Annotated in this window: 807 protein-coding genes, 33 tRNA genes, 5 rRNA genes, 1 other RNA gene, 9 pseudogenes, 1 riboswitch and 2 other annotated features (2 of these 858 cut by a window edge); of the genes and pseudogenes, 352 read left to right on the top strand and 503 right to left on the bottom strand. The window is 52.9% G+C overall.

Features of this window, described 5'->3' with window-relative positions; all coding sequences use genetic code 11:
- Positions 1 to 1269, top strand: partial view of a methionine--tRNA ligase gene (gene metG, locus ACSHSR_RS09385; RefSeq protein ID WP_208135838.1) — the 3' portion only. Its footprint begins 762 nt before the window's first position; only the last 1269 of its 2031 coding nucleotides appear in the window; its start codon lies beyond the left edge, outside the window; it ends in the stop codon at positions 1267 to 1269.
- Positions 1270 to 1337: 68 nt separating this feature from the next.
- Here the strand turns inward: metG and ACSHSR_RS09380 are convergent, their stop codons facing one another.
- Complete coding sequence (locus ACSHSR_RS09380; protein ID WP_208135839.1) at positions 1338 to 2090, bottom strand: Nif3-like dinuclear metal center hexameric protein; 753 nt, start codon at positions 2088 to 2090, stop codon at positions 1338 to 1340.
- A gap of 237 nt (positions 2091 to 2327) precedes the next feature.
- Here ACSHSR_RS09380 and ACSHSR_RS09375 point away from each other — a divergent pair, with 237 nt between their 5' ends.
- The gene (locus tag ACSHSR_RS09375) at positions 2328 to 2681 is read left to right on the top strand and encodes a hypothetical protein (protein WP_045283860.1); all 354 of its coding nucleotides are present in this window, start codon (positions 2328 to 2330) and stop codon (positions 2679 to 2681) included.
- A 76-nt stretch (positions 2682 to 2757) separates the two neighbouring features.
- Here the strand turns inward: ACSHSR_RS09375 and ACSHSR_RS09370 are convergent, their stop codons facing one another.
- The gene (locus ACSHSR_RS09370; RefSeq protein ID WP_208135841.1) at positions 2758 to 3237 is read right to left on the bottom strand and encodes an outer membrane lipoprotein; all 480 of its coding nucleotides are present in this window, start codon (positions 3235 to 3237) and stop codon (positions 2758 to 2760) included.
- Between the two features lie 53 nt (positions 3238 to 3290).
- On the opposite strand from ACSHSR_RS09370, the gene aat reads away from it, so the two are divergent.
- The 3 genes from aat (at position 3291) to infA (ending at position 5000) form a co-directional block, all read left to right on the top strand.
- Positions 3291 to 4001, top strand: coding sequence for a leucyl/phenylalanyl-tRNA--protein transferase (aat, locus tag ACSHSR_RS09365; protein WP_208135842.1), 711 nt, complete (start codon positions 3291 to 3293; stop codon positions 3999 to 4001).
- A complete protein-coding gene (locus ACSHSR_RS09360) occupies positions 3991 to 4701 on the top strand; it encodes an arginyltransferase (RefSeq protein WP_025011175.1) in 711 nt (236 codons plus the stop codon). Before aat ends, ACSHSR_RS09360 begins: the two co-directional genes overlap by 11 nt.
- A gap of 80 nt (positions 4702 to 4781) precedes the next feature.
- The gene (infA, locus tag ACSHSR_RS09355; RefSeq protein ID WP_005500725.1) at positions 4782 to 5000 is read left to right on the top strand and encodes a translation initiation factor IF-1; all 219 of its coding nucleotides are present in this window, start codon (positions 4782 to 4784) and stop codon (positions 4998 to 5000) included.
- A 191-nt stretch (positions 5001 to 5191) separates the two neighbouring features.
- On the opposite strand, the gene clpA is transcribed toward infA, so the two are convergent.
- Together clpA and clpS are read right to left on the bottom strand one after the other, a co-directional pair.
- Positions 5192 to 7450 (bottom strand): ATP-dependent Clp protease ATP-binding subunit ClpA, encoded by a 2259-nt coding sequence (gene clpA / locus ACSHSR_RS09350; protein WP_028781435.1) that lies wholly within the window; start codon positions 7448 to 7450, stop codon positions 5192 to 5194.
- 34 nt (positions 7451 to 7484) lie between these two features.
- Positions 7485 to 7793: an ATP-dependent Clp protease adapter ClpS gene (gene clpS, locus ACSHSR_RS09345; RefSeq protein ID WP_025011177.1), complete on the bottom strand. Its 309-nt coding sequence runs from the start codon at positions 7791 to 7793 to the stop codon at positions 7485 to 7487.
- Between the two features lie 396 nt (positions 7794 to 8189).
- On the opposite strand from clpS, the gene cspD reads away from it, so the two are divergent.
- Positions 8190 to 8396: a cold shock domain-containing protein CspD gene (gene cspD / locus ACSHSR_RS09340; protein WP_025011178.1), complete on the top strand. Its 207-nt coding sequence runs from the start codon at positions 8190 to 8192 to the stop codon at positions 8394 to 8396.
- Between the two features lie 99 nt (positions 8397 to 8495).
- Here the strand turns inward: cspD and ACSHSR_RS09335 are convergent, their stop codons facing one another.
- Positions 8496 to 10721 carry an NADP-dependent isocitrate dehydrogenase gene (locus ACSHSR_RS09335; RefSeq protein ID WP_071237474.1) on the bottom strand — a complete coding sequence of 742 codons (2226 nt, stop codon included), beginning with the start codon at positions 10719 to 10721 and terminating at the stop codon, positions 8496 to 8498.
- Between the two features lie 324 nt (positions 10722 to 11045).
- Here ACSHSR_RS09335 and ACSHSR_RS09330 point away from each other — a divergent pair, with 324 nt between their 5' ends.
- From ACSHSR_RS09330 to ACSHSR_RS09305, 6 genes are all read left to right on the top strand, one after another.
- Positions 11046 to 11873 carry a pseudouridine synthase gene (locus tag ACSHSR_RS09330; RefSeq protein ID WP_146507600.1) on the top strand — a complete coding sequence of 276 codons (828 nt, stop codon included), beginning with the start codon at positions 11046 to 11048 and terminating at the stop codon, positions 11871 to 11873.
- Complete coding sequence (locus tag ACSHSR_RS09325) at positions 11866 to 12318, top strand: NUDIX hydrolase (protein ID WP_144166656.1); 453 nt, start codon at positions 11866 to 11868, stop codon at positions 12316 to 12318. Before ACSHSR_RS09330 ends, ACSHSR_RS09325 begins: the two co-directional genes overlap by 8 nt.
- A 167-nt stretch (positions 12319 to 12485) precedes the next feature.
- Complete coding sequence (gene mnmA / locus ACSHSR_RS09320) at positions 12486 to 13601, top strand: tRNA 2-thiouridine(34) synthase MnmA (protein ID WP_028781431.1); 1116 nt, start codon at positions 12486 to 12488, stop codon at positions 13599 to 13601.
- Between the two features lie 3 nt (positions 13602 to 13604).
- On the top strand, positions 13605 to 14222 hold the full coding sequence (hflD, locus tag ACSHSR_RS09315) for a high frequency lysogenization protein HflD (protein ID WP_028781430.1): 618 nt from the start codon (positions 13605 to 13607) through the stop codon (positions 14220 to 14222).
- Between the two features lie 28 nt (positions 14223 to 14250).
- The gene (gene purB, locus ACSHSR_RS09310) at positions 14251 to 15621 is read left to right on the top strand and encodes an adenylosuccinate lyase (protein ID WP_025887690.1); all 1371 of its coding nucleotides are present in this window, start codon (positions 14251 to 14253) and stop codon (positions 15619 to 15621) included.
- 123 nt (positions 15622 to 15744) lie between these two features.
- Positions 15745 to 16887 carry a ribosomal protein uL16 3-hydroxylase gene (locus ACSHSR_RS09305; RefSeq protein WP_071237476.1) on the top strand — a complete coding sequence of 381 codons (1143 nt, stop codon included), beginning with the start codon at positions 15745 to 15747 and terminating at the stop codon, positions 16885 to 16887.
- Between the two features lie 128 nt (positions 16888 to 17015).
- Here ACSHSR_RS09305 and ACSHSR_RS09300 read toward each other — a convergent pair whose 3' ends face one another.
- Positions 17016 to 17450: a DUF4826 family protein gene (locus ACSHSR_RS09300; protein ID WP_044734627.1), complete on the bottom strand. Its 435-nt coding sequence runs from the start codon at positions 17448 to 17450 to the stop codon at positions 17016 to 17018.
- A gap of 300 nt (positions 17451 to 17750) precedes the next feature.
- Between ACSHSR_RS09300 and ACSHSR_RS09295 the strand changes: the two genes are divergently transcribed.
- Together ACSHSR_RS09295 and ACSHSR_RS09290 are read left to right on the top strand one after the other, a co-directional pair.
- Complete coding sequence (locus ACSHSR_RS09295; protein ID WP_208135844.1) at positions 17751 to 18785, top strand: Glu/Leu/Phe/Val dehydrogenase dimerization domain-containing protein; 1035 nt, start codon at positions 17751 to 17753, stop codon at positions 18783 to 18785.
- Between the two features lie 173 nt (positions 18786 to 18958).
- Entirely contained in the window at positions 18959 to 19297 is a 339-nt protein-coding gene (locus tag ACSHSR_RS09290; protein WP_223828833.1) for a hypothetical protein, read from the top strand.
- Between the two features lie 28 nt (positions 19298 to 19325).
- On the opposite strand, the gene ACSHSR_RS09285 is transcribed toward ACSHSR_RS09290, so the two are convergent.
- From ACSHSR_RS09285 to ppsA, 4 genes are all read right to left on the bottom strand, one after another.
- A complete protein-coding gene (locus tag ACSHSR_RS09285; protein ID WP_025011184.1) occupies positions 19326 to 19748 on the bottom strand; it encodes a MarR family winged helix-turn-helix transcriptional regulator in 423 nt (140 codons plus the stop codon).
- Between the two features lie 447 nt (positions 19749 to 20195).
- The gene (locus tag ACSHSR_RS09280) at positions 20196 to 20645 is read right to left on the bottom strand and encodes a DUF1285 domain-containing protein (protein WP_025011185.1); all 450 of its coding nucleotides are present in this window, start codon (positions 20643 to 20645) and stop codon (positions 20196 to 20198) included.
- Between the two features lie 68 nt (positions 20646 to 20713).
- Positions 20714 to 23758, bottom strand: a complete 3045-nt coding sequence (gene ydiJ, locus ACSHSR_RS09275; protein WP_479631443.1) for a D-2-hydroxyglutarate dehydrogenase YdiJ — start codon at positions 23756 to 23758, stop codon at positions 20714 to 20716.
- 97 nt (positions 23759 to 23855) lie between these two features.
- A complete protein-coding gene (ppsA, locus tag ACSHSR_RS09270; RefSeq protein WP_044734630.1) occupies positions 23856 to 26225 on the bottom strand; it encodes a phosphoenolpyruvate synthase in 2370 nt (789 codons plus the stop codon).
- 124 nt (positions 26226 to 26349) lie between these two features.
- Between ppsA and ppsR the strand changes: the two genes are divergently transcribed.
- The 4 genes from ppsR to ACSHSR_RS09250 all read left to right on the top strand — a co-directional run bounded on the left by ppsR (position 26350) and on the right by ACSHSR_RS09250 (position 29988).
- Positions 26350 to 27162 carry a posphoenolpyruvate synthetase regulatory kinase/phosphorylase PpsR gene (gene ppsR, locus ACSHSR_RS09265; RefSeq protein WP_123116431.1) on the top strand — a complete coding sequence of 271 codons (813 nt, stop codon included), beginning with the start codon at positions 26350 to 26352 and terminating at the stop codon, positions 27160 to 27162.
- A 242-nt stretch (positions 27163 to 27404) separates the two neighbouring features.
- The gene (locus tag ACSHSR_RS09260; protein ID WP_101055824.1) at positions 27405 to 28469 is read left to right on the top strand and encodes a 3-deoxy-7-phosphoheptulonate synthase; all 1065 of its coding nucleotides are present in this window, start codon (positions 27405 to 27407) and stop codon (positions 28467 to 28469) included.
- A 196-nt stretch (positions 28470 to 28665) separates the two neighbouring features.
- Positions 28666 to 29097, top strand: coding sequence for an acyl-CoA thioesterase (locus ACSHSR_RS09255; protein WP_025011189.1), 432 nt, complete (start codon positions 28666 to 28668; stop codon positions 29095 to 29097).
- A 225-nt stretch (positions 29098 to 29322) separates the two neighbouring features.
- Positions 29323 to 29988 carry a response regulator transcription factor gene (locus tag ACSHSR_RS09250; RefSeq protein ID WP_044734632.1) on the top strand — a complete coding sequence of 222 codons (666 nt, stop codon included), beginning with the start codon at positions 29323 to 29325 and terminating at the stop codon, positions 29986 to 29988.
- Between the two features lie 23 nt (positions 29989 to 30011).
- Here ACSHSR_RS09250 and ACSHSR_RS09245 read toward each other — a convergent pair whose 3' ends face one another.
- From ACSHSR_RS09245 to ACSHSR_RS09235, 3 genes are all read right to left on the bottom strand, one after another.
- Positions 30012 to 30473: a hypothetical protein gene (locus ACSHSR_RS09245; protein ID WP_025011191.1), complete on the bottom strand. Its 462-nt coding sequence runs from the start codon at positions 30471 to 30473 to the stop codon at positions 30012 to 30014.
- Between the two features lie 163 nt (positions 30474 to 30636).
- A complete protein-coding gene (fghA, locus tag ACSHSR_RS09240; protein ID WP_221052140.1) occupies positions 30637 to 31473 on the bottom strand; it encodes an S-formylglutathione hydrolase in 837 nt (278 codons plus the stop codon).
- A 10-nt stretch (positions 31474 to 31483) separates the two neighbouring features.
- Positions 31484 to 32608 carry an S-(hydroxymethyl)glutathione dehydrogenase/class III alcohol dehydrogenase gene (locus tag ACSHSR_RS09235; protein ID WP_093983116.1) on the bottom strand — a complete coding sequence of 375 codons (1125 nt, stop codon included), beginning with the start codon at positions 32606 to 32608 and terminating at the stop codon, positions 31484 to 31486.
- A 132-nt stretch (positions 32609 to 32740) separates the two neighbouring features.
- Here ACSHSR_RS09235 and ACSHSR_RS09230 point away from each other — a divergent pair, with 132 nt between their 5' ends.
- On the top strand, positions 32741 to 33634 hold the full coding sequence (locus tag ACSHSR_RS09230; RefSeq protein WP_062793910.1) for a LysR substrate-binding domain-containing protein: 894 nt from the start codon (positions 32741 to 32743) through the stop codon (positions 33632 to 33634).
- 174 nt (positions 33635 to 33808) lie between these two features.
- Here ACSHSR_RS09230 and ACSHSR_RS09225 read toward each other — a convergent pair whose 3' ends face one another.
- The 4 genes from ACSHSR_RS09225 to ACSHSR_RS09210 all read right to left on the bottom strand — a co-directional run bounded on the left by ACSHSR_RS09225 (position 33809) and on the right by ACSHSR_RS09210 (position 36387).
- Positions 33809 to 34312 (bottom strand): YaiI/YqxD family protein, encoded by a 504-nt coding sequence (locus tag ACSHSR_RS09225; protein WP_255265333.1) that lies wholly within the window; start codon positions 34310 to 34312, stop codon positions 33809 to 33811.
- A gap of 148 nt (positions 34313 to 34460) precedes the next feature.
- The gene (locus ACSHSR_RS09220) at positions 34461 to 35246 is read right to left on the bottom strand and encodes a hypothetical protein (protein ID WP_062793909.1); all 786 of its coding nucleotides are present in this window, start codon (positions 35244 to 35246) and stop codon (positions 34461 to 34463) included.
- A 14-nt stretch (positions 35247 to 35260) separates the two neighbouring features.
- Entirely contained in the window at positions 35261 to 35740 is a 480-nt protein-coding gene (locus tag ACSHSR_RS09215; protein WP_208135848.1) for a hypothetical protein, read from the bottom strand.
- Positions 35741 to 35811: 71 nt separating this feature from the next.
- On the bottom strand, positions 35812 to 36387 hold the full coding sequence (locus ACSHSR_RS09210; protein ID WP_025887666.1) for a helix-turn-helix domain-containing protein: 576 nt from the start codon (positions 36385 to 36387) through the stop codon (positions 35812 to 35814).
- A gap of 129 nt (positions 36388 to 36516) precedes the next feature.
- On the opposite strand from ACSHSR_RS09210, the gene ACSHSR_RS09205 reads away from it, so the two are divergent.
- From ACSHSR_RS09205 to ACSHSR_RS09175, 7 genes and pseudogenes are all read left to right on the top strand, one after another.
- Positions 36517 to 37689 carry a benzoate/H(+) symporter BenE family transporter gene (locus tag ACSHSR_RS09205; RefSeq protein ID WP_028781414.1) on the top strand — a complete coding sequence of 391 codons (1173 nt, stop codon included), beginning with the start codon at positions 36517 to 36519 and terminating at the stop codon, positions 37687 to 37689.
- Between the two features lie 212 nt (positions 37690 to 37901).
- A pseudogene (locus tag ACSHSR_RS09200) lies at positions 37902 to 38027 on the top strand (transposase); the annotation flags it as partial.
- Positions 38028 to 38114: 87 nt separating this feature from the next.
- Positions 38115 to 39089: a transposase gene (locus ACSHSR_RS09195; protein WP_101059979.1), complete on the top strand. Its 975-nt coding sequence runs from the start codon at positions 38115 to 38117 to the stop codon at positions 39087 to 39089.
- 975 nt (positions 39090 to 40064) lie between these two features.
- Entirely contained in the window at positions 40065 to 40823 is a 759-nt protein-coding gene (locus tag ACSHSR_RS09190; RefSeq protein WP_479631442.1) for a hypothetical protein, read from the top strand.
- A gap of 68 nt (positions 40824 to 40891) precedes the next feature.
- On the top strand, positions 40892 to 41344 hold the full coding sequence (locus tag ACSHSR_RS09185) for a hypothetical protein (protein ID WP_479631441.1): 453 nt from the start codon (positions 40892 to 40894) through the stop codon (positions 41342 to 41344).
- A 2-nt stretch (positions 41345 to 41346) separates the two neighbouring features.
- Complete coding sequence (locus ACSHSR_RS09180; RefSeq protein WP_479631440.1) at positions 41347 to 43467, top strand: LodA/GoxA family CTQ-dependent oxidase; 2121 nt, start codon at positions 41347 to 41349, stop codon at positions 43465 to 43467.
- 67 nt (positions 43468 to 43534) lie between these two features.
- Complete coding sequence (locus tag ACSHSR_RS09175) at positions 43535 to 44716, top strand: NAD(P)/FAD-dependent oxidoreductase (protein WP_479631439.1); 1182 nt, start codon at positions 43535 to 43537, stop codon at positions 44714 to 44716.
- A gap of 538 nt (positions 44717 to 45254) precedes the next feature.
- Here ACSHSR_RS09175 and ACSHSR_RS09170 read toward each other — a convergent pair.
- Positions 45255 to 45743, bottom strand: coding sequence for a hypothetical protein (locus ACSHSR_RS09170; protein ID WP_479631438.1), 489 nt, complete (start codon positions 45741 to 45743; stop codon positions 45255 to 45257).
- A gap of 134 nt (positions 45744 to 45877) precedes the next feature.
- On the opposite strand from ACSHSR_RS09170, the pseudogene ACSHSR_RS09165 reads away from it, so the two are divergent.
- Positions 45878 to 46046 (top strand): annotated as a pseudogene (locus tag ACSHSR_RS09165) (IS4 family transposase); the annotation flags it as partial.
- A 36-nt stretch (positions 46047 to 46082) separates the two neighbouring features.
- A complete protein-coding gene (locus ACSHSR_RS09160) occupies positions 46083 to 46331 on the top strand; it encodes a hypothetical protein (protein WP_479631540.1) in 249 nt (82 codons plus the stop codon).
- Between the two features lie 462 nt (positions 46332 to 46793).
- Here the strand turns inward: ACSHSR_RS09160 and ACSHSR_RS09155 are convergent, their stop codons facing one another.
- The 5 genes from ACSHSR_RS09155 to ACSHSR_RS09135 form a co-directional block, all read right to left on the bottom strand.
- A complete protein-coding gene (locus ACSHSR_RS09155; RefSeq protein WP_479631437.1) occupies positions 46794 to 47441 on the bottom strand; it encodes a potassium channel family protein in 648 nt (215 codons plus the stop codon).
- Positions 47442 to 47515: 74 nt separating this feature from the next.
- On the bottom strand, positions 47516 to 47971 hold the full coding sequence (locus tag ACSHSR_RS09150) for a hypothetical protein (protein ID WP_479631436.1): 456 nt from the start codon (positions 47969 to 47971) through the stop codon (positions 47516 to 47518).
- A complete protein-coding gene (locus ACSHSR_RS09145; protein WP_479631435.1) occupies positions 47968 to 48363 on the bottom strand; it encodes a hypothetical protein in 396 nt (131 codons plus the stop codon). The genes ACSHSR_RS09150 and ACSHSR_RS09145 overlap by 4 nt, the downstream gene beginning before the upstream one ends.
- Positions 48356 to 49003, bottom strand: coding sequence for a ParA family protein (locus tag ACSHSR_RS09140; protein WP_479631434.1), 648 nt, complete (start codon positions 49001 to 49003; stop codon positions 48356 to 48358). The genes ACSHSR_RS09145 and ACSHSR_RS09140 overlap by 8 nt, the downstream gene beginning before the upstream one ends.
- Before the next feature lie 666 nt (positions 49004 to 49669).
- Positions 49670 to 52894 carry a S41 family peptidase gene (locus ACSHSR_RS09135; RefSeq protein ID WP_479631433.1) on the bottom strand — a complete coding sequence of 1075 codons (3225 nt, stop codon included), beginning with the start codon at positions 52892 to 52894 and terminating at the stop codon, positions 49670 to 49672.
- A 330-nt stretch (positions 52895 to 53224) separates the two neighbouring features.
- On the opposite strand from ACSHSR_RS09135, the gene ACSHSR_RS09130 reads away from it, so the two are divergent.
- Positions 53225 to 54001 carry a phosphatase PAP2 family protein gene (locus ACSHSR_RS09130; RefSeq protein WP_159353103.1) on the top strand — a complete coding sequence of 259 codons (777 nt, stop codon included), beginning with the start codon at positions 53225 to 53227 and terminating at the stop codon, positions 53999 to 54001.
- A gap of 70 nt (positions 54002 to 54071) precedes the next feature.
- On the opposite strand, the gene ACSHSR_RS09125 is transcribed toward ACSHSR_RS09130, so the two are convergent.
- On the bottom strand, positions 54072 to 57500 hold the full coding sequence (locus tag ACSHSR_RS09125; protein WP_044734646.1) for a hybrid sensor histidine kinase/response regulator: 3429 nt from the start codon (positions 57498 to 57500) through the stop codon (positions 54072 to 54074).
- A 320-nt stretch (positions 57501 to 57820) separates the two neighbouring features.
- Between ACSHSR_RS09125 and acs the strand changes: the two genes are divergently transcribed.
- The gene (gene acs / locus ACSHSR_RS09120) at positions 57821 to 59773 is read left to right on the top strand and encodes an acetate--CoA ligase (protein WP_044734647.1); all 1953 of its coding nucleotides are present in this window, start codon (positions 57821 to 57823) and stop codon (positions 59771 to 59773) included.
- A gap of 449 nt (positions 59774 to 60222) precedes the next feature.
- Here the strand turns inward: acs and ACSHSR_RS09115 are convergent, their stop codons facing one another.
- The 17 genes from ACSHSR_RS09115 to ACSHSR_RS09035 form a co-directional block, all read right to left on the bottom strand.
- On the bottom strand, positions 60223 to 61392 hold the full coding sequence (locus ACSHSR_RS09115; RefSeq protein WP_101096795.1) for a DcaP family trimeric outer membrane transporter: 1170 nt from the start codon (positions 61390 to 61392) through the stop codon (positions 60223 to 60225).
- 225 nt (positions 61393 to 61617) lie between these two features.
- Positions 61618 to 61693: transfer RNA gene (locus tag ACSHSR_RS09110), tRNA-Lys, on the bottom strand.
- A 19-nt stretch (positions 61694 to 61712) separates the two neighbouring features.
- Positions 61713 to 61788: transfer RNA gene (locus ACSHSR_RS09105), tRNA-Lys, on the bottom strand.
- Between the two features lie 28 nt (positions 61789 to 61816).
- Positions 61817 to 61892, bottom strand: a tRNA-Lys gene (locus ACSHSR_RS09100).
- A gap of 35 nt (positions 61893 to 61927) precedes the next feature.
- Positions 61928 to 62003, bottom strand: a tRNA-Lys gene (locus ACSHSR_RS09095).
- A 28-nt stretch (positions 62004 to 62031) separates the two neighbouring features.
- Positions 62032 to 62107: transfer RNA gene (locus tag ACSHSR_RS09090), tRNA-Lys, on the bottom strand.
- 37 nt (positions 62108 to 62144) lie between these two features.
- Positions 62145 to 62220 (bottom strand) — tRNA-Lys (locus tag ACSHSR_RS09085).
- A 35-nt stretch (positions 62221 to 62255) separates the two neighbouring features.
- Positions 62256 to 62331: transfer RNA gene (locus ACSHSR_RS09080), tRNA-Lys, on the bottom strand.
- A gap of 26 nt (positions 62332 to 62357) precedes the next feature.
- Positions 62358 to 62433: transfer RNA gene (locus ACSHSR_RS09075), tRNA-Lys, on the bottom strand.
- A gap of 137 nt (positions 62434 to 62570) precedes the next feature.
- Positions 62571 to 63299, bottom strand: a complete 729-nt coding sequence (ybgF, locus tag ACSHSR_RS09070; RefSeq protein ID WP_025011957.1) for a tol-pal system protein YbgF — start codon at positions 63297 to 63299, stop codon at positions 62571 to 62573.
- 26 nt (positions 63300 to 63325) lie between these two features.
- Complete coding sequence (gene pal, locus ACSHSR_RS09065) at positions 63326 to 63865, bottom strand: peptidoglycan-associated lipoprotein Pal (protein WP_025889363.1); 540 nt, start codon at positions 63863 to 63865, stop codon at positions 63326 to 63328.
- Between the two features lie 24 nt (positions 63866 to 63889).
- Complete coding sequence (gene tolB / locus ACSHSR_RS09060; protein ID WP_025011956.1) at positions 63890 to 65215, bottom strand: Tol-Pal system beta propeller repeat protein TolB; 1326 nt, start codon at positions 65213 to 65215, stop codon at positions 63890 to 63892.
- A 9-nt stretch (positions 65216 to 65224) separates the two neighbouring features.
- Complete coding sequence (tolA, locus tag ACSHSR_RS09055) at positions 65225 to 66184, bottom strand: cell envelope integrity protein TolA (protein ID WP_144128441.1); 960 nt, start codon at positions 66182 to 66184, stop codon at positions 65225 to 65227.
- On the bottom strand, positions 66185 to 66622 hold the full coding sequence (gene tolR, locus ACSHSR_RS09050) for a protein TolR (protein WP_025011954.1): 438 nt from the start codon (positions 66620 to 66622) through the stop codon (positions 66185 to 66187).
- The gene (tolQ, locus tag ACSHSR_RS09045; RefSeq protein ID WP_025011953.1) at positions 66619 to 67308 is read right to left on the bottom strand and encodes a protein TolQ; all 690 of its coding nucleotides are present in this window, start codon (positions 67306 to 67308) and stop codon (positions 66619 to 66621) included. Before tolQ ends, tolR begins: the two co-directional genes overlap by 4 nt.
- Positions 67298 to 67699 carry a tol-pal system-associated acyl-CoA thioesterase gene (gene ybgC / locus ACSHSR_RS09040; protein ID WP_025011952.1) on the bottom strand — a complete coding sequence of 134 codons (402 nt, stop codon included), beginning with the start codon at positions 67697 to 67699 and terminating at the stop codon, positions 67298 to 67300. The genes tolQ and ybgC overlap by 11 nt, the downstream gene beginning before the upstream one ends.
- A gap of 128 nt (positions 67700 to 67827) precedes the next feature.
- Positions 67828 to 70005: a prolyl oligopeptidase family serine peptidase gene (locus ACSHSR_RS09035; protein ID WP_144128442.1), complete on the bottom strand. Its 2178-nt coding sequence runs from the start codon at positions 70003 to 70005 to the stop codon at positions 67828 to 67830.
- Between the two features lie 553 nt (positions 70006 to 70558).
- On the opposite strand from ACSHSR_RS09035, the gene ACSHSR_RS09030 reads away from it, so the two are divergent.
- The 4 genes from ACSHSR_RS09030 (at position 70559) to ACSHSR_RS09015 (ending at position 73059) form a co-directional block, all read left to right on the top strand.
- A complete protein-coding gene (locus ACSHSR_RS09030) occupies positions 70559 to 70987 on the top strand; it encodes a hypothetical protein (RefSeq protein ID WP_144128443.1) in 429 nt (142 codons plus the stop codon).
- A gap of 210 nt (positions 70988 to 71197) precedes the next feature.
- Complete coding sequence (locus tag ACSHSR_RS09025) at positions 71198 to 72151, top strand: LysR family transcriptional regulator (protein ID WP_208157812.1); 954 nt, start codon at positions 71198 to 71200, stop codon at positions 72149 to 72151.
- Positions 72152 to 72328: 177 nt separating this feature from the next.
- Positions 72329 to 72718 (top strand): SMR family transporter, encoded by a 390-nt coding sequence (locus ACSHSR_RS09020; RefSeq protein ID WP_479631432.1) that lies wholly within the window; start codon positions 72329 to 72331, stop codon positions 72716 to 72718.
- An 11-nt stretch (positions 72719 to 72729) separates the two neighbouring features.
- A complete protein-coding gene (locus ACSHSR_RS09015) occupies positions 72730 to 73059 on the top strand; it encodes an SMR family transporter (RefSeq protein WP_028781645.1) in 330 nt (109 codons plus the stop codon).
- Between the two features lie 110 nt (positions 73060 to 73169).
- Here the strand turns inward: ACSHSR_RS09015 and upp are convergent, their stop codons facing one another.
- Complete coding sequence (gene upp / locus ACSHSR_RS09010) at positions 73170 to 73796, bottom strand: uracil phosphoribosyltransferase (protein ID WP_028781646.1); 627 nt, start codon at positions 73794 to 73796, stop codon at positions 73170 to 73172.
- A 260-nt stretch (positions 73797 to 74056) separates the two neighbouring features.
- Here upp and purM point away from each other — a divergent pair, with 260 nt between their 5' ends.
- The 5 genes from purM (at position 74057) to asnB (ending at position 80733) form a co-directional block, all read left to right on the top strand.
- Positions 74057 to 75094, top strand: a complete 1038-nt coding sequence (purM, locus tag ACSHSR_RS09005) for a phosphoribosylformylglycinamidine cyclo-ligase (RefSeq protein WP_044734661.1) — start codon at positions 74057 to 74059, stop codon at positions 75092 to 75094.
- On the top strand, positions 75094 to 75738 hold the full coding sequence (gene purN / locus ACSHSR_RS09000) for a phosphoribosylglycinamide formyltransferase (protein ID WP_208171191.1): 645 nt from the start codon (positions 75094 to 75096) through the stop codon (positions 75736 to 75738). Before purM ends, purN begins: the two co-directional genes overlap by 1 nt.
- A gap of 484 nt (positions 75739 to 76222) precedes the next feature.
- The gene (locus ACSHSR_RS08995; protein ID WP_025889385.1) at positions 76223 to 76969 is read left to right on the top strand and encodes an HAD-IIA family hydrolase; all 747 of its coding nucleotides are present in this window, start codon (positions 76223 to 76225) and stop codon (positions 76967 to 76969) included.
- A 131-nt stretch (positions 76970 to 77100) separates the two neighbouring features.
- Positions 77101 to 78747: a M28 family metallopeptidase gene (locus tag ACSHSR_RS08990; protein WP_144166620.1), complete on the top strand. Its 1647-nt coding sequence runs from the start codon at positions 77101 to 77103 to the stop codon at positions 78745 to 78747.
- A 321-nt stretch (positions 78748 to 79068) separates the two neighbouring features.
- Positions 79069 to 80733 carry an asparagine synthase B gene (gene asnB / locus ACSHSR_RS08985; protein ID WP_025889387.1) on the top strand — a complete coding sequence of 555 codons (1665 nt, stop codon included), beginning with the start codon at positions 79069 to 79071 and terminating at the stop codon, positions 80731 to 80733.
- 97 nt (positions 80734 to 80830) lie between these two features.
- On the opposite strand, the gene ACSHSR_RS08980 is transcribed toward asnB, so the two are convergent.
- The 6 genes from ACSHSR_RS08980 to ACSHSR_RS08955 form a co-directional block, all read right to left on the bottom strand.
- Positions 80831 to 81064, bottom strand: a complete 234-nt coding sequence (locus tag ACSHSR_RS08980; RefSeq protein ID WP_081737235.1) for a DUF1289 domain-containing protein — start codon at positions 81062 to 81064, stop codon at positions 80831 to 80833.
- 9 nt (positions 81065 to 81073) lie between these two features.
- Entirely contained in the window at positions 81074 to 81418 is a 345-nt protein-coding gene (locus ACSHSR_RS08975; RefSeq protein WP_129978455.1) for a 5-carboxymethyl-2-hydroxymuconate Delta-isomerase, read from the bottom strand.
- 34 nt (positions 81419 to 81452) lie between these two features.
- On the bottom strand, positions 81453 to 81803 hold the full coding sequence (locus ACSHSR_RS08970; RefSeq protein ID WP_025011943.1) for a VOC family protein: 351 nt from the start codon (positions 81801 to 81803) through the stop codon (positions 81453 to 81455).
- A 110-nt stretch (positions 81804 to 81913) separates the two neighbouring features.
- Positions 81914 to 82582, bottom strand: a complete 669-nt coding sequence (locus tag ACSHSR_RS08965) for a DUF445 domain-containing protein (protein WP_044735846.1) — start codon at positions 82580 to 82582, stop codon at positions 81914 to 81916.
- A gap of 127 nt (positions 82583 to 82709) precedes the next feature.
- On the bottom strand, positions 82710 to 83126 hold the full coding sequence (locus ACSHSR_RS08960; RefSeq protein ID WP_025011941.1) for a GNAT family N-acetyltransferase: 417 nt from the start codon (positions 83124 to 83126) through the stop codon (positions 82710 to 82712).
- A 3-nt stretch (positions 83127 to 83129) separates the two neighbouring features.
- Positions 83130 to 83378 (bottom strand): hypothetical protein, encoded by a 249-nt coding sequence (locus ACSHSR_RS08955; protein ID WP_208124824.1) that lies wholly within the window; start codon positions 83376 to 83378, stop codon positions 83130 to 83132.
- Between the two features lie 754 nt (positions 83379 to 84132).
- On the opposite strand from ACSHSR_RS08955, the gene ACSHSR_RS08950 reads away from it, so the two are divergent.
- A complete protein-coding gene (locus ACSHSR_RS08950; RefSeq protein ID WP_479631431.1) occupies positions 84133 to 85326 on the top strand; it encodes a DUF4062 domain-containing protein in 1194 nt (397 codons plus the stop codon).
- A 246-nt stretch (positions 85327 to 85572) separates the two neighbouring features.
- On the opposite strand, the gene ACSHSR_RS08945 is transcribed toward ACSHSR_RS08950, so the two are convergent.
- Entirely contained in the window at positions 85573 to 85752 is a 180-nt protein-coding gene (locus ACSHSR_RS08945) for a hypothetical protein (protein WP_054745922.1), read from the bottom strand.
- 120 nt (positions 85753 to 85872) lie between these two features.
- On the opposite strand from ACSHSR_RS08945, the gene ACSHSR_RS08940 reads away from it, so the two are divergent.
- The 6 genes from ACSHSR_RS08940 to ACSHSR_RS08915 all read left to right on the top strand — a co-directional run bounded on the left by ACSHSR_RS08940 (position 85873) and on the right by ACSHSR_RS08915 (position 89655).
- The gene (locus ACSHSR_RS08940; protein ID WP_025889398.1) at positions 85873 to 86262 is read left to right on the top strand and encodes a hypothetical protein; all 390 of its coding nucleotides are present in this window, start codon (positions 85873 to 85875) and stop codon (positions 86260 to 86262) included.
- 86 nt (positions 86263 to 86348) lie between these two features.
- Positions 86349 to 86846 carry a hypothetical protein gene (locus ACSHSR_RS08935; RefSeq protein WP_479631430.1) on the top strand — a complete coding sequence of 166 codons (498 nt, stop codon included), beginning with the start codon at positions 86349 to 86351 and terminating at the stop codon, positions 86844 to 86846.
- Between the two features lie 48 nt (positions 86847 to 86894).
- Entirely contained in the window at positions 86895 to 87587 is a 693-nt protein-coding gene (locus ACSHSR_RS08930) for an imm11 family protein (RefSeq protein ID WP_479631429.1), read from the top strand.
- 126 nt (positions 87588 to 87713) lie between these two features.
- Positions 87714 to 88106 carry a hypothetical protein gene (locus ACSHSR_RS08925; protein ID WP_025011431.1) on the top strand — a complete coding sequence of 131 codons (393 nt, stop codon included), beginning with the start codon at positions 87714 to 87716 and terminating at the stop codon, positions 88104 to 88106.
- 218 nt (positions 88107 to 88324) lie between these two features.
- Entirely contained in the window at positions 88325 to 88681 is a 357-nt protein-coding gene (locus tag ACSHSR_RS08920) for a hypothetical protein (protein WP_101059360.1), read from the top strand.
- Positions 88682 to 89037: 356 nt separating this feature from the next.
- Entirely contained in the window at positions 89038 to 89655 is a 618-nt protein-coding gene (locus ACSHSR_RS08915; RefSeq protein ID WP_145839950.1) for a hypothetical protein, read from the top strand.
- A 57-nt stretch (positions 89656 to 89712) separates the two neighbouring features.
- Here the strand turns inward: ACSHSR_RS08915 and ACSHSR_RS08910 are convergent.
- A pseudogene (locus ACSHSR_RS08910) lies at positions 89713 to 89928 on the bottom strand (IS481 family transposase); the annotation flags it as partial.
- A gap of 88 nt (positions 89929 to 90016) precedes the next feature.
- Here ACSHSR_RS08910 and ACSHSR_RS08905 point away from each other — a divergent pair.
- The 8 genes from ACSHSR_RS08905 to ACSHSR_RS08870 all read left to right on the top strand — a co-directional run bounded on the left by ACSHSR_RS08905 (position 90017) and on the right by ACSHSR_RS08870 (position 97854).
- Positions 90017 to 90298, top strand: a complete 282-nt coding sequence (locus ACSHSR_RS08905) for a DUF1993 family protein (RefSeq protein ID WP_479631428.1) — start codon at positions 90017 to 90019, stop codon at positions 90296 to 90298.
- A gap of 57 nt (positions 90299 to 90355) precedes the next feature.
- Entirely contained in the window at positions 90356 to 90778 is a 423-nt protein-coding gene (locus tag ACSHSR_RS08900) for a hypothetical protein (RefSeq protein WP_479631427.1), read from the top strand.
- Between the two features lie 233 nt (positions 90779 to 91011).
- A complete protein-coding gene (locus ACSHSR_RS08895; RefSeq protein WP_054745716.1) occupies positions 91012 to 91515 on the top strand; it encodes an ankyrin repeat domain-containing protein in 504 nt (167 codons plus the stop codon).
- A 223-nt stretch (positions 91516 to 91738) separates the two neighbouring features.
- Positions 91739 to 92128: a VOC family protein gene (locus tag ACSHSR_RS08890; RefSeq protein WP_025889404.1), complete on the top strand. Its 390-nt coding sequence runs from the start codon at positions 91739 to 91741 to the stop codon at positions 92126 to 92128.
- Positions 92129 to 92686: 558 nt separating this feature from the next.
- Positions 92687 to 95914: a DUF748 domain-containing protein gene (locus ACSHSR_RS08885; RefSeq protein ID WP_479631426.1), complete on the top strand. Its 3228-nt coding sequence runs from the start codon at positions 92687 to 92689 to the stop codon at positions 95912 to 95914.
- A gap of 216 nt (positions 95915 to 96130) precedes the next feature.
- Positions 96131 to 96781 carry a GNAT family N-acetyltransferase gene (locus ACSHSR_RS08880; RefSeq protein WP_479631425.1) on the top strand — a complete coding sequence of 217 codons (651 nt, stop codon included), beginning with the start codon at positions 96131 to 96133 and terminating at the stop codon, positions 96779 to 96781.
- 57 nt (positions 96782 to 96838) lie between these two features.
- Complete coding sequence (locus tag ACSHSR_RS08875; RefSeq protein ID WP_025889405.1) at positions 96839 to 97195, top strand: glutaredoxin family protein; 357 nt, start codon at positions 96839 to 96841, stop codon at positions 97193 to 97195.
- A 101-nt stretch (positions 97196 to 97296) separates the two neighbouring features.
- The gene (locus ACSHSR_RS08870) at positions 97297 to 97854 is read left to right on the top strand and encodes an RDD family protein (protein ID WP_240517100.1); all 558 of its coding nucleotides are present in this window, start codon (positions 97297 to 97299) and stop codon (positions 97852 to 97854) included.
- A gap of 11 nt (positions 97855 to 97865) precedes the next feature.
- Here ACSHSR_RS08870 and ACSHSR_RS08865 read toward each other — a convergent pair whose 3' ends face one another.
- Positions 97866 to 98555: an energy-coupling factor ABC transporter permease gene (locus tag ACSHSR_RS08865; RefSeq protein WP_107004949.1), complete on the bottom strand. Its 690-nt coding sequence runs from the start codon at positions 98553 to 98555 to the stop codon at positions 97866 to 97868.
- A 146-nt stretch (positions 98556 to 98701) separates the two neighbouring features.
- Between ACSHSR_RS08865 and ACSHSR_RS08860 the strand changes: the two genes are divergently transcribed.
- The 3 genes from ACSHSR_RS08860 (at position 98702) to ACSHSR_RS08850 (ending at position 99913) form a co-directional block, all read left to right on the top strand.
- Positions 98702 to 99136 carry a hypothetical protein gene (locus ACSHSR_RS08860; protein WP_101059366.1) on the top strand — a complete coding sequence of 145 codons (435 nt, stop codon included), beginning with the start codon at positions 98702 to 98704 and terminating at the stop codon, positions 99134 to 99136.
- 66 nt (positions 99137 to 99202) lie between these two features.
- Complete coding sequence (locus ACSHSR_RS08855) at positions 99203 to 99559, top strand: hypothetical protein (RefSeq protein WP_144221411.1); 357 nt, start codon at positions 99203 to 99205, stop codon at positions 99557 to 99559.
- 126 nt (positions 99560 to 99685) lie between these two features.
- Positions 99686 to 99913, top strand: coding sequence for a DUF2986 domain-containing protein (locus tag ACSHSR_RS08850; RefSeq protein ID WP_025011444.1), 228 nt, complete (start codon positions 99686 to 99688; stop codon positions 99911 to 99913).
- A 45-nt stretch (positions 99914 to 99958) separates the two neighbouring features.
- On the opposite strand, the gene ACSHSR_RS08845 is transcribed toward ACSHSR_RS08850, so the two are convergent.
- Together ACSHSR_RS08845 and ACSHSR_RS08840 are read right to left on the bottom strand one after the other, a co-directional pair.
- Positions 99959 to 101395 carry an MATE family efflux transporter gene (locus tag ACSHSR_RS08845; protein ID WP_243880994.1) on the bottom strand — a complete coding sequence of 479 codons (1437 nt, stop codon included), beginning with the start codon at positions 101393 to 101395 and terminating at the stop codon, positions 99959 to 99961.
- Positions 101396 to 101489: 94 nt separating this feature from the next.
- Positions 101490 to 102350, bottom strand: a complete 861-nt coding sequence (locus tag ACSHSR_RS08840) for an ion transporter (RefSeq protein WP_025011446.1) — start codon at positions 102348 to 102350, stop codon at positions 101490 to 101492.
- 251 nt (positions 102351 to 102601) lie between these two features.
- Here ACSHSR_RS08840 and ACSHSR_RS08835 point away from each other — a divergent pair, with 251 nt between their 5' ends.
- Entirely contained in the window at positions 102602 to 103105 is a 504-nt protein-coding gene (locus ACSHSR_RS08835; protein WP_025011447.1) for a L,D-transpeptidase family protein, read from the top strand.
- A 14-nt stretch (positions 103106 to 103119) separates the two neighbouring features.
- Complete coding sequence (locus tag ACSHSR_RS08830) at positions 103120 to 103686, top strand: VOC family protein (protein ID WP_479631424.1); 567 nt, start codon at positions 103120 to 103122, stop codon at positions 103684 to 103686.
- 17 nt (positions 103687 to 103703) lie between these two features.
- Here the strand turns inward: ACSHSR_RS08830 and ACSHSR_RS08825 are convergent, their stop codons facing one another.
- The 3 genes from ACSHSR_RS08825 to ACSHSR_RS08815 all read right to left on the bottom strand — a co-directional run bounded on the left by ACSHSR_RS08825 (position 103704) and on the right by ACSHSR_RS08815 (position 107172).
- Positions 103704 to 105104 carry a GGDEF domain-containing protein gene (locus ACSHSR_RS08825; RefSeq protein WP_479631423.1) on the bottom strand — a complete coding sequence of 467 codons (1401 nt, stop codon included), beginning with the start codon at positions 105102 to 105104 and terminating at the stop codon, positions 103704 to 103706.
- A 138-nt stretch (positions 105105 to 105242) separates the two neighbouring features.
- A complete protein-coding gene (locus tag ACSHSR_RS08820; protein WP_139190849.1) occupies positions 105243 to 106085 on the bottom strand; it encodes a M23 family metallopeptidase in 843 nt (280 codons plus the stop codon).
- 202 nt (positions 106086 to 106287) lie between these two features.
- Positions 106288 to 107172 carry a 6-carboxytetrahydropterin synthase gene (locus ACSHSR_RS08815; RefSeq protein ID WP_071238803.1) on the bottom strand — a complete coding sequence of 295 codons (885 nt, stop codon included), beginning with the start codon at positions 107170 to 107172 and terminating at the stop codon, positions 106288 to 106290.
- 212 nt (positions 107173 to 107384) lie between these two features.
- On the opposite strand from ACSHSR_RS08815, the gene ACSHSR_RS08810 reads away from it, so the two are divergent.
- The gene (locus ACSHSR_RS08810) at positions 107385 to 108734 is read left to right on the top strand and encodes a dihydroorotase (protein ID WP_028781667.1); all 1350 of its coding nucleotides are present in this window, start codon (positions 107385 to 107387) and stop codon (positions 108732 to 108734) included.
- Between the two features lie 189 nt (positions 108735 to 108923).
- On the opposite strand, the gene ACSHSR_RS08805 is transcribed toward ACSHSR_RS08810, so the two are convergent.
- Positions 108924 to 109166: a hypothetical protein gene (locus tag ACSHSR_RS08805; RefSeq protein WP_223828836.1), complete on the bottom strand. Its 243-nt coding sequence runs from the start codon at positions 109164 to 109166 to the stop codon at positions 108924 to 108926.
- A gap of 852 nt (positions 109167 to 110018) precedes the next feature.
- On the opposite strand from ACSHSR_RS08805, the gene ACSHSR_RS08800 reads away from it, so the two are divergent.
- Positions 110019 to 111104, top strand: coding sequence for an AI-2E family transporter (locus ACSHSR_RS08800; protein ID WP_028781669.1), 1086 nt, complete (start codon positions 110019 to 110021; stop codon positions 111102 to 111104).
- Between the two features lie 89 nt (positions 111105 to 111193).
- On the opposite strand, the gene ACSHSR_RS08795 is transcribed toward ACSHSR_RS08800, so the two are convergent.
- Complete coding sequence (locus ACSHSR_RS08795) at positions 111194 to 112501, bottom strand: SLC5/6 family protein (RefSeq protein ID WP_025889728.1); 1308 nt, start codon at positions 112499 to 112501, stop codon at positions 111194 to 111196.
- Positions 112502 to 112765: 264 nt separating this feature from the next.
- Between ACSHSR_RS08795 and ACSHSR_RS08790 the strand changes: the two genes are divergently transcribed.
- The 4 genes from ACSHSR_RS08790 (at position 112766) to ACSHSR_RS08775 (ending at position 115956) form a co-directional block, all read left to right on the top strand.
- The gene (locus ACSHSR_RS08790; RefSeq protein ID WP_208142848.1) at positions 112766 to 113149 is read left to right on the top strand and encodes a RidA family protein; all 384 of its coding nucleotides are present in this window, start codon (positions 112766 to 112768) and stop codon (positions 113147 to 113149) included.
- A gap of 23 nt (positions 113150 to 113172) precedes the next feature.
- Positions 113173 to 114447, top strand: coding sequence for an L-cysteine desulfidase family protein (locus ACSHSR_RS08785; RefSeq protein WP_208142849.1), 1275 nt, complete (start codon positions 113173 to 113175; stop codon positions 114445 to 114447).
- Positions 114448 to 114491: 44 nt separating this feature from the next.
- On the top strand, positions 114492 to 115151 hold the full coding sequence (locus ACSHSR_RS08780) for a helix-turn-helix transcriptional regulator (protein ID WP_208129336.1): 660 nt from the start codon (positions 114492 to 114494) through the stop codon (positions 115149 to 115151).
- 70 nt (positions 115152 to 115221) lie between these two features.
- Positions 115222 to 115956 (top strand): DUF4336 domain-containing protein, encoded by a 735-nt coding sequence (locus ACSHSR_RS08775; RefSeq protein WP_208142850.1) that lies wholly within the window; start codon positions 115222 to 115224, stop codon positions 115954 to 115956.
- Positions 115957 to 116084: 128 nt separating this feature from the next.
- Here ACSHSR_RS08775 and ACSHSR_RS08770 read toward each other — a convergent pair.
- From ACSHSR_RS08770 to ACSHSR_RS08760, 3 genes are all read right to left on the bottom strand, one after another.
- Positions 116085 to 116161 (bottom strand) — tRNA-Pro (locus ACSHSR_RS08770).
- Between the two features lie 158 nt (positions 116162 to 116319).
- Entirely contained in the window at positions 116320 to 118101 is a 1782-nt protein-coding gene (locus ACSHSR_RS08765) for a DUF3413 domain-containing protein (protein ID WP_025889703.1), read from the bottom strand.
- A gap of 103 nt (positions 118102 to 118204) precedes the next feature.
- Positions 118205 to 118417 (bottom strand): YejL family protein, encoded by a 213-nt coding sequence (locus tag ACSHSR_RS08760; protein ID WP_025011457.1) that lies wholly within the window; start codon positions 118415 to 118417, stop codon positions 118205 to 118207.
- Between the two features lie 79 nt (positions 118418 to 118496).
- Between ACSHSR_RS08760 and yejK the strand changes: the two genes are divergently transcribed.
- Both yejK and ACSHSR_RS08750 read left to right on the top strand, forming a co-directional pair.
- Complete coding sequence (gene yejK, locus ACSHSR_RS08755; RefSeq protein ID WP_025011458.1) at positions 118497 to 119525, top strand: nucleoid-associated protein YejK; 1029 nt, start codon at positions 118497 to 118499, stop codon at positions 119523 to 119525.
- 284 nt (positions 119526 to 119809) lie between these two features.
- Positions 119810 to 121978: a sensor domain-containing diguanylate cyclase gene (locus tag ACSHSR_RS08750; protein WP_479631422.1), complete on the top strand. Its 2169-nt coding sequence runs from the start codon at positions 119810 to 119812 to the stop codon at positions 121976 to 121978.
- On the opposite strand, the gene ACSHSR_RS08745 is transcribed toward ACSHSR_RS08750, so the two are convergent.
- Positions 121944 to 123404 carry an alpha/beta hydrolase gene (locus ACSHSR_RS08745; protein ID WP_479631421.1) on the bottom strand — a complete coding sequence of 487 codons (1461 nt, stop codon included), beginning with the start codon at positions 123402 to 123404 and terminating at the stop codon, positions 121944 to 121946. The genes ACSHSR_RS08750 and ACSHSR_RS08745 overlap by 35 nt on opposite strands.
- 90 nt (positions 123405 to 123494) lie before the next feature.
- Between ACSHSR_RS08745 and ACSHSR_RS08740 the strand changes: the two genes are divergently transcribed.
- Positions 123495 to 123974, top strand: a complete 480-nt coding sequence (locus tag ACSHSR_RS08740) for a DUF6942 family protein (RefSeq protein WP_141250898.1) — start codon at positions 123495 to 123497, stop codon at positions 123972 to 123974.
- 47 nt (positions 123975 to 124021) lie between these two features.
- Here the strand turns inward: ACSHSR_RS08740 and nadE are convergent, their stop codons facing one another.
- Positions 124022 to 124852 (bottom strand): ammonia-dependent NAD(+) synthetase, encoded by an 831-nt coding sequence (gene nadE, locus ACSHSR_RS08735; protein WP_479631420.1) that lies wholly within the window; start codon positions 124850 to 124852, stop codon positions 124022 to 124024.
- A 124-nt stretch (positions 124853 to 124976) separates the two neighbouring features.
- Here nadE and ACSHSR_RS08730 point away from each other — a divergent pair, with 124 nt between their 5' ends.
- From ACSHSR_RS08730 to ACSHSR_RS08710, 5 genes are all read left to right on the top strand, one after another.
- On the top strand, positions 124977 to 125801 hold the full coding sequence (locus tag ACSHSR_RS08730; RefSeq protein WP_071238813.1) for an AraC family transcriptional regulator: 825 nt from the start codon (positions 124977 to 124979) through the stop codon (positions 125799 to 125801).
- Between the two features lie 95 nt (positions 125802 to 125896).
- Positions 125897 to 126649, top strand: coding sequence for a LysE family translocator (locus tag ACSHSR_RS08725; protein WP_479631419.1), 753 nt, complete (start codon positions 125897 to 125899; stop codon positions 126647 to 126649).
- A 143-nt stretch (positions 126650 to 126792) separates the two neighbouring features.
- Positions 126793 to 127128, top strand: coding sequence for a hypothetical protein (locus ACSHSR_RS08720; protein WP_144377835.1), 336 nt, complete (start codon positions 126793 to 126795; stop codon positions 127126 to 127128).
- Between the two features lie 221 nt (positions 127129 to 127349).
- Positions 127350 to 128024, top strand: coding sequence for a response regulator (locus ACSHSR_RS08715; RefSeq protein WP_025011466.1), 675 nt, complete (start codon positions 127350 to 127352; stop codon positions 128022 to 128024).
- The gene (locus ACSHSR_RS08710) at positions 128015 to 129364 is read left to right on the top strand and encodes an ATP-binding protein (protein WP_418069384.1); all 1350 of its coding nucleotides are present in this window, start codon (positions 128015 to 128017) and stop codon (positions 129362 to 129364) included. Before ACSHSR_RS08715 ends, ACSHSR_RS08710 begins: the two co-directional genes overlap by 10 nt.
- Before the next feature lie 3 nt (positions 129365 to 129367).
- Here ACSHSR_RS08710 and ACSHSR_RS08705 read toward each other — a convergent pair whose 3' ends face one another.
- Positions 129368 to 130066 carry a 2OG-Fe(II) oxygenase gene (locus ACSHSR_RS08705; protein ID WP_025011467.1) on the bottom strand — a complete coding sequence of 233 codons (699 nt, stop codon included), beginning with the start codon at positions 130064 to 130066 and terminating at the stop codon, positions 129368 to 129370.
- A 114-nt stretch (positions 130067 to 130180) separates the two neighbouring features.
- Here ACSHSR_RS08705 and ACSHSR_RS08700 point away from each other — a divergent pair, with 114 nt between their 5' ends.
- Both ACSHSR_RS08700 and ACSHSR_RS08695 read left to right on the top strand, forming a co-directional pair.
- The gene (locus ACSHSR_RS08700; RefSeq protein WP_025011468.1) at positions 130181 to 131440 is read left to right on the top strand and encodes a cyclic di-GMP phosphodiesterase; all 1260 of its coding nucleotides are present in this window, start codon (positions 130181 to 130183) and stop codon (positions 131438 to 131440) included.
- 124 nt (positions 131441 to 131564) lie between these two features.
- Positions 131565 to 131876, top strand: coding sequence for a DUF3135 domain-containing protein (locus ACSHSR_RS08695; RefSeq protein ID WP_025011469.1), 312 nt, complete (start codon positions 131565 to 131567; stop codon positions 131874 to 131876).
- Between the two features lie 25 nt (positions 131877 to 131901).
- Here ACSHSR_RS08695 and corA read toward each other — a convergent pair whose 3' ends face one another.
- From corA to ACSHSR_RS08635, 12 genes are all read right to left on the bottom strand, one after another.
- Positions 131902 to 132849 (bottom strand): magnesium/cobalt transporter CorA, encoded by a 948-nt coding sequence (gene corA, locus ACSHSR_RS08690; protein WP_479631418.1) that lies wholly within the window; start codon positions 132847 to 132849, stop codon positions 131902 to 131904.
- Positions 132850 to 132948: 99 nt separating this feature from the next.
- On the bottom strand, positions 132949 to 133314 hold the full coding sequence (locus tag ACSHSR_RS08685) for a hypothetical protein (protein ID WP_025889694.1): 366 nt from the start codon (positions 133312 to 133314) through the stop codon (positions 132949 to 132951).
- An 862-nt stretch (positions 133315 to 134176) separates the two neighbouring features.
- Positions 134177 to 134292 (bottom strand): 5S ribosomal RNA (rrf, locus tag ACSHSR_RS08680).
- 166 nt (positions 134293 to 134458) lie between these two features.
- A tRNA-Val gene (locus ACSHSR_RS08675) sits at positions 134459 to 134534 on the bottom strand.
- Positions 134535 to 134624: 90 nt separating this feature from the next.
- Positions 134625 to 137621, bottom strand: a 23S ribosomal RNA gene (locus ACSHSR_RS08670).
- Between the two features lie 492 nt (positions 137622 to 138113).
- Positions 138114 to 138189 (bottom strand) — tRNA-Ala (locus ACSHSR_RS08665).
- 197 nt (positions 138190 to 138386) lie between these two features.
- Positions 138387 to 138463 (bottom strand) — tRNA-Ile (locus tag ACSHSR_RS08660).
- A gap of 65 nt (positions 138464 to 138528) precedes the next feature.
- Positions 138529 to 140073 (bottom strand): 16S ribosomal RNA (locus tag ACSHSR_RS08655).
- The 16S, 23S and 5S rRNA genes sit together here with 3 tRNA genes alongside, the layout of an rRNA operon.
- A gap of 327 nt (positions 140074 to 140400) precedes the next feature.
- Positions 140401 to 140955, bottom strand: coding sequence for a D-glycero-beta-D-manno-heptose 1,7-bisphosphate 7-phosphatase (gmhB, locus tag ACSHSR_RS08650; RefSeq protein ID WP_479631417.1), 555 nt, complete (start codon positions 140953 to 140955; stop codon positions 140401 to 140403).
- A gap of 201 nt (positions 140956 to 141156) precedes the next feature.
- Positions 141157 to 141681, bottom strand: a complete 525-nt coding sequence (locus ACSHSR_RS08645) for a hypothetical protein (protein WP_123116475.1) — start codon at positions 141679 to 141681, stop codon at positions 141157 to 141159.
- Between the two features lie 3 nt (positions 141682 to 141684).
- Positions 141685 to 143808 carry an aldehyde ferredoxin oxidoreductase gene (locus ACSHSR_RS08640; protein WP_479631416.1) on the bottom strand — a complete coding sequence of 708 codons (2124 nt, stop codon included), beginning with the start codon at positions 143806 to 143808 and terminating at the stop codon, positions 141685 to 141687.
- A gap of 14 nt (positions 143809 to 143822) precedes the next feature.
- A complete protein-coding gene (locus ACSHSR_RS08635; protein ID WP_025011103.1) occupies positions 143823 to 144467 on the bottom strand; it encodes a 4Fe-4S dicluster domain-containing protein in 645 nt (214 codons plus the stop codon).
- Positions 144468 to 144807: 340 nt separating this feature from the next.
- Between ACSHSR_RS08635 and ACSHSR_RS08630 the strand changes: the two genes are divergently transcribed.
- A complete protein-coding gene (locus tag ACSHSR_RS08630) occupies positions 144808 to 147135 on the top strand; it encodes an OmcA/MtrC family decaheme c-type cytochrome (protein ID WP_479631415.1) in 2328 nt (775 codons plus the stop codon).
- Between the two features lie 80 nt (positions 147136 to 147215).
- On the opposite strand, the gene ACSHSR_RS08625 is transcribed toward ACSHSR_RS08630, so the two are convergent.
- Positions 147216 to 148487 (bottom strand): NAD(P)/FAD-dependent oxidoreductase, encoded by a 1272-nt coding sequence (locus tag ACSHSR_RS08625; protein WP_144158416.1) that lies wholly within the window; start codon positions 148485 to 148487, stop codon positions 147216 to 147218.
- A gap of 187 nt (positions 148488 to 148674) precedes the next feature.
- On the opposite strand from ACSHSR_RS08625, the gene ACSHSR_RS08620 reads away from it, so the two are divergent.
- From ACSHSR_RS08620 to ACSHSR_RS08600, 5 genes are all read left to right on the top strand, one after another.
- On the top strand, positions 148675 to 149589 hold the full coding sequence (locus tag ACSHSR_RS08620; protein WP_208161120.1) for a dihydrodipicolinate synthase family protein: 915 nt from the start codon (positions 148675 to 148677) through the stop codon (positions 149587 to 149589).
- A gap of 26 nt (positions 149590 to 149615) precedes the next feature.
- The gene (locus ACSHSR_RS08615; protein WP_479631414.1) at positions 149616 to 150617 is read left to right on the top strand and encodes a 4-hydroxyproline epimerase; all 1002 of its coding nucleotides are present in this window, start codon (positions 149616 to 149618) and stop codon (positions 150615 to 150617) included.
- Between the two features lie 63 nt (positions 150618 to 150680).
- Positions 150681 to 152312, top strand: coding sequence for an aldehyde dehydrogenase (NADP(+)) (locus tag ACSHSR_RS08610; protein ID WP_208223961.1), 1632 nt, complete (start codon positions 150681 to 150683; stop codon positions 152310 to 152312).
- 117 nt (positions 152313 to 152429) lie between these two features.
- Positions 152430 to 153101, top strand: coding sequence for a GntR family transcriptional regulator (locus tag ACSHSR_RS08605; protein WP_025011106.1), 672 nt, complete (start codon positions 152430 to 152432; stop codon positions 153099 to 153101).
- An 87-nt stretch (positions 153102 to 153188) separates the two neighbouring features.
- Positions 153189 to 154265: a ketoacyl-ACP synthase III gene (locus ACSHSR_RS08600; RefSeq protein WP_028780812.1), complete on the top strand. Its 1077-nt coding sequence runs from the start codon at positions 153189 to 153191 to the stop codon at positions 154263 to 154265.
- 108 nt (positions 154266 to 154373) lie between these two features.
- On the opposite strand, the gene ACSHSR_RS08595 is transcribed toward ACSHSR_RS08600, so the two are convergent.
- Entirely contained in the window at positions 154374 to 155945 is a 1572-nt protein-coding gene (locus ACSHSR_RS08595) for a mechanosensitive ion channel family protein (protein ID WP_479631413.1), read from the bottom strand.
- Positions 155946 to 156457: 512 nt separating this feature from the next.
- Here ACSHSR_RS08595 and ACSHSR_RS08590 point away from each other — a divergent pair.
- Both ACSHSR_RS08590 and ACSHSR_RS08585 read left to right on the top strand, forming a co-directional pair.
- On the top strand, positions 156458 to 156631 hold the full coding sequence (locus tag ACSHSR_RS08590; RefSeq protein WP_093983382.1) for a hypothetical protein: 174 nt from the start codon (positions 156458 to 156460) through the stop codon (positions 156629 to 156631).
- A 314-nt stretch (positions 156632 to 156945) separates the two neighbouring features.
- A complete protein-coding gene (locus ACSHSR_RS08585; protein ID WP_037437240.1) occupies positions 156946 to 157182 on the top strand; it encodes a hypothetical protein in 237 nt (78 codons plus the stop codon).
- A gap of 1 nt (position 157183) precedes the next feature.
- Here the strand turns inward: ACSHSR_RS08585 and ACSHSR_RS08580 are convergent, their stop codons facing one another.
- Positions 157184 to 158158, bottom strand: coding sequence for a 1-aminocyclopropane-1-carboxylate deaminase/D-cysteine desulfhydrase (locus ACSHSR_RS08580; protein WP_418068818.1), 975 nt, complete (start codon positions 158156 to 158158; stop codon positions 157184 to 157186).
- Between the two features lie 311 nt (positions 158159 to 158469).
- On the opposite strand from ACSHSR_RS08580, the gene ACSHSR_RS08575 reads away from it, so the two are divergent.
- Positions 158470 to 158877 (top strand): YccF domain-containing protein, encoded by a 408-nt coding sequence (locus tag ACSHSR_RS08575; RefSeq protein WP_025011114.1) that lies wholly within the window; start codon positions 158470 to 158472, stop codon positions 158875 to 158877.
- 65 nt (positions 158878 to 158942) lie between these two features.
- Here ACSHSR_RS08575 and ACSHSR_RS08570 read toward each other — a convergent pair whose 3' ends face one another.
- From ACSHSR_RS08570 to ACSHSR_RS08560, 3 genes are read right to left on the bottom strand one after another with little or no spacing between them, the layout of a single operon-like run.
- The gene (locus ACSHSR_RS08570) at positions 158943 to 159719 is read right to left on the bottom strand and encodes an alpha/beta fold hydrolase (RefSeq protein WP_028780809.1); all 777 of its coding nucleotides are present in this window, start codon (positions 159717 to 159719) and stop codon (positions 158943 to 158945) included.
- Complete coding sequence (locus ACSHSR_RS08565; RefSeq protein ID WP_479631412.1) at positions 159712 to 160740, bottom strand: DUF2817 domain-containing protein; 1029 nt, start codon at positions 160738 to 160740, stop codon at positions 159712 to 159714. Before ACSHSR_RS08565 ends, ACSHSR_RS08570 begins: the two co-directional genes overlap by 8 nt.
- 52 nt (positions 160741 to 160792) lie before the next feature.
- Positions 160793 to 161557: a substrate-binding periplasmic protein gene (locus ACSHSR_RS08560; protein WP_025011118.1), complete on the bottom strand. Its 765-nt coding sequence runs from the start codon at positions 161555 to 161557 to the stop codon at positions 160793 to 160795.
- Between the two features lie 346 nt (positions 161558 to 161903).
- On the opposite strand from ACSHSR_RS08560, the gene ACSHSR_RS08555 reads away from it, so the two are divergent.
- Positions 161904 to 162893 (top strand): cytochrome-c peroxidase, encoded by a 990-nt coding sequence (locus tag ACSHSR_RS08555; protein WP_025887187.1) that lies wholly within the window; start codon positions 161904 to 161906, stop codon positions 162891 to 162893.
- A 63-nt stretch (positions 162894 to 162956) separates the two neighbouring features.
- Here ACSHSR_RS08555 and ACSHSR_RS08550 read toward each other — a convergent pair whose 3' ends face one another.
- Positions 162957 to 164678 (bottom strand): AMP-binding protein, encoded by a 1722-nt coding sequence (locus tag ACSHSR_RS08550; protein ID WP_479631411.1) that lies wholly within the window; start codon positions 164676 to 164678, stop codon positions 162957 to 162959.
- A 326-nt stretch (positions 164679 to 165004) separates the two neighbouring features.
- The gene (locus ACSHSR_RS08545; RefSeq protein WP_025011120.1) at positions 165005 to 165355 is read right to left on the bottom strand and encodes a DUF6508 domain-containing protein; all 351 of its coding nucleotides are present in this window, start codon (positions 165353 to 165355) and stop codon (positions 165005 to 165007) included.
- Between the two features lie 143 nt (positions 165356 to 165498).
- Here ACSHSR_RS08545 and ACSHSR_RS08540 point away from each other — a divergent pair, with 143 nt between their 5' ends.
- Together ACSHSR_RS08540 and ACSHSR_RS08535 are read left to right on the top strand one after the other, a co-directional pair.
- Positions 165499 to 165963: an EVE domain-containing protein gene (locus ACSHSR_RS08540; RefSeq protein WP_101059923.1), complete on the top strand. Its 465-nt coding sequence runs from the start codon at positions 165499 to 165501 to the stop codon at positions 165961 to 165963.
- Complete coding sequence (locus tag ACSHSR_RS08535; RefSeq protein ID WP_028780804.1) at positions 165960 to 166280, top strand: hypothetical protein; 321 nt, start codon at positions 165960 to 165962, stop codon at positions 166278 to 166280. The genes ACSHSR_RS08540 and ACSHSR_RS08535 overlap by 4 nt, the downstream gene beginning before the upstream one ends.
- A 168-nt stretch (positions 166281 to 166448) precedes the next feature.
- On the opposite strand, the gene ACSHSR_RS08530 is transcribed toward ACSHSR_RS08535, so the two are convergent.
- Together ACSHSR_RS08530 and ACSHSR_RS08525 are read right to left on the bottom strand one after the other, a co-directional pair.
- Complete coding sequence (locus ACSHSR_RS08530) at positions 166449 to 167243, bottom strand: TIGR00266 family protein (RefSeq protein ID WP_093983390.1); 795 nt, start codon at positions 167241 to 167243, stop codon at positions 166449 to 166451.
- Between the two features lie 118 nt (positions 167244 to 167361).
- Positions 167362 to 168276, bottom strand: coding sequence for a LysR family transcriptional regulator (locus ACSHSR_RS08525; protein WP_025011124.1), 915 nt, complete (start codon positions 168274 to 168276; stop codon positions 167362 to 167364).
- A 244-nt stretch (positions 168277 to 168520) separates the two neighbouring features.
- Here ACSHSR_RS08525 and ACSHSR_RS08520 point away from each other — a divergent pair, with 244 nt between their 5' ends.
- The 3 genes from ACSHSR_RS08520 (at position 168521) to ACSHSR_RS08510 (ending at position 171557) form a co-directional block, all read left to right on the top strand.
- A complete protein-coding gene (locus ACSHSR_RS08520) occupies positions 168521 to 169681 on the top strand; it encodes a homogentisate 1,2-dioxygenase (RefSeq protein WP_096142677.1) in 1161 nt (386 codons plus the stop codon).
- Between the two features lie 71 nt (positions 169682 to 169752).
- The gene (hppD, locus tag ACSHSR_RS08515; RefSeq protein ID WP_028780802.1) at positions 169753 to 170793 is read left to right on the top strand and encodes a 4-hydroxyphenylpyruvate dioxygenase; all 1041 of its coding nucleotides are present in this window, start codon (positions 169753 to 169755) and stop codon (positions 170791 to 170793) included.
- A 149-nt stretch (positions 170794 to 170942) separates the two neighbouring features.
- Entirely contained in the window at positions 170943 to 171557 is a 615-nt protein-coding gene (locus tag ACSHSR_RS08510) for a LysE family translocator (protein ID WP_044734709.1), read from the top strand.
- On the opposite strand, the gene ACSHSR_RS08505 is transcribed toward ACSHSR_RS08510, so the two are convergent.
- Positions 171554 to 172735 carry a GNAT family N-acetyltransferase gene (locus ACSHSR_RS08505; protein ID WP_411394399.1) on the bottom strand — a complete coding sequence of 394 codons (1182 nt, stop codon included), beginning with the start codon at positions 172733 to 172735 and terminating at the stop codon, positions 171554 to 171556. The two genes, ACSHSR_RS08510 and ACSHSR_RS08505, sit on opposite strands and share 4 nt — an antisense overlap.
- A 92-nt stretch (positions 172736 to 172827) precedes the next feature.
- Between ACSHSR_RS08505 and ggt the strand changes: the two genes are divergently transcribed.
- The 3 genes from ggt to ACSHSR_RS08490 all read left to right on the top strand — a co-directional run bounded on the left by ggt (position 172828) and on the right by ACSHSR_RS08490 (position 179224).
- Positions 172828 to 174570, top strand: coding sequence for a gamma-glutamyltransferase (ggt, locus tag ACSHSR_RS08500; protein ID WP_208169796.1), 1743 nt, complete (start codon positions 172828 to 172830; stop codon positions 174568 to 174570).
- 586 nt (positions 174571 to 175156) lie between these two features.
- Positions 175157 to 177250, top strand: a complete 2094-nt coding sequence (locus ACSHSR_RS08495) for a putative Ig domain-containing protein (RefSeq protein ID WP_479631410.1) — start codon at positions 175157 to 175159, stop codon at positions 177248 to 177250.
- Positions 177251 to 177595: 345 nt separating this feature from the next.
- Positions 177596 to 179224 carry a methyl-accepting chemotaxis protein gene (locus ACSHSR_RS08490; RefSeq protein ID WP_208123506.1) on the top strand — a complete coding sequence of 543 codons (1629 nt, stop codon included), beginning with the start codon at positions 177596 to 177598 and terminating at the stop codon, positions 179222 to 179224.
- 473 nt (positions 179225 to 179697) lie between these two features.
- Here ACSHSR_RS08490 and fadJ read toward each other — a convergent pair whose 3' ends face one another.
- Both fadJ and fadI read right to left on the bottom strand, forming a co-directional pair.
- On the bottom strand, positions 179698 to 181836 hold the full coding sequence (gene fadJ, locus ACSHSR_RS08485) for a fatty acid oxidation complex subunit alpha FadJ (protein ID WP_208141844.1): 2139 nt from the start codon (positions 181834 to 181836) through the stop codon (positions 179698 to 179700).
- A 6-nt stretch (positions 181837 to 181842) separates the two neighbouring features.
- On the bottom strand, positions 181843 to 183153 hold the full coding sequence (gene fadI, locus ACSHSR_RS08480; RefSeq protein ID WP_045282694.1) for an acetyl-CoA C-acyltransferase FadI: 1311 nt from the start codon (positions 183151 to 183153) through the stop codon (positions 181843 to 181845).
- A 243-nt stretch (positions 183154 to 183396) separates the two neighbouring features.
- On the opposite strand from fadI, the gene ACSHSR_RS08475 reads away from it, so the two are divergent.
- The 18 genes from ACSHSR_RS08475 to ACSHSR_RS08390 all read left to right on the top strand — a co-directional run bounded on the left by ACSHSR_RS08475 (position 183397) and on the right by ACSHSR_RS08390 (position 205416).
- Positions 183397 to 184353: an AAA family ATPase gene (locus ACSHSR_RS08475; RefSeq protein ID WP_028780795.1), complete on the top strand. Its 957-nt coding sequence runs from the start codon at positions 183397 to 183399 to the stop codon at positions 184351 to 184353.
- Positions 184353 to 185297, top strand: a complete 945-nt coding sequence (locus ACSHSR_RS08470; RefSeq protein WP_096142674.1) for a DUF58 domain-containing protein — start codon at positions 184353 to 184355, stop codon at positions 185295 to 185297. The genes ACSHSR_RS08475 and ACSHSR_RS08470 overlap by 1 nt, the downstream gene beginning before the upstream one ends.
- A complete protein-coding gene (locus tag ACSHSR_RS08465; RefSeq protein WP_025011132.1) occupies positions 185294 to 185797 on the top strand; it encodes a DUF4381 domain-containing protein in 504 nt (167 codons plus the stop codon). Before ACSHSR_RS08470 ends, ACSHSR_RS08465 begins: the two co-directional genes overlap by 4 nt.
- Positions 185791 to 186780, top strand: a complete 990-nt coding sequence (locus ACSHSR_RS08460) for a vWA domain-containing protein (protein ID WP_025887175.1) — start codon at positions 185791 to 185793, stop codon at positions 186778 to 186780. Before ACSHSR_RS08465 ends, ACSHSR_RS08460 begins: the two co-directional genes overlap by 7 nt.
- The gene (locus ACSHSR_RS08455; RefSeq protein ID WP_479631409.1) at positions 186777 to 188849 is read left to right on the top strand and encodes a vWA domain-containing protein; all 2073 of its coding nucleotides are present in this window, start codon (positions 186777 to 186779) and stop codon (positions 188847 to 188849) included. Before ACSHSR_RS08460 ends, ACSHSR_RS08455 begins: the two co-directional genes overlap by 4 nt.
- Positions 188843 to 190462: a BatD family protein gene (locus ACSHSR_RS08450; protein ID WP_208159940.1), complete on the top strand. Its 1620-nt coding sequence runs from the start codon at positions 188843 to 188845 to the stop codon at positions 190460 to 190462. Before ACSHSR_RS08455 ends, ACSHSR_RS08450 begins: the two co-directional genes overlap by 7 nt.
- Positions 190463 to 190760: 298 nt before the next feature.
- On the top strand, positions 190761 to 191324 hold the full coding sequence (locus ACSHSR_RS08445; protein ID WP_025011133.1) for a sigma-70 family RNA polymerase sigma factor: 564 nt from the start codon (positions 190761 to 190763) through the stop codon (positions 191322 to 191324).
- The gene (locus tag ACSHSR_RS08440) at positions 191317 to 192021 is read left to right on the top strand and encodes a DUF3379 domain-containing protein (protein ID WP_093983403.1); all 705 of its coding nucleotides are present in this window, start codon (positions 191317 to 191319) and stop codon (positions 192019 to 192021) included. Before ACSHSR_RS08445 ends, ACSHSR_RS08440 begins: the two co-directional genes overlap by 8 nt.
- A gap of 148 nt (positions 192022 to 192169) precedes the next feature.
- Positions 192170 to 193621 carry a sodium/proline symporter PutP gene (gene putP, locus ACSHSR_RS08435; protein WP_219014672.1) on the top strand — a complete coding sequence of 484 codons (1452 nt, stop codon included), beginning with the start codon at positions 192170 to 192172 and terminating at the stop codon, positions 193619 to 193621.
- 362 nt (positions 193622 to 193983) lie between these two features.
- A complete protein-coding gene (locus tag ACSHSR_RS08430) occupies positions 193984 to 195327 on the top strand; it encodes an OmpP1/FadL family transporter (protein WP_107005401.1) in 1344 nt (447 codons plus the stop codon).
- A 220-nt stretch (positions 195328 to 195547) separates the two neighbouring features.
- Complete coding sequence (locus tag ACSHSR_RS08425) at positions 195548 to 196264, top strand: SIMPL domain-containing protein (RefSeq protein WP_028780787.1); 717 nt, start codon at positions 195548 to 195550, stop codon at positions 196262 to 196264.
- A gap of 225 nt (positions 196265 to 196489) precedes the next feature.
- Positions 196490 to 197515 (top strand): efflux RND transporter periplasmic adaptor subunit, encoded by a 1026-nt coding sequence (locus ACSHSR_RS08420; protein WP_335922322.1) that lies wholly within the window; start codon positions 196490 to 196492, stop codon positions 197513 to 197515.
- A 9-nt stretch (positions 197516 to 197524) separates the two neighbouring features.
- Positions 197525 to 200770, top strand: coding sequence for an efflux RND transporter permease subunit (locus ACSHSR_RS08415; protein ID WP_479631408.1), 3246 nt, complete (start codon positions 197525 to 197527; stop codon positions 200768 to 200770).
- A 1-nt stretch (position 200771) separates the two neighbouring features.
- The gene (locus ACSHSR_RS08410; RefSeq protein WP_025011137.1) at positions 200772 to 200984 is read left to right on the top strand and encodes a YgaP family membrane protein; all 213 of its coding nucleotides are present in this window, start codon (positions 200772 to 200774) and stop codon (positions 200982 to 200984) included.
- A gap of 76 nt (positions 200985 to 201060) precedes the next feature.
- On the top strand, positions 201061 to 201381 hold the full coding sequence (locus tag ACSHSR_RS08405; RefSeq protein WP_231473597.1) for a rhodanese-like domain-containing protein: 321 nt from the start codon (positions 201061 to 201063) through the stop codon (positions 201379 to 201381).
- A gap of 545 nt (positions 201382 to 201926) precedes the next feature.
- Positions 201927 to 204299 (top strand): S8 family serine peptidase, encoded by a 2373-nt coding sequence (locus ACSHSR_RS08400; RefSeq protein WP_159353061.1) that lies wholly within the window; start codon positions 201927 to 201929, stop codon positions 204297 to 204299.
- A gap of 172 nt (positions 204300 to 204471) precedes the next feature.
- On the top strand, positions 204472 to 204822 hold the full coding sequence (locus ACSHSR_RS08395; protein WP_025887170.1) for a VF530 family protein: 351 nt from the start codon (positions 204472 to 204474) through the stop codon (positions 204820 to 204822).
- 132 nt (positions 204823 to 204954) lie between these two features.
- Positions 204955 to 205416 carry a hypothetical protein gene (locus ACSHSR_RS08390; RefSeq protein WP_025887169.1) on the top strand — a complete coding sequence of 154 codons (462 nt, stop codon included), beginning with the start codon at positions 204955 to 204957 and terminating at the stop codon, positions 205414 to 205416.
- A 6-nt stretch (positions 205417 to 205422) separates the two neighbouring features.
- On the opposite strand, the gene ACSHSR_RS08385 is transcribed toward ACSHSR_RS08390, so the two are convergent.
- The 7 genes from ACSHSR_RS08385 to rssA form a co-directional block, all read right to left on the bottom strand.
- Positions 205423 to 206271, bottom strand: a complete 849-nt coding sequence (locus ACSHSR_RS08385; protein ID WP_037466902.1) for a hypothetical protein — start codon at positions 206269 to 206271, stop codon at positions 205423 to 205425.
- Positions 206272 to 206281: 10 nt separating this feature from the next.
- On the bottom strand, positions 206282 to 206899 hold the full coding sequence (gene ribA, locus ACSHSR_RS08380) for a GTP cyclohydrolase II (protein WP_025011143.1): 618 nt from the start codon (positions 206897 to 206899) through the stop codon (positions 206282 to 206284).
- A 168-nt stretch (positions 206900 to 207067) separates the two neighbouring features.
- Positions 207068 to 207424 (bottom strand): YibL family ribosome-associated protein, encoded by a 357-nt coding sequence (locus ACSHSR_RS08375; RefSeq protein ID WP_025011144.1) that lies wholly within the window; start codon positions 207422 to 207424, stop codon positions 207068 to 207070.
- Between the two features lie 151 nt (positions 207425 to 207575).
- Complete coding sequence (nrdG, locus tag ACSHSR_RS08370; protein ID WP_025011145.1) at positions 207576 to 208049, bottom strand: anaerobic ribonucleoside-triphosphate reductase-activating protein; 474 nt, start codon at positions 208047 to 208049, stop codon at positions 207576 to 207578.
- Between the two features lie 49 nt (positions 208050 to 208098).
- A complete protein-coding gene (gene nrdD, locus ACSHSR_RS08365; RefSeq protein WP_044734729.1) occupies positions 208099 to 210216 on the bottom strand; it encodes an anaerobic ribonucleoside-triphosphate reductase in 2118 nt (705 codons plus the stop codon).
- Between the two features lie 210 nt (positions 210217 to 210426).
- Positions 210427 to 211170, bottom strand: a complete 744-nt coding sequence (locus tag ACSHSR_RS08360) for a hypothetical protein (RefSeq protein ID WP_208145170.1) — start codon at positions 211168 to 211170, stop codon at positions 210427 to 210429.
- Between the two features lie 158 nt (positions 211171 to 211328).
- Complete coding sequence (gene rssA / locus ACSHSR_RS08355) at positions 211329 to 212276, bottom strand: patatin-like phospholipase RssA (RefSeq protein ID WP_062793377.1); 948 nt, start codon at positions 212274 to 212276, stop codon at positions 211329 to 211331.
- A 219-nt stretch (positions 212277 to 212495) separates the two neighbouring features.
- On the opposite strand from rssA, the gene ACSHSR_RS08350 reads away from it, so the two are divergent.
- From ACSHSR_RS08350 to ACSHSR_RS08335, 4 genes are all read left to right on the top strand, one after another.
- Entirely contained in the window at positions 212496 to 213851 is a 1356-nt protein-coding gene (locus ACSHSR_RS08350; protein WP_045282684.1) for a DEAD/DEAH box helicase, read from the top strand.
- Between the two features lie 47 nt (positions 213852 to 213898).
- Positions 213899 to 214336 (top strand): DUF3010 family protein, encoded by a 438-nt coding sequence (locus ACSHSR_RS08345; protein ID WP_025011148.1) that lies wholly within the window; start codon positions 213899 to 213901, stop codon positions 214334 to 214336.
- Between the two features lie 4 nt (positions 214337 to 214340).
- Positions 214341 to 214850 (top strand): M48 metallopeptidase family protein, encoded by a 510-nt coding sequence (locus ACSHSR_RS08340; protein ID WP_028780777.1) that lies wholly within the window; start codon positions 214341 to 214343, stop codon positions 214848 to 214850.
- A 307-nt stretch (positions 214851 to 215157) separates the two neighbouring features.
- The gene (locus ACSHSR_RS08335) at positions 215158 to 215562 is read left to right on the top strand and encodes a hypothetical protein (RefSeq protein ID WP_044734734.1); all 405 of its coding nucleotides are present in this window, start codon (positions 215158 to 215160) and stop codon (positions 215560 to 215562) included.
- Positions 215563 to 215608: 46 nt separating this feature from the next.
- Here the strand turns inward: ACSHSR_RS08335 and ACSHSR_RS08330 are convergent, their stop codons facing one another.
- The 5 genes from ACSHSR_RS08330 to ACSHSR_RS08310 form a co-directional block, all read right to left on the bottom strand.
- Positions 215609 to 216460 (bottom strand): TPR end-of-group domain-containing protein, encoded by an 852-nt coding sequence (locus ACSHSR_RS08330; protein WP_025011150.1) that lies wholly within the window; start codon positions 216458 to 216460, stop codon positions 215609 to 215611.
- A 123-nt stretch (positions 216461 to 216583) separates the two neighbouring features.
- Complete coding sequence (locus tag ACSHSR_RS08325; RefSeq protein ID WP_479631407.1) at positions 216584 to 217867, bottom strand: peptidoglycan DD-metalloendopeptidase family protein; 1284 nt, start codon at positions 217865 to 217867, stop codon at positions 216584 to 216586.
- A gap of 170 nt (positions 217868 to 218037) precedes the next feature.
- The gene (locus ACSHSR_RS08320; RefSeq protein ID WP_479631406.1) at positions 218038 to 221223 is read right to left on the bottom strand and encodes an AAA family ATPase; all 3186 of its coding nucleotides are present in this window, start codon (positions 221221 to 221223) and stop codon (positions 218038 to 218040) included.
- Positions 221220 to 222362 (bottom strand): exonuclease SbcCD subunit D, encoded by a 1143-nt coding sequence (locus tag ACSHSR_RS08315; protein ID WP_221059955.1) that lies wholly within the window; start codon positions 222360 to 222362, stop codon positions 221220 to 221222. Before ACSHSR_RS08315 ends, ACSHSR_RS08320 begins: the two co-directional genes overlap by 4 nt.
- Positions 222363 to 222486: 124 nt before the next feature.
- Positions 222487 to 223260, bottom strand: a complete 774-nt coding sequence (locus tag ACSHSR_RS08310) for a TSUP family transporter (protein WP_129978908.1) — start codon at positions 223258 to 223260, stop codon at positions 222487 to 222489.
- Positions 223261 to 223382: 122 nt separating this feature from the next.
- Here ACSHSR_RS08310 and gcvA point away from each other — a divergent pair, with 122 nt between their 5' ends.
- A complete protein-coding gene (gcvA, locus tag ACSHSR_RS08305) occupies positions 223383 to 224288 on the top strand; it encodes a transcriptional regulator GcvA (RefSeq protein WP_479631405.1) in 906 nt (301 codons plus the stop codon).
- On the opposite strand, the gene ACSHSR_RS08300 is transcribed toward gcvA, so the two are convergent.
- The 6 genes from ACSHSR_RS08300 to ACSHSR_RS08275 form a co-directional block, all read right to left on the bottom strand.
- Positions 224258 to 226228 carry a nuclease-related domain-containing protein gene (locus ACSHSR_RS08300; protein ID WP_479631404.1) on the bottom strand — a complete coding sequence of 657 codons (1971 nt, stop codon included), beginning with the start codon at positions 226226 to 226228 and terminating at the stop codon, positions 224258 to 224260. The genes gcvA and ACSHSR_RS08300 overlap by 31 nt on opposite strands.
- A gap of 85 nt (positions 226229 to 226313) precedes the next feature.
- Positions 226314 to 226700 carry a ribonuclease E inhibitor RraB gene (locus ACSHSR_RS08295; RefSeq protein WP_025011246.1) on the bottom strand — a complete coding sequence of 129 codons (387 nt, stop codon included), beginning with the start codon at positions 226698 to 226700 and terminating at the stop codon, positions 226314 to 226316.
- A gap of 22 nt (positions 226701 to 226722) precedes the next feature.
- Positions 226723 to 226944, bottom strand: coding sequence for an RNA-binding S4 domain-containing protein (locus tag ACSHSR_RS08290; protein ID WP_037475159.1), 222 nt, complete (start codon positions 226942 to 226944; stop codon positions 226723 to 226725).
- A gap of 87 nt (positions 226945 to 227031) precedes the next feature.
- Entirely contained in the window at positions 227032 to 227565 is a 534-nt protein-coding gene (locus ACSHSR_RS08285; protein ID WP_025887157.1) for a GNAT family N-acetyltransferase, read from the bottom strand.
- Positions 227566 to 227580: 15 nt separating this feature from the next.
- Positions 227581 to 227877, bottom strand: coding sequence for a peptidylprolyl isomerase (locus ACSHSR_RS08280; protein WP_470424760.1), 297 nt, complete (start codon positions 227875 to 227877; stop codon positions 227581 to 227583).
- Between the two features lie 177 nt (positions 227878 to 228054).
- Positions 228055 to 229890: a DUF885 domain-containing protein gene (locus ACSHSR_RS08275; RefSeq protein ID WP_107110616.1), complete on the bottom strand. Its 1836-nt coding sequence runs from the start codon at positions 229888 to 229890 to the stop codon at positions 228055 to 228057.
- Between the two features lie 79 nt (positions 229891 to 229969).
- On the opposite strand from ACSHSR_RS08275, the gene ACSHSR_RS08270 reads away from it, so the two are divergent.
- Positions 229970 to 230479: a diguanylate cyclase domain-containing protein gene (locus ACSHSR_RS08270; RefSeq protein ID WP_479631403.1), complete on the top strand. Its 510-nt coding sequence runs from the start codon at positions 229970 to 229972 to the stop codon at positions 230477 to 230479.
- Between the two features lie 49 nt (positions 230480 to 230528).
- Here the strand turns inward: ACSHSR_RS08270 and ACSHSR_RS08265 are convergent, their stop codons facing one another.
- From ACSHSR_RS08265 to ACSHSR_RS08225, 9 genes are all read right to left on the bottom strand, one after another.
- Positions 230529 to 231779 carry a tetratricopeptide repeat protein gene (locus tag ACSHSR_RS08265; RefSeq protein ID WP_025011240.1) on the bottom strand — a complete coding sequence of 417 codons (1251 nt, stop codon included), beginning with the start codon at positions 231777 to 231779 and terminating at the stop codon, positions 230529 to 230531.
- Between the two features lies 1 nt (position 231780).
- Entirely contained in the window at positions 231781 to 232401 is a 621-nt protein-coding gene (locus ACSHSR_RS08260) for an energy transducer TonB (protein ID WP_025887156.1), read from the bottom strand.
- Between the two features lies 1 nt (position 232402).
- Complete coding sequence (locus tag ACSHSR_RS08255) at positions 232403 to 232807, bottom strand: ExbD/TolR family protein (protein WP_025011238.1); 405 nt, start codon at positions 232805 to 232807, stop codon at positions 232403 to 232405.
- A 13-nt stretch (positions 232808 to 232820) separates the two neighbouring features.
- The gene (locus ACSHSR_RS08250; RefSeq protein ID WP_082014355.1) at positions 232821 to 233348 is read right to left on the bottom strand and encodes a MotA/TolQ/ExbB proton channel family protein; all 528 of its coding nucleotides are present in this window, start codon (positions 233346 to 233348) and stop codon (positions 232821 to 232823) included.
- The gene (locus tag ACSHSR_RS08245) at positions 233348 to 234703 is read right to left on the bottom strand and encodes a MotA/TolQ/ExbB proton channel family protein (RefSeq protein WP_071237515.1); all 1356 of its coding nucleotides are present in this window, start codon (positions 234701 to 234703) and stop codon (positions 233348 to 233350) included. Before ACSHSR_RS08245 ends, ACSHSR_RS08250 begins: the two co-directional genes overlap by 1 nt.
- Positions 234703 to 235485: a DUF3450 domain-containing protein gene (locus tag ACSHSR_RS08240; protein ID WP_025011235.1), complete on the bottom strand. Its 783-nt coding sequence runs from the start codon at positions 235483 to 235485 to the stop codon at positions 234703 to 234705. The genes ACSHSR_RS08245 and ACSHSR_RS08240 overlap by 1 nt, the downstream gene beginning before the upstream one ends.
- Positions 235486 to 236161: 676 nt before the next feature.
- Positions 236162 to 238915 carry a TonB-dependent receptor gene (locus ACSHSR_RS08235; RefSeq protein ID WP_107352925.1) on the bottom strand — a complete coding sequence of 918 codons (2754 nt, stop codon included), beginning with the start codon at positions 238913 to 238915 and terminating at the stop codon, positions 236162 to 236164.
- Positions 238916 to 239334: 419 nt separating this feature from the next.
- Positions 239335 to 240534 carry a porin gene (locus ACSHSR_RS08230; protein ID WP_335918205.1) on the bottom strand — a complete coding sequence of 400 codons (1200 nt, stop codon included), beginning with the start codon at positions 240532 to 240534 and terminating at the stop codon, positions 239335 to 239337.
- Between the two features lie 215 nt (positions 240535 to 240749).
- A complete protein-coding gene (locus tag ACSHSR_RS08225) occupies positions 240750 to 243119 on the bottom strand; it encodes a DNA polymerase II (protein ID WP_479631402.1) in 2370 nt (789 codons plus the stop codon).
- An 86-nt stretch (positions 243120 to 243205) separates the two neighbouring features.
- Here ACSHSR_RS08225 and dinG point away from each other — a divergent pair, with 86 nt between their 5' ends.
- The 6 genes from dinG (at position 243206) to ACSHSR_RS08195 (ending at position 248702) form a co-directional block, all read left to right on the top strand.
- Positions 243206 to 245278, top strand: a complete 2073-nt coding sequence (gene dinG / locus ACSHSR_RS08220) for an ATP-dependent DNA helicase DinG (protein WP_044734744.1) — start codon at positions 243206 to 243208, stop codon at positions 245276 to 245278.
- A 21-nt stretch (positions 245279 to 245299) separates the two neighbouring features.
- A complete protein-coding gene (locus tag ACSHSR_RS08215) occupies positions 245300 to 246073 on the top strand; it encodes a TSUP family transporter (RefSeq protein ID WP_144133734.1) in 774 nt (257 codons plus the stop codon).
- On the top strand, positions 246070 to 246732 hold the full coding sequence (locus tag ACSHSR_RS08210) for a primosomal replication protein (RefSeq protein ID WP_025011232.1): 663 nt from the start codon (positions 246070 to 246072) through the stop codon (positions 246730 to 246732). Before ACSHSR_RS08215 ends, ACSHSR_RS08210 begins: the two co-directional genes overlap by 4 nt.
- A gap of 9 nt (positions 246733 to 246741) precedes the next feature.
- On the top strand, positions 246742 to 247440 hold the full coding sequence (locus ACSHSR_RS08205) for a DUF2057 domain-containing protein (protein ID WP_025011231.1): 699 nt from the start codon (positions 246742 to 246744) through the stop codon (positions 247438 to 247440).
- A gap of 3 nt (positions 247441 to 247443) precedes the next feature.
- A complete protein-coding gene (locus ACSHSR_RS08200; RefSeq protein ID WP_025011230.1) occupies positions 247444 to 248349 on the top strand; it encodes a histone deacetylase family protein in 906 nt (301 codons plus the stop codon).
- A 62-nt stretch (positions 248350 to 248411) separates the two neighbouring features.
- On the top strand, positions 248412 to 248702 hold the full coding sequence (locus ACSHSR_RS08195; protein ID WP_028780439.1) for a late competence development ComFB family protein: 291 nt from the start codon (positions 248412 to 248414) through the stop codon (positions 248700 to 248702).
- 362 nt (positions 248703 to 249064) lie between these two features.
- Here ACSHSR_RS08195 and ffs read toward each other — a convergent pair.
- Positions 249065 to 249161, bottom strand: an RNA gene (gene ffs, locus ACSHSR_RS08190) — signal recognition particle sRNA small type.
- Between the two features lie 145 nt (positions 249162 to 249306).
- Complete coding sequence (locus ACSHSR_RS08185; protein WP_025011228.1) at positions 249307 to 249615, bottom strand: ComEA family DNA-binding protein; 309 nt, start codon at positions 249613 to 249615, stop codon at positions 249307 to 249309.
- A gap of 376 nt (positions 249616 to 249991) precedes the next feature.
- Here ACSHSR_RS08185 and ACSHSR_RS08180 point away from each other — a divergent pair, with 376 nt between their 5' ends.
- Complete coding sequence (locus ACSHSR_RS08180; RefSeq protein ID WP_025887150.1) at positions 249992 to 251386, top strand: DASS family sodium-coupled anion symporter; 1395 nt, start codon at positions 249992 to 249994, stop codon at positions 251384 to 251386.
- 48 nt (positions 251387 to 251434) lie between these two features.
- Here ACSHSR_RS08180 and ACSHSR_RS08175 read toward each other — a convergent pair whose 3' ends face one another.
- The 6 genes from ACSHSR_RS08175 to pspA all read right to left on the bottom strand — a co-directional run bounded on the left by ACSHSR_RS08175 (position 251435) and on the right by pspA (position 256705).
- Complete coding sequence (locus ACSHSR_RS08175) at positions 251435 to 252628, bottom strand: trans-sulfuration enzyme family protein (protein ID WP_479631401.1); 1194 nt, start codon at positions 252626 to 252628, stop codon at positions 251435 to 251437.
- A 129-nt stretch (positions 252629 to 252757) separates the two neighbouring features.
- Complete coding sequence (locus ACSHSR_RS08170; protein ID WP_479631400.1) at positions 252758 to 253891, bottom strand: TIGR01620 family protein; 1134 nt, start codon at positions 253889 to 253891, stop codon at positions 252758 to 252760.
- A gap of 3 nt (positions 253892 to 253894) precedes the next feature.
- The gene (locus tag ACSHSR_RS08165; protein ID WP_025011225.1) at positions 253895 to 255331 is read right to left on the bottom strand and encodes a YcjX family GTP-binding protein; all 1437 of its coding nucleotides are present in this window, start codon (positions 255329 to 255331) and stop codon (positions 253895 to 253897) included.
- 54 nt (positions 255332 to 255385) lie between these two features.
- Positions 255386 to 255775 (bottom strand): envelope stress response membrane protein PspC, encoded by a 390-nt coding sequence (gene pspC / locus ACSHSR_RS08160; protein WP_025887147.1) that lies wholly within the window; start codon positions 255773 to 255775, stop codon positions 255386 to 255388.
- Positions 255768 to 256001, bottom strand: coding sequence for an envelope stress response membrane protein PspB (gene pspB / locus ACSHSR_RS08155; protein ID WP_025011223.1), 234 nt, complete (start codon positions 255999 to 256001; stop codon positions 255768 to 255770). Before pspB ends, pspC begins: the two co-directional genes overlap by 8 nt.
- Before the next feature lie 20 nt (positions 256002 to 256021).
- Entirely contained in the window at positions 256022 to 256705 is a 684-nt protein-coding gene (gene pspA / locus ACSHSR_RS08150) for a phage shock protein PspA (RefSeq protein WP_025887146.1), read from the bottom strand.
- Positions 256706 to 256884: 179 nt separating this feature from the next.
- Here pspA and pspF point away from each other — a divergent pair, with 179 nt between their 5' ends.
- The 7 genes from pspF to fabV all read left to right on the top strand — a co-directional run bounded on the left by pspF (position 256885) and on the right by fabV (position 264798).
- Complete coding sequence (pspF, locus tag ACSHSR_RS08145) at positions 256885 to 257964, top strand: phage shock protein operon transcriptional activator (RefSeq protein WP_479631399.1); 1080 nt, start codon at positions 256885 to 256887, stop codon at positions 257962 to 257964.
- A gap of 226 nt (positions 257965 to 258190) precedes the next feature.
- The gene (locus ACSHSR_RS08140; RefSeq protein WP_412496997.1) at positions 258191 to 259795 is read left to right on the top strand and encodes an ABC transporter substrate-binding protein; all 1605 of its coding nucleotides are present in this window, start codon (positions 258191 to 258193) and stop codon (positions 259793 to 259795) included.
- On the top strand, positions 259795 to 260826 hold the full coding sequence (locus ACSHSR_RS08135; protein ID WP_025011221.1) for an ABC transporter permease: 1032 nt from the start codon (positions 259795 to 259797) through the stop codon (positions 260824 to 260826). Before ACSHSR_RS08140 ends, ACSHSR_RS08135 begins: the two co-directional genes overlap by 1 nt.
- Positions 260813 to 261703 carry an ABC transporter permease subunit gene (locus tag ACSHSR_RS08130; protein ID WP_028780445.1) on the top strand — a complete coding sequence of 297 codons (891 nt, stop codon included), beginning with the start codon at positions 260813 to 260815 and terminating at the stop codon, positions 261701 to 261703. The genes ACSHSR_RS08135 and ACSHSR_RS08130 overlap by 14 nt, the downstream gene beginning before the upstream one ends.
- 2 nt (positions 261704 to 261705) lie before the next feature.
- Entirely contained in the window at positions 261706 to 262713 is a 1008-nt protein-coding gene (locus tag ACSHSR_RS08125) for a peptide ABC transporter ATP-binding protein (protein ID WP_129979313.1), read from the top strand.
- Positions 262694 to 263479: a peptide ABC transporter ATP-binding protein gene (locus ACSHSR_RS08120; protein ID WP_025011219.1), complete on the top strand. Its 786-nt coding sequence runs from the start codon at positions 262694 to 262696 to the stop codon at positions 263477 to 263479. Before ACSHSR_RS08125 ends, ACSHSR_RS08120 begins: the two co-directional genes overlap by 20 nt.
- 116 nt (positions 263480 to 263595) lie before the next feature.
- Positions 263596 to 264798, top strand: a complete 1203-nt coding sequence (gene fabV, locus ACSHSR_RS08115; RefSeq protein ID WP_025887141.1) for an enoyl-ACP reductase FabV — start codon at positions 263596 to 263598, stop codon at positions 264796 to 264798.
- Positions 264799 to 264916: 118 nt separating this feature from the next.
- On the opposite strand, the gene ACSHSR_RS08110 is transcribed toward fabV, so the two are convergent.
- The 12 genes from ACSHSR_RS08110 to ACSHSR_RS08055 all read right to left on the bottom strand — a co-directional run bounded on the left by ACSHSR_RS08110 (position 264917) and on the right by ACSHSR_RS08055 (position 278633).
- Positions 264917 to 267754 carry an ExeM/NucH family extracellular endonuclease gene (locus tag ACSHSR_RS08110; protein ID WP_109247365.1) on the bottom strand — a complete coding sequence of 946 codons (2838 nt, stop codon included), beginning with the start codon at positions 267752 to 267754 and terminating at the stop codon, positions 264917 to 264919.
- Between the two features lie 253 nt (positions 267755 to 268007).
- Positions 268008 to 268526, bottom strand: a complete 519-nt coding sequence (locus ACSHSR_RS08105) for a GDYXXLXY domain-containing protein (protein WP_201314568.1) — start codon at positions 268524 to 268526, stop codon at positions 268008 to 268010.
- Positions 268523 to 270739: a DUF2157 domain-containing protein gene (locus ACSHSR_RS08100; protein ID WP_109247366.1), complete on the bottom strand. Its 2217-nt coding sequence runs from the start codon at positions 270737 to 270739 to the stop codon at positions 268523 to 268525. Before ACSHSR_RS08100 ends, ACSHSR_RS08105 begins: the two co-directional genes overlap by 4 nt.
- Positions 270740 to 270971: 232 nt before the next feature.
- Complete coding sequence (locus ACSHSR_RS08095) at positions 270972 to 272219, bottom strand: ABC transporter permease (protein WP_025011214.1); 1248 nt, start codon at positions 272217 to 272219, stop codon at positions 270972 to 270974.
- Complete coding sequence (locus ACSHSR_RS08090; RefSeq protein ID WP_025011213.1) at positions 272216 to 273436, bottom strand: efflux RND transporter periplasmic adaptor subunit; 1221 nt, start codon at positions 273434 to 273436, stop codon at positions 272216 to 272218. The genes ACSHSR_RS08095 and ACSHSR_RS08090 overlap by 4 nt, the downstream gene beginning before the upstream one ends.
- A complete protein-coding gene (locus ACSHSR_RS08085) occupies positions 273433 to 274596 on the bottom strand; it encodes an efflux RND transporter periplasmic adaptor subunit (RefSeq protein WP_107005378.1) in 1164 nt (387 codons plus the stop codon). Before ACSHSR_RS08085 ends, ACSHSR_RS08090 begins: the two co-directional genes overlap by 4 nt.
- A complete protein-coding gene (locus ACSHSR_RS08080; RefSeq protein ID WP_044734751.1) occupies positions 274583 to 275659 on the bottom strand; it encodes an HlyD family secretion protein in 1077 nt (358 codons plus the stop codon). The genes ACSHSR_RS08085 and ACSHSR_RS08080 overlap by 14 nt, the downstream gene beginning before the upstream one ends.
- The gene (locus ACSHSR_RS08075; RefSeq protein WP_025887136.1) at positions 275649 to 276329 is read right to left on the bottom strand and encodes an ABC transporter ATP-binding protein; all 681 of its coding nucleotides are present in this window, start codon (positions 276327 to 276329) and stop codon (positions 275649 to 275651) included. Before ACSHSR_RS08075 ends, ACSHSR_RS08080 begins: the two co-directional genes overlap by 11 nt.
- Before the next feature lie 271 nt (positions 276330 to 276600).
- Positions 276601 to 277008 (bottom strand): hypothetical protein, encoded by a 408-nt coding sequence (locus ACSHSR_RS08070; protein WP_109247371.1) that lies wholly within the window; start codon positions 277006 to 277008, stop codon positions 276601 to 276603.
- A 52-nt stretch (positions 277009 to 277060) separates the two neighbouring features.
- Positions 277061 to 277465: a hypothetical protein gene (locus tag ACSHSR_RS08065; protein WP_025887134.1), complete on the bottom strand. Its 405-nt coding sequence runs from the start codon at positions 277463 to 277465 to the stop codon at positions 277061 to 277063.
- Between the two features lie 55 nt (positions 277466 to 277520).
- A complete protein-coding gene (locus tag ACSHSR_RS08060) occupies positions 277521 to 277976 on the bottom strand; it encodes a GNAT family N-acetyltransferase (protein ID WP_025887133.1) in 456 nt (151 codons plus the stop codon).
- A gap of 42 nt (positions 277977 to 278018) precedes the next feature.
- Positions 278019 to 278633: a GNAT family N-acetyltransferase gene (locus ACSHSR_RS08055; protein WP_025887132.1), complete on the bottom strand. Its 615-nt coding sequence runs from the start codon at positions 278631 to 278633 to the stop codon at positions 278019 to 278021.
- 477 nt (positions 278634 to 279110) lie between these two features.
- Between ACSHSR_RS08055 and ACSHSR_RS08050 the strand changes: the two genes are divergently transcribed.
- The gene (locus ACSHSR_RS08050; protein WP_144190728.1) at positions 279111 to 279650 is read left to right on the top strand and encodes a hypothetical protein; all 540 of its coding nucleotides are present in this window, start codon (positions 279111 to 279113) and stop codon (positions 279648 to 279650) included.
- Positions 279651 to 279705: 55 nt separating this feature from the next.
- Here ACSHSR_RS08050 and ACSHSR_RS08045 read toward each other — a convergent pair whose 3' ends face one another.
- Entirely contained in the window at positions 279706 to 280329 is a 624-nt protein-coding gene (locus tag ACSHSR_RS08045; protein WP_025011205.1) for a 2OG-Fe(II) oxygenase, read from the bottom strand.
- Positions 280330 to 280668: 339 nt separating this feature from the next.
- Here ACSHSR_RS08045 and ACSHSR_RS08040 point away from each other — a divergent pair, with 339 nt between their 5' ends.
- Positions 280669 to 281277 (top strand): chemotaxis protein, encoded by a 609-nt coding sequence (locus ACSHSR_RS08040; protein WP_144216576.1) that lies wholly within the window; start codon positions 280669 to 280671, stop codon positions 281275 to 281277.
- 12 nt (positions 281278 to 281289) lie between these two features.
- Positions 281290 to 282027 carry an oxygen-binding di-iron domain-containing protein gene (locus ACSHSR_RS08035; RefSeq protein WP_479631398.1) on the top strand — a complete coding sequence of 246 codons (738 nt, stop codon included), beginning with the start codon at positions 281290 to 281292 and terminating at the stop codon, positions 282025 to 282027.
- Positions 282028 to 282094: 67 nt separating this feature from the next.
- Here the strand turns inward: ACSHSR_RS08035 and ACSHSR_RS08030 are convergent, their stop codons facing one another.
- The 11 genes from ACSHSR_RS08030 to hinT all read right to left on the bottom strand — a co-directional run bounded on the left by ACSHSR_RS08030 (position 282095) and on the right by hinT (position 290724).
- Positions 282095 to 282643, bottom strand: coding sequence for an NAD(P)H nitroreductase (locus ACSHSR_RS08030; protein ID WP_479631397.1), 549 nt, complete (start codon positions 282641 to 282643; stop codon positions 282095 to 282097).
- Positions 282644 to 282743: 100 nt separating this feature from the next.
- Entirely contained in the window at positions 282744 to 283355 is a 612-nt protein-coding gene (locus ACSHSR_RS08025) for an HvfX family Cu-binding RiPP maturation protein (protein WP_096142259.1), read from the bottom strand.
- 241 nt (positions 283356 to 283596) lie between these two features.
- Positions 283597 to 284436, bottom strand: a complete 840-nt coding sequence (locus tag ACSHSR_RS08020) for a DUF6279 family lipoprotein (protein WP_479631396.1) — start codon at positions 284434 to 284436, stop codon at positions 283597 to 283599.
- A gap of 52 nt (positions 284437 to 284488) precedes the next feature.
- A complete protein-coding gene (locus tag ACSHSR_RS08015; protein ID WP_479631395.1) occupies positions 284489 to 285571 on the bottom strand; it encodes a phosphotransferase in 1083 nt (360 codons plus the stop codon).
- Positions 285568 to 286218, bottom strand: a complete 651-nt coding sequence (gene pnuC, locus ACSHSR_RS08010; RefSeq protein WP_071237545.1) for a nicotinamide riboside transporter PnuC — start codon at positions 286216 to 286218, stop codon at positions 285568 to 285570. The genes ACSHSR_RS08015 and pnuC overlap by 4 nt, the downstream gene beginning before the upstream one ends.
- A 3-nt stretch (positions 286219 to 286221) precedes the next feature.
- Complete coding sequence (locus ACSHSR_RS08005) at positions 286222 to 286482, bottom strand: hypothetical protein (protein WP_025011199.1); 261 nt, start codon at positions 286480 to 286482, stop codon at positions 286222 to 286224.
- 63 nt (positions 286483 to 286545) lie between these two features.
- Positions 286546 to 288702 carry a TonB-dependent receptor gene (locus ACSHSR_RS08000; protein ID WP_208251357.1) on the bottom strand — a complete coding sequence of 719 codons (2157 nt, stop codon included), beginning with the start codon at positions 288700 to 288702 and terminating at the stop codon, positions 286546 to 286548.
- 55 nt (positions 288703 to 288757) lie between these two features.
- A riboswitch (TPP riboswitch) is annotated at positions 288758 to 288867 on the bottom strand.
- Positions 288868 to 289014: 147 nt separating this feature from the next.
- On the bottom strand, positions 289015 to 289404 hold the full coding sequence (locus ACSHSR_RS07995; RefSeq protein WP_062793618.1) for a YcfL family putative periplasmic lipoprotein: 390 nt from the start codon (positions 289402 to 289404) through the stop codon (positions 289015 to 289017).
- 17 nt (positions 289405 to 289421) lie between these two features.
- Positions 289422 to 289874 (bottom strand): PaaI family thioesterase, encoded by a 453-nt coding sequence (locus tag ACSHSR_RS07990; protein WP_025010997.1) that lies wholly within the window; start codon positions 289872 to 289874, stop codon positions 289422 to 289424.
- Positions 289871 to 290371 carry a PaaI family thioesterase gene (locus tag ACSHSR_RS07985; protein ID WP_028780462.1) on the bottom strand — a complete coding sequence of 167 codons (501 nt, stop codon included), beginning with the start codon at positions 290369 to 290371 and terminating at the stop codon, positions 289871 to 289873. Before ACSHSR_RS07985 ends, ACSHSR_RS07990 begins: the two co-directional genes overlap by 4 nt.
- Positions 290368 to 290724, bottom strand: coding sequence for a purine nucleoside phosphoramidase (gene hinT / locus ACSHSR_RS07980; protein WP_025010998.1), 357 nt, complete (start codon positions 290722 to 290724; stop codon positions 290368 to 290370). Before hinT ends, ACSHSR_RS07985 begins: the two co-directional genes overlap by 4 nt.
- 240 nt (positions 290725 to 290964) lie before the next feature.
- Here hinT and ACSHSR_RS07975 point away from each other — a divergent pair, with 240 nt between their 5' ends.
- The gene (locus ACSHSR_RS07975; protein WP_144165802.1) at positions 290965 to 292719 is read left to right on the top strand and encodes a M61 family metallopeptidase; all 1755 of its coding nucleotides are present in this window, start codon (positions 290965 to 290967) and stop codon (positions 292717 to 292719) included.
- A 278-nt stretch (positions 292720 to 292997) separates the two neighbouring features.
- Here ACSHSR_RS07975 and ACSHSR_RS07970 read toward each other — a convergent pair whose 3' ends face one another.
- Positions 292998 to 293642 (bottom strand): helix-turn-helix transcriptional regulator, encoded by a 645-nt coding sequence (locus tag ACSHSR_RS07970; protein ID WP_044734762.1) that lies wholly within the window; start codon positions 293640 to 293642, stop codon positions 292998 to 293000.
- Between the two features lie 186 nt (positions 293643 to 293828).
- Between ACSHSR_RS07970 and ACSHSR_RS07965 the strand changes: the two genes are divergently transcribed.
- Positions 293829 to 294569 (top strand): cytochrome b/b6 domain-containing protein, encoded by a 741-nt coding sequence (locus tag ACSHSR_RS07965; RefSeq protein WP_025011001.1) that lies wholly within the window; start codon positions 293829 to 293831, stop codon positions 294567 to 294569.
- Between the two features lie 100 nt (positions 294570 to 294669).
- Here the strand turns inward: ACSHSR_RS07965 and cctA are convergent, their stop codons facing one another.
- Both cctA and htpX read right to left on the bottom strand, forming a co-directional pair.
- Positions 294670 to 295017: a tetraheme c-type cytochrome CctA gene (cctA, locus tag ACSHSR_RS07960; RefSeq protein WP_025011002.1), complete on the bottom strand. Its 348-nt coding sequence runs from the start codon at positions 295015 to 295017 to the stop codon at positions 294670 to 294672.
- A 305-nt stretch (positions 295018 to 295322) separates the two neighbouring features.
- Complete coding sequence (gene htpX, locus ACSHSR_RS07955) at positions 295323 to 296189, bottom strand: protease HtpX (RefSeq protein WP_025011003.1); 867 nt, start codon at positions 296187 to 296189, stop codon at positions 295323 to 295325.
- Positions 296190 to 296477: 288 nt separating this feature from the next.
- On the opposite strand from htpX, the gene pepE reads away from it, so the two are divergent.
- Positions 296478 to 297188, top strand: a complete 711-nt coding sequence (gene pepE / locus ACSHSR_RS07950; RefSeq protein WP_025011004.1) for a dipeptidase PepE — start codon at positions 296478 to 296480, stop codon at positions 297186 to 297188.
- Positions 297189 to 297234: 46 nt separating this feature from the next.
- Here the strand turns inward: pepE and bioD are convergent, their stop codons facing one another.
- Genes bioD through bioB form a run of 4 tightly spaced genes read right to left on the bottom strand, consistent with a single transcriptional unit; the run spans position 297235 to position 300961 of the window.
- Positions 297235 to 297924, bottom strand: a complete 690-nt coding sequence (gene bioD, locus ACSHSR_RS07945) for a dethiobiotin synthase (RefSeq protein ID WP_117201041.1) — start codon at positions 297922 to 297924, stop codon at positions 297235 to 297237.
- Positions 297925 to 297961: 37 nt separating this feature from the next.
- On the bottom strand, positions 297962 to 298753 hold the full coding sequence (locus ACSHSR_RS07940; protein WP_243888329.1) for a methyltransferase domain-containing protein: 792 nt from the start codon (positions 298751 to 298753) through the stop codon (positions 297962 to 297964).
- Positions 298750 to 299895: an aminotransferase class I/II-fold pyridoxal phosphate-dependent enzyme gene (locus ACSHSR_RS07935; RefSeq protein ID WP_479631394.1), complete on the bottom strand. Its 1146-nt coding sequence runs from the start codon at positions 299893 to 299895 to the stop codon at positions 298750 to 298752. The genes ACSHSR_RS07940 and ACSHSR_RS07935 overlap by 4 nt, the downstream gene beginning before the upstream one ends.
- 1 nt (position 299896) lies before the next feature.
- Positions 299897 to 300961, bottom strand: coding sequence for a biotin synthase BioB (bioB, locus tag ACSHSR_RS07930; protein WP_107110643.1), 1065 nt, complete (start codon positions 300959 to 300961; stop codon positions 299897 to 299899).
- Between the two features lie 174 nt (positions 300962 to 301135).
- Between bioB and bioA the strand changes: the two genes are divergently transcribed.
- Complete coding sequence (gene bioA, locus ACSHSR_RS07925; protein ID WP_418068843.1) at positions 301136 to 302452, top strand: adenosylmethionine--8-amino-7-oxononanoate transaminase; 1317 nt, start codon at positions 301136 to 301138, stop codon at positions 302450 to 302452.
- Positions 302453 to 302563: 111 nt separating this feature from the next.
- Here bioA and ACSHSR_RS07920 read toward each other — a convergent pair whose 3' ends face one another.
- The 3 genes from ACSHSR_RS07920 to cobB all read right to left on the bottom strand — a co-directional run bounded on the left by ACSHSR_RS07920 (position 302564) and on the right by cobB (position 306246).
- Complete coding sequence (locus ACSHSR_RS07920) at positions 302564 to 304597, bottom strand: multiheme c-type cytochrome (protein ID WP_071237549.1); 2034 nt, start codon at positions 304595 to 304597, stop codon at positions 302564 to 302566.
- Positions 304598 to 304954: 357 nt separating this feature from the next.
- Positions 304955 to 305380, bottom strand: a complete 426-nt coding sequence (locus ACSHSR_RS07915; protein WP_223828990.1) for an AAA family ATPase — start codon at positions 305378 to 305380, stop codon at positions 304955 to 304957.
- Between the two features lie 131 nt (positions 305381 to 305511).
- On the bottom strand, positions 305512 to 306246 hold the full coding sequence (gene cobB / locus ACSHSR_RS07910; RefSeq protein ID WP_025890087.1) for a Sir2 family NAD+-dependent deacetylase: 735 nt from the start codon (positions 306244 to 306246) through the stop codon (positions 305512 to 305514).
- Positions 306247 to 306507: 261 nt separating this feature from the next.
- Here cobB and fur point away from each other — a divergent pair, with 261 nt between their 5' ends.
- Positions 306508 to 306939: a ferric iron uptake transcriptional regulator gene (gene fur, locus ACSHSR_RS07905; protein ID WP_025011008.1), complete on the top strand. Its 432-nt coding sequence runs from the start codon at positions 306508 to 306510 to the stop codon at positions 306937 to 306939.
- A gap of 54 nt (positions 306940 to 306993) precedes the next feature.
- On the opposite strand, the gene ACSHSR_RS07900 is transcribed toward fur, so the two are convergent.
- The 10 genes from ACSHSR_RS07900 to sdhC all read right to left on the bottom strand — a co-directional run bounded on the left by ACSHSR_RS07900 (position 306994) and on the right by sdhC (position 317878).
- Complete coding sequence (locus ACSHSR_RS07900) at positions 306994 to 307275, bottom strand: hypothetical protein (protein ID WP_025890086.1); 282 nt, start codon at positions 307273 to 307275, stop codon at positions 306994 to 306996.
- 92 nt (positions 307276 to 307367) lie between these two features.
- The gene (gene rnk, locus ACSHSR_RS07895; RefSeq protein ID WP_025011010.1) at positions 307368 to 307781 is read right to left on the bottom strand and encodes a nucleoside diphosphate kinase regulator; all 414 of its coding nucleotides are present in this window, start codon (positions 307779 to 307781) and stop codon (positions 307368 to 307370) included.
- Positions 307782 to 308294: 513 nt separating this feature from the next.
- A complete protein-coding gene (gene sucD / locus ACSHSR_RS07890; RefSeq protein ID WP_025011011.1) occupies positions 308295 to 309167 on the bottom strand; it encodes a succinate--CoA ligase subunit alpha in 873 nt (290 codons plus the stop codon).
- Complete coding sequence (sucC, locus tag ACSHSR_RS07885; protein ID WP_025888715.1) at positions 309167 to 310333, bottom strand: ADP-forming succinate--CoA ligase subunit beta; 1167 nt, start codon at positions 310331 to 310333, stop codon at positions 309167 to 309169. The genes sucD and sucC overlap by 1 nt, the downstream gene beginning before the upstream one ends.
- Before the next feature lie 77 nt (positions 310334 to 310410).
- Positions 310411 to 311607: a 2-oxoglutarate dehydrogenase complex dihydrolipoyllysine-residue succinyltransferase gene (odhB, locus tag ACSHSR_RS07880; protein WP_028780473.1), complete on the bottom strand. Its 1197-nt coding sequence runs from the start codon at positions 311605 to 311607 to the stop codon at positions 310411 to 310413.
- Positions 311608 to 311637: 30 nt separating this feature from the next.
- Positions 311638 to 314460, bottom strand: a complete 2823-nt coding sequence (gene sucA, locus ACSHSR_RS07875; RefSeq protein WP_025011013.1) for a 2-oxoglutarate dehydrogenase E1 component — start codon at positions 314458 to 314460, stop codon at positions 311638 to 311640.
- A gap of 194 nt (positions 314461 to 314654) precedes the next feature.
- Positions 314655 to 315362, bottom strand: coding sequence for a succinate dehydrogenase iron-sulfur subunit (locus tag ACSHSR_RS07870; protein ID WP_025011014.1), 708 nt, complete (start codon positions 315360 to 315362; stop codon positions 314655 to 314657).
- A gap of 12 nt (positions 315363 to 315374) precedes the next feature.
- Positions 315375 to 317141: a succinate dehydrogenase flavoprotein subunit gene (gene sdhA, locus ACSHSR_RS07865; protein WP_208142874.1), complete on the bottom strand. Its 1767-nt coding sequence runs from the start codon at positions 317139 to 317141 to the stop codon at positions 315375 to 315377.
- Positions 317142 to 317489 carry a succinate dehydrogenase, hydrophobic membrane anchor protein gene (gene sdhD, locus ACSHSR_RS07860; RefSeq protein ID WP_025011016.1) on the bottom strand — a complete coding sequence of 116 codons (348 nt, stop codon included), beginning with the start codon at positions 317487 to 317489 and terminating at the stop codon, positions 317142 to 317144.
- Positions 317483 to 317878, bottom strand: a complete 396-nt coding sequence (gene sdhC, locus ACSHSR_RS07855) for a succinate dehydrogenase cytochrome b556 subunit (RefSeq protein ID WP_025011017.1) — start codon at positions 317876 to 317878, stop codon at positions 317483 to 317485. The genes sdhD and sdhC overlap by 7 nt, the downstream gene beginning before the upstream one ends.
- 412 nt (positions 317879 to 318290) lie before the next feature.
- Between sdhC and ACSHSR_RS07850 the strand changes: the two genes are divergently transcribed.
- The 5 genes from ACSHSR_RS07850 (at position 318291) to ACSHSR_RS07830 (ending at position 328554) form a co-directional block, all read left to right on the top strand.
- Positions 318291 to 319577, top strand: a complete 1287-nt coding sequence (locus ACSHSR_RS07850; RefSeq protein ID WP_025011018.1) for a citrate synthase — start codon at positions 318291 to 318293, stop codon at positions 319575 to 319577.
- 601 nt (positions 319578 to 320178) lie between these two features.
- On the top strand, positions 320179 to 321234 hold the full coding sequence (locus tag ACSHSR_RS07845; RefSeq protein WP_479631393.1) for an efflux RND transporter periplasmic adaptor subunit: 1056 nt from the start codon (positions 320179 to 320181) through the stop codon (positions 321232 to 321234).
- 21 nt (positions 321235 to 321255) lie between these two features.
- Positions 321256 to 324504, top strand: a complete 3249-nt coding sequence (locus ACSHSR_RS07840) for an efflux RND transporter permease subunit (RefSeq protein ID WP_479631392.1) — start codon at positions 321256 to 321258, stop codon at positions 324502 to 324504.
- Positions 324501 to 327572, top strand: coding sequence for an efflux RND transporter permease subunit (locus ACSHSR_RS07835; protein ID WP_479631391.1), 3072 nt, complete (start codon positions 324501 to 324503; stop codon positions 327570 to 327572). Before ACSHSR_RS07840 ends, ACSHSR_RS07835 begins: the two co-directional genes overlap by 4 nt.
- A 112-nt stretch (positions 327573 to 327684) precedes the next feature.
- Positions 327685 to 328554, top strand: a complete 870-nt coding sequence (locus ACSHSR_RS07830; RefSeq protein ID WP_479631390.1) for an MBL fold metallo-hydrolase — start codon at positions 327685 to 327687, stop codon at positions 328552 to 328554.
- 40 nt (positions 328555 to 328594) lie between these two features.
- On the opposite strand, the gene ACSHSR_RS07825 is transcribed toward ACSHSR_RS07830, so the two are convergent.
- The 6 genes from ACSHSR_RS07825 to ACSHSR_RS07800 form a co-directional block, all read right to left on the bottom strand.
- Positions 328595 to 329320, bottom strand: a complete 726-nt coding sequence (locus ACSHSR_RS07825; RefSeq protein WP_208134674.1) for a BUD32 family EKC/KEOPS complex subunit — start codon at positions 329318 to 329320, stop codon at positions 328595 to 328597.
- A 284-nt stretch (positions 329321 to 329604) separates the two neighbouring features.
- Positions 329605 to 329784, bottom strand: a complete 180-nt coding sequence (locus ACSHSR_RS07820) for a Trm112 family protein (protein ID WP_025011023.1) — start codon at positions 329782 to 329784, stop codon at positions 329605 to 329607.
- Positions 329774 to 330802, bottom strand: a complete 1029-nt coding sequence (gene lpxK, locus ACSHSR_RS07815; protein ID WP_045282658.1) for a tetraacyldisaccharide 4'-kinase — start codon at positions 330800 to 330802, stop codon at positions 329774 to 329776. The genes ACSHSR_RS07820 and lpxK overlap by 11 nt, the downstream gene beginning before the upstream one ends.
- On the bottom strand, positions 330803 to 332602 hold the full coding sequence (gene msbA, locus ACSHSR_RS07810; RefSeq protein ID WP_109247388.1) for a lipid A export permease/ATP-binding protein MsbA: 1800 nt from the start codon (positions 332600 to 332602) through the stop codon (positions 330803 to 330805). It lies immediately after the preceding gene.
- 33 nt (positions 332603 to 332635) lie between these two features.
- Positions 332636 to 332803, bottom strand: a complete 168-nt coding sequence (locus tag ACSHSR_RS07805) for a hypothetical protein (RefSeq protein ID WP_479631389.1) — start codon at positions 332801 to 332803, stop codon at positions 332636 to 332638.
- Positions 332800 to 334986 (bottom strand): DNA internalization-related competence protein ComEC/Rec2, encoded by a 2187-nt coding sequence (locus tag ACSHSR_RS07800; RefSeq protein ID WP_479631513.1) that lies wholly within the window; start codon positions 334984 to 334986, stop codon positions 332800 to 332802. Before ACSHSR_RS07800 ends, ACSHSR_RS07805 begins: the two co-directional genes overlap by 4 nt.
- A 77-nt stretch (positions 334987 to 335063) precedes the next feature.
- Here ACSHSR_RS07800 and ACSHSR_RS07795 point away from each other — a divergent pair, with 77 nt between their 5' ends.
- Positions 335064 to 335570 carry a DUF2062 domain-containing protein gene (locus ACSHSR_RS07795; protein ID WP_025011025.1) on the top strand — a complete coding sequence of 169 codons (507 nt, stop codon included), beginning with the start codon at positions 335064 to 335066 and terminating at the stop codon, positions 335568 to 335570.
- 155 nt (positions 335571 to 335725) lie between these two features.
- Here ACSHSR_RS07795 and lolE read toward each other — a convergent pair whose 3' ends face one another.
- Genes lolE through ACSHSR_RS07780 form a run of 3 tightly spaced genes read right to left on the bottom strand, consistent with a single transcriptional unit; the run spans position 335726 to position 338923 of the window.
- Positions 335726 to 336985, bottom strand: a complete 1260-nt coding sequence (lolE, locus tag ACSHSR_RS07790) for a lipoprotein-releasing ABC transporter permease subunit LolE (protein WP_208134676.1) — start codon at positions 336983 to 336985, stop codon at positions 335726 to 335728.
- The gene (lolD, locus tag ACSHSR_RS07785) at positions 336982 to 337698 is read right to left on the bottom strand and encodes a lipoprotein-releasing ABC transporter ATP-binding protein LolD (RefSeq protein ID WP_044734777.1); all 717 of its coding nucleotides are present in this window, start codon (positions 337696 to 337698) and stop codon (positions 336982 to 336984) included. Before lolD ends, lolE begins: the two co-directional genes overlap by 4 nt.
- Entirely contained in the window at positions 337691 to 338923 is a 1233-nt protein-coding gene (locus tag ACSHSR_RS07780; RefSeq protein ID WP_025888725.1) for a lipoprotein-releasing ABC transporter permease subunit, read from the bottom strand. Before ACSHSR_RS07780 ends, lolD begins: the two co-directional genes overlap by 8 nt.
- Before the next feature lie 96 nt (positions 338924 to 339019).
- Between ACSHSR_RS07780 and ACSHSR_RS07775 the strand changes: the two genes are divergently transcribed.
- Genes ACSHSR_RS07775 through ACSHSR_RS07765 form a run of 3 tightly spaced genes read left to right on the top strand, consistent with a single transcriptional unit; the run spans position 339020 to position 344252 of the window.
- Entirely contained in the window at positions 339020 to 339616 is a 597-nt protein-coding gene (locus tag ACSHSR_RS07775; protein WP_236574391.1) for a hypothetical protein, read from the top strand.
- A 53-nt stretch (positions 339617 to 339669) separates the two neighbouring features.
- Positions 339670 to 343134: a transcription-repair coupling factor gene (gene mfd / locus ACSHSR_RS07770; protein WP_208134677.1), complete on the top strand. Its 3465-nt coding sequence runs from the start codon at positions 339670 to 339672 to the stop codon at positions 343132 to 343134.
- Positions 343134 to 344252, top strand: a complete 1119-nt coding sequence (locus ACSHSR_RS07765) for a CsiV family protein (RefSeq protein WP_208134678.1) — start codon at positions 343134 to 343136, stop codon at positions 344250 to 344252. The genes mfd and ACSHSR_RS07765 overlap by 1 nt, the downstream gene beginning before the upstream one ends.
- Here ACSHSR_RS07765 and ACSHSR_RS07760 read toward each other — a convergent pair whose 3' ends face one another.
- From ACSHSR_RS07760 to nagZ, 3 genes are all read right to left on the bottom strand, one after another.
- Positions 344253 to 344525, bottom strand: a complete 273-nt coding sequence (locus ACSHSR_RS07760) for an acylphosphatase (protein ID WP_025011030.1) — start codon at positions 344523 to 344525, stop codon at positions 344253 to 344255.
- A 306-nt stretch (positions 344526 to 344831) separates the two neighbouring features.
- Entirely contained in the window at positions 344832 to 345392 is a 561-nt protein-coding gene (gene ycfP, locus ACSHSR_RS07755; RefSeq protein WP_028780489.1) for an alpha/beta hydrolase YcfP, read from the bottom strand.
- Between the two features lie 83 nt (positions 345393 to 345475).
- Complete coding sequence (gene nagZ / locus ACSHSR_RS07750) at positions 345476 to 346492, bottom strand: beta-N-acetylhexosaminidase (RefSeq protein WP_028780490.1); 1017 nt, start codon at positions 346490 to 346492, stop codon at positions 345476 to 345478.
- Positions 346493 to 346790: 298 nt separating this feature from the next.
- On the opposite strand from nagZ, the gene ACSHSR_RS07745 reads away from it, so the two are divergent.
- Positions 346791 to 348167, top strand: coding sequence for an L-serine ammonia-lyase (locus ACSHSR_RS07745; protein WP_144220203.1), 1377 nt, complete (start codon positions 346791 to 346793; stop codon positions 348165 to 348167).
- A 155-nt stretch (positions 348168 to 348322) separates the two neighbouring features.
- On the opposite strand, the gene hutW is transcribed toward ACSHSR_RS07745, so the two are convergent.
- Together hutW and cysB are read right to left on the bottom strand one after the other, a co-directional pair.
- Positions 348323 to 349669 (bottom strand): heme anaerobic degradation radical SAM methyltransferase ChuW/HutW, encoded by a 1347-nt coding sequence (gene hutW, locus ACSHSR_RS07740; protein ID WP_025888738.1) that lies wholly within the window; start codon positions 349667 to 349669, stop codon positions 348323 to 348325.
- A 218-nt stretch (positions 349670 to 349887) separates the two neighbouring features.
- On the bottom strand, positions 349888 to 350862 hold the full coding sequence (cysB, locus tag ACSHSR_RS07735; RefSeq protein WP_025011034.1) for an HTH-type transcriptional regulator CysB: 975 nt from the start codon (positions 350860 to 350862) through the stop codon (positions 349888 to 349890).
- Between the two features lie 228 nt (positions 350863 to 351090).
- Here cysB and ACSHSR_RS07730 point away from each other — a divergent pair, with 228 nt between their 5' ends.
- The gene (locus tag ACSHSR_RS07730; protein ID WP_025011035.1) at positions 351091 to 351870 is read left to right on the top strand and encodes a hypothetical protein; all 780 of its coding nucleotides are present in this window, start codon (positions 351091 to 351093) and stop codon (positions 351868 to 351870) included.
- Between the two features lie 272 nt (positions 351871 to 352142).
- On the opposite strand, the gene topA is transcribed toward ACSHSR_RS07730, so the two are convergent.
- The gene (gene topA, locus ACSHSR_RS07725) at positions 352143 to 354782 is read right to left on the bottom strand and encodes a type I DNA topoisomerase (RefSeq protein ID WP_025011036.1); all 2640 of its coding nucleotides are present in this window, start codon (positions 354780 to 354782) and stop codon (positions 352143 to 352145) included.
- 336 nt (positions 354783 to 355118) lie between these two features.
- On the opposite strand from topA, the gene astB reads away from it, so the two are divergent.
- On the top strand, positions 355119 to 356453 hold the full coding sequence (gene astB, locus ACSHSR_RS07720) for an N-succinylarginine dihydrolase (protein ID WP_117200833.1): 1335 nt from the start codon (positions 355119 to 355121) through the stop codon (positions 356451 to 356453).
- A 143-nt stretch (positions 356454 to 356596) separates the two neighbouring features.
- On the opposite strand, the gene ACSHSR_RS07715 is transcribed toward astB, so the two are convergent.
- Positions 356597 to 359029 (bottom strand): Ig-like domain-containing protein, encoded by a 2433-nt coding sequence (locus ACSHSR_RS07715; protein WP_028781265.1) that lies wholly within the window; start codon positions 359027 to 359029, stop codon positions 356597 to 356599.
- Positions 359030 to 359249: 220 nt separating this feature from the next.
- Here ACSHSR_RS07715 and ACSHSR_RS07710 point away from each other — a divergent pair, with 220 nt between their 5' ends.
- The gene (locus tag ACSHSR_RS07710) at positions 359250 to 360602 is read left to right on the top strand and encodes a dicarboxylate/amino acid:cation symporter (RefSeq protein ID WP_028781266.1); all 1353 of its coding nucleotides are present in this window, start codon (positions 359250 to 359252) and stop codon (positions 360600 to 360602) included.
- A 139-nt stretch (positions 360603 to 360741) separates the two neighbouring features.
- Here ACSHSR_RS07710 and ACSHSR_RS07705 read toward each other — a convergent pair whose 3' ends face one another.
- The 5 genes from ACSHSR_RS07705 to htpG form a co-directional block, all read right to left on the bottom strand.
- Positions 360742 to 362046 carry an inosine/guanosine kinase gene (locus ACSHSR_RS07705; RefSeq protein WP_025011037.1) on the bottom strand — a complete coding sequence of 435 codons (1305 nt, stop codon included), beginning with the start codon at positions 362044 to 362046 and terminating at the stop codon, positions 360742 to 360744.
- Positions 362047 to 362207: 161 nt separating this feature from the next.
- Positions 362208 to 363245 (bottom strand): ferrochelatase, encoded by a 1038-nt coding sequence (hemH, locus tag ACSHSR_RS07700; RefSeq protein ID WP_044734783.1) that lies wholly within the window; start codon positions 363243 to 363245, stop codon positions 362208 to 362210.
- 70 nt (positions 363246 to 363315) lie between these two features.
- Positions 363316 to 363960: an adenylate kinase gene (gene adk, locus ACSHSR_RS07695; RefSeq protein ID WP_025888745.1), complete on the bottom strand. Its 645-nt coding sequence runs from the start codon at positions 363958 to 363960 to the stop codon at positions 363316 to 363318.
- 187 nt (positions 363961 to 364147) lie between these two features.
- The gene (locus tag ACSHSR_RS07690) at positions 364148 to 364993 is read right to left on the bottom strand and encodes a tetratricopeptide repeat protein (RefSeq protein WP_028781268.1); all 846 of its coding nucleotides are present in this window, start codon (positions 364991 to 364993) and stop codon (positions 364148 to 364150) included.
- 70 nt (positions 364994 to 365063) lie between these two features.
- A complete protein-coding gene (gene htpG / locus ACSHSR_RS07685; protein WP_044734784.1) occupies positions 365064 to 366977 on the bottom strand; it encodes a molecular chaperone HtpG in 1914 nt (637 codons plus the stop codon).
- A 243-nt stretch (positions 366978 to 367220) separates the two neighbouring features.
- Here htpG and ACSHSR_RS07680 point away from each other — a divergent pair, with 243 nt between their 5' ends.
- Complete coding sequence (locus ACSHSR_RS07680; RefSeq protein WP_028781269.1) at positions 367221 to 367682, top strand: carboxymuconolactone decarboxylase family protein; 462 nt, start codon at positions 367221 to 367223, stop codon at positions 367680 to 367682.
- 118 nt (positions 367683 to 367800) lie between these two features.
- Here the strand turns inward: ACSHSR_RS07680 and recR are convergent, their stop codons facing one another.
- The 9 genes from recR to ACSHSR_RS07635 form a co-directional block, all read right to left on the bottom strand.
- Positions 367801 to 368400 (bottom strand): recombination mediator RecR, encoded by a 600-nt coding sequence (gene recR, locus ACSHSR_RS07675; protein ID WP_025011506.1) that lies wholly within the window; start codon positions 368398 to 368400, stop codon positions 367801 to 367803.
- 13 nt (positions 368401 to 368413) lie between these two features.
- Positions 368414 to 368743, bottom strand: a complete 330-nt coding sequence (locus ACSHSR_RS07670; protein ID WP_025011505.1) for a YbaB/EbfC family nucleoid-associated protein — start codon at positions 368741 to 368743, stop codon at positions 368414 to 368416.
- 131 nt (positions 368744 to 368874) lie between these two features.
- A complete protein-coding gene (gene dnaX, locus ACSHSR_RS07665; protein ID WP_208142880.1) occupies positions 368875 to 371772 on the bottom strand; it encodes a DNA polymerase III subunit gamma/tau in 2898 nt (965 codons plus the stop codon).
- 121 nt (positions 371773 to 371893) lie between these two features.
- Complete coding sequence (gene apt, locus ACSHSR_RS07660; protein ID WP_025011504.1) at positions 371894 to 372445, bottom strand: adenine phosphoribosyltransferase; 552 nt, start codon at positions 372443 to 372445, stop codon at positions 371894 to 371896.
- A 95-nt stretch (positions 372446 to 372540) separates the two neighbouring features.
- Positions 372541 to 372936: a response regulator gene (locus tag ACSHSR_RS07655; protein ID WP_025011503.1), complete on the bottom strand. Its 396-nt coding sequence runs from the start codon at positions 372934 to 372936 to the stop codon at positions 372541 to 372543.
- 87 nt (positions 372937 to 373023) lie between these two features.
- A complete protein-coding gene (locus tag ACSHSR_RS07650; RefSeq protein WP_025888748.1) occupies positions 373024 to 373398 on the bottom strand; it encodes a YbaN family protein in 375 nt (124 codons plus the stop codon).
- A gap of 396 nt (positions 373399 to 373794) precedes the next feature.
- On the bottom strand, positions 373795 to 374583 hold the full coding sequence (locus ACSHSR_RS07645) for an HvfC family RiPP maturation protein (protein WP_071239182.1): 789 nt from the start codon (positions 374581 to 374583) through the stop codon (positions 373795 to 373797).
- Positions 374583 to 375419, bottom strand: a complete 837-nt coding sequence (locus tag ACSHSR_RS07640; RefSeq protein ID WP_479631388.1) for an HvfB family MNIO-type RiPP peptide maturase — start codon at positions 375417 to 375419, stop codon at positions 374583 to 374585. The genes ACSHSR_RS07645 and ACSHSR_RS07640 overlap by 1 nt, the downstream gene beginning before the upstream one ends.
- A 59-nt stretch (positions 375420 to 375478) precedes the next feature.
- Entirely contained in the window at positions 375479 to 375931 is a 453-nt protein-coding gene (locus ACSHSR_RS07635) for an HvfA family oxazolone/thioamide-modified RiPP metallophore (protein ID WP_025011501.1), read from the bottom strand.
- A 293-nt stretch (positions 375932 to 376224) separates the two neighbouring features.
- Here ACSHSR_RS07635 and ACSHSR_RS07630 point away from each other — a divergent pair, with 293 nt between their 5' ends.
- Together ACSHSR_RS07630 and ACSHSR_RS07625 are read left to right on the top strand one after the other, a co-directional pair.
- Positions 376225 to 377178 (top strand): tRNA-dihydrouridine synthase, encoded by a 954-nt coding sequence (locus ACSHSR_RS07630; protein ID WP_208184898.1) that lies wholly within the window; start codon positions 376225 to 376227, stop codon positions 377176 to 377178.
- A 126-nt stretch (positions 377179 to 377304) separates the two neighbouring features.
- Complete coding sequence (locus ACSHSR_RS07625) at positions 377305 to 377646, top strand: TraR/DksA family transcriptional regulator (RefSeq protein WP_025890162.1); 342 nt, start codon at positions 377305 to 377307, stop codon at positions 377644 to 377646.
- A gap of 212 nt (positions 377647 to 377858) precedes the next feature.
- Here ACSHSR_RS07625 and ACSHSR_RS07620 read toward each other — a convergent pair whose 3' ends face one another.
- The 14 genes from ACSHSR_RS07620 to trmJ all read right to left on the bottom strand — a co-directional run bounded on the left by ACSHSR_RS07620 (position 377859) and on the right by trmJ (position 393352).
- A complete protein-coding gene (locus tag ACSHSR_RS07620; RefSeq protein ID WP_025011498.1) occupies positions 377859 to 380510 on the bottom strand; it encodes a TonB-dependent receptor in 2652 nt (883 codons plus the stop codon).
- Positions 380511 to 380958: 448 nt separating this feature from the next.
- Positions 380959 to 383631, bottom strand: coding sequence for a TonB-dependent receptor (locus tag ACSHSR_RS07615; protein WP_479631387.1), 2673 nt, complete (start codon positions 383629 to 383631; stop codon positions 380959 to 380961).
- Between the two features lie 388 nt (positions 383632 to 384019).
- Complete coding sequence (gene ndk, locus ACSHSR_RS07610) at positions 384020 to 384451, bottom strand: nucleoside-diphosphate kinase (protein WP_025011497.1); 432 nt, start codon at positions 384449 to 384451, stop codon at positions 384020 to 384022.
- A gap of 393 nt (positions 384452 to 384844) precedes the next feature.
- The gene (gene iscX / locus ACSHSR_RS07605) at positions 384845 to 385042 is read right to left on the bottom strand and encodes a Fe-S cluster assembly protein IscX (protein WP_025011496.1); all 198 of its coding nucleotides are present in this window, start codon (positions 385040 to 385042) and stop codon (positions 384845 to 384847) included.
- Between the two features lie 81 nt (positions 385043 to 385123).
- Positions 385124 to 386023 (bottom strand): 30S ribosomal protein S6--L-glutamate ligase, encoded by a 900-nt coding sequence (gene rimK / locus ACSHSR_RS07600; RefSeq protein WP_025011495.1) that lies wholly within the window; start codon positions 386021 to 386023, stop codon positions 385124 to 385126.
- A gap of 216 nt (positions 386024 to 386239) precedes the next feature.
- Positions 386240 to 386575, bottom strand: coding sequence for an ISC system 2Fe-2S type ferredoxin (gene fdx / locus ACSHSR_RS07595; protein WP_025011494.1), 336 nt, complete (start codon positions 386573 to 386575; stop codon positions 386240 to 386242).
- 8 nt (positions 386576 to 386583) lie between these two features.
- A complete protein-coding gene (gene hscA, locus ACSHSR_RS07590) occupies positions 386584 to 388446 on the bottom strand; it encodes a Fe-S protein assembly chaperone HscA (protein WP_335919662.1) in 1863 nt (620 codons plus the stop codon).
- Positions 388447 to 388529: 83 nt separating this feature from the next.
- Positions 388530 to 389054, bottom strand: a complete 525-nt coding sequence (hscB, locus tag ACSHSR_RS07585; protein ID WP_479631386.1) for a co-chaperone HscB — start codon at positions 389052 to 389054, stop codon at positions 388530 to 388532.
- A gap of 23 nt (positions 389055 to 389077) precedes the next feature.
- On the bottom strand, positions 389078 to 389401 hold the full coding sequence (gene iscA / locus ACSHSR_RS07580) for an iron-sulfur cluster assembly protein IscA (protein WP_025011492.1): 324 nt from the start codon (positions 389399 to 389401) through the stop codon (positions 389078 to 389080).
- A gap of 14 nt (positions 389402 to 389415) precedes the next feature.
- The gene (gene iscU, locus ACSHSR_RS07575) at positions 389416 to 389799 is read right to left on the bottom strand and encodes a Fe-S cluster assembly scaffold IscU (protein WP_025011491.1); all 384 of its coding nucleotides are present in this window, start codon (positions 389797 to 389799) and stop codon (positions 389416 to 389418) included.
- A 32-nt stretch (positions 389800 to 389831) separates the two neighbouring features.
- Complete coding sequence (locus ACSHSR_RS07570) at positions 389832 to 391046, bottom strand: IscS subfamily cysteine desulfurase (RefSeq protein ID WP_479631385.1); 1215 nt, start codon at positions 391044 to 391046, stop codon at positions 389832 to 389834.
- Positions 391047 to 391127: 81 nt separating this feature from the next.
- A complete protein-coding gene (gene iscR / locus ACSHSR_RS07565) occupies positions 391128 to 391589 on the bottom strand; it encodes a Fe-S cluster assembly transcriptional regulator IscR (protein WP_025011489.1) in 462 nt (153 codons plus the stop codon).
- A gap of 198 nt (positions 391590 to 391787) precedes the next feature.
- Entirely contained in the window at positions 391788 to 392609 is an 822-nt protein-coding gene (gene cysE / locus ACSHSR_RS07560) for a serine O-acetyltransferase (protein ID WP_025011488.1), read from the bottom strand.
- Positions 392610 to 392623: 14 nt separating this feature from the next.
- Positions 392624 to 393352, bottom strand: a complete 729-nt coding sequence (gene trmJ, locus ACSHSR_RS07555) for a tRNA (cytosine(32)/uridine(32)-2'-O)-methyltransferase TrmJ (protein WP_025889458.1) — start codon at positions 393350 to 393352, stop codon at positions 392624 to 392626.
- 151 nt (positions 393353 to 393503) lie between these two features.
- Here trmJ and suhB point away from each other — a divergent pair, with 151 nt between their 5' ends.
- The 6 genes from suhB (at position 393504) to ACSHSR_RS07525 (ending at position 397970) form a co-directional block, all read left to right on the top strand.
- Positions 393504 to 394304 carry an inositol-1-monophosphatase gene (gene suhB, locus ACSHSR_RS07550; protein ID WP_025011487.1) on the top strand — a complete coding sequence of 267 codons (801 nt, stop codon included), beginning with the start codon at positions 393504 to 393506 and terminating at the stop codon, positions 394302 to 394304.
- 351 nt (positions 394305 to 394655) lie between these two features.
- Positions 394656 to 395822, top strand: coding sequence for an NnrS family protein (locus tag ACSHSR_RS07545; protein WP_186297281.1), 1167 nt, complete (start codon positions 394656 to 394658; stop codon positions 395820 to 395822).
- Between the two features lie 85 nt (positions 395823 to 395907).
- Positions 395908 to 396312 carry a phosphate-starvation-inducible protein PsiE gene (locus tag ACSHSR_RS07540; protein WP_028781034.1) on the top strand — a complete coding sequence of 135 codons (405 nt, stop codon included), beginning with the start codon at positions 395908 to 395910 and terminating at the stop codon, positions 396310 to 396312.
- 277 nt (positions 396313 to 396589) lie between these two features.
- Entirely contained in the window at positions 396590 to 396892 is a 303-nt protein-coding gene (locus tag ACSHSR_RS07535; protein ID WP_054745529.1) for a PilZ domain-containing protein, read from the top strand.
- Between the two features lie 72 nt (positions 396893 to 396964).
- A complete protein-coding gene (locus tag ACSHSR_RS07530; RefSeq protein WP_025011484.1) occupies positions 396965 to 397633 on the top strand; it encodes an AAA family ATPase in 669 nt (222 codons plus the stop codon).
- Positions 397620 to 397970: a hypothetical protein gene (locus tag ACSHSR_RS07525; protein ID WP_025011483.1), complete on the top strand. Its 351-nt coding sequence runs from the start codon at positions 397620 to 397622 to the stop codon at positions 397968 to 397970. Before ACSHSR_RS07530 ends, ACSHSR_RS07525 begins: the two co-directional genes overlap by 14 nt.
- On the opposite strand, the gene ACSHSR_RS07520 is transcribed toward ACSHSR_RS07525, so the two are convergent.
- On the bottom strand, positions 397964 to 398206 hold the full coding sequence (locus ACSHSR_RS07520) for a YecH family metal-binding protein (RefSeq protein ID WP_025011482.1): 243 nt from the start codon (positions 398204 to 398206) through the stop codon (positions 397964 to 397966). The two genes, ACSHSR_RS07525 and ACSHSR_RS07520, sit on opposite strands and share 7 nt — an antisense overlap.
- 121 nt (positions 398207 to 398327) lie before the next feature.
- On the opposite strand from ACSHSR_RS07520, the gene ACSHSR_RS07515 reads away from it, so the two are divergent.
- The 3 genes from ACSHSR_RS07515 to ACSHSR_RS07505 all read left to right on the top strand — a co-directional run bounded on the left by ACSHSR_RS07515 (position 398328) and on the right by ACSHSR_RS07505 (position 402288).
- Complete coding sequence (locus tag ACSHSR_RS07515) at positions 398328 to 400004, top strand: sensor histidine kinase (protein ID WP_044734795.1); 1677 nt, start codon at positions 398328 to 398330, stop codon at positions 400002 to 400004.
- Positions 400001 to 400711 (top strand): two-component system response regulator BtsR, encoded by a 711-nt coding sequence (btsR, locus tag ACSHSR_RS07510; protein WP_413733949.1) that lies wholly within the window; start codon positions 400001 to 400003, stop codon positions 400709 to 400711. The genes ACSHSR_RS07515 and btsR overlap by 4 nt, the downstream gene beginning before the upstream one ends.
- Positions 400712 to 400845: 134 nt before the next feature.
- Positions 400846 to 402288 carry a carbon starvation CstA family protein gene (locus ACSHSR_RS07505; protein ID WP_044734796.1) on the top strand — a complete coding sequence of 481 codons (1443 nt, stop codon included), beginning with the start codon at positions 400846 to 400848 and terminating at the stop codon, positions 402286 to 402288.
- 82 nt (positions 402289 to 402370) lie between these two features.
- Here the strand turns inward: ACSHSR_RS07505 and ACSHSR_RS07500 are convergent, their stop codons facing one another.
- From ACSHSR_RS07500 to ACSHSR_RS07455, 10 genes are all read right to left on the bottom strand, one after another.
- On the bottom strand, positions 402371 to 402919 hold the full coding sequence (locus tag ACSHSR_RS07500) for a YaeQ family protein (RefSeq protein WP_025889452.1): 549 nt from the start codon (positions 402917 to 402919) through the stop codon (positions 402371 to 402373).
- Between the two features lie 55 nt (positions 402920 to 402974).
- Positions 402975 to 403886: a precorrin-2 dehydrogenase/sirohydrochlorin ferrochelatase family protein gene (locus ACSHSR_RS07495; RefSeq protein ID WP_208138889.1), complete on the bottom strand. Its 912-nt coding sequence runs from the start codon at positions 403884 to 403886 to the stop codon at positions 402975 to 402977.
- Positions 403886 to 404245: a rhodanese-like domain-containing protein gene (locus ACSHSR_RS07490; protein ID WP_418070238.1), complete on the bottom strand. Its 360-nt coding sequence runs from the start codon at positions 404243 to 404245 to the stop codon at positions 403886 to 403888. The genes ACSHSR_RS07495 and ACSHSR_RS07490 overlap by 1 nt, the downstream gene beginning before the upstream one ends.
- Before the next feature lie 30 nt (positions 404246 to 404275).
- Positions 404276 to 404593, bottom strand: a complete 318-nt coding sequence (locus tag ACSHSR_RS07485; protein WP_025889448.1) for a putative signal transducing protein — start codon at positions 404591 to 404593, stop codon at positions 404276 to 404278.
- 249 nt (positions 404594 to 404842) lie between these two features.
- Entirely contained in the window at positions 404843 to 405790 is a 948-nt protein-coding gene (gene secF / locus ACSHSR_RS07480) for a protein translocase subunit SecF (RefSeq protein WP_028781039.1), read from the bottom strand.
- 11 nt (positions 405791 to 405801) lie between these two features.
- Positions 405802 to 407652: a protein translocase subunit SecD gene (secD, locus tag ACSHSR_RS07475; RefSeq protein WP_044734800.1), complete on the bottom strand. Its 1851-nt coding sequence runs from the start codon at positions 407650 to 407652 to the stop codon at positions 405802 to 405804.
- Between the two features lie 17 nt (positions 407653 to 407669).
- Complete coding sequence (gene yajC / locus ACSHSR_RS07470) at positions 407670 to 408002, bottom strand: preprotein translocase subunit YajC (protein ID WP_025011473.1); 333 nt, start codon at positions 408000 to 408002, stop codon at positions 407670 to 407672.
- 28 nt (positions 408003 to 408030) lie between these two features.
- Positions 408031 to 409155: a tRNA guanosine(34) transglycosylase Tgt gene (gene tgt / locus ACSHSR_RS07465; protein WP_028781041.1), complete on the bottom strand. Its 1125-nt coding sequence runs from the start codon at positions 409153 to 409155 to the stop codon at positions 408031 to 408033.
- Between the two features lie 149 nt (positions 409156 to 409304).
- The gene (gene queA, locus ACSHSR_RS07460; protein ID WP_208141902.1) at positions 409305 to 410342 is read right to left on the bottom strand and encodes a tRNA preQ1(34) S-adenosylmethionine ribosyltransferase-isomerase QueA; all 1038 of its coding nucleotides are present in this window, start codon (positions 410340 to 410342) and stop codon (positions 409305 to 409307) included.
- Positions 410343 to 410400: 58 nt separating this feature from the next.
- Entirely contained in the window at positions 410401 to 410562 is a 162-nt protein-coding gene (locus tag ACSHSR_RS07455) for a hypothetical protein (RefSeq protein ID WP_156019312.1), read from the bottom strand.
- Between the two features lie 146 nt (positions 410563 to 410708).
- Between ACSHSR_RS07455 and ACSHSR_RS07450 the strand changes: the two genes are divergently transcribed.
- Together ACSHSR_RS07450 and ACSHSR_RS07445 are read left to right on the top strand one after the other, a co-directional pair.
- Positions 410709 to 411302, top strand: a complete 594-nt coding sequence (locus ACSHSR_RS07450) for an acyl carrier protein phosphodiesterase (RefSeq protein ID WP_286995619.1) — start codon at positions 410709 to 410711, stop codon at positions 411300 to 411302.
- Between the two features lie 99 nt (positions 411303 to 411401).
- A complete protein-coding gene (locus ACSHSR_RS07445) occupies positions 411402 to 412055 on the top strand; it encodes an RluA family pseudouridine synthase (RefSeq protein WP_219160933.1) in 654 nt (217 codons plus the stop codon).
- Positions 412056 to 412152: 97 nt separating this feature from the next.
- Here ACSHSR_RS07445 and ACSHSR_RS07440 read toward each other — a convergent pair whose 3' ends face one another.
- The 7 genes from ACSHSR_RS07440 to ACSHSR_RS07410 form a co-directional block, all read right to left on the bottom strand.
- Positions 412153 to 412488: a hypothetical protein gene (locus tag ACSHSR_RS07440; protein WP_243756786.1), complete on the bottom strand. Its 336-nt coding sequence runs from the start codon at positions 412486 to 412488 to the stop codon at positions 412153 to 412155.
- Positions 412489 to 413127: 639 nt separating this feature from the next.
- Entirely contained in the window at positions 413128 to 414348 is a 1221-nt protein-coding gene (gene sstT, locus ACSHSR_RS07435) for a serine/threonine transporter SstT (protein ID WP_025012087.1), read from the bottom strand.
- Between the two features lie 141 nt (positions 414349 to 414489).
- The gene (locus ACSHSR_RS07430; protein ID WP_028781045.1) at positions 414490 to 415386 is read right to left on the bottom strand and encodes a chemotaxis protein; all 897 of its coding nucleotides are present in this window, start codon (positions 415384 to 415386) and stop codon (positions 414490 to 414492) included.
- 75 nt (positions 415387 to 415461) lie between these two features.
- Positions 415462 to 416979: a phospholipase D family protein gene (locus ACSHSR_RS07425; RefSeq protein ID WP_145838956.1), complete on the bottom strand. Its 1518-nt coding sequence runs from the start codon at positions 416977 to 416979 to the stop codon at positions 415462 to 415464.
- Positions 416980 to 417063: 84 nt separating this feature from the next.
- Positions 417064 to 417525, bottom strand: coding sequence for a dual specificity protein phosphatase family protein (locus ACSHSR_RS07420; RefSeq protein WP_025889437.1), 462 nt, complete (start codon positions 417523 to 417525; stop codon positions 417064 to 417066).
- Between the two features lie 87 nt (positions 417526 to 417612).
- The gene (locus tag ACSHSR_RS07415) at positions 417613 to 418182 is read right to left on the bottom strand and encodes a methylated-DNA--[protein]-cysteine S-methyltransferase (RefSeq protein ID WP_082050215.1); all 570 of its coding nucleotides are present in this window, start codon (positions 418180 to 418182) and stop codon (positions 417613 to 417615) included.
- Positions 418183 to 418288: 106 nt separating this feature from the next.
- A complete protein-coding gene (locus ACSHSR_RS07410) occupies positions 418289 to 419902 on the bottom strand; it encodes a DNA-3-methyladenine glycosylase 2 family protein (RefSeq protein WP_479631384.1) in 1614 nt (537 codons plus the stop codon).
- A 278-nt stretch (positions 419903 to 420180) separates the two neighbouring features.
- Here ACSHSR_RS07410 and ACSHSR_RS07405 point away from each other — a divergent pair, with 278 nt between their 5' ends.
- Positions 420181 to 422010, top strand: coding sequence for an ABC transporter ATP-binding protein (locus ACSHSR_RS07405; RefSeq protein WP_039033819.1), 1830 nt, complete (start codon positions 420181 to 420183; stop codon positions 422008 to 422010).
- Positions 422011 to 422400: 390 nt separating this feature from the next.
- Here the strand turns inward: ACSHSR_RS07405 and ACSHSR_RS07400 are convergent.
- The 11 genes from ACSHSR_RS07400 to gltX all read right to left on the bottom strand — a co-directional run bounded on the left by ACSHSR_RS07400 (position 422401) and on the right by gltX (position 425240).
- Positions 422401 to 422476 (bottom strand) — tRNA-Ala (locus tag ACSHSR_RS07400).
- A gap of 35 nt (positions 422477 to 422511) precedes the next feature.
- Positions 422512 to 422587, bottom strand: a tRNA-Glu gene (locus ACSHSR_RS07395).
- A 37-nt stretch (positions 422588 to 422624) separates the two neighbouring features.
- Positions 422625 to 422700, bottom strand: a tRNA-Ala gene (locus tag ACSHSR_RS07390).
- 35 nt (positions 422701 to 422735) lie between these two features.
- Positions 422736 to 422811: transfer RNA gene (locus ACSHSR_RS07385), tRNA-Glu, on the bottom strand.
- A 61-nt stretch (positions 422812 to 422872) separates the two neighbouring features.
- Positions 422873 to 422948, bottom strand: a tRNA-Glu gene (locus ACSHSR_RS07380).
- 37 nt (positions 422949 to 422985) lie between these two features.
- A tRNA-Ala gene (locus ACSHSR_RS07375) sits at positions 422986 to 423061 on the bottom strand.
- A gap of 34 nt (positions 423062 to 423095) precedes the next feature.
- A tRNA-Glu gene (locus ACSHSR_RS07370) sits at positions 423096 to 423171 on the bottom strand.
- A gap of 213 nt (positions 423172 to 423384) precedes the next feature.
- Positions 423385 to 423460 (bottom strand) — tRNA-Glu (locus ACSHSR_RS07365).
- Between the two features lie 61 nt (positions 423461 to 423521).
- A tRNA-Glu gene (locus tag ACSHSR_RS07360) sits at positions 423522 to 423597 on the bottom strand.
- Positions 423598 to 423648: 51 nt separating this feature from the next.
- Positions 423649 to 423724, bottom strand: a tRNA-Ala gene (locus ACSHSR_RS07355).
- 106 nt (positions 423725 to 423830) lie between these two features.
- Positions 423831 to 425240 (bottom strand): glutamate--tRNA ligase, encoded by a 1410-nt coding sequence (gene gltX, locus ACSHSR_RS07350; protein WP_062793993.1) that lies wholly within the window; start codon positions 425238 to 425240, stop codon positions 423831 to 423833.
- Positions 425241 to 425505: 265 nt separating this feature from the next.
- Between gltX and ACSHSR_RS07345 the strand changes: the two genes are divergently transcribed.
- The 6 genes from ACSHSR_RS07345 to ACSHSR_RS07320 all read left to right on the top strand — a co-directional run bounded on the left by ACSHSR_RS07345 (position 425506) and on the right by ACSHSR_RS07320 (position 432352).
- Positions 425506 to 425733: a hypothetical protein gene (locus tag ACSHSR_RS07345; RefSeq protein ID WP_101057640.1), complete on the top strand. Its 228-nt coding sequence runs from the start codon at positions 425506 to 425508 to the stop codon at positions 425731 to 425733.
- A gap of 261 nt (positions 425734 to 425994) precedes the next feature.
- Entirely contained in the window at positions 425995 to 427014 is a 1020-nt protein-coding gene (locus ACSHSR_RS07340) for a TRAP transporter substrate-binding protein (protein ID WP_028781275.1), read from the top strand.
- A 45-nt stretch (positions 427015 to 427059) separates the two neighbouring features.
- Positions 427060 to 427698, top strand: a complete 639-nt coding sequence (locus ACSHSR_RS07335; RefSeq protein ID WP_025012078.1) for a TRAP transporter small permease — start codon at positions 427060 to 427062, stop codon at positions 427696 to 427698.
- An 8-nt stretch (positions 427699 to 427706) separates the two neighbouring features.
- Complete coding sequence (locus ACSHSR_RS07330) at positions 427707 to 429104, top strand: TRAP transporter large permease (protein ID WP_025890112.1); 1398 nt, start codon at positions 427707 to 427709, stop codon at positions 429102 to 429104.
- Between the two features lie 87 nt (positions 429105 to 429191).
- On the top strand, positions 429192 to 430988 hold the full coding sequence (locus ACSHSR_RS07325; protein WP_219004287.1) for a sensor histidine kinase: 1797 nt from the start codon (positions 429192 to 429194) through the stop codon (positions 430986 to 430988).
- Complete coding sequence (locus ACSHSR_RS07320; RefSeq protein WP_107353375.1) at positions 430985 to 432352, top strand: sigma-54-dependent transcriptional regulator; 1368 nt, start codon at positions 430985 to 430987, stop codon at positions 432350 to 432352. The genes ACSHSR_RS07325 and ACSHSR_RS07320 overlap by 4 nt, the downstream gene beginning before the upstream one ends.
- On the opposite strand, the gene ACSHSR_RS07315 is transcribed toward ACSHSR_RS07320, so the two are convergent.
- On the bottom strand, positions 432331 to 433593 hold the full coding sequence (locus ACSHSR_RS07315) for an MFS transporter (protein WP_045282643.1): 1263 nt from the start codon (positions 433591 to 433593) through the stop codon (positions 432331 to 432333). The genes ACSHSR_RS07320 and ACSHSR_RS07315 overlap by 22 nt on opposite strands.
- 148 nt (positions 433594 to 433741) lie before the next feature.
- Between ACSHSR_RS07315 and ACSHSR_RS07310 the strand changes: the two genes are divergently transcribed.
- A complete protein-coding gene (locus ACSHSR_RS07310) occupies positions 433742 to 434623 on the top strand; it encodes a LysR family transcriptional regulator (RefSeq protein ID WP_096142301.1) in 882 nt (293 codons plus the stop codon).
- A 174-nt stretch (positions 434624 to 434797) separates the two neighbouring features.
- On the opposite strand, the gene ACSHSR_RS07305 is transcribed toward ACSHSR_RS07310, so the two are convergent.
- From ACSHSR_RS07305 to phhA, 7 genes are all read right to left on the bottom strand, one after another.
- Positions 434798 to 435244, bottom strand: coding sequence for a hypothetical protein (locus ACSHSR_RS07305; RefSeq protein WP_052658087.1), 447 nt, complete (start codon positions 435242 to 435244; stop codon positions 434798 to 434800).
- 11 nt (positions 435245 to 435255) lie between these two features.
- Positions 435256 to 437379 (bottom strand): S8 family serine peptidase, encoded by a 2124-nt coding sequence (locus ACSHSR_RS07300; protein ID WP_479631383.1) that lies wholly within the window; start codon positions 437377 to 437379, stop codon positions 435256 to 435258.
- A 460-nt stretch (positions 437380 to 437839) separates the two neighbouring features.
- On the bottom strand, positions 437840 to 438499 hold the full coding sequence (gene maiA, locus ACSHSR_RS07295) for a maleylacetoacetate isomerase (protein WP_208190774.1): 660 nt from the start codon (positions 438497 to 438499) through the stop codon (positions 437840 to 437842).
- Between the two features lie 157 nt (positions 438500 to 438656).
- On the bottom strand, positions 438657 to 439646 hold the full coding sequence (locus ACSHSR_RS07290) for a fumarylacetoacetate hydrolase family protein (RefSeq protein WP_025010901.1): 990 nt from the start codon (positions 439644 to 439646) through the stop codon (positions 438657 to 438659).
- A 261-nt stretch (positions 439647 to 439907) separates the two neighbouring features.
- Positions 439908 to 441446: a transcriptional regulator TyrR gene (gene tyrR / locus ACSHSR_RS07285; protein ID WP_208149762.1), complete on the bottom strand. Its 1539-nt coding sequence runs from the start codon at positions 441444 to 441446 to the stop codon at positions 439908 to 439910.
- A 198-nt stretch (positions 441447 to 441644) separates the two neighbouring features.
- Entirely contained in the window at positions 441645 to 441983 is a 339-nt protein-coding gene (locus tag ACSHSR_RS07280) for a 4a-hydroxytetrahydrobiopterin dehydratase (RefSeq protein WP_025010903.1), read from the bottom strand.
- A gap of 54 nt (positions 441984 to 442037) precedes the next feature.
- A complete protein-coding gene (gene phhA / locus ACSHSR_RS07275) occupies positions 442038 to 442829 on the bottom strand; it encodes a phenylalanine 4-monooxygenase (RefSeq protein ID WP_479631382.1) in 792 nt (263 codons plus the stop codon).
- A 286-nt stretch (positions 442830 to 443115) separates the two neighbouring features.
- Between phhA and galU the strand changes: the two genes are divergently transcribed.
- From galU to ACSHSR_RS07245, 6 genes are all read left to right on the top strand, one after another.
- Positions 443116 to 444027: a UTP--glucose-1-phosphate uridylyltransferase GalU gene (gene galU, locus ACSHSR_RS07270; RefSeq protein ID WP_025010905.1), complete on the top strand. Its 912-nt coding sequence runs from the start codon at positions 443116 to 443118 to the stop codon at positions 444025 to 444027.
- Positions 444024 to 445037, top strand: a complete 1014-nt coding sequence (gene galE, locus ACSHSR_RS07265; protein WP_208145221.1) for a UDP-glucose 4-epimerase GalE — start codon at positions 444024 to 444026, stop codon at positions 445035 to 445037. The genes galU and galE overlap by 4 nt, the downstream gene beginning before the upstream one ends.
- Before the next feature lie 2 nt (positions 445038 to 445039).
- Positions 445040 to 445519, top strand: a complete 480-nt coding sequence (napF, locus tag ACSHSR_RS07260) for a ferredoxin-type protein NapF (RefSeq protein ID WP_208145222.1) — start codon at positions 445040 to 445042, stop codon at positions 445517 to 445519.
- A gap of 117 nt (positions 445520 to 445636) precedes the next feature.
- On the top strand, positions 445637 to 446041 hold the full coding sequence (locus ACSHSR_RS07255) for a bactofilin family protein (protein WP_025010908.1): 405 nt from the start codon (positions 445637 to 445639) through the stop codon (positions 446039 to 446041).
- A 154-nt stretch (positions 446042 to 446195) separates the two neighbouring features.
- Positions 446196 to 447170: a LysR family transcriptional regulator gene (locus tag ACSHSR_RS07250; protein WP_045282639.1), complete on the top strand. Its 975-nt coding sequence runs from the start codon at positions 446196 to 446198 to the stop codon at positions 447168 to 447170.
- A gap of 286 nt (positions 447171 to 447456) precedes the next feature.
- Positions 447457 to 449724: an OmcA/MtrC family decaheme c-type cytochrome gene (locus ACSHSR_RS07245; protein WP_208184906.1), complete on the top strand. Its 2268-nt coding sequence runs from the start codon at positions 447457 to 447459 to the stop codon at positions 449722 to 449724.
- 106 nt (positions 449725 to 449830) lie between these two features.
- On the opposite strand, the gene ACSHSR_RS07240 is transcribed toward ACSHSR_RS07245, so the two are convergent.
- From ACSHSR_RS07240 to ACSHSR_RS07205, 8 genes are all read right to left on the bottom strand, one after another.
- A complete protein-coding gene (locus ACSHSR_RS07240) occupies positions 449831 to 450505 on the bottom strand; it encodes a DUF2982 domain-containing protein (RefSeq protein ID WP_101059771.1) in 675 nt (224 codons plus the stop codon).
- A gap of 68 nt (positions 450506 to 450573) precedes the next feature.
- A complete protein-coding gene (locus ACSHSR_RS07235; RefSeq protein ID WP_335901364.1) occupies positions 450574 to 451353 on the bottom strand; it encodes a YdcF family protein in 780 nt (259 codons plus the stop codon).
- A 187-nt stretch (positions 451354 to 451540) separates the two neighbouring features.
- A complete protein-coding gene (gene mak / locus ACSHSR_RS07230) occupies positions 451541 to 452443 on the bottom strand; it encodes a fructokinase (RefSeq protein WP_028781561.1) in 903 nt (300 codons plus the stop codon).
- Positions 452444 to 452471: 28 nt separating this feature from the next.
- On the bottom strand, positions 452472 to 453233 hold the full coding sequence (gene cysQ / locus ACSHSR_RS07225; protein WP_081782955.1) for a 3'(2'),5'-bisphosphate nucleotidase CysQ: 762 nt from the start codon (positions 453231 to 453233) through the stop codon (positions 452472 to 452474).
- 188 nt (positions 453234 to 453421) lie between these two features.
- Positions 453422 to 454693 carry an SDR family oxidoreductase gene (locus ACSHSR_RS07220; protein ID WP_479631381.1) on the bottom strand — a complete coding sequence of 424 codons (1272 nt, stop codon included), beginning with the start codon at positions 454691 to 454693 and terminating at the stop codon, positions 453422 to 453424.
- Between the two features lie 68 nt (positions 454694 to 454761).
- The gene (locus ACSHSR_RS07215; protein ID WP_208169860.1) at positions 454762 to 455523 is read right to left on the bottom strand and encodes a phosphatase; all 762 of its coding nucleotides are present in this window, start codon (positions 455521 to 455523) and stop codon (positions 454762 to 454764) included.
- A gap of 103 nt (positions 455524 to 455626) precedes the next feature.
- Positions 455627 to 456706 (bottom strand): nuclease-related domain-containing protein, encoded by a 1080-nt coding sequence (locus ACSHSR_RS07210; protein ID WP_479631380.1) that lies wholly within the window; start codon positions 456704 to 456706, stop codon positions 455627 to 455629.
- Positions 456707 to 456822: 116 nt separating this feature from the next.
- Positions 456823 to 458046: a DEAD/DEAH box helicase gene (locus ACSHSR_RS07205; RefSeq protein WP_479631379.1), complete on the bottom strand. Its 1224-nt coding sequence runs from the start codon at positions 458044 to 458046 to the stop codon at positions 456823 to 456825.
- A 227-nt stretch (positions 458047 to 458273) separates the two neighbouring features.
- On the opposite strand from ACSHSR_RS07205, the gene ACSHSR_RS07200 reads away from it, so the two are divergent.
- A complete protein-coding gene (locus tag ACSHSR_RS07200; RefSeq protein WP_219161403.1) occupies positions 458274 to 460652 on the top strand; it encodes a Lon protease family protein in 2379 nt (792 codons plus the stop codon).
- 43 nt (positions 460653 to 460695) lie between these two features.
- Here ACSHSR_RS07200 and ACSHSR_RS07195 read toward each other — a convergent pair whose 3' ends face one another.
- On the bottom strand, positions 460696 to 461649 hold the full coding sequence (locus ACSHSR_RS07195; RefSeq protein ID WP_044734823.1) for a LysR substrate-binding domain-containing protein: 954 nt from the start codon (positions 461647 to 461649) through the stop codon (positions 460696 to 460698).
- 117 nt (positions 461650 to 461766) lie between these two features.
- Between ACSHSR_RS07195 and ACSHSR_RS07190 the strand changes: the two genes are divergently transcribed.
- The 3 genes from ACSHSR_RS07190 to ACSHSR_RS07180 all read left to right on the top strand — a co-directional run bounded on the left by ACSHSR_RS07190 (position 461767) and on the right by ACSHSR_RS07180 (position 467191).
- Entirely contained in the window at positions 461767 to 463554 is a 1788-nt protein-coding gene (locus ACSHSR_RS07190) for a flavocytochrome c (protein ID WP_144220902.1), read from the top strand.
- 510 nt (positions 463555 to 464064) lie between these two features.
- Positions 464065 to 465933 (top strand): methyl-accepting chemotaxis protein, encoded by a 1869-nt coding sequence (locus tag ACSHSR_RS07185; RefSeq protein WP_107005332.1) that lies wholly within the window; start codon positions 464065 to 464067, stop codon positions 465931 to 465933.
- Between the two features lie 64 nt (positions 465934 to 465997).
- A complete protein-coding gene (locus tag ACSHSR_RS07180; RefSeq protein WP_045282632.1) occupies positions 465998 to 467191 on the top strand; it encodes a porin in 1194 nt (397 codons plus the stop codon).
- A 302-nt stretch (positions 467192 to 467493) separates the two neighbouring features.
- Here the strand turns inward: ACSHSR_RS07180 and ACSHSR_RS07175 are convergent, their stop codons facing one another.
- On the bottom strand, positions 467494 to 472443 hold the full coding sequence (locus ACSHSR_RS07175; RefSeq protein WP_044734826.1) for a S8 family serine peptidase: 4950 nt from the start codon (positions 472441 to 472443) through the stop codon (positions 467494 to 467496).
- 189 nt (positions 472444 to 472632) lie between these two features.
- Between ACSHSR_RS07175 and ACSHSR_RS07170 the strand changes: the two genes are divergently transcribed.
- Complete coding sequence (locus ACSHSR_RS07170; RefSeq protein ID WP_304716415.1) at positions 472633 to 473571, top strand: substrate-binding periplasmic protein; 939 nt, start codon at positions 472633 to 472635, stop codon at positions 473569 to 473571.
- Here ACSHSR_RS07170 and ACSHSR_RS07165 read toward each other — a convergent pair.
- Complete coding sequence (locus ACSHSR_RS07165) at positions 473489 to 474532, bottom strand: alkene reductase (protein WP_418070175.1); 1044 nt, start codon at positions 474530 to 474532, stop codon at positions 473489 to 473491. The genes ACSHSR_RS07170 and ACSHSR_RS07165 overlap by 83 nt on opposite strands.
- A gap of 183 nt (positions 474533 to 474715) precedes the next feature.
- Between ACSHSR_RS07165 and ACSHSR_RS07160 the strand changes: the two genes are divergently transcribed.
- Positions 474716 to 475297, top strand: coding sequence for a TetR/AcrR family transcriptional regulator (locus ACSHSR_RS07160; RefSeq protein WP_028781551.1), 582 nt, complete (start codon positions 474716 to 474718; stop codon positions 475295 to 475297).
- A 46-nt stretch (positions 475298 to 475343) separates the two neighbouring features.
- Here the strand turns inward: ACSHSR_RS07160 and ACSHSR_RS07155 are convergent, their stop codons facing one another.
- A complete protein-coding gene (locus ACSHSR_RS07155) occupies positions 475344 to 476918 on the bottom strand; it encodes a methyl-accepting chemotaxis protein (protein ID WP_447078864.1) in 1575 nt (524 codons plus the stop codon).
- Between the two features lie 263 nt (positions 476919 to 477181).
- Between ACSHSR_RS07155 and ACSHSR_RS07150 the strand changes: the two genes are divergently transcribed.
- On the top strand, positions 477182 to 477904 hold the full coding sequence (locus ACSHSR_RS07150; protein WP_025010927.1) for a YebC/PmpR family DNA-binding transcriptional regulator: 723 nt from the start codon (positions 477182 to 477184) through the stop codon (positions 477902 to 477904).
- Between the two features lie 74 nt (positions 477905 to 477978).
- On the opposite strand, the gene hpf (ACSHSR_RS07145) is transcribed toward ACSHSR_RS07150, so the two are convergent.
- Entirely contained in the window at positions 477979 to 478335 is a 357-nt protein-coding gene (gene hpf, locus ACSHSR_RS07145; RefSeq protein WP_025010928.1) for a ribosome hibernation-promoting factor, HPF/YfiA family, read from the bottom strand.
- A 350-nt stretch (positions 478336 to 478685) separates the two neighbouring features.
- Between hpf (ACSHSR_RS07145) and ACSHSR_RS07140 the strand changes: the two genes are divergently transcribed.
- From ACSHSR_RS07140 to ACSHSR_RS07130, 3 genes are read left to right on the top strand one after another with little or no spacing between them, the layout of a single operon-like run.
- On the top strand, positions 478686 to 478988 hold the full coding sequence (locus ACSHSR_RS07140; RefSeq protein ID WP_028781547.1) for a DUF3649 domain-containing protein: 303 nt from the start codon (positions 478686 to 478688) through the stop codon (positions 478986 to 478988).
- A 1-nt stretch (position 478989) separates the two neighbouring features.
- Positions 478990 to 480597: a PepSY-associated TM helix domain-containing protein gene (locus tag ACSHSR_RS07135; protein WP_159353012.1), complete on the top strand. Its 1608-nt coding sequence runs from the start codon at positions 478990 to 478992 to the stop codon at positions 480595 to 480597.
- Positions 480594 to 480917: a DUF3325 domain-containing protein gene (locus ACSHSR_RS07130; RefSeq protein ID WP_044734831.1), complete on the top strand. Its 324-nt coding sequence runs from the start codon at positions 480594 to 480596 to the stop codon at positions 480915 to 480917. Before ACSHSR_RS07135 ends, ACSHSR_RS07130 begins: the two co-directional genes overlap by 4 nt.
- An 82-nt stretch (positions 480918 to 480999) precedes the next feature.
- On the opposite strand, the gene ACSHSR_RS07125 is transcribed toward ACSHSR_RS07130, so the two are convergent.
- Positions 481000 to 482562, bottom strand: a complete 1563-nt coding sequence (locus ACSHSR_RS07125) for a S8 family serine peptidase (RefSeq protein WP_208190743.1) — start codon at positions 482560 to 482562, stop codon at positions 481000 to 481002.
- Between the two features lie 341 nt (positions 482563 to 482903).
- Between ACSHSR_RS07125 and ACSHSR_RS07120 the strand changes: the two genes are divergently transcribed.
- Positions 482904 to 483347 (top strand): OsmC family protein, encoded by a 444-nt coding sequence (locus ACSHSR_RS07120; RefSeq protein ID WP_028781544.1) that lies wholly within the window; start codon positions 482904 to 482906, stop codon positions 483345 to 483347.
- A gap of 101 nt (positions 483348 to 483448) precedes the next feature.
- On the opposite strand, the gene ACSHSR_RS07115 is transcribed toward ACSHSR_RS07120, so the two are convergent.
- Together ACSHSR_RS07115 and ACSHSR_RS07110 are read right to left on the bottom strand one after the other, a co-directional pair.
- Entirely contained in the window at positions 483449 to 486715 is a 3267-nt protein-coding gene (locus tag ACSHSR_RS07115) for a S41 family peptidase (RefSeq protein WP_479631378.1), read from the bottom strand.
- 134 nt (positions 486716 to 486849) lie between these two features.
- Positions 486850 to 487164 carry a monooxygenase gene (locus tag ACSHSR_RS07110; protein WP_025010933.1) on the bottom strand — a complete coding sequence of 105 codons (315 nt, stop codon included), beginning with the start codon at positions 487162 to 487164 and terminating at the stop codon, positions 486850 to 486852.
- Between the two features lie 206 nt (positions 487165 to 487370).
- Between ACSHSR_RS07110 and ACSHSR_RS07105 the strand changes: the two genes are divergently transcribed.
- Together ACSHSR_RS07105 and ACSHSR_RS07100 are read left to right on the top strand one after the other, a co-directional pair.
- On the top strand, positions 487371 to 487709 hold the full coding sequence (locus ACSHSR_RS07105; RefSeq protein WP_071239225.1) for a winged helix-turn-helix transcriptional regulator: 339 nt from the start codon (positions 487371 to 487373) through the stop codon (positions 487707 to 487709).
- The gene (locus tag ACSHSR_RS07100) at positions 487706 to 488170 is read left to right on the top strand and encodes a ribosomal maturation YjgA family protein (RefSeq protein ID WP_107005325.1); all 465 of its coding nucleotides are present in this window, start codon (positions 487706 to 487708) and stop codon (positions 488168 to 488170) included. Before ACSHSR_RS07105 ends, ACSHSR_RS07100 begins: the two co-directional genes overlap by 4 nt.
- On the opposite strand, the gene ACSHSR_RS07095 is transcribed toward ACSHSR_RS07100, so the two are convergent.
- The 6 genes from ACSHSR_RS07095 to ACSHSR_RS07070 form a co-directional block, all read right to left on the bottom strand.
- Positions 488109 to 488942 (bottom strand): substrate-binding periplasmic protein, encoded by an 834-nt coding sequence (locus ACSHSR_RS07095; RefSeq protein ID WP_479631377.1) that lies wholly within the window; start codon positions 488940 to 488942, stop codon positions 488109 to 488111. The two genes, ACSHSR_RS07100 and ACSHSR_RS07095, sit on opposite strands and share 62 nt — an antisense overlap.
- A 271-nt stretch (positions 488943 to 489213) precedes the next feature.
- Entirely contained in the window at positions 489214 to 489684 is a 471-nt protein-coding gene (locus ACSHSR_RS07090; protein WP_479631376.1) for a cupin domain-containing protein, read from the bottom strand.
- A gap of 45 nt (positions 489685 to 489729) precedes the next feature.
- Positions 489730 to 490932, bottom strand: coding sequence for an IS4 family transposase (locus ACSHSR_RS07085; RefSeq protein WP_479631375.1), 1203 nt, complete (start codon positions 490930 to 490932; stop codon positions 489730 to 489732).
- 177 nt (positions 490933 to 491109) lie between these two features.
- Entirely contained in the window at positions 491110 to 491937 is an 828-nt protein-coding gene (locus tag ACSHSR_RS07080; RefSeq protein ID WP_208135943.1) for a hypothetical protein, read from the bottom strand.
- Positions 491934 to 492485, bottom strand: a complete 552-nt coding sequence (locus tag ACSHSR_RS07075; RefSeq protein WP_096142720.1) for a sigma-70 family RNA polymerase sigma factor — start codon at positions 492483 to 492485, stop codon at positions 491934 to 491936. The genes ACSHSR_RS07080 and ACSHSR_RS07075 overlap by 4 nt, the downstream gene beginning before the upstream one ends.
- Positions 492486 to 492652: 167 nt before the next feature.
- Positions 492653 to 494605 carry a vWA domain-containing protein gene (locus ACSHSR_RS07070; protein WP_243891922.1) on the bottom strand — a complete coding sequence of 651 codons (1953 nt, stop codon included), beginning with the start codon at positions 494603 to 494605 and terminating at the stop codon, positions 492653 to 492655.
- 320 nt (positions 494606 to 494925) lie between these two features.
- On the opposite strand from ACSHSR_RS07070, the gene dauA reads away from it, so the two are divergent.
- The 8 genes from dauA (at position 494926) to ACSHSR_RS07030 (ending at position 506170) form a co-directional block, all read left to right on the top strand.
- Positions 494926 to 496722, top strand: coding sequence for a C4-dicarboxylic acid transporter DauA (gene dauA / locus ACSHSR_RS07065; protein WP_479631374.1), 1797 nt, complete (start codon positions 494926 to 494928; stop codon positions 496720 to 496722).
- Between the two features lie 230 nt (positions 496723 to 496952).
- Positions 496953 to 498038: an alpha/beta hydrolase gene (locus tag ACSHSR_RS07060; protein ID WP_144224687.1), complete on the top strand. Its 1086-nt coding sequence runs from the start codon at positions 496953 to 496955 to the stop codon at positions 498036 to 498038.
- A 10-nt stretch (positions 498039 to 498048) separates the two neighbouring features.
- Entirely contained in the window at positions 498049 to 499440 is a 1392-nt protein-coding gene (locus ACSHSR_RS07055) for an SPFH domain-containing protein (protein WP_025010940.1), read from the top strand.
- 98 nt (positions 499441 to 499538) lie between these two features.
- Entirely contained in the window at positions 499539 to 500705 is a 1167-nt protein-coding gene (locus ACSHSR_RS07050) for a PQQ-dependent sugar dehydrogenase (RefSeq protein ID WP_479631373.1), read from the top strand.
- 241 nt (positions 500706 to 500946) lie between these two features.
- On the top strand, positions 500947 to 501438 hold the full coding sequence (purE, locus tag ACSHSR_RS07045; RefSeq protein WP_025010942.1) for a 5-(carboxyamino)imidazole ribonucleotide mutase: 492 nt from the start codon (positions 500947 to 500949) through the stop codon (positions 501436 to 501438).
- 1 nt (position 501439) lies between these two features.
- Positions 501440 to 502519 carry a 5-(carboxyamino)imidazole ribonucleotide synthase gene (purK, locus tag ACSHSR_RS07040; protein WP_208156459.1) on the top strand — a complete coding sequence of 360 codons (1080 nt, stop codon included), beginning with the start codon at positions 501440 to 501442 and terminating at the stop codon, positions 502517 to 502519.
- A 67-nt stretch (positions 502520 to 502586) separates the two neighbouring features.
- Positions 502587 to 503807: a sensor domain-containing diguanylate cyclase gene (locus ACSHSR_RS07035; RefSeq protein WP_045282616.1), complete on the top strand. Its 1221-nt coding sequence runs from the start codon at positions 502587 to 502589 to the stop codon at positions 503805 to 503807.
- Positions 503808 to 503860: 53 nt separating this feature from the next.
- Positions 503861 to 506170, top strand: a complete 2310-nt coding sequence (locus ACSHSR_RS07030) for a toxin-antitoxin system YwqK family antitoxin (RefSeq protein WP_208156460.1) — start codon at positions 503861 to 503863, stop codon at positions 506168 to 506170.
- 86 nt (positions 506171 to 506256) lie between these two features.
- Here the strand turns inward: ACSHSR_RS07030 and ACSHSR_RS07025 are convergent, their stop codons facing one another.
- The 5 genes from ACSHSR_RS07025 to ACSHSR_RS07005 form a co-directional block, all read right to left on the bottom strand.
- Entirely contained in the window at positions 506257 to 506889 is a 633-nt protein-coding gene (locus ACSHSR_RS07025) for a transglycosylase SLT domain-containing protein (protein ID WP_028781530.1), read from the bottom strand.
- A gap of 103 nt (positions 506890 to 506992) precedes the next feature.
- Entirely contained in the window at positions 506993 to 507418 is a 426-nt protein-coding gene (locus ACSHSR_RS07020) for a hypothetical protein (RefSeq protein WP_044734843.1), read from the bottom strand.
- Complete coding sequence (gene gshA, locus ACSHSR_RS07015) at positions 507415 to 508980, bottom strand: glutamate--cysteine ligase (protein ID WP_083390399.1); 1566 nt, start codon at positions 508978 to 508980, stop codon at positions 507415 to 507417. Before gshA ends, ACSHSR_RS07020 begins: the two co-directional genes overlap by 4 nt.
- 299 nt (positions 508981 to 509279) lie before the next feature.
- Positions 509280 to 512135: a M16 family metallopeptidase gene (locus tag ACSHSR_RS07010; protein WP_479631372.1), complete on the bottom strand. Its 2856-nt coding sequence runs from the start codon at positions 512133 to 512135 to the stop codon at positions 509280 to 509282.
- Between the two features lie 38 nt (positions 512136 to 512173).
- Entirely contained in the window at positions 512174 to 512599 is a 426-nt protein-coding gene (locus tag ACSHSR_RS07005; RefSeq protein WP_025888301.1) for a YqaA family protein, read from the bottom strand.
- Positions 512600 to 512801: 202 nt separating this feature from the next.
- On the opposite strand from ACSHSR_RS07005, the gene ACSHSR_RS07000 reads away from it, so the two are divergent.
- Together ACSHSR_RS07000 and ACSHSR_RS06995 are read left to right on the top strand one after the other, a co-directional pair.
- Positions 512802 to 513767, top strand: a complete 966-nt coding sequence (locus ACSHSR_RS07000; protein WP_174840027.1) for a PD-(D/E)XK nuclease superfamily protein — start codon at positions 512802 to 512804, stop codon at positions 513765 to 513767.
- 49 nt (positions 513768 to 513816) lie between these two features.
- Positions 513817 to 513984: a hypothetical protein gene (locus ACSHSR_RS06995; RefSeq protein ID WP_025010950.1), complete on the top strand. Its 168-nt coding sequence runs from the start codon at positions 513817 to 513819 to the stop codon at positions 513982 to 513984.
- 173 nt (positions 513985 to 514157) lie between these two features.
- Here ACSHSR_RS06995 and ACSHSR_RS06990 read toward each other — a convergent pair whose 3' ends face one another.
- The 16 genes from ACSHSR_RS06990 to recA all read right to left on the bottom strand — a co-directional run bounded on the left by ACSHSR_RS06990 (position 514158) and on the right by recA (position 525281).
- Positions 514158 to 515291, bottom strand: coding sequence for a sodium ion-translocating decarboxylase subunit beta (locus ACSHSR_RS06990; RefSeq protein ID WP_208129509.1), 1134 nt, complete (start codon positions 515289 to 515291; stop codon positions 514158 to 514160).
- 9 nt (positions 515292 to 515300) lie between these two features.
- Positions 515301 to 517100: a sodium-extruding oxaloacetate decarboxylase subunit alpha gene (gene oadA / locus ACSHSR_RS06985; protein WP_479631371.1), complete on the bottom strand. Its 1800-nt coding sequence runs from the start codon at positions 517098 to 517100 to the stop codon at positions 515301 to 515303.
- Between the two features lie 26 nt (positions 517101 to 517126).
- Positions 517127 to 517393, bottom strand: a complete 267-nt coding sequence (locus tag ACSHSR_RS06980) for an OadG family transporter subunit (protein WP_208138923.1) — start codon at positions 517391 to 517393, stop codon at positions 517127 to 517129.
- Between the two features lie 664 nt (positions 517394 to 518057).
- Positions 518058 to 518134, bottom strand: a tRNA-Arg gene (locus tag ACSHSR_RS06975).
- A 46-nt stretch (positions 518135 to 518180) separates the two neighbouring features.
- Positions 518181 to 518272, bottom strand: a tRNA-Ser gene (locus ACSHSR_RS06970).
- An 8-nt stretch (positions 518273 to 518280) separates the two neighbouring features.
- A tRNA-Arg gene (locus ACSHSR_RS06965) sits at positions 518281 to 518357 on the bottom strand.
- Between the two features lie 30 nt (positions 518358 to 518387).
- Positions 518388 to 518464 (bottom strand) — tRNA-Arg (locus ACSHSR_RS06960).
- A 43-nt stretch (positions 518465 to 518507) separates the two neighbouring features.
- Positions 518508 to 518584: transfer RNA gene (locus ACSHSR_RS06955), tRNA-Arg, on the bottom strand.
- A gap of 29 nt (positions 518585 to 518613) precedes the next feature.
- Positions 518614 to 518690, bottom strand: a tRNA-Arg gene (locus tag ACSHSR_RS06950).
- 31 nt (positions 518691 to 518721) lie between these two features.
- A tRNA-Arg gene (locus tag ACSHSR_RS06945) sits at positions 518722 to 518798 on the bottom strand.
- Between the two features lie 18 nt (positions 518799 to 518816).
- Positions 518817 to 518908, bottom strand: a tRNA-Ser gene (locus ACSHSR_RS06940).
- 204 nt (positions 518909 to 519112) lie between these two features.
- Positions 519113 to 519310 (bottom strand): carbon storage regulator CsrA, encoded by a 198-nt coding sequence (csrA, locus tag ACSHSR_RS06935; RefSeq protein WP_025011666.1) that lies wholly within the window; start codon positions 519308 to 519310, stop codon positions 519113 to 519115.
- Positions 519311 to 519426: 116 nt separating this feature from the next.
- Positions 519427 to 520665, bottom strand: coding sequence for an aspartate kinase (locus tag ACSHSR_RS06930; protein ID WP_044734850.1), 1239 nt, complete (start codon positions 520663 to 520665; stop codon positions 519427 to 519429).
- A 22-nt stretch (positions 520666 to 520687) separates the two neighbouring features.
- Positions 520688 to 523312 (bottom strand): alanine--tRNA ligase, encoded by a 2625-nt coding sequence (alaS, locus tag ACSHSR_RS06925; protein WP_044734851.1) that lies wholly within the window; start codon positions 523310 to 523312, stop codon positions 520688 to 520690.
- A 461-nt stretch (positions 523313 to 523773) separates the two neighbouring features.
- Positions 523774 to 524205 carry a regulatory protein RecX gene (locus ACSHSR_RS06920; RefSeq protein WP_307877519.1) on the bottom strand — a complete coding sequence of 144 codons (432 nt, stop codon included), beginning with the start codon at positions 524203 to 524205 and terminating at the stop codon, positions 523774 to 523776.
- An 11-nt stretch (positions 524206 to 524216) separates the two neighbouring features.
- Positions 524217 to 525281, bottom strand: coding sequence for a recombinase RecA (recA, locus tag ACSHSR_RS06915; RefSeq protein WP_025011663.1), 1065 nt, complete (start codon positions 525279 to 525281; stop codon positions 524217 to 524219).
- A 316-nt stretch (positions 525282 to 525597) separates the two neighbouring features.
- On the opposite strand from recA, the gene mutS reads away from it, so the two are divergent.
- Positions 525598 to 528156, top strand: coding sequence for a DNA mismatch repair protein MutS (gene mutS / locus ACSHSR_RS06910; RefSeq protein ID WP_427916314.1), 2559 nt, complete (start codon positions 525598 to 525600; stop codon positions 528154 to 528156).
- Positions 528157 to 528242: 86 nt separating this feature from the next.
- Here the strand turns inward: mutS and rpoS are convergent, their stop codons facing one another.
- From rpoS to rlmD, 13 genes are all read right to left on the bottom strand, one after another.
- Positions 528243 to 529199, bottom strand: coding sequence for an RNA polymerase sigma factor RpoS (rpoS, locus tag ACSHSR_RS06905; RefSeq protein ID WP_025889143.1), 957 nt, complete (start codon positions 529197 to 529199; stop codon positions 528243 to 528245).
- Between the two features lie 78 nt (positions 529200 to 529277).
- Positions 529278 to 530189 carry a peptidoglycan DD-metalloendopeptidase family protein gene (locus tag ACSHSR_RS06900; protein ID WP_406818643.1) on the bottom strand — a complete coding sequence of 304 codons (912 nt, stop codon included), beginning with the start codon at positions 530187 to 530189 and terminating at the stop codon, positions 529278 to 529280.
- A 54-nt stretch (positions 530190 to 530243) separates the two neighbouring features.
- Positions 530244 to 530879, bottom strand: coding sequence for a protein-L-isoaspartate(D-aspartate) O-methyltransferase (locus tag ACSHSR_RS06895; RefSeq protein WP_044734852.1), 636 nt, complete (start codon positions 530877 to 530879; stop codon positions 530244 to 530246).
- Positions 530876 to 531622, bottom strand: coding sequence for a 5'/3'-nucleotidase SurE (gene surE, locus ACSHSR_RS06890; RefSeq protein WP_044734853.1), 747 nt, complete (start codon positions 531620 to 531622; stop codon positions 530876 to 530878). The genes ACSHSR_RS06895 and surE overlap by 4 nt, the downstream gene beginning before the upstream one ends.
- A complete protein-coding gene (truD, locus tag ACSHSR_RS06885; RefSeq protein ID WP_208129241.1) occupies positions 531619 to 532683 on the bottom strand; it encodes a tRNA pseudouridine(13) synthase TruD in 1065 nt (354 codons plus the stop codon). The genes surE and truD overlap by 4 nt, the downstream gene beginning before the upstream one ends.
- Before the next feature lie 34 nt (positions 532684 to 532717).
- Positions 532718 to 533197, bottom strand: coding sequence for a 2-C-methyl-D-erythritol 2,4-cyclodiphosphate synthase (ispF, locus tag ACSHSR_RS06880; protein ID WP_025889135.1), 480 nt, complete (start codon positions 533195 to 533197; stop codon positions 532718 to 532720).
- Between the two features lie 15 nt (positions 533198 to 533212).
- Positions 533213 to 533965 carry a 2-C-methyl-D-erythritol 4-phosphate cytidylyltransferase gene (ispD, locus tag ACSHSR_RS06875; protein WP_190532651.1) on the bottom strand — a complete coding sequence of 251 codons (753 nt, stop codon included), beginning with the start codon at positions 533963 to 533965 and terminating at the stop codon, positions 533213 to 533215.
- Between the two features lie 28 nt (positions 533966 to 533993).
- Positions 533994 to 534296, bottom strand: coding sequence for a cell division protein FtsB (gene ftsB, locus ACSHSR_RS06870; protein ID WP_025011658.1), 303 nt, complete (start codon positions 534294 to 534296; stop codon positions 533994 to 533996).
- 99 nt (positions 534297 to 534395) lie between these two features.
- Complete coding sequence (gene eno, locus ACSHSR_RS06865; protein ID WP_025011657.1) at positions 534396 to 535691, bottom strand: phosphopyruvate hydratase; 1296 nt, start codon at positions 535689 to 535691, stop codon at positions 534396 to 534398.
- 148 nt (positions 535692 to 535839) lie between these two features.
- Positions 535840 to 537477: a CTP synthase gene (locus ACSHSR_RS06860; protein ID WP_028781516.1), complete on the bottom strand. Its 1638-nt coding sequence runs from the start codon at positions 537475 to 537477 to the stop codon at positions 535840 to 535842.
- Positions 537478 to 537634: 157 nt separating this feature from the next.
- Positions 537635 to 538444, bottom strand: coding sequence for a nucleoside triphosphate pyrophosphohydrolase (gene mazG / locus ACSHSR_RS06855; RefSeq protein ID WP_338402644.1), 810 nt, complete (start codon positions 538442 to 538444; stop codon positions 537635 to 537637).
- Between the two features lie 122 nt (positions 538445 to 538566).
- Positions 538567 to 540777: a GTP diphosphokinase gene (gene relA, locus ACSHSR_RS06850; protein WP_044734857.1), complete on the bottom strand. Its 2211-nt coding sequence runs from the start codon at positions 540775 to 540777 to the stop codon at positions 538567 to 538569.
- Positions 540778 to 540903: 126 nt separating this feature from the next.
- A complete protein-coding gene (gene rlmD / locus ACSHSR_RS06845) occupies positions 540904 to 542241 on the bottom strand; it encodes a 23S rRNA (uracil(1939)-C(5))-methyltransferase RlmD (RefSeq protein ID WP_479631370.1) in 1338 nt (445 codons plus the stop codon).
- A 99-nt stretch (positions 542242 to 542340) separates the two neighbouring features.
- Here rlmD and barA point away from each other — a divergent pair, with 99 nt between their 5' ends.
- The 5 genes from barA to ACSHSR_RS06820 all read left to right on the top strand — a co-directional run bounded on the left by barA (position 542341) and on the right by ACSHSR_RS06820 (position 546920).
- Positions 542341 to 545124 (top strand): two-component sensor histidine kinase BarA, encoded by a 2784-nt coding sequence (barA, locus tag ACSHSR_RS06840; RefSeq protein WP_208242756.1) that lies wholly within the window; start codon positions 542341 to 542343, stop codon positions 545122 to 545124.
- Positions 545114 to 545713: a YjaG family protein gene (locus ACSHSR_RS06835; RefSeq protein ID WP_045283864.1), complete on the top strand. Its 600-nt coding sequence runs from the start codon at positions 545114 to 545116 to the stop codon at positions 545711 to 545713. Before barA ends, ACSHSR_RS06835 begins: the two co-directional genes overlap by 11 nt.
- Before the next feature lies 1 nt (position 545714).
- Complete coding sequence (locus tag ACSHSR_RS06830; protein ID WP_159352999.1) at positions 545715 to 546089, top strand: DUF3319 domain-containing protein; 375 nt, start codon at positions 545715 to 545717, stop codon at positions 546087 to 546089.
- A 239-nt stretch (positions 546090 to 546328) separates the two neighbouring features.
- Complete coding sequence (locus tag ACSHSR_RS06825; protein ID WP_479631369.1) at positions 546329 to 546571, top strand: hypothetical protein; 243 nt, start codon at positions 546329 to 546331, stop codon at positions 546569 to 546571.
- Positions 546540 to 546920: a DNA methyltransferase gene (locus ACSHSR_RS06820; RefSeq protein ID WP_167667738.1), complete on the top strand. Its 381-nt coding sequence runs from the start codon at positions 546540 to 546542 to the stop codon at positions 546918 to 546920. The genes ACSHSR_RS06825 and ACSHSR_RS06820 overlap by 32 nt, the downstream gene beginning before the upstream one ends.
- Positions 546921 to 547051: 131 nt before the next feature.
- Here the strand turns inward: ACSHSR_RS06820 and ACSHSR_RS06815 are convergent, their stop codons facing one another.
- Both ACSHSR_RS06815 and ACSHSR_RS06810 read right to left on the bottom strand, forming a co-directional pair.
- On the bottom strand, positions 547052 to 547768 hold the full coding sequence (locus ACSHSR_RS06815) for a GAD-like domain-containing protein (RefSeq protein WP_208157121.1): 717 nt from the start codon (positions 547766 to 547768) through the stop codon (positions 547052 to 547054).
- Positions 547769 to 547780: 12 nt separating this feature from the next.
- The gene (locus tag ACSHSR_RS06810) at positions 547781 to 549943 is read right to left on the bottom strand and encodes a polymorphic toxin type 15 domain-containing protein (RefSeq protein WP_479631368.1); all 2163 of its coding nucleotides are present in this window, start codon (positions 549941 to 549943) and stop codon (positions 547781 to 547783) included.
- 488 nt (positions 549944 to 550431) lie between these two features.
- On the opposite strand from ACSHSR_RS06810, the gene ACSHSR_RS06805 reads away from it, so the two are divergent.
- From ACSHSR_RS06805 to ACSHSR_RS06775, 7 genes are all read left to right on the top strand, one after another.
- On the top strand, positions 550432 to 550764 hold the full coding sequence (locus ACSHSR_RS06805; protein ID WP_345854670.1) for a hypothetical protein: 333 nt from the start codon (positions 550432 to 550434) through the stop codon (positions 550762 to 550764).
- Between the two features lie 53 nt (positions 550765 to 550817).
- Positions 550818 to 551414 carry a hypothetical protein gene (locus ACSHSR_RS06800; protein ID WP_345854671.1) on the top strand — a complete coding sequence of 199 codons (597 nt, stop codon included), beginning with the start codon at positions 550818 to 550820 and terminating at the stop codon, positions 551412 to 551414.
- Positions 551415 to 551611: 197 nt separating this feature from the next.
- A complete protein-coding gene (locus ACSHSR_RS06795; protein WP_479631367.1) occupies positions 551612 to 552115 on the top strand; it encodes a hypothetical protein in 504 nt (167 codons plus the stop codon).
- The gene (locus tag ACSHSR_RS06790; RefSeq protein ID WP_345854672.1) at positions 552108 to 552644 is read left to right on the top strand and encodes a ClbS/DfsB family four-helix bundle protein; all 537 of its coding nucleotides are present in this window, start codon (positions 552108 to 552110) and stop codon (positions 552642 to 552644) included. The genes ACSHSR_RS06795 and ACSHSR_RS06790 overlap by 8 nt, the downstream gene beginning before the upstream one ends.
- Before the next feature lie 91 nt (positions 552645 to 552735).
- A complete protein-coding gene (locus tag ACSHSR_RS06785; RefSeq protein ID WP_144165844.1) occupies positions 552736 to 553032 on the top strand; it encodes a hypothetical protein in 297 nt (98 codons plus the stop codon).
- A gap of 95 nt (positions 553033 to 553127) precedes the next feature.
- The gene (locus tag ACSHSR_RS06780) at positions 553128 to 553562 is read left to right on the top strand and encodes a hypothetical protein (RefSeq protein WP_144165941.1); all 435 of its coding nucleotides are present in this window, start codon (positions 553128 to 553130) and stop codon (positions 553560 to 553562) included.
- Positions 553563 to 553636: 74 nt separating this feature from the next.
- Positions 553637 to 553852: a hypothetical protein gene (locus ACSHSR_RS06775; RefSeq protein ID WP_479631366.1), complete on the top strand. Its 216-nt coding sequence runs from the start codon at positions 553637 to 553639 to the stop codon at positions 553850 to 553852.
- Positions 553853 to 553875: 23 nt separating this feature from the next.
- Here the strand turns inward: ACSHSR_RS06775 and ACSHSR_RS06770 are convergent, their stop codons facing one another.
- The 3 genes from ACSHSR_RS06770 to ACSHSR_RS06760 all read right to left on the bottom strand — a co-directional run bounded on the left by ACSHSR_RS06770 (position 553876) and on the right by ACSHSR_RS06760 (position 557043).
- Positions 553876 to 554289, bottom strand: coding sequence for a phage portal family protein (locus ACSHSR_RS06770; protein ID WP_479631365.1), 414 nt, complete (start codon positions 554287 to 554289; stop codon positions 553876 to 553878).
- A gap of 46 nt (positions 554290 to 554335) precedes the next feature.
- Entirely contained in the window at positions 554336 to 555997 is a 1662-nt protein-coding gene (gene recN, locus ACSHSR_RS06765; protein ID WP_093983584.1) for a DNA repair protein RecN, read from the bottom strand.
- Positions 555998 to 556089: 92 nt separating this feature from the next.
- Entirely contained in the window at positions 556090 to 557043 is a 954-nt protein-coding gene (locus ACSHSR_RS06760) for an AEC family transporter (protein WP_028781001.1), read from the bottom strand.
- 222 nt (positions 557044 to 557265) lie between these two features.
- Between ACSHSR_RS06760 and ACSHSR_RS06755 the strand changes: the two genes are divergently transcribed.
- Positions 557266 to 558168, top strand: coding sequence for a LysR family transcriptional regulator (locus ACSHSR_RS06755; protein ID WP_129980425.1), 903 nt, complete (start codon positions 557266 to 557268; stop codon positions 558166 to 558168).
- Positions 558169 to 558216: 48 nt separating this feature from the next.
- Here the strand turns inward: ACSHSR_RS06755 and ACSHSR_RS06750 are convergent, their stop codons facing one another.
- The 4 genes from ACSHSR_RS06750 to ACSHSR_RS06735 all read right to left on the bottom strand — a co-directional run bounded on the left by ACSHSR_RS06750 (position 558217) and on the right by ACSHSR_RS06735 (position 563054).
- The gene (locus tag ACSHSR_RS06750; protein ID WP_025889126.1) at positions 558217 to 559188 is read right to left on the bottom strand and encodes a PstS family phosphate ABC transporter substrate-binding protein; all 972 of its coding nucleotides are present in this window, start codon (positions 559186 to 559188) and stop codon (positions 558217 to 558219) included.
- Between the two features lie 361 nt (positions 559189 to 559549).
- Positions 559550 to 560851, bottom strand: coding sequence for a phosphate regulon sensor histidine kinase PhoR (gene phoR, locus ACSHSR_RS06745; RefSeq protein WP_479631364.1), 1302 nt, complete (start codon positions 560849 to 560851; stop codon positions 559550 to 559552).
- A 74-nt stretch (positions 560852 to 560925) separates the two neighbouring features.
- On the bottom strand, positions 560926 to 561615 hold the full coding sequence (gene phoB, locus ACSHSR_RS06740) for a phosphate regulon transcriptional regulator PhoB (protein ID WP_025011640.1): 690 nt from the start codon (positions 561613 to 561615) through the stop codon (positions 560926 to 560928).
- Positions 561616 to 562121: 506 nt separating this feature from the next.
- Positions 562122 to 563054: a porin gene (locus tag ACSHSR_RS06735; RefSeq protein ID WP_054745024.1), complete on the bottom strand. Its 933-nt coding sequence runs from the start codon at positions 563052 to 563054 to the stop codon at positions 562122 to 562124.
- Positions 563055 to 563346: 292 nt separating this feature from the next.
- Here ACSHSR_RS06735 and rdgC point away from each other — a divergent pair, with 292 nt between their 5' ends.
- On the top strand, positions 563347 to 564258 hold the full coding sequence (rdgC, locus tag ACSHSR_RS06730) for a recombination-associated protein RdgC (protein ID WP_025889123.1): 912 nt from the start codon (positions 563347 to 563349) through the stop codon (positions 564256 to 564258).
- 50 nt (positions 564259 to 564308) lie between these two features.
- On the opposite strand, the gene ACSHSR_RS06725 is transcribed toward rdgC, so the two are convergent.
- Positions 564309 to 565196 (bottom strand): LysR family transcriptional regulator, encoded by an 888-nt coding sequence (locus ACSHSR_RS06725; RefSeq protein ID WP_071239249.1) that lies wholly within the window; start codon positions 565194 to 565196, stop codon positions 564309 to 564311.
- A gap of 93 nt (positions 565197 to 565289) precedes the next feature.
- On the opposite strand from ACSHSR_RS06725, the gene ACSHSR_RS06720 reads away from it, so the two are divergent.
- Positions 565290 to 566477, top strand: coding sequence for an MFS transporter (locus ACSHSR_RS06720; RefSeq protein ID WP_083390402.1), 1188 nt, complete (start codon positions 565290 to 565292; stop codon positions 566475 to 566477).
- 59 nt (positions 566478 to 566536) lie between these two features.
- Here ACSHSR_RS06720 and ACSHSR_RS06715 read toward each other — a convergent pair whose 3' ends face one another.
- Positions 566537 to 568351: a M61 family metallopeptidase gene (locus ACSHSR_RS06715; protein ID WP_479631363.1), complete on the bottom strand. Its 1815-nt coding sequence runs from the start codon at positions 568349 to 568351 to the stop codon at positions 566537 to 566539.
- Positions 568352 to 568479: 128 nt separating this feature from the next.
- On the opposite strand from ACSHSR_RS06715, the gene ACSHSR_RS06710 reads away from it, so the two are divergent.
- From ACSHSR_RS06710 to ACSHSR_RS06665, 10 genes are all read left to right on the top strand, one after another.
- Positions 568480 to 570627, top strand: coding sequence for a tetratricopeptide repeat protein (locus ACSHSR_RS06710; protein ID WP_221055281.1), 2148 nt, complete (start codon positions 568480 to 568482; stop codon positions 570625 to 570627).
- Positions 570628 to 570787: 160 nt separating this feature from the next.
- Positions 570788 to 572344 carry a GGDEF domain-containing protein gene (locus tag ACSHSR_RS06705; RefSeq protein ID WP_025889111.1) on the top strand — a complete coding sequence of 519 codons (1557 nt, stop codon included), beginning with the start codon at positions 570788 to 570790 and terminating at the stop codon, positions 572342 to 572344.
- Positions 572345 to 572379: 35 nt separating this feature from the next.
- Positions 572380 to 573735 carry a nucleotide 5'-monophosphate nucleosidase PpnN gene (gene ppnN, locus ACSHSR_RS06700; RefSeq protein WP_025011997.1) on the top strand — a complete coding sequence of 452 codons (1356 nt, stop codon included), beginning with the start codon at positions 572380 to 572382 and terminating at the stop codon, positions 573733 to 573735.
- Complete coding sequence (gene xni / locus ACSHSR_RS06695) at positions 573732 to 574514, top strand: flap endonuclease Xni (RefSeq protein ID WP_335922608.1); 783 nt, start codon at positions 573732 to 573734, stop codon at positions 574512 to 574514. The genes ppnN and xni overlap by 4 nt, the downstream gene beginning before the upstream one ends.
- Positions 574515 to 574534: 20 nt before the next feature.
- Complete coding sequence (locus ACSHSR_RS06690) at positions 574535 to 574951, top strand: DUF3192 domain-containing protein (protein WP_101059837.1); 417 nt, start codon at positions 574535 to 574537, stop codon at positions 574949 to 574951.
- A 231-nt stretch (positions 574952 to 575182) separates the two neighbouring features.
- Positions 575183 to 575722, top strand: a complete 540-nt coding sequence (locus ACSHSR_RS06685; protein WP_025011994.1) for a hypothetical protein — start codon at positions 575183 to 575185, stop codon at positions 575720 to 575722.
- Between the two features lie 48 nt (positions 575723 to 575770).
- Positions 575771 to 576055: a hypothetical protein gene (locus ACSHSR_RS06680; RefSeq protein WP_107005293.1), complete on the top strand. Its 285-nt coding sequence runs from the start codon at positions 575771 to 575773 to the stop codon at positions 576053 to 576055.
- 6 nt (positions 576056 to 576061) lie between these two features.
- Positions 576062 to 576337 carry a hypothetical protein gene (locus tag ACSHSR_RS06675; protein WP_107005292.1) on the top strand — a complete coding sequence of 92 codons (276 nt, stop codon included), beginning with the start codon at positions 576062 to 576064 and terminating at the stop codon, positions 576335 to 576337.
- Between the two features lie 180 nt (positions 576338 to 576517).
- Positions 576518 to 576937, top strand: a complete 420-nt coding sequence (locus ACSHSR_RS06670; RefSeq protein WP_208190764.1) for a DUF3192 domain-containing protein — start codon at positions 576518 to 576520, stop codon at positions 576935 to 576937.
- Between the two features lie 689 nt (positions 576938 to 577626).
- A complete protein-coding gene (locus ACSHSR_RS06665) occupies positions 577627 to 578199 on the top strand; it encodes an imm11 family protein (RefSeq protein ID WP_208185345.1) in 573 nt (190 codons plus the stop codon).
- A 489-nt stretch (positions 578200 to 578688) separates the two neighbouring features.
- Here the strand turns inward: ACSHSR_RS06665 and ACSHSR_RS06660 are convergent, their stop codons facing one another.
- Positions 578689 to 581541 carry a prolyl oligopeptidase family serine peptidase gene (locus ACSHSR_RS06660; protein ID WP_335922607.1) on the bottom strand — a complete coding sequence of 951 codons (2853 nt, stop codon included), beginning with the start codon at positions 581539 to 581541 and terminating at the stop codon, positions 578689 to 578691.
- A 255-nt stretch (positions 581542 to 581796) separates the two neighbouring features.
- Here ACSHSR_RS06660 and ACSHSR_RS06655 point away from each other — a divergent pair, with 255 nt between their 5' ends.
- The 3 genes from ACSHSR_RS06655 to ACSHSR_RS06645 all read left to right on the top strand — a co-directional run bounded on the left by ACSHSR_RS06655 (position 581797) and on the right by ACSHSR_RS06645 (position 586401).
- Positions 581797 to 582804, top strand: coding sequence for an isocitrate dehydrogenase (locus ACSHSR_RS06655; RefSeq protein ID WP_025011991.1), 1008 nt, complete (start codon positions 581797 to 581799; stop codon positions 582802 to 582804).
- A gap of 798 nt (positions 582805 to 583602) precedes the next feature.
- The gene (locus ACSHSR_RS06650) at positions 583603 to 584697 is read left to right on the top strand and encodes an ISAs1 family transposase (RefSeq protein WP_109248997.1); all 1095 of its coding nucleotides are present in this window, start codon (positions 583603 to 583605) and stop codon (positions 584695 to 584697) included.
- Between the two features lie 270 nt (positions 584698 to 584967).
- Complete coding sequence (locus ACSHSR_RS06645; protein WP_479631362.1) at positions 584968 to 586401, top strand: hypothetical protein; 1434 nt, start codon at positions 584968 to 584970, stop codon at positions 586399 to 586401.
- A gap of 332 nt (positions 586402 to 586733) precedes the next feature.
- On the opposite strand, the gene ACSHSR_RS06640 is transcribed toward ACSHSR_RS06645, so the two are convergent.
- Positions 586734 to 587861 carry an IS110 family RNA-guided transposase gene (locus ACSHSR_RS06640; protein ID WP_479631361.1) on the bottom strand — a complete coding sequence of 376 codons (1128 nt, stop codon included), beginning with the start codon at positions 587859 to 587861 and terminating at the stop codon, positions 586734 to 586736.
- 126 nt (positions 587862 to 587987) lie between these two features.
- Between ACSHSR_RS06640 and ACSHSR_RS06635 the strand changes: the two genes are divergently transcribed.
- The 4 genes and pseudogenes from ACSHSR_RS06635 to ACSHSR_RS06620 all read left to right on the top strand — a co-directional run bounded on the left by ACSHSR_RS06635 (position 587988) and on the right by ACSHSR_RS06620 (position 589848).
- Positions 587988 to 588452: an N-acetyltransferase gene (locus tag ACSHSR_RS06635; RefSeq protein WP_123116682.1), complete on the top strand. Its 465-nt coding sequence runs from the start codon at positions 587988 to 587990 to the stop codon at positions 588450 to 588452.
- 190 nt (positions 588453 to 588642) lie between these two features.
- Positions 588643 to 588831 (top strand): annotated as a pseudogene (locus tag ACSHSR_RS06630) (transposase); the annotation flags it as partial.
- Between the two features lie 223 nt (positions 588832 to 589054).
- Complete coding sequence (locus ACSHSR_RS06625) at positions 589055 to 589477, top strand: hypothetical protein (protein ID WP_432513932.1); 423 nt, start codon at positions 589055 to 589057, stop codon at positions 589475 to 589477.
- A 101-nt stretch (positions 589478 to 589578) separates the two neighbouring features.
- The gene (locus tag ACSHSR_RS06620; protein ID WP_208169902.1) at positions 589579 to 589848 is read left to right on the top strand and encodes a hypothetical protein; all 270 of its coding nucleotides are present in this window, start codon (positions 589579 to 589581) and stop codon (positions 589846 to 589848) included.
- A gap of 680 nt (positions 589849 to 590528) precedes the next feature.
- Here ACSHSR_RS06620 and ACSHSR_RS06615 read toward each other — a convergent pair.
- Positions 590529 to 591782, bottom strand: a complete 1254-nt coding sequence (locus ACSHSR_RS06615) for a valine--pyruvate transaminase (RefSeq protein ID WP_479631360.1) — start codon at positions 591780 to 591782, stop codon at positions 590529 to 590531.
- A 266-nt stretch (positions 591783 to 592048) separates the two neighbouring features.
- Here ACSHSR_RS06615 and ACSHSR_RS06610 point away from each other — a divergent pair, with 266 nt between their 5' ends.
- The gene (locus tag ACSHSR_RS06610) at positions 592049 to 592357 is read left to right on the top strand and encodes a hypothetical protein (protein ID WP_096142761.1); all 309 of its coding nucleotides are present in this window, start codon (positions 592049 to 592051) and stop codon (positions 592355 to 592357) included.
- A 22-nt stretch (positions 592358 to 592379) separates the two neighbouring features.
- Here ACSHSR_RS06610 and rlmM read toward each other — a convergent pair whose 3' ends face one another.
- The 6 genes from rlmM to ACSHSR_RS06580 all read right to left on the bottom strand — a co-directional run bounded on the left by rlmM (position 592380) and on the right by ACSHSR_RS06580 (position 597130).
- A complete protein-coding gene (gene rlmM / locus ACSHSR_RS06605) occupies positions 592380 to 593462 on the bottom strand; it encodes a 23S rRNA (cytidine(2498)-2'-O)-methyltransferase RlmM (RefSeq protein WP_479631359.1) in 1083 nt (360 codons plus the stop codon).
- A gap of 385 nt (positions 593463 to 593847) precedes the next feature.
- Positions 593848 to 594237, bottom strand: a complete 390-nt coding sequence (locus tag ACSHSR_RS06600; RefSeq protein ID WP_025887273.1) for a DUF423 domain-containing protein — start codon at positions 594235 to 594237, stop codon at positions 593848 to 593850.
- Positions 594238 to 594239: 2 nt separating this feature from the next.
- Positions 594240 to 594884 (bottom strand): alpha/beta family hydrolase, encoded by a 645-nt coding sequence (locus tag ACSHSR_RS06595; RefSeq protein ID WP_479631358.1) that lies wholly within the window; start codon positions 594882 to 594884, stop codon positions 594240 to 594242.
- 124 nt (positions 594885 to 595008) lie between these two features.
- Positions 595009 to 595500, bottom strand: a complete 492-nt coding sequence (locus ACSHSR_RS06590) for a hypothetical protein (RefSeq protein ID WP_479631357.1) — start codon at positions 595498 to 595500, stop codon at positions 595009 to 595011.
- A gap of 6 nt (positions 595501 to 595506) precedes the next feature.
- The gene (locus ACSHSR_RS06585) at positions 595507 to 596142 is read right to left on the bottom strand and encodes an imm11 family protein (RefSeq protein ID WP_028781016.1); all 636 of its coding nucleotides are present in this window, start codon (positions 596140 to 596142) and stop codon (positions 595507 to 595509) included.
- Positions 596143 to 596218: 76 nt separating this feature from the next.
- A complete protein-coding gene (locus ACSHSR_RS06580; protein ID WP_025887269.1) occupies positions 596219 to 597130 on the bottom strand; it encodes a transcriptional regulator GcvA in 912 nt (303 codons plus the stop codon).
- Between the two features lie 185 nt (positions 597131 to 597315).
- Here ACSHSR_RS06580 and ACSHSR_RS06575 point away from each other — a divergent pair, with 185 nt between their 5' ends.
- A complete protein-coding gene (locus ACSHSR_RS06575) occupies positions 597316 to 597594 on the top strand; it encodes a hypothetical protein (protein ID WP_144218282.1) in 279 nt (92 codons plus the stop codon).
- 67 nt (positions 597595 to 597661) lie between these two features.
- On the opposite strand, the gene thiI is transcribed toward ACSHSR_RS06575, so the two are convergent.
- The 3 genes from thiI to pomA form a co-directional block, all read right to left on the bottom strand.
- Positions 597662 to 599116, bottom strand: a complete 1455-nt coding sequence (gene thiI / locus ACSHSR_RS06570; RefSeq protein ID WP_144136009.1) for a tRNA uracil 4-sulfurtransferase ThiI — start codon at positions 599114 to 599116, stop codon at positions 597662 to 597664.
- 161 nt (positions 599117 to 599277) lie between these two features.
- Positions 599278 to 600213, bottom strand: coding sequence for a flagellar motor protein MotB (locus tag ACSHSR_RS06565; RefSeq protein WP_044734884.1), 936 nt, complete (start codon positions 600211 to 600213; stop codon positions 599278 to 599280).
- A gap of 4 nt (positions 600214 to 600217) precedes the next feature.
- A complete protein-coding gene (pomA, locus tag ACSHSR_RS06560; protein ID WP_025012015.1) occupies positions 600218 to 600985 on the bottom strand; it encodes a flagellar motor protein PomA in 768 nt (255 codons plus the stop codon).
- 394 nt (positions 600986 to 601379) lie between these two features.
- On the opposite strand from pomA, the gene xseB reads away from it, so the two are divergent.
- From xseB to ACSHSR_RS06535, 5 genes are all read left to right on the top strand, one after another.
- The gene (gene xseB / locus ACSHSR_RS06555; protein ID WP_025012016.1) at positions 601380 to 601619 is read left to right on the top strand and encodes an exodeoxyribonuclease VII small subunit; all 240 of its coding nucleotides are present in this window, start codon (positions 601380 to 601382) and stop codon (positions 601617 to 601619) included.
- The gene (gene ispA / locus ACSHSR_RS06550; RefSeq protein WP_025012017.1) at positions 601620 to 602501 is read left to right on the top strand and encodes a (2E,6E)-farnesyl diphosphate synthase; all 882 of its coding nucleotides are present in this window, start codon (positions 601620 to 601622) and stop codon (positions 602499 to 602501) included.
- Between the two features lie 21 nt (positions 602502 to 602522).
- Positions 602523 to 604388: a 1-deoxy-D-xylulose-5-phosphate synthase gene (gene dxs, locus ACSHSR_RS06545; protein ID WP_144191629.1), complete on the top strand. Its 1866-nt coding sequence runs from the start codon at positions 602523 to 602525 to the stop codon at positions 604386 to 604388.
- 123 nt (positions 604389 to 604511) lie between these two features.
- Positions 604512 to 605837 carry an IS4 family transposase gene (locus ACSHSR_RS06540; protein WP_208191067.1) on the top strand — a complete coding sequence of 442 codons (1326 nt, stop codon included), beginning with the start codon at positions 604512 to 604514 and terminating at the stop codon, positions 605835 to 605837.
- Between the two features lie 142 nt (positions 605838 to 605979).
- On the top strand, positions 605980 to 607104 hold the full coding sequence (locus tag ACSHSR_RS06535) for a patatin-like phospholipase family protein (protein WP_025012018.1): 1125 nt from the start codon (positions 605980 to 605982) through the stop codon (positions 607102 to 607104).
- Positions 607105 to 607111: 7 nt separating this feature from the next.
- On the opposite strand, the gene ACSHSR_RS06530 is transcribed toward ACSHSR_RS06535, so the two are convergent.
- A complete protein-coding gene (locus ACSHSR_RS06530; protein WP_413734019.1) occupies positions 607112 to 608050 on the bottom strand; it encodes a hypothetical protein in 939 nt (312 codons plus the stop codon).
- Between the two features lie 158 nt (positions 608051 to 608208).
- Positions 608209 to 610155: a monovalent cation:proton antiporter family protein gene (locus ACSHSR_RS06525; protein ID WP_208149835.1), complete on the bottom strand. Its 1947-nt coding sequence runs from the start codon at positions 610153 to 610155 to the stop codon at positions 608209 to 608211.
- A 188-nt stretch (positions 610156 to 610343) separates the two neighbouring features.
- On the opposite strand from ACSHSR_RS06525, the gene dgcS reads away from it, so the two are divergent.
- The 10 genes and pseudogenes from dgcS to ACSHSR_RS06475 form a co-directional block, all read left to right on the top strand.
- Entirely contained in the window at positions 610344 to 611231 is an 888-nt protein-coding gene (dgcS, locus tag ACSHSR_RS06520) for a diguanylate cyclase DgcS (protein ID WP_306440256.1), read from the top strand.
- 2638 nt (positions 611232 to 613869) lie between these two features.
- Positions 613870 to 614871 carry a hypothetical protein gene (locus ACSHSR_RS06515; protein WP_115390096.1) on the top strand — a complete coding sequence of 334 codons (1002 nt, stop codon included), beginning with the start codon at positions 613870 to 613872 and terminating at the stop codon, positions 614869 to 614871.
- A gap of 103 nt (positions 614872 to 614974) precedes the next feature.
- The gene (locus ACSHSR_RS06510; protein WP_479631356.1) at positions 614975 to 615487 is read left to right on the top strand and encodes a hypothetical protein; all 513 of its coding nucleotides are present in this window, start codon (positions 614975 to 614977) and stop codon (positions 615485 to 615487) included.
- Positions 615468 to 615854 carry a hypothetical protein gene (locus ACSHSR_RS06505; RefSeq protein WP_479631355.1) on the top strand — a complete coding sequence of 129 codons (387 nt, stop codon included), beginning with the start codon at positions 615468 to 615470 and terminating at the stop codon, positions 615852 to 615854. The genes ACSHSR_RS06510 and ACSHSR_RS06505 overlap by 20 nt, the downstream gene beginning before the upstream one ends.
- 106 nt (positions 615855 to 615960) lie before the next feature.
- Positions 615961 to 616326 carry a hypothetical protein gene (locus tag ACSHSR_RS06500; protein ID WP_479631354.1) on the top strand — a complete coding sequence of 122 codons (366 nt, stop codon included), beginning with the start codon at positions 615961 to 615963 and terminating at the stop codon, positions 616324 to 616326.
- 38 nt (positions 616327 to 616364) lie between these two features.
- Positions 616365 to 616605: pseudogene (locus ACSHSR_RS06495) on the top strand (transposase); the annotation flags it as partial.
- Between the two features lie 196 nt (positions 616606 to 616801).
- On the top strand, positions 616802 to 617791 hold the full coding sequence (locus tag ACSHSR_RS06490; protein WP_479631353.1) for a transposase: 990 nt from the start codon (positions 616802 to 616804) through the stop codon (positions 617789 to 617791).
- 421 nt (positions 617792 to 618212) lie between these two features.
- Complete coding sequence (locus ACSHSR_RS06485) at positions 618213 to 618479, top strand: hypothetical protein (protein WP_335900184.1); 267 nt, start codon at positions 618213 to 618215, stop codon at positions 618477 to 618479.
- A 126-nt stretch (positions 618480 to 618605) separates the two neighbouring features.
- Positions 618606 to 619124, top strand: coding sequence for a DUF4303 domain-containing protein (locus tag ACSHSR_RS06480; protein WP_264920150.1), 519 nt, complete (start codon positions 618606 to 618608; stop codon positions 619122 to 619124).
- Between the two features lie 115 nt (positions 619125 to 619239).
- A pseudogene (locus ACSHSR_RS06475) lies at positions 619240 to 619480 on the top strand (transposase); the annotation flags it as partial.
- Positions 619481 to 619639: 159 nt separating this feature from the next.
- Here the strand turns inward: ACSHSR_RS06475 and tilS are convergent.
- From tilS to rpsB, 24 genes are all read right to left on the bottom strand, one after another.
- Positions 619640 to 621250: a tRNA lysidine(34) synthetase TilS gene (gene tilS / locus ACSHSR_RS06470; protein WP_208169909.1), complete on the bottom strand. Its 1611-nt coding sequence runs from the start codon at positions 621248 to 621250 to the stop codon at positions 619640 to 619642.
- On the bottom strand, positions 621250 to 624723 hold the full coding sequence (gene dnaE, locus ACSHSR_RS06465; RefSeq protein WP_479631352.1) for a DNA polymerase III subunit alpha: 3474 nt from the start codon (positions 624721 to 624723) through the stop codon (positions 621250 to 621252). The genes tilS and dnaE overlap by 1 nt, the downstream gene beginning before the upstream one ends.
- A gap of 175 nt (positions 624724 to 624898) precedes the next feature.
- Entirely contained in the window at positions 624899 to 625618 is a 720-nt protein-coding gene (locus ACSHSR_RS06460) for a response regulator (protein WP_025887259.1), read from the bottom strand.
- On the bottom strand, positions 625602 to 628259 hold the full coding sequence (locus ACSHSR_RS06455) for an ATP-binding protein (protein WP_208169912.1): 2658 nt from the start codon (positions 628257 to 628259) through the stop codon (positions 625602 to 625604). Before ACSHSR_RS06455 ends, ACSHSR_RS06460 begins: the two co-directional genes overlap by 17 nt.
- A gap of 4 nt (positions 628260 to 628263) precedes the next feature.
- The gene (kdpC, locus tag ACSHSR_RS06450) at positions 628264 to 628821 is read right to left on the bottom strand and encodes a potassium-transporting ATPase subunit KdpC (RefSeq protein ID WP_208124950.1); all 558 of its coding nucleotides are present in this window, start codon (positions 628819 to 628821) and stop codon (positions 628264 to 628266) included.
- Between the two features lie 12 nt (positions 628822 to 628833).
- The gene (gene kdpB, locus ACSHSR_RS06445) at positions 628834 to 630939 is read right to left on the bottom strand and encodes a potassium-transporting ATPase subunit KdpB (protein WP_144132634.1); all 2106 of its coding nucleotides are present in this window, start codon (positions 630937 to 630939) and stop codon (positions 628834 to 628836) included.
- Positions 630940 to 630958: 19 nt separating this feature from the next.
- A complete protein-coding gene (gene kdpA, locus ACSHSR_RS06440; RefSeq protein WP_418068708.1) occupies positions 630959 to 632644 on the bottom strand; it encodes a potassium-transporting ATPase subunit KdpA in 1686 nt (561 codons plus the stop codon).
- Positions 632645 to 632646: 2 nt separating this feature from the next.
- Positions 632647 to 632736 carry a K(+)-transporting ATPase subunit F gene (gene kdpF / locus ACSHSR_RS06435; protein WP_071238225.1) on the bottom strand — a complete coding sequence of 30 codons (90 nt, stop codon included), beginning with the start codon at positions 632734 to 632736 and terminating at the stop codon, positions 632647 to 632649.
- 281 nt (positions 632737 to 633017) lie between these two features.
- The gene (locus ACSHSR_RS06430; protein WP_479631351.1) at positions 633018 to 634730 is read right to left on the bottom strand and encodes a GSCFA domain-containing protein; all 1713 of its coding nucleotides are present in this window, start codon (positions 634728 to 634730) and stop codon (positions 633018 to 633020) included.
- A gap of 338 nt (positions 634731 to 635068) precedes the next feature.
- Positions 635069 to 635689: a ribonuclease HII gene (gene rnhB / locus ACSHSR_RS06425; RefSeq protein WP_025010990.1), complete on the bottom strand. Its 621-nt coding sequence runs from the start codon at positions 635687 to 635689 to the stop codon at positions 635069 to 635071.
- Positions 635686 to 636846 carry a lipid-A-disaccharide synthase gene (lpxB, locus tag ACSHSR_RS06420; protein WP_071238228.1) on the bottom strand — a complete coding sequence of 387 codons (1161 nt, stop codon included), beginning with the start codon at positions 636844 to 636846 and terminating at the stop codon, positions 635686 to 635688. Before lpxB ends, rnhB begins: the two co-directional genes overlap by 4 nt.
- A gap of 14 nt (positions 636847 to 636860) precedes the next feature.
- Positions 636861 to 637631: an acyl-ACP--UDP-N-acetylglucosamine O-acyltransferase gene (gene lpxA, locus ACSHSR_RS06415; protein ID WP_025010988.1), complete on the bottom strand. Its 771-nt coding sequence runs from the start codon at positions 637629 to 637631 to the stop codon at positions 636861 to 636863.
- A complete protein-coding gene (gene fabZ, locus ACSHSR_RS06410; RefSeq protein WP_025010987.1) occupies positions 637628 to 638089 on the bottom strand; it encodes a 3-hydroxyacyl-ACP dehydratase FabZ in 462 nt (153 codons plus the stop codon). Before fabZ ends, lpxA begins: the two co-directional genes overlap by 4 nt.
- A gap of 37 nt (positions 638090 to 638126) precedes the next feature.
- A complete protein-coding gene (lpxD, locus tag ACSHSR_RS06405; protein ID WP_107006181.1) occupies positions 638127 to 639152 on the bottom strand; it encodes a UDP-3-O-(3-hydroxymyristoyl)glucosamine N-acyltransferase in 1026 nt (341 codons plus the stop codon).
- Between the two features lie 4 nt (positions 639153 to 639156).
- Positions 639157 to 639654: an OmpH/Skp family outer membrane protein gene (locus ACSHSR_RS06400; RefSeq protein ID WP_044735892.1), complete on the bottom strand. Its 498-nt coding sequence runs from the start codon at positions 639652 to 639654 to the stop codon at positions 639157 to 639159.
- A 58-nt stretch (positions 639655 to 639712) separates the two neighbouring features.
- The gene (bamA, locus tag ACSHSR_RS06395; RefSeq protein ID WP_025887252.1) at positions 639713 to 642196 is read right to left on the bottom strand and encodes an outer membrane protein assembly factor BamA; all 2484 of its coding nucleotides are present in this window, start codon (positions 642194 to 642196) and stop codon (positions 639713 to 639715) included.
- A 31-nt stretch (positions 642197 to 642227) separates the two neighbouring features.
- Positions 642228 to 643610, bottom strand: a complete 1383-nt coding sequence (rseP, locus tag ACSHSR_RS06390) for a sigma E protease regulator RseP (RefSeq protein ID WP_208190825.1) — start codon at positions 643608 to 643610, stop codon at positions 642228 to 642230.
- 15 nt (positions 643611 to 643625) lie between these two features.
- Positions 643626 to 644816 (bottom strand): 1-deoxy-D-xylulose-5-phosphate reductoisomerase, encoded by a 1191-nt coding sequence (ispC, locus tag ACSHSR_RS06385; protein ID WP_107006184.1) that lies wholly within the window; start codon positions 644814 to 644816, stop codon positions 643626 to 643628.
- A 4-nt stretch (positions 644817 to 644820) separates the two neighbouring features.
- Complete coding sequence (locus ACSHSR_RS06380; RefSeq protein WP_044734898.1) at positions 644821 to 645678, bottom strand: phosphatidate cytidylyltransferase; 858 nt, start codon at positions 645676 to 645678, stop codon at positions 644821 to 644823.
- A 20-nt stretch (positions 645679 to 645698) separates the two neighbouring features.
- On the bottom strand, positions 645699 to 646526 hold the full coding sequence (uppS, locus tag ACSHSR_RS06375) for a polyprenyl diphosphate synthase (RefSeq protein ID WP_028779852.1): 828 nt from the start codon (positions 646524 to 646526) through the stop codon (positions 645699 to 645701).
- 84 nt (positions 646527 to 646610) lie between these two features.
- Entirely contained in the window at positions 646611 to 647168 is a 558-nt protein-coding gene (frr, locus tag ACSHSR_RS06370) for a ribosome recycling factor (RefSeq protein WP_025010981.1), read from the bottom strand.
- Between the two features lie 28 nt (positions 647169 to 647196).
- The gene (gene pyrH, locus ACSHSR_RS06365; RefSeq protein WP_025010980.1) at positions 647197 to 647928 is read right to left on the bottom strand and encodes a UMP kinase; all 732 of its coding nucleotides are present in this window, start codon (positions 647926 to 647928) and stop codon (positions 647197 to 647199) included.
- Between the two features lie 69 nt (positions 647929 to 647997).
- Positions 647998 to 648849 (bottom strand): translation elongation factor Ts, encoded by an 852-nt coding sequence (tsf, locus tag ACSHSR_RS06360; protein ID WP_044734899.1) that lies wholly within the window; start codon positions 648847 to 648849, stop codon positions 647998 to 648000.
- Positions 648850 to 648981: 132 nt separating this feature from the next.
- The gene (gene rpsB / locus ACSHSR_RS06355) at positions 648982 to 649710 is read right to left on the bottom strand and encodes a 30S ribosomal protein S2 (RefSeq protein WP_025010979.1); all 729 of its coding nucleotides are present in this window, start codon (positions 649708 to 649710) and stop codon (positions 648982 to 648984) included.
- Between the two features lie 417 nt (positions 649711 to 650127).
- Between rpsB and map the strand changes: the two genes are divergently transcribed.
- From map to ACSHSR_RS06335, 4 genes are all read left to right on the top strand, one after another.
- The gene (gene map / locus ACSHSR_RS06350) at positions 650128 to 650931 is read left to right on the top strand and encodes a type I methionyl aminopeptidase (protein WP_028779850.1); all 804 of its coding nucleotides are present in this window, start codon (positions 650128 to 650130) and stop codon (positions 650929 to 650931) included.
- A 20-nt stretch (positions 650932 to 650951) separates the two neighbouring features.
- The gene (gene glnD, locus ACSHSR_RS06345; RefSeq protein ID WP_045283558.1) at positions 650952 to 653531 is read left to right on the top strand and encodes a bifunctional uridylyltransferase/uridylyl-removing protein GlnD; all 2580 of its coding nucleotides are present in this window, start codon (positions 650952 to 650954) and stop codon (positions 653529 to 653531) included.
- Between the two features lie 17 nt (positions 653532 to 653548).
- Positions 653549 to 654373 carry a 2,3,4,5-tetrahydropyridine-2,6-dicarboxylate N-succinyltransferase gene (gene dapD, locus ACSHSR_RS06340; protein WP_028779848.1) on the top strand — a complete coding sequence of 275 codons (825 nt, stop codon included), beginning with the start codon at positions 653549 to 653551 and terminating at the stop codon, positions 654371 to 654373.
- 257 nt (positions 654374 to 654630) lie between these two features.
- Positions 654631 to 654996 (top strand): DUF3718 domain-containing protein, encoded by a 366-nt coding sequence (locus tag ACSHSR_RS06335; RefSeq protein ID WP_115390080.1) that lies wholly within the window; start codon positions 654631 to 654633, stop codon positions 654994 to 654996.
- Between the two features lie 25 nt (positions 654997 to 655021).
- Here ACSHSR_RS06335 and purU read toward each other — a convergent pair whose 3' ends face one another.
- The 3 genes from purU to ACSHSR_RS06320 form a co-directional block, all read right to left on the bottom strand.
- Positions 655022 to 655855, bottom strand: coding sequence for a formyltetrahydrofolate deformylase (gene purU, locus ACSHSR_RS06330; protein ID WP_096142634.1), 834 nt, complete (start codon positions 655853 to 655855; stop codon positions 655022 to 655024).
- Between the two features lie 86 nt (positions 655856 to 655941).
- Entirely contained in the window at positions 655942 to 657423 is a 1482-nt protein-coding gene (locus tag ACSHSR_RS06325) for a PTS transporter subunit EIIC (protein ID WP_107352776.1), read from the bottom strand.
- Entirely contained in the window at positions 657375 to 657839 is a 465-nt protein-coding gene (locus tag ACSHSR_RS06320; protein ID WP_028779863.1) for a flavodoxin, read from the bottom strand. The genes ACSHSR_RS06325 and ACSHSR_RS06320 overlap by 49 nt, the downstream gene beginning before the upstream one ends.
- A 127-nt stretch (positions 657840 to 657966) precedes the next feature.
- Here ACSHSR_RS06320 and ACSHSR_RS06315 point away from each other — a divergent pair, with 127 nt between their 5' ends.
- Entirely contained in the window at positions 657967 to 658143 is a 177-nt protein-coding gene (locus tag ACSHSR_RS06315; RefSeq protein WP_099049524.1) for a hypothetical protein, read from the top strand.
- Between the two features lie 264 nt (positions 658144 to 658407).
- On the opposite strand, the gene truC is transcribed toward ACSHSR_RS06315, so the two are convergent.
- Both truC and ACSHSR_RS06305 read right to left on the bottom strand, forming a co-directional pair.
- Positions 658408 to 659250 (bottom strand): tRNA pseudouridine(65) synthase TruC, encoded by an 843-nt coding sequence (gene truC / locus ACSHSR_RS06310; RefSeq protein ID WP_144132626.1) that lies wholly within the window; start codon positions 659248 to 659250, stop codon positions 658408 to 658410.
- Complete coding sequence (locus tag ACSHSR_RS06305; RefSeq protein WP_028779843.1) at positions 659222 to 659545, bottom strand: YqcC family protein; 324 nt, start codon at positions 659543 to 659545, stop codon at positions 659222 to 659224. Before ACSHSR_RS06305 ends, truC begins: the two co-directional genes overlap by 29 nt.
- 104 nt (positions 659546 to 659649) lie before the next feature.
- On the opposite strand from ACSHSR_RS06305, the gene ACSHSR_RS06300 reads away from it, so the two are divergent.
- The gene (locus ACSHSR_RS06300; RefSeq protein WP_071238233.1) at positions 659650 to 660663 is read left to right on the top strand and encodes a DUF3549 family protein; all 1014 of its coding nucleotides are present in this window, start codon (positions 659650 to 659652) and stop codon (positions 660661 to 660663) included.
- Positions 660660 to 661049: a DUF3301 domain-containing protein gene (locus ACSHSR_RS06295; protein WP_025010973.1), complete on the top strand. Its 390-nt coding sequence runs from the start codon at positions 660660 to 660662 to the stop codon at positions 661047 to 661049. The genes ACSHSR_RS06300 and ACSHSR_RS06295 overlap by 4 nt, the downstream gene beginning before the upstream one ends.
- 1003 nt (positions 661050 to 662052) lie before the next feature.
- Here ACSHSR_RS06295 and ACSHSR_RS06290 read toward each other — a convergent pair.
- The 3 genes from ACSHSR_RS06290 to ACSHSR_RS06280 all read right to left on the bottom strand — a co-directional run bounded on the left by ACSHSR_RS06290 (position 662053) and on the right by ACSHSR_RS06280 (position 663776).
- Positions 662053 to 662610 carry a hypothetical protein gene (locus ACSHSR_RS06290; protein ID WP_208184948.1) on the bottom strand — a complete coding sequence of 186 codons (558 nt, stop codon included), beginning with the start codon at positions 662608 to 662610 and terminating at the stop codon, positions 662053 to 662055.
- Between the two features lie 197 nt (positions 662611 to 662807).
- On the bottom strand, positions 662808 to 663113 hold the full coding sequence (locus tag ACSHSR_RS06285) for an Mpo1-like protein (RefSeq protein ID WP_025887243.1): 306 nt from the start codon (positions 663111 to 663113) through the stop codon (positions 662808 to 662810).
- Between the two features lie 12 nt (positions 663114 to 663125).
- Positions 663126 to 663776, bottom strand: coding sequence for a GNAT family N-acetyltransferase (locus ACSHSR_RS06280; RefSeq protein ID WP_115390077.1), 651 nt, complete (start codon positions 663774 to 663776; stop codon positions 663126 to 663128).
- Positions 663777 to 664263: 487 nt separating this feature from the next.
- Here ACSHSR_RS06280 and ACSHSR_RS06275 point away from each other — a divergent pair, with 487 nt between their 5' ends.
- The gene (locus ACSHSR_RS06275; protein ID WP_025887242.1) at positions 664264 to 664494 is read left to right on the top strand and encodes a DUF2789 domain-containing protein; all 231 of its coding nucleotides are present in this window, start codon (positions 664264 to 664266) and stop codon (positions 664492 to 664494) included.
- Between the two features lie 22 nt (positions 664495 to 664516).
- Here ACSHSR_RS06275 and ACSHSR_RS06270 read toward each other — a convergent pair whose 3' ends face one another.
- A complete protein-coding gene (locus ACSHSR_RS06270; RefSeq protein WP_037466957.1) occupies positions 664517 to 664882 on the bottom strand; it encodes a DUF3192 domain-containing protein in 366 nt (121 codons plus the stop codon).
- Between the two features lie 166 nt (positions 664883 to 665048).
- On the opposite strand from ACSHSR_RS06270, the gene ACSHSR_RS06265 reads away from it, so the two are divergent.
- Together ACSHSR_RS06265 and ACSHSR_RS06260 are read left to right on the top strand one after the other, a co-directional pair.
- Positions 665049 to 665387 (top strand): hypothetical protein, encoded by a 339-nt coding sequence (locus ACSHSR_RS06265; protein WP_025010968.1) that lies wholly within the window; start codon positions 665049 to 665051, stop codon positions 665385 to 665387.
- The gene (locus tag ACSHSR_RS06260; RefSeq protein WP_144191155.1) at positions 665387 to 666160 is read left to right on the top strand and encodes a Zn-ribbon-containing protein; all 774 of its coding nucleotides are present in this window, start codon (positions 665387 to 665389) and stop codon (positions 666158 to 666160) included. The genes ACSHSR_RS06265 and ACSHSR_RS06260 overlap by 1 nt, the downstream gene beginning before the upstream one ends.
- Positions 666161 to 666235: 75 nt before the next feature.
- Here ACSHSR_RS06260 and syd read toward each other — a convergent pair whose 3' ends face one another.
- On the bottom strand, positions 666236 to 666877 hold the full coding sequence (gene syd, locus ACSHSR_RS06255; RefSeq protein WP_129978398.1) for a SecY-interacting protein: 642 nt from the start codon (positions 666875 to 666877) through the stop codon (positions 666236 to 666238).
- 59 nt (positions 666878 to 666936) lie between these two features.
- Here syd and queF point away from each other — a divergent pair, with 59 nt between their 5' ends.
- Positions 666937 to 667794: an NADPH-dependent 7-cyano-7-deazaguanine reductase QueF gene (gene queF / locus ACSHSR_RS06250; RefSeq protein ID WP_115390617.1), complete on the top strand. Its 858-nt coding sequence runs from the start codon at positions 666937 to 666939 to the stop codon at positions 667792 to 667794.
- A gap of 61 nt (positions 667795 to 667855) precedes the next feature.
- Here the strand turns inward: queF and ACSHSR_RS06245 are convergent, their stop codons facing one another.
- Positions 667856 to 668596: a 4'-phosphopantetheinyl transferase family protein gene (locus ACSHSR_RS06245; protein WP_479631350.1), complete on the bottom strand. Its 741-nt coding sequence runs from the start codon at positions 668594 to 668596 to the stop codon at positions 667856 to 667858.
- Between the two features lie 75 nt (positions 668597 to 668671).
- Complete coding sequence (locus ACSHSR_RS06240; RefSeq protein ID WP_144221234.1) at positions 668672 to 668956, bottom strand: hypothetical protein; 285 nt, start codon at positions 668954 to 668956, stop codon at positions 668672 to 668674.
- 392 nt (positions 668957 to 669348) lie between these two features.
- Here ACSHSR_RS06240 and ACSHSR_RS06235 point away from each other — a divergent pair, with 392 nt between their 5' ends.
- From ACSHSR_RS06235 to ACSHSR_RS06210, 6 genes and pseudogenes are all read left to right on the top strand, one after another.
- On the top strand, positions 669349 to 670134 hold the full coding sequence (locus ACSHSR_RS06235) for a helix-turn-helix domain-containing protein (protein WP_039034214.1): 786 nt from the start codon (positions 669349 to 669351) through the stop codon (positions 670132 to 670134).
- Positions 670131 to 677711 carry an SDR family NAD(P)-dependent oxidoreductase gene (locus tag ACSHSR_RS06230; protein WP_479631349.1) on the top strand — a complete coding sequence of 2527 codons (7581 nt, stop codon included), beginning with the start codon at positions 670131 to 670133 and terminating at the stop codon, positions 677709 to 677711. The genes ACSHSR_RS06235 and ACSHSR_RS06230 overlap by 4 nt, the downstream gene beginning before the upstream one ends.
- On the top strand, positions 677708 to 679900 hold the full coding sequence (locus ACSHSR_RS06225) for a PfaB family protein (protein ID WP_479631348.1): 2193 nt from the start codon (positions 677708 to 677710) through the stop codon (positions 679898 to 679900). Before ACSHSR_RS06230 ends, ACSHSR_RS06225 begins: the two co-directional genes overlap by 4 nt.
- Positions 679901 to 679915: 15 nt before the next feature.
- Positions 679916 to 685987 (top strand): beta-ketoacyl synthase N-terminal-like domain-containing protein, encoded by a 6072-nt coding sequence (locus tag ACSHSR_RS06220; protein ID WP_479631347.1) that lies wholly within the window; start codon positions 679916 to 679918, stop codon positions 685985 to 685987.
- Positions 685988 to 686213: 226 nt separating this feature from the next.
- A pseudogene (locus ACSHSR_RS06215) lies at positions 686214 to 687644 on the top strand (PfaD family polyunsaturated fatty acid/polyketide biosynthesis protein); the annotation flags it as partial.
- Positions 687645 to 687955: 311 nt separating this feature from the next.
- A complete protein-coding gene (locus ACSHSR_RS06210; protein ID WP_025010961.1) occupies positions 687956 to 688420 on the top strand; it encodes a GNAT family N-acetyltransferase in 465 nt (154 codons plus the stop codon).
- 418 nt (positions 688421 to 688838) lie between these two features.
- Here ACSHSR_RS06210 and ACSHSR_RS06205 read toward each other — a convergent pair whose 3' ends face one another.
- Positions 688839 to 689285: a GNAT family N-acetyltransferase gene (locus ACSHSR_RS06205; RefSeq protein ID WP_107110879.1), complete on the bottom strand. Its 447-nt coding sequence runs from the start codon at positions 689283 to 689285 to the stop codon at positions 688839 to 688841.
- A 317-nt stretch (positions 689286 to 689602) separates the two neighbouring features.
- Here ACSHSR_RS06205 and ACSHSR_RS06200 point away from each other — a divergent pair, with 317 nt between their 5' ends.
- Complete coding sequence (locus ACSHSR_RS06200) at positions 689603 to 690010, top strand: hypothetical protein (RefSeq protein WP_479631346.1); 408 nt, start codon at positions 689603 to 689605, stop codon at positions 690008 to 690010.
- Here ACSHSR_RS06200 and ACSHSR_RS06195 read toward each other — a convergent pair.
- Together ACSHSR_RS06195 and ACSHSR_RS06190 are read right to left on the bottom strand one after the other, a co-directional pair.
- Complete coding sequence (locus ACSHSR_RS06195) at positions 690004 to 690450, bottom strand: helix-turn-helix domain-containing protein (protein WP_223828993.1); 447 nt, start codon at positions 690448 to 690450, stop codon at positions 690004 to 690006. The genes ACSHSR_RS06200 and ACSHSR_RS06195 overlap by 7 nt on opposite strands.
- Positions 690451 to 690468: 18 nt before the next feature.
- Positions 690469 to 690726, bottom strand: a pseudogene (locus tag ACSHSR_RS06190) (AraC family ligand binding domain-containing protein); the annotation flags it as partial.
- 228 nt (positions 690727 to 690954) lie between these two features.
- Between ACSHSR_RS06190 and ACSHSR_RS06185 the strand changes: the two are divergent.
- Complete coding sequence (locus tag ACSHSR_RS06185; RefSeq protein ID WP_479631345.1) at positions 690955 to 694074, top strand: NAD(P)-binding protein; 3120 nt, start codon at positions 690955 to 690957, stop codon at positions 694072 to 694074.
- A gap of 105 nt (positions 694075 to 694179) precedes the next feature.
- Here the strand turns inward: ACSHSR_RS06185 and ACSHSR_RS06180 are convergent, their stop codons facing one another.
- On the bottom strand, positions 694180 to 695847 hold the full coding sequence (locus tag ACSHSR_RS06180; protein WP_479631512.1) for a GGDEF domain-containing protein: 1668 nt from the start codon (positions 695845 to 695847) through the stop codon (positions 694180 to 694182).
- 228 nt (positions 695848 to 696075) lie between these two features.
- A complete protein-coding gene (locus tag ACSHSR_RS06175) occupies positions 696076 to 696591 on the bottom strand; it encodes a GNAT family N-acetyltransferase (protein WP_123116714.1) in 516 nt (171 codons plus the stop codon).
- Between the two features lie 552 nt (positions 696592 to 697143).
- Between ACSHSR_RS06175 and ACSHSR_RS06170 the strand changes: the two genes are divergently transcribed.
- Positions 697144 to 698076 (top strand): DUF4382 domain-containing protein, encoded by a 933-nt coding sequence (locus tag ACSHSR_RS06170; RefSeq protein ID WP_479631511.1) that lies wholly within the window; start codon positions 697144 to 697146, stop codon positions 698074 to 698076.
- A gap of 110 nt (positions 698077 to 698186) precedes the next feature.
- On the opposite strand, the gene ACSHSR_RS06165 is transcribed toward ACSHSR_RS06170, so the two are convergent.
- Complete coding sequence (locus ACSHSR_RS06165; protein WP_028779822.1) at positions 698187 to 699557, bottom strand: magnesium transporter; 1371 nt, start codon at positions 699555 to 699557, stop codon at positions 698187 to 698189.
- A 120-nt stretch (positions 699558 to 699677) separates the two neighbouring features.
- On the opposite strand from ACSHSR_RS06165, the gene ACSHSR_RS06160 reads away from it, so the two are divergent.
- Positions 699678 to 700169, top strand: a complete 492-nt coding sequence (locus ACSHSR_RS06160) for a glutathione peroxidase (protein WP_045283548.1) — start codon at positions 699678 to 699680, stop codon at positions 700167 to 700169.
- 1428 nt (positions 700170 to 701597) lie between these two features.
- Here ACSHSR_RS06160 and ubiT read toward each other — a convergent pair.
- Complete coding sequence (ubiT, locus tag ACSHSR_RS06155; protein ID WP_025011922.1) at positions 701598 to 702116, bottom strand: ubiquinone anaerobic biosynthesis accessory factor UbiT; 519 nt, start codon at positions 702114 to 702116, stop codon at positions 701598 to 701600.
- Between the two features lie 140 nt (positions 702117 to 702256).
- On the opposite strand from ubiT, the gene ubiU reads away from it, so the two are divergent.
- Together ubiU and ACSHSR_RS06145 are read left to right on the top strand one after the other, a co-directional pair.
- Complete coding sequence (gene ubiU / locus ACSHSR_RS06150) at positions 702257 to 703258, top strand: ubiquinone anaerobic biosynthesis protein UbiU (protein WP_479631344.1); 1002 nt, start codon at positions 702257 to 702259, stop codon at positions 703256 to 703258.
- 10 nt (positions 703259 to 703268) lie between these two features.
- A complete protein-coding gene (locus ACSHSR_RS06145) occupies positions 703269 to 704132 on the top strand; it encodes a U32 family peptidase (RefSeq protein WP_145839017.1) in 864 nt (287 codons plus the stop codon).
- Between the two features lie 75 nt (positions 704133 to 704207).
- Here the strand turns inward: ACSHSR_RS06145 and ACSHSR_RS06140 are convergent, their stop codons facing one another.
- Positions 704208 to 704915, bottom strand: a complete 708-nt coding sequence (locus tag ACSHSR_RS06140; RefSeq protein ID WP_145839018.1) for a DUF998 domain-containing protein — start codon at positions 704913 to 704915, stop codon at positions 704208 to 704210.
- 516 nt (positions 704916 to 705431) lie between these two features.
- On the opposite strand from ACSHSR_RS06140, the gene ACSHSR_RS06135 reads away from it, so the two are divergent.
- The 6 genes from ACSHSR_RS06135 (at position 705432) to ACSHSR_RS06110 (ending at position 715595) form a co-directional block, all read left to right on the top strand.
- Positions 705432 to 706976 (top strand): methyl-accepting chemotaxis protein, encoded by a 1545-nt coding sequence (locus tag ACSHSR_RS06135; protein WP_025887220.1) that lies wholly within the window; start codon positions 705432 to 705434, stop codon positions 706974 to 706976.
- Positions 706977 to 707349: 373 nt separating this feature from the next.
- Positions 707350 to 708627, top strand: a complete 1278-nt coding sequence (locus ACSHSR_RS06130) for a YjiH family protein (RefSeq protein ID WP_479631510.1) — start codon at positions 707350 to 707352, stop codon at positions 708625 to 708627.
- A gap of 139 nt (positions 708628 to 708766) precedes the next feature.
- Positions 708767 to 712417, top strand: coding sequence for a two-component regulator propeller domain-containing protein (locus ACSHSR_RS06125; protein WP_208184958.1), 3651 nt, complete (start codon positions 708767 to 708769; stop codon positions 712415 to 712417).
- An 89-nt stretch (positions 712418 to 712506) separates the two neighbouring features.
- Complete coding sequence (locus tag ACSHSR_RS06120) at positions 712507 to 713373, top strand: UDP-2,3-diacylglucosamine diphosphatase (RefSeq protein WP_025011918.1); 867 nt, start codon at positions 712507 to 712509, stop codon at positions 713371 to 713373.
- Between the two features lie 14 nt (positions 713374 to 713387).
- A complete protein-coding gene (gene olsF, locus ACSHSR_RS06115; protein WP_275957365.1) occupies positions 713388 to 715136 on the top strand; it encodes a bifunctional ornithine lipid synthase OlsF in 1749 nt (582 codons plus the stop codon).
- Between the two features lie 51 nt (positions 715137 to 715187).
- A complete protein-coding gene (locus ACSHSR_RS06110) occupies positions 715188 to 715595 on the top strand; it encodes a CBS domain-containing protein (protein WP_335902817.1) in 408 nt (135 codons plus the stop codon).
- 37 nt (positions 715596 to 715632) lie between these two features.
- Here ACSHSR_RS06110 and ACSHSR_RS06105 read toward each other — a convergent pair whose 3' ends face one another.
- The 12 genes from ACSHSR_RS06105 to murJ all read right to left on the bottom strand — a co-directional run bounded on the left by ACSHSR_RS06105 (position 715633) and on the right by murJ (position 729491).
- Entirely contained in the window at positions 715633 to 715932 is a 300-nt protein-coding gene (locus tag ACSHSR_RS06105; RefSeq protein WP_115390059.1) for a TapY2 family type IVa secretion system protein, read from the bottom strand.
- Positions 715929 to 716324 carry a type IV pilin protein gene (locus ACSHSR_RS06100; protein WP_028779812.1) on the bottom strand — a complete coding sequence of 132 codons (396 nt, stop codon included), beginning with the start codon at positions 716322 to 716324 and terminating at the stop codon, positions 715929 to 715931. Before ACSHSR_RS06100 ends, ACSHSR_RS06105 begins: the two co-directional genes overlap by 4 nt.
- 8 nt (positions 716325 to 716332) lie before the next feature.
- Positions 716333 to 719926, bottom strand: coding sequence for a pilus assembly protein (locus tag ACSHSR_RS06095; protein ID WP_062793895.1), 3594 nt, complete (start codon positions 719924 to 719926; stop codon positions 716333 to 716335).
- Positions 719923 to 720381 (bottom strand): PilX N-terminal domain-containing pilus assembly protein, encoded by a 459-nt coding sequence (locus ACSHSR_RS06090; protein WP_044735902.1) that lies wholly within the window; start codon positions 720379 to 720381, stop codon positions 719923 to 719925. Before ACSHSR_RS06090 ends, ACSHSR_RS06095 begins: the two co-directional genes overlap by 4 nt.
- A 10-nt stretch (positions 720382 to 720391) precedes the next feature.
- Positions 720392 to 721351, bottom strand: a complete 960-nt coding sequence (locus tag ACSHSR_RS06085; RefSeq protein ID WP_025011915.1) for a PilW family protein — start codon at positions 721349 to 721351, stop codon at positions 720392 to 720394.
- A gap of 4 nt (positions 721352 to 721355) precedes the next feature.
- On the bottom strand, positions 721356 to 721907 hold the full coding sequence (pilV, locus tag ACSHSR_RS06080) for a type IV pilus modification protein PilV (RefSeq protein WP_115390057.1): 552 nt from the start codon (positions 721905 to 721907) through the stop codon (positions 721356 to 721358).
- A gap of 255 nt (positions 721908 to 722162) precedes the next feature.
- Positions 722163 to 723116 carry a 4-hydroxy-3-methylbut-2-enyl diphosphate reductase gene (gene ispH, locus ACSHSR_RS06075; RefSeq protein ID WP_025011913.1) on the bottom strand — a complete coding sequence of 318 codons (954 nt, stop codon included), beginning with the start codon at positions 723114 to 723116 and terminating at the stop codon, positions 722163 to 722165.
- Position 723117: 1 nt separating this feature from the next.
- A complete protein-coding gene (gene fkpB / locus ACSHSR_RS06070; RefSeq protein WP_025887209.1) occupies positions 723118 to 723540 on the bottom strand; it encodes an FKBP-type peptidyl-prolyl cis-trans isomerase in 423 nt (140 codons plus the stop codon).
- Between the two features lie 5 nt (positions 723541 to 723545).
- Positions 723546 to 724061, bottom strand: a complete 516-nt coding sequence (gene lspA / locus ACSHSR_RS06065; RefSeq protein WP_025011911.1) for a signal peptidase II — start codon at positions 724059 to 724061, stop codon at positions 723546 to 723548.
- Positions 724062 to 724072: 11 nt separating this feature from the next.
- A complete protein-coding gene (ileS, locus tag ACSHSR_RS06060; RefSeq protein ID WP_208184959.1) occupies positions 724073 to 726898 on the bottom strand; it encodes an isoleucine--tRNA ligase in 2826 nt (941 codons plus the stop codon).
- A 32-nt stretch (positions 726899 to 726930) separates the two neighbouring features.
- A complete protein-coding gene (gene ribF / locus ACSHSR_RS06055; RefSeq protein WP_115390055.1) occupies positions 726931 to 727866 on the bottom strand; it encodes a bifunctional riboflavin kinase/FAD synthetase in 936 nt (311 codons plus the stop codon).
- A gap of 65 nt (positions 727867 to 727931) precedes the next feature.
- Positions 727932 to 729491, bottom strand: coding sequence for a murein biosynthesis integral membrane protein MurJ (gene murJ, locus ACSHSR_RS06050; RefSeq protein WP_101059508.1), 1560 nt, complete (start codon positions 729489 to 729491; stop codon positions 727932 to 727934).
- A 255-nt stretch (positions 729492 to 729746) separates the two neighbouring features.
- Here murJ and rpsT point away from each other — a divergent pair, with 255 nt between their 5' ends.
- Positions 729747 to 730013, top strand: coding sequence for a 30S ribosomal protein S20 (rpsT, locus tag ACSHSR_RS06045; protein WP_025011908.1), 267 nt, complete (start codon positions 729747 to 729749; stop codon positions 730011 to 730013).
- A 63-nt stretch (positions 730014 to 730076) separates the two neighbouring features.
- Here the strand turns inward: rpsT and ACSHSR_RS06040 are convergent, their stop codons facing one another.
- Positions 730077 to 730373, bottom strand: coding sequence for an ArsR/SmtB family transcription factor (locus ACSHSR_RS06040; protein ID WP_025011907.1), 297 nt, complete (start codon positions 730371 to 730373; stop codon positions 730077 to 730079).
- Between the two features lie 135 nt (positions 730374 to 730508).
- Here ACSHSR_RS06040 and ACSHSR_RS06035 point away from each other — a divergent pair, with 135 nt between their 5' ends.
- Positions 730509 to 731912: a M28 family metallopeptidase gene (locus ACSHSR_RS06035; RefSeq protein WP_115390054.1), complete on the top strand. Its 1404-nt coding sequence runs from the start codon at positions 730509 to 730511 to the stop codon at positions 731910 to 731912.
- A gap of 75 nt (positions 731913 to 731987) precedes the next feature.
- On the opposite strand, the gene yaaA is transcribed toward ACSHSR_RS06035, so the two are convergent.
- The 3 genes from yaaA to ACSHSR_RS06020 all read right to left on the bottom strand — a co-directional run bounded on the left by yaaA (position 731988) and on the right by ACSHSR_RS06020 (position 735805).
- Complete coding sequence (gene yaaA, locus ACSHSR_RS06030) at positions 731988 to 732764, bottom strand: peroxide stress protein YaaA (protein WP_117199812.1); 777 nt, start codon at positions 732762 to 732764, stop codon at positions 731988 to 731990.
- 82 nt (positions 732765 to 732846) lie between these two features.
- Positions 732847 to 734172: an IS4 family transposase gene (locus ACSHSR_RS06025; RefSeq protein ID WP_479631343.1), complete on the bottom strand. Its 1326-nt coding sequence runs from the start codon at positions 734170 to 734172 to the stop codon at positions 732847 to 732849.
- Positions 734173 to 734305: 133 nt separating this feature from the next.
- Entirely contained in the window at positions 734306 to 735805 is a 1500-nt protein-coding gene (locus ACSHSR_RS06020) for an alanine/glycine:cation symporter family protein (protein WP_115390053.1), read from the bottom strand.
- 425 nt (positions 735806 to 736230) lie between these two features.
- Between ACSHSR_RS06020 and ACSHSR_RS06015 the strand changes: the two genes are divergently transcribed.
- The 5 genes from ACSHSR_RS06015 (at position 736231) to ACSHSR_RS05995 (ending at position 743231) form a co-directional block, all read left to right on the top strand.
- Complete coding sequence (locus ACSHSR_RS06015) at positions 736231 to 738597, top strand: phosphoketolase family protein (RefSeq protein WP_045283541.1); 2367 nt, start codon at positions 736231 to 736233, stop codon at positions 738595 to 738597.
- A gap of 288 nt (positions 738598 to 738885) precedes the next feature.
- Entirely contained in the window at positions 738886 to 739986 is a 1101-nt protein-coding gene (locus ACSHSR_RS06010) for an OmpA family protein (RefSeq protein ID WP_025887204.1), read from the top strand.
- A 242-nt stretch (positions 739987 to 740228) separates the two neighbouring features.
- Positions 740229 to 741182, top strand: coding sequence for a transaldolase (gene tal, locus ACSHSR_RS06005; protein WP_025010587.1), 954 nt, complete (start codon positions 740229 to 740231; stop codon positions 741180 to 741182).
- Between the two features lie 38 nt (positions 741183 to 741220).
- Positions 741221 to 742858, top strand: coding sequence for a glucose-6-phosphate isomerase (pgi, locus tag ACSHSR_RS06000; RefSeq protein ID WP_045283540.1), 1638 nt, complete (start codon positions 741221 to 741223; stop codon positions 742856 to 742858).
- 190 nt (positions 742859 to 743048) lie between these two features.
- Positions 743049 to 743231 (top strand): DUF3545 family protein, encoded by a 183-nt coding sequence (locus ACSHSR_RS05995; protein WP_025010585.1) that lies wholly within the window; start codon positions 743049 to 743051, stop codon positions 743229 to 743231.
- A 61-nt stretch (positions 743232 to 743292) separates the two neighbouring features.
- Here the strand turns inward: ACSHSR_RS05995 and ACSHSR_RS05990 are convergent, their stop codons facing one another.
- From ACSHSR_RS05990 to ACSHSR_RS05980, 3 genes are all read right to left on the bottom strand, one after another.
- Positions 743293 to 743835: a hemerythrin domain-containing protein gene (locus ACSHSR_RS05990; RefSeq protein ID WP_025010584.1), complete on the bottom strand. Its 543-nt coding sequence runs from the start codon at positions 743833 to 743835 to the stop codon at positions 743293 to 743295.
- Between the two features lie 201 nt (positions 743836 to 744036).
- Positions 744037 to 745134 (bottom strand): response regulator transcription factor, encoded by a 1098-nt coding sequence (locus tag ACSHSR_RS05985; RefSeq protein ID WP_208139038.1) that lies wholly within the window; start codon positions 745132 to 745134, stop codon positions 744037 to 744039.
- A complete protein-coding gene (locus ACSHSR_RS05980) occupies positions 745122 to 746720 on the bottom strand; it encodes an ATP-binding protein (RefSeq protein ID WP_479631342.1) in 1599 nt (532 codons plus the stop codon). The genes ACSHSR_RS05985 and ACSHSR_RS05980 overlap by 13 nt, the downstream gene beginning before the upstream one ends.
- Between ACSHSR_RS05980 and ACSHSR_RS05975 the strand changes: the two genes are divergently transcribed.
- The gene (locus ACSHSR_RS05975) at positions 746673 to 747689 is read left to right on the top strand and encodes an IS110 family RNA-guided transposase (protein WP_039034405.1); all 1017 of its coding nucleotides are present in this window, start codon (positions 746673 to 746675) and stop codon (positions 747687 to 747689) included. The two genes, ACSHSR_RS05980 and ACSHSR_RS05975, sit on opposite strands and share 48 nt — an antisense overlap.
- Before the next feature lie 225 nt (positions 747690 to 747914).
- On the opposite strand, the gene ACSHSR_RS05970 is transcribed toward ACSHSR_RS05975, so the two are convergent.
- Positions 747915 to 748508 carry a hypothetical protein gene (locus tag ACSHSR_RS05970; protein ID WP_479631341.1) on the bottom strand — a complete coding sequence of 198 codons (594 nt, stop codon included), beginning with the start codon at positions 748506 to 748508 and terminating at the stop codon, positions 747915 to 747917.
- Between the two features lie 99 nt (positions 748509 to 748607).
- Between ACSHSR_RS05970 and nfo the strand changes: the two genes are divergently transcribed.
- Positions 748608 to 749462 (top strand): deoxyribonuclease IV, encoded by an 855-nt coding sequence (gene nfo, locus ACSHSR_RS05965; protein WP_144134841.1) that lies wholly within the window; start codon positions 748608 to 748610, stop codon positions 749460 to 749462.
- Between the two features lie 139 nt (positions 749463 to 749601).
- Here nfo and thrC read toward each other — a convergent pair whose 3' ends face one another.
- Genes thrC through thrA form a run of 3 tightly spaced genes read right to left on the bottom strand, consistent with a single transcriptional unit; the run spans position 749602 to position 754345 of the window.
- Entirely contained in the window at positions 749602 to 750885 is a 1284-nt protein-coding gene (gene thrC / locus ACSHSR_RS05960) for a threonine synthase (RefSeq protein ID WP_479631340.1), read from the bottom strand.
- Positions 750886 to 750923: 38 nt separating this feature from the next.
- Entirely contained in the window at positions 750924 to 751883 is a 960-nt protein-coding gene (gene thrB, locus ACSHSR_RS05955) for a homoserine kinase (protein ID WP_479631339.1), read from the bottom strand.
- Positions 751880 to 754345: a bifunctional aspartate kinase/homoserine dehydrogenase I gene (gene thrA / locus ACSHSR_RS05950; RefSeq protein WP_117199819.1), complete on the bottom strand. Its 2466-nt coding sequence runs from the start codon at positions 754343 to 754345 to the stop codon at positions 751880 to 751882. The genes thrB and thrA overlap by 4 nt, the downstream gene beginning before the upstream one ends.
- A 34-nt stretch (positions 754346 to 754379) precedes the next feature.
- Positions 754380 to 754500 (bottom strand) — a sequence feature (Thr leader region).
- A 505-nt stretch (positions 754501 to 755005) separates the two neighbouring features.
- Here thrA and slyD point away from each other — a divergent pair.
- Together slyD and ACSHSR_RS05940 are read left to right on the top strand one after the other, a co-directional pair.
- On the top strand, positions 755006 to 755617 hold the full coding sequence (slyD, locus tag ACSHSR_RS05945) for a peptidylprolyl isomerase (RefSeq protein WP_208142972.1): 612 nt from the start codon (positions 755006 to 755008) through the stop codon (positions 755615 to 755617).
- A 147-nt stretch (positions 755618 to 755764) separates the two neighbouring features.
- Positions 755765 to 756145, top strand: a complete 381-nt coding sequence (locus tag ACSHSR_RS05940; RefSeq protein WP_345845777.1) for a hypothetical protein — start codon at positions 755765 to 755767, stop codon at positions 756143 to 756145.
- A gap of 1 nt (position 756146) precedes the next feature.
- Here the strand turns inward: ACSHSR_RS05940 and trpR are convergent, their stop codons facing one another.
- Positions 756147 to 756422: a trp operon repressor gene (trpR, locus tag ACSHSR_RS05935; RefSeq protein ID WP_208142974.1), complete on the bottom strand. Its 276-nt coding sequence runs from the start codon at positions 756420 to 756422 to the stop codon at positions 756147 to 756149.
- Positions 756423 to 756619: 197 nt separating this feature from the next.
- On the opposite strand from trpR, the gene ACSHSR_RS05930 reads away from it, so the two are divergent.
- On the top strand, positions 756620 to 757072 hold the full coding sequence (locus ACSHSR_RS05930; protein ID WP_025010575.1) for a c-type cytochrome: 453 nt from the start codon (positions 756620 to 756622) through the stop codon (positions 757070 to 757072).
- A gap of 62 nt (positions 757073 to 757134) precedes the next feature.
- Here ACSHSR_RS05930 and ACSHSR_RS05925 read toward each other — a convergent pair whose 3' ends face one another.
- Positions 757135 to 757812 (bottom strand): cytochrome b/b6 domain-containing protein, encoded by a 678-nt coding sequence (locus ACSHSR_RS05925; protein WP_208142975.1) that lies wholly within the window; start codon positions 757810 to 757812, stop codon positions 757135 to 757137.
- Between the two features lie 312 nt (positions 757813 to 758124).
- Here ACSHSR_RS05925 and hpf (ACSHSR_RS05920) point away from each other — a divergent pair, with 312 nt between their 5' ends.
- Both hpf (ACSHSR_RS05920) and ACSHSR_RS05915 read left to right on the top strand, forming a co-directional pair.
- Positions 758125 to 758478 carry a ribosome hibernation-promoting factor, HPF/YfiA family gene (gene hpf / locus ACSHSR_RS05920; protein WP_025010573.1) on the top strand — a complete coding sequence of 118 codons (354 nt, stop codon included), beginning with the start codon at positions 758125 to 758127 and terminating at the stop codon, positions 758476 to 758478.
- 108 nt (positions 758479 to 758586) lie between these two features.
- Positions 758587 to 758706 (top strand) — a sequence feature (Phe leader region).
- 38 nt (positions 758707 to 758744) lie between these two features.
- Positions 758745 to 760700 carry a chorismate mutase gene (locus tag ACSHSR_RS05915; RefSeq protein WP_107110675.1) on the top strand — a complete coding sequence of 652 codons (1956 nt, stop codon included), beginning with the start codon at positions 758745 to 758747 and terminating at the stop codon, positions 760698 to 760700.
- Here ACSHSR_RS05915 and ACSHSR_RS05910 read toward each other — a convergent pair.
- The 11 genes from ACSHSR_RS05910 to ffh form a co-directional block, all read right to left on the bottom strand.
- Positions 760688 to 761989 carry a cation:proton antiporter gene (locus tag ACSHSR_RS05910; protein ID WP_096140804.1) on the bottom strand — a complete coding sequence of 434 codons (1302 nt, stop codon included), beginning with the start codon at positions 761987 to 761989 and terminating at the stop codon, positions 760688 to 760690. The two genes, ACSHSR_RS05915 and ACSHSR_RS05910, sit on opposite strands and share 13 nt — an antisense overlap.
- A 46-nt stretch (positions 761990 to 762035) precedes the next feature.
- Positions 762036 to 762371: a hypothetical protein gene (locus ACSHSR_RS05905; RefSeq protein ID WP_028779791.1), complete on the bottom strand. Its 336-nt coding sequence runs from the start codon at positions 762369 to 762371 to the stop codon at positions 762036 to 762038.
- 99 nt (positions 762372 to 762470) lie between these two features.
- Entirely contained in the window at positions 762471 to 763568 is a 1098-nt protein-coding gene (locus tag ACSHSR_RS05900) for an FAD-binding oxidoreductase (RefSeq protein WP_208142976.1), read from the bottom strand.
- 68 nt (positions 763569 to 763636) lie between these two features.
- A complete protein-coding gene (gene hcp / locus ACSHSR_RS05895; RefSeq protein WP_096140806.1) occupies positions 763637 to 765298 on the bottom strand; it encodes a hydroxylamine reductase in 1662 nt (553 codons plus the stop codon).
- Positions 765299 to 765527: 229 nt separating this feature from the next.
- A complete protein-coding gene (gene tyrA / locus ACSHSR_RS05890; RefSeq protein ID WP_208123633.1) occupies positions 765528 to 766667 on the bottom strand; it encodes a bifunctional chorismate mutase/prephenate dehydrogenase in 1140 nt (379 codons plus the stop codon).
- 13 nt (positions 766668 to 766680) lie between these two features.
- Positions 766681 to 767772: a 3-deoxy-7-phosphoheptulonate synthase gene (locus ACSHSR_RS05885; protein ID WP_025887857.1), complete on the bottom strand. Its 1092-nt coding sequence runs from the start codon at positions 767770 to 767772 to the stop codon at positions 766681 to 766683.
- A 311-nt stretch (positions 767773 to 768083) separates the two neighbouring features.
- Positions 768084 to 768437: a 50S ribosomal protein L19 gene (gene rplS, locus ACSHSR_RS05880; protein ID WP_025010567.1), complete on the bottom strand. Its 354-nt coding sequence runs from the start codon at positions 768435 to 768437 to the stop codon at positions 768084 to 768086.
- 34 nt (positions 768438 to 768471) lie between these two features.
- Complete coding sequence (gene trmD, locus ACSHSR_RS05875; protein WP_096140808.1) at positions 768472 to 769215, bottom strand: tRNA (guanosine(37)-N1)-methyltransferase TrmD; 744 nt, start codon at positions 769213 to 769215, stop codon at positions 768472 to 768474.
- 16 nt (positions 769216 to 769231) lie between these two features.
- Complete coding sequence (gene rimM / locus ACSHSR_RS05870) at positions 769232 to 769762, bottom strand: ribosome maturation factor RimM (RefSeq protein WP_025010565.1); 531 nt, start codon at positions 769760 to 769762, stop codon at positions 769232 to 769234.
- Positions 769763 to 769783: 21 nt separating this feature from the next.
- The gene (gene rpsP, locus ACSHSR_RS05865) at positions 769784 to 770035 is read right to left on the bottom strand and encodes a 30S ribosomal protein S16 (protein ID WP_025010564.1); all 252 of its coding nucleotides are present in this window, start codon (positions 770033 to 770035) and stop codon (positions 769784 to 769786) included.
- A 215-nt stretch (positions 770036 to 770250) separates the two neighbouring features.
- Positions 770251 to 771624, bottom strand: a complete 1374-nt coding sequence (gene ffh / locus ACSHSR_RS05860; protein ID WP_025887855.1) for a signal recognition particle protein — start codon at positions 771622 to 771624, stop codon at positions 770251 to 770253.
- Positions 771625 to 771929: 305 nt separating this feature from the next.
- Here ffh and ACSHSR_RS05855 point away from each other — a divergent pair, with 305 nt between their 5' ends.
- Together ACSHSR_RS05855 and ACSHSR_RS05850 are read left to right on the top strand one after the other, a co-directional pair.
- Positions 771930 to 772718 carry a cytochrome C assembly family protein gene (locus tag ACSHSR_RS05855; protein WP_025010563.1) on the top strand — a complete coding sequence of 263 codons (789 nt, stop codon included), beginning with the start codon at positions 771930 to 771932 and terminating at the stop codon, positions 772716 to 772718.
- Between the two features lie 100 nt (positions 772719 to 772818).
- The gene (locus ACSHSR_RS05850) at positions 772819 to 774087 is read left to right on the top strand and encodes an HlyC/CorC family transporter (protein WP_025010562.1); all 1269 of its coding nucleotides are present in this window, start codon (positions 772819 to 772821) and stop codon (positions 774085 to 774087) included.
- A gap of 23 nt (positions 774088 to 774110) precedes the next feature.
- On the opposite strand, the gene ACSHSR_RS05845 is transcribed toward ACSHSR_RS05850, so the two are convergent.
- The 12 genes from ACSHSR_RS05845 to rpoE form a co-directional block, all read right to left on the bottom strand.
- Complete coding sequence (locus tag ACSHSR_RS05845) at positions 774111 to 774650, bottom strand: Mpo1 family 2-hydroxy fatty acid dioxygenase (protein ID WP_096140810.1); 540 nt, start codon at positions 774648 to 774650, stop codon at positions 774111 to 774113.
- Between the two features lie 294 nt (positions 774651 to 774944).
- On the bottom strand, positions 774945 to 775325 hold the full coding sequence (gene acpS / locus ACSHSR_RS05840; protein ID WP_071238274.1) for a holo-ACP synthase: 381 nt from the start codon (positions 775323 to 775325) through the stop codon (positions 774945 to 774947).
- Entirely contained in the window at positions 775325 to 776062 is a 738-nt protein-coding gene (gene pdxJ / locus ACSHSR_RS05835) for a pyridoxine 5'-phosphate synthase (RefSeq protein ID WP_071477137.1), read from the bottom strand. Before pdxJ ends, acpS begins: the two co-directional genes overlap by 1 nt.
- 111 nt (positions 776063 to 776173) lie before the next feature.
- Positions 776174 to 776899: a DNA repair protein RecO gene (gene recO, locus ACSHSR_RS05830; RefSeq protein WP_479631338.1), complete on the bottom strand. Its 726-nt coding sequence runs from the start codon at positions 776897 to 776899 to the stop codon at positions 776174 to 776176.
- 8 nt (positions 776900 to 776907) lie between these two features.
- The gene (gene era / locus ACSHSR_RS05825) at positions 776908 to 777897 is read right to left on the bottom strand and encodes a GTPase Era (RefSeq protein ID WP_144134857.1); all 990 of its coding nucleotides are present in this window, start codon (positions 777895 to 777897) and stop codon (positions 776908 to 776910) included.
- Positions 777894 to 778577, bottom strand: coding sequence for a ribonuclease III (gene rnc / locus ACSHSR_RS05820; RefSeq protein WP_028779786.1), 684 nt, complete (start codon positions 778575 to 778577; stop codon positions 777894 to 777896). The genes era and rnc overlap by 4 nt, the downstream gene beginning before the upstream one ends.
- Positions 778574 to 779488, bottom strand: a complete 915-nt coding sequence (lepB, locus tag ACSHSR_RS05815) for a signal peptidase I (RefSeq protein WP_025887849.1) — start codon at positions 779486 to 779488, stop codon at positions 778574 to 778576. The genes rnc and lepB overlap by 4 nt, the downstream gene beginning before the upstream one ends.
- Positions 779489 to 779925: 437 nt before the next feature.
- Positions 779926 to 781716, bottom strand: coding sequence for a translation elongation factor 4 (gene lepA, locus ACSHSR_RS05810; protein WP_025010555.1), 1791 nt, complete (start codon positions 781714 to 781716; stop codon positions 779926 to 779928).
- Between the two features lie 117 nt (positions 781717 to 781833).
- Positions 781834 to 782313 (bottom strand): SoxR reducing system RseC family protein, encoded by a 480-nt coding sequence (locus ACSHSR_RS05805; RefSeq protein WP_025010554.1) that lies wholly within the window; start codon positions 782311 to 782313, stop codon positions 781834 to 781836.
- A gap of 10 nt (positions 782314 to 782323) precedes the next feature.
- Positions 782324 to 783256: a MucB/RseB C-terminal domain-containing protein gene (locus ACSHSR_RS05800; protein WP_479631337.1), complete on the bottom strand. Its 933-nt coding sequence runs from the start codon at positions 783254 to 783256 to the stop codon at positions 782324 to 782326.
- A gap of 9 nt (positions 783257 to 783265) precedes the next feature.
- The gene (locus ACSHSR_RS05795; RefSeq protein ID WP_479631336.1) at positions 783266 to 783886 is read right to left on the bottom strand and encodes a sigma-E factor negative regulatory protein; all 621 of its coding nucleotides are present in this window, start codon (positions 783884 to 783886) and stop codon (positions 783266 to 783268) included.
- Positions 783887 to 783910: 24 nt separating this feature from the next.
- Entirely contained in the window at positions 783911 to 784489 is a 579-nt protein-coding gene (rpoE, locus tag ACSHSR_RS05790) for an RNA polymerase sigma factor RpoE (protein ID WP_025010551.1), read from the bottom strand.
- A gap of 199 nt (positions 784490 to 784688) precedes the next feature.
- On the opposite strand from rpoE, the gene nadB reads away from it, so the two are divergent.
- Positions 784689 to 786299 carry an L-aspartate oxidase gene (nadB, locus tag ACSHSR_RS05785; RefSeq protein WP_025010550.1) on the top strand — a complete coding sequence of 537 codons (1611 nt, stop codon included), beginning with the start codon at positions 784689 to 784691 and terminating at the stop codon, positions 786297 to 786299.
- Between the two features lie 17 nt (positions 786300 to 786316).
- Here nadB and ACSHSR_RS05780 read toward each other — a convergent pair whose 3' ends face one another.
- The 10 genes from ACSHSR_RS05780 to rppH form a co-directional block, all read right to left on the bottom strand.
- Positions 786317 to 786739, bottom strand: a complete 423-nt coding sequence (locus tag ACSHSR_RS05780) for a protein YgfX (protein WP_025010549.1) — start codon at positions 786737 to 786739, stop codon at positions 786317 to 786319.
- Positions 786720 to 786959, bottom strand: coding sequence for an FAD assembly factor SdhE (locus tag ACSHSR_RS05775; protein WP_028779782.1), 240 nt, complete (start codon positions 786957 to 786959; stop codon positions 786720 to 786722). The genes ACSHSR_RS05780 and ACSHSR_RS05775 overlap by 20 nt, the downstream gene beginning before the upstream one ends.
- Before the next feature lie 98 nt (positions 786960 to 787057).
- Entirely contained in the window at positions 787058 to 787966 is a 909-nt protein-coding gene (nhaR, locus tag ACSHSR_RS05770) for a transcriptional activator NhaR (protein WP_025010548.1), read from the bottom strand.
- A gap of 16 nt (positions 787967 to 787982) precedes the next feature.
- Positions 787983 to 788366 (bottom strand): hypothetical protein, encoded by a 384-nt coding sequence (locus ACSHSR_RS05765; RefSeq protein ID WP_037474378.1) that lies wholly within the window; start codon positions 788364 to 788366, stop codon positions 787983 to 787985.
- A complete protein-coding gene (gene nhaA, locus ACSHSR_RS05760; RefSeq protein WP_025010547.1) occupies positions 788363 to 789538 on the bottom strand; it encodes a Na+/H+ antiporter NhaA in 1176 nt (391 codons plus the stop codon). Before nhaA ends, ACSHSR_RS05765 begins: the two co-directional genes overlap by 4 nt.
- A gap of 116 nt (positions 789539 to 789654) precedes the next feature.
- Positions 789655 to 790449, bottom strand: coding sequence for a thymidylate synthase (thyA, locus tag ACSHSR_RS05755; protein WP_071238278.1), 795 nt, complete (start codon positions 790447 to 790449; stop codon positions 789655 to 789657).
- On the bottom strand, positions 790449 to 791276 hold the full coding sequence (lgt, locus tag ACSHSR_RS05750) for a prolipoprotein diacylglyceryl transferase (protein ID WP_071238279.1): 828 nt from the start codon (positions 791274 to 791276) through the stop codon (positions 790449 to 790451). The genes thyA and lgt overlap by 1 nt, the downstream gene beginning before the upstream one ends.
- A 37-nt stretch (positions 791277 to 791313) precedes the next feature.
- Positions 791314 to 792114: a sulfite exporter TauE/SafE family protein gene (locus tag ACSHSR_RS05745; protein ID WP_062793821.1), complete on the bottom strand. Its 801-nt coding sequence runs from the start codon at positions 792112 to 792114 to the stop codon at positions 791314 to 791316.
- A gap of 49 nt (positions 792115 to 792163) precedes the next feature.
- Entirely contained in the window at positions 792164 to 794398 is a 2235-nt protein-coding gene (ptsP, locus tag ACSHSR_RS05740) for a phosphoenolpyruvate--protein phosphotransferase (RefSeq protein ID WP_221058973.1), read from the bottom strand.
- A gap of 25 nt (positions 794399 to 794423) precedes the next feature.
- Positions 794424 to 794948: an RNA pyrophosphohydrolase gene (rppH, locus tag ACSHSR_RS05735; protein ID WP_025010542.1), complete on the bottom strand. Its 525-nt coding sequence runs from the start codon at positions 794946 to 794948 to the stop codon at positions 794424 to 794426.
- A gap of 697 nt (positions 794949 to 795645) precedes the next feature.
- On the opposite strand from rppH, the gene mutH reads away from it, so the two are divergent.
- A complete protein-coding gene (mutH, locus tag ACSHSR_RS05730; RefSeq protein WP_208184962.1) occupies positions 795646 to 796320 on the top strand; it encodes a DNA mismatch repair endonuclease MutH in 675 nt (224 codons plus the stop codon).
- A 123-nt stretch (positions 796321 to 796443) separates the two neighbouring features.
- Positions 796444 to 797526 (top strand): adenylate/guanylate cyclase domain-containing protein, encoded by a 1083-nt coding sequence (locus tag ACSHSR_RS05725; protein ID WP_025010540.1) that lies wholly within the window; start codon positions 796444 to 796446, stop codon positions 797524 to 797526.
- 51 nt (positions 797527 to 797577) lie between these two features.
- Here ACSHSR_RS05725 and oxyR read toward each other — a convergent pair whose 3' ends face one another.
- From oxyR to mnmL, 3 genes are all read right to left on the bottom strand, one after another.
- Complete coding sequence (oxyR, locus tag ACSHSR_RS05720) at positions 797578 to 798486, bottom strand: hydrogen peroxide-inducible genes transcriptional activator OxyR (RefSeq protein WP_479631335.1); 909 nt, start codon at positions 798484 to 798486, stop codon at positions 797578 to 797580.
- A 258-nt stretch (positions 798487 to 798744) separates the two neighbouring features.
- Complete coding sequence (locus ACSHSR_RS05715) at positions 798745 to 799110, bottom strand: Hpt domain-containing protein (RefSeq protein ID WP_025010539.1); 366 nt, start codon at positions 799108 to 799110, stop codon at positions 798745 to 798747.
- 148 nt (positions 799111 to 799258) lie between these two features.
- Complete coding sequence (mnmL, locus tag ACSHSR_RS05710) at positions 799259 to 800179, bottom strand: tRNA modification radical SAM protein MnmL/YtqA (protein ID WP_025887834.1); 921 nt, start codon at positions 800177 to 800179, stop codon at positions 799259 to 799261.
- Between the two features lie 500 nt (positions 800180 to 800679).
- On the opposite strand from mnmL, the gene gltB reads away from it, so the two are divergent.
- The 8 genes from gltB to ACSHSR_RS05670 all read left to right on the top strand — a co-directional run bounded on the left by gltB (position 800680) and on the right by ACSHSR_RS05670 (position 810527).
- A complete protein-coding gene (gene gltB, locus ACSHSR_RS05705; protein ID WP_304715930.1) occupies positions 800680 to 805128 on the top strand; it encodes a glutamate synthase large subunit in 4449 nt (1482 codons plus the stop codon).
- 6 nt (positions 805129 to 805134) lie between these two features.
- Positions 805135 to 806541, top strand: a complete 1407-nt coding sequence (locus ACSHSR_RS05700) for an FAD-dependent oxidoreductase (protein ID WP_123116745.1) — start codon at positions 805135 to 805137, stop codon at positions 806539 to 806541.
- Positions 806542 to 806759: 218 nt separating this feature from the next.
- Entirely contained in the window at positions 806760 to 807452 is a 693-nt protein-coding gene (locus ACSHSR_RS05695) for a 5'-methylthioadenosine/adenosylhomocysteine nucleosidase (protein WP_045283528.1), read from the top strand.
- 19 nt (positions 807453 to 807471) lie between these two features.
- The gene (locus ACSHSR_RS05690; RefSeq protein WP_044734956.1) at positions 807472 to 808461 is read left to right on the top strand and encodes a cobalamin biosynthesis protein CobD/CbiB; all 990 of its coding nucleotides are present in this window, start codon (positions 807472 to 807474) and stop codon (positions 808459 to 808461) included.
- 70 nt (positions 808462 to 808531) lie between these two features.
- Positions 808532 to 808906 (top strand): DUF2721 domain-containing protein, encoded by a 375-nt coding sequence (locus tag ACSHSR_RS05685; protein WP_025010535.1) that lies wholly within the window; start codon positions 808532 to 808534, stop codon positions 808904 to 808906.
- The gene (locus tag ACSHSR_RS05680; protein WP_479631334.1) at positions 808906 to 809529 is read left to right on the top strand and encodes a trimeric intracellular cation channel family protein; all 624 of its coding nucleotides are present in this window, start codon (positions 808906 to 808908) and stop codon (positions 809527 to 809529) included. Before ACSHSR_RS05685 ends, ACSHSR_RS05680 begins: the two co-directional genes overlap by 1 nt.
- Positions 809530 to 809531: 2 nt before the next feature.
- A complete protein-coding gene (locus ACSHSR_RS05675; protein ID WP_025010533.1) occupies positions 809532 to 810005 on the top strand; it encodes a nuclear transport factor 2 family protein in 474 nt (157 codons plus the stop codon).
- A 90-nt stretch (positions 810006 to 810095) separates the two neighbouring features.
- Complete coding sequence (locus tag ACSHSR_RS05670) at positions 810096 to 810527, top strand: hypothetical protein (RefSeq protein WP_025010532.1); 432 nt, start codon at positions 810096 to 810098, stop codon at positions 810525 to 810527.
- A gap of 100 nt (positions 810528 to 810627) precedes the next feature.
- On the opposite strand, the gene tyrS is transcribed toward ACSHSR_RS05670, so the two are convergent.
- Complete coding sequence (gene tyrS / locus ACSHSR_RS05665) at positions 810628 to 811824, bottom strand: tyrosine--tRNA ligase (protein ID WP_025010531.1); 1197 nt, start codon at positions 811822 to 811824, stop codon at positions 810628 to 810630.
- 124 nt (positions 811825 to 811948) lie between these two features.
- On the opposite strand from tyrS, the gene ACSHSR_RS05660 reads away from it, so the two are divergent.
- The 5 genes from ACSHSR_RS05660 (at position 811949) to ACSHSR_RS05640 (ending at position 816389) form a co-directional block, all read left to right on the top strand.
- Complete coding sequence (locus ACSHSR_RS05660; protein WP_025010530.1) at positions 811949 to 813349, top strand: peptidoglycan DD-metalloendopeptidase family protein; 1401 nt, start codon at positions 811949 to 811951, stop codon at positions 813347 to 813349.
- Between the two features lie 14 nt (positions 813350 to 813363).
- Positions 813364 to 814473: an anhydro-N-acetylmuramic acid kinase gene (locus ACSHSR_RS05655; protein ID WP_479631333.1), complete on the top strand. Its 1110-nt coding sequence runs from the start codon at positions 813364 to 813366 to the stop codon at positions 814471 to 814473.
- A gap of 265 nt (positions 814474 to 814738) precedes the next feature.
- Positions 814739 to 815437 carry an aquaporin Z gene (gene aqpZ / locus ACSHSR_RS05650; protein ID WP_028779766.1) on the top strand — a complete coding sequence of 233 codons (699 nt, stop codon included), beginning with the start codon at positions 814739 to 814741 and terminating at the stop codon, positions 815435 to 815437.
- 126 nt (positions 815438 to 815563) lie between these two features.
- The gene (locus ACSHSR_RS05645; RefSeq protein ID WP_025010527.1) at positions 815564 to 815941 is read left to right on the top strand and encodes a DUF2750 domain-containing protein; all 378 of its coding nucleotides are present in this window, start codon (positions 815564 to 815566) and stop codon (positions 815939 to 815941) included.
- 28 nt (positions 815942 to 815969) lie between these two features.
- Positions 815970 to 816389: a hypothetical protein gene (locus ACSHSR_RS05640; protein WP_028779765.1), complete on the top strand. Its 420-nt coding sequence runs from the start codon at positions 815970 to 815972 to the stop codon at positions 816387 to 816389.
- 63 nt (positions 816390 to 816452) lie between these two features.
- On the opposite strand, the gene erpA is transcribed toward ACSHSR_RS05640, so the two are convergent.
- Both erpA and ACSHSR_RS05630 read right to left on the bottom strand, forming a co-directional pair.
- Complete coding sequence (erpA, locus tag ACSHSR_RS05635; protein WP_025010525.1) at positions 816453 to 816803, bottom strand: iron-sulfur cluster insertion protein ErpA; 351 nt, start codon at positions 816801 to 816803, stop codon at positions 816453 to 816455.
- Positions 816796 to 817599: a DUF6776 family protein gene (locus ACSHSR_RS05630; RefSeq protein WP_025010524.1), complete on the bottom strand. Its 804-nt coding sequence runs from the start codon at positions 817597 to 817599 to the stop codon at positions 816796 to 816798. Before ACSHSR_RS05630 ends, erpA begins: the two co-directional genes overlap by 8 nt.
- Before the next feature lie 130 nt (positions 817600 to 817729).
- Here ACSHSR_RS05630 and ACSHSR_RS05625 point away from each other — a divergent pair, with 130 nt between their 5' ends.
- From ACSHSR_RS05625 to nhaD, 4 genes are all read left to right on the top strand, one after another.
- Positions 817730 to 819382: a chloride channel protein gene (locus ACSHSR_RS05625; protein WP_479631509.1), complete on the top strand. Its 1653-nt coding sequence runs from the start codon at positions 817730 to 817732 to the stop codon at positions 819380 to 819382.
- Between the two features lie 124 nt (positions 819383 to 819506).
- A complete protein-coding gene (locus ACSHSR_RS05620; RefSeq protein WP_479631332.1) occupies positions 819507 to 820526 on the top strand; it encodes an aspartate carbamoyltransferase in 1020 nt (339 codons plus the stop codon).
- Between the two features lie 29 nt (positions 820527 to 820555).
- Positions 820556 to 821839, top strand: a complete 1284-nt coding sequence (hemL, locus tag ACSHSR_RS05615) for a glutamate-1-semialdehyde 2,1-aminomutase (RefSeq protein ID WP_028779763.1) — start codon at positions 820556 to 820558, stop codon at positions 821837 to 821839.
- Positions 821840 to 822315: 476 nt separating this feature from the next.
- The gene (nhaD, locus tag ACSHSR_RS05610) at positions 822316 to 823566 is read left to right on the top strand and encodes a sodium:proton antiporter NhaD (protein WP_044734962.1); all 1251 of its coding nucleotides are present in this window, start codon (positions 822316 to 822318) and stop codon (positions 823564 to 823566) included.
- Positions 823567 to 823632: 66 nt separating this feature from the next.
- On the opposite strand, the gene ACSHSR_RS05605 is transcribed toward nhaD, so the two are convergent.
- Together ACSHSR_RS05605 and ACSHSR_RS05600 are read right to left on the bottom strand one after the other, a co-directional pair.
- Entirely contained in the window at positions 823633 to 824772 is a 1140-nt protein-coding gene (locus ACSHSR_RS05605; protein ID WP_479631331.1) for a general secretion pathway protein GspB, read from the bottom strand.
- Positions 824772 to 826427 carry an ExeA family protein gene (locus tag ACSHSR_RS05600; RefSeq protein ID WP_144220985.1) on the bottom strand — a complete coding sequence of 552 codons (1656 nt, stop codon included), beginning with the start codon at positions 826425 to 826427 and terminating at the stop codon, positions 824772 to 824774. The genes ACSHSR_RS05605 and ACSHSR_RS05600 overlap by 1 nt, the downstream gene beginning before the upstream one ends.
- 167 nt (positions 826428 to 826594) lie before the next feature.
- Between ACSHSR_RS05600 and ACSHSR_RS05595 the strand changes: the two genes are divergently transcribed.
- Together ACSHSR_RS05595 and ACSHSR_RS05590 are read left to right on the top strand one after the other, a co-directional pair.
- On the top strand, positions 826595 to 827836 hold the full coding sequence (locus ACSHSR_RS05595; protein WP_345844093.1) for a multifunctional CCA addition/repair protein: 1242 nt from the start codon (positions 826595 to 826597) through the stop codon (positions 827834 to 827836).
- Positions 827837 to 828063: 227 nt separating this feature from the next.
- Positions 828064 to 828330 carry an Lpp/OprI family alanine-zipper lipoprotein gene (locus tag ACSHSR_RS05590; RefSeq protein WP_025010519.1) on the top strand — a complete coding sequence of 89 codons (267 nt, stop codon included), beginning with the start codon at positions 828064 to 828066 and terminating at the stop codon, positions 828328 to 828330.
- A 132-nt stretch (positions 828331 to 828462) separates the two neighbouring features.
- Here ACSHSR_RS05590 and ACSHSR_RS05585 read toward each other — a convergent pair whose 3' ends face one another.
- Genes ACSHSR_RS05585 through folB form a run of 4 tightly spaced genes read right to left on the bottom strand, consistent with a single transcriptional unit; the run spans position 828463 to position 830952 of the window.
- Positions 828463 to 829272, bottom strand: coding sequence for a putative RNA methyltransferase (locus ACSHSR_RS05585; protein ID WP_107005919.1), 810 nt, complete (start codon positions 829270 to 829272; stop codon positions 828463 to 828465).
- A gap of 1 nt (position 829273) precedes the next feature.
- Positions 829274 to 830080, bottom strand: coding sequence for an undecaprenyl-diphosphate phosphatase (locus ACSHSR_RS05580; protein WP_025010517.1), 807 nt, complete (start codon positions 830078 to 830080; stop codon positions 829274 to 829276).
- A 16-nt stretch (positions 830081 to 830096) separates the two neighbouring features.
- Positions 830097 to 830594 carry a 2-amino-4-hydroxy-6-hydroxymethyldihydropteridine diphosphokinase gene (gene folK, locus ACSHSR_RS05575; RefSeq protein WP_109248903.1) on the bottom strand — a complete coding sequence of 166 codons (498 nt, stop codon included), beginning with the start codon at positions 830592 to 830594 and terminating at the stop codon, positions 830097 to 830099.
- Positions 830595 to 830601: 7 nt separating this feature from the next.
- On the bottom strand, positions 830602 to 830952 hold the full coding sequence (gene folB / locus ACSHSR_RS05570) for a dihydroneopterin aldolase (RefSeq protein WP_025010515.1): 351 nt from the start codon (positions 830950 to 830952) through the stop codon (positions 830602 to 830604).
- A gap of 274 nt (positions 830953 to 831226) precedes the next feature.
- Between folB and plsY the strand changes: the two genes are divergently transcribed.
- Positions 831227 to 831823, top strand: coding sequence for a glycerol-3-phosphate 1-O-acyltransferase PlsY (gene plsY, locus ACSHSR_RS05565; protein ID WP_479631508.1), 597 nt, complete (start codon positions 831227 to 831229; stop codon positions 831821 to 831823).
- Between the two features lie 100 nt (positions 831824 to 831923).
- Here the strand turns inward: plsY and tsaD are convergent, their stop codons facing one another.
- Positions 831924 to 832940 carry a tRNA (adenosine(37)-N6)-threonylcarbamoyltransferase complex transferase subunit TsaD gene (gene tsaD / locus ACSHSR_RS05560; protein WP_044734969.1) on the bottom strand — a complete coding sequence of 339 codons (1017 nt, stop codon included), beginning with the start codon at positions 832938 to 832940 and terminating at the stop codon, positions 831924 to 831926.
- A 196-nt stretch (positions 832941 to 833136) separates the two neighbouring features.
- Here tsaD and rpsU point away from each other — a divergent pair, with 196 nt between their 5' ends.
- The 4 genes from rpsU (at position 833137) to rpoD (ending at position 837591) form a co-directional block, all read left to right on the top strand.
- Positions 833137 to 833352, top strand: coding sequence for a 30S ribosomal protein S21 (rpsU, locus tag ACSHSR_RS05555; RefSeq protein WP_006080725.1), 216 nt, complete (start codon positions 833137 to 833139; stop codon positions 833350 to 833352).
- Between the two features lie 6 nt (positions 833353 to 833358).
- Entirely contained in the window at positions 833359 to 833802 is a 444-nt protein-coding gene (locus tag ACSHSR_RS05550) for a GatB/YqeY domain-containing protein (protein WP_025010513.1), read from the top strand.
- 80 nt (positions 833803 to 833882) lie between these two features.
- Positions 833883 to 835610, top strand: a complete 1728-nt coding sequence (gene dnaG / locus ACSHSR_RS05545) for a DNA primase (RefSeq protein WP_071238292.1) — start codon at positions 833883 to 833885, stop codon at positions 835608 to 835610.
- Positions 835611 to 835743: 133 nt separating this feature from the next.
- Positions 835744 to 837591, top strand: coding sequence for an RNA polymerase sigma factor RpoD (gene rpoD, locus ACSHSR_RS05540; protein ID WP_096140828.1), 1848 nt, complete (start codon positions 835744 to 835746; stop codon positions 837589 to 837591).
- A 40-nt stretch (positions 837592 to 837631) separates the two neighbouring features.
- Here the strand turns inward: rpoD and ACSHSR_RS05535 are convergent, their stop codons facing one another.
- On the bottom strand, positions 837632 to 838957 hold the full coding sequence (locus tag ACSHSR_RS05535; protein ID WP_479631330.1) for an IS4 family transposase: 1326 nt from the start codon (positions 838955 to 838957) through the stop codon (positions 837632 to 837634).
- Between the two features lie 243 nt (positions 838958 to 839200).
- Here ACSHSR_RS05535 and ACSHSR_RS05530 point away from each other — a divergent pair.
- Positions 839201 to 839277 (top strand) — tRNA-Ile (locus ACSHSR_RS05530).
- 141 nt (positions 839278 to 839418) lie between these two features.
- Positions 839419 to 839733, top strand: coding sequence for a hypothetical protein (locus ACSHSR_RS05525; protein WP_413735235.1), 315 nt, complete (start codon positions 839419 to 839421; stop codon positions 839731 to 839733).
- A gap of 141 nt (positions 839734 to 839874) precedes the next feature.
- On the opposite strand, the pseudogene ACSHSR_RS05520 reads toward ACSHSR_RS05525, so the two are convergent.
- Positions 839875 to 839991, bottom strand: a pseudogene (locus ACSHSR_RS05520) (transposase); the annotation flags it as partial.
- A 21-nt stretch (positions 839992 to 840012) separates the two neighbouring features.
- On the opposite strand from ACSHSR_RS05520, the gene ACSHSR_RS05515 reads away from it, so the two are divergent.
- The gene (locus ACSHSR_RS05515; RefSeq protein WP_413735233.1) at positions 840013 to 840420 is read left to right on the top strand and encodes a helix-turn-helix domain-containing protein; all 408 of its coding nucleotides are present in this window, start codon (positions 840013 to 840015) and stop codon (positions 840418 to 840420) included.
- Positions 840421 to 840503: 83 nt separating this feature from the next.
- Here the strand turns inward: ACSHSR_RS05515 and ACSHSR_RS05510 are convergent, their stop codons facing one another.
- The 10 genes from ACSHSR_RS05510 to ACSHSR_RS05465 form a co-directional block, all read right to left on the bottom strand.
- Positions 840504 to 841016, bottom strand: a complete 513-nt coding sequence (locus ACSHSR_RS05510) for a lipocalin family protein (RefSeq protein WP_028780670.1) — start codon at positions 841014 to 841016, stop codon at positions 840504 to 840506.
- A 33-nt stretch (positions 841017 to 841049) separates the two neighbouring features.
- Complete coding sequence (locus ACSHSR_RS05505; protein ID WP_479631329.1) at positions 841050 to 841859, bottom strand: hypothetical protein; 810 nt, start codon at positions 841857 to 841859, stop codon at positions 841050 to 841052.
- The gene (locus ACSHSR_RS05500; RefSeq protein WP_109248997.1) at positions 841820 to 842914 is read right to left on the bottom strand and encodes an ISAs1 family transposase; all 1095 of its coding nucleotides are present in this window, start codon (positions 842912 to 842914) and stop codon (positions 841820 to 841822) included. Before ACSHSR_RS05500 ends, ACSHSR_RS05505 begins: the two co-directional genes overlap by 40 nt.
- A 59-nt stretch (positions 842915 to 842973) precedes the next feature.
- Positions 842974 to 843171, bottom strand: a complete 198-nt coding sequence (locus ACSHSR_RS05495; protein ID WP_479631328.1) for a hypothetical protein — start codon at positions 843169 to 843171, stop codon at positions 842974 to 842976.
- A gap of 166 nt (positions 843172 to 843337) precedes the next feature.
- On the bottom strand, positions 843338 to 844369 hold the full coding sequence (locus ACSHSR_RS05490; RefSeq protein WP_208136683.1) for a DUF4272 domain-containing protein: 1032 nt from the start codon (positions 844367 to 844369) through the stop codon (positions 843338 to 843340).
- A 1219-nt stretch (positions 844370 to 845588) separates the two neighbouring features.
- On the bottom strand, positions 845589 to 845963 hold the full coding sequence (locus ACSHSR_RS05485; protein WP_028780673.1) for a hypothetical protein: 375 nt from the start codon (positions 845961 to 845963) through the stop codon (positions 845589 to 845591).
- Positions 845964 to 846102: 139 nt separating this feature from the next.
- The gene (locus ACSHSR_RS05480) at positions 846103 to 846501 is read right to left on the bottom strand and encodes an SMI1/KNR4 family protein (RefSeq protein WP_413735228.1); all 399 of its coding nucleotides are present in this window, start codon (positions 846499 to 846501) and stop codon (positions 846103 to 846105) included.
- A gap of 102 nt (positions 846502 to 846603) precedes the next feature.
- A complete protein-coding gene (locus tag ACSHSR_RS05475; protein WP_071238070.1) occupies positions 846604 to 846822 on the bottom strand; it encodes a hypothetical protein in 219 nt (72 codons plus the stop codon).
- Positions 846823 to 847874: 1052 nt separating this feature from the next.
- Positions 847875 to 848093 (bottom strand): hypothetical protein, encoded by a 219-nt coding sequence (locus ACSHSR_RS05470; protein WP_479631327.1) that lies wholly within the window; start codon positions 848091 to 848093, stop codon positions 847875 to 847877.
- A 3-nt stretch (positions 848094 to 848096) separates the two neighbouring features.
- Positions 848097 to 848669, bottom strand: a complete 573-nt coding sequence (locus tag ACSHSR_RS05465; protein ID WP_479631326.1) for a hypothetical protein — start codon at positions 848667 to 848669, stop codon at positions 848097 to 848099.
- 869 nt (positions 848670 to 849538) lie between these two features.
- Between ACSHSR_RS05465 and ACSHSR_RS05460 the strand changes: the two genes are divergently transcribed.
- Positions 849539 to 849832 (top strand): DUF3144 domain-containing protein, encoded by a 294-nt coding sequence (locus ACSHSR_RS05460; RefSeq protein ID WP_025009906.1) that lies wholly within the window; start codon positions 849539 to 849541, stop codon positions 849830 to 849832.
- Positions 849833 to 850217: 385 nt separating this feature from the next.
- Complete coding sequence (gene ybaK / locus ACSHSR_RS05455) at positions 850218 to 850691, top strand: Cys-tRNA(Pro) deacylase (protein WP_028780679.1); 474 nt, start codon at positions 850218 to 850220, stop codon at positions 850689 to 850691.
- An 84-nt stretch (positions 850692 to 850775) separates the two neighbouring features.
- Here ybaK and ACSHSR_RS05450 read toward each other — a convergent pair whose 3' ends face one another.
- From ACSHSR_RS05450 to ACSHSR_RS05435, 4 genes are all read right to left on the bottom strand, one after another.
- The gene (locus ACSHSR_RS05450; protein ID WP_479631325.1) at positions 850776 to 852035 is read right to left on the bottom strand and encodes a glutamate-5-semialdehyde dehydrogenase; all 1260 of its coding nucleotides are present in this window, start codon (positions 852033 to 852035) and stop codon (positions 850776 to 850778) included.
- A complete protein-coding gene (gene proB, locus ACSHSR_RS05445) occupies positions 852032 to 853150 on the bottom strand; it encodes a glutamate 5-kinase (RefSeq protein ID WP_045283673.1) in 1119 nt (372 codons plus the stop codon). Before proB ends, ACSHSR_RS05450 begins: the two co-directional genes overlap by 4 nt.
- A gap of 185 nt (positions 853151 to 853335) precedes the next feature.
- A complete protein-coding gene (locus ACSHSR_RS05440) occupies positions 853336 to 854628 on the bottom strand; it encodes an NCS2 family permease (protein WP_025009904.1) in 1293 nt (430 codons plus the stop codon).
- 1264 nt (positions 854629 to 855892) lie between these two features.
- Complete coding sequence (locus tag ACSHSR_RS05435) at positions 855893 to 857419, bottom strand: M17 family metallopeptidase (protein ID WP_479631324.1); 1527 nt, start codon at positions 857417 to 857419, stop codon at positions 855893 to 855895.
- Positions 857420 to 857630: 211 nt separating this feature from the next.
- Here ACSHSR_RS05435 and ACSHSR_RS05430 point away from each other — a divergent pair, with 211 nt between their 5' ends.
- Positions 857631 to 859091, top strand: coding sequence for an aminoacyl-histidine dipeptidase (locus ACSHSR_RS05430; protein ID WP_479631323.1), 1461 nt, complete (start codon positions 857631 to 857633; stop codon positions 859089 to 859091).
- A 228-nt stretch (positions 859092 to 859319) separates the two neighbouring features.
- Here ACSHSR_RS05430 and ACSHSR_RS05425 read toward each other — a convergent pair whose 3' ends face one another.
- Positions 859320 to 859814 carry a Dps family protein gene (locus ACSHSR_RS05425; protein WP_025009901.1) on the bottom strand — a complete coding sequence of 165 codons (495 nt, stop codon included), beginning with the start codon at positions 859812 to 859814 and terminating at the stop codon, positions 859320 to 859322.
- Between the two features lie 594 nt (positions 859815 to 860408).
- On the opposite strand from ACSHSR_RS05425, the gene ACSHSR_RS05420 reads away from it, so the two are divergent.
- Positions 860409 to 861719, top strand: coding sequence for a methyl-accepting chemotaxis protein (locus tag ACSHSR_RS05420; protein ID WP_187575483.1), 1311 nt, complete (start codon positions 860409 to 860411; stop codon positions 861717 to 861719).
- A gap of 63 nt (positions 861720 to 861782) precedes the next feature.
- On the opposite strand, the gene ACSHSR_RS05415 is transcribed toward ACSHSR_RS05420, so the two are convergent.
- From ACSHSR_RS05415 to ACSHSR_RS05360, 12 genes are all read right to left on the bottom strand, one after another.
- Positions 861783 to 863903 (bottom strand): methyl-accepting chemotaxis protein, encoded by a 2121-nt coding sequence (locus ACSHSR_RS05415; protein WP_187575484.1) that lies wholly within the window; start codon positions 863901 to 863903, stop codon positions 861783 to 861785.
- 369 nt (positions 863904 to 864272) lie between these two features.
- Entirely contained in the window at positions 864273 to 865544 is a 1272-nt protein-coding gene (gabT, locus tag ACSHSR_RS05410; protein ID WP_025887874.1) for a 4-aminobutyrate--2-oxoglutarate transaminase, read from the bottom strand.
- Between the two features lie 47 nt (positions 865545 to 865591).
- Positions 865592 to 867034: an NADP-dependent succinate-semialdehyde dehydrogenase gene (gene gabD, locus ACSHSR_RS05405; protein ID WP_117200392.1), complete on the bottom strand. Its 1443-nt coding sequence runs from the start codon at positions 867032 to 867034 to the stop codon at positions 865592 to 865594.
- A gap of 46 nt (positions 867035 to 867080) precedes the next feature.
- Entirely contained in the window at positions 867081 to 868367 is a 1287-nt protein-coding gene (locus tag ACSHSR_RS05400) for an NAD(P)/FAD-dependent oxidoreductase (RefSeq protein ID WP_025009897.1), read from the bottom strand.
- 165 nt (positions 868368 to 868532) lie between these two features.
- Positions 868533 to 869348 (bottom strand): ABC transporter permease subunit, encoded by an 816-nt coding sequence (locus ACSHSR_RS05395; RefSeq protein ID WP_025009896.1) that lies wholly within the window; start codon positions 869346 to 869348, stop codon positions 868533 to 868535.
- A complete protein-coding gene (locus ACSHSR_RS05390; protein WP_037436682.1) occupies positions 869345 to 870244 on the bottom strand; it encodes an ABC transporter permease subunit in 900 nt (299 codons plus the stop codon). The genes ACSHSR_RS05395 and ACSHSR_RS05390 overlap by 4 nt, the downstream gene beginning before the upstream one ends.
- Complete coding sequence (potA, locus tag ACSHSR_RS05385) at positions 870241 to 871377, bottom strand: polyamine ABC transporter ATP-binding protein (protein ID WP_208184473.1); 1137 nt, start codon at positions 871375 to 871377, stop codon at positions 870241 to 870243. The genes ACSHSR_RS05390 and potA overlap by 4 nt, the downstream gene beginning before the upstream one ends.
- Before the next feature lie 118 nt (positions 871378 to 871495).
- On the bottom strand, positions 871496 to 872593 hold the full coding sequence (locus ACSHSR_RS05380) for a polyamine ABC transporter substrate-binding protein (protein WP_208184472.1): 1098 nt from the start codon (positions 872591 to 872593) through the stop codon (positions 871496 to 871498).
- 155 nt (positions 872594 to 872748) lie between these two features.
- Entirely contained in the window at positions 872749 to 874122 is a 1374-nt protein-coding gene (locus ACSHSR_RS05375) for an aspartate aminotransferase family protein (RefSeq protein WP_479631322.1), read from the bottom strand.
- 10 nt (positions 874123 to 874132) lie between these two features.
- On the bottom strand, positions 874133 to 875482 hold the full coding sequence (locus ACSHSR_RS05370) for a glutamine synthetase family protein (protein ID WP_044733903.1): 1350 nt from the start codon (positions 875480 to 875482) through the stop codon (positions 874133 to 874135).
- 1 nt (position 875483) lies between these two features.
- The gene (locus ACSHSR_RS05365; RefSeq protein WP_096141578.1) at positions 875484 to 876248 is read right to left on the bottom strand and encodes a gamma-glutamyl-gamma-aminobutyrate hydrolase family protein; all 765 of its coding nucleotides are present in this window, start codon (positions 876246 to 876248) and stop codon (positions 875484 to 875486) included.
- A gap of 369 nt (positions 876249 to 876617) precedes the next feature.
- On the bottom strand, positions 876618 to 877166 hold the full coding sequence (locus tag ACSHSR_RS05360; protein ID WP_028780691.1) for a cupin domain-containing protein: 549 nt from the start codon (positions 877164 to 877166) through the stop codon (positions 876618 to 876620).
- Between the two features lie 209 nt (positions 877167 to 877375).
- Here ACSHSR_RS05360 and ACSHSR_RS05355 point away from each other — a divergent pair, with 209 nt between their 5' ends.
- Together ACSHSR_RS05355 and ACSHSR_RS05350 are read left to right on the top strand one after the other, a co-directional pair.
- A complete protein-coding gene (locus tag ACSHSR_RS05355) occupies positions 877376 to 878683 on the top strand; it encodes an NAD(P)/FAD-dependent oxidoreductase (protein ID WP_144133063.1) in 1308 nt (435 codons plus the stop codon).
- Between the two features lie 72 nt (positions 878684 to 878755).
- Positions 878756 to 878977: a hypothetical protein gene (locus ACSHSR_RS05350; protein WP_145839283.1), complete on the top strand. Its 222-nt coding sequence runs from the start codon at positions 878756 to 878758 to the stop codon at positions 878975 to 878977.
- A gap of 321 nt (positions 878978 to 879298) precedes the next feature.
- Here ACSHSR_RS05350 and ACSHSR_RS05345 read toward each other — a convergent pair whose 3' ends face one another.
- On the bottom strand, positions 879299 to 880795 hold the full coding sequence (locus tag ACSHSR_RS05345) for an aldehyde dehydrogenase (RefSeq protein WP_044733901.1): 1497 nt from the start codon (positions 880793 to 880795) through the stop codon (positions 879299 to 879301).
- Positions 880796 to 881050: 255 nt separating this feature from the next.
- Between ACSHSR_RS05345 and aptA the strand changes: the two genes are divergently transcribed.
- The 4 genes from aptA (at position 881051) to ACSHSR_RS05325 (ending at position 885112) form a co-directional block, all read left to right on the top strand.
- Entirely contained in the window at positions 881051 to 882388 is a 1338-nt protein-coding gene (aptA, locus tag ACSHSR_RS05340; protein ID WP_479631321.1) for an omega-aminotransferase AptA, read from the top strand.
- Between the two features lie 16 nt (positions 882389 to 882404).
- Entirely contained in the window at positions 882405 to 883889 is a 1485-nt protein-coding gene (locus tag ACSHSR_RS05335; protein ID WP_144218713.1) for a CoA-acylating methylmalonate-semialdehyde dehydrogenase, read from the top strand.
- A gap of 18 nt (positions 883890 to 883907) precedes the next feature.
- Positions 883908 to 884270, top strand: a complete 363-nt coding sequence (locus tag ACSHSR_RS05330; RefSeq protein ID WP_101058970.1) for a cupin domain-containing protein — start codon at positions 883908 to 883910, stop codon at positions 884268 to 884270.
- A 119-nt stretch (positions 884271 to 884389) separates the two neighbouring features.
- Positions 884390 to 885112 carry a TorF family putative porin gene (locus ACSHSR_RS05325; protein ID WP_391564235.1) on the top strand — a complete coding sequence of 241 codons (723 nt, stop codon included), beginning with the start codon at positions 884390 to 884392 and terminating at the stop codon, positions 885110 to 885112.
- 103 nt (positions 885113 to 885215) lie between these two features.
- Here the strand turns inward: ACSHSR_RS05325 and ACSHSR_RS05320 are convergent, their stop codons facing one another.
- Complete coding sequence (locus ACSHSR_RS05320) at positions 885216 to 885398, bottom strand: hypothetical protein (protein ID WP_025890124.1); 183 nt, start codon at positions 885396 to 885398, stop codon at positions 885216 to 885218.
- Between the two features lie 208 nt (positions 885399 to 885606).
- Between ACSHSR_RS05320 and ACSHSR_RS05315 the strand changes: the two genes are divergently transcribed.
- A complete protein-coding gene (locus ACSHSR_RS05315) occupies positions 885607 to 885948 on the top strand; it encodes a DUF3634 family protein (RefSeq protein ID WP_025009884.1) in 342 nt (113 codons plus the stop codon).
- Here ACSHSR_RS05315 and ACSHSR_RS05310 read toward each other — a convergent pair whose 3' ends face one another.
- The 13 genes from ACSHSR_RS05310 to ACSHSR_RS05250 all read right to left on the bottom strand — a co-directional run bounded on the left by ACSHSR_RS05310 (position 885949) and on the right by ACSHSR_RS05250 (position 897538).
- On the bottom strand, positions 885949 to 886179 hold the full coding sequence (locus tag ACSHSR_RS05310) for a hypothetical protein (RefSeq protein WP_025009883.1): 231 nt from the start codon (positions 886177 to 886179) through the stop codon (positions 885949 to 885951). It abuts the gene before it with no gap.
- Positions 886180 to 886285: 106 nt separating this feature from the next.
- Positions 886286 to 886846, bottom strand: a complete 561-nt coding sequence (locus tag ACSHSR_RS05305) for a DUF3833 domain-containing protein (RefSeq protein WP_144218711.1) — start codon at positions 886844 to 886846, stop codon at positions 886286 to 886288.
- Positions 886834 to 887517: a chalcone isomerase family protein gene (locus ACSHSR_RS05300; protein WP_144218709.1), complete on the bottom strand. Its 684-nt coding sequence runs from the start codon at positions 887515 to 887517 to the stop codon at positions 886834 to 886836. The genes ACSHSR_RS05305 and ACSHSR_RS05300 overlap by 13 nt, the downstream gene beginning before the upstream one ends.
- Positions 887518 to 887529: 12 nt before the next feature.
- A complete protein-coding gene (locus ACSHSR_RS05295; protein WP_144218707.1) occupies positions 887530 to 888153 on the bottom strand; it encodes a DUF2878 domain-containing protein in 624 nt (207 codons plus the stop codon).
- 3 nt (positions 888154 to 888156) lie between these two features.
- On the bottom strand, positions 888157 to 889416 hold the full coding sequence (locus tag ACSHSR_RS05290) for an SAM-dependent methyltransferase (protein ID WP_045283661.1): 1260 nt from the start codon (positions 889414 to 889416) through the stop codon (positions 888157 to 888159).
- A 158-nt stretch (positions 889417 to 889574) separates the two neighbouring features.
- Positions 889575 to 890366 carry a DUF1365 domain-containing protein gene (locus ACSHSR_RS05285; protein WP_144191399.1) on the bottom strand — a complete coding sequence of 264 codons (792 nt, stop codon included), beginning with the start codon at positions 890364 to 890366 and terminating at the stop codon, positions 889575 to 889577.
- Positions 890363 to 891634 (bottom strand): NAD(P)/FAD-dependent oxidoreductase, encoded by a 1272-nt coding sequence (locus ACSHSR_RS05280; RefSeq protein ID WP_479631320.1) that lies wholly within the window; start codon positions 891632 to 891634, stop codon positions 890363 to 890365. Before ACSHSR_RS05280 ends, ACSHSR_RS05285 begins: the two co-directional genes overlap by 4 nt.
- Positions 891631 to 892380 (bottom strand): SDR family NAD(P)-dependent oxidoreductase, encoded by a 750-nt coding sequence (locus tag ACSHSR_RS05275; RefSeq protein ID WP_479631319.1) that lies wholly within the window; start codon positions 892378 to 892380, stop codon positions 891631 to 891633. The genes ACSHSR_RS05280 and ACSHSR_RS05275 overlap by 4 nt, the downstream gene beginning before the upstream one ends.
- Complete coding sequence (locus ACSHSR_RS05270) at positions 892377 to 892871, bottom strand: nuclear transport factor 2 family protein (protein ID WP_479631318.1); 495 nt, start codon at positions 892869 to 892871, stop codon at positions 892377 to 892379. The genes ACSHSR_RS05275 and ACSHSR_RS05270 overlap by 4 nt, the downstream gene beginning before the upstream one ends.
- Before the next feature lie 27 nt (positions 892872 to 892898).
- Positions 892899 to 894398 carry a deoxyribodipyrimidine photo-lyase gene (phrB, locus tag ACSHSR_RS05265; protein ID WP_144218703.1) on the bottom strand — a complete coding sequence of 500 codons (1500 nt, stop codon included), beginning with the start codon at positions 894396 to 894398 and terminating at the stop codon, positions 892899 to 892901.
- 1 nt (position 894399) lies between these two features.
- A complete protein-coding gene (locus ACSHSR_RS05260) occupies positions 894400 to 895371 on the bottom strand; it encodes a MerR family transcriptional regulator (RefSeq protein WP_144134531.1) in 972 nt (323 codons plus the stop codon).
- Complete coding sequence (locus ACSHSR_RS05255; protein ID WP_025889881.1) at positions 895361 to 896317, bottom strand: YbgA family protein; 957 nt, start codon at positions 896315 to 896317, stop codon at positions 895361 to 895363. The genes ACSHSR_RS05260 and ACSHSR_RS05255 overlap by 11 nt, the downstream gene beginning before the upstream one ends.
- Positions 896318 to 896617: 300 nt before the next feature.
- On the bottom strand, positions 896618 to 897538 hold the full coding sequence (locus tag ACSHSR_RS05250) for a polyprenyl-phosphate transporter (RefSeq protein ID WP_028781175.1): 921 nt from the start codon (positions 897536 to 897538) through the stop codon (positions 896618 to 896620).
- Between the two features lie 371 nt (positions 897539 to 897909).
- On the opposite strand from ACSHSR_RS05250, the gene ACSHSR_RS05245 reads away from it, so the two are divergent.
- The 3 genes from ACSHSR_RS05245 to ACSHSR_RS05235 all read left to right on the top strand — a co-directional run bounded on the left by ACSHSR_RS05245 (position 897910) and on the right by ACSHSR_RS05235 (position 900295).
- Positions 897910 to 898404 carry a hotdog fold domain-containing protein gene (locus tag ACSHSR_RS05245; RefSeq protein ID WP_129980116.1) on the top strand — a complete coding sequence of 165 codons (495 nt, stop codon included), beginning with the start codon at positions 897910 to 897912 and terminating at the stop codon, positions 898402 to 898404.
- Positions 898405 to 898502: 98 nt separating this feature from the next.
- Positions 898503 to 899669 carry a DUF418 domain-containing protein gene (locus ACSHSR_RS05240; RefSeq protein WP_243891844.1) on the top strand — a complete coding sequence of 389 codons (1167 nt, stop codon included), beginning with the start codon at positions 898503 to 898505 and terminating at the stop codon, positions 899667 to 899669.
- Positions 899666 to 900295, top strand: coding sequence for a DUF1294 domain-containing protein (locus ACSHSR_RS05235; protein ID WP_144218690.1), 630 nt, complete (start codon positions 899666 to 899668; stop codon positions 900293 to 900295). Before ACSHSR_RS05240 ends, ACSHSR_RS05235 begins: the two co-directional genes overlap by 4 nt.
- Positions 900296 to 900339: 44 nt before the next feature.
- On the opposite strand, the gene ACSHSR_RS05230 is transcribed toward ACSHSR_RS05235, so the two are convergent.
- Complete coding sequence (locus ACSHSR_RS05230) at positions 900340 to 900900, bottom strand: TetR/AcrR family transcriptional regulator (RefSeq protein WP_479631317.1); 561 nt, start codon at positions 900898 to 900900, stop codon at positions 900340 to 900342.
- A gap of 117 nt (positions 900901 to 901017) precedes the next feature.
- On the opposite strand from ACSHSR_RS05230, the gene ACSHSR_RS05225 reads away from it, so the two are divergent.
- A complete protein-coding gene (locus ACSHSR_RS05225) occupies positions 901018 to 901566 on the top strand; it encodes an HPP family protein (protein WP_208157447.1) in 549 nt (182 codons plus the stop codon).
- Here ACSHSR_RS05225 and ACSHSR_RS05220 read toward each other — a convergent pair.
- Complete coding sequence (locus tag ACSHSR_RS05220; RefSeq protein WP_096141595.1) at positions 901553 to 902863, bottom strand: short-chain fatty acid transporter; 1311 nt, start codon at positions 902861 to 902863, stop codon at positions 901553 to 901555. The two genes, ACSHSR_RS05225 and ACSHSR_RS05220, sit on opposite strands and share 14 nt — an antisense overlap.
- 187 nt (positions 902864 to 903050) lie before the next feature.
- On the opposite strand from ACSHSR_RS05220, the gene ACSHSR_RS05215 reads away from it, so the two are divergent.
- Entirely contained in the window at positions 903051 to 903521 is a 471-nt protein-coding gene (locus ACSHSR_RS05215; protein WP_044733888.1) for a BamJ family beta-barrel-assembly machinery protein, read from the top strand.
- Positions 903522 to 903576: 55 nt separating this feature from the next.
- Here the strand turns inward: ACSHSR_RS05215 and ACSHSR_RS05210 are convergent, their stop codons facing one another.
- Entirely contained in the window at positions 903577 to 904794 is a 1218-nt protein-coding gene (locus tag ACSHSR_RS05210) for a M24 family metallopeptidase (protein WP_144218687.1), read from the bottom strand.
- Between the two features lie 158 nt (positions 904795 to 904952).
- On the opposite strand from ACSHSR_RS05210, the gene ACSHSR_RS05205 reads away from it, so the two are divergent.
- Complete coding sequence (locus ACSHSR_RS05205; protein ID WP_107353230.1) at positions 904953 to 905273, top strand: hypothetical protein; 321 nt, start codon at positions 904953 to 904955, stop codon at positions 905271 to 905273.
- A 30-nt stretch (positions 905274 to 905303) separates the two neighbouring features.
- On the opposite strand, the gene ACSHSR_RS05200 is transcribed toward ACSHSR_RS05205, so the two are convergent.
- Positions 905304 to 906080, bottom strand: coding sequence for an ROK family protein (locus ACSHSR_RS05200; protein ID WP_144218685.1), 777 nt, complete (start codon positions 906078 to 906080; stop codon positions 905304 to 905306).
- Between the two features lie 84 nt (positions 906081 to 906164).
- Positions 906165 to 907355, bottom strand: a complete 1191-nt coding sequence (locus tag ACSHSR_RS05195) for an MFS transporter (RefSeq protein ID WP_479631316.1) — start codon at positions 907353 to 907355, stop codon at positions 906165 to 906167.
- Between the two features lie 115 nt (positions 907356 to 907470).
- Between ACSHSR_RS05195 and ACSHSR_RS05190 the strand changes: the two genes are divergently transcribed.
- The 5 genes from ACSHSR_RS05190 to lipA all read left to right on the top strand — a co-directional run bounded on the left by ACSHSR_RS05190 (position 907471) and on the right by lipA (position 911841).
- A complete protein-coding gene (locus ACSHSR_RS05190; RefSeq protein WP_479631315.1) occupies positions 907471 to 907734 on the top strand; it encodes a hypothetical protein in 264 nt (87 codons plus the stop codon).
- A gap of 141 nt (positions 907735 to 907875) precedes the next feature.
- Positions 907876 to 909684: an aminopeptidase P family protein gene (locus tag ACSHSR_RS05185; protein ID WP_479631314.1), complete on the top strand. Its 1809-nt coding sequence runs from the start codon at positions 907876 to 907878 to the stop codon at positions 909682 to 909684.
- A gap of 135 nt (positions 909685 to 909819) precedes the next feature.
- Complete coding sequence (ybeD, locus tag ACSHSR_RS05180; RefSeq protein WP_028781166.1) at positions 909820 to 910086, top strand: DUF493 family protein YbeD; 267 nt, start codon at positions 909820 to 909822, stop codon at positions 910084 to 910086.
- Positions 910087 to 910223: 137 nt separating this feature from the next.
- Positions 910224 to 910883 carry a lipoyl(octanoyl) transferase LipB gene (gene lipB, locus ACSHSR_RS05175; RefSeq protein ID WP_025009862.1) on the top strand — a complete coding sequence of 220 codons (660 nt, stop codon included), beginning with the start codon at positions 910224 to 910226 and terminating at the stop codon, positions 910881 to 910883.
- A complete protein-coding gene (lipA, locus tag ACSHSR_RS05170) occupies positions 910876 to 911841 on the top strand; it encodes a lipoyl synthase (RefSeq protein WP_025009861.1) in 966 nt (321 codons plus the stop codon). Before lipB ends, lipA begins: the two co-directional genes overlap by 8 nt.
- A 151-nt stretch (positions 911842 to 911992) precedes the next feature.
- Here the strand turns inward: lipA and rimI are convergent, their stop codons facing one another.
- Together rimI and ACSHSR_RS05160 are read right to left on the bottom strand one after the other, a co-directional pair.
- Positions 911993 to 912451: a ribosomal protein S18-alanine N-acetyltransferase gene (gene rimI / locus ACSHSR_RS05165; protein WP_223828913.1), complete on the bottom strand. Its 459-nt coding sequence runs from the start codon at positions 912449 to 912451 to the stop codon at positions 911993 to 911995.
- Positions 912448 to 912783, bottom strand: a complete 336-nt coding sequence (locus ACSHSR_RS05160; RefSeq protein ID WP_025889892.1) for a DNA polymerase III subunit psi — start codon at positions 912781 to 912783, stop codon at positions 912448 to 912450. Before ACSHSR_RS05160 ends, rimI begins: the two co-directional genes overlap by 4 nt.
- Before the next feature lie 280 nt (positions 912784 to 913063).
- On the opposite strand from ACSHSR_RS05160, the gene dpsA reads away from it, so the two are divergent.
- The gene (gene dpsA / locus ACSHSR_RS05155; RefSeq protein WP_025009858.1) at positions 913064 to 913534 is read left to right on the top strand and encodes a DNA starvation/stationary phase protection protein DpsA; all 471 of its coding nucleotides are present in this window, start codon (positions 913064 to 913066) and stop codon (positions 913532 to 913534) included.
- On the opposite strand, the gene ACSHSR_RS05150 is transcribed toward dpsA, so the two are convergent.
- Together ACSHSR_RS05150 and ACSHSR_RS05145 are read right to left on the bottom strand one after the other, a co-directional pair.
- The gene (locus tag ACSHSR_RS05150) at positions 913535 to 914005 is read right to left on the bottom strand and encodes a hypothetical protein (RefSeq protein ID WP_037436671.1); all 471 of its coding nucleotides are present in this window, start codon (positions 914003 to 914005) and stop codon (positions 913535 to 913537) included.
- Positions 914005 to 915159, bottom strand: coding sequence for a PepSY-associated TM helix domain-containing protein (locus tag ACSHSR_RS05145; RefSeq protein WP_190534931.1), 1155 nt, complete (start codon positions 915157 to 915159; stop codon positions 914005 to 914007). Before ACSHSR_RS05145 ends, ACSHSR_RS05150 begins: the two co-directional genes overlap by 1 nt.
- Positions 915160 to 915284: 125 nt before the next feature.
- On the opposite strand from ACSHSR_RS05145, the gene ACSHSR_RS05140 reads away from it, so the two are divergent.
- A complete protein-coding gene (locus tag ACSHSR_RS05140; protein ID WP_479631313.1) occupies positions 915285 to 917387 on the top strand; it encodes a TonB-dependent siderophore receptor in 2103 nt (700 codons plus the stop codon).
- A 147-nt stretch (positions 917388 to 917534) separates the two neighbouring features.
- Here the strand turns inward: ACSHSR_RS05140 and ACSHSR_RS05135 are convergent.
- The 5 genes from ACSHSR_RS05135 to ACSHSR_RS05115 form a co-directional block, all read right to left on the bottom strand.
- Positions 917535 to 917611: transfer RNA gene (locus ACSHSR_RS05135), tRNA-Trp, on the bottom strand.
- 177 nt (positions 917612 to 917788) lie between these two features.
- Positions 917789 to 919393: a DKNYY domain-containing protein gene (locus ACSHSR_RS05130; protein WP_345872499.1), complete on the bottom strand. Its 1605-nt coding sequence runs from the start codon at positions 919391 to 919393 to the stop codon at positions 917789 to 917791.
- An 833-nt stretch (positions 919394 to 920226) separates the two neighbouring features.
- Positions 920227 to 920342: ribosomal RNA gene (gene rrf, locus ACSHSR_RS05125) — 5S ribosomal RNA — on the bottom strand.
- A gap of 116 nt (positions 920343 to 920458) precedes the next feature.
- Positions 920459 to 920534 (bottom strand) — tRNA-Val (locus tag ACSHSR_RS05120).
- A gap of 90 nt (positions 920535 to 920624) precedes the next feature.
- Positions 920625 to 922746: ribosomal RNA gene (locus ACSHSR_RS05115) — 23S ribosomal RNA — on the bottom strand; it runs 875 nt beyond the window's last position.

Genomic DNA, 922746 nt, shown 5'->3' with positions numbered 1-922746 from the left:
CTCGATGCGCCTGTGGGCTACATGGGTTCATTCAAAAACCTCTGCGACAAGCGCCCGGAGCTGAACTTTGACGAGTTCTGGAATGCAGACTCAAAGGCCGAGGTGTATCACTTCATCGGCAAAGACATTGTCTATTTCCACAGCCTGTTCTGGCCGGCCATGCTCAAAGGTGCCGGCTACCGTCAGCCAAGCAGTGTCTATGCCCACGGCTATGTCACTGTCAACGGCGCCAAGATGTCCAAGTCCAAGGGCACCTTTATCAAGGCCCGTACTTACCTGGATCATCTGGATCCTGAATATCTGCGCTACTACTACGCCGCCAAGCTCTCCAGCCGTATTGACGATCTGGACCTGAACCTGGAAGACTTTGCCGCCAGAGTCAACTCGGACCTGGTCGGTAAGCTGGTTAACCTGGCGAGCCGCACCGCCGGCTTTATCGTCAAACGTTTTGACGCCAAACTGGCCAAAGTGGAAGACAACAGCCTGGCCGAGTCCTTCCTGGCCAAACAGGAGCTGATCGCCGAGCTTTATGAAGGCCGCGAATACGGCAAGGCGATGCGTGAAATCATGGCGCTGGCCGATGTCGCCAACGCTTACGTTGCCGATGAAGCTCCTTGGCAGTTGGTGAAAAACGAAGAAACCCTGGCCCGCGCCCATCAGGTATGCTCAGTGGCGCTGAATTTGTTCCGTATTCTGGTGACTTATCTCAAGCCGGTACTGCCACGCTTGGCCGCCGATGTTGAAGCCTTCCTCAAGCTGGAGCTCAGCTGGAGCGGCTTGGCACTGGATATGGCCGGTCACCAAATCAACCCGTTCAAGCCCATGATGCAACGCATTGAGCTCGATAAGGTGAATGCCATGGTGGAAGCCTCCAAGGAAAGCCTCAAGGCAACCGAGGACACCCCCAAGGCCAGCGGCCCATTGGCGGATGACCCTATCAGCCCAACCATAGAGTTTGACGACTTTGCCAAGCTGGATCTGCGGATTGCATTGATCAAGAAGGCCGAGCATGTCCCTGAAGCCAACAAGCTGCTGAAGTTACAGCTGGATCTCGGCGGCGAAACCCGTCAGGTATTTGCCGGTATCAAGTCGGCTTATGCCCCGGAAGATCTCGAAGGCAAACTGACAGTAATGGTGGCCAACCTGGCTCCTCGCAAGATGCGCTTTGGCTTGTCTGAAGGTATGGTGCTGGCCGCAGGCCCGGGTGGCAAGGATCTTTGGGTTCTCGAGCCCCATGAAGGCGCTCAACCTGGAATGCGAGTCAAATAAGACTCTTGTAGCATCTATCCCATATCAAAAAGGCCGCAATCGCGGCCTTTTTCCTATTCCCTTGATAGTTATACCGGATTGGGAATATCAATGAACTCGTGCTCCAGCTCAAACTCCCGTGCCAGATGCTCCCCCAGCGCCTTGATGCCAAACCGCTCGGTGGCATGGTGACCGGCGCCGAAATAATGGATCCCCTGCTCGACCGCGCTGTGAAAGGTACGCTCTGAGGCTTCACCGCTGATAAAGGCATCAACCCCCAAGGCCGCTGCGGCATCGATATAATCCTGGGCGCCGCCTGTACACCAGGCCAGTTTTTGTATGTTTCTTTCACCGCCATCCAGATGCAGAGGCGCCTGCCCCAAACGCTGCTCAAGCAAGGCACTCAATTCTTTGGCTGTCATGGGTGAGTCAAGCACTCCTTGCCAAAGCAAACCCTGGGCGACGGTTTCTACCGCCTCCGGCTCAATGACCCCAAGCACCCGACCCAATTCGGCGTTATTGCCAAGCATCGGATGGGCATCAAGCGGCAAGTGATAGCCGAACAGGTTAATGTCGTTAAGCAGCAAGCTCTTGATCCTGCGCTGTTTCATTCCGGTCAACACTTCGGGCTCATTCTTCCAGAAGAAACCATGGTGCACCAATAGGGCATCGGCTCCGGCTTCCACAGCCCGGTCAATCAATGCCTGACACGCGGTTACACCTGTAACTATTTTGCGAATTTCGGCCTTGCCCTCGACCTGCAGACCGTTGGGGGCATAATCACGAAACTTGTCCAGTTGTAAAAACTCGCCCAGATATTGTCTGAGTTCCTCTCTTTTCATAAGGTTCCCTGTCGATTCAGTTGCAGATATATGGCGCCATTCTAGCACAGCAAGCCCAAGGATTGAGGTCACAAATCTTAAGCCTAATTGCCGGTTTCAGCGCCCAAAGCGGCCAAAAGCTGCGCCCTTGGGCACAAGTTTGTTGCTTTTTGGCCGGCAAATTGGACATTTCCGGCCTTTGACTTATAAAATTATCGCAAACCTTCAAGTAACTCTAAAAATAAACAGGTTATGATTATGGCAAAACTGACCAAAGAAGAAGTTATCAGCACACTGCAGCAAGCTCTCAGTGAACAACAGGGCAAAGCAGTGACCATTGAACAAAATGGCAGCTGGTACAAAATCGATGGCGGTAAATCACTTCGTTTCGCTGAACTGGAACAGATGTTGGCAGATAGCGCCAAACCGGCCAAGACTGAAGCCAAGCAGGAAAAACCCAAGGCGGCCAAGCCTGCAGCAAAGCCAGCCGCAAAGGCAAAACCCAAACAGGTTGCGCCTGCCAAAGCCGGTAGCCAAGGGGGCAAGACTCCCAAAGAGCTGTGGCGTGAAAAACTGGCAGCCGGTAATCACAAACTGCCTCGCGGTTTTTAATTGCTCCATCCAAAACAAAGGCGCCGAGAGGCGCCTTTGTTTTATCTATTATTGGCTCAAAGCTTACATAGTCAAATCACATAGCCAGGTCGACCCGGACGCTACCCTGCAGATAAACCACCCGCACTTCATCGCCTACCTTGAAAGTCATGCCGGGATCTTCATCCTGTATGATCATCACCTGGGTTTCATCTTCCTGACGTATCATCAACTCCACCAACTTGAGTTCACGATAGTAACTGCCGTCACCATATTGATGACCAATGCCGGCGCCGAGCAGAGCACCCAGTACAGTCGCCACATCCTGACCACTACCGCCACCGAACTGATGACCAATCACGCCACCGAGCAAGGCACCACCGAAGGTTTTCCAGCCGCGATTTCTGTCTTCCATCAGCTGTTTCTCGGTGATTTTCCGTACCGACTCCACCTGGCCGTAGAGCACTTTTTCAACCGGCTGAGCCTGGTTTCTGTCATAACCGGCATAGAGGGTATGGGTTCCCGCTGCGAGGGACAATGAGAGCAGCAGCATTGCATTCAGTATCAGTTTCCACATAGCTGTTTTTCCGCTAACTTATAAGAAGGCCCTGAGCAGAATCATACGCAATTGTGAACCTACTGTCTTTCTTAAATCATGAGTTGGATCCTTTCCCGTCGCCTGAGCTGGCGTTGACGGATCCCAACGGCCTATTGGCCATTGGCGGCGACCTGCATCCCAGGCGGTTACTCAACGCTTATTACGAGGGCATTTTCCCCTGGTTCAATACCCATGACCCCATTCTCTGGTGGTCTCCGGATCCCCGCGCCGTCTTTGTTCCTGGCTGCATCAATATCTCCCGTAGTCTACGCAAGTATTTGAAAAAACAGGATTGGACTTTCAGCATCGACCGAGCCTTTGCCGATGTGATGGCCGGTTGCGCCATGCCGCGAAAAGATCAGCCCGGCACCTGGATAACCGGAGAGATCCGTCTGGCCTACCAGGAGCTGCACCACCTGGGTCATGCCCACTCCTTCGAGGTCTGGGACAATGGTCGCCTGATAGGTGGCCTGTATGGCCTGGCCGTGGGTCAGGTGTTCTGTGGCGAGTCCATGTTCCACCGTAAAACCAACGCCTCCAAGGCGGCCTTTATCGCCCTGCACCAATATGCACTCAAGCAGGGTTTCAGGCTTATCGATGCCCAGGTGATGAATCCGCACCTTGAGAGCCTCGGAGCCAAAAGTTTAAAGCGTAAAGATTTTCTCGCACTCTTGAAACAATTCAGGGACGGTAGTCTTGCCAGGGATTGCTGGCAAACCGACGAGGTCAAACTTGAACTCTGATAACCATGCCATTGCCATAGGCCTCAGCCAACCCTTTGCCTGCAGCTACCTGAGCGGACAACAGGAGCAGTTATTGGTGATCCAGGAAGATGAGCTGGACTTGTCACTGTTTGAGCGCCTGTTGGCACTGGGGTTTCGCCGCAGTGGCAGCGCCATCTACAAGCCCCGTTGCCCCCACTGCAACGCTTGTCAGCCCATCCGAGTTCCCCTGGATGAATTTCGCCTGTCCAAAAGACAAAAACGCACCCTGGCCAAAAACCGTGACCTGCACTTTCGAATAGTTACCGAGGAAACCCCGGCTCACTATCCCCTCTATGAGCGTTATATCTGTGCCCGCCACAGTGACGGCCCCATGTATCCTCCTAGCGAAGAGCAGTACCGTCATTTTCTCGCCTGTGAGTGGCTCAGCCCGGTGTTTATCGAACTTTGGCATGGTCAGCGACTGGTTGCCGTGGCGGTGACAGATCTCCTGCCCCAGAGCCTGTCAGCCATCTACAGCTACTTCGACCCGGACTACAGCGACCGCTCCCTCGGGATCTTGCTGGTACTGCTGCAATGCCGCCTGGGCAAATTGATGTCGAAATCGTTTCTCTATTTGGGATATCAAATAGATAACCACGACAAAATGGGTTACAAGCGACTCTACCGCCCCTATGAGATCCTCGGCGTTCAGGGCTGGCAGAAAAGCGACAATCACTGAGGCCTCCCCTTTACAGCCGCTGTAATTTGCGGCATGATACGGCGGTTTTTTACATTCGAGGCTAACGGGATAACTGATTAATGGCGAAAGAAGACAACATTGAGATGCAAGGGACTATCCTTGAAACCTTGCCAAATACAATGTTTCGGGTTGAACTGGAAAATGGTCACGTTGTGACTGCTCACATTTCCGGTAAAATGCGTAAAAACTACATCCGAATCCTGACCGGTGACAAGGTCACTGTGCAGCTGACTCCATACGACTTGAGCAAAGGCCGCATCGTCTTCCGCTCACGCTAAGATCCCAGTTATTTCTCAAAAGCCGGCTGTGCCGGTTTTTTTGCTGGTGAGCCCATGGGGGCGACCCACTGCGCAGCAGGCGCACCTGGCCTGCCGTTGTCTATCCAGGCATCAATGTGTCGGATAAGGGTCAGGATTCAGAATAAAAATGGCTGCCAGTGGCAGCCATTTTTTTGTTTCGACTTAGCTTCTCAGGAGATCTTCTCCGGCGCTTCCGTGTTGATTTCCAGTTCGCCATCTTTGACATCCACATGGGCGATGCCACCGGACTCAAGTTTACCAAACAGGATTTCATCGGCCAGCGGCCGTTTCAGCAGATCCTTGACCACTCTGGCCATAGGTCTGGCCCCCATGGTCTTGTCGTAACCCTTCTCGGCCAGCAAGGTTCTGGCTTCATCACTGACTTCCAGCGTCACCCCTTTCTGATCCAACTGTGCCTGCAGCTCGACCAGGAACTTGTCCACCACCTTGGCGATAATGGTCATATCCAGATGGTTGAACCAGATAATGGAGTCGAGTCGGTTGCGAAACTCGGGCGAGAACACCTTATTGATCTCCGACATCGCATCCTGGCTGTGATCCTGCTGTTTGAAGCCAATGGACTTACGCACAGTTTCCTGCACCCCGGCGTTGGTGGTCATCACCAGGGTCACGTTGCGGAAATCCGCCTTGCGCCCATTGTTATCGGTCAAAGTACCGTGATCCATTACCTGCAGCAGCAGGTTATAGATATCCGGATGCGCCTTTTCGATTTCATCGAGCAGCACCACACAGTGAGGCGTCTTGATCACGGCATCGGTCAGCAGACCACCCTGATCGTAGCCGACATAACCCGGAGGTGCGCCAATCAAACGCGACACAGTATGGCTTTCCATATATTCGGACATATCGAAGCGGATAAGCTTGAGCCCGAGGCAAGCCGCCAACTGGTTGGTCACCTCTGTCTTACCCACCCCGGTTGGGCCGGCAAACAGGAAGCTCCCCACAGGTTTATTTTCATTGCCAAGACCACTGCGTGCCAGCCGAATCGCCGCGCTGAGACTCTCTATCGCCTTGTCCTGACCGAACACCACCATCTTCAGGTTGCGTTCCAGGTTTTTCAGCAAGTCCTTCTCGGAAGAAGTCACTGTTTTTTCCGGGATCCTGGCCATCTTGGCGATGATGGTTTCAATCTCGCTCTGACCCACGGTTTTCTTGCGTTTGCTCTGAGGCATCATCGCCATCCGCGCCCCCGCTTCGTCGATCACATCGATGGCCTTGTCCGGCAGATGTCTGTCGTTGATATGCTTATCCGACAGGCTGGCAGCGCTGGCCAAGGCCGCCAGGGTATAACGCACCCCATGATGTTCTTCGTAACGGCTCTTGAGCCCCTGAAGTATCTTGGTGGTTTCGGCCACCGAAGGCTCGTGAATGTCCACCTTCTGGAAGCGCCGCGCCAGTGCCCTATCCTTCTCAAAAATACTTTGATATTCCTGAAAAGTAGTGGAGCCCATACAGCGCAGATTACCGCTGGAGAGCAAGGGCTTGAGCAGGTTGGATGCATCCATCACCCCACCGGATGCCGCGCCGGCACCGATAATGGTGTGGATTTCATCGATGAACAGAATCGCATTCTGATCCGCTGTTAACTCTTTGAGCAGGCTCTTGAAGCGTTTCTCGAAGTCGCCGCGATACTTGGTGCCGGCCAACAGCGCACCGAGATCCAGAGAGTAGACGGTCGCTTCGCTTATCACCTCAGGCACAGACTCATTGACTATCCGATAGGCCAAACCTTCGGCGATGGCGGTCTTTCCGACGCCGGCCTCGCCCACCAGCAGCGGGTTATTCTTGCGGCGACGGCAAAGAATTTGAATCGAGCGTTCAATTTCGTTATCGCGGCCGATAAGCGGATCTATCTTGCCCTGCTTGGCCATCTCATTGAGATTACTGGCAAACTGAGCCAGCATGCTGCGCTCTTCTGTGGCTTCGGATTGATCTTCCAGGCTTTCCTGCGACCCCGGAGCATCGGCCTCATCGTTCTTGGCAAAGCCGTGAGAAATATAATTCACCACATCCAGGCGGGTAATATCGTAACGACGCAGCAGATAAACCGCCTGGGACTCCTGCTCACTGAAAATGGCTACCAGCACGTTGGCGCCGGTCACCTCATTGCGGCCTGACGACTGCACATGAAACACTGCCCGTTGCAGCACCCGCTGGAAACCCAGTGTCGGCTGAGTCTCACGTTCATCATCGGGATCGCTGATAATGGGTGTGGTCTGGGTAATAAAGTTGGCGACCTCCTCCTTGAGTCGGTCGATATTGGCGCCACAGGCGAGCAAGGCATCCCTTGCGGCGGGGTTATCGGTCAGCGCCAGCAGTAGGTGCTCAACCGTCATATATTCGTGACGGGCATCTCTGGCTTGTTGGAATGCCAGGTTCAAGGTCACTTCAAGATCTTTGTTCAGCATACGCACCCCCTAAAAAACTACAGAGACAGGCTGGTTAAGCTTCCTCTAACGAACACAGTAACGGATGTTGGTTTTGTCTTGCAAACTGATTCACCTGAACCACTTTGGTTTCGGCTATCCCGAACGGGTAAACGCCGCAAACCGCTTTTCCCTGATGATGTATGGTCAACATAATGTCTGTGGCTTCCTGTTCATTCTTGCGAAAGAACAGCTGCAGTACCTCCACAACAAAGTCCATTGGGGTATAGTCATCGTTGTTCAGAATCACTTTATACATTGGAGGTGGTTGCAGTTCCTGCTCAACCCCTTCCTCCACACGTTCTATCTGTCCAGTCTTACCCATGATTCAATATTAGCCTCTCAACTTGGCTTCTACCAACACTATGCCCGGCCATGTCTCAAAGTACCGTTTGGCGGGCCCTGGGCGGTATTGCCCTTTGTCACACTATACTCTGGCGCGGCGGCGCTTGTCTAAGGCGTTTCTAACTCATGCTTATTTTTCAATCGGTTAAAACGTATACGCCGAGAATAAGCCTAAGGTGTTCCAGGTAGGCATTACCGATAAAGTGCCACCATGGCAAAACCGTATACGCACAGCAACAAATACAATGTTGTTTTTTTGTTAATTTAAGCTTGACATCCAGCAACACTGCTTACATTCTGTTATCTGAGCGCCTGCTAAAGCGCTCAAAAGTTTTACTATCTTACTGGGAAGCAGACAATAGAAGGAAGTGGAAGTATGGCAAGCGGAACTGTTAAATGGTTCAACAACGCCAAAGGATTCGGGTTTATCTGCCCTGATGAAGGTGGTGAGGATGTTTTTGCGCACTATTCAACCATTGAAATGGAAGGCTACAGAACTCTAAAAGCAGGCCAACCTGTTGAATTTCAAGTTGAGAAGGGCCCAAAAGGTATGCATGCCTCGGCTATCTCTCCAGTTAAATAACCGGGTGAACAGAGATGAAAAAAGGCGGGGTTATCCCCGCCTTTTTAATGCCTGTTTGGCAATTGAATGAGGGAGAGCTTCCTCATTCAGCTTTCAGTATCAAGCGCTCAGAAGACGATTCAGGCTGGCACTTGGGCGCATAGCCTGCTCGGCTTTAACAGGATCCAGCTTATAGTAACCACCCAGTTCAACGGCACCCCCCTGGGCACCATTGAGTTCCGCCACTATCTGCTCTTCGGCAGCCACCAGGCCTTCGGCCAGAGGTGCAAAATAAGCTTTCAGCTCGGCATCCTTGTCCTGCTTGGCCAGCGCGCTGGCCCAGTACTGTGCCAGGAAGTAGTGACTGCCGCGGTTATCCAGCTGCCCCACCTTACGGGATGGTGACTTGTTGTTATCCAGGAACTGCCCTATCGCCTGATCCAGGCAATCAGCCATCACCTGTGCCTTGGCATTGGCTGTCGTCTGGCTTAGGTGCTCGAGTGAGGCTCCCAACGCCAGGAACTCGCCCAGAGAATCCCAACGCAGGTGGTTTTCCTCTTCAAACTGCTGTACATGCTTGGGCGCACTGCCACCGGCACCCGTTTCGAACAGACCGCCACCGTTCATCAGCGGGACGATTGACAGCATCTTGGCACTGGTACCCAACTCAAGGATAGGGAACAAGTCGGTAAGGTAGTCACGCAGCACGTTGCCTGTTACCGAAATCGTGTCCTTACCGGCTTTAATACGCTCAAGGGAGAAACGGGCCGCCTTTTCAGGTGACATGATGTGCAGCTCAAGCCCATCGGTATCGTGCTCAGGCAGGTAGGCCTTCACTTTGGCAATCACTTGGGCATCGTGGGCACGGTTTTCATCCAGCCAGAATACCGCCGGGGTGTTGGTCAGTCTTGCACGGCGTACGGCCAGCTTGACCCAGTCACGGATAGGTGCGTCTTTTACCTGGCACATGCGCCAGATATCACCGGCTTCAACGGCATGGGACATAAGCAGATTGCCATCCTTGTCCAGTACTTTAACCGTACCGGCCGCAGGGATTTCAAAGGTCTTGTCATGGCTGCCGTACTCTTCGGCCTTCTGTGCCATCAGACCCACGTTTGGCACGCTGCCCATGGTTGCAGGGTCGAAGGCGCCATGTTCCTTACAGAAACTGATGGTTTCCTGGTAAACACCGGCATAGCAACGATCCGGGATCAGCGCCTTGGTATCTTTCAGCTGGCCATCCGGGCCCCACATCTGGCCGCTGGAGCGGATAGCCGCCGGCATGGAAGCATCGATAATCACATCGCTTGGCACGTGAAGGTTGGTGATGCCCTTGTCTGAGTTCACCATCGCCAGCTCAGGGCGGCTCTGGTAGACGGCGGCGATATCGGCTTCAATGGCCGCTTTCTGCTCGGCCGGCAACTTGGCTATCTTGGCATAAACATCACCCAGACCATTGTTGACGTCCACACCCAGCTCACGCAAAGTTTCACCGTGTTTGGCAAATACATCTTTGTAGAACACCTTCACCGCATGGCCGAACATAATCGGATCGGACACTTTCATCATGGTGGCTTTCAGGTGCAGTGACAGCAGTACATCTTCCTTGCGGGCCGCTTCAATTTCGCGCTCGAAGAAGGCGGTCAGTTCACGCTTGCTCATAACGGCCGCATCTATGATTTCACCGGCCAGCAACTTAAGCCCTTGCTTGAGCACCAGTTGGCCGCCATCATTTTGTTCCAGCACTATGCTGACAGTATCGGCCTCTTTGAGGGTAACGGACTGCTCGCTGCCGTAGAAATCCCCTTGTTGCATGTGGGCCACATGAGATTTGGAGTCCTTGCTCCAGGCACCCATTGAATGCGGGTGCTTACGGGCATAGTTCTTGACCGAAGTCGGGGCGCGGCGATCTGAGTTCCCTTCACGCAGCACAGGGTTTACCGCACTGCCCTTGATCTTGTCATAACGGGCCTTGATTTCCCGTTCTTCATCGGTTTTGGCTTCGGCCGGATAATCAGGCAGATCATAGCCCTTGGCCTGCAGCTCTTTGATACAAGCCTGCAGCTGAGGAATGGACGCACTGATATTGGGCAGTTTGATAATATTGGCTTCGGGCTGGGTTGCCAGCTCACCAAGCTCAGCCAGGTGATCGCCGATACGCTGCGCTTCGGTCAGACGCTCGGGGAAGGCTGCAATCACACGGCCGGAGAGAGAAATATCACGGGTTTCGACATTGATGCCGGCTGCCTGAGTAAAGGTTTTGATGATAGGCAGTAGAGATAAGGTCGCCAGAGCCGGCGCTTCATCTGTCTGCGTATAGATGATAGTGGGGGTTTTATCAGTCATTTTCAGTCCTACGCTTTTTATAAAAATGAGTTGTTATAAGTGTTGTTATTCTTTAATTTCCTTGCCTCTTTCGCCCTGGATACCTCTACCGTCGGTAATCTATGTCTATCTTGTTATGGGCGTAAAAATTGGTTGTAGATCACAATTTGGCGAACATCATAGAGCATTCCGGCCAAGATTCAAATTCCACTATAGGCGAGTGGCAGGTACACTCTGCCAAAAGTCACAAACCCGTGTCGCCGCCAAACCGGACATAGGTGTTACACTCAGGCATATCACTCCCAAATGGTCAGAGCACGCGGCTCAAGCAGCCAGGATATCTCAATGAATTCGCCAGCCTCCCAACCAAGACGTAAACCCAAACGCCAGCCCAGTAACCCCAAGAGCCCTGACGGTAAAGAATTTGGCCGAGAGAAGAGTCAGCGCTCCACCAAACCAAGCCCCAACAGCAAGAGTCCCAGTAGCAAGAGTCCTAATAACAAGAGCCCCAATAACAAGAGACTGGGCCTGAAAAAGCGCCCTGGTCATCAAAAACCCCGGTCAAAGGTACCACCACTCTCGGTTGCAGAAACCCAGGTGGTGCTGCTCAACAAACCCTTCGATGTGTTATGCCAGTTTACCGATGAAGGCGGACGACGCACGCTCAAAGATCTACTGCCCATCGCCGGTATCTATGCCGCCGGCCGCCTGGACAGAGACAGCGAGGGTCTGTTACTGCTCACCAATAACGGTCAGTTGCAGGCCAAGCTGACCCAACCCAACAAGCACACCTTCAAGACCTACTGGGTACAGGTGGAAGGCGATGTCGATGACACCGCGATTCAAGCCTTACGTGAGGGAATTGAGTTGAAAGATGGCCCCACCCTGCCTGCAAAAGTCCGGCTACTGCAACAACCCGAATCTTTGTGGCCACGTAATCCGCCCATTCGTGAGCGGCGCAATATCCCCACCACTTGGCTGGAGATCTGTATCCGCGAAGGGCGCAATCGTCAGGTACGAAGGATGACAGCCCATGTCGGGTTTCCCACTTTAAGATTGATACGTTATGCCATAGGCGATCTCAGCCTGGATACCGAGCAAGGGCAATGCCTGCAGCCCGGTGAATATCGTACTCTTTCTGAGGCGACGATTAAGGAGCTTCTCCATGACTGAACGTTATCGCCCCAATGTAACAGTGGCCTGCATTATTGAGGCAGAGAAGCGTTTTTTGCTGGTCGAGGAGTTGATTGACGGCCAACAGAAATTTAACCAACCAGCCGGTCACCTGGAAGCAAATGAAAGCCTTATCGACGCCTGTCGCCGCGAGGTGCTCGAAGAAACCGGCCTGACAGTCACCCCTGAAGCCCTAGTGCGTATAGATCAGTTCAGCGCTTCCAAGGAGCTGGCCTTTTTACGTTTTACCTTCTGTGCTCGCCTGGTCAAGTGTCAGAATGCCAAGCCGTTGGACGTCGCCATCAAGGCCGCCCATTGGTTGAGCATGGATGAAATCACGGCCTTGGGACCTAAGCTTCGCAGCCCCTTGGTCAGCGCCACACTGGAGAGCTATTTGCAGGGACAACGGCTGCCGTTATCTTTGCTCAATAGCGCGCTGTTGTGATTAGCTCTGGGCACCAAGGCGTGATAGAATACGCCCCCGCAGAAACTGAGCGCCTTATGGCTGTTTGTCCACCCCAGCGTCGCGCCAATAACGGCCTGCCACAACCGGGCACAAGCAGCAGTTCTCTTTTCGGGCGTTCATGAATGAATTCAACGGTTTTAGGATCTATGACAGCTAACACTCCCAATGCATCAGGAAAAAAAGTCATTGTCGGCATGTCCGGCGGTGTCGACTCATCTGTTTCAGCCTATCTGCTGCTCCAGCAGGGCTATCAGGTAGAAGGCCTGTTCATGAAGAACTGGGAAGAAGATGACACCGACGAATATTGCTCTGCCGCCGAAGATTTAAAAGATGCCCAGGCTGTCTGTGACAAGCTGGGCATCAAGTTGCACACGGTCAACTTTGCCGCCGAATACTGGGACAATGTGTTCGAGTATTTTCTGGCCGAGTACAAGGCGGGACGCACGCCTAACCCGGACATCATGTGCAACAAGGAGATCAAGTTCAAAGCCTTCCTTGAGTTTGCCGATGACATTCTCGATGCCGACTATATCGCCATGGGCCACTATGTGCGCCGCCGTGATACCGACGGTAAAACCCAGCTGCTTCGCGGCATAGATGGCAACAAGGATCAGAGCTACTTCCTCTACACCTTGAGTCACCAACAGGTGGCTCGCAGCCTGTTCCCTGTAGGTGAACTGGAAAAACCCGAAGTTCGCCGCATCGCCGAAGAGCAAGGGCTGGTCACCTTCAACAAGAAAGACAGCACAGGTATCTGTTTTATCGGTGAGCGCAAGTTTACTGAATTCCTTGGCACTTATCTGCCCGCGCAACCGGGCAAAATCGAGAGTGTCGACGGTGAAGTGATAGGCGAGCATCAAGGGCTGATGTACCACACTCTGGGCCAGCGCAAGGGCCTTGGAATTGGCGGCATGAAAAACAGTAACGACAATCCCTGGTATGTGGTCGACAAAGATCTGAAACGTAATGTATTGGTTGTCGCCCAAGGCGGCCAGCATCCGAGACTCATGTCGGTTGGCCTCACGGCCAGGCAGCTGCACTGGGTAGACAGACAAGGCCCGGCCGATGGCGCCAAGATCACGGTCAAGACCCGTTATCGCCAGCAGGATATCCCCTGCACTGTTTATGTCCAGGGTGACGATGAACTGAGAGTGATCTTCGACGAACCTGTGGCGGCAGTCACGCCAGGGCAGTCGGCAGTATTCTACGACGGTGAAGTCTGCCTGGGTGGCGGCATCATAGAAACCCTGATTAGGGAGTAATCATTGAGCGAGCAATTGCATGACCGCACTATGGCATTTGCCGGCATATTGCAGGCTATCGCCCAGGTGCAATACATAGCCCGCCACGGGGAAAGCGATCCGCAGCAGTTGGCTGCGGCACTCGATGGCATCATGGTGACAGATCCCGAGAATATCGATGAGATCTATCCCGACAAAGTTGTGCTGGCCAACGGCTACAAGTGGATTATCAACCAACTGGGTGACAGCGCCCAGAAAGATGTGGAAATCACCCGCTATCTGGTCGGAATTCTGGCGCTGGAGCGTAAACTGAGCCGCAACCAGGCGGCTCTGGGGATGCTGTCTGAGCGCATCAATCAGGTGCATCGCCAATTGAGCCACTTTGCGATAACCGACGAGCAGGTTATCGCCAACCTGGCCAGCATCTACAGCGATATCATCAGTAATTTGGGGCCCAAGATCCAGATTTCGGGCAACCCCAACATACTGCAGCGGCCACTGGTCCAACATAAAATACGCGCCTTGTTGCTGGCAGCAATGCGCAGTGCCGTACTCTGGCGTCAACTCGGCGGCAAACGCAGACATCTGGTGTTTGCCCGCAAGGCGATCGTCGATACAGCTAAAAAAAGCCTCACCCTATAATAAAGCCAAGTTCATCAAGGAGCTTATAATGGATCTTTCCGCACTGACTGCTATCTCACCGGTAGACGGGCGTTATGGTAGTAAAACCGCCGAACTTCGGGGGATATTCAGCGAGTACGGTCTTACCAAGTATCGTGTTCAGGTCGAAATCAACTGGCTGAAACTGCTTTCCAGCTGCCCTGAAATCGAAGAAGTCCCCCCCTTCAGTGAAGAAGCTCTGGCATTGCTGGACAATATTCGCGATAACTTCAGCGAAGCCGATGCCCTGAGAGTCAAAACCATCGAAGCCACCACCAACCATGACGTTAAGGCGGTGGAATACTTCATCAAGGAAAAAATCGCCGACAATGCCGAGCTGGCCGCCATAGGCGAGTTCGTGCACTTTGCCTGCACCAGTGAGGACATCAACAACCTGTCCCACGGCCTGATGCTGACCGAAGCCCGTGAACAGGTACTGCTGCCATACTGCCAGAAGCTGGTCGATGCCGTTAAAGAGCTGGCCAGACGTTACAAGACTGTGCCTCTGATGTCCCGTACTCATGGCCAACCCGCCTCGCCTTCGACTCTGGGTAAAGAGATGGCCAACGTTGCCGTACGTCTCGAACGCCAACTCAAACAAATTGAAGCGGTTGAGATCATGGGTAAGATCAACGGCGCCGTGGGTAACTACAACGCCCACCTGTCGGCCTACCCAGAAGTTAACTGGCATGAGCTGTCACAGCGCTTTGTCACCAGCCTGGGGCTGAACTGGAACCCCTACACCACTCAGATTGAACCGCACGACTATATTGCCGAGCTGTTCGATGCCGTGGCCCGTTTCAATACCGTGCTGATTGATTTTGACCGTGATATCTGGGGTTATATCGCCCTGGGTCACTTCAAGCAGAAGACTGTGGCCGGTGAAATCGGCTCATCCACCATGCCGCACAAGGTTAACCCTATCGACTTTGAAAACTCGGAAGGTAACCTGGGCATAGCCAACGCCCTGATGCAGCATCTGGCCAGTAAACTGCCGGTTTCCCGCTGGCAGCGCGATCTGACCGACTCCACAGTACTGCGTAACCTGGGTGTGGGTATCGCCCACTCGCTGATCGCCTACCAGGCCACACTCAAGGGTGTCAGTAAGCTGGAAGTCAACGAGGCGCACCTACGCGATGAACTGGATCACAACTGGGAAGTGCTGGCCGAGCCGGTACAGACAGTCATGCGCCGCTATGGCATCGAAAAGCCTTACGAGAAGCTCAAGGAGCTGACCCGTGGCAAGCGTATCGATGGTCAGCAGCTGGCAGCCTTTATCGACGGTCTGGAGCTGCCTGAGAACGTGAAACACGAACTCAAGCAACTGACGCCGGCCAACTACATAGGCCGCGCCGAAGCCTTTGTCGATGATTTGAACTGATAGCCTCTTGGCTGTCACGGGCGGTACTGGTTTCCAGTACCGCCTTTTTTCTCCCCGAGGTTTATGCCGTTGCAAGCGGGATAACTGACTGGCCATTGAAACAGTTTATGGATTGGATAACAGATGACGAACACTTACCAGCTGACTCTGGACAGCAATGCCTTTGTTAAAGAGGTGTGGCAGCAACAACCCAAGGTGATCAGACAAGCCTTCAAGGACTTTGTCGATCCTATCGCCGCCGATGAGCTGGCGGGCCTCGCCTGTGAAGAGGAGATTTCCTCACGGGTGGTAATCACCAGGGGGCAGGACTGGGAAGTGATCTCAGGCCCATTTGAAGACTATGACAAGTTCGGTGAAGAAAACTGGCAACTGCTGGTACAGGCCGTCAACCACTGGTATCCGGACTCACAGGGTCTGGTGGAAGCCTTCCGTTTCCTGCCGGACTGGCGCTTTGATGACCTAATGGTGTCCTTTGCCACGCCGGGTGGCGGTGTCGGCCCCCATATCGACAACTATGATGTCTTTATCATTCAAGGCGAGGGGCGCAGGCGCTGGACAGTGGGTGCCAAGGGTCAATACGCCAAGCGTGGCAACAATCCCAATACCCCTTTGATTGAAGACTTTGAGCCCATCATAGATACAGTGCTGGAGCCCGGCGACATGCTGTATATTCCGCCCGGTTTCCCCCACAGGGGCGAAACCCTGACCCTGGCACTGTCCTACTCAATAGGCTTCCGGGCACCGAGTCAGCAAGAACTTATCAGCGAAATGGCCGACTTTATGCTTGATCAGGATCTCGGCCACAAACGCTTCACTTCGAGTGAAGAAGCCGGGCAACCTGCGCTGATCGCCAAGAGCCAGCAACAGGGGATGATGGCGCTGCTGAAAGAGCTGACTGAAAACCCTGACTATTATCAGGGCGTGCTTGGCAAGTTGCTGAGTCAGAACCGCTTTGAACTGGATATTTGCCAGGGTGAGCCTATGAGTACCGAGGAACTCATTGAAGCCGCGGCCGAAGGCGCTGTATTCAAGCGCATAGGTGGGCTTAAAATTCTCATGCTGGAAGACGATCCCAACTGCCGACTGTTCATCAATGGTGAAGCTTTTGAATTGCCGCAAGGCAGTGAAAAGCAGGCGCAGCTTATTGCCAATCACACCAGCATCAGCGGCGAAGATCTTGAGTCACTGCTTCAGGATGATGCCGTGGCATTGCTGCTGTGCGAACTTTTGGAAAAGGGTTATTGCTATCTCAGTGACGAGGAATGAGCCGACTACCCTACTGCTAAAGCCGAGGTTTGAGAACCCTTATTCAGACTCTCACTTGGCTTGGCCAGACACTGCACAGACACTAAAAAAGCAGCCTACGGCTGCTTTTTTTGTTTGCTCTAGGGTTATCAGCCCCAGAGTTTATCGTCTTCCTGGATCTTGTATAGGCTCTCGGCTCTGGAAACCAGCAACTGGGCGAACTTGGCCTGGGTAGGGTCTTTGGTCGCCCCAGATTGCACCAAGTTCTCGGCCTTGAGCTGCCAGGTCAGCGAAAAGTGACGCAAGGCTTCGCGAGCAGTGGCTGCTACGCTGACATCAACATAGTCAGAAGGCAAGTCACCGGACATCACCCAATAGGTCTTGTGGCTGGGCTGTTTGGATTCGATTTTCCACATGGCTACATAAGGCGCCAGATAACGGCTTTCCGCCGGTACCACTTTGCTGGGGATCACCCCTTTCTCTGCAAGAAATTTATTGGCTTTCTGGAACTGTTCACGCACCCAAGCCTGGCGCAAGGCTTCCTGCTGTTCGGCGTTGGGCGGTGTACTTGTCTGTTCAGTCATAAACTTTCCTTTCTTCTTGTTTGTTTTTATTGTGTTTTTATATTCTGTATCTGTTCAACTAAGCCTCTGGCCGGCTTTTTCAGTACCACCCCATAATGAGACGACTATGGGTGGCTGACTTCAGTTTTCAACCAGCTTTACGTTAACGTAAGGTGGAAAGCAAAATTGCCAGATAGATCACAAATATTCTGCTCATCAGCTTTGTTGAGAGTATCGCTAAATGCTATGGTTCTGCAATAAATATAACAAGCGGTCGGCGGCCGCTAAGCGCCGCCCCAATAAGCACAGCGGAGAACAGACGTGGCTGTATTTAATCATGTATCATTCGACGAACATGAACAGGTAGTATTCTGTCATGACAAGGAAAGTGGCCTGCGCGCCATCATCGCCATCCACAACACCAACTTGGGCCCTGCCGTAGGCGGTTGCCGTATGTGGAACTATCAATCAGATGATGAAGCTCTCACTGACGTGTTGCGCCTCTCCCGCGGTATGACTTACAAGAACGCGCTGGCCGGTCTGGCCATGGGTGGCGGTAAGTCGGTGATCATAGCCGATCCCAAGACAGAGAATCGTGAGCAGCTGTTCCGCGCCTTTGGCCGTTTTGTTCACAGCCTGGGCGGCCGCTACTACTCGGCCGAAGATGTGGGTACCACCCCTGCCGACATCATGATTGCCCATGATGAAACCCCTTATGTGCTTGGCCTGGAAGGAATGAGCGGCGATCCCTCTCCTTTTACCGCCATGGGAACTTACCTGGGTATCAAGGCTGCCGTTAAACACAAGCTGGACAAAGATAGCCTAAAAGGCCTCAAGGTAGCCGTTCAGGGTGTAGGCCATGTGGGCTATTATCTGTGCAAGCACCTGCATGAAGAAGGCGCCGAGCTGTTTGTAACCGATATTCATCAAGCATCACTGGACAAGGTCGCCACCGACTTTGGCGCCGTGGTGGTTGCCCCTCAGGACATCTATGCTCTGGACGTCGATGTCTATGCCCCTTGCGCCCTGGGCGCCACACTTAACGACACCACACTGCCACAGCTGAAAGCGAGCATAGTCGCAGGCTGCGCCAACAACCAGTTGGCCGAGCCACGCCATGGTGAGCAGCTCAAGCAGATGGGCATCCTCTATGCCCCAGACTATGTGATCAACGCCGGTGGTATCATCAACGTGTCTTTCGAAAAAGACTATGATGCCACCAAGTCTACCGCCAAGGTTGAAGAGATCTACAACACCCTGTTGTCCATCTTCAAGCAGGCCGATGAGCAAAACCGCACCACGGCTGAAGTAGCAGATGAGATGGCCCGCGCCATCATCAATGGTACCCAAGCCTAAGCTCGCTCATATTCCATAAAGGGGCCTTCGGGCCCTTTTTTATTACTGAAAAAATTTTCCTCCTGTCGGCAAATAGATAAGCACCAGAAACAGAAAATTCATTTTTACGGACTGGCAAGCGTCATCTGCCTCTGCTTGACTTAGCATTCGTCATCTCGAAGGTCAGGGAGTCAATGATGCTCAGATTCGGCTATGAAGTGGAACAGCAAAAGGTTGAATTACAGGCCAGCAACTGGAATGGATTTGAGCGTTTGTTTGTCGACGGTAAAGTGGTATCCAGCAAATTCAACCTGGGGCTGCACAGCGAGCACAGCTTCAAGTTGCGTAACGGTGTACGTTGCCGAATGCAACTCCTGGTTGACCCCACCACAGAGCTGACTATCTGTCGCATCTACAAGTGTAACCGCCTGCTGGCGAGCCTCAAACAGGGGAAACAGCAGTCAAGCAGCTCACATCTGCAACACTGGTTGCTACTGGGGGGATTGGTGTGCGTGCTATTGGTTTATCTTTGATTTACCGAGCACACATTCAACCATAGGGTTAACGCTTGTCAGTATGATTTATCTTGTTGAGCAGCATGAGCAGCTGCCCTCTTTCCGGCTCATCCAAGGCTGCCATAAACTTCTCGTTGACCCGCTCGGCCTCGCGAATTAAGTCCTGCTCCATCGCCTTGGCCTGATCGGTCAGAAAAATTTGAAACGCACGCCGGTTGTCTTCTTCCTGATGGCGATAGATTAAGCCTTGTACCTGCAGTTGATCCAGCAGGCGTGTCATGGTGTAGTTGGCCACATCACAGCGACGTGACAACTCGGTTTGGCTGATCCCTTCCTCTTGCCAGAGCGCAAACAACACAGGCCAGAGTTTAATATCCAGCTGATAACGCTTCAGGCGGCTATCCAGTTCATGTTGCAGTTCCACGTTCAGATGGGATACCAGATAACCGAGACTCTCTTTGCGGTTCAAGCAACACCTCCTGTACTTCAGGGCTTGTCTGTTCGCTATCGGCAGGGCTTCGCCCCATTCAGCAAAATCGCTTATTCTGCTTCATTGACGCCGGGCCATGCCGCTGCCGAGTTTAACTATACCACTGTGCCAAATGATTGACCTACTCAGGGGCATGAAAGCAGCGCAAGGTAGGGCATCTCCAGCGGAATAAATCTGCATTGACCGCCCTATACGCAGCTTTTTAACTCGCCTTTTGGGGCATATCTACCAGTCCAGTATCCGCTTTAAACTTGAGTGGCGGCCTTGATTCTGAGTCAATCAAACTTCTATACGAATGGTATTAATACTACCACCTGCTGAATATTTCACTAACACAAGAAAGGAGAATAATGGGGCATTTACAGTCAGGCTACTGTAAATAAAGGTTTTATATCTGCCTGAATGGCAAAGCGATTCCTTTGACTTTTAACTCAGTAAATAGGTTTCGGCAAAGCGATAGAAACAGGCACGCCCAAGCCTGGCCTTTAGACCTCGAGGCAAGCTTACCAATAGCCCGGATTCGGCGCTCTCAAAGGCATTGAGCCCCAGCACCTCGAACTCATTACCCTGGGAGCAAACCAGGGCAAAACGGCTGCTCTCGGCCTCGATATCCAGCTGCTTGTAATCAACTATGATGAGCGGTGTGTCGGCCACCGCTACCTTCAAACGCTCTGCCGGGGTAATCAACAGATGTTCACCCTCGATGCAGTGCAAAATACTACTGAAGAGCCTGGCGAACTTGGCCGGCAACGGTGAGTTGAGATAATACCAGTCGCCTTTAACGTCTATCTCAAACAGGGCTTGCTGCTGACACAAGTCCGGCCTTGCCCCAAGCCCTTTCAGAGCGTCACTCACCTTGTCTGCCGACTGTTTCATCCTGACTTCCTATTCTTGGGTTCCCTATTCATGGGCTCCACACTTTTGGAGCCCTATTCTTGGCGCTCTCAGGCTTGCGTTTGAGTCAGCTCCAGCAAGGCTTCGATGGGGTGCCTGGGCCTAAAGCCACCAAAGCGTTTGACCTGGCTGCGACAGGAGTAGCCGGACACCAGTATCTGCTCCTGCGGCAGCGACTTTATCGCCTCGTCCCAGGACATCTCATACAGAGCCTTGGAGCGTGGCAGGTTTTCCAGCTCATGGCCATAGGTACCGGCCATGCCGCAACAACCCAGATTCACGGTTCCCAACTTGGCACCAAAACGGGCAAAGATGGTTTGCCATTCTTTGGCAGTGCCGGGGCGAGCACTGGATTCAGTGCAGTGGCTGAACCAAGTGAACTCGCGCCCGCTTGCAGGCAGTTGCGGTAACTGCTCGAGCATGGCACTGAGCCACTCGCTGGCAAGCTGGACATTGAATTGGCCGCGCTTGGCGCCGAGCGCCTCACGGTATTCGTCGCGATAAACCAGCACCAACGCCGGATCTACCCCCACCATGGGCATGCCAAGAGCATGCACCTGATTGAGAAAATCGGCGGCGGTCTGTGCCGTCTTGGCAAACTGCTCCAGAAACCCCTTGATATGAGCCGGTTTACCGTTGGGCTTGAACGGCAGCAATACCGGCTTGAGTCCAAGCGCTTCGATCAGGCGAATAAAGCGATAAACCAGTTCGGCATCGTAGAAGCTGTTGAAAGGATCCTGCACTACCAACACATAGTTTTGTCGCTCAGCGGCGGGGATAGCGCTCAAGGCGTTGAGATCATAACCACGGCTGGGGTGAGCATCCAGGCGCTGTTTCAGCGTAGGAACAGACAGCGCAGGCGCATCCACATACCCCAGAGCCTTCTTAATCACCCACTTGGATAGAGGATTCTGCGCCGCAAAGTTACTCAGCCGGGGCGCCTTGGCCATCAGCTGCACCGAATCCTCGACACCGGCCACCAGATAATCCTTGGCGGGACGCTGGTAACGGCGGTAATAGATACTGAAAAACTGTGCCCGGAACTTGGGGACATCCACCTTCACCGGACACTGGCCGGAGCACGCCTTACAGGCGAGACAGCCCTTGAGCGACTCCATCACCTCGTGGGAATAGTCGTATTCTTTCTTGGCGTTGAGGCTGTTCTGCAGCCGCTGCAATAAGCCCATGGGTTTGGACTTGGCCAGCAGATTGACGTCAACGCCTTCAGATTCCAGCAGTCGCAGCCACTCACGCATTAATCCAGCGCGGCCCTTGGGCGAATGGATCCTGTCTCCAGTCACCTTGAAAGAGGGGCACATGGGCGAAAAGCGGCTGTAGTTGAAACACAGGCCGTTGCCGTTACAATTCATCACATCCGGGAAGGCATCGCGGACACTGACAGGTATTTGCCTATCGAAACTGCCGCGCTTGGTACTGTCGACATTGTAGATAAGCTGTTGGCCTTTGGGCGCCACCAGCTTACCCGGGTTGAGTTTATTCTGGGGGTCGAACAGCATCTTAACTTCTTCAAGCTCGCTCCAAAGTTGCTCGCCAAATACCTGGGGGCCATACTCACCACGCACGCCTTTACCGTGCTCGCCCCACATCAGGCCGCCGTATTTCTGCGTCAGTGCTGCCACTTGATCCGAGACGGTGCGCAGCAAGGCTTCATCCTTGGGATCGCACATATCCAGCGCCGGACGCACGTGCAGCACCCCGGCATCCACATGGCCGAACATGCCGTATTGCAGTTGATGGCTATCCAACAGGGCACGGAACTCCATGATATAGTCGGCGAGCTTTTCCGGTGGTACGGCGGTATCTTCGGCGAAGGCTATCGGTTTGCGGCGGCCTTTGGTGGCCCCGAGCAGCCCGACCGCCTTCTTGCGCATGGCATAAATCTTATTGATGGAACCGGCATCCCGGGTAAGCTGATACCCAAGCACCCCTTTTTCACCGGCAGCAATCTGTGCATCCAGCGCCACGGCCAGACGCTCTGCCCGCTCATCGACCTGGTCTTGTTCTCCGGCAAACTCCACCATGTTAAGGCCATCGATTACCTTGCCAGGCACTTCCTGAATAAGCTCGGATACCGAGTGCCAGATAATGTCTTCCCGCGCCAGATTCAGCACCTTGGAATCGACGGTTTCCACCACAGTGGCATTGGCGAGCACCAAGTCGGGCGCATGGCGCAGTGCCGATTCAAAAGAGTCATACTTGATGTTGACCATAAGGCGGCTGGCCGGCAAGGGGGTGATATCCAGTTTGGCCTCAGTGACCACCGCCAGCGTTCCCTCAGAGCCCGTGAGTATCCGCGACAGATTGAATTCGCAGAGCTGTTGATCCCAGACATTTTTCAAATCGTAACCGGTCAAAAAACGGTTCAGCTTGGGAAAGCGCTGTTCAATCAGCTCTCGCTGCTCACGGCAGCGACGGGCCACCTCGGTAATCAGCTTGTTGCCGAGCGGGTTGTCAGTGACTTTCTCGCCCGATTCCAGTGCCTCACGGCTCACCGGAGCCGTGTGCAGCACACTGCCATCCACCAACACACTGGTAAGCTCCAGCACATGATCCGAGGTCTTGCCATACACCAGCGAGCCGGCGCCGGAGGCATCGGTATTGATCATGCCGCCCAGGGTGGCACGGTTGGAGGTGGAAAGATCCGGGCTGAAGAAAAAGCCGTGCGGCCGCAACGCATCATTGAGCGCATCCTTGACCACACCGGCCTCGACTCTGACCCAACCTTCCTCTGGATTAACTTCCAACACCCGGTTCATATGGCGCGAGAGATCCAGTACTATCCCATGGGTCAGCGCCTGGCCATTGGTTCCGGTACCGCCGCCGCGGGCACTGAAGACCACCTTGGCAAAAGCCTCCTCACAGGCGAGCCGCAACGCCATGGCAATATCGGCGCTGTCTCTGGGATAGAGCACCGCCTGCGGCAGGAACTGATAGACAGAGTTATCCGTCGCTTGAGCCAAGCGGGCACTGTAGCGCCTGTCGATATCGCCGCGAAAGCCTCGCTGCTCAAGCGCATCCAGATAATCCAGATACAGGGGTTCCAGAGTTTGTTGGTGTGATAATAGGGGTAACATCTTATTGCTCGGCTCAATTATTGTTATCGGGCCATTATAAACAAAAAGAAGCCGCTAAAAAGCGGCTTCTTTCATAACTTACTGAGTTGTTTCAAGCTTAGCCGTGGGCTTCAGCCAGGTACAACCAGGTGTCGATCACAGTGTCGGGGTTCAGAGACACTGTGTCTATGCCCTGCTCCACCAACCAGGCAGCGAAGTCGGCGTGATCCGAAGGACCCTGACCACAGATACCCACGTAAGCACCCTTGGCCTTGGCAGACTTGATAGCCATCGCCAGCAATGCCTTAACGGCTTCGTTACGCTCGTCGAACAGGTGACTGATGATGCCCGAGTCACGGTCCAGACCCAGAGTCAGCTGAGTCAGGTCGTTGGAGCCGATGGAGAAACCATCAAACATCTCCAGGAACTGATCCGCCAGCAGGGCGTTGGATGGCAGTTCACACATCATGATGACGCGCAGACCATCTTTACCACGCTCCAGACCTTGCTCTTTCAGCAGTTCGATAACCTGACGGCCTTCTTCAAGAGTACGAACGAACGGGATCATGATCTCTACGTTCTTCAGCCCCATGTCGTTACGAACCCGCTTGATGGCTTCACACTCGAGGGCGAAACAATCACGGAACGACTCGGAGATATAGCGGCTGGCGCCACGGAAGCCCAGCATTGGGTTCTCTTCCTCTGGCTCGTACTTGTCACCGCCGATCAGGTTGGCATATTCGTTTGACTTGAAGTCAGACATACGCACGATGGCCTTCTTGGGGTGGAATGCTGCAGCGATAGAAGAGATACCTTCCACCAGACGGGCAACATAGTATTCAACCGGAGAATCATAACCGGCAATCATCTCGGTGATCTCGGCTTTCAGCTCATCGGTTTGCTGATCAAATTCCAGCAGAGCCTTGGGGTGAATACCTATCATACGGTTGATGATGAACTCGAGACGGGCCAGACCCACACCTTCGTTAGGCAGACGGGCAAAGTCGAAGGCGCGGTCAGGGTTACCCACGTTCATCATTATCTTCATCGGCAGATCAGGCATGGAATCAACGCGGCTGGAAATCACATCAAACTCCAGCTTGCCTTGATAGATATAACCTGTGTCGCCTTCGGCGCAGGATACCGTTACTTCCTGACCGTTTTGAATTTTGTCGGTCACGTCACCACAACCCACTACCGCAGGCACGCCCAGTTCACGGGCAATGATAGCAGCGTGACAAGTACGACCACCACGGTTGGTGACAATGGCGCTGGCGCGCTTCATGATAGGTTCCCAATCCGGGTCGGTCATATCGGTAACCAGTACATCGCCTGGCTGGATCTTGTCCATTTCGTCGATAGATTTGAGCACCTTGGCAACACCTGATCCCACCTTGTGGCCAATGGCGCGACCCTCACAGATCACTTCGCCACGGCTCTTGAGGTGATAACGCTCAATCAGCTGCACATCTTCACGGGAGCGTACGGTTTCAGGGCGAGCCTGAACTATGTAGAGACGACCGTCGTTACCGTCTTTGGCCCATTCGATATCCATCGGACGGCCATAATGCTTTTCAATGATCATCGCCTGCTTGGCCAGCTCCATCACTTCTTCATCATTGATGGAGAAAGTCATGCGCTGTTCTTTGGCGACATCTTCAATTTTCACCTGCTTGCCGTGAGATGCATCATCCGAGTACACCATCTGGATCAGCTTGCTGCCGATGTTACGACGAACAACGGCCTTGTGACCGGCAGTCAGGGTTGGCTTGTGTACATAGAACTCGTCCGGGTTAACCGCACCTTGTACTACCATTTCGCCCAAACCGAAGGAAGAAGTGATAAATACCACATCCTTGTTACCGGACTCGGTATCCATGGTGAACATCACGCCTGAAGCCGCCTTGTCTGAACGTACCATGCGCTGAACACCGGCTGACAGCGCCACACCGCGATGGTCGTAACCCTGATGCACACGATAGGAGATAGCGCGATCATTGAACAGGGAGGCAAACACATGCTTGATGGCAACCAATACAGCTTCGAAGCCCTTCACGTTGAGGAAGGTTTCTTGCTGACCGGCAAATGAAGCGTCGGGCATATCTTCTGCAGTGGCAGAGGAACGCACGGCGAATGAGGCGTCTTGGGTTTCAGAGGCTAATTTTTCGTAGGCTTCCCGAATCGCTTGTTCGAGTTCTGGCTGAAATGGGGTTTCGATAACCCACTGTCTGATCTGTGCACCAACTTTAGCCAGTGCGTTGACATCATCTACATCCAATGTGTCAAGAATGTCGTATATCTTCTGGTTTACTCCACTTTGCTCAAGAAACTCATTGAACGCGTGGGATGTGGTCGCAAAGCCGCCAGGTACTTGAACACCGGCATTGGCCAGATTACTGATCATTTCACCAAGGGAAGCGTTTTTACCGCCGACCTTGTTGACGTCACCCATGCCTAATTCCTGATACCAGAGTACGTATTGCTGCACAGTTCTATCTCCGCAAGTTTATTTCAGTGGCCCCTTCACACGAGGGCAGCGGCATTTTACACTCCGTGGCAACAAGCGTAAATCTATAATTTTATTTGTAATTTTATTACTACACGAGGTCGGCATGGCACGTAAAGTATTCTACATTTCTGATGGAACAGCGATCACGGCCGAAGTGTTTGGTCACGCAGTACTTTCTCAATTTCCATTGGAATTTGACTCACTTACCATTCCTTTTGTGGAAAATATTGCTAAGGCAGAAGCTGTTAAAAAGCAGATTAATGATAGTTTTATTACAACAGGGCAACGGCCTCTGGTGTTTCATTCCATCGTCAAACCGGAAATTCGCGACATCATTTATTCCAGTGAAGGCCTGGACTACGACTTTCTCAACACTTTTGTCGCGCCACTGGAGCAACAATTGGGGGTACCGGCCAGCCCGGCACTGCATCGCACCCATGGTATGGCCAACGCAGGTTACGATGCCCGTATCGACGCCATCAACTTTGCTATGGAAAACGACGACGGCCAAACCATGAAGCATATGGACAAGGCCGACATTATCCTGCTTGGGGTTTCCCGCTGCGGCAAGACGCCATCAAGCCTCTATCTGTCGATGCAGTTTGGTATCAAGGCCGCCAACTATCCTTTTATTCAGGATGATATGGACAACCTCAAGCTGCCCGAGGTGCTGAAACGCAACAAACCCAAACTGTTTGGGCTGACCATTGAACCCGTACGCCTGCATGAGATACGTCAGAGCCGAATGGAGAACAGCCGCTATTCCTCCTTGCGCCAATGCCGCCTCGAAGTCAAAGAGGTGGAGATGATGTTCAAGAAAGAGCGCATCCCTTATATAGACACCACCAACCAATCGGTCGAGGAAATTGCCACCAAGATCCTCGACGCCACGGGTCTTGAGCGCCATATGTTCTGAAAATACCCCCAGGCGGCAGACAAAACCTGCCCGAGTTGAAACTGAGTTACAGAATGGCATTTTCTGGCTAACTACTTGTTACCACAGTGCGAACCCTGAATGGCTCAAGTGGGACTTGACACTTTTTCAAGGCCCACTTGGGCAATTATCGGACAATTGCCACTTTGCAGCTCGGCTCGATTGGTTATAATCCGACACAAGATAAGCGCAAAGCGCTCAAGAAATTTCCCCCGGTATCATGAATGACCATTAAAACAGACGAATTACGCACCTCTCTCTTATGTAAAGTGATCTCACCTGCCCAACTCGCATCTGAGTATCCATTGACTCAGGAAGCCGCAGACTACCTGGTTGAACAACGCCGCGAAGTCGAAGCCATTATTCAGGGTGACGATCCGCGTTTGTTGGTCATCATAGGCCCCTGCTCCATCCATGACACAGAAGCGGCCCTGGAGTATGCCGGTCGCTTGGCCAAGCTGCATCATGAACTCAAAGACGATCTCTGCATTCTGATGCGGGTCTATTTTGAGAAGCCCCGCACCATAGTCGGCTGGAAAGGCCTGATTTCCGATCCTGACTTGGACGGCAGCTTCAGCCCCAATAAAGGTTTGCGCCTGGCCCGCAAGTTACTTCAGCAGATCACCGAGCTGAAACTGCCTATCGCCACCGAGTTTTTGGATATGGTGAATGGTCAGTATATTGCCGATCTCATCACCTGGGGCGCCATCGGGGCCCGCACCACAGAAAGCCAAATTCACCGCGAAATGGCCTCGGCACTCTCCTGCCCGGTAGGCTTCAAGAACGGTACCGACGGCAACATCAATATTGCCGTTGATGCAGTGCGCGCCGCCAGAGAGCCACATATCTTCTACTCTCCGGACAAAGACGGCTCACTGGCGGTCTATCGCACCCATGGTAACCCCTATGGGCATATCATTCTGCGCGGCGGTAAAGCCCCCAACTACAGTGAGCAACATGTGGCCAAAGCCAGAGAGCAGATGGACTCGGTTGGGATCCACTCCGGCATAGTGGTCGACTTCAGCCATGGCAATAGCCAGAAGCAGCACAAGAAACAGCTGGAAGTCGCCGAAGATATCATGACGCAGCTGCGCAGCGGCTCCACCGCCATTGCCGGTATCATGGCCGAGAGTTTTATTGTGGAAGGCAATCAGAAAGTGGTTGCCGGTGAGCCACTCACTTACGGAAAAAGCATCACGGATGCCTGCCTGCACTGGGAAGACTCGGAAAAGCTGCTCAGAGATCTGGCCGCCGCCGCCAAGGAAAGACGCCGCCTGCTAGGCAAATAAGTCGCCCAGATACGGACCACTGAAATGGAATCGCCCCGGTATCTCCACGCTGGAGATGCCGGGGCTTTTTTATGCCCGGATACTTTTGAACATCCAATATTTTTCATGCAGGGCTTTCTGGCTTAGGCTGTCAATCCGCCTTTGGTCGAACTATAATACCGCCCCTGATTTTCCAGCATAACCTTGAGGTTGCCGTATGCCAGAAACGACACAGAGCCAATATGAAGTGGCCGTAGCACGCCGAATTGAACAAGCCGAGGCTCGGGTGATCAAGGCGGTTTTCCCGTCCATTACCAATCATCACAACACACTGTTTGGCGGTGAAGCCCTCGCCTGGATGGATGAAACCGCCTTTATCGCCGCCACCCGCTTTTGTCGCAAGACACTGGTCACCGTCAGCTCTGACAGAATCGATTTCAAAAAACCGATCCCCGCCGGTAGCCTGGCAGAATTGATCGCCCGGGTGATCCATGTGGGCAACACCTCGATGAAAGTCGAAGTGAACATTTTTGTAGAAGATATGTATCAGGATAAGCGCGAGCACGCTATCCGCGGTGTCTTCACCTTCGTGGCCGTCGATGAAGACAGAAAGCCGACCCAGATCTGGAGTGATGATCTGGCCAACTAGGCCCTCACATAATCCTGGCCTGTATCTGGCTACAGGCTTTTTAGGTTTCATTCTGCAACAGTCTTTGCCGCTGAAAAGGCTTTTATTGACCGTCGTTCTCGACTAAAGTCTAAAAGCGACAGTAACAAAAAGTCACTTAAACCCTGATAAAGCAATAGGATTATTTGTCACTTTTCTGTTACATTGACCCTTCTTCAGCGTGCAGAGCCATAATCATAACAAGCCATGAAGCCAGAAAACTTAAATATTATCATCGCCGATGATCACCCTTTATTTCGCAATGCCCTGCGCCAGGCGCTTAACAGCGGTTTATCCAATACCCGCTGGTTTGAGGCCGACAGTGCCGATGCGCTGCAAAAACTGCTTGAGCAAACTCATCAGGGATATGATCTGGTACTACTGGATCTGCAGATGCCGGGCTCCCATGGCTACTCCACCCTTATCCATCTGCGCGCCCACTTCCCCGAACTGCCGGTGATAGTGATTTCAGCCCACGAAGATGCCGCCACCATCAGTCGTGCCCTGCACTATGGCGGCGCCGGTTTTATTCCCAAATCGGCTTCGATGGAAACCTTTGTCGAAGCAATCACCGCAGTAATGTTCGGCGATATCTGGCTGCCTCAAGGCATAGAGTTGGTTGAAATCAATGATGAGGACGAAACCGACAAGGTCGCCGGCAAGCTCTCTGAGCTGACGCCGCAGCAATACAAGGTGTTGCAGATGTTTGCCGAAGGCCTGCTCAACAAGCAGATAGCCTACGACCTGGGCGTATCCGAGGCGACCATCAAGGCCCACGCCACCGCTATCTTCCGTAAGTTGGGGGTTCGCAACCGCACCCAGGCCGTGATAGCGCTGCAGCAACTGGGGATGGAAAAGGTCGAGATCAACTGATCTCACCGCTTCCCAAAGATTTTTCAGTCCTCCATGGCGGCACACTTGCCAAGATAGATGATTTCCGGCGCACCCGGGCACAACACTTCGACACACTCATCGCCGGTGCAGATAAGATGTGACCAGCCTTCGCTGTGTCCATGGAAGAAACTGATTGGGCTTTCCTGCGACCAGGCGTGATCTTTAATCAGGCGGCTGTTGTAACCCTGTTCGTCCCCAAGCTCGCTCAGCGCCTGCCAAAGTTCCAGCAACCCATGTTCATCCAACATACGAAACGCAGTGACCGAGTGGTAATGCAGCCGATAGCGCCCTTCACTCGGTAAATGAAACAGCTCCAGGCTGAGATCGACCCCGGGATGGGGCGTATTTTTGATTTGATAGCGTTTGCCGCCGGGAAGCTGCAACATGAAATCACCGCCCCAGAAGAGCCCGGTGATAAAAAGATCACCCTGCTCGAAGGGTGTCTGCCATCTGCCTATTTTCATGCTCCCTCCCGTTAATCCCTGCGCTCGTTAATTCCCCCTAGACAAAAGTGGGGTAAACAAGAAAGTACTCAACAAGCGGATACCGGGCAATGGCCGCTATAACGCATAAAAAAGCGCCGCCGGGGCAAGCCCTCGGCGGCGCTGCATTTGAGAGGCTCAGCGTTTACAAGCCCAGATGGCTGGCATGAAACTTAAGCTGCTCGTCGATAAACGAAGCAATAAAATAGTAGCTGTGATCATAGCCGGGGTGGCTGTGAAAACTCAGCGCAATTCCGGCGTCAGTGGCGGCGGCCTGCAAGGCCTGTGGCAGTAACTGCTCGGCCAGGAACAGATCACTCTCGCCCTGATCAACCCGCATCGGTAGCCCTTTGGCACCACTTTTTATCAGCTCTACCGTGTCATAAGCCTTCCAAGCCTCCCTGTCGCTGCCAAGATAGGCTGCAAACGCCTTCTGGCCCCAAGGGCACTGGCTAGGATGACTGATGGGGGCAAAGGCACTGGCGCTGAGATAACGGCCCGGATTTTTAAGGGCTATCATCAGCGCGCCGTGGCCGCCCATTGAGTGGCCGGCAATGGCGCGCTTATCCGATACCGGGAAGTGCTGCTCTATCAAGGCCGGCAACTCATCTACCACATAGTCATACATACGATAGTGGCTGCTCCAGGGAGCCTGGGTAGCATTGACATAAAAACCGGCCCCCAACCCCAGATCGTAGGCAGCATCTTCGGCATCGGCCACACCTTCTCCGCGCGGGCTGGTATCCGGACAGACTATGGCCAGCCCCAGCTGAGACGCGAGGCGCTGGGCCCCGGCCTTTTGCATAAAGTTCTCATCCGTACAGGTCAACCCTGAGAGCCAATACAGCACAGGTACTTTTTGGCTATTGGCCTGCTCCGGCAGATAGATGGCGAAACGCATCTCGCAGTTCAAACTGCTGGAGTGATGACGATACTGCTTGTGCCAGCCTCCAAACGACCTGTTGTTACTGATATTTTCCATCAGAAGGTCCTCAGAAGTGGATCACGCTGCGAATGCTCTTGCCTTCATGCATCAGCTCGAAGGCTTCATTGATATCTTCAAGCCCCATGGTGTGGGTGATAAAGTCATCCAGCTTGAATTTACCGGCCAGATAATCTTCCACTATGCCTGGCAACTGTGAGCGTCCTTTGACACCACCGAAAGCCGAGCCTTTCCACACCCGGCCGGTCACCAGTTGGAAAGGTCTGGTGGAGATCTCCTGTCCGGCACCGGCAACCCCGATGATCACTGACTCTCCCCAGCCCTTGTGGCAACACTCGAGCGCCGAACGCATCACATCCACATTGCCGATACACTCGAACGAGTAATCGACACCACCGTCGGTCAAATCCACAATCACCTGCTGAATAGGCTTGTCATAGTCCCTGGGGTTGATGCACTCGGTTGCCCCCAGCTTCTTCGCCAGTTCAAACTTGGATTCATTGACATCTATGCCTATGATGCGACCGGCCTTGGCCATCACAGCGCCAATCACCGCCGACAACCCTATGCCGCCGAGCCCGAAGATGGCCACTGTGGCGCCCTCTTCCACCTTGGCAGTGTTCATTACAGCGCCCATGCCGGTAGTGACACCGCAGCCCAGAAGGCAGATCTCTTCCAGCGGTGCCGACTTGTTGACTTTGGCCAGGGAGATCTCAGGCAATACCGTATATTCAGAGAAAGTCGAGCAGCCCATGTAGTGGAAAATCGGCTTGCCGTCTTTGAAGAAGCGGGTGGTACCATCCGGCATCAGGCCCTTGCCTTGGGTCTCACGGATCTTCTGACACAGGTTGGTCTTGCCGGAGCGGCAGAACTTACACTCACCGCATTCAGGCGTGTAAAGAGGAATAACATGATCGCCCACCGCCACACTGGTGACGCCTTCGCCGACCATCTCCACTATACCGCCGCCCTCATGGCCGAGAATGGCCGGAAACACGCCTTCTGGGTCGTCGCCGCTCAAAGTAAAGGCATCGGTATGACACACACCACTGGCAACAATGCGCACCAATACCTCACCGGCCTTGGGCAACATCACATCCACCTCTTCCATCTTCAACGGCTCACCGGCGGCCCAGGCTACGGCGGCGCGGGACTTGATAAATTTGTCTGTCATTGTCGCTTCCTTCTGTTGTGATTGATTCGGTAACGAACCTCTTGGCTCATAAACCGGATGCCAACATTGTATTTATTCCCAAATAAAAGATAATCAGCCAAATATACAAATCACTTTTACTGAGAAGTAATAATGAACCACTGGGAAGGGATCAGCGAATTTATCGCCGTGGCCGAGAGCCAGAGCTTTACCCGCGCCGCCGAGCGGCTCAACTTGTCTGTGGCGCAGATAAGCCGCCAAATCGCCGCACTGGAGAAACGCCTGGCAAGCAAACTCTTCTATCGCACAACCCGCAAGGTGTCGCTCAGTGAAGAGGGCCAGCTTTATTATCGCCACTGCCGCTTGCTGCAAGATGGTATAGAAGAAGCCGAACGCGCCCTTGGCAGTTTGAAACAAACCCCGCAGGGCTTGCTGCGGGTGACGGCGCCGGTCACTTACGGCGAGCAGTTTATTCTGCCGTTGCTGAATGACTTTCTCTGTCTGCACCCCAAGCTGGATCTGCAACTGGATCTCAACAACAAGACGCTGGATCTGATTGATGGCGGTTATGATTTGGCGATTAGGCTGGGTAAGCTGGCGGACTCCAGCTTGATGGCGCGGCGTCTTGGCAGTCGCCGCAATTATGTCTGTGCCAGCCCGGAGTATCTGGCCAACCACGGCATGCCCCACACTCTGGGCGAGCTGCATCGGCATCAATGTTTACTGGGTAACCACCCTTACTGGCGTTTTATCGAGCAGGGCCAGGAACGTCAATGGCGTTTGAGTGGCCGCTTGGTGTGTAATTCTGGCCCTGGGCTATTGGATGCTGCTCGCAAAGGACTCGGGCTGGTGCAACTGCCAGATTATTATGTCGGCGAGGATCTCGCCAGCGGTGCCCTGGTATCAGTGCTTGAGGCTTACCAGGCGGCGCCGGAGGGTATTTGGGCCTTATACCCACAGAACCGCCATCTGTCGCCCAAGGTCAGCCTGCTCTTGGACTTTTTGCAGCAAGCGCTGCCGGAGGCGCCGGATCTGGGCAAGTCTTGAATGGATGCCCTGCCTTGAATGGATGACAGGTCTTGAGCTGCAGCCAGATCTTAAATAGGAACTGAATTCTGCGTAGGCTCTGAATCCTGCATAGCCGCTAAAATTTCAACTCTCTGAGCTTTCGAGTCCCTGTGATTTCGAATCTCTGTGATTTCAAATCTAGGCTTGGCAGGCTTACCCCTGACGCGTCTTAGCGCGCTGCCAGTGCAGCAGATATTTATCCAGCTCATTGGCAAAGGCCTGTCTATCTGCCTGACTCAACTTGGGACTGCCACCGGTATCTATGCCGCTGGCACGCAGGGTATCGAGAAAATCCCGCATATTGAGGCGGGCACGCACATTGTCGCGATTCAGCAGCTCACCGCGGCTATTGAGCGCCTTGGCGCCCTTGTCTATCACTTCGGCCGCCAGCGGAATATCATTGCTGATCACCAAATCGCCGGCCTGACACAGGCGCACGATTTCGTTATCGGCCACATCAAACCCCTTGGGAACTTGTAAGGTTTTGACACTGGCAGCACCTATTATCCTGAGCGCCTGATTGGCGACAAAAGTGACATTGATGCCGGTACGCGCCGCCGCCCGCACCAACATTTCGCGGATCACTACCGGACAGGCATCGGCATCGACCCAGATTTGTGCCAGGTCTGATGCCTGCTCATTTTGATTCTGCTGCACTCGCGCTCCTTTAGTTTGCAATAAAATTTGCATGCCATTCTATCCCAAGCCACGTATCGGTGCGCGCTAAATCCCCATGCCTACAATCAAGCATTTTGCCCGGGAGCGTATCAACACTTCGCCCTCCTGAGCATCAACTCAAACGCTTTCAATCGTGCTCTTCTGCCAGTTTGGCACACCAGTCATCATACTCAAGCGGCTCGTGCCCACGCGCACCTTGCTCTTCCGTGTAATCGCAATAGTTGCACCACAGCGTCAATGCCCGGCGATAAGCCTCACCACTCAAATTAAAGCGGGATAACGGCACAACCGGTAAAATAGTGGCCAACTCATCAAGCTCATCCAGCATCTGCCAACAGATATCGGCCCGAATACACAAACAATACGGCACTTCATGCAACGCAAAATCCAGGCTTTCCAACAGACTGCGGGCCAAATGCAATGCTGCTTGCTGGCGCAGGAAGTCTGTAACCCCGCTATCGGCCAGTATTTGCTGCAGCAAAATCTCGGGAGACGGATTGTCAATGCCTTCTGCGGCACCCAGTAGCGGCCGCATTTTGATATAAGTATCCTGCAGCCCATAAGCACAGTAGAGCCAAAGTTTTACTCTGGGCTCATCAAAACGTGCCAGCCAAAACGCCTGCAACTTTGGCAGTAATCCGGGGTGGGCCAAGGGCAGTGCCAGTGAAGGACTGTCCAGCTCAAGTTGGCTAACCTCCTCGCTCGCGGCCTGCGGGGCGTTCATATCCGGCTGTGAACGGCAGAGAGCCAACTCGCATAGCGACTCAAGGTAAGATGCCAGCGCCTCACCCTCGAGCGCGTCTATGCGCTCAAGCACGGCTGCCAACTCTTTTTTCCATAAAGACTTAATTCCGCTCGCCCTGGCCTCGAGGTAAGCTCGCCAATCGCCGGCAATATCCAAGTTAGGGATCATTTTCCAACCATAAATTATCTATCACTCTTTGTATAAAAGGCCTGTAGCTCGCTTGAAATCGCATCCTGATAGCTGGAGCTCAAAAACTGGCCCCAGGTTCTGCCCTCTTTGAAAACCTTATTGACTGTATCGACCAAGAAAACGCTTTGCACTATGGCCCATTGATTATCCAATTTGGCTACATAATCTGCCGGGGAGAGTGCTTCTTCACTGATTTTGGGGCAAAAGATAATAACCTGAAGATACAAGCCCCAAACTAGCGGCAAGAATCCCACCTTAAACGCGACTCTGTTCCTTAACTGGCTGATGTAAGTATCCATATCTGAAGGCAACTCAGCCAGACAAACCATAGCTACGGCTCTATTGCTGGCCCAGGTTTGCCTTTTCAAAAGTGCGACGCACCCGGGGATCTTTGCTTCACATCCCTGAACCGGCTTGAAGCCCTGTGCCTTCAAAGCCAGCGCCATGGATTTGCCTACAGCTTTTATCGTCATACTTAACTCTCCGGACAACCACTAGCAGCTAATACTGGGTGTCTCGATTATTGTTGTTTGGCTTGTCGGCGTTACTCAGTGGCAGGCGCTTCCCTGTGGTAGTGGATAAGATCATGAAACACTACGGGTTGATCTCTTAAGTTGCGGTAACCATGTGGTTTATCTGCGGCAAAGCGCACGGCTTCACCCTGCTGTAGTGGCTGCCACTGACCATCGACTAACACTTCCATAGTGCCGCTCAACACGATCACATGCTCGGTCACACCCGCCTCATGGGGCTCGGAGAGACGCTCATAGTGCGGCAATAGGGTAAGTTCAAACATTTCAAAACCAAAGCGAGGCTCAAAGGGAAATAGCGACGCCACTAACATTCCATCGGTTGCAGGCTTTTGGCGTAATGCATCGGCGTTACGAAAGACGGCGCCTTGGCTCTCGGGCATTGGCTCCAGAAAGGTCGAGAGGGAGGTATTAAAACCGCTGGCGATTTTCCACAGGGTAGCAATAGTGGGACTAGATTCGCCGCGCTCAATCTGGCCTATCATGGCCTTGCTTACGCCTGTCTCGAGTGCCGCTTTATCTAAACTCCAACCCTTTTGGCTGCGGAGTTGCTTTAGGGTCGCGGCAAGATAGCTATTGATGGTCTGCATTAGGTTCTGGCGCTTAAAAAATTATTTGTACGTTATAACGCACAGGTGCTATCTTGTCTATCTCGTGCGTTATAGCGCACAAGAAATGGTTCGACGATCAAGGCTAAGGTAGGTAGAGGAGTAAGGATGATGTGGCGCGAGGCTTTAGGACTATCAAAAATATCGGCGGGCTTTATTGCCGTGCTGGTGGGCTACAGCAGTTCGGCGGTGATTATCCTGCAGGCGGCGGATGCCGTGGGCGCGACATCGGCACAAATGAGTTCATGGCTGTGGGCCTTGGGTGTCGGCATGGGGCTCACCAGTATTGGCCTGTCTCTCTACTATAAAAATCCGGTGCTTACGGCATGGTCGACCCCAGGGGCGGCGCTGATGGTCACCAGCCTTACGGGATTAAGTATCCACGAAGCCGTTGGTGCCTTCCTGATTAGCTCTTTGTTGATCACGCTTTGCGGCTTGGCAGGCTGGATGGATAAGCTTATTCGTATCATGCCGCAGTCAGTCGCTTCGGCCATGTTGGCGGGGATTTTACTGCAGTTTGGCTTAGGGCTGTTTCAAGCCATGCAGACTCAACTGAGTTTAATCCTATTGATGTTATTGGTGTTTATTGTGCTTAAGCCCTGGGCGCCGCGCTACATTATGTTGCTTACCCTTGTCGCGGGGATAGGGATGAGTTATCAATTGGATCTACTGAAACTCGATAAGCTTGAGCTGCAATTCGCCGCCCCCGTATGGATAGCGCCAGCGTTTTCTATAGCCAACGTGGTAGGTGTGGCGCTGCCCTTATTTGTGGTGACTATGGCCTCACAAAATATGCCAGGGGTAGCAGCGCTTCACGGCCATGGTTATCGCCCGCCTATCTCGCCACTAATTACCGTGACGGGTCTGATGGGCGTACTGTTTGCACCCTTTGGCGGCTTTGCCTTTAATCTCTCGGCCATTACGGCAGCGATTTGCATGGGTAAAGAGGCAGACCCTAACCCCGCAAGCCGTTACTGGGCGGCGGTGTGGGGCGGAGTATTTTATTTGATAACTGGTCTACTCGGCGCAACAGTCGTTGGGCTATTCGCCGCATTTCCGAAGGAATTGGTGCTCGCGATTGCAGGATTGGCGCTGCTTGGCACCATAGGTAACAGTCTAACCGCAGCGCTTGCGGATAACGACGAACATGAAGTGGTGGTAATTACGTTTCTCGTCACCGCATCTGGCGTGAGTGTATTGGGGATCGGCAGCGCCTTCTGGGGATTATTGCTCGGGTTTTTAATGCATTACTGGCACAAGCATCGCGCGTTAACCACAACTTAAACAGGCAAAAGCTTAGCTGTGGTTAGGTCTAGATTGCAGTTCGCCACCTTAGTTGGAAATAAGAACACGAAAATTGGAAATAAGAGGCAAAATGGAGGCAAAATGGAGGCAAAATGGGGACACCCATAATTCTTGGCGACACCCATAATTCTTGGCAGATTGTTGGCACCTTGTCTAGGCTTGAATGGAGCCTTTGAAAAGGAAAGGATGCCATGCCGAGGCCAAGATATGCTCAAGTCAGTCTTGAGGACACCCCCTTCTATCACTGCATCTCCCGCTGTGTACGTCGCGCCTTTCTATGTGGCGTTGATGACTATTCGGGCAAGAGCTATGAACATGGTCAAAATGGCGACACCCATAATTCTTGGCAGGTTTCTCTCACCTTGTCTAGGCTTGAATGGAGCCTTTGAAAAGGAAAGGATGCCATGCCGAGGCCAAGATATGCTCAAGTCAGTCTTGAGGACACCCCCTTCTATCACTGCATCTCCCGCTGTGTACGTCGCGCCTTTCTATGTGGCGTTGATGACTATTCGGGCAAGAGCTACGAACATCGCCGCGATTGGGTTGAGTCGCGTCTATTGGAACTGGCGGCAGTGTTCGCCATTGACTTGTGTGCCTATGCAGTCATGTCCAATCATCTGCACTTGGTGCTCAGAGTTGACTTGAAAACCGCCACTGAATGGACATTGGAACAGGTTTTACAGCGTTGGCATCTGCTTTACAGTGGAACCCTGTTATCCCAGCGTTTTCTGCGCGGTGAAACACTTTCTGATATTGAATATCTCACCCTGCAACAAACCACTGAAGTCTATCGCCAACGTTTGATGGATATCAGTTGGTTTATGCGTGCGCTCAATGAACCTATTGCCAGACAAGCCAATCGGGAAGACGGATGCAGCGGTCGCTTCTGGGAAGGCCGCTTCAAATCCCAGGCGCTATTGGATGACGCAGCCGTATTGGCCTGCATGGCTTATGTTGACTTGAACCCTATCCGCGCGGGAATAGCCAAAACCCCGGAAGACTCAGACTATACCAGTATTCAACGGCGGATACAGGCCGCGATGCAGGGTGAAAACACACCTGAGCTATTACCCTTTGTCGGCAATGAACGGCTGAACATACCACAAGGATTGCACTTTGAAGCCAAGGATTATCTGCAACTGGTCGATGATACCGGGCGTATTATCCGCCATGACAAGCGCGGCCAGATTACTGCCGGCACAACAACCATTTTGAATCGTTTAAACATCCCCATCGGCAACTGGCTCAAGTTAACGACGGATTTTAGCCGTCTATTCAAGGGGCCGGTTGGGACACTGGAATCTCTTACAGACTACTGTATTCACCTACAACGACGACGAAGGCAAGGGGCTGCTAATTGTCAGAAGTTGTTTAGCTAAATCCCCTTAGTCTTCTCCACCAACTGAGTCGAACTTTGTTCGATTTCAATAATGCCTGAAATTCGAATTTTGCACTCACTTCAATAGTCGAATGGCCTTCAAATGGCCTGAAACACTATTTCCTTTCAATAGAAACACAGTATTTTACAAGCTAGATCACTAGATATTTTTCTCACCCAACATTTACAATCGGTTATTTATAATGGGTGTCTTAATTATTAAGTGGCCGCTAATTGTCAGAAGTTGTTTAGCTAAATCCCCTTAGTCTTCTCCACCAACTGAGTCGAACTTTGTTCGATTTCAATAATGCCTGAAATTCGAATTTTGCACTCACTTCAATAGTCGAATGGCCTTCAAATGGCCTGAAACACTATTTCCTTTCAATAGAAACACAGTATTTTACAAGCTAGATCACTAGAGATTTTTCTCACCCAACACTTACAATCGGTTATTTACAATGGGTGTCTTAATTATTGCATTTACAATGGGCGTCTTAATTATTGCATTAATTATTGCATTAATTATTGCATCTTAATTATTTGGCATTGGGCGCCTTAATTATTGTCGGCGCCTTAATTACTGTCATTATTTGTTATCCGATGGGTGTCTTGATTATCATCTTTCTATCGATTTCTTTATCACTTCCCTATCGACTCGCTTAATTGTTTTAAATCAATCGCTTGCAGCAAGATATTTGAAATCAGCATCTAAATTTACTTGCTTTTCAAGGAGAAAAAATAGCAGACTTAAGTTCTACAAATTTCACCGGTATAAATTGCGCCCCTATCAATTTGAACTATACTCTTTATCTTAAATTAAAAGATAAAGATGTCCCTCGTGCTCATGATATAAACACGGGATAATAAACCATACTAAGCTAAGGATGAGCTTAGCTTTATCTGTTAATAGACAATTTTGAGAGGATTTATGAACAAAACAAGGATGTTGAGTAAGCTCATGTTGACGGTGTTGAGCATGAGCACATTAAGCCTTTTCAGCTTCTCAGGCTGGGCCGAGGAATACTCGCCAACGGCAAACTGTACCGCAGATGCGTCATGGTTTGAAGGTAAATTCAACCCCAAGATCGCTGCCGATAATTTTGATGATTCCACCATATGTGACTTCCATCAATTCTCCTGGCAAAGCTTCATCTGGTTAACCGAACAAGCAGACGAAGGAAAACTCCGCTTTGAAACCTTCTATTCTGATACCGGGATCTATCCTGACAGTCAGCCTGGTAACCATTTGCTTGGAGGTGTCAACCAGGCGGGCTCAAATGGAATTTTAATCGACCAACATGGACGGGCGTTATATACCAGCATGATGATCAACGATATCTACCGCGACTTTGTCATCAAACACAAACTCTATACCCAAAGTGGGATGCAACAAGCTGATAATAAACTCAATTTCCCCAATGGAGCTATGTCACTCAAGGCCGCTTGGAAGATTGTCCAGCCCGGTGAAGACACCTCTGGTTTATATACCACCAAAGCCCCGATACAACTGCTGACCGTCGATAACGGTCAGGTGGTGATCCCTGAGAATGCACAACAGGAGATGACTCAAGTTGCCTTGGTGGGTTTCCATATTGCGGTATACGTCAATAAGCACCCCGAAGCCATCTGGGCCACATTCGAATTTAAAGACAATGCCCCACCTTTGCCAAAGGGCAGTCACCCAACAAAATTGTTTCCGATAAGGACTATCTCTTTTATAAAGCCAACACCTTAGCCAAAGACTGTAATACCAACAACGCCGGCATGAATGCCATATTAAAGCTCGATACCAAGACCCAAACCATGGCTGCAGTGACTCAGACATGTCTGCAATACGCACAAGGAACGGTTGATAATCTGCCAAATCCAAAGAAGGCCAAAGAAAATGTTCAAGCCATTATCAGTCTCAATGATAACGTGCATCAATTAATGCCTAAAGATTCTATCTGGCGTAACTACCTTGAGATAGGTGCCGTCTGGTTCAGTAAAGAAGACCATCTTACCCCAGACTGGAGTCCGAACATGGATCCCGATGCCGAAACAAATTTACTGATTGGGTCTACGCGGCTATCAAATTCCACTATCGAGACCTTCACTCAAAATCAACGCTCAGCCAATGAATGTTTCTCCTGTCACAACACCACGGCGGTAACAGATACTCCGGAAAAAACAGCGCCTCTGGCGGGAAAAAATATCAATACCAGCCACATACTGTTAAAGAACTACCTCAACGGCCACTCAGTTAAAAGGAATTAATTATGACCGTCAGTTTACGCATTCACCCAACTATAGGCTTTGCCCGCGTCGGCAACAGTATGGACTACTACATCGAACCACAAACCATAGCTGCAATGCCGCAACCCGGACAAACACTCACAGGGGGACTCCCCATTAAAGCGGGCACAGACAACACCCCCATTAGCAGCTCAGACATTCGTGACAGCCAGGGACGTCTCAAACGACAAGGTGCAAGGTTTAAAATTTATCAATATCCACAGCAAAACAGCCCAAGTTATCCTGCGCCGCAAGCACAGGAGGTAACCATTGGCAGTAAGGTCGATGGTAAACGCGTCACCGATATCATCTGGACAGTGCATCTTGCCAATAAGAAAGCAAACTGCTGGGAAATGGATGAGAGCGCTAATTTAGGGATCATTCTCTATCAAGATGGCAAGACACCGCCCCTGCGCAATCCCAGTTTTAATCAAACGGACAACCCGGCCGATACTGTACGTCTGCAAAAATTAGTCATTGATGCCGGTCCTCGCACCATAAGTACGAATAAAGGACAGACGGCCCAATTCAACCCAAGCACCCAGGCCAGTTGCTGGGACCAACACACAAATGCAGTTATCCCTCTACCGGACTATCCCCAATCTTACCCAGCAACGGCTGGCAATGATGATCCCAACACTCGTATCGACTATTTAGGAGAGATCCAAACCGAAACCAACGGACGTCTGGTGGTGCTTGGCGGCTTTGGTAAAGCCTGTGGCTTTGATCAACAGGGCAATGCCGATCCCAATGCAAAATTGGATATGGATGTCGATAATAACAACTGGCTCGATGATACCGCAGACGGCCCTGTCACCGCCGTATTGCTCTTTGATGATGGCAGTTATCAGGCACTGGAAAACAGCGCCTGGGTTGTTAGCACAGATCCGGCATATGCGCCGCAAACACTCAATGTTGTTAGCCTGTGGGATGATATCTACACCACCTGGGTAGAAGCATTCAATCTCAACCCAGGCTTATATCAAAATAATGCCTACAACCCTGAGTATGTTCCCGACTTTGCCCAGGACATTCAGCCCATACTGAGGGCGGCCTCCATGCAAATGTGGAACACTAACCTGCCTGACAGTGCCATCAAAAGTCATCGGCAAATCGATAAACTCACTAAAGACAAGCCTCAGTTTGACATCATGTCCTTTATGCGCAAACCCAGCGCAGATGAGAACAATCATCTTGAAGACGGCTCCCCGATGATGCCCCTCTCTCTGGGGGATGCCAATAAGAGCTTTCTCACCTTAAGTAACAGCCAATACTTCCTTATGCAACAATGGGCTAAGGGATTATGTTCCACCTCTGCTCCAAGCATGACAACCCCATTAAATGAGGGTGAAGCCCTGGATAGAGCCGTACTAATGAACTGTTTGGGTGGCCGTTTTAGCCCGGGTATCGATCTCACCTTTATCGTACGGGACACTAAGCTGTATAACGCTGACTGGCAAAACCCGAATATTGGCCCCTTTAGAATCAATCGCCAGCCATTAAATTATGCCGTCGCCACTAAAGGCAGCCCTTTTCTGGGTGTCGGCTATGTTCCGCTGCGCAGCCACCCCATACAACCGGGGGATTTATGTAAATTTATGGCCATTCCCTGGCATACGGATTATAACTCCTGCGCCACCCATACCCCCGCGCCTAATCCGGGTGGAGTTATCACAGAAAGTAATATCTACGGTGGTAATATCAATACCAGCCTGTTTTGGTCCTGGCCTGCCCAAAGACCCGTTGCCGTTTACACCTATGAGGATGTAGCCAAACGCAATGATAACACCCTGCCATTACAGCGTTACTCGGTCAGGGGACAAGGCACCAGTGCCAGTGGACAACAACTCACCTTCAATGCTCAGGGTAAATTAAACAACTCACCCGCTTCTAATGTCGGTCGATATCAGGATCGTCACGGGATCCTCAACAACTGGCAAAATATCGGTGTCGTGATCCAAGGGGCCGCCATCGATGGATACCCGGCGCATTTAGACCCTAACTATTACCTGGAAGTCCAAAGTGGTTTTAGCCAAGACGACAGCAACCTGGTTATGCCTTGGGACAATACGGTTACCGACCCTGTCTATCCACCAGAGAAGTAATCCCAAAATGCTCTGGCCTGCATCAACTGCAGTGCCAGAGCAGCAAAATAGATAGATAAAACAGCCTATGAATAATTATTCAGCTTCAGCCACTGCCACTCAAGTTGCCATCATAGGTGGTGGTCCAGCCGGTTGCTGCTGCGCCATTCGCTTAATCCAACAGGGGATAGATGACATTGTCATCATTGAGTCTTCTGATTATCAGCAGTTTCGCATCGGTGAGAGTATTCCCCCGCAAACCAAACAGCTGTTTCATCAACTCGAGATCTGGTCAGCATTTGTCAAGCAGCAACACCAACCCTGCTATGGCAGTCGCTCATGGTGGGGAGATAATCGCAATGGCTTTAACGACAGCTTGCTCAGCCCCTATGGGCATGGCTGGCACCTTAATCGCCAAAAATTTAATCGCTTTTTAGCCGAGCAGGCACAAAGTGCAGGTGTAACCTTGTTAACCCAATGCCAATTTAAAACTGGCAAGCTTATCAATGACAAACACTATCATTTAACGCTTGATAGACAGGGCGCTGAACATCAACTCAATGCCAAGTTCGTTGTTGATGCCAGCGGAGCACGCGCCAGCTTCGCCCAAACCCAGGGAAGTAAAAAACAATCAAACCATGCCCTGGTGAGCCTGGGACGCCGCTTTATCATCACAGATAAACACTATCCTTTGTCACAGCAAACACACCTTGAAGCTGTTGAAAATGGCTGGTGGTATGCGGCCCGTCTGCCAAATGACAGAGTACTGATAAGCTTAACGACGGATCCCCAAACAGCTAAAACACTCAAGCTTCATGCGACAAACAACTGGCTCGATATCCTGGTTAACTCTCCCAATACCAAGGCGCTGCTGCAGGGAGTCACTCCCGAAGATCCCCAGCCTAAACGCTATCCAGCCTCCTCATTTTGTTTAAACCCTGCCACAGGCAAAAACTGGCTTGCCATTGGTGACGCTGCCTGCACATTCGATCCCATCACCTCAGGCGGGATCATCAAAGCCATGGCCGACGGTGTCACCTGCGCAGATATCATCGCGGGTATATTCAAAACATCAGGTCATGACACTCACCATGGTCTGATGCAATATCAGCAAATGCTCATCCAGCGATACCAGCATTATCTGGCCATGCGTGCTCATTACTATCAGCAGGAAAAACGTTTTTTAAACAGACCCTTCTGGCAAAAAATGCAGGCTATGAGCCCCCACAAGATTCACAGCGAAATGGAACTACTGGCCAATTTAACGTAAATAGCGACGGCGAATAGTAGATCACTTGTCGTTGTACTCGTGATTTCCAAAGAAACCCGATGCCGCAAGGCCATTCCTTGATATCCCTATCGTTAGACATTCGAAAATTTATTCATATTAGACATTGTGTCAGTGCGTCCTGAAAGGAGATACCCCTTGTCTGGTGTGGAATCACTGGATGTGTTGCTGTATTAAGATCGGCTATTTAGCAAATGTCCACTGGCCTTTACGTTAAATAGAACTAAATAAAACCGCCCCATAATTCTTGTACTCGCTCCTATAACCGAACATCCATCAAAGGCTTGAAAAACAAAGTTCTTTCAATGGAAACATCTGCCTTTCTGTAACACAGACATGACTAAAGCTTTTACTCAGCTAATTGTGGGTGTCCTTGTTGCCCAGCTAATTGTGGGTGTCCTTGTTGCCGTCCTTGTTGCCGTTTCAAAGCCTAGTCAAAGCTGTGTGAAACATCAAAAAGGTATGGCTGTCCTGTATTTTCTGTGGGTGTCCGTGTTGCCTGACTAGAGCCTTTACTCAGCTAATTGTGGTTATCCTTATTGCCATTGTTTGTTATGCCAACCAGATTATCATAAAATTCATTTATTAATTTTTTTATCTGATTAAAGTCAGATTCTGCCTCAAAACCATCACGGTCAGAGAAATACACCTTCATCATATCATTAGAAAATGAAACCTTAAAATGAGCTATTGAGTTCCTTATTTTCCTACTAATTTCAACTTTATTTCCACATGAAGGAACCTTGACCTTAATATATTTAAAAATTAGATCATCAAGCAACTCAACATCTAATTTACCCTCATAATTTATTAAAATAATAGAATATAAATTTGATATTAAAAACATATTATTAAATATATAATGCGGATACATGTTCAAATCAACATTACCATCAAATAATGATAAAAAATCAGAAATCTTCATATCTTTAATTCTTGGATCACTAGAAAGAATTTTTGATAAAAAACGCCATGTTATTTCAGTACCATAATTATGTATCTTTTCCATTTTTCACCTCAAATCACGCATAACGCCCGCCTCTAGGGAATCCCCAGATAATTCCCTTTTTATTCAATTCAGTAGACACGCATGGTGTTGATTGATCTAATTGATTTCGCCAAAAAACTACCAGATCCAACACCATGCGTGATGTCCATATCTTACACGATTTACTCAAAAAGCAATGCCCGCAAATGCATCAAAAACGGTTTAATTCTCTGATGGTTGCTACAGAAGCGTTACTTGATGGCAATCAGTTGTCACTGACTCAGCTTGGTCGCAATATCTCTGGTGCGGTAGCGCCAAAGCACATTCGATCCCATCACCTCAGGCGGGATCATCAAGGCCATGGCCGACGGTGTCACCTGTGCAGATATCATCGCGGGTATATTCAAAACATCAGGTCATGACACTCACCATGGTTTGATGCAATATCAGCAAATGCTCATCCAGCGCTACCAGCATTATCTGGCCATGCGTGCTCATTACTATCAGCAGGAAAAACGTTTTTTAAACAGCCCCTTCTGGCAAAAAATGCAGGCTATGAGCCCTCACAAGATTCACAGCGAAATGGAACTGCAGGCCAATTTAACGTAAATTGCGACGGCGAATAGTAGATCACTTGTCGTTGTACTCGTGATTTCCAAAGAAACCCGATGTCGCAAGGTCGTTCCTTGAAATCCCTATCGTTAGGCATTCGAAAATCCATTCATATCAAACACCGTGTCAGTGCGTCCTGGAAGGAGATACCCCGTGTCCGGTGTGGAATCACTGGCTGTGTTGCAGCATAAGCATCTGTTAGTTCGCAAATATGCACAGGCCTTTACGTTAAATAGAACTAAATAAAACCGCCCCATAACTCTTGCACTCGCTCCTATAACCGCCCCCCCCCTCACAAGGCTTGAAAAACAACGTTCTTTCAATGGAAACATCTGCCTTTCTGTAACACAGACATGACTAAAGCTTTTACTTAGCTAATTGTGGGTGTCCTTGTTGCTGCCTCTTGAGCGAAGCGAAAACGCCAAGCGTTGCGAATCACTCTTAAATGCTTTGCTAGTTTTATTTTTTACTCAGATATACAGCAAAGCAAACCACAATTAATGAAAAACCACATAGAACTTCATAGACTGTCAAAAACTGAGGAAACCAATGAATCGGTGTTATATCACCGTAACCTAACGTAGTAATAGTAACACCACTGAAGTATAAAGCATTTACTATGTCATCTGGATGAGCGGTTGGTTTCCAATAATTCAATGGTTGAATTATATACAACATTGCAAAGTTTATAATTAGCTCAATATAACTTCTAAACGCCAAAACTAATCGGTGATGCATTTCTATTGGTTGATTACCAAGTGGTTGTTTTATCGCCCCATTTATTTTTTCCGGTTTGTTATCCGTTGGTGGTTTAATTTTGTCATAGGCGTCAAAGAGAAATGCATAAAACACCTCTGAACAGCGCGACAACAGAAAAACCGACCAAAACCAAATTAGAGATTTATTACTTGTACTTAAAGTCTTTTCTGCATCTAAATGCAAATAAATCACAAAAATAAGAGAAGAAACTGACACAATAAAATAAAGCCAGTTTAAGGCTCGAATTACTGCTTGCTTGTAACTATAATAACGGTTTTTCAATAACTTAGCTAAAAGGTAAGTTGGAGAGAACAAACCAACTAACAAGATAGACAATTCAAAGTGCACATTACCCTCCTGATAAAACTAACGCCTAAATCAAGGGCGCCGAAGGCGTCCCTTGAATTACTTGTTAGGCACTTTTAATCGATATCCATTCTTATATCATCGTTAAGATAACGAAGTTCAGGTACCGAGTTACAAGCATCTATATATGCTTGGCTATTTTCAAATATGTCACTCAATTGTAAAAGATGAACTTCTACATCCCCAATGGATTGCTGACCATAAAGTCTCTCAATAAATGTATCTTTGAAACCGATGCCAGAGAGCATAATACTCACATCAGCATTGTGATAATCAATATCAGAATAATATTCCCTTGCATCAGAACGGTCCAATTGAGTGCTGCGTAACTTTGATTGAAAATGGATAAAGCGGCCATTTCCATCTTCAAAAGACCCATCAATGCCATCATCAGCGCCTCTAGGCCCTGGGTTAAGGCCTAAATGGTAAGATATTCTTTGTCCAATTTTTTGCTTGTTATTATTGCTATTTTGCAAGATTGCCGATACTAAAAAATATGTTTCTCTAGTCATTCATCCGCCTTAAGCAATATAGAGTGAAGCTCGTCAATGGATTTGGATATGATGGCTGTGGCAAATTCTAAATCCAGTTCAGCACTCCTTACCTTCCCTTCGAGGCGCTGAGAGTTCTTAAATGTAGGGGAAAACTTAATGTCCTTATCACCATCTTTTATCAAGATATCCTTTGAAAAACCATCAAAACCTAAAGTTTTATATAGATAAGTCAAAGCACTATTCAAGGTGGTATTAGTATCCCACTCCATATAGCTCTTTATTTCCTTTATTTTGTCTAATGTTTTAGTTTTTACTTTAAGTTTTAGGATGCCATCCTTACTATTTTTTTGATTTTTATCATGGCCAGCCAATAAAGAATTAGTATATTTTTCTTGATTATTTTCAGTCATGGCTAACAATCTCCTCTAAAATTCCTTTGATACTGTAGAGCTCTTCATAAATATTCCATATGAGATTGCAGTCCCTCATGGCATTATCAAACTCTTCCCTTAGATAAGGTAAAGAGTAGTTTATATATAGATCGTTGGGGATGCGATGAAACCGCTCTACAGCACTATTAACATCGTGAGTTGAGCCCATTTGCACAACTTTTACCAGTGCCGGGTAGCTGAACCTACCTTCAATCTGTGAAATTAGACTAAGCACTTCTTCTAGATGGCTTAGTGATAAGAATTGTGAATCTATAGGTATGATTATCACATCTGGAGATATCTCCATAATAATCTGCAACGCATTTTGAATACGTGTATCTATGTCAACTATTACATGGTCATACTCAGAATATGAAGCTGTCGTAGATAGACTGTTTCTGGACGGATTCCACAGAACATCAACATCCAAATCACCAGTAACAATTTCCATTTCATGATTTGGTCTTCTGCCAGTATAAAACCTGAAGGAATCACCTTGACTATCACAGTCAACCAGAAGGCATTTGTCTAAATCATCCTCTGAGAGAATACCTGTGATATGTGTTGCCAGTGTTGTTTTACCAACACCTCCTTTATGCTGAGCGATTACTATTCTCATGGTACCTCAATGTATGTAAGTGATTGCTATGGTGTTGTGCTTAACAGCTGTACAGTGCGCATGCGCGTTTTAGTCATCGGAGGAGTGTAAACGCGCATCGCTATCTCTTTGTATTAGTTAAATATAATAGAGTTTAGCCCGAATATCCCTTGCAGCAAAACGCGCATGCGCGGTTTCCAAACCTATTATCTACCAAAATGGTTTTATATCTTTATGAATTTTAAGTTATTTTTTGTGATATTGCAGAAATAACGCGCAAAATCATTTCCAAATTTCTGGGTACTATCTTAATTCGATGAGCAAGCGTCCTACAAAAGCTGAGTAATCCTCATAGCTACCGCACGGGCGCGAATGTTTTTCGTCCCTGAATTCCGCTGAAAACGGAAAAAATGCTACAGCTTCCGGCCTTGAGCTTAAGTAAAGACTAAAGATAAGCACCTGAATTAGTTACACAATACCCAGTCCCGTTTGTTAAGACAATTAGCCAAAGGTCAAGTTTTTGACAAAAGCCATAAAAGTCTGTCTTGGTTATTTTTTGCAAAATAATTGGCTGAGTTTTGATGGTTTTCCAACAAAAAGCGCCGCTTGCCTGTAAGACTAAGGCAAGCGGCGCAAGTTATTAGGTTAGTTTCCCCTGAGCTATTTCATCCTAGCCATGTCACAGGGCTATTTCACCTGAGGCACCCGTACAGGATCTGCGGGCTGTGGCAGCTTCACCGGCGCGGCAGATTTCAGCTCATCCAAGGCAATGGTGATGGCCTTTTCCAGCTGAGGATCTACGCCTTTGGCTGTGTCTTTGGTCCACTGCTCAACTTCCACATCCGGGGCCACACCTTCGTTCTCGACCCGCCACTGGCCGTCGATACTGAAGAAACCGCTGCGCGGCGCCGTGATATGGCCGCCATCCATCAGGGAAGGAACGCCCCAGATGCCAACCAGGCCACCCCAGGTGCGTTTACCCACCAGCTTGCCCACTTGGTAATAGCGGAACATATAAGGGAGCATGTCGCCGCCCGAGCCGGAGACTTCGTTGATCAACATTACCTTGGGCCCCCAGATACCGCTGCCCGGGCTGGTCATGGGGTGATCGCCGGCCATCTGGTTATTGAAGTAGCCATTACGCTCGCGGCGCAGCACATCTATGATGTACTCGGCAATGTAACCGCCGTGGTTGAAGCGTTCATCTATGATCACTCCCTGGCGCTGATTCTGGGCGAAGAAGTAGCGGTTGAAATAGCTGAAGCCGTTCTCACCCGTGTCCGGAACCCAGACATAGGCCAATTTGCCGCCGGAAGCTTCATCCACCCGCTTGCGGTTATCCTCGACCCAGGCGTTACGTCTCAATGCCTGTTCGCTGGCCGTTGGCACCACAGTCACCTCAAAGGCTTTTTTGTCGCTGCCATCCGGGCTAATGCTAAGACGGGTCTGTTTACCGAGAGTCCCCTGGAAGGCCTGATAGAAGTTGGCCTTGTTATCCAGCGGCTTGCCGTTGACTGCCAGCAGATACTGGCCCGCCTTGACCTGGGGGTAGAGGGCCAGCGGCGCACTGCCTTGGTCCGCCGGATACCAGTTTTCGCCGCGATAGATGCGGCTGAAGCGGTAGCCCTTGTCGGTCGCCTCAACATCGGCGCCGAGCAGACCGGTGCGGTTGTCGGCAATTTCCGGCAGATCGCCATCATTGGTAAAGGAGTGGCCCACAGAGGTTTCGGCGCCCATGTTATCGAGCAGATAGGTCATGTCGGCGCCGTGGCGCACATGGGCGACCAGTGGCTGGAACTCCTTGTATACCGCGTCCCAATCGGCGCCGTGCAGATTACTGACATAGAAGTAATCGCGCTGGAAACGCCAGGCTTCGCGGAAGATTTGCTGCCATTCGGCCTTGGGATCGATACGAGCCGTCAGCTTGACGTTAAGCGTCTTGGCATCGTCCCCCATGGGCGCGGCGCCGGCAAATTGCTGCCAGTTGTCGCCGATTTTCACCAGCAGGCTCTCGCCGTCGTGGCTCAGATGATACTCATCGACATCACCGGCCAGGGTATCGGCCTTACGCTCCTCAGTGCTGTACTTGCGAAGCTCTGTGGTTTCATCCAAATCCTGCATATAGAACAGCTCACCTGGCTTACCGGCACTCAGGCTGTGGATTTTACCGCTCTCACCCAGAGGCAGCACCCGCTGCGCTATACCGTTGAGATCGATTCGCACCGCAGGTGGTGCATCTGAGCCTTTGGACTCCTCTTCAGTACCGCTGCCCTCTTCCTCGTCGCTTCTTGGCAGCATGGGCGCCTCGGTGCGAGTATTGAGCAGCATGGTATAAAGGCCGTAAGTCGGGGTGAAGGCAACAGAGGTCATATCCAACCAGGCGGCGTGAGGGCCGTAGTCGGTACTGGCGGCAAAATAAAGTTTGTCGCCGGCGCTGTCCCACACTGGGTAACGCACATCGGCCATGCCCTGGGTAATTCTGTTACTCTGATTATTGCGGGTATCGAACAGGTAGAGACTGCGGAAGAAGCTGTCATCCTGCTTGCTGTAAGCCAGATAACGGCTGTCAGGCGACCAGCTGGGGGCCATTTCCCAGTCGGGGTTCACTACCGGCTGGCTGTCGATAACCTGCGCCTTGCCCTTGGACAAGTCTGCCAGCCAGAGTTGCTGGCGCTGATCGCTGAACACCAGCTGTTTATCATCGGGCGACCAGATAAGCCCGCTATAGAAGCCCTTTTCGGCCAGTTTGATCTCTTGCTGCGGCTTGCCGAGTTGATCGGCTATCACCAGTCGATATTCGCCGCTCTTGTCGGAGAACCAGGCCAACTGTTTGCCGCCGTTGGACCAGGCGGCGCCTACTTCGCGGCTGTCTGAGCTTTCAGTAAGATTACGGGCATCGCCGTGCTCCACGGGCACAGTAAATACATCGCCGCGGGCCACAAACAAGGCGCGCTTACCGGTAGGCGAAATGGCCGCCGACTCTATCTGCTTTTCGACCTCTTCAAAGCGTGGCCGCACCCAGGGGAAATCGGCATGCAGGCTGATGGCCAGTGCTTCGCTCTTGTCGTTGGAATTGGTATTAGCCAGCGACTTTTTCACCAGCTCACCGCGGTATTCGTATACCAGAGTGTCGTTATCCAGGGTAAAGCCTTTGACATCGGCATCCTGGTAATGGGTCACCTGCTCCGGCTCGCCGCCCTTGACCGCGACCCGAAAGATATTGGTGACCTGGGAGCGGTTGGAGAGGAAATAGATATAGTCGCCGTGCCACTGGGGCTCGAGATCCTGAGTGTTGTCCCAGGGCAGATCTTTTTCCTCCAGGCTATCGAGCGAAATTAACCTGAGCGGCTGATTCTGGCCGCCGCGGTAGTTACGCCAGCCAGGGTCCCAAAGACCGGCGCGGCGGTAAACCAGCTGCTTGCCATCGGCAGAGAAACTGCCGTCAAAGGCGCGGTTCATGGGTAAAGGCTTGGGATTGCCGCCCTCGATGGACAGGGTAAACAGCTGCTGCCAGCCTCTCGGGGCATTGGCCCTGCCGGAGCGCAGCAATACCGACTTGCTGTCCGGGCTCCAGCCCACCAGCTGATCCACATCCGGGTGGAAGGTCAGGCGTTTGGGCTCGCCACCGGCAATCGGCAGCAGGTAGATATCCTGATTGCCCTCATAGTCGCCGGTAAAGGCCACCCACTTGCCGTCGGGCGACAGCTTGGGTTGCATCTCCTGCCCCTGGAAACTGGTGAGGCGCACCGCCTCGCCGCCCTTGAGCGACACTTTCCAGATATCCTTGGCGTAGGAAAACACCAGAGTATCACCGCGAAGATCCGGCTCCCGCAGGAGTTTGGCCTCGGCAGCCAGCAAATTGGGGCTGCCTAGCGCAAGGGCCGTCAGCCAAAAGAGTTTATTGAGCTTCATTCCTGTTCCTTGTATTTGAATACCAGCAAACCTGTGGGGATCCCCCGCCAAAACCGCAACTTAACCAGCGCCATAGCAGAGCTACCCCTGTAACATAACCAGTGGTAAAAAAATACGCAAAAAAGGTTTTGTTTCAACTCATTGCAATACGCCATTCCGGGCAATTGAGACAAAAACCCCCGACCTTAAGCAGACCTTAATCTGAGCCGGCCAGAATAATGCCTATCCACCAGCCGGGCCATGAATTCAACGCCCACTTTTTCAGGCTTTTTATTTCGCAGATCTCAGCTGCGACTCTGTCTCAACTCGCACTATGTCACAGGAATCACAATGCCCATTGCAAGCCACCCGCTGAGTTTTCAACACTGGTTCAAACATCATCTGCTGTTGCCGTTATCGGTAGGGCTTGGCGTGCTTATCTTGCTGCACATCACTAATGCCGACCTGCTGCTGGCACAGTGGATGTTGGCATTTGAGGGCACCGACACAGCCTGGCCCTGGCGCCATGCCTTTGTTGCAGACAAACTGCTGCACACAGGAGGACGGGATCTGGTGGTGCTGGCGGCAGTTGTGTTGCTGTCGACCCTGGTTTTAAGCAGTTTCAAAGCCTCAATGAAGCGCTGGCGCCGGCCCTTGCTGATGCTGTTTATAAGCGCCCTGGCAACCGTGCTTTTGGTGCGTATCGGCAAGAGCATGACCAATGTTGCCTGCCCCTGGGATCTCAGTTTATTTGGTGGCCAGCAGCCTTATCTGCCCTTCCCCATGAGCCTGAGCGTTGACACTGAATTGGGCCAGTGTTTCCCCGGCGGCCACTCCAGCGGCGCCTTTGCCTGGGTGGGACTTTATTATCTGGCGTTGGTCTTGAAGCCGAAATGGCGCTTTAAGTTACTCGGCGCGGTATTGCTGATAGGCGCCGTGTTCAGTCTGTGTCAGGAGTTTCGCGGCGCCCACTTTTTATCCCACGATATCGCCAGCGCCCTTATCGGTTGGACCATGGCGACCTTGAGCTACGGCCTGGCTTATCGCCCTTGGCGAGCGGCCGGATACGCCGGGGTTCTGGCGCAAGCACAGACACTGACGCAGACACAGACAGAAGTCACCCGCTAAAATACAGGGCCTGATCTATCGCCGATAAATCAGGCCCTGTTTCCAAAGGCTATTTCACTGAGCTTTTAAATTACGCCTTCTTCACCAGGCTGGAGATCAAGGCCCTGAGCGCCGCCGGTTTAATCATCTTGGCCATATAGTGGTAACCGCGGCGCTCGACATCCTCCACCAGATCCTTACGGGTATTGGCGGTGATCAAAATGCCGGGCAGATGTTGCCCATACAGCGCCCTGAGCTCATCCATGGCATCGACGCCGTTTTGGCCCTTATCCAGATGATAATCCGCCAGCATGATATCCGGCGCCACCCCTTTGAGTCCCAGCTTGATCCTGGCATCACTCAGATCCCGGGCGCAGATCACCTCGCACTGCCAGCGGCTCAACAGGCTTTCGAGCCCGGCGAGGATAGCCTCTTCGTTGTCGATACACAGCACCTTGACCCCGGCGAGCGGCTGCAACACAGAAGAGATGGCCTTGGGTTGCGGCACGCTGACAGTGGCCCCAAGCGGCACCCGAATGGCAAATACAGAGCCCTTGCCCTGTACCGAAGATACACGGATATCATGCTCCAGCACCTTGCTTATTCTGTCGGCTATCGCCAGCCCAAGCCCCAGGCCGTTGACGCTGTTGGAATGGGGGTTATCCAGGCGCTTGAACTCGTGAAATATCTCCCTAAGCTGCCCGGCTTCAATGCCGCAGCCGGTATCCAGCACCTGCACCTCAAGCTCACTGCCGCGGCGACGACAGCCCATCAGCACCCGCCCGCCCTTGGCATAGCGATAGGCGTTGGTGAGAAAGTTCTGCAGCACCCGCCGCAGCAGTGAAGGGTCTGAATTGACCGTCAGGCTGCAGGGCATCATGGCAAAGCGGATCTGGCAGTCTTTGGCCATGGCCTCAAACTCCACCGCCAGGGCGTTGAGCACTTCGGAGATGGCAAAGTCGCGCCGTTTTACCTCCACCATGCCGGAATCCAGCTTGGAGATATCCAAAAGATCGGTCAGCAGTTCACCGGCGGTTTTCAGTGAGCTGTTGACATGGGAGAGGGTCAGTCGCCCTTCCCTGTCCAGCCCGGGATACTGACTCAAAGAGGCGGTAAACAGCCTGGCCGCATTGAGCGGCTGCATTAAGTCATGCCCCACCGCCGCCAGAAAACGGCTCTTGGAAGCGTTGGCCATCTCCTCCTGGGCCTTGGCTTCGAGCAGCTTGCTGTTGAGCAGCGCCAGCTCATAGGTGCGCTCCTTGACTCTGGCCTCCAGGGTTTCGTTGACCTGCTCCAGCGCCTGTTGCTGCTCACGATATTGGGTAATGTCGGTAAAGGTCATCACAAAACCGCCGTCCGGCATGGGATTGCCTTGAATCTTGATCACCTTGCCATCGCGCCTGCGCCGCTCTGAGCTGTGGGCGGTGCCGTTACGCATATGCTGTACCCGGCGCTCGACATGCTCATTCACATCCCCCGGGCCGCAGTAGCCGCGGGAGGCATTGAAACGTATCACCTCGCTGATGGGCATTCCCGGTTGCAGGAAATCCTCCGGATAGTCGTAAAGCTCTACATAGCGGTAGTTCCAGGCCACCAGGTTGAGATCTTTGTCCACCACGCTCATACCCTCGTAGGCGTGTTCTATGGCGGCGCGCAGCATGTCCTGACTGAGAATAATCTTCGATGAGGCCTCATCCACCAGGCTGAAGACTTCATCGAGGGCCAGATCCCGCCCCTGCAACACTGAGTCCATCACCAAAGAGGCGCTGGAAGCCCCCAGCACCCCGGCCAGCATGTGCTCGGTATGGGCAATAAGCTCGGGTGATGCGGTCTTGTGCCAGCTGTCGCTGCGCACCGCATCGGCAGAAAAGCGCGAGAAACTCTCATAGGCCCGGGTCGGGCTGACAAAGCGGCTAGCCAGGATAAGCAAGTCCTGCTGACTGATGGGGCCTGTCTTGCGATTGCCTGTGTTTTTGAGTTCACCCGGGGTGACAAAGGCGCTGGCCTGAATACGCTCCACCAAGCCGGCGCGCAGCCAGATAGAGCCGCCGATATAGCCAATCAGGTTGGCGCCGAGTGCCAACAGGGTATCGTTGACATTGGGCTTAAGCGCCTTTAACAGTTCAAATTGACCTGCCAGCACGCCTTCCCAGGCGCCCGAGCCCTTGAGCAGCAAAAAGCCCCATAGACCAAAGCCCGCCGCCATGCCGAGAAACACCCCGGCGCGATTGCCATGTTTCCAGTAGAGCCCGCCCACCAAGGCCGGTGCCAACTGGGCAAAGGCGCCGAAAGACAGCATGCCCAGGTTGGACAGGGAATCACTGCTCTCAAAGCTCAGGTAACTGAAATACCCGAAAGCCAGGATCAGCGCGATGGAGAGACGTCTGGCATAGAGCAGTTGCTGGGAAAACTGGCTGAAGTTCTTGCGACGGATCTGCCCGGTACGCAAGAGTACCGGCACCAGCCACTCGTTGCTTATCATCACACTGATGGTCACCACAGCCACTATCACCATACCGGTGGCGGCCGAGAGGGTTCCCAGCAGCGCCACTATCGCCAGCCAAGGTGCGTCCAGCGCCAGCGGCAGATTGATCACATAGGTATCGGCAGAGACACTGTCGCCGAGCAGCACCTTGCCCGCCAGTGCCAGCGGCCCGACAAACAAGCCGAACAGGCCGATATAGAGAGGGAACAACCAGCGCGCCTTGGACAGTGTCTGCTCGCCTTCTGCCTCGACCACCATTACGTGGAACTGGCGCGGCATACAGAGAAAAGCCGCCATGCCGACTATCAGCTCGGGCATCAGCGCTTCGAGCCTTAGATTGGGATTGACTATTACGCCCTTGGCGCTGGCCTGGCTCCAGAGGTCGCCAAAGCCGCCGAATACCCCGAAGACCACTATGCCGCCCACCAACACAAAGGCGGCCAGTTTCACCAAGGATTCAAAGGCGATAGCCAGCATCATCCCCGGGTTATGCTCGGTGGCATCCAGTTTGCGGGTGCCGAAGAGGATGGCAAAGATGGCCAGCAGCACGGCGATGATAAGCGCGACTTTGGCGCCATCGAGCGGATCATCCGGGCTTTGGAACAGGCTTAGGCTGAATACCATGGCTTTCAGCTGCAGCGCGATATAGGGCATGATGCCGAACAGGGCAATGAGAGTGATGATCACCGCCAGCGGCTGCGACTTGCCGTAGCGGGCGGCGATAAAGTCGGCCACCGAGGTGATATTTTGCGCCTTGGACACCACCACCATTTTGCGCAGCATGCCAAAGCCCAGGGTAAAAATGATGATGGGGCCGATAAAGATATGCAGATAGGACCAAAAGTCATTGGCCGACTGGCCAACCGTGCCGAGAAAACTCCAGGAAGAGCAATACACCGCCAGGCTGAGGGCGTAGATCCATTTCTGCAACCTGCGGGTGACACCACTGAACCAACGCTCCGCGCCCCAGGCAAGCAGAAACAGCAAACAAACATAACAGACGGCGATCACCGCCACAAAAAGGGTCAGATTCATAGGGTTCTCTTTATTGTCGCCGTATCCGTCGGCGACTGTTGTTATCCCGGCTAGATTACACCAGCCAATGGCTTTGATGAACCGCTGCCTTGGCCTGCGTTCATGTTCCCTTACTTTGCAGAGGCAGAAACCCGGCGTTTTCAGGCGGCTTTCAATGCTAAAAAACGGCGCCGGCTCAAGCACTTCAAGCTGTTCGTTTTAAACGCAATAACCGGTTAATAAATAACATTTTTTCAGAACTAGACCAATGTCTAATAGAGACGGCACCGGCAAGCATCCCATACTTTGGCTCACGCATGACAAAAACAAAGGGAAGCCAAATGAGCACTCAGTCTCTTTATAAAGTGCCCGCAGCAATTGCGGCCAATGCACTGGTAAATGATGAAAAATATAAGAAAATGTACCAGGAGTCCGTGGTTAACCCCGAAGGTTTCTGGCGTGAACATGGAAAACGTATCGACTGGATCAAGCCCTATACCAAGGTCAAGAAAACCTCATTTGACGATCACAACCTGTCCATCAACTGGTTCTACGACGGCACACTGAACGCCTCGGCCAACTGCCTCGACCGCCATCTGGAAAAACTCGGCGACCAAACCGCCATCATCTGGGAAGGCGATGATGCCAAAGATCAACGCACCCTGAGCTACAGCCAGCTGCACACAGAAGTGTGCAAATTTGCCAACGCCCTCAAGAGCCAGGGCGTGCGCCGCGGTGACGTGGTCACCATGTATATGCCCATGGTGCCGGAAGCCGCCATCGCCATGCTGGCCTGCGCCCGCATCGGCGCCGTGCATTCCGTGGTATTCGGTGGTTTTTCCCCGGATTCCATCGCTTCACGTATCATAGATGGCCGCTCCAAGGTAATTTTGACCGCAGACGAAGGTCTGCGTGGTGGCCGGGCCATCCCACTCAAGCGCAATATCGACGAGGCGCTGGCCCATCCGGATGTCACCACGGTTGAGAAGGTGATAGTGCTCAAACGCACCGGCAATGATATCAACTGGGTCGATGGTCGTGATGTCTGGTGGGAATCGCTGACCGAAACCGCTTCCGAGCATTGCGAAGTGGAAGAGATGGGCGCCGAGGATCCCTTGTTCCTGCTCTACACCTCAGGCTCTACCGGTAACCCCAAGGGTGTACTGCACACCACGGGCGGCTACATGGTGTACGCCTCCATGACCCACGAATATGTGTTCGACTACAAGCAGGGCGAAGTCTACTGGTGCACCGCAGATGTGGGCTGGATCACCGGCCACAGCTATATGATTTACGGCCCGCTGGCCAATGGCGCCACAGTGCTTATTCACGAAGGTGTGCCCAACTACCCAAGCCCTGCCCGCCTGGGCGAGATGATTGACCGCCATCAGGTCAACATACTCTACACGGCCCCCACGCTTATCCGCGCCCTGATGGCCGAAGGCAAGGAGCAGTTTGACCAGTTTGACGGCAGCTCGCTGCGGATCATGGGCTCTGTGGGCGAACCCATCAACCCTGAGGCCTGGCGCTGGTATCACGAGGTCATAGGTCATGAGCATTGCCCGATTGTCGATACCTGGTGGCAAACCGAAACCGGCGGCATTCTTATCAGTCCGCTGCCCGGTGCCACGGATACCAAGCCAGGCTCGGCCACCCGTCCCTTCTTCGGGGTGCAACCTGCGCTGGTAGACAACATGGGCAATATTCTGGAAGGCGCTACCGAGGGCAACCTGGTGATGCTGGATTCCTGGCCGGGACAGATGCGCACGGTTTACGGTGATCATGAACGCTTTGCCCTGACCTACTTCAAAACCTTCCGCGGCATGTATTTCACCGGTGACGGTGCCCGCCGTGACGAAGACGGCTACTACTGGATCACAGGTCGGGTCGATGACGTGATTAACGTCTCCGGTCATCGTCTGGGTACCGCCGAGATTGAAAGCGCACTGGTGGCGCACGATCTGGTGGCCGAGGCTGCGGTTGTGGGTTACCCCCATGACATCAAGGGCCAGGGGATCTACGCCTATGTCACGCTGACCAAGGGCATAGAAGCCACCGAAGAGCTGAGACAACAGCTGAGACAATGGGTGCGCAAAGAGATTGGCGCCCTGGCGACCCCTGATCTTATCCAGTTTGCCGGTGGTCTGCCCAAGACCCGCTCCGGCAAGATCATGCGCCGCTTCCTGCGCAAGATTGCCGCCAACGAGATAACCAACCTTGGAGATGCATCAACTCTGGCCGACCCAGCCGTGATTGATACTCTGATTGAGTCGCGACTCAACCGTACAGAGTAAAAGCTTACTTCCTCCTATTGCCCCTCCTGGAGGGGCATTTTTTTACTTTCAGCTTGCCCCAGAATCGGCTTAAACGGGTTACCGACGTAAGCCGCTCATACATTTCAGGTACCTCTCCAGTTGACCCCGAAGCATTAACATGTGAAGAATGACTTCTCAAATGTTATCAATGGCATGAATAGCGAATTAGTGTTTGGCAAGCTCAGCGCAACGATAACCAACATAATGGGCCATTGCCTGCTTCTGGCGTTGATGAACCTCTATGACCGGAATTTGCAATGAAGGGGAACCATGTCATTCATTACAGCCCCTAAACCTTTGAGGCAGATTTCACAATTGCCTGATATTTAGGGCCAGAGTAAAAAAGCAAGCCACCCTGAGGTGGCTTGGCTAAGAGTATAAATAGGGAGTCACAAGTAGGGAGTCACAGCTCCCGGTCGCAACAAGGGTTAGAGCACGTATTTGGCCGAGAAGGTGACCCGGTTAAGCTCACCATCTGTGCCATTTTCCCGTTCGTTCTTGGCATACATATACTCTACCCCAAAGGTCAGTGCCTTCACCGGCGAGTAAAGCAGATTGATATAACCTGAATAGGATTCCTTATTGGCGCTGCCTCCGGTCAGAGACACATCGTTATCGGCGCTGAAAGCAGACAAGGTAAAGCTTGAGCGCCACTGCTCGTTCCACCAATGACGATAAGACACAAAGCCTGAGTAGGATTCTATCGCCTGCAGGTCGTTGTTGTTGTCCAGTACCGCGCCATTGGCAAAGTTCAGCGCCACATAGCGGCCCAGGCCTTCGCCATAGGTGGCGGTGAAACGGATATCATCACGGCCCACAGGAATGATCCCGGCCACGCTGGCGCCATAGCCGAGCTCAGTGCTGTCTATATCCTGATTGGCGATACGGGTCTCAAGCTCGAGCTGCCTCAGCATCCCCATCACAGAGAAACTGGCGCCGCCAGAGGTCTTGAAGTTATAACGGGCGATAAGATCCGGCATCACCCCATTGCCACTGGTGATCCGGCTGCCACCGCCATAGGGAGTAATGGTAGTTTCCGGGTTTTCAATGGCGATTTGAAAGCCACCATTGCTGTATCTCAGCTGCGCCTGACGGGCAAAGGGAGTCCCTTCGGTGGCACCCACAAAATCAAGGTTTTCTGGCAGTGCCCCCGGGTTCATAAAGGTGGTCCAGGTCTGGCCTATGGTCCAGTTGTCATAGCTGATAAAGGCGTGACGAATGCGCGGTGAATAGCTGTTGGATACCCGCTCATCACCATCGGTATGAGTCATGAAGTCCAGCTCAATAAAGCCGGTGAGAGTGTGGCCGTCGAGATCTGTTACCGTCTTGAAGTTAAAACGGGTTTCCCGCGCCTGGAAGTCGGTCACCTGATTGCCGTTGCCATCTACCCCATAGATGGCGCCGGGCACATAGAACTGGCGTGAGACGTTGTTGGAGTCGGGCGCGCCATTACTGTAATCGCTGAACATGATATCGGCCTTGAGATAGCCGCCAAACTGCACGTCAGTCTTTTCCAATACCGATGCCTGAGCCGTCCCCAAACCACCCAGAGCCAGAAGGGTTGCAGCGCATACCCCGGTGAGTCTTGCTTGTTTCATCTTGGATTGTCTCCTTGTTGTTATGCCAACCCATCCGGCAAAAAACACAACTGCCAAGACAGATTGAGAAAGCAAGAAGCACTATCCGATGTTTAACAGAATTGAAACATTGGCAATAGGTCTATGAGACAAAAGTAGAAAAGTATTGGCTAAATTAGCTTGGATATTGCGAATCGACTGAAGCTGGATATTGGCGAGCTTGGCGTTTTCAAGCGGAGTTCTGGATGGTGGGTCGTGAAGGATTCGAACCTTCGACCAATTGGTTAAAAGCCAACTGCTCTACCGACTGAGCTAACGACCCATACAGATTGAGCATTCAGTGGTGGGTCGTGAAGGATTCGAACCTTCGACCAATTGGTTAAAAGCCAACTGCTCTACCGACTGAGCTAACGACCCACTGAATGTTTTGGTCTATCTTTCCTGATGGTGGGTCGTGAAGGATTCGAACCTTCGACCAATTGGTTAAAAGCCAACTGCTCTACCGACTGAGCTAACGACCCGCAGGAAGATCTACCTTTTGCAGCACGCTGAGAAATGGTGGGTCGTGAAGGATTCGAACCTTCGACCAATTGGTTAAAAGCCAACTGCTCTACCGACTGAGCTAACGACCCATCTGGGTGTCACCTATTCTCAGGCAAATGGTGGGTCGTGAAGGATTCGAACCTTCGACCAATTGGTTAAAAGCCAACTGCTCTACCGACTGAGCTAACGACCCACGGATATACTGCCAGATTGTTTGATTTGGATTGCGATGGTGGGTCGTGAAGGATTCGAACCTTCGACCAATTGGTTAAAAGCCAACTGCTCTACCGACTGAGCTAACGACCCGACATTGACTGCCGAGGCAGACCGCAATAAATCAGTGGTGGGTCGTGAAGGATTCGAACCTTCGACCAATTGGTTAAAAGCCAACTGCTCTACCGACTGAGCTAACGACCCACTAAAAGGTTTACGAAACATGAAGTTGGTGGGTCGTGAAGGATTCGAACCTTCGACCAATTGGTTAAAAGCCAACTGCTCTACCGACTGAGCTAACGACCCATTCAAGTTTCGCCTCAGCAGGCCATGCCGTGCTGAGGGCGCCTATAATACCGCTTTGTGATTCTCATGCAAGTGTAAATTCCCGATTTTTTGTTGTTTGCATGAAAAACAAACTGGGCGGATGTTTTTTAGTTAAATCATGGTTTAATTGCCGCCAATTGCTGCTGTGCAATCCTTGCTGCAGCGCTGTTTGCGTACTGTTTCACCACTTGCTGATAGTAGTTCTTTGCTGCCGTTTTATCGCCTGTTTTTTCGGCAATCAGCCCAAGTTTAACCAGACTGTCGGCCCGCTTACCCGATTCTTTGAAGTTATCGACCACATTGGCAAAAGCGGTTTTGGCTTCGGCAAATTCATTCTTATTATAGAGCAGTTGCCCGAGCCAATAGTTGGCGTTATCGGCGAAGCCCGAATTGGGGTACTGCTTGATAAAGTCACGAAATGCCGGAATTGCTGCGTCGTACTGGCGCTCTTTCAGTACCAGATCGACCGCCCTTTGATAGCTGTCGGTCTCGGACAAAGACGAACTGGCCACCACATTGGATGGGGTTTGGCTGACGGCGGGCGCCGCAGGCTTGCTTTGCAGGTTGGCGATTTCGTCATAGAGCTGGCGCTGACGCTGCAACATCTGGTTTATCTGATAGTTCTGTTGTTCGGTCAGGCCTCTGAGTTCCAGCACCTCCTGCTGCAGAGTATCCATTCTGCGCATGGTCTCAAACTCGGCTTGCTGACGAGCCTTGATGATCCGCTCAAGGCGGGCGATGCGATCCTCACTGGAACCGCCGCCAATGTCTTCAACGGGCGCTGGGGCCGCATAAGCGACCCCAGTTCCCAGAAGCATGGCCGTGATGATAACGGCTTTCTTCATTCTTCAATGTCCCTCTAATGCCGGGATCAGTACACCAGCACAGCGCGACGGTTCTTGGCAAAACCTTCGTCTGTGTGGCTCATATCCAGAGGCTTCTCTTCACCATAGCTGACAATGCTCATCTGGCTTGGCAGTACCCCCATACCCTGCAGGTACTTGGCTACAGCCTTGGCGCGGCGCTCACCCAGAGCTATGTTGTACTCCGGAGTACCACGCTCGTCGGCGTGGCCTTCGATCAACACGCGTACGTTAGGATGTTCAACCAGATAAGTACCGTGGGCTTCCAGAATTTCAGCAAATTCTGTCTGCACTTCACTGCGGTCAAAATCAAAGTAGATGATGTGTTCTTTACGCAGTTCCTGGAACTTGAGGCGCTGCTGCTCTTCCGGGCTCAAAACCGGATTGGCGCCACCGATTTCCACGCCGCCGGCACCGTTGCCGTACTCGCTACCGGAAGTTGTCGAACCGCTGGCGTCCGTTTCTGATTCTGAAGTTGAGCTACAGGCACCCAGAGCCAGTAATGGCGCAGCGATTACGATTGCCTTAAACAACTTGTTGAGATCCATCATGTTATCCTTCTGAAATATAAGTTATAGAAACGGTGACCAAGCGGGTGATTTCACCTCGCCCTGCCCCACTGGCAACCGCGCCTTGAAACGGCCATCAACAGATACCGCTGCCAGCACCTGCTTGCCGTTATAGGTGGTGCCATAAATCACCATGGTGCCGTTAGGGGCAACGCTGGGTGATTCATCGAGCCGGGTTGAGGTCAACACCTGCATAAAACGCGTCTGCAGATCCATACGGGCAATATTGTATTTGCCGTTGGTTCTGTTGACGAAAATCATACTGCGGCCATCAGGGGTCACAGTCCCCCCCAGGTTCCACTCGCCTTCGAATGTCAGGCGGGTCACCTTGCCTGAGGCCAACTCTACCTGATATAGCTGGGGCCTGCCACCCCGCTCGGAGGTGAACAGCAGCGACTTGCCATCGGGGAACCAAGTAGCTTCGGTATCAATGGCATAGTGATTGGTGATCCGCTTGAGCGCGCCCGTGGCTATCTCTACTACGTAGACCTCAGGTTGACCGTCACGGGACAGAGTCACCGCCAGCTTGCTGCCATCGGGCGAGAAGCTTGGCGAGCCGTTGATACCGGGGAAGCTGGTAACCTTGGTACGGCTTTGGCTATAGATATCCTGGACAAATACTTCGGCCTTTTTGTTTTCGAAACTGACGTAGGCCAGCTTGCGCCCGTCCGGAGACCAGGCAGGAGACATCAAAGGCTCAGGCGAGCGCAGCAGCATTTGTTCATTGTAGCCGTCGTAGTCGGCAATCATCAGGCGGTAGGGATTCTTCTCCTGGTGATTAACCACCACATAGGCGATACGAGTCAAAAAGGCGCCGCGGATCCCGGTCAGCTTCTCGTAGACTATGTCGCTGATCCTGTGACCATACTGGCGGAACTGTGCTTCGCTGATAACGGTTTCACGGCTATCCAGCAGCAGCTCGCTGCGGGACTGAGGGCCACCGGACTGCATCTGCGCCTTCACCAAGTCCACCAAATCAAAGCTCACCAGATACTTACCGGCGCCATAGGGTTTCACATAACCCATCACCACGGCTTCGGCAGAGACATTTTTCCAGGCGGCGGCATTGAACTCGTCCATCTTGCTGATGGCGCGCTGACCCAATGACAATTCATCCAGTGGCTTGAAGGTACCGCTGCGGGTCAAATCGGACATCACCACATCCGAAATCGACTCTGGGGCCGGCCCGGCGCCCTGCCAGACAAATGGCACCACGGCGATGGGACGCGCGGCGTCCACCCCTTCGGTGATCACTATATCCAGTGCCGCCTTTGCCGGTAGCACCAGCACAGCCAGCAAACAGATAAGACTCTTGGCAATTCGTTTCATGGGGCTCCCTTAGTTGAATTCCGGTCTGACTTGTAAATTAATCTCTTTCATCAGCTGATACACATCAGGCTCCTGGGAAACCGGCAAACGCCCGGCCTTGTTGATGGCGGCCTTGGCGGCGCGACATACCACAGGATCCCCTTCGATGATCTGGCTGTTGGTGACAAAGCCGTCTTTGGCCAGACGCACCTTGACCTTACAGACTTTACCCCGCATAGACTCATCCACCACCAGATTGCGCTGAATAGTGGCGGTGATCATCGCCCGGTAACGGTCGACTTCACTCATGACCTGACGATTACGGGTAGCAGACAAGGCGGCTTGCTCGGCGGCCAGCGCATCGGCCAACTCCTGCTCCTGGCGGCGACGGGCCTCTTCCTCGGCCTTGCGTTTACGCTCGGCTTCCTCTTTGGCCTTACGCTCAGCTTCTTTGCGTTTTCGCTCCTCTTCCGCTTTTTTAGCGGCGGCTTCCTCGGCCTTGCGTTTCTGCTCTGCCTTGAGAGCCGCCTCTTCGGCTTCCTTACGCTGTTGCTCCTTGGCCTTACGCTCGGCCTCGGCTTTCTGGGCCTTTTCTTTCTCCTGCTGCTCTTTCAGCTTGGCAGCCTTGGCAGCATCGGCAGCCTTCTGGGTCTCCAGCTCTTTTTGCTTGCGCTCGACCTCCAGCTTGCGGATCCGTTCCTGCTCCTGCTCACGGGCCTTTTTGGCTTCATTGGCCTTGCGATCCAGTTCCTGCTGCCGCTCGCGCTCACGGCGCTCGGCGGCGGCCTTGTCCTGTTTCAGCTTCTGGACATAGTCATCCACTTTCTGCTGATCGACCACCACTGCCTGCACAGGCGCAGACGGAGCCTGTGGTGTCGGCAATTTGGGTTTGTCCTGAAAGTCCACGCCCATGGCCAGAATTGCAATAACCCCGATATGCAGCACAGCTGAGATGATAAAGGGGACAGTAAAATCAGATTTCCCAGCCACTTACTTCTCCTCTGGCGAATCTGTCATCAAACCGACAGAAGGCACGCCGGCATTTTGCAGCGACACCATCAGTTGGATTACCCGCTCGTAGGGAATGGCGCGATCGCCCTTGACCACCACGGGGCGATCCGGCTCCATCTTGATGATGGCGCTAACCCGGGTGCTGATCTCTTCCAGATCCAGCACCTCATTATTGGGTGAGCCACCCAAGTCGAGAAAATACTCACCCTCGGCATTGATGGAGGCCACCACAGGCGGCTTGCTGTCGGCGGGCAGCGGCTCGGCCTTACCCTGAGGCAAGTCCACTTTCACCCCTTGAGTCACAATCGGCGCCGTCACCATAAAGATGATCAGCAGCACCAACATCACGTCGATATAGGGCACCACATTGATTTCAGCGACGGGGCGACGACGCTTGCGCTGATATCCCTGCATCATACGGCTTCCTTATCGCTGTATGCCTGACGATGCAATATGCCCGAGAACTCTTCCATAAAGTTGGCGTAGGAAGACTCGACCTTTTCCACCTGAGTGGAGAATCTGTTATAGGCGATAACCGCAGGAATCGCGGCGAACAGGCCCATGGCGGTAGCGATAAGCGCTTCGGCAATACCCGGTGCCACCATGGCCAGAGTGGCATTTTCAACCGCGCCCAAGGCGATAAAGGAGTTCATGATCCCCCAAACTGTACCAAACAGGCCGATATAGGGACTGGTGGAGCCTATGGTTGCCAAGAGTGGCAGATGGGTTTCCAGCTTATCCAACTCTTTGGAGAGGGAGATCCGCATGGCGCGATAGCTGCCATCCATAATGGCTTCTGGCACCCGGCCGTTCAGTTTCGACAGGCGGGCGTATTCCTTAAAGCCGGATACGAACATGGACTCAAGCCCTGAGTTACTTTCCTGGCGCGCCGACAGCTCCTGGTACAAACGATTGAGATCCACACCGGACCAAAACTTCTCTTCGAAGCGTTCGGCATTTTGCCTGGCCGCTTTCAGGAGTTTGCGCCTCTGGATTATCACAGCCCAGGACGCGATAGACAGAGACAATAAGGTGAGCATCACCAGTTTTACCAACAGACTGGCCTGCATGAACAATCCAATAAACGAAATCTCAGCTTCCACCTTTTTTAAACTCCTGCAATATGTGTTGGGGAATGGCCAATGGCCGCATGCGCTCGAGCGAAATACAGGCAACCAGAATACTGGCTGCGCAATAACACTCACCCTCGGCATCTACCAGGCGCTGTTCAAACACCAAAGATGCCCGCTTCACTTCTGAGACACGGGTTTCCACCCAAAGGTTCTGCTCAAATCGCGCCGCCTTGCAGAAATCCAGCTCGGCGTGGCGTACCACAAAGGCGATATCCTGCTGCAACAGGGCGGTTTGGCTCACCGACATAGACCTGAGCCACTCACTTCGGGCTCTTTCAAAAAATTTCAAATAGTTGGAATGGTAAACCACCCCACCCGCGTCTGTGTCTTCATAATAGACAGTGATAGGCCAACGAAACATGCTTCCACTTGCTTTTAATGCGCCAAAAGTGAGGCCTACTATACCTTATCCACAATCCGCTTGTGAATGGCGGAAAAAGCAAAGGGGCCCGCAGGCCCCAGTTTATTTTTTCAAGGCTTAACTTAAGCTTAACCGTCGATTTTGCTCGGCAGGGTCAAGCCAAAGTTGTGCCACAGGAAGGTGAAGATATCCGCCGCTTCATCTATCTTCATCGCCGTGGGTTTACCGGCGCCGTGACCGGCATTGGACTCGATACGCATGATAACCGGCTGATCCCCCTGCTGCTTGGCCTGCATCATGGCGGCAAACTTGAAGCTGTGCAGCGGCACCACCCTGTCGTCATGATCGGCTGTCATCACCATGGTCGCAGGATAAGCCTGAGACTTGACGTTGTGATATGGCGAGTAAGCCAGCAACGCCGGGAACTGCTCGGCATTGTCGGCACTGCCGTATTCACTGGTCCAGGCCCAGCCTATGGTGAACTTGTGGAATCTGAGCATATCCAGTACCCCTACGGCGGGCAACACTGCGGCAAACAGATCCGGTCTTTGGGTTACGGCGGCCCCCATCAACAAACCACCGTTACTGCGGCCATAGGCGCCAAGCTTGCTCTTGTTGGTATAGCCTTGGTCCAGCAGGTATTCGGCAGCGGCAAAATAGTCGTCAAACACATTTTGCTTCTTGTCGAACATACCGGCCTGGTGCCAGCTCTCACCATATTCGGCGCCGCCACGCAGGCTGGGCACAGCATAGATGCCGCCCATATCCAACCAGGCGATATTGGCCGGGCTGAATCTTGGGGTCATGGAGATGGCAAAACCACCATAGGCGTACAGGAGTGTCGGGTTGGTGCCGTCTTTCTTCAGCCCTTTCTTGTAAGACAGCATCATGGGCACCTTGGTACCGTCCTTGCTGGTGTAGAACACCTGCTCGGATACATAATCATCCGGATTGAAGGCGATTTTAGGGCTCTGGTACAGCTCGGACTCACCTGTCTTGAAGTCAAACTTATAGGTGGTCTGCGGCTGCACATAACTGTTGAAGGTGTAATAGAAGTAGTCTTTGCTGCGCTTGCCGTATGGACCGGCAATCTTGCCTTTGCCCGGCAGAGTCACGTCCTGGCGTTTGACGCCGCCCATGGAGTAGATGGACAGCTGTCCCAGCACATCATGCAGTGAGCTCACCACCAGATGATCATTGATGATACCGACACTGGCGATAGGATCCTTTGTCTCAGGGATCACTGTCTTCCAGTCTTTTTTGGCCGGGCGGCGCAAATCTATGGCAATCACTTTGCCGTTGGGGGCATCGAGATCTGTCTTGAAATAGAACACTGACTTGTCGTTGCCGATAAAGCTGTACTCGGCTTCCAACTCGGAAATCAGCTCGACCACTTCCGCTTTTGGATCTTTGAGTGACTTATAGAAGAAGCGGTTGCGGCTGTCGGTCCCTTGAGAGATGGACAGCAGCAGATAGTCACCGTCTTCAGAAACACCGATACCAAAGCCCCAGTCCTTGTTTTGTGGCCTTTCATAAACCAGCTTGTCCTGGCTCTGATCTGTGCCCAGCTTATGGTAGTAAACCTTTTGGTTGAAGTTGACATCGGCCATCTTGTCTCCGCCGGCCGGGGCATCATAGCGGGCATAGAATACGCCTTCGTTGGCATGATCCCACACGGCAGAGGAGAACTTGATCCACTCCAGTTTGTCGCTGAGCAGTTTGCCGCTGGCAATATCCATAAACTGCCACTGTTGCCAGTCGGAGCCGGACTCGGAGACACCATAGGCCAGCACCTTGCCATCGTCACTCACTGACACGCCGGACAGGGCAACTGTGCCATTGTCAGAGAAAGCGTTGGGATCCAGCAACACCTTCTCATTCCCCTGCTTGTCTCTGACATAAAGCACTGACTGGGCCTGCAGGCCGTCGTTGCGGTAATAGAAGGTATTGTCACCCTTTTCAAAGGGGGCGGAGATTTTTTCGTAGTTCCACAGGGTGGTGATCCTGTCGACTACCGCCTGCTTGTTGGGGATAGCCGACAGATATTCCTGTCCAAAAGCTTGCTGAGCCTTGACCCAGGCTTCGGTTTCCGGAGTGCTTTCTTCCAGGTGGCGATAAGGATCGGCAACCTGAACACCGTGAATGTTTTCAACCAGCACTTCGGCGCGGGTCGCCGGATACTGGGACTTAACGGCAGCCAGCGAGCTCTGGCCATTTGGGGTATCTGTGCTCTGGCAGGCGCCGAGCGCCAGGCTCAAGCCTACAGCCAACAGCATAGGGCGAGCCAATTTTGTAGTTATTGTCATGGAAACTTCCTGTCCGACTAAATAAAGAGGCGTACAGCGGCGTTTTAGCAAAAAATGCAAACGCAGCGACTTGCAAAGTACTATACAAGCAAAAAAAACCGACACAATCGTCAAATGACAATCTGTGCAAGGATTGAACAATGACAAATGTTAATAAAACGGCAACAAGGATTAATTATATAAATTGCAGATTTATGCACCCACATTGAGTAAAGAAGCGAAACACGGGCTATAAGTGCATTTACGTGACCTGCATCACCTTTGTGACATTAGTTTTACTTATCTCATGACGTAGTTTTTCTCGCTTGTTGCTGACACATTCTGTCACTAAAATATGCCTCGTTTTCAGGAAGTATTTACCCCGGTAAATATGAAAACCAAGAACTTCAAAACTGTTGTGTAGTTTTCATGGCAGTTTTCCCTGGTTCTTATGCTTGACTTCCTTCCTTCAATTTGTTGATTGCAATGATTTAATTTTTGCGGCCCGCTTGTTTCAAGTGGGCTTTTTTTTATGTTTTAATCGCCACCTTTCCCAAAGACAACAAGGACCCGTATGTCACTGCTGCGTATATTGCTTGCTTACCTGTTACTGCTGGTCGGCGCTTTTTCAACTTATGTCTGTATTTTTGGTGCCTTCCAGAGCCTGCTGGAGCAACAACCGGCAAAATACTTTATGGTTATCTTCGGCGCCTTGCTGGCGGCTGTCAGCCTCACCCTCGCCGGTTTTCTCAACCGCCGCCGTAACTGGTGCCGCTCCAGCGGTATCGCCTTGTTGGCGGCAGCAGGTTTGGCGCTTTTGATCATAGTGTCCGATGCATCATACAGAGACACGGCCCAGTTGCCGCCAATGATCGCCTTAAACGATTATACGGTCGGTGGACCCGTGGTTATTTTGGTGCTGATACTCGGCGGCTTGCTGCTGTGGCAAGGTCTCAAGCAGGCCCGAAAGCCAGTAGAAGAACTCAGTAAAGAAACTGAGTAATCAAAGCGTTGCTCTGAACGGGACATTAGCCAAGCGCCAAAGTCAGCCGATGTAACCCCACAGGCGCTTAGAGCGTTAAGCTGTGTTACTCTCGAGTCACCTGCAATCATTGCCGTGAGCAACACAGAAGCCATGGCAAACTTTGATGTTTTATCTTGTGCCGCGCGCTCTTATACAGTGGCGCCAGCCGCAAACAGGGGTGATAGATAAATGGCTCATGAACTGGATACTCTGGATCTCAATCTGATGCGCCTACTTAAGGCGGTTGTCGACAATCGCAGTATCAAGTTGGCCGCCATGCAACTTGGGATCTCTCAGCCCAGCGCCAGCCGGGGTGTAATGCGCCTGAAGCAAACCTTCCAGGATCCCCTGTTTGTCCGAAAACCCCATGGTGTAGAGCCCTCTCCCATGGCGCTGCGCCTGGCAGAAGAGTTTGACAATATTCTGGCCCCTATCGAGAAAGTCCTGCTGGAGTTCGAAGACTTCAGCGCCGACACCTACATAGGGCAAATAGCCATAGTGACAGATCCCTACCTGATGGATGAACAGGGACAAAGATTGCTGCAAAGCTGTCACCGGGCCTTTCCCAAAGCCAGCTTCACCTTTTCCAGCTGGAACGGTTACAGCCATGATGAGATGCTCGAAAGCATACATGACTATTGTATTTTGGATCAGGAAACCGAGCTGTCCAAGGATATCTATATGCGGCCGCTGTTCACCGAGAAACGGGTGATCCTGGCACGCAAAAATCATCCGCTGCTCGGCGATGAAAATGATTGGCAGACAGTGTCCACGCTGCCGATAGTCTCCCTGCCTGCACCGGCCTCCTACAATCCGCAATGCACTGTGGAGTCAGAGTATCAGCGTATGGGTTATCAGCCCCATGTGCTGCTCAAGTCCTACAATCTTAGGGTCGCCTGCCAGATGTTGCTGGAAACCGACGCCATCATGTACGCCAGTCAAGGCACTGCCAGGTTGATGCCGGAGCTGGCCTCCTTCCCCATGCCCCAGGTCAATCGGGAGTTCAGCCACTTCGTGGTGTCCGGCGGCTTTTTGCAGACCTACCGTAATCACCCGCTGCACCGGCATCTTCACAAGGTAATGCAAGACACCTTTCGGCCATCGCAAGCGTCTGTCCAGACTGAAACAGATATTCAAAATTGAATATCTCAATTACCTACCAACCCAAAAATTGACCGGTTAACCTAGTGGCGTAAGTTTGGAATTGCTACTTAATTTTGTTGTTACTCCGTTTTTCATCACTTATCTGGCCAGATAGTTCCGGGTGTAATGCGCAATTCTCCGTTATGCATATTTTTAATTTCATGTAGAAGGTGAATTATGATCCTTGCACGCGTATTTCTATTGTTTGCGATTTCCGCCGAAGTGGCGGGTACCAGTACCATGAACCTGCTGGGACCCGAAGGCTCAATCTGGGGCTACCTGTTGATGTACCTCTTGATTGGTGTGTCCTACTTCTTTTTATCACTGGCGGCGAAGAAGATTGCCATAGGCGTGGCTTATGCAGTTTGGGAAGGTTTGGGCATAGCCCTGATCACCCTGGTATCCATGCTGCTGTTTGATTCCAGGCTCAACCCGCAGGAGCTTGCCGGACTGGCCTTGGCCATCCTGGGTATAGTGCTGGTGACTCTGGGCGAAAGCCATGAAGGTGATAAAACCAAAGTTCAGGATACCGGCTTGGGAGCAAACAGCACCGCCAGTAGCCTGTAACGGAGGCGAACATGAACCAGTTTCTGACGCTCTCCTTTGGCTATGTGGTGCTGGCCGCCTTGATTGATATTGCCGCCAATATGGCGCTCACCCGCTCCAATGGGTTCAAGCGTAAATTATGGGGCGCACTGGCAATCCTGCTGGTGCTGAGCGCTTTTACTCTGCTGGCACAGGCAGTGAAAGAGATAGACTTGGCGATCGCCTACGCCTCCTGGGGCGCCATAGGCATTTTGGGAACGGCTATCGGCGGCGCCTTGCTGTTCAAACAAAGACTCAAGCCCATAGGCTGGGTCGGCATAGCCGTGGTTATCGCCGCGGTTATCACCATGAAAACCGCCTAAGAGCAGAAGGAATAAGTAAGGTCGAAATAAGCAAAAAGGCGCCCGAGGGCGCCTTTATTATGCTCACTCTTTTATTAAAAACAATAAAGAGTTGTGCTCACTAAAGGGACTTATTTGGTACCGAAGATCTTGTCACCGGCATCACCCAGACCAGGCAGGATATAGCCCTTATCGTTCAGGCACTTATCGACAGACGCCGTGTAGAGTTCAATATCAGGATGCGCCTCTTCCAGTGCCTTGACGCCTTCAGGAGCCGCGACCAATACCAGCGCCTTGATATGCTTACAACCACGCTTTTTCAGCAAGTCTATGGTGCAAATCATGGAGCCGCCGGTAGCCAGCATAGGGTCAACTACCAGTGCCAAGCGCTCTTCCATATCACTGGCGAGCTTCTCAAAATAAGGCACAGGCTCCAGGGTTTCTTCGTCACGGTAAACACCAACGACAGAAATGCGGGCACTGGGAATATTCTCCAGCACGCCATCCATCATGCCAAGACCGGCACGCAGAATAGGCACTACAGTCACCTTCTTGCCTTTAATCTGCTCCACTTCAACGGGACCGTTCCAGCCCTCAATGGTCACAGTTTCGGTTTCCAAACCTGCGGTTGCCTCGTAGGTTAACAGGCTGCCAACCTCGGCGGCGAGCTCACGAAAACGCTTGGTGCTGATCTCAGCTTCGCGCATCAAACCGATTTTGTGGCGTACCAGCGGGTGTTTAACCTCGACAACTTTCATTCTTTTTCTCCTGATCTTGCGGGCGGGACGAGCAATCAGACTGGCGGCTCCCAGCGTGCAGAGCACAAACCAGCCGGATTTGGGCAAATTCCTGAGATTTTAGTTGATTTGTTCCGGCGGTAAAACAGAAAGTTTTATAAATCTGGTAAATCGTGACTTATATCCCTATGAATAAAGTGCAATCTTGGCTTTCGACCCCCCCGGCAAACTGCTAGAATAGCGCCGCATAAAATCCATAACGATGTACCCGAGAGGATCAAGTGAGTACCCCTACCCCACTGAGCTATAAAGACGCCGGTGTCGATATCGATGCAGGCAACGCACTCGTCAATAACATCAAGTCCGTAGTCAAACGCACTCACCGTCCTGAAGTCATGGGCAACCTGGGTGGTTTTGGCGCCCTGTGTGAACTGCCAACCAAATACAAGCACCCTGTGCTGGTTTCCGGTACCGATGGCGTGGGCACCAAGCTGCGCCTGGCCATTGACTTCAAAAAGCATGACACTGTCGGTATCGACCTGGTGGCCATGTGTGTCAACGACCTGCTGGTACAAGGGGCCGAGCCGCTGTTTTTCCTCGACTACTATGCTACCGGCAAGCTGGACGTCAATGTGGCGACCGATGTGGTCACAGGTATCGGCGAAGGCTGCTTCCAATCCGGTTGTGCCCTGATCGGTGGTGAAACCGCCGAAATGCCCGGCATGTACGAAGGCGCTGACTATGATCTGGCCGGTTTCTGTGTCGGTGTGGTGGAGAAAGAAGCCATCATCGACGGCAGCAAGGTACAGGCCGGTGATGCACTGATAGCCCTGGGCTCCAGTGGTCCTCATTCCAACGGTTACTCACTGATCCGTAAAGTCCTGGAAGTCAGCCAGGCCGACCCACAGCAAGATCTGGACGGCAAGCCGCTTATCGATCACCTGCTGGAACCGACCCGCATCTATGTCAAACCTTTGCTGGAACTGCTGGACAAACACCCGGTTCACGCCATGGTACACATCACAGGCGGCGGTTTCTGGGAAAACATTCCAAGGGTACTGCCAGAAGGTGCCAAGGCCGTTATCCAGGGCGAATCCTGGCAGTGGCCCAGCGTATTCAACTGGCTCAAGCAAGCCGGTAATATCACAGAACATGAAATGTACCGCACCTTTAACTGTGGTGTCGGTATGATAGTTGCCCTGCCTCAGGCCGAAGCCGCCGCCGCCATTGAGCTACTCAAAGCCAAAGGTGAAAACGCCTGGCAGATAGGCACTATCGCCAATCGTAATCAACAAGAAGAGCAAGTGGAGATCCTTTAATGCAGGAGAGTTGTCGCATATTGGTAATGATTTCGGGCAATGGCAGTAATTTGCAGGCTGTTATCGACAGCTGTGATAGCAAGATGCCAGGGCGCGTGGTCGGGGTGATCAGCAACAAGGCCGATGCCTATGGTCTGATCCGGGCCCATCATGCCGAAATAGACACCAGTTGCGTCATCGCCCGCAAAGAGGAGTCCCGCGCCCAATACGATGCCAGACTGCAGGCGGCTATCGACAGATATCAGCCCGACCTCATCGTATTGGCCGGCTTTATGCGTATTCTCAGTGATGATCTGGTCAGCCGTTACCAGGGCAAGATGCTCAATATCCACCCGTCACTGCTGCCCAAGTATCCTGGATTGGATACCCATAAGCGCGCCATCGAAGCCGGTGACAGCGAACATGGCGCCAGTGTTCATTTCGTTATCCCGGCACTGGACAGTGGCCCGGTGATTTTGCAGGCCAAGGTACCTGTGTTTGCCGATGACACAGTGGAAACTCTGGCGGCCAGGGTGCACGAGCAGGAACACGCCATCTACCCGATAGTGGTGCGCTGGTTCTGCCAGGGCCGGCTGAAGATGGTTGACGGTAAGGCCTGGCTCGACGATGAAGCCATCGGCCCCAACGGCTACGCCCCGGACTGATCTCTGAGTAAACTTAGGGAAGGTGCGAATAAGTCCTCGCGGCACTCTGGCTTACACAGCAATTGGCGTTCAAGGCATCTGACTGAAGGCATGCCGGGGCCTGTCAAAGTCGGATAACGCAGAGAGCCGGTTGCTGTGTAAGCCCCGAAGGGCGTGGCTTACAGGCCTGCCTGCTGTGTTGTGCTTCTTACAAAGGACTAAGGCCATTTGCTGCGAACCACGCCTTGCATCCATGCCCGTAAGCCGACGCAGAGCACGCATGGGACTTGCTCGCACCTTCCTTAGGTTGATTAATTCAGCAAAAAGGAGCCATACGGCTCCTTTTTTCATTCCAACAATAGCTATTAGCTATGGCGCAAACTTGCTTCTTCCCTTAATTTACCCGGATATGACGCTCCGTTACCGGCTTTTTACCGCGGCCAATTGTAATTTTATGACCAATGGCGTTAGATAGGGGCAGTTATCAGGACAGAACGAGACGCGCATGAAGAATATTATCTGCGATATAGACGGCGTGCTGATGCACGACAACAAGTTAATCCCCGGCAGTGACAAGTTTATCGCCCGGGTACTGGAACAGGGAAACCCCTTGGTTATCTTGACCAACTACCCGGTACAGACGGGCAAAGATCTGCAAAACCGCCTCGGCGCCGCCGGGCTGCATATTCCCGAAGAGTGCTTCTATACCTCGGCCATGGCGACCGCCGACTTTCTCAAGCACCAGGAAGGCAGCAAGGCGTTTGTCATAGGTGAAGGCGCCCTCACCCACGAGCTTTACAAGGCCGGCTTTACCATTACCGATATCAACCCCGACTTTGTTATCGTCGGTGAAACCCGCTCCTACAACTGGGACATGATCCACAAGGCCGCCCGCTTTGTTGCCGCCGGCGCCCGTTTTATTGCCACCAACCCGGATACCCATGGCCCGGCATATAGTCCCGCCTGTGGCGCTCTCTGTGCACCTATTGAGAGAATAAGCGGTCGCAAGCCCTTCTACGTGGGTAAACCCAGCAGTTGGATCATCCGCTCGGCCCTGAACCATATAGATGGTCATTCCGAAAATACCGTGATTATCGGCGATAACATGCGTACCGATATTCTGGCCGGTTTTCAGGCCGGACTGGAAACCATACTGGTCACCAGTGGGGTCAGCAAGCTGGAAGATATAGAGAAAGAGCCCTTCCGACCCAACCATGTCTTTGCCTGCGCCGCCGACATAGATGTGATCTGAAACCATTGGTAACATTCCTTTTACCGCCTCCGCTTGTATCGGGGGCGTTTTTTCGTCCATGATAGCGCACGGGCAAGGGCAAAGCCTTTGCCACTCCATACCTGACAATAAAAGCAACAACAGGATCCGTTATGCGCTTGATGATCCCCCTGTGTACCCTGGCACTCTTGAGTGCCTGCAGCCAAAACAATACTGCCGACGACCCCATCCGCGTTGTCAGCTTCAATGAACAAGAGTTTCGCCAGGACATCCAAACCCTGGCCTCGGATGAATTTGAAGGCCGGGCGCCAACAACCCGCGGCGAGCAGCTGACTCTGGACTATCTCAGCAAGGCCTTTGCCGATATGGGGCTTGAGCCCGGCGCCAGCGGCAGCTACCTGCAAAAAGTGCCCATGGTGAGCTATACCGCCAGTGAAACCCAGGCAATACAGCTGGCCGGTATCGATTTTCAATATCCCCAAGATCTGGTGCTCGGCAGTCGCCATGATGTCAAACGCGTCGATATCACCAACGCGCCGCTGGTGTTTGTCGGTTACGGTATCAACGCCCCCGAGTACGACTGGAACGACTACCAGGGCCTGGATATGAAGGGCAAAATCGCCCTTATTCTGGTGAATGACCCGGGCTTTGCCCGCCCGGATCTCGGTAAATTCAACGGCAAGGCAATGACCTATTACGGCCGCTGGACCTACAAGTATGAAGAAGCCAGCCGTCAGGGCGCATTGGGCGCCATTATCATTCACGACACGGCTCCTGCCGCTTATCCCTGGTCTGTGGTGGAAAACAGCTGGACCGGCCCACAACAGGATCTGGCCTCGGATTCCGGCAACGAGCGAGTGGCGGTGGAAGGCTGGATAACCCTGGATGCCGCCAAAAAGGTGTTTGCCAAGGCCGGGCTTGAACTGGACAGCGCCATCAGCCGCGCTGCCCACGGCCCACTGCAACTGACGCTGGGGCAAACCGCCAGCATAGGTTTCGATAACAAGGCCGAGTATGGCGACAGCTACAATGTGGTTGCCACTCTGCCGGGCAGCAGCCGTGCCAATGAGCATATTCTGTTTACCGGCCACTGGGATCATTTGGGCATGAGCAGTTCGGCCGAAGGCGACAGGGTATTCAATGGCGCCATGGACAACGCCTCCGGCATCGCCGGCATGCTGGCCATCGCCCGTGAGTTTGCCGCCGACGCCAAGGCTGGCAAGCGCCTCAAGCGTTCGCTGACTTTTATCGCCACCACAGGCGAAGAGCAAGGTCTGCTGGGATCACGTTTCTATGCCGCCCAACCGGCGTACCCTTTGGAAAACACCATAGGGGTGATTAATCTCGACAGCACCAATATCTATGGCCGCACCAAAGACTTCACCATAGTGGGCAAAGGCAAGTCTGAGCTTGAGCGTTATCTGGAAGCCGCGCTCAAGACCCAGGGCCGCTATGCCACAGCAGAGAAACACCCCGAGTCCGGCGGTTTCTTCCGCTCGGATCACTTCAGTTTTGCCCAGTATGGCGTACCTGCGGTATTTGCCGGTGGCGGCAGCGAACCTGTGGATCAGGCCACCGCTGACTACAAAGCAGCAATGAAGCAGCAGATGAAAGGCTGCTATCACAACCTCTGTGATGAGTATCATGCCAACTGGGATCTCTCCGGCGCGCTGGAAGATCTGGCCGTGTACTACAAGGCCGCCAAAGGCTTGGCGGATTCTGCCGACCGCCCGGGTTATTTCAAGGGCACAGAGTTTTATAGCCTGCGGCCGGAAACCGGCGTTGCTCCGGCGATTTAACCAGACACATTTCCCCATCCCCAAAGGCGCCTCCGGCGCCTTTTTGCGTTGTTTTCCGGGCAGATAAATCAATCGCCGATAAAAGCAGCGGCTTTGGGAAAGTGCCAATTTGCACGCTGTTACAGCGAGCTAAAATGCAGATCTTTCACCAATTAAGCGATTAAATTGTTTAACCCTCAAAAAAACAGGTCGCAAAGTGCATCATAATTTACAAATTCAGCCATTTTCATGATTTATATTCAAAAATAAAGCTTGGCTTTTGAGAATTCTACAGGCAAAGTGAAGCCATTGCTGAAGAAACACCAAGTTTGGAGTCTTACCATGTGTTCAATTTTTGCCATTCTCGATATCCAGTCTGATGCCGCCGCTCTGAGAAGCACTGCGCTGGAGATGTCCAAACTGATGCGCCACCGCGGCCCGGACTGGTCGGGTATTCATACCACTGCAAGAGCGATTCTCGCCCATGAGCGGCTGGCCATTGTCGATATCGAACACGGTGCCCAGCCGCTGTTATCTGAAGATGGCCAATTGGTATTGGCAGTCAACGGTGAAATCTACAACCACAAAGAACTCAAGGCCGAGCTCGGCGACAAGTACAGCTACCAGACCAACTCGGATTGCGAAGTGATCCTGGCGCTGTATCAGGAATATGGCTGCGACTTTCTCGATAAGCTCAACGGTATTTTTGCCTTCGTACTCTACGACAAGGCCAAGGACTGCTACCTCATAGGCCGGGATCACATGGGGATCATCCCGCTTTACACCGGCCGCGATACCAGCGGCAACCTTTATGTCGCCTCTGAGATGAAAGCGCTGGTACCCGTATGTAAAACTGTGGAAGTATTCAGCCCCGGGCATTACCTCTTCAGTGAAGATGACGCGCCGGTGCAATACTATCGGCGTGACTGGCGCGACTATGAAGCGGTAGCCCAAAACAGCGCCTCCAGCGAAGAGCTGCGCGAAGCGTTGGAAGCCGCGGTAAAGCGCCAGTTGATGTCAGATGTGCCCTATGGCGTTTTGCTATCTGGCGGGCTGGACTCCTCGGTGATTTCCGCCATAACCCAAACTTTTGCCAAACGCCGTATTGAAGACAACGATGCCTCCGATGCCTGGTGGCCACAGCTGCACTCCTTTGCCGTGGGCCTGAAAGGGGCGCCGGATCTGGCGGCGGCACAAAAGGTCGCCGATGCCATAGGCACCATACACCATGAGCTGCACTTCACCTTCCAGGAAGGCCTGGATGCCATCAAGGAGGTGATTTATCACCTGGAAACCTATGATGTCACCACCATACGCGCTGCAACCCCCATGTACTTGATGGCGCGCAAGATCAAGGCTATGGGGATCAAGATGGTGCTCTCGGGCGAAGGAGCCGATGAACTGTTCGGCGGTTACCTCTATTTCCACAAGGCACCAAACGCCCGCGCCTTCCACGAGGAACTGGTGCGTAAACTCGACAAGCTGCACCTGTACGACTGCCTGCGGGCCAACAAGGCCATGGCAGCCTGGGGCCTGGAAGCCCGAGTACCCTTCCTCGACAAGGAGTTTATGGACGTGGCCATGCGCCTGAACCCAGAAGCCAAGATGTCGCGCGATGGCCGGATTGAAAAGCATATTCTGCGTGAAGCCTTCGAGCATAAGCTCCCGGCCGAAGTCGCCTGGCGCCAGAAAGAGCAGTTCAGTGACGGTGTGGGTTACTCCTGGATTGACGGTCTGAAAGAACATGCCGCCGCTCAGGTGGAGGATAAAGAGCTGGCCAACGCCCGTTTCCGCTTCCCGCACAACACGCCGGAAACCAAGGAGGCCTACTTCTATCGCTGTTTCTTTGAAGAGCACTTCCCGCTGGAGTCGGCAGCACTGACTGTACCGGGTGGTAAATCGGTTGCCTGCTCTACCCCGGAAGCGCTGGCCTGGGATGAGAGCCTGTCAGGCATCATAGATCCTTCCGGCCGAGCGGTGCGCTCTGTGCATACCGCATCTTATTGAACTTAAGTAAAAACCATAAAGGCGCCGAATGGCGCCTTTATTCATTAGCGGAAATAGGAGCTTCGCTTCTGTGCCGCTTTATTTGCTTTGAGCTTGTTCACTTGCGCCTTGTTCTCATCACTCTAAGCCCGGCCGTTGCTTGGTCACGCTCAACTTGCCGCTGCCGGCAGCGCTCGAGAATAGCCTGCCGCTCGCTGTCCGTTGCCTGATGCCAGGCCAGAATTTCTTCCAGCGTCCTGAAACACCCCAGGCAAACATCCTGCAAGTCCAGGCAGCAGTGGCGAATACAGGGAGAGTCCACCCTGTTACTGCGCTTTGGTTGCCTGGACATATTGGTTTCCTAGCTGCCGCGTTTAAGGTAGCTTGGCTGGTGCAGCTCAGTAACCTCCAGCGATACACTGTCGACTTTGGCCGCAGTTGGCTCCAGTGCGGCAAATACGCTTTGGGTCAGGGCTTGCTTTTGCTCATCGGTGCGTCCCGGCATAATGGCCAAACGCACATGGATAAAGCTTTGAGCGCTGTCCTCCCCTACCAGGAAATGTTCACTGGCATGCGCCCTACTCTTGATGGCAGAAGGTGTGAACAAGCCTGAGTCGATGGCACCTTGGTGCACCGCCTGAACCAGTTTGGCAACCGACAATTGCTGCGCCAGGGGCGCCGAATATTCAATAATACAGTGAGGCATAATCCTTCCTTGTTAAAGGCAGAAGCATCTGGGTCTATTCAGACCAGACGGCATACTCGTTTTGGCTCGGGCAGCGGAAATGAAAGCGCCGGCCACCGGGAAAACTGAAAATATCTTTGCAGATCTCCCCGCCATGAGTCTTGACGGCCTCCAGACTGGCGTTCAGATCATTTGAGTAAATCACCAACAAGGGGCTGCCGTTGAGGGTATCAAAGCTCAGTGATGAGCGAAAAAAACCGCCATCGATCCCGGCCTGGGTAAAGCAGCTGTAATCCGGACCGTAATCAACAAAGCCCCAGCCAAACACCGCCTGAAAAAACGCCTTGGTGGCTTCCAGCTCCCGGGCGGGAAGTTCAAGATAATTAATCCTATGATGTAACGCCATGGCTTTCCTCCCGCCGCTTGGACGACTTGATTGCTGTGATACTTAAGTACTTAATACTTTGGGCGGCTGAAACTTGGACCGGGGCTATCGCTCAAGCAGGCTTGTCATAGTTATAGCAAGCGCTGCAGCGTTACACTGGCCAGCCCTATCAGACCGCCAAAGACACCGCCCCAGACAACCAACCAGCCAAGGTGGGTCTTGATCATCTGCTGCACCATCTCCTTGACCAACTGCGGCGTAAGCTCGGCCAGCCGCTGCTCGACAATATCCTGAATTTGGCTACGCATATCCGCCATCACCCCGGGCTGTTCCAGTTCGCCCTTGAGCAGCTCGTAAAAATCATCGCTCTTGGCAATATCTGCCAGAGATTGCTGCATCTTTTCGATAAAGGGTTGCTTGAGTGGGGTGAGCGCTTCTTCACCGCCAAACATGGATAACATACCACCCAATGAAGATTGGGCAACCGTGGCCACCAAAGCATCGAAGGCTGGAGCCAAGTCTACCTTGCCGATAACGCCGGACAGATCCAGGCTCTGTTTGTCGGAGCGGGTCGACAGGAAACGGTCTATGTTGGCCTCAGAGAAGAACTGCTCCATCATCAACTCGCTGATAGCTTGTTTGAACTGTTCGAAACGGGCCGGGATCACCCCTGAGCCATAGAGACCCGGCACTTTTTCAAACAACATATGCACCGCCAGCCAGTTGGTAATGGCGCCGGATACGGCAAACAGGCCGATGTTGAATAACACATCGGAGTGCATGCCATAGCCGGTCAGCATAATGGCCAGCGCCAAGAGGTTGGTAACGGCGCTCTTGTCGAGCACAGGTGTCTGTTGTACTGCTGTTTTCAATCTGAAATCCCCTGAAATTAAAACCCGCTAATGGTAGCAAACAGGGGGCAGCAGATTAAAGTAGTGCGTGATACAGACCTTGCTCTGTGCCATCTGTCTCGACTTGTTGAGACAGCTCGCCAAATTCACGCTTGACCGCCAGCACCTTGGCATCCTGCGCCAAAGTTCGGGCTCGGCAAGTCAGCTCTTTGGCAATGCCCTGACCACGGTAATCGGGCAATACGAAAAGATCATCCAGATACCATAAAGGCTTTAGCAACAAGGAGGAGAATGAGGGAAAAACCTGAGTGAAGGCCACCGGATAATCACCCTCGGTGGCGATGAAGATCATCGAATCGTTTTCCAGTAAGCGGGCCCGTAAAAATTCACGGCAACGACTCAGATCCGAGCCCTGCCCCAGTTCCTGCCGATACTCGTCAAACAGCAGGACCAGTTGTTCCAAATCCATTTCCGTAGCCAAACGTATTTGCATTTTTCATCCCTGAATACAAGTTGAAATTTTACTATTTGCCAGAGGCAAAACGACAATAAACTCCTTAAACAACGCAAGGTTAACATAGAAAAGCTTCTCTGGCAGCAGCTTTAATCGCCCTCCCCATGCCAGTTCCCGTTCATGCCTATCCCGGTAGCCGTTTTCAACGAGCACACAAACCCAAGCGGATTTCGCCATATTGACCGGCGATAACAACTGCCCCCCACCATTAAGCAAGTCACCCGGCCACACCAAGGCTCCTAAATAGTTCCCCTGGCCATCAAGCACTGAAACCGGCCAATTTAAGCAAGGCAATCAATTGGAATATTGCTCATATGATTTGCCGGGCACAGTTGTTTTCATGGCGAATTATGTTGTCAACCCCCACAAAATCAGGGTTTTATAACATTTGCTAAAAACTTGACCTTTGGCTAATTGTTTTCAAATTAAGTACTGGGTATTGTATAACCAATTCAAATACTTAGATTTAGCACTTCCTTAAGCTTAAGGACGCAAGTAACAACACTTTTCCGTTTTCAGCGGAATGCAGGGACGAACAGCATGATGTCACGCCCGTGCGGTAGCTATGGCTTTACTTAACGCTTTTTGTAGAGCTTGGGTTTTAGGGTCCTTGGTTTTAAGGCACTTAGTTTTAAAGCGCTTGGTTGCAGGGCTTGAAGCGCTCATGACAAGCGCCTCAGAACTGATTTTTTATACAGTATTATTGACGTTCTGGACAAAATGCCGGGAATTTGCAGCTAAGCTTGCGCGTTATTTCCGTAACATTTTAGAAAATTTCATTAAATTCATAAAGTTAAAAAATACAGTGGGTAGATAATAGGTTTGGAAAACGCGCATGCGCGTTTAGCTGCAAGGGATATTAGGACTAAACTCTATTATATCCAGCTAATACAGATAGATAGCGATGCGCGTTTACACTCCTCCGAGGACTTAAACGCACATGCGCACTATACAGCGGTTATGAGTCTAAAGGAGTACATTTTAAATGGCAGGATTAAGGGTTTTTGTCTCTTCAACATGTTATGACCTTTCTGTAATAAGATCTCAACTTAGGATTTTTATACAAAACCTCGGCCATGAACCATTGATGAGTGACTATAGTGACTTGCTGTATGATCCAAGACTTCATACTCATACTAGTTGTGTTGATGAAGTCGCAAATGCTGATGTCGTACTACTTATTGTTGGTGCTCGTTTTGGTGGTAAAACTGTACCCGAAGCATTATCAAAACTAGATTTTGATTTGTTAAAAAAAGAAAGCAAAAGTACAGAATCATTTACGAAGAAAGAAAACCTTTCAGTAACTCAGTTAGAAATATTGAAAGCTGTTGAGTCAGGTATTCCTGTGTTTACTTTTGTAGATTCGTCTGTGTGGCACGATCATGCGTTATACGAAAAAAACAAAGACAAAGATATAATTAAAGAAATTTCTTTCCCATCTATTGAGAAAGCAGAAACAGCTTCATTTATATTCGAATTTATAAATTTCCTCAGGCATAGGGCTAGAGGGAATAGCGTTTTTACGTTTTCAAAATTACAGGATATTGAAGATACTCTAAGAAGGCAGTGGTCTTCATTATTTCAAAAGCTTATTCAAGAGCAGCGAAATAAAGCCTTTGAAGCTAAAAGGTTAGACAACTTAACTGAGCAGTTTGAAGACTTAAAAACAGCCATCCTTACTTCAATTGGCACATCCAATGAGCGAGATGTTGCTCGTGGCGTTGTTAGGTTTAGAAGGTTAATGGATTTTGTAAGGGCGTTAGGAATTAAGGATCATAATTTCTTAATTAAAGGACATCACCCTTGGGAAGAATTACTGCATTATGCTGAAATTGCAAAAGTTATAGATGCATCTGAGTTGCCGGAAGAGTTTTTATATCATCGAAGAAACTTTACTGGAGGGAGAGCAAGAATGTTTCTTGTAAAATTCGATGGAACATTTTTTGAATTGAGAACTTCGCCTGACTTTTTCCACAGTCTATCTTTGGAGTGGGAGGCATTTATGGAGCTTCCTGATGAAACCAGAGAAATCATTGTCGATGCATTAAGTGAGATGAGACAATCAATGGGACCACTAAGATATATTAGAGAGCCTTTTGATTACTATCTAGATAAATACTCTCATGAAGCTAGGGTCACTAAAGACCTAGAGTCTATCGACGAAGAAGACGACTCATAACAAGAAAATCAACAAGGACTAATAAAGCTTGGCTTGGTTCGCTTTGCTCACAATTTTAGCCAAACTTTATCCGCCCATTATGCGGACGTTGATATGATTCCCATTGTCAAATAGGTAAAAGTGTCCTTACCGGAGACCAAAAAAATCTCCGGTAAGGACACTCTGACAGTCGGAATTTTGCGAGTAAGTGTCGGCGGTTGACCTTGCACTCTTTTGAATAGAACCGCGCGAGTTTGGTTATTCGCATTACTTGTGTTCGCCGCAGGAGCCTTGCTGATTTTTAATGAGTTTATCAAATAAACGCAGGTTGGTTGGGATTGTGCCATGGTAATGCACAGTCTCAGCAGACTTATCAGAAACCCAGGCCACGTCAGTGGTCTCCTTGTGTACGTCCAACCCGATAAAAAGTGTGTTAGCTTTAGACATATCGGTCTCCTGTGATTGTTTGCCTATTGGATCAACAAACAGTGTGGCTCTGATTTAACTAATCCACGGGAAACACGGAGGCCTAAACTTGCACAAGGAATCATTATGTCTAGGTGAACTATGACATTCCCGCGCCTCAAGGGGATAGAAGCGAGACAAGAAGGCAATATGCCGGAACTTCTCACGGTCAATTATGACCTGTGGACGCTACGCCTCACTCTTGCGTTCCAGCCCAATGAGATTGTATATGTTGATTTTGAAGCGGTGGAAGGCTTTCGCGTACTCGATGAAGGTCAATTGCTGGAGTTCTGGGGCGATGATTCCAAGGATCACTGGGTATTCGAAGTCTTGAACAATGGTTGGCTAGCTGCAGAAGCCGCTCGCGAAACAGCGCCGTCCATCGCGGAAAACAGTCAACTAAAGGAGTATCTTGTAGCCGGAATCAATGATTGTGTCAGTATTCTGGATTACGCGTCCCCCCGGGTCACCTTCAAGTCTGGGTGCACCTAACAATTCACTGTTGTCGGACAATTTTTCCGCCGCTTCGCGGCTCCAAAATTACCGCAAAGTTTCGCGTTATGTCTAGGGAGTAGCAAGTGGAAATCGACGAGATCTCTAAATTTATAGCACCATTGACTGTGGGATTTATCGCCGCATATTTGGGATCTTTATTGGCACTAAGAAAATTTAAAAGAGAAAAAATCTGGGATGAACGGCGATCAATCTACAAAGAAGTGATTGAGTCATTTGAAGAAATAATATTTTGGTGTGAATATGTAAGAGCATCCCATTGCGGTGAACCAGTCATTGAAGGGGACGTAGATTTTGATTCATCCCTACGTAAGATTGCAAGACATAGTGTTTCTGGCGGGTTGTTCTCATCATCCGAGTTTCAAGAAGTATTGAAGCAAGCTCATGCCGAACTTTACCAAGTAAGGTTCCAAATCAATGAAGAAAGTCTGCCAGATTTAGATACAGATCGTGGCCGAAAGGAATGGTTATTTATTCTATCCAAAGAAATCAGAAGCGTTTCAAAAAAGTATTTAGAGCAGCTAATTAATTTGGCAAAAGATGAATTACCAAATTTGACATAACAAGCTATTTTATAATGGGCGGCTTGATATTTTATTAAGGATAGACCAGTGAAAAATTATAATGATGAGTATTACATTGCTTCTCGTCCTAGTGGAGATAACCAGACTTATATTAAGCCAGACTTAAACACTGCAAAAAGACAATATCATTTCAAGCAACTGGTTTATGGAGAAAAGCCTTTGTTCTTTTTGAACGGCTTTAAGGGTGAAGACAAAAATAGATGGCCGCTAACGGACTTGTTTGTTGATTCTGCTGGTTTGTTAATTAATAAGGAAGTTAAGCTAAAAATGGATAATTATGATATTGATGGGATGCAAATTTATCCTTCAATATATATTGATGATAATAACGTGTGGCATGAGAACTATTGGTATTTGGGTTTTTATAAAGAGCTTGACTGTCTTGATCGTGATAATTCTTCCATTGAAACTTTCGATTTTGATGACGATGATGAACTCTTAGAAGTTAAGAAGTTTTCTCTAGACGGCCGTGTTTTGGAAAAAATAGCAGAAAACGAACGATTGACATTCAAAATCGCTAATTGTTCTAAAAGTTATCTATTTTTCCATCAGAAGGTAGTTGATTTTATCGTTCAGAGAAAATTATCCGGTGTTCGTTTTATTAAAGTTGTAGATTTTTTGAAGGAAAACAGTACTAAGCTATATGCATTTGAAGCAATATGGACACTATTAGCACCCAAGCCACATCTGTGGTCCCCTTGTGTACATCCAACTCGATAAAAAAGTGTGCTAGTTTTAGGCATGTCGGCCTCCAGTGATTGTTTACCTATCGGATCAACAAACAGTGTGTCTCTGGTTTAACTAATCCACTACAGAGGCCAACACTTGCACAGGGAATCATTAAGCATGGAAGTAAAACTAGGGATTGGATTGGGTGATATTCGATTTGGCTTAGACCAAATCTACCTGACAAAGCAGCTAGGGGAACCTAGTAAAATTGATACTGATAATGATGGGTTTCCTCTTCTTCAATACAATAAGCTAATGTGTACTTTTTGGATTGACGAGGCGGATGGACTTCACTGGATTCAATGTTCAAACCCTGCGTTATCTATTCAAGGGATTAACATCATAGGTCTAGACGTAGACGAAGCAATTTCTAAACTCAAAATAATATTTGGAACCAAGTACGAATTTGAAGATTATGGCTCAATGGAAAGCTATTACTTTCAAGAGCATGAGTTTGAAGTTCAAACTGAATATGGTGTTGTTACTACTGTTTGTTTTGGTAATTTCTAGAAAATTTCGGACTGGTCCCCAAATATGCCCCCACTATTAGCAGAGCAAAGACTCTAGCGTCGGCCCCCTAAAAGATTGATTTTTCCACTGAGAGAACATCAGTCTTTCGCCTCTTTATTAGGCCATTCGGCTATAGACGTGAGTGCAAGAATTATGGCTCTCTTTGATTTAATAGCAACGCATTAAGATCAGATGGACGTTATGTGGAATTAAGAATCATGGATCAGGATTTCGATATAGAGATAGTGGCAGTAATGGGGCTGGAATGCTTGGAAAAGCATCTCAGTAAGTGTCCTATAGAATTAGAGCTTGTAGAGGCTCTCTCAAACACATTTGTACTAAAGCAAAACAAAGTATCTGAAATTGCAGGTTTTACGTTTGAATCTCAAGAAAATGATGTATACACATTTTCAATGTTTATATCTCACAAATCCCCGATCCCGGCCAGAAAAGTCGTTTCACAATTTTCAGAGTTTTTAAGAGCTGCTAAATTGCCCCATAAAATAACCAATCTACAGTATGAATTTGATTTTTATGAAGAATGGGTAAACTATAATTGGCCGCCAAAAGCATAACATGCAAAGGCAGCATCGGACTTTGGCGAGCCAGGTCGACGGCTGATCTTGCAACTCTTTCGAAGAGAGCGGCGTGAGGTTTAACCACATGACTATGTTTTCCGGGACCTGCCTCATAAGCGGGCTTGTCAGAAAGCCAAGCCACATCAGTGGTCTCCTTGTGTACGTCCAACCCGATATAAAAAGTGTGTTTACTTTAGACATGTCGGCCCTCGATAATTGTTTGCCAGGCTTTTTCAATAAAGGGCAACAAACAATGGCTCTTGTTTAACTATATTTAACTAATCCACGCAAAAACGTGGAGGCCTACAACGGCATAAAGAATCATTGTGTCTAAATACCTAAAGTAGTCAGTTATGGAATTCAAAGAAGAATTAAAGTCAAAGTCACCACCTAGAATTAAGAAAGCTGCCCAAAAGATAGCCAAGAGTAAATTTGGTGGTTATGAACAACTATTGCTGGATGCTTTAAAGTGTTTGGTAGAGAGGCCAAACTCCTGGCAAGCACAATCTGAAGTAATAAGAGCTCTTGGCTTCGTTGGTTCTAGTTTATCTCTTGAATATCTAAGAGAACTTGAAAGCAAGAGTCATGATGCAACAGTTCTTTACAAGGATATAGGTTTTGCAATTTGCATGATTAATGATGTGAGCAATGATTCATTCTCATACATTTTGAACATTCTCGATACAGAGAATGACCTTTTGCTTTCAGGGGCATGTGCTGCAATTTTAACGTCGGGCATGGTACCAGATGAAAAGACGATCAATATGCTATTAAGCTCCGTCATTAAAAGAGATTCGGATGAAGGTAAAGTAATAACACCTAGATGTTACATTGCTGCAGCTTGCTACAATTGGCCTCAAGCTTTAACTAAAGGTTTTCTTTTAGCATGTACTGAATCGAAATGGGGCGGACTCATAGAAATCGCAGAAAGCTCGCTAGCAGGTAAAAAGACAAAGTATGTACTCGTGTAAGTTGTACTAGCTCAGACCTGAGCTGACAGTTACCCGATTTTGGGTGCCGTTGTCAGATTAGATTTGGGCTAAATTCTTTTCCGCCCAAATCCGTTTTCCATCAATTAATGTTGCCATCGGTGTGCGGCCGCAGCACATTTTGCCTTGATGGGTGCGTTCATTGTTATACAGCACCAGCCATTCGTCCAAGTCTTTTTGCAGTTCCTCCAGTGTGCCGTACAGCTTTTTGCGGAACGCGACCTGATAGGCCTCATTCAGGATGGTCCTGTGAAATTAGGGACACAAATAGCCTTTACAAGCAATCAACCACACAACTTCGCGCTTTGGTGTGCCAATCAGCCTATGGACAATCTGGATTCGTGTGTGGAGGTCGTTAGATAAGGCGCTGGAACATATCAACAACACCAAACAACTGTTGCTTGCTGCACAGAGTGATGACTCAAAGATGTTGGAAGTAACGCGCATTGAGCTGGATCAAGGCTCGTACATAGACCTTCCAGGTACCTTATATATCAATGACTTCCTCATCCCCAATTTTTACTTCCACATGGTTACGGCCTACGATATTCTTCGCCATAAAGGTCTGGACATAAGCAAACCGGACTACATGCTGCATCTTGCATCCTTGGTGAAGCAGGCATGAAGCTCGACTGTTCATGTAAGCCAATACAACTTAATTAAGACATCAAAAGAAATGGATATGGAATACAGCAGAGAAAATATTGAGCAACTGCTAGAAGGAAAACTGCAGGAAGCGGTAGATAATTTTGGTAAAAAAGAGCTAAGAATCATTGATATAGGCGTGTTTCCCTGGCACTCGGAGATTAGCGTATCCTTTCTCTTCAGCGAAGATTCGGCAGAGGAAGATGATATCGCAGCATGGCCCTATTTTGATTACTCCAAGATATTTGCAGGAGATTGGGAGCAAGCCAGAGAATTAGCCAAGAAAATGAATGAGATGTGGGCTATCAATAATGATCCAATCCCATTCTTCTCGGATTTCGGTTCTGCATTAACATCTGACCGAATATCGAGCGTTATAAAACGGTTTAATCTGGCACCGGACTTCAGGATACAAGTACTGAACCCTGATGATCCTAATAGTAAGAACTTCTGCACTTAGTGAGTCGCCGCAACCTTCTGCCAAAGCGGCAACTGCAAATTAGGCCTCTCTCTACAAACAGAGTGCCACGAGGACTTGTTCGCACCTTCCTTAGGTATACTGACCACTTGCGAATGTTTGCCAGTATTTTACGGTAAAACTCGGCAAGCATGAGGCGGTCGATTAATCGAATACACTCGAAAACACTAGGCTTGATACCCACAGGGGATTATTAAGTCAGGACGGATAAATAAGTGAACGAAGCAGTAATACTGAAATTAAGGACACTCATGGCATGCATCAGGGAGAAGAGAACCGCTGATGCAATCGACTTTCTATCAATGAACACTGAACTGGTTCAGTTACAAACGCCATTGGGCAGCTTTCTTCATATTGCCGCTGATAATGACAACTTGGAATTGTGCCAGGCTTTAGTCAAGCTGGGAGCCGATATAGATAGTAGAGACAATATCAGTGGTAGCAGCCCAATCCATAGGGCTGCTTCGAATGGCAACGAAGATATTTTGAACTACTTCATCGGCCTTGGCGCAAGGCTCGATACTTCTGAGCCAGACCGTAATCCCCTTTTTACCGCAATTCATTATGGCCACGTCCATATTGTGAAGCGGTTGGTTGAGGCGGGCATAGATACCAGCATCCGTTATACCGGCCAGACGATGAAGGACATGGGAGCCCTCGAGTTTGCCCATGAATGGGGCCGCACTGAGATTGCAGATTACATCAAGCTCATCAGCTAACCTCCCCCTTCAACTTTGCTGTTAGCACATTCTTCAGCGCCGAAAAGGTTTCCATAATTCGGGCTCCGGCATCTTGTGCCCCCTCTTCTTCGTAGTCCAAGAAAGCCACAAAGCACAGCCGACTCGACTACACTCAAAGCTGAACTCAAAGCGGCTCAAGATCTGCTGGCCGGCGATCTTCACAGCCGAATTGTCAGCCCCTCAGTCTCAGGAGAACCTATCTATGAACTCCCCTTTTACTACCCATGGAGCCTTAAGTTGGCACGAACTGACCGCCAATGACTCTGAGTTGGCGATGCGGTTTTATGGTGAGATTTTTGGATGGAGCTTCAAGACGATGCAGTTGCCACAAGGCCCCTATCACATCATAGAAAATGACGGTATCAGCATAGGTGGCATCACAGACAGCCCGGCGCCGGCCATGCCAAGTAACTGGACTGGTTACATTACCGTTAAAGATGTCGACGCCGTCGCCATTAAGGCCAAAGCACTGGGGGGCGATGTACTCTACGGCCCTGAGGACATTCCCCAGGTCGGCCGCTTTTGTTGGATAAAAGACCCCTGCGGCGCCATTATCGCCGCCATCACCTACAGCAGCCCAACCAAAGGATAAAGACGGGCAAAGGCAATAGCCTTGCCAGGATTCAGGTTTGCTGAGCTGATACTGAGCATTCAAGGTCTTTACAACCTTGGTTATTGCCCTCTTGTGAATGCAATGTTCAGCGAAAAGCGCTCTTGATCATTGCAACATGAGTTAGGGAAGGTGCGAACAAGTCCCATGCGTGCTCTGCGTCGGCTTACAGGCCTGGATGCAAGGCGTGGTTCGCAGCAAATGGCCTTAGTCCTTTGCAAGAAGTACAACACAGCAGGCAGGTCTGTAAGCCACGCCCTTCGGGGCTCTCACAGCAACTGGCTCTCTGCGTTATCCGACTTCGACAGGCCCCGGCATGCCTTCAGTCAGATGCCTTGAATGCCAATTGCTGTGTAAGCCAGAGTGCCGCGAGGACTTATTCACACCTTCCTTAGCTAAGTTTTCTTTTTGTATCATGTATGTATCGAGCAAGATAACAAAAATCATAGGTTCAGAAGTGACTTACAAAGCATACCGAATACGCGTTAGAATAACGCCAAATTTTTGCCGCAAACCTGCTTCAAGGGATCTCACACCGCTATGCCCAATGTGCTGACTCAGCTCTTTTCACGCTTTCGCCGGGCGCCGCTCGCCATCAAAACAGGCATCTATCTGCTCATCGGGTATGGCCTCTACGCCCTGTTGCTTGGTGGGCTCGCCCCCTGGGTGATAAAGTCGCAAGCCCCAAAGCAACTGCAACAACTGCTCGGCCGTCAGGCGAGCCTGAACGATATCAGCATCAATCCTTTCCTTCTCAGAGTCCGTCTGGATAACTTCGCCCTGCAGGAGAGCGACCCACAGCAAGTCTTTGCATCTTTCAGCCAGCTTGAGTTGGAGCTGGCATTTTGGCGCTCGCTGACCCAAGGGGCCATCGCCATAGATCATATCTACCTCGTTGATCCGCAAGTGAATGTGCAAAGGCTGGCGTCAGAGAATGGCCAAGCTCAATTCAACTTCAGCGATATGCTTGCCCACCTTGAAGCCAATCAAACACCGCAAGCCGAGGCTACAGAAGACGCCTCTGAACCGCCCAGAGTCATTGCCCGGGATATCCGGGTAACAGAGGGTAAGTTCGCTTATATGGATAAGGTCGCCAATACAGAGCTCAGTTACGACGAGCTTAATTTCAGCCTGCAAGCTTTGGATACCAAGGCTTATAGCCTCAGCTTGCCGGAAGACGAGAACGAACCGGTACTGGCGAAAGATGCCAACCGCTATGCCCTGTCGTTGACCGGCAGCGATAACGGACAATTGCAGACTCAGGGACAGTTTCAGCTGCAGCCTCTCGAAGTCACCGGTGAGCTGCAACTGGCCAAAGTTTCCCTGCTACCCTTCTGGCCGTTTGCCGATGGGTTTATTGCCGCTAAGCTCAGTGACGGAGAACTCAGCTTCCAAAGCCAGTACCAGTTGAAACAACAACAAGATCAACTGCATTACAGTACCCACAAGGGCCGGTTTATTCTGGAAAATCTGCTCTTCTCCGACCAACAGCAAGCCAGAGTCAAGTTGCCGCTGTTGGCACTGGATAACATTCGGATGGACGGCGACAACCAGAGTGTTGATATCGACGAACTGGCGCTGCAAGGCCTGTGGGCCGATGCCCGCTTGGATAAGCAAGGCCTGGATCTACAGCAGCTCTTTATGCCCGCCACAAATGCCAAGCCCGATGACACCGCGGCCGAGGCACAAGTGGAACCAGCACTAGCCCAACCAGAGGCGGCAGATGAAACCGAGGCGTTAAATAAGGCCACAGCGAAAGAAAAAGCCACAGCGCATACAGCCGCAGAGCCAAACAAAGCCCAGGAGCAAGACAAACAGTGGCTGCTGACTATTGGCAAAATCAGTCTCAAACAGGCCGATCTCAACCTGTTTGAGCAGCAGCAAAGCGATGGTGTCCACTGGCGTGTCTACCCATTGGATATCACCACAGGTCCAGTGCGTTCCGATCTCGAAGGAAGCATAGACTACCAGTTGCAACTGGCACTGAGTTCTGATGCCCAAACCCAGCCGGAAACCAGCCAAGGCCAGTTCAGCTCCACCGGCGCGATAGATGCCAAGGCATTCACTGTCAATGGCGAGCTGACGCTGACTGAGCTGGAGTTGCAGCAGTTCCAGCCCTATCTGACGCCCTATCTCAATATGCAGCTTGAAAGCGGCAAGTTGAGCACTAAGGGCAAGTTCACGGCCAACGCCGAGGGGAAGGCCCATTTTCAGGGACAGGCCGGAATTGGCAAACTGCTTATCAAGGATGGATTGGCATTTGAGCCTCTGCTGAAATGGCAGAATATGGCGATAGATGCGATGAGCTTTGATTCCGAAGCAAACAGCCTAAAAATCAGCAATATATTGCTGGAACAGCCATACGCCAAAGTAATGATCACCGAAGATCAGCGCACTAATATCGGCGAGCTGATCCGCGCCGAACCACCTGGTGATAACTCGGCGGCTCAGTCGCAGACAAAACAAAGCCAGGAAAACGAAGCGCCACAGCAAACGGCCGCCAAGGAAAAAATCAACACCAAGGCCTCGACAGATAAGGCATTTAAACTGGATATCGGCAGCATTGCCATCAAAAACGGCTCGGCCTATTTTGCCGATAACTCCCTCACCCCTAACTTTGCTTCAGGTATCGAGGCGCTGGAAGGCAAGATAAGCCACCTGTCTTCTACCCCGGGAACCAAGGCCAGTGTCGATATCAAGGGCAAGATAGACAAGTATGCTCCAGTCACCCTAAGGGGAGAGGTGAATCCGCTGCTGGAGAAACCCTATCTGGATCTGGATTTGGTATTCAAGAGTGTCGAGTTGACCTCGGTGAATCCCTATTCGGGCACCTATGCCGGTTACTACATAGACAAAGGCCAGCTGTCTTTAGCGCTCAACTATCAACTGGAAGACAACCAGCTGAAGGGAGACAATCATCTGGTGATAGATCAGCTTAAGCTGGGTAAACCCAGTGATTCCGATCTGGCCACCAGTTTGCCGATTACCTTGGCTATCGCCCTTTTGCAGGACAGACATGGGGTGATAGATCTTGGCTTACAGGTTTCAGGAGATCTCGACAGCCCAAGTTTCAGCTTCGGCAGCATAGTGATGACCGCCATCACCAATGTCATCACCAAGGCGGTCACCGCCCCCTTCTCTTTGCTGGCCGGTCTGGTTGGCAGTGATGAAGAGCTGAACCTGGTCGCTTTCCAACCCGGTATAGCCACGCTGGGCGCTGACGCCGAAGATAAGCTGAGCAAGCTGGCCAAGGCGCTGGATGACAGGCCCAAGCTGCAATTGAGCATAGAAGGCAGCGTAGCGCTGCGGGAAGACAGTGAGGCACTGGCAGAGCAAAAACTGCAGCTGCAACTGCTCAAGGCCAGCAAGCTTGCAGCCCTACCGGACGAGCTGAGCGCCAGTCGATTCCCTACCCAGGGTAAGCTGGCAGATGCCCTGGTGGAATTGTTCGAGCAACAGCTCAAACTGGATGCCGATGCGGAAAAAGACAAAGTGAAGCAAAAACTTGCCGAAAAGGCCGACGGTGAAAAAGTCGATGAAGATACCCTGCTCACCGTCTGGCATATGGGCCTTTACAACCAACTGCTCAGCGCTCAGGAGATCAGCAATAACGAGCTGGCTAATCTGGCTCAGGCCAGGGCCCAGGCCATCAAGGCCTTCCTGGTGGACAGAGCAGCCGTCGCCGCGGAAAGAGTCTTCCTGCTCGACAGCAAGACAGAGATGAAACAGGATGCATCTCAGGCGATTCTGTCACTGAATGCCGATTAAAACCTATTGAAATCACCTAAGAAAGGCTCCTATGGGAGCCTTTTTCGTATTCATGACGGATTATTGAACTGGTAAAGTGTTACAGAGCTGTTATTATCGCCGGCAATCAATTCAACCAAAACCAATAACCACAAATGCCAATAAGTCTGCAACAGATAACCCGAGACAACTTTGAAATCGTAGGCGAGCTTACAGGAAGGTGCGAATAAGTCCCATGTGTGCTCTGCGTCGACTTACAGGCCTGGATGCAAGGCGTGGTTCGCAGCAAATGGCCTTAGTCCTTTGCAAGAAGCACAACACAGCAGACGGGCCTGTAAGCCACGCCCTTCGGGGCTTTCACAGCAACAGGCTCTCTGCGTTATCCGACTTCGACAGGCCCCGGCATGTCTTCAGTCAGATGCCTTGAACGCCAATTGCTGTGCAAGCCAGAGTGCCACGAGGCCTTATTCGCACCTTCCTCAACCCAAGCCGGAGCAACGCGAGCTGCTGGCCGATAATATGCTTTCCATCGCCGAAGCCCAGTTTTTTCCTTTCTATGTGCCCAAGGCGATTTACCTGGACGACACTCCGGTAGGCTTTTTGATGTATGAATCGCTTGCTGAAGAAGGCAAACCCAACGATTACAACATATTCCGCTTCATGGTGGCCGAAGGGTATCAGCAAAAAGGCATAGGCAGCCGCGCGATGGCTCTGGTACTCGAGGAGATCCGCACCCAGGAAAATGCGCAGCGGGTGCATATCTGCTATGCAGATGAAAACCAAACAGCAAGAGAGTTTTACGCCGGTTTCGGCTTTGTTGAGCAAGGGCCGGATCCGGAGGATGAAGATGAAATCATCGCTACCCTTGAACTCCAAGTCCGGGCTTGAGTTTCACCACCACTGAGTTAAACTGCCTGCCGTTTCAAGCTTATATAGAGGATGCTTATGTTTGTTATTCGTTGGATCCTGGGGCGGATTATTTTGCTGCTCAACTTTGTTTTTTCACCCAAGGGCCTTAAGCGGCAACCCGAGCAGCAGGCGGATATCGATGAACAATGTCGTAGCCTCAGCCTGTATCAGTATCCGGCCTGCCCTTTCTGCGTCAAGGTAAGACGAGCCATGAAACGCCAGAGCCTGAATATCACCACCCTGGATGCCAAGCAGGAGCCACACAAGAGTGCCCTGCAAAACGGGGGCGGCACCATGAAAGTTCCCTGTTTGAAAATAGAACAAGCCGGTGAAGTGACCTGGATGTATGAATCCAACGACATCATCAGCTATCTCAATCAGCGTTTCGGTTGATCAATCCCTTGCCTGCCGTGCCAATACGGCAGGCACAGCTTGTTCCAAGCTTTATTCCTGTGTATCGTCCCAACAGTAATTATTAATCAGGGACAGAGTAAATGGCAGCAGAGCAAAACCCACGCAACATAGAGTCAGTCTTGGCTCATCAAGAACAGACAATCCCTACGGAACTGGCCTCAGGAATGACGCCTCCACCGCCCGTAGCAGAAGCAGCAAGCAATGAATCCAGCTATCCCATCTATGTCGGTTTTTGGGAGCGACTGGCGGCAACCCTGCTGGACTCACTCATGTTGATGTGCATCACAGTGCCACTGACTCTGCTAGTCTTTGGCATTGATGCCATATTGGAGAACGATGCCTTAATCTTGGGCCCGCTCGATGTTGTGATCAACTACCTGTTGCCTTTCATCTTGATCATCTTGTTCTGGCATTATAAGTCGGCGACTCCGGGCAAGATGGTGCTAAGAGCCGTCATTGTTGATGCCGACACTTTGCAAAAGCCATCAACCGCCAGCCTGATAGTGCGCTATTTAGGCTATATCCCCTCTACTCTGGTATTCGGCCTTGGCTATCTCTGGGTGGCCTTCGATCCCCGGAAGCAAAGCTGGCATGACAAACTCGCCGGCACCCTGGTGATCCGCGCGCCCAAAGACTAAAGTCACACCTGTCAGTGGCGCCAGAGATAGACCCGGTCCGAGTAATCGTAGAGCCACTCGGGCCGGTAAACTACCAATAGAGTCACTGCCATGCCGTTGAGTAAAGCCTCCGGGAACCCAAGCAGCGGAATAAGCAGCAGATAGTTATCCACCAGGTAAGTGGCACTGTAATCCGTGCTGGCCCAGAGATAAGTTGACCAAGCGAGAATATGGCTGACGACAGATAGCCCGGCATTGAGAAAACCTGCCACAAAAATGAACACAAACAAATGTTTGGGTAATTTATGATAACTCAAGCTGTGTACTGTCAATGCCAATAAAAGCGGCAGGCAGACAGCAAACAACATCATGGGGCCCAGCATCCAGGGCTGGTGATAGACAAACAGGCAAAAGAAGCTTACAGGTAACAGCATCAACACGGACGCCAAGCGCCAGCCGAACATCAACATCAGGGTTACCAAGGCCAGAAAATGAGCGTGGATCCCCTCGGTAACACTGGCATTGAGCAGCCAAAGGCCATTAATGGCCAAGGTACTGAGCAGCGCCCGCCACTGCAAGCTCTTGTCCGCCAGCAGTTGTTGCCAGTCCCGTTTGGGCCAGATCCAGGCAAACCAGCCAACGAGCAGAACCAAATAGAGGATATCCGTCAGCCCAGGTTGCCATTGCACCTTATCGAAAAGATGTTGAAGATACTCGAACATAACCTACCATCCGGTTATCAAACAAAGGCGGTAGAGGTCGATGCTGCGCTGACTTATCACGCCGTTAATGCAATTGTGCTTATTCTGCAGTAAGTTAACGATAATTTGTATCTCCAAAAAAATAATAAGGATAATCACCCCAGCTTATGCGTGCGCTTTTTCTGTTATTACTGCCACTGCTGCTTTGTAGTTGCAGCTCAAAACCCAGCATAGATCCGGCCGATTTTGCCGGTGCCATCAAAGACAGTTTCCAGACGGATATCAAGGCCGATGGCTTGAAGCTCTTTACCTATACGGCGCGGCTGATAACGCCCGATTCTGGCGGCAGTTACAGGATAAGTGTCCAGGCACCACGTACGGCAAAGGAGATGCGCCAACAACTGGCTATCAGAGAAGCCAGGCAAGCCGTGTTTGAACAGCAACTGCAGCTTGGACTCGATAATACCCTCAAAATGAATCAATATTGCCGTGAAGGTTTTTATGAACTCAGTCGTCTGCTGCAATCCGACAGAGGGGAGATCCGCGGGGAATGTCGGGATGGCGCCAGTGAGATGGACAGGAGTCGCTTCGGCAACAAGTAATTTTTTTGAAAATAAGCCTCAAATTTGCTAGTTTTGCCGCAATTTCCCGCTTCAGGTGTATTTGAGATGGAACCCACAGGAATTATTCAGGAGATAGAAGAGTCGGTTAACCGCAGCAAGGTTAATCGTCAGTTGTTGTTGGCCACCAGTCTGTCGGCCGTGGTCGCCATGGCTTTATTGCTGTTTGGCGATCAATATGCGCACCTGTGGCAGGATGAAAGCGCACTGCAACTCAGCCTGTTCCGCCCCGGTTTTTTGTTGCTGATAGTCTCGGGGCTGATAGTGATCCCCACCAGCGTGGTAGAACTTATCAAGGCTGCCAAAACGCCGGATAGGCCACTGATGTTGGATATGGCCCTGCTCAGTATTGGGGTCGCGGTTTCCATGAGCTATATCGGTGTCTTCATGACCCTGTTCCTCTAAGTAGGCTCCAGTCATCGCGGTATTCAAACACCGACACTGAGACAGTTTGAGCTTGTTGCCCGGCCGCCGGCAGGCTAAAATGCCTGCCCTTTGCCCATCCAAGTGGGAAGTACCAGGAAATTTAGCATGAACAAGCGACAAAAACTGACCAAAAAACTGGCCAAGCGTGCCAAAGCCCGGGAAAACAAGAAAGAGATCCCCAACTCAGGCCCAGCCAAACAGGGTTACATCTCCAAGGCCGAGCGCGCCAAAATCGCTGCCGCCGAGCAAGCAGAAAACAATGCTGTTGAGCAGCCAGATAACGGCGCTACTGAAAGCGCTGCGGCCGCGACTTCCCAATCTGACACCCAATAAAACGTTTCCAGGCCCCCTCTTTAAACGCATGAGCCGTTCCCGGCATTAAGACCTCTCCCGCTGGGGCGAGGTAGCCTGGGCACTGGCTATCGGCTCCAGCTCTTCGGTCATCTGCCCCATCTGGGTACAGGAAGACGACAATGGACTGCTGGAGGCCATGGAGAGTTCCTCCTCATCAAGCCTGTCGGCCTCAAGACCTTGCTGGCGGCCATTGGCGGCCACTCTGGCAACCAAGCGATAGGCGGTGATCACCGCCAATACACCAAAGAGCACTGAACCCAGTGCCTGACCAATCAAGACTCCATATACCCCACCGAGCTCGGCTCCCAGATAAACAAATGGCAGCGTCCCGATAGTGGCCTTGCCCACATTGAAGGCGGTCGAATACTTGGCTTTACCCAGATTGTTGAAAGAGGCGTTGGCCACAAACAGTGCGCCGTTGAACAGGAAAAACAGCGCCATATACTGGCAGAAGAAACGTACCAGCTCGGCAGAATCCCCGCGCATGTCGAATGCCAATACCAAAGGCTCGCGCAGCAACCACAGCAGCAGCGACATACCAAGCACATAGGCGATACAGAATTGCAGCGCCCTTGTCAGGCATTCGCTGAGCCTGTCATAGGCCCTGGCGCCATAATTCTGCCCTATGATGGGCCCTATGGCGCCGGAAAGCGCAAAGATCATTCCAAAGGCCACAGGGGTCAAACGCCCAACGACGGCCCAGCCGGCGACGAAGCTGTCACCAAAGTCGGCAATCGCCCGGGTCACTACCGCATTGCCTATGGGGGTGGCCACATTGGTCAGCATGGCCGGCCCTGCGATGGCAAAAATGGCGCGCAGATCGCCGCGAAAGCTCGCAAGTTCGAAACGGCTCCAAAGACCGTGTTTGATAAACACACCTCTTGCCGCGATCAGCAGCACACTGAGGCGCGCCAATACCGAGGCGGTAGCCGCGCCTTCTATGCCCATGGCAAACAGGAAAATAAAAATGGGGTCAAATACCGCATTGACCGCGCCGCCCGCCAGGGTCGATAGCATGGAGAGCCTGGCATCACCCACGGCGCGCAGGGCGCTGCCAAGCGCCATCGCCAAACAGATGACCGGCAAGGAAGGCACCAGAATATACAGATAATCGGCGGCAAGCTCAGCGGTATGTCCCCTGGCGCCCACCAGCGCCAGCAGTTCAGGGATCAGAGCCGTCACCACTATCGCCATCATACTGGATACCAGCAGAGTTACCATGGCGGCATTCAGCAGCAAGCGCTTGGCCCCTTCTGTGTCTCTGGCACCTACGGCGCGGGACACCAGTGCCCCCAGCGCAATCGACAGGCCGATACCTATTGAAGTGGTAAAGAAAGAGATGGTACCGGCATAGCCCACGGCCGCCGCCAACTCCAGCTCTCCCAGCATGCTGAGGAAGAAAATATCCAGCAGGTCCACCACAAACAGTGCCGAGATCCCAACGGCCGCAGTAGAGCTCATCACCAAAATGTGGCGCAGTATATTGCCTTCAACAAACTTAGCCTGAGTGACGGCTTGAGTGGCTGCCTTAGCAGATGATTGGTTGTTTGACACCCTAGTCCTTGTTTTCTTCCGGAGGTGGCTCCAGTTCACTGCCACAACGGTTACAGTAGAGAGCATGGTGATCATGCCCGGTTTTCAAGCAGTTGGCGCAGCGGCGCAGATCGCGGCTACGGCCCATCTCCTGGGAGATTTCAGCGGTGAGGATCCCCGTGGGAATGGCGATTATCGAATAACCCAAGAGCATGGTAAACGCCGCTATGGCCTGGCCGAGTTCTGTCTTGGGAGTGATATCACCGTACCCTACTGTGGTAATGGTCACTATGGTCCAATAGACAGACTTGGGGATCGAGCTGAAGCCATTGTCCGGGCCTTCGACCACATACATGATGGCGCTGAGCACCATAATGATAAGACTCACAGAGAAAAAGAAGATAAACACCTTGCGACTCGACTGCAGCATCGCCTTGAGCAGCAGGTTCCCTTCACTCAAGTATCTGAGCAGCTTGAGTACCCGAAAAATTCTGAACAGCCGCAGAATACGGATCACCAGGGTAAAATTGGCCCCGGGGAAGAACAGCGCCAGATAACTGGGCAGGATACTGAGCAGATCCACTACGCCGTAAAAACTGCGGGCATAACTCAAGCGATTGCTGGAACAATAGAGCCGCAGCAGATATTCCAGAGTGAACACCAAGGTAAAGGCCCATTCCAGTGCCAGGATGATATGCCCGAAACGGGCATGGATATCGGCCACTGTATCGAGAAAAACCAGGGCAACACTGAGAATAATGCAGATGATCAAACTGATATCAAACCAGCGGCCGGCGGGCGTTTCTGTACCAAAGATGATGATCCTGAGCTTACGCTTGAGTTCCGGCTCCGGCGGCGTATCTGTCATCTTATGTTGATTCATGCGCTAAGCTTTCCTTACTTTCCAACCAAACGGCACCTCAATCTTTACCCTTTCGAGTCTCACGCATTCGAGTTCGTGGCGCCGCGCCCAAAAGGCAGGGGCGTAAGTCTGCCACGCATTGGCGTGAGTGCCAAATATTCTCTGGCTGACGCTCTGCGACTCTCGGCAACAATCTTGTTCAAGGGCTTCAAGAGGGCCCCCTTTTTCAGTTATTATCCCGTCAAAATAACCATAATCAGAGCCAAGTGGTCATGGGCCCATCGTTTCGTCATATAGTTTATGCAATATTTCTGCTGGCGTTTGCCCAGTTGTACAGCCCCTTTGCCTCGGCACAGGTGGATTTGGTGCTGGTCAACAAGTCAGATTCACGTCTGAGCCTGATTAAGGCCGGTAAGGTCATCAAGGAATATCGCATCGCCATGGGGGATATGCCCAAGGGCCACAAATATCAGGAAGGCGATCAACGTACCCCAGAGGGCCGCTATCTGCTGGACTACAAAAAGGCCGACAGCGCCTTTTACCGCGCGATTCACATCTCCTACCCCAATGACGAGGACAGACTCAGGGCCAAGGCGCTTGGGGTCAGCCCGGGCGGCCAAATCATGATCCACGGCCAAAATCCCCGCTCTGGGTTAACTCCGGAAGAAGCGCAGCAGTTTAACTGGACCAACGGCTGTATCGCCCTCACCAATAAAGAAATGGATGAACTCTGGCAGTTGATTGAGCCGGGCACACCAATAGAAATTTGGCCCTGAAACAGGAATCAGATATGCAAAACCTTCAATCTCTGTCGCAATTGCTGGCAGACTGGCAAGCCTTTGCCGACAAAATCATGCCCCTGATTGAGCGCCTGGGACTCGAGCGTTTAAGCGAGTGCGATCACGTCGCGCTGCGGGTCAACTCTGTCGCCGCGGCAGAAAAGCTCAAGGCCGAGTTTGCCCAAGGTGGAGAAATTATCTCGGAAAACATCATCAACGGCCGCCCTATCCTGATCATACGTCTGCAGCAGCCACTGCAACTGGGTCAATGGCAAATTCCCTGTGTCGAGCTGCCCTTCCCCGGCGATAAACACTATCCCGAAGAGGGATGGGAACATCTGGAGCTGGTTTTGCCTGGTGGCGCCCAAAGCTGCGATGAACTGGCTGAGCAACTGCGTACTCTTTGCCCCCGGACCCAAGCCACACTCGATGGCGACACGGATATTAAACTCAAGGCCAGCAGCCCCAAAGGCGAAACCGAACACCTGGCCAACCCGACGTTGGCGTTCAAGGCCGGCGGTGTCTGCGTAAAGGTTCACCCTCACAGCATTCAGGCCATCATCGCCAGCGAGCATTAAGCGGCTCTGATGCCGCTTTACCCTTGAACGACCCGGTTGCGCCCTTCAGCCTTGGCAACATAAAGAAAATGATCGGCTTTATCCTGCAGATCTTTACCCGAGCGGCAACCAGCGGGGCCGGACACCAGGCCGACGCTGATACTGAGGCGGATAGGTTGGCCGCTCTCATCATGGAAATCTTCATCGGCTACTCTGGCCCGCAGCCGCTCCATCAGATTAACAGCCTGAGCCGGCGCGCAGTTTGGCAGCAAGATAGCAAACTCCTCACCACCAATTCTGGCAATGGCATCCGATTGGCGACACTGGGCCTGCATCAAGCCGGCCAGTTGCTTCAATACTTTGTCGCCGGTGGCATGACCAAAGCTGTCGTTGATTAACTTGAAATGATCCAGATCCAAAAGCGCCAGGCTGTAGTCTTCACGATTGAGCCTGGCCTGCTTATCCACCAGCTCCAATTGCGGCTCGAATCCACGGCGATTGAGTAACCCTGTCAGCGGATCGCGAAAGGCCACCTGTTGCCAGGCTTCCCTGTGCTGCTCTGATAGGCGCAACTGGCGATTTTGCAGGGCAATCCCCAGTAAGACCAGCGCATTGGCAAAACAAAACGCGGCCAGTTCCGCCGTTTCTGCCGAATACAATCCGGCATCGAAGGGCCCCAGCCCCTTGGCGCTGCCACAGATAACGACAATGAAGGCACCACTGCTGAGGCTGCAAGTCAGCAGGAAACTGCCCTCAAATGCCTGCATCACCAACACAGGCAACAGCAGATACAAGACCCAGGGTTGATTGCCAAATACCAGAGTGAAAATGAGTACTAAAGCCAGGATCGACAGCAAAGATGCCCGGATTTGCCGTTGGCTGATAAAAAACCGCTCAGACCACCCCAGATACACCTGATAAACCAAGACTATCCCCAGGGCATCAGCCAAAAACAGCATCACCACCATGGTTGGCCAGTAACTCTTGTCGATATAACCGCCCCAAACAAGATTTGCCGCCAGCAGGATACTGGACAACGCCACAGGAATAACGCAAGCGTAGATCCCAAAACCCAGTAACTCCCTGGCTCTTTGCAACCCCATGGGCAGAGCCCAACGCAGCATTCTGGCGGCCAAAAGTGGCATCAGGGCATCAATTGCGGCGGAGACCCAGGTGTGCAGCAAGGTTTGGCTCAGATGACCGTTATTGAGCCCGGGAAGATTGGCCAGAAAGGAGGCGATAAACAAAGGGACTATGGCGACGGCGCCAAAACGCAAGCACAGAATAAGCCCTATCCCCGAAGGTAACCATAGAAGGGTTATATTGCTCGGCTGCAATACCAGAGTGGCCATGCCCAGTCGGCCGCTGAGATAACAGACCAAACCTCCGAGCAAAAGCAGCAGCCATTCGTCGCGCCCCCAACGTCTCAAATCAGTCACTTATTCTTCCGGCTATATTCATAGAATGATTATAGCCAACCCCTTCTAAGCCTGTGGCTGACAAAGAAAAAAACAACGCCGCCTGGGGTTAAGTCCGGCGGCGTATGACATCGAGTGTGAGTCAGTCAAAGTAAATCGCTACTTTTTCGCGTCACTCTTGGCTTGCTGTAATACCTGACTCATTGGCGGCACTAAAGTGGTAGGATCCAGACGCACCTGATACCAGTTCACCCGCCAATCCAGATGTGGCCCTGTGGCTCGTCCTGTCGCCCCCACTTCGGCCACCGCCTGGCCCTGTTTCACCTCATCGCCCTCTTTGACATAGAGCTTGCTTAAGTGCAAAAAGCTGGAGCTGACGCCATAGCCGTGATCGATAATCATAGTGCCGCCGGAATAGAACATGTCCGGTACCGACAGGCTGATAACGCCATCGGCCGGTGCCACCACCACAGTGCCGGTTTTCGCAGCCACATCCACACCATAATGCGGTGTGCCTGGCTTGCCGTTGTAGACCCTTTGGCTGCCATAAACCCCTGAAATTCGCCCTGTCAGCGGCCAGATAAAGTCGTCGGCAAACGACTGCTGGGTACTGAAATGACTGCGGGCCGCCTTGACCTGAGCGCTGTCTTTGGCGGCGCGCTCCTGGGCCTTGGGATCCGGCTTCATGATTTTCTTGCTGATCCCTTCAACATACTGAATGCGATAATCCCGCTTGTCGAGTTTGAGGCTACGGCTCTCACTGCTGCCATCCGGGTAACTGAGTGTCAGCGTTTGCTCGAGCGCGGCCTCACGCTCAAAACCAAAGGCAAACCGGCCATCCGGCGTCAGTGTGATGCTCTCGCCATTGAGCTGTACCTCAGTACCCGGCTCTGTTCTGGCTCTGATCAGGGCCCCCTGCTCAAACTTGCCCTGAAACTGCACCCGTGATGACTCGGGTTTGATGTTGGGCTGAGGCTCAGACTTGGATTCGGCCTGCAGCATAGGACTCACAACCAAAGTGCCCAGCAGCATCAGCGGCAGCGCCTTAAAAGATGGGATTGGCATCTTGCTGTTATTGAACTTCACTCTTGCTCCTCTTTATCTTTACGCCCCATAGACCCCAAGGTGCGGTCTATTTGCGGATGCCTCTAGATGCTTTTAGGTTGGCTTTATTCCTGGCCCTGCTCAGGCCAGGCAGTATCTATCAGTCACCCTGATGCTGCGCCGATGCGATGGCGCCCTTACCTATACCCTCGAAGGCTACCACTTTAAAATGTTTGCCCGGCTCAAAGCCCGCCATGCTGTCGGCCATAAAATGAGCCAGCAATTCGACCGTAGTGTCGTGGGGGATCAAATCACAGCAGTCTCTTGGCATCGCCAACTGGAAATCCCCCTGCGGCGCCTGGTATCTGAAGCCAATATGGCTCTTGTCATCTATCTTGGTTTGGGGTGACAGCTCAAGCTCGCTGACACCAACCACATCTTCTTCACTGCCAAGGTAGATATCTTTCCAACGTTTGGCCCAGTATTCATCCCATTTGGGCGCGGCGATACCATCGGCAAACACATTGACAGGACTGCGGTGGCCGTGAGCGATACGCTGGCAGTTACCGTCGTGCTTACGCAAGCCGTGACTGTAATGGTAATAGGGCGTTTCCAGCACCTCGTTGCGAAGTGTCAGGCTGATACCCTGAACATTGTCCGGCAAGGCATCTGTCAGCGCCTTGTGCAAAAACTGGTTAACGCTGTCAAAATCGATAATCTCGCTGGGGATAAGGGCGAAAGCCTGCGCCGGGCAAGCCAGGTGAATGCTGCCGCGCAGACTATGGAAGTCCATCCACACCTTGTCGCCCTGCTGTTGCCAGCGTACCTGGCTACAGGCGGTGGGCACCAATAAACGGTGATCGGCCACATCATCTATGGTTTGCTTTATGGTGCGTTTGACCTTGGAAAAGTCGAGCAACATGTTTTGCTCATCCAGGCCACCGTCGAGCAGCACATCGACTATCCAACTTTCGCCTACCATGCCGCGAAACGGGCACAGGTAAGAAAAATCAACCACAGTTAAATCTTTGACAAATAATTGCATTCTCGCTCCCAGGCAGATAAACAGTCCACCCATGTGTTATCGGCCGGCCGATATTGGCACCGATTGAACCGATACCGGCCAGGGTATCGGCACTTGACGTATCTTTCGCAAAAAGTCTGTGATCTTGTCCAAAAGCTCCACAGCTTTTTGCTTGAGTTTCCGGTATTATACGCAAGTCACTGCCAATATTAATAACGCTAATCAGGTATCCTATGAAAACCCTCATCTGCAACGCCCAATTGGTTAATGAAGGAACAATCCGTACTCAGGATCTGCTGATCGACAACGGCCGCATCAGCCAGATTGCCCCCCAGATCACGGCTCCGGCAGGGGCTCAGGTCATAGATGCTCAGGGTAAACACCTGCTGCCGGGGATGATCGACGATCAGGTGCATTTCCGTGAGCCGGGTTTCCCCAATAAGGGCACCATCGCCAGTGAATCCCGCGCCGCCGTGGCCGGGGGTATCACAAGCTTTATGGAAATGCCCAATGTTAACCCGCAAACCACCAATCTGCAGGCGCTGGAAGACAAGTATACCCGCGCGTCTCAAAGTTCATTGGCCAACTTTGCTTTCTATCTCGGCGCCACCAACGATAACCTGGAAGAGATTAAACGTCTCGATCCCAACCAGGCCTGTGGTGTAAAAATCTTTATGGGCGCCTCTACCGGCAATATGTTGGTGGATAACAGTGCCACTCTTGACGGCATCTTCGCCAACTCTCCTGTGGTCATTGCCACTCACTGTGAAGACAGCCCCACCATAGCCGCCAATGAAGCCGCCATGCGTGAAAAATACGGCGATGCCATACCTATGGAGCTGCACGGCGAAATCCGCTCCCGTGAAGCCTGCCTCAAGTCATCTCAACTGGCGACCGAACTGGCCATCCGTCACAAGGCACGCCTGCATGTACTGCATTTAACCACCGCCGACGAACTCTATCTGTTTGAGCCGGCCAAGCAACTGGCACAACTCAAGGGTGCCAACATTACCGCCGAAGTCTGTGTACACCATCTTTCGTTCAACGACAGTGACTACGCCCGCCTCGGCAGCCAGATAAAGTGTAATCCGGCCATCAAGACCCTTGCCGATCAACAGGCACTGATAGACGCCGTCAATCGCGACATCATTGACATTATCGCCACAGATCACGCACCGCACACCTGGGAAGAAAAGCAAGCCGACAGTTACTTCAAGGCGCCGTCCGGTTTGCCGCTGGTGCAACATGCACTGCTCGGCCTGCTGGATCTGCATGCCAAGGGGCACTTCAGCCTGGAAAAAATCGTCCAAAAGACCAGCCATGCGGTGGCCGAGCGCTTTGAACTCAAAGACAGGGGCTATCTGCGCGAAGGTTATCTGGCGGATCTGGTACTGGTGGATCTCAACAAGCCTTTCGAGGCCACGCTGGAAAACACCCGCTATCACTGCGGTTGGTCGCCCTTTACCGGCCACAAGTTTGCCGCATCTATCAGTGGTACCTGGGTCAATGGTAACCAACTGTTTGACGGCAGTCGCTTTATCGACAATACCCTGGGCCAACGCCTCACATTTAGTCGCACTTAATCGCTGATAAACCAAGGGCTCCGCGAAAGGAGTCCTTTTTACATAGACACAAGTATGCGTGATGCTGGTCAATATCTTGTTTATTTCAAGTCAATGCATAATGAATTCGGTAAACTGAAGCTATGCCAGTTGCTATCTTTTCCGGAATTTAAGGCCTTAACATAGCAAGTTCATGATTTTTATTATTTTCTAAGATAATCGAACATGCTGGGCAACCTTATTTTTAAGTAAGGTCACAAGAGCAGGATCCATCCGCTGGTAATTGTCAGGAATATCCAGACACACAAGCTTCTTGCCTTTCAGAAGCTCCTTAAACTTCTTTGCGACCTTAATCTTGTGAGACTTTTCCATGACAAAGATAAAGTCAGCCCATTGAATAAGATCGCCACTTACCACAGTTTCGGCATTAGGGAAGGTGCGAACAAGTCCCATGCGTGCTCTGCGTCGGCTTACGGGCCTGGATGCAAGGCGTGATTCGCAGCAAATGGCCCTAGTCCTTTGCAAGAAGCACAACACAGCAGGCAGGTCTGTAAGCCACGCCCTTAGGGGCTTTCACAGCAACCGGCTCTCTGCGTTATCCGACTTCGACAGGCCCCGGCATGCCTTCAGTCAGATGCCTTGAACGCCAATTGCTGTGTAAGCCAGAGTGCCGCGAGGACTTATTCACACCTTCCTTTGTACCGGCTCCAATCGCGTAACCCCCCTCAAATGCCGAGAAAACCTCTTCTCCGGTAGGGCTTCGCAAGCGATTCTCACTGCATACAAAAAGTAGATTCATGGTTAATTTATTTTCTCAGTCTGCATACCAGTTAACAGCGGCTTATGATCTAAACATAGCCTTACATCTGCTCATATCTGCTATAGGTTTATTGCTAACGGGATTAACGCTCGTTTCCTAATTTCAATGAGTTAGCCTATAAAAAACGGTTCTAAAAGTCTATTCCGCCAGTTATGCGGCAATGCGACTAAAAAACCTAAGTTTGACAAGCATTTTTCCCCAGTATCCGCCCCCTAAGGCACCGGCGGCAACGCATAGCACACAAAACCAGCGCCAATCCCCCTTATCAACCAAGCTGTGCTTCTCTTGCCCCGTCGCTCCGTGGTTTAATAACTTCCGCTGTAACCGAGTCTGGGTCGCCCGGACGGGCAGGGGAAGGTACAAGCAAGTCCCGGATATGCTTGGCTTAAAAGCTGGAGTCCTTGGCAACAGACCGATGAGTCTATAAACCATGCCCTTCCCTGCAGATGGCAAATTCAACACACTCTTGATTAAAAGGAATTCCCGTGTCCGTACGTTTTCGGGTTGAACCCCGCCATTGGTTGATCCTCGCCGCGTTGGCCATTGCTGCCTACGCCTGTTATCTATTGGTCGCTCCCTATCTGGGAGCGATACTGCTGGGATTTATCGTCTCCTTGCTGTTTTTGCCCGTGCACAAGCGCATAGAAGCGAAACTCCCCAAACATCCCAACCTGAGTGCATTGCTTTCCTGCATCTTGCTGACGGTGATCATCTTGATCCCCTTGCTGTTCATGCTGATTTCCGTGATTGAACAGGGCGTCAGCTCTGCCACCCATGCCTATCAATGGCTGACCCATGGTGGTGCCAAGGAGCTGTTGGAACATCCTTGGGTACAGTCGGCACTGGCGCTGGCCAATAAATGGCTGCCGTTTGACAGCATAGAGCCGCAGGAGATATTGCAAAAAGCCACCGCAGCGCTTACGGAGCTCAGCACCCGTCTGGTTGGCTTGAGCACGGCATTGCTCGGCAATATCACAGGTTTCTTTGTCAATTTCTCCCTGATGTTGTTCGTACTGTTTTTCTTCCTCAGGGACAACGAACAGATTATTGCCAGTCTCAGACACGTAATCCCCCTGTCCCGCAGTCAGGAAGACAAAATTCTCGATGAGGTGGAAAAAGTCGCCAAGTCGGCGGTACTCGGCTCATTCCTGACGGCCTTGGCACAGGGTTTTGCCGGTGGTATTGCCATGGCCATAGTCGGCCTGCCGGGATTGTTCCTCGGCTCCATGATGGCATTCGCTTCTTTTATTCCTGTGGTGGGTACCGCACTTATCTGGGTGCCGGCGGCGCTCTATCTGGCATTGACCGGAGACTGGGGCTGGGGGCTGTTCCTTTGCGCCTGGGGCATATTGGTGGTTGGCTCCATTGACAACTTCCTGAGGCCGATTCTGATGCAGGGATCTGCCGGAATGAGCACCCTGTTAATTTTCTTCTCTTTGCTGGGTGGCTTGCAGCTATTTGGTCTCATTGGTCTGATTTACGGCCCGATCATCTTTGCCGTTACCTTGGTGCTGTTCCGTCTCTATGAAGAGGAATTTCATGAGTTTTTGCAGCAGCAGGACCAAGCCTGAGTCTGCCGCTGGAAGCTTAAAGAGCCCCGCATTTGCGGGGCTCTTTGGCACTGATTTTAAGACTGCGTTCTTAAAGCCAATTGCATCTATCAACTGAACGCCAGGAAGGGCGAGATACACAGCAAGATACCAGTGGCGATAATCACATACAGGCCAACGCCCTTATATTTGTGCAGCGAAGGTACCCGGTAAACCAAATAGGCAGGGATCAGACAGCCCACCAAACCGAATACCGGGCTGCAGATGGAGGTGAAACTCAGCACAGGGGCATTCAGCACAATCGCACCCCAGGACAGCAGTATGGTGAATACCATGATGCCATACCCCACCAGCTTGGCGTTGATCTTCTCCTTGGGCATAACCCGCTGCAGTAGGTTCATGGTGATCCCCTGGCACGCCTCCCGAAAACCCAGATACACCCCGAAGTAAGCCGTCATCACGGCAAAGATGTTCAGCGTCAGGCTCAGGAGTTTCAGCGTCTGGCCAGGCATACCTTGAGCCACCATGGCCAAGGCAGAGATATTTTCCTGCTCGGCCCTCACAGCTTGCTCATGGCCCATCGCCAGAGTGAAAGAAACGGCGTAGAAGAACACGGTAACAAACAGCACACCAAAGGCAATATTCATGGCTCGCATCGCCTTGAAGCGCGCCACTTCAATCGACTTCTCCCGCGAACGATAAGAGATCACCATGGGGCTTAGACTCTGGATAAACAGAATGGAAGTCAAGGTAAAGGGCAGCATCACCACGGCATCACGGATCCAATGAGTCGTAGTGGGCACTGCACCGACATTATTGATATCCCACTTGTCGACCATCATTAAGCCGAGCAGCGCCACCACACCCAACTTGGTGAGCACCATAAGGGTAGAAATTTTAAATAACAGGTTTTCGCCGCGGGAGGCCAATGCGACCAGAAGACAAATAAGCCCCAGACCATAGAAGGGGTTTTCCGACAGCAGGCTCTTGGTGGCTCCAAAGCTTTGCAGGAAAGAGGCACTGTCATTGGTGATCGCCGTCGAGTAGACAAACACCCAGATGACCAACATGACAAAGTAGAGTGCGCCGAGAAATATGCCCCAGTTTTTCCCCAGATAGCCACTGATCACACTGGGATAATCCTGACATTCGCGGGACTCGGCCAGGGTATTGATAAACAACTTCTGAAACATGTACATGGCCGGATAACCCACCACGGCAGACAAAAGAAACACCCATAATCCCATTAACCCCACCTGCACAGGCAAAAATACTATGCCCGCGCCTATGGCCATGCCGATGGACATGATGATCCAGCCCCAGTCAGTACTGTCGAATCGGGTTGCTTCCTTCCAGGCCTGCGTGTCTTCCCGAGTAATTGTTGCGCCCCACTCTGATGTCAAAGTGTCAGTTTTCATATAACAACCTTAGTTATTGTTGGATACCCAACATGTTATTTTTTGCAAATATATTTGAACCAACTGACAGCAGCAACCAGATTTTTGCAACTTTTGCTGATGCCGAGAATTTAACCACAAAACCGCCAACTTATAAGATCACCGTCACACTAAAAGCAATTACAACCTACCTTTTTATAAAATAAATTTGCAAGAAGAAGCCTGTTTGCAAATAATTGTGCAGACAAAATCGCTTGTTACTCAAAAATATTTGCAAGGAATATCATGAAAAAGACTATCAATGCAGACAAAGCCCCCGCAGCCATAGGCCCCTATTCTCATGCAGCCGCTTATGGTGAGCTGCTTTTCACCTCAGGCCAGCTGCCAGTCTGCCGTGAACAAGGTGCTTTGGTCGAAGGTGGGATCAGTGAACAGTCCCGCCAATCGCTTTTGAATCTGCAATATGTGCTTGAAGCCGCCAACAGTGGTCTGCAAAACGTGCTCAAAACCACCTGTTATCTATCCGACATCAATGACTTTGCCGCCTTCAACGAAGTCTACAAGACCTTCTTCAAGCAAGACTGCCCTGCCCGCAGCTGTTTTGCAGTGAAAGATCTGCCCATGGGCGCCTTGGTGGAAATCGAAGCCATTGCCCATATCAATCCTTAAACCAGACTCGGTGGAACCTAGTGATGAAACCACAGTGGCAACAATATATAGATATCCTTAATCAAGTTGTACGTCCCGCGCTGGGCTGCACCGAGCCTATCGCGGCGGCTTATGCCGCGGCCGTTGCAGCCGAAACCTTGGGCGCCAAACCTTTGAGCCTGGAAGTTCAGGTTTCGGATAACCTCTACAAAAACTCCATGGGAGTATTTGTTCCCGGCACAGGCAAGATAGGCCTGGCCATTGCCGCAGCTGCAGGAGCCCTTGGGGGCGATGCCAATGCCGGCCTTGAAGTGCTGGCAAATATCAACCCGGCACAAGTGGCCGAGGCCCAGGCACTTATTGACGCCGGTAAGGTCAAGGTATGCCGCATTCAGGCCGACGAGTTTATTTACTGCGCTGTGACAGCTGCCAACGACAAGCACCAGACCAAAATCGTTATCAGTGGCAGCCATACCCGAATTGCCGAGAAATGGCTCGACGGCCAACAATTGTATCGGGCCGAAGCCTCTACCAAGGGCAGTACCGCTTCGGTATGCGACGGGGTCGATATCAGCATCGCCTCAATATATGAGTTTGCCACCGGGATAGATGTTAACCGGATCAGATTTATTCTGGCGGCATCGGATCTGAATTCCCGTTTGTCCGACGAAGGCATGAATTCGGCCTATGGCCTGGAGGTGGGCAGAACGCTGAAGAAAAACATAGATACCGGCTTGCTGAGTGATGACCTACTTAACTCCATAGTCATGTATACGGCCGCGGCTTCTGATGCCCGCATGGGTGGCGCCACCCTGCCGGCCATGAGCAATTTTGGCAGTGGCAACCAGGGGATAGCCGCCACCGTGCCTGTGGTTGTAACGGCCAAGAAGTTCAACTGCAGTGAAGAGCAGCTGGCCCGGGCACTCATCATGAGTCACTTGGGCGCGATTTATATCAAGTCCCACTATCCGCCACTGTCAGCCTTTTGCGGCAATACAGTGACCAGTGCCGCCGCTGCCATGGCCATGGTTTATCTCGCCGGAGGCAGTTTTGAGCAAGGTTGCTACGCCATTCAGAACGTTATCAGTGACAGTGCCGGCATGGTTTGTGACGGCGCCAAAGCCTCCTGCGCCATGAAGGTCAGTACCTCATCAAGCACGGCAGTCAGGGCGTTTTTGATGGCACTCAATCAGCATGCCGTATCGACTCAGGGCATAGTCGCCGCCGATGTCGAACAAACAATCAAGAATCTGGGACAGATGATCTGTGATGGAATGGTGTCGACCGACAGTACCATTATCAGTATTATGTCTGCCTAATCTCCGACGCCCGGCAATTGCCGGGCCATCGCAAGAGGATAGCTGTGAAACTTCATAAGTTGACCCCCAAAGATATGGACATACTCAACGCCATGGGAAATGTGGTCGATGGTATAGCCACCATGTATGGGCAACACACAGAAGTGGTTTTGCACAGTCTGGACCGAGACCACCCTTCTATCATCAAAATAGCCAATGGCCATCTCACCGGCCGCAGTGTCGGCGCTCCCATTACCAATCTGGCATTGGAAAAGCTCAAGAGCGGCCACGATATTTCCGAGGCCTATCTCAGCCAGAGCAGCAACGGCAAGACCTTGAAATCCATCACCACCGTTATTCGCAACGAAAAGCAGATGGCCATAGGCCTTTTGTGTATCAATACGGATATGGATGCGCCCTTGATGTCTGTACTGCGCTCCATGCTGCCGCAACAATGTCCGCTCACAGAGAGCAGTGGCACATCGGAAGTCTTTGCCCGTAATATTGAAGAAGCGCTGCACAGCACCATAGACAAGGTCAACCAGGAAGTACGCCACAGTGAACTGATCCCGCCATCGAAAAAGAGCCGTGAAATAGTGACTCGCCTCTTCGATGCCGGTATTTTTGAGCTCAAGGACAGTGCCCAAGTGGCCGCCAAGCGCCTGGATATTTCTGTGCACACCATTTACCGCTACCTGAGGGAATTAAAAGCCCCACAGGAGTAACATTGACAATGGGCGGGATCATCGGCGTTAGATGACAATGCCATGGAAGAAGTGAGACCAAGGAGCCGGAATGCCAAATCACAGACTCATACCCTTCGGTGATAACATCTGGATAGTTGCAGGCAAGACAGTGCCTTTCTTTGGCCTGCCTTACAGTACCCGGATGACAGTGGTCAGGCTTGATGATGGCACGCTTTGGCTCCACTCCCCCATAGAGCTAAGCCGCGAACTGCTCGAGGAGGTCAAGGCCCTCGGTGAAGTCGGCTATCTGCTGGCGCCCAACTCATTGCACCATCTGTTCGTCAAAGACTGGCAGCAAGCCTTTCCCAACGCCCTAAGCTACGCGACCGAAGAACTGGCAAAAAAACGCAGCGATCTACATTTCGACCAACTGCTGCTCAGCGAATTGGCAGACTCGCAACACAATGCCAAAGCCCCTTGGCTTGACGAGCTGGACTTCTGCCTGTTTCAGGGCAGCCCTGTGATGCAGGAGGCTGTATTCTTTCATCGCCACAGCCGCACACTAATCCTGACCGATTTGATTGAGAACTTTCAGCCCGAGTGCTTCAAAGCCTGGCAAAGACCGCTGGCACGCATCAGCGGCATACTGGCCCCTAACGGCAAGACACCGCTGGATTGGCGCCTGAGCTTCAGCTTTGGCAAGCCTCAGGCCCGAAAGGCCCTGGCGACTCTACTTGGCTGGCAAGCGGAGAAACTCATCATAGCCCACGGCGAATGTCAGTCCCGGGATGCCGACCGCTTTATCCGCCGTTCATTCTCCTGGCTTGGGAATCTTGACCACTGACAGGCACTGCAGCATAAACCAGCAAGACTGCTGACTTCGCTGCTTACCCAAAGACGATAAAAAAGACAGATAAAAAAGACAGGCACAAAAAAGCCCAATCATAAGATTGGGCTTTTTTGTTTTGAATGTGGTCGGTATGAGAGGATTCGAACCTCCGACCCCTGACACCCCATGACAGTGCGCTACCAGGCTGCGCTACATACCGATATTTGTCTTGAGCGGCTGGCGCAGTATGCCGTCTCAACGAGGCAGAACTTTATCAACAGTCGCGAGGCTGTGCAAGCTCCATCTGAGGATTTTTAGTTTAACTGCCTAGTTTGTGGTCTGTTTTTTCTCTATCGTACAGTCTTTAATCCGCAGCGCTTAATGGTTGTACAAACGCCGCCCTTCGCGCATCACTTCGATAAGTTCCGGGGCACTCATCTTCTTGTCCAGGCGGTTCTGATAAGCCTTGTCATAGATACGATATTGACCGTGACGGTCAATCACAGTGATCTCCGACTGCTGATAGATGGCAAAAATTCTGGCATCACCGACATAGACCCAAGTGAGACTGTCCGGTTGCAGCAGATGGCGACCGGCACTGTAATCTGTGGCCGGATTGCTGCACCCCAGCACTTGGCTCATCAAGGTTGGCACCAAACCATAGTGACTGGTGCGGTATTTAGCCTGGGCGTGGCCGCCGACGGGCCAATGGATCACCAGAGGCACATTGACATTGGCCGGTGACAGGTCGCGCCTGGCTTCATCGGCATTACTGGTGAACACCTTGCCATTGACACCTGTGATAATCACCAGAGTATTTTCCGGCATAGCTGACAAGAGTTGCTCCAGCTGTTTGTCGATAAAGTTCAGCGATTGCCGATATTGATTGAACAACACCTTCTGCGCCGGCTTGAGGGCACTGTCGGGTTTTACCGTCTGCACACCGAGGAAACCTACCGGGGTATCATAGTCTTCCGGTGATTTGAGGTTCAGCAGTGCAAACCAAGGAGCTTGTTGCTGGGCCCGCCACTGCTTGAAACTGTCGATATTTTGAATATCGGCCATGGCACTGCCACCTTCATCTTCGGCAATATGAGCGTCGAAGTCGCGGAAAATTGCCTGGGGCCGCGCCTCTGCATAATTGCTTCTGCTGGTAAACAGCCCCAGATTATAACCCTGCTGCTTGAGGCTCTGCCCCAGCAAGGGGCTGGTGTAATTGAGTTCCACCGCGTCCATATAACTGCCCTGCAGCCCATAAAGCAGGGAAAACATGCCGCTGCGGTAGGTATTGCCACCGCTGAGGTGATTCATAAACTCATGGTTTTGTTTGCTGTAGCGGCTGAAAAACGGCATGGTCTGCTCGTCGGCCATATCGGCCCTGAGGCTGTCGATGGCAATAAGCAGCACATTGGGATGTTCTTCGGCGCTGCAGGTCAGCGGCGCTCTTGGGTATTTAAAGCTGGTTTCGGTATCCACCTTCAAGCTGCTGGAGCCATCGATACCGTGATTTTCCATGAAGGTGCGCGCCGTCGCAGGATAGGATAACGGGTAGGCATCATCGAAACGGGTAATTTCGGTGACATCGGCGGCATCGGCCCAGATATGAATAAGATGGCTGCTGACAAAGCAAACCCCGATAAAGGCCACCACCTTGTTGCCATAGTTGCGCTTTTGAATTTTCTCAATCCGCTTCCAGATAAAGTTGGCGGCGGTCAACTCCAGAGCGAGGATCCCGAGGGGGGTGACGATATAGGAAGTGCCATGCAGCAGACTGTTGAGGTCGGCCCAGGCCAAATCGACCGCGAAGGGACTCAAATGCATACCATAGTCGTCATAGACTATGGTGTCATAAAGCATGATACACAGGCCAAGGGTGGCCACCACTGCCGCGTATCCCCGAAGGATACGCGAGTAAGGCAACAGCAGAGTAACGGGAAACAGCAACACCAGATAGACAATAAACGCCAGGAAGCTGAAATGGCCAATGGTACTGACGCCAAGGTAACCCCAACCAATCCAGGTTTCCGGGTAGCCGACACTTTCCAGATATCGACTGCCGACTATCATGGCCAAAAAGCCATTGAAGAAGGCAAACCAGTGCCCCCAATTGATTAGGCGTGAAACCCTATCCTTGCCCAACTGCTTTGTTCGCTCGACCATATGGATCCGCTTTTTGTAAGTTGCCTGTGTATCTTACATTGATTGCTATTATGTGCTTTTTGACTTACAACGCCACTATTTAGCGCATTTCAGTTGTTACAAGTCAACGCAGGGATTGTGTCAATGCCTTGGCAAATTGTTCCGCCACCTGCTGACGGGCTTCCTTGGGCACCTTGGTCGATAACAGATGCGAAGCCGCATTCCCCAGCGCCATCAGGCCAAGATCGGTCGGAGCCTGGTGTTTTTCCAGCACAGCCAGCAATTCGGCGATCAGGGATTCAACTTGAGCATTGGTATATTTTGATTGGATAGCCATAAATAAAAAATGATTCACTCAGATTAGGATTAGCGGCATATAATAGCGGATTTACAACAGAGTATCACTATCGGGGCTTATGAGTATTCACGTCGAACAAGCGATTATTCACGCAATCACCCAAAACGGCGAAGGCCAGCTCAGCTGCCGTCTGCGCCCTCAACCACTGCTGAACAGCCAGGCCGTTGAGACCATGCTTGATGAGCTGCACCAAAGCTATTCCAGCAAAGCGGGAAAAGGCTTTGGTTATTTTGGCGTCCCCGGTGATGATGGCGAAGCCAACCCCGCCTTCAAGGAAGCACTCAAGTCTTATCGCGATGGGCAGCAAGGCTTTGTAGAATTCTCAGCCACTGCCGGCAAACTGCTGCAGGAAGAACTCTCCAAGTATGACTTCAGCCAGGGCGGATTTTTGCTGCTGGCCTGCTATACCTTTATGGCCAGCGACTACCTGTTTGTGGCACTGCTGAATGCCAAGTCGTCAATGACAGTGCTGGATGATATGGAGCTGTCGCAAAACGACCATCTGGATCTGAATAATATCCAGTTGGCGGCCCGAATCGATCTCACCGAGTGGCAAGCCGACAGTGAGTCACGCAAATATATCTCCTTTATCCGCGGCAGAGCCGGTCGCAAGGTGGCCGACTTCTTCCTCGACTTTATGGGCTGCGTCGAAGGGGTTAACCCCAAGCAGCAGAGCAAGACCCTGATGCAGGCGGTGGAAGACTTTGTCGGTGGCGGTGAACTGACCAAAGAAGAGCGTCAAACCTGCCGCGACCGGGTGTTTGAATACTGCACCTCCCAGGTCGACAACGGCAGTGAAGTCATGCTCAAGGATCTGGCCGATGAACTGGCCGAATCCGGCATGGATTCCTTCTATGACTTTGCCGTGGGCGGTGATTACGGTTTGGAAGAGGAGTTTCCGGCCGATAAATCCACCCTGAGGCAGTTGAAGAAATTCTCCGGCACCGGCGGCGGCCTGACCCTGAGCTTTGACAGCTCACATCTGGGCGAACGGGTCATCTACGACCCTATCTCGGATACCATTTTGATAAAAGGCGTGCCCGCCAACTTAAAAGATCAACTGGACCGGCGCCTCAAGGGCGAATGAGGCTGTCAAACACATCAAGGCGCTTTCATTGTTCAAGGGCGCCTTGATGCTTTTTCCGGCTGCTATCTTCAGCTATTCATCTTTATCGGCTTGCCCTGTTTGACCACCCAACCATCCCTTTTTATGCAAAACCGCCACCACAGCTAACCTTGGCGAGTACCGATTCGAAACAGGTACTGGGTAGCGCTCAAGACAAATATTCAAAAATTATTGTTAAATAAACCATTTAGCTCTAGCATTTGTCATTAACTATTCGTTAACTCCAGACGGGAGTTGGAACCGACTTGACCCACTTGCCCTGGTATCGACAACCACTGTTGCTGAGTCTGATGGCCGGCCTGATAGGCTTTGCCTGTAACAGCTTCCCTATCCCCTTGTTTGCCAATGTGCAGTTGGTGTTGGGTAATACCCTCTATGTGATTGTCGCCATCTTACTTGGGCCTTGGTATGCCCTGCTCGCCGCCACCATCAGCGTCACCTCGCTGATGCTGCAATGGGACAGCCCGCACGTTTATCTGCTTTTCTGCCTTGAGGCCATGGCACTGGGGGTTGCCAGGCTCAGGCGCTGGCCGGTATTTTACGCGGGTGTCGGCTTCTGGTTGTTGCTGGGCATGCCACTTATTTATGGTTATCTCCACTTTTTCAGCGACTTACCTTCTGAATACATTCCATTTGTGGTGATCAAGCAATCGGTCAATGCCATGGTCTATATCACCCTGGCCTGCTTGATTGTATTGTTAATCCCTGCATTGACACACATGATTGCTCGTCAGTTACCCGCCAAGCGCAGCGGCTTTGGCGAGCAACTCTTTTACAGCTTTTTACTGCTGCTTAACCTGAGCCTGATGATCTCTACCCTGGTATTCAATTATTACTGGGTCAATAAACAGCAACAGATCCTGGGTAAACACTTACATGAAACCGCCAAAAATATCGGCCTGGCGGTAGAGCATTATCTCGAGCGGCACAAGTCGGTTATAGCCACCGCCGCCGAGCTTATCAAACACAGTTCACCCACTCCCGATGAATTGCAGCGGATGCTGTCGCGGCTGCACAAACTCAATCCGGGATTTTTAACCATGCTGATTGCCGATCCCGAAGGCAGCATAGTGCAGGCAAGCCCTGTCAGCAGGCTTCAGGGCCTTGAAGGAAATCATATTCGTATAGATGACAGGGATTATTTCCAGCAGGCGTTTTTCAACGAGCGCCTCTATGTCTCACCGGTATTTCTCGGCCGGGGCTTCGGCTCAGATGCCATAGTCGCCATCAGCAGCCCGCTGTATCTCGCCACAGGCCCACAAGTTATCGGCATATTGGAAGGCTCACTCAACCTCAATCGTTTCAGCGAACTGGATAATGACTTTCTGGAACAAACCAACCAGTTGATGTTTATTGTCGATGAGAACATGCGCCTTATCTATGCCTCCAGGGAGTTGGCCTTGCCAAAACTCGAGCGGCTCAACTATCGCCAAAGTGGCAAGCACTACAGCTCTTTATTGCCCATGCTCAATCTAAAAGCACTGGATAATGACAGCCCGGAATATGTTTACAGCCACTATCGCCTGCCAAACAACTGGCAAATTTTTGTGCTCGACCCTTACGCCCCATTGCTGCACGAAGTAGAGCGCCAGTTTATGTTCACTTTTGCTCTACTGTTGCTGTTTTTACTCTTGTCGCTGCTGGTCGCCAGGGTGGTGGGGCAGCGCCTGACCATGCCGCTGGAGTTGATTTCAGAGCAGCTCAACAAGGGTAAACGCCTTACCGAGGATAAGTTACTCGATGGCCACAATGTGCCCGTGGAAGTAAGCCATCTCTACAGTGAGCTCAAGGAAAGCCAACGCCAACTGATGGCGCATCAGTTGGATCTGGAGGAAAAAGTCATCATACGAACTCTGGAGCTTGAGCAGGCCAACCGTAAACTCAAACAGTTGGCCCAGACAGATCCACTCACAGGACTTGCCAACAGACGCCATGCCGAAGCGAGTTTCGCCACATTGCAGGGTCTGTGTCAGCGCAATCACGAAGCCATAGCCGTGGTGCTGATGGATCTGGACTTTTTCAAGCGGGTCAATGATGAATATGGTCATCTGGGCGGCGATGAGACCTTGAAACGGGTTGCCGATTTACTTAAGACAAAATTCAAGCGCGACTCGGATCTTATCAGCCGTTATGGCGGTGAAGAGTTATTGTTGCTGCTGCCCATGTGCAACCCACTCAAGATAGAGCAGTTTCTGAATGAAATTCGTCAGGCCATTGCCGAGCTTGAGATCATCAACCCCGAAGATCAACGCCTAATAAGTGTCACTGTCAGTATCGGCGCCCTGATTGCCAACGCCTCCTACAGCTCATCTCTCGAGGTGTGGTTGAAAGAAGCCGATGCCAACCTGTACCAGGCCAAGAGCGAGGGGCGCAACCGGGTCATCTGTACTCTGTCGGCTCAGGATCTTGGCTGAAAAAGGCTTCAATCCGCTGCATCTGATAATCGAAGAAAGGGTTCCAACGTTGGCGCAGCATATCCGCAGCCGGAATGCTGATGACACCGCGCTCCCCTCGGGACGCTGCGGCGCCAATTTGAATGCGCTCCATGCTGTTAGGCATCTGATTGCCATACAGGCTGTCGTTGGCAGAAAACGGCAAGGCCACATGAGACAGGGAATAGACAGACACGGGCCATTTGAAGTCGAGTTTTTCCACTCCGGTATGAGTACCAAACTCTCTGGCCTGCACCAAATGGCTAAAGCCCACCTGGTTCTCAATCAAAGTTCCCCGGAAAGTCAGGTTGGTTCGCGCCAGTATGCCGCTGATTTCCGCCAGTGGATCCACAGGTGTCATGCTGAGGTTCACTTGACTGCGGTTCATATCATAGATCACCAGTTCATTGGCTCCCTTGGGCAGTTGCAGAAACAGGTTCTCCAGCACAGCTTTCGTCGATACCGAATCATCCACCAACGACTGAAACGCCAAAATCGGCGGCAACTGGCGTTTTTTGTTCTCAGGCAAAGCCAACAAACGCTGACTGTTGTGCTGCGCCAGGCGATAAACCACATCACCGGCATTAACGGCAAAAGAGCTGTATTTAAAGGGATCATACTCGGGTGAGATAGTATTCCAGCTGAGTTTCTCCAGCCCCAGAATATAGCCCAGCTGCGACTGCCACTGCGCGCCCACGGCCATGGGGGCCAAACCTATGGCCGGTGACAGCATCACCACCTTTTCATAGTCCGTGGGCCGGCCGCTGTGAAGGTTTTCCAACTCATGGTTGAGTGCCAAACTGGCACCGGTGGAATAACCTATCACGTAGAGAGGTTTGCCGTTTAGCACCTGGCTCATATGGCGACTGGCCAGCCTGACGGCAGCGGCGAGATCCTGCCATTCCAGGCGCACCAGGCCTGATGGCAGAGTGCCATGCCCCGGTAGCCTCAACGCCAACACATGAGCGCGCCCCTTGAACTGCTCGGCAAACTGATGCATGGCGTAGGGTGAATCTGACATGCCATGAAGCAACAAGAGCCCGAACTGCGCGTCCGCATTGGCCCACTCAAAACTTTGATTCCAAGGCAAAGCCCAGCGCTTGGGATCCGCTATGCTGCCAGTGTGATAACGATTGATGGGAGAACTTATGCCACCGGAAAGCTTGCCAAGTTCCTGATCAAGCTCGGTAAACAGCTGCTGCTCCAACTTGAGATAATCACCGAAGTCCTCGACTCCCTTGTGGCGATCAAACTCATGGCTCAGAAAATGGGTATGCCAAGGACTTAAATCGGCGCGGCCATTGAGTAGCCAGATCCCGGTTACAGTCAACGCCAGCCCTATACCGAAGCAAGCATAAAAAAGCGCGATAGAGAGCTGTTTCCCCGAACTGATAAGCAGAGTTTTCATTGACCTTTACCTTGAACTGCCCCAAAGTGGCGACGCTGGAATGGCATTACACTGAGATTCATTGGCATAAAAGTCTAACAGAGAGCAAACGTGCACGCACACTCAACGCCTTCATTTCCTTTGCGTATTGGTAACGACCTGGCCAAAGCGCGGGTTTATCTGCCCAACCCGCCAACACTGCCGCTTGACTGGCATTGGCAGCAGAGCGATGCCGCCGCGGCCTTGATAGCCGCCAACTCCAACCACTGGCGCAAAATCCTGGTGATCTGCGCCAAGATATTTGCCCCGGATGACGACTGGCGTAGTTTTCTGCAACAGGGGCTCTTTTCCCAGGTAGCGCTTGAGATAGGCGCGACCGAGCTAGTAACTGATAGCGGCATAGCTCTTATCGCCGGCAATGAAGCCGCCGACAAACTCAATATCGCCGACGATGCCGGACAGGAGCTCACCGGTGCCTCCGGGGTACAGCGGCTGGATCAGTGGCGCTGGAAAGTCCCCTACCTGGATTACCGCCAGTTTCCCAACGCCAGTATTTTGCTGCTGCGCCAAGCGCTGCACTGCAACCCATAAAGAAAACGCCGCGATTAACGCGGCGTTTTACGATTCAATTTGAGCCGTTAATCGTAAATGGTCGGGATAGGCCTGCGCTTATGCTGCGTGGCTTTGTAGATGGCTATGATCCTGCTTTCCACCTCGGCGGAAACCGGCTTACCTTCAAGGAAGTCGTCTATCTGATCGTAACTCAGCCCAAGGGCGACTTCGTCCTCAAGCCCAGGGTTGTCACACTCAAGATCCGCCGTTGGCGCCTTGCGTACCAAGGTTTCCGAGGCGCCGAGGAAGGCGGCCAACTGCCTGACCTGACGCTTATTCAGGCCAAAAAGCGGCGCCAAGTCGCAAGCACCATCGCCCCACTTGGTATAGAAACCTGTGACATTTTCGGCGCTGTGATCTGTACCGACCACCAGGCCACCGAGTAAGCCCGCCACTTCGTATTGGGCTGCCATCCGCATTCTGGCCTTGACATTACCCTTCACAAAATCAACCTTGTTGGCATCCGGTAGCGCCAGTTCAGCGCGGTCAACGCCACTGAGTACATGCTGATGAATGCCACTAACCCCGTCATGAATATTCACAGTCACCAGTTTGCTGGGGCGGATAAATGCCAGCGCCTGCTGCGCCTCATGTTCATCGCGCTGCTCAAGGTAAGGTAAACGCATGGCCACAAAACGGTACTCAGCCTCGGTTTTGCCTTCATTTAGCGAATCTACCGCCAACTGACATAAGCGCCCGGCCAGGGAAGAATCGACCCCGCCACTGATCCCCAGAACCAGAGTCTTGCAGTGAGCCTCCTGCAGTTTGGCCTTGAGAAATGCTACCCGCCTTTCCACCTCATATTCAGGTTCAATAGCACTCAGTACTTTCATTTCTCTTAAGATCTGTCCTTTCACAGTGGGCTCCAATCTGTTATCGGTGTTTATAGGTCTGACTTTGATACCGGCCGTGCAATAATTTACTAGGCGGCCTGGATCACCGACCGCTAAGATAACATAAATTCTTACCCAGGATAGCAAGATGCACGAGGAGAAAATCCATTACTGGCGCGCCCCATCCCATCCCGAACTGGAGATCAGTCGGGCCAGTTTTCAACATTTTCACTTCGAGCCCCATGTTCATCTGGACTTTCATATCGGTGTGGTCAGTCACGGCGGCCAGGACTTTCATTACCGTGGCCAAACCTGGCACCTGAGACCCCATTGGCTGTCGACCCTGGATCCCGACAGCAGCCATGATGGTCAGAGCAGCGAACAACAGGGCTATTGTGCCCTGGTAATGTCCCTGCCCCATGACTGGCTGCAACAACTGGCGCGGGATCTCGGCCTGGGATATTTCAGTTTTGCCGCGCCTATGTTGCATCATCCGGCGCTGTATCGGGAATTTTGCCAGCTGCACCATTTGCTGACCCAACCCATAGCAGCCAATGACCTCCTGGTTCCCGAAGCCGCGGTTATCGCCTTTTTGGAAAAGCTGATGCGCCTGCATGGCCGCAAGCTCAATACAGAGAGACTGCCCCACGCCTTGAGCCAGAGTCAGCTCGATAGGTTAAGAGAAGCCTTTCATGCCGATCCCGGTGCGCCATTTAGGTTGCCGCAGCTTGCCAAGGAGCTGGATCTCAGCCAATACCAACTGCTTAGGCAGTTTCGCCAGAGAACCGGCATGACGCCACATGCCTATTTAAAGCGGATCCGCCTGGAATATGCCAAGAAAGCCCTGCTCAGGGGAGACAGTGTGATTTCGGTGGCGCAGCAAGTCGGCTTCTTCGATCAGAGCCATCTGAACAAGGCCTTCAAGCGTGCCTTCCTGCTTTCTCCACAGGCGTTTCAGCGGCGCATGCTGTGAATGCCACACGCCCCTCTGGCGGCTGAGCATTTTTACCCCTATACCCAAACACTTTCAGCCTCGGCTGAATGAGGCACTACAGGATAAAGTTGACTATGACAGATCTGCATCTTTTGCTGACCCTGGGCACCATTCACCTGCTGGCATTAGCGAGCCCGGGGCCGGATTTTGCATTGATCCTGAAAATTGCCAGCCGAGAGCAGCGCAGCACCGCAATGGCGGCCGCCGTTGGCATCTCTCTGGCGATATTGGTGCACACTGTCCTGAGCCTCACAGGTGTCAGCCTGGCCATTCAAAGCTCGCATACCCTGTTTGTGCTGGTGCAGCTCTTTGGCGCCCTTTATCTGGGCTGGATGGGACTGGGAGCCTTTGGTGTTCAGGCCTGGCTTAAACGCGCCTTGGCGGCAAGGCCACTCGCTGAAGCTCAAACCAATGAATTGCCAACCAGCCGGGCAGCAATCAATGATACACAAGTCATGCAGTCCGAGGAGTTAAACAACAGGGTAGACAATGAGCCAGGTAAAAGTGCGAGCGATAACACCATGTCTGCCGCCGCCGGGTTGCTGCTTGGGTTATCGACCAACCTGTTCAACCCCAAGGCGTTGGTGTTCTTTTTAACGCTGTTTTCCACCCTTATCACCCCAGAGGTCAACAGCCAGACCAAGCTATTGGCCGCCATATTACTGCCGCTGCTCTCGGTTATCTGGTTTGCCATGCTGGCCATGCTGCTGTCTCACGCCCGGGTGCAGCGACGCCTGCTGCGCTTTGGCCATTACATAGATTACCTTTGCGGCGCTATCTTCCTGGTCGTCTCGGTTGCCATACTGCTGAGGTTGCTGACGGCTTGACGCAGAACAATTGAGCCACAAACTTGGTATAAAGCCTGAAGGACTTAACCCTTGGAGCTCCGGGAGTAAACTGTGAAGCAGTAAATAGAATGCATTTTAAATCCAGACTAGAATAGCCCCAACTCAATCGATTCGAGGTTTCTATGTGGTGGCGTGTTGTTTTACTCTGTCTTGCTTATTGGCTGCTGGGTGCCCATTTTCTCAGATACTCACACACAATCGCCGCCGCTATCTGCCTGTTGGCGCCGGCCGTGCTGTTTGTGAAAAGCGCCGTTGTCGTTCGCATCCTGCAAGTCGGCCTATTGGCCGGCGCCTTGCTGGTATGGGCCAAGAGTGGCTTTGAATATGTTGCCATGCGCCAGGCCATGGATGCCCCCTGGGTCAGGCTGGCATTCATTATGGGCGGGGTCACCCTGTTTACTCTGCTGTGCGCCTGGAGTGGTAATGGGCTGGCGAGAAACCGTAGCCGCCTGCCATAACGGCAACTCACCACAACCTTTCCAATTCTTAGACCAATTACTCAACAATCCGCGTCAGAGGTCAGCACAGGTTAAGTAAAAGGACTATACACTCGAGCCAGTGTATAGCCCTGTTTAAGCCAGCCGGGTCTTTGGCCTAAGCCCTTGATTTAGCCCCTCGGCTTGAGCTGTTCCAGGGAACTGCGTACACTGTTTGGATTTCAGTTAAAGGCGTAAAGAATATGAGAATTTTGGTTGTTGAAGACGATCCCTTACTCTCCCATCACCTCAAGGTACAACTGGGAGAATTGGGAAATCAGGTCCAGGTGGCGGGAACAGCCAAAGAGGGATTTTTTCAGGCGACCAACTACCCCATTGATGTCGCCATTGTGGATTTGGGATTGCCGGATCAGGACGGCATTGCGCTTATCCAACGCCTGCGGGATGAAGATGTCAAAGCCCCTATCCTGATCCTTACTGCCCGGGTCAACTGGCAAGACAAAGTTGAGGGACTCAACGCCGGCGCCGATGACTACCTGGTCAAACCTTTTCAAAAAGAGGAACTGGTGGCCCGTCTCGATGCCTTGGTCCGTCGCAGTGCCGGTTTCGTCAAGCCGGTGATCAACAGCGGCGACCTGTCGTTGGACCTCGCCGCCAAGCAAGTCACCATGAACGGTGAACCAATGGAAATTACCGCCTTCGAATATCAAATTCTTGAGTACCTGATGCGTCACAACCATGAAGTGGTCGCCAAACAGCGCCTGCTGGACGTTATTTACGGCGACAAGGAAGGCGATCCCAACACCATTGAGGTGATGGTGAGCCGACTGCGCAAGAAGTTGACCCGTGACGGTATCGAAAATCCAATAGTGACCATCAGAGGCCAGGGGTACAAATTCAACCTGCCATGCAATTGAGAATAAAACCCAAGAAACGCCTGCTGACGCGGATGTTTCTCACTTCGTTATCGATCATTGCCGTGGTCGGTTTTGGCTTGGCCTGGATGGTCAACATATTGCATGCGCAAAACAGCTACAACGAAGAGACAGCGCAGCTGATAGCCGAAATCCCTCAGGTGGCTGCCGAGCTCAGGGAGCACGACCTGATACCGGACACCAGCTCCTGGCTTGAGGAGAACAACAAACAGGAGCGCTATGTCATCGCCTCCTGTGATGAGAAGTTCAAGCAGGTATGGACCTCGTCGCTGGCGGTGGACAGAGGCCTGTTCGATACCTGTGAACGTTTCAATGAAATCCGCAACGAAGCGCCCCCCTACTACCTCAACATGGCCGATAATCGCGCCTATTTTGCCTATCTGCTGTCGGTCGATATCGCCGGTATTCACTACAACCTGTTGGTGCTCAAGGATGCGGCCAAACTGGAGCAGGAATACAGCCAATTTGCCAAACGCACCTATATTCGCCTGGCGCTGGTGTTGGCACTGGCACTGGTACTGCTTATCAGCGCCGCTTACTGGGGCATGCGACCACTGGTACAAATGCGAAATGAGCTGAGATCCATCATCAACGGCAAGTCCAAGTCACTCTCGGGCGGTTATCCGGTGGAGCTTGAAGGCGTCACCCAAGCGCTCAACCAACTGCTGCAGCAATCCAGCGCCCAGCAACAGCGCTATCAAAATGCCATGAATGATCTGGCCCACAGCCTCAAGACTCGTCTCGCCGCTGTGCATGCCATCACAGATGATGCCAGCCTGGACAAACAGGCCAGCAGCGAAAAAATCATGGAACAGGTGAGCCAGATGGATCAGCTGGTGAGATATCAGCTCAAGCGCGCCATGCTGGGACGCAAAGGCCTCAAGCAGGAACAGACTCCGATTGCCCCTCTGGTGGAGCAACTGGCACAGATGCTGTTTAAGGTATACCGTGACAAACAGGTGAAGTTCAGCGCCGAAATAGAAGAAGAGCTGCAGTTTCCCGGCAATCAGGGCGACTTGATGGAGCTGTTCGGCAACCTGATGGAAAATGCGTTCCGCCTGTGTATCTCAACCGTTCGCGTCAGTGCCGGTTATCAAGGCAACATACTGCAGATACTGGTAGAAGATGACGGCCCAGGTGTTGATGAGAGCCTTAAACAGAAGATCATCCAGCGCGGCGTGCGCGCCGATACCCAATCACCGGGACAGGGAATTGGTCTGGCGGTATGTAATGAAATCGTCAGCAGTTACGGCGGCACCCTCAGCATTGAGGATTCAGCTCTGGAAGGCGCCTGCTTCCGCATTCAAATTCCCATGCAGTGAGCCTCAGCGCCGGGTTGGCCCATAAAGTTGCTCGGCGCGGTTAAACATGATCCAGGAGGTGGCAATATACTTGTCATCACTCTTGGGACGATTCCCCCTATGACTATGGGTAAATCCCGCCGGGGCTATCACCATGGTGCCCTTCTTTGGCGCAATTTTGCGCTGCTGATAAAAGAATTCAGTCTCCCCGCCTTCGGCCACATCATTGAGATAGAACATGTAGAGCACCACTCTGTGAAGGGCGTCGTTGTGACCGGCCTGGGGAAACTGCTCAGAATGCCAATGAGGATAACCACCGACATCGCGCTGATATCTTTGCAGATTGATGGTACCACTACGATAAAGGTATTGTACCAGCGCCTCGGCTCGGGGGGCTCCCAGACGAGCATAGTTATCCGGTGTCAGGGTTACTGCATTGCCGGACTCATCAGCCACCTGCACGGCAACGGCTCCCATCAGCGCCATGGCATACTTATCAAAGTATCGCCCGGCATGCTTTAGTGTGTGGCCCAGCAGCTCATTGCGCAGAGGCTGCAACTCGGGATACTGATCCAATGTCAGATCGCGGCTGATTTTCTTTTCCTTGTCGACACCATGGCCTGTGCGGCCCTCAGTAACACCCGGATGAGCATCAAAGGCGGCAATAAGACGATCGCATAACTCATCAGGAATGGCATTGGGATATACTTCGATAAAGTCCATAAAAATCTCAATTTGATTAATTTTTTATCCAAACATGCTTACATGTGAGCTAACTAATTGTAAAGCGTACTCTTTGCGCTAAAATGATTCGATTGCTTAAAAAAGATGATTTGAATGAACAAGAGCTGTAGAGTCAGTGTCCAACAACTGCAGGTAGGCAACTTCGTCCGCCTTCCACTGGCGTGGAAAGATCACCCTTTTCTTTTCAGTAGCTTCCGTATCAAACAGCAGGCTCAAATCGAGCTTATCCGCAAGCTGGGCATAGACAGTGTATTCGTGGTGCCGGATCGCAGTGATACCCCGCCGCTACCGGCCGATCAGCAGCCTGCCCCGGTGGAAAATCCACAGGAAGTCGACTCTCTGCAACAACAGATGGAAAGCGACAAGCAAAGGCGAATCGAGATCCTCAAGAAAATGCGCCGTGAGCTGCATAAGACAGAGGAACATTTTGACCGTTCACTGGCAAGAATGCGCAATCTGGTCAACAAACTACGCAGCCGGCCTCTGAATGCTGTTACCGAGGCGCAGGACTTGGTGCGTGACATAGCCGAGCAACTGTTATCCTCCGACAACCTTATCCTCCATTTGATGGCCGATTCGGATAAAGACGAAGGCATCTATTTTCACTCTCTCAACGTAGCCATTCTCGCCATGTTGGTAGCCAAAGAGTTGCAATGGCCCAGAGAAGATATCGAGGCCGTGGGCCTGGGTTCACTGTTCCATGACGTAGGCAAGCTCAAACTGCCAAGCCAGATACTGCGTAAGCAGGAGCCACTGAACAAACCCGAACAAAACCTGCTGAATCAGCACCCGTTGATGGGCGCAGAGTTCATCAAGCTGGCAGCCGATTTTCCGGAAAATGCCAGGGACGTTATCACCAATCACCATGAGCTGCTCGATGGCAGCGGTTTCCCAAGAGGCCTGAAAGCCGATGAACTGAGCCAGACCGCCCAGTTGGTGGCTGTGGTAAACCAATATGACTCTCTTTGTCACCCTGGAGTGCAATCCAAGGCCAAAACGCCTTATGCTGCTCTGGGCTATCTGTATAAATACTCCAAGGGGAAGCTGAATCAGGAATATGTCGGCAAGATGATCAAGATGCTCGGGGTCTATCCTCCCGGCAGCGTGGTCGAACTCTCTTCCGGTCAATATGGGCTGGTAATGTCGGTCAACCTAGATAAGCTACTGCTGCCACGAATTCTGGTATATGACGCTCTGGTGCCCAAAGATCAGGCACCGATTATCGACTTGGAAGCAGAAGGCCTTTCTATTGTGCGCTGCCTGCCACCGGCGGCCCTGCCGGAGAAAATCTTCAAGTATCTCAATCCCAGAGAACGGGTCAGCTATTACTTCGGCAGCGAAAGCAAAGGCTGAGCCCTTCGGCCTATATAACCAAAGTCATTATCGCCATCATAGTTAGACTGAACTAATCTTGTTGTTGCAACCTGGATTTGGGTAGCCTGAAACCAGGCTCACCCCTCACAGGCGGAGGCCGGCAATGACAGAACTACCGGATTTTGACACCTTGATGTGGCTGGCTCAAAACCAGCCTGAAGAATTGGACAAGCTACAGGAGCGTTTGAGTGATGAGTTGATCAATGGTTCCGACTCCAACCAGGACCAGCTCAGAACCATTAAACACCACCTGCAGCAGAGTCTGGCACGCTGCAATAACCCCTATCACAGATGCCTGGTCAGCATCCGCATTATGCGCCACAAGTTCGCCGCGTTGGCGAGCGTGTTGGAAGCCCCGGACCAGTACAGAGATCACAAGGCTCAGGTGATACCATTAAGGCGCAAGCCCCTGTAACCAAGGTGCTAAAGCCCTTACAACGTTACAGCCAACCTTTGCGGCGGAAAAACAGGTAAGTGCCTGCCGCACTGGCCAACATCATCACCAGCGCCATAGGGTAACCGAAGTACCACTCAAGCTCAGGCATCTCTCTGAAGTTCATCCCGTAGCTACTGGCAATCAGGGTTGGCGGCAGAAAGACCACGGCCGCAACCGAGAAGATTTTAATGATTTTGTTTTGCTGCAAGCCACTGAAACCCATGGCAGCATCCAATAAGAAGTTGAGTTTGTCGAAGATAAACTGACTGTGAGGCATAAGAGATTCGATGTCCGACAACATCTCGCGGATCTCCTTGAGCTCATCTTCGGCCAATTCTTTACGGTAATACTTCTGTATGTAACGCAGAGACCTTTGGGTATCGAGTAGACTCAAACGTATCTTGCCGTTGGAGTCTTCCTGCAAGGTGATCAGCTTGAACACATCATCGAGTTCATTACTCTCAAACACCTGCTCACCAACGTTTTCCAGCACAGTGTAAACATCTTCAATCAAGTCAGAGAGGTACTCTACCTTAAGATTAAAGAGCTCGATAAACAGCGCTTGAGGCGTGGCCACCATGATGCGTCCGAGGCGCAAATAGTTACGCAGCAAACGAATAAGACCGACATCCTCTTCACGTATGGTGACCAAAAAACGGCTACGCAGGTTGAATGAGACGTTGACACCACGAACATCCTGGCCAACCCGCTGCGGAAACAGAGAGTTGATATGCAAGCCGTCTTTGTTTTGATAGAAACGTGCCGAGGCCTCAATCTCATTGATATCTTCCTCGTCGGGTACCTCTTCCACCGAGTAACGACTCAACCAATCCCGTTCATCGTTATCCGGTTTGTAGAGATCCAACCACAGAGTTTGCTCCGGAAGACCGTCTTCTATTGTCAGCTCAATAATTTTAAGCTGCTGATCCTGATAGGTGTATGCAGTAATCATGGGTCCTCCTGAAGATAGCCGTGCCGTAGAAAGAAATGCCCGGCAAAAAAATGTGCCTAGTTTACCTGATAAGCCATTAATGGAAAGTGCTCAATGGCGTCAGGGAACACTTTTCTCGGCTATCATCAAACGCTCCTCACTGGAAAGGCGGATCCTAAGTCCATCCACGGTAACCAATTCATTAGTTGAGATATCTTTCTTGCGCACCTGATAAACTTCCCGCCGCTCCTCCTTGGGTGAAACCAAGGTCACGGAAACCACCTGATAACCATCAAACCACTGCCAGGCAAAAAAGCCGCAGGCCAGTATCAAGGTCACGCCCACGGCTCCCGGGACCAGAAAGCGTTTGAACAGGGGCAAAGGCTCGGCAATCTCCTTCTGCCTCACTTCAGGGCTTGCCCTTCGCTTGAGCATGGTCCACGCCAGTACCAATACCAAGGCCGTCAGCAGAATTTTGGTCAGCAAGCTCGACTCCTCATTCTTAACCAAGAATATATGAAAGCATCAAATTGTTAATTATAAAGGAAAAGCCTGTCCATGACAGTTAGCTGTATCATAAAGCCACCAGTAACATCTTAAAGCCTTTGGATTGATAGCATATGACAACAGGTTTTGATGAATGCTTGTGACATGAAACTGCACCACGGCGAGCTGAAATATATGACTGCCATGAAAGTCATGCTCGCTGGAAGCGAGATAAACCCTTCTCGACTTAAGCCTCGAGTACCTTTATTGAGGATACCGGTTGGGTGAAATCTTTGTGCTCCAGAGATTGGATAAACCTGACCAGACAAACCAGTCGAGCCATTCTCAATATCTCCACAGCACCATCTCACATGGGGGCGAAAGACATCTGCTCATCAAGCACAGCTTGATGGATGGCTGTAGCGCGAAGCAGCTTGGCTGCGAGCTGAGGGGCACACACTGCGCCAGCAGCTTTGGGCTGCATGTTAAGTCGTGCTCGCTGGAAGCGAGACAAACCAAAAAGCCCTAGCTAAATGCTAGGGCTTTTTTGTTACTGTTTTGTCTCCACTTTTTTAAAAAGTGAAAATAAAATTGGGCGTCTGGCGATGGCCAGCTTCGAGCAAGCTCTCCGCGTTCGTCTGTCGCATCAAACTGAGTTTGATAAACACGACAACCTCACCCTACTCCACATGGGATTGTGCCTCACTGCGTTCGGACTCTGTATCTTCCCCATGTGAGAGTGGACATATCAAAATGCTATTAAAACGAAAAATCCCCAACACAGAGTGCTGGGGATTTATCGTTACTGTTTTGTCTTCACTCATTTCTTTGATAAAGAGTAAAAAGTGAAAACCAAAGGGGCGTCTGGCGATGACCTACTCTCACATGGGGAGACCCCACACTACCATCGGCGCGATTGCGTTTCACTTCTGAGTTCGGGATGGGATCAGGTGGGACCACAATGCTATTGTCACCAGACATATTCTTACTGGTTAATTCTCCGTCTGACGGTATTGTTTCCTCGCTACGCTGCTCATGTACTTCAGTACACTGCGCGGCTCGCTCGTCACGGCTTTGTCAGCCAAACAATTACCTGCGTCATTAACCTTTGTTCTTCAATTCAGAAAGCTGTTGCTTTGAAATATGGTGGTCGCTACTGGGATCGAACCAGTGACCCCCTCCTTGTAAGGGAGGTGCTCTCCCGGCTGAGCTAAGCGACCGGTATTCTTGGCTGTGCTCTTTTCAGAGCCTGAGTTCAAACTTCAATCAAGTATCGACTTCTTCAAGTCCGTAAAACCCATCTGGGTTGTATGGTTAAGCCTCTCGAGTCATTAGTACAGGTTAGCTCAACGCCTCGCAACGCTTACACACCCTGCCTATCAACGTCCTGGTCTCGAACGGCTCTTCAGAGGGCTCCAGGCCCTAGGGATGACTCATCTTGGGGCTCGCTTCCCGCTTAGATGCTTTCAGCGGTTATCGATTCCGAACGTAGCTACCGGGCAATGCCATTGGCATGACAACCCGAACACCAGCGGTTCGTCCACTCCGGTCCTCTCGTACTAGGAGCAGCTCCCCTCAATCATCCAACGCCCACGGCAGATAGGGACCGAACTGTCTCACGACGTTCTGAACCCAGCTCGCGTACCACTTTAAATGGCGAACAGCCATACCCTTGGGACCGACTTCAGCCCCAGGATGTGATGAGCCGACATCGAGGTGCCAAACACCGCCGTCGATATGAACTCTTGGGCGGTATCAGCCTGTTATCCCCGGAGTACCTTTTATCCGTTGAGCGATGGCCCTTCCATTCAGAACCACCGGATCACTATGACCTGCTTTCGCACCTGCTCGACGTGTCTGTCTCGCAGTTAAGCTGGCTTATGCCATTACACTAACCGTACGATGTCCGACCGTACTTAGCCAACCTTCGTGCTCCTCCGTTACTCTTTGGGAGGAGACCGCCCCAGTCAAACTACCCACCAGGCACTGTCCCTAACCCCGATTAGGGGCCCAGGTTAGAACATCAACACTACAAGGGTGGTATTTCAAGGTTGACTCCAACAAGACTGGCGTCTCATCTTCATAGTCTCCCACCTATCCTACACATGTAGGGTCAATGTTCAGTGCCAAGCTATAGTAAAGGTTCACGGGGTCTTTCCGTCTAGCCGCGGGTATACGGCATCTTCACCGCAATTTCAACTTCACTGAGTCTCGGCTGGAGACAGCGTGGCCATCATTACGCCATTCGTGCAGGTCGGAACTTACCCGACAAGGAATTTCGCTACCTTAGGACCGTTATAGTTACGGCCGCCGTTTACCGGGGCTTCGATCATGAGCTTCTCCGAAGATAACCCAATCAATTAACCTTCCGGCACCGGGCAGGCGTCACACCGTATACGTCATCTTGCGATTTTGCACAGTGCTGTGTTTTTGATAAACAGTTGCAGCCACCTGGTATCTGCGACTCCCGTCAGCTCAGAGAGCAAGTCTCATCACCAACAGGAGCGTACCTTCTCCCGAAGTTACGGTACCATTTTGCCTAGTTCCTTCAGCCGAGTTCTCTCAAGCGCCTTGGTATTCTCTACCCGACCACCTGTGTCGGTTTGGGGTACGATTCCTGCTAACCTGAAGCTTAGAAGATTTTCCTGGAAGCATGGCATCAACCACTTCATCCCCTTAGGGACTCGTCGTCAGCTCTCAGTGTATGTGTGCCCGGATTTGCCTAAGCACACCACCTACTACCTTAAACGCGGACTACCAACGCCGCGCCGGCCTAGCCTTCTCCGTCTCTCCATCGCAGTTAGCAGAAGTACGGGAATATTAACCCGTTTCCCATCGACTACGCCTTTCAGCCTCGCCTTAGGGGTCGACTCACCCTGCCCCGATTAACGTTGGACAGGAACCCTTGGTCTTTCGGCGAGGGGGTTTTTCACCCCCTTTATCGTTACTCATGTCAGCATTCGCACTTCTGATACCTCCAGCGTGGGTTACCCCTTCGCCTTCAACGGCTTACAGAACGCTCCTCTACCGCATCAGCGCATCCCTCATACGACTTAAACACCCCGTTGCATCTTTCGACTCAACGTGTTGGGTGCTTGGGCGTCATTCACAAAGTGAATCACGCCAGCAAATCGCATCAGGTGATGCGCTGATACCCGTAGCTTCGGTGAATTGCTTAGCCCCGTTACATCTTCCGCGCAGGCCGACTCGACTAGTGAGCTATTACGCTTTCTTTAAATGATGGCTGCTTCTAAGCCAACATCCTAGCTGTCTAAGCCTTCCCACATCGTTTCCCACTTAGCAATTACTTTGGGACCTTAGCTGACGGTCTGGGTTGTTTCCCTTTTGACGACGGACGTTAGCACCCGCCGTCTGTCTCCCGGATAGCACTCTTTGGTATTCGGAGTTTGCAAAGGGTTGGTAAGTCGGGATGACCCCCTAGCCTTAACAGTGCTCTACCCCCAAAGGTGTTCGTCCGAGGCGCTACCTAAATAGCTTTCGAGGAGAACCAGATATCTCCCGGTTTGATTGGCCTTTCACCCCCAGCCACAAGTCATCCGCTAATTTTTCAACATTAGTCGGTTCGGTCCTCCAGTTGATGTTACTCAACCTTCAACCTGCCCATGGCTAGATCACCGGGTTTCGGGTCTACACCTAGCAACTCAACGCGCAGTTAACACTCGGTTTCCCTACGGCTCCGCTATTCGCTTAACCTCGCTACTAAATGTAAGTCGCTGACCCATTATACAAAAGGTACGCAGTCACGGTCTCAAGAACCGCTTCCACTGCTTGTACGTATACGGTTTCAGGTTCTATTTCACTCCCCTCACAGGGGTTCTTTTCGCCTTTCCCTCACGGTACTGGTTCACTATCGGTCAGTCAGGAGTATTTAGCCTTGGAGGATGGTCCCCCCATATTCAGACAACATATCACGTGTGCCGCCTTACTCGATTTCATCTCTGGTTAGTTTACGTGTACGGGGCTATCACCCTGTGCCGCTGTGCTTTCCAACACATTCCACTAACACCCCAAAGACTTAAGGGCTAATCCCCGTTCGCTCGCCGCTACTTGGGGAATCTCGGTTGATTTCTTTTCCTAAGGGTACTTAGATGTTTCAGTTCCCCTCGTTCGCCTCACTAAGCTATGTATTCACTTAGTGATGACAGCTTATGCTGCCGGGTTTCCCCATTCGGACATCGCTGGCTCAAATGCTTGTTACTAGCTCACCAACGCTTTTCGCAAGTTACTACGTCCTTCATCGCCTCTGACTGCCAAGGCATCCACCGTATACGCTTGGTCGCTTAACCATACAACCCGGATGAGTTTTCATCTCGCTTGTCAGTACTCATGTTGTCGTTATTGTGCTTTTCATTCGTCAGTTATGTAGCGCTGCTACACTCCTTCCTCACTCAAATCACCGCTTAGACACCATGTCGCCTGACTTCGCTGCCTTATCGGCAACATAGCGGAAAACACGGATTGTATTGCAACCAGCTTAGGTTTACTTGTCTCACCTCCGGGTTAAGGAAGTGGACTCGCCTTGAAGAATTTCCAAAACACTTGATTGAAGTGTTTGAGAACTCAATTTTGTATTCATCAATTCCAACTCCTAAGAGTCGTCTTGATGTCTACTATCAGCTTTCCAAATTGTTAAAGAGCAACCTCCATGGAAGGAGGGAGTGTCGAAAATTGTATGGAACAATTTCGACCGGGCTTAAAAAAGCCAAAGATAAATACTGACTTATCTTTGGCGTCTCTCGTCCTTTGTAGAGTGACGGTTCCAGCACTTCCAAGGGAAGTGGTGGAGCTATGCGGGATCGAACCGCAGACCTCCTGCGTGCAAGGCAGGCGCTCTCCCAGCTGAGCTATAGCCCCGTTTCTTTGCGGTTCTTTTTACCGATTTCGTTGTTAGCCTTCGCCTCTTCGCTCGGCTGCCTCGAACTCAATAAAAATCTCTCGCAAACAGTCTTGAACATTGACCTGTTCATTTTTTTCGACACTAGTCAAGGCAAACAGGGAGGAAGTTTACTGGAGTAAACGACGACCTGTTTAACGCAGAATAGCGGAAGAATTGGTGGGTCTGAGTAGACTCGAACTACCGACCTCTCGCTTATCAGGCGAACGCTCTAACCACCTGAGCTACAGACCCCCATGCTCTACTTCTTTTATCAAGCAATCTGTGTGAACACTCAAAAGCACCAATTATCGCTTAGGTAAGGAGGTGATCCAGCCCCAGGTTCCCCTAGGGCTACCTTGTTACGACTTCACCCCAGTCATGAACCACACCGTGGTAAACGCCCTCCCGAAGGTTAAGCTATCTACTTCTGGTGCAGCCCACTCCCATGGTGTGACGGGCGGTGTGTACAAGGCCCGGGAACGTATTCACCGTGGCATTCTGATCCACGATTACTAGCGATTCCGACTTCATGGAGTCGAGTTGCAGACTCCAATCCGGACTACGACCAGCTTTATGGGATTAGCTCCACCTCGCGGCTTCGCAACCCTCTGTACTGACCATTGTAGCACGTGTGTAGCCCTACTCGTAAGGGCCATGATGACTTGACGTCGTCCCCACCTTCCTCCGGTTTATCACCGGCAGTCTCCCTAAAGTTCCCGGCATTACCCGCTGGCAAGTAAGGATAGGGGTTGCGCTCGTTGCGGGACTTAACCCAACATTTCACAACACGAGCTGACGACAGCCATGCAGCACCTGTCTCACAGTTCCCGAAGGCACTGAGGTATCTCTACCAGATTCTGTGGATGTCAAGAGTAGGTAAGGTTCTTCGCGTTGCATCGAATTAAACCACATGCTCCACCGCTTGTGCGGGCCCCCGTCAATTCATTTGAGTTTTAACCTTGCGGCCGTACTCCCCAGGCGGTCTACTTAATGCGTTAGCTTGAGAGCCCAGTGTTCAAGACACCAAACTCCGAGTAGACATCGTTTACGGCGTGGACTACCAGGGTATCTAATCCTGTTTGCTCCCCACGCTTTCGTGCCTGAGCGTCAGTCTTTGTCCAGGGGGCCGCCTTCGCCACCGGTATTCCTCCAGATCTCTACGCATTTCACCGCTACACCTGGAATTCTACCCCCCTCTACAAGACTCTAGTTTGCCAGTTCGAAATGCGGTTCCCAGGTTGAGCCCGGGGCTTTCACATCTCGCTTAACAAACCGCCTGCGCACGCTTTACGCCCAGTAATTCCGATTAACGCTCGCACCCTCCGTATTACCGCGGCTGCTGGCACGGAGTTAGCCGGTGCTTCTTCTGCGAGTAACGTCACAGATGTAAGGTATTAACTTACACCCTTTCCTCCTCGCTGAAAGTGCTTTACAACCCGAAGGCCTTCTTCACACACGCGGCATGGCTGCATCAGGGTTTCCCCCATTGTGCAATATTCCCCACTGCTGCCTCCCGTAGGAGTCTGGGCCGTGTCTCAGTCCCAGTGTGGCTGATCATCCTCTCAGACCAGCTAGGGATCGTCGCCTAGGTGAGCCTTTACCTCACCTACTAGCTAATCCCACCTGGGCTTATCCATCAGCGCAAGGCCCGAAGGTCCCCTGCTTTCCCCCGTAGGGCGTATGCGGTATTAGCAGTCGTTTCCAACTGTTATCCCCCACAAATGGGCAAATTCCCAGGCATTACTCACCCGTCCGCCGCTCGTCATCTTCAAAAGCAAGCTTTTGAAATGTTACCGCTCGACTTGCATGTGTTAGGCCTGCCGCCAGCGTTCAATCTGAGCCATGATCAAACTCTTCAATTAAAGTTTTGGTTGATTCCGAAGAATCGACTCAATGAATTCTGTTCGTATGAACACTCTTCATCGAGTTAAATCGTTTTGTCGATTTCTCAATGCCTGTGAGTGTCCACACAGATTGCTTGATAGATTGTTAAAGAGCAAAAGAAGCCAGCCAAGCATTTCAACTTAAAGCATTCGATGCTTGAATCTTTGACTTCCAGACCCTGTCGCGGGTCAGTGGTTGCGCATTATAGGGAGCCTGAATTTTTGCGCAACCCCCAAAAGGCGATTTTTCTTACCAAAGCCTTCAAGTGTTCACTATTGCGCCAAGACGCTTGGTAATCGACCAACTCAGGCCTGTGATGCCAAATATTGGGGGACATCGGCAATGCTATCCAGTACTACGCTCGCCTCATCCATGGCTTCCTGAGTCACCTCTTTGCCACTTCTGACCAGGATCCGCACCCGGATCCCCGCCGCTTTGGCGGCGCGCATATCATCGGCCTTGTCACCGACCATTACACTGGCAGCAAGATCCAGCTTAAGAAAACTGGCAGCACTATTGATCATTCCGGCCTTGGGTTTACGGCAGTCACAATCCTGCTTGTATTCACCTATGCCCTTCTCCGGATGGTGCGGGCAGTAATAGATACCATCGAGATCCACGCCCTTGTCGGCAAAGTTCCAATCCATCCATTCGGTCAGGCTGGCAAACTGCTCTTCAGTGTAGAGCCCACGGGCAATCCCCGACTGATTGGTCACCACCACCAGCTTATAGCCTTGTCGTTTCAACGCCAGACAAGCATCGAAGACGCCTTCGATATATTCAAAATCATCTATTTGGTGCACATAGCCGTGATCGACATTGATTACACCATCTCTATCCAAAAAAACCGCTCGGTTCACTGTTTGCCTCCCAGAAAGCGAATAGCGATATTATTCCACTCATTGGGGCAAAATGCACTGTGGTAACAAACTTATGTCGTGGGCTTCAGGACATAGGATAAGAAAAACCCGGGCATTCAGGCCCGGGGTGGGAGATGGGCGCTGACCCCGGGTGCCTGATGTTCGGGAGCACGCCCGCAGGGAGACATCAGACTTCCGGGCTCAGCATGACCATTCAAACGGGTCGTAGTCTGCAAGCACTCTGGCATATTCAGGACTCAGGCCATCGGTAGAAAAGTAATACCCCTTGCCATCGCGGCCGGTGTCATAACGTATGTCGTCATATTCCGGCATCGCCAGCAACTGTTGTCGCAGCGCCTGCTGCGCTTCGGCATCCAGGTTGTAGGGGGGAAACCCCAAAACTGAAGCCTCAAGCACCGCGGTATGGCGACAACTGGCTTCGCGTATCTGCTGCGCCAGAGTCGCGGCAACCTCCCCGCGTTGCAGTGCCAACCAACGGTTGGCATAGCTGTCTACCATGTAACGGTCTGAATAGAAGAAGTGCTCATCCTCAGATATGCGCATCTTCAGATCCCTGTGTTCAGGCGCCAGGATCAAACGGATATATTCTTGCACCGCATCCACAGTATTCTCTGAGTCATCCCCCGCCACAGCCAACAGCTGCGGCAGGGAAACCAGGCGTCCGTGTTGGCTGAACAACCGGATAAAGTCCACCAGTTCCAGCATGGCTTATCCCGGCAACAAGCCACGGGCCTCCAGCGCATCGGCGGCGTAACCCAGGCCGAATTTTTCCAGAGTTGACCTCAGCGGTGCCCCGGTTTGCCTGTCCCAACCAAAATCGTCATAGAACATATCCAACGCCTTTTGAATATCGTCCCTGTCCATCTTGATGGTGCCTTCATCGCCAAAGGCTTTGTCGGGATCCAGGTCGTAAACCCAGTCGCAAAGCACATCGTGCTCATTGCGCATATTCATCTCATTCATTTGAATGATGGTCAGCGCTCGGTGCAGATGCAGTACCCGCTCGGCCATAAAGTCGAGCTCAGTCTCAGTCACTTCCTTGCCTGTGACCAGAGAGAACATCTGCGATTCTATGGTGCTGTCTCCGCGGTAGTTGCGATTCTTGTCCGGCGAAGCCAGCAAGGGGAACATCCAGTTACAGAGAGTCAATGAATCGTGCAGCACGTTTTTTACCAAAGACCACTTGGCGAACTTAACCTTAGCCGGGTTGATTGGGGTATACCATTTCACCTTATCGAAGGCCCCTTCGCCCCAGAATTCGGCGGCTATGGTTTCTATCATGTCCTGAGGCAAGCCGCAGTTAACAATATTGATATGGGAGTGACACTGGGCATCGCGGTTGAACACCATGTTGATCAGGGTACCCACCTGCCCTGCGGTCTCGCTGGCATGGTGCACGGCGGCGTTGGTCTTCTTATTGAAAATTTTCACCGAGGATTCTTTGTGAATATCCCAATAACCGAGATCCGGGTTACGCCCATCCAGTTTCCAGCGATCAATCAGATCCGACATGCCATCGGCCATATGGGCAATTTCCCCTTCGCGATAGGCGATACGGCGGTAAAAATCGATAAGGAACGCCGGATCTTTGTTGTCCCACAGATCCCAAGGGATGCTGTCAAACTCCTCTTTAGGCAACAGATATTGGAACATATCGTGTTTTTTGAGGTACTTGAACAGGTGCGAAATCAGGCCGTAGTTACACCAGATGCCGTAATCGTCGATCAGGTTGCCACCCAGAGCACCTGTCATAGCGTGCTCTTCCGAGCCCTTCTTGGTATCCATCAGATACTGAGGCGCCAGGAATCCCATACAGACGTTGGAGATATGCTCGCTCTTGCGACCATATTTCTGTTTCAGCTCAGGCACCTTGAGCTCACAGAAGCAGCGAATGGGGCAGGCATGACAACCACCGGTGCGCTTCATCCACTTGTTGGCGTACTCTTCACCGAAGTACATCTCGGCCATTGAGGTACGGAAGCCTACCTTGTTACGTTCATTCCAGGGTACCTCGCCCAGCTCAATCTGCTGATCCGACTGCCCCCATTTGAGCCCGGGACGCGCCTTCCAGCGGCTGATACCATTGGAATATTCGGCCCAGGACTGCGGAGTAGAAGGCACAACCCCTTGGTTATTGGCGCCTATAATCCCCAGAATATGGTCATCGAGCCGACGCATGTTGGCATTATCGGCGGCAATGGCCACGGCCCCTGTACCTATGATGCCTATCCCTTTGAAGTTTTTTGACCCGAGCACGGCGCCATGGCCTCCGGCTGAGTGTCCACCTTGAGTCATAATCACTGACAGCGGCACCTGATTCTCCCCCGCCTGGCCTATGGCAGCCACCTGGGCATTGGGGGCCATCATTTCAGCTATCATGGCGTGGGTATCAAAAATCCCCTTGCCCCAGAGCGCGGCAGCCGATTCCAGCGTGACTTTACCGTCTTCAACCCTGAGCCATACCGGTGCGGCGGCGCGGCCTTCAATGGCGATGGCATCAAATCCGGCATATTTCATTGCCGGAGAAAAGTGACCACCGAAATGCCCATCGGAGATCAGATGATCTTTAATCACCGGGCTGCGGGAAGTTATAGTGGTACGACCCGTACAGATCACCCCAGAACCGGTTAGCGGGCCGGCGGAGAATACAATAATATTTTCAGGATCTGTGGCCTTGATATTATCTTTATGGCCATCCCAAAGGATCTTGTAGCCTATCCCCATACCACCTATATAGTCATGATATTTATTTGTTGATTCTGTCGTAATATTGCCGGTTGTTAAATTAACCCTTAATACTTTACCAGCCCATCCGCCAAGTTTATCTGTCATTTTTAATTACCTCATTAACCGATCAGGCCAGTATATTTTTCATATTGTTCGAGCGCGGCTTCCGCCTGTTCCCAGGTATAAAATTTAATCGCACCTGTCGGACAAACCTGGGCACAGGCCGGCTCGCCCTGACACAGGTCGCATTTCACGGCTTTCATTTTGCTGCGTACGACTTTAATCACTTGTTGTGGACATTTATCGGCGCAATAACCACAGCCAACGCAGCGCTTTTCATCTATCACTTTAGCGCCGGTTTCCGGATGAGTTGAAATGGCCTGCTGCGGACATACCTGTGTACAAACTTCACAATGACGACAGGTGGCAGGAACCACAGTGCGATCGCCGCATTCCCCCCGCTGCTCTGTGTAATTAAACTGCACACCATGAGGCCCATAGTTCATGTTGTGTTCGACTTTGACCCTTGCCAGGGTTGGGCTGCAATCGCCTTCATGGTTCCAGCCACAGGCGATTTCACAGCGACGGCAACTGACGCAGATAACCGGATTAACCACCATCAAGCCACCGGGTAACACCTCAACCTTTTCATCGCTGTCATTGTCACTGCCACAACCGGTAAGAAAGCTGATGAGCGTTCCACCATAGACAGTGCCTACGGCTGCTCCCATACTCCCTTTCAGCATTCCTCGTCTGGTAATCATATTGCGTTCCTTAATTAGTTTAAGAAATATTATTTAAATATGCATACACCAAATACCCGACAATTCATGCTAATTAAATCCAGACATTTTTTCCCAATCTGAGTCACATTTACTCACAGGCTAACAGACCAAACTCATTAACTAAAACTCAAATCAAATATTAATTTTTCACTCTTTCAAAAATCAGAAAAAACAACTTAGACCAAACCTACGCTTATCAGTTATAGCTGGAACAAATTGACGATGGTCACAGATAAATTATTAAAATTAAATAGATTAAGGCCTGCATACATTCCTAATTAGACATCCCGACAGAATCTAAAACATAAAGGAATGGGAAATGATGAAATTCAAGCCTAAAAACGCCTGGTGGAAACTATCCCCACTGGTGGTTTGCTTATTGGCTGCATGTTCCGATGGCGATGACGGCCAGGTGGGTCCTCCGGGAGAAGTGGGGATCAATATTGCCAAAGCCAAATCACTGCAGGCCAATATCGAAGCCGTAACCATAGATGAGCAAACCCGGGTTTCGGTCGACTTTTTCTTAAGCGACGCCAACGGCGTTGCAGTGACCGGACTGGAACAACTGGAGCAGGTATCAGCCTTGGCCATGGGCATAGCCAAGCTGGGCAGTGCTCAACCCATGTACGGCGATACAAGACCAGTAGAGGGGCGCTATGAGATAAGCCGCGCTCCCCAATGGATAAGCTATATCAATAAACTGGTTGAGCCGGGTACAGGTGCCACAGCCCAGGCCGCAGCGCAGTGGCAAGCCGGGATTGAGAGTGACTGCAAACTCGACTGCCTACAGAGCCTGGGCCAGGGGCGTTACCGCTATCAATTCAGCAAGACGCTCAATCAATACCCAAGCTTTGAAGGGCTCGATACCCATTACGAGAGTGACAAGACTCACAGGGTCTATCTGGAACTCAAGCCCGCTGCAGACAGCTCACTGAGCAGCATGCTGATCAACAGTGTCTATGACTTTATTCCGGCAACCGGCCAAGCCGCCGCTACCGAAGACAGCCGGGTATTGATAGATCAGCAGCAGGCCTGCTATCGCTGCCACGGCAGTGACAGGGATAACAGTGAGGCGCGTTTGTTGATGCACGGCAGCAAGCGTTTTGCCTTTGAAGGCTGCGTCATGTGTCACACCAGTTACTCGGGCGACCCAGAAACCGGCTCGGCGCTTGATATGGCGACCCTGACTCACAAAATTCACCAAGGCGAGTACAAGGTCGTTGGCTATCAGGGCCATGAATATGACTACAGCCAATTGCACTATCCTGGTGATATCAAGGATTGTAACAGCTGTCATATTCCCGATGCGGCGCCGCAGGCCAACCAATACTTTATTCCCGGCAATAACAGCTGCCTGAGCTGCCACAGTAAGGATGCCCCCGAGGGCTGGAATGGCAGCGCCAGTGCTTTATTCCACGATAGAGAACTCTTCCCCAGAGGCTGGCAACAAAGCTGCTCAGGCTGCCATCCGGATGCCAGCAACCCAGAGGGCGCGGGTAAAATCCACCTGAGCCTTGAAAGGACAAGCAAACTCATCAAACAGGAGTATGCCTTTGCGCTTTCCTCCGCCGCTATTGATGGCGACAAGCTGAGTATCAGCCTGGATTTTCGCAGCCAAGGCCGCCTGCCTGCAGACGATCCGGCCATAGAGTCATTGTGGTTAACGGTCAGTGGCGATCCCGAACCTGCCAATCGCCCGCTCAACAACGGTCAGCGCAAAATTTGGAATTTGGCCAACCCTGGGGCCGATGTCAGCCTGGCCATGCAGGGACACAGCCTCAGTGCTGCCATAGGCCCGCTTCAGGCAGCGGACTTTGGTGAGCCGGACAAGACTCGGGTGCAAGCCAAACTGCTTGTCTGCGCCGATCCCGCGACAGGCTTTGCTGTGGCTTGTGATACAAGCGCTACCCGCATCGAGGTGATTGCCGATAACCCCTTGTCACTCACAGGCTCTGCGGCGAGTAATAAAGCCCTTGCCGATGAGGCTGCCTGTCGGCGCTGTCATGACAGCGACATGCAGCAGCGGGTTGTCAGCGCTCATACTCTGGCGAGCCGCTTCCAGCCGGGCAATGACAGCTGCGGCAGTTGTCATGCGCCTCAAGGAGCTACGGCCCTGACCGACAAGAGCTGCAACGACTGCCACAACAATGGCACTAACATGTACCTGAATGCCGGACTGAAACACACTCCTGGCATGGATCAAATAAAAGCGATCCGTACCCTGAACAACAGTCTGAACTACAGGGAAATGGTGCATTCGCTGCACAGTGGTACCCGCACTGTGGCCGGAATGGGCGCCGACAGAGAGGCGGCCACCTATCCGAAACCAGCCAGTGATTGCCGCGCCTGCCATATCAAGGGCCAGCTTACGCTGGATGGCCTGAGTCAGAGTGCCTCCGTGTTGGTTGCCACTCCCGGCGCAACCGAGAAAGGCCAAATCGCCGAGTATTCTCCCACGGTTGCAGCCTGTGGCGGCTGTCATATCCAAGTGGAAAAATGGGCCAGCCATGCCGAAGCCTTCGGCGGTGTTTTCCGCAAAGATGCCAGCGGCGGCCCTGTCTATCAGAGTGGCAGCGAGAGCTGCGCCGTTTGTCACGCCGAGGGACGTAATACCGGCGTCGACATGATGCACGGCCTCAAAGACTGACCCACTCGCTCCCATTGGCAAAAACGGCGCCTCGGCGCCGTTTTTCTATTTTGCATTTGAATGTGAACAGGCTCCCGGGCTCAAAACCTGTCAATCCGGTAAGGATGCAGTGATAACGCCGGCTCGTCACCATCAAACTCGCTGGCCAGCAACTCTGCCGTTATCGCCGCCCAGGTCAGCCCAAGATGTTGATGACCAAAGGCAAACCAAACGCCCTTCTGCTTCAAGCTCGCTCCCAGTATCGGCAAACTATCCGGCAAAGAGGGTCTGAACCCCATCCAGCGCTCACCTTGTTCGGCACTGGCAGAGGAAAATACCTTTGGCAGCAGCGCCTGGGCATGGGGCAGCAAACAATCGGCCCTGGAGGGATCCATGGGCGCCTTGAGCCCGCCGAACTCCACAGTGCCGGCCAAACGGGTACCGCCGCGCATTGGGGTAATGATAAACTTACGCTCGAACGACGCCACAGGGCGAGACAAACCGCTGACTTGCGGCATCATCAGGTGGTAGCCGCGTTCGGTATCCAGCGGCACCTCATGGCCCAATTGCTGCGCCAGGGGTTTGGACCAGGCGCCGCAGCAGAGCAATAGTCTGTCGCAGTGCCAGGATTGCCCCTGACTGTCACCGAGGCGGACACCTTGCTTGTCCGGCTGCAATTTATCGATCTCGGCGCGCAGCACCTGCCCACCGAGTGCCTTGAAGTGCAACTCCAAACGCTTGCAGAGTTCAAAAGGTGATGGCGTATGCGCCACCTCAGTGAAAAACAGTGCAGCCTTGATATTGCCGGACAGCGAAGGCTCAAGCCGCCTGACTTCATCACCACTCAATAGCTTCACCGCCACACCGGCCTTGGTATAGGCCTCAAACTCCTGCCGGGCAGCTTTTTCATCCCGCTCGAACAACAGCAGGCTGCCGTTTTCACACATCAACTCGCTGGCCTCGGCTTGTGCCAGCAACCGACGCATGGCGCCTATGGCTTCACGGTTCAAAGCCGCGATCGCCGCACCATTTTTACGTCGCTTGGCGGGCAACATATTGGCCATAAAGCGGCAAAACCAAGGCAAGGCTTTGAAAAAATACCCGGGACGGATCCGAAACGGGCCTTGCGGGTCCAGCAACATTCCAGGGAGCCGAGGCACAAGAGAGAAAGACGCCAGCGGAAACATCTGCTCGGTGGCAAAATGTCCGGCATTACCGAAAGAGGCCCCTCGCCCCGGCTCATCTTTATCCAACAGGCTCACCTTGAATCCCTGCTTTTGCGCGGCTATGGCGCAGCAAAGCCCGACTATGCCGCCCCCTAAAACCGTCAGTTCTCCCTTTGAGGACACTGTGCCATCTTGTTTGCTGTTCATCTGTTTTCTCCCTGCGCCGGGCAGCCAAAAGCCTTAAATAACGAAACGCTTTTCCCAAGCACCACGATCACTGATTGTGTTTAGTTAAATATTTTTGTATACAATATACTTTATCTCTGACAATATCCACAGCTGTTAGCCCGCAAGGGATAAAGAACAACAACTAAATCAACAAGAGGTCTGTACCATGAAACCAAACTGGCAAGGGGTGTATCCTGCAATTTCAACCCAATTCAATGCCGATGGCTCAATCAACTTTGACTCCAATCGCCGTATGCTGGAAGCCCTGATCCACGACGGTATTGACGGCATCATAGCGCTGGGCACTGTGGGCGAGAACGCCTCTCTGAGCGCGGCCGAGAAGCGCGCCTTTATCAAACATACAGTCGAAACCGTCGCCGGGCGAATTCCGGTGATCTCCGGCTGCACCGAGCACAGTGCCGAGCAAGCTGCCGAATACGCCAAAGATGTAGCCGCTCTTGGTGTCGATGGCCTGATGTTATTGCCCGCCGTGGTTTATCGCGGCACAGACAGAGAAGTGCTGGCGCATTACCGCCACGTTGCCCGCGCAACCCCCCTGCCCATCATGATCTACAACAACCCGGTGAGCTATGGAGTGGACATCAATTTGGAAATGACCGCCGAACTCTCCAAAGAGCCCAACATAGTCGCCATTAAGGAATCGACTACAGACACCCGCCGTCTGACCGAACTGCAGAGCCGCTTCGGCGACCGTTTCATCGTCTTTTGCGGTGTCGATGATATTGCCCTCGAGTCACTGCTTCTGGGAGCCGATGGCTGGATATCCGGCCTGACAAATGTCTTCCCGAGAGAGTCTGTTACCTTATACCGCCTGGCCCGCGCCGGCCGACTGCAGGAAGCCAGAGAGCTGTATCGCTGGTTTATGCCGCTGCTGAGACTGGACACCATCCCGACTCTGGTACAGTGCATCAAGCTGGCTGAAGAACTGGTGGGACGCGGCAGTGAACATGTACGCATGCCAAGATTGCCTCTGGAAGGCGAAGATCGCGCCTATGTACAGCAACTGCTTGAGCAGGCACTGACAACGCGCATAGACCTCGACAAGTACAATCTGGACTGAGCCAAGAGCGGCACCAAGGAGAACTTATGCTCAAAGGGACTTTTTTCTGTATCGATGCCCACACCTGTGGCAACCCGGTACGCCTGGTAACCAGTGGCCATCCTGAACTTAAGGGCCAGACCATGAGCGAAAAACGCCAGCATTTTCTCTCGCAGTTTGACTGGATCCGTCAGGCGTTGATGTTCGAACCCAGAGGCCATGACATGATGTCCGGTGCTTTTCTCTACCCGCCCTGCTCGGCCGATGCCGACGGCTCTATTCTCTTTATCGAAACCAGTGGCTGCCTGCCCATGTGCGGCCATGGCACCATAGGCACAGTCACCGCCGCACTGGAAGCCGGCTTGTTGACACCGCGCCGGGAAGGTGAACTGCTGCTCGATGTGCCCGCAGGCCAAATACGCATCGAGTATCAACGCAGTGGCGCCAAAGTCGACTGGGTGAAGCTCTACAACGTTGCCGCTTATCTCGCCCATGCGGATAAAGTCATCGACGTACCCGGCCTTGGCTGCCTCAAGGTAGATGTGGCCTACGGCGGCAACTTTTACGTAATAGTGGATCCGCAAGAAAACTTTCCCGGACTCAGGCAATGGAGCGCCGCCGATATTCTGCGCTGGAGCCCACTGGTACGGGAAGCGGCCAGGGCGCAGCTCGAATGTGTTCACCCGAATGACGCCACAGTTCAGGGCATCAGTCATGTACTGTGGACAGGCGATTGTCTGAGCCCGGAATCCAATGGCGCCAATGCGGTGTTTTACGGTGACAAGGCGATAGACAGATCGCCCTGTGGCACAGGTACCAGTGCCAGGATGGCGCAGCTGCACGCCAAAGGCCTGCTCAACGCGAGAGACAGTTACACCCATGAATCCATCATTGGCAGCCAGTTTATCGGCCGTATCGAAGGCACCACTCGCGTCGGCCAGTTCGAGGCTATTTTGCCCAGTATTCAAGGCTGGGCCAGAGTCACCGGGCACAACAGTATCCTGGTTGATGATGAGGATCCTTACGCCTATGGATTCCAGGTGCTGTGAGCTGTCATCACAGTCAACACTGGATAGCCCAGACTCAAGTGCCCACACATTAAAGGAGACCCCATGACAACAGAGATCCCCAACCGCCGTGAGGCGCTCGTCAAAGAGTTAGCGTCACAACTGACCGGCCAACATCTAATCGCCGGGCAATGGCAGAGTGAGACAGATGTCGAACGGTTTCAAAGCCTGGATCCGGTCGCCAATCAAACGCTGGCGCTCAGTTTCGCTGAAGCCGGCGAGCGCCAGATAGATGCGGCAGTCACAGCGGCCGGTGCCGCCTTTGTTCAGTACCGGCAAACACGGCCGCAAGCCAGGGCCGCCTTCCTGGAGGCCATCGCCACCGAGCTTGAAAACGACAGCGTGCTTATCACGGCGGCGGCCATGCTGGAATCCGGCCTACCACAAGCGCGGATAAACGGCGAACTTGGCCGCACCGCCAATCAGCTCAGGCTGTTCGCATCAGAGCTCAGAGAGACGCCAAGTCCTCTGTTGATAGACAAAGCCAACCCCGAGCGCACGCCGCTGCCCAAACCCGAACTCAGATTGACCCAGCTGCCTCTCGGGCCGGTTGCCGTATTCGGTGCCTCCAACTTCCCGCTGGCATTTTCCACCGCCGGCGGTGACAGTGCCTCGGCACTGGCAGCCGGTTGCCCCGTGATTGTCAAGGGCCATCCTGCACACCCGGCCACCAGTGAACTGGTGGCCCGCGCCATTGCCCGCGCTACCTCTCGCTGCGATATGCCAAGCGCCGTATTTTCCCTATTGCAGGGACGCAGGCCAGAGCTATCGACTGGCTTGGTATCTCACAGCGGTATTCAGGCAGTAGGCTTTACCGGCTCATTCAAGGTAGGGAGGCTCCTGGCCGATTGCTGCGCCGCCAGAGCCAAACCCATTCCCTTTTATGGCGAACTGGGCTCAATCAACCCACAGCTGCTGCTGCCGGGTAAATTGCAAGCCGAGGCAGAAACCCTCGCCGGCCATCAACATCAGTCGATGTTGATGGCTCAGGGGCAATTCTGTACCAGCCCCGGGCTTATTCTGGCATTGGCCGACAGCGAATCCAGCCAAAAAGCCCTTGCACGTTACCGTAGCGTCCTGAGTCAGGCTATCACTGAAACCGAGGCGGCTCCCATGTTAACCCCGGGAATTGCCGAGTCATTTCAAACCCGGAGCAAGCAGCTGCTCGCCAATCCGGCCCTTGAATTGCTGGCTCAGGGTAAAGCCGCCGCGGCGCTGCATCATACCCGGCCACTATTGCTGGAAACCGGTGCCGAGAGCTTGCTTGCCAGCCCTGATCTAATGGAAGAAGTGTTCGGCCCCTTCGCCCTGTTGGTGACGGTCAAAAGTGAAGCCGAACTGCAGGCTGTGATCCAGGCGCTCGATGGCCAGTTAACCGCCAGTGTCCATGCCACCAGCAGCGACTTACAAGGTTATCCGGACGTTTTGGAGGCGCTGCAATACAAGGTAGGCAGACTGATTTTTAATCAGATGCCAACTGGCGTCGAGGTTTGCCATGCCATGAACCATGGTGGCCCCTTCCCCGCCAGCACAGATCTGCGCAGTACCTCGGTAGGCACTCAGGCTATTGCGCGCTTTCTCAGGCCTTTGAGTCTGCAAAACCTGCCTTCTGAGCTGACAAACAGCTTCAACCAAGGGCAAGTTTCGGATCAACACCCAGGCGCACGCTACTTCTAAAGCACATCTTGCGCGGCATTGCAGAGGGAAACCCAAGTGGTTTCCCTTTATTTATCTGAGCATTCGCTGTAGTCTTATTCGGATCAAAACCGAATAACGTATACAAAGACGGGATCTATGAGCCGAACTACGCCCATCGTTCATAAAACGCGCACCCAGGTTGTGGTCGAAGTGCTGCGGGAGAAAATTCTTTCAGGTGAAATCGCAGCAGGCGAACCGCTGCGTCAGAGCGCTCTGGCAGAAGAGATGAATGTCAGCCGGATTCCGGTCAGGGAAGCCCTTTTGCAACTGGAAGCCGAAGGCTTGGTCAAGTTTGAAGCCCATAAGGGCGCCACGGCTACCGAATTGTCGGTGGAGCAAGTCAGCGAGTTATTTGAACTCAGAGCACTGATTGAAACTGATCTCCTTGCCAAAGCCATTCCAAACCTGCAGGATGAAGATCTGCGTCAGGCCGAAGCCGTACTGGACAAACTGGAATCCGCCTTTAAACAGGATAATGCCGTGGGCAGCTGGAGCGAGCTCAACACAGAGTTCCACACAAGTTTGTACCGCGCCGCCAACCGTCCCCACACCATGGAAGTTGTACATGGTCTGAACACCAACTGTGATCGCTATATTCGCTTACAGTTGTTGCTGACAGGTGGGATCCCCAGAGCCGAGCAGGATCACAGGGATCTGCTGCAATTATGTCGGCAAAAGAAAATAGATGAGGCCGTGGTCCTGCTGAGGGCCCACATACTGCACGCTGCCAACGCCATTCGTGAATTGGTAGCCCAACAGGTGAGCTGAAAAATCACGACCCTTTCCAAGCAATAGCGCTTTAGTTGTCCAAAAGACAGATCTGGCTTCTGTCTTTTTATTTTGAGAGTAAATTCAATGCAGTACGCCACTATTACCGGCTGGGGAAAGTGCGTTCCCCCCGCCGTACTGACCAACCATGATCTGGCCACCTTTATCGACACTTCCGATGAATGGATTAAACCCAGAACAGGGATCAGCCAGCGCCATATCAGCCACGTCAACACCTCGGAATTGGCCACTGTAGCCGCTCAGCATGCGCTGGCCGCCGCCGGCATCGAAGGCAGCGAACTGGACATGATTATCCTGGCGACCGCCAGCCCGGACACACTGATCCCCAACATAGCCTCAACAGTACAGGCCAATGTCGGCGCCAACTGCGCCGCCTTTGACATCAACGCCGCCTGCAGTGGCTTTCTCTACGGGGTTGGCTTGGCAACCGCTCAAATCAAGAGTGGTCAATGCAAGAAAGTCCTGGTGGTCGGCGCCGAACGTCTGAGTTTCTACCTCGACTGGTCAAGAAGAGAAACCGCGGTACTGTTCGGTGATGGTGCAGGTGCCGTGGTACTGGAAGCGACAGACAGCCCATGTGGCGTACTGGGCTATGAACTCAACAATGATCCAGGTGGCCGCGACATTCTCAAAGCCAGCTTTGGTACAGGCATGGACAGATTTGTTGCCGAGTCACTGGACTTCTACATCCAATTCGATGGCCAGGAGATCTTCAAACGCGCCATCAACGGCATGGGCAAACTCAGCGCCCAGGTGTTGGAGAAGTGTGGTCTGGACAAAGAGGAAGTCGATTGGGTTATCCCCCATCAGGCCAACGAGAGGATCATCGACACTCTGGTACACAGAATGAAGATCCCCAAAGAGAAGGCCTTCGTCAACATAGCCAACTATGGCAACACTTCGGCAGCCACCATTCCTATTGCCATCTGTGATGCGTTGGAAAAAGGCATGATCAAGCCAGGACAACATATTCTTTCCTGTGCCTTTGGTGCCGGCCTCACCAGCGCCGCCTTGCTGCTGAAATGGGGTGATAGAGTCACGCCGCTGAAGCAGAGCGATGCCAGCCTGCCGCCATGTGAACAGACAGGAATTGAGCTGGTAAAACGCGCGGTAGACTATTTCTGCCATCGCGATAAGGCCTGAGATAAAGCCTGAGCCGAATGACCTGTTTAAAAAAACGGTGCCGTGGGCACCGTTTTTTATTGCCATTGTCTATACGGCTTTAGCCTCTGCCGTTTTCAATCTTGGGTATCAGGCCGAAACCGGCCATACGGGCACCATCTTGCTGCCGTGCTCGGCGACAATCGCCATTATCCCCAGCTGCAACTCCTCGGCGACTTCCTGATAAACCGGTAAACTGGTGGTGCCGACATAGGCCAGTACATTCAACTCGAGCCCGGCGTTGCCAAAACCCTTGAAAGTGACCCGCATCGGTGATTCGTCCACCTTCTCATGCTGCTTTAGCAAGGCTTTGATATCATTGATTATCGCCTGCAGCTGTTTGGCATCTGTGCTGTAATCGAGACGTATCTCTGTCTTGAAACGGATTTTCTCCCGCTCTGAAATATTCTCTATCTCCATTTCGGTCAACTTGGCGTTGGGCATATGAATGACAGAACGATCCAGCGTTCTGATGCGGGTACAGCGTAGCCCTATCTCCTCCACTGTGCCGCGAACGCCGCCGAAATTACCGATATTGCCAACCTTGATAGGCGCGGCTGAATAGAGGGTGATGGTGCCAATCAGGTTTTCTATCGACTGTTTCGAGGCCAAAGCGATTGCCAGCCCCCCGATACCCATCCCGGCCAGTATAGTGCCGGCATTAAAACCCAGATGCTCAAGCCATAATAAGGTCGCCAAGCTCAGCAGGGCCACCCGCAGAAAATTTCCAAGAGGTCGCAACAAGGAGGCCGCCTGTTTGTTGCCCTTGGCTATCCAGCGCTCCCTAAGGCTGCTCTGTGCCAGCCCCACCAGCGCCCATATCAACCAAACTGTGGCCAGAATAAAGAAAAAGCCTGTGTTGACTATCTCCTGCATCGCAGCGCTCAAGGTACTGTTGGCAAGCATGGCTCTATCGAGTGCCACAGCGGCAAAGAATCGCAGAGGGCCACGAATAAAGGCGCCCAATTCAGCCTTGAGCGGGTGTGATGAACGTGAAAGCGGCCATTGCAGCAACCAGGTCACAGGTACCACGAATAAGAACGCCAGCGCCAGATAGGCCAGCATCATGGCCCATTCCCACAGATTCAGGGTAAACAGGCGTCCTTCAGGAATGTGCTCAATAAACCACTCCACCACAGGGCCATAGCCCAAGGCCTGGTAAAGTTTTGGGAGCTTGGCAACCGTGGCATTGGAAACCTTCCACAGACTGCCGTATTCAGAGCTAGGCACCCGCTGCAACAGGAGCTGATAGGCCTTTTTTTCGGCTTCCAAACGGGCAAATCCCTCCCGATAGGCGGGCAGCTTGTCGTCGGTTTTGCCCTCCGGGGTATCATCCAGCTCTTGCGGGTTGAGCCAGAGATTACGCTCGATAATCGCCAGCAACTGCCTGGCATAGAGCGGCCCCTGCTCCGCTGTCATGCCGGTGGGAAGAAAACGCAGATCCAGATACTCGGCCGCGGTTTGGTAATCCCCCTCTCTGGCGTATTGCATAAAGCCCTGCAGGGCGCCTCTGGGGGTATCCCTGAACAAGGGGTCGCGATACTCATAAGCCGCTGCAGCACTTTGCTCGCTTGGCGTTTCCGGTGCAGGTTCGGCCGCCGGACACAACCCAGGCCAGAGCAACAGAATAAATAATCCTATGCCAATCAACACTCTATTCATTAACGCGCTCCTTGCCACTATAAGATAAGGTACCAATCCATCCGGTGTAAGCACTTCAAGCTGTGTTCAAGCCAGAGTGCACCAGGGAGCTATTGGCACCTTTAGCAAAAAAGAGTAGCAGAAACATGTAGTTCCGGATATATCGGCTCAGTATTTATACTGCTTGACTTATAGCCAACTGTCGATATAATTGCCGACGATATTAAGGTACCCTCAGCTCGTCCCATCTCGCTCCAGGCCGCTTAAGTAAATTCGTTCAGTTAACAATTCCTGAGTTTAATTGAAATGTCACACAGCTGTGGTGAACTCTGTGCTGCGGCGATGGTCTGATGTTCTACTGACACCCTGAGTGTCTGTATGCACTTCAGTCTGTCGGGGGCTTGATAAAGGCTGACAAACTGGGTACATTCAATAGTCAACCAACGCATCTTTCGCAATAAATGCTAAGGATTTTCTATAGTTAAGATTGTATACGCCAATATCGGCGCTAACAGAAATAAGGAGTGTGGCCTATGTCATACAAAGTAAACGGACATGAAATCACAGTAAATTTCCCTGTAGATTCAATTTCCATCAACAAAAACTCAATCGCCTTTACCGACAGCAAAGGCAAGAAGAAGCAAACCTTCTCAAAGCGTACAGAAACCCTCAAGTTTATGAAGTGGTTGCTGAGCGCCAATAAGTAAGACTGTCGAAATACCCACTCGATACCCCTATCCTCTCACTGTATCGAATGCTCAGGCAGATTGGACTGTTATCCAGCAGCAATCGGGTAGAACATCACATTTGGTCAAGGCCTTTTCCCGTGATCCCGGGAAGCAGCCTGACCAAATGGCGATAAACAGTAAATCAAGCGCCAGATCATTCTCCAACCCTTCCACTTGAATTAAGCTGATGTTTAACAAACTTACCTGTCGGTGTTGCCTTGAATCAATCCATCACAGCCACTAAAAGCAGAGCGACTAAACCCGGCTCCATTAAACCGAATACCACGGAAGCGATGCGCTCATTGCTGAGCGAGATCCGGCGCTGTATTCCACTGGACTTGCCGGAAGCCAGCCTATGCGGCGGGAAATGCCTGGGTTGCTCCAAGAAAATGCTGGAGATGTTGGACACTGAGGTATGCTTTTGGGAGTCCCGTCTCGATGACGAGGTGCCTGGGCTTGCCGATCTCAAATCCTTGCAGCGCTTGGCTGAGCGCACTCATAAGATCCTCAAGCGCAACCAGCTGGTCTGAATCAGCCGTATTTACGCCTGTATCTGGGAAGCATGGACTCATTGCCAAGGAGCCCCCCCTGATGCAGATACAATACCTGGCTGTGGCCCTCACGTCGCAAGAAGTCGAGCAACACTTGCCAGCCGAGTGGATCATACAAGAGCTCAAAGCGGATACCGCTTTGCTCCAGCTCTTGCCAAAGTTGGTAAAACTCGGGGTAACACTTGCCAAAATGATACTTGCGTTCGGGTGTAACAATAGTTGGATGCAATGCCTCATCGGGCGATAACTCAAGCAACTGGGTCTTGAGGTAACTGTCTCCGCCGACCACGGCGCAAGTCAGCACTTCAATATCAGCCTGTTGCTCACAAAAATACTTCTGTAGAAACAGTGCTGTTGTACCTGTCCCCGATGGCAAAAACAGCTTGAGGTTATGGGTAGCCTGTTGCTGCTGCCACTGTAAAATCTCGACGCCCAACTGAGCCACGCCGTATTCGGCATAACTACAGCGGCCCCCTTCGGGAACAAACAGGCTGTGCTCACACTCAGGCACAATATGCTGCCTGACAAAGTCCTCCAGGGTCATGCCGGTCATCAACTCGGCCTTGGGTGTATTCTTTACAGCAATCACCCGTGCGCCCAATTCCAACGCGGCGCGATAGTTACCCAGGGGTTGCTGCTGCAACCATTCCGGCAGGTGATCCACATAAAAGTCCAGCTGCCAACCTTTGAGTTCGGCCAGCGCCGCCATAGAGTAGAGTGAGTTGGCCTGGGCCGAGCCATAACCTATCAGGCGCTTGATACCGGGAAAGTCGTGGTCGAGGAAATAACGGAACTTGCGCGCCTTATTACCACTGAAACTGGGATGAAGCAGATCATCGCGCTTGATAAACAGCTGATGACCTCGAAACTCAAAGGCTTGAACTGGGGTTTTATCCAGTTTGAAATCGGCTAAAGACATGGCACTGGCGATATATTTCAAGGCTAAGGTGTGCAAGGGATGGCTATTGTATGTGTTTGCCGCCAAGGAGGACAGGATTCAGGCCACAAATCCTCACAGGCACCAGTTGGCTTTATGCCGACTAAGTGATGGCTTGGAGGCTAATCCATTGCGGCTCCCCTCTGTGATGATTATCGCTACTTATTGGTATAAATCACCACCCGCCGCCATCCGCCTAGGCTCAGAAATAGAAATATCCAATATTATTCAACAGGTTATAATTATGGCATGCTTCTGGCTAATAATCGAAATATCCCAAGCTTTACAGCAAAACTGTGTGGCTGAACCGCCATTTAAAGGAGCACTCAATGGCTATTTTACGTCTTATTTTTAATATTGCCTGGTTTATTCTTGGCGGCTTTGTCATGGGACTGGCCTGGTGGTTTGTCGGCTTACTCTGTTTTATCAGTATCATAGGTATCCCATTCGGCCGCGCCTGCTTTGTCATAGGTGAACTGGCATTCTGGCCCTTCGGTCAGGAACATATCAGCCGCGACAGGCTCTCTGGCCGCGAAGACTTGGGCACCGGCGCCCTGGGTATGGTCGGCAACATTATCTGGTTCCTGCTGTTCGGGATTTGGCTGGCGATAGGCCACCTGACCCACGCCCTGGCCTGCTTTGTCACCATCATAGGCATACCTTTTGGCATTCAGCACCTAAAACTGGCCTTGCTCTCTTTAACGCCCATAGGCAAGACAGTGGTCGCCTCTCATTAATCACAAAGCCCAGGTCGGATATCTGCTTCGATTTCGACCTGGGCTCAGGCTTTACCCAAACAAGTCTAAGGCGTTTGTCGACTCAAACGCTGCACCAACTCCAGCAATAACTCAGGCCTATCCAGCGCCACATCATGCCCGCAGCGGCAAAAAGGAATCGGCTTTTGCCGATATTTGGCCGCCAGGCGAATGCTGCACTTGGGCGAAACCAGGCGATCATCACAGCCATAAACAATGGTTGCCGGCACCCACAGCTTAGCCGGGGAGCGAAAGCGGGCCGAGGCAACAATTTGTCGCAAGCCATTGGCGAGTGTGGTTTTGGCCTCAAGCGCCAGTTGGCTCCAGAAACGGCACAGAGACTTGTCTTTGGCATGAGCAAGGCTGGTAAGCGCAAGAATCGTCGCCTCGCGCCATTGAATGCCCTCGCCTTTGACTCTAGCGCACAAGGCTCGTAGCAGGGCTTGCAGCCGAAATCTCTGATACCAAGGCGAAAGATCGGCGGCGCTGCTGTTGAGCAATAACAGCCCCTCAAGCTGAAATCCCTTTTGGCGGCCGGCTTCAGTGTCATTTTTCCCGGCAAGTGTCATGGCCACCATGGCGCCCATGGAGATAGCCAATATTCGGCATTTACCCACCTTGCGTCGCAGCAGTTCATCTGCAACAAAGTCGGCATAATCCTGAATATCCCAGGGACTGGTATCCGCCACCCTATCGCCATTTCCAGGCAGATCGATGAGCTCCACCCTAAACCCCGCCGCCAGCAAATTATCGGCAAAGGCCTGCCAATGACGTTTATCGCGCATCAAGCCGCGGATCAACACCCAGGTTTGCTGCTCAGTCATGACTTGGTTTCTCCGCCGCTTGTGGATACCAAAAGTTTCGTGCCTGATAATCCAGGTGATGCCGATGAAGTTCAGGCAGTTGCTCCAGTACCTGAGCATACCCCACATCGAGCAAGAACTGCATCAGGGTAAAGTGGCGCCGTAAAATACGCTGCAGCCTGTGCTGCTTTTGAGGGTTGAAATAACCGGAGAAACGCAGCAATTGCCTGGGGTTCTTTTTGACCCAGGCCCAGGAGCCCATTTCCAGCGTTAAGGGCAGGAAAGGCACTTGGGGGTTACAACTGACCAAATAATCCCAAATATCACCGTGGGTGCGATAGAAGCGACTTTGGGGCGCAATATGATAGTGACAATGATGGGGGTAGCTCATTTCGAACAACTGCTTTAGATGATACACCTCCCCCAGGCGGGCAAAAGGCGTGTCCTTACAGGCAAAGGGAAACCAGATATGATCCACCAGGCCAAAACCTGAGTGAGCATCGAGCACAATCAAGCTACTGCCGCGGGCCATAAGTTCATTACTGTAGTCAATAATCGCCTTGGTCTCGACTTCCAGCTGATTGCTGCGGCCCCGATACCAGGGAAGATATCGGGAAAGCCGTTGACCGCCGACCATAAAGGTCACTGAGCCGCGGGCATCTATGGGAGCATTGCGCATCAAATCGACCCCATTGCCATTGGCGCGGGTTCCCCTGATAAGGCCGATGGGATTCAACACAGGTACAAACGCCAACCGTATCTGGGTTAACATCAACTGCAGATGCTTATCCCAACTGCAGCGGGTCAACAGGCTGCCAAGAAGCGCCAGTATCACCTGGCTGCCGATACGTTCAACCCCGTGAACACCGCCGACGAACAGCACTGTGGGCACCCTGGCGTTTGGGTTCCCCAGTTCCAGCGCCCGCACATCGAGCGACTTACCGGCAAAGCCGACTTGAGCCAAAGACCTGGCATTCAAATGTTGCTGGTATTTATGCTCCAGTTCGGCAAGCAGTTCAAGCTCATAGGCACTTTCTGTCACAGACCCGTCCATCTGGGGTAAAGTGCTCAATTTAACCGCTTTGGATGACAACTCAATGATACTTTAAGTGTTGCTCCAATATGCTCTTGGCATCAATTCGGGCCAATCCCTGGTCGAAAATATCCCGCCAACGTTGCCCCTCTTCGGAATTTCGAAAAGCCACCAGCAAGCCCTTGCTGGCCAGCAATTGCCGATTCAGTTTAAGCTTGCCTTCCAACTCCTCCATCCCCTTTTGCCGCAGCAGGTAACGATAAACATTGGCGTCGATCACCACGGCATCAATTCTGGCGGCCGCTAATTTGCGAAGGTTTTGTTCATCGGAATTGGCCAGCTCAAAGGGTTGCCGGCCTGAGTCCATGGCCCGGTCCAAGCTCTCGGTATTAACATAGCCCTTTACCACTCCGAGATTGTAACGCTGCAAGTCCTGCAACTGTTGCCAGCTCACTGGCCGCTGGGATTGTTCCACCAGTGCCAATTGACTGAAGCCAAAGGGCTTTGAAAAAATAAACTTATCGCTTTGGTGATAATACTCTGGAAAGTAACCAAGATAGGGTGAACCAGGCATGTCTGCCAATTTAACCGCCCGGCTCCAGGGGTAGAAATTGACTTTGAGGTCATGGCCCATGGCGGCGAGTGCTGCTTTGACCACGGCAACACAAGCCCCCTGTTGTTCCAGCATCTGACCAGTGTAGGGTGGCCAATTAAGCGAGCTCAGTTGCAGAGTGTCGGCGCGAGCCACAGGGCTGCCACTATAAAGTAACAACAGGAGGACGAACAGCGCAGGCCGGCCGAAAAAGGTGATTGAGGTTCTTGCCATAGTATCACTCCGTTTGCCAAGGCCAATCCCATAAGCATTCAGGAAGTTAACAGAGTATAGCTTGTCGATGTCAGTCAGCCACAGGCCCTAATAAGCGCTGCCAGGAAGATAAAAGTATCGTCCTCAGCACACTTTTACCCAAAGCGTGATGCAGGATGAAAATGTGAGAAAAGTCGATTCAGACAAGATAGCTAAAGCAAGAGGTAAAAACCGCGGCAATCATCACAAAAAATCCATCTAAATCAACGATGGAGCCAATCGATATTAACAGCTGTCAAAGCCTCTATCCCATCACTATGATAGACAAATAGCCACACACAAAGTAAGCCTATTAGAGGTGATAGCAATGAGATATCAAGCACTGGTCATGGCTGTAACGGCAGCCCTCGGGATGACTGCGGCTCAGGCGGCTGAGCCTATCGAAATTATCAAGCCGGTGAAAATCACCGAGCCGGAAAAGGTCGAACTCGGGAAAATGCTTTACTTCGAACCCAGATTATCAAAATCCGGGTTTATCTCCTGTAACTCATGTCACAACCTTTCCATGGGAGGGGTCGACGCCCTGCCAACCTCGATCGGTCATGCCTGGCAAGAAGGTCCTATCAACTCGCCTACCGTATTGAACGCCGATTATATGTTGGCACAGTTCTGGGATGGCCGCGCCAAAGATCTCAAGGAACAGGCCGCAGGTCCTATAGCCAACCCTAAAGAGATGGGCTTTACTCATGAGCTGGCGTCCGAAACCGTTGCCTCCATGCCGGCTTACCGTGCCCGCTTCAAGCAGGTTTACGGCTCTGAAGAGGTCAATATCGACAGGATCACAGATGCAATTGCCGCCTTTGAAAAGACGCTGGTGACCCCCAACAGCGCCTTTGACAAATATTTGGAAGGCGACAAAAAGGCCATCAGCGCCGAAGCCAAAGCGGGTTATCAGCTGTTCAAGGACAAAGGCTGTGTCGCTTGCCACAATGGCCCGGCGGTCGGTGGCACCATGTATATGAAGATGGGACTCATCAAACCTTTCCACACGGATAACCCTGCCGAAGGCCGCAAGGGAGTCACAGGCAAGGAAGCTGACAAGATGGTGTTCAAGGTGCCGACTCTGCGTAACATTGAACTCACCTACCCCTACTTCCATGACGGCAGCGTCTGGAACCTGGAAGAGGCGGTCAACACCATGTCGGATATCCAGCTGGGCCAGAAGTTGACCGAAAAAGAAACTCAGGAGATGGTAGCCTTCCTCAAGTCGCTGACCGGGGAACAGCCCAAGGTTGAACTGCCGATTCTGCCGCCATCCAATAAAGATACCCCAAGGCCGGTTCCTTTCGGCAAGTAATTCATAACCATAAAGAAGCGCCGCATTGCGGCGCTTCTCTTTTACTGTTGCGGTTTAAATGACTCAGCCATTGATATCCCGGTGCAGCTCTTCATACATCAGCTCACGCATGCGGAACTTTTGAATTTTACCGGTAACTGTCATCGGATACTGCTCAACAAACTTGATGTAACGTGGCACTTTGAAATAAGCCACCTTTTCGGTCAGGAAGTGACGGATTTCATCTTCAGTGACAGTACTGCCGGGGCGCATCTTGATCCAGGCACACACCTCTTCACCGTATTTTTCACTCTGTACCCCGAATACCGCGGCATCCTGAATATCCTGATGAGTGTAGAGTTTCTCTTCAATCTCCCGCGGATAGATGTTCTCACCGCCCCGGATAATCATGTCTTTGATGCGGCCAACTATCTGCACATAACCTTCGCTGTCCATCACCCCGAGATCGCCAGAGTGCAGCCAACCATCCTTGTCTATGGTGGCTTGGGTTTTGGCCGGATCGTTCCAGTACCCCAGCATCACACAGTAACCTCGGCTGCACACCTCACCCGGCTGACCTACAGGCACTATTTCACCGAACTCATCGATAATCTTCACCTCGGTATGGGGTAGAGCCCGGCCCACGGTAGTAACCTGCTTCTCCAACGAGGACTCGACCTCTGTCATGTTATTGATCGGGCTGCATTCGGTTTGGCCATAACCGATTACGACTTCCGTCATATGCATCAGCTTATGCACCCGTTTCATCACTTCCTCGGGACAGGTGGCTCCGGCCATCACTCCGGTTCGCAAGCTGCTGAGGTCATAATCCTGGAAGTTGGCCAACTCCAATTCGGCAATAAACATGGTCGGCACCCCGTGAAGTCCGGTGCAGCGCTCCTGCTCAACCACCTTGAGGGTAATAGCAGGATCAAAGGCATCGGATGGGAATACGGCCGTGGCGCCTTTGGCCAGACACACCAGATTTCCCAGCACCATGCCGAAGCAGTGGTACAGAGGCACGGGAATACAAAGCTTGTCGTCCGGGCCAAAGCCCATGGCGTCGGCCACCAGCATGCCGTTGTTGAGAATATTGTGGTGGGTCAGCGTGGCGCCTTTGGGGTTCCCCGTGGTGCCTGAGGTGAATTGAATATTGATGGCATCATGGGGCGATAAACGCTCACCTATGCCTTTGAGATCGGCATATTCCGCCTCAGAGCCCATGGCACATACATCAGGGAAATTCAGCATGCCCGCCGTCTTGTCACTGCCGGTGCGAATAACGCAGCGCAGTTCCGGCAGACGGCTGGACATCAGTTTGCCGGGCTCGGCATCACTGAGTTCCGGCGCCAGCTCATTCAGCATCGCCAGGTAATCGCTGGACTTGAACTTGTCGTGGGTGATAAGTGCCTTGCAGCCCACATTACTGAGTGCATATTCCAGCTCTTCCGGGCGATAAGCCGGGTTGATGCACACCATGATGGCGCCAATTCTGGCGGTGGCAAACTGAGTCAGACACCACTCGATATTATTGGGCGACCAGATCCCGACCCGATCCCCGGGGCCGATACCCAGTGCCAGCAGGCCTGTGGCCAGCTTATCTATCTCTTCAAGATAGCGCGCATAACTCCAGCGCAGTTGCTGATGATGCATCACCACGGCAGTGTTGTCCGGATAACGGTTGCAGATATCCTGCAGATACTGGCCTATGGTCTTGTCTATCAAGGGAGTATTACTGTGCCCCAGATAACGGCTCTGGGACAGAGGTAAATCATTGGGTTGCTTGCTTGTCTTGTTGGCAGACATCTAAGCCTCCGTGCGTTGTTTTATCGTTATAGGAAGAGTCTGTCACCCTGAGCCGGCGGCCCTCCCCTCACAGTGTGAAGCCATATTGGCGGCATCTGAAAAGTATCAAAAACAGCGGCAATGATTGGCTTTCACTGCGGCCTGGGCGCAGGGTTCATAACGACTCTAACGAATGGCGCATTGGAATAACAAGCAAGGAAACCGGCTTTTAGACTAAAGAATAATGGCTCAAAAACCATCAGGGCTCTCAAAGGAGCCCTGAATAAAAAGCCTGTCGATGACGGGATCATGGCAGCAAAATGGACAATATCCGCCGCCGGATATTCTCAGGCCGCCTTTTGCAATTGTTGCATTCTTTCCAGTAAGGCCAACATGACCCCCTGGCGGCGCATGTTCTGCAGGACACCCGGGCTGAAACGCTCAAGTCGCACCATGGCACTGAGCAGCAAGCGGCATTCATACAAGGAAGCATCGGCGATATATTCAGGCCTGTCGACCATATGGCTGTTTTGGTACCAATCATCCCAACTGAACTCGTTGAGCAGCATGCCTTGGCGCTTCATTTCAGCAACAAATTTGTGGACTGTCGCGGGATTGTAATCCTGTTCCCCGCGGGCAAAATCATGGCGATAGGTTTGATAATCAGCAGTTGAAGCTGTCAGGCTAAGTGTGGCCATAGGCGACTCCTAATCTTTTACATCGATTATCACAATAATGCATAATCTACCAATCTAATGAGGTCAGTCTGCCCTTGCCTTGCTGAATAAGTGCTTAACAGGCTGGTAAGCTTTTCTGGTAAAAACACTCAAGGAGTGCCAGCATGAAGTACTGGTTGATGAAATCCGAACCCGATGAATTCAGTATCGGCGATCTACAGCGGGTCAAGGTGGAACCCTGGTGCGGGATCCGCAATTATCAGGCTCGAAACTTTATTCGCGATGAACTGCAAATCGGCGACGCCATTTTGTTCTATCATTCCAGTTGCAAAACGCCGGGCGTGGTGGGCACTGCCAGAGTCGTCGGAGAGGCCAAAGCCGATACCACGGCCTGGGATCCAGAGTCACCCTACTTTGATCCCAAGTCGAGCCCAGAGTCACCGCGTTGGTTTCAGTTGGATATCGGCTTTGAACGTCAGTTTGCCAGAACAGTCAGCCTGAAAGAGATCAAGGCAGACTCGCAGCTCGAACATATGTATCTGGTACAAAAAGGGGCCAGGCTGAGCGTGCAACCGGTCACAGAGCAGGAATGGCAACGTATTCTTCTACTCGCAGGAGAGAAACTATGACAAACAAACTATCCAAAGCCTTGGTAGCAATCAGCCTGGGTGCCCTGTTGGCCAGTCCGGCCGTTTTGGCCAAGCAGGATAAAGACCACAAAGATTTGCCCCCTGGACTGCAAAAGAAAGCCGCCCGGGGTGAACCTTTGCCTCCGGGTTGGCAGAAGCGCTATCACAGGGGCGATATTCTTGATAATGATATCTATGCCCGCGGCCGAGTGGTTGTGCCGCTGGGCAATGATGGCCTGATAACGGTCGACATTGAAGGCACACTGTTCAAGCTGCACGACAAGACCCGCAGGATCATTGAGATCCTGGAACATTGAGATCCTGGAACATTGATACCGTTATCAAAAGCCCTAAGTTCAAAAGCAAAAAGCCATGGTAGAAACCATGGCTTTTTTGTTTGTCGGCAAAATAGGTTAAGCGCTTGACGGCCTTTCTTCGCTGCTATCTTTACTGCTATCTCTGCTGATAGTTTCGCAAATAGCGCTTTAGCGCCCATCCAGCATACGGCCAATTCCACCAAGCACTGAGCCCTCTCCCCTGTCACTGCCACCGGCGGAAGGCGCATGGGCAATGATCCTGTCGGCCATACGGGAAAACGGCAGGCTCTGCAGCCACACTGTGCCATGGCCTGAAAGTGTCGCCAAAAATAAACCTTCACCACCAAACACCATGGACTTGAGAGAGCCAGCCCTCTCTATGTCGTAATCGATGCCGTTGGTAAAGCCCACCAGACAGCCGGTATCCACTCTCAGGGTTTCGCCCTTGAGCTCTTTACGGATCAAGGTGCCACCTGCGTGAATAAAGGCCATGCCATCACCCTTGAGGCTCTGCAAAATAAAGCCTTCACCGCCGAAGAAACCGGTTCCCAGGCGCTTATTGAACCTCATGGTCACCTGGGTACCCAGGGCCGCGGCCAGAAAACTGTCTTTCTGCAAAATGAGTTCACCGCCGACCTCATCGAGATCGATTGCCAGGATGGTGCCAGGATAAGGTGCGGCGAACGACACCCGACGCTTGCCCTGGCCCTGATTGCTGAAATGGGTCATAAACAGGCTTTCACCTGTCAGCATACGTTTACCGGCCCCCATCAACTTGCCGAAAAAGCCCGAATCCGGCTCTGAGCCATCCCCCATCCGGGCTTCAAAACTGATCCCTTCCTCCATGTAAGTCATGGCGCCGGCCTCGGCGATCACGGTTTCACCGGGATCCAGCTCCACCTCAACCAGCTGCATGCTCTCGCCCTTGATCTCATAATCCACTTCATGGCTGTTCTTGCTCATTGAAACTCCCCCTCAATGGTTTAGGGTCTGAATGACCTGGCACTCAGTCTATGACATAAAATGTCAAAACGGCAAGTGAGGAGACGGATGTGATTTGAGTAAAAAGTAACAGAATGCTTCAACCCAGACCGCTGGCATTATCCCCCTGAAAGCGCTCAAACTCCTCCAGAATAAGCTCGGTAAACAGCCTTCCTGCGCGGCCAAGAGGCCGCTCCAGCGTCGACACCAACTGAGGAATAAAACGAAAACGGCTGCCGCCGACAAAGTCCAGCTCACTTAAATCACCACAAGCCAGCTCTTCGGTTATCAGGAAGTCCGGCATCCAGCCAAAACCCAGGCCCTTGAGCAAGGCGTTCTTTTTCATGATGAAACCGGAGAGATAAAAGACCTTGTCGCCGCCGAACTGCAGCTCATCGCGCTGGCTCTTGACCGGTGATGAGTCTTCGATGGTGAGCTCCACATGTTGCTGCAATTCTGACAGGGTAATGCCGCGGCGCGAAGTCAAGGGGTGGTCTTTACCTGCCACCAACACACTGGTGATAGCAGGCAGGGGCTTGGGGTGGTAACTGGGGCCACTGCGATAGTCTTTCACCAACATAAGATCAGCGCTGTCGCGCTCAAACCTGTGTTGTACCCCACCGAGAAACTCCATATTGAGCTGGATTTTGGTCGGGATCTTATGCTCTGTCATGCGCTTGAGGGCGGTCATGATAGGCTCCATCGGCAAGGCGCCGTCTATCACCAGCTCCAATCTGGGCTCCCAGCCCTCACTGAAACGGCTGGCCAGATGCTCTATATTGCCAAGATGCGCCAGCAAGCGTTGTCCCTCGGCCAAAATAACCCGCCCTTCGTGAGTCAGCTCGGCCCGGTATTGATTACGGTCAAGCAGATTAACGCCAAGATATTGTTCCAGTTTCTTTATCTGATAACTCACCGCCGACTGCGCCTTGTGCAGACGCTCTGCCGCCTTGGCAAAACTGCCCTCTTCCACCACCACCTTAAGCACATTGAAGGCGTCGATATCGATACGCAAGGTTTACACTCCCGTAAATCCAACAAGACAATCAAATTTTTAGATTGAGTATGCCGAATAATTATTCTTTTTTTTGTACAAGCGCGCAACTAAATTGAAAGATAGATCACAAAAACGGCTCATTTGCGCTGCTAGCGACCGGCAATTCCGACAGACAAGAGCGCAAAGAGAACAAGAATAACAACAGTGGCCGCCGAAGGTTCCCAAAGAAGGTTAACAGCAAGCGCCACCAAGGAAGAGTCAGATGCCATTTTATGTAAAACAGGGGCAGGTTCCCAACAAGCGCCATATCGCATTTGAGAAGCCATCCGGTGAACTCTACCGTGAAGAGCTGTTTTCAACCCATGGCTTTTCCAATATCTATTCCAACAAGTATCACCACAATATGCCTACCAAGGCGTTAACCGTTGAGCCTTTTGAGCTCAGCCATGGTGAAGTGTGGCAGGACTCCCTGGTACAGAACTATAAACTGGACAGTAAACAGGCCGACAGACAGGGGCACTTCTTCTGTGCCCGCAACAAGATTTTCTTCAATCAGGATCTGGCGATTTATACTGCCAGAGTCACCGAGGATACCGAGCTGTTCTACCGCAATGCCTACGCCGACGAGGTGGTATTTGTCCACGAGGGTGAAGGCGAGCTCTTAAGCGAATACGGCAAGCTCAAGGTGCAAAAGTGGGACTACCTGGTGATCCCCCGCGGCACCACCTATCAGTTGAAATTCAAGGACTACAGTAATGTGCGCCTGTTGGTGATCGAATCCTTCTCCATGGTGGAGATCCCCAAACACTTTCGCAATGACTATGGCCAGTTGCTGGAGTCAGCGCCCTATTGCGAGCGGGATATCCGGGTACCCGAACTGACAGAGGCCAGGGTCGAGCAAGGGGAGTTCCCACTGGTCAGCAAGTTTGGCGACAAATATCAACTGACTCAGCTGGAATGGCATCCTTTTGATCTGGTGGGTTGGGACGGTTTTGTCTACCCCTGGGCCTTCAACATCACAGAGTACGCGCCCAAGGTAGGCAAGATTCACCTGCCCCCCTCAGATCATCTGGTGTTTACCGCCCACAACTTTGTTATCTGCAACTTTGTTCCCAGACCTTACGACTTCCATCCCAAGGCGATCCCGGCACCTTACTACCACAACAATATCGACAGTGACGAGGTGCTCTACTATGTGGACGGCGACTTTATGAGCCGCACCGGCATAGAAGCCGGTTACCTGACACTGCATCAAAAAGGTGTGCCTCATGGGCCGCAGCCCGGACGCACCGAAGCCTCCATCGGCAAGAAAGACACCTATGAATACGCCGTTATGGTGGATACCTTTGCCCCGCTGCAGTTAACCACCCATGTGCAGAGCTGCATGAGTACTGATTACAACCGCTCCTGGCTCGAACGCTGAGCCCGGACCCGAATATCCAGCAAGGCCATCAGAGAATGGCCGCAAGCAACATCATTGAAGAGGACATAGAAATGGCAAGCGAAAAGAATCCACTGGGACTGCTCGGTATCGAATTTACCGAGTTTGCAACCCCGGACAGTGATTTCATGCACCAGGTCTTTATCGACTTTGGTTTCTCCATGCTGAAAAAAGCCAAGGACAGGGAGATTTTCTATTACAAGCAGAACGACATTAACTTTCTGCTCAACAAGGAGCGTCAAGGCTTCAGCGCCGAATTTGCCAAGCGCCATGGCCCGGCCATCTGCTCCATGGGGTGGCGGGTAGAAGATGCCAATTATGCCCTGCAACTGGCGGTATCCCGCGGCGCCCGTCCGGCAGACCAGGCCCACACTGATCTGCCCTACCCGGCAATCTATGGTATAGGCGACAGCCTGATTTACTTCATCGACCGTTTCGGCGAGCAGGACAATATCTACAAGACAGACTTTGTCGACCTGCCTGCCCCTGTGATAGTCCCTGAAAAAGGCTTTATGGAAGTGGATCACCTGACCAACAATGTCCACAAGGGTACTATGGAACAATGGTCTGATTTCTATAAGGATATCTTCGGATTCACCGAAGTGCGTTACTTCGATATCAGCGGCGTACAAACCGCCTTGGTCTCCTATGCCCTGCGCTCTCCCGATGGCAGCTTCTGTATCCCCATCAATGAGGGCAAGGGTGACGACAAAAACCAGATTGATGAGTACCTGCGCGAATATAACGGCCCGGGCGTGCAGCATCTGGCGTTCCGCACCCGGGATATCGTCGCCTCGCTCGATGCCATGGAAGGAACCTCAATCGAGACCCTGGACATCATCCCTGAATACTACGACACCATCTTCGACAAGGTGCCGCAAGTGACGGAAAACCGCGACAAGATAAAGCATCATCAAATTCTGGTGGACGGGGATGACAGTGGCTATCTGCTGCAGATCTTCACCAAAAACCTGTTCGGCCCCATCTTTATCGAGATTATTCAGCGCAAGAACAACCTCGGCTTTGGCGAGGGTAACTTCAAGGCGTTGTTCGAATCCATCGAGCGCGATCAAATGAAGCGTGGCGTGCTGTAACCGATAGCGAAATCACCTGTTTGAGACCGATCTGATGATCGGTCTCTTGTTTTCCGCCTTAGTATATTGAGCGCTGCAATTTTTTACTTTGTCACCCGGTAGGATTTCATTAGACTGATCTCCCTTTTTGAGAGACAGCTGTACCCAAAATGCAAGACTACGCCCTGCTCGCCGCTTTTATTCCAACCTTTTTCTTTGTTTCCGTTACCCCGGGAATGTGCATGACCCTGGCCATGACACTGGGGATGAGCATTGGGGTGCGCCGCACTCTGTGGATGATGCTGGGTGAACTCGTGGGGGTCGCCCTGGTGGCTTTGGCGGCCGTGCTGGGCGTGGCCACGGTTATGTTGAAACATCCGATGATCTTCCAGGGGCTCAAATATCTTGGCGGTGCCTATCTTATCTGGCTAGGCGTCAATATGTGGCGGGCCAAGGGCAAGATGGCCAATCTGGACCAACCCAGAAGTATCAAGCGCACAGCGTTGATCTCCCAAGGCTTTGTCACCGCTATTGCCAATCCCAAGGGCTGGGCCTTTATGATTTCCTTGCTGCCTCCCTTTATTAATCTGCAGCAACCTATGGCACCGCAACTGACGGCACTCATCGGCATTATCATGTGTACCGAACTCATCTGCATGCTGGCCTATGCCAATGGCGGCAAGAGCCTGAGGCTGTTTTTGAGCCGTGGCAACAATGTCCGCCTGCTCAACCGGATAGCCGGCAGTCTGATGCTGGGGGTCGGTGTCTGGCTGGCGCTGGGTTAATCGCCCTTTTTGTAGGGTAAGGCCTGCTGCAACTGCGCTTGATACAAGCGGTTGTTGCCGGCCTCTGTTTGACAGAAATCGGCTATCGCCTCCCGAAAGCCCGGATGCGCTATGCCATGCAGCGAATAGGTGGTGACACACTCAAAGCCGCGGATAAGCTTGTGCTCCCCCTGGGCACCGGCGTTGAAGCAACTGAGGCCGTTCTCGATACAGTAGTCTATCCCCTGCCAGTAACAGGCTTCGAAATGCAGCGCCGGGATCTCCTCAAGTGCGCCCCAATAGCGGCCATAAAGAGTATCTTTCCCCTGCAGATAAAGCGCGCATGCCAGCGCCTGCTGCGGCGCTTCGCCCAAGCGGTGCACCAGGAGCAAACGCACCTCGGCCGCCATCAACTTACCGAGTTGCTTGAAAAAGTCGGGCTGAAGATATCCCCGGTGGCCGGAGCGTTTCAGATAGGTTTGCCGATAGCAGCGATAGAAAAGCTGCCAGTGCCAATCTTCCAGTTCATCGCCCCTGAGCCAGACAAACTGCAAGTCAGCCAAGGCGCGGCGCTCTTTGAGAATATTCTTGCGCCGTTTCGAGTTGAGCCGCGCCAAAAAATCATCAAAGTTGCTGTAACCCCGGTTAAACCAATGAAACTGCGTTCCTTCCCGCACCAAGGTCTGGGGCAAATGCCGCAATGACTCGAGTTGCACCTCATTGACAAACAGCCAATGCCAGGAGGAGTAGCTTTCAAGCAGTTGCCAAAACAGTTTCCCCAGCGCCTGCTGGATATCAGTGGCTGCCGCCCTGGCCTCGGGCACTATCCCGAGTCTTGGGCCGGTGACAGGCGTAAAGGGAATGGCGCAGACCAGCTTGGGATAATAGGCTTCACCGTGGCGCTGATAGGCATCGGCCCAGGCCCAGTCGAACACATATTCGCCCCAGGAGTGATCCTTGAGATAGAGAGGCATCACAGCCAAACGCCTGTCGTTGCAAAACAGCTGTAAATGCATGGGTTGCCAGCCGGCTGCGGGGCAGACACTGCCACTTTGCTCCAGCGCCTTCAAAAAAGCATGTCGGCAAAAAGGGTTGTCCGGCTCTATTTTTCCATCTTCAGCCAGACACAGATCCCACTCGGCGGCGGGGATCTCATCAATGCCGGCGGCAAAACGCCACTGCCAGTGCTTATTGTCCAAATTTATTCCATATGCCGAGGCAAACTTGCAATCAAGGATAATTGGCGGCACATTGCATAGCAACTTAAGCAAAAGCAGTATAAGGAAATATAGTGCGTCTGATAAAACCGCTGATCTTCGCCGTCGCTCTGGCTCTGCCTGCAGCCTCCACCCTGAGTTACAGCCCACAAGCTACCGCCAACGAATCTTCGATTTACAGTGAAATGGCCACAGCCCAGCCCGTTTGGGCCAAGCATGGCATGGTTTCCAGCCAGGAGGCACTGGCTTCCCGTATCGGGGTGGATATTCTCAAGCAAGGCGGCAACGCAGTAGATGCAGCAGTGGCCGTGGGTTATGCCCTGGCAGTGACTTTGCCCAGGGCCGGTAATATAGGTGGCGGCGGTTTCATGCTGGTACACCTGGCGAAGGAAAACAAGACCATAGCCATAGACTATCGGGAGATGGCGCCTTCCAAGGCCCACAGGGATATCTTCCTCGATGACAAGGGCAATGCGGTCAATAGACTCAGCCGCGAGCACGGCCTGGCGGTAGGCGTTCCCGGCACTGTGATGGGCATGGAGCTGGCCCTGTCCAAGTATGGCACCATGAAACGGGAACAAGTGATAGCCCCAGCGATCAAACTGGCGCGGGAAGGGATCAGCGTTACTTCAGATCTGGCCAACTCCCTCGATGGGGTTAAGCGCCGCATCTCCCAATGGCCAAGCTCTGCCGCCATATTCTACAAGGCAGATGGCAGCAGCTTTGTACCTGGCGACATCATCAAGCAGCCTGAGTTGGCTCACTCACTGGAGCTGATTGCCAAACAGGGCAGCAAAGGATTTTACCAAGGGGAAACCGCCGAGAAACTGGTGAGTGCCATTCAGGCCGCCGGCGGCATCATGACCCTTGAGGATCTCAACAACTATCAAGCCATAGAGCGCCAGCCGGTGCGCGGACATTATCGAGGCTATGAGGTGGTTTCCATGCCGCCGCCATCATCGGGTGGCATCCATATCATAGAGATCCTCAACATTCTCGAGCAGTACCCCATCCATGATCTGGGCCACAACACCGCCGCCACTTTGCATCTTATGGCCGAGGCCATGAGACGGGCCTATGCCGATCGCAGCGAGTATCTCGGCGATCCGGATTTCTATCCTGTGCCGGTTAAAGCCCTGTTGAGCCCGGATTATGCCAAGACATTGGCCAAGAGTATCGACAGCAAGCACGCCACCCCTTCAAGCCAGGTCAAACCCGGCAAGCTGGCCCCCTATGAAAGTGACCAGACAACTCACTACTCGGTCGTGGATAAATGGGGCAATGCGGTATCCAACACCTATACCCTCAACTTCAGTTATGGCTCTGGGCTGGTGGCCGATGGTACAGGGATTTTGCTGAACAATGAGATGGATGATTTCTCAGCCAAACCCGGCACCCCCAACGGTTATGGCCTAGTGGGCGGTGAAGCCAACTCGGTACAGGGCAACAAGCGGCCACTGAGCTCCATGAGCCCGACCATGATAATGAAAGACGGTCAGCCGTTTCTGGTTACCGGCAGCCCGGGGGGCGCCAGGATCATTACCACAGTGCTGCAGATCATCATGAATGTGATTGACCACGACCTGAATATCGCCGAAGCCAGCTTTGCGCCGCGGATGCATCACCAGTGGCTGCCGGATGAAATTCGGGTTGAGCGCAGCCTCAATGGTGACACCATAGCGCTGCTGGAAGCCATGGGCCACCAGGTCAAGGTCAAAAGTTCCATGGGCAGCACCCAGAGCATTATGGTGACCGAAGAAGGTAAATTTGGTGCATCTGACCCGCGCCGCGCCGGCAGTGAGGCGGCAGGCTACTGAGCCCAGTTACCAAAACCTAAGCTACTGAAAAAACTCCTTAGATAGGTTTCTGAAACAACGTAGTGAGCGACGGGCATTAAATTCGGCTTAACTCTCATTTAAAACAGCTCCATTGAAAACAGCTCCGCAGATGCCACTCTTGCGGAGCTGTTTTTTTACACTGAACCAAGGTTCACTTTTAACAAACCGGCGGCTTAACCTCCGCGCCTTGGCGTGGGCTAAATATGCGCTAATTCAATCCAGAGCTTTCATTTCTGCTACCCGAGACGCAATTAACAAGCCGTCAATAACCCTCTTATTTATAAGCATTTATCAATCCATTCAGGCGGCACATATCCTTGCTTCTGACAAGTAAAAACTCAGATAGCGGCACTTTTGGCGATTATGACGCCAATATGTGTTCAAAATTAAACCACAGCTCAAAATTCAACCTATCACACTGTTTTTAATCAGGAATTTTATGTGATACCAATCAATTTATCTTTTATTTATCAAAGTTATCATCTGCATCCCTTTAAATGGAACTTTTGTATCTAAAAAGGTGGATGGGCGTTATCAAGGAGCTCAAATTATTTTGGGATAAAGAATGAAGAAGACGACTTTGCTTGCAGCGTCAATTGCACTGGCACTGGCCGGTTGCGGCGGCAGCGACAACAATGACAACCCCACAGCCAAATCATTTTCGGTCACAGCCATTGATGGTTATCTGGTGAATGCAGACGTTTATGCCGGCGAAAACTGCCAAACCAAAGTGGCGACAACCGGCAAAGGCGGTATTGCCCGGATCGATGACCAATATCAGGGACAAACACTGTGTGTTAAGGCCATTGCCGACAAAACCATGGATGAAAGCCGCGGCTTGGTGAAAAAAACCTTTGAGCTCAAGGCCCCGGCAAGCAAAGATGCCAACAGCCAGGTGATCAGCCCGCTGACAGACTTGGTTGTCAAGCATATGGACGCCAACCAAGGTGTATCCAAGGCGGATGCCGAAAAAGCCGTGTCGGCTCAATTTGCTGAACTTAAAGCCGAACCAGAGCTACTGTTTGGTGACTATCTGGCCAAGAGTAGTGCCAACAAGGTCGCTCAAGCGCTGAACATTGTCGGCGAGACGCTGGTTAGCCATCAGGGCCTGGCTGAAGCGCATCTGCAAGGCTTGGTTAAAGATGTGGCTGCCAAGGTGGAAGCCGGTGACAAACTCGACGACTACGAGCCGGTGATCACCCCAGAAGGCGGTGTAGAATCCAACCACAGGCCTCATATTGCCTTGAGCCAGGCCGAGCTGAACAAGCTGACCCAAATTGAAGTGGAACTGGGTCAGCCGATGACTGCCGTAGATTTGTCAGCCGCTTTTGCCGACAAGGACAACGACAGCTTCACTCTGAGCCTGATGGAGGAAGATGGCAACATAGCACTGGAAACCCTGGGCCTGGCATTCGATGCCAAAACAGGCGTACTCAGCGGTACACCTAAGGTAGCCGGTGAAATTAACCTGCACGCTTACGCCACCGACAGCAAGGGCGCCCGCTCTTACCCACTGAAAGTTGAGATTGAAGTCAGCAGTATCAACCATGCTCCTGTCATCAACCCGGCTGAAAAAGCCGAACTGGAAGCTGAACTGGCACGCATGGCGCTGACAGTAGGCAATCAAATCGATCAGGTGATTGACCTGGATGAGCTGTTTGGCGATCAGGATAAAGATCAACTGACCTTCAGCGCCATGACGGATATGCAAGGTACCGCCCTGAAAATTGAGCAAGGTGACTCATTGCGTTTGTCCGGCAAGCCTCTGGTTGCCGGCGACTTTGTGATCACTGTGACAGTCAATGACGGCAAACATGCAGCTGTGAAGACCGACCTCAAAGTCAAGGTTGCCGATAACGGTGTCGAACCAGAGCCCAAACATCCGCTGGAAGGCAAAACCTGGTTCACCACAGAATGGGGTTCTGCCGACGAGAACGACGACGGTGTGATGCAAGTATGGTGCGACACTCTGGAGTTCAAAAACGGCTCTGTGCTGCGTAATGTCCGTACTCAAGACAACCTCAGCGAATGTTCCGCCACTGCAACCGTGGAAGTCTCCACTTATATCATTAATGAACTAGGCCAAATGGTGCTGGAGTACGGCGATGATGAAGGTGTTGAACATCAGGAAACCATCAAGCTGAACGACGCCATTGCCGGTGTCGGTGACAATGCCAAAGTGCTGCAACTATGGGACGGTCGCTATACCCTGTTCAGCAAAGCCGATGATGTAGAAAAACGTCTGGATATTGAGTCTGATGACGATGCCCAAGGTCGTATGTTTACAGCGGAGCTGCCGGCGGCCACAGAAGCAAGCTATCAGCTCGGTCACCTGACCATGCAGATGACAGCGGCGGATAATCGCGGCGCCAAGGTGGGGCTCTACTTCGATGTACCCAACACCGACTTCAGCTGTGATGAGGTAAGGGAGTTTTACGACCTCAACCTTAGCTACGAAGGTATGGAATATCGCATTCCTGCCTATCTGTTCCCCGGTGAAGAAAATAGTATCGAATACTGCCAGGCGCAATTCGATATCGAGCAACCTGTTGTCGGCAAAATTTACAGTGTTATAGGTCATGTTACCGAAGAGGATGCCGGTCTGGTGGAAGAGATTAAAGCCAATATCCAATGGACAGGGACAGGCAATAACGAGTGATACCGCTAAATAGAATCGGCGCCTTGACTGAATAGGGCTCTGATGCCGTGAACTCTACCAAGCCGGTGGGCAAGATGCTGACCGGCTTTTTTTGTCTCAAGTAAACACGCTCTACCTTTCTTAAGTGGCTCGTAGCATGTAACGCCGCATATTTATTCCCCTTGGCAAAAACACAACTCCCGCCTGACTTTGGCTTTAGCACTCACTTGGCATCACCCACAAACATTGGGAAAGTCACAATCTTCAAACGGAATAGCAAACTGTTTATAACAGGTGGGAGTCCCCCGGAATCAGGCTATAGTTATTGTACATTTGTCTAATAGCCAATCCTTGATGGGGAAGTAAATGAATATTAGGGACTTAAGTGTCGTTAAAAAAATATGGGCGAGTTACCTGGTCGTCTTTGTGGTATTTGCTGCTGTAGCCATATTATTGGTACTGAGCCTGTCGGCATTGAACCAAAATATCAAGGTGCTGACCGACAAGAGCCTGCCTTCGGTGGCCATATTGAAAGGTATCCAAGTCGATATCACCAAGGTTCGAAAAGATGAGTTTTCACTGCTTCCCAATATAGATAACCCGCAAATAGGTGAATGGCTGCAAGGGCTGGATAAACTGAGAGCCGACGTTCAGGCGGGCATAGTCGCCTACGAAGCTTTGGAACTGAGCAGGCAAGAGCAGAACGCTTTTAAAGCCTTTAAAGACACCTGGAATCAATACATTCAGGAAACCCGTTCCTATAATGAACTATTGAAAAAAGGTGATGCGACAACCGCCAATCAGGTGATCCTCTCCAGCTTTGATACCTATTCCCGCGCCTTGACGAGTCTCGACAATACCTTGGGGCTCAATGATGAACTAATCAATAAAATCAGTGATGACGTTCAGCATGAAGCCTCATTGACCCAGTACGGTGCTGCCATAGGTGCGCTCATCATCATAATGGTGATAGCCCTCTCCTCCACTCTGCTCTCGCGGGCAATTTGCCGCCCCATAGACAGGGCCCTGAAATTCGCCGCCAAGATAGCCAAGGGACAACTGAATAACGCCATAGATGAGCAGGCCCTGACCAAGGATGAGCTGGGAACACTACTGAAAGAGTTGGTCACCATGCAGGCCAACCTCCACTCTCTGGTGTCTGAGATCAGCGACTCCACCATCCAACTGACCGCAGCGGTGGAGGAAGTGAGTGCCATTTCGGCTCAAAATGCCTCGAGTATGCAAAACCAGCAATCAGAGCTCAGCTCTGTCGCATCGGCCATGACCCAAATGCAGGCAGCAGTCGCCGAAGTGGCTCAAAACACCGAGGCTGGGGCAACGTCGGCCTATTCGGCAACCGAAGTCGCTAAACAAGGCACTGCTACCCTGCAACGTACAGTGGCGGTTATCGAGCAAGTGTCCAAGAGCATTCAGCAATCCGATCTATTGGCAAGGGAGCTGGAATCAAGCTCAAACAACATCAATATGGTAGTCGACGTTATTCGCGGCATCGCGGAACAAACCAACCTCCTGGCACTGAATGCCGCCATAGAAGCGGCCAGAGCCGGTGAGCAAGGACGTGGATTTGCCGTGGTCGCGGACGAAGTGCGCTCTTTGGCGCAGCGCACTCAGGATTCAACCTCGCAAATTGTCGACATCGTTAATCAACTGCAGGAAAACAGCAGCAAAATCGGTCTTTCCAGCCAAGAATGTCAGACGGGTATCACCCAATGCGTAGAGCAGGTTAACGAAGCCGGAAACCAAATAACCGAAATAGAGCACTCGGTGGAAAACATCGCCCAAATGAGTACTCAAATTGCTACCGCCTGCAGTGAGCAAAATGCGGTATCGGAAGAGTTGAACCGCAGTGTCGACCATATCAATAACGTGTCGACCGAAATGGCCGAAGGGGCATCGCAAACGGCCATAGCGTGCCAGGAGATCAGCAACTTAACCCATAGCCTCAAAGCCAGGATGGAGATATTCAAGCTCTGAGTCAACATTAACCCAGCTTCTGTGGCTTACGGCGAATCCCGCCAAGCCACAGAAGCCGGCTCACCATGGAAACAGCCGATAAGCTGACTGGATAAAGAGTGTGGTCAGTTTGCCTTAATCAAGGCCAGAAAACCTCTGCCAAGGCTGACTTGTCCAGTGGACAGGCTTTCAGCTCATTAAACGCGGCATCGCCCTGTATCTGATGCCAGATTGACATCAGCATTCTGCTCATTGGTAAGCATAGCGACCCACTCATTTTGGATTGGCTCCTCGCTCTTCCCTGAGCTTTGCCACCTTGGTTGCCAAGAGCGGGACGTCCCAAGCTTCTATAAAAAAACGCCCCGGTGATTTACTGCCTTACCGGGGCGTGGTTGGAGGGTTGCGGCCTGAGACCGCTTTTACAGTAAAGCAGCGCTGTTATTCAAAGTGCTGTTACTCAAAGGCGATTCGAAGAACAGCCATTCCAATCAGCGTCAGTCGAAGAAGCGTCGTCCTTCTGCGGCCATGGTCTTGAGCAATTCACTCGGGGCGAATCTGTCGCCGAAGCGGCTCTGGAAGCGCTCCAGCTTGGCCAGCAACTGATCGGCGCCCATGGTGTCTATATAGTGGAAAGGCCCACCGAGGAAAGGCGGGAAGCCAATGCCGAAGATGGCGCCAATATCACCATCGCGGGCAGAGGCTATGATGCCCTCTTCCAGACACCGCACCGCTTCATTGAGCATCTGCACCACACAGCGCTCTGCCAGGTTGGCATTTTCGGCGCCAACACCCGGCGCTATCCCCAGCACCTGATAAACGCTCTTGTCCACTTCCTTCTTCTTGCCGGCTTTGGGACCGTAGAGATAGAAGCCCTTGCCGTTCTTGCGCCCCTTGCGGTCATCGGCGAGCAGCTTATCGAAGGCAGAGGGGGCAGCGAAACGCTCACCCAACTCTTTTTCGAGTATCGGCGAAATCTTGGCGCCCACATCAATACCCACTTCATCGAGCAGAGTGATAGGGCCGACCGGGAAGCCAAACTTCACCAGCGCCTTATCCAGGCTCTCGACACTGTTGCCCTCGAGCAGCAGCTGCGCCGCTTCATTCATATAGAGCGCCAAAATACGATTCACATAGAAACCGGCGCCATCTTTCACCACTATCGGCGTCTTGCCCTGTTTGCGGGCAAAGGCCACTGTGGTGGCTATCGTCTGGGGGGAGGTCTTGTCGTGAGCAATCACTTCCACCAGCGGCATCTTCTCTACCGGCGAGAAGTAATGCAAGCCGATGACGTTTTCCGGCCTGGCGGCGGCTTCGGCAATCTGACCTATGGGCAGAGACGAGGTGTTGGACGCAAAAATAGTGTGTTCACCGCATTCGCGTTCGATATCCCGCACCATTTGATGCTTGAGGCTGAGATCCTCAAATACCGCCTCGACCACTATGTCGGCATCCTTTACCCCAACATAGTCTGTAGTCGTCGTCATCAAGGCCATCTGCTTATCGCGCACCGCCGGGGTCATATGCCGACGCTTGACGCCCTTATCCAGTAACTTATAGGCATAGCCCAGCGCATTGCTGAGTCCCTGCTCACTGATATCCTTGACCCGCACCGGAATTTTGGCCTTGGTGGTGGTCACTGAGGCGATACCGCCGCCCATCAGGCCACCGCCGAGCACTACGGCCTTATGAACCGGACTGGGCTCAGCACCTTCGGCGCCGGTTTCCTTTTTCATTTCTGTGGTGGCAAAGAAGATGGAGCGCAGCGCCGCCGACTCGGGCGTCATCACCAGCTCGCCGAAATGGCGCGCCTCTGTGGCCAAACCTGCCTCTAGCCCCTGGCTCATCCCCACCCGCACACAGTCGATGATCTTGTCCGGCGCCGGATAGTTACCCTGGGTTTTTCTGGCAACCTGTTTACGGGCCTGATCAAAGATGATTTTCTGCCCAAAGCCGTTGCTTTCGAGCAGCTTGTTCATCATAGGCTTATTATTTTTGCCTTTACCGCGCTTGGCTTTGCCGGCCAATGCCAGTTCAACCGCCGCCTCCAGCAGAATCGACTTGGGCACCACATCGTCCACCAGCCCCATCTTCAGCGCCTGCTTGGGGCGAACCTGTTTACCGGTAAGCATCATATCAAGCGCTGTGGTGATCCCCACCAGGCGTGGCAGACGCTGGGTACCACCACCGCCCGGCAGCAGACCGAGCTGAACTTCCGGCACCCCCAACATGGTTTTCTTGTCGTCACTGCACACCCGCAGATGGCAAGCCAGTGCCAGCTCAAGGCCGCCACCGAGACAGGCGCCGTGAATGGCTGCAACCACGGGGATCTTCAGCCCTTCAAGTTCGGCAAACACCTTATGCCCTGAGCTCGACAGCTCGCGGGCATCGGCGGCGCTTTGACAGGCATCGAGCATGGAGATATCGGCGCCGGCCACGAAGGAGTCAGGCTTGCCTGAAATGATCACCAAGCCCTTGATACTGCTGTCCGCTTTGATTTCGCTCAGCAAGGCGCTAATCTCAGGGCCGAATTCGGCCTTGAGGGTATTCATGCTTTCGCCGGGTACATCCATGGAAAGAATGGCAATGCCATCGTCGCGGCGGCTGAGGCTAAAACTCTTGTTGCTGTTTTCCATCTGCAATTACTCCACTTCCACTATCATTGCCACACCCAGACCACCGGCCGCACAGGCGGTTGTCAGCCCCGTACCGCCACCGCGGCGTTTCAGTTCATTACACACTTGGGTGATCAAGCGAGTGCCCGTGGCCGCAAACGGATGGCCATAGGCCAGCGAGCCGCCGAGCACGTTGAACTTGCTCATATCGATTTCACCAATGGCGCGGCTCTGACCGAGTTTTTCCTCGGCAAACTTCTTCGAGGCAAACATCTTCATATTGGCCAAAGTCTGGGCGGCAAAGGCTTCATGCATCTCTATCAGGGTCAGATCTTCGAGCTGCATACCGGCGCGTTTCAGCGCCAGTGGCGTGGCGTAGGATGGCCCCATCAGCATGTCTTCCCAGACATCTATGGCGCTGAAGGCGTAGCTCTTGATATAGCCAATGGGGGTGTAACCCAGTGCCTTGGCTCGGCCTTCACTCATCAGGATCACCGCCGAGGCGCCATCGGTCAACGGGGTACTGTTGGCGGCGGTGACACTGCCGTGCTTGCGGTCGAATACGGGTCTGAGTTTGGCGTAAGACTCAAGGGACGAGTTGTCGCGGATATTGTTGTCACGCTCGATAAAACTCTTGTAGGGCGGCACATGGGCCACCATGACTTCATCCTTGAGCTTGCCTTCATTCCAGCTCTGGCTCGCCAGAGTATGAGAGCGGTGGGCCAGCGCGTCCTGATCGGCACGGCTGATGCCGTGGCTCTTGGCCATCTGCTCGGCGGTTTGCCCCATGGACAGGCCGGTGGAATATTCGGCCACAGCAGGCGGCACAGGCAAGAGATCTTTAAACCCCAGACGGCGAACTATGTTCCACTTCTGTCCCAGGGTACGGGCCTTATTGAGATCGACCAAGGCATGGGCCAACTTGCGGGACACCCCGATAGGCAGCACAGAGGAGGAGTCCGAGCCCCCGGCTATGCCTATTTCGATATTGCCCGTCATGATCGACTCGGCAATATTGACAGTGGACTGAAAACTGGTGGCACAGGCACGGGTAACACTGTAGGCATCTGTGTGCAAATTCATGCCGGTACCCAGGACAATTTCACGGGCAATATTGGGCGCTGCCGGCATCTGTACGACCTGGCCGTAGACAAGCTGCTCAATCAGCTTGGGGTCCAATTCACTGCGACTGAGCAGCTCATTGACCACCATCTTGCCCATATCCAGCGCCGACACGCCGTGAAACGCCGTCGCCTGTTTGGCGAACGGGGTACGCAGACCAGCCACTATGGCAATCCGCTCGCCCCTGGCATTGGTTACCTGTTGTCTGTCACTCATTTGTCACCCTCTTTACAGTGGCGCACGCCGAAAACTGGCCTTGACGCTGCGCTTTATTGTTTTTCCATAAGAGACCCGTACTGCCCTAAACAGGTCTGACCATTAAAAATGTGATCTGATTCTAACTTCTTGTTGGCCGGTTTTAAACACCTGTTTGTTTTTTTAACACTAGCCAAGGGCGCAGGGAATTCTTTACCATAACCGCTGTCTATAGTTGGGCCTTAAAATAAAACGAGTAGCATCATGCCTTTGAGTCGATTTCATGCACTGCGGACCTATCTGGATCAAGTGATCATAGGTCAGCCAATTTTGACCGAAAACCTGCTTATCGCTCTGATAGCCGATGGCCACCTGTTAGTGGAAGGACCACCGGGGCTAGCCAAGACACGGGCCGTTAAAGCGCTGTGTGATGGCATTGAGGGCGACTTTCACCGCATTCAGTTTACCCCGGACCTGCTGCCGGCCGATTTGACCGGCACCGACATCTATCGCGCCCAAACCGCGACCTTTGAATTTGAAGCCGGACCGATATTTCACAACCTTATTCTGGCGGATGAAATCAACCGCGCCCCGGCCAAGGTGCAGTCAGCCCTTTTGGAAGCCATGGCCGAAGGCCAGGTGACGGTGGGCAAGCACTCCTACAAGTTACCGCCGCTGTTTTTAGTGATGGCGACCCAAAACCCGCTGGAAAACGAGGGCACCTACCCGTTGCCGGAAGCCCAGCTTGACCGCTTCCTGATGCACCTGAACCTGGATTACCCGGAGGCAGACACTGAGCTTGAGATCCTGCGTTTGTCCCGCAGCGAAGCCAAGACCCACGGCATGGAGAAAGTCACTCCCATAGGCCAGCAGGAAGTGTTCCTCGCCCGGGAGCAAGCGCTGGAGCTGTATCTGGCCGAACCGCTGGAGCGTTATATTGTCGACTTGGTGATGGCGACCCGTCAGCCTCAGCGCTACAGCGACCAGCTTGCCAAGTGGCTGGAATACGGCGTCAGCCCGCGGGCGACCCAATCCATCGAGCGCTGCGCCCGCGCCCGCGCCTGGTTATATGAACGTGACTTTGTCTCCCCTGAAGATATTCAAGCCGTGGTGCCCAATGTACTGCGCCACCGTTTGCTGCTGAGTTATCAGGCGCAGGCCGAAGGGGTCAGCCGCGATCAGGTGATTGACCATGTGCTCAATCAGGTGGCCGTTCCCTGATGAAAGCCGCAACAACAGACTCTTCACTGCCACTGTTTGCCGACGGCCTCCACCTGTGTGAGGCCGAGCTGCTTGCCTGCCAGAATATCGCCCGCGCTCTGGGTGACAGGCAGGGAAAAGCCCGCGCGGCCATGGCCGGTCACAGAGCCAGCCTAGTCAAAGGCCGCGGCATGGAATTTGCCGAAGTGCGTCACTATCAACAGGGTGATGATGTCCGCACCATAGATTGGCGGGTCACCGCCCGCACCGGCAAGGCGCATACCAAGCTGTTTGTCGAGGAGCGCGAGCGCCCTATTCTGCTGTTGGTGGATATGAAGCACAGCCTCTATTTCGGCTCCCAGCTGCTATTGCAGTCGGTACAGGTGGCGCATCTGGCGGCGACCTTGGGCTGGAATGCCATCATGCAGGGCGACCGTCTCGGCGCGCTGGTGGTGGGCGATAGCGCCCACAGAGAGCTTAAGCCAAGAGCACGCAACCAGGGGATCCTGGCACTGATATCGGCGCTGGTGGCGGTACACAAGTCGCAGCTCGAAGCGCTGGACAGCCCCCATGAAGATGGTCAGGCGTTAATGCTCCAGGCCTGTCAGCGTCTGGCAAGACTGGCCAAACCCGGCTCCCTTATCTGGATAATCACAGACGGCAACGGTTTTGGCAGCGAATGTCAGCAGGCGCTGTCGGAACTCAAACGCCACTGCGAGCTGGCGGCCTTTGTGGTAACAGATCCCATGCGCCAAGGCACACTCGAGCTGCCGCGGCAGTTTGCCCTGCCGGTACGGGAGTCGGGCCGCAGCCTGATCCTGGATCGCAGCGGTTATGATGCCTGGCTCGGTCGTCAGCGCGCCAACCTGGCGCAGTTTGATACCCTGATGCAACAACTCAAGGTCCCGGTTCGCACTCTGGATGCCGGCCGGCGCCTCAATCAACAATTGACACTGTTAAGATGAATCCCAATCAAGCCAATCCGGCGCTGAGTGCGCTCAAGGATATTCAACTGCCGGCCGAGGTGCCCTTTTGGCCTCCGGCTCCCGGTATTTGGCTGCTGATGCTGCTGGCCTTGTTACTGCTTGGCGCCGCGGCATTCTTTGGCTATCGGCGCCTGCAGGCAACCAAGGCTCACAAGGCGGTGGCTCAAGCCGCCATGACTGAACTGACACAGCTGCAGGACCAGGACCCGGAGCTGCTATCCAAGATGAGCGCATTGTTGAAACGCACCGCCATCAGCTATGGTGAGCGCACCCAGGTGGCCGGACTCAGCGGTAAATCCTGGGCCGAGTATCTGGATAACGCACTGCCAGCCGAGCAGCGCGGTCGCTTCGCCTCTTTGCTCGAAAATCAATACCGCAGCCAACCGAGCGCTGCCCCCACCGAGTTGCGGGCGCTTTGTGTTTGCTGGCTCAAGCGCGCGCCCAAACACTTTGCCAAGGGAGGCAAGCCAAGATGCTGACCCTCTATTGGCCCTGGTTACTGCTGCTTATTCCCTTGCCGCTGCTGCTAGCCTATCGCCCCGCCGTCAACAGCGGCGGCCAACTGCAACTGCCCGGCGTCGATGCCCATGCCCGCGAGCAGCAACAAAGCAAACGCAGAGCGCCCTTGAGTCTCTGGCTGCTGTGGTGCCTGTTGCTGCTGGCCATCGCCCGGCCACAGTGGCTTGGCGATCCCATAGAGCTGCCCACCGAAGGGCGGGATCTGATGCTGGCGGTGGATCTCTCCGGCAGTATGCAGATTGAAGACATGGTGCTCGATGGCAAAGCGGTAGACAGATTCACCCTGATCCAGAAAGTGGTCAGCGACTTTATCGAGCGCCGCGCCGGCGATCGTATCGGCCTGATATTGTTTGCCGATGCCGCCTATCTGCAGGCTCCACTGACTCAGGACAGACGCTCTGTGGCTCAGTATCTCAAGGAAGCCCAAATCGGCCTGGTGGGCAAACAGACCGCCATTGGCGATGCCATTGCCCTGGCGGTAAAACGCTTCGATAAGGTGAAAGACAGCAACCGGGTGTTGGTGCTTTTGACCGACGGCTCCAACAATGCCGGCAGCATAGTGCCGGATCAGGCCGCCGCTATTGCCGCCAAGCGCGGCATCACCATCTACACCATAGGTGTGGGCGCCGATGTGATGGAGCGTCGCACCCTGTTTGGCCGTGAACGGGTCAACCCCTCGATGGATCTGGATGAAGCCCAGCTGCAACGGATAAGCGATGCCACCAAGGGGCGCTATTTCCGTGCCCGGAATACCGAAGAACTGGAACAGATCTATCAGGAAATCGACAAGCTGGAGCCCGTCAGCCGTGACGCCCTCAGTTACCGGCCGCAATCCGAGCTGTTTTACTGGCCGCTGGGACTGGCGCTGGCGCTAAGCGCACTATTGCAGCTGCAAAGCCTGTTGCTCAGCGTCTGGCCAGGGCGTTGGGGGAGGAAATCATGAGTTTGCACTTTATCCGTCCCGAATGGCTGTGGGCCTTAGTGCCTCTGGCATTGCTGTTAGTGCTGCAAAGTCGCCGTCAAGCGGGCCAATCTGACTGGGATCGTTATATTGCGCCGCATCTGGCGTCACTGCTGTTGACCCAAGGCAGCAAAAGCCGCCGAAACCGCCTGCCCTGGCTTGGTCTGGCCTGGTTAGTGGCAGTACTGGCCTTAAGCGGCCCGGCGCTTTACAAGAAACCCCTGCCGGTATTTGCCAGCAGCACAGGACGGGTGCTGGTGATGGATATGTCTTTATCCATGTATGCCACAGACGCCGCCGCCAACCGTTTGACCCAGGCCAGGTTCCGCGCCACGGATCTGCTGGAGCAACTCAATGAAGGGGAAACCGCCCTGCTGGCCTACGCGGGTGACGCCTTTGTCATCAGCCCCTTGACCCGGGATCGCAACACCCTGCTCAATCTGTTGCCAACCCTGAGCCCGGCCATCATGCCAGTGCGCGGCTCCAATTTGGCCGCAGCGCTGGAGAAAGCCAAGGAGCTGCTCAGCCAGGGCGGCCACCTGCAGGGCGATATCATCTTGATGACAGATGGCGTCGGTAGCCGTCAGCTCAATGCAGCCAAACAGGCGATTGAGGGCAGTCACTACCGCTTGGGCATTCTGGCGATAGGTTCATCCCAGGGTGCACCGATAAGGCTGCCGGATGGGCAACTGCTCAAGGACAGCCGAAATGAAGTGGTAGCACCGGCCACCGATTTTGGTCTGCTCAGCGAGCTGGCAAGTGCCGGGAACGGCATTTTGGTGCCCTACAGCAACGATGGCAAGGATCTGCAAACGCTGCAGCAGTGGCTCGCCACCAGCTCGGATGCCACAGAAACAGATCTTGCCGGCGATACCTGGGTCGACCTTGGCCCCTATCTGGCGCTCTTGCTGTTGTTGCCACTGCTCTTGAGCTTTCGCAGCGGCCTACCGGTGCTGTTGCTGCCCTTGAGTCTTGGCCTGCTTGTCAGCCCACCTAGCCAGGCAAGCGGCTGGGATGACCTTTGGCAAACCCGAGATCAGCAGGGAATGCAGGCATTCAAGCAAGAGGATTTTGCCACTGCCGCCGACAAGTTTGTTGACCCGGCCTGGCAAGGCAGCGCCCGCTACCGCGGCGGCGATTATCAAGGCGCGCTGCAAGCCTTCGAGCAAGATGACAGTGCCACAGGCTTATACAACCAAGGCAATGCCCTGATGCAGCTTGGCCAATATGAAGAAGCCATCAAGCGCTACAGTGACGCCCTGACACTAGTGCCCGATATGCAGGATGCCATTGACAATAAGGCGTTGGCGGAGTCCTTGCTAAAGCAGCGAGAGCAGCAACAAGATCAACAGAGCCAGGATAAGCAAGAGGATCAAAGCCAGCAGGATCAACAACAGAATTCTCAGTCCGGCAAGGATCAGAGTCAGGGCAGTCAGGACAGCGCCCAGGGTGACAACAGCCAGGGCCAAAACCAGGACAAAGAGCAAGGTCAAGACAGCCAAGCCGACCAGGGCTCAAGCAAGGACTCGCACCAGGGCTCAGATAAAGACGCTAACAAAGAGAATAGCGAGCCTTCCACTACCGACTCGCAGCAAAATGATGCTGACAATGCCACTGAGAAGGACGCCGAGAAGGACGCCAAAGGCGATCAGAACCCGCAAAATGCCGAGGATAACACTGGCGCAGGCTCTGAGCCTGAGATGCAGGCTTCATTGCCACAAGAGCAAGAGCCGCAAAATGAGTCAAGCGCAGCTGCAAGTCAAAACGGTGCAGCTAAGCAGGATGGTTCAGAGATTGATGCCGACAAGGCCAACTCGGCGAGCCTTGCCGAGCAACAAGAAGGGCCAAACGATGAGCAAAGCGATGAGCAGCCTAATGCACAAGTTGCCGCCTCGTCACTCGAGGACACCGAGCCCCTGCCCCCTGAAATGGAGCGGGCGCTGAAGGCATTGGTGGATGACCCGGCCACTTTGCTGCGCAACAAGATGCAACTCGAGTATCAAAAACGCCGCCAGCGCGGCGAGACACCCAAGGACAATGAACAGTGGTAACTAGACTTATTCCTCTATTGCTTCTGTGCCTACTGCCGCTCAAGGCACTGGCACTGACACAGCTTCAAGCCTCGGTCGATCGCAATCCCGTGACCGAGAGCGAGTACTTTATGCTGTCCGTGGTGGCAGATGATGAACTCGAAGCCCAGGCACTGGACACCTCGGCCCTATTGAAAGACTTTATCGTCGGCCGCACCAGCGTCAGTCGCAGTACCCAGATCATCAATTTTGATGCCCGCAAGGAAACCCGCTGGCAAGTGATGCTGGCCCCAAAAACCACCGGCCAGGTCACTATTCCGGCCCTGAGTATCGATGGCATCAGCAGCGATGCCATCGAATTGAAGGTGATGCCGGCAGGTAGTCGCCCCGAGGCGCAAAAAAACCTGTTCCTGCGTACCAGTATCTCGGCCAAGGAGGCCTATGTCGGCCAACTACTCACCTACAAGGTAAAACTCTTTCTGGCCGTTGAGCTGCAGCGTGGGGTGTTGTCGGCCCCCTCTATCAGCGGAGCCCAGATAAAACAGCTCGGCGAGGATAAAGAAAGCAGTGAAATCGTCAACGGCCGCCGTTTTCGGGTGATAGAGCGCAGCTACGGCATCATAGCCGATGAACCCGGCGAGCTGGCGATTTCCGGTGCCAACTTCTCTGGCGATGTGCTGGTCGATACCCCAAGACGGGGCATGTTCGCCTTTCAGGAAAGTCGCCCCATGCAGGCCCAGAGTGACAGCATGCTGGTCAGCATCAAGCCCATCCCGGCCGAATATCACGGCGACTGGCTGATATCGGATCTGGTGATGCTCAAAGAGGAATGGGACGACAAGCAGACTTTTGAAGTGGGTCGCCCTATTACCCGAAACCTGACACTGCTGGCATCCAATGCCGATGAAACCAGCCTACCGGAGCTTAAACTGAGCTTGCCGGACAATCTCAAGAGCTATCCGGAAAAGGCGCAGCGCAAGACCTTCGTTCGCGACAACCAACTGGTATCGCAACTGACCCAGACCATTGCCATAGTGCCCTCGAAGCCGGGGAGCTATACCCTGCCGGAGATCAAGGTGCCTTGGTGGAATCCGCATTTGAAACAGCAGGAGTTCGCCCTGCTACCGGCGCGTACTATCCAGGTGGCCCCCGCCGCCGATATGCCACAACCAACCATCAACCAACCTGCTCAGGAGCCCGGCAGCAGCGCAGGTTTCTGGCCTTGGTTGACGGCCCTGTTTGCGTCGCTGTGGCTGGCCACCTGTGTGTTGTGGCTAAAGGCGCGCAGGCAGCAAGCTCCGACCGCTCCGGCAACAGTGTTGCAAGCTCAAACAAGCCAAACCCAGCCGGGATTGAGCCAGGCTTGTCAGCAAGGGGACTTGAGCCAGGTGTTCAAGGCGTTGCAGCAGGAACTCAGTGATATCAAAGGCCATAGCGTCACACTCGATGAACTGCCTAAACTGGCCCCTGAGTTGGCCGCCGTGGTCGCCAAGATTCAGGCCAGCCGCTATGGCAGACAAAGCGGCGATCCCGGTCAGCATCTCCCGGCGCTGCTGCAGGCCTTTGAGCGCTTCAAGAGTCAGTACTCCAACGCCGCCGATGCGGCCTCAGTGCTGGCGCCGCTAAACCCTTAATCGACTGCTTCAGCCATAGCGTCTATTCGCTATGGCTGAGTGCCCGTCTGGGTATAGCCCGCCGTTACCATTTCCCCTCTCAGGCCTTTAACAGCAGACTTTTTCAACCAACTGTTTCCCTTCCTTTTCAACAGTGTGTTTACCCTTATCCCGATATTTCGGCCATCATTTTTACCGCCAAGCGTGCTGAAATCCAGGCTAAATCAGGCTTGCAACCAATTTTACACTCATGGTATTTGCCAGAATGCCCCCAAGGCCATTAAGCTTAGCGGCAACAAAAATAAAACAAGCATGGAAAATGTTCGATAGCTGGCGAAAGAAAAAGTCTGATGACGCGGTCATTTCTGACATGCTGAATAAACAAAGACGTTACGATAGCCTGGTCCGGGCGCTGCATACCGATATTTACCGCTACGCCTTCTGGCTTTGCGGCGACCGTCATGTGGCCGAAGATATCACCCAGGAAACTTTTCTCCGGGCTTGGCGCTCGCTGGATTCCTTGAAAGATGACAAGGCGGCCAAGGCTTGGTTAATCACGATTTTACGGCGGGAAAATGCCCGCCGCTTTGAGCGTAAACAGTTTGATTATGCCGATATCGGCGAAGAGCATTGGCAGGATCCCGGTTCCCAGAGCCAGGAAGATCATGCCGAACACTATCTGCTCAGGCGTCAAATCGCCCAATTGGAACCCGAGTATCGGGAGCCTTTGTTATTACAGCTGATAGCCGGATTCAGTGGCGATGAAATTGCCCAATTGCTGGATCTAAACCGAAATACTGTCATGACCCGCTTGTTTCGGGCCAGGAATCAGTTAAAAGAAGCACTGGAACACTCCAAGGTCAGAGGTCAATCCAATGGATGAGCTGAAGTTTCGCCGCCAGGCCTATGGCGACCCCAATAATCAGGATCCCGAGTTTCTCGAGGCCCTCAGCCAGAGCGAGGACAATCAGGCGTTTGTCGCCGAACTCAAGGCACTCGATGGCAAAATAAGTCAGGCGCTCAGAATTCCTGTGGCCGAAGATCTGAGCGAAAAACTGCTGCTGAAACAGCAGTTGGCCGTGCATCACGCCCAACGCAGACGCACCGGCTGGATGCTGGCGATGGCGGCCTCCGTCGCTTTTGTTGCCGGAGTCAGTTTCAGTCTCTGGCGCCAAGGGCCAGTGGATTTAGGACAACACGCCCTCGCCCATGTCCGCCATGAAACCATTGCCATGACCAGTGATGCCGATATCTCTTATCAGGCGGTCAATGCCAAGCTCGCATCGCTCAAGGGGTTGGGCAGTGCCAGATTCAACAGCCAACCGGGACGGGTGTTTTACAGCACCTTCTGCGATTTTCAGGGAATTGAGAGTATTCACCTGGTATTGGCCGGTGAACAAGGCAAGGTAACAGTGTTTATTGTGCCCCCTGAGCACAGGGTGATGCTGGCCGAGGCCTTTGCCGACAGCGAATACCGGGGAGAGGCGATAAAAACCGACTCAGCTTACCTGGTGTTGGTAGCCGAATATCCTCAGGACCTAGACGCTGTTAAAGAAGAAATAAAACAGAGCTTTATCTAAGGTATCGCAGTTCTTTGCTTGCCAAATCTCCCGGCGAACACTCGCCGGGACTGGTCAGATCTGCCTCACATAACCTGTCAACATTGGGCGCTTTGGCAAACTTTTGCTAGTATCCGCGCCAAACAACAACACAAAAGTGTAAACCAGCATGCATATTGAAACCCCGGTAATGATAACTTTTCTGGGCTATTTGGCTCTGATGATGGGGATAGGTCTTTGGGCCTACAAGGCGACCGATTCGGTCGATGACTATATTCTCGGCGGTCGCAAGATGGGCCCGGCCGTAACCGCTCTCAGTGTTGGCGCCTCCGACATGTCCGGTTGGCTGCTGCTGGGTTTGCCCGGCGCCGTCTATCTCGGCGGTCTGGGCGAAGCCTGGATGGGAATAGGCCTGTTACTGGGCGCCTGGCTTAACTGGCTTTTGGTGGCCAAACGCCTGCGGATCTATACCCAGATGGCTGACAATGCTCTCACGCTGCCGGACTTTTTTGAGAAGCGTTTCAACGATAAGGGCGGCCTCCTGAAACTGGTTTCCGCCGTCACCATATTACTGTTTTTCACCTTCTACGCCTCCTCCGGCATGGTGGGCGGCGCGGTGCTGTTCAGCAATGTCTTTGGCCTCGAGTACCTGACGGCGCTGCTGATAGGTTCCGCGGTGATAGTGGCCTATACCTTTGTCGGCGGCTTTTTTGCCGTCAGCTGGACAGACTTCTTCCAGGGTTGCTTGATGTTGATAGCCCTGTTGATAGTCCCGGTCAGCATGTTTACCCATCCAGAGAGTCACAAGAGCCTGGATGCCCTGGACCCGGCTATGCTGTCGTTATGGAGCGATAAGCTGACCCTGATAGGCCTGCTGTCGGCTCTGGCCTGGGGGCTGGGGTACTTTGGACAGCCCCATATTCTGTCGCGCTTTATGGCGATTAACAGTGTCAAGGATCTGCCGGTTTCGCGCCGCATCGCCATGAGCTGGATGTTTGTCTCCCTGATCGGCGCCCTGGCGACTGGCATTGCCGGCGCGCTCTATTTTGCCGACGAGCCGCTCAAGAATCCGGAAACTGTGTTTATCCATCTGACTCAAGTCGCCTTTAACCCCTGGATTGGTGGTCTGCTTATCGCCGCTATCTTGTCGGCCATCATGAGCACCATAGACTCGCAACTGCTGGTGTGTTCCAGCGTGATCACCGAAGATTTCTACCGTAAGTGGCTCAGGCCCGAGGCTTCAAGCAAGGAGCTGATGTTGGTCGGTCGTATCGGCGTGTTGGCCATTGCCATTATCTCAGTGGTTGTTGCCCTGGATCGGGAAGCAAGCATACTGGGTCTGGTGAGCTATGCCTGGGCCGGTTTCGGTGCCGCCTTCGGCCCTGTAGTGATCCTGTCGCTGTTTTGGCGTGGCTACAGCCGCAACGGCGCCATTGCCACCATCCTAGTTGGCGGCTTGACAGTAATCATCTGGAAGCAATTGGAAAGCGGTATCTTCGCCCTCTATGAAATATTGCCTGGATTCATTCTGGCCACCCTGGCCGGGGTTGTAGTGAGCCGTTTGTCGCCGCCATCCGAGGCTACACAGACACAATTCAGTCGCTTCGAACAGAGCCTCTAAGCTCGTAAATTCAGCTTTCAATTGCCTGCCCTGGCGTTTGGCGTACACTTGTACGCCAAACTCACCGCCAGTTTGTAATTTATTGTTTCACCCGATTTTACAGCTTAGCAACACACGGGCTTGTCATCTTCAACCAGCCACTATTCAGCTATTGCTGCTTTTCCGGCTCGGCCTGCATTTTGAAGTTCATCGCACGTTCGCAGCACATTCGCAGAAATTAACCAAAATATTACAAAATTTCACATCTGGTCGGAGTTGTTGGCGCTATGGGGCGTCCATAAGATGCACTGGACTAATAAGCGGGTGTCTGTGGGGTATTAGAGACTGACAGCCAACCTGCAAACATAAAAGAGAAGATAATAATGAAGTATTTCAACAAGACTCTTATCGCGGTTTCAGTAGCGCTGGTCAGTGGCCAGACCCTGGCAGCCGGTTTCCAGCTCAACAGCCAATCAGCCACAGGTATCGGCCGCGCCTTTGCCGGTGATGCCGTGATTGCAGACAACGCATCCGTGTTATCCCGTAACCCGGCCGCCATGGCACTGTTTGACAGCAAGGCGCTGTCCATGGGCCTGACCTACGCCGATATCGATGTTGATGTTAAAGACATCAAGCTGGCCAACGGTATGGGCAGCAGCTATGGCAGCGAGCACGATGCCGCCGATGCCAAGGTGATCCCCAACTTCTACTATATCCAACCATTGAGTGACAAATGGGCCTTCGGGGTTGCTGCTTTCAGTAACTTCGGTACAGGTACAGATACCAGTGCACTGGCCAACAACATGATAGATCTGCCTTCTGCGCCGGGGTTGCCACCCAAGATGGTTGCGCCTGTGGACCTCCTGGGTAACACAGAAGTCACCACCATCAACCTCAACGGTAGCCTTTCCTACCGAGTCAACGAGTACCTGAGTCTGGGTGCCGGCCTGGACATAATTTACGGCCAGGGCAAACTGACCCGTAACGGCAACCTGCCGCTGGGTCCCAATGGCGAGTTGGTACATACGGATCTGGTGAATGTTGACGCCGATGGCTGGGCTATCGGTGGTATTGTTGGTGCGGTATTTGAGCTGGACAAGAACAACCGCTGGGGCGTGAGCTACCGAATCAGTCCTGAGTTTGATGCCGAAGGTGATATCAGCACATTCAGCACTCAGGCTGGTGCCATGGTTGAATTTGACAAGATAACCATTCCACTGCCAGACATCTTCCAGATTGCCGGTTTCCATCAAATCACCGAAAAGTTTGCCCTGCACTACACAGCGCAGCTGTCTACCTGGGGTGACTTTGACCAGATCACAGTGAAAGACGGCAGCATTGGCGGCGCCGTAGCAGTGCCAGATTCAGCGCTGAAGCACTACAAGTGGGATGACTCCTGGCTGTTCAGCGTAGGAGCCACCTATCAAGTGTCCGACAAGTGGACGGTTCGCGCCGGTTTCATGCACGACAAAGGCGTAGTGGATAGCCTGAGCTCCATCTCCATCCCGGATTCGGATCGTAACTGGTATACCGCAGGTGCCAGCTACCAGCTGAGCCCCAACTCTGCCATCGACATGGGCGTTGCCTTTGTTCGTGGCCAGGATGTCACTGTACTGGAAGAGAGTGCCGTATTGGCGCCACTCGAGCCAATCGGCGGTAACTATATCACTGCCGGTACCCGCTCCAACGCTGTGTACTACTCAGTACAGTACAGCTACCAATTCTGAGCCAAGGCTCCAACGAGTTTAAGCTGACAAGGCCGCCCTTCTGGGCGGCCTTTTTGTTGATTAACAGCAAGTTATTCAGGCAGTATTCAAGCTTACAGATGCATTCTCGCCAAGGCTTGGTTATCTTATGGAAGATGTAAATTGCGCTGCTTCGGCTGGCTTACTGGGCCGGATATAAGGCGTACTTCATATCTTCCCTATGTCACAAAAGGATTTCGAAATGAGTAAAAATTATTCTCTGGCGGCCCTGTTGCTTGGGGGTTTTATTTGCGCCGGTTTACTGCTGCTTGGCACCAGTATTGGAAACAGCCTGCTGGCAATGAAAGGTATGGAGCGAACCGTGGCGGTCAAAGGTCTGGCTGAGCGCGAGGTCAAGGCCAACGTCGCCATCTGGCCGATTCGCTTCAATGAGGTGGATAATGATCTCAACACCTTGTATCAGACGGTGCAACAAAAGACAGATAAAGTGACGGCCTTTCTTGAACAGCAAGGTTTCAACAAGGATGAAATCTCTGTCTCTCTGCCTTCCATCGAAGACAGGCAAGCCCAGGGTTATGTCGATCCCAATGTTAAGTATCGCTATGCCGCCCGGGTAACAGTGTCGCTTTATACTCACCAGGTGGATCTGCTGCTTGAGAGCCGTAACAAGCTGCTGGCCCTGGCCAAAGAAGGTATAGCCATCGCCAGTCAGGACTATGACAGTCGCACCGAATTCCTGTTTACCGAACTCAACAGTATCAAGCCGGCCATGGTGCAGGAGGCTACCCAAAATGCCCGTGAAGTGGCCGAGAAGTTTGCCAAAGATTCAGACTCGGTACTTGGGAAGATCAAACAAGCCAGCCAGGGCACCTTCACCATTTCCGATCGCGACAGTAATACGCCTTACATCAAGAAGGTGCGAATCGTCTCTACCCTCACCTACTATCTCAACGACTGAACTTTTGAAGCGCAAACCTGAAACGGATTTTTCAATATAAACAGGTGGCCAAGGCCGCCTGTTTTCGTATCTGTATTTTGGCTGTGTATATTCTGGCCTGGGTATTCAAGGTTTAGTCAGTTACTCAAGCCACCTCTTATTTAATCATATTTTTCTAATAATAGTTGCAGGCGACCACCTTATTCATTAGAATTTTCTCATAGATGTTTTTTTGAGAACAGTTCCATGCCCAGAATAACGCCAGTATTGACCCTGTTACTGCCCGCGCTGCTGCTCATTCAACCCGTTAAGGCAGCCGAGCCGGCCACAGTGACTGTCCGCCAGACAGAGCACTCCCAATTGCTGACCCTGGATGGCAGGCTCGAGGCGGTCAAGGCCGCAACCGTGTCGGCCCAAACCTCGGGACGGATCCTCAAGCTTTACTTTGATGTCAACGACCGAGTCCCCGCCGGGGCGGCGCTGCTTGAGATCACCAGTGAAGAGCAAGGCGCGTCCCTGGCGGCGGCCGAGGCGGAATACGCCAGAGCCAGAGCCTTGGATACCGAAGCGCAACTGACGCTCAAGCGCTATCAGGAACTGTTTCCCAAGGGCGCGATTTCCCGCGGCCAAATGGATCAGGCCATAGCCAATGCCAAGTCAGCCTCCCAAGCGGCCAGCGCCGCCAAAGCGAGGATCATTCAGGCAAAGGAATCACTGAAATACACAGTCGTCAGCGCACCATATGCTGGCATAGTCACGGCCAGGCATGTGGAAGAGGGAGAAACAGTCGCTCCCGGTCAACCGCTCCTGTCCGGTTTTGCCGACGATGAGATGCGGGTGGTGATGCAGCTGCCGCAGCGTTTTCTTCAGGCCGCCAAAGCCACAGAAAAGATGACGGTTATCCTAGCCGATGGCCGCAGTTTTGACGTCACTACCCCCAAGGTCTTTGGTTTCAGTGATGAGCAGAGCCGCGCCTTTCAGGTGAGACTGCCACTGCCGGCCAACACAGGCGATCTGCTGCCCGGCAGTTTCGTTAAGGTGCGCTTTACCATAGACAAGCGCCAGGAGATAGTACTGCCCAAAGAAGCACTTTACAGCGTCAATGAGCTGTCGGCCGTCTACCTCAAGCGCGGCGACAACTTTGTCCTGCAACAGGTACGTCTGGGTGATGTGCGTGACGATGGCGTGACCATACTGGCAGGACTCGAAGCCGGAGACATAGTCGCCGCCAACGCCTATCAGTTGCTGCTCAAGCAGCGCCAGGCCAAGTAAGGGGAACTCATGGCTAATCACAGCGAAAATAACACCGGCATCTCCGGCCGCATTGCCGCCAGTTTCCAGCTCAGTGCCATTACGCCGCTTCTGGCCTTGCTGGGCTTGTTGCTGGGGATGTTTGCCATTATGGTCACTCCCAAGGAGGAAGAACCTCAGATAGATGTGACCTTTGCCGATGTATTTATCCCCTTCCCCGGTGCCACACCGACCGAAGTCGAGCAGTTGGTTACCCTGCCGGCAGAAGAGGTGATCTCGCAGATAAAAGGCATAGATACCCTCTACTCCTTCTCGCAGCCCGATGGCGCGATGATCATCGTCATCTTTGAGGTGGGCGTGCCCCGTAACGAGGCGATAGTCAAACTCTACAACCAGATCTATTCCAACCTGGACAAGCTGCCCAGAGCCGCGGGAGTGGGCGATCCCTTGATAAAACCCATGGGCATAGACGATGTGCCCATTGTCAGCCTGACTCTCTGGTCAGAGGAGCCCGGTGTCTCTGCTCAGCAACTGACTCATGTGGCCCATGGGCTCGAAACCGAACTCAAGCGCATTCCCGGCACCCGAGATGTCGAGTCCATGGGATCCCATGAGTTGGTGCTCAATGTGCGCATCAATCCGGCCCAAATGAGTTTTTATGGTGTCAGCTTCGATGCCATCAACCGGGAGCTCGGCGCCAACAATACGGTCTCCATGCCCGTGTCTCTGGTGCAGGATAACCAGGAGATCAAGGTGCAGACCGGCCAGTTCCTGCGTTCGCTGGAGGATGTGCAGCAACTGGTGGTCGCGGTGCACAATGACAGCCAAGGCAAGGCCGCTCCTGTATTCCTCAGTGATATTGCCGATATCAGCCTCAAGGCCGACGTTCCCCTCTATGGCGCCTGGCATCAAAACGGTCACAGCGCCGAAGCAGAAGCTAAAGGCGTCTTTCCGGCAGTGACCATAGCCATAGGCAAACAACCGGGTGAAAACGCCGTGGATGTGGCCGATGCTATCCTTACCAAGGTGGAAAAGAGCCGTAACCTGCTTATTCCGGACAATGTCAATGTCACTGTGTCACGCAACTATGGCGTAACGGCGGCAGATAAGTCCAACACTCTGATCTTCAAGTTGATCTTTGCAACCGCCGCTGTGGTTATCCTGGTGGTGTTCACCATGGGAATGCGCGAGGCACTGGTGGTAGGTGTGGCGATTGTCATTACCCTGGCGATTACCCTTTTCGCCTCCTGGGCCTGGGGCTTTACCCTCAACCGGGTATCCCTGTTTGCGCTGATCTTCTCCATAGGTATTTTGGTGGACGATGCCATCGTCGTGGTGGAAAACATCCACCGTCATATGGCCATGGGCAAACGCAGCCTGAGTGAACTCATTCCCGCCGCCGTGGATGAAGTGGGTGGCCCCACGATTCTGGCGACCTTTACCGTTATTGCGGCATTGCTGCCGATGGCCTTTGTCTCGGGGCTGATGGGCCCCTATATGAGCCCTATTCCCATCAACGCCAGCATGGGCATGTTGATCTCCCTGGCTGTGGCCTTTGTGGTCACCCCCTGGCTCAGCCACAAACTGCTCAGGCACAATGGTGGCGAGGGGCACAGCGACAATGCCAACCCTGTGATGCTCAGGCTGTTTACCCGGCTTATCAAGCCATTCCTCGAGAGCCGCAAGGCCCGTGTAGGCATGGCCGCCGGCGTGTTTGTGCTGATAGGCATGGCCGTGGCCCTGCCAGTCGGCCAATTGGTGGTGCTCAAGATGCTGCCCTTCGACAACAAGAGCGAATTCCAGGTGATGGTGGATATGCCGGAAGGCACGCCGGTGGAGCAGACGGAAAAAGTCCTCAAGGCCTTGTCAGATTATCTGGTGACTGTACCCGAAGTGCAGCATCTGCAGCTCTACGCCGGCACCCATGCCCCGATCAACTTCAACGGCCTGGTCAGGCATTACTTTGTTCGCAACAGTCAGGAGCTTGGCGATATTCAGGTCAATCTCAGTGACAAGAAACACAGGGACAGAGACAGCCACAGCATAGCCCTGGCAGTACGTGGCCCGCTGCAGCAAATCGCCCAAGGCTTCAACGCCAATGTCAAAGTGGTGGAAGTGCCCCCCGGCCCACCTGTGTGGTCGCCGATTGTGGCCGAGGTCTATGGCCCCAGCCAGGATATTCGCCAGCAGGCGGCCAGAGAGCTGCAGTCCCTGTTCCAGGCGACCGAGGATGTGGTGGATATCGATATCTTCCTGCCAGCGGCACAACAGAAATGGCAGGTGCTTATCGATCGCAGCAAGGCCAGTCTGCTGGGCGTGCCCTACGCCAACATAGTGGATCTGGTGGCCACCGCTGTCGGCGGCAAGGATATCAATGTACTGCACAAACCGATGCAGAAACGCCCTGTGCCGATCCGACTGGAACTGCCGGAGGCCGACAAACTGGATCTGACCTCAGTGCTCAACCTGCGCCTCGACAGCCTCCATGGCGGCACTGTGCCCGTGGCCGAATTGGTGACAATCCGCAAGGGGCAGATAGACGCGCCCATCATTCACAAGAACATGATCCCGATGATCATGGTGATTGCCGACATGGCCGGGCCGCTCGACAGCCCACTGTACGGTATGTTTGAAATGGCGGCGGATATTGACTCAGAAGGTGGCCTTGGCTTCAACCAGCATTATTTCAGCCAACCCGATGGTCTGGATGCCATCAGCGTACTCTGGGATGGCGAGTGGAAGATCACCTATGAAACCTTCCGTGATATGGGCCTGGCCTATGGGGTCGGCATGATTGCCATCTATCTCCTGGTGGTGGCCCACTTCCGTTCCTATCTGGTACCGCTGATCATTATGGCGCCTATCCCCTTGACCATTATCGGGGTCATGCCGGGACACGCCTTACTCGGCGCCCAGTTCACCGCCACCTCCATGATAGGCATGATAGCGCTGGCGGGGATCATAGTACGTAACTCCATACTCCTGGTGGACTTTATCAACCAGGAAACCGCTGCCGGAGTGCCATTTGAACAGGCGGTCATTCACTCAGGCGCCGTGCGGGCCAAACCTATTATGCTCACCGCCCTGGCGGCCATGATAGGCGCCATGTTTATTCTGGATGACCCGATCTTCAACGGTCTGGCCATCAGTCTTATCTTCGGGATCCTGCTCTCCACCCTGCTGACGCTGGTGGTGATCCCGGTACTTTACTATGCCCTGATGCGCAAGCGCATCGACTCAGTGATCAACCAGGCCCAGGCGGCCAAAGGAGCTTAAAATGTCTGTAGAACGTGCCACTATGGCCTTTGCCGGATTTATGGTGATGTTGTCATTACTGTTAACCGCCACTGTCCATCACAATTTTGTATGGCTAACTCTGTTTGTTGGCGCTAACCTGTTTCAGAGTGCTTTTACCGGCTTTTGTCCTGCCAGCATGCTGATGCGTAAATTCGGTATGAAAACGGAGGCTGAACAGGCCAAGGCCCACTGAATAAGGAATGCAAGTGAAGATAATAACCCGTACCCAGCGCCAATTCCTGTGGCTGACCACTCTGCTGTTTGCTGTACTGCTGAGCCTCAGCGCTCGCGCCGAGCAGATGGTTCCCGAGGTGGCACTGACCAAGGTCGCCCAGGGCGCCATGCTGGTGGATGTCAGAACCCCGGAGGAATATGCAGAGGGACATCTGCCAGAGGCGGTTAATATCCCCTTTGAACAGATAGCCGAAGCCTTTGCCAAACAGGGCATTGCCAAGGACACCCCGGTAGTTGTTTACTGCCGTAGCGGTCGCCGCTCAGGTATTGCCAAAGAGTCGCTGGAAAAAGCCGGTTATCAGGAAGTCTACAATGGTGGCGGCTATGATAGCCTCAAGGCCAGCGCCGGCAACTAGCTGACCAGATAACCATTAAGTACTGCGCCACTCATGCAACCGGGCCCACTCAAGTGGGCCTTTTTACGAAACAAGCAGCACAAAGAATTAACAAGAAACCAAAAAACCAAGATGACGTGCAAGTGTCAAATCTGCACACTCAGTCAAAAAGTTGCCTTTACCCCATACTAAAGTCTCCTTTTCGCAACGATTATTCTTCAGAATAATTACTTATGCAAAATTAGAATAAGAGACGCCATTAAATTTATAAATCAATCAATTATATCTTTCACGTATCTCAGGGCTCAATCAAACCTCACATAGAGTCTTATTCAAACCCGGCAAAATTTCATGCACCCGCCACTGATACATTTAGTAACAGCAAACATCTAAAATGAATTTTTATTCACAAAAAGTGAAATACAATCAATCCGAAATAGAACGCCATTCCGTTAACATTTGTTTTACATGACTTTTTCATAGCGGTAGATTGCAAATGGGTCATTTCAGTGAATGCTGAAGTGCCCGAGGACAATAAACCAAGATCTGTTACACGGAAGACAAGTATGAAAAAAATAACAAATAAACAGCTGGCCCTGAGTCTGTCCATGCTGGCCCTGGCAGTCTCTGCCGGTGTTCATGGCGCACCTTTCAAGCCTCAAACCAATGATCTGTCACAGCAGTCGCCCCTGCCCAAGCGCTATATCGTTAAGTTCAAGGACAACAACGGCCTGCAAACCATGAGTGGCCAAAGCGAACTGAATCAGGTATTCGGCCAGCACAGAGCGCTTAACGGCGTTAAGGCTCGCGAAATGAAGCGCATTGGTCGCAGCCACAGCTACAGCGTCAAGTTGGATAACCCCGGACTCAAGGCGCTGCGTGCCCGCACCGATGTGGAGTATGTTGAAGAAGATATGCCCCGCCGCTTATTGAGTGAAACCACGCCCTGGGGTCAAACCTATGTCGGCGCGACTCAATTGGCCGATAACCTCAGCGGTAATCGCACCATATGTATCATAGACTCCGGCTATGATCGTGCTCACCAGGATCTCAGTGGCAACAATGTCACAGGTACCAACAACTCGGGCACCGGAAACTGGTTCGAGCCGGGCAATAACAATGCCCACGGAACCCACGTTGCCGGCACCATAGCCGCCATCGCCAACAATGAAGGCGTGGTTGGGGTGATGCCGAATCAGAACGCCAATATCCATGTGATCAAGGTATTCAACGAGTCAGGTTGGGGTTACTCCTCTTCACTAGTATCCGCCGTGGATACCTGTGTCGACAATGGCGCCAATGTGGTCACCATGAGCCTGGGTGGCTCAGGATCCAGCACCACTGAGCGCAATGCCATGACCAACCACTTTAACAATGGCGTGCTCTTGATTGCTGCGGCCGGTAACGATGGCAACAACACCCACAGCTACCCGGCTTCCTATGATGCGGTAATGTCGGTGGCCTCGGTCGACAGCAACAAAGACCATTCGGCCTTCTCCCAGTACACCAATCAGGTCGAAATCTCCGGCCCGGGTGAAGCAATCCTCTCAACCGTGACTCGCGGCGAAGGACGTCTGGCTGATATTGTCATTGCCGGTCAGTCGCTGTTTGCCGAAGGCGTGGTGCCTCACAACCGCTTTGTACCATCGGGAAGCAACTATGTGCCCTCGCCCATCAGCGCCAGTGCCAGCGGCGAACTGGCCGAGTGTGACACCAGCGGCGGCAACTACAACTGCGGCAACATGACAGGCAAAGTCTGTTTGGTGCAGCGTCTAGAAAACCAAGGTGCCGGTTATCCCGAGATCAATGCGGTTCGCGCCTGTAACAACGCCGGTGCGGCAGCGACTATTGTCTACTCCAACAGCGATCTGCCCGGACTGCAAAACCCCTTCCTGGTGGACTCAAACACTGAATTGACCAAGGCATCTGTGTCTGTAGACCGTGAAACCGGTCTGGCGCTGCGTAACCAAATCGGTCAGCAGGCCAGTGTATCCAACACCACCGGCGAAGATTATGAGTACTACAACGGTACTTCCATGGCGACGCCACACGTATCCGGCGTCGCAACTCTGGTATGGAGCTATCACACTGAGTGTAGTGCCGCCCAGGTGCGTCAGGCACTGAAAGCCACCGCCGAAGATCTGGATGTCCCCGGTCGTGACGATCGCACCGGCTATGGTCTGGTCAATGCCGTGGCCGCCAAGGAATATCTGGATGCCTCCTGTAATGGCCCGAGTGATCCCGGCACACCAAGCGATGGTCAGTTGGAAAACGGTGTGGCAGTCAACAACCTTAGTGGTGCCAAAGACGATGAACTGCACTTCTTCCTCGATGTGCCTGCCGGCGCTTCCAACCTCAGCTTCAACCTGAGTGGCGGCACAGGTGACGCCGACCTTTACATGCAGTACGGCGCGGCTCCAACCACCAGCAGCTTTGATTGTCGCCCCTGGAAAGGCGGCAACACTGAAAGCTGTTCGGTCAACAGCCCTCAAGCCGGTACTTACTATGTGATGGTTCGCGGTTACAGCAGCTTCAGCGGTGCCAGCCTGGTGGCTAGCTACACAGGCTCAAGCAGCACCAATCCAGGTGGCGGCGCAGCGAGCTACACCAATGGTGATAATGCCAATATTCCCGACAACAACAGCACAGGCATTACCAGCCCCATCAGTGTCAGCCGCAGCGGTGATTCGGGTGTGGTCACTGTAGATGTCAGCATAGTGCACCCTTACATTGGCGATCTGCAGGTTGAACTGCACAGCCCCAATGGCCAGATTGCCGTGCTGCACGACAACACAGGCAAAGGCACCGACAATATCAACCAGAGCTATTCGGTCGATATGACAGGTGTCGAGTCCAGTGGTACCTGGTTGCTCAAGGCCGTCGACTCGGGTCGCCGTGACGTAGGCTACATCGACAGCTGGTCACTGCACTTTAAATAATCTCTCTTTCAAGGGGCCGCTACGGCCCCTTTTTCCTCTCTCTATGGTTTCCCTTGGCTGAAGAGCTGCCGGACTGTTTGACGCAACTTTTTCAACCTTTTTGCAAGGCATTTGAAAAGCTTCTCGATTATACTGGCGCCGCTTTTATAACACCAGCTACCAAGGCCCATTCATGACAGCTTCCAATTCCCCTCAAGCCAACAAAGATCCCCTGCACGGCTTGACCCTCAAGGCGATACTCACAGAGATGGTGGAGCAGTACGGCTTTGATGGCCTGGCACAAAGGATAAAAGTGCGTTGCTTCAGCCATGATCCCAGCATTAAATCGAGCCTGACCTTTTTGCGAAAGACCCAATGGGCCAGGGAAAAACTGGAACGCCTCTATCTGACCAGTAAGGGCTTGCCCATTCCGCCTCACCTGCTGGGCAGTTCAACCCCGGCCACAAGGCAAAAGCCAGCCAAACAAACCTGTGCCGACAAGCCTCAAACCAATGCCCATATCTGGGGTAAAAAGAGCGACTAGGCAGATACTGATACAACACGCAACCCGCTATATTTTTAACCAATTTTGCCTTAAAGCTGCTAAAGTTCTTCCCCTTGCAGCCGATAAGTCGTTATCGACTATCAGCACGAACAGATGCCGCCAAGGAGTTTAATGATGAACATTGCAGGCTTAGGTCAAATCGCCACTCAGGGAACCGGTCCCCGCAACCTGAGTGAAGTCACAGTGGCCGACAAAGACGCAGCCAAGGAAAGCGCTGCCACAAGTTCGGACAGCCAGGATAAAGTGAATATCTCTTCTGCCGGTCGCAAGGCGCTGGCGGATGATATAGGTGGTCAGCTGTATAGGAACAATTCGGAGCAAACCTCAGAAGCGCAGAAAGCCGCCGAGGAAGATACCTCGGATATGTCTGAAATTGACAAGAAGATTAAAGAGCTGCAGGACAAGCTCAAGGAGTTGCAGCAGCAGCTACAGCAACTGAATGGTGATGATTCTGAAGCGGCCGAGATAGAGCGTAAGTTGCTGCAGGATCAGATTGCCGCCGTCAGTGGTCAGTTGGTCGCCCTGCTCAACGAGAAAGCCCGCCAGGACAAGAACGCCGCCACTGAGGGCTGATGCCGCTCAGATGGGCATGCTGAACACCAGGCGCCAGATCTCCAGCCCATCACCACTACGGTAACTGATCCCCAATCTGTCTATGCCAAGCACTGGCTTGGCAAGGGCCAGGGTGGCCCCCAGCTCAACACTGCCGGACACCAAGGTATCCTGGTTGAGATCGCCGGCAAACTGTAACTGGTCAAAATACCAATAACCCAAAGCAAACACCCTGGGCTGCATCTGTAACCCCTGCCAGGACCAGTGATAAGGCAAGCCGATATCCACTCCGGTTTGCAATACGGAAAAGCTCTGGCTGATGCTGAACGCCCGTTCACTGTAGGCGGCAAATTTCAGTCGGGTCACCCACAGAGAATCTGCCTGCCACAGCTCAAAATGACGTAAGCCACTGATGCCGGCTGCCATGATGGCGACATTACCGCCTTGGTCGAAATTACTGCCAAAACCGAGATCGCCATAGGCCTCCATGCGCCAGTTTTCATCCAGACGCCAACGCTTTTCAAAGCCTGGGGTCACGGTCAGGGTACCAACACTGGAAGGCAATTCGAACTCACCGGCATCTTCAAGGCTATAGTTGAAAAAGCCTACAGAGATGGGCAGGCGCAGCAAGAACTCCGAGTCCTCACTCTGCTCCAGCGTAAAGTCCAGCGGTAAGCTGATGACGGTAGCATCCTGTTCGGACGCGCGATAGACCCCGCTGCCCAGATAGCTGCCAAAAGCATAGTGGGAGTTGTCCGGCGGCCGGGCGTGGCCGGGGGACTCTTGGGCAAGGATTGGGGCTGCAAGCAGCAAAAGCCCCAGGGAAGACACACTCAATAAACCAACTTGGGTTGATGCTTTCCCCGGTGACTTCATCTTTGCCGACTCAGTCCTGATGACCTTCGGTGAAATGATACTCAGACATCATATGGCCAAGCTCAGTAGACTTGGTCTTGAGGTAGGCTTCGTTGTAACGGTTTTTGCCCACCTGCAGCGGCACCCGCTCGACAACTTCCATGCCGACATCTTTCATCGCCTGCACCTTGCGCGGATTATTGGTCATCAACCTAACCTTGTGAACGCCAATTTTTTCCAGCATGGGCGCAATCATATCGTACTTGCGCATATCGGCCGGAAAGCCCAGACGCTCGTTGGCTTCCACTGTATTGGCGCCATCGTCCTGCAACTCGTAGGCTCGAATTTTGTTCAACAGCCCTATGCCACGACCTTCCTGACGCAGGTAGAGAATAAAGCCCTGACCGGCTTCGGCGACATTTTGCATCGCGGTCTGCAGTTGAAAGCCGCAGTCGCAGCGCAGGCTGAACAGGGCATCTCCGGTGAGACATTCCGAATGGATCCGTCCCAGCATGGGTTTATCGGCTTGGAGCTCACCAAAAGTCAGCGCCACGTGCTCTTTACCGGTTTCGGTATCCTCGAAACCATGCATGGCAAACACCCCCCAAGGGGTTGGCAATTTGGCGGTGGCGATAAATTTAATAGACATGAATTAACCTTAACGACTGCTCTCATTCCCTGAGACGGTTAACATCCCTCAAAATCAAGATAATAGTGAAGCGTGCTCAGTACTCAGGCCGGTCATTTTATGCGTTTTTACCACCGACCGGAATACCCAAGTAAATTCATTGGTTATTATCTGCTGTCACGGCGGCAGTTAAAATGCCTTGGGTGCAAACCCGGTAACGGCAGTAATACCCATTTCTCTGCCCAGCGCTGTCATGGGATGCACAACGACCAAACCCCGGACAGACTTCTTGAGTTTGCCCATGTCGGCCTGTTCGGCTTTGGTGAGTTCGCGGCTAAAAGGCAGATCGCGAATAGACTGTCCCTGCTTGCCAAGCTGCCGACTCTGCTGGCCCTTGATGGCTGCAATCCTCTTGTTGACGGCGGCGATTTCCCGCTGAAACTGGGCAATGATAGGACCATCGCCACGTTGCTCTGCGGCGGCCAATTTACGGCGATACTGATCCAGCTTATCGTTGAGCTGTTGCAGCTCCTGCTTCAAATTCATTCTGTTACCTTACAAAATCCCGGCACCCTGAGAATGGACGGCCTGGTTGCCGTAAATGTGCCGGACAGAAGTATAACAGCAACTCAAGCCCAGGTGACGGGGTTTTTTAGCAGGGAAAAGCAATTGTGTTAACCAGTTTTCACTTTTGTACTTACTGAGGGTCGTTGAGCAGATGTATCACCTGGTTGGCCGAACCACGAAACTTCAGCGACGGATCCGCTTGCTCCTGCACGAATTTGCCATCCACCAACACATGAATAAGCCCGAGCAATTCCCGCTGCGCCGGACTGAGTTCATCGAGACGATAACCAGTCCAGAGCCAGACATCCTTTCCAGGGCATTCGTCCCGCACCCGCAGCAGTAAGGCCTTGATGGCGTCAAGATTGCCCGGAAACAGTGGGTCACCACCTGAAAGTGACAAGCCCCTTCTCGGGATCCGGCTGTCATTGAGATCGGCAATGATCCTGTCAGACATCGCCTGGTCGAAAGGATGCCCGGAGCGGGGATCCCAGGTTGACTGGTTATAACAACCCCGGCACTGATGTTCACAACCGGAGACAAACAGGGTTACCCGGGTGCCCGGTCCATTGACCACATCCACGGGGTAATACTGATGATAGTTCATAGCTATATCCACAAGGCGCCCCGAGGGGCGCCTATAAAACAGTTTGTCGTTAAAGGTGCTTAACCCGACGTTTGACCTCTTCCTGCTTGCCATGGTTGAAGGGTCTGGCATCCGGGCTGCCGAGATAACCGCAAACCCTGCGGGTCACAGACACCCGACTGGGCTCATGGTTGCCACACTTGGGGCAGGTAAAGCCCTTGCTGGTACAGATAAACTCACCGGTAAAGCCACAGTCGTAACACTCATCTATTGGTGTGTTGGTTCCATAGTAAGGCACCCGGCTGTAGCTGTAGTCCCAGACATTCTCAAGCGCTTCCAGGTTGTGCTGCATATTCGGGTATTCGCCGTAGCAGATGAAACCACCATTGGCGAGCTCGGGATACGGCTGTTCGAAGTCGAGTTTGTCGTAAGGATTCACCTTCTTCTCCACATCCAGGTGGAAGCTGTTGGTGTAATAGCCCTTGTCGGTAACACCATCAACCAGGCCAAAGCTCTTGGCATCCAGCTTGGCAAAACGGCTGCACAGGCTCTCGCTCGGTGTACTGTAGAGGCTGAAACCATAACCGGTTTCCTCTTTCCAGCGCACTGTAGCCGCCTTGAGGTGAGCCACTATGGCAACTGCTTTCTGCCTCAATGTTTCATCGTCAAACACATGGGTGTCTGTACCATAGAGAGCATTGATTGTCTCATGCAGGCCTATATAGCCCAGAGAGATGGAAGCTCGGCCGTTTTTGAAGATTTCGGCAATGTTATCATCACCGCGCAGGCGCACTCCGCAAGCCCCTTCCATATAGAGAATGGGCGCCACTCTGGCCTTGACGTTGGCCAGACGTTCGATGCGGGTATCCAGCGCCTTGCGGGCCATCTCCAGCCTTTGATCCAAAATGCGATAAAACTCGGCTTCATCACCCTTGGCTTCCAGCGCCACCCTCGGCAAGTTCAGGCTGACTACGCCTAAGTTGTTGCGACCTTCATGCAGCAGCTCGCCGTTTTCCTCATAGGTGCCAAGGAAACTGCGACAACCCATAGGAGTCTTGAATGAGCCAGTAACCTTGACCACCTGCTCATAGTTGAGAATATCCGGATACATGCGGATGCTGGCACACTCGAGCGCCAACTGCTTGATGTCGTAGTTGCAGTCGCCGGCCTTATGGTTGATACCATCACGAATGGCAAACACCAACTTGGGGAAAACCGCTGTCTTGCGGTTCTTGCCAAGGCCTTCCATGCGGATCCGCAAAATAGACTCTTGGATCAGCCTCGACTCCCAGCTGGTACCCAAACCGAAACCGAAGGTAACAAAAGGCGTCTGACCATTGGCGGTATGCAGGGTATTGACCTCATATTCCAGCGACTGGAAGGCGTCGTGACACTCTTTCTTGGTCTGCTCTGTGGCAAACGCCTTGGCATCGGTAATCCCCCACTTGAGCGCCGTTTGATAATGCTTGTCGTAGCTCTTGGCCACAAAAGGGGCCAACACTTCATCTATGCGGTTGATTGTGGTGCCGCCATAAATATGGCTGGCGACCTGGGCGATGATCTGCGCGGTAACTGCGGTCGCAGTCGAGATGGATTTTGGTGTCTCAATCTCGGCATTGCCCATCTTAAACCCTTGGGTCAACATGCCACCGAGATCGATCAGCATACAGTTGAACATAGGGAAGAAAGGCGAATAGTCGAGATCGTGATAGTGGATCTCACCGGCCTCATGGGCGGCAACCACATCCTTGGGCAGGATATGATGTTTGGCATAATGTTTGGCGACAATACCGGCCAGGAGATCCCTCTGGGTGGGGATCACCTTGGAGTCTTTATTGGCATTTTCGTTGAGCAGGGTCGCGTTGCTCTGCTCGACCAGGCCGCGGATCTCCAGATTCAGCCGGCTGCTGGATTCACGGCAGATATCTCTGTCGTGACGATATTCAATGTAGCTACGGGCCACTTGTTTGTACGGCCCTTCCATCAACAGGTTTTCGACCCTGTCCTGCAACTCCTGGATATTGACCTCAGCCTTGTCGGTTACCGCCTGGGTGACCAGCGCTGCGACTGTGGCCGCATAGTCCACATCTTCTATACCGCAGTGGCTAGAGGCTGCCAGCACCGCATCCCTTATCCTTGTTTCGTCGAACTGAGTACGGCACCCGTCCCGCTTAATCACTACCGGCATTTCTCTAATCTCCATGTTGTTTATTTAACACCATATATAGTGGTGTTTTATTAACCAAGCACAATATGTAGAGAATTAAGCGACAAATCGCTCTTCAATACCATGATCTGGATCATGGTATTGAAGAGGATGAACAACACTATGGGATTAGTGCCGACGAGCACAACTTGTGGAGATTTTTCCCTTGACCGAGACCCAAACGGCCGCTAGTCAGTACCTCTTTGCCAAGGCCAGATAACTATTGATTTGCCCACTGCCCTGCTGCTGGCTGCCTATGGCTGCTGCGGTGCGCATCAGAGCGCTGACACCACTGAGCCGGGATAACAGTTGAGGATCTTGCAGTGCGGAATCGGCCTTGCCCGCTAGCTTGTTGCTGTTGTTCTCTGCGCTCTCGGCAGTTTGGTTTTCTCCCTTGAGCACGGCGTCCAACTGAGCTGCTACCTTGTTGGCCGCCAAAGAGCTCGATGGGGTATACATCATCCCCATATTGCCCATCAGGCTGTCCGCCCCCTTGAGTGCGTTGAGCAAAGGGCTTTGACTGGCCTGTTGTCTGAGCATACCAATCTGGCCTTGAATAAACTCCTTGAGGCTGGCGTTATCTTTGGTATCAACTCCCATCAGGCCGCTGCCCTGCAATCTGGCCATCTGGCTTTCAGACAACAGCCCTTCGTCGCCTAGGCGCGCCAGAAGCTTGGGTAAATCGGCACTGCTGAACTGACCTGAGCCGAAAAACTCCTTGGCCAACTCCTGCACCCGCGCGGCTCTTTTACCATCGTTGGAAAGGGATATGCTGTCCTGCCCTATGTTTGCCGAGGCAGAGCCCTGGCTCTTGCTGTCATTGACCGTTTCAGTGTCGACAACCGAGAGGCCGCTGCCGCTGGTAAGACGATTGTTGACGCCATAGGCATCGACCCCGGACAATCTGGGATCCACAGAGGAATGGATAGGCTGCATGTCAGTTTTCCGTCATATCGACGCCCAAGCGGTTGTTTTTAAGACAAGATTGTCATAAAAATTGTCAAAAAATCGCCCTTGAAGCGCCTTGATGCTGATGATGTGCTGACTATGCAGGAAGTGTGCCCATACCAAGCACTAACAAAAAAGCGCCTGTTTCAGAGACGCCCCAACGCCGCATCAATCAGATGCGAGGCCTGCTGCACCGCCTTCTCACCGGCGGCAATGGCTTCACTGGCACGGTGAAACTCCATAGTGCCTATGTCAGACACCTTTGGCACGATACAGATATCCGGTGGATCCCCCATCAAGCGCGCGCGCTTGTGGCGCTGCTCCAGAATATCCATCGACTGTGACATCACAGCCAACATGCCGGGTTCAGCCTTATTGCCGAGGGAGAACTTGTCGGTCAGGCCGGAAATATAATCCTTGCCCTTGGCCAACAGATCCATAAAACCGTTCTCGGAGGAATGCTCCACCACTTTGTTCTGTAATGAGTGCTCTTCACTATTGAGTGCCACCGGCAGTACCTGCAACTGTTCGCGCCTGTGACCATGCAGATCGACACCTATCACCAAACTGGCCCCCATGGCTCTGGCCACAGACACGGGAATGGGATTCACCACTGCGCCATCCACCAACCAACGATGGCCCTGACGCACCGGCGACATGATCCCCGGCATGGAGCAGGAAGCCCTGACGGCCTGGCGCAAGTCGCCCTGACGGAACCAGATCTCCTGCCCTGAGTAGAGGTCGGTCGACACCGCTGTAAAGGGATATTTGAGCTCCTCAATCAAGAGATCGCCGATGCGGTCCTGAATGGCATTGAACACCTTGTCACCACTGATGAGCCCGCCCCGGCCCCAACTGATATCCATCAATCCCAACACGTCCCAACTGGAAAAACTACGCACCCAGTCTTCCAGTTCTTCGAGGCGTTCATTGGCATAGGCAGCACCGACCAGGGCACCTATGGATGAACCTGCCACCTTGGCCGGATGCACCCCCATGGCTGCCAGACCTTTGAGCACTCCTATGTGGGCCCATCCTTTGGCGGCGCCACTTCCGAGGGCGATACCGATACAAGGGTTATGACTCTGCGCCATCCTTTCTCCTTAAAAAACTCCAAGCTATGCCATTCAGCCAAAGCAGCATACACCCGAAGCCTGAGCGGCTCCAGATTTTATCCGGCAGGCTTTCAGCCATGAGCTTGCGACCTTTTTAAGCAAAAGTCGCCGCTGTTTCGACACTCCTTTGACTAAATACATGCCCAGCGCCACAAAAGCCGTTATAATATGCGGTCGTTTTTATTGAGGAGTTTACCTTTGCATTTTTCCGATTTTTCGCTGGATCAGCGTCTGCTGCAAACCCTTAAGCATATGGGTATCGACGAGCCTACCGAAATTCAGCGTGAAGCGATTCCCGTAGCACTGGCCGGGAAAGACCTGATGGCCTCATCCAAGACGGGCTCGGGAAAGACCTTGGCCTTTTTGCTGCCGGCAATGCAAAGGGTGATCTCCACCAAGGCGCTCAGCAAGCGCGATCCCAGGGTACTGATACTCCTGCCGACCCGTGAGCTGGCCAACCAGGTCTACGCCCAGCTGCGTCTGTTGGTTGCCAATACCCAATATAGGGCCATTAGTGTGCTTGGCGGGGAAAACTTCAACGATCAGGCCAAGGCGCTGGCGCGGGATCCACACTTTATCGTCGCCACCCCGGGACGGATTGCTGACCACCTGTCACAACGCCATCTGTATCTGGAAGGGCTGGAACTGCTTATTCTTGACGAAGCCGACCGCATGCTGGATCTCGGCTTTGCCCCGCAACTCAAGGCAATCAACGACGCTGCCAACCATAGACGGCGTCAAACACTGATGTTCTCGGCCACTCTGGAACATGAAGAGGTCAATGATATCGCCGCCACCTTGCTCAATGATCCACTGCACGTAGCCATTGGCGCTGCCAATGCCGAGCATCAGGACATACACCAGCGTATTTTCCTCTGTGACCATCTGGATCATAAAGAGGCGCTGCTGACTGAGCTGCTAAAGCGCGAGCAACAGCGCCAGGTGATCATCTTCACCGCCACCCGCCAGGATACCGACAGATTAGCCGAGAAGCTCAAGCAAGAAGGCTACAGCGCCGTGGCGCTCAGTGGTGAACTGCGCCAAAGCGCCCGCAACCAGATAATGGATCAGTTCAGCCGTGGCCAGCAGCAAATTCTGGTGACAACCGACGTAGCTTCCCGCGGTCTGGATCTGGTGAATGTGTCCTTGGTAGTCAATTTCGACATGCCCAAATTCGCCGAAGAATATGTCCACCGTATCGGCCGTACCGGCCGCGCCGGTGCCAAGGGCGACGCCCTGTCTCTGGTAGGTCCCAAGGACTGGTTCAACTTCAAGAAGCTGCAGAGCTTTCTCGGTCGCCGCTTCGAGCTTAGTACCCTTGAGGGGCTAGAACCCAAATTCAGTGGCCTGGCCGATCCCAAGCGCCAGAGCAGCAAACCCAAGAACGCCAAGGCCAGCAAGCCCAAGGGACGCAGCAAGACAGCAGCTAAACCGGGCAAGGCCAAGTCCGGCAGAGACAAGCGCTTTATTACCGGGGTGGATGTGGGCGATGCCCCTATGAGGCGTAAACCCGCTCCAGTAGATAACGGCGATGAAAGCGGCTCCGAGTCATAAGATTAACATTAGCCGCCGGTGCGGCATGATGAACCAAAAGGAATACCATGAAAGTTTGTGCTGTTGAATTAAAAGGCGGCGAAGCCGTCATCTGTTTGCTGAGCGCCCAGGGTGACGTATTCAACGTCCCCGATTGCCGCCGTCACTCATTTACCTTGAGCAATCCTGCCAGCCAGGAAGCGATTAGGGAGTTCCAATTCGCCTTCAATAAGCTGATGGAAGACTATCAGGTCGAACATGTAGTGATTATCGAGCGCGAATACAAGGGTAAGCTGGCCGGCAGCTCCGCCAGTTTCAAGTTCGAGGCAGCCATTCAACTGGGTAAGTTGCCGGTAACAATGCTGACACCTCAAAGCATTAAAGAGCAGCTGAAACGCAATCCACCGCAAGTGGACTTCAGCGGCCTGGAGCTGAAAAAGTTCCAGCAAAACGCCTTTGACGCCGCGTACGCCTTCCAGCAGATGCGGATCTACAAAAAGGTCTGAGCCCTTGAGCGGTTTTGATTATCTGGCCCACTACAGCGACGAGATAAAGCAGCAGGTTCAGCAGCTCAGCCAAGCGGGCAAGCTGGGAGAATACCTGCGAAAACGCCATCCTGAGTTGCACCAGATCCGCAGTGATAAAGCGCTTTGGGACTATACCCAGGCGCTGAAGCAAACTTATCTGCGTCAATCAAACCCGCTTGCCAAAGTGTGTTTCGACGACAAGATCAGCCTCAGCCATCAGGCGCTGGGGCTGCATACCTACGCCGCCCGTAAGCAAGGGCACAAACTCAAGACCAAGAACGAAATCCGTATCTCCTCCCGCCTGAAACGGGCACCCGAAGCCTTTTTGCGAATGTTGGTGGTGCATGAGTTGGCGCACTTGAGGGAGAAAGAGCACAACAAGGCCTTCTACAAACTGTGCACCTATATGGAGCCTGACTACCATCAGTTGGAGTTTGAGCTCAGGATCTACCTCAGCTTGCTGGACGCCAACCAAGACCCCTACCCAATGTAAGTGTTAGAGCTGCATTCAAAAAGCCACTTGGTTATAAAAGTGCGGCTCCAGGGCTTCCTGTAATATATCCAGTTACTATCCAGCCGTTATTCGAAGCGGTTCCCGCCAAGGCCTACCCTCAAAAGACCCAAGCGTTATAAACTCAACCGCATATTGACTGATAATGGTTTTCATTTAAAATCAGTTTTAGTTTTTGGTATCTGCTTTTCAAACAGCCTTTCCAAAAGTTATCGTCAGTGCCCTTCTGGCTGCTTCTTTTGACCGGCCTTGGCACAGATGAAGATACCGGCAAGATGTGGAGTGGTTTATGCCCAAGATAAGCAAGCATGTTTCCAAGATATGCCATAAACAGGCCAATAAAGCGCTGAAAAAGACGCTGCCCGCACTTGGCAAATCCAGCCGCAAACGCCTTGGCAAAGACTTGATTAGCGCATTAGAGCAGCAACTGCCCACAGAACTCTCCCGGCAAAAGAAACTCAAGAAGCCACAAAAGAAACTGCTCAAGGCGGAACTAAAAAACCGTGCCGGCAGTTGGATTGCCGCCAATCAACCTTCTCTTGGGCAGCTTCACAGCCTAAAACCCCAGACCGGCAGCATGAGCTTTGCGCTGCGGCCCTTTAAGAAATCCCCCTGTGGCGGCTGCCCGGCACTCAAGGGCAAACTGTGCCGCTGCGCCCTTAAGTATCAGCAGCGGCTACAGCAGGCAGGCTAACGCCCGCCTTCAGCCTCAAGAACAGTCCGGCCTGCAGGGTTCACTGTCAGTCGTCGCTGATCAGATCGTCAAAACGTTTGTAGCCATGCAGGGAATCAAAGTCTTTCTCCTCCTTGGCCGCCTCACTGAGTGAGGCACTGAAACCCACAGCCAATTCCAGATCGGAAATCGCCTGCTCTTCCGAGCCCATGCGGGTAAAGGCGCAGGCCCGCTGATAAAGTGCATTGGCGTTCTTGGGATCCACTTCCAACACCCGGTTACAGATGCTCAAGGCCCAGTGATACTCGCCCATTTCCATGGCAGCATCTGCCTTGTAGGTTAAAGCCTCGAGATCGCCCGGACGTATTTTGAGGATATCGTTGTAGATCTCGATTCGCTGCTCCGGCGTCTGCGAATGTTGAGCGCGGATCCACAGGTTGTGTATCTCGTTGATCCGTTCAATTTCCTTGTTGTTTTCAGTAATGATCCGGCTCTTGCGTTTCAGCTCACGTTCCATTTCCTGAAACTTTTTCTCATATTGGGCGGCAATCGCCTCCAGCTTCTCGTTGGCCATCTCCTGGGTTTTGTCGCGAATATCCTTGAGTGACTGCCAACCTACCAGAGCAATCAGTGACACCGCGGCAGCGATAAGATAGAAGAAGTAGGTCACAGTCACATTGGCATAGTTCATCGACTTGTCGGCCACCGCCAACTCTCGGTCGGTAATATCGACCGTGACCCGTTTTTCCAGCGACTGCATGTCTTGCCGTATCGACTTGAGCTCATCGAGCACATAGCGCTCCATCAAGGGCTTGTCGTAAATACTCTGCTCAGAATAGGGTTTTGGGGGCTCTTCGGCCGCCGTAACCGGCAACGCCAGGCTCATTAACACTAATACCAGTGCATGCCATAACTTCATTTTTCCTCCTGTTGCACTCAGGTTTTCTCCACACCCTAACAAATGGGCCTGGATGGGTAAAATTTGCTTATAAAAAAAGCCAGCGCCGTTGAGCGCTGGCTACTGCAAAACCAATAAGCGGATTTAACCGAGATCCATCATCATCTTGCGGGTACTGACCAATTGGCTGAACTCACGCATCTGCTCTTTGGAGAGTTGGCTGGCCATGGGGATATCCGCCTTCATTGGGTTGACCGGCCGACCATTAACATGAAATTCATAATGCAGATGCGGCCCGGTCGAGCGCCCGGTATTACCGGAAAGCGCAATAACCTGGCCACGGCTGACTCTCTGCCCCTTGTGCACCAAAGGTTTGGACAAGTGCAGATACCGGGTACGGTATTTATTGCCGTGCTCTATCACTATATATTTACCGGCGAATCTGTGATTGGTTACCAGTGTCACCACACCGTCGCCCGGCGCCACGACCTTGGTGCCTATCGGCACGGCAAAGTCGGTGCCGTTATGGGGTGAAACCCGCCCTGTGACCGGGTGACGGCGATTGGGGTTGAATGATGAGCTGATACGGTAACGTTTCTCCAGCGGGATCCGCTGAAATGCCCGCGCCAGGCTCTGACCTTTCTCATCATAGAAGTTGCCATCTGTGCTCTGAAACGCGGTGATTTCATTGCGGCCGTTTTGGATCCGTAATCCCAGCACCTGACTGACACCGGTCGATTCCCCTTCTATGTACTGATCATTCATCAGCACTGAAAAATGGTCACCGGCACGCAGATCCCGGGCAAAATTGAGCTTTTCCTTCAGCAGGCTCTCAATTTTTTGAATTTCGGCGGCGCTCAGGCCGATCCGCTGCGCCGAACGATAGAAAGACCCCTGGATCTCACCGCTGACAATCCGGTTTTGCCAGAAACCTTCGATGTTGATCTCTTCCACCCCATAGCCGCCATCGTCGAAGCGCTTGAACAGCACCTGATGTGCGGCGTTGAAGTAGAGTTCCAGCTGGGTAAGATTGCCCTGCTCATCGAGCCAGAAACGGATCCTGTTACCCGGTTGCAGGGTATCGAGTGCCAAGATATCCAAATCGGCTTCCAACACCTTGTACATGGTTTGCTGGCCGACACCTGCCTTTTGGAACAATACGCTGAGGGTGTCACCACTTTGGATAACACGTTCAAAATCCGGGCCGGCGACTTCAACAACCGAAGGCTCAGTGCCGACTTGAGGCAGCAGAGCTTCAATATCCAGATGCAAGGGAATACGTTGTGGGGTGACTTCGTGAGCTCCGGGCCAAAGCAGTGCCGCACCCACCAACAAACCTGAGCTGAGCAGCAGCTTCTTGTGAAAAGCGGGTAAGGCCTGCAAACGCATAGGGATCATACTCAACCAGGATATTCTATCTGTCTGCAACTGTTGCCTCACCGAGTTCAAACTGAAAAACCAATAGCTAGATCCCCTGTTTTCAAGGGGCCAGCTGCAAACTTATATCAAAAAAAGTCCCTGAGACAAGTATTATTCGCCAAAACCCCATGATTACTGGGTGAATTTCGGAATTGACCGACAAAATTGCCCCATTTGCATCAAACTGTAACCAGGCGAATGCTGCTGCCCAGTGCATGCTTGTTGATATCAATACGACAGCTTATCTGCTCTTTCATCTCGGATACATGGGAGATAACCCCGATCATGCGGCCACTGGATTGCAGATCCATCAGGGTGCGAACCGCCAGCTCCAGTGAGTCCTGATCCAGGCTGCCAAAGCCTTCATCGATAAACAGGGTATCGAGCTTGATACCGCCGGCGTAGGCCTGCACCACATCAGAGAGCCCCAGCGCCAGCGACAAGGCCGCCATAAAGCTCTCACCACCGCTGAGTGTGGCCACCGGACGCACCTTGGAGCTGTAAGCATCCTCCACCTCAAGCTCCAGACCGGAGGCCTTATTGCCCTTGGCCCTGTCCTCTTTACGCAGCAAGCGGTAGCGGCCTTTACTCATCAGCGCCAAACGGCGACTAGCCTCGAGCAGCACATCATCGAGCAAGACACTGAGCACAAAGCGCTGCAGACTCACCTTGCTATGACTGTTGCCATTGGCCACATCACTCAGAGTGCCGATAAGGGCGTATTCCTGCTCCAGCGCCTGAGCGGCTAACGCTTCTTTATTGAGCTGGGCTTCTGTACCTTTAAGGCTCTGCATTCGGTTGTTGAGCGTTTGCCAGGCATCCTCCGCCTCGGCGAGTTGCTGCTGCTGTTGCTGCCAGAGGCTTTCAAGCTGCCCAAGCTCAGGCAGGCTTTGTCCGGCGAGCCGCTCATCCATGGCTTTGAGCAGCGCCTGCTGCTCAGAGCGCTGAGTGCGCCAGGCCTCTATCTTCTCAGCCAATGCCTGCATCTGCGTTTCATCCAGCTGCGCCTGTTCCAACGCCTGACGGCCGGCAAATCCAGATTGTTTCAGGGCATCATCAAGCGTTTGTTGTGCTTTGATGGCAAACTGCTCGGCCCGGGCGTTGTCTTCACGGCTCGATGCCAATGCCTGCATCAGTGCCTTATGCTGGCTGACGGCCTCGGTATACTGTTGATTGATATCTTGTTGCTGCTGTTTGAGCTGTTGCCACTCACTCTGCTTTTGCTCAAGTTGCCGCGCCATCAGTTCAAGCGCCGCCTCGGCTGCCAAAGAATGATATTCATTGGGCAAAGCAGCAAGCGCCGTGTCTTTACGGGCACCTGCTAGACTCAACTGCTCTCTTAGCTGCTGCAACTGCTGTAATTGAGTCTCTCTGTGTTTGAGTCGCTGCTCCACTTGCTGCTCGGCCTGCTGCAATTGTTGCCTGCAGTTATTGAGGCGGGTTTGAGCCGCTTCGGCCTGTTGCAATTCATTGAGCAGCTGCCTGCGACGGGACACAAGCCTGTCTGTTTCCATAGTGAGATCGGCTTTGGCATAAGAGTCGGCATCCATTGCCGCATCAGGCGTAGCCTCTGTCGTAGCATCAGTCTTAACACCAACCACAACATCCGCTGCAGCACAGGCGTGTAGCTCAGCGCTCAAGCGCTGCAGTTCGAGCTGCAACTCCTCGGTTTGCCGCTTGATATTGCGATAATCGCTGCGGGCCGCCTCATGCCTTGCCGTGGCTTGCTGCTCGGCGTCTCTCGCTCGGTTGAGCTCGGTTTCACCCGGAATATCCTGCGCCATCTCGGCCGGTGCCGGATGTTCCAAGCCGCCGCATACGGGGCAAGGTTGCCCAGGCTGCAGCTTAGCCGCCAGAATAGCCGCCTGCCCTGTATGCCAGGCCAGTTGCAACCTTTGATGTTCCGTTTCGGCGCTCTGTCTTTCGGCCTTGCATTGATGACCATGGGCCTCGGCCTGCTGCAGACTGACTTGGGCTTGCTGCCATTTTTGCTTAATGTGCCCGAGCTGCTCCGTCTTCTCCAGGCGAGTGTTCAACGCCGCCAGTGCCTGATGCAACGGCCCTTGGCGCTCGGCGCTTGAGAACAGTTCGTTTGCCTCTGATTTAAGCTTTTGTTGTTGCTGCTGCCATTGTTCCAGCTCAGTGCGGCTCTGCTGCTCTGCCCGCTCAAGACGCCCAAACTCCACTAGGCCAAGCTCATGCTCCTCGGTCAGTTGCTTGAGCTCGTTAATAGCCGGCTGCAGCTTGTCGAGTTGTTCAAGCTCCCGTCGCAGCTTATTGCCGTGCTCATCCAACTCGGCGAGTGTAGCTTTATCATCTGTAGCCTGTTTCAGACGCTGCTCAGCGCTCTGCAACTGCTTGGCATAGTCAGCTTCCTTGGCTTTAGCCTGCTGCCACTCCTGCTGGCGAAACTGCAACTCTTTGAGGCTTGGCAGCAACTTTTCAGCCTTGCGGGCTTTCTCCAATGTCTGCTGGTGCAGCTCGATTTCAGTGCGCCGCTGCTCAAGCGCATCAAGCTGGGTTTGCAGCAGCTTGCGGCGCTCAAACTCGGCGGTTAACGCCTTGGCGTTATCGAGCGTCTTGGCTCTCTGGGCCAAGGCTTCGCTGGCTTTTTGTTTGTTACCTGTCGCTTCGGTCAAAGAGGGGGTTAAAGCAGCAATTTCTGCGGTCAACTGCTCGAGACTCTCGACACCGGCAGTTTCCAAAATCCCGGCGCGGCGTGATTGCAAGTCTCTGGCCTTTGCCTTGATTTCCAGCGCCTGCTGTTTGAGGCGCTCTTCAATGCGGCGGTAGATATGGGTTTGAAACAGCTGGCTGAAGATCTTTTCCCGCTCTTTGGAGTCCGCCAGCAAAAGCTCGCGGAACTTGCCCTGAGGCAGCACCATCACTTGGCGAAACTGATCCACATCCAGGCCGGTCAACTCTTCGATACAGGCGTTGGCATCCGTGACCTTACTGGCCACCAGCAACTCTTCGGTGCCATCGGGCAACAGCCGCTTGAGTTCCGCCTCGCTCTTTTGCAGGGTAAAACCATCGCCGCGGCTTTTAGCTCTTTGCTGCTCGGGACAGCGGCGAATGCTGTAGCGTTTTTGCCCCAATTGTTTTTGCCCCAATTCAAAACTGAAATACACTTCGGTGAGCAGGCCGTCATCGGCATTATCGCAGCGCATCTGGCTGCCTTCCCGCTCGTTACCTGTGGTTTTGCCGTACAGGGCAAAACAGATGGCATCCAGAATCGTGGTCTTGCCCGCCCCTGTGGGGCCATTGATCAGAAACAGCGGCTTGTCGCCCAGCTCGGTAAAGTCGATGCGCTGACAATCGGCGAAGGGGCCGAAGGCGCGCATTTCCAAAATCAGCGGTCTCATTGTTCCTGCTCCCTGTGCAACTCTTCAATCAAACGGCTCATGGTCTGCTGCTGCGCCTCTGTCATGGCCTCACCCTGTACCTGACTGAAAAAATCGCTGAACATGTCGAGCTCGCCTTTTTTAATTCTGTCGCGGCCAATCTCCTGCCCCTGCTGCCGGGACATCAGGCCCGTGCGCTCCAGATGCAGCACATTGGGATAGACGCCGCGCAGCTTGCCCATGGGATCCAGCAGCGCCTGGGTATCGAGCAGACGCACCATCAGGTAGTCCTCTCGCCCCGGATCTTTTTCGCCCTGTTGCAGCAGTTCATCGAGCAGGCCTTCAATCACCCTCACATCCCGCCTGGGTTTTAGCGCTAGCTGGGTGATTTTTGGGGGATTACCTGCACTCAGCTCCACCAGGGTCACGGATTTTTTCTGTTTGTGTTCACTGAAGGAATATTTCAGCGGCGAGCCCGAATAGCGCACGTGCTCGGCGCCCTTGTATTGCGGGCCATGAAGATGCCCGAGCGCCGCATAGTCAAAGCCGCAAAAGAGTGCAGGGTCGATTTTATCGGCGCCGCCGATACTCAAGGGCCGCTCGGATTCAGACTCACTGCCGCCATCGAGGAAACAGTGGGCCACCACGACCTTGGGCAGGCCTTGGCTGTCGTGCGCCTGAACCTGATCCAGCAAGCAGGCCATCGCCTGCTGGTGACTGCTGGCATCCACCTCCAGCACATGCCTTACCTGCGCCGGCTCGGCATAGGGAATGGGATAGAAACAGGCATCGCCGTCACGGCCTTTGAGGATAAGCGGCTTAACTTGCGCTTGCAGCGGGCCGTTAATATAAAGGCCACTGGCGGCCATCTGCCGCGCCGCAAATCCAAGCCGCTCCTGACCGTCGTGATTGCCGGCTATCATGAGCACAGGAATTTGATGCTCATTGAGCAGAGTATTGAGGAATTTATCCAGCAGGGCAACCGCGCTGGCAGGCGGGATCGAGCGGTCGTATATGTCACCGGCGACCACCAAGGCATCAACCTGATGCTCAGCGGCAAGCGCCACTATCTGCTCAAGCATATGAGCTTGCTCATCCAGCAGCGACTCGTTGTGCAGTTGCCGACCGATATGCCAGTCCGAGGTATGGATAAATTTCATTGGGCGCTAAGATTGCAGGCGGATACGTGAGCCTTATGGTATGCAAAATCAATGCAATAGTATATGCGCCCGCCGAGGTTCTACGGCCGAGTGCTTACCACTCAGCCGTCTGTCTTATTTGGGCTTAAAAACTCCACTGATATTGATCGGCCAGCAGCTTGAGGCTCATGACCAGCGACATGACCACCACCAGCGGCTTGATGATCTTGCTGCCCTTGGTGATCACCAGACGAGAGCCCAGAGTCGCCCCGGCGGCCTGCCCTGCCAGCATCACCAATCCCAGCAGCCACACCACCTTGCCGCCAAGGGCAAAAAAGATGAGCGAAGCAATATTGGTGGAAAAATTCAGTACCTTGGCATGAGCCGTCGCCTTGGCCAGGCCAAACCCCGCCAAAGACACAAACGCCAGGGCAAAGAAGCTGCCGGTGCCCGGGCCGAAAAAGCCGTCATACAAACCCACCCCGAGTGCGGCGGTAAAGGCAAATACCCCTGGGGTCAGAACCCTGGCACGGTCATCTTCAGTAATTTTCTTGGAAAACAGGAAGTAACAACCAATAGCCAAAATAAGAAACGGCAACACCAACTCCAGCACACTGGCATCTATCAGCTGAACCAGAACCGTACCGACTGAGGCGCCGACAAAGGCGCAGCCAATTGCCAGTTTCATCTCACCCAAATTCACCATTCCCTTACGTACAAAGTAGAGGCTGGCGAAGAAACTGCCACCACAGGCCTGTAGCTTGTTGGTGCCGAGTGCAGCCGCCGGAGGCAGTCCGGCCCACATAAGCGCCGGAATAGTCAACAGACCACCGCCACCGGCGATAGAGTCAATAAAGCCCGCCACCAGGGCGACAAAAAACAGAACCGTAGCCAATTGCAGAGTGAGTTCAAATGCCATTTTTATGTTATCGAATACAGAGTTGAAGGATCGCTATTAGACGCAGTTTGCCCGCAAAAGGCAAAGGAGTTATTCTCGCCTATGTGTGAGATTTTCTCACACAAAAAAACAGCGGAGAAAATATGTTTCAGGAATTACCGCCTCTCAATGCCCTGCGTTCATTCGAGGCGGCAGCAAGGCTACAAAGCATCACCCTCGCGGCGCAGGAGTTGTATGTGACCCACGGTGCCATCAGCAAACAGGTGCGCCTACTCGAGAACTTCCTGGGATTCAGTCTGTTTGTGCGTCAACACAGGCAACTGGCGCTCACAGATGAGGGGCGACAATACCTGCCGCAGGTGCAGGCGGCACTGCAGACCCTGGCCAATGCCACCGCCGAGCTGAAACGTCAAAGTCTCAAGGCGCAGACCCTGGCCATCAATGTATTACCCAGCCTGACCATCAACTGGTTGATCCCGAGAATGGAGGAATTTAAGTCACGCTTTCCGCAATTGTATGTGGATCTCACCATAGGCGACTTCGCCGTCGACTTTGCCAGTGGCCGCTACGACATCGCCATTCGCTCCGCCACCAGTGAGCCTCAGGGGATGAATGTGATCAAACTGATGGATGAAGAGCTGTGCCTGGTGTGCTCGCCGCTGCTGGCCCCTAAATTGAAACGGCCCGAGGACATCAACCAGGTGACGCTGCTGAAGCACACCACCCGTCCTGAACTTTGGCCTTACTGGGCCAGGCAACTGGGGATAGCACTGACCACAGAGCAGAAGTTTGGCGTCGAGCATTTCTATATGCTGAGTCAGGCCGCCGCCAGCGGCATGGGGGCGGCGCTGATCCCGCGTTTCTTTATCGAAGATCAACTCAAGGCCGGCACTCTGGTGATCCCCTTTGAAGCGCCCTTTGTCAGCCCCTACAGCTATTATCTGTTAACCCCCAAGTCCAGCAGCCTGCCGCGTAAATCGGCGCTGTTTATCGATTGGCTGCTGTCTGAGTTTGCGCCCTACCGCTTGAAGCCAAACAGCGGCAAGTAGTCGGCATTGTCCGCCAGACTGACCTCAAAGCGCAGCACTTTGTGGCACATGGCAAACAAAGACTCTCCCAACCAACGGGGATCGAAGGGATCGAAGGCATCGAGAGCCCTGAGCATACCCGCAGGGCCAGCATCGCCCTTGAGCTCAATAGGGGTCAACACATCAATAAAACTGGCCACCAAACCATAGAGATCCCGTTCGGCATCCCCTTCAAGGGCCCAGAGATCCGGGTCGGCATATTGAGCAGCATAGTGTCTGGCCGCTATGTCCTGACCCAGGCCAAAGTTCAAAAGCACGGCGCTGTCGCCATTGCAAACAATATTCTTCGGGCAGATGGCACGATGGAAGATATCCAATCTGTGGAGATACTGCAGCGCCGTCAGCAACTGCCGAAACCAGTCTATCACCTGTTGCGGCGATTGGATCTCGGCGCAATCCAAAGCAACTCCCCGCTCCCAGGCCCTGGCAATGAAGACCCTGTCGCTGCCGCCAAGCTCGCCAAAGGCCAATACCCGCTCCACATTGGGGTGATAAATGCGGCTCAGGCTGCGGTATTGATGATTCAGACCTGGCCAGTCCTGCTGCAAAAAGCGATAGACAGACAGCCCGACATCGAACTGTCCCTGAAGGTGAGTGGCGCGCCAGAGTTCACTGTGAGCTGCCTGATAGATAACTTCTTCGAGGCGGAAGTGATGGTCGATAACGCTGCCCTCGGCTATCTCTGTATCGCTATCCAGGCTGTCACAGACTCCGGTTTCGATAAGTGCGCTGAGGTCGGCTCTAAGCTCATCAAGATCCGCGCCCCGCCCTGCCGCAACTCGCTGGAACCAGAGATAGATACGTGGCTGATGAGTGGCCAGCGCCAGGGGCAAGAATCGCTCGGCATAGCGCCTGAGATCCTCGTCGATACTGATGTCATCACGGATATCGATAAACTCGACTTCGCCATCATCACCGATAAACAGGCAGTGCTCATCCCAGCCGCCGACACAGATATTACGCCGATGAATTTGCGACAGACTGGTGGCCCCACGGCGCAGTATCTCCAGCAGTTGATAGATGCTGAGCCGATCGATTTCCAGCAGATGAATAGGCACACCTCTTGGCATGCGAATAGGCAACACCAACTGCTCGCCATCCTGAATAAGGGGCGCAGAGTAAGGCACGCCGCTGCAACCGGACAGTTTCTGTAACCGTTGAAACTCCCCCCGCAGCCGCTCTTCATGCTGTCTTGCTTCAGAAAGCTGCTCGAAATGAGTAGGGATCAGAATTTTCAGCAGCCAGGGCGCGGTCCAGCCGCCGGGATTGTACTCGGCCTGCCAGACTTCGAGGCCACTTTGCAGGAACAGGCATTTGAGCTTGATAAAATCCTGTATTTTATTGTTGCGCTGTTCCACCAGAGCCACCTGCCCCAGAGTGTCCAACACCGCCTCTTTCTGACGCTGATTGATCTGGTGCTTATGGGGAGCCGTCAGGCCCCACTCTTTGGTAAGCGCAGCGATGATCTGCCTTGGGGTATAGATGCTCAGGGCACCGTCCTGCTTCTCCAGCTCTATGGCTTCGCCCTTGTGACCTGTTACAAATACCATGCCTTGGCACCAGGGAGCATAGACACCGACCGGGATCTTATTCTTCAGCTTACCGGCCAAAACTCTGGCAACATAATTGGCCTTGGACAGGCTGTTGTCCACCTCGCGACCATCCAGCGACCAAGCGTGCAGACCGGCATTGAGTCGGCCGATATAGCCTTTGACATCGATGACATACACGCCCCACTCGCCGACCACCAGAGCATCCACCTCCATCGCTTGCCCGGACTGAGTCGGGATCTCAATATTGGTCAGCAGCAGATAATCTTTGGGTAACTCATCACCCAGCAGTTCAAAGGCCCAGCGCTCGGCGTCGTTGACCGGGGTTCCAAAACTGATGTGTTTGGCCATATCACTCTCCCTGAGATTGGCAATCCGTGAGTGCAGAATAAAAAGCCACCCAAATTTGGGTGGCTCAGGAAAAATTCACTTATCTTCAGTGGTGGCAGTGCTCATCACACTCGTGGTCATCATCGGCAAACTCGTCATCGCCGTCCTGATGCTGCATCACGCCCCAACCATCTGTCATGCCGTCAAACTCGGCAGCAAAGCTGTTCAGCTCAGTTTCGCGCGCCACCAAAGCCTGATACTCGGGCACCATATTGATGCAGACAATCAGCTCCCACTTTTCAATCTCTTCGTTGAACTGCAGCTCAACTTCGCCTGCCTGCTCGGATTGACTCAGGTCTTCCAATGCCGATTCAGCGTCGCGCTGATCATCAAACACCAGGAAAAAGTCCACATCCAAAGGCTTGCTCAAGTCGATACCCGACTCTTGCATTGCCTGCAGCATCTTGCCGTTGTCATCATCTGGAAATTGCATTCTGTTCCCCTTCCCCTTGCGCCTATTGCGCCGCCACTATTTTAACCGTTTCGCCGTTGAAGCTGACCAGATCGCCCGGCAGCAGTTTCTTGCGCTTGCGGGTTTCAACCTCGTTATTGACCAGCACCAGCCCTTCGGCAATCACATGCTTGGCCTCGGCGCCGGCACTGGTCATGCCTTCTGCCTTCAGCACCTTATAAAGCTCAATATACTCATCGCCGCTATTGAGGGTGAATTCGCTCATTTTCTGTGTCACTGTGACCTTGCCTTGCTGGAATTGACTCGATTTGGGGCGGATTATAGCAGCAAGCATCCGCTTGGGGGAGAGAAGTCAACGACGCTCATCGCTGAGCAGGCCATAGGCCCTGTCATCCACCCAAAGATCGCCGATACGGAAGTTGTGCCGCAATATTCCCTCAAGCTCGAAGCCACATTTCTCCATGACCTTGGCCGAAGCCAGATTGTCATTGGCGCAGTGACCGATGAACTTGTGAATATTGAAGCTCAAACAGCCCCAATCTATTACCCCGCGCAGCGACTCTGTGGCATAGCCCTTCCCCTGCATATCCGGATGCAACAGGTAACCTACCTCGGCCTGCGCCAGCTCAGGATCGACACAGTAAAAGCCGGTCAAGCCGACAAAGCAGTCGCTGCCCAGTTCTTCAATTACCAGCGTCAGCCAATCCCCGGACTCGTAACGCCAAGGCTGGCTTCGCTGCTCAAACTTGGCTTTAATCTGCTCCTGCGGCTCCGGCTCACGTACAAAGCGGCCCACCTCAGGATCGCAATGCAGTGCCAGAAACGCCGGCCAATCTTGCGCCGTCAGAGTCCTGAGCCTGAGTCTATCGGTATAGATTTCTATCACTTGCTTAACCCGGGCTTAATCGCGACTGGTGACTTCAAGCAGGTGAAAACCAAAAGCGGTTTTGACCGGCCCCTGAACTTCATTAAGCGGCGCGCTGAACACCACTTCATCAAACTCACGCACCATCATACCCGGGCCGAAAGAGCCCAGCTCACCGCCTTGGGCTCCTGAAGGGCAGGCGGAATGTTTACGGGCCAACTCGGCAAAATCGGCGCCATCGATAATCTGTTGCTTCAAGCTGGCACATTCCTCTTCGGTCTTTACCAGTAGATGTCTTGCTGTTGCCTGCACCATAATTTGCTCCTCAGTAATCTTGGCCAAGTGGCCTTTTTCGGTGGTTCACCGAACAAGGCCAGCCAGTATAATATCATTCTGTGTCAGAAGTTAACTGACACAACAATAATGGCAAGCCTTGAATTGAAAATGAAAAACGCCGTCTGATGGCGGCGTTTTGAGTTTGCTTATCAAAGACTCGACTTAAGTCTGGTCTCAGGCTGATGCTTTCTGCTTCAGCTGTTTTTCTATCCAGAGATCTATCTTGGCTTCCATCACCGCCATGGGTAAGGAACCCGTGGTGAGAATTTGATCGTGGAAGGCCTTGAGATCGAAGTCGTTCCCCAGGGCTTTCTCGGCCCGGGCTCTAAGCTCCAGGATCTTCAGCTGACCGACTTTATAAGACAGTGCCTGACCAGGAATTGCCATATAGCGCTCCACCTCGGCGATAATGTCGCTTTCTGCCAGCGGAGAGTTGTCTTTCATATACTGAATCGCCTGTTCGCGGCTCCAGCCCTTGGCATGCAGGCCGGTATCCACCACCAGACGCATCGCCCGCAGCATTTCATCCGAGAGCTTGCCGAAATACTGGTATGGGTCTTCAAACAGCCCCATCTCTATTCCAAGATATTCGGCATAGAGGGCCCAGCCCTCTTCAAAGGCAGTGTAACCGCTGAAACGCTGGAACTCAGGCACGCCCTGCAGCTCTTGCTTGATGGCTATTTGGAAGTGGTGACCCGGCGCCGCTTCATGCAATGACAAAGTGGTCATGCCCCACTTGGGCTGAGCTTTCAGGTTATAGGTGTTGATGTAAAACACCCCTGGACGACTGCCATCGACGGCCGGTGCTTCATAAGAGGCTCCGGCGGCCGATTTTTCACGGAAGCTTTCAACCGGCTTAACTACATAGTCGGCCTTGGGCATCACATTGAAGTAGCCGGGCAGTACGGCATTGATCTTGTCCTTGAGCACCATATAGCCGTCAATTAAGCCCTGCTTGTCACTGAAGAAGTACTCTGGCTCGGATGACAGTGAAGCAAAGAAGGCCTTGAGATCACCTTCAAAACCCACTTGCTGGCGCACCTTGTCCATTTCATCGAGGATCCGCGCCACTTCCTTGAGGCCGATTTGATGAATATCATCCACCGCCATAGTGGTTGTGGTATGGGCATTGGCCAGATGTTGATACCAGACTTTACCGTTAGGCAGCGCCCACCAACCGTCAGTGGCCCGCGAGGCCGGCAGATAGGTTTGCTCAAAATATTGCTTGAGTGAGGCGATAGCCGGCAGCAACTCTTGGCTGATCATCTGTTGATATTCCTGCTCAATCAAGGCACGCTCGGCGGCATTGAAGCTCTCGGGCATCTTGGTCACCGGGGCGTAGAAGATACTGTCTTGAGGCTTATCCACCAACTGCGCCTGCAACTGAGGGATAAGCCGCTCGACCAATACCCGTGGCAGCACAACCTTGCTGGCAATGCCCTCATCCATACGCTGTTTCGCCAGCTCAGTCCATTTGACAAAACCTTTCACCCTCTGCTGCCAGTTGGCGTAATCCTGCGGGGTATTGAAAGGCTGGGCACTCTCACCGCTGCCAAGCTGCACCATGGTAATCACTGTGCTGTAGAACTGGCTTATTGGCATAAAACGGCTGGGGAAGGTTTCATCCACCAGCGCCATGTCCCTGTCATAGACAAACATGTCGTAACTGAGTTGCAACTGTTCGGGCAAGGCTTGTCTATCTATGGTCTTGGCCTGGGCGGCGTAGCGGCTATTGAGTTCATGGCGCTGTTTGAGGTAAGCCTCGGAGAGGTCACCACCGAAGGTATCGTTATAATCATTGACCCCAACAAAGGTAGCATAGATGGGCTCAAGCTTGAGGTAGTCCTTGAAGAACTGATCCACCATGGCGAGATAAGCCTGCTCTGCCGTTTGTGCCATTGCCGCAGCGGGCTGTTGCTCCGCCTGTGGCTGAGTCACTAAAGTGCTCTCCTCTTTGGAGCAAGCGCTCAACGCCAAAATAATAGAGCACAGCAAAAACCCTTTTTTCATTGTCGTTATTCTCCTGTCACAACTCAGTAGATGGATTGGTTAACTATACTTGTAGCAGTCACTAGCTCGGAGCCAACCCATGATTTATTCCTTCAGTAACTCGGGTTTCAGGGATCCGGAAACCGGGGTCTATAACCGGACCTATTTTATGGAAGTCTTTCACCGTGAATGGTATCGCCATCTGCGAGATCACCAGAGTCTGGCGCTATTGTATCTTTGCCCTCACATACATGAAACAGTTAACCAACCTCACCTGCTGGAATTCTTTGCCAAACAGGTGCAGGAAGCCTTGCTGCGCAATACCGATCTACTGGGGCGCATGAACCACCATCTGTTCGCCCTTGGTCTGTTCAACGTCGATAAAATGGGGACAGAGAAAGTGATTGAGCGGATTAATGAGAAGCTCGAGGCCTTCAGCGAAGAATACAGCAAGTTTCATCATCTTCGGCTGGATTATCGCCTGGCAGCCTGTATCTGCTTACCCAACAAAGAATTGAAACCCGAAACCCTGTTTATTGACGTCGAAACTTTGAGCCATCAGTTGGAAGAGCAGGACAGCGCCCGTTCAAGGGTCAAGGAAGTTCATTGACACTCAGACAATAAAAAAGCCCCTTGCGGGGCTTTTCACTGACATCACATTAGAGCGAAACGTTGTGGATCCGCGCTTTCTCTTTTATGTATGACAGGTAGCTGGTGGCGCTACGTGCAGTCTTGGAATCCTTGGAGGCCAATTCGGCACGGCGGTAAGCCGACTTATAGTCTTTCAGGTTCAAGTAGGCCAGTGCCAGCTCAAACTGAGCTTCGCCTGGGTTTTGCAGTCCGGCATCCAGTGCTTGCTTGAATACCGGAATCGCTTCCTTGAACTGCTGATCCAAGGCCAGCAGACGGCCTTGTTTCAGGTACAGCTTGCCATCGTTACCGGCAGCAGCTGCTTGACCATAATAGGCCGCGGCCTTCTTCAGCTCCTTGGCGTTGTGGAAGAAACCGGCCAACATAGACAGGTTTTTCTCATTCTTTTCGATAAGCCCTTGTTTCATATGCTTCTCGAAAATCACAGCGCCGCGATAAGCCGAACCTTTGGACGCCAACAGTTGCGACAAACGAGTGATGTTATCAGCGGTTTCCAGGAAACCGTTCTGATAGGCCAGATCGTAAGTCACTGTTGCCTTGTCGAAGTCCTCGGTCAGCAGATAGAGCTGAGCCAACTGAACCCAAAGACGCTTATCGTCCTGAAACAGGGGTACCATAGTTTCCAGAACACCAACCGCTTTCTTGTACTGCTTGAGGTTGAAGTAAGCCTGGAACTTAAGCTGGTAAAGGTTCTTGTCAGGCTTTTCCGCCAGTGACAAACCTTTGTCCGCTGTTTTCAGCACGTTTGGATAGTCTTTCAATTCTGTATAGGCAATACCGATACGACGGTAGACCACAGGATCTTGCTTACAGGAGAAGTCCATCCACTTGTTATAGTAAGTGATAGCTTCTTTAAACTTCTTCTCCTGCAGCAGCAGATCCGCATACAACTTCAGCGTTGCACTGTGGTCGGTTCCGCCGAGGATATCGGCTTCTACTGCCTGCTTCAGGTACTTAATGGAGGTGCCCATCTGACCTTTTTCAGCGTAGAAGTTACCCAACATACGGGCGATATAGGCCTTGTCGAAGTCGTTACGGGCATTGGCTTCCAGCAATACGGCGATTGCTTCGTCCAGATTACCGTCCTGATAGGCTTCAAAGGATCTCTGCACCTTTTTGGCAGCAGTTTGACCCACAGCCTTGGCCTGACGCTGGTCGATAGGACACTTCTCAGCGGCCTGGGCGATTGGAGCCATCAGCACTGCACTGCCTGTCAAAGTCAACAGCATGGCTGCAGCAAGCTTATTCACTTTTTGCATCTTATCTGTCTCCTTGGTTCAGGGTGAAGTCCAGCTGAACTGTCATACCGGGTTGCTTCATCGGCTTACCGTCAACAATCTTCGGCTTGTACTTCCACTTCTTCAGTGCACGAACCGCTTCACGATCAAAGATCCTTCTCGGTTCAGCCTGGATAACTTCAACATCATCAACACCACCGAGTTCGTTGATGGTAAAGCGAAGTTGTACCCAACCTTCTTTACCGTCACGCGCCGCAGCAATGGGATACTGAGGTTCAATCCGCACGATAGGTGTTGCATCACCGTCACGGGTCATCATGTTGCCCAGCTTAAAGCCTGTGCTTGGACCGCCTGCTTCTACTCCACCCATATTGAATGACATATTGGTATCAATATCAGAAGAGCTATCCGGTGGCGTTTCCGCTGGCTTCGGTGGCTGCTCTGGTGGTGGGGGGGGCTTAGGTGTCACCCTTGGTTTCTTCTGTGCCTTCGAATCCTGCTTGTCCATTGTGATCTCGATAACTGGCGTTTCGGCTGAGGTGTCGCCGCGTTGTGCGCCACCTCCGACCAGGAATGCCATAAACCAGAACAGACCAAAAGTCACAGCAGCACCAATAATGATAGATACTAGTGCTCTTAACATATCAGTCGTTCCCCGCAGATACCGAGACCTTATCAATACCAGCTGCCTTCACCTGATCCAGTACCTTAACAACCAAGCCGTGTTGGGCTTCTTTGTCTGCCTGGATCAGAACGGCGGCTTCTGGCGCCTCTGCCAACATACGTTCTACGTTAGCAGTTACTCGTTCAATATCAACCTGACGGTTTTCCATCATAATCACGCCGGTTTTACTGACGCCGATAAAGATGTTCGCCGAAGGTTTTGAAGTCGCTGTGGATGCCTTGGGTTTGTTGTAGTCCAAACCGGATGGCTTCACAAACGAGGTGGTCACAATGAAGAAGATCAGCATAATGAACACGATGTCGAGCATCGGGGTCATATCGATCTGTGCTTCCTCTTCTACACTGGAATGCTTCTTACGTGCCATGTTCAATCTCTCTCTAGTGGTGTGGCAGGCTGTCTTTCAGCTTTTCCAAGCTGATTTTCATCTTGGCGTCCAAACGAGTGCTAAAGAACACCCCGGACAATGCCGCGACCATACCAGCCATAGTTGGCATAGTGGCCATAGAAATACCAGCTGCCATCAGACGAGCATTACTCGTCCCCTGAACTGCCATAACATCGAACACTGAAATCATACCTGTCACTGTACCCAGCAGACCTATCATAGGGCAGATGGCTACCAGTGTTTTGATGATCAGCATACGTGCATTCATATCTTGCTTCGCTTGGGATACCCAAGCTTCACGGATACGGTGTGCATACCAGGAAGTGGTTTCCTCCCTGGCATTCCATGCGGTAATGATCTCTTTATGATTCTTTGGTGATACCCAGTTCAGATACCAGAATCTTTCAAGCATCAATACCCACATGAGAAACAGCACCGCCGCAACAAGCCAGAGGACGTCGCCTCCGGAGGCCATGAAGCCCCTGACGGAATCCCAAATGTCCATCAGGTATAGCATCATTAGTCAGCCCTCTTCTCTGCGTGTTCAGCAATAATACCGGCACTTTGCTCTTCAAGGATTTGAACAATAGACTTACTGCGAGCCACAACGATGGCATGACACAACATCAGTGGCAGAGCCGCAATCAGACCCTGTACTGTAGTTACCAGTGCCATAGAGATACCACCGGCCATCAGTTTTGGATCGCCAGTACCGAACAGCTGGATGCTCTGGAAGGTTGCAATCATACCGGTTACGGTACCCAGCAGACCCATCATAGGAGCAATAGCCGCCAATACTTTGATGATGGAGATACGTGTTTCAAGCGCTGGTGTTTCTTTCAGGATGGCTTCATCCAGTTTCAACTCCAGAGTCTCAACGTCAACATCTTTGTTCTCTTGGTACACTTTCAGTACACGGCCCAAGGCGTTGTTACCTGGGTTGGCAACATTCTTGGCCTGAGACTTAACACGGGCACCGATAACAGTCAGAGTAACCAGACGCTCCAGAGAGATCAGCAGACCCAGAGCCAGTAAGGCGATGATGATGTAACCAATGGTACCACCGGCCTCGATACGGTCTTGGAAGCTGGCCTTCTGAGTGAAGATGTTCAGCAGAGTACCGCGGGCAGGGTCAACATACAGCTTGGCTGTACCTGAAGTGGTTTTTTCGAAGTCGGCGATAGGCTTAACCTGATAACCTTCAGGCTGCTGTGACAGCTCCTGGATCAGACCCAGCTCATGGTTCAGAACCACGTACTTGTTGTCAGCCAACAGGTTAAAGGCACCGATACGGTAGATGGTGGTGTTTTTCACGTTACCATCAATGTCGGTTACAGAACCTTCGAACTTAACCACTTTGCCGGACTCGGCCATTTCGAACAGTTGCTCTTCCCAGAAGCGCTCCAGTTCTTCAATCTTAGGCAGTTGCTTACGGGCACCCAGGTCCTGAACGAACTTGTCACGTCCTGGATACTGAGCACTGACGTTGGAGTTGATCAGCTTGCCGGCGAAATCGCCTGCTTCACCTTTAACCACACCAAACATTTCACCCAGGTCACCCTGAGCGGTTTTCAGATCTTCTTCGAGCTGAGCTATCTTACGCTCGTTATCGAGGAAGGCCTGGTTCAGGTCTTTACCACGCTGAGTTTCAGCAGCCAGCGCATCTTTTTCACGCTTCAGCAGCGCAGCCTTGTCGCCACGCTCGGCTTGGAACTCTTTCTCACGCTTGGCGTTGATTTTACCTTGAGCGGCACGCTCAACTTTAACTTGCTGCAGCAGTTGGTCAATCGTCTTAGGCGCCTCGGCGGCACTGGCCATACCGGCAGACAGTGAAAAACTGGCAGCAACGACGGCGGTAGTGATTAGCTTTTTCATTATTGTGCAGCCTCCGCAGCTGGAATTGGTAGTGCGAACAGATCCAGAGCCCCTTGTTTACGGGCGATACGAATACCCTTGGTGATGTCACGCAGGTAGCTGTCATCCAGCTTATCCCAGCCCTTGGTTTCAGGGTTGTACATCCAGGCAGTCTTCTGGTCCAGGCTCTGAGCGTACAGAGCTACGCGGCCCAAGCGGAAGAAATCAACCAGCACTTCTTTACCATCAAGATTCAGCTTACCGGTTTCAACGTCAACAAAGCTGCCGTATTCACGCTCGATGCTGTAAGCATCCAGGATCAGACGGAACTTTTCAGCCAGAGTCACTTCGGCAGTGTTAAGCAGGTCTTTGAGGTTTTTAACGCGCTGTGCACGGTCTTCAGATTTGAATGGCAGATCCAGAGCCACGAATTGCTCCAGTGCATCAACCATTTTAAACATCAAAGGAACAACACCCTGACGCAGTTTGTCTACACCATTGATATCGTCCTGAATGGATTTCATTGTGGCTTCCTGATCAGCGACCAGTCCAGCCAGATAATCATTGTAGGCTTTGAGAGATTCACGCTCGTCAGCAACGGCGGAATATTCGAAAAGCATATCTTGAGCCTGGTCAAAATACTTATCGATCTTCTTCTGTGACGCAACGGCGTCTGACTGCAGACGACCCGCGGCTTGTTGCGCGTCGGTAAGAGGATCTGCAACGACTAAGTTGCTGCTGGCGAGTGCCAGCGCGCCAACAAGCGCAGAAGCGATTTTTGTTCTATTGCTTACCTTGGACATAGTTCCCAACCAATTTGAAGTGATTAAAAAGGTTTAACTTTTCAGCAACAGTGCCCCGAATATCCCTATTTCAACGGCAGGTGGTGCTATCAAGTATGTCTTTCTCTTGTGATTGTTAGTTTTTTATCTTCCCTTTCCTATGCCCCTGAAGGCATAGACCCGCTGGCATCATTTCACAAAATGTTGACCTGTGTCAACATTTGAAATGAGACGAAAACGCTGGAAACTAAGGCTAACTGTGTGATTAATCATCAATGGCTTTTTTTTACATTTAGTGATCAATTGTCAGCCATCTTCTTGAACGGTGAATAACGGTAAAAACAGCACTAGCTAATATTTAACCTTATGATTTATATATAATTAAAAAGCATAAGTCGGTGCGTTATGTTTTATCAATCTTGAAAGAATTCAATTCCGTCGAGCGATGGCAATACACTTTTTCCAAGTGATTACTGTCCTTGGGAAAGCGGTTTAACCACAAAGCCGTCTCCCCTGCTCTCTTGCCATGAAATCAATTGGCAGCCCGGGTCGACTTCAGTTGTTACGCAATAGTGTTTTGTCAATTTGCGACTATGTCTTACTTATATAGAGAGTTTAAAAAGTAAAAACCCCGGAAGGTATCCCGGGGTTTCATTCAATGAAGCTGACTTAATTCATCCAAAGATGAAATCTGCCATTAGAACTTCATGCTGGCACGAACGAAGAAGTAGCGGCCCAACATATCATAGGTATAAGGGTCGGTATTCGAGTCGTTGTTACCTGTGTAGTATGGAGGCTCTTTGTCGAACAGGTTGTTGACACCACCGGATACGCGGATGCGGTCGGTGATATCGTAAGAACCCGACAGGTCATGGTAAACCACGCTGTCAACTGAAGGCGCGTAGCAGCTGCCATCGTCGTTCTTACAAGCAAATGAATCCATACCGTCTATATAGCGGGCTTCATAAGTGACAGTCCAGTCATCACCGGCTGCAGTGATATTCAGGTTGCTCTTAAATTTGGCATAAGCACCCACACCACCTGTGATGTAACCACGATAGTCAACCGCATTACCATCCGGGTCAAACTCTTCATACTCGCTCAGGATAGAGCTGTCCCAGCCGGCTTTCCAGTCCAGACCGAAGGCATTGAATACGTAGGCAACGTTGATATCGTAACCAGAGGTATTGGTAGCACCTATGTTCTGCAGACCGTTGTCGAACTTGATACGACCACTATTGTCGATTTCGATGTTGGAAGACTGACACAGCGCAGTGCCTGTGTTGATCTTGTTGCCACCGGCATCCAGACACTGGTTGGCAACATAGTTGTTGTCAACTGAAGTAATAGTGTTGGAGATCTCGATGTCATAGTAATCGACGGTCAGAGACAGACCTTCTACAAAGCTTGGTGAATACACCAGACCCAGAGTAGTGATATCAGCTTCTTCAGGGGTCAGCATTTCGTTACCACCAACAGTCACTTCAGCCTGGTCCTGATCGGTGGCAGGGTGAACTATCTGTTCGAACGATGGTGACTTACCACCGTACAGTTCATATACAGTTGGTGCACGGAAGGCTGTAGACATACCACCGCGGATCATCAGGTCATCATATACACGCCAAGTCAGACCCAGTTTCCAGGTAGTATCATCACCGAAAGTGCTGTAGTCGAAGTAACGCATAGCGGCACTCAGATCCACTTGTTGTGCCAAAGGCAGCTCGCTCAGCAGTGGGATTGCCAATTCGGCGTAGAATTCGTTAACGCTGAAATCACCGGCAGTTGGCTCAACACGAGGATCGTTTGCCAGCCCCTGAGAAGTCAGGGAATCCGGAGTATAATGAGCCGCTTCTTTACGGTGCTCATAACCCGCTGCAAAGCCCATCATACCGGCAGGCATTTCAAACAGATCGCCGGACAGAGTTGCTGCAATCACATCCAACTCACTGCCACCGCTGTTCACTTCAGTATAGATGTATGGCTTGATGCTCTCACCTTCCCATGAAGATTGCAGGAAAGGATCGAAAGTGCCTTCGAGTACCGCAGCGTTGATAGAACCTAAGTTGTGCAGGTTAGCCAGAGTATCGGTTGAGTCGTTCTTACCTTTGTTATAAGAAGCATCCCAGGTCCAGCCGTTTTCAAACTCACCTTCCAGGCCAACAACGATACGTATGGTGTCTACTACCTGGTCAAAGTCACGGGTACCGGACTCAACCATACGACGACCATAAGCCAGTTCTTCACCTGGCTGAACCCAAGGCAGCAGGTCATCAGTCATCCAGCCGCCGGCTGATTTTGGATTGTAAACCCAGGCATCACCGTTCCAGATTGGCTGAGGCGCCATCTGCTGATTGGACCAACGCTTGGAGTACATGGCTTCGGTGAAGAAGCGAATAGATTCGGTCAGTTCATAAGTACCGGCCATGGACAGGTTCAAACGCTCCATTGGCGTCGACAGATAGCTGTCCTTGGCGTAGTTGTATCTGTCAGCATCACCGAACTCGTGGTAGGTACCACCCAGGCCACTCAGATCGGCCTCAGACATGCCATCAAAGTACTGGAACTTTGGCTTGCCTTCACCGTTATCAACATATTCACCATAGTAGCCCTTGTCACCTATGGCATAAGCACCATCTGGACCTGAGCCAACAATACCAAAGTTGTTGTCACCCCAGACATGGCCGCCTTGAGAGTAGCTACTACCGCCACAGTACAGGCTACGGTCCCCTTTTGGACCTGTCTCAGCAATTGGACAGTTGGAGAAATCGCGATCTGCCTGGCTGGCATCACCGCGCTTGGTGTACTGAGCATTTACTACGATATTACCTTTCTCGAAGGTGTTACCCAGAGTCATGTCGATGCTGGACTCGTCGGCATCGCCTTCTCCGGAAATACCGGTCTGAACGTTGATTTCAAAACCGTCGAAATCTCTTTTCAGAATGATGTTAACCACACCGGCAATCGCATCAGTACCATAAATGGCAGAAGCACCATCTTTAAGTACTTCGACACGCTGGATCATGGAAACTGGGATAGTGTTAAGGTCAACAGAAGAAGCTGCACCGGTACCGGATGCAATCATACGACGACCATTCACCAGAACCAGAGTACGGTTGTCACCCAAACCACGCAGGTTGATACGAGAGTTACCGCCTGAACCGTTGTTGATACCGGCGTTGGTCATGGCGCCACCGGCAGAGGTCATTTTCTGCAGAACGTCATCAATGTTAACGGCACCTGACGCTATGATAGATGAAGCATCGATCACGCTAACAGGGCTTGCTGTTTCCATATCGGTGCGCTTGATGCGAGAGCCTGTAACCTGAATACGCTCTACATTGTCAGCACCTTCTTCGGCCGCCAAAACGGTTGGAGCGCTAAAAGCAGTCGCTGCAACACCACCAACCAATGCCAGACGCACTGCGTTGGTTAACGAATTATTCTTATACATACTTATCTCCCTTTCGACATCTTGTGTCTTGGTAACGGATCCGAATGCTTTGCCCGGATCCTTTAGTTGTTTGCAGGTAGACATAAGTTAACCAGCAACAATTTCACGCAAATAAAATCACATAACAAACATTTTATCAACATTTGAAACGTTAATATTGCATATAAAATTAACAACAAAAGAGAGAAGGTATTATTTCACTGAGCTTGAATATAACGGCTATCACAGCGGTATTAGGTATTTGGGGTAGTGTTATAACTTGTAACAGCCTGAAGTAAGGGGAGTTTATCGCGATGCCTTTTCCCACCAGAAAAGTAACACATGTGTTACATACCTCTTTCAGGAAAGGAGTGTGAACACTTGTGTTTTTCCAATAAAAAAGCGCCTTTTGGCGCTTTTTTGAACAGCTCAATCTGTAATCAGAGGGTATAGCGAATACCTATTGCAATGCCATCATCTTCAGACAATTCCATAGCAGCCTCTTCGGCGCCCTTGAAATCAGAGAAGTCTTTACGGCCTTCAACATACAATACGGTATTGGCATCCCATATATAGTGAACACCCATAACCACAAACTGACGCTTGAACACATCACCACCGTAAGCCTGCTCGTAAGCATCGCCGGCGTTCAGTAAGTTGTATGAGACAAAGGTACGAATATCATTGTCAAAGCGGTACGAAACCAGAGTTTCAACACCATAAGATTCAGGGATCAAACGCCCCAGATTATCTGTATCGTGGAACTCGTTCTTGTTGACGTTGGCAGCGGCATACAAACCTTGATTATCCCAACCACCCCAAGTAATACCTGCACCATAGATATAGTCAGACTCGGAGAAAGTACTGCCATCTGCGCGGATCGCTTCAAACTCACCATAGTTATAGCCAGCCATCAGGCTGAGATCTTTGCTGACCGCATAGGTCAAGGCAATGCCATAGGTGTTGTTGAATTCCACCTTGGTGGCGGTTCCGGCGGTCGCAGCTGTGCCGGTAACAGGCGCATGATCCCTTGGCGGGAACGGGTTGGTACCTGAACTTTCATCCATCAGGAAGTCATCGTGCTTCAACTGAGTCTGGATGGCAAAACTGAAATCGCCAAAGCTGTTGCGATACTGAACCGTCTTATCACCACGACCGGTACCATTGATGGCGCCATCATCCTTGTTATAGGTATAGACACCGGCAGCGTTACCATCCCACACAAAGCCATAGTTGGTGTTGTACACCACGTCATACCAGGCGCCCCACTGTTTACCTATGGTCAGGGTGCCGTACTTGTCGTGAGAAAGTCCCGCATAACCAAGACGATTGTAGAAGAAATCATCCTGGACTGATTCAAACTTGCTGCTATAGACAATATCGCTGTTACCGAATGGGTTGACACCCCATTCAAGCATCACAAACGCATTCCAGCCGTGGGTCAGCTCACGTTCAAAGCCAAAATTGATCCTGGAAGCACCATTGACGACTTCCGTTTCACCCTGAGTATTGATTACTCGGGCATCAACGAAACCGCCGATAGAGACTGCATTTTTTTGATCTTTGTAGATTTCAATAGCTTGAACCGATGGAACGGCCAAGAGTCCTGCCAGGACGGATGCGATGAGAGTCTTGTTCATTTGCTGTTAACCTTAAGTGTTTTCAGTCTGCCTACCCCATTCCGTTGTTTTATTTCCTTCCAAGGGTGGCGAAGATTAGCAAAAGGTCAGTAAAGCGGCAAAGACAAAAATCACATTTTTTATTAGTTTTACCTTAAAAAAAACCACAAGAACCGATAAAACCCAGCAATAAAACCATTTATTAACTTTATTAACCTTTTAAAACAAATTAAGCGTCAGATTAAACTCATTTGTCCCGTGCTGATTGATGTGAAATTTTCTTTCATTATGGAAAGTATTGGATCGGCTATCGGCTTGATCTGTCTTTCGATGTAGTAGTCATAATCAATGGCAGAACGCCTGAGGGAAACAGCTTCGGGGCCATTGATTGTTACCAGGTAATCAATCCGGGTGCCCAAACGGCCATAACGAGGGTCGCCGGTCTGCCCCAACAGTTGTCTGGCGGCCTTGACATGGGGTGATGCTTTGGCCTGATAGGCATCCAACTTACGCCTTAGCCGCTTGGAGAAAACAAGCTCGCTATCATAGTCGCCGCGTTTGAGCGCTTCTATTTCTGTGGCCAAAAAGCCCACTACATCCAAGCCATTGAACATACGCCGGTACAGCTCGTACTGCACTCGTCTGGCCAGAGGGCTCCAATCGCTGCGAACCTGCTCCATGCCTTTGAAGATGATATCCAACTGACCTTGGCTATTGCGGCTGGCACCGACATAGCGCTTTTTGGAGCCTTCTTCCGAATCTCTGAGGGTGGGCATCAGAAACTGTTCATAATGGCGCTCAAACTCGAGTTCCAGATGACTCTGCAACTGAAAATGCTCCGTCAAATGCTGTTGCCACTTGGCGGTTATCCTGGCAGCCAACTCCCTGCCGAAGGCTTGCGGATCTGTGATGTCATGCTGCTGTCCCAGCCAAACAAATGTCGAATCAGTGTCGCCATAGATGACACTCATGCCTTCATCCTCAATCCAACGTTTGGTCTGCTGCATGATTTCATGGCCGCGCATGGTAATTGAGCTTGCCAATCGGGCATCGTGGAACACACAGCCCCGAGAGCCCAGTACCCCATAAAGCGAATTCATGATGATCTTGATTGCCTGAGACAGGGGGGCATTGGCTTGGGCCTTGGCGCTTTCCCGCTCTTGGGCCAACTTGGCGATAAGCGTTGGCAAGATAGGTTGTTTGCGACTGAATCTGGCACCGAGAAAGCCGGGAACCGTCTCAACTTCGGGTTCACCCATGCCCTGCACCAGTCCCATGGGGTCGATTAAAAAAGTACGGATAATCGAAGGGTATAGACTCTTGAAGTCCAGCACCAGAATGTCCCGGTAAAGGCCCGGAATGGAGTCCATCACATAGCCGCCGGGACTCTCCAGACCATCACTGGCCGGTGCTGCCGGCGCCACAAATCCGGCCCGGTGCAAGTGTGGCAGGTAGAGATGATTGAACGCCGCCACCGAAGCCCCTACCCGGCCAAACTCCAACCCGGTCAGCTGCGCCCGGGCCAAAGCAAAATTCAATAGATCGGTTTTATCGAAAATATCCAGCACCAGACGACAATCGGTCAGATTGTAGTGGGCCAATGCCAATTTATCCTCTTGAAAGAGGTGGCTTATCTCCTGACCGCGATCTTCAACTTTATCTATCGCCTTGCCCTCACTCAAGAGTGCGCGGGAGACGAACTCGAGCGAATAGCGCTCAAACTGATAGAAGGCGGCCTTGAGCCAGTCTATACCGTCCAGCACCACTCTCCCGGGTAAGGAGAGGGTTTCCGGTCGATACTTGCCTTCCACCAACCAGGACATGGGCACGCCTCCGCGCCCAAGCCGTGCTTCAATACCATGATGGGCATATCGTCGGCTCAGCAGTGCCAGGTCAAAATTGACAACCGACCAACCTATGATGATGTCCGGATCCCAGAGACTGAACCAGTCAACCAAAGCCTGCAACAGGGCTGCTTCATCCCTGACCCAGTGGATATAGACAGGCCCGTCCTGGGCTTGGCCTATCATGTACACGCGCTGAAACAGCTCTCCATCGCGGTCACGACCGTAGAGTCCGGCGGAATAGAGTTCACCCTGCATGCTGCATTCAAGATCGAGGGAAATAACAGCCAGACCTATATTGTTCAGCGAGGCTTTCCTGGCGCGACTGGCAACAAACCGCTTCAGCGCACCGCTTTCTTCGCTGAAATAACCGTAAAACTCGGCATCGAGCGCAATAAAGCGCTCAATCAAGAAACGCTGCTGGGGTTTAAGATCGGCTTCATACAAAAGCATCCCCTGATCCTGGGCCTGCTTTTGCAGCAACCGCATCTGTTGCCGACTGCGACTGTAAAGCGCTGCAACCTTCTCTTTGGCGAAGTTTCTCAGCGCCAGCGGCTGGGCCCTCACCTGGCTTAAACCCTGGCATAAAACCGCCGCATCCTGCTCTTTGGCAAAGCAAACCTGTTCCTGCCCCGGCACCTCAACCAACACAGGCCCCTGCTCAGTGGCCAGATAGTACTGCAGGCATAACCCCTCGTCTCTCTGAGCCAGATGACGGGTAAGAATAAGGCCCTTAAGGGTTTGCGGCGTGTTTTGGGGCATGAGTCGGGACAATCGCGTTTTAGAGGTTTATTAGCATAAGAAATTACTGGTAATATATACAGGATAATTTTCCAGAACCGAGTCTCATGCTAGCAGCCCATGTAAAGACCCAGATCCGTGAGATCTACAAGGACATTGCCTCTGCACTGCCCAACTTCCGTTCCCGCCGGGAACAGAATTATATGGTGGCGGAGATCTCCAAGACACTTGCCGGTGAATACGACAAGCAGCGGCGCATCATGGTGATTGAAGCGGGAACAGGTATAGGTAAATCCCTGGCCTATATTCTGGGAACCATTCCCCTGGCGCTGGCCAACAAGAAAAAAGTCTGTATTGCCACCGCGACAGTGGCGCTGCAGGAACAGTTGCTGCATAAAGATCTGCCGTTTTTTCTGCAACACTCCAAACTCAACTTCCGTTTCGGTCTGGTCAAAGGGCGTCAGCGTTACGTGTGTCTGGCCAAGCTTGAGATGTTGGTCGGTGATGGCAACGGCAGCCAGATGGCCATGTGGCAGACCAAGCCGGATACCTCACAGGTTGAGCAGTTGCAGGCGCTGCTCAAAGACTATCAGGATGGCCGCTGGAATGGTGAGCTCGATACCCTCAAGACGCCGCTGCCGGACCACCTGTGGCAACAGATAGCCTGTGACAAACACAGCTGTCATCGCCAACTTGCCAGTCACAGCCACTGCCCCTTCCACAAGGCCCGCGAAGATATTGACACCTGGGATGTGCTTATTGCCAACCATAGTTTGTTACTGGCCGACCTTGAACTGGGTGGCGGTGTGATTCTGCCGGATCCGGAAGAAGTCTATTACGTTATCGACGAAGCCCATCACCTGCCGAATGTGGCCAGGGATTTCTCCAGCGCCCAGGCCACGCTCAGGGGCGCCTGTGATTGGCTTGAGAAAGTCAGCAAGACCACGGCCAAACTGCAAAACCAAATAAAGAGCAACAATATCATCGCCCCGGCGCAGGCGATGCTGGATCGCATCGAAGAATTAACCGGTCTGCTGAATCAGGTTGCCCACTACTGTGATACCCAACCCAAACTCTTTGCCAACCCGGAAAACCGCCTGCGGTTCGAACATGGCAAGCTGCCGGACGCCCTGTTGATTCAGGCGGAAAACCTGGCCACGGCCTCCAACGATGCCCTCAAGCAATTCAACAAGATGCAGGCTATCCTCAGCGAAAGCGTCAAGGATGGTGAATTGCCAAGGCATCAGGCGGAAGCCCTCTTGAGTGAAACCGGCTTTATGATGCAGCGCCTGGAAAACCTGCAAAAGCTCTGGAAAATGATGGCCAAGGAGGACAGTCCCAAAGGTGCCCCCACCGCCCGCTGGATTGAAGCCCTCAGCGGCAAGCAGCAGGACTACCTTTTCAGTGCATCGCCAATCGAAGTCGGCTATATGCTGGAACATATGTTGTGGGAAAAAGCCGCTGGCGTCGTGCTATGTAGCGCCACCCTCAGAGCGCTGAACCGCTTTGAGCATTTTGCCTATCAGGTTGGCCTGTCACTCAATGATGGCAGTCGCTACCTGGCGCTGCAATCTCCTTTCGATTTTGAAAACAACGCCACTCTCTACCTGCCGAAAATGCGCACCGAGCCAACCGAAGACGCCTACACAGAAGAACTCGCCAGCCAGATAAAGCAGTTGGTGGAGGGGGAAATGGCCACTCTGGTGCTGTTTGCCTCCTACTGGCAGATGGAAAAGGTGGCCGATCTACTGCGCAACAAGCTGGTATCCGAACCGCTGATCCAGGGCAGTGCCCCACGCCAGCACTTGCTCGAGCAGCATAAACAGAAATGTGACAAAGGCGAGCCCAGCATTATCTTTGGTACCGGCAGTTTTTCCGAGGGTCTCGACCTTCCCGGCGACTACCTGACCAACTTAATAGTGACCAAGCTGCCGTTTGCCGTGCCCACCTCGCCGGTAGAGCAGGCCCATGCAGAATATGTCAAAATGAAAGGCGGTAACCCGTTTTTACAATTGACTATTCCGGATGCGTCACGGAAACTCATCCAGAGTTGCGGCCGCCTGTTGCGAAAAGAGCAGGACTATGGCCGAATAACCATATTGGACAGGCGTTTGGTAACCAAAAGATACGGGTCGTCGCTGCTCGATGCCCTGCCGCCTTACCGCCGCGTTATCGAATGATGCGCTCAATCAGGATGTAAAGTGGATATTCTGCTCGAACCCAGCAGCTGGGCCATATTGGCCGCAGTCGGCCTGCTGGCCGGATTTATTGATGCCGTAGTCGGTGGCGGCGGCCTGCTGTCCATTCCCGCCTTGCTGACCGTGGGCATGCCGCCTCATCTGGCACTGGGGACCAATAAACTGGCGGCCTGCTTCGGCTCTTCCATGGCGGCATTTACCTACTACCGCAAGCAGTTGCTGACGCCAAAGTTCTGGCTGTTCGCCTTTATTGCCACCGCCGTAGGCGCCGTTATCGGCAGTATTGCCGTTTATCTCATCGATACCCGTTGGCTGGAAAAAATTCTGCCATTGCTTATTATCGCCATCGCGCTCTATTCGCTGTTTTCACCCGGAGCCATGGGCTGCAGCCAGTGTAAACCCGTCACCGAAACGCCGGCGAAATGTAAACAGATACTTCAGGGGCTGGGGCTTGGCGCCTATGACGGCTTTGCCGGCCCAGGCATTGGCGCCTTTTGGGCAGTCAGCTCGACCGCCCTTTACCGCCTGCCCTTCCTGCACAGCAGCGCCTTGGCCAGAGCGATGACTTTTGTCAGCAACATCACGGCATTGATGATTTTCCTGCTGCTAGGTAAGGTGCACCTTTTGGTAGGTGTGGTGATGGGCTTGTGTATGATGCTGGGTTCTTATATCGGCGCCCACTCGGCTATCCGCTTTGGAATGCCGTTTATCAGGCCACTCTTTATTGCTATTGTGGTGCTTATCGCCGCCAATCTAGCCTGGAGTGCCTGGTTTTGAACACCAACCAACTGGTACAACGCCTGCGGGAACAACTCAGGCAGTTGGAGCAGGAAGTGCTGCAACATGATGCCTCTTTGCCACCGGCGCAGCGCAAACTGCTGCAGGATACAGAACGCTTCAACAGCGAACTGTTTATTCAGCATGGTGCCCAACTCTATCCCTGCGTGGAACAGCTGCACAAGAGCATAGACCAGCTGGAAAAACAGTTACGCCATCAGTTGGCCCAACACACTATCGCCTTAAGCTGCGAACGTATTCAGGACAGGTTTGTCGCCCTGAAACGGGCCTTGGGAACCACAGGTCTCAACGCCAGGATCCAGAAGCTGCAGCAGGCCAGTAAACGGCAAAGCTACCAACAACGTCAGGGCCGCCGGCATCAGGAAAGTGGTTTTGGCTGGATAGCCGCAGGTGTTATGCAAAACAGCCATCAATTGTACGAAGAGCTGAACAAACATCTGAACTGGGCCAAAAAAATAGAACAAAAGATTGAACAATTGCAATCAAAGCTTGAAAACTGTCATAGTACTGACAAAATCCCCGTCCAGAATGACATCCTTTTGATGCATCGCCGCCTCGGTAAGTGCAGGCAGGCGATCAGCTATATTGAAGATCGCATTCAGGCATTTGAACGTCCGCATCAGAGTTACAATCGTTAAGGAGCAACAATGAAACTACGCTTGACCGCCTCGGCCCTACTGGCCCTGCTCAGCACTTCCTCGGTATTTGCGGCCAATCTGACCATCCCTATGTCTTTTGAGTATCTGGCACTGGATGGCAAGGAAATTGAAACCAGCAACTTCAACCACAAATCTGAGCTGGCACTGTCCGAAGGTGTCCACAAGATTGCCATTCGTTATCATGACATGATCGATGACGAGTTTTCCGACAGTCAGAGCTTCGTTAAGTCTTCTCCTTTCATTCTGACCCTGAAAGCCGAAGGCGACAACGAGTACATCCTCAAGCCTGCCGATGGTGACTACGTCAAGAAGCCCAAAGAGTTTGCCAAAACCCCTCAGGTCGTCATTACCCGCGCCGATAAGGGCCAGGTCAACTACCAGGTGGAACTGACTCAGCTGAAAGAAACCTCGTTCCTGTCACAACTGTTCAGCGGCAACAATGGCCCTGATGTTGAAACCGCTGCCGCAGCCGTAACCGCAGGCAACATGGCAGCCAGTCAACCGGTAGCACCTGTATCCAAACCATCACCCGTCAGCGCCATGACAATGCCAAGCAATGCTCCTCAAGCTGCCGGCCAAAATGGTGACAGTGCCGCCCACGCTCAGCAAATGCTGCAGTACTGGTGGTTACAGGCCGATGAAGCGACTCGCAAAGAGTTCATGAGCTGGGCCATCAAACAGCTCTGATAGATGATCCCTTTGGTATATCACGCCAGCTATTCCAGGCTGGCGTTACCATCCCGGCACAGATTTCCCATCAGCAAATATCAACGCCTGTTTGAGTACCTGTGCCAAACTCCATTTTCCGGGCAATTCAGCCTCTGTTCTCCAAAGCCTGCAAACCAAACTGCCCTAGCTTCTGTGCATTGCCCTCAATATGTTGCCGGGTTTATTCACAATCGACTGGATCCCAAGGCGATGCGCCGCATAGGTTTTCCCTGGAGCGAACATCTACTGACGCGGACACTGCACTCAGTCGCCGGTACCGAGCTTGCGGCGCGAAAAGCGTTCGAGCACGGCATAGCGCTGCATATCAGCGGCGGTTACCATCACGCTCACCAGGACTTTGGCAGCGGTTACTGTATTTTCAACGATCTGGTCTATAGTGCCAGACGCATGATAAACCAAGGACTGGCGGACAAGGTTCTGATTGTCGACTGCGATGTCCATCAAGGCGATGGTACAGCCACCATGACAGTCGGCGATGCGAATATCATCAGTTGCTCAATACACTGCCGGCAAAACTTCCCCGCCCGTAAAGCAGACTCTCACTATGATATCGAGCTTGAAAAAGGCGCTGGTGATGACGAGTACCTCTCAACGCTGGAGCAGATACTGCCTTTGCTGATCTTGACTCATAGACCGGATCTCATTCTTTATGACGCCGGAGTCGATGTGCATGCTGAAGATGAACTCGGCTTGCTGCAGCTCAGCCTTGAGGGCATATTCCGGCGGGATATGAGCGTATTGCGTCATGCCAGAGACGCTGCAATACCAATAGCCTGTGTCACGGGAGGCGGATACTGCAAAGACCCTCTACAATTAACACTCAGACACAGTCAGTTATTTCATGCCGCTGCTATGCTATATCGCTAAAGGCTACAAACCAAATGCTATAAACCAAGCGTAATGCAGCAAAACTTTGGGGAGCGTCACCTATGCAGTTAGAGATCCGCAACTACTACGAAGTGATGTTAATGGAAATCCTCGCCGAAGAGGGATTAATGGACGAGCTGCCGGTCGACTATGTGGCCGATCTGGCTTGTATCACGCTCAATCAACTACCAGTGCGCTACATTCACCATTTGGTAGACACCTATTTCTACGGTGACTATCAAGAGCAAGCTAGAATGCGCAACGAAATCTACCAGGCATTAGAGAAATCACGGGCGTTTTTGAAATCCAAACTGCCCCCGAAACTGGAAACCGATCAGCAAGCGCAGGGGTAGCACAGGCCCAGTTATCAAGAAACACGGACAACTCTGGGTTTGAGCCTTACCAGCTGAAATAAAGTCGCCGCTCTGCGACTATTCTTTTATTTCTTGGCTGCCTTGTTTTGGCCGTTAACGAGTTGATAGCCAAGCCATCTCAGTCCATGTAGCCAGCTGTTTATACCAAACAAAGTGTTAATGGTAGCCATTGGCGCTTCTTCGCTATAGAGGGGCCGCGCTTCTGGCGCATCAAATATCTTGTCAGGAGTAACAGAGATAGGGGTGAAAATCGGCTTTAGCTAGACTCAAAGTGGACCACCTTGTGGACCCCTTAGGTACTTTCAGCACTAACCATTTGAAAAGGTTTGGAATTGGAGGTTCCCCCAGAGCCACACCCCGGCACATGAGTCACTTGCTACGGTTGCTCCCTTCCGGGCCTGGCCGGGTTCACAAGTTATCATTGCGGGGGGACCCTGGGGTCACCACAGATTTGCAGCCTTGCTGCAACGCCGGGGATTATCCATCATGGCCCCGCCGGGATCAAGGGAAATTACTAAGGTTTGCCCTCTGTGGCATTCAAGTGAACATAAGATAAACAAAAACTTGTGTTTATCTCTGCCCTTCAAAGTACCAATAGATGTTTATTCTGCTCGACCAGTTTGGCGCCGATACCCGTGACTTGGGTCAACTCATCAATGGATTTGAATTTGCCTTGGCTGCTGCGATATTCAACAATCGCTTTGGCCTTGGCCTCACCTATCCCTTTCAGTAACTGCAGCTCAGATTCCGAAGCGGTATTAATGTTGATTTTATGAACCTGCGCTCGGCCGGCTTGCGGCGTTTGTGGGGTTTTGTCTTTAGTGGGCTCTCCGGCGTATAGGGGAGAACTCAGGGTGGCTGCAAGTAGCAAAGCATAGAATGGTGTTTTCATATAAGACTCCTGTCATTTGTTAAGGCCGGTATCCCTTTCCTTGGCCTTAAAGAAATGTAGACCAGCGCACGAATATTGCCAAATTATTGCAACTAGACATTAGTACAATAAGTTAATGTGACCAATGTCACCGTTTTAAACTTTCATTCTCTTTCAACAAAGTAAAGGCTGTGCTCCTTAGTTAACCGTTTGAAACAAAAAAACGCTCAAAGGCGATCAATTTATGGTGATGCAACTCTCATATTTGCCGCTTTCGTGATAGATTCCTCATGCAAATGTAGTGGGCATGGTAGTTAACTTACCCAAGAAAGCCCTTTGCCAAATGTGAGCTATGCCCTAAATTGCTTGCCATAAAAACAAGACGAGGAAGTTGAGAATGTCTTTAGAACAAACGGAAAGCTTACCCCCTTCGCAGACAGAGAAGAGCACCCAACAACGTAACATGTTGATCTTGGCTGCAGATATCCTGCTGCTTTTTCTATTGCACAGCTTTTTACCTTTTGAACCCGGGGTAAATACCGGTCTGTCTATCTTGGTATTTGCCGCTGTGCTCTGGCTTACTGAAGCCATTCATCTGAGTATCACGGCGATACTCATTCCGGTTCTGGCGGTATTTTTCGGTGTGTTTGAAACCAAAGCTGCCATGAGCAACTTTGCCAATCCAATTATCTATTTGTTTTTTGGTGGCTTTGTATTGGCTGCTGCCCTGCACCATCAAAAAATCGATACCCTTATCGCCCAAAAGGTGCTGCTGGCTTCCAAAGGTAAACTCAGCATCGCCTGTATGATGTTGTTTGGGGTAACCGCATTGCTGTCTATGTGGATCAGCAACACGGCCACAGCGGCCATGATGTTGCCTCTGGCACTGGGGATCTTGCAGCAACTGGATAAAGAGAGCCAGCACAACACCTATGTCTTTATGCTGCTGGGTATCGCTTACTCGGCCAACATTGGTGGCATAGGCACTCTGGTAGGTAGTCCGCCAAACGCCATCGCCGCTGCCCAGGCCGGCTTGAGCTTCAGCGACTGGCTGGAGTTTGGCCTCTTGACCGTGGCTTTGATGTTGCCAACCATGCTTATCGCCCTTTATCTGTATTTCAAACCGGACTTGTCGGTGGAATGTAAACTGGATATCGAAGATCAAAAACTGAGTTTCCAGGGAAAACTGACTCTGCTTATTTTCCTGGCCACAGTTTGCTGCTGGATCTTCAGTCAGCCTCTATCGGCTGCCCTTGGCGGTATCAGCCAGTTTGACACCATAGTCGCTCTTTCTGCAGTGGTTTTGCTGGCAGGGCTTGGCTTGGTTGGTTGGAAGAAAATAGAAAAAACCACCGACTGGGGTGTGCTGATACTGTTCGGCGGCGGTCTGACCCTGAGTGCCGTACTGAAAGCCACTGGTACCAGCGTCTTTCTGGCCCACTGGATGACAGACATCTTCGGCAGTACCCATATGTCGCTGTTCGTGTTTGCGGTCATTTTCTTTGTGGTAATGCTGACCGAGTTTGCCAGTAACACCGCCAGTGCCGCCTTGCTGGTACCTGTGTTTGCCGCTATCGCCGAAGCATTGGGGCTATCGCCCGTAATGTTGTCGGTGCTCATAGGTATTTCGGCATCCTGCGCCTTTATGTTGCCGGTGGCCACGCCACCCAACGCCATAGTCTACGGCTCAGGCTACATAAAGCAGTCTGAAATGATGCGTGCCGGTATTATCATCAACTTCATCAGTATGTTGGTGCTCTATATCATAGCCCACACCTTCTGGGGCATTTGATTCTCGCAAGCCCGAAAAACAAGGCGAGCCATGCTCGCCTTGTCTCTTTTAACTGATCACTGTCAGTGCCTGCTCCAGATCGGCTATCAGGTCATCCACATCTTCAAGCCCGGCCGATATTCGCAGCAGGCTGTCGCCTATGCCGGCTTTAAGACGCGCCTCTTGGGTATAGGGTGAATGGGTCATGGACGCCGGGTGCTGAATAAGCGACTCACAATCCCCCAGACTCACGGCAATTTTGAACAATCCCAGTCGATTGACAAAGGCCATGGACTGCTCCAAATCGGCCTTCAGCTCAAACGCCAACACCCCACCGGCCCTGCGCATCTGCGAGCCGATAAACTGATGGCCCGCATGGGAAACCAACCCGGGATAATGTACCTTGGCCACGGCTTGATGGGATTTGAGATACTGCGCCAGGCGCTCGGCGTTATCGCAATGACGTTCGAGTCGTACCGAGAGGGTTTTCAGGCCTCGCAAAATCAACCAGGCATCGAAAGGTGATAGCACGGCACCAATATCTTTTAGCTGTTGTTGCTTGATGGCCGTTATCGCCGCTTGTGAGCCACAGATGATACCGGCAATAACATCGCCATGACCATTGAGATACTTGGTGGCGCTGTGAACCACAAGATCGATTCCCAACTGCAGTGGCTGCTGCAGCAGCGGTGTCATAAAGGTGTTGTCCACTATGCTGGTCAGTTGATGGCGCTTGGCGATAGCGGCTATGGCGCGGAGATCATACACGGTCAGATGCGGGTTCACCGGCGTTTCGCAGAAAATCACCCGGGTGTTGGGGCGAACAGCCGCCTCGACGGCCGCGAGATCGGCAAAATCCACCAGAGAAACCTCAATACCGAAGCGGGCAAACTGCTCTGTCATCAATGAAAAAGTACAGCCATAGACGGCCGAGGAAGCCAGCAGATGATCGCCACAGCTCAAGTATGCCAGCAAGGCCGCCGATACCGCGCCCATGCCGGACGCGGCAGCAGCAGCGGCTTCAGCGCCTTCAAGCAGCGCCAGACGCCGCTCAAGCTCGGCAACCGTCGGGTTACCCAAGCGGGTATAGATATAGCCCTCTTCTTCACCGGCAAAGCGGCGACCACCGCTTTGGGCTGTATCAAAACAGAAGGTGGCACTCTGATATAAAGGCGACACCAATGCCCCGGAAGGCTCGCCCGTGTGGCCACCATGAATAGCCAGTGTGGCTGAATGCAGTGCTTTTGGCTGCTTGTGTTGCATGCTTAACTCCCCATGTCAGTCCGACCATCCCTTGTATTGTTATTCGGCTTCTCGCCCGGGATGATTCAGTTGTCCTGGCACCAACATACTGAGTCAGCAAGACTTGCCCAAATCGGCAAGCAAAAATCATTACTCCTTGGTTGTAAAATCTTTGTTACGTTCGGTTTTTCTGGCCAGCACTGAGGCGGAAAAATCCTTCAGCTCCAACAGGAGTTCTTTGTGGATCCGCGACAGTTTGGGCTTGCTGGCACTGGAAAATGCCAGCGGCCGACAAAGCGCCATCGCCTGATAGCCAAGTCTCGCCGTCAACAAACCGCCACCCAGCCCCTGACCAAGCCGCGCCGAAAGCTTGCCGGACATCTCTACCGACAGCAATTGGGTACCCAAGTCGGTGGCAAGCTCTGTGGTGCCGGCATAGAGAATATTGACCAGGATCCCGCGGATCAGCCGAATACGGCTCCAATAACCCAGCTCTACCCCATAACAGCGAGCGATATCCTGGATCATCTTCTGATTACGCCAGAGGATCAGCGCCATATCCAGGACCGCCAGCGGGCTGGCCGCCAGCAATAGGGCCGATTCGGCCGCATAACGGCGCACCAGCTTCATACCAACCTTGTCGCGCTCGGTCAGCACTACCTGATCAAACAGCTGCAACTGCTCGGCATCATTCTGCTCCGGATTCAGCAGCGTCTGCAGCCTGTCCTGCTCTGGCCCCTTGGGCATCTGCTTGCAAATACCATAGATAAAATCGCGCGCTTCGCCCATCTGCATACTGCCGAGCAGGCGTTGCCCGGTTTGCTGGGTATCTTCCACCTGGCGCAGGCGTTTGAGTTTGCGCCATTCCCCGAAACAAAGCTTGCCTACCCAGGCCAGCACCAAAGCGAGCACCAGGCTGTAAAAACCAAACAGCCAAGGGCTGTCGCGCCAGGCATCGACAAGACCGAGCAGTGTCTGCACTACGACCGCCGCCATCACGCCCAACAGAGCCAAGCGCGCCAACCAGGACCAGCGTTTGGGCTTGAGGGAGATGAGTTCATCTGCCTTGGGCTCTGCACTCAGCACTTGCTCCAGTTCGGCTTCTGTGGGGTATTCAACAAATCCATCACCTTGGAAATCCTTGGCCGCGGCCAATTCGGTGGCGGATTCCGGCTGATGACTGAAAATTCTCTGCGGCGCCAACTCTGTGGTTTGCGCTTCATCAGCGTGACTGCCGTTGCCGGCAGCATTATCAACATGCTTTTCTGAACTGTGTTTTGCCACGACTTACCTCAACTTGTCGCCCAAAAGAAACTCCAGCAGGTGATCGAGCCGGATATGTTCATAGCCTAGTTCCGGTTGGCTGTCTGGCGGCGCAAACTCACAGAAATGAAATCCCTGCCTTTGCCAGAACGCTTGCTCAGGCAAGGCTCTGGGCACCTCGCCCGGATACAGGGTCACCTTCTGGCCATCGCTCATGCGTCGGCCACAGACCACTTCCACCTCCACGCCATCGGCATCTTTGACCATACCGTGACGGGTCGCCTTGATGGCGCTGATGGCCATGGTTTCCACCCGACTGCCGGCAAATCCGGCCTGTTGCCGACTGGGCGCCAACATGGCGCTGAGCAGTGACAACACATTGCCCTGCTGATCCCGGGTCACCTGATCGACTTTACTGGCAGCAAACAGCAGAGTATCTATTCGAGGAGCAAACAAACGTCGCAGCAAATTGGACTGGCCATACTGGAAGCTGGCGCTGATGGCATTGAGCGCTTCGGCCATATCTTCAAACTGCGCCTTGCCACGATTAAGGGCGCTGAAGCAGTCCACCAGAATTAACTGACGGTCGAAACCGGCAAAATACTCCTGATAGAAGGGCTTGACCACTTTGGCCAGATATTGCTGATATCTGTGCCTGAGCACCTGATAATTGCTGCGACGTCCGGCAGATGCCAGTTGCTGCTTATCTTGGAGTTGCTCGGGTAACAGGGGAAAAAAAGCCAAAATTGGCGTACCGGCCAGCTCTCCGGGGAGCAACATTCGCCCCGGCTGGGCTTGATAAAATCCCTGTTGTTGCACCAGATCCAGCAGCAGTAACCGATAACTTTCGGCCATGGCGGCCAGCGCCTGCTCGTCGGCATCGGCGTACAAATCCAGCGTCGCCAGCGCCGCAGCAAACTTAGGGTAGAGAGTCGAGGCTTCCAGGGTTGATTGCCGGGCAAAGCGGGTTTCGGACCAGCGGTTAAAGTCCTGGCTCAACATGGGTAAGTCCAGCAGCCACTCCCCGGGGTAATCGACTATGTCGAGATGCAGTTTGGCGCTGTCGGCCAGTTTTGCCAGCATCCCTTTGGTAGGCACATATTTGAGCGTCAGCCGCAGCTCACTGATACTGCGGGTCGATGCCGGCCAACTGGGCTTGGCTGCGGTCAAGCTGGCAATCGCAGCATCAAAGTCAAAACTGGCTATGGTCAAATCAGGCTGCAGCTCCCGCCTGACACCGAGTAAACGTCCGTCACGGCACACCTGAAATAGGGGTAAGCCACTGCCATCAGCCTCAGTGCCGGCGCGCAGCAGTCGATCCACCAGCGCGGTAATGAAGGCCGTCTTGCCTGCACCGGAAAGGCCGGTAACCGCCAACCTAAGATGCCTGTCTGTGGTGCGTTGTGCCAACTCGCGGGTTTTGTGTTTGAGTTTGCCGAACTTTTGCCTGACGCTTGCCATAATTCTCCTGATACAAACAAACGGGGCGGTAAGCACCGCCCCTTGAACAAGGATTTATAGGTTATTGATCTGTCTTTTCAACTCGAACTGCTCAGAGGTGACATGTTGTTCGAGTGCCCTGAGCCTATGCTCCAGCGATTGAAAGCGATTGCTTACATCTCTGAGCGCCTGTTTGGCGGGCTCCCCGGCTTGCCAGACCTTTTTCTTGACCCCAATGTCCTTATGGGTGTCTTTGGCGGTCCAAGGTTTGACATCCAGTATCATCCACAGCAGCAGATAGATGATAACCACTATGCCTGAGCCACCGAGCAAGAAGATGGAAGCAGCCACCACCCGAACCAACCAAGGTTCCAGATTAAAGTACTCGGCTACCCCGGCACAGACCCCGGCTATCTTCCTTTGCTGGGGAATGCGGTAAAGAGTACGCTTGCCTGATTCAGTCATGACGTTGCCTCCATTCCGGGGACTCGGCATCCAGGATGGCTTCCAGCGTTTCAATCCTTTGGCCCATCTTGTCAGCTGTGTCTATCAAGTCGTTAAGCTGTTTGAACTCTGCCTCGGTAAGCCCCTGGCTCACCTGACGTTTACTGCGGTAATGCAGAATCAACCAGATTGGCGCCACAAAGATCATGAAGATAATCAGGGGTGCCAGCAGTAAGTCCATATCCATAAATCACCTCTGAGTCTGTATTATTTTTTGGTTTTGGCGCTATCGCCTTTCACCTTGGCCTTCAAGGCTTCCAGCTCGGCGCTGACAGAGTCTTCGGCCTTGAGTGCCGCAAATTCCTCTTCCAGACTGGACTTTTTGCCACCCAGATCATAGGACTCAACTTCAGCTTCCAGCCCTTCGATGCGACGCTCATACTGTTCAAACTTGAGCATGGCGTTGTCAATTTTGCTGGAATCCAGCTGCTTTTTCACTTCCAGGCGTGAAGAAGCGGTTTGCTTGCGCATTATGATAGTCTTCTGGCGTGCCTTGGCATCGGCCAGCTTTTCCTGCAGTTGACCCACTTCCTCTTTCAGGCGGGCAATATGCTCTTCAACTACCTCGAGCTCTTGCTCCAGAGTCTGCGCCAGGGTAGCGGCTTTTTGCTTTTCAACCAGCGCGGCCTTGGCCAGATCTTCCCTGTCTTTGGTCAGTGCCAGTTCGGCCTTTTCCTGCCAATCCTGCACCTGAAGCTGCACTTTGCCAATACGGCGGAGCAACTCTTTCTTCTCTGCCAATACTTTAGCCGAAGTAGAACGCACTTCAACCAGGGTATCTTCCATTTCCTGAATGATCAGGCGCACCATTTTTTCCGGATCTTCCGCCTTGTCCAGCAAGGCACTGATGTTGGCATTAATGATGTCGGCAAAACGTGTGAAAATTCCCATAATCCTGTCCTCTACATTTATTGTGGGTCTCGGTTCTTGTAATACAGATCCCGTGCCAACTTTAAAATACCACTTAAAATCAATATGTTAATATAAATTTTAACTTTCTCTTTATTTATTTAACCTACCCGCATATTATGATTTTCACCAATTATTAGCGTTAAAGACTAACTGTTATCGTGGCCAATCCCTATCAGCAAGACAATCTTATCGGTCAATCCAATGCCCTGTTGGAGGTGTTGGAGCACGTTTCCCAAATCGCACCACTGTCCAAACCTGTGCTTATCATAGGTGAACGGGGGACGGGTAAAGAGCTGATCGCCGAACGTCTGCACTATCTTTCCCAACGCTGGGATCAGAGTTTTATCAAGCTCAATTGTTCCTCTCTGAGTGAAAATCTACTGGAAAGTGAGCTGTTTGGCCATGAGTCCGGCGCATTTACCGGCGCCAAGGGGCGTCATGAAGGCCGCTTCGAGCGCGCCGACGGCGGCACCCTGTTTCTTGATGAGCTGGCCAATACGTCCGGCCTCATTCAGGAGAAGCTGCTGCGGGTCATTGAATATGGTGAATATGAAAGGGTGGGCGGCAGCAAGACCCTCAATGCCGATGTACGCCTAATCTGCGCCGCCAATGAAGACTTACCCAGTCTGGCAGAAGCCGGCGAGTTTCGAGCCGATCTGCTCGACCGTTTGGCGTTCGATGTGATCACCCTGCCGCCGCTGCGCTGCCGCCGGGAAGATATTTTGCCATTGGCCGAATACTTTGCCGTGGGGATGGCGCGTCAGCTCAAGCTGGAGCTGTTTACCGGTTTTGCCGCCGAAGCCGTGGCGACCATGATGGATCACAGCTGGCCGGGTAATATTCGGGAGCTAAAAAACGCCATAGAGCGCAGCGTCTATCGCCATGGCCATAACCCCGAACCGATTGAAAACATAGTGCTCGACCCCTTTGCCTCGCCCTACCGGCCCACCAAGCGGGTCAAGACCCATAGTCGCCAGCTGGCGACCGCTGAAGTTGGCAATGAAGTTCTTGTCGGCAGTGCCGCCGCACCGACAAACGATAGCCCGGAACCTTCGGCAAACCAGATACAGTTCCCGGTGGACTTCAAACAGTGCTGTGAGGACTTCGAGACCGACCTTATTCAACGTGCGCTCAGTGCCAGCCAGTTCAATCAAAAGAAAACCGCAGAGCTACTGGGACTTAGCTACCATCAGCTCAGAGGCATACTGAAAAAATACAATTTGCTCGATAAGGCATAAGCCGATTGCCCAGGTAACGGCTGCACTGCTAAAATGTTCGGTCAACATCTGAATAACTAACGATTTTGCAATGAATCTGCTGACGTTACGCCCCGGGCGAGACTCTGATGCAATGGCGCGAGTTTCCAGGAGCAAGCTCTACGGAGATCTTGTGGCAGGGCGTTTATTCCGCTCATGCCGGCGCCTGAAGCTGACCGGGAGCATACTGACCGGCCTGGCTCTGACAATGCTGCTTGGCGGCTGTGGTCAACAGAAAGTGCCCTCCGGCCTGGTATACTGCTCCGAGGGCAATCCCGAGTCGTTCAACCCGCAGCTGGTGACCTCGGGAACCACAATCGATGCCACCTCGCACCAAATTTACAGCCGCTTGGTGGATTATGATCCCGAGAGCGGTGATATCATTCCGGCACTGGCAACCGAGTGGCAGATAAGCGAAGACGGCCTCAGTTATGAGTTTGAGCTGCGCCAGGGTACCCAGTTTCACGATCTGCCCTACTTTCACCCCAGTCGGCATTTCAATGCAGATGATGTGCTGTTCAGTTTCAATCGCATCATAGACAAGCAGCACCCTTTCCATGAGGTAGCTCAGGGCGGTTACCCCTTCTTCCAAAGCATAGGTTTTGCCGGGCTGATAAAATCCATCAGCAAACAGGGCGAATATCGAGTAAGATTTGAACTCACCCAGCCCGATGCCTCATTCCTTTCCAACCTGGCCACCGACTTTGCGGTGATCCTCTCCAAAGAGTATGCCGATCAGGTTCTTGCCCAAGGCAGCCCGCAGCAGTTGGATAACCAGCCGATAGGAACAGGCCCCTTTATGCTGGTGCAATACGTTAAGAATGAATATATCCGCTACCGGCGCCACCCAGGTTACTGGGGCAATATGCCGCAGTCTGAAATGCTGGTGTTCGATATCACGCCGCGAAGCACTACCCGCCTGGCCAAGCTGATCACCGGCGATTGCAGCGTCTCGGCCTTGCCCAAGGCCGGTGAGTTGCCGGTTGTTGAGCAGCACGACAACCTGGTTTTGGAAAGCCGCCCCGGGATGAACGTGGCCTATTGGGCCTTCAATACCCAAAAGCCGCCATTCAATGATGTCAGGGTCAGACGGGCGCTGGCCTACGCCATCGACAAGCAAAACCTGCTAAGGGCCGTTTATCAGGACACAGCCGTCGAGGCAACCGGTATTCTGCCACCCTCCTCCTGGGCCTATTCCGATTCGGCCAAGAGTTATGAATATGCCCCTGACAAAGCCAGAGCGCTGCTGGATGAAGCCGGCATAGATAAACTGGAGCTGGATATCTGGGCTATGCCTGTGGCACGAATATACAACCCCAATGCGCTGAAGACCGCCGAGCTGATCCAGGCCGATTTGGCGACCATAGGTGTCAAGGTCAATATCGTCAACTACGATTGGAGTGTGTTCACCCAAAAACTGGCACGCAGTGATTATGACTCGGTACTCATCGGCTGGAACGCCGACAACAGCGATCCGGATAACTTCTTTACCCCCTTACTCAGTTGTGGCTCCATCGCCTCCAACAACAATCGTTCTCGCTGGTGTAACCCCAGGTTTGACGCCCTGCTCAACCAGGCCAGAAGCGTGACCGACAGAGAAAGCCGAAGTTTGCTGTACCACCAGGCCGAGGCGATTCTGGCACAGGATATGCCGTTGGTGAGCCTGGCTCATGCCAAACGTATGGCACTGAAGAATGCCAGCGTGACCGAAACCAGCCTCACGCCTTTTGGCGGCATCGCCTTTGCCAATATAGGCCACGGCAACAAACCGGCTGTTGAGAAAAAAACACCGCCCGCCAAGGAGCAAAACTGATGGCCGCTTATCTGCTGCGCAGGCTTAACCTCTTTGTCGCCACCTCACTCATCCTTATCTGTGTACTCTTCTACGCCACCAGTTTGTTTCCGGTGGACCGCATCTATGCCCTGACCGGGATCCAGGCACCGAGTGATGCCCAGGAGGCACAAATCATCGCCGACTATCATCTCGATGGCGGCTCCTTTTCTCAGTTTATTGGCTACTTGGGGCAGAGGCTCAGTGGCGATCTCGGCATTTCTGTGACCTCTCAAAGACCGGTGGCAGAAGAGCTGTTGGCGGTACTGCCGGCGTCTTTCGAACTGGCGACTGTATCCGGTTTGTTTGCCATCATCTTCGGGGTGCCGCTGGGGGTGTTGGCCTCGCTGAGTAAACAGAAACTGACCCAAAACGCCATCATGGCGGTAACACTGACAGGTTACTCGATTCCGGTATTCTGGCTCGGGCTGTCCCTGTCACTCTGGTTCGGGGTCAGACTGGGTTGGCTGCCAATTTCCGGGCAGATAAACCTGCTCTATGAGATCAAACCTGTGACCGGTTTTATGCTGATAGATACCCTGCTGTCCGACTCGCAATACCGCTTATCCGCCTTTAAGGATGCCGCCTTGCACATTATCCTGCCGGCGCTGACCTTATCTGTGTTGCCCTTTACCGTGGTGGTACGTATTACCCGCTCGGCGATGATGAATGTGATGAACCAGACCTATATCCGTGCCGCCGAGGCCAGAGGCCTGCCCACGGGTAAAATCGTGTTGCGCCACGCCCTGCCCAATGCCTTGATCCCCCTGCTCAAGCACCTGGGACTTATGCTGGGGCCATTTGCCAGCTATGCCATAGTGGTGGAAGTGATCTTCAGCTGGCCCGGGGTCGGCTCCTGGCTGGTATCAGGTATCTACCAACGGGATTACACTGTGATCCAGGGCGGCACACTGGCGGTAGCGCTGCTGATTATCTTTCTGAGTATTCTGATTGAAGTGCTGCACACAGCCACCAATCCGCTCAGCAGGAAGGAACTCTATGCCTCAAATTAAGATTTATCAGGAAGACGATATTCCATCCCCCAGCCTCAAGCTCTGGCGTACCTTTGCCGCCAATCCTTTTGCGCTTGCCGGGCTCTGGGGCGTGCTCTGCCTGCTGATCCTGACAATGTTCGGGCCCATGATTGCCCCTTACCCGGCCGATTTTCAAGATCCCAACGCCCTGTTACTGCCACCATCCTGGGACGATCTCGGCACGGTTGAGCACTTTCTCGGTACAGACGATCTCGGCCGGGATATCTTTTCCCGCTTGCTGCACGGCACCAGTTACACCTTCGGCATGGCGCTGGCGATTGTCGCCACCGCGCTCCTGGTCGGATTTATCATAGGTTCATTCTCGGGGATGATGCGCGGCCTCAAGTCCAGTATCCTAGGGCACCTGCTCGATGCCTTGCTGTCGATTCCATCACTCTTGATGGCTATTCTGGTGGTGGCGGTAATGGGCCCCGGGCTGATGAACGTATTCTGGGCCGTGGGTATCGCGCTCACGCCTCAGTTTGTTCGCGCCATACATCAAGCCGTGCATGAAGAGTTGCAAAAAGAATATGTCACCGCCGCCAAGTTGGATGGCGCCAATGGTCTGCAGATATTCTGGTTTGTGATTATGCCCAATGTCTGGGAGACTGTAATTATTCAAACAACGCTGGCAATATCGGCGGCCATTTTGGATATCGCCGCGCTGGGTTTCCTCAATCTCGGTGCCCAGGCGCCCAAATCCGAATGGGGTGCCATGGTATTCCAGGGCCTGGATAACCTGCTGACCGCTCCCTGGACAGTGACCATTCCGGGAGCCGCTATCCTGCTGAGTGTGTTGGCCGTCAACCTGGTCGGCGATGGACTGAGATCGGCGCTTGCGCCCATCAGAAACTGATTATGCCGTTACTCGATATTCGTAATCTCACCATAGAACTGGACACGCCCCATGGGCGGGTCAAGGCGCTGGAAAAAGTCAGCCTGACAGTCAATGCCGGTGAAATCCATGGTCTGGTCGGTGAATCCGGCTCGGGCCGCTCTCTCATGGCGCGGGCCATTCTCGGGATCCCCGGCCCCAACTGGACTGTCACCGCCGATCGCATGATGTGGGATGGCCGCAACCTGATGGAAATGAATCAGGCAGAGCGGCGCAGCCTTATGGGCTCTGATATGTCGATGATATTTCAGGATCCCTCCGGCAGCTTTGACCCGGCGCTTACTGTGGGCAGCCAATTGATTGAAGCCATGCCGCTGAATAAGCAGGCACCTTTCTGGCGCCGCGGTAAAGAGCGGCGTCTTACAGCACAAAAATGGTTGCACAAGGTGGGGGTCAAAGAGCCGCGGCGGGTGCTGGCAAGCTATGCCTGGGAACTCTCCGAAGGCGAATGCCAGAAAGTGATGATCGCCATGGCGCTCGCCAATCGTCCCAAGTTGCTGATCGCCGATGAACCCACGGCTTCGATGGAACCCAGTACCCAGGCGCAGATATTTCGTCTGTTGACTCAGCTCAATCAGTTGCAGAACGTCGCCATCTTGCTGATCAGCCACGAGCTGGACACACTGTCGAATTGGTGTAACCGTCTGACTGTGCTCTACAGCGGTCAGGTGATGGAATCCGGCCCTACCGCAGAGCTACTTGAGCAGCCTTATCATCCCTATACCAAGGCGATGCTGGATAATATGCCGGACTACTCAGGCCCTGCAGCCCACAAAACGCTGATGCCGACCCTGCCTGGCTCAGTGCCGGCGCTGCAACATCTGCCGATAGGTTGTCGCCTGGGGCCTCGCTGCCCGGAAGCCCGCAAACAATGCGTGGTACAACCGCAACTGAGCCATCATAAAGACAGATATTACGCCTGCCATTTCCCTTATCAGAGTGAGCCTATTGATGACGACTCCCTTGCTTAAAGTCACGGACCTGAGCAAACGCTACTTCAGCGGCTACAAGGGCTTTCGCCGCCAATATACTGAGGCTTTGGCGCCCATTTCGTTCGAACTCAACAGTGGCGAAACCTTGGCCATTGCCGGTGAAGCCGGCTCCGGCAAGAGTACTCTGGCCCGTATTTTGGTCGGTGCCGAGTATCGCAGCGGCGGGCAAATTCTGTTCAATGGTGAGCCGCTCGACAGCCATGATCTGAAACAGCGCTGCAGACTTATCCGGATGATATTCCAGGATCCCAATACCTCACTCAACCCCAGGCTGACCATAGGGGAACTGCTCAATGAGCCGCTGAGGTTCAATACCCGGCTCTCGGCCCATGCCCGCAGTGAGCAAGTGGTTGAGACTTTGCGCAAAGTCGGCTTGCTGCCGGAACACGTGGAGTTTTATCCCCACATGATTTCCGAAGGACAGAAACAGCGGGTGGCGGTGGCCCGGGCCTTGATGCTCAACCCGAGGATCATTATCGCCGATGAAGCTCTGACGGCGCTGGATCTCTCGGTGCGGGCCCAGATCCTCAACCTGCTGCTCAAGCTGCAAAAAGAGATGGGGCTTTCCTATATTTTTGTGTCCCACAATCTCAATGTTATCCGCCATGTAAGCGACAAGATCATGGTGTTGCACAAGGGGGTGATGGTGGAAAAAGCCGCCACCGAGACCCTGTTCAATGATCCGCAACACGAATACACCCAAAGATTATTACAGGAGCAGGCACAACTGGCCCGCAAGCGTTGATAAGGGTTCAAACTGCTCCAACCACTGCCCCGTCGGCAGGCTTTTTGAAAAAATCAGTACCAATTAGAGTTGAAATACTTATCCTAATGACAGTTTTCGGAAGAAGAAGCTAAGACATGATTATTAAACCTAAAATTCGTGGTTTCATTTGTACCACTACTCATCCTCTGGGCTGTGAAGCCAACGTGCTGGAGCAGATCAACACCACCAAGGCCAAAGGCAAGATAGCCAATGGCCCCAAGAAAGTACTGGTGGTAGGTTCTTCCAGTGGTTATGGTCTCTCCTCCCGTATTGCCGCCGCCTTTGGTTCCGATGCTGCCACTATCGGGGTCTTTTTTGAAAAGCCCGGCACTGAGACCAAACCCGGCACAGCCGGTTGGTACAACTCGGCGGCGTTTGACAAGTTTGCCAAGGCTGAAGGCCTGTATTCCAAGAGCATCAACTGTGATGCCTTCAGCCATGAAGCCAAAGCCAAGGTGATTGAGCTGATCAAGGCCGATCTGGGCCAGATAGACATGGTGGTTTATTCACTGGCCTCGCCTGTACGCAAACTGCCAGACAGCGGCGAAGTGATCCGCTCGGCCCTCAAGCCTATCGGCGAGTCATATCGCTCTACCGCGGTGGACACCAACAAAGACACCATCATTGAAGCCTCGGTTGAGCCGGCGACAGAGCAGGAAATCAAAGATACTGTTACTGTGATGGGTGGTCAGGATTGGGAACTGTGGCTAGATGCCCTCGACAAGGCTGGCGTGCTGGCCGATGGTTGCAAGACAGTAGCTTACAGCTATATAGGTACAGAGCTGACCTGGCCTATCTACTGGCATGGCGCTCTGGGTAAAGCCAAGATGGATCTCGACCGCGCCGCCGGCGAACTGAACCAAAGACTGGCCGCCAAGGGTGGCAGTGCAAATGTCGCTGTGCTCAAGAGTGTGATCACTCAGGCCAGTTCGGCTATTCCGGTAATGCCACTGTATATCGCCATGGTCTTCAAGAAGATGCGCGAAGAAGGCCTGCATGAAGGCTGCATGGAACAGATTTACCGTATGTTCAGCGAGCGCCTATACAAGGCCGATGGCAGCAAGCCAGAAGTAGACGATGCCAACCGCCTGCGCCTGGATGATTGGGAACTGAGAGAAGATATCCAGCAGCATTGCCGCGATCTCTGGCCACAAATCACCACAGAAAACCTCAGTGAGCTGACCGACTACCGTGAGTACAAGGCCGAATTCCTCAAGTTGTTTGGCTTTGGTATCGAAGGCATAGACTATGATGCCGACGTTAATCCGGCGGTTGAGTTTGATGTTATAGAGCTCTAAACAAGGTGCAGGCAAGTATCAAGTCGCTGTTAAACGCTGCTCTTGATTAAATGCACAAAAGAAACGCCCCCAATTGCCTTAGCTATTGGGGGCGTTTTACCTTTTCGGGTATTTTTGATTAGAAGCTCAGGCTGGTGCTGGCCTTTTGCTTATCATTGTCGGTCACTGTCAGTGTCACTTCATTGGCACGACCGCCAATACGCATGGCAACCGGGCCGTTGAATCTACGCCCATCGTTGAAGCGCCACTGCTGCTTTTTGATATAACCGTCAGGATCATAGCTCTCGGAGATAAACACCTGCAGCAGCCAAAGATCCAGATGACGGATAACCGCCACAGGCTCGGTCGGCTCAGGGGCTATCTCAACGGTTACCTCACGGCTGACACTGTGCTGGGCACCTTTGTCATCGGTCACGGTCAGAGTGATGAGGTAGACACCGCTTTGCTGGTATTCATGGCTCACTTGCTCGCCAAAGGCTTGAGTACCGTCACCCAGATCCCACTCCTGGCTCACCAACTCACCGTCGCTATCACTCGAAGTGCTAGAGAGCGCCACCGCGGCACCATTTTGCTGCACTGAGAACTCGGCAACCGGTGCCTGATTGGCCGCGGCAAAGTCCAGGGCGATGATCACAGGGTCGTGATCCGATGAACGGAAGGCATCGTTGCTGTAGAAACTTTGCAGTTGCTCCGGCGTCTTGAACTCAGTGTTATAGTCCAGCACCCTGGGTTCATCGGTATTGATATGCCACTCGGTCACATCACGAACATTGGCCAGCATGGCTTCATTGGCCAGTGCATGATCTAGCTGTCCCGACTCACCGGAGAACACATAGGAGTATGCTGAAGGTTTACCAAGCTCGCCAAACAGCTCGGCGTAACCGGCATTGGCCAGGGTTGTCAGTGGATCTTCCTTGGCGTAGGCGTTGAGATCCCCTATCACCAGCACCTTGTCATCCTGATATTCTACCTGCAGGAACTGGCCTATCGCCATGGCTGCGCGGGTTCGGGTCAGATTACAGTTACCCTGGCCGTCGTTCATGTCGGGATCGCCCAGCGCATTACAATCACTGCCCTTGGACTTGAGGTGGTTGACCGCCACCACAAAGCTATCCTCACTGTCGTTGACGCTAAACTTCTGGGTCAGCATGGGACGGTTCTTGCCATCGTTGAACAGCACCTGACCATTGTCATCCAGCGCCGAATTGCTGCTGTCCAGAATCGCCGCTACCCCTTCTGGGGTGACTCTGTCCTGACGATACAGAATACCGACACTGATCTCATCGTTGCCAATACGATTAACCTGTGGCGCCAGATAGCGATAGCTGTCAGTGCCAATGGCGTCGTTGAGACCGCGGGCCAGATCGGCAATTGCCGAGTTACTGCCGAAACCATCGTTCTCGATTTCCATCAACCCGAAGACATCGGCGTTAATGGTTTTCATCGCCGCGATTATCTTGGCTCGTTGGCGCTCAAACTCCTCTTGAGTATCGGCGCCACGGGACGTGGGGAAACCGCCGCCCTGGCCATCGCCGTTGAAATAGTTGAGCACGTTGAAACTGGCAACTGTCAAGGCATCGAGACGATTCAACTCAGGCTCGGACGCTCTGGGATTGGCGGCAACAAAGTTGACGGTATCGACCGGCATCAAACGGTAAATGCCAAAACCGTAATGCATCACCGCGGTGAGGTTTGTGACAGTATCACCGACTCTGAGCGGGTTAGCGGCGCTCAGACCCGGGGCCGGATAGATAACAGGATCCGGGTTTTGTGCTGTCAGGCCATCGTCAAGCACTATGGAATCCAGGGCATTGGCTGCCGTGACCGCCAAGGCATCGGCGCCGGGATTGGCCACCTGAGTACCGATAAAGTGACGGCTAGAACCCAGCAACACCTCACCATAACGGCCAAGGTTGTAGACTTCGTTTACCGTAAGATGCTGCTCAAAGCTGACCAACATGCCTTCGAAGGCTTCAAGTGCACTGCTGTCATTGACCGGCAGGCTCACTCTGGCTGCACTCGGCAGAGGTTGTGATGTGGCACACAAGGCCTTGGCACTGACATTGGTCAGTTCGGTCAGGCCTTGATATTCAGTGACCTGAGCCCGCACCCGAATTCGGTCGCCTGCCTGATAGCCACTGGCGCTATTGCCTGTGTACAGGAACACCCCTTCCGAGGTCAAAGGATCGGCATCCGCCTCGGCATCGGCCATCTGCAGGAACAATCCCTTGAGACCCGCTTCCTGGTTGCTGGTGACTATTGCTTCCACTTCCAGGGTTTCACCAGCCAATGGACTGGCCTCGCCGCTACCCTGCAATGCATGAATGGGTGTAGCCGCATCGCCGCAAACCAAGGCGCCATTACCGGGATCTGTCGGTTCACCCGGCTCGCCGGCATTACCGCCAAAGGCCCCCAGGTCGTCGATATTATCGATGGCAAAGCCGTCCCAACCACTGAGGTCAACCGCATCGAAGGGGTCGAGATCCGCACTCAAGTTGTCCAGCTTACGCCTTATAGTATTGTTTTGAGTGGAAACATCACCGCTGCCCCACTCGGAGCCGGGATCCACCCCAACCTGGCCCAGGCTGTCGACCACCTCACCATTACGGCTCAGCACCAGGGCATCATCACCGTTGAAGAAACTGGCGCTGCTGGTTTGCTGCGCCAATGCCAGGATTGCAGCGTCGGCATCATTGTCGGCCAATACATGAGTGCCACCGGCGGCCAGCATGCCGCTCAGGGCAATGCTGCTGCCTGCACTGCTACTGCCATTGAAGAAGATATCCAGCTGATACTGGCTGAGATCGACAGCTTGGCTGCCGGCGTTAAAGAGTTCGATGGCCTTGTTATTGCCTGAGCCTTCAACATATTCGGAAATGATCACTTGCTCGCTCGCCTGAGCCTGGGCAGCAACACTGCCCACGGCCAGGGCAAGCAGACTTGCCTTGGTTAACATATTGACCCCTGAAATATATCCTGATTATAGTGATTTTCTTATTTATCAATAAGTAATGTTATTTCCACATCCCCGCATCCGGAGATGCAGCCACTATAAAGGCCACAGGTTACAATCAAGTTGCAACATGTAAAATATTTACCAAACTTTAGTGTTAGTTAATTAGTCCTATCAAGGGGTTAGCTTGGAGACAAAATTGAAAGCGCCTGAGTAACTCTAGTGCTCTAAGAACATGGCGTTACCACTCTTAGGTTCAAAGCGGCTTAAGTTGGCCGTCACGCAAGCCCACTAACATCAGTTCCCCGTCAGCGCCCAATCTCAGCTCGCCATAACGTCCCTGGCTGAAATGCTCGGCCTGGCCCTCTTCAAAGAAAAAAGCCTGGCTCGCCAATTGCACTTCTCCCTGACGGACTTTAAACGGCAAGCGTCTTTGCTGCTGCAACAAATGAGCCTCAAGGTCACTCTCCAGCGCCACAAAAGCGGCACGCTGCTGCTCATCGATACTCACTCTGAGCCAGCCCTGCATATTGTCCTGAAACTGCCCTTTTGCACGCAGCTCATTGGCCAGGTTCCGGGCCAATTTATAGTCGAGTTGCATATAATCCCCCTGCATCAGCGAGCGGGGATCCACCGGGGCCAGCTCAAGCAAAATGGGCTCACCGTGCTGCCAGAGCTGCTCTTTCTGCCACACGGAAATGTTGATGGCCAGCAAACAAAGCAGCCCCCATATGAGGCACAACCCCATGATTTTTGGCGTCAATTTCGGTTTCATGACTGCTCTCCTCCATTCTGCGCCGCCAGCCACTCAGGCCTGTCGCTCAAAGGCTTGAGCGCAAACCAGAGCAGTAGCAGACTCACGCCAAGCAACATCAGCAGCAAGGATTTTTCCAACAAGGTTTGCTGTAACGAGTAATAGTAATAACCGCAGTAGACCGGCATAGCCAGGACCCCGAGCCAGAGCAGCAAGCGCTCGGCCAGCACAAAGCCGAAAACCGCGACCAACGCGCCGGCGATAAGCCCGGGGATCCACCAAAACCAAACCAAGGCCGACAGCAGTCCCAGTAACAACAGCACCTGCGAACGCCCATCCAATTGATGCCGGATTGCGTTCATTCGACTGCCGAAAAGACACCAAAGTTGCCACAGCAGCAAAGCTTCAAGTAACCATTGCGCGCCCTGCAACATAGCAAGGCTCACACCGGTATCCTTTAACTCCCAGACACCTTCCAGCCAAACCAATTGCGGCGTCTGACAAAAGAGCAGCGCCAAGGTCATGGCCATGGCAAGGGAGCGCCAGCGAAGCGGCGTCTTGCCCCAGTCGGCCTCATGGCGCCAAAGCAGCACAAAGCCCAGTAGCAGTGCCGGCGTCACCAAGGGTAATAATGAAAGAGTCTGCAGCAGCGCAATCAAGGCCAATAATGCCAGCAGCGCGCAACTGGACCGGGTCAAATAAGGTGGCAGCAGATACCAGTGAAGCGAGGCCACCAGGGCCAGCATCAACCACCAGCGCCAGGAAGCCACTTCAAACAGCAGCTCGTCAAAGGTTATGCCATAGAGCACCAAGGCGGCCACGGCAAAGCTCAAGGCAAACTGAGAGATAAACAGTCCACTTTGACCTCGGCTCAAACCAAAGGCCACTGCAGATGCCGCCAGCGCCAGGCTCAGCAACAACCCAGGCTGAATATCGTCCAACAATAACGCCAGGCTGGTGCCGATGAAACCCAGCAAACAGATCCCGGCTAACCAGCCAAACAGGATAAGCATCGCCTTGAGATACCAGGGACTTTGCAACTCTGGTGTCTCTTGTGCCACATCCCCCGAGACAATGCCTGCCTGCTGCAGCCGTTGCCAGAAAAGGCTGTCCGCATTAAGGACGATTTGCTCATCCTCCCTGGGCTCTGTGTCGGCTGTCGCATCCTTGTATTTTTGGGTCTGTTGCTCTGGTGCAGCGGCCAGATAGTCAGCCTGCAAGCGCTTTAGCAGCAAGGCGACGACTGAGGCACTGAGCAGCACGCAAAGCGTCATCAGGGCAAACAACAGTACCACGGCATCACCGTCAAGCACTTCAGACAGCAAGCGCAGCAACCAGAGATCAAACAGCGCTGCCGTGCCGAAAAGCCCGAGCGCCATGCCGTAGAGTTTACGCCTTGTGTGATAGCCTCGTATCAGCGCTGCGGCAACAACCCCGTAGAGAACCACAGCAATAAACTGCTGTGCGCTCAAGGAGTCGAACAGTGTCCAACAACTCGCCAACAACAAAAAGCCCCAACTCAGCAGCCCGCTTGTTACCTCGCTGAGGGGGATGCCGTGCTTGTCTGTCAGCGCAAAACGAAGCAGGCATTGATGCAGCAGCCAATTAAGCGCAAACAGTGACCAAGGGATGGCGAGCCTGTCATCCCCCAGCAAGCTAAACAGGTCTGCAAACGGCAATGAGGTTATCTGCAGTAACAAGCACAGGGCCAGGTTCAACAGCAAGATAAGCAGCAGATAACCGGCTTCCAGTTTCAAAAACACCACCCAGGGCAAAATAAGCAGTGCCCACACGGCAAACAACTGCCAGTTGTCAGCCCCTTGCTGATAGCTCTGGCCGATAAAGGCCAGCAAGACGCCGACAAACACACAGGCCGCAAACAGGAGCCAGGGCAAAGCGCCTTGTGCCTTGTCGGCAAGGGGTAGCTTTAACCGTCGGCTCAACGCAAAGGCCAACAACAAACAGCCCAGCAAGCCGGTTTCCAATAACGCCAACTTGCCCATGCGCGGCAAAGCGGCCCAGTTGTAGGCAAAAAAGCAGATAAGCGCCGAAACAAAACAGAGCGCAGCGCTACCCAGCAGCAGAGGGTTGAAAAAGCTCAGGCTCTGCTTGACCCCAGGTGATGGCAGTAACCCCAAGGCTTTGCGCCACGCAGCCCCCGAGACAAGATGTTGCGAATGCCATAGATAGAGTTGCTGCTTGACCTGGGCTCTGTGTTGTTGCAATGCATCCATGAAATGACCTGCCCGCTTTCCTTAAATGAATTAAGTTCCTATATTTAATCACAAGATCAAACAGATCAGCAGAGTTGTAGGCAGGGTTTGTGTGCCGACAGTTTCTCTTCAGAGAAACATCGACACAATGACAATAAAGCGCCTGTCTAACCCTTGCCGCTTTTGCAGAACACGCCCTTGCGAGCGCCGTCCATGGCGCCAAAGCCGCTGACAGAGGAGAAAGAAACCTCTGTCAGTCCCGTTGCAAGGCAATAATGGGATCCAGTTTGGCCGCCTTCTGCGCCGGATAGAGGCCAAAGCCGACCCCAATACTCATACAAACCCCGAGCGCCAGCAGTATCGCAAAGGGAGACCAAGCCACAGGCCAACCGGCCGCAGTTGATATAAGCAGCGCCAGTCCCAGCCCTACGACTATGCCAAACAGACCGCCGGTAGCCGAAATGGCGATACTTTCAATCAAAAACTGCCGGGCGATATCCTTGCGCCTGGCTCCCAGCGCCCGCAGCAAACCTATCTCGGCGGTGCGCTCCAAAATGGTGGCCAGCATAATGTTCATAATGCCAATTCCGCCCACCAGAAGCGAGATCCCGGCGACACAGGCCATGACGATATTGAAGATCTGTTGGGTCTTCTGATGTTGGGCCAGAAGGTCGGCCGGCACCACTATGTCATAGTCCTTCTCACCGCCATGACGGCGCTGCAACAGATGATTCAGGCTCTTGGCCGCCAGCGAAGGCTCAACCTCTTCCCTGAGCGACAGCTTGATCATGTCCAGCTCATCTTCAAGCGCCTTGAACTGCATCTTTTTCAGGGCGCTCGACAGTGGAATAAACACCTGATTGCGCTCGCCCCCAAGCTTGACGCCCTGGATTTTGGACTTACCGCGATTGGCATCGGCCAAGATACCCACCACGGTAAACCATTGATGGTTAATCTTGATGTTCTTGCCAAGGGCATCGCCCTTGGGAAACAGGCTGCGGGCCGCCTCTGGCCCCAACACGGCGACCTGGCGAAAGTAAACTTGATCCTGCTCGGTAAAAATCTGCCCTTCACTGAGCTTGAGCGATGTCAGCCCAAAATAGCTGGGAGTCACTCCCATCACACTGGCATCGCTGCGCCCTTCGGCGGAAAACAGGCTGAAGGCCTTTACTTCCTTGGCGGCGCCCCAATCCTGGATAAAAGGCAAGGTGTCTCTGGCACTGTCGATATCACGCAGGCTCAGGCCGACACTGTGTTCACGAATCGATTTCAGCGCCTCGCCGTCATTGCTGCGGCTGTTGACCACCAGATTGCGAACCCCCATGGATTCAATCATCTTCAAAGCTTCACGCTCGGCACCCTCACCGACGCTGAGCATGGCTATAACGGCGCCGACACCGAATATCATCCCCAGCAACGTCAAGGCGGTACGCAGCTTATGGTGGCGCATCTCATCGAACGCCTGGGCAAATCCTTGCCATAGCCCTATCACCGGACTCATAGCTGACTCCTCTTGGGTGGGGTTGTCAGGGCTATTACATCACCGGGATTTAGCCCGGCGGTAATTTCGGTGCGGTTAAGGGACCTGTGCCCCGGAGTCACATCCCGGCGCACAAAGCCGCCGCCCTGCTTAAGAAACACCCAGTAGCGCCCATCTTTTTGAAACAGGGCTTGATTGGGTACAGTCAATACATCATTGAGATCCAGCACCTGTACCTTGGCGTTCACTTGTCTTCCCGGCTGCATAATGGCCGGCAAAGTTTGATCCAGGCTGATGGTGAACTGGAAATAGTTTACCGGGCTATCTCTGTCTTTGGGCTTGGCCAGCGCATCGACCTGGGTCACTGTGCCGCTAAAAGGCCTCTCAGGATAGGCATCCAGAGTCACGGTGGCCTGCTTGCCGATGGCGAGCCCCACAGCTTCCGATTCAAGCACATAGACCCTTGCTTGCATCACGGAAGTATCCGGCAATATACCTATGGGGAATCCGGACCAGATCATGTCACCCACCACAGGAAAGGCGCCATCCCAGCCAGCCTGATAGACAAACAGCCCATCGTGCGGCGCGATGATCTCCATCTGTGATAGATTGCCCTGATACCTGTCCATCTTGGCCTGATGGCCTTTCTGTTTCAGCTTGATAAGCGCCTGCTCGGCATCGGCCTGCGCCTGGTGCTGAGTGCCGCCCCACTGAAAATAATCCAGCTTGGCATCCAGATATTCCTTGTTGCGCATCTGATCTATGATGTCGATTTTGGTGTAGACCCGCTCATCTTCACTGAAAAAGCGCTCGGCCAACTCCCGCTCATTACCTGTAACCTTGCTTCCCAGAGTCAAACTCTGGCTCAAGGTGAGATCTTTCTCTGTCTGGATCTGTGCATCCTGCGCCAAGCGCTCAAAGTCGAAGGCTTCCATCTGCAAGCGAAACGACTCCCTTGTATCATCGAGCCTCGCCACCACATCCCCGGCCTTAACCTGGGTAAAGTTGTTCTGGATCCAGGCCAGGGACTGAGGCCCACGTAACCCCGTGGGCACCACAACGGGAGTGGACTGCGCCGCTTCCAGCTCACCGCTGGCGGGGATATTGACCTGAAACTCGCCGCGGCTGACTGTCATGGTGAGCACACCATCGTTGCCGCTTGGTTGGCAGCCACTCAAGGCCAAAGCTATTAAGGCCTGCGTTATCAAGGCACAAGCGATTAGCGAATGATTCTTCATGGCAGCAATACCTCATCGCCCACCTGCAAACCGGAGAGTATTTCAACCTGATCACCACCCATGGCACCAACCCGCACCGACTGTTTGCGAGCCCCCAAGAGCCCGTCCAGCAGCACATAAGGATGACCGGCCTCGTAATGCACCGCATCCTGAGCCACCAGAGTACGCTGGCTGTCATCGGCAATTTCTATGCTGATCTTGGCGGTCATTCCCGGACGCATCAGCTCGGTATCCGGCTCGTCTATGCTGGCAACCGCATCGAACACCACCAGAGGAACCTCCTGGCTTTTGTTACGAAAAACCGCGCCCAACTCTTTGATTTTTCCTGTAAATACTTTATCAGGATTGGCATCCAGACGGATCTTGAGTTGCTGGCCCAGTTTAACTCTGCGGGCTTCTACTTCAGGGATCGCCATATTGACCTGCATGCTGTCGAGATCCGGGATAGACAACACCACATCACCGGCAAACACAGATTGGCCCTCTTTGAGCTTGTTGCCCTGAGGATCGTTGCCATAAACCACCATACCGGCACGGGGCGCCACCAAGGTCATCGAGGCAATACCCTTTTTCAGCGCCGCCACTTCGGCAGCGAACTTCTGCCGGTCTCCGTCGAGCATGGCTTCCCGTTGCCGGGCGCTCTCTGCCTCAAGCACCAGTTGTTGCTGCACCAGAGTCACTTTGTCACGGGCGATCACCGCGTCACGTTGGTACTTTTCTTTATCCAGCGCCGCAACGGTGTCATCAGAGAGGGCAAACTTACGCTCGGCCTTGTCCAACTCCATTTTGGCCTCCGCCAGTTGCAACTTGAGCTCTTCCATCTTCTTGGCATTACGCAGCTTGGAAGTCTGCAAGTCCTGCACCGTTGCCTCAAGCTCGGCCGATTTGACCGACAACCTTTGGGTCAGTTCCGAGGTATCCAACTGAGCCACCATCTCGCCGCTTTCCACCTCGCTGCCTTCGGGCGCCAGTTGCTTGACCTGGTATTGCCAGATGCGCCGCATCACAGGCGGCATTAAAGACACGGTATCGGCCGCCACCAGCTCGCCGGTGACTTCTATTTTTTGACTCAAGGGCCCCTGCACCACCTGAGTGCTCACCCCATCACTGCAGGCGCTCAGCGCAAGCAGTGCCAACCAGGCCAAACTAAAACGCTTCATGTTTGCCTCCGGTTTCCACCAGCACACTCATGCCGGGGATCATGGCGATATCCTCAGGCGCCTTGAAACGGATCCCGACTTCGAACCAATTACTGCGGCCCCAGGCAGGTAAATTGATGGCCTGGCGACCGATACTGGCTATTTGTCCGGGAAAGGCGCGCTCAATTTCCGCATCCAAACTCATGGTGACGGCTTGCCCGGGTTTCAGGCGATCCACGTCCACCTCATTGACCCAGGCGATCACCTCCAGATCTTCCATGGCTGGCACAGTGGCAATTTGTCGCCCCACTTGCACCGTATCCCCCACCTCGAATTTTTTGTTGCTCCAAGGGTCCCGTCCAAGCAGCAAGGGGCCGGCGATTTCGGCTTTCAGCTCCAGGCTGTCCAAGTCCTTGAAGGCCTGGGCCAGCTCGAGCGCCGCCTTTTCCTTGTCAATCTTCAGCTGTGCCAGAGTCGCCTTCTCGGTATCCAGAGCTTCGGCCAGTGCTTGCTTGGCCTTGGTCACCTCCGCGTTTATCTGCAACAGCTTGAACTGATTGTCGGCGTACTCCTTGGCAGCAATAAAATCCGCCGGCACGGCCGCTACCAGTTGCGCCTTTTCCTGCTCCAGTAACTGCTTTTTCAGCTCAAATCTGGCTTGCAATACCTTGGACTTGAGCTCTATGGACTGGCTCTGCTCCTGCGCCGATACCCTGAGCATGCTGGCTTCCAACTGTTCTATCTGATTGGCTACCTGACTCTTGTCAAACACCACCACCACTTGCCCAGGGGACACCAAAGAGCCCTCGGGTAACATCCACTGAATTTGATAGCGCCAGGCATCACCGGCCTTGGGGACGCTGAAAGTCTGCGACTTGGCGGAACTGACTTTACCTGTCAGTAGCAGCTGCGCGGCGGGCTGCGACTTGGCGTCCGTCACCTTGTCCGTTAGAGGCTCCAATGGAGAAGCTATCGAAGAAGGTGAGCCGGCTGCCACCGCTATGGCGCTTCCTGAAACAGCCAAGCTTGAAAAAGTCAGGCCCGAGACCGCCAGGCTCAAAAGTAAAAGAGAATCAGGCCGCATTAGCCCTCCTGTCACTCTGCAGGCAACCATCTCGCATGCGGATAACCCGCTGGGCGTAAGCGGCCACTTCCTCTTCGTGGGTCACCAGAATAATGGTTTGCCCTGCGGCATGCAGCTCGGTAAACAGCGCCATGATCTCAAGCGAAGTCTTGCTGTCCAGCGCCCCTGTGGGCTCATCGGCCAGCAAAATGGCCGGGCGATTGACCAGGGAGCGGGCTATCGCCACCCGCTGACGCTGACCGCCCGAGAGTTGGTTGGGCCTGTGATCCAGTCGCTCTCCCAGCCCGACACGCCTCAGTAATTCTATGGCGTGGGTTTCATCGCCCTGCCCTTCTGGACTGTATCTCAGCGGCAGCATCACATTTTGCAGCGCCGTGAGTCTCGGCAAGAGGTGAAAACTCTGGAACACGAAACCTATCTGGCGGTTACGCACCGCGGACAAGGCATCATCATCCAGTTGTCCCACCTCTTCGCCATTGAGCAGGTAACTGCCGCTGCTGGGTTTATCCAGGCAGCCGATGATATTCATCAGCGTCGACTTGCCTGAACCCGATGGCCCCATGATGGCCACAAATTCATTGGCTTGAATGTCGAAACTGACTTCATCAAGCGCACGCACACAAGCGTCGCCCATCTGATAGGTTTTGCAAAGTTGTTGAAGCTTTATCATTGCTCTTGGTGGGTATTGCGACCGGCGCTCAACCACTCCTTGTTATTGTCTGCAGCTTTGAACCTTGGATAAAGGCGCAAGTTCCCTATTTAATGCCAAATTCCAGCGCCGGACCGCAAGCTAATTGTAAGCTGACATTTCAGCGCCCGAGAACCAATGCTGTGATGCCTCAAACAGCTTGAGGCCGATGCAACGCCTCTTGGTGTAATTCGGGCCGGGCTCATGAATTCTTGCCTTGGAATCGGGCTTAGGGCCTGACTTATGGGCTGACTTATGGCATAGCCCCTATCCAGGCAAACAGGGCCGCGAGGCCGTAAAGCAGCGGCGGCAACAGGCTCTGGCCACTTTTTTGCCCGCCAAGCAGTCTGGCATAGAGATGCCAGACCATCAAGAGAAGTAGGTTGAGAACAATAAAGAGTATTAAACCAAACACATAAGTTGCCGGCATCAGCTCAAACGCGCAGGCTATCAAGGCCAGAGCAGCAGTAAGCAAGAAGGGCGCAAAACTGAGATCCGCAAAGCAGTCTTGCTGTTCACGCCTGTTGGCGCGGCCATGGTTTTCCTGCGTCCAAGCTGCCCCTTGCCGGCGTTCGCGGGCTTTGGAACGGATCCTGGGCCAGAACTCAATCACCAGCGCGAACAAGATGATACAAGCAGCCAATAACAGACTCAAAAGCATAGTGTCTCCCTCCCATGGACAAAGAGACAAGCTGCGGCCGCATTTTATTGCATCACATGTTGGCCATTATCCAGTAGTCGAGGCGCTTTTGCGGCTCGGCCAAGATGGTTTTGCAGCTGTCTTTGTATTGACTCATCAAACCACCCAAACTCTTGCTGTTACCCATTGTTTCCAGCATTTCGGCACGGGCCGCAGCCACGCCCTTCTCGGCATCCTGTGCCGAACTGTACTGGGCGGCCAAAGCCTCGGCATCCTTGGCAGATTGTTTCAGTCTATCTCCAACGGCGGCCATCTGCGGTGCATTCATTGCTGCTATGGCTTCAGAACTTATCTGATAATAGGCGGCGCATTGCTGCAACTCGGCGCTAAAGGCCTCCTCGGCAGAACCGGCGAGTGCTGTGGCACTGGAAAATAAGCCGATGGCGGCAACGACAGACAAAACAGTTTTATGGGACATCTTGGTGATCCTCTTGATATCAATGAAGGCAAGCTACTTTAGTGCCTGATGAATTTCAAGGTTTTAGGGTCAGACTGTAGTGGAAAAATTCATTGTCCCGGACAAAACCAATGGACTCATAGAGCGCTTGAGCCCTGACATTATTACGCTGGGTTTCGAGGATCAATTCATCAATGCCCTGTGCTTTGGCGTAACTCAGCGTGGCATCGAGCAGCGCACGACCTATGCCGACACACCTGGCATGCTGAGTGACATAAATATCATTGAGGATAAGCAGCGGCGCCGCCTGCAGCGAAGAAAAGCCGGGATAGAGCTGCACAAACCCCAAGGCTTGGTTTTGCTCATCCGGCAGATAAAAGATCACGGATTCATCCCGCTTAAGCCTTTGGCTGATAAAGCTTAACGCCAGTTCGGGCTCGCTGGGATATCCATAAAACCGGCGATACTCATCAAACAGCGGTGAGATAATCTCGGCATCCTGTGACTGTGCCCGAATAACTTGCTTTAGCATGAATGATTTCCCTTCAATTCTATTGTCCTAAGTGGCGCTCACTCACTGTGCGAGTTCGGCATGGTACTGATCACTGTAAAATGCCAGCCTGTCCTTGAGGCCTTGTTTCACCTCAGGCCATTCGCTGTCAATGATGGAGTAAACCACTGTATCCCTGACACTGCCGTCCTTGAGCAGTCTGTGATTGCGTAAGATGCCATCTTGCTTGGCTCCCAGTCGGGTGATGGCTTCCCGTGAAGCCTGGTTGTGAAAATGGGTTCTGAACTCCACCGCCATCACATCCAGGGTCTCGAAGGCGTATTCCAGCAACAACAGCTTGGTTTCGGTATTGATGGCGCTGCGCTGCACGCTCTTGGCATACCAGGTATACCCTATCTCCAGCCGGCGGTTGGCCTGATCCCAGTTGCAAATGCGGGTACAACCGACAATTGCACCGCTGCTTCGGCTACGTACCGCAAAGGCCAAGGCTTCACCGCGCTGCTCACTATCCAAAGCCTGCTGGATATACTCCTTCATCTCATCCGGATGCGGCACGCTGGTGTACCACAAGCGCCACAACTCACCATCGGCGACCGCCAGCGACAACGCCGGCAGATGATCCTGACTCAAAGGTTCGAGGATCACATGTTCTCCGGTCAAGCATGCTTCCAGTCCCATGATTTGCCTCCCTAATAATGCAAGATTATGATTTAACACTTGTTTGATTACCAGACTAACATGAATAAATCATTAAACCAGAGAAAATGTTAACAAACGGTTTCTGCAGCAAGCCAGCTGAACTCTGTCAATCTGACGGGAAAACCCGGCCTTTTGACCCGCTGAATATCAGCCAGGGCTGCAGTCAATAAGTGCAACACGCATGGTTGAACGGACTGAGGCATCAACCGTTGAGCAGCACGCTTCTGCTCACTATATAGATTGAATTGAAGCAACCTGAGATGGTGCTCCTGAAGAACCTCCTGATCACATAGACGGAGTCGCACTTCCAAGTTGAATTCGTGCTTCCCTTGAATCACTATAGAGAGACGGTAATAGAGTCATGACAGTTGAATAATTGCAGTCGAAGGCAGAATGATGAGTAAGAAATGTTTTAATTTAGGGACCCTATCCGAGGACTTCGACGAGTCTGATTGTATGTTTAAAGAGGTTGATGAGAGAAGTTACTTTTATGCCACCAATGAATATATACCTTGCTCTTCTATTTCACCCATAACTTGGGAGGATCCAGAGATATCAGATAGTACTGAGATTCCTGATATCGTTGAAAAAGGTGATAAGCTCGTATCCAAAGAAGTTGCTAAACTAATAATGTCATTTGACCCTTATGGTGTGGAGATATATCCAGCAAGTTTGCTCATTGAAAATGAACTTCTTACAGAAAGGTACATAGTATCAATAAAGAATGTCATTGACGTTATAGATACTGAGCGTAGTAGAATTATTCAAAATCCAAAGCCCCACAGACCACCTATTGTTTCTCGTCTAGCTATATGCCCGGAAAAACTCGAGCTTATTCCATTACATAAACGTTTGGTTTTTAGGGTGAAAGAGTCAAATACGGTATTTTTTGATGTTAGTATTGTGGAAAAGTTTATCGCTGGCCTTATGAACGGCCATCATAATTTATGTCAAGCAATTCCGTTTGATACATCAGAATTAACCCCAACAATATAACCGCTCAGAATAGTAAAACGTTGGCCGGGTTAACCCCGGCCGAATATCGTGGCAGTTACAACAATTCATAACTACCGGCAACCCGGAACCAACCGGCTATGCTGGCGCGATCTTTATGGGTTGGCAGTACTTCATGGGGGAAACGCTCGCTCAGGAAGATCACCAGAGTGCCCATTCTCGGCGGGATCTGCTCAAGCAGAGCGTCGTCCTCTTCATAGAGCATCAGCTCGCCACCATCACCCTGTTGCCAGTCGGGGTTAAGGAAAAATACCGTGGTCAAGATCCGGTTGCGACTGCCCCGCAACGCATCCAGGTGTTTACGGTAAAAAGTACCAGGGCGATAAAAGGCGTAATGGCTTTCATAATCGAATAGCCCCATAAACAGGCGTCGGTTAAGCCCATGACGCAAGCAGGCCATGTATTCCAAATAGTCGGCATCCGGTTGTTGTGCTTCATTCAACCAGCGGATCCTGTCTGAACGTATCTCCTGTTCGCGAACACGCTCATTGCCACGGCCGATTTCAGCCCAGCGAAAACTCTCTACCGGCGAGTGGTTAACCTTATCCAGCAATGCGCTACTCAACGTCTCCGGCAGCACATCCTCAAGCACTATGTATCCCTTGTCCGTAAGTGCATCGGCAATCCTGTCCAATAGTTCATCGTTTAACAGCGAAACCAAATGGGTATCCTCTCTGAAATGCTGCGGCTGTTATTGCCTGCTTATTGACAAAGCCACAACCTAAAAAGCCCCCACTTGAATAAAGCGGGGGCCGATTCTGATAGCAGCGGATACTAGAGCATTCGATTTGGGCTGACAATCAAAATAAAACTTTCAATTCATATAGTTACAACACTAATCATCTATTCTCAAAGAGGCTCTTCAAGCTAAACAGGGTGCAAATTCAAGCGCTTGAGTTGTAGCTTGAATCCATTGATGGGAAAAATCGGCTCGCGCCTGTGGGGAAGTTAATTATCTTCTATACTCTCAAACAGGATTATGACTGTAAAACAGTGAATTATGGGATCAGAACGTCAACCAACGCGTCAGTTCTATGTTCGTGCCGCCATCATAGCCGCCGAACTGGAAAAGACTCAGGGCCATTGCAAAGAGATTAATATCATCGCCAGCAATGCCCAGGCGGCATCGATTCGTGCCGGCAGCATGGCGCTGGGCTTTAAGGCGCTGACCCACTCCATCGACGAACTGGCGCATTTCACCACCCACTCAGCCGCAAGAATCAATCATCTGGCACAGACCATCAGCCGCCTAACCAGCGAGCAGACCCGAGTCCGCAAGGCGATGCTGCAATTTGCCCGCGCCAGGGAGAAAGCCCGTAAAGCCCGTTATGGCGACAGCATCATGCCGGCGCTGGAGAAGAACAGCCAATACTTTACGGCCCTTGAGCAGCAGTGCAAACGCCTGAGCCTGGATATTGAATTGCAACTGGAAGAGCTCTGCCAGCAGCTGAAAACCGCTAAAGTGCTGGCCTCGCTGTGCCGCATCGAAGCCTGCCGGATAAAGCCCGCCGACCAGGCCACTTTCAACCATGTTGCCAACCGGGTCGATGCTGCTGCCGGGGCGATCCGCACTCAGGTAGATAAGGCGATTCAATTACTTGAACAATAAGGGAGTACAGGGATGAAGAGCCAACTCTTGTTGGAAACCCATAGCCACAAATGGATCTATTTTGGCCGGGATCCGGACAAACCCGACGGCATCATAGACACCAATCAATATATGTTGGTCACTGCCGAGCAGGCTCTGCTGATGGACCCGGGTGGCATAGAGCTATTTGCCCCCATGCTGGCCAATGTGGTTTGCCACATTCCCATAGAGCAGCTCACCCATCTATTCGCATCCCATCAGGATCCCGATATCATCTCCTCCCTGGGGCTGTGGGATCAGACTCTGGAGCGGGCCCAGCTGCACGCGCCCTGGATTTGGGAAGGTTTCATCCGCCATTTCGGGATGGAGCATATCCAATACCAGGCCATTAAAGATCAAGGCGGCAAGCTGACGCTCGATGGCGTAGAGGTGCAGTTTATCCCGGCCCATTATCTGCACGCTTCCGGCAATTTTCATGTCTACGACCCTGTCGGCAAAGTGCTGATGTCGGGCGATATAGGTGCGGCACTGGAAGACACGAATGCCGGGCTATTTGTCGATGACTTTGGCCGTCACGCCGAGAAGATGCGCTTTTTCCATCAAAGATGGATGCCCTCCAACCGCGCCAAGCAGGACTGGATAGCCAGAGTGAGAGAGCTGGAGCTGGACTATTTATGTCCGCAGCACGGGCGGATATTCAGGGGCGAGCAGATACCTGAGTTTCTCGACTGGTTCGAGCGCCTGGAGGTGGGGGTTGCGGTAGGCAACTGAGTACAATAGCTTGATGCCATGAGCTTAGCCCATGGCAAGTTTTCCGCCATTGAGTGTCCGGCAGCTATCAGAGATAGCGGGCAAAGGCGCTGCCCTCTTTGGTGGCTTTGAGCGGCGCTTCAACCACAGGAGTGCCCAGATAGAGAAAGCCCACTATCTGATCGCTGCCATCAAGCCCCAACGCCGTATTGACCGTAGAGTCAAAGGCAAAGGTACCAGTGCGCCATATTCCGCCCAGCCCCTGGGCAAATGCGGCCTGCTGCATCGCCATCACGGCGCAGCCGGCTGCCAATTGCTGCTCCAACTCAGGGACCTTGGGATGATCTTTGGTCTTGGCAACCACAATGATCACCATAGGCGCCCTGAGCGGCATACCGGCAGCCTTGTTGATAAAGCCCTCGTCGGCACCATCTGCTGTTGCGGCCGCCACAAAAATATCCGCCAGGCGATTGAGCCCTTCGCCGGTAGCAATAATAAACTCCCAGGGCGCCAGGCCACCGTGATCCGGTACTCTGGCCGCAGCATCCAGGATAATTTTCAGTTGCGCCTCATTCGGCGCCGGAGCCTGCAGTCGTGGACATGATTGACGGGTAAGAAGAAGAGTAAGTGCGTCCAATGCGCGATCCTCAGCTGAGATATCAATGACTTCACAGGATACCAAATCCGCCCCGGATCGCCAGAGGCAAAAAAGCCGGACGACTTGTTTTAAGCAACAATCAGCCGAGGTTAGCGGTTTTGGGCAGCCATTTACGGCCAATAAAATAGTCCACACTGGTGTAACGGCCGCCGCCCATAAACAGCAATACCAACAGCATAATGAAATAGGTGGCCGCAAACTCAATGCCGTTGTTGAGGATCACCAGGTTACCCGAACTGGTAAGCCAGTCGTAATTGCCGTGCTCCTGCAGTATCCCCTTGGCCCGCTCAAGCTTCTCCACCGAAGCCATCACCCTGTCGTTTGCGAGCCAGGATGAGGGGTCGGCAATCGCCAGCCAGCCGTTGGACCAGTGCACACTGAAGGCCGCCACCAACATGGTAATACTCATGGGGATAGCCACCAGCCGAGTGGCCAACCCGAGCAGAAGCAACAAGCCACCAAAAAATTCGGTCCCGGCCGCCAGCGCCACCATCACTTCAGGCATGGGCAAGCCCAGCCCCCAGTCCGGATTACCGAACCAGGCCGCTGTATCGCTGAAGTGGCTGAGTTTATTGTAACCGGCCTGCACCAGCACCGGCGCCAGATAGAGCCGCAATGCCAACGGTGCCAGGCCATCGAAGTGGCGCAGTGATTTCAAAAATGCCGCATAGGTTTGAATGATGACTTGCATGAAAACCTCCTTATTCGGGGAGTATTCCTGTCATGCTGCAGTTGACCCGGCAATAAGCGATTTTATTTCAGTCTTTAGTTTAGAAAGGTGCGAACAAGCCCCATGCCTGCTCTGCATCGGCTTACGGGCCTGGATGCAAGGCGTGGTTCGCGGGCAAATGGCCCAATGCCCGTTCTACAGACCAAAGACCCGCTTTACGACCCCATAAGCTCAGGGCTATGTCTGCCTCATAAGCTCAGGGCTATGCCTGACTCAGTTCATCCAGATCGTCAATCAAGTTACCCAGCTTACGCTTGAAGTGTTTTTGCTGGCGCTCACTCAGGCTCTGGTGCAGTTGCAACAACAGCATGCCGAAGTTTTCCGTGTTCTGCGCCAATTTCTGCTTGTGGACGTCTGACTTGAGCTCATCGGGCGATGTCATCAGCAGCCGCAAGCGCTGCGCCAACAAGTCAGAATCACTGCGTTGCAGCAAGGCTTGTTTGAACTGCCGGAGCCACTCGTGACGATACTCGAGCCACATATCCAGGGTCGCCAGTCGGCGGTGGTTGTGCTCATGGATCAGGGCCTTTTGCTGCTCACTCAAACGCCCCAGCCAATCGGCAAACAGCTCCTCCAGCCGTTCATCCGCATCTTTAATCAGTTGTTCCTGGTTCTTGTCCTTGTATTCATCCACCAGCTCCTGCTCATCGGCCTCCAGTTTGGCTATCACCTGGGCGACCTGCTTGTCACTCAAAGAAGCGATAAGGGGCAAAAGATCGTCAAACACCTGGGCAAACAGCCGAAACCAGTGATCTCTTGCCATATCCACATGACGGCGCCAACTCTGTGGCGTTAAAGTGCCATCGGCAAGCTCGGTTTGCAGCGTTTTTAACTGGGCACTGTATCTGGGTAACTCCTGGCTGCGATGCCAGGCGAGAAAAGGGTCGAGAATGGCGTCAAACGCCTGCTCCTGTTGCCGGTCGAGAGTGACATAATCTTCCAGCTGCCACTCTATGGCCCAATCGAGGAAATAATAGCTGACCTTGGTGGAGCAGGCACCGAGCGCAATAAGCAGCGCCATGGCAATAACAATGTGTTTCATCCATTAAATACTTTAAGTTGGCTAAGGCCAGGCGACAGCTTCCCTGCCTGACTCATTGATGCTTTACAAGATGCCAGAAGTCATCAAACCAGTCGAGATAAGACTGCTGCTGATTGTCCCAGGCCATCTGCAAGGCCCAGCAGCAGGCAAACAGCCAGTAGACATCGACGGCTGCAGCCACTGCCAGGTGGGCATCGCCGGTTAAATGCGGATGCTGCTCAAGATAGTGATAGATGAGCCACTGTTGCCCCTCGGCGCTCAGTTGATGGGATGACAGCACCCCGGCCAACTCAAACAGCGGGTGGGAAGCGCAGGCATATTCGAAATCGACGCACTTGAGTCCATCCTCGGCCAGCAACAGGTTGTGAGGATTGAGATCCCTGTGACAATACTGAGGCCTCTGCAGACAGGCCTCCAGCCGAGTGTTGCACTGCTCGAATAACCCTTGGGCCGAATGAAGTTGCATGAGCCGCTGTTGCCAGCTTGAAGGCTGCCCCCGGCTCAGAGCCATGTCATCGAGCCGCTCCAGATAGATGCGCCACTGCTCGGCAACACTGATGTCGAGCTTGGGGGCCGGCAAGCCCCTCAGCCCCAGCAGCAACTCCAGCAGTAAGGCCTGAGGTGATTTGCCTTGCTTGGCTCCCAATACAGCGTCTGAGCCCAATTCATGTTTAGGCTCATGTTTAGAATCATGTTTACGCTCAGGCAGGCCAGAGAGGCTCTTTGAGTTTGCATAGGCTTTCTGAGCCGCGCTTGCGATCTCGGCCGCGCCTTTGGATGCGAGTAACTGCTGCCAGTTGGCTTGCGGCGCTTGTTCGATAAAGCGGCTCAGATATAAACCCTTGTCAGCGCTGACCCAAATCAGCCCTGGTGCCAGGTTCGCCTTCTCGGCAACCCGCCAACATGCCAGTTCGTTGTTTCTGTCGCAGATACGGTCTGAGCCCGGGGAATTGACTCTCAGCACCATTGACTCGCTACCTGCCTGCAAGAGCCAGTTTTGGTTGCTTAGCCCAAGGGTGAGCGGCTTGGCCCCCTCAAGCGGCCACAACTGTAGCCGCTTGAGGGCGGCGTTGAGCTCGCAGCTCAAACCTTCACCCAGACTGGCTTCAAGTTTTGTCAGTGGTTTGCCTTTCATGCCGCGCCGCTTTCAAGCTGTGAGGAGTCGCGACCGTGGGACTCCTGGGCTCTGGCGCGCCAGATAAAGTAACCGGCTACTGCCATCCCCACGTAGAGCACAAACAAGAGTGAGGTCAACATCAAGCCCTTGCTTAAATAGAGATAGATGGACACCAGATCGATAACCACCCAATAGAGCCAGTTTTCCAGCACCTTGCGCGCCACCAGAAAAGTCGTCATCACAGCAAAACAGCTGGTTGCCGCATCCAGGTAGGGAAAGGCTGCCTGAGTGAAAGTCGCCATCATATGACCGACAAACAGAGACACCAACCCAGTCAACAAAATCAGTACCAGGTGCCGCTGCCAGGGCCAGGAGGTCACGGCCACTCCTTGATGGTTTTCCCCACCCCGGCGCCAGAGCCAGTATCCGTACAGCGCCATCGCCATGTAATAGACGTTGAGCACTGACTCCATAAGCAGCGCGACTTTCCAGAACAGCACAGTGTAGATGGCGGTGCTGGCAAAGGCTGCCGCCCAACACCAGATATTGGCTTTCATGGCCAGCAGCAGATAGGCCAAGGCCAATACCACGGCTACCGCTTCCCAGGCGCCCATGCCCTGGGCCTGAGAGCCGGCCTCGGCGAGCCAGTGCCAGAATTCACTCATGGGTTATTCCCTGTGGCCCAAGTTCAGCTCACCGCCGATAAATTTACAGACAAACACCGCCTTGCCAAATTTCTCGTGCGCCGCCTGCATCTCAGTGGCCAGCATGGCCATCACCTCGGCATAATCACCGCACACCTGAGTCGCCATGGCATTGGTGGTTCTCTCTATGTTGGCATAACTGTCCAGGCGCTTGATAAACCATTGAATAGGCTCCAGATACTCATCGTGGAGCGGATACATGCTGATTTCGGCAGTTAACTTCATTTTACATCTCCTGTAATGAACCGGGGCGCTGCAACACGCCCCGGCCGACAACGGCTTATGCCATCAGATAAATTTGACCTTGAAGGTCACACCAACCTGGCGTGGGTCCCCGTAGCGGATATATTGTTTCTCGGCCCAGTCCTGATCCGGCTCATTGCCGAAGTAGAAACCGCGCACGCCGTATTTTTCATCGAACAGGTTGCGGCCCCAGAGGTAAATCGACCACTTGTCGGCCTCATAGCCCAGCTTGGCGTTGACCACTTGATAGTCTTCAGATCGGGAGTCATTGCTGTCTGAGTAGTAGAACGCACTCTTGCCACTGCTGTTGAGGTTGGCAAACCAGCCCATGTCATTGCGCCAGGTCATGCCGAGACTATAGGTCCATCTCGGCGAGTGGGCCAGTTCCCGGCCGCTGAGATCCACAGGGTTGCCATATTTATCCTGATACAGGTAATCACCGTATTCTGTCTGCAGATACCCAAGGCTGGTGTAGAACTGCAGTGAATCTGTGGGATACCAGTTGGCTTCCAGCTCGGCGCCATAGTTATTGGAGCTGCCGGCGTTTTCGGTGAACAGAATAAAGCGCTGGGGATCGACAGGATCCTGCAGTGAGGCCGCTACCTGCTGATCTTCCCTGTCCATAAAGAACAGTGCCAGACGTGTATCCAGCAAGCCATCGGCCCAGCTGGATTTCAACCCCAGTTCATAGTTGTAGAGGATTTCGGTATCGAACTCTTTCTTGTCGGCCAGCTCCTTGGGCAACGTCATATTGAAACCACCGGCCTTGTAGCCCCTGGCTATCCGAACATAGGCTTCATGGTGTTCAGCCAGTGCCTTGGACAGGGCGATATGGCCGCCCCACATGTTTTCCGATGGGCTAAAGGCATCACCATTGCTGTCGCTGTAGTCACTCTCACGTCGCTCGATACGAGCACCGATAGACAGGCTGTAGCCCGCCCCCAGATCTGAGTCCAACTGGGCAAACACTGCATAGTTACTGGCGCTGTAGCGGGAAGTCAGCACTTCATCCGGCCAGCTGTTGTATTCAGAGTAGAGATCATTGTCCTCATCGAGATCCATAAAATAGAACCCGGCCAGCCAGTCTGTGCTGCCGCCGAAAATCCGCCCGGCCTCGTTGGAGCTGAATCTGAACTCCTGTGACAGAGTGCGCCGCTCACCGCGTTTATCCCAGGTGTAATCGTACTCACAGGGTGCGCCGCCGCACTCTTTCCCGGCCCAGTAATCCGGGTTGGCCCAGTCACCGTCGTAACCGTGGTGATGATCTGTTGCGGCATAGCTTGACAGGGACACCAGCTCAAAAGCCTCAAAGCCGGTATAGCTCAGCTTGAGACTGGAGCCCGTGGTGCGCTGCTTGTCGACGCCCGGCGCATCGGTAATGGTATCGAAGCCGTTATTGTCCAGGGTCCAGGCATCATAACCATTGTCAAAATCGGCGTGCAGTAGAGTGAAGTCCGCCTGCAACTTGTCGGTGGCGTACCAGCGCAGCTTGATACGGCCGCTGAATTCATCACGCTCATTGGTATCGTCACGGCCCAGATACAGGTTGTCACGATAACCGTTCTGCTTGTGTTGCTGCAGCGCCACACGATAGAGCAACTTGCCGGAATCTGTCACTGGGCCGGAACTGAAGCCGCTGAAGGTTTGCAGATTATCATTACCGAGCGAGACTTCGGCGCCGTGCTCGAACACGTCTGTGGGATCATTGCTCTTGAGATAGATAAGACCGGCCAGGGCATTGGCGCCATAGCGGGTACCCTGGGGGCCGCGCAGCACTTCAAACTGCTGCAGGTCGTACAGGCTGGAAACGCTGCCCAGCCCGGAGAGATCGATATCATCGATAATAAAGCCCACAGAGGAGTTGGGCGCTCCCTGGTATTGCTCCTGCTCACCTACGCCGCGGATCTGGAAGTATCTTGGCCGGGAGCTGGCACCTGACCAGTTGAAGTTGGCGACGTTACCCAGCATGTCTTCGAAATGCTCGGCGCCTTGATCTTCAATGCGCTGCTCGTCGATAACAGTCACGCTGGAGGGCATCTTCTCCAGCGTCAGACCACGAAAGTCGCCGCTGACGACTATCACTTCCATGGCTTGTTGCTCATCTTGATTTTCAACACCGGGATTATCGGCGGCATGAACGGGTGCCCACAGCAGCATCTGAATGGTGCTGGCAAGCAGAGTAGGTACGGTAAACTTGGACATAGGACCTCAAATATTCACAGTTTGAGATCCGGCAATAAGAAAGCGAGTTGAAAGTGCACGAATTGTGGCCCATTCCTACGCCGGTACTAGCCGGATCAGGTTCTAAGGGTTCGTCATACGACATCTCAGTCAACCGCAATGCGGTAAACACCCCTTGGCGCGGGCCAGTATACACGAGTTACCAACAAAAGTGAGCCAGGTTGCCAAATTGTACCCGAGGGCATAAAAAAACCGCCCACCCCAATACTCCCGAGTGTTGAGCATTCAACGGGAATAATGGCTCGGGCGGCAGTGGTGCCGAGGTTTCAACTTTTAGTTTGAAAAGGCCTCGCGCACATAGATCTCAAAACGGCTGGCGGTCGGATTCGGCGCCACGGCGCTCACCTGCAACTGCTGTTTACCATGCAGCTTAACCGACTTCCAGGACACACCTTCATCATCCAGGGTATAGCCGCTGGCATCATACCAGGTGAACTTGTACTGAATGCGCATATCGGTAGCGACCTTGCTGCTGATGGTGGCTGTGCCTCTGAGCAAGCCGCCCTCGCCTCTGGCCATAAGATCACCCACACTCACAGAGCGGGCAAAGCTGCTGTTGTCTGCGCGGCTTTCACCGGTCGAGCTGGCATACACCCCGGCCGTATGGTTGGCGCAGCCTGCCAGAGCCAGCACGGTTGCTGCTATTACCAAGACTTTTTTCATCTGCCAATCCCTTATTCTCAATCAATCAAAAAGTGCGCCCTGGCCGTTGCAATCAACTGTTTGCGGTTGGTTTGCCAGCAGTCGATATTGACATTGGCCACTCGCCGCCCCTGACGGGTTATTCGGCACTCGGCGAAGCTGTCCTTATGATAACCGGCGCGTAAGTAGTCGATGGAAAAATCAACCACCTTGGGCACCTTACTGGTTTGCATAAACACCATAAGCTGGATGATGGCCGACATCTCCATAAACCCGGCTATCACGCCACCGTGAATGGCCGGCAGTACCGGGTTACCTATGTTGTCATCTTTGGCCGGCAGACGAAACACCAGTTCATCGCCAAACCTGTCCACCTGCATGCCGATAAAGCGAGCATAGGGAACATGCTCAAGCAAGTGACTGAAATCATTGGTTTCTGTCACTTTAGCAACTATGCTTTTTACATCCATGGATGCCTTGGGATCTGTCATTTCGTCTCCTCACCCATCAGTGCCTTGCGGAAAGTATCCCCTATCATTTCAGGGCTTATCCGCATAAAGGAGCCAACCGCATGGGCGATGGGGTCGTCTATGCTGTCCTGATAGGCGATGGCCCGGGTGAACGCGACGCTGGATGACAACTTATAACACTCGGCAAAACCATACACCGGCTTGTGGGGCTCGGCAGGCTTCATATAGTCGACCCGCAGATCCAGAGTTGGCGAGATCTCCAGCGAACCATATTTGTCCTTGATGGCACAAACCACGGCGCAACCACTGGCAGTATCCATCAATGTGGTGATAACCCCACCATGAATAACCCCGGTTTCAGGGTAACCCACCAGCTCGGTGCTGTAAGGCAATTCTATCAGTACATGGTGCTCACTGGCCTCATGCACCTTGAGCCCGAGACGGCGGCACTGGGCCAACTGGTTGACGAAACGGGTAGCCAGAGTCGTCAGCGGGAAAAACTCCGGATTCACTTTCATGACGCTGAACTCACCATAGGCCCCAAGGCTTTACCGCCAAGCAGATGCATGTGGATGTGGAACACTTCCTGGCCGCCATGTTCATTACAGTTAATGATTAAACGATAACCGTCCTCGGCGATCCCGGCCTCGGCGGCCAGCTTGGCAGCCACAGTCACCATACGGCCTATGGCCTGCTCATCCGAGGCCTTGGCGTCATTGACTGTGGGGATCAGATGATTGGGCACTATCAGTACATGGGTGGGCGCCTTGGGATTGATATCCCGAAAGGCGGTTACCAGTTCGTCCTGATACAGTATGTCCGTGGGTATTTCACGGCGAATAATTTTGCTGAATATGGTTTCTTCGGCCATTTTGCCACTCTCCGGTGTGTCGGTTCAGGCTCGGCCCAAGGGCCAAACCTCTGTGTTCTTGGCAGTATAATACCATTCGGCCCGGAGATGTAATCGGCCACGGCGATTTGAACCCCAAGCCATTTAAAACTCGGCAGCAATTGCCGCAGCCTGGCTTTTTTGGCAGCATTGTCGCCATGCTCAGCCGGATAGCACCCAATTTGGCTCCCGGCACTCGCCAACGATTCATACGGATATCAGATGATCAGTTATCAGATTTGCCCCATAGATCCCCACGCTCACCTGTTCGAGGTCAAAATCACCATTCAGGCACCGGCCCAGAGACAGGAACTTTGGTTGCCATCCTGGATACCGGGCAGCTACATGGTTCGCGATTTTTGTCGCAATATCATAGATCTTAAAGCCTTTGATGAGCTGGAGCGTCCGCTAAGCATTACTCAGCTTGACAAGCAGCGCTGGCTGATAGATTCCAATGCCGAATCGCTGCAATTGCGCTACTCGGTTTATGCCTGGGATATGTCGGTGCGCAGCGCCCACCTGGATCAGACCCACGGCTTTTTCAACGGCAGCAGCGTCTTTTTGGCGGTGGCAGGCAAAGAGCTTGAGCCGCTGGAGCTGGAAATTCTGCCCCCGGAGGAGGAGGCCAACTGGCAGCTGGCAACAACCCTGAGTCGAATCGAGGGTGAAGAGTGGCAGTTCGGCCGTTTCAGCGCCGCCAACTATGATGAGCTTATCGACCATCCGGTGGAGATGGGCACCTTTACCCACGGCAGCTTTGAGGCCTGTGGCGTGCGCCATGATGTGATACTGACCGGGCGTCACCGCTGCCACATGCCCAGACTGCTTGACGATCTCAAGGCTATTTGCGAGAGCCAGATCCGCCTCTTCGGTGAAGCGCCGTTTGAGCGCTACCTGTTTATGACCCAGGTATTGGGCAATGGCTTTGGAGGACTGGAACACAGAGCCTCCACCGCCCTGCACTGCTCCCGTAAGGATCTGCCGCTGAGTATTGAGATGCCGGTCAACAAGGATTACCGCACTTATCTGTCGCTCTGCAGTCACGAATACTTCCACAGCTGGAACGTCAAACGCATTAAGCCTGCCAGCTTCATGCCCTATGCGCTGGAGGCCGAGAGCTACACCCGTCAGCTGTGGGCTTATGAAGGTATCACCTCCTACTATGATGACCTGATGACACTCAGAGCCAACAGGGTTTCCAATGAGCAATATCTGGAGATGCTATCCCAGACCATGACCCGGGTGTATCGCATGCCGGGCAGGCAGTTGCAGAGCCTGACAGATTCGAGCTTCAATGCCTGGACCAAGTTCTACAAACAGGATGAAAACGCCGCCAACGCCATCGTCAGCTATTACACCAAGGGAGCTTTGTTTGCCCTGTATCTGGACTTGACTCTGAGACTGGAAACCCAGGGAAAATACACACTGGATAACCTGATGCAAAAGCTGTGGCAGGCCTTTGGCAGCCAGGGTATAGGCACTGAAGATGACTCCCATCGCCGCCTCTACGAGGAGCTGCTTGGCCGGGATGCCAGCGCAGAATTTGCCTTTGTGGATAATACCCAAGAGTTGCCACTGGCGCCCCTGCTGGCGCAATTCGGAATCGAGATGCAACTTCGCAGTGCCCAAGGCGCTCAGGATCAGGGCGGCGGGGATGTTGAGGGGCAAAAAATCGGCTTCGGAGCCCGCTACAAGGCTGAAGCCCTGGGGTTAAGGATTGTGAGTGTGACCAACGGCAGCGCGGCTCACAGCGCCGGGCTCGCGGCTCAGGATCTGCTGATTGCCGCCAATGGTCTGCAGGTCGGCGCTCAATTTGAAAATGAACTGCAACAATATGAGCCCGGCGATAGTCTGGAGCTGCACTTCTTCCGCCGTGATGAACTGATGACAGGCCAACTGCCTATCAACCCGGCGGCAATAGATACTGTGTCACTCAAGCTCACCGATCCAGCCAAAGCCAAGGCCTGGCTGGGTTAAGGAAGGTGCGAACAAGTCCCATGCGTGCTCTGCGTAGGCTTACAGGCCTGGATGCAAGGCGTGGTTCGCAGCAAATGGCCCTAGTCCTTTGCAAGAAGCATAACACAGCAGGCAAGCCTGTAAGCCACGCCCTTTGGGGCTTTCACAGCAACCGGCTCTCTACGTTATCCGACTTCGACAGGCCCCGGCATGCCTTCAGTCAGATGCCTTGAACGCCAATTGCTGTGTAAGCCACTCTTTACAAAAGAGAAGGCCGCGAGGACTTATTCGCACCTTCCCTAACTGCCTGAGCCTTGACTCTCGGCCACATCGGCCATCAAGTGACGCTGGGCCCAGGCCATCACCTGGGCTCGGTTGCTTAAATTCAGTTTGCGAAACACCCGATAGAGATGGGTCTTGACCGTACTTTCACTGACATAGAGGGAAGTGGCAATCTGTTGATTACTGAGCCCGGCCAGTAGCGCCTGCAGCACCTCCCGCTCCCTGAAAGTCAGCACATCGCCACTAAGTTCTCCCTTGGCCAGCCGGGATTGCAACTCAAAAGGAATATCGCAGCCGCCCTTCTGCACAATATCCAGGCCACGGCTCAACTGTGCCAAGGTCGCCTCGGGATAGAAAACCGCCTTGACCACAGACGGCAACAACAGGCATTCATACTCCACCCTCCTGGGATAATGCAGTAACACCACTTTGCAACCGCGATTCCTGGTGGCCTGTTTAAGAATCTTATAGCCCAAGGCCGGTTCCACAGTGGCCAAATCCAGCAACAACATGTCGACATCAGCTCTCAAGGCATCTGTGTGCCATCTATCGGGAGATAAGCAGGACAAGCGTACCAGAAACTCCTGCGGCCAACGGCTATCCATCAGCTCGGTCAACAGCGCGGATCTGGAAACCACCAGCCAGTGCATCACATTGAACATAGGCTGCCCTCAGCTAAAAAAACCAAAAAAAATTTACATTAACGCAACATGAGTATCAAAGCAGACAACTGCTTGAAATGGAAGTACAGATTCCTTACCAAAAACTCAAAATGAATAAGAGTTAACTGAACAAGCGCCGCTACAGGCGTTAACATAAAGGGGTAAAACAGATCTGGGGGATCAAACATGGAAACAAATACTGCGGGCGAAGTGCGCCTGTCTCGCTATAAGGCATGGGATCTTCCCACTCGCCTTTTTCATTGGATAAACCTGCTTTTGGTGCTGCTGCTGGTGATCATCGGCGGGGTAATGATGTTCAAATCTGACTTCGGGATCAGTGGTCTCGACGCCAAAATCGGCCTGAAGACACTGCACGTCTGGATAGGTTATGCCTTTGCCATCAACCTGGCATTCAGATTACTGTGGGGATTATTCGGCCCTATCAAGGCGCGTCTAGGTAAACTACTCCCCAAAAAAGGGGAATTGGCAGGCTATCGTGCAGCACTCAAGAAAGGCGAAAACCCACAATATCTCGGCCATAATCCGGCGGGCAAACTGGCGGTCATCGCCTTATTGGGTTTGCTGACGCTGATCATGGTGACAGGTTTGGTGCGAGCCGGTACTGACATCTTCTATCCACCGCTGGGCGGCATGGTTCAGGAATATATCGCCGCCGATGGTGTTGAGCCTGCCAGCCTCAAACCCTATGATGACACAGGCGTTAATCCAGACAAGGCTGCAGCGATTAAGGGCGCCAAGGGCTTGGCAGGGAAAGTACATGTCTACAGCGTATATCTGTTGCTTCTCTTGGTATTGCTGCACATAGCCGCGGTGATCCACGCCGAGCGTAAGCGTCAGCCCGGTATTATTTCTGCTATGTTTTCCGGCAATAAATATCTGCCAACAACGCCGGTGGATAAAGACTGACTGAGATATTGGCTCACCACATAGAGCCAGAGATAGGCACCAGCCAGAAACAATAACGCCGGCATCAAGCCGGCGTTGTCATTCGTGCGATATGCGCTTCTTACTTCAGTACGCTATCTGAAGTACGGCCATCATCGTGGCAGCTATCGCAGGTAGGCTTTTGACCTACGTTCATGTCGTGGGGAGCATGGCAATCAGCACACATCAAGGCACCATCGTGTGGCTTGTGTACCGCATCCATTTCTGCCAGCGAACCGTGACAGCTCTGACACTGTTCAAATTCATAGGCGCCGTCAGCTGAAGGTGAACCATCGGCATGACAGCTTTCACAGCCACCCATATCCGCGTGGAAATCTGACAGCTTCTGATCTTCTGCAAAAGCAGATGGTGACATGGCCAGTGCGGCCAAACCGGCACCGAACAACACACTCAAGAGTTTCTTGCTCACAATAATATCCTCCGATGATGACAGTCGAGCAAAGGTTCTTATGTCAGGTATGACCTTTGTCTCACTATCAGTAAATAGCACGACTTGGATTAACTTAGCCAAGCTTTTGCCAATTGGCAAACTAATTCTGAGTCGCCGCCACTTTAACAACTTGCGCAAAAGCAAAATGTGCGCTGAATCATGTAACCATCGGTTAATTACGGAATTTTACATTTAATTTACACATAAGCATCTGTATCAATAAGCGTTTCAACAGCATAAAAAAAGGAGGCCAACCGGCCTCCTTAAGAGAAAGTATTGCTAAATTATCCGCGGTTTCTCAGCGCTTCGATACGCTTTTCAAGCGGTGGGTGACTCATAAAGAGTTCGGTCATTGAGCGCTTGCCATTGATACCGAAGGCCGACATATTGGCCGGCATGGCACCGGTTTCCGGCCCGGTGCGCAGACGTTCAAGCGCCGCAATCATCTTGTTCTTGCCGGCAAGACGAGCGGCACCTTCGTCGGCGCGGAACTCACGGATGCGGGAGAAGTAAGCCACCACCATGGACGCCAGAATACCAAACAGCATATCCAGCACAAATACCACAGCCATATAAGCTATGGTGCCCAGGCCTTCACCCTCTTCATCGTTGCTGGCAACAAAGTTGTTGATGATACCGGCAACCACACGGGCAGCAAAGATAACAAAGGTGTTCACCACGCCCTGGATCAGGGTCAGAGTCACCATGTCACCGTTGGCCACATGGCTGACTTCGTGCGCCAGTACGGCTTCCACTTCATCGGCACTCATGCCGTAAAGCAGACCTGTACTCACTGCCACCAGAGAGTTGTTTTTGCTTGGGCCTGTAGCAAAGGCGTTCAGTTCAGGCGATTGGTAGATGGCCACTTCCGGCATCTTGATCCCGGCCTGCTGTGCCTGACGGGCTACGGTCTCGAGCAACCAACGCTCTGTGTTATCTCGGGGCTGAGTGATCACCTCACAGCCCATAGTCTTCTTGGCCATCCACTTGGAAATCGCCAAGCTGATAAAGGCGCCACCAAAACCGAAGATCGCCGCAAACACCAGCAAGCCACCCATGGTTTGAGTATTGACACCCAAAATAGACATGACGATCGATGCCACCAACAGGATGGCAAGGTTAGTCAAAATCAATAGAAATACACGCTTCATATCAGCTCCTGTAAGGTACCCTTGTACCGGAATTGCGTCATTGCAGACATAATATGTCCACTTGGCGGGAATTCAAGTGGGAAAAGGTAAATTATTGTTTAGCTTTCCCACCCAAACGCCCCGGTTACGCAGAGGAAGCAGTCTAGGCAGGCTTGATTAAATCAAACTTAATCAATTGCCCGAGTGCGGCTTTTTAAGGCGACCAAAAACACCGGCGGCGATTGTTGAGTGTAAAGGCTTTTTGTTACCATCAAGCAACGCAAATCAATCTGAAGGACAGCGACGATTATGACGATAAATACCCTGCTGCTCAGCAGCTCCCGCGCTGGCGACACCCCTTACCTGGAACATGCCCTGCCCTATATTGAGCCTATGACAGAAAAGGCCCGCAAGTGGATATTTATCCCTTATGCCGGTGTCAGCATGAGCTATGACAACTATCTGGAAGCCGTGGTTAATGGCCTGGCACCATTGAGGTTGGATATCTCCTCTATCCATCAACATGGCGATCCCAAGCAGGCTATTCGCGATGCTGACGGCATTCTGGTTGGTGGTGGCAATACCTTCCACCTATTGCATGAGTTGTACCGCTACGATCTGCTGCATCTGATCAAAGAGGAAGTCGCCGCCGGCAAACCCTATATTGGCTGGAGTGCAGGTTCAAATATTGCCGGCCTCAGCATACGTACCACCAATGATATGCCTATTATAGAGCCGCCATCATTCAGCGCCCTTGGCCTGCTGCCTCTGCAGATCAATCCGCATTACAGCAACTACAAGGCGCCGGGTCATAATGGTGAAACCCGGGCCCAGCGCTTGCTTGAGTTTACCTGTGTCGATCCCAAGACGCCGGTACTGGCCATCCAGGAAGGCAGCGCCCTGTTGCTGCAGGACAATAAACTGAGTCTTTTGGGAGATAAGGAAGCTTATCTGTTCAGCGGTGTAGAGCAGGAGATCCCCGTGCCTGTAGGCAGTGATCTTTCCAATCTATTGAGCTAAAAAACACTTGGCCCTACGTGGCCTTGCTTCTTTTTAACTCCAGGGCTCAACCGGGCACTTTGGCCAGCAAAGGGCTCAAATCCAAGTGCTGAGACATGGACTCGGCACTGGGATGAACCAGATGCGGCACCACTCCCAACAGCGGCGCCTGCATCAAGTCTTTAAGGCTGGCCAGGTTTTCATCGAAGCGACTCATATCAGCTTCGGCGCGATTGGCCACCCAACCGGCGATTTCAAGCCCATCGGCGCGGATCACTTCCTGGGTCAACACGGCATGATTAAGGCAGCCAAGCTTCATTCCCACCACCAGAATCACGGGCAGAGCCAGTCCCTGCACCGCTTCCGATAAGAAACGCCCCTCCCCCAAAGGCAAACGCCAACCACCGGCCCCTTCTATCAGGCAGAAATCGGCCATGGCATATTGGGTAAAATCCAGCGCTGCCAGTACCGCCTCGGGGCTGATATCCAGGCCGAGATCGGCGGCAGCAATATGAGGGGCAATCGCCGGCTCAAAACTGAAAGGATTCACCTTGTCGTACTGCAGTTTCAGAGTGGATTCATCCATCAAGGCCAGGGCGTCCGGGTTTCTCAGCCCGTAAGGGGTGTTGTGGCAACCCGAGGCCAGGGGTTTTACCCCCAAGGTTTTCAAGCCATGCTCGACTCGTGCCTTATGCAGCAGCGCGGCCCCGACCTGAGTCTTGCCACTGTCGGTATCTGTACCTGTTACAAAAAAAATCATCGCTGAACTACCCCTACAGCCAAAACATCAATGGTTATTTTCGGGCCTGAACCATTACTATCCTGTATGTCAGCGGCATTCCCTTGTCCGTTCTAAGGACTTCGGCCTGCCCGTTAAGTGTATGCCAAAAACCCTTTCCCTTGAGCCCGGCACCTGAGTTCTTGTCGGCGCCGACTGAAGCGCCGACCCCCTTGATGGAGTAAAGCAATTCCCTGAGATTGGCAAAATGGCACTGAAAGGTGCGGCTTTGCGTGTGCAAGCTCTGCCAGGGATGCTGCGCCAGCGCTTGCTCCAACTTATGTTCGGCTGCAAACACCTTGACTCGCAGCCCCAGCGTCTGTAATTCGGGCAAACTGCCCCGGGCCACTATAGCAAGGCGCGCCGAACCGCCCGGGCGCATGACCCGAAAAATCTCTGCCAAGGCGGCCGGAATATCGCCGCACCACTGCAGCGCCAGATTGGAATAAACCGCATCAAAACTGTCGTCGCCAAAGGGAAGCTGCTCGGCATTGCCACAAACAACCTGATAATCGGGGAAATTTCCCTTCAGCTGCTTGAGCATTCCGCTGGCGATATCCAGGGCGGTCACGCTTTGGGGCCAGAGCGTGGCAAAAGCCGTGCCCGGACCTGCACCTATATCCAGCAGTTTTCCTGAGTGTGGGCAATCGTCCCAGTCAAGCAAGGCTTCGGCCGTCAGACGCTGCACCCTATTGTGGCGCTCATAAGCGGTTGCCGCCTTGGAAAAGCGCCCGGCAACATCCCCGAGCGGCACGGATTGCACCAGGCCTGAGTGACTGGCCAGAGGCTCATGACTCATGTTGCTCATGCCATCAGCTCCGCCAATGCCGAGGCCAAGGCCAGTATATCCAGCTCCCTGTGCTCGGCGCTCAGGGTAATACGCAATCTGGCACTGCCTTTGGGGACTGTGGGGGGCCGAATCGCCCCCACCAGGAAGCCGCGTTCCAGAAGCCTTGCTGCCAGTGCCATACATCTGTCACTCTCACCCACCAACAGAGGTTGAATTGGCGACTCAGATGGCATCAAGGAGATCCCCGCCTCTTGGCAGCTGCGGCGAAACAAAGCGATATTGGCGTTGAGGCGCTCAAGCAAGGGCTCTTGCTGGATCAGCTCCAGGGCCTTGAGCACGCCCATACAGCAGGCGGGTGACAGCGCGGTGGAATAGATGTATTCACGGGCATTGGCCACCAGATAGTCTATCAATTCCTGCGAGCCCACAATCGCCGCGCCCTGACCACCGAGCGCCTTGCCAAAGGTCACCAAACGGGCAAATACAGGCAGGGATGATGACTCAAATAGGCCAAAGCCGTGGGCATCATCGAGAATAAGCGGGCTGCCGTGCGCTTGGCATAAGTGGCTCAATTTACCGAGCGGCGCCCTGTCGCCATCCATGCTGAACACGGTTTCAGTGAGCACTGCGCTGCCGGGATGCCGGGACAAAAGCGTTGTGGCGGCCGCTATATCGTTATGGGCAAAACGCCGTATTTTGGCCTTTGAGTCGCGCAGGCCATCTATCATGGAGGCGTGCACCAATTTGTCGGCAATCACTGTATCTTCGGTGCTAAACAGGGTTTTCATCAGTGCAGTGTTGGCGGCAAAACCACAGCTGAACAGTAACGCCGCTTCTGCGCCGAGTGCCCGGCACAGACCTTGTTCCAGCTTGAGATGCGCCTCGCTGTAACCCGAAACCAGAGGTGAAGCACCGCTGCCGCAGCCATAGATCTCTGCCCCCTTGGCAAGCGCAGAGATGACCTTGGGATGACGGGCCAGGCCCAGATAATCATTGGCGGCAAAATCCAGTAATGGTTTGCCACTATCTGTTGCATGGGCAACAGGATGCAATAGTCGCTCACGGCCGGACGCTGCTGCAAAGCAGCGTCTTTGCCTGAGCAAGCCGCCGCGCGCAAGCTCTTCACGGCGGCGGGCCATTTTGTCCAGCAATGAGGTCAAGTTACAGGGCTCCGGCGTCGTAAAACTGTCCCTGAGCCTTGTTATTGATAGCCTCTGCCTTGGCCGCGGCGCGGGCTATTTCGGCGCCCTCTTCCTCGACTGTGGCGGCCTTACCCTGCTCCGGGGTCAATCCCAGACGGCGGAACAGGCTCATATCGTCATTTTCTTCCGGGTTGGCGGTGGTCAACAGCTTGCACCCATAGAAAATCGAGTTGGCGCCGGCAAAGAAACACATGGCTTGCAGCTCATCTGTCATATTTTCACGCCCGGCCGACAAGCGTACCCGCGACAAAGGCATCATGATTCTGGCCACGGCTATGGTGCGCACAAACTCCAGTGGATCCAGGTCGTCCAGGCTGTCCAGCGGCGTACCGGCCACCTTGACCAACATATTGATAGGCACAGAGTCGGGATGTTGCTCCATATTGGCCAACTGCTGCAGCAAACCCGCCCTGTCGGTGGCCTGCTCGCCCATACCGACAATCCCGCCGGAGCACACCTTCATACCGGCGGCGCGCACATTGGCCAGGGTGTCCAACCGCTGCTGATAGGTGCGGGTGGTGATGATGTCACCATAGTATTCCGGCGAGGTATCCAGGTTATGGTTGTAGTAATCCAGCCCGGCTTCGGCCAGCTCGTTGGCCTGGTTTTCGCTGAGCATACCCAGAGTCATACAGGTTTCCATCCCCAGGGATTTAACCTCCTGCACCATCTGCTTGAGATAAGGCATATCGCGTTCATGCGGGTTACGCCAGGCGGCTCCCATGCAGAAACGGGTCGCACCGGCGGCCTTGGCACTTCTGGCCTCTGTCAGTACCTTTTCCATCTCCAGCAGACGCTCTTTTTCCAATCCTGTGTCGTAGCGGGCGCTCTGGGGGCAATATTTGCAGTCTTCCGGACAGGCACCCGTCTTGATTGACAACAGACGGCTGACCTGAACTTCATTGGGATTGAAATGGGTTCTGTGCACGCTGTGGGCACGAAACAACAAATCATTCATAGGCAGGGCAAAGAGGGCTTCAACCTCTTCACGGCGCCAGTCATGGCGCAGCTCTGTATTGGACATATTCTGTGTTACCTGAGTCTGATCTATTTGTTGCTGAAGCCGATTTTGCCGATTAATCCATCGGGATCCGGGTTCAGCTGGCTGCTTGAAGGCCTGAATTATTTTCGTTAGCATACCCGCGACGCCCTCACTGTCAACGCCAATCAGTTGCACAGGTTTACCTTTGGTTAATATATGAGCATAGATTATTGTTTTGACCGTCAGCATATCTGGCATCCCTACACTTCCATGAGCCACACCCTACCCGTTTATGGGGTTAAAGCCGCCGAGGGCGTACGCCTGACGCTGGAGGATGGTCGCGAGCTTATCGACGGCACCAGCTCCTGGTGGGCCTGCGTCCATGGTTACAGCCACCCGGCAATTCTCAGCGCCATGGAAGAGCAACTCAAACGCCTGAGCCATGTGATGTTCGGAGGGATCACCCATGAGAGCGCCATAGAACTGTGTCGCCAGCTCATCACTATCACCCCGGAGCCACTGACCAAGGTGTTTCTGGCTGACTCAGGTTCCATTGCGGTGGAGGTGGCGCTGAAAATGGCGCTGCAGTACTGGCAAGGGCAAAACAAGACAGAGAAAAACCGCATCATGACGGTCAAGCAAGGCTACCATGGCGACACGTTCGCCGCCATGAGCGTCTGCGACCCGGAGGGCGGCATGCACACCATGTTTGGTGACAATGTGGCCCGGCAACTGTTTGCCCCGGCGCCAAGTACACCCTTTGGTGAAACCGCTAAAGCAGATGACATCGCCGGACTCGAGGCCATGCTGGCCGAGCACGGCAAGCAAACCGCCGCGCTGATCCTCGAGCCCATAATGCAAGGTGCCGGTGGCATGTGGTTTTACAGCGCCGACTATCTCAAGGCGGCAAGAGCCCTGTGCGACAAGTACGATGTACTGCTGATCCTGGATGAAATCGCCACAGGTTTTGGCCGCACCGGTAAGCTGTTTGCCTGCGAACATGCAGACATAGCGCCGGACATCATGTGTGTCGGCAAGGCGCTCACCGGCGGCTATATCAGTCTGGCGGCGACGCTGTGCAGCGATAAAGTGGCGGCCGGCATAGACAGCTCCCCTGCCGGCGTATTTATGCATGGGCCGACCTTTATGGCCAATCCTCTGGCCTGTAGCGCCGCCCGCGCCAGCCTGGCACTGCTGGCAAGCGGTGAGTGGCAAGCTCAGGTCAAGGCCATTGAAACTCAGCTTAAACAGGAACTGGCACCGGCAGAGGTACTGCCGGGAGTCAAAGCGGTACGGGTACTTGGCGCCGTTGGGGTACTGGAGATGCACAGACAGGTCAATACCGCAGCGCTGCAGGCCGAATTTGTTGCCCGCGGCGTGTGGATCCGCCCCTTTGGCAAACTCATCTATATCATGCCGCCCTATGGTATCAGCGCAGAAGAGCTGAGCAGCCTGAGCCGGGCTATGCTGGAAGTAGCAGCGCTGACGAGCAAGCAAAATCAAGATGACAGCGCCTTCGTCAGTCACGGCTGAGCCCGCTACACCTCAACTCTACTCAGGACAGCAAAAAAAGCGGCTCAAATGAGCCGCTTTGTCTTGAGGTAAACCAAGCCTTGCAGGGAATGTTTACTCAATAGAACCCTTTTAGAACTTATGGTACTTATCGATACCAAAGGTTCTGCCGGTGTCATGGCAAGTCGCACAGGATTCGGCACTTGGCTGCTTGAACCACTCAACAGCCGGGATATCCACGCTGATATCACCGCCGTTTTGGCTCATATGCGCCTTGGCCGAATCACTGGTGTGGCAGGCATAACAGTTTGCGGTGACCGGGCTGGTCATCTTGCTGCCGGGCTCCAGAATATACTGGTTGGGCACAGCGGCCAGCGACAGGCCATCCTGGTGACAGGCTACACAACTGCTGGCCGGTGCAATCGCTGCGGCACCGTTGGCTTTTCCTGTCTGACTCCAGTTACCATCGGCATCCTGAGCCACTTCACCGACAGTTGCCCCCTTACCCCAGTGCCAGCTGTGGATCATGGGACCGAAGCCGGCACCATAATCGGCGCTGGTGCGGGCCATTCCGTTGCCGTGACAAGCGATACAACCCTTACCACCGTTATCGAACTCACCGTTCTTGTGGAAGGCAGTCACATCGTTATGGCAGGTGATACAGCTGCTGTCAGCCACCACCTGACGCCGATCAAAGCCGGAGATCTTGCTGCCATCGGCCGGACTGATCACATCTGAGTAAGCTGTGAAGGAGACCCCCATGGAGCCGTCATAACCATTGGCACGAATGCGATCACCTGTCTGACCACGTACCTTGCCATCATAGTACTGCCAACCTTCGCTGGAGAAAGTCACCCGCGCCGAGAACATATAACCGGCATTCTCATAACCTGCGGCTATGTTGGCCGCCGCATAACACACAGTGCGGGTACCATCGGCATTGTCCGTCTTGGTTTCTGAGTTACGGGCGCCCGGGCGGCCCACCAAGCCATGGTTGTCATAGGCATGCAAGTATGCGCCGGCATAGACTATCGGCTTGGCGGCAACATAACCTGCGGTGGCATAATCGGCATTATAGTTGTTGCCGATATTGACCAGATTACCCTCTTTATCCTTGACACTGATGGTAGAACACCAACCACCGGCACCATCGGATTCAGGGGTAGAAAGCGCCACTGTGTAACCAAGGCGCAGCGCTTGCAACTTGGTGATCCCGGCTTTCTGTTCATGCAGTTCACGGAAGTCCAGACCATTTGAAGGCACTATGTCTCCGGCCGGTGTCCCTTCTTTACCATGACAATCGATACAACCAGGGCCGGTAAAGTTACTGTTGATGGGCGCATCAGTATGGCAACTGCTGCAGTTGAGCACGCTGAAGTCCTTGCTGAACTCCCTGTGATTGATGTGACCTATCTTGGATAAGGTATTGGTGGCATAGCCACCGATGGAGAATCCTTCATCATTGGTCGCTGCGCGACTGACTGAGCCGTGACAGACCAAGCAACCTGCCACAAAATCCACTTCACCGTCCATGCCTTCAGCCACGTAGCTGGCGTGACGACGAGGACTGAGTGAATAATCCACGTGACAGGCATAACAGGCTTCTGTTGTGGTACTGAATTGACCTTCCGGCTTATTGACGACCAACGCCTTTGAACGGGCAATGGCATCATTACCGCCGACACGCAGCCAAACAATGCCTTCAGTGGAGGCATTAACACCTGCCATTGGGGCTTCAAAAATATAATGACCATCATCTACTTGAGTCAGCGTTGCACCTTCTGTTGCCTGAGTTACTGCACCACCGATATGAACATTGTCCTCAACCCCATTAATGGGATTTTCATCCCGGTTAAGAATAAAACCTTTAGCAGTCAAAGCAGCCACTTTTGCCTGAACATCTGTCAGTTCATTAATTAAGTCGCCATTTTCATCTGTTACTTCAAATTCGTAGCTAACCTTACCCTCGCCCAAAGTGTAATTAATCACTTTAACTTGGGTTTCGACCGATTGGGTCACTGGAGGATTCGTCCCCGGCTTCCCAGGTTCTCCGGGGGTTCCCGGTTCGCCTGGCGCTCCATCACGGCCATCTTCACCATCACTGCAACCGGCCAACAGTATCGCCATCACCATCAGCGCAACTCTTTTCTTTTTAAGTATGGTCATCTTTCTCTCCTGTCTGAGCAAAGGAATACCGCTTGCTCACTCTTTATTTTTAAGAGGAACAATCCGACTCCCGAAACTCAAACGAAAGTTATAATAATGATTAACGGATCTATTCTGACCCGAGCAGATAATATGACTAAAAATAAAACAAAAGAGTGAGCAAAGACACAAGATATGACTATGAAACATTTTAATACGATTAAAATTATTAAAATAAACTTAAAAATATTAATAGGTGAATTACTGGCTTTATTAAAGAAATATATCAACTCGGAATTTCTTTAATCATACTCATCTTATACCGATATATTGCAATTTATGAAATCAGATATTTTAATTTACTTGCAAAAGTTATTTTTAATTTCTTTGAAATTGACTGGCCATTCGTTGAATGGAGTTAAGACTTACGCCATGTTTGTTTCGCTTGGCACATTCACGCTGGTGAGTTTTGCTGCCCACATCACCAATCTGTTGAATATGCACCCGATAATTCAAGGCCTTTGCAGCCGCCTGATAGGCCGCAAACTCCCACAGTGCCATGTTGGTATTGTCGCAGATAACCACAGGCACGCCAGATGCCAACGCCTCGATGAAGCGGCTCAGGTTGAGCTGATGAAATTCCGGCAAACGGGCAATGTCGAAGCAGTAGCGGTTATTTTGGTAAAAGAAGCTGTCGGTTGAACACAGGCCTCTCTCAGTGACATTCTGGGCAATCCTCGCTGGTAGTTCCTGGATAAACTGCCGAACCCAGTAAGATTTGCCGCTGCCCGGCAGACCGCGCATGATGATCGCCAAGCGCCTGTTGCCATCAATAGCCCCGGGGTCAATAACCCCCTTAATCTCTTGGATATTACCCGCGCTTGAAATACCGACAGGCGGCTCAAGCAGGCTGGCACCTGTTTTGGGCTCAGGCATCAGTTCTGGCCGGTTTGATTGCAGATAGACTGACCGGCAAGGATACGCTCCACCAGTGCCGGTACCATCTCACTGGCCTTGCCTTGCAGGTGAATTTGAAACTGGCTGTGTCTGTCTGCCGGCATCAGATTGACCTCGACGGTAAGCGCACCATGATGATTGGCGCTGTCGACAAAACCGGCAGCGGGATAGACAGTGCCTGAAGTGCCAATGGCAATAAAGAGATCGCAGTGATCCAAAGCATCGTGAATTCTATCCATTCCCAGGGGCATTTCACCGAACCAAACCACATGAGGCCGCAAACGCTGCGCCGGAATACAGCAGGTGCAGGTATTCTCCGGCCCGAAGGGTTCGTGCAGGGTAAAGGTTTGCCGCGAGCGCGGACAACGCCCCTTGGAAAGTTCACCGTGCATATGCAGCAAGCGCCTGGAACCGGCTCTCTCGTGCAGATCGTCTATGTTTTGGGTGACAATAAGCAGTTCCCCCTCAAACTCCTGCTCAAGGCGAGAGAGCGCCGTATGGGCGGCGTTGGGTTCTATATTGCCCGCATGCAATTGTTGCCAGCGGCCATTGTAGAAGCGCTCGACCAATTCAGGGTCACGCTCATAGCCTTCAGGAGTCGCCACATCTTCAATATGATGCTCTTCCCACAGGCCATCTTGATCCCTGAAGGTACGTAATCCGGACTCGGCAGAGATCCCGGCGCCGGTTAAAACCACGATTCGACGATGCATCTAGTGTCCTTTTTGTTTTTCTGTCATCCTGCCAACGATAACCAAACACTGCAATTATGCCTTGGTATAACCATACAAAAAGTATGCTTAAATTGCTTGTTTTTATTCAAATTTATGCCGATTATAGTCAAGTTACCCCACAGAAGTACCAAAAGCCGGATCAGAGGTTTAAGTTTTAGAACAGTACACATATAATGGGGTCTATTATCCACGGACGAACCTATGTGTAATACCAAGGGTTCTGCAATCAAGAGATTAGCCATGACAGATGGAAATCAAGCGCTGAAGAAAGCGGGTTTGAAAATCACCCTGCCACGAGTCAAAATCCTGGAGCTGATGCAAGAACCGGAGAACCAGCATATCAGTGCCGAAGATTTATATAAGAAATTGCTGGATATCGGCGAAGAGATAGGTCTGGCTACCGTTTATCGGGTACTGAACCAGTTTGATGATGCCGGCATTGTCAGCCGTCACCACTTCGAAAGCGGCAAAGCCGTGTTTGAACTCTCCACCCAACATCATCATGATCACCTGGTATGCCTGAGCTGTGGCAAAGTGATCGAGTTTTCCGATGATCTTATCGAGCGTCGTCAGCATGAAATCGCCATGCGTCACAATATCAAGCTCACCAATCACAGCCTCTACCTCTATGGCGTCTGCACCAACGACAAGTGCGATCACGGCCAAGAGTGATAATTAAAAAAACCAGCGCCAAGCGCTGGTTTTTTATTGCCGGTAACCTTGGAGTTACCAGTTTAAAGCCAGAGGCTCGCCCTTCTTCCTTGGGCAGGCATGGCTGAAAAGTGTTGGATCCGCATAGCAAAGAAAACGGTTATTGGCGAAAAGCCTGAACAACCAATCCCCCTCTTCGGCAAACTGCGCCGGTGGGGTCAAATTCCCTACGTGCTTGGGCTCCAAACCGGCAAACTGCATCAGTTTGTCGGCGTCCTGTTCACTGATCAACTGTGGATCCGCCGGTAATTTACCGCTGCCGGCAGAAAAACCATTGTGGACAAAGTACTGCTTCATCTTTATCTCCATTCCCTGTCGTTGGTGCATTCTGAGTGACTTAGTTGTATATCACTCCCGTATCCGTTCAAGAGCCTTACCGGCTCCGGTGCTTAGCGGTGAAAATCACCTGAGCGCTCCGGTTGATAGATAATCTCTTCAATCCGCACTTTCACTGTGCCGCCACCCGGGCCCGGCCATTCAATTTCATCACCCTGGGCCAAGCCCAACAAGGCGCCGCCAACCGGGGCCAGAATTGAAATTTTACCGGCACTGCCATCGGCATCTTTTGGGTAAACCAGACGCAAGGTGAACTCTTCATTGGAGGAAGACATACGAAAACGAACTTCAGAGTTCATGGTCACCACATTGTCCGGCATCTCCTTGGATGGCCTGATTTCCGCCCGCTCCAGCTCAGCCTCAAGCGCTTGATGGCCGGGAAAGGCATTGGCCGGCAATGAATCCAGTAAACGCTCCAGGCGCTCCAGATCCACTTCAGAAATTACGATATTAGGTTGTGTACTCACAGCAATCCTCTACTTTTCAGAAAAGCCGCCTGAGCGGCCCCACATCGGGTCATCCCTTCCCCCATTGAGGGTTGACACCAATACCCAATCGCTGAAAATCGCCTGACAGGCGTTTCAGACTCATTCAGCTTGAATCAACTATCTCGAGGTCTTTCGCCCCCGAATTGCACTTCAGCGCCGCATCGGGCGAACCAATACGGCGCTGAAGTCTGTGTTAACACTGCATCAAACCCTCTGGGTTTATCCGGATACCCGCGTCAGTGGCTGCTCTGGCGCAACCCATTACCCGGCTCCTGATAACAACAAACCCACAACCCAGAGAAAGATGATTGATAACAATTTGAATTTTTTAATTTTTTAGCGCATTAATGCACCAAGACTCCCCGAAGGGATAGCCTAGCCCCAATCTAACCTTTTCCCAATCAAATATCCAGCCGGGGGCATCTGAGCTTCATCACAGCAGCCAATAAAAAAGGCGCCTTGCGGCGCCTTTTGTGAGCTTAACGACTGTGCTTACCAGCCGGTCTTCTCACGCAGCGCGCTGCCGATTTCGGCCAGCGAGCGTACGGTAGTCACGCCCGCGGCTTCCAGAGCGGCGAACTTGTCAGCGGCTGTCCCCTTACCACCGGCAATGATGGCGCCGGCATGGCCCATACGCTTACCTGCTGGTGCAGTCACACCGGCAATGTAAGAGACCACAGGCTTGGTGACGTTGGCCTTGATGTAAGCCGCCGCTTCTTCTTCGGCGGTACCGCCGATTTCACCTATCATCACTATGGCCTCTGTCTGAGGATCGTTCTGGAACATTTCCAGTACGTCGATGAAGTTGGTACCAGGGATTGGGTCACCACCAATGCCGACACAGGTAGACTGGCCGAAACCTTCGTCAGTAGTCTGCTTAACGGCTTCGTAAGTCAGAGTGCCGCTGCGGGAAACAATACCCACTTTACCTGGCTTGTGGATGTGACCTGGCATGATGCCTATTTTACATTCGCCGGGGGTGATAACACCCGGGCAGTTAGGGCCAATCATGCGCACGCCGGTTTCTTCCAGCTTCACTTTTACCTGCAGCATATCCAGAGTCGGGATACCTTCGGTGATACATACGATCAGCTCGATACCGCCATCTATGGCTTCCAGGATAGCGTCTTTACAGAAAGGCGCAGGTACGTAGATAACAGATGCAGTGGCGCCGGTGGCGGCAACAGCGTCTTTCACAGTGTTGAATACTGGCAAGCCCAAGTGAGTGGTGCCGCCTTTACCTGGAGACACACCGCCGACCATCTGAGTACCATAGGCAATCGCCTGCTCAGAATGGAAAGTACCCTGACCGCCGGTAAAACCCTGGCAGATAACCTTGGTATCTTTGTTGATTAAAACAGACATTATTTGCCCTCCGCAGCTTTAACTACTTGCTGAGCAGCGTCGGTCAGACTTGTCGCAGCAATGATATCCAAACCTGATTCGGCCAGTACTTTAGAGCCCAGCTCGGCATTGGTACCTTCCAGACGCACAACCACAGGCACTTTCACACCGACTTCTTTCACTGCACCGATAATACCTTCGGCGATCATGTCACAACGCACAATACCACCGAAGATGTTCACCAGAACGGCCTTCACATTGCTGTCAGACAGAATGATCTTGAAGGCTTCGGCAACACGTTCTTTGGTCGCGCCGCCACCAACGTCGAGGAAGTTGGCTGGCTTGCCACCGTGTAGGTTAACGATATCCATGGTACCCATGGCCAGACCGGCACCGTTTACCATGCAACCTACGTTACCGTCCAGAGCCACATAGTTCAGTTCAAACTTGGCGGCGTGGGCTTCACGTGGGTCATCTTGAGAAGGATCATGCATGTCTTTGATCTTTGGCTGACGGAACAGAGCGTTACCATCTACACCAATCTTGCCGTCCAAACAGTGCAGGTTGCCTTCGGTGGTGATCACCAGAGGGTTGATCTCCAGCAGGGCAAAGTCATGCTCCAGGAACATGGTCGCCAGACCCATAAAGATCTTGGTGAACTGCTTGATTTGAGTTGGGTTCAGACCCAGCTTGAAGCCAAGGTCACGCGCCTGGTAAGGCTGAGGACCTGTGATAGGGTCGATAATGGCTTTGTGGATCAGCTCAGGGGTCTCTTCGGCCACCTTTTCGATTTCCACACCACCTTCGGTAGAAGCCATAAACACGACGCGGCGAGTGCCACGGTCGACAACGGCACCCAGATAGAGTTCGTTGGCGATATCAGTGCAGCTTTCAACCAGGATCTTGGCAACCGGCTGACCTTTTTCATCAGTCTGATAAGTGACCAGATTCTTGCCCAGCCAATGTTCGGCAAAGGCTCTGATCTCTTCTTTGTCGCCAGTAACTTTAACGCCACCTGCCTTACCGCGGCCGCCAGCGTGCACCTGGCACTTGACTACCCACATGTTTCCGCCAATGCGACCGGCTGCTTCAACAGCTTCCTGAGCTGTGTCACAAGCATAGCCTTCTGACACTGGTAAACCATATTCGGCAAATAGGGCTTTTGCCTGATACTCATGCAAATTCATGATGATCTATCCGTATACTACGTTTTAAATCCAACCGGCCCCGAGGGGCCAGTCACGAGGTTATTGTCTGGCGGCGCTTATAAGTCCAGCAGCAGACGAGTTGGGTCTTCCAGCAGATCCTTAATGGTCACCAGGAAGCCAACTGACTCACGACCATCAATGATGCGATGGTCATATGAGAGAGCAAGGTACATCATGGGCAGGATTTCCACCTGACCATTGACTGCCATTGGGCGGTCCTTGATGGCATGCATGCCAAGGATTGCGCTCTGTGGCAGGTTAAGAATAGGCGTCGACATCAAGGAGCCAAACACTCCGCCGTTAGTCACAGTGAAGTTACCACCTGTCATATCTTCCACTGTCAGCTTGCCGTCACGCCCCTTGATAGCCAGTTCGCGAACCGCTTTCTCGATATCGGCCAGGCTCATGGTATCTGTGTCGCGCAGCACAGGCGTTACCAGGCCGCGAGGCGTGGAAACGGCGATGCTGACATCAAAGTAGTTGTGGTACAGGATGTCGCTGCCATCGATAGAAGCATTGACTTCTGGATAACGCTTCAGCGCTTCGGTTACGGCTTTCACATAGAAAGACATAAAGCCAAGACGGATGCCGTGTTTCTTCTCAAAGACTTCTTGATACTTCTTACGGATGTCCATGATAGGCTTCATGTTGACCTCGTTGAAGGTGGTCAACATGGCGGTGGAGTTCTTGGCTTCCAGCAGACGAGTGGCGATAGTCTTGCGAAGACGCGTCATAGGTACGCGCTTCTCGCTGCGATCGCCCGCCAGGGTCACAGGTGCTGTGGCAGCAGCTGCAGCTGGCTTGGCAGAGCTGGACTTAACGAAGGCTTCCACATCTTCTTTGGTGATACGGCCACCCACACCTGTGCCCTTGATTTTAGCGGCATCCAGATTGTGTTCGGCTATCAGGCGGCGTACTGATGGGCTCAGGGCATCGTTGCCTTCTGCCGCGGCTTCTTCAGCCTTTGGCGCAGCGGCTTCAGCCTGCTCTTTGCTCACTTCCTGGCCGGCAACCGCGCCGGCGACAAAGTTGGCGATAACCTGCTCTGCCAGGACGGTATCCCCTTCCTGGAACAGCAGTTCGCTGATCTGGCCATCTTCGGGTGCTACAACTTCCAACACCACTTTATCTGTTTCAATATCAACCAGGTTCTGATCACGGGAAACCGGCTCACCAGGCTTAACGTGCCAAGTGGCGATAGTCGCGTCGGCAACAGATTCGGGCAGTACAGGTACCTTGATTTCGATACTCATGGAAAGCTTTCCTTTTTGTATAAATTTCTATTACTTCAGTTTTAATGCGCTAGTGATCAGTGATTCCTGCTGATGCGTATGCAACTCAGGGTAGCCACAGGCCGGCGCTGCAGAGGCGTCACGGCCAGCGTAGCTGAGCTGGGCACCTTTGGGAATGGCTGCCCAGAAGTGATGCTGGCTGCAATACCAGGCACCTTGGTTCTGAGGCTCTTCCTGACACCAAACAAAGTCGGTCACATGCTGATAGTCTTTCAGTGCTGTTGCCATCTCTTCGTGTGGGAAGGGATACAACTGCTCGACCCGCACCAAAGCGACGTTATCGATATTCTCTTTGCGGCGACGTTCCAGCAGCTCGTAGTAAACCTTACCGCTACAGAACACCACGCGATCGACCTTGGCGGCATCCAATGTATCGATTTCACCGATAACGTTCTGGAATTGACCATTGGCCAGCTCATCCATGGAAGACACTGCCAGCGGGTGACGCAGCAGTGACTTGGGAGACATTACCACCAGCGGACGACGCATTGGACGCACCACCTGACGACGCAGCATGTGGTAGACCTGAGCCGGAGTCGAAGGCACACACACCTGCATATTGTGGTTGGCACACAGCTGCAGGAAGCGCTCCAGACGAGCACTGGAGTGCTCCGGACCCTGACCTTCATAGCCGTGAGGCAGTAACATGGTCAAACCGCACAGACGGCCCCACTTCTGCTCACCGGATGACAGGAACTGGTCAATAACCACCTGGGCACAGTTGGCAAAGTCACCGAACTGGGCTTCCCAGATAGTCAGGCCGCCTGGCTCAGCAGTGGCATAACCGTACTCGAACGCCAGCACTGAGGCTTCAGACAACACTGAGTCAGTGATGTCGATAGGGCCCTGCTCTTCGGCCACATGGCGCAGCGGCAGGTAAGTAGTGGCATCGTTCTGGTTGTGCAGCACGGCGTGGCGATGGAAGAAGGTACCACGACCCGAGTCCTGACCGGTGATCCTGACTCTTTGCTTGTCTTCGAGGATGCTGGCATAGGCCAGAGTCTCGGCAAAGCCCCAGTCCATCAGCTTCTCGCCTTTGGCCATAGCGACGCGGTCGTTATATATCTTGGCCACGCGGGAGTGCAGCTTATGGCTCTCCGGCACATAGCTTATCTTGTCGGCCAGATTCTGCAGACGTTCGCGGGTCATACCGGATTCAAAAGACTCATCCCACTCGCGGTTGAGATAAGGAGTCCAGTCCACAGTGTGCAGCGTCATTGGACGCCACTCTTTGACCACACAATCCCCTTGATCCAGCGCGTCACGATAGCTGTTGATCATGGCGGTGACATCGTCGGCCGCAATGCTGTTTTCGGCAATCAACTTGTCGGCGTAGATCTTACGTGGCGTTGGGTGCTTCTTGATCTTGGCGTACATCAGTGGCTGAGTCGCGCTTGGCTCATCGGCCTCGTTGTGACCATGGCGGCGGTAGCACACCAGGTCGATAACGACGTCACGCTTAAAGGTGTTGCGATAATCCACCGCCAGCTGAGATACGAAAGCCACAGCTTCTGGATCGTCAGAGTTGACGTGGAAAATCGGCGCCTGCACCATCTTGGCGATATCGGTACAGTATTCGGTTGAGCGCACATCCTGGTGGTTGGAGGTGGTAAAGCCCACCTGGTTGTTCACCACAATGCGGATAGAGCCGCCGACTTTAAAGCCACGGGTCTGAGACATATTGAATGTCTCCTGCACTATGCCCTGTCCGGCAATGGCCGAGTCACCATGGATGGTGATAGGCATGACCTGCAGGCCATCTTCGCTGCCGCGGCGATCCAGTCTGGCGCGTACCGAACCCATTACTACCGGGTTAACGATTTCCAGGTGTGAAGGGTTAAACGCCAAAGCCAGGTGGACATTGCCACCGGGCGTTTCAAAATCGGAAGAGAAGCCCTGATGGTACTTAACGTCCCCTGAACCCAGCGTCTCATGATGCTTGCCGGCAAACTCGTCAAAGAGTTCGGCAGGACGCTTGCCCAGAATGTTAACCAGAACGTTAAGACGGCCACGGTGAGCCATACCCACGACTATCTCTTTGGTACCCGCTTCACCGGCGCGATAGATAATTTCGCGCATCATAGGCACCAGCGAGTCGCCCCCTTCTAGGGAGAAGCGCTTGGCACCGGGGAATTTGGCACCCAAATATTTTTCCATGCCTTCGGCGGCATTCAATCCTTCAAGGATCCGGGTCTTGACGGCCTTATCATAGCTGCCCTTACCCAGTGAAGGTTCGAGACGTTGCTGGATCCAACGTTTCTCCTCGGTGTCGGTGATATGCATATATTCGGCGCCGATAGAGCCGCAGTAAGTCGCCTTGAGCGCCTTCACCAGCTCACCCAGTTTCAGGGTATCACCGCCATAAGCAAAAGAACCTGTGTTGAACTCCCGCTCCATATCCTCGCCGCTCAGGCCGTGGAAAGCCGGATCCAATTCAGCAACTGTGTCGCGCTTCCACAGCTCCAGTGGGTCCAGATTGGCATTCTGGTGGCCACGGAAACGGTAGGCGTTGATCAATTGCAGAACTTTTACCTGCTTGGCGTCCACATCAGGATCGGACACACGGCTGGTACCTTTGCTGCGGCCTTCCTGTGCAAGAGAACGAAAATAGTCACGGATCTTGGAGTGAGAAGCTTCGGGTACATCAGCAGAGGCACCGTTCACGGGAGGGAGTTGCTCAAACACCGCACGCCAGTCATCAGATACCGAGGTGGGGTCTTCTTGGTAGGCTTCATACATCTCTTCAACGTAGGTCGAGTTCGCCCCACTCAAGTGAGATGATTCGAGCCAGGCTTTCATGCTGCCTTGGTGCATTTCTTATCCTTTCAAACTTGATACACGTGCTTAGCCATATTTTCCCTGCCTTGGCAGGGTCTCAGCCGCCCCTGGGACATCCGGATGTTACGGCCTTTTGTAGTCCTTTACACACAAAAGAGCCACTTCCTGCCCAGAGAAAGTGACTCCCTACGAGCCTATGTAGTTATTGGATTAAGCTCGTCGTCTTGCATTTATACAGCCCGCTTCAGCAACATGGACTTGATGTGTCCGATGGCCTTGGTTGGGTTCAAGCCTTTCGGACAAACATCCACACAGTTCATGATGCCGTGGCAACGGAAGACGCTGTATGCATCATCCAGCTCGCTCAGACGCTCTTCGGTCGCAGTATCACGGCTGTCTATCAGGAAGCGATAGGCATGCAGCAGACCACTGGGGCCAACAAATTTGTCCGGGTTCCACCAGAATGATGGGCAAGCCGTAGAACAACAGGCACACATGATACATTCATACAGGCCATCCAGGTGAGCACGCTCCTCCGGTGACTGCAGATGTTCACGGGCCGGCTTCTTCTCATCATTGATGAGGTACGGCTTGATCTTCTCGTATTGCTTGTAAAACTGACTCAGGTCAACCACCAGGTCACGCACCACAGGCATACCGGGCAGAGGACGGATTTCAATCTTCTTGCCTTTGAAGGTAGACACAGGCGTGATACAGGCCAGACCGTTTTTGCCATTCATGTTCATGCCGTCGGAGCCACAAACCCCTTCACGACAAGAGCGGCGGAAAGATAGGCTTGGATCCTGCTCTTTAAGCTTGAGCAAGGCATCCAGCACCATCATATCTGAACCTTCAGCCACTTCCAGGCTGTAATCCTGCATGTAGGGCTTGGTATCTACATCAGGATTGTAGCGATAAACTGCAATATCCAATTTCATCTTCGCAACTCCTTAGTAGGTACGCTTCTTAGGCGGGAAGGCTTCACGTGTCTTGGGCGCCATGTTCACTTCACGGGTGGACATGGTTTCGTTGACAGGGTCAAACAGGCTGTGGCACAGCCAGTTGGTGTCATCACGCTCAGGGAAGTCTTCACGGCTGTGAGCACCACGGCTCTCGGTACGGAAGTTGGCTGCGTAAGCAGAAGCGATTGCTGTCGCCATCAGGTTATCCAGTTCCAGACACTCGATACGCTGAGTGTTGAACTCTTTGGAATTGTCAGACAGCTTGGCATTGGCCAGACGCTCACGAATTTTCTGCAATTCTTTCAGGCCTTCGGCCATGGCATCACCGCTACGGAATACCGAGAAGTTCAGCTGCATGCACATCTGCAGATCTTTACGGATAACCGCTGGGTCTTCACCGTCTTTATTGCTTTCCCAACGATTCAGGCGCTCGAGAGACTTCTGTATGTCGGCTTCAGTCGCAGCCTTGGGATCTGCGGTTTCATCCAGCGCTTTACCCAGATGCTGACCGGCCGCACGACCGAACACCACCAAGTCGAGCAGTGAGTTACCACCCAGACGGTTGGCACCGTGAACCGATACGCAGGCGATTTCGCCCACGGCGAACAGGCCCTTGATATCTTCTTCAGTACCATCGGCGTTCTTGTGGATCACCTGACCGGATACCTTGGTTGGCAGACCACCCATCATATAGTGACAGGTCGGGATAACCGGAATTGGGCCATCGGCGGGATCTATGTGAGCAAAGGTACGGGACAGTTCGCATACGCCAGGCAGACGCGCTTCCAGGGTTTCTTTGCCCAGATGGTCCAGTTTCAGCTTCAGGTGTGGGCCCATAGGACCTTCACAACCGCGGCCTTCACGAATTTCTGTCATCATGGAGCGGGCAACCACGTCGCGGGATGCCAGGTCTTTGGCGTTGGGCGCATAGCGCTCCATGAAGCGTTCGCCGTCCTTATTGAGCAGGTAACCGCCCTCACCACGACAACCTTCAGTCACCAGAACACCGGCACCGGCAATCCCGGTTGGGTGGAACTGCCACATTTCCATGTCCTGCAGCTGAACCCCGGCACGGGCAGCCATACCAACGCCATCACCTGTGTTGATGTGAGCATTGGTGGTAGAGGCAAAGATACGACCGGCACCGCCGGTAGCCAATACAGTGGCCTTGGCTTTGAAGTAAACGATTTCACCGGTTTCAATTTCGATTGCAGTACAACCTACGATGGCACCGTCTTCGTTTTTAACCAGATCCAGGGCATACCACTCGGAAAATACCTGAGTCTTGTTCTTAACGTTCTGCTGGTACAAGCAGTGCAACAGAGCGTGGCCGGTACGGTCAGCTGCAGCCGCGGTACGGGCCGCCTGCTCACCACCGAAATTCTTGGATTGACCGCCGAAAGGACGCTGATAAATAGTGCCGTTTTCAAAGCGTGAGAATGGTAGACCCATCTGCTCCAGCTCGATAACCGCTTCGGGGCCGGTCTGACACATGTACTCGATGGCATCCTGGTCGCCGATGAAGTCGGACCCTTTTACCGTGTCGTACATATGGTGTTCCCAGTTGTCCTCGTGGGCATTACCCAGAGCAACAGTGATCCCGCCCTGAGCCGAAACCGTGTGAGAACGTGTAGGAAAAACCTTGGACAGGAGCGCACAGCTCTTGCCTTCTTGGGAAATCTGCAGTGCTGCGCGCATGCCGGCACCACCGGCACCAATCACGACAGCGTCAAACTCGCGTACTGGAATAGCCACTTAAACACCCCACACTATTACTATGCCTGACGCCAGATAAGCAAAGGCGGTCACGACAAAGACAAACTGTAAAACCCCACGCAGTGCTACGTTTTTGACGTAGTCTGTCAGTACCTGCCAGATACCGATCCAGGCGTGGATCAGCAGCGCAATCAGCGCCAACAGAGTAAAGACCTTCATCGGCAGTGAAGCAAACAGCCCATGCCAGACGTCGTAGGTGAGAGGTGAACTGCAAGCTGCGAATCCGACCAGGAATATAGTGTAAACGGCCAGAATGACGGCGCTTGCGCGTAATAGGATGAAGTCATGAACACCACTGCGTCCAAAACTCGCTGCATTGGTTACCATACCCAGATCCCCGCTAATACAGAAAACACTGCGGTCAGGACAAATACTGCCTTGGCCGATGCTTTACCCGAAGGTAACTCTTCCCAACGACCGGTATCCATTACCAGGTGACGCAAGCCGCCCAGCAAGTGGTAAGCCAGTGCGGTCAGAATGCCCCACAGGATAAACTTCACCACGAAGTTGTCTAACAGAGATTGTACGCCTTGGAAACTCTCGGCCGACGCCAGCGAGGCATTCAGCAACCACAGGAGTATACCAACAGCGAACAGCATGATGACACCGGAAACCCGGTGCAGAATGGACACAATTGCAGTCGCCGGGAAGCGAATGGTCTGCAGATCTAAATGGACAGGTCTTTGCTTTTTCACGTTCTGCTCACTCAGCTCCATTGAGCATTTTTTTTGTTATGTGAACCGATTTTGCTCTTACACAGTTCCGTGACTGAAGTCACAGAGAAGGGTTTCACAAAAGAAAGTTGAAACAAAAAGCTAACTTGTTGACAACACACAAAATTAGTTAATTAGTGATATGCTAACCAAGCCCGCCGTTTGCAGCTCTTGCGAGCCGGAGCAAGTATACTCGCCGTAAATGTCAAATACAAACATCACATTATCCAAATTTTGTTTTTTTGAGCTTTTTTCAGGATAAGTGCTGGTGTTATCAGGGAAATTGGTCTTACCTATACCATGGTCTAACGAATTTAAACGCTTATTTAAATTGAAATGTGATCTAGATTGGCTGTAAAGTAATGGCCGTTTGACATGCCGCACTCACATAAGAATGAAGTAAGGAGAACGGGGTATGGCTGATTTAAAAGCCAAATTGGAATTACCAGGGAACGACTCGATTGAACTGCCAGTGAAACAAGGAACTGCTGGTTTCGACGTAATCGACATCAGTAAACTCGGCAGTAAAGGCTACTTTACCTTTGATCCAGGATTTCTCGCGACGGCCTCCTGTGAATCTGCAATTACCTATATCGATGGCGCACAGGGCGTATTGTTGCACCGTGGCTATCCGATAGATCAACTGGCGACAGAATCCGACTATCTGGATCTCTGTTACCTGCTGTTGTACGGCGAGCTGCCAACCAAGGCAGAATATGAGAAGTTTGCCTACACAGTTAAAACTCACACTATGGTGCATGAGCAGTTGGCCTTCTTCTTCAGAGGCTTCCGTCGTGACGCTCACCCAATGGCCATGCTTTGTGGCGTAACAGGCGCCCTGTCTTCTTTCTATCAGGACTCTCTGGATGTCAACGATGCCCGTCATCGTGAAATTGCAGCCTTCCGCCTGGTTTCCAAGATGCCAACCATTGCCGCCATGTGCTACAAGTACTCCATAGGTCAGCCGTTCGTGTACCCACGCAACGATCTGAGCTATGCCGGTAACTTCCTGTCGATGATGTTCGCGGTACCTTGTGAAGAGTACAAGGTGAACCCGATTGTTGAACGTGCCATGGATCGCATCTTTATCCTGCACGCCGACCATGAACAGAACGCTTCAACCTCTACCGTGCGTCTGGCGGGCTCTTCGGGTGCCAACCCGTTTGCCTGTATCGCTGCCGGTATCGCTTCTCTGTGGGGACCTGCCCACGGTGGTGCCAACGAAGCTTGTCTGCGTATGCTGGAAGAAATCGGCACTGTGGATCGCATCCCTGAGTTTATCGAACGCGCCAAAGACAAGGATGATCCTTTCCGTCTGATGGGCTTCGGTCACAGGGTTTACAAGAACTTTGACCCACGCGCCAAAGTGATGCGTGAAACCTGTCACGAAGTGCTGGCTGAACTCAAGGTTAACGACCCTCTGCTGGATGTCGCCATGGAACTTGAGCGTATCGCGCTGGAAGATGAATACTTCATCTCCAAGAAGCTCTATCCAAACGTCGACTTCTACTCAGGTATCATCATGAAGGCGATTGGTATTCCAACCTCCATGTTTACCGTTATCTTTGCCCTGGCCCGCACCGTTGGCTGGATTGCTCACTGGAAAGAGATGCTGGATCAACCTGGTCACAAGATCAGCCGTCCACGCCAGCTCTACACAGGTGCCACATCCCGCGACTTCGTGGAACTGGACAAACGCTGAGCCTGACAACGCTAAGTCTAACTCATTGAAAAAAGGCGCCTTGGGCGCCTTTTTTGTGTTCAAGCATGTCGCGTGATCAAGGGGAAACCAGCCAGGCTTCACTTTCGACAGCCAGCTGCTAACTTTGTTCTGCAAATTGGCCCTCGCCTAACCCACTATCTCTTAAGCTCACTTGCTGTTGTCTCACCTCTCAAAAGCCGGTTCACCCGCTAAAGCCGCATCCTGTACAACTCTTACCGCCACTAACTCTTAATGCCGCCAACCCTAATGTCACCAACCCTTAGTGCCCACTTCATGTTACCAAGCCTCAATAGCGCCGCCTTTAGCGAATGAGTGATTCCCTCGCTTGCCGTGAACTGTATTACACCATCAGCTCTGCGCAGTGCGGTCACTTCCCTGGTCTCAGCTCAGCCGCTTGCGCAGACGCTATACTGAGCAGCATTGGTAAAAATCATCACAAAATAAACTTTTTTGCTACATCGGCATCAAACACCTCAATGAGGTAGACACCAAAATATCATTAACCTTTGTTTTAAAAGGAAATTTAAAATTGGCATTGGTTTTGCTTTATCGCAACAAAGATCAAGATAAGGACTTTCACATGAAGCGTAACCTCACCTACACCCTGAGCACTGTTTTGCTGCTTGGGTCTTTGGCCAGCGGCTGCAGCGAACAGCAGCAGGAAGAAGAACAACAAGCCTTTGCCATTCCGGTCGAGACCAGCATAGTCACTCAAGGCCAGGTTTCCTCCTTCTACGCCACCACAGCCACACTGGAAGCGCCACAAGAAGCCCATGTGGTCAGCCGTATTGCCGGGCTGATAGAAGCTCTGCAAGTCGAGGAAGGTGACAGAGTCAACAAGGGGCAGTTGTTGGCGGTGATAGACTCCCGTCGCCAACGTTATGAGCTGGATAAGGCCGAAGCCGAAGTGCAAATCATCGAGCAGGAGCTCAATCGGCTGAAGAAAATGAATAACCGTGAGTTTGTCAGTGCCGATGCCATGGCCAAACTGGAATTCAACCTGCAAGCCGCCAAGGCGCGTCGGGACTTGGCCAAACTGCAGGTGGAAGAAAGCCAAATCCGCTCTCCCATAGATGGTGTCGTCGCCAAACGTTTTGTCAAACAGGGCAATATGGCCAAGGAGTTTGAAGAGCTGTTCTACCTGGTCAATCAGGATGAGCTCTACGGCATAGTCAATCTGCCGGAGCAGCAACTGAGCAGTTTGCGCATAGGTCAGGAAGCCGAAGTTATCAGTTCCCGCCAGCAGCAAGTGGCGGCCAAGGTGCTCAGAATAAGCCCTGTGGTGGAAGCCACCAGCGGTACTTTCAAGGTAACCCTTTCGATCCCCAATCAGGATGCCAGTCTCAAGGCCGGGATGTTTACCCGGGTGGAACTCAGATACGACACCCACGACAATGTGATAGTGGTGCCCTATAACGCCGTCATCAATCAAGATGATCGCAAGGCGATCTATGTGATCGAAGAGGGCAAGGCGCAGCGCCGCGAGGTCAAACTGGGTTACCGCCAGGATGATAAAGTGGAAATCATTGAGGGCATAAGTCCTGGTGAACAGGTGGTGGTTCGCGGTCAACACAATCTCAAGGATCAATCATTGGTGGAAGTGATAGCTCCGCTGGATCTGGCCAAGGCCAACTAACTGTCACAAGGACCACCTCTTATGTCTATTATTACCACTTCGGTCAAGCGTCCGGTGACCGTCTGGATGTTTATGCTGGCCGTTATCCTGTTCGGCATGGTGGGTTTCTCCCGTCTGGCGGTAAAGCTGTTGCCTGACTTGAGCTACCCCACACTCACCATACGCACCCTATACGAGGGAGCTGCACCCGTGGAGGTAGAGCAGCTTATCTCCAAACCTATCGAGGAAGCAGTCGGTATTGTTAAAGGTTTGAGGCAGATAAGTTCGATTTCCCGCTCCGGTATGTCCGATGTGGTGCTCGAATTTGAATGGGGCACAGAGATGGATATGGCCAGTCTCGATGTGCGGGAAAAGCTCGACACCATAGAGCTGCCACTGGATGTGAAAAAGCCTTTGTTGCTGCGCTTTAATCCCAATCTCGATCCCATCATGCGCCTGGCACTGCCGGCCCCCAAGGCCACAGAAGCCGAGCTCAAGCGCCTGCGGACTTATGCCGAAGAGGAGCTTAAGCGGGATCTCGAGTCGCTTTCCGGAGTCGCTGCCGTGCGCCTTTCCGGCGGACTGGAGCAGGAAGTGCATATTCTGCTCAATCAAGAGAAACTGGCACAGCTGGATCTCAGCAGCGAAGCCATTCGCAACCGTATCAGTGAAGAAAACGTCAACCTTTCTGCCGGTAAGGTGATCCAGGGCGACCGCGAATATCTGGTGCGCACCGTTAACCAGTTTCACTCCCTCGATGAGCTGGCCAATGTGATTGTCTATCAAAAGGGCAATACCCTGGTACGTCTTGGCGAAATAGCAGAGGTCACAGATGCCTTTAAAGAGCGCAGCGATATTACTCGCATCGGCGGCAAGGAGTCCATTGAGCTCGCCATCTATAAGGAGGGCGATGCCAATACGGTAGCCGTAGCCAGTAAGCTTAAGAGCCAGTTGCAACAGATGCGCTCCGAGGCCAAAGACAGCGCCACGCCAGTGCCCGAGATAATTTACGATCAGTCGGAGTTTATCGAAAGCGCCGTCAGCGAAGTGACTTCATCAGCCCTTATCGGCAGTCTGCTCGCGATGCTGGTGATCTACCTGTTCCTTCGAGACATCATCCCTACCCTGATCATCTCCATCTCTATCCCCTTCTCTGTGATAGCCACCTTTAACATGATGTATTTTGCCGATATCAGTCTTAACATCATGTCGCTCGGCGGTATCGCGCTGGCGGTGGGGCTGTTGGTGGATAACGCCATCGTGGTGCTGGAAAACATCGACAGGTGCAAGGCCCAGGGGATGGATCGCCGTCAGGCCGCCATCACAGGAACCAAAGAGGTGGCCGGGGCGATTTTTGCCTCCACCCTGACCACGCTGGCGGTATTTGTACCCTTGGTATTTGTCGACGGCATTGCCGGAGCCCTGTTTGCCGATCAGGCCCTGACCGTTACTTTCGCCCTGCTGGCCTCTTTGCTGGTTGCCCTCACCTCGATTCCTATGTTGGCTTCCCGCGAAGGCTTCACAATGTTGCCGGAACTGGTCAAGCGTGACAAACCGCAGCCTCCGGCGGGTAAGCTTGGCAAGCTCAAGCATTACAGCGCCACTGTGTTTACCTTCCCTTTCCTGTTGCTGCTCAGCTATCTGCCAAGATTGCTGCTGACGCTGGTATTAATCGTCACCCGGCTGCTGGTGTGGCTGGTATCCCTGGTGATGAAGCCGCTGTCCAGACTGTTTAACCTTTGCTACGGCTGGCTGGCCGATGGCTATCGGCCGCTGCTGAAGCTGGCGCTCAAGTTCCGTGGCATCACTCTGGCGCTGGCCATTGCGGTCACCGCCATCTCTGGCGTCTTGATGAGCCGCCTGGGAATGGAGCTGATCCCACCGATGAATCAAGGCGAATTCTATGTGGAAATCCTGCTGCCTCCCGGCAGTGAGGTGAGCCAAACCGATGCCGTATTGCAGCGTCTGGCGCTGGCTATCAAAGGCAGAGAGGAAGTGAAACACGCATACAGCCAGGCCGGCAGCGGTGGTCTCATGACCTCGGATACCCGGCGCGGCGGTGAAAACTGGGGGCGTCTGCAGGTGGTGCTGGCCGATCACCGCGCGTTTGACCAAGTTGCCGCCAAACTGCGCAGCACTTTGCGCACTATTCCCGAGCTGGAAGCGCAGATCCAATATCCCGAGCTGTTCAGCTTCAAGACTCCGCTGGAGATAGAGTTGTCCGGCTATGAATTGGAACAGTTGAAAACCTCGGCCGCTTCACTGGTTAAGGCGCTGGAGGGCGATCCCCGCTTTGTCGATGTCAGCAGCAGCCTGCGTGACGGTCAGCCGGAGCTGAGTATCCGTTTTGATCACGCCAGAATGGCCGCCCTTGGCCTGGATGCACCAACCGTGGCTACCAGCATAGCCCAGCGGGTTGGCGGTACCGTAGCCAGCAAATACACTCTCAGGGAGCGCAAGATAGATATTTTAGTGCGCAGCGAGTTGGATGAACGCAATCAGATAAGCGATATCGATGCCATGCTGATCAACCCATCCAGCCCGCAGCCCATCCCCTTGAGCGCCGTGGCCGATGTCTCGTTGACTCTGGGACCTTCGGCAATCAATCGCATCAGCCAGCAGCGGGTAGCCATAGTGTCGGCCAATCTGGCCTATGGCGATCTTAATCAGGCGGTGGCCAGTGCCAAACGCATTCTCAGCCAACTGACACTACCCGCCTCAGTGCAAAGCCGATTCGGCGGTCAGAATGAAGAGATGGAGCATTCGTTCCAATCGCTGAAGATAGCGCTGATCTTGGCGGTATTCCTGGTTTATCTGGTGATGGCCAGTCAGTTTGAGTCATTGCTGCACCCCTTGCTTATCCTGATGGCTGTACCCATGGCACTGAGCGGCAGTATCTACGGCCTGGCGATAACAGGCACCCAGTTGTCTGTCATCGTCTTTATCGGCCTTATCATGCTCGCCGGGATAGTGGTCAATAACGCCATAGTATTGGTAGACAGGATCAATCAGCTCAGGCAAAGCGGCAAACAACGTCTCGACGCCATCAAGCAAGCGGCAGCATCGCGTTTAAGACCCATACTGATGACCACACTGACCACTAATCTGGGGCTGCTGCCCATGGCAATAGGCTTGGGGGACGGCAGTGAAGTGCGTGCCCCCATGGCGATCACTGTCATTTTCGGCCTCAGCCTGTCGACTCTGCTGACTCTGGTGGTTATTCCTGTGCTCTATGCCCTGTTCGACCGCAAACAGTACGCCGAGCCGACCACCATGGGAGAAGGCGCATGAATCTGACCAAACTGGCGCTCAAGCGCCCGGTGACCACCAGCATGTTCTTTGTGGCCATTCTGCTCTTTGGTCTGGCCGCCAGCCGCTTGCTGCCGCTGGAGATGTTCCCCGGGATAGAGATACCGCGGATCTTCATCCAGGTGCCTTACAAAGGCTCCTCTCCGGCGGAAGTGGAACGCGACATCACCAATGTCCTGGAAGAGTCACTCGCCACCATGGGTGGACTCGATGAGCTGCGCTCACGTTCCAGCCAGGATGGCAGCGAGATAGAAGTGAGAATGAAGTGGGGTGAAAATGTCGCCGCCCGCAGCCTGGAAGCGCGGGAAAAGGTGGATGCGGTGCGCCATCTGTTGCCAACCGATGTGGAGCGGGTGTTTATCATGCAGTTCTCCACCGCCGACATGCCTATGCTGAATATCAGGATCTCCAGTGAGCGGGAACTCTCCGGCGCCTTCGACCTGCTGGAAAAACAGCTCAAACGGCCACTGGAGCGGGTGGAAGGCGTCTCCAAGGTCACCCTCTATGGCGTGGAGCAAAAACAGATAGAGATACGTCTCGATGCCCAGCGCCTGGCTGCCAGTGGCATGAGTGTTCCCGCCATTCACAAGCGTCTGGCGGCAGAAAACTTTGTGATAAGCGGCGGCAACCTGAGGGACAATGGCCGGGTCTATCAGGTATCTCCCAAGGGCGAGTTCCGTAATCTCGAAGAGATCAAGGCGCTGGTATTGCTGCCAGGTTTGACCCTGGGCGATATCAGCAAAGTCAATTTCGCCCTGCCTGAAGCCACCGAGGGCCGCCATCTTGATAAGAAATATGCCGTCGGTCTGGATGTGTTCAAGGAATCCGGCGCCAATCTGGTGGAGGTTTCGGCCAGGGTGCTAAAGGTGATTGAGGCCGCCAGAGAGGACAAGCAATTTCAGGGGATCAAGCTGTTTATCATGGAAGATCAGGCCCATGGAGTGAAATCGTCGCTCAAGGACTTGTTGATGTCCGGCCTGCTGGGCGCCCTGCTCTCCTTTGCCGTGCTGTACCTGTTCCTGCGCAACCTGCGCATGACCCTGGTGGTGGTTTCCTCCGTGCCCATCTCCATCTGTATGACATTGGCCGGCATGTACTTTCTCGGCTACAGCCTCAATATCCTCTCTATGATGGGGCTGCTGCTGGCAATAGGTATGCTGATTGATAATGCCGTGGTGGTCACAGAGAGTGTGTTGCAGGAGCAGCAACATGGCGCTGTCGATAACAATACAGATAACAGCCCCAACAACACTGGCGATCGGGCAATCCTCAACGGGGTCGACAAGGTGGCGCTGGCGGTGCTGGCCGGCACCCTGACCACGGCGATAGTGTTCCTGCCGAATATTTTCGGGGTCAAAGTGGAGCTGACCATCTTCCTCGAACATGTTGCCATCGCCATCTGTATTTCGCTGGCAGCCTCGCTGTTGGTGGCCAAGACACTGATCCCCTTGATGCTGTCAAAACTGCAACTCAGGTTTGAGCGGGTCGAGAAAGAGTCGCGGCTGCAGAAGTCTTACCACACCAGTCTCAACTGGATATTGCGGCACCCGAAAATCGCTACTTGCCTGGCACTGCTGATGTTACTGTCAACCGCCCTGCCGCTGTCGTTGGTGAAGCAGGACAGTCAGGACAGCCAAAGCAAGGAGCGCTTCTACATCAACTACCAGTTGGAAGGACGTCACAGCCTGGCGGTCACCGAGGCCATGGTCAGCCAGATGGAAGACTACCTCTATGCCCATAAGGAAGCGTTCCACATAGATGCCGTCTACAGCTATTACTCTCCAGAGGATGCCTCTTCCACCATACTGCTGAAGCCGGATCTGGAGGAAGATGTCGCCGAGCTGAAAAAGCGGATCCGCGCAGGATTTCCCAAGTTCTCCATTGCCAAGCCTCAGTTTGGCTGGGGCAGCGATGAGTCCGGTGTCAGAGTCACACTGACCGGGCGCTCCACCTCAGAGCTTATTCGCCTCAGTGAACAGGTGCTCCCTTTGCTGTCCAACATCGAGGGCCTGCATGATGTGCGCTCTGAGCTCAACGGTGCCCAGCAGGAGGTGATAGTACAGATAGACAGAGAGCTGGCCGCCCGCCTGGGGCTGAGCATCAAGGATATTGCCGGCAGTATCTCCCTGGCACTGCGGGGCGCGGCACTGCGTTCATTTCGCCACGATCCCAGTGGTGAGCTCAGAATCGAACTGGCCTTTGAACGTGACTGGCGTCAGTCGCTGGAGCGGCTAAAACAATTGCCCATAGTGCGGCAGGACAACAAGGTCTATTCGCTCGAGAGTCTGGCCAAGGTGGAAATTGTCCCCAGATTCGATGTCATTCGTCACTATGATCGCCAGACGGCACTTTCCATAGGCGCTAACCTTGAAGATCTCAGTATGGAAGAGGCGCAGAAACAGATCATGGCGGCGCTCAAGCATGTCAACTTCCCCCATGGTTATGACTACTCACTCAGAGGCGGCTTTCAACGTCAGGACGAGGAAGAGTCAGTCATGCTGATCAACATGGTGTTGGCGATTGCCATGATCTATATAGTGATGGCGGCTTTGTTTGAGTCGCTGCTGCTGCCGAGCGCCATCATTACCAGCATACTCTTCTCCATCACAGGGGTATTCTGGGCCCTGTGGCTGAGTGGCACGCCTATGTCCGTGATGGCCATGATAGGCATACTGATCCTGATGGGGATAGTGGTCAACAACGGCATAGTGCTGGTGGATCAAATCAATCAGATGACGCCACCACTGGAGCAGTTATCCGAGGTCATAGCCTCTGTCTGTGTCACCCGCTTGCGGCCGGTATTGATGACGGTTGGGACCACAGTTCTGGGCCTGCTTCCTCTGGCGCTGGGAGACACTCAGATAGGCGGCGGTGGCCCGCCATACTCACCTATGGCGATTGCCATCATAGGCGGCTTGAGTTTCTCCACCCTGACCAGTCTCTATTTGGTGCCCCTGTGTTACCAGGCCTTCTTCCGCCTGCGTCATAATGCGGCCATCAGGCTCGGGCAATCGCTCAAACTCAGTCAGCGCCTGCTGCCCTGGACCTGAGCCGAAAACACCGCTGAACAGATAAAAAAGCTGCCATTGCAGCTTTTTTATTGCCCGGACATCAATAGCGAACTAGCTTTATCCCAGCACTCGACTATTTGTTGGAGTTCCCATGCCAGGTTTGCTTAAACGCTTTACATCACTCGTGCTGTTTACACTTGTCAGCTTGGCCGCTGCAGCGGAAAACAATTCCTATGCCGAGGTCAAGATAACCACTCATGAACTGCTGCCAGGTCGCTATATGTTGACCGGCACAGGCGGCAACATAGGTGTCAGCGCCGGGGAGGATGGACTGCTCATCATAGATGACCAGTTTGCGCCGCTGGCAGAGAAGATTTCTGCGGCATTACAGGGTCTCAAGCCGGGCCATCCGGCTTTTGTCATCAATACCCATTTTCACGGCGATCATACCGGGGGCAATCTGTACTTTGGCCAAAACGCCAACATTCTTGCCCACGAGAATGTGCTCAAACGGTTAAATGAGAAGGCAACCCAAAAGAAGGCTCTGCCGGTTATCACCTATGACAAGGGACTGAAAATTCACTTCAACAACCAGGTGTTGGAACTTATTCATCTGGGCCCGGGGCATACGGATGGTGACACCCTGGTGCTGTGGCAGGATCGCAAACTGGTGCATATGGGCGATCTCTTCTTTAAAGACAGGTTTCCTTTTATCGATCTCGACCACGGCGGCTCAGTCATCGGCTACAGAGACAATGTCGCGGCCGTGCTTGAACTCATAGATCAGGATACCTTGGTTATTCCAGGTCATGGTGAACTGGCCAACAAGGCCGATCTCCTGAGGTTCAAACATATGCTGGATGACTGCATCAATTGGATGAAAGAGGGCAAGCAGCGCGGTATGACTCTCGAGCAGATGCAGGCCACGGAACTACCCCAAGCATGGCGGGAATGGGGCTGGCAGTTCATCCCCAAGGAGCGCTGGGTTAAAACCCTGTATCACGGATTAACCGAGGAATGACGGCCCTCTCACTTGTAGGCGTTTATTGACTCGGCAAGGTTCAGGCGGGGATATTGCGAAAATGCCACAACACCCAATAAATGGGCTTGAGATCACGGCCGCCTATATCGCGAAACGGCCTCAGCAACAGATATAACCACTGCCAACTGACCAGGAAACTTCTGGTCTCATGCCAGATAGCTTCACCACCGGCTTGGCGATAACTGGTTATCGCTTGGGCAATCGCCTCGTTGGCCGGCCCCATGTAGCGGTATAAGCTGTGAATGTACACCAGCAGATCCCTTATCTGCTGCATCAGCATGTCTTTACCCTTTTGATTGGCTTCAAAGTCGATAAAGGTCACCTGTCCCTGTTGCCAACTGATATCCCTGAGTGCCGGACGGCCGTGGGCCAAGCCCATACTGTGCAAACCCGCCAAAGCAGCGGCGCTGTCATTGAGGATCTGCTGCATGCCTTGCTGATCCTGCGATTTGAGTGCCAACCAGTCTTTGACTGTCACACCGGCATCTTCCACGACAAAGTAGCCCTTATCGGACTGAACAATGCGCGGCACAGGTGCAGAGCGGCTGGCCAGATGTTCCAGGGTCTGTTTCTCTTTTTCCAGCGCCAGTTGAGGATTGGGTTTCAACACCCGCATGGCCCCCTGAAGAGTCTCCGCCTGTTTGAGCCAGTATTTTTTACCCTCATATTCAAACGAGCAAATACGCTCCCCGGGATGAGCTTCCAGCACCCGCAGAACATATTGATTGAATTTAGGTTGCTCCATGGACAGGACTCCCTTCCGAGAATTGGTGGTGGTTCACAGAAAATTCTTATTAGTATCTTAGGGAATGGCGATTAAAGCAAATTCACTTAGGCTAAAACCCTGCTATTTAACGCATTTTCAGAGACTAATACCACAGAGGCTTAATGATAAAAACAATTGATGAATGAAATTAACAATTTCCAAACACAACAACTAATACAAAAGAGGGAGACGATGCCAGGGAGGGAAGTAGAAATGTAGACCCCAATCCGCTATTGCGGATTGGGGGTATCGGACAGGGGCTGTTATTGCTTTTCCTGCCAAGGCTCGGCCTTGTCAGCCAGCAGCACAGGGATCCCATCATTGATAGGATAAGCCAGCCTATCTGCCTTACAGATAAGTTGCTGTGCCTGCTTGTCATACTCCAGTCTGCCTTTACATATGGGGCAGGCTACGATTTCCAATAGTTTCTTATCAAACGCCATCAGACTGTCCTTTTTGGTTTGCCTTTTGTTTGCTTGCCATTGCCTCTCGCACCCGAGTCAGCAATTGGGCATCGAATTGGGGTGATAGCTTGGCATTGACGGCCAAATACCACCAGTGTTGTTTTGCAAATTCGCGACACTTGATCGCATCTTTTTCTGTCATCAGCAGCGGCAGTTCATCACCAAGCGGCGTCAAGGCCTCCAGACTGTAGGCCTGATGATCGGCAAAGACCTCTTGAGCTTCGAGCTTGAACCCCATCTGAGAGAGAGTTTCAAAAAAACGTTCCGGATTACCGATACCAGCCATGGCTTTTACCGCCATAGGCGCTGTGGGGGCCTGAGTCTGGTTTTCCCCTGCGACACTCAGTACTGCACCGGGAATGAGCTGCATACCAAACTCTCTGACAGTATCGCTGGCTTCACCGTTGTGAATAACGAAATCGGCACTCTCCAAGCGCCATTCACCCTCTCTCAAGGGACCTGCTGGCAATAACATGCCATTACCCAAGCGGCGGCTGGCATCGAGCACCACCACTTCAATATCCCGCGCCAGTCGATAATGCTGCAAACCATCATCGCTGATAATAATATCCACCTCAGCGGACGCCAGCAGCAACTCGGCGGTGGCTATACGATCTACTCCCACAGCCATAGGCACTTGAGTGCGGGCCACTATCATCGCCGGCTCATCACCAAAATCCGTTGGATTGGCGCCTTGGGGCACAAGTCTCGGCTCGGTTTGACCACTGCCATAACCACGGCTTATTACCCCGGGGTGGTAACCATAGTGCCTGAGCAACTCAATCAGATAGATAACGGTAGGCGTCTTGCCACTGCCGCCGACGGTAATGTTGCCGACAATGATCACGGGTACGGGCAAAGCTTGCGAGGCCTTGAGTCCAAGTTTAAACCCCAGGCGTCTCAGGCCACTGAGCAAGGCAAACAACCAGGAAAGCGGCCAAAGCAACCACCTTGCCCAATGCTTCTGATACCAGATACGGTTAAGCAGAGCTTCCACTTAACCTCCGAATTGCATCTGGTACAACTTGGCGTACGTCCCATCCTTTTCCAGCAAGCTCTGATGCGTGCCGCGCTCGAGGATCTTGCCCTGATCGACCACCAAAATCTGATCGGCACTTTCAATGGTCGACAGCCTGTGGGCAATAACTATCGAGGTACGATTGCGGCGCAGGTTATCCAGCCCCTTTTGAATCGCCTTCTCTGATTCGGTATCCAGTGCCGAGGTCGCTTCATCGAGGATCAACACAGGGGCATCCCTGAGGATGGCTCTGGCAATGGCGATCCGCTGGCGTTGACCACCGGACAACATCACGCCGTTTTCACCTATCTCGGTATCCAGTCCTTGGGGCAAGGTTTCGATAAACTCCATCGCATAGGCCAATTTGGCGGCGTTTTCTATCTGTTCGCGGGTCGCCTCGCCTGGATAGGCATAGGCGATATTATTGGCTATGGTGTCGTTGAAAAGAGTGACCTGCTGCGACACCAACGCGACCTGGCTACGCAGACACTTGAGTGAATAGTCGTAAATACTGACATCGTCCAGGGTAATCTCCCCCTGTTTCAGTCCAGCGTAAAAACGGGTCACCAGACTGGCGATGGTCGACTTACCCGAGCCTGAGCGACCCACCAGCGCCAGAGTCTGCCCCTGACGCACTTCAAAGTTGATATTCTCAAGCGCCAGACGCTCCTGCCCCGGATAACCAAAGCTGACGTTATCGAAACGCAGATTACCCTCAACCCGCTCGACTGTGTGAGTGCCGCTATCGGACTCCCCCGGAGTATCCAGCAACTCAAACACTGTGGTACAGGCAGCAATACCGCGTTGAAACTCGGCGTTAACCCGGGTGAGGTTCTTGATGGGCTGCAGCATGGCGAGCATGGCACCGAGGATAGTGGCAAAGGTACCCGCGGTCAGTTCATCCTTCAGGCTGTCAAAGCTCGCAGCATAGAGTACAAAGGCCAATGCAAAGGAACCTATGATCATAATAAGCGGTTGGCTGATGGCCTGGGCCGCTGCCAACTTCATGTTCTGATAGCGGTTTTGATCGTTAACTTTGGCAAAACGCTCGGCCTCAGTCTTCTGACCGCCGAAAGACAACACGTTCTTGTGGCCCTTGATCATCTGCTCGGTCACTGCAGTCACTGATCCCATGGCGCCCTGGATCTGCCGCGATACCTTACGGAAGCGGCGACTGACAACGGCAATCACCACCCCGATGAAAGGACCAATGATCAGAATGCAAAGCGACAGCTTCCAGGAGTAATAGAACATCAACCCCAGCATGCCGATGACAGTGACGCTGTCTCTCACCAAGGTGATCAGCGCGCTGCCGGAGGCTCTGGCAATTTGCTCTGTGTCGAAGGTTACTTTGGAGATCAAGGAACCCGTGTTTTCCTTGTCCATATAGCTGACAGGCAGCGACAGTATGTGTTCAAACACCTGCTGACGCATGTCCTGAATAAGCTTGGCACTGATATAAGAGATGCCATAGGTAGAGACAAAGTTGGCCAATCCCCTAAGACTGAACAGCCCCACTACTACGAAGGGGGCCATGGTCAACACATCCGAGCTGGCATTAAACCCTTTGGAGGTGCCCAGCTCCACGCCGGCAACGACCGAATTATTGGCAAACCCTTCATCAATAAAAGGTTTCACAAAAGCGATAAAAGTAGCGTCCACAACCCCATAGGTGATCAACGCCAGAATCGAGATGATAAATACCCCTTTGAGAGGCTTGAGGTAGGACAGCAAACGTCTGAAAACCGTCCAGACTTCACGTTGTTGAGATGTGCTCATCAGCGAAACTATATTTATGACAAAGTCGCCATTCTACTCTGGATTCCCTGCCATACCAAACCCAAACAAGCGGTTATACCAAAATGGCGCCATATCCTCGCGGTAACTGTGCACTGTATAACCTTGGCTATCAAAGTGGATACTCACCTGCCCCAGCTCGCCGGAAATCAAGGCTTGGGCTCCAAAGGCGTGATATCTCAAACGTATCTCCTCTTTGGGAAATCCCCAACGATTGCCATATCCGGCAGCAAACAACACCCATTTCGGCGCCACAGCACCGATAAACTCCGGGTGAGATGAAGTGCGGCTGCCATGATGTGGCGCCAGTAAAATATCGCTCTCAAGTGAGCCTTTTTGTGCAATAAGGCAACCTCGGCGGCCAGCTCTATGTCCCCCGGCAACAGTACCCTATGATGTCCATCGAAGAGTTGCAGCACGCAGGAACCGTTGTTGCCTGGCTTTGGCTGCTCGGGGCCGAGAAAGTTCAGCTCTATCCCTTGCCACTCGAACATCCCCGGACGGCAGCCCCTGTGCCAACGCTTTGGATGACTGCTCTTGAGCTCAGAAACATCGGTTATCAAACCTGCCTTGTCAAAGGCCTGCATCAGCACTTGGGCGCCGCCTGCATGGTCATTATCGCCATGGCTGACAATAAGGAAATCGAGCTTGGTCACGCCTTTGGCGCCAAGGAAAGGCACTATCACCCGCTCTGCGTAACTGAAACGCTCGCCAAAAGCCGCACCTGTATCATAGAGCAATGCATTAGGCCCCTTTTGTACCACCACAGCCAGCCCCTGGCCTACATCCAACATATGCATTTGCCAGCCCTTGGGTTTGAGCAGGCCAAGCCATAGCCCGAGCTGCAGTACAAAGGGCAATATCAGCAGCATGGCCACTCCCCGCCCCTTGGGCAGTAAACGCCAACAAAACCATGCCGGGAATAGCAACAGCGCCGCGGCGCTGAGAGCCTGCGGCAACATGAGCCAGCCGCCGGGAAGCTGACTATTGAACTGCCATAATTTTTGCACCGGCCAGAGACTGAGAGATGCCAATTGCCAAGGCATGAGTGCCACTGCATCCATGCCGAGAGCGGAAAAAATCAACCACAGCAGCAGTGCCAACAGCGTCAGAGGGATCACCAGTAAACTGAACCAAGGTACCAGCAGCAAGTTGAGCCACAGGCTGTGAACTGTCACGGCGCCAAAGAGTACCGCCTGCAGTAACGACAGCCCCAGACATAGACGCCACTGTATCGCCCAAAATGCCAAGGCCCAGCGCTTGAGCTTGGCGGGCCAGAGGGTCAGTACTTGCTGCTGCTCCAGAGCGTTAGGATTATGAACTTGATGATTAAGGCTCAGCAAAATTAACGCCAGTGCCGAGAATGACAACCAAAAGCCGCCGCTGAGGCTGGCCAAGGGGTCAATCAAGAGCACACAGGCCAGCGCCCACAGCAGCCGATCCCAGGCCGAGGCATAGCGCATCATTAATGAAGAGAGCACCAGCAAAAACAGCATCAGCAAGGCTCTTTGGGTGGCAATGGCAAAACCTGCCAGGTAGGCATAAAAGAGTGCCATCAGCAACGCCGCCAAAGAAGCCAACACCAAATTGCGCCGTCCATAGACGGATGCCCAACGCTTGAGCGCTCCAAAACTCAGCAGATAACACCAGAAGGCGACCACCGAAAGATGCAGACCGGAAATCGCCACCAGGTGGGCATTGCCGGATTGACGCAGCTCTTGCCAGCGCGCCTTGGAAAAGAGTGACCGCTCACCCAAGGTCAGCGCCAGCAGCAGATCGCCGCCGTCGATTTCGGCCAATACGGGAGTTAATTCCGTGACCAAACGTGCCCTGAGCCCAGTTGATGGCAACAGCCGCTCACCTGATATCACCTGGCCTCTGGCGGCTATCCGCTCGCCGAGCAGATAGCGCTGACGATTGAAGCCGCCCTGATTGAGCACGGCGGCGAAGGTTCTGGGTTTGACTTCAAACTGCCACACCTCACCCAATTGCGGTGACGGCAATGCATCCCCCTGCCAGCTCAAACGCCACATGGAGGCCAGGGGTGCCAACAGGGTTGAAGAATTATCATCAATTGGCCGAATATCCATACGGATCCAGTCGCCGTTTGCAGAAACTAGTGATATGATTTCGCCCCGCAGTGTCTGAGTAACAGACGTTTCAGAGCTGGATGATGAGTCAGTAAGGCTTTTAATATCAATAACTAACTGACAGTAAACACTGACCCACAGCACGCCGCCCAAAGCACCATAGAGCAAAGCACTTCCCTTGGGAACCCAGCTCCCGCTCAAGACTCTGAGGCACAAGACCAGCAGCACTGCAATAATTGGCAATGAGAATAAGGGCGGTATCCAAGGCCAAAGCATGGCCGAGAGTACAGCGATGCAAAAGCCCGATAAGCATTGATTCATCATTGAGTAATTTAAGACAGCAATCCAAGCCTATGCCAAAAAAGATCATTCAGAGATTCATGCCCGATCCGGAGAAACTGAGGAATCATAAACACCTCAAGATCTTCGGCAGCCTGCTGAACAAACCCAACCTCTGGGCACTGAATCGCCGCTCTGCCCCCGGCGCCTTCGCCATAGGCCTGTTTGTTGCCTGGATGCCGATGCCGTTCCAAATGGTGCTGGCCGCCGCGCTGGCAATCTACTTCCACGTCAATCTGCCGGTGTCGGTCGCCTTGGTTTGGATTACCAACCCTGTGACCATGCCGCCCATGTTTTATCTGGCCTATTTGATAGGCGCCAAGCTGCTCAATCACCCGCCGCAGCAGTTTACCTTCGAAGCCAGTTGGGCCTGGATAGAATCTTCCATCAGTACCATAGGCCCACCTTTCCTGCTCGGTTGTTTGGTATTGGGTGTGGTCAGTGCCCTGACGGGATATTTTGTGATCAAGAGTGCCTGGCAGTACTCCATCTATCTGCAGTGGCAAAAACGACGTAAGTAATTGCTGCTGGCAGTAACGTAACTGGAGCGGCACAATTCAGGATTGAATGGTTTTAGCGCTGACCAAACTTGACAACCCAAAGCATATTCAGCCAACAAATAGCAAGAACCCGGCCATGGCCGGGTTCTTGCTATTTAAGATCTGCTTGTCGCTTATCAGCGCCCGGCCAGGGCGGTTGCCGGGGCGATTCGACTGGCCCTGTACGCCGGATACAAGGTAGCCAGCAGACTCATCAGCAGCGCCATAGCCACCACGACCAGTACGTCCGCCAACTCGAGCCTGGATGGCAAGAAATCGATAAAATAGATATCCCCCGAGAGCAACTTATGCCCGGTCAACTGCTCAATCCCTTTGGCGATGGCCGAGAGATTCTTGGCCAGCAGTCCCCCTAGTAGAGCTCCTATGGCGCAGCCGAGCACACCATTGAGCGCGCCCTGGACAATAAATACCAGCATCACGGCGCCGCGCTTAAGTCCCATGGTCATCAAGATGGCGATTTCCGAAGCCTTGTCACGCACCGCCATTACCAGGGTGGAGACTATGTTGAAACAGGCCACACCTATTACCAATGCCAGCACCAGATACATGACAGTGCGCACCAGCTGAATGTCCTGGTAGAGGTGGCCCTGGGTGCGGGTCCAGTCGTTGAGATACAAAGTCTGGCTCTGGGCATAACCCAGCTCGCGAATCAGCCGCGGCGCTTCAAATACCCGCTCAACCTTGATTCTCACCCCGGTCACCTCGTCTCCAAGCCCAAGCAGGCGCTGGGCATAGGCCATGGGCACATAAGCCGTGGTGTATTCAAGCTCGCCGCCGAGACGAAAACTGCCGCTTATCAACAGTGAATGACTGCGGGCCTGCGCCAGTTGACCACTGCCCTTGCCATGGGGTGATGGCAGATAGAGGGTCAGGCGGTCACCCACCTTAAGTCCCAGTTTGTCCAGCATCCCCTGGCCCAGCACGATATGATTGCTGTCGCCCGCAAGGCTCTGCCAGCTTTCCTGTGTCAGATACTGATTCAGGGTCGAAACCCGCGCTTCGGCCTCGGGGTTAACCCCCACCACAGACAAGCCGACAAAACCGCCCGGCTTTTGCACCAACCCCTGCATGCGTACCAGCGGAGCGGCGGCGCTGATGCCGTCGATTTGCTCGGCGTCCGACACTATCTGACGCCAGTCATGAATAGGTTCACGAACCTGGCTCAACTCCCCCTGGGGCACAACCCCGAGCAGGCGCTGCTCCAGCTCGCGCTCAAAGCCGTTCATCGCCGACAGCACCAGAATAAGCACGGCAACCCCGAGGGCGATACCTGCGGTGGAGGCAAAAGAGATAAAACTGATAAAGCTGCTGCTCTGGCGGGCACGGTAAAAGCGCCAGCCGATGACCAGGGGCAGCAAGGCGGGATGCGCCGTCATTGGCCCGCCTCCGGCGCCGACAAACGACCATCGACCATCTGCAGCTGCCTATCCATCCTGGCCGCCAGTTGATGATCATGGGTTACCACCACAAAAGCCGTGCCCAGTTGCGAGGCCAGCTCGCGGATAAGCTCATAGACAGCCTCGCCGCTGTGGGCATCCAGGTTACCCGTAGGTTCATCGGCAAGTACCACTTTGGGGCTGTTGATCAAGGCCCTGGCAATGGCCACCCGCTGGCGCTCACCACCGGAAAGCTCCGCCGGGGTATGATCCAATCTATGTCCCAGCCCCACTCTTTCGAGCAAGGCCCTGGCCTGCGCTCGCACTTCCGCCTTGGGTCGACCGGCAATCAGCCCCGGCATGGCCACGTTTTCCAGGGCATTGAATTCGGGTAACAGATGATGGAACTGGTAGATAAAGCCCATCGCCTGATTGCGCAGCTGTGCCTGGCGGGAAGCCGAGGCCTTGTATAAATCCTCGCCTTCGAGCAACACCTGACCGGCAGAGGGCTTATCCAAGGTGCCAAGAATATGCAATAAGGTACTCTTGCCCGAGCCCGAACTGCCGACAATCGCCAACTGCTCCCCCGGATACACCTTGAGGTCGACCTGCTCCAGCACCTTGGTGCTGAGCTTACCTTCCTGATAACTCTTGCTGACGGCTTTGGCTTCAAGGAGCGCGGCTTGTTGCATGGTATTGATTCTCTTATTCATATCTAAGTGCAGTCGCAGGTTCTACCCGGGCGGCCCGAATAGCCGGGTACAAGGTGGCGGCCAGGGTCATCAGCAGAGTGCCGATGGCGATAAGCACCAGTTGCTGCGGTTCCAGCTGCACGGGTAACCTCTGCCCGGCGCCCAATACGGCGATCCCCAGAGTCGACAGCAGCGGATTGATGTTGAGGGTGGCCACTATGCCAACCCCTAGGCCCAGCGCCAGGCCTATCAGGGCATTGAGAGAGCCCTGGGAGATAAAAATGGTCATGATATCCAACCTGCCCAGCCCTTGGGTCTTGAGCACGGCGACATCGGCAGTTTTATCCACCACCATCATCACCAGCGCCGAGACGATATTGAAGGCTGCCACTGCGACAATCAGGCTTAACATCAAAGACATCATGTTCTTTTCCATCTTCACCGCGGCGAAGAGATGGCCATAACTGTCACGCCAGTCGCTGACGCTCACCTCGACTCCCTTATCTTCGAACAAATGTTCAACCTTGGGCGCCAGCGCCGGGGCGCTGAAGGGGTCACTCAGAAACAGCCTGAGATCCTGAATTTGCTTTGGCGACTGACGCATCAAGCGGCGGGCATCTTCATAGTGCAGAAAAGCCACCCCGGCATCGACCTGAGAACCCATCTCAAAAATACCTGCCACTTCAAAAATTCGCTGGCTGGGAACAGGCCCGAGCGGCGAGTACACCACACCATCACCGCTGAGCAGGCGCAGCTTGTCTCCGGTGGCAACATTGAGCCGCCGTGCCAGTTCTGAGCCCAACAACACCCGGTAGCTGCCGCTGCTGAGCGAATCGAAGGCATCCAGATAGGCGTGTTTGGCTACAACCGAGAGATTTTTTTCGGCCTCGGGGTAGATGCCATAGAGCTGCACCGCACTGATATTATCGGCCGACTGGGCCATCGCCTGGGTGGTCGCCGAAGGCGCCAGCCCAAGCACGCCGGGCAATTGTTGCAAATCGCCTTTAAAGCTTTGCCAGTCATCAAAAGAGTGGTCTGTATGTACTGTCAGTTGTGGAATGGCCCCCAGGATACGGGTCTTGAGTTGGCCTTCCAGGCCGTTCATCACAGAGCTGACAATAATCAATGCTGCCACCCCGAGAAAAATCCCGCTGACGGCGAAGAAGGTAATAAAGGAAGCAAAAGCGTTGGCCTTGCGGGCACGCCAGTAACGATAACCTATGTAAAATGAGAGTCCCGGATTCATGAGAGGGATAGCATGTCCTGTGCGCTGCGCTTGCTAAATCAATGAAGTGGGCACGATAATAGGTGGATTGACCGGGTAAATACAAGAGGCGGGACCTTGTTTCCTGAATCCAATCCATACTTCAGCGTGCCCCACGCCTTCGATGTCTATCTCAGCCTCTGGCCCAAGGACGCTCCCTTGCCGACCGAGAGCCAACTGCTGGCGATGCAATCCACCGGCTTGAAACTGATGAGCGAGGTCAAGGCGCTGGAAGCCGGCTGTTTATTGCAGCTGAGGCAACTCGGCGATGAGGGCCGGGCGATTGTCGACTACCTCAAACTCCAGTCCCGTAAGATAGATCTGGTGTTACAGCACGTATTGGAGCAGGAGAGCCGCGAAGGCCAACACTGCCCCGGGGTGCAATTTGGCGGCAGCGGCGTGCGGGTGCAGTTACCCCAGGCACTGGACGCCGGTACATTTTGCAAGCTGACCCTGTTTATTCGCGATGAAATCCTGTCCTTGCAGTGCATCGCCTCGGTGCGGGAATGCCGCGCCGACCCAGGCCATGAAGGCCAGTTTCTGGCCGATCTCGACTATCGGGTGATCCAGGATGCCGATATCGAACTCTTGGTCAAGGCCAGTCTCAGCGTGCAACAAAAGCAGCTCAAGCGGCGTAAGGCCAGTCAGGATCCCAACTGGCACGAGCCATCCTAAATCTCTACAATGGTGCGCAATCCATTCAGAATGAATCTGTTATCACATCTTCAATGAATAAGTTTTCTGTACTGGCGCCTGAGGGTGCCCCAAAGGCCGGCGAGATACGCCATCTCGGCCTCGGCGAAGGCGTGGAGCGCGCGCTGACCTTGGCCAACCTCGCCCGCCAACATCAAGGTGTCAGCCTGTTGGTAACAGCGGATACGCCAACCGCCCTGACACTGGAAGCCGAACTCAAATACCTTTTGGGTGATGCCCTGCCCGTGTGGTTGTTTCCCGACCGGGAGACCCTGCCCTACGACAGCTTTTCGCCGCATCAGGATCTAATCTCCCAGCGGCTGGAAACCCTGTCAAGGTTGCCGAGTGCCAAGCGCGCCCTGGTAATAGTGCCCATCAACACCCTGATGGTGCGACTGCCGCCCAAGTCTTTCCTGTCGGCCAATGTGATGTTACTGAATAAGGGCGACAACTACAGCCTGCAACAGATGCGCGAGCACTTGGTCAGCGCCGGTTATCATCTGGTCGGTCAGGTTTATGAACATGGCGAATTTGCCATTCGCGGCTCGATTCTGGATATCTTTCCCATGGGCTCAGCCGAGCCGTTGCGAATTGAACTGTTCGATGATGAAGTGGAATCGATTCGCCATTTCGATCCTGAAACCCAGCTATCCAAGGACCCCCTGTCGCAGGTACGAATGCTGCCGGCCAAGGAGTTCCCCACTGATGAACGGGCCATAGAAGGCTTCCGCCAGCGTTATCGGCGCTATTTTGAAGTATTGGTTAAAGAGCCCGAGTCCATCTATCAGCAGGTGAGCCGCCATTTGATGCCCGCCGGTATCGAAAACTACCTGCCCTTGTTCTTTGATGAAACCGCGACCCTATTCGACTATTTTGCCGGCGATGTGCAACTGCTGACGCTGGGCGACCTGCAGCAGGCCGCCGACACCCACCTGACTCAGGTGCGCAATCGCTATGAAGACAGGCGGGTCGATCCGCTGCGGCCCTTGCTGGCCCCGGCAGACCTATATCTGTTGACCGAGCAGCTGTTTGCCGCCTTCAAGCGCTGGCCAAGACTGCAACTAAGCCAGGTGGATGCCCAAAAACCGCAGCAATTGGCTGCAGTAAGCACGCTGCCGGATATCTCGGTCAACCATAAGCTGAAGCAGCCCTTGCAGGCATTGGCCGACTATATCGCCTCGGCAGGCAGAGTCCTGCTCAGCGCCGAATCCGAAGGCCGCCGCGAGGCGCTGATGGAGCTTCTGGCCAAGATAGAGTTGCGCCCGGTACTGTTCCCGCATCTCAAGGCGTTTATCGACTCGGATGCACAGCTGGGGTTAATCGTCTCACCCCTTGCCAAGGGCTGCGTACTCCATGAGCCCAAGCTGAGCATTATTTGCGAGACCGAACTCTTCGGTCAGCGGATCTCCCAGCAGAGACGGCGGGAAAAACAGCGCCAGATCAGCAGCGATGCCCTGATTAAAAACCTCGCCGAGCTCAAGGTCGGCCAACCCATAGTGCACCTGGAGCACGGGGTCGCCCTCTATCAGGGGCTGGAAACCCTGGATACCGGCGGCGTGGTGGCCGAATACCTCAAGCTGGAATACGCCGGTAGCGACAAACTCTATGTGCCTGTGTCATCGCTGCACCTCATCAGCCGCTACGCCGTGGCGCCGGATGAATCCCCCAACCTCAACAAGTTGGGCAACGAGAGCTGGGCCAAGGCCAAGAAGAAGGCGATAGAGCGCATTCGCGATGTGGCCGCCGAGCTGCTGGATGTTTACGCTCGCCGTCAGGCCCGCCCCGGCGAGGCCTGTGAACTGGATGAGGCCGAATACGCCCTGTTCGCCCAGGGTTTCCCGTTCGAAGAGACAGTGGATCAGGAAACCTCCATCGCCGCCGTTCTCGCCGATATGCAGTCACCGGTGGCTATGGACCGTCTGATCTGTGGTGACGTGGGCTTTGGCAAGACAGAAGTGGCCATGCGCGCCGCCTTTGTTGCCGTCAACGCCGGCAAGCAGGTGGTGGTGTTGGTGCCCACGACGCTGCTGGCTCAGCAGCACTATGAAAACTTCAAGGACAGGTTCGCCGACTGGCCGGTGCAGATTGAAGTCATGTCCCGTTTTCGCACCGCCAAAGAGCAGCAACAGGTGATTGCCGACCTGGCAAACGGCAAGGTGGATATTGTTATCGGCACCCATAAGCTGCTCAACAGCGAGGTGAAATTTGACGCCCTCGGTCTGCTTATCATAGATGAGGAACACAGGTTCGGGGTACGGCAGAAAGAGAAGATCAAGGCGCTCAGGGCCAATGTGGATATTCTCACCCTGACGGCGACCCCTATTCCCCGCACCCTGAATATGGCCATGTCCGGCATGCGGGATCTGTCGATTATCGCCACCCCGCCGGCCAAACGCCTGGCGGTGAAAACTTTCGTGCGCGAATACGACAAGGCCAGTGTCCGTGAGGCCATAGAGCGGGAGATCCTCCGTGGCGGCCAGGTCTATTACCTGCACAACAATGTGGAGAGCATAGAGAAACGCGCCGAGGAGTTGCGCGAGCTGTTGCCCGATGCCAGAGTGGTCGTAGCCCACGGCCAGATGCGTGAGCGCGAGCTGGAGCGGGTAATGTCCGATTTCTACCACAGACGCTACAACGTGTTGGTGTGTACCACCATTATTGAAACCGGTATCGATGTGCCGAGCGCCAACACCATCATCATAGAGCGGGCCGACACCTTCGGGTTGGCGCAGCTGCATCAGCTCAGGGGCCGGGTTGGCCGCTCCCATCACCAGGCTTATGCCTATCTGATGACCCCGCATCCGAAACGCATGACCTCAGATGCCCGCAAGCGTTTGGAAGCGATTGATGCCCTGGAAGATCTTGGCGCCGGCTTTATGCTGGCGACTCAGGATCTGGAGATCCGCGGCGCCGGTGAATTGCTGGGGGATGAGCAGAGCGGCCATATCTCCAAGATAGGCTTCAGCCTCTATATGGAGATGCTGGAGTCGGCGGTCAAGGCGCTGAAACAGGGCAAGGAGCCATCCCTGGCGCAGATGCTCAACCAGCAGTGCGAAATCGAGCTGAGGATCCCGGCGCTGTTGCCGGAAGACTATGTGGGCGATGTCAATATTCGCCTATCGCTCTACAAACGGATAGCCAACTGCACTACGGAAGCGGCGCTGGATGAGCTCAAGGTAGAACTGATTGACCGTTTCGGTTTGTTGCCTGAAGCCACCCGTAACCTGATGCAACTGACACTGTACAAGCATCAGGCCACCGCGCTCGGGCTGAAGAAACTGGATTTTCACGCCCGCGGCGGCAGTGTCGAGTTCGGTGACGATCATATTATCGATCCCGGCTTTATCATTGGCCTGTTGCAATCCCAGCCACAAATCTATCGAATGGATGGACCGAATAAGTTAAAGTTCACCCTGGCGGCCGAAAGCAGTAAAGAACGCCTGGAGATGGTGGGTCTACTGCTGCAACAACTGGCACAACACACTGTGGGAGAAAAATAGTGTATCGAAATATGCTGGCAACCCTGGCTCTGGGGCTGACACTTTCGCCTGTATTGCAGGCGGCACAATACCCTTGGTACGAAGTCGAGGTATACCTGTTTGAGCGCCCCGGGCCAAGCACGGAAAAGTGGCCGGATACGCCGCTGGAGCTCAAGCTGAACAAGACCATAGACTTGATCACTCCCCAGGTCGCCACCGAAATCAGCTCAAGCAGCATGGCTGTGGGAGACTGTGATCCGCAATGGCAATCTCAATCCGCAGACAGCGCAGCAGATAAGGCTCTCAATAAAGATACCTTTGACTCACAGCGCAGCCGTCCCCTTCAGGCAGGCCAAGTGATATCTCTGGCCCAGACCGATAACACGACTCAAGCGGATGCCGCCGGTTTGCCTTGCCAACAGCAGCAAGCGGAAATCCGTATGCCCAAGCAGTTGCCTGTGAATATCAGTCCCAGAGACAGCAGCACAGCCAGCCAACCCGGCGCCTTGCTGCTCAGTGAGAACCAGGCCCAATTTGGCGGTGTTATCAATGCCCTCAAGCGGCAGAGCGGTTTGAAAGGGCTTTTGCACCTCACCTGGCAGCAACAGATGAAACCTCGCCATAGAGCAGAGGCGATGCATCTCTTTGGTGGCCGTAACTTTGGCTCGCAGTTCAGGCAGTCAGGTTTATCCCAGAGCCAGTTGGACACGACTTCAAGCTCCTCTTTGAATGGCTTGTCGGAAGACAAACTGCCTGGGCAGGCAATAGGCAATGGCCTAAGTGAACCAAATCAAATGGGCAGTGAGGAATACGCAGCGCTTGGGAGCTTGATGGTCCCCAAAACACCCAAGGCGGTGTGGGAGTTCGATGGGCTTTTGAATATCTATCTCAGCCATTATCTCTATGTGGAAACCCGCTTTAACTTGAGGGAGGCCGGCTATAAATCTCTGGCCACCCAGGAAGGCGAACCTGAGCTGCAAACCCCCTTTCTTTACAGCATTCCCATGGAACAGAATCGCCGTATTCGCAGCGGGGAAATACACTACTTCGATCATCCCAGAATGGGGATGATCCTACAGGTAAGGCGTATGGCCCAGCCGGGCAGCCAAACTCAAGCCGATGGTGGCGAAGAGCCCTGATCAATCACTGATAGAGAAGTCGAGGTAAATCTCATCTGCCTCGTCTTCCTCTACATACACCCCATCGACCCGTGCCTGAGGTGGCCCTTGCTCGCACCAGGCAATCAAGTGGTCGACCGCCGGGAAGGCGCCCTGCGCCAACACCTCGACCGAACCATCTTCTTTGTTGCGCACATAGCCTGTCACCCCAAGTGACTGAGCCTTTTGCTGGGTAAAGCGTCTGAAACAGACTCCCTGCACCTTGCCTTTCACAGTCAGCAGCACCCGCTTCATGGGCGTCTCCTTGTAGACTTGTCTTGGTGGCCTTGTGTTGCCATGCTTATAAATCAAGCAGTTGATTAACAAAAAAGCAAAAAAAACAGCTAACAAAAGAGTGTTAGCTGCATCGGGCGACATACGCAAAAGGTCTGGCACTGTATGAATAACCGAATGTAACATTCTGTATCAAACTCGCCATGGTTGGTAACTTTACACAGTCAATGGCCCGATGCAACCAGCGAAACAAACTGAAAAACAACCCGGAGGCACTCTCGTGACTTGGATCACAAAAAGCACTCAATTTACCGTATGAGTGGATATTTATCCTACCCGTTCAACCCCCTCTGTTTGCTTGAAGGCTTTTATCTGAGTCAAATGGCTCGCCAGCGAAGCAAACTTATGACTCTGTTGTTTGTCCCAAATCACTTCATAATAGCGGCTGAGCAAGGCATGACTGCGGGTGCTATCCAAGACCTCATCCTCGGTCGACAGCAGGCACAGGGCACGGTTACGGTTCTTACTGCGAAAATCGGTCACGCATTTGCTGGCAATATCGGCATACTCTTCCGGCCTGTCTATCTTGCCGGGCATATTTTCCTCCGGCCACAGATTGGGGTTGACCAATACCGCCTTGAGCCCGGACAGAAAAGCGATTCGCTCGGCCCAATAGGCACCCAGCCCCACACCTATGATCAATGGATGGGGGTCATCGGTGAGTTTAAGCTGTTTACTGACCTCATTCAGCAGATGCTGCATGTCGTGTCTGGGATGCTGGGTGCTGTAGCTGATGAGACGCACATCATCATCAATGAACTGTAACTGCCTGACTTTTTCATGATTACCCGGGCTGGTGGCATCAAATCCGTGAAAATACAAAATCATTTTGTTTCCTCAAGTCTCATTTCCAGTCATGGTTATACAGGTTTCAAACTAACCAAGTTAGTTTGCACCTATATTGTGCCAAATCAATTTTTTGTGGATGAAATTCTGGCCGCCAGCTCGCGGGCCCGGTCCCAGCGTACTTCATCCTGTAATGCACGCATTACCTTTACGGGGTCGGCCCTTAATGTTGCAGCCGGGAAAGGATTGCTCTCTGGCCAAGGGAAGTCCCCCAGAAGACTTCTGGCACCCTCAGGGTCATTGCATACCAATACCATGTTACAGCCGGCATCCAGTGCCGCTCTGGCCCTGGCCTGATAGTCTCCGGCTACCGCCGCCCCTTTCATGCCGAGATCGTCCGAAAAAATCACCCCGTTAAAGGCCAATTTGCCGCGCAGCTCCTGTTTGAGCCAAAAAGATGAAAAACCGGCTGGGTTAGGGTCTACTTCGGGATAAATGACATGAGCCGGCATAATGCCTTGGAGCATCTCTCTGGCGATCAGCTGTGAAAAAGGCTGCATGTCACACTCGGCAATCTCTTGGTAACTGCGCGGGTCGACCGGCTGGGCAATATGGGAATCGGCCTCGACGCTGCCGTGGCCGGGAAAATGTTTGCCCACCGCGGCCATACCGGCCTCAGTCATGCCTTCAATAAAGGCCGCTGCCAGAGCCGTGACCTGCTCGGGCTTTGAGGCGAAACTGCGAGTGCCTATCACCTGACTGATACCATTGAGATCGAGCACAGGGGCAAAGCTTAAATCTATGTCACAAGCCAAGAGCTCAACGGCCATCAGGAAGCCCAGCTCTTTGGCCCAGGTTGTCGCCAGCTCCAGCGAGCCTGCGGCTGCCGGCAATATATCGCCCATGGCTGGGATTTCGGTAAACCCCTTTCGAAAACGCTGTACCCTGCCCCCTTCATGGTCGACGGCGATCAGCAGTTCGGGACGCACACTGCGAACCGCACGGATCAGGGCTATCAGTTGCTCTCTGTCTTGGTAATTACGGCTGAAAAGGATTAGGCCGCCAACGGCCGGGTGCTGCAGGACAGAGGCCTCCTCTGGCGTCAACTCGACAGAGGCAAGATCCAGCATTAAGTGACTCATAAACATCTCCAACAGGGTACCGCGCATGAAAGCGACTGAAAAAGGTACGAAATGGTGTTAGCCCCGATACAGGTATGGCTGCCAGGATAGCGCGACTAGGGTCAATCCCATTGTTAGCAAGGCTAATCCGACCATAGTTTGATAAAAATAACTAATGATATTCCAGGCCAAAAGTATGGGATACTTGCCCTATGGGCAGAGTAACTCTGGGTCAAGGTTACTCCGAAACCTGCGTATGCGCGAGCAATGCGCCTCCCAATGACTAAAATAACAACGAAACAGCAACAGGGTTAACCAAATGATTAGCGTATTCGATATGTTCAAGATAGGTATAGGGCCCTCCAGTTCCCATACCGTGGGTCCGATGAAAGCGGGCAAAATCTTTATCGAACAACTGGCTGCAGATGACTTACTTGGACAGGTCGACGAACTGCAGGCCGAGCTTTTTGGCTCTCTTGGACAAACGGGCAAGGGCCACGGTACGGGCAAGGCGGTGATCCTGGGATTGATGGGGGAAGATCCGGAAACCGTCGATACCGACAGCATAGAGACGATTCTGGCAGAGGTGGCCGACAGCCAGACACTGACACTCAGCGATGGCCGTAAGGTTAAGTTTACCCGCGAAGATGGCATCACCTACCACAGACGCAAGACACTGCCTGCACACGCCAACGCCATGACACTCTGCGCCCTCAAGGGCGGAGAGTGTTTGTATCAACGCACTTACTATTCGGTCGGCGGCGGTTTTATTCTCGATGAGGATGAAATTCAGCAGCGTAACGCCTCTCCTGCGACCCCCATTGCCCAGGCTCCTTACGATTTCAATACCGCCAGCGAACTCTTGGAGCTGTGCTGCGACAATGGCCTGAGCATCTCTTCATTAATGATGGCCAATGAGCTCAGCATAGCCCCAGAGAGTGAAGTCAAAGCCAAACTGTGGCATATCTGGCAAACCATGAAGGCCTGCGTGGAGAAAGGCTATCAGAAAGAAGGTATTTTGCCCGGCGGTCTCAAGCTGCGCCGCCGCGCCCCGGCGCTGTATCGCCGCCTCAAGGCTGAGGGCCGCAACAACATAGATCCCCTCAATGCCATGGATTGGGTGGACTTGTTTGCCCTGTCGGTGAATGAGCAAAATGCTGCCGGCGATCGGGTGGTAACGGCCCCGACCAACGGCGCCGCCGGTATCATCCCCGCCGTGCTCTGCTACTACGACACCTTTGTTCAGGAAGTGGATGAAGATGTCTGTAGCCGCTTTCTATTGACGGCCGCGGCCATAGGTATTCTGTACAAGAAAAACGCCTCCATTTCCGGAGCCGAGGTTGGTTGTCAGGGCGAAGTCGGCGTGGCTTGTTCCATGGCAGCAGCCGCACTGACCGAGATCATGGGTGGTACGGTCGAGCATGTCGAAAACGCGGCGGAAATCGGTATGGAACACAATCTGGGGTTGACCTGCGATCCTGTCGGCGGCCTGGTACAGGTTCCCTGTATCGAGCGTAATGCCATGGGCGCCGTCAAGGCGATCAACGCTTCACGTATGGCGCTGCGCGGCGACGGTAATCATAAGGTTTCCCTGGATAAGGTGATCAAGACCATGATGGATACCGGCAAAGATATGCGCAGCAAGTACAAGGAAACCGCCAAAGGCGGCCTGGCGGTTAATATCGTCGAATGTTGATTGGTGCCGCCCTGCGCTGACTCAGGGGATAGCAAGAGTAGATTCGTTCACCAAAGCTCATATGAGGCGTTGCTCAGGCAACGCCTCATTACTGCCTCCCCTGTTTACAGGATTTCCTATGCCCGTAACCCTCTTTTTCTGATAGCTTGCAGACCTTAAGCACAATTTTCCCGTTCCTGTGTAACAGATGGATATTCCGCCGGCGGGTTGCGCTCAAGGTATTCAAACAAGCCCGACTGCATACTGACATTCCAAAAACGCCCCGCCAGAGACAACTTCAAAGCCGTTTGACTGAGCTCGGCCAAACCATGGCTTTGCCAACGTAAAAACAGCGGCATCAAGTGACCGACCAGACTGTCAGGCAGGAGAGAAAATGCCAGGGAGCCTGAGTCCAGAGCGCCCTTAATCGTGCCGGCAAATCCTTTGGGCACAGGCGCTGTAATATGGGCCGGTGGCCGGATCCCTAGCTTCAGCGCCTGCTGCCAGGCCGAAAGCTCACGGCCATACATGATGCCATACCCGAGAATGTTACCGCCGGCACCGGCACCAAAGGGAATGATCTCGGCGCCGGCTTTGGCCATATGGTTATAGCGGCTGCGTTCTCTGACATCTCTGCGCCAATGGTTACAGGACAAAGCTTGCCAGGCGCCAGCCTCAAGAGTCTTGGCACCATAAGCGTACATCCGCGCGCGAGTAGCACTGTCAGCACGCGGCGCTTCAGCCTCACTCTGCTGCTGGCGCTGAATACGGCTGCCACTCAAGGTTATCAGCTGATACAGATCCACTCCGTGAATGCCGCTTTCAATCACATCGGCAATATCCTGCTGCCACACCCGCTCATCTTGCCAGGGCAAGCCAAAGATAAGATCGGCAATAACAGGTGCATCATTTCGGCGGCTGAGTTGCTGTAGACGCTCTATGACCTTTTCCCTTGAGTCCAGACGCCCCGCGGCAAGGCGCACCTGGGTATCAAAGCTCTGCACCCCGAATGAAAAGCGATTAACCCCACCATTGAGTGCCGCCTGCCATTTATCGTCGCCAAAACCGTTGAGACGCCCCTCCAGGGTGATTTCCGCATCATCACTCAAGGGGAAATCAGTCAGTGAACGCAGCAGAAGTGCGATTTGGCTGGCCGTCATGTCGCTCGGCGTGCCGCCACCTATGTAGACGGCCTGGAAAGGCCTGCTTTGCACCAGTGGATTTTGGCCGGCGCGGCGCAGCTCAGCGCTCAAGGCTTCAACATAATCGGCTATTCTTTGCGGCTTGGCGCCATTTTCAAAAAAGTTACAGAAACTACAGCGTTTTCGGCAAAAAGGGATGTGCAGATAAAGAGCACGCTGGCTGCTGGTCGAGGTTTGCTGCCAAAGCTCGTGCCATTGGCCGGCATCAAGCTGAGCTTCAACTCTGACTCCGCCATGGGAATGGGGCGCACGTTTTGGGCTAAAAGCAAACTGCAAGGGGGATGGGCTGGCGATCCCCGTCATGGAAGGAGTGAAAATCATCGGAAAGTCCGTTGAACGACAGACTTAAATGATAATAAATATCATTACCATCATTTTGATTCAGATCAACAGACTGTGAAGCGGCTCCTGAAATTTACCCAAGAGCTTAGTGAGAACGTCAAATAATCCCCAAGGTGCAATGATCGCAGTTACTTCTCCAACCTTGTAACTGCATAAAAAACCGCCCAACTTGTGGACGGTTCTGTTAAGCAGTGGTCTCAGCGCAGCGGCAGTTCGACATCGGCGAACATCTGCTCTATCAACTGCGCATCACGCAATGCAACCGCCTTTTCCACCACATCCCTTGTCAGGTGCGGCGCAAATCGTTCAATAAAGTCATACATATAACTACGCAGGAAGCTGCCCTTTCTAAAGCCTATCTTAGTGGTACTGTGGGCAAACAGATGACTGGCGTCTATAGCCACCAGATCCTTGTCGATAACAGGATCAATCGCCATGGAAGCTATCACACCAACCCCGAGACCCAATCTGACATAAGTCTTGAGCACATCGGCACTGGTGGCGCTGAAGACGACTCTGGGCTCAAGTCCGGCACCATGGAAACCACGCTCAATTTCTGAGGCTTTATCAAAACCGAACACATAAGTGACCAAGGGGAAGCGCGCCAGCTCTTCAATGCTGATCTGACTGCGGCTGGCCAGAGGGTGATCTCTGGATACCACCACAGAACGATTCCAGTGGTAACAAGGCAACATAATCAGGTCGGAATAGAGATGCATCGCCTCGGTGGCGATGGCAAAATCGGCGTCCCCGCGAGCAGCCGCTTCGCTTATCTGCGATGGCGTGCCCTGATGCATATGCAGATTTACCTTGGGATAACGTTCAATAAACTGGCGGATAATCTGCGGCAAAGCATAGCGGGCCTGAGTATCTGTGGTGGCAATATTCAGCTCCCCCTGATCCGGCTTGGTGTACTCTTCGGCCACTTTCTTGATACTTTCGACTTTACCGAGAATATCATTGGCGATTTTGATGACCTGCTCGCCGGCCGGTGTCACATGGGTCAAGTGTTTACCGCTGCGACCGAAGATCTGGATCCCCAGTTCATCTTCCAGCATGCGTACCTGCTTACTGATCCCTGGCTGAGAGGTATAAAGGTTTTCGGCGGTAGCGGAAACATTGAGGTTGTGATTGACCACTTCTGCAATATATCTGAGCTGTTGCAGTTTCATCTTTAGATCCTTGAATTCCTGCCCCATTCAGGAGCAGAATTTGAATGTTGTAATGCCGGACATCTATAATCAATGGTTATAGTATAAAGCAATAACTAAATCAAACAGGAATATAGCCACGAATGCGAACTATCTTCAGGACAGATACCTCATGCTGGACTAAGATAACTAGGCTAGTTTATTGATTTATTGTAGCATTAACAGAATTATAAAATTTACGGAAAGGCTATGGCATTTACTCTTGTACTGGTGCTGATTGGCGCGCTTCTTCTGCTGGTGATCGGCATCAATGTTATTCAGCAACAAAAAGAGCGAGCCGAGGCCGAACGTCGTACCGAGCTGGCTCGCCAACGGGCTATTTTGGACGAAACCGAAGAAGTCCTCTCCAATACCGGCATGTTCCCTTGCTCTTCACAAATGGTTTTGGTGCTCTACAAGCGTATTCAGGATGCGGCAAGAATCGCCGTTACCCTGAGCAAAGCCAATCAGAAAGGGGATTATGAGCGGCGGCTGACTGATCTTGAGGCACTGATCAACAATCTGCAAAGCAGCGGCCCTCAAACACCGGCCATTGAAAACTTTCGCCTGCCTGACAACGATCGTCAGGTATTGGTGCTGGTACAGACCTTGAAAAAGCTCAAGGCGATTTTGCGCGCCGAGCATAACAAGGGCAAAGTCGATCCCACAGTATTTGCCGCTGAAGAAGGACGCATTGACAGCCTGCAACTCAGGATCAATGTGGAGAGCATGCTGTCACGCGCCCGCGCCGCCAGTTACATGAAACAATACGGCTCATCGAGGCAGATGGTCACCAAGGCACTCAGTACCCTGCATACCATCAAGGCACAAACTCCGAATGATCCCTTTATTGCCCGAAAAGTGGATGAAGCCAAGCAACTGCTCGATGAAATCATGGGCGCGCAAAAGATGGCTCAGCCCAGCGCCCCCAAACAGAAAAATGATGAAGATGATATCGATGTGTTGTTCCAGCCTAAGAAGAAGTGGTAAGCCGTCAACTTGAGCTTAAGCTACTACCGGTAAACTCCAACAAAAAGCACCTCTTGGGTGCTTTTTGTTGCTGCTGTCGGTTTTGCCTAGCCAAGTGAACTCTGCCAGCCAAGTAACTCATCCCCAAAGTTCTCTCAGCCAATTCTATCTCGATTAATTTATTCCGAATAATCCAGGCTGCCGATACAGCCCGTTTAGGGTCAACTTACACTTTCACAAACAATAACGCCCTGCAATTGCAGGGCGTTATTGGCTCAAGTATTCAGTTGAGCTTAGCTCTTGGCTTTCTTTTTCTTGCTGTTTTCAGCAAACCACTTGCCATCGCGATAGTGGGCGACCCAGCCGGTTGCCTTACCATCAACTTCGCTGGCCACGTACTGCTCTTTAGTCTTGCGGCTGAACTTCACCAGAGTCGGATTACCTTCATCATCTTTCACCGGCGCATCGGCCAGGAACTGATATTTGGGCCACAGCAACTCGCGGTACTCCACCAGCTCGGAGACCAGTGGTGCCCGAGTTTCACGGGATCTCGGGAACGTGCTGGCGGCCAGGAAGATACCCGAGGCACCATCACGCAAGACGAAATGAGCGTCTGACTTGCTGCACTTGAGCTCGGGCAATGGAATAGGATCTTCCTTGGGTGGCGCCACTTCGCCATTCTTGAGCAGTTTACGGGTATTCTTGCACTCGCTGTTGGTGCAGCCAAAATACTTACCGAAACGGCCGTTCTTCAGCTCCATATCGCTGCCGCAACGGTCACATTCAATGACCGGGCCTTCGTAACCCTTGAGTTTGAACTGTCCCTTCTCGACTTCATATCCAGGACAGGCAGGATTGTTACCGCAAACATGCAACTTGCGGGTTTCATCCAACAGGTAGCTGTCCATGGCGGTGCCACAGATGCCACAGCGATGCTTGGCCCTGAGCGCCTCGGTTTCGGCATCTTCGCTCTCGCTGATCGCTTCTTCACCCGGAGTCAGGTTCAGCGTGGTCTTGCAGCGCTCTTTCGGGGGCAATTCGTAGCCGGAACATCCCAGGAACACGCCTGTAGTGCCTGTACGGATCCCCATGGGGCGCCCACAAGTAGGACAGGCTATGTCTGTCAGCACCATCTGGTTGGGGCGCATACCACCCTCTTCCGGTGGCAGCTCGGCATGTTGCAACTGCTTGGTGAAGTCTTTGTAGAAGCCATCAAGCACCTGTTTCCAGTCGAGTTGCCCCTGAGCAACGTTATCCAGGGTCTGCTCCATTCCGGCGGTAAAGTCATAGTTCATCAGGTTGGCAAAGTTTTCCACCAGACGTTCACTGACAATTTCCCCCATCTTTTCGGCGTAGAAACGGCGGTTTTCCACCTTCACATAGCCCCGATCCTGGATGGTGGAAATAATAGTGGCATAAGTGGAAGGGCGACCTATGCCGCGCTTTTCCAATTCTTTAACCAGAGAGGCTTCGCTGTAGCGCGCCGGTGGCTTGGTAAAGTGCTGTTTGGGATCCAGTTGTTTCAGATCCAGTTTATCGCCCTCCGCCAGATATGGCAGGGTGACTTCATCTTCATTCTTGCGTTTGACCGCAGATTGTACCCGGGTCCAACCATCGAATTTCAGGGTGCGACCACTGGCCTTCAGCTCAAATTCACCGGCCTTGACCGTGAGTCGGGTGGCATCATATTGAGCCGGAGTCATCTGACAGGCAACAAACTGGCGCCAGATAAGCTCATAGAGCCGCTGAGCGTCACGCTCCATGTCGGTCAGTGACGCAGCGTGTACAGAGACATCTGAAGGTCGAATCGCTTCGTGAGCCTCTTGCGCGCCCTCTTTGCTGCCATAACGAATAGGCGCATCCGGCAGGTACTTGTCGCCGAACTCTTTGGCAATCATGGCTCTGACGTTATCCAGCGCTTCCTGGCTCAGATTGGTAGAGTCGGTACGCATATAAGTGATATGACCCGCCTCATAGAGACGCTGGGCCATCATCATGGTCTTCTTCACCCCAAAACCGAGACGGGTACTGGCGGCCTGCTGCAGTGTCGAGGTAATAAAGGGAGCGCTGGGCTTGCTTTGAGTGGCCTTGTCTTCGCGGCCGATCACCTCATAACTGGCCGATTGCAGCGCTGCCACAGCGGCCAGCGCCTGGGCTTGATTGACCGGCTCAAATGCCTTGCCGTTTTGCTTGACCACTTGCATGGTCAGAGCATCATCGGTAGCGGTCGCCAACTGAGCGTGCAGATCCCAGAACTCTTCAGGCACGAAGGCTTTAATTTCGGCTTCCCGCTCAACCACCAAACGCACGGCTACCGACTGAACCCGTCCGGCAGAGAGGCCTCTGGCAACCTTTTTCCACAGCAGCGGCGAAACCATAAAGCCCACTACCCGATCGAGGAAACGTCGAGCCTGCTGAGCGTTGACCATATTGTTGTCGAGATCGCTGGGTTTGCTGAAGGCATCCTGGATGGCACTCTTGGTGATCTCGTTGAACACCACCCGCTTATAACGGGAATTGTCGCCGCCTATCACCTGCTGCAGATGCCAGGCAATCGCTTCCCCTTCTCTATCCAAATCCGTCGCGAGATAGATTTCATCGGCGGAATCGGCCAGCGCTTGCAGCTCTTTTACCACCTTCTCCTTACCAGGCAGAATTTGGTAGTTGGCTTTCCAGCCGTGCTCAGGATCAACCCCCATACGGGCAACCAGAGCCTTTTTCTCTTTCACCTTCTTGTACTTGGCCTTTTCTTCAGGCGACATTTTACGCACTTCGGCTGCGCTTTTTGCCTTGCCGTTGGCGTCGGCGGAGGAGGAAGTCGGCAAGTCACGTATGTGACCCACACTCGACTTAACGATGAATTCTTTACCAAGATATTTGTTGATAGTCTTGGCTTTGGCCGGCGATTCGACAATAACTAGCGATTTACCCATAGTGTGATTTGCGCCAAACGATCTCAGAACGGTGAAAATTGGCACCATATATAGAGGGTTGTCCTCGGACTTTCAAGTTAATCCCTCTTTTATGTGTACCGGCGACTCAATTTTTAAGCAGGGTTAAAAATTTGTACAAAATAATATTGCGTAATTAAAAACTAATATTTCATTATTTCACTGCAAGCAAGTAATAGTTATGCATTTGTGATGAAAAAGCACTTTTGCCACCCTGTGGGGCGACTTGTTAAGCCTAGGAGCTCAAGTATACTGGGGCCAGTCCAGGGCCTGGATTGGGCCCCTATAACAACCTCAAATACCCCAAAAGGACAAGCAATGAAGCATTTTGAAGCGAATTTTGACGGATTGGTGGGACCCACCCACAACTATGCTGGCCTGTCGTTCGGCAATGTCGCCTCCCTGAACAATGCCGCCCAGGCAGCCAACCCCAAGGCTGCGGCCAAGCAGGGATTACAAAAAGCCAAGGCGCTGGCCGACATGGGGATGATCCAGGGCATGCTGGCACCGCAAGAACGCCCCGATCTGCATACGCTGCGAAGGATAGGTTTTAGCGGTACCGATAAAGAAGTACTGCAGAAGGCCGCCGAGCAGGCACCGGCGGTTCTGAGAGCCTGTTGCAGCGCCTCCAGCATGTGGACCGCCAATGCAGCAACCGTATCCCCGAGCGCCGATACCCATGATGGCCGCGTGCACTTTACCCCGGCCAACCTGGTGGATAAATTGCATCGCTCAATCGAGCCGCAAACCACAGGTAACATTCTCAAAGCCATTTTCAGTGACAGTCGCTATTTTGTACACCACCAGCACCTGCCGGAACACAGCAGTTTTGGTGATGAAGGCGCTGCCAACCACACCCGCCTGTGTCAGGAATATGGTCATGCCGGAGTCGAAGTCTTTGTTTACGGTCAGGAAGCTACCAATCCTCAGGCCATAAAACCGAAGAAGTTTCCCGCCAGACAAACGCTGGAAGCCTCACAGGCTATCGCCCGCTTACATCGTCTTGATGAAGACAATACTGTCTTTATTCAACAAAATCCTGAGGTGATAGATCAAGGCGTATTCCACAATGATGTGATTGCTGTCGGTAACCGCAATGTGCTTTTTCATCACGAGCAAGCCTTTGTCGATACCAAGGCCAAGCTGGCCGAGATCCGGGCCAAGCTGGAAGGTGATATCCATTTCATTGAAGTACCGACCGCCAAAGTCAGTATTCAGGATGCGGTAAAATCCTACCTGTTCAACACTCAACTTTTGAGTATGAGTGATGGCAAGATGGTCATCATAGCGCCAACCGATTGTGCAGAGAACCCTGCGGTAAAAGCCTACCTCGATGAACTGCTGACTCTGGATACTCCGATTCAGAAAGTTGAATACTTTGATGTTAAACAAAGCATGCAAAACGGTGGTGGCCCGGCTTGCCTTCGCCTGAGGGTCGCCATGAATGATGCCGAGTTGGCAGCCATCAATCAGCATGTACTGCTCGACGATAGCCTGTTTACTCGCCTCAACGCCTGGGTGGACAAACACTACCGCGACCGCTTGTTACCCGCAGACTTGGCCGACCCACAATTGATAGTCGAGTCTCGCACCGCACTGGATGAACTGACCCAGATAATGAAGCTCGGTAGTGTCTATCAGTTTCAGAGATAGGCAACTTCTTAATGAAAAGACCACTCAAATGAGTGGTCTTTTTGTAGATAGCGCGTATTTCAAGTAGTTATAGACCAATCGATATGTACAAACACTCTTGATAAAAAAGGCGCCGATGGCGCCTTTTGGGTCACTTGATTTTATCAATAAATATTGACCTTCAAGTTAACGACTTCGGTTTCTGCACCACCGGGAGTTTTGACCTTAACAATGAAGGAACCTGAATCTGGTTCATCTGCCCCCTTCAAGGTTACGCTGAATTGACGGCCACCGTTGTGATTGGAGCTGGGCCAAGTATAGCTTCCTGAGCTGGCTACCGAACCGGCAGATGTCGTAAAGGTCACCACACTTCCGGATGGCATTTGCTGATTATGCAGGTCAGAAATAGTGAACTGGACTGTCGCACTCGATTTACCGTTGATATCAATGTCACCTCCCAGATTATCGCCGTCACGATCAATAATGCGGATGTCGGCTGGGTCGGTGGCATAAGCCGTGCTGCCAGACATTACCATCACCAAGCTGGAACGTACGTTGATGGATTGAGAATGACTAATGCCATCGGCACAAGCGTCATGGGCGGGGATAGAGCACAATACACCATTGTATTTGCCATCGGCCGAGTCAAATACGCCATCGCTGTCGAAGTCGATCAGTTCCTCATTCTCACCGCCAATTTCACCACCGGCTTGCTGAGGATTGAACAATCCATCTTCATTGTGATCAACAAAGGCCTCTGCCAGATCATAAGGTTGGCCACTGACATCAGTACCTTGGAATGCAGCGACTTCAGATGCGTCAAAACGGCCGTTACCATTGGTATCCGGGAAAGACTCCTCACCGTTGGCTGTAGCTGTGATGGTTGCGCGGCCACCATACTTTTGGCCATAGAAGTTGCCACCGGTTGCAGAAAGCTCCGCAATGGGGTTACGGGAGCCGCTATTATCGACCAGTAATTGGCCTTCAGGGCGAGCGTTCTGGCTGGTCCAAGTCACTGAGCAAACACCACCTGTGGTGGTACACGAAGGAGTAATTGCGCCCCCCTCTGTTGTAAAGTAAACCGCCGTGCCGTCCGGAACCGGGTTATTGAAAGCATCGGCCAGACGAGCAGTTACTTTCACTGCCGTGCCATCTACATCCCATCCCTCGGCATTGAGGGTTTCAGCCGAAAGCGAGAAGGAGTCCTGATCCGGTTTACCGGTAGAGATAACCAAGACACTGGACTGACTGGAGATCAGCGGAGAGGTCCCATCTATGTCAGCCGTCACCCGAACGGTAGTTGCTACCGTGCCCGAATTTACGACTGTCTGTACTATCCCTTCGTTATTGGTTGTCGCCGTTGCCGGGTTGAGACTCAAACCACCTACATCGGTATTAAGGCTGAAACTGACGGCCTTGTTGGCAACAGCATTACCATTGGTATCCAACACCTTAAAGCGAATAATAGAGGACTCATCCGAACCTGTACCCTTGATACCGATATTCTCAGGGGAAGCATCAACAAACACTATGCTTCCGGCGTCGGCTGCCAATATTTTCACAACCCCGGTAGCAGACAGATTTTTGCCACCAACATCGGCAGAAACCGTGATGTTATCGTCACCGACACATCCTTTGGCCAGATAAGTACTGGTCGCCAGGCCATTAATGGCCGTTACAGGGCTACTAATTACGGCTTCAGGAGAGGTCTTTTTGGAACAGGTTGATGAAAAACTCACATCGACAGGTTCAGTAAACGGCTTACCTTGGCTATCTTGCAACATTACCGAAATCGTAGCGGTACCCCCCGCCGATAGAGTCGCTGCACTCACTGCTGCTTTTCCGGAAACAAAAGGATCACCACTCCCCATCTGTACATCTGAAGCACCGATCACAAAGACATGCTCAGCCTTTTCACCGGTTGCCAACGAGGCGGTGGCAGAACTGGCGCCTGGAGTACTTCCTGCATAAATACTGACGCTGGCCTTACCGTTGGCATCCGTAATCGCAGTTTTTATCGGGAGATCGCCCAAAGAGGCATCGAATGTCACTATGGCCGGTTTTGACAGGCCGGTTACTGTGGCAACAAGAATACCGGGAGATGTGCTGGTAATGCTGTCTGTCGTATTACCATCAACGTCAGTAAGAGTTAAGGTGACTTGCGCGCCACCTCCGGCTTGACCGCCATCACCTTTCATAGTGAAACCGACCGAGGCAGACTCTCCTGAGCTGATTGCAGCGCTAACAGTACCGGCACCGGCAATGTTGGACGTTGCCAGCGAAATCACGGCTTTGCCATCTGCATCAGTCAGGGCTGTGCCTATGGCTGGGTTGAAGGTGCCCAGGTTTTCGTTACTTAGGGTAAAAGTCACCAGTTGCCCCGCCAACGCTCCCGTTAAGCTATTGCTGACAGTCGCAGTCAAGGTCGCAGGGTTTTCTGCGGAAATATTGGGATCTGAAATATTCAGAGTGACGGTTGTTGTTCCCGTTGGCGGCGTCGAGCCATCCCCGGTATCTGAAATACTGCCCCCACCGCCACAGGCAAATAAAAGAAAACTACATAATAAAGTGAAGCAAAACTTAAACGCTGACCTCATTGTCAGACTCCCTGTTACTCAATAAATACGAACAATCTGCTTGTGTATTACTTATAGAGCAACATTACACAATTTTCCTTAAACATTTCCAGCACAAATGCGCTATACGACTCATTATTTGCCAAAAACTTTAACTCACGTATCATTTCCTCGAGAGAGCTTTCTTGCTAGGCTTTAGTGCGCCAAATAACAAAAGTACAAGAATTAAACAGGAAGATTTATGGCATTCACTCCAACCAAGAAAATAGGCCTGACCGGCAAGATCCTTATCGGGATGGCGGCCGGTATTTTATTCGGCCTTCTTCTGAGACATTTTTTCCCCGATGGTGACCTGAACTCAGAACAAGTTCGGCAAGACCCCTACTTCATCTTTGTTGAGGATTACATCACCGAAGGTTTTCTCAACGTTGTCGGTACCATCTTTATCTCCAGCTTGAAAATGCTGGTGGTGCCACTGGTATTTATCTCTCTCGTCTGCGGTACCAGCTCACTCAGTGAGCCTTCAAAACTGGGACGCCTTGGGGGTAAAACCTTGGCTTTCTATCTGTTTACCACAGCCGTTGCCCTGACACTGTCGATTATGGCGGCGGTATTGCTGCATCCTGGACATAGCAGTATGCCTACTGCAGGTAACAGCTTTGAGGCCAAAGATGCCCCCAGCCTGGCAGAAGTGTTAATCAACATAGTGCCCACTAATCCGATGCAGGCAATGAGTGAAGGCAATATGCTGCAGATCATCATCTTTGCCGTGATCTTTGGTTTCGCCATCTCTCATGTGGGTGACAAGGGCAAGCGGGTTGCCGCCCTGTTTGAGGACCTCAATGAGGTAATCATGAAGGTGGTAACCCTGATCATGCATCTGGCCCCCTATGGCGTATTTGCCCTTATGGGTAAACTGGCATTGACGCTCGGTATGGAGACCTTCAGCAGCGTAGTCGCTTACTTCTTTGTGGTACTGGGCGTACTGCTGGTGCATGCCTTTGTCACCTACCCAGTGCTGCTCAATCTGCTTTCAGGGCTGAATCCCCTCACCTTTATCCGTAAAATGCGCGACGTGCAGCTATTTGCCTTCAGTACCGCCAGTTCCAACGCTACCCTGCCGGTCACTATCGAAACGGCCGAGCATCGCCTGGGCGTTGATAACAAGATAGCCTCGTTCACCTTACCCTTGGGCGCGACCATCAACATGGATGGCACCGCCATCATGCAGGGTGTGGCGACTGTGTTTATTGCTCAGGTTTACGGTATCGACCTGACGATTACCGACTATATCACTGTGGTTGTCACGGCCACCCTGGCCTCTATCGGCACAGCCGGGGTACCGGGAGTGGGTCTGGTGATGCTGGCCATGGTGCTCAATCAAGTGGGCCTGCCGGTAGATGGTATAGCACTGATTATCGGCGTAGATAGATTGCTGGATATGGTGCGCACCGCGGTTAACGTCACAGGTGATACAGTCGCAACCGTGGTGATTGCCAAGTCGGAAAATGAGTTCAATGAAGAGACCTTCAATGACCCTAAAGCCGGCAAAAACAATGTCAGCTTTCACAAGGAACACCACACTCCCATGTAAGGGATAATCCGGATTTGGGTATCAAAGCCAAGTTAGCCCTTGCGGCTTGGCTTTCAGATATCAAAAACAAAAGAGTGGAAATACAAAGAGGGCGCTCATTTGAGCGCCCTCTTCTTTTAATCTACTTGTGGAAACGAGCTTAACGCTCCCAGTAGGCTTCTTCCAGGCTGTCTTCCCGCTCAGGCAACCCTCTGGAGAGGCGAGGGCTGTGCTGCGCCAGCACTTCATAAGCCACCCGGTTGGCGTACTTACAGATTTGCGAGAATGAGGAGTAACACAAACCATCGCGTTTATGCTTGCTGGAGCCCGGCACGTTGGTCTTATGGAAAGTATTGGCCGCCAAGTCATGCAAGAGGGCAGACAGGGCACCATCACCGGCGCCATTGGTATTGTGAATTTTCTCCGGCCCGCCCATGTAAGGCGAAATATGGGCATACACCTTGATGGGCTTGTCACAGTCTTTTTTCAGTTTCGGGCGGGAGAACTCATAACGGTTGAACTCAGGAATAGCACCGGGAAGCAGAGTATGAGCCGTCTCGCGTTTCTCGGCATCGTTGGTATAACCGGCGGTGTAAAGTCCCGAAGCACCCGCTGTGGTCAGTACCATGTCACACCACTCAAGTGCTGCTTCACTGGCCAGCAAAGGATCGGCAAATCCGGTCAGCGCCTCACCTTCATCTTCATTCATCGCCAGCACAGTAACGTGCTGGCGAATAAACTCCTGCCACCACTTGGGATCTTCGGCAATCAGGAAACGGGTTCCCAAGGTCAGTACTACCGGCACTTCGGCTTCCTGGGCATAGCGAATGGCGGTCAACGCCGCTTCACCAATCTGATCGCCATCGCTGGCGCGCATCAGATAAGCGGTCAACACCAAAGCAGAACTGCCCTGAATCACTTCTTTATCGATAAACTCAGGGCTTAACTTGTCCATTGAGCCTTTGCTGATGGCAAAAGTGCGCTCACCGCCATCGGAGATCAGGGTAAAACAGCGACCTATAGGGCCTTCAACCGGTTGCAGGTAGTTAAGATCTACCTTGGACGAGGTGTTGCAGAGATAGCGGTAGGCATAACTGCCTACTTCAATATTCTTGCTCATCACGCCAAAGAGCACAGATCTGTCATCGGCGAGAATTGAGTAGTTGTGAATGGTATTGCCGATAGTACCGCCGGCAAACTCATCGCTGACCAACTCACGGCTTTTGAGCTCATGATACAACTGGTGGGCACTGGCATCATCAATCAGAGTCGAGTTGCCTTTGGGTAAGCCGTAACGCTGCAGCAGTTCATCTTCGACCTTGGCTTCGATATCCACCAGAGTTTGATCTATACCTGAAATCCAGGTACTGAAGGGTTGCGGCTGTTGAGTCAACTGCGCCAGCAGAGGATCACGGGTTTTGACCGGGAAATAGTGTTTGGATTTACGCTGACCGGGAAATTTCATATTGGGCTCTCGTTGTCTTCGTCCCTGAGTAGCTGCACGGCTTGAGTACAGACTTTCCTGATAATGATCTTAGGCCAGGCTGACTGGGCTGCCAGCGACCACACCGAATGGCGGCAGATTCTATCACAAATCCACCGCCGCACCAGTGCGCGCTCGCCGGCTTAATGCCAGTTTTCAGTGTGAAACTTCACCAAATCGGCAAGAAAACGCATATGAGCCGATTGTGCATTGAGACAAGGGATAAATTGATATTGTTTCCCACCGGCTTCAAGGAAGCTTTCACGGCCCCCTTGGGCTATCTCCTCCAGTGTTTCCAGGCAGTCGGCGGCGAAGGCGGGACTCATGATATCGACCGCTGTGATTCCCTGCCCCGGCAAAGATTCGAGCAGCTCATCGGTATAAGGGGTTAACCAGGGCTCTTTGCCGAAACGGGATTGAAAGCATAGCTGCCATTCGCCTTCTCCCAGGCCAAGTTCGGCGGCCAGCAACTTGGCCGTGGTTTCGCAATGACTGCGATAAGGATCGCCCTCCTTGATGTAGCGCTCAGGCACCCCATGAAACGACATAAGCAGCCTTTGTCCCCGCCCTTCTCGCTGCCAATGGCTACGGACGCTGCCTGCCAGGGCCTGAATATAACCTGGCTTGTCGTGGTAATCCCGCACAAACCTCAGCTCAGGTAGATTACGCTCCAGTTTCAGTGCAGCGGCAACACCATCAAACACACTGGCCACAGTGGAGCAGGAATATTGAGGATAGAGAGGCAACACCAGCACCCTGTCCACACCGGCATTTTTCAGCGCCGTCAGGCCATCATTCAAGGACGGGCTGCCATAGCTCATACCCAGCTCCACAGGAATATGGCAGCCAGTTTGCTCCCGAAGCAATTCCGCCAGCGCTTGTCTCTGCTGTTTACTGACCACCATTAATGGCGAGCCTTCTGCTTGCCAGATAGACTGATACAACTTGGCGACTTTGCCCGGGCGGGTATTGAGAATAATCCCTTGCAACAGGGGTTGCCACAGCCAGGGAGACAGATCCACCACACGTTGATCACTGAGGAACTGCTTCAAAAAAGCACGCACCGCCGCTTTGGTTGGCGCAGAGGGAGTTCCCAGGTTAACTAAAAGCACACCGAATGGAGGACGGGTATCCTGCACTGTATTATTCCTGTTCCGAGAAAGATGGCGCCAAGTTAACATCGCTAAAAACATAAAAAAAGCCCGCAGCTGCGGGCTTTTTTCGATTATGAGAACCGGTTCTGATAATTAATCAGCCCAGTGCCTTCACAATGGCTTCGCTGACGGAAGCAACGCTCTGGGTACCATCGAACTTGCTATACTTGGTATCACCCTTGGCAGCCATGGCACCATAGTAATCCACCAGAGGTTTGGTTTGTTCGTGGTAGATGCCAAGGCGCTTACGTACTGTGCTCTCTTCATCATCGGGACGGATAACCAGCTCTTCACCAGTGACGTCATCCTTGCCTTCTTCTTTAGGCGGATTGAAGACCACATGGTAAACCCGGCCAGAACCAGGGTGCACCCGACGACCGCTCATACGCTTGACGATTTCTTCGTCCGGCACATCGATCTCAATCACATGATCGACATGGATACCGTTGGCCACCATGGCATCAGCCTGTGGAATGGTGCGCGGGAAACCGTCCAGCAGGAAACCCTTGGCGCAATCGTCCTGAGTAATGCGCTCTTTGACCAGACCTATGATCAGCTCATCTGAAACCAATTGTCCGGCGTCCATCACCTTCTTGGCTTCCAGTCCCAAAGGCGTACCGGCCTTGACGGCAGCACGCAGCATATCGCCGGTTGAGATCTGTGGAATGCCATACTTTTCCATGATGAACTGAGCCTGGGTACCTTTACCGGCACCAGGGGCGCCCAATAGGATAATGCGCATATCAAGAGTCCTCTTTTCGCATTGATATTCTTGTTAGGGCGGCGATCTTCGCACATCTGACCGCCCATGAGAAGGCTTTTGGCTTCGACTTTAGCCACAGAAACGCCAAAAAAACCTGACAGCTCTGACCTGTTGAAAATGGTCAAAACCGCTCAGGCAGAGGCTTGGGCTGTCAAGCTTGACTCTATCAGTAGAGTAAACTGTAGAGCTTGCGACGATAGCCGCTCGCCAGTGCATTCCCCTGGCCAAGGGCTGAAAGTATCGTCAGAAACTGTTGTTTCAACTCACCATTGCCGGCGTTGAGATCTTGCTGCAGTTGCGCAAAAAGCAGCTCAAGAGCCTCTTCATCCCGGTGCGCCTGATGCAGTGCTGTTGCCAGCTTGCCAAGTAAACTCAGGTCACCCGGAGCCGCTTCAAGCGCTTGTTGCAAAGAGCGGATTTCCGGCGTATCGGCAGCCTCTTCCGCCAATTTGAGTTTGGCTTGTAAACTGGCGTAGTATGCATCCTGATCTTCAAGCTTGATGCCGGCAAGCAAGCTCTTGGCACCGGCAATATCACCGCTTAACAGGCATGCATCGGCATAGGGCAAGGCCACCTCGGCGCCGTTGTGCTCGCCATAGGCCTCCTTCAGCAGCACCAGGGCTGCCGCGGCATCGCCTCCTGCGAGTAATTCTCTGGCGTCAGCAAGTTGCAACTCCCAGGCGGCGGGCAGATGTTTATCCAGCATGGCCTGAATTTGCGACTCGTCCTGCACCCCGGCAAATCCGTCAACCGGCTGGCCCTGACTGAGGAACAAAGTGGTCGGCAGGCTCTGGATTTGGAAATAGGAGGCAATTTCCATCTCGGTTTCACAGTTAACGGCCGCCAGCAGCAGTTGCCCCTGATAACGGCTTGCCAATGCTTCCATGGTGCCGAGCAGCCCCAGACTCTCCGGGCTCTGCTGGGCCCAGAAGACCAACGCGACCAACTGTTGTTTCGAGGCTTCCACCACCTGCTGAATATTGTCGCGGGTCAGTTCGATACGTGTTTCCATAGCAATCCTTGTTGGATGGTCGGGCTATTCCCGAGTAAAAAAGGGCCATAAAGGCCCTTTTTTGATTGGCTTACTTAAGATTGGCAAGCAGCATCTGGTTCATCAAGCGGATAAACTCAGATGGGTCGGCCAGGCTGCCCTTTTCTGACAACATTGCCTGTTGCAACAACAGGTTACTCCAGTCATTAAAGCGGCTTTCGTCTGCCTCTTCATTGAGCCTGGCCACCAGCGGGTGCGTCGGGTTCAGCTCAAATGTCGGTTTGACTTCCGGCACCTGTTGGCCGGCGGCCTGCATCAGCTTGATCATCTGGCTCGACATCTCACCTTCACCGGCCACCACACAGGCTGGGGTATCGGTCAAACGCGTGGTCACCCGCACATCCTTCACCTTATCACCCAGCGCTTCTTTGATACGCTTGAGCAAAGACTCGGATTCGGCCGCCAGTTTTTCCTGTTCGGCCTTTTCATTCTCATCTTCCAGCTCACCGAGATCCAACTCGCCGCGGGTCACAGAGTGCAGCGCCTTTTCCTTGTACTCGGTCAGATGGTTGATGAGCCATTCGTCGATGCGATCAGACATCAACAGCACTTCGATGCCCTTCTTGCGCAGCAGTTCCAGGTGCGGACTGTGGGCCGCCGCCTCATAGCTGTCGGCAACAATATAGTAAATCTTGCTCTGACCTTCTTTCATCCGGCCTATGTAGTCGTCCAGCGATACCGTCTGCGCCGCAGTGTCATTGTGGGTCGAGGCAAAACGCAGCAAGCCGGCCACACGCTCGCGGTTGCTCCAATCCTCTGCAGGGCCCTCTTTCAGTACCTGGCCGAACTCGGCCCAGAACTGCTGGTACTTGTCACTGTCGTCTTTTGCCAGTTTCTCCAGCATGCCCAGCACCCGCTTGGTGATGGCCGTGCGCATGGCTTGGGTCACCTTGTTGTCCTGCAGTATCTCACGGGAAACGTTCAGCGGCAGGTCGTTTGAGTCGATAAGGCCTTTGACGAAACGCAGGTAAGAGGGCATAAACTGCTCGGCGTCATCCATGATAAATACACGCTGAACAAAGAGTTGCAGACCCTGCTTGCGATCCCGGTTCCATAGGTCCCAAGGCGCCTTGGAAGGAATGTACAGCAAGCTGGTGTATTCCTGCTTACCTTCGACCCGGTTGTGACTCCACAGCAGAGGATCGCTGAAGTCATGGGAGATATGCTTGTAAAACTCCTGATATTCCTCATCGGAAATCTCAGACTTGTTGCGGGTCCAAAGCGCGGTGGCCTTGTTCATCACTTGCCATTGACCTTCGGTCGCAGGTACTTTTTCACCATCCGGGCCTTCAGACTCGGGCGAACCTTCCTGCCACATCTCTACCGGAATGGAGATATGATCTGAGTACTTGGTGATGATAGAGCGCAAACGCCAGTCGTCGGCAAACTCTTTTTCCTCTTCCCGCAGATGCAGAGTAATCTCGGTACCACGGCTTTCTTTGACTATGTTCTCAACGGTAAAGTCGCCTTCACCTGCAGACTGCCATTGCACGCCTTCATCGGCCTTGTGACCGGCAGCGCGGGTTCTCACCGTTACCTTGTCGGCCACAATAAAGGCCGAGTAGAAACCCACACCGAACTGACCGATCAGCTGCGAGTCTTTGGCGGCATCACCGGAGAGGTTTTTGAAGAATTCTGAAGTGCCTGACTTGGCAATGGTACCCAGATGCTCGATAACGCCGTCACGGGTCATACCAATACCATTGTCTTCAATGGTAATAGTGCCCTTTTCCTTATCGGTACTGATACGTACCCTGAGCTCGCCATCACCTTCATAAAGCGCATCGTTGGTAAGCGCCAGATAACGCAGTTTGTCGGCGGCATCGGCAGCATTGGATACCAATTCACGCAAGAAAATCTCTTTGTTGGAGTACAAAGAGTGGATCATCAAATGCAAAAGTTGTTTGACTTCAGTTTGAAAACCATGAGTTTCTTGATGTGACATGAATAGCTTCCCTTGTTTATCGCAATAGGTTAAACCAACTTGAGTTGCTTAACTAAATGGGGATGCGATTTTTAAATTCAAGGGCGGAAGGACACAGACCGATAACAGCCGTCGAAAAAATAGCCCTCACATGGCCCCAAATATCGCCTGGACGCCGATTGACGATTTCCATCCATGTCGGAAATATCCAATCTTTGCGCTCTTTGCCTGGTTATCGTCTGAGACCCTATCTCAGGAGATATCATGATGAAACGACTCGATTACGCGAACGCCGCACCACAGGCAATGAAGATTCTTTACCAACAGGAAAGCTACTTCCATCAACAATTCAATGCATCGGAAACCATGTCAGTGACTATCTGGGAGCTGGTCAAACTCAGAGTTTCACAGATCAATCAGTGCGCCTTTTGTATTGATATGCACAGTAAAGACGCACTGAAGTACGGCGAAAAGGCCGAACGAATTTTTGGCCTCAATGCCTGGCGGGACATGCCCATCTATAGCTACGAAGAAGGTGTCGCCCTCGGTTTGGCCGAGAAACTGACCGCCGGTTTAAGCATCAGCGATGAAGAGTACCAACAGGTGCTGGATTGTTTCGGTCCTCAGGCGATGACAGATTTGACCATAGCTATCAATGCCATCAATAGTTGGAACCGTATAGTGAAAGTGTTTAAACCCGAGGTAGGCAGCTACCAGCCCCAATGATTCGGGTTACCCATGGACGGCAAACTATTCTCCCAAAGGCAGGCACACCTGACACAGTAAAAAAAATAGCCCCGCATAGGCGGGGCCGGTATTCACAGAAGGCACATTAAATCAAACGTCAGAGCGGCATTCGCCCATTGAACGACAATGCCAGAGTGGTACTGTCGACATATTCCAGCTCACCGCCTACCGGAACCCCATGAGCGATTCGGCTCACCTTGACTTGGTAGCGATGGGCGATATCGGCAATAAAATGCGCCGTAGCATCGCCTTCCACCGTCGGGTTAGTGGCCAGGATAAGCTCAGCAATCTCGCCTTTGGCCAGATGCTCTTCCAGCAGCGCCAGCCCCAACTCCTCGGGTCCGACACCATCGAGCGGCGATAGATGCCCCAGCAACACAAAATAACGGCCACTGAAATGCCCCCCGGCTTCGATAGCCAACACATCGGCCGGCGTTTCAACCACGCAGATGGTATCGGCGTTGCCGCGCCGAGGACTGGCGCAGATGGGACACAGCGTTTCCTCAGTGAAGGTGCGGCAAGACTGACAATGCCCCACCTCTTTCATGGCTCGCTCCAACGCTTCAGCCAACTTGAGCCCGGCTTTACGCTCGCGCTCAAGCAGTTGAAACGCCATCCGCTGTGCCGATTTAGGGCCGACACCGGGCAAACAGCGCAGCGACTGGATCAATTCATCCACCAGTGGGCTGAATTTCATCTGTTATTCCGACTCAGAATGGCATCTTCATGCCAGGAGGCAGTTGCATGCCACCTGTCACTTCGGCCATCTTGGACTTTTGGTTCTCTTCAACACGGCGAGCCGCATCGTTGCATGCCGCGGCGATCAGATCTTCCAGCATCTCTTTGTCGTCTTCCAGCAAGCTGGGATCTATCTCGACTTTGCGAACATTGTGGCTGCCGGTCATGGTGACTTTCACCAATCCTGCGCCTGACTCACCAGTGACTTCCATGCGGGCAATCTCTTCCTGCATTTTGGCCATTTTTTCTTGCATCATCTGGGCTTGCTTCATCAGGTTGCCCATACCGCCTTTTCCAAACATAGCTTTATCTCTTCAATTCAAGTTGTGAGTAACAGGTCAAAGTTGGCTAATCTTACTGAAATAAACCCGCTTGGCAATCCAAGAGTCGCTTTGAGCGGCAATCTTATGAAGCGGGTAACATCCACCGTGCCCTAGGGCGCCTTGTCTGCAATCAAATTAGCCCGTTGACTGAGCAGCTCAGGGGGATACCCTAGAGTATCCTGATCCAGTTCGGCCCCCATATGACTGACAAGCCATTGAATGTTTTCATCATTCATCAATGAAGCATGAGCCCCGCTCAGGAGCTCCTGATGAAAACGATGACGAATTTCCAACGGCGTTTCCCTTTGGTCATCTACTCCTACGACAATCTCTGTGCGGCAAGGTTTCCCAAACAGTTTGGAAAGCGCCTCTTCGAGCTGTTTGATGGCCGAATCTGCCGCCAAGTGCTTTTGATCCGGCTTGAGCAGTAAGGGCAGCGGTTCAGCTATCCGCTCACAGACTGAGTTCACCGCCAGTTGCCGAACCCGGCCGCCTATTTCGAGCGAGGACATCAATTTATACCAATAGAGATCCTGTGGATGACCGCAGGGCGGAGCATGGGCGAAGGCCTCGGCGGACTCCGGGCCTGGTGCTTGGCGCGGCTCGGATGCAGGCCGAGCTCCTGTGTTTACAGTATTTACTGTAGCGCTTTGGCCAGATCCCAGCTCAAGTTCATTTTTCAGCTCATGTCCCGGCTCGTCTACCGCCTGTGGTGCAGCTTCCTGTGCTGTCTGCTGCGCGGTATGTTGTGGTTGTGGTTGTGGCTCAGGCACAGACTCTGGTTCGGCTTGTAGGAAAGCCACGTTTTGAACCGTTTCACTGTCTTGCATTGCCTCGCGACCCGCTTCAACCGCACCCTCTGGGGCATCTTCCCATGGTGGCCTGTCCTCCTTGAGCGCCGCAACATGATTTGGGCCAGATTTGGAGGGCACTTCCCCGGCAACAGGAGTTTGTGTTTCTGCTTGGGAGGGCTCAGGGCTATTGCTTGGTTCAGGGCTGTCTACCCGCTCAGGGCTTTTGCTCAGCTCAGGGCTGTTTCCTGGCGCAAGGCTGTTTCCTGGCTCTGCTGCAGCTTCTGACTGCGTGGCCGCTACAGCATTGGACTCAGGTGCTGCGGCCGCGCTGCGTCGCTCCAGCAAGGGCTTTTTTTCTTCACCGTCCTTGGGGCTGGCGGCCTCTATATCACTGAGCAGCAAATCCCGGGTGGCAAGCACCTGATCGAGCAGATCATCACCCAAGATGTCATCGCTGCCCGAGTCTATGTTGGCATCGGCAGGCACTGGCTCGCTTGATGGCTTATTTGATAGCGATGCCTCGGAGGTACTCTTGTCAGCAGCGGATGGCATTTGGCCGTCCATCGACATCTGCTGCTGATAAAAATCCAGGCTGCTATCCTGCCCTTCACCTTGCAGTGAATAGCCCATGGCAGTATAGAAGTCATCCTGAGATTGCTGCTCATCACTAATAGCCGAGGTTTCAGCTTGTGACACAGGCTTGTGAGGTTGAGCTGCAGCCGGTTGCCGTGCCGGCAGAGACTCGGCCACTTTAGCAGGCTCAGAGGCCTCATTCCGGAACCCCATGCTACCGGCCTGGGATAACAGCAGCGCTTGTTCGGCCAATAAGGCCTGTTCGTCTGCATCTTCGCCCTCATCGGCAGCCATCTGTGAGTCAACATTGCTCGCCTGCGTCTCAGCCGCCGGGCTTACCTGTGTTGGCATCTTGGCAGCTTGCGTCTTTTCGGCTTGCGCTTCGACAGCCTGGCTTGTAACAGATTGAGCAGAGGCGGCTTGAGGTTTTATCTCATCGGCGTTATTGCTTGCCAGGGGTTGATTCAGCGCCCCGACCGCCGCAGGCGCAGCGGCACTGCTGCTGTCATCCAAGGCAGACAGATCGGCGACTTCACCCCTTTGCCAGCGTTTGGGCGGCGTTTCCGGTACAAAGGCAACGGCTCTGAGTAACGCCATCTCCAGCCCTGACTTGGGATCCGGTGCATAAGGCAGCTCCTTGCGACCGCTGAGCAGCAACTGGTAATAGAGCTGCACCTGCTCGGGGGTGAGGTTTTCACCATAGTGGTTAATTCTGGGACCAAACAGCGACAGATTGGCCGCCGCCGGCGCAAACTGACTCAGGGTTATCTGATGCAAGAGCTCCAGCAAGCTACGCAGCACTTCGGCAGCATCGGCGCCAAATGCCAGCACCTTGGCCACTTCCTGCATCATTTTGGCGATGTCGCCTGTGAGGAGCGCATCAAACAGCGCCAGCACCTGGCGCTCATCTATGGCGCCGAGCATGGTTTGTACCTGCTCCAGCATCACTTGCCCGGCTCCAAAGGCGATAGCCTGATCTGTCAGGCTCAGGGCATCTCGCATACTGCCGTTGGCGGCTCGTGCCAGGAGCGTCAGCGCAGAAGTTTCAAACTTAAGACCTTCGCTTTGCAAAATATGCTGCAACTGGCCGGCCATCTCCGTCTGATCCAGACTCTTTAGGTTAAATTGCAGGCAGCGGGACAGTACAGTCACCGGCAGCTTTTGCGGATCTGTGGTGGCCAGCAGGAATTTGACGTGCTCAGGGGGTTCTTCCAGTGTCTTGAGCAGCGCATTGAAACTACTGCGGGACAGCATATGAACTTCGTCTATCAGGTAAACCTTGAAACGCCCACGGGTTGGGCGATACTGAACATTATCCAGCAGTTCGCGGGTATCATCTACCTTGGTACGGGAAGCCGCATCGACTTCGATAAGGTCGACAAAACGCCCCTGGGCAATTTCCTGACAGGCACTGCATTGGCCACATGGCTTAGCGGTGATCCCGGTTTCGCAGTTGAGCCCTTTGGCAAACAGGCGCGCCAAACTGGTCTTGCCGACGCCGCGGGTACCGGTAAACAGATAGGCATGGTGCAGTCGTTGCTGACTCAGGGCATTGGTCAATGCATGCAAGACATGAGATTGGCCGACTACCTGATCAAAACTGGCAGGTCGCCATTTTCTGGCTAGTACCTGATAGGACATGAAACTCCCCAAAATCCATAAAAGTATCTTTGCGGGAGCAAGCTCCGCGGAGCGTAAAACAATAACATGAGGTATGACTTCACGCTACCGAGACGACCCGCAAAGCAGCAGGGCTGAGCTTTTATTCGCCGTCAAACTCGCACAGCTTAACCAGTTCGAGCCCTTGCTCGGTCAGGCGCTGTTCACCGCCCAGGTCCGGCAGAGAGATCACAAATGCCGCGTCCTTCACCTCACCGCCTAAGCGACGGATAAGCTTAACTGTGGCTTCAATGGTGCCACCGGTTGCCAGCAAGTCATCGATAACCAGTACCTTGTCACCCGGCACTATGGCATCAACATGCATTTCCAGGGTGTCGTGGCCATATTCCAGCTCATAGCTTTCGGCTATGGTTTCTCTTGGCAACTTGCCGGGCTTACGCACGGGAATAAAGCCCACACCCAACTCCAACGCCAGAGGGGCACCAAAGAGGAAACCACGGGCTTCGGTACCGACAACCTTGGTAAAACCATGATCTTTATAATGATCCACCAGCAAACGAATGCTCAATTGGTAGGCAACCGGGTCTTCAAGCAGACTGGTTACGTCGCGGAACAGGATCCCGGCTTTAGGATAATCCGGAATGGTTTTAATGCTTTGCTTAATCAGGCTTAAGCTGTCGGAGTTCATTGCCATAGTCTCAATACTTCATTTCCAGACACTGGGCCCGGCTCTTTACAACAAAAAAGTCCACACTGAGGTGGACTGCATTTCAAAAATCCGGCTAAAGCTTAAGCCGCTTTAATCCGCCATGCAACAATCTCTGTCGATAAGTGATCCAGGAGTTGTTGCTTTGTGTCACAGTTCAATGGTTTTCTCCAAAAGCCATTAACCTGGGACATATCCATACTGGCGGCCACTTCCTCTTGGCTGTGAGTACTTAGCACCACGACAGGCAGGTTGGCATAACCGTCGAGTTGCCTGAGTAGCGGGATGAAGTGCGGCCCGTCGAGCAAAGGCATGAAAAAGCCACTAATCACGGCATCGAAGTTTTGCCGCTCGGCGCACGCCAGCCCCTGCATGCCATTGGTGGCCAACGTACAGTGCCAACCTTGGCTCTGGAACAGTTCGGCCAAAGCCTGTTGGCTGATGTTATTATCATCAACAAGCAAAATGTTGAAACTCATTAAATTTCCCTGGTGGTTTCAAGGCGCGCCAAGGCTACCCCAACTGAATGACAAAATCACGACAAGTCGGCGTTTTTGTCTACAGGATCACTCACTATCTTCCAGCTCGGGGATCTGCCACAGGAACAACAACAGACAGACACAGCAAACGGCAAGTAAGAGTTTCACCCACCAAAGTGGCACCAAGGCAATGCTGAGGGCAAAACTGGCACCACTGACCAAAAAAGCCCTTCGCTTTAATCCTTTACGCATCGCTTTACGGGAATGCCAATCGGCAAGAGGCTGGGCAAACCAAGGATGACTGTGCAGCCAATCATGTAGCCTTTCGCTGGAGCGGGCAAAACAAAAAGCGGCCAACAAAATAAAGGGAACCGTGGGCAGTACAGGCAAGACGATGCCGAGTAATCCCATAGCCAGGCTCAAGATACCCGAGATTAAAAAGAAGCCTCTTTTGATAACCATCCAATTTCCTCTAGAAAACCGGTCGCCCCTAAACAAAAGCCACCGCTGAGGGTGGCCATTGTAGCAAAAGCTGGATCTTGCTGCTTCAGATCAATCCCGCGTGTTTCAGCCAAGACAGACTGGCAGGCAGTGTAGGTAACAGCATTACCAGAATAAAACCAAGAAAATACAAAATATTGAATGGGTCTTTAAACGGCTGACTCATGACAGCTCCTCTACTTCTAGGGCCAGTGTGGGAGTGATCTCAATCACAAAACCGCGCTATTCTAGCCCTTTCTCACGCCGATAAAAACCATGTTTTTTCAATGGGATTAGCCACTCCCTTGTATTAAGGCCGTACTCAGGCATCAATGTCAGCCAAAGGGTCAGCCCAAGGCAAGTACAACTAAAATAAACTCATGCCTGACAAGGTGTTGTGGCTTGGATGGCGGTTGTGGGTTGCTTACGAATAATGCCCAAGACCGCCAGCTCCGCCAAAGTAGTGAGCGCACCCTGACAAAGCTGCGGCTCTGGAAACTGGGGAAATGTCTCTGCCAGCCAAGCAAGTAACCGGGTAAAACTCAGCGGCGTTTGCTGCAGTTTGGCCAACAGCTGCGCCGTCATGGGATTGAGCCTTAAAAAGCGCACCTCCTCTTCCCGGTCACGATAGACACAGAAAAATACCGGGGTGGCCGCCACCGAATCCGGGCGGAAATCTGGGCTAATTCGGTCAACTTCGAACTGATATTGCGCCACTCTGGCGGTGACGGCCAATTGCAGTTTTGCTGCCAGTTGCTCCAGTGCCTGGAGCTCGGTCGGCTCCAGCCAAGGCGCCGAACTGTCCACTGCCACAGATACCTGCAGTTCCAAGAGTTCATAATGTGCCAGCTCCAGCATAAAAGGCATGGCATCCAAAGCGCTTGCCTGTTCCCGACACAGATAGTCGAGAAACTCGGCGGCAATATCGATAAACAACGGGCTTTGACAATCATGGCGGGCAAAGAAATCCTTTACCAACGCCAACCACTGCGCCTCTGTATGCAACGACTTAAGAACCGGATAGGCATTGGAAACAAAGCCATTGACATTATTGAAAAAAAGCTCGCGATATACCCGCATGTGCCGTTCATCGGTGCCGGCCGGCAAAGGCATATCATCCCGCCGCAAATAGGCAACAAAAGCCTGTTGTAATTGGGCCAAGGCCATCAAGCTCTCCTCTCTTGTGCAAATGCACCCAAGGCCTGACGTTGTAGCGAGTCTATCTGCCTCAACTCCTGACACAAGACTTGGGTTTCGGGAATATTAAAGTCCCGCTCCAGCAAGGTGGGATGCACCCCGTGCAACCTATAGCACTCTGCCAGCAGTTGCCAGACAGGGTCGATAATATCGGCGCCATGGGTATCGATAATCAGATCTTCATCCTGCTGATAGTGACCGGCAATATGCAGGTAAGCGATGCGCTCACTGGGCATGGCCGCCAGAAAAGCTGCAGGATCATAGCCATGATTAACCGAGTTGACATAGATGTTGTTGACATCCAGCAGCAGACGACAGTCAGCCTCTTCCAGCACGGCGCAGACAAACTCTTGCTCTGTCATCTCGGCACCCGGAGCAGCATAAAAGGACACATTTTCCAGAATAAGTGGCCGCTCCAGAATCGCCTCCACCTGTTTGACCCTGGCACTGACATGCCGTACAGCCTCATAAGTAAAAGGGATAGGCATAAGATCGTACATATGCCCATCGGCAGAGCAATAGCTTAAGTGTTCTGAATAGACATCTATCTGGTGCAAATCGAGAAAGCGCTTAATCTCCTTGATAAACGCCAGATCCAGCGGAGCTGGGCTACCGATAGAAAGACTGAGCCCATGGCAGTAAAATGAATGCTTCTCGGTCAGTTGTCGAAACTGCTTTCCAAACTTACCCCCCAGGCGCATCCAATTTTCCGGCGCGACCTCGAAAAAATCGGCCTCCTTGGGTGCTGCCTGACAAAACTCGGCCAGCATCTCCCGCCTAAGCCCCAAACCGACGCAGTTATTCATAAATAATTACCGCCTTTGTGGTTTCAGACAGGGCGCAATGCGCCCTGCACTATTCAGCTTCAGTGGTTACTACCGCACTTGGCTTCACCACACTTGCCTTCCTTGACCTTATTGGCTTCGGCTTTGGCTTTACCCTCGGCGGAATGCTTCATTCCTTCGCCACACTTGCCTTCACCGCACTTTCCTTCTGCGGCTTTTTTCATGCCTTCACCACACTTACCCTCGGCGGCCTTATTCATGCCCTCACCACATTTGCCTTCGGCAGCTTTCTTCATCCCTTCGCCACACTTGCCTTCGCCGCATTTACCCTCACGGCCCTTGTGCTCGGCTTCTTTGGCTTTCTTATCACCACATTTACCTTCGCCGCACTTGCCTTCATTACCAACCAATTGATAACCGGCTTCCATTGCCTGAAAACCGAAAGCACTGGCCTGGGCCTCTGCCGCGACGGTGGAACCTGCGATAACCATACCCAAAGCGGCTGCTACTGTAGTTGTCTTGACTGTCTTCATTGTCTTTCCTGCCTGTTGCTCATAGAGTTGTTACGAGTGACCGGCCTCGATTGCCGGCTTGCAATATCAGACCCGGGGACAGCAGAATCTATTTCACATTTTCAACCACGGATCACAGTTTTTACCTAAAACCCCATATAGGGATACATGAGTAAAATAGCAAATGCCGATAAGATCAAGCTGTTAACAGTTAGATCTCTCGAATAAGCCTGTGCCTTTTAAGCTGTCGATTGGTGCCGGATGGGATTTAAGGTAGAATGCGCCACTTTCTATTTCAGCCAGGCCTTAAACACGTGCGTATTATTCTCGCCCCTATGGAGGGGGTTGTTGACAATCTGATGCGGGAACTGCTTTCTGCAATTAATCCTTATGATCTGATGGTCACAGAGTTTGTACGTGTGGTGGATCAACTTTTGCCTGAAAAAGTCTTCCATCGCCTCTGCCCCGAACTGCTGCAGGGCGGCATGACTCTCAGTGGTACGCCGGTCAGGGTACAACTTTTAGGACAGGAACCTGGTTGGATGGCTGAAAACGCCTTGAGGGCAATAGAACTCGGCTCCCAAGGGGTAGATGCCAACTTTGGTTGTCCGGCCAAGATGGTCAACCGCAGCAAGGGCGGTGCCGTGTTACTCCAGTATCCGGAGCAGATCCATAAGATAGTCAAAGCCATGCGGCAGGCGGTTCCTGTACCTCATGCGGTGACCGCCAAAATTCGCCTGGGGTTCGAAGACAAGAGCCTGTTTATGGAAAACGCGCTGGCAATTTATGAAGCCGGCGCCACTGAGTTGGCTGTCCATGCCCGCAGTAAAAAAGACGGTTACCGTCCACCCGCCTATTGGGAATATATCACTGAGATCCGTGAAAAACTGGCCATTCCCGTGATCGCCAACGGCGAGATTTGGAACCGGGAAGATGCCCTGCGCTGCATGGAAGTAACGGGTTGCGACAGTATCATGGTGGGCCGCGGCGCCATCTCTCTGCCCAATTTGGCGGATCACATTAAAAACGGCGCCATGCAATACAGCTGGCAACAGACCCTGGCACTGCTGATGAGTTACAGCCAGAAAGAGCTCAGCGGCCGCAAGAGTTGCTACTACCCGGCACGGATCAAACAGTGGTTCAGCTACCTCAATCGCCAGTATCCACAGGCCGATACCCTGTTCAGGGAGCTCAGGGTACACAAGCAAACCGACGACATAGTGGCCACTCTCAGCCGAGCTCATCGCGAAATAGATGACAAGATGTGAGCAATTCTGACAAATTAGCGCCTTAACGACAGAAAATGTCACCCAGATTTGATCTTTATCATAGTGACATTGACCCGGCTGTTTAGACTAAATGACCGTAGACTCAATCTTTACAGGCAATTATCAGTGAGCAGCTCCCATATCAGACAAGCATTGTCGGCGTTAGAAATCGATCTCAGGAAAGAGATAATGGTGCTCGGACCCCACTGGGATCCCCAGATGTCACTCAGTGATCTGATTGAAACCATGACTCAGGCCGATCTTTGCAAACATCCTCTCTACCACAGACTATTGAGACTGGATGCCGCCCTCTGCCAACTGGATTTAGGGCTTTATGGTCTTTGTGCAGACTGTGAGGCTGAAATCGAAGCATATCGGCTCGACAGAGATCCGACCGAGCAGCGTTGTGAACGTTGCCATGAGCAATATAAACACGAACACAGACAAGAATTGCGATTGAATCACTGATTGATCAATCAAGAGCGATGAAGGCAACCTCAAGGGTTGCTTTTTTTATGACTATCGTAAAACTCCGCTCTTTCTTTGCGCGTATGTCCTCGGCTCCTGACAGACAAGCTTTTATTCGGATAAACGGAACCCCCAGCCTAGTTGAGGGGCTCTATACAAAAAAGCCCCGCCAAAATGGCGGGACTGAGCCGTAAGGGAGAATCGGCGTTTTATCAGAACTTCTGATTAATGGTTACAAACCAGGTGCGACCCAGTACGTCGTACAGACCTGTGTTGACATCACGATAGTCAGCATAGTTGTACCAGGTTGGTGCTTCCTCATCGAAGGCGTTATTCACACCCAAGGTGATGGAACCATTCCAGTCGTGGGCGTAGCTTACCTGGACGTTGTGCTTGAAGTAGCTTGGTACGTTGATTAGGTACTCGTTGTTGTATTCAACAGCTCCTGAATCCTGGCCACCTATATAGTAGGTAGTCCAAGCTGCACTCCAGTTATCACGACTCCAGTTGATTGACGCACTGCCACGCCATTCAGGCTTGTCCTGCAGACCGGCTTCATCGAAGAAGTCAGACTCGGCATCGGCCTTGGTCTTATATTCCAGTACATGAGTCATTTCCAACTTCAGACGGAAATCACCGAAATCAGTTTCCTGGTTGTAGCTGGTGACAAAGTCAATCCCGGAAGTTTCCAGCGCGCTCAAGTTACGATACTGGCTGTGAATGGTCTCAATCTTGCCATCGCTGCCACGAATGATATAAGGCGAACCACCATTGGCTTCTTCTTCACGGATCAGATCCGCAACATCGACCACTTCAATCTTGCTGTCGTAGCTGATGTCATAGTAAGAGGTTTCAATACTCCAATCGTCAGTCACGTTCCAGACGAAGCCCAGGGTCAAGGACTCACCCTCTTCCGCTTTCAGATCCGGGTTACCGCCATAGAAGGTCTTATATTGGTTACTTGGGCTACAGTAGTTTTCATCGGCCCCGGGGTTGGCACTACACCAGACAGTATCCAGGGTACGTTCAAAACTCAGCGCTTCACCGGAGAACATCTCACCCATATTAGGGGCACGGAAAGACTCACCCCAGCTGGCACGCAGCAACAGAGAGTCAACCGGACGCCAGCTCGCAGAGAACTTGGGCACAACTGAATCGAAGGTTGAAGAGGCAAAGCCGGAAGCTATGTTACCTTCCTGCTCATAGCGCTCATAACGAACTGCAGCGGACAGATCCACATTGTATGGCAGCGAAGATTGCAGTTCCAAATAGCCAGAACTGCGATCCCGGGTTGCATCAACATCGTCGCCACCCGAACCACCGGAGATAATACCGGCAGCAGATTGCGGGTCACTCAGCTGCACAAACTCAATCATCTCATACTCGGCACCGACAACAGCGGCCAAAGTAATACCGTTGCCTTCATACAGCATGCCGGACAACAGACCATCAAATTGGGTGCTGTTAAATTGCGCCTGATACACACCGGTATGGGCCGCTTGACCATAGAGATCAGCCATCTGCGCATCCCAATCTTCATAGCTCATGCCTGTGGTGTTGAAGACATCATAGTTGCCTGTGTTGATCAGGTCCTGAACGATATTGTCGTTGATCAGGTTGTAGTTGAATGAGTCAGTGGTTGAACGTGTATGCTGGGCATTGATTTCCCAATCGATACCGTTACCCACATCCCAATAACCTACCAACCCGGCCAGGAAGTCGATTGAGTTGGTTTCAGTGGTAGTGTCACGCTCACCAATCTGTACCGAACGCATACGGATCTCAGTGATATCTGTGCCCAATGGGTTCATTGGGTTGTCCGCAGCCATGGTTGGGGCGTTGGTTGATACCGGGGTGCCCGCGTAACGGGTATTGGTTTCACTCAGACTGGCAGAAGCGCGGCCACGGAACTGTATGTCGTCAGTCAGCTGGTAATTGAAGTTAGACAGAATACTGTTGCGGTTCACATTACCAAACAGCTTGGTCACCTTACCAAAGTCATAGTAACAGGTTCCGGCATTGGCGCCGTCGGTACCATCAATAACATTCGGTGCCTGGGAGCAAAGCTCGCTATTGGTATAATTGGCCGATTTACCATCGGCGCCAATATAGGTAGCTCTTGGGATCACACTATAGGAGCTGATGCCGTTCCAGCTAGGATCATCAAAGCGCCAAACATCTTTATCGTACACAGAGGTAGTATCGTAATGCTCGAACGTCAGGGTGATATTGCCCTTATCTGTGCTAAAACCGGCCGCTACAGAGAAACGTGAAGAATCGCCGCCTTCCACATCAGGTGATTCACCGGTGTAGTTCAGCTCAACACCTTCAAAGTCTTTCTTGGTAATGATGTTAATTACCCCGGCAACCGCATCCGAGCCGTAAACTGCAGAGGCGCCGTCACGCAGAATTTCGATTCGCTCAACAATCGCCATTGGGATGCTGGAAGTATCGGCAACGGTTCCTGAGCTTGAGCTGGTACCCGGCATACGGCGACCATCGAGCAGGATCAAGGTTGCCTGAGAACCCAGACCACGTAAATCCACATCACTGGTGGCACTGGCCCCGGCACCATAGCCGGACATGCCACGCCAGGAACCAAAGCTGTTGATACTGGAGTTATTCAATACATCGGCAACCGAGGTTTCCCCGGTAACCTTAAGATCGGCTGCTGTGATAACAGTAACAGGTGAAGCGGTTTCCATATCCACTTGTTTGATACGTGAACCAGTTACTTCAATACGCTCGACTTTGCCTTCTTTTGCTTCTTCAGCGGTTGCATATCCGCTGAAAGCTATTCCCGTAACTGCCGCAGCAAGTAAACCGCGACGAACTGCCTTTGCAGTTAAACTGATGGAACTCATACTTGTCTCCCTGATGTTTCTTTCTGCAAGAAATATCTGATTATTTTTGTTTTAAACATTGCAAACAAATTGCAACACTCACAAAGATACTCCACAAATAAAACAATGCGGTCAACAAACAAAACACAAAAACAACCAACTGGTAACCAATTGATACAAACAAATAGAGCGAAACTGCCAATGAAACTTAAAAACACCTATAAATCAAAATTTTAAAACAAAAACACACAAGCGATACATATTGAAAAACATGTTTTTATTAAGTTAAAAGGTTCCATAAATTTAATATTTAAGAAACAACTATCTCGTGGCAAAAAAAATCACACCGAACTAGAATAAACATTTAGCAAACACCTGAATCAATATGTATCCAGCATCATTTTCCCTTTGTTTATTTTAGGCATAAAAAAACCGGCTTATTAAGCCGGTTTTCAAGGTTTGAATACTATTAGAAAGTAAACTCTACCCCTGCATAATATTCACGTCCAATAACGTTATAGTAGGCTCGTGGGTAATGAGGCCAGCTGGACTGGGTGTAATCGATCTCCGGTCCTGAATCAAACAGGTTGTTGATACCGGCAGAAACCTTCAGATTGTCGTAGATGAAGTAACTGGCAGCCAGGTTAACCTCGACATGGCTATCGATTTTCACCGGATAAGTGCTGTCCAGACCTTCGCTGACAAAGTAATCCATCCGCTCACCATTCATGCTGTCGATATACTTGAACAGAATGTTGGTGGAGAAGTCGTTGTAAGACCATCCCAGGTTCAAGTTGGCACGCAACTGAGGCGCAGATCCCTCACCATCGATAAGGTCCAGCTCCTCTGAATCCGGAGTCAGCTTTTCCTTCCAACGGGTCAGGTAAGTCCCTTCCAGGCGGCTGCTGAATTCACCATAGCTCTCGGTTTCATAGCGATAGCCCAGAGAGAAATCGATACCGGCAGTCTCACGAGAAGACATATTCATCGCCTGAGTGTTCACTTTCAGCAACTTGCCATTGCTGTCACGTTCAATCTTGTCGGCAAAGGCATCGGCGTGATCCAGAATATACTGCGCACTCGGGTCATTCACCAGATTGTCGATTTCAACCATCCAGTAGTCCACCGTCAGGTTGATACCTTCATAGTCCCAGACCAGACCCAGGTTGTAGTTTTTACCCTCTTCGGCTTCCAACTCTGGGTTGGCACCGATGGCAATCGGCAAAGACTCAATCTTGTCACATTCACCATAGGCTTCACAGCGCGGAGTGTCGATAACTGTGCTGTAGCCAGTGGTCGGATCGCCAAACAAACGCTGCATATCCGGTGCGCGGAAAGTCTCGGCATACAAAGCACGCAGCATCAGGCTGTCGATTGGACGATATTCCAGTGACACTTGCGGAGTAAACTGGCCACCAACATCAGACTCATCATCATAGTAGTCATAACGTCCGGCCAGGGTCATGGTCAACTGATCCAGCAATGGCAAGGCCAGCTCGGCATAGGCGGCATACTGCTCACGTTCACCTTCGGCGCTGCTGCCCCCCTTGCCTATGACGCCACCGTTGGAGGTGAAGCTGTCAGACTTATCGTAGAACCACTCCTTGCTGTATTCGATACCCACAGCGTAGGCAGCAGTGCCTCCGGCAAGTTCGAACGCATCACCATTGATACCGGCACTAAAGCTGGACAGAGTAGATTGTCCCTTCTTGTTACCTTCGTAGTTCAGCAGTGCCGCATCTTCAGGAGAGATCACATCCAGCAGAGACTTGCCGCTGTCGCCAGAGGTCAGGTAGTCGAAGGTGCTCTGGTAAGTTGGAGAACCGTTGCTGCGGGATTCCACTGTCTGACGCGCAATAGACCAGGAAGTATCATACTCGATACTGTCGGTCAGGAACCCCTTGGAACCTATGATGAAAGAGAAGTTATTGGTTTCAAAGTCAGAGGTACGTGGCCCCAGCTCACTCATTCTGCGGGTGTAGTAGTAGTCGCCGTCTGCAGCATTGGCAAAGTCACCACCGAATGCAACATCTTTGTTGTCGAAAGTCTGGGAAAAACCTTTGTCTTCATTAAAAATAGTGACCGCATTACCCGCCACTTTGAACTTGAAATCAGTGCCCACTGTCGCAGACTCAATCTCGGTAAAGGTCGAGGAATGAGTGTAATCGATACGGGAATACAACTGATGATCCGCATTCAGCTCCTTGGTGAGGTTGATCATGGTCGAGTAGCGCTTCTGCTCCGGCAGGAAATCACGCTGCTTGGAGCGGTCAAAACCACAGCGACCATTTTCCATCACCACATAACCACGGGCCTCACATTCTGCCGGTGACAAGGTCTTGGTCAGCGAAGTTTTGTTATTGCCGAGGTCCTGTACCAGGTTGGCACCGTAGGAGCTGTAACCTGAGTAATACGCTCCATCGACAATATCTGTGCCCCATTCTGAGCGATCTGTCCCTTTCAGTGCCGTTCTGTCTTCATATTCGGCAAAGAAAGTCAGGTTAGCCGTATCACTGCTGACACCTGTCATGAAAGAGAACTGATTGTTGCGCAGACCACCTTCATCCGTGTCGGAGAAACGGTACTTGAAAGTTGTCTGTTCGACATCTTTCTTGAGAATGATGTTGATAACACCGCCCATGGCGTCAGAGCCGTAAATAGCCGAGGCACCTGTAGTCAGGATCTCGATACGCTCGATCGCACCCAAAGGAATATTGGCAGTATCCACGAAGCTGTCGGTACCACCGGCACCAAAGGGATACTTGGGCACCCGCTTACCATTGATCAGGGTCAGTACCCGACCGGCGCCCACGCCACGAAGGTTGACAGAGGAAGCGGCAGGGGTAAAACCGTGCACCTCTTGTTGAGACATGGAGCCACCTGAGTTCTGCGACAGGTTACCCAGTACATCCTGAACCGAGTTAAAGCCACCTTTCTCAATATCGGCAGCACTCATCACAACAACAGGAGAAGCATTCTCCATATCTGTGCGTTTGATACGGGAGCCAGTAACTTCAATACGTTCTACTTGTTCTGTAGCCTGAGCATCATCGGCGGCATAAACCATTGTAGGGATTGATGTGGAAACAAAAGCAAACAGACTAAAGCGGATGGCCTTAGCGACTGCAGTCTGCGTTGACATATTCTCATTCCTTTTTCAAGCACGGTGGCAGGGAGGGAACACCGTGTTCTTATTCTATGTAATACTCAGCCCCCCAAACGAGAAACATACCAATAACAGCAACATTATCAATCACTTAAATGATAACGAATTGTTGACACACGGTTTAATTTGTAAAACTCAAGCACCTTATCAATCAAAAACTAATGATATTTTTACAGAACAAATGCCGGCTACAGCCAAGATGTATCATTAGGTATCAAAACATTTTATTTACAACGCTTACTTTTCAACCCACTGTTAATGCAACGCTTTTGATGAAAAATGTGATGTAGGTAGAATTTCTACTGCACACAAAAATCAAACAAAAAAGGAGCCATTCGGCTCCTTTTTGTCTATTTTCTGTTAATTAACGAGTGCGAGGGCACAGCTCATCAGCAGCAAAGAAGTATGCGATTTCGCGCTCGGCTGATGCCAGAGCATCAGAGCCGTGAACAGCGTTCTCATCGATGCTGTCAGCAAAGTCAGCACGCAGAGTTCCACGGGCAGCTTCAGCAGGATTGGTCGCACCCATGATTTCACGGTTGGCCAGAACGGCGTTTTCACCTTCCAGAACCTGAACCATGATAGGACCAGAAGTCATGAAAGAAACCAGAGCACCAAAGAAAGGACGCTCGCTGTGCTCAGCGTAGAAACCTTCGGCTTGTTCTTTGGTCAGGTGAACCATTTTGGCGGCAACAATTTTCAGGCCGGCAGTTTCAAAACGGTTGTAGATAGCACCAATGTGGTTCTTGGCTACCGCATCAGGCTTAATGATAGAAAAAGTACGTTCGATCGCCATGACTAGCTTCCTTAATCAGCGAGTTTTTAAATTTCGCGCGGATTATACGAAATAAATGCGCCAGATCCTAATCCTATCTCGCAAAGCGCCTGGCAAAATCTACCGGGAGGAGGTACTCAAAGACTCAATGCCGACGCTTGAGCCAAAGGTAACCGCCGCAGAGACAAACCAAAAGTAATAACAAAGGCATAAACTGAGGAAAATGATGAAACAAGCCAACACCACCATGCCCCGAATGTGCCAGCACGGCCGGAGCAAATAATCCAAAACTACAGGTGAAGAAACGTGACATGACAAACCTCCGAAACCGGCACAACAATTTATTAACCAAGTTAATATAGTTGACTCGTGATGGTGATAACTTGACCGGGATCAGTTTTCTGCCAGAGGGGGTTACTTTTCCTCGATCCAGCATTGCTGCACGGCTTCGAGAATTTTCTCGCTGCAGCGTTTAGGGTCATCATCGAAGGCTTCCAACGCCAATATCCACTCGTAAAGCTCAGGGAAATGCAGTTGCTCTGGATCCACATCAGGATGTGCCTCCAGCAACTCCAAAGCCAAGTCCAATGAATCTATCCACTTGAGTCCCATGGTTACTCCTGCTTCAGATAAGTACTGACTTTGAGTATAGCGCCGCAGTTGAAGCCTTAATAGCCTTGATTGAGACCAAGATCAGGCTTCGCTTGGTGTCTTGCCCTTACGCCTCTGCTTGGCAATAAACTCTATGATGGCGCCGGCAACATCTTTGCCGGTAGCGGCTTCAATCCCTTCGAGTCCGGGTGATGAATTGACCTCCATCACCACGGGTCCATGGTTGGAGCGTAAAATATCCACGCCGGCAACATTCAACCCCATGGTTTTGGCGGCGCGCACCGCGATTGAACGCTCCTCAGGGGACAACTTCACCAAGGTTGCCGTGCCGCCCCGATGCAGATTGGAGCGAAACTCTCCCGGCAGAGCCTGGCGTTTCATGGCGGCAATGACCTTGTCGCCAAGCACAAAACAGCGGATATCGGCCCCTTGGGCCTCCTTGATATATTCCTGTACCATGATGTTGGCCTTGAGGCCCATAAAGGCCTCAATCACACTCTCGGCCGCCTTACGGGTTTCAGCCAGCACCACACCTATCCCCTGAGTGCCCTCCAAGAGTTTAATCACCAAGGGAGCGCCACCGACCATGTCGATAAGATCCGGAATATCGCTGGGCTTATTGGCAAAACCTGTCACTGGCAATCCTATGCCTTTGCGGGACAGTAACTGCATGGAGCGCAGCTTATCCCTTGAGCGGGAGATCCCCATGGAGCTATTGAGTGTATAGGTAGCCATCATCTCAAACTGACGCACCACAGCCGTGCCGTAGAAAGTAATGCCGGCACCTATTCTCGGGATCACCGCATCGAAGGACGGCAACTCGACGCCCCCGATATGAATACTGGACTGCTGCATACTGATATTCATATAGCATTCCAGCGGATTGATCACCTGCACCTGATAACCCCGTTCCTGGGCGGCCTCCACCAAACGGCGTGTGGAATATAAGGTTTTGTTCTGTGACAAAATTGCAATCTGCATCCAGGTCAGTGTCCCTAAGAGTGAAAAAGACAGCGCATCATACGCCTGCCGTGTTGGAAATCAATCTCTGCACGCCAAGCATAGCAATAAAAAACCGGCCACTTGGGGCCGGTTTTCAAAAGATGTCAGCACTTAGGGAAGATGCTTTGAACGCCAATTGCTGTGCAGGCCACTCTCTACAAAAGATAAGGCCACGAGGACTTGTTCGGACCTTCCTTAGCCTTCACTGACCATGTTGACTGTGTATTTGGGGATTTCAACAACCATATCACCTTCAACCACCTTGGCCTGACAGGACAGACGGCTTTCTGGCTCCAGGCCCCAAGCTTTGTCCAGCATGTCGTCTTCCAGATCATCGCTGGGTTCAAGTTCATCGAAACCTTCACGCACTATCACATGGCAGGTGGTACAAGCACAGGATTTCTCGCAGGCATGCTCTATGTTGATGCCGTTTTTCAGCGCGACATCCAAAATGGATTCACCCACCTCTGCCTCCACCACGGCGCCTTCAGGACACAGTTCTTCATGGGGCAAAAATACTATCTGTGGCATAGTCTCACCTATATGTTATCGACCGACTGACCCTTCAGTGCGGCCCGAATCGAATTGTCCATGCGTCTGGCGGCAAACTCCTGGGTCTGCGCATCCACCGCTTCTATCGCCGCCTTGATGGCATCAACATCGCCATTGGCAGCGGTTTCACTCAAATCAGCCATGGCGCGGTCAACCAGAGCGCGCTCCTCCTGGCTGAGAAGTTCGCCATCTTTCGCCAGTGCCGAGTGCAGCGATTCCAGTACCCTGGCTGCCTCCACTCGCTGCTCGGTGAGCATTCTCAGCTCAATATCCTCTTTGGCATTCTGCATCGAATCTTTGAGCATTCCGGCAATTTCAGTATCACTCAGGCCGAAGGAAGGTTTAACCTGGATGCTGGATTGCACCCCGGTCGACTTCTCCATGGCAGTGACACTGAGCAAGCCATCGGCATCTACCTGGAAGGTCACCCGAATATGCGCGGCACCAGCGGCCAATGGTGGAATGCCCTTAAGGGTAAAGCGCGCCAGAGAGCGGCAATCGGCCACCAGTTCACGTTCACCTTGCACCACATGAAATGCCATGGCGCTCTGACCGTCTTTGAAGGTGGTAAATTCCTGGGCTCTGGCAACCGGAATGGTGGTGTTACGCGGAATCACCTTCTCCACCAAACCGCCCATGGTTTCAATGCCGAGCGACAGTGGGATCACATCCAGCAGCAACAGATCCGAGTCAGGCTTGTTACCCACCAAAATATCGGCCTGTACCGCAGCACCTATGGCAACCACGCGATCCGGGTCAATCGATGTCAGCGGCGCCTTGCCAAAGAAGTCACCGACCATTTCCCGCACCAGAGGCACCCGGGTGGAGCCGCCAACCATCACGGTTTCCAGCACCTCGTCAGTATCCACTCCGGCATCACGTAGGGCCTTGCGGCAACCCTGAATGGTTTTCTTCACCAGCGTGTTGATCAACTGGTCAAACTCGCTGCGACTCACCTCGGCTTCACACTCACTGCCATCTTGCTGTGTCAGCTTAGCAATAGTGCTGTCGCTATCGGTCAACGCTTCTTTTACCCGCCGGGCTTCCATCAGCAACTGCCGCGCTTCCTGGCTTGAAAGCGACTTCAGCGCCATGCGTTCACGCAGCAGGCCTTGCAGCAGCTCATCAAAGTCATCACCACCCAGGCGGGAATCGCCACCGGTTGCAAGTACCTCAAACACGCCGCGGTTGAGGCGCAAAATAGAGATATCAAAGGTGCCGCCGCCCAAGTCATAGACGGCAATGACGCCTTCCTGACCCGAGTCCAGGCCATAGGCAATGGCGGCCGCAGTCGGCTCGTTGAGCAGGCGTAAGACCTTGATACCAAGCAAAGCTGCCGCATCTTTGGTTCCCTGACGCTGGGCATCATCAAAATAAGCAGGCACCGTGATAACCACGCCTTCCAAAGGCCCGCCCAGGGTAGACTCGGCGCGGGCAATCAGGGGGCGCAAGACCTCTGCAGACACCTGAACCGGATTCATTTTACCGGCGCGGGTCACAAACAGAGGCAGACCGTTTTCACTGGCTTCAAACTGATAGGGGAAAGCTTGCTCACCGCTTTGCACATCGGCCAAAGAGCGGCCCATGAAACGCTTCACCGACACTATGGTGTTTTCAGGATCCTTGGCCGAATCGGCCAGGGCATCGTGACCCACACGAACACCCTGCTCGCCATAGTGCACCACAGATGGTAATGAATGCCGGCCTTGCTCGTCGGCCAGCGTGCTTGCCTCGCCGCTGCGAACCGCAGCAACCAGGGAGTTGGTAGTACCCAAATCTATCCCTGCGGCCAATCTGTGTTGGTGAGGAGCGGCCATTTGGCCGGGTTCAGCAATCTGCAAAAGTGCCATAGTCTTCCATCTTGTGTTTAAAAAGTTGGCCCAATCAAAAATTGAGCCAACCGTAGGAATATGCTTGAAGGCCGAAGGCGACGTCAGTCGAACAGCGCATCCTGGGCCCGCTGCAGTTCATCCTGCAATTTTGCCATAAACTTCAACTTGCGAACTTGATCTGCCGCGGCTATTGCGTCGGCCTCTTTGGAACTGTGAAGTTGGTGACGCAGCAGCTCTGTCACCTGCTTACGGTAAGCCGCAAATGAAACATCGAGCTCATCGATATCGCTCTGGGCGTCGCCGCTCTGGCCTATCTCCTCCAGCGCTTCACGCCATTCCATCTGCTGCATCAAAAAGGCGGTGTCTTTAACCGTGGTGGTCTCGTGACTGATATCCACACCTTTGAGCGCCAACATATGTTCGGCCCGACGGATAGGATCTTTCAGGGTCTGAAAGGCGTCGTTTATCTGGGCAGTGCGGGAAATGGCCAGCAGTTTTTGCTGTTCACTGGCGTTGGCAAACTTGTCGGGATGCACCGCCCGCTGCAGATCGCGATAGCGACTGGCCAGCTTGGCGGTGTCCACATCAAAGGAGGGAGTTAAATCAAACAGCTCGAAATAATTCATATACTCTCAGGCAGCGGTGAAACTCAAACCGTGAAGCTCTCACCGCAACCACACTCACCTTTGGCGTTAGGGTTATTGAATTTAAAGCCTTCGTTGAGTCCTTCCTTGACAAAGTCCAGCTCGATCCCCTGAAGATAGATGAAGCTCTTGGCATCTATGATGATGTTGACACCATCTATGTTGTAAACCTCATCATCTTCATTGAGTTCGTCGACAAATTCCAGAACGTAAGCCATCCCGCTGCAGCCTGAAGTCTTAAGCCCCAAGCGCAAACCTATGCCTTTTCCTCTGTTGCTCAGAAAGGCACGGACACGCTCGGCGGCGGCAGGCGTCATAGTAATAGCCATCTTAACTCCTGGCGTTATTTAGCTTGCTTGGACTTGTACTCTTCCAGAGCCGCCTTGATGGCGTCTTCGGCCAGAATAGAACAGTGGATCTTCACAGGTGGCAGAGCCAGCTCTTCTGCAATATCCGTGTTCTTGATGGCAGCCGCTTCCTCGATGGACTTACCTTTAACCCATTCGGTCACCAAAGAGCTTGATGCGATGGCGCTGCCACAGCCGTAAGTCTTGAAGCGAGCATCTTCAATGATGCCCTGGTCGTCAATCTTGAGCTGCAGTTTCATCACGTCACCACAGGCAGGCGCACCCACCATGCCGGTCACTACGGAGGGGTCGTTCTTGTCGAAAGAACCTACGTTACGCGGGTTCTCGTAATGATCTATCACTTTTTCACTGTAAGCCATGATACTGCTCCAAATTCATCTATCCGCGGGGATCAGTGGTGTGCCCACTGCACCTGGTTGAGGTCCACACCATCTTTGAACATTTCCCAAAGTGGTGACATTTCTCTCAGTTTGCCAATAGAGTTTTTAATGGTTTCGATTGCGTAGTCGATCTCTTCCTCGGAAGTGAAACGACCGATGGAGAAACGGATTGAGCTGTGCGCCATCTCGTCGTTCAGCCCCAGAGCACGCAGCACATAGCTGGGCTCCAGACTGGCAGAAGTACAGGCCGAGCCGGAAGATACGGCCAAGTCCTTGAGCGCCATCATCAGTGACTCGCCTTCCACATAGTTAAAGCTGACGTTCAAGCTGCCGCAGGCACGTTGCTTCATATCGCCATTGAGATAGGTTTCTTCGATATCTTTGATACCGTTCCACAGCTTGTCGCGCAGATAGCGAATACGTTCGTTATCTTTTTCCATATCGGCTTTGGCAATGGCTGCCGCTTCGCCCATACCCACAATTTGGTGAGTCGCCAGGGTGCCGCTGCGCATACCACGCTCATGACCACCACCGTGCATCTGGGCTTCCAGACGAATACGAGGCTTACGGCGCACATACAGGGCACCTATGCCTTTGGGGCCATACATCTTGTGCCCCGAGATAGACATGAGGTCTACTTTGGTCTTTTGAATATCGATAGGCAGCTTACCGGCACTCTGGGCAGCATCCACATGGAAGATGATGCCTTTGCTGCGACACAGTTCGCCGATGGCATCAATATCGTGGATCACGCCAATCTCGTTGTTGACATGCATGATGCTGACAAGAATGGTGTCGTCGCGCATGGCCGCTTCCAGGCGCTCCATGGGAATAATACCGTTGGCTGCAGGTTCCAGGTAAGTGACCTCGAAACCTTCACGTTCCAGCTGACGGCAGGTATCCAGTACTGCCTTATGCTCTGTCTTGCTGGTGATGATGTGCTTACCCTTCTTCTGGTAGAAGTGGGCAACACCTTTGATAGCCAGGTTGTCAGATTCAGTGGCGCCGGAAGTGAACACGATTTCACGGGGATCGGCATTGATCAGCTCCGCGACCTGGTTGCGGGCAATATCCACTGCTTCTTCGGCCTGCCAGCCGTAGCGGTGTGAACGGGATGCGGGGTTACCGAATACACCGTCCATTGTCATGTACTGTACCATTTTGTCTGCAACCCGGGGGTCTACAGGCGTTGTTGCGGCATAATCCAAATAGATAGGAAGCTTCATTACACACTCCGTACTTCGCAGTCTCGGCCGAGGCTACATACAACGTACATTATTCGTTTTTATATCCACCAGAGGATCAGCTCAAGCGCTGACTCTCTGCTCCTGCTGCATCTTATCTTGCTTTACCGAGATGAACTGTACATCCCGTTTCTGCATCAGTGCAGCAAGGCTGATGCCATTTAAAAAGTCAGAAATCTGTTTGCTCAGGTCACCCCAGAGCGAATGCGTCAGACAGCGGGTGCCACTCTGGCAATTCCCCTGTCCCTGACAACGGGTGGCATCGACAGATTCATCTACCGCATGTACCACCATGCCCACCGAGATATCATTGGCTTCCAGTCCGAGGCGGTAACCACCACCGGGACCGCGCACACTGGCGACCAAGCCTTGTTTTCTCAGTTTGGCAAAGAGTTGTTCTAGGTAAGAAAGGGAAATCCCCTGGCGCTCGGAAATATCTGCCAGCGGTACCGGCCCCTGCGCCGAATGTATGGCCACGTCCAGCATGGCTGTCACTGCGTAGCGACCCTTAGATGTAAGTTTCATAAAACGACCACGGCTCCCAAACAGGTATGTGGGAATTTCAACATACCCGAGCAATTTAGTCAAGTATAAATCCTACTTGTTTACTCGGGTATTAGTGGTTCATAAATCAGGTTGAATACCCTGTCTGCTTGGTGGGGTATTTAACCTTTTTCGCCGCGATTATTCAATGGCAAAAGCCCACAAAATAGCCATTAAGTATCAGATTATGGGATCAAACTCATCCATTGCCTGCTGGCGCTTTTCCGCCGCAGCGGTTTCGGCCTCGCTGAACTCGCCCACATCCAACTCAGGCAGGCGCTCGGTGCAAACACTGCCACCCATTTTCTGAACCGCCTGACAGACTTCCTGTACTTTGGAGTCCATCAGATGCATATGGTCCAGCATCTGGCCTATGGCATTGGCAACAGGGTCGGGGTTGTCGGGTGACACGGCGTAGGCGTCAAAACCATATTTCTTGGCCATGGCGCTGCGACGCTCGCTGGTTTCTTTGGACTGAGCCGACGCCACTGTGACAGCCCGGCCAGGAATACCCACAACAGTAGTGTCCTTGGGCACGTCTTTGACCACCACAGAGTTGGAACCAACCCGGGCACCATCATGCATGGTAATGGGGCCCAGCACCTTGGCCCCCGCTCCTATGACCACGTTATTGCCAAGGGTTGGATGACGTTTACCGGCTTGCCAGGTGGTGCCTCCCAAGGTCACTCCGTGATAAAGGGTACAATCATCGCCAATCTCGGCGGTTTCCCCTATAACAACTCCCATGCCGTGGTCGATGAAGAAGCGCCGACCTATGGTTGCGCCCGGGTGTATTTCCACCCCGGTAAGCCAACGGGAAAAGGTGGACAAACAACGCGCCAGAAAACACCAATTTGCCTTCCACAGCTTATGACTGATGCGGTGCAGCCAAATGGCCTGCATACCCGGGTAATTGAGCAATATTTCCAGCGCACCGCGCGCCGCAGGATCCCTATGGTAAATGGACCCTATGTCCTCTTTCAGTCTGGCTATCACACCCATCTTGATTCCTCGGATTACTCTTCTTTGCTGTCGACCTTTTTCTCTACCGATGTCAGGATCCCGCGTAGTATGTTCATCTCCTGCGTTTCGATTCTGGCACGGGTGAACAGGCGCCGCAGCTTGATCATCACCTGTCCCGGATGATTCTTGATAATAAAGCCGGTTTTTTGCAGTGTCCGTTCCAGATGTTCAAAGAAACGCTCATGATCTTCACTGCTGGGATACTCAACCAGCTCCTGCTCGGCTTGTTGATGCTTCTCCAGCCAGGCCACCCGGGTTTCATAACAGATAAGCTGCACCGCCTGAGCCAGGTTGAGTGAGCTGTATTCCGGGTTGGCGGGGATACACACATGATAGTGGCATTTCTGCAACTCTTCGTTGCTCAGGCCATGGCTTTCACGGCCAAAGACAATGGCGACCGGGCCCTGACTGCTCTCAAGCGCCAATTTACTGCCCGCTTCACGGGGTTCGAGCACGGGCCAGTCGAGAGTGCGGCTGCGGGCACTGGTGGCAATCACCAAGCTGCAGTCTTTAATCGCCTCTTCCAGGCTATCGACCTTGACCAGATGTTTGAGAATATCGGAGGCACCGGCGGCAAGCGCAATGGACTGGCCATCTGGCTCAACTTTGGGCTCCGCCAGATAAAGGTTGGATAATCCCATTGTTTTCATGGCCCTGGCCACAGAACCTATATTTCCGGGATGCGTGGTACCTACCAGGACGACACGAATATTGGAGAGCATGGAACAACTTCAAAAATAAAAAAATCAGGAGGCGGATGGTACCACAGGCACATTTTTTTGCTTATAGAAAAATCGCCATTTGATATAACTGACAACTAGGGTATAATCTGCGCCGAATTTTTGTCCGTTCTTTAACATCCAGGGGATTGCAATGCATCCGATGCTGACTATTGCCGTGCGCGCTGCTCGCGCTGCGGGCCAAACTATTATGCGTGCCTACACCGAACTCGACCGTATTGAAGTCGATGCCAAAGGTGTCAACGATTTTGTGACCAGTGTAGACAAGGAAGCAGAAGCAGCAATTATCTATCAGATCCGCAAGTCCTATCCTGACCACAGCATAGTGGGTGAGGAAAATGGCGAAAACCGCGGCACCAACCAAGATTATCTGTGGATTGTTGATCCTCTGGACGGCACCAATAACTTTGTTAATGGTGTACCTCACTTCGCCGTTTCCATCGCCATGCAGTACAAAGGCAAGACTGAAGTTGCCGTTGTTTATGATCCTGTTCGCGATGAACTGTTCAGCGCCGTCCGTGGTAAAGGGGCCAAACTGAATGATTTCCGTATCCGTGTAAACAATGTCAGCGATCTGGGCGGTAGTCTGGTTGCCACTGGCTTCCCTTTCAAGGCCCGTCAGCATACTGAAACTTATATGAAGCTGTTTGGCGAGACTTTCTCTCTGTGTGCCGACTTGCGCCGCGCCGGCTCAGCTGCGCTGGATCTGGCCTATGTGGCCGCCGGTCGTGTAGACGCCTTCTTCGAACTGGGCCTCAAGCCTTGGGATATCGCTGCCGGCGATCTGATTGTTCGTGAAGCCGGTGGTACAGTTACCGACTTCAGTGGTGGTCACAACTATTTGCTCTCTGGCAATATCGTTGCCGGTGCGCCTAAAGCCACCAGCCTGCTGGTCAAACGCTTCCGTCCCCTGTTGAGCGATGCTCTGAAGTAAGTTATCAGACAAGTGCTTAAGCAAACATTGCAATAGGCTGCTAAGTGCTGAAGTCTGTTGGTAAAAACCGCCTCATGGCGGTTTTTTTACGCCTGAACGCCAAGAAGATAGAGCGGACTTCAATCCGTTCGAGTAAATCAGATTGAATCAAACAGGATTAAATCAATAAGGCTCTGGCCGAGCCAAGCCGGAATAACCAAGGATGGGGATCGTCCCTCAGTCTCTCATACAGATAACTCTTTGGATATATTTACATGTATTTATATTGCACCTTAAAATGCCCGAGTACTTTGTTTGGGTATTTAAGGCAAGACTATGAGCAAATCCGGCACTCGCAACACCCGGGGCGGCATCCTCAACATCGATGAACCGGCCAACAAGCAGTTTCCGCTGGCGCTCTTCCGTTTGGGCTTCAGACCTTTTTTTCTCGGCGCCAGCCTGTTCGGCTTGTTATCACTCTTACTTTGGGGAGCGTTACTCAGTGGTCAAGTACCACTGACGCCCCACGCCAACCCTCTGTGGTGGCATGGTCACGAAATGCTGTTCGGCTTCACAGGCGCTGTTATCGCGGGCTTTTTGTTAACAGCAGTTCAAAACTGGACAGGGGTTCCAGGTATAAGAGGCTGGCCATTGCTGCTGCTCTGGTGTCTATGGCTGGCTCCCAGACTACTCTTGCTCGATGCCGGCATAGCCCCTTTTACTTTGGTCATGCTGCTGGATCTGGCCTTCTTCCCAGTCACGGCGCTGTTGCTCGGTTTAGCCGTTATTCGGGTCAAACAGTGGCGCAACCTGGTGTTTGTGCCTCTGCTGCTATTGCTCTTCGGTGCCAACCTCCTCTCTTATCTCGGCCTTGAACAGCCCGGATTGGCACAAAAAGCACTGCAAGCCGCGGCGCTGCTGGTCGTTCTCCTGGTGGCCCTGCTGGGTGGCAGGGTGATCCCCTTCTTTACCGAGCGCGCCACCGACTTTAACCGCAAGGCGCCAAACCCTTTACTCGAAGCGCTCAGCTTCGCCTCCTTACCCCTGATGCTTATCAGTCTATTTTTACCCTACCCTTGGCTAACACAAGCATTGGCCTTGCTGGCAGGTGTCTCATTGCTACTGCGCTGGGCGCGTTGGGGCTGGCGCGCCAGTCTCAAGGTACCACTGCTGTGGTCACTGCATTTAAGTTATTTGTTTATTCCGCTCGGACTGTTGATTATCGGTGTCAGTGGCCAGATGATGTTGGGGTTTCATGCCCTGACCGTTGGCGGTATGGGCGGAATGATCCTGGCTATGATGGCGAGGGTATCTTTGGGGCATTCCGGCAGACCGCTGCAGATTGCCTGGCCCATGATACCCGCCTTTAGCTTGATATTACTGGCTGCAATATTGCGGGTTACGGCAGCTATTGTGCCCCAGGTAAGCCAAATCTTGCTGATGGGCGCGATTATCTGCTGGCTGATGGCATTTGCCACTTTTGTTTTGCTTTACGCACCAATCCTTTGCCGAGCGAGGCTGGATGGCCGCCCCGGTTAAAGGTTCTGTGAAAGCTATCACACAGATTTCGCGGCAGGCAGAAAATTTGCTGATACTATTTAGGAAATGATTTCAGGGAGTTTTCATGGAACTGTATCGCAAATACGGCTCTAAGAGCCTTAAAGCCGTCGAACATCTGGTGTTGATTGTTATTGCCATTGCCACAGTCGTCGCCATTGGCCAGGAGATAGTGCATATCTTCAAAATGGGGGCTGTGGCCCTTGCCGATCTGCTGTTGCTGTTTATCTATCTGGAAGTGTTGGCAATGGTGGCCAATTATGCCGAGTCCGGCAAGTTGCCTGTACGTATGCCACTCTATATCGCGATTGTAGCTTTGGCCCGTTACTTAATTTTGGATATGAAGTCGATGGAGGATTGGCGCATAGTCGCCATTTCAATCTCGACCCTGGTACTGGCGGCAACCGTGATAGTGATCCGCTGGGGGCAGTTGAAGATGCCCTACCCCAAGAATCAAGAGTATGACAACTGAATTCGATGAGCCCGGCAAACGCCGGGTTCTTTTTTATCGGCTAGAGATAACCGGCCGCAGTTACCGACAAATCTATGCTATTTTTAAAACACTTATACCATTGCACATGAGAGTTGACTCACTCAGCAAGAATAAAAGCTGTGGTGGCAAATAGGGCAAGAAAGGTTTATCAGGGTAGTTCGACCTTGGCCTTGGATGCATACACGGCAACGAGTGACTCTAACTTCGATAATGCATGGGAAACTGCCGACTATCCATTGAATTAAAGGGGACCGACATGGATGAAAATCTGGATGACTTTATCGAAAGACGCAGGTCACTGCGGGTCGATCTGGAGGCGGAGCGGATCAGGCTTCATTGGTTGGATAAAGCGGGCAATGAGCACAATGACGATGGTGTCTGTATCGATCTGTCCAGACGGGGAATTTTGTTTGAATACAGTCAGCCTTTTGCCTTGGGAGAACTGGTATCCGTGACCTTCCATGCCGGAACCGATGCCCAAAACACTGTAAAAGGACAGGTGTGCCGTTGCAGCGAGAGTCATCCTAAGAGTTTTCACATCGCTATGCAACTTATCTAGACTCCGACGCAGTATCCGGGGTGTTCTATACTTTAATTCAACATAAGTACCGAGGACACGGGGAGAAAATTCATGATACTGCTCGTAGGTGGGGAGAAAGGTGGTAGTGGCAAGAGCTGCCTGGCCCAGAATTTGGCTGTACACATTACCCAGAAATATCAGGCCAATGTACTGATGGTCGACTGTGACCCACAGCGCACCACATCCGACTGGATCCAGGCCCGTAACAATGACCCTTCCCTGCCGGCCATCAACTGTATTCAGCTCTACGGCAAGATCCGCAACGATCTCCTGAGTCTCGATGAACGTTTCGACTATGTGATAGTCGACTGTGGCGGTCAGGACAACCTGGCAATGCGCGCCGCCATGTCGGTTGCCAGCTATGTGGTGATCCCCTTGAGGCCCAAGCGGCGCGATTTGAAAACCTTGCCCCATATGGAAGATATGCTCAGCACCTGTAAGATGGTCAATCCCAAGATGGTGGCGACAATTGTACTGACCCAATGCCCGGCCCTGCCCTCACAGTTCAAACGCATTCTTGAAGCCAAGGATGTGGTCAACTCATTCGGTCTCAGGGTGCTGGATTCAGTGACCTTCAGCCGTAACATTTATGATGACAGCGAAGAAAAAGGCTCCTCGGTCATCGAAATTGAGCCCGATGGAAAAGCCGCCGAGGAAATTCGCAATATCGCCGACGAGCTGTTAGCCATTCCGCCGGAAAACTCTTATGAGCTTAACTGATCTCAAACGCCAAAAGATCAAACCCAAGGCAAAGAAGGTCTCTGTCGAGGATTTTATCGAAGATGCCAACAACTATGCCCATGGGAAACCCAGCCGCTTAACCGGGATAGCGGCCGCCAAATCCCAAACGGGTCTGGATAAAAAATCCACCCGTCTCTATCGCCATGCCACTTTTACCTTGACCGAAGCCAGCATCAGCCAGCTGGACAGCATCGCCCGTAAGACAGGTATTGCCAAATCCAGGCTACTGCGGATCTTCATTCGCGACTTTCATAACCTGAGCGATAAAGCCCAGGCCGAAATGATCGCCCGAGATGAGGCAGGCGAAACTCAGTGACGGCAAATTTTGCTCTCAAGGGTGCGCAGCCCCTGAGGTGATTCGATAAATTTGCCCTTGGCGGCCAGGAAGTTGAGCAAGGCGTCGGCATCCATTCCCTCTGCGCTGCAGGTATGATAACGGGCGTCTTTACCGAAACGCTCCTGCATCAGTGCCTTGAGATTGTTCCTCTGAATGGGAGCGGTTTGTTCCAGCAACAACTGCAGCACCTGATGGCCATGTACCGAAGAATTCATGTATCCTCCACAAAATAATGAGTCGCTGCCGATTTTTAACGGATTTTGCTGCAGCATTCCCTGATTTTGCGCAACTTGTTTGTCATTATGGCGGCGGTTTGCTTGCGCAAGAGGAGTTTTCATGTCCCTTATTCTATTGCTGACACAACAGATGAGCCTGTATTTGGTGATTGTTTATCTGGTCAGCAAGACCCCTTTGTTCAAGCTGTTTACCGAGGCATCGACCCGGCTGCCCCATAAGATCTTTCTCTATCTGGTATTTTCCGGCTTTTGCATCATGGCCACTTACTTTGGTGAGCAGACCCATGGTGCCATCGCAAATACCCGCGCCATGGGCGCCGTACTCGGTGGCCTGCTCGGCGGCCCGACAACAGGTTTGCTGGTCGGCCTGACAGGAGGTTTACACAGGTATAGCTTGGGTGGTTTTACCGATCTGGCCTGCGCGGTTTCCACCACCCTGGAAGGTTTATCCGCCGGGATGATCAGCTATTATCTGCGCCGTCAGGGCAAGGCCGAGTTGGTATTCAATCCCATTCTGGTGTGTCTTATCACCTTTTATGCCGAGATGATGCAGATGAGCATTATCCTGCTACTGGCAGAGCCTTTTGATGAAGCCTGGGATTTGGTGCGTCAAATAGCCCCGCCCATGTTGCTGGTCAACTCCATAGGCGCAGCCCTGTTTATGAGCATGGTGCGGGACCAAAAAACCATGTTCGATAAACTCTCGTCCAGTTTCTCTACCAAGGCGCTGAAAATCGCCGAGCGCAGTGTGGGCCTCTTGAGCTCCGGCTTCAACGAGGAAACCAGCACCCAGGTTGCCAAGATAGTCATAGAGGAAACCAGTGTCGGCGCCGTGGCCATCACAGACAGGGAAAAACTCTTGGCCTTTATCGGCATAGGAGCCGATCACCACTTGCCCGGCACTCTGATATCGTCCCAAATAACCCTGGATGCCATACAGCAGAATAAGGTGATGTTTGCCGACGGAGTAGAGGTTCCCTATGCCTGCTCCATCTCCCCCGGTTGTAAATTAGGCTCCAGTTTGGTGATCCCGCTTCGCAGCGACAACGAGGTCATAGGGACCATTAAACTGTATGAACCCAAGAACAAGCTGTTTCTCAATATCAACCGTACTCTGGGGGAAGGTATCGCCCGCCTGCTGTCGAATCAGATTCTCTACGGCCGTTTCGAGCAGCAGCAAAACCTGCTGACCCAGGCCGAGCTCAAACTGTTGCAAGCTCAGGTCAACCCGCATTTCCTGTTCAACGCGCTCAATACCATAGGGGCTATCATTCGTCGCGATCCGCCCATGGCCAGAACCTTGCTGCAACAGCTGAGTCAGTTTTTACGGATTAACCTCAAGCGTACTGCCGGCCTGGTGACCCTGGGAGATGAGCTTGAGCATATCGAAGCCTATCTCACCATAGAAAAAGCCCGTTTCATTGACAAGCTTGAGGTAGATATTGCCATTCCCGAATCTCTACTGGCGATCAGAGTGCCGGCCTTTACCCTGCAACCCATCATAGAAAACGCGGTCAAACACGGCACTTCGCATCTGATAGACACTGGCCGTATTCAGGTAGAAGGCCGCCGCACCGATGACAGACTCATACTGGAAGTCACGGATAATGCAGGGCTCTATCAACCCGCCGAAGAATCTGACGGCCTGGGGATGAACCTGGTGCACAAAAGAATACAGAATCTCTTCGGCACAGATTACGGTGTCAGTGTCGAATGCCGGCGCGACAGTTACACTAGAGTCAGCATACATTTACCCATAACGGAAACAGCCCTGTGATCACTTGTCTTATTGTCGATGACGAACCTTTTGCCCGAGAAGAGTTGGCAGAGCTGCTGCTTCAGGCCGGCGACATTGAAATTCTCGGCCAATGTGGCAACGCCATAGAGGCCATGCAAGCGATAGCCAAGCTCAAGCCTCAATTGCTGTTCCTGGATATTCAAATGCCAAGGATCAGCGGCATGGAGCTTATCGCCATGCTGGATCCCGACATTATGCCCAGAGTAGTGTTTGTTACCGCCTACGATGAATTTGCCGTCAAGGCCTTCGATAACCATGCCTTCGACTATCTGCTCAAACCCCTGGATGAGAAGCGCCTCAGCCAGACCCTGGATAAGCTTCGCCGGGATCTCAGGCCTCAGTCGCTGTCGGCCATAGCGCCACAACAACTGCAACACCTGCCCTGCTTCAGCGGCAACCGTCTCAAGGTGGTCCCTGTCACCGAGGTGGAGTTTGTCTTCAGCGATCTCGGTGGGGTGCATGTGGCGACCGCCAGGGAGAAGGTTCATACCCAGTTGACACTGAAGCTACTGGAAGAAAAAACCCCGCTGCTCAGATGCCATCGCCAGTATCTGGTGGCGCCCACTGCCATTGCCGAGATAGAACTGCTGGAAACAGGCGCCGAGGTCACCACCCGCAGCGGCGCCAAGATCCCGGTATCGAGACGCTTTCTCAAGCCGCTGAAACAGCTGTTTGGTTACCAGTAAAGCACAAGCTAACAACCGCTCGGCGCCCTAGATAACCGCTCACCCCCGACTTTTGACCGCTGACCCAGTTCCCGCTGGGCCTTGTAACCAAAGTGTTTACAATTGCGTCAACTCAAATCGGGGAGATAACAACTATGATGTGGTTTTTGCTGTGTGTCGGTCTGTTGATCGGCGGCTACTTCATCTACGGTACTTTTGTAGAAAAAATATTCGGGATTAACAATAAAAGACAAACACCCGCCTACGCCCAAACAGATGGTGTCGACTATGTGCCCATGTCCAAGGGCAAAGTCTACCTTATCCAACTGCTGAACATAGCCGGTGTGGGCCCTATTTTCGGCCCTATTCTGGGGGCCCTTTACGGCCCGGCGGCCATGTTGTGGATTGTTATCGGCTGTATCTTTGCCGGTGCCGTGCATGACTACTTCTCCGGCATGCTGTCGGTACGTAACGGCGGTCAGTCAGTGCCTAACCTGGCGGGTAAATACCTTGGCAAAGGTGCCAAGAATTTTATGAACATCTTCGCCATCATACTGCTGTTGTTGGTGGGTGTGGTGTTTATCTCAGCTCCGGCCGGCTTGCTCGGTAAACTCACCGGCGGCAGCGTCGGCCTGTTTGTCGGCATCATCTTTGTTTACTACCTGATTGCCACCATAGTGCCGGTAGACAAAATTATCGGTCGCCTTTATCCCTTCTTCGGCGCCTTGCTGCTGTTCATGTCTGTCGGTTTGACCATAGCCATAGTGCTGTCCAGTGAGCATACTCTGCTGCCGGGCTTTGAAGCCGGTGACTTCCTGCAGAACCTGAATCCGGACAATGCCCCGCTGTGGCCAGCGCTCTTCATCACCATCGCCTGTGGTGCCGTTTCAGGTTTCCATGCAACCCAGTCTCCCTTGATGGCCCGCTGCGTTGAAAATGAATCCAATGGCCGCTTCGTGTTCTACGGTGCCATGATAGGCGAAGGTATCATTGCCCTTATCTGGTGTGCCGTGGCCCTGTCTTTCTTCGACGGCGTCGAAGGGCTTAAAGCCGGTATGGACGGCAACCCTGCCAACGTGGTTTACGGTGCTTCAACCGGTCTTCTCGGTGCTGTCGGTGGTTTTATGGCGGTGCTTGGAGTCATCATTCTGCCTATCACTTCCGGCGATACTGCCTTCCGCTCCGCCAGGCTGATCTTGTCTGAGTACTTCAATATGCCTCAGACAGAGATGCCCAAGCGATTGATGCTGGCAATTCCGCTGTTCGTCATAGGGGCCATACTGACCCAGGTGGACTTCGGTGTAATTTGGCGCTACTTCGGGGTCGCCAACCAGGCAACAGCGGTAATGATGCTGTGGACAGCCTCGGCCTACCTGTTGCGCCACAACAAGCTGCACTGGATCTGTACCATTCCGGCAATGTTTATGACCACGGTAGTGATAAGCTTCCTACTCAACTCCAGTACCCTGGGTGCCGGTCTGCCAATGACAGTATCCACCATCAGCGGCATAGTGGTGACCCTGCTGGTAACCGCCCTGGTGATAATAAAGACCAAAGGCCGTAACGAGGTCGATGAGGTGATCCCTGAAGAGGGTTAAGCTCAGGAAACCTGCATAACCCAAGAGCCGCCCTTTTGAGGCGGCTCTTGTTATTTAAAACAACTCGCAGCAACCGAAACAATCACAGCGCCAAGGGCTTCAACACCTTAGGCTCCACCATCACACTGGCACTGTCGCTGCTCAGGTAAATAATCCCGTCGCTGATATTGCAGCCCAGTTTCATTGAGCGGCTGACCAATTGCGCCATCTCCTTCACCTGCTCTTCGGGTATCTCCCAAACCTTGAGGTTGGCATAACGGTTAAAGGCATGCTGATTCTGTTGCCACCATACAGGCACGCTGCGGCCACCATAGGTAAACAGCTGCACTTCATCGGCGCGGCCGCTGGCCTTGCGCAGCCATTTTTCATCGCTCTGGCCAAACTCGACCCACAAACGAATATCACCGTTTAGCTCGCGATCCCAAAGTTCAGGCTCATCATCGACACACAAGCCCTTGCTGAAGGCCAAACTGTCAGTGGCGTTGAGCGCAAAAGCCAGCAAGCGCACCATCATACGCTCGTCGGTTTCCGACGGATGCTGAGCAATGGTCAGCTGATGATCCTGATAATAATGCCTGTCCATGTCAGCAATACTGAGCTGAACTTTAAAAATACTCGCCTTCAAGGCCATGATAACTTCTCTGTGATAAAGAGGCTGATGCTGCCTCAATAAGGAAATAAAGGGGTTAAATAGCGCCGGGGCGCAAATGTTTGGCGAACGGAAACGCCGCCTTGAGCCTGGCGACTTCGTTTGCGTCGGCCAGACGCAACATCCGCATACCGGCTTGATAGGATGCCAACAGGCCACTGTCTGCCATAGGCGCAGTGCGTGACGCGTCCCGGCGGATAAGCTCCAGCAACTCAGCCGTAGGGGCAGCATCTGTTATCAGGCTGTCTATCCGCTGCAGCATAGGCATCGCGGCCAGCGGCAACAACTGCAGATGACAGTCATCTGCCAACAGCAGTAACTCCCCTTGGGCTTCACCTGAGGCAAAGCTCAACTCGAAATTCTCCCGGGTGCTGGCGTCAAACCTGTCACCATTGAGCTTAAAGAAATGCTCCCAGAAGCGCCGCCTGGCATCCACCGAAGGCAGGCGCTGCTGCACTTCCTCTCTGTGCTCGGCAATAAAATCCAGCAAAGGGCTAAGGCTTGGTGGCAGCAGAGTTTCAAGTTTGGCTCGCAAGTCTCTTGCAAAAACAGGCGCGGCGCCTGCTGTGCTGATAGCCATTACCAGTCGCCCTCTATCGACGATTGAGGGGGTGATAAAATCACACTCGGATGGGGTATCGACCACATTGACCCATACACCAAGCTCGCGCGCCTTGGACGCCAGTGTTTGGTTCAGATGACTGTCGGCTGTAGCCAGATAAACCAGCTCCCGCTCGGCAAGATCCCGCTCCTCCACGCCCCGGCGCGACAGCCAAATTCGGCCACTGGCCGCATAGGCTTCCACCTCGGCGCTCACCTTGGGCGCCACAACGTGAATTTCGGCTTCGGTTCTGGCCAAGAGATCCAGTTTGCGGCTGGCCACTTCACCGGCACCGACCAGCAGCACTCTTATCCGCGATGTATCAACAAAAAGGGGAAAATATTGCATTAATCCTGTACCAAAGGCAGTTCGTGGGCGCACCAGGCTCGATAACCACCGGCAAGCGAGGCCACATTTCGGTATCCCAGCTGTTGCAGGCTCAGTGCTGCCAATAAGGCGCGTTGCCCACCGGCACTATAGAGTAACAGTACGGCCGACTTGTCGGGAAATCGCTTGGCAATATCACGCTCCAGTATGCCTCGGGACAAGTGTTTGGCCAGCGGCAGACGATCTTTGAGCCACTCACGATCTTCACGTACATCGATGAGTTGCCAACCGTCGTCCTGCTGATACTCTTCAATGCTCAGCTCACGAACCTGGCCTCTTGCCTGTTCGACCAAGGCCATAAAATCAAGGCTGTTTGTCATTTGCCACTCTCCGGCTGTGCCAGCGATAACTTAATTATGGCACTCGCTGCGTTCGGCGCTGCACTGCCAACAGAGCTCAAAACTGGCGTCGTTGAATTCATGACATTGCAGACACTGCCACTGGGGTCTATCGGCATTGAGACTGGCCAACTGCGATTGAGCCTGCTCCCGCTGAGATTCCGGGACCCAAAGTTCAACGGTTTGCATATCAACCGGCAACTCTCCCACACCGCCCAGCAGAGCTTCACCACGCAGTTCGACCCTCAATCCTGAGGTCTCAAGCATTCCCTTCCAGGTATGAGCCTGCAGCAGATTACCACCGGCTACCATGACTTTTCGTTCTTCCATGTTTCTTCCTACAACTTTAGGCTCTGCCGCAGCAGAGAAATTAAGGAATGGATCCTGTGGAAGGAGCCGCTGCCCATGCTACTGATAAACGCCTGGACTGTCGAGTGACAGAATTAAGTGAATTTACTTTTTGATAACAAAACCGCAAATCTACACCAAAAACTGATTGGGGAGCCTGACTTCAAAATCGTTTCCAGCTATCCAGACACAAAAAAGCCACCCGCAGGTGGCTTTTTCAACTTGGGTTTATCAGGGCATCAGCGAGGGCTGATCGGCGCCTTCTTTCTCTACTTCCACCGGCATCATATGCTCACGATTGATCCCAAGCTTAATTGCCAGGAAGCTCGCCACATAGATGGAGGAGTAAGTACCCACCAAAATCCCCATCAGCAATGCCGTGGCAAAGCCGTGGATCAGAGTGCCGCCCTTGAGGAACAGCGCAACCACAGTAATAAGCGTGGTTCCGGTGGTGATAATGGTACGGCTCATGGTCTGGGTGATTGAGGTATTCACCACTTCCACAGGTGTTGCCTTACGCATCTTGAGGAAGTTCTCACGGATACGGTCAAACACTACGATAGTATCGTTGAGCGAGTAACCCACCACGGTCAGCAAGCCTGCCAGTACCGTCAGGTCAAACTCCAACTGCAGGAAGGAGAACAAGCCCAGTGTCACTATCACGTCGTGCGCCAGCGCGGCAACCGAGCCCATGGCCAGACGCCACTCGAACCGGAAAGAGACGTAGATAAGAATACAGATAAGCGCAACCAGTACCGCCAGGCCGCCCTGCTCTGCCAATTCCTTACCGACCTGAGGGCCAACAAACTCTACGCTCTTTTGCTGCACAGCCGGGTCTTGTTTGGCTGCAGCGGCGAAGACTTCCTTGACCTGAAGGTCGCTCTTGATGCCTTCTCGCACCTGCAGGCGCACTACCACATCGCGGCTGGAACCGAAGTTCTGTACCACGGCGCCCGAGGTCAGCTCAGTGTCCAAGGCAAGACGCAGCTCGTCCAGGTTAGCGGGTTTACTGAATTCCATGATGACAGAGGTGCCACCGGTGAAATCCAGTCCCCAGTTGATCCCCTTGGTTGCCAGGGAAGCCAGGGAAGCCACTACCAGCACTGCCGACATAATACTGATGGGCAGAGCGTGACGCAGGAAGTTGATAGAGCCTTTAAATGATAAAATCTGCAACATAATCAGCTTCCTCAGATCGACAGTTTCTTCACGCGCTTGCCGCCCCACATGGCGTTTACAATCGCCCGGGTGCCGACAATAGCGGTAAACATGGATGTCGCGATACCTATCATCAGGGTCACGGCGAAGCCTTTGATGGCGCCGCTGCCCACTGCAAACAGGATAAGTGCGGTGATGAAGGTGGTAATGTTGGCATCGGCAATGGTGGAGAACGCGTTGCCATAACCTTCATGAATAGCCTGCTGAACACTGCGACCTGCGCGAAGCTCCTCACGGATACGCTCATAGATAAGCACGTTGCCATCCACCGCCATACCCACGGTCAGCACCATACCGGCGATACCCGGCAGAGTCAGCACTGCGCCCGGGATCATCGACATCACACCAACAACCATGATCAGGTTGGCACACAGCGCCAGGTTGGCAATAACACCAAAGGCGCGGTAGTAGATCAGCATGAAGATCAATACCACTGCCATACCCCAGAGCATCGCCTGCATCCCATTTTCAATGTTTTCGGCACCCAGGCTTGGGCCTATGGTGCGTTCTTCCACTATGGATACAGGTGCAATCAGCGCGCCGGCACGCAGCAGCAGCGCCAGGTTCTGGGCTTCACCATGAGATAGACCCGTGATAACAAAGTTACGGCCGAGGCGAGCCTGAATGGTTGCGACAGAGATCACTTCCTCTATCTTATCCATCTTCACGCTGCCGTCAGGGTTACGCTTGCCGCTGTCCTTATACTCGATGAACAGAGTCGCCATCGGTTTGCCGATGTTGTCCTTGGTCACGTTGGAGAAGATACTGCCGCCCTTGGCGTCCAGGCTGATACTCACCTGAGGCCGGCTGTATTGGTCGAAGCTTGGCTGAGCGCCGGTAATATGATCACCGGTCAGCATCACCTCTTTCTTCAATACGGCAATACCGCCTTCACGACGAGGATACACCTCGGAACCGGGTGGTACCCGTCCCGATTGCGCCGCGTTCATGTCGGCTTTCTCATCGACCATATGGAATTCAATGGAAGCGGTCGCCCCGAGGATCTCTTTGGCGCGAGCCGTATCCTGTACCCCAGGCAGTTCTACGATAATGCGCTCGGCGCCTTGACGTTGTACTACGGGTTCAGCAACCCCAAGTTCGTTCACCCGGTTACGAATAGTGGTGATGTTCTGCGACAGAGCGTCTTCTTTCACCTGCTTGAGGTAGACTTCGCTCATGGTGGCCATCAGGGCAAAGTTGCTGCCCTCGCTGGCATCGCTGAATACCATATCGTTGGAGCGACTCTTCAGGAAACTCTCGGCCTTGGCCAGGTTCTCGGCATCGCGGAACTTGATCTCAATACCTTTGGCCGTAGCCTTGACACCCGAGTAGCGGATCCCCTCTTCCCGCAGCTGACTGCGGAAATCGGCGATCTTGGCTTCTTCCATCTTGCGAATGGCTTCGCCCATGTCCACTTCCATCAGGAAGTGCACACCACCACGAAGGTCAAGACCCAGTTTCATCGGTGAACCACCGAGAGACTCGAGCCAAGCCGGTGTCGCCGGTGCCAGGTTCAACGCCACGCTGAACTTGTCACCCAAGGCTTCGGCTATCGCTTCTTTGGCCAACAACTGCTGTTCGGCATTGTTGACTCTGACGAGTAACTGACCGTTTTCCAACTCGGAACGCTTGACACCTATCCCCTTGCTTTGCAGCAAGTCGTTAACCTGTGTCTGGGTAGTGACAGTCACATCCGCACCGCGGGTGCCCACCACTTGTACCGCGTGATCCTCACCAAAGAGGTTAGGTACGGCATAGAAAGCCCCGATGGCGATGATAATCACCACCATCAGGTTCTTCCATAAAGGATACTTATTTAACACGCCTCAGCCCCCTTGGCTTATAGCGACTGGATAGAGCCTTTTGGCAATACCGCCGCGATATAATCTTTTTTGATGGTGATCTGGGTGCTGTCGTTCAGGCTCAGCAGAACATAATCATTCTCGTCGCTGATCTTGGCAATTTTGCCTATGATACCACCGCTGGTCAGGACTTCGTCGCCCTTACCCAGGGACGCCATCAGATTTTTGTGCTCTTTAACACGCTTGGACTGAGGACGGAAGATCATGAAATAGAAGATCAGACCGAAGATCACCAGCATGAACACCAATTCCATGGTACCGCCAGACTGAGGAGCACCGGCCGCACTAGCGTAAGCATTTGAAATAAACATATTTTTCTCTTCTTATCAGCAAATAAAATCAATCCACCAATTCAGGTACTTCACGGCCTTGACGACCATAGAAGTCCTTCACAAAGGCGTCTAATGTACCTGTCTCAATGGCGCCGCGCAAACCTTCCATTAACCTTTGGTAGTAACGCAGGTTATGTATGGTATTGAGACGGGCCCCGAGAATTTCATTACAGCGGTCCAGATGGTACAGATACGCCCGTGAGTAGTTCTTACAGGTGTAGCAGTCACATTCCGGATCCAGCGGTGATGTGTCGTCACGATGCCGCGCGTTGCGGATCTTGATAACACCTTCTGTGACAAACAGGTGGCCGTTGCGGGCATTACGGGTTGGCATCACACAGTCAAACATGTCGATACCGCGACGTACGCCTTCAACCAGATCCTCCGGTTTGCCTACCCCCATCAAATAACGGGGCTTGTCTGTTGGGATCTGCGGGCAAACATGCTCCAGTACTCTGTGCATGTCCGCCTTGGGTTCCCCTACAGCCAAGCCGCCGACGGCATAGCCGTCAAAACCTATTTCCAACAAGCCTTTGAGGCTTTCATCACGCAGATCTTCATAGACACTGCCCTGAATAATCCCGAACAGTGAGTTGGGGTTTTCCAGGCGGTCGAACTCATCCCGTGAACGTTTTGCCCAGCGCAGTGACATCTGCATCGACTTGCGGGCTTCGTCATGAGTGGCCGGATACGGCGTGCACTCATCGAAAATCATCACCACATCCGAGCCGAGCGAATATTGGATCTGCATCGACTTCTCGGCATCCATGAAAATCTTTTCGCCGTTAATGGGCGAGCGGAAATGCACCCCTTCTTCGGTGATCTTGCGGATATCACCGAGACTGAAAACCTGGAAACCACCCGAGTCGGTAAGAATCGGCCGTTGCCAGTTCATGAAATCGTGCAGGTCACCATGCTTACGCATGATCTCTTCACCTGGGCGCAGCCAGAGGTGGAAAGTGTTCCCAAGCAGAATATCGGCTCCGGTGGCGCGCACTTCTTCCGGAGTCATCCCCTTCACAGTGCCGTAAGTTCCAACCGGCATAAAAGCCGGGGTTTCGACAGTGCCACGGTCAAAAATCAATCGGCCCCGGCGTGCGCGGCCATCAGTTGTATCCAATTCAAATTTCATGATTTACCTCGTCAGAGAAACAGTCTGACCTTAATTACGCGGACTTAGGCCGCAGCGTATAGACAACAGAGGGTCAAAAAGGCAAAAGGTTCACCCTTAAGACAAAATACCCGCTCATTGAGGCGGGTATTTTAAAACAAAAGTCATAATCAGTGAGCTTTTTTAGTCACAAACATGGCATCACCGTAACTGAAAAAGCGGTATTTTTCGGCAATCGCGTGCCGATAGGCGTTCATCACCTCATCAAAGCCGGCAAAAGCACTGACCAACATGATGAGAGTCGACTCCGGCAGGTGGAAATTGGTAACCATGGCATCCACTACCTGAAACTCATATCCGGGATAGATGAAAATATCTGTATCCCCTTTGAAGGCCTGCAGTTCGCCTTCACTGGCGCGGGCTGCGCTCTCGAGCGAGCGCACCGAAGTGGTGCCAACCGCGATCACCCGTTTCCCTGCCGCCTTGGTGTTGTGGATTTTTGTCACCACCTCGGCCGGCACTTCGGCCCACTCAGAATGCATCTTGTGTTCCAGTACGTTATCGACCCTCACCGGCTGAAAAGTACCGGCGCCAACATGCAGGGTCACAAAGGCAATATCCACGCCTTTGGCTTTCAGCTCGGCCAACATACTGTCATCAAAGTGCAAACCGGCTGTCGGCGCCGCAACCGCACCCGGGGTTTGGTTATAAACTGTCTGATAGCGCTCTTTGTCGGCATCTTCATCGGGACGGTCTATATAGGGTGGCAACGGCATATGGCCTACCTGCTCAAGCACTTCGAGCACACTCGGACCGGATACCAGTTCAAGTTCAAACAGCGCATCGTGACGCGCTATCATCAACATCTTGAAGCCGCCATCGAGTAAAATTTCACTGCCTTCTTTCGGCGACTTGGAGCTGCGCACATGGGCAAGCACCCGCTTATCATCCAGCATCCGCTCCACCAGGATTTCCAGCTTACCGCCGGTTGCCTTCTGCCCGAACAGGCGCGCCGGAATAACCCGGGTATTGTTGAATACCATGAGATCGCCTGGCTGAACCAGGTTCAACAATTCGGTGAAGCGGCAGTCGCTAAGGGCCCCGCTGTTACCATCCAGAGTCAATAATCTGGACGCACTGCGTTTCTCCATAGGGAACTTGGCAATCAGTTCCTCTGGAAGATCGAAAGAAAAGTCTGCTACACGCATGAATGGGCCTCGGCTTAGCTGGAAACGGCGGCTAGTCTAGGGATTTGAGGCGTTAAGATCAAGGCTCCAGCGGTTCGTTTGCCGTTTCGGCAATGGGCTTGTTGTCATCGAAGGGCTCGCGCCGATATTCGAGTTGCTCGAATGGAATGTCCACCTCGACCCTGCGTCTCTGGGGCCGGGGCGTTTTGTTGATAAGTTTATTGAACCAGTCCCACATCATCCTTGATCCTCTGCGTCACCGAACGCTAAGCGTAGCATCTTATTTCACTGAGCAAAAAGAGAACATTCATCGAGGCGCCAGAGACTGTTTTCATTTGCCGGCTTGTCATGGTAACTTGAGGGCGAATTCGACACCCAGTAGCCAATATGAACTTCCTTGCACACCTGCATCTGGCCGATATCAGCCAAACCTCTCTCGGCGCCAATCTCGCCGGCGACTTTGCCAAAGGCAATATCCAACAGTTTCCCAAACATTTGCAACAAGGGCTCTGGCTCCACAGACAGATAGACAAGTTGACCGATAGCCACGAGTTAACCCGCGAGTTAGTGCGTACTTTCCCCAAGCCACTTGCCAGAGTGGCGCCTGTACTGATGGATTTGGCCTTTGACCATATGCTGGCCAAATACTGGGAGGAATATCATCATCAACCTTTGGCCACCTTTTGCAACAAGGCCTACGAGAGCCTAAGGCAAACCCCCTCCCTACCCAAAGGCTTAACCCAATTGGCACCTGTGATGGAGCAGCAGAATTGGCTATTGAGTTATCAAAGCCGTCAGGGGCTCAACAGTGCAGTGACAGGCGTGAGTCGCCGCCTTTCAAAGCCGGAACTGTTCAACGGTGCCCAACAGGCGCTGCAAAAACTCGATACCGAAATCGAAATCGCCTTTCGAACCTTTTACCCGCAATTGATGGCTTACAGCCGGATATGGGCCAGAAAGACTCCGGCTGAATTTCTCTGATATAAACCAAACCCCAAGGGCCGCTTTGGTTGACGCCACAAAGCCACTTTTGCCGGCCTCGTGGCTTTGTTAGAATTACGCCTTCACGAAGGAGAGTTCATGCAAGTTTTTGAGTACCGCCCACCGGCCCTGCCCTGGCTCGATATCCGCTATCTGGATCGCGATATTATCATCATCAACAAACCAGCCGGGCTGTTGTCCAACCCTGGTCGCGCCGCCGTAACCCATGACTGCGCCCTCACCCGCTTACAGCGCCTGTATCCGGAAACCATATTGGTACACAGGCTGGACTGCGCCACCTCAGGGATCATGGTTTTCGCCCGCAACAAAGCCGCCGAGTCCAGTCTCAAGACTCAGTTTCAGGAGCGGCAAAACGATAAGCTGTATGTCGCCGAGGTAGCGGGACATCTCGAACAGCCAGCCGGTGTCATTGACTTACCTCTGGCTGCGGATAAGGCCAACCCACCTCTGCAGCTAGTCTCGGAGCAAGGTAAGAGAGCGGTCACTCACTATAAGGTGCTTGAGCAGCGCGAAGATTCCAGCCTGGTGGCATTGCAACCGGAAACAGGCCGGACTCATCAGCTCAGAGTCCACATGCTCGCATTGGGGCATCCCATTTTAGGGGATGATTTTTACGGTGGCAGTGAAATTGAAAACGCCCGGCCGCGGCTCTGCTTGCATGCTGCCAGCCTGGCATTTTGCCACCCTTACTCGGGCGCCGAGATGCACTTTGTCAGCCTGTCACCTTTCTGACCCTTACAAGGCTTGATAAAGAAAGCCTTAGAAAAAACAGCTAAAGAAAACGCCCGCTAAGCGGGCGTTTTCTTTTCAAGACTTAGTCAAACTGCTATCAGGCACTCATCACAGATTTGGGTTCCAGACTGAAGCTATCACCTCCTTCGGTGCAAAACTGCAGCTTGCCCTCTGCGGTTAAAATAAAGTACTCACCAAACAGGTTACCACCCATATCTTCCAGACATAAACCGGCATTGATCTGTTTGGACTTCATCTCATCCACGCTGTGGCAACCATCGCTGAACCAGGTTTCCAAAAACAGCTTGCCACCTTCACGATACAAGGTCAGTTCTTCACCACTGCCGGGGCGACTATCCTGCCAACAACCAAGAAATTCTCGCTGTTGTTCGTTCTGTCGGTGCAGACGCTTGCGCTTTTCTACTCCAGACATATCCATACCCTTAAACCATGTCAGCCCAGCCTCTTTGGCTGACCCCAAATGCATGACATTAAGCATAGAACTCATAGTGCCCCTTTACCCGGTCAAAAGTAACAGAAAAGTGAAAAATTTGATTCCAAATCATTAAAAACCAATAAGTTAGAATGAAATCTCTCGAATGTGCGCAGTGTAGCCCAGTGAGAAAATAAAAGTGTGATCAAGATCACTTATTGCGGCTAATTTAAGCAATTTATGAAATGACTCACACAATGCCCTTCCCGTCGGCCGTTTAAACGGTCACACCATGGCAAATGGGGGCCAAAAACAAAGGGCGGCCCCGAGGCCGCCCTTTATCTTCAACAATGTTTCTTAGGGAAGGTGCGAATAAGTCCTCGTGGCCTTCTCTTTTGTAGAGAGTGGCTTGCACAGCAATTGGCGTCCAAGGCATCTGACTGAAGGCATGCCGGGGCCTGTCGAAGTCGGATAACGCAGAGAGCCTGTTGCTGTGAAAGCCCCGAGGGGCGTGGCTTACAAGCCTGCCTGCTGTGTTGTGCTTCTTGCAAAGGACTAGGGCCATTTGCTGCGAACCACGCCTTGCATCCAGGCCCGTAAGTCGACGCAGAGCACACATGGGGCTTGTTCGCACCTTCCTTAGCTTAGCTTGCGCTCTTCGGCCTGGCAGACTGCCGCGGTAAACAACACATCAGTGGAAGAGTTCAGCGCAGTTTCGGCCGCATCCTGAATGACCCCAATAACAAAGCCAACAGCCACCACCTGAATGGCGATGCTGTCGCTGATGCCAAACAAGCTACAAGCCAGAGGGATCAGCAGCAGTGAACCACCTGCCACCCCGGAGGCACCACAAGCCGACACAGCGGCCACCAAGCTCAACAGCAAAGCGGTAGGCAAGTCGACACTGGTGCCTGTGGTATGCACAGCTGCCAGGGTCAGTACGGTAATGGTAATTGCCGCGCCGCCCATGTTGATAGTGGCCCCCAGAGGAATAGAAACCGAATAGGTGTCTTTATGCAGTTTGAGACGCTCACACAAGGCCATGTTCACCGGAATATTGGCGGCGCTCGAACGGGTAAAGAAGGCGGTTACGCCGCTCTCTCTCAGACAAGCGAACACCAGCGGGTAAGGATTGCGTCTTGTCTTGTAGAACACCAAGAGCGGATTCACGACCAGGGCTATGATAGCCATGCTTCCCAGCAAGACGCCTAGCAGACGGCCATAATTGTACACTTCCTCAAAACCGCTCTCGGCAAAGGTCACGGCCACCAGACCGAAAATGCCTATCGGCGCCAAGCGGATAATAAAGCGCACCATCTGTGAGATCCCATGACTGACATCGGCAAATACCTGTTTGGTCGAATCACTGGAATGATGCAGTGCCAATCCAAGACCAATACCCCAAGCCAGAATACCGATATAGTTGGCATTCATCAGAGCATTGACTGGGTTGTCGACCAATTTGAACAACAGAGTATTGAGAACTTCCAGAATACCTTGCGGCGGCGACAGTAACTGTTCAGGCGCCCTGAGCTTGAGTGTGGTGGGAAACATAAAGCTCATTACCACAGCTGTAAGTGCCGAGGCAAAAGTACCGAACAGGTACAAGGCGATAATTGGCCGCATATTGCTCTTGGTATTTTTCTTTTGATTGGCAATCGATGCCGCCACCAGCAGAAATACCAGGATCGGCGCTATCGCCTTAAGCGCGCCGACAAAAAGATCTCCAAGGAAAGAAACGCTCTTTGCCCATTCCGGAGCAAAGTGTGCGAGCCCCATGCCCGCGATGATCCCCAAAAGGATTTGCAGTACAAGACTGCTCTTGGCCAATCGGGCCAAAAGTAAAGAAGATTGGTTCATTGCCTGACCTGTCGTTATTATCTTTCTGGCACCAGTGCCACAGGAGTTACGTTTTTAGCGGATGAAACCGCTAATGTCTAGCTTTGAAGCCTATTTGTGTCGTCTGGATAACCCTGAGCACGCATTTTGGCAACAGCGATGTCATTTTTGACTATCTTGTGCAATTTGGGCGCCTCTGAGCATAGCTTCGATGAGTTCATGGGCATCGAACTTGGTGAGGGCTTCGTTGGCACCTACCTGGTGCGCCTGGCTGACACTGATCTCACTGGAAAGCGAGGTATGCAGAATAATATAAGCTCCGGCGAGTGCCGGTTTGTCTCTCACCTCAAAGGCGAGTTCATAACCATCAAGACCCGGCATTTCGATGTCGCTCACCAGGAGATCCACAGGGCGTTTTTCGGCCGCGGCCTTTTCCATGATGGCCAAAGCCTGAGCACCGTTTGAGGTGACTTCATAGGGGATATTTATGGAATCCAGCGCATCGGACAGTTGCTTTCTGGCCACCTTGGAGTCGTCCACCAGCAAGATCCGCAGCGGTTTCAATCTTTCCCTTTGCACATCGGTCAGCATGGCCACACTCTGGGCCGCAATCGGGAAAATCTTCGACAGCAGCAACTCAACATCCAGCAGTTGTACCAGCTTATTGTCGTAACGGGTCACTCCGGTCAGATAGGCATTGCGTCCCAGGTTATCCGGCGGTGATTCAATATCTCGCCAGTTACATTCGAGGATCTTGTCTATGCCGCGAACCAGAAAGCCTATCTCCATCCGCTGACAATCTGTGATGATGATAAAACAGCTCTTGCGCTCCTCTGCGGTGACCGGGCGATAACCAACGGCCGCCGCCATATCCACTACGGGAATAGTGTGTCCTCTGAAGTTTACCGCACCCATCACAGCTGAATGAGATTGGGGGATCTGGTTTAGAGGCATATAAGGTACCAACTCACGGATCTTCAAGGTGCCGATGGCAAACAGCTGGCTTGCCGACAGATGAAACAGCAGCAGTCCCTGAGATTGATTGGCCTTACTCTTCATAACAACACCATAACAGACAATAAGTTAAACGCTTCAGGATAACACAGGCTTGAACCTATGGTGGCCTACTGCAGTTCACAATTGCGACTCAATAGGCAAAAGGCTGAGGATATCGGCACTGAGACGGCGCCAGAAACCGGCGGCAGGCTCATTATAGAACACCTCTTGTTTGGCATCGTCGTGCCACACCAGCTCATCCTCCTCCAGCGCCAATCGGTAAGCATTGCGCAGCAAGGCGCCGCCCAGTTGCCGCTGCATGTGTTCGGCAAGCTTGGGCTGATGTAGCAGAATTCCCATTTCAGTATTGATCCAGGCAGAGCGGGGATCAAAATTGAACGAGCCGACGAACACATCTTTATCGTCCAGCACAAAAGTTTTGGCATGTAGACTGGTGCGTGAGCTGCCGCGCCATGAAGAAGGCTTATGGTCAGGGTCGGCCTTGACTTCATAGAGGCTGACACCGGCTTCCAGCAATTGCCTACGATACTTCTTGTAGCCGGCATGCACGGCCACTACATCTGTGGCTGCCAGGCTATTGGTCACCACAGTAACCTCAATGCCATTTGCTACCGCCTGTGCCAGGGCATCGGCCCCTTTGGCGGTGGGCACAAAATAGGGCGAGATGATTAGTATGTTGTTTTCAACCTGGGACAGAAAACGACCGATATCGGCCAGCATCCAACTCTCGGGCTCGGCGCTGCGCAGCTTATCGGGCGGGTCAAACAACACCTTGGCTTCGCCCCAATACCAGTCGAGTTGCTGCTGCTCCATGTTGGTTATCAACTGGCTCTGCAACAGGCGCTGATAATAGGGGTGATCCTGCATCGCCTGCTGCTCCAGCCGCATCTTGGCATCGGCCTGCAGCAGTTTTTCCCGGGTCAGACGCTTGGGCAGCAGCTGCTCAAGTGGAATGGTCAGCGGCGCATTCCAGTAAAGATCAAACTGATCAGAGATAGCCGGTACGGCTTTCCCTATGGCGAGCAAGTCAAAGTCACCGAACTCCAGTTCATCGTTGGCAGAAAAGTACTCATTGCCTATGTTGCGCCCTCCCACCACAGAAACCATGTTGTCCACCGTCAGCGACTTATTGTGCATTCTGTGGTTCAAGCGGGCGAAACTGAACAGCCAAGACAAGCCTCTGAAGGTGCGGGAATATACCGGGTTATAGAGGCGAACCTGAATATTGGGATGATGATTCAAGGCCGCCAGTCCGGATTCGAGCGGCGCACTCGTGGTGTCATCCAGTAGCAGCCTTACCCGCACGCCGCGCTCGGCGGCTTCCAACAGTTGCCACACCAAGGTTTTGCCGGTTTCATCGGCCCGATAAATGTAGTACTGCAGATCGATACTGCTCTGGGCACTGCGGATAAGCGCCAACCTGGCAATAAAGGCATCGACACCTTCGGCCAACGGCAGCACACCCGTCTGCGATGGGTGGACAGACAATTGAGGTTCCAGATAATCCAGCAAGACAGAACTCTCCGGCGTTGCCAGATAGCTGGAGTCGCTGTAAGCGGGATCCCGTGTCGGTGCCGAGCTACAGGCGCTCAGCAAGGACAAGAGGATCAACAGTATTCCAAACTGTGGCAACATTTTGAATATTCTTCGAAATAGTGAAGAGTATTCAAGCATTAATTCGTTCCGGGATCCAGCATTCCCGCCTCCAGCTCTGGCTTGCTATTCCTGTAAAGCATAGAGCACATCGAACACAAACTGGTCCCAGCCATGGGATTCAAAGGCAGCATCGGCCACCGCTCGAATACGGGCAACCGCATGCAGCGGTGCCACACCATGTTCCATCAGATAGTAGGCCAGCAACAAACAGGTACGGTTTTGCCCCGACTCGCAATGAACCAGTACCCCTAGCCCGGCTGCGCGCTGACGCTTGATAAAGTCGAGCGCCTTGGGTAACTGCTCGACACAGAGCCGTAAATCGGCATCCAGCGGGGTTTCTCCACTCGGCAAAGGGATACAGGCAAACTCAAATGGCGACTGAGGCCAATCAGCCGCCACATTTTCAGCCAGGGAAAGAATGGCACCTATCCCGGAGCGCTGCAGCTCATCGAGATCCCAGTTCTGGCCTGCTGGGCCCCGGCTTCCTGCCAACTCTCCCTCTTCCAGCCAAAAGAGTGGTTGCATCTGTGTTTTCCTCAGTAATACGCGACTTCAATCAGGCTTCAGAATACCTCAAATCGCCGGAGGATTTCGTTGATTTATGCCAAAAGATTAACTTGGACGACCTGCTTCCAAGTCAAGCAGTTGTTGCTTCATGGCCAGGCCCCAGGCATAGCCGGTCAACCTGCCATCCTTACCTATGACTCTGTGACAAGGCACGATGATCGCTATCGGGTTGGCACCATTGGCAGTGCCGACAGCGCGGACCGCTTTCGGGTTATCAATCTTTACGGCCAGCTCGCCGTAACTGGTAAAACTGCCGTATGGCAACCTCAGCAACGCCTGCCAAACGGCGCGTTGAAAGCGTGTCCCCTTGGGAGCCAACGGCAGCTCGAAGACCTGTCTGGCGCCGGCAAAATACTCCAAGAGCTGGCTCTTGGTCTGCGCCAATATCGCCTCAGCCCGCGCCTTTTGCGCCGCACTCGCGCTCGCCAGCGGGATCCGGCGCTCTCTGTCATCCCCCGTCAAAACCGACAGATGTGACAACCCATGGGGCCCCGCAGCAAGCCACAGCCTGCCCACAGCCGAATCCATGATAAGCTCCGCCACCGGCACCAATTCTGCTGCCGGCCACTCTTTACTCAGCGATACGGCCAAGCTCGGTTTATCTTGTGTATTCATAGGATTAATCCCTTGATTTTATGGCTTTTGAATAGGAGTTTGACCCTGATGCCTGTCACCTCTGCAACCCATCTCAGAGCTCTTCATTCATTGCTATTAATGGGTTCTATGCCGACTGCCAAAGTTGCAAAGTAAGATAACTGCCCCAGGGCGACGCCGCTTCAGTGACACCTTGCAGTAACGCTTGGTAATGGGCCGCACTTTTCTTGGCGTCACTCTTGTTGTCCATACTTTTCTTGTCAGCACTTTTCTTGCCTTTATGCTGACCAACTGCACCTTGTTTAGACGAATCCGGGTTAAGTTGAGCCAAGTTCCCGTTAACCTCGGTCGAGATTGTCGTTTCACCAAGCAGCGTGAGCAGACGTTTACGGATTATCAAATCGCCGCCGAGCAACACATCAGGATCCGACAACCCGCGCATTCTGGCGTAGGCTATGGTCCAGGGGCCAATCCCTTTCAAACTGAGCCAAGCCTCGGGCTCGGTATCACCATGCTCAAGCTGAAAACGCGCCAACTCAGCCAATGCCGTCTTTCTGCTTCCGGGCATTTTCAACTCGTCAAAGTCCGCCGCCAACATGCTTTCTGGCTCGGGAAAGAAGCTGATTTCGCGCCCGGCGATAACTCGCCTCTCACCTCTGGCTGCCACCAACTGCCCCAACAGTTTTGTGGCTTGGGTAACGCTGACCTGCTGGCCCAGAACAGCCCGCACCCCGGCTTCAAACAGAGAGCCTGCTGCCGGCAGCCTCAGCCCCGGCTCCCAACCAAAGGTGGAGTCTGCCAGTGTGATAGGTTGCAACACTTGCTCAACCTGCTGCATATCAGCGTCGAGATCCAATATCCTTCTTATCCGATTGACCAATACCGGCAACAAGCTAAGCTCGGAGCCCTCTTCCAATGCCAGGGTAACTGCGACTCTATTTTGCGAGGCCTGCAACTCGGCAAAAAACCAAGCTTTGAACCCGCCTTTGTCGCTGTTGAGTAACAGGCTGCGACCATAGCCCTGGCGGCCATTAAGTTCAAACCACTCCATTCCTGTTACCGCCCGCAGGCGATAAAAATCAAGTAGCGCTTGCCAGGCATAAGGCGGCCGGTAACTCAAAAAAAGTTGCAGCCTGTTACTGTCGTCCATTTGCGTATCAGCGCTACGTCTGAGTGCCGACGGGGTTAGCTGCAGCTGACTCTGAAACACTTCGTTGAAACGGCGAATACTCGTGTATCCCGCAGCCAAGGCCACTTGCGTGATAGGGAGCCGGGTTTGGTGCAGCAACTGCTTGGCAAACATCAATTGCTGAAACGCAGCGTATTGCTTGGGAGACAGGCCCAGCGCTTCGACAAACAGCTTGCGCAGATAACGACTGCTGATCCCGAGGCGCTGTGCCAAGTGCTCGACACCTTTCGCCGACTCGCCGCTCAAGGCGCCCTGCTCTATCAGGGTTACCGCCCGCTCCAGCGTGGTTCTCGTGCCTTTCCAGGCACAGGAGCCGGGCGCGCTTTCCGGCCGGCAACGCAAACAGGGGCGCAAACCTTGATTTGCCGCGGCGGCGGCCGAGAAAAAGTAATCGACATTTTCCTCTTTCGGCGCCACCGCCGGGCAGATAGGCCGGCAATAGATCCCCGTCGTCTTCACCCCGATAAAGAAGCGGCCATCAAACCTGGGATCGCGACTAAGTCTCGCCCGGCGACAGGTGTCGGTGCTGAGCTCGGTAAAAATCGTCATCATCTGTTTCGCTATCGTCTATAACCTGGATGCAGATTACCCCGCGAACACGGGGGAAACCAGCGGAAAACGGAACTGAACCCCGAGACCAAACCCAAACTATTGATCCGGAATAATAGCTGCCCTACAGATAAAAATTGGGTATGCTGGAACGGCTTGAATAAAAATCACTCCAGATCCGCAAGGCCCGATGTCTGCCCGCATAACCGGGCAAGAATCATTCTTTGCCAAGAGATAAATCGCCCATAACAGTTTGCCAAGAGAAGGCCATGATAAAGACGTTGTTTTCCCGCTTTGAACACTGGACGGATCCACTGCCGGATATAGAACCATCTCCGCCGCCCAAAGGGCTCTATGCTTTTTGCCGCCACTACACCAAAGGTTTCGAGCGACCGCTGATATTGATGTCAATATTGACCGCAATTCTGGCCATGCTGGAAGTGTCGCTGTTTGGCTTTATGGGGCAGTTGGTTGATTGGCTGGTAGACAAGGATCCACAAACCCTGCTGCAGGATGAAGGACTCAAGTTACTCGGCATGACCTTGCTGGTACTCGTGCTCTTGCCTGTACTCATCTTGCTGCACGCCTTGATTGTCTACCAAAGTCTGCTGGGCAACTATCCGATGGCTATCCGCTGGCTGGCGCACAAATACCTGTTGAAACAGAGTGTTTCCTTCTATCAGGACGACTTTGCCGGCCGCATTGCCACCAAGGTGATGCAAACCTCTCTGGCGGTGCGGGAAACCGTGATGAAACTCTTGGACGTGCTGGTCTACATAATGGTGTATTTCACCTCCATGTTGGTGATGATAGCCAGTGCCGATATGCGCTTGATGCTGCCCATGTTGGCATGGCTTGCCATCTATATCGGCCTGCAGTGGTATTTCGTGCCCAAGCTGAAAGCCGTGTCTACCGAGCAGGCCGATGCCCGCTCAACCATGACGGGTCGAATCGTCGACAGCTACACCAATATTGCCACGGTCAAACTCTTCTCCCACACCCAACAGGAAGCCGAATACGCTCAGTCGAGCATGAAAACCTTCCTGGATACCGTGCACCGGCAGATGCGTCTGGTCACCGGAATTAACGTCAGTGTGCAGCTGCTGAACTATTTCCTGGCCTTTAGCGTGGCAGCCGTATCCATCTGGCTCTGGAGCGACAGTGCCATCAGTGTCGGCGCCATAGCGATTGCCGTCAGCCTGGCTCTGCGCCTCAACGGCATGTCGCAATGGATAATGTGGGAAATCAGCTCACTGTTTGAAAATATAGGGACAGTGGCCGATGGTATGAGCACCCTGTCCAAACCCACCCGCATTCTGGATGCTGAAGACGCCAAAGCCATTTTGGTTGAGCAAGGGCAAATCGATTTCGATAAGGTCAGCTTTCACTATGGAGAACAGAGCGGCGTGCTGGAAGGCCTGGATTTACAGATCAAGCCAGGTGAAAAAGTCGGACTGGTGGGTCGCTCGGGTGCCGGTAAGTCCACCTTGGTCAATCTGCTGATGCGTTTTCATGATGTGGAAAAGGGAAAAATTCTGATAGATGGTCAGGATATCCGTAAAGTCACCCAGGATTCGCTGCGCTCACAGATAGGCATGGTGACTCAGGATACCTCCTTGCTGCACAGATCCATCAGAGAAAATATTCTTTATGGTCGTCCCGATGCCACGGAAGAGGAACTGGAGCAGGCTATCATTAAGGCCCAGGCCAGTGAGTTTATCGCCTCTTTGACAGATCCGTCGGGAAATACCGGGCTGGATGCCCAGGTGGGTGAACGGGGTGTCAAATTATCCGGCGGTCAAAGGCAGCGTATTGCCATCGCCAGAGTGCTATTGAAAGATGCGCCAATCCTGATCCTGGATGAAGCCACCTCGGCACTCGACTCGGAAGTGGAAGCGGCAATTCAGGAAAGCCTCTATCAACTGATGGAAGGAAAAACCGTTATCGCTATCGCTCACAGGCTATCAACCATAGCCGCTATGGATAGATTGATAGTGCTGGATCAGGGCAAAGTCGTCGAACAAGGCAGCCATCAGGAACTGATCCGCAGCAAAGGGATTTACGCCCAGCTGTGGGCCCACCAAACAGGCGGTTTTATTGGTGTAGACTAAAATATCTATATACCGCCCTGCTTTTCAGCATAGAACAACATTCCAGGAAGCCATCGCGGCTTCCTGTTTTTTAAGCCTTCCATGTAAAGAGACACTTACCTTGACTAACAGTGACTTGCTTACTCGAGTAGCGACTTTTTACTCAAGTAGTAACTCGGCGGGTATCCGGGCAAAACAATCTGGCGTATCGGTAGTGAAGCCTGAGCCTGATAAGAGCAGTTAATAAGATCTGCATTTTGGGGCCATGTCTCGATACATGGTTGGACCAATACTCTAACAATCAATCCATTCGGGGTTAGAGCGTGCTGTTTTGATAGGAAGCAAACGTTGAAGGACAGATAACAAAAAACCACCCTGAGGTGGTTAGTGTTTCTCTTGAAGGAGAATCTTTGGTGGAGCTAGACGGGATCGAACCGTCGACCTCTTGCATGCCATGCAAGCGCTCTCCCAGCTGAGCTATAGCCCCGAAATTCTGTCAAAAACAAAATCTCTTGGAAAATGTGGCATCCCCTAGGGGATTCGAACCCCTGTTACCGCCGTGAAAGGGCGGTGTCCTAGGCCTCTAGACGAAGGGGACCCCGGACTCACTGTTTAACCTCTGTGATAAGAGTATTTGGTGGAGCTAGACGGGATCGAACCGTCGACCTCTTGCATGCCATGCAAGCGCTCTCCCAGCTGAGCTATAGCCCCGAAATTCTGCCAAAAACAAAATCTCTTGGAAAATGTGGCATCCCCTAGGGGATTCGAACCCCTGTTACCGCCGTGAAAGGGCGGTGTCCTAGGCCTCTAGACGAAGGGGACCCCGGACTCACGTTTTAGACTCTGTGATAGGAGTACAGGTTTTGCTAAACGCTGCGAAAATTGGCATCCCCTAGGGGATTCGAACCCCTGTTACCGCCGTGAAAGGGCGGTGTCCTAGGCCTCTAGACGAAGGGGACCCCGGACTCACTGTTTAACCTCTGTGATAAGAGTATTTGGTGGAGCTAGACGGGATCGAACCGTCGACCTCTTGCATGCCATGCAAGCGCTCTCCCAGCTGAGCTATAGCCCCGAAATTCTGTCAAAACAAAATCTCTTGGAAAATGTGGCATCCCCTAGGGGATTCGAACCCCTGTTACCGCCGTGAAAGGGCGGTGTCCTAGGCCTCTAGACGAAGGGGACCCCGGACTCACGTTTTAGACTCTGTGAAAGGAGTACAGGTTTTACTAAACGCTGCAAAATGTGGCATCCCTTAGCGGATTCGAACCACGGTTACCGCCGACTCTCTACTCAAGGAAAGTGGGCGGTGTCCTAGGCCTCTAGGCTAAGCCAACCTCGGACTCACTGTTTAACCTCTGTGATAAGAGTACAGGTTTTGTTAAACACTGCGAAAATTGGCATCCCCTAGGGGATTCGAACCCCTGTTACCGCCGTGAAAGGGCGGTGTCCTAGGCCTCTAGACGAAGGGGACCCCGGACTCACGTTTTAGACTCTGTGATAAGAGTACAGGTTTTGCTAAACGCTGCGAAAATTGGCATCCCCTAGGGGATTCGAACCCCTGTTACCGCCGTGAAAGGGCGGTGTCCTAGGCCTCTAGACGAAGGGGACCCCGGACTTAAGCATTTAAACTCGGCTTAAAAAGAGCTTATTGAGAGAAGTTGGTGGAGCTAGACGGGATCGAACCGTCGACCTCTTGCATGCCATGCAAGCGCTCTCCCAGCTGAGCTATAGCCCCAAGCTATCTATCATTACATTTGAGTGTACTGCCAGCAACTTGCTGCCCTGTGTCTCAACTGCGAGGCGCATTCTATGCAGCACACCCAAATGTGTCAACGCCTTTTTTAGGAATTTATTCTGGCTGCTACAAATTCAACCGCTTTGGAGATTCTTTGCTCGCAACGAGCTTTCCCAATGAGAAATAAGGTTAAATCCAGAGCAGGAGATTGGCCCGCACCTGTCACGGCAACCCGCAAAGGCATGCCGACTTTACCCATTCCCACCTCCAGTTCGGCCGCAGTTGACTCAATGGCATTGTGAATCGCTTCCACGGTCCACTCAGGCAAAGCTGCCAACTTCTGCTGCACCAGTTGCAAGGGTTCCAATGCTACCCCACGCAAGTGCTTCTTGGCCTGTGCTTCATCAAAGGCCTCGAAGTCTTCATAGAAGTAACGGCTGGAGGTAGCCATCTCTTTGAGTGTCTTGCTACGCTCTGCCAATGCAGTAACGATTTCAGTCAGTGCCGGGCCATTACTGGTATCTATCTGTTGATCACGCATGTGCCATTCGAGGAAACCGGCCACATATTCTGGATCCAGCGACTTCATATAGTGCTGGTTCAACCAAATCAGCTTTTCGGTATTGAATGCCGAAGCCGCCTTGTTGATATCGTCCAATTTGAAGAACTGCTTCATCTCCTCCAGAGAGAAGATCTCCTGATCGCCATGAGACCAGCCCAAACGCACCAGATAGTTCAGCAATGCTTCCGGCAGATAACCGTCATCACGATACTGCATTACGCTCACTGCGCCGTGACGCTTGGAAAGCTTGGCACCATCGTCACCCAGGATCATGGATACGTGGGCATACTCAGGAACGGGTGCACCGAGGGCCTTGAGAATGTTGATCTGTCTTGGGGTGTTGTTGATATGGTCTTCACCGCGAACCACGCAAGTGATACCCATATCCCAGTCATCAACCACCACACAGAAGTTATAAGTAGGAGTACCGTCGCTGCGGGCAATGATTAGGTCATCCAGTTCTTCGTTGGCAATTTCAATCCGGCCGCGAACATGATCATCAAAAACCACGCTGCCTTCCTGTGGGTTTTTGAAACGCACTACATAAGGTTCATCTGTATCACGGGGAGCTGCATCACGGCAGCAGCCATCATACTTCTGGCGTTCACCCTTGGCGGCCTGCTCTTCACGCAGAGCTTCAATGCGCTCACGAGAGCAATAACACTTGTAAGCCGTGCCCTCTTTTAACATCTGAGCGATGATCTCGTTGTAACGATCGAAGCGTTTGGTCTGATAGTAAGGACCTTCGTCCCAATTCAGGCCCAACCATTCCATCCCTTCCAGAATGGCATCAACCGCCTCCTGAGTAGAACGCTCAAGATCCGTATCTTCGATACGCAGCACAAACTCGCCATTATTGGCACGAGCGTGCAACCAGGAGTATAGAGCCGTACGGGCACCGCCCACATGAAGAAAGCCGGTAGGGCTGGGAGCAAAACGCGTCTTGGTGGTCATAATTGAACACTAACCTTAAGAATAAACGCCTGCCAGGCAGGCAAATGAAAAGTGCGCATATTCTAGCAGCCTAACCCTACAGGGGAAAAGAGCTCTGACCGACAGTCACAAGATAGATATTGCGGCCCTGGATTGCCCTGCCGAGCCATATCCTGAGTAAGACACACCCGGATAGCGCCCCAGGCTGTAATACCAGCGCTTCTTTCATGCTAGCTAAATTTTCAACTACGCTTCAGGAAAGCATCTTTTTTGTGGAACAGAGGCTATGACAGGAATCAGTCAATCGGCTTCCCTCGCCAGCATTGCGGCCTATTTGAAGCACACCAACGACTATGACGAGCAAACGGCGCAAAAAGAAGCCAGAGAAGTGATGCATAACCTGGTGACTATGCGTCAGAAAGGCTTTATTACCGGCTGGTACTTTGACGAGCAGGGGCACCTGGAGCTACTGCCCAGTGACGCCATCCTCAAGCGCATAGATCCCCCCAAGTAAATCAAAGTCGCAATAGGCGGTTTTCCACCCAAAGTCGACAGCACTGTGAGCAAGATCTCACCCAAACAGCAAAAAGGCGTGATATTCATCAAATAAACTACACTTTAGCAACCAATGAGTTACAAAAAAGTAATCAAGTTGGCGCACTACTTGCCTTATCCAATACAGACCTTAGGGAAAGTCGGCTGTATTCCCGCTGGAGATACGCACTTTGGGGTACGTATTTTTCAATAACTCAAGAGCATATAAAAAGGACACATCATGAGTGCATTCAATCCATCCAAACTCTTTACCCAGCCACTGAAAACCCTTGCCAAAGTGACGGCTTTGGCCGGCGCATTGGCGAGCTTCTCGGTTCTGGCAGAACCGGTAGAGATTAAGTTTTCCCACGTTGTGGCAGAAAACACCCCCAAGGGCCAAATGGCACTAAAGTTCAAGGCCTTGGTCGAAGAACGCCTGCCGGGTGAATATCAGGTCAGTGTGTTCCCCAACTCACAACTCTTCGGAGACAACAATGAACTGGCCGCGCTGCTGCTCAACGATGTGCAGTTGGTTGCGCCATCACTTTCCAAGTTCGAGCGTTACACCAAAAAACTGCAGCTGTTCGATCTGCCGTTTTTGTTCAAAGACATGGCCGCTGTCGACAAGTTCCAGCAGAGTGAAGCCGGGCAAAAGCTGCTGAACTCCATGAAGCGAAAAGGCGTTGTTGGCCTCGGTTATCTGCACAATGGTATGAAGCAGTTCTCTGCCAATGAGCCGCTGCTTTTGCCCAAGGACGCCAGCGGCAAAAAATTCCGGGTTATGGCCTCTGACGTGCTGGCGGCCCAGTTTGCCGCCGTTGATGCAACTGCAGTGAAAAAGCCCTTCTCCGAGGTGTTCACCTTGTTGCAAACCCGCGCCATAGATGGTCAGGAAAACACCTGGTCCAATATCTACTCCAAAAAATTCTTCGAGGTGCAGAGCCATATCACCGAAAGTAACCATGGTGTGCTCGACTACATGGTGGTGACCTCCAACACTTTCTGGAAGAGTCTGCCCGGCGATAAGCGGAAAATCATCAAAGAAGCGCTCGATGAAGCCATTGCCTATGGCAACAAGATTGCCGGTGACAAGAATGACCAGGACCGCCAGTTGATCATCGACTCCAAACGCTCTTTGGTAGTTGAGCTCACCCCAGAGCAACGCCAGGCCTGGGTTGATGCAATGAAGCCGGTATGGGCCAAATTTGAAGACCAAATCGGCAAAGACGTGATAGATGCCGCCGTGGCCGCCAACCAGTAAGTCAGTATGGGGGCTCCGGCCCCCGCAATTTCTGCGGAGAGCAATATGATTTCACGCGCCTTGGGCTACTTTGAGGAAGGCTTTCTCAACTTATTGATCACCCTGATGACGGTACTTGTCTTTGTCGAAGTCGTTGCCCGCTTCTTTTTCAATACAGGGTTTCTCTGGATGCAGGAGCTGACATTGACCCTCTGTGGTTGGTTTGTCCTCTTTGGCATGTCATACGGCGTTAAAGTCGGTGCCCATATAGGTGTCGATGCCTTCGTCAAAAAGCTTCCCAGGACAGGCCGCAAATACGCCGCCATGCTGGCTGCTGTCATCTGTTTGATCTATTGCGGCCTGTTTCTTAAAGGCAGCTGGGATTATCTCAGCCAGATGTATCAGATTGGGATACCCATGGAAGATATCGACTTCCCCCATGCCCTGGTTGCCAAACTGGACCCCGACTTTGCCTGGGAAACCCTGCGCATAGATGTGGAAGATCCGGCAGTACCACTGTGGATCTCCCAAAGCATTCTGATTATCGGTTTTGCCATGTTGACCTGGCGTTTCATTGAACTGTTTTTTGCCATTCTGACCAACCGCTCACAAGGATTCAGCTTCCACGATGAAGCCAAGGAAAGCATGCACCTGGCAGACGAAAACGAAGCCGGCGAAGACAAAAACAACTCCAAGCATGAGTAGGTAACGCCATGACAATAGCTACCCTCTTTATCGTCTTATTTGTTTGTATGCTGCTCGGCATGCCCATTGCCATTGCGCTGGGTTTCTCCAGCATGCTGACAATTTTACTGTTTTCCAACGATTCGCTGGCCTCTGTGGCCCTGAAACTCTATGAGTCCACTTCAGAGCACTACACTTTGCTGGCGATCCCTTTCTTTATTCTGTCCTCGGCCTTTCTCTCCACCGGCGGCGTCGCCAGGCGGATCATCGACTTCGCCATGGACAGTGTCGGCCATATCCGCGGCGGTTTGGCCATGGCCTCGGTCATGGCCTGTATGCTGTTTGCCGCCGTCTCCGGCTCTTCTCCGGCCACAGTAGCGGCTATCGGCTCCATAGTTATCGTCGGCATGATCCGCGCCGGATATCCGGAAAAATTTGCCGCCGGGGTTATTACCACCTCAGGTACCCTGGGAATACTGATCCCACCATCGATTGTGATGCTGGTTTATTCGGCAGCCACCGAAGTGTCCGCGGCGCGGATGTTTATGGCCGGGCTGATCCCTGGGTTACTGGCGGGGATGCTAATCATGCTGGCCATCTATATAGTGGCCCGTATCAAGGGATTACCTTCCCTGCCCTTCCCCGGCATTCGCAAGCTCTCTATCTCAACGGCCAAGGCGCTGGGTGGCCTGATGCTGATTGTCATAGTGCTGGGTTCCATTTACGGCGGGGTCGCCAGCCCCACGGAAGCCTCGGCGGTCGCCTGTATCTATGCCTATTTCATTGCCGTCTTCGGCTATCGCGATATCGGGCCACTGAAAAATGTCGCCTGGCGCAATCCTGGTGAGCCTATAGTCAAAGCCATAGGCCGCAATCTGGGATACAGCTTACTGGGGTTACTCAAGACACCTGCCGACAGAGAGATACGCGCCGTCGTCAGGGATGGCGCCAAAGTCAGCATCATGCTGCTGTTTATCATAGGCAACGCCATGCTGTTCGCCCATGTATTGACCACAGAGCGGATCCCTCACATGATTGCCGAAAACATAGTCGGCATGGGCCTGCCTGCCTGGGGCTTTCTCATCATAGTCAACCTGTTGTTGCTGGCCGCAGGTAACTTTATGGAGCCATCAGCCATTTTGCTTATTATGGCGCCAATCCTATTCCCCATCGCCACCCAGTTGGGAATCGACCCCATTCACCTTGGGATCATCATGGTAGTCAATATGGAGATAGGAATGCTGACGCCGCCGGTGGGGCTTAATCTGTTTGTGACCTCGGGGATCACAGGCAAGAGCATAGGTTGGGTAATCCACGCTTGCCTGCCTTGGCTGCTGCTGCTATTGGGGTTCCTTATTCTGATCACCTATGTTCCTGAAGTGTCCCTGTTCCTGCCCGAGTATCTGGATTCGTTGCGGGGCTTTTAATCCTTGAAATCATCAGGGCTATCGGCGAGTCTAAGACTCGCCGATTTCTTACGCCGGAACTACACCGAATAACGCCGGGACAATAAGATGCCGCTCAACAACAAGACCCGAAAGCGCCTGCTTATCACCACCATGCTGGTGACGGGTCTGTTTATTACCCTCAAACTGACCTACTGGTACCATCTGGATAAGGGATTCACCCAATACCAGGCCCTGGCAGACAAACAGCTCAGCGAAGTCATAGGCTTTATTGAAGGCGCTCTCATTCGCTATGAGAGTATTCCCCATGTGCTGTCCACCAACCCCATGTTGGCCCGGGTAATCAAGAGTAGCGCAGACAAGAGCGAAATCAGCAAAATCAACAAGTACTTTGAAGAAATACAGCATGTCACCGAAGCCTCTGATATCTATCTGCTCAATAGCCAAGGGGATGCTATTGCCGCCAGTAACTGGCAGCAAGCCTATTCGTTCATCGGTCAGAATTATGCCTTTCGCCCCTACTACACAGAAGCCATAGCCGGCAGGCTGGGCAGCTATTACGCCGTCGGCACCTCGTCCAACACCAGGGGGTTTTATTTCTCCTACCCGATTTACGATCAGGGTAAAGTACTCGGTGTCATAGTGGTCAAGGTCGATATTGCCGATATTGAAGAGCAGATGACGGGGCTGGCCAAGGCGGGCCAGTATGAACTGGCCATCAGCGGTGAGGATGAAGTCATCTTTCTGGCCAGTATTGCCAATTGGCGCCTGAGGTCACTGCAACCCCTGGCAGCGGAAAGGTTGCAACAGATAACCCTTAGCCGCCGTTATGCCAACCGTAAGCTGCAGGAACTCAGGATAGATCCGCCCTACCGGCAGGAAACACCCGCACACAGGGCACTATATCGGATAGAAAACGATCAAGGCCGGGCCCAATATCTGGATACCCGCAATGAAATGACCAAGGTAGGCTGGTATGTGCATGTGCTGACGCCTGTGGCACCTTTGTATCGTTCACTGCCCCCTGTTATGTTGCTGTCCGCAAGTATCTTTCTGTTGCTGGCATTGGGGCTGCTGTTCAGTATCGAGCGGCGCCGTAACCTAAGACGCATGCGCCAGGCCCAGAGCCAGCTGGAACATAGGGTCAAAGAACGTACCCGGGAGTTGGAAGATGCCAACACCCAACTGAAACAAACCCAGGATGAACTGATCCAGGCCGCCAAGCTGACTGTCATCGGCAGTCTGTCTGCCAGCATCAACCATGAAATCAATCAACCATTGGCGGCGCTGCGCAGTTATGCCCAAAACACTCAAACCTTTCTTGGTCGGGGCATGCATGACAAGGCACAGGAAAACCTGGTCACCATCATCAGCCTGACCGACCGCTTGGCGGAAATAGTTGCCCAGTTCAAGAGCTTCACCCGCAAGAGCCAGGGCCAGGACAAGCCCACCAGTATCAATGAAACCGTGCAGGAGGCGCTGACCATAGTGCATCCGGAAATCGACAAGCAGGGGGTCCGGCTCGAACTGCAGCTCCCGGGTAAGCCCTGGTGCTTCTACGGCGATAAAATACGCCTGCAACAGGTACTGGTGAACCTTATAAGCAACGCCATAGTCGCCATGCAACGAGTCGATGAGCGTTTGTTGACCATCAGCATCAGCGTAGAAGAGATGCTTTGTATCCGTATTCAGGATTCCGGCCCAGGCGTCAACGAAAGCCAGATGGAGAAAATTTTCGAACCCTATTTTACCACCAGCCAACGACAGGGATTGGGTCTGGGACTCTCCATCTCCCGCCGAATTGTCGAATCCATGCAGGGCTCCATCAGCGTCGCCAACGCCGCCGAAGGTGGCGCTGTATTTCAGATCCTGTTGCCTCTGTACCGCGGCGAGGAAACCCAATGAGCGAACAAGAATACACAGTCCTGATCCTGGACGACGAACCCCATATAGGCACAGTGCTGAGCCAATTATTTGAACTCGAAGGCATCAGTGCCAAGGCATCGACCCAACCGAAAGAGATCTTGCGCCACCTCAGCCGCGACTGGATGGGAGTGGTCATTACCGATGTCAACATGCCCGGCATGGATGGCATCAGTGTCATGCAGCAAATCAAACAGCTGGATGCCGATCTGCCGGTGATACTGATCACCGGCTTTGGCGATATCGCCATGGCGGTCAGCGCCGTTAAACAGGGCGCCTATGACTTTCTGGAAAAACCCTTCAACAACGAGCATATTCTGGATGTCGTCAAGCGGGCACTGGACAAGCGCAGCCTGACGCTGGAGAACCGTAAGCTCAAGCAGGAGCTGGAATCCCAGAGCCTGCCAGGCCCCAGGATCCTCGGCAACAGTCCGGGTATCCGTCAGATGCGCCATCTCATCCACCAGGTGCTGGATACCCCGGCCGATATCCTGATCGAGGGTGAAACCGGCACTGGCAAAGAGTTGGTTGCCCGTTACCTGCACGATCACAGCCCCAGACACGGCGCCAACTTTGTCGCCATCAACTGTGGTGCTATCCCGGAAAACATTATAGAGAGTGAGCTGTTCGGTGCCGAAGCCGGAGCCTTTACCGGCGCCGACAAGACCCGGATTGGCAAGTTTGAGTACGCCAACGGCGGCACCCTGTTCCTCGATGAAATTGAGAGCACACCTATGGCATTGCAGGTCAAGTTGCTGCGTGTGCTGGAAGACAGGAGAGTCGAGCGTCTGGGCTCCAATAAATCCATAGCACTGGATATCAGGGTGATTGCCGCAACCAAGGTCGACCTCAAAGAACTGTGCCGCCAGGGCAGCTTTCGCGAAGATCTCTTCTATCGTCTCAATCTGGTGACTGTGGCCATTCCGCCGCTGAGGGAGCGACGGGAAGATATTCCCTTGCTGTTTCTGCACTTTGCCCGTATTGCTTCGGCCCGCTACCACAAGGCGCTGATTGCCCTTGGCGGTGAACAGCAGGCCCGTCTCAGTACCCATGAATGGCCCGGCAATGTGCGCGAATTGAGAAATCTGGCGGAACGTTATGTTCTGCTTGGCGCCGAGGCTGCCTTTGCCGGCGCCATAGGCAGCAGTGACAGCCTGCAAAGCGGCATGTCACTGACTCAAAGGGTGGAGTTTTTCGAAAGACTGCTGATTGAAGAAGCCCTGGCGCACAACAAGGGCTCCATCAAGCTGACCATGGAACAGTTGGAGCTACCGCGCAAGACCCTCTACGACAAGATGCGCAAATATGGTCTTGAGCGTAAAGATTACCTCAACGATGCCCCTTGAGGCGTATCCATCTCCTGGCTGAGCGGCTGTTTTTGCCGCCAGCCAAGGCGCCAAACCGCCAGCGAAGTCAAAAACAGCAAAACCATGGATCCCATCACCACGCCCTGCCACTCGCCTCGCTGCCAGAACAGCATCAAAAAAGGGCCTCCCATTGCGGCGCCAAGGTAATAGCAGCACAGATATAATGAAGTGGCCTTGGCCCTGTGGCTGCTGGCGCGCATGGCCACAAAGGAGTTACAGCAACTGTGGGTAATAAAGAAACCGCAGGAGGTGAGCAAAAAGCCTACGCAGATCCACACCTGGGTATCCAGCAGAGTCAGCAGACTGCCGCACAACATCAGCAGCAAGGAAATTCTGAACAGAGGCAACTGCCCATGGCGGGCGATCCACCTGGCGGTGTAATAAGACGCCAGTGTGCCGCTTGAGTAGCAGAGGAAAATCAGCGTCGCCTCAAACCGGCTCCAATCATAAGGCGGTGCCATCAAGTGCAACTGAATAAAGCTGTACTGGTTGACCATCATCATAAATGCCAGCCCACCGATAAGGTAAGCCAGTCGCATCTGACTATCCTTGAGGTGATGCACAAAGCCCCGTAAGTCTTCACTGCCACCGCGCCAGAAACGCCACTGTTTCGGCAGCCGTTCTCGCTTGGCGGCGCTGACGGCATTGGGCAGTAAATAGCTGACCAGTGCCACCCCAAACAGACTCACCGCCAGCAGCAGCCACATGGCATCCTGCCATAATAGATGTTGCGACATCAGCCCGCCAAACAGCCGACCGATAATGCCACCGAAACTGTTGGCGGTAATGTAAACCGCCGCGGCCTTGAGCATGGTCTCAGGTCTGAGCTGCTCCTTGAAATAAGCCATGGCGATGGCCGGTACAGCCGCCAGCAATATCCCCTGAAGCAACCTCACCGCCACCAGTGCATTGAAATCTTTAACAAATACCAACAAGATATTGGACAGCGCCAGGGCCCAGAGGCTGATAACTATCGGCTTGTGACGGCCAATCCTGTCCGAGACTATGGCATAACCAAGCAAGGAAAACGCCAGCGTAAAGCTGGTGACAGAAAGCACCAGAGTCGACTTGGCTGCCGTTACCTGAAAATGCTCGGCAATCAAGGGCAGCATCCCCTGCATCAAATACAGATTGATATAAACCACCACTGATGCCACGCACAGTGCCCAAATCAAACGGGTATCACGCGCATGCCGGCCAACGGCTTCGACCTTAGTCACTCCGACCTCTTAAATTAGCAAAGGATTCACCATAACAAGGTTAGCACCGGGCAATGCATAACAATAATAGATAAATAATATCGATTTCATCAATTTTTGTTATGCTTGAAAAACTTCCTCAAGATTATCCGCAAGAGTAAGGCGAGACGTGGACATCCGACAACTAAAACACCTGGATAACCTGGTTAAGTACGGCAGTTTTACCCGAGCAGCAGAGAAGCTGAATTTGGCCCAACCCGCCCTCAGTCAGAGTATCAAGCGACTGGAGCAATCTCTCGGCGTCACTCTGGTCGACCGTAGTGGCAGCCGCCAGGAAAGCGGCATTCGCCTCACTGCCGAAGGGCTGGCGCTGCATCAACATGCGGTATTGATCCTCAAACAGCTGAGTCAGGCAGAGGCCCATATCCGGGCCATGGCCGAGCTGGCCAAGGGCGAAGTGCGAATTGCCGTGCCCGGTATGTTGGGCTCTTTCTACCTGCCGTCACGGGTGATGGCTTTTCGCCATCAGTATCCGGATTTGAAGCTGTCTCTGTTTGAGGGAGGCACCCGCGATGCCCTGAGGATGCTGGAGCAGGAAGAGGTGGATATAGCGATTATCACGGCCCAGGATCTCAAGCCTGAGTTCGAGTCCTGTCTGTTAATTAGAGAGCAGATGGTGGTAGCTTCAAGCCCTGAACACCCCTTGGCCACAAATGAGGCCGTAACGCTGGAGCAGTTTTTCGCCCATGAGTTAGTGATGTTCAAACCCGGTTATTTTCATCGTGAATGGATGCTGAGCCGAGCCAGAGAGCTGCAACTCGAGCCTAGGATCGCCTTTGAAACCAACCTGATAAACCTGATAAAACAGATTGTAAGTCAAGGATTTGCCGTCACCAGTGTGTTGGAAATGGTGATCAATGAAAGAGATGACATCATAGCCCTGCCCTTCGCACCTCCTGTACATCTCGACCTGCATATTGCCTGGAAGAAACAGCGCCCGGTAAGCCAGGCCGACCGGGCCTTTGTGGAGTTTTTGCTGGCCAATAAGTAAGAGCTTCACCTCTGTTCAAATCCCTTGTTTGAGAAAATGAATGAAATTTGTAGGGTATAGTAGCCATTACAAAATTCAAAAGGCAGAAGCCAAAGCTTCTGCCCTTCTTCTACTCAAACCACTATAAGTATTCATAGCGGTTTATCAAACAAGGAAAACTCTTATCGAACTTGATTACCAAGGTTGATAAAAATCCTGCGCTAAGTCCAATTCAGCTCTGAGAACCTGAGGATGTTGCTTCAACGACTCCAGTAACTTCAACAGGTCCACACCTTCAGGGACAGCCAACAAGGTAAGATTATTATCGCTTTGCCAATCCAAACGTAGATTATAACTTTGCGAAAAATCAGCAGCTGATACGCCATCAGCCAATTTTACAATCAGCTTTCCCGTAGGTATGGCGATAACCTTGCCATCACTATTAACTAGAGGCTGATCTTTTATCAGCGTATCTGCGATAACAATCTTATCGCCGGATTTTACCAACAAGGTGTCCTTATTTGGCTTAGCAGGAAGCATCTTTTGCAACGCAGACCCCTCCTTAGGTAAAGGAGCTGCATGCAATATAAGAGGCATGGTTGTAATGAGTAATGCCGCAACCGTCATTGTGATACTTTTCATGTCCATTCTCCTTATGATGCTTTGACAGCCTGATGACCGTGAATACGCAAAGACCAAGATTTGAGTATGCCATTGGCCTCATTATCCATTAGCTCTTCTTCAACGTTAGTTCTTCCAACCCGGTAAATGTACCCCAGCTCGCCGCTATTAACGTCGATAACTCTCAGAGTCCAATCTCCTTTGGCGCTCTCACCATAGAAAGCATTGGACAACATGGGAGTATTTTCATATCCGGGAGCATTATCAAGTACACCGTTAATAAAGCCATTGTACGGTGTCATCAAGACGCTGCGGGTACCTGACGGTGAAATCAATTCTACAGCTAGATCTGCTAAACGTTTATGATCTGCCGAAAGTGTAATTTGAACTCCTTCAACCACCCAGTCCGAGCCAAAATTCTGGACATCACTGACGCCTTTCAAAGATCCATCGGGAATAGCCTCATTCAGATCTTTATGAGTTTGCCAATCACTCACCTGATACTCGCCAAGTTCCACCTTGTAGTCCTTAGCCATGGCAACAGCCTTACTGAGATCGATACGGCCGAAACCATAAAAATCATGAAACTTGAACCCTGCAGCATTAGTAAACCAAGCAGGCACAGCTTCATACACTGGGGAATTAGCAGCATCGTTCAGTGGAACTCTGATAGCGGCAATATCAGCATCTACTTGAGTAGATGTTGATGCCAGAATATGCCTAATATCACGCCATGAAAGTGATGGGTTGGCACTCATAATCATGGCGACTGCACCACTGGCATTTGGCGCCGCTGCCGAAGTTCCGTTCATGGTAGAGCGATAGTCACACTCTAAGTTGAGTGGGTGTAGGCCGCCGTCAAAAGGCGTTCCTGGGCGTTCTTCGGCCACCGAACTCCCCTTGTCACAGCCGGCTCTGTCCGTGGTCACTATCGCAGGGTCTTCATCACCAGATTCACCACCAGGAGCATTAACAAAAACATTTGCCCCCACCGATGAGTAACTGCTGAGTTTACCATCTGCACTTCCTGCACTGATCACCATATTATAAAGATTGGTGTTATTTGGAGACATATTGGCGTTGTGGTAAGGCAACCCTTTATTTGCAGGCTTGTTTTCCGCTTCAGCGCTAAAAAAATCTCCAGGTAATAGGAATTGAGGTATCCCCAAAGAATTGAGCCCTAAGTAGTTATAGCGAAAACCATTACCCGCCGATTTAACAAAAACACTACCTCTACTATCAAAGCTTTTAGTGGTAACTTGTTGATAAACCTCATACTCATTCTCTTTCATTGAGTCGGCTTTCAGCGGTTGACGTCCATAACTCTGGTTAAACACCCTGGCATTGTCACTGTAAGCACTGGCACCGTGGGACTTGGCGAAATTCTCAAAGGTTTGCACGCTCTTGACCTTACCGCTGGGATCCCTATCCAGGAAGTTAAAACCGATAAGGTTGGCATCGGGGGCAACTCCGCGGCCGCCAAGACCATTCCAACCGGCAGCGGCTATGATCCCACCAACAGAAGTACCGTGCGAAGCACTGTCGGCAAATGGCGTAGGATCGATAGTGCCGGTGATCAGGTTATAGGAGCCGCCTTCAATAACATTGGCCTTGAGATCCGGGTGACTAATCTCCAGACCATCATCTACCACAGCAACAATAACGCCTTTACCGGTAACACCTGAGGCAATAGCATCACTGACATTCATGTCTTCACCGGCCACACCGCGATTCTTGGCAAAGGCATTTTGGCCTGTGTTTTTCAAGTGCCACTGATGCTGATACAAAGGGTCGCCACCGTCGATACGCAATGTCAGCGTTGAGACAGACTCGCTCTTGCCGTCACTGACTTTGAAGCGCACGACTTCTGTGCCTTCCAGCGTATCGGTCTGGTAGCTGAAACTGCCCTTGGCTGCATCATTGATGGTCAAAGTCCCTAGCTTGACTTCGCCGGGATCCACTAACGAAAAGGTTATCCCTCCTTCGGCATCTCTTCCTTCCAGTTGACCATCCAGGCGTACCGACTGACGAACGTCATAGGTCACATCCTGACTCTCAGGGGCTGTATTAACCGGCTCAGGTGCCTTCTTGTTGTCACTGCCACACCCCGCCAATAAGACTGCGGCTATGCTCAGCGCAATAATCGACTTATGCATACTTCTTTTCCTTTTGATAATAAAACGCCATACCGCCGAAAACAGGTTTCGGAAGCAAATGTTTAATAGGTATGGCGTATTTTTATTGTTATAGCTTGGCAAAAACCAAGCATTAACATGTGTATCACATGTAACAACTAATTCAATAAGAGAAAAACAACAAGCAGGAAAAATCCTACATACGATACGAAATACGTTATTTTAGACATTTTATAAAAGACTAAATAAAGAAATGGTAAACCTATAAATCTAAAAACAATTTCCTATATAATCCACACCAAAAATGTAATAAAAACAGCATATTGTTTAAATAATTAGTTACAAATTGCCGAGCGGATTTTATTTTCCAAAAGCCTGTTATTAACAGAAAGGTATCATTTTATAAGAGAGGTTTTTCAAGCGCGGGGTATTTTTAAGGTTATTTTATAGTCACCGCATAGATGACTATAAAATAATAAAACTACTGGGCATCTGGTTGATTTTCAGGTGCTGCATCAATAAAGGCCGACAGAGTCAGGCACTCATCATTAATACGACATATATTGGGATAAGGAGACAAATCGATATTAAAACGTTTGGCATTATAAACCTGGGGAACCAGACAGATATCCACCAGGCTGACCTGGTCGCCGAAACAATACCGGCCCGAGTACTGCTGCAGCTGTTGCTCCAATGCACCAAAGCCCTGTTCGACCCAGTGGCGATACCAATCATTCTTGGCCGCTTCATCCAACTTGAGCGTCCCGGTCAGATACTGCAACACCCGCAAGTTGTTCAAAGGATGGATCTCACAGGCAATCCCCATCGCCATGGCCCTGACCAGCGCCCGCTGCTCAATATCACCCGGCAACAGCGCCTCACCGCCAAAGGCTTCATCCAAATATTCAATGATCGCCAGCGATTGGGACAACACCAACTCGGCGCGCTCGTCGGTGTCATCCGTCACCACCAAAGCCGGAACCAACTCCTGCGGGTTTAGCGCCTTGAAAGCAGCCTGATGCTGCTCGCCGCCATTGCGCACCAGATGAACCGAGAGCTGCTCGGCGCAAAGCCCCTTGAGGTTGAGCGCAATCCGCACCCGATAAGCGGCGCTGGAGCGCCAGTAACCATATAATTTCAACATAAGTTGTTCTCCCAAAGCTCGCTAGCCTTAGATTGCGACTCCGCTCTGGTGATGTTTTATCCAAAGCCTTAACGCTGACACATTCGAAGGCAATACCAAGCCGGTATAAAAACCAACGGGGCTTCAGAGAGCCCCGTTTTGTTATCGAGTTATTTTACTCGGCTATATACTCAACTACCTGCTGATCTATCGTGCCGAAGATGCTGTGCCCGGCATCATCCAGCATTTCGATTCTGACCCTGTCTCCAAAGCCCATAAATGGCGTCACCGCCTTGCCCTCGGCAATCACTTCCAGCATGCGCTTTTCGGCCAAACAGCTGGAACCTGCGCTTCTGTCATAGTTGGAAATGGTGCCCGAACCTATGATGGCACCGGCGCCCAGGGGGCGGGTCTTGGTGACATGGGCGATCAGCTCGGCAAAGTTGAAGGTCATATCCACCCCGGCATTGGGCTTGCCGAACAGCTCGTTGTTCAGATGGGTGATCAGCGGCAGATGAACCCGGGTATCCTGCCATTTATCCCCCAGCTCATCCGGTGTGATTGCCACCGGCGAAAAACTGCTGGAAGGTTTAGACTGGAAGAAGCCAAAGCCCTTGGCCAACTCGGCCGGGATCAGGTTACGCAGCGACACATCGTTAACCAGCATCAACAGCTTGATGTGAGAGGCGGCGTTTTCAGCACTCACGCCCATGGGTACATCATCTGTAACCACGGCAATTTCCGATTCGAAGTCTATGCCCCAATCTTCGCTTGCCAGCGGGATATCGGCTCTGGGAGCGATAAAACTGTCTGAACCGCCCTGATAGACCAGGGGATCTGTCCAGAAAGACTCCGGCATTTCGGCGCCGCGGGCCTTACGTACCAGCTCAACATGATTGACATAAGCGCTGCCGTCGGCCCACTGGTAAGCGCGGGGAAAAGGTGACAAACAACGGCTCTCGTCAAAGTCCTGGGTGTTATCCAACATGCCGGCATTCAGGGCATCGGAAAGCTCTCTGAGCTGAGGTTCCAGCAGTGACCAACTGTCAAGCAATTGCTGCATGGTCTGGGCTATGGCGGGGACAGCCACTGTCTTCTTCAAATCCCGGCTGACCAACATGAGTTGACCATCGCGGCGTCCATTGTCATATGTCGCTAATTTCATACCTGCTCCTTCCTGTCTCTGCCCGGATTAATGGTTTTCATCAGGCTATGTGCCCGGCTCAATCCGTTTCTGTTATCCCGCCAGTAATACCTCATGCCGCGGGCAATGAAAACTCTGTGACTCACTTCACATTTAGCCCGCACGGGAACGAGTTTGTAAACTTTCACTGACGCTTGCCATCAGCAAGCGCCGGCAAAGGCTTTGCGCTCAAAGATAGCCTAAATTTCAGCCGTTCCGGCGGCAAATCCGCTTTACAGGGCTTCAGCGCTTCTTGCTGATCTCATACTCCCTGAGTTTATTGGCAATGGCGGTGTGGGATACCCCCAACTTTTTCGCCAACTGGCGGGTACTGGGGTACGCCGGATAGAGACGCCGCAGCAAACCGGCTTCAAACTGTTTCATGGCCTGATCCAAGGTGCCTTCAAACTCCTTGTCGAAATAGCCAAAACCTTCGGCATAGGAAGGCAGCTTCAACTGTTCTATGGTCAATTCGGCCGAACCGTCCCACATGGATACCGCTCTGAACACGGCGTTTTTCAGTTGCCGCACGTTACCGGGCCAGGCATAGGTCAACAGGTGATCGCGGCAGGACGCCGAGATCCGCCGCACCGGGCTGGAAAGCTGCTGGCTGTAGTGTTCAAGGAACATTTCCGTCAGCGGGATAATATCGACCCTGCGTTCACGCAGCGCCGGCATGTGGAAACTCAGTACATGAATGCGGTAGTAGAGATCTTCACGGAACTCACCGGTCTGACAAAGCTCCGCCAAATTCTTCTGGGTCGAGCAGATGATACGGACATCGGCGCGCACCTCTACATCGCCGCCGATACGGCGGAAACTGCCATCCTGCAGCAAGCGCAACAATTTGACCTGAGCGGCCTTGGACATCTCGGCAATTTCATCGAGGAAGACGGTGCCGCCCTTGGCTTCTTCGAAGAAACCCCGCTTAACCACTTCACCCTTACTGACATAACCAAACAGCTCCTCTTCTGCGGCACTGTCGGGCATGGCGGCGCAGTTGATGGCTATAAAGGGTTTCTCCCGCCGCATGCTGGCATCGTGACAAGCCCTGGCCATCAGCTCTTTGCCTGTGCCGGTTTCTCCGGTGATCAGCAAAGGCGCATCCAGTTGTGCCATACGCTTGGCCTGCTTGAGTACCTCTTTCATCTTGTCGCTGACGGCCAGCACGGAATCAAAGCCACTGCTCTGGCTCTGCAGCGCGTTGAACTGTTTGCCCACCCGCGCAGGTGACTTGAGTGCCACCACGGCGCCGGCGAGAATACTCTTGTCGTTTTCATCCGGCAGATAAATGGGCAGCATCTCGGCCAGATACTCGTTGTTGCCAATAGCAACCCGGGTAGCCTGCGCCAACACCTTGGGCTCACTGAGCCAGCGACCAAAATTGAAGCCTTGCACCCAGTGATTGAGGGATTCATCTATTACTTCATGTTCGGCCATTTCCAGAATAAGCAAGGCCGACTCGTTGACGATACGAATACGTCCCTTACCGTCGAGGGAAAACACGGCATCCGGCAGGGTTTTCAATAGGGTTTTGAGGGCGTAATGCTCCTGCTCCGAGGGCATAAAGGAAACGGTTCTGACGTCGTGCACCCCTTCCACCTTACGGATTTGGGGCATCAACTCACTCAAGGTCTCAAAGCCGACCTCGGCAAACTGCAAATATAAGAATCCCTTGTTGCTGGCGTCGATAGCGATAAGGTTAATCCCGTATCGCTCCAGCACCATTAAAATATCCTTGGCTAAACCAACGCGATCCTGACAACTGACTTCCAAGCGCATAACTGTCATTCCCTTTTATAATTCAGATTCTTTGGGATTATCGCCTGCATGAAGAGGTCGGCAGGCGATGTAAAAATGCGCCCTATACGTTAGAAGGTTCTGACACAAGTGGCAAGCTCGCTTTACAGCGGATTTGTAACAAAGGGAAAGGATTCAGTGTGAAGAGACAATCAACACACTGAATATATTAGGAAAAGATTAATCTAGTAACTGGTCTGTCTTGGCAGCCATGATAAAGTCGTTACGGTGCAACCCCTTAATGGAATGCGACCACCAGGTCACAGTCACCTTGCCCCATTCGGTCAGGATCCCCGGGTGGTGAAACTCTTCTTCAGCCAAGTCCGCCAGCTTATTGCTAAAGGCCATTGCCTGCCGGAAATTTTTAAACTTGTAAACCCGCTCCAGCTGCATGATGCCATCGCGCACCTGTACGCCCCAATCCGGGATCATCCTAATAAGCTCGGCAAGCTCGGCATCTGTCACCTTGGGAGCATCGGCGCGGCATGCTTCGCACTTCATATTGGCCAGTTCAGTCATAACATCTCCTTGAAAGTGGCCAGCATGCTTGCACGCAGGCCATTACCGCCAGTATCAGCTGGCTTTGGGTTGAAATTTGGGGGTAAAGAGTCCCAGTCGTTTGGCTTGGGTAATCGCCTTCATAATGTCCATGCGGGCGATTTCATCCATAAAATCGATATGTTCTATCTCGTAATAGATGGGCTGCATAATGTCTATCCGATAGGGAGTGCGCAACACATCCAGCAGTTCAAAGGGTCTGCGCTCCGGTGTGTCGCTGAAGGCGTACAGCGTCTCGCCCGGCGAGCTCAAAATGCCGCCACCGTAAATTCTCAGGCCGTCGGTCTGGGTACGCAGCAAACCAAACTCCACGGTAAACCAGTAGAGACGCGCCAAAAAGACCCTGTCTTCCTTGCTGGCATCAAGCCCCAGCTGACCATAAATATGGGAGAAATGAGCAAAGGCCGGGTTGGTCAACAAGGGACAATGACCAAAAATCTCATGGAAGATGTCCGGCTCCTGCAGGTAATCAAACTCCTCCCTGCTGCGGATAAAAGTTGCCACCGGAAACTCCTTGTTGGCCAGGAGTTCAAAGAAGCGCCCGAATGAGATAAGCGCCGGCACCGCCGCCGTCTTCCAGCCCGTGGTGTCCTGCAACACGGCATCCAGCTCACCCAGTTGCGGGATCCTGTCTTTGGGCAAGTCCAACGCCTTGAGTCCCTGCATGTATTCGTCACAGGCACGTCCCGGCAAGTTGTGTTCCTGACGGGCATACAGCTCCTGCCAGATGGCGTGCTCGTCCTGCGGGTAATCTATTCGGCCATCACTGCCCGGGTGACGGGCCACATATTGAGTTGCTTTACTCATAGTCCATACTCACTGCCTGAATCGTTTCTGATTTCATGTTCACTCAAGGCCGCACTTTTGTTAACCAGGTCACACTTTATTTCCGGCGACAAGCGAAGAAAATTTGTAAAGATTGAGTTACAAATTGGTATTTAATTCTGTGAACTCAGAAGCTTATTTTTGTGCTCCAAACAGGCTTTTTTGCATATTTCCAGGGAAATTAGCCCTTTTTGCAAATGGCTTTTCGGTGCCACTGCATTACAATAGGGGCTGATTTATCCCGAGCACCCAAGGTATCTGAATGCCGATAAAATCGACCACCATCCGCAAGGCGGTAATCCCCGTTGCGGGTCTTGGCACCCGAATGCTGCCGGCCACCAAGGCCATTCCCAAAGAGATGCTGCCGGTAGTAGATAAACCCTTGATCCAATATGTTGTCAGCGAAGCCATTGCCGCCGGCATCAAGGAAATCGTGCTGGTTACCCACGCCAGTAAAAACTCCATTGAAAACCATTTCGATACCAGTTTTGAACTGGAAGCCCAGCTTGAGCGCCGGGTAAAGCGGCAACTGCTCAATGAAGTGCAGTCCATCTGCCCGCAAAATGTCACTGTTATCAGCGTCCGCCAGGCTCAGGCCAAAGGGCTGGGACACGCCATTCTCTGTGCCCGTCCGGTAGTAGGTGATGAGCCCTTCGCCGTGCTGCTGCCGGATGTGTTGATAGACGATGCCGCCAGCGATCTTTCCCGCGATAATCTGGCCGAAATGGTCAGCCTGTTCGACCGCACAGGAACCGGACAGATCATGGTGGAAGGTGTGCCTCACGAGAAGGTAGACCAATACGGAATAGCCGATGTCAACGGCCACGATCTCAAGCCGGGCGAATCCCAGCCGCTTATCAAACTGGTTGAAAAACCGGATGTCGACGAAGCCCCCTCTAACTTGGCTGTAGTGGGCCGCTATGTGCTACCTGCCGCCATTTGGCCCTTGCTTGGCAAGACGCCGGCCGGTGCCGGTGATGAAATCCAGCTCACGGATGCCATTGCCATGTTGATGCAAAGCCAGCAGGTCAACGCTTACTACATGCGTGGCAAGAGCCATGACTGTGGCAACAAGTTGGGTTATATGCAGGCAACGGTGGAACATGCATTGCGCCACCCCGAGCTTGGACGTGAATTTGCCGCCTATCTGGGCGATTTGGTTAAAGGAAGTAAAGCATGACAATTTTGGTCACCGGCGGAGCCGGTTATATTGGCACCCACACTCTGGTTGAACTTCTGGCCGCGGGCAAAGAGGTTGTGGTGATAGACAACCTGAGCAATTCAAGTGTCGAAGCCTTGGCCAGAGTCGAAGAGATCAGCGGCAAGAGCGTGCTCTTTTATCAAGGCGATATTCTCAACAAGGCATTCCTGCAGAAAGTCTTCAGTGACCACAGCTTCGAAGCCGTTATTCACTTCGCCGGCCTTAAGGCGGTGGGTGAATCCGTCGCCCAGCCGCTCAGATACTATGAAAATAATGTCACCGGCACCCTTATTCTGTGCCAGGTGATGAAAGAATATGGCGTTCGCAACCTGGTATTCAGCTCATCGGCCACAGTTTACGGCGATCCCGCCAGTCTGCCGATCACTGAGGCCTTCCCCACCGGCGCCACCAACCCTTATGGTCAGTCCAAACTGATGGTGGAACATATTCTGGCGGATCTGGCCGCGGCCGATGCCAGCTGGAACATCGCCCGCTTGCGTTATTTCAACCCGGTCGGCGCCCACAAGAGCGGCCGCATCGGTGAAGATCCCAACGATATCCCCAACAATCTGATGCCCTTTATCGCCCAGGTTGCCGTCGGCAAGCGCGATAAACTCAGCGTATTCGGCAATGACTACCCCACGGTAGACGGCACAGGTGTGCGCGACTATATCCATGTAGTTGACCTGGCCATAGGTCACCTCAAGGCACTGGACAAACTCGCCACCAATCCTGGCCTGGTCACCTATAATCTGGGAACAGGCCAGGGCTACAGTGTACTTGAGATGGTCAAAGCCTTTGAGAAAGCCTGCAACAAGGCGATCCCCTTCGAGTTTGCCCCGCGTCGTCCCGGCGATATCGCCGCCTGTTATGCCGACCCTACCCATGCCACCAAAGAGCTGGGCTGGCAGGCTGAGCACAGCCTGCAGGATATGGCCAACTCCAGTTGGAACTGGCAATCCAACAATCCTAACGGTTACAAGGGTTAGTCATGGATCTATCCCGCAGACATCTGTTCAGTCGCCGCAAGAGTAATGTGGTCAGGCCGCCCTGGAGTAAACCGGAAGCGGAATTTACCGACGCCTGTACTCGCTGTGGCGCCTGTGTGGATGCCTGCGAGACCCAAGTGCTTATCAAGGGGGATGGCGGCTTTCCGGAGCTTAACTTCCAGCGCGCCGAATGCAGCTTTTGCCAAGCCTGTGTCACCCGCTGTGCAGAGCCGGCGTTCAGGCCTCTTAGCGAAGCACCTTGGCGGCTTATAGCCCAATTTGCCGACAACTGCCTCGCCCGCCAGGGTATTGTCTGCCAAAGCTGCAAGGATGCCTGCGACGAGCGGGCGATCCGCTTTCCGCCCCTTTTAGGGGCTACCGCTCAACCTGTACTGGATGCCGAGCGCTGCAGCGGCTGCGGCGCCTGCGTTGCCCCCTGCCCCGCCTCTGCCATCAAGCTGGTAGAGCCAGACCCCGCTTGACTTCCCATCCGGGAGCCAAAAATCTGACTCCCACAGCGCCAAATTTTAGTGGTTTTGTTCTTTTTCAATAACGGGTAACATCAGGCCTTCCCTGAGAAAAAACTCTTAAAAAGCATTATGTTTGGTAAAAGCAAAAAAACGACGGGGCTCACATATATTGCCCAGGGCAGCAAAATCACCGGTGAGAGTCACTTCGATGGCGAGACTCTGGTTGGCGGTGCCATTTATGGAAAAATCAACGCCGAAAGCAAGCTGACCATAGAAGCCAACGGCTTGGTTGATGGCGAACTCACCTGCCAGGAGCTCAAGGTCTCCGGACTGTTTCGCGGTAAGCTCTGCTGTGAAAAACTGACCATCTGCGGCACAGGGACTGTCGAAGGTGAAGTGGCCAGTAAGTCGATGGAGATCTTCGAAGGTGGCCAATTTATCGGCATGAGAGTCAAAGAAGAGGTCAATCTGCTGAAACAGCTGGGTAATGACAGCGAAACGGCTACCGAGTTGAGGCTGCAAACCCAGGAATGAGTTTAAAGTATGGGATCCTGCAACAGGATCTCCATCACACTTTGTTCACAAAATATACAAAAGCAGCACAGAATGGTGCTCAGTCACAGTAATGCGCTGCTCGGAGAGCTAACATCTACCCCCTAAGTGGTATGAAGCCGCGGGATGGATGTAAGTGACGAGTCGATTACTCAAGCAGTTGTGCGAATTGGATATCTTTACTCTCATGGTGTTCAAGAACATCTATGAGACGGGGCATGCCAACTGTACGGCAAGAGATTTGGCGGTTTCCGCCCCCAAGGTCAGTCGCTGTTTGGCCGCGCTCAGGCTGGCCTTTGATGACGAGCTTTTCTATCGCCGCCAGCAAAAACTCAAGCCCACCCCACTGGCCGAAAGCCTGTATCAGCCCGTCTGTGATTTCATTCACTCAGTGCATCGGCTGGAGCAACAGGTTCATCAGAGCCGTCAGCCCTCGAACGACATCTGTATCCATATTGCCGTGGCGCATGGACTGCTTTCCGCACTGGCGATGAAATTGGGGCTGAAAAACATTCAACAGCAGTTGGGTCAGGTCAGGCTCTACCCCTGGCAGGACGACTCGGCAGAGAAGATTCACCGTGGGCAACTGGATTTGGGGATCTGTCTCGAACACCCTGAGCAGTTGGATCTCATTCTGAGTTCACTTGGGCAGACCATGGGCGTATGTGTGGTCAGCCGAGAAGATCATCCCCTGTGGCAGAGATCCCCGGCCATCACCCTCGAAGATATCAGCCAATACACCTTCGTTTACTTGACCATCAAGGGCTTCAACGAACGCATGGATCCCATGGAGCTCTTCTGTCAGCAAGAAGGCATACCCCTATCCCAGGTACATGCCGTACACGACAGGGAAGAATGGCACGCTCACCTGCTTACCATGGGCAGTGTAGCCTTCAGCACTCCCAACGAAATGGCGCTTATCAAGGGCATGCCGGGTTTGCGGGTGCAACATCTGCCCGAAACCGAGGTGGCCAAACTCCACCGGGCATTTTCGCTGCCAAGCTACTCCTTGGTGGAAAAAGCCCCCAGCTACCGCCGCTACTCCGAGCAACAAAGAAAGCAGTTACTGGCTCTGGTCACTCAAGAACTCTACCCCAAAGCCGAGTATTGAAAACTGAGTCAGGTCCTGTGCCTGACCCCTTTACTCGCACCAGCACCGACACCCTTCGCCCACCTATCAAAAGCTGCTGACCGCTTTGTCCCTGGTATGGGTTTTCTGCCCTGTAGATTCGGCAATTTCAAAAACTGAAATTATCCATTTCACCATCAGTTATTTCTTTATCAATTTTTTAACCCTTAATTCACAAATAAAACAATAAGTCAAAACTACTACTTTAGATGTATGTATATTCAAGTTACTGCACAAGCAGTACCCATAATTTGAATAAAGGGACGCTATGATGAAAAACCATAATAAGTCATTACTGGCGCTGGCTCTGACCAGTCTATTGTGCCTTACCGCATGCGGGGACGGTGAGGACGGAAAAGACGGAGCCCCCGGTGAACCTGGCATACCAGGCGAACCCGGACAGCCAGGTGCCCCCGCAGGTTCAGGTACTTCCACCATTATCAGTGCCGGCGATGTCAGTTTCGAGATAGTGCCGGCCGACAACACACTGGCAGGCGGCGAAGCCTTCGCCCTCAAGTTCAAGGCCTCGGCCACCAACAGCTCAGGGGAGCGAGTCCCTCTGACTGGCCTGGATCAAGTCGCCCTCTACTCCATTACCGCCATGAGCAATGACTCGGGCAGCGGTGCGCCGCTGCAATGGGTCAATAATGCCACGGCTCAGGAACTGGGCAGCTCCATGTATTGCACCCTGGATGGCACCTATAGCTCCAGAGGTCAGACTGGCGATGCCTGTCTCCTGGTTGAAGATCCGGCCGAGCCAGGTACCTATACCGGCACTTGGGAACATGACGGGGTCGCCCCCATTATGAATGCCAACGACAACCTCAGCGCACCTCATCGCTTGTTCCTGCGCGCCTATAACCTCAAGGATGCCAGCGGCACAGCGGTTGCAGACAAGGTGCTCTCTACGCCGCTGGATTATATTCCGGCATCCGGCGAGCTGGTTGAAGCCACAGGTAAAGACACGGTAACAGATGCCGCCTGTATCGCCTGCCACGGCGAAGTCGAAGGCCGCATCGCCAAGATAAACGCGCACCACAACTACCAAAGCACTGAGAAGTGCGTTGCCTGCCACAACCCGGCTCTGGTACCGGACGAAGCCCAAAAAGCCGAAGGTTGGGTATTTGATTTCGGCCCCATGGTTCACAGGCTGCATGCCGGCCATCACATCGCGGGTTTCCTCTCCGGTGAAGCCAAAGAGTACTTCGGTGAAATCGGCTTCCCGGCGGAACTCAACAACTGCGCCAGTTGCCACAACAACGGTGACTCCTGGAACGCCAATATCTACCGCGAAGCCTGTGTCGGCTGCCATATCAATGTCAACTTTGAAACCGGCATAGGCCACTCAGACTTCAATCTGGCCCAGACCGACGACAGTCAATGTCAGTCCTGTCATGGCAGCGGAGCACTCAGTCCAACCCAGGCTCACAAGGTGGGTAAACGAGCTGAATATGCCGAGCTGTTGACCGTTGAGTTCACCTCGGCCACAGCTGCGGCTTCTACCACGGCGGGCAATAAACTGGTTACCATCACAGCCAATGTCAGCTTCAATGGTCAACCACTGACTGACGCAGCTCAACTGGCGGTGCTCAACAAAGACGCCACTCTGATGGGTAATGTGGATGCCAAGGGTGAAGTCACCCGCTGGGGCAGCAGGCCCGGTCTTGCCAGCGGCAGCGCCGCCAATGGCGTGCTGACCCTGACTGCTGATGTACCGGAAACTCAGGCGATGGGCACCATTTACGTCGGTACCGAGGCCAACTTCTGTGTCGATAACTCAGGTAAAATAGCCGCCTGTGCCGAAGGCATGCCCTTCGATGCCGGTAATCCGATTGGCGCCACTTCAAGCGTTAAATTCTATAACCTTGACGGTGGTGATGCAGTAACAGCCCGCTTTGCCATTGCTGAGCGGATGAGCGCCAGTGAAGCCAAGTGTAATGCCTGTCACGGCACCCTGGACTATATCAAGGGCAACCGTCACGGCACCTACACCTTCGATCAGTGTATGGACTGCCATAACAACAGCTATTACGGATCCTATCACGGCACCTCCGAGTACAACACAGGTAATCTGGATGCCGATGGCAATCCTATATTTGCTGAAGTACCCGAGCTCTTGTATGCCAACCGGGATCTGATGACAGTTGCCCACCGCTTCCACAGTGGTAACTGGGGTGAAGCTGCCATCTTCCGTGACGCTTCAGGCGAGCTGCACGGCTACCCAGGTGTGGAAACCGAATGTGCCGCCTGCCACAAAGACGAGACACCGCTGTTCGCCGCCGATGGTGGCCTGACATCCGCCAAGCGTGCAATCAAGATTTCGGCTACCGAGTATATCTCTCCGGTTGCAGAATCCTGCCGTACCTGTCACGCTCACTCTGACGCGGCCGCTCTGGCCCACTTCAAGAGCAATGGTGCCTTCGTTGCCGGTGATGCTGCCACAGACGCCAACCTGCCGGTTGAGTCCTGTGCCACCTGTCACGCCGAAGGCAAGACCTATGGCGTAGATAAGGTACACGCAGGGGGTGCTCACTAGTACCGTACCTTGAGGGCTGTCCCTGCAAGGCCCTCCCTCAACTCTGCAACAACAAGGGGACCCAACCGGGTCCCCTTGCCTTTTCTCAACTTACTCAAGCCAGAAATTACAACTCAGTAGCCGACACCCTCTGCTGCCACAGTTGCCGCAGTTTACGGACAAAGCTCTCCGGCGGTTGATCCAATGCATCCACGGGAATATAGAGGTGATAACCCAAGTATTTGTCCAGCGTCAGGCAGCGACGGCCAAACATGGCCAAAACGCCTCTGTAGCGCTCATCATTGACCGTCAGGGGTTCAAACTCGGCGCTGAGTGCCGCTTCCAGTGTTTGCAGCTCTTCATCCTGGGCGGCAGCTGTCATCAGCAAGGGCCGCTGCTCCGACAAGAGCCCGGTCGCCAACCTGGGTGAAATGGCATCCAGCAGTGGATTGATACGTTTGAGCTTGAGCCCGACATAGGGCAGCGTCAGTTGCTCCATACCTTGGGTGACTCTGGGCTGATCCAGCCGCTGAATATTATCCCAGGCCACAAACAAGCTGCCGCGGCGATGAAAGAATCTCAGCCCTTCGGCGCTGAATTCAAGACTGACATGGGGCTCGAGCTGCTTGGCAATTCCCAGCACCAAAGACACGGCCCCGAGGGCGAAACAAACCAGTCCGGGCGCAAACATCCAGGGCCAACCGATAAACAGCACCAAACCCAGGACAACGCCCAGCCCTCCGGCCAGGGTCAGTGTAATGCCATTGCGCTTGCTGCCCGGCCTTATTGTGATAGTTTCCATAACGCTTTTGCTCTATTGTCAGCGGCTTGTCAGCCGTTTATTCATTTCATGACCAGGGTTCAGGACCATTAGCGGCCGGTGACAGTCAACCAGGCCAATCCCAGATACTCGTGCAGCGCCTTTTGTGATTTATCCAGATTGGATGTAGTCAGACGCCACCAGTGATCGCGCCGAAGCAGAAAGTCGGTCGGTGCCGCCTGAGGCTCAAGCCCGGTCGAGCGGAATATTCGCATCGCCCTTGGCATATGGCTGGCGGAAGTGACCAGGATCAGTTGTCTGCCACCCAAGGCATCTATTCCTTTATCGTCTGTGCCGGCACCGAAGGCCTGCCGCAACGCCAGGGCTTCCTCTATGGTATCGCGGGCCGACTCCAGCATTAGAATTCGCGATGGCTCGGCCCCCAACTCGATGGCAGCCTCGGCCATGCGCCGGGCATGACTCTGCTGCTCAAGGCCGCCACTCCAACCACTGACCGCCAACAGACAATCTTTGCTGTTGGCCGCCTTGAGTTGCGCCACCCCTTCACTGAGACGCTCAAGCGCCGTTGCCGACAACATATGTCGCGCGAGTCCGCCAACCTGATCATCATGGCCAGAACCCAGCACCATCACCACACAGGAGCGCGCCGGCGCAGCGGTATAAAGTGGATACTGACGCTCAAGCCCCGCAAGCAGGGTATTGCTGCCGATAGAGCTGGAAAGCAGCAGCATCCAAGTGATGGCAAAAACCACCAGGGCGCGCGCTACTCCCGGCCTGCGACGGATATAAAAACAGGCCAGCAGCAGAGTGACCAAGGTTAGAGGGATGGGCATAAAGAATTGAGAGAGGATTTTTTTCAGCCAGAACACGCTTGATATCCGAAGGTTGGCAAAAGTAGCCATAGCTTACAGAAGCGTTACTCGGCTGACCAGTGATTGGCGAAGGGCTATAGGCTCACTCGCCCCAATACATGTTCGAGTGCTTTTCCCTTTTGTCTAAAGTGCCTAGAGTGCCTAAGTCGAATATCAGTAATACGGCCAGAGCGCCTTGCCAAACTCAGTCCCGGCCCCACAGCCAAGCGGCGCCGCGTACCCCGGAGGAGCAGCCGTAGTGATTGGCCAACACTGGGGTTCGGCACTCGCCGCCGACCACATAGTGCTTGAGCCTGTCCGGCAATGCCGGATAGATAGCCTGCACATTGGACATGCCGCCGCCAAGTACTATGGCGTCAGGATCCAGCAGATTGATCACATGGGCCAGAGAACGGGCCAGACGGTCAAGATAGCGCTCAAAGGCCGCGCTAGCCTCGGCATCCCCCTGCTCCAGCAATGCCATCACCTCGGCGCCCGAGCTGAGCTGCGCCCCAGCGGCCTGGTTATAGTCGCGGACAAACCCTGTTCCCGAAATAAAGGTTTCGATGCAGTCATGCTTGCCGCAAAAACACTCAGTGCTGTTGAACTCCTCGGCGCGTATCCAGGGCAAGGGATTATGGCCCCACTCACCACCTATGCCATTGCCCCCCTGATGCACCCTGCCATTGATGGCAATGCCGGCACCGCAGCCTGTGCCTATGATCACCCCGAACACCACCTCTTTGCCTGCGGCGGCGCCATCCAGCGCCTCGGAGACCGCAAAACAGTTGGCGTCATTGGCAACCCGCACTTTGCGCCCCAGGTGCTGCTCGAGCTCTCTATCGAGCGGATGACCATTTAACCAAGTGGAGTTGGCGTTTTTCACCAAACCGGAAAAGGGCGAGATCACCCCGGGAATACCAATGCCGATGGTTCCTGTCATTTCCAGCTGCGTTTCGGCTTCATCGACCAAGGCACAGATGGCCTCAATGGTCGCCTGATAGTTTCTGGGGGTGGCAATTCGCTTGCGAAACAGCTCACTCCCTTCGCCACTCAGAGCCACCAATTCAATCTTTGTGCCGCCCAAATCAACGCCGATACGCATCATGCTTGCAACTCCGGTGTTTATATCTGCTTCAATCGCAAGGCCAATCGGCACTGTATGCGATAAACCAAGGATTGAGGATAGTTTCTTTTTGGTTATATTTTAAGTTGTTGCCGGCTGGATATTCCAAAACTCGGCCACCGGCACTCTCAAGCACGGCCTGAGCCGCCGCCGTGTCCCATTCACTGGTAGGGCCCAATCTGGGGTAGATATCCGCTTTGCCCTCAGCGAGCAGGCAGAATTTGAGTGATGAGCCGACACTCTTCATTTCGTGCTCGCCAAACTGCTGCAGATACTCGCCAAGCCCCGGGCTCGAGTGCGAGCGACTGCCGACAATCACAGGGATCTGGCGCTTAACCCCGGCCCTGGCATTCAATTCCACACGCTGGTACCCAGTCGCATTTGGTGTCTCACGCCAGGCACCGAGTCCCAGCGCGCCCAAATAGCACACGGCTGTGGCGGGCACATAGACAACACCGGCGACCGCCTGGCCTCGGTGAATAAGCGCAATGTTGACGGTAAATTCGCCGTTGCCCTTAATAAACTCCTTGGTGCCATCGAGAGGGTCGATAAGCCAATAGGTTTCCCAGCCCCGCCGCTGCGCCCAGGGGATATCCGCCGCTTCTTCCGACATCTGTGGCCAGGTTGGAAACTCACGCGCCAGCGCCTGTTGCAACACGGCGTGACTGGCAAGATCGGCAGCCGTGACCGGACTGTCATCGGCCTTGCGCTCAATCGCCAGTTCGCCGCCCTGATAATACTGCATTATCGCCTCACCGGCGGCGCGGGCCATCTCGGCCAAAAGTGTCAGCTGCTTGGCATCAAGCAAGGTCTTGGGGGGATTATTCGACAAGGTTTCATCCTTTGGATCAACAAGATAGTTTATTATGCCAGCCACCCGGCTTTGGCGGGTATAACCTTTAGCTACTGGTTATAATCTACAGCCGGTTTTGCCTTACTTTTCATCCTGTTTAAGCCCATTCAATCCAAGGAAGGTGCACCAAGCCCCGAAAACATCAGCGCCAGCTGCGCCTGCCAGGTAAGCCAGATGGGTGACGGATAATCTTTTGGCAAATAGCAGCGAAATGCCGAAGGCATGGCCGCCATGGCATCTTTGAGAGCGCTTGAGTCGAGCGTCGAATACGCCGGGCGCGGCGCCTGTGCTCGATTCAATAAGGCGCCGTATTCTGCTGTGCTGACAGGCGTTATCCGGCACCTTGGCGTGATTGGCGCCGGGTTTGCTGGTGAATGTAATGCAGCTTGAGAATGTAATGCAGCTTGAGAATGCAATGCAGCTTGAGATTGCAACGCGGTTTGCAATGGCACCGCCGCCTGAGAGCTTGGCGCAGAATTGCACTGCTGCTTGGCGATTTGCTCGGCTATCTCTTTGGTGAAAAGATACCAGCTGCACTGCCCCGTTGCCGCGTAATGAAAGCAGCCGCTCAGCACCGCGGACTTCTCTGGCTTAAGATGAAACCAGATGAGCAACTGCCAGATAAGCCGCGCCAACGCCTCGGCCCAGGTTGGCGTGCCGACCTGATCCGCCACCACCTTGAGCTCGGGGCGCTCGGTCAGCAATCGCCGCATGGTCAACACAAAGTTGCTGCCAAAACGGCTGTAAAGCCAAGAGGTTCGCAGCACCAGGGCGCCGGGATTGGCCGTAAGCAAGCGCTGCTCGCCGGCGAGCTTGCTCTGACCGTACAGGCTCAAAGGCTCGCAAACATCGCTCTCGGTCAAGGCTCTGGGCGCATTCCCGAGTATATTGGCCGCTGCATTTCCAGAAACGTTTCCGAAAACACTTCCCAAATCATTCCCGAAGACATTCCCGAAGACATAGTCACTCGAAATATGGATAAGCCAAGCACCCTGTTGCCGGCACCAGATGGCCAAACGCTCCGGCGCCTCGGCATTAAGCGCCATGGCGACAGCCATATCCTGCTCGGCCGCATCCACGGCATTGTAGGCGGCGCAGTTGATTATCACATCGGCATTGATTTCACTGAGCCGCTCGGGCAAATCTGCTGAGGTTAAATCCAGCTGCTGATGCCCGAGCGCCACTATTTCAATTGCGCTGCCAGGTGCTATAGCACTGCGGGGTTTTACAGCACTGCCGGACACCAGGCTTGCCTCAGGTATCTCCATTCGCAGCCTGGAAGGCGAAAACTCGGGCAACCAAGGCAAATTCGCCAGCAGTGCCTGTCCGAGCTGGCCATGAGCGCCGGTGATCAATATTCGGGTAGTCTTGGCTTTCACGATTCGGGATTCATGGCTAATCAGTTGATGGATTTTGTGGCTCGTATCCTCAAGACAGGCGAACCAGGTTAGCCCACGGCCGCCTCACTCTTAAAGTAGTCGATTAACTCACCAAGCGTCTTGTGGCCTCGCTGCTGCAGGAAATTAAGCAGCGCCAATGGCTCGCGATTGAGCAGCCTGTCTCTTGGATAACCGGCGGCATCCACTATCTCAAGCGCCAGCGGGAACTCCCCCAGACTGAAGGCAACATGGGAATCTGATCCCATCACCAACTGGGCATCGAATCGTTTCGCCAGTTTGGCAATATTGAGGCAGCTGTCTTCACTGCCCTTGCGGGAGCAGGCAAAAGAGGAGTTATTGATCTCCAGCGCCACATTATGCTCGGCGGCAGCGCGGACAATCAGCTCCTGATCCAATGGATACTTGGGATTGCCTGGGTGGGTAATGATATCGACCTTGCCGCTGCGAATGCAGTTCAGCAGCGCCTGAGTGTGGCTGTCACTGTCGGCGGGAGGGAATACCGGCTCATGAAACCCGGCCTGCACCAAGTCCAGCTCCTCCAGGAACTCACCAAAGAAGTCGATTTCCCCCTCCAGATTGGTAATATTGGCTTCAATTCCGCGCAATATCCCTACGCCATCGACTATCCGCGGCAACACTCTGAGATTCACGAAATGCCAGAAATGCGGCGCATCGGCCATCGCCGGGCCATGATCTGTGGTGGCAAACAAACGGATCCCTTTCTGCTTGGCGACTGCCAGGTAATCATGGATCGTGCTGTAGGCGTGAGTAGAGGCAACTGTGTGGGTATGGGTATCGACTGCGAACATGGCTCCCCCAGGAGACTGTTTCTTGAAAACCGGGCCACTAGCTTAGCGCAACTGGCCCACTTTGGCGAATGAACCCAATAGCGAGCCGCATCTCAGTAATGATTTACAAACTGGGCTCAATACGGCGACTCTTGAGCCTGGCGATATGCCTTTCCCTTGCCTCTACTGTGGATGCCTCACTGGCTTGCTGCAAGCAGAGTTCGAATTGCATCAACTCATCTTGGGTAAACAGTGTTTGCCGAAATCCCTGCAGATAATCATCCAATTGCGCCAACTGGATAACATTTTGCGGAACGGCGGTCTTGAAACTGGCTCTGGGGCCGAAAACAACCAAAGACCTTATTCCCCGGTTCGTCCCCAGAATATGGGCAACGGCCAGGCAGTGTTTGTAGTTTTGGTGCAGCGGATTCTGGAACCGGCACTTGCTGCGATAAAGATGTTGCACCCAGTGCTTTGAATAGGGGTCGGCAAAAATCCAGCCGCTGTAATTCTTACTCTCGATAACCAAGATCCCGTTGACGGTTAATAGCAACAGATCTATTTCTGTCTCATCCCCGTCGGCGGTCTGCAATAGTATATTTCGATATAACTTGAAATAACCGCCAACCAAGGTTTCCCGAATACACTGCGCTATCGCCTCTTCCCCGTTTTCACCCAGAGAATTTTCCCGCTTTCGCCGCCAAAAGGGAAATCCCAATATCCCAGCGGCCAGCAACAAGGCTACCAAAAACCACTTGAGTTCCAAGCTGAGTAATATCTGAAGCTTTCCCGCAACAGGCACTTCAACCCTCTGGGGATGAGCGCTGGAATAATTAACCCTAGGCGCGGCATTGGTTATCGAACCACTGATATTAAGCGGAGCCTTATCCGAAATGATGGGTGATTGACAATGACGTTGCAGGTTACGGGACAATTCAAGGTATCTGGCCGAGTCAGGGTTTCGCTCCCCCATCTCGTGGCGAATAAGCAGGCAGGTTGCCTGGGTGTATTGCTCATAAGCTTCAGCAGATCCAGAAAGCACACCGGCTGGAGAACTGCTCTCTGTTATTAACAGACTGCCGCTGCCGCCATCTTGGGCCTCGATGGTAGAGGCTGCAACTTCCTGTGCAATAGCCACTTTCGGTGCAATAGTGGCAAAGCTCAGACAGATCCCGAGTACGACTGTTATCCAATACGCTTTCACCCATAAATCCTTTTCATGGCCAATGCCGACTCAGGCAACGCTGTTGATGTTCTACCGATTCAGAGTTTGCCAGAAAGGCGCAGTGATACAAGTAATCCCCTGTTATTTATCGCTTGTTATCTTTTACCAAGCGCTCTCTTGCGGGCACGTTGCTTTTGGGCGGCTTTACGCTGGTTTCTCGGTGCGTCAAAACTACGGTTGAGATCCGGCTCAAACCCGGGCAGCCATTCTCTGGGGAGGCGTCTGTCGAGCATGGCTTCCAGCTCTTCGAGGAGGCGCTCGTCGTCACGACTGAATAGGGTGATGGCGAGCCCTTCCATGCCGGCGCGGCCGGTGCGGCCAATGCGGTGCACATAATCTTCGCGCTTGAACGGCAGCTCCAGATTGATAACGCAAGGCAAGGCCGCTACATCCAGGCCTCTGGCGGCAACATCTGTGGCCACCAGCAAACGGCATTCACCCGCCTTGAACGCCTGATAGGTCTGCTCCCGCTGGGCCTGACTCAGATCTGAGTGCAGCGCACTGGCGGCCAAGCCCTCGGCACTGAGCTCACAGACCAGTTTGTCGGCCCCCTCCTTGGTGCGGCTGAACAGCAACACCTGACGCCAGTCGTGCCGGCGACAAAGGGCGGCAACGGCGGCGGCCTTACGCTCGCTATCGAGCTCAATCAATCGCTCCTTGATACTGCTACCCTGCTCTGATGCTTGCAGCTCCAACACTTTGGGAGACTGCAGCAAAATCTTGGCCAGACGCCAGATGTTGTCGTTGAAGGTGGCGGAAAACAGCAGAGTCTGGCGCTGTTTGGCCATCTTTTTCATCAGCGCCGAGATCTCATCTTCAAACCCCATATCCAACATGCGGTCGGCCTCATCAAACACCAGGATCTCAACCTTATCCAGCCTGAGACTGCGCTTTTTAAGGTGATCCAGCAGGCGCCCGGGCGTGGCGACCAAGATATCGGCGCCATCCTTGAAGTTCTTTAGCTGCCCATCGAGTGGCACACCGCCATAGGCAATGGCAATCTTCAGCTCGCAGCCCTTGGCATAGCTTTTAATGTTATCGAAAACCTGCTGCGCCAACTCCCGGGTAGGCACCAGCACCAGAGCCTTGGGCGCTGCGGGTTTTACTGCTCTCTCAGTCGTGGCGGGCATTAAACGCGCCAGCAACGGCAAGGCAAAGGCGGCGGTTTTCCCTGTGCCCGTCTGTGCCTGCACCAGGAGATCGCTGCCGGCGAGCACCAAAGGAATGGCCTCTGCCTGCACTTGGGTTGCCTTGCTAAAACCCAGTCCGGCCAGATTGGTCAGTAGCGGTTCGGGCAGAGAAAAAGCGGCAAATTCCATGGCGAGTCCTTCAAAGATAAAGCTTAGGGCAAACCGCCATTATACCCTGCTACCCGGTGCCGGATAGGTGTTATCCCTGCGTTCGGGCAGCAAACGTTACTTACGGGTGAAAAATTAACCGCCCGAGAGACTTATTCGGCTTGACGTTTGCTTTAGGCTGCAGCGCATCTTATTGTCATAAAAAGCAGTTTTACTTTTCTCTGCCCTATTTGAACAAGGAAGCGCCCATGGCCGTCACCAGCTTAGATGCCAGTCAGGTATATCGTCCCGCCAATCTCGACAATCTGGGAGATGAGGTCAAGTCTACCCGCGAACTGGAGCCGCTGGATGACATCATAGGTCAGGAGCGGGCTCAGAGTGCGGTGGAATTTGCCATGTCCATCAAGGAGAAGGGGTACAACATCTATGCCATAGGCCAAAATGGTCTGGGCAAACGCACCATGATGTTGCGTTATCTCAAGCGCCATGAATTTACCGACAAGACACTTAACGACTGGTGTTATGTGGCCAACTTCGACCAGACCCGTACCCCCAAGGTGCTCAAATTGCCCGCCGGCAAGGGCGTCACTTTCAAGAAAGAGATGGAAAAACTGGTTCTCCGGCTGGTCAAGGCGCTGCCGTTGGCGTTTGACAACGAGATGTATTACCGCCGCGCCGACAAGCTCAAGAGTCAGTTGGCGCAAAAACAGGAAGCGGCGCTGCTGGCTCTGAGCGAAGAAGCCAAGGGGATGAAAATAAGCCTCTCCATCAACACTCAGGGCGAGTATCAGTTGATGGCGCTGAACGGCGAAGAGCCGCATACCGAGGAAACCTATCACGCCCTGCCAGAAGCCGAGCAGCAGGCGTTTGAACAGAATATCAAACACTTGGAATCGCGCCTGCGGGGCATTATTCGCCAATTGACCGAATGGGAAGAGGAGTTCAGCACCAAGCAGCAGGAGCACGATGAACAGGTGGCCCGCGAAGTACTGAGCCATTTCTTCAAGCCGCTCAAGGATGAATACCGCAGCCTGCCGGAGATCCGCTCTTTTCTGACGGCGATGCAGAAAGATATGCTCGGCAATCTGGATATCTTCCTCGAGGAGAGTGAAGACCAACTGGCACTGGCCTATGCCTCGCTGGAAAAGAAAATGCCCAGGCGTTATCAGGTCAACCTGCTGGTGGGTCAGGAGGAGCAGAAATTCCCTGTGGTGGTAGAGGAAAACCCCACCTATCACGGCCTATTCGGTTATGTGGAAAACGCCACTTATCGCGGCACAGTCTTTACCGACTTTTCACTGATCCGCCCCGGCAGCCTGCACAAGGCCAATGGCGGGGTGCTGCTGATGGATGCGGTCAAGGTGCTGGAACGGCCCTACGTATGGGACGGACTCAAACGGGCCCTGCGTTCCCGCAGTCTGGATCTCAGCTCGCTGGAGCGTGAAGTTTCCCTGTCCGGCACAGTTTCACTGGCGCCGGAGCCTATCCCTCTGGATGTCAAAATCGTGCTCTTCGGTGACAACCAGACCTACCAGTTACTGCAGCATTATGATCCCGACTTCAGCGAGCTGTTTCGGGTAACCGCCGACTTTGAAGATGTGATGCCAAGAAGCCCGAAGGCCGAATGTTTCTATGCCAGATTTATCTCCTCGATAGTGCATGACAACCAGATGTTGCACTGCGATCGCAGCGCCATTGCGCGGATAATCGAATTCAGCTCGCGCCAGGCCGATGACCAAACCCAGCTGTCACTGCACTCGGCCAATATCGCCAATCTGCTGCGGGAGACCCACTACTGCGCCAAGGCGGCCAACGCCCGCAGTATTCGTCTCGCCCATGTAGAGCAGGCTCTGGCGCAGCAGGAGCAAAGGGTATCGCGTCTCAGGGATCAACTGATGCAGAGCTTTCACAAGGGCACCACCCTCATTGATGTGCACGGCAAAGTCTGCGGCCAGGTCAACGCCCTGTCGGTTATCGCCACCACAGATCATCAGTTTGGCCTGCCCAACCGTATCAGCGCGACCACAGCCTTTGGCAAGGGCGAAGTGTTGGACATTGAACACAAGGTGCGCCTCGGCGGCCGTATTCACTCCAAGGGAGTGTGGATCCTCTCGGCCTATATCAAAACCCTGTTGGGACGCGAGGCCGATATTCCGCTGACCACCTCCCTGACCTTCGAGCAATCTTATTCCGGGGTCGATGGCGACAGTGCCTCCATGGCCGAATGCTGCGCCATTATCTCTGCAATCGCCCAGGTTCCCCTGCGCCAGGATATCGCCATCACAGGTTCAATGAACCAGTTCGGTGAAGCCCAGCCCATAGGCGGGGTCAATGAAAAGATTGAAGGCTTTTTCGATGTCTGTGCCATCAAGGGGCGCAGACATACCCAAGGGGTAATCATTCCCGCGACCAACGCCCACAACCTAATGCTGAAAAAGCCTGTGGTGGACGCCATCAGCAAGGGCAAATTCCATATCTGGACAGTCGAGCATGTGACCGAGGCGATGGCATTGCTGAGTGATATGGAAACCGGCAAGGCCGACAAGCGCGGTCATTACCCGAATGGCAGTTTACTGGGACTGGCCTCGGCCAGGCTGTCAGCTTTAAAAGCCAAAGATAAAGCGTAATCCAACGCTAAAGTAAGCAGCGCCGCTCAAGGGCGGCGTTTGATTATCCCAAAGGGGTTGAACACCCCAACCGCTGCCGACCTGTGCTGACGGAAGAACGCTCCGGGATACGTTTTACCTCTTCCAGAATAGACTGATAAATCAGCGCAGTAGATTCATGCTGCATTCGCTCGAAGGTGCTGACCAGATGATATGAAGGCGATTTGTGCTCCGGCATGCGGATCTCAAACGGGATCACCAAACGCTGTTTCTCCAGCTCCTTCTCCACCAGCAAGCGGTTGACATAGGCAATTCCCGCGCCCAAGACCGCGGCTTCTATGGCCTGAACTGAATTTTGAAATACCAGCCTCGACTGTTGTGCCCGCCGTTCAATGCCAAAGTACTGTAATACTATATCCCACTGTACCAATCTATTATTGGTATATATCAAGGTCATATTATCGACGGCATTTTGTGTTAAAGAATCATAATTAACCGCACAGTATTCAGGGTGACAAACGGCAACCATTTCCTCATCAAAGAGATGAACGGAATAATAATTATCCCAGGAGTCATAACCATATCTAATAGCCAGATCCAGACCAGTACTTCCAAAATCAAGATATTCTAGGGTATCGATAAACTCGATACTGATCCCCTTATGATAAATATGACTCTGGCTCATTCTTGGCAATAGCCAGTTTTTCAGCAGTGACGGCGGCACAGCCACTTTCAATGAGGGGCTATGTCCCTGCACCCCAAGATCTATGGTGGCTTCTTCCATATTTTGTAGAATAATCGCGACTCTGGCGAAATATTTTCGGCCGCTGTGAGTGAGCTCCAATTGCCTGTGACTACGGTCAAACAATTCTTTACCGACAAAGTTTTCCAATGCGGCGATTTGATGACTGATTGCGCCCGGCGTCACATTCAGTTCAACCGCTGCCAATTTAAAACTCTTGAGTCTTGCGGCCGCTTCAAAACAAATCACCGCCTTCATTGGTGGAATTATTCTCATATTTTCTCTTAACACTTTAGTTTTTTTAACGTCACAGACGAAAACGATTGGTTTGATAACTCACCCATGCATTAACAATATTATCAAGGCATAACAAAACCATGTGTGAGGATATTCATGAAAAGAATAATGTTATTGGCCGGTACTGCATTTCTGTATACCGGCATGGTATCTGCTGCGGGTTTGGCCGAGCACCATATCAAACAGGCCGGGGCCGATTGTCAGTCCTGCCACAGTCAGCCCATAGAGGTAAAAGACAATGAGGCTCGGGAAAACCAGGCTTGTATCAGTTGCCACGGCTCGCTGCAGGAGTTGGCTCAGCAGGCAAAACAACCGCTTTCGCCCCACCACAGTCATCTTATTGACCTGTCCTGCACCAGTTGCCACTCGGGCCACAAGGAGCCTGTGATGGTGTGTCAGACCTGCCATGACAGCTTCAAGAGCAGTTTTCATATTCCCTTCTCCGCGAGTGATAAGGTAGCGGATACCTATGTCTTCCCCGAAGTATCTCAGCAAGCCATAGACAAGGCGCTGGCCGCAGGTCCGGTGGAACGGCATGAGCTTCTGGTCATTGGCGCCGGCGCCGCCGGACACGCCGCCGCCGTATCGGCCCGCCAGCACGGTATCAAAGATGTGGTATTACTTGAGAAACAACCCTACATAGGTGGCAATGGCATGCTGGCCGCCGGTGGCATGGCTTCGGCAGAGACCCTGACCCAGGCGTTTCGTGGTTATCAGGACAGCAAGGCGCTCTGGTATCAGGACACAATGAAGGGTGGCCACCAGCTCAATAACCCGGATCTGGTGCATACCCTGGTCAACAACGGCAGTACCGGTATCGATTGGTTGATGGCCTTGGGCGCAGATATGACTTCTGCGGCCAGTGCCGGTGGCCACAGTGCCGAACGTCTGCACCGGCCCAGCGGCGGTGCCAAGTCCGGCCCGGAAATCATCAAGACCTTGAAAAATGCGGCCGAAAAACTCGGAGTTGAAACTCGCACCAACAGCAAGGTGATACGCTTAGTGCAAGATAAACAAGGCAAAATCACCGGAGTACTGGTGCAAGGGAAACACAGTGGGGTGAACCTGTTGGCAGCCAAGGCCGTGGTGATCGCCTCCGGCGGCTTTGCCCGCAACAATGCCTTGGTCGCCAAATACAGACCAGATCTCAAGGGCGTGGACTCTACCAATAACCCGGGCAATGTCGGCGATGCACTCACCTTTGCCACCGCCATTGGCGTGGATACTGTGGATGTCGACCAAATCCAGGCCTTCCCCACAGCAGCGGCCGGTAAAATGGTTATTTCAGGCACAGCACGCGGCGCCGGGGCCATATTGCTGAACCGCGATGGTGCCAGATTCTGTGACGAGATGGGCCCCAGGGACAAAGTCTCCGAGTGCATCTGGGCTCAACCCGGAAAAGACGCCTGGCTGGTATTTGATGAAACCGTGTTTGAACGTCTGGGGCAACTGCGGGGCATGCTGGAGCTGGGTATCATATACAAAGCCGCCGATGCCAAAGAACTGGCTGCCAAGACCCAAATGAATGCCGAAACGGCGGCAGCCGCCGTCAAACGCTATAACGGTTTTCAGGCCAGTGGCAAGGACAGCGATTTTGACCGCAAGAATATGGCCGACGATCTGCATTTCCCGCTCTATGCCGTGCAGGTTAAGCCTGCGGTTCACCACACTATGGGCGGCCTTAAAATCGCCACTGACACCCGGGCATTGAATAAAGACGGCAAGCCTATTGCCGGCCTTTATGCCGCCGGTGAAGTCACTGGTGGCGTCCACGGTGCCAATCGCCTGGCGGGTAATGCGATAGCCGATACCATAGTATTTGGTCGCATAGCCGGTGAAAATGTCGCCGAATTTATCAAACAAACAGCAACCGATAACCAGTAATCTGTATCGCCCATAGGGAAGATGCGAATAAGTCCTCGTGGCGCTCTGGCTTGCACAGCAATTGGCGTTCAAGGCATCTGACTGAAGGCATGCCGGGGCCTGTCGAAGTCGGATAACGCAGAAAGCTGGTTGCTGTGAAAGCCCCGAAGGGCGTGGCTTACAGGCCTGCCTGCTGTGTTGTGCTTCTTGCAAAGGACTAAGGCCATTTGCTGCGAACCACGCCTTGCATCCAGGCCTGTAAGCCGACGCAGAGTACGCATGGGACTTGTTCTCACCTTCCCTTATATTCGCAAGGGGCGTTGTTTAAGCCATATTTCCAGCAGCCCCAGTCAGAATATGGCGCAGGAAAGCCTTATTGGTTCACATTTATTAAACATCCTCAGTTAAAACTCCTCGGCTTGCACTATTCTTGTTAAACAAATGTACTAGATTGTCCCGGTCGCAATGGCCGCTGGGTAGATTTATGTCTATATATTTATGGGATACGTCAACATTATCAGAGGATAAACAATGAAGTTCAGCCATAAGATTGTCGCCGCCTCCTCTGCATTGCTTTTGGTAACAGTTGCACTGCTTTCCACCAAGCAATACTTTGCGGTACAGGAACAGATGCAGGCTCAGGTAGGAGCCAGCGTGACCGAAATCATGGATGGACTCAAAAACACGGTTTCTTCTGAGCTGGACTCGCGCAAGAAACTGGCCGCTTATTCAACCAGTATGTTGGAAACCGATCTTTCGCCCGCACACATCCGCGATGTGATCACCCGTCCAGTAATAAAAAACAGCTTCCTTCTGGTCGGCTTCGGTTATGAAAGCGATGGCTCGAACATCAACAACAATCCCGCCTGGGATCCCGGAGCCGGTTGGGACCCCAGGGTGCGCCCCTGGTACAAGGACGCCAAACAAGCCGACGCTTTGATTATCACAGCGCCCTATGCCGACTCGGCGTCAGGGGAAATCCTGGTTTCCATCGCCACTCCGGTCAAAGACAGCGGCCGTTTTATCGGCGCCATTTTTTATGATGTCAGCCTGGTCGGCTTGGCCGAGTTGGTCAATCAAGTCAAACTCTTCAATGCCGGCTATGTGTTTATCGTCTCGGGCGATGGCACCACCATAGCCCACCCCAAGTCAGAGCTGAACGGCAAACCCATGAGCAACTTCCTGCCCAAGGTGTCGTTAAGTGAAGATCCACAGCAGGTAATACTGGACGGTAAACCTTATACCCTGGATTTTGCCAAGGTCAGTGGTGAGAACTGGTACGTCGGCGCCCTGCTGGATGAAGATATCGCCTATGCCGCCGTCAGCGAACTGCGCAACAGCTCCGTCCTGTACGCCATTATCGCCGTCATAGTCAGCATCACACTGCTGCTGATGCTGATCAAGACCCTGATGCGGCCTCTGGAAACCCTTAACAAGGCGATTCAAGATGTCGCCTCGGGCGAAGGGGATCTGACCCAGAGACTGGATACGGACACTGACGCCGAATTCTCGGCACTGGCATCTGGCTTCAACAGCTTTACCGCCAGTCTGCAACAGCTCATCACCCAGTCAAAGGCCATAGGGCAGCAGATATTGCAGAGTTCTGAAATGACCTCGGCCGAGCTGCAGCAATCCACTGATGCCATGAAATCCCAGTTGCATGAGCTGGAACAGTTGGCCACCGCCATGCACGAAATGGCCACCACCTCGTCGGATGTTGCCCGTAATGCCCAGGGCGCCGCCACCGCAGCCAAAGACGCGGATAGCGCCACCAGTGTCGGCACACAGGTGGTCAGCGCCACCACAGATGCAATCAATGCCCTGTCAGAGCGGATTGATATGGCAGTGCAAGAGGTCAAAGAGCTGGAAACCGCCACCAGCAATATCGCGACGATTCTGAGTGTTATCAATGATATTGCCGATCAAACCAATCTGCTTGCACTCAACGCCGCCATTGAGGCGGCAAGAGCCGGCGATTCTGGCCGAGGTTTTGCCGTGGTGGCTGATGAAGTGCGCACTCTGGCACAGCGCACCCAGGAATCCACCACAGAAATTCGCGCCATGATAGAGCAGTTGCAAGCAGGCTCCCGCGCCGTGGCCGACGTGATGAATCAGAGTAAGGACACCACCCAGGAAGCCGTTACCAAGGCAGAAGGTGCCAATGAGGCGCTGAACCGTATCCGCGATGCCATTCAGCAAATCACCGATATGAATCTGCAAATCGCCTCGGCCGCCGAAGAGCAGAGCCTGGTGGCAGAAGAGATCAATAACAACACGGTCAGAATCAAGGATCTGTCGGTGCAGGTATCGGATTCGGCGACACAGGCCAACTCAGCCATGCATACCCAAACCGAACAGGTACGGCAGCAGGACGCCATACTCAACAAGTTTATTGTCTGAAACCGCCAGTGCGCCCAGGTACCAAGCCCGGGCGCACCGTATCCACAGCTACCGGAGAGTCGATATGAAAGGCAAACTCCTGATATTAAGCGCCTGTCTGCTGCCGCTGCTGGCGAATGCCGAAGACAGCAGCCAAGAGCAACGCATCAAGGCATTGGAACAAAGAGTCATGGAACTGGAGCAGCTACTGCAAGCCCAGCTGCAACAATCCGGCACTCACTCGCCAATGATGGCCCATGACACAAGCCAAACCTCAGCATCGTCGCAACAAGCCAGCAAGCCTGAGCCTGCCGCCAGTCAAACAATGCAGGATAAGTCTCCTTCGATGACCTCCTCCCTTGGCGCCAGTCAATTCACTCTCTACGGCTCGCTGCGCCCAACACTGGAATACAGGGATCGCGGCAAAGATCAGTGGGACATAGGCGATGCACTGTCGCGAATTGGAGTCAAGGCAGAAACCGAGTTTCTTCCCGGCTGGCGCGCTCTGGCGCAAGGGGAATGGAAAATCCGTATCGATGATAATGGCCGCTTCGGTGAGGCGAGACTGGCGTTTGCCGGAGTCGACTCGCCATACGGCAAGCTGACTCTGGGGCGGCAACGCCCGGTGCAATATACCCTGGTGGCGGAATACACTGACATTTTCAACAATGCCAACAGCCCCTTTGGCTACAATCAGGAAAGCCCCTTCTTTGTCGACAACGCTTTAATTTATCAAGTTAACATTGAGCTTTTCACCCTGATGGCTTCGGCAGTATTTGATGACAGTGAATACAATAGCGGCGCCGATATCATCAACCTGGGGGCGGGATTCGATTGGCAGCAGTTGCATCTGGGGCTGACCTGGCTGGCCCAGGATAAATATGCCGGCGATATCAAGCAGGGTGACGAGCAGGTGTGGGGCGCGGTAGCAGCCTATACCTGGCACAACGGCATCTATGCCGCCGCCAGTTACCAACGCAAGGAGTATGACTTTGTCAGTGCTAACAATCGAGATGGCGATACCTTTGATGGCGCGCTGGCACTGCCGCTTGGCAAGGACTACAAACTCAAGCTGGGTTACTTCTGGTTCAAAGATGGCATAGAAGATTTCAGCAGCCTGGACTATGACGGTTACAACCTGACACTGGAATGGCAGCCGCTGAATAATGTACGTTTGCACCTTGAATATCTGGCGCAAAACTATGACAACCGAGAGGATGAGTCGATAGTGGCTGCCGGTATCCGCTACGACTTCGATCTCAATTGGCGTCTTCCTTAGGGAAGGTGCCAATAAGTCCTCGTGGCCTTCTCTTTTGTAGAGAGTGGCTTGCACAACAATTGGTGTTCAAGGCTTCTGACTGAAGGCATGCCGGGGCCTGTCGAAGTCAATCTGTATCAATCGTGATGATTAGCCCTGTAAGTAACCGCTTTGAATGAGCCCTGGCAATAAAAATCCCCGCTGATGCAACCTGCGGGGATTTTTTTATCTGCCTTGTCAGCAGTTTTTGGCAGCTGACCCAAGTGAGAACCCGGACTCAGGTTTGGCTTTGGATCTAGCTTTGGCTTTTGTTTAGCTCAGCCTCAGCGCTTGCGCCGCAACAAGCCAAGAGACAATAGCGCCAGCAGACTCCAGCCGAGCGAACCACCCGAGTCTGACTCCTCCAGCGGCGGCTCTGGAGGGCTCACAGGGTCAACCCCGTCGGACTCCACCTTCAGCATAAAGCTGGTGCTGGCGGCATCGCCACTGTTGAGGCTATCACGCACAGTTACCGTGACCTGGGTTTCACCGTGAAAATCTGCCTCGGGGATCAGGTTGAAGCTGTCACCGTCAATCTCGGCGCTGATGTGTTCACCACTGACCTCCAACAGATTCGGCACCTTATCGGCATCGATATAGGTCACGGCAATACCGTCTATACGGCCATTTTCGGCAACACTCATGTCACTGAGTGGCGCCAGCTGGATATTGCCTTTAACCGCAATCTGATGGCTCAAAGTGCCCGGCTCGCCGCCTTCGAGATCGTAATTAAGCGTCATGGCAAGCGCCTTCCCGGTAGCCCCGGGTTGAATCGCCGCCTTGAAGCTCAGCTCGACCCGGCTCTGCTCAGGCCCGGTGTAATCAAAGCAGATCACCAGATCGTCCTTAAGCAAGGTATCCAGGTTATCGAAGCCCAGCATCTCATAAAGATAGCCATTCTTCGGCCCCGCGCCGCTGGACCAGGTACTGTCAAAGCCTTCGACAAACACAGCCCCGTCGGCCACATCGGCCCCCAGGTTCTGGTAGGCATAGATGATCTCGTACATGCCGGGATGATCGTCGATACCACTGCGCAGTATGGTCTGGAAGTCAAACTCCTGGCCTGTCTGGCGGTCGGTAACATTATCAAACTCGAGGAACAACAAGTCCCCCAAATCCGGACGCTCTTCCTTGTACTGAGTGGCTATGGTCAGGCCCCAAGGCTCTTCCCAATGGCGGCGGTACTTCATCTCGAAACTGCCACGCCAGAAGGGGGCCAGCGCCTCGTAGAGGAAACCCGGGCCGCGGTGCGCGCCCATATACCAGTAGGCAGTGTTAAACTGCAACGCGCCCACAGTATGCATCCGCATATAACCGGCATTGGCTTGGTTGTACACCTTGAACTCGGCGCCCTCTTTATAGAACAGCCAATCGATAGGCACATCGACACTGGCTTGAGAGTCGCCGGCCAACCAGTCGGCGTTGGGCTGCATGCCAAACTCGCCGAAGAGATCTATGTAGCCACCTGTGGAGTACTCATCAATCATAGGCGTGCGACACATGGCATCGTTGAGGTTGGTACTGACCTTGTATTGCCGCTCCACCAAGCGGGTGCTGGGCTGCTGGCCTGTCAGCGTCAGGCCGCTTTCATCGGCAACAATCGCTTCGGCAACCGCAGGATTATTGCTCTTGATGGTCGCCGGTGCCAAACGCATGCCTTCGGGTAACTTGAGCTGCAACTCATAGTTACGATCGCGGGATTCCAGGTTGGCCGCCAGTTTAACGGTAACATCCACCACATCTTCGCTCAGCGCCTTGTCCTGACTGACTGACCAGCTTACGGCATCCTCGCCGCGGCGGATATTGAGGGCACTGAAACCGAAAGAACCTTCAGCGCCGGGGCCGGCACCGAGATCCATACCGCCATAGAAGACATCCCCTTGCTTGGCATCGGGAATATTCCAGTTGAGGGTCAACTGATAGTCACCATTGCCATCATGCGACGCCGGACCATCCAGGCTCAACATACCGAAATCGTCATCGGCCATGATCACCGCATGGCCGGTCACAGCTTCCACTTCCCCCTTGCCATAGGCCATGGCGGTGGCAAACCAATAGGTACCGGGGGCCGGGTTTTCCAGACTACAGAGGTTGTGCTCGGCTTGGCTGGAAGAGAAACACACCAGCTCGGCATCGTATTCTGCCTTGAGCGCCCTGTCATCCTGCTCCATCTCCTCTTGCGAAGGGATAAAGCCGTTATTGCCGTTGGCATCCCGCCCCAGGATCACAAAGGGGAACACCCCTGAATAACGGGGGTTCATCTCCTCAAGCGTGCTGGTGCGCTTGGCGCTCTGCACTTCCACCACCAAACGCTTGGCGCCTTCGGGAACCGTGACGGTTTGAATATCCCAGCCCTTCTCTATGTATTCCAGATCAAGGAATGGCGCCACGGCTTCCAGGGTGGCAGTTTTTAGCTCAGGCTGCACCGGGCCGTAGAAACGAGGCGTCAGTTGAGCATAGGCCGAGGTATTCATCTTCAGGGTTTCACTGCCCTGAGCCCGGCTGATCTCCAGGTCCATGGATACCGGCATCTGATCAGCCTTACTGGCCACGACTACCGGCATATGCAACTCAGGGGAAGTGCCTGACGCTTCAGTGAGTCTGAGCTCACCGTTGAAGAAGGCGTCCTTGTTTTGTACCTGCTGCCAAGGCGCTCCCGGCTCACCCGGATTGACGTTGGACTCAATCAACGGTGGCACTTTGGCCTTGATCACCAGAGTCTGACTTTCGCCCTTGGCCAGGGTAAAGTTCTCGGGAGAAACACTGAGCTCAAAGCCCTGCTCCTTACCCAAAGCCTCGGCACTCCAACTGCCGTCGCGGGTGGCGGTAACTGTGCGCATCCAGCTGCAACTTTGCTCACAGGCCATTTCCACCATGGAAGGCAAGTTGAGCCAGTTGACTATCCCACCGTTCTCCGGATTGGCATTGCGGTAATTTTCTATGGTCTCATCCATCACCAGGCCGGTATCGGCCGCACGGGCAACATTAATGGCACCGGCGCCGGCCATAAAGTGATAGAAAGGCTCCAGCAACTCATAACCTGTGTTGAGATACACAGGCCCGGCAGTCATCATCAGCGCCGACTGCACTTCGGCCGGGGTCCACTCGGGATGCAGCTGCATCAGCAGTGTCATGGCACCTGTCACATGAGGCGCCGCCATTGAGGTGCCGCTCATAAAGGTCCAGTCGGAGGCATCCGGCGCGCCGGTAAAGGGTTGATCATCGGCGTTGGCAGCGTAAATCTGTACCCCGGGAGCGCTGAGATCCGGCACCAGGGTGTTGTTGGTGCGGCTCGGGCCCATTGAGCTGAAAGGCGCCAGGTTATTGGCCAGGGCATCATCAAACAGATACTCGTTGCTGAAGTCCGAGATAGTCGCTATGGCCGTGCCGGGATCACTGTATCTAACCCAGTTTTTCAGCTTGTATCGGTCGCTCTGCTTGACCTGGATCCCAGGGATCACAAAGCTGTCGGCCACCAGATTGTCGACCTGATAGTCCACGTTTTGCAGAATAAAACCACCGGCGCCGCCGGCCGCCACATTCTTGGCCTTATCCACTCTGGGAATGTCACCGCGCTCACAGATGACTATCTGGTCATCGCGGAAGGTTCCGGCGGGGAAAGGTACGTTACAGGAGGCGGCGTTGAAATCATCGCTGGGGTCAGGGTCGGCATAGTTTTCAGCCAGCACCACTTCGCCGGTAATGCCGCCGGAGAAGCTCTTGCCCACAATAGGCTCGGACGGGCGATAGCGTTCGTTACCGCCGAAATTGTCGATATGCTTGTTACCGGCTTCCAGCACCCTGTCGTGGGTGGTGGCGCCAACTGTCGTCACCCAGGGAGAGCTGTGATCCGCACTCCAATAAGCACCGGCATTACCGGCGGCGACAGCCACAGAAATTCCCGCCTCACGGGCGGCCAGAAACGCCAACTCCATAGGGTCGGCCCAGGGCAAAGATTCGGCGCCACCGATGGAGAAGTTTATCGCATCGACCCCGTCGGCAATGGCATCTTCAAAGGCGGCCAGAATCGCCGACTCGGGACAACCGGCATAGGGATCACCACCGTTGCCGGGCCAACACACCTGGTAAGAGATGATATGCGCCCGCGGCGCTACACCGCTGGTAGCCGGGAAGTTAAAGGGCACATTGACCCCATCACTGGTGGCATCACCGGTTGCAGCCTGCAAAGGCGTATTGTCCAGATGGTTACCAGCTACTGTGCTGGCAGTGTGGGAGCCATGGCCGTTATAGTCCTCACCATTGGCCGGGCGCAACATGACAGGTGTGCCCCAGGGGTTGGCCTGAAATTCCGGCGCCCCGTAAACATCTGTGATCTCGGGGTAGGAATGTACCCCCACCAGTTTGTTGTTACACAACTCAGGGCTGTCGATACAATCACCGGTAAACTTGTTGCTGCCGAGCGGGTTCAAACGCACATAGTCTTGATCCTCGGCAAAGGCCGGGTGATCTGTGTTAACCCCGGTATCTATGATCCCGACCAGCATACCTTCACCCTTGGCGGCCAGGCCTGTACTCGGGTCCTGGCCGAGCCAGATCCGATCGGCGCCGATAAACTCAGGCCCTCTGTCGGTACGCAGTTGGAAAATGCGGTTGGGGGTTATCCGCTTGACGCCGCTCTGGCGGGCAAGAATTTTGGCATCTTCCTGAGTCATCTCCACCACCATGGCATTACTGGCAATGGTGAAGCGCTGTTTCAACTGCAGATTGGCACCGGCCTGACGGGCGCGATTTACGAAACTGTCCTGACGCTTTTCCAGGAAACGGCTGTAAGCCCTGGCATCAGTCGTATTGACACTGACCCGACCTTTGGCGATCAGCGAGCGATTTTTCGGTGCCTTGGTGGCCGCCAGCCCGGAAATACTGCCGTCGTAGGTTGCCAGAGGTTCTTCGTTAAGCTGCACTATATAGCTCTGAACGCCGCTGACAGATGGATCCGGCTGAAATATCTGTTCCGGCGTCCGCTGGCGCAATACCTGGTTGAGCACACCCGGCTGACCGGCATAGATGTCGCCTTCAAGGCTCGCCTTACGAGCCTTGTCTGCCGCCAACACCTGTTCTTTGGTAAAACTCGGCTGATAGAAATTGCCTTTGCCCACGGGTTGCATCTGAACCTGGGCGGTGGCGCTCATCATGCCCCCGAAATAGAGCGCGGTCAGACTGGCCAACGCCGTCTGCCGGAACCGCGTTCCAAGTTGATTATTTGTTATAGTCATAGGTCCTCTTTAAGACTCTTGCGTTCAATTACGCAGAAAATCTGCCCTCCAGATATAACAAACAAAAACAAACAATTTTGTAGCATTTGGTAACCTTGCAATTACATACGGATTTATGGGATGCTGACGACACCTGCAGTTTTCTTTCAGCACTTTTGGGTTCCAAGCCTCTGATATGAAGGGTCAAATATGAAACTGACTTGGGTATTTGCTCTGCTGTTTCTGCTACAGCCATGGCTGGCTTGCGCCAACTGTAATCCAGCATCCCCTTCGACTTCTGAACCGGCAGTACCGCTGCATCTGACACTGACCAATGATCCCTGGCCCCCTTTTATTGAGGCCGATGGCAAAGCCGGTTTGGCACTGGAAATAGTTCAGAGCGCCCTGGCGGTTCACTGTTATCGCTTGCAGGTGGAGTTAAAGCCCTGGGCCCGGGCACTGAGGTCGGTTAAAGAGGCCAAAACCGATCTGCTGCTGGCCACCTGGCATACACCGGAGCGAGAGCAAGTGCTGCTGTTTTCCGAGCCCTATCTGCAAAATCGCCAGCGTTTCATCAAGCGCAGTGGTGATCCCTTTGAATACACAGATCTCGACAGCCTCAAGGGGAAAAGAATCGGCGTGGTACGCGGATACAGCTATCAAACCGGTTTTCGCGCCGCGAGCGATTTTATTCGCGTGCCCAACAACAGTCTGGAGTCCAATCTGAAGATGTTGGCAGTGGGTCGTCTGGATTTGACTTTGGAGGATGAGATTGTCGCCACAGATACATTCTGGCGTCTGCAACAGGAAGATAGCTTCGACTTTACCGGTCCGCCACTGGATATCCGCAACCTGCACCTGAGCACCAGTCGCCTTCATCCCCATGGCGCAGAGTTGATTGCCGAGTTCAATCAAGGGCTGGAGACAATCAAAAAAAACGGCGAGTATGCCAAAATACTCGCCAAATATGGGGCAATTCTACAAGGACGCCAGGCGCCGCCAATACTGCATCTCGATGGCGCCATGGCTAAGCGGGTTAAGGGTACTCTGGCCGGGATGCCTTGTTTCAGTCGAGAGTGGCCAGCATCTCATCCGAGTAATCCTGCAGGCTCTCACCGCTGCGAACCTTGGCGATATAATCAGGGTTAGCAATAAAGGGACGGCCTATGGCGACCAGATCAAAACGCCCGGCAGCAATCGCCTCGGCGGCCGTTTCCGGGCTGTAACCACCCACCCCCACCAGATTTCCCTGGTAGTGGCGGCGCATGTAGTCCGATACCCGGCCATCGAGGAAGTCGAAGCGCATGTTGTCGTCAAACATACCCTCGTGCAGATAGGCCAATCGGCGGGAGCCAAGCTCGGCGAGCAGATAATCAAACACCTGGCGGTCACGGGGATCGGCACTCATATTGAAGTATGCCCCGGGTGACAAACGCAGCGCCGTGCGATCTGCACCTATGGCGGCTATGGTGGCATCCACTACTTCCAGGGCAAAGCGGCTCATGTTTTCAGGCGTTTGGCCATACTCATCTTCACGTCGGTTGCTGTCGTAATGCAGGAACTGATCGATGAGATAACCGTTGGCACCGTGGATCTCCACACCATCGAAACCGGCCTCAATGGCATTTTCTGCCGCCTTGGCGTAATCACGCACCAGTTCGGCAATCTCGGCCTTGCTGGCCGCCTTTGGAGTTTGGTAGCTCAGCTCGCGCATTCTCGGCACTGTACCTTCAACGCCCACGGCAGATGGTGCCAACACATGCTCACCATTAAAGAAGTGCGGATGCGCGACCCTGCCTGTGTGCCACAGCTGGGCAAAAATCTTACCGCCCTTTTCATGCACGGCATCTGTCACCCGGCGCCAACCGGCAATCTGAGTCTGGGTAAAGATCCCAGGAGTGTTGGGGTAGCCCTGCCCATCCGGGCGAATGATGGTGGCTTCACTGATGATCAGCCCAGCCTCGGTGCGGCGGGCGTAGTAAGCCAACATGGCATCGGTCGGCACCAAATCGGCATCGGCCATACAACGGGTGAGCGGCGCCATCATAAAGCGGTTATTGAGTGTGATGCTGTCATTGAGACGATACTGTTCAAACAAGTTCTGGTACATGGTTCCTGCCCTTGGCGAGTTAACGGCTCAGTCACTGGCATTCGCCTTATTCAGAGCCTGAGGAGCTGAGCCCCTATTTGAATGTTCGTTCAAGATAAAGATTGTTGAATGATCATTCAAGCCTTTTTTGAACAAATATTCAAATTGCAGTAAACTCGGCGCATCACAGTGGGAAATCATCTTATGAGAAACGCCGAATTCGATCGCGAGAAAGTGCTGCGCAGCGCCATGAATGCCTTTATGGCCAAGGGTTACAGCAAGACAAGTATGCAGGATCTGACCCGGGCAACCGGCTTGCATCCGGGGTCTATCTATTGTGCCTTCGACAATAAGCACGGGCTGTTTCTGGCGGCGATTGATCAGTACCACGCCGATCGCGAGCAGCAGCTACAGGGCTTTTTCCCGGCCGAGGGTTCACGGCTCGAATGCCTGCGGCGTTATCTGGACAACATAGTCAGCGAGTGCCTCAGCTGTGATGCCAGCCAGGCCTGCCTTTTGGTCAAAGCCTTGAGCGAAGTGGGTGAGCAAGATCTGGCTGTACAACAGAGAGTGAGCCAACATCTACAGCAATGGCAAACGGCGTTGCAGCAGATACTGCAGCAGGCCCAGGTGCAAGGTGAACTGGCCGCCGATAAAGATCCGGCGCAGCTGACCCGGTTTCTGATGATGGGTATTTATGGCCTGCGCACTTATGCCCATACTCATCCGAGCGCCGATGAACTCAGTGCCCTGGCCACAGAGCTGTTTGAGCATCTGAGTCTCTGAGCCGGCCGCAAGCCTTGAGCGCCCAAGGCGCAGTAGCACTACAGCATCACTGGGCCTTGAAGCCTATCCGAAAGCCACCCCAGTGTTTGCCCTTAACATAGATGGGCACAGAGAGATCGTGCATCACCTCACCCGTGTCACGCTTGTAGGTCTGCAGCAGCACCGGCTCTGTGTGCTGGCCGCAGCGGATCCCAGTTGGGTCGTTGAACAATCTCTTGGTGCGGTTTTGCAGCATATCCCGCTCCCTATCACCGGTCAACGGCTGGCAAAAACGCTGATTGTGAGTCGGAAAGTAGCCCTTCTTATCGACCGCACCGGCGTAAATCACCTCCCGGTGACGCTCCAGTATCGGCTCCTGCAAGGCCGGAAAGTGCTTGTCGGTAAAACCGTCAAAGGCGGTGTTGTATTTGGGTGGCTCAGTCGCCGCTATCGGCCGATATTGCGGCGAAAACAGCTGCTGCTCAGTAAACTTGCCTTCCGCCAACCCTTGCTCCAACGCTTGGCCGCAAGCCTTGGCGGCCTGCTGCGCTTCTTTGAGAATAAGCTGATCGAAACTACCGGTATCCCAATGCGAAAGCGCCCGGAACATTCCCTCTGTGGTCTGCGACAGCCCAAAGGCCTGGCGGGAGATCTGCTCGCTGCGACGACCTGTATCTGTCAGCGACTCGCTGATATGGGTAATGGCATTGGAAATATCCGCCGTAGTGCCGCGATATTCACGCAACGCGGCCTCAATCTGCTCCAACGCCTGCGCCGAATCCTCGACACCCGAAGCGATACTGTCAAACCTCTGCTCCAGTGAATTCATGGCATCCACGGCGCCGGCGGTTTGGCTAACCACCTGATTCATTAGCTGTGAGGTGCCGTCGGTCAGCTCTCTAATCTGGGTCAACATGGCGGCAATGTTCTGGGTAGCCTCTGCGGTCTTGGCCGCCAGACTGCGCACCTCATCGGCCACCACGGCAAAGCCTCTACCCGCCTCTCCGGCCCTGGCGGCTTCAATGGCGGCATTGAGCGCCAACAGATTGGTCTGGGCGGCAACACTGTCAATCACTTCGGTGATTTTGCCTATGGCATCGGCCTGCGCCTTGAGTTGTCCCACGCCGGAGGCGGCCTTGTCGACATCCAGGCTCAAGGCTTCAACCGCACGAAAACCACTGGCGGCATACTGGCGCCCTTCGATGCTGACACTGCGGGATGCCTGTGCCTGATTGAGCACCACTTCGGCATGTTCACTCAAAGCCACGGTGGTATGGCTCAGTTGACTGGCCGCCACGGCAATTTGCCCGGCTTGCTGACCGCTGGAGTCCAGAGTGAACTTGAGTTGGTCAACAAAGTGAGACACTTCGGCAGCGCCGATAGCGATACGACTGGCATCCTGGCCCAGTTGCTGCGCCGCCTTTTCATCACCTGCGCCCTCACCGGATGTCTGCTTGGCGCCTTGGACCGCAGGGCGGGAAGCCCAGCGCAGCGCCAATACAGGGCCTATAAGCGCAAGACTCCATCCAAGCAGTGAAAGCAATAGATTGTCGGCACTTAAAGCCAACTGAGCGCAACCCAGCGCCAGCGCGCCGAGCAGCAACCCCGCCAGCATAGGCAAAATACGGTTTTCCTCAGACATGCAGCCTCCCTTCCTATCCTTATTGTTGGTTTGTGCCAAACAAGGGATCCTTGAGTTTTTCAGCATAACCCAAAGCACGGCGCTCTGCCGAATTGGACATAAGTCTATAGTGAGGTAATGAGATTCTGCGGCGGGAGACGGTAAGCATGATCAGGCGTGGCTTCACACTGCCGGCAGCCCAGCGGGCGGACAGGTGCATTTAGTGCGGGAAAGCTGCTAGAATCTGCCACTCTTTTTCAACGCATTGATGAGACATTGCAAAGATGGGCAGAGCATATCAAAACCGCAAGGAATCCATGGCCAAGACGGCCGCACAGAAGACCAAGGTCTACTCCCGTTACGGTAAAGAGATCTACGTGTGTGCCAAGGGTGGCGGTGTCGATCCCGACGGTAACCTGGCACTGCGGCGCCTGATTGAACGCGCCAAGAAAGATCAGGTGCCGGCACACGTTATTGACCGGGCTATCGACAAGGCCAAAGGTGGTGGCGGTGAAGACTATGATACTGCCCGCTATGAAGGTTTCGGCCCGGGTAACTGCATGGTGATTGTCGACTGTCTGACCGACAACGGCAAGCGCACCTTCACCGAGGTTCGTCAGGCATTTGTGAAGAATGATGCCAAGCTGGGTGGTCCAGGCACTGTGGCCCACATGTTCGATCACCAGGCGGTATTTGTCTTCCCCGGTGAAGATGATGAAGTGGTGCTCGAGGCCCTGATGATGGCCGATGTCGATGTTGCCGATGTCGAGTTGGAAGACGGCATGATCAGTGTCTACGCCCCCAACACCGAATTCTACAAGGCCAAGACGGCATTGCTGGAAGCCTTCCCCGAAGTCAACTTTGAGATGGAAGAGATCACTTTCGTACCACAGAACATGGTGGAAGTGTCCGGTGAAGATGTCGCCCAGTTCGACAAGTTTATTGCCGCACTGGAAGACTGTGATGACGTGCAAAATGTCTATCACAACGCCGAGATCATCGAATAAGACCAAGGCTTTGAAACATAAAAAGGGACCAGATGGTCCCTTTTTATTTCTACGTAAATGTTAATGCACTTGAATTAACGCAGTTCCATTTCCTGGATAATCTCGTGGGCAATTTCCGGGGTGGTCACCTCGGGTTTTTCATGAAGATCGGCCTTGAGTTGCCCCTTTCTGTGCTTGAGCGCCGCTTCCAGTTTTTTGCCTGCTTCGGCGATGGCCGGATACATGACTTCGTTCTTGCCGGAGGCCGCGACTGCCACCCCCTCGTAATTGGTTCGAATATCAACCTGATGTACGCCATGCTCTTTGGCAATGATGATGTCCAAGCCTAACAGGCTGGGGAAATGCTTGGCGATTTTGGAAAACTTCTCTTCGATATGGCTACGTACTGCTGCTGTGACTTCAACATGATGACCTGAAAGCTGAATTTTCATAGGTTTTCCTTTTTTCTGCTGATTCACTTATAGAGCTTGGGGCTTTCAGCGTAAAACACAAGGGCCAATGTTCAAATAAAGCTCGATCAGTGCCTCATTCTGCTCTTGTATGGTCAAAATTAATCCAGAGTCCATCTTGTTCCCTGTTTAGTGCTGTTTTTATCGCCGGTCATTGGCCTGTTTTAATTCAGTTCAGTATTGCCAGCCCCTTCTGTATCAAGTCAACTGCCGGTTCGATACAGGCGTTATTTACAGGTAAAACACGAATGGTAATGTTTATCATTAATTATTATTAAGCTAGAATCAGCGCATCTGTTTCCCTTGGTGGTCAATGACTATCCGCAGCAATCATGAAATCTCTATCTCTGTTACAGTTTCCCAGGCGCTATCCCCAAGCCCTGACCATTATCAGCCGGGCGCTGGCATCTATTGTTGGCGGTTATCTTATCGCGTCTTTGGCCTGTGCCCTGTTGGCTGTGAGCCTGCCTATGAGCCGTATCGACAGTACAGTGAGTGCCATGATGCTGTCTTTTCTGATCTACGCCCTGGTGGTTATCAGGGTATTTTGCGTCAAACGCAGTTTGCGGGCCTGGCAAGAACTCCTGCTGCTGGCAGCCGCCTTGTTTGGCATGCTGAAACTGCTGGGGGTTTGAGATGAAAGACAGTTTTTTCCGAACCATGACCTGGCTCCACACCTGGGTGGGCCTGCTGGTATGTTGGGTGCTGCTACTGGTGTTTTTTGCCGGAACCCTGAGCTACTATCGCCATGAAATCAGCCTGTGGAATCAGCCCGAGCTGCACAAGGAGGTGTTCCAATCCTACGATAACACCCGCCTTGCTGAGCAATTGAGTCAGGGCGAGGATTATCTCAGGCAGAATGCGGTCAACGCCCAGCGCTGGCTGATTGAATTCCCCACAGAGCGCCACCCCATGTTGAGTTATGGCTGGCAACAGCCGCCGGAGCCGGGGCAGCGCCGTGGCGCCTTCAGTGAACATTTAGTCAAGGCCGATAACAGCGGCTATGTGACTGAAGTGCGGGAGAGCCGCGGCGGTAACTTCTTTTACCGCCTGCATTTCGATCTGCACTATATCTCTGCCATCACGGCACGCTGGATTGTCGGTTTCTGCACCATGTTTATGTTGCTGGCGATCATCTCAGGAATAGTGATCCATAAGCGCATCTTCAAGGACTTCTTCAGCTTCCGTCCCGGCAAGGGTAGCCGTTCCTGGCTCGATGCCCATAATGTCAGTTCGGTACTGGCGCTGCCGTTTCATCTGATGATCACTTATACCGGGCTTATCACCCTGATGATCATCTATATGCCCTGGGGCATATTGGTCAACTATGACAGTGACCGCCGGGAATTTATCAATGAAGCCCGTCCCGGCAGCAGCTTTACCCGCATAGCTGCCGCCAATGAAGCCGTGCCTCAATTGCCACTGGCAAGCTTCCTGCCCAAGGTGCAGCAAACCTTTGCCGAACTGCCGCTCAAGTCGGTGTCAGTGATCAACCCGGATGATGCCAACAGCCGGGTAGTGGTCACTTTCAACACAGGCGAGCAAGTCACAGAACGGGAGCTGTTTATGGTGTTCAGCGGTACTGATGGCGAGCTCCTCTACAGCACAGACAATGACATCAGCGCCGCCAAGGCGACTCACGACGCCATGATGTCCTTGCACACAGCCCGTTTCTCCGGCCCCGCACTGCGGGGGCTCTTCTTCCTTCTGGGGCTGAGCGGCTGCGTGATGATAGCCAGCGGCACCTTGATGTGGGCGGTAAAGATTCGCCAGAAACAACAAAAAGCCATCAGTCAGGGCGCCAAGCCCAGCCTGGATCTGCGCCTGGTGGAAACGCTGAACCTGATGTTTATCCTCGGTCTGCCCTTGGGTACAGTGGCCTTTTTCTATGCCAATCGCCTGCTGCCTGCCTCTTTGCCTGGCCGCAGTCAATGGGAGGTTCACAGCTTCTTTATTCTGCTGCTGATCAGCGGCTTGCTGGCTATCTGGCGCAGAGACAGAGCCATGTGGCGCGCTCAACTGGCGGCGCTGACAGCTGCACTGGCGTTCTTGCCGCTGCTGAACGCCCTGACCTCACCAGCCAACCTGCTGAGCAACCTCGCGGCCGGTCAGTTGCAATTGGCGGGATTTGATCTGCTGGCGCTGGCCTTCGCAGCCCTTGGCTTATTTGCCTTCAAGCGTTTGGGGAGGCAGCCAATGAAACAAACGGCCAAGGCCCAAAAACTTCAGGCGGTGCGCGGATGATGATTGCACTTATTGCGTTGACTTATCTCGCCTTTGGTCTGCTGGCCATGTCCATGTTTGGTCATTTCCGTGAGGCCATGGGGCGCGCTCCCAAAACTCTGGAAAGCCGCCTGCTGTATGCGGGCGGTTGGTTGGCCCTGCTGGCAAGCTTTGTGCTTTGTGGCATGGGGTATGGCTGGGGTTATGGCAGCATACTGTTTTTCGGCCTGATGACGCTGGCTGCCCTGCCTGTGGTTTTGCAGCTCAGCTATCTCGGTCGCAGTCTGCCTAAAGCGCTTATGTTGGCGCCGGTTGTTTTTGTTGTGGGTTGGTTTATCTAACCAATTTTGGCTCAAACTCTGCCATGAAAAAGCGCTGCAACTGCAGCGCTTTTTCGTGCGTATCTCAAAATAGATCCAGCAATCAGCGAGGATTTTTAGGGCTCTTACAGCCTTTGCCCTTACAACCACCAGTGTCACCGCCACCGCCGGTACCACCGCCTGAGCAACCGTTGGCGGTCAGGTAATCCACTGCATCCTTGGCCTGCACCAGACCATAACCTGTCTCATCATCACGGCCGGCAGCACCGAGATCTTCGGCGGTGGCACGCAATGCCGCACGAATGTCACTGTTGCTGCACTGAGGGAAATGACTCCACACCAAGGCAGCAACCCCTGCCACATGAGGTGTCGCCATCGAAGTACCGTCGAAGTAAGCATAGTTACCCGCGCCGATATCAACGCTGGCATTGCTGCCAACTGCCGCCAACATGGCCGCACCATCAGTATCACTCACCCCCACAGACGGAATGGCGGTAACCACCTCACCCAGAGTCCCGTTTAAGGCCCCCGGCTCATTGTTGTAGATAATGGCCGCAACACCACCGCCATTTTCACAGGCGAGCACCTTGTCGGAGAAGGCGATATTACCGCGTTGAATTAAACACACCTTACCGGCGGCATCACACTGGCTCTCACCTGTGCCGCAGTCCGCCAGAGTACCGGCGGCGCTACCTGTAGGTGAGCCTTCCATTCCTATGGCTTCGTAACCATTACCGGCCACTGTGGCCGCAGCCACCAGCGCAGTGCCCATAGGCACGGAGGAAAGCACGCCGACACCCGGGCCTGAGAGTTCAACCTGACTGGTACGTTGTGAGAAATCCGCATGCTGCTTGTTGGCATCCACTGCGGCAACCGACACCACAGAGTTATAAGATGCCGGATAAGAGTGACGGGTATTACCGTCGTTACCGGCGGCGGCAATACTCAGAATGCCGCGGCTGTCGGCGGCAGCAAAGGCGCTGTCCTCGGTGCGGCTCTTCAAGCTGCCACCCAGGCTCATGTTGATTACCTTGGCGCCGGCCTGCTCACACTTGTCCAGTGCGGCAACCAGGTTGGATGAGTAGCCCCAGCCATCGGCATTAAACACCTTGATAATGTGCAAGTTAAGATTGCCGTTGGGGTTTACGCCAACCACACCAACCCCATTGTTGAGTGCGGCAATCGTCCCGGCCACATGGGTACCATGATGGTTTTCATCTGTGTACCAGTTGCCGGTACCGGGGTCATTGGTGCCATCGACATTGTTGCCCGACAGATCTTCATGGGCCAACTGGTAACCTGAGTCTATGATACAAACCTTCATATTACCGGTCTGGGCGTCACTGAGTTGGTCGGCCTGTACCATGGGAATACCGTAAGGCACTACCTGTGAAAGCGGGAAACGTTTCACATCCGCTTCGACATATTCCACGTTGGGATTGTTGGCCAGGCCCTTGAGAGCCTGAGCCGGGATGGAAAAGGCGGCGGCGTTGTGGGCCGACAGATCCAGTTCCATTTTGGCGCCCATGGCCTTCATCTGCGCCATAGTGCCGGGGCCTTTCCCCTCCTTGAACTTAACGATGTAACGTTCGTTGTCTGCAGCCTGTGCACCAACGCACAGCGCCAGGGTAACCGCTGCCGCGAGGGGCTTGTAAAATGCCTGCATAATGTTCTCCTGCAATTTGTCTTTGATCAGTATTTCGATCCATCTCGAAATATCATTTTTATTAGCATTTGAAACATTGTGTTTACACACGCTGTTGTTATAGCGCCGCCAGACGACAGATGCAAGACTAAAGTAGGTGGAATGACCAAAGAGATAAGACCAAAGCATTAAAGTTAAAAAATACAAATATTCAATTTAAAACAATTAGTTAATAAAAACAGCTCTTGGGTTTACTGAGAAAAATCGAGCCGGGTGGAATCGTGATGACCTGTGGCAGACAAGGGTTTGGCAAATAGGCTATAGTGGCCGCTACTTTGCAAACCGTCTCAAGGAGCATCCAATTGAGTTTTCATCTGACCGTATCCTGGCAAACCAGCCCGGCGCCCGAGGGAGAGTTCAATCGCGATCATCAAATAGACTTTGGTACAGGCCAACAACTGCTGGCATCAGCAGCCCCCGAATACAAAGGCAATGAGGCCAAGGTCAATCCGGAAGAGAGCCTGCTGGCGGCATTGTCGTCCTGCCATATGCTGACCTTCCTGACCATAGCTCACTTGAAGCGCTTACCGGTAGAGAGTTACCGGGATAACGCCACCGCAGAAATCGGCAAAAAGGAGTCTGGCAAAATTGCCGTGACCCGTATGAGCCTCAACCCTGAAGTCACTTTTGCCGAAGGCACTGAGATAGATAGGGAAACACTGGAAAAGATCCACGAAAAGGCACATGCCAACTGCTTTATCGCCAACTCACTGGCGGCCGATACCGAAGTGGAAATTAATTTCTGAGCAATAAAAACGGGTGCTACCGGCCTGGGAACCACTTGGCCGATAACACCCTAACACCTGCACAGGGGATGCAAAATGCATCCCCTGTTTTTTATCACTGCTTACTTAATATCGTCCGCTTCACCCTTGGGAGGCATGGGGCGAGCATTCAATGCCGGTATGGGTTCGCGTACCAGTTCATCCTTGAGATAACTGATAGCCCGCTCGAGCTGGGCGTCTTTGCCTTTGAAGGTTGCCAGCGGCAGGTTGTCTACCTCGATATCCGGGCTGACACCTCGGCCTTCAAGCACCCAGCGACCATCGATGGCATACTGAGGATACTCGGCAACCCGAGCCATGCCCCAATCGGTGAGGCTGTTGCGCCCCGAGAGCCAAACCCCGGCACCCGCCGTCTGTTTACCCACCAAGGGCGCCAGTCCCAGCGCCTTTATGCCGGCGGAGAAGGTTTCACCATCGGAATAGGTCAACTGATCCGTCAGTACCACCAGGTGGCCGCGGAACGTCTGTTGCATGTTGACATAAGGCGCGCCTGTTGTAGGTTGCCAGAAGGCCCATGCCTTACGCAGCAGCTTTTCAATGATCCAGCTGTCGATATTACCGCCACGATTGCGGCGCACATCGATAACCAGGCCATCCTTGTTGTAGTTGGCGTAAAACTCGCGGGCAAAGCTCTCAATATCACCACTGCCCATGGCATACAGATGCAGATAACCTATCTTGCCATCGCTGGCCTTGGCCACCTTATCGGCATTGGCATTGACCCAATCGAGATACCTGAGTTTGGCATTGTCACGGTTGCTGATAGCCTGCACTATTACCTTGTGCTGCTTGCTGCCGCGCTTGAGTCCCAAAAGCACCTGTTTGTCGGCCTGATTACGCAGCATGGAGGTGAGCTGCGCCAGGGTAGCCAACTTACGGCCATTGATATGGATGATGATGTCGCCATCACGGACATCGACCCCGGGGCGCGCCAGCGGTGAGGCCTGCATCGGCAGTTCAGGGTCGGTGCGATAGATATGACTGACCTTGACACCATCTTTCACCTGACTCAGACGTGCACCCAGCTCGGCGGCCTTGGGCATGTCGGGATCCTTGGCAAAGTCACCGCCGCGCACTTGAGAGTGCAGCGCATCCAGTTCACCCATCATCTGAGTGAAGATGTCATTCAGCTCATGTCTGTCGGTGAGCCGGTCCAGCAATGGCTGATATTTGGCCTTGGCGGCTTGCCAATCGACACCGCGCATCTTCTTGTCGAAAAAGGAGTCTCTGTGCATCAGCCAGGCATCTTCAAAGATCTGCTGCCACTCCTGACGCGGTTGAATGGCAAGTTGCCACTGGGATGTTTGCACCACGGCATTGCTGAGATCGCCCGGCAGTTTGTCACCCACTGGCACTATCACCATCTCTTTGGGATTGCTCTGCTTACGCAGCAATACCTTGCTCTGATCGGCCGAGAGTTGATAATCGCGCACATCATCAGCGAAGGTTTCCAACTTGGGGCTCAAAGGGTCAAACTTCACCAGCTTGAGCGCCGACTGTTTGCCTGTGATATCCCTATCGAGCAGATAGAGACCCGGGCCCAATACCTGCAGTTTCTGGTAGTTGCCCGCCTCGATGGGGACTTGCCACAGCCGCGACTTCAGGCCTTTCCAATCCACTTTCAGCTTATCGTCAGCGGCCTTTTCATCACCGGCAGCAACGCCTTGCAGCTCGTTGGGACGTTGGAATGGGAAACGGGCATCCTGACTCAATGCCAGGGCAAATATTTGGCTACGCTTGTCAAATACGGGGCCCATGTTGCGATCGCCCCAAGGCGAAGAAGGGGTGGCCTGGAACTCGCGGTTTGACAGGAAATAGAGCCACTGACCATCCGGGCTGAAACTGGGCGAGAAAGACTCGTATTTGTCGCTGGTCAGCATATCGCCCTTGGCGGATTCCAGCGAGTAAAGCATCACTTGGCTTCGTTGGGCACCGACTTCCGAGCGAGTCAAGGCCAGGAAGCGGCTATCCGGCGACCAACGGATATCGGCATAGGGGCCAAGACCTTCGTTGTTGGTCACTATCTTCTTGTTACTGCCGTCTTTGAGATCCAGCAGCCATAAATTACCGGCATAATCATCATGTGCCAAATAACGCCCATTGGGCGACAGCTCCAGGCTCATTCTCAATGTGTTGCCATCTTGGGTCAGCTGCTTGGCGCCAGCGCTGCCATCGGCGGGATAACGCCAGATCTCTTGCTCACCGGAAGCATCCGAGATGGCATAGACCCAACGGCCGTCATGACTCATCAGTGCATTGCGCATTCTATGCTTGCCGTCCGAGTCCAGCTCTACCAGGCGGGAACCATCTGTAGTCGCCAGCGCCACATGGCTGCGGGCAGTGATGACCACCTTGTCACCTGCCGGGGCCAGCCTGGCACTGGTGGCAAAATCGAGCGGATCTTTAACCCAATGTTCACGCCGCTCGGGGAAGTCGGAGGCCAGACGCAGATCCAGCTTCTGCTCCTGCCCGGAAGCCAGGTCCCACAGGTGAATATCGGCGCCCAGCTGGAACACTATGCGGCCGCCGTCCAGATAGGGGGTGCGCACTTCGAAATCACGATATTGAGTCAACTGTTTAAGATCTGAGCCATCGCTGGCCATAGACCAGATGTTGGCATTGCCATCGGCATCCGAGACAAAATAGACCCGCCCCTGCCACAGCATGGGATGACGCAGCGAGCCCTGATGATCTTTGCCCAGCCGCACGGCCTCTTTGTCCTGCCCCAGTTGATAACGCCACAGTTCGCCCATGGCACCGCCGCGGTACACCTTGGCATTATCCCCTGTGGTTTGCAGCCCAAAGCGGGTGAAGTAGACATACTCGCCTTGTGGGTCAACCACGCCTTCTATGGCATCGGCCAGCGGCAGATCACGGGTTGTCAGGGTATCCGGGTTTACCGAACGCAGCACCCAGTAATTCGCCGGCCCTTGGGCATTGTCTGTGGCATAGAGAATTTCGCCATTTGCGGTCCAGCCCTGCAGCCGTACCTGGCTGTTTTCGAAGCTGACGCGCTTGGCTATTCCGCCGCTCATGGGGATCACATAGACTTCCTGGGCACCGTCATAGTTGGCGGTAAACGCCAGCGATTTTCCATCGGCAGAGATCTTGGCATTCAACTCTTCGGCAGGCAGGCTGGTCAAACGGGCGGCCTTGTCCTGCCCGAGCTTCTGAGTCCAGATATCCCCTTCGGCAGTAAACACCAGGGTGTTGTCATGAATCGCTGGCGAACGGTAATAGCCTTGGCCCGCTTCTGCGGCGTAGGCGGCTGCACTGCCCAAAGTTCCCAATGCCAGCATACAGCAGGCCACGGAGTGACGAAGTTTCATGAATGCCTCTATCTCTGTTATTAGTCTGTTAGCGCGGTTTTGCGAGTCCAACAAGTTAGCAGAGAAAGCAGCGGGATTCAGCTGTTGCCGACGACAGAAGTTTTAGCAAATGTGTCGGCAGGCATACTGAAAAATCAAACTGATAGCGGCCAGCCGTGGGTAATTTTGCTCAAGGATTCATTCACATCGAACAGCCTTATGCGTATGTTGTGGGCGCCCATGGCCGCCACTCGTTGTGAGTGCATGCAGGCGTAAGCTTCGGCGCTGGCTTCATCTTCAAACAGATAAATGCCACCGGCCTCGCCGCTGCGTGGGTTTTCGGTCCAGATTTTGGCAATGAAACCCGGCTCCCGGGTAATGGACTCGGCCAGAGGTTTGGCCTGCTCAGTCAGGGCATCGCCCATCATTTCGGCGGGAAATTCAAAATCAATTTGCAATAGAGTGGTCATTCAACCCTCCCCTTGGTTTGCGGATTAATGTCAGGGAAGATGCAAACAAGTCATAGGCCTTGAATGCCTGTCACTGTCTTAGCCGCTCTCTTTCAAGAGAGCGCCGTGAGGACCTTCCTGATAAAATCATAAAACTGCTGCGCGTTCGCTACAAGGAGGCACAAATTGGTGGCATAGTTACCCCAAAGTAACTTGCGCCCAGCCTTATGACACTCAATCAGCAAGCCCCTCTCTGCCCGGCCTATCAGGTTCTGCGGCTGATCTGCGGCAAATGGAAGCCCGCCATCCTGTTCTTGCTGCAACAGCAGCCACAGCGCTTCAGCTACCTAAAACGGCATCTACCCGGTGTCAGTCAAAAAGTGCTGACCGCTCAGCTAAAGGAGCTGGAGCAAGACGGCGTACTTACCCGTACTCTCTACCCTGAAGTGCCACCCAGAGTCGACTATCGTCTCAGCGCGCTTGGAATGGCACTGTTGCCGCTGCTGGAGCAGATGCACCTTTTTGCCGAGCAAAACGCCGACTTGCTGACGGGAGAGCCCCAATGAAACCTGTGCCCTGGTTCGATGGTTTGAAGCGCTGGCATTTTGCCTTGGCCACAGTTTTATTGTTCGGTATTGAAGTATTGATAGCCCGCTACGCCCCGCCCGGCTTCATCCGCGGGTTTATCGGCGATCTGCTGGTAGTGATATTGATGTTTTTCGCCCTTAAAACCGTGAGCCCCTGGGCAAGTCGGCTGCTGCTTCCCTTGGTACTGGCATTTGCCTTCGCCATAGAGTTTGGCCAGGCCTTTGGCTTAGTGGATAAGCTGGGACTGGGCCATATTCGCCTGGCACGAATCGTTATCGGCAGCCACTTCGACTGGCTGGATCTGCTTGCATACAGCCTGGGTTGTTTGCTGTTACTCCCGGGTTCCATGGCGCTGTCTTTTCCGGGAAGAGCCAACATCAAGGGGCCCGGGGATAATCCCCAAAATGAAGATCGCTCTCGACGCTCGGCGTCAGGCTGAGTCTGGCGTAGGAGATCTGCTGCCACTTACGCCGCAGCGCCGGCAGAGAGCCATCGGCCTCCAGTGCCTCAATGGCCAGATTGAAACGCTCGAGCAAGGTTTCATCAACCGAGACCTTGCTCAACATTAGATGGATCCCGTCCTGCGCCAACACAAGTTGCAGCGCCTCCAACCGCAGTTTTTCCTGCTCACCGGCAATAAAAGGCACTGAGAGGGAGTCACCCACTACTGCATCGCCCCTGTCGTAGGCCAACATCTGTACCGCCTGGGAAGCGTTGGGGCTGATGATTAACAGCGAAGCCTGACTCAAACGTTGCTTGGATGCCTGATAGTCGGCGCCATACCAGCCGTTACCGGGCAGAATAAGCCTGAGCCTTTGTGAGAATACGTCCTGCCATTGCCGCACCTGGGTGACGGCTTGGTGCCCCTGTTTGACGAAGATACGCACCTCTTCACTGCGATAAGCCAGGCTGAAGTGAGCATAAAGCTGCCGCTGTGGCAATTTGGTGGCCCCGGCAAGCAGATCAATACGGCCGGATTTCAACATCTGATGTGCCCGCTTGGCCGGTATCGCCTCTATACTCAGCGGACACCCCACCTTGCCGCTGATCAAACGGCTGGCCTCAATGTCCAGTCCCTGCGGCTGGCCAAAAGCGTCTGTCCAGGCGTAAGGAGGCCAATCATTGTAGGCCAGTGTCAGGCCTTGCTGGCACTCTTTAGCCCATGTCGGGAGGGCAAACAGCAACAACAGCAGACAACACAGACAGCGCACGCAGACCCCCTTCGGACAATCCAAGCACTTGAGTCGGTCCAAGCCTTTGAGCCGAACAGTGACGACCGTAGATACAAGTGATGACCATAGATACATAGGTTTGAGTCAGCACCTATGCAATGGGCATGTAGCACTTATGCTGCAACTCATGTTTCAAGTATAGGCGCAAGATGACAGGGAGCAGGTTGACACCTGCCCCAGGGGATTTGGCGGTTTAAAAATAGCGGTTTAAAAGTGACGGCTCAAAATAAGCTTAACCTTGTAACGCCCGCTAGCGGGTCAGGCGGTTTATCAACGCCTGATGCTCAGGGAAACGCTCAAGCAGTTCATCACGGCCGAACAGCTTGAAGTCATCGAAGGTAAAGCCAGGTGCCACCATAAAACCTACCAGCGAATAGCCCGGGTTATTCATTGCCGAACCAAAAATAGTGCCTTTGGGCACCAAGACCTGTGGCCGCTCACCTTTGGCCAAGTCCATCCCGAGTTGCGCCTCGGTCAGTTCACCCTGCTCGGAGATCATATAGATGGTCAGCGACTCACCGCTGTGGAAATACCACATCTCATCGGCTGTCAGTTGATGCAGGTGGGACACTTCACCCGTCTTGAGCATAAAGTAGATGCTGGTCCACAGGTTACGGCTGTCATCAAACCGGCTGTCCGAGACGAATGAACGACCGAAATACCCGCCCTCAACATGGGGCTCAAGCTCGAGTGCCTGGATAACATCATCGGCGGTCAACATAAAAACTCCTGTTATTAAAATGAGGGCAGGCTCTGGAGGATCCCCTCATAACTCGGGCCTCCCAGAGGTGTTAACCAGTTTAAGAAATTCACCCCAAGCCCAGCGAAAATGCGATTCTTTGATTGAGTATTCCGGACGTCGTCTCACTTCTTTGCCGAGCCGGAGCACAGATAGCACGTTTCTGTCACGTATCGTATTGGCTTGAAACCTCCGCTGCCATCCCAGATGCCTGGCAGCCAGACCGATGCACCAAAGCAGGATTTCTGCCAACAAAGCTATCAGCAACAACACATCATAACGGCGTGGACAACGACTGCGGCTTTGCCTGAGTCCCATGCCGTATTGGGGACTTTTGAGGTCACGAAAGGTTTCTTCTATCTGCATCCGTCTGGCATAAAGTTTGACCACCTGTGTTGACGAGAAGACCTCCGTAGGCAAGTTGGTTGCCAGTAACCAGGGCTCCTTACTGCCAAGACGGTAACTTTGTTGTGCCGTATGATTGCGTCCTGCTTTGGATGACCGCTTGTCGGCTCGATATTTCGGCGCAGCCTTGTACAGATGTAAATGACAGCACATAGGAGATTTTCGTCCCAGCTTTACGTAACCAATATGCCGGGCTTTCGCCGTGGCGGAGGGATAAAGCGACTTATTCGACTGCCATTGGGCATAATTGGTCTGGAGAAAGCCGACATCCCCTCGGACACGGCCAAGCCAAAACCAACCATATCGTTCCACCTCCCGAAACCAGGTATTGCGGTAACCCGCATCGGTGACAATCAGTGGACACACATGGGACGGCAGCACCTGTGCCAACTCCGCCAAGAAGGCGTTATGACTGCGTGGAGCATTGTAGTCGGCAAACTTGAAAGTACACTCATACAGGGTAACCGAGCGCCCTTGCACACTGACAGAGGCTCGCAATGTCATCATCCGCAATTGTTCACGGACATCAGACCAATCAATGAGGATTACCGGCATGGGATTAGCAGCACAGAGTAACTTGGCATGCCATTGATAAATAGCGAATTTATCAGAGTGTAGATGCGGGTTGCCGAGTAGCCTGTCTATCCGTTTGATGTTGTGCTTTGGCGCGACCGCACCAGAGATATTGCGACCAAGCTGAGTCAGTGACAACTGATTGCCATCAAGTAACGCTTCTGTAGCAACCATCAGAGAATTAAGCCGTTTTTGATGTATTTGCGGGCATTGCTTTTTGAGTAAATCGTGTAAGATATGGACATCACGCATGGTGTTGGATCTGGTAGTTTTTTGGCGAAATCAATTAGATCAATCAACACCATGCGTGTCTACTGAATTGAATAAAAAGGGAATTATCTGGGGATTCCCGAGGGGCAGGCTCCCTGCCCCGTGATGGATTGAAACTGATGGGCTTCCCGATAACTCTTTTAAGCTCAGTCCTTAGTCTCAGTGATTCTCTTTGGCTTCGAGACTCTGCTCGAGACGCTCAAGCAAGGCTTGCCAGCGCTCGCTCTGCTCCTTATTAAGCACTTGCGCATTCTCGGGCGCCGTATCCTGATGGATAAAGGACTGTTGCTTCAGTTGCAGCTGGGCCGATTCGTTTGGGCTCAAGCTCTTGGCCAAGGTATCCGGCAGCGTCAGTTGATAATCTGCGGCTATGCCTCGCACCAGCACTGCCGCCTGCTCAAGTTCACCGACTTCGATGGCACTTGTCAGCAGATCCAAACGGCCGTCGATATCCCTTGGCAACGCAGTCAGAGCTTGTTGCTGCCTGGGGGCCATTCTCGCTCTTTGCTGCACAGTGTCCTCTGCCACGGCGCGATTCTTTGCAGCACTTTCTTGAGGAGGCATATCCTGTTGCTGAACAGCTTGTTCCTGAGGTGCCGCTCGCTTGGCAGCCATGGGCTGCGGCGCCGCCATAGGTTGCAGCCTGGCGGGCTGCGCCGCATCTTCAGCGCTATCGACCTGCGGGCTGATTTCCAAACTGGCTGGAGCACTAAGCTGCGGCGTCGATGAGTTTCGCAGTTCGGGATTCAGAATAAACAGCCCTGCCACCAGCATCACAGAAGCCGCGGCGGATAGGCCATATCTGTGCTTTTGCCAGAATCCGGGCGCCGGACGGATCACCTCTGGTGCTTGGCGGCAGTTGTCCCTCGCCTGCTGCAGAATTTGCTGATCCAAGGTCTGTGGCGGCTGCTCGACAGCACCTTCACGATAGAGCGCATCTATCTGCGACTCTGGCGTGGCAGCATCATCGCGTTTGTTCTCTGTCATTCAATGCTCTCCTGGGTCTTGCGCCCCAAACAGTCACGCAGGCTCTGATAGGCATAACGTATCCGGCTCTTGGTGGCCTCCAGCGTCGCCCCGGCCACTTCGCTGATCAGTTGCGCCGTCAGCCCGGACTCCTGATTCAGCAAGAAGGCTTCCTTCTGCACCTGGGGCAAGAGGCCGATGCACTCCTTGAGCCAGGCGACCTGACGACTTCGCAGCAGCTCGCTATCCGGCTCGGCGGTTTGTGGGCCCAGCAGATTGGCCTGCGCATCAGGCTCATCCCCATCTATGCTGAGACTGTCGACCGGTTTGACCGCCCGCACATGGTCAATCAGCAGGTTGTGGGCTATCCGGTACAACCAGGTGGTAAACTTGGCGCTGGGTTGATAACTCTGCGCCGCCTTGATCACCCGGCTCCAGGTTTCCTGATACAAGTCTTCAGCCAAGGTCATATCGCTTAACTGGCGGACAAAATACCGATAGAGTCCGCCCTTGTGTTTAAGATAGAGGCGCTCAAAGGCCTGGGCATCTCCGGCGGCATAAGCCAGCATCCAGGTCTCATCCTCTCCACTTGGCAATCCCGTTTGCCTTTGCTGTTCCAAATTCTCTCTCCCCTGGCCGGGCCTATATATTGGCTATTGGGATGAGAGTTTGCCCCCACGCCATTGGACTGTAAACCCCAATGGCGTGACTCTGGGTCTCAGTTTTGCCTATGCCCCTATTCCAGCGGCTTAAATCCGGCGGCTGGCATAAGTTCAAGCATGGGTTCGGACATAGGTTCGGCGCTGAGTTTATCTGCCACGGTTTTGCGTCCGGGTTTAAGCGCGCCTTGCTCGGCCAAGAGTGCAGCGCTGCGAGCCAGGCTGACAAACTCATGTCGATAACCGTATGGGTCCTCGCCCTTGGCCGAATCGGCAAGCTCGGCGACCCGGCGCCAGTCAAAGCCATGCAGATACACTGAGCCGTTAAGCAGTTGCCCAAGCCCGGCTACCGCCGCGGCAAAGCGCAGATCATCACTGGCGAGCGCAAGCGACTTTTGGGCCGAGTCCAGGCGAATGGCATGAGTATAAAGCTGACTCTTGCTGTCTTTGCTGCTGTCACTCAAGGGTGGTTTAGCTCGCAGTTTCAGATAGCCAAGCTCTTCACGGCTATATTTTTCCTTGCCGCTGACAGGGTCGCGACCATAGCGCAATGCATCGTTGGCCAGATTATTTGAATTCGTAAGGCTGAGCTCATACAGGGCCGTCACCACATGCCCTGCGCCCATTTCGGCGGCGTCGACCTTATCGTTGTTGAAATCCTCCCGCTTGAGGGCGCGGTTTTCATAGCCGATGAGGCGATACTCGGCCACCAGCGCCGGGTTGAACTCGAGCTGCACTTTGACATCCGACGCTATGGTCAGCAGGGTGCCGCTACGCTGCTCCACCAGGATTTTACGAGCCTCGTTCAGGGTATCGATATAAGCGTATTGGCCATTACCCTTATCCGCCAACTGCTCCAACATACTGTCGCGGTAGTTGCCTAGGCCAAACCCCAGAGTCGTCAGGCCAATCCCCTGCTGCTTTTGTTGTTCAACCAGCGCCAGCAGCTCCTGCTTGCTGGTAAGGCCCACATTGAAGTCGCCGTCGGTGGCCAGCAGAACCCGATTTACCCCGCCACTGATAAAGTGCTTGCGGGCCAAACGGTAAGCTGTTTGGATGCCTTCACCGCCGTTGGTGCCACCGGCGGCCTTAAGCTCAGCCAAAGCGGCGTCTAAGCTCTCGCTATCGGCGCCATTGATACCGTCCAGTACTACGCCGGCCTCACCGGCGTAGACGACTATCGACACCTTGTCCTGTGAGGTGAGCGTATCGCAGAGCATTTTGATGGCCGATTTCAGCAGCGGCAACTTGTCCTGCGATGACATGGAGCCGGAAACATCCAGCAAGAACACCAGGTTGGCGGCGCCTATCTGACTGGCCGGCACTTCATAGCCCTTAAGCCCGATACGCAGCAGCATCTTGCCTTCATTGTAAGGTGACGGTGCCAGCTCAGTACTGACGGAGAAAGGCTCGCCTTTGTCCGGCTGTGGGTAGTTGTAGTCGAAATAGTTAATCAACTCCTCGACTCTCACCGTGCCTTTGGGGGGCAATGTTCCCAGGTTGATACTGCGCCGCATCAGGCTGTAACTGCCGCTGTCCACGTCGACGGAAAAGGTCGATAACGGCGTTTCGCCCGCCACCATGATGCCGTTGGCGATATACACCTCCGAGCCATTGGCAAGCACTGTGGCGCTGGGATAATTCACATCCGCCAGAGTCAATTCAGAGGGCACGCTCAAGCTTCTTGGCTGGACACTCGGCTTGTACAAAGCCCGCGGCGATGCAGCGGCGCTGATGGCTAACTTCTGGGCTTGCGCATGGGTGACAGCGTTCGCCATATCCTGCCCGGGGTCTTTGCTTGGCAGTACCTCTGTTTCAACCTCAGGGAATTGAGCCTCGCTCGCTTGATTGGCGACCTTGGGTGGCTCATGGGACTGCTGTGGCTGGCAAGCGGCCACCCCCAAACTGCCAACTAAGATGGCCAACAGGCTAAGATGATACCGGCGCCCGGCAATGGCGGCGCTTTGATTTATCCTTATCTTCCCTTTCTGATTTACCTTGCACTTGCCAGGCAACATTATCGCCTTCATAACATTTCTCCATATTCGGCTGTTGTTATTGCAAACGGGCAGCAGAAGCAAAAGGGTTATTGAGCCCCCAATAAATCTTGCCAATAAGCCAAAGCGCTGTTGGATGATGGCGGAGAAACACCAAGCGACCAAGGCAGAGAAAAAGAGACGGGGAAACGTGAGAAGCACAACCTCTTCGACCAAACACACTTTTAACTCAAAAAAAAGCTTAAAATTTAGCTTTTGAGCTACACATCACACAAGGCGGATTTGTAGAAGCCTAAAATAGCGGCTCTTTTTCCCGGTCACAATCCGGTTCGATTTTCTGGAGCCCTGTCGACGTGCCTCACATAAGCAATTTCAGAACCCAACTCTTTTCTTTGCGCCTGGGCCATGCCCTGCGTGAAGTCATCGCCAAGGAAGGCTATAGTGGAAAGCACTTTGGCCAGGATCTGATGGCCGGGGTCACTGTGGGGATTATCGCCATTCCGTTGGCCATGGCATTGGCTATCGCCAGTGGCGTAGCCCCTCAATATGGTCTCTACACCGCTATCATAGCCGGCTTTATCATCGCCATCACCGGCGGCTCACGCTACTCAATCTCTGGCCCGACCGCCGCCTTTGTGGTGCTGCTCTATCCCATAGCCCAGGAGTTTGGCCTCGCCGGCCTGTTGATGGCGGGGATGATGTCAGGCGTTATCCTGATAGCCATGGCGCTGCTGCGCCTTGGTCGCCTGATCCAATATATTCCCCAGTCGGTGACGCTGGGCTTTACCGCCGGGATAGGTGTGGTCATCGCAGTTTTGCAGCTGAAAGACTTCTTCGGTCTGCCCATAGACAGCATGCCGGAGCAGTTCGGTGAAAAACTGCAGGTGCTGGCACTGGCGCTGCCACAAACCGATTTTCCCAGCTTAGTGGTGGCATTGGTCACTCTGGCTGTCATGCTGCTGTGGCCAAAACTGAAATTGCCGGTGCCGGCGCATCTGCCGGCTATCATTGTCGGCAGTCTACTGGCTTTGCTGCTCGGCAGTTTGGGGCTTGAAGTAGAAACCATAGGCAGCCGCTTCCATTATCTGTTGCCAGATGGTAGCCAGGGCAATGGTATTCCCCCCTTCCTGCCGAGCTTTGAGTGGCCTTGGTTGCAGCCTGGGCCGGATAGCGAACCTCTGGGGCTTTCCTGGCAGATGATTAAAGCCTTGGCTCCGGCTGCCTTTGCCATCGCCATGTTGGGCGCCATCGAATCCCTGCTTTGCGCCGTAGTGCTCGATGGCATGACAGGCAAGCGTCACAGCGCCAACAGCGAACTGCTTGGCCAGGGGATAGGTAATATAGTGGCCCCATTCTTTGGCGGTATCACGGCTACAGCTGCCATTGCCCGCAGCGCGGCCAACGTCAAGGCCGGTGCCTTTAGCCCGGTATCGGCGATTATCCACTCCCTGGTGGTACTCCTGGGGCTGGTGGCACTGGCCGGCTTACTGTCCTTCCTGCCGATGGCTGCCATGGCGGCCTTGCTGCTGGTTGTAGCCTGGAACATGAGCGAAGCCCCCAAGGCCTGGCAACTGCTGAAAACCGCGCCGCGCAGCGATATCTGGGTATTCTTAAGCTGCTTTTTCCTGACAGTGGTGTTCGATATGGTGATCGCCATCTCCTTCGGGATCATGCTGGCGGCCCTACTGTTTATGAAAGAGATCGCCGAGATGACCCGTCTCTACGATATCAGCAACAATAAGCGCTACATCGACCGGCCACTACCGGACGACTGGGTAGTACTGAAGATCAACGGGCCACTGTTTTTTGCCGCCGCTGAGCGCATTTTCGCCGAAATCGCGCAGATGACCCAGGATAAGCAAGTCATAGTGCTCTATATGGATGGGGTGTCCATTCTCGATGCCGGTGGTATGGCTGCGTTGAACAAATTGATACGCAAATGCCAGAGCAACAATACCCGTCTGCTGGTTGCCGATCTGCAGTTCCAGCCCATTAGAACACTGGCCAAGGCCAAGGTTCAGCCTATCGAAGGTGTGCTCAAGTTCTATCCCACCTTGAGAGAGCTGATTGAAGAGCAGGTACCGCAGATAACCGTCGATTCCACGGCACCGGACTCAAGCGCTACCGCCAAGGAGAAACCCGCCCAATAATTTGGCAACGCCGAGCTCTTTTTCTGCCTGCGCCCGGAGTTATCCGGGCGCTTGTTTATCCCGTCAGCAGTTTCAATCACAACTGACTGACACAACTGTAAGAAATTGGCTATCCCCCCACTAAAGTTAATCTGCTAGTATGCGCGCTGATGAAAAGGGCGCTGATTAAAAAGCACAGGATAAAAAAGGCGCAATATTGAATTGCCGCCATATATTGCAAAGGACTGGGGATGCAAGCCAAACAAACAAAGCTCTGTAACCTGTTGAAGCTGGGTGCCGGGCTGGGACTGCTCTGTATGAGCCAATTAGCGCAGGCAGATGAGGGCAAAACGGAAGCGGAGATCCGCTGGCAGGCGTTGAGCCCGATAGCCAACCTGTATCTGAGTCACGCCAATGCGGAAGACTTTATCGCCAAGGGGGATGAAGAAAAAAACCGCTACGACAACTACGCTGGCGCCCTCGCCTATTACCTGATGGCCACAGAGCGCGATAGCAGCAATATCTGGGCGCCCTATCAAGCCGCCGGTACTCTGGCAATGCTGGAACTTAAAGACCAGGCAATCGAAATGCTGCAGTTGGCCGACAGCCGCGGCCTGTGGCAACAGATAATGCTTGAGGAAGACGACGAACTTGCCGGCATCAAGGACTCGGATGAATACCGCGCCGTACTGGATAAGGTTAAACGCCGTTATCCTCAGCATGCAAAAGATGCCGGTACAGCTTATATCTACCGCCCTCAGGGGGCTGCCCCTGACGGTGGCTGGCCTGTGCTGGTCTGGTTATCCGGCTATGGCACAGAAGGCAGTGACAGCGCCCATATGGCCAAACTGCTGACAAGTGAACGGGCAATATTTATCGGGATCAACGGCACGGAAAAGCTCAATGAGCACAGCTTCCGCTGGGCCAGAACCGAAACCGAGTCCAGTCACCAGGCAGTGCAGCAAGCTTTAGCCCTGGCGGCAAAGAACAGCCCTGTCAACAAGCAGAAAGTGGCACTGATGGGCTTTTCCCAGGGTGCCCTTCACAGCGCTCACCTGCTGGCCAAACACCCGAATGATTATGTCGGCGCCCTGCTGCTGTCTGCAGGCGGTATGCAAACCGAGCTCAAGGCTTCGGCGCCCGCCGGTAAGCGACTGGTTATCTCATACGGCGAACAGGAGCACAGCAGTAATCTGGCGCTGGATAAACAGCTGGAACAATTTTTTAGCCCGGGTAATCAACTGCAGCTCAAACCGCATCAGGGCGGGCATTTCTTTGATGATGCCTGGCAGCAGAAATACCCGGATTATGTCAATTTCGTATTGGAACTCAATTAAGGAAGATTAGATGGAACTGAAAAGTGCCTCAGGTTTTAAATCCTATTTTACCCCCAAGCGCATTCTGATTGGGGTGGGCGTTTTGGCCGCCCTGGGTATTGCCCAAAGCTCAGTATTGATGACAGATGCCGGTTACACCTATGTGCATCAAAACAATGTTACCGGCTCTTTGGATGTGTTCACCGAGCCCGGCATCCACTTTCGCATGCCGTTTCTGTCGAAAATAACCCGCTATGATCAGGTCGTTACCGTCTCCTTTGGCAACAACCAGGGCGAGGTATTCTACCAACGTCTGCCGGCGCTGCAGGTACGTTTTGCCGATACCTACACAGGCCAGGTACCGGCCACTTTCCGCTTCAAGCTGTCTTATGATCCCGAGCAGCTCAAGACGATGCATCGGGAGTTTCGCTCCAACGACAACCTGATTGACACCATGTTGATCAAGAACGCCCGCAACGTCACTGTGATCACCTCGACCCAATATACCGGCGAAGAGTTTTTCCAGGGCGGCCTCAATCAGTTCAAGGCACAATTGTCAGATCAGCTCAGCAACGGTATCTATACCACTGAGCGGCGCCAGGTTGAAGTCGAGCAGGTGGATCTGGTGCCGGTTGGCTTCGATCAGGAAGATTCCAACAAGCTGCAAGCCACCAAACAATTGGTGTGGAAGACAGTACCTATTACCGACAAGAGCGGTAATCCGGTACGTCAGGACAACCCGCTCAAACATTATGGCATCACGGTCACCCAGGTCACCATTGGCGATCCCAAGCCGGAAGATCAGCTTGACAAGCTATTGACTGATAAGAAAAAACTGGTTGCCGAGCGGATCCGCACCATTCAGGAGCAGGAAACGTCCAAGGCCCAGGCCAAGACAGAGCAGCTGCGCAAAGAGATCCAGCGTACCCGCGAAGTACAGGATGCCCAACGTGCCAAGGAGCTGGCGGTTATTGCCCAGCAAAAAGAGGTTGAAGTGGCGCGGCAAATCGCCGAGCGTGAACTGGTGGAAGAACGCAAGAAGAAAGATATCGCCACCCTGAGCAAGGCCAAGGAGCTGGAAATCGCCCAGGCCAACCTGGAGATCCAGAAAGCCAACTCGGCCTCGGCCATGTTTGAGGCCAAGGCGATCCGTGAAAAAGGGATAGCCGAAGCCGATGTACTGGCGGCGAAATACAAGGCCCTGGGTGCCCATGAGAAGGTGTATCTGGCCGAGCTGAACCGGGATGTGGCCAACTCCCTGTATCAGAACCTGCCCAACTTCAAGGTGGATATGCCGAAGAACTATATCAACGGCAGTGGCGGCAACGGCATGACCTCCAATTTGGACGTGATCACCGGCTTGTCGGCGTTGGGGCTGATGGAAAAAAGCACCGCCCTTGGCAGCAAAGCATCCGCCAAATAACGGGCTGGTTAGAAAGTAAATTGAAGGGAGGCTTAGCCTCCCTTTTTATTCGCCTTCATTTCAGGTCATACTGATATACCCAACTGCAAGGAGGCCTTATGTCTAAGCATTCATCCGTTTCACTGCGCCCGCTGCACCGCGCTATTTCGCTTGCAGCGGCTCTCTCTATGGCGGCTTTGCTGGCAGCTATTGTGAGTGGCTCTGCACTTGCTGAAAATTCAGCGCCATCGGAACTGAAGGATATCCGCCTGCCCCAGGGCTTTGAGATAGAAGTCTATCTGGATAATGTCGCCAATGCCCGCCAGATGGCGCTTGGCAGCCAGGGCACACTCTTTATCGGCAGTCGCGGCGAAGGTAAAGTCTATGCGGCAATCGATACAGATGCCGATGGCCGCCACGACAAGGTCAAAGTGATCGCCTCCGGGCTCAATATGCCTTCCGGGCTAGCCTTTCGGGACCAGACTCTCTATGTGGGCGCCGTGAGCCAAATTCTCGCCTTTGACAATATCGAGCAGCAGCTGAGCCAGAGTGCTTCCCCGAGTTATCGAATCTTTTATGATGACTTACCCACAGATAAGCATCACGGCTGGAAATACCTCAAGTTTGCCGCCGACGGTCGCCTGTATATACCCATAGGCGCGCCTTGCAATATCTGTGATGCCGGCAGCGACTACAGCAAAATAATCAGCCTGGATCTCCAAAGCAAACAACCAAGGCTCGAAGCCGCCGGTGTGCGCAACAGTGTCGGTTTCGACTTCGACCCTGTCAGTGGCCAGCTGTGGTTTACCGACAATGACCGCGACATGATGGGAGACGATATGCCAGCCGATGAACTCAATCATTTGAGTCAGCGCGGCCAACATTTTGGTTATCCCTACGTTCATCAAGGGGATACCCTGGATCCTGAATTCGGCAAAGGTAAGCAGCCTGCCGATTTCAGCCCTCCTGAAGTCAAGCTGGGCGCCCATGTAGCGGCGCTGGGGATGACCTTCTATCGCGGCGACAGCTTCCCCAAGGCCTATCACGGCGGCATTTTTATTGCCGAGCACGGCTCCTGGAACCGGTCCAGCAAGGTGGGATATCGAGTGCGTTTCGTGCCGTTAAAACAGGGCAAGGCCGGTGAACCTCAGGTGTTTGCCGAAGGCTGGCTCAAGGGCGAAACCGTATCCGGACGCCCCGCCGATGTGCTGCAGTTACCGGATGGTTCCTTGCTGATAGCCGATGATGCCCAAGGCCGCCTCTATCGCATCTTTTACTCGGGCTGATTTTTGTCCGAAACACAGTGTTCAAGGGCAGCGCGCGCCGTCCTGTCATGATATTATCTGCAGCCATTATCGCCCGGCCTTGGGAACAACGCCGGGTTAAGGAAGCTGCGAACCACGCCTTGCATCCAGGCCTGTAAGCCAACGCAGAGCACGCATGGGACTGGTTTGCACCTTCCGTTACTGTACCCGACCTGGAAACAGGCAAAATATTATAAATAAAATCAGTAGTTAAGGAGTTATCATGCAAGCCCTCGTTGCTGTTGTAATGGGTTCCAAGAGTGATTGGCCCACCATGGAAGCGGCCGCAGAGATCATGGATTCTCTCAAGGTGCCCTACCATGTCGAAGTGGTTTCGGCCCATAGAACCCCAGACAAGTTGATGGAATTTGCCGCATCAGCAGCAGACAAAGGATACAAGGTCATCATAGGCGGTGCCGGCGGCGCCGCTCACCTGCCGGGTATGATAGCTTCCAAGACCCGCTTGCCTGTACTGGGCGTGCCGGTACAAAGCAAGGCTCTCAGCGGCATGGACAGCCTGTTGTCGATAGTGCAGATGCCCAAGGGTATTGCCGTGGGAACGCTGGCCATAGGTACAGCCGGGGCATTCAACGCCGGGCTGCTGGCCTGCCAGATGCTGGCAACTCAGGACTCTCAACTGGCCGAGCGCCTTGAAGCCTTCCGCGAAGCTCAAACCCGCGCGGTACTCGATAATCCGGATCCGAGGGAAGACTGAGATGGCTGACAAGAGAGTTTGGGTACTGGGCGATGGCCAACTGGGTGCCATGTTGCGTCATGCCGGCCAACCGCTGGCCATAGATGTCCGCCCCGTGGATATCATGGCACCAAGCGATGAAAAGTTGCCGCTGACAGACACAGATATTATTACCGCCGAGCGTGAGCAGTGGCCGGAATCGCCCCTGAGCCTGCAGTTGTCGCAGCACTGTCATTTCATCAATGGCCCGGTATTTGGCCGCCTCGCCGACAGATACACCCAAAAATCCCTGCTGGATCAGCTCAAGGTGGCCACTGCGCCTTGGGAACTGCTGGACGATAACACCCAAGCTAATGATCTTTATCACAAATATGGTGAAAGAGTTCTACTGAAACGCCGCACCGGCGGCTATGATGGCAAGGGGCAGCACTGGCTGAAACAAGCCGAGTCGACCAGCATCCCGGCCGATTGGCGCAATCAAGCGATTGCCGAACAGGCGATCCCCTTCGATGAAGAGGTGTCTCTGGTTGGGGTTCGCAGCCGCAGCGGCGAGTGCTTCTTTTATCCTCTGACGCTCAATTTGCATCAGGATGGTATTCTGATGGCATCGGTAGCCCCCCTGGCGCGTCTGCAACCGCTGCAGGCCGAGGCCGAAACAATGCTCTGCAGCATAATGCATGAGCTGGAGTATGTGGGGGTGATGGCGATGGAGTGTTTCCGGGTGGGCGATCACCTGCTGGTCAATGAGCTGGCGCCCAGAGTGCACAACTCAGGGCACTGGACTCAAGCTGGCACCCATATGGATCAGTTCCAGTTGCACCTGCGGGCCCTGTGCGATTTGCCACTGATGACGCCTCAGGTTAACTTCCAATGTGTGATGGTCAACCTGATAGGCATAGATAAGGACGACCGTTGGCTGAGCCTGGCCAATGCCGAGCTGTTCTGGTACGACAAAGAGGTGCGCCCCGGCCGCAAGGTAGGCCACCTGAACCTGTCGGTACTGGATAAAAACGCGTTGGCCGACAGCATTGCCAGGCTTCAGCAGTGGATGCCGGCGCAATATCAGGCGCCACTTATGTGGATACTGGCGGAGTTTGGCTGACAAACGGGCGGGCACCCTCGCCCGCCTCTGACTTTGATTCAAGGTATAACTTTAGGATTCTCAGGATTTGTTGGATCAGAACGGACTCAGAAAGCAGAAGATAGACACATTGGATCTGCGCTATCATCTGCTGCTTCTGTTACTGCCTCTGCTGCTGATAGCCTTACTGTTCTGGGTCACCAGCCCGGCCGGTGAGCTTCCCTGGCTGCAGTGGGGTGGGGTTTCTATCATCTATTTCCTGGCCTACAGCCTGGGTTATTTTGTCCATCAAGGGCGCTTGGGCCGACTGTGGCAACACCTGGAGCAGGTGCTGGGGATCAACGAAGCCACCTTCGAATTAGTGCATCTTTCCAGTCAATACGAAACCGAACACGCCTTTCTCAACGCCCTGCTCGGTAAGGCAGTCGCCATGGTTGATGGCGCCGAAATGGGCTCCATCATACTGGTGGAACCCGGCAGCAATAAGCTGCATTTTGAATCTGCACTCGGGCTGGATCTGGCCAAGCTGCAACAGCTGAATATGACCCTGGAGCAGTCTTTCGAATACAGGTTGACCGATGGCCGCTGCAACCGGGTAGTCGTGGTCAACGATATGCGCAAAATCAACGCCCAGAGTAGCCTGAGCGCCGAAGATCAGGCCCTGCTGCTGAGTGCCGCCAGCATTCCCATTCGGGCCACCCTGTCCAGCCCAATCCATATCGATGGTCAGCTCTATGCCATGCTCAACCTAGACAGCTCACTGCTGGCCTGTTTCAGCACCTATGACAGGGATCTGGTGGCTATTTTGACCCGTGAAGCTGCCAATGCCATTGCCCTGTATCAAAAGTCCCGCCAGATCCACCAGTTGGCTAATTTTGACTGCCTGACCGGACTGGCCAATCGCAAGTATTTTGAAGAACAGGCGCAAAAATGGCAGCCCAAGACCAAGCTGGAAAGCATGCTGGTGCTGCTGGATATGGATAACCTGAAAAAGATCAACGACAACCTGGGGCACGGTGCCGGTGACTTTGCCCTCAAGCGTCTGGCAACCGAGCTGAAACGCAGCTGCCCGCCACCGGCCCTGGTGAGCCGATTTGGCGGCGACGAATTTGTGCTGCTCTGCTACGGCAGTGAAAGCTGGCTCAGAGAACGTTTACAGCAGGCCGAGGCCAGGCTTGCAGCCGATGAGGTTGCCGTTTATTTCAGTGCCGGCATCGCGCCTTTCAACGGCGATATGGAGTACAGCCTGAAACTGGCAGACAGCCAGATGTACCGGCAGAAAAGAGCCCGCAAGGGTGGGCACGAATAAAGAAACCTGGCTCCCAATGACGGGATTGCTGCAGTAGGTGACAAGGAGAACCGATGCACAAACAGCTCATAATTATGGCGGCGCTGGCCGCAAGCACTCTACCCGTGCTGCAACAGGCGCAGGCGGCACAAAACCTCTCTTCCTTAATGGTGGAAGTTCGCCAGCAGGATGGTATCCCCCATTATTACAATCTGGCCAGTGGTATGCCCCTCAATGGTGAAATATCCATCGTCCGGGACAATCAAGGCTATACCCTGGCGGAGTTCTCCCAGGGCGTGCCCAATGGGCGCTGGCAGGTATTTCACTCCAACAATGCCAAATTGATTGAGGGCCAATATTTCCAGGGCTATCAAAATGGCAGTTGGCGCATGTATGACATCAGCGGCCAGATGACCGAATTGCAGGTGTTCAACAAGGGCGTGCCGGAAGGGGAATGGCAAACCTTCGACACTAAAGGCCGTCTCAGTGAAAGCGTCTTCTACCGCGACGGTAACAAAGAGCAGGTCAAGCGTTTCTACGCCAGTGGTAAACTCAAGGCCAGCGAAACCTATACCGACAACCTGCGCCATGGTCAGTGGCAGAGCTTCTATGAAAACGGCACCCTGGCCCAAAGCCAGCAATACGCCAACAACCAACTGTCAGGCGACTATCTGGAGCAAAACGCCCAGGGGGTAATCAAGGTCAAGGGCAAATTCGATGCCAATGGCCAACGTCAGGGCGTCTGGCAGAGCTTTTTTGATGATGGCAGCAAAGAGAGTGAGATAAGCTTCAGTGCCGGCGAGCGGGACGGCGAAAGCCTGAAATATCACCCAAGCGGCGAACTGGCAGTCAAATGTGCTTACCGCGCGGGTAAGCGCCAGGGCCAATGTCAGACGTTTGACGACAAAGGGATACTGCTGGGCAATGAGCATTTCAGTGACGGCGAAAGAGATGGCACCCAGGAGTACTTCAACAGTGAAGGCAAGCTGGTCATAGAACAGCACTACAAAAACGGCCTGCAAACCGGTGTACAGAAGCGTTTTCACCCCAATGGCCAGTTGGCTGAGCTGGAAACCTTCCACGACAGCCAATTGAGTGACAACGGTCAATATCCCCGCCATGGCAAGTATGAGCGTTTCGATATCGACGGCAAGCCACTGGAGAAGTCCCAGTTTGCCATGGGCCTGCTGGATGGTTTGCATCAGCGTTTCAGCGCCGGTGTTTTACAAGAGTCCAGCCAATGGCAGCAGGGTGAGCGTCACGGCGACTTTATCCGTTACTTCCCGAACGGTAAAAAACGCAGCCTGAACCAATACCAGCACGACAAGCAAACCGGAAAATCCATCCGCTACTTTGAAGATGGCACTGTGCAGGAGCAGGGCGATGTCATTGAAGGCAAGTGGGTCGGCAAATATGAGAGCTTCTACGACAATGGCAAGCCCAGGGAGTTGGCCCACTATGCCAAAGACAAGGCCGCCAAGGATTATCGTTATCCGCTCGATGGTGCCTTCAAGCGCTGGTACGCCAACGGCGATCCCAATGAGGAAGGCGCATATCTCAACGGCGACAAGGACGGGCTCTGGATTCAGTATCGCGAAGGGGTCAAGAGCCGGGAGCAGACCTTTGTCAAAGGCAAACTCAATGGCAAATATGCCGAGTATTACCATGGCCGCCGCCGGGTTACTGGGGAATACCTGGACAATAAGAAGACAGGTACCTGGATAGACTACCGCTACGAAGAGGACGATCCTACCTTCGGCACCATCCCAGAAGGCAATATCAGGATCAAGAGCCTGTGGCAACAGGGTAAGTTACATGGTGCACGCGAGCACTACAGCTTCAAGGGCATCCTTTATCGCAAGGAAACCTATGACAATGGCGATAAGACCGGCAGCTATAGCGAATACTATGTCGACAATGGGCAGCAGAAACTGGCCGGTGAGTTGTTAAAAGGGGCCAAAACCGGCCAGTGGCAAAGCTGGTTTGAAGATGGCATGCTCGCCGCCAGTCAGGAATTCAAGGACGATGTACTGCACGGCAAATCTGAGCAGTACTACAGTAACGGCCAGTTAAAACAGCAGGCCAACTACTGGCAGGGAAAACTCGATGGCAAACTGAGCCAGTACTTCCAAAATGGCAAACCACAGAGCCATGAGCAGTGGGTCAAGGGCCAGAAAGAGGGTGAAGCCAGTTACTTCCACAACAACGGCAAGCTGGCCGAGAAAGGCACCTTCCTCAGGGACAGAAAAGAGGGGCTGTGGCAGACTTTCTGGACCAATGGCGAGAAGCGTACCGAAGGCAGCTATATCAGCAATCGTGAATCCGGCGACTGGAACTTCTACGACCAGTTCGGCAAGCTGATAAAGACAGAACACCACGGCTGATAAAACGGCTGGCTCATCTGTAGAGAACCCAAAAAGCGCACCTTAAGGGTGCGCTTTTACCGAGGAACAGCTTAGTTTCCCCTTCCCTAGCCAAAGAACAAACGCCAGAGCCAAGAGGCGTCCAGGTCTTCCTTGCACTGATTATATTGCGCCGCATAACGGCGGGAACGATTGTCCACCTTGTCGGCCACCCTTACCAACCAGGCCTTGCTGCGGTAACTGCCGCGTTTGTAGCCGCCCCAGCCTTCGTGATAATTGAGATACTGGTTGCGGGCATCCCACTTGGACACACCATTGATCTTATGGCTCTTGTAGATAAACCAGCCCATAAAATCCATTGCATCATCAAAATCGCTGCGACTGGCCCAGCTGTTGCCGGTCTCACGCACATAATCATCCCAGGTCATGGTCTTGGCCTGGGCATAACCATAAGCATCACTGGCGCGTCCTATGGGAATGATCCACAAGAAATACTCCATAGGTGGCGCCGCATTATGCTTGAAGGAGCTCTCCTGATACATCATGGCCAAGGGCACATGCACGGGAACGCCCCACTTTTCACGGGCATCCTTGGCAGCGTTGTACCAAGATCTGTGCTCTTTGAAGATGGAACAGATATTGTCGGGCTCTTTGGGAGGTGAAGTGGCGCAGCCACCCAAAAACAGGGAGGCGGAAACAGCAAGCGCCGGGGCAAATTTGGATAGAAACTGTCGCTTCACGAAAATCTCACGGCTTTCAAAGGCCAGGCCTTTGGTTGAACTTGGACTCAGTGTCGCCCGAGTCAAACATCAAATGCAACCTGAGCCTCTGAAAAAGTGAGCTTTATTGCGGCTCCGGCAGCTCGCATTCATGAACTTCCTGCTGCCAGACCACAGGTTCCCAGTAACCGGTATCCTTGCCGGTATAGCGCCTGTCGGTATTGAACTTGGCCGCCAGGTGATAACGTTGCCCGGCTTCCACCAGCAACTTCAGCTCCTTGGGCGTGCGGGCCGACAATCGCACTTTGAGCTCAGGTGAATCTATCAGCTCAGAGACGGTAAAGCTGTGTTCACCCGGTGGCAACTGATAGTTGGGTTTGGAAATCACGGGTTGGCCATCGAGATGGGTGACCACCAAGCGATAAAACTGCTGCTCCCGATCCGGCTCCAGATAACCTGAAACCGTACCACATTCGCGCCCGGGCTCGGGAGCACTGGCGCAGGCCGATAGCAACAGGGCTGCGGCCGAGATTAACAACAAAGACTTCACTGACTGACTGCTTCCTTGGCTGGTTCATCGGCAAAGTACTGAACCAGAAAATCATCAAAATTCAAACGATCAGCGGCTTCCATCTGCAACTGACTCTCGATTGAGGCCTGGGCTTCGGCTTCAAAGGAAGCCAGCGCTGCGGCACTCAGCGGATAATTCAGCAGCTGCTGCTGATACTCTTTCGCCAATGCCATCACCCAGGCGCCGTGATCCAGCCCCTTGTCTGCCAGAGTCTTCATCACCTGCCCTGACAGCGTCTCATTCGGGTCGATAACGGCTTGATGCCACTTGGCCAGTGCCAGCTGATACTGGTCATCATCCTTTCCATCGAGCAGCGTGGCCAACTGCTGCAGCTCGGCAAACAGTGCCAGCATCCACTGCTCACGCGCCACAGGCTCGCCATTTTGGCTCAGCATTAAGCCGGGCTTACGCCCTTCCAACACCACGGCCTTGAGGTTGGCAGCTATCTCCTGCTCACCTGTGCTATCGGTCGTCGCCGATGGACTCAACAAACAATGAAGCAGGAACAGATCCAGGAAGCGCACCTGAGAGGCCTCTATGCCTATGGCACTGAAGGGGTTTACATCCAACGCCCGCACTTCGATATATTCCACCCCGGCGCGTGCCAGTGCCTCGGAAGGCTTTTCACCGCTGCGGGTCACCCGCTTGGCGCGAATGGGGGCATAAAACTCATTTTCTATCTGCAACACATTGGCGTTGAGCTGGCGATATTCGCCATCAACCTTCACCCCTATGTTGGCAAAGTTGTCCGAAGGCATCTTGATGGCGGCGCGGATCCCCTTGAGATAATCCGCCAGCGAGTTATAGCTGATACTGAGCCGCTCCTGCTCCTTGTTGGTGTAACCCAGGTCACTCATTCTCAGTGAGGTGGCCCAAGGCAGATACAGGGTGCCGCGGCCCATCTTTTCAAAATCCAGTTCTGTCTGCTGCTCTTTGATGAAAGAGCCGCACAGCGCCGGTGAAGCGCCAAACAGATAAGGCAACACCCACACCAAGCGGCGGTAGTTGCGGATAAGGCCAAAGTAGCGCTCGGAGATAAAGTCACAGCGGGAAACCGACTTGTCGCTCTGGGCATAGAGCAGATCCCAAAGCTCGTCAGAAACCGAGAAGTTAAAGTGCACTCCTGAGATGATCTGCATCAAAGCGCCGTATCTGTAGGTCAGGCCCTTGCGATAGAGGGTCTTCATCCGCCCTGAGTTGGAGCTGCCGTATTGGGCGATGGGAATATCCTTCTCGTCGCCAACATAACAAGGCATGCTCACGGGCCAAAGCTTTTGTCCTTTAAGCTGATTGAGGGTAAAGGCATGAGTCTCGGTGAGACCGGTCAGCAGCTCATCTATGCTGTGGGTAACAGGCGTTATGAACTCGAGCAACGCCTCACTGTAATCGGTAGTGATCCTCGAGTGGGTCAGGGCCGAGCCCAAGGTTTTGGGATGACCATCCATAGCCAGGTGCCCGCTGGCATCAATTCTCAAGGCTTCTCGCTCAATCCCACGGCGCATATCCTTGAGTGCGGCGCGTCCTTCGGCTCCTTTGAGCATTGCGACAGATTCGGTAAATGACTTCAAATTCTTTTTCTCTGCTTGGCGGCCTAGGCCTTTATCTGGCCAATAGACCCGGGCATACCTGCTCCGCTTTCATCTCTTGGTGATTCATCACCAAAAGGCACAGGACTGCTCTGTGTGACTGCTGCCCAAAATAAAGCCTAAGCGGCCTTTCAGGCAAGTGTAATTTAAAAGAGACAGGCGGTGATGCTCCTTGAAGCATCACCGCCTTGCATAGTGGCAAGCGAGTCGTAACCCGCCGCGGTTAAGATCAATATGGGGTCAAAGTGGCCGTTTTACAAGGGCAGATTGATCACTGAATAACCCATTGCCTTAATCCCGGGCTCGATAAGATTTTTATCCCCGACCACCAATATTTGCATGCTGGCAGGATCCAACCATTCTTTAGCCAGCTCATTGAGCTTATCAAGACTGGTTTGGTTAATAATCTCATCCTGACGGGCAGTAAAATCATCGCTCAGACCGTACTTCTGAATCATTCGGATAAAGCCGGCCTTTTGGTAAGGCGTTTCATAATCCAGTGCTTTACCCTGCGAAATTGAGGCCCGCATAAAGCTAAGCTCTTGTGTCGTCATCCCCTTATCATGATAAGCCTTGAGCTCCTTGATAAACTCGGCCAGCGCCTTGTCGGTGACATCACTGCGAACGCTGGCGCCCGCTTTGAAGTAGCCCTGCTCAATACCACCACTGAAGAAGCTGCGGGCACCATAGGTGTAGCCCTTGTCTTCCCTGAGATTAAGATTGATGCGGCTGTTGAAGGCGCCGCCCAAGGGATAGTTCATCAGGTAAGCCTTAAAGAAGTCGCCCGTGGCATCGTAAGGCAGGGCGCGCTTTCCTATGCTGATAACCGACTGGGCTGCTCCCGGCTTATCGATAAGGAACACCACACCGGGTTTACCCTCGGGCATCTCACCCAAGGTCGGCAGAGACACAGCCTGGCCGCCCCAAGGCTCCAATCCTTTTAGCTTGCCGATTAGCTGCTCGCGGGGCAGATCGGTTACCGCCACCAGTTGAGCGTTGCCGGCACGATACTGCTCCTTATAGAAAGCCTTGATATCATCAAGCGTCAGTTGGCTGACACTCTCAAGCGTACCGTTATCATTGACACCGAGACTGGTTTGGCTGCCAAACAGCAACTTGCTGAAACCCTCTTCGGCCAGATAGTTGGGATCCGAGGCCAGATGTTGCAGGCTCTGCAACTGTTGCTGTTTTACCCGCTCGAAATCGGTTTCCTTGAAGCCTGGCTCAAACAGTCTTTCTTCGACTATTGCCAGGGTCTTATCCAGATTTTCAGTCAAGGCCGAGATCCGGATGCTGCTTTGATAGCCGCTACTGTCAAACACCACAGAAGATCCCAGCAGCTCCAGCGCCTGGGCCAGTTCTTCACTGCTGCGTTTGGCGCTGGACTCATTGAGCATGGCCGCCGTCAAACCGGCGAGCCCGGCCTTTTCCACTGGCACCAGTCTGTGACCGCCGTTGAGGTAGATGACCAGCTCGGTAGTAGGCGTTTCATGGCTTTCAGTGCCCATGACACTGATACCGTTGTTCAACTGGGCAGACCAAAGCTTGGGCACCTGCATGGAGGGCGCCTTGCCGGCAGCGGGGATCTTACTGCGATCGAAACTACTGTTGGCACTTACGGCCTCCTGCAACCCGGCAACGGCGTTGGCGGCAACCCTTGGCTCAGGCGGGGTAAAGTTATCGGCCTTGGCCACCAGCGCCTTGGCGCCCATGGGCACCACACTCATCACCACGCTGGGCTTATCCTTGATGTAACGCTTGAATACCCGCATCACATCTTCTTTGGTCACTGCATCATAGCGGGCCAAATCTTTGGCTATCTGATTGGGATCACCGGCGAATGTCTGGTTATAGGCCAGGTTGGACACCTTGCCCGAGACACTCTGCAGCGAGAAGATGCTGTCGGCGCGGAACTGCACCTTGACCTTCTGCAGATCTTCATCTGTGACGCCCCGCTGTTCAAATTCGGCAATCGATTCGCGGATCTTGGCCTCTATCGGCGCCAGTGCTCCGCCCTTGGCCGGATTGGCCAAGGCGTAGATGGACATTTGACAGGCCAGCTCCTGGCAAGGATGACTGACCCCGGCCTGCACCGCATAACCATCTTTCACCAGATTCTTGTAAACCAGCGAGGTCTTGCCGCCGCCGAGAATATTGGCCAGCAGATCCAGCGCGGCCTCATCCTGATGACGGGCATAAACGGTTGGGAAAGCAATACGGATGAGTGGCAGATGGACATTGTCTTCCATCGAGATATAGCGGCTCTTGTCCAGCGTTACCAAAGGTTTGGCATCGGTCGCCACCTTAGGCCCCTTGGGAATATCGCCAAAGTACTTGCTGACCCAGGCCAGCGTCTGCGCGGTATCTATATCACCGCCTATGGTCAGGGTGGCATTGTTGGGGCCGTACCAGCGTTGGAAGAAATGTCTTACATCATCAGACGTGGCGCGATCGAGATCCTCCGGCCAACCTATAACAGGCCAGGAATAAGGATGACCGGCGGGATAAAACGCCTGATTGAAGCGTTCATTCATCCGCCCATAAGGACGGTTATCGATACGCTGGGCCCGTTCGTTTTTCACGGTTTCCCGCTGCACTTCAAATTTCTTATCGGTCAGGGCCGGAAGCAGATAGCCCATACGGTCCGACTCCAACCAAAGCATTTTTTCCAACTGATTACTGGGAACAGTTTCGAAATAGTTGGTGCGGTCAGTGTTGGTGGTGCCATTCAAGGTGCCGCCTGCTTCGGTGACTATCTTGAAATGCTGTTCATCGGCCACATGCTCGGAGCCCTGGAACATCATGTGTTCAAACAGATGGGCAAAACCACTGCGCCCCGCCTGCTCTCTGGCCGAGCCCACATGATAAGTTACATCCACATGTACCAGAGGATCAGAATTGTCCTGATGCAGTATCACTGTCAGGCCGTTGGCCAAGCGATACTTGCTGTAAGGGATACCGACTTCACCGGCCTTGGGGGTGACCGACTCGATGAGAGTCACTCCTGCCGGCAGTTGTACCGAGGAAACCTCAGCCAATCCTGTGTCGGTCTGCACTGAGCAACCCGCCAATGCGGCCGAAATCGCCGCTGCCAATAACCATTTCTTCAAAACGTTACTCCTTCAACCAGAGACTGAAACCCAATAACTCATTGCAGCCACTCTAAAGCCAACAACACAATTATCAAATAGCGCAGGCCCTTGCCTGTCAAAATCATCAGAGTGGATTTTGTAAGAGGAAGTTTCATCCAACCTGCTAAAAGGCACAGAATATCACCGATCAGCGGCACCCAGGAAAGTAACAAGGCCCAATAACCGTAGCGGTTGAGCAGCGCCAGCGCATGCTTGTGGCGACCGCTGTCGAGTTGCTCGGGCGTGACCGCCTTGCGCCCCAAAAGCCCAAGTAGATAGCTGCTCAAGGCCCCCAAGGTGTTACCTATAGTGGCGCTAAGCAGCAATGACAATGCCATCTCCGGCTGTTTGTCCAGCAAAGCCAGCAACAAGACTTCCGAGCCTCCAGGCAGCAATGTCGCCGCCAAAAAAGCGCCGCTGAACATCAGCCAGAGTTCCCACATAAGATACCTTCCTGCATACTGCCTGAATCAAAGGCCCGTCCAGGCAAGTTCAAAGATAAATAGTTTTTAGCGCTGAAAGATATAAGAAAACAATGTCATTGCCCAGCTAAGTCTCAAGAGTTTAAATCATACAATCGCGATAGAAAGCCACAAAACCAGGGGTTAAAACCAGCCCTTAAATGGACAAGGAAAGGAGTCATAAATGCAGGAGCTGAACTTTATTCAATCTGTTCAGGAGCGGGATATTGATTTGATGTTGCTGGAGGAGTGCCACACTTCAATGGCCTTCTGCAATTGGTTGGTTTCCCGGGTATATGAATTCCCCCACTCCGTAGAGTTTATCGGCGCCTGGCATTCTGTCATTCACAATCAATACGGTGAGTCGGATCTCGTGGTGATTTTCAAGGCCAATGACGGCTCCCATCAAGCCATTCTTATCGAAAACAAGATAGATGCAACGCCACAACAGCAACAAGGGTTAAGGTATCGCTACCGCGGCGAACATGGGATAGAACAGGGCTATTGGGTCGATTTTCGCACCTGTCTGTTGGCTCCGCAAAAATACCTGGCATCCAACAATGAGCCCTATGATAAAACCATCGCCTATGAGGAACTCATGGCGTACTTTGTCGCCCAAGGGGCATGGTACCGGGCACGGCTTATGGCCGAGAGCATCAACAAGCAAAGACGTGGATACCTTCCCAGCATTAGCCCCGAAGTCACAGAGTTTGCCAGGTGTTATCTTGAGTTTGCGAAAAGACATCACCCGGAGTTGAACCCGGAAACACCCAAAAACCGCGCCGCCGGACATTCCTGGCTGCATTTCTACCCGCTACTGCCCAATAAGCAAATCCGCATCGTTCATCAATTGGCAGGAAGCCTGGTCAAAATCATGTTTCTGGGAGCAGCCGAGCAGCTTGATATACTCACGCAAGCCTTCGGTGCTTATGCAAGCACAGGACTCATGATCAAACGCTCCGGCAAGTCTGTCGTGATGGAACTGCCTACGCCGCCCATTGACCCTTTTAAAGACAAATTCGAAGATGTCCAACCGCAAGTGCAACAATCCATTGCCCAAGCCAAGAAACTGAGACAGATGTTAATTCAGGTGCTGGCGGATAAAGGAATTGCAGCGAGCAATATTCAAGCATCTGACTGGTACTCTTGAAGAACCCCGGTCTATGATTAAGCCATATCTCTTTGAATAGTGAGCAATCATGGCCCGTCTTTTGTTTCTACCTATTATCCTTTCCCTGTTCTGGATAGCGTTTTTACACTTCAACAATGTCCCTTTGGCGCAGGGGAAACGCGGTTTTATTTGGATAATAGGCGTCAGTGGTGCCTTGATTGCCCTGCTGTCACTGGCCATCTGGCTGACGGCCTAAGCTTTTGATATGAGCCTTTGAAATGAATGCTTGAATCGACTCAGAGTGTACCAAAACCCGCGCGTTGCAGATTGCCCTCCAGCAAACCTTAAAACCGATAACCGGCGCGGCACACTGGCTACGCCGGTTATTTTTGAACGTCATGGCTCTCAGCGATTCAGCGCGCAAAGCGCTCAGTTCCCCAATACCGCCAGCAGAATACCGGCAGCGACCGCACTGCCCAGCACCCCGGCCACATTGGGGCCCATGGCGTGCATCAACAGGAAGTTTTGCTGATTGGCCTCTAGCCCCACCTTATTCACCACCCTGGCGGCCATGGGAACGGCCGAGACCCCGGCGGCACCAATCAAGGGGTTGACCTTGCCACCACTGAGTTTACACATGAGCTTGGCCATCAAGACCCCGGCAGCGGTGCCAATGCTGAAAGCCACCGCCCCGAGCAGCAAGATCCCCAATGTCTCGACCCGAAGAAACTGCTCGGCCGAGAGCTTGGAACCAACCGCCAATCCGAGGAAGATAGTGACGATATTGATAAGTTCGTTCTGCGCCGTGTTGGAAAGTCTATCCACCACCCCGGATTCGCGCATCAGGTTTCCGAGACAGAACATGCCCACCAAGGGGGTCGCCGTCGGCAAAAACAATATGGTCATTCCCAGCACCATAAGGGGGAAGATGATCTTCTCCTTCTTGCTGACTTCCCGCAGCTGTTCCATCTTGATCTGCCGCTCGGCTTCCGTGGTCAAGGCCCGCATGATGGGAGGCTGAATGAGCGGCACCAAGGCCATGTAGGAGTACGCGGCCACCGCAATGGCTCCCAGCAAATCAGGCGCCAGTTTGGAGGCGAGGAAAATGGCCGTCGGACCATCGGCGCCGCCTATGATGGCGATGGCACCGGCATCTTGCATACTGAACTCAAACCCGGGTACAAGGTTCAAGGCTATCGCACCAATCAGGGTGGCAAAAATCCCGAACTGAGCAGCCGCGCCCAGCAATAGCGTCTTGGGGTTGGCTATCAGGGCACCGAAATCTGTCATGGCGCCGACCCCCATAAAGATCAGCAGCGGAAAAACCCCGGTATCTATCCCCACGTGATAAACATAGTAGAGCAGCCCATTTTCCTCGGTAAAACCTGCATTGGGGATATTGGCCAGAATGGCGCCGAAGCCGATGGGAAGCAGCAGCAAAGGCTCAAACTTGCGTATTATTGCCAGATACAACAGCAAGGCACCGACCAACATCATCAAGGCCTGTGGCCAGGTAAAATGCGCTATTCCCGTCTCAGACCAAAAAGCGAGTAAACCGTCCATCATCGCTCCTTAGGCCAGTGCCAGCAACTTGGTACCGACGCTGACGGCATCACCTTCCTTGACCAGGATGCGGCTGACTACACCATCGGCCTGAGCCCGGATCTCAGTTTCCATCTTCATCGCCTCGAGTATGATAACGACATCACCGGCGCGAACGCTGTCTCCGGCAGCCACCTGTACCTTGAAGATATTGCCGGAAAGCGGCGCACTCATCTCCAGTTCCGGCCCAGAGGCAACAGCAGGAGCCTGCACAGGAGCAGCCTGCGGCTCTGCCACCGGCAAAGGCGCTACCTGACTGATATCACCGCCCTCACTGACCTGCACCACAAAGCGCTGGCCCTGCACATCCACGGTATAAACCTCCGGCTGACGCCCACCGGTGGCAGCCTTGGTTTGAGTTGTTTGTGACAGAGGAGCTTCCAATTCTGGCTTGGGTTCAAATGCCGCTGGATTGCCACGGTTCTTAATAAACTGCAGGCCGATTTGCGGGAACAGCGCATGAGTCAGCACATCATCGTCGCGCTCTTCGCTGAGGCTCAAACCTTGCGCCAACGCTTTTTCGGCCAGTTCGGCCCGCAGATGTTCAAGCTCAGGCGCGAGCAGATCGGCCGGGCGGCAACTGACAGGCTCGGCCCCCTGCAACACCCGCTGTTGCAATTCACTGTTCACCTTGGCCGGGGTGGCGCCATATTCGCCCTTGAGTACACCTTCCGTCTCCTTGGTCAGCGACTTATAGCGCTCGCCCATGAGCACATTGATTACCGCCTGAGTACCGACAATCTGGGAGGTGGGAGTCACCAGTGGAATAAAACCCAGATCTTCCCGCACTCTTGGGATCTCCTCGAGCACCAGATCCAGCTTGTCCTCGGCGCCCTGCTCTCTGAGCTGGTTTTCCATATTGGTCAGCATGCCACCCGGCACTTGAGCTCGCAGGATACGTGAATCTATGCCTTTTAGTGCCCCTTCAAAACGGGCATATTTTTTTCTGACTTCACGGAAATAGGCGGCAATCTCCTCCAGCAGCGTCAAGTCATAGCCTGTTGCCCTATCGGTATCTTCAACCATGGCAACCAAGGTTTCGGTGGCACTGTGACCATAGGTTTGGCTCATGGAAGAAATGGCAGTATCCAGAACATCAATACCTGCCTCAATCGCCTTTTGATAGGTTGCGGTTGATAACCCTGTAGTGGCATGGCACTGCATGGTGATCAAGAGATCGGTTTCCGACTTCAAGCGGCTTATTAGCTCAAATGCCTCCATCGGCTTGAGCAAACCGGCCATGTCCTTGATACAGAGTGAATGGCAGCCCATATCTTCCAATTGCTTGGCCATGGTCAACCAGGTTTGCAGTGTATGTACGGGGCTTGTGGTGTAAGAAATTGTGCCCTGGGCATGAGCGCCAACATCAATCACGGCTTTCAGCGCGGCTTGCAAGTTGCGCACATCATTCATGGCATCGAACACCCGGAATACATCGACCCCGCTGTCATGGGCGCGCTCCACAAACCGGGTCACCAAGTCGTCACTGTAATGGCGATAACCCAGCAGATTTTGCCCTCTCAATAACATCTGCTGCGGGGTGTTGGGCATGGCTTGTTTCAGCGCCCGGATCCGCTCCCAGGGATCTTCACCCAGATAACGGATACAGGCATCAAAGGTTGCACCGCCCCAGGACTCCAGGGACCAAAAGCCGACACTGTCCAACTTGGATGCAATCGGCAACATATCTTCGATACGCATTCTGGTTGCCAACAATGACTGGTGGGCATCCCGCAGGACAACGTCGGTTAATGCTAAAGCTTTACTCATCTTTTTTATCCATCAGATTGCGGCAATTAAGCCTGTTTTCGGTATTGGTGAATGGCACAACTAATGGCTGCCAGCTGTTGCGGCGTTGGTGCACCTGTCTGGGCGACGACTGCGGATTGTGCCTTGGCCCTTTCCTGAGTTTGGTTCTTATCCTCCAAGCTGGGTTTAGGTGCCAAATAATGGGCCGATATCCGGATCCCCAAGATCAGCAGCCCCAAGAACAGATAAACCAGCCCCATACCAAGCAGCATAATCCCCACAGCTTCCACGAGTTGCTCAGAAAGCGACATCATATCTTCCTCATTTTGTTAATGGCACGGCAGGCCTTTCCATGTCTAAGTCTGGTCTGAGATGACAGAACATGGCACCCCAGCCGGACAATAATGGTAAATATGCGAAAAAAGGCGATTTTCAATCACTGCTTGTTTTAGCCTAACAGGCCAAGTTGCACCTAACCATGTGACTTAGGTCAAAAGCGATAACCAATCTATAACAAAAAACCTTCCTCAATGTAAATTGGTCATACCAAAACAAATCAATAAAACCTCATAGAGAATGATGATTCATAAATATTTATTTAATATTTTTGATGAAAAACCAAAACTCAAACCAAAATGAAGGGAAGATGATATCGCGAATGCCGGCAAGGGTGGCAAGTTTCAACATAGGGGACTTGTGAATACAAATGGTTTTAAAGCCTTTCCCGGATGTGTTCGCCATAAGCGATAAAATTGTCTTAAATTCGGGGGAAAGGTCATATGAAGAGCAAAGCATGGTACTTGATGATGAAAATAGGTTCTCTATCCAGAACTTGTTACATCCCGGACTTTCAGTGGACCTGTGTCTCTGTATCAAGCTTACGGATAAGGCACGGTGGATAGCTAGGAAATTGCAGGCGAGTAAGAAACAGATAGCAAAACGCCCCGCTATTGCGGGGCGTCTTACTTCTTTGCTATTTGGCGCGCATGGAAGGAGTCGAACCTCCGACCGCCTGGTTCGTAGCCAGGTACTCTATCCAGCTGAGCTACATGCGCTTAATCCGGAACTCAGAAAGCTTGGCTCTCAGAGTATAGTAAAGAATGGCGGAGAAGGAGGGATTCGAACCCTCGATGGGAGATAAAGCCCATACTCCCTTAGCAGGGGAGCGCCTTCGGCCACTCGGCCACCTCTCCGCATAAATTGGTGCGCATGGAAGGAGTCGAACCTCCGACCGCCTGGTTCGTAGCCAGGTACTCTATCCAGCTGAGCTACATGCGCTTAAATCTATTGCGTACATTACTTGATATCTGGTGCGCATGGAAGGAGTCGAACCTCCGACCGCCTGGTTCGTAGCCAGGTACTCTATCCAGCTGAGCTACATGCGCTTTCAGATAATCAATTTTTCTTAGCAGCCTTTAAGGTTCCAGATGGTGCGCATGGAAGGAGTCGAACCTCCGACCGCCTGGTTCGTAGCCAGGTACTCTATCCAGCTGAGCTACATGCGCTTGATCATCTTGAAAAACTAAAGCAGAAGTGGCGCGCATGGAAGGAGTCGAACCTCCGACCGCCTGGTTCGTAGCCAGGTACTCTATCCAGCTGAGCTACATGCGCGAATTGTATTCTTTACTGCTAAAACGGAAAATGGTGCGCATGGAAGGAGTCGAACCTCCGACCGCCTGGTTCGTAGCCAGGTACTCTATCCAGCTGAGCTACATGCGCATATTTTACGTTAAGAAATGGCGGAGAAGGAGGGATTCGAACCCTCGATGGGAGATAAAGCCCATACTCCCTTAGCAGGGGAGCGCCTTCGGCCACTCGGCCACCTCTCCGTTTTCTTGGCGCACATATTACTGTTTGAAGAAAATAAGTCAAACCCTTTTTCCGAAACCTTTTCCGTTTGTCCTGTTTTTAATCACCTGACCTAAATAACGCGCAAATCCTGTGCTATCAAGGGTTTTCCGGCTCCAGAAAATAAAAAAGCCAGTTTAAAAACTGACTCTTCTATTCCTGACGGAGGTTCACTTTATGTCGCCTCAGAAGTTACCACCTTCAGAAGGTGTTCCTGTTTTCTCAGACTGAATACGCTGATAAATCTCTTCACGGTGCACAGAAACTTCTTTGGGTGCATTCACACCTATACGTACCTGATTCCCCTTCACACCCAGCACTGTCACTGTGACCTCGTCACCAATCATCAGTGTTTCGCCAACACGACGAGTCAAAATCAGCATTCGATTGCTCCTCTAGTTTCCATATCTTCTACACACGGCGCTCATCCGTCGTAACCATTATTATAAGGTGAGCTTAGTACAAATTAATAGTATTCAATACTAAATCCGTTGTTTAATTACACCTTATTTAGTTCAAAAGCGTGATGTAACACCCGAACTGCCCTGTGTAAATCCGATTCATCTATTACCACTGACAGCTTTATCTCTGATGTTGCCATCAACTTAACATGAATTCCTTCATTCCCCAAGATATCAAACACCTTGGCGGTTGCCTCGGCCCTGCGATGCACGCCGGCACCTATTACAGACACTTTTGCCAGGGCTTTTTCAAACACCAATGGGCCAAACGATGTTCCAAGTTCCGGTTCATCGAGCGCCTTTAACGCCCAAGGGAGCCTGCTGGCATCCAAGGTAAAGCTGACGCTGTCATCTGTACCCGCCTTGGTCACCAGATCCACTTCCACACCATTTTCGGCCAGCAGTGAAAATACTGCCGCAAAGGGGTCCGGTGAATCGTCGGTGCGACTCAGACTCAGCATCGCCTGCCCTTTACTGCAAGCGATACCCGCTACTTGATTACTCTTGTCTTCACAGGCATCGAAACGGATCAGGGTGCCACTGCCAGGTTCAAAGCTGGAAAGCACCCGCAAGGGAACCCGAAAGCGCTCGGCATAAGAGACTGAATCCGGGTGCAACACCTTGGCTCCCAACCGAGCCATCTCCAGCATCTCTTCGAAACTGATGGCATCAAGCTTTTGTGCGCTCGGTTCAATATTGGGATCTGTGGTATAGACACCAGCCACATCGGTAAAAATTTGACATTCCTGCGCCTTGAGCGCGGCAGCCAATGCCACAGCAGTGGTATCCGAGCCTCCGCGCCCAAGAGTGGTCACTTCCCCGAATTGATCCCGACCCTGGAAGCCGGCCACTATCGGGATAATTCCCTGGGCCAGCAATTCCAGCAGATACTGAACGTCAACTCGTTCGATACTGGCACGGCCAAACTGGCTATTGGTGTGGATTTGCACCTGGGCGGCATTGAGCGACTTGGCCTTGACGCCACGTTTTGCCAACGCCATCGCCATCAGCGCAATACTCACCTGCTCGCCGGTGGAGACCAGCATGTCCATCTCCCGCGCCGATGCATCGGGGTCAATCTGCCCCGCCAGTGCAAACAAACGGTTGGTTTCACCAGCCATGGCAGAGAGCACCAACACCTGATGCTCGCCGCTCAATTGAGCTTTGGCAATCTGCTCGGCAATCACCTCGATACGCTCAATGGAGCCTACCGAGGTGCCGCCGAACTTTTTGACATACAGTCGCTCGTTACTGCCTGAACGTACTTCTTGTGTCACATAGACCTCGTTGGTGGCGAAATTATGCCAGACGTTCAGTCAGCCAAGGCGTTACCGATGCCAATGCCTGAGGCAAGTTGGCAACTTCACTACCACCAGCCTGAGCCATATCGGGACGGCCACCGCCCTTGCCACCAACCTGCGCAGCCACCATGGCCACCAATTCACCGGCCTTCACCTTAGCGGTCAAGTCTTTAGTTACCCCGGCGATAAGGTTTACTTTGTCGCCATGAGCCAGACCCAGCACCACTATGCCAGATTGCAGCTTCTGCTTGAGCTCGTCCTGCAGACCACGCAGAGAGCCAGGGTCAATGCCTTCGACCTGTTTCACCAACACCTTGACTCCGGCAATCTCTTGCGCATCGGAAATCATATCGGCACTGGCCGCGGCGGCCAGTTTGTCTTTGAGTTGAGCAATCTCTTTTTCCAGTTGGCGGCTACGCTCCAACTGCGCCTTAAGCTTGGCTACCACTGAGTAACTGTCTGCTTTCAGCAAGTTAGCAGCATCACTCAACTCTTGCTGTTGCTCGGCGACGAAGGCCATGGCAGCAGCACCTGTGACTGCTTCAATACGGCGAATACCGGCGGCGATACCGCCTTCGGAAGTGATCTTGAACAGACCTATGTCACCGGTGCGGCCCACATGGGTACCACCACAAAGCTCAATAGAAAAGTCTCCCATGGTCACAACCCGAACCTGGGCGTCGTATTTCTCACCGAACAAGGCCATGGCGCCCTTGGCTTTGGCCTGCTCTATGTCCATCTCAGCCGTTTTCAGCTCGTGGTTACGACGGATCTGGGTATTGACCATCTCCTCAACCGCCTTGAGCTCTTCAGGCTTAACCGCTTCAAAGTGAGAGAAGTCGAAACGCAGACGCTCGGGCTCCACCAATGAACCTTTCTGGGTCACATGCTCACCCAATACTTGACGCAGCGCGGCGTGCAGCAGGTGAGTCACTGAGTGATTCAGTTGGGTGCGATGGCGCAGTTTCTTATCGACTTGCGCAAGCAACTCCTGACCCAGAGTCAGTTTGCCTTGGCTCAGTTGGCCGATATGACCTGTGGCCTGGGCATACTTTTGGGTGTCGCTCACCTCAAACAGCAAACCTTCGGCTGTCAGTTGGCCCTTATCGCCTACCTGGCCGCCTGACTCGCCATAAAATGGAGTCTTGTCCAGCACAATAACCGCTTGCTGACCGGCATCCAGAGTGTCGACCGCCTGACCATCGACATAGATGCCGATAACCTTGCCATTGCCGCTGAGTTCACTGTAACCGCAGAACTCACTGTCGGCATCAATCTTCAGCCCGGCGTTGTAATCGGCACCAAACTGACCGGCGGCCTGAGCCCGGCTACGCTGCTCGGCCATCGCCGCATCAAAACCATCTTCATCGACCTTGATATTACGCTCGCGGCAAACATCGGCGGTCAAATCCATAGGGAAACCATAGGTATCGTAGAGCTTGAATACGGTTTCACCATCCAAGGTATCGCCTTTAAGCTCAGACAAAGCAGCATCCAAAATACCCAGACCACGCTCAAGTGTACGGGCAAACTGTTCTTCTTCGGCTTTCAGCGCCTTTTCCACTATGCTCTGAGTCGCCTTAAGACCCTTGGCAGCATCGCCCATCACGTCAATAAGTGTAGGTACCAGCTTGTAGAAGAAGGTGTCTGTGGCGCCCAGTTTGTTACCGTGACGCACGGCGCGGCGGATGATACGCCGCAGTACATAACCCCGGCCTTCATTGGACGGCATCACACCATCGGCAATAAGGAAGGCGCAAGAGCGAATGTGGTCGGCGATAACCCGCAGGGATTTGTTTTCCAGATCTGTCACGCCGATGATCTCGGCCGTTTTGGCAATCAGAGTGCGGAACACGTCAATTTCATAGTTGGAATGCACGCCTTGCATAATGGCGGCAATACGCTCTATACCCATACCTGTATCGACTGAAGGCTTGGGCAGAGGCTCCATCACACCATCGGCCTGACGGTTGTACTGCATGAAGACTATGTTCCAGATCTCAATGAATCTGTCACCATCCTCTTCCGGTGTACCTGGGCGGCCACCAGGAATGTGAGCACCGTGGTCATAGAAGATTTCAGTACAAGGACCACAAGGGCCTGTATCGCCCATCTGCCAGAAGTTATCTGAAGCATAAGGTGCGCCCTTGTTGTCGCCGATACGGATAATGTCCTCGGCGGGAACCCCTATCTGCTTGTTCCAGATATCAAAGGCTTCATCGTCAGATTGATAAACGGTAACGCACAGACGTTCCTTGGGCAGCTTGAGCTCTTCAGTCAAAAAGGTCCAGGCAAAACGAATGGCATCTTCTTTGAAGTAATCACCGAAGCTAAAGTTACCCAGCATCTCAAAGAAGGTGTGGTGACGGGCCGTATAACCCACGTTATCCAGGTCGTTATGTTTACCACCGGCGCGAACACAACGCTGCGAAGTGGTAGCGCGGCTGTAGCTGCGCTTGTCCATACCGAGGAATACATCTTTAAACTGGTTCATCCCGGCGTTGGTGAACAACAAAGTGGGGTCATTGCCTGGCACCAGTGAACTGCTGTCGACTACCTGATGGCCATTCTTGCGGAAAAACTCCAGGAAAGCACTTCTGAGTGCTGCTGTGGTTTGGTACATAAATCGTCCTGAGTTGCTTAAGCCTGAATAATGTATAAAAAGTGGTCTAAAGGCGTGCGTCGCCCGGCCACTCAAGCGCTCTTTTGCCAAGCATTATAAGCATGCAGCGCCAGAATACCAATTAGATTGCGCAGGGTATGACGCCTGATACAGCCAAGGTACAGAGAGCGTTAGCGGCATAAGCCGAAACCCAATAACCTGAGTCAGCACATACCATTTGCCATAGGCGCGGAATCACTCAGGGGATGGAGCCTTGAAGGCTACGGCAAGTTTTCACGGGACAGATAACGTCAGCTAAAAGCGCCAGAACGGAGTGTTAACAGCTGAGTGTTACTTTGGCGTGCAAACAACGACTGCAACTCAAGGGAAGTGAATGCTGGGGTTTATAAAACAAGGTCAGGTTTGGACGCTTTGGGAATGGCGCTTAGTTGTGGAAGGGGCAATTGTGATAGAGGGAAAAGTCAGTCGTAAGGGTCATATTCAAGGGCGTATGCCACTTGATCATAACTAAAGCCCTGCCCCATCAAGTGACGAATTCGACGAGCTTTTTCTTTCATATCATCTGCGGGACTATCGCCGAATTTTTTCAGCGCGCGCGTGCGGGCTAAGGCAAACCAGTCACAATCACTGGCATCCAAAACCTGCTCAATACATTGTTTATTTAAGCCCTTTTGCATCAGTGCCTGACGCACTTTCCCCGGGCCGTGGGCCTTGGCAATATGGCTGCGCAGCAAGGCTGCCGCGAAACGCTGATCATCGATAAAACCTTTGGCTTCCAGACCATCCAAAGTCTGTTCAACTTCCGGCGACTCAAAGCCCTTGTCCAGCAAGCGGCTCTTGAGTTGCTCGCGGCCATAGTCGCGGCGCGCCAATAGCGCGACCGCAACATCCATTACCGACTGGCTCAGAAGACTTCTCCGGTTTCCAGATCGACATTGCCTTCACCTGTCTCGGCGCTGGCAGGAGCAGCTTCAGCTTTGCTGAGCAGTTTAGCACGCAGTGCCGCTTCGATTTCGGCTGCCACTTCGGGATTTTCCTTGAGGAACTTACCGGCATTGGCGCGGCCTTGACCTATCTTGTCACCTTTGTAGCTGTACCAGGCGCCGGATTTTTCCACCAGCTTGTGGGCTACGCCCAGGTCAACCAACTCACCGGTACGGTTGATCCCCTGACCATAAAGAATTTGGAAATCGGCTTGTTTGAAGGGGGCGGCAATCTTGTTCTTAACCACTTTAACCCGAGTTTCGTTACCAACAACCTCGTCACCCTCTTTGATAGCGCCGGTACGGCGGATATCGAGACGAACGGAAGCGTAGAACTTAAGGGCGTTACCACCAGTGGTGGTTTCAGGGTTACCGAACATGACCCCAATCTTCATCCGGATCTGGTTGATGAAGATAAGCAGAGTGTTGGACTGCTTGAGGTTACCGGCCAGCTTACGCATTGCCTGGCTCATCATACGGGCCGCCAGCCCCATGTGGGAATCACCGATTTCACCTTCGATTTCAGCCTTGGGCGTCAGCGCCGCCACTGAGTCAACAATGATGACATCGACGGCGCCACTGCGAGTCAGCGCATCACAGATTTCCAGCGCCTGTTCACCTGTATCTGGCTGAGAACACAGGAGGTTATCGATATCCACGCCCAGCTTCTTGGCGTAGATAGGATCCAGTGCGTGTTCAGCATCGATAAAGGCACACACTTTGCCTTCACGCTGCGCTGCGGCAATCACTTCCAGTGTCAGGGTTGTTTTACCAGAAGATTCAGGACCATAGATCTCAACGATACGGCCCATTGGCAGACCGCCGGCCCCCAGAGCCACGTCCAGAGAAAGCGAACCGGTAGAGATGGTTTCGACATCCATGGTTCTGTCTTCACCCAGCTTCATGATAGAACCTTTACCGAACTGCTTCTCTATCTGTCCCAGAACCGCGTTCAGCGCCTTCTCTTTGTTTGGATCTATTTTCATTCCTGTTCCCTCTTGATTGCGGCGCAATGCGCCGCCTGAAATCTATGTTGCCGCTCCTTTTAAGAGCTTTGGCGTCAATACCAATCTGCCACCTAGTATACTGTACAATCATACAGCATCAAGTGCTGGTGATAATTTATTTAAAGGCCGCTTGCGGATCAATCACTTGTGACCGAGAGCATAAAATTTACCCGCCCACGACTGGTTCAGTGATGAATAACTGATACTATTGGCGCCATTGTCGAAAGGGCAACCGCTCTTGGAAAAACAGTCAAGGAAACATCTGAAAGCTCCCATGAATGCAGTGATCACGCCTATGGATAACCCGGATTTGGAAAAACACACCCCGATGATGCGCCAGTATCTGTCGATGAAGGCGCAGCATGCCGAAATGCTGCTGTTTTATCGCATGGGGGACTTTTACGAGCTGTTTTACGATGATGCCAAAAAAGCCTCCGAGCTCTTGGGTATTTCACTGACGGCCAGGGGCAAGAGTGGCGGCGATCCTATTCCTATGGCGGGTATTCCCTATCATGCGGTGGAAGGTTATCTCGCCAAGCTGGTGCAGCTCGGTGAGTCGGTTGCCATCTGTGAGCAGATTGGTGACCCGGCCACGTCCAAAGGGCCGGTCGAGCGCAAAGTGGTGCGCATAGTGACTCCCGGAACCCTCACCGATGAAGCGCTGCTGCAAGAACGTCAGGATAACTTGCTGGCCGCCGTCTACGAAGGCAAGAACGGTTTTGGCTACGCCACCTTGGATGTGGCCTCCGGCCGTTTTGTGATTGCCGAGCTGGCCACCCTTGAATCATTGGAGGCAGAGCTGCAACGCACCAAACCGGCCGAGCTGCTCTACAGCGAAGACTTTTCCCAACAAAGCCTGATCGCCGGCATCAAGGGCAAACGCCGTCGTCCCGAGTGGGAGTTTGACTTGGATACCAGCATGCGATTGTTGCTGGATCAGTTTGGCACCAAAGATCTGCGTGGTTTTGGCATAACAGACGCCAGGCTGTCACTGCAGGCCGCCGGCTGCCTGATGCAGTATGTCAAAGATACCCAGCGCACCGCCCTGCCCCATATCAATGCCATTACCCGCTTTAACCAGAGCGACAGCATAGTGTTGGATGCCGCCACCCGTCGGAATCTGGAACTGACGGTGAACCTTGCCGGTGGCCGGGACAATACTTTGGCTTCGGTGCTGGATGCAACCGCTACCCCCATGGGCAGTAGGATGTTACAGCGCTGGATCCATCAGCCACTCAGAGATCATCAACAGATAGGCCTGCGACAAACCGCGGTGGCAGAGTTGATTGCCAGCGGCCTGTTCGAACCGTTGCATGATGACCTCAAGGCGCTCGGTGATGTGGAGCGGATCATGGCGCGCCTGGCTCTGAGAAGCGCCCGCCCGAGAGACTTTGCCCGTCTGCGGCAAGCGCTGGCACTGTTGCCGCAACTGCAGCAACTATTGGCAAACACCCAAAGCCCCGAGCTTGGCCGTTTGAAACGCCAGCTCAGTGAATTCCCTGAAGAACTCGCGCTGCTGGAGCGGTCCATTGTCGACAACCCACCGGTACTCATTCGTGATGGCGGCGTGATCCGCGATGGTTATCATGCCGAACTGGATGAATGGCGCCGCCTCAGTGAAGGCGCCAGTGACTATCTGCAACAGTTGGAAGTCAGGGAAAAAGAGCAAACGGGAATAGCCACCCTGAAAGTCGGTTTCAACCGGGTACACGGCTACTATATCGAAGTTTCCCGCGGCCAGTCGGCGCTGGTGCCTCTGAGCTACCAAAGACGCCAGACATTGAAAAACACCGAGCGCTATATCATCCCCGAGCTGAAAGAGTATGAAGAGAAAGTACTCTCCAGTCAGGGCAAGGCGCTGGCACTGGAAAAACAGCTTTGGGACGAGCTGTTCGATCTCCTGCTGCCCAAGCTCAGCGAGTTGCAGGCCTTTGCCATGGCGGCGGCCGAGTTGGATGTACTGAGCAACTTTGCCGAGCGGGCCGACAGCCTCAACTACAACCAACCGGAGTTGAGCGATAAGCCGGGCATACATATTGAAGCCGGGCGTCACCCAGTAGTTGAGCGGGTCAGCCAGGCTCCCTTTATCGCCAACCCGGTAACCCTTAGCCCTGAGCGTAAAATGTTGGTGGTCACAGGCCCCAATATGGGCGGTAAGTCCACTTACATGCGTCAGGTGGCGCTGATCACCCTGATGGCGCATATCGGCAGTTTTGTGCCGGCAGATAAGGCGATTCTGGGGCCTGTTGACAGGATCTTTACCCGTATCGGTGCCTCGGACGATCTGGCCTCGGGCCGCTCCACCTTTATGGTGGAAATGACAGAAACGGCCAATATTCTCCACAATGCGACCGCTGAGAGTCTGGTGCTGATGGATGAGATTGGCCGCGGCACCTCCACCTATGACGGCTTGTCACTTGCCTGGTCGGCGGCAGAGTATCTGGCTCAGCGACTCGGCGCCATGACACTGTTTGCCACCCATTACTTCGAGCTGACTCAGTTGGCAGAATTGATGCCCCAGGTTGCCAATGTACATCTGGATGCCATGGAGCATGGCGACAGCATAGTCTTTATGCACGCAGTGCAGGAAGGGGCCGCCAGCAAGAGCTATGGTTTGCAGGTTGCTTCACTGGCCGGTGTTCCGGCCTCAGTGATCAAGGCCGCCAAATTGAAACTGCAGCAACTTGAAAGTCGCGATCACGGTCAAGAACCCCATGTCCCGGCGCAGGCCACACTGCAACTGGAAACGCCGCCATCTGAGCTTGAACTTCTGCTTGGCAGGCTGAAACCGGATGAACTCAGCCCAAGAGAGGCGCTGGACCTAATCTATAAACTCAAGGCGTTGGCAAACTAACTACAGCTTTTGCTGTGGCTTATAAATACAAGAAAGAAGGGACGAAACGCGTCCCTTCTTTTTATTACAAAGGATGGTAAGTTGCTTTAGGCCTTGAACAGGGCCTCTACCGACAACCCCTGAGAGGAGAGTATGTCGCGCAGGCGTTTCAATGCCTCCACCTGAATTTGCCGCACTCTTTCACGGGTCAGGCCAATTTCCGAGCCCACATCTTCCAGAGTAGAAGGTTCATATCCCAGTAGGCCAAAGCGTCTGGCAAGCACTTCTCTTTGCTTGGTATTGAGCTCATTGAGCCACTTAACCACTGAATTTGAAATGTCTTCTTCCTGCACCTGGGCATCCGGCGTCATCTCATCATCATCCGCCAACACATCGAGCAGAGCCTTGTCGTTGTCACCGCCTATCGGGGTGTCGACCGAGGTGATCCTCTCATTCAGCTTCAGCATCTTGCTGACATCACTGCTCGGCAGTTCCAGCTTTTCGGCTATCTCTTCGGCTGTGGGTTCGTGATCCAGCTTATGAGCCAACTCCCGGGCTGTACGCAGATACACATTGAGCTCTTTCACCACATGAATAGGCAGACGTATGGTGCGGGTCTGATTCATTATGGCTCGCTCTATGGTCTGGCGGATCCACCAGGTGGCATAAGTTGAGAAACGGAATCCGCGCTCGGGGTCGAACTTCTCTACGGCACGGATCAGACCAAGATTGCCTTCTTCAATCAGATCCAAGAGTGCCAAGCCACGGTTGTTGTAACGACGGGCTATTTTGACCACGAGGCGTAAATTACTTTCGATCATGCGGTTGCGTGATTTTTCACAACCTTTGAGGGCCTTGCGCGAGAAAAAGACTTCTTCTTCTGCACTCAGCAAGGGGGAAAATCCGATTTCACTCAGATAAAGTTGGGTCGCGTCTAAGTTCTTTTGCAGGTCATCCTGAACCATTTCGGCCAGAGCTTCTTCCTTCTTCGACGCCACTTCCGTGTCGTTTACGGATAAATCTACAAGCTCTTCCACGGGTGCGCTAGCATTTTTGCGGCTCATAATATTCTCTCCCAAACCTTAACAAACTAATTTACATCGCTTTTTATCCTCCATATGCCAACTTTGGCTCCCAAACAATCAGCGTTTGGGTAAATAATTAAGTGGATTAACAGACTGACCATGGTAGCGGATCTCAAAGTGCAGCATGACCTGGTTGGTGCCTGTACTTCCCATCTTCGCAACAGTTTGCCCGGCGGACACATGCTGCTTTTCCTTGACCAAGATCTTATCGGCGTGGGCGTAAGCACTGAGATAGTCATCACTATGCTTGATAATGACGAGGTTTCCATAACCCCGCAAAGCATTACCCGCATAGACTACCCGACCATCGGCAGTGGCTTTAATAATATCGCCTCGGTTGCCGGCTATCTTGATTCCTTTGTTTCCCTGCTCTTTGGCAGAGAAGGCGCCAATCACTCGACCATTGACTGGCCATATCCAGCGACTGACTTTGTCCGGCAGAGTCGAACTCGGCTTGTGGACAACATGATTAACATTCTGTTTACCATTAGATACAGGGTAAGCAGACTTTGGTTTGGGATCAAGTGTTTTTTTCGGCTTATTTTGCTTGGCTTGAGCGACGGCCTGCTTCTGCTTAACCGTCTGTTTTTTATAGATCTTATCTTTTGGTTTTTGAGGTTTGGATTTGGAGTTTTTACTCGAATTCGGCTTCGAATTCGATTTAACATTTTTTTTACCATCGAGAATAAGCACTTGGCCAGGGTAGATGGTATAAGACTTATCTAGCTGATTTAACTTGGCTATTTGTGAATAGTCTTTACCGGCCCCCCAAGCGATGGAGTAGAGGGTATCGCCCTTTTTCACCTTATAGGTGTCAGAGCGAATAGAGCCTCTTTCAATCGCCGGCCGTTTTACGCCATAAATGGATTCGACCGGAGCCGGCCTGTGAGCCTGAAAACTGCATCCAGAAACCAGAGTGACCAATAGCACTGAGCCAAGGCGACAAAGAAATGACGCCTTTTTATGCAGAAACTGGCTAGAATGCAATGGGCTCAAGAATACTCCTGCATGCTTTAATGACTATCAGGCCAAACCGCCACTGATTAAGGGAACAAATTTTACCGCTTCGACCACTTGGGAAATAAACTGTCCCCTCTCCCGGCGGATCTTCAGCAACTGTTGGCTCTCATCACCAACGGGAATCACCAGTACGCCCCCCTCTGCCAACTGTTCCAGCAAGGCTGTGGGAATGTCAGAGGCCGCCGCTGTCACCATGATGGCATCGAAGGGCGCCCTGTTGGGCCAACCTTGCCAGCCATCACCGTATTTGAAGGCCACATTATGCAGATCCAAGCGTTTGAGGCGTTGGCGAGCCTGAATTTGCAGGCTTTTGATCCGCTCAACCGTGCAAAGCTCTGGCACCAACTGCGCCAGCACCGCCGCCTGATATCCTGATCCGGTACCTATTTCAAGCACCTTGGCAGGATTATGCTCCAACAATAACTCCGTCATTCTCGCCACAATGTAAGGCTGGGATATGGTTTGGCCCGAGCCTATGGGTAGAGCGGTGTTTTCATAAGCCTTGTGCGCCAAGGCACCATCAAGAAACAACTCTCTGGGGGTTTTGGCCACCACCTGCAACAGACCCGGGTGACGGATCCCTGCTTCCTGCAGTTTTCTGGTTAAGTTCAGTGCCGATGTGGAGGCTACCCGGGTCATAGTTTTTCTATCCAGTGTTGCAATTGTGAAAGCTGCCGATAGGCGGTTAAATCTACAGTTAATGGGGTGATGGATACATATCCCTGAGACACGGCATAAAAGTCTGTGTCTTCACCCACATCCAGTTCAATCCCGGGTGGCCCCAACCAAAACACCTCGCGGCCGTGAGGATCTCTGGCTCTGACCATACCCTCAGCCTTATGGCGGGCGCCGAGCCGAGTAACCCGTATCCCCTTGATTTCATCGAGAGGCAGATCCGGCACATTGATATTGAGGATCTGATCCGAGGCAATAGGATGCTTCTTAAGCCCCATGATGATCTTCACCGCATAGGCCGCCGCACTGTCATAATGCGTAAGCTCACGGCCCACCAAGGATACGGCCACTGCCGGCAACCCCAGAAAACGCCCTTCCATCGCCGCCGCCACTGTGCCTGAGTAGAGGGTATCGTCTCCCATATTGGCACCGGCATTGATCCCCGAGACCACCATGTCGGGTTCGCCTTCATAGAGTTCACGAATCGCCAGATGAACGCAATCGGTTGGCGTGCCGTTTACCGAGATGTAGCCATTGTCTAACTTATTAATCCTTAAGGGATTCGTCAAGGTTAAAGAGTTACTGGCACCGGAGCAGTTGCGATCCGGCGCCACAGTGAGCACTTCGGCAACGGCTGACAAGGCTTCCGATAGGGCGCGGATCCCAGGAGCCGTTACCCCATCATCGTTGCTGACCAAGATTTTCATGCAGGGTTTCCTTCCTGAGCCGCCTGGCGCTCACGCCACAGACGTTCGGTCACATCATCATAGTCGAGCAGTTCCCGCAGCACTGAGGTTGCAAAGCTGCCGGCGGGAAGGCTGAACTCCAGCTCCAGTGTGTCCGGCTCGATAAACTGGTACTTCATCCCTTCGGGACGCAACAACAGTGGTCGCCTTTCCTGCTCGAGCCCGGCTTTTTCCAGGCCTTCACAATCAGCGCTGTATTCGGCCAGAACCTGAGCCTCAAAGGCCAAGGCATCGGCACTGCTGAGTGGCTGCCCCCTACCCCACATGGGCGCCGACAGCAAAATATCTTTCTCTGCCAGCCTTTGTTGCAACACCCCATCCCAGCGCTCGGCAACAAAGAAGCTGCGGCTGCCGGCCAGCATGACACAATCACCGTCCAGACACTCAAGCCCATGGGTCGCCAGGCGCTGAGATACCAGTTGATTAAACAATAATGAGCGCAGCGCCGACAGGTAGATGGAGCGCTTGTTTCTGTCTTTCACCTTGCGCCCCTGCAGCATCTGCCGCGCCATTTCTATGTTGCGGCCGTTGTGGCCAAAGCGCTGTTCACCGAAATAGTTGGGTACGCCCCCCTCGGCAATCGACTCCAGCCGCTGCAATACATCTTCCGGCTGAGTTATCTGGCGCAGAACCAGCTTGAAACGGTTACCGGAAAGCGCACCAATGCGCAGCTTCTTGTTATGACGCGCCGCACTCAATACCGTGATGGACTCACTGTTGAGACTCAGCCAATCCGGTGTTTCTTTCCCCGGAATTCGTACGCCGAACCACTGCTCTGTGATGGCATTCTTATCCTTCTGGCCGGCAAAGGTCACCTCTTTGGGATGCACCTTGGCCAATTTGGCCAGCATCTCGGCCACCTGAACCGTATTCAGGCCATCTTTACGAATATGCAGCAGATGGTGCTCACCCTCGCCCGAGGGCAGAAAAGGCAGTATTTCCTGCACCTGAAAATCGCTGTTGCTGGTGCGCATATCGCCTTTGGAGAGCGGCTTGCCATAGAGAAAGTGTAATGAATTCATCTTATTTGAATCTTTTCCTGTAAATGAGTCGGTATTACATACCGAACATCAGCACCACGGCTTCTACCGCAATGCCTTCACCTCGGCCGGTAAAGCCGAGTTTTTCTGTAGTGGTTGCCTTGACGTTGATGGAATCGAGATCTGTGTGCAGATCTTCGGCCAACATCTGTCGAATGGCTTCAATATGCGGCGCCATCTTGGGCGCCTGGGCAATAATGGTCACATCCAGGTTGCCGAGACGAAAGCCTTTGTCCAGTGCCAGGCGGTAACAATGACGCAGCAGCACCCGGCTGTCGGCTCCCTTGAATTCGGCATCTGTATCGGGAAAGTGTTTACCTATGTCACCAAGTGCCATGGCGCCGAGTATCGCATCTGAAATCGCGTGCAATACCACATCACCATCCGAGTGCGCCAACAGGCCTGTGTGGTGCGGCACTTCCACCCCACCCAGGACCAAGGGCGGCTCACCACCGAATTTATGTACATCAAAACCGTGTCCAATACGTATATTCATTGCTTGTTCCTGTATTCAGTTGCCCCGCTGATGCGCCAGATAAAGCGCTGCCAGCGGCAAGTCGTCCGGATGGGTTACCTTGATATTGTCACTGCGGCCGCTGATAAGTGCCGGGTGTACTCCGCGCCACTCCATCGCCGAGGCTTCGTCTGTCACCAGCACACCGGCGGCCAGCGCCGCTTTCAGCGCCTCGGTCAAAGTAAGCAGTGGAAACAGCTGCGGTGTTAGCGCATGCCAGAGTGCTTCTCTGGCAACCGTTTCACTGATGCAGCCATCAACGCCGCTGCGTTTCATGGTGTCGCGCACCGGCGCAGCCAGTATCGCCCCCTGAGGATGTTGTTTTCGTGAAGCAAGCAGCTTATCAATATCGCCATGGGTCAGGCAGGGTCTGGCGGCATCGTGTACCAGGGCCCAGGTATTGGCGGGCAATGGCTTGTCGGCTACCAGGCTCTCAAGCGCCGCCAACACAGAATCGGCCCGCTCTTTGCCGCCGGTGACTGTCTCCAACTTGGGATGACTGGCCACCGCCAGTTTGCCAAAGAAGCTATCTTCCGGGTTCAGCGCCACTATCACCCTTGAGATGCCGTTGTGACTCAGCAACCCCTTGAGGGTTTGCTCCAAAATGCAGGAGCCGGCAAGTGGCAGATACTGCTTGGGACAGTCGGCGCCCATGCGACTGCCTATTCCCGCTGCCGGTACTATGGCAATCACTGGTTCATCACTGGGGACCCCGGCCGCTATGGTTCGGGAGGAAATAGATTCGCTCATGGATATCCGTTATGTTGAAATTGGGCCGCTACTGACTGGCCAAAGACATGGAACGCTGCTCACCACCAACAACCCGATAAAAGGTTTCACCCTTCTTGATTAACCCCAGCTCATTGCGGGCACGCTCTTCCAGGGCTTCGGTACCGCTGCGCAGATCGCGGATCTCCTCTTTCAATACCTGGTTACGCTCTTCGAGCCTGGCATTGCTGTCATTTTGAGCCGCTATCTGCTGCTCAAGATGGAAGTACTCCGGCAGACTGTTTTCTCCCAGCCAAAGACGATATTGCAGTAGCCCCAGCAACAAGGCGATGACAAAAAGCAGTCGTTTCATGGTGATAAATTCAGCTCATGCCCTAAAAAATACGATTAGTGTTGATAGTACAACAAAAAAGGCCACCAAGTGGCGGCCTTTTGTAGCTGGGGGCGAAAATTACGCCTGACCTTTGATCTCACTCAGGCCGCGGTAGGCTGCCTTGGCGCCCAGTTGCTCTTCAATACGCAGCAGCTGGTTGTACTTGGCAACACGGTCAGAGCGGCACAGAGAGCCGGTCTTGATCTGGCCGGCTGCGGTACCTACTGCCAAGTCGGCAATGGTCGCATCTTCAGTTTCACCTGAGCGGTGAGAGATAACGGCGGTGTAACCGGCTTCCTTGGCCATGCGGATAGCGGCCAGAGTCTCGGTCAGAGAACCTATCTGGTTGAACTTGATCAGAATCGAGTTGGCAACACCCTGCTCGATACCGCGAGACAGGATCTTGGTGTTGGTCACGAACAGGTCATCACCCACCAGCTGGATCTTGTCACCAAGGATCTTGGTCTGGTAAGCCCAGCCATCCCAATCAGACTCATCCAAGCCATCTTCGATAGAAACGATAGGATACTGCTCGGTCAGCGACTTGAGGAAGTCAGAGAAACCGTTGGAATCGAATACCTTGCCTTCACCGGCCAGGTCATACTTACCGTCTTTGTAGAACTCGGAAGCCGCACAATCCAGCGCCAGAGTCACATCTGTACCCAGTTTGTAGCCAGCAGCTTCAACGGCTTCTTTGATAACAGCCAGGGCATCGGCGTTGGATGACAGGTTAGGCGCAAAACCGCCTTCGTCACCCACGGCAGTGTTCAGGCCCTTGGACTTGAGCACCTTCTTCAGGTTGTGGAAGATTTCAGCGCCCATACGCAGGGCTTCACGGAAACTCTTGGCACCAACTGGCTGTACCATGAATTCCTGAATGTCGACGTTGTTGTCGGCATGCTCACCACCGTTCAAGATGTTCATCATAGGAACCGGCATGCTGTACTGGCCAGGAGTCCCGTTCAGTTCGGCGATGTGAGCGTAAAGCGGCATACCTTTGAAGGCAGCAGCGGCCTTGGCAGCAGCCAAAGACACAGCCAGAATGGCGTTGGCGCCCAGCTTGTCTTTGTTTTCGGTGCCGTCCAGCGCGATCATGATGCCATCCAGCTCGGCTTGAGCCGTGGCATCTTTACCCAGCAGGGCTTCACGGATAGGACCGTTGACATTGTCAACAGCCTTGAGCACGCCTTTACCCAGATAGCGGGCCTTGTCGCCATCGCGCAGTTCCAGCGCTTCACGGCTACCGGTAGAAGCGCCTGATGGAGCTGCTGCCATGCCGATGAAACCACCTTCCAGATGCACTTCAGCTTCTACAGTGGGGTTACCGCGAGAATCCATGATTTCGCGTCCAATGACGTTAATGATCTTAGCCATAATGTCCTCGATTAAAGTTAAAGAAAAAACCCATACCCATCTGAGCGTTCAGCGTCTCTCATATGGGTATTGGACTTTCACTTCACACTTCCCGGCGCGGCCGGGGATGAAAAAGCCGGAGCTGCCATAGCAGTCCGGCTCTTCTAGTTTAACCCAGATTACGCTTTTGGTAAGTACTGGCGGCGGCGACAAAACCTTCAAACAGCGGGTGCCCGTCGCGAGGTGTGGAGGTGAATTCCGGATGGAACTGACCGGCAACAAACCAAGGGTGACCAGGTATCTCGATCATCTCTACCAGCTTGCGATCCGAAGACAAGCCACTGAATACCAGGCCGGCTTTTTCCAGACGCTCACGGAAGGCGTTGTTCACTTCGTAACGATGGCGGTGACGCTCGATACAGGTGTTGCTCTTATAAGCCGCAGCGGCCTTGGTGCCTTCAATTAGATGGCACAGCTGAGCGCCAAGACGCATGGTACCGCCAAGATCTGAGGCCTCGTCACGCTGCTCCAGATTGCCTTCTTCATCGATCCATTCGGTGATCAGGCCCACAACAGGGAACGGGGTTTCCTTGTTGAATTCGGTAGAGTGGGCACCTTCCATGCCGGCGACATGACGGGCGAATTCAATCAGGGCAACCTGCATACCCAAACAGATACCAAAGTATGGCAGTTCGTTTTCACGGGCGTATTGAGCGGCAAGGATCTTACCTTCAACACCACGCTCACCAAAACCGCCGGGAACCAGAATGCCATCCAGACCTTCCAGCACTTCAACGCCTTTGACTTCAACAGTCTGGGAGTCGATATACTTGATGTTCACCGAAACCCGGTTTTTGAGGCCGGCATGCTTCAACGCTTCGTTGACTGACTTGTAGGCATCCGGCAGTTCGATGTACTTGCCGACCATACCTATGGTCACTTCATTGTTTGGATTGGCTTCCTGATAAACCACGTTTTCCCATTCGGACAGATCGGCTTCAGGGCAGCTCAGGCCAAAGCGCTTGACTACCAGCTCATCCAGCCCTTGTGAGCGCAGCAGCGCCGGGATCTTGTAGATGGAATCCACGTCTTTGAGGGAGATAACCGCCCGCTCTTCAACATTACAGAACAGGGAGATTTTGGCTCTCTCTGTGGCTGGAATAGCGCGGTCGCCACGGCAAACCAGAATATCCGGCGCAATACCGATAGAACGCAGCTCTTTAACTGAATGCTGAGTCGGCTTGGTTTTCACTTCCTGAGCCGGGCCGATAAAAGGCACCAGAGTCAGATGCATAAACAGGCTGCGATCGCGGCCCAGTTCAACACCCAACTGACGGATAGACTCGAGGAAAGGCAGAGATTCGATATCACCCACAGTACCACCGATTTCAACGATGGCGACATCATGGCCTTCACCGCCTTCGAGGACTTTTTCCTTGATGGCATTGGTGATGTGCGGAATAACCTGAATAGTGGCACCCAGGTAGTCACCACGACGCTCCTTGCGCAGCACTTCCTCGTAGATACGACCTGTAGTGAAGTTGTTGCGGCGGTTCATCTTGGTACGGATGAAACGCTCATAGTGGCCCAAGTCCAGATCTGTCTCTGCGCCGTCCTCAGTGACAAATACTTCCCCGTGTTGGGTTGGGCTCATAGTTCCCGGATCAACGTTGATGTAAGGATCCAGCTTCATGATGGTTACATTCAGGCCTCTGGCCTCTAAAATTGCCGCGAGCGATGCTGCTGCAATGCCTTTACCTAGTGATGAAACAACGCCACCAGTAACGAAGATATACCTTGTAGTCATGCTGAACCTGAGAAAAAAGAATGATAAATAGGTGCTCGAATGAAAGCACCAGGACGGGGCGACAGTATATCAAAGCCCCTGCCATTTACCAAACAGGAATGACGATAATTTTTACGCTCTGATCTCATTCGCGCATTTTTAATCCAGGCTTCGCCTTCTACTGGATTTCACCGCGCTCTTCACGCTTGACCTGATCCCAATAAGCATCCAGTGCCTGCAGATCATGTTCTTCAAACGGCTTGCCGCTGGCATTGGCTTTTTGCTCGACAGCACGAAAACGCCGCTCAAACTTGTTGTTGGCCCCTCTGAGAGCCTGCTCGGGATCCACCCCCAAGTGGCGCGCCAGATTCACCGCAGCAAACAGCAAGTCGCCCACTTCATCCTCAATCCTGGCCTTATCCGGCGTGGCTTGACGTGCTTCGTGCAACACTTCTTCAATCTCTTCCTGTACCTTGCCGACCACAGGCTCGAGCTCGGGCCAATCAAAGCCTACCCGGGCGACCCGCTTTTGGATCTTACCCGCCCGCGCCAACGCCGGCAGCGCCTTGGGAATATCGTCCAGCACTGAGTGCAGCTCGCGCCCGGCACGCTCTGCCGCCTTGATACGCTCCCAGTTGTTCTTGGCATCCGGCGCCGAGTCAAAACTCAAGTCGGTATCGACGGCAAACACATGGGGATGACGATTGATAAGCTTATTACATATCCGCTCAAGCACAGTGGCGAAATCAAACCAGCCCTTTTCCTTGCCAAGCTGACAATAGAACACCACCTGAAACAGCAGATCGCCAAGCTCAGAAGGTAACTCCTGCCAGTCGCGGCTCTCTATGGCGTCGGCCACTTCATAGGCTTCTTCTAGGGTGTAGGGCACTATGGAGTCAAAATCCTGCGCCCTGTCCCAGGGGCAACCCAGCTCAGGGTCCCTGAGCTTTGCCATAATCTCAAGCAATGCATTGATATCTGCCGCCACCGCCGCTACTCCTTTGTTGCTAATACGCTTACCAATCCAACGACTCTTTGATAAGTCTTAAAAAACAGCAGGACGCAACCTATGCGTCCTGTTTTAAATACCGGTCGAATACCGAACTGGCCTCAGAGCCTGCGGGCTTCTATTACCCCGTCTATCTGGGTCAGCTTGGAGATAACCCGGGATAAACCGTCGAGGTTATAAAGCTCCATCTCAAGTTCAATGGCCGCAGTCTGGTTCTTGAGATCCGATGAGGAACTCATCGCCAGCACATTGGACTTTTCCGCCGCCAGCACAGAGGTGAGATCCCGCAGCAGACCGGTTCTGTCATTGGCCACCACTCGAATACGGATTTTGTAGCCGCCGGAGTAGTTTTCACCCCAGACCACATCCACTACCCGCTCGGGATGGGCACGCATCAGTTCCTTGACCTGCTCACAATCGGCTCTGTGCACCGAAATACCGCGCCCCTTGGTAATAAAACCGAAAATTTCATCACCGGGCACCGGCTGACAACAGCGCGCCAGATGGCTCATCAGATTACCGACACCATTGACCTCTATCTGGCCGCGATTGGCGCCTATGGGTTTCTGCTGACCTTTCTTGACCAGCTCTTCCACCGCCTCTTCGTCAGAAGGCTCCTGAGTCCTGAGCCGGCTCTGTACATGATTGACCACTTGGTTGAGGCGCACATCGCCGCCACCTATGGCCGCCAACAGGTCATCCATGTTGGTCATGTTGAAGCGCTCAATTGCGCTGCCGACATCCTTGAGTGTCAGCCCCACCCGCGCCAGTTCGGCTTCCAGCATCTCGCGTCCGGCCACCAAGTTCTTGTCCCTGTCCTGCTGCTTGAACCAGTGTTGGATCTTGCTGCGGGCTCTGGAGGTCTTGATATAACCCAGGTTGGGGTTAAGCCAATCCCGCTTCGGATTGGGATGCTTGGAGGTGATGATCTCGATGCGTTCACCGGTTTCCACCTGGTAGGTGAACGGCACTATGCGGCCATCGACCTTGGCGCCAATACACTTGTGGCCCACCTGGGAGTGGATATAGTAGGCAAAGTCCAGCACGGTTGAGCCGGCTGGCAAGTCCACCACTTCACCGGACGGGGTAAACACATAGACCCTGTCTTCGAAGACCTGGGCACGGATCTCCTCCACCAGGTTGCCGCTCTCGACCACATCTTCCTGCCACTGCAAAATCTTGCGCAGCCAGTTGATCTTCTCTTCATAGCCACTCTGTTTGCCGGAGTGATTGCCCTCTTTATATTTCCAGTGAGCCGCCACCCCGAGCTCGGCATCTTCATGCATCTGCTGGGTACGAATTTGGATTTCGACTGTTTTGCCCTCCGGTCCCACCACCACAGTGTGAATCGACTGGTAGCCGTTGGGTTTGGGATTGGCAATATAGTCGTCAAACTCTCTGGGAATATGGTGCCAAAGGGTATGCACTACACCGAGCGCGCCGTAGCAGTCCTGCAGCCGGTCGGTGACGATTCGCACCGCACGCACGTCAAACAGCTCGTCAAATTTAAGCTGCTTGCCGCGCATCTTGCGCCAGATGGAGTAGATATGTTTGGGGCGGCCATAGACCTTGGCACGAATGCCTTCTTCATCCAGCCGCGTTTGCAACTGATTGACAAAGTTGTCGATAAAGACTTCACGGTCCAGGCGCTTGCCGTCCAGCTGCTTGGCAATCTCTTTATAGGTCTCGGGATGCAGATAACGAAATGAAATATCCTCCAGCTCCCACTTGAGCTGACCTATGCCCAAACGGTTGGCCAGCGGCGCGTAGATGTCGGCAATTTCCCGGGCCAGCAATACCCGGGTTTCTTCATCGTCGTTTTTCACGGCCCGCAGCAGGCATACCCGCTCGGCCAGTTTGATCACCACTGCGCGTACATCTTCCACCATGGCCAGCAACATCTTGCGGATATTGTCGATTTGCGGTTCGCTGCTGCGGCTGTCATTGCCCACCTTGAGTGCACCTATGGCATCCATGGTCTTGACGCTGTTGACCAAGGTAGCCAACTCGGGACCAAAGTCTTCGGTGAGCTTGGCTTCATCGACTATGCCCACCTCGAAAAACACAAATAAGATGGCGGCCTGCAGGGTTTCGATATCCATGTTGAGCGGCGCGAGGATCTCTATCATCTCCCGCGCCTTGGCCTGCAGCTCGGCTTTGGGACGCTTGCACTTACCCATAGGCAGTGCTTCCACCTTGGCTATCAGCTCCAACAAACGCCCGGCATCGGCGGAGTCGGCCACATAACGATTAACCCACTCATCCAGATTGAAATCAGGATCCTTAAAGTGTGCTTCGCGAACAGATACCATCTCACCTTCCTTTAGTGTCCGATTAACAGACTCAACAAGACTCCCTATCTTGAGCATACCCGATGGGATGTCAAACCCCCGTGAGTACCTTTATTGATAAAATTGACTCGATAGACAATAAAAGCATCAATTCCGCACAAACAAGGCCATGGCTTCGGTGTGATGGGTCTGGGGGAACATGTCCAACACACTGAGGCGCTCCAGGCGATAGCCTTGCTCAAGCAACAAGACGCTGTCCCGCGCCAGGCTCGCCGGGTTGCAGGAGACATACACCACTCGCTCGGGCGCGATGTTTTTCAGATAAGAAAGCGTCTCATAAGCACCGGCCCGGGCGGGATCCAGCAACAGTTTATCCACCTTGCCAAGCCAGGGCTCGGCCGAGAGGTCGGCGCTGAGATCGGCGCAAAAGAACTGCAACTCTTCAAGCCCTGCCTGTTTGGCATTTTGTCTGGCCTGCTCAACCATGGCAGGCACGCCCTCGACACCTGTGACCCTAACGCCGGTGGCCGCCAGCGGTAGGCTGAAGTTACCCATGCCGCAGAAGAGGTCCAGTATGTGCTCGCCGGCCTTGGGTTGCAGCCAATCTATGGCCTTGGCCACCATGGCGCGGTTTACTTCACCATTGACCTGAATAAAATTCCCCGGATTAAACTTAAGCATCAGCTCATCGCCATCGGCGCCGGGCAAGCGATAGCTTGGCTGATTGCCCGTAAGGTACTCACACTCACCCTGATTGTCCTGCAGCACCAACTGTAATCGTTGCTGCCCGGCAAAAGCCTTGAGCTTTTCCTTGTCTTTATTCACCAGTGGCCGGGTAATTCTCAGCACCACAAAACGACCGGCTTCGGTTTCAATCAGTTCCACATGACCAAGCTGAGCCACGCCCTGCAAGTGAGCAAGTTGCGCTGCCAACGGCTTTATCAGTTCCGACAACGAAGCCGCCAATACAGGACATTCGCCAATGGCAACTACTTTGCTGCTGGACTTGGCCCTGAACCCCAGGGTGAATTCGCGACTTTGTTTGTCATACCAAGTCGCCAGTCTGGCCTTGCGTCTATAATGCCAAGGGGCGGAAGCCAGCTCGCCTATCTCCGGCAGCTCGGATAGGCCAGAGAGTTTGGCAAACAACTCGGCCAGGGCCCGGCGCTTGTGCTGCCGCTGGCTCAAATCTGACAAGTGTTGCAGATCGCAGCCGCCGCAAAGCGCATAATGGGGGCATTGGGGTTCAACCCGCTCCGGCGATGTTTGGGTGATGCGGATGAGTTTGCCCCTGGCATAGTTCTTTTTTTGTTCGGTGAGCTGCACCTCGGCGCTCTCACCGGGTAACAAGCCGGGAATAAACACCACTTTGCCCTGATATTGACCGATCCCGGCACCCTGATGATCCAATCCGGAAGCCGTGAGTGACAGTTTTGCGGAGACTTTCTTGGATCTGTTTGGTTTTTCTCTAAAAAATTGTGCCATCTAGGCCCCTGAAACAATAAAAAACTGGCAAAGACGCCGGGATATCTGGCAGTCTATCTATAGCCGTAAAACAAACTATCTGGAATACCTATACTGCCCATGAACAGTGCGAATAACATGACCAAGTACAGCCTCAGATCCTGGGTGCTGGTATTGGCCCTGGCTCCTACCATTTTGGTCGGTATTCTTCTGGGCAGTTACTTTACCATAAATCGCTTTTATGAGCTTGAAGATACGCTCATAGAACAGGGCAGCAATATCATAGAGCCGCTGGCTATCGCCAGTGAGGTAGGCCTGGCCGCCAATAACCGCGAGGCCACCAAACGCCTACTCGCCGCGGCTCAGCTCAACAAGTCGACCCTGGTGAAATCCATCGCCATCTTCGATGCCGACAATCAACTGTTTGTCACCTCCCACTATCACAAAGACTTTGAGATTATGCGCTACAAGGGCGCCATCTCGGATCTGGCCCGTACCGAGTACGATCAGGTAGGCGACAGTCTGGTGCTGAGAGCGCCTATTTTCGCCGCCGGCAGTCTGCTGGCGGTAGACGATGCTCCCGGCTTCAATGAGAAACCTCTGGGTTATATCTCTTTGCTGCTCAACAAGGAAAAGGCGCTGCTGGAACAGCACAGAGCCGCGGTGGCGGCTTTTATCATAGTGCTTATCGGGGTGCAGCTGAATCTGCTGTTCACCTTCCGTTTGGTAAAGAATGTGACTCAGCCAATCACAGACATGGTGCGGGTGGTGGCCAAAATCCGCGAGGGCAAGCTGGATACCCGGCTGGAGGGCAATCTCATTGGTGAGCTGGATCTGCTCAAACGGGGGATTAACGCCATGGCGGGCTCCTTGTCGGAATACCATGACGAGATGCAGCAGAATATCGATCAGGCGACCTCGGATCTCAGGGAAACCCTGGAGCAGATTGAAATTCAGAACGTTGAACTGGACTTGGCCAAGAAACGGGCACTGGAAGCCAGCAGAATAAAATCTGAATTTTTGGCCAACATGTCCCACGAACTGAGAACGCCGCTCAATGGCGTGATAGGTTTTGCCCGTCAACTATTGAAAACGCCGCTGCACGCCAGCCAGATGGAATATATTCGCACCATTGAACGCAGTGCCACCAACCTGCTGAGCATCATTAACGACATCCTCGACTTCTCCAAGTTGGAAGCCGGCAAAATGGTGCTGGAAACCATGCCGTTTGCCCTCAGGGAAACCCTGGATGACACCATGATGCTGCTGGCCGGTTCTGCCCACGAGAAGGGGCTGGAACTTGTGGTGGATGTAGCCCCGGAAGTGCCGGATGCCGTCAGCGGCGATGCCATGCGGGTGGGTCAGATCATCACAAATCTGGTGGGCAATGCCATCAAGTTTACCGATCAGGGCAGCGTGCTGTTGAAGGTGGATATCAGCAACATCAAGGAAGACAAGTTGCTGCTGCACTGTGAGGTGTCAGATACAGGTATTGGCATTGAAGAAAGCCAGCAGGAGTTGCTGTTTCAGGCGTTCGGCCAGGCCGATTCATCTATCTCACGCCGCTTCGGCGGTACCGGCCTTGGGCTGGTGATCACCAAACGCCTCATTAACCAGATGGGCGGCCAGATAGGCTTTAGCTCCCGGGTGGGTAAAGGCTCCACCTTCTGGTTTACCCTGCCACTGATGACCAGCCAGTTCCCAATAGGTGAGCCGCTGCCACTGGAGCAGCTCAGAGGTAAGACGGTATTACTGTTTGAACCCAGGCCCTTGACCCGCTCTGTGCTCAACCGCCGCCTGCAACAATGGCAGATGCAGGTCAACAGTGTTCACACTGTGCCGCAATTGGAAGCCGAGCTTGCTCAAGACAAGGCGCATTTCCACTATGTGCTGCTCGGCTGTCACGGTTTCGATGGCCCGACTCAGCTGCAGGCAGTGCTCAAGAGTGCCAGACAGGTGACCGAGGCCCTTATTGCGCTGTTCGACTGCCATGATCAAGAGGCACTGGAGCGCTATATTCGCCCTGTGGTAGACCTTGTTCTGAGCATTCCTGCCAGCGAATATCTGATGGCACGCAACATGATTTATCTGCCACAGGAATCTGAACTCAAGCCTGCCCTGCCCAAACTGGTTGAGCCGCAGCAACGCCACAAACTCAATGTGCTGGCGGTGGATGACAACCCGGCCAATCTCAAGCTGATTGACACCCTGCTCGATGAATTGGTTACAGGGGTGACCACCGCCAGTAATGGCGAGCAGGCGGTGAATCTGGCCAAACAGCGTAGCTTTGATTTGATTTTTATGGATATCCAGATGCCGGGAACCGATGGCATTACCGCCACCCGGCTTATTCGTCAGGACTCGTTGAACCGCAATACCCCCATCATTGCGGTGACGGCTCACGCCATCAATGAGGAGCGCGAGCGGATCCTAAATAGCGGCATGGATGGCTACCTGCCCAAGCCCATAGATGAAGCCGCACTGAAAGGAGTGATCAGCCGCTGGATTACCCGCCCCAAGTTTACCCATTTTGACCAGCACACCCTCAACTGGGAGCTGTGTCTGACCCAGGCCAATCAGAAACAGGATCTGGCGCTGGATATGCTCAGAATGCTAATTGATTCCATGCCGGACACCACCAGCAACATCCAGGAATCGCTGGAGCAGGATGACGCCGCCAAAATGAAGGCCTGTGTCCACAAACTGCACGGTGCCTGTTGCTACTGCGGCGTACCGACGTTGCAAAAACTCTGTCAGACTGTGGAAGGCGGTCTCAAGCAAGGCAGCAGCATTGCCGAGCTGGAGCCGGAAATACTGGAGTTACTTGATGAGTTAACTAAGGTAGAATCTGCGGCAAAACAAGTGATATCCCAACTTTCGATGGATTTAACCGATGACAACTAAACCGGGCTTCTTTAAACGCCTAAAGGCGCTGGAACTGCCACAAAAGAAACTCTTTGCCGTGGCGCTGTGCCAGCGTATGTACCCCAACTACCAACTGTTTTCCGAGGTGTGTGAATTCGGCGATCCCCAGGTATTGGATACGGTACTCAACCTGTTGTGGCAGTCTTTATATGACCGCAAACTCAAGCTGAACCTTGAACTGCAGATGGCAAAACTGGAAGAAAACACCCCGGAGCCGACCCAATTCGACGCCTATGGAGCCTACCCGGCGATGGATGCCGCTGTGGCACTCAGTTCACTGCTGGGCGCACTGGAAAGCAAGGTGGAAGACGACATCACCAATATCTCCAAGCTGTCATCCGGTACCGTGGCCCACTATATCGAAGCCATAGCCGATCCCGAATTGGATGGTGAAGCATTGGACGAGTTTGTATTCAACCACGAAGTGATGCAGGAAGAGCGCGAATTGCAGGGATCCTTGCTGGAAATAATCGAGGAAAACCCGCAGATAACGGCGGAGTTTGTCAAAGCACTGCGCAAGGAAATCGTCATGAGCGGCGTATCCAACATAGGGATCAGCGCTCAATAAGATGCGTAAGCTTGTTTATCGTGGCTATATCCTCAGCAATACCGACGGCCTCACAGACAGCTGGACCCTGACCATAGGCCAGACCAGCCGTACCGGCTCTTTATTTGAGCTGAGAAGGCAAATTAATTTCTTTGAAGAATTGGGGATATTGCCACAGCCGAAAATTGCTGACGCAACAGACACCGAAACAGTCGCCAATAAACCACTGCAGACCGGGAGCCATAAGGCTCAAACGGCTTCCCGCAAAGCTACTGAGGGGAAAGCCACTGATGGAAAAACCAAAGAGAGAAAGGCGGGAAAAGGCGGCGTAGGGGGAAAAAGCGCCAGTAAAGGCTCACAGCGAAAAAACACTTCACCCAAAGGCCGTAAGTCATAGCAAAGACGGGGAAAATCGTCCGTCAAGCTACTATCCAAAACACCGAGGATGCGATCCCAGCTTATGCCAAGATGTACTGCACCTGCACGGTTCCCTACTGTGGTCATACGTTCGTGGCAACCTGGTCACATCAACACACACTCAACCCCGGGCTACAATCAACCTCCGAGCAACTGAGCGGATCATTATGTGCGAGCACTAGGGTGCTGAAGGTTTTGCCAAAGGCAGCTGTGGCTACTATGAAAAGTGCGTCAGCACGTGTTTGCCCCTTGATTAACTACTTTAAAGAAGAAAAAGCCCGCACCGCCGTCAGCAACAAAGAGATTAATCAAGCCACAGGAACCCAGATGGCCAGCCATTGGTTTACCGCTTCGCAGTGGCAATTACCCAATGCAGAGCAGTATCAAAAGCTGCAGGCCTTGTTTACCCAAAAGGCTTTGGAACGGGACTATGACACGCTGGAGACTGAGGCTGGAGACTGAATTTGTGGCGCTGCAGCGACAATACCAAGGTTTGGCACAAGAGTTTGATGACTTGAAAGCACAGTACCAGCACTTACGCCGGCCATTCACGGTATCCAAGGACGTGCCGTTTACCGATGTTTGGCACTACCCGGCTGTGCCCTACTACCCAGGCAAGCACCCCTGTGAAAAACCCGCAGCCATGCTCGAGCACATCATTAACGCCAGCAGTCGCCCAGGAGACGTTGTCTTGGATTGTTTCATGGGTTCAGGCTCTACCGGAAAAGCCTGTAAGGCGCTGGGTCGGCACTTCATCGGCATCGAGTTGGATGAAGAGATATTCAACCAAGTCAGGGTGGCTATGGAATAGGTATTCAGGGGAAAATGTCAGCGCCATAGCACTACACTGCATGCTTTCTGATTAACCTGAGTAAGCAGCCATGCCTGAGCCCCTGATACTCAGACACTCGGAGGCATGGCTGTACGGGAGAATGGTCGCTATCAGGCGCCGAACTTATCAATAGCAGCCCGGGTCATACCAGCAAAGTCAATCACCTCAAATTCACCCATATCGGCAATCAGGTTCAGGTGGGTGTGAATATTCACCTTTTGTAGGTTCTCCAGTCGTTTTTTACCGCCCATAAATAAAAACGGGGCAAAACCGTACATTTCGTCCTCGTCCAATTTGCCCAGCTTGGCGATGGCCCTCTCAAGCATGGGCTTATCCTTTTCGTCTTTGGCTTCCAAAAAGCTCTTTTGTGTCATACAAAGGCACCAGCGCATGGCTTCATTGGCTTTGCTTGCAGCGATCTGTTCAGGAGCATTGGTGGCACTGGTATTAATCCACTGTACGGATGACCTCACCTTAAGGTTGTTACCACCTTTTTCACCCCAGAGTATCAAGTCCCCCCAGGCATTGCGGGCAATCACATGGTAGATATCCTGTTCAATAAACACGGTCGGCTCCAGTATTCGCTCCAGGACATCTTCATAGTCTGCCGGATTCACCAGCCAGAGGCCGCCGTCAGCATAGGCTGAAAAGCCGACCGTTTCCCATATCGCCAGTAACAAGTCCGGCAGTACTCCACGATAGCGGGCCAGTTCCTCAGGAGTTGGAAAACGTTGATAACAGGGCTCACCAAACTTTCGACCGACAAAATACGACATGAATGATTTGAGTTTACGGCTGACTTCTTCACTGTATTCCGGTATGTCCATCTCTTCCTCACTCTAATTGACCGGGCAGCGCTTGAGCTGCACCTGAAGTTTAATCTTTTTCGCCGCTTCCGGGCCATAACGTTGCAGGGCTTTTTCCATCGCCTCGTCCAGTTGCGCCACACGGCTTTTAGCACCTGTTTGCCCCTTAGGCCGTTGGGCCCATTGGCTGCCAATAGAGGAGTTGACCCGGCTGTTCCCCATACGACTGATGTTATCGCCATAGCCGGCCGCCACCATATCAGGGTCGTGCAGCGCCGCCAAATCCTGCATGATTTCTGTTGCCCGTTTTTCAGCTCGCCGCTCCAATGATTCCAGGAACTCATCGTCTTCAAGCTCCCGCTCAGTCAGGTTTTTCTGGTATGACTCAAACAATGATCCAGTTGTTTCTTCCTTAAATGTCTCTCTGAATTCCTTCTGACTAAGGTGGGCATCGCCGCGCTGCATGTCGCGATAGCGTTGACGATTCTCCAGATATTCGGCCAGGGTCAGGTCATTGAGACCGGCCTCCTGATGTTTGAGTTGATTGGCGTAGTGCCTTTCCAAGTCCTCCCGGGAGCCGGGGAATTTGTTAATCATATTATCGGATGGGCGAAAACAGGGCACCGCCACCGGCGGGCGCATGCGCACCAAGGATGGATGCACGCCATAGTCTTCCTGGTGCTCATCTTCCTTGACTTTGTTCTTTTTCTTGTTCTTGTCTTTGTCTTTATTTTTGATCCTAAGACCGTAATTGGGGGTGGTCCCTTCGTCAAGCGGGGTCAGATTATCCTGAACGTAACTCTGTTCTTTATGGTGGTTACGGCGTTGTTTGTTGGCTTTGGCAATATCCATCAATAGGTTGGATGTTTCTTCAACCAGTTTGCCACCTTTACGGGTGGTGGTCGCACCAAGGAGCACCGCGCCGGCCGCCGGACCACCGACACCACCAAACAGGGAGCCGACAAAAGTACCTGCGCTGACAATACCGTAGTCGGCAACCCATTGTGTGCCAGAGTAAAACACTATTTCGGTGGATTTATCCTGTGGCAGGGCCAGCAGGTAGCGTTCCGGCAGCGACGCCAGTAATGACCGTGTTTCGGCATCACTGAGCAGTAATATCAACATCTCCATGGCTTCACTGGCCAACTCAAGACCGGCTTCGCCTCTTTGTTGCCACTGTTGCAGTTTCTGCTCCAGCTCATCAATATCACCGGTCGCGATGGCTTCAACCAATGCCGACAAAGTAATGCCTGCCGCATCCATCAATTCACCGAACTCGCCCAAGTCAGGGACATATTCGACAACGCCCCGAGCTGTACCGGTTTTGGCTGACTGATAAACGCGCCAGTACTGCCTCAAACCTGGCAGAGATTCAAACGCTTGCTGTTGCTGACGCAGCTCCGCCAGGTGCGCATCAATCGCATCCCGGAGAGAGGCTTTCATCTCTGGCAGCTTCCCCTCTTCTTTAGCTTGCGCCAAGGCCTGCTCACTTTGGGTTGCCAGTTCAGCAGCCATGCTGTCCAAGGCAGAGTCAAGTTGCTCGTAAAGTGCGGGCAAGGCTTGTTCAGCTTGCGCCTGGTCAGCTTCGCTGCCAAACACGACCCAGGCACGCCCCTTGGGGCAGTTATCCAGCCGGGTTTTACCCTGTTTGTCCAGATTACCTTCGATAATGGTGCCATCTTCAAATTCAACCCGATAAGGCACCTGGATTGCAGGCGTACATTCAGCATCATCATAGGTCAGCCCCAGCAGCAACTCCCGTCTGGCCTGGCCGAACTTGGGGCTGATAAGCATCGGCAAAGGTTTATCCGGTGCGATTTGAGTCACACGGGTATCCGGGGCGTAATTAGGTTCAATTGCCGGGTGCAAACTGCCATTGGGCGTTTGAAAGTGAGCACTGCTGCCGGCTGTGGCAAAACGTTGCTGAATATGTTTAACCGCTGTGGCAGGAATATCACCACCGCTTACCGGCAAGCTGAAATCATTCTGTTGCTTGGTAAACAAAGGCAATTTGGGGCTGTCGGAAAGTAGTAAGGCATCGCCATTTTCCAACTGCTGTTTAACGTGGGATAAACTGCGACCGGGCGGTACCAAGGCTTTCAGGTCATCATCTGACCATTGCCGCCAGGCTGACTCTATTTGCGGTGCATCGCTGAGGTACAACTCGTGAATACTGGCAAGGCGGGCACTTCCCATACTACTCTCCTTAGTAAACCCTTTTACCCTGTCCCTGGTGGAGGGAAAATCGCCCCTATCATAAATCGTGATAATGTATTTGGCGATAGCCTATTACGACCCAAAGCCTCGCGCTCCATTTCGCAATAGGAAAAAAGCCGCCGAAGGCAGCTGCACTTTTCCGTTTTCAACGGAATGCAGGACGAACAAAGTTTGGCCGTGTGGTAGCCATTGCTTTACTCGACTTTGCAGAGTTTGAAGTGCTCACGGCAAGCACCTCAGAACTGATTTTTTACACAGTACTATTGACGTTCTGGGCAAAATGCCGGAAATTTGCAGATAAGCTTGCGCGTTATTTCTGCAGCATTTTCAAAACACCTTTAAATTCATAATGTTAAAAAATAATGCGGGTAGATAATAAGTTTGGAAACTGTACATGCGCGTTTACACTCCTCCGAGGACTAAAACGCGCATGCGCACTATACAGCTATTAGTGACTAGGAGGGAAAATGGCACAGTCTAAAGACAAGAAAATATTAAATATGCTCAAGCATCATGACGAAGACATGGATTCAAAATTAGGGGTTTCGATTATTAATGATTTTCTTCAGCTATCTCATATTCTTGAGTCTCTGAAAGAATCTGACCGCAAAGCCTTTATTGCAATGTATGCACTAATTGAGCGTAATTTAGAGCTTGAAACTATTGTTGCGGAAAGAGGAAAGCGAATTTCAAAACTTCAAAGGGGCCAGCTTCAACCAAAAGATACTGGACCTAAAACCATTTCTACTCATGCAAAGCGAAATCCAAAAGAACGAAAATCAATCGCTAACAAGGTGTAGCAACCCACGCACTTCGTGCGCAGGACAGTTTGTACGCGGCGTTAGGCATATAAATGGGAGTGAATGTGGTTACGGACGAGCAAGAAGAAGTAAATATAGAAACATTTATGGCATTGGGGCGCTTTGTCGTTTCATTTTCCAATTTGCTTAATTCGCTTGAAGAGTCGACTGTGTATCTTTTCGGCTTGGCAGGTAATTTCCAAGAATCTCTAATGTTAAAGGCCGCATTGTCAGATAGAACGGCATATCCAATTTCTTCATCATTCTTCTCGGTTTTCTTTCAGCGCTGGGGAGATTCAGTTACAGAAGAAGATGCAAAAATTATGGGTGCCTTAAGAAATGAAATTAATAATCTCATAAAGAAACGTAACCGTGTAATGCATGATGCTTGGATGAATACGTCTGGCGGGGTGAAAGAATCGCATCCTATGTCCACCATGCGGGTTAGAGCGCATAGCAAAGGTGCTGAGTATGATCTTGAGGAACAAACTCCGGAAAAGGTGCTGGATCTGGTAGAAACTGCAAAGCGACTTTCTGATGTTGTTACCGGGGTCGTTTGGTACTGCAAGCCAGGAATGAAGGGGCCAGAGGTGGCCGAACGGTTTCATTTGATCGATAAGAAAGTATTTAGGAAAACTCAAAATGCCTAACAATCAGCAGCTGGCGGATCAATTTACGCTCCTTCGCCGCTCCAATTTGCCCGCTGCGCTGGGCGTTATTTTTTTCGCGAATATGAGATGAGAAAGTGGATATTGAGGTAATATTTAAGGTAGCAAGCCCGATTCTTGCTGTATGTTCGTTGATAATTTCATTCTTAAGTTTTCGAAACTCCAGAAAGAAAAATCAGTTGGATTATCAGATACAAGAAGACAAAGAACTTAGTGAATATGCCATCTCTTTGCTAGAAAGTGCATATAAAACACTGACAGACAATGGTAATAATGTCTCTCCTCCAAAGGCTAATCGGCTCAATTGGTTAACTGCTGCTCGTTATATAATCAGATTCCATAACCTCCGTAGCAATTTGAAGACAGAAAGGTACAAGTTAATCTGTGATGAGAATGCAGAGCAATGGAGGCATGAGTTTTACAAGTTACTAAAAAACAGGGAGTTTAATTATCATAGTTATTTTTCAGGCGAACAGATGTTTAATTCGTCAGAGAATATTGAACCAAATTCAGCCGTTGTTATTGTTGATTTTGCACGTTGGTCAGAAACGTACGAAGACCCTATAGATACCTATAATTATAAAAAAATTATTTCAACTAGACCCCAAATTCTCAAGGGGCAAATTGGCTTGAAAAAGTATCTTGAAACGTTAGAGACTGAAAGAACTGCGCAAAATGGCTAGACCGAAGACCAAGGAAGAGTTAATTCTTCAAGCTAATGATAGCTTTATAAAGCTATTCCGATATATTGATTCAATGTCTGAAAGTGTATTAAATACTGAATTTGATTTTTCCAGTGACAAAGGCAAAAAGGAACTACATTGGGCTCGGGACCGAAACCTTCGAGATGTATTGATACATTTGTATGAATGGCATCAGTTGTTACTGAAATGGGTTAATTCGAACATGGCGGGACAGAAAGCAAGTTTTCTCCCTGAGCCATACAACTGGAAAACATACGGCCAAATGAACTTTGAATTTTGGGAGAGGCACCAAGAAACAGAATTGTTGGCAGCAAAGCATTTGCTTCAGGAAAGTCATGAAGCAGCGCTCGAGTTGGTTAAAAGCTTCACTAATGAAGAACTTTTCACTAAACTGTATTTCAATTGGACCGGCACAACAACCTTAGGAAGTTACTGTGTATCTGCGATGCCAAGTCACTATGATTGGGCGTTCAGAAAGCTCCGAGCTCACGCAAAAATGCATTCATAAAAAGTACGCGCTAACAAGCTTCGCACTTCGGGCTGGACCTTCACTCGGCCCACACTACGGACGTTATGAGTTTTTGGTTAGGAGTTACCCCATGAACGATGAACAACTTTCAAGAACTCTTCAATCGGTTGGTCAGGCTTGTTTCGTGAGATTTTTTGGTGAGTTTTCGTCGAACACATTTTCGCGCGAGGATATAGTCGAAAAGCTACGAGCAGAGACAAATTATACTGAGGGCTCTTGTATCTCTCGTACTGCTCACGCTCGAAGTATTATAAATGCAGGTCGTGCGGAAGCCGCCCTGAAAATTATCGTTTCGTCTGATTCACCTCGTGTTTCTGAGCAAACTCGCAAGGATGCTCTGCAATGGATTCAGAAAATAAACTCATAACAAGGCGTATCACTCGCGGCCCGCGGCCGCTTGGATGCCAGCCGCTTCGCAGTCGTCACCCGTATGCTTTGCGTTAAGTGCTCAAGGAGAAAATAGTGCAATCAAGAGTTCCAATTCCGACTGATAATATTTACAAATTTTACGCTCTTTTTGGCTTGTTGATCCTACTAACCACCGGAATTATGTTTTTCATACGCCATGAGCAATACAATATAATGGCTTTTGAAAGATATATTCCTACTGAAACCTTACGAGCTAAAAAGTCACTGTCAGAGGATGAGTCACGAGAACTATTCATTCTTGAGGAAAAGTCAAAGATTGCCAAGTTAAACAAAGAGTTAGAGTTGTGGCTATATATGTTTGGATTTTTCTTTTTTGGTGGTGGCTTTACGACATACGGATTCTATCATTGGCATACTAAGATCCAACCAAAGCAAGACCGACTAATGGATCTTCAAATTGAAAAAGCGGAGGCTGAGGTAAAAGCACTTAACAAGCAATTGCACCGGACTCGTTACACTCGCCATTGAATTGGGCGTTAGAGGTTTAGTGGAAATCGCAGAATTAGTTCTCAAGCAGCTAGAGGCACCATTAAACCAACAGTTTGATTTATTTGCACTTTTTATCAAAGCGAGAATTTCAAGAACTGTTTAAGAAAATGCTCAAGTCGCACGAACTTGAATTTGATGTTTTAGGCGCCCGTTACGGCGAAGAAAACGGCACAACTCGCGGCCATTATGCCGAGTTTGCTGTGGCGCTAACCAACTTGCTGATCCACGCTGGAATGGAGCAGCCGGTTGTTGACCCATTCATCCCCTAGGGGTTGGTGTGGGTGAAACCCAATTAAGCTTCACGCACACTCAGTGATCCCAGCTTGGCCAGCTCGGGGTCACTGTTGATAAATTCCACAATATCACGCGCCAGTGGCAGCACTTCATTGCTCTGGTAGACATCATTGGTTTTGAGCGGGTCACCAAGCCCTGCTGCGCCCTGGGGAATAATCCCCGCCATCCCCGCCGGAAAGCGGTTGGCCGTCAACACATCCTGGGCGCTGATGTTCTTGGCGCTGGCAAACTGATCTTTGGAAGAAAAGTCACCGATGGGGATCACCTGGATCCCCTTCTCTTTGCCGTCCGGAATATTGATAAACATATTGCGAAAGTTGCCCGCCCCCTTGCTGCGAGCCAGGGCGCTTTCTATCGCCTTCTTGTCCGGATCACTGAGTTTCGGATCTGACGCGTACAACAGGTAGCCCATGTGGGCGCCGTTCTTGAATTAACTGACTTGTTAACTGCCTTGAAGCTTAACTACTCAGCAGCTCACGGGCGTTGGCCAGGGTATTGCTGGTGATGGTATCGCCGCCAAGCAACCGAGCCAGCTCCTGTACCCGCTGCTCTTTATCCAGTGCCACCATGGAGGTTTCAGTACCACTGCCCTTGGCATGTTTGGCAACAAACATATGCTGATGGCCGTTACCTGCCACCTGCGGCAGATGAGTCACACACAATACCTGGGTCGATTCTCCCAGGGTGCGCAACATGCGGCCCACCACGGCAGCCGTTGGTCCGGAAATCCCCACGTCCACCTCGTCAAAAATCAGTGTCGGGGTTGCCACCTTACGGGCGGTTATTACCTGAATACCCAGGCCGATACGGGAAAGCTCGCCCCCAGAGGCCACCTTGGCCAGACTCTGCAGTGGCTGCCCCGGGTTGGTGGTCACCAGAAACTCAACCCTGTCACTGCCGTTGACCGACATCTGCTCAGGGCTGAACTCCACCGCTATGCTGAACTTGCCCTTGGGCATATTGAGTTCATGGATGGAAGCCGTGACCAACTTGTCCAACTCTTTGGCATAGCGGCTGCGGCTCTGACTGAGTTTTTGCGCTTGGGTCAGGTAATTCTGTTTGCTGGCTTCCAATTGCTGCTCTATCTCTTCGAGCTTCTGCTCATCTGAGTCGAGGCTACCCAGTTCGGTCAGCAACTGCTGATGGTGTTGATACAACTCTGAGGGCATCACCTGATGCTTGCGCGCCAATTGCATCGCCTTGGAAAGTCGCGCCTCCAGCATGGCAAAGTGTTCAGGGTCCAACTCGAGCTTGTCCAGATAGCGCTGTAGTTCGCTGCTGCTTTCCTGCACCTGGATCAGGGCATCGTTGAGCATACCGCCAACATTGGCCAGCTCAGAATCGACACTCTCCAGCTCGGCGCTGATATGCACAGCCCGGTTCAGCAATGACTCTATGTTGGCCTCTTCGCCCTCACTGAGCAGCATCAAGGCCAACTGACAGGACTCGATCAGCGCCGTACTGTTGGCCAGACGCTTGTGCTCCTGCTCTATCTCGGCAAATTCATGCTCCCCGAGGGCAAAGTCGTTGAGCTCTTCCACCTGATAGCTGAGTAACTGCTTGCGGGCGATTCTCTCCTGCTGCGACAGCACCAGTTGCCGCAGCTCCTGCTCGATTTGACGATAACGCTGATAGGCACTGCTGACACCATCGAGCAACAGCTTATGATTGGCATAGCTGTCCAGCAGGTAAAGTTGCTGCTCTGTCTTGAGCATGGCGTGATGGGCATGCTGGCCGTGGATCCCCACCAGCAATGGCCCCAAGGCCTTGAGCTGAGTCAGCGGCACAGGGTTACCATTAATATAGGCGCGGGAGCGGCCATCGCTGCCTATGGTGCGCCGTAGAATACATTCATCTTCGAGTTCGAGATCATTATCTTCCAGCCAACGCTTGGCCAGAGGGACATCCGCCAGAGAGAAACGGGCACTGACTTCCGTCTTGCTGGCACCGGGACGCACGCTGGCGGCATCGGCCCGGTTGCCGAGACAAAGCCCCAGGGCATCGATGGCAATGGATTTACCCGCCCCGGTCTCGCCGGTAATACTGGTCATTCCCGGACGGAAGTCCAGCTCCAGAAAACGCACTATGGCAAAGTTATTGATGCTGAGTTGGCAAAGCATAATGAATTCCCAAAACACTGTATTGACAAACAGTATATACTGATTTTTTATACAGTAAATATCTGTCGATTAATTATTCCCTGTGTTCTTCCCTAGACGGCCCATGCCGCTATCAAAGGCAAACTGATAAAGGTGATCAGCGTGCCCACTAATATCCCCTGAGCACTAACCCCGGCCTTGGTGTCATAACGCTGCGCCAGTAAGTATACACTCGCTGCCGTAGGCAGGGCCGCAAGAATGACCCCCATCTGCAGATTGGTGCCGCTGATCCCCATGGCTTTCAATAATAGATAAGCCAGCAGAGGTTGCAGTAGCAGTTTGCAGGCGTTGATGCCAAAGAGCTCAGCCAACTGCCAAGGCCCAGGTAAGCGGGTGGCGCCACGAACCCGAGTCGCCTTGGCCAACACCATGCCGATGGCAAACAGGGCGCATGGACTGGAGGTGGCGCCTATCTGACTTATCATCATCTCTATCCCATCCGGCAGAGCCATACCGGACGCCGAGACGGCAACGCCCAGGGCGCTGCCGATAACAATCGGGTTTTTCGCCAGCGCTTCAACAATTATCAGCAAAGGATGCGCCTTATTTTCTGTATCTCTGGCAAGCTCCAGCGACACCAGTGCCACGGCAAACATCACCACAGACAACAGGCTGGCAATGGCCGCCGCGGCCAGCGCCAGCTGGTTTCCCGGGTAGACTATCATCATCATGGGGATACCGATAAAGGCGGTATTGCCAAAGGTGGCATTCAAGGCGCGAATTGCCCCTACCCCTTGACCCGCCCTGAAACAGCCGGAAATTAGCAACACCAGCAGGTAGGTCAGCATCATTGCCACGCTGAAACCGACGATGAAATGCCACTGGAAGATCTCCTCGAAAGAAGTTCTTGCCAGCACTATCATCATAATGGCCGGAAAAGCTATGTAGTAAACATATTGATTGAGCGCCGCATCCGTACCATCCGGCAGGATTTTGCTTTTCTGTACCAGTGAACCTGCGAGCATAATGCCAAACACAGAGATCAGCGGAGTAATGATTCCAGTCATACTTCTTCCATTTTGCTGACTTTGGCTGTCGTACTCCCGCCGGGGATCTGCGAAAATGGCGGGGAATTCTGTATCTTGCCTGCCCTTATCAGTACAGCTAAGTAAGTTCGGCAGAGACGCCGGCAAGATACCATAGTCGTTATCCGCCAGCCATTGCGCTATGGTCGTAGAAACCGGCAGACAAGCGTTTTAAACATATCCTTGGCACATTGAGGAACCGCAATGAGTGACAATCAGGCCCCCGAACTGCAACTGCTCTACTTGTTTGTACATCTGGTCAATGCCGGCAGTTTCTCCCAGGCCGCCAAAGTGTTGGATATGCCGGTGGCGACCGTCAGCCGCAAACTGGCCAAGCTGGAGTCTGTGCTGGATAAACAACTGCTGATGCGTACCACCCGCAAACTGAGGTTGACCGAAGAGGGACTGGAGTTATTCCAACGCTATCAGCAGCTGATAGCCCAGTTTGATGCCCTGGCCAGTGGCACCTGCGCCGACAAGCCCGAAGGCACCTTGAGAATTGCCGCCCCCATCTCGATAATCTCTATGATATTCATCGAGACACTGAACGAATTTTGCGAGTGCTACCCGGATATCAAACTGCATATCGCCCAAAGCAATGAGGTGGTGGATCTCATCGACAAAGGCATAGATGTTGCCATAGTTGGCGGCACCCAACCGGACTCCTCCTGGGTATCCTGCTCTCTCGGGGTATTGGATTATCGCCTGGTGGCTTCCCCCGAGTATCTTCGAAAGGCACCGGTATTCAATCATCCGCAGCAGCTCAGTCAACATAAGGTGATCAAGGTCTGGCCTCTGTTCAACTGGTCGCTGCGCCATCCCGATGGCGATGCCTTCTATTATGACGGCCCGGCCAACCTGACCCTGACGGATCTCCACGGTGCCATCCGCGCAACCTTGAATGACGGTGGGATTCTTTATGGCCCAGAGCTCTTTTGCAAACAGGAGTTGAAAGATGGTCGGCTACAGGTATTGCTGCCGGAGTGGAAGGGAGAAAAACGGCGTATTTCCCTGCTCTATCATCAACGCAGCCAGCAACCGCTCAAGGTGAAACTCTTTATCGAGTTCATGCAGCAGCGCGCCCCGGCGCTGTTTTCCATGGACTGAAACGCAAAAAAGCCCGCGATGCGGGCTTTTCTTCGAAGGGAGTATGTCTTACAGACGGATACCAGCCTTCTCCAGGTCTTTGGCAATCACACTTCTTGGCAGTGCAACATAACCGTCTTTCTCAACCACCTGCTGACCCTGCTTGGACAGGACATAGCGGACAAACTCGCGCTGCATGGGTGACAGCTCTTTGTTTGGGTGCTTGTTGATATAAACGTAGAGGTAGCGTGACAGTGGGTAAGTACCGCTGGCCGCGTTTTCTGGCGTTGCAGCGATATAGTCGTCGCCCTTCTTGGACAGAGCCACGGCTTTAACACCGGCTGTCTTGTAACCTATGCCTGAGTAACCGATAGCGTTCAGCGACTGAGATACAGACTGAACCACTGAGGCGCTGCCTGGCTGCTCGTTCACGTTGGCTTTGAAGTCACCCTTACACAGGGCTTTCTTCTTGAAGTAACCGTAAGTACCGGATACTGAGTTACGGCCGTACAGCTGAATGTCTTTGGCAGACCAGCTTCCGTCCAGACCGGCATCACCCCAGCGAGTGATATCGCTGCCACCACACTTGTGGGTAGAGGAGAAGATAGCATCAACCTGCTCTATGCTCAGGCCCTTGATTGGGTTGTCCTTGTGAACAAAAACCGCCAGGGCATCGATGGCTACACGAATCGCAGTAGGCTTGTAACCATAGTGCTTTTCAAACGCTTCTTCTTCGTTTGGCTTCATCTTGCGGCTCATTGGGCCGAACTGAGAAGTCCCTTCGGTCAGAGCTGGAGGCGCAGTTGAAGAACCGGCAGCCTGGATCTGGATGTTGACGTTAGGGTACATCTGTTTGAATTCTTCCGCCCACAGAGTCATCATGTTGGCCAGAGTGTCAGAGCCGACGGAAGACAAGTTACCGGAAACACCACTTGTTTTCTCGTAGGTTGGCAGTGACTGATCGATAGCAGCCATAGATGCTGCAGAGAATACACCAGCGGCCGTAAGGGTTACCGCGCCGACAAGCTGTTTCAATTTCATTATTTGCTCCAGTTTTTACCGAACTTGGTTTCTAAAACGCAGCCAGTATCAATTGCCACAATGACAAGTCTATGACTTAAAAATGACAGTTGCATGACAAGCCAAAATAAATACGCTGTAACTGGGTATCGAAAATAACAGACTGAAAATAACTGCCAGCCACGCCTTGAAGCCATTTCGGCATAAAGGACCCTCGATTGACAATGTCGCCCCGACAGTTTCCTAAAGCCTTTGCCTAATCATGACCGTGAGATTGCCATTTGCCACAGGCTTGAAAAAGAGTGTACAAAGCCTACCTCTTCCCGCTAGACAGCAAAAAGGAGCCAAAGGCTCCTTAATAGGGTTAATACAGTCAAACGCATCAGGAAGCTTGCTGCTCCAGAAGATGCTGCGGGATCACAAAGCTGAAGGTACTGCCCTTGCCAAGCTCACTGGCCACCTTGAGTTCGCTGTGGTGATGACTGAGGGCGTGTTTCACTATCGCCAGCCCCAGACCACTGCCACCGGTTTGCCGCGAGCGGGCACTGTCAACCCGATAGAAGCGTTCGGTCAGGCGACTGATATGCTGCGGTGCAATACCTTCACCACTGTCTTTAACACTGAACATGGCGCCGGTTGCCACCCGTTGCCAGCGCACCTCAATACTGCCACCCGGCTCTGTATAGCGTATGGCGTTGGACAACAGGTTGGAGCAGGCACTGCGCAGCTGCAACTCATTGCCATGGGTATTGAGCCCAGGTTCGGCATAGAAGCTCAGTTGGTAGCGGCCACGGGAGAGCGCTTCGCCCTCCTCTTTTAAGGTGGTCATCAACTGCTGCATATTCACTGTGTGTTCCAGGTTGATATCGGCGGCATCTTCAATCCGCGACAAAGCCAACAGCTGCTCCACCATGGACTGCATCCTGCCAGTCTGCTGCTGCATCAGCTCCAGCGCCTTGACATTGGGTGAGTCGGGCCCGGCCATGCTCTGCATCATCTCAAGATATCCCTGCAGCACAGTGAGCGGTGTCTTCAGCTCATGGGAGACGTTGGCAACAAACTCCTTGCGCATCCCCTCGAGTTGCCTAACCCGGGTGATATCCCGAGCAATCAGCAACAGCTGCCTGTCGCCATAGGCCATCAAGCGCACTTCCAGCAGACGCTTATCCGAAACCGGGGACGGCAGCTCCAGCGGCTCCTTGTAATGGCCCTTTTTCAAATAGGCCGAAAAGTCGGGATGCCGGATAAGGTTATCTATTCGCTGACCATTATCCTGCGGCCAGACAAAGCCAAGCAACAGCTGCGCTAACTTGTTACACCAGAGAATATTGTGCTCTGAATCGAGTACCACGGCCGCATCGGGAAGTGCTTCGGCCCCCTGGCGAAACCTTCCCAGCAGCCCGGCCAACTGACTCACCCGCTTGCGGTTTTTACCCTGCAGGCGATAGATGCCGTTGAACACCCCTTCCCAACTGCCACTGCCCTGTGGCGGCGTTAAGCGGCGATCGCGCCACAACCAGTAATTGAGCCGGATAAGCTGGCGATAGTGCCAACCCAGTAATAGAAAAGCGCCCAGACACAGTACCAAGAGCAACTGACCAAGCAGCAATCCAAGCAGCAAACAAGCCGCCAGGTACAGTATCAAACGGGAAAACAGCCGATAACCCGAATAGGAATCAAACATAGAAAATGCCCAGGCAAAAGGCCGATGGTTGCACAAGATAACGCAAAACCCGGCCCATGCCCATTGTTACCCCGCTAGATACGGGTAGAGAAGCGGTAACCTGCGCCGCGAACCGTTTGGATGAGTTTATCGTGCCCGGACAGCTCCACGGCTTTCCTTAAGCGACGAATATGCACATCCACGGTTCTGTCTTCGACATAGACATTGGTGCCCCAGACATTGTCCAGCAGCTGCTCACGGCTGTAGACCCGTTCCGGGTGAGTCATAAAGAAGTGCAGCAAACGAAACTCGGTCGGCCCCATCTCCAGCACAGAATCCCCCACTGTGACCCTGTGGCTGACAGGATCCAGGGTCAGGCCCTGCACGTCTATGGTTTCTTCCAGGCGGGTTGGTGCGGCGCGTCTGAGAACCGCCTTGATGCGAGCCACCAGCTCCTTGGGGGAAAACGGCTTGGTAATATAGTCATCGGCGCCCACTTCCAGGCCTTTGACCTTGTCCTCTTCCTCGCCGCGGGCGGTGAGCATGATAATGGGGATCTGGCGGGTAAACTCATCTTGCTTCAATCGCTTGGCAAACTGAATACCGCTGCCACCGGGAAACATCCAGTCCAGCAGAATAAGATCCGGATAAGGTTCCTTGAGCAGTGCCAGCGCAGAGTCAAAGTCCTCGGCGGCACTGGTGGTGTACCCGTGTTGTTCCATAACAAAAGTCAGCATCTCACGGATAGCCAACTCATCTTCTACTATTAAAATCCTTGCAGTCATAACGGTTTCTGTCAGTGAATTTCCACGTGGCCATTATTGGACAGTTTTATTACAAAATTATGAAAAGGGCCGACTCTGACACCTTTAACGCCGCTATTTTGTCACAATTTTCCCGATTAAACACTTGAAACTGGAATGAAAAGCTTACCAAAGAGCCGTTATTGACCGCCACGAGCAACAATCTCACTGCAGCTGAATTTATATTACAAGTCTACAACAAACAATAAGTTAGCCTTAACTTAACCAAGTGCTGCCGCGGCTCCCTGTTAGGCCAGGCGCGAATTATCTTTCAGGTACACGGCACTGACACAATTTCCTGACAACTGTTTTCACACTGCAGGAACGCGCCCAAGAGCCGTTCGGCTGAGTTGGCTGGATTCATCCGCAAAGGCCGAAGGCAAGAACCAACAGCAGCGCGACAAAGAGCTACCTCAATACGCCTCCTGCCTACAAACAGTGCAAACAAAAAGGAGGCCCAAGGCCTCCTTCGCTGCAGCTGTGGTCGTTTAGAACTTGTGTTCCAGACCAACACCTATGTACTTGTCATCATCGTCCATATCTTCCATGGAGCGATTGGTGTAGAAGGCAAACAGCTTGGTAGGCTTACCCAGCTTGTAGTCGGCACCGATAGACCAGGAATCACCCTTGTCTTCCATGTCCTGCCACTGACCTTTGAGGGTCACCGCGTCAATCTTGTAAGCCGCGCTCAGCAGGTAACCGTTCTTGCTGTCACCGTCCACTGACTTTTCTTCCTGCTGGTACATACCGCCCAGGATGAAGTTGGCCAGCTTGGCCTGTACTGTGGCGCGCAGAACATCGTAGCCCTTAACTTCAGAGTCGTAGGCAATAGAGGCGAATACTGCGCTCTTTTTCAGATCCTTGTCACCGTACATGGCGGCAACAGAGAAACCATCTTCACCGTCTTGTGACTTGGCGGCTTCGGCAGCGTAAGTGGCACCGACTTTAAAACCACCGAATGAAGGCGACAGGTAAGTCACTGTTTGCTCGATACGGTTTTCACCCTTGAACAGGCTCTTGAGGTCGCCTGACAAGTCGTTGAACTGGTCCACTTTACCTTGAGACACTTTCAGCATGGTGTCGTTACGACCCACAGAGATGGCACCGAAGTTACCTTTCAAACCAACAAACTGGTTACGGGCCAGGAAGTTGTCTTTGGCATCATCGCCTGTGTCTACTTCGTATTCCACTGTGTAGAATGCTGCCAGGTTGTTACCCAGATCGAATTCGCCCTTCACGCCAAAACGAGAGGCATTGCTCTGAACCGTGGTTTCAGAATCGTCAGCACCGGCCTCGTCGTTGGACTGAACAGTAACATTCAGCTTGCCGTAAACGGTCAGCGGCTCGGCTGCGTGGGCAGAGGCCAGAGAGACTGAAGCGATAGCTGAAGCGAGTAGTGTTTTGCAAAATGCGTTCATCATTAATTCCTTTCGACGTTCTCTTCGTCTTGGTTATTGGTTTGGAACGAGCGAAAGTGTGCAACGAGTCTGTTGCAGTTTTATTTCATCTTTTAACCTGTTGGCTTCATTGGCATCAAAGACCAGCCCAGCCACCGGTAAAAGCCCGTCACCACAGGGCCTCGCGGCAAGCGAAGGGCTATATGACATTTTGGTTAAATCTGCCCAGAGCGAAAAAATCTGTGCTAGCAGGGCGGGTTTACCTAGAGGAATTCATGCCTTACACTGCGGCTTTATTTTTCAAAGAGCGCCTGTCATGTGGTTTAAAAATCTCACCGTATATCGTTTCAACAAACCATTTTCCACCGATATAGAGGCACTGGAGACGGCCCTTGAGGGCTTCACCTTTTCTCCCTGCTCCAGTCAGGACATCAGCAAGTTCGGTTTTTCCAAGGCTTTGGGCAAACTGGGGCACACCCTGGTTCACAGCGCCAACAACCGCCACCTTATCTGTGCCACCAAAGAGGAGAAGCTGCTGCCTTCTCAGGTCATCAAAGAAGCGCTGGAAGAAAAGGTGTCGCTGCTGGAAGAGGAAGAAAACCGCAAGCTGACCAAGAAAGAGAAAGATGCGCTCAAGGATGAAATCACCACCACTCTGTTGCCAAGAGCCTTCTCCCGTCGCAGCCAAATCAAGGCACTGTTGCTGCTGGATGAGCAACTGATCCTGGTAGACAGCTCCAGCGCCGCCAAGGCCGAAGAACTGCTGGCCTTGCTGCGTAAGGCGCTCGGCAGCCTGCCTGTGGTACCAATGAGCACCAAGACACCGATTGAAGTGCAAATGACCGAATGGCTCAAGCAAGGCAATGCCCCTGCCCCCTTCACCATTCAGGATGAAGCCGAGCTCAAGTCTGCCGCCGATGATGGCGCAACCGTGCGCTTCAAGCAGCAGGATCTGGGCGAAGAGGAAGTACTGGCTCACCTGGAAACTGGCAAGCAGGTGCATAAACTGGCACTGCACTTCGGTCAGTCCATCGCCTTTGTGCTGCAATCCGATGCCGGACTGCGTCGCCTCAAGTTCTCGGAAGAGTTCCGCGCCGCCACCGATGATGTTGCCGGTGAGGATCCGCTGGCCAAACTGGACGCCGACTTTGAGCTGATGAGCAGCGAACTGGTTGCGCTGATGCTGGCACTGGTCGACGCCTTGGGCGGCGTTGAAGACAGCCTGTAATCGCTATCTCCAAGTAAAAAGGCGCCTGATGGCGCCTTTTCTGTCTCCAGCTAACCGCCCCACTGGTCGAGCAGTGCCTGCCGCAACACTTCGAGTTTGGCAGAGTGCTGCCTTGAGGGTTGATAAACCAGAAAAAGAGGATGAGGACGAGGTGCATAGGTTGGGAGGATTTCCTGCAATTTGCCTTGCTGCAGTGCATCATCAACAAAATAGCGCATCAGTTGTACCACTCCCGTGTCCAGGCAGGCCGCTTCCAGCAAAGGGTCACCGTGATCGAGTATCAGGTTGCCGTCAAAATCATACTCCAGTTGACTGCCACCTTCACTGAAACGCCAACTGACAGGTTTACCGCTCAGCGGACTTCGCACCCGCAAACAGTTATGCTGCCTCAGCGCGGCGGGCGTATCGGGTGTACCGTGAGAGGCAAGATACCCGGGCGAAGCCAAGGTCGCCCATTCAAGTGCCTTCAGCGGTCTGGCAATCAGGCGTGAGTCCTTGATTTCACCCGTGCGGATGACGGCATCGAATCCTTCATCAACCAGATCCACCAACCTGTCGGTCAGTTCCATCTCTATCTTGAGCTCAGGGTAACGGGCCAACAGGCCTGACACTATGGGTAATACCACGACTCGACCAAAGGCCGATGGGGCGCTGATCTTCAGCAATCCCTTGGGCAGACAAAGATTCTCCTGCAGCGAAATCCTGGCTTCTTCGAGCCCGGAAACCAGTGGCGCGCAGCGGGCGAGAAACAGTTGTCCATCTGGGGTGAGGCTCAGGCTGCGGGTATTTCTGTGCAGTAGTCTGACTCCCAGTTGTTGCTCCAGGCGACTGACAGCCCGGGACAGTCCCGACTGAGTCAGTCCCAACTGCACCGCGGCTTCGGTAAAGCTCAGACATTCCGCCACCTTGATAAATTGACGCACCGCATTAAGATCCATGACTTTATTCATTTCTAAAAGGAATTTATGAAATTTATCAAACTTAAATCATAAGTAATACTGCAACCACCTTAATCTTTCAGCTAAAAAATCATGTCAAAGTCACTGCCTTTTTCTATCTATCTGCTGGCACTGGGTATATTCAGCCTTATCAGCTGCGAGCTGCAGGTGCTCGGAATGATGCCACAGTTGTCCGCCTCACTTTCCCTGTCGGTTTCCGAAGTGGGTTATCTGGTCTCCTTTTACGCCGGCGCCATGGCGCTGGCCGGCCCTGTGCTAACCCTCTGCCTATCTGGCCGGCCGCCGAAACAGGCCCTGCTCATTCTCTACAGTCTGTTTTTACTGGCCCAAGGGGTTGCGATTATGGCGCAGGACTATTGGCTGCTTGTGGTCACCCGGATCATCATAGGCGCAGCCGCAGGCGCTTTCTTTGGGATCACGGTCGGCCGAGTCGGCGAGCTGGTACCCGAAGCGCAAAAAATGCGCGCCATCGCAGTGCTCTTGGCCGGGATCATGCTCGGCACTATATTGGGCCTGCCTATGGCCAGCCTCAGTGCCGAGTATTTTGGTTGGCGCACTGGGTTCTTTCTGGTCTGGCTCTGCGGCTTAATGGCCGCACTGCTCAGTGTTCGCTTCTTGCCTTCACTGCCTTCCCAGCCGCCACTGCCACTCAAGGAGGAACTCAAGGCTTTTGCCAGCGCCAGACTCTGGGCCATCTATGCCACCAGTTTCTGTATTATCGGTACCACTTATGCTGCGTTCAGCTATTTTGTCCCCATTCTGTCCGAGCTGGCGGGTTTCAGTAGTCAAACTATCACCCTTTTACTCTTTGGTTATGGCTTGAGTATGTTGCTGGGCAATCATTTGGTGTCCCGCTTATGTGGCCGCAACGACTTAACACTCCAGGCGCTGGGATTGCTGCTGCAGGCGTTATTCCTGTTGCTGCTGGCCCAAGGCAGTGAGTACCCACTATTGGCAGCGGTGGCGGTACTGGGAATAGGTTTCAGCGGTGTCAGCATGAACCCCGCCATGGTGAGCCGTCTGATGCAGCTTCCCCAGGGCAGCCGGGCACTGGTTAATACTGTGCATACTTCGGTTATCACCCTGGGTGTCATGGGAGGCAGTTTTATCAGCGGCTATGCGCTCGCCCGGGGAGCCAACCTCTATGCCCCCATCTGGATTGCCATGCTGATTGCGCTACTGGGATTACTGAGCCTGGGTCTGCCTCGGCTTCTGTCTGCAAGCTCCCGGGTAGAAGTCCCCTGCGCTGAGATAAAATAAGCGCCATAAAAAACACCGGCGCACCTGAAGATGCGCCGGCGTTTTCGGGACAATCAGACTCAGGACTTATAGTTACCCTGAGCGTCAAACGGCCAGTCTATGCCAAGCCAGGCCTTGAAGAAGGCTTTCTGGGCGCGGCTGACTCTTTCCTTAGGCTTAATTTGCAGCTTGCCGGATTGCTCTGAGGCCAAAGTCACACGCCGCTCTATGAGCTTATCGTCGTGGAACAGGGTCACAGTCAACTCATCACCCGCGTTAAAGTCGGCCAAACGTTTGGCGTAGCCTTCGGCGCTGACTTTCAAGCCATTGATAGCCAGCAACTGATCGCCGGCGACTATGCCCGCCTGCCAAGCTGGGCCACCACGCTCAACACTTTGCAACACCAAAGAGCCGGAAGTGAGTGTCATACCGGCAAAGGCCTGCTCCTTACTGTCTTGGCCATAGGCGGTCTTAAGCCCTGCCTGACTCAGCAGTTTGTCAAAGTCCAGCACCAAGGGGGCATTGACATGGCTCTGCCACCAAGGCTCATAGTCCTTGCCGGATAAGTTTTTCAAAATACGCTTCACATCCGTGACATTGTATCCCTTGGGGACCTTGTGATCACGATAAAGACTCCGGTGCACATCCCGGTAAGACACCTCTTTGTCTGTGTTCTGCAACAGTGAGAAATCCAGTGCCAGCGAAGTCAGATAACCTTCGGAGTAGATGTTCACACTGTGGTTGATGGCGTAATCGCCGCCTGTGCTGACCCACTGACCGGCACTGGCCTCGGCCACCGACTGAATTTCCCGCCCCGGTTTATGTTGATTGGCATTGACCCGCTTGGCCAGGTCCTCCATAAACTCTTTCGGCGTCATGATCCCGGCACGCAGCAACAACTGGTTTTGAAAATAACTGGTAGAGCCTTCCGCCATCCATAACAGCTCGGTCATATTCTCCTGCTGATAGTCGTAGGGCACCAGTCCCTCCGGGCGATAGGCCTTGACGTTCCAGGTATGAATAAACTCATGGGAAGCCGTGCTGATAAAACGCAGGTAATCCTGGCGCTCACGGAAGTTGAATCTCGGCAGCTGGATAATGGTTGAATTCAAATGCTCGGTGGCGCCGCGGGCCCCCGAGGTGGCGTGCACCATATAAACATAACGCTCAAAGGGATAGTCATCCCAAATGGCCGCCGCCGTACCGGATAACTTACCGAGATCGGCTTCTATCTGCTCCAGGTCATAGTTACCCTCGCCCCAGACCACCAGTTCATATTGTTTGCCATCGGCCTTGAAGGCGCGATGCTGACTGAGCCCGGTTTCAATCGGCGAGTCGACCAATACATCATAGTTGGCGGCCACAAACGAATGGGGCTTATCCGCCGCTGCCATTCCTGAGTAACTGCGCCAGTCGGCCGGCACATCCAGTGTTACCTTAAGCGGCTCTTGGCGAAACTCGGGGCTGTACATGAATACGCCGCTGGCATCCAGAAACGCATGGCTGACATCAATATGCCTGACTCTTTGCCCCAACTCGTTGGCATAGAGTTGATAGCTGACGGTGACCGATGTTGGCTTGGACAAAACCACAGTCCATTCACCGCTGGCACTGCGCTTCCAAGGCAGGCTGTTGCCCTGCTCGTCCGTGGCATGAAAACGGCGAACCCCGTCCGCCAGCGGCAATACCTGATACTTGCCGGTGCGCCAAACCGGCAGATTGACCTTGAGCTGTTGCCCTGAATGTTGCGGGAAAGTGACCTTGACCTGAGCCAGATGATGTTCCGGGCTTTTAAGATCTATCTGATAATCGACGTCAGCCCAGGCTGAAGATGCCATGCCCAGTGTTGTCAGTAGGGAAGAGTAAGATATGATTGACAAAACAGCGGATTTCACTCGTAATTCCTTCTTATGTCATTGTTGTTATAAAATCGGCCGAGTATAACAATTCGGGGCGGTCACCTCACCCGTTGCTAATAAAAGCTAACAATTAAGTCCCCGCAGAATGGGACAGAGGCAAATATATGTACTTTTTCAGGGTTATGTTCATCGCATCCATGCTGCTTATGGGTCTGGCGCACGCCGACGAACTGGATGATATAGAGATAAGTTTCAGGGAGCAGCCCAGGCAGCTCCACAGCACTGTGGTCAGTTCACTGCCCGAGTCGTTGCAATATCCTTCGCTTGAACAGTTTCAGTCCAGCGCATTGGAAGTGGGTTTTGCCCCGGATCAGCTGATGGACAAACTCATTCTGCTGGCTCGGCTGGATCTGGATGCCCAGGTGCTGGTTCCCGGGCGGCTGGAACAGGCACAAGATATCATTGAGCAGTTGAAGATCATCGCCCGCAGCGACTATGAAAAAGCCGCCCTCTATAATCTTGAAGGCCGTTATCTCGGCCGGGTCGACCAACAGTATGAACAAACCGTCGCCCTCAATCAGCAGGCGCTCGAGCAGTTGGGCGATGCCCAGGACAAACGCAGCCAACTGCTCAGGTATGTCATCTACGAAGATCTGGGTACAGTTAACCTGATAGCCAAACAGGCTATTCCGTCTCTGAACGCCTACAACCTGCTCAGAGATACCGCCTACCGGCTGCGCAATGACTACCTGATAGCCAATGCCGAAGCGGCTTTGGGCAAGTATTACAATATCAACGGCCAGCGCACCAAGTCGCTGCAGCACTATACCGAGGCCTTCCGTTTGGCCAGCCGTTACAACCATCCCAATCAAAAGGCACTGCTGCAGCTTAACCTGGCCAAGCTGTACCGGGACATGGAACAGTGGGATGAAGCGCTGGAATACGCCCACGGCGCCGCCGACGCTTATAAAGCCATGGGTTCCGGCTCTTTCCTGTCCCATACCATGACGGTTATCGCCATGGTGTATGGCAACACAGGCGAGTGGAACAAGGCGATTGACTACTACCTCAATGCCCAGCAGATAGATGCCGAGCTGAAGAACTTCATCGCTCAGGGGCTTAACTTCCACAACCTGGGTGAGGCTTATTTCCATTTGAACGACTATCAGGTCGCGCTCGACTACCTGTTCCAGGCCAACGAAATATTCAAGGACAGAAAGAGCAACCACTACCTGGTTTATAACGAAATGCTGATAGCCGAGGTGGGCCAGGCCATGGAGGATTGGCCTTTGACCATGCAGCACGCCATAGAAGCCTTGCGACTGGCCAAGTTGCTGGAATTGCCGGATGAGCAGATAGAAGCCCTTGGCTACCAAACCGCGGCCTACAAGGCGCAGGGTAAGTTTCAGCAGGCACTGGCAAGCCAGGAGGAAAGCATCCAACTGCAACAGGCCATGTTGGAAAAAGAGCAGCAAACCACCTCGGACGTTAATTCATCCGCCGTCACAGAGCAGAAGCTGAAACTGGAAGTGGGCCAACTCAGGCAAGATCAACTGCAAAGACAAGAAGCACTGCATACCCGTAATATTCTGCTGGCAATCAGCCTGGGGCTCTGCCTGCTGTTGCTGGCATTGGCGATGCAGCAGTATAGATTGCGCAAACAAATGGCGAAAAAGAACCAGGCTCAAAAGGCGAAAATGCAACTGGAGCCCATGAGCGGCCTGCCCGGCTATCGTGCCTTGCTTGGCAGTATTTCAAGTAAAACCAAAGGCCTGGCGCTATTGTCTCTGGAGCAGGAATTCAACTCTGACTTCACCTTGGGCAACAGCCTCGCGGCGCCGAGACTGGTGCAGCAAGCCGAGGAGATTGCCGCCCTCACCGGCGCCAAGGTATTCCTGCTCAGACCCGGCCTATTTGCCCTGACCCTTGCCGAAGACACTGGCCCGGCCAAACTTTACCACCGGCTCAGTGCCTGGCAATTCCAGGGGCAGATGCTCAAACCGGCGCTGGGTTATATTCCGCTGCCGCTCCTGGGTAACCCGGATATCAAGCTGTCGGTGGAAGTCCTGTTTGAAACGGCGCAATTGGCCCTTGCTGGTGCCATCAGCCTGAAAAACAGCCAAGGCAGTTATGTCGGTTTCAGTACTTTGGACTTCACCCCGGCAGCCATCTTCTCGGCCCCGCTCTATCTGCAATTGCAAAAGAGTATTATCCGCGGCCTGATAAGAGTGGAGACCAATGGTGAGAAAGATAAGATCTGCTGGCCGGAGTCACAACAGCAGTCCAGAGCCGAACCTGTGTCAATAATTTGATCTGAACGACAAAACTTTGTCACAACAACTGGATGGCAGATTTGCACTCCTGCCGGATTGCGATACCATTTAGAAGTGTCTGGAACTGGAGTCATGGGGTTTTCTAGCCACTCATGACCCGACTATAGATTCGATCGCGCATCGAAGGAAAATTACAGGAATGAAGGACTCAAACGCAACGGTGTCGCAACTAGGTGTACTCAAGCAGAAATTGCATTCCACCAAAGCCGCGTTGGATGAAATGAATGAGGACAGAAATGCCAAGCTGCAGGCGTTGCTGCAGTTTATTGGTCACCTCAGTCTGGCCTGTAAGGGGCAAAACCTGGAGCTGGACAATAAACTGGCCAAGCTCAGACATAACCTGGGAACCTACGAGCGTATCGATGATGTGTTGCCGGATCTGGTCGAGGTAGAGCGTCTGCTCAAGGGGCAATACCATCATGTGATGGGCCAACTGGAAGAAGGCCGCTCCAGCCTGAGCAAATTCAGCCGCCAACTGCAACGAGTCGACTCCATGCCTGAGCGCCTCAAAAAAGAGGTCAGCTATTTCAAGCAGGAGCTGGGCAAACCTTTCCATACCGTCTGGGATTATATTCCCAAGGTCGAGCAACTGGTGGGGTTTTACGAACAACTGCTGGACAACCAGTTTGAATCTGAGTCCCCCATCGCGGTACTACCCAAGCACAGACAACTGGGTCACGAGCTGGCGCAGATGATTTCCAACATAGAGTTTCGCAAAGATCAGCGTGACCAGGTGTTGGTAATCAAAGAGCAGCTGGCCTCGGCCGAGATAGATATCGATGCCCTGCTGGAGGCCTATCAAACCATACTCTCGCTGCTTTTGGACAACATAGCCCGCGAAAAAACCGCCTCACAGGAGTTTCTGTTTGCCCTCAACGACGCCCTGAGCGCCGTACGTGAAGTGGTCAGCGACTCTTATAACCAATCCCAGCGCAGCCATCAGCTCAAGAGCCAACTGAATCGTGAACTCAACGCCCAGGTAGACAATGTCGGCGAGTCATTGGTGGATATTGAGGATATTACCGAGCTCAAGCAGCAGATCAGCGAGCAACTGGCCGCCATTCGCGCCAGCCTGGCCCGCAAGGAAGCGCTGGAGCAGAGAGAGCAAGCCTTGCTGCGCAAGTCGATGGAAACCATGCGTAAAGAGCTGAGCGACCTCTCCAGTGAAGCCACCACCTATAAGGAAAGGTTGTTCGAGCAGCAGAAGCTCAATATGCTCGATACCCTCACCCAGCTGCCCAACCGCGCGGCCATGGAGGAGCGGATGGAGCAGGAATACCGCCACTTCCAGCGCAACAAACAGCCACTGTGGCTGGCGGTAGCCGACATAGATCACTTCAAGTCCATCAATGACAGCTTTGGCCATACCACAGGTGACAAGACACTGCAGGTTATCGCCATGGCGTTGAAAAACTCCCTGCGTGACACTGAGTTTGTCGCCCGTTACGGCGGTGAGGAGTTTGTTCTCATCATTCCGGATGTTTCACCCAAGGATATAGAACAACTATTGAACAGAGTGCGCGAAAAAATTAAAAATATTCCTTTTAAATTTAAAAATCAGCGTATTACAGTTACAGTATCCATAGGGGCCGCGCAGATATTGGATGGCGAACACATCCAGGAAACTTTCGAACGCGCCGATGCGGCCCTCTACAAAGCCAAACATGAAAGCCGTGACAGAGTCATTATAGATTGACAGCAATGACTCCTGTTTCAGCTCAAGGAGTCGTCATGATAGTCAGGATCAGTCCCCGCGGCAGTATGGATCAACTGTCGCAACTGGAGGCAGACCGCCTCAAACAGAGTGCCAAGAGTGACCTTTACCAACTCTACCGTAACTGCTCGTTAGCCGTATTGGCCTCGGGACAGCAAACTGACAACGCCAAGGAACTGTTTGACCAATTCCATGACTTTGAAATCAACGTGCTGCGCCGTGAGCGTGGCATCAAGCTGGAGCTGGTTAACCCGCCGGCCAGCGCCTTTGTCGATGAGCAGATCATAGTCGGCATTCAGGAGCACCTGTTTGCCGTGCTCAGGGACATCATCTATGTCAGCAACAAGTACGATGGCCTGAAACACATCAACCTCACCAACGCCAGCCATATCACCAACGTGGTGTTCGACATTCTGAGAAACGCCAGAGCCATTACCCCGATGCAGGATCCCAATGTGGTAGTCTGCTGGGGCGGCCACTCGATAAACGACACCGAGTACAAGTACACCAAAGAGGTGGGCTACCAGTTGGGGCTGAGAATGCTGGATATCTGTACCGGCTGCGGTCCGGGAGCCATGAAAGGGCCAATGAAGGGCGCCGCAATCGGCCACGCCAAGCAGCGTATTCATAACGCCCGTTACATAGGCCTGACCGAGCCGAGCATTATCGCCGCCGAGCCACCCAACCAGATAGTCAATGAACTGGTAATTCTGCCGGACATAGAAAAACGCCTGGAGGCCTTTGTGCGCCTGGGGCACGGTATCGTCATCTTCCCCGGCGGCGCCGGCACCGCCGAAGAGCTGCTCTACCTGCTTGGCATTTTGCTCAACCGCGAAAATGCCGATATTCCTTTCCCGCTGGTGCTCTCCGGCCCCAAGGAAAGCGAAGCCTACTTCCGCGAAATCGATGCCTTTATCGGCGCGACGCTGGGCGAGCAGGCGCAGCAGAAATACCAAATCATCATAGACGACGCCCCCCAGGTGGCGCGCATCATGCGTGCCGGTATGGAAGAGGTTAAACGTCACCGCAAGCAAACCGGTGATGCCTACCAATACCAATGGAGCCTCAAGATAGAGCCTGAATTCCAGCTACCCTTTGTGCCCACTCATGAAGTGATGGAAAACCTTAACCTGCACTTCCAGAGCAATAAGGCTGAGCTGGCGGCCAACTTGCGCAAGGCGTTTTCCGGCATAGTGGCGGGCAACGTCAAGGCGGAAACCATGAAAAACATCGAGCGTCATGGTCCATTCAAGCTCAAGGGCGATCCCGAGCTGATGGCCTTAATGGATAAACTGTTGGGCGCCTTTGTCAGCCAACAAAGAATGAAGTTACCGGGCACCGCCTATGTGCCCTGTTATCAAATAATGAAATGAACCGACTGCTGATTATTGATGGTATGAATCTGGTGCGCCGCCTGCATGCGGCGCAGCCGGATGAAGCCGACATGCAAGGGCTGACCGAGCGCAGCCGCAATGCCTGCCAGAAGCTTATTCGCCAGCACAGCCCCACCCATGTGGCTATTGTCTGGGACGGCGATGAAGAGTCCTGGCGCAAACGCCTGTATCCGGATTACAAGAAAGGCCGCAAGCCCATGCCCCAGGCATTGGCCGATGGCCTACCGGTGCTGAAACAGGCGCTGGCAGAAGCGGGGATTGGCTCCATCAATGCACTATCGGAAGCCGATGATGTTATCGCCACCCTGGCAAGCAAGTTGTGCCTGCGCGGTGGCGAGGCGATTATCGTCTCCACCGACAAGGGCTTTTGCCAGCTGAGATTACCGCGTTTGCTGCTGTGGGATCACTTCAATGGCGCCGCCATGGATATTGCCGCGCTGGAGCAAAAACTCGGCATAGAACAGAGCCAACTGCTGGACTTTATGGCCCTCAGCGGCGACAGCGGCAACAAGATCCCCGGCATCCAGGGAATAGGTCCCAAGACGGCCGGCGAACTGCTCAGAAGCTTTCGCACCCTGGCCAATGTCTACAATGCGCTCGATACTTTGGGAGCCAAGCAAGCCAAAAAGTTAACCGAAGGCAAGGAGATGGCCCGCCTCAGCTATCGGTTGGCAAAACTGCGCACGGATCTCGAACTCAATATTCGTTTGAACCAGTATAGAGTCAAAGAAAACCAAGGCTCCAAGAGCTCAACTTAAGCAATAAAATGGAAAACTGTATGAAAGGTAAGGCCCCCGTAGTTATCGGCAGCATCTTTATCGCCTATCTGGTCTTTGTTGCCGTGGTCATCCTCTTCTATGAACCTAAACCGGAAGATATGAGCTGGGAAGACAGGCAAGCCTATAACCAGTCTAAAGTCACTGAGTTACTGCTGGGACAAACGCTGGAACAAACCATTGAAACCCTGGGTAGAGCCGATTTCAGCGAGGCCATGCAAACCCATGGCCAGTCGCTGCAGGTGCTCTTCTACCGCACCCAGCATGTAAAATCCGACGGCAAGACCACCAAAGACGAATGTACCCCTCTGCTGTTTGCCGATGGCCGGCTCCAGGCCTGGGGGGAAGACACTTATCAGCAGTATCTGCAGCAACATATACAGCCCCAGCAGACAACACCCAAACAGACACAGGAATAGCGAAACGGGCTCACACATAGGCTTGGGGAATTCTTGCAAAGGACTAGGGCCATTTGCCGCGAACCACGCCTTGCATCCAGGCCCGTAAGCCGACGCAGAGCACACATGGGACTTGTTCGCACCTTCCTGCGCCTAAAGCCTTGGTCGCCTTATCGGCTGCTCGTTATTTTTAAAATCTTTTCCAACTGACCCGCTCATTCCCGGTAAAGCAGTTTAAAGGAGTAAACAAGTATGAATGACTACCTGATTTTTCACCGCCGCCAATTCTATCTGGAGCGGAACTGGCTGATAAAAGCCAACACGCCCCAACGCCCGGTGGAATATGGGCCGGATCTGGTGGTGGATTTTGCCCAGTGCCCTCGTCTGTTCTTTGCTGAACCTTTCGCCGACATGCTCTCGTCAATGGAGCCTTTCGGGGTTGAGCGTATTAAAAACCCCTACAAGCCGGATGAAGATATGTATGCCGAGATAGACATAGGCACAGTAGACGAACTGGATTTCATTGATGAAGTGCTCTATGCCTATTTTCATGTCTTCAATCGCTATGATGTGCTCGATATCGACCACACCATCTGGAACTCTGAATCACCCGCCATCGACGCAATACGAACCCCGGTGCTGGATCCGGCCAAATTGGCAGCCATTCCGCTTGAGCAGCGATTATTGTTCAAACTTGACCAAGACCCCTCCTTCTTGCTGGTACACAACAGCGTAATGGACAAGCTGACCGCGGCCAATTTGAAAGATGTCTGGGTGCGCTGGAGCGAATAACGCCAAGGAAGAAACCGGGGGACATGATTCATATCAACAACGAGTATTTTGTCCTGTATTGTGGCAGCGGTGATATGTCATCCCCCTTATACCGTCTGCAGTAGAGAGCATTATCTTATTTACCGGGGTCCAACGTCGCTGCGCGAGCCCATCTATGCCGAATCGCCGGCCGATGAGGAGGAAAATATTCCCCTGGTTGACGCCATGGATCTCGACGGTATGCCTATGGTAACGAATGCCATAAAGCGAGAGCTCGACTATCTGGACATCTACCAGCTGCAGCTGTTGCTTGTATGCTACTGCCCTGCCGATGAGAGCGAACACCTCTATTGAGCCGTAATGCTCGACAACAGCCTCGCAGGCTATGACTTTGACAACAGCCAATCTATCCGCCGGCAAGCGGACGACTCGGTTTCCGCCATCAATATTCGCCTGGACGCCGACAAACTGCTGGCCATCCCTTTTACCAAACGACGGATGTTCGAAGTCAAAGGCATGAGATCTACCTACATAGTGCATGAGTCCGTGGCTGAGAGACTCATAGCACTCAATGCCAACGGGTTACATCTGGTGCCGTTGCTGGAATGGGACATGGGCTTTGGCTTCACCATCTAAACCAGGTGTTCTGTGACCTTTGCCCGGCCTGGCAGCCGGGCAATAATCGCGTACAGACAAAACATATTACAAACATACTGTTTACATTGGAGCTATCGCGAGTATCTTATATCACTCAATACAGAGTGAGCCGTCTTGCTCTGGAGTGAACCCAGGTTGAGCAATAAACGGAATAACAGCATGAAAAGTAAGGCACCTGTAGTTATCGGCAGTATCTTTATCGCCTATCTGGCCTTTGTTGCCGTGGTCATTCTCTTCTACGAGCCCAAACCGGAAGACATGAGCTGGGAAGACAGGCAAGCCTATAACCAGTCTATGGTTTCTGAGCTGCAACTGGGGCAAACACTGGCGGAAGTCACCCAAACCCTGGGCAAAGCCGACTTCAGCGAAGCCAAGCAAACCCATAGTCATTCGCTGCAGGTCCTCTTTTACCGCACCCATCACAGTAAATCAGACGGCAAGACCACCAAAGATGAATGCACCCCACTGCTATTCGAAGATGGCCAACTGCTGGCCTGGGGCGAAGACACTTACCAGCAATATCTGCAGCAATATTCGCCGCCGCAAGTGCTATCCAAGGCCCCTGCTCAACCCGAATAACGGCAGAAAGCCCGCAGTTTAAGGAAAGGAAAACCAAGGGTAGAATCAACCTGTTCTAGCTCCCCTTCTGCCCAGCAAAAAATGTTCAAATTCATAATTCATTCCCGAAGAGTTTGCCACCTTGCGTACGCCGCACCTTTTTATCCGGGATTGATGATTATTCAGGCAATAGCTACGAACACAATCGAGACTGGGTTGAATCGCATCTATTGAAACTGGCAGTAGCATTCGCCATTGTTCTGTGTCCCTTTGCGGTCATGTCCACTCACTGCATTTGGTGCTCAGGATTAACCACTGAATGGGCACTGGAGCAGGTTGTACAGCGTTGACGCCGACTTTACAGCACTCCCCTGCTATCCCGGCATTTTCTCCGCTGTGAAACACTTTCTGATATTGAATATCTCAGTTTTCAGCAAACTAAAGTTAATATTGGATGTCTTTGTTTCTTGTTTTAGTTAATATTGGGTGTCTTTTGCTTCTTTTTTCTTTCGAGCCAGCACGAAAAGACGAATTACCCAATTCCAGCAGAATTATGCGTGTCAACCTTCTGTCGGTGAACATTTACCAAAGAAAGGGCTGTTTAAGTCAAGACTGTGGCCCCGATAAGAGCATTGATCAAGACGCTGGTCAGGCAAAAGAGACTTTTGTAAGCAGCAAATGTTTATGATTGATGAAATTTTGAGGACAAAATGATGGAAGTTGCATATATTACCGAAGATTTTAATGAAGGAGACTCTTTCTTTGAGTATGATGATAAAAGATCTTTCTTTTATAACAAGGATAATGACTTTAACCCTACGTCTATTTCAGAGCCTATAGTTTGGAAAGATAACGACCTGGATCATATTGATGCTTTAGACTTAATAAAACTAGGTTGCTTTAATGTTACCAAGGAAATTGCTCATGTTATAATGAGTTTTGACCCGTATGGCATAGCTTTCTACCCCGCCAAACTCGCTTGTGCCGGCCAGGATACATCTAGCGGGCGTTACTTAATAGCTGTAAACAATATTGTTGATGTAGTTGACGAAAACAAAAGCAAAAACGTTTCCAAGGCAATGACTCAGCATTATCTTTCCGAAGATAAAATAAAATCGCTTCCACCATGTAGACAACACGTATTCAAGCCCAAAGGAATGAGTAAAATTTTCTTTTCAAAAGAAATATTTGATGCACTTCACAACATATATGAAGAAGGTAAAATCAAGACCAGTTTAATTGCTTACACATTTGACACATCTGAAGAGTGCCCAAATATTTAACAACATTGGGTATCTTTTTTCTTTAGCCGTATCTGTTTTGAGAAAATTGAGCAAGATAAGAATGTCGCGCGCAGTGTTAAATTCTGGTGAATCTTGGCTAAATAGATATAAAGTAAGAGAAAGGATATCTGTGCAGTTGAATAAAATGGAGATTCATTAGTCAAATGATAGCCAGATTTACCTTTCGGGCGATGAAGTTTCAGGCAACATGTTTGGTCTTCTGGGAGTTGCTATCGATAAAATTTGACAATGTAATTTCCGAGCAAGTAAAACGCCGCTCTACAAACAATAAAACCTTAATTACTGCAGACAATAATGAGGAAGCATCAGTCGGTACACAAGGCGGGCTCGCTTTTGCCCAACAACGACTGCCAAAGACAACACTTAACATCCCAAGTCTGCTTGAGTACGCATCGCCCTACCCTATAAACAGAAAAAAGAGGCGACCAATTGAGCCGCCTCTGTGAGTTATTTGGGCAGAAATGGAGTTCAGTCTTCCGCCTTGGGCTCGCGATAGGCTTCGCCCTTTTCAAGCCACTCGGGGGCCTTGGCACCCTTGAGGTAATGATCGAACCAGTCTTTCATCCGCACACTGTAATCCAGCTTGTTGGGATACTTCTTCAAGTGGTGCGGCTCGTCCTGATACTGCAGCAAGACCACATCTTTTCCGGCGCGGCGCATTGCCAAGTACAGTTCAACCCCTTGTTCCCAAGGCACGGCATCGTCTTTGTCACCGAACATGATCATCATCGGCGTTTGAATGCGGTCGACATAGAACACAGGGGAGTTTTCTATGTATTTCTGCGGCGCGCGCATCAGGCTTTCACCGATACGGCTCTGGCCGGTTTCATACTGGAACTGACGAGCAAGGCCGGTGCCGTGACGTATGCCGCTGTAGGCACTAGTCATATTGCTTACCGGGGCACCACTGACTGCGGCCTTGAAGATATTGGTCTGGGTCACGGCAAAGGCTGTCTGGTAACCGCCCCAGGAGTGGCCCTGAATACCGACGGCATCCGGATCGGCGATCCCCATGTCGATAAGCTTCTGCACTCCGGCGGTCAATGCCTTGACCGAGCTGATACCGGGATAGCCGACTTCAAAGCGGATATCCGGCAGGAAGATGGCGTAATCATCGGCGGCATACCAGGCAAAGTTGGGCCTGTGATTGATTTTCATGTCCGGGAAGGCGTGCAGGCGATCGCTCATAAAGCGGTAGAAATACACCAACACAGGATAACGCTTGCCACTTTGATAGTTGGCAGGCTTGATTAACACGCCGTCCATTTCACGGCCATCACCGTCGCGCCAGTGCACCAGCTCTGACTTGCCCCAGGGCAGTTTGCGGCGCTGGGCATCAAAGTCGGTTTGTTTGACCGCCTTGGCTGGCTCAAGCAAAGCCGAGCTGTAGAGATCCGGATAGCTGTCGTAACGCTCCTGACTGAACAGCAAGGTATCACCCTTGTCGGCCCTAGCCAGCACAGACAGCTTGTTGTCTTTGGCAAGCAGCGGCGTCAGTTGAGCCCGGCCGATAACCGCACGGTAAAAACCGTCGGCCTTGGTCTTGTGGCTATAGCCCTGCAGCAACACAGCCTGGTTACGCGCCACAGTGGCCGGATAAGCCTTGTCTGGCTGGGCCAGTGCTTCAATACGCAGACTTTGCTGCTGCTTGCGGCCCTCGCCACCTGTCAGCATAAAACCGTCGTGGGAGCGGGTATCAAACTGCCAGATATCGTATTTGTCATACACCAGCAGGCCTGAGTCATCCTCGAGCCAGGGGCCGAAGCCATAGCCGGGCGCCGCAGATGGATAATCATGATCTTCGTCGGCGAAGCTGACCTTGAGCTTGCTGCTGAGGTTATGTTTGCGACCGCTGGCCACATCATAGAGATAGATGCCGCCCTGCTGATAAAAGGCCAGGTATTTACCTGCCGGTGACAGGGTTGGCGCACTGCCGCTGGGCTGTTGGGTCAATACCCGGGTCTTGTGGCCGGTATTGATATCCACCAGGTAAAAGTCCCGATAGAAACCGGCCCAGGTTATCATCTTGCGATAGGGAATATCCGAGCTCCCCAGCAGCACCCGCTTGTGTTCGCTCAGCTCAATGTCCGGCACCTTGCGGTCGGCCAGTTGCACTAGGTTGCGCGAACCAAGATGCAGCACAGCCAGATAAGTGCGGCTCTGCTCTTTTTCATACTGTTTGACTTCATTGGGCTTGATCAGCGGATCATCCCCGTGCCACAGGCGCAAATCCCGCTGGGCACTGACCAGCTCGGTGTCGTACAGGTCACTGCTCTGCTCCACCTTGGGAATTTGCAGCTGCTTGCTTATCTCAGGCACCCGGCCGAAGAACAGCCGCTCACCGTCGGCCGAAAAGCTCAACTTGGCATGACGATTAATGAGCCAGCCCTTGCTGTCGCCCTTGCTCGGCAATATTTGGCTCAGTTTACCCGACTCTCTGTCGTAGAGAGACAAGGCATAGGGGCGCTCATTCGCATCCAGCGCCGCATCTCCTCGGGTATAGGCAAGATAGCGGCCATCACGGCTCAGTGCCAGGGCACCAAACTGCTTGTCGGCTTGGCTGCTGACCGATTTGAGTTCAAAGCTGCGGGTATCGAGCACAGAGATGCTATGACTATTACTTGCACTGTCGTTTTGCGCCAGTGCCAGCACACTGCCGTTATAAGCCAGTTGCCAGGCGGTCACATGCTCGAAACGCTGTGACTTGCCGCTTGCCAGCGACAACAGCTCGAAACTGCTGCCGGCATCCAGTTTCGGCGTTTTGGCTGCTGGAGCATCGGGGGCGGATGCTTGAGTGGCTACTTTGGCTGAGGCCTCTTTGGCATCAATGCCGTTTGCCTCTGCGCTCTCTTTGCTTTCTTCATCGGCTTCATACCAGATAGCCAGCAAAGTACCATCTTCGCTGAAGGCATAAGACTTGACCCGCTCAAAGCGGCGCTGCTCACCTGTGGTGTTATCCAGCAGCAACAGGCCTTTTTTCAGCTTCTTGCGCGCCTTGGGAGCAAGCTTTTCCGATTCCAGCAGCGAAGGCGCCAGAGTAAAGGCGGTATAAAGGCCATCGGCTGACAGCTGCGGCTTGGAGCCACCGGCGACATCATAAACCTTGGTATTGGCCAGTGACTTGACCACACCACGGCTGTCGCCGCGATCCGGCGCGACACTGTAGGCCAGCACCTTGCCTTGTGGGTCGAGAACCTGATCGGTAATCGACTCAAACTGCATTATATCCTTGAGGGTCAGTGAGGGGCTGCTCTGGGCACTGACTGCGGTCGCGAAACCGGCTGACAGCAACAGCAGCGATGCTAAGGGCGTTAACTTCAAGATCGTCCTCTTTTTCATTGTTGTTAGACTAAAGTAGACTTTTTATTTTGTTGGCGTTCCATCATGGTCAGACGCCGACTTTTTAGCAAGTCAGCCTACAGAAAAAAGCGTGAGATTGCTCACTATTTCCTGTGAAAATGCGTTGAATGTGTATAGAATAGCGGCGATCTAAATCACAAAATTCTCAGTCGAAAACCGTGTCACTGACATGGTCTGATAAATAGCAGTAACGACCAACCGTGGAAGGACCTCTCCATGTCAAAAAGAACTATTACCGTGATCCCTGGTGACGGGATCGGCCCCAGCATTATCGACTCAGCCCTTAAAATTCTCGATAAGGCGGGGTGCGACTTTGAATATGAATTTGCCGATGCCGGTCTGACTGCTCTGGAAAAACACGGTGAGCTCCTGCCTCAGCGCACGCTGGATCTCATCGAGAAGAACCGTATCACTCTCAAAGGCCCATTGACAACACCTGTTGGCGAAGGCTTCACCTCCATCAACGTAACCCTGCGTAAGAAGTTCAGCCTGTACGCAAACGTACGTCCTGTGCTTTCTTTCAAGGGCACCCAAGCCAGATATGAGAACATAGACATCATCACAGTGCGTGAAAACACTGAAGGTATGTACTCAGGCCTGGGACAAAAGTTGTCTGAAGACGGTGCCATTGCCGAAGCCACCAGTATCATCACCCGTCAGGGTGCCGAGCAGATTGCTACCTTCGCCTATGAACTGGCTCGCAAGGAAGGTCGCAAGAAGGTGACCATAGTCCACAAGGCCAACATCATGAAGTCGACTTCAGGCCTGTTCCTGAAAGTGGCCCGTGAAGTCAGCCAGCGTTATCCGGATATTACTACCGAAGAGATGATTGTTGACGCCACTTGCATGAAGCTGGTAATGAACCCGGAAAACTTCGACGTGATAGTCACCACCAACCTGTTCGGTGACATTCTGTCTGATCTCTGCGCCGGTCTGGTGGGTGGTCTGGGCATGGCCCCGGGCGCCAACATCGGTAGCAACGCCGCTATCTTTGAAGCGGTTCACGGCAGTGCCCCGGATATTGCCGGCAAAAACCTGGCGAACCCAACTTCAGTGATCCTGGCATCTATCCAAATGCTGGAATACTTGGGTATGTCAGATAAAGCCGCCGCCATTCGCGCTGCCGTTTCTGCGGTTATCGAAGAAGGCGACCGCACTACCCGCGATCTCGGTGGTACCCATGGCACCACTGACTTCACCCAAGCCGTGCTGGATAGACTCTGATCTAATATCAACCCAGTAAGTTGCTAAAAAGGATGACCCAAGGTCATCCTTTTTTATGCCTGTGTTGGCAGGCAATGGGAAACATCCGTCGCCGGAGGCCCAATTAGCGACTTTTAGCTGGAAGCTATGATAGCCGCTGTGCCAGCGGCTTAAAGTCGTGGTGTTCCACACCACACCGGGCAAGGGGTTTTGCTTGTCCAAAGCCCCTTGCATCCCCAAGGACACCCCGACGTAGCCGAAATCCCCGCTGTCTTATGAAGCAAATTGGCTACACTCAGGACTCGCATCCTTCCTCGACCTTCGAGCCTCGACATCCCTGTCTCGGCTATGCCAATTTGCAACAACGCCAGCGGCGGCTCCGAAGGGGGAATTGGTGCAATTTTGTTAGCGCTGAGTAGCTTGAAACATCTGTAATGCAAACACCCGGCATTAGCTGGGGGAAGTCACTTTAGGTTTCAAACCCAGTCAATTCTGTTGTAAAAACAACCCAAATCAGAGTTTTGTTGCCTTTGTCAAAACTTGACCTTTGGCTAATTGTTTTCAAATTCAGTACTGGGTATTGTATAACCAATTCAAACGCTTAGCTTTAGCACTTCCTTAAGCTTAAGGCCAGAAGCAGCACTTTTCCGTTTTCAACGGAATGCAGGGACGAACAGAGTTTGGACCCGTGCGGTAGCCATGGCTTTACTTAACGTTTTTTGTAAGGCCTGGGTTGTACCAGGGCGGGATCCCACTTTAAATTGAACTTTTACGGTTGGTCATGATCTGATCTGCCTTGCCCTTAATCCACAGATGACCATGACCCTTTTGAAACAACTAGAACAGATTACCGATCCCCGTAAGGACATCAATCTAAAGCATAATTTAGTGGATGTGGTGTTCCTGACACTCAGTGCTATCCTCAGCGGTGCGACTGGGTGGAAGTCTATTCAGGAATTCGGAGAAGAACAGCTAGATTGGCTCCGTCTGTACCGAAAATTCGAAAATGGCATCCCTAAAAGGCATTGTATCAGTAATATAATCAAAGCATTGGACAGCGAACTGCTCCTTCAAGCCATATTTGGCTGGATCAATGAGCAACGGCAAACGGAAGGGAAAACCGTTATCGCGCTGGATGGAAAAACCCTGCGCGGGGCGTGGAGTGAGGATGCTAAGAATGCACTCCATGTTGTCAGCGCATTTGATGTCGGCAACGGCATTACACTTTACCAAGACAGTTCACATTCTAAAGGGAAAGAAGCTGAAGTCGCCCGCAACATGATTGATGCTATGGCACTGGATAATGCCGTTCTGACGCTGGATGCACTGCATTGTCAGGTGTCTACCATGAACAAAATTAAACAGGGGAACGGTGATTTCATTATTCAGCTCAAGTCGAACCAGCCGGGATTATTTGAAGCAGTCAAAACCAGCTTCAGTAAAGCGTATGAGCAGCCAGAACTGGCTATATTTGAGCAGTTCAACATGGGTCATGGCCGCAGGGAGCGCCGAACAGTCATGCAGATAGAAGCAGAATTATCAGCGGAACTTAAGAAAAAGTGGCCGCACATCACCTCATTTATCGAAGTTGCCAGTGAACGGACAGTCGATGGAATAACATCATGTTCTTCACGCTGGTATGTCAGTTCCTTACCGCTCAATGCCGAAGAGGCCGCGAGGACTATTCGAGAGCATTGGGGGGTAGAAAATCAGCTCCATTGGGTGCTGGATGTGGTCTTCCGCGAAGATGCGCTGAAGGTAACGGATCCTGATGGCGCAAAGCATCTCGCCCTATTTAACCGAGCGGCTCTGAGTGCGATAAGGCAGCACCAAGGCAAAAAAGACAGTCTGGCAGGTAAGCGCCGCCGTGCTGGTTGGAGTCCTACATTTCGCTCAGAGTTGTTATTTGGTTAAGATATAAACAAAGTGGAATCCCGCCCTGTGGGTTGTACGGCTTGAAGCCGCTTATGGTAAGCACCTCAGAACTGATTTTTATACAGTATTATTGACGTTCCGGGCAAAATGCCGGGAATTTGCAGCTAAGCTTGCGCGTTATTTCTGTAATATTGCAGGAAATACCATTAAATTCATAATGTTAAAAAATACAGCTGGTAGATAATAGGTTTAGAAAACGCGCATGCGCACTATACAGCTGTTAGCTTCATATCCAACATCGAGTAAACCATGAAGAAAGAAGAAGTAATTGGAACAGCATCAGGTGCGATTGATAGCGCTGAAAATTACGCTGACAATGTAGTTTTGGGAGCAAGCCGTGGGCATGGATTTGCAGCAGAAAAAGCAAATCATCTAAATGATGTTTTCTCAGGTAAAGACGCAAAGATTATCGGCGGAGATAATGCCAAAAATGGTGCAGATCGTTTAGTCGATGGAGTTAATATACAAACAAAATACTGCAAGACTGGTTCAAAGTGTATCAGCGAGTGTTTTGAAAATGGAGAGTTTAGATATGTAAACTCTGATGGTTCTCCTATGCAGATTGAAGTCCCTTCGGACAAGTATGATTCTGCGGTTCAAGCAATGGAGAACAGAATTAAAAATGGTCAAGTACCTGGTGTATCTGATCCAGAAATGGCCAAAGACATTGTTCGAAAAGGAGCATTTACTTACGAACAGGTCAGAAACATTGCAAAATTCGGAACGATAGAAAGTCTAACTTACGATGCTGTAAATGGCATTCGGCTTGCTGGCACGGCTATGGGAATCTCGGCTGCCGTTTCATTTGCTGTTGCCTTGTGGAGTGGCGAGGATTGGGAGGAAGCTTTAGAAGGTGCTTGTTATACAGGATTAAAAGTGGGTGGCGTCGCATGGGTTAGCAGCGTGATTACTGCTCAACTAGGTAGGACGGGCATAGAACAAAGTCTAAGAGGCGCTACAGATTGGGTTGTCCAACAAATGGGGCCGAAGGCTGCCTCTTGGATTGCAAACGGTCTGCGATCTGGTAATTCTATCTATGGTGCTGCAGCTATGAATCATGTGAGCAAGCTGCTAAGAGGTAACATAGTAACAGGGGTTGTAACTACTTTGGTAATATCTTCAGTCGATTTTGTGCGACTGTTTCAAGGAAAGGTATCTGGCGCGCAGCTCTTTAAAAATGTCGCAACAACTGCTTCAGGTGTAGCAGGAGGAACTGGTGGTTGGATGGCTGGTGCAGCAGGTGGAGCAGGTGGAGCAGCAATTGGCTCAGCCATACCTGTTATTGGTACTGCCGCAGGTGGAATAATTGGTGGGTTGCTTGGAGCTTTTGCTGGAGGTACTGCAGCCTCTAAGGTAGCAACCACTATACTTGATGAGTTTATCGAGGACGACGCAAAAGAAATGCTTTCTATTGTTGAGAAGGTTTTTGGCGATCTAGCGTTTAACTATCTATTAAGCGAAGAAGAAGCAAAAGAAGCAATAGATGAATTCAAGTCTGGTGATATTCCTGATTTTCTGAGAGATATGTATGCTTCTGATTCAAGAGTATCATTTGCAGAAAGAAAGTTAGAACCAATAATTATTGAAATTGCCAAAAATAGAAAGGTTATTTCATTGCCAACAGAAAAAGAGATCCTTAAGAAAGCTGGCGAGGTAATAGACAGCTTAGCCGAAGCAGCATGAAGCTAACAAGTAAATCCAGGTGACGCCTACGGCGCACCTGATTTAGGCGTTGATATGATTCCCATTGTCAAATAGGTAAAAGTGTCCTTACCGGAGACCCAAAAATCTCCGGTAAGGACACTCTGACAGTCGGACTTTGGCGAGTAAGTGTCGGCGGTTGACCTTGCACTCTTTTGAATAGAGTCGCGCGAGTTTGGTTATTCGCATTACTTGTGTTCGCCGCAGGAGCCTTGCCTCAGTCTAGAAGCGCGGATGTGACCGCTTAACGCCCTCGAGGATTGCTCGCACCGCTGCCGCCGTCCGGCGCTGCCAGAGTGATTTTTAAATGTAATTCAGTACGCTTGTTGTGGCATATCGGCATCAAAACCTTGGGCTAAATCCCAAATGTAGCCTGTCAGTTCGCGAGCCACAGCGGTAACGACTTTATTGTATTCTTTGCCTCTTGCTTTTAAGGCATGAAAGCGTCGACATAGGCGCAGCTGGATTTCCCATGAGCGAGTTTGCAGTTTGATAGAGTGCTCTTGTTGGCGACTTTCCAATTCCCTCGAGACCCTAGCGGGGAAACGATAGGCCCAGGCCGATTCAATAAGGATGCGTCTGGCGTGGCTATTGCCGCACTTAGTGATGCCGCCACGCCGTTCCCGCTGACCACTGGAGTGTTCGCTGGGTGTCAAACCGACAAAGTTCATCAGTGAACGCGGAGAAGCAAAGCGTCTGAGGTCACCCAGTTCCGCCAATAGGGTCATAGCGGATAAGAAACGTACTCCACGCAGTACCGTCAGACGTTGCACCAGTGGGTACCAACGCCAGCTTTCGGCCAGGCTTTGCAGTTCCAATTCCAGCCGTTGCAAGCGCTCATAGCGCTCGGTAACGATATGAATGTAATGCTGAAAGGTGATTTTAGTAGCACTTTGAGGAAAGCTGATATCAGCCAGGTGGCGTCGATAGGCCTCGGTCCAGTTTTGCCGACCTGTGCAGGGATGACCATGACGCAGCAGAAAGGATTTCAGCCGTTGCCGTGCCTGGCGCAAATCGAGCATGGTATCTTCCCGGCAGCGGATAAGGTCGCGGATAGCTTCATCCCGCTCATCCGGAACATAAATAGAGTGCAAATCGCCGCTACGCGCTAACCTGGCCAATGTCATGGCATCGCGTTTATCGGTTTTGACCCGGTCGCCCGGAGCTTTGGGGATGAGTGCCGGTGCTACCACCCAGCATTCAATGCCACGGCGCAACAGATGACGATAGAGCCAGAAGCCGCAGGGACCGGCCTCATAGATAACACAGAGCTTGCTGGTCTTGGCTGTTTGATTTTTAATGAGTTTATCGAATGAACGCAGGTTGGTTGGGATTGTGCCATGGTAATGCACAGTCTCAGCAGACTTATCAGAAACCCAGGCCACGTCAGTGGTCTCCTTGTGTACGTCCAACCCGATAAAAAGTGTGTTAGCTTTAGACATGTCGGCCTCCTGTGATTGTTTGCCTATTGGATCAACAAACAGTGTGGCTCTGGTTTAACTAATCCACGAGAAAACACGGAGGCCGACACCTGCACAGGGAATCATTATGTCTAGAAGTATCGGCATATGAGTGAAATTGAATTTTTGCATTTTAATCAAGTGAACCATACAGAGTTCATGGACGTGGTCAATCAAGATTCTCTGAGAACACATTTGATCGAGCACCCGTATTTTGACGAAACAAGCCTCCATGCGTGGATGAATGAAAAAATAAATACAGATGCCATACATGGTTGTCGCATCCGGGCGGTTTATATTGGTGGAGTATTGGCAGGTTGGTGTGGCATTCAGCCTGATGATAATGGTTTTGAATTGGCGATTGTTATCTCACAAAAATTCTGGGGGTTTGGCATACCAATTTTCAAAAAGCTAATGTGCTGGGCGAAAGAGCTAGGGCATAAAGAAATACTATTCCATTTACTCGAAAGTAGGCGCGAATACAAGGTGTTGAATAAAATGTCCACTAAAGTTTATAAAACAGAGTTATCAGGTCGGTGTTTTACAACCTACCATCTAGCAGTAAATGAATAGTGTCCTCAAAACTTCTAACAAGTGGCTGTTGTCGGACACATCTACGCTGGCGCTCCGGTCCGTCGCAAGACCATGGCATTGTAAAACAAAGGAAATTTTGGCATGAAACTAACTATCGTTTCACTATTCGCTTTGATTCTACTCGGCTGCTCAGCGGCCGGGGTTCCATATACAAATTGACATTCCCCCCGAGATTAGTACCAAGCTACTGACGCGGTTGAATATCCCTCATGATAATTGGCTCAAGCTTACCACTGAATTTGGAAGACTATTTCGTGGACCGGTAGGCACCTTGCAAGAGCTCAGCTGTTACTGCGAACACTTGGAGAAGCGACGACGACATTTTTCAACCAGTTGTCAGTACTTTCAAACGGCCTGAACCCCACATTATTTATCAACCGCAGTCATTGGAATCCCCTGAACCATGGGTAGGGCTAGCACGGCTCAAATCTCGCATTTTTAAGTGAAATCGGTTCGATTTCATCAAACCTCTGCAACTCAAGGAGCTCTTTCGGCCTCAGAGTGCTCAAATCCCCTAACGGTGCTTGAACGCAGACAGAAAGAAGATTAAGTTATTGTTTTACAATGGGTGGCTTGATTTTTTGGAATTAATCCAAGATCGAGCAGATATTCGGCCTGAATTTGGCGCCTGCCACGTAAACTATGCTTGGCGCCGCCATAGGCAAAATAACCACAAGTTCGAGAACCTGGAAAACGCCTTTAACTCAAAAAATAATAGTATTCTGCGGTTGCTTCAAAACTTGGGCGGTAACGTCAACGCTGCTAATCACCCTGAGCGCGGCAATTGCTTGTTTGTTGCTCTTTGGTATCCTGATTCCGATTGGGCCATACTTTGCAATCCAATAGCAGCAACATTGGTCACGCGTGAAGCAGTGGAAGCGTTCTCTGTTACGAAGCAGCGAAATGATGAAATCGTTGAGTCTATAGAAACATTGTTCAATTCATCTGGCTCAGATTTAAGGCGAGAACTTGATGAGAATCTCTACTCTCAAAATATCGCATAACAAATTACTGTTATCGCCGCTACGCGGCTGGGACCTCTATATATGCTGCGCTTCTCTACGGTCCCAAAGCAAAGCGTTAATTGCACAAAAAGGGAATATCTGTGCCAAAGAAAGTTCTAGAAACGAATATTGGTAATACACACATCAAGTTTGAAAACACTTGGTTTAGTGGAGCAAAGTTATTTGTAGATGGCGAAATAGTAGTAAAGGATAATTCATTTTTTGCTCTGGACAAGAACTCGCCATTGGTAGCAAAAAAGATTGTAGTAGAAGGTGTAGAGCACCTTGTAGAAGTCTTTGCTCATGCCATCTTTACCGTGAAACTGAAGTTGCATGTAAATGGACAGTATGTTGCTGGAGACAAGTTCTAGCAATTAACAAAAACATGTAGTGCCGCCCCCGCAAATCCATCGCTTCGCTCAAGCGTGCCTCAGTCAAGGAGCGCGGATGTGACCGCTTAACGCCCTCGAGGGTTGCTCGCACCGCTGCTGCCGACATAGGCGCTGCTGGATTTCCCTCATAAGGGGGAATTGGTGCAATTCTGTGAGAGTTAACTTGTTTGAAGCTACCTATATGCCCGCAGACATACACCTCATTTTCAGGCACAGGCGAAACTGTGACCTTCCGAGCCATGGATGGCGAGGCAGAGCTTACAGGGATGTACTCGCAGCGAGTCACAGGATCGCCTGTGCATAAGCCTGCGGCAGGCAATAAGAAACAGTCATAACCGGAAGCCCAACCTATGTTATTTGGCTATTTCGAGCTAAAAGCTATGTTAGCAGCTGTGCCAGCGCCCTAATCGTGAAGCAAGTACATTCATGCACAACGGCCTGTTCGCCATCCCTGACTCTTGGCGACAGCGCGGGGGAATTGGTGTCATTCTGTAATGGTGGATTTGGTTTAAACTTTTGACGTACCAACAGACATACGCCTGTGCGAAGTGCGCCGTAGGAGATGGACTCCTCTGAGACTGAAGCGAAATATGATCCATATGCCGTAGCAGAGTTGCCTGAAACTCACAGCAAGCAACTCTGCGATAATAACCTTGGTTTCAACCAAGCTGCGCCCAAGCCTTATTAACTTCTTCGGCGATGATTTCAATGCCGCGACGCATCAATTCAGGTTGTTGCACATAGTTCATCCGAATACACTCACCGGCATGTGGCCACTCTTCGGCCAGTCCGAAGAAGAAATACTCCCCGGGCACCACCAATACGCCCCTGGCTTTCAGGCGTCGATAGAGTTCCATGGCGCTGATGGGCAGGCCCTCAAACCAGAGCCAGAGGAAAATCGCGCCCTCGGGTTTATGAATTCTGAATCTGGGGTCCGGCAGAGCCTGTTGCAGCATGACCACGGTTTGCTGCGCCCGCTGCAGATAGAAAGGCCGCACCACTTCATTGCCGAGCCGCAGCATATCACCACGGGCTATCATCTCTGTCGCCATCGCCGGGCCCATGCTGCCCGGTGCCAGTGAAATAATACCGTTGATATTGGTCAGCGCCTGGGTGATGGCTTCGTTGGCTATCACTATGCCGCAGCGCAGCCCCGGCAGCCCCAACTTGGAGAGACTCATACACAACACAGTGTTGTCGTTCCAGAAAGGAGTCACATCTTCAAACAGAATATTGGGGAAAGGTGAGCCATAGGCGCAGTCGAGGATCAGCGGGATCCCGTGCGCTCTTGCCAGCTTATCCAGCTTATCCACCTCTTCATCTGTCAGCACATTGCCTGTGGGATTAGTCGGCCGTGAAACACAAATGGCGCCGATATCGGCATCGACTTTGAGCCTTTCAAAGTCGATGTGGTATTTGAACAAGCCACCATCCAGCTTGATGATTTCCGGCTTGAAGGTACGAAATAGTTCATCTTCCAGACCAGCATCACTGTAGCCGATATACTCCGGGGCGAGCGGCAGTAAAATCTTTCGTTTCTGCCCCTCGGCAGTAGTACCGGCAAACAGGTTAAACAGCGCGAAAAAGGAGCTCTGGCTGCCGTTGGTGAGGCTGATATTGTTTTTGGTCAGCGACCAACCGTAGGTATCGTTCAGCAGCTTGGCCAAGGCATTGAGAAAGGCATCTTTTCCCTGCGGGCCATCATAGTTGGTCATGGCCGCGAGCAACTCGCCCTTGGCCAACATATCGGCACTAAGCTCGGTAAAATAGTCCAGCATAGAGGGGATGGCCGCCGGGTTACCGCCCCCCAGCATAATCGCCCCCGGAGTGCGTAGCCCTTCGTTGAGATCATCCATTAACTGGGTGATACCTGTATAACGGTTAAACTTGTCACCAAACTTGGAAAACTGCATTACTTCTATCCGCAGACTCATATCAAGAAACAGAACTTATTTAGTAACAGGAACCGCGGCAGATTACACCTTAAAAGTTTTTTAGTTGCGTGATACAACTCAACATTTGCCAAGCTTAAATGGCTGTAAACGCCCCGAGTAAGAGTTGCATGGTCATTTGAGAGCAGATTTTTGTGCGCCAGCAAACATTTCGCCGACATCGACTTGTTGATCCATTATCAGGGGAACACACTTAAAAACAGGACAAGCAGCCAGAGGAGCAGCGGGTGTCAGCCTCAAAACTGAGTGAACTAAAGCAGCAACAGCAGAGTTTGTTAGAGCAGGAATTGATGCGGGAACAAGCGGGTTCCCTAGGCGTTGCCGGCAAGAAGCTGGAACAGGCACTGCAGGATTACCGGCGCCACCATCACCTGTCACCGAGAAAGAAAGCCGAGTACGTTAGCATAGTGGCCGATGCCGTCTATAACCTGATGTTGACCCGGGAACTACTCGGCTTTGTCGACGGCAATCTTGAGTGGGTTTGCGGCCAGTATGATATTCCGGATGCCGTGCTACAGCAGTTGGCCTTGAGCTGAAAAGCATCAAGGCCCGCTTAACTCACCAAGGCGAGTTGGGTCGCAGCCACAGGTGCACAGTCACTTCATCCCTGTCGTGATAGAGGTGTTTACAGGCCAGCTTAAACTCTGTGATGCCGTTTTCTTTGAGAATGGCCTGCATATTTTCCAATATGGTGCTTACCTCTTTGTAACGGCTCTTCATCGGCAGTTTCAGGTTAAAGATAGCCTCTTTGAACCAGCCATTGATGGCCCAGGCTTCCATCAGTTCGGCCACCCTGGCTGGTTTTTCCACCATGTCACACACCAGCCAATAGATGTTCTTGCGCTTGGGCTCGAAACGGAAACCGTCGGCCTGGAAGTGAGTTACCTGGCCGGTTTCCATCAATCCTGCATCCATGGGGCCATTGTCGACGGCCGATACAAACATGCCGCGGCGCACCAACTGATAGGTCCAGCCGCCGGGACAGGCGCCGAGATCCACGGCGTTGAGGCCGCTGCGCAAACGCTCTTCCCGCTGCGGCTCGGGAATAAAGTGATTGAAGGCCTCATCCAGTTTCAAAGTCGAGCGGCTGGGCGCATCGGCGGGAAACTTGAGCCTGGGGATCCCCATAAAAAACGGTGACGAGTTATGGCTGTAGGAATAACCGGCGAACGCCTTGCCCGGTGCCACAAAGCACACATGGATTATCGGCCGCTTGGGGTTTTCCTTGGCCAGCAGAGTACCGCTCTGTTTCAAAGACTGACGCAGCGGCACGGTAAACTTGCGGCAGAAGGTGAGCAGCTCTTTGGCTTCGTTGGTATCCGGTGTTTCGACCCTGAGTTCACCGCCCCTGCTGATATCTTCAAGTGCGGCGGTAATTGGCCCTACCCTGTCTTCGGGGGGCAGGTCACTGAGCAGATCGCCGCAGACAAACATCTGCCGGGCGAAGATCAATGAGTCCAGCGCCAGTTCCTGTGCCAGGGTGTCGGCTTCCCCTTCGGCAAAACATTGAAAGATCACATAGGCATCGTTGTTATTGGCCTTGACGAAACCACCGACATTGAGCAGTGCCGCCCGATTTTGGATCTCGGCCGCGCACTCTTTTTCATAGCCGGCACGACAAAACAGAAACAGGTTGTTCATTGGTATTTCCAAACAGTGAATCTTACCGGAAAGCCTCCGGCAACTGGCGAAGGCGCGAGTATACCATAGCATTGTGCGCAGGAGTTGCCTGACTCGGTGAGAATGAAAAGCCAAGCATGCCAGGCTTGTAAGAAAGCTCAGGCTAAATTGACCTCGGCCTGCAGCGCGTATCGGCCCATTCACCCTGCCCTTCGGCAATTGGGAACAAAACACCCGCCACTTGGGCGGGTGTTTACCAGGGCAGGCCTGCGGACTATCTACTTAAATAGCCATCTCTTTAAATAGCTATCTCTCTAGAGGGCTATCTCTTCAGGTGACAGTTTTAAGCAAACAATGGCTTTAGTAAACAATGGCTTTAGTAAATAATGGCTTTAGCCAACCAGACTTATAGCCCGGTTTCATCCATGCGGTGGCGCCATACCGCTGCCGCCAACAATAGCCAGCCCACCAGGAAGCAGCTGCCGCCGAGAGGGGTTACCATGCCCAACCACTTGGTGCCTGTCAGGGCATACAGATACAGCGAGCCGGAGAACATAAAGATCCCGGCGATAAACAGCCCCGCCGCCCAGTCAATCAGACGCGACTTGAACCAGTGACCGGCAAAGGCCAGGGTTATCAAACCAAAGGTGTGATAGAACTGATATTCCACCCCCAGGTTGAATATGGCGATCAACTCGGCAGGTGCAATGGTCTTGAGTCCATGGGCGCCAAAAGCTCCCAGAGCAACGGCAAAGAAACCACTGATGGCCGCCAGTAACAATAACCCCTTACGCATAACTAACTCCCGATAAATAAAAGTGATTCTTTCACTGCATCCTGCAGGTTAGCCTTAAGATCCGTTCCGGACGACTTGCGCGGCACAAAACTATGATCTCCGTCGATAATAAAGCGTACTTTGGCCTGCTCGGGCAGCGCCCAGGAGGCCAACTGCTCGCGCTTGCCGAAGCTGTCGCGCTCGCCCTGCAAAATAAGCAGAGGCGAGGCACACTCCCACAAGGGCTCAAGTCTGGGCTCGGTTTTCTTCGGCGGCAAAAACGGATAACCAAGACAGATAACGCCGCTGAGGGTCATCGCCAGTTTATCATTGGCCGCCAGCATGGCCGCCATCCGCCCGCCCATGGATTTGCCCATCAAAAATAGTCGCTTGGGCGCAAACTCGGCAACCGCTGCTGCCAAGGTCTGCTCGAAGGACTGCAACAGCGCAGGTGCCCGGTCCGGCGGGCGCCGCTTGCCATCCTCGCCGCGCTTGACCATGTAAGGAAAGTTAAACCTCAGCACGCTCGGGCCGCTGGCGGTCAACAGCGCGGTATAATCTGCCATAAAGTCGCTGTGCATATCGGCACCGGCGCCATGGGCGAACAACACCAGAGTGTCACTGTCCTTACCTTTATCCAGCAGCCAGTTAGTATTCAAATTCATCATCAGCCCTGTTCGAAGATACAATAATTTTCATGCTTGGTTTCGAATAAACCACAATATTAAATGCCGTACTTCCCTGACAAATAAATTTATTAAAAAATAGCGTTAAAAAACGACCAAGCGGTAATTATATATCTCTTATCCATACCGTTTTTACATGTTTTTTCAACAAATCAATCACACTTTTATGAATAAACACCAAGCCAAAGTCCTCTTCCAGTTTAAATATTAACCTTTGTTCCACAGGAATATTTTCCAGCTTAGAAAAATCGAACTCTGTCGAGTCAGTATCTAACCAATTCAACTTACCAAATTGCTTTTCTTTATCCGTCAATCTGTACGTCTGCTGGATATAAGGCATTCGATAGTTGTCATATACCTCGAGTTGTTCATCCGAAGGTTGACTTGGCGAATTGTCAACACGAGCATCCAGCCATTCAACACCATGCTGCACCAATGGCTCCAGTTTGGATGCTATATCACCAATAATGAACAGCTTTGGAGAAAAGGTCATTTCCAATAACAGATCCGGTGCTGCAGCACCTACTGGTGCAGGTGTTTGTTGGAATGGGAAAGTATCCATATTTTGTTTAGTGAGTATCGAGTATTCATCTTTCACTTACTATTATCTCCTTGGTGCTTCATCATCGACATCAAACTTAAAAGCGGTCAGTCCACAAGCTAACCCCTGTAGAGCGATATTATAGAGCTCATCATATACTTCTGAAGAAAAGAAAAAGTTATTGGTACCTTTAACCCTGAAAATGTGTCTGCGGTTCATGGGATAAGACTCGAGCTTTTCTCGGTCAAGATACAATTTACTAACTATGATTGAATGAAAAGGCTTCTGCTCTTCCAATGGCACATCGTAGCCGTGCTTTTTGGGATCATAATGCCTGATAACGTTTTTTATAACTGACTTGTCTTCATCCAATACATCCAACTCGTTATTTATCGCGATAATATATCGCTGCTGAGTCGACAGACCATCCATGCACTGTAATCTATTGGGCAAAAAAGCGACGCCATATGGGTCAAAGCTCATAAAAACGTCTGCTATAGGTTTGGTAACGCTTAAATCCCCTGAGTTTGTGATATCGAAAACTGCTTCTGAATAACTGTCTTCGTCCTCCCAAATAACCGCACTCAATGCGCTCACTGGAATGTAGTCCATGTCTTCGTACAGGTGCTCTCTGTTATCAGAGCAACTAAACATGGCATCACTCTCTTCCGTGTTTTCGTTTATGTAAGCCAGTTCCATCAAAGTTCCCTATAAACTGCAAGCTTTCACTTATTTGTAGTGCCTTCCTGTATATGCAGAGAAGCGTGTTACCGACTTATCCCGGCAACAATTCACTACGCGACTCCTCAGCAAACATATCCAGCATCCATTCGCGGAACGCGATGATTTTACCTAACTCGGCATGCTTTTGCTGGCACACCAGATAATAGGCATCTTTGCTGACCAGAACCTCTTGGAACGGACAGACCAAACGCCCGGCCTTGATGTCGGGGCGGGCGAGCACGCTGTAGCCCAGAGCAACCCCCTGGCCATGGGCCGCGGCCTGCAGTACCAGAGATGAGTGGCTGAATATCGGCCCCTGGTTCACATTGACATCCGTTACGCCGCATTGGCGGAACCAGGCCTGCCAATCATGACGGCTCATATCGTGCAGCAGGGTATGATATTTAAGATCGGCAGGCTTTTCCAATGGCTTGGGGCCGTTGAGCAGCATTGGCGAGCATACGGGGATCAACACTTCGTTGCGCAGTTTGTCGGCCCTGAGCCCGGGCCAGTTACCCTGACCATAGTAAATTGCCACATCCACATCGTCGGACAAGGCGCTGAACTCGGCATCCACCGCCTTGATCCGCACATCGATATCGGGATTCTTCTCACTGAATTTTGCCAGACGCGGCACCAGCCACTGAATGGCAAAGCTGGGCGACATGCTGACGGTCAAGGAACCCACGGCGCTACGAGCCAGCAGCCGGTCAGTGGCATCCGACAGTTGGGTAAAAATATCCTTGATATCGAGGAAGTAGCTTTGCCCCTCTTCGGTCAGTAGCAGCGAGCGGTTCTTTCGGCGAAATAATTTTAATCCCAGAAAGTCTTCCAGCGCCTTGATCTGATGACTCACTGCGGCCTGGGTAACGAACAGTTCTTCGGCGGCGCGGGTAAAGCTCAAATGCCTTGCTGCTGCCTCGAACGCCTTGACCGCATTCAGCGGAGGGAGTCGTTTTGACATAGTGATCCACTTCTCATTTTTTAATTAGTTTTTCTAATCCAGATTGTTACATTTTATCGTTTGTTAAAGCCAGCGATTTTGGTTAAATTTTGCGCCGAAAAGTTGAATATTCAGACAATCTCTGAGCAGTCGAAGGGAAGGTCTGACACTGGCACTCAGTGCCCGTTCTCACCCGGAGGCATCCCATGTTGAACTTTAAATCCGCTTTTGTGCTCCTGCTGTTTGGCATGAGCACCAGCGCCATGGCTGCGGAAAGTCTTTCTGCACCGGCGCAAACTCGTCCTCTGCCAAGAGTTGCTGTCGAAGCACCTGCGGTGCAGATAGACTTCAAACTGCTTGAGCAGGAGCTGAGCCGTAACATTGCCGCCAACAGCGAAGAGCTCAGAACCCATGCGCTGGACCAGCCGACACTGCTGTTGGCCGAAGACGCGGCAGCCAGTCCATCAAAGGTTCAGCTTAACTGAGCCCCATTGGATTTCGCTGAGCGTCAGCAGCAAAAAAGCCGCTTCGAGAGAGGCGGCTTTTTGTTTATCAGGGGCGGTAAACCTTGACGTTACCGTGCCCTTGCTCCTGAAGGTAGAGCGCCTGCAGTTTACTCATAACGCCGCGGTCGCAATAGAGCAGATAGGTCTTGCTGCCATCAAGCTCGGCAAAGGCGCTGGCCAGCTTGAAGAAAGGAATATGAACTATCTCGACACCTTCCAGTTGCAGCGGCTTGCTCTCTTCCTCTTCCGGCGCCCTGATATCCAGTACCACTTCACCCTGACCGACACTGGCGACGGTTTCGGTTTCCGTTACTTTGGTATCCATGTCGGTTGCTATCTCCCGAATATCCATGACCACGGCATCGGCGATGATCCGGTCCAGCAGATCTTCGGAAAACTTGGTTTCCTCGGCTTCAACCTTGGACAACACCGCCTTGACCGTGGGTTTTTGTGAAATCACGCCGCAGTATTCAGGCATGGACTTGGCAAAGTCTTCCGTACCTATCTTGCGGCTCTCGTTGATGATGTCCTGCTTGTCCATGGTGATCAAAGGTCTGAGGATCAGGGTATCGACACAGCGGTCAATCACATTGAGGTTGGTCAAGGTTTGGCTGGATACCTGTCCCAGGCTCTCACCTGTGACCAGTGCCTGAACCCCCATACGTTCCGCCACCCTGGCGGCGGCGCGCATCATCATCCGCTTGAGTATGACGCCCATCAAGCCATTGTCTATACGCTCGAGGATTTCGGCCACTACGGGCTCAAAGGGAACGGTCACAAACTTGACTTTATGCGACTCGCCATAGGTCTTCCACAAATGGTGCGCCACCTGCTTGACCCCTATTTCGTGCTGGGCACCGCCCAGGTTGAAGAAGCAGTAGTGGGTACGGGAACCCTTTTTGATAAATTGGAAACTGGACACCCCTGAATCAAAACCGCCGGAGATCAAGGACAGCACATCTTCCTGGGTCGCGATCGGAAATCCACCAAGTCCGGGGATCTTCTTCTCCACCAGGTAGAGTTTGTCGTTGTTGATCTCCAGATGAATGGTCATATCCGGGTCTTTGAGGCGCACACCGGCCGCTTCGGTAAACTGGTTCAGGCCACCACCTACGTAACGCTCCACATCCTGCGAACTGAAGTCGTGCTTGCCGCTGCGCTTGGCGCGGACACAGAAGGTCTTACCCGCCAGCTCGTCGGCATACACCTTGAGCGCATGCTGGTAGATATCATCAACGGTTTCAAAGCTGTATTCATTGACCTGGCTGATGGTAGAAATCCCGGGAATACAAGCCAGACGCTCGGCAAAAACTTGTTTTAGCTGGGGTTTGTCTTTGGGAACCTGCACCATAATCCGATCCCACTGGCGGGTAACGGCAGCGTCTTCATCCACTTTTTTGAGTACATTGCGGATATTGGACTCGAGCATCTTGGTAAAACGCATTCTTACCGGTTTGCTCTTCATCATGATTTCTGGATACAGCTTTACGATAAACTTCATGGGGATCCCGAGGAAAAAAATTTCAAACAGCAATCGTGGGATTATAACAAAGACCCGCTAGCTGGCACAGAGATTTGCCACTCCAAAGCCGTGCCCGGATTGCAGAAGCATAAAAAAAGCAGCCGTTTTCAGGCTGCTCTGATTCTGATGATACTGCGCCATCAAAGATTGGGATCGACTTCAATCTCATCAGACTCTTTGGCCTTGCCCTGCTCAATGGAGATTTCCACCCTGCGGTTACGGGCGCGATTCTCCGGCGAGTCGTTGGCCACCAAAGGCGCAGTGGAAGCCATGCCCACCACTTTCATTCTGCTGGCATCAAAGCCGGGCACCTTGACCAATTCGTGGGCCACTGCCACCGCCCGCTGGCTGGACAGGTCCCAGTTGGAGCTGTACAGCTCATTGCTTATCTGCATGTCATCCGTGTGGCCGGAGACTGTGATTATCCCGGGTACATCTTTGAGTAGCTCGCCAACCGCCTGCACCACAGGTTTGAACCTGGGTTGCAGGAACCCCGAACCTGAGGCAAAGGCGCCCTTCTCCCGAATACGGATGATAATCTGCTGCCCCAGAGACTCGATTTCAATAGCGCCGTCCACTATCTCTTTGTTGAGCGCCTCGGCCATCTTCTTGACCTGCTCGTTAATCTGATCCTGAGCCGCCTGCTGTTCCTGGGTCTTCTTGTCTTCGGCCTGCTCCTGCGCCGTGGCCGAAGCCTCGCCGCCACGCTGCTCGCCCCTTTGCTGCTGCACGCCACCGGCACTGTCGTCATCCCCTTCCTGATACTCGAGGATCTGTTGGGTCATCTCGTTGGTTTGCTGGTTGATTATTTCAATCGGGGTGGGATCCGGGCGTCCGGGGCGGAACTCCAGCGCAATCACTGAGGTGCCTTTGGGAATATCTTTCACTTCAACCTTGTTCTGCACCCCGAAGGCGTATTTCATCGAGCCGGCTATCTGTTTGAACTTCATGACATCCATTTCGGAGAAGGCCAGCAGCAACACGAAGAAACACATCAGCAGCGACATCAGGTCGGCAAAGGTTGCCAGCCACATGGGTGCGCCGGGTGGCGGACAATCACACTTGGGCTTGGCCATAGTGTTACTCTCCGTCCGTTGTATCTATTTTGCGCTGTTTCTCAGACAGGTAATTTTTGAGGAAGCCCTCAATCACTCTGGGGTTCTGGCCATCCTGAATAGCCAGTACAGCGTCCATAATCAGATTGCGGTTGAGCATCTCTTCGTTCATCCGCAGCGCCAGCTTATCGGCAATCGGAATCGCCACCATGTTGGCAATAACCGCACCGTACAAGGTGGTCAGCAAGGCCACCGCCATTGCCGGGCCGATGGATTTAGGGTCATCCATGTTGGACAACATGGCCACCAGACCAATCAGGGTACCTATCATACCCATAGCCGGCGCCACATCACCCAGCGCCTTGAAGATACTGATCCCCGCCTTGTGGCGCTCTTCGGTCAGCTGAATATCCTTCTCCAGTGCTTCACGCACCACATCGCCGTCGTGGCCGTCCACCAGCATGTCGACCGCTTTTTGCATAAAACTGTTGGAAATTTGCGCCTCTTCCAGCGCCAGGAAGCCCCCTTTACGGGCGGCGTCGGCCATGGTGACCGACTGTTCAATCAACTCTTCGGGTTTGTCCAGTTTGAACATAAACGCCTTGGCGGCAATCTTGACCGCCCCCAAAAACTGCTTGAGGTTGAATTTCATCATCACCACAAATAGCGAACCTACCATCACAATCAATACCGAAGGTACATCAATAAAGATTGCAATGCCGCCACTGCTGACCATTGCCATGATAATAAAAGCAAAAGCACCTACCAGTCCTATCAGGGTTGCTAAATCCACAGTGGCTCCTCACCTCTAAAGCAGACCCGACACAGTGTGGCCGGGATCTCTATCCCATACAAGCCGATCCGCCTCAAAGGGTGATATAGGATCTTGGCTATTCGCAGGAGATGAATATGATAATTTTCAACAGTTTCTATTTTGAGTTATCGGACAGGGCTTAGGCAAGTTTAGGAAGATTTTAATTTTCTCCAAAAAAAATCAGCGACAAAGCGTGCTGTTGAGCAAATAACGGGCGCTTCAATTTGACCCTTATCGCGCCCTGATATACCTTGTGTCACGCTGAACATAACGCCAAGACACCTGCTGCCAATCCCCTCCCCTTATACCTTTGCACCGTGACAATCAGGTCGCAGGAATGGGCCGGCAACCAAGGTGCACCAAGGAAACCGATGTGGCTAAAAAACCCGAAAATCTGAGCTTTGAAGAATCTCTCAACGAACTGGAACGCATAGTCGCCGAGCTGGAACGCGGTGAAGTATCGCTGGACGATGCTCTCAAACAGTTCGAGCGTGGCATAGGTCTGGTGCGCAGCAGCCAGGCTAAACTGGAACAGGCGCAACAGAAAGTTGCCATACTGCTGGCCCAGGATCCCCAGGCGCCATTGAGCCCATTTGATGTCGAGGGTGAGTGAGTGTTAACCCAAGCTATTAACCAATACCAGCAGAGAGTCAATCAAAGGATTGGCACCATTCTGGACACCCTGGATGATACCGAGCCCAAACTCAAGGCTGCCATGCGACATGGTGCCCTGCTGGGCGGTAAACGTATTCGGCCGTTTCTGGTTTACTCTGTGGGCGAGATGCTCGGCGTTCCCCTTGAGCGCCTCGATGATTGCGCCGCCGCCATAGAATGTATTCACGCTTACTCGCTGATCCATGACGATCTGCCGGCCATGGACGACGATGCCCTGCGCCGCGGTCAGCCAACCGTGCATATCGCCTTTGACGAAGCCACCGCCATTCTGGCCGGTGATGCCTTGCAGACCTTGGCCTTTGAACTTATCAGCAGCGATATCGAGGGCCTCAGCGACCGCCAACACCTGCGCCTGGTGCAGTCGCTGGCCAAAGCCTCCGGCTACCGCGGTATGTGCGGCGGCCAGGCCCAGGATCTCAATGCCACAGACAAAGAGATCTCCCTTGCGCAGCTCACCGCCCTGCACAGATTGAAGACAGGTGCCCTTATCCGCTGCGCCGTCGAGTTTGCGGTAATTGCCGCCGATGTCGATGATAATGAAAGGCAGGCACTGCTGGAATACGCCGATGCCATAGGTCTGGCATTCCAGGTACAGGATGACATTCTCGATATCACCGGCAGTACAGAAGAGCTGGGTAAGCCCCAGGGGTCGGATCTCGACGCCAACAAGAGTACCTATCCTAAACTGTTGGGACTGGAGGGCGCCAAGGCCACAGCCCAAAAACTGCTGGAAGATGCACTATCAGCGCTGGCCAAATTGCCATACAATAGCCAGTTAATTGCCGAATTCGCCCGCTATATCGTTGAGCGAAGAGTATAAAAAGAGACAAAGTATCTCGTTATGAGTCTGGATATCACTCAGTTTCCTGTGCTGGCACAGGCCAATACCCCGGAAGAGCTGCGTCAGCTTCCACAAAGCCTGCTTCCTCAGCTGGCCGACGAGCTCAGGGAGTTTTTATTAAAATCTGTGGGCATGTCGAGCGGTCACTTTGCTTCAGGGTTAGGCACTGTAGAGCTGACCGTGGCGCTGCATTATGTCTACAACACCCCGTTTGACCGCCTGGTCTGGGATGTGGGTCATCAGGCCTACCCGCATAAGATTCTTACCGGTCGTCGCGATCGCATGCCTACCATACGCCAAAAAGGCGGCCTGCACCCTTTCCCCTGGCGGGAAGAGAGTGAGTACGACACCTTCAGTGTTGGTCACTCGGGCACCTCGATTTCGGCCGCGCTGGCAATGGCTGTCGCCGCCGATAAAGAGCAAGCCGGCCGTAAAGTGGTAGCCGTCATAGGCGATGGCGCCATGACAGGCGGCATGGTGTTTGAAGCCATGAACCACGCCGGCGATCTGCACAAAGACATGCTGATGGTGCTCAACGACAACGAGATGTCTATCTCGGAAAACGTCGGCGCCCTCAACAACCACCTGGCACAGCTGATGTCCGGCCGCTTCTACACCACAATACGTGAAGGCGGCAAGAAGGTACTCAAGGGCATGCCCGTCATCAAAGAGATGGCGCGCCGCACCGAGGAACACCTGAAAGGCATGGTGGTTCCGGGAACCCTGTTTGAAGAGCTGGGATTCAACTACATAGGCCCTATCGATGGCCACGATGTGGATGCCCTGGTGGAAACCCTGCGCAACATGCGCAGCCTCAAGGGGCCACAGGTACTGCATATCATGACCAAGAAAGGCAAAGGTTATGAGCCGGCAGAGAAAGATCCCATAGGCTGGCATGCGGTGCCCAAGTTTGACCCTTCACTGTTTTGCAAGCCGGCCACCAAGCCGGGAAAACCCAGTTTTTCCCAGGTGTTCGGCAAATGGCTGTGCGACATCGCCGCCAAGGATGACAAGGTACTGGGGATCACCCCGGCCATGCGTGAAGGCTCCGGCATGGTGGAGTTCTCCCAGAAATTCCCCGAGCAATACTTCGATGCCGCCATCGCCGAGCAACATGCTGTGACTCTGGGCGCGGGCTTTGCCTGTGAAGGCTATAAGCCGGTAGTGGCCATTTACTCCACCTTCCTGCAGCGCGGCTATGATCAGTTGATCCACGATGTGGCACTGCAGCGCCTGCCGGTGCTGTTTGCCATTGACCGTGGCGGCATTGTGGGCGCCGATGGCCCAACCCATCAGGGGGCCTTCGATCTCAGCTATCTGCGCTGCGTACCCAACATGGTGATAATGGCACCATCCGATGAAAACGAATGTCGGCAGATGCTTTACACCGGCTACTGCTACGATAAGGGCCCAAGCGCAGTGCGCTACCCTCGCGGCAGTGCGACCGGCGCCGAGCAGGTTGAAGAGATGACGGCGATGGCGATAGGTAAAGGCCTTGTCAGACGTCAGGGCAAACAGATTGCCATTCTCAACTTCGGCACTACCCTGGCTGCCAGCCTGGAAGCCGCCGAAACCCTGGATGCCACAGTCGCCGATATGCGCTTTGTCAAACCCTTGGATGAAGATTTGATCAGGGAACTGGCCGCCAATCACGACTTGCTGGTAACAGTGGAAGAAAACGCCATCATGGGCGGCGCCGGCAGTGGCGTGCTCGAGTATCTGGCCAGCCAGGGGATCTGCAAGCCTGTGTTGCAAATTGGCCTGCCGGATGAATTTATCAAGCACGGCTCACCGGAAGAGATACTGACTGAGCTCAAGCTGGATGCCAGTGGTATTCTCGAGCAGATCCAAAACCGGCTCGCATAAGATAAGCATCCGCTATCATTAAAAAAAACCGCCTCAGGGTAATGCCGATCAGTTAAGACAGATCGCTTGACGATCTCACTGAAAGGATCAAAATCCGATGACCCCATGTCATCGGATTTTTTTATGCAACTTTCAGAAGCTTTGGCGCGTACTCATATCAACCGTCTTACCGAATTCACCTGTCTGGCCGATGTACTTGAGCCCGATTTAATTCAGTCGTGCCTTGATTCACATGGTGTTGCCAGTTTAAGGCGACGTAAGTTACCTATGGATGCCATGATTTGGGCGGTGATTGGTATGGCTCTGTTCAGAGGCGAGTCCGTCCGCTCACTCATCAATAAGCTTGATATCGTCTTACCGCAAGAGGTGGATTACGTTGCGCGCAGTGCTGTCACGCAAGCGCGCAAGCGGCTGGGCTCTGACGTTGTTCAGGATGTGTTTAAGCGAAGTGCCAAGACCTGGCATGAAAGAGCAGAACATCCGCATTGGTGTGGGCTCAACCTCTACGGTGTCGATGGTATCGTATGGCGAACACCTGATAGTGAGCAAAACAATCAGGTGTTCGCCAAAACCGCCAACGCTTCTGGTGATGCTGCCTATCCTCAAATTCGCATGGTTTGCATGATGGAGTTAAGTAGCCACTTGGTATTGAACAGTGCCTTTGATTCTGTTGCTGTCAGTGAAATGAGTTTAGCCGCTGAACTGATATCAAGCATACCTAATAACAGCCTGACGCTGTTTGACAGAGGCTTTTATTCGTTGGGACTTTTGCACGCCTGGCAACAGGCTCAACCGAACAGCCACTGGCTGCTGCCGTTGAAGAAAGGGACGCAATATGAAGTGGTACGCTCTTTAGGAAAACACGACCAACTGGTGCAGTTAGCCACCACGCCTCAAGCCAGAAAGAAGTGGCCTATGCTACCTGACAATATTGAAGCTCGCTTACTGACAAAGACGATAAAAGGTAAGTCGGTTTCCATTTTGACCTCATTAACGGACCCATTGCGTTATCCGGGGGCAGAGATAGCGGATTTATATGCCCATCGATGGGAGATAGAAGTGGGCTATCGGGAGATGAAGCAGCATCTTCTGGAGAGTCGCTTTACGTTACGCAGTCAATTGCCAGAGCTGGTTATCCAAGAATTGTGGGGAGTACTGTTGGCCTATAACCTCATCAGATACAAGATGGTGTTGATGGCTAAGAGCTTACCGTCGTTACATCCGAACCAATTAAGCTTTAGAGATGCATCGAGTTATATCATTTTTAAACTGACTCAGCTGTCATCTCAAATGCCTGGGAATGTTCCGAGAGAGGTCTTGGACATAGTGCGTAATGCGAGGCAGTTCAAGCTTGATGGGAAACGGGATAGAGCCTATCCACGTGCGTTAAAAATGAGTAAAAACAAGTATCCCATTAAGCCTAAGAAAAATGCCGTTCACACTAAGTGAACGGCATTACGCCTCAGGGCGGTTTTTTGCTTCTCCGACCACAGGAAAGCCAGCTAGAGTTAAACTGAACTAGCCAAGCAGTGGCGACAATACTATATCTTGGCATTCTCTTATGGTTCTGGGCTTTAGCAAAGGAGGCGCTGTGCCGGAAAGCAGGGCTTTGGTGTTGGGGGGCGGTGGTGCCAGAGCGGCCTATCAGGTTGGGGTGCTCAAGGCATTGGTGCAGTTTTATCCCCGCAATCACGCCATTCCATTCAAGATTGTTTGCGGCACTTCGGCCGGAGCCATCAATGGTACCGCCATCGCCACCCATGCATCCTGTTTTCACCTTGGGCTGAGAAAGCTGGAATGGATCTGGCGTAATATCCACACTGAGAAAGTCTACCGCGCCTCCAATACCGGCGTGCTGGCACATCTGGCCAAGATGGCCCTTCGTGGCATGCAGGGAGATCTGGTCAATACCGACGCCGGCAGTTTGCTGGACAATGAACCCTTGCGGCAACTGCTCAATGAGCTGATTAACTTCGAGCGAATCGATCGCAACATCCGCGGCGGCTCCCTGATGGCACTGAGCATTGACACCTCCTGCTACAACAGCTCGCGCTCCGTGACCTTCTTTCAGGCCCACAAGGAGCTGGAGAACTGGCAAAGGGCAAGACGCAGCGGCGAGCGCACCCGGCTGCACACAGAGCACCTGATGGCCAGCTCCGCCATTCCTTTGGTGTTCCCCTCAATTAAGCTGTCCCAGTCTTACTATGGCGATGGCTCGGTGCATCAATTGGCGCCGCTGTCCAGCCCGATACATCTGGGCGCCAAGCGGATCATGGTGATCAACCTGGACAGCCCACACAAGAACACGCCCCTTGAACTGGATTATCATCCGAAGACGGCCACCATTGCCGGTCATCTGCTGGATACCATCTTTTCCGATACCCTGAATTCAGATCTGGAGCGGCTCAGGCGCATCAACAGCACTCTGGCGCTGGTGCCGGAACAGAGTCGCCAACAGTTGGATTTGAGGCCGATTGATACCTTGGTGATTAAACCCAGTGAAGATCTCAGTGAGCTGGCCAAGCGTTACTATCAGGAGATGCCCTTCGCCATTCGTCGACTGCTGGCTTTGATTGGCATAGACAGCCAGTCGGACACCAGTATTGTGTCTTATCTGCTGTTTGAGAACGCCTACACAGGCGCCCTGATAGATTTGGGATATCAGGATGCCATGTGCCAGATTGATGAATTGAAAGCCTTTTTCGATATCAGTTGAGCATGAGTCAGGCGAAAAAGATGAGTAGGGCCACCACCAGCAACACTGATACCAGAGTCACGGCAAAGGTTGGTGTGGAGCCTTGCTCCCGCTCATTGGCGGTCACTGCTATGTTCTCAGCCCCCTGCTGTAAACCATGGGAATCGCTCTCCGGATTGTCGACTGTGGTTTGCACTATGTGGTGGCGCTGAAACTGAATAAAGGGCTGGTTTGGGTCACCGACATAGAGACGCACTTCCCCCGTTTCACTTCGGCTCACCAGCGGCGGCAGTATGGTCAGCGCATCCAACTGATAATCCAGGGTCAAATCTCTCAGTTGGACAAGCTTATAGCCCAGCGCCTTGGCCTGATCCTGCAAGGCGGCCGACATCTCGTAGCTGGCCAGCTCGGCGTCGAGAACTACCAGCTTACCGGGTTTGCCATCGGGCTGTTGCCACAGACAGTCGGCCAGCCAGATCCCCTTGAGTGAGGCGTAACGGGCAAACAGTGCTTCCACCAGCTCCCAGGCGTCGGCCTCTCCGGTGAGCCAAGGGCTGATTTCCACATTGTTGACCCGCAGCACGCAGTCTTCACCATTGAGGCGCCCCGCCATATAGCTCAGGTAGGCTTGCTGATCTTCCACCGGCAGCACGAGTTTGCCTGCCAGCTCCAGCAACAGCACCTCATTGAAATGAGCGGTCAGAATAAGCCGTTGCCAATGCATGGGTTTGAGATAGTAATCCGCCGGTTGTTTAAGATTCTCTGCAAGCACCCGGCTCGCCTCCTGCTCATCCATCATGGGAAGGTAGGCATAACAATGACTGGCCTCTTCATTGCCATCGATATTCACCGGCAGGATCAGCGGCACATCGCCATCACGGCAAAACAGCAGCTGCTGGGTAGAAGTCAAAATCTCAAACAGTTCCTCGAACGAGATATCGAGGCCATCATTACTGTCATGGGTCACGGTTGCCAACTCCTTGTAGGTCACTCGGGTTTGCGCTTATTCTGGAAAAGTCGCTGCAACATATGCAGCCAAGCAGTCCTTCCCGGCATTCAGCTCCACAAAGGTCGCAGAGTACCCCATTTAACGTGCAAATAAAACCAACGCCAGCGGCCGGGCAATCAGCCTTGAAGCAAAATAACTTCGGCCTTCTCCACCCTTCTGGGCTTGCCGCGAATAAGCAAGGTATCACCGGCGCGGAACTGCCAATCTTCATCCGGCGGCTCGTACTCCCTGCCGCCGCGGCGCACTGCTCTCAGTTCCACCCTGAGCTGTTGCCAGGGGATCTCGGCACTGAATTTCCCCACGGCACTGGCGCCTCTTGGCAAAGCCACTGCATGTAGTAATTCGAGAGAGAAGTCGGCTTCCTCACCGGAAAAGAAACCGTGCAGATACTGATAATGATTGCGCCGCTCCGACTCCAGCCGTTTGAGGATCCGCGACAAGGGTACCCCTGACTGATACAACACCTGAGATACCAGCATTAAGCTGCCTTCCAGAGTTTCCGGAATAACCTGACTGGCACCGGCCTGCTCCAGTTGCTCAAGCTCGCTGTCATCCCGGGTTCGCACCATAATCCGCGCCTCGGGCGCCAGTTGCCGACACAGTACCAAGGCCTCTTCCAACTGCGGCTGCTCGCAAAAGGTCAGCACTATACTCTTGGCGTGGCGCACATTGGCTTGTTTGAGCAAACTGCGTTTACAAGCATCGCCGAAATACACAGGCTCTCCGGCCCGGCGTGCCTCGGCAACCCGGGAGGGATCCCGGTCGAGGGCAATAAAAGGGATAGCTTCGGCCTTGAGAAACCGCCCTATGGTCTGCCCAACCCGGCCATAACCCAGCAGCAGAACCAGATCTTGCTGGGGATCCAAAGGCGGCAGGTTTTCTGCCGGTTCCGGCCTGGGTTTAAGGCCCTGCAGCAGCCTGGCTATGTCTATGCTATGACGCACCAATGCCGGCGCCAGTGCCATGGACAGTACGGCAACCATCACCAAAGTGTTACTGACACTGGGGGCCAACAAGTGATAACTCACCGCCAGGGCCAGCACCACGAATGAAAACTCCCCCACCTGTGCCAAGCTGAGGCCGGTGGACATGGCCACCCTGAAAGGCTCTTTAGCCAGCCTCAGCAGGGCAAAGACTATCGCCGTCTTGCCGATAATCACCGCCAACAGCAACAGTAAAATTTGCCACCAATAGGCCAGCACCAGACTGAAGTCGAGCAACATACCTATGGAGATAAAGAACAGCCCCATCAAGAGATCCCGAAACGGGCGAATATCCGCCTCCAACTGGCGCCGGTACTGGCTCTCCCCCAGAAGCATCCCGGCCATAAAGGCCCCCAATGCCATGGACAACCCCAGCCACTGGGTAAAGGCGCCGGTCAAGAGCGCCACCACCAGAGTCGATAACACAAACAGCTCGTTGGAGCGGGAGCGGGCAACTTCATCAAACAATTTGGGCAGAGCCCACTTACCAAAAGCCATCAGCACAATAAAGGCCAGGATCCCTTTCCCCAGAGCTGCCCCAAGCTGCAGGGCAGTCAAAGGCTCGCTGCCATCGGCAAGCAAAGGCAGCAGAATAAGCAAGGGCACCACGGCCAGGTCCTGGAACAGCAACACACTGACCGACAGTTCGCCATGGCGGCGCTTGAGCCAGCCCTTGTCGTTGAGCAGTTTCAGCACTATGGCGGTGGAAGACAAGGCTGTCACTGAACCTATCACCAGCGCCTGAGTCACGTCGCTGATAAAGAGTAATCCGGCCCCCATGGCCAGCAAGGTGGTCAATACCACCTGAGCACTGCCGAGGCCAAATACAGTGCGGCGCATGGCCCAGAGCCTGGGTACAGAAAACTCCAGTCCCAGGGTAAACATGAGTAGCACCACCCCAAGTTCGGCCACCGACTGCATCTGGTGCTGCGAAAACCAATTGAATCCGGAAGGACCGCTGATAACCCCCGTCAGCAGGTAGGCCAGAATAGCGGGCAAGCCTATACGCCTGAGCAAGGCTATCGCCGCTATGGCAATAACCAGCATCAAGAGGATCTGGATAAAGAATCCATGTTCCATGCGCACTCCCCTGCTCTCTAAGGTTCAATTCATTATTTTGTCGGCGTCAAATACTTGTCACATGAACATTGTCTGTAACACTCCTAAGCTTAACTCAATGAGATCTATATACAAATCAGACAAAAGCCTATCAGGCACGCATTTTGCGTTGTAACAGTCGTGAAAGGTTCTGCCTTATTGGAGTATTTATGATGGACTTTGGTCTGGCAACAGAGTTTTACCCTGAAGACTATCAGTATCTGTCTGATCAACCTCAGGCTATCCGTCCCAAGATGGATCTGCTGCAGGCGGTTCAGCGGTTGCATGCGAGTCTCGATCCCCGGACAGTATTTGCCTGCTATGGCAAACTGCTGCAACAATATTTGCCGGTACAGGGAGTACAGCTGCGACTGAAAGGACATCAATTTCACTGGGGGCGTACTTCTCAAAGTACGGTGAGCAGAGAACTGGTCAGTAAACTGGGCACCGCCAAGCTGCGCTACCGGTTGCAAAGGGTGTTGAGCCCGGTGGAGCAGGCAGAGCTTGAACAGATAGAAGCCCTGCTGTCACAGCCGCTGTTCAACGCCATCGCCTATTCGCAGATGTCGGAGCAGGCGATGTTTGATTCCCTGACCGAGCTTGGCAACCGCCACTATTTCGGTCAGTGTATCCGTACCTCGCTCGCCAGAGCCGGACGGGCTCACAGCCCGATATCTCTGGTGGTGCTTGATCTGGATAATTTCAAGCAGCTCAACGACAGTCTCGGCCACAAGTTTGGTGACAGAGTGCTGACTCAGTTCGGCAAGCTGCTTAAGTGTGGCATCCGCAATGCCGACCAGGCTTTTCGCATAGGTGGCGACGAGTTTGTGGTATTGGTGGAAGGCAATCTGGAGTCGGCGGTGCGCATGAGCGAGCGCCTGCTCGAAATGCTCGCCAACGAAACCCTGTTTCACCGCCACGGCATCGCCTGCAGCATAGGCATAGCCGCCTGGAGCGCCGGAGTAAATCAGGATCAACTGTTTGAACAGGCCGACCGTGCACTTTATCGCGCCAAGGCCGCCGGCCGTAACAGATACTGTATAGCGACTCGCGACTGAGACGAGCCGGCGATTGACTAGCCCGCGATTGAGACTAGTAAGTCGCGGCGCATTGCCCCTCGATTTGCCCCTAGACCAAGAGGACTCTCTTGGTTTTCATTTCGACCGCGCGGATTTGGCACTCAAATCCATCTGGGGCTCGTGCTCATAGGTGTATTCGCCCTTAGCCACGTTATTTGCACCAACGGCTGTCGGCGACATCGAGAGGGATTGGTGCAATTCTGTTAGCACTGAGTAGCTTGAAACATCTGAAGTGCTTGCAGCGAGTCACAGGATCGCCTGTGCATAAGGCAGTTCTCTAACATCCTGTTCTTCACTGCATTCGGGCTTCCTGCCCATCCCTGCGGCAGGTGATTGGCTACAACTTAGCTAGCCGCTAGGATCAAGTTCATTGGTGAGTTTTGGCTTAAAGCCATGATAGCCGCTGTGCCAGCGGCCCAAAGTCGTGGTGTTCCACACCACACCGGGCAAGGGGCTTTGCTTGTCCAAAGCCCCTTGCATCCCCAAGGACACCCCGACGTAGCCGAAATCCCCACTGGCTTATGAAGCAAATTGGCTACACTCAGGACTCGCATCCTTGCTCGACCTTCGAGCCTCGACATCCCTGTCTCGGCTACGCCGATTTGCAACAACGCCAGCGGCGGCTCCGAAGGGGAGCTGGTGCAATTCTGTTAGCGCTGAGTAGCTGGAAACATTTGAGAGTTCTGCAGACATACACCTCATTTCCAGGCACAGGCGGAACTGTGACCTTCCGAGCCAGGGATGGCGAGGCAGAGCTTTACAGGGACGTACTCGCAGCGAGTCACAGGATCGCCTGTGCGGGAGCGCACCGCAGGTGATTGGCTACAACTTAGCTAGCCGCTAGGATCAAGTTCATTGGTAAGTTTTGGCTTAAAACCATAAATAGCCGCTGTGCCAGCGGCCTAAAGTCGTGGAGCTTCACCCCACACCCAACCAAGAAGGGATCAACAGCAATCCCCTCTTGGATCTCCCTTGCCGCCCCACACACTGTCGAAAGCCCCTCGGCCTTATGGCACAAATAACTATCGCTTCAGACGCTCCGAGTCACATCCATGTGACTCTGACCCAACTCAACATCCTGTCTCGCGCTCGTTAGCTCGTCGCTAAGCGACACTCGCCCCTGATTAACTGGCGCAGAATGGGCAACTGCCGGACAGGAGTCCCAATGCAGTGAAGGGCAGGACGCCCGTGAACGGCCATGCCTCAGCCACGTTATTTGCGCCAACGGCTTTCGGCGACACCGAGGGGGGGGACTGGTGCAATTCTGTGAGAACTAACTTGTTTGAAGCTACCTATATGCCCACAGAAATACGCCCATATTCCAGGCACAGGCGAAACTGTGACCGTCGAAAACAGGGACGTTTTCGTCGAGGCTACATGGACGTATTCACGCCGTGTCACTGGATCGCCTGTGCGAAAGGCGCACCGCAGGTGATGGACTACATCGTGGCCGGAAGCTCGCCAATACTAACTTAGGAACTTTTAGCTGGAAGCTATATTAGCCGCTGTGCCAGCGGCCTAAAGTCGTGGAGCTTCGCCTCACACCCGACCAAGAAGGGATCCCCTCTTGGATCTCCCCTTGCCGCCCCACACGCTGTCGAAAGCCCCTCGGCCTTATGGCACAAATAACTATCGCTTCAGACGCTCCGAGTCACATCCATGTGACTCTGACCCAGCTCAACATCCTGTCTCGCGCTCGTTAGCTCGTCGCTAAGCGACACTCGCCCCTGATTAACTGGCGCAGAATGGGCATCTGCCGGACAGGAGTCCCAATGCCGTGAAGGGCACGAGGCCCGTGAACGGCCATGCCTCGCTACGCGATTGTCATCAACGCCATGCGGCCGCTTCGAGCGGGAGTTGGTGCAATTCTGTGAGAATGGAGTAGCTTGAAATATCTGACGTGCTTACAGAAATGCAGCTCATTTTCAGGCTCTGGTTCTAGTTCTGGTGGGACTATGACCGTCGAAAACAGGGAAGAATGCAAACCCCCAGTCAATTCCGCTTCAAAAACACCCCAAATCAGGGTTTTGTTGCCTTTGTCAAAACTTGACCTTTGGCTAATTGTTTTCACATTCAGTACTGGCTATTGTAAAGCTAATTCAAGCGCTTAGCTTTAGCGCTTCCTTAAGCTTAAGGCCTAAAGCAGCAACACTTTTCCGTTTTCAGCGGAATGCAGGGACGAACAGAGTTTGGACCCGTGCGGTAGCCATGGCTTTACTTAACGTTTTTTGTAAGACCTGGGTTTTAGGGCGCTTGGTTTTAAGGCCCTTATTTGCAGGGCTTGAAGCGCTCATGGTAAGTGCCTAAGAACTGATTTTCTATGCAGTATTATTGACGTTCTAGGAAAAATGCCGGAAATTTGCAGCTAAGTTTGCGCGTTATTTCTGTAACATTTTAGAAAATACTATTAAATTCATAACGTTAAAAAATACAGCTGGTAGATAATAGGTTTGGAAACCGCGCATGCGCGTTTAGCTGCAAGGGATATTAGGACTAAACTCTATTATATCCAGCGAATACAAACAGATAGCGATGCGCGTTTACACTCCTCCGAGGACTAAAACGCGCATGCGCACTATACAGCTGTTAGCTGTAATCAATAAGAAGGACATCGAATATGGGATGGAAAGGAACAGTTCGTTCAATTGGTGCGGCTGTTCGCGCTGCTGAACGAGATGCGAAAAGAAGGCAAAGGGAGCTTGAAAGGCAGCAAATTCAATTTGAGAAAATGCAAGAGCTAGAACAGGCTGCTTACGAAGTGGAAGTCTATGAAAACCATATTGATGTCATTCAATCAACCCACAAAGAGTGTAGCCCTCCAATAGACTGGAATAAGATTGCATCATCAAAGCAGCCTACCGAACCCAAAAGAGGCAATGAAAATGAATCGAAAGCACGTCAATCATTGAAATCCTATAAACCTGGAATTATAGATCGTCTATTAAAACGAGAGGAAAAGAAAAGATCGTTGCTTTCCCAAAAAGTTGATGAGGCTATTAAGAAGGATGAGATCAACTATAAGTCTAGTGTCTCAAAATGGGAAAAAGACACAACTGAATGGAAAGAAAGCGTAGCTATAGCTAAAGCCCTTTTAGATGGTAAGGCAGAGGCTAAAATTGAAGCAATTGAAAATCTCCAGCCATTCACAGAAATCTCTAATCTCGGTTCAAGTTTGTCAATCTCCGTCTACGACAATGGGATCTTAGAGGCAACAATAAATGTTCATGGCACTGAGATAGTACCATCCGAAACGAAAAGTTTACTTAAAAGCGGTAAGCTGTCTGTTAAAAATATGCCCAAGGGAAAATTTAATGAAATATATCAAGATTATGTATGTAGCTGTGTATTGCGTGTAGGCAATGAGCTGTTTTCAGCTATTCCTGACAATCTTGTTATAGTTACGGCTGTAGATGAGTTACTTAATTCTCAGACAGGTCATTTAGAGGATGCTCCAATTTTGTCTGTCGCAGTGTCACGTAGCACAATAGAGCGTCTTAATTTAGAAGCTATTGACCCATCAGATTCTATGGATAACTTTAAGCACAATATGTCGTTCAAAAAAACCAAGGGATTTGAGCGAGTTGAGCGTATTGATCCAGAAGGGCTAGATTGTGCATAGCCCAACAGCTAACAAACACATCAAAAATCGCTCCACTTCGTTGCGCTGGATCTCCCTATCGGTCGGCCTTTTATGTGGGTATTAGCAGTATCAAGAGGAAACAATGAAGTTCTCACATAGATTTGGGTTTGATCCAGAATACAAGAATGAACCTATCAGCCAAGATGCTCCCAAATGGTTGAAAAACATATTTTTTCTAAAGGTGTTAGAGCCACTATTGTATGAAGATGGTGACAGCCGCGTTAGCAATGATGATCAAAAGCCGTTAGGAGTAAAGTCTCTTATAGAGCGTCTGTGTGCTGAAAACGGTCAGGAAACTGATCAAGAAGACTATGACTCTTGGACATGTTGGGATGCCCTCAAGTTTAGAGTGGGAGATCTAGAATGGTATCAATTTTATGATGCCGTTGAGATCATAGGTGAGTTAATCAAAGCTAATGAATACTTGTACTCAGATATATTAGGCAGCAATGACTTTGAGTCATTTATGTACGTATCATATCGGCAGAAAGTGAATGATCTATTCTCTCATCATAAAGTGCAATGGAAACTTAGTGACTCTGGTAGCCTGGAGCTCTTTACCAAAAGATTTAGAAGTGAGAGTTCAGCAAACTGATAACCAGCTAAAAGACCAATTTGAACCAGCAAGAAAACATTATGCTAAGGCTAGATCTTATATTCTGAGCCCATCAAAAGACCCTGAAAACTCAATAAAAGAATCTGTGAGCGCTGTAGAAAGCGTCTGTAAGGCAATGTATCCCAAAACAGTGACACTGGGTGATGCTCTGAAATCAATGAAAAGAGAGCAAGTGATTTCACCAATGTTAATTACAGTATTTGAAAAGTTTTACGCATATACAAACTCAGAGCCTGCTGTCAGACATGGGAGTAATAAAGAGTCAAAGGTACTCGAATATGATGCAGAACTTGCACTTCATATGTCAGCGGCTTTTATTCGTACGATAATACAGCGCAGACGTTAAAAATACAGCTAGCAATGTGTTCAAATTCGTTCGCGTTGTACACTGTGACCTTCGCAGCTATGCTGCTACGGCCCCTTAACACGGTGTTAGCTATCTCGGAGAATCGATGTCCCATTACATTTCAATATCAAGCTTAAATGTGCAACTGATGAGCCTTGCCAGTCTAGCTATAGCCGGTGAAGATTTATGTCGTAGATATATGTATAAATCAAACATTAGCATGTACGACAAAGAATCATACTCAAGAACCTTGAAGCTTTCCGTGTCCGAATCTTTAATAGAGCTAGCAGTCAAGCTCAGAACATTTGATGAGTTTTGCCCATTCGACCCAGAAAATGATATCGATATTTATGAGAACAAAACCAATAAGGAATCTAAGAATTTAAGATTTATTTGCAACAAAATCATTCAAAGAAAAGACGAAAAGACAGGACAGCCATATCTTTTTGATGTTTCGCACAGTCTTGACTAGGCTTTGAAATACCCATCAAAGCTCAGTCGAGGTTGGTTATGACCACCGCCCGTCGTCAGTTGATAGATGCTGAAAGTACGCCCTTTTACCACGTGATTAACCGTTGCGTCAGAAGGGCATTTTTGTGTGGTGAAGATGCACTGTCGGGGCGCAGTTACGAGCATAGACGTGGCTGGATAGTGGATAAAATCAGGCAGTTGTCGTCAATATTCTGCATCGACGTTTGCGCTTATGCGGTTATGAGTAATCACTACCATTTGGTGCTCAAAATCGACCTTGCTGCGCAACAATCGTTGTCGCCATTTGAAGTTATTGAGCGTTGGACAGGGCTCTTTAGTGGCAATCCCGTGGCGGCAAAGTTCCTCAAGGGCGATAGTCTCTCAAGAGAAAAGACAGGACAGCCATATCTTTTTGATGTTTCGCACAGTCTTGACTAGGCTTTGAAATACCCATCAAAGCTCAGTCGAGGTTGGTTATGACCACTGCCCGTCGCCAGTTGATAGATGCTGAAAGTACGCCCTTTTACCACGTGATTAACCGTTGCGTCAGAAGGGCATTTTTGTGTGGTGAAGATGCACTGTCGGGGCGCAGTTACGAGCATAGGCGTGGCTGGATAGTGGATAAAATCAGGCAGTTGTCGTCAATATTCTGCATCGACGTTTGCGCTTATGCGGTTATGAGTAATCACTACCATTTGGTGCTCAAAATCGACCTTGCTGCGCAACAATCGTTGTCGCCATTTGAAGTTATTGAGCGTTGGACAGGGCTCTTTAGTGGCAATCCCGTGGCGGCTAAGTTCCTCAAGGGCGATAGTCTCTCAGAAGGTGAGCGAATACTGTTGGATACGCTGATTAGCGATTGGCAGGAACGCCTTGGCAGTATCAGTTGGTTTATGCGCTGTTTAAACGAAGATATCGCCCGCAAGGCCAATCGAGAAGATGGCTGCAAGGGCGTATTTTGGGAAGGACGCTTTAAGTCGCAGGCGCTGCTCGATGAACAGGCGCTGCTGGCCTGCATGATGTATGTGGATTTAAATCCTATTCGCGCAGGTATTGCAGATTCGCTGCAAACTTCTGACTACACCTCCATTCAGGAGCGCATAGAAGAAGTTGCTGAGCCTGCATCTGCCAACACTTCACTTAAGCCACTGCTGCAATTTGATGGTGCAGCAACTACCGCCGAACAAAGCGGCATTCCGTTTCACTTTGCTGACTATCTGGAGCTGATTGATTGGACAGGCCGGGCGGTGCGGGAAGACAAGCGTGGCTTTATTGCCTCTTCAAGGCCCAAACTGCTGCTTGAGCTTGGTATCAGTGACGATGCCTGGATAACTTCCGCCAAGGAGTTTCGCCGTCAGTACAGTGGCATGAGTGGCCGATGGGATGCGATGTGTGCCATGAAGGCCAAATATGGCGGTAAATGGTGCCGGGGTAAGCAACAAAGCCAAGCAATACATCCCCATTAACCTTAAACCCTTGGTGATTTTGCAGAAACAGGCTTAAGCCTGCCGAAAGCATGCCTGGCAACGACAATTCTGCGTGAATCTCCGAAAGTGAGCCTCCCTGAGAGTCTCATTTCCAAAAATACGTCGCTATTTATCAGAGACGGCCCCCCTGCAGCGTGCTTCCTTGCGGCTTAGAAAGTGTTTAGGATGTCTTGTATGTTTGACATTTTAGAAAATAGCATCAAATTCATAAGGTTAAAAAATATAGCTGGTAGATAATAGGTTTGGAAACCGCGCATGCGCGTTTAGCTGCAAGGGATATTAGGACTAAACTTTATTATATCCAGCCAATACAAACAGATAGCGATGCGCGTTTACACTCCTCTGAGGACTAAAACGCGCATGCGCACTATACAGCTGTTAGGTATACAAGGAAAGTTCAGTGCCAATTTATATCAAAGTAGATGGTTCAGGTGAAAAACTAGCTCATCTTGCAGAAGGTGATTGGGAATTACCTTCTCAGATAGAAGCACTTGAATCCTGGCTGCTCACAAATCCTCTCAATCTCGCACCAGCAAAGTACATAGCAGATCTTGGTTTTAGCATAAGAGAGAATGCATGTGGCGGCGGAGCAATATTGTCACCAGAAGCAATGTCTATAATGGGTCGCCTAGGTATCAAGCTGTACTTATCAGAGTACGGTGAGTAATGTATACCTAACAAACCAAGTCAGCGGGACACTAACACGTAGGCTCCCGTCACTTCGTTCCGTATTATAGCCTACGTTTTATTGCCCCTGCTTGGGGCGTTATGCGCCATCGGAGTAGAAATTACCATGGAACCAATTAAAAAGCATGATTTGGTAGATGCGCTCGTAAGTGCTTCAATTCCGAGTATTGAAAAATTTTTCGAAGAACATGCTGAAGAAAAATTCTTTGGCTTCGCGGTAGAGATACTTGCAGAGGAAGGCTACTTTCATGTGTGTGCTAGCTCCGAAGAGTCCTTTCAATCAACAATTGATTCATACTCCAAGTCCGGAGAATCAATGGAAGAGATAATGGGAGAAGGTATTCGCTGGAATAACCAAGAATGGCAATACTTTGATCTGAATTACGATTGCCAGATTTGGCAAGACAAATGGGAATCTATGCTAGAGAAGCTCAACAAATACAAAGAGCATATGCGAAACTTAATTGATTCGGAGTGGGATTCTGCGCAGGAGGAGTTTAGTTTACTATTTCAAAGCGCAGGAGAGGAGGCTTATCACCAAATTATCGATTCTGGCGTACTAAATAGTGTAACAAAAACACATGATTTTAGAGCTTGGGTTTTCGAACATCACGATGTTTTTTAAAAAATCGCATAACAAAAAGCTGGAGAAACAAAGACAACAAAGACAGGACAGCCATATCTTTTTGATGTTTCACACAGCCTTTGAAATCCCCATCAAAGCTCAGTCGAGGTTGGTTATGACCACTGCCCGTCGTCAGTTGATAGATGCTGAAAGTACGCCCTTTTACCACGTGATTAACCGTTGCGTTAGAAGGGCATTTTTGTGTGGTGAAGACTCTCTGTCGGGGCGCAGTTACGAGCATAGACGTGGCTGGATAGTGGATAAAATCAGGCAGTTGTCGTCAGTATTCTGCATTGACGTTTGCGCTTATGCGGTTATGAGTAATCACTACCATTTGGTGCTCAAAATCGACCTGGCTGCACAACAAGCGTTGGACAGGGCTCTAATGGCAATCCTGTGGCGGCAAAGTTCCTTAAGGGCGATAGCCTCTCCGAAGGTGAGAGAATACTGTTGCATACGCTGAATAGCGATTAGCAAGAACGCCTCCCGAGCCGCTGTGCCCACAACTATTTGCGCTAAGGGGTTGCTTCAGCAACCAGTTTCAACACGATTCCGGGTTCTGCGCCAGAGGCCAGTGCGCTACGCTCGACAAAACCACCGGCCAGCGCCAGCAGTCGGCCATTTTGCATCAGCAGCGGCACTCTGTCTCTGAGCCAGGGCGGCACTCCGAGTTCATGCCAGAGTTTCTTGAGCTCACGGCCCTTGTCTCTATTGTGAGGCTGACAGCGGTAACTGCCCTTGAGCCCCATGACCAGTTCAGGTGCTACAGCGGTATCTGATGGCTGAACTTTTGCCCCTATTGACGCCGATAGTGACGCCAATTGCGGAGCCGATAGTGAAGCCATTAGGGGAGCCAGTTGTGGAGCCATGACCTGAGCCAGCGCCACCCTTGGCCCTGAGTCTGCCAATGTCAGCTCCAGGCGCTGCCAGGGGGCGGCAAGCCCAACACTCAGACTCTGCCCTTGGCTCAGTGCTTGCAGCTGCTTTTGGCTCAGGGTCAGTTTCGAGGGGTTTGCTGCCAAATCTTCGGTCGCACCTGCGCCATCAAGCAATTGGAATGCTGCCCCCGGCAGAGGCGCCATGGCATAGATCTGTTGCCCATAACGCTTGAGGAGCAATCCCTTAAAGCTAAGCTCAAGCTGAGCATCCTCCCTGGCATCGAGTAGCTGCGCCAAGGCTTGCTGCAACTGCACCTGTGCCGGTAAGGGCAAGCGCTGCATCTGAATAAACTGCCGCAGCAACTGTGCCTGCCACTGGGGTGACAGCACTTTGAGCCCGGCGCTATCCAGTACCCGAACGCCGCTGAAGCGGCAACGGCCGAGCAAGGGCTGTAACTTTTCGGCGCTGACTTCATCGAGCAGCAACTGCTGCTCGGCGCACAGCGCGGCGCTGCGTGAGGCCGTAGTGGCAATCGAAGGCCAGCGCTGCTTGAGTACAGGGATCACCTCGGCGCGCAGGAAGTTGCGGTCATACTGGGTGTCTTGATTACTCTCATCATTGATATAGGGCAGCTCGAGGCTTGCCACCGCCTGCTCTATCTGAGCCCGGCTGCTGTCCAGCATGGGCCGTAATTGCCAGCATGGAGCACCTTCTGCCCTGGATGTCTGAGCTAAGGAACTTTCTGCCCTGGATATCAGAGCCAAGTGCTGAGCTTGCCCCATGGCCGCCAGTCCCTTGGGGCCCTGACCGCGCTTGAGTGCCAGCAGCAGCGTCTCCAACTGATCGTCCTGATGATGGGCCGTCAGCAGAATATCGCCGGGATTGAGCAGCTCGGCAATCGCCTGATAGCGGGCGCGCCGCGCCTCGGCCTCGATACTGACGCGCGGGCCGAGCTCAAGTTGCACCTTCCGAAGAACAAAATTCAGGCCATAATGCTCGGCTCTTTGGCGACAATGAGCCGCCCAAGCATCGGCATTGCGGCTGAGGCCATGGTGTACGTGCACCAGGGAGACTTGATAAGGCGTCTTGGGATGAGTCTGGCGAAAGCGCGCCAAGGTATAGGCCAGCAGCTCTGAGTCCATACCGCCGCTATACCCCAGCCAGAGGTGGTTGTCAGCCGTGGCGCCGATTTGATCCAGCAGCGCCGTTAACTTGAGTACCAGGGTATCGACCAGAGTGTGGGGCATTAGAAGAGGATCCTGACCTTATCTGTGCCGAGCATGGCTTCCAGTGCCATCATGAGTTCATCACTGGGGTTTACCCGCCAGTCGTCACTCAAACGGAACTGCCCCTTGGCCAGGGCCTGACGATAGTTGATTGCCACAGGCACAGAGCCGCCGCGCCAGGGCGAGAGGGTCTCATAAAACTGTGTCAGCCATTCCGGGCTCAATATTGCCGCGTCGAGATCCAGCTCCACCGCCGCCGCAAAGTGGCTGCGGGCTTCGCCCATATCTATGATGTTGCGCGCCGTCATCCGGTTGCCGCCGGAGAAGTCATCGAAGCTCACTTCACCTTCACAGATGAGGATCCTGTCTTTCTCCAGCAGGTGATTGAATTTCTCGAAGGCCTCGGTAAACAGCATCACTTCCAGACGGGCACTCTTATCGTCCAGCGTCAGCAGCCCCATCTTGGAGCCTCGCTTGGTCAGCATCACCCGGGTGGCGACCACCAATCCGGCGGCCTTGACCGTCTTGCCCCTGTCTGTGGGGTGAATATCCTTGAGCCGCCCGGAGGTGTAGTGCCTGAGCTCTTTGAGATATTGGTTGATGGGGTGACCTGTGAGGTAAAGCCCCAGAGTCTCACGCTCCCCTTCCAACCAGACCTTGTCCGGCCAACGCGGGCAGTCAACAAACTGTTGCTTGCTGTCCTGGGGGTCGTCGTTGAGCAGACCGAACATGTCGCACTGGCCTATGGCTTCGGCCTTGGCGTGCTGATCGGCGGCGCGTATCGCCTCCGGCAAGGTAGCCATCATTGAAGCCCGGTGCGGCCCCAGATTGTCCATGGCGCCGGCATTGATCAGCTTTTCAATCACCCGGCGGTTGAGTTTTTTCAAATCCACCCGGGCGCAGAAGTCGAACAAGTCTTTGAACGGCCCCCCCTTGCGGGCTTCCAGAATCGATTCGACTGGCCCCTCGCCCACGCCCTTGATGGCGCCTATGCCGTAGACGATATTGAGCTCTTCATCGACGGTAAACTTGAACAGGCCCTTGTTGACATCCGGCGGAATAAGCTTGAGCCCCATGCGCTCACACTCATCCACCAGGGTCACTATCTTGTCTGTGTTGTCCATATCGGCGGACATTACCGCCGCCATAAATTCAGACGGATAGTGGGTCTTGAGCCAGAGGGTCTGATAGGACACCAGTGCATAGGCGGCCGAGTGCGATTTGTTGAAGCCGTAACCGGCGAATTTCTCCACCAGATCGAAGATTTTCATCGCCAGTTCGCCGTCGACGCCGTTTTTTATCGCCCCGGCTTCAAAACCGGCACGCTGCTTGGCCATCTCTTCCGGCTTTTTCTTACCCATGGCCCGGCGCAGCATGTCCGCGCCGCCCAGGGTATAGCCCGCCAGCGTCTGGGCAATCTGCATCACCTGTTCCTGATAGAGGATGATGCCGTAGGTAGGATCCAAAATCGGTTTAAGGCTCTCGTGTTGCCACTTCTCATCCGGGTAGGAGATAGCCTCGTGGCCGTGCTTACGCTCGATAAAGTTATCTACCATCCCCGACTGCAACGGACCTGGGCGGAACAGGGCCACCAGAGCGATCATATCTTCAAAGCAGTCGGGCTGCAGACGCTTGATAAGATCTTTCATGCCGCGGGATTCCAGCTGGAATACCGCCGTGGTTTCGTAGCGTTTCAGTACCCCGAAGGACTTGGCATCGTCCAGCGGAATGGCGGCAATATCGACCGGCGGCTTGCCGAGCTTGGCGAGCCTTGGGTTAATCATCCCCAGCGCCCAGTCGATAATGGTCAGGGTTCTGAGACCCAGGAAGTCAAACTTCACCAGGCCGGCGGTTTCCACGTCGTTCTTGTCGAACTGGGTCACCGGGTTTTTACCTTCGGCGTCGCAATAAAGCGGCGAGAAGTCGGTGATCTTGGTCGGCGCAATCACCACGCCCCCGGCGTGCTTACCCGCGTTACGGGTCACCCCCTCAAGCTTGCGGCACATGTCGATAAGGTCTTTGACATCCTCATCGGCCTCATAGGCTTCGGGCAGCGCAGGCTCGGCCTCGAAAGCCTTGGCCAGCGTCATCCCGGGCTCGGCCGGGATCATCTTGGAAATTCTGTCGACAAAACCATAGGGGTGACCCAGCACCCGGCCCACATCACGCACTACCGCCTTGGCGGCCATGGTACCGAAGGTAATGATCTGCGATACCGCATCCCGGCCATAGAGTTCGGCCACGTGATCGATAACCTCGTCGCGCCTGTCCATACAGAAGTCGACGTCGAAGTCGGGCATCGACACCCGCTCGGGGTTAAGAAAACGTTCGAACAGCAGGTCAAATTCCAGCGGGTCCAAGTCGGTGATCTTAAGCGCATAGGCCACCAGGGAGCCGGCACCCGACCCCCGCCCAGGGCCCACGGGGATACCGTTGTCCTTACCCCACTGGATAAACTCCATCACGATAAGGAAGTAGCCGGGAAAGCCCATCTGGTTGATTACCTTGAGCTCAATATCCAGACGCTCGTCATACTCGCCGCGCTTTTCCGCCCGCACCTGTGGGTCCGGAAACAGGAACTCGAGACGCTCTTCCAGCCCCTCTTTGGAGCGCATCACCAGATAGTCCGCGGTGGACAGCTCACCCGTGGGGAAGTTGGGCAGAAAGTACTCGCCAAGCCGCACGGTAACGTTACAGCGCTTGGCTATCTCCACCGTGTTTTGCAGCGCTTCCGGAATGTCGGCAAACAGTTCACACATCTCATCTTCAGTCTTGAGATACTGCTGCTCGCTGTATTTCTTGGGTCTACGGGGGTCAGCCAATGTGTAGCCATCGTGGATAGCCACCCGGATTTCATGGGCCTCAAACTCTTCCGGGGTCATGAACACCACCTGGTTGGTGGCAACCACAGGTAGGCCTGTGTTGGCGGCATGTTCCACCGCCATATGCAGGTAGCGCTCCTCATCCGGGCGCCCGGTGCGGATCAGTTCAATAAAGTAACGGTCGTTGAAGTGCTGCTTGTAGAAATCGGTCAGTTCCTGGGCCTGGTTCAGGTTGCCCTTGAGCAGCGCCTTGCCCAAGTCCCCTTCCCTTGCACCGGAGAGCAGCAAAATACCGGCACCGTGCTCCAGCAGCCACTCCTGATCAATAGCGACCCGGTCACGCACCTGACCGCGCAGATAGGCCTTGGAGATCAGCTGAGTCAGGTTCTGGTAGCCGTCGTTATCCATGGCCAGTACGGTAAGCGCGCAGAACTCATCTTCAAAGCCGGGCACCAACATCCAGAAGTCGGCCCCTATGATGGGCTTTATCCCGGTGCCATGGCAGCCACCGTAGAATTTCACCAGGCCACAGAGGTTGTTCTGATCCGTCAGCGCCACTGCCGCCATGCCCTCATCAGCCACCTTGGCCAGAATGGGCTTGACCTTGGCCAGACCATCGGTCATGGAAAAGTCTGAGTGAACACGTAGATGGACGAAACGGGGCTGTGACATGAAAATCCGATTGCTCTGACTGGCTGAAAATCAATAGGGAAAGATAACACGCCGGAAGAGGTTCACCAAAGTTAAAACCGGCCGCCTTGCCGGCAAAATCACGCCAAAGGCGTTATCTGGCGGCTTTTGCGACAAAATCAAAAACTAAGGCCTGAAGCCGAGCCGGGCCTCTCCATTATTTACCGCTGACGAGGCGATAACCTATGCCGATTTCCGTGAGCAGGTATTTGGGGTTGGCGGGCTCAGCTTCTATCTTATTGCGCAGATGCTTCATATAGGTGCGCACATAGTGGCCATGCTCGACAAATGTCGGCCCCCAGACCTGTTTCAGCAGGCTCTGTTGAGTCAACACCTTGCCCGGCTGCTCCAGCAGGGCGTTCAGGAGCTTTAATTCCGTCTTGGTCAGATGCACGGGCTCGCCGTTACGGCTCAGCTGCTGACGGCGGCGGTCGAACAAGACCTCTCCCAGCTGCACCTGAGCTTCAGGCTCATGGCTGTGGCGTAAGTGTCGCCTCAACGCCACCCGCACCCGGGCCAGCAGCTCCTCTATGCCGAAGGGCTTGCACAGGTAATCGTCGGCGCCGCTGTTAAGCGCCTGCACCTTGTCGGCTTCATCGCTGCGGGCCGACAGCACTATTACAGGGGCATCACTCCAGCTGCGAAAACGGGGAATAAAGCTCTGGCCGTCGCCATCGGGCAAACCGAGATCCAGGATCACAGTATCCGGCTGCCGGGTCGAGGCCTCCATCAAACCCTGATTGAGCGAGTGAGCGGTGAACACCTCAAGCCCCAGCTGCTGCAAGGCCTTACTGACAAACTGACAGATTTCCTGGGCATCATCTATCACCAATACCCTTCTGTGATGAAACGGCTGCGGCTCAATCAATGCTGGCATAACTGGATTCCTGCTCGGGTAAATACTCTTCTTCGCCGCACATCTCGGGCGGTGAAACATAGGGCAAGCTGAAGGTGAACACGGCACCGCCCTGCTCGCGGTTATGGGCCCAGATACGGCCGCCATGGGCCGAGACTATCGCCTGACAGATGGCCAAGCCGAGCCCCAGCCCGGGAATGCCACACTCCTTGTTGCCGCGCTCAAACTTGGTAAACAGCCAACTGGCATCCTCTGTGGGAAGCCCGGGCCCGTTGTCGGCCACTTCGATATAAAACTGCTCGGCATCCAACTGGGCACTGATGTTTATCTGTACCTCCGGCGGACCATATTTAAATGCATTTTCCAAAAGATTCAACAGCACCCGCTGAATGAGATTGCCATCGCAATAGATAAGCGGCAGCTCGGCAGGGATATTCAACCGAATCTGGGTTCTGGGTTCCAGTTGCCTTAGCGTCACCCCGAGGATCTCCTCCAGATCCTGCCAGTCAAGCTGCAAAATAAAATGGCACGACTCGAGGCGGATCATCTCCATCACATTGTTGGTCAGCCGAATGGTTTCACCTATCCGCTGCGCCAGTTGGCGCGCCTGCTGACACTGTTCGGGGAAAGGCGCCAGACTGGTCACCAGGCTGTCGCTCTGGTTGCGGATAAGCGTCAGCGGAGTGCGCAAGTCATGGGACAGGGAAGAGAGCATGGTGCTGCGCATCTTTTCGGTTTCCACATTCAACTGCGCCTGCTTGGAGGCCTTGGCCAGCTCGAGCCGCTCAAGCGCCTGCGCCAACAGGCAAACAAAGGCATTGAGCAGCCTTTGCTGCTCAGGTGCCAGCCAACCGCTGAGACTCACAGGCTCGAGCACCACCATGGCCAGCACCCGCTGCTCTATCGCTACCGGCTGATAGTAGCAACCGGCATTGGGCAGGGTATCTGTTCCGGCGCCAGCTGCGCAGTTGTTGGCTATGCTCCACTTGGCAATGGCTGAATCATAACGGGTAAAACCCTTGGTCAACAGCAAGGTCCCCTGCTCTTCGGCCTTCAATACCGCCACCGCCGCGGCGAAGCTCTTGCCGATATGCTGCTGGGCGATGGCTGCCATCTCCCGCTCGGTTTGCGCCGAGCCCAGTTGCTGCGACATCTCAAACAGCTGATAGGTGCGCAGCTCCCGCTGCCGGGCCATTTGCGCCTGAATACGCGTGGTATGCATGAGTTGGGTGATGGCGATACTGACTATGGCCATGGCGAAGAAGGTCATCAGATATTGGGCATCGGCAACCGAGAAGGAGAACCTGGGCTCGACAAAGAAGAGGTCAAAGCAGGCCACATTGACCAAAGTTGCCAACAAGGCGCTCATTCTGTCGAGCCTAAGCGACAGCAAGACAGTGCCCAAGAGGTAGATCATCACTATGTTGGTGGCGTGAAACCAGGGCGCCAGCCAATAGCCAAGCAAGGTACAAAAGGCCGACATACCCAGAGCCAGGGCAATATTCGCAGGGCGCAGTCTTGGCCAGGCTATGGGATTGGCGGCCTTGGGCTGCTTAGTGGCTTGATCAAGGTTGAGGCTGATAATCTCCTCGTCTGCGGCGCGCTTTCTCAAACGCTGGCCCAGCTCCCGGCGCCATGGCAGCTGCCGCTTGCCGCTATGGTGGCCGATAAGGATCCGCTCCAACCTGTGCTCGCCGGCAAATTCCAGCAAGCCGTGGCAGATATCATGATCCACCAGAGTCGCGGTCTCGGCTCCCAGGCTCTCGGCCAGCTTGAGGTTATCCTGCAGCTGTTGCCGCTTGCTGTCATCCCACTGCTGCGCCTCGGGCGTTTCCACATGCAGGGCATACCAGTGGCAGTTGAGGCGCTTGGCCAGACGCATGGCGTGGCGAATAAGCTTCTCCTGCTGCTCACCATGGGTCAGCCCCAGCAGCAGGCCGCCCCTGAGGCCGGGCTCATTGTCCTGACGCCTGCGCTGCTCCAGCCGCTCGGCGGTGGCGTTGAGGGCCAACTCCCTGAGCGCGGTGAGATTCTGACGGTTGAAGAAGTTTTCTATCGCCCTTTCCACCTGGGATGAGAGATAGATTTTACCCTCACGCATTCGCTGCATCAGGTCATCGGGTGGCAGGTCCACCAGCACCACTTCGTCGGCCTCATAAAACACTGAGTCCGGCAGGGTTTCCGACACCTTGATACCGGTAATGCCACCCACCAGATCGTTGAGGCTTTCCAGATGCTGCACATTGACTGTGGTAAACACATCTATACCGGCATCCAGCAACTCTTTGACATCCTGCCAGCGTTTGCGGTGACGGCATCCCGGAGCGTTGCTGTGGGCCAGCTCATCGACCAATACCAGCGCCGGGTGCCGGGCAAGCACGGCATCGATATCAAACTCCTGATAACACCTGTGCATTACGCTCAGCTCTTTGGGCGGCAGCAGCTCCAGGCCTTCGAGCAAGGCCGCCGTCTCATCTCTGCCGTGGGTTTCCACCAATCCGGCCAGTACATCCAGCCCCTGCAGTCTTAGCCTGCGAGCCTCGCTGAGCATGGCATAGGTTTTGCCCACTCCGGCAAAGGCACCGAAGAAGATTTTGAGCCGCCCCCGGGAGGACGGCTGTTGCTGTAGCAGCAAATCGGCATTGGGCCTGATTTCTGACAAGTGATTACTCCATTTTGCTCAATGCCAGGTTCAGCAATGATACATTGACCGTGGGCTGGCCGATAAAGGGCAAGGGCGGCTGCCGAATATGGCTGTCAATCAGTGCCTTTAACCGCGCCTCTGATACCCCTCTCGCCTTGGCGACTCGCCCCAGCTGCCAGTAGGCGGCCTCGGGTGAGATATGGGGGTCCAGACCACTGCCGGAGGCAGTGACCAGCAGCCCAGGCACAGACGAATTTCCAGGGTTGTGGGCATTCAAGGCAGCGGCTCGCTGCTGCCACAGGGATTGCAGCTCACGGCTGTGGGGCGACAGGTTACTGCCACCGGAAGCGAGGGCGTCATAAGCCGAGGCCGAAGCGCGGCCATGGAAAAAACCGTCCGTCTTGTACTCCTGCCCGATAAGCTCTGAGCCCAGTAAGACACCATCTCGCTCTATTATGCTGCCTCCCGCCTGGTGCGGGAACAGTGCCGTGGCGCCAACAGTTACCAGCAGCGGATAGACCAACCCGGTCACGACAAAGATAACGCCAAATACCCACAAGCCCATTTTCAAGGTTTTCATAACATACTCCAATCAGATCCAGCCAGTGGCGGCAAGCAATGCGTCTATGACTTTAATGGCAACAAAGGGCAACAGTAGGCCGCCAACCCCATAAAACAACAGGTTGCGTTTGAGCACTGCAGCGGCCGCCATAGCGCGATAACGCACGCCCGTGAGCGCCAGCGGCAACAGTGCCACCAGGATCAGCGCATTGAAGATCACCGCCGAAATGACCGCCGACTCGGGCGAGTGCAGTCGCATCAGATTGAGGCTCTCGAGCGCCGGAAAGGTGGTGCTGAAGGCCGCGGGAATGATGGCAAAATACTTGGCCAGATCGTTGGCTATGCTGAAGCTGGTGAGCGAGCCACGGGTCATCAACATCTGTTTGCCGATATGCACCACTTCGATAAGCTTGGTGGGGTTGGAGTCGAGATCCACCATATTGCCGGCCTCCTTGGCCGCCTGGGTGCCCGAGTTCATTGCCAATGCCACATCCGACTGTGCCAGCGCAGGCGCATCATTGGTGCCATCGCCTGTCATGGCCACCAGGCGCCCCTCATTCTGGTATTGCCGAATCAGCGCCAGTTTGGCTTCGGGCGTGGCCTCGGCCAGATACTCATCCACCCCGGCCTCGGCGGCAATGGCCGCAGCGGTGAGCGGGTTATCGCCGGTGATCATCACGGTTTTGATGCCCATCTTGCGCAGCTGGATAAAGCGCTCCTTGATACCGCCTTTGACTATGTCCTTGAGCGCTATCACCCCGAGAAGTTTGTTGCCTTCGGCCACCACCAGAGGAGTGGAGCCCTGCTTGGCCACCTTATCCACCAGGGCTCCCAGTTCTTTGGGAACCTCGCCGCCGTTGGCTTTCACATATTGGCTGATGGCATCGAAAGAGCCTTTGCGTATCTGCCTCGTCCCCAGATTGATACCGCTCATGCGGGTTTGGGCAGTAAAGGGAATAAAACTGGCGTCGAGCTCGGCAAGACTGCGCTCCCGGATGGCAAACTTCTGTTTTGCCAGCACCACTATGCTACGCCCCTCCGGGGTTTCATCGGCAAGAGAGGCCAGCTGCGCCGCATTGGCCAATGCCTCCTCAGCTATACCGGCCACAGGCAGAAAATCACTCGCCTGGCGATTGCCCAGGGTGATGGTGCCTGTCTTGTCCAGCAAGAGCACATCCACATCACCGGCGGCTTCCACCGCCCTTCCCGAAGTGGCTATCACATTGACGCCTATCATGCGGCTCATGCCGGCGATACCCACGGTAGACAGCAGCCCGCCTATGGTAGTGGGGATGAGGCAGATGAGCAGCGCCAGCAGCACCGTCATCGAGATAGGCTCGCCGCCGCTGTCCATGGCACCATAAGCGGAAAATGGCGCCAGAGTCACAGTGACCAACAGGAAAATCAGCGTCAGGGTGATCAGCAAAATATTCAGCGCCACCTCATTGGGGGTCTTGCGCCGCTTGGCGCCGTCCACCATGGCAATCATGCGATCGAGAAAGGTATTGCCGCTCTCCTGGGCACAGCGCACCACCAGCCAGTCTGACAACAGCCGGGTTCCACCCACCACAGAGCTGAAGTCGCCGCCGGACTCGCGGATAACGGGTGCCGACTCACCGGTAATGGCGCTCTCATCCACAGAGGCAACCCCTTGAATAATCTCCCCGTCGCAGGGAATGATCTCATCGGCTTCCACCCGCACGATATCACCGCACTTCAGGGTATCGGCGAGCACTTTCTCAAGCCCCTTGTCTGTCTGCTTGTTGGCCCAGCTGCTGCGTCGAAGCCCCCGCAGACTGTCGGCCTGCGCCTTGCTGCGTCCCTCGGCCAGTGCCTCGGCAAAGTTGGCAAACAGCAAGGTCAGCCACAGCCAGATGGCGATAATACCACTGAACCAGGGATTTCCGGCGCGCCAACCCAAGCCTATGGCCACAGCCTCCAGCGACAGAAGGATACTGGCGACATAGACCACAAACATGATGGGGTTCTTCAGCTGCACTCTGGGGTCCAGCTTGGTCAGCGCGCTTAGCAGCGTTTGCCTTAGCATGGCGGCATCTATCTGCAGCACGGGATGACGCTTGTTGCAGCCTGTTTCTCTTGGATGATCAGGCGTTATATCAAAACTGAAGGTTTTCATTGTCTGTTTCTCCCTGAATTCATTGAGCTGTCGGCAGTGCTTGCGGCAACGGGAAAGTCAGCTGCTCCGCCACAGGCCCGAGAGTCAATGCCGGAATAAAGGTCAAGGCGCCAAAGAGCAAGAGGGTTCCCAGCAACATGCTGGCAAACAACCAGCCATGGGTGGGCAAGGTGCCTGGGCCTGCCTCTTGGGCGGGTTTGGCAGCCATACTGCCGGCTATCATCAGCACAGGTAGGATCACGCCAAAGCGCCCAAGTAGCATGGCCGCCGCCAGCAGAAGGTTGTAAAAAGGCGTATTGGCGTTGAAGCCACCAAAGGCGCTGCCGTTGTTGTTGGCCGCCGATGACAGGGCGTACAGCAGCTCGCTGAAGCCATGGGGGCCGGTTTCCTGCAGCGACTCGGGAGAGAGCACCAAGCCAAGCGCCGCGCCGGACAGCACTATCATAGGCGAACAGAGCAAAGCCAGACAGACGAGTTTCATCTCCCGGGTTTCAATCTTCTTGCCCAGATACTCGGGGCTGCGGCCTATCATCAGTCCGGCAATAAACACTGTCAGGAATACAAACAACAAGATGCCGTAAAAACCGCTGCCAACGCCGCCGAAGATCACCTCGCCAAGTTGCATCAACCACATGGGCATCATGCCGCCAAGCGCGGTAAAGGAGTCGTGCATGGCATTCACCGCGCCGCAGGAAGCTGCCGTGGTGACAGTGGCAAACAGGCTGCTTGCTCCGATGCCAAAGCGGGTCTCCTTGCCTTCCATATTGCCGGGGAAGTGAATGTCGGCCATCTGCTGCAGTTGCAGCTCAGAGTGATTTATCCATAGGAAGGCCACCACAAACACCAATGCCATACACCCCAGAATACTCGCCCCCTGGCGCCAATCCCCGGCGCAGAGACCAAAGGCGATAACCAAGCTGCAGGGCAACAGGAAAATACTCAGCATCTGCAGCAGATTGCTCAGCGCCGTGGGATTTTCAAAGGGGTGCGCCGAATTGGCGCCAAAGAAACCGCCGCCATTGGTACCCAGCATCTTAATCGCTTCCTGGGATGCTACCGGCCCCATGGGCAACAGCTGTTGTTGCCCTTCCAACCCGGTCACCGGCAGATAAGCGGCAAGATTCTGAATGACGCCCTGCTGCACCAACAACAGGGAGATCAACAAGGCCAGAGGCAACAGCAGATAGAGGTTCACCCTCAGCAAATCCAACCAGGCGTTGCCGAGCATAGTCTGCCCCTTGGTTGTCAAGGCTCTGATAATGGCAAAGGCCACCACCATACCCGTGGCGGCCGAGCAGAAGTTCTGCACCGTCAGCCCCGCCATCTGGCTGAAATAACTGAGACTGGTTTCGCCCGAATAGGCCTGCCAATTGGTGTTGGTCACAAAGCTGATTGAGGTGTTGAACGCCAGTTGCCAATCCATCCCCGGCAGGTTTTGCGGGTTAAGCGGCAGGTGTTGCTGCAACAGCAGGATAAGCATCAGGCACAGGGCGCCAAGGGCGTTGAAACACAAGAGCGCCGCCGCATATTGGCGCCAGTTCATCTCCTCAAATACCGCGGTCATCCCGGACCATAGCGCCGCCTCGCGTTTGAAAAGCTTTTGATGCAGGATCAATAGCGCCAACGGCTTTGCCAACAATAGGGATACCGCCAACAAGAGCCCTAGAAAAATCGCCGGCAAACCTAAGGATTCCATAGTCAACATAGTCAGAAATCCTCTGGATGCATCAGGGCAAAAAACAGATAGCCAAATAATCCCAAGGCCAGCAGTAAAGCGGCCCACTCCATAACAGCCATAGTGAATATCTCCTGAAAAAGACTTTAATTTCAGGGTCAAAGCTTATGAAAACCGGTATAAAAACGGGGTGTAAATATCCGCAGGGTTTGTATAAAAGTTGTATAAATGGCGGGATTGGCATTGCACTACTGCCAAGCTAAACGGCATATACACTGCACAAAGGCAGCAAGCCATGACATGGCAGGTCAAGGGACAATGTATTGCGAAGCAGCGGTTAAATCAGCAGCGAGACAAACCATGGATTGGGGGCGCCATCAATGACAGCGCCCGGGTTAAGAAGTTACAGAAGGGCGTTAATTTGTCGCGCCAGCCAATCGTAGTAAGGCGCTCCACCATGGAACCAATCATGTTGGCCATCGGCATAAACCAGCTCTGAAGCATAGGCCAAAGGATCGGTTATGGTTTCGTTGAAATGACGGGCGGCGTGCAGGAACTCAACCCCCATCTGATCCCAGACATATTCCATGGCATCCATATAAGCCAGCACAAATGGTGCCATTGACTTGGACTCTTCAAAATACTCAACGAACGGGGTATCTGAGATCACCACAACTCTGTGCCCCTGCTCTTTGAGCCTGAACACTATGGTCATCTGCTCCTGCATCTGTTCATTGAAGAAGTCGACATAGTCGCTGAGTTCAATATCCTTGAGTTTTTCGGCTCTGGAATTCCGCATCCATTCAATAAACATGGAAACTGTCTGGTGCGTCTGTAGCCCTATATTGGTCAAGACAACAGAGTCTGCGAGTTTCTCCGATTTTACCAAAGCATCCAGGTTGGCCAGGATCGGCTGCCAGAGCTTTCTCGAATCGGCACTCTCCAGCGGTACCATGATGTCACTCTCCGGACTCAGTACAAATTTATGCTGGGCAAATCCCGAGCCATTCATCACCATGCCACCGCAGAAAGCTTGCCCCAGATGTTCAAACGCCTTGGCCAGTTTCCCCATATGGCTGTCGCCAATCAGTGTCAGGGTATCGGCCGTGACCTTGGCACCTGTGGCGGTTCTTTGCAAGGCATCCAGCAACTCTTCGTCACAATCGGCTTCAAGGTGATTGGCAACCAGGTTTTCCTCGCAGGCCAACGCCTTGGACCAGTGACGCATCACATAGCCGACCCCCTCTTTGGAAACTGTGCGCCTGTTGTCCAGAAACCGGAAATCCGCAGGCAAGGAGGTAGTGATCAACTCATAGGAGGGAAAGTAACTGGCATCGGCGACATCCTTGCAGAAGCTGCCGGCGACGGCCCGTAAAACAGACTTGGAATGACCATTGGCCACCAACACATGTTCTTCAGTGGCCGTGGCTGTGAGGGGCACAGGAGATACAGTCAATATCAATTTCAGCTTTGGATTGATGCACTTGAGTTGCTGCAACAGCCGGTCGAGATCGATGTAGACCTCTTCGTAATCAAAGACCTTGAGCCGGTAACAATCAGGGTCAAACTCGCCCAGTTTGACTCCAGGACAGAAGGGATAACAAACCCCATTGGGATCGACCCAGGTTTCAATCAGCCCCAGAGTGAAAATAAAGCTGCTACTTGCGGCAATATGGCGTTTGGTTTCGGCCACGACCTTGCGACGATATTCGAGCAATGCCTCCCGGGAGGAGTAGCCTTCCTTGCTTGTCGGCAGCAGTAAGTCGTAATAGCGTTGGTTTTCTTCATCAAAATAGATGCTGTACTGAGCAAGTTCCTGTTCCCCCTTGATAAACCATTGCAACAAAGCACGGGCGTTATACAGGTTGCCAAAGGCAAAACTGGATGTCACATCTGGGTTTAGCTCACTGCGCAGATAAGAGTAGTTATGCTGTTCCAGCCAATTTCCTATGTGCTGGGCAAAACAGGAACCTGCCGAAGAGAGTTGTTGTTTGGTATCAATGGGGAGCCTGGGGATGAGCTCACGAAAAAGCTCAGTCTCGGGCCGAATATCCGCCACCGCTGAACGCCAAAAACGCTCCTTATGAACGGGATCATAAGGTAAAGAATGCTCCATGCTACTGCCTCCAATGCAAAATATTCCTCTACCGCCACCACGGTACAGCTGTGGTTACCCGATCCAGTGCGCGGTATAGATTAATTGCGACAGGCAACCAAAAAGAGACATTATTTAACACTTTCATAAACTTGACGTCTACATCAGCAGATCACATATTGCAGATGTGGGGCAGAAATTTACCAATTCAAAGGGGTAAGCCAAGCACGGTTTTGGGAAACGAAGCTGACGTTTTGGCAACAACGCAGGTATAGCCGTTGTGATTACGCCATGTCAGAGCCACAAAAAAGGGCAGCCGCTGCTGCCCTTTTGGTTGCATCTTTAGGTTTCAGTACGGCTTATGAATGCTGCTCCAGCCATTCGCGTACCGGCCGGAAGCTGCGTCTGTGCTCAGGCAAGACACCGTGTTGACTCAAGGCTTCGAAATGCGCCTTGGTGGGGTAGCCCTTATGGGCAGCAAAACCATACTCAGGGTGGCGACTGTCAAGCTCGGCCATCTCCCGGTCGCGGGTGACCTTGGCTATGATAGAGGCGGCGCTGATGACAGGGATCAAGCCATCGCCCTTAACCACCGCGGCTGAAGGCAGGCCAAAATCCGGGGTCCGATTACCATCTACCAAGACTTTCTCGGGACGCACGTTCAAGCCCGCCACGGCGCGCTGCATCGCCAACATGGTGGCATGCAGTATGTTGAGCTCATCGATTTCCGCCGGGCTGGCTCGACCGACTGAGACCGCCAGCGCCTTGGCCAGGATCTCTTCATAGAGGGCATCGCGTTTCTTTTCGCTGAGCTTCTTGGAATCATTAAGGCCGCTAATTGGATTGGCGGGATCCAGGATCACCGCCGCGGTGACCACATCGCCGACCAAGGGGCCACGCCCCACTTCATCTACCCCAGCGACCAGCCCCTGGCACAAAAGCTGCGCTTCGGCTTCCGAGAGTTGCTTATAGACTGTCATCTTTCCTCGGCTTTTTTATCGAGCAAGGCCACAACCGCCTGGGCCGCCTTTTCACTGGCGTTGCAGGCCAGCAGGCTGTGCAGCTTAGTAAACTCGGCCAGCAACGGCCGGTTATCTTTATCCAGCAATTTACCCACCTCTTCGGCTATCCGCTCGGCAGTGCAATCGTCTTGGATAAGCTCCGGCACCAACTCCCTTCCGGCCAACAAATTGGGCAAAGAGAAGTGGTTTATCTGCATCATCCGCTTGGCAATACGGTAAGTGATAGGGCTGACCCGATAGCCAACCACCATGGGGCGCTTGACCAACATGGCTTCCAGCGTGGCGGTGCCCGATGCCAACAAGATGGTATCGCTGGCAGCCATCACTTCCCGAGAGCGCCCTTCCGTCATATGAATTTCCAGATCCGGCGCATAGGTTTCCAGTGCGGCAAGAAACTGCTCGCGGCGTTTTTCATTCACCAAGGGGGTAATAAACTTGAGATCCGGATAGCGCTGTTTCAGCAGCCTGGCCGCCTCCACAAAGGGTTGGGCCAACATCTTCAGCTCACCACCACGGGAACCCGGCAGGATAGCCAGATATTCGGCTTCGACTTTCAAGCCGAGTGCTTCTCTGGCAAGACGCTTGTCATTCTCCATCGGGATCTCATCGGCCAGAGTGTGACCGACGAAGGTGCAAGGCACCTGATGCTTGTCGTAGAAGGCTTTTTCAAACGGCAGCAGTGACAGCACCATGTTGGTAGCGCGGGCGATTTTGAAGATCCGCTTAGGGCGCCAGGCCCAGACCGACGGGCTGACATAATGCACCGTCTTGATCCCGTGCGCCTTGAGCTTGAGCTCCAGGCCGATATTGAAGTCCGGGGCATCTATACCGATAAAGCAATCCGGCTGCAGCGCGGTTATCTGTTTGACCAGACTCGAGCGTATCTTCAGCAATCTGGGCAGGCGGGAGAGCACCTCGGCAATTCCCATCACGGCCAACTCTTCCATGGCAAACAGCGACTCGAATCCGAGAGCTTCCATGCGGGGGCCACCGATACCGATAAAACGGGCGTCCGGATAGCGCTGTTGCAATGCTTTCATCAGGCCGGCACCTAAAATATCGCCGGAGATTTCTCCGGCGACCATTGCAAAGACTAACTTTCTATTTTGTGTCATTCGTTCTCACTGTGTCAGCGAATAATTCCTCGATTCGAGGAGGTCACAAAATCAACAAATGCTTGTACCTGCGGCTCTTTTGCGGCGTCTTCAGCCATGGCGGCAACGGCCTCTTCCAGAGTCAGGCTGCTGCGGTACAGGGTCTTGTAGGCCCGGCGCAGCGCTTGCTGGGTCTCTTTGGCAAAACCGCGGCGCTTCATGCCTTCCATATTCAGACCACGGGGAATGGCCGCCTGGCCAGAGGCCATCACGAAAGGAGGCACGTCCTGCAGCACCAAAGAGCAACCTGCAGTAAAGGCATGGGCACCTATGTGCACAAACTGGTGCACCCCTGTCATACCGCCGAGAATAGCCCAGTCACCCACATGGCAATGACCGGCAATAGAGGCGTTGTTGGCCATGATCACATTGTCGCCCACCACGCAGTCGTGGGCGATATGTACATAGGCCATAAACAGGTTATTGGAGCCGATACGGGTCTCGCTGTTGTCCTGCACCGTACCGCGGTGAATGGTGACAGATTCACGGATGATATTGTTATCACCCATGATAAGCCGGGTAGGTTCACCGGCATATTTCTTGTCCTGGCAATCTTCACCAACGGAGGCAAACTGGAAAATCCGGTTGCCCTTGCCAATGATGCTGGGTCCCTTGATAACCACGTGGGAACTGATCCAGCAGTCATCGCCGATCTCCACATCCGCCCCTATGTAGCTCCAGGGGCCGATAGTGACATTTTTACCTATCTTGGCTTCGGGGTGAACGAAAGCTAATTTATCTATCACTTGCTAATCTCTCTGCGGGCACACATGATTTCGGCTGAACACACCAGCTCACCATCCACTTTGGCCTCGCCGTAGAAAACGCCAATCCCGCGGCGTTCCTTGATCATCTTCACTTCAAAGTGCAGTTGATCACCTGGCTCAACAACCCGCTTGAAACGAGCATTGTCGATACCGGCAAAATAATACAGCACGTCCGGAGACGGCTTGTCGCTCATGGTCTTGAACGCCAACAAGCCGGTGGCCTGCGCCATGGCTTCCAGAATGAGCACGCCAGGCATAACCGGCTGCACAGGGAAGTGTCCCTGGAAGAAAGGCTCATTGATGGTGACGTTCTTGATCGCATGCAGAGTTTCACCCGGAGTAAAATCCAGTACTCTATCGATCAACAAAAATGGATATCTATGTGGCAGGTAAGCCAAAATCTCTTTGATATCCATTGTATTTAATTGATTAGACACGAACTCGTTTCCTCATGCCGCTTAACGCACAGCGGTATTAATCTTGGGGTTTAACGGTTTTTTCCAGGGTTTTGACCCGCTGGAACAGCTCGTCCAACTGACGGAAGCGAACCGTATTTTTACGCCACAGCCTGTTGGGCATGGCCACAGTGGCCGAGGAGTATACCCCAGGTTCACGAACATCGTTAGTAATGTTGGTGCTGCCAGTGACGTGCACCCCATCCGTAATGCTCAGATGACCGGAAATCGCGCAGTTGCCACCAATAATACAATGTTTACCTATAGTCACGCTGCCTGCCAGTACTGTGCAGCCGGCAATCGCAGTGTTGGCACCTATGATATCGTTGTGAGCTACCTGCACCTGGTTGTCGATTATCACGCCATCATGGATTTCAGTATGATCGATCGCGCCGCGATCTATAGTAGTACCGGCGCCAATCTCCACTCTGTCACCTATGCGCACACCGCCGGTCTGAGGGATTTTGATCCACTGACCGCGTTCGTTGGCATAACCGAAACCATCGGAGCCGATAACAGCCCCAGAGTGAACGATACAGTTTTGCCCCAAATGTACATCGTGATAGACGGTGACATTGGCCCACAGGCGGCTGCCTGAGCCTATAATGACATCCTGACCAACCACTGTACCGGCACCTATCTGGACATTTTCGCCCAAAATACTGTTGGCCCCGATGACCGCATTAGCGCCAACTGCAACGCCCTCACCCAGTTTGGCACTGGGATGAATTTGCGCCGAGGGATGGATATCCTCTGCCGCGGCCGGCGTGCTGTCCAGCAATTGCGCAACTCTGGCAAAGCCGACATAAGGGTCATTGAGCACCAAGGCGTTACCGGCAAAACCGTCCAACTCTTTAGGCGAGATCAATACCGCACCAGCCTGAGTCTGCTCCAGCTGGCTACGGTATTTGGTGTTGGCCAGAAAGGTGATCTGATCCGGCCGCGCCTTTTCAAGTGTCGCCACAGAGGAGACAGTCACACTGTCATCCCCACGAACTTCGGCCCCTAACAGCTGGCCAAGCTCTTTCAACGAAAAAGACTTCATCGATTTACTTGCCTTTGCTCAAGGCTTCAACCACTTTGGAGCTGATGTCGGCAGCAGGCTTAACATAAACCACGGCGCCGCGTTGCAGTACCATGTCGTACTTCTCTTTTTCAGCTATGGTGTTGATAGCCTTCTGCACTTTTACCAGCAGTTTGTTTTGCTCTTCACCCTGACGACGACGCAGATCTTCATCCAGCGCCTTACCTTTGAGCTGATAGTCAGCCTTCAGGGATTCCATTTTACGAACCAGTTCGGTCTTTTGCGCTTCGCTCATCAGCGCGGCATCACGCTGCTGCTTTTCCAGCAAACCACGGAGGTCTTCCTGCAGCTTCTGTACTTCAGCCATACGATCGCCGAATTCAGTCTTGAGTGCGTTGCTGATCTGCTCGCGTTGTGGCAGTTGTTCAAACACAGCGCCCATATCGACAACCGCCAGTTTCTCCGCTTGTGCGGCCAGGGGAGCACCCATCAACATCAGCGTCATCAGTGCGCCGTTTACCATTTTTTTCAAAGTCAGACTCCTTGTTTTTCTTCAGCAATGCTTGCCGAGTTTATGTAATTTAGAAAGTTTTGCCAATATTGAACGAGAAGATCTCGGTCTCGTCATCGTCGTATTCCTTAACAGGCCAGGCCAGGCTGAACACCATGGGGCCCATGGGTGACAGCCATTGCAGGCTAAGACCCCAGGAAGCACGGATACGGCTCGGATCACTGTAATCGGCCAACTTGGAAAACTCATCTGCCGGCAAGAAACGATAGGAGTCATAATCAAACTCCGTATCCCAGACGTTACCCGCATCGATAAAGAAGCTGGTACGTACTGAGTTGCTATAGGCCTCATCCAGGAAAGGAGTCGGCACAATCAGCTCCATACTGGCCGTGGCGATGGCGTTACCACCGATAGAGCGGCCTGAGCTGATGTAAACTTGGTTTGGATCGCCCGGCAGGCTACAGCCTTCACCATCCGGATTGGGTGAACAAGGCTCGCTGCCGCGATACAGATAGAAAGCCCTTGGGCCCACAGAGTTGGACTTGAAGCCACGCAGTGAACTGGAACCACCTGAGTAGTAGTTTTCCCAGAATGGCAGGATTTGGTCGTTTTCATTGAAACCACCGTAACCGTTGCCATACCCCAAGCGGGCACGGGTCAAGAGCACAAACTTGTGGCTGCGGGTCAGCGGCCAGTAGAAGCTGGTGTCAAAGTCGGTCTTGAAGTACTGCAGATCAGAACCGGGAACCGTGATCTTACCACTCAAACGCTGGGATGAACCATCGGTTGGGAAGGTTCCGCGGTTAAGGGTACTGCGATACCAGCCGAGGCTGAGCTCAAAGTTGTCGAAGCTCAAGTCGGAGTTGGGGTCATCACTGTCACGGTAAATGTTATAGAAACGGATCGCCTGCTCATAACTGGAAATCTCAGAAATCGTGTTATGACGATAACCTATGCCGCCGTTGATCCTGTTGTACTCGTTAATAGGGAAACCGCTGTTGAGTGCAATACCATAGGAGCTGTTCTTATAACGCTCGAGGTTGGCCTCGTTGGCGTCGAACTCGTTCCAGTAGATGCTGCCACCCAGGCTGACCCCATCCTTGGTGAAATAAGGATCGGTATAAGACAGGTTGACGTTCTTGGAGTACTTGTTGGTGTTCAGGTTAATCCCGGCCTGGTTACCCGTACCGAGGAAGTTGGACTGCTGAACCCCGAACTGCAGACTCAGTCCTGACTCGGTACCATAACCTACACCAGCGTTAAAGGAGCCTGATGGCTGCTCTTTCACCTTGAAGGCCACATCCACCAGGTCGTCTGTGCCCGGCACCTGCACGGTTTCGGTGTCGACAGTTTCAAAGTAGCCCAAACGGTTGAGACGCGCCTTGGATTGCTCGACCAAGGCCGAATTCAACCAAGCCCCTTCCATCTGTCTCAGCTCACGGCGCATCACTTCATCTTTGGTCACTGTATTACCGGTGAAGTTGATGGAGCGGACATAAACACGCTTGCCGGGCTTGACGTTAACATTCAGGGTGACTTCCTTGGTTTCATCATCGATCTCAGGGAAAGTCTTCACCTCTGGATAGGCATAGCCGAAACGGCCCAGATACTTGCTATACATCTCTTCGGTAAAGGTAACATCGGCGCCGTTGTATTGCTCACCGGCCTTGATAGGCAAGATACCCTTGAGCAACTCTTCACGGCCCATGAGTTCACCGGTCAGGTTGACTTCCTTAACCTTGTACTGGTCGCCTTCATCGACGTTAATGGTGATGTAGAGGCCCTTACGGTCCGGCGTCATCGCCACCTGAGTCGAGGTCACCTTGAAACGGATATAACCATTGTTGTGGTAGTGGGTCTTGATGGTTTCGAGGTCGGCCTGCAGCTTTTGCTTCTGATAACGGCGCTCGCCGAACAGATCCCACCAGGCCACATAGTCTTTGAGCTCCAGCATACCGATAAGGTCGGCATCACTGAAACGCTCATTACCCACTATGTTGATCTGACGGATTTCGGCCGCCAGACCTTCGGTAAACTTGAACTTGAGTTCTACCCGGTTACGAGGCAGGTTAATCACCTGAGCCTCGACCTTGGCGCCGTATTTGCCCACGCCGTAGTAGAAGTCCTGCAGGCCCTTCTCGATACCCGAGAGCATGGTGCGGTCGAGGGCTTCGCCCACCTTCACACCACTGCCGTCCAGGCTTTCCTGCAGCTGTTCATCTTTGATGTCCTTGTTACCTTCGAAGGTCACGGCACTGATGGTCGGTCTTTCACGTACCGACACTATCAGCACCCCACCATCGCGGGACACCTGAACATTTTCAAAGTTACTGGAGGCATACAGGCTCTTTATCGCCTGTTGCAACTTGAGTTGATCGACTGTGTCGCCCACTTTGACAGGCAAACTCAGCAAGGCCGCACCGAGTGCCACTCGTTGCAAACCTTCAACTTGGATGTCGGTCACTTCAAAAGGCTGGAAAGACTCTGCCCAACCATTCCCTGAAAACGACGCGCCGACTAATAACATCGAGGCAAAAAGTTTATTCAATCGCATAGCGCACTTCTAATTATTTGTCTGTCCTTGCTCAGAGTCGGGCAAAATCATTGAAAAGGGCAATGCTCATCAACATCAGCAGCAACGCCGCCCCAAATCTGAATCCAATTTCCTGTACCCGTTCGGATACAGGCTTACCTGTTATTACTTCCACCAAGTAATACATCAAGTGTCCCCCGTCCAGCACTGGCAACGGCAAAAGGTTAATAATGCCGAGGTTTACGCTTATCAGGGCGAGGAACCCGAGAAAATAGACCAACCCTATGTTGGCGCTGTTACCGGCCCCCTGCGCGATGGAGATGGGGCCGCTTAAATTTTTAACCGAAACATCACCGGTAAACAACTTGGCGATCATCTTAAAGCTGACTACCACAAGTTGCCATGTTTTATCTGCCGCCACCGAGATAGACTCAAGCGGGCCATACTGCAGATCCAGCAGCATATTGTCCGGCCACTTGGGGGCTTTGGGCGCCAGGCCGATGACACCTTCCATTTCCCCATTGGCACCCTTGCGGCTGTCCGGGATAAGTGTGAAGGTCTGTTGCTCACCGCCGCGTTTAACCGTCAGTTGCAGCGGCTTTCCGGCAGATACTTTAATTTGTCCGACAAAGGTTTGCCAGTCGCTGTATGCCTCACCATTGACGGCCACCAGAATATCCCCGGCCTTGACCCCGGCCTTGGCAGCCGCTCCGCCATCGGTAACCGTCTCCACTTCAGGGATCACATCCGGACGGAAGATATCCAGCCCCAGGGTGCTGAAGGGGGATTCTTTTTCCGGATCGAAACGCCAGTTGCGAATATCCAACTGATAGGTGCGTCCGGAAGGCTCAAGCCCATCATCTGGCTGAGATGCCTGGCTGAGAGGCCTCAGGGTCAAGCTCATGCTGTCATCGCCGATATGACCGACCAGCGCCAGATTCACCTCTTCCCAGTTGCGTACCTTTTGCCCGGAAACCGCCACTATCTGCTGTGGGCCATCTATCTGCATCACGGCCGCAGGCGAGCCGGGTCTGACATCGCTGATCACCGGCTTGAGTGAAGGCACACCGATGAGATACATAATATAGAGCGCGAAAATGGCAAAGATAAAGTTGGCTATCGGCCCGGCAGCGACTATCGCGATACGCGCCCAGACACTCTTGCGATTAAAGGCCTGATCTTTAAGCTCCTCGGGCACATCCTCGACCCGTTCGTCGAGCATTTTGACATAGCCCCCAAGCGGGATCATGGCTATCACATATTCGGTGCCATCTTTACCGAGGCGACGCCAAATCGCCTTACCAAAGCCGATGGAGAAACGCTCTACCTTGACACCACAGCGCCTGGCTACCCAAAAGTGGCCATATTCATGGGCGGTGATCAGTATCCCCAAGGCGACGATAAAAGCGCCCAGGTTCCATAAAAAATCAAACATCAGACCTTATTTTCCTCACTTGCATCCGGCGATAGCTTCCTCGGCATACTGACGGCTTTGGCCGTCCAATGCCAGAATATCCGCTATGGAATTTAAAGGCGATTGCGGCACACGCGCCAAACAAGCTTCATTGACCCGGGCGATATCGGTAAAGCCGATTTCCCCTTTAAGGAAGCTGGCGACGGCCATTTCATTGGCTGCATTAAGCACTGTAGTGGCTTCCTGGCCCGAAGCGCAGGCACTCATTGCCAGCTCCAGACAGGGATAGCGGGCAAAATCCGGCTCACAGAAGCTCAATTGTCCGACTTTGAAAAAGTCCAAAGGTTCAACCCCGGAGACAATTCTCTCTGGATAGGCCATACAATGGGCTATCGGGGTGCGCATATCCGGATTACCCAGCTGCGCCAGCACGCTGCCATCCTGATACTGCACCATGGAGTGAATCACACTCTGGGGGTGGATAACCACCTTGAGCTGCTCGGCACTGGCGTTGAAGAGCCAGCGCGCCTCTACATACTCAAGCCCTTTATTCATCATGGTCGCCGAATCGACAGAAATTTTAGGCCCCATGGACCAGTTGGGATGCTTGATAGCCTGGGCCGGCGTCACACTCGCCAGACTGGCAAGATCGGCGCTCAAAAATGGCCCGCCTGAGCCGGTGAGCAGAATCGATGAAATCCCTGCACCTTGAAGGTTGCAATAACCCAGCTGTTGCTGCACGGCTTCCGGCAGGCATTGGAAAATAGCGTTGTGCTCGCTGTCTACCGGCAGCAGAGTCGCGCCCGATTGGCGGGTGGCTTCCATAAATAAGCGCCCGGACATTACCAGCGCCTCTTTGTTGGCCAGCAACACTCGCTTACCTGCCTTGACTGATGCCAGTGTTGGTATCATACCGGCGGCGCCAACTATGGCCGCCATCACGGTATCGACCCGGCTGTGAGTCACCAGCTCAAGTAGTTCGAACTCGCCGGTACTGACCCGGGTATCCGAGCCGGCACCCAAACGCTCGGCCAAAGCCTTGGCCGCTTGAGGGCAAACCATATGGGCAATTTCAGGTCGGTGGATCGCACACAACTCGGCCATCTTGTCCACATTGGTATTGGCCACCAGCGCATAAACATGATATGCCGCCGGATTATGTTGGATCACACTGAGGGTACTGGCACCAATTGAGCCAGTCGCTCCTAAAATCACCATGTTTTGCATAGCACTACATCCAGAATGCAATATAGATAAGGGTAAAGACGGGCAAGGCTGCGGTCAGGCTGTCGATGCGATCCAGCACACCACCGTGGCCGGGCAATATGGTGCCCGAGTCTTTAATTTTAGCGGCGCGCTTGAACATGCTCTCGGACAGATCGCCAAGCGCCGAGGCAAGTGCGGTAAACAGGGTCACGGCAACCAGCAGTCCAAGCTCCTGTTCGGGAGAGAAATAGCTGACCCCGGCCACTACCACCATGGTGGTCAGCAGGCCACCCAGCAAACCTTCCAGGGTCTTGGCCGGGCTGACATTGGGCATGAGTTTAATCCGCCCCAACGCCTTACCGGCAAAGTAGGCCCCTGAATCAGCGGCCCATACCGTCAGCATCACCAAAAACACCAGGATACCGCCAAAATAAGGGTCAGCAGGACTGCTGAGCGCTTTGAGGGCGATCAGGGACGCGAAACAAGGTAGCAGGGTCAACTGGCCGAACATGGACTTGAGCATGGGGCTGCCCTGCCAGAGTTTGGCACTGCGGGGATAGGAGATCACCAGCACCAGAGAGAACAACCACCAACAGGCACCGATAAGAATGATGGCCAGCATAATGGGGTGTAACTGGCCCCTGGACCAGACGGCATCGGCCGGCACCAGAAGATTAATCGCCACCAGCACTATCGCCAGGGTAGCGGTAAAACTCCATTGAGTGACCTCACAGCGGCTGTCAATAATGCGGCCCCATTCTTTTGCCGCAATCAGAAATACCGCCACCAAGGCCCATGAAAAATAACTTGCCGGGAGCAAAAAGATAGCCCCCATAACCAGTGGGATTAACCAAATTGCTGTTATTATTCGTTGTTTTAGCAAAAAATGTCCCTCGTAAGATGTTATACGCTGCGTATTTCTTCTATCTGACTTCCGGTCAGACCAAAACGACGCTGGCGGCTGGCAAAAGTCGCCACTGCCTGGCGAAACGCCTGCTCATCAAAATCCGGCCAAAGGGTGTCGGTAAAGACCAACTCGGCATAAGCCGCCTGCCAGAGAATAAAATTACTGATGCGGTAATCCCCGCCCGTACGGATCATTAAATCAACTTCATGTTGATTTTGCATGCACAAATGTTCTGCCAAGGCCTCTTCGCTGAACTGACTGCTGGTCATTTCACCGGATTCTACTTTTTCGGCCAGTTTACGAGCAGCTTGCATTATGTCCCAGCGGCCACCGTAGTTGGCGGCAACATTGAGGATAAGCTCTGAATTGGCGGCGGTTTTCTCTTCGGCTGCGCGGATCTGCTTTTGCAGCCTCTCGGAGAAGCGGCTGGTATCACCTATGATGTTCAGCCGGACACCGTTTTGGTGCAGCAGTTTAATTTCCCGGCGCAGCACGGTAAAAAACAGTTCCATCAACAGGCTGACTTCCTGATCCGGACGACGCCAGTTTTCACTGGAAAACGCAAACAGGGTCAGTGAACGTACCCCGAGTTGCCTGGCGGTACTCACGGCGCGGCGCACAGCCTTGACACCGGCCTTATGGCCTATGACTCTGGGTTTACCCTGGGCCTGAGCCCAACGGCCGTTACCATCCATAATGATAGCCACATGCTGCGGGATAGACTGCTTTACCAGCTCTGAAAGCTGCTCCGGTAAGCACTCAGAGGTCAGGCAGTCGCCGGTGCTGGTTGGAGTCGTAGGATCGGCTTCCATATTGGATGACATCTGAATAAACAACCCTTATAAATAGACAAACGCCGCGTAGTATACCCCTACACGGCGCATCAACTCTAGTTTAGCGAGTCAATATCAGACTTCCATCAATTCCGCTTCTTTTGCGGCCAACAGCTCGTCTATCTTCTTGATATGTGCGTCAGTTATCTTCTGCACTTCCTCTTCGCTACGGCGTACATCGTCCTCGGTACACTCTTTTTCCTTCTCCAGGTTCTTCACCGCAGAGTTGGCATCACGACGAACGTTACGCACAGCCACGCGGCCGTTTTCGGCTTCGGCGCGAACCACTTTAACCAGATCACGACGACGCTCTTCGGTCAGAGCCGGCAGAGGGATACGGATAGTGGCACCGGCAGACATAGGGTTCAGGCCCAGATCTGAGCTCATGATCGCCTTCTCTACGGCCTGGATCATGCTACGGTCGAATACGTTAACCGCCAGAGTGCGGCTGTCTTCAACAGAGATATTACCCACCTGCTTGAGCGGGGTCATGGTGCCGTAGTAAGACACCTGGATAGAGTCCAGCAATGCAGGGTGAGCACGGCCGGTACGCACTTTGGCCATTTGCGCCTTGGTGGCATCTACACACTTGTCCATACGAACCTGTGCATCTTCTTTAATCGCATCAATCACGTTAAATGTCCTTTTTGCAATCAGTCGGTTATTTCGTTTTGATCAGCGTGCCTTCGGCTTCTTCACCCATGATCACCCGGCGCAGTGCGCCTGGCTTATTCATATTGAAGACCAATATAGGCATGTCGTGGTCACGGGCCATGGTGAAGGCGGCCAGATCCATGACTTTCAATTCTTTATCCAGAACTTCAGTGTAACTCAGTTCATCGTATTTGACGGCTTCGGGGTTCTTCATAGGATCATCCGAATATACGCCGTCAACTTTAGTGCCTTTTAGCACGACTTCTGCTTCAATTTCAATCCCTCTCAGGCAAGCAGCAGAGTCTGTAGTACAGAATGGGTTACCGGTACCGGCAGCAAAAATCACCACACGTCCGGACTTGAGCAGGCTGATAGCCTCAGCCCAGTTGTATCTATCGCACACACCATTGAGCGGAATAGCAGACATCAGACGGGCATTAACATAGGCACGGTGCAGCGCATCACGCATCGCCAGACCATTCATCACTGTCGCCAGCATACCCATGTGATCGCCCACCACGCGGTTCATACCAGCCTTGGCCAGTCCTTCACCACGGAACAGGTTTCCGCCACCGATGACCACGCCAACCTGAATGCCGAGCTCAACCAGCTCTTTAATCTCCTGGGCCATACGATCCAGTACCTTGGGATCGATACCGAAGCCTTCTTCGCCCATCAGGGCTTCGCCACTCAGTTTCAGCAGAATACGTCGAAATGCAGGTTTTGGGTTGGTGCTCATCTTTTTCTGTCCTGGTCATAACAAGACCGCAGCGGCTGCTGCGGTCTTGGGAGGGTTAAGAATTGGCGATTAAGCCTTCTTGGAAGCAGCGATTTGGGCAGCTACTTCAGAAGCGAAATCTTCTTCTTTCTTCTCGATACCTTCACCCACTTCCAGGCGGATGAAGTTAGTCACAGTGGCGCCTTTCTCTTTCAGAACTTCACCAACAGTTTTCTTTGGCTCCATGATGAATGGCTGACCAGTCAGAGAAACCTCACCGGTGAACTTCTTCATGCGGCCGGCAACCATCTTCTCAGCGATTTCCTGAGGCTTGCCTTCGTTCATAGCGATTTCAACTTGAACGGAACGCTCTTTCTCAACCACTTCGGCTGGAACGTCTTCTGGGTTAACGTACTCAGGCTTGGAGGCAGCAACGTGCATTGCAATGTGCTTCAGCGTTTCTTCATCGGCTTCACCGGTAACAACTACACCGATGCGATCGCCGTGACGGTAGAAAGCCATCTTGTCACCGTCGATGTACTCAACGCGACGAACATTGATGTTTTCACCGATTTTGGCAACCAGGGCAACACGCGCTTCTTCGAACTGAGCTTTCAGATCTTCAACAGTCACTTTGGCAGCAGCGGCAGCTTCCAGAACTTCGTTGGCGAAAGCCAGGAAGTTGGAGTCTTTTGCTACGAAGTCAGTCTGGCAGTTAACTTCAACCAGAGCAGTGTAACCAGCACCGTTTTTGATCAGGATAGTACCTTCGGCAGCGATGTTACCGGCTTTCTTGGCCGCTTTAGCCGCGCCGCTCTTACGCATGTTATCGATTGCAGCTTCGATATCACCGTTAGTTTCGGTCAGGGCTTTTTTACAATCCATCATGCCTGCGCCAGTACGGTCGCGCAGTTCTTTAACCAGGGCAGCAGTAATTGCCATTGTTAAATCCTCAATTGATAATTCGACAAATTTAACCTGTTGATAATCAGGTATAAAACAGGGGCCATATGGCCCCTGTTAACCAATCATATCTCTTGGTTAATAAGGGTGATGTACTAGCATCGCACCTTATTATTCAGCTTCGATGAAACCGTCTTCTTCAGCTTGAACAGCCAGGTCCTGACCACGGCCAGCTTTGGCAGCAGCAGCTACAGACTCAGCATACAAACGGATTGCACGCATAGCGTCGTCGTTACCAGGAATGATGTAGTCAACGCCATCTGGAGCAGAGTTGGTATCTACTACGGCAACAACTGGGATACCCAGGTTGTTGGCTTCTTTGATAGCGATGTGTTCATGGTCGGCACCGATAACGAAAATGGCGTCTGGCAGACCGCCCATGTTCTTGATACCACCCAGAGACTTCTCAAGCTTTTCCAGCTCACGGGTACGCATCAGCGCTTCTTTCTTGGTCAGCTTGTCGAAAGTACCGTCAACAGACTGGGTTTCCAGATCTTTCAGGCGCTTGATTGACTGACGAACGGTTTTCCAGTTGGTCAGCATACCGCCGAGCCAGCGCTTGTCCACGTAGAACTGCTCGCAAGATACGGCAGCTTCTTTGATGGCTTCACTGGCAGCGCGCTTGGTGCCTACGAACAGGATTTTACCTTTCTTGGAAGCAATGTTGCTGATGAAAGCCAGAGCTTCATTGAACATTGGCACAGTGTGCTCGAGGTTGATGATGTGTACACCGTTGCGGGCGCCGAAGATGAAAGGCTTCATCTTAGGGTTCCAGTAACGGGTTTGGTGACCGAAGTGTACACCGGCCTGGAGCATATCGCGCATTGAAACTGTAGTCATTTTCTATACCTTAATTTAAGGGGTTAGACCTCCACGCATCCCATGTCTTCGACCCTTTGGCCAAGCCGCGGGCACCCCGAAGAATGTGTCGATACGTGTGTGATTTAGTATTTGAGTTAAATGCCATGTATAATGGCCGCCATCTTTACTCTGACCTGCCAACGAAATGGGATCCCCCACCGAAGGCAGCCCGACTTGAAGTCAATTCGAACTCGTAGAGTCGTCAGCTCAAAGTCACTTAGAGTCAAACATAACGGCGCGCTTTATACCATAAATCGCCGGCAAACACAAATTTTTTACCGCTCATATGTCGGCCTTAAACTCAGTTCAAAGCCGCGCCAGGAGCGTTATTTTACCGTTTCACAAACAAGTTGGATTGGCCTTGGCCAAGACATAGGTTATTAAGAGAAAACCCCCATGAGTATAGTCATCAAGACAGCAGACGAAATTGAGAAAATGCGTGCCGCCGGTAAGTTGGCCGCCAGTGTACTGGAAATGATAGCCCCGCACGTCAAGGCAGGGGTCAGCACCAACGAGCTCAACGATATCTGCGCCAAGTACACGGAAGAACAAGGCGCCATCTCTGCGCCGCTCAACTACCATGGTTTTCCCAAGTCCATCTGTACCTCTATCAATGAGGTGATCTGCCACGGTATTCCCAGCGATCGCGTGCTCAAGGACGGCGATATTCTCAATATCGACATCACTGTCATCAAGGATGGCTATCACGGCGACACTTCCAAAATGTTCCTAATTGGCGATGTCAGCCCAAAAGATCGCCGCCTGTGCCGTATCGCTCAGGAAAGCCTCTACGCCGCCATTCGTAAAGTTCGCCCCGGCATGCAGTTGGGTGAAATTGGCACCACGGTCGAGAAGTTTATCAAGGCCAGCAAGTCAGGCCTGGACAAATATTCGATAGTGCAGGATTACTGCGGTCACGGTATCGGCGCCGGTTTCCACGAAGAGCCACAGGTAGTGCACTACAAAAACAACGACAAGACCATACTGCGTCCAGGCATGTGCTTTACCATTGAGCCGATGATCAACGCCGGTCGCCACACTTCTGTACTGAACAAGGATGACGGCTGGACTGTCACCACCTCAGATGGTAAAAATTCAGCTCAGTGGGAACATACTCTGTTGATCACCCAGACCGGCGTAGAAGTTCTGACGCTGCGCGCCGAGGAAGATTTCCCGAGGATCATCAATCACGCCAAATAAGGCGTCACCCAAGGAATAGAATGAGCACAGCGCTGGCAGCCAAAACGGCACTTTGTGAGCAGAATCAAGCCCTGTTTGACAGGTTTACCTCGCGAGAAAAGATAGTCGAACTGGTTACCAGCCGCTGTCGCTTTGTCGATAAGCAGCTGATTGAACAATGGCAAGCACAGGGGCTGAATGATTATCCCATCGCCCTTATCGCCGTTGGCGGCTATGGCCGCGGCGAGCTGCACCCCTATTCAGACATAGATCTGCTGTTTCTGGTGGATGACAACCTGGACCCGGCAGCCGAGAGCAGACTCAGCGCCTATATCGCCTTTCTCTGGGACGCAGGTCTTGAAATCGGCCACAGTGTCAGAACCCTGGGCGAAACCCTGCAGCAGGGTCGCCAGGACATCACCATAGCCACCAATCTATTGGAAGCCAGGCTGCTTACCGGCCCGGAAATCCTGTTTGATACTCTCTACGACGCGATTCGCGAGCACCAATTCTGGCCATCGAACGAGTTTTTCAGCGCCAAGCGCGATGAACAGCGCGCCCGCCACGCCAGGGCCAATGCCTTCGATCTCGAGCCCAATATCAAGACCTGCCCCGGCGGCCTCAGGGATATTCAAACCATAGCCTGGGTCGCCATGCGCCACTTCGATGCCGCCAAACTCGAAGAGTTGGTCGGGCACGGTTTTCTGGAGCAGGCCGAACTCGAAGAGCTGCTGGAATGTCAGCACTTCCTTTGGGAGCTGAGATTTGCCCTGCACCTGGCATCGGGCCGTGACGAAAACCGTTTGCTGTTTGACTTGCAGCGTCAGGTCGCCGGCTTGATGGGCTACGAAGATGCCACCCAACTGGCGGTCGAGCAGATGATGAAGCGCTATTACCGCACAGTACGGCGGGTGATGGAGCTCAACGAGATGCTGCTGCAACTGTTCAAGCGTGCCACCCTGGGGCACACCCAGGCGCTGGAAATCCAGCCTATAGATGAACACTATCAGCGTCGCGGCCGCTTTATCGAGGCGCTGGACTTGGCACTGTTTGACGATCCGGAAGAGATCGTCAGGCTGTTTTTGCATGTGGCCCGAAATTCCAACATTCAGGGAATTTATGCCCCGACTCTGAGGGCACTTAGAAGGGCCAGACGCGCCCAGCCGCAACCTCTGATGGCCTGGGAAGGCTGCCGCGGGGTATTTATGGAAATCCTCCGCCACCCTCGTGGCATTGCCGCCCTGTCGCTGATGCACAAACATGGGGTGATGTCGGCTTATTTGCCTGCCTGGCGCGCCATTGAGGGCCAGATGCAGTTTGACCTCTTCCATGCCTACACTGTAGATGAACACACCCACAGGCTACTGCTCAATATCGACAAATTTGCCCAGGCAGAGCAGAAAGAGGAGTTCCCACTCGGCTCTGTACTGATCAATCAGTTGCCGAAAAAAGGGCTTCTGGTCTTGGCGGCCATTTTCCACGACATCGCCAAGGGTCGCGGCGGCGATCACAGTAAACTCGGCGCCGTGGATGCGCAGGAGTTTTGCAAACTGCATGGCCTCAACGACCACGACGGCCGCTTGGTCAGCTGGTTGGTGGAGAATCATCTGTTGATGTCGATTGTTGCCCAGCGCCGGGATATTTCCGATCCCGAAGTAGTCGCCGATTTCGCCGACAAGGTTCGCGATGCGGTGCACCTGAGTTACCTCTACTGCCTGACAGTGGCCGATATCTGTGCCACCAATGAAAAAACCTGGAACAACTGGAAGGGCTCCCTGCTCAGGGATCTCTATTTTGCCACCCAGAGGGTACTCGCCCGCGGCAAAGAAAAGCCGGTGGATATTCGCGCCCGGGTGCGGGAGCATCAGGCCAAGGCCAAGAAAGAGTTGCTGCGGCGCGGCTTCAAGGAAAAGGCGCTGGATCAGCTGTGGCAGAGATTCAAGGCCGATTACTTTTTGCGTCATCAACCCAATCAAATCGCCTGGCACGCCGAGGCGATACTCAAGCACAAGCAGGATGAGCCGCTGGTGATGGTATCCAAACACACCACCCGTGGCGGTACCGAGCTGTTTGTCTATTGCCAGGACAAACCCAAGCTGTTTGCCACTGTGATGGCGGTGCTGGACAACAAGAATATCAATGTTCATGATGCCAACATCATGACATCCAAGGACAACTACGCCCTGGATACCTTTGTGATCCTCGAACAGGACGGCAAGGCGGTCAGTCAGCTGTCGCGGATACAAAGCATACGCAAGACCCTTGGCAAAGCGCTTAGCGGCGAGCAACCCAAGATCCCGCGCTTTCGCAAGTTGTCGCGCAAGATGAAACCTTTTAAAGTTCCGACTCAGGTCAGTTTCCTGCCGACCCGCCGCCATGGTACAAGTATGATGGAACTGATAGCCTTGGATAGCCCGGGCCTGCTGGCCAAGATAGGTGAAACCTTCTATCGCTGTGATGTCACCCTGCTGGCGGCCAAGATCACCACGATAGGCGAGCGCGCCGAGGACTTTTTTATTCTACAAACCAATCAGGGACTGGCACTGGATGAAGCCCAGCAACAAAGGCTGAAAGAGTCACTGATCAGTGCCCTGTCCCAATTCGGGACCCCAACAACCTAAGTAAACGGGAGAAACCAATGGAGGCTTTACGCCAACGTATTGAGGCGGCTTTTGAAGCTCGCGCACAGATAAGCCCAACCACAGTTGACGCCGAGCTGCGCGCCGATGTGGAACGAGTGATTGACATGCTGGACAGAGGCGAGGCCAGAGTGGCCGAGAAACTGGACGGTCAATGGCATGTGCACCAATGGCTCAAGAAAGCCGTTTTGCTGTCTTTCCGTATCTTCGACAATGGCGTAATCGATGGGGCCGAAACCAAGTATTTCGACAAGGTACCACAGAAGTTTGCCGACTATGATGAAGCGCGTTTTCGCGCCGAAGCCATACGTGTTGTGCCACCCGCTGCGGTGCGCAAAGGCTCTTTCATCGGTAAAAACACTGTGCTTATGCCCTCTTACGTTAACCTGGGCGCCTATGTAGATGAAGGCACCATGGTCGACACCTGGGCCACGGTTGGCTCCTGTGCGCAAATTGGTAAAAACGTGCATCTCTCCGGCGGTGTCGGTATCGGTGGCGTGCTCGAGCCGCTGCAGGCCGGCCCGACCATTATTGAAGACAACTGCTTTATCGGTGCCCGCTCTGAAATCGTTGAAGGGGTAGTGGTCGAGGAAGGCTCAGTGATCTCCATGGGAGTCTATATCGGCCAGAGCACCCGCATCTATGACCGCGAAACCGGTGAAATTCACTATGGCCGGGTTCCAGCAGGTTCTGTAGTGGTGTCAGGCACCCTGCCCTCCAGCTGCGGCAAGTACAATCTTTACGCCGCCATCATAGTCAAAAAGGTAGACGAGAAGACCCGCGGTAAAGTGGGTATCAACGAACTGCTGCGGATGGTCGACTGACCCTTGCCCTCGGGAGCTGACCTAGAGCAATAAGCGCTTTAGCAGGTCAGCAACCCCATCTATGTGTCTGTCTGCTCTGCCCATAAGGGCGCGGGCAGACACATTTACTTACCAAGAGACAAACTTCCACACCTTGGGACACGCCTTGCCCAAGCAGCAACAACTGCTGACAGAAAGCCTCTATTCAATCGCTGGCAAATGCCCCTGCTGCGACTGTACTTAAATGGTACTTGAAGCATCCCCAAAAGGAGCAAGCCATGAACCTTTGCCAACGTACCCGCACCGGCGCCGTATTACTGGCTGTCGCCGGCCTGAGCTTCGGCTCTCTCAGTGCCCAGGCGGCAATGGATCCTTATATTGAGCCGGCGTTGATCCAGGTCTGTAAGTCCAGTGCCAGCAACAGCATGATAGCGTTTTCCAACACCCTGCGTGAGTACCGGATCAATGAACAGCGAGTGTTCCCCCGTCTGGTGTGCAATGGTGAGTCACTGCATCAGTTTGCCATGAGTCACGGCGCCGATCGCACCGCCAAAAAGATTGGCCGCTTCCTGCCCGGCAAAGTGACCATTTCCGATATGGCCATGATCCCAGAGGAGGAAAAACTCTACGTGAGTTTCCGCTGAACCTACTGAGCCCAAAACACTCGGGTTAAAACACCAAGGTCTTGTTGCCGTACACCACGACCTGTTCATTGAGTACCAGCGCCAGAGCCCGGCTGAGAACACTTTTTTCCACATCTCGGCCGGCTTTGGCCATATCTGCCGCGCTGTAACTGTGATCCACAGGGATCACATCCTGCTTGATGATAGGTCCCTCATCCAAACAGTTATTCACAAAGTGCGCCGTGGCACCAATAATTTTCACCCCGCGCTCCCACGCCTGACGATAGGGATTGGCACCGATAAAGGCCGGCAGGAAGGAGTGATGAATATTGATGATCTTATTGGGATACTGCTCGACAAACTCTGGGGTGAGTACCCGCATATATTTGGCCAGTACCAGGTACTCAGGCTGGTAGTCGGCGATAATCTCCAACATGGCGCGCTCGTGGGCGCTGCGATCCACACCCTGATGACAGACGTGATGAAAAGGCACCTCAAACTTGGCCGCCAGCGGTGCCAGGGTGTCGTAGTTGGCCACTATGGCGGCTATCTCCACATCGAGAGCACCATAGTAGGTTTTCATCAAGAGATCCCCGAGGCAATGGGCCTCCTTGGTCGCCAGCACCACTATGCGCTTGCGTCCGGCATCCACCAGTTTCATATGGTTTTGTTTAGGCAGGACCTCGGCCAACTCCTTTAGCAGCTTAGTTTCATCGAACTCGCCTTCAAGTTCGGTACGCATGAAAAAGCGCCCCTGCTGATTATCGACAAACTCGTTGTTCTTGATGATGTTCAGTCTGTGCTGAAAGCATACCCCAGTGACTCTGGCGATAAGCCCATATTCATCGGCACAATCAATCATCAGTATTTTGCGTGGCATATCGGCTCCTGTCGCTGCATCAAAGTTTGAATATGCCACAGTCTCGCCGCTGGCGCGCTTAAAATTTATTCATCAAAAGCAGCCCGTTATCTCCGGCTTGCCTGGCGACTGTCCAGATACTTTTGCAAAAGCCCTCTCAAGGTCTCGGCCTTGGTGCCAAACACCACCTGGACGCCCTGCCCTACCACTATCACGCCCTTGGCTCCCAATCCCAACAGGCGGGACTTGTCCACCAGCTCTGGGCGTTCGACACTCAGGCGCAAGCGGGTCATACAGGCGCTGAGATTGCGGATATTGGCAGCGCCGCCGAGCGCGCCTATCATGGCCAGCAGATTGCCGCCCGAGGCATTTTCCGGCTCCAGCCGCCCCGGCGTCTTGAGATTGAATGCCATGATGGAAGCGCGGAAAATCAGATAATAGATGACTGCGGTCAAGGGGCCCAGGATAAGAAACCAACCGGCGTTGGCAGATTGATGCCACAGAAGGGCAAAATCCAGCAAACCATTGGAAAACACCAATCCATAGTGAATGTCGAGCCAGATACAGACAGCATAAGCCAGCCCGGTCAGCAGTGCGTGCACCAGATACAGCAAAGGCGCCACAAACAGGAAGGCAAACTCAATCGGCTCAGTCACCCCGGTAAGCCAACTGGTTGCCGCCGCCGACAGCATGATGCCGGCCACCCGATTGCGTTCACTCTTGTCGGCACAGCGCCAAATCGCCAGGGCCGCCGCCGGCAGGCCCCACATCTTGATGAGATAGCCACCGGCCAGATTGCCGGCCTGGGGATCGCCGGCGAGGTAGCGTGCCACTTCGCCTCTGAGCCATTCACCATCCTGATAATACTGCCCAAGCTCCAGGTAGAAAGGCGCATTCCAGATATGGTGCAGCCCAAGTGGCAACAAGAGGCGCTCCACTGTGCCATAGATGGCAAAGGCCAGCTGCGGCTTTTGATACACAGCCCAGTTGGAGAACACCTCAATATAGTGAGCCAAAGGTGGCCAGATAAGCGCCAGCAAATAGGCCAGCAACACAGCCAACGGCAACATCAGCAATGGCGCGCTGCGGCGCCCCTCAAAGAAGGAAAAGATAGCCGGCAAACGCAAGTGACGACTCATGGCCATCGCCAGGCAGGTCATCACCCCGAGCAGCATACCACCGGCAATACCTGTATCTATGGTTTCCACTCCGAGCCAGACTGAGGTGTGCACGGGGTTTTGCGAAGCCAGCAGCGATAAGGTGGAACTGAATACCCCAAAGCCGAACGCCGCACTGAAGGCAGCAATCCCCTGATCGCGACAAAAGCCTATGGCAATGGCGATGGCAAACAGCAGCGGCATCATAGTGAAGATGAGATTGCCTGTGGTGGCAAACAGCTCATTGAGAGAAGGAGACAAAATACCTGTCGGCGTACTGGCCAGGCCTTTCATCACCCCGGCAGCAGGCAGGATAGCTATGGGGACAAGCAGCGCCTGACTCAGGCGCTGGGCAAACTTAAACCAATGTTGTGAAAAGCCTTTCAGGCGCCCGGTTCTGTTTTCAGCAGGGGTAGCCAGTTGTTGAGCCATGCTTGAGCCTCGACCTCGGGTTCCATGGTTTCGCAGGCATCAATCTCCAAACGCTCACCGACACGTTTGGCACCAAGCTCCGCAAACAGTTCATCCAATTGTTTACCTGCGCCGCAGAAAGTCTCATAACTCGAGTCTCCCAGGGCAATAACCCCGTATCTAAGGTCTGGTAAGTAAGGGGCCGTGTCTTTCAGTTCCAAAAACCAGGGCAAAATATCATCCGGAAGATCCCCTTGGCCGGTAGTGGAAGAGACCAGCAACAGATACTCATCGGCAGTCGGTACATATCCTTTAAGCTCATGACTTTGCCAAAGTTTGGCATCCACACCATGAGTCTGGAGCTGCTTCAGGAGTGTCTCGGCAACAAACTGGGCGTTACCATAGACAGTTCCAAACACCAGGTTCACTTTTTTCATGTTATACTCTGCACCTCGGAGCCAATATTCATTGTTCTCCACCATACTGTATCGTCTGCTTGTGCTGCAAGCACAAGCATCAACAGACACCAAGCCGACACGCCACTGGCGATAAGGAAACGCAGCGATGCGACAGAGCAGCAGGCAGAAACTTCAGAAGCAACACCAAAGGGCAACTCATGTCCGCCGTATGTGTTACTTCAGAGCCGCTCAACAAGACCAACACCACGCCCACTATCCACTCGACGCCTATCGTCCCTTACTTGACATGATGCACCAGCGCACCAATAAAGACGAAACCTAAGGAAGGTGCGAACAAGTCCCATGTGTGCTCTGCGTCGGCTTACGGGCCTGGATGCAAGGCGTGGTTCGCAGCAAATGGCCCTAGTCCTTTGCAAGAAGCACAACATAGCAGGCAGGTCTGTAAGCCACGCCCTTCGGGGCTTTCACTGCGACTGGCTCTCTGCGTTATCCGACTTCGACAGGCCCCGGCATGCCTTCAGTCAGATGCCTTGAACGCCAATTGCTGTGCAAGCCAGAGTGCCACGAGGACTTATTCGCACCTTCCCTAAGCCAGCAGCAAACCGCTGTCTGACTCAAGCTGGGACTCATCCCAGCCCAGGCCTTCGAACACTTGCAGCCATTCGGCCTCCGGCTCTGTCACTATGGTGACGGGTTCGCCTGTCGTTGGGTGAGTGAAACTCAAGCTCTGAGCCAACAACCATAAACGGTTGAGGCCGAAGTGTTCGCGAAAGAAACGGTTTTGCTTGCCATCGCCGTGTGTGGTGTCACCTATGATGGGGTGACGCAGATGAGCCATATGCCTTCTGAGCTGATGCTTGCGCCCAGTCTGCGGCGAGAGACGTATCAAGGCAAAACGACTGCTGGGGTAACGCCCTGACGGGAAAGGGATCTCGGCATTGAGTAGCGGCGCATATTGAGTAATGGCGTCCTGGGCTTCCTTGTTGCGGTCGGCATGTTTATCGGCCACGGCATCGAGCTCTTCTTTGAGTGGATAGTCCAGTGTACCAGCTTGGTGCATATTGCCGCGCACCAGGGCCAGATACTCTTTGCGTGTCTCGCGCCCGGCAAACTGCTGACATAAAATAGCGGCAATTTCACTGCTCTTGGCGAACAACAAGACACCCGAGGTCGGCCTATCCAACCTGTGCACCGGAAACACATGGCAACCCACCAGATCACGGGTCAGCTGCATGGCGAAAAAACGCTCTTTTCGCGCCAGATAGGTTCTATGCACCAGTAATCCCGCCGGTTTATGGATGGCAACCAAGTGTTCATCTTCATAGAGGATACGGATCTCGGGGCACTCTTCATCCACAGGTGTCAAAGCTTGCTCCGAAATCTCGGCTTGAATCTGGGTCTCATCTTGCTTGTTTGGTAAGGAGTTCATCCAAGGTTCTCAACAAAGTGATCAAATTACGGTATGTGGGCGCTTCGCCCCAGACATGCTCGGCCATAGGTGCAGTTGCTATGGCTGATGGCAGCGGCATTTCGGCGTCTATCAGCGTGCGCATTTTGGGCAACAAAATAAACTGCAACCAGGCTTCAAATGCCATGCTGTCGCAGGCAAAGGGCGCCTGACTGGCCATGGCTGCCGCGCCAGGTTCGGTTGCGCTCCACATTCCCTGCGCTTTCAACTCGGCCTCTATGGCCAACAGGAGTTTTTCAGTCGCCAGAAAAGGCATCTGTCACCTCGCAGATCCAAAACAATAAATTGGCGCCAATCATACCATCGGGCCAAGCTTATCCCTATAATGCACCGCATTTGTTGTACAAGAGTCAAACGAGCATGGACAGTATCACTACCCTCAGCGAACTTCTCAGCGCCGCCAACACCCAATACCAGGTCTATGATCTCGGCCGCCGGGTGCAACACATAGATCCCATGGCTTTTCATCAGATAGAGGCCCTTCAAAGCCCCTATCCCTTCCCTATACAAGGGCATGCCCAGTTTGCCCTGGTGTTCTGGGATGGCAGTAATCAGCAATATATCTGGTTCCTGAAATTACCTTTGGATGAGCGCGGACTCCTGGTCCCAGCTGCACGCAGCCAGTTTATTCAGATGTTGCTTGAAGCCATGGGGGAAAACCTGACCCGTGAACTGACCGAAGCCCAACAGCAACAGATGGCCAATCATCCCTTCAGTTTCAAGCCGCCGCAGGAAAAACTGGCCCTGTTCAACGCCTTGGTGCGCAAACAACTGGGACAAGCCGCTTCTGTGCAGTATGAATATGCCTGCCAATACCTGAGCGGCAAGGTGGCTGCCGAAAACTGGCAACATTTGGGACTGCAAGGGCTGGCGGATATCTGTGCCCGGGTCAATGAACTGGATCACTCAGCCCTGTTGCAACAAGGGTTGAGCAAAGGCGCCGCCGAGGTGCAAATTGCCCTTTGCCAGCAACTGGAACATATACTATTGCCAGAGCCGCTTGCCGAAACGCTCTTCCAGGCATTCAAAGACGCTGCCCCCGAGCACAAGGTTTACTTCCTTCGCGCCTTGGCATCTCACCCTGAACTCTGCCAACAGGCGATAACAGAGCTGGATAGTCAGCAGGCGCTGAATATTGACGCCTTGATCGCCATTGCCGCTCGTTGCTGGTATAGCCTGAAACAGGATGAGTGCCGCAAAATTTATCTCGAGGCTCTGGCTTTGCAGGAGCAAAGCTTCTTTAATCAAATCTTTGCTGATATTGTGGCCATACCCGGGATACGTACCCAGGTATTGAGCGAACTTCGCAATCCTCACCGCAGTGACCGCCTATCCGGCGCCATCGGCGGTCTGTTCAGGGCGACCACAGAATGATGACAGATTTTCTCCTGATCGCAGCGCTGGTAATGATTGCTGCGTTTTTCTGGCAGTTGCGACAAATGGCCGAACTCAGTCGGATATTTGCCGAGCGGGAATGCCAACGGCAAAAGGTGCAGATGCTTGCCATCGCCATGGAGTCAGCCCGACCCAGCATAGGCGGCAAGAACGGCCTGTGCTGGAATGCACGCTTTATGTTTGAGTTCAGTACCGATGGCATCAACCAGTATCGCGGCCATATCCTGATGCACGGTAAACAGATCCAGAAAATTGAATGGCCAATATTTCCCGAACCCGAGTGGCATGAAGCGCCAACTGCCAGAGGCAGCGTCGGTGGCGGTTGTGGCTCCCGCGGAGGTTGCAGTTCGGGTAAGTGCCGCTGATATTTTGCTGCATCTGACAGAAAACTGAGCCGACCCCGTCGTTGAAGAGTCAGCAGAGTTTGCTAGGTTACACAGATAAAAAATCAGAAAAATGGCAGCAGACTCTTACGCCATCAAAGTTTGAGAACCATTTAAGTCCCCAAATAAAAAATCCCTTAAATAAGAAAGGGCGCGACAATTAAGCCGCGCCCATCTGTTTCTCTGTTAAGCCTTCCAGCTATTAAGTTGCTTCCCTGCACCATCCATGCGTCTGCCGTGCGTCCTGCGCTCCCTGTACCATCCTGGTGAGTCCCTGTACTTGCGTACCTGTTCCCTTAGTCCCGATTATCCCTTGATCGGGCCTTGCTCTATCCTTAAGCGTGTCCAGTATCGTCCTTGCGCATCCGTTCAATACATCCTGTTTCGTCTTCCTGACGCTGACCACATTCCTTGGGTCAGTACCTTTCCCTGTTTGCCATCATCCTGATAGGCATCTTCCTTGAGTCATCCCTGGACCGTGTTCCTCACGGTTTAGGTCTTCCTGACCTTGTTCCCTGAATCATCCTTGTCCTTGGATGATTTAAATACTAATCCAATCCCGGCTCCAGGGTTGTACAGAAACCGTTCAATAACTCGTGCAACTTTTTTGTAGCAATTGAAATGGAGTGCATAACCAATTAATTTTAAAAAGCTTAATTGTTTTTTAACGACAAAACCTGCTGTTTAACTCTTGTTTGTCTCACAGTCTTGTGAGACATCTCGCACACGATGCCCGGCTTTAATGGAAAACGATGTGTAGTTAAAGACACATCGCCTATAAATCAGTACCGGAATGACCCTAGCTTTAATGACGCCCTATAAGAAAAAACAGCAAAAGAAAAGGCGCGTCCTAAGACGCGCCCTATTTACTGCTGTCAGCCATCCCGCTGAGTTGTGCTCCCTGCACCTTCCATGCGTATGAATTTCTTCCTGTGGACACCTTGTCTCAGTTACGACAGCTTCCAAGCTATCTTTTCATCCCTGCTTACAACCATCCTGGTGTCTGCTCAATTCCCTTGAGCCTCCTTGTGGCCTCCTGGCACTCATCTTCCATGTTTGCCCATCCACTAGCAGCTGTCGTCAATGAGTTGGGTATTCCCTTAACCCAAAGGCTGGCATCCCTGAGCCTGTCCTCTACTTCGTCCTGAACGCTTTCCTTAGCAGACCTTCCTGTCTCAAATTGCCTTTCCTGGCGCGGCAATTTCCTTATTACCGGAAAAATCTCCTGTGTATCCATCATGGATACTGCTTTCCCTGCGAGCCATTTCCTTGGCTTGAACTTCCCTGGAATGGTTTCAAGACCTCCTGTCTTGATTGTCATCCATGACTGAAATCCATTTAGCAGGCTTCCTTGCAGCTCGTCCTTGCATAGGCCTTTCCAAAACGTGTCATCCTGACACTTGCCCTTCCTTGGCTGCCGCCTTAAACTCCTTGGCGTTGCTTTCCTTGCAGCTCCCTCTTCCTTGAGGCTCGTAATTTCAGCTCCTTTCCTTGGAAGCTCTGTCAAAGCATCCTGCCCTGACCACGACTTAAGTGTACCCAAGGACCCCTCTTTGAGATGGTCAATTTTAGAACAGGCTGGGAATGACAAATATTCAGCAGTCGCTAATGAAATGCTAATCACTTGTTTATTAACAATATTTAATTATTCGCCAGTAAGAACAGCCAATAAGTCTTATGTTTGTCGCACAGCTTTGTGAGACATATCTTACATTGGTACTGGTAAATAACCAAAAACACTCAGAAACGACGTTTGCCACTGACAAATTGGGCCAACATGACCCAGTCAGCCATCAAGCTGTAGACTGGGTATTGAAAGGTCGCCGGCTTATTGTGTTCAAAACCAAAGTGACCAATCCAGGCAAAGCCATAACCCACCACAGGCAGAGCCAAGAGCCATACAAATTGTCCACTAAGCAGGCTGAATAACAGAATAAGCAATACCAAGGTCGAACCTAGATAATGCAAACCTCGGCATACGGGATCGGAATGCTGAGATAGATAGAAAGGATAAAACTCAGCAAAACTCTTGTACTTTTGCTCCACTCTTAACTCCTGTTATTGGTAGACGTCATCATCGGTATGACTGTGGTAAAAGAGCAACTCTCCGGTTAACTGCCCTATATTGAGCTCAACCACGGGTACAAAGCCTTGCTCTCGGAACAGATGAGAATGGCCATCCTCAGTCACAAAGACTCCAACCCCTTCCAGCTCCGGCTGCTCATCACACCAACCCAATACCGCCTGGACGAGCAACTTGCCATAACCCTTGCGCTGCTCGGTTAAAGCTACTGCAATGAACTGTATAATGCCGTATTCAGTAGCCGGCAGGTGCTCCAGAATTGAATTCTCCTTCTGCATCAACTTCTGCGTCGATTGCCAGCCTGTCCCCAGCTGCATTTTCAAACGCCAATGCCAATAGCGTCCCTCCCCTTGGGGAAGTGATGAGGTCACCACGCAGGCAACCCCAATCAAGCGCTCAGCGTCGAACAACCCAATAAGAGGCTGCTCCTGTTGCCAAAGCTCATTGAGCTCTTCACGGATCGCGGCTCTGAGCTTTTGTTCATATTCGACGGCATTGGCGGCCGGCAAGGTCTGCTGAAAAAACGCATCATCGTGATAGGCGTTATAGAGAATTGATGCGGCCAGGCGCAAATCTTCCGCTGTCAGGTAGACGGCACGCAGAGAATCGGGAGTCTGGGTTTCCATTTGTTGTTGTCCTTGTCAGCCAAAAGGGCAATTTCCAATTTAACAATATTGGATCAAAGTGCAATATCTTGATCTTGCTTGCCAGGCATTGTCACTTCATCTTTAGGCAGATTGGTATAAGCTAAGGAAGGCGCGAACAAGTCCCATGTGGGCTCTGCGTCGGCTTACGGGCTTGGATGCAAGGCGTGGTTCGCAGCAAATGGCCCTAGTCCTTTGCAAGAAGCACAACACAGCAGGCAGGCCTGTAAGCCACGCCCTTCGGGGCTTTCACAGCAACCCGCTCTCTGCGTTATCTGACTTCGGCATGCCTTCAGTCAGATGCCTTGAACGCCAATTGCTGTGCAAGCCACTCTCTACAAAAGAGAAGGCCGCGAGGACTTATTTGCACCTTCCCTAAGGGGAAGGAATAAGGCTTACTATCTGTTTTATTAAGGCTTGTTCACTCATCACCTTGACAAGATATGTCAGGACTTCTGGAGGTCAGAATATGGATACCACCCACACAGACTTGGCCCATTTATTTGAGCAATTGGGACTCCCTAGCAGCAGTAAGGCGATAGAAGGCTTTATCGGCGCACATTCTATCCCCGAGGGAGTCAAACTGGTGGATGCACCATTCTGGAATGAAGCGCAGCGCACTTTTTTAACAGAGGCTCTGGCCGAGGACGCTCAATGGTCAGACACCATAGACCATTTGGACGCCCAGCTCAGGAGTTGATTGAAATTGGGATGAGTGTGAATTACAGCTGCGCGTAAGCCTTATCGCCCCAGCCAATCAGTTGTTGATCGCGAAACACCAAGGGGGTGCACTCATCCTTGGTGGTCTTGCCATCACTGTGTCTGTGGCGGGTACGGTAAAATAGTACCTGTACTTGCTGATCATTGGAGAGAAAGGCTTCATTAAAGTCGGCCTGCCCCATGAGCTGCTGCACCTGTTGCTGATCCATTCCCAGAGTCAACTTGGCCAGTTGTTGCTGATTTTGCTGTTGCTGCAATTGCCAGGACTCCTTTTCATCCCAGTTGGCTTCGTGATCGCCGACATTGACCACACAGGCACTAAGCCCTAAGCTTGCAATCCCCATCAGTGGCAGTAATAACTTGTTCATTGTCACTCCTTGTTATATTTATCAAATGTTGACTTTTGTTAAGCAAATGCAGCAAACGCTATGCAACATGCAGGCCAACAAATAAACTGATAAATATCAAAATGATAAAAGCAAACAACTGCTGCACTATGTAGCTATTCGCGAAAATGTGAGGTTTTTTACCAAGATGTCCACTCCACTGGAACAGGTCATGGCCGCCGCGGCGGCAGTAGCCCAAAGCGGCCATACTCCCTCTCTGGCACTGATTAAGGCAAGACTCGGCAACAAGTTACCAATGCCACTGCTGGTTGAAGGTCTGCAGCGTTTCAAATCCCTGCCAGAGAGTGAACGGGAAAAACTGCTTGAAGACGCACCTCAACTGCAAGAAACCGTGCCACAACAAGCTGTCACCACAGTAGAAGTTCTCCAGCAGGAAATCAGCCAGCTACGCCAGGAACAGCAGCAACTGAAACAAGAATTCGCGGCCTTGCAACAAAGACTCGCCAAGCTTGAGGAACAGCAATAATGTTTGTCTGCGAACTCAGGTTTGAATGCTTTGCCAACACCACTATCAGCGCCGCAGAAAAAGCCATCAATACCCTGCTTGAGGCCTGGCGGGCCAACGGTCAGGTATTGGGACGGGAATTTGCGGTGGCCTTTAGGGACGGGGAGTTCAGAGTCAGGCTGCTGCTACCGGAAGAAACCAGTCTGGCCAACAGGCACAACAGTCCCTGGGCCAAACAGGCGTTGCAGCAGTTAACCGAGGCCAAACTGCTGACCCCCAAGGAAAAGCTCATAGGTCAGGATATCAATTCCGAGGTCAGCACCCTGGAGCCCCCAAGTTGGCAGCTGCTTTATACCAGCTATGTGCATATGTGCTCGCCGCTGCGCAGCGGCGATAACTTGCTACCCATTCCACTCTACCGCATTCCCGCGACCTTCAACGGCGATCACAAGCGGGTGATCCGTTGGCAAACCGAGTGGCAAGCCTGTGATGAACTGCAGATGGCCGCAGCAACCAAGGCCGAATTTGCCGCCCTCGAGGAGCTTTCCAGCCCGGACAGCGATCTGTTCCGCCGCGGCTGGGATCTGCGCGGCCGTATCGAATATCTGACCAAAATTCCTACCTATTACTACCTTTACCGGGTCGGGGGAGAGAGTAAACAAGCCGAATTGGCCCGTCCCTGCCCCCGCTGCGGCAACCCGGACTGGCGCCAGCCCAGCCCATTGCTGGATCTGTTTCATTTCCGCTGTGACAACTGCCGGATAGTCTCCAACCTCTCCTGGGATCATCAATAAACTGGGACAATCAATAGCCTAGGATCATCAATAGCAGTGATCATCAATCAATAGTGATTGTGGTAACCCCGACTGTCAGCGGCGGGAAAACAGGTGTTGCCACATAAGCTTCATCCGCGCCCAGAGACCGGGATGGTCGACATTCGCCATGGCCGGCTCCACAGGCTCAACCGCCGGCGCCACTCTGGGGCGCAGCAAAGCGAGAAACTCTTCCAGACTGTCTGCCAGCTTCTTTGAGGGGAGCTCACCCGGGGTCTCACGCCAGACAGCACCGGTTTCGTTATCCACGCAGATCATCTCATCACCTTGCCCCAATAGGCCGATAAACCAGGTCGGTGGCTGCTTGAGCTTGCGTTTCATCATCAGGTGCCCAATCAGATTCTGCTGCAGGAACTCAAAATCATCCTGACTCCAGGGCTGCAATAGTTCCCCTTCGCCGAAATCGGCTTCAAACAACAGATGCGCGGCAAAAAACTGCCCATAAAACTCATCGATATCGGCATGCAGCGGCAACTCCAGCGCATGACTGACATTGGCAAAGCTGCCTGGCTGTTCTCGGCGAATAGTCTGCCACAGTAGCGGATCTTCACCATCCTCCTGCAGCACACAGGGCGAGGCCTCTCCCCTGGCATAATATCTGGGGCCTTCCCCCAGACTCGACTGGTAACTTTGATGATAACGGCTGAGAAATTGCTCCAACGCCTGGGCACAAGACACTTATCGCACTTCCAAATTCAGGTATAATGGTGGCCTATTTTGACACGGAAACCCGCTTGATGACACAGAATCACGACCCTTACCGGAACGCCAAAGCCTTATCTGGCCTGACACTGGGTCAGCAGACAGATTATCAAGAGCATTACGCCCCTGAGCTGTTGCAGGGTGTGCCCCGCAAACTCAACCGTGATGCAATCAACCTGAGTGCGCCTCTGCCGTTTCAGGGGGCCGATATCTGGACCGGCTATGAACTCTCCTGGCTCAATGCCAAGGGCAAACCCATGGTGGCCATCGCCGAGTTCCAGCTGGATCTCAACAGTGAGCATTTAATTGAGTCCAAATCCTTCAAGCTCTATCTGAACAGTTTCAATCAAACCCGCTTTGACAGTACTGAAGCCGTCGAGCAGACCCTGACCCAAGATCTGAGCCGCTGTGCCAATGGCGAGGTAAAAGTCAGAGTGATTGAGCCCAAGCACTTCAACAGCCAGAGAGTTGTTGAGCTGCCGGGGCACTGCATTGACGATCTGGATATTGAAGTCAGCGACTATGAGTTCAACCCCAAATGGCTCGAAGACAGCACAGACGACAAGCAGATAGTCGCCGAGACCTTGAACTCCAACCTGCTTAAGTCCAACTGTTTGATCACCTCACAGCCTGATTGGGGCAGCGTGATGATCCGCTACCAGGGACCCAAGATAGACAGGGAAAAACTGCTGCGTTATCTGATCTCTTTCCGCCAGCATAACGAGTTCCACGAGCAGTGTGTGGAGCGGATATTCACCGATCTGAAGCGTTTCTGCCATTGCAGTAAATTGACCGTCTACGCCCGCTACACCCGCAGAGGCGGATTGGACATCAACCCTTTCCGCAGTGACTTTGAGCACGTGCCGGAAAGCCAACGCCTGGCAAGACAGTAATCGAACATAAAGCGGCTTTAAAGCCGCTTTTTCATTCTTGCCGGTAACCTATTTCAGAGTGCTACTGACCAAGGTGCCACTGCAGTTGCCAGTTGATGGCTGCAGGCGCCCCCAGCGTCAGGGCCAATCGATAACCCGGCTCCATATGGCCAAGCCAACTCTGCCATTGGGTGTTTTCCTTAGGCTTTAGCAAAAGCCCACGGCGCATCGCAACAATCTCGGCTGGCCGCTCGGCCGAGCATGCCTCCCCTGAGCTCAAGTCAAACGCAAAACCATCGAGCGGCTGCGCCAACCCCTTGCCGGTCGCTTTGATATAAGACTCTTTCAAGGCCCAGAGGTCGAAAAACGCCTCTCGCCGCGTGGCATCATCCAGATTTCGTAATTGCTGCAGCTCAAAAGGCGCAAAATAGTGGCGCATCACAGTATCGATAGCCGTGCGCATCCGTAAACGCTCTATATCGACTCCGAGTTGCAACTCAGGAGAAGGATGTTTCAGCAATGCCAACAGCAGCCAATCACCGCTGTGACTGAGGTTAAAATGCAGCTGAGTCTGTTGAAACTGCTCATCACAAAGGAGCGGCTTACCCTGGGGACCATAATCGAAACACCACTCCCGGGCTGCAAGCGGCGCTTGAGTACTCAGGGTCTTTCTCAGCAAGGCGCGGCTTGTTATTGCCCGTTGTTGTACCTCTTTATGGCTTATTCGGGCAAACTTTTCCCGCTCGGCCGGCGTCAGACACAGCGCCAGGTCTTTTATTTTTAAAGGCTCACTCTGGCGTAAGGGATACAAAAAGAGTTGCACGGCGTTGATGGGAGACTCCAAAAAACCGAGGGGGGGTAGGCTATTTTGCCTTGGCCTCCCCCTCGGTCTCAAGCGCTAATCGTTCATGTTTTGCTGATTCATTTTATCGACATAGGCTCTCGCCTCTTCCCGCTCTCTTTCCCGCTGCTGGGCGGTTGTACAGCGGCGGTTGGGAATATTGCTGCCGGTGACCCTAACCCGGTCGCAGCGGTATCCCTGTTCATCGAGTCTTTGTTGGCGGGCCGCGTCCTCAGGCGACAACTCGGCGGTAGTGGTACTGGTACCACTGCAACCGGCGCCGAGTACAGTAAACAAGGCAGCACTCGCCATTCCCAGTAGATTATTTTTTGTTAAATACACCTGACACTCTCCATTTCTGTTGCTGATGCCAGTTCATCCAGTTGCCCTAAAGGCAGATACCCAGGTTGTAACATAAGCTGCAATATAAGCTGCAACAGACCACAGGGGATTAGGGATAAATAGGTATCAGATATCCATTTTTACAGCACAAAAAACCAAAACAACCAATTTATATCAATTTAAAAACAAGTTAACAACAAACGAAGTTAGCGAACAAGAGTCTTTAAAACAAAAGCAGGATTTTCAGTCCCAGATGATTGTATCGAGCGGCAGGCACTGGTAATCTGCTTCACCTGTTACTGAAATAACAGCCTGACGCTCAGTATTGTGGAAGTTTGCAACCATGGCAGACAGGCGAGAAAGGAAGCCCAAGGGCCCAGTCCCAGCTGATTATGAAGCAAACTCAAACCGGAAAACGGCGTCATCGCAATGCCACCACCACCCCGGAAATGCGCCGCTTTATCCAGGAGTCTGAGCTCAATGTCAGCCAACTGGCACGGTTACTGAATATCAGTGAAGCAACCGTTCGCAAGTGGCGTAAACGCGAGTCGACCCAGGATCAATCCCACACCCCGCATCATCTGAATACCACTCTGAGCGATATTCAGGAGTATGTGGTTGTCGGGCTACGCTGGCAGCTCAAGCTGCCGCTGGACAGGCTGTTGCAAGTCACCCAGGAGTTTATCAATCCCCATGTTTCGCGCTCCGGGCTGGCCCGCTGTCTGAAACGCCACGGCGCATCCCGGCTCGACAATATCGATGCCGCGCACTCGCTGCCGCCGAAACACTTCAACAAGCTGCCGGTCTACAGCGGCAGTAAGATGCAAACCTACACCCTCAACAGCCAAACGCTCGCCGATGCGTTGATGCTGCCCAGTACCGATGAACACACTGTGGTTCAGGTCGAAGCCATGAGTATTCCCATTGGCCAACAGACCCATTCGGTACTCATAGGGATGGATCCCGTCAGCGGTTGGGTCTATGTCGACATCTATCAGGATGACGACACCCACGCCGCCGACCGCTACATAGCCTACGTCCTCAAGCGAGCCCCGTTTGCCCTGCGCCGCTTGCTGGTACGCAACTATCATATTTTCCAGTCCAGGTTTCCCGCTGCCGCCAAGGCAGGGCGCAAACCCAGGCCGCAACTTGCAGCCACCAATGGAGATGCTCAATGAGCCAAGAACAAGCCTCTCAGATAGACAAACGCCTCAACAAAAGGCTGAAAGACACGCCGATTGCCATAGTCGGCATGGCGAGCCTGTTTGCCGGCAGCCGTTATCTGAACCAGTTTTGGGATCTGATCTGTGACAAGATAGATGCCATCACCCAAGTGCCCGCCGACCGCTGGCAAGTGGCAGACTATTTTGACCCCGACAAGAAAGCCGCCGACAAGAGTTACTGCAAGCGCGGCGGCTTTATCCCGGAAGTGGATTTCAACCCCATGGAGTTTGGTCTGCCGCCCAATATCCTCGAACTGACCGACACCTCGCAGCTGCTGTCGCTGGTGGTAGCCAAAGAGGTGTTGGAGGATGCAGGTATCGATGAAGGCTCGGACTATGACCGCGACCGCATCGGTATCACCTTGGGGATTGGCGGTGGCCAGAAAATCAGCCAAAGCCTCAATGCCAGGCTGCAATACCCTGTGCTGAAAAAGGTGTTCCGCGAGAGTGGCGTCAGTGAGCAGGACAGCGAAATGCTGATCCGCAAGTTTCAGGACCAATATATACATTGGGAGGAAAACTCCTTCCCTGGGTCGCTCGGCAATGTTATCGCCGGTCGGATTGCCAACCGTTTCGATCTCGGCGGCATGAACTGTGTGGTCGACGCCGCCTGTGCCGGCTCGCTGGCGGCAATGCGGATGGCGCTCACCGAGCTGACCGAAGGCCGCAGCGATATGATGCTCACCGGAGGCGTCTGCACCGACAACTCCGCCTATATGTACATGAGCTTCTCCAAGACCCCGGCCTTTACCAGCGACGAGCAGATAAAGCCGTTCGACGCCGACTCCCGCGGCATGATGATAGGCGAAGGCATAGGCATGGTGGCGCTGAAACGCCTGGATGATGCCGAGCGCGACGGTGACCGCATTTATGCGGTGATCAAAGGGGTTGGCGCCTCCAGCGACGGCAAGTTCAAGAGCATTTACGCGCCGCGCCCCGAAGGCCAGGCCAAGGCGCTGCGGCGTGCCTATGATGATGCCGGGTTCCCGCCCCATACACTGGGCCTGATGGAAGCCCACGGCACAGGTACGGCCGCCGGTGATGTGGCCGAATTCAGCGGCCTCAACGTCGTAATGAGTCAGGATAATCCTGAGCTGCAGCACATTGCGCTAGGTTCAATCAAGTCCCAGGTGGGCCATACCAAGTCGACCGCCGGCACTGCCGGGGTGATCAAGGCGGCTTTAGCGCTGCATCACAAGGTGTTGCCGCCCACCATCAATGTAAAGCAGCCCAACCCCAAGATGGCAGTGGAGCAATCGCCCTTCTATCTCAACACTCAAACCCGCCCCTGGATGCCAAGAACCGACGGTACGCCGAGGCGCGCCGCCGTCAGCTCCTTTGGCTTTGGTGGCACCAACTTCCACCTGGTATTGGAAGAGCACTGCCCCGAATTACCCAAGCAACCCGCTCGCCTGAGACGCACGCCTTTGCCGCTGCTGTTCTGCGCACCAGACAAACCGGCGCTGGAGCAAGAGATAACCGCTCTGCTCAAGACGCTGAACTCAGATGCCCATGGCAACCTTGAAACCCTGTGTGCGCCCTATCGCCTCGGCAGCCAGACACAGGTACAAGGCCCCAGGCTGGGACTGCTTGCCTGCGACACCATAGAGCTGCAGCAAAAGCTGCAACAGGCCTTGAACAAGCTGCAAAGCACGGCTGAAGAACAGCCGCAAACCCGTTGGCAACATCAGGGAATCGAGTACCGCAGCGCGCCTTTAACTGAGGCCAAGACCGCCGCCCTGTTTGCCGGTCAAGGCAGTCAGTATCTACAGATGGGCTCAGGGCTAACCCAGCTCTATCCCGAGCTTCGCGCCGAATTTGCCGCCGCCGACCGTGAGTTTTCCCGCCAGGGCATAGCCGACAAGTACGGCATGGGCCCCTTGTCGGCGCGGGTGTTCCCGATAGCCAAATTCACGCCCCTGGCCAGCAAAGAGGATGAACTGGCACTGGCCAATACCCGCTTTGCCCAAAGCGCCATCGGCGCCCTCGGCATGGGGCAGTTTACTCTGCTTTGCCAGGCCGGATTCCAGGCGGATATGCTGGCCGGTCACAGCTTTGGTGAGCTGTCGGCACTGCGCGCCGCTGGTGCCTTGAGCCGTGAGAGCTATTACGCGCTGGCCTTCGCCAGAGGCGATGCCATGGCCAGCGTCCCCGAAGATAAAGATCCGGGCGCCATGAGCGCCGTTATTCTGCCTTCGGCCGCAGAGCGCAATACTCTCGAGCAGCTGCTGCAGACTGAACCCGAGGTGCAGATAGCCAATATCAACAGCCCGGTTCAGCTTGTGATTGCCGGCGCGAGTGAAGCGGTGGCCCGGCTCAACCTCAAGCTGAACGAGGCAGGTTTGCGCGCCATAGCGCTGCCGGTATCCGGTGCCTTCCACACTCCGCTGGTGGCCCATGCGCAGCAACCCTTTGCCGAGGCGATTGCCCACCAGGGCTTGAGCGATGCGAAAACGCCTCTGTATGTCAATGCCACAGGTGACAAGCTGGCACAGGATGCCGAAAGCCTCAGAGCCAACCTGGAGCAGCATATGCTCAAGCAGGTGCGCTTCAGTGAGCAGATAGAGAGCATGTACCGGGACGGCGCCAGAATATTTGTCGAGTTTGGCCCGAAAAACACCCTGGCCAGGTTGGCACAAGCCACCTTGGGCGATCGCGCCGCCGAATGCCTGTTCCTGTCGCTGGACAGCCCAAGCTGTATCGATTCCCTGTCCGCCGACACTGAGCTGAAGCAAGCCCTGCTCAGCCTGGCATTGGCGGGCCTGCCTCTAACAGATCCCGATGCCTATCGCGCCGTACAAACCCAGGCCAAACACAAGGCCTCACCGATGACTATCAAGCTCGGTGCCAGTAACTATATCAGCCCGGCGACCGCCCAGAAGATGGCGGCCTCACTCAAAGAGGGCCGGGTCAGTCAACAGACAAAAATAGTCGAGAAAGTCGTGGAAAAAATCGTCGAGATCCCAGTAGCGGCCGCAAGCCAGAACCCGAGTCAACCGAGCCAAGCTACAGCTCCACAGGCAGCGAACAGCAGCGAATTACAGCAGTTTTTCAGCGCCCAGCAACAGTTGGCCGAGCTGCATCAGCAGTTTCTGAATATCCCACTGCAATATGGCAACAGTGTGCAGCAACTGCTCGCAGAGCAAGTAAAACTGGCGACGGCCGGCAAAGCGATTCCTGACAGCCTCAATCAGACCCTGGCCATGTTCCACCAGCACCAGGCCGAGACTTTAAAGATCCACAACGACTTTATTCAGTCGCAAAATCTCGGCGCCCAGCAGTTGTTGCAACAACTTCAGGGCGGTGCTGTGTTACCAAATTCTGTGTTGACCAATGCTGTGTTGACCAAGATAGAGCAAACCGAAGCAGTACCAGTGTCAGTGTCTATGCCCGCTCAAGCTGCAGCGCCTTTAACTCACGCCGCAGCGCCAGTCAAAGCAGCAAGCACGCCACAGCAACCAAGCCAAGTGCTACAAAGCCGGCCTCAAGCTCCAGCCCCTGTCCCAGCAGTAGCCGTAACCACAGCCAAGCCAAGCACAGGTGTCGAAGAGTTGATGTTGCAAGTGGTGGCCGATAAGACAGGCTACCCCACAGAAATGCTGGAGCTGGGGATGGATATGGAGGCCGATCTCGGTATCGACTCCATCAAGCGTGTGGAAATTCTCGGCACAGTGCAAGATCAATTGCCCAACTTGCCACAATTGGATGCCGCCACTCTAAGTGAATGCCGTACCTTGGGGCAGATTGTCGATTATCTGCAGCAAAGCGCCGGAGTGGATTCCAGTGTGCAGCCTGAGCCAGTTTCAAATCAGAATGATGTCACGGCACTGATGCTGCAGGTAGTAGCCGACAAGACCGGCTACCCCACAGAGATGCTGGAGCTGGGGATGGATATGGAGGCCGATCTCGGTATCGATTCCATCAAGCGGGTGGAAATTCTCGGCACAGTGCAAGACAAACTGCCTGAGCTGCCGCCGCTGGACGCCGCAACTCTAAGTGAATGCCGCACCCTGGGGCAGATTGTCGACTATCTGCAGCAAAGCGCCAGTGTGAACGCCAGTGTTCAGCCACTCCTGGCTCAATCAAACGCAGCTCAATCAAACACTGCTCATGCAAATCAGAATGATGTCACTACACTGATGCTGCAGGTAGTGGCGGACAAGACCGGCTATCCGGCCGAAATGCTCGAGCTGGGGATGGATATGGAGGCCGATCTCGGTATTGATTCCATCAAGCGGGTGGAAATTCTCGGCACAGTGCAGGATGCCTTGCATGAGCTGCCACAATTGGACGCCGCCACCCTAAGCGAATGCCGCACCCTGGGGCAAATTGTCGACTATCTGCAGCAAAGCGCCAGTGTGAACAGTGCGCAGCCTGAGGCAATTCAGTCAAGCCCTGCCCAGTCAAGTACAGTCAAGTCAAACACTGCTCATGCAGATCAAAGCGATGTCACGGCACTGATGCTGCAGGTGGTGGCCGACAAGACCGGCTATCCGGCCGAAATGCTTGAGCTTGGGATGGATATGGAGGCCGATCTCGGTATCGATTCCATCAAGCGGGTGGAAATTCTCGGCACAGTGCAGGATGCCTTGCCTGAGCTGCCACAATTGGATGCCGCAACTCTAAGTGAATGCCGCACCCTGGGGCAGATAGTCGATTATCTGCAGCAAAGCGCCGGAGTGGATTCAAACGCGCAGCCTGAGCCAGTTTCAAATCAGAGTGATATCACGGCAATCATGCTGCAGGTAGTGGCAGAGAAGACCGGCTACCCGGCCGAAATACTCGAACTGGGGATGGATATGGAGGCCGATCTCGGTATCGATTCCATCAAGCGGGTGGAAATTCTCGGCACAGTGCAAGACCAATTGCCAGAGCTGCCACAGCTGGACGCCGCAAGCTTAAGCGAATGCCGCACCCTGGGGCAGATCATAGATTGTTTTGCCGGTTCAAACGCTGAGCATGCAGCCGAGCCGCTAACCCAAACCGATGAGACGCCAAACACTCAGCCGAGTGTGGCCTTGCCGCCCCATTCGGGAGTCAGCCTAAAAAAGCTGCCGGCGGCAGATAGATTCTCAGGCGCAAGCGCCGAGGCTCTGTTTGCCGCGAACAGCTGTGCGCTGCTGCTCGATGACGGCCACAACGCCGGTGTCCTGGCCAAGAAACTGACCGACAGTGGCATCAGTGTCACTCTGGTGCGCCCGGCGGCAACCGATTCGCAATCGGCGCTGGATAGCAAACTGCCAATCCTGACTCTGGCCAGCAATGATGATGCCGGAGTCGAGGCGCTCATCGCCGGGCTCAAACAGCAAGTGGCCATCTATATCCATCTGCAGCCACAACTGCCGCGGGAACAACTCGGGGAGTTGATGCCGCTCAACATCACGGCCAAGACTCAGGTACAACTGAGCTTCCTGTTCGCCAAGCATTTGAGCCCAGCCTGGCAAACGCCGACAAAAGGCCGCCGCGCCTTTATCACTGTGGCGCGCATGGATGGTCAGCTGGGTTTCAGCGGTCAGCCCTGTGAATTGAATCAGAGCGCCCTGTTTGGCTTAACCAAGACCCTGGCGCAGGAGTGGCCTCAGGTGCATTGCCGCGCGCTGGATCTTGCTCCTGAGCTTGATGCCTCGGCGCTGGCCTCGCAAGTCATGGATGCGCTCTACAGCCCGAGTCAGGATCCGTTGGAGTGGGGCAAAAGCGCCGCCGGCAGAGTGACCCTGGTAGCGACTTCGGCCGATGACCTGAATGCTGCCGATACAAGCCTGGCGCCATGCAGGCTCGATAGTTCAGATAAAATACTGGTGACCGGGGGCGCAAAAGGCGTCACCCTGGACTGTGCCCTGGCGCTGGCCCGCCAAAGTGGCAGTCACTTTATTCTCGCCGGTCGTAGCAAGGCCTTGGCATTGGAAGCATTTCCCGATTGGGCCCAAGGGCTTGAGAGCGGTCAGCTAAAAGCGGCCGCAATCACCGCGCTATTGGCCAAGGGGCAAAAGCCCTCGCCCAAGGAAGTGGAAGCCCTGATAAAACCTCTTGTCAACGCGCTTGAGATTCACGCGGCGCTCAAGCGCTTTGAGGCTATAGGTGCCAGCGCCGAATACCTGAGTCTGGATGTCAGTAACCCGGATGCGGTCGCATCCACACTGGCGCCCATTCAGGCATTGGCGCCTATCAGCGGGCTGATTCACGGCGCCGGGGTGTTGTCCGATAAACACATCGCCGACAAGACCCTCGCCGAACTCGAATTGGTTACAGGCACCAAGGTTGGCGGCCTCTCCGCCTTGCTCAGAGCCTTGGCGCCAAACAAAAAGGCCGCCGAGCACTTAAAACTGTTGGCGCTGTTTTCCTCCGCCGCCGGTTTCTACGGCAACACAGGCCAGAGCGACTACGCCATGGCCAATGAAATTCTCAATAAAACCGCTCATCGGCTGCATCATGAGTTGCCGACCACCCGAGTGATCAGTTTCAACTGGGGCCCCTGGGATGGCGGCATGGTCAACGCGGCGCTGAAGCAGATGTTTGAGTCCCGCGGCGTCTATGTGATCCCAAGAGAAGCCGGTGCCAAGCTGTTTGCCGAGGCGATTCTGGCCCGCTCGGAGCCGCAGCTGTTGATTGGCTCCAGCATGCAAGGCCCGGGGGGTAAACAAGGCCTGAACCACACAGATGCGCCAGAGGCCCAAGCTAGCCCCCAAACCCTGAGTCGCAGCATCAAGCGCCAGGAGCTGGCGCTGCTGGAAGATCACTGCATAGGTGGCAATCCGGTATGGCCGACTGTCTGCGCGCTCCAGTGGATGCTGCAAAGTGCCCAGAGCCTCTTTGGCGGCGATTGGCGCGCCGTGGACTATAAGCTGCTCAAAGGCGTGGTATTTGACAGTGATGAAAAGCGATTGCAGCTCAGCCTGACGATGGGAACCGACGGCGAGCTGCAGGCGAGCATCAGCTGTGATGAGCGGCCTCAGTACCAGGCGACCCTACTGCCGTTAATACAGCAGCCGTTAATCCAGCAGCCGTTAATGCCGCAGCAAGCCAGTCAGCCACTGGCGCATGTTTCTATGACTGAGATAGGCGAAGGTGAGCTCCAAGTGCGTCAAGGCAGTGAGTTTTATCACAGCGGCGCCCTGTTCCATGGCCCGCAGCTGCAGGCCATTACTGAGGTGCTGCAGTTTGACGACCAAGGGCTTAGCTGCCGATACCGGCTACCGGATGCCGCATCGAGCGAAGATCGCGCCCTGATCCAGCAAGACGCACTGCTGCAGGCCATGTTGATCTGGGCCCGGCTCAAATACGATGCCGCCAGCCTGCCCTCCTCACTAACGACGCTCTGGCAAAACGCCCTGCTGCCTGAAAATGACACCGGCCTTATTCGCCTGCAGGTGACCAAGCACTCCAGCCGTCAGCTCAGCGCCGATCTGGCCCTGTTCAACGCCGAGGGCCAACTGCAAACCGGGCTGGAAAATGCCAAGGTCACCATTAGCAAGGGGCTCAATGCCGCCTTTGAACCGGCCAAGGCCGCCACAGGGAATAGAGAAAGGCCTTGAGCAAAGCGATAGGCCCTATGCCTCACATTGAAGTAAAGCCAGCTGAGTCCGCGGCCGAAAAGCCGCTGCGGCTGGCACTGTGCCTGGTCGAAGAGGAGCAAAGCCTGGCGCCCAAGCTTCGGGCAGCCTTGCGCACTATCGCGTTTGATAGCAATCAGGTTCCCGACTGGCCTTGGCTGGTGGCCGAGGTCAAGGCCGGGGCAAGCCTGAGCCTGGTGCTGCCATCAAAGCAGCGGCTATTGCTGCTAAGCGCAGTCGATGCGGCGCAAGCAAGACTGCATCCCCAAGCCTTGCTGCAGGCCTTAAGCCATGGCGCTCACAAGCCGCAGCAGCTTCTTAAGCAGGCCTGGCAGCAGGCAAAACGCCCGGAGGTGGAGGAAAGGGACACTCTGTTTCTGGAGCAACCGTTGCAGCTTGAGCAGTTATGCCTGCAACTGGAGGCATTTGCCAAGCGGCGCCAGGTACAGAAAATGGCGGGGTTGCCTTTTCAAGGCAAGTCCCTGGCGCTGGCCAGTAACTCCCCGGCTATGGCGCTGATCCTCAGCCAAGGCACAGCCTTGAGCGGTTCTTGTGATGAAACAGCCTTGAGCGGCTCTTGCATGAACAGCTCTTGTGTGAGCGGCTTGGCTTTTGGAAAAGAATCAACCTCTGGCCTTTGCCCCCAAGGAGCGCCCTGGCTTTTACCGCTGACCTTGATTGCCAGCCCAAAGACTCTGCTCAGTGAGGCGCAAACTGCGCTGCAGCAGGCCAAAAGTCGCCTGAGCCAATCGATGAGCGCAGATGCTCTGGCGCGCTGGCTGACGGATGAATTGAAAACCCTGGAGCAGAGCTTTTCAGGCACAGCGCCCGAGGGCGGCGAATACTATTCGCTGGTGCTTATTGGCAAAGATGCCGCCGAGCTTATTGCCGAGAGCGAATTGCTCCTGGGTCAGCTTCGGAAAATAACGTCTTTGGCCGAAGTGCCAGAGCTTGAGCTTATTACGCCAAATGGCAGCGTTTTTTGCGCCAAGCCGCTGGGCCCGGCTCGCCTCTGCTTTGTCTACCCGGGTGTCGGCACGGCTTACCATGGCATGCTCGGCGCCTTAAAACAGGCCTTTCCACGCAGTCATGCCGATTTTGAGGCCGCAGCAACAGCCGAAAATGTCGCCCTATCCACCCTGCTGCCAGCAGCCTTGAGCGATATTTCTTATACATCATCCTTGAGCGATGCTTCTAATGAAACAGCCTTGAGCGATAAAGAAGAGGCCACACCCAGTCCGGCGCCAACAATGACACTCGCCGAGCAGGCCGTTGCCGGGGTCGGCGCCAGTGTGCTGCTGACGCAGATACTGCGGCGTGAGTTCAAGCTCCGCCCGGCCTTTGCCATCGGCTACTCCATGGGCGAAGCGGCCATGTTTGCCGCCAATGGCGTCTGGGACAACCCTTTTGCTTTGGTTAAACCTACGCTGGAAAGCCGGATTTTCTCAGAGCAGATCTCGGGCGCGCTCACAGCCGTGCGCCAGGAGTGGCAACTCGATGCCAGAGATGCCATCGGCTGGAACAGTTTTCTGCTGCGCATTGATACAGGCAGCATCACGCCATTATTGCAAAACCCAGCTTACTCACGGGTCTACCTCGCCATACGTCAGGGGCCAAGCTGCGTGCTGGCCGGGGATGAGGCTCAGTGCCGGACACTGATAAAGGCCCTTGGCAAACGCGGCGTTGCCGCCAACCGGGTCACCGCCATGCACACACCGGCGGCCCTGCGTGTAAAGCCCGAATTGACCGCCTTTTATGACAGGCCACTCTCGGGTGAGCTTGAACAGCCGCAGCCCGTCTATATCAGCGCCGGCAGCGAGCAGCCGCTCAAACCTGCCAGGCTTGAGCGCAAGCTGATAGCCGAAACCATAGCGACTTGTTTCAGCCAGCCACTCGATGTGGAGTCGCTGCTGCAAAGAGCCCGAAAACATGGCGCGCAGCTGTTTCTGGAGGTCGGCGCCGACAGCCAAACCAGCAGCATTATTCAGGCGATGGCCGGAAAACAGCTCTCCGGCGATATCAAGGCCTTTGGCTGCGATCGCAAACATAGCGGCGCCGCCGACAACAAAGCATTACTCAAGGCCCTGGCTCGACTCATCAGCCACAGGGTCCCACTGGCCACAGCGGCGCTGTATCCACAGTTTGCCCGGCCCGATAACTTAGTGACGTGAGAAAGTGAGAACAGAGTGACAAGTAAACAAGCCGAGCCCATTGCCATAGTTGGCATGGCCGCCCGCTTCCCGGGCTGTGAGGATCTGGACGCCTTCTGGCAACTACTCAGCGAAGGCCGGGATGCCATCAGCGCCCTGAATGACAGTCAATTGGGCGCCAGAGTCAGCGATTATCAAGGCGTAAAAGGCCAAAGCGACCGTTTCTATTGTGATAAGGGCGGTTATATTCGCCAGCTAAACTTCTCGCCCGAGGGCTATGCCAGATCAGCGGATGAAATGGCAACGGGTGCCCAAACCTGGGATCAGCATCTGTTGTGGGCACTCGATTGCGCCCGCAAGGCCCTGCAAAGCGCCGGGCTAACCCCAGCGCAAAACGCTTCCGACTTGGCGCGCTGCGGCGCCGTGATGGGCACGCTTTCGTTCCCAACCCGAGCTTCCAACAAGGCCTTTTTGCCGCTGTATCATCACAGTGTCGATACGGCGCTGCGGCGCCGTTTCCCCGACATGCCGCCATTGGCGTCAGCCATAGATGCGGGAACGGCGGCAGATACAGGCATTCGCCATTGGGATACGGATATCGCCGCCCAGGGCTCTGAACTGCTGTGCGATTGCCTGGGCCTTGGCGGCCCCAGCCTGAGCCTGGATGCCGCCTGCGCCAGCTCAGTCTATGCATTGCGCCTGGCCTGCGACTATCTCAGCAACCACAGCGCCGATGTGATGTTGGCCGGTGCCGTCAGCGGCGCCGATCCCTTCTTTATCCATATGGGCTTTTCCATTTTCCAGGCCTTCCCCGAGTCGGGCCAAAGCGCCCCGCTGGATAACAGTTCCGGCGGCCTGTTTGCCGGTGAAGGCTGCGGCGTATTGGTGCTCAAGCGCCTGAGCGATGCCCAAAGGGATGGCGATACCATTCACGGCATAGTCAAAGGCACAGGGCTTTCCAACGATGGTCGCGGCCAGTTTGTCTTAAGCCCCGCCAGTAAGGGCCAGGTACTGGCGTTTGAACGGGCCGCCGAGGCGGCAAATATCGCGCCATCCCAGGTGGAGGTGATTGAGTGCCACGCCACGGGCACGCCTCTGGGTGACAAGGTGGAACTCAGTTCCATGGAGCAGTTTTTCGGCCCATGTCTGGAAGGCAGCGCCGCGCCTAAAATCGGCTCGGTCAAGTCCAACCTCAGCCACTTGCTGACCGCTGCCGGTATGGCAGGCATCATCAAGTTGCTGCTGTCGATGAAACACAAGCTGTTACCTGCCTCGGTGAGAATATCGGCGCCACTGAGCTCGCCCAACGGCGTGTTTGGCGAGCACAATATAGTGCGCAGCGCCATCCCCTGGCCGACCAAAGCGGGCAATCCCGGCCCGGTTGCCGGGGTGTCTGTGTTCGGATTCGGAGGCTGCAACGCCCACTTGCTGCTCACAGGGCCCGATGCTGCCAAAGAGTTTATTCGGGCCAAACCTTCGCCGGGAACGGCTGCAAACCAGGGCTCTGACTGCCTGGCGATTGAGGGCGCCGCCGCGCATTTCGGCGCCGCCGACTCGCTCGAGACGCTTGCCAAACTGATAGCCAAAGGGCAAACGGCCACCAGAGCCCTGCCCCCCAAACGCTGGAAAGGCCTGGAGCGAAACCGCTCTTTGCTCTCCAGAATGGGGCTTGAACAGGCTCCCAATGGCGGCTACATAGACAAGTTTGAACTGGATTTTCTCAAATTCCGCCTGCCGCCCCATCCGGGGGATAGACTGGTGGCGCAGCAATTACTGCTGCTCAAGGTGGCCGACGATGCGATTCGCGATGCCAATCTGCCCATGGGTGGCCGGGTGGCTGTGTTGGTCGCCATGGAAACCGAGCTTGAGCTGCACCAGTTCCGCGGCCGAGTTAATCTGCATAGCCAGATTAGCCAGAGCCTTAAAGATGCCGGCATCACCTTAAGCCAAGATGAGTATCTCGAACTCGAGCGTTTGGCGATGGACAGCGTACTGCCCAGCGCCAGCCTCAATCAATACACCAGCTATATAGGCAACATCATGGCCTCCCGGGTCGCCTCCCAATGGGATTTCAACGGCCCGGCTTTCAGTATTTCGGCCGCCGAGCTGTCGGTTCCCCGGGCGTTGGAAGTCGCCGCCAATCTCTGCCGCACCGAGGCGTTGGACGCCGTAGTAGTGGCAGCGGTGGATCTTGCCGGCAGCGCCGAGCGGGTATTGCACTCTGGCAAGCGTCTGCAACAGCTTGGACTGTTACCGGGTGAAGGCGCCGGCGCCTTGGTGCTGACGCCGTCAGTTGCGCATCAAAGCGGCCGCTACGGCGCCCTGACAGAGCTGAGTTTCAAGCCGTTTTCATCAGTGGAATTAACAGCTACAGAGCCTCTCTCTACGGCAGACTCAAGAGAGCAAACATTTTGCCGGAACGCACAGCCTGAGGTAGATGAACACAGCCCCAGCATCAAGGCTTTTCGTCGTCTCGCGGCCACCAGCCACAGCGCCGTCTCGCGTATGGGGCACAGCTTTGCCGCCGCCGGGATGGCCAGTTTGCTGCACTCGCTGCTGCGCCTGACCCAGGATAGGGATAAAGATTCCCACACCCTGCTGATAGATGGCGAGCGCCGCTGCGCCGCGGTTACTTTGCAACAGTCGGCGGAGCAAAAGGCGCACCTGCAACAGGCGCTCCGCACGCAGAATAAAAAGAACCGTCAAGAGAGCAGTCAAGGGGCCAGTGAAAAGCCCAGTCAAAAGATAGCCGGCGCAAATGTTCGCCAGCTGTGGCAAACCATCACCCTTGGCGGTGACGCCATAGAGCAGCATATCGCCACCGCCGAGCTTAAACACGAGACCGGCATTCGCCAAAAGCTTGCCCAGGCAAAGAACACTCAAGCCCAGGCAGCGCCGGAAATGCACACCAGCAGCCAACAAGTTAACAGTGAACTGACTAAGGAACTCACTCCGGTGAACAATCAGCACGCCCCATCAGCTCTCAGACAATCCGTGCCCGGCGATAAAACTGCGGCCGCACCCCATAGAGCCGCTACCGAAGCGCACCTGCAGGCACTGGCAGATAATCAACGGCTGGCACGTGAAGCGCACCAGGCCTTTCTCAAGAGCCGCGAAACCGGACTGGCACTGGCCAGCGCCCTCTTGGGCGCCGGGGCCACGGCCGAAAACCGCTTAAGCGCTGAAACTATCGGCTCAGAAGACAAACGCTCGGCAAACCAAAGCCCCGCCTCTGTAGCACCTTTACCAGCGCGCACGCCCAAGGACTCGGTTCAAACGGCTGCAGAAACTGTTGCCAAAACCATTACCCCCAAAGCGACATCCCAAGAAACCGGACTGGCACTGGCCTGCGCCCTCTTGGGCGCCGGGACTGCGGCCGAAAACCGCTTAAGCGCTGAAAATATCGGCTCAGAAGACAAGCGCTCGGCAGACCAGAGCTCCGCCTCTGTAGCGTCTTTGCCAGCGCGCACGCCCAAGGACTCGGTCCAAACGGCTGCTGAAGCTGTTGCCAAAACCATTACCCCCAAAGCGACATCCCAAGTGACCAAGGACAAACCCTGTATCTGGAATTATCAGGATCTGGTGCAATACGCCGAGGGCGACATAGCGCCGGTATTCGGCCCCGAGTATGCCGTGATCGACAGCTACCGCCGCCGGGTGCGATTACCCACCACAGATTACCTGCTGGTCTCCAGGGTGACTAAACTCAATGCCCGTCTTGGCGAATACAAGCCGAGCACCATGACCACAGAGTATGATATTCCCGTGGACGCCCCCTATCTGGTCGATGGCCAGATCCCCTGGGCGGTGGCCGTGGAGTCGGGCCAGTGTGACTTGATGCTGATAAGCTATCTCGGCATAGATCTGGAGAACAAGGGCGAGCGGGTCTACCGTTTGCTCGACTGTACCCTCACCTTCCTCGGCGATCTGCCCCGTGGCGGTGATACCCTGAGATACGACATCTCCATCAATCACTTTGCCCGCAACGGCGATACCCTGCTGTTTTTCTTCTCCTACGAGTGTTTTGTCGGCGAACGTCTGATCCTCAAAATGGACAACGGCTGCGCCGGTTTCTTCACCGATGCCGAGCTGGCCGATGGCAAGGGAGTCATCCGCACCGAAGAGGAGATCAAGACCCGCAACCTGGCGATGGCGAACAAGCGCCAATTCCAGCCCTTGATCCACTGTAAACAACAGATATTTGATTACCAGCGAATGAGGCAACTGCTGAGCGGCGATATCGGTGTCTGCTTTGGCCCATCTCATGACTTGGGATACCGCCAAACCTCGCTGTGTTTTGCCTCGGAAAAGTTCCTGATGATCGAAGAGGTCAGCAGAGTCGAACCAAGCGGCGGCGCCTGGGGCCTGGGCCTGGTTGAAGGACACAAGCAACTGGAGCCGGATCACTGGTATTTCCCCTGTCATTTCAAGGACGATCAGGTGATGGCCGGCTCCTTGATGGCCGAGGGCTGCGGTCAGTTGCTGCAGTTCTATATGCTCTATCTTGGCCTGCACAAACACACCCGCAATGGCCGCTTCCAACCACTGGAAAGTGCGCCGCAGAAGGTGCGTTGCCGCGGGCAGGTACTGCCGCAATCCAATCGTCTCACCTATCGGATGGAAGTCACTGAAATAGGACTGACACCCAGCCCCTGGGCCAAGGCCAATATTGAGATCTTGCTCGACGGCAAGGCGGTGGTGGACTTCCAGAATCTTGGCGTCATGCTCAAAGAAGATGAAGACTGTCACAGGTACGCCGATGACAGCAACCAGAAGCACGGCGGAAAGCCGCAACAGGTTGCCGCCTCGGCAAGTGATACTAACGAGGCGCTGAACGCCGGGCGCCAGGCATCCATCAATGCTCCCTTGATGAGCCAGGAAAGCTGCCCGGATTCCCAGCCCATTCACGGCGTGCTCCCGGTCAGGCATGTTCCGGCGCCAGTAACGCCGGACTACCCGAATCGCACGCCCGATACTGCGCCCTTTACCCCCTGGCATATGTTTGAATTTGCCACCGGCGATATTGAGAACTGCTTCGGCCCCGACTTTGCCGCCTACCGCGGGCTTATCCCACCGCGCACCCCCTGCGGCGATCTGCAGCTCACCACCAGAGTGACGCAGGTGATTGGCCAGCGCGGCGACTTCAAGTCTCCGGCCTCCTGTATCGGCGAATATGAAGTGCCACCCAAGGCTTGGTACTTCAGTGAAAACAGCCACCCGGCGCATATGCCCTACTCGATTTTGATGGAGATAGCGCTGCAGCCCAATGGTTTTATTTCCGGCTATATGGGCACCACCTTGGGCTATGGCGACACAGAGCTTTTCTTCCGTAACCTCGACGGTAAAGGCACACTGCTGCGCCGGCTTGACCTGCGTGGCAAGACCATCAGCAACGACTCGCGTCTGCTGAGCACTGTCAAGGCGGGCACCAACATCATCCAGAGCTTCAGCTTTGTGCTCAGCGCCGATGGTGAACCCTTCTATGAAGGCGAGGCAGTATTTGGTTACTTCAAGGCCGAGGCGCTGAAAAACCAGTTGGGACTGGATAACGGTAAGGTGACCGAGCCCTGGGATAAACAGCAAGGGCTTGAGGCCGATGTGAGCTATGATCTTCGCGCCGCCGATTGCGCTCTCTATCATGGCTCTTGGGATCAAAAACACCTGCGCCTGCCGGGCGGTCGACTCAACTTTGTCGATTCTATCCGCATCTGCCGCCAAGGCGGCCATTCCAACTTGGGCTACATCTATGGCGAGCGCAAAATCGATGCCGCAGACTGGTTCTTCCGTTTCCATTTCCATCAGGACCCTGTGATGCCGGGCTCGCTCGGAGTGGAAGCCATGCTGGAACTCCTGAGTGCCTTTGCCCTGGACGCCGGGCTTGGAAGCCAATTCAGTAACCCAAGATTCGCCCATTGCCTGAGTCAGGTACAGTGGAAATACCGCGGTCAGATCAATCCCCTGAACCGGCAGATGTCGCTGGAGCTGCATATCACAGCCATAGACGATACGCCGGACAGAGTCACACTGACAGCCGATGCCTGGCTCGCCAAAGATGGCCTGCGAATTTATGAAATAAAAAATCTGGCTCTGGCCATTGAAGAAGCCTGAGCCCTCAGGCAAAGACAACCGAACAGATAATGAGAGCAACAAGATGACAAGCTTCAATTGGCCCTGGGCCCTGAACCCAAATAGTGATGATGTCTTTGCGGCCACAGATAACTGTGCCGGCAACGCAATCAAGGCGCTGGATAAGCCGCTGTTTGTCGCCAGACAAACCAAGGGTGAAATCCTGTTTGCCAATCAGGCGCAGCTTGCCGAGACGAGTGCTAGCGGCAATACACTGCCGGTTTGCGCCATGGTGCCGCCACTCAGCGCAGCAGCGCTCGGCGATCCGGCCTTTGCCGCCTGCCACAAAGTCAAGTACGCCTATTATGCCGGCGCCATGGCCAACGGTATCGCCTCCGAAGAGCTGGTGATTGCCCTCGGCAAGGCCGGCATACTCTGCTCATTCGGCGCCGCCGGTCTGGTGCCCGCCCGGGTGGAAGCCGCCATCAGCCGAATTCAGGCGGCGCTGCCAAGCGGCCCCTACGCCTTTAACCTGATCCACAGCCCCAGCGAACCGGCACTCGAGCAAGGTGCGGTCGAGCTCTACCTCAAACACCGGGTGCGTACGGTCGAAGCCTCGGCCTTCCTGGCGCTGACCCCTCACATAGTGAGATATCGGGTGGCCGGACTGAGCCGGGACAGTGACGGCAACACCCTAATCGCCAACAAGGTGATAGCCAAGGTGAGCCGCACCGAAGTCGCCGCCCACTTTATGGCGCCGCCGCCGGAGAAAATCCTCCAGCAGCTGCTGAGTCAGGGATGGATCACTGAACTGCAGGCCGAACTTGCCAGGCAGGTGCCCATGGCCGACGACATTACCGCCGAGGCAGACTCCGGCGGCCATACCGACAATCGTCCTCTGGTTACCCTGCTGCCCACCATTATTGCCTTGCGGGATCAAATGCAGGAAAAATACGCCTACCAAGAACCTATCCGGGTTGGAGCGGGTGGCGGCATTGGCACGCCGGATGCGGCTTTGGCGGCCTTCAATATGGGCGCCGCCTTTATTGTTACCGGCTCTATCAATCAGGCCTGTATCGAAGCCGGCGCCAGCGAGCACAGCCGTAAGCTATTGGCGACCGTGGAAATGGCCGATGTCACCATGGCGCCGGCCGCGGATATGTTTGAGATGGGCGTCAAGCTGCAAGTGGTAAAACGCGGCACCCTCTTCCCCATGCGAGCCAATAAGCTTTACGAAATCTACAGCCGCTACGACTCGATAGAGGCCATTCCGGCCGATGAGCGCCAAAAACTGGAAACTCAGGTGTTTCGCGCCAATCTGGATGAAATCTGGCAAGGCACGGTTGCCCACTTTATGGCGCGGGATCCCGAACAAATTCGCCGCGCCGAAGGCAATCCAAAGCGCAAGATGGCGCTCATTTTCCGCTGGTATCTGGGGCTATCGAGCCGCTGGTCCAACACAGGGGAAAGCGGTCGGGAGATGGATTACCAGATCTGGGCCGGGCCGGCACTGGGCGCCTTCAACGCCTGGGCCAAGGATAGCTATCTGGATGATTACCGTCAGCGCCGTGCCGTGGACTTGGCACTGCAACTGCTCGTAGGCGCCGCCTATCAAAACCGGGTCAACCAGTTGCGAAGCCAGGGCATAGTCCTGCCATCCAGCCTGGGTCATTATCGGCCGCTGAAATCGCTGGACTGAGCAGGATTACGGCTCATCAAAAAAGGTCTTATAGGCCTTTTACCATGCACCGCAAACGGGCACTCTGCCTGTTTGCGGTGCAACTCAAATGACACCACTCAATTTTGGGCCTGTAGCCAGTTTGTCATATAGGCCCACCCGCACCGCGTCCAACCTCAATTCCATGTCTAAAATGGCCATCTTTACAAAGATGGCATAAGCATTGCCACGTTCGCTGCTTGGTCAATAGCGCCAAGCCACTAATATAGCGAGCCATAGCAACGAACCATAGCAACGAGCAAACCATGAATATCATGCCCAAAGAAGATTCAATGCAGATCAGAGCCGGTGATTTAAGCCATCCGGCGGTTTTGCAACTGCTTGCAGAGCACCTGCAAGAGATGCAGGCCACATCGCCGCCCGAGAGCGTGCATGCCCTCGACCTCAGCGGCCTGAAACAAACGGATATCCACTTCTTCACCCTTTGGGTAACAGAAATACCCGCCGCCTGTGGTGCCATCAAACTTCTTGGCAACGCCGAGGCCGAGCTCAAATCCATGCGCACAGCTGCAAGTTTCCGCCACCGAGGGTACGCCAGAGCCATGCTCAGACACCTGCTGCATCATGCCGCAGGCCTGGGTGTCCAAAGGCTTTACCTGGAAACTGGCACTATGGCCTATTTCGCCCCGGCCCGAGCCTTGTACGCGAGTGAAGGCTTTAGCTTCTGTGCCCCCTTCGCCGACTATCAACAAGATCCAAATAGCTGCTTTATGAGCTTAAAGCTGGCAGCGCTGTAGGTCATGCATGGATGCATTTGCATAGCGGCTATGCAACTCTAGGCCTTAAATCGCTAACCTACTTGGCCTGGGTTTCCGTCGAAGCGGCAATCCATCACCTGCTTTGTGAATAGCTGGACTGCCTTTTGGGAAGGTGCAAATAAGTCCTCGTGGCACTCTGGCTTGCACAGCAATTGGCGTTCAAGGTATCTGACTGAAGGCATGCCGGGGCCTGTCAAAGTCGGATAACGCAGAGAGCCGGTTGCTGTGAAAGCCCCAAAGGGCGTGGCTTACAGGCCTATCTGCTGTGTTGTGCTTCTTACAAAGGACTAAGGCCATTTGCGGCGAACCACGCCTTGCATCCAGGCCTGTAAGCCGACGCAGAGCACACATGGGACTTGTTCGCACCTTCCTTAGCACAGACGAAAGTCCACTGTAGTTAGCCGCAAGGCTGATGACTCTGGGGGATAAGCTGCAGATGCAGCTCGCCATCTTCAGTAAGCCCCAAGGATTGCCAGCCGAGATGGCGATAGAAGCCTTCGGCGCGGGTACCCGGCTCGGTACTGAGTTGCAGCTTGCTACAGCCACCGGCGTGGAGCCAGTCAACAGCTTGCTGTAACAGAGCCTTACCTATGCCATTTCCTTCCGCCTCTTGAGCGATAAAAAGCGCCCAAATTCTGGCATCTTCACGGTCGGCGCAGCTAAAGCCCAGCAGTTGGGTGTCAGTCTCGGCAACCCAGCTTCGCCGCCGGCCACTCAGGTAACCGAGATAACAGGCATGAGTGATCCGCCCGGGATCCTGCAGGCGATTTTCGCTCACATTCAACCTCAGTGACATCATGGCGGGGATATCGCTTAACCTGGCGATGCGTATGTTTATGCTCATGCTCGCGTTTGCGGCTAAAAAGACTCTCTTCATAGTGCTCAAATTAGCGCCAACTTAAGGTGACTGTCCAGTTGCCGAGCTCCAGTTGCCGAGAGTCAGGTTGCCTTGAAACGATTAAGGCACTGGCACCGGCACCGGCATTGTCATCTTCACCAAGCACCATATTCCTTGGACATCGCCAGCACATTATGGCGTGAAAACCACACAAGTTGGCGCCAATACCAAAGCAGCACCCAGCCTGATGCGGCACCATGGTGTTGCTTAACAGAAAAGCTTAACCGGGACATCCCCCGGGATAGACCAACAAGGAGCCGAAAATGAAGCTGGATCCCAAAGAGAAATTGTTAGCCGGCAGAGTGCAACAGATATTGGTCCGAGTGCTGACCCGCGCCGATTGGCAACTGGCATTAACGCAGGACTTTCATCCGGAATATCGTCAGTGGGTAGATGGTAAGGAGCTGGATTACCGGGCCTTTTGTGCTCACATTCACTGGCTCAGAAGCCAGGTAAAAATTAGCGAGATCGGCTTTGAGCAGCTCATTTGTCAGCAGCAAAAGGTGTTTTCCTGTCATAGAGTGGCGGGAGAGAAAGCCGATGGCAGCCGATTCAGCATCAGAGTATTGGCCCTGTTTCAATTCGAGGCCGAACGTATTATCCGCACCGACGAGATGAGTTGTGTGTTAAGCGGCGATGATAGCGCCAAGCGGCTGGCGCAGAGCTACTGAGGATATGACTGGCGCCGGAAGAAATTGTGATAAGCCGCCGAAAACGCACTGAGATTCTGATAGCCAAGCTCCAAAGCCACCTGTGTCATCGGCTGCCCTTGCCGCAGTCGGCGCTGGGCTTCGAGCATAAGGCTACGACGGCGCCAGTCCTTAAAGCTCCCCCCCAGGCACACACGGAACAAGCGATTCAGCGTCCGCTCGGAAGCGCCGCAGTGCTTGGAAAAATCCTCTAGACGCAGCTTAAGATTGGGCGAACGCTGCATGGTTTCGATAACTGGCAATAGCCTGGGGTCCAGACTCTGGTAAAGCGGCTCGAGCCGGCCTTGAGGCTGAAGCTGACACAGATTATCCTGCAACACTTCAAGATAGGCGGCCTCCTTGTCTTCAGTGACAGTTTCCAGTCTTTGCAGCAGCGCCGACCACAGTGGACTGACGCTCATGGGCGCAGGTCCTTGATGCAATCCATGAGACTGCCAATGCTGCGGCAATACCTCGGGCCGCAAATAGAATAAACTGCAGCGTGTATGTTTCAGCAATCTATGAGCATGCTCGCACCCGGGCGGCAGGTACAGGAGTTGACCGCTGAGCAGCAAGGACTCGGCTTGGCCACTCTCCAGCAAAACCGCGCCATGATGCAGATAGATAAGCTGACCGATATCGTGGCTATGGCACCCTGTGGCGTCGCTTTCACTGTAGTGTCTCAATAAATGCCGCATCGCTTTCCCTTATCTCCTTGCCTTGACACAATCTTCCGGCTCATGCCCGGAACGCAAGCATAGCGGCGACGTCCCCTTTCGCTCAAGCGAGCTTGGTTCAAGGTTCCCACAAAGAGCAAACCACAGGCAACAGGACTGCAATTGTAAGATGCCTGAATATACGCTAGGTTTATTCAGTTAATTCAGCCAGATAAATCTGGCAAACGTCAGTACACAAGGATGGTCGCCATGAACGAACAACGCCCCGACTTTATCTACCCTCCCGGCTCAGTGCTTATGCACTCTCCTCTGGTGTTAACCCAGGCCGATATGTACGGCTTTTTCCTCAAGGGCAAGCTTACCAATTTGCAACAGAGTGTCGATCAAACCTTGAACCGGGTCGCCAACAACAAGATGTATTTCAAGGTGTTGTCCCCTTATGTACTGACAACTTTCACTCAAATCGCCAAGGCTTATTCCAGTGTCGAGGTGGATCGCAACAAGGGTTGGATCCAGGAAACCGATATCATCACCTGGGTGATGGTGGGTAAACAGGCCAATCCAGATTCCGGCGAAATCAGCGAAATCCTGTTTCAGCCGCTGCATATCTGGGTCAATGATGCCATGGCATTGATCAATGGCCGTGAGCTGTTTGGTTATCCCAAATACGCCTGCGAATACCGGATGCCTGGCGTAGATGAGCCGCTGACCGAACTGTCGTTGTCGGCCAAGAGTTTTCAAAAATTTTCCCCGGATGCCGAACTGGCAATGGCACCACTGCTCCAGGTTAAGTGTAGGCCGCAGCAGGAGAATGCCCTCTCTCCACTGGAAGCCATAGGCCAAACCTGGGACTTTATTCAGGCCCAAAGCGACTTTATTCCCGATCTGGATGCTCTTGGAGCTGAGCAGGTATTCGAACTGCTGTTCAAACCGGCGGTGGAGCAAGTTTTCCTGAAGCAGTTCCCCGACGCTTCCGGCACCAAGGCGGTATATCAGGCACTGCTGCAGGCGCCGGCCAGAGTCAACAAGGTGCATCATCTGTCGCTGCTGGATAACTCCCTGGTGGCCACCGTCTTTGCCAACGACAGCTTCCCGCTGGCCGACACCCTGGGGGTACAACTCGGCGAGCAGCAGGTGTTGCTGCCCTACCATGTGAACTTTGACTTTGAGGTACCGCCGGGCGAAGTGTTGGTGGACAACTCTGTGGTCAAAAAAGAGAAAATTGCCATTCTCGGTGGAGGCGTTGCCGCCATTACCGCAGCCGTGTGTCTGACCGAACAACCAGGCTGGCAAAACCGGTACCAGATAGATATCTATCAACAGGGCTGGCGCATTGGTGGCAAGGGAGCCTCCGGGCGCAATGCCGCCATGGGGGATCGTATCGAAGAGCATGGGCTGCATATTTGGTTTGGTTTCTACCAAAATGCCGCCGCTCTGATGCGCAAAGCCTATGAAGAACTGGGGCGAGCGGATGACGCGCCGCTGGCCAGCTTTGTCGAAGCCTTCAAGCCCCATAACTTCATTGTGCTGCAGGAGCAGATAGAAGGTCGCAGCCTGAGCTGGCCCATAGAGTTCCCGCCCATGCCGGGTATCCCCGGCGACAGTACAGAAACCCTGACGCTGTGGAAATTGGTCAAGGCGGCCTTCTACTGGATCCGCCAATGGTTAAAACAGATGGATGAAGTCGATGAGGCCGTGGCCAAGGATAGCCCCAGAGACTGGTTCTCCCGCGACTGGTTTGAACGCCTGAACGATCGCATCGAAGAGGCGCTGGATGACGCCAAAGATAGCCTGGAAACCCTGGGGGACAAGCTGGAGTGCCGCTTCAACCAGCTGATAGGCCAGGAGTGTGACGATCACCACCACGACACTGTCGAGGACGATGGCCTAATCGAGAATGCCGTCGATATACTGCATCGGCGTCTCAACCACCGCTTTGGCGATCACTTGAGTGGCAATGACGAGCTCAGGCGCCTCTACATAGGTGCCGACCTCGGTCTGACCATACTCAAGGGGATGTTTGTCGATGGGGTATTCAAGGGCGGATTCGATGTTATCAACGGCTATGACTACCGCGAATGGCTGCGTCGCCATGGCGCCAGCGAGCGCTACACTGTCGATTCAGCACCGGTCAGGGGCTTCTACGATCTGGTGTTTGCCTACGAGCAGGGCGATTTCTCCCGCCCCAATGTGGAAGCCGGCACCATAATCCGCTCCATGTTGCGAATTGCCCTCTGCTACCAAGGGGGCGTGATGTGGAAAATGCAGGCCGGCATGGGCGACACAGTATTCACCCCCTACTATGAAGTGTTGAAACGCCGCGGAGTGAATTTTCACTTCTTCCATCAGGTACAACAGCTGCATTGTCAGGGGCAATCCGTCAGCAGCATAGAGATAGTGGAGCAGGCCAACCTCAAACCCGGACTCAGCGAGTATCAGCCGCTGGTGGATGTCAAAGGACTCGGCTGCTGGCCAAGCGAGCCTCTGCTATCACAACTGGATGAAACTCAAGCCAGATTAATTGCCGAAAACCGGGTCAACCTGGAACACTTCTGGAGTGATTGGCCGCAGCTGTACCAGCAAGAAACCGGTCACACTCTGCCGGTGAAACAGCTGCGTAAGGGGATTGATTTTGACAAGGTGATCTTCGGTCTATCCATAGGAGCCGTTCCTCATGTGGCTAAAGAGGTGATGACCCAAAGTCCGGCGCTATCTCAAGCTGTGGCCAAGGTGCAAACCGTGGCGACCCAGGCCTATCAGCTGTGGCTCAACACAGATCTCAACGGCCTTGGCTGGCAGCTTTTTCCGGCTTCCGGCGAAGAGCCTGTGCTATCGGCCTTCAGCGAGCCCTATGACACCTGGGCCAGTATGGATCAATTGATTGACAAAGAAAGCTGGCCGATAGGCCGCGTCAAAAATGCCAGTTACTTCTGCTCGGCGCTGCCGGTTGCCGAATATCCACCCAGAGAGCAGAGTGACTTTAACCAGCAAATGAATGCCGTGGCCAAGTCCGGGGCTCTGGGGCAACTCGAGCATCAAATAGGCAATCTCTGGCCGGAAGCCAAAAATGGCTTTGTCTGGGATTGGCTGCACGACCCGGAGGAACGTCAAGGACAACAGCGCTTTGACAGCCAATACTGGCGTGCCAATGTCGACCCGTCCGAGCGGTATGTGTTGTCGGTGAAAGACAGCTCGCGTTTTCGCATCACCACAGACGGTACTGGGCTGGATAACCTCTATGTCACCGGCGATTGGATAAAAACAGGGCTGAATGTGGGCTGCGTCGAAGCCGCAACCATGGCAGGTATGCACACCTCCAAGGCTATCTGTGGCTATCCGCGCCATATTAAGGGTGAGGAAGACTTCTGATAGGCATCCAGGCGAGATTTAGCCTGTTCGACTCAGCTTTGGACTTGCTCTGGACTGAGCTCCTGACTTAGCCCAGGAATTAGTCCCGAAATTAGCCCCGTGAGTTCAGCGGGGCAGGCCTTCGGCTGCAGCCAGTTGTCTGGCGTGCAGCTCACGGCGACGCAGACTCTTGCACTGATACAAGTCTTTGTCGGCGGCGCGGACCCAATCCTGGATCTTTTCTTTATCTGTACTGGTGGCAGAGCCATGATTGACACAGAGCTCAGCAAAACCTTCACTGGCAATACGCTGCTCCAGCCTCGGCAGTAGGTTCTGCAGTTGCTGCGCCTCGGCTTCCGGCAACAGCAAAGCAAAGTCATCGCCACCGATACGAAAAGGCTTTAACTTGGCCACAGACCAGCTCTTTAGTTCTTCGGCTACCGCCAGCAGCAATCTGTCCCCTTCCCCATGTCCCAGGGTGTCATTGACCCGTTTCAGCCCCTCAATATCCAGCAATACCAACATATATCCCGGCTTGGGCATGCCACTACTCAGGCAAGTATCCGCCAGACTCTCATCATAGGCCAAGCGGTTGGCAAGACCGGTGAGGCTATCACTGCGGGCTCGCTCCCAAGCGATGCCCAACTTACGGATATACTCCTGGCGCTCTTCCGACAAGAGTTTGAGCTTGCTTGCCAATGCCAAGGACAGCAGCAGAGCATCGGCAGTGCCGCCCAGCAGAGTCGCCAGCTCGGCATACTCAAAGAAGTCCGGGGTGATACCCATGTTACCGGGCAATATGATGATTGCCGGCAATAGCAAACAGCTGAAAGCCATGATGAAATAGCGTGCCGGCGAGAAGCCTTTCATCAGACAGACATTACCGCAAACTATCGCCAGTCCAATCCAGAGCATGATAAGCACGGAAGCAATAATCGCCGTATAGGACAAAAGCCAGATACTGGTAGGCAGTGCCAGCACGCAGGCCCACAGCAAGATGCGACTGAGACGCCAAAGCTTGGGCGAATAGAGAGAAAGCTGCAAAAAATTGTTATAGAACAAGATGTTCAATATTGGAAGACTGATAAAGAACAGGTGGTGCAGCTCGAGTTGACGGAACTGAAACAGGTGCACCGGCAAGTGGAAGGTCAAGGCCCAGCCGCAGAAGTAAGCCAGCACATAAAGACCGTACCAAAAAAACGCCTTGTCACGGGTGGTAAAGAAGATGAACAGGTTATAGCAGGCGATAAAAATCAAGCCCCCGAGGCATAGCACCACGGCGGTGGCATGCCTGTCGGCACTGAGTCTGTGTTCCCTTTCCGGTGCCAGACGGATCTCGGGTGCCGATGAGTAGTAACGGCTCTCGACCTTGACCACCAACCAATAATCTATCCCCGGCTTGATGGTGAACCGCCTGCCGTAATCAAACAGATACTGATAGTCGGCATCATAGCCAGAGTGGGCTTGTTGCATGCTGCTATCCTGCCCAAGCAGCAGAAGGTCGATGGATTCTATGATGGAGTTGCGTACGTCTATGACCCAAGTCTGTTCACGACTGGCCACCCGCAAAGGGTTCACCATCCAGTAACTGCCACCACTCAAACTCAGGCTGGTTTCCTGTTGAGCTCGGATCCAGGCAGGTACCCCCTCGAATGAGGTCGGAGCCAGCTGTTGTGGCTCAGCCTTCAGAATGTAGCTGTTGTCGAGCACCTGAGCGGCCCAGGCACCAACACTGAACTGGAGCAGAACAAACGCAAGCAGTAGCCTGAAAAGGTAACCTGGGTGTTTATCCATATTGAAGGGCGAACGTTTGTCTGTCGGCAAATCGATTTCCGTCCAAGACCATGGCCGTATCCTTATCCCTGAGCACAAAAACGCCCAAGGCACTGAATCTATTTTTATTGTTGGTGATTTAACTCTATTTCGGCTAATGGCATTTTGCAATCTGGCTCACGGCATTCGTGACAAAATTCTGTCAGGAAACGCAAGTTTGCCACGAGCTGATGACAAAAAAGTGTAAATTCAGTCGATTCTGACCCTATCCCCTACCAACTTGAGCATTTCTGTAGCGACATCCACTTGAGCGGCCAACACTAAAAAGTACCAACCCACGGTATTGCCTGTGCCCCTGATACTCAGATAATTACCCCAAAACTGCATCCCGGACTTGAGCAAGTTGTCACGACTGGCACGATTCTCTTTTCTAACTGTAGCAAACAATAGCCGAATCCCCATTTCCCGGGCGATTTGGATCCGCTTTCGCGTCAAGGCCGCCGCAATCCCCCGCCGTCTATAGTCGGGGCGCACCATTAAATACCCAAGCTCGGCGATATCTCCTCGCCCGGCCTTAATCACAGCGCAGCCCACCAGCTCCCCGGCCCCGTTTTGCGCCACTATCACGGCACGGGAGGCCATAAAGGCCTGATGATCCAAGGGGTGAGCATTATCATCGCGGCTGTCCACCAAAGCACAAGCGGCAGCAATCAAGTCAGGGCTTTGGGCCAGGGAAACCGTGATTTCCTGGGCAGGATTAGGCATAGATACTCCTTTGGTGACTATACTTGGCGGATATGTGAGCTATTGAAGGGGACATCCCCATAAAACTTAACCTCGACTTAACCAGATTAACGTATGGCTACAGGTAAAAGCCGCAATTGGTTCGGGAAGGTGCGAATAAGTCCTCGTGGCCTTCTCTTTTGTGTAGAGAGTGGCTTACACAGCAATTGGCGTTCAAGACATCTGACTGAAGGCATGCCGGGGCCTGTCGAAGTCGGATAACGCCGAAAGCCGGTTGTTGTGAAAGCCCTGAAGGGCGTGGCTTACAAGCCTGCCTGCTGTGTTGTGCTTCTTGCAAAGGACTGAGCCATTTACTGCGAACCACGCCTTGCATCCTGGCCTGTCAGCCGACGCAGAGCACACATGGAACCTGTTCGCACCTTCCTTATGTTAGCCCCATTGAGGGAGTTTGTGGCAGACAACAAACACAATTCTCTGAGTAACCCCCGGTAATCGGGTAGCTGTCACGCTCCGGGAACAACAAGAGGAAATCGTATCTCGACTATTGCACTGCTTTGCGGCTCAGGCCTATGACTGGCGGCCTGTGGTGGTAGTGACAATGACACCCCGCCGACACCGACGCCTGATACCGCCAAAGTCAGCTTTGCCGTGTCTGATGCCCCGGTCGACAGCGCCGAAAAAGTGGTAGTGGCATTTGACAAAATTGAGCTGGTAAGGGCAGGACAGGATAACATCATCCTCGAGGTCTCCGGCGCCAATGGCGAGGACTACCGCCAACTGGATCTGTTGGAATATCAAGGCAGCGACAGCGCCCTCATCCTCAGCGATGCCGAGTTGGAAGTAGGCACTTATTCAGAACTCATCCTGCATGTATTGGATGAATCGGTCGGTTCAGATCTCAGCTATGTGATCGACGAAACCGGTCAAGTGCCACTCAAACAACCCAGTAATAAACTGCGCTTGGGCAGCTTTGAGGTCGGCAGCGCCGGCGTTCAGCGTTTTACCATAGAGTTTGACCTGCGCCGTAGTCTGGTGGAGAACCAAAATGGCCAGCGTTACAACCTCAAGCCTCATGGCGTGACTATAGTCGACAACGCGACTGTGGCTTCATTGTCCGGCCAAGTGGATATCAACCTGTTCAACGCCGGTGAATGTGCTGCCGATAGCGGTAACTTTGTCTACCTCTATCCCGGCCACGATCTGGACCCTGCACTGCTGACCGACAACCTGGATCCGGATGTCAATCAGAATGCCGTACCAGAAGGTGCCGTAGTGCCTTACAACTCGGTCGAAGTAGAGTATGAAGTGGGTAACTTCGGCAAATACGCCTTTGGCTTTATTCCCGCCGGGGATTATACAGTAGCCTTCAGCTGCAGCGCGGAAAATGACGATCCAGAGCAATATGATGGTCTTATCATTCCCAACCCTGCCCCTCAGTTGCATCAGGTCACCCTGAGCAACCAAACCGACACTGCGCAAGATTTCAATGCCGTTGTTGCCCAGTAAATTTCAAAACCTTTTGTGAAAGGGAGCCTGTGCTCCCTTTTCTTTTGACTGTCTTCTATTGAGCCCACTTTGCAGAAGTGGTCAATGCTGCGCCATAAAAAAGCTAACGACTATAGATACAGTAAGGTTGCCAATCCAAGGAAGGTAAAGAAGCCGACAACATCCGTGACCGTGGTCAGGATCACTGAGCCTGAAAGCGCAGCATCCTGATTGAATTTCTGTAATATCATGGGTACTGCCACCCCGGCCAAGGCCGCAACCAGCATATTGACCAAAATTGCCACGGCTATCGTCATACCAATCAGGTTATCGTCAAACCAGAGCCCGGCCACCAAACCTATGAGTATGGCCCAGAGAATGCCGTTGAGTGCCCCTATCCCGAGTTCGTTCTTCATCAAGGAAAACAGGTTGCCTATGGAAATCTGTCCCATCGCCATGCCGCGGATCATCAGGGTCAATGATTGCGATCCGGCAATACCACCCATAGAAGCCACTATCGGCATCAATACCGCCAGCGCCACTACTTTTGCCAATACATCCTCGAACAAACCTATGGTGGCAGAGGCCAAAAATGCCGTCAGCAGATTGATCCCGAGCCAAATGGCACGGCGACGCGCGCCCTTGACGATAGGCGCAAACAGGTCATCGGATTCATCCATACCGGCCGAAGCCATCAAACGCGCTTCATAGTGTTCTCGCACCAAGGCGGTTGCCGTTCGCAGCGTCAAGCGGCCGATTAAGGTGCCTTCTTCATCGACCACCGGCAGTTCAATGTCTGAGCTATGCTCTATCGCTTCGGCCGCCTCTATCAAGGATGAATCGGCCGACAATACCCGGCTGTCCGGTTCAATAAGCGAAATAAGCTGGGTTTGTGGATCCTGGCGAAAAATCTCATAGCGACTGACTGTCCCCTGGTAATGATTATCCTCATCCACCAGATAGAGATTTTCGCAGCAATCCAAGTCAATGCGGCGGAAAAAACGCTGCGCCTGTTCCACCCGGCTTTTGTTACTGAGCACCAAGGCCTGATGTTCTGTGTAACGGCCTATTTCATTTTCCGAGTATTGATCATAAAGCTCGTAGCGCTTGCGTTGCCGCTCACCCATTTGCGCCAAAGCGCGGTCGATAAAGCTGTCGGGCAGATAATCGCTCCACTCGATCATCTCTTCAGCTGACAGCTGCGCCAGCAACAGATCCACCTCTTCCACAGACATCTGCCTAAGAAGGCTCATCCTGGGTTCGGCGCGCATCAAGCTGAGCACAGCCGAGCGCTCGGCAAAGGCTATCTGATTCCAGCGCTCATAGCGTTCATCCAGCGGCAAGGACTCCAGCAATAAGGCTATAGTGCCAGGTTCGGCCTCTTCAAGGATCTCACCAAAGACCTCGGCCTGAGCCTCGCCCTCCAATAGCGTTAACTGCTGTACCACCTGCCCCACTTCTGCTTGAGGTTGAAGCTCCGGCTCGGCTGCTGTTTGTGTCACTCAACTCTCCTCTCTTTCTTCTTGTTGGTATGCGCTTGGGTCAACATTTAAATTGCACGCAAATAAATTGCTGACAATAAAACTTGTGATATATAGTAAAGCCTCAACCAAGGAGCCACTATGTCTAACTCAATATACGCTATCCCACTGGAGAATATCCAAGGACAACAAACGGATCTCAGCGAATTTCAAGGCCGGGTCATGTTACTGGTCAATACCGCCAGTGCCTGTGGCTTTACTCCTCAGTATGCCGGATTGGAAAGCCTGTATCAGGAATTCAAAGACCAAGGCCTGGTTGTACTCGGCTTTCCCTGTAACCAGTTTGGTGCTCAGGAAAAGGGCAATGAGCAGGAGATCCAATCCTTCTGCGAATTGAATTTTGGTGTCAGCTTCCCACTGTTTGCCAAGCTGGAAGTCAATGGCCCCAATGCTCATCCCTTGTTTAAACTGCTCAAGCAACAGGCCCCTGGTGTGTTGGGTTCAAAAGGGATTAAATGGAATTTCACCAAGTTTCTGGTCGATCGCCATGGCAAAGTCATCAAGCGCTATGCTCCCACAACCAAACCCGAGGCTCTGCGTGAGCAGATTCTCCAGCTGTTACAGGATAAATAATCAATTGAAAAATAAACCAATTAAAAAAACATGATTATTTTTCGCCATTCAGGGGGAACCAAAACATCACTAAAGACTCCAACATAGTGAGCAGTGAATTTACTTTTTCATGTTCATCATTCTCCCTAAGGGGCTTCTAGCGCAGCCCCATTGATCTTCGATAGATCATAAGGCAGTCCTTAATGGCTGCCTTTTTTTATGCCTGCCGGCTCCCCAAGAAAAATCTCTTTATGGCTGAACTTTTTCTCTCCGAATGGCTCTGAATAAGTGAAGCTATTTTAACGGTTTCATCATCATCTCCCTTTGGACTGAGATACTGGAGCTAGCGCACAAGATCTTTGTCCCCTGCATTTTTTAGGCAGTCCTTTGGACTGCCATTTTTATTATCTATTTTTATGCTGTTTGGGGACTTAACCCTCTGCCTTTAATCATGCTTGGCATGTCGCAGATAAAAAATTTATCCACCAGGGAAACTTTTTTGTCAAAGCCGACTCTGAATAACAGAACCTTTTTCAAGTGTTTCATCATCACCTCCCTTGGATGGGAGCCCGACGCTAGCGCAGCGGGTTTTCATTCTTTGCATGACTTAGTTTTGTACGAATTTGTATGGCAGCCCCTTGGGTTGCCATTTTTTTATCCCCAGTCTTTCATTGCATACCAAGGCCAGCAAAAAAATTTCTCTTCCAGGGAAACTTTTCGTCAAAGCTGACTCTGAATAACTGAACCTTTTTCAAGTGTTTCATCATCACCTCCCTTGGATGGGGCCCGACGCTAGCGCAGCGGGTTTTCATTCTTTGCACGACTTAGTTTTGTACGAATCAGTTTTGTACGACCTTGTATGGCAGCCCCTTGGGTTGCCATTTTTTATCCCCGGTTTGTCATTGCAAACCAAAGTCAGCAAAAAAATTTCTCTTCCAGGGAAACTTTTTCGTCAAAGCCGACTCTGAATAACTGAACCTTTTTCAAGTGTTTCATCATCACCTCCCTTGGATGGGAGCCCAACGCTAGCGCAGCGGGTTTTCATTCTTTGCACGACTTAGTTTTGTACGAATCAGTTTTGTACGACCTTGTATGGCAGCCCCTTGGGTTGCCATTTTTTTTATCCTACAGCTCGACTCATTCGGATAGATAAATAGTTAATGCCAATATTGCCATTCAAGAAAATGAAAAGACTGAGTCAAAATCACTGTAAGAGCATAATGTGACAGACTTTTTGGGGATCTACAGATAGGAGTGAAGCAAATAAAACTGAATTATTTTGCTTGGTGCGGGAACTCGCGGAAAAATCGGCAGTCAGAATTAGTGAACCGAGTGTTTCATCATTATCCTCCCTTCAAGATGGTTTCTAGCGCACCATCCAGAGTTTAGATTGAACTCTGACAGCGACCCAAATGGGTCGCTTTTTTTATGCCAGGATTTTACTGTTTGTCAGGCCCATTGAGGTGCGGTTTGTGAACTTTGCAGGAGCGTGGTCAGCATATTGGCCAGCTTATCCAACATCAGCTTCAACCCCTTTGGCATACTTTGAACATCTATGCCGAGCAGCAAGTTTTTAACCTCGAGGCCCAATTCGGTATCGCCTTCAATACTGAGTCGGCGCTGGAAAAACAGGGTGTCAGGATCCTCTTTGGCGGCGGCGACCAGCAAGAGTTCAGCGCTATTGGCACTGAAGGTGACTTCCGGGGCCGTAAAAGGCCGCACCTTGAAACCTTGTTCGAAACTGACTTCAAATGCCAACTCCATATCCTCAACCCGAACGCCAACCCATTGCCCTTCAAGAAAGTCCAATTCACCATCCTTAACCTGTTCGCTGAGCAATACCGCCAATAGCTGCTGCAGTACGTTCGCCTTGATGGCGAAGGGAACCAAGGTCAGCGGTTTTCCAACCAACTTGGGAGCCAGAGTGAGAATATCGCGCGCCGCCTTGGCGGCTAAAGCCGTGCGCATCTTGAGTTACTCCTGATTAAAATGCCAAAACTCCGGCAGTCTAACCAAGTTTTATGATCATAAACCTGTTTTATATCAATTCTGTGAGATCCAAAGGTCGATAAACTGCGGCTTTGTTTGTAATTAGGGAGAAAGTTAACATGGAACTCCTGTGTCCGGCCGGGAACTTGGCATCACTCAAGGCTGCTCTCAACGCCGGCGCCGATGCCCTCTATCTGGGGCTGAAAGACGACACCAATGCCCGCTCATTTGCCGGACTGAACTTCACACCGACCAAACTGCAACAGGCAGCCAAAGAGGTAAAGTCTCAAGGGCGCAAGCTGTATCTGACTATTAATACCTTTCCGCAACCGGGTGAAGAGAAACGTTGGTACCAGGCCGTCGATCTGGCCGCCAACACGGATATAGATGGGCTGATCATGGCCGATCTGTCGCTACTGGATTACGCCCATGGCCACTACCCTCACCTGCCGCTGCATCTTTCGGTACAGGCCAGCGCCACCAATCTCGGTGCCCTGGCACTCTATAAGCGTGAATTCAACATTGAGCGCGCCGTACTCCCCAGAGTGCTATCCATCAAGCAGGTCAAAGATCTTGCCAAGGCCAGTCCGGTTGATCTGGAAGTGTTTGCCTTCGGCAGTCTATGTATCATGGCCGAAGGGCGCTGTCAGTTGTCTTCCTATGTGACTGGGGAATCGCCCAATTCAGGTGGCTCCTGCTCACCGGCAAAACATGTGCGCTGGCAGGAAAATCAGGGCTGTCGCCAGACCCGCCTCAACGAAGTCTTGATTGACAGCTCGGGGTTGAACGAGCAGATGGGCTACCCGGTTGTGTGCAAGGGACGTTATCTGACCGAAGAAGACAGCCAGCCGGGCTTTTTGCTGGAGTCCCCCACCAGCCTCAATACCCTGGACTTGCTGCCGGAACTGGCCCAGGCCGGCATAGTGTCACTTAAAATTGAAGGTCGCCAACGCAGCCCCGCCTATGTGGAACAGGTTACCCGGGTTTGGCGTCAGGCGCTGGACACCTATCAGAATGCGCCGGAGCGGTTCCAATCCAAAACCGAATGGCATGCCGCGCTGGCCAAAGTATCCGAGGGACAAACCACCACGCTGGGTGCCTACGAGCGCAGCTGGCAATAGGAAGTTTTCTATGAATATTTCTCTTGGCCCGCTGCTCTATTGCTGGCCCAAAGCACAAGTGCAGGCCTTCTACCGTGAAGTTGCAGACAGCACTATTCCACTGGTTTATCTGGGTGAAGCCGTTTGCAGCCGCCGCAGGCAGATGAAGTTTGCCGATTATCTGGCCCTGGCCCTTGAGCTCAAAGCCGCCGGCAAACAGGTTGTATTGTCGACTCTGGCCTTGATAGAGGCACAATCCGAGCTTAAAGAGCTTAAAAAGCAACTCGATAATGGCGAGTTCATAGTTGAGGCCAATGATATGGCCGCCGTTGGTATGGCGCGGGAGCAGGGACTGCCTTTTGTCTGTGGTGCCAGTATCAATAACTACAACAGAGCCAGCCTGGAAAAGCTGCATCAATGGGGCATGCAGCGCTTTGTGATGCCCATTGAGCTGTCAAAAATGTGGCTGCAAAAAGTCACCGCCCCGACGCCAAACTTTGAAATTGAAGTACTGGGTCATGGTTATTTGCCATTGGCGCACTCGGCCCGTTGCTTCACCGCCCGTCATCAAGGGTTGGCAAAGGATGACTGTCAGACGGTATGCATCAAGCATCCAAAAGGCCTGGTCGCCCAGACCCAGGAGCAACAACCACTATTGCGACTCAACGGCATACAGACTCAGTCGGCAGCCCGCTGCGATCTCAGACGGGAAATACCAGAAATGAAACGTTTGAGTGTTGACTGGTTCAGGGTTTCACCGGATGGCCATGACTCCATCGCTCTGGCGGAGTCTTTACTGCAAAATGCAGGGAGTGAAGTCGATGCTGAAACAGGCAAAGAAGCCTGTAATGGATATTGGCACGGCGCGCCTGGCATGGTCTATCAAAGACTTTGATAGCCCCCGGGACTAACGCCTCCCCCTAAAGCAAGCCTCTAAGCAAGAAGCCATAGCGTCTCTGCCGGGCGGCCCTCAATAAGGACTTTCAACAGGCTCCTGTTCATCGGGGGCCTTTTTTGTGCACAGCAACAAACACAAGACCCAGAGCATAAAGCTGCCGAGCCCCAGCCATTCGAGGACTGCCGGCCACCAAAAGTCAGGCCGAGGTAATTGCAGCACCAACTCATGGTAAAAGGGGTTATCCCCCTCGGTAATACCAAGTTCAAGATGCGGTAGAAACAGAAAAGCGCCCAGACTGACGCCGCTGATAAGCGCCGGGATCAGAGTCCACAGAGTGGCGGCACCAAAGGGGCGCTGCAGCAGATAAGCCAGGTAGCAGCCGACGCTGATACAGCCAAAGATAAAGAACCACTTCAGCATCAGGATATGAAGGTGATAGACATTGACGGGAAACAGGCCAACACCGGCCAGGGCCATACAAGTCAGGGTCAGGCTGAGATACAGGAGATGGCCGCTCAATAAGCGAGACAACTGCAGGGTGAATAACCAACAGAGCACCAGGCTCAAACTGCCGAAGAACAAACCACCATTGAGCAGTACCGCCAACTTAGAATGGCCATAACTGCCCAGCTCACTCAGGCTGTGATTGAGCAGGCTGAACTCCCGCCCATCGCCGCTCTGATAGCCCCAGATAACCAACCCCAGGCCAAGCAGCAGTCCAAAGAGTCCCAGCAAACCAAAGCTCAACGCCATTCTTGCCAGTCTCTGTCTTCTTAACATGCCAGTGTATGCCCCGGATTTATTCTCTGCTGTCTAACTTACATGCTCCAGTTTTTTTTTAAAGCCCGGGCAAGGTCTTTTTGCGTTACCGATCGCTTATTTACCCGAGTTTAAACAACAAAATTCGCTTCCGGTCGAATTATTGCACTTTGGTGCCTCGGCCATCCTTTGCTGTTTTGGCATATCCTCCCGCAGGAGATGACAATAGCCTTGATTACCAAGATCATGCCGGGTCTGGAAACTACAGTTCCGCCCAGGAGAAAAAATACAGCGCTAGCAGATTTCACTGTGTCCAGCCGTTGGATAGCTTGTTTACAGAGTTTTATCCCGACCAAAACACTGACCATCGAAGTTTTCAATTAGTATACATATCAATAACCTGCAAACGCTTTACCTCTAAAAAATTTGCAAAAAGCGCTCACTCAAATAACCACAAAAATGTTATGCTTATCACACTTAAAATGATAATAAGGCCTGAATCAATATCGGGCCACTAACTCTGAGCCGGAATTAAAGATGTCCAGAAGGAATTCCACCACCACAGACAGGGAAGTCTGTCTGCAATCCACCGACGAACTCATTTCCACCACAGATCTTCGCGGCGTTATCACTTACGTCAACCCGGCCTTTGCTGAGATATCGGGTTTTTCTGAAGCCGAGCTGTTAGGCCACAGCCACAACATGGTTCGCCATCCCGACATGCCCAAGGCGGCCTTTGCCGAAATGTGGCAATGCCTCAAGGCCGGCAGTTCCTGGCGGGGATTGGTCAAAAACCGTTGTAAGGACGGTGGTTTTTACTGGGTCGATGCTTTCGTGTCCCCCATCTTTGAGCAGGGAAAAATCATTGGTTATCAATCTGTCAGGGTTAAACCCAGTCAAGGCACCATCAAACGGGCCATCAAGGTATACAGTCGCCTGAATCAGGGCAAAAGGGTCAAAGATCCGCTGACGCTGACGCAAAAACGCTTGCTTTCGGCACTGATGGCCGGCTCTGGCTTACTGCTTAGCGGCTATATCTGGGGCTGGGGCGTGGTGTTGGCCGGAGCCATGTTGATGGCGCTCAATCTGGCTATCTTCTATGACGAAGCCTTTCGTATTCCGGCACGATTGATGGCACTCAAGCAAGAGTACGACTCTGTCAGTCGCTTCATCTATGCCGGGCACGATACGTCATCCGTGCTCGAATTTCAGTTGCAGCGTAAGGCCGCCATGCTTCAGGGCGTTTTGGGCCGGACTCAGGATCAAGCGCTTAAAACCAATGATATTGCCGCTCAGTTGGTGGTGGCCACAGAGCAGGCCAGAGTCGGCATGGATCTGGAACAACAACAGATGCAGCAGATAGCCAGTGCCATCGAAGAACTGCATGCCACTATCAGTGAGGTGGCCGACAACACCCAGGCAACCTCAGGCCGTATAGATGAGGCTTATGGCCTCTGTCGTCAAAGCCGGGATGTGATGCATCAGAACAGTGAACATATTCTCCACCTGGCCGATGATGTTGCCAGGGCGGCTTCCAATGCCAAACGCCTGAACGATGAAGCACAGCAAGTTGCCAACGCCATGTCGGAAATCGACGCCATTGCCGACCAAACCAACCTGCTGGCTCTCAATGCAGCCATAGAAGCAGCCAGAGCCGGCGAACAGGGACGCGGCTTTGCGGTGGTCGCCGATGAGGTCAGAGCCTTATCCGGCCGCACCCAGCAGTCCACCAAGAGTATATCTGCCAGCATAGAGGCCATGTTCAGCATGCTGACCCAGTGGGCCAATGAGATGGAAGCCAGTAGACAACAGGCACAGGAGTGCGCCACTGAAGCATTGTCGGCTGTGGAGTCCATCAACACAGTTAATCAGGGGATGGCTGAAATACACGATCTCGCCAGACAAAACGCCGTGGCGGCAACCCAGCAAGGGCAAGTAGTGCAAGAGATAGCAGGCGGCATACAGACGATTCACGGCGCCACCAATGACAATGTCAGCGCCCTGTGTCAGGTTGAGCAAGCCGTATTGCAGTTAAAGGCCAGTGCCGACAGGTCGCTGAACCTGAGACAGACTTTCGGCTGATACCAAAGCCCAGGTTCAGCCTGAGCAACAAATATCTAACCATTTCTTTTTGAAGGATTTTTCATAAGGAATTGCTCAAATAATAATTAAGCAAGGACAGGAAATAACTATGCTGTTGTGATCAAAGAGACAGAACTGACAGCGAATGAATTTACATAGCCGCGCTAAGGGGGTAATCTTGCCCCCTTAAATTCGGGGGCCGGTTGAATGAAAATGCATTCAGAGCCAATATTGCCCCTGGCGAGTAGCTTTGTTACTCATCCAATTAGTGTAGATTCAGGGTGTAATAACCGTGGCAGACGAAAAACAACCCCGCAACATAACAACCATACTCACCTTCCTGGTGCCATCTCTGCTCGGCGTCTTACTCTTTATGACGCCTATCAGCTATAACAACGAACTGACCATTCCTGTGGCGGTGTTGGCCGGTGAACTCAAGAATTTGCTCAATGATTATTTGACCAGCATAATTTGCGCCATAGTGGTATTTACCGCCACGGCCAGTGTATTGGTGAAACTCCTGCGCCCCGCTTTTATCCGCCGCAGCAAGTTTCTCAATTCCCTGTTGAATATCAGCCCTGCCTGGCTCTTGGTCAGGGTTTTGGGCGCCATATTTATCTGTCTGACCTTCTTCCAGGTTGGCCCTGAGATGCTCATAGCCGATTCCACCGGCACCTTGGTGATGAATGGCCTGTTGCCACTGCTGTTCTGTGTATTCTTTTTTGCCGGTATGTTCCTGCCTTTGTTGCTCAACTTTGGCCTGCTGGAACTCTTCGGAACCTTACTGACCAAGTTGATGCGGCCGGTGTTCAACCTGCCGGGACGCAGCGCCATCGACTGTATGGCCTCCTGGCTCGGGGATGGTAGCGTTGGTATTTTGCTGACCAGTAAACAGTATGAGAACCGCTTCTATACCCAGCGTGAAGCGGCGGTTATCGGCACCACCTTCTCGGCAGTCTCTATCACTTTTACCCTTGTGGTACTCACCCAAGTGAAACTGCAGGCGATGTTTGTACCCTTCTACCTGACAGTCTGTCTGGCCGGTATTGTTGCCGCCATAATAGTGCCCAAGTTGCCGCCGCTGTCGCGCAAGAAGGATGTTTATATTGATGGCAGCCCCAGACAAAAAGATGATGAGTCGCTGCCAGCAGGTCATAACTCTCTGTCCTGGGGACTGGATCTGGCGCTCACCAAGGCGTCCCACACAGGTGGCGTATTCAAGGTGCTCTCCGAAGGGGTGAAAAATGTCATCGATATGATCTTCGGTGTGCTCCCCGTCGTAATGGCATTAGGTACCATAGCTCTGGTCATCGCCGAATACACCCCGGTATTTAACTATCTTGGTAAGCCTTTTATTCCATTGTTGGAACTGATGCAGATCCCCGAAGCTACCCAAGCCTCCAAGACTATAGTCGTCGGGTTTGCCGATATGTTTATCCCCTCGATTCTGGCCACCAGCATAGAATCCGACATGACACGCTTTGTGATTGCGGCGCTGTCTGTCACCCAATTGATCTACATGAGTGAAGTAGGTGCCTTGCTTATCGGCAGCAAGATACCGGTGAAAATTTGGGAGTTGTTTGCCATCTTCCTGCTGCGAACCCTGGTTACTCTGCCTGTGATTGCCGGGATGGCACATCTACTGTTCTAAGGGCAATTTAGCCGGACTTCCCCACAACGGCCGCTACATGCGGCCTTTTTTTATTTCTAAGCACTAGAATGTGCTCACAAAATTCGCATTTCGGCCACCAGCATCTACACTGAAAAAAGTCCGTTTTTGAGGCTTTTCGGTGAAAATCTTTGCGTTTCTGCTCCTTTTTACGGCACTTTGGTGCCTCGATAGCCTGACACCGTCATTGGGCTATCGCCCCGTCCTTGAGCAATTTCAGGCCGAAGACGGCTTGTCGATGAACACTGTCAATGACCTCGCCACAGACGATCGTGGTCACCTGTGGATAGCCACTCAAGCCGGACTCAACCGCTTCGATGGCGAACATTTCAGAATCTACAGTAAGCAGGACGCTCCCTACGGCCCTAGTGGCAATCACATTGAAAGACTGTTGTTTTCAAGCCAGAAGGAGTTGTGGCTGCTGACCTTGAGCGATGGCCTGAATCTTTATCATCCGGACAGTGGCCGCTTTGAAATATTGGGTGCCGAAGCCGATCTGCCGCTGACCGGGATCCGCGAGCTGGCAGAAGACAAACAAGGCATGCTCTGGCTGCTGATGGATGATGCAAAGGTTTGGCGCTACGACCCCAAACGCCGCCAACGCCTGGATAGCCAGCAGCTTCAGACAAATACCGTTTCACAACTGAGGTTTTATGCAACACCTTCCGGCGACTTGTATCTTGCAGGAGACTCGCTCTGGCAGCTGGATGACAGCAAGTCCTGGCAACAGATGGCAATATTGCCGCAGTCTGCTCCGGTAGAGTCTCTGATACAGGCCAAAGACGGCAGTTTATGGCTCGCAAGCAAAGGAACGCTCTGGCACTGGTCTTTGGGAACCGAGGCCGTGCCTTACTCCATCAACCAACTTGGCGATGCCGGCATTCGGCATATGGTTTTGGATCCACAGCAACGGCTCTGGTTGGCGGTGGATAAACTCGGTCTGCTGCGATTTACACCTCAAACCCGGGAGCTTCTTTGGCAACCAAACAGCGATGGCAAGACCATCCAGACGCTGCATCTGGATGACAGCAACCAACTTTGGATAGCGACCAAGGGAGCCGGTCTCGGTAAGCTGGATCTCAATCAGGAAGCCATGGGAAAACTGCTCCCCAACAGTTTCGAGAACCACAACCTGGGTAATGGCGATGTCAGAGCGATTTTTCGCGATCATCTGGGGCAACTCTGGGTCGGCACCGCCAGCGGCCTTTATCAGGCACTGGAGTCTGACTCGGGCAAAATTCAAGGCTTCAAACCCTCGCCGCTAGCAAGCCAACTGCTGGATAAGGCCTTTATCGGTTTTATCAAAGAAGACAGTCAGGGCCGGCTGTGGATTGGCACTCGGGGCGAAGGCTTACTGATCTTCAATGCCGAGCGCGACAGCTATCTGCACTATCGCCATCAGGCCAATGAACCGGGCTCACTACCGGCCAACACCCTCTACAGTTTAACCTTTGATCAAAGTGGCATTGCCTGGATAGCAACCAAAGAAGCCGGAGTCAGCCGTTATCTTGGTATCGAAAAAGGCTTTGCCGCGCCGGATGCCACGCCGCTGCCCAAAACAGAAACCACTTCGATACTGGAGGATAACGGCGGCAATATCTGGATCACCAGTTACGGTGAAGGCCTATTCAGGCTCAAGCCGGATGGCAGTGTATCTCATTGGTCCACGGATACTGAAGTCCCTCTACCCAGCAAGCATCTGTTTTCCATCTACCAACATCCGGATGGACAGTTATGGATAGCATCCAGTGACGGCGTATTCTCATTCACCCCGGATAGCGGGCAGTATCAAATGTTTGATCGCCAACACGGCCTGATAGGCGATGTCGCCTACCTGATGCAACATGATGCCGACAACAAACTCTGGATTGGCAGCGCCAGCGGCCTGTCATGGCTGGATCCCGCAACAGGCACAAGCCGTAATTTTGCTTATGAAGATGGCTTGCAAGCCAACGAGTTCAACTTTGGCGCCGGGTTTCTCGATCGGGACGGTAGCTTGTTTCTCGGCGGTGTAAAAGGTCTCAACCATATCCAGCCCCCCGCTTTACCCGCGAGGAAACCTCCGGCGCAGCCGATCATAGATGAACTGCAGGCCCTGGGGCAAACACAAGAGCACGCACCAAAACCCTGGAGCCGACAGAAACTGGTTCTGGGGGTTGATACCTTGCCGCTGAGTCTCAAATTCCACAGCCCGAACCTGCATCACGCCAGGCATCTTGAGTATCAATACAAACTCGAAGGCATGCAGCAGGAGTGGCTCAATACCCGGGGGGCCAGAACCGCCTTCTTCCCGGCGCTCAAACCCGGTGACTATCGCTTTATGGTCAGAGCCGTGGATATTGACGGCAATACCAGCCCGGCGCAGAGCCTGCTGCTGAGCATAACCCCCAGGCCCTGGCAAAGCCCCTGGGCTTATACTATTTACAGCTTATTGTTGCTGAGCCTGATATTTGGCTTTGCTTATAACAGGTGGCAGAAGTTTATTGAGCAACGAAAACTGCTGCAACAGGTGGCGAGCAGCGAGCAAAAGCTGCAACTGGCACTTATCGGCAGTGGCGATGAGTTTTGGGATTGGGATTTGCAGGCACAGGAGGCCAATCGCAATAACGCATTTCTCTGGTATCCCGAGCCCGAAACCCACCTGAAAGATACGCTGGAGCGCTGTGTCCATCCCGAAGACTTGCCGCTCATCTGGCCCGAGATTGATGCCTGCCTCCATAAAGACCGGCAAGAATTTGAACTCAGCTATCGCGGCAAGACCCAGGACGACAGCTGGCTTTGGGTACTCAACCGTGGCCGGGTCATGGCCAGGGATCAAGAGGGGCGCCCTTTAAGGATTACAGGAACCATCAAGGATATTCAGAAACTGAAAGAAACCGAATCGGCACTGCGTCGTTTCAATCAGGAGTTGGAGCAGAGGGTTAAACAGCGCACTGAAGCGCTGCAACAGAGCAATGATGAACTGAACCACACCCTGGAAGAGTTACGACTGGCGCAGTCTGAACTGCTGGATAAGGAGAAAATGGCCACACTTGGTGGTCTGGTTGCCAGCATCACCCATGAAGTCAACACTCCCATAGGTATCTGTGTCACCGCGGCTTCGCATCTGGCGGAGAATGTTAAAGCCTTCAACAAGCGCTTTTACGCCGAGGATGTCGATCAGCAGGATTTCGAACAGTACCAGAGTGAAGTGGCCGACTGCAGCCGACTGATGCTGACCAACCTGGAACGCGCCGCCAAGCTGATCCGCAGCTTCAAACAGCTCTCCGTCGATCAGTCCCATGAAGAACTGCGGGAATTTAACCTGGGGCACTATCTGGATGAGATTTTCCTGTCGCTCAACCCCATGTTGCACCGCTCGCCTCACAAGTACAGCTATCAATGCCCGGCCGACATCACCCTCAACTCCACTCCGGGCGTCTTTTACCAAATTATCAGTAACCTGTTTACCAATTCGCTGGTACACGCCTTTCCAGAAGGAAGCGAGGGACGGATGTCGCTCAATGTCAGCCGCACAGATAACGGCATAGAGCTTGTCTACCGTGATGATGGTTGCGGCATGAATACCGAAGTACAACAAAATATTTTTGTTCCCTTTTTTACTACCAAACGCGGTAAAGGCGGCAGTGGCCTGGGGATGAACATAGTCTATAACCTGGTGACTCAAGTACTTGGCGGCGAGATCCGCCTGATCAGCGCACCGGGTCATGGCAGCGAGTTCCGCATCATACTGCCAAATGATATCGAGGTAAGTTCAGGGGCGTCACAATAAGGTCATCAAGACGTCACTTCAAGGTCAAATAACTGACTTAGAGTCTTTCACAGTCAAACCCGTTTCACTGGTTTTATCCAGGAGCCGCGATGAAAGACAGCAAGTCATTGGTCAACAAACCATCGACATTTCACCCATCCTCCCGCCGCGCAGCCGAGTCTGTCATCAAGCTCAACGCCCTCTGGCTCTCGGATATTCACCTGGGCAGCATTGACTGCAAGGCCGAATATCTGCTGCATTTCCTAAACAGCGTTCAGCCCAAAGTGCTGTATCTGGTGGGGGACATAGTCGATATCTGGGCCCTCAAACGCCGGGTATTCTGGCCCGAGAGTCACAACCAACTGCTGCAAAAACTGCTGCAAATGGCACAGAGCGGCATCAAGCTGGTGTATCTGCCCGGCAACCATGACGAGCTGTTTAAGGACTACCACCAGCTGCAACTCGCCGATGTCATTATCAGCAAAGAGTACAGACATCAAACCCTGAGTGGCAAGACCCTGCTGATGCTGCATGGCGATCAGTTTGACTCCGAAGTCTGTATCGGCCGCATCACCGCCCGCCTCGGCGATCACCTCTACGATGTCTTGATGTTTCTCAACCGCCAGTTGCACAAGGTTCGCCGCCGTCTCGGTTATCCCTATTGGTCTTTGGCCGGCTTTATCAAGCAAAGAGTCGGCAAGGCTCAACAAGCTATCAACAGTTTTCGCGAAGCCGTGGTGCGTTATGGCCGCAAGCAGAAGGTGGACGGCATCATCTGTGGCCATATTCACCAGCCGGAGCTCACGGAAATGAGCGGTTTTATCTATGCCAATGATGGTGACTGGGTAGAGAACTGCACCCTATTGACTGAAACCCTCGAGGGCGAGCTGCAACTCGAGCGCTGGAATGAACAACTGGGCCGGACCGAAGTACTGAAACGCTTCGCCTGGCAGGGACAAGAACAACAAGCTGCTTAAATCAGGTACCCATTATGATGTTTACCGTCGATAAAGTCGTGGAATCCAATCTGCCCAATATCAACAGCAAGCCTTGGCTCGCCAAGCCAACCAAGGCCTTACTGCGTTATCTTCTCAATGAGCGGGAGTGCAATGATATCGCCGGCCAATTCAGTTTTCTCAAGGGCGTGGATTTTGTTGAACAAGTGCTGGAAAGCTTTGCCGTCAGCTATACGGTGCCGGACAGTGAGGTGGAAAACATTCCCCATCAGGGCCGAGTCGTTATCTTCGCCAATCATCCAATAGGTTCGCTGGATGCTCTGGTGCTGATAAAACTTATCAGCGAAGTCAGGCCTGACATTAAAGTGGTTGCCAACGAGCTGCTGATGACACTGACGCCACTGCACAATATCCTGCTGCCGGTTCGCAATATGACTGGCGGAACCCCCAGACAACACCTGGAGAAGATCCATCAGCATCTGCGCAGTGAAGGCGCTGTGCTCATCTTTCCATCGGGTGAGGTTTCCAGGCTCAGACCAAGCGGCATTCGCGATACCCAGTGGCAAACCGGCTTCCTGAAGATGGCTATCAGCTGCAATGCGCCGCTGCTGCCCATGTATGTCGATGCCAAGAACTCGGCGACCTTTTACGGTGCTTCCATCTTGTATAAACCTTTGGCTACCCTGCTGTTGGTGAAGGAGATGTTTAAACAAGCCAGTAATACTCTGCCAGTGCGTATCGGCGAGCTTATCCCGGCCGAAGCGGTCAGCGGCAGTGACTTCCCACTCAAAACCCGGGTCAGTCTGCTGAAGAACCACCTCTATCGCATAGGCAAGAACCGCAGCCCACTGTTCAACACCCAGAGTGCCATCGCCCATCCGGAAAAACGTCGTGAGTTGCAACAGGCTTTACTGCAGTGCGAACAGCTTGGTCAAACTCAGGATGACAAACAGATTTTCCTCTATCGCCATCAGGGCAGCAGCCCAGTGATGCGGGAAATAGGTCGGCTGCGGGAACTGGCTTTTCGCGCCGTGGGTGAAGGCACGGGAAAACGCAGAGACATAGACAAATACGACTCCAGTTATCTGCACCTGGTACTCTGGGATCCCAAGGAACTGGAGATAGTCGGCGCCTACCGCTTTGCCGAAGTCGCCCGCTTGCACAATGCAGGTGAAAACCTCTACAGTGAGTCACTGTTTCACTATCAATCAGAATTTGCTCCCTATTTCGCCAAGGGCCTGGAGCTCGGCCGCAGCTTTGTGCAGCCTAAATATTGGGGAAAGCGCAGTCTCGATTATCTCTGGTACGGCATAGGTGCCTTTCTGGCTCGTCATCCCGGCTACCGCTACCTTTTCGGTCCTGTGACCATAAGCAATCAGTTGCCGGCACAGGCCAAGGAGATGTTGGTGCACTTCTACCTGCAGCAGTTTCCCTGTAAGACACAGCTGGCACAGTCTTTCACGCCTTTTGGTCTGCCTCCTGAGCGCCAGGCTGAGCTGGATAAGCTCTATGTTGATTCAGATTACCAAGGCGCATTCAAACTGCTCAAGCAGACCCTTGCCAGTATGGGCGCCGCTGTGCCAACTCTCTACAAGCAATACGGCGAACTTTGCCAGCCTGATGGGGTGCGCTTTCTCGCCTTTGGAGTAGATGCCGACTTTGCCGACTGTATCGATGGTTTGGTGCTGGTGGACTTGGACAAACTCAAGTTCAAGAAACGCAGCCGCTATATCGATTGTCATCTGCAGGAACTCAATCAGCAAGATGACAACGCTCCGAGTTAGCATTATTGACAGGGCTCTGATATAACAAAGAAAAGGTTATGGAGGATCCCTATGCAGCTCTGCATCGCCGATATCATGATCACCCGGGTCGTTACAGTGGAAATGGACGACCGCCTGAGTGTGGCCAAAGAGATATTTCATCATGCAGGCTTTCATCATCTACTGGTGGTGGATGATGAAAGCAAGCTGGAAGGCGTCTTGTCCGAGCGGGATCTGCTGCGGGCCTTAAGCCCCAATCTTGGCAGCGAAACGGCCACCAGCAGAGATCTGGAGACCCTCAATAAGCGGGTGCATCAAGTGATGAGCCGTAATCCTGTGACCGTTGCGCCGCATCTAGGCTTGGCGCAGGCATCCAGACTACTGCTGGAGAAAGATATAGGTTCACTGCCGGTACTGGAAAACGGTGAGATTGTCGGCATAGTGACCTGGAAGGATCTATTGCGAGCCTATTGCTGTTAACCACAATAGGCTCAGACTTCATAGGCCTGAGTGAAAGCTATCTCAGAGTTACCTCATCCAACTTACGGGCCTTTTCAGAGCTGAACTCCTCATTGAGCAACACACACTCACTGGCCTGCTTGATATAGTAACGTTTCCCCTGAGCATCCTTGAGCGGCTTGCTACTCAAACGCGCCATCAATAGCGGCTGCTTTTCCAGATCCCAGCGATAAAAGGCAATTTGCTCTCCCTTGCTGGTGATCAAGTGACACTTCACCTCTTGCCGCTCGGCGGCTTGGGCAGTCAAAACGATACCGGGCAAGATGAGCAACAAGCCATATTTGATTGATTTCATCATTTCCAACACTCCGCAGAGGCGCCGCCTTTAACCCCGGCGTCAGTCAAGGTCAGCGTCTTGCACTTGCTGTCACGACTGGCCTGTACCCCTTGCGCCGTTGCTGTCAGGGTAAAACTGCCGGTGCCGGTTGACGCTATGCTGTAGTGACCATTTTCAGTAATAAAGGGGCTGGCATTGAGCCCCAGTTTGGTCATATCCGTGGCGTAAGTGCGATTGTCCAAATAGTACTGCTCCTGCAGATTGGCCAGTCGCATCAAGGCTGCATGAGCCTCAGCCCTGGTACTCTTGGCAATGTACTGCACATAAGAGGGATAAGCGATCGCCGCCAGTATGCCGATAATGACCACAGTGATCATGACTTCAATCAGGGTAAAACCCGCTGCTTTTTTCATCTCTTATCCTACTCATTCACATGATAATAAATCTTGTTGGTACTCAGGCCTGTATCCAGTGCCACTGTACCGGAACAGTTTTCACCGGTTTCATCACACTCACCGCGACCAATAATCAAGGCAGCATCTGGATTGTCCGGATTATCGGGGTCATCTGGATCTTTGGGTGGAGTAATGATCTTGGGTGGCTGAGGAATACAATCCTCACACACTTCCAAAAACTCATAATTGTAACGCCCGCCTTTATGCAGGTCGAAGCTATATAAACGGCCTGTTGATGATATTAAGCAACTACTCTCGGTTTCAGCTGTATCCTGAGCAGGAACAAAGGAGGTGAAGTAGACACGCCCTTTGATGATGGCCGAAGGTGAAAGACTCTTCTCACCAATGACAGAGAAGTTATAGTACCAGCCCAGCTTGGTACCAAAGTCGATATTCTCACTGTCGCTGCTTGGCGCCGCAGATGTCACATTGTAAAGGTTGGCCAAAGTGATCGGGCTGGGCACAGTCGCACCTGAGCCGCCAAAAGTCTTGGTCACCACGTTGCGATCCTGCAGCACAAAGAACATATCTTCAGTATCAGAATCAAGTGGTGATGCCCTGTTACCACTGCCGAGCGTGACGGCATCATAAGGTACGTTTTGATATGCCGTAGTAGTACTGGTGTTACCGTCGGCATCTGTCGTCGTCACCCGGGTGACATTGGTAAATACCGTCTGGGCTACCACAGGCTCATAGAAGAAGCGGCGATCGGAAGATGCCAGCGCGCCGCCCACAGAGGCAAACTTGAAGCCACTCCAACTGGAGGTGTTTTCTGAAGGCATATCCATGCGCCAGACATTACCACCAAGGTCTGCGGCATATAACCTGTCTGTAGCACCATCGCTGTTGCTGTCCAGAGTGGCTATTGAACCGGCAATACTGTGTTCTATGCCGGTCAACGCTGTGCCACCACCGACACCAAAGCTATGCTTGAGTACTCCGGTTTCGGCGTCGACCAAGTACACATTGCGGCCATCTGAGTTGCTGCCTGTGTTGGCGTCATATCCCAGATTGTAACCACCGCCGAAGATCACTACAGGTTTATCCGAACCCGGCACCTTAGTCACAACCGGTGTCGACCAAGTCTGCCCCATATTGGCAAACCCGGCGCTATTGTTGTCAATCCGCCACATCATTCGAGGTGAATCCGGGGCGGTAACATCGAAGCCATAGTAAGAACTCCCGCCCCGGCGCATGCCGAAAAAGATCCAAGCCTTGGTAATGGCACCCGAGTCGTTGCGCTCCAAATAGGAAACCGGCGAGCCATCTATGCCATAAACACTGTGACCATTGGCATAGCTGTTATCTCTGAGTTCCTGCACATTACTGAGTAGCTCATAGGGCATAAAGGCCCAACTCTCTTCAACACTGCTACCCGTGTCTTTGAAGGCATGTAACATACCATGGTTGGTGCCAACGAAAATGCGCACATTGCTATTGCCATCGCCACCAAAGTCAATGGCAAGCGGTTGCGAGTGCATGGGGTCACCCATGATATCGCCGCGAACCCCGTTGTAATCGTCAGAGGTAAATTTGCCGTTTTCATCTTTATCGACATTTTTACCCCTGATCCACTCAAAGGCTTTTTCCAGCTCAGAGCTTTCTGTACCGGCGGCTACACTCATGTTCATATGAGTCAACAAGGCAAGGTCACCACCGGCATAGCTGGAAGCCTGATTCTTGCTCAGAGTCGCCAGGCCGCCACCTACCTTGATGTTACTGTAGAGAGTACGGCTGTCAGGTACTATGGTTCTGGCTGCACCGCCTTCCTGTACATCGTTGCCATCAGGGTCCGGAGAGCAATTACTCCATAGACTACAAGCCGTGTCCGCAATACCACCCGAACTTGAGATAGCCGGTCTGTCGTTGGCATCTATCAGTACGCCAGAAGGGTTCACCTTCAACTTCTTTAGGTTACCGGCCCACTTGGGCCCTTGAGATGGGCTGAACAAGGCATAATAGGCAGAGTCCAGAGTACGGGTTGGGTCAGCATTACTGAAGGCTACCCCAGGCGCCGAAAACCTTTGTCCTTCGTCCGTGATACTGTCAAGCACACTACTGAAAGCTTGCTGTAATTCAGCCACGCTATTGGCGGCATGGTATTCTCCACCACCTCTCCTGGCCGCCTCCACCAATAAAGGCTCAGCAGCAGAGCCCTCCTCCAGCGCAAAACCTATGGTGTGAGTTACCACTCTTTGAAATTTTTGTGTCGAGGGCAGAATATCATTGCGGTTCATATAACTAGTTAATGCCGGTAAATAGCTTTTCTTTGCCCCGTAACGATCATAATCGTAGGTAAAAGGGTTGTAGTTACCATCGGAAGAAACACCAGAGGCACTGGTTATTGAAACAATTCTGTTGTTAGCAGAGTCGTCCAGGGTAGGCACACCGTCTGTTACATAAACTATATAGGCTACATCACTACAGACACTCATTGGAGATTCATAGCGGCCATTAATCTCGATAGTTGTATCATACATAGGCCGGTTGGCCTTGTACTTAATACTGCGGCTACTGTAGTCGCGATCATCGTGTCCAAAAGTAATAGGGCCGCCGCTAAAGTACCGGTAGGCTTCAAACAAAGTTTCACATAGTGGTGTGTTGGTTTCAGCTGGCAGGTTTTCAACCGTACTGATAAGGGTGTCTTTTTCAGGTGAAGTTCGCTTCTTTATTCCCGCAACTATCCGACCACCATCCCTATCACCTTCACGGGAATAATTCATGTTAAACACTGCCAGGCCAAAATCGACCGTCGGCATCGAACTTATTACCCCGGAGATAGCCGTCTTGGCAATATCCAGTCGGCTGAGATCCTGAGTATCATCCAACTCGCCGTTTTTATGTAAGGTATACCAACGCAGATAATTATCTGTATAAAGAGTAACTAGCTCTCCTTGGTTAAAACCTAGCTGTTTAGCATTATTCAGTGCATTGGCATCTGTGCCACCATATGGAAGATAGACTTTATTTTTACCGGCTCCAGATTCAACATTGTTCTGAGGATATCCACTACTATAGGTAACACCATCAACAGTAACTCCATTATTACCCGGATTGACTGCTTCAATATCCTCCCAGCAGTCCACCGGGTTGTTTTTTTCAGCACCGCTGTTTTCCTTAATAGGTTGCCAAGTCCCTTTACCTTGACCGGTAAATCGATATTCACGGATGTAACCGGTAAAACGGCCATACTTATCCAAAGCGGCTTTAGCGACGGCACAACCATTAAGCACCCCATTAAAACGTCTCGACTCCGAAGGACTGTCCGGCACAGGTAATGAACTATCATCCATCCCGGAGCCGACGGTAAAGTAGATCATCCTTCCTTGATATGAATGAGAAGAACCTACTGGGGGATAGTCCTTAGCTGGATCATAACCACCGGGGACATCCTGCTCAATTGTCCCCATGGATGCCGAATTATCAAAAATAATCAGCACCTTGGCCCGTCCCTGATTTGGCGGCGGGATCAAGTAAAGGTCTGTATCATCGGCCGAGACTTGCCCGGAAGAGCCAACCAGCACAAACAACAAACCGCATAAACACTTTTTGAGTTTCATGATCCGCTCCCGTTAAGCACTTCCTGCTCAACTCCTTCGATAACTGTCAGTTGCCCGAGGTTGTCCCGGCCGTACCTAACCTGGCTGGAAACCTCCACTCTTCGGCACTTGATAAGATCTGTACCGCTGGCATCCCTGCTACGCTGACAGGAAACATTCCTGGCATCCACAGTGCCATCACTCTTTAATGGCAGAGGCGTCAAAACCTGAGTGCCACCCGAATAGCTGTTGCCTGTATCTATCGCTGTCATTGTCGCCAATTCTGCTTGGCTCTTGGCATTCAATACCGCCTGCAAACCACCGTCGGCCAAGGCCTTGGCTTCCACCCGCTCGGCACCGGCGCCGGCCATACGCAGCGACTGACTGGAGTTAACTGCCAGAGCCACCCCAATCAGGGTCAGAATAATCAAGAGGATAAGTGCGAAGAACAGTACGACTCCCCGCTGTTGTCTTATTTTCATCTGCTTAGTTCCTAATCAACACAGGGTTTTCAAGTACCACTGTGGTCGAAACCACTTTCCGGCGGAAGTTATCGCCACCACCACTGATGGCTCTGTCGCCGGTTTTGTCGCCCAGTGAGTAAGTCGCATTATTGGTGTAACTATTGTCAGCATTGGGCGAACGCACCAATAAAAATATTCTCAATGCCACTATTCGCTGGAACAACTGGTTGTCCCACATCAGATCCGTCACATTCTGTACCGGCATAAAGCTATCGGCCGTGTCATCACCGTTCTCGTCGAAACCATAGAGAATACGCATGTTTTCGATACCCTCGACCAAGGGCTCGTCTACGTTCATTCCGCTGGCAGAGAGTGATTTACGGGTCAGAACCGGCACGCCGTTGTTGTCTTTAATAAAGTAGACATGGTGTTGGTATTCCCACACCCTCTGGTTTTCAAGGCCGGGATCTGTATCTTTAAAAAACACCGCCTGGCTGGCCGTTGCTGCCACCCGAAAACCACTGGTGGCTCCGGGAGGGCCTACCAGTCGTTTAATCTGAATCACATCAGTCCCTGTCATCGCTGAATTGACACAGCTCAGTGAGCCGGCACTCACCCCGGCCTCGTACCCCCAAAGACGTCTGAAGTGGGCCGGTTGGCCATTGGGCAGAGTGGCATTGTTGAGCCCTTGTCCAATACAATCTGTCCCGACAGCATCATCGACCCGAGCGTTGGTACCCAGCACGAAATCTGTCCCTGTCATATCACCAAAGAAGCCTACCTGACTGAGATCCGGCACCATGATGGCCAACGCAATACGGCCATTTTCCTGTAACTGATTGAACTGCCCTGTGGTAGTAACATTAGTGGCAGACATACTGAACATGGCGAACAATCCGAGCGCCAGAAACAGACTGATGACCATGGCCACCATGAGTTCTACCAGAGAAAAACCCGACTGCTTTGAATTTTTCACACTCACCGCCTTAACCTTGATTGATCACTGTCTTGAGGATAAAGACCCGCCGGCGCTTACCCAAGCTACTGCCGCAGTCAGTCGTTTCATAGGCGGTGCCGGCGGTTTCCTGAATGCCTCGCCATGCCATCACAATAGTGACATTGCTGCCATTGACATTCAGACAAGCGGTAGCACTGTCGAGGCCGCCGACATTCTGGCTGCCCACGGCTTCAGCGGCGCCGGTAAAGAGTTCTTGCCATTGGAAAAGATCCCAGGCCAGAGTCTCGGCAGCAGTACAGGTAACAGTGGCGCCAAGGGCCACATCGCAGGATTTTGCAGGAGCACTTCCGCCCCCGGAATAGGGAGAACCGTCGTCGTAATTATTCAGTACCGTGTTATTAAGCTTCATCCGATTGAGGATATCGTTGGCAAAGTATGCCGCCTGAGTCTGTTGAAATGATTCAAAGCTGGCGCGCTTTGCCACTATATGTAAATTAAATATCCCGATAAGCCCTATCACCAAAATGACGAGCGCTACCATAACCTCAATCAGAGAGAATCCCTCTCTCCGTTTTTTCATCTGTGTCAAATCTCCAGACAATGCCATGTTTTTGACAATAAATTCAGCCTATTAGTTCTTTAATATCTTATAGTTAGCTCAAGACCACAATAATACCTGTTAATGATAGTTGAGTCGAATGTAAATCTCCAGTAACAAAGAACGCTAATAAATTCAAGCCTTATAAGAGGTATTTTTTCCATAAAAAAAAGAGGCTTAGATAGCCTCTTCTTAAAATGCTTTTTGCTTATATAAGCGCAATAAATCCGCGGCTTCTTACCTTAGCTCCACAGGAACGGCAAACACGGTATCTTCCTTGCGCCCTTCCACTTCGGTCACCACGCTTGGCGCCAGTTTGGCTATGGCCTCAACCACCTGCTGCACCAACACCTCAGGAGCAGAAGCCCCTGCAGTAACCGCAACCTTGCTGACGCCATCAAACCAATCCCGCTCAACATCATCGGCGTTATCCACCAAATAGGCCTGAGTGCCAGACTTGAGCGCCAATTCGCGCAGTCTGTTGGAGTTTGAGCTGTTTTTGGAGCCAACCACTATCAACAAGTCCACATCCTGGGCCATCTTACGTACCGCATCCTGGCGGTTTTGGGTCGCGTAGCAGATATCGTCTTTACGAGGACCTTCAATCGAAGGGAACCGCTTCTGCAGTGCAGCAATAATATCCAGGGTATCATCCACCGACAGCGTGGTTTGGGTGACAAAGCAGAGATTGTCCGGCTCTTTCACCTGCAATGCATCCACGTCGGCCGGAGACTCAATGAGATAGACTCCCCCTTCAGGGTTATCGTACTGCCCCATGGTGCCTTCCACTTCGGGATGACCGGCATGACCGATAAGAATGCACTCAATCCCCTTACGACTGGCGCGGGTCACCTGCAGATGCACCTTAGTCACCAGAGGACAGGTGGCATCAAACACCTTAAGACCGCGACGCTTGGCCTCATTGCGCACCGCCTGCGACACCCCATGGGCACTGAAAATCACTATGCTGTTGTCGGGTACCTGATCCAGTTCGTCGACAAAAATCGCCCCGCGCTGCTTGAGATCTTCAACCACATAACGGTTATGCACCACTTCATGGCGCACATAGATAGGCGGGGAAAAGAGTTCCAGCGCCCGTTCCACTATACTGATGGCCCGATCGACACCGGCACAGAAGCCTCTGGGATTGGCCAGCAATATGTTAAGACCGGTAGATTTTGCTACTGACATTTCAAAGCTCCTGCAATACTTCCAGTTCAAATGTCACCTGATGGCCCGCCAGCGGATGGTTCAGATCCACTGTGACAGAATCACCGGCTATCTCCCTGACAATTCCGGGTATTTCACTGCCGCCAGGGCCGGCGAAACTGACGATAACGCCGGGTTCCAGCGTCATATCTGCCGGGAATCGGCTGCGATCCAAGTGATGAATGGCATCGGGATTGGACTCGCCGAAAGCATCGGCAGGGGCCAAGGTAAAGCTGTGATTGTCGCCGGTTTTCAGCTTAAGAAGCTCAGCCTCAAACGCCGGGCTCAGACTACCGTCACCGATATTGAGCCGGGCGGGTTTACCGGAGGCTTTGGTGCTGTCGGCGGTCGAGCCGTCTTCCAGCAGTATATTCAGGTGACACAAGAGGGATTTCACATCAGACATCTGTGTTACTCCTTGGCTTCATTCTGCTTGGCAGCGGCCTTGTCACCGCCGAAAAATGAATCCCAGATGATCAGGACTGCGCCAACACAGATAGCCGAGTCAGCGATATTGAATGCCGGGTAGTGACTGGTTTTCCAGTAGAAATCGAGGAAGTCCACCACAAAACCGTGCATCAGGCGATCGACAAGATTTCCCAGCGCGCCGCCTATTACCAGAGTGTAAGCCAGGTTTAGGCGCCACAATCCGGCCGATTGCCGTCTGAGCCAAACGGTCAGCAACACACTGAAACCGACAGCGACGGCGGTAAATAACCAACGCTGCCAGCCACCGGCATCACTGAGGAAGCTGAAGGCGGCGCCGTAGTTGCGCACATAGGTCAGATTAAAGAAAGGCAACAGCTGCACCGATTCATACAGCTTGAAGTTACCCAATACCCACTGTTTGGACAGCTGGTCAGCCAAAAAAGCCAACACAGCCACCCAATACCAGCGCAGGCCACTTTGTTTCCAGTCTGCGGGCATGTTTATTATCCTCAGGCGAACAGGCGTTGTTCACCTTCTCCTTCGATATTGGTCACACAGCGGCCACACAGCAGTGGATGCTCGGCGATCTGGCCAACGTCTTCTCTGTGGTGCCAGCAGCGGTCACACTTGGCCGCTTCAGACTTGGCGACGCTGAGCTTAAGTGATGCCAGCTCAGTTTCACGGGCATCGGCAGGTGCATCGGCAAGCGGCTTAACCACAGCCTTGGAGGTCAGCAGCACAAAGCGCAGCTCGTCACCCAGTTTGGCCAAAGCTTCGGTCAGCGCCGCATCGGCAAACAGAGTTACCTCGGCTTCCAGCGCGCCGCCGATTAGTTTATCGCGGCGGCCCTGCTCCAGTGCCTTGTTGACTTCATCACGAACCTGCAGCAACTGTGCCCAGTATTCATCACTCAGATCTGAGTCCAGCTGTACGGCCTTGAGGCCCTGGTACCATTCCTGAGTAAACACATAGGCGTCACGTTTACCCGGCAGCAACTGCCAGATTTCATCGGCAGTGAAGCTGAGGATAGGGGCAACCCAACGCACCATGGCTTCGGCAATCAGATACAGAGCCGACTGACAGCTGCGACGGGCGTGACCATCACGCTTGGCGGTGTACTGCCTGTCCTTGATGATATCCAGATAGAAGCTGCCCAATTCAACCGAGCAGAACTGCATCAGCTTCTGGGTCACTATGTGGAAGTTGTAGGCATCATAGGCTTCCAACAACTCTTCCTGCAGCTTGGCGGCGCGGCGCACCACCCAACGATCCAGCGCCACCATGTCTTCGATGGCGATCATGTCTGTCTCTGGCTCAAAACCGCTCAGGTTGGCCAACAGGAAGCGGGCGGTGTTACGGATACGGCGATAAGCATCGGCGCTACGGTTGAGGATCTCATCGGATACCGTCATTTCACCGCTGTAGTCGGTAGAAGCCACCCACAGACGCAGAATATCGGCGCCCAGTTTGTTGGTTACCTGCTGTGGTGCAATCACGTTGCCGATGGACTTGGACATCTTGCGGCCCTTGCCATCCACGGTAAAGCCGTGAGTCAGTACCTGCTTGTATGGAGCCTTGCCGTTCATGGCGGTTGAAATCATCAGTGATGACATGAACCAACCACGGTGCTGATCCGAGCCTTCCAGATAGAGGTCAATTCCCTGCCCCTGGAATTCAGGGCGGGCACCAACCACTGATGAGAAGGTAGAACCTGAGTCATACCAAACATCCAGAGTGTCGGTCACTTTGCGGTACTGAGCCGCATCTTCACCCAGGAGCTCAGACTCATCCAGATCCCACCAGGCTTGAATGCCCTGCTGCTCAATGCGATGAGCAACACGCTCCATCAAGGCCACACTATCTGGATGCAGCTCTTCGGTTTCCTTGTGAACAAACAGAGTGATAGGCACGCCCCAGGTACGCTGGCGCGAGATACACCAGTCAGGACGATTCTCGACCATCTTTTCAATCCGGCTCTGTCCCCAATCAGGGATCCACTGGGTTTGCTCGATTTCACCCATGGCTTGAGCACGCAGCCCTTTGTTATCCATGGAGATAAACCACTGCGGTGTGGCGCGGAAGATAATAGGAGTCTTGTGGCGCCAGCAGTGTGGATAGCTGTGACGATAGGCTTCACGGTGCAGCAAGGCATCTTTTTCCTGCAGCAGCGCCACAATTTCATCATTGGCCTTGAACACGTGTTTGCCGGCAAACAGCGGGGTATCCGCCTTGTAAACGCCATTATCACCCACAGGATTAGCCACTTCCAGACCGTACTTCTGGCCAACCACAAAGTCGTCCTGACCGTGTCCAGGTGCTGTGTGTACCACACCAGTACCGGATTCGGTGGTCACATGATCGCCAAGAATCGCCGGCACACTGAAATCATAGAAAGGGTGCTGGAACTGCATCAACTCAAGTTCGGCACCTTTGGCACGACCAAGGTTCTGATGGCTCTTGACGCCATAACGGGCGATACAGCTTTCCACCAGGGCTTCCGCCAGAATAACGGCTTGCCTGGCACCTTTTTCAGACTCAATCTCCACCAGCACATAGTCCAAATCCGGGCTCAGAGACAGCGCGCGGTTGGCAGGTAAGGTCCAGGGAGTGGTAGTCCAGATAACCATGGAAACTGGCGCTTGATACTCAGTAACCCCGAAAACGGCCAAAACTTTAGTCTTGTCCACAGCGGTAAAAGCCACGTCTATAGCCGGTGAAGTCTTGTCTTCATATTCCACTTCGGCTTCGGCCAGGGCAGAACCACAGTCGGTACACCAATGCACCGGCTTAACCCCTTTGTGCAGGTGGCCGTTGTCAATCACTTTGGCCAATGAGCGAATGATGTTGGCCTCAGTGCTGAAATCCATGGTCAGGTAAGGTTTAAACCAGTCACCGAGCACGCCGAGACGGATAAAGTCATTGCGCTGGCCATCCACCTGTTTGGCGGCATACTTACGGCACTCGTCACGAAACTCGGCAGCAGAGATTTTCTGCCCTGGCTTACCGACTTTCTGTTCTACCTTAAGTTCAATCGGCAGACCATGGCAGTCCCAACCTGGCACGTAAGGCGCATCAAATCCTGACAAGGTCTTGGACTTGATAATAATATCTTTGAGGATCTTGTTAACTGAGTGACCAATATGAATATCGCCATTCGCATATGGAGGGCCATCGTGCAGAATGAACAGCTTGCGGCCAATACGGCTATCACGGATCTGTTGGTACAGATTCTCCTCGGTCCAGCGTTTCAACATCTCTGGCTCGCGATTTGCCAAATTACCACGCATCGGAAACTCGGTTTCCGGCAAATTCAAAGTTGATTTATAGTCGCTCATTGATCCTATACCATTAATTTAGCTAAGAGAGCTCAGCCTGCTTCATTGCTGAGTAAGGCGCGAGCCTCATCAGCGTCATTCATTATTTGTTTCTTAAGTGCCTCAAGGGACTCGAACGGTTTCTCGTCACGGATCTTGGCCACTAATTCCACTTCTACTTTACGCCCGTAGAGGTCACCTTCAAAGTCAAACAGGTGCACTTCCAACTGGCAGTTTTGTCCCTGAACCGTGGGTCGAAACCCCACATTGGCAACACCATCGTATTGCTCACTGCCATCCCACCAGAGCCTGACCGCAAATACGCCCCTCACAGGAACCACCTTGCGCTTCATGGCGATATTGGCAGTGGGGAACCCCAGCGTCCGGCCCAGCTTTTTCCCATGGGCCACCTTACCACTGAGAGTATAGGGATGTCCCAATAAACGTCTGGCCTGCTCAAGATTGCCCTTGGCCAGCGCATCTCTGACCATGGTGGAACTGACCCTGTGATCACAAACCAAAAAGCTTTGGGTACTGACTACCGCAAAACCGTGCTGTTCACCGGCAGAGCGAAGCAGCTCAAAATTGCCCTGACGAGCCCGTCCAAAACAGAAATCGTCACCGACTACCAGATACTTGACCCCAAGTTTACGCACCAGCAGCTCTTCGACAAACTCCTTGGCCGGCATTTGGGCAAACTTTTGATTGAAATTGACACACACAAGCCTGTCTATTCCAAGTTCAGCAAGCAGCTTGACCTTGTCGCGAAGCAGGCTCAAGCGCGCAGGGGCATCCTGGCCGCGAAACAGTTCCTGCGGTTGCGGCTCAAATGTCATCAGGGTGGCCGGCAAACCAAAGTGACGTGCCTTCTTGACCAGATTGGCTATCACTTCGGCATGGCCCCTGTGCACACCATCGAAGTTACCTATGGTCAGCACACAACCGCGATGGGCCGGCAATATATTGTGTATTCCGCGAATCAGTTCCATGAAATCAACGACCGCTCAAACGTAAATTGGCGGATTATATAACAGCTCGGCAGCAGAATCAGCCCTCAGTTCCGGGCTTTGAGCCGCCATGGACGGATCCCAAGCAGCACCAGTGCGATAAAATACCCCAGAGCGCCACCTAAGATCAGGGCAAACAAATGGCTGATTCGCTCAACAAACGACCAGCCAAGCCATTGTGCCTGCTCTGGAGAAAAGTAGAGCAACAGGGCCACCATTACGACAGTAGCTAGTAATGCCTTGATAAAAAAGATGATTGTTTGTTTGCTGACTCTATAAACACCGGCCAGATGCAAACCGCGATATAACAGGGAAGCGTTGAGTAAAGCAGACAGAGAAGTGGCGATCGCCAGCCCTACATATCCAAATGGCACGGCAAAAATAATATTGAAACCCATGTTGCTAACCATAGCAATGATGCCATAACGCACAGGTGTCTTGGTGTCCTGACGGGCATAATATCCGGGCGCCAACACCTTGATCAGCATAAAACTCAACAAGCCTGTGCCGTAGGCCACCAGAGAATAGGAAGCCATTTCCACGTCACTGATGCTAAAGGCGCCACGCATAAAAAGCACCATCAACATCGGCTGAGCCAATACAATCAGCCCCATCATGGCCGGTAAACCCAGCAGCATAATGGCACGAATCCCCCAATCCATGGTGCGACCAAAGCCCTCACCCTCAGCATTGACATGGTTTTTGGATAGAGCAGGTAAAATAACAGTGGCGATGGCAATACCAAATAATCCCAGCGGAAACTCCAACAAACGGTCTGAATAATAGAGCCAACTGATAGAACCTGTGACCAGGAAACTGGCAATAAAGGTATCCAGCATCAGGTTGATTTGCGATACAGATACCCCAAACAGTGCCGGGATCATCAGAGTACGGATTTTGACCACTCCCGGATGATTCCAGCCCCATGAGGGCCGGACCAGTGCTTTTTCCTGCAGCAGAAAAGGAATTTGAAACAAAAACTGAATCACACCACCAAAGAACACCCCCCAGGCCAAACCTATTTCAGGCTTATCCAGGGTGGGGCTCAACCATAGGGCAGCGGCGATAATGGCAACATTGAGAAATACCGGGGTAAAGGCTGAAACGGCAAAGCGGCCCCGGGTATTGAGAATCGAGCCGGCCAAGGCGGTGAAAGTGATAAACCATAGATAGGGAAAGGTGATCTTCAGCATTAACGAGGCCAGTTCAAACTTGGCACCGTCAGGCTCGTCATTGACCCAGGCCATAAACCAGCCGGCTCCGAACAAAGCGGTCAATATTGGCGAAGCCAGAACCCCAATCAGGGTCACTACTGTTACCAATAACCCCAAGGTACCGGCAACCTTTGATAATAAGAGTTTGACCTCTTCGCTGGACTCTTTCTCCTGATACTGAGTCAATACAGGTACAAAAGCCTGAGCAAAGGCACCTTCAGCAAACAAGCGCCGCAAAAAGTTAGGGATCTTGTTGGCAAAAAAGAACACATCGGCACTGCTGCCCGCGCCCATCAAGTTGGCGACTACCACATCCCGTACTAATCCCAGCACACGAGAAATCAAGGTCATGACGCTGACAATGGCGCCGGACCGTACCAATTTTTTGCTCAAATATTCCCCCAGAAGACTCAAGCCGCCATAAACGGCGACAAGTCTCAAAAATTCCACTTAAGCTCTGTCACATGCCAGCAATTGCTGGTAGAATTGCGCCACATCTTACACGAGTTGGGTTGAGGATAGCCAAATCAGGTTGGATTAATTTATCTTTATGATGGATATTCAATCATTGTCATTGACAAAGTGGCGAAAACCGGGCATTCTCCTCGGCCTTTAAAAGTATCAAATCCAGTTTTTAGGAGTTGCACCTTGGCTAATAGCAAGACTGCAAAGAAGCGCGCGCTTCAATCAGAAAAGCGTCGTCAACACAACGCTAGCCGTCGCTCTATGTTGCGTACCTACGTGAAAAAAGTTATCGCTGCTATCAAAGCTGGCGATCACAAAGCGGCTACTGAAGCTTTCGCTGTTGCACAACCCATTCTTGACCGTATGGCAACCAAAGGCCTGATCCACAAGAACAAGGCTGCCCGTCATAAGGCTCGTCTGAACGCTCGTATCAAAGCACTGGCTGCTTAATTCGATACCAGCATAAAAAAAACCGGCATTTGCCGGTTTTTTTATATCTGAAATTCAATAACATCAATGACAATAGATGTTATTCAACAGCTTGATGATTTCGCGCACTTCTTCACTCTTGAGCGAATAGTACACTGTCTGGGCTTCTTTGCGGGTTGCCACCAGATTGTCTTTCCGCAACCAAGCTAGATGCTGAGATAAAGCCGACTGACTCAATCCCAGTTTCTTGTTCATTTCCCCAACGCACATCTCTCCCTCACTCAGGAGATAGCACAGAATAAATAAACGCCTCTCATTGGCCAGCGCCTTCAATAATACGACGGCATGGTCCGCTCGCTGCTGCATCAACTCAATATTCATGACGAGCCTATTCTCCTAATACAAACTCCGTCCCTAATATAGCCTTGCCTTACGGAGATAGTCGGGACATAAAGCACACTTTTTGTTAGATTGTTTTCAAAAATGGGACATACCTAATAAAAACAAAGGAAACACATGAAAAACTATCGAACCGCCCTGTTACTCCCACTGTTGATTTCTTCACTTATTGGTTGTCAATCCCCCTCTCCTTCCAATACAAATCAACTGCTTGCTGAATCATTGCAGCAAAAAGCCCTAGATTCTGACCTCGGCTTTCAAATTGTGGAATCTTTAACAGTGGAAGTCGGCCCTCGCCTGGCCGGTAGCCCAAAAGACGCCATGGCGGTTGCCTGGGCGGAGAAAAAGCTACAGTCACTGGGTTTTGACCGTGTCTATAAGGAAGCGGTGGAAGTCCCTGTGTGGGAGCGCGGTGAAGCCAGCGCCAGCATAGTGGCCCCCTTCCAACAGCCTCTGGTCATCACGGCCTTAGGCGGCAGCGTTGCCACCCCGGCAGAGGGCATTACGGCCAAGATAGTCCGCTTTGACAGCCTGGCTGCACTTAAAGAAGCCAATCCTGATGATGTTGCCGGGAAAATTGTCTTTATCGATCAGAAAACCGAGCGCCACAAGACAGGTAAAGGTTACGGCAAGAGCGTAGGTGGCCGCTCAAGAGGCGCCATAGAGGCGGCGCGTAAAGGAGCCTTGGCAATAGTTATCCGTTCGATAGGTACAGATCATGACCGTATGGCTCACACAGGTACCATGCGCTATGAAGAAGGCTTGAAGCGGATCCCGGCTGCGGCCATGTCGGCGCCGGATGCCGACCTTGTCAATGCCATGCTCAAGCGCTCTGCCGATATCACTCTCACGTTGAAGATGTCACCCGAGAACAAGGGCAGCGCCATTTCCTATAACGTCATCGCCGAAGTCACCGGCAGCAGCAAGCCAGATGAAATCGTGCTGATAGGGGCTCATCTGGACTCCTGGGATGAAGGTACAGGGGCCATAGATGACGGTGCCGGAGTCGCGATTGTCACTGCGGCCGGGAAGCTTATCCAGGATTTACCTGTAAAACCTGCACGCACAGTACGTGTCGTGCTTTATGCGGCCGAAGAGATAGGCTTGGTTGGTGGTAAGGCTTATGCCAAAGCCCACGCTGCAGAGCTGGATAAACACTATATCGCTGCAGAATCCGATTTCGGGGCAGGCCCTATCTACCGCATTGACTTTCAGGTCAATGACCAAGTGCTGCCCAAACTACAGCAACTGACCCAGCTGATGCAGCGAAACGGCGTTGCCGCCGGTGACAACAGCGCCTATGGTGGCCCGGATGTTTCCATGCTGCCGGCCAGTGGCGTTCCTGTCGCCTCCCTGCGCCAGGATGGTACCGATTACTTCGACTACCACCATACCCCCAACGATACCCTGGACAAGATAGATCCCAAGGCGCTGGCACAAAACATTGCGGCCTATGCCCAGTTCGCCTATTTGATGGCACAGTCTGAACTGGAACTGCGGCCACTGCCTGCCAAACAATAAATCACTGCCGCCTTCTATATAGAAAGCCGTTCAATAATGAACGGCTTTCTTATCTTTATATACAGGAAAACACTATCAGCTCTGTTCTTCCCGCAGGAACACTGGAGTATCAGTGCTGGACTCGGCTTCACTGTAATAATAGCCGGCGCTGTTGAATGCCCTTAACCGCTCCAGACTCTGTTCCTCTTGCTCCAATAGGTAACGAGCCATCATGCCTCTGGCCTTCTTGGCATAGAAGCTTATCACCTTGTACTGACCTTTTTTACAGTCCTTGAACACAGGCGTAATGATACGCCCGTCAACCTGCTTGGTTTTAACCGCCTTGAAGTACTCGTTGGACGCCAAATTCACTACAATATCATCCCCTTGCTGAGCCAATGCCTGATTAATGGCATCTGTGATGATATTCCCCCAGAAGGCGTACAGGTTATTGCCCCTGGGATTGGCCAAGGAGGTGCCCATTTCCAGCCGATAGGCTTGCATCAAGTCCAGAGGCCTCAAGAGGCCATAGAGACCTGACAAAATACGCAGATGCTGCTGAGCCCGAGCAACAGTTTCCGGGGCAAGGCTGTCAGCATCCAGGCCTGTGTATACGTCACCACGGAAGGCATAGAGTGCCTGCTTGGCATTCTCCGGGGTGAAATCAGGTTGCCACTCGGCGAATCTGGCGGCATTCAAGCCGGCAATTTTGTCACTGACTTTCATCAAAGAAGCAATATTGGCTGGAGTCAGATCTCGGCAAACCTGAATAAGCTCGCTGCTGTGCTCAAGAAACTGTGGCAGGCTGTATTCAGATACCGCCGCAGGGTTGTCATAATCCAGGGTCTTGGCCGGTGAAACCAAAATCAGCATATTCACTCCGTCTTATTCATATAGATTTACCTATGATACTGGCAGGAAATAAAAAAACCACGCACTGATGGCGTAATGCCGTTCACTTAGTGTGAACGGCATTTTTCTTAGGCTTAATGGGATACTTGTTTTTACTCATTTTTAACGCACGTGGATAGGCTCTATCCCGTTTCCCATCAAGCTTGAACTGCCTCGCATTACGCACTATGTCCAAGACCTCTCTCGGAACATTCCCAGGCATTTGAGATGACAGCTGAGTCAGTTTAAAAATGATATAACTCGATGCATCTCTAAAGCTTAATTGGTTCGGATGTAACGACGGTAAGCTCTTAGCCATCAACACCATCTTGTATCTGATGAGGTTATAGGCCAACAGTACTCCCCACAATTCTTGGATAACCAGCTCTGGCAATTGACTGCGTAACGTAAAGCGACTCTCCAGAAGATGCTGCTTCATCTCCCGATAGCCCACTTCTATCTCCCATCGATGGGCATATAAATCCGCTATCTCTGCCCCCGGATAACGCAATGGGTCCGTTAATGAGGTCAAAATGGAAACCGACTTACCTTTTATCGTCTTTGTCAGTAAGCGAGCTTCAATATTGTCAGGTAGCATAGGCCACTTCTTTCTGGCTTGAGGCGTGGTGGCTAACTGCACCAGTTGGTCGTGTTTTCCTAAAGAGCGTACCACTTCATATTGCGTCCCTTTCTTCAACGGCAGCAGCCAGTGGCTGTTCGGTTGAGCCTGTTGCCAGGCGTGCAAAAGTCCCAACGAATAAAAGCCTCTGTCAAACAGCGTCAGGCTGTTATTAGGTATGCTTGATATCAGTTCAGCGGCTAAACTCATTTCACTGACAGCAACAGAATCAAAGGCACTGTTCAATACCAAGTGGCTACTTAACTCCATCATGCAAACCATGCGAATTTGAGGATAGGCAGCATCACCAGAAGCGTTGGCGGTTTTGGCGAACACCTGATTGTTTTGCTCACTATCAGGTGTTCGCCATACGATACCATCGACACCGTAGAGGTTGAGCCCACACCAATGCGGATGTTCTGCTCTTTCATGCCAGGTCTTGGCACTTCGCTTAAACACATCCTGAACAACGTCAGAGCCCAATCGCTTACGCGCTAGCGTGACAGCACTGCGCGCAACGTAATCCACCTCTTGCGGTAAGACGATATCAAGCTTATTGATGAGTGAACGGACGGACTCGCCTCTGAACAGAGCCATACCAATCACCGCCCAAATCATGGCATCCATAGGTAACTTACGTCGTCTTAAACTGGCAACACCATGTGAATCAAGGCACGACTGAATTAACTCAGGCTCAAGTACATCGGCCAGACAGGTGAATTCGGTAAGACGATTGATATGAGTACGCGCCAAAGCTTCTGAAAGTTGCATAAAAAAATCCGATGACATGGGGTCATCGGATTTTGATCCTTTCAGTGAGATCGTCAAGCGATCTGTCTTAACTGATCGGCATTACACTGATGGCGTGGTTTTTTCGATGGCCCCAATCTGGGGCCGGATTCAGTTACAGGCCTTTGTCACTGCGAACCACAGGTTCACCGGTCCAGATACCCTCTTCGATATGGCCTTCAAGCTCTGGGAATTGGCTCTTGTCAAACACAGGCTCTTTGCCTTCGCTCAGCTGATCACGGTAGTCATTGATCACCCGCATGGCAACACCGGAAAGCAATACCAAGGCGATGATATTGACTGTGGCCATCAACCCCATGGACAAGTCTGCCATATCCCACACCAGCTGGATCTTGGCAACAGCGCCAAACATCACCATACCGAGTACACACAAGCGGAACAGTGGCAGTACCTTGCGGCTGTTATTGGAAAGGAACAGCACATTGGTTTCAGCGTAAGAGTAGTTGGCGATAATAGAAGTGAAACAGAATAGCAAGATGGCAAGGGCCACAAACAGGCCACCCCAATCACCAACATGGTTGGTCAAAGCAGCTATGGTCAGTTGGATCCCCTTGTCTCCCTCGCTGACGTTGACACCGCTGAGATCACCGGCCAGCAATATGATGGCAGCAGTAGCACTACAGATAACGATAGTGTCCATAAACACACCTATCATCTGCACAAAACCTTGAGATGCTGGATGGTTAGGCGTTGGCGACGCGCTGGCAGCCACATTGGCGGCACTACCCATACCGGCCTCGTTGGAGAACAGACCACGGGCAACCCCGGACTGCATCGCCTGAGCCACAGTATAAGCGACTCCCCCTGCGGCCGCTTCCTGCCAGCCGAAGGCACTGTTGACTATCAATTCAATAATGGTCGGCAGTTGCTCAATATTCATGCCGACAACGACCATGGCGATCAGGATATAGGCAAAAGCCATAATAGGCACAACCACCTCGGAGACCCGCGCAACCTTACGCAGCCCACCCATGATCACCACACTGCTGGCCAGCACCAGGAAAATACCTATCCAATAACTGGCTTTTACATCAAACCAGTAGGCCTCTTTTACATCAAACACGATCTCCAGAGCACCGGCTATGGTATTGGACTGTACCGCATTAAATACCAAGCCGAAGGCGATGATCAGAAACACGGAGAAGAGAATCCCCATCCAGCGTTGTCCCAGTCCCCGTTCCATATAATAGGAGGGACCACCACGAAACTGGCCATCTTTATCTTTTACTTTATAGATCTGAGCCAGAGTCGACTCAATCATAGCCGTGGCCATACCCAGAAGGGCGATGAGCCACATCCAGAATACGGCTCCAGGGCCACCGGCCCCTATGGCAACTGCCACACCGGCCATATTACCGGCCCCGACCCTGGCGGCCATGCTGGTGCAAAACACCTGAAATGAAGACAAACCACTTTCACAGCCCTGTCTACTGGTTGCCATCACCTTGGCAGAATGCCCCAGGTGAGTAAGCTGAATGAACAACAACCTCAGGGTAAAGTACAGGCCGGCCCCCACCAGGGCATAAACCAATAGTTTTCCCCAAAGAAGAGAGTTCAAAAAACCGACTATGGTTTCGATAGTTTCTATTATCATAATTGTAAGCTTTCCCGTGGCAAACCTGGCCCATCACTGACTGGATGACGCCAAATTTGTGGTTAAGATTCCTTCCTGAATGAAAAAGGATAAGCATCGGCCAGTTTCTTTTCGAATTATCCTACATACACTAAGGTATGCCGGCCGCGCTTGAGGGCGGAGAAAATAGCATAGGATGCTAAAATTCTAGCGTGATCAAGATCACACTTAATCACTCATGTGACAGTAAATTCACCATAAAAACACCAGAACAAGCTAGTGTTATAACCTAAATAACAAGGGCATCACAGAGACTTTCGAAAAAAGCCACCGGCTAAACAAACTTTCAAAACTTGGATGCGGGACACATTTTTGTAATAAAACTACAAATATAGTACCTACAAGATAATCTGATTCACTTTTAGCTAGCTCAAGCGAGGCACGATATGACCCAAAAGCAAGAGATAGGTGCACTGAAGAAATTTGTCCGGGCCACTAACTTCCTGGCAACCTCACAGATTTACCTCAAGCACAATGTATTGTACAAACGCCCGTTGCAACACAGTGATATTAAGCCAAGGCTCTTGGGTCACTGGGGAACCTGTCCGGGGATCAACTTTGTCTACGCCAACGTGAACAGATTGATTACCAAGCACAAGCGCCCATTCCTCTACCTGGTCGGCCCAGGTCACGGTTTCCCAGCTGTACAGGCTAACCTCTTCCTTGAAGGCTCTCTCAGCCACTTCTATCCAGAAACCATTCCGTACAACGAAACCGGTATTGAAGATATCTGTCGCAAGTTCTCCGCGGCTTACGGCTATCCTTCGCATGCCAACCCCGAAGCTCCCGGACAAATCCTTGAAGGGGGTGAGCTGGGCTACTCCTTGTCTGTCGCTTGGGGCGCTGTTCTGGATAATCCTGACTTGATTGCCGCTGTACTCGTTGGTGACGGCGAATCTGAAACCGGTCCACTGGCTGCTTCCTGGTATGCCAACCGTCTGGTTTCTCCTGCCACCAACGGTGCCATACTGCCAATAGTGCATATTAATGGTTACAAGATTTCCGGCCCAACCCGTATGGGACGCATGAGCCACGAAGAGCTGGAACTTGAATTCAGAGGCCTGGGTTATCACCCCATCATAGTGGACAGCGAGCAGGAAGAAGATGTCTACCTGCAGATGACCAAAGCGATGGATACGGCTTATGAGATGATCAACGACATCCAGAAACGTGCCCGCAACGGCGAAGATGTGGTCAAGCCACGTTGGCCGGTGATCCTGATGCGCACCGCCAAAGGCTGGACCGGCGTTCCCGAATACGATGGCAAAAAACTCGAAGGCAACTGCGAGTCTCACCAGGTAATTGTCAATAAGTGTGCCACCGACAAAGGACATCTGGCCGCATTGGATGGCTGGCTCGACAGCTACAAGTTCTCTGAACTTTACTCTATCAATGAGCAGAACCAGATTGTCTTCGACAAAGACATCCAGTCACTGCTGCCCCCTGCAGAACTCTGCTGTGGCCGTCAAAAGATGAGCTATGGTGGTGAAGTGGTGCGCGCCCTCAGCAATCCTGATCTGGAAAAACTGGCCTATGGCCCCGAAGTCCCAAGAGGTCATCGTGGTTATTCCATGCTGAAAATGGGTCAGTGGATGCGCGAAGCCTTCCGCCTCAATAAAGATCAGCGCAACCTGCGGATCTTCAGCCCTGACGAAACTTACTCCAACCAGCTGCAAGCCGTATTCGAAGCGACAGATCGCGCCTGGCAATGGCCGATTGAAAGCTGGGATGAAGATATGAGCCGCGATGGTCGGGTCATGGAGCTGTTGTCTGAAAACCTGCTGTTCGGCATGATGCACGGCTACACAGTTACCGGCCGTCACGCCATGTTCCCTACCTATGAGTCTTTCTCTCAGGTAGTGTCTTCCATGGCTGACCAATACTGTAAGTATGTCTATGCCAGCCAAGGGGTTCACTTCCGTAAGCCGCTGCCGGCTTGCAACGTGGTTCTTTCCTCTCTGCTGGAACGTCAGGATCACAACGGTTACTCTCACCAGAACCCTTCTTTCCTGGGCGCCATGCTTGAGAAACATCCGAAGATTATCTCGGCTTATCTGCCTGCTGATGCCAACACCACTCTGGTTTACACAGAACGCGCTTTCGCCGACCGCGACAAACTGAACATTCTGGTCGCCGGTAAGAAAGAGCTGCCTCAATGGCTGAGCCTTGATGAAGCTCGTAAACAAGCCAAAGACGGTGTAATGGTCTGGGACTTTGCCTCAGATGAAAACCCTGATGTCGTCCTGGCTGGCTGTGGTGACTATGTCACTCAGGAGTGTATGGCGGCATTGGTATTAATTCGTGAACTCCTGCCAAGAGTGCGTATCCGCTTTGTCAGCGTCACTGAATTACACAGCAGTGGTCTGGGTAGCCTCAAGTTCCAGGAAAAACCTTGGTTGATGGATGAGATATTCACCGAAAATAAAGGTGTGGTATTTAACTATCACGGTTATCCAAACACCATCAAAAAACTGATCTTCGATTACAAAGGTAGTCACAGATTCAGAATTAAAGGTTATGAAGAGGAAGGTTCAACCACCACACCATTTGATATGGGTGTTCGTAACGGTACTTCCCGTTATCACCTAGTAATAGACATGGCTTACAAACTATTCCAGCAAGGTGTTATCGATGAAACCCGCCACGTTGCGATTACCACAGATATGTTACAACGCTTGGTTGATCATAGAAATTATATCAAGGCCAATGGTGTGGATCCTGAGTATATCGAGAACTGGATTTGGACCCGTTAAGCTGAACCTTAGCTAAACAATAGACAAATAATTTAGTTATAAAATTGTTTGCCAAAAATAAAAAAAGCGCCTTCAAACAGGCGCTTTTTCTTTATTTTAAATTGTTAAGCAAAGCCCAAGAGCAAATCTTGAACAATAAATTTATTGGTCGATAAGTGGAAAATTGCTTTTTTTCAATGGATAATTGACCCAGCTAGCTAAAACACTAAAGGAAATCCCACATTAAGTGCTAGTCATGTTTCCTATACGGGACATCTGGGTAATTGAATAGCAATGGACTTGGAGAACATGATGAATAAGACATTTAAAGTATTGTTGCTCGCATCTATGATGCCTTTTGCAGCATCTGCAGCAGACGAGCTCAGCCCATGGTATGTGGGTGCGGGCCTCGGTGTAAATAACTACGAACCTAACTGCGATCAGAAAACCATGAAAACCTGTGGTGAAGACGATCCATATGCATGGGACGTGTTTGCAGGTTACCTGTTCAACGATTACTTTGGTGTAGAACTGGGTTATCGTGACCTGGGTCGTGCCGAATGGACCGACTATGCCAACAAGCTCAATGACGTAGGTGCCAAGGGCGCCACTCTGGGCCTGGTGGCTTTCTGGCCTTTCGCTGACAAGTGGAGCCTGTCAGCTGAAGCCGGTGCCATGAACTACCACATTTCCAACAACAGACAATGGGGTAGCGAGTACTACAGTGACAGCGGTGTTGCACCTTACTTCGGTGCTGGTATCGGTTACAACATCACAGAGAACCTGAAACTGGCCGCCAAGTATCGTCGTTATGAAAACCTCGACGAAGAAAAGTGGAACACTCTGGCAATGGAAAGCAACTACTGGGGTCTTGAACTGAGCTACCGTTTCGGCAGCACTTCAAAGCCTGCTCCAGTAGCGCCAGTGGTCATAGAGCCAGTTGACAGCGACAACGACGGTGTCAACGACGATATGGACCAATGTCCAAACACACCAGCTAACCACAAGGTAGACGCCAACGGTTGCTCTATCTATGTTGAGAAGCTGGAGAAGCTGGAAGTTAAGGCTGAGTTCGATAACAACTCATCTGTACTGAAAGCCGACTCTATGGCTGAAATCCAGAAAGTCGCTGACTTCATGAACAAGTACCCTAAAGCCGATCTGGAAATCGCCGGCCACGCATCACTGCCTGGTAAAGCCGATTACAATCAGTGGCTGTCTCAGAAACGTGCCGACGCAGTTGCCAAAGTACTGGTTGACCAGTATGGCATCGATGCCAGCCGTATCAACGCCAAGGGCTACGGTGAAAGCCAGCCGCTGATGCAGGGGTCTTCTGCAGAAGCCAACAAGGTTAACCGCCGTATTGAAGCTCACCTGAGCTTTAAAGAAAAAGAAGCTCTGCTGAAGTAAGCTGAACTTCTTCTGGAAAAGTCGCTGCCCTGCAGCGACTTTTTTGTTTTCAGCCTTTGTGTCATTAGAATTCCCCCGGTTATGGGAGTACACTTCCTTTAACCGAAAACGGCCCTCATTGACAATTTCTCACCATTTTTGTAATTTTTTTTCAATCCTGGTTGGAAACGAGGGCAAAATCGCTTTTAATAGCGTCATGCAATCCCCGCGTAAACGGCCGCAATCTGAGAAGGATGTTTTTCATGGCAAACACACTCACGCAACTCAAATCCGTTACAACCATAGTTGCTGATACCGGCGACATCGAGGCGATCAAGCTCTATCATCCGCAAGATGCCACCACCAACCCATCACTGATCCTTAAAGCCTCTCAGATCCCTGAGTATGCCCCACTGATCGATGATGCTATTTCCTGGGCCAAATCTCAGAGCCAGGATCCGCAGCAACAACTGGAAGACGCCGCAGACAAGCTGGCGGTCAACATAGGGGTAGAAATTCTCAAGCTGGTACCGGGACGTATTTCAACCGAAGTAGATGCCCGCCTGTCATTTGATAAAGCCGGCTCCATCGCCAAAGCCTATAAGCTGGTTAAGCTCTATGAAGCAGCCGGTATCGATAAGTCACGCATTCTGATCAAACTGGCTTCCACCTGGGAAGGCATCTGTGCCGCCAAAGAGCTGGAGCAAAACGGTATCAACTGCAATCTGACACTCTTGTTCAGTTTCGCCCAGGCCAGAGCCTGCGCCGAAGCCGGAGTTTACCTGATCTCGCCCTTCGTCGGCCGTATTCTCGACTGGTACAAGAAGAACACCGGCAAGGACTATAGCGCCAGTGAAGATCCAGGTGTGGTCTCAGTAACCCAGATCTACAACTACTATAAACAGCATGGTTATCAGACAGTGGTTATGGGTGCCAGCTTCCGTAACACAGGTGAAATCATTGAGCTCGCCGGCTGTGATCGCCTGACTATAGGCCCATCTTTGCTGGAAGAACTGGCCAACTCAGACACCCAAATAGTGACCAAGCTGCAACCTGCCACTGAAACCCAAGAACCACCCAAGCCGTTGACCGAGGCTGAGTTCCGCTGGGAGTTCAACGAAGATCCCATGGCAGTGGAAAAACTGGCTGAAGGTATCCGTAACTTCGCCATAGATCAGGGCAAACTCGAGACCATGCTCAAGGCTAAACTGAGCTAAACAAGGTCTGTGCTGAAATTGAAGATCAGGGACAACTCATGACACATTTGACTCAATCCGCTAGCTGGCAGGCTCTCAAGGCGATGAGTGCAGACCTGCCTCACATGCGTGAACTCTTTGCCGAAAACGCGCAGCGCTTTGAACAGCTGTCGCTCAAAGACTGTGGACTGCTGTTGGATTACTCCAAGAACCGCCTTACTGATGCCGTGCTGCAGGAGCTGCTCAAACTCGCCCGTGAAGCCGGACTTGAGCAAAAAATAGCGGCTATGTTTGCCGGCGAAGCAATCAATACCACGGAGCAGCGTGCCGTGTTGCACACAGCTCTGAGAGCACCGGCCGATGCGGATATTCGCGTAGATGGCGTCAATGTAGTCCCTGAAGTTCAGCAAACCCTGGCGCAAATGGAGGCTTTTGTCGAGGCTCTCTATTCAGGTCAATGGCGCGGCTATACCGGCAAGAAGATCACAGATCTTGTCTCCATCGGAATTGGCGGTTCCTTCCTCGGCCCCAAGATTATCTCCGAGGCCCTGCGTCCCTATTGGAACGGTAAGCTACAGTGTCACTTCGTCGCCAATGTCGACGGCACGGCCATCAGTGAAAAACTGAAGAAGCTGGATCCTGAAACCACCCTGTTCCTGATGTCGTCAAAGTCCTTTGGTACTCAGGAAACCCTGACCAACACCCTCAGCGCCAAAGAGTGGTTCCTGGCCAAAGGCGGTTCACAGCAGGATATCGGCAAGCACTTTGCGGCAATTACCTCCAATGTCGCCAAGGCAACGGCGTTTGGCATAGATGAAGACAACATCTTCCCCATGTGGGATTGGGTTGGCGGGCGCTATTCTCTCTGGTCGGCCATAGGTTTACCCATAGCCGCCCTGATAGGCATGGATAACTTCAAGGCGCTGTTGGCCGGCGCCAGAGCAATGGATGTACATTTCGCATCCAGACCTCTTGAGCAGAATATGCCGGTGATCATGGGCCTGCTCTCTGTATGGTACAACAATTTCTTCAATGCCCAGTCCCACGTGGTGTTGACCTATGATCACTACCTCAGAGGGCTTCCGGCCTATTTCCAGCAGCTGGATATGGAGAGTAACGGCAAGTCCGCCACTCTGGACGGCAATTCAGTGGATTACAGCACAGGGCCAGTTATTTGGGGCGGAGAAGGCACCAATGGCCAACACGCCTACCACCAGCTGTTGCACCAAGGTACGGCATTGATCCCGGCGGACTTTATCCTGCCGCTGCAAAGCCATAATCCTATCGGTGAGCATCACGCTCAGCTGGCATCAAACTGTTTTGGCCAGACCCAGGCGCTGATGCAAGGACGAACCTTCGATGAAGCCTTGGCCGAACTGGCCGACAGCCCACTCTCAGAGGCTGAGAAACAGCTTATTGCCAAACATAAGGTCATGGAAGGCAACAAGCCGAGCAATACCCTGTTGATGGACAAGCTGACCCCAATAACCCTGGGCGCCTTGATTGCTCTTTACGAACACAGAACCCTGGTTCAGGGCGCTATCTGGGATATCAACTCATTCGATCAATGGGGAGTTGAGCTGGGTAAAACGCTGGGGAATGAAGTTCTGTCGCGTATCGGCGCAGAGCAAAACAGCCAGGATCTGGATGCTTCCAGCAATGCCCTGATCAATCTCTTCAGACAAGGAAAAATCTAGCCCGTTAACCTTGTAAATCAACAGATACCAGCCAGCTCCACTGGCTGGTATTTTTTTGCCCGCCACCTTGTCTATACGCCTTCATCAAAGCATCACTCAAGTTTAACAAAATAGAAACATTCTTCTTGCACCCTGTTTGCCAAGTATGATATTTAAATGTTGATAAAACATACAACAACAGGAGGTTGCCATGGATCGTTTGGATTATGGTAGTGCGCTAGACGAAGTCGTTGAAAGACCAAGCCGCTCTCGAAGCTCCAACAAGAAGCGCAAATGGCGTGAAATCGAAGCGCTGAAAGATAAACATCGTCTGTTGAAGGAATTACAGGAGATAGACAGCAGTTTTGACTATGATATCGACAGCCTCCTCTGAATATGAGAGACATTAAAAAAGAGCGCCAAGCGCTCTTTTTTAATGTCTGCTTCCCACAAGGTTATCTGTCTGCGGTTTGAATATAGCTTCTCAGCTCGTCGAATAGCTGGTTATCATCGCTGCTGAACAAAGGATCCTCTATCAGCTTCAACTCACACATACTTTGGATCTTCTGCCAGTCTTCATCCTTCAGGCTCTTGGCAAGCAAAGGAAAGATCTCCCGCTCTTCATACAGCATGTGCTTTTCCTGCAAATCCACATATCCCTTCAATTCAGCAACCAGTTTTTCCTTGGCCACCACCACGTCGTTCAGGATCAGGTTGAGTGTCGCCATCAAGGCCGATGAAGCTTCAATCAATTTTTGGTGCTCTTCCTCAAGACGCCGGGTAGGCTCGGTACGGCTCTCCTTGATAAGGAAATAGTCGTAAATGATGTCTTCGAGTGGATGATGGCTGTGCTCGGCATAGCCCTGCATATATTCGACAACATCCCGTACCAGATTAAAATTGACGTGCTCACCTTCGGCCAGCTTCAGGTATTTCCCCTTCAGCAACTTCAGCAATATGGCAATATGCTTGTGGTCATTCATCAATCTTTGCAGCATAGGGCACTCCATTTTGAGTCGGGCCTTTCTAGGTAATAGTAGTAAACAGGCCAAATATTACTCAATACTAACCATAGATGTTTTCCGGGGACATGATAAAGATCAAGGAAAATAACCTTCTAAATCAATACTTCATAAATTAGCACCTTGTATAATCTTCAATGGCCTTACGCTGCTAGCCCGAAAAGCGGGCCAAGCGCCTCAGCCCCCCTGGCTTTCCTCCATCATCACCAGCATCTCTTTGAGAGAGCCACGGATACGATTGAAGGCTTCACCGGCAGAGCTGGCTTCGCGCAGATGTCGCTCAACCATGGAGGTAAAATAACTCTCCTGCTCTTCTGTCATATCCAGCACATGAAAGCTGCTGCGAATTTCAGTAGTGATCCCCGATAAGGTATCGCGGAAGCGCTGATCCTGTTGCTGCATGGAATCACCCAACTGCTTCATCAGCAGGTGTAACCTATCCATCACCCGTCGCAGCATCTGCTGGCGCTCTATGTCCAATACCCTGGCCTCCAATCCTTCGACCACAACAGCAATCACATCCCTGAGGCGGCCGTAAAGCACCTCATCCTTGACCGGCATATTCTTGATCAAGAATGACACATGCTTGTCATTGCACATGGTTCGGTTGCCAAAGTCATACAGGCGTCCCTGTTTGTCCAAAAGTTCAAAGATATTGGCTTCTATCGGGCTTATCTGGGCATTGTCCGGCACAAAATATTCGGCGCTGTCTGTGCGTATTTCCAGACAGGTATTGAGGTTGAGCTGAGTCATCAGCTCAAAAAAGGCATCGGCAAGGGCACGGTAGTTGTTACAAAGAAAACATTGGCGGAAGAATTGCAGCACGCAGCCATATTGGGACGATTCACTCATGGACTGAAACGCCATATTTCTCGACATGGACTCGGCCTGCATCAGAGACTGTTTGCGCTGTTGATATTGCGCCACACTGCGTACCTTGGCCAACAGCTCTTTCAGCTCAAAGGGTTTGGCGATAAAGTCTACCGCCCCGGCCTCATAGGCCTTGAGGCGCTCATTGAGGGTATTCATACCGGAAACAAATACCACTGACGCCTCTCGCCCCTGTGATTGCAAGTGAGCACATAACTCCACACCGCTGGAATCCGGCAGATTGATATCCATCAGGATAATTTCCGGTGTCGCCGACTCCAACGCCGCCAAATAAGCTGCTGCCGAATCAAACACTTTGACGGAGTAATCATCCTGTAAGACTTCCTCTATCAAAGCCAGATAATCAACATCATCATCCACTACCCAGACAGTTAAATTGTCCATAACTCTCCCTTACTGTCATCAGCAAATCTAATTCCCACCTGCTTGAGTGCCAGAATCAATCCTGTCAGATCAAAGGGTTTATGCAGTACCGGAAACGGCATCTCATCGGCGCTGGAAATACCTATGTCCTGAATAAAGCCGGAGATCAGCAATACAAGCAGTGAGTGTTTAACATTGAGTTTTTGTGCAAGTTCGTAGCCGTTGATACCGCCAGGCATCAACACATCTGTGATAAGAAGCTCGGCATCACAACGCTGCTGCTCGTAGCGTTGCAGCACTGTGAGGGGATCATGGAACAGCTCCGCCTCTATCCCCAGCAGGTCGCAATAGTCGGCCATCACTTCCAGCATCTCAGGCTCATCATCCACCACTATCGCCTTTATCGGACGCCTGACTCTGGGCAATTCCCCCGTATGGGTACTGAGTTGTGGCTCAGTCGCCAACTTACGACTCTGCGGGAACCATAATCTGAATTCAGTGCCGGCTACTCCCGTGTTCAGGATGGCGATATAACCCTTGGAACGTTTAACAAAACCGTACACCATGGCCAGCCCAAGACCTGTGCCCTTGCTCTTGTCCTTGGTGGTGAAGAACGGGTCGAATACCTTGTCCTGAAAGGCTTCAGGAATACCACTACCGCCATCAATCACGCTGATCCATACATAATGCCCGGGCTCTACCTGGGTCTTGCCTATGGCGATCCCGGGTAGATAACCACTCAAATAGCAACTGCCGGTACGTATCTTGAGTTCTCCCTTGCCCTCCATAGCATCGCGACCATTGAGCAGCAGATTCAATAAGGCGTCTTCCAGGTCCCCTTTGTCGAGCATCACAGGTTTGTTATCCGGTGCCAGCTCAATACTCAATGTTATTTGACTGGTCAAGGACTTAGCAAACAACTCCTGCAAACCTTCAATCACCTCATTGACCTGGCAAGGCTCGGCATTGAACTGTTCCTGGCGCGAAAACGACAATAGTCTGCGGGTCAGATCTGTGCCCCGTTGGCAGGCCTTAAAGGCGGTATTGAGGTATTTTTCAGCTTTGGGATCAGAGGTTTTAAGCTGCATTAACTCCAGGTTACCCTTCAATACCCCGAGAATATTGTTGAAGTCGTGGGCTATGCCACCGACCAACTCCCCAATGGCCTGCATCTTCTGGGTTCTGGCCACGGCCTGCTGCAACTGATGCTGCTCGCTGTAATCGCGACCTATAACGGCGTATATGCGCCGACTTTGGGAAATACAGTAACAATTGAGATGCAATAACTCCCTGCCGCCATCGCCCTTATGACACCAAAGTTCCCCGGTATAACTGCCCTTGCGGCGCAACTGCTCCCTAAAGGAGTCACTTTCTTCGCCTTCAAACAACAAGCCGGTTAAATTGGCGCCCACCAATTCCCGGTTGGCATATAAGGTCACTGCTGTGGCTGCCGGGTTGGCGTAAAGGATAATGGAATGGACCCATCCCCTTTTAACCGGCCTCGCAATGGGCCACGATGAAGTTTGTTGAAAGTCATCTGGAAAGAGGATGGGTCCACTATGAAGATTACAACCATCGGTTTGGATATCGCAAAGTTGGTGTTCCACGCTGTTGCGGTCAACAAAGCAGGTAAGCTGGTGCGCAAGAAAATGCTTAAACGAAAAGAAGTACTCGGTTTTTTCGCTAAGTTGGAACCTTGCCTGGTCGCGATTGAAGCCTGTGGTGGCGCTCACTATTGGAACAGGGAAATTACTGCCCTTGGTCATCAGGTTAAGTTGATCCCTCCTCAATATGTCATTCCCTATCGGCAGGGAAATAAAAATGACTACAACGATGCCCTTGCCATAGCGGAGGCGGCTCAGCGACCAAACATGCGCTTCGTGCCCGCCAAATCTATCGAACAACAAGATGTGCAGATGTTGCACAGGGTTCGTGAGCGACTCACACAGCAAACCACCGCCTTGGTGAATCAGGTTCGAGGCATGTTGGCCGAATATGGCATCGTGCTGGCAAAGGGAAAAACGGCCTTTCGCAGTCAATTGCCCGACATTTTGGAAGACGGTGAGAATGCACTCACAGCCAAAGGTCGAGCGATTTTCCATGGACTGTATAATGAGTTTGTCGAACTTGAGAACAGGCTGAAAGGGTGTGAAAAGCAGGTATTGCAGGAAAATGCTGATAATCCTATCTGCCAACGATTAGGCACCGTCTTGGGGGTTGGTCCTGTCACTGCGACGGCATTTTATGCCGCTGTTGGGGAGGGGAAGGCATTTCACAATGGCCGCCATTTTTCAGCTTGGTGCGGTCTGGTGCCCAGGCAGCACAGCAGTGGCGGCAAGGATAATCTGCTGGGGATCAGTAAGCGAGGCAATGCCTATCTACGAACCTTGTTCATTCATGGTGCCAGGTCCATTTTGCGTCACTGCGAGCACAAAACCGATAAGCTCAGCCTGTGGGCGAAGGCCCTCGTGGAGCGTCGAGGCTTTAATCGCGCCTGCGTTGCAGTAGCCAACAAGCTTGCCAGAATTGCCTGGGTCATAGCGGCCAAAGAAGAAACGTATCGGCCGGCGACATGAAGCTTATAAATCAGGTTGTGAAGTAAGATAATGCCAACCTATCACCAAGTTGCGGTGACAATTGATTTGATGATGAGACAGTCAGACTGTTCTACTTAAAACCTGTTGAATCCATAGGCTCATCGTGAAGCCGCAAGGATGATGAGGAAAGTAGAAGCACATATCCATCAGGGCCAGAGATTTAACTCAGTAACAGGCCGAATATATGGGTGCAATGAACTCTTCTCAAATTGAAATCAAATGTCTTGCAAACGGGATGGGTCCATATATGGGTTCTCGCTCAGGTTCGAGACTAAACAGCAGTAATAAACTGTCGGCACCATCTATAACGGCCTTGAAGCAGAGTTCATCCTCTGCCGACTGTGATGAACTGCGGCTGAGCTGACATTGATAGATAGCCCCCACCAAGGGGCCGATACTGGCCTGGCATGAGGCCAAAGACTCAAACCAACCGGGAGCCGATGAGTGGAAAAACAGCAATAGATCTGAATCTTTGATTGGCCAGACGGTAAATTTCAGCCATTGATGAAGCTCTTGTTGGCTCGCTTCTTTGGCCCATTGATTAACACTGCTCCAAAGCGTCAAATAGATAACCGGATCCCGACACCAGCAGGTGACTGATTCCGGCATATCGTTGGCGCCCAACTCTGAGCGTTCCACCATCAGCAAAGCCTCTGCCCCTGAGGCATGTACCAGGGTCTGGCACAGGGCCGGCAATACGTCCTGTCCCTGGGTCAAACCCAGTTGCAATTTAGCCAGTTCAATCAGCAGTCGGGACCAGTCGCCAGGGAATTCGGTTTGAGCCTCAGAGGAAAACACGTTAAAGTCCCTTTCCGTTGTTTTTCAGTCATTCAAGCATAGACAAGTTTGCAATATTAGCGACTTATCCAGCTTGCCAAGCGCTATAGAGGAGTCTGGGTGACGAGTCAGGAAAGGTGGGTTGGTGCCCATGTCAGCGCCCAGGGTGGTGTGGAAAATGCTCCGCTCAATGCCCACAAGATAGGGGCCAGTGCCTTTGCACTGTTTACCAAGAATCAACGTCGCTGGCAGGCAGCACCTTTAACCGAGCAGTCCATCGCCGCCTTTCAGGAAAACTGCCAAAAATTGGGGTTCAGACCCGAGGCGATTCTGCCCCACGACAGCTATCTGATTAACTTGGGACACCCGGATCCCTTGCTGCTGGAAAAATCCCGCGATGCCTTTGTCGATGAGATGCTTCGTTGCAAACAGTTAGGATTAACCTTGCTGAACTTTCATCCAGGCAGCCACTTGCGACAGATAAGTGAAAACCACTGTCTGCGTAACATCAGCGATTCAATCAACCTGGCATTGGCAGCTTGTGATGGCGTCTGTGCCGTCATCGAAAATACCGCGGGACAAGGCTCCAACCTGGGACACAGCTTTGAACAACTGGCACAGATCATTGACGGGGTTGAGGATAAATCCAGAGTCGGTGTTTGCCTGGATACCGCCCATATGTTTGCCGCGGGTTACGACATTCGCACTCAGGAAAGCTGCCGGGAAAGCTTTGACGCCTTTGGCCGCATAGTGGGCTTTCAATACCTCAAGGGCATGCACCTCAACGACAGCAAGACGGGACTCGGCAGCCGGGTCGACCGCCACGACTCCCTGGGCATGGGCGAAATAGGCAAAACCGCTTTCGAGTATATTCTCGGCCACCCAGCCACCAAGGGGATACCCTTGATATTGGAAACCATACGCCCGGAGATCTGGCCCGAAGAAATTACCTGGCTGAACAGCCTTAGCCGCTAAACCATCTATTCGCTCTCCGTCGATTCAATCTCCTAACTGCCCCAGTAAAAAGCCGCAAATGATGCGGCTTTTGGGATAATTACTGCACTAAATTCAATCCTTGGCAGCCCCATCGACCTCCAAGAGCTGAACCAAGGTCTTAGTTCAACACCGCAAACATGTGCTGTTTAAGACTATCAAAATCGGCCGGCAGAACAGCCGACAGCAGCGGCTTATCAGCCACCCTTTGCAATGCCTGTGGCAGTGGCAGACTGGTGTTCAACTCGCGGTCGACCACATCCTTGAATTTGGCCGGATGTGCCGTCGCCAGAAAAATCCCCTGCTCTTCATCCTGCAGAGACAAACGCAGTGCCTCGGCGGCCACCGCTGCATGGGGCTCTGCCAGATAACCTGTCTGCTCAAGCGCTAACATGGCCTGACGGGTTTGCCCCTCGGAAAGCGCCAAGCCTGACAAGTCAGACAGCGGCCATTTCATCTCGGCAAAAATCGCTTCCACTCTGGGCCAGTTGCTCGGCTCGGACACATCCATGGCGTTGGACATGGTCGCAACAGTTTGCCGCGGCGCCCAATCACCAAAACTCAAATAGCGCGGTACGGTATCATTGCTGTTGGTGGCCGCCACAAAACGCTTGATGGGCAATCCCATGGCTTTGGCCAGCAGACCCGCGGTCAGGTTACCGAAGTTACCACTGGGGACACTGACAACCGGCGCCGATTGATGCTGCTTTCTATGCTGGGCGACCGCTTCAAAGTAATAACAGATCTGCGCCAACAAGCGGCTGATGTTGATGGAGTTGGCCGAATTCAGGTGCAAACCGTCACGAATATCACTGTCTTCAAAGGCTTGCTTGACCAAGTGCTGACAGGCATCGAAGTCGGCTTCGACCGCAACTGTGTGAATATTGCCGCCCAGAGTGGCAAACATCTTCTCCTGCAACTCACTGATCTTGCCTTTGGGATAGAGCACCATCACCCGCACCTTATCCAGGCCAAAGAAGGCATCGGCCACCGCCGCGCCTGTATCCCCTGAGGTCGCGGTCAAAATGGTCAGCGGCTCTGAGCCGCCAAGCTGGTTGAGACACTGAGCCATAAAGCGGGCACCGAAGTCTTTAAAAGCCAAGGTTGGCCCATGAAACAGCTCCAGACAACTGCGCTGCGCATCCACCTGCACCAGCGGCAGAGGGAAATTAAACGCCTTCTCCACCAGCTTGTCGACACAGTCCTGTCCCAGTTCATCGGCGAGCCAGGCACCGAGTATCTGCTTGCTGCGCTCGACAAAAGGCAGAGCCAACAGGGCATCGACATCTGCCAGTTTCGGGATCCGGGTCGGGAAAAAGAGCCCTCGATCCATGCCAAGACCCAGCTTGAGCGCTTCAGTAAAACTTACCCGCTGTGCCGGGTGCTTGAGGTTATAGAGTTCCATATTGATGCCTTAAATTCTTTTTTGGATGAAAATGCGTTTCAGGACAATACCCGGGTGCCTTGCATATCCAGGCGGCAGATGTGAGCAAAGCCGCCCGCTTCGGTTAAATAGTGTTGTTCCAGGTAGCGCTTGGCCTGCTCGGCGCGGGCCAGATCGGCGCTGATGGAAAACAGGGTTGGGCCACTGCCGGAAATCCCGGTGGCCAACATACCCAGCTCAGACAATCCGCGCCGCGCGGCCTGATACCCGGGAATAGCCTCGGCCCGATAGGGTTCGGCCAACACATCTTTCAACACAGTCAGCGCCAGCGACTCATCCTGGCGATAACAGGCATGAACAAAGGCACTGAGATTGCGGCCAAATTCTATGCAGGTTCCCTTGTCGTATAGGTTCGGCATCAAGGCGCGCATGGCCGCCGTCGATAATGAAATCCCAGGATAAGCCACCAGCCAGTACCAGGAATCAAAGGCCGGCAAGGGCTCGCAGATACGCCCGGGCAAATCCAGCATCAGTTGCAATCCACCCAAGTAGCAAGGCGCCACGTTGTCATAATGCACCGAGCCACTGATCTCCCCTTCAAAACGCCCCATTAACCCCAGCAAGGCCTGCTCATCATAGGGACGGCCGAAATACTCATTGAGACCATAGAGCGCCGCCACCACTGAACTGGCACTGGAGCCAAGACCACTGCCAACCGGCAGGTTCTTGGACAGGGTCAAGGAAACGCCTTGATTGATCCCGGCCTCACCTAGGAAAAACTCGGCGCAGCGATAAACAATATTCTGCTGCGGCTCCTGTGGCAGCTTATGAGCCCAGGGGCCAAGTTGAGTGAGAGAAACGCCGCAAGGCGCTGGGCCCACTGTAACTGTATCCCCCAGCAAACTGCCATCAATGGGGGCCAGTGCAGCGCCCAGCAAATCAAAGCCGACACCGACATTTCCCATAGAGGCGGGCGCATAGACAGTCACAGGTGCATTGGCGGGAATAAACTGACTCATGCGCTGACCTCCCGAGTCCAGTTGAGGGTTCTGAGCAAGTCGGCAAACACCCCGGCAGCAGTGACTTCAGTACCGGCGCCATAGCCTCTGAGCACAAAGGGGATCGGCTGATAGTAGCGGCTGTAGAAAGCCAGCGCATTCTCACCGCCTTTGACGCTGAACAGGGGATCATCAGCCGCCACTTCGGCGATACGCACCCTGCAACCTGACTCATCTATCTGGCCGACATAACGCAGGCGTTTACCCTTGGCATGGGCGGCAGCGACTCGCTCGGCAACGGCGGCATCCAGCTGTGGCAGAGCCGCCATAAACTGGGCCACATCGCCTGATGCATCGAAGTCATCCGGCAAGACAGACTCCACCTGAATATCATCAAGCTCCAGCGGCAAGCCCACTTCCCGGGCCAAAATCAACACCTTGCGCGCTACATCCATACCATTGAGATCGTCCCTGGGGTCCGGCTCGGTGAAGCACTTTTCCCGGGCTATGGCCGTGGCCTGTGACAGACTCATCCCCTCATCCAGCATACCGAAGATAAACGACAGCGAACCCGAGAGTATCCCCTGGAAACGCAGCAGCTTATCACCGGCAAACAGCAGCTTTTTCAGGTTGTCGATAACCGGCAAACCGGCGCCGACATTGGTTTCATAAAGGAACTGGCGCCGCTGAGCCAGCGCGGTTTGCCGCAGCGCGCGGTAAAATGCCAACTCACGGGTATTGGCCTTCTTGTTGGGTGTCACCACGTGCAAACCGGCATTCATCACATCCAGATAACGGCCGGCAATGACATCCGAAGAGGTACAATCCAGCAATACGGGATTGAGCAACTGCTGTTCCTTGGCCCAGGCCAACATCTGTGTCAGATCAAAGGCGACGGACGAGTCGTTGAGCTTTGATTGCCAATCGGCCAGGGAGATACCGGCGGCATCGAGCAACATCTTGCCTGAGTTGGCGATGGCGCAAACCCGAATACTGATATGTTGCTCCTTGAGCATAGCTTCCTGCTGTTTTATCTGCTCCAGCAAGCCTGCGCCTATATTACCGGCGCCAACCAGGAAGACATCGAGATACTGCTGCACATCGAAAAAGCCCTGGTGACAGGCCGCCACCGCATGACGCGTCTTGCGCTGCTCGACCACGGCCGAAATGGAGCGCTCGGACGAGCCCTGGGCAATGGCGATGATATTGACACTAGCCTGGGCCAGAGCCTGGAAAAATCGCGCAGCCACGCCCTTATGGGTACGCATACCGTCACCTATCAGGGACACTATCGCCAGTTGATCCCGCATCTCCAGCGGCTCCAACAGTTCACTCTTGAGCTCAAGTTCAAACTCCTGCTCCAGCGCCCACTTGACTCTGGGGGCATCCAAAGTGGCCACACAGAAACTGATGCTGTACTCACTGGAGCTTTGAGTGATCAGCGATACCGAAACCTTGGCTCTGGCGATGGACTCCAGAATACGCGACGCCATGCCCACCATGCCTTTCATTCCCGGGCCTGAGACGTTGAACATGGTTTGGTTATCCAGATTGGAAATCGCCTTGACCTGCAGCCCGGTCTGATCCGGCAGATTGGATACCAGAGTACCCGGCGCCTGGGGGTTGAAACTGTTTTTGATGTAGCAAGGGATTTGGAACTGGGCTATGGGTGAAATGGTCTTGGGGTGCAGTACCTTGGCGCCAAAGTAGGAGAGCTCCATCGCCTCCTGGTAACTGAGCTGGGAGAGCAGCTTGGCATCGGCAACCACCCGGGGGTCGGTATTGTAGACCCCATCGACATCTGTCCAGATTTCGCAGCTGTCAGCATCCAGACAAGCGGCCAAAACTGCGGCCGAATAATCCGAACCATTGCGTCCCAGAGTCACCACCTTGCCATCGGCACCGGCGGCGGTAAACCCAGGCATGACCCACACTCTCTGCTCATCGAGTTTAAGCAACGCAAATCTGGGCTTACTGACGGCGATATCCACCACAGACTCCAGAGGTGTGCCGACGCCGAGGAATAATTCTCTCGGGTCGAGTAAACCGGCACTGACGCCCTTGGCCTTGAGCACTTCAACCATCAAGGCTGCCGAGAGTCGTTCCCCGGCTACCAGGATCTCGGCCCGCACACTGTCAGGACACTCCCCCAGAAGCTGAACCCCAGCCAATTTTGCCCGCCAACTCGCCAGTTGCTGCGCCAATACCTTCTTCAGCTGCTGTCTGGCTTCCTCTGCGAGAGATACAGATGCATCGGCATACAAGGCTTCAAATACCTCAGCCACCTTGGCAAGGGCCTCGTCGACATCCCCCTTTGCCAATACCATATCGACCATGGCCAATAGATTGTTGGTTACGGTTGCCGGAGCCGACAGCACTGTGGCCACTTGCTCTTCTCTGGCACTGGTCAGAACTATTTCTGCTGCCATTTCAAACCTTTGCCAGTTTGCCAGCGAGGTACCGCCGAACTTCATTACTTTCATCTATCTCTCCTTTAAATACCGCGCCCGCCCAGGAAACAAAAAAGCCCGCTCCTTGGTGGGAGCGGGCTTCTTGTTTGCAATTCTTCAGGGTATAGTCAGCCCGCCCCCACACTGGTAATGGTGGTGGTTGTAATGGTGGTAATTACAACTGAGCTTAGCTGATACATTGGGTTTCTATACTCGTTTCGTTCTCTTGTGTTCAGGCCGGTTCATTCAGGAGTTGAGCCCGAGAATGACAGCAATGCAAACAGGATTGCTTTTTTTTGTAGCCCTTGTCAAGGGGCGTTTTCATGAAAATTTTAATGAAATGGTAATCTTATTGAATAAGCCTCACCAAAGTCTGTTTTTAACTGGATAAGCATCAACGAAATCTCCTCATTGCAATTAACCTTGACGTAAAGTGTATTGGATAAAAGCTGAGTATCAGCCAAGCAGGAACCGTCGAGCACACCAAGGTGAAAGCCTACAGGGTTCAAAAACACTCAAGTCAAGATTTTTGGAAAGACGTTTGAAAAATAATGGCTTTTTTAGTGCCTTTCCAACCCAAAATGTCGTCATGGTGGCAAAACTCTGTGCAACAGTTGGCATAAGCAACGCTCGGATATCGCCAGCGCGGAAAAAGCACGTTATCATGCGGCCACATTCTGAACGGGAGGCGATATGCAAATCACCCAACACAGCGCGGTTACCATTCACTACCGCCTGACTGACGCCAAGGGTCAGTTGATAGAAAGTTCTTTTGAGGCAGATCCTATGGTCTACCTCCATGGTATGGAAAACCTGATCCCGGGACTTGAAAAGGCACTGGAAGGCAAAAGCAAGGGCGATACGCTGGAAGTGACCATAGAAGCCGAGGAAGCCTATGGCCCGTACCACGATGGTCTGCGCCAGGAAGTTCCTCTGGAAGCCTTTGGCGATATCCAGGACATAGTACCAGGCATGCGCTTTATCGCCGAAACTGAAATGGGCCAGCGCCCGGTACAAGTGACCGAAGTACTGGACAACAGTGTTATCGTTGATGGCAACCACCCTCTGGCTGGCCAATCACTGACCTTTAATGTGGAAGTGATGGACGTGCGTGAAGCGACGGCCGAAGAGGTCGCCCACGGCCATATCCACGCCCATGGCGGTTGCGGTGGTCACGGCCATGATCACGGCGGATGCTGTGGCGGTCATGATCACGAGCATGGCGGTTGCTGTAGCTCAGATGCCGAAGAAGGCACCAAGAAAGAAGGTTGTGACGGTAACGGTGGTTGCGGCTGCCGCGGTTGATAGCCAGTCACACCGACGCCTACTACTGATATCAATCGAGAGTCCGGCCAACGCCGGGCTCTTTGTTTGTGCCACTTTAGAAAACAAGGCTGGGGCTCATGCTTTGGACTAGAATCAATAGATAACCTGGATGCGAAGGAATGCCCCGTGCTCTTGTCCAGAATGGTCTATGAGAGTCTGCCCTATCTGTATTTTTTTACCGGTAGTCTGGCACTCTATCTACTCGATCCCCTACTTGGGATCCTGGGTTCCGTTTTGCTTATATTGGCCGCGGCCTGGATTTACAATTTGCGTTCGAGTCACAGACGCAGCGATCCCAAACGCCTGCGACGGGGGGGAATTTGGCCCGAACCCCTGTATGCAGGATTGCCTTTCCTCTGGTTACTGTCGGGCATGCTGCTGTTGAGATTTGCAGATAAGGAAGTGTACCAACTGCTGGGGCTGCTCATTTGTGCCTGGGGAAGCTATATTCTGAGTCAGCGTCACCTCTACCGCCGCCACAAGTTGCCGCGACAGCCCTTGATGTAACTCAAAGGATCAAGGTGCGGATCTTTTCTTTCAGCGCTGCGGGCATATGCTTCAAATAGTTGGAGCAACGGGTGATTGTCGCAATGCTCACCTCATATTCGGCAGCTATCTGTCTTTGACTCATCTCCCCTTCAAGCAATACCTGAAACACCTTCAAACGGCCGGCGATGGCATGCCTTTCATCATCGGTCAGCAGCAGCTCAAACAGGTAATTAAGATCTTCTGGATTGTTATGGGCCAGCACTTTATCCAGTACTGATATCCAATCTGGGCGCATATAAACTCATTCGTGTTCACGTAATGGTACGTGAACACAGTATAGCCTCGTTTTCCTGCGAAAAAAAGTCGTGTTTTAGCAGCCAGTTACTGACAAAACTTTACATGTAAACTGAAAAAGCCTACTCCCTCTGTCACACAAAATGTGTACAATAGCCAAGCAATGTCACATTAACGCACAAACTTGTGAGAATGATAATGAAAAAATACTTACTGATGTTAGCCGCCACCGCGGCGCTTAGCGCTACAGCTGTTCAGGCCCACAACTTTGAAAGCAGCGATGATGCCATCCAGTACCGTCAGTCTGGTTTCAGCCTGATGGCCTATAACTTCGGTGATATCGGTGCCATGCTCAAAGGCAAGAAAGACTTTGACGCCGATGTTGCAGCTATGCGTGCAGCCAATGTGGCCGCCCTGGCGAAACTGCCACTGGAAGGCTTTATCGACGGTTCAGACAAGGGTAATACTGAAGCCCTGGCCAAGATTTGGGCTGACAAGGCTGACTTTGAAGCCAAGTTCAAAGAACTGCAAACCAATGCCGATGCCCTGGCCATAGCAGCCAAAGGTGGCGACAAGAATGAGCTGAAAAAAGCCTTCGGTGCCGTTGGCAAAAGCTGCAAAGGCTGCCACGACGTCTACAAGAAAGACTAAGCTCTTTCGTTGATTCCATTAAAAAAGCCTGCATTGAGCAGGCTTTTTTAATGCTTGGAAGCTTACAACATGCCGATCACGGGCATCATCAAGAAGTGCACCACAGGCACGGCAACCACCAACAAAAGCACCAGTGCCAATATCAGAGACGCAAATCTGGGCTGCCGTGCTTCTGCAGCAGGTAAGCGCTTATAGCCACTGAACATGGCCCCCACCAGCTTTTCACCTTTGAAGCGGTGCAACAAGACGGCGGCCACATGAATACCGGCAAGGATCAATAAAAGATCGAAATTCTTCTTGTGTAACCAGGTAAACCAACTGGCGGTTTCACCGCTGACATAGGAGACCAAGGGCCCTTCAGTAAATATCTCATCTGTGGCAAACAAACCCGACACCAATTGCAGACTGATGATGACCAGCAATAGCACCACCATATACCCCCCAAGAGGGTTATGCCCTAAAGAATGAGGAGCCTGCTTGGCCCGCATCTTGGCAAGATAATCCAATGCCTGGCGGGGATGACGGACAAAGTGGCTGAAACGGGCTGTGTCGCTGCCGATAAAGCCCCAAATAAGCCGCACCACCAGCAAGATCATCAGACTATAGGCAAACAACTGGTGATAACTCATCTCCCCCTGATCGGCGCTCCACCATAGCCCGGCCAGGAGCAGCAGCATACCCCAATGAAACACCCGCACAGGTATATCCCAGACCTTCACTTTAACTTCGTTGTTATTCATAAAGTACTTCCTGTTATCACCCGTTTTGGCCCGAACGGCATAAGGGTAAAGAGTTGTAGATGACAAACATGATGATATTTAAAGCGAGGGAAGGAGGCAATCGGAAAGGACTGATACTCAGTGATCTCATCGAATATGACCCTTTATTGACAAGGGTTCAAGGCTTTTTAGGGCAAAATTATCCAAACTTGTCTAAGTGATCAAATAAGTGACAAACGCTCTCTGACTCGCCACAAATATTGATCTGGATCACATTTTTAACCTCAGGTATTGTTAGTCTGAAGTCAAGGAAACAACAGAGGGTTTGACAATATGCTAAAGATCACCAGCAAGCAATTTGAAGTCACAGCTGCTATCCGTGAACGTGTTGAGAGCCGCCTTGCCAAACTGAACCGTTACGATACCCAGTTGATTAATCCCCATGTCATCATCCTCACAGAAGGGCCACTCTTTAAAATAGAAGCATCAATTAAACTGGCCAACGGACAACTTTTTGCCCAGGCGAAACATGAAAATCTCTACGCAGCCATAAATGCAATGGGACAAAAGCTGGAAAAACAGCTCAATCGCCTGACCCACAAACCCGCAGCTCAGCGTGGTGCCTTGGAAACCGAAGCCACCGAACCTGAGTTCGAATATGATTATAAGGAGGATTACGCAGCTTGATATTTCAATCTCCCACTAACCAGCGCACCTCCGGGTGCGCTTTTCATTGCTGAACCCAAGGATTTTTTGATTGACAGCCCAAGGGGATAGTTTTAGCTTAAACGCCATGAAATACCTCAATCGCTCATTTTTTATTTTCTTTTTTACACCTCATTTCCGGAGGCGGCCCTGACGTGTAAAAACGAAAGTGAAAATTGCCAAGCCTCCCACCCGGGAGGCTTTTTTGTCTGTATCATGCACTGAGTATTACTGGTTTAGAGGTCAGAATGAACAAAGTACCATCGCTGGAGCGAATAAGGGATGACATCACTACCCTGGACAGGGATCTGTTGGCACTGTTGGCCAAACGCCGGCAACTCAGCCTGGAAGTCGCCCGCAGCAAAGAGGTGGACATTCGCCCTATCCGTGATACCCAGAGAGAAAAAGAACTCTTGGCCAGGCTGGTTCGCCAAGGGCGGGAACAGGGGCTGGATGCCCACTATGTCATCAGTCTGTACCAGGCCATTATTGAAGATTCTGTACTGAACCAGCAAGCCTACCTCCAGGGCAGAGCCAATCCCGAAACCCAGAAACAGCAATACTGCATCGCCTATTTGGGCGCCAGAGGTTCATATTCCTACCTGGCCGCCAGCCGCTACTGTCAACGCCGTCAGGTAGAGATGCAGGATCTGGGTTGTCAGAACTTCGATGATATAGTGCAGGCCGTCGAGTCCGGCCATGCCGACTATGGTTTTCTGCCGATAGAAAACACCTCATCCGGCTCAATCAACGAAGTCTACGATGTGTTGCAGCACACCAGCCTGGCTATTGTGGGTGAAACCACTATAGAAGTGGGTCACTGTCTGCTGGCCAAAGCGGGAAGCAAGCTTGCGGATATTAAAACCGTCTACGCCCACCCCCAACCCATCAGCCAATGTAGCCGCTACCTGAGCCGCCATCCCGACTTTCGTCTGGAATATTGCGCCAGCAGCGCCGAGGCAATGGAAAAAGTTCTCCAGGGCGATAACACTGTGGCCGCTATCGGCTCCAGTGAAGGCGGCGCCCTCTACCAGTTGGAACCTCTGGAGCAGGAACTGGCCAATCAAAAAATCAACCAGAGCCGCTTTATCGTAGTGGCCCGCAAGGCGATAGAAGTGCCGGAGCAACTGCCGGCCAAGACTACTCTGATTATGGCCACCGGTCAGAAGCCAGGCGCCTTGGTGGAAGCCTTGCTGATCCTTAAAGATCACAACCTCAATATGAGTAAGCTGGAGTCACGCCCTATCCCGGGCACGCCTTGGGAAGAGATGTTTTATCTGGATGTCGATGCCAATCTGGCATCCATAGCTATGCAGCAAGCACTTGCCGAGCTTGAGCGGCTCACCCGCTTTATCAAGGTACTTGGCTGTTACCCTTGTGAGACGGTCGAGCCAACCCAGCTGAGTCACAGCCAACTGTTGATTGAACCTGAGAGTTCCAGGCAGGACAGCGCCAAACCGTCACCCCAGAGACATTCCCGCCACTATAAACCGGCCAGCACAGAAATTAGTTGCGGCCAGCTCAAACTGGGGCAAGGCCAGTTCGCCGCCTTGGCGCAACTGAACCTCCCCATAGATGCAGCCAGCTTTGCCCCAAGCGCCAAGGCCCTCAGGGAAGCGGGATTTCAAGGGGTGGTTCTCAGCACACTGACGCGCCAACCCAATGCCAAACAGCAACTGCCCAAGTTGCAGAGCCTGTTAAACCAAGCCGGGCTGCAGAGCATTGTTACCTTGGAGCATGCAGAAGATCTCGCTCTGGCCCAGACCGCGGCCGACATGCTGCTGCTCAGCGGCAAACAGATGTACAACACAGAGCTGCTCAACGCGCTTGGTGGACAGAACCTGCCGGTAATATTGGAGCGTAATCCCATGGCCAGCCAACAGGATTGGCTGACCAGCGCCGATACTCTGCTCGCCGGCGGGAATCAGCAGTTGATCCTTTGTGATGCGGGGGTCAGTGGATTGAATCAACCAGAACAACTTGTGTTGGATCTCGCCGCCCTGGTGGAACTAAAAACCCAGAGCCACTTACCGCTATTGGTAAATCCAAGTCTGTGCCTCAGCCCAAGCAGCAGTGAGCAAACACTGACTGCTCAGGCCTTGGCTATCAAGGCGTTGGGAGTAGATGGTTTAATCATCGCAGTCGATGTCCGTCATCCACAGCAACATGGAGGCTTAATCGCCAAGCTGTATCAGACAGCTTGAGTCGATTCGGCAGCGGCTTTACCGGCCTCTGCCGCCTCGCGGCTGCGGCGGATCAAACGGGAAACCGTTGAGCCCTGCACCATGATAGAAAAGACCACCACGGCATAGGTCATTACCAGCAAGAGATCCCTGAGCTCCAGCTCGGGGGTCAGCACTATCCCCGCCGGAATACTCATGGCCATAGCCAGCGCCAGGCCGCCCTTGAGCCCGCCCCAGATCAGGATCCCCTCCGCGCCTTGGCTGTATTGCCGCATACGCCGGAACCCCAGATAAGGTAAGTACACACTGACACATCTTGCCAACAACACCACAGGGATACTCAGCAGCACAAACCACCAGAGTTGCATATCCAGATGGGTCAACAGCAGAAGGAGCCCCAATAGCAGGAACAAGAGCGAATTGAAGAAGTGTTCAAGCAGGCCCCAGAACCTTTGCAGCAATATTCTCCCCGTGACCCCAAAGCATTTTGGCACGGTGAAATTCCCCAGCACGATTCCAGCGGCCACCATGGCCAGAGGGCCGGACACCGAGAGTTTTTCTGCCATCACATAACCTGCGGTCGGCACCACCAAGGTAATCAAGAGTCTCTGGGTTTCTTCATCCGTGAGTTTCATCAGTTGATGCAGCGCAAAGGCCAACGCCAGGCCATAGGCAATGCCACCAACGGCCTCATGGAAAAACAGCGCGCCGACATCGGCCAGGCTCAGAGCCTCGGCGGAAAAAGCCAGCTGCGAGACAGCAACAAACAGCACCAGGCCAATGCCATCATTGAACAGCGACTCACCCTCAACCTGAATGGCAATATCCTCAGGCGCGCCGAGTTTTTTCAAGATGGCCAAAACCGCTATCGGATCGGTTGGTGATATCAAGGCCCCGAACAACAAACAGTAACTCCAGGGCAGTATCAATCCCAGCAGCGGCATCAAATAGAAGCAAAGCGTTGCCACTGTCAGAGTGGAAATCACAGTTCCTAGCAGAGCCAGACAGAGAATTTCCCATTTCTGGCTGGCCAGCACCTTGAGCCTTATCTGCAGCGCACCGGCGAAGAGCAGAAAACCCAACATACCGTTCAGCAGCAGCGCCTGAAAGTCTAGGCGCTGCAATACCGAAATGGTTTTGATATGGATATCCAGCTCAAACAACTTACCCACCACCAGTATAATCAGGCTAAGGAGCATGGCCAGGCCTGTGATGGCTATGGTTTCTTGCAGTGAGTGAAAACGGCTGGATAACAGCGAGATAATCAGTGCCAGCGCCGCCAGCACACAGAAGAGTTGATAGTCCGTCATATTTCCTTGCGATCAGGCTGACCGCTTCCCTGGTAGCAGACAAGAGCTACATGGCTTGTCCATCTGTGAGGCTGAGCCAGCCCTTGAAGATTCGGTAACTGAACCAGATAACCCCCAGGGCGCACAAGCTGAGGCTGAGCCACAGCGGATTGACCCAGTAGCCCATAGCCAGTAGCAGTGCCAAACCCATAATACTGCGCCTTTGCCAGCGCAAGTGAGAACCCAGCAGCGACAGAGGTGCAACCTGCCTTTGGCTTAAGTTAATCAACAGGCTCAGGATCACAGGCAGGAAAAACAACGGAAAGGCACACATAAGCGCATATAAAAAATGGCCCATGCTGCGATCTTCACTGGCAAATGCTTCTGAGGGTAAGCTGGTCATAGTCTGTCTCCGGCCAACATCTGGAATGCAGGGCCCAAAGCTCTTGCCCTGCTTTAACCATACTGTGAGATCGCCACTTCTGCAATGCCGGAAATAGAATTAGAAGGGGCCGGTTTCCAGTTGAATATCACTCTTCACCCGGCTGGAGCACGCCAGCACCATACCTGAGTCAATCTCATCCTGGCTAAGTGTTTGCTGGCTGCTGCTTTCCACGTCACCGGAGACAACCCGGCACTTACAGGAGCCACAAACGCCGCTGCGACAGGCGGCAATAATGGGCAAACCTTCAGATTCCAGCGCTTCTAGCAGGGTCTGCTCACCATTGATGCTGAGCTCAAGGCCGGCAACACTCAAGCGGTAATTAACCGAACCGTCACCCGCGGGCGCCGAGGTATTTTCAGCAAAGCTTTCCTTGTGAAAGCGCGTCATATCGAAGTCTGCTTGCGCCAGCATCTGCTCTGTGGCAGCCATATAAGCCTCTGGGCCACAGACATACACGGTGCGCTGGAGATAATCCGGCACCAGTTGTTCCAGTGCCGCCAAGCTCAGGCGTCCCGGTAACATAGGGCACTCGGCAAGGTCCCCGGAGACTGAGGCTGTCTCACCTCCCTGCTCCAGCAGATAGCCCAGCTTAAAGTTATCGTGACGGCTGTTCATGGCCCGCAAACTGCCTCGGAAGATGAGATCCTGTTCGCTTCTGGCACAGTGAATAAAGGCGATATCGCTGTCAAGATAACTGTCGGTCAGAAAACGGCTCATGGAAAACATCGGCGTGATGCCACAACCGGCGCTTAAAAACAGGTAGCGCTCGGCCGGTATATCGATAAGGTTGAACTGGCCGTAGGGCCCGGAAGCCATCAGGCTGTGGCCCGGCTTAAGATTATCGATAAGGTAGTTGGAAATTTTGCCGCCCTCAACCCTCTTGATGGTCAGCATCAAAGAATTAGGCCGAGATGGCGAAGATGAGATGGTATAACAGCGGCGATACTCCTCACCGGCAATCTCCAATTGCAATGCCAAAAACTGCCCGGGCTTGAAATGAAAAGACAGCGGCTGGGCCGCTTTAAAACGAAAACTCACCACATCCGGGGTTTCCTGCCAGCGGGCGACACAAATGAGCCGCAGCTCTCCTGGAACCCATTGACCAGCCTGAAATTGACTGATTGCCGGCGAAACTTGTAATGGATTGAGTGTCATCGAAACTCCCTCTACAGAGAAAGAAATGGCCGGAATGCCGCTGGCATTCCGGCCTCAAGAGATACGCATCAAGCGGCGCCGAGAATCGCCTCCAGGTCTTCCTCAACCGTGCCGACATTGCGCAAGCCGAACTTATCTTCCAATACCTTCAGCAAATTGGCGGTCAGGAAGGCCGGCGGAGTTGGGCCGGTACGTATGTTCTTCACTCCCAGTGACAGCAAGGTCAACAGGACCACTATCGCCTTCTGCTCAAACCAGGACAGCACCAGACTCAGCGGCAATTCGTTGATATCACACTCAAAAACTTCAGACAGTGCCAGCGCCAGCTGAATCGCCGAGTAGGCGTCGTTACACTGGCCGATATCCAGCAGTCTGGGGATACCGTTGATATCACCGAATTCGAGCTTGTTGAACTTGTACTTGCCACAGCCCAGGGTCAGGATCAGGCTGTCTTTTGGGGCCGCCTTGGCAAGGTCGGTGAAATAACTGCGCTCGGCCTTGTCACCATCACAGCCGCCAATCAGGAAGAAGTGGCGGATATTGCCGTTCTTGACGTTTTCAACCACGGCAGGCGCCGCGTTCATCAAAGCGTTGCGGGCGAAACCTATGGTGATCATATGGGGGATCTCATCATAGGCAAAGCCTTCAAGCGCCAGTGCCTTGTCGATAACGGCACTGAAATCGTCGCCGGTCAGGTGAGTCACGCCCGGCCAACCAACGATACTGCGGGTAAAGATACGGTCGGCATACAGACCGACATTGGGATCGATAATGCAGTTGGAGGTCATCACCACGGCGCCGGGGAAGTTGGCAAATTCCTTCTGTTGATTTTGCCAGGCGCTGCCGTAGTTCCCCACCAGATGCGGGTATTTCTTCAGCTCGGGATAGGCCAGCGCCGGCAACATCTCACCATGGGTATAGACATTGATACCCTTGCCTTCTGTCTGTTGCAGGATGAGCTCGAGATCTTTCATATCGTGGCCAGAGACCAAGATTGCCTTGCCCTTCACCGGTTTGGTGTTGACCTGAGTCGGCTCTGGATGACCAAAGGCCGCGGTTTCACCGGCGTCTAGCATAGCCATCACAGAATAGTTGAGCTGACCTATCTCCATCGCGGTGGCAAACAGCTTGTCCGCATCTGTGCTGTCGGTCGCCAGAAAGGCCATGATTTCGTGGAAACGACCGGCCACTTCGCTGCTGGTCTGATCCAGAACCCGGGCGTGTTCCATATAGGCAGCCGCCCCTTTCAGGCCGTAGAGGCACAGGAGCCGCAGACCGAGAATATCTTCATTGAGGTCATCACCTCGGTTGGGCGCAGCCACTTTGGCCTGTTGTAACAGCTCGGCCTTGGACGCCCCCAGCAGCAGAGTCGCCGCGGCGGACATAGGCTCGGGTGTCACGCCCCTTTGTTCGCAAAGCTCCAGATAGCGCAGCTTTAGCTGTTCTCGCAAGCGAGCGGCCTCTTTTGCGTATTCGCTAATCCGCTCGTCGTCGAAGTTGACATTGGTCAGAGTGGCGAAAAATGCCTTGGGCACAAAGGTATCAACTTGCGGATCGATAACCTCAAACTCCCGGAGTTTAACAGCATAGGCGGACAGCCCCTGCAACATGTAAATCAACAGATCCTGCAGATCCGAGGTCGCGGCCAATTTACCGCACATCCCCTGGGCATAGCTGCAGCCATTACCGGCCGGGGTTCGAATGGTTTGCTCACACTGAATACAAAACACGGCATATCTCCTTTAATCATGCTTTATTTTTGCATGTTTTAAATCAGTGTACTCTTTCATCGCTCAGACGAAAGAACGTGAGTCGTAAAGCTTGAAGGGGATCACCTTAAGCGATTGCTGAACAAATGGCTTTTTGACTTCTATCTGGCTGATACAAATGAAAAAGGAGCCTAGAAGGCTCCCTTGGATAAATCGCGTTGCACTGCCAGCGGAGTTGACCGCCTTGAGATCAGTGACTCTTCATATCATTGACCGACTGCAGCATGCTGCGGCTTTCGCTGCGAAACTGTGGTGCAAAGTCACCGAACCATTCAGCCACCTCACGGAACTGGCGCACAAAGCCATCTCTGTCACCGGCCTTGAGCATGGCCAAAGCGCCGGCATAGTTGTCCAGATAGTCGGAAATAGCCCCCAGGCTCTCCTGTTGGGCGAAGATGATATCGGCGTAAAGCTCTGGGCTTTGGGCAAACAAGCGACCGACCATGGCCAGCTCCAGCCGGTAAATCGGTGAACTGAACTGCAGCAGACTATCGAGATCGGCCTGCTCCCGGCACAAGTTGAGGCCATAGACAAAGCTGGAGAAGTGGCGCATCGCCTGCACCAGTTGCATCGCTTTATCATGCTTACCGGCATCCGCTTCCACCAGCCGTGCTCCCCAAATAGCTATCTGCTCCAGCAGCCAGGCATAAGCCTCACTCTGCCGGCCATGGCACACCACAACAACCTGCTTGGCAAGGCTGCCCACATCCGGGCCAAACATGGGATGAAGCCCCACCACAGGTCCGCTGTGGGCCTCGAGCATGGCTTGCAGCGGCTCCGACTTTATCGAGGTCAGATCCGCAAGAATGCAATCCTTGGGCAAACGCTGTAAACGGGAGCTAATAAGCTCACAGGTAATGGCAATCGGCACAGTGACCAATACCAGACCGGCCCCGTCGAGGATAGCATCGGCATTATTCCAATCATCTTTATCGAGCAGATGTACTGGATAGCCGGAGAGTGTCAGCATCTGGGCAAACAGGGTGCCCAACTGGCCACGACCGCCAATGATCACCACCTTGTTGATATCCGGGTTCACCTGCTTGAAACCCACATCCTTCTCGTTGAGATAGGATTCCCGCATCAAGCGCCGGAGCACATCTTCTATCAACTGCGGCGATACCCCCAGACTTTCGGCTTCTGCACGGCGCTTGGCCAACATGGCGGCCTCCCGCTGCGGTGCATAGATGGGCAGGCCGGCGTTGTGTTTGACCGCGCCGACCTGGGCCACCAAATCCAGCCGCTGACGCAGCAACTTGAGTAACTCTTGGTCGACGCCGTCAATCAGTCCGCGTAACTTTTCCAGCTCTGTCGTGGTTTTCTCACTCATCTCAAATCTTCCGTCAGCCATTTGCCACCCTGAGCATATCAAAGCGAGTGGGTAAAATAGAACTCAGTTGCGCCGCTCCTTGCCTGAGCAGTTGCTCCGTGTCCTGCCAATCTATGCAGGCATCTGTGACCGAAACCCCATAGTCAAGCTCGGCAAGCGGCTTATCACAGGCCTGACTACCGGCAAACAGATGGCTTTCCAGCATCAAACCTATTATGGAACGATTGCCCGCCGCTATCTGGTCAAATACATCCCGGCACACAGGCAGTTGCCGCCGATGATCTTTGTTGGAGTTGCCATGACTACAGTCGATAATCAGTCTGGCATTGAGCCCAGCACCATGCAGCTGCCGTTCACACTCGGCCACCGAATCGGCGTCATAGTTGGGGCCCGCCCCACCCCGCAGTATCACATGCCCGTCCGGGTTACCGGCGGTTTGCAGCAAAGCCACCTGCCCTTGTTGATTGATCCCCATGAATCTGTGACTGCTGGCCGCCGACTTGAGGGCGTTAATGGCCACCCCCAGATTGCCATCCGTGCCATTCTTGAACCCTACCGGCATGGAAAGCCCGGAGGCCATCTCCCGGTGGGTTTGTGATTCTGTGGTTCTGGCGCCTATGGCTGACCAAGTCACCAGCTCGGAAATATATTGCGGACTGATGGGATCCAGCGCCTCGGTGGCAACCGGCAACTCGAGTTCGGCCAGAAACAGCATCAACTCCCGCGCCATCCGCAACCCTTTTTCAATATTGAAGGACTCATCCATATCGGGATCATTGATCATCCCTTTCCAGCCCACTGTAGTTCGGGGCTTTTCAAAGTAGACCCGCATCAGGATAAAAAACTGGTCCTTGAGCTCGTCATGGAGCTTTTTCAGTTTCAGGGCATATTCCTTGGCCGACTCAATATCGTGAATAGAGCAAGGGCCGGTGACGACCAACACCCGGTTGTCACGCTTGTGAACTATGTCGGAAACCGTCTTGCGGGCACTGAGAATATAGCGATAACCGTGATCAGAAAGTGGCAACTGCTGCTTGAGTTCTTCGGGAGTTATGAGGACTTGTTCGGCACTGATGTGCACATTCTCTATATTACTGGACTGCATTCTGATCACCTGAAATTAATTTGCGCGACTTGCTTAATTGCATCATTGTAGCGGTACACCATTACAGCATTACACTATGCCGAGACTGGGCCAAGAGATCAAGGGCGAAACCAGAAAAAATTTTCATGTCGTCGCAAAGGTGGGAGCAATAGGCTGGGCACTTAGTCTGTGCAGGCGTGCAGGATTGTGAGCTTGGCTGACTTGCGCGATAGCAATCTGCTGTCGCCAGTTCGTGGAGCAGAGAAAGAGAAAACAAAAACCCGCCATATAGGCGGGTCTCTGTGCGAACACTTGCGTCTTTATGTAGCGGCTTACTTAGTAGCCAGCTTCTCACGGATACGTGCAGACTTACCTGAACGCTCACGCAGATAGTACAGCTTGGCGCGACGAACGCGACCACGACGCTTAACTTCGATGCTGGAAATCAGTGGGCTGTGCGTTTGGAAAGCACGCTCAACACCTTCACCATTAGAGATCTTACGTACGGTAAATGCAGAGTGCAGACCGCGGTTACGCTTAGCGATAACCACGCCTTCAAAGGCCTGCAGACGCTCTTTGTCACCCTCTTTAACACGAACCTGAACGACTACGGTATCACCGGCACCGAACTCAGGTACGTCTTTTTTCATTTGCTCATCGTTGAGCATTTTAATGATGTTGTTCATAACTTACTCCGTTCTAGAATTAACTGAGCTGCGACTAGGCTGAGTCCATTGCGTCAACGAACTGCGCTAATAGAGTCGTCTGTTCGTCAGTCAGAGCTAGATGTTCAAATAATTCTGGTCGTCGCTGCAGTGTTCTTATCAAACTCTGCTGTAGACGCCAGCGTCTAATTTCTTCGTGGTTGCCGCTGAGTAACACCGCCGGAACATCCAGTCCATCGAGACATTCAGGCCGGGTATAGTGAGGACAATCCAATAATCCGTCAGAGAAGGAATCCTGCTCTGCCGAGGCCTGTTTGCCCAGCACGCCGGGAACCAGTCTCGAAACCGAATCTATCAGGGTCATTGCCGGCAATTCACCGCCCGAGAGCACGTAATCACCAACCGACCACTCCTCATCCACTTCCGTCTGAATGATGCGCTCATCGATACCTTCGTAGCGACCGCACACCAGGATCAGCTTGGATGATTGTGCCAGCTCAGATACGCCTTGCTGAGTCAGCTTGCGTCCCTGAGGTGACAGATATATCACCTTGGCTCCCTCACCTGCCGCAGCCTTGGCTGCATGAATGGCATCGCGAAGGGGCTGAACCATCATCAACATTCCGGGACCACCACCATAAGGTCTATCGTCCACAGTGTTGTGTCTGTCATGGGTGAAATCCCTGGGATTCCACGTCTGTACTTCCAGCAGGCCATTCTTCACGGCCCGACCCGTCACGCCAAAGTCTGTTACTGCTCGAAACATCTCCGGGAACAGGGTGATTACCCCTAACCACATAAGCTGTTTCCTCGACTCAGAAGTCCGGATCCCAATCCACTAAAATCTGTTTCGCCGAAACGTTCACCTCTTTGATGAACTGTTCGGTGACAAAGGGGATCATACGTTCCGCTTTGCCAAAGCTATCTTTGGCGTTGGCCTTCACCAGCAAGACGTCGTTGGATCCTGTTTCCACGATCTGATCGACCTTGCCCATGTTGTAGCCCTTGGTGTTGATCACTTCGCAGCCGATAAGATCGCGCCAGTAGAACTCATCTTCCGGCAGGTCTTTCATCTGCTCAGGCAGTATGCCGATCTCACAGTTAGTGAGCATCTGCGCCCGCTCCCGCGTCTCTACCCCTTCAAGTGCGGCAACAACCGCCTTGCCCTGATAGCGCCACTGGGTGACCTTCACTTCACGCCATTCGCCCTGCTCTTTAATGAGCCAAGGTGAATAGTCAAAAATACCTTCAACAGAATCGGTATAGGCGGTGATTTTCAGCCAACCTTTAATGCCATAGCTGGAACCAAGTTTGCCCAACACGATTGGCTGTGGGTTACTGCTCATCAATCTATACCTTAAACGCTATTAAGCAGCTGCTTTACGAGCGTCTTTGATCAGTTTTGCTACGCGTTCTGTAGTTGCAGCACCGTTTGAAACCCAGTGCTCAACACGGTCCAGATCCAGGCGCAGAGTTTCTTCCTGGCCTTTGGCCAGAGGGTTGAAGAAACCTACACGCTCGATGAAACGACCGTCACGGGCATTGCGGCTATCAGCAACAACGATGTTGTAAAATGGACGCTTTTTCGCGCCACCACGAGCTAAACGAATGGTAACCATGCGTTCTTTATCCTCTAATGATTTGCTTTTCAGCAAAAATAAAAACTGGAACCCCGTGTTCGCGAAGAGTCCCAGATAGAAAGCCGGAAGATTTTACCTGACTTTCGGGCGAATGCAACCGATCCCGGCTAATTTTACAACGCCCATTCACAGCTTATCCCAAGCGGGACAATAGCTAAGGAAGGTTTGCACCTTCCCGGTAAGGTCATTTGGTATCAACGACCGGGGAATTTCATTCCCGGAGGCAACATGCCTCCCAGGCCGCGCATCATCTTATGCATGCCGCCTTTGGCGGACATTTTCTTCATCATTTTCTGCATCTGGGTAAACTGCTTCAGCAAGCGGTTTACATCCTGAATTTGAGTGCCGGAACCGGCGGCGATGCGGCGTTTACGTGAGCCCTTGATCATATCCGGGCGCTTACGCTCATCTGGCGTCATGGAGTTAATGATAGCCTCCATCTGACCTGTGAGCTTACCGTTTTGCACCTGCGCCAAAGCATCAGGAGGCAGTTGACCGACACCGGGCAGCTTTTCCAGCATCCCCATCATGCCGCCCATATTCTTCATCTGTTGCAGCTGCTCACGGAAGTCTTCCAGGTCAAAACTGCCGCCGGACTTCACTTTTGAGGCCAGCTTAAGGGCTTTTTCCTTATCGACACCGCGCTCAACTTCTTCGATGAGCGACAACACGTCTCCCATCCCCAGAATACGGGAAGCGACCCGGTCTGGATGGAAAGGCTCAAGGGCATCAGTCTTCTCACCGACCCCAAGGAACTTAATGGGTTTACCTGTAATATGGCGAATGGACAGGGCGGCACCGCCTCTGGCATCACCATCCACCTTGGTGAGGATCACCCCGGTCAGCGGCAGCGCTTCATTAAAGGCCTTGGCGGTATTGGCCGCATCCTGACCTGTCATGGCGTCGACCACAAACAAGGTTTCAACCGGCTTGACCGCAGCGTGCAGTGCCTTGATCTCATCCATCATCGCCTCGTCCACATGCAGACGACCGGCGGTATCCAGAATCACTACATCGATAAACTTACGCTTGGCGTAAGCTATGGCATCATTGGCGATATCCACCGGTTTCTGGCTGACGTCCGATGGGAAAAATTCGACTTCAACTTCATTGGCCAGGGTTTCCAGCTGCTTGATCGCCGCCGGACGGTATACGTCGGCACTGACCACAAGCACAGACTTCTTCTGTCTGGTGCGCAGGAACTTACCCAGCTTGGCGACACTGGTGGTTTTACCCGCGCCCTGCAGGCCCGCCATCATCAATACGGCAGGTGGCTGGGCGGCCAGGTTGAGGGCCTCATTGGCCTCGCCCATGGCTTTTTCCAGTTCACTCTGGACAATTTTGACAAACACCTGGCCCGGGGTCAGGCTCTTGGCCACTTCCTGGCCAACGGCACGTTCTTTGACGCTGCTGACAAATTCCCGCACCACAGGCAGGGCCACATCGGCCTCCAGCAATGCCATACGAACTTCGCGCAGGGTGTCCTTCACGTTCTCTTCAGTCAAGCGACCCCGACCACTGATATTTTTCAGGGTGCGGGACAATCTGTCGGTGAGATTCTCAAACATCGTCCAGTTCTATACCGTTTATGAATGTAAAATGATGGGGCGTATTATAACTATGCCGGGGTATTAATGCAGCCCTGTTCTCAAGATGGGGTTAAATAGACGCTTATCAAGGTGCAAATAAACATTTTGCCTTAATGCGGGTGGGAACCAATTGCCGTATTTTATGCACTAACTGTCGGGAACTGCATAATTTTGTCGTCTGGGTCACTGCCCAATTACCGACGGCTCATGTTATTCTAACGCAAACAAGTTTTTCCGATGCCGCCCACAGAGGCCAATTACACATAAGGATAGGTTAATCCCAGATGGTCATTCTCTCTGCTGCCGCGATGTTTTTCTACAGCATAGCGCTGATATTAGTGACAAGCCGCTTATTTCATGCCGAGGGGCCCAACCGCCGCGCCGTAGCCGGTTTTGCCGCCTTGGGTGTGATACTGCACGCCGCAGCCCTGTACCAGGCGATCTTTACCGCCGATGGCCAGAACTTCAGCCTGACCAATGTGATATCCATGGTGAACTGGATCATCGCTTTGGCGTTCACTCTGGTGCTTTCCCGTATCAAGGTCATAGTCTTGGTGCCTGTTGTGTATGCCTGCTCTGTGATATCCGTAGCCCTGCTATGGCTGCTGCCACCCAAATACATTACCCATTTTGAGCTGCACCCCGAAGTGTTGGTCCATGTGGTGTTGTCATTGATGGCCTACAGTGCCTTGATGATAGCGGCACTCTATGCCATCCAACTGGCCGTTATCCAGAACAAGCTGAAGAAAAAGCAGCTGATGTTGAGCCCGGCTATTCCGCCGCTGATGACGGTCGAAAAGCAGCTGTACCACCTGATCATCATAGGGGTGATTTTGCTGAGTCTGTCGCTCGCCACCGGCTTTATCTTCCTTGATGATATGTTTGCCGATGGCAAGGGTCACAAGGCGGTACTTTCCATTCTGGCTTGGTTCGTCTATATCGCCATGTTGTGGCAGCAATATACCGTGGGTTGCCGTATCCGCACGGCGGTGATCTACAGTCTGACAGGCGCCAGCCTGCTCTCCCTGGCTTACTTTGGCGCCCGCATCGTCAAAGAGCTCATCCTGAGCTAATCTGAGTCGAGTCGGGCAAGGCCTAGACCTTTGCCTGACTTGACACTCCATCCAATTGCCAGTATTTACTAACTTTCGCTATTCCTGACGGGGCCCCTTTTTGGACGATATATCGACCGGCATACTCCTGATAATTCTACTGCTGTTAATCCTGATTTCGGCGTATTTTTCCGGTTCGGAAACCGCCATGATGACCCTAAACCGCTACAGGTTACGTCATCTGGCCAATAATGGTCACAAGGGCGCCAGACGCGCCATTAAGTTGCTGGACCGCCCCGATAGGCTCATAGGCCTGATCCTCATAGGCAACAACCTGGTCAATATCCTGGCCTCCTCAATCGCCACTATTTTAGGGATTCGACTCTGGGGCGACTTGGGATTGGCCATAGCCACCGGGGTACTGACACTTGTGGTATTGGTATTTGCCGAAGTGACGCCCAAAACTGTGGCTGCGCTGCACCCCGAACGTATCGCCTTCCCCTCCAGCCTGGTACTCAAGTGGTTGCTGTGGCTGTTTTCGCCTCTGGTCAAGAGCGTCAATATTATCACCTCCTTTATTCTCAGGCTGATGGGAATACGCTCCATCCGTGCCGATGATGCCCTGAGCCAGGAAGAGCTGCGCACAGTAGTACATGAAGCCGGGGCCCTGATCCCAAGACGCCACCAGGAGATGCTGTTATCGATTCTGGATCTGGAAAAGGTTACAGTGGAAGACATCATGGTGCCCCGCTCCGAGCTCTATGCCATCAATATCAATGATGACTTCAAGAGTATCAACAAGCAGGTTATTCAGAGCCCGCATACCCGGGTACTCTTGTATCGTGACAACATAGATGATGCCGTGGGTTTTGTGCATCTGCGTGATGCCTTGAGACTGCAGTCCAAGGAGCAGTTCAGTAAATCCTCGCTACTTAGAGCCGTGAAAGAGCTGTACTTTATTCCCGAGGGCACACCGCTCAACGTGCAATTGGCCAACTTCCAGCACAATAAGGAACGCATAGGCCTGGTGGTGGATGAATACGGTGATATTCAAGGATTGGTGACGCTGGAAGATATTCTTGAGGAAATCGTCGGTGACTTTACCACTTCCATGGTCACTACTCCCAGCGAAGATATTACCCCGCAGCAGGATGGCAGCTTTCTGATCGATGCCACCATCAATATCCGCGATCTCAACAAAGAGATGGAATGGGACTTCCCCACCGACGGCCCCAAGACCCTCAATGGTTTGATTCTGGAATATCTGGAAGAGATACCCCAGGCCAATACCAGCCTGAGGCTCGCGGGTTACCCGATGGAAGTGGTGGAAGTGGCCGACAACATGATCAAGACAGTGCGGATCATGCCGCAGTTTTATCGCCCATCCTGAAACTCAACCCACTTTGAGCTGAGTCATTGGGCAGTATTGGCTGCCCTTTTGGCGGCTTCCAGTGCCCGGCGTTTGTCCCGGGCTATCGCGGTGATGGTGTTATCCAACTCACCTTCCAGCCCCAGCATAAAAAACACTTCGGCCATCAGGAAAAAGGGGCCAATAAGCAGTTGGTTAAGATCATCGATAAAAGCCGGTTTGGCCTTTTCATACTTGTGGCCAATAAACTGGAATATCCAACCTATGACAAAAACCGTTATGCCCAACCAAATACTGGCATAGCCCAGGGTATAGAGCCATTCGGTCGTCAGAATCATCGGCAGGATAAACAGTGCCAGTCCCAGCGCCAAACGCCAATGCAGCTTGATGTAATAAAGCATCACCCCAACAGCCAGCAACATGGCGACGCTGAGAGTGCCGCTTGAAAAAGGCAGGCGCCACAACGACAGCATTAAAAATACTGACCATATAATCAATGGGATACCGATAAAATGAGTTTTGATATTGGTAGGGTTCAGATGCACACTCTTATAAGTGGACAACTGTTCAACAGCCGACTTCATGACGCTCTCCTTGGTTTTGTTATTATTCTCCTCCCGCCAAGCAGGGACCTCGAGTGTCTATTTGATTCCGGTGCAGGCCCATATACTTGAGCTTCAGATAAGTGCCTGTACTCAGATGCGATTAATACACCTGATGGTTTGAGAGTACCGCAACAATTAACCAGTGACAACGCCATAAAAAAGGAGCCTCTCGGCTCCTCTCATGCTTTGACAAACTGTACTTTGACAAACCTGACAAACAGCCAGTCTGACGACTTGGACAAGGCCCTCAGTACCAGGCAAGACTTAGTTATGTTAGTCACTTAAGATTACAGTCGCCACCGCATAGTGACGTTCATCGGCAATGGACAGCAGTGCTCGCTTGGCGCCCAGTGTTTCCAGGCGCTGGCGCGCGCCATCACTGAATTCAAGCTGGGGCGCACCATCGGCATTATTGCTGATATGAATATGCTGAAACGAGACTCCACGGCCTATTCCGGTTCCCAGCGCCTTGGCAGCCGCTTCCTTGGCCGCAAAGCGCTTGGCCAGAAATCGCGCCGGTTCGCTCAGCGTCTGAAAGCGGGCATATTCGGCCTCGGTCAGCACCCGTTTGGCCAGCCTATCTCCGCCCCGCTCCAACTGAGCCTCAATGCGGGCGATTTCCACTATGTCGGTTCCCAGTCCCAGCACAGCCATTACTCGCCTCTGCGACCTTCCAGCATGAGTTGCTTCATATCTCTGACCGCCTTGTCCAGGCCGTCTATCGCCGCCCTGGCTATGATGGCGTGGCCGATATTCAGCTCATGCAACTCTGGGATGGCAGCTATCGGCTTCACATTGTGATAGTGCAGCCCGTGCCCTGCGTTGACCACCAGGCCCTTGCCATGAGCATAGGCCGCCATTTCCGTGATACGGGCCAACTCCTCACTCTCCTCTTCGGCGCTGTGGGCGTCGGCGTAGCGGCCGGTATGAATTTCTATCACGGGCGCACCCACGGCTACGGCGGCATCTATCTGCTCGCGGTTGGCATCGATAAAGAGTGATACCTTAATGCCCTGTTCGGCCAGACGTTTAACAGCCGCGGCGATTTTCGGCTGCTGACCGGCAACGTCCAAGCCGCCCTCTGTAGTAAGCTCCTCGCGTTTTTCCGGCACCAAACAAACATAGGCAGGCTTAACCTCACAGGCGATATCCAGCATCTCTTCGGTGACCGCCATTTCCAGATTCATCCGGGTCTTGAGCGTCTTGGCCAGCAGATAGACATCGCGATCCACTATGTGGCGTCTGTCTTCACGAAGATGGATAGTGATCCCCTCGGCGCCGGCGTGCTCGGCAACGGCCGCTGCATGCACAGGATCCGGGTAATGGGTGCCACGCACCTGCCGCAAGGTGGCGATATGATCTATATTCACCCCTAACAAGATTCTATTCATCTTTAACTCCTTGATAATTCCTGGAATGCACCAGCCTGTTCGGCGGTATAAAAGCAGTTTCTATTCTCTGCCATTGTAACGGCAGCATTTGAAAAAAGCGGGCTGAAGAGCTCATTTCTCTCCTCGACTGGACGGCTGTGGGGCCCTTGGCGAACTCCCCCCCCTGCGGGCAAACAACTGCCTGCTGAGCAGTGGCTTATCACCGAGCAGAGGCCGGAGCAATTGCCGGGTCAAGACTTTGGCGGCTTGCCAATCCTCTTGCTGAAGGCGATTTTCTGCCAATGCCAATAGAGTGCTTCCCGGTAGTGCCTCTTGTCGCTTGGCATCACCAATAAAGGGGATGAACCCCTGTTCGGGAATGAATCTGTAGCAGCCATCGGCTTGGATATCGGCGCCATCAGCATCCTTCACCAATGAGGGCATGCAGCCAAGCTCGGATAAGAGTCTGAGCTCGAAATAGCGCAGTGTTGTCTGCTCAAAGCCCTTGGCCAGCGCCAGCAGGCTCTGATGATAACTGAAAAACAGCGCTTCGCCACTCTGGTGGTTGCCCAGTACCCGCACCAAGAGTTCATTGAGGTACATGGCCGCATATAAAGCGTCCCCGGACAGGGGCACTGCCGGGGACGCACTCTCAATTTGAGCCAGGGTTCTGAGGTCGCTGCGGCCACTCAGTTGGAACAGCAGCGGCTGAAACGGTTGCACTATGCTCTTTATCGAGCGCTTGCCACTGCCGACTCTGGCAACGGCGTCGACCCGACCAAGACCATCCACCAGCAGGTTCAACAACATGCTGGATTCCCGATAGGGCCGGGCGTGCAGCACATAGCCTCGCAGCATAGTCGGCCTCAGTCTTCGCCGTAACCCAGGCTGCGAAGGGCACGTTCATCATCGGCCCAGCCCGACTTCACCTTGACCCAGACTTCCAGGAACACTTTGTTATCAAATAACTGTTCCATGTCCTTGCGGGCCTCAGTGGCGATAGTGCGGATCCGCTCGCCCTTCTTGCCGATCACCATGCGTTTCTGGCCGTCGCGTTCAACCAGAATAAGCGCATTGATCTGATAGACACCATTCTCCATCATCTTGAACTGCTCGATTTCCACCGTGGCATCATAAGGCAGTTCATCACCGAGAAAACGCATCAGTTTTTCACGGACAATTTCAGAGGCCATAAAGCGTTGTGAACGGTCGGTAATATAGTCTTCCGGGAAATAGTGCACGCTCTCGGGCAGTGACTCTTTCGCCAGCGACATCAAGCGGCCAACGTTGGTACCCGACTTGGCTGAGATGGGCACAATTTCATCGAAGGCATATTTCTGCCCCAGGGCTTCCAGGTGCGGAAACAGTGTCTCCTTATCCTTGATATAGTCGACCTTGTTCACCGCCAGCACTGTCTTGCGATCACTGCCGCCATGACGCAGTTTATTGAGCACCATTTCGTCATCAGCGGTCCAGTTGAGACCATCGACCACAAAGATCACCATGCAGACATCAGCCAGCGAGCTGGCGGCGGCGCGGTTCATCAAACGATTGATGGCGCGCTTTTCCTCTATGTGCAATCCGGGGGTGTCGATAAAGACTATCTGCGATGGGCCTTCGGTGTGGATCCCCATGATCCTGTGGCGGGTGGTTTGCGGCTTCCGGGAGGTGATACTCACCTTTTGGCCGAGCAAACGGTTGAGCAAGGTGGACTTGCCGACATTGGGGCGACCGACTATGGCCACCATACCGCAGTAGGTAACATCATAGGCGGGTGTCGGTGACTGCTGGTTCATCTTGGCCAGCAGTTCATCCAGGCTCGGCTCCTGGGCCGGTACCTCTGGGGTCTTACTCATTTTTTCAGTAACTCCAATATCCCAGCAGCGGCTTGCTGCTCGGCTTTTCTGCGTGAACTGCCGGTGCCGGATACGGCTTGAGCCAGCTCTTCGATACGACATTCTACGGTAAAGGTCTGATCGTGCGCCTCGCCGGAAACCGCCACCACTTTATACTCAGGCAGAGGTTTCTTATAGCCCTGCAGGTACTCCTGCAACTGGGTCTTGGCATCTTTCTGGCTGACCCCGGGTTGAATCGCCTTCAGTCGCTGCTGGTACCAGCCCAAGAGCAGTGGTCGACAGGTTTCCAGATCTGAGTCCAGGTAGATGGCACCTATGATGGCCTCCACCGCATCGGCGAGAATGGATTCGCGGCGAAAACCGCCGCTCTTGAGTTCGCCCGGGCCCAGGGTCAGATAGTCACCCAGCTTAAACTCCTTGGCGATTTGTGCCAGGGTATCACCGCGCACCAAGGTGGCACGCATCCGGCTGAGATCGCCTTCGGTCGCCTTGGGGAACTGATGATACAGGGCATCGGAAATCACTATCGACAGGATAGAGTCACCGAGGAATTCCAACCGCTCGTTATGCTTGTTGGCCGCACTTCTGTGAGTCATGGCCTGCTCCAGCAGCGCCATGTTATTGAATTCATACCCCAGAGTACGACACAGACGGGCAAAATTCTTCACAGGTTCTCTCACTTCAAACCACCTACACGTTCAAAACGCACACCGCTTGGCACCCAGGTAGGTAACCAATCCTGAGGCTGGCGCTCAAACTCAAAGCTTATCCAGATTGCCACAGCCTTACCCACCAGGTTGGCTTCAGGCACAAAGCCCCAGAAACGGCTGTCGGTACTGTTGTCGCGGTTATCACCCATGGCAAAATAGTGGCCTTCAGGTACGACAAACTCCCCTTGAGCAAAGCCTGGCTCACGGTAATAGAAGGCCGATGGCTCAGGGCGGGCCGGGTTGATCAGAATATCGTGTGTCACCTCACCCAGTTGCTCGCGAAAACGCAGCAGATCCACGCCATCATCCTGGAATTCGCCTTTATTGACCGGTGCTCTCAATACCAGTTTAGGGCCTGGACAAGGTTGTTGCTCCTTACAAGCTTCCTGAATATAGAGTTCCTTGTTGCGATAGATGATCTTATCGCCTGGCAAACCGATAACCCGTTTGATGTAATCGACCCGCTCATCTTTAGGGTATTTGAATACTATGATATCGCCGCGCTCCGGCTCTCCGGTTTCCACCAGCTTGCTGCGCCATACAGGATCTTTCAGGCCATAGCTGAATTTTTCCACCAGAATGAAGTCACCCACCAGCAGGGTTGGCATCATGGAGCCGGAAGGGATCTGAAACGGCTCGTACAAAAAAGATCTCAGGATTAGCACAAAGGCTATCACAGGGAAAATGGACTTGGAGGTTTCCACATAACCTGGCTCCTGAATGATTTTTTCAGTGACTTCATCGGTCAAGGTGCCATTTTGCGCTTGGGCCAATGCCAGTTTAGCCTGACGCTTGGGGGCCAGCACAAAGGCATCGAGTGCCCAGATAAGGCCACTGACCAAGGTCACCAGCACCAGAATAATGGAAAAATAGGCTGCCATTGGTTATTTAACTCCTGCCTTGTATTAAATTGGAATAAGTCTTGTCAGCTTTAGGGAAGGTGCGAACAAGTCCCATGTGTGCTCTGCGTCGGATTACAAGCCTGGATGCAAGGCGTGGTTCGCAGCAAATGGCCCTAGTCCTTTGCAAGAAGCACAACACAGCAGGCAGGCTTGTAAGCCACGCCCTTCGGGGCTTGCACAGCAACCGGCTTTCGGCGTTATCCGCCTTTGGCAGGCCCCGGCATGCCTTCAGTCAGATGCCTTGAACGCCAATTGCTGTGTAAGCCAGAGTGCCACGAGGACTTGTTCGCACCTTCCTTAGTTAGTTTACCCATATTTGCCGTTCCAGGGACAGGTCTCCCCTTAAACTAACTAAAGCGCCGCAAAATGCGGCGCAAATGAGATGTTGCTATCCAGGGCGCCGAGGCGCCACAGGATCACTCGTTCAGTTTCAATACCGCCAGGAAGGCTTCCTGTGGAACTTCCACATTACCGAGCTGCTTCATCCGTTTCTTACCTTCTTTCTGCTTCTGCAGCAGTTTCTTCTTCCGGGAAACGTCACCACCGTAACACTTGGCGGTTACGTCTTTACGCAGTGCTTTCACGGTCGAACGGGCCACAATCTGACTGCCCACTGCGGCTTGGATTGCAATATCAAACATCTGCCGCGGGATCAGCTCTTTCATCTTCTCCACCAGGGCGATACCACGGTGGCGTATGTTGCCCCTGTGGATGATCATCGCCAGTGCATCGACTCTGTCGCCGTTGATCAACACATCCAAACGCACCATGTCGGCCGCCTGGAAGTAGACAAAATTGTACTCGAGCGAAGCATAGCCACGACTGGTGGACTTAAGCCTGTCAAAGAAGTCCATCACGACTTCGGCCGCCGGAATATGATAGGTCAGTGCTACCTGGTTGCCGTGGTAAACCATATTCTTCTGCACACCGCGCTTTTCAACACAGAGGGTGATCACGTTGCCCAGGTAATCTTTGGGCACCAGAATATTGGCTTCGACGATAGGCTCACGCATCTCTTCGATATAGTTGAGTGCCGGCAACTCGGATGGGTTATCCACATAGACAACATCGCCATTGGTCAGTTCAACTTCATATTCCACAGTCGGTGCCGTGGTGATCAGATCCAGGTCGTATTCCCGCTCTAATCGCTCCTGGATGATCTCCATGTGCAGGAGTCCCAGATAACCGATACGGAAACCAAAGCCCAAGGCGGTGGAGTTTTCCGGCTCAAACTGCAGTGAAGCATCGTTCAGGCTCAACTTATTCAGCGCATCACGGAAGCTTTCATAGTCGTCGGTAGAGATGGGGAACACACCAGCGTATACCTGAGGCTTCACTTTCTTGAAGCCAGGCAGAGGCTTGTCTGCACCGTGTTTGGCATGGGTCAGGGTATCCCCCACAGGGGCACCATGAATCTCCTTGATACCGGCGATGATAAAGCCTACTTCACCGGTTCTCAGTTCAGTTTTTTCTGTCTGCTTGGGTGTGAAGATCCCCACCTTGTCGGCGTTGTAAGTCTGGCCTGTGCTCATGACCTTGAACTTATCGCCCTTCTTGAGCACGCCGTTCTTGATCCGCACCAGAGACACAACCCCTTGGTAGCTGTCGAACCAGGAGTCGACGATCAGAGCCTGCAGCGGCCCTTCCGGATCACCTTCCGGTGGCGGAATTTGTGCCACTATGGTTTCCAGCACTTCGTCTATGCCAACACCAGTCTTGGCAGAGCAGCGTACAGCGTCTTTAGCTTCAATGCCGACTATGTCTTCAATCTCGGCCGCAACCCGCTCTGGCTCAGCCTGAGGCAGGTCAATCTTGTTGAGTACAGGAACGACGTCCAGATCCATTTCCAGCGCGGTATAACAGTTCGCCAGTGTCTGGGCCTCAACCCCTTGACCGGCATCAACCACCAGCAAGGCTCCTTCACAAGCCGCCAGCGAGCGGGAAACTTCATAGGAGAAGTCAACGTGCCCTGGGGTATCGATGAAGTTCAGCTGATAAGTTTCACCGTCTTTTGCCTTATAGTCGAGTGTAACGCTCTGGGCCTTGATGGTGATACCGCGTTCGCGCTCCAGATCCATTGAATCCAGCACCTGAGCAGCCATTTCACGGTCGGTTAAGCCGCCACAAACCTGGATCAGGCGATCTGAGAGGGTAGATTTGCCATGGTCGATATGGGCAATAATCGAAAAGTTTCTAATATGTTTCATTATGCTGCAATGACTAAATTCTAATGGGAGACTGTGCTCAAAGGTGCGAAATTGTACCCGATTGCTGGGCCAATACCAATTAGATTCACACTTTGAGCCTTTGTGGGAAGGACAGGATTAGTGGCAGTGAGTTTCTGAAGCGCTCTCCATGGCTTGGCCAAGATTGGCGAGAATGACAGGTTGAGCCCGGTTTTCAATCCTGCGTGCCTGAGACTTGCCCAGTTGCCAAGCCAGCAAGGCAAAGGCGATCGCCATGGATATGGCGCCGCCATCTGTACTGAACCCGGCGAGTGAGGCAACAAAGCGCCCCAATAACCCGCCCATAAACAACCCGGCCAAAGGCAGCATGTAAACCAACAGAGCCGCCTTGAGCACTACGCTTTCCGGCAAGCCCAAACGCAGTAAAGTGCCTTCGGGATAAGTTTCAGTGCTGGGCAGGGAAAACTCCTGCAGCCGACTGCCAAATGCCTTGGCAACTGCCGAAGTGCCGCAGGATTCGCTGCTGGAACAGTGATTGCAGGCGCTCTTCAACTCCACCTGCACCTTGACCCAACCATCACTGTCTGTACCTATGACCTTAGCCACCTGTTCCATCATAACCCTGTCCTCACTCCAGCCTTAGGCCCGAAGCGATACGGATAAGCGTTTGCGTCGGCACCTTACCGACTGCAACCACTTCCAGATTACCGACTCTGTCAGCCGCCATGGAAAGGCCATTACGGGTCATCAATTCTTCCGGCATGGGCGCATCACCGGCGCGGGCAACGTAGACAGAGATATTGCTGAGGCCATCGGTGAGGGCAATATATTCCACCGGCTCATGACTGCCTATCAGGCGATGATGATCGCGAACCACCACCTGAAAACCGGGCGGCAGCCAATCAAATTTCCAGTTCTGGCCATCTTCCCGCTCTGATGGATTCATCACCGCCGGCCATTGCTGCTTGTAGGCCTCCACCAGCAGAGGTGCGGTTTCCTGCAGTTCTATCAATTCAATGACCAACAACTGCTCCAACAACTGCTTGTCCTGATTCAGCATGTCATAGCGCAGCGGCAGAAAGGTTTCCATATCCATCCACACCTGGAAACCATAGCGATATTCATCATTGGGTAAAATGCGAACCATCTGTCCAGGACGTCCGGCAATACGACTGCGGCCACCCAGCACCAGTTGGTACCCGGCTTCGAGGTCGCCACTGTCACCGAAGAAGGCTGCCGGCATCACCCCTTGAATACGCTTGGCTTTGATGCTGTAGGCGGGCTGTTCGTGTTCGATAAAGGTCACTGTATTGCCGACACGAACGGCATTCTTTGGCGGACCATTGAGGTGTTCGAGAAAGGCCACTTCCTCGCCGTTGACTTTACCGTGCAGGTATACCAAAGGCCGAATATTATCGGCCTGAAGTTGGATGAGAGAAATCTTGTATTCTTTTTCGCGCAGAGCCTGACTCATTTTTTCAAGCCAGGCTTTGGCGGACATATCATCCTGCGCGAAGGCAGGTACTGCAAAGGCCAGAATGGCCAGGAGGAAAAGGCGCAAGAGATTTCCTTAACGATTCATAGGAACAGGAACGACCTCATTATTGTTATCCATAACCACACCGGCATTCAATCTCTGTTGCAACATATGATCCTGAATATAACTGTTGATCCTGCGACGTTGCTCAATCAACTGCTCATTGGTATAGCCCTGTGGCTGCTGAACCGGCCCGGTTTGCAGGCTAACCGGTGAGGCGCTGCCCACCAAAGGACGGGTAATAAGCACAGGGGATGCAGGATCCTGGCTTTCAGGTGACTGGTTGTAGTTCTGAACACCAACAATGGCAACCATGGCAACGGTGGCAGCAATCGCATACTGGCCAAACTGCTTGAACATGGGGATCACTCTAGCACCGCTGGCAATCTGACGCTGAGGCTCATCGGCCACAGATACCGGGGTTGAGCTGACAGGTGCGACAATCGCCGGCTCCTTGTCGATAGCGGCCGCAATACTGGCGGACAGATCCAAGGGGATAGCGGAAGGTAACTCGCCACGCATGGCATCACCGATAAGATGATAGTTACGCCACTTGTCGTGAGAAGCAGTGTCACCAGCCAGTTCTGCCAGCGTCTGAGCGTCGGTTTCGCCGTCCACTGCCGCAGAAACCCACTCCTGACCTAATTTATCCATTACTCACCTGTCTCTATTAAAGGATCATCTTTCCAGCAAAGGCTGGAGCTTCTTGTCTATGGCTTCCCGGGCACGAAAGATACGGGATCTCACAGTACCTACAGGGCAATCCATCACATTGGCAATATCCTCGTAGCTCATACCATCAAGCTCACGCAAGGAGATAGCCATCTTTAACTCTTCCGGCAGCGATTCGAGAGTGTCGAAGACAGTCTTCTTTATCTCGTCTGAAAGCATCAACCGCTCAGGAGAGGCGAACTCTTTCAGGGCATCACTGCCATCGTAAAATTCGGCTTCATCGGCATCAACATCGTTCGCAGGTGTTCTGCGCCCCTGTGACACCAGATGATTCTTGGCCGTATTTACTGCTATTCGGTACAACCAGGTATAAAAGGCACTCTCACCGCGGAAATTAGGTAACGCCCGATAAGCCTTAATAAAAGCCTCTTGCGCCACGTCTGCTACATCGGCCTGATTCCGTACATAACGGGATATCAGGTTGATGACCTTACTCTGGTACTTTTGCACCAGCAGGTTAAAAGCGTTTTTATCGCCACGTTGTACGCGCTCAACCAGTTGTTGATCACTTGTTTGTCCACTCATCCGAGCCGACTTCTCCCAAATCTTATAATGCTGATTTCTCAGTCGCTCGAATCATATTCACTTATGTAGACTAGCGTGCTTCGAAAAAGTTCTGATGTTTTGCAAAAAATGTACTGTGAATATCCTGAGCTGGGTTGTATCCATCCCTTGCGAGTTGGTTTACCATAACCGAACCCCCAGTCACATCTCATGATACCCGATGAAACAAGTAGTTGAACACCAATCTGACGTCCTGGTCATAGGCAGTGGTGCAGCGGGCTTGACTCTCGCCCTTCACCTGGCTGAAAAAACCAAAGTCATTTTACTCTCCAAAGGTCCTCTCAACGAAGGCTCAACCTATTATGCCCAAGGGGGCATAGCCTCGGTTTTCGACGAGGAGGATACCATAGAATCCCATGTGGCCGACACCTTGGTCGCCGGCGCCGGACTCTGTGATGAAGCCGTGGTAACCTACACCGCCGAAAATGCCCGCGCCGCCATGCAATGGCTGATTGAATGCGGTGTTGCCTTCGATAAGGAAGAAAATCCCGATGGCAGCATCAATGACAGCGCCTACCATCTAACCCGCGAAGGCGGCCACAGCCACAGGCGTATTCTGCACGCCGCCGATGCCACCGGCAAAGAGGTACAGACCACACTGCAGGAGATGGCCCAGGCACACCCCAATATTCTGGTACTTGAGCGTTACAACGCCATAGATTTGATCACCACCCGTAAACTGGGCCGTCCGGGCAACCGGGTATTGGGCGCCTATGTCTGGAACCGTAACCTTGAGCAGGTTGAAACCATCAAGGCCAAGTTTGTCGCCCTGGCGACCGGCGGCAGTTCCAAGGTTTACCAGTACACCTCAAACCCGGATATCGCCAGTGGCGATGGTATTGCCATGGCCTGGCGTGCCGGTTGCCGGGTGGCCAACATGGAATTCAATCAGTTCCACCCAACCTGTCTATATCATTCAGATGCCCGCAATTTCCTGCTGACAGAAGCTTTGCGTGGTGAAGGCGCCTATCTGCGCCGTCCCGATGGCAGTCGCTTTATGCCTGACTTTGATGAACGCGCCGAACTGGCGCCCAGAGACATAGTAGCCAGGGCCATAGACTATGAAATGAAGCGCCTCGGTGCCGATTGCGTCTATCTGGATATCAGCCACAAGGACCCGGAATTTGTCATCAAGCATTTCCCCACCATTTACCAGCGCTGCCTGGACTTAGGGATAGATATCACCAAGGAACCTATCCCTGTGGTGCCTGCCGCTCACTATACCTGCGGCGGGGTAATGACAGATTTTCACGGTCAGACAGATCTCAATGGCCTCTATGCCATAGGTGAGGTGGCTTATACCGGACTGCACGGTGCCAACCGCCTGGCGAGTAACTCCTTGCTGGAGTGTCTGGTATTCGCCCGCGCCGCTTCGACCGATATTCAAAGCCAACTGGGTAAAATTGCCATGCCCGGCAATATCCCGGCCTGGGATGAAAGCCAAGTATGTAACTCGGATGAAGAAGTAGTGATTGCCCACAACTGGCATGAGCTGAGACTCTTTATGTGGGATTATGTCGGCATTGTGCGCTCAGACAAGCGTTTGGAGCGTGCCCTGCGCCGCTGCGCCATGCTGCAACAGGAGATCCAGGAGTATTACAGCAACTTCCACGTCAGCAACAACCTGCTGGAATTGCGCAACCTGGTGCAAGTGGCCGAGTTGATCATCCGCTGCGCTATGGCCCGCAAGGAAAGCCGCGGCCTGCACTGTAATATCGATCATCCGCAGAAACTGGAGAATCCGCAGCCGACCATTCTGCAACCTGAATAACTTGGGCGGGAATGAGTTCAGTTAGCGGACTTTGAGCGCTGCAACAATAGACGACACAGGTGACGATAGTCTGTGTCGTCAAACATATCGGCAAACAGCCAGCAACGCCCGTAGTTATCCTCCCCCTGATAGGTAAAAGTCACCACAAAGGGGCTGACCCAAGGTCTGCCACTAAGTTCGAAACTCGAACCGGGTTCGAACTGTCCTTCACCCAATTCATTAAGCCAGAAACAGAGTTGCCAGCAGCGCAAACGCCACAGCGCAAGGCCAAAGCCTGCCAGCATTAGCAGTAAACATAGGTATTTGAACAATAAATAGAAAGGATAATCCAGCGCCGGCCAGGCAAGAAAGCTGCTCAGGCAAATAGCAGCCAGCACCGTCAGACTCAGATACTGGCTGAAGGAAGAACTGAGTTGAAACCTATGGCGCTGCCCGGCCACGAACGCGCACTACCATCTGTGCCAGTTGCGGATCCGGACATTGCTCATGCCCCATAAACCAGGCAAAGAGCTCAGGATCTTCACACTCAAGCAGACGAACAAATAAGGCCTTATCCTCAGGGCTCAGAGTCTCGTAATGCTGTTCCACAAAGGGTTGAAACAGTACATCAAGCTCCAGCATACCACGGCGACATGCCCACTTAACTCTGGGGGTACTCATCAAGTCAGACACCTATCATGCTCCAATCAAGAATTTTGTCGCAAGTTTACATTCTGGCGTCTGCGCTGTCGAATATCCGCCTTAATCATCCACCCGTATCAGAACTGCTGCACCTGAAGGTCACGACCGGCGAACAAGTCACCAAAATCGGTTTCCAGCAAGCGCTGCACCGCCGGATGCTGGATCATCCGCTCGGCGAACATCACATGATATTCCTCTTTGATCTCCATGGTTTCACCGAGCAGACGTATGTTGTGCTCGAGAATATCTTGCTGATAGATGGAGGGGGCGACAAATATCCCCTTACGGAAATAGCCAAAGGCCTTCATCATAGCCGCATCGTCAAACTCACCGAGAATCTTGACATTAAGGCGTTTCTCATCAAACCAGCGATAGAGTTGCTGGCCCAGAGAAGTACGCCGGCTGGGGATCAGCAAGGGCCCCTCTTCCAGACACTCGGGAAAGCCACTTTTAAACTCCTGCGCCGAGAAGAAGGCAATACCGCACTCCCCCAACTTCTTGGAGAGAATTTCCGGATACTTGAGAGACTCACCGGCGCAGTCCGACAGTATCATATCCAGTTTATGCTCCCTGAGCCTGGCCATCAGGCTTTCGTGGGTTGCCTCATAACAGGCCAGGTGCATGGAACTGTTGGCCGGGATCACCGACATCAGCACCCGACTGGCCAACGCCTTGGAGAGAGCATCGGCAATACCCACCTCAAACAGGATGGATTCATCCTTGCGATAGTTGAGCACATCAAGCATCTCATAAGAGAGGCTGAACATTTTGTCGGCGTAACGAAACACCAGCTCGCCCAATTCAGTAGGGGCCAGGTTGCGCCCCACCCGCTTGAACAGACTCCCCTTGAGCCTTTCTTCCAGCGTCCTTATCTGGCCGGTAATGGTTTGGGGAGTTAAACAGAGTGTCTCGGCAGCCTTGGTCACTGAGCCTTGCTTATGCACCATCCAAAAATAATACAGGTGGTTGTAGTTCAAATGAGACATAGGCTGCCCCGACTCCTTACTTCAAACGCTGACAGTCCAGCAAATTATTTACGGCAAGCTGTAGTGTATCTATATCCTTGACCTCACCGCTTTCAAAGGCTTCGCTGATACCCTGTACCAGTTGATCCCTATCCGGGATCCTGTCCAGGCAATACTTGCGATTGGCTTCCTGAAAGCGCTTTCCTCCCCGATACTTAAGGGCGCGGGCTTCATAGCCGTTGCTGTCCAGGCGAGCGCCTACCGCTTGTGGCTTATACATGAGGGCACCATCAACAACGCCTTCGAGGTAACTCTGACACAGGGCTGCTTCCTTGTCTGCAATACAGGCTTCTATCTGTGACGCCTGAGCCAAAGGGGCTAAGCCCGCCAGAATGAGTCCGGCCATTATGCTTGTTTTCATTCCTTTTCTCCTTTTTCAGGTAACACTTTTGACAGCCAGAAATAGCCCACGACTGCCGCCAACATAGATCCGATCAGGATCCCCAACCTGGCCAAATCGCTATAGACAACGCCACCATGCTCAAATGCCAGAGAGGCAATAAACATCGACATGGTAAATCCTATACCGCACATCACAGCCACAGGCATGATATGGCGCCAGGCAATGCCCTCAGGCAACTCAGCCAGACGCAACTTAACCGCAATAAAACTGAACAACACCACACCAATCGGCTTACCGAGCAACAGACCCAATGCAATACCCAGAGGTACAGGCGATACCAGGCTTTCCAGCGACATGCCCCCCAAGGCTACCCCGGCGTTGGCAAAGGCGAATACCGGCAGGATCAGGAAGGTGCTCCAGGGGTGCAGCGCATGCTCCAGGTGCTCGGACGGTGAACCACCTTGCTTGTCGCGCAGCGGAATACAGAAGGCGATGATCACCCCGGCCAAAGTGGCATGAACCCCGGACTTGAGTACGGCGACCCAGAGAATGGCCCCCAGTACGCCATAGGCTCCAAGCGCGGTCACACCGCGGCGGTTCAAGGTAACCAAACCTATGACGGCAGCGGCGGCAATCAAGAGGCTGATCATGGATAGATCACTGCTATAGAACAGCGCAATAATAACGATTACACCCAGGTCATCTATGATTGCCAGCGCCAGCAAAAACACCTTGAGCGCCACGGGAACCCGGTTACCCAAAAGTGCCATGATCCCCAGCGCAAAGGCGATATCAGTCGCGGCCGGAATCGCCCAGCCCCCCTGAGTCACAGGATCATTGGCATTGAACAGCAGATAGATAGCGGCCGGAACAACCATACCACCTATAGCGGCAAAGGTTGGCAGAGATGCCTTGGAAACACTGGACAGTGCCCCCTCCAGCAACTCACGTTTGACTTCCAGACCAATCAAGAGAAAGAACAGCGCCATCAGACCATCGTTGATCCACAGCAGCAAGGGCTTGTTGATATCCAGGGCCCCGAGACGCAACTGCATCGGGGTATCCAGAAAACCTTGATAGAGGCCGGAAAGCGGTGAATTAGCCAGGACCATAGCCAAAGCTACAGCAATCAATAACAAAATACCGCCGGCAGATTCCTGGCTCAGGAAATTCCGAAGTGCCTTTTCCATACTAAACTCCCAAAAACATAATTGATTTGAGTGTAGTAGATGGATTTAAGTAAGTATAATCGAAAGTTTCTAAGGAATACCTCGAGATATGCGAAGTATTCCACGAAAAACCCGGTTTAGATAGCGACAGGCGCCTTAATATGAGGATGAGGTTCGTAACCGGACAACTCGAAATCTTCGAATCGGTAGTCAAAAATTGATTCGGGTTTACGGGTTATTTTCATTTGCGGCAAAGGCTTGGGCTCACGGCTGAGTTGCAGCGCCGTTTGCTCCATATGATTGGAGTAAAGGTGGGTATCACCGCCGGTCCAAACAAAATCGCCCAATTCAAGATCACACTGCTGCGCTACCATCATGGTCAACAAGGCGTAGCTGGCGATATTGAACGGCAATCCCAGGAACACATCACAGCTGCGCTGATACAGCTGACAGGACAACTTGCCATCGGCTACATAAAACTGGAAGAAGGCATGACAAGGTGCCAGCGCCATCTTGTCGAGCTCGGAGACATTCCAGGCCGAGACAATCAAACGTCTGGAATCCGGCTGTGACTTAATCTGCTCTATCACCTGAGTGATCTGATCGATATGACCACCATCGGGCGTTGGCCAACTGCGCCACTGAGCGCCGTAAACCGGCCCCAGATTACCGGCCTCATCGGCCCACTCATCCCAAATCGTCACTTTGTTTTCACGCAGATAGGTAACATTGGTGTCCCCTTTCAGGAACCAGAGCAGCTCATGGATGATGGAGCGCAGATGGCACTTCTTGGTGGTCACCAAGGGGAACCCCTTACTGAGGTCAAAACGCATTTGGTAGCCAAATACAGAGCGGGTTCCCGTGCCGGTACGGTCACTCTTGTCGGTACCGGAATCTAAAATATGTTGCATTAAATCAAGATATTGCTGCATTACTGCTTGTCCTTCACCACGCCGGCCTGCGGCGCATTACGCATTAACAGATAGAGTCCAAAGAGGATCATGGGCACTGACAGTATCTGTCCCATGGTCAAAAAGCCCAAATAAAGCCCGAGTTGGGCATCTGGCTGTCTGACCGTTTCCACTATGCAGCGGAAGATACCATAGCCGAGCAAAAACATCCCGGACACGGCTCCTGTCTTGGGACTGCGTCTGCTGAACCATTGCAGCAAAATAAACAGCGCTACCCCTTCGAGGGCAAATTGATACAGCTGCGAAGGGTGACGAGGCTCGGGGCCGCCGGAAGGAAACACTATTGCCCAAGGTACATCTGTGACTCGGCCCCAAAGCTCGCCATTGATAAAGTTACCAAGACGCCCGGCGCCCAGGCCAATGGGCACCACGGGGGCCACCATATCCGCCACCGCGAAGAAGCTGCGCTTCTGTTTCCAGGCGATGTAGAGCATGGCCAGAATAACCCCCATCAAACCGCCGTGGAAGGACATGCCGCCTTCACTGATCTTGAATAGGTACAAGGGGTCTGCAATAAAGAAATCCAGATGGTAGACAAGCACATAACCTATGCGGCCCCCCAGGATCACCCCGAGAAAAGCGTAAAACAGCAGATCCGATACCTGTTCGCGGCTCCATACCCCCTTGGATCTGTCAGCCATACGGTTGAGCAGTATCATAGCGGCCAAAAAGCCCAGCAGATACATGAAACCATACCAACGCAAAGCCGGTTCAAAAGTCTGGCCGAACAGCTCAAAGGGGCCAAAAGATACGATCACAGGATCAATATTGGGAAATTCTAAAGCCATAACAGAAAGACGATTCCTAAATTAACTACGGCGCAGATCAGGCCAGAATAAGTTTAAGACCCACAACAACCAATAAAAGTGCAAATATTTTCTTCAGTACCGGCGTCGGCAAAGTGCTGGCCGCTTTTACACCCACAGGCGCCACCAACATTGAGGAGGCAATAATGCCCACCAAAGCCGGCAGGTAAATGTATCCCAGAGTGCCGCTTGGCATATCCGGGGCATTCCAGCCTGCGATAACATACCCTAAACTCCCCCAAAGGGCGATGATAAGGCCGGTAGCCGATGAAAAACCCACCGCCTGACGCATCTGCAGCCCACACCAGGTGAGGAAAGGCACCAAAAGCACCCCACCACCAATGCCCATCAAGGCGGCAATAATGGCAATAATCGCCGAGACTATGAGTAAAACGGGAAATGGCGGCAAGCCCTCTTTCGCCGATGGGCGAAAAGGGAATGCCATCTGGACGGCCATTAATATTACAAACACGGCAAAGGCGCGGCGCAGATCATCGGCCGGGATCAATTCGGCGATAAACCCCGAACACAAGGCCCCCAGCGCCAGACCAGGCAACATGGATTTAAACAGTGGCCAGGGAATATTGCCGTGGCTGTGATGGGCGCGGGCCGATGAAAAAGAGGTCAAAATGATGGCCGCCAACGAAGTGGCAATGGCAACATGGGGCAACTGCGCGGCGGGAACTCCCACCTTGGGTAAAATATACAACAGCGCCGGCACCACAATAAGACCACCGCCTATCCCCAACAAGCCGGCCATAAAGCCGACAAAGGCCCCCAACGCCAGACAAACACCGAATACCCAGAGAAATGTGTCCACAGAGGTTCCTTAATTCTTGTTGTTATTCCATACACCCGCCACGGCAGGTTCAGTTGAGAATGGCCGCCAGCTCTCTTTGCCCCAAATAATCGTGCACCAGTTGCCGCACTTCACTGCCGCTCCTGAGTGTCAGCGCCTCGGCCAACAACTGCTCGAGTTCACTGCTGCGCACTCGCCGCAGCAGATAATTTATTCTGGCCAAACTCCCCTGGTTCATACTCAGGCGGTTATAGCCCATGGCGACAAGCAGCAAAGCGCCGCCGGGTTCACCGGCCAATTCGCCACAGACACTGGCACCTAGGCCATATTGACGGCAGGTCTCCCGCGCCTGTTTCAGTGAACGCAATATCCCAGGATGATAGCTGTCAAACAGGGCGCTGACCCTGGGGTTGTTGCGATCTACCGCCAACAGATATTGGGTCAGGTCGTTGCTGCCGACGGAAACAAAATCAACACGCTTGGCGACTTCATCCAGTTGAAACAGCAGCGCCGGCACCTCCAGCATAATGCCGACCTTGGGTCTTTTCAGCTCAGGGTTCACATCCGACTTAAGCTCGGAATAAGCCTGTTCGATATATTCCAGCGATTGATCTATCTCATCGAGATTACTGACCATGGGCAGCAAAATATGCAGTTGCTCACCGCTGCCGCTGGCCTGGAGCATGGCGCGAATTTGCACCAGAAACAGCTCGGGATGGTCCAGCGACAAGCGAATGCCACGCCAGCCCAAAAATGGGTTTTCCTCCTTGATGGGGAAATAAGGCAAGGGTTTGTCCCCGCCCACATCCAGGGTGCGCATCACCACGGGCCGACCGGACGCCGCCTCCAGCACCTGGCGATACACCTTTACCTGCTCAGACTCGCTGGGAAAGCGCTGTTGCAACATGAAGGGGATTTCGGTGCGATACAACCCAACACCATCGGCGCCTTCGGCGATTTCCGAGGCCAAACCGCTTAGCAATCCGGCGTTCATGTAAAGGTGAATACGCTTGCCATCGACCGTCTCGGCCGGCAGGTTCAGCTCTCTGGCGTATTGCCGCTGCAACGCTCTCTCGGCAGACAATAAACTGCGGTACTCACCGACCACGGCCGGAGACGGTGACACCATCAGCTGACCGCGAGTGGCATTGAGCACCAAAAGCTTCTTGTCGATGTCGGCAGCCAAGACCTGGTCGACCCCTGTGATGGCCGGTACACCCAGCGCCCGGGCCAGAATAGCGGCATGGGAGTTGACCCCGCCAAGCTCTGTCACTATCCCGGCCAACTTTTGCCGCGGAAACTCGGCCAACAAGGTAGTATCCGCCTCACGGGTCACCAGAATAACCGGCTTATCGGCATTGAGCTCCAACCGTTCCGGCTCAATCAACTGGCGCAGCACCTTCTGCCCCAGGTCACGGATATCGCTGGCCCGCTCTTTGAGATAGGGGTCTTCCATCGCCATAAACTGGGTGATGTAACGCAAAGACACGCGACTGACCGCCGACTCGGCGCACCAACCCGCAAGCACCTCATCGCGATATTCGCCCCCAAGGCTGGCCTCTTCCAGCAAGAGTTGCAGCGCCGAGAAGATAGACACCACCTCTTCATCCTGCTCACGGTCAAAACGCTGTGCCAGGGTACTCAGGGTGTTACGGCAACGCTCGATTGCTGTCTTGAGGCGCTCAAGCTCATTGGGGATATCTGCTGCGGTTTGATCCGGCTGCTCCAGTGATATCTGCCCGCCCAGCACCAAAGCATGGGCAATGGCGATACCATTGGAGGCCGGCGTGCCCTGAAACAGGATTTGCAGCTGATCTTCCTTGACGCTGGCTTTTTGTTTGAGGCCGCGAATGGCCATGGCCAACTGCGCCGCCAGCGTCATTAGAAAGGCTTCTTCCCCTTCACTGAACTGACGGGCACTGGGCTGCTGCACTACTATGACGCCAAGCAACTGTTTCTGATAGATAATGGGCGCGGCGAGAAAGGCGCGATATTCCTCTTCGGCCACTTCGGGAAAGAGTTTGAATCTGGGATGGGCTCTGGCATCAGCAAGGTTGATAGCTTCTTCACGCTCGGCAACCAGGCCTACCAGACCTTCGGTCAACGGCATGCGAACCCGGCCGACGGCACTGGGTTCCAAGCCATCTGTGGCGGAGAGGACCAACTCATTTTTATCCAGAATATAGATAGAACAACACTGAGTGCTCATGGCGGCCTTTATCTGGCCGACCAATAGCTCAAGGGCAGCCTCAAGATCCCTTGCGGCCGCAACTGCCTGAGTAATATCCCTGAGCGTGTTTAACACCTGTTCCCCCTTTCGATATCAAACCTCAGCCTGCTGCTCTTTGTCGTCCCCGTCGGCGTGAAGGCTCCCGTGTCTGCAATGCCAGAGCCGTGGTGGCGAACTCTTTCATAACCTTACGGTAGACGTCACGTTTAAAAGATACGACCTGACGCACAGGGTACCAATAACTTACCCAGCGCCAGTCATCGAACTCAGGATGGCCGGACGAATTCAAGTTGACGGCACTGTCCTGACTCTTGAGCTGGAGCAAAAACCATTTCTGCTTTTGGCCGATACAGACAGGCTTGCTGTCCTGGCGCACCAAACGCTTTGGCAATCTGTATCGCAACCAGGAGCGGGTGGATGTCAGTATCTGCACATGTTCCGGCCTGAGCCCTACTTCTTCATACAGCTCTCGATACATGGCATCTTCAGCGGATTCACCGTCATCCAATCCCCCTTGGGGAAACTGCCAGGAGTGCTGACCGAAACGCCTGGCCCACATTACTTGGCCAAATCTGTTACAGATAATGATGCCCACATTTGCGCGAAAACCGTCGCTGTCAATCACATGGACTCCGAAAAAGCGATAAATTTCAATGATTCGATTGTTTCACAATCCCACGTCGGCAGCAATTCTCTATTTACGGCTTTTTCTCTGGATAAGCAAATGGAGTTTCCCACTTTATCAACAACCGCTCTGCCATGTTTGAGTGGATATCCACAAAAACTGTGGATATCTCTGTTTGAAACTCGACTGAACTTCTGGAAACGCTGTTTTTTGCAACCCTTACAGTCTAAGCCCAAAAGTAAAAATCAAAACAAAATCACTTTAAATACAAAAAGATAGATACATAAAAAAGAAAGCAATCGACAGCAACCCTATCAACAGAGCACTTTTTAACCAACGAGTAATCAGAACCGACTTGCGGGCAATATCACAAAACTTTATTCACACCCCATGGCCAAAAACTTGGCTTAAAGGTCCAAAATGGTGTCAAAACCCGGTTGACACTCACCATTATTTGCTTTATTGAAGCCAAAAATACTCAGTTATCCCAAAATGTTGTGGATAAGTTTGTTGGCAACACAGGGGAAATCGGCGAGTAACTCAGGAAAACCATTATTCGGCGGTCAACCAAAAACACTTTAGCCAATAAAAACATTAAGATACAAACTTGCACACAGGGGATTGGCTTGGTTTGCACAGTGGCGGTCGGTTTTTGTACAACCTTGTTATCCAGTGCCGCTCAGGTAAAATCAGCGCCATGAAAACCAATATCATGCCGCCAAGCTCATTGGCACAACTACTGCAGCGCGCTGACGATATCGCCGGGCTGACTCTTGGACAGCTCGCCGAATCCTTAGGGGTAGCCGTGCCCAGAGACTTTCGCCGCGACAAAGGTTGGACCGGACAACTGCTGGAACTGGCATTGGGGGCGACAGCGGGCTCCAAACCTGAGCAAGACTTCCTGCATCTTGGGGTAGAGCTTAAGAGTATCCCGATAGATGAGCGCGGCATGCCGCTGGAAACCACCTATGTTTGTGTCGCGCCGCTGACCAATATCTCAGGACTGCGCTGGGAACAGAGTCTGGTGTATCACAAGTTGCAGCGGGTACTGTGGATCCCGGTTCAGGGAGACAGAGAACTTTCTCCGGGTGTTCGACGTATCGGCTCACCGCTGCTGTGGGAACCCAGCACAGAGGAAGACAGGCTATTGCGCCAGGACTGGGAAGAGATCATGGAGCTTATCAGCATGGGCAAAGTCAGCAAGATCACCGCCAGGCACGGTGAGGTATTACAGCTCAGACCCAAGGCGGCCAACAGCAAAGTGTTGACCGAAAGTATTGCCGAAGACGGCAATATCCAGATGACAAACCCAAGGGGCTTTTATCTCAAGACCCAGTTCACCAAAGGACTACTTGAGCGCTTTTTTGGCTGATATCGACTCTAATCCGCACTTGCCTTGATTAAGATCACAATTACCGCTGGAAATCAGAGGGGTATATTCTATAAACTAGCGCATCCTGAGAAGGCCCCTTAAATTTAGGATAGATTTCACCTCGTGAGAGCGCGTCGCCAGGCCAAAAAGCTTCTGTTTGCCATTATGGCATGGACGGGAGCCATGGCAGCTTTTGTATTTTTTCGCTATGCCCAAACCACTGAGCTGCCTCAGTGGGCTGTCGGCTCGGCGGATCTCGCGACCCTGGCCGCCTACATGGGAGTAATTTTCGGCAGTCTGCATTGGATGTCGAACCTGATAGCCGATTTCAGTGCCATCAATCGCCTGCCCTACGTCTTCTCCGTCATCTTCAAAGGGCTGTTTCTGCTCTTGGGCGCCACTACTTTGGCTTATATGACCCAGTACCTCAATATGTGGGCCATAGAGAACCATATGGCGACCTTGAGACAGATGCTGACAGTGCATATCCTCTATAGCCCCTCATTCCAGGCGCTAATCATCTATCTGGTGGTCGTACGGGTCGGGCTCGCCTTTATCGAACAGATGGCCCTGCTGGTGGGGCCCAGGATCCTGCTGAATATAGGTCTGGGTAAGTATCATAAGCCCAGATACGAGCAGCGACTGTTTCTCTATCTCGATATGGTGGCTTCCACCACCCATGCCGAATCTCTGGGGGATTACCGCTTCAGTCGACTGATCCAGGACAGCTTCAGCTTACTTTCCGACACAGTCACCAACAATGATGCCGAGATCTATCGTTACATGGGTGACGCTGTGCTCATTCACTGGCCATTGGAAGACGGCATCATCAACGACAGATGCATGAACATCTACTTTGAATTCAGCCAGCAGCTCAATTGGCAGCGACGCTATTTTGAAGAACATTACGGCTTTGTTCCCAAGTTCAAGGCGGCAGCTCATTGCGGCCAAGTGGTTGCAGCCGTGGTTGGGGTGCAAAAGCAGGAGATCAGTTTCTTCAGCGACGTGCTCAACACCTTGGCGAGACTGCAGGATCAGTGTAATCCCTTAGGACAAAGGATGCTGCTCTCCGGCGCGCTGGTAGCGAGGCTGGAAAACGACGACAGTGAGTATCAGCTCACCAATCTGGGACCGGTCAAGCTCAAGGGAAAACAACACTCCATTGAAGTTTTCGGGGTTAAGCCCAAACAAGGTAATCAGTCATAAAAAACGGCCCATCAAAGGGCCGTTTTTTATTGATATGGATTGAATCCAAGCCTAAACCTGCTGCTGCAGCTGCTGCTGGATCTCCAACCCCAAAGTTCTGAAGGTCAGGATCCGGCTGGTTGTCTGACGCCACACCAAGCCTATCTCACGAAATGGTGCCTCCCCTGGAGGGCTCATCACCGCAAGATCCGTGTCTTTCAATATCCCTGCATCTATTGCCATCTGCGGCAGGAAAGTCGTGCCCAGTTTACTGTTCACCATCTGTACCAAGGTATGCAAACTGGTGGCGGCGAAAGGATTGACCTTGGCGCTGTCACCCAGCTGGCAGGCACTGATGGCATGACCGGTAATGCAGTGCTCACTCTGCAACAGAAAAATACTCTCATCCGGCAGCGCCTGATAGTCCACCGGTTCATGAATATCGGCAGACAAGTCCTTGTGCACCACCATCTTGAAAGGGTCTATACCCACCTTCATGCTGTGATAGCCGGAAGTATCGGCCGGCAGAGCTAACAACAACAGATCCAGCTCGCCCTTACCCAAGGCAGTCAACAAACGCTCTGTGGTGTCCTCTTTCAGCAGCAGACTCAGATCCGGATAGGACTTCTGGCACTGCTTAACTACACGGCTCAGCAGGAACGGAGCAATGGTGGGAATACAGCCAAGCCGAATCTCCCCTGTCATGGGTGCGCCCTGGTTCTTCACCAGCTCCACCAAATCGTCGACATCGGTCAGAATCTTCAGCGAACGCTGCACCACTTCTTCACCAATAGCAGTAAACATAAAGGACTTGTGGTCCCGCTCGATCAGCTGATAGCCCAACTGCTCTTCCAGATTCTGGATCCCGCTGGAGAGTGTCGATTGGCTCACATGGCACACCTTGGCCGCCCGGTTGAAGTTCTGCTCCTGATGCAGATTCACCAGATAATAGAGGTTTTTCAAACTGGGTAAGTGTTTCATTTTGTCGATTACCAATTAAGTAATGCATTAGAAAGTTCTATCTAATCTAACACAAAAAGTCTGCCGAGCAGCAGTATCAGATCAGGAGTGTGACCGAGGCGATAAATCATCCAGGTAAGAAATCCATTGCTGAAGCGGAAATAGCAGAAAACCCAAGCCTTGACGGCTAAGGTTCAGGTATTAGAAAAGGGGTAGTGGCGGGAGTTTCTGAGTACCTTGGCAGCGCCGGAGTTTCTCTCCGGCACCCAAGGCCGGAATTTATGCTTTGGCTTCGAGGAAAGACTTAAGTTGCTGCAGATCTTCACCGGCATGTTCAACAATGATTGTCAGCCACTCTTTGTGCCCGGCTTCCCATTCTGCTTCTTCACCGTGTTGCAGTTGCTGTGCTGTCTGTTGGATCCGTTTCAATCCTACAGAGCCGGCAGCACCTTTGAACTTGTGAGCCTCGGCACACAGGGTATCCTTGTCTCCGGCCGCCTCGGCCTTTTGCAGGTTTGCGACATACTCTGGCAGCAACTGTTCAAATAACACCACACTCTTGAGTAAGGTGCCGGCACCTATAGCACTACAGTACTGCTCCAGGGTATTGAGATCTAAGATAGTATCCAGTTCAGTTGTGGCCATGAAGGCGCTCCTCGAATGTGTCAGATTTACCACATCATACCCGCTAAAATTGCAGGTGCAACTTATAGGCGTCAAACGGGTCAAAACTTTCTTGCATTTAACATTAGTGATACAAAAAGCGAGAACAACTCATACAAAAGTTTATAGGCTATTGATTTAAATTGATTAACCCAGAACCCTGCCCGCCCTTGGCCGCCAACTCATCCACCAGTGCTACCAAACCTATCCAGCGCTGAGCGCACCAATCCGGCGCCAGCAACACGGGACGACTGGCATAGGCGGTCACCCGATGAAACACTATCTCTTTTGGCGTATGACGGATCAACTGCGCCGCACTGATAACATACTCCTCCAGTGTCGGCGGCTGCAACCTGCCCGCTTCCCAGGCCTTGGCCATGGTACTGCCGGCCACTATATGCAGGGGGTGCAGTTTAAGACCATCCACTCCAGAGTCCAAAACCGCATCCAGAGTTTGTAGATGCTCCGTCATACCTTCTCCCGGGAGTCCGAGGATCAGATGAGTACACACCTTGAGTCCGCGACTACGGGCTCGTAAGACGGCATCCTGATAGACGGCAAAGTCATGGCCACGGTTAATCCGTTTGAGCGTGGCATCGTGAGCACTCTGTAAACCCAGCTCCAACCAGACTTCACTGCCGTTTTGTTGATATTGCGCCAGCAGATCAAGCACTCTATCCGGTACGCAATCCGGGCGGGTACCGACACACAAACCCACTACCTGCTCGCTCTGCAGCGCCTCATCGTATTTACGCTTGAGCTCGGCATACTCTTCATAGGTACTGGTATAAGCCTGGAAGTAAGCCAAAAACCGCGAAGCCTTTGCCTGCATCTTCTGTTTGCCGGCCTCGAGCTGAGCCGCAATCGACAAGTCGGTTCCATGTTCATGACTGAAGGATGCGACATTACAGAAAGTGCAACCACCGCGCCCCAGAGTTCCGTCGCGATTGGGACAGGTAAAACGCGCATCCAGAGTCAGCTTTTGTAACCGTTGACCAAATTGTTGCCGGCAGTATTGACCAAAGGTAGTGACAAAGTCGTCCAGTCCCATTTGCTTCTCTCAAAAAAGTCGCCAGTCTAACGACTCCTGTTCAGGGCCGCTCTGCTCCAGGTCAATTTATGTCACAAATGACTGCTGCTTTTGCTGGTGATCGAAGACCAATTCGATTGGATGCAACCCGATCCAGCTCACACTTTTGTGAATATTTAGTCACTCCAGGCAATTTTTTAACGCAAGAGACAATCAGGCTGGAAATCAGTTTTTCTTCTGCAAGGATAATTCGAGGCTATTTGTTAAAATTAAGTGAACATCAAATCACCCCAAAGTAGATTTTCTTTTCATTCATAGTGTTATACAGCTCAATTTTCAGTTTACGTTAACGTAATGCAATTAAAGATTCTGTATGAAACACCCCAAATGTCATCAAATATATGCAATATTTAGGTTTGACCTTTAGCAAGTCTCAGGATAATTTGGATGGTTCGGGTGCATATCTATAGAGTTTGGTACTCTCTCCCGAGTAGTAATAGTGATGTTAAGGGAGGTTTTGTATGAGCTTGTATCATCCCAGTTTCGAGCGGGATAACTGTGGTTTTGGATTGATAGCCCAGATGGATGGCGAAGCCAGCCATCGCATTGTTCGCACGGCAATCCATGGCCTCGACCGCATGAAACATCGTGGTGGTATTGCAGCTGACGGACGCACTGGCGACGGTTGCGGTTTGCTGATGCAAATGCCCACAGGATTCTTTGAGGCCATTGCGGCCGAGCAGGGCTGGCATCTCAGCCGTAAGTTCGCCGTTGGCATGCTGTTTTTAAACCAGGACGAAACCCTGGCAGCCGAAGCCAGAATATTGCTTGAGCGGGAACTGGAGAAAGAGACCCTGAGTATTGCCGGCTGGCGTCCGGTTCCGGTTAACCCGGAAGTGCTCGGCGAGATAGGCAAGTCCAGTTTGCCGCAAATTTGGCAAGTGCTCATCAATGCTCCCATTGGCTGGCGTGAAAAAGATCTGGAGCGGCGCCTCTATATGGCTCGGCGCCGCCTCGAGCAGCAATTGACCCAGGATAAAGACTTTTATGTAGCCAGCCTTTCCGGCCAGGTCATTGTCTACAAAGGCTTGATGATGCCGGCCGATCTGCCGGCCTTTTATCCGGATCTGGCCGATATTAGGCTGCAAAGCTCTATCTGCCTGTTCCACCAGCGCTTCTCGACCAACACCTCACCCAAGTGGCCACTGGCACAGCCGTTCCGTTTTCTGGCCCACAATGGCGAGATCAATACCATCACGGGTAACCGCCAATGGGCTCGGGCGCGGGCTTACAAGTTCAACTCACCGCTGCTGCCTGACTTGCAGCAGGCCGCCCCGTTTGTCAATGAAACCGGCTCAGATTCGTCGTCACTGGACAATATGCTGGAGATGCTGCTGGCCGGCGGCATGGACCTTTACCGCGCCATGCGTTTGCTTATCCCGCCTGCATGGCAGAGTAACCCCGAGATGGATGAAGAGCTCAAGGCCTTCTATGACTTTAACTCCATGCATATGGAGCCTTGGGATGGCCCGGCAGGGATAGTCATGACCAACGGTCGCCACGCCGCCTGCGCGGTTGATCGCAATGGGCTGCGGCCATCACGCTATGTGATCACCAAAGACAGAATTCTCACTCTGGCCTCGGAAGTGGGTATCTGGGACTATGGCCCGGATGAAGTGATTGAAAAAGGCCGGGTCGGCCCGGGTGAACTTTTGGTGCTCGACACCCTCAGCGGCCGTCTTTATCAGTCATTCGAAATCGATAACGATCTTAAACGTCGTCACCCCTATAAGGAGTGGATGGCAAAGAATAGTCAAACTCTGGTGCCGGCTGAGCAACTGTCGCCGCAGGATCAGGGTGTCAGTGAATTCAACCAGGGCACTTTGCTGCAGTACCAGAAGCTGTTCGGCTACAGCCGAGAAGAACTTGAGCAAGTGATCTGGGTACTGGCCAGCAAAGGCGAAGAAGCCACCGGCTCCATGGGCGATGACACTCCGATGGCAGTGCTGTCGAAGAAACAGCGCTCGCTGTATGACTATTTCCGGCAAAAGTTTGCCCAGGTCACCAACCCGCCAATCGATCCGCTGCGGGAGAAACATGTGATGTCGCTGGCCACCTGTATCGGCCGCGAGCAGAACCTGTTTAACGAAACCACGGGACACGCCTATCGGGTGATGTTCAACTCGCCTATCTTGCTGTTCAGTGACTTCAACCAACTGCTGAGTCTGGACAGCACCTATTACCGTGCCAACAAGGTTGATCTTAACTATCCGGCCTCCGAAGGCCTGAGTCAGGCAATCAAACGGATCACGGATGAAGCCGAGCGCCTGGCTCGCACCGGCACCACCCTGATAGTGCTCTCGGATCGCGCCGTCAGCAAAGACACCCTGGTCATTCCGGCCGCCATGGCGGTAGGTTCAGTACAACAGATGCTGGTGAACAAGAGCCTGCGCTGTGACACCAACATCATAGTGGAGACGGCCTCGGCCCGGGATCCGCACCATTTCGCGGTACTGCTGGGCTTTGGCGCTACGGCCATTTACCCCTACCTGGTGTACGAGTCCATTGCCGAACTCGCCAAGCGCCATCAGGCCGAGGATATCGTCAATCTGATGCTCAACTTCCGCTACGGCATTGAGAAAGGGCTGCGCAAGATCATGTCCAAGATGGGGATCAGCACAGTCGCCTCCTATCGCTGCAGCCAGCAGTTTGAGGCCATAGGCCTGGCCGACGAGGTAATTAAACAATGCTTCAACGGCGTGGTCAGCCGTATTCAGGGTGTGGGTTTCGATGGTATAGAAGCCGATCAGCAACTGCTGAGTCAGGCGGCCTTCCGCCCCCATGTACCGCTGCCGCAGGGCGGTTTGCTCAAGTACGTTGAGGGCGGCGAATACCACTGCTTTAACCCGGATGTGGTCAACACCCTGCAACGGGCTCTGAAAGAGGTGGATTACCCGCTCTATAAACGGTTTGCCGAGTTGGTAGACCAAAGGCCGGTCGCCACCTTGAGGGATCTGCTGAGCATCAAACAGCAGCGCGAGAGCATAGCGCTCAAGGATGTGGAAGGGGCCAAGACACTCTTCCCCAGATTCGACAGCGCCGCCATGAGTATCGGCGCCCTGAGCCCGGAAGCCCACGAAGCGCTGGCCATCGCCATGAACCGTCTCGGCGGTCGCTCAAACTCAGGCGAAGGCGGCGAAGATGCCCGCCGATTCAACAGCGAACGCAATTCGGCCATCAAGCAGATAGCCTCTGGCCGCTTTGGGGTAACCGCCCATTATCTGATTAACGCCGAAGTGTTGCAGATCAAGGTCGCCCAGGGTGCCAAGCCCGGTGAAGGCGGTCAGCTGCCCGGTCATAAGGTCAGTGTTGAAATCGCCGGCCTCAGGCATGCCCGCCCGGGCGTGACGCTAATTTCACCGCCGCCGCACCACGATATTTACTCCATCGAGGATTTGGCGCAGCTGATCTTCGATCTCAAGCAGATAAACCCCAAGGCGCTTATCTCGGTTAAGCTGGTCTCTGAGCCAGGCGTTGGCACCATAGCCACAGGGGTCGCCAAGGCCTATGCCGATATGATTACCGTTTCCGGCTACGATGGCGGCACAGGCGCCAGCCCACTGACATCGGTCAAGTATGCCGGTAGTCCTTGGGAGCTGGGCCTTGCCGAAGTGCATCAGTCTCTGGTGGCCAATGGTCTGCGACACAAAATACGCCTGCAGGTGGATGGTGGTCTCAAGACTGGCACAGATGTTATCAAGGCGGCCTTACTGGGTGCCGAAAGCTTCGGCTTTGGCACTGTGCCCATGATAGCGCTCGGCTGCAAATACCTGCGTATCTGCCACCTCAACAACTGTGCCACCGGGGTCGCCACTCAGGACAAGACCTTGAGAGACAAGCACTATCATGGCTTGCCCGAGCGAGTGATGACTTACTTTGAGTTTGTCGCCGAAGAGGTGCGTGAATGGATGGCCAAGCTGGGGGTCAGTGAGTTTGAACAATTGGTAGGACGCAGCGATTGGCTGCAGGCCATCGAAGGCCAGACCGCCAAGCAGCAGGGACTGGACCTGACCCCTATCCTGTTCAAACCCGAAGTATTGCCAAGCACCAGTCTGACCTGGAAAGAGACCAATACGCCGGCAGATCCCGGCAGCCTGAACCAGGAACTGCTGGCCAAGTGCGCCGAGCACGTCACCAAGGGCGAAGGTTTCGATGTCTGCTTCCCCATCAATAATACCGACCGCTCGGTAGGCGCCGCGCTTTCGGGCCATATCGCGGCAACCTGGGGCGTAAAAGGCTGTCCCAAGCCGATAAGGCTCAGCTTCAACGGCAGCGCCGGTCAGAGTTTCGGGGTCTGGAACAGCCCTGGACTCGAGCTGTCACTGTGCGGCGACGCCAACGACTATGTGGGTAAAGGTATGTCCGGCGGCAAAATCGCCATCTATCCGCCGCTCGGCAGCGCCTTCCAATCCGAGCGCAGCGCCATTGTCGGTAATACCTGTCTCTATGGTGCCACCGGCGGCAAGCTGTTTGCGGCAGGACGAGCCGGTGAGCGTTTCGCGGTCAGAAATTCAGGGGCGCTGGCGGTAGTTGAAGGGGTCGGTGACAACGGCTGTGAATATATGACAGGCGGCATAGTGGTGGTGCTGGGTACCACGGGCGTCAACTTTGGCGCCGGTATGACCGGCGGTTTCGCCTATGTGTTCGATCAATTCGGCCGCTTTAACCGTAGGGTCAATACCGAACTGGTCGACACCCTCAAGCTGGAGTCGCCGATTCATCAGCAGCACCTCAAAGGGCTGATAGAGCAGCATGTGGCCGAGACCGGCAGTGAACACGCCAGTGCCATTCTCAGTGAGTTTGACAACTGGCTCGATTGTTTTGTCCTGGTCAAGCCCAAGAATATTCAGGTTTCGGATCTGCTCAAACTGGAACAACCGAGCCCGGAACTGGCCGTAAAAGCGGGGTAAGCGAGCATGAGTAACGATTTTCAGTTTATCGAAGTGGGTCGTATCGACCCAAGCAAGCAGGCTATCTCACGCCGCAAGACAGAGTTTATTGAGATTTACCAACCCTTTGCCCAGGCGCAGGTCGACCAGCAGGCAGACCGCTGCCTGGACTGTGGTAACCCTTATTGCGAGTGGAAATGCCCGCTGCACAACTATATCCCCAACTGGCTCAAGCTGGCCAAACAGGGACGTATCCTGGAAGCGGCAGACCTGGTGCATGAAACCAATACCCTGCCGGAGGTCTGCGGCCGAGTCTGCCCGCAGGACAGGCTATGTGAAGGCGCCTGTACCCTGAATGATGATTTCGGCGCCGTCACCATAGGCAATGTGGAAAAATACATCACGGATACCGCCATCGCCCAAGGCTGGCGCCCGGACATGAGCCAGGTGACGCCCAGAAGCGAGCGGGTCGCCATCATAGGCGCGGGGCCGGCCGGTCTTGGCTGCGCCGATATCCTGGCCCGCAACGGAGTCAAGGCGGTGGTCTTTGACAAGTACCCTCAGATAGGCGGCCTGCTGACCTATGGTATTCCCGCCTTTAAGCTCGACAAGTCTGTAATGGCTACCCGCCGCAGCGTGATGGAAGGCATGGGGATAGAGTTCCGCCTCGGCGTCACCGTCGGCCAGGATATTCCCTTTGCCGAGTTGCTGGCCAACTTCGATGCCGTGTTCCTCGGCATGGGTACCTATAACGCCATGCAGGCGGGCCTGCCCGGTGAAGAGGCCGAAGGGGTTATTCAGGCCCTGCCCTACCTGATTGCCAACACCCGAGAGTTAATGGGGCAAGCCGATCCGGCGCAGCCCTACATCGACCTCAAGGGCAAGAAAGTGGTAGTACTCGGCGGCGGTGATACCGCCATGGACTGTGTGCGCACGGCGGTGCGCCAAGGCGCCGAATCGGTTATCTGTGCCTATCGCCGCGACGAGGAGAATATGCCGGGTTCGCGCCGTGAGGTGCAAAATGCCCGCGAAGAAGGGGTCGAGTTCCTGTTCAACCGCCAGCCAGTGGCGATTGCCACAGACGATGGCAAGGTCAAGGGAGTCGAATTTGTTGAAACCGCGCTCGGCAACGCCGATGCCAGTGGTCGTCGGCGTCCTGAGCCCATCCCGGGCAGCGACCAGCTGCTGGAGGCCGACGCCGTGATTGTCGCCTTCGGTTTCCAACCCAGCCCGGCGCCCTGGTTTGCCGAGTTTGATATCGCCCTGGATCAATGGGGCCGGGTGAAAGCCGAGAAAGAAGCGGCCAATCCGTTCCAAACCAGCAATCCTAAAGTGTTTGCCGGTGGTGACATGGTCAGGGGTTCCGATCTGGTGGTCACCGCCATCGCCGAAGGACGTGATGCGGCGCTGGGGATACTCAACTTCCTCAGCTGACAACTCAACACTTTGAGCGCATCCGGGAACCCACCTCCCGGGTGCGCTTTTTTTCATCTGTTCTACACTCCGGGAATAGCGCAGCCAAAGCCGTTTATTGCACGCAACCTGACTTCAGCGACCAGGCTGTCACCGGCTGACTTATTCGCACCATCCTTGGCTTGTGCTATATTAAGCCGCCCTCAGGCTCACTCAAGACATTTAAAGAAGGTTAAGCCATGAAAATCGGTATTATCGGCGCCATGGAGCCGGAAGTTGCTCACCTGATTGCCTCTTTGGAAAACCCACAGCACAGCAAGGTTGCCGGCATTGAATTTGTCAGCGGCACTCTGGTTGGCAAAGAAGTCATAGTTACCCGCTCCGGCATAGGCAAGGTTGCCGCCAGCATAGCGACCAGTCTGTTGATTGAAAAGTTCGCCCCGGATGCGGTCATCAATACCGGCTCGGCCGGTGGATTTGTCGATGCGCTGCAGATAGGTGACATAGTGATTTCCGATGAAGTCCGTTACCACGATGTCGATGTCACCGCCTTTGGCTATGAGATGGGCCAGATGGCGCAGCAACCGGCAGCCTTTATTCCTGATCACAAGCTGATGCTGGCGGCCAAACAGGCTATCGCAGGTTTGGGAGAGGTCAAAGCCATTGAAGGCCTTATCTGCACAGGTGACAGCTTTATTTGCGATCCCGAGCGCACCGCCGTCATGCTAAAGCATTTCCCCACCATGGCCGCCTGTGAAATGGAAGGCGCCGCCATTGCTCAGGTGTGTCATCAGTTCGGCGTGCCCTTTGTGGTGATCCGCTCTCTGTCCGATAATGCCAACAACGACTCTCCGGTCGACTTTGATGCCTATCTGGTCAAGGCGGGGCATCACTCGGCCCTCATGGTCATAGGCATGCTGCATCACCTTTAGTTAAGGAGCACCGGAGCCCATGAGCCTGCCCTTCTACGAGCAGTTGCTGGCCTTAGACGGGCCCCTTATTCAGGGGTTTCTGGTGCTGTTTTTTGCCTTGTTGCTGGCGCGATTGGCGCCGCTGCCCCAGGCTTTTCAACCTCTGGCCTGGTTGAGCCACCTGGCCAAGTCACTGGCCGCCAAGGTCAAACGGGGCGACAGAGACGAAAGGCAGCAGCTGATTGCCGGCTCTCTGGCCATTTTGCTGCTGGTGCTGCCATTTTGGTTAATCATCACCTTCCTGCTGGAACTGGCGGCATTCCCCTGGTTCTTTGAGTTTTTGATCCTCTATCTATGTCTCAACGATGCCTGTTTCATTCAGGAAGCCGAAGAGATATACCAGGCCCTCAGGCGGGGAGACAAACCGGCCGCCAGAGAGTTGCTCTCCCCCTGGGTCGCCCGCGACACTGCCGAACTATCCGAGGCTGGCATCGCCAAGGCTACCATAGAAAAGCTGGTGACCACTCCCATTCACGGCACTGTTACTGTGGTGTTTTTCTTCTGCCTCGCCGGCGCGCCCATGGTGCTGTTGGTGAGAATGTTAAAACAGCTGGAGCAAAGCTGGTGGTGTCTGGATCCACAATACCGTTTCTTCGGTCGGCCCGTGTTTCTGGTCAATCAGGTGCTGCTGTATATCCCGGCGCAGCTGTGGCGTTTTACCCTGGCGATTCAGGGCGGCCCCCAGGCACTGAAGCTGCTTTGGCAAACACCTCACAGCCGCTTTCCCATCGGCTTTAACTTCCAGGTGGCAACCATGGCGGCGTATGTATTGATGACAGAGCTTGGCGGACCACAAAAGTATTCCGGCATCAAGGTTCAGGTGGAGAAAGTGGGCCCGGGCCCAGTGCCGGATCACAAGACCATTCCCAAGGCGATTTCACTGACATTTCGCACCTTCGCCATCTGGTTTGCTTTCGTCGTATTGTTACCTCTGATTTGGGTTTTGTTACGTTATTCACAAACGCTTTAAATTATTCATTTTCTCCTTATAATGCCTTCATTCCCCGCTTGCCACTGAGAAAACCGCCGTGCTGGACAATATGCATATCTCTTTGACGACCCCGGCACTGCTGTTTCCGGCTATTTCCCTGCTACTGCTGGCCTATACCAACAGATTTTTCTCGCTGGCCGCCTTGATCCGCACCCTGAGTGGCGGTGATAAACCCGTTGCGGCCGAACAGCTGAAAAACCTGCGCCGCCGCATCGTTATCATCCGCCGCATGCAGGAGGCCGGTGTCACCAGCTTCGCCCTGTGCGTGCTGTGTATGATTTTTATCTATCTTGGCTTCAATACCACAGGCTCGGTAATTTTCGGCGCCAGTTTGCTGTTGCTGCTGTATTCCTTGATCCTGTCGGTGATTGAAATCCGTATCTCGGTTGATGCCCTCAACATTCATCTCAAAGAGATGAGCTAATGACACTGTGGGTCTATAGCCTGGATCTGTTTGGTACCGCCGTATTCGCCCTTTCCGGCGCTCTGGCTGCCGGCCGGCACAGGATGGATCCATTCGGTGTTTTGGTGCTGGCAGCGGTCACCGCCATCGGCGGCGGCACCCTCAGAGACACGATTCTGGGCGCTCCGGTATTCTGGCTTCATGACCACAACTATCTCTACGTGATACTGCTGACCGTGGTATTGACCTTGATTCTGGTACGCCGGCCCTGGCGTTTGCCCCCATCTAGCCTTGCCATAGCCGATGCCGTCGGCCTGGCACTCTTTACCGTTATCGGCGCCCAGAAGGCTCTGACAATGGAATACGGCGGTATGATAGCCGTAGTCATGGGCTTGATCACCGGAGTGGGAGGAGGCATTATTCGGGATCTGCTTTGCCGCCGGATCCCCATGGTGCTGCGTACCGAAATCTACGCCACGACATCTATTCTGGGCGGTCTGGTGTACACCTGCAGCCTGCAGTTGAAACTCGACGCCGAGGCGGCGCTGATGCTGGCTTTTATCACAGCCTTGATAATTCGTCTGGCCGCCATACGTTGGCACCTGTCGTTACCTGCGTTTGACTTGAAGACCAAGAGAGAATGATTGTGCGTTATTTGGGGTTGATCCTGGCATTGTTAAGCTCACCATTGCTGGCCAACAGCGGCGATATGCCGCCGGAGCAGCAGATGGCCGTGCGCTATATCCATGCCCTGACCACCCACGACTATGATGAGCTGGCAACCTTTTACAATCGCGACAGTGTCTTCAACGACAAAACCGCGGATCGCAAATACACGGGTGGCAGGCATATCATAGAGTTTCTGGAGCGGGCCCACCGCGGCGTGCTCGAGTATCAATTCAACATAGAGCACATGTTCAACTCTGGCTCTCTGGTGGTGATGATAGGCAACTATCACTACAAGGGTCCGGGAGAGCAATTCGGCAAACCGGGCAAAATCATAGACATCGCCATTCCCGGAGTGACCACGCTAAAGCTGGATACCCTTAATCACAGGGTTAAAGAGCATATGGATCTGATGGACTATCAGACCATGGCGGACCAACTCTCGGCTCAATAATCCTTACTGGGAACCCGGCCTGTTTTTTACTGTCCAACCCTCTGAGTGCCAACAGCGAGATCAGGGTTCACTCTGATCCGAGAGGTAAAGATGAGTCGCTTATCCGTACTGGCTGCCCTGCCCCTGTGTTTCCCTTTGATGACTCAGGCCCAGGCAGCATTCAATGCCGAAGAAAAGTTTGAACCACCTCTGGTGGTTTCCTACGCTGCACAACCTGTAAACCGTTTCAATCAAAAGCTGTTGCAGGCGCAACATCAACAGGCTCCCTGGAGTCAAGATCCTGAAGGGATCAGCCGCCAATACTCAGGCTCGGCCTTTAAGTTCGTTCGCATCAGTCACTCTCACGGCAAGACCCTGACCTACAATGTCAGCACCCAGGAAGGGCATCCTCAGATGCTGCTTATTCTGGCGCTCGATAACAATGCCGGCGACTGGTCAGTGGAAAAAGCCGTGCTCAGTTGGCGCTGCCAGAACAAGGTCTACTTTGGTACCGACAACTGCAGCCCGCCTCACAAACACTGAGCCTGATACAGGCAAGAAAAAACCCGGCAGTGCCGGGTTTGATATTTTAAGGGCTAAAACAAGCGCTTAGATTGAAGTACTAAATTGAAGTACTTTGGGCTCAGGCCAGTGTTACCTTGGCAAACTTACGCTTGCCGACCTGGAATACCGCGCATGTGCCGGCGTTCAGTACCAGCTTGCTGTCTTCAAGCTTGTCACCATCCATCTTCACCGCACCTTGTTTGATCATTCGCATGGCATCGGAGGTTGAACCAACCAGACCCGCCTCTTTCAACAGATTGGCAATCGCCAGTCCTTCACCGGCTTCCAGAGTCAGCTCGGGAATATCGTCCGGCATGGCACCCTTTTGGAAACGATTGATAAAGGCTTGATGGGCAGCCTCGGCAGCTTCTTCACTGTGGAAGCGACCGATAATCTCTTTCGCCAGGGCTATCTTGATATCCCTTGGGTTGGCACCGGCTTCGACATCGGCCTTGAACTGCTCGATTTCAGTCAGTGGACGGAAAGACAGCAGCTCCAAATAACGCCACATCAACTCATCTGAGATAGACATTATCTTACCGAACATCTCATCCGGAGCTTCGCTGACACCTATATAGTTGCCGGCAGACTTGGACATCTTCTTCACGCCGTCCAGCCCTTCCAGCAGTGGCATCATGATCACCGCCTGTGGCTTCATGCCCTCGGCTTTCTGCAACTCACGGCCCATCAGCAGGTTGAACTTCTGATCTGTACCGCCCAGTTCGACATCGGCATTCAGCGCCACTGAGTCATACCCCTGCAGCAATGGGTACATAAATTCATGGATAGCAATCGATTGACCCGAGGCATAACGCTTCTTGAAGTCGTCGCGCTCCATCATGCGGGCCACTGTCTGACGGGAGGCCAGACGGATCATGCCGGCAGCGCCGAGATCTTCCAACCAGCTGGAGTTGAACTCAATCCGGGTCTTGGCAGGATCAAGAATCTTGAACACCTGTTCCTTATAGGTCTCGGCGTTGGCCAGCACCTGCTCACGGGTCAGTGGCGGGCGAGTACTGTTCTTGCCACTCGGGTCGCCGACCATACCGGTAAAGTCACCGATGAGGAAGATAACCTCGTGTCCCAGGTCCTGGAACAGTCTGAGTTTGTTGAGAATTACGGTATGGCCAAGGTGAATGTCCGGCGCAGTCGGGTCAGCACCCAACTTGATTTTCAGTGGTCGACCTTCTTTCAGCTTTTCCAGCAGATCCGCTTCGAGCAAAATCTCGTCGGTACCACGTTTAATTTCCGCCATTATTTGTGCTAAATCAGCCATCTCGCCAACAACTCCCAAGGCTCTTCAAATTCAAAGAGACTTATGTTACTTGTTAGCCAGCCTAAATGAAAGTGTGTACACTAAGGCAATATGCCCAAGAATTAATAAATTGGTATCGGGGTCGATGGCAAAGCTTATTACTCTCTTCAGACTGCTGCCCAGAAAGCATCAAATCCTGCTCAGTATTTTAACCACCATTACCTTGATAACCCTGTTGCTTCCTTCTGACGAAGCCGAGGCATCGAAAAACAGCGCCGGTCCGCAAACCCAGGTACGTTACCAAGTGCCACTGGCCTTTCGTACCCCCACCTCACCTACAGCCCAGCAAGTGGTTGAAAGCGGGCAACATCCGGATTCAGAAGCCGCCGCCGAGGCGCTGACAGAGAAACTCAATCAACAGGCAGAAGCCGCGCTTGAGGTTCCCGAACAAACCAGTCCGGCCATTGCCGAGCTGGAACACTTCGAGATTAAAAGCGGCGACACCCTGGCGGCACTCTTCAGCCGCGCCTCACTTACCGCCAGAGAAGTTCACGACATTACCCAACTGCCACTGGCAAAGAAAAACCTGCTGAAGATAATGCCAGGTGACGAAGTCGCCATAGGCAAAAACGCCGATGGCGAGCTGCAGGAGCTGAGATACCGCCTCGATGCCGTATCCACCCTGATAGTCCGCAAACAGGGCAAGAGTTATGAAGAAGAACTGGCGGTAAAAACCGTTGAGACCCGGGATAAATTCGCCCGCGCCAATATCAAGAGCAACTTCTGGAATGCCGGTGTCGAAGCCGGACTGACACCGGCGCAGATTATGCAACTGGCCACCATATTCGGCTGGGATGTCGACTTTGCCCTGGATATCCGCGAAGGTGACAGCTTTGCCCTCATGTATGAAGAAGAATATGCCGACGGCGAGTTTCTGCGTAACGGCAATATATTGGCCGCCGAATTTATCAACCAGGGTGAGCGTTACACTGCGGTAAGATACAAAGACGGTAACTACTATTCAGAGGAAGGCCGTAGCATGCGCAAGGCGTTCCTGCGCTCACCGGTTGACTTCAAGTATGTGAGTTCCAACTTCAACCCTCGCCGTCTGCATCCTGTTACCGGTCAGGTGAAGGCCCATCGCGGGGTAGATTATGTTGCCGCCATAGGCACTCCCATCAAAGCGGCCGGTAGCGGCCGGGTGGTCAAGGCCGGCTACAATCAATACAACGGTAACTATGTGTTTATCAAACACAACGAAACCTATACCACCAAATACCTGCACCTCAACAAGCGTAAGGTTAACCAGGGTGAAAGCGTCAAACAGGGACAGATCATAGGTACCCTAGGCCGTACAGGTCGGGTAACAGGCGCACATCTGCACTATGAGTTTATCGTCAACGGTGTACACAGAAATCCACGCACTGTGGATCTCCCCAAGGCTGAAGCTATTGCCAAGAGCGAACGTGTCGCCTTCCAACAACTCAGTAGCCAATTGATGGCCACTCTGCTGCGCAACAAACAAGTTCAGGTTGCGATGCAATAACAGGGACAGCATAGATGAATTCTGGATACTTTATTGGGCTGATGTCCGGCACCAGCATGGACGGCGTTGACGCCGTGTTGGTGGACTTCAGCAGTGGCCAACCCAAACTGCTTGGCCAACATACAGAGCCGTTACCCACCCATCTGTTCAAGGGCTTGCAACGTCTCTGCCAACCGGATACTGATGAAATCAATCGTTTGGGACGGCTGGATCGCACAGTAGGTAAGGTGTTTGCCAGCGCGGTCAAGCAACTGCTCGCCAACACAGGGGTGAGTAAGGAACAGGTCTGTGCCATCGGCAGTCATGGCCAGACAGTGCGGCATATGCCCAATCTGGAAGTGGGTTTTACCTTGCAGATTGGCGATCCCAACACTATCGCCGCCGAAACCGGCATAGATGTTATCGCCGACTTTCGCCGCAAGGATATCGCCCTCGGCGGCCAAGGCGCGCCGCTGGTACCGGCATTCCACCAGCAGATATTTTCAAGCCCTGGCACCAACCGCATCATCCTCAATATTGGCGGCATAGCCAACATCACTTTCCTGCCCGCCGATAACCGGGAGATCCTTGGCTTTGATACCGGCCCGGGAAACACCCTGATAGACGCCTGGAGCCAGCAGATAAGACAACTGCCGTTCGATGAAGACGGTCAGTGGGCCGAAAGCGGCAACAGCTCGGCGGAATTTCTGGCACAACTGTTATCACACCCCTATTTCTCGCTGGATTCCCCCAAGAGCACGGGCAGAGAGCTGTTCAACAACGCCTGGTTGGATCAACAACTGGCACTGTTCAGCCATCTGCCGGAAGAGGATATTCAATCGACACTCCTGGACCTCACCTGCCATAGCATTGCCAGGGACATAGCCAAGTTGAGCCCGGATGGCGAAATCTACGTCTGTGGCGGCGGTGCACTCAATGGCGCGTTGATGAAACGCCTCGGTGCCCAGTTGCCCAACCATAGCATAGCCACCACCTCTGTGCTGGGTATCGATCCCAAATGGGTGGAAGGCATAGCGTTTGCCTGGTTGGCGCTGCGCCACCATCAGGGGTTGCCGGCCAATCTGCCGGCGGTAACAGGTGCCAGCCGCGAAGCCGTACTCGGTGCCCGCTTCCCCGCTGCCTGACCCTTTCGATACAAGGTGCTGTAACAACAGCACCTTGACGTTAAACATCAGCCTTGTTTACCCCAAACCAACCTGAGCAACAGCGAATTTTCCAGCCTGTTAACCTTAACCTTCGCGTCCTCCAAGCAGCTGATTTTTCTGACACAAATTGGCGCTTCAGCTCACATTGAACTAGTGTTCATCTGGCTATACTGCGCAGGTATTCGGGAGCTATCCTGAATACCCGCGAATTTGTGGGAAACACATCACTGCACAGGATGCAACAATGAAGATGACACAAAAAATGCTCGCCGAATTTCTCGGCACCCTCTGGTTGGTTCTTGGCGGTTGCGGCAGCGCCGTATTGGCAGCCGCCTTTCCTGAGCTGGGGATCGGCTTTGTCGGGGTTGCCCTCGCCTTTGGTTTAACCGTGCTGACCATGGCATTTGCCATTGGCCACATTTCAGGTTGCCACCTCAACCCGGCAGTCTCTTTCGGACTCTGGGCCGGCGGCCGCTTTCCTGCTGCCGAGCTACTGCCTTATATCGTCTCCCAGGTGGCAGGGGCCATTGTCGGCGCCGCCATTCTCTATGTGATAGCCTCGGGTCAGGACGGATTCTCTCTGAGCGCCGGCTTTGCCTCTAACGGCTTTGGCGAGCACTCTCCCGGGGGTTACAGCCTGACGGCCGTGCTGGTTTGTGAACTGGTCATGACACTGTTCTTTCTGCTGATCATTCTCGGTGCCACTGACAAGCGAGCTCCAGCTGGTTTTGCTCCCATCGCCATAGGCCTTGGGCTGACACTTATCCACCTTATCAGTATCCCTGTGTCCAACACCTCGGTGAATCCGGCCCGCAGCACAGGACCGGCACTGTTTGTCGGTGATTGGGCCCTGAGTCAGCTATGGCTGTTTTGGGTTGCGCCTATTGCCGGTGCAATCATTGCGGGACTCATCTACCGCGCCTTTGAGAATCCATCCGAGTAAATAGTCTGGATAGTCAAAAAATCGATTGCGCCCTGCGGGGCGCTTTTTCTTGCCCGCAAGCGGTGTTAACATGCCGTCAATTTTTGGCCGGGCGCAGTGCCGCGGCCACCGAGATGAGATGTCACCATGAGCAAGAAACAAACCCAGGCCCAGTTCGCCGGTATGACTCCGGAAGGCCGCTACGACTTTCTGGTAGAGCAGGTCAAAGAGCATAAAGAGCTATGGGTACTACAGGACAATGACGGCTGCGTGATGCTGACCACGGATGATGAAGACTGTATTCCGGTTTGGCCCAGTGAAGAGACGGCGTCCCTGTGGGCCGTGGATGATTGGCAGGATTGTCGGCCGCTGTCCATCGGCCTGGCCGAGTGGCTGGAGCGCTGGGTGCCAGGTATGGAAGATGACGAACTCTATGTTGCCGTCTTCCCTATGCTGGAAGATCTCGGCGTGGTTATTCCACCACATGAGCTGGAGCAGCGACTGGCGCCCAAGACGCGTCACTGAGTCAATAGAGCACAAGGAGCGCCGTAAGATGAGCCAAGCCGCCACTGAAAGCTACGCCATTCCCAAACGCCTGCTGTTACTGATGCTGCTTTATATTGCCGCCTCGGTCAGTGGCCTGATTGCCGGTCAGGGTGTCGTCTTTTGTCTGCTGACGCTGATCATGGTGTTGGCGGTATTGGCGCGCCATCAGGCAGGCTTATGGGCACTGCGCTTCTATACCTTGGCGCAGCTCGCGCTGGTGAGTTTCCTGCCCTATATTCTGGATCAGGGCGACAGTGTGGCCACAGGGCCCAATACCCTCAATATCGCCGGAATGGAACTCAAGGCTCCGGACTGGGCCATTTTCGGCTTTCTGATAGGCTTTTGCATGCTGCAGGTATGGATAGCCTTTACTCCTAAGGTCAAAGCCTTCTTCAAGCGTAAGATGAACTTCAACCTGATGCAGTAACCGGCCTTGCGCCCACAAAAAAAGCCGTCCAATGGGACGGCTTTTTGCTGCTTTCGCTCTCGGTTATACCGAGAAGCTGGCGCCACAACCACAGGTCGTGGTGGCGTTGGGGTTTTTGACGAAGAAACGCGAGCCTTCCAGCCCTGAGGTGTAATCTACTTCACCGCCGACAAGATATTGCAGGCTCATGGGATCAACGACCAGCTGTACCCCTTGTTTTTCCACGGTGAAATCGCCTTCATTCACTTTTTCATCAAAGGTGAAGCCATACTGAAAACCTGAGCAGCCGCCGCCCGTGACATAGACCCGCAGCTTCAGCGCACTGTTCTGTTCTTCTTCCAGCAAGGCCTTGACCTTGGTTGCCGCCGCATCGGTAAACTGGATGGGCATAGCTGATTCAGCTTGTTCAGTCATTACTACCTCTTACATCTGTTTGCTGTGGCAGATTATCTGTTACCTGACTGTTTTGTTCAAGTATTATGCCGGGATCTTTTTCGCCCTCCAGCAACTCCGGCAGGCTGAAACTTTGTTCGGTTTCGGCGCCTTTGCTCCAGCGGCTGGCAGGCACGACGACCTTGGCCTTCATCTGCTGTAACTCGAACCCTTCAGGCAGGGTAAATTCCGCTTCCAGTACCTGAAAGTACTTGAAGTTAAATGCCAACTTGGTGTCCACCAGTTTAGCTAAATTCAGTTCGACTTGCTTGCCCTCTTGCATGCCAATGAGAAGTATCTCACTTCTTCCCTTGAGCGCCTGTTTGCGCTTTTGCAACTGGGTCAGTATCAGCTTGAGACGGTATTGCCCTGGGCCCGCCAACGGCATCAGTTCCAAACCATGGATAGCCACACCTTCGGCGTTATGCTCCGGCGCCATGATACTGCGGTAGAAGGCCAGCTCACGTTCCAGCTCCTTCTGTTTCTTATGCTGCTTGTTGAACAGCTGCTGCATCTCCTCATTGGCCTCCTTGGCCAGGCTCAGCTCCAGATTACGGCTCGCCAGCAGCTGTGCTTGTTCCTGCAGTTGTCCCTGCAAGCGTTTCTTTTTACCGTCATTTTGTTGCAGCTGGACTTCACCTGGCGGGATAAAAAAGTGATAGCTGAGCAGTCCGGTCAGAAAGGCCACCATGACCAAGAGCAACAAATACAGACTGGATGGACGAATATTTCGCTCCATCACTTGCAGGCGATCGAGCCAGCGATGATAATTTGCCATTAACTAACAGCCCCTTATATAAAAATTTCCATCTTAGGTACTAAGATTTCACATCAGGCTTCGGAAAGCAGCAGTGCAGGCAAGATTCAGAAAGTTCAAACTTGAGGCGCGAAAGTATCTGCGCCACCAGATGAGAGACAAGCTGTCCCAAACGAGGATCAGTATTCAACTGTGTCTGCTGGCCCTGTTGTTTGCGCTGATGGCCTCGGCTGTCATCATACTGTTTCGCCTGCTGCTGCAATGGGCCAATCATTTTACCCAAACACAGGAATGGGATTTTACGGGCTCAATCGGTGACTGGCGAGTCCTGTTACCACTTTTTGGGGCTTTTTTGATCTGGCTGGTAGCCAGGTTTGGCTCCAAACGCTACAAGCGGATGGGTATAGCCTATGTGCTGCACAGGGTGAAACTGCATTATGGCAAGATCCCGCTGCAGTCGGCACCGGGGCAGTTTTTTCAGGCGCTGTTTGCGCTGGCGAGTAACTTCTCGGTTGGTCGTGAAGGCCCGGCCATTCATCTGGGGGCGGTCACCGCCTCGGTATTGGCGGAAAAATTCAAGCTGCCGGACAACAGTGTGCGCATCATGTGTGCCAGTGGCATAGCCGCCGGGATAGCCGCCACCTTCAACGCGCCCCTGGCCGCCGTGGTGTTTGTCCTCGAAGTGGTGCTCAGGGAATACAAGGTGCAGTACTTCTTCCCCATCATGCTGTCGGCCATCTGCGGCGCCGTATCCAGCCAGGTGGCGTTCGGTAATATCCACGAGTTTGACGCCATTAAGGTCAGCCATATTCCACTGGATCAGTACCCGCTGCTGGCCCTCGGCGGTATAGTGCTGGGGGTCGCCGCGGCTCTATTCAATCACAGCCTTATTCAGGTGACCGAGCGCGGCCAACACTGGCCCTTGATTGTCCGCCTGTTGTTGGCGGGTGTTATCACCACTCTGATAGGACTGGTGCTGCCTCAGGCTCTGGGCAGCGGTGAAATGGCCATAGGACTGGCGGTCAGCGACAACCCGGCCATCTGGTTTTTGCTGGCGGTATTGCTGGCCAAGATTGTTGCTACCATTGCCGCCATCGGCCTTGGGATCCCGGGTGGCATCATAGGTCCACTCTACGGCATAGGCGCCTTGGGCGGCGCCATTCTGGCTCAGGCGACCGCGTTGCTGTTTCCCTCGGTGGCCCCCTATGCAGGGCTCTATACCGTCATCGGCATGACCGCCATGATGGGAGTTTGCCTCAGTGCACCGCTCGCCGCCCTGGTGGCACTACTGGAGATGACCAACGATGCCTCCATCATACTGCCCGGAATGATAGTGGCCGTGCCCGCCTACCTCATCGCCTATCAGGGGCTGAATGCCAAATCCATATTCTTTCGTCAGTTGGACATCATGGGCCTGGGTTACAAGGTGGCCCCGGTTAACCTGGGATTGCAGAAACTCGGGGTACGCGCCCTGATGGACAGGCGCATAGTGATAGTCAACAACAATGACGAGCTGTTGCTGGAGGTGATGAAACGCGCCCAGGGCAGGCCCGTGCTTGTCAGAGATGCCGAAGGGCAGATTGCCATGCTGGATCTGCAGATGCCTTCGTTTGACACTGACACCAGCCTGACCCAGCACAGGATCCAGGGGCTACCCGACTCGGCCACCCTCAACGAGGTGTACGAAATTCTGGCGCCGAAACGTGCCGGTGAAGTCTATATCTATCAGGATAACCCGGAGAATATCGTTGGAGTGATCAGTTGGTCTAACCTGCAGCAGGAAATCCGTGCCGGAGAAGTGTAATTTCAGCCATCAGTCATTTTCATGACCGCCGCCTTCTGTTATAGTTGCGCCTCAGCCAAACCCTACATAACCCATGGGTCCAGACCTCAGTGTCAACACCCAACTGCATTGGAAACCAAGGCTGATGAACCATTTTCAGGGATCACATATCCTCTCTGTAAACCAGTTAGATCTGGACGCCATTCAAACCATTTTCACAGTAGCCCAAAAGATGACCCCTTATGCCCTGCGCGAAAAGCGCACCAAGGTGCTGGAAGGTGCTATTCTCGGCAATCTGTTTTTTGAACCCAGCACCCGCACCCGAGTCAGCTTCGGCTGCGCCTTCAACCTGCTTGGCGGCCGGGTCGCTGAAACGGTCGGCATGGCCTCCTCGTCGCTGTCCAAGGGGGAGTCTCTCTACGATACCGCCAGGGTGTTGTCCAGCTACTCAGATGTGATTGCTATGCGCCACCCCGAGTCCTACTCGGTACGCGAATTTGCCGAAGGCAGCCGGGTGCCTGTGATTAACGGCGGCGACGGTGCCAACGAACATCCAACCCAGGCGCTGCTGGATCTGTTCACCATACAGAAAGAACTGCACAGCAAAGGCTTAGGCATAGATGGCATGCATATCGCTATGGTAGGCGATCTCAAATATGGCCGCACAGTGCACTCGCTGTCGCGCCTTCTGTGCATGTACAAGAACATCAGCTTCACCCTGATCTCCCCCGCCGAGCTGGCAATGCCCGACTATGTGATCGCCGACATTGAAAATGCCGGGCACAAGATCACAATAACCGAACAACTGGAAGGCAATTTAGATCAAGCCGATATACTCTATCTGACGCGCATTCAGGAAGAGCGCTTCCCCTCACAGGAGGAAGCCGATAAGTATCGTGGCAAGTTCCGTTTGAACAGCGCCATATACACCAAAAATTGTAAGTCCAATACAGTGATCATGCATCCATTGCCTCGGGACTCCAGGCTGCAGGCCAATGAGCTGGACAATGATCTCAACAACCATCCCAACCTGGCAATATTCCGTCAGGCCGACAATGGCTTGTTGATCCGTATGGCACTGTTTGCCCTGACACTCGGGGTGGACAATCAGTTGGAAAAATATGAGTGTCCGGTTAACTGGTATTCACGCAAGGCCGATCGCTAGAGAGCGGCCACTGACTTTAAGGATTAAACATGACCCGTTCTGAAGACCTGTTTGAACAGGCCAAGAAAACCATCCCCGGCGGTGTGAACTCGCCAGTACGTGCCTTCAATGGTGTAGGCGGTTCTCCCCGTTTCATCGAAAAGGCCGACGGTGCCTATATCTATGATGCCGATGGCAAAGCTTATATCGACTATGTCGGTTCCTGGGGGCCTATGATCCTGGGTCACAACCATCCCAAGATCCGCGAAGCCGTGCTCAAGGCGGTGGAAAACGGTCTGTCTTTCGGCGCCCCTACCGAACTGGAAGTGCAGATGGCAGAAAAAGTCATTGAGATGGTGCCTTCCATAGAACAGGTACGCATGGTGAGCTCTGGTACAGAAGCCACCATGAGCGCCATACGCCTGGCTCGGGGTTACACCAACAGAGACAAAATCCTCAAGTTCGAAGGCTGCTACCACGGCCATGCCGACTGTCTGTTGGTTAAGGCCGGTTCCGGCGCCCTGACTCTGGGTCAGCCCAGCTCTCCAGGGATCCCAGCTGACTTCGCCAAGCACACCCTGACCGCCGTCTATAACGATCTGGACTCAGTCAAAGAGCTGTTCAGCCAGCATCCGCAGGATATCGCCTGTATCATACTCGAACCAGTTGCCGGCAACATGAACTGTATCCCGCCGGTTGCAGGTTTCCTTGAAGGACTGCGTGAACTTTGCGATCAGTTCGGCGCCCTGTTGATCATCGACGAAGTGATGACAGGCTTCCGCGTCTCCAAGAGCGGTGCCCAAGGCCACTATGGCGTGACACCGGATCTGACCACTCTGGGTAAGGTGATCGGCGGCGGTATGCCGGTTGGTGCCTTCGGTGGCAAGAAAGAAGTCATGCAGTATATTGCCCCGACTGGCCCTGTGTACCAGGCCGGCACACTTTCAGGTAACCCTATCGCCATGACCGCAGGTCTGGCCCAACTGGAAGCCCTGTCAGAGCCTGGCCTCTATGAGGAACTGGCAGCCAAGACCAAGCGTATCGCCGAAGGCTTCAAGGCCGCGGCCGACAAGCATGGTATCCCCATGGCCATCAACTATGTTGGCGGCATGTTTGGTTTCTTCTTTACCGATGAAGAGAAGATCACCGGCTTTGAGCAGGTCACCAAGTGCAACATGGAGCAGTTCCGCGCCTTCTATCACGGTATGCTGGACGAAGGTATTTACCTGGCACCAAGCGCCTTTGAAGCAGGCTTCCTGTCTATGGCTCACGGCGAGCAAGAGCTGCAAGCGACTCTGGATGCAGCCGATCGTGTTCTGGCACGCATGAAGTAATCCGTAGATGGATTGAAAACGGGGCCTATACGGCCCCGTTTTTGTGCCCACTCCCGCCGGGTAGATTTCTCTGGCGTCCAGCTCGAGCTCTGGTTGCTCAGTTCCCCTTCCACAAAGTTTCCACTCGGCACTTTGTTCACGAACCCATTTAGGCTGAGCCATAGCTGTCAAGCCAACTTGCCATTGACCCGAGTGTAGACTGTCACCTTTCGCTGTCAAATCTACCTTGGCAGCAAAAAACACTAACATCTACATACAAAAAAGACTTAATCACTGGCCAGAGCCCAAGCGCACCCGACACTTATCACAAAGTCTAAGAAAATGTGTTCCAGTTAACAGTTGCGTTATCCATGTCAGTGTGGTCTGATCCGCACGCGCTATCACAGCTCGATTAATTGAACCTTGATGGCCGACACAAAAACTGCCCACTTCCCCCAGGGCAGACGAACATAAAATCAGCAGTTGGAATTGCATTTATGCTCTATACCTTTCTTATCATACTGGCGGTGTTGGCACTGCTGAGTATCATTTTTGAAGAGGTGACTCACCTCAACAAAGCCAAAACGACTCTGTTTTTCGGTTGTATCTCTTGGATAGCTCTGTTCATGTCTGCCGGCGACCCCGGCCATGAAAAGCTGGTAGAGCATCAACTCAATGAAAACCTGCTGGAAATCGCGACGCTCTGGCTGTTTTTGATGTCGACCATGACCTTTGTGGCCTATCTCAACGCCAAGGGCATGATCCAGATAATAGTGCAGAAGCTGTTTCCGCAGCGGGTCAGCACCCGGATGCTGATGCTGCAGGTTGCGCTGTTTTCTCTGGTATTGTCGGCCATCTGTGACAACGTCACCGCCACCTTGGTCTCTCTTGGGCTGCTGACCACCTTCAAGCTCGACAAACAGATGCGTCGCCGGATGGCGGTATTGATTATCTTTGCCGTCAACTCAGGGGGGGTTTCTCTGATAACGGGTGACGTCACTACCCTGATGATCTTCCTCGGCGGCCATGTGCATATGTCAGAGCTGTTGATGTTGGTGCTGCCGGCGGCGTTCAGCGTGATGTTGTTGGCAATACTCTTCTCCCTCAATGCCAAGGGCGAGGTGTCCACCACACCTATTCGTCAAAGTTACGAGACAGTGGATGTGCTTATCGCCATCATCTTCTTCACCACCATATTGATGACCATGGCACTGAACATTCTGTTTGCCATTCCCCCCGTGCTAACCTTCCTCACCGGGTTATCAATCATGTTCCTGGTGGGCCACACCGCCCGCAACGACAAAGAAGAACTGCAGATCCTCGAATATATCCGCCAAGTGGAATACGACACCCTGCTGTTCTTCCTCGGGATCCTCTTGTTGGTGGGTATGCTCAAAGAGATAGGCACGCTGGATCTTCTGGCCCAGGTCTACGCCCGTCACGACCCCAACATTTCCAACTTTGTCACTGGTATGGGATCGGCCATATTGGATAACGTGCCACTGACCGCGGCGCTTTTGAAAGCCGCACCTGAACTGACCACGCCTGAGTGGCTGGGCCTGACCTATGCAGTAGGTGTGGGTGGCTCTCTGCTGGTGATAGGTTCGGCGGCCGGGATCATCGCCATGAGCAAGGTCAAAGAGCTGACCTTTGTCTCTTACCTCAAGTATGTTCCGGCGCTGTTGCTGTCCTACTCTGTAGGCTACGCCCTGACACTGCTGCTGGGGAACTACTTCTACGGAGCTTGAGCTCTAAGATAAAAAAGCGCCTTAATGGCGCTTTTTTATGCTTGGTTCCAGCCGTTTTGGGTCGGCTTAGATGGCTGGCACCCGGAACTTCTGCCCTTGAATTTCCAGCACCACATCCCTTGGACGTATCTCAACGATCTTCAGTTGACCCTTGATGCTGTCACCCTCCTGCAGTTCGGCACCCTCCACATTCAGCCAACGCTTGGAAGGCTCTGAGGCGTATACGTGAGCACTGATCTCAAACTCAGGTACCTGCAATTGCAGCCCGGCCGGCAAGCCGCCGTAGGGAGGCACCTCTTCCTCTGCGTTGGGAATGGGATCCAATTCGGGAGGCGATACGGGTTTTTCCGCCGAGTGCCGGTGCTCCACATCGGCAAGCGCCGCCTGAAACTGAGCCACTAACTCATCCTGGCGGCGACTCTCGGCACTGGATAGCCCCACATCCTCGGCCGCTTCATTAACCTGGCGCTTGAGAGACTCGAGCACCTCAAGTCCGCGGCGATTGGGGTTGGCTCCCAGGATAATCGGCTCATCTTCAGTCAGCGGCATCTCCTGCGGCTGATTTACAGTTGCTGAGCCATCAGCCTGGAGTTGCGCAAACTGCAGCTCTTTAGCCGCTTCGGCCACACTGGCGGCCAATAAATCACTGCCTGTCGACTGTGCATTAACCGAAGCCGGACTCTGGCGGGCTGCAATTTCAGCTTCGCCGCTCTGGTTCATTAAGCTTTGGTTTATGGCCGCCCTATTCGCAGCCTGAGCATTTTGAGCATTTTGAGGCCGCGTATTTTGCGACTGGATTGTCCGAGATTGAACAGCCTGAGTCTGAGGTATCGGCTGGGCCATAGGCAAGGCCACCTTACCGGCCAAACGTACTTCCGTTGCACCTTGTTCAGTCACCTCGGCGGCTTGAGTCGGTTGCTTATATCCTTGAGACTCATCTTGTTGCCTGGCTTGCTGCTGCGAGGCTTGCCCCCCAACTGAAGATGTCTCGGGAGCCAGCGGCTTTTTATTGGTATCAAGCGAGTGCCAGCCCCAAGCCAAGGCGCCACCTGCCAGCACGGCCGCCACCAAGACGGCCAGCGGCTTGAGATAGCTACTTGCTGAAGATTGTCGGCGATATTGCGCCCTGGGGGTCAACACAGGATCCAGTTGTTCACCCATTTCCTGTTGCTTGGCCCGGGTCACGGCATCGAGAAGGATAGACATCAGCTCGCTCCTCCTGCGTGCAATCTGGGGCCTTGATGACTCAAGTACAGATTAAGCTGAACCAGAGTCTGGCTGCCGGCAATGCCGTCCGGTTTCAAGCCGTGGCGCCGCTGAAACTGTTGCAGTGACTGCTCCAGCTCGCTGTCGAAATAACTCATCAGCCTGGCCGGGCGTTCATCCACCTGCGCCAGGGTATTTTCCAGCCACTGCACCTGGGCCAAACCGGCACTTGGGCCTATCGCCTTGAGCGGATCCTTGGGGGCATCCCAGATGATTTCAAAAGTACCGCTGAAATGACGGTTGAACCAATCGACGCTGACCCAGAGTTGTTGTTCATTGAGTTGCAGCAACAACTGCTCACCATCTTTGGTCACCAGAGTGCCATAGAAAGGCTGCTGTTGTTCATCCTCCAGATAGACCACAGCCGGATAGTTGAGCCGCAGTAAGGAGTTGAGATTGCCCTGCTGCTGATAGCAGGCAAGCCCCTGCTGTTCGGCGGCCTGACAGGCACTGATGCCTGAATATGGCACCTTGTCCCAAAGGGCAAACAGGGCCGCAAAGGCGGTATCTATATTGCGGCTCTGATCTATGGCCTGCGTCAAGATCCGCTGCGCCCGATTGACTGCGGGCTTGTCCGCAGCAGCTTGATTGACAGAAAGATGGTTAACAGCAGCTTGATTGCCTGCAACCTGAGTCTGCTTGGCATCTGTCACTGAATGAAGTTGGCGTCCGGACTGATCTTGGGCGACAGCCTGTTCCGGCTGTGCCAGGAAATAGTAACCACCGGCAAATGCCAAAAGCAGCATGGCGGCAGCAGAAGCCGGCAACCAATAATTACGCTGTTTGATTTTCTCTCCCAGCACCTCTTCGGCGGCAGTGGCCACCATTTTGGCATCGATAGGGGTTCGAGACTGACCATAACCCGCCATCAAGGCCCGCTCACACAAGAGGTTGATAAGCCTTGGAATACCACCACTGAATTTATGCAAGGCCCGAATCGCGCCGCGGTTGAACAAGGGCTCGCTGCGCCCGGCCACCTGCAACCTGTGCTGCACATAGAAGCCCACCTCCTCTTCGGTGAGCGGCAACAGATGGTAACGGGCAGTGATTCGCTGCGCCAACTGCCGCAGTTCCTGGCGCTTGAGCAGTTGCTGCAGCTCGGGCTGACCTATGAGGATCACCTGCAGCAGTTTACGGGTATCTGTCTCCAGGTTGGTAAGCAGGCGCAGTTGCTCAAGCACTTCGGCCCGCAGATGCTGGGCCTCATCGATGATCAGCACAGTGTTGCGCCCGGCCTGGTGGTTGGCCAACAGAAAACCACTGATATGATCGGTCAGCTGTTTGAGGGTGGGCGCCTCACCATAGGGAATTTTCAACTCATCACAGAGGGTAGCCAGCAGTTCAAGCTCGGTCAGAGATGGATTGAGGATAAAGGCAGTATCGGTATTTTCCGGCAGTTGCCGCAGCAGGCAGCGGGAAACAGTGGTTTTCCCGGTACCGACTTCACCTGTCAGCAGCACAAAGCCCCCCGTCTCCCCCAGGCCATAGGTCAAATGCGCCAACGCCTCCCTGTGCCTGTCACTGAGAAACAGATAACTGGGATTGGGCGCGATAGAAAACGGGTTATCGTTCAGTCCATAAAAGGCCTTGTACATAGGCACTGCCATCCTTCTTTGATAGAGACAGCCCAGTTTAAGGCAAGGCCATAAATTGTAAAACCCCGGCCGCCATTTATGTGATGCACGGGAAAGTCCCCCACGGCTGGGTCTCATGTTATCCTGAGGCCATTACCAAAGCAGTCGATTATAAGGAATCCACAAGCGTGCAGATTTATCTGGTCGGTGGCGCAGTGCGTGACAAACTATTGGGCTTACCCGTCAAGGACAGGGATCATCTGGTGGTTGGCGCAACCCCGGAGCAGATGGCGTCACTGGGATACCGGCAGGTGGGCAAGGATTTTCCTGTGTTTCTGCACCCCAAAACCCAGGAGGAGTACGCCCTAGCCAGAACCGAGCGCAAGACAGGCCTGGGTTACGGCGGTTTCTCCTGCTATGCGGCGCCCGATGTCACTCTGGAAGAGGATCTGCTGCGGCGGGACTTGACCATTAACGCCATAGCCCAAAGTGAGGATGGCGAGCTGCACGACCCCTACAACGGCCAAAAGGATATCGAGGCCCGGGTGCTGAGGCATGTCTCCCCCGCTTTCGTTGAAGACCCGCTGCGGGTACTCAGGGTGGCCCGTTTTGCCGCCCGCTTTGCCCCTCAGGGCTTCAGTATAGCGCCGGAAACCATGGCTCTGATGCAGGAAATTGCCGCCGGCCCCGAGCTTGGCGCACTGACGCCTGAGCGGGTATGGCAGGAGCTGGATAAGGTGCTCGGCTGCGAGCAGCCCCAGGTGTTTTTTGAAGTACTGCGCCAGGTTAACGCCTTACAAGCACTGATGCCGGAAATCGATGCCCTGTTTGGTGTGCCGCAACCAGCCAAGTGGCATCCGGAAATTGATACCGGCCTTCACACCTTGATGGTACTGGAGCAAGCCGCACTATTAACCCGCGACAAAGCCGTGCGCTTTGCCGCGCTGGTGCACGATCTCGGTAAGGCACTGACCCCGGCCGACATGCTGCCCAAGCACCATGGCCACGGCCAGAAGGGACTTGAACCTATTCGAAACCTGTGCGAGCGGCTGCGAGTGCCTTCCGAGTATCGGGATCTGGCGTTGCTGGTCAGCGATCAGCATCAAAATATTCATAATCTGGCGGAGCTCAAGCCGGAAACCATAGTGAAAATCTTCGACAAAGCCGATTTCTGGCGCAAGCCCGAGCGTCTGGAGCAACTGGCGCTGGCCTGCGAGGCCGATGCCAGAGGCCGCAGCGGGCTTGAACAAGCCCACTACCCGCAGGCGCAAGCATTGAGGCAGTTATTTGCTGTCGCCTCAGCCATAGATGTCAAACCCATAGTGGCAGCGGGACACAAGGGGCCAGCCATCAGAGACGAGCTCAGTCGGCAGCGGATTGCCGCCGTACGTCAAGAAAAGCAACTGTTACTGAATTCCGCCGTTTCCTGATAGAAAGGCAAGATATTGACGGCAATATTTTCAGTTATGTTAAGAAAATGGCGAAAGAAACTGGCTATCTTCCCAAAGACTTGGCAATTCAATGAGTATTCGATAAGGTAAAGCGGCCTGTACGTGAATATTCGTAGCAAAATAAATTGACTATGACATAATTAGGCGGTGTCGGCTGTTTTACAGTCGAGCCATTAAAAATCCAACCTATCTAAAGGGATTTCTTCATGAACAAAAAAGTACTGATGATTGCTGGCGTAGCAATGACTGCTCTGCTGGGTGGCTGTGCCAACACCACTGCTCTGGAAGAAAGCGTTGCTAACCTGGGCAACAAAGTTGATCAATTATCAGCCGAAGTTAGCTCTCTGAAAGCAGAGCAAGGCAAACTGTCTGCTGACGTTAAAGATGCCAAAGCTGCTGCTATGGACGCTCAGTCTGAAGCTAAGCGTGCTAACGACCGCTTGGACAACGTTGCTTCTCGTTACAAGAAGTAATTCAGTCCCGGATCGGCAACACCAAGGTGTTGCCGATTTGCTTTTCGCTAAAGCCTATAATGGCTTTCAGTCAGTCCTGACCCAAATTCCAGCCACAACCTTCATTTTTCAGCCTAAACCCGAGGCTCAAACTCAGTTTCGTTTAATCACCAACACACGGTAATCCAGCTCCAGCCCCTTAACTGCTCGAGTAGCAAGCGCACGCTTCTGTTTTTCGCTGGCGCGCCAGGCATAAGGAGTGGTTTCCAGAAGCGTCAACGCCTGCTCACCGCTCACATCCAGAGAAAAACTCAAGCTCTCGGTTTCCAGCACAGTCAACTCGGCCGGCAGGCTGATACTGAACTCCCGCTGCTTGAGATCAGCGTTTAATTGCTCACGCAACTGCCATAAGTGTCTGGGCCCGGGTGCCAACATCACAAGATGTGCCCCAGGCTTCATCACCCTGGGGATCTCCTTGCCCTTGAGCTGACCATCGAGCAGAGTCACCAGTGAAAACTGCGCATCTTCAAAGGGCAAGCGTTTGGCAACACTGAGAAATACCTGCGCCGTCGGCAAGGCTTTGGCAGCGGCGAAGGCGGCATTTTGCGCATCACAGATAAGCAGACGTTGCAGTTCATCCGGCAGTTGCAGCATCTGCTGCAAGGCGCCGTCCCCGGCGTTGGGATCAAGTACAGCCTCACAGTTTTCGGCGAGCCTGGCCAGCTTAAGATTCAGCGCCTGATGCAAAGGCGCCATCAACTCAGACTGCAGCAGAAAACGCCTGGCCCGCAACGCCTGGCGCGACAAGGCATGTACCGCCGCGCTCTTGGGCTTGGCCAGCAGCCAATAGCCGTCTTCCTGGCGGTCGAAGTGATGTTTGTTGGCGCAGTAAAAACCTCTGGATGCCTGATGTTGCTTGAGTTCACTCTGGCAAACCGGGCACTGAAATTGCACTGAATTCATCTTAGCTCCACAGAAAGATAAAGCCGCACAGAAGCGCACCCAGCGCCAGACGGTAGAGCACGAAAGGCAGCATGCCCATCTTGCTGATAATCTTCAAAAACAGGTGGATACAGGTATAAGCCGCCACAAAAGAGAGCACTACGCCCAGTATCAAGGCCTGCCAGTCAATCACATGCCCACCGTCGAGCAGATCTTTGCCCATCAGCAGCGCCGCCCCCAGGATCACAGGAATCGACATCAAAAAAGAGAAACGCGCCGCTGCCTCACGGTTGAGCCCCAGCATCAGGGCCGCCGTCATGGTAATCCCTGAGCGACTGGTGCCGGGAATAAGTGCCAAAGCTTGGGCGAAACCTATCATCAATGCCTTGCGCCAGCCGGTTTGATACTCAGTGAGCTCAAGCCGTGCCATCTTATCCGACCACCAGAGCAGCAAACCGAATACCACAGTAGTGATGGCAATAACACCGGGCCCCCGCAGATAGGTTTCAACCAGATCTTTGGCCATAAAACCAAAAACGACTGCGGGTATGGTGGCCAGAATAATCCACCAGGCCAGTTTGCTCTCGGCACTGTGGTTACCCTTGAATATGCTGCCAAACCAGGCGTTCAGCATAGCGATGATTTCAGTACGGAAGTAGAGCACCACCGCCAGTAATGAGCCTATGTGCACCGCCACATCGAAGGCCAGCCCCTGATCTTCCCAACCCAGTAATTGGGAGGGCAAAATAAGGTGCGCCGAGCTGGAGATAGGTAAAAATTCAGTCAGGCCCTGGATCAGGGCAAGGATGATGACCTGTATTGTGTCCATAATTGTCCTTTAAAAATCAGGCCGACAGGCCCCAATCGAAAGCGATAGGCCAGAGTTTCTGGCTGGCCTTGTCATATTCCTGCCACAACACTTGGTAGCTGAGTTGTGCCAGTGGATGCTTGGTTTGCGGTGCCAGTTCAGCCAGCGGCCAAAGCACAAAGGCATTGGTCAGGATCTCGGCTCGGGGCAAAACTACCGGCTGCTGGCAGACCCTGTCATCATAGAGCAGCAGATCCAAGTCCAAGGTGCGCGGAGCAAACTTTTTCGCCCCGGGAATACGCCCATGACGCAGCTCTATCTCCTTGAAACAGGCCACCACTTCAGCAATGTCGAGCGAGGTATGAGCGCCCACCACCATGTTGAGAAAGTTGCTGCCCTTGAATCCTACAGATTCACTCTCGTAAACCGATGACAGTTGCAGCTCGCCAAACGCAGCGTGCAGCTCTTTGATAGCTGCACGCAGATAATGTTCCGGGTCGATATTGCTGCCCAGACTGATGTAAATATGTGCCATATTGCCGTCAGATACCACGCTCGATTTCAACACCGACCGCTTTGGCCGAAGGGACGGCGCCGGGCTTCATCACCCGTACCTTGACCCAGGGCACTGAAAATTCACTCATCAGGCAATGGGCTATCATCTCGGCCACGGTTTCAATCAACTCAATGGGCTTTTCGGTGATCAGGGCGGTGAGGCGCTTGCTGACGGTTTCATAGCAGAGCGCCTGGCTGTAATCATCACTGTCAGCGGCGGCTCTGTTATCCCAGGCCATATCCAGATCGATAAGCAGTGTCTGGTGTACCTGTTTCTCCCACTCATAGATCCCGATAACCGTTTCTATCTGTAATTCCCGTATCAGCACTCTGTCCATAAAATCCCCCTTAGCAGCTGCCGGGCCTGAGGTCAGATAAGCTATCGGCAATAAAACCGCTATAATCCGCCCCGTTCCGGAGATATTCACTGTAGCCCCTTTCTACCTGGCCCGATCTTAAGTAGGATAAGGCATTGAAGGACAAGATGAACCCGAGATTTTTAACCGCCAGCTGACGGTAAAGATTTTCACCTTGGGTTATCCGGGCAAGGGCTGCATATTTCAGTGTGCGCGATAATACCTTAAGACGAGTAAGGAAACCAATTTGAGTACCATGGTACTGACCCCAATTATGATTGTGGCCGCTTACCTGCTCGGCTCTATCTCCAGTGCCGTGCTGGTGTGCCGCCTCAAGGGCCTGCCGGATCCCCGAGGCAAGGGTTCGGGCAACCCGGGCGCCACCAACGTGCTGCGCATCGGCGGCACTTGGGCCGCAGCCATGGTGTTTTTCTTCGATATACTCAAGGGTGCCCTGCCCACTTATACCGCTTATCTGATGGGAATAGATGCCGTCTGGCTCGGGGTGATAGCCATTGCCGCCTGCCTGGGGCACATATACCCGATTTTCTTCGGCTTCAAGGGCGGCAAAGGCGTTGCCACAGCACTCGGTGCCATGGCGCCCATAGGTGAAGGCTTGGCGCTGTGTTTGATGGGCACCTGGTTATTGGTGGTATTGCTGACCCGCTATTCATCACTGGCAGCTTTGGTTACGGCGCTATTGGCACCTGTATATACCTGGTTGCTGGATGACAGATTTACCCTGCCGGTGGCCATGCTATCGACGCTAATCATTATCCGCCACAAGGATAATATTCGCCGCCTGCTCAAGGGAGAAGAGTCCAAGATGTCGCGCTCAAAGCGCACTAAATAGGGCCATAGGCTGCTAGTTTTTAAAGCAGCTATCAAAAAGTAAAAGGCGCCAGTGGCGCCTTTTACTTTTCAGGTATTACAGATGGTGGGTTAGCCGGGCTTCAGGAAATCGCTTCCAGGGTATCCAGCGGCCAACGTGGCTGCCCTTTCACCGCAAGCGTCTCACGCTCGCCGGCCTTGAGGCGCTGCAAGCCAGCGTAGGCTATCATGGCACCGTTATCCGTGCAGAACTCGCCTCTTGGGTAGAAAACCTTGCCACCACGGCTTTGCATCAACTCGGCCAGTGAGCTTCTCAGACGGGTGTTGGCGCTGACGCCACCGGCAATGACCAAGCGCTTAAAGCCGGTTTGCTCCAGTGCTCGGCGGCACTTGATGACCATGGTATCGACCACGGCTTCTTCAAAAGCCCGGGCGATATTGGCGCGGGTCTGCTCATCATCCGGTTCTGCGGCTATGGTATTGGCGGCGTAGGTTTTCAGCCCTGAGAAACTAAAATCCAATCCCGGTCTGTCGGTCATCGGCCGGGGAAACTTATAGCCGGCCTTTTCCCCTTTGGCCGCAAGCTTGGCCAATCTTGGGCCACCTGGATAATCCAGCCCCATTAGTTTGGCTGTCTTGTCGAAAGCTTCACCGGCCGCATCGTCTATGGATTCACCCAAGACTTCATAGCGACCTATGCCTTCCACCTTCACCAGCATGGAGTGCCCACCTGAAACCAAAAGCGCCACGAAGGGAAACTCAGGCGCATCCTCTTCCAGCATGGGCGCCAACAGATGCCCTTCCATATGATGAACACCTACTGCAGGCTTATTCCAAGCAAATGCCAGAGAACGGCCGACGCAGGCGCCCACCAAAAGCGCACCAATCAGCCCTGGGCCCTTGGTGTAGGCGATGCCGTCGAGATCTTCGATACGGGTATCGGCCTTGGCCAGCGCCTCACGGATCAGCGGCACTATTTTGCGCACATGATCCCTTGATGCCAGCTCAGGCACCACGCCACCATAGTCGGCATGTAACTTAACCTGACTGTAGAGAGCATGGGACAACAACCCCTGCTCTTCGTCGTAAACCGCTATTCCTGTCTCATCACAGGATGTTTCAATACCTAAAACCCGCATCTATGAAATCTTTCCGCCTGAAAAGGGGCGCCAATTCTACCCCTAACCAAGAGATTTCTCCAGTTGTAGGCTAAAGTGAATTTACTTTAGGGACTTTACATCCAGTGCCAGTCGGTTTAAAATTCCGCACCATTTTAAATACACTTGGGTCAAGTGATTGACTCAATACAAACTTACACCTAAGGGGTGATGGCGTATGCCAATTATTAAAGTACGTGAAAACGAACCATTCGACGTAGCTCTGCGTCGTTTCAAGCGCTCTTGTGAAAAAGCCGGTATCCTGGCCGACGTGCGTGCTCGTGAATTCTACGAGAAGCCAACTACTGCTCGTAAGCGTGCAAAAGCTGCTGCAGTTAAGCGTCTGGCCAAGAAGCTTTCTCGCGAAAACGCACGTCGCGTACGTTTATACTAATTCCTTATGAGCCTGATAGATAAGCTAAAAGACCAAATGAAACAAGCCTTGGTGGCCAAAGAGAAGGTCCGCCTTGGTACGATTCGTATGGCATTAGCTGCCATCAAACAGATTGAAGTGGACACCCGCGAAACTCTGAATGATGAGCAGATAATAGCTGTCTTGACCAAAATGGTGAAACAACGCCGTGATGCCATTGCCCAATATGAGGCAGCGGGTCGTCCGGAGTTGGCAGAAGCCGAAGCAGCAGAGATTCAAGTTATTGAAACTTTCCTGCCCCAGCCTCTGAGCGAAAGCGAAATCGCTGCGCTGATTGATGCCGCTATACAGGATAGCGGTGCCAGCACCATGGCGGATATGGGCAAAGTAATGGGAGCGTTGAAATCCAAAGTTCAGGGTCGTGCAGACATGGGTGCCATCAGTGCCCAGATCCGTGCCAAACTGCAATAAGCGGGTTTCCACGTATGAACAAGCCGTGCTTCTGCGCGGCTTGTTTGTTTACATCGGTCAAGGGTGCATGACTCAGTCTGATGGCTATACCTCGTGATTTTATCAATGAGCTGATTGCTCGCACAGACATAGTTGATCTTATCGATCACAAGGTACCCCTTAAAAAAGCGGGTAAGAATTATTCTGCCTGTTGCCCTTTCCACAGTGAAAAATCACCCTCTTTCACCGTCAGCAGAGACAAACAATTTTACCACTGCTTCGGCTGTGGTGCCCATGGCAATGCCATTGACTTCATCATGGAGTATGACCGTCTCGAGTTCCTCGATGCCATTGAGGAGCTGGCAAGCCAACTGGGGCTGGAAGTGCCGCGGGAGAACAATCCCAACCGTCGTCGCGACGAAGGGCTCAGCCGCGATCTCTACCAGTTGATGGAAGAGGCCAACAGGTTTTATCAAAGCCAGCTCAGGCAACACCAGGACAAACAGAAGGTGTTGGACTATCTGGCCTTTCGTGGGTTATCGGACCAGGTTGTCGAGCGCTTCGGCATAGGGTTCGCCCCCGACGGCTGGGACGGTTTACTGAGCCGTTACCGCTCGCAGCAAGAGTCGCAGGACAAGCTGCTAACTGCGGGGATGATCATCAGCAACGACAACGGCAAGCGTTATGACCGCTTCCGTGACAGATTGATGTTCCCGATCCGCGATAGGCGCGGCCGGGTGATTGCCTTTGGTGGCAGGGTGTTGGGAGATGGTACCCCCAAATACTTGAATTCTCCGGAAACGCCCATATTTCATAAGGGTAATGAGCTTTACGGTCTGTATGAGCTGAAGCAGGCCCACAGAGAACCCCGGCAAGTGCTGATTGTCGAAGGTTATATGGACGTAGTGGCGCTGGCTCAATTTGGGGTCGATTATGCGGTAGCCTCTCTGGGCACCTCGACCACAGCCGAGCAGTTTCAGCTGTTGCTGCGCAGCGCTAAAGAGGTGGTTTGCTGCTACGACGGCGATAACGCCGGTAAAGAAGCCGCCTGGCGCGCACTGGAAACCGCCCTGCCACTGCTGAAGCCCGGCGATACAGTGCGCTTTATGTTTTTGCCCCAGGGGGAAGATCCCGACTCCATGGTGCGCAAGACAGGCAAAGAAGCCTTCGAAGCTTTGATAGATGAAGCGCAAACACTGACAGGGTTTCTGTTCGATACCCTGACCACGAAATACGGGACAGACAAGGGCAACCTGGCGAAACAGGCCATAGCCCTGATTGAAAAGATTCAAGACACTGTGCTGCAAAATCTGTTGCTCGAAGACCTGTCACACAGGCTCGGCATGAACAGCGCAGATGATCTGAAGAAAAAGCTGGGATTCAAGGGCCCCCAAGGGGTTGCCCCCACCCGGCATAAAGCGCTTAAGGGCCGGGGTACACCGCTGCGACTCGCCGTCGCCTTGCTGGTACAACACCCACAGTTGGGGCTGAATTTGATCCCCCAACCGGCTCTCAAGCATTTACAGATGGCCGGCATAGACTTGCTGGTCGAATTACTGGATTTGACTCGTGCCCAGAAGATGAACAGCGCACAACTACTTGAGCAATTCAGGGATACGGACGAATTTTCCGCCCTGAGAAAACTGGCCCAATGGGAGCATCAAGTGGCGGATGAAAACCTGGAGCAAGAGTTCAAAAAATCCCTGGTATGGCTGAATAATCAATACATTGAGCAGCGCTATCAGGAATTAAGTCTGAAACAGACCCATACTAAAGAAGAGAAAATACAGCTTAAGAAGCTAATCGCGGCCATGAAAAGCCGCCAATGAGCTCTCTCAATTTATGGGTCCGGTCGCCGGACTAGCACAGGGATGCGCACATGGCTATAATTGACGATTTGTGCGGCAAGAGCCCAAGGCCGCTGCCCATCGTTGTAACAGTTACCCAACTTGGATGATATCTATGGATCAAACTCCGCAGTCGCAACTTAAACTGTTGCTCGCCAAAGGCAAAGAGCAAGGTTACCTAACCTATGCAGAAGTGAATGACCACTTGCCTGCAGATATGGTCGATTCCGACCAGATCGAAGATATTATCCAGATGATAAATGACATGGGTATCCGAGTGTTTGAAGAAGCACCGGATGTCGATGACATTATGATGTCGGAAGACAGCACGGATGAAGATGCCGCCGAGGAAGCCGCCGCCGCCCTGGCCTCAGTCGAGAGCGAGCTGGGCCGCACCACAGACCCAGTGCGTATGTATATGCGCGAAATGGGCACAGTGGAACTGCTGACCCGCGAAGGCGAAATTCAGATCGCCAAGCGTATCGAAGAAGGCATCAACACGGTACAGAGCTCAGTCGCCGAGTACCCACAGGCGATCGCCATGATCCTCGAACAGTTTGATCAGTTCGAGGCCGAAGAGATCCGCCTGTCCGACATTATCTCTGGATTTGTCAATCCCGACGAAGACGATGTAGGCCCAAGCGCCACCCATATTGGTTCTGAACTGTCCGATGATGATCTGGATGATGAAGATGATATGGACGACGATGACGACGATGACGACAGCGATTCCGAAGATGAAGGCTCCAAAGGCCCGGATCCGGAAGAAGCCCGTGAGCGTTTCGGCCAACTGCGTGCCGTCTATGAAAACTCACTGAAGCTCATCGAACTCAAGGGGCGCGATCACCCCGAGTCAGTCGCGGCTCTGTTCCACATCGGCGAAATTTTCAAAGAGTTCCGCCTGGTGCCCAAGCAGTTTGACCGTCTGGTCAAGAGCATGCGCAGCATGATGGACAAAGTGCGGGTTCAGGAACGCCTGATCCTCAAGCTTTGTGTTGAACAGGCCAAAATGCCGAAGAAGAACTTTGTTAAGCTCTTCACCGGCAACGAAACAGATATCAGCTGGTTCAACGCCGAGATGAACTCCGGCAAGCCATACGCCGAAGGCCTGAAAATGGTCGAGGAAGACGTGCTGCGTTGCCGCGCCAAACTGGAAGCCATCGAAGCCGAAACCGGCCTGTCTATCGCCTCAATCAAAGACATCAACCGCCGCATGAGCATAGGTGAAGCCAAGGCTCGCCGTGCCAAGAAGGAAATGGTTGAAGCCAACTTGCGTCTGGTTATTTCTATCGCCAAGAAATACACCAACCGTGGCCTGCAATTCCTGGATCTTATCCAGGAAGGCAACATAGGTCTGATGAAGGCTGTAGATAAGTTTGAATACCGTCGTGGCTATAAGTTCTCTACCTATGCTACCTGGTGGATCCGTCAGGCCATTACCCGCTCCATCGCGGACCAGGCCCGTACCATACGTATCCCGGTACACATGATAGAGACCATCAACAAGCTCAACCGTATCTCGCGGCAGATGCTGCAGGAAATGGGACGCGAGCCTTCTCCGGAAGAGCTGGCCGAGCGGATGATGATGCCGGAAGACAAGATCCGCAAAGTGCTGAAAATCGCCAAAGAGCCTATCTCCATGGAGACCCCTATCGGGGACGATGAAGATTCGCATCTGGGGGATTTCATTGAGGATACTACCCTCGAGTTGCCACTGGACAGCGCCACCAGCGAAAGTCTCAAGAGTGCCACTCATGAAGTGCTGGCAGGCCTGACAGCCCGCGAAGCCAAGGTCCTCAGAATGCGTTTTGGTATCGACATGAACACTGACCACACCCTGGAAGAAGTGGGCAAGCAGTTCGACGTTACCCGTGAACGTATCCGTCAGATTGAGGCCAAGGCACTGCGTAAGCTGCGTCACCCGAGCCGCTCGGAAATCCTCAAGTCCTTCCTGGACGAGTAAGCAAGCTTTTGTACAAAAACCCCGCTACGCGTAATGCCGTTCACTTAGTGTGAACGGCATTTTTCTTAGGCTTAATGGGATACTTGTTTTTACTCATTTTTAACGCACGTGGATAGGCTCTATCCCGTTTCCCATCAAGCTTGAACTGCCTCGCATTACGCACTATGTCCAAGACCTCTCTCGGAACATTCCCAGGCATTTGAGATGACAGCTGAGTCAGTTTAAAAATGATATAACTCGATGCATCTCTAAAGCTTAATTGGTTCGGATGTAACGACGGTAAGCTCTTAGCCATCAACACCATCTTGTATCTGATGAGGTTATAGGCCAATAGTACCCCCCACAATTCTTGGATAACCAGCTCTGGCAATTGACTGCGTAACGTAAAGCGACTCTCCAGAAGATGCTGCTTCATCTCCCGATAGCCCACTTCTATCTCCCATCGATGGGCATATAAATCCGCTATCTCTGCCCCCGGATAACGCAAGGGGTCTGTTAATGACGTCAAAATGGAAACCGACTTGCCTTTTATCGTCTTCGTCAGTAAGCGAGCTTCAATATTCTCAGGCAGCATAGGCCACTTCTTTCTGGCTTGAGGCGTGGTGGCTAACTGCGCCAGTTGGTCGTGTTTTCCTAAAGAGCGTACCACTTCATATTGCGTCCCTTTCTTCAACGGCAGCAGCCAGTGGCTGTTCGGTTGAGCCTGTTGCCAGGCGTGCAAAAGCCCTAACGAATAAAAGCCTCTGTCAAACAGCGTCAGGCTGTTATTGGGGATGCTTGATATCAGTTCAGCGGCTAAATTCATTTCACTGACAGCAACAGAATCAAAGGCACTGTTCAATACCAAGTGGCTGCTTAACTCCATCATGCAAACCATGCGAATTTGAGGATAGGCAGCATCACCAGAAGCGTTGGCAGTTTTGGCAAAGGCCTGATTGTTTTGCTCACTATCAGGTGTTCGCCATACGATACCATCGACCCCATAGAGATTGAGTCCACACCAATGAGGATGCTCTGCTCTTTCATGCCAGGTCTTGGCACTTCGCTTAAACACATCTCGAACAACGTCGGAGCCCAGCCGCTTGCGCGCTTGCGTGACAGCGCTGCGCGCAACGTAATCCACCTCTTGAGGTAAGACGATATCAAGCTTATTGATGAGAGAGCGGACGGATTCGCCTCTGAACAGAGCCATACCAATCACCGCCCAAATCATGGCATCCATAGGTAACTTACGTCGCCTTAAACTGGCAACACCATGTGAATCAAGGCACGACTGAATTAAATCGGGCTCAAGTACATCGGCCAGACAGGTGAATTCGGTAAGACGGTTGATATGAGTACGCGCCAAAGCTTCTGAAAGTTGCATAAAAAAATCCGATGACATGGGGTCATCGGATTTTGATCCTTTCAGTGAGATCGTCAAGCGATCTGTCTTAACTGATCGGCATTACCGCTACGCGGGGTTTTTTATTGCCATTATGCCTCGAGTCTGATTAACAGATAACCACTTGAAAGCAATGACATCAATAATGCGCAAAACACGGGTGACAAGCACGATTAAACTTCGTATACTCTGTCCCGCTTCTGGTGATGACGATTGCCTTAAGCCGGCCCCTTAGCTCAGTTGGTTAGAGCACACGACTCATAATCGTTAGGTCCCCAGTTCGAGTCTGGGAGGGGCCACCACTTTTTCGAAGGCTTAGCTAACTCAATTTAGCTAAGCCTTTGTTGTTTCTGGGATATAGCCTTTATCACTATCCTTTCCCCTCTCTTCCCATCGATAAATGCCTTATAGTTGACTACTCGTCACCAACTGTAAAACCGAATATGGATATTCTCGATAAGTACGAACTAAAAGAGTGGTGGAACACAGCACTAACGCCTGCTCAACGTGACCAAATCTCACGCGACTATCAGCCAATGGGTTACCCGTCTGGCGAGCGTTATCTCTATGCAAAGCTGGTAGGCAAATCGTATTGTGAAACAGATAAGTGCTGTTTTCTGGATGTGTTGGCGTGTGTAGCTAAAGATGATGCTAAAAACATCATTAGGGACAAAACCGAGCAAGCAGTTAAAGAGGCTCTTAGCCAGCCAAGGAAAAATTACAAAGGCATTCATTTAGCACTAACAGTGCTTAATTAAACATCACTACCGCCTTCGACAGAATCCAGCGCACTACAACAAAGCAAAAGAGCTTTGTTTGCTACAAATATCCATTTCACGCCAAGCTGCGAGTGCTTTCAAAAAGCCGCCTAAACCACATGGCATGAACATGAAGAAATTTGAGGAACTGTTAGGCCATACACCTGTTGGCTCCGTTACACTGTAGCCCTGCTTCGTTACTAGCTACGCAGCTTCTAATTTGAACTCTGTACTGAATGTCGGTCTTGTGTTCTTCATTTCTACCACCTTTTTCCGGAAGTGAGTCTATCACTTCGTCTATTCAGGTGGCCAAATTCACTATGCCACTATATAGCTTTGGCTGACAGGCTTGGAAATGTGGCTGAAGCATCCCGGCTTAGTGGTGTCTCCCGCGATACGATTTACCGCCATCGTAAACTGATAAAACAAGGTGGAATCGAATCGTTAAAACGACAGGAAACGCCAGATCTTCATCACAAAAATCGTACCGACAGAGCCATTGAGGAAGTCGTAATCGAATTTTCCCTGGCTAACCCACACATGGGACAATCCAAGGTATCACGGCTGCTCAAATCCGAAAGAAACATCGACATACACGCTAGCGGCGTTCGCAACATCTGGCTGAGGGAAAACATGAATACTACTGAGTTACGGCTGGCAAAGCTTGCCGAAGCGCGGCAACATTGATAGTGTGATTACGTCAAAATCGCTTGGTACTTATACCGTCAGTATCCCTTGGTAATCACACTAATACACCTAAGCTATGTCTATCACTGCGCGACAAAGATCAATTTACTGGTATCAAAACCGCGTTCGGCCGACATCTGAATAAATTTGTCCATTACCTCAGGTTCAACAACCGCCGTTCGCGACAGCAACCACAGGTAATCGGTATCTGGCCCGGAAACGAAGGCATAACTGTAGTTTTCTCTATCCAATTCAAAGACCACATAAGAGCCGTAAAAGGGACCGAAAAATGAAACTTTCAGATAAGCGTCGGTATCACTGTTAACAAAGTACGCCTTGCCTTCAGCCTCTTTCCACTCGCCGTCAGCCTCTGAGTAGCCCCGGTTGAGCACAGAAACGCCACCATCACTTCTCATCTTGTACTCGGCCGTAACCTGCGTGAGGCCTCGCTCAAATGAATGGTCGAGGCGAGCTACCTCATACCACTTGCCCAAATAGTTGTTCAGTTCAAACCCTGATACAGGTTTGACCGAATCTGGCATACCCAAGCAACCACTGAGCAAAGCCGCAAACACAACCAATAAAACTCTTCTCATAATGCCTTCCATTTACTCATAGTTCTGTCAGCTTTAATCATTCAACTCCTGCGTACTCAGAAAGAAATCAACTTCACAGGGTGCCATAGAATGATCATAGTAAGGTTGAATGATGACTCCATCTGCGGTGAGTCGCCATTTCACCATCGCCCAGTTGTCCCGGGATTCGAAGTACTCACATTCAGCTTGTAGCTCATTGTTATTCGCATATTTCTCTTTCAACAACGAGTAATAGTCCAACTTGGGGAAGCGTTCCGTTAGGTCATGCAACTGCGCCAGTTTGCTGAGATCAAAATTCAACATCTGCTCACCATACTCAGGATGCGGCCCACCACAAGAAATCTGGTACTGAATAACGACACTAAAATACTCATCAGAGACCAGGCTTATTTGAGGTTCGTATGATGCCTCTTCACATTGCAGAAAATTCGAGACGTAATCCCGGTGCAATTTTGCCAGCAGCGGATTTAAAAATGCTTGCTGGGCTTGAGTAAACCCTTTGCCGAGCCGGTAAAAAGCAAAGTTGCTGTGATCTTCTTTGATTAGCTCAATGGTTTGCTTAGCAAACTGTTTTTCCCCGACCAGGGTAAACTTCATATGCTCAGCCCGATAATCGGCAAGGCTTTGCTCAACCGGCGTCAGATGCACAGGCAAAACCCTTTGTTTATTCTGCCAGGTGCCTTGCAGGTTTCCCCCTACCAAGCGAAGCTCGAACAGTTCCAGCTTCTGCTCTTTCGAACTGTAACGCTGATAAAAGGTATACCCCTCCCGCTCCCAGGGCGGGATTCCACTTTGTTTATATCTTAACCAAATAACAACTCTGAGCGAAATGTAGGACTCCAACCAGCACGGCGGCGCTTACCTGCCAGACTGTCTTTTTTGCCTTGGTGCTGCCTTATCGCACTCAGAGCCGCTCGGTTAAATAGGGCGAGATGCTTTGCGCCATCAGGATCCGTTACCTTCAGCGCATCTTCGCGGAAGACCACATCCAGCACCCAATGGAGCTGATTTTCTACCCCCCAATGCTCTCGAATAGTCCTCGCGGCCTCTTCGGCATTGAGCGGTAAGGAACTGACATACCAGCGTGAAGAACATGATGTTATTCCATCGACTGTCCGTTCACTGGCAACTTCGATAAATGAGGTGATGTGCGGCCACTTTTTCTTAAGTTCCGCTGATAATTCTGCTTCTATCTGCATGACTGTTCGGCGCTCCCTGCGGCCATGACCCATGTTGAACTGCTCAAATATAGCCAGTTCTGGCTGCTCATACGCTTTACTGAAGCTGGTTTTGACTGCTTCAAATAATCCCGGCTGGTTCGACTTGAGCTGAATAATGAAATCACCGTTCCCCTGTTTAATTTTGTTCATGGTAGACACCTGACAATGCAGTGCATCCAGCGTCAGAACGGCATTATCCAGTGCCATAGCATCAATCATGTTGCGGGCGACTTCAGCTTCTTTCCCTTTAGAATGTGAACTGTCTTGGTAAAGTGTAATGCCGTTGCCGACATCAAATGCGCTGACAACATGGAGTGCATTCTTAGCATCCTCACTCCACGCCCCGCGCAGGGTTTTTCCATCCAGCGCGATAACGGTTTTCCCTTCCGTTTGCCGTTGCTCATTGATCCAGCCAAATATGGCTTGAAGGAGCAGTTCGCTGTCCAATGCTTTGATTATATTACTGATACAATGCCTTTTAGGGATGCCATTTTCGAATTTTCGGTACAGACGGAGCCAATCTAGCTGTTCTTCTCCGAATTCCTGAATAGACTTCCACCCAGTCGCACCGCTGAGGATAGCACTGAGTGTCAGGAACACCACATCCACTAAATTATGCTTTAGATTGATGTCCTTACGGGGATCGGTAATCTGTTCTAGTTGTTTCAAAAGGGTCATGGTCATCTGTGGATTAAGGGCAAGGCAGATCAGATCATGACCAACCGTAAAAGTTCAATTTAAAGTGGGATCCCGCCCTGCTCCCGCTCCAGAGGGATCTCCTTCAAGTAACGGGTATACATATAAGTGCTCACGGCATCATCCTGGATGCTAAGCATAATGGAATACTTGCCCAAGGTGCCTTTGTAGGTTTGCGCCTGTATCGGCATGACCAAGCCAAAGCAAACGACAATCCCGATGATGACTCTTTTAAGCATTAATAATTTACCTAATCCAAAGCTGTTAAATTAAATTCAGGAGAGCCGTTTCCCTCTGTAGTGCAAACGAGGAAGCCGGTTGCAAGCTCATGGTAAGCGCATACTAACAGGCACCAAAAACCAATAAGCATCCATGCCGCAGCTTATTAGGCTGTTTGAATATAGATCAAGTTGGAGTGTCTACTTCATCCCAATCACTATTCTCAAAGCCGATTAGCCAATTGAGGGCATAATGGCGCTCAAGCACAACTCCTCGGTCGATATCTGGGGAAATATCTGCCCCGTCAATGCTGGCCTGACGGCATAACCAATGAAGCCGATAATGCAGGTCCAAACAGTCCAGCACTTCATCGACCACCCGTAACTCAACCCTGTCTTCCCAGGAGCGGGAATCGAGCATCAGCCTGGCAATTTCAGGCACGTCACAAATGGAATCTGGAAATGGCAGTTCAGGCAAAATACCCAATACCCATAGCAATAGCGCCGCAGCCTCATATCGCCAAACAAACTGCACTACCAGGCTTTCATCAGGGTTATCATCAAGGTGTTCAGCCTTTAAAAACGCCTCTTCTGCGGGACTTAGAGCCACAAAGCCACTTGGAATACGTTCCTTCAGCGTCTCTATATCGAGCGGGTCTCCCGTTGCGATAGACTCAGCTCGGACGGCGACAACAAATAGTGACATTGCACGAAGGACAATCTCGCTAACAGGCCTAAGGCTTATTTCATGCTCACAAGGTATAGGAGGAGTTGGAGGAACATTTAAATGCCTTGCTTTAAGCAGAGCTTCTGTTTGATGCTTGCGGCTATAGCTTGCGTCCAGGAATGGAATGAATGCCGAGTCATCGGCCTGACGTCCATCAGGGTAAAATAGGACATGGCCGTTTGGATCTCGGACAGTTCCATCAGGGAGGAATAAGATCGAATTGGACTCCAATGCCCACCTAGACAAATCGTCCAAATGAGCCTCTTCCAGATCGAAGCTAAACTGATGATTTACCCTCTGTATATGACGCAGAAGATGATATTTTATTTTAGTCATCTCACTACCTCCTCTTTCGAGGATATAGCTGTGAAACCCGTTAAGGTGGTTTGTCAATTCTGGGTCACTTAAACCACGCCTGTTATTCAACACATGTGGAAAAGAGATATCTATAGGATTAAGGTGCGTGGAATACGCGTTTACTAAAATACTCATTTAAACTCCATTTCAATCTAAGTCATTACCGGGTGCAACCAGTCACCATATGAAAATATCGCCTAAAGTTTCGGAGAGATTATCACTCCAGGCTTGCTTAATATAACCCTATAAATTTAAAACAATTTTTCAAGTGACAATTATGCCTGAGTCAATCTTGATTCTTTATTTTTGATTAGCGCAGTCAAATGCATGACTAAAAAGCCACCGGCCATATTGTATACATCCAAAATAATCTCAGCCTTGATTTAACTCTGATGTCATTCGAACCTTATTGGGTTTCCAAGCATAAAATCCACCTCTTACAATCCACTCTACCTCCATGCAGAAGTTGAAATCCAGAGGAAGTTAAACCCAAATGACGCTGCCGACCTTATAGAAAAGTTATTCGCCAGCAGCATAAGCTGCATTTCCACATAATCGAAAGGGCTGATACCTTCACCATGAGCGCAAGGCTGTTTTGTCGACATGTCGTTTTTTAGAAATTAATCCATCTCATTTAATTCATAACTCTTACTAACAACTAACACCAGAAAAGCCAAAACACTCACCCAAAAGCCAATAAACCCAAAAGTTTCATTACTGTTAACCAGTGGATACCAACTTGCTCGATTCTAAGGCTGCCCTACATTAGATAGGACAAACCAGAGTTGAACGCCTCGCCAATTAAGCGCATTCTAATATTGGTGTTTTTTTCGAACTAATCCATATAAGAAGCTACCGCAACCGCGCCAAAATAAAGCTCCAACATAAAGTATAAAAGCATCAATTTTGAGCGCCCTTTCTTTAATAGCATTATGAGCATCAGCAAGGTGACTATGATGTATGCAACGGCAACTAACATTCTATCCCTGTATGTCTGTAAAAATTGATAACAAACTATCTTAACGTCTACTCTATTTTCCCAATAAACAATTTCAATTCCCTTAAGTTCATAACCTTGTCAATAGTAGCTGCCTAAGTTGTTAATACACATAATATCAGAGCTTACTGTATGGCTTGGTTAAACTCGGTTACTACCCCGAGCAGGAATATGCTAACTTCTAATTAATAATCAAGAATCAGACCACTAAAGCATGCCACTCCATCAACATAACCAGTATATTGCGAGATTAATCGTAAACCTTAACTAGCCAAAAAATGAACATCAGCGTGCCTTTAGTAGTAATTTCTGAGTCTCCAGTTATTTGGCAAAGAAGAGCTCCATCTTGATCGATTTCTATATGTTTTTTGCCTCGATAGTCAGGCTTAGCAAGTTACCACCTTTGGCTTCAACATAACCACCATCCAGGTAGTAGCAGAACAATTCTGATTCGCGCATTAGATCAATAAAAACTGGATTACCATTATCAGTTCCGATAGTAATGCAAGAGCTGCACTGCTCAATGGTTAAAGGAGAGCTGCCGGAAACTTCTAATTGAGTTTTGATGAAAGCATAAAGCTGGTTAAAGGTGTTGACAGTGTTTTTATCTATCGTGACTTCATCAGCAAGCTCACTCTCCGGGAACAAATAGAATTCACTCCCTCTGTAATAGACCACTTCAGCTGTATCAATACTACTGAGCCATTCCGTATAATAACTTGGCAATATCACAAGCACTCCCTATAAAAATAACAGTTACACAATTCTAGCAAACGGTTGTACCGAACAAATACCTTAAAGCAATTAGCGAACAGGGGTATTAGGCAAAGTTAAAACAGTGTTTTTTAAAAAAGAATACCACAGTCACTTTTCATGTATTTAACCTGCTTTCTGGCGAAACTTGATCATTTACCAATTCAACAAGAGACTTGGCAACAAATTTGGCCTCATCCCAACCTAAGTCGCCACAATTAGCGATGTAATAGCCAGAAATTCTTTCCTGTTCAATTTTTGCCACGCAAATATTACCATTCCCATCCATGCAAACAGGTATTGATTTAGGCATATACTTCTTTAACTCGTATATATCCTCACCTAGTATTTCTATGATTGAGAAAAATTGCAGCTCTTTAAAACCAAAAAAGATGTCCGCCCCATTACTTTTCTGCCACCAATCATAAAATTCACATGGTAAGCTAACACCAAAAGCCTCTTCAAGCTCTCTAATCGATTCTCTACTTACGCCAGGTGGTTTGTTTACGTATTCCATACCTTCCTCTATGCATAATACCGACAACAGCCAATCGTAACGAGCTTCAGCCCAGAATGGGCAATAATAATTAGCCTATTATTTTTTACATATTTCATCAATTTATTCCAGAACCAAGCCTAGGGAAGAGTTTTGTTCATTTTGTTTGAGTTTTCCTGCCAATTCTTTCTGAAGCTTTAGCCGCTCATCTTTTTTACAACGCAAATGCCAGACATCAGCCTTTAATGGTGCCCCTATTATTTTTGACTCTAGCAAGTTTGAAAGCTTAAAATTCCGGAGCAGAATCAGCGCGCCTATTTGTGAAATACTGAAATCTACCATTTGGCCTCTTTAACAAAAATCAAGCTCCCTATTATAGAACAACAAGTTAATCTTCTTTCGGTCTGCATCCAAGCACCGCTAGGTAACTTAAGCACACTGAGATAAAAAGAACCTGGCATTGCAGATGTTTGATTAGACTTAACCTATTTAAGCATAACCGGAGCCTAACTACCACGTTATTAATGCTGAGAACCAACGTTTTTTCTTTTTACTAGCCTATGTATATAGGTTTACTTTGCCTATGTATACCTAGCTCGTAAAAGCTCCCCCCAACAAAACAGGATTCTTGTGACTCAATATAGCTTTTAACATTTTCAATTTTTAAATAACCAAAATCACTAGATTGAATCTCAGCTCTCCACCACCTACCAGATTTTGTATAGTGTGGTTCTTCAATTAGATAATTGGCCCAGACAGAACCACAAATTTTGCACGTCTGTAACCTAGCTTGTCCTTGGTTGTTTTTACCCAATTCAATTATCTCATAATCTAAATAGCTAAATGGTGGAGTTTTGCACTTACATTGAAACATTAGGCTTTCCTATAAGCATAGACATAATAATTCCTTATACAGGTGTCGACCTCAGTGTTTTTTCGTGGATTGGTAAAACCAGAATCACCCTGTTTGTTGCACTTCCTTACAAAAACTGGAAAAGAATTAGAGAAAACCAACATATCTACAGCTAACACACTTTTATCGGCTTGGTCTTAATTACAAAAAGCGACCACAGATTTTGGCTGAGTTTTTGAAAGCACTCCAGTATTGCGTTATCTATGAGACAGTTCCCGATGAAGACTGCATTAACATCCGCGATCCTTACTATTCAAGATAATACTAATTAAATCGCTGATACTTACTCGCCAAAACTCAATTGCCAGAGTAACCATACCGGAGATCTTTGGTTTCAGGTATCGACTCTTTTATCTATTTAACACTGCAATCTGGAGCATTAGGAATAGAACGAAGAAGCGACAATGGCGTGGCATAAGAACCACCTTAAAAAGGTTAACCACGCGAAATTATTTTATATTTTTAAGGACTTTTATTCCAATTAGTCAAAATCAATACTGTTAAAATAAATCCAGGCGGTTTGTTCCTGCTGACTTAACCAATCTTCACGCTCATTCTCATCGGCAATAAAATCCGCATAAAAACGAATCGCTGCAAACCACAACTCACCACCCATGTACTGATCGTATACGGACTTAACCCCGGTTTCCAGAAATAACTTAAGATGTTGCGGATATTCAGCAAAATAATCCAGCAACACATCTTAGTGTGCTTCGACCTGCAGTGACCCCCACTGACCACCTGCGCCACCTGCCCGATGCGCCAGCAGCGTCAGCATAGGCTTACAAATGCCGTGTTTTTCGATCAAGGCTTCGATATGATCATTCTGGTACACCTCATGATCCAGATCGTTCAGCAGTAATAGCTCAACATATAACGGGATGTATTTCAGATTCTGCATACACAAAACATAAGCAGCGTTCTCGGCCAGCGGATTTTCATCATCCTGCCAGATTCTGTCGTCGTCACGGGTTCGACACCAGATATTAACGTTGCTGATAAAGGTAGCCGCTTTCGCTTCCAGGGTTGAGTTACCCACAAACTTAGCGAACACCTCCTCTTCCTCCACCTGGCCTTCCGGGGTCATAACATTAATGGAATAGAACAGCGTGTGGAATTCCACACTGACACCATGTTCCGAGAGCTTCTCATCAATCTGATAACTCAGATCAAGATACACATCGGCCAGCGCATTTAAACATTCAAAAGAGTCGAGGTCATCAACTTCAATATTAAAGATAATTTCAGAGTGCGATGTTTCAATAGTCGTCTTCAATGTTAACCATTAGTTAAAATATAAAATTCTATGTATTAAAATAGATACGATTACTTATCGTAGCGAAGGATGGTTATTTAATTTCTGAAGCTAGCTACCGTTGCAGCGAAAAAAGTCCCCCAACAGTAAGCTGGCAAGGAGCAGACGTTAAAAGAACTTCAGAGATTCCTAGTGAAAAATAGACCACAACAGGCGTCTTAATTTTTCGACAGCATGCGCTTGTTAGCTTCTGTTGGTTCCAGTGAACTGAATTATATTGTTCGGAAACTTCATTGACTCAACCTCACCGAAAGGCTCTTTTGCCACTACAGTTTCCAAATCTGCCATCTACCAAAAAACACTATACACTTGGCTTTATTGACATTTTTAATTCCGCCAACAGATTAACGCGCAAACCATCTAAAACAGGCTGCTTTTGCGGAACATTTAGCTGCAGGCATAGCTACCGCACGGACACGAAACTGACTTCGTCCCTGAAGATCCCCCAAAACCGCCGAGAGCGCCCCGGGAACTATGTCAGGCCAATATTCCCTATCATGGCCTACTACACTGAGTGTCATATCCGCTGCAGTTAAGAAAAAGTCTAACATAAGCAGTTGAATTGTATCTACAATAACCAGGGTAGATAAGTGAAAAATCGCCAATAGGGAGAAATTAGATAAAAGCGATAAAATACTGTTTTAACTGCCGGCGCCGAAATGATTGGCTATTTGGGAAGATAGTTGCTCTCTTTGCGATTCAGCTCATGCTTGTTGAGCTTTAGCAATCAGGAATGTGAGGCGGATTACAGCAGTTTGCAGCAAAACACTCTAGGGTAAGCTAACCCTAATACCGAGAGGCAAGCTCTCGACTTTAAACAGGAATCTCAGATGTCTGATACAGATAAGGCGTTTTTTCAGCGTGCCAGTGAGCTCATCGAGTTGGCCAACAAACAGAACCAGAATACTGAAGTCCAAACCGGTGAAGTCAGTGCCTCCTTCATGTATGCCCTGGCTCGCTACAATGCCTGGTTCGGCTCTACCGGTTTTGCCACCAAGGAGCAGATGCAGTCGAAGAAGCAAGAGATGATGGATTACTATATGGAGCGCTACAAGGAGATGCTTGAAGGCTCTATGGACGACTATATCGAGAATTTCGACCACTACCGCGCAACGCAGAAGTAAGGCCGCCATAGTATTTCAAAATGCCCAGCCTGATGCCGGGCGTTTTATTTTGACTTGACTCATGTTTAAAGCCCTTCCCTGGCCTATCGATTTTGCCATCCTTTGATTAGCCTCGAATTCAGATTGAATCGCCACCGATATCTAGGCTATTTTTCTTGGCTATTTTCTAAGCTATTGTCTGAGTTAATACTTAAGCTTTTGTGCCGCTTTGTGGTCTTGCTCTTAAACTGAGTCTTAAAAGAGTGACCCGCTGTCTCGACCCAGAAAGGCTTGAGGCTTATGCTATGACACCTATTTTGATAGTTAGACAGGTTTTGGCGCAACAGATATCCCGATTAAAACGCGATACTAAACGCTACTCACGCCATCACCTAAGGAGACACTTGTGACACCCGCAATCGATCTCGCCACCAAGGCGGGGATCTCTTTTACCGTTCACGAATATCACCACGACAAGAATGCCCCTTCCTACGGAGAAGAGGCCGCCAGTGCACTTGGGCTGGATCCCAACCGGGTATTTAAGACTCTGCTGGTCAGCAGCGATGAAAAGTCGCCGCCACTGGCGGTGGCCCTGGTGCCAGTGAATCATCAACTCAGCTTGAAATGCGTTGCCAAGGCGATTAAGGCCAAGAAGTTGGTGATGGCCAACCCGCAATTGGCGCAGCGTTCATCCGGCTATCTGGTGGGCGGCATCAGCCCTCTGGGGCAGAAAAAGCAGTTACCCACAGTGATAGACGCCAGCGCCCAGGAGTTTGACAGCATCTATGTCAGCGCCGGTCGCCGCGGACTGGAGATCTGTCTTGCCGCAGAAGACTTGGCCAAGCTCTGCCGCGGCAGTTTTGCGGCTATCAAGAGCTGAATCGTAAGCGGCCAAAGCAAAAGCCCCGCAACTGCGGGGCTTGGGTTATACGATGCTCTGAAAGCCTTTAAAGAGAAGTAAACACTAACTTCTGGCGGTGTAATCACCGACACCCAACCACTTGTAGGTGGTCAGTGCTTCCAGCCCCATGGGGCCTCTGGCATGCAGTTTCTGAGTACTGACAGCCACCTCGGCGCCCAGGCCGAACTGGCCACCATCGGTGAAACGGGTGCTGGCATTGAGGTAAACCGCCGCCGAATTCACCTGGTTCATAAACTCGGTAGCAGCATTGATATCATCTGTGAGGATAGCCTCGGAGTGACCGCTGGAATAGCGGCGAATATGACCTATGGCCTGCTGGATATCATCGACTACCCGGATCCCCAGATTGAGAGATAGCCACTCGGTAGCAAAGCTATCCTCGCTGGCGGCAGCCACTTGCTCGGATCCAAGAATAGCCACAGTCTCGGGGCAACCTACCAGCTTAACTCCGGCATCGACTAAGGCCTTGGCCACCTTGGGCAATGCCTCTTTGGCTATCTGCTTGTGCACCAACAGAGTATCGAGAGCGTTACATACGGTTGGGCGCTGCACCTTGGCATTGAGGATGACAGGAACGGCCTTCTCCAGATCGGCCGCCTTATCCAGATAGAGATGGCAGATACCGATACCGCCGAGAATAACCGGGATGGTCGCCTGCTCGGCGCAGAGCCGCTGCAGCTTGTCGCCGCCGCGGGGCACTATCATATCCACATATTGATCCAGCTTGAGCAGGCCGGTAACCAGGGTGCGATCCGGGTTGTCGATAAGCTGCACCGCATCTTCCGGCAAGCCACTGGCTTTAACGCCCTGGCGAATCGCCTTGGCCAGCGCCAAGTTGGATTTCAGGGTTTCCTTGCCGCCACGGAGGATCACCGCATTGCCGGTTTTAAGGGCCAGAACGGCAATATCCACAGTCACATTGGGCCTGGCCTCATAGATAACGCCTATCACCCCCAGTGGCACGGCGCGGCGGCACAGGCGCAAGCCGTTATCCAGCACCCGGCTGTCATATTCGCGGCCGATGGGGTCGGCAAGGGCAATCACATTGTCGATATCGGCTATCACTCCGGCCAGGCGCGACTTATCCAACAGCAACCTGTCTATCATGGCCGCGTTGAGGCCAGCCTCTTTGGCCGCAGCCACATCCTGCTCATTGGCCGCGAGGATTGCCGCTTCATCGGCCTTGAGAGCGGTAACGATATTATGCAGCAGTTGCTGCTTGGCGGTGCCGGAAAGATTGGCCAGGGCAAAGCTGGCTTCCTTGGCCCTTTGCCCCAGTTGTTGCAGATATTCAGCTGTCATAAAACCACCATGTCGTTGCGGTGCACTATTGCATCACCATAGTCATAGCCCAGCAAGGATTCAATGTTATCTGAATGCTGGCCCGCGATACGTTTGAGGGCCGCGGCGCTGTAGCGGCAGATCCCCCGCGCCAGTTTACGGCCCTTGGGATCCAACAGTTGCACTGTGGCGCCCCGTTCAAACTCGCCCTCGACGGCGATGATCCCCTTGGACAGCAGACTGCGGCCCTTTTCGGTTACCGCTCGCACCGCACCTTCATCCAAGGTCAGTTTCCCCTTGGCCTTGGGCCCGGCAAGGATCCACTGCTTACGGCTCTCCAGCGGGGTCTCGATGGCGCAGAAGTGAGTCCCCACTGACTCGCCGGCAGCGATTTTTTCTATGGCATCCGGATGATGGCCCGAGGCGATAACCACCTCAATACCGGCGCGGCGAGCTATGTCGGCCGCCTCCAGCTTGGTTGCCATGCCGCCGGTGCCCAAACCGGAAACCGAGCCGCCGGCCAGTTGCCGCAGGCTGTCGTCGATATTGGCCACTTCGCTGATAAGATGAGCATTGGGATTATGGCGCGGATCGGCATCGAACAAGCCTTTTTGGTCTGTCAGCAGGATCAGCAAGTCGGCATCGCACAAAAGCGCCGCCCGGGCGGACAGGTTGTCGTTGTCCCCTACCTTGATCTCATTGGTGGCAACGGCATCGTTTTCATTGATGATAGGGATAATATTCTGTTTCAGCAGCGCATTCAGGGTATCTCTGGCGTTGAGATAGCGCTCACGATCATGCAGATCCGCCCGGGTAAGCAGCAACTGCCCCACGTGCAGACCATAAATACTGAACAACTGCGCCCAGGCCAGAATCAACTGGCTCTGGCCCACGGCCGCCAGCAACTGTTTGTTGGCCATGGTATCCGGCAACTCCGGATACATCAGATGCTCACGCCCGGCGGCAATGGCGCCGGAGGTACACAAAACCACTTCGATACCGGCGCGCATTAAGGTCGCCATCTGCCTGGCCAGCTCGACCATATGGGCCTTGTCCAGGCGCTTGCTGCCGGAGGTAAGTACACTGGTACCCAGTTTTACCACTACCCGGCGGTAGCGTGTGTCACTCAAGTTCATCACTTGTATTTGCTTAAAAAAGTCGGGGATAAATCTTATACCCAATCCGTCGCCTGATTCCTAGCGGCAGTCGGCCTTCAAGTGGATAAAATCGTTATTTATTGCGATATCTCATACAAAAAGGGCCATACAAAGTATGACCCTCAATAAATGCGGTTTATAAAGCACTTGCTCGCGTTTTACCCTTAGCTCCCGTAGGCAAACTTGAGAATAAACAGCAGCGCCAGTGCCACAACCCCGGCGTTGAGATCGCGAAAACGGCCGCAGAGAAGTTTAATCGCCGCATAGGCGATAAAGCCAAAGGCGATCCCCGTGGCAATTGAGAAGGTTAATGGCATCAGCAGGCAGACCACCACCACAGGGGCAGCCTCGGTCAAATCTTCCCACTCTACATGCACCAGACCAGACATCATCAGAATCGCCACATAGAAGAGGGTGCCCGCGGTAGCATAGGCCGGCACCATACCGGCCAGCGGCGAGATAAAGAGCGAGGCCAAAAACAGCAGCCCGACCACGACGGCAGTCAAGCCGGTACGGCCACCGGCACTAACGCCTGAGGTGCTCTCGACATAACTTGTGGTGGTCGAGGTACCCAGCATGGCCCCGGCAATAGTCGCAGCGCTGTCGGCGGTCAGGGCGCGGTTGAGTCTTGGCAGGCGGCCCTTATCATCCAGAAAACCACCACGATGGGCCACGGCTACCAAGGTGCCCGAGGTATCGAACAAGTCCACAAACAAAAAGGCAAACACCACGGAAATCATGCTGATCTCCAGCATGCCGGAGAGATCCATCTTCATAAAGGTGGGCGCTATGGAAGGCGGCATGGATACCAGGCCACTATATTGCACATCACCAAAGGCCAGCCCCAACACTGTGATGGCCAGAATGCTGAGGATCACCGCCGCCTTATAACCACGCTGAACAAAAGCGATGATCAGGAAGAACCCCAATACCGACATCAACGCCGGAAATGCAGTGATATCGCCCATACCTACGAGTGTTGCCGGGTTGGCAACCACTATGCCGGCACTCTTGAGGCCGATGAGCGCCAAAAACAGGCCGATACCTGCGGCTATGCCAAGGCGCAGCGACATGGGAATGGAGTTGACCACCCATTCCCGAATTCGCACCAGGGAGAGGATCATAAAGCAGATCCCGGAGAGGAATACTGCGCCGAGCGCGGTTTCCCAGCTATAGCCCATTTCCCCCACAACTGTGTAGGTAAAAAAGGCGTTGAGGCCCATTCCCGGCGCCAGGGCGATGGGATAATTGGCCAGCAGCCCCATGACCAGACAGCCTATCGCCGCCGCGACACAGGTCGCCACAAAGACAGCGCCCTGATCCATACCGGCATCGGCCAGCATAGAGGGGTTAACAAAGATGATGTAAGCCATGGTCAGAAAGGTGGTCAGACCCGCCACGGCTTCCTGCTTCAGAGAGGTTTTGTTTTGCTTTAACTTGAACAGTTTTTCCAACATGGAACCAGGTTCCTTGAGTTTGAGTGTAGGGAGGTTTGTGACACTTCTTTAACGAGGTCATCGGCGGCAGATTATAGGGAGTTTGACCTGATCAGACCAGCACCAGAGCATGGAGGCTACCTGTGGTATCCATTAAATGCCCACCAGATCACAATTTATTCACATTTTGCTGCGGACAAAAAAAAGCCTGCTCAAAGAGCAGGCCAAGACATGTATCAAGCACCCAAAAGGGAAAGAGTCTACCGCGCTAGCGGGTAACACCTGGCAACAGAAGCAAAACTTCTATTGCGACTTGAGTCTAAATACACCACAGAGTGGTGAACAAAGGTTGATGGATGATGGAACTACTTAAAGGGGTAGTCAGCCCTTGAAACTCATGGCGAACATGCCGCCGCGCAAAACCTGACAATCAAACCAGGTGTTGCTCCAATAAACTACGTTGTTTTTACCTGTGTAAGACATAGCCGATACTCCTAACAAAGTTGTGAAATAAATACTCTAGTGAAGCTTGGCTCGGTTCCCTGGAACTAGAGGTTCTCATATCCGTGGAGACAACTTGTCACTCATTTCCTTGGAGATAGTTATCCATCCTGGATTGACTAGAGGTGGAAGGCGCTTGCCTAACCAACGAGAGCTATTATAGCTACTTGTAATTTTATTACAAGTATTGAGGCTAAAAATTTAAAATACACCTAAACCTGTAAGGCAATTACATAAAAGTTACACAGGATTTACCCACAGCACCTAATGATACATCTCGAAACATAGTAAGAGAACACTCATTACCATTTGATTTTAAATAAATAAATCAAAAGCCAATCAGGCCAACCTCATTCCAATTAAGTAAAATCTAACACTGTAATTAGCTGTCAGTTACAGCCCAAATGTTAGTCTCCCGGCGGGGGTAAAAGCGTGATCTCAAAGAGGTAAGACCAGTTAAGGTGAATTGGATCACCCCATCCAAGGGCTGGGTAAAAATCCGTCTGAAAGTTTTCTGTTGTTTTCAGATATCGTGCCAAATAACAACTTAAAGCAGGGCGAGATCCAATCACTAGCAGTGGATAGCTTGGGTGAGATCCAATCACTAGCAGTGGATAGCTTGGGTGAGATCCAATCACTAGCAGTGGATAGCTTGGGTGAGATGACGTCCAGCAAATATCGGGGCCATGGAATACCAACATAGCGGTCGCCAAGTGAAGAAAAGCAAACTGACAGGGTGCAGGGATAACCCGGCCGACGACATCGGCCGGGAGGCGTTGAGGGCTTACTCAGTCATATAGGTAAACAACCCAAGCAGCGGCGCCGCCGTAGGTTTGCCATAGAGGGGATCACCTTCTGTGGCACTGCCGGCGATATCCAGATGACTATAGGCCATGGGCTGAGCGTCTTTTACCCCGTGTTGCGCCAATCCGGAAGCCTTTAGCAGGAAGGCCGCCGGATACTGGTGTCCTCTGGCGGTAACCGATGAGGGCGCATTATTGGAAGAAAGTAGCTCAGAGGCGCCGGAAACATCACGCACCTTGGCAAAATCTTCCTTACGCAAACGGGACAGCTCCAGCCCTTCACCGTAACGTTCGGCGCTGGCTTGCAACCGCTTGGGTAATGCCTGTTGCTCGGCAACGGCGTTGGCCACTACCGCACTGTAAGAGCCATAGGCTCGCACCACATGGCCGGTCAGGGTTGCCACAGAGAATAGCTCGGGCGCCGCACTGCCCTGCGCCTTTAAACGCAGATGGGACAGCAAGTCGGCCAGCACTAAACGTCCTTCGGCATCGGTATTGCCAATCCTGACCCTGACACCCGAATGGGCTGTGATGATTTCGTCCGTGACAAAGGCTTCGCTGCCTATACTGTTGCGTACCAGCCCCAGTTCGGCCACCACACGAATGCCTTTGGGCTTGAGTAATGACAAGGTCTTCATCAAACCGGCCACGGCAGCCGCGCCGCCCTTGTCGCGGCTCATACCGGCCATGGCACCGCCCACTTTCAGATCGGCGCCGCCTGTGTCATACACCACGCCCTTGCCGGCAAAGAAATAGTTGTACTGGATGTCACCTTCGCCGCGGTACTCCAATTTAACGACTCTGGGCTGATGTCTGGCCACGGCAAAAGAGGCCCGCGCCACAGCGCTCAGCAAGGGATAGTCCCGCTCGAGAATGTCTCTGTCTTCCACGACCTGCAGCGACAGCCCTGAATCTTTGAAGGCGTTGAGGCAGTAATCGGCAAAGGCAGGGGCGCCCATGCGCTCGGGCTCAGTGCCGCAAAGATCTCTGGCAAGGGTGCGGCCGGCTTCAATGGCATTGAGCATGCCGGCATCTGCGCCGTTCATCACCCCTATGGCTTCTATGCTGTCAAGGGCGGCGCCCGCCTCACGGGCTTCCAATGGCTGCCATAGCTCCTGCGCCGTTGCCAGCGCCGCAACCATATCTGCCTTGGCGTATTCATCACCTAAGGATGCAGGCTTATCAACCCACAATAGCGGCCTTTTGGCTCCGGCGTCACGGGCGATGGCGATACCGGCACGGGCGGCATTGGCAAAGGCGCGCACATCGTCATAATCGCCAAGCGGCGCGACCGGGGCGATAATCAAGCGGCCACCGGCAAGCCCGGGAGCAAACAACAGGGTTGGGCTCTTGCCCACCCGTTTGTCAACTTGAGCCCCATGGGAGGCCAGTATCGCCACCTCTTCGATTGGACACGCCGTCACATCGGCGCTGACCACCAGCAATGCATCCCAGTCTGCCTCACTGAAAATTGCATCCTGGTCAGTAACATCAATAAATTCAACCATGACCCATCCTAATTATTTTTTATTGGCGCCCAGCATTATTCCCTTTCCGGCGCAGGATTACCAATATCTGGCTGGCAAGTTTCGCTGCCACAAATAAACAATTGTCCCAACTGGGTTCTGCGCCCTTACATCGCTCTGTGGTAGACTGATGACAACTCGCGCTTGGCCCGGTCCAAGCCCGCCAACCAGACGAAAAGATCAGGAGTTTGCTGTGTCCAGTCTCAGCCAATTGCAACCTCAGCCTCTATGGCAGTGGTTTGAACAAATCTGTGCCGTTCCTCACCCATCCAAGCATGAAGCCGCTCTCAGCCAGTATATTCAGAACTGGGCCAAAGACCGTCAGCTTGAGGTTATCGAAGATAAAGTCGGTAACCTGATTATTCGCAAAGATGCCACTCCCGGGATGGAAAACCGCAAACCCGTGGTGATCCAGGCCCATATCGATATGGTGCCGCAGAAAAATGCCGATAAAGAGCATGACTTCGTCAAAGATCCGATCCAGCCCTGGATTGATGGCGACTGGGTCAAGGCTCAGGGCACGACTCTGGGTGCCGATAACGGCATAGGCATGGCATCGGCGCTGGCAATTCTCGGCAGTGACGATATTCCCCACGGGCCACTGGAAGTGCTGCTGACCATAGATGAAGAAGCGGGTATGACAGGAGCCTTTGGCCTGGAAGCCGGTATGCTTCGCGGTGAAATCCTGATCAACACAGATTCCGAGCAGGAAGGCGAGATCTACATGGGCTGCGCCGGTGGCGTGGATGCCGAGATCACCCTGCCCATGGTCTGGGAAGCCACAGGCGATGGTTTCCAGGCATTCAACCTGACACTCTCCGGGCTAAAGGGTGGCCACTCAGGGGTGAACATTCACCTGGGACGCGGTAATGCCAACAAGCTGCTGGCCCGTTTTCTGTTTGAACACAGCGAAAGCCTGCAGCTGGAACTGGCCGAATTCAACGGCGGCTCGCTGCGTAACGCCATTCCCCGTGAAGCCAGTGCCACTATTCTGGTACCGGCCGAACAAGCCACAGCTTTGAGCGAAGCCGCCGCGGCTTTCCAGGCACTGCTTAGAGAAGAGCTGGCGGTTGCCGATCCGGCCGCTTGCCTGACTCTCACCGAAGTGCCGTTGCCTGCCAAGGTGATGAGCGAGCAGAGTCAGAACACCCTTATCGATCTGCTGCATGCCTGCCCCAATGGTGTCATGCGGATGAGTGACGAGATTGAAGGCGTGACCGAGACCTCACTCAACCTCGGGGTGATCAATACCAGCGAGCAGGATGTCAAACTCCTGTGCCTGATCCGCTCCTTGATTGACTCTGGCCGTAGCCAGATTGAGGGCATGCTGATCGCCCTGGCCAACCTGGCCGGTGCCGAAATCGACCTTTCCGGCGCCTACCCAGGCTGGAAGCCAGACAGCCAGTCTCCTGTGATGGCGATTGTGCGCGACACCTATCAGGACATCTACCATAAAGAACCGGTGATCATGGTGATCCATGCCGGTTTGGAATGTGGCCTGTTCAAGGAGCCCTATCCGGCGATGGATATGGTGTCTATCGGCCCCACCATACGTTTCCCTCACAGCCCGGATGAAATGGTGAATATCACCACAGTGGGCCAATATTGGCAGCTGCTGTTGGCTGTACTGGAACGTATTCCAGAAAAGGCCTGATACCTTAATAAAGGTACTTAAGCTTTGAGTAAATAGCGCCAAACGACTTGGCGTGGCGGCAAGGCGGCAAAGGCGGCAAGAGTAGCTCCCCATCAACATGGGCAAACTATGTGATTGGGATGAGCGAAGATTGCCAACACAGCTGCCACTTCAAGTTAGCAAGAGTAAAAAAGCCGCCCCTGGAGCACTCCGGGGCGGCTTTTTGATGCGTAGTGCCTAGCGTTTAGGCTATTCCTCCAGCAAGCTACGCAACATCCAGGCAGTCTTTTCGTGAACTTCCAGTCTGCGGGTCAGCAGATCGGCGCTCGGCTGGTCATTGGCCTTGTCGATAACGGGGAACAGGGCTCTGGCGGTGCGGGCCGTGGCCTCCTGGGCTTCGACCAGGTGCAATATCATCTCATTGGCAGAGGGCACACCTTCCACTTCCTTGATGGATGCCAGGCGAACAAACTCCTTATAAGTCCCCGGCGCCGGATACCCCAGGGCGCGGATCCGCTCGGCAATTTCATCCAGCGCATTCCACTGCTCCGTGTATTGCTCCATAAACATCAGATGCAGGCTGTTGAATTGCGGCCCTTTGACGTTCCAATGGAAATTATGGGTCATCAGATACAGGGTATAACTGTCGGCCAGCAGCGCAGAAAGCCCCGCGACAATTTTTTTACGATCCGCATCAGAGATACCTATATCTATGGTGGGTGCCTTGACTTTCTTGGTTGCCATATACACTCCTTTTGCTTGTTGGCGATAGCCGCGCTCAATGGCGACTAAAGATAAAATAGCCATAACAGAGTGGGATCTTATGCCCGGGCAAACCGTGATGAATATCACAACTTACTAAACTGTAGCGGCCCAAAGCCCAAAGGAGTTCTATTTATCAAGCAGGAAAACAGCTTTTTAACCAATTGATTTTCATAATCAAACATACATTCCCCCTGCGATAACCCCTTGTAACCGATTTGCCAAGTTCCCAATAGAAGCCAGACAAGGCAATCCGGGAATCTCTTTGCCGGCCAGAGCTTATATTTAGAGAAACTCGCGATCACTTTTCCGCAGCTTGACATCTTATGTTCATTAAAAGCTGATAGCCTGCCGACAAGCCTTATACCTTAAGCGCCGCGGCACAGGAGTGGTATCTTGACTTTGGCTTCATCCACACCTTTTACTTTGCCACGCTTATGTTACCTTTCACCGAAGCTATAATAAGTTAAAGCTGCAGCCCTACATCAGGAATGACAACTGCGAAATGGATTCTCGCCTCAGAATACGAGCCGACAGCAAGCTACCGACTAAACCTAACAAGTGGGGATCTGTTTTATGTTTTTTAATAAATCGTCCAAACAAGCACTGGCACAATGTCAATTGCAGCTGTCCAAGCAACTGGCAACAGAAGCCATAGAGCAATCGCTTGCCTGTGTGGTATTCACGCCCGACGGCACTGTGATAGAAGCCAATCGCCTGTTTGCCGAGTTGTTTGGCCTGGAGCATGAGAAGCTTAAAGGCATGCCACACAAAACCTTGTGTCAGGCCGATTATGCCGCCTCAACCCAGTACCGCAGTTTTTGGGAACAGCTCAGGCAAGGAAAAGCCGCTGCCGGGGTGTTTGAACGTCGCCACGCAAATGGCAGCAGCATTTATTTGCAGGCCACCTATTTCCCCGTGTTTGAGCAGGGTAAAGTCACCCGCGTCATGAAGATTGCCGCCGATGTCACCAACAGCCAAATGGAAACCGACACTCAAAAAGCCGTGGCCAACGCCCTGGATAACTCCCAGGCGATTATCGAGTTTGATCCCAAAGGTAATATCATTGAAGCCAACGCCAATTTTCTCGACGTCATGGGCTATACCCGGGCCGAACTGAAGGGGCAACACCACAAGCTGTTTTGTGACGAGGCCTTCTACCGGGAACACCCCCATTTTTGGGAAGAGCTCAATAAGGGCCAGTTCAAGTCCGGGCTGTTTAAACGCTTCAATAAACTGGGGCAAACCGTCTGGCTTGAGGCCAGCTATAACCCTATACGCAATCCCGCCGGTAAGGTGATCAAGGTGATTAAGTTTGCCAGTGATATCACCGCCAGGATAGAAAAGTCCCAGGCGATTAAGGAAGCGGCCGAAATAGCCCACAGCACGGCGCTGAATACCGGTGCCACAGTCGAGCAGGCGATAGACAGGCTGGACAGGGTAACCACCACCTCCAACAGCATAGCGTCTCAGGTACAGCAGGCCTCAGAGGCGATAGCTCAGCTCAATGAGCAGTCACGCAATATCCAGGCGATAGTCTCGACCATAAGCGCCATTGCAGAGCAGACCAACCTGTTGGCGCTCAATGCGGCGATTGAAGCGGCCCGTGCCGGTGAGCAAGGACGGGGGTTTGCCGTCGTCGCCGATGAAGTCAGACAACTGGCGGCCCGCACCAGTGAGTCGACCAAGGAGATAGGCTCTGTCGTCAATCAAAATGGTCAGCTCACAGACAAGGCCACCCGCGAAATGGCGGCGGTGGCCGAGGCGGCCAACCAGGGTAAGACCCAGCTGCAGGAAGTCGCAGACGTAATGGGCGCGATTCTCGATGGTGCCCGCAATGTGGTCGATACTGTCGCGTCCCTGTCTGATGAACATCACAGGCATTGAGCTGAAGGCGTCTCTCGCTCCTCTAAAAAAGAACCCAGCCGAGGCTGGGTTCTTTTTGTTTGCTTAGGTCTTGAGTCTATCCAATTGATCGTTTTGGCTGTCCACCAACTGTGCCAGCGTCTGACTGCTCTGCTCCGCCTCACCGGCCAGACGCGCCAGTTCGGCCGCCGAGTCTGAGATGCCGGTGATATTCTTGTTCACCTCTTCGGTGACAGCGCTTTGCTCCTCGGCCGCCGTGGCAATATGGGTGATCTGCGCCGAGATTTGATCCAGTTGGCTGACCATAAGATTCAGTGCACTGAGTGCCTGCTCTGTTTGCGACACGGCGTTTTTGGCCTGCTCCACTCCGCGTTCAATAATGTTGGAGGCGCTGCCCACTTCCTGCTGCAGTGACTCGATTAGACGACCAATATCCAGAGTCGAGCTCTGGGTCTTGGAAGCCAGCGCCCTCACTTCATCCGCTACCACGGCGAAACCTCGGCCCTGATCGCCGGCGCGGGCCGCTTCAATCGCCGCATTGAGCGCCAACAGATTGGTCTGTTCGGCGATGGCGCTGATCACTTCCAGAATGCTGCTGATGTTATTGCTGCTCTCCGCCACCTTGGCGACGGCGGCCTTGGCCTGCATCGACTCACTGGACATGGTATTGACGTAATCCATCGCCTTGTTGAGGCTGGTTTCACTGTCGCGGACATTGACCGCCATGGACTCAGTTTCCGATGCCGTCTGCTCCGAAGCCTTGGCCACTTCATGGGCCGTGGCGCTCATCTGGTTGACCGCGGCCACCACGCTCTCTATCTCACTGTATTGGCGATTGACACTGTCCAGTGTCTGGCGGGCAATTTCTGCCGTGGTTTGGCCCTCATCACGGGAGCGTCCGGCAAGCATTTTCAGCTCACGGATAAGCTCCCTGAGTTTGAGAATAAAGGCGTTTACCCCGGCGCCGAGGGCGATAAGCTCGGCGTGGGAAGTCACCTGAATGCTTTGGGTCAGGTCGCCTTCGGCACTGGCCAGATTCTCAACCCGGGATTGAATACTCTTGAGCGGTGCCAATATGCTGCGGATCACCAAAGCTATGGCCAGTACCGCCAGCACAGATACCAAGACGCCAACCCCGAGCAGCAAGCTGCCCAATTCAGTGGCCATCACTGTCATCTCTTCACTGAGCTTGGCCACGGGCGCAAAGGCGTTCACTTTGGGCACTTCAATCAACAGCGACCAGCGACTACCGGAAAGAGGAATGTCGATGCGGTGTGCAACCACTATGTCATTGTCCGTCAACATAAAGCCCTCGCCGCCGGCCAGAGCCACCATTTTGGCGGCCAGCTCAGGGGCGACAGACTCGGCCAGTGGCCGCGCCTTCTTGCTGTAATGACTGGCAGCCACCACCAGCCCCTTGCTGCTGAGCAGAGTAACCTTGGCCTTGCCCTGATAGAGCGACTGCGACAGTTGATCGATCAGTTTCTGAAATACCGGTAGGTTGACATCCACCCCGACAATACCGGCAAACTTGCCATCGCGCAGCGCCGGTACAGTCAAGGAGGTCATCAACTCATTGTTGCCCGGAGCTATCTCATACAGGTAGGGCTCCATCAAGCAGGGCTTGAGGGTGTCTTTACCGCACAGATACCACTCGGCCTCGCGAATGCCAAACTCGTTGAGCGTGGCGACATACTTCTCCTCGGCATCGTCCACCTGGTATTGCTCAATGCTGCCGTCGTTATTGCGGGTAAAGTAGATCTCCAGCGACCCGGCGCCGGGCACACTGTGTTTGCTCGCTTGCTGTTGATACTGCCAATCCAGGCCGTCGTATCCATCGGGCTCAAACTGGGCATAGATGGAGGAAACCTGGCTGTTCTTTCTGAGCACCGCCTCGACGGTTGTCTGCACTTCTTCCCGGGTCATGGGATCCCGCTCAGAGGTCAGCTCCAGAATCCCCGCCAATGACCAGGGAATGCGGTAGGCCTCATCAATAAAACCGGCGACTTTCTCACCGTATTGGGCGGCACTGGCCTCGAGCTTATCGCGGATCTCCAGCTCCAGCGTCTGCTGCACCTCTGCCGACAGACGTTGGTTTTGATCCGACAGAGACCACCAGAGACTGATGGAGAGAATGGCCACTGTTATGAGAAACAGCGCCGAAGTTATCCAGAGAAGTTTGGTTCCGATGGAGAGTTGCTTCATCCAAGGCTCCTGATAGCGGCGGGCGCAATGCGCTTGTAAATGAAAGGTTAACAGCTACAAAGATAGCACCATGGACTCTCCCTGTCTCTATCTACTAGCACTTATGGATTATTTTTACCAAGGAAAGTGCCAATAAGCCTTCGCGGCACTCTGGCTTGCACTGCCATTGGCACTGCTGAGCTTGCCGATAAGTCATTCCGTCTTTTCCACTTGCGTGGCAACGGCCGATTAAAGGCAAGGGCCCCCACTGAGTTCGCTTGGTACTTGTTACTCTCTTCCCAAATAAGTCTGGAAAGTGTCAACTGTATTCCGGATGGGTCACAGACATAAAAAAGGGAAGCGCTGGGCTTCCCTATCATCCTTCCCAGCTCAACTACGCAGTTGCCGGAAACACTCGGCAATAATCTCCAGCCCCTGCTGCAGATCCCTATCACTGACGGTCAAAGGCACCAAGAGACGCAGTACATTGCCATAAGTGCCACAGGAAAGCAGGATAAGACCGCGCTCCCGCGCCAAGGTGAGGACTCGTGCACAATACTCGGGCTTGGGCACACCGTCTTCAACCAGCTCCATGGCCACCATGGCGCCCAGGCCGCGAACATCGGCAATAAAGTCGTACTCCTGTTGCAGCTTGCCAAGCGCCTCTTTAATGACAGTGCCCACCTGGTTGGCCCGCGCCAGCAGCTGTTCCTTCTCGAAGGTTTCTATCACCGCCAGGGCGGCAGCGCAGGCAAGCGGATTGCCGCCATAGGTGCCTCCCAAACCGCCGGGGCCTATGGCATCCATCATCTCGGCCCGGCCGGTAATGCCTGAGAGCGGGAAACCACCGGCAATGGACTTGGCAAAAGTCGTGATATCGGCGGCAACACCCATCTGCTCCATGGCAAAGAAGGTGCCGGTACGGCCGGCGCCCGTCTGCACCTCATCGGCAATCAGCACTATCCCTTCCTTGTCACACAGCTTGCGCAGCCGCGCCATAAACTCGGGGGATGCGGCATAGAAGCCGCCCTCGCCCTGCACCGGCTCAAGAATAATGGCGGCAATATCCGCCGGTTCGGCATCATTCTTGAAAATCTGCTCGATGGACTTCATCGCATCGTCGTCACTCACACCATGCAGCGCGCAGGGATATTGGGCACGAAACACGTTGGCCTGCATCAGCCCCATGCCCTTACTGTAGGGTGCCACTTTGCCGGTGAGCGCCAGCGTTGCCATGGTGCGGCCATGATAGCCTGAGGTAAAGGCGATGACGCCGCTGCGTTTGGTGTAGGCCCTGGCGACCTTGAGAGCATTTTCCACCGCCTCCGAGCCACTGGTAAACAGCGCCGACTTCTTGGCGAAATCCCCGGGAACCAGGGCGTTGAGCTTTTCGCAGACGGCCACATAACTCTCATAGCCCAGCACCATAAAACAGGTATGGGAGAAGTCTTCCAACTGGCGGGCAACTGCCTGCTTGACTCTGGGATGCAGGTGCCCGGTATTGAGCACGGCTATGCCACCGGCAAAGTCCAGATATTCGCGGCCCTCGACGTCCCATACCCGGGCATTTTCCGCCCGTTCCACAAACACAGGGTGTATCTGTCCCACACCCGGTGCCACTGCGGCCTGGCGCCGCACCATCAGAGAGTCATTGCTTATCATCCTGCTATCCTCTGTTGTTGTCCCGGCATCGCCGGGACATGGGTTAATCAGACCGAGAGGCAGAGATACTTGATCTCCAGATATTCCTCTATGCCGTATTTAGAGCCTTCCCGTCCCAGCCCCGAGGCCTTGATGCCACCAAAAGGCGCCACTTCGTTGGAGATAAGCCCGGTATTGATCCCCACCATGCCGTATTCCAGCGCCTCGGCGACTTTCCAGACTCTGGAGATATCCCTGGCGTAGAAATAGGCCGCCAAGCCAAACTCGGTATCGTTGGCCATGGCGATCACTTCATCGACACTGTCAAAGCGGAACAGCGGCGCCAGCGGGCCAAAGGTTTCCTCTTTGGCAACCCGCATGCTGCCATTTACCTCGGTCAAAATAGTGGGCTCGAAGAAGTTACCGCCCAGCGCCCGGCCGCCTGTCTTGACTTTGGCGCCTTTGGAGACGGCATCCTCAAGATGAGCCTGCACCTTTTTCACCGCATTCTTGTCGATAAGCGGCCCTGTGGTAATGCCGGACTCTGTGCCAACACCCACCTTGAGCTCGGCCACTTTGGCGGCCAGCTTTTCGCTAAAAGCATCATAAACGGACGACTGCACATAGATGCGGTTGGCGCAGACGCAGGTCTGGCCGGCATTGCGGTATTTGGAGATCATCGCCCCTTCCACCGCCGCATCCAGATCGGCATCGTCAAACACGATAAAGGGCGCGTTGCCGCCGAGCTCCAGTGACAGTTTCTTCAGCGTAGCGGCGCATTGCTGCATCAGATGAATGCCCACGCCGGTCGAGCCGGTGAAAGACAGCTTACGCACCACGGCGCTTTCGCAAAGGGTATTGCCTATCGCCTTGGCATCGCCGGTGATTACGCTGAAAACACCGGGAGGAATGCCGGCTTCAATCGCCAGGTAGGCCAGCGCCAGAGCGGTAAAAGGGGTCTGCGGCGCCGGTTTGACTATCATGGTGCAACCGGCCGCCAGTGCCGGCCCCGCCTTACGGGTGATCATCGCCGCCGGGAAGTTCCAGGGCGTAATGGCCGCAGTCACGCCCACGGGCTGCTTGATCACCAACAGGCGCTTGTCTTGTTGATGGCCGGGGATAGTATCGCCGTAAACCCGCTTGCCCTCTTCGGCAAACCACTCGATAAAGGAGGCGGCGTAGGTGACCTCACCGCGGGCTTCTGCCAGAGGCTTACCCTGCTCTGTGGTCATCAGCAGCGCCAAGTCATCGGCGTGTTGATTGATAAGTTCGAACCAGCGTTTGAGAATGGTGCTGCGCTCTTTGGCGGTCAGCGCCCGCCAGGCCGGAAGAGCCCGCTCGGCGGCATCTATGGCTCTGTGGGTCTCAAACGCGCCCATCTCTGGCACACTGCCGATACGCTCGCCGGTGGCCGGGTTGAAAATATTGACCTTCTTGCCTGAGTCTGCGTCCAGCCACTGGCCATCGATATAGGCTTGTTCACGCAGCAGCGCACTCTGGTTAAGTTTCATTGCGACTCCTTTAAATGGGCGCCAAGCGCCCTTGTACGGATAGACATCAAATACCCAGTTTGTCCCTCAGGCTGTAATACCAGGCGCCGAGCGCAGAAAAGGGGACTCGCAGGGCATGTCCGCCGGGAAATGGATAATGGGGCAGGCTGGCAAAGGCATCGAAACGCTCCGCCTGTCCGGTCAGCACCTCGGCAATCAACTTGCCCGCCAGGTGGGTATAAGTCACCCCATGACCACTACAGCCCTGGGAGTAATAGATGTTGCTGCCAATCCTGCCGACCTGAGGCAAACGGGAGAGTGTCAGCAGAAAGTTGCCTGTCCAGGTATAGTCGATACGGACCCCTTTCAATTGGGGGAAGGTCTTGAGCAGCTTGGGCAGGATAATCGCTTTGATATTCTCCGGATCTCGGGCGCCGTACACTACACCGCCACCATAGATCAGGCGTTTGTCGGCCGACAGGCGGAAATAATCCAGCAGATAGTTACAGTCCTCGACGCAGTAGTCCTGCGGCAACAGACTGTGGGCCAACTCTTCACCCAAGGGTTCTGTCGTGATTACCTGGGTACCGCAAGGCATGGATTTGGCAGCAAGTTGGGGCAGCAGTTTGCCAAGATAGGCATTTCCTGCCACCACCACAAACCTGGCCTTAACCTGGCCATTGGCGGTATGTACTATAGGGTACTCCCCTTCGTCGATACGTACTACGGCCGAATCCTCAAAAATTTTTCCACCGAGAGATTCCACCGCCCTCGCCTCACCCAGCGCCAGGTTCAGCGGATGGATATGGCCACCACTCTTGTCCAGCAAGCCGCCGATATAACGGTCTGTATTGACCACCTGGCGAATGCCGGCATCATCCAACAGCTGCAGCTGTTCTGTGTGGCCATATCGCTCCCAAAGGGCTTTTTGCTGCTGCAGATGCCCCATCTGTTTGCGGTTGATGGCAGCAAATACCCCGCCGTTTTTGAGGTCACAATCTATCTGGTATTTTTCGATGCGTTCGCGGATGATGCGGCCGCCCTCGAAGGCCATTTCGCCAAAGAGCTTGGCCTGCGCCTTACCGACAGTGCTCTCTATCACATCGAGATCGCGGCTGTAGCTGTTGACTATCTGGCCACCGTTGCGGCCCGAGGCGCCCCAGCCCACTCTGGCCGCTTCCAATACCACCACCTTGAAACCGGCCTCCAACAGGTGCAGCGCCGAGCTGAGCCCGGTATAACCGGCTCCAATCACACAGACATCGGTTTCCAGCACCTCGCTTAAGCTGTTGCGTTCACGGGTGTCATTGGCCGAATCGGCATAATAAGAGGAGGTGTGGGCAGTGGCAGTCATGGTTAATTCAGCCTTCTATGTTTGTTATTTTTAACACTTGCATCATCCTACACAGTTAAATCGACTAAAACCAGTAGAAAACGCATTATAAAACACACTTTGTTCAAAATTTAAAACACGCAAGAAAAATAGCGGCGGTGGCTGTCACAGCCAACCGCCTAATTGTTATTCCTCTGTTTGTCTGCTGCGGCGTTCGGCGCGGCGCGCCAGATACCAGGACAGGAAAGCGATCAGGGATACCACCAGAATGATCAGTGTCGCCAGGGCGTTGATCTTGGGGGACACCCCGAGCCGCACCGAGGAGAACACCACCATAGGCAGTGTAGTGGCGCCAGGTCCCGAGGCGAAGCTGGCAATCACCAGATCGTCCAGCGACAGGCTGAACGACAACAGCCAGCCCGCCATCAGCGCCGGGGCTATCATGGGCACAGTTATCAGGAAGAAGGTCTTCAGCGGTGTCGCCCCCAGATCCATCGCCGCCTCTTCAATAGAGAGATCCAGCTCCCTGAGGCGCGATGACACCACCACGGCCACATAGGCGGCGCAGAAGGTGGAATGAGCAATCCAGACCGTCATCCTGCCCCGCTCAGCCGGCCAGCCGAGCAGATCCGACATATGCACAAACAGCAGCATCAGCGACAGACCCGTGATCACCTCGGGCATAACCAAGGGCGCCGTAATCATGTTCGACAGCGTCAGCTTGGCCCAGGAGCGACGAAAGCGTGTCATAACAAAGGCCGCCATAGTGCCTATGATCACCGCCATGGTCGAGCTGTAAAAGGCGATTTGCAGACTGGTCCAGACCGCATCCAGTATCTGCTGATCGGCAAACAGCTCGGCGTACCACTTGGCGGAAAAGCCGCCCCAGACAGTTACCAGTTTGGAGGCGTTGAAAGAGTAGAAAATCAGAATAAACATGGGGGCATACAGAAACACCAGCCCAATCCATAACATCAGGGTCGAGAAACTCAGCTTCTTCATATCTCTTTCTCCAGACTGCGGCTCTGATAGCGATGGAACAGGGTGATGGGCACAATCAGCAGCACCAGCATCACTATCGCCAGCGATGAAGCCACCGGCCAGTCACGGTTGTTGAAGAACTCCTGCCACAGCACCTTACCTATCATCAGCGAGTCCGGCCCGCCAAGCAGCTCGGGGATCACAAACTCCCCCACGGCCGGAATAAACACCAGCATGGAACCGGCAATGACGCCGCTCTTGGACAGGGGCAGCGTCACTTTCCAGAAGGTATTGAGACTGCGGGAGCCGAGATCGGCCGCGGCTTCCAGCAGGCTGACATCCAGCTTCACCAAGGTGGCGTACAGCGGCAATATCATAAAGGGCAGATACGCATAGATGATGCCGATATACACCGCCAGATTGGTATTGAGCATCTGCAGCGGCTCATCAACAATCCCAAGCCCCAGCAGCAGGTTATTGATAAGCCCTGTATTGCTCAAAATCCCCATCCAGGCGTAGACCCGAATAAGAAATGAGGTCCAGGAGGGCAACATCACCAACAATAGCAGCACTGTCTGCAACCTGGCCGGCGCCCGGGCGATGGCATAGGCCATGGGATACCCCAGCAGCAGACAGCCTAGGGTGGAAACCAGCGCCATCTTGAGCGAGTTGAGATAGGCCGAGTAATACATGGAGTCGCTGAGCAGCAACAGATAGTTACTCAGGTTGATAAATACCTGCAGCACTTCGTCGGCATACTGAAAACTTGGCTCATAGGGCGGAATGGCAATCGCCGCGGTGGAAAAGCTTATCTTCAATACTATGGCGAACGGCAGCGCGAAAAACAGCAGCAACCACAGATAGGGAAAGCCTATGGTCAGGTGGCGGCCTTTGAATCCTAACTTGAGCTTCTTCATGATCTTAACACCACGCCACTGGTGTCCTCCCAACTGATATAGACTTCATCATCCCAGGTGGGGTGATCGGCGCGGCGTTCACGGTTGGTCATGCTGCACTGGACTATCTGACCATTGCCAAGGCGAATGTAATACACGGAGAAACCACCGAGATAGGCGATATCGTGGACTATGCCCTTGGCCCAGTTGTATTGCTCTTCGGGCTGCTCGCGGCTTATCAGGGTTTTTTCCGGCCTGACCGCCAACCAGACATGCTTGTCCTCGACGCTGGTAGACACCCCATAACCCACGTAAAACGCCTGGTTCAGGCTCTCGGACTGAATGATCACATGGTCCACCTCATCGGCGGTGATCTCCCCCTCAAACAGATTCACTGTGCCGATAAACTCGGCAATCATCCTACTGTTGGGGCTTTCATAGATATCCATAGGCGAACCGGTCTGGGCTATCCAGCCATCGCTCATGATGGCAATCCGCTCGGCCATGGTCATGGCTTCTTCCTGATCATGGGTGACCATGACGCAGGTCACCCCCACCCGCTCGAGAATTTCCACCACTTCGAGTTGCATCTGGGTCCGCAGTTTTTTATCCAGCGCCCCCATGGGCTCGTCCAGCAGCAGGAGTTTCGGCCGCTTGGCCAAAGAACGGGCCAACGCCACCCGCTGGCGCTGACCGCCGGAGAGTTGATGCGGCTTGCGGTGGGCATATTTTTCCATATGCACCAGCTTGAGCATCTCCTGCACCCGCTGCTCGATTTCAGCCTTGGGTAACTTGTCCTGCTTGAGGCCGAAGGCGATATTCTGTGCCACCGTCATATGGGGAAACAGGGCGTAGGATTGGAACATCATATTGATGGGGCGTTCATAGGGCGGCAGATGGGTAATGTCCTGACCATCGAGAAAAATGCGTCCTTCGGTAGGCTTTTCAAAACCGGCCAACATTCTCAAAAGAGTCGACTTACCTGAGCCTGAGCCGCCGAGCAAGGCAAAGATCTCGCCCTTGTTGATGGTCAGCGACACATCATCCACGGCGCGAACATCGTCAAAGAGTTTGCTGACCCGCTCGATTTTGAGCAGCACTTCATCCTGGGTTTTATTATTGGGTTTGACAGGAATGCCCGAGGTGATTGCCATAATACTTCTCCGCAAAATACCAAATGGACGGCTCAGCGGCCGCCGCTGGTGGAACGAGTAAAGTTTGCCTGTACTACGCAATCAGACAATGAAGGGGCACCTGGCCCCTGAGTTATTGTTATTGGCCGGATTTAACCTTGGTCCAAACCCGGGTCAGGGCCCGCTGGGCCTTGAGTGGACGAATTTCCCCCACATACAGGTTGTCCAGAGTTGCCTGTGGTGGATAGATGCCGGGATCGTTACGGATAGACTCATCCACCAGTTTCTGCGCCGGTACATTGGGGTTGGCGTAGGAAACATAGTTGGAGATGGGGGCTATCACTTCCGGCCTGAGCAGGTAGTTGATAAAAGTCAGCGCATTATCGACATTGCCGGCGTCGGCAGGGATAGCCAACATATCAAACCAGAGGTTGGCGCCTTCCTTGGGAATGGTATAGGCGATCTTGTTGCCGTTACCTGCCTCATCGGCGCGGGTCGCCGCCTGGAGGATATCGCCGGAGAAACCGAAGGCGACACAGATATCACCATTGGCCAGATCCGAGATATAGCGCGATGAATGGAAATAAGTGATATAAGGCCGTATCTTGGCCAGCACTTCACCGGCCTTTTCAAAGTCGGCCGCCTTGGTACTGTTGGGATCCAATCCCAGATAGATCAGCGCCTGCGGCACCATATCATCGGCCGAGTCCAGCATGGACATGCCGCAGGATGACAGCTTCTCGGCATACTTGGGGTTGAACATCAGTTCGAGCGAATCTGTGGGAGCATCCTCTCCCAGCAGCTCTTTTACCTTGGCGACGTTATAGCCTATACCGTTGGTGCCCCAGAGGTAAGGCACGGCATACTGATTGCCCGGATCGGCCTTCTCCAGCTGTTTCATCAACTGGGGATCCAGATTCTGATAGTTGCTCAGCTTGCTTTTATCCAGAGGCTTAAAGGCCCCGGCCTTGATCTGCTTGGCAAGAAAGTTGTTCGAAGGCACGACAATGTCATAACCGGAGCGGCCGGAAAGCAGTTTGGCTTCAACCACTTCGTTGCTGTCAAACACGTCATAGATCACCCGGATCCCGGTTTCCTTCTGGAAGTTGGCCAGGGTATCTTCGGCGATATAGTCACTCCAGTTATATACCCGGACGACTTCTTCGGCCTGGGCCGTGGCAGCGGCCGCAAGGCCTCCCAACAGTGCCACAGACGTTACTTTGGTCAATAGCTTCATGCTCTCTCCTTTTACGGGTAGCAGCGGTTGTAACCCGCCTTCAATTGTTAACTTATTGTCATTGTTATTAGTGTCACCAATGCTACTCCCTAAAACCCGCATCGGCGCCTTGGCAGCAAGGTATATCATGCCCTTACCGCCAATGGCAGGCAATCTTAGTCGTTCGATTTTTGTACATCCGCGTAGGTCATATCGAGCGCTTGTTTCGCCTTTGTTACCAATTCATCGATTTGAGCCTGGGTTATCACCAGGGGTGGCGCGATGATCATAGTGTCTCCCACCGCCCGCATCACCAAGCCACTGGCAATGGAATGCTCCCGGCACTGAGTACCTACCCCAAGCTCGGCAGCAAAGCGCTGATGACTCGCCTTATCTGCGACCAGTTCCAGCGCGGCCACCATGCCAACGCCGCGCACCTCACCCACCAGCGGATGCTGGGCCAAGACTTCCCGCAGCCGCTGCTGCAGATAAGGCGCGGTTTCCTCGGCCACTTTGGCGACTATGTTTTCCTGCTTCATCAGGCGTAAGTTTTCCAGTGCCACCGCGGCACTGAGTGGATGGCCCGAATAAGTGTAGCCGTGAGCAAATTCACCGCCCTTATCCAGCGCATCGGCGACTTTATCCGACACTATCACTCCGCCCATGGGGGCGTAGCCCGAAGTCATCCCCTTGGCTATGGTGATAAGATCCGGCTCAAGATCGTAATACTCGGCGGCAAAGTAACAGCCGGTGCGGCCAAAGCCGGTGATCACTTCATCGAGGATGAACAATATGTCGTACTTGGCGAGGATCTTTTTGATCTCCGGCCAATAGCTGTCCGGCGGGACTATCACGCCGCCGGCGCCCTGAATAGGCTCGGCAATAAATGCCGCCACCTTGTCTTCACCCAGCTCGAGGATCTTGCTTTCAAGCTCGCGGGCGCAGCGAATGCCAAACTCTTCGGCAGACTGTCCCTGGCCCTCGCCATACCAGTAAGGTTGGGCAATGTGGACTATGCCTGGAATGGGCAGATCGCCCTGGGCATGCATACCACTCATGCCACCAAGACTGGCACCGGCAACTGTGGAACCGTGATAGGCATTGTGGCGCGAGATAATGGTTTTCTTCTCCGGCTTGCCCTGGATGTCCCAGTAATGACGCACCAGGCGCAAGTTGGTGTCATTGGCCTCTGAGCCAGATCCGGTGAAGAACACCTTGTTCATATGAGGTGGTGCCAGCGCGGCTATCTCGGCGGCCAGTTCAATCGCCGGCGGGTGGCTGCACTGAAAGAAGCTGTTGTAGTAAGGCAATTCCAGCAACTGATGTGCCGCCACATCGGCGATGGAACGCAGGCCATAGCCCATGTTGACGCACCAGAGTCCGGCCATGCCATCGAGAATTTGATTGCCCTGTGAATCCCAGATATAGACGCCATCGGCGCGGGTAATCACCCGCCCGCCCGCCTGTTTCAACGCCTTGGGATCGGTAAAGGGATGCAAGTGGTGGGCATGGTCCTTGGCCTGCCAGCTTTGGGTCTGTTGTGATTTCATCTCTCCCTCCTTAGACAGTCAGCAGCAGGAATTCCCGCTCCCAGGAACTCACCACCCGGCGGAAATTCTCAAGCTCGGCGCGCTTGACCGCGACAAAACCTGTGGTGAAATCTTCCCCCAGATATTTACGGCAATATAGGCTCTCTTCCATCATGGCCATCGCCTCTTCCAGCGTCTGCGGCAAAGAGATCCCCGAGCGGTCTTCGTTGGCCCGGCCCTGCACCGGCGTCGAAGGTTTCACGTCTTCAACGATTCCCAAATAGCCGCACAACAAGCTGGCGGCAATGGCCAGATAGGCGTTGGCATCGGCCCCCGGGATACGGTTTTCAATGCGGCGATTTTGCGGTGAAGACTCAGGGATCCTCAGGCCACAGGTGCGATTCTCCTCGCCCCACTCCAGATTGACCGGCGCCGAGGTGCCCGGCAGGAAGCGGCGGAATGAGTTGACGTTGGGCGCCATCAGTGGCAGAAATTCCGGCATAAAGCGCTGCAGCCCGCCGATATAACTGAGGAAGTTCTGGCTCATGGTGCCATCTTCGCGGGTGAAGATATTCTTGCCGGTTTCCTTGTCGATAACACTCTGATGCAGGTGCATGGCGCTGCCAGGCTCATTGGTCACAGGCTTGGCCATAAAGGTGGCGCAGACGCCGTGTTTGAGGGCGGCCTCTCTCAGGGTGCGTTTGAACACAAACACCTGATCCGCCAGCGCCAGTGGATTGCCGTGGCTGAAGTTGATCTCCATCTGCGCCGTGCCTTCCTCGTGGATCAGGGTATCGATATCCAGCTCCTGCGCCTCACACCAGTCGTACATATCCTCAAACAGGGGATCATACTCATTGGCGGCATCGATGGAGAAGGACTGACGTCCGGATTCGGCGCGGCCTGAGCGGCCAACCGGGGGCTTGAGTGGCAGATCGGGATCGTCACTGCGACTGGTGAGATAAAACTCCATCTCGGGGGCAATCACCGGCTCCCAGCCCTTATCTTCATAGAGCTTGAGCACTTTTTTCAATACGTTGCGCGGCGACAGCTCCAGCGGATTGCCCATCTTGTCATAGGTATCGTGGATCACCTGAGCAGTGGCCTCCAGGGTCCAGGGCAACATAAAGACCGCGTTTTCATCGGGCACGCAGACAAAGTCGATATCGGCGCTGTTGAGCAGGCCATAGTAGGCCTCATCATCGACATAATCGCCGGTCACGGTTTGCAGCAACACACTCTCGGGCAGCCGCATGCCCTTTTCATCGATAAACTTGTCTACCGGGGCAATTTTGCCGCGGGCGATACCTGTCATATCGCAGATAACACATTCAACTTCGGTTATTTTTTGTTCTTTTAAGAAGGCTTCAAGCTTATTCATATTATTTATTCCGCTGTTGCGCCCTAAGACTGCAAGCCTCCCCAAAGGCCTTAAAAATTGCGCTGTAGAAGGGGTTATTTCTGACTTGCCATTCCGGATGCCACTGCACTCCCAAGGCGAATGCCTTGGCGTCGGTGACAGAGAAGGCTTCAATCAGACCATCTGGAGCATGCGCTTCAGGCCGCAACCCCTGACCCAGGCGCTCCACGCCCTGAGTATGGACGGAATTAACCATCGCATGGCTACGGCCCCAGGCGTCGAAAAGCATCCCTCCAGGTTCTATGCTGACCTCGTGGGACAAGCCATACTGCACCTGCAGCGGCGCGCTCTTGTCTTCTCTGTGTTCAATAAAACCACCCACTTCATAGAGCTTCTGGTGCAAACTGCCGCCGTAAGCCACATTCATTTCCTGAAAGCCGCGGCAGATCCCGAGTACCGGCACTCCGGCCTCTATGGCAGCGCGAATTAAAGGCAAGGTAGTGTCATCCCGCTTGGGATCATGGTGGGTGCCCGGTTCGCTGGCCGGGCCTTGGTAATGATGAGGTTCAACATTGGAGGGGGAGCCGGTAAACAATATGCCGTCTAGGCGTTCGAGCAGTTGTGCTATCGGGGTATCGGCCCCCAATGCCGGGATCACCAGGGGCCAGGCTCCGGCACCTTCGACCACCCCCAAGAGGTATTTCTCGCCAACAATATTGAAAGGATGCAGCCCCAACTGCTCATTGCATGCGGTTACACCCACCAACGCCATTGCTGCCTGTGCCATATCTCACCCCAAAACACTCAAATCCAGGTCTCAGTTTTGAACATTCACCAAAGCAAATGTTCATTTTTTCACACACTACACGGATTTTTTCGCACAGGCAAGAGGTTAATATCCTGTTAAACGCAACCTCAAACTAAAATTATTTAAGCTTTTATTTTTAAATGAATATTTAAAAATACCTTGTGTTTGAGATAGGTGTAAACAAGCTTGAACAAGGCAAAAAATTGGCTTTGCATCACACTGGTTCAGCGGGCACCAATTCGGTGCACACGGGGTTATACGGTCGATATTATTTACACTTTCAGGCAAATATGCTGCCCGAAGTGAATTTACGGGCAGCAAATCGCAATCAGCAGAGGAAATGGAAGATCAAAAGTTGGCAGGAGTGGTGGCACTGACCAGATGACAGGGTTCATCGAAAGGATTTCGGAACCTGTGTGGTTGTTCGCTATTGAAATAGTAGCTGTCACCGGCCTCCAGAATAAACACCTCTTCACCGACCGTCAGTTCAAAGCGACCGGTGATCACCAGCGCCGCTTCTTCCCCTTCGTGGCGCAGCATCTCTTCACCCGTATCGGCTCCCGGGGGATAAGTCTCCGACATCACAGACATGGCACGGTTGGGGTAATCCCGACCAATAAGCTTGAACTCCAGTGGCCCAGTGCCTATGTCCAAAAGCTCATTGGAGCGATACACCACTTTTTGCTCGGTAGTGCCGTTTTCACCTATGGAGAAAAACTCCACCAGCGACATGGGGATCCCCGAAAGCACTTTCTTGAGTGAACTGACTGAAGGGCTGACACTGTTTTTCTCTATCATAGAGATGGTGCTGTTGGTCACCCCGGCGCGTTTAGCCAGCTCACGCTGGGACAGGCCTTTCATCTTTCTAACAGCCTTGAGGCTGGCACCTATATCCAAATCGCAAATCCCCCAAAAATCTCTTATCAGGCGGTTACAGGACACGGTCGGCAGCGGCTTCTGCACAAGGGCAACCAGGGTCCCGGTGAAATTGTTTTGTATTATATGACAAAAGCATGTTAAATAAAACGAACACTTTGAAGGCAAGAGTGCGACGACCGTCGGATGTAACCAGCCGAGTCCAAACTTATAACAAGAACGGAGCCATGATGCCAATCCAGTCCCCCATTCACAGTGACAACTATCCCGCCTCTTTTTACCATGCGACCGCCAAAGAATTGTTTCAGCATCCCAGGCTGGAAGAGTCCTTGGAGACAGATGTCTGCGTTATAGGCGCAGGCTTCAGCGGCCTCAACAGTGCCATCGAACTGGCTGAACGAGGCTTTGGGGTCACCATACTGGAAGCCAAAAAAGTGGGCTGGGGCGCCTCAGGGCGTAATGGCGGAGAGTTGATCCGCGGTATTGGCCATAATATTGAACAGTTTGAGCCCAGTATAGGTAAAGAAGGTGTACTGGCTATCAAGCAGATGGGTTTTGAAGCCGTCGATATCGTCCGGGAACGGATCGCGCAATATCAAATCGATTGCGATCTGCGCTGGGGCTACTGCGATCTGGCGCTGAAACCAAGACATATGCAGGAGCTTGAGCAGGAGCTTACCGAGCTTGAGCAACTTGGCTACCCACATAAGCTCAAGCTGTTGTCCAAGGAGCAGTTGCCGGAAGTCATAGGCTCTGAGCGTTATCTCGGCGCGCTCAGCGACATGGGCAGCGGCCATCTGCACCCTTTGAATCTAGCCCTCGGCGAGGCCCGTGCGGCCCGGAGCCTGGGGGTTAACATCTATGAAGACAGCGCCGCCACCGAAATCATCAAGGGCGAGCAGATACGGGTCAGGACTGAGAGAGGTGAAGTCCGTTGCCGCTATCTGATTTTGGCCGGCAATGCCTATATAGGTGCCAAACTCGAACCTCATATCGGCGGCAAGGTGCTACCGGCCGGCAGTTATCTGCTAGCGACCGAGCCTCTGCCGCAAGCTCTCTGCGCTGACATTATTCCGCAGAATATGGCCTTCGCCGATATGAGCATAGCACTGGACTATTTTCATCTGTCAGCCGACAACCGCCTGTTATTTGGCGGACTGTGCAACTACTCGGGCAGAGATCCCAAGGACATTTGCGCCGCGCTCAGGCCCAATATGGAAAGAGTCTTCCCGGCGCTCAAGGGCGTGAAAATAGATTATCAGTGGGGTGGCATGATAGGGATAGGCGCCAATCGTATGCCGCAGATAGGCAGGTTGCCGGATAGCCCCAACATCTATTTCGCCCAGGCCTATGCCGGGCATGGCGTCAATGCCACCCATATGGCGGGGCGTCTGCTGGCAGAAGCTATCAGTCAGCAGGCTGAGCGCTTCGATATCTTTGCCTCAATAGATCATATGACCTTCCCGGGTGGCCCGGCGCTGCGCTCGCCCATTCTGGCGGCGGGCATGCTGTACCATAGATTCAAGGATCTATTCTGAACAAGGCCTGTTTTGAAGACGAGTGTATGTTGAGTAGGGAGCCATTTTGAAAATAAGTACAGCAAAAGCGTTGTGGCAGTCGTGAATACTCCCTTCGATATCAGCCGCATTCATACTCCGCAGGGGATTTTTCGCCTCAAGGGGGAACTGCAAGCCTCACCGCCGAAACTCGTGTGCAGGCAGCTTGAAATTCTCGGCAGTGACGGTTGGCTGGAGCTGCGAGTCGAAGATAACCGCACTCAAGTGTTGCTCGATGCGCTGTTTGAACCTGTGAGTGAACATCTCAAGCCCTGAACTTAAGGAAGGTGCGAATAAGTCCTCGCGGCACTCTGGCTTACACAGCAATTGGCGTTCAAGGCATCTGACTGAAGGCATGCCGGGGCCTGTCGAAGTCGGATAACGCAGAGAGCCGATTGCTGTGCAAGCCCCGAAGGGCGTGGCTTACAAGCCTGCCTGCTGTGTTGTGCTTCTTGCAAAGGACTAGGGCCATTTGCTGCGAACCACGCCTTGCATCCAGGCCTGTAAGCCGACGCAGAGCACGCATGGGACTTGTTCGCACCTTCCTTAGCGACAATCCCCCGCAAGGCAGGGGGATTGTCTATGACAGCAAACCGATTAAATGGCTATCCAGGTTGCCTTAATTTCTGTGTATTTATCAAAAGCATGCAGCGACTTATCTCGGCCGTTACCCGACTGCTTATAACCACCGAAAGGCGCCGTCATATCGCCGCCGTCATAATGATTGATCCACACCATGCCGCTTCTCAGCGCCTTGGCGGTTCTGTGGGCCTTGCTGAGATCCGCTGTCCACACACCGGCCGCCAAGCCATAGATGCTATCGTTGCCTATGGCTATCGCCTGCTCCATTCCCTCAAATTCAATCACACTCAGTACAGGGCCGAAGATCTCCTCGCGGGCGATACTCATCTGATTATTCACTTCACGAAACAGAGTCGGCGCCACATAAACGCCACCGGTTTCAGCCATGAGTTGCTCGCCGCCACAGGCCAGCACAGCACCTTGCTGCTTACCCGCCTCGATATAACCGAGAATAGTCTGCAGCTGCTGCTGATCCACCACAGCGCCACTAACGGTATCCGGATCCAGCGGATGTCCTGGCTGCCAGGATTTGAGTTCGTCGATAATGAGCGCTATCAGTTGCTCCTTGACCCCGGACTCCACCAGCAGGCGCGAACCTGCGGTGCAAACTTCACCCTGGTTGAAGGCGATGGCCGAAGCTGCCGCCTGCGCCGCCGCCTTGAGATCCGGGCAATCGTTAAAGACTATGTGGGGGCTCTTGCCACCGGCCTCCAACCACACACGTTTCATATTGGACTGACCGGCGTAGACCATCAGTTGCTTGGCTATCTTGGTGGAGCCGGTAAACACCAGGGTATCGACATCCATATGCAGCGCCAGCGCCTTGCCAACTGTATGACCAAAACCGGGCAATACATTGAGCACTCCGGGCGGGATCCCGGCTTCCAAGGCAATGGCAGCCATACGAATCGCCGTCAAAGGGGATTTTTCCGAGGGTTTGAGGATAACAGAATTACCGCTGGCCAGCGCCGGCCCCAGTTTCCAGCAGGCCATCAGCAGGGGGAAGTTCCACGGCACAATCGCGGCCACTACCCCGACAGGCTCACGGGTGATCATGCCTATTTCATTGTCAGCTGTGGGCGCTATCTCGTCGTAAATCTTGTCAACCGCTTCGCCGGACCAACGCAAGGCCCTGGCGGCATTGGTCACATCCACCGACTTGGAAAAACGGATTGGCTTGCCCATATCCAGGGTTTCCAGCAAGGCCAGTTCATCACTATGCGCCTCCAGCAAATCGGCAAAGCGTATCATCACCTTTTTGCGCTCTACCGGCGCCATTCGCGACCAGACTCCGGATTCAAAACTGGCTCTGGCACTGGCCACCGCCGCCTCGGCATCGGCCAGATCGCAACTGGCTACGGCGGCAAGCTTGTTGCCATCCACAGGGCTGATGCAATCGAAGGTCTCTCCGGATACGGCTGCACAATACTCTCCATGGATAAAGGCTTGGCCACAGATCTGCAATTGCGCGGCCAACTGCTGCCATTGCTGACGGGTTTGCGGTGTACTCATAAATCCTCTCATCTGCTTGCAAGCGGGCATTCCACTACCTCAGTAGGCCTATCGCGGCCAACTCGTGCAGCCATCGCGAGTTATTCGGGTCGCTCCAGATTAGCCTCGAGCACGGCATAAATTCAATATATTTTACAAAAATAGATTTTTTGGCATAAATAATTGCACACAGGCCTTCCATGTTCATTATTTCTGACATAGCATAGCGAAATATCAATCACCATTAACAAGCCCGCAACACTAAGGTTAATGCTTATGGCAGAGCTAAAACAACAGGCGAAAACACAGGGCAATCTCGAGCATTACTGGATGCCTTTCAGTGCCAACCGTCAATTCAAGCAGACTCCCAGGCTACTGGCTTCGGCCGAAGGCATGTATTACCGGGATGTCGATGGCCGTCAGGTGCTGGACGGCACCGCAGGTCTTTGGTGCTGTAATGCCGGCCATGGCCGGGCGGAGATCAGTGAGGCGGTCAGCCGTCAGATCCGCGAAATGGACTATGCCCCCAGTTTTCAGATGGGTCATCCGTTGGCATTCGAGTTGGCCGAGCGCCTCAGTGAAATCGCCCCGCCCGGCATGAACCGTATCTTCTTTACCAACTCGGGCTCAGAGTCAGTCGACACCGCACTCAAGCTGGCACTGTGTTACCACAGAGCCAATGGCGAACCGAGCCGCAGCCGTTTTATCGGCCGTGAGCTGGGCTATCACGGTGTGGGGTTTGGCGGTATTTCGGTGGGCGGAATTGGCAATAACCGTAAAGGTTTCAGCCCGCAGCTCCTCGGCGGCGTAGATCACCTGCCCCACACTCTGGATATGGAAGCCAACGCCTTCAGCCGCGGCTTGCCCGAGCATGGCGCCGACAAGGCCAAGGCGCTCGAGGGGCTGATTGCCCTGCATGGCGCAGAGAACATCGCCGCCGTTATCATAGAGCCCATGTCGGGTTCGGCCGGGGTAATATTGCCTCCCAAGGGCTATCTCAAACGCCTTCGGGAAATCACCCAAAAGTACGGCATATTGCTGATATTCGATGAAGTGATTACAGGTTTTGGCCGGGTGGGCGGCGCTTTTGCCAGTAACCACTGGGATGTGACCCCAGACATAATGACCACGGCCAAGGCGCTCAACAATGGCGCCATCCCCATGGGCGCGGTGTTTGTGCAGCAAGCGATTCATGATGCCTGTATGCAGGGCCCCGAGGCGATGATCGAGTTCTTTCACGGCTATACCTATTCAGGGCATCCAGTTGCGGCCGCGGCGGCACTGGCCACCCTGGATATCTACCGTGACGAAAAACTGTTTGAACGCACTACAACGCTGGCGCCCTACTTTGAGCAGGCGCTGCACAGTCTCAAGGGGCTGCCCAATGTCATCGATATTCGCAATACCGGCCTGGTGGGTGGCATTCAACTGGCCCCCAGCCCGCAAGGTGTTGGCAAACGCGGCTATCAGATTTTCGAGCGCTGTTTCTGGCAAGGTGCGCTGGTACGGGCCACCGCCGACATCATCGCCCTCTCCCCGCCACTGATAGTGGAAGAGTCCCAAATAGATCAACTGATTTCCACCCTGGCCGACGCCATCCAAACCGTCGACTGAAGCACACAGGATAGTTATGCGTATTTACAGCCACTATATAGATGGACATGAGACAGATGGCAGCCAGGCTCAGGCTTCACTGCCCATTTTCAACCCGGCCAACGGCAAAGAGCAAGCCAGAGTCGCCCTCGCCTCCAAGGCAGATACAGAACGGGCGATAGACTCGGCCAAGCAGGCCTTTGACGCTTGGTCAAAGGTATCGCCCCTTAACCGGGCACGGGTACTGTTTCGCTTCAAAGCCCTGGTAGAAGCCCATATGGATGAACTGGCCGAGCTTATCTGCCTGCAACACGGCAAAGTGCTTGAGGATGCCAGGGGCGAGCTGGTTCGAGGGCTGGAAGTGGTGGAGTTTGCCTGCGGCATTCCCCATCTTCTCAAGGGGGAACACACGGAGCAGGTTGGCACTGGCGTCGATGCCTGGAGCATCAATCAACCGCTCGGGGTGGTTGCCGGCATTTCGCCGTTCAATTTCCCTGTGATGGTTCCCATGTGGATGTTCCCGATTGCCATCGCCTGCGGCAATACCTTTGTGATGAAGCCATCGGAAAAGAACCCGGCGCCGGTACTCAGAATTGCCGAGCTGCTAACCCAGGCCGGGCTGCCGGATGGGGTCTTCAATGTTATCAACGGCGACAAGCTGGCGGTAGATACCCTGCTCTGCCATCAGGATGTTCAGGCCATCTCCTTTGTCGGTTCAACGCCTGTGGCCGAGTATATCTACAGTAAGGCATCGGTTCACGGCAAGCGGGTACAGGCACTCGGCGGCGCCAAGAACCACATGCTGCTGATGCCGGATGCCGATCTGGAACTGGCCAGCAACGCCCTGATGGGCGCGGCCTATGGCTCTGCCGGCGAGCGCTGTATGGCAATTTCCGTGGTACTGGCGGTTGCTGATGTGGCCGATGCCCTGATAGAAAAACTGCAACCCAAGATAGCAGCGCTCAAGGTAGGTAACGGCCTGGAGCCGGGTATGGAAATGGGGCCGCTCATCTCCCGCGCGCATCTGGACAAGGTCTGCAGCTATATAGACAGCGGTATACAGCAGGGCGCAGTTTGCCTGGTCGATGGCCGCAATACCTTGGCAGACAGTGAAGGTTTCTTTCTCGGTGCGACCCTGTTCGATGGCGTAACCCCTGAGATGCAGATTTACCGGGAAGAGATCTTCGGCCCAGTGCTTTGCATAGTCAGGGTAGCCGACTATGACTCGGCGCTGGCTCTTATCAATCAACATGAGTTCGGCAACGGCACCGCCATCTTTACCCAGAGCGGCGAGCTGGCGCGCGACTTTTGCCACTCGGTGCAAGTCGGCATGGTGGGGGTCAATGTGCCTATCCCTGTGCCCATGGCATTTCACAGTTTCGGCGGTTGGAAACGCTCGCTGTTTGGCCCACTGCATATGCACGGCCCGGATGGAGTTCGCTTCTACACCCGGCGCAAAGCCGTTACCGCCCGCTGGCCCAAACAGCTGAGTGCCGATTTCATCATGCCGACCATGAAATAGGGAGAGAGGGAGAGCCTGATGCACATCAACAATATCAGAGTACTGGCGCGTAATACTCCCGAGATAAGTGAATACTCCATCGCCGAGGAAAAGCGTCTGCAGGGCGCGCCTATGCAACGGCTGGAGAACTATTACTCCAGCCCCTGTGAGCAGTTTCATACTGGAATTTGGCAAAGCGAAACAGGTGCTTGGAAAGTTGACTACACTGAGCACGAGTATTGCGAAATCCTCGAGGGTAACAGTGTCATCAGCGATGAGCAGGGAAATCGTCTCGAAGTTGGCCCAGGCGACAGGTTTGTGATTCCGGCCGGGTTTCGCGGTAGCTGGCAGGTAACGGTTCCCTGCCGCAAGCTCTATGTGGTGTTTGAATCCAACAGATAAAAACAAAACCGCCATGAGGTCTCAGCATAGCTGCTGTTGTTTGGCATAAACCAGGTCGCGCCGGGATATTCCCGGACGGGGCCGGCAAACCAAAGAAGGGAGAAGTGCTTGTGAACCAAGTGATAAGAAGATCCAACCCTCTGCTATGGGCACTGCTGCTTGGCGGCGCCATAACCTCAACCTCTGCCATGGCCGAAGTCAGCGGCGAGATAGCCGTGACCAATGACTACCGCTTTAGGGCCGTGTCACAAACCGCCGGTGATTTTGCCGTTCAGGGCGGGCTGGACTGGAGTCACGACTCGGGTTTCTTCGTCGGGGCCTGGGCCAGTAATGTGGAATTCGATGAAGATGGTACTCCCAAAGAGGATCAGGTGGGTGCCGATTTCGAACTGGATGTCTACCTGGGTTACGCCGGTGAAATCAACGACAACCTGGCCTATGACATTACCCTGCTGCGCTATATGTACCCGGGCGACAATGTCTCTCAGGACTACAACGAAATCTCTTTCGGCCTGGAGTTCAGTGATTTTAGGGCTGCCTACTGGTACACCAATGACTATGCGGGTTCAGATCTGGACTATCACTATGCCGAGCTGAACTATAGTTATGAGTTTGCCGAAAACTGGAGCCTGGATCTGCACTTGGGTTACAACTTCGGCGATGCGCCCGATGACGATATGGGCAAATATCTGGATTACTCCATAGGTGTCTCTACTGAGATTGCCGGTTTTGGTCTGTCTGTGGCCTGGTTGGACACAGATATAGATTCGGATGCCGTGATCAGCAGTGGCACCTTCCAGAATGACGGCACTGTGCTGGCGAGTGTCAGTTACGCTTTCTAAGCAGCAAAATTGCGCTGCCCAGGCAAGCCCCATCTTCCTCCCACCAACCAAAAGTAAAAGAGCCGCTCCCTGAGCGGCTCTTTTGTATAAATTGATTCAGTTCTCAACGCAGTGGCGGTATGTGAGGGGTATCGCCCTGACGCACCTGTTGTTTGACGTCTTGCCAGCTATGGGTGAGGTGTTGCAGCTGTTCTCGCCGCTCGGGAAACTGCTCACTGAGCTTTCCCATCAGTTCCACTTGTTTGTCACAGATTTGCGCCCAGCGTTCGGCATTGGAAAGGTACATGGCTTCATCCTTGATCTTGGCTTGTGGTAAAACAGATATTCCTGAACAAATAATAACCAAGGATAGCCAATTTGCCAGTCCTTTTAGCCTTATCACAAAAATCCGCCTTGGATGCACTGTCAAACGCTACCGCTTGCAGGTATAACTGAGGATATAAGATAACACCCGGATAACAGTATTCACTCTTGGTGAAACAAGGAGTCTCACTATGGCCACTATGTTAAAAATATTCTTTATCGCCCTGGCGTTAGTGCTTATCTACAAACTGGTTTTCACTAACAAAAAAGGGGTGACAATATTTGAAATGCATTTCAAGGACGGTCGTATGACCTCCCACAAGGGTAAGATCCCGGAGAGGTTTGAACGCGAATGCCGCGCCTTGGTCAAGAAAGAGAAACTCACCTGTACAGTACGCGCCGAACGCAGTGGTGAAGTGCGGCTGCACATCAGCGCCAATGCCGGAGATGCCAATATTCAGCGCCTGCGCAACCTATTTCCCTTCGAATACTATGACCGCAAGCAGAGCGACAACAGCAAACAACTAGGCTGATCAGCGTTTAGCGGGAAACACTTGAGGGTCGATTTTACCTTCCCGGCGCGCATCATCTATGATCCTCTGGTTATCCTGTGCCATGGGATCTTCGGCGGGGAGATTGGGGTCCACCCGCTCCTCCTCGGGCGCTTTAAAACTGAAATCAATACCACTCGAGCAACCGCCAAGGGATACCAGTGCCAATAAGCCCATTGAAACCCATGGCAGTACAGCGGATTTTTTGTTCATCGTTATTTAAACCTGTGTTGATAGACTGTTACCATTTAAACAGATCTAAGCTTAACCCAGGCTGAGACTCAGCGTTAGTCATGCCATACGATTAATCGTCGCTCTGCTACTTGTCTTCCAACCTACGGATCACCAGAGTCACCTCCCCCACCGTTAGGCCCCATTTGCGGATCTCGCTACGGTTGATTATGGTGTCCGGCGCCGTTTGATACATCCAGTCGTCGAAATGCACTTGATACTCGCCGCTATCGAGCTTCAGCAGCATGTCGTAGCGCCAGCGCAGGGCAAAGCCCTCTGCTTGCCCTTCTGCCACCCCCAGAATATCCTCCGCTCTGCCCTGGTAGCGGCCATCGGCAAGCTTGGTTATCTGCCAAGTTCGCTCGGCAAGCTCACCATCGTCATACTCAAACCACTCCTGCAACACACCCTGATTCCCCTGCCAACTGCCCGTCATCCGGACATTGAAACGGCGCACCACCTGGCCGCTGTAATCTTCCACCATGCCTGAAGCCTGCAGCTCCCCGTTAAAGAATTGCTGCAGATCCAACTTAGGTTCGCTGGCGCGATAGTCATGAATATCGACACTGCCGCAACCGCTCAGTCCAAGCATCAGAAGTAACAACCAAACCTTGGTGAAACCGATAAACCTGCTCATTAACATTTGCATGCCTGCTCTCCTATCAACTGAGCTCTCAGCTGCGGCTGACTGCTGCGCTCTGACAACCAAATCGCCAAAAAGGCGCCGGCAAAACGCTTATGCTCGCTCGAAGCGCTCTCATCTATGGCAATCGCGGCTAACGGCTTGTCGTTGAACAGAAAGTATCCCTGCTGCGGCCCGTTTGCCACAAAGCTCAATCTGTCACCCTGCTCCACATCCGGCCAGAGCCCTTCAAGCAGCGCCAACCAAGCGGATATCTGCTCTCTGTCGTATCCCAAGTGCAGCCACTGGTGTTTGGTGGCCTCCAGGAGTCGCGAGGCGGGGATATCCCGGTAATACTGAATTTCCAGCTGCTGCGGGAAGCTATTGGGCTGGTAACTACCATCCGGCGTCAGCAACCTGGCCCGATAAAGGGTTATAAACCACCAGTCCATTTCACCGCGGCCCACTTCCCGAAAGCTGGCAAGCTCCACCTTTGATGGCTCGACCCGGGCAGCTTTGGGCTCAGATGTCTGCACTTGGCTCTGCGCTTGAGTCTGCTGCGCTTGAATCTGTAAATTGTCTGACCATCCCTGAGTGGGTAGGCCAAGCAGTATCATCAGCAGCCCGGCAAAGCCTGGGTTATGCAGCTTACCGACTTGCTTTGCTCCCTTGTTTACACCCTTGATGAATCGTTTCATTGCCGGTCTCCGTCAGAGAAATCCTTTGGTTGGGCGATTTGCGCCCCATTCAAGCCTGAAATTGCAATAACTTAACAGTGGCAGCAGCAGCGACCAGATGAGTATCAACAAGCTAAAGGTAGCCGATTGTCCCAGGGGCCAAGCCACGGCCTCCAACCTGAATGCCGCCAGGTAACTGCCAGCGCCACCCACTGCGCCAAAGAGCACCTGCTGCCATTTGGGCAAGTCCCTGAGCCAGGCCAGGCTCACCCCCAACGTCGCGGCAAAATGCCCCCAAAGGCAACAGAGCCACAAGGGTAAAAGCCGCGAGGGACTGTCAAACTCAAATACTCCGCCAAGGTGCAGCATGGCGTCCAAGGCTATGCCGATAACAGCCGGTATAAGCACGGCGTTGAATGTTTTCATGCTGTATCCGGTACGCTTTACGTTTTGCCCTGCCAGTTGGCTGTGCTCATCCCCGGCATTCTCTGCCATGAGGGCTGAGCGGTAGCCCGGATTGACAAGCAGCAACTGGACACAAAGCAGCAAGAGAGCAAACACCAGCGCCTGATTGGCAAACAGGATCAAAGACCACCAGCCCAACTGGAAAATGGCCGCATTGAGCAGCAGAAAAAACCAGGGCGATGAGAGTCTCATGACCTAACCTGCAATTTGTCTTGAGCTGAGCGGACGATAGCCGTCCTTGACCGCAGTCAGTTGCACTGTGCTTATGGTGCGCTCAAGAAAACCACCCTCGCAGTAACTCAGATAAAACTTCCACATACGCACAAAGTCCTCACCATAGCCGAGTTCGCGCACCCGCTCTCTGGCGTCATCGAAGTTGGCATGCCAGTCATTCAGGGTGCGTGCATAGTCGAGACCTATATCATCCAACGACCAGAGGGTCATGGAGGTTTGCCGCTGCAAGTGGCGCGTCATCTCGGTGACAGATGGCAGGCAGCCGCCGGGGAAAATATAGCGCTGAATAAAATCCACCCCTTTGCGGTAGCTGTCATAGCGCTGATCTTTAATGGTGATCGCCTGCAGTAACAGCTTGCCGCTCGGCTTGAGCAGGGCATCCAGGCCGGCAAAAAAGCCCGGCAGATAATCGTGGCCCACTGCCTCTATCATCTCTATCGAAACCAAACGGTCATACTGGCCGCTGAGCTGGCGATAATCCTGCCGCAACAGGGTAATGCGATCACTCAGTCCTTCGGTGGCAACCCGTTCACTGGCATATTGGTACTGGGCATCGGAAATAGTGGTAGTGGTTACCTTGACGCCATAGTGTTTGGCGGCATAGATAGCCAGGGCGCCCCAACCGGTACCGATTTCCAGCAGAGTCATGCCGGGCTGCAGATCCAGCCGCTCGCAAATCAGTTGCAGCTTATACTGCTGCGCCTCATCCAACTGCGCCTCTTCATGGGGATAGACGGCGCTTGAATAGAGCAGCTCAGGGTCGAGAAATGCCTGATACAAGGAATTGCCCAGATCATAGTGCGCCAGAATATTGCGCTTTGAACCGGCCTTTGAGTTTCGGCGCAGCAGGTGTTTCACCCGGCTAACTGTGTTGGAAAACCAGGAAAACCGTTTCTCTATCTTATCCAGCAGCGGCAGGTTACGGGCAAACAGACGTACCACAGAGGTAACATCCGGGCTGGACCAGTGCCCCTGAATATAGGCTTCACCGGCACCGATGGAGCCGCCCAGAATCACCTGGCGAAAAAAGCGCTCATCGTGAATACGAATTATGGCAACCAGGTCTGCATCGAGCGGGCCGAAGGTCCACTGCTCACTCCCCAGTTGCAGTTTGAGACAACCGCCCTCCAAGGCATTCAAGGCCTGTTGCATGACTCTGGCCCATAGACTCTTGCCGCTGGCGGCCAACTGCTGTCTGTTTTTGGCTACTGTGTTTTCCATCTCATTCTCCAATGTTTGCTGTCACACTCGGGGAAATTTCCAAACCTTTAGGGAATTCTTGCAAAGGACTAGGGCCATTTGCGGCGAACCACGCCTTGCATCCAAGCCCGTAAGCCGACGCAGAGTACACATGGGACTTGTTCGCACCTTCCTTAGCATCAGTCCGTGCCGCCCTGAGGCTTGCGCTCGTATGGCACAAAGGGCACCCGCTTAAGCCACAAACGCAGCGCTTGCCAATAGATGAGCCAAAGAATTTTCAGGCTCATCAAGGGAAAGCCCCACAGATAACGCCTAAGCTCACAACCATTGAAGGGGCGGCGTTTGAGGCTTAATACCGCATCGAAGCTGGCCTTTTGCGACTCGGGGGCCGGCCCTGCCACGTCCCCCTTGCCGGGCAGATTGCTGATCCGCAAATCGAGCCGCTCTGCCGGCGCCGGAATATGCCAGCGATAGCGATAGTCCAGCGACATAAAAGGCGATACATGGAAGCACTTGTCGCCAAGCGCCGGCGCCTCGGCCGACACCAGATAACAGTGACGCTCATTCCAGGGGGTATTGCTCACCTCAGCCAACAGGTATTTATACTCATCACCTTGAAAGCAGTAGAAAAAGTTGACCGGGCTGAAATAGAGTCCAAAGTGGCGCAGTTGCCCGGCGAACAGCACACTGTCGCAGCTGGCCTCGCCGCCGAGCGCAATCACCTTATCCAGCACCCGCTGTTTCAGCGATGAGGCAGTATTCGATTCTGCAGCCGCCTTGAGATAATCCTGCTGCCGAAAACGCAGCGCAGACCAAGGGGATTCACCAAACAAGCCGCTCAGGGACGAAAGCCTTGGCAAATCATCCAAGTCCAGCAACATCAGGGCAAAGGGATAGCGAAAACTATGCCTTACCGGCGTTAGCCTAGAGTGGCTGACGCTGCCGAGATAGAGACCCGTTTCAGGTTTCATAGGCTTACCCCGAACCTTTCACAAACATCCAGGGCGCTACGTACCCCGTCTTCATGAAAGCCGTTGTACCAGTAGGCACCGACAAAATGGATACGGTCTTGGCCGCAGATCTCGCTGCGGCGTTGCTGCGCCGCCTGGCTCTGTTCATTGAATACCGGGTGAGCATAGACAAAGCGTTTGAGCACCTTGTCCTTGGCTATCGCCTCATCCTGATTCAGGGTCACCAAAAAATCCGGCGCAGACTTTGGCAAGCGCTGCAAAATATTCATGTTGTAGGTCACGCAGGCGGGACGGCTGGCATCGCCATCGAGACGATAATTCCAACTGGCCCAGGCGGCGCGGTGCTTCGGCAGCAACGAGGTGTCTGTATGCAAGGTCACCTGGTTATCCTGGTATTTAAGCCTAGAGAGTATCTCCCGCTCCAGCTCACTGGCGTCACCGAGCATGGCCAGCGCCTGATCGCTGTGGCAGCCGAGGATCACCTGATCGAACTCATGCCAGCTATCCTTGACTCTGAGCTGCACGCTCCCCGCTTGGCGGCGGATTTGTTCTACCGGCGAGTTGAGATGAACCCGCTCGGCAAAGGGCGCGCTGAGCGCCGGAATATAACTGCGGGAGCCGCCTTCGAGCACATACCACTGCGGCCGATTGCTGACGGCCAACAGTCCATGATGTTCAAAGAAACGGATAAAGAAAGGCAGCGAGAAGGCGCGCATATCCTGAATACTGGACGACCAGATAGCGGCGCCCATCGGCAGGATATAGTGCTGGCAGAAGAAGTCAGAGAACCCCTGCTGTTCGAGAAATTCCCCCAGTGTCACCGCCGGGTAACGACCGCTTTGATACAAGGCTTTGCAGCGGCTGTTGAAGGCCAAAATCTCCCTCAGGAACCCCCAGAAGGTCGGACTCAGCAGATTGCGCTTTTGCGCAAACAGGGTCGCCAGGCTATGGCCGTTGTATTCAAGGCCGCTGACAAGGTTTTGCACCGAGAAGCTCATCTCGGTCGCCAGCGCCTTGATACCGACCCGGGCCATCAAGGCCTGAAACCTGGGATAGGTGCGATCGTTGAACACAATAAACCCTGTGTCTATGGCGTAGGGTTTGCCGCCAAGCTCAACATCCACAGTGGCCGTATGCCCGCCAAGATAATCGGCGGCTTCAAACAACGTTACCTCATACCGCTGTGACAACAGATAACCACAAGTGAGCGAGGAGATCCCCGAACCGACTATGGCGATGCGCGGCTTATTGCCGGTTGAAACTGTCATACTGGGCTCCCGTTTTTTGCAGAGGGTTTACCAAGGGCGGCGGCCAGCCAACTGCGGGGCAGCCAGCTCAGCAGAGTCAGCAGCCAGATAAAGCGCCCGGGAAAGGCAATCAGGCGCCGTCTGGCGGCCAAGGCTTGGATGATGGTGTTGGCGGCTTTATCGGCGGAAATCCGCATCGGCATGGCGAAGTCATTTTTGTCGGTGAGCGGCGTTTTAACAAAACCCGGGCGAATTTCGCTGACGTCTATTCCCTTGTGGGCCAGATCGAGCCGCAAGCTCTGCGCCAAGTAACTGATCCCGGCCTTGGAGGCGCCATAGGCCTCCGCCCGCGGGAAAGGCAGCATCACAACGCTTGAGCTCATCAGCGCCAGTTGGCTGCCACGGGCAAGCAAAGGCATAAAGGCTTCCAGGCAATAGCCCACAGCCAACAGATTGGTGCGGATAACCCGCTCAAACAGGGCGCTGTCAAAGGCCATGGCCTCGTCTATGTACTCACAGGTACCGGCGTTGAGCAGCAGCAGATCCACACAGTTGGCTTGGCCCAACTCCAATTTGAGCTTGCTGCCAAGCCTCAGCACCGAGTCTCTGTCGGTGGCATCGAACCTCAAAGGCTCGCAGCCTTCGAGGGCGGCCAGAGCCTGTTCATTGCGGCCACAGGCCAAGACCCGCCAACCGGCGGCGACATATTGTCTAGCGAGCTCGGCACCTATGCCTGAGCTGGCACCCGTGATCAATACCGTCCTCATCGGCTTGCCCTGTCCTTGACCATGCGCACCACTGAGCCCAGCAGTGGCAGCTGTTCATAGAGCATCTGCCCCAGATCCAGATAATCCCTGTGATAATGGACTTTGTCGCCAAACTTGATGAGGCTGATACCATCGACACTGATACTCTGCCCCCGGTTCAATTTGGGGTGGCAATACTTCATCTGCCAACTGATGGCGGCCTGGTCCCCGGCGGGCAAGACGTCAGTGATCTCAAAGGCGATTTCGGTCAGGTTGCGATACAAACCGGCAAAATACTGTTCCAGTTGCTCAAGCCCCTCCAGTCGATGCATGGGATCGCAAAAACAGATCTCAGGCGCATAGACGGCCTGCAGCCTATGGCGCAATGTGGGCAATTGCTCAGGGCCCAGGGATTGATACAAGGCAATAAATGCCTGAATAATCTCCTGAGACTGCGGCGATGCCGGCTGTGAAGCGGGTGCTATGTCCGCGGCAACTGAGTGGCTGGTCATGATAATCCCTCGGCTAATGAACTGAGTTCAGGCAGACTTTTTCAGCACGGCCAGGGCGGTCAACGCCCTTTGCCGCGCAGCGCTGTGCTCGACTATCGGTGGCGGATAAGCCGCAGTGGCAAACAGACTCGGCTCGGTGAAGCGGGACAATGCAGCTGTGCCCGGATGGTGTATCTGCTTAAGCGGCCAGTGCGCCAGTTCAGGCAGATAACGGCGGATAAAACTGGCGTCGGGGTCGAACTTTTCGCTCTGGCTCATGGGGTTGAAGATCCTGAAATAGGGCTGGGCATCACAGCCGGTGCCGGCAGACCACTGCCAGCCGCCGTTATTGGCCGCCAGGTCGCCATCTATCAGAGCGCGGCGAAAATACTGCTCGCCCCAACGCCAGTCCACCAATAGGTGTTTGGTGAGGAAGCTGGCGGTCACCATTCGCAGCCGATTGTGCATCCAGCCGGTCTGGTTTAGCTGACGCATGGCGGCATCCACCAGCGGATAACCGGTGCGGCCCTCGCACCAGGCGGCAAACTCTTGCGGGTCGTTCCGCCAGACTATGTCATCGCCGAGCACGTTGAAGTTGCGGCCCATACACAGCTGGGGCCAGGCGTGCAGCAGATGGCGGTAAAACTCGCGCCAGGCCAGCTCAGCCAGCCAGCTGCGACCCGGACTATTGTCCTCTGCCATAGCCTCGGGGAAGCGATTGAGCAACGCCGCCACACATTGCCGCGGGCTGAGAATACCAAACGCCAGATAGGGCGACAGGCAACTGGTGCCATCGAGCGCCGGGAAATCCCGCTCCTGGCCGTAATCGGCAAGCTGATTGGCAATAAAACTATCGAGCCGCTGCCTGGCCGCCCCTTCACCCACTGGCCAGTGATGGCTGTCTTGTTTACTGCCTTGATTGCTGACCTTAAAACTCAGCTCTGCGGGTTCGGGTAAAGCCGGGGCCAGAGGCGCAGGTACCGGCAGCGGCGTTATCGCCTCTCTTCCCAGCAGCTCACGCCAACGGCGAAAGAAGGGGGTAAATACCCGATACATTTCGCCGCCTTGGGTACAAACGCTCCCTGGCGGCAGCAAACAGTGCTCATCGGTAAACTGCAGGCCTACCCCTATAGTCCTGGTAAGCTGCGCCAGCGCCTGATCCCGGCGCTGCTCGTTAATCTCCACCTCGCGCCCGGCAAAAATCTGCTTAACGCCCTGGCGTTGGCAATACGCCTCGACAGTGGCATTCACCAAAGAGAAATCGTCACAGTGCAGTAAATCAAAAGCTATCCCCAAAGATGCCAACGCCCGTTGCAGTTGATTGACGCTGCGTTCGATGAAATCCAGCTGCATGGGACCAACAGAGTGCTGCTGCCACTGCGCTGGAGTCTCAATATAAAAACCCCGCAGCGGCAGACCTTGAGCCCTTGCCGCTTCGCACGCCAGCCACAGAGCCTGATTATCTGATGTGCGCAGATCGCTGCGAAACCAGATGGCAACACAAGCCTTTTCACGGGAAGGCGCATGATTGGGCAAAGGCTGGGACATGTTACTTGTCCTCCGGTTGTTTTGAGGCGGACTCGGCCTGCGCCAGCAGTGCCAATATGGCGGCATTGCTGCTGCAAAGCACAGGATTCTTGACGGGCTCCCGGTCCTTCTTGCCCCCTTTTTCAGTCATAGCCAGTTCCTTGGCATAGTGCTCAAAGGCATTGGCGTGAGCCGCCACATAATCCCCGCTCAAGATCAGTGGATAATCCAAAGCACTGGCCAGTTGGAACAGGGCTTTGACATTGCTGCCGGGCAACTGGGAAGGTGGCAGCAACAAGAGTCCCTGCAACGGCAGTCTGTGTGCCAAGAGTTGCAGCCCCTGGCCTTCCAAAGGCTCCTCCATATTGAGCGGCAACAGGCTGACACCCCGGGTGATAAGCTCCAGTTGCAGCAAGAGCTCACTCCAGGCCGGCTGCTTGCCAAGCGGCAGATAAAGAAGTTGCCAGCGGGGTTTCTGGCGCAGCAACTGCTCGCTGCGGGCGCCGACATAGTGAGCCAGACGGCTTTCGAGCCAACTGCGGACAAGCGCTCCGTCGAGGCGTTCATCGAGCTGGGTGTCCAAAACTTGCAACCAATGGCGCAGGCGCCGACAACACAGGGCGATGGGATAGAGGGCACTGAATTCATCCAGCAAACGGCCAAAGCGGGCACTGCTGAGAGAAAGTGCCGCCTCGGTGAGACTGCTGCTGAACTTCAGCCAGTCGTCGTCTTCATTTTCTTGCTGCAGCTGTTTTTCTGTCTGGCCACTGAGCAGTGGCTTGACCTTGCTGATGGCCACGCCCTGCTCAAGCCAGGAGAGGATTTCACGGATCTGCTGAACCTGCTCCTGACTATAGAGTCTATGGCCCTTGGGGGTGCGCTGCGGGATAACCAGTCCAAACCGTCGCTGCCAGGCGCGCAAGGTGACAGGATTCACCCCGGTCAGTCTGGCGACTTCGCCGATGGAAAGGTTGGCATTGTTATCAGTAGGCATAACGCAGTTTTAACTCCTGTGGATGAGGGTTGAGATAAACCTGGGCCGCAATATACGGCTGTGGATGCTCCCTCAAGTAATGTTTAATCAATGTCAGCGGCACCAACAGAGGTTGCAGCCCCTGACGATATTCATCTATCGCCTGACTGAGCTCAGACTTCTGCGCCTTGGTCAGGTGTTGTTTGAAATAGCCCTGAATATGCTGCAGCGCACTGGTGTGATTGCGGCGACTGGCCTTGTTTTTCAGCGCCTCCATAAAGCCTTCAAAGTAACGCTGGGCAGTTTCCTGCAAGTCTTCACCGCCGTCAGCCAGCAAGGGGCCAAGTTGGCGATATTGAGCCGGACTGTGAGCCAGTAATAGGTATTTGTATCTGGCATGAAATTGGGTCAATTTATGCAGGCTTAAGCCGGAGTGCAGCAGACACTGCCAGTCGTGAAAGGCATACACCCGGGTGAAAAAGTTTTCCCTGATCACCAAATCGTTCAAGCGCCCCTCTTCTTCAACCGGCAGTTGTGGCCAGCGTTGCATCAGGGCCTTGGCGAACACACCTATGCCGCTGCGATTCCCCTGGTCGCCGCCTTCCTTGTAGACAGTGACCCGTTCCATGCCGCAGGTAGGTGATTTGGCACAAAGCAAATAGCCACTTAAAAATCCCAATTCAGCGACTTTTTGCTCACTGAAACTTTGCAGGCTCTCGGTTACATCCAAGCTGGCATCACGGCTCTGGATCCGGATCTCATCACCGCGGCGCACCTGACGTATGCTCTTGCGTGGCGCGCCCATACCTATCGCCATCTCAGGACAGACTGGCACAAAGTCAAAATGCTGCCTAAGCTCCTGCTGGCAATAGACAGAATTCTTATGACCACCGTCAAAACGCACCTGCTGCCCCAACAGGCAGGCACTGATACCCAGTTGAATTCGCTGCGGCTCAAACTTGTACATATTGAGAATCCTTGTATAACCTTGTAGTAAATTAAGGCACACACCTGTACAAGGATCAAGTTTTTGTACAATATTTTTTTAGCAAAGAGGAACCGACATGCCTGGCAAGTCATACAAGACCTTAAATGGAGTCAAGCCCAGCAAGCCTGGGCTATCCGCTGGCGAAGCAAGACCCATCTTGAATGAAACCTGTAACGCAAAGGCATTTAAGAGAGATTCGAAGGGAGATAAAAAACGGGAGCCTTGAGCTCCCGTTTTCTGTCATTGATACCTTTCACTGCAGGGCGCTAGCGCCTGAAATTATTGCTTGTCGGCCCCCAGGCGCTCAACCAGGAGTACCAGGCCAATTCCGGCGGCGGCACACAAGAGCGCCAACCCCAACTGATGCGGCTGCTGTGTCAGTTGCTCAAAACCAAAGGGTGACAGGTTTTGCTGCACCAGGGGTACCTGCTCACCATGGGAATTGGTGCGCCAGCTCAGCGTCTGTTTCCAGGGCCAGATCTTGCCCAGCGTCCCCAGCATAAGACCGGTAAGGAAGATAAGAGTGGCATCGTGAAAGCGCCGCAGCAGCGCCGACAGCAAATGGCTGAAACTCAGGATACCTATCACGGCACCGACAGCAAAACAGCCAAGAATATCCAGCTGGATATTCTTGGCCGCCGCCAGCACGGCAGGATACAGTCCCAATAGCAAGAGGATAAAGCTGCCGGATATCCCCGGCAGTATCATGGCGCAAATGGCAATGGCACCGCCAACAAAAATATTAAAGTAGCTGGCCTCCAACTCGACCGGACTCAGCACGGTAATGCCCCAGGCAAAGGCCACTCCCAGCGCGAATATCAATAGCCGTGGCAGTGAAAAACCGCCCTTGACCTGGCGCAGCATATGCACCACAGAGATAAGGATCAGCCCGAAAAAGAATGACCATACAGGAATAGGATGATGTGCCAGCAGGTAAGAGATAAGCTTGGCCAGACTAAGAATACTGCTGAGGATCCCCGCCAACAGACTCAACAAAAAGGCCCCGTTGATATGTGCAAACGCCGCCTTGATCCCGTCGCGGCGTATAATGCCCCAAAGACTGGGATTGATACGGCGAATACTTTCCAGCAGGGTGTCATAGATGCCGGTAATAAAGGCTATGGTTCCCCCGGAAACGCCGGGCACCACATCGGCGGCCCCCATGGCCAGCCCCTTGAGGTAGGTCAACAGAAATTTCACTAGGTTTCCTTACTACTGTTTTGATAATTCTCGCGGATTATACCAATCCTGATTGAAGTTGGATTGTCCAAGGAAGTGATTCTTGCACTTGCAAAGGGTTCACCATTTGCACCTTCCAGAAGAAACCGTCATTTAAGCACAGCCCCCAGTTACTGCCACGCCATTTTATTCTATCTGTTCAGCCCCAGATCAGATTGGCGTGACCCTCGCTCATCTTAACCAATGCTCTTGGCTCTTTCCTTTTAGCTCTTGCCTCTTGGCTCTTGCCAAAGCGCTCGTCAGCATACACACTCATCCGACCAGAGTAATAACAAAAACATTACCCTATACCAACAAAGAACATCAACAAGGAATACCCACAAGGAATCACTATGAGTAAAACCGCCAATTCGACCCTGAACTTGTATCACAAATGCAAGCGCCTGCCCTTTGGCAATAAGATATTCTCCTTGCTGGTCAGCCGGATGGCGCCCTACTTTGGCAGTATCAAGCCGATAATCAGTCAGTTGGAGCCCAACTACTGTGAATGCCTGCTGCGTAAACGCCGCGCAGTGGAGAATCACATAGGTACAGTACATGTCATTGCCATCTGCAACGGCCTGGAAATGGCGATGGGAGTCATGGCCGAGGCTTCAATACCACCTCATCTACGCTGGATCCCCAAGGGCATGACGCTGGATTACACCGCCAAGGCCGGCAGCGATATCCGCTGTGTGGCCAAGGTTGATGCCAATGCCTGGCAGCCTGGGGATCTCGATGTCGAGGTGCTCGCCTATGACTGCAATGATATCCTTGTGGTCAAGGGCAGTATCAAGCTCTGGATCTCGGCCAAGCCGGCCAAAAACGCGACCGAGAAGGGATCATAATTTGAAACAAGCCAGCACTTCCCTGATTCGGGTTTGATTGCTAACTTGGCTCAGCTAATCGAAGCCTTAGACGGTACTCAAGAGTAAGCAGGAAAAAGATGCAGGGACAGCCGGTCAAAATCAGTCACAACCCCAATATCGATGCCGTCAGAGGGCTGGCAGTATTGGGGATATTCTTTCTCAATGTCAGTTTTATGGGCGTCACCTTATATGGTTATGCGCCCTTTCCCGAGTTTCATTTAACCGATGCCATTACCGAAACCCTGAGTAATTTTCTGCTGGAAGGGCGCTTCCTCAGCCTGTTTTCCATGCTCTTCGGTGTCGGCCTCTATATTCAACAACAGAATTTCCTCGCCAGAGGATTGGAGCCCTTCCCCTTAATCCGCTCACGCTTACTCTGGCTGATGCTCTTTGGGGCGCTGCACAGCCTGTTTATCTGGCCGGGGGATATCCTGCTCACCTATAGCATTTGTGGCTTCCTCGCCTGGCATTATCGTAACCTGGAGATTGAAGCACAGCAAAGGCGGGCACTGCTCTTTATCGCCATCGGCACCCTGGCCTATGGTCTGATGATCTTGCTGCCGGGTGATGAAACCTGGATCCGCGGCAACGCCTTTTTCAATGAACAATACAGCGCCTGGACCGGCAGCTATGGCGAGCAGTTGCTGATGCACCTGTTTATGACCTTGTTGATGCTGATTTCCCTGCCATTTACTCTGCTGTGGTTTGTCAGCGGTGTGATGCTGCTGGGGATTAGCCTATATCGTCGCGGGCTGTTTGACCAAGGTTTACCCCAGGGCAAATTGGGGAAATTGCTGGCACTGAGCTTGCTGCTGTCGCTGGCGGACACGATTCTCAGCCTGCAATCCCGCCCCAAACTGGTGATGCTTTCCGATATTCTGGTCATGCTGAGCGCCATTCCCATGGCTATCATCTATGCTCATCTGTTGGTTAAGTTCGGCCGCCGCCTGCCATGGTTGCCAAGACGCCTGCAGGCGGTTGGCCGGATCCCCTTGAGCCTGTATATTTTGCAGTCCTGTTTTGGGATCTGGCTGTTTCGCCATCAAGCGCCCGAGTTACTGCTGACACTTGAACGCATAGACTACCTGGCCATAGCCCTGGGTTATGCCTTGGTGCAGATAATACTGGCCGGCTGCTACCTTAAGTTCTTCAACCAAGGACCGCTGGAATGGCTCTGGCGCCGTCTGGCCTTTGGCAATAAGCCAATCAATAACGCCACGAATACTCACGAGTCAAATACATGAAGTACAAAGGAAAAGTCAGCCATTGGCAGGACGATAAAGGCTTTGGGTTTATTAGCCCCAATGACGGCAGTGAAAGGGTATTTCTGCACATTAAGTCACTGAGCCTGAGCGGTCGCAGGCCACAAGTGGGCGACGTACTGACCTTTGATATCACACTGGATGACCAGGGCCGGCGCCAGGCAAAACAGGCCTTCTTTCCCGAGGACAGGGGCAGACTCAAACAAAAACAGCGTCAACAGAATAAGCGCAGCAGTCACAAGTCTTTCGTCGGTAAGCTCACAGTCCTGTTTGCCCTGCTGCTACTGGCTTTAGTGGCACTGGATAAGCTGCCACTCTTGGTGCCCGTCTGGTATCTGCTGCTGAGCCTTATCTGTTATTGGCTCTATGCCCGCGATAAAAAGGCCGCCGAAACTGGCCGCTGGCGCACCAAGGAGTCGACCCTGCAACTGACCGGTTTGCTCGGTGGCTGGCCCGGCGCTTTGCTGGCACGCCACCAGTTCCGCCATAAGACCAGTAAAACAAGTTTCAGACTCCTGTTCTGGTGCTGTGTCGGCCTCAACCTGTTGGCGCTTGGCGCCGCTCTTAAGCTGGGATGGCTGGCACGGCTGCCCGAGATAGCCTTTTAACGGTTGGCTCTAAACTCAAGGGCAAGCTCGCCTATCAAGCAGGCTTAATCAAATAAGCTCAGTGCCAGCTTGCGGCCGCGCTCGGCAGCATACTGCCGGCTGACGAGCTGGGCCGAGACTATCGCCCCCTCTTTAATCAAACACAGCTGCCCGGCCAACTCACGAGCGCGCTCGCTGCCAAGCCAAGGTGACAACTTCTGCTCAAGTTCATTTTGAACCCTGGCCTTATGTTCTCGGCAGAGACGATTTACCGGATGCTCGGGTGAGGGATACTCGGCGGCGGTATTGATAAAGAAACAGCCGCGAAACTGGCTCAGGGACTCAACCCGGCTGTTGAACCAATCATCCAGGGCGTTAAACAGCTCATGGATCAGCTCCATCGGCGTTTGCGCCGCCTCCAGCCTTTGATTCAACCAGTCAAAAAACAGCTGATCGCGATAACGCACCACGGCCAGCACCAGGGCCTCCTTACCCTCGAAATGATGATAAAGGGTCTTCTTGGCTATGCCGGCCTCGGCCAGAATTTGATTGATGCCCACCCCATGCACACTCTCTCGATAAAAGAGTTCAAAGGCGCCGGCAAGCAGTTGGGAAACCTTGTCCATCTCACACTCCTTAACGATTCAATATGAGTTTGACAAAAGTAGAACGGTCTGTCTACTATAAAAAGTAGACCGATTGTTCTACCAAGCAAAAATGCTGACAACCAAAGGAAAACAGATATGGACAACACACCTCCCCTGACTGCAACACCTGCTGCAAAAACCACAGCCCAAGTGGCGACAAACCGTTGGCAGGCTGCCGCCTGGGCCACACTGGGCGCCGGAAGCTGTATTGGATTACTGGCGGGATTACAGGAGATGCTGATGCAGAACCTGAGCTGGAGTCTGCTGCTGATGGCACCATTCGGCGCCACTATGGTGTTGCTCTACGCCCTGCCCCAAAGCCCGCTGGCGCAGCCGAAAAACATCTTCTTCGGCCACCTGCTCACCTGTGCTCTGGGACTCTTGTTATTGCACACCTTGGGAGTGTCGCCGCTGACACTGGGGCTGGGAACCGGCCTCGGGGTCGGCCTGATGATGTTGACCAATACCACACATCCACCGGCCGGTGCCAACCCCTTGCTGGTGATGCTGGCCGGGGCCGACTGGCAGTTTTTGTTAACGCCTGTGGTTTCGGGGTTGCTGCTGATCCTCGCTTTCGGTTGGGCCTATCACAAGAGCCTGTATATCAAGGGGATCAGCAAGCATAGCTGGCCTAAAACCAACTGAGGGCAACACTTATCACCACGCCGGTGATCAACAACTGCATCAGACAAAAACCCATGATATCCCGGGCCTTGAGCCCGGCAATGGCCAGCACAGGCAGCGCCCAAAAAGGCTGGATCAGGTTGGTCCAGGCATCCCCCCAAGCCACCGCCATGGCGACCCTGGCGACATCGGCGCCAAGTGCCTCGGCGGCCGGCAACATGATAGGTGCCTGTACCGCCCACTGGCCGCCACCGGACGGCACGAAGATATTCACCACACCGGCGCTGATAAAGCTCCAGAATGGCAGTGACTCGGCGCTGGCAATGGCAACAAAACCCGAAGAGATACTCTGTGCCAGCCCGGACTGCACCATCACCGCCATGATGCCGGCGTAAAAGGGAAACTGGATCACTATCCCGGCGCCGCCCTTGATCGCCTCATTGAGACTGACCAGCAGACTGCGCGGCGTCTGGTGCAGGGTTATCGCCAGAAACAGAAACAGGAAGTTGACTATGTTGAGGTTGAGGCTGCCCCCCTGAACAAAGAACCAATACCCCAGATACCCCAGACCACACAGGCCCACCAGGATCCCGAGTATCCGGCTATTCTCCAGATAGTCGGCCGGGCGTTTGTTCTCACTCTGAGTCGGCGCAGCATCCTCGAGCAGCGCAGGATCGACTATCACAGACTCTTTGTCATCCGGCAGCATAAAGCGATTGACCAGCGGCATTATGATAAACAGCAAGGCAAGTAGCAGCAGATTAAAATCGGCAAAAATGGTTTCCGAGGTAGGGATAATGCCTATCTGCGCCTCGGCAAAGTGTCCTGGTGTGGCCACAGTCAAGGGCACAGAGCCCGCCAAGCCGCCGTGCCAGACCACAAAGCCCGAATAGGCACTGGCCACCAGCAAACGGTAATCCACCTTGACCCGGCGCGCCAACGCCTTGGCAAACAGGGCACCGACCACCAAACCAAACCCCCAGTTAAGCCAACTGGCCGCCAAGGAGACCAAGGTCACCAGTATGATAGCCTGCGGCGCACTGCGGGCCAGAGACGCTATGGCGTCCAGCAGCTTCTTCACCGGTGGAGAGCTGGCCAGCATAAAACCGGCGACCAGCACCAGCAACATCTGCATCGAGAAACTGAGCAGATTCCAAAAACCACTGCCCCAATAACCCAGCACTTCTACCGGTGTCTTTTGCTGGCCGAGCATGGCGGCGGCAAACACCAACAGAGTGAGCAGGAGCACAAAGATATAGGGATCGGGCAGATACTTATCCACCAGCTTGACCAGTGGCCGGGAGGCGCGATTGAGCATAGGGGTTTCCTTGAGTCTTATTATGATTATTCTGCGGAGAGCTGATTTAGCTTTCACTTTTTTATCAATAGCCTACACAAGTCTGCCTGTGGGATAAAGCCCGACAAAAGTACACTATAACCCGAAGCTGTAAATGCCGCAGTCCAACTGTTAAGATAGCGCCACCTTCAGGACAGAGGATCCCCAAATGAGAATGTTGCTTGCCGTGGTGGTTATCGCCGCAGTTATTTTTTACTTTTTCACCACCATGAATGGCCAAAAACTGGCAAAAGAGAATATTGCCAAGGGCGAGGTATTTCTTGAGGCCAATAAGCATAAAGAGGGTGTGGTCACCACAGACTCAGGGCTGCAGTATCAGTTGCTGCACAAGGGGCAAGGCCAGGTTCATCCGGGTCCCAAGGATAAGGTGACAGTGCACTACCATGGCACCCTGATTGACGGCACTGTGTTTGACAGCTCGGTCGATCGCGGCGAGCCCATCGCCTTTCCACTCAATCAGGTGATCAAGGGCTGGACCGAAGGGGTTCAGTTGATGACAGAAGGCGACAAGATGCGCTTCTTTATACCCAGCAGCCTGGGCTACGGCAATCGCTCTGCCGGCTCCATCCCGCCGGGTTCGGTGCTGATTTTTGATGTGGAATTACTCAAGATCAACTAACAATCCCCAACAACAAACCCGGCCAAAGCCGGGTTTGTTGTTTCAGTAACAGCTGTTAACCCTGCGCGAAGGGATCGTCAATCGACTTGGCCGGCTGGGTAAACCAGCGTGGCCCCTCTGCCGTCATATAGAAGTGGTCTTCATGGCGAACGCCGAACTCGCCGGGCACACAAAGCATGGGCTCATTGGAAAAACACATACCAACTGCCAGTGAGGTGTTGTCGCCATCAACCAGGTAGGGCCACTCATGAATATCCAAGCCTATGCCGTGGCCCGTTCTATGGGGCAGTCCCGGCAGTTGATATCCGGGCCCGAAACCGGCCGCTTCCAACACGGCTCTGGCCGCCTTGTCGACACCACTGCAGGGCGCACCTAAAGCCGCCGCTTCAAAACCGGCCCGCTGCGCTGCCTGCTCCAGCTCCCACAATTGCCGCTGCCGCTCGCTTGGCGTACCAAATACGTAGGTGCGGGTAATATCCGAGTTGTAACCATGCAGCTGACAGCCTGTGTCTATCAGCACAGTGTCGCCTGGCTCCAGCGTCTTGGGCGACTTGACCCCATGGGGATAGGCGCTGTCTTCACCAAAGAGCACTATGCAGAAATAGGAGCCACTGGCCCCCACGGCTCTATGGGCCTTGTCGATAAAATCTTCCACCTCGGCGGTACTGATCCCCGGGCGTAATATTCTGGCGGCGGCCTTGTGCACTTCGAGCGTCATATCCATCGCCCGCTGAATCAGCCTCAGCTCGGCGACCGATTTATGCATTCGCAGTTGGGCGCTAATCTTGGCGCCGTTGACAAAGGCAAGCTCGGGGCAAGCCTCACGCAGACCATCAAACAAAAAGAAAGGGGCAGATTCATCTATAGCCAGAACGGCGCCCGCACGCAGACAGCCCATGCGCTCAAGCACATTGCGGCACAGCTCATAGGGACTCTGGTGCTCATGCCATGTGTTAACCCGTCCAGGCTGCAACATAAAGCCCTTGAGGGTGTCGAGCTCAAATGCCGGCGCCAGGTATTCCAGCTCACCACGACAGGGCAAAATCGCTCCTACCATACGCTCACTGGCATACCAACGCAGGCCGGAGAAATAATAGAGATTGGTGCCGGCATTGAGATAGAGGGCATCTATCCCCAACTCTTGCATCAGCGTCTGGGCATTTTGTTGCCTGGTTTTGAATTCGGCGGCTTCCACCGCTGTGACATCCCGAGTCATATCCACCAGCTTTGCCAACTCCTGCTCCGGGGTTGAGCCACCAACGCCTGTGCTCATAGACTTCTCCTGCTTGATTACTTTTAGTAGTGTTTTGCTTGGGTATTAATGTGCTTGAGAGTTTTAGCATATTGTATGCAAATTTTAAAGTGGCAAACGAAATTGCCAATTTCCGGCGACCGCTGGTATGCTGCTTGCGCCAAACGCGGGAGTACAATATGCAGGATCTTGCCAACTATATTCTGGCCATAGAAGGACGGACAAGCAGCGCTGAACTGTTGGAGTCGGTGCAAATTCACACCACGGACGATGAAGGTTTGTGGCAATATCACTTTGCCGATGGCGCCATTATAGAAAAACAGCAGGAGCTGGAACAGGAGCCAAGCCAGTCCAATATCGGCGAGCTTTGTGAAGATAACTGGACCCGTTATCGGGTGCTGAAAGGAAACGATATCAGCCCCAAACAAAAAGCCTTCAGCAACCTATGCCAACGGGCCTTCTGGTTGAAGATGCGTCAGGCCTGCCAGGAACCGGCTTGAAGGGGGATGTCTCCCCCTTGAATCAGAGTATCAGGCCTGTTGCATCAGCATTACTTGCAGGCCGCGGCAGACCAAGGTCTCCATATCGTCGACCCGACTTATCTGACACTGACTGACAGTGGCAGGAACCGCCAAGTCTTTAACACCGCTGACACAGCCCTTGTAGTAGTCGGCATTGGCCAACATGTTACCGGCGAGCCAGAGTTTTTGCGGGTTGAGCAGATTGACCGCCCAGGCAATGCCCATTCCCAGATAGGCCCCGGCGCGGTAGAGTTCTACCGGGTTGCGCAAGCGTCGACGCCGCACCGACTCGCCGCTGGCCAACTGTTCGAGGCTGAATTCCCCTGACTCCGTCATCACCCGGCAAGCCCCAAGCTCACCGGCCAGGCCATTGGCACCACTGAACACCCGGCCGTTGAGCGCCAGTGACATGCCGATCCCTGTGCCACACATCACCAAGAGTTCGCACTGGTGTTTTACGCTGGCAATGGCGTGCAGACCGGCGTGGATATCATTGCTGATGGACACCAGTTCACCACGGCTGCTGAGTTTTTCCGGGTTGAGCCCCACCAGCGCCGGCAAGGCACGACAGGATATCAGTTGGTTGTCTCGCACCATGCCGGGGAAGGCCAGAGCCAGACGGTAGTTTGCAAGCCCATAATCAGATTCAAGTTCAGCCAATTGCCGATTGAGATCTGCTATGGTGAAACTCTCTCCGGTGGGGATTTTATATTGTTCTGTTGTTTCCCCTTGCCGCAGCTGAAACAGCGCGGTTTCAGTCCCCACTTCGATCGTTAATGTCGACATCAATAAACCCCTTTTTACCGTACCGCCAGAGGCGGTAGACGGCCTAAGATGTTAGCACAGTGCTGCCGGCACCGCACCTAATCATCAAGGTTCTGTTATTTGTAACGCTTTGCTTTTACTTAACTTCCACCATGCTATCAGGATAAGTTGGGTCGCAATGGCGGGAATACAGATCACCAGCAGCAGTTGCCAGCCGAGCTGATAAATGACCCAGCCGGCCCCCAGAGACGCCAATGCTTGAGAGCCAAATACCAGAGAATCGTTGAAAGACTGCACAGTGAATCTCTCTTCGGGGCGATAACAGCCAGGCAGCAGCGAAGTGCCGGCAACAAACAGGAAGTTCCAACCCACACCCAACATCACCAGCGCACTCCAATAGTTGAGCAGATCACGCCCCGCCAGCGCCAGAGCCAAGGTCAGGCAGTAAAGCGCCAGCCCGGCCAACATGATGCGGGTGTGACCCAAGCGGGCTATCAGGTAGCCACTTATCAGCGAGGGCAGATACATGGCAATCACATGACTCTGGATCACCCACTTGGTATCCTCCAGGCTGTGATGCTCTATGTGATGCATATGTACCGGGGTTGCCGTCATGATAAAACTCATCAAGGCGTAGCCTATAACTGCGGCGCCGCAGGCAACCCAGAGTCGGCTTTGACGCAAAATAATTGGCAGCGGTCGAATGCCCATACGCTCAACCTTGGAGGCTTTGAGCACTGGGCCTTCATCTTGATAAAACAGCAGGCAGGCCAGCGCCAGCACACCGACCAGAGTCACCATCAAAAAGGCACCTGTGTAGGTTACCGGCAAAATATCCTTGGCCAGCAAGGCCAGTTCTGGCCCGAGGAAGGCGGCGAGTAAACCACCAAGCAACACCCGGCTGGCTGCCTTGGCAGACAGAGTCGGCGCCACTGACTCCATGGCGGCAAAACGGTATTGCTGAATAATGGCGCCGCCGCATCCGAGCAGCAGACCGCTGGCACAAAATCCCCAGAACTGGGCATACCAAACACTAAGCGCCGCCATAACACCCGCCATACTGGTCAGCAGGGCGCCACCGATAAATACCCGTCGCCGTCCCAAACGCTGCATCAAGATATTGATAGGCACAATCGCCACAGCGACTCCGACTACCATCATGGCGATAGGCAATGTCGACAGCGAGGGAACCGGGCTCAGCTCTGCCCCTATTATGCCTCCGAGCAATACCATGATAGGTGTGGCACTCATGGCAAAGGCCTGCGCCAACATCAACACCCAAACATTTAGCGGCATAAAGGCATCCTTGAATAAAAATCGAGACAGATAAAAACCTTGAACAGGCTAATAAATACACATAGAGTTAACCTAAGATAATCAGTTTTAACATTTTCATTCAAGGAAGAACACTGTGGGAAAGCGAAACTGTATCAGAGTGCTACTGTTGACCTTGCTTCTGGGCATCGGAGCAGGCTGCAGCAACCAGCCATACTCTCCTTCTCAGGATCTCTATGACAACGTGGCCGACAATGTCGAGCAGCGCAATGAAAAGCTGGCGCGGGATCAACAACCAAGCGATGACAGAGTACGCAGTGAAGATGTCAGTAAAGGCGTAATGGCAACTATGGTTAGCTCCTTTCTGGTGGGCATAGCGACTCTGTTTGGCAGCAATTGACTTGGGCCCCCTTTACAGCTGCCACAAGGATTTCCTCATGCAAGCCCTTGCGAAGCGACTTCAGGGCTTGCCATAATCCGCTATCACTCATAAAGACAAGGTCGGCCAAGGGTAGCCAAGCCGACCATCAGCGGAGCCCCTATGTTGCAATCACAATCGCCCAAGAGCCCCCATATCGCATCACGGCTTAATGCCGTGCGCAGCGAAATGGCTAAACACCAACTCGATGCCTTTATCCAGCCCCGTGCCGACGAATATCTCGGCGAGTATGTGCCGGCGCACAACGAGCGTTTGCATTGGCTGACTGACTTTACCGGCTCGGCGGGGATGGCGATTGTGATGAAGGACAGCGCCGCCATTTTTACTGATGGCCGCTACACAATGCAGGTGAGGCAACAGGTGGACTCGACCCTGTTCAGTTATGAGAGCCTGACAGATATGCCCCAGGCACAATGGTTGGCGGAAAAGCTGCCGGCCGGTTGCCGCATTGGCTACGATCCCAGGTTGCATACCCTGGCCTGGCAGCAAGATGCCGAAGCCACGCTGAGTAAGGCGGGTATGACATTGGTGGCGCTTGACAACAACCCGGTGGATTTGCACTGGCAAGACAGACCCGTGCCGGAAAACAAGCCCATTATCCTCTTCAATGCCGAGTCTGCCGGCAAGAGCAGCGAACAGAAGCGCAGTGAAATCGGCGCCCTGGTGAAAAAGGCCGGGGCCGATGTAGCGCTGATAGCGGCGCTGGACTCCTTCTGCTGGTTACTCAATATCCGCGGTCAGGACGTGCCCAGGTTGCCCGTGGTACTGGGCTGTGCCCTGCTGGAAGCCAATGGTGAGATGACACTGTTTACCGAGCTTGCCAAATTACCCCAGGGGATTGAAGCCCACGTAGGGGCCGGTGTCAGCTTCCGCGCCGAGTCGGAGCTCGCCGAAGCGTTGCAAGCGCTTGAAGGCAGAAAGCTTTTAGCCGATCCCAATAATGCCAACGCCTTCAGCCAATTACAGGCCAAAGCCGCCGGCGCCAAACTGATCGCCGGACTCGATCCTGTGGCACTGCCCAAGGCCTGTAAAAACAGTGCCGAACTGCAGGGAATGCGCGCCAGCCATATCCGTGACGGCGTTGCCGTGAGCCGTTTCCTGGCTTGGTTGGATGCCGAAGTGGCCGCAGGCCGCCTCTACGATGAGGGCACACTGGCAGATAAGCTTGAGAGCTATCGCCTTGAGGATCCTCTCTACCGCGAGCCAAGCTTTGACACTATTTCCGCCACCGGCGGCAATGCGGCCATGTGCCACTATAACCATCTCAACGGCACTCCTGCCATGATGGAGATGAACAGCATCTATCTGGTGGACTCTGGCGCCCAGTATTTGGACGGCACCACGGACGTTACCCGCACCATAGCCATAGGTGAAGTCAGCGCCGAACAGAAAAAGATGGTGACCTTGGTGCTCAAGGGGCATATCGCCCTGGATCAGGCCCGCTTCCCGCGGGGCACTACGGGGCAACAACTGGATGCCTTCGCCCGTCAATACTTGTGGCAGCACGGTTTTGACTACGACCACGGCACGGGCCATGGTGTTGGCCACTTCCTCAGCGTTCATGAAGGCCCACAAAGAATAGGCAAGAACCTCAATGCCATTCCTTTGCTGCCCGGAATGGTGCTTTCCAACGAGCCCGGCTATTACCGTACAGATGCCTTCGGTATCCGTCTGGAAAACCTAGTGGAAGTACGCCCCTGTGAAGCGCTCAAAGGGGCCGAGCGGGAGATATTCGAGTTCGACGCTCTGACTCTGATCCCTATGGATAAACGCTTGATAGACAAGAGTCTGCTTACTGAAGCTGAGCTCAATTGGTTCAATGACTATCACAGCCGCGTTTATCAGACCCTGTCACCGCTGATGAGTGGCGAATCACTGGCCTGGCTCGAACAGGCCACCTCGCCGCTGTAACGCCCAAGGGCGCCGTCAATGCCCGGCGCCCTTTGTCAAACTCTCTGTGCTATTCGCGAGAAGATCCGCCCCTTGAATTGGGATATAATAGCCGCCATATAGCCGTTATTATTTTGCCATGAGAATCTCAATCCCATGATAAGTACCACCTTTGATCAGTATCTGGAGTTTCCAACCTCCTTCCCATTTAAAGTGGTTGGCGATGCCAGCGATACCCTGGCCGACCGCGTAGTCGAAGTCGTCCAGAAGCACGCCCCCGGTGATTATAGCCCCACCACCAAGGCCTCCAGCAAAGGTACCTATATCTCGGTGACTATAAATGTGAGAGTGACCAGCAAGGAACATATCGAAACCTTGTACACTGAACTTGCCGCTATTGAAGGCGTTCGCCGAGTACTCTGATACCTGGCACTCGGCAGAGAAAGTGTGATCTGGATTACATTTTACCTGCCGAAGCGTATAATACCTGCCGGTATCAAAGAGTGAGCACAGCTTGATACTGATTGGTATCATCTCAAACAGAGGGGGAGACGTTGCCCTTGCCAGACAATACATTGCATATCCGCCACTTGGGTAACATGGATTATGAGACTGTATGGCATGCCATGCAGCACTATACCGACACCCGTGACGAACACAGCCCAGATGAACTCTGGCTGGTGGAGCATCCACCGGTTTTCACCCAAGGCCAGGCCGGTAAGAGTGAGCATCTACTCAACACCGGCGATATCCCGGTGATCCAGGTGGATCGCGGTGGCCAGGTAACTTACCATGGCCCGGGGCAGTTGGTCGCCTACCCTCTTATCAACATCAAACGGCGCAAGCTTGGGGTAAGACAGCTGGTTACCGACATAGAACAAAGCCTGGTGGAGCTGCTCAAGCGCTTCGATATTCCAGCCTACGCCAAGGCCGATGCGCCGGGTGTCTATGTCGAGGAGCGTAAAATCGCCTCTTTGGGGCTGAGGATCCGTAAGGGATGTTCATTCCACGGCTTGGCGCTGAATGTCGACATGGATCTCGCCCCTTTTCGTCGTATCAACCCCTGTGGTTATGCCGGACTCGAAATGGCCCAGTGCAAAGCACTCGGTGGCCCCCAGAGTGTCGAGGAGGCAGGCCAACACCTGATTGAAACTTTTAGCCAACGTTTGGGCTATGAGCAAACAGTGCATCACCAAGGATTAGCAGAGTCATATGAATAGGCCAGAAAGATTACAGCCCGGTGTGAAATTGCGGGACGCCGAAAAGGTCGCCCGAATCCCGGTCAAAGTTGTGCCATCAGAGCGCGACACCATGCTGCGCAAGCCCGATTGGTTGCGGGTTAAGCTGCCATCTTCCAATCAGCGGATCCTGGATATCAAACAGGCACTGCGTAAAAATGGTTTGCACTCAGTGTGTGAAGAAGCCTCCTGCCCGAACCTGGCCGAGTGCTTCAACCATGGTACTGCCACCTTTATGATCCTCGGCGCCATTTGTACCCGGCGTTGTCCCTTCTGTGACGTAGCCCATGGCCGTCCACTCAAGCCTGACGCCGAAGAGCCACTCAAGCTGGCACAGACCATCAAGGATATGAAGCTCAAGTATGTGGTGATCACCTCTGTGGATCGTGACGATCTGCGTGACGGCGGTGCCCAGCACTTCGCCGACTGTATCCGTGAGATCCGCAAACTCAACCCTGAGATCAAAATAGAGATATTGGTGCCTGACTTCCGCGGCCGTATCGATCAGGCGCTGGATATTCTGGCGACCGAGCCACCGGATGTATTCAACCACAATCTGGAAACGGCTCCGGCTCACTATCGTAAGGCCCGTCCCGGTGCCAACTATCAGTGGTCATTGGATCTGCTCAAACGCTTTAAAGAACGCCATCCGGATATCCCGACTAAATCAGGGATCATGCTCGGACTGGGTGAAAGCAATGAAGAGATTGAACAGGTGCTCAGAGATCTGCGCGCTCACAATGTCAACATGCTGACTCTGGGCCAGTATCTGCAGCCATCCAAGTTCCACTTGCCGGTGGAGCGTTACGTGACTCCCAAGGAGTTTGACGACTTCCACAACCTGGCAACCGAACTCGGCTTTACCCACGCCGCCTGTGGCCCGCTGGTTCGCTCAAGCTACCATGCAGACCTTCAGGCCCAGGGGAAAGAGGTCAAATAGACCAAGCCCAAGCACCTAAAGAAACAGCGCCCACAGGCGCTGTTTTTCTATTAATAGGTACAATGATGGGCCTAAAGATTAGCGGCAAAAGCTCTGACATAGCAGCCTCTGTCCATATTAGCCGAGATGAGCGAAAAAGAACCAAGAGAGACTAAGAGGAGTGAAGAGACAACTCCATCAGCAGAGCATCTTCCCGGCCCTCTTTGGCCTGATAGTAATCGGCCCTGGAGCCGGTCTCAATAAAGCCCAGGCGCCGATACAAGGCGATAGCGGCGGCATTACCCACCCTGACTTCCAGCAATAATCTCTCCACACCAGTCTCTTTAAGCAGCTCGATTGCCGCCTGTAATAATTGCCGCCCCAACCCCTGACCTTGTGCGGCAGGAGCGATACAGATATTCATCAGGGTCGCTTCCTCGAACAAGACCTGCAGCAAGCAAAAGCCTTGAAGCTCCGGTCCTAGATATAACCCCAGAGCCCGGTAAAAACGGCCAAAGCAACTGCCCAGAGTCGCCTCACTCCAGGGAAACTCATGGGCCAGTTGTTCAATTTTCATCATCTCGTCGAGGTCATCGGCCTCCAAGGCTCTGATTGCAATAACCTCTGTCACTTCGCCTCCAACCTGTGCCAAATCTGTTGCCATAGGGCGCGCTTGCCCTCACTGCCTGACATCAATTGCGCCGGCTGCGATGAATTCAGCCAGGCCCCTTCAACAGGTTCAGGGAACATATTCCATATCACCTCTTGCCCAGCCACAGGCCGATTACCGACGCTGCACTGCCCGGCCTCCAGTCCCAATAACGTCAACACCTTGAGCACCAGAGGATGTTGCAATACGCTCTCGTCAGCATCAGGCACCAACAGCATGAAAGGCACCTGGGAGGGAGAGTCTTGTCTACTGCGCCACAGCTCTATTCCCATGGCGTGCAGATATTTATTCATGGTGATTGCGCTCCGCTTTAACGCAGTTTGAAAATGTCGCCCAAAACCCATAGCCGAGGGACGAACAAGAAGGGCAAAAAATGACTGAAAGAAACCCGCAACAGAGCTTCCAAGTTAAGCGCTTTAGAATACCAGCTTGCTCAGCAACTGTCTGTGACCTGAGAGCAAATCCCCCGGCAATTCACTTAAACAAAATCGATTGCAGACATCTACTTTATCCACTTTAACTAATTAGCCTCCGGAGTAATATAGAAAACAGATCATTTACGGAGGTTATATTATGAATATCAATATCGGGATCAACCAAGCCGATCGCCTGGAAATAGCCAACGGTTTGAATCGCTTACTTGCTGACACCTACAGCCTTTATCTTAAGACTCACAGCTTCCACTGGAACGTGACAGGCCCCATGTTCACCAGCCTACACCAACTGTTTGAAGAGCAGTACACCGAATTGGCTGCCGCGGTGGATGTCATAGCAGAGCGGGTCAGAGCCCTGGGTGAAAGAGCCTTGGGATCCTACAGCGCCTACGCCGCTCAGACCGAAATAAAAGAAGACTCAGGCATCACAGATGCCAAACAGATGCTTGAGGAACTGCTGGAAGGCCAGGAGATCATTATTCGCAACGCCCGGGCACTCTACCCTCTGGTGAACCAGGCCAATGACGAAGCAACGGCAGATCTGCTGACCCAGCGTATTCAGCTGCATGAAAAGACCGCCTGGATGCTTCGCAGCTTGTTAGTGCAGTAATTACTGCACTAACACCCAAGCCGACGGCAAAGGCCAATGAGCGACATAACGCCGTCCGTGCCAGTCTTCGAGAGTTAGCCATAACTTATCGGCCGCGCCGAACGCGGCCGGAGCTATGGCGTGTACATGTTGGCCGTGGCGACTTCCGTGCAAGATGCCACTCTCACCTTGCTGCAACACCTCCAGCGCCAGTGGCTCAGGACCAATATTCAGGTATCCCTGGCGAATATCACTCACTTCTCCTGCAATAAACCTCAGGGCAAAGTCCTTCACATATTCACCATGGTGCAGATAAGCCGGCGCCATATCGGCCGGAGTGGCCTCTACCTCAAACGGCCCGGCACTTACTGATGACCAGCTCACTGGTAATTCAGGCGTCAAGGAGCGATAGAGAAACCAGATGGGCAGCAATAACAACACTCCGTTGAGCTTGAATTTATTGCGCTGCCAAAAAGAAAGCCGTTTCTTCATCAATAACTCTCCTGTTGCTCTGCCACTAATGGCACCTCCTGTTGACGCCTGCCAGCCTTGAATATGCGACTGCTCCAGATCATAAATCCTGTGATAGATATACCACTGAGCAATAAGCCAAACAGGAACCAGATTGTCTTGGTCCAAACGCCAGCCAAAGTGCCGTAATGCAATGGATCGGCAATATGCATCATAGTTTGCAATGTGGTCATGGTTTGCGGTGACTTGCTACTGACGATTGCGCCGCTCCAGGGATCCAGTTCCAATCCGTAGGCATACTGGTCATAAAACAGGAAATCGCCACTGCCCTGCAAACGATAGAGATCCCGGTTGTGCTCCGGCAAACTGATATAACTGGGATGAAAGTCGGGAAACTGCTCTTTGGCCTGTAACAGAGCCTGTTTAAGACTCAAAGAGGGCTGAGGTCTGGCTTCGCCCATTGGCACATCGGCGATATCAACCAGAGGCGTGTGGGGCTCGATATCGACATCGGCATGCCACATTATTCCTTGTGCCAGATACCAAAGACCGGTAAGACTCATCAGGACAATAAACCAGATAGACCAGACACCCAGCAGGCGATGCAAATCTGTCACCAGGGTTCTCTTACCTTGGTTGAATCTTAATTTGGGGCTGAAGAAACTACGCCAGAAACGCTTGTATATAACCATCCCGGATATCACAGACCCCAACATCAACAGTGATAAACCACTGACCAGGTAATACCCGACACTAAAACCATTTTGCCAGGGAAACAGCAACCAACCATGCAATGAGCGCATGAATCCTATGAAGGTAATACCACTGTTCACCTCCTGGATCTCTCCGCTGTACTGGTTCACATAAGCGATAGCAAAGGGCTTGTCGACATCGGAGAACACCACGGCATTCACCAGATAAGGCTCAAACAGCATCACATTGCTGACATCGGCATCAGGGTAAGCACGCTGCACATTCTCCACCAACTCGGCAACGCTCTTTTCCGGTAAAGCATCCGGATTCAATGCCCTGGCCGCGGGATTCGTCAGCCAGGTAATCTCATGGCTCAAAACAGCCACTGTCCCGGTCAAACATACGAAGCAGAACAGCAACCAGATAGGCAATGAACACCATCCGTGAAACAGGAACCACATGCGATTACTTATCTTCGGCATAGTTTCTCATGGCTAAAAAATAAAGCTGAATTGTAAATACAATAGAAATCATTATCAATATCGCAATAATAACTACAGAAAAACCAAGTTCAGCTAACACAAGCCATCATATTGAGAGGGGAAATATGCACAGAGTCGTCACTGCCAGCCTGTTGGCGGGCATCAGTCTGGTACCGCAGGCATACGCAAAGGACCAGGAAACCACAACAGACTCAAGCGATATTGAAGTAATACAGATCAAGGGCAGTCGCCTGGACAAGGCTGCCACGGCAACTGGACTGCCACTGACACTCAGGGAAACGCCGCAATCTGTGTCCATCATAGATCAGGAATTTATTCAGAGTTTCTCTTTGAATAATATTGCCGAGATCATGACCCTTAGCCCAGGGATCTATGCCCAGCAGGCTGAAACCAATCGTTACTTTTTCAATGCCAGAGGCAATCCTATCACCAACTTTCAGTTTGATGGGGTGCCGGTAAACTACAGCAGCTTCTTCAACGATGCGGTTACAGATACCATCATCTTTGACCGAGTGGAGATAGTCCGTGGTGCCACAGGGCTCCTGACTGGTGCAGGTGAACCCTCGGCCGCCATAAACCTGATCCGCAAACGCCCCAAGGCCTATCCATCAGGTTATCTGAGTGCCAAGCTAGGCTCCTGGAATAGTTACCGAGTCGAGGGTGACGGCTCATTTGATCTGGACCAGGATGGTAAGTATCAGGCGCGGGTTGCTGCAGCCTACGAGGATAAAGAAAGCTACGTTAATCTCTCGGAAGAGCAAAATCTACAACTCTATGCTGTGTTCAGCGCCGCTCTCAGTGACCAAACCAAACTGTTGATCGGAGCCGATCATAGTAAACGCGATCCCAAAGGCTCAACTTGGGGTGGGTTACCACTGTTTTATGCCGATGGAAGCCTGGCGGATGATCTGTCCACCTCCAGTACTACTGCCGCATCCTGGTCCCGTTGGGAACGGGAAGGCACCAATGTTTTCGCTTCAGTTGAGCACAGCTTCGATAGCGACTGGGATCTGAGAATCGACTTGGAGCACAGAGAAGATGAAATGGATGGCCATCTGCTGTACTTGTCCGGTTATCCCGATAAAACAACCGGCCTAGGAATGGGGGCTCTTCCTATGATTTACCAATCCTGGCGCGATCAAGATGCAGCCAGGCTGTTTGTTTCGGGTCCCTTCGAACTCTTTGGCCGTAGCCACAGGTTAACTGCGGGTCTGCTCTACTCCAAGCAGGAAGTGGACGCCGATTCATATTACAGCAGCGACACTCTGCAAGTGGGTAATTTCTTTGAGTGGGATGGCAGCATCAATGAACCCACCTACACACAAACTCCCCAGCGCAGCGAATCGACCGAAACCCAGCAGGGTGCCTATCTGGCTAGCCAATTATCTCTGCATGACGATGTCACTCTTATCTTGGGTGCCAGATTGAGTAAATATGAAATGGAGGTAAACCAGGACAACAAGGATTATAAACATGATGATGTTTTCACGCCTTACGCCGGACTGGTATACAAGCTCAACGATACCCTGTCGCTTTACGCCAGCTATACCGAAATCTTTCAACCCCAGAATGCCAAAGACGTTAATAACCAGTACCTGGATCCCGTCACAGGCGACAACATAGAGTTGGGGGCCAAGGGGGACTTCTTCAACGAAGCGCTGACAGCAAGCCTGGCGGTATTCAAGGTGCAAAAAGATAATGTCGCCGAAGCCGCTCCCGGGCAACCACCGCTACCGGATGGCAGCTTCCCTCAACGAGCGGTGAAAGGCGCCAACAATAAAGGTTTTGAATTGGAGCTTAGCGGCAACCCCAGCGACGACTTGGACGTGTTCTTCAGCTATACCTATAGCGAATCAGAAAAGGCCGATGGCAGCCCATTCGGGACTCATTTGCCCAAGCATCTGCTGCGTATTTCCAGCCTGTATCACTTCGACGGGGCGCTGAGCGATCTGACTCTGGGAGGCAACATCAGCTGGCAAAGTAAAACCTACAAAGACCAGGTAGGCCCTAACAAAGCTTCTTCCAGACAGGATAGCTATTTCCTGGCTAATCTGATGGCCAGCTATCAAATACAGGACAATCTAGTTGCCAGGTTAAATGTCCGGAACCTGTTCGACAAGAAGTATTATTCCAGCATCGACTTTTACAACCAGGGTTTCTTTGGTGAACCGAGAAGCCTGGAGCTGAGTATCAACTACACCTGGTAATCCCTGCTTGCTCATGGTTCAGTAAGTAAAGTGGTAGCTCAAACAGCAGCCTGTGGGGCTGCTGTTTTTATATCGAGAACAGAGAAACTTTGAATACAGCCATAAAGGAAAACGGCCCGCATATTGCTATGCAGGCCGTCTGGAATGTGGCAGGGGTGGCAGGACTCGAACCCGCAACCGTCGGTTTTGGAGACCGCTGTTCTACCAATTGGAACTACACCCCTGTGGAACGAGGGGCATTATGCAAAAAGCCTTCCTAAAGGTAAAGGACTTTTTGGCACAAACACCTCTGATTGCAGCTTTTTCAGGCAAAGCCAAGCCGTGGTGGGCATCCAGGGTTTTCTCTAGACAAAACCAAGCAGCCGTAAACAGCGAACCAGCCCAGAACATAAGCCAAAGGCTCAGGAATATTCGGGCTCAGGTAACAACTGCCGCCAATCAAAAGTCCGTTGCTTATCATGCCCTTTTTGCTGCAGCTTAACATCTTGTCTGAAATCTGGAGCGTGAAAGGTTTTCGGATCAGCCTCAGCTATTACATGAAACCTGTCATTCCAGTCGATGCAATATACATGCTTACCATCCTTGGCAAAGTAGTGATTGAAAACTACCAAACTTGCACCATCCAATTGTTTGTTTTGCAAAAGATTACGATAAATCACTCTGCCATTATTCAGGGCAAGACACTCAGCGGAGATAAAGCGGCAATTGCTTTGGTAAACCGATTGAGACTTGGCGTTTTTCAACTCGCGGTCATGACGATAAAGCTGTCCTGCAATACTGAAATAATGGTGTCCGAGGTATTCAAAGTTCTCCAGCATCACACGACTCAATTTCTTGCCCCGATAATAGAGCGACAGGCCGTCACTCAATAGGTATTCAGAGTAAAGCTGTACAACATCTGGCTGAACACCTTTCAATATCTTGCCACGACAGATGACTTTGCTCCCATCAGTGAAATACTCACCACCAATACAAGTAAACGTCGCGGCATTGACCTTACTGAGCTTTAACGCACAAAAATGGTACCTGTCTTCAAGGTCTCGCCAGTAGAGTTGGCAGTCATACAGATAATAGCCCTGCTGTAAATATTGGAACTTGCCCGGTGCCAGTTCAGTCAAGCATTGATACTTGTCCTTATCCTGCAGTCGTCCTGCATGGTTTCCTTGCAGACTTTCTCCCGCCAAGGCAAAAGGCGGTAGCGTGAAATAAACCGCCTGCTCAGTAACGGCAAAACCATCACCCAAAAACTGCCAGCTGGGTTCCGTTTCGTCGGTACTGCTTTTGCTGTTGAACAGCCAGGAGTATGTCTGTTCACTTCCCGGATAGAGACTGAAGAAAAGTTGAAGATCTTTTATCTCCGCACTATTCAAGTCGGCCTTCCCCAGATTGTAGCCCCTGTATTTGTCGATGGCATCGAAGCCTAATCCCGTGCGTTCGTTGAAGTTAAAGCTCAGAAAACTATCAGGGTCAGCGCCTTCAATGGCCTTGCCACGAAAATACACCTGACTCGCATCTCGGGCATAATCGCACTCCAGGCCGATGAAACTGACAGCGCAGCTATTGTTTATTCTGGTCGAATTTATGTAGGCATGTTTACTATCGACAGCATAGTATCCCTTTCCCGGAGGTATCCTGAGTTCCCCCTCAATACGCCTACGAGCGCCAAACATCCCGGAGTAAAGATAGCGCTCATCAAATGCATACCATTCATTCAATATTCTCAAGTGACCGTGGACCAGAGGAAAGACACCCCAGCGACCGCTGCGCTCAGGACGTATATAGAGATGAGTCTTATCGCCGTAGAAGTGGCCGCCAAGATGGGCAAAAGCCTTAGTATCTATGCCATAGATAGTGGCTCCTTCCTTATCTTTAATCGGCAACAGGCAACCCTTATCATCCGCTAAGAAAAAGATGTTCTCTTCCCCCCGGTATAGATTAGCCTCAGTGCCATCGACTCTCAGCAAGCGTTCAACCGTGAGTTTCTTTTGGGAATTGGTCTGCTTCATGCCTGACTCCTTTTTCTGGCAATCCCAAGATCATAAACAACCCCAAAAGAAGCACAAGCTGTGATCGATTCATTTCCTAGGAGTCCGGTAACTGTCATCCAAGCGGCATCAAATAGTAATTGAGGGAATAATGGAAAGGTGAACGATGATAGGTTAGCAAGATAGGTGAGTCATCACCATACAGCGCCAGACATCTAGAGCTGGATTAATGCAAAATTCACAGGTTCCAAACGCAAAAAAGCCACCTTGTTCAGGTGGCTTCTTTACTTAAGCCTCGAGTACCTTTATTGAGGATACCGGTTGGGTGAAGTCTTTGTGCTCCAGAGACTGGATAAATCTGCCCAGACAAGCGGGTCAATCTATTCTCAATATCTCCACAGCACCATCTCACATGGGGGCGAAAGACATCTGCTCATCAAGCACAGCTTGATAGATGGCTGTAGCGCGAAGCAGCTTGGCTGCGAGCTGAGGGGCCCGCACTGCGTAAGCAGCTTTGGGCTGCATGTTAAGTCGTGCTCGCTGGAAGCGAGACAAACAAAAAAGCCCTAGCATTCAGCTAGGGCTTTTTTGTTACTGTTTTGTCTCCACTTTTTTAAAAAGTGAAAATAAAATTGGGCGTCTGGCGATGGCCAGCTTCGAGCAAGCTCTCCGCGTTCGTCTGTCGCATCAAACTGAGTTTGATAAACGCGACAACCTCACCCTACTCCACATGGAATTGTGCCTCACTGCGTTCGGACTCTTTATCTTCCCCATGTGAGAGTGGACATTTCAAAATGCAATTAAAACGAAAAATCCCCAACACAAGGTGCTGGGGATCCATCGTTTTATTGGGCGTCTGGCGATGACCTACTCTCACATGGGGAGACCCCACACTACCATCGGCGCGATTGCGTTTCACTTCTGAGTTCGGGATGGGATCAGGTGGGACCACAATGCTATTGTCACCAGACATAAAATTGTATGGAACAAATTTTAAACGCGCTTCAGCGCGGCCCGCTAGGGTCAAATACAAGGATGTATTTGATAAATTCATTCCTAAATTCAGAAAGCTGTTGCTTTGAAATATGGTGGTCGCTACTGGGATCGAACCAGTGACCCCCTCCTTGTAAGGGAGGTGCTCTCCCGGCTGAGCTAAGCGACCGGTATTCTTGGCTGTGCTCTTTTCAGAGCCTGAGTTCAAACTTCAATCAAGTATCGACTTCTTCAAGTCCGTAAAACCCATCTGGGTTGTATGGTTAAGCCTCTCGAGTCATTAGTACAGGTTAGCTCAACGCCTCGCAACGCTTACACACCCTGCCTATCAACGTCCTGGTCTCGAACGGCTCTTCAGAGGGCTCCAGGCCCTAGGGATGACTCATCTTGGGGCTCGCTTCCCGCTTAGATGCTTTCAGCGGTTATCGATTCCGAACGTAGCTACCGGGCAATGCCATTGGCATGACAACCCGAACACCAGCGGTTCGTCCACTCCGGTCCTCTCGTACTAGGAGCAGCTCCCCTCAATCATCCAACGCCCACGGCAGATAGGGACCGAACTGTCTCACGACGTTCTGAACCCAGCTCGCGTACCACTTTAAATGGCGAACAGCCATACCCTTGGGACCGACTTCAGCCCCAGGATGTGATGAGCCGACATCGAGGTGCCAAACACCGCCGTCGATATGAACTCTTGGGCGGTATCAGCCTGTTATCCCCGGAGTACCTTTTATCCGTTGAGCGATGGCCCTTCCATTCAGAACCACCGGATCACTATGACCTGCTTTCGCACCTGCTCGACGTGTCTGTCTCGCAGTTAAGCTGGCTTATGCCATTACACTAACCGTACGATGTCCGACCGTACTTAGCCAACCTTCGTGCTCCTCCGTTACTCTTTGGGAGGAGACCGCCCCAGTCAAACTACCCACCAGGCACTGTCCCTAACCCCGATTAGGGGCCCAGGTTAGAACATCAACACTACAAGGGTGGTATTTCAAGGTTGACTCCAACAAGACTGGCGTCTCATCTTCATAGTCTCCCACCTATCCTACACATGTAGGGTCAATGTTCAGTGCCAAGCTATAGTAAAGGTTCACGGGGTCTTTCCGTCTAGCCGCGGGTATACGGCATCTTCACCGCAATTTCAACTTCACTGAGTCTCGGCTGGAGACAGCGTGGCCATCATTACGCCATTCGTGCAGGTCGGAACTTACCCGACAAGGAATTTCGCTACCTTAGGACCGTTATAGTTACGGCCGCCGTTTACCGGGGCTTCGATCATGAGCTTCTCCGAAGATAACCCAATCAATTAACCTTCCGGCACCGGGCAGGCGTCACACCGTATACGTCATCTTGCGATTTTGCACAGTGCTGTGTTTTTGATAAACAGTTGCAGCCACCTGGTATCTGCGACTCCCGTCAGCTCAGAGAGCAAGTCTCATCACCAACAGGAGCGTACCTTCTCCCGAAGTTACGGTACCATTTTGCCTAGTTCCTTCAGCCGAGTTCTCTCAAGCGCCTTGGTATTCTCTACCCGACCACCTGTGTCGGTTTGGGGTACGATTCCTGCTAACCTGAAGCTTAGAAGATTTTCCTGGAAGCATGGCATCAACCACTTCATCCCCTTAGGGACTCGTCGTCAGCTCTCAGTGTATGTGTGCCCGGATTTGCCTAAGCACACCACCTACTACCTTAAACGCGGACTACCAACGCCGCGCCGGCCTAGCCTTCTCCGTCTCTCCATCGCAGTTAGCAGAAGTACGGGAATATTAACCCGTTTCCCATCGACTACGCCTTTCAGCCTCGCCTTAGGGGTCGACTCACCCTGCCCCGATTAACGTTGGACAGGAACCCTTGGTCTTTCGGCGAGGGGGTTTTTCACCCCCTTTATCGTTACTCATGTCAGCATTCGCACTTCTGATACCTCCAGCGTGGGTTACCCCTTCGCCTTCAACGGCTTACAGAACGCTCCTCTACCGCATCAGCGCATCCCTCATACGACTTAAACACCCCGTTGCATCTTTCGACTCAACGTGTTGGGTGCTTGGGCGTCATTCACAAAGTGAATCACGCCAGCAAATCGCATCAGGTGATGCGCTGATACCCGTAGCTTCGGTGAATTGCTTAGCCCCGTTACATCTTCCGCGCAGGCCGACTCGACTAGTGAGCTATTACGCTTTCTTTAAATGATGGCTGCTTCTAAGCCAACATCCTAGCTGTCTAAGCCTTCCCACATCGTTTCCCACTTAGCAATTACTTTGGGACCTTAGCTGACGGTCTGGGTTGTTTCCCTTTTGACGACGGACGTTAGCACCCGCCGTCTGTCTCCCGGATAGCACTCTTTGGTATTCGGAGTTTGCAAAGGGTTGGTAAGTCGGGAT

The sequence above is a fragment of the Shewanella sp. VK101 genome (assembly GCF_056497865.1).
Note: the sequence above shows the minus strand (reverse complement) of the source record. Positions and strands in the feature narration are given on the sequence as shown.

What these genes read in the sequence shown, in the direction of transcription:
- ACSHSR_RS09380 (WP_208135839.1), bottom strand. Translation starts at nt 2,090, where the DNA reads ATGAAAAGAGAGGAACTCAGACAATATCTGGGCGAGTTTTTACAACTG.
- ACSHSR_RS09375 (WP_045283860.1), top strand. Translation starts at nt 2,328, where the DNA reads ATGGCAAAACTGACCAAAGAAGAAGTTATCAGCACACTGCAGCAAGCT.
- ACSHSR_RS09370 (WP_208135841.1), bottom strand. Translation starts at nt 3,237, where the DNA reads ATGTGGAAACTGATACTGAATGCAATGCTGCTGCTCTCATTGTCCCTC.
- infA (WP_005500725.1), top strand. Translation starts at nt 4,782, where the DNA reads ATGGCGAAAGAAGACAACATTGAGATGCAAGGGACTATCCTTGAAACC.
- clpA (WP_028781435.1), bottom strand. Translation starts at nt 7,450, where the DNA reads ATGCTGAACAAAGATCTTGAAGTGACCTTGAACCTGGCATTCCAACAA.
- clpS (WP_025011177.1), bottom strand. Translation starts at nt 7,793, where the DNA reads ATGGGTAAGACTGGACAGATAGAACGTGTGGAGGAAGGGGTTGAGCAG.
- cspD (WP_025011178.1), top strand. Translation starts at nt 8,190, where the DNA reads ATGGCAAGCGGAACTGTTAAATGGTTCAACAACGCCAAAGGATTCGGG.
- ACSHSR_RS09335 (WP_071237474.1), bottom strand. Translation starts at nt 10,721, where the DNA reads ATGACTGATAAAACCCCCACTATCATCTATACGCAGACAGATGAAGCG.
- ACSHSR_RS09330 (WP_146507600.1), top strand. Translation starts at nt 11,046, where the DNA reads ATGAATTCGCCAGCCTCCCAACCAAGACGTAAACCCAAACGCCAGCCC.
- ACSHSR_RS09325 (WP_144166656.1), top strand. Translation starts at nt 11,866, where the DNA reads ATGACTGAACGTTATCGCCCCAATGTAACAGTGGCCTGCATTATTGAG.
- mnmA (WP_028781431.1), top strand. Translation starts at nt 12,486, where the DNA reads ATGACAGCTAACACTCCCAATGCATCAGGAAAAAAAGTCATTGTCGGC.
- purB (WP_025887690.1), top strand. Translation starts at nt 14,251, where the DNA reads ATGGATCTTTCCGCACTGACTGCTATCTCACCGGTAGACGGGCGTTAT.
- ACSHSR_RS09305 (WP_071237476.1), top strand. Translation starts at nt 15,745, where the DNA reads ATGACGAACACTTACCAGCTGACTCTGGACAGCAATGCCTTTGTTAAA.
- ACSHSR_RS09300 (WP_044734627.1), bottom strand. Translation starts at nt 17,450, where the DNA reads ATGACTGAACAGACAAGTACACCGCCCAACGCCGAACAGCAGGAAGCC.
- ACSHSR_RS09290 (WP_223828833.1), top strand. Translation starts at nt 18,959, where the DNA reads ATGATGCTCAGATTCGGCTATGAAGTGGAACAGCAAAAGGTTGAATTA.
- ACSHSR_RS09280 (WP_025011185.1), bottom strand. Translation starts at nt 20,645, where the DNA reads ATGAAACAGTCGGCAGACAAGGTGAGTGACGCTCTGAAAGGGCTTGGG.
- ydiJ (WP_479631443.1), bottom strand. Translation starts at nt 23,758, where the DNA reads ATGTTACCCCTATTATCACACCAACAAACTCTGGAACCCCTGTATCTG.
- ppsR (WP_123116431.1), top strand. Translation starts at nt 26,350, where the DNA reads ATGGCACGTAAAGTATTCTACATTTCTGATGGAACAGCGATCACGGCC.
- ACSHSR_RS09260 (WP_101055824.1), top strand. Translation starts at nt 27,405, where the DNA reads ATGACCATTAAAACAGACGAATTACGCACCTCTCTCTTATGTAAAGTG.
- ACSHSR_RS09255 (WP_025011189.1), top strand. Translation starts at nt 28,666, where the DNA reads ATGCCAGAAACGACACAGAGCCAATATGAAGTGGCCGTAGCACGCCGA.
- ACSHSR_RS09250 (WP_044734632.1), top strand. Translation starts at nt 29,323, where the DNA reads ATGAAGCCAGAAAACTTAAATATTATCATCGCCGATGATCACCCTTTA.
- ACSHSR_RS09245 (WP_025011191.1), bottom strand. Translation starts at nt 30,473, where the DNA reads ATGAAAATAGGCAGATGGCAGACACCCTTCGAGCAGGGTGATCTTTTT.
- fghA (WP_221052140.1), bottom strand. Translation starts at nt 31,473, where the DNA reads ATGGAAAATATCAGTAACAACAGGTCGTTTGGAGGCTGGCACAAGCAG.
- ACSHSR_RS09235 (WP_093983116.1), bottom strand. Translation starts at nt 32,608, where the DNA reads ATGACAGACAAATTTATCAAGTCCCGCGCCGCCGTAGCCTGGGCCGCC.
- ACSHSR_RS09230 (WP_062793910.1), top strand. Translation starts at nt 32,741, where the DNA reads ATGAACCACTGGGAAGGGATCAGCGAATTTATCGCCGTGGCCGAGAGC.
- ACSHSR_RS09220 (WP_062793909.1), bottom strand. Translation starts at nt 35,246, where the DNA reads ATGATCCCTAACTTGGATATTGCCGGCGATTGGCGAGCTTACCTCGAG.
- ACSHSR_RS09215 (WP_208135848.1), bottom strand. Translation starts at nt 35,740, where the DNA reads ATGACGATAAAAGCTGTAGGCAAATCCATGGCGCTGGCTTTGAAGGCA.
- ACSHSR_RS09210 (WP_025887666.1), bottom strand. Translation starts at nt 36,387, where the DNA reads ATGCAGACCATCAATAGCTATCTTGCCGCGACCCTAAAGCAACTCCGC.
- ACSHSR_RS09205 (WP_028781414.1), top strand. Translation starts at nt 36,517, where the DNA reads ATGTGGCGCGAGGCTTTAGGACTATCAAAAATATCGGCGGGCTTTATT.
- ACSHSR_RS09195 (WP_101059979.1), top strand. Translation starts at nt 38,115, where the DNA reads ATGCCGAGGCCAAGATATGCTCAAGTCAGTCTTGAGGACACCCCCTTC.
- ACSHSR_RS09190 (WP_479631442.1), top strand. Translation starts at nt 40,065, where the DNA reads ATGAGCACATTAAGCCTTTTCAGCTTCTCAGGCTGGGCCGAGGAATAC.
- ACSHSR_RS09185 (WP_479631441.1), top strand. Translation starts at nt 40,892, where the DNA reads ATGGCTGCAGTGACTCAGACATGTCTGCAATACGCACAAGGAACGGTT.
- ACSHSR_RS09180 (WP_479631440.1), top strand. Translation starts at nt 41,347, where the DNA reads ATGACCGTCAGTTTACGCATTCACCCAACTATAGGCTTTGCCCGCGTC.
- ACSHSR_RS09175 (WP_479631439.1), top strand. Translation starts at nt 43,535, where the DNA reads ATGAATAATTATTCAGCTTCAGCCACTGCCACTCAAGTTGCCATCATA.
- ACSHSR_RS09170 (WP_479631438.1), bottom strand. Translation starts at nt 45,743, where the DNA reads ATGGAAAAGATACATAATTATGGTACTGAAATAACATGGCGTTTTTTA.
- ACSHSR_RS09160 (WP_479631540.1), top strand. Translation starts at nt 46,083, where the DNA reads ATGGCCGACGGTGTCACCTGTGCAGATATCATCGCGGGTATATTCAAA.
- ACSHSR_RS09150 (WP_479631436.1), bottom strand. Translation starts at nt 47,971, where the DNA reads ATGACTAGAGAAACATATTTTTTAGTATCGGCAATCTTGCAAAATAGC.
- ACSHSR_RS09145 (WP_479631435.1), bottom strand. Translation starts at nt 48,363, where the DNA reads ATGACTGAAAATAATCAAGAAAAATATACTAATTCTTTATTGGCTGGC.
- ACSHSR_RS09140 (WP_479631434.1), bottom strand. Translation starts at nt 49,003, where the DNA reads ATGAGAATAGTAATCGCTCAGCATAAAGGAGGTGTTGGTAAAACAACA.
- ACSHSR_RS09135 (WP_479631433.1), bottom strand. Translation starts at nt 52,894, where the DNA reads ATGAAGCTCAATAAACTCTTTTGGCTGACGGCCCTTGCGCTAGGCAGC.
- ACSHSR_RS09130 (WP_159353103.1), top strand. Translation starts at nt 53,225, where the DNA reads ATGCCCATTGCAAGCCACCCGCTGAGTTTTCAACACTGGTTCAAACAT.
- ACSHSR_RS09125 (WP_044734646.1), bottom strand. Translation starts at nt 57,500, where the DNA reads ATGAATCTGACCCTTTTTGTGGCGGTGATCGCCGTCTGTTATGTTTGT.
- acs (WP_044734647.1), top strand. Translation starts at nt 57,821, where the DNA reads ATGAGCACTCAGTCTCTTTATAAAGTGCCCGCAGCAATTGCGGCCAAT.
- ACSHSR_RS09115 (WP_101096795.1), bottom strand. Translation starts at nt 61,392, where the DNA reads ATGAAACAAGCAAGACTCACCGGGGTATGCGCTGCAACCCTTCTGGCT.
- ybgF (WP_025011957.1), bottom strand. Translation starts at nt 63,299, where the DNA reads ATGAAGAAAGCCGTTATCATCACGGCCATGCTTCTGGGAACTGGGGTC.
- pal (WP_025889363.1), bottom strand. Translation starts at nt 63,865, where the DNA reads ATGGATCTCAACAAGTTGTTTAAGGCAATCGTAATCGCTGCGCCATTA.
- tolB (WP_025011956.1), bottom strand. Translation starts at nt 65,215, where the DNA reads ATGAAACGAATTGCCAAGAGTCTTATCTGTTTGCTGGCTGTGCTGGTG.
- tolR (WP_025011954.1), bottom strand. Translation starts at nt 66,622, where the DNA reads ATGATGCAGGGATATCAGCGCAAGCGTCGTCGCCCCGTCGCTGAAATC.
- ybgC (WP_025011952.1), bottom strand. Translation starts at nt 67,699, where the DNA reads ATGTTTCGTTGGCCTATCACTGTCTATTATGAAGACACAGACGCGGGT.
- ACSHSR_RS09035 (WP_144128442.1), bottom strand. Translation starts at nt 70,005, where the DNA reads ATGACAATAACTACAAAATTGGCTCGCCCTATGCTGTTGGCTGTAGGC.
- ACSHSR_RS09030 (WP_144128443.1), top strand. Translation starts at nt 70,559, where the DNA reads ATGTCACTGCTGCGTATATTGCTTGCTTACCTGTTACTGCTGGTCGGC.
- ACSHSR_RS09025 (WP_208157812.1), top strand. Translation starts at nt 71,198, where the DNA reads ATGGCTCATGAACTGGATACTCTGGATCTCAATCTGATGCGCCTACTT.
- ACSHSR_RS09020 (WP_479631432.1), top strand. Translation starts at nt 72,329, where the DNA reads ATGATCCTTGCACGCGTATTTCTATTGTTTGCGATTTCCGCCGAAGTG.
- ACSHSR_RS09015 (WP_028781645.1), top strand. Translation starts at nt 72,730, where the DNA reads ATGAACCAGTTTCTGACGCTCTCCTTTGGCTATGTGGTGCTGGCCGCC.
- upp (WP_028781646.1), bottom strand. Translation starts at nt 73,796, where the DNA reads ATGAAAGTTGTCGAGGTTAAACACCCGCTGGTACGCCACAAAATCGGT.
- purN (WP_208171191.1), top strand. Translation starts at nt 75,094, where the DNA reads ATGCAGGAGAGTTGTCGCATATTGGTAATGATTTCGGGCAATGGCAGT.
- ACSHSR_RS08995 (WP_025889385.1), top strand. Translation starts at nt 76,223, where the DNA reads ATGAAGAATATTATCTGCGATATAGACGGCGTGCTGATGCACGACAAC.
- ACSHSR_RS08990 (WP_144166620.1), top strand. Translation starts at nt 77,101, where the DNA reads ATGCGCTTGATGATCCCCCTGTGTACCCTGGCACTCTTGAGTGCCTGC.
- asnB (WP_025889387.1), top strand. Translation starts at nt 79,069, where the DNA reads ATGTGTTCAATTTTTGCCATTCTCGATATCCAGTCTGATGCCGCCGCT.
- ACSHSR_RS08980 (WP_081737235.1), bottom strand. Translation starts at nt 81,064, where the DNA reads ATGTCCAGGCAACCAAAGCGCAGTAACAGGGTGGACTCTCCCTGTATT.
- ACSHSR_RS08975 (WP_129978455.1), bottom strand. Translation starts at nt 81,418, where the DNA reads ATGCCTCACTGTATTATTGAATATTCGGCGCCCCTGGCGCAGCAATTG.
- ACSHSR_RS08970 (WP_025011943.1), bottom strand. Translation starts at nt 81,803, where the DNA reads ATGGCGTTACATCATAGGATTAATTATCTTGAACTTCCCGCCCGGGAG.
- ACSHSR_RS08965 (WP_044735846.1), bottom strand. Translation starts at nt 82,582, where the DNA reads ATGCTGACCGGCTATGGCATGCACTCCGATGTGTTATTCAACATCGGC.
- ACSHSR_RS08960 (WP_025011941.1), bottom strand. Translation starts at nt 83,126, where the DNA reads ATGCAAATACGTTTGGCTACGGAAATGGATTTGGAACAACTGGTCCTG.
- ACSHSR_RS08950 (WP_479631431.1), top strand. Translation starts at nt 84,133, where the DNA reads ATGGCAGGATTAAGGGTTTTTGTCTCTTCAACATGTTATGACCTTTCT.
- ACSHSR_RS08945 (WP_054745922.1), bottom strand. Translation starts at nt 85,752, where the DNA reads ATGTCTAAAGCTAACACACTTTTTATCGGGTTGGACGTACACAAGGAG.
- ACSHSR_RS08940 (WP_025889398.1), top strand. Translation starts at nt 85,873, where the DNA reads ATGACATTCCCGCGCCTCAAGGGGATAGAAGCGAGACAAGAAGGCAAT.
- ACSHSR_RS08925 (WP_025011431.1), top strand. Translation starts at nt 87,714, where the DNA reads ATGGAAGTAAAACTAGGGATTGGATTGGGTGATATTCGATTTGGCTTA.
- ACSHSR_RS08920 (WP_101059360.1), top strand. Translation starts at nt 88,325, where the DNA reads ATGGATCAGGATTTCGATATAGAGATAGTGGCAGTAATGGGGCTGGAA.
- ACSHSR_RS08915 (WP_145839950.1), top strand. Translation starts at nt 89,038, where the DNA reads ATGGAATTCAAAGAAGAATTAAAGTCAAAGTCACCACCTAGAATTAAG.
- ACSHSR_RS08900 (WP_479631427.1), top strand. Translation starts at nt 90,356, where the DNA reads ATGGAATACAGCAGAGAAAATATTGAGCAACTGCTAGAAGGAAAACTG.
- ACSHSR_RS08890 (WP_025889404.1), top strand. Translation starts at nt 91,739, where the DNA reads ATGAACTCCCCTTTTACTACCCATGGAGCCTTAAGTTGGCACGAACTG.
- ACSHSR_RS08885 (WP_479631426.1), top strand. Translation starts at nt 92,687, where the DNA reads ATGCCCAATGTGCTGACTCAGCTCTTTTCACGCTTTCGCCGGGCGCCG.
- ACSHSR_RS08875 (WP_025889405.1), top strand. Translation starts at nt 96,839, where the DNA reads ATGTTTGTTATTCGTTGGATCCTGGGGCGGATTATTTTGCTGCTCAAC.
- ACSHSR_RS08870 (WP_240517100.1), top strand. Translation starts at nt 97,297, where the DNA reads ATGGCAGCAGAGCAAAACCCACGCAACATAGAGTCAGTCTTGGCTCAT.
- ACSHSR_RS08865 (WP_107004949.1), bottom strand. Translation starts at nt 98,555, where the DNA reads ATGTTCGAGTATCTTCAACATCTTTTCGATAAGGTGCAATGGCAACCT.
- ACSHSR_RS08860 (WP_101059366.1), top strand. Translation starts at nt 98,702, where the DNA reads ATGCGTGCGCTTTTTCTGTTATTACTGCCACTGCTGCTTTGTAGTTGC.
- ACSHSR_RS08855 (WP_144221411.1), top strand. Translation starts at nt 99,203, where the DNA reads ATGGAACCCACAGGAATTATTCAGGAGATAGAAGAGTCGGTTAACCGC.
- ACSHSR_RS08850 (WP_025011444.1), top strand. Translation starts at nt 99,686, where the DNA reads ATGAACAAGCGACAAAAACTGACCAAAAAACTGGCCAAGCGTGCCAAA.
- ACSHSR_RS08845 (WP_243880994.1), bottom strand. Translation starts at nt 101,395, where the DNA reads ATGAGCTCTACTGCGGCCGTTGGGATCTCGGCACTGTTTGTGGTGGAC.
- ACSHSR_RS08840 (WP_025011446.1), bottom strand. Translation starts at nt 102,350, where the DNA reads ATGAATCAACATAAGATGACAGATACGCCGCCGGAGCCGGAACTCAAG.
- ACSHSR_RS08835 (WP_025011447.1), top strand. Translation starts at nt 102,602, where the DNA reads ATGGGCCCATCGTTTCGTCATATAGTTTATGCAATATTTCTGCTGGCG.
- ACSHSR_RS08830 (WP_479631424.1), top strand. Translation starts at nt 103,120, where the DNA reads ATGCAAAACCTTCAATCTCTGTCGCAATTGCTGGCAGACTGGCAAGCC.
- ACSHSR_RS08820 (WP_139190849.1), bottom strand. Translation starts at nt 106,085, where the DNA reads ATGCTGCAGGCCGAATCCAAGTCTGAGCCTCAGCCCAACATCAAACCC.
- ACSHSR_RS08815 (WP_071238803.1), bottom strand. Translation starts at nt 107,172, where the DNA reads ATGCAATTATTTGTCAAAGATTTAACTGTGGTTGATTTTTCTTACCTG.
- ACSHSR_RS08810 (WP_028781667.1), top strand. Translation starts at nt 107,385, where the DNA reads ATGAAAACCCTCATCTGCAACGCCCAATTGGTTAATGAAGGAACAATC.
- ACSHSR_RS08805 (WP_223828836.1), bottom strand. Translation starts at nt 109,166, where the DNA reads ATGGGACTTGTTCGCACCTTCCCTAATGCCGAAACTGTGGTAAGTGGC.
- ACSHSR_RS08795 (WP_025889728.1), bottom strand. Translation starts at nt 112,501, where the DNA reads ATGAAAACTGACACTTTGACATCAGAGTGGGGCGCAACAATTACTCGG.
- ACSHSR_RS08790 (WP_208142848.1), top strand. Translation starts at nt 112,766, where the DNA reads ATGAAAAAGACTATCAATGCAGACAAAGCCCCCGCAGCCATAGGCCCC.
- ACSHSR_RS08785 (WP_208142849.1), top strand. Translation starts at nt 113,173, where the DNA reads ATGAAACCACAGTGGCAACAATATATAGATATCCTTAATCAAGTTGTA.
- ACSHSR_RS08775 (WP_208142850.1), top strand. Translation starts at nt 115,222, where the DNA reads ATGCCAAATCACAGACTCATACCCTTCGGTGATAACATCTGGATAGTT.
- ACSHSR_RS08765 (WP_025889703.1), bottom strand. Translation starts at nt 118,101, where the DNA reads ATGGTCGAGCGAACAAAGCAGTTGGGCAAGGATAGGGTTTCACGCCTA.
- ACSHSR_RS08760 (WP_025011457.1), bottom strand. Translation starts at nt 118,417, where the DNA reads ATGGCTATCCAATCAAAATATACCAATGCTCAAGTTGAATCCCTGATC.
- yejK (WP_025011458.1), top strand. Translation starts at nt 118,497, where the DNA reads ATGAGTATTCACGTCGAACAAGCGATTATTCACGCAATCACCCAAAAC.
- ACSHSR_RS08745 (WP_479631421.1), bottom strand. Translation starts at nt 123,404, where the DNA reads ATGAAAACTCTGCTTATCAGTTCGGGGAAACAGCTCTCTATCGCGCTT.
- ACSHSR_RS08730 (WP_071238813.1), top strand. Translation starts at nt 124,977, where the DNA reads ATGCACGAGGAGAAAATCCATTACTGGCGCGCCCCATCCCATCCCGAA.
- ACSHSR_RS08725 (WP_479631419.1), top strand. Translation starts at nt 125,897, where the DNA reads ATGACAGATCTGCATCTTTTGCTGACCCTGGGCACCATTCACCTGCTG.
- ACSHSR_RS08720 (WP_144377835.1), top strand. Translation starts at nt 126,793, where the DNA reads ATGTGGTGGCGTGTTGTTTTACTCTGTCTTGCTTATTGGCTGCTGGGT.
- ACSHSR_RS08715 (WP_025011466.1), top strand. Translation starts at nt 127,350, where the DNA reads ATGAGAATTTTGGTTGTTGAAGACGATCCCTTACTCTCCCATCACCTC.
- ACSHSR_RS08710 (WP_418069384.1), top strand. Translation starts at nt 128,015, where the DNA reads ATGCAATTGAGAATAAAACCCAAGAAACGCCTGCTGACGCGGATGTTT.
- ACSHSR_RS08705 (WP_025011467.1), bottom strand. Translation starts at nt 130,066, where the DNA reads ATGGACTTTATCGAAGTATATCCCAATGCCATTCCTGATGAGTTATGC.
- ACSHSR_RS08700 (WP_025011468.1), top strand. Translation starts at nt 130,181, where the DNA reads ATGAACAAGAGCTGTAGAGTCAGTGTCCAACAACTGCAGGTAGGCAAC.
- ACSHSR_RS08695 (WP_025011469.1), top strand. Translation starts at nt 131,565, where the DNA reads ATGACAGAACTACCGGATTTTGACACCTTGATGTGGCTGGCTCAAAAC.
- corA (WP_479631418.1), bottom strand. Translation starts at nt 132,849, where the DNA reads ATGATTACTGCATACACCTATCAGGATCAGCAGCTTAAAATTATTGAG.
- ACSHSR_RS08645 (WP_123116475.1), bottom strand. Translation starts at nt 141,681, where the DNA reads ATGCTGGAACTGGTGGACTTTATCCGGTTGTTCAGCCAACACGGACGC.
- ACSHSR_RS08640 (WP_479631416.1), bottom strand. Translation starts at nt 143,808, where the DNA reads ATGACAGATAAACTTGGCGGATGGGCTGGTAAAGTATTAAGGGTTAAT.
- ACSHSR_RS08635 (WP_025011103.1), bottom strand. Translation starts at nt 144,467, where the DNA reads ATGATTACCAGACGAGGAATGCTGAAAGGGAGTATGGGAGCAGCCGTA.
- ACSHSR_RS08630 (WP_479631415.1), top strand. Translation starts at nt 144,808, where the DNA reads ATGATGAAATTCAAGCCTAAAAACGCCTGGTGGAAACTATCCCCACTG.
- ACSHSR_RS08625 (WP_144158416.1), bottom strand. Translation starts at nt 148,487, where the DNA reads ATGAACAGCAAACAAGATGGCACAGTGTCCTCAAAGGGAGAACTGACG.
- ACSHSR_RS08620 (WP_208161120.1), top strand. Translation starts at nt 148,675, where the DNA reads ATGAAACCAAACTGGCAAGGGGTGTATCCTGCAATTTCAACCCAATTC.
- ACSHSR_RS08615 (WP_479631414.1), top strand. Translation starts at nt 149,616, where the DNA reads ATGCTCAAAGGGACTTTTTTCTGTATCGATGCCCACACCTGTGGCAAC.
- ACSHSR_RS08610 (WP_208223961.1), top strand. Translation starts at nt 150,681, where the DNA reads ATGACAACAGAGATCCCCAACCGCCGTGAGGCGCTCGTCAAAGAGTTA.
- ACSHSR_RS08605 (WP_025011106.1), top strand. Translation starts at nt 152,430, where the DNA reads ATGAGCCGAACTACGCCCATCGTTCATAAAACGCGCACCCAGGTTGTG.
- ACSHSR_RS08600 (WP_028780812.1), top strand. Translation starts at nt 153,189, where the DNA reads ATGCAGTACGCCACTATTACCGGCTGGGGAAAGTGCGTTCCCCCCGCC.
- ACSHSR_RS08595 (WP_479631413.1), bottom strand. Translation starts at nt 155,945, where the DNA reads ATGAATAGAGTGTTGATTGGCATAGGATTATTTATTCTGTTGCTCTGG.
- ACSHSR_RS08590 (WP_093983382.1), top strand. Translation starts at nt 156,458, where the DNA reads ATGTCATACAAAGTAAACGGACATGAAATCACAGTAAATTTCCCTGTA.
- ACSHSR_RS08585 (WP_037437240.1), top strand. Translation starts at nt 156,946, where the DNA reads ATGCGCTCATTGCTGAGCGAGATCCGGCGCTGTATTCCACTGGACTTG.
- ACSHSR_RS08575 (WP_025011114.1), top strand. Translation starts at nt 158,470, where the DNA reads ATGGCTATTTTACGTCTTATTTTTAATATTGCCTGGTTTATTCTTGGC.
- ACSHSR_RS08570 (WP_028780809.1), bottom strand. Translation starts at nt 159,719, where the DNA reads ATGACTGAGCAGCAAACCTGGGTGTTGATCCGCGGCTTGATGCGCGAT.
- ACSHSR_RS08560 (WP_025011118.1), bottom strand. Translation starts at nt 161,557, where the DNA reads ATGGCAAGAACCTCAATCACCTTTTTCGGCCGGCCTGCGCTGTTCGTC.
- ACSHSR_RS08555 (WP_025887187.1), top strand. Translation starts at nt 161,904, where the DNA reads ATGAGATATCAAGCACTGGTCATGGCTGTAACGGCAGCCCTCGGGATG.
- ACSHSR_RS08550 (WP_479631411.1), bottom strand. Translation starts at nt 164,678, where the DNA reads ATGTCTGCCAACAAGACAAGCAAGCAACCCAATGATTTACCTCTGTCC.
- ACSHSR_RS08545 (WP_025011120.1), bottom strand. Translation starts at nt 165,355, where the DNA reads ATGGCCACACTTAGCCTGACAGCTTCAACTGCTGATTATCAAACCTAT.
- ACSHSR_RS08540 (WP_101059923.1), top strand. Translation starts at nt 165,499, where the DNA reads ATGAAGTACTGGTTGATGAAATCCGAACCCGATGAATTCAGTATCGGC.
- ACSHSR_RS08535 (WP_028780804.1), top strand. Translation starts at nt 165,960, where the DNA reads ATGACAAACAAACTATCCAAAGCCTTGGTAGCAATCAGCCTGGGTGCC.
- ACSHSR_RS08530 (WP_093983390.1), bottom strand. Translation starts at nt 167,243, where the DNA reads ATGAGCAAGAACAGCCATGAAGTGGATTATGAGATCAAGGGCGAGAGC.
- ACSHSR_RS08520 (WP_096142677.1), top strand. Translation starts at nt 168,521, where the DNA reads ATGCCATTTTATGTAAAACAGGGGCAGGTTCCCAACAAGCGCCATATC.
- hppD (WP_028780802.1), top strand. Translation starts at nt 169,753, where the DNA reads ATGGCAAGCGAAAAGAATCCACTGGGACTGCTCGGTATCGAATTTACC.
- ACSHSR_RS08510 (WP_044734709.1), top strand. Translation starts at nt 170,943, where the DNA reads ATGCAAGACTACGCCCTGCTCGCCGCTTTTATTCCAACCTTTTTCTTT.
- ACSHSR_RS08495 (WP_479631410.1), top strand. Translation starts at nt 175,157, where the DNA reads ATGAAGAAGACGACTTTGCTTGCAGCGTCAATTGCACTGGCACTGGCC.
- ACSHSR_RS08490 (WP_208123506.1), top strand. Translation starts at nt 177,596, where the DNA reads ATGAATATTAGGGACTTAAGTGTCGTTAAAAAAATATGGGCGAGTTAC.
- fadJ (WP_208141844.1), bottom strand. Translation starts at nt 181,836, where the DNA reads ATGGAAAACAGCAACAAGAGTTTTAGCCTCAGCCGCCGCGACGATGGC.
- fadI (WP_045282694.1), bottom strand. Translation starts at nt 183,153, where the DNA reads ATGAGTGACAGACAACAGGTAACCAATGCCAGGGGCGAGCGGATTGCC.
- ACSHSR_RS08475 (WP_028780795.1), top strand. Translation starts at nt 183,397, where the DNA reads ATGCCTTTGAGTCGATTTCATGCACTGCGGACCTATCTGGATCAAGTG.
- ACSHSR_RS08470 (WP_096142674.1), top strand. Translation starts at nt 184,353, where the DNA reads ATGAAAGCCGCAACAACAGACTCTTCACTGCCACTGTTTGCCGACGGC.
- ACSHSR_RS08465 (WP_025011132.1), top strand. Translation starts at nt 185,294, where the DNA reads ATGAATCCCAATCAAGCCAATCCGGCGCTGAGTGCGCTCAAGGATATT.
- ACSHSR_RS08460 (WP_025887175.1), top strand. Translation starts at nt 185,791, where the DNA reads ATGCTGACCCTCTATTGGCCCTGGTTACTGCTGCTTATTCCCTTGCCG.
- ACSHSR_RS08455 (WP_479631409.1), top strand. Translation starts at nt 186,777, where the DNA reads ATGAGTTTGCACTTTATCCGTCCCGAATGGCTGTGGGCCTTAGTGCCT.
- ACSHSR_RS08445 (WP_025011133.1), top strand. Translation starts at nt 190,761, where the DNA reads ATGTTCGATAGCTGGCGAAAGAAAAAGTCTGATGACGCGGTCATTTCT.
- ACSHSR_RS08440 (WP_093983403.1), top strand. Translation starts at nt 191,317, where the DNA reads ATGGATGAGCTGAAGTTTCGCCGCCAGGCCTATGGCGACCCCAATAAT.
- putP (WP_219014672.1), top strand. Translation starts at nt 192,170, where the DNA reads ATGCATATTGAAACCCCGGTAATGATAACTTTTCTGGGCTATTTGGCT.
- ACSHSR_RS08430 (WP_107005401.1), top strand. Translation starts at nt 193,984, where the DNA reads ATGAAGTATTTCAACAAGACTCTTATCGCGGTTTCAGTAGCGCTGGTC.
- ACSHSR_RS08425 (WP_028780787.1), top strand. Translation starts at nt 195,548, where the DNA reads ATGAGTAAAAATTATTCTCTGGCGGCCCTGTTGCTTGGGGGTTTTATT.
- ACSHSR_RS08420 (WP_335922322.1), top strand. Translation starts at nt 196,490, where the DNA reads ATGCCCAGAATAACGCCAGTATTGACCCTGTTACTGCCCGCGCTGCTG.
- ACSHSR_RS08415 (WP_479631408.1), top strand. Translation starts at nt 197,525, where the DNA reads ATGGCTAATCACAGCGAAAATAACACCGGCATCTCCGGCCGCATTGCC.
- ACSHSR_RS08410 (WP_025011137.1), top strand. Translation starts at nt 200,772, where the DNA reads ATGTCTGTAGAACGTGCCACTATGGCCTTTGCCGGATTTATGGTGATG.
- ACSHSR_RS08400 (WP_159353061.1), top strand. Translation starts at nt 201,927, where the DNA reads ATGAAAAAAATAACAAATAAACAGCTGGCCCTGAGTCTGTCCATGCTG.
- ACSHSR_RS08395 (WP_025887170.1), top strand. Translation starts at nt 204,472, where the DNA reads ATGACAGCTTCCAATTCCCCTCAAGCCAACAAAGATCCCCTGCACGGC.
- ACSHSR_RS08390 (WP_025887169.1), top strand. Translation starts at nt 204,955, where the DNA reads ATGATGAACATTGCAGGCTTAGGTCAAATCGCCACTCAGGGAACCGGT.
- ACSHSR_RS08385 (WP_037466902.1), bottom strand. Translation starts at nt 206,271, where the DNA reads ATGAAGTCACCGGGGAAAGCATCAACCCAAGTTGGTTTATTGAGTGTG.
- ribA (WP_025011143.1), bottom strand. Translation starts at nt 206,899, where the DNA reads ATGTCTATTAAATTTATCGCCACCGCCAAATTGCCAACCCCTTGGGGG.
- ACSHSR_RS08375 (WP_025011144.1), bottom strand. Translation starts at nt 207,424, where the DNA reads ATGAATTTGAAGCAGGAGCTGCAACAGCTCAACGATAAGCTGGATCAG.
- nrdG (WP_025011145.1), bottom strand. Translation starts at nt 208,049, where the DNA reads ATGAACTATCATCAGTATTACCCCGTGGATGTGGTCAATGGACCGGGC.
- nrdD (WP_044734729.1), bottom strand. Translation starts at nt 210,216, where the DNA reads ATGCCGGTAGTGATTAAGCGGGACGGGTGCCGTACTCAGTTCGACGAA.
- ACSHSR_RS08360 (WP_208145170.1), bottom strand. Translation starts at nt 211,170, where the DNA reads ATGCAGCCTATCCATTCCTCTGTGGATCCCAGATTGTCCGGGGTCGAT.
- rssA (WP_062793377.1), bottom strand. Translation starts at nt 212,276, where the DNA reads ATGGCGCAGAGTCATAACCCTTGTATCGGTATCGCCCTCGGAAGTGGC.
- ACSHSR_RS08345 (WP_025011148.1), top strand. Translation starts at nt 213,899, where the DNA reads ATGAAAGTTTGTGCTGTTGAATTAAAAGGCGGCGAAGCCGTCATCTGT.
- ACSHSR_RS08335 (WP_044734734.1), top strand. Translation starts at nt 215,158, where the DNA reads ATGCCCAAGATAAGCAAGCATGTTTCCAAGATATGCCATAAACAGGCC.
- ACSHSR_RS08330 (WP_025011150.1), bottom strand. Translation starts at nt 216,460, where the DNA reads ATGAAGTTATGGCATGCACTGGTATTAGTGTTAATGAGCCTGGCGTTG.
- ACSHSR_RS08320 (WP_479631406.1), bottom strand. Translation starts at nt 221,223, where the DNA reads ATGAGACCGCTGATTTTGGAAATGCGCGCCTTCGGCCCCTTCGCCGAT.
- ACSHSR_RS08315 (WP_221059955.1), bottom strand. Translation starts at nt 222,362, where the DNA reads ATGAAATTTATCCATACCTCGGACTGGCATATCGGTCGGCAACTGCAC.
- ACSHSR_RS08310 (WP_129978908.1), bottom strand. Translation starts at nt 223,260, where the DNA reads ATGGCATTTGAACTCACTCTGCAATTGGCTACGGTTCTGTTTTTTGTC.
- gcvA (WP_479631405.1), top strand. Translation starts at nt 223,383, where the DNA reads ATGTTTCAGGAATTACCGCCTCTCAATGCCCTGCGTTCATTCGAGGCG.
- ACSHSR_RS08300 (WP_479631404.1), bottom strand. Translation starts at nt 226,228, where the DNA reads ATGGCCAAACACATCAGTTTTGGAACCCCGGTCAACGACGCCGAGCGC.
- ACSHSR_RS08295 (WP_025011246.1), bottom strand. Translation starts at nt 226,700, where the DNA reads ATGCAATTTCCAGATGATGACAACGGCAAGATGCTGCAGGCAATGCAA.
- ACSHSR_RS08290 (WP_037475159.1), bottom strand. Translation starts at nt 226,944, where the DNA reads ATGAGCGAATTCACCCTCAATAGCGGCGATGAGTATATTGAGCTTTAT.
- ACSHSR_RS08275 (WP_107110616.1), bottom strand. Translation starts at nt 229,890, where the DNA reads ATGAAAAAAGGGTTTTTGCTGTGCTCTATTATTTTGGCGTTGAGCGCT.
- ACSHSR_RS08270 (WP_479631403.1), top strand. Translation starts at nt 229,970, where the DNA reads ATGATTTATTCCTTCAGTAACTCGGGTTTCAGGGATCCGGAAACCGGG.
- ACSHSR_RS08265 (WP_025011240.1), bottom strand. Translation starts at nt 231,779, where the DNA reads ATGCAAAAAGTGAATAAGCTTGCTGCAGCCATGCTGTTGACTTTGACA.
- ACSHSR_RS08260 (WP_025887156.1), bottom strand. Translation starts at nt 232,401, where the DNA reads ATGTTAAGAGCACTAGTATCTATCATTATTGGTGCTGCTGTGACTTTT.
- ACSHSR_RS08255 (WP_025011238.1), bottom strand. Translation starts at nt 232,807, where the DNA reads ATGGCACGTAAGAAGCATTCCAGTGTAGAAGAGGAAGCACAGATCGAT.
- ACSHSR_RS08250 (WP_082014355.1), bottom strand. Translation starts at nt 233,348, where the DNA reads ATGATGCTATACCTGATGGACATTTGGGATTCCGTCAGGGGCTTCATG.
- ACSHSR_RS08245 (WP_071237515.1), bottom strand. Translation starts at nt 234,703, where the DNA reads ATGAAAAAGCTAATCACTACCGCCGTCGTTGCTGCCAGTTTTTCACTG.
- ACSHSR_RS08240 (WP_025011235.1), bottom strand. Translation starts at nt 235,485, where the DNA reads ATGTCCAAGGTAAGCAATAGAACAAAAATCGCTTCTGCGCTTGTTGGC.
- ACSHSR_RS08235 (WP_107352925.1), bottom strand. Translation starts at nt 238,915, where the DNA reads ATGTATAAGAATAATTCGTTAACCAACGCAGTGCGTCTGGCATTGGTT.
- ACSHSR_RS08230 (WP_335918205.1), bottom strand. Translation starts at nt 240,534, where the DNA reads ATGAACAAGACTCTCATCGCATCCGTCCTGGCAGGACTCTTGGCCGTT.
- ACSHSR_RS08225 (WP_479631402.1), bottom strand. Translation starts at nt 243,119, where the DNA reads ATGCCCCAAAACACGCCGCAAACCCTTAAGGGCCTTATTCTTACCCGT.
- dinG (WP_044734744.1), top strand. Translation starts at nt 243,206, where the DNA reads ATGCTAGCAGCCCATGTAAAGACCCAGATCCGTGAGATCTACAAGGAC.
- ACSHSR_RS08205 (WP_025011231.1), top strand. Translation starts at nt 246,742, where the DNA reads ATGAAACTACGCTTGACCGCCTCGGCCCTACTGGCCCTGCTCAGCACT.
- ACSHSR_RS08200 (WP_025011230.1), top strand. Translation starts at nt 247,444, where the DNA reads ATGATCCCTTTGGTATATCACGCCAGCTATTCCAGGCTGGCGTTACCA.
- ACSHSR_RS08195 (WP_028780439.1), top strand. Translation starts at nt 248,412, where the DNA reads ATGCAGTTAGAGATCCGCAACTACTACGAAGTGATGTTAATGGAAATC.
- ACSHSR_RS08185 (WP_025011228.1), bottom strand. Translation starts at nt 249,615, where the DNA reads ATGAAAACACCATTCTATGCTTTGCTACTTGCAGCCACCCTGAGTTCT.
- ACSHSR_RS08180 (WP_025887150.1), top strand. Translation starts at nt 249,992, where the DNA reads ATGTCTTTAGAACAAACGGAAAGCTTACCCCCTTCGCAGACAGAGAAG.
- ACSHSR_RS08175 (WP_479631401.1), bottom strand. Translation starts at nt 252,628, where the DNA reads ATGCAACACAAGCAGCCAAAAGCACTGCATTCAGCCACACTGGCTATT.
- ACSHSR_RS08165 (WP_025011225.1), bottom strand. Translation starts at nt 255,331, where the DNA reads ATGGCAAGCGTCAGGCAAAAGTTCGGCAAACTCAAACACAAAACCCGC.
- pspC (WP_025887147.1), bottom strand. Translation starts at nt 255,775, where the DNA reads ATGACTGAATCAGGCAAGCGTACTCTTTACCGCATTCCCCAGCAAAGG.
- pspB (WP_025011223.1), bottom strand. Translation starts at nt 256,001, where the DNA reads ATGGATATGGACTTACTGCTGGCACCCCTGATTATCTTCATGATCTTT.
- pspA (WP_025887146.1), bottom strand. Translation starts at nt 256,705, where the DNA reads ATGGGAATTTTCACACGTTTTGCCGACATCATTAATGCCAACATCAGT.
- ACSHSR_RS08140 (WP_412496997.1), top strand. Translation starts at nt 258,191, where the DNA reads ATGCTGCTTGGCGGCTGTGGTCAACAGAAAGTGCCCTCCGGCCTGGTA.
- ACSHSR_RS08135 (WP_025011221.1), top strand. Translation starts at nt 259,795, where the DNA reads ATGGCCGCTTATCTGCTGCGCAGGCTTAACCTCTTTGTCGCCACCTCA.
- ACSHSR_RS08130 (WP_028780445.1), top strand. Translation starts at nt 260,813, where the DNA reads ATGCCTCAAATTAAGATTTATCAGGAAGACGATATTCCATCCCCCAGC.
- ACSHSR_RS08125 (WP_129979313.1), top strand. Translation starts at nt 261,706, where the DNA reads ATGCCGTTACTCGATATTCGTAATCTCACCATAGAACTGGACACGCCC.
- ACSHSR_RS08120 (WP_025011219.1), top strand. Translation starts at nt 262,694, where the DNA reads ATGACGACTCCCTTGCTTAAAGTCACGGACCTGAGCAAACGCTACTTC.
- fabV (WP_025887141.1), top strand. Translation starts at nt 263,596, where the DNA reads ATGATTATTAAACCTAAAATTCGTGGTTTCATTTGTACCACTACTCAT.
- ACSHSR_RS08110 (WP_109247365.1), bottom strand. Translation starts at nt 267,754, where the DNA reads ATGTTAACCAAGGCAAGTCTGCTTGCCCTGGCCGTGGGCAGTGTTGCT.
- ACSHSR_RS08105 (WP_201314568.1), bottom strand. Translation starts at nt 268,526, where the DNA reads ATGAAACCGAAATTGACGCCAAAAATCATGGGGTTGTGCCTCATATGG.
- ACSHSR_RS08100 (WP_109247366.1), bottom strand. Translation starts at nt 270,739, where the DNA reads ATGGATGCATTGCAACAACACAGAGCCCAGGTCAAGCAGCAACTCTAT.
- ACSHSR_RS08095 (WP_025011214.1), bottom strand. Translation starts at nt 272,219, where the DNA reads ATGAGTCCGGTGATAGGGCTATGGCAAGGATTTGCCCAGGCGTTCGAT.
- ACSHSR_RS08090 (WP_025011213.1), bottom strand. Translation starts at nt 273,436, where the DNA reads ATGAAGAATCATTCGCTAATCGCTTGTGCCTTGATAACGCAGGCCTTA.
- ACSHSR_RS08085 (WP_107005378.1), bottom strand. Translation starts at nt 274,596, where the DNA reads ATGAAGCGTTTTAGTTTGGCCTGGTTGGCACTGCTTGCGCTGAGCGCC.
- ACSHSR_RS08080 (WP_044734751.1), bottom strand. Translation starts at nt 275,659, where the DNA reads ATGCGGCCTGATTCTCTTTTACTTTTGAGCCTGGCGGTCTCGGGCCTG.
- ACSHSR_RS08075 (WP_025887136.1), bottom strand. Translation starts at nt 276,329, where the DNA reads ATGATAAAGCTTCAACAACTTTGCAAAACCTATCAGATGGGCGACGCT.
- ACSHSR_RS08070 (WP_109247371.1), bottom strand. Translation starts at nt 277,008, where the DNA reads ATGCTTTTGAGTCTGTTATTGGCTGCTTGTATCATCTTGTTCGCGCTG.
- ACSHSR_RS08065 (WP_025887134.1), bottom strand. Translation starts at nt 277,465, where the DNA reads ATGTCCCATAAAACTGTTTTGTCTGTCGTTGCCGCCATCGGCTTATTT.
- ACSHSR_RS08060 (WP_025887133.1), bottom strand. Translation starts at nt 277,976, where the DNA reads ATGCTAAAGCAAGTTATTCGGGCACAGTCACAGGATGCCGAGATTATC.
- ACSHSR_RS08055 (WP_025887132.1), bottom strand. Translation starts at nt 278,633, where the DNA reads ATGGGACTGGAAGCATGCTTGACCGGAGAACATGTGATCCTCGAACCT.
- ACSHSR_RS08050 (WP_144190728.1), top strand. Translation starts at nt 279,111, where the DNA reads ATGTTTAAAGAGGTTGATGAGAGAAGTTACTTTTATGCCACCAATGAA.
- ACSHSR_RS08040 (WP_144216576.1), top strand. Translation starts at nt 280,669, where the DNA reads ATGGGATCAGAACGTCAACCAACGCGTCAGTTCTATGTTCGTGCCGCC.
- ACSHSR_RS08035 (WP_479631398.1), top strand. Translation starts at nt 281,290, where the DNA reads ATGAAGAGCCAACTCTTGTTGGAAACCCATAGCCACAAATGGATCTAT.
- ACSHSR_RS08025 (WP_096142259.1), bottom strand. Translation starts at nt 283,355, where the DNA reads ATGCAAGTCATCATTCAAACCTATGCGGCATTTTTGAAATCACTGCGC.
- ACSHSR_RS08020 (WP_479631396.1), bottom strand. Translation starts at nt 284,436, where the DNA reads ATGAAACACATTGTTATTGCCATGGCGCTGCTTATTGCGCTCGGTGCC.
- ACSHSR_RS08015 (WP_479631395.1), bottom strand. Translation starts at nt 285,571, where the DNA reads ATGAAAGGCAAACCACTGACAAAACTTGAAGCCAGTCTGGGTGAAGGT.
- pnuC (WP_071237545.1), bottom strand. Translation starts at nt 286,218, where the DNA reads ATGAGTGAATTCTGGCACTGGCTCGCCGAGGCCGGCTCTCAGGCCCAG.
- ACSHSR_RS08005 (WP_025011199.1), bottom strand. Translation starts at nt 286,482, where the DNA reads ATGAAGTTAACTGCCGAAATCAGCATGTATCCGCTCCACGATGAGTAT.
- ACSHSR_RS08000 (WP_208251357.1), bottom strand. Translation starts at nt 288,702, where the DNA reads ATGTCCAAGTTTACCGTACCTACTCTGCTTGCCAGCACCATTCAGATG.
- ACSHSR_RS07995 (WP_062793618.1), bottom strand. Translation starts at nt 289,404, where the DNA reads ATGAAAAAAGTCTTGGTAATAGCAGCAACCGTGCTGGCTCTGGCAGGC.
- ACSHSR_RS07990 (WP_025010997.1), bottom strand. Translation starts at nt 289,874, where the DNA reads ATGACAGATCCCAAGGCATCCATGGATGTAAAAAGCATAGTTGCTAAA.
- ACSHSR_RS07985 (WP_028780462.1), bottom strand. Translation starts at nt 290,371, where the DNA reads ATGAAAGTGAATCCGGAGTTTTTCCCGCTGACGACTCTGGCTACCCGT.
- hinT (WP_025010998.1), bottom strand. Translation starts at nt 290,724, where the DNA reads ATGGCCGAAGAAACCATATTCAGCAAAATTATTCGCCGTGAAATACCC.
- ACSHSR_RS07975 (WP_144165802.1), top strand. Translation starts at nt 290,965, where the DNA reads ATGATCAGTTATCAGATTTGCCCCATAGATCCCCACGCTCACCTGTTC.
- ACSHSR_RS07970 (WP_044734762.1), bottom strand. Translation starts at nt 293,642, where the DNA reads ATGTTCAATGTGATGCACTGGCTGGTGGTTTCCAGATCCGCGCTGTTG.
- ACSHSR_RS07965 (WP_025011001.1), top strand. Translation starts at nt 293,829, where the DNA reads ATGGAAACAAATACTGCGGGCGAAGTGCGCCTGTCTCGCTATAAGGCA.
- htpX (WP_025011003.1), bottom strand. Translation starts at nt 296,189, where the DNA reads ATGAAGCGTGTATTTCTATTGATTTTGACTAACCTTGCCATCCTGTTG.
- pepE (WP_025011004.1), top strand. Translation starts at nt 296,478, where the DNA reads ATGACGATAAATACCCTGCTGCTCAGCAGCTCCCGCGCTGGCGACACC.
- ACSHSR_RS07940 (WP_243888329.1), bottom strand. Translation starts at nt 298,753, where the DNA reads ATGAGCAACATGAGTCATGAGCCTCTGGCCAGTCACTCAGGCCTGGTG.
- bioB (WP_107110643.1), bottom strand. Translation starts at nt 300,961, where the DNA reads ATGTCCAATACAGAGCTGCGCCATGACTGGCGCCGTGAAGAGGTTGAA.
- bioA (WP_418068843.1), top strand. Translation starts at nt 301,136, where the DNA reads ATGAGCATAGATTATTGTTTTGACCGTCAGCATATCTGGCATCCCTAC.
- ACSHSR_RS07920 (WP_071237549.1), bottom strand. Translation starts at nt 304,597, where the DNA reads ATGACCATACTTAAAAAGAAAAGAGTTGCGCTGATGGTGATGGCGATA.
- ACSHSR_RS07915 (WP_223828990.1), bottom strand. Translation starts at nt 305,380, where the DNA reads ATGCGCGGTCTGCCGGGCAGCGGCAAATCTTACTGGGTTCGGCAGTTT.
- cobB (WP_025890087.1), bottom strand. Translation starts at nt 306,246, where the DNA reads ATGCATCGTCGAATCGTGGTTTTAACCGGCGCCGGGATCTCTGCCGAG.
- fur (WP_025011008.1), top strand. Translation starts at nt 306,508, where the DNA reads ATGACAGATGGAAATCAAGCGCTGAAGAAAGCGGGTTTGAAAATCACC.
- ACSHSR_RS07900 (WP_025890086.1), bottom strand. Translation starts at nt 307,275, where the DNA reads ATGAAGCAGTACTTTGTCCACAATGGTTTTTCTGCCGGCAGCGGTAAA.
- sucD (WP_025011011.1), bottom strand. Translation starts at nt 309,167, where the DNA reads ATGTCTGTTTTAATCAACAAAGATACCAAGGTTATCTGCCAGGGTTTT.
- sucC (WP_025888715.1), bottom strand. Translation starts at nt 310,333, where the DNA reads ATGAATTTGCATGAGTATCAGGCAAAAGCCCTATTTGCCGAATATGGT.
- odhB (WP_028780473.1), bottom strand. Translation starts at nt 311,607, where the DNA reads ATGAGTATCGAAATCAAGGTACCTGTACTGCCCGAATCTGTTGCCGAC.
- sucA (WP_025011013.1), bottom strand. Translation starts at nt 314,460, where the DNA reads ATGCACCAAGGCAGCATGAAAGCCTGGCTCGAATCATCTCACTTGAGT.
- ACSHSR_RS07870 (WP_025011014.1), bottom strand. Translation starts at nt 315,362, where the DNA reads ATGAAATTGGATATTGCAGTTTATCGCTACAATCCTGATGTAGATACC.
- sdhD (WP_025011016.1), bottom strand. Translation starts at nt 317,489, where the DNA reads ATGGTAACCAATGCAGCGAGTTTTGGACGCAGTGGTGTTCATGACTTC.
- sdhC (WP_025011017.1), bottom strand. Translation starts at nt 317,878, where the DNA reads ATGGAGCTGAGTGAGCAGAACGTGAAAAAGCAAAGACCTGTCCATTTA.
- ACSHSR_RS07850 (WP_025011018.1), top strand. Translation starts at nt 318,291, where the DNA reads ATGGCTGATTTAAAAGCCAAATTGGAATTACCAGGGAACGACTCGATT.
- ACSHSR_RS07845 (WP_479631393.1), top strand. Translation starts at nt 320,179, where the DNA reads ATGAAGCGTAACCTCACCTACACCCTGAGCACTGTTTTGCTGCTTGGG.
- ACSHSR_RS07840 (WP_479631392.1), top strand. Translation starts at nt 321,256, where the DNA reads ATGTCTATTATTACCACTTCGGTCAAGCGTCCGGTGACCGTCTGGATG.
- ACSHSR_RS07835 (WP_479631391.1), top strand. Translation starts at nt 324,501, where the DNA reads ATGAATCTGACCAAACTGGCGCTCAAGCGCCCGGTGACCACCAGCATG.
- ACSHSR_RS07830 (WP_479631390.1), top strand. Translation starts at nt 327,685, where the DNA reads ATGCCAGGTTTGCTTAAACGCTTTACATCACTCGTGCTGTTTACACTT.
- ACSHSR_RS07825 (WP_208134674.1), bottom strand. Translation starts at nt 329,320, where the DNA reads ATGGAGCAACCTAAATTCAATCAATATGTTCTGCGGGTGCTGGAAGCT.
- ACSHSR_RS07820 (WP_025011023.1), bottom strand. Translation starts at nt 329,784, where the DNA reads ATGGCGTTTGATAAGAAACTATTGGAAATCGTAGCCTGCCCCATATGT.
- msbA (WP_109247388.1), bottom strand. Translation starts at nt 332,602, where the DNA reads ATGAGCACATCTCAACAACGTGAAGTCTGGACGGTTTTCAGACGTTTG.
- ACSHSR_RS07800 (WP_479631513.1), bottom strand. Translation starts at nt 334,986, where the DNA reads ATGCTTTGGCCTTGGATACCGCCCTTATTCTCATTGCCAATTATTGCA.
- ACSHSR_RS07795 (WP_025011025.1), top strand. Translation starts at nt 335,064, where the DNA reads ATGCCAAAAAAGATCATTCAGAGATTCATGCCCGATCCGGAGAAACTG.
- lolE (WP_208134676.1), bottom strand. Translation starts at nt 336,985, where the DNA reads ATGACGGCGCATCCCGCCTTGCTGCCCCTGGTCATCGGCTGGCGCTTT.
- lolD (WP_044734777.1), bottom strand. Translation starts at nt 337,698, where the DNA reads ATGAATAAGAGAATCAATACCATGCAACAAGCCGCGCTCCTTGAAGCC.
- ACSHSR_RS07780 (WP_025888725.1), bottom strand. Translation starts at nt 338,923, where the DNA reads ATGAATCCGGGACTCTCATTTTACATAGGTTATCGTTACTGGCGTGCC.
- mfd (WP_208134677.1), top strand. Translation starts at nt 339,670, where the DNA reads ATGAATAAGTTTTCTGTACTGGCGCCTGAGGGTGCCCCAAAGGCCGGC.
- ACSHSR_RS07760 (WP_025011030.1), bottom strand. Translation starts at nt 344,525, where the DNA reads ATGAAGCGGGTGCTGCTGACTGTGAAAGGCAAGGTGCAGGGAGTCTGT.
- ycfP (WP_028780489.1), bottom strand. Translation starts at nt 345,392, where the DNA reads ATGATTTTGTATTTTCACGGATTTGATGCCACCAGCCCGGGTAATCAT.
- nagZ (WP_028780490.1), bottom strand. Translation starts at nt 346,492, where the DNA reads ATGAGTCACTTAATGCTGGATCTTGCCTCTGTCGAGTTGACGCCAGAG.
- ACSHSR_RS07745 (WP_144220203.1), top strand. Translation starts at nt 346,791, where the DNA reads ATGATTAGCGTATTCGATATGTTCAAGATAGGTATAGGGCCCTCCAGT.
- hutW (WP_025888738.1), bottom strand. Translation starts at nt 349,669, where the DNA reads ATGATTTTCACTCCTTCCATGACGGGGATCGCCAGCCCATCCCCCTTG.
- cysB (WP_025011034.1), bottom strand. Translation starts at nt 350,862, where the DNA reads ATGAAACTGCAACAGCTCAGATATATTGCAGAAGTGGTCAATCACAAC.
- ACSHSR_RS07730 (WP_025011035.1), top strand. Translation starts at nt 351,091, where the DNA reads ATGGCATTTACTCTTGTACTGGTGCTGATTGGCGCGCTTCTTCTGCTG.
- topA (WP_025011036.1), bottom strand. Translation starts at nt 354,782, where the DNA reads ATGGGTAAATCGCTAGTTATTGTCGAATCGCCGGCCAAAGCCAAGACT.
- astB (WP_117200833.1), top strand. Translation starts at nt 355,119, where the DNA reads ATGAAGCATTTTGAAGCGAATTTTGACGGATTGGTGGGACCCACCCAC.
- ACSHSR_RS07715 (WP_028781265.1), bottom strand. Translation starts at nt 359,029, where the DNA reads ATGAGGTCAGCGTTTAAGTTTTGCTTCACTTTATTATGTAGTTTTCTT.
- ACSHSR_RS07710 (WP_028781266.1), top strand. Translation starts at nt 359,250, where the DNA reads ATGGCATTCACTCCAACCAAGAAAATAGGCCTGACCGGCAAGATCCTT.
- ACSHSR_RS07705 (WP_025011037.1), bottom strand. Translation starts at nt 362,046, where the DNA reads ATGAAATTTCCCGGTCAGCGTAAATCCAAACACTATTTCCCGGTCAAA.
- hemH (WP_044734783.1), bottom strand. Translation starts at nt 363,245, where the DNA reads ATGTTAACTTGGCGCCATCTTTCTCGGAACAGGAATAATACAGTGCAG.
- adk (WP_025888745.1), bottom strand. Translation starts at nt 363,960, where the DNA reads ATGCGCATTATCCTATTGGGCGCCCCTGGTGCCGGTAAAGGTACCCAG.
- ACSHSR_RS07690 (WP_028781268.1), bottom strand. Translation starts at nt 364,993, where the DNA reads ATGGAAACACGTATCGAACTGACCCGCGACAATATTCAGCAGGTGGTG.
- htpG (WP_044734784.1), bottom strand. Translation starts at nt 366,977, where the DNA reads ATGTCACATCAAGAAACTCATGGTTTTCAAACTGAAGTCAAACAACTT.
- ACSHSR_RS07680 (WP_028781269.1), top strand. Translation starts at nt 367,221, where the DNA reads ATGATGAAACGACTCGATTACGCGAACGCCGCACCACAGGCAATGAAG.
- recR (WP_025011506.1), bottom strand. Translation starts at nt 368,400, where the DNA reads ATGAAATTCAGCCCACTGGTGGATGAATTGATCCAGTCGCTGCGCTGT.
- ACSHSR_RS07670 (WP_025011505.1), bottom strand. Translation starts at nt 368,743, where the DNA reads ATGTTTGGAAAAGGCGGTATGGGCAACCTGATGAAGCAAGCCCAGATG.
- dnaX (WP_208142880.1), bottom strand. Translation starts at nt 371,772, where the DNA reads ATGTCCTATCAGGTACTAGCCAGAAAATGGCGACCTGCCAGTTTTGAT.
- apt (WP_025011504.1), bottom strand. Translation starts at nt 372,445, where the DNA reads ATGGCAATGAACTCCGACAGCTTAAGCCTGATTAAGCAAAGCATTAAA.
- ACSHSR_RS07655 (WP_025011503.1), bottom strand. Translation starts at nt 372,936, where the DNA reads ATGAGTTTCAACATTTTGCTTGTTGATGATAATAACATCAGCCAACAG.
- ACSHSR_RS07650 (WP_025888748.1), bottom strand. Translation starts at nt 373,398, where the DNA reads ATGGTTATCAAAAGAGGCTTCTTTTTAATCTCGGGTATCTTGAGCCTG.
- ACSHSR_RS07645 (WP_071239182.1), bottom strand. Translation starts at nt 374,583, where the DNA reads ATGGCCTTGGCCCAATTACAACAGGCTTTTGTTGCCTATTTGCGGCGG.
- ACSHSR_RS07640 (WP_479631388.1), bottom strand. Translation starts at nt 375,419, where the DNA reads ATGAATAACTGCGTCGGTTTGGGGCTTAGGCGGGAGATGCTGGCCGAG.
- ACSHSR_RS07635 (WP_025011501.1), bottom strand. Translation starts at nt 375,931, where the DNA reads ATGAAGACAGTCAAGACAACTACAGTAGCAGCCGCTTTGGGTATGGTT.
- ACSHSR_RS07620 (WP_025011498.1), bottom strand. Translation starts at nt 380,510, where the DNA reads ATGAGTTCCATCAGTTTAACTGCAAAGGCAGTTCGTCGCGGTTTACTT.
- ACSHSR_RS07615 (WP_479631387.1), bottom strand. Translation starts at nt 383,631, where the DNA reads ATGTCAACGCAGACTGCAGTCGCTAAGGCCATCCGCTTTAGTCTGTTT.
- ndk (WP_025011497.1), bottom strand. Translation starts at nt 384,451, where the DNA reads ATGGCGATCGAACGTACTTTTTCTATCATTAAGCCTGATGCGGTAGCC.
- iscX (WP_025011496.1), bottom strand. Translation starts at nt 385,042, where the DNA reads ATGGGACTCAAGTGGATAGATTCATTGGACTTGGCTTTGGAGTTGCTG.
- rimK (WP_025011495.1), bottom strand. Translation starts at nt 386,023, where the DNA reads ATGCAGATTGCAATTTTGTCACAGAACAAAACCTTATATTCCACACGC.
- fdx (WP_025011494.1), bottom strand. Translation starts at nt 386,575, where the DNA reads ATGCCACAGATAGTATTTTTGCCCCATGAAGAACTGTGTCCTGAAGGC.
- hscA (WP_335919662.1), bottom strand. Translation starts at nt 388,446, where the DNA reads ATGGCACTTTTGCAGATTGCTGAACCCGGCCAAATGGCCGCTCCTCAC.
- hscB (WP_479631386.1), bottom strand. Translation starts at nt 389,054, where the DNA reads ATGAATTATTTCGAGCTGTTTGATTTAACTCCCTCCTTTGATGTGGAC.
- iscA (WP_025011492.1), bottom strand. Translation starts at nt 389,401, where the DNA reads ATGGCTATTACTATGACGCCTGCCGCCGCCGAGCGTGTCCGTGCCTTT.
- iscU (WP_025011491.1), bottom strand. Translation starts at nt 389,799, where the DNA reads ATGGCTTACAGTGAAAAAGTGATAGATCATTACGAGAACCCGCGTAAC.
- ACSHSR_RS07570 (WP_479631385.1), bottom strand. Translation starts at nt 391,046, where the DNA reads ATGAAGCTTCCTATCTATTTGGATTATGCCGCAACAACGCCTGTAGAC.
- iscR (WP_025011489.1), bottom strand. Translation starts at nt 391,589, where the DNA reads ATGAAACTTACATCTAAGGGTCGCTACGCAGTGACAGCCATGCTGGAC.
- cysE (WP_025011488.1), bottom strand. Translation starts at nt 392,609, where the DNA reads ATGGGTGTGATAGCCAGACTGAAAGAGGACATAGGGTCCATTTACCAT.
- trmJ (WP_025889458.1), bottom strand. Translation starts at nt 393,352, where the DNA reads ATGCTCTCCAATATTCGTGTCGTCCTGGTAGGTACCACGCATCCCGGA.
- suhB (WP_025011487.1), top strand. Translation starts at nt 393,504, where the DNA reads ATGCATCCGATGCTGACTATTGCCGTGCGCGCTGCTCGCGCTGCGGGC.
- ACSHSR_RS07540 (WP_028781034.1), top strand. Translation starts at nt 395,908, where the DNA reads ATGGAACTGTATCGCAAATACGGCTCTAAGAGCCTTAAAGCCGTCGAA.
- ACSHSR_RS07535 (WP_054745529.1), top strand. Translation starts at nt 396,590, where the DNA reads ATGGATGAAAATCTGGATGACTTTATCGAAAGACGCAGGTCACTGCGG.
- ACSHSR_RS07530 (WP_025011484.1), top strand. Translation starts at nt 396,965, where the DNA reads ATGATACTGCTCGTAGGTGGGGAGAAAGGTGGTAGTGGCAAGAGCTGC.
- ACSHSR_RS07525 (WP_025011483.1), top strand. Translation starts at nt 397,620, where the DNA reads ATGAGCTTAACTGATCTCAAACGCCAAAAGATCAAACCCAAGGCAAAG.
- ACSHSR_RS07520 (WP_025011482.1), bottom strand. Translation starts at nt 398,206, where the DNA reads ATGAATTCTTCGGTACATGGCCATCAGGTGCTGCAGTTGTTGCTGGAA.
- ACSHSR_RS07515 (WP_044734795.1), top strand. Translation starts at nt 398,328, where the DNA reads ATGTCCCTTATTCTATTGCTGACACAACAGATGAGCCTGTATTTGGTG.
- ACSHSR_RS07505 (WP_044734796.1), top strand. Translation starts at nt 400,846, where the DNA reads ATGATGTGGTTTTTGCTGTGTGTCGGTCTGTTGATCGGCGGCTACTTC.
- ACSHSR_RS07500 (WP_025889452.1), bottom strand. Translation starts at nt 402,919, where the DNA reads ATGGCCTTGAAGGCGAGTATTTTTAAAGTTCAGCTCAGTATTGCTGAC.
- ACSHSR_RS07495 (WP_208138889.1), bottom strand. Translation starts at nt 403,886, where the DNA reads ATGCAATATTTTCCCCTTTTTGTTGATACATCGCGGATAAGAGTGCTG.
- ACSHSR_RS07490 (WP_418070238.1), bottom strand. Translation starts at nt 404,245, where the DNA reads ATGACAAACAGCCTTGATTTTATGGCCTTGGTCGAACAGGCAAGAGGC.
- ACSHSR_RS07485 (WP_025889448.1), bottom strand. Translation starts at nt 404,593, where the DNA reads ATGGAAGAACGAAAAGTCATGGTAGCCGGTGGTAATCTGCTGCAGGCT.
- secF (WP_028781039.1), bottom strand. Translation starts at nt 405,790, where the DNA reads ATGTTGCAGATTTTATCATTTAAAGGCTCTATCAACTTCCTGCGTCAC.
- yajC (WP_025011473.1), bottom strand. Translation starts at nt 408,002, where the DNA reads ATGTTTATTTCAAATGCTTACGCTAGTGCGGCCGGTGCTCCTCAGTCT.
- tgt (WP_028781041.1), bottom strand. Translation starts at nt 409,155, where the DNA reads ATGAAATTTGAATTGGATACAACTGATGGCCGCGCACGCCGGGGCCGA.
- queA (WP_208141902.1), bottom strand. Translation starts at nt 410,342, where the DNA reads ATGCGTGTAGCAGACTTTTCTTTCGATCTTCCAGAGGAACTGATTGCC.
- ACSHSR_RS07455 (WP_156019312.1), bottom strand. Translation starts at nt 410,562, where the DNA reads ATGATGTGGGACTGGTTCAATAAACTTATCAACAAAACGCCCCGGCCC.
- ACSHSR_RS07450 (WP_286995619.1), top strand. Translation starts at nt 410,709, where the DNA reads ATGAACTTCCTTGCACACCTGCATCTGGCCGATATCAGCCAAACCTCT.
- ACSHSR_RS07445 (WP_219160933.1), top strand. Translation starts at nt 411,402, where the DNA reads ATGCAAGTTTTTGAGTACCGCCCACCGGCCCTGCCCTGGCTCGATATC.
- ACSHSR_RS07440 (WP_243756786.1), bottom strand. Translation starts at nt 412,488, where the DNA reads ATGTCTGGAGTAGAAAAGCGCAAGCGTCTGCACCGACAGAACGAACAA.
- sstT (WP_025012087.1), bottom strand. Translation starts at nt 414,348, where the DNA reads ATGAACCAATCTTCTTTACTTTTGGCCCGATTGGCCAAGAGCAGTCTT.
- ACSHSR_RS07430 (WP_028781045.1), bottom strand. Translation starts at nt 415,386, where the DNA reads ATGAAGAGTAAGGCCAATCAATCTCAGGGACTGCTGCTGTTTCATCTG.
- ACSHSR_RS07425 (WP_145838956.1), bottom strand. Translation starts at nt 416,979, where the DNA reads ATGTTGCCACAGTTTGGAATACTGTTGATCCTCTTGTCCTTGCTGAGC.
- ACSHSR_RS07420 (WP_025889437.1), bottom strand. Translation starts at nt 417,525, where the DNA reads ATGCAACCACTCTTTTGGCTGGAAGAGGGAGAGTTGGCAGGAAGCCGG.
- ACSHSR_RS07415 (WP_082050215.1), bottom strand. Translation starts at nt 418,182, where the DNA reads ATGAATACACAAGATAAACCGAGCTTGGCCGTATCGCTGAGTAAAGAG.
- ACSHSR_RS07410 (WP_479631384.1), bottom strand. Translation starts at nt 419,902, where the DNA reads ATGATGACGATTTTTACCGAGCTCAGCACCGACACCTGTCGCCGGGCG.
- gltX (WP_062793993.1), bottom strand. Translation starts at nt 425,240, where the DNA reads ATGACCACCAAGACGCGTTTTGCTCCCAGCCCTACCGGCTTTCTTCAT.
- ACSHSR_RS07345 (WP_101057640.1), top strand. Translation starts at nt 425,506, where the DNA reads ATGACAGGAATCAGTCAATCGGCTTCCCTCGCCAGCATTGCGGCCTAT.
- ACSHSR_RS07340 (WP_028781275.1), top strand. Translation starts at nt 425,995, where the DNA reads ATGAGTGCATTCAATCCATCCAAACTCTTTACCCAGCCACTGAAAACC.
- ACSHSR_RS07335 (WP_025012078.1), top strand. Translation starts at nt 427,060, where the DNA reads ATGATTTCACGCGCCTTGGGCTACTTTGAGGAAGGCTTTCTCAACTTA.
- ACSHSR_RS07330 (WP_025890112.1), top strand. Translation starts at nt 427,707, where the DNA reads ATGACAATAGCTACCCTCTTTATCGTCTTATTTGTTTGTATGCTGCTC.
- ACSHSR_RS07325 (WP_219004287.1), top strand. Translation starts at nt 429,192, where the DNA reads ATGCCGCTCAACAACAAGACCCGAAAGCGCCTGCTTATCACCACCATG.
- ACSHSR_RS07320 (WP_107353375.1), top strand. Translation starts at nt 430,985, where the DNA reads ATGAGCGAACAAGAATACACAGTCCTGATCCTGGACGACGAACCCCAT.
- ACSHSR_RS07305 (WP_052658087.1), bottom strand. Translation starts at nt 435,244, where the DNA reads ATGAAAAGTATCACAATGACGGTTGCGGCATTACTCATTACAACCATG.
- ACSHSR_RS07300 (WP_479631383.1), bottom strand. Translation starts at nt 437,379, where the DNA reads ATGCATAAGTCGATTATTGCGCTGAGCATAGCCGCAGTCTTATTGGCG.
- ACSHSR_RS07290 (WP_025010901.1), bottom strand. Translation starts at nt 439,646, where the DNA reads ATGAAATTAGCGACATATGACAATGGACGCCGCGATGGTCAACTCATG.
- tyrR (WP_208149762.1), bottom strand. Translation starts at nt 441,446, where the DNA reads ATGCGCTTGGAAGTCAGTTGTCAGGATCGCGTTGGTTTAGCCAAGGAT.
- ACSHSR_RS07280 (WP_025010903.1), bottom strand. Translation starts at nt 441,983, where the DNA reads ATGACTGAACTGGCCAATATGAAGTGCGAAGCATGCCGCGCCGATGCT.
- phhA (WP_479631382.1), bottom strand. Translation starts at nt 442,829, where the DNA reads ATGAGTAAAGCAACTCAATATGTGGCCCGTCACCCGGGCAGTGATGGC.
- galE (WP_208145221.1), top strand. Translation starts at nt 444,024, where the DNA reads ATGACAATTTTGGTCACCGGCGGAGCCGGTTATATTGGCACCCACACT.
- napF (WP_208145222.1), top strand. Translation starts at nt 445,040, where the DNA reads ATGGATCTATCCCGCAGACATCTGTTCAGTCGCCGCAAGAGTAATGTG.
- ACSHSR_RS07255 (WP_025010908.1), top strand. Translation starts at nt 445,637, where the DNA reads ATGTTTGGTAAAAGCAAAAAAACGACGGGGCTCACATATATTGCCCAG.
- ACSHSR_RS07245 (WP_208184906.1), top strand. Translation starts at nt 447,457, where the DNA reads ATGATGAAAAACCATAATAAGTCATTACTGGCGCTGGCTCTGACCAGT.
- ACSHSR_RS07240 (WP_101059771.1), bottom strand. Translation starts at nt 450,505, where the DNA reads ATGGAAACTATCACAATAAGGCCGGGCAGCAAGCGCAATGGCATTACA.
- mak (WP_028781561.1), bottom strand. Translation starts at nt 452,443, where the DNA reads ATGATGCGTATCGGCGTTGATTTGGGCGGCACAAAGATTGAATTGGTG.
- cysQ (WP_081782955.1), bottom strand. Translation starts at nt 453,233, where the DNA reads ATGGCCCGCGCCGCCGGTGAGGCGATAATGCAGTATTATCAGGGCGGC.
- ACSHSR_RS07215 (WP_208169860.1), bottom strand. Translation starts at nt 455,523, where the DNA reads ATGTTCGCAGTCGATACCCATACCCACACAGTTGCCTCTACTCACGCC.
- ACSHSR_RS07205 (WP_479631379.1), bottom strand. Translation starts at nt 458,046, where the DNA reads ATGGAATTTGCCGCTTTTTCTCTGCCCGAACCGCTACTGACCAATCTG.
- ACSHSR_RS07200 (WP_219161403.1), top strand. Translation starts at nt 458,274, where the DNA reads ATGGCCGTCACCAGCTTAGATGCCAGTCAGGTATATCGTCCCGCCAAT.
- ACSHSR_RS07195 (WP_044734823.1), bottom strand. Translation starts at nt 461,649, where the DNA reads ATGAGAATAATTCCACCAATGAAGGCGGTGATTTGTTTTGAAGCGGCC.
- ACSHSR_RS07190 (WP_144220902.1), top strand. Translation starts at nt 461,767, where the DNA reads ATGAAAAGAATAATGTTATTGGCCGGTACTGCATTTCTGTATACCGGC.
- ACSHSR_RS07185 (WP_107005332.1), top strand. Translation starts at nt 464,065, where the DNA reads ATGAAGTTCAGCCATAAGATTGTCGCCGCCTCCTCTGCATTGCTTTTG.
- ACSHSR_RS07180 (WP_045282632.1), top strand. Translation starts at nt 465,998, where the DNA reads ATGAAAGGCAAACTCCTGATATTAAGCGCCTGTCTGCTGCCGCTGCTG.
- ACSHSR_RS07175 (WP_044734826.1), bottom strand. Translation starts at nt 472,443, where the DNA reads ATGACTATAACAAATAATCAACTTGGAACGCGGTTCCGGCAGACGGCG.
- ACSHSR_RS07170 (WP_304716415.1), top strand. Translation starts at nt 472,633, where the DNA reads ATGAAACTGACTTGGGTATTTGCTCTGCTGTTTCTGCTACAGCCATGG.
- ACSHSR_RS07165 (WP_418070175.1), bottom strand. Translation starts at nt 474,532, where the DNA reads ATGTACCAGAACTTGTTTGAACAGTATCGTCTCAATGACAGCATCACA.
- ACSHSR_RS07160 (WP_028781551.1), top strand. Translation starts at nt 474,716, where the DNA reads ATGAGAAACGCCGAATTCGATCGCGAGAAAGTGCTGCGCAGCGCCATG.
- ACSHSR_RS07155 (WP_447078864.1), bottom strand. Translation starts at nt 476,918, where the DNA reads ATGTCTGAGGAAAACCGTATTTTGCCTATGCTGGCGGGGTTGCTGCTC.
- ACSHSR_RS07150 (WP_025010927.1), top strand. Translation starts at nt 477,182, where the DNA reads ATGGGCAGAGCATATCAAAACCGCAAGGAATCCATGGCCAAGACGGCC.
- hpf (WP_025010928.1), bottom strand. Translation starts at nt 478,335, where the DNA reads ATGAAAATTCAGCTTTCAGGTCATCATGTTGAAGTCACAGCAGCAGTA.
- ACSHSR_RS07140 (WP_028781547.1), top strand. Translation starts at nt 478,686, where the DNA reads ATGAAATCTCTATCTCTGTTACAGTTTCCCAGGCGCTATCCCCAAGCC.
- ACSHSR_RS07135 (WP_159353012.1), top strand. Translation starts at nt 478,990, where the DNA reads ATGAAAGACAGTTTTTTCCGAACCATGACCTGGCTCCACACCTGGGTG.
- ACSHSR_RS07130 (WP_044734831.1), top strand. Translation starts at nt 480,594, where the DNA reads ATGATGATTGCACTTATTGCGTTGACTTATCTCGCCTTTGGTCTGCTG.
- ACSHSR_RS07125 (WP_208190743.1), bottom strand. Translation starts at nt 482,562, where the DNA reads ATGCAGGCATTTTACAAGCCCCTCGCGGCAGCGGTTACCCTGGCGCTG.
- ACSHSR_RS07115 (WP_479631378.1), bottom strand. Translation starts at nt 486,715, where the DNA reads ATGAAACTTCGTCACTCCGTGGCCTGCTGTATGCTGGCATTGGGAACT.
- ACSHSR_RS07110 (WP_025010933.1), bottom strand. Translation starts at nt 487,164, where the DNA reads ATGACCACTCTATTGCAAATTGATTTTGAATTTCCCGCCGAAATGATG.
- ACSHSR_RS07105 (WP_071239225.1), top strand. Translation starts at nt 487,371, where the DNA reads ATGACACTCAATCAGCAAGCCCCTCTCTGCCCGGCCTATCAGGTTCTG.
- ACSHSR_RS07100 (WP_107005325.1), top strand. Translation starts at nt 487,706, where the DNA reads ATGAAACCTGTGCCCTGGTTCGATGGTTTGAAGCGCTGGCATTTTGCC.
- ACSHSR_RS07090 (WP_479631376.1), bottom strand. Translation starts at nt 489,684, where the DNA reads ATGTTGACCGCCGATGATGTTATCCAGGCACTCGAGCTTGAGCCCCAT.
- ACSHSR_RS07085 (WP_479631375.1), bottom strand. Translation starts at nt 490,932, where the DNA reads ATGCGTGATGTCCATATCTTACACGATTTACTCAAAAAGCAATGCCCG.
- ACSHSR_RS07080 (WP_208135943.1), bottom strand. Translation starts at nt 491,937, where the DNA reads ATGACAGAGAACAAACGCGATGATGCTGCCACGCCAGAGTCGCAGATA.
- ACSHSR_RS07075 (WP_096142720.1), bottom strand. Translation starts at nt 492,485, where the DNA reads ATGCTGGCTTATGCCGCCGGAGATGCCCAGGCCTTTGAGCGCCTCTAT.
- ACSHSR_RS07070 (WP_243891922.1), bottom strand. Translation starts at nt 494,605, where the DNA reads ATGAAGGCGATAATGTTGCCTGGCAAGTGCAAGGTAAATCAGAAAGGG.
- ACSHSR_RS07060 (WP_144224687.1), top strand. Translation starts at nt 496,953, where the DNA reads ATGCAAGCCAAACAAACAAAGCTCTGTAACCTGTTGAAGCTGGGTGCC.
- ACSHSR_RS07055 (WP_025010940.1), top strand. Translation starts at nt 498,049, where the DNA reads ATGGAACTGAAAAGTGCCTCAGGTTTTAAATCCTATTTTACCCCCAAG.
- ACSHSR_RS07050 (WP_479631373.1), top strand. Translation starts at nt 499,539, where the DNA reads ATGTCTAAGCATTCATCCGTTTCACTGCGCCCGCTGCACCGCGCTATT.
- purE (WP_025010942.1), top strand. Translation starts at nt 500,947, where the DNA reads ATGCAAGCCCTCGTTGCTGTTGTAATGGGTTCCAAGAGTGATTGGCCC.
- purK (WP_208156459.1), top strand. Translation starts at nt 501,440, where the DNA reads ATGGCTGACAAGAGAGTTTGGGTACTGGGCGATGGCCAACTGGGTGCC.
- ACSHSR_RS07030 (WP_208156460.1), top strand. Translation starts at nt 503,861, where the DNA reads ATGCACAAACAGCTCATAATTATGGCGGCGCTGGCCGCAAGCACTCTA.
- gshA (WP_083390399.1), bottom strand. Translation starts at nt 508,980, where the DNA reads ATGCTCAAAGGAGCCGAAGGACGCGCCGCACTCAAGGATATGCGCCGT.
- ACSHSR_RS07005 (WP_025888301.1), bottom strand. Translation starts at nt 512,599, where the DNA reads ATGTGGGAACTCTGGCTGATGTTCAGCGGCGCTTTTTTGGCGGCGACA.
- ACSHSR_RS07000 (WP_174840027.1), top strand. Translation starts at nt 512,802, where the DNA reads ATGCAGGAGCTGAACTTTATTCAATCTGTTCAGGAGCGGGATATTGAT.
- ACSHSR_RS06995 (WP_025010950.1), top strand. Translation starts at nt 513,817, where the DNA reads ATGGCCCGTCTTTTGTTTCTACCTATTATCCTTTCCCTGTTCTGGATA.
- ACSHSR_RS06990 (WP_208129509.1), bottom strand. Translation starts at nt 515,291, where the DNA reads ATGGACGGTTTACTCGCTTTTTGGTCTGAGACGGGAATAGCGCATTTT.
- oadA (WP_479631371.1), bottom strand. Translation starts at nt 517,100, where the DNA reads ATGAGTAAAGCTTTAGCATTAACCGACGTTGTCCTGCGGGATGCCCAC.
- ACSHSR_RS06980 (WP_208138923.1), bottom strand. Translation starts at nt 517,393, where the DNA reads ATGATGTCGCTTTCTGAGCAACTCGTGGAAGCTGTGGGGATTATGCTG.
- csrA (WP_025011666.1), bottom strand. Translation starts at nt 519,310, where the DNA reads ATGCTGATTTTGACTCGTCGTGTTGGCGAAACACTGATGATTGGTGAC.
- alaS (WP_044734851.1), bottom strand. Translation starts at nt 523,312, where the DNA reads ATGTACCAAACCACAGCAGCACTCAGAAGTGCTTTCCTGGAGTTTTTC.
- ACSHSR_RS06920 (WP_307877519.1), bottom strand. Translation starts at nt 524,205, where the DNA reads ATGGATGTTGCGGTCGCGCTATTGGCGCGCCGCGACTATGGCCGCGAG.
- recA (WP_025011663.1), bottom strand. Translation starts at nt 525,281, where the DNA reads ATGAAAATAGATCCAAACAAAGAGAAGGCGCTGAACGCGGTTCTGGGA.
- mutS (WP_427916314.1), top strand. Translation starts at nt 525,598, where the DNA reads ATGGATAACCCGGATTTGGAAAAACACACCCCGATGATGCGCCAGTAT.
- rpoS (WP_025889143.1), bottom strand. Translation starts at nt 529,199, where the DNA reads ATGAGCCGCAAAAATGCTAGCGCACCCGTGGAAGAGCTTGTAGATTTA.
- ACSHSR_RS06895 (WP_044734852.1), bottom strand. Translation starts at nt 530,879, where the DNA reads ATGACCCGGGTAGCCTCCACATCGGCACTGAACTTAACCAGAAAACTG.
- surE (WP_044734853.1), bottom strand. Translation starts at nt 531,622, where the DNA reads ATGAAAATCTTGGTCAGCAACGATGATGGGGTAACGGCTCCTGGGATC.
- truD (WP_208129241.1), bottom strand. Translation starts at nt 532,683, where the DNA reads ATGAATTCATTACACTTTCTCTATGGCAAGCCGCTCTCCAAAGGCGAT.
- ispF (WP_025889135.1), bottom strand. Translation starts at nt 533,197, where the DNA reads ATGAATATACGTATTGGACACGGTTTTGATGTACATAAATTCGGTGGT.
- ispD (WP_190532651.1), bottom strand. Translation starts at nt 533,965, where the DNA reads ATGAGCGAATCTATTTCCTCCCGAACCATAGCGGCCGGGGTCCCCAGT.
- ftsB (WP_025011658.1), bottom strand. Translation starts at nt 534,296, where the DNA reads ATGAAACGACTGCTTTTTGTCATCGCCTTGTTGCTGGGGCTACTGCAA.
- eno (WP_025011657.1), bottom strand. Translation starts at nt 535,691, where the DNA reads ATGGCTAAGATCATTAACGTCATTGGACGCGAAATCATGGATTCTCGC.
- ACSHSR_RS06860 (WP_028781516.1), bottom strand. Translation starts at nt 537,477, where the DNA reads ATGACTACAAGGTATATCTTCGTTACTGGTGGCGTTGTTTCATCACTA.
- relA (WP_044734857.1), bottom strand. Translation starts at nt 540,777, where the DNA reads ATGGTATCTGTTCGCGAAGCACACTTTAAGGATCCTGATTTCAATCTG.
- rlmD (WP_479631370.1), bottom strand. Translation starts at nt 542,241, where the DNA reads ATGGCACAATTTTTTAGAGAAAAACCAAACAGATCCAAGAAAGTCTCC.
- barA (WP_208242756.1), top strand. Translation starts at nt 542,341, where the DNA reads ATGAACAGTGCGAATAACATGACCAAGTACAGCCTCAGATCCTGGGTG.
- ACSHSR_RS06835 (WP_045283864.1), top strand. Translation starts at nt 545,114, where the DNA reads ATGACAACTAAACCGGGCTTCTTTAAACGCCTAAAGGCGCTGGAACTG.
- ACSHSR_RS06830 (WP_159352999.1), top strand. Translation starts at nt 545,715, where the DNA reads ATGCGTAAGCTTGTTTATCGTGGCTATATCCTCAGCAATACCGACGGC.
- ACSHSR_RS06825 (WP_479631369.1), top strand. Translation starts at nt 546,329, where the DNA reads ATGAAAAGTGCGTCAGCACGTGTTTGCCCCTTGATTAACTACTTTAAA.
- ACSHSR_RS06820 (WP_167667738.1), top strand. Translation starts at nt 546,540, where the DNA reads ATGACACGCTGGAGACTGAGGCTGGAGACTGAATTTGTGGCGCTGCAG.
- ACSHSR_RS06815 (WP_208157121.1), bottom strand. Translation starts at nt 547,768, where the DNA reads ATGGACATACCGGAATACAGTGAAGAAGTCAGCCGTAAACTCAAATCA.
- ACSHSR_RS06810 (WP_479631368.1), bottom strand. Translation starts at nt 549,943, where the DNA reads ATGGGAAGTGCCCGCCTTGCCAGTATTCACGAGTTGTACCTCAGCGAT.
- ACSHSR_RS06805 (WP_345854670.1), top strand. Translation starts at nt 550,432, where the DNA reads ATGGCACAGTCTAAAGACAAGAAAATATTAAATATGCTCAAGCATCAT.
- ACSHSR_RS06800 (WP_345854671.1), top strand. Translation starts at nt 550,818, where the DNA reads ATGGGAGTGAATGTGGTTACGGACGAGCAAGAAGAAGTAAATATAGAA.
- ACSHSR_RS06790 (WP_345854672.1), top strand. Translation starts at nt 552,108, where the DNA reads ATGGCTAGACCGAAGACCAAGGAAGAGTTAATTCTTCAAGCTAATGAT.
- ACSHSR_RS06785 (WP_144165844.1), top strand. Translation starts at nt 552,736, where the DNA reads ATGAACGATGAACAACTTTCAAGAACTCTTCAATCGGTTGGTCAGGCT.
- ACSHSR_RS06770 (WP_479631365.1), bottom strand. Translation starts at nt 554,289, where the DNA reads ATGGGCTACCTGTTGTACGCGTCAGATCCGAAACTCAGTGATCCGGAC.
- recN (WP_093983584.1), bottom strand. Translation starts at nt 555,997, where the DNA reads ATGCTTTGCCAACTCAGCATCAATAACTTTGCCATAGTGCGTTTTCTG.
- ACSHSR_RS06760 (WP_028781001.1), bottom strand. Translation starts at nt 557,043, where the DNA reads ATGACTGGAATCATTACTCCGCTGATCTCTGTGTTTGGCATTATGCTC.
- ACSHSR_RS06755 (WP_129980425.1), top strand. Translation starts at nt 557,266, where the DNA reads ATGAGTGACAATCAGGCCCCCGAACTGCAACTGCTCTACTTGTTTGTA.
- ACSHSR_RS06750 (WP_025889126.1), bottom strand. Translation starts at nt 559,188, where the DNA reads ATGAAATTGAAACAGCTTGTCGGCGCGGTAACCCTTACGGCCGCTGGT.
- phoR (WP_479631364.1), bottom strand. Translation starts at nt 560,851, where the DNA reads ATGTTTGATTCCTATTCGGGTTATCGGCTGTTTTCCCGTTTGATACTG.
- phoB (WP_025011640.1), bottom strand. Translation starts at nt 561,615, where the DNA reads ATGACTGCAAGGATTTTAATAGTAGAAGATGAGTTGGCTATCCGTGAG.
- ACSHSR_RS06735 (WP_054745024.1), bottom strand. Translation starts at nt 563,054, where the DNA reads ATGATGAACGCATTTTGCAAAACACTACTCGCTTCAGCTATCGCTTCA.
- rdgC (WP_025889123.1), top strand. Translation starts at nt 563,347, where the DNA reads ATGTGGTTTAAAAATCTCACCGTATATCGTTTCAACAAACCATTTTCC.
- ACSHSR_RS06725 (WP_071239249.1), bottom strand. Translation starts at nt 565,196, where the DNA reads ATGGATCTTAATGCGGTGCGTCAATTTATCAAGGTGGCGGAATGTCTG.
- ACSHSR_RS06720 (WP_083390402.1), top strand. Translation starts at nt 565,290, where the DNA reads ATGTCAAAGTCACTGCCTTTTTCTATCTATCTGCTGGCACTGGGTATA.
- ACSHSR_RS06710 (WP_221055281.1), top strand. Translation starts at nt 568,480, where the DNA reads ATGTACTTTTTCAGGGTTATGTTCATCGCATCCATGCTGCTTATGGGT.
- ACSHSR_RS06705 (WP_025889111.1), top strand. Translation starts at nt 570,788, where the DNA reads ATGAAGGACTCAAACGCAACGGTGTCGCAACTAGGTGTACTCAAGCAG.
- ppnN (WP_025011997.1), top strand. Translation starts at nt 572,380, where the DNA reads ATGATAGTCAGGATCAGTCCCCGCGGCAGTATGGATCAACTGTCGCAA.
- xni (WP_335922608.1), top strand. Translation starts at nt 573,732, where the DNA reads ATGAACCGACTGCTGATTATTGATGGTATGAATCTGGTGCGCCGCCTG.
- ACSHSR_RS06690 (WP_101059837.1), top strand. Translation starts at nt 574,535, where the DNA reads ATGAAAGGTAAGGCCCCCGTAGTTATCGGCAGCATCTTTATCGCCTAT.
- ACSHSR_RS06685 (WP_025011994.1), top strand. Translation starts at nt 575,183, where the DNA reads ATGAATGACTACCTGATTTTTCACCGCCGCCAATTCTATCTGGAGCGG.
- ACSHSR_RS06675 (WP_107005292.1), top strand. Translation starts at nt 576,062, where the DNA reads ATGCTCGACAACAGCCTCGCAGGCTATGACTTTGACAACAGCCAATCT.
- ACSHSR_RS06670 (WP_208190764.1), top strand. Translation starts at nt 576,518, where the DNA reads ATGAAAAGTAAGGCACCTGTAGTTATCGGCAGTATCTTTATCGCCTAT.
- ACSHSR_RS06665 (WP_208185345.1), top strand. Translation starts at nt 577,627, where the DNA reads ATGATGGAAGTTGCATATATTACCGAAGATTTTAATGAAGGAGACTCT.
- ACSHSR_RS06655 (WP_025011991.1), top strand. Translation starts at nt 581,797, where the DNA reads ATGTCAAAAAGAACTATTACCGTGATCCCTGGTGACGGGATCGGCCCC.
- ACSHSR_RS06650 (WP_109248997.1), top strand. Translation starts at nt 583,603, where the DNA reads ATGACCCTTTTGAAACAACTAGAACAGATTACCGATCCCCGTAAGGAC.
- ACSHSR_RS06645 (WP_479631362.1), top strand. Translation starts at nt 584,968, where the DNA reads ATGAAGAAAGAAGAAGTAATTGGAACAGCATCAGGTGCGATTGATAGC.
- ACSHSR_RS06640 (WP_479631361.1), bottom strand. Translation starts at nt 587,861, where the DNA reads ATGTCTAAAGCTAACACACTTTTTATCGGGTTGGACGTACACAAGGAG.
- ACSHSR_RS06635 (WP_123116682.1), top strand. Translation starts at nt 587,988, where the DNA reads ATGAGTGAAATTGAATTTTTGCATTTTAATCAAGTGAACCATACAGAG.
- ACSHSR_RS06615 (WP_479631360.1), bottom strand. Translation starts at nt 591,782, where the DNA reads ATGCAGTTTTCCAAGTTTGGTGACAAGTTTAACCGTTATACAGGTATC.
- rlmM (WP_479631359.1), bottom strand. Translation starts at nt 593,462, where the DNA reads ATGAACAACCTGTTTCTGTTTTGTCGTGCCGGCTATGAAAAAGAGTGC.
- ACSHSR_RS06600 (WP_025887273.1), bottom strand. Translation starts at nt 594,237, where the DNA reads ATGCGTAAGGGGTTATTGTTACTGGCGGCCATCAGTGGTTTCTTTGCC.
- ACSHSR_RS06595 (WP_479631358.1), bottom strand. Translation starts at nt 594,884, where the DNA reads ATGATGAATTTGAATACTAACTGGCTGCTGGATAAAGGTAAGGACAGT.
- ACSHSR_RS06585 (WP_028781016.1), bottom strand. Translation starts at nt 596,142, where the DNA reads ATGGAACTGGCTTACATAAACGAAAACACGGAAGAGAGTGATGCCATG.
- ACSHSR_RS06580 (WP_025887269.1), bottom strand. Translation starts at nt 597,130, where the DNA reads ATGTCAAAACGACTCCCTCCGCTGAATGCGGTCAAGGCGTTCGAGGCA.
- ACSHSR_RS06575 (WP_144218282.1), top strand. Translation starts at nt 597,316, where the DNA reads ATGTTGAACTTTAAATCCGCTTTTGTGCTCCTGCTGTTTGGCATGAGC.
- thiI (WP_144136009.1), bottom strand. Translation starts at nt 599,116, where the DNA reads ATGAAGTTTATCGTAAAGCTGTATCCAGAAATCATGATGAAGAGCAAA.
- ACSHSR_RS06565 (WP_044734884.1), bottom strand. Translation starts at nt 600,213, where the DNA reads ATGGCCAAGCCCAAGTGTGATTGTCCGCCACCCGGCGCACCCATGTGG.
- dxs (WP_144191629.1), top strand. Translation starts at nt 602,523, where the DNA reads ATGAGTCTGGATATCACTCAGTTTCCTGTGCTGGCACAGGCCAATACC.
- ACSHSR_RS06540 (WP_208191067.1), top strand. Translation starts at nt 604,512, where the DNA reads ATGCAACTTTCAGAAGCTTTGGCGCGTACTCATATCAACCGTCTTACC.
- ACSHSR_RS06525 (WP_208149835.1), bottom strand. Translation starts at nt 610,155, where the DNA reads ATGGAACATGGATTCTTTATCCAGATCCTCTTGATGCTGGTTATTGCC.
- dgcS (WP_306440256.1), top strand. Translation starts at nt 610,344, where the DNA reads ATGATGGACTTTGGTCTGGCAACAGAGTTTTACCCTGAAGACTATCAG.
- ACSHSR_RS06515 (WP_115390096.1), top strand. Translation starts at nt 613,870, where the DNA reads ATGGGATGGAAAGGAACAGTTCGTTCAATTGGTGCGGCTGTTCGCGCT.
- ACSHSR_RS06510 (WP_479631356.1), top strand. Translation starts at nt 614,975, where the DNA reads ATGAAGTTCTCACATAGATTTGGGTTTGATCCAGAATACAAGAATGAA.
- ACSHSR_RS06500 (WP_479631354.1), top strand. Translation starts at nt 615,961, where the DNA reads ATGTCCCATTACATTTCAATATCAAGCTTAAATGTGCAACTGATGAGC.
- ACSHSR_RS06490 (WP_479631353.1), top strand. Translation starts at nt 616,802, where the DNA reads ATGACCACTGCCCGTCGCCAGTTGATAGATGCTGAAAGTACGCCCTTT.
- ACSHSR_RS06480 (WP_264920150.1), top strand. Translation starts at nt 618,606, where the DNA reads ATGGAACCAATTAAAAAGCATGATTTGGTAGATGCGCTCGTAAGTGCT.
- tilS (WP_208169909.1), bottom strand. Translation starts at nt 621,250, where the DNA reads ATGCCCCACACTCTGGTCGATACCCTGGTACTCAAGTTAACGGCGCTG.
- dnaE (WP_479631352.1), bottom strand. Translation starts at nt 624,723, where the DNA reads ATGTCACAGCCCCGTTTCGTCCATCTACGTGTTCACTCAGACTTTTCC.
- ACSHSR_RS06460 (WP_025887259.1), bottom strand. Translation starts at nt 625,618, where the DNA reads ATGCCAGCATTGATTGAGCCGCAGCCGTTTCATCACAGAAGGGTATTG.
- kdpC (WP_208124950.1), bottom strand. Translation starts at nt 628,821, where the DNA reads ATGAAAACCTTGAAAATGGGCTTGTGGGTATTTGGCGTTATCTTTGTC.
- kdpB (WP_144132634.1), bottom strand. Translation starts at nt 630,939, where the DNA reads ATGAAAACCTTCAGTTTTGATATAACGCCTGATCATCCAAGAGAAACA.
- kdpA (WP_418068708.1), bottom strand. Translation starts at nt 632,644, where the DNA reads ATGTTGACTATGGAATCCTTAGGTTTGCCGGCGATTTTTCTAGGGCTC.
- kdpF (WP_071238225.1), bottom strand. Translation starts at nt 632,736, where the DNA reads ATGGCTGTTATGGAGTGGGCCGCTTTACTGCTGGCCTTGGGATTATTT.
- ACSHSR_RS06430 (WP_479631351.1), bottom strand. Translation starts at nt 634,730, where the DNA reads ATGGAGCATTCTTTACCTTATGATCCCGTTCATAAGGAGCGTTTTTGG.
- rnhB (WP_025010990.1), bottom strand. Translation starts at nt 635,689, where the DNA reads ATGACAGTCTATAAGCAACTCTCGGAAGCCGAAGCGCAGCTTTTGTGC.
- lpxB (WP_071238228.1), bottom strand. Translation starts at nt 636,846, where the DNA reads ATGACACAAAATAGAAAGTTAGTCTTTGCAATGGTCGCCGGAGAAATC.
- lpxD (WP_107006181.1), bottom strand. Translation starts at nt 639,152, where the DNA reads ATGAAGTCTTTTTCGTTGAAAGAGCTTGGCCAGCTGTTAGGGGCCGAA.
- ACSHSR_RS06400 (WP_044735892.1), bottom strand. Translation starts at nt 639,654, where the DNA reads ATGGTAAACGGCGCACTGATGACGCTGATGTTGATGGGTGCTCCCCTG.
- bamA (WP_025887252.1), bottom strand. Translation starts at nt 642,196, where the DNA reads ATGCGATTGAATAAACTTTTTGCCTCGATGTTATTAGTCGGCGCGTCG.
- rseP (WP_208190825.1), bottom strand. Translation starts at nt 643,610, where the DNA reads ATGTTTGATTTTTTATGGAACCTGGGCGCTTTTATCGTCGCCTTGGGG.
- ispC (WP_107006184.1), bottom strand. Translation starts at nt 644,816, where the DNA reads ATGCAAAACATGGTGATTTTAGGAGCGACTGGCTCAATTGGTGCCAGT.
- uppS (WP_028779852.1), bottom strand. Translation starts at nt 646,526, where the DNA reads ATGTCATCCAATATGGAAGCCGATCCTACGACTCCAACCAGCACCGGC.
- pyrH (WP_025010980.1), bottom strand. Translation starts at nt 647,928, where the DNA reads ATGAGCACCAACCCAAAACCTGCATTTCGACGTATTCTGCTGAAACTG.
- tsf (WP_044734899.1), bottom strand. Translation starts at nt 648,849, where the DNA reads ATGGCAATTACTGCTGCCCTGGTTAAAGAACTGCGCGACCGTACTGGC.
- rpsB (WP_025010979.1), bottom strand. Translation starts at nt 649,710, where the DNA reads ATGACTACAGTTTCAATGCGCGATATGCTCCAGGCCGGTGTACACTTC.
- map (WP_028779850.1), top strand. Translation starts at nt 650,128, where the DNA reads ATGAGTATAGTCATCAAGACAGCAGACGAAATTGAGAAAATGCGTGCC.
- glnD (WP_045283558.1), top strand. Translation starts at nt 650,952, where the DNA reads ATGAGCACAGCGCTGGCAGCCAAAACGGCACTTTGTGAGCAGAATCAA.
- dapD (WP_028779848.1), top strand. Translation starts at nt 653,549, where the DNA reads ATGGAGGCTTTACGCCAACGTATTGAGGCGGCTTTTGAAGCTCGCGCA.
- ACSHSR_RS06335 (WP_115390080.1), top strand. Translation starts at nt 654,631, where the DNA reads ATGAACCTTTGCCAACGTACCCGCACCGGCGCCGTATTACTGGCTGTC.
- purU (WP_096142634.1), bottom strand. Translation starts at nt 655,855, where the DNA reads ATGCCACGCAAAATACTGATGATTGATTGTGCCGATGAATATGGGCTT.
- ACSHSR_RS06325 (WP_107352776.1), bottom strand. Translation starts at nt 657,423, where the DNA reads ATGGCTCAACAACTGGCTACCCCTGCTGAAAACAGAACCGGGCGCCTG.
- ACSHSR_RS06320 (WP_028779863.1), bottom strand. Translation starts at nt 657,839, where the DNA reads ATGAAAAAAGTGAACCTGGTGTTTGGAACTGTCTATGGTAACGCCCAG.
- ACSHSR_RS06315 (WP_099049524.1), top strand. Translation starts at nt 657,967, where the DNA reads ATGCGACAGAGCAGCAGGCAGAAACTTCAGAAGCAACACCAAAGGGCA.
- truC (WP_144132626.1), bottom strand. Translation starts at nt 659,250, where the DNA reads ATGAACTCCTTACCAAACAAGCAAGATGAGACCCAGATTCAAGCCGAG.
- ACSHSR_RS06305 (WP_028779843.1), bottom strand. Translation starts at nt 659,545, where the DNA reads ATGCCTTTTCTGGCGACTGAAAAACTCCTGTTGGCCATAGAGGCCGAG.
- ACSHSR_RS06300 (WP_071238233.1), top strand. Translation starts at nt 659,650, where the DNA reads ATGGACAGTATCACTACCCTCAGCGAACTTCTCAGCGCCGCCAACACC.
- ACSHSR_RS06295 (WP_025010973.1), top strand. Translation starts at nt 660,660, where the DNA reads ATGATGACAGATTTTCTCCTGATCGCAGCGCTGGTAATGATTGCTGCG.
- ACSHSR_RS06280 (WP_115390077.1), bottom strand. Translation starts at nt 663,776, where the DNA reads ATGGAAACCCAGACTCCCGATTCTCTGCGTGCCGTCTACCTGACAGCG.
- ACSHSR_RS06275 (WP_025887242.1), top strand. Translation starts at nt 664,264, where the DNA reads ATGGATACCACCCACACAGACTTGGCCCATTTATTTGAGCAATTGGGA.
- ACSHSR_RS06270 (WP_037466957.1), bottom strand. Translation starts at nt 664,882, where the DNA reads ATGAACAAGTTATTACTGCCACTGATGGGGATTGCAAGCTTAGGGCTT.
- ACSHSR_RS06265 (WP_025010968.1), top strand. Translation starts at nt 665,049, where the DNA reads ATGTCCACTCCACTGGAACAGGTCATGGCCGCCGCGGCGGCAGTAGCC.
- ACSHSR_RS06260 (WP_144191155.1), top strand. Translation starts at nt 665,387, where the DNA reads ATGTTTGTCTGCGAACTCAGGTTTGAATGCTTTGCCAACACCACTATC.
- queF (WP_115390617.1), top strand. Translation starts at nt 666,937, where the DNA reads ATGACACAGAATCACGACCCTTACCGGAACGCCAAAGCCTTATCTGGC.
- ACSHSR_RS06235 (WP_039034214.1), top strand. Translation starts at nt 669,349, where the DNA reads ATGAAGCAAACTCAAACCGGAAAACGGCGTCATCGCAATGCCACCACC.
- ACSHSR_RS06230 (WP_479631349.1), top strand. Translation starts at nt 670,131, where the DNA reads ATGAGCCAAGAACAAGCCTCTCAGATAGACAAACGCCTCAACAAAAGG.
- ACSHSR_RS06210 (WP_025010961.1), top strand. Translation starts at nt 687,956, where the DNA reads ATGCAGATCAGAGCCGGTGATTTAAGCCATCCGGCGGTTTTGCAACTG.
- ACSHSR_RS06205 (WP_107110879.1), bottom strand. Translation starts at nt 689,285, where the DNA reads ATGAGCATAAACATACGCATCGCCAGGTTAAGCGATATCCCCGCCATG.
- ACSHSR_RS06200 (WP_479631346.1), top strand. Translation starts at nt 689,603, where the DNA reads ATGAAGCTGGATCCCAAAGAGAAATTGTTAGCCGGCAGAGTGCAACAG.
- ACSHSR_RS06195 (WP_223828993.1), bottom strand. Translation starts at nt 690,450, where the DNA reads ATGAGCGTCAGTCCACTGTGGTCGGCGCTGCTGCAAAGACTGGAAACT.
- ACSHSR_RS06185 (WP_479631345.1), top strand. Translation starts at nt 690,955, where the DNA reads ATGAACGAACAACGCCCCGACTTTATCTACCCTCCCGGCTCAGTGCTT.
- ACSHSR_RS06180 (WP_479631512.1), bottom strand. Translation starts at nt 695,847, where the DNA reads ATGGATAAACACCCAGGTTACCTTTTCAGGCTACTGCTTGCGTTTGTT.
- ACSHSR_RS06175 (WP_123116714.1), bottom strand. Translation starts at nt 696,591, where the DNA reads ATGCCTAATCCTGCCCAGGAAATCACGGTTTCCCTGGCCCAAAGCCCT.
- ACSHSR_RS06160 (WP_045283548.1), top strand. Translation starts at nt 699,678, where the DNA reads ATGTCTAACTCAATATACGCTATCCCACTGGAGAATATCCAAGGACAA.
- ubiT (WP_025011922.1), bottom strand. Translation starts at nt 702,116, where the DNA reads ATGCGCACGGCTTTAGCCGCCAAGGCGGCGCGCGATATTCTCACTCTG.
- ubiU (WP_479631344.1), top strand. Translation starts at nt 702,257, where the DNA reads ATGGAACTCCTGTGTCCGGCCGGGAACTTGGCATCACTCAAGGCTGCT.
- ACSHSR_RS06145 (WP_145839017.1), top strand. Translation starts at nt 703,269, where the DNA reads ATGAATATTTCTCTTGGCCCGCTGCTCTATTGCTGGCCCAAAGCACAA.
- ACSHSR_RS06140 (WP_145839018.1), bottom strand. Translation starts at nt 704,915, where the DNA reads ATGTTAAGAAGACAGAGACTGGCAAGAATGGCGTTGAGCTTTGGTTTG.
- ACSHSR_RS06135 (WP_025887220.1), top strand. Translation starts at nt 705,432, where the DNA reads ATGTCCAGAAGGAATTCCACCACCACAGACAGGGAAGTCTGTCTGCAA.
- ACSHSR_RS06130 (WP_479631510.1), top strand. Translation starts at nt 707,350, where the DNA reads ATGACGCCTATCAGCTATAACAACGAACTGACCATTCCTGTGGCGGTG.
- ACSHSR_RS06120 (WP_025011918.1), top strand. Translation starts at nt 712,507, where the DNA reads ATGAAAGACAGCAAGTCATTGGTCAACAAACCATCGACATTTCACCCA.
- olsF (WP_275957365.1), top strand. Translation starts at nt 713,388, where the DNA reads ATGATGTTTACCGTCGATAAAGTCGTGGAATCCAATCTGCCCAATATC.
- ACSHSR_RS06110 (WP_335902817.1), top strand. Translation starts at nt 715,188, where the DNA reads ATGCAGCTCTGCATCGCCGATATCATGATCACCCGGGTCGTTACAGTG.
- ACSHSR_RS06105 (WP_115390059.1), bottom strand. Translation starts at nt 715,932, where the DNA reads ATGATGAAATCAATCAAATATGGCTTGTTGCTCATCTTGCCCGGTATC.
- ACSHSR_RS06100 (WP_028779812.1), bottom strand. Translation starts at nt 716,324, where the DNA reads ATGAAAAAAGCAGCGGGTTTTACCCTGATTGAAGTCATGATCACTGTG.
- ACSHSR_RS06095 (WP_062793895.1), bottom strand. Translation starts at nt 719,926, where the DNA reads ATGAAACTCAAAAAGTGTTTATGCGGTTTGTTGTTTGTGCTGGTTGGC.
- pilV (WP_115390057.1), bottom strand. Translation starts at nt 721,907, where the DNA reads ATGAAAAAACGGAGAGAGGGATTCTCTCTGATTGAGGTTATGGTAGCG.
- ispH (WP_025011913.1), bottom strand. Translation starts at nt 723,116, where the DNA reads ATGTCAGTAGCAAAATCTACCGGTCTTAACATATTGCTGGCCAATCCC.
- fkpB (WP_025887209.1), bottom strand. Translation starts at nt 723,540, where the DNA reads ATGTCTGATGTGAAATCCCTCTTGTGTCACCTGAATATACTGCTGGAA.
- lspA (WP_025011911.1), bottom strand. Translation starts at nt 724,061, where the DNA reads ATGCCCGCAGACTGGAAACAAAGTGGCCTGCGCTGGTATTGGGTGGCT.
- ileS (WP_208184959.1), bottom strand. Translation starts at nt 726,898, where the DNA reads ATGAGCGACTATAAATCAACTTTGAATTTGCCGGAAACCGAGTTTCCG.
- ribF (WP_115390055.1), bottom strand. Translation starts at nt 727,866, where the DNA reads ATGGAACTGATTCGCGGAATACACAATATATTGCCGGCCCATCGCGGT.
- ACSHSR_RS06040 (WP_025011907.1), bottom strand. Translation starts at nt 730,373, where the DNA reads ATGAATATTGAGTTGATGCAGCAGCGAGCGGACCATGCCGTCGTATTA.
- ACSHSR_RS06035 (WP_115390054.1), top strand. Translation starts at nt 730,509, where the DNA reads ATGAAAAACTATCGAACCGCCCTGTTACTCCCACTGTTGATTTCTTCA.
- yaaA (WP_117199812.1), bottom strand. Translation starts at nt 732,764, where the DNA reads ATGCTGATTTTGGTTTCACCGGCCAAGACCCTGGATTATGACAACCCT.
- ACSHSR_RS06025 (WP_479631343.1), bottom strand. Translation starts at nt 734,172, where the DNA reads ATGCAACTTTCAGAAGCTTTGGCGCGTACTCATATCAATCGTCTTACC.
- ACSHSR_RS06020 (WP_115390053.1), bottom strand. Translation starts at nt 735,805, where the DNA reads ATGATAATAGAAACTATCGAAACCATAGTCGGTTTTTTGAACTCTCTT.
- ACSHSR_RS06015 (WP_045283541.1), top strand. Translation starts at nt 736,231, where the DNA reads ATGACCCAAAAGCAAGAGATAGGTGCACTGAAGAAATTTGTCCGGGCC.
- ACSHSR_RS06010 (WP_025887204.1), top strand. Translation starts at nt 738,886, where the DNA reads ATGATGAATAAGACATTTAAAGTATTGTTGCTCGCATCTATGATGCCT.
- tal (WP_025010587.1), top strand. Translation starts at nt 740,229, where the DNA reads ATGGCAAACACACTCACGCAACTCAAATCCGTTACAACCATAGTTGCT.
- pgi (WP_045283540.1), top strand. Translation starts at nt 741,221, where the DNA reads ATGACACATTTGACTCAATCCGCTAGCTGGCAGGCTCTCAAGGCGATG.
- ACSHSR_RS05995 (WP_025010585.1), top strand. Translation starts at nt 743,049, where the DNA reads ATGGATCGTTTGGATTATGGTAGTGCGCTAGACGAAGTCGTTGAAAGA.
- ACSHSR_RS05990 (WP_025010584.1), bottom strand. Translation starts at nt 743,835, where the DNA reads ATGCTGCAAAGATTGATGAATGACCACAAGCATATTGCCATATTGCTG.
- ACSHSR_RS05985 (WP_208139038.1), bottom strand. Translation starts at nt 745,134, where the DNA reads ATGGACAATTTAACTGTCTGGGTAGTGGATGATGATGTTGATTATCTG.
- ACSHSR_RS05975 (WP_039034405.1), top strand. Translation starts at nt 746,673, where the DNA reads ATGAAGATTACAACCATCGGTTTGGATATCGCAAAGTTGGTGTTCCAC.
- thrC (WP_479631340.1), bottom strand. Translation starts at nt 750,885, where the DNA reads ATGGAACTCTATAACCTCAAGCACCCGGCACAGCGGGTAAGTTTTACT.
- thrB (WP_479631339.1), bottom strand. Translation starts at nt 751,883, where the DNA reads ATGAGTCAGTTTATTCCCGCCAATGCACCTGTGACTGTCTATGCGCCC.
- thrA (WP_117199819.1), bottom strand. Translation starts at nt 754,345, where the DNA reads ATGAAAGTAATGAAGTTCGGCGGTACCTCGCTGGCAAACTGGCAAAGG.
- slyD (WP_208142972.1), top strand. Translation starts at nt 755,006, where the DNA reads ATGCAAATCACCCAACACAGCGCGGTTACCATTCACTACCGCCTGACT.
- trpR (WP_208142974.1), bottom strand. Translation starts at nt 756,422, where the DNA reads ATGCGCCCAGATTGGATATCAGTACTGGATAAAGTGCTGGCCCATAAC.
- ACSHSR_RS05930 (WP_025010575.1), top strand. Translation starts at nt 756,620, where the DNA reads ATGAAAAAATACTTACTGATGTTAGCCGCCACCGCGGCGCTTAGCGCT.
- ACSHSR_RS05925 (WP_208142975.1), bottom strand. Translation starts at nt 757,812, where the DNA reads ATGAATAACAACGAAGTTAAAGTGAAGGTCTGGGATATACCTGTGCGG.
- hpf (WP_025010573.1), top strand. Translation starts at nt 758,125, where the DNA reads ATGCTAAAGATCACCAGCAAGCAATTTGAAGTCACAGCTGCTATCCGT.
- ACSHSR_RS05915 (WP_107110675.1), top strand. Translation starts at nt 758,745, where the DNA reads ATGAACAAAGTACCATCGCTGGAGCGAATAAGGGATGACATCACTACC.
- ACSHSR_RS05910 (WP_096140804.1), bottom strand. Translation starts at nt 761,989, where the DNA reads ATGACGGACTATCAACTCTTCTGTGTGCTGGCGGCGCTGGCACTGATT.
- ACSHSR_RS05905 (WP_028779791.1), bottom strand. Translation starts at nt 762,371, where the DNA reads ATGACCAGCTTACCCTCAGAAGCATTTGCCAGTGAAGATCGCAGCATG.
- ACSHSR_RS05900 (WP_208142976.1), bottom strand. Translation starts at nt 763,568, where the DNA reads ATGACACTCAATCCATTACAAGTTTCGCCGGCAATCAGTCAATTTCAG.
- tyrA (WP_208123633.1), bottom strand. Translation starts at nt 766,667, where the DNA reads ATGAGTGAGAAAACCACGACAGAGCTGGAAAAGTTACGCGGACTGATT.
- ACSHSR_RS05885 (WP_025887857.1), bottom strand. Translation starts at nt 767,772, where the DNA reads ATGCAGTCCAGTAATATAGAGAATGTGCACATCAGTGCCGAACAAGTC.
- rplS (WP_025010567.1), bottom strand. Translation starts at nt 768,437, where the DNA reads ATGAACAACATCATTAAAATGCTCAACGATGAGCAAATGAAAAAAGAC.
- trmD (WP_096140808.1), bottom strand. Translation starts at nt 769,215, where the DNA reads ATGTGGTTAGGGGTAATCACCCTGTTCCCGGAGATGTTTCGAGCAGTA.
- rimM (WP_025010565.1), bottom strand. Translation starts at nt 769,762, where the DNA reads ATGAGCAGTAACCCACAGCCAATCGTGTTGGGCAAACTTGGTTCCAGC.
- rpsP (WP_025010564.1), bottom strand. Translation starts at nt 770,035, where the DNA reads ATGGTTACCATTCGTTTAGCTCGTGGTGGCGCGAAAAAGCGTCCATTT.
- ffh (WP_025887855.1), bottom strand. Translation starts at nt 771,624, where the DNA reads ATGTTTGAGAATCTCACCGACAGATTGTCCCGCACCCTGAAAAATATC.
- ACSHSR_RS05855 (WP_025010563.1), top strand. Translation starts at nt 771,930, where the DNA reads ATGGTCATTCTCTCTGCTGCCGCGATGTTTTTCTACAGCATAGCGCTG.
- ACSHSR_RS05845 (WP_096140810.1), bottom strand. Translation starts at nt 774,650, where the DNA reads ATGAAGTCGGCTGTTGAACAGTTGTCCACTTATAAGAGTGTGCATCTG.
- acpS (WP_071238274.1), bottom strand. Translation starts at nt 775,325, where the DNA reads ATGGCTGTGCTGGGACTGGGAACCGACATAGTGGAAATCGCCCGCATT.
- pdxJ (WP_071477137.1), bottom strand. Translation starts at nt 776,062, where the DNA reads ATGAATAGAATCTTGTTAGGGGTGAATATAGATCATATCGCCACCTTG.
- recO (WP_479631338.1), bottom strand. Translation starts at nt 776,899, where the DNA reads ATGCTGCGAGGCTATGTGCTGCACGCCCGGCCCTATCGGGAATCCAGC.
- era (WP_144134857.1), bottom strand. Translation starts at nt 777,897, where the DNA reads ATGAGTAAGACCCCAGAGGTACCGGCCCAGGAGCCGAGCCTGGATGAA.
- lepB (WP_025887849.1), bottom strand. Translation starts at nt 779,488, where the DNA reads ATGGCAGCCTATTTTTCCATTATTCTGGTGCTGGTGACCTTGGTCAGT.
- lepA (WP_025010555.1), bottom strand. Translation starts at nt 781,716, where the DNA reads ATGAAACATATTAGAAACTTTTCGATTATTGCCCATATCGACCATGGC.
- ACSHSR_RS05805 (WP_025010554.1), bottom strand. Translation starts at nt 782,313, where the DNA reads ATGATGGAACAGGTGGCTAAGGTCATAGGTACAGACAGTGATGGTTGG.
- ACSHSR_RS05795 (WP_479631336.1), bottom strand. Translation starts at nt 783,886, where the DNA reads ATGGATAAATTAGGTCAGGAGTGGGTTTCTGCGGCAGTGGACGGCGAA.
- rpoE (WP_025010551.1), bottom strand. Translation starts at nt 784,489, where the DNA reads ATGAGTGGACAAACAAGTGATCAACAACTGGTTGAGCGCGTACAACGT.
- nadB (WP_025010550.1), top strand. Translation starts at nt 784,689, where the DNA reads ATGAAACAAGTAGTTGAACACCAATCTGACGTCCTGGTCATAGGCAGT.
- ACSHSR_RS05775 (WP_028779782.1), bottom strand. Translation starts at nt 786,959, where the DNA reads ATGAGTACCCCCAGAGTTAAGTGGGCATGTCGCCGTGGTATGCTGGAG.
- nhaR (WP_025010548.1), bottom strand. Translation starts at nt 787,966, where the DNA reads ATGTCTCATTTGAACTACAACCACCTGTATTATTTTTGGATGGTGCAT.
- ACSHSR_RS05765 (WP_037474378.1), bottom strand. Translation starts at nt 788,366, where the DNA reads ATGAAAACAAGCATAATGGCCGGACTCATTCTGGCGGGCTTAGCCCCT.
- nhaA (WP_025010547.1), bottom strand. Translation starts at nt 789,538, where the DNA reads ATGGAAAAGGCACTTCGGAATTTCCTGAGCCAGGAATCTGCCGGCGGT.
- thyA (WP_071238278.1), bottom strand. Translation starts at nt 790,449, where the DNA reads ATGCAGCAATATCTTGATTTAATGCAACATATTTTAGATTCCGGTACC.
- lgt (WP_071238279.1), bottom strand. Translation starts at nt 791,276, where the DNA reads ATGGCTTTAGAATTTCCCAATATTGATCCTGTGATCGTATCTTTTGGC.
- mutH (WP_208184962.1), top strand. Translation starts at nt 795,646, where the DNA reads ATGAAAACCAATATCATGCCGCCAAGCTCATTGGCACAACTACTGCAG.
- oxyR (WP_479631335.1), bottom strand. Translation starts at nt 798,486, where the DNA reads ATGAAACACTTACCCAGTTTGAAAAACCTCTATTATCTGGTGAATCTG.
- ACSHSR_RS05715 (WP_025010539.1), bottom strand. Translation starts at nt 799,110, where the DNA reads ATGGCCACAACTGAACTGGATACTATCTTAGATCTCAATACCCTGGAG.
- mnmL (WP_025887834.1), bottom strand. Translation starts at nt 800,179, where the DNA reads ATGGGACTGGACGACTTTGTCACTACCTTTGGTCAATACTGCCGGCAA.
- gltB (WP_304715930.1), top strand. Translation starts at nt 800,680, where the DNA reads ATGAGCTTGTATCATCCCAGTTTCGAGCGGGATAACTGTGGTTTTGGA.
- ACSHSR_RS05700 (WP_123116745.1), top strand. Translation starts at nt 805,135, where the DNA reads ATGAGTAACGATTTTCAGTTTATCGAAGTGGGTCGTATCGACCCAAGC.
- ACSHSR_RS05695 (WP_045283528.1), top strand. Translation starts at nt 806,760, where the DNA reads ATGAAAATCGGTATTATCGGCGCCATGGAGCCGGAAGTTGCTCACCTG.
- ACSHSR_RS05690 (WP_044734956.1), top strand. Translation starts at nt 807,472, where the DNA reads ATGAGCCTGCCCTTCTACGAGCAGTTGCTGGCCTTAGACGGGCCCCTT.
- ACSHSR_RS05685 (WP_025010535.1), top strand. Translation starts at nt 808,532, where the DNA reads ATGCATATCTCTTTGACGACCCCGGCACTGCTGTTTCCGGCTATTTCC.
- ACSHSR_RS05680 (WP_479631334.1), top strand. Translation starts at nt 808,906, where the DNA reads ATGACACTGTGGGTCTATAGCCTGGATCTGTTTGGTACCGCCGTATTC.
- ACSHSR_RS05670 (WP_025010532.1), top strand. Translation starts at nt 810,096, where the DNA reads ATGAGTCGCTTATCCGTACTGGCTGCCCTGCCCCTGTGTTTCCCTTTG.
- tyrS (WP_025010531.1), bottom strand. Translation starts at nt 811,824, where the DNA reads ATGGCTGATTTAGCACAAATAATGGCGGAAATTAAACGTGGTACCGAC.
- ACSHSR_RS05660 (WP_025010530.1), top strand. Translation starts at nt 811,949, where the DNA reads ATGGCAAAGCTTATTACTCTCTTCAGACTGCTGCCCAGAAAGCATCAA.
- ACSHSR_RS05655 (WP_479631333.1), top strand. Translation starts at nt 813,364, where the DNA reads ATGAATTCTGGATACTTTATTGGGCTGATGTCCGGCACCAGCATGGAC.
- aqpZ (WP_028779766.1), top strand. Translation starts at nt 814,739, where the DNA reads ATGAAGATGACACAAAAAATGCTCGCCGAATTTCTCGGCACCCTCTGG.
- ACSHSR_RS05645 (WP_025010527.1), top strand. Translation starts at nt 815,564, where the DNA reads ATGAGCAAGAAACAAACCCAGGCCCAGTTCGCCGGTATGACTCCGGAA.
- ACSHSR_RS05640 (WP_028779765.1), top strand. Translation starts at nt 815,970, where the DNA reads ATGAGCCAAGCCGCCACTGAAAGCTACGCCATTCCCAAACGCCTGCTG.
- erpA (WP_025010525.1), bottom strand. Translation starts at nt 816,803, where the DNA reads ATGACTGAACAAGCTGAATCAGCTATGCCCATCCAGTTTACCGATGCG.
- ACSHSR_RS05630 (WP_025010524.1), bottom strand. Translation starts at nt 817,599, where the DNA reads ATGGCAAATTATCATCGCTGGCTCGATCGCCTGCAAGTGATGGAGCGA.
- ACSHSR_RS05625 (WP_479631509.1), top strand. Translation starts at nt 817,730, where the DNA reads ATGAGAGACAAGCTGTCCCAAACGAGGATCAGTATTCAACTGTGTCTG.
- ACSHSR_RS05620 (WP_479631332.1), top strand. Translation starts at nt 819,507, where the DNA reads ATGAACCATTTTCAGGGATCACATATCCTCTCTGTAAACCAGTTAGAT.
- hemL (WP_028779763.1), top strand. Translation starts at nt 820,556, where the DNA reads ATGACCCGTTCTGAAGACCTGTTTGAACAGGCCAAGAAAACCATCCCC.
- nhaD (WP_044734962.1), top strand. Translation starts at nt 822,316, where the DNA reads ATGCTCTATACCTTTCTTATCATACTGGCGGTGTTGGCACTGCTGAGT.
- ACSHSR_RS05605 (WP_479631331.1), bottom strand. Translation starts at nt 824,772, where the DNA reads ATGTCTATCCTTCTCGATGCCGTGACCCGGGCCAAGCAACAGGAAATG.
- ACSHSR_RS05600 (WP_144220985.1), bottom strand. Translation starts at nt 826,427, where the DNA reads ATGTACAAGGCCTTTTATGGACTGAACGATAACCCGTTTTCTATCGCG.
- ACSHSR_RS05590 (WP_025010519.1), top strand. Translation starts at nt 828,064, where the DNA reads ATGAACAAAAAAGTACTGATGATTGCTGGCGTAGCAATGACTGCTCTG.
- ACSHSR_RS05585 (WP_107005919.1), bottom strand. Translation starts at nt 829,272, where the DNA reads ATGAATTCAGTGCAATTTCAGTGCCCGGTTTGCCAGAGTGAACTCAAG.
- ACSHSR_RS05580 (WP_025010517.1), bottom strand. Translation starts at nt 830,080, where the DNA reads ATGGACACAATACAGGTCATCATCCTTGCCCTGATCCAGGGCCTGACT.
- folK (WP_109248903.1), bottom strand. Translation starts at nt 830,594, where the DNA reads ATGGCACATATTTACATCAGTCTGGGCAGCAATATCGACCCGGAACAT.
- folB (WP_025010515.1), bottom strand. Translation starts at nt 830,952, where the DNA reads ATGGACAGAGTGCTGATACGGGAATTACAGATAGAAACGGTTATCGGG.
- plsY (WP_479631508.1), top strand. Translation starts at nt 831,227, where the DNA reads ATGGTACTGACCCCAATTATGATTGTGGCCGCTTACCTGCTCGGCTCT.
- tsaD (WP_044734969.1), bottom strand. Translation starts at nt 832,940, where the DNA reads ATGCGGGTTTTAGGTATTGAAACATCCTGTGATGAGACAGGAATAGCG.
- rpsU (WP_006080725.1), top strand. Translation starts at nt 833,137, where the DNA reads ATGCCAATTATTAAAGTACGTGAAAACGAACCATTCGACGTAGCTCTG.
- ACSHSR_RS05550 (WP_025010513.1), top strand. Translation starts at nt 833,359, where the DNA reads ATGAGCCTGATAGATAAGCTAAAAGACCAAATGAAACAAGCCTTGGTG.
- dnaG (WP_071238292.1), top strand. Translation starts at nt 833,883, where the DNA reads ATGGCTATACCTCGTGATTTTATCAATGAGCTGATTGCTCGCACAGAC.
- rpoD (WP_096140828.1), top strand. Translation starts at nt 835,744, where the DNA reads ATGGATCAAACTCCGCAGTCGCAACTTAAACTGTTGCTCGCCAAAGGC.
- ACSHSR_RS05535 (WP_479631330.1), bottom strand. Translation starts at nt 838,957, where the DNA reads ATGCAACTTTCAGAAGCTTTGGCGCGTACTCATATCAACCGTCTTACC.
- ACSHSR_RS05525 (WP_413735235.1), top strand. Translation starts at nt 839,419, where the DNA reads ATGGATATTCTCGATAAGTACGAACTAAAAGAGTGGTGGAACACAGCA.
- ACSHSR_RS05510 (WP_028780670.1), bottom strand. Translation starts at nt 841,016, where the DNA reads ATGAGAAGAGTTTTATTGGTTGTGTTTGCGGCTTTGCTCAGTGGTTGC.
- ACSHSR_RS05500 (WP_109248997.1), bottom strand. Translation starts at nt 842,914, where the DNA reads ATGACCCTTTTGAAACAACTAGAACAGATTACCGATCCCCGTAAGGAC.
- ACSHSR_RS05495 (WP_479631328.1), bottom strand. Translation starts at nt 843,171, where the DNA reads ATGCTTAAAAGAGTCATCATCGGGATTGTCGTTTGCTTTGGCTTGGTC.
- ACSHSR_RS05490 (WP_208136683.1), bottom strand. Translation starts at nt 844,369, where the DNA reads ATGAGTATTTTAGTAAACGCGTATTCCACGCACCTTAATCCTATAGAT.
- ACSHSR_RS05480 (WP_413735228.1), bottom strand. Translation starts at nt 846,501, where the DNA reads ATGGAATACGTAAACAAACCACCTGGCGTAAGTAGAGAATCGATTAGA.
- ACSHSR_RS05475 (WP_071238070.1), bottom strand. Translation starts at nt 846,822, where the DNA reads ATGGTAGATTTCAGTATTTCACAAATAGGCGCGCTGATTCTGCTCCGG.
- ACSHSR_RS05460 (WP_025009906.1), top strand. Translation starts at nt 849,539, where the DNA reads ATGTCTGATACAGATAAGGCGTTTTTTCAGCGTGCCAGTGAGCTCATC.
- ACSHSR_RS05450 (WP_479631325.1), bottom strand. Translation starts at nt 852,035, where the DNA reads ATGACAGCTGAATATCTGCAACAACTGGGGCAAAGGGCCAAGGAAGCC.
- proB (WP_045283673.1), bottom strand. Translation starts at nt 853,150, where the DNA reads ATGAACTTGAGTGACACACGCTACCGCCGGGTAGTGGTAAAACTGGGT.
- ACSHSR_RS05440 (WP_025009904.1), bottom strand. Translation starts at nt 854,628, where the DNA reads ATGTTGGAAAAACTGTTCAAGTTAAAGCAAAACAAAACCTCTCTGAAG.
- ACSHSR_RS05435 (WP_479631324.1), bottom strand. Translation starts at nt 857,419, where the DNA reads ATGGTTGAATTTATTGATGTTACTGACCAGGATGCAATTTTCAGTGAG.
- ACSHSR_RS05425 (WP_025009901.1), bottom strand. Translation starts at nt 859,814, where the DNA reads ATGGCAACCAAGAAAGTCAAGGCACCCACCATAGATATAGGTATCTCT.
- ACSHSR_RS05420 (WP_187575483.1), top strand. Translation starts at nt 860,409, where the DNA reads ATGTTTTTTAATAAATCGTCCAAACAAGCACTGGCACAATGTCAATTG.
- ACSHSR_RS05415 (WP_187575484.1), bottom strand. Translation starts at nt 863,903, where the DNA reads ATGAAGCAACTCTCCATCGGAACCAAACTTCTCTGGATAACTTCGGCG.
- gabT (WP_025887874.1), bottom strand. Translation starts at nt 865,544, where the DNA reads ATGATAAGCAATGACTCTCTGATGGTGCGGCGCCAGGCCGCAGTGGCA.
- gabD (WP_117200392.1), bottom strand. Translation starts at nt 867,034, where the DNA reads ATGAAACTTAACCAGAGTGCGCTGCTGCGTGAACAAGCCTATATCGAT.
- ACSHSR_RS05400 (WP_025009897.1), bottom strand. Translation starts at nt 868,367, where the DNA reads ATGACTGCCACTGCCCACACCTCCTCTTATTATGCCGATTCGGCCAAT.
- ACSHSR_RS05395 (WP_025009896.1), bottom strand. Translation starts at nt 869,348, where the DNA reads ATGAAGAAGCTGAGTTTCTCGACCCTGATGTTATGGATTGGGCTGGTG.
- ACSHSR_RS05390 (WP_037436682.1), bottom strand. Translation starts at nt 870,244, where the DNA reads ATGAAGAAGCTCAAGTTAGGATTCAAAGGCCGCCACCTGACCATAGGC.
- potA (WP_208184473.1), bottom strand. Translation starts at nt 871,377, where the DNA reads ATGGCAATCACCTCGGGCATTCCTGTCAAACCCAATAATAAAACCCAG.
- ACSHSR_RS05380 (WP_208184472.1), bottom strand. Translation starts at nt 872,593, where the DNA reads ATGAAGCTATTGACCAAAGTAACGTCTGTGGCACTGTTGGGAGGCCTT.
- ACSHSR_RS05375 (WP_479631322.1), bottom strand. Translation starts at nt 874,122, where the DNA reads ATGAAATCACAACAGACCCAAAGCTGGCAGGCCAAGGACCATGCCCAC.
- ACSHSR_RS05370 (WP_044733903.1), bottom strand. Translation starts at nt 875,482, where the DNA reads ATGAATAAGCTTGAAGCCTTCTTAAAAGAACAAAAAATAACCGAAGTT.
- ACSHSR_RS05365 (WP_096141578.1), bottom strand. Translation starts at nt 876,248, where the DNA reads ATGGCACAGGCAGCAATGGCGTTGGTGGGTGTAACCGCATGCAATGAG.
- ACSHSR_RS05355 (WP_144133063.1), top strand. Translation starts at nt 877,376, where the DNA reads ATGCCAATCCAGTCCCCCATTCACAGTGACAACTATCCCGCCTCTTTT.
- ACSHSR_RS05345 (WP_044733901.1), bottom strand. Translation starts at nt 880,795, where the DNA reads ATGAGTACACCGCAAACCCGTCAGCAATGGCAGCAGTTGGCCGCGCAA.
- aptA (WP_479631321.1), top strand. Translation starts at nt 881,051, where the DNA reads ATGGCAGAGCTAAAACAACAGGCGAAAACACAGGGCAATCTCGAGCAT.
- ACSHSR_RS05335 (WP_144218713.1), top strand. Translation starts at nt 882,405, where the DNA reads ATGCGTATTTACAGCCACTATATAGATGGACATGAGACAGATGGCAGC.
- ACSHSR_RS05330 (WP_101058970.1), top strand. Translation starts at nt 883,908, where the DNA reads ATGCACATCAACAATATCAGAGTACTGGCGCGTAATACTCCCGAGATA.
- ACSHSR_RS05320 (WP_025890124.1), bottom strand. Translation starts at nt 885,398, where the DNA reads ATGTACCTTTCCAATGCCGAACGCTGGGCGCAAATCTGTGACAAACAA.
- ACSHSR_RS05315 (WP_025009884.1), top strand. Translation starts at nt 885,607, where the DNA reads ATGGCCACTATGTTAAAAATATTCTTTATCGCCCTGGCGTTAGTGCTT.
- ACSHSR_RS05310 (WP_025009883.1), bottom strand. Translation starts at nt 886,179, where the DNA reads ATGAACAAAAAATCCGCTGTACTGCCATGGGTTTCAATGGGCTTATTG.
- ACSHSR_RS05305 (WP_144218711.1), bottom strand. Translation starts at nt 886,846, where the DNA reads ATGCAAATGTTAATGAGCAGGTTTATCGGTTTCACCAAGGTTTGGTTG.
- ACSHSR_RS05300 (WP_144218709.1), bottom strand. Translation starts at nt 887,517, where the DNA reads ATGAAACGATTCATCAAGGGTGTAAACAAGGGAGCAAAGCAAGTCGGT.
- ACSHSR_RS05295 (WP_144218707.1), bottom strand. Translation starts at nt 888,153, where the DNA reads ATGAGACTCTCATCGCCCTGGTTTTTTCTGCTGCTCAATGCGGCCATT.
- ACSHSR_RS05290 (WP_045283661.1), bottom strand. Translation starts at nt 889,416, where the DNA reads ATGGAAAACACAGTAGCCAAAAACAGACAGCAGTTGGCCGCCAGCGGC.
- ACSHSR_RS05285 (WP_144191399.1), bottom strand. Translation starts at nt 890,366, where the DNA reads ATGAAACCTGAAACGGGTCTCTATCTCGGCAGCGTCAGCCACTCTAGG.
- ACSHSR_RS05280 (WP_479631320.1), bottom strand. Translation starts at nt 891,634, where the DNA reads ATGACAGTTTCAACCGGCAATAAGCCGCGCATCGCCATAGTCGGTTCG.
- ACSHSR_RS05275 (WP_479631319.1), bottom strand. Translation starts at nt 892,380, where the DNA reads ATGAGGACGGTATTGATCACGGGTGCCAGCTCAGGCATAGGTGCCGAG.
- ACSHSR_RS05270 (WP_479631318.1), bottom strand. Translation starts at nt 892,871, where the DNA reads ATGACCAGCCACTCAGTTGCCGCGGACATAGCACCCGCTTCACAGCCG.
- phrB (WP_144218703.1), bottom strand. Translation starts at nt 894,398, where the DNA reads ATGTCCCAGCCTTTGCCCAATCATGCGCCTTCCCGTGAAAAGGCTTGT.
- ACSHSR_RS05260 (WP_144134531.1), bottom strand. Translation starts at nt 895,371, where the DNA reads ATGCCTACTGATAACAATGCCAACCTTTCCATCGGCGAAGTCGCCAGA.
- ACSHSR_RS05255 (WP_025889881.1), bottom strand. Translation starts at nt 896,317, where the DNA reads ATGTACAAGTTTGAGCCGCAGCGAATTCAACTGGGTATCAGTGCCTGC.
- ACSHSR_RS05245 (WP_129980116.1), top strand. Translation starts at nt 897,910, where the DNA reads ATGAGTAAAACCGCCAATTCGACCCTGAACTTGTATCACAAATGCAAG.
- ACSHSR_RS05240 (WP_243891844.1), top strand. Translation starts at nt 898,503, where the DNA reads ATGCAGGGACAGCCGGTCAAAATCAGTCACAACCCCAATATCGATGCC.
- ACSHSR_RS05235 (WP_144218690.1), top strand. Translation starts at nt 899,666, where the DNA reads ATGAAGTACAAAGGAAAAGTCAGCCATTGGCAGGACGATAAAGGCTTT.
- ACSHSR_RS05230 (WP_479631317.1), bottom strand. Translation starts at nt 900,900, where the DNA reads ATGGACAAGGTTTCCCAACTGCTTGCCGGCGCCTTTGAACTCTTTTAT.
- ACSHSR_RS05225 (WP_208157447.1), top strand. Translation starts at nt 901,018, where the DNA reads ATGGACAACACACCTCCCCTGACTGCAACACCTGCTGCAAAAACCACA.
- ACSHSR_RS05220 (WP_096141595.1), bottom strand. Translation starts at nt 902,863, where the DNA reads ATGCTCAATCGCGCCTCCCGGCCACTGGTCAAGCTGGTGGATAAGTAT.
- ACSHSR_RS05215 (WP_044733888.1), top strand. Translation starts at nt 903,051, where the DNA reads ATGAGAATGTTGCTTGCCGTGGTGGTTATCGCCGCAGTTATTTTTTAC.
- ACSHSR_RS05210 (WP_144218687.1), bottom strand. Translation starts at nt 904,794, where the DNA reads ATGAGCACAGGCGTTGGTGGCTCAACCCCGGAGCAGGAGTTGGCAAAG.
- ACSHSR_RS05205 (WP_107353230.1), top strand. Translation starts at nt 904,953, where the DNA reads ATGCAGGATCTTGCCAACTATATTCTGGCCATAGAAGGACGGACAAGC.
- ACSHSR_RS05200 (WP_144218685.1), bottom strand. Translation starts at nt 906,080, where the DNA reads ATGTCGACATTAACGATCGAAGTGGGGACTGAAACCGCGCTGTTTCAG.
- ACSHSR_RS05195 (WP_479631316.1), bottom strand. Translation starts at nt 907,355, where the DNA reads ATGCCGCTAAATGTTTGGGTGTTGATGTTGGCGCAGGCCTTTGCCATG.
- ACSHSR_RS05185 (WP_479631314.1), top strand. Translation starts at nt 907,876, where the DNA reads ATGTTGCAATCACAATCGCCCAAGAGCCCCCATATCGCATCACGGCTT.
- ybeD (WP_028781166.1), top strand. Translation starts at nt 909,820, where the DNA reads ATGATAAGTACCACCTTTGATCAGTATCTGGAGTTTCCAACCTCCTTC.
- lipA (WP_025009861.1), top strand. Translation starts at nt 910,876, where the DNA reads ATGAATAGGCCAGAAAGATTACAGCCCGGTGTGAAATTGCGGGACGCC.
- ACSHSR_RS05160 (WP_025889892.1), bottom strand. Translation starts at nt 912,783, where the DNA reads ATGAATAAATATCTGCACGCCATGGGAATAGAGCTGTGGCGCAGTAGA.
- dpsA (WP_025009858.1), top strand. Translation starts at nt 913,064, where the DNA reads ATGAATATCAATATCGGGATCAACCAAGCCGATCGCCTGGAAATAGCC.
- ACSHSR_RS05150 (WP_037436671.1), bottom strand. Translation starts at nt 914,005, where the DNA reads ATGAAGAAACGGCTTTCTTTTTGGCAGCGCAATAAATTCAAGCTCAAC.
- ACSHSR_RS05145 (WP_190534931.1), bottom strand. Translation starts at nt 915,159, where the DNA reads ATGCCGAAGATAAGTAATCGCATGTGGTTCCTGTTTCACGGATGGTGT.
- ACSHSR_RS05140 (WP_479631313.1), top strand. Translation starts at nt 915,285, where the DNA reads ATGCACAGAGTCGTCACTGCCAGCCTGTTGGCGGGCATCAGTCTGGTA.
- ACSHSR_RS05130 (WP_345872499.1), bottom strand. Translation starts at nt 919,393, where the DNA reads ATGAAGCAGACCAATTCCCAAAAGAAACTCACGGTTGAACGCTTGCTG.